The 922746-nt window shown below is 36.0% G+C and carries 763 protein-coding genes, 7 tRNA genes, 25 pseudogenes, 1 CRISPR repeat array, 2 riboswitches and 2 other annotated features (2 of these 800 only partly in view); of the genes and pseudogenes, 186 read left to right on the forward strand and 609 right to left on the reverse strand.

Annotated elements, in window-relative coordinates; all coding sequences use genetic code 11:
* The 4 genes and pseudogenes from Bccel_RS12320 to Bccel_RS12335 form a co-directional block, all read right to left on the reverse strand.
* On the reverse strand, window positions 1-262 hold the start of the coding sequence (locus Bccel_RS12320; protein WP_242853133.1) for a CheR family methyltransferase. The gene continues 566 nt to the left of window position 1, outside the view; the window shows 262 of its 828 coding nt (coding positions 1-262); the start codon lies at window positions 260-262; its stop codon lies beyond the left edge, outside the window.
* Window positions 263-315: 53 nt separating this feature from the next.
* Window positions 316-807 (reverse strand): chemotaxis protein CheW, encoded by a 492-nt coding sequence (locus Bccel_RS12325; protein WP_036942578.1) that lies wholly within the window; start codon window positions 805-807, stop codon window positions 316-318.
* A 51-nt stretch (window positions 808-858) separates the two neighbouring features.
* A pseudogene (locus tag Bccel_RS31465) lies at window positions 859-2924 on the reverse strand (chemotaxis protein CheW).
* Window positions 2925-2958: 34 nt separating this feature from the next.
* Entirely contained in the window at window positions 2959-3312 is a 354-nt protein-coding gene (locus Bccel_RS12335; RefSeq protein ID WP_036942584.1) for a response regulator, read from the reverse strand.
* Between the two features lie 242 nt (window positions 3313-3554).
* Between Bccel_RS12335 and Bccel_RS12340 the strand changes: the two genes are divergently transcribed.
* Window positions 3555-4517: an acetylxylan esterase gene (locus Bccel_RS12340; protein ID WP_036942586.1), complete on the forward strand. Its 963-nt coding sequence runs from the start codon at window positions 3555-3557 to the stop codon at window positions 4515-4517.
* A 115-nt stretch (window positions 4518-4632) separates the two neighbouring features.
* Window positions 4633-4866 carry a hypothetical protein gene (locus Bccel_RS12345; RefSeq protein WP_036942587.1) on the forward strand — a complete coding sequence of 78 codons (234 nt, stop codon included), beginning with the start codon at window positions 4633-4635 and terminating at the stop codon, window positions 4864-4866.
* An 84-nt stretch (window positions 4867-4950) separates the two neighbouring features.
* Here the strand turns inward: Bccel_RS12345 and Bccel_RS12350 are convergent, their stop codons facing one another.
* From Bccel_RS12350 to Bccel_RS12390, 10 genes are all read right to left on the reverse strand, one after another.
* Entirely contained in the window at window positions 4951-5748 is a 798-nt protein-coding gene (locus Bccel_RS12350) for a rhomboid family intramembrane serine protease (protein WP_036942596.1), read from the reverse strand.
* Between the two features lie 32 nt (window positions 5749-5780).
* Window positions 5781-8048 (reverse strand): penicillin-binding transpeptidase domain-containing protein, encoded by a 2268-nt coding sequence (locus Bccel_RS12355; protein WP_036942601.1) that lies wholly within the window; start codon window positions 8046-8048, stop codon window positions 5781-5783.
* A 365-nt stretch (window positions 8049-8413) separates the two neighbouring features.
* Entirely contained in the window at window positions 8414-9709 is a 1296-nt protein-coding gene (locus tag Bccel_RS12360) for a glutamate-5-semialdehyde dehydrogenase (protein WP_036942606.1), read from the reverse strand.
* Between the two features lie 199 nt (window positions 9710-9908).
* A complete protein-coding gene (locus tag Bccel_RS12365; RefSeq protein WP_036942614.1) occupies window positions 9909-10175 on the reverse strand; it encodes a 2Fe-2S iron-sulfur cluster-binding protein in 267 nt (88 codons plus the stop codon).
* 189 nt (window positions 10176-10364) lie between these two features.
* On the reverse strand, window positions 10365-10679 hold the full coding sequence (locus Bccel_RS12370) for a hypothetical protein (protein WP_036942616.1): 315 nt from the start codon (window positions 10677-10679) through the stop codon (window positions 10365-10367).
* Window positions 10669-10827, reverse strand: a complete 159-nt coding sequence (locus Bccel_RS30230; protein WP_154673471.1) for a hypothetical protein — start codon at window positions 10825-10827, stop codon at window positions 10669-10671. The genes Bccel_RS12370 and Bccel_RS30230 overlap by 11 nt, the downstream gene beginning before the upstream one ends.
* Before the next feature lie 126 nt (window positions 10828-10953).
* A complete protein-coding gene (locus Bccel_RS12375) occupies window positions 10954-11136 on the reverse strand; it encodes a 4Fe-4S binding protein (RefSeq protein ID WP_036942619.1) in 183 nt (60 codons plus the stop codon).
* A 23-nt stretch (window positions 11137-11159) separates the two neighbouring features.
* On the reverse strand, window positions 11160-11750 hold the full coding sequence (locus Bccel_RS12380) for a 4Fe-4S binding protein (protein WP_050753410.1): 591 nt from the start codon (window positions 11748-11750) through the stop codon (window positions 11160-11162).
* Between the two features lie 170 nt (window positions 11751-11920).
* Complete coding sequence (locus Bccel_RS12385) at window positions 11921-12244, reverse strand: 4Fe-4S dicluster domain-containing protein (RefSeq protein WP_036942620.1); 324 nt, start codon at window positions 12242-12244, stop codon at window positions 11921-11923.
* Window positions 12245-12335: 91 nt separating this feature from the next.
* Window positions 12336-12812, reverse strand: coding sequence for a hypothetical protein (locus Bccel_RS12390; RefSeq protein WP_036942623.1), 477 nt, complete (start codon window positions 12810-12812; stop codon window positions 12336-12338).
* Between the two features lie 237 nt (window positions 12813-13049).
* On the opposite strand from Bccel_RS12390, the gene Bccel_RS12395 reads away from it, so the two are divergent.
* The 3 genes from Bccel_RS12395 to Bccel_RS12405 all read left to right on the forward strand — a co-directional run bounded on the left by Bccel_RS12395 (window position 13050) and on the right by Bccel_RS12405 (window position 17324).
* The gene (locus Bccel_RS12395; protein ID WP_036942625.1) at window positions 13050-13742 is read left to right on the forward strand and encodes a response regulator transcription factor; all 693 of its coding nucleotides are present in this window, start codon (window positions 13050-13052) and stop codon (window positions 13740-13742) included.
* Window positions 13735-15513, forward strand: a complete 1779-nt coding sequence (locus Bccel_RS12400) for a HAMP domain-containing sensor histidine kinase (RefSeq protein WP_036942628.1) — start codon at window positions 13735-13737, stop codon at window positions 15511-15513. Before Bccel_RS12395 ends, Bccel_RS12400 begins: the two co-directional genes overlap by 8 nt.
* Window positions 15514-15632: 119 nt before the next feature.
* Window positions 15633-17324 (forward strand): protease inhibitor I42 family protein, encoded by a 1692-nt coding sequence (locus tag Bccel_RS12405; RefSeq protein WP_036942631.1) that lies wholly within the window; start codon window positions 15633-15635, stop codon window positions 17322-17324.
* A gap of 178 nt (window positions 17325-17502) precedes the next feature.
* Here the strand turns inward: Bccel_RS12405 and Bccel_RS12410 are convergent.
* From Bccel_RS12410 to purR, 17 genes are all read right to left on the reverse strand, one after another.
* Window positions 17503-17576, reverse strand: a tRNA-Met gene (locus Bccel_RS12410).
* A gap of 31 nt (window positions 17577-17607) precedes the next feature.
* Window positions 17608-17693: transfer RNA gene (locus tag Bccel_RS12415), tRNA-Leu, on the reverse strand.
* Window positions 17694-17858: 165 nt separating this feature from the next.
* Entirely contained in the window at window positions 17859-18281 is a 423-nt protein-coding gene (locus Bccel_RS12420) for a S1 domain-containing RNA-binding protein (protein ID WP_036942634.1), read from the reverse strand.
* Window positions 18282-18383: 102 nt separating this feature from the next.
* On the reverse strand, window positions 18384-18662 hold the full coding sequence (locus Bccel_RS12425) for an FtsB family cell division protein (RefSeq protein ID WP_036942636.1): 279 nt from the start codon (window positions 18660-18662) through the stop codon (window positions 18384-18386).
* Window positions 18663-18830: 168 nt separating this feature from the next.
* Complete coding sequence (gene yabQ / locus Bccel_RS12430; protein ID WP_036942639.1) at window positions 18831-19334, reverse strand: spore cortex biosynthesis protein YabQ; 504 nt, start codon at window positions 19332-19334, stop codon at window positions 18831-18833.
* 71 nt (window positions 19335-19405) lie between these two features.
* Window positions 19406-19696, reverse strand: a complete 291-nt coding sequence (gene yabP / locus Bccel_RS12435) for a sporulation protein YabP (RefSeq protein WP_036942642.1) — start codon at window positions 19694-19696, stop codon at window positions 19406-19408.
* Between the two features lie 142 nt (window positions 19697-19838).
* A complete protein-coding gene (locus Bccel_RS12440; protein WP_036942644.1) occupies window positions 19839-20084 on the reverse strand; it encodes an RNA-binding S4 domain-containing protein in 246 nt (81 codons plus the stop codon).
* Between the two features lie 116 nt (window positions 20085-20200).
* On the reverse strand, window positions 20201-20476 hold the full coding sequence (locus Bccel_RS12445) for an HU family DNA-binding protein (protein ID WP_036942646.1): 276 nt from the start codon (window positions 20474-20476) through the stop codon (window positions 20201-20203).
* Between the two features lie 164 nt (window positions 20477-20640).
* Window positions 20641-21429: a nucleoside triphosphate pyrophosphohydrolase gene (gene mazG / locus Bccel_RS12450; protein ID WP_036942649.1), complete on the reverse strand. Its 789-nt coding sequence runs from the start codon at window positions 21427-21429 to the stop codon at window positions 20641-20643.
* Between the two features lie 428 nt (window positions 21430-21857).
* Window positions 21858-22412, reverse strand: a complete 555-nt coding sequence (gene spoVT, locus Bccel_RS12455) for a stage V sporulation protein T (RefSeq protein ID WP_036942651.1) — start codon at window positions 22410-22412, stop codon at window positions 21858-21860.
* A gap of 289 nt (window positions 22413-22701) precedes the next feature.
* Window positions 22702-23748, reverse strand: coding sequence for a peptidylprolyl isomerase (locus Bccel_RS12460; RefSeq protein WP_036942653.1), 1047 nt, complete (start codon window positions 23746-23748; stop codon window positions 22702-22704).
* 90 nt (window positions 23749-23838) lie between these two features.
* Window positions 23839-27345 carry a transcription-repair coupling factor gene (gene mfd / locus Bccel_RS12465; protein WP_036942655.1) on the reverse strand — a complete coding sequence of 1169 codons (3507 nt, stop codon included), beginning with the start codon at window positions 27343-27345 and terminating at the stop codon, window positions 23839-23841.
* A 19-nt stretch (window positions 27346-27364) separates the two neighbouring features.
* Complete coding sequence (gene pth, locus Bccel_RS12470) at window positions 27365-27934, reverse strand: aminoacyl-tRNA hydrolase (RefSeq protein WP_036942657.1); 570 nt, start codon at window positions 27932-27934, stop codon at window positions 27365-27367.
* Window positions 27935-28167: 233 nt separating this feature from the next.
* Window positions 28168-29127 carry a ribose-phosphate diphosphokinase gene (locus tag Bccel_RS12475; RefSeq protein ID WP_036942659.1) on the reverse strand — a complete coding sequence of 320 codons (960 nt, stop codon included), beginning with the start codon at window positions 29125-29127 and terminating at the stop codon, window positions 28168-28170.
* An 87-nt stretch (window positions 29128-29214) separates the two neighbouring features.
* A complete protein-coding gene (gene glmU / locus Bccel_RS12480; RefSeq protein WP_036942662.1) occupies window positions 29215-30600 on the reverse strand; it encodes a bifunctional UDP-N-acetylglucosamine diphosphorylase/glucosamine-1-phosphate N-acetyltransferase GlmU in 1386 nt (461 codons plus the stop codon).
* A gap of 267 nt (window positions 30601-30867) precedes the next feature.
* Complete coding sequence (spoVG, locus tag Bccel_RS12485; RefSeq protein WP_036942665.1) at window positions 30868-31131, reverse strand: septation regulator SpoVG; 264 nt, start codon at window positions 31129-31131, stop codon at window positions 30868-30870.
* A gap of 273 nt (window positions 31132-31404) precedes the next feature.
* Window positions 31405-32214, reverse strand: coding sequence for a pur operon repressor (gene purR / locus Bccel_RS12490; RefSeq protein ID WP_036942668.1), 810 nt, complete (start codon window positions 32212-32214; stop codon window positions 31405-31407).
* Window positions 32215-32637: 423 nt separating this feature from the next.
* On the opposite strand from purR, the gene murC reads away from it, so the two are divergent.
* A complete protein-coding gene (gene murC, locus Bccel_RS12495; protein WP_036942671.1) occupies window positions 32638-34038 on the forward strand; it encodes a UDP-N-acetylmuramate--L-alanine ligase in 1401 nt (466 codons plus the stop codon).
* A gap of 72 nt (window positions 34039-34110) precedes the next feature.
* Here the strand turns inward: murC and fabZ are convergent, their stop codons facing one another.
* The 4 genes from fabZ to Bccel_RS12515 all read right to left on the reverse strand — a co-directional run bounded on the left by fabZ (window position 34111) and on the right by Bccel_RS12515 (window position 36786).
* On the reverse strand, window positions 34111-34554 hold the full coding sequence (gene fabZ, locus Bccel_RS12500; protein ID WP_036942674.1) for a 3-hydroxyacyl-ACP dehydratase FabZ: 444 nt from the start codon (window positions 34552-34554) through the stop codon (window positions 34111-34113).
* Between the two features lie 249 nt (window positions 34555-34803).
* A complete protein-coding gene (locus Bccel_RS12505) occupies window positions 34804-35154 on the reverse strand; it encodes a rod-binding protein (protein ID WP_036942676.1) in 351 nt (116 codons plus the stop codon).
* A gap of 37 nt (window positions 35155-35191) precedes the next feature.
* Complete coding sequence (gene flgG, locus Bccel_RS12510; protein ID WP_036942679.1) at window positions 35192-35992, reverse strand: flagellar basal-body rod protein FlgG; 801 nt, start codon at window positions 35990-35992, stop codon at window positions 35192-35194.
* 14 nt (window positions 35993-36006) lie between these two features.
* Window positions 36007-36786 (reverse strand): flagellar hook-basal body protein, encoded by a 780-nt coding sequence (locus Bccel_RS12515; protein ID WP_036942682.1) that lies wholly within the window; start codon window positions 36784-36786, stop codon window positions 36007-36009.
* A gap of 371 nt (window positions 36787-37157) precedes the next feature.
* On the opposite strand from Bccel_RS12515, the gene Bccel_RS12520 reads away from it, so the two are divergent.
* A complete protein-coding gene (locus tag Bccel_RS12520; RefSeq protein ID WP_050753411.1) occupies window positions 37158-38321 on the forward strand; it encodes a metallophosphoesterase in 1164 nt (387 codons plus the stop codon).
* A gap of 330 nt (window positions 38322-38651) precedes the next feature.
* Window positions 38652-40457 carry a HAMP domain-containing sensor histidine kinase gene (locus tag Bccel_RS12525; RefSeq protein WP_081926959.1) on the forward strand — a complete coding sequence of 602 codons (1806 nt, stop codon included), beginning with the start codon at window positions 38652-38654 and terminating at the stop codon, window positions 40455-40457.
* A 61-nt stretch (window positions 40458-40518) separates the two neighbouring features.
* On the opposite strand, the gene Bccel_RS32820 is transcribed toward Bccel_RS12525, so the two are convergent.
* The 4 genes from Bccel_RS32820 to Bccel_RS12540 all read right to left on the reverse strand — a co-directional run bounded on the left by Bccel_RS32820 (window position 40519) and on the right by Bccel_RS12540 (window position 44749).
* Window positions 40519-41016: an ATP-dependent DNA helicase gene (locus Bccel_RS32820; RefSeq protein WP_476748358.1), complete on the reverse strand. Its 498-nt coding sequence runs from the start codon at window positions 41014-41016 to the stop codon at window positions 40519-40521.
* Between the two features lie 74 nt (window positions 41017-41090).
* Window positions 41091-42650 carry an SF1B family DNA helicase RecD2 gene (gene recD2 / locus Bccel_RS12530; RefSeq protein ID WP_476748359.1) on the reverse strand — a complete coding sequence of 520 codons (1560 nt, stop codon included), beginning with the start codon at window positions 42648-42650 and terminating at the stop codon, window positions 41091-41093.
* A gap of 80 nt (window positions 42651-42730) precedes the next feature.
* A complete protein-coding gene (locus Bccel_RS12535) occupies window positions 42731-43780 on the reverse strand; it encodes a DnaJ domain-containing protein (protein ID WP_036942686.1) in 1050 nt (349 codons plus the stop codon).
* 33 nt (window positions 43781-43813) lie between these two features.
* On the reverse strand, window positions 43814-44749 hold the full coding sequence (locus Bccel_RS12540; RefSeq protein WP_036942688.1) for a response regulator: 936 nt from the start codon (window positions 44747-44749) through the stop codon (window positions 43814-43816).
* Between the two features lie 384 nt (window positions 44750-45133).
* On the opposite strand from Bccel_RS12540, the gene Bccel_RS12545 reads away from it, so the two are divergent.
* From Bccel_RS12545 to Bccel_RS12555, 3 genes are all read left to right on the forward strand, one after another.
* Window positions 45134-45364, forward strand: a complete 231-nt coding sequence (locus Bccel_RS12545) for a hypothetical protein (RefSeq protein WP_036942690.1) — start codon at window positions 45134-45136, stop codon at window positions 45362-45364.
* A 174-nt stretch (window positions 45365-45538) separates the two neighbouring features.
* The gene (locus Bccel_RS12550) at window positions 45539-46108 is read left to right on the forward strand and encodes a hypothetical protein (RefSeq protein WP_050753412.1); all 570 of its coding nucleotides are present in this window, start codon (window positions 45539-45541) and stop codon (window positions 46106-46108) included.
* A gap of 121 nt (window positions 46109-46229) precedes the next feature.
* The gene (locus Bccel_RS12555) at window positions 46230-47519 is read left to right on the forward strand and encodes a LysM peptidoglycan-binding domain-containing protein (RefSeq protein WP_036942697.1); all 1290 of its coding nucleotides are present in this window, start codon (window positions 46230-46232) and stop codon (window positions 47517-47519) included.
* Window positions 47520-47614: 95 nt separating this feature from the next.
* Here the strand turns inward: Bccel_RS12555 and Bccel_RS12560 are convergent.
* The 15 genes from Bccel_RS12560 to Bccel_RS12630 all read right to left on the reverse strand — a co-directional run bounded on the left by Bccel_RS12560 (window position 47615) and on the right by Bccel_RS12630 (window position 57746).
* Window positions 47615-47686: transfer RNA gene (locus Bccel_RS12560), tRNA-Cys, on the reverse strand.
* An 82-nt stretch (window positions 47687-47768) separates the two neighbouring features.
* Window positions 47769-47840: transfer RNA gene (locus Bccel_RS12565), tRNA-Gly, on the reverse strand.
* A gap of 3 nt (window positions 47841-47843) precedes the next feature.
* Window positions 47844-47919 (reverse strand) — tRNA-Phe (locus tag Bccel_RS12570).
* Between the two features lie 7 nt (window positions 47920-47926).
* Window positions 47927-48003 (reverse strand) — tRNA-Asp (locus Bccel_RS12575).
* A gap of 198 nt (window positions 48004-48201) precedes the next feature.
* Entirely contained in the window at window positions 48202-49080 is an 879-nt protein-coding gene (gene hslO, locus Bccel_RS12580) for an Hsp33 family molecular chaperone HslO (RefSeq protein WP_036942700.1), read from the reverse strand.
* 156 nt (window positions 49081-49236) lie between these two features.
* Complete coding sequence (locus Bccel_RS12585; protein ID WP_036942702.1) at window positions 49237-49440, reverse strand: cold-shock protein; 204 nt, start codon at window positions 49438-49440, stop codon at window positions 49237-49239.
* 116 nt (window positions 49441-49556) lie between these two features.
* Complete coding sequence (locus Bccel_RS12590; protein ID WP_036942705.1) at window positions 49557-49883, reverse strand: MGMT family protein; 327 nt, start codon at window positions 49881-49883, stop codon at window positions 49557-49559.
* A gap of 14 nt (window positions 49884-49897) precedes the next feature.
* Window positions 49898-50605, reverse strand: a complete 708-nt coding sequence (locus tag Bccel_RS12595) for a class I SAM-dependent DNA methyltransferase (protein WP_036942708.1) — start codon at window positions 50603-50605, stop codon at window positions 49898-49900.
* A gap of 84 nt (window positions 50606-50689) precedes the next feature.
* Window positions 50690-50863, reverse strand: coding sequence for an alpha/beta-type small acid-soluble spore protein (locus Bccel_RS12600; protein WP_036942711.1), 174 nt, complete (start codon window positions 50861-50863; stop codon window positions 50690-50692).
* 149 nt (window positions 50864-51012) lie between these two features.
* Complete coding sequence (locus tag Bccel_RS12605; protein ID WP_242857012.1) at window positions 51013-52251, reverse strand: S41 family peptidase; 1239 nt, start codon at window positions 52249-52251, stop codon at window positions 51013-51015.
* A gap of 138 nt (window positions 52252-52389) precedes the next feature.
* Window positions 52390-53511, reverse strand: coding sequence for a murein hydrolase activator EnvC family protein (locus Bccel_RS12610; protein WP_036942714.1), 1122 nt, complete (start codon window positions 53509-53511; stop codon window positions 52390-52392).
* 126 nt (window positions 53512-53637) lie between these two features.
* Window positions 53638-54531 carry a permease-like cell division protein FtsX gene (gene ftsX / locus Bccel_RS12615; protein ID WP_036942717.1) on the reverse strand — a complete coding sequence of 298 codons (894 nt, stop codon included), beginning with the start codon at window positions 54529-54531 and terminating at the stop codon, window positions 53638-53640.
* Window positions 54500-55207 (reverse strand): cell division ATP-binding protein FtsE, encoded by a 708-nt coding sequence (gene ftsE / locus Bccel_RS12620; RefSeq protein WP_036942720.1) that lies wholly within the window; start codon window positions 55205-55207, stop codon window positions 54500-54502. Before ftsE ends, ftsX begins: the two co-directional genes overlap by 32 nt.
* Window positions 55208-55233: 26 nt before the next feature.
* On the reverse strand, window positions 55234-56394 hold the full coding sequence (locus Bccel_RS12625) for a helix-turn-helix domain-containing protein (protein ID WP_036942722.1): 1161 nt from the start codon (window positions 56392-56394) through the stop codon (window positions 55234-55236).
* A 239-nt stretch (window positions 56395-56633) separates the two neighbouring features.
* Window positions 56634-57746 carry an ABC transporter ATP-binding protein gene (locus tag Bccel_RS12630; RefSeq protein WP_036942726.1) on the reverse strand — a complete coding sequence of 371 codons (1113 nt, stop codon included), beginning with the start codon at window positions 57744-57746 and terminating at the stop codon, window positions 56634-56636.
* 318 nt (window positions 57747-58064) lie between these two features.
* On the opposite strand from Bccel_RS12630, the gene argC reads away from it, so the two are divergent.
* The 7 genes and pseudogenes from argC to Bccel_RS12665 all read left to right on the forward strand — a co-directional run bounded on the left by argC (window position 58065) and on the right by Bccel_RS12665 (window position 67117).
* Window positions 58065-59105 (forward strand): N-acetyl-gamma-glutamyl-phosphate reductase, encoded by a 1041-nt coding sequence (gene argC, locus Bccel_RS12635; protein ID WP_036942729.1) that lies wholly within the window; start codon window positions 58065-58067, stop codon window positions 59103-59105.
* A 78-nt stretch (window positions 59106-59183) separates the two neighbouring features.
* The gene (argB, locus tag Bccel_RS12640) at window positions 59184-60086 is read left to right on the forward strand and encodes an acetylglutamate kinase (protein ID WP_457920565.1); all 903 of its coding nucleotides are present in this window, start codon (window positions 59184-59186) and stop codon (window positions 60084-60086) included.
* A gap of 62 nt (window positions 60087-60148) precedes the next feature.
* Window positions 60149-61351, forward strand: coding sequence for an aspartate aminotransferase family protein (locus tag Bccel_RS12645; protein ID WP_036942735.1), 1203 nt, complete (start codon window positions 60149-60151; stop codon window positions 61349-61351).
* Window positions 61352-61395: 44 nt separating this feature from the next.
* The gene (carA, locus tag Bccel_RS12650; protein ID WP_036942738.1) at window positions 61396-62451 is read left to right on the forward strand and encodes a glutamine-hydrolyzing carbamoyl-phosphate synthase small subunit; all 1056 of its coding nucleotides are present in this window, start codon (window positions 61396-61398) and stop codon (window positions 62449-62451) included.
* Window positions 62452-62467: 16 nt separating this feature from the next.
* Window positions 62468-65673 (forward strand): annotated as a pseudogene (gene carB / locus Bccel_RS12655) (carbamoyl-phosphate synthase large subunit).
* Window positions 65674-65703: 30 nt separating this feature from the next.
* Window positions 65704-66621: an ornithine carbamoyltransferase gene (argF, locus tag Bccel_RS12660; RefSeq protein ID WP_036942744.1), complete on the forward strand. Its 918-nt coding sequence runs from the start codon at window positions 65704-65706 to the stop codon at window positions 66619-66621.
* A gap of 22 nt (window positions 66622-66643) precedes the next feature.
* Window positions 66644-67117 carry a GNAT family N-acetyltransferase gene (locus Bccel_RS12665; protein ID WP_036942747.1) on the forward strand — a complete coding sequence of 158 codons (474 nt, stop codon included), beginning with the start codon at window positions 66644-66646 and terminating at the stop codon, window positions 67115-67117.
* Window positions 67118-67527: 410 nt separating this feature from the next.
* Here Bccel_RS12665 and Bccel_RS32085 read toward each other — a convergent pair whose 3' ends face one another.
* The gene (locus Bccel_RS32085; protein WP_276326223.1) at window positions 67528-67659 is read right to left on the reverse strand and encodes a hypothetical protein; all 132 of its coding nucleotides are present in this window, start codon (window positions 67657-67659) and stop codon (window positions 67528-67530) included.
* 640 nt (window positions 67660-68299) lie between these two features.
* Between Bccel_RS32085 and Bccel_RS12670 the strand changes: the two are divergent.
* Window positions 68300-68688 (forward strand): annotated as a pseudogene (locus tag Bccel_RS12670) (four helix bundle protein).
* Between the two features lie 68 nt (window positions 68689-68756).
* Here the strand turns inward: Bccel_RS12670 and Bccel_RS12675 are convergent.
* From Bccel_RS12675 to Bccel_RS12685, 3 genes are read right to left on the reverse strand one after another with little or no spacing between them, the layout of a single operon-like run.
* A complete protein-coding gene (locus Bccel_RS12675; RefSeq protein WP_036942750.1) occupies window positions 68757-69887 on the reverse strand; it encodes a hypothetical protein in 1131 nt (376 codons plus the stop codon).
* 4 nt (window positions 69888-69891) lie between these two features.
* The gene (locus tag Bccel_RS12680; protein WP_050753414.1) at window positions 69892-70365 is read right to left on the reverse strand and encodes a hypothetical protein; all 474 of its coding nucleotides are present in this window, start codon (window positions 70363-70365) and stop codon (window positions 69892-69894) included.
* Window positions 70352-70735, reverse strand: a complete 384-nt coding sequence (locus tag Bccel_RS12685; protein WP_036942753.1) for a hypothetical protein — start codon at window positions 70733-70735, stop codon at window positions 70352-70354. The genes Bccel_RS12680 and Bccel_RS12685 overlap by 14 nt, the downstream gene beginning before the upstream one ends.
* 151 nt (window positions 70736-70886) lie before the next feature.
* On the opposite strand from Bccel_RS12685, the gene Bccel_RS12690 reads away from it, so the two are divergent.
* Window positions 70887-71129: a hypothetical protein gene (locus Bccel_RS12690; protein WP_152965997.1), complete on the forward strand. Its 243-nt coding sequence runs from the start codon at window positions 70887-70889 to the stop codon at window positions 71127-71129.
* Between the two features lie 240 nt (window positions 71130-71369).
* Here the strand turns inward: Bccel_RS12690 and Bccel_RS12695 are convergent, their stop codons facing one another.
* The 11 genes from Bccel_RS12695 to Bccel_RS12745 all read right to left on the reverse strand — a co-directional run bounded on the left by Bccel_RS12695 (window position 71370) and on the right by Bccel_RS12745 (window position 80309).
* The gene (locus Bccel_RS12695) at window positions 71370-71888 is read right to left on the reverse strand and encodes a CBO0543 family protein (protein WP_036942759.1); all 519 of its coding nucleotides are present in this window, start codon (window positions 71886-71888) and stop codon (window positions 71370-71372) included.
* A 97-nt stretch (window positions 71889-71985) separates the two neighbouring features.
* Window positions 71986-72438, reverse strand: coding sequence for a DUF6789 family protein (locus Bccel_RS12700; RefSeq protein WP_036942762.1), 453 nt, complete (start codon window positions 72436-72438; stop codon window positions 71986-71988).
* A 142-nt stretch (window positions 72439-72580) separates the two neighbouring features.
* Window positions 72581-72994 carry a hypothetical protein gene (locus Bccel_RS12705; RefSeq protein ID WP_036942765.1) on the reverse strand — a complete coding sequence of 138 codons (414 nt, stop codon included), beginning with the start codon at window positions 72992-72994 and terminating at the stop codon, window positions 72581-72583.
* 110 nt (window positions 72995-73104) lie between these two features.
* Entirely contained in the window at window positions 73105-73809 is a 705-nt protein-coding gene (trpS, locus tag Bccel_RS12710; protein ID WP_081926963.1) for a tryptophan--tRNA ligase, read from the reverse strand.
* A 123-nt stretch (window positions 73810-73932) separates the two neighbouring features.
* Window positions 73933-74168, reverse strand: a binding site (T-box leader).
* A 119-nt stretch (window positions 74169-74287) separates the two neighbouring features.
* On the reverse strand, window positions 74288-75073 hold the full coding sequence (locus Bccel_RS12715; RefSeq protein WP_050753415.1) for a DUF1835 domain-containing protein: 786 nt from the start codon (window positions 75071-75073) through the stop codon (window positions 74288-74290).
* A 395-nt stretch (window positions 75074-75468) separates the two neighbouring features.
* Window positions 75469-75804 (reverse strand): DUF6054 family protein, encoded by a 336-nt coding sequence (locus tag Bccel_RS12720; RefSeq protein ID WP_036942768.1) that lies wholly within the window; start codon window positions 75802-75804, stop codon window positions 75469-75471.
* 83 nt (window positions 75805-75887) lie between these two features.
* The gene (locus Bccel_RS12725; protein ID WP_036942770.1) at window positions 75888-77168 is read right to left on the reverse strand and encodes a C45 family autoproteolytic acyltransferase/hydrolase; all 1281 of its coding nucleotides are present in this window, start codon (window positions 77166-77168) and stop codon (window positions 75888-75890) included.
* A gap of 93 nt (window positions 77169-77261) precedes the next feature.
* Window positions 77262-77714, reverse strand: coding sequence for a hypothetical protein (locus Bccel_RS12730; RefSeq protein ID WP_152965999.1), 453 nt, complete (start codon window positions 77712-77714; stop codon window positions 77262-77264).
* Between the two features lie 225 nt (window positions 77715-77939).
* The gene (locus Bccel_RS12735) at window positions 77940-79175 is read right to left on the reverse strand and encodes an ArnT family glycosyltransferase (RefSeq protein WP_036942775.1); all 1236 of its coding nucleotides are present in this window, start codon (window positions 79173-79175) and stop codon (window positions 77940-77942) included.
* Window positions 79176-79179: 4 nt separating this feature from the next.
* Window positions 79180-79587, reverse strand: a complete 408-nt coding sequence (locus Bccel_RS12740) for a DUF2304 domain-containing protein (protein ID WP_081926967.1) — start codon at window positions 79585-79587, stop codon at window positions 79180-79182.
* Window positions 79584-80309 carry a glycosyltransferase family 2 protein gene (locus Bccel_RS12745; RefSeq protein ID WP_036942777.1) on the reverse strand — a complete coding sequence of 242 codons (726 nt, stop codon included), beginning with the start codon at window positions 80307-80309 and terminating at the stop codon, window positions 79584-79586. Before Bccel_RS12745 ends, Bccel_RS12740 begins: the two co-directional genes overlap by 4 nt.
* 278 nt (window positions 80310-80587) lie before the next feature.
* On the opposite strand from Bccel_RS12745, the gene Bccel_RS12750 reads away from it, so the two are divergent.
* The gene (locus tag Bccel_RS12750) at window positions 80588-80863 is read left to right on the forward strand and encodes a tautomerase family protein (protein ID WP_152966001.1); all 276 of its coding nucleotides are present in this window, start codon (window positions 80588-80590) and stop codon (window positions 80861-80863) included.
* Between the two features lie 18 nt (window positions 80864-80881).
* Window positions 80882-82432 (forward strand): class I adenylate-forming enzyme family protein, encoded by a 1551-nt coding sequence (locus tag Bccel_RS12755; protein ID WP_050753416.1) that lies wholly within the window; start codon window positions 80882-80884, stop codon window positions 82430-82432.
* 44 nt (window positions 82433-82476) lie between these two features.
* On the opposite strand, the gene Bccel_RS12760 is transcribed toward Bccel_RS12755, so the two are convergent.
* From Bccel_RS12760 to Bccel_RS12780, 5 genes are all read right to left on the reverse strand, one after another.
* Window positions 82477-83913 (reverse strand): hypothetical protein, encoded by a 1437-nt coding sequence (locus Bccel_RS12760; protein ID WP_036942781.1) that lies wholly within the window; start codon window positions 83911-83913, stop codon window positions 82477-82479.
* Between the two features lie 100 nt (window positions 83914-84013).
* Window positions 84014-84829 carry a VanW family protein gene (locus Bccel_RS12765; protein ID WP_036942784.1) on the reverse strand — a complete coding sequence of 272 codons (816 nt, stop codon included), beginning with the start codon at window positions 84827-84829 and terminating at the stop codon, window positions 84014-84016.
* A 201-nt stretch (window positions 84830-85030) separates the two neighbouring features.
* Complete coding sequence (locus tag Bccel_RS12770; RefSeq protein ID WP_036942788.1) at window positions 85031-85978, reverse strand: transketolase family protein; 948 nt, start codon at window positions 85976-85978, stop codon at window positions 85031-85033.
* 2 nt (window positions 85979-85980) lie between these two features.
* Window positions 85981-86826, reverse strand: coding sequence for a transketolase (locus tag Bccel_RS12775; protein ID WP_036942792.1), 846 nt, complete (start codon window positions 86824-86826; stop codon window positions 85981-85983).
* A 130-nt stretch (window positions 86827-86956) separates the two neighbouring features.
* Window positions 86957-87877: a YitT family protein gene (locus Bccel_RS12780; RefSeq protein ID WP_036942795.1), complete on the reverse strand. Its 921-nt coding sequence runs from the start codon at window positions 87875-87877 to the stop codon at window positions 86957-86959.
* Window positions 87878-88075: 198 nt separating this feature from the next.
* On the opposite strand from Bccel_RS12780, the gene csaB reads away from it, so the two are divergent.
* Both csaB and Bccel_RS12790 read left to right on the forward strand, forming a co-directional pair.
* Entirely contained in the window at window positions 88076-90295 is a 2220-nt protein-coding gene (gene csaB, locus Bccel_RS12785) for a polysaccharide pyruvyl transferase CsaB (RefSeq protein ID WP_036942798.1), read from the forward strand.
* Between the two features lie 51 nt (window positions 90296-90346).
* On the forward strand, window positions 90347-91081 hold the full coding sequence (locus Bccel_RS12790) for a WecB/TagA/CpsF family glycosyltransferase (protein ID WP_036942799.1): 735 nt from the start codon (window positions 90347-90349) through the stop codon (window positions 91079-91081).
* 130 nt (window positions 91082-91211) lie between these two features.
* Here Bccel_RS12790 and Bccel_RS12795 read toward each other — a convergent pair whose 3' ends face one another.
* The 13 genes and pseudogenes from Bccel_RS12795 to Bccel_RS32560 all read right to left on the reverse strand — a co-directional run.
* Entirely contained in the window at window positions 91212-91466 is a 255-nt protein-coding gene (locus Bccel_RS12795) for a hypothetical protein (RefSeq protein ID WP_036942802.1), read from the reverse strand.
* A gap of 619 nt (window positions 91467-92085) precedes the next feature.
* Window positions 92086-93936 (reverse strand): FAD-dependent oxidoreductase, encoded by a 1851-nt coding sequence (locus tag Bccel_RS12800; protein ID WP_036942804.1) that lies wholly within the window; start codon window positions 93934-93936, stop codon window positions 92086-92088.
* A 34-nt stretch (window positions 93937-93970) separates the two neighbouring features.
* Window positions 93971-94558 (reverse strand): coiled-coil domain-containing protein, encoded by a 588-nt coding sequence (locus Bccel_RS12805; protein WP_050753417.1) that lies wholly within the window; start codon window positions 94556-94558, stop codon window positions 93971-93973.
* Window positions 94559-94577: 19 nt separating this feature from the next.
* Window positions 94578-94928 (reverse strand): type II toxin-antitoxin system PemK/MazF family toxin, encoded by a 351-nt coding sequence (locus Bccel_RS12810; RefSeq protein ID WP_036942808.1) that lies wholly within the window; start codon window positions 94926-94928, stop codon window positions 94578-94580.
* Window positions 94928-95206: a CopG family ribbon-helix-helix protein gene (locus Bccel_RS12815; protein WP_036942811.1), complete on the reverse strand. Its 279-nt coding sequence runs from the start codon at window positions 95204-95206 to the stop codon at window positions 94928-94930. Before Bccel_RS12815 ends, Bccel_RS12810 begins: the two co-directional genes overlap by 1 nt.
* A gap of 318 nt (window positions 95207-95524) precedes the next feature.
* A complete protein-coding gene (alr, locus tag Bccel_RS12820) occupies window positions 95525-96694 on the reverse strand; it encodes an alanine racemase (RefSeq protein ID WP_036942814.1) in 1170 nt (389 codons plus the stop codon).
* A gap of 2 nt (window positions 96695-96696) precedes the next feature.
* On the reverse strand, window positions 96697-98256 hold the full coding sequence (locus Bccel_RS12825) for a bifunctional ADP-dependent NAD(P)H-hydrate dehydratase/NAD(P)H-hydrate epimerase (RefSeq protein ID WP_036942817.1): 1560 nt from the start codon (window positions 98254-98256) through the stop codon (window positions 96697-96699).
* A gap of 138 nt (window positions 98257-98394) precedes the next feature.
* Window positions 98395-99942: an O-antigen ligase family protein gene (locus tag Bccel_RS12830; protein WP_050753418.1), complete on the reverse strand. Its 1548-nt coding sequence runs from the start codon at window positions 99940-99942 to the stop codon at window positions 98395-98397.
* Window positions 99943-99948: 6 nt separating this feature from the next.
* Window positions 99949-100458 carry a DUF4330 domain-containing protein gene (locus tag Bccel_RS12835; protein ID WP_036942819.1) on the reverse strand — a complete coding sequence of 170 codons (510 nt, stop codon included), beginning with the start codon at window positions 100456-100458 and terminating at the stop codon, window positions 99949-99951.
* A 44-nt stretch (window positions 100459-100502) separates the two neighbouring features.
* On the reverse strand, window positions 100503-101603 hold the full coding sequence (locus Bccel_RS12840; protein ID WP_036942822.1) for a glycosyltransferase: 1101 nt from the start codon (window positions 101601-101603) through the stop codon (window positions 100503-100505).
* Window positions 101600-102163 (reverse strand): acyltransferase, encoded by a 564-nt coding sequence (locus Bccel_RS12845; protein ID WP_036942825.1) that lies wholly within the window; start codon window positions 102161-102163, stop codon window positions 101600-101602. The genes Bccel_RS12840 and Bccel_RS12845 overlap by 4 nt, the downstream gene beginning before the upstream one ends.
* A gap of 102 nt (window positions 102164-102265) precedes the next feature.
* Entirely contained in the window at window positions 102266-103822 is a 1557-nt protein-coding gene (gene murJ / locus Bccel_RS12850) for a murein biosynthesis integral membrane protein MurJ (RefSeq protein ID WP_036942828.1), read from the reverse strand.
* A gap of 65 nt (window positions 103823-103887) precedes the next feature.
* Window positions 103888-104037 (reverse strand): annotated as a pseudogene (locus Bccel_RS32560) (DapH/DapD/GlmU-related protein); the annotation flags it as partial.
* A 629-nt stretch (window positions 104038-104666) separates the two neighbouring features.
* Here Bccel_RS32560 and Bccel_RS12860 point away from each other — a divergent pair.
* Together Bccel_RS12860 and pdxR (Bccel_RS12865) are read left to right on the forward strand one after the other, a co-directional pair.
* Window positions 104667-105713, forward strand: a complete 1047-nt coding sequence (locus tag Bccel_RS12860; protein ID WP_036942831.1) for a hypothetical protein — start codon at window positions 104667-104669, stop codon at window positions 105711-105713.
* Between the two features lie 9 nt (window positions 105714-105722).
* Complete coding sequence (gene pdxR / locus Bccel_RS12865) at window positions 105723-107225, forward strand: MocR-like pyridoxine biosynthesis transcription factor PdxR (protein WP_036942834.1); 1503 nt, start codon at window positions 105723-105725, stop codon at window positions 107223-107225.
* Window positions 107226-107294: 69 nt separating this feature from the next.
* On the opposite strand, the gene Bccel_RS12870 is transcribed toward pdxR (Bccel_RS12865), so the two are convergent.
* From Bccel_RS12870 to Bccel_RS13005, 28 genes are all read right to left on the reverse strand, one after another.
* Window positions 107295-107747 (reverse strand): Hsp20/alpha crystallin family protein, encoded by a 453-nt coding sequence (locus Bccel_RS12870; RefSeq protein WP_036942836.1) that lies wholly within the window; start codon window positions 107745-107747, stop codon window positions 107295-107297.
* Window positions 107748-107926: 179 nt separating this feature from the next.
* Window positions 107927-109480: a stage V sporulation protein B gene (gene spoVB / locus Bccel_RS12875; RefSeq protein ID WP_036942839.1), complete on the reverse strand. Its 1554-nt coding sequence runs from the start codon at window positions 109478-109480 to the stop codon at window positions 107927-107929.
* A 67-nt stretch (window positions 109481-109547) separates the two neighbouring features.
* On the reverse strand, window positions 109548-110042 hold the full coding sequence (locus Bccel_RS12880) for an acyl-CoA thioesterase (RefSeq protein WP_036942842.1): 495 nt from the start codon (window positions 110040-110042) through the stop codon (window positions 109548-109550).
* Window positions 110043-110216: 174 nt separating this feature from the next.
* Window positions 110217-111320 (reverse strand): type IV pilus assembly protein PilM, encoded by a 1104-nt coding sequence (gene pilM, locus Bccel_RS12885; protein WP_036942845.1) that lies wholly within the window; start codon window positions 111318-111320, stop codon window positions 110217-110219.
* Between the two features lie 150 nt (window positions 111321-111470).
* A complete protein-coding gene (gene dusB, locus Bccel_RS12890; protein ID WP_036942848.1) occupies window positions 111471-112436 on the reverse strand; it encodes a tRNA dihydrouridine synthase DusB in 966 nt (321 codons plus the stop codon).
* Between the two features lie 219 nt (window positions 112437-112655).
* Window positions 112656-113093: a PilZ domain-containing protein gene (locus Bccel_RS12895; RefSeq protein WP_036942851.1), complete on the reverse strand. Its 438-nt coding sequence runs from the start codon at window positions 113091-113093 to the stop codon at window positions 112656-112658.
* A gap of 316 nt (window positions 113094-113409) precedes the next feature.
* The gene (locus tag Bccel_RS12900; protein WP_036942854.1) at window positions 113410-115875 is read right to left on the reverse strand and encodes a beta-propeller domain-containing protein; all 2466 of its coding nucleotides are present in this window, start codon (window positions 115873-115875) and stop codon (window positions 113410-113412) included.
* 299 nt (window positions 115876-116174) lie between these two features.
* Complete coding sequence (locus Bccel_RS12905; protein WP_036942857.1) at window positions 116175-116942, reverse strand: type III pantothenate kinase; 768 nt, start codon at window positions 116940-116942, stop codon at window positions 116175-116177.
* A gap of 37 nt (window positions 116943-116979) precedes the next feature.
* Window positions 116980-117510, reverse strand: a complete 531-nt coding sequence (locus Bccel_RS12910; protein WP_050753419.1) for a hypothetical protein — start codon at window positions 117508-117510, stop codon at window positions 116980-116982.
* A 44-nt stretch (window positions 117511-117554) separates the two neighbouring features.
* Window positions 117555-118223: an amidohydrolase family protein gene (locus Bccel_RS12915; protein WP_081926972.1), complete on the reverse strand. Its 669-nt coding sequence runs from the start codon at window positions 118221-118223 to the stop codon at window positions 117555-117557.
* A 178-nt stretch (window positions 118224-118401) separates the two neighbouring features.
* Window positions 118402-119799 (reverse strand): IS1182 family transposase, encoded by a 1398-nt coding sequence (locus Bccel_RS12920; RefSeq protein WP_036936122.1) that lies wholly within the window; start codon window positions 119797-119799, stop codon window positions 118402-118404.
* 180 nt (window positions 119800-119979) lie between these two features.
* Window positions 119980-120990 (reverse strand): biotin--[acetyl-CoA-carboxylase] ligase, encoded by a 1011-nt coding sequence (locus tag Bccel_RS12925; protein ID WP_036945814.1) that lies wholly within the window; start codon window positions 120988-120990, stop codon window positions 119980-119982.
* Between the two features lie 13 nt (window positions 120991-121003).
* Window positions 121004-121627 (reverse strand): hypothetical protein, encoded by a 624-nt coding sequence (locus Bccel_RS12930; RefSeq protein ID WP_242853220.1) that lies wholly within the window; start codon window positions 121625-121627, stop codon window positions 121004-121006.
* The gene (folK, locus tag Bccel_RS12935) at window positions 121627-122124 is read right to left on the reverse strand and encodes a 2-amino-4-hydroxy-6-hydroxymethyldihydropteridine diphosphokinase (protein WP_036945821.1); all 498 of its coding nucleotides are present in this window, start codon (window positions 122122-122124) and stop codon (window positions 121627-121629) included. The genes Bccel_RS12930 and folK overlap by 1 nt, the downstream gene beginning before the upstream one ends.
* The gene (gene folB, locus Bccel_RS12940; RefSeq protein ID WP_036945823.1) at window positions 122117-122482 is read right to left on the reverse strand and encodes a dihydroneopterin aldolase; all 366 of its coding nucleotides are present in this window, start codon (window positions 122480-122482) and stop codon (window positions 122117-122119) included. The genes folK and folB overlap by 8 nt, the downstream gene beginning before the upstream one ends.
* A gap of 11 nt (window positions 122483-122493) precedes the next feature.
* Window positions 122494-123318, reverse strand: a complete 825-nt coding sequence (gene folP / locus Bccel_RS12945; RefSeq protein WP_036945825.1) for a dihydropteroate synthase — start codon at window positions 123316-123318, stop codon at window positions 122494-122496.
* Between the two features lie 13 nt (window positions 123319-123331).
* On the reverse strand, window positions 123332-124438 hold the full coding sequence (locus Bccel_RS12950) for an iron-containing alcohol dehydrogenase family protein (RefSeq protein ID WP_036945827.1): 1107 nt from the start codon (window positions 124436-124438) through the stop codon (window positions 123332-123334).
* Between the two features lie 242 nt (window positions 124439-124680).
* Entirely contained in the window at window positions 124681-125019 is a 339-nt protein-coding gene (locus Bccel_RS12955; RefSeq protein WP_036945829.1) for a DUF3795 domain-containing protein, read from the reverse strand.
* Window positions 125020-125107: 88 nt separating this feature from the next.
* Window positions 125108-133226: a CRISPR direct-repeat array (repeat unit 32 nt; unit sequence GTTTCAATCCACACGCCTGCATGAGGCGTGAC).
* Window positions 133227-133395: 169 nt separating this feature from the next.
* The gene (cas2, locus tag Bccel_RS12960) at window positions 133396-133686 is read right to left on the reverse strand and encodes a CRISPR-associated endonuclease Cas2 (RefSeq protein ID WP_036944123.1); all 291 of its coding nucleotides are present in this window, start codon (window positions 133684-133686) and stop codon (window positions 133396-133398) included.
* An 11-nt stretch (window positions 133687-133697) separates the two neighbouring features.
* Window positions 133698-134729, reverse strand: a complete 1032-nt coding sequence (gene cas1c, locus Bccel_RS12965; RefSeq protein WP_036944121.1) for a type I-C CRISPR-associated endonuclease Cas1c — start codon at window positions 134727-134729, stop codon at window positions 133698-133700.
* Window positions 134726-135421: a CRISPR-associated protein Cas4 gene (gene cas4 / locus Bccel_RS12970; protein ID WP_152966003.1), complete on the reverse strand. Its 696-nt coding sequence runs from the start codon at window positions 135419-135421 to the stop codon at window positions 134726-134728. The genes cas1c and cas4 overlap by 4 nt, the downstream gene beginning before the upstream one ends.
* A complete protein-coding gene (cas7c, locus tag Bccel_RS12975; RefSeq protein WP_036944119.1) occupies window positions 135418-136278 on the reverse strand; it encodes a type I-C CRISPR-associated protein Cas7/Csd2 in 861 nt (286 codons plus the stop codon). The genes cas4 and cas7c overlap by 4 nt, the downstream gene beginning before the upstream one ends.
* Window positions 136271-138115, reverse strand: coding sequence for a type I-C CRISPR-associated protein Cas8c/Csd1 (gene cas8c / locus Bccel_RS12980; RefSeq protein WP_036944117.1), 1845 nt, complete (start codon window positions 138113-138115; stop codon window positions 136271-136273). The genes cas7c and cas8c overlap by 8 nt, the downstream gene beginning before the upstream one ends.
* A complete protein-coding gene (gene cas5c, locus Bccel_RS12985; protein WP_036944115.1) occupies window positions 138112-138759 on the reverse strand; it encodes a type I-C CRISPR-associated protein Cas5c in 648 nt (215 codons plus the stop codon). Before cas5c ends, cas8c begins: the two co-directional genes overlap by 4 nt.
* A 24-nt stretch (window positions 138760-138783) precedes the next feature.
* On the reverse strand, window positions 138784-140997 hold the full coding sequence (locus Bccel_RS12990) for a CRISPR-associated helicase/endonuclease Cas3 (protein WP_036944113.1): 2214 nt from the start codon (window positions 140995-140997) through the stop codon (window positions 138784-138786).
* Window positions 140998-141054: 57 nt separating this feature from the next.
* Window positions 141055-142026, reverse strand: a complete 972-nt coding sequence (locus Bccel_RS12995; protein ID WP_036944111.1) for a helix-turn-helix transcriptional regulator — start codon at window positions 142024-142026, stop codon at window positions 141055-141057.
* A gap of 245 nt (window positions 142027-142271) precedes the next feature.
* Window positions 142272-143393, reverse strand: a complete 1122-nt coding sequence (locus Bccel_RS13000) for a stalk domain-containing protein (protein ID WP_050753421.1) — start codon at window positions 143391-143393, stop codon at window positions 142272-142274.
* A gap of 147 nt (window positions 143394-143540) precedes the next feature.
* Window positions 143541-144395 carry a helix-turn-helix domain-containing protein gene (locus Bccel_RS13005; RefSeq protein WP_036944109.1) on the reverse strand — a complete coding sequence of 285 codons (855 nt, stop codon included), beginning with the start codon at window positions 144393-144395 and terminating at the stop codon, window positions 143541-143543.
* 645 nt (window positions 144396-145040) lie between these two features.
* On the opposite strand from Bccel_RS13005, the gene Bccel_RS13010 reads away from it, so the two are divergent.
* Together Bccel_RS13010 and Bccel_RS13015 are read left to right on the forward strand one after the other, a co-directional pair.
* Window positions 145041-145766 (forward strand): NfeD family membrane protein, encoded by a 726-nt coding sequence (locus Bccel_RS13010; RefSeq protein ID WP_036944107.1) that lies wholly within the window; start codon window positions 145041-145043, stop codon window positions 145764-145766.
* Between the two features lie 53 nt (window positions 145767-145819).
* Entirely contained in the window at window positions 145820-147307 is a 1488-nt protein-coding gene (locus Bccel_RS13015; RefSeq protein WP_036944104.1) for a flotillin family protein, read from the forward strand.
* A gap of 273 nt (window positions 147308-147580) precedes the next feature.
* Here the strand turns inward: Bccel_RS13015 and Bccel_RS13020 are convergent, their stop codons facing one another.
* From Bccel_RS13020 to Bccel_RS13065, 10 genes are all read right to left on the reverse strand, one after another.
* The gene (locus Bccel_RS13020; protein ID WP_338053605.1) at window positions 147581-148588 is read right to left on the reverse strand and encodes a VWA domain-containing protein; all 1008 of its coding nucleotides are present in this window, start codon (window positions 148586-148588) and stop codon (window positions 147581-147583) included.
* A 2-nt stretch (window positions 148589-148590) separates the two neighbouring features.
* Complete coding sequence (locus Bccel_RS13025; protein ID WP_036944099.1) at window positions 148591-150867, reverse strand: DUF5682 family protein; 2277 nt, start codon at window positions 150865-150867, stop codon at window positions 148591-148593.
* A gap of 1 nt (window position 150868) precedes the next feature.
* Window positions 150869-151960 carry an ATP-binding protein gene (locus tag Bccel_RS13030; protein ID WP_036944098.1) on the reverse strand — a complete coding sequence of 364 codons (1092 nt, stop codon included), beginning with the start codon at window positions 151958-151960 and terminating at the stop codon, window positions 150869-150871.
* A gap of 25 nt (window positions 151961-151985) precedes the next feature.
* Window positions 151986-153824 (reverse strand): HEAT repeat domain-containing protein, encoded by a 1839-nt coding sequence (locus tag Bccel_RS13035; RefSeq protein ID WP_050753422.1) that lies wholly within the window; start codon window positions 153822-153824, stop codon window positions 151986-151988.
* A gap of 57 nt (window positions 153825-153881) precedes the next feature.
* Window positions 153882-155318 (reverse strand): SWIM zinc finger family protein, encoded by a 1437-nt coding sequence (locus Bccel_RS13040; RefSeq protein WP_036944096.1) that lies wholly within the window; start codon window positions 155316-155318, stop codon window positions 153882-153884.
* 40 nt (window positions 155319-155358) lie between these two features.
* Window positions 155359-156795 carry an ATP dependent DNA ligase gene (locus tag Bccel_RS13045; protein WP_050753423.1) on the reverse strand — a complete coding sequence of 479 codons (1437 nt, stop codon included), beginning with the start codon at window positions 156793-156795 and terminating at the stop codon, window positions 155359-155361.
* A 2-nt stretch (window positions 156796-156797) separates the two neighbouring features.
* Window positions 156798-157493, reverse strand: coding sequence for a hypothetical protein (locus tag Bccel_RS13050; protein ID WP_036944094.1), 696 nt, complete (start codon window positions 157491-157493; stop codon window positions 156798-156800).
* Window positions 157494-157507: 14 nt separating this feature from the next.
* The gene (locus Bccel_RS13055; RefSeq protein WP_036944092.1) at window positions 157508-158119 is read right to left on the reverse strand and encodes a hypothetical protein; all 612 of its coding nucleotides are present in this window, start codon (window positions 158117-158119) and stop codon (window positions 157508-157510) included.
* Window positions 158120-158411: 292 nt separating this feature from the next.
* Window positions 158412-159830, reverse strand: a complete 1419-nt coding sequence (locus Bccel_RS13060) for a two-component system sensor histidine kinase NtrB (RefSeq protein ID WP_050753424.1) — start codon at window positions 159828-159830, stop codon at window positions 158412-158414.
* Entirely contained in the window at window positions 159827-160093 is a 267-nt protein-coding gene (locus Bccel_RS13065) for a hypothetical protein (RefSeq protein ID WP_036944090.1), read from the reverse strand. Before Bccel_RS13065 ends, Bccel_RS13060 begins: the two co-directional genes overlap by 4 nt.
* A gap of 223 nt (window positions 160094-160316) precedes the next feature.
* On the opposite strand from Bccel_RS13065, the gene Bccel_RS13070 reads away from it, so the two are divergent.
* A complete protein-coding gene (locus tag Bccel_RS13070) occupies window positions 160317-160655 on the forward strand; it encodes an arsenate reductase family protein (protein WP_036944088.1) in 339 nt (112 codons plus the stop codon).
* Window positions 160656-160672: 17 nt separating this feature from the next.
* Here the strand turns inward: Bccel_RS13070 and Bccel_RS13075 are convergent, their stop codons facing one another.
* The 10 genes from Bccel_RS13075 to Bccel_RS13115 form a co-directional block, all read right to left on the reverse strand.
* Window positions 160673-161899: an LL-diaminopimelate aminotransferase gene (locus Bccel_RS13075; RefSeq protein ID WP_036944086.1), complete on the reverse strand. Its 1227-nt coding sequence runs from the start codon at window positions 161897-161899 to the stop codon at window positions 160673-160675.
* 10 nt (window positions 161900-161909) lie between these two features.
* Entirely contained in the window at window positions 161910-163169 is a 1260-nt protein-coding gene (gene lysA, locus Bccel_RS13080; protein WP_050753425.1) for a diaminopimelate decarboxylase, read from the reverse strand.
* Entirely contained in the window at window positions 163162-163866 is a 705-nt protein-coding gene (locus Bccel_RS13085; RefSeq protein WP_036944084.1) for a TrmB family transcriptional regulator, read from the reverse strand. The genes lysA and Bccel_RS13085 overlap by 8 nt, the downstream gene beginning before the upstream one ends.
* A gap of 140 nt (window positions 163867-164006) precedes the next feature.
* Complete coding sequence (locus Bccel_RS32095) at window positions 164007-164804, reverse strand: HAD-IC family P-type ATPase (protein WP_201781957.1); 798 nt, start codon at window positions 164802-164804, stop codon at window positions 164007-164009.
* Window positions 164801-166660, reverse strand: a complete 1860-nt coding sequence (locus Bccel_RS13090; protein ID WP_201781958.1) for a cation-translocating P-type ATPase — start codon at window positions 166658-166660, stop codon at window positions 164801-164803. The genes Bccel_RS32095 and Bccel_RS13090 overlap by 4 nt, the downstream gene beginning before the upstream one ends.
* Window positions 166661-166825: 165 nt before the next feature.
* A complete protein-coding gene (locus Bccel_RS13095; protein ID WP_036944080.1) occupies window positions 166826-169633 on the reverse strand; it encodes a dockerin type I domain-containing protein in 2808 nt (935 codons plus the stop codon).
* Window positions 169634-169768: 135 nt separating this feature from the next.
* The gene (locus tag Bccel_RS13100; RefSeq protein ID WP_152966004.1) at window positions 169769-170725 is read right to left on the reverse strand and encodes a hypothetical protein; all 957 of its coding nucleotides are present in this window, start codon (window positions 170723-170725) and stop codon (window positions 169769-169771) included.
* Window positions 170726-170784: 59 nt separating this feature from the next.
* The gene (locus tag Bccel_RS13105; protein ID WP_050753426.1) at window positions 170785-171510 is read right to left on the reverse strand and encodes an ankyrin repeat domain-containing protein; all 726 of its coding nucleotides are present in this window, start codon (window positions 171508-171510) and stop codon (window positions 170785-170787) included.
* A 56-nt stretch (window positions 171511-171566) separates the two neighbouring features.
* A complete protein-coding gene (locus tag Bccel_RS13110; protein ID WP_050753427.1) occupies window positions 171567-172004 on the reverse strand; it encodes a hypothetical protein in 438 nt (145 codons plus the stop codon).
* A 107-nt stretch (window positions 172005-172111) separates the two neighbouring features.
* Window positions 172112-173203 (reverse strand): hypothetical protein, encoded by a 1092-nt coding sequence (locus tag Bccel_RS13115; protein WP_036944074.1) that lies wholly within the window; start codon window positions 173201-173203, stop codon window positions 172112-172114.
* Window positions 173204-173786: 583 nt separating this feature from the next.
* Between Bccel_RS13115 and Bccel_RS13120 the strand changes: the two genes are divergently transcribed.
* Complete coding sequence (locus Bccel_RS13120) at window positions 173787-174725, forward strand: M23 family metallopeptidase (protein ID WP_050753429.1); 939 nt, start codon at window positions 173787-173789, stop codon at window positions 174723-174725.
* Window positions 174726-174784: 59 nt separating this feature from the next.
* A complete protein-coding gene (locus Bccel_RS13125; RefSeq protein ID WP_036944072.1) occupies window positions 174785-175141 on the forward strand; it encodes a bactofilin family protein in 357 nt (118 codons plus the stop codon).
* 151 nt (window positions 175142-175292) lie between these two features.
* On the opposite strand, the gene Bccel_RS13130 is transcribed toward Bccel_RS13125, so the two are convergent.
* The 9 genes and pseudogenes from Bccel_RS13130 to radA all read right to left on the reverse strand — a co-directional run bounded on the left by Bccel_RS13130 (window position 175293) and on the right by radA (window position 192845).
* Window positions 175293-179981 (reverse strand): DUF3320 domain-containing protein, encoded by a 4689-nt coding sequence (locus tag Bccel_RS13130; RefSeq protein ID WP_036944070.1) that lies wholly within the window; start codon window positions 179979-179981, stop codon window positions 175293-175295.
* Between the two features lie 246 nt (window positions 179982-180227).
* Window positions 180228-182801, reverse strand: a complete 2574-nt coding sequence (locus Bccel_RS13135) for a glycoside hydrolase family 9 protein (RefSeq protein ID WP_050753430.1) — start codon at window positions 182799-182801, stop codon at window positions 180228-180230.
* 83 nt (window positions 182802-182884) lie between these two features.
* Entirely contained in the window at window positions 182885-185428 is a 2544-nt protein-coding gene (locus Bccel_RS13140; protein WP_050753431.1) for a glycoside hydrolase family 9 protein, read from the reverse strand.
* Between the two features lie 102 nt (window positions 185429-185530).
* Complete coding sequence (locus tag Bccel_RS32565; protein WP_420848045.1) at window positions 185531-185830, reverse strand: dockerin type I domain-containing protein; 300 nt, start codon at window positions 185828-185830, stop codon at window positions 185531-185533.
* Window positions 185822-188076 (reverse strand): annotated as a pseudogene (locus Bccel_RS13150) (glycoside hydrolase family 9 protein); the annotation flags it as partial. The pseudogene Bccel_RS13150 and the gene Bccel_RS32565, both read right to left, overlap by 9 nt.
* A gap of 344 nt (window positions 188077-188420) precedes the next feature.
* Window positions 188421-188882, reverse strand: coding sequence for a helix-turn-helix domain-containing protein (locus Bccel_RS13155; protein ID WP_036944069.1), 462 nt, complete (start codon window positions 188880-188882; stop codon window positions 188421-188423).
* 101 nt (window positions 188883-188983) lie between these two features.
* Window positions 188984-190207, reverse strand: a complete 1224-nt coding sequence (tyrS, locus tag Bccel_RS13160; RefSeq protein WP_036944066.1) for a tyrosine--tRNA ligase — start codon at window positions 190205-190207, stop codon at window positions 188984-188986.
* Window positions 190208-190353: 146 nt separating this feature from the next.
* The gene (gene disA, locus Bccel_RS13165; protein WP_036944064.1) at window positions 190354-191436 is read right to left on the reverse strand and encodes a DNA integrity scanning diadenylate cyclase DisA; all 1083 of its coding nucleotides are present in this window, start codon (window positions 191434-191436) and stop codon (window positions 190354-190356) included.
* Window positions 191437-191483: 47 nt separating this feature from the next.
* Window positions 191484-192845: a DNA repair protein RadA gene (radA, locus tag Bccel_RS13170; RefSeq protein ID WP_036944062.1), complete on the reverse strand. Its 1362-nt coding sequence runs from the start codon at window positions 192843-192845 to the stop codon at window positions 191484-191486.
* 194 nt (window positions 192846-193039) lie between these two features.
* On the opposite strand from radA, the gene Bccel_RS13175 reads away from it, so the two are divergent.
* Entirely contained in the window at window positions 193040-194293 is a 1254-nt protein-coding gene (locus Bccel_RS13175) for a glycosyltransferase family 2 protein (RefSeq protein ID WP_457920567.1), read from the forward strand.
* 55 nt (window positions 194294-194348) lie between these two features.
* Here Bccel_RS13175 and Bccel_RS13180 read toward each other — a convergent pair whose 3' ends face one another.
* The 6 genes from Bccel_RS13180 to fusA form a co-directional block, all read right to left on the reverse strand.
* On the reverse strand, window positions 194349-196658 hold the full coding sequence (locus tag Bccel_RS13180; RefSeq protein ID WP_050753434.1) for a stalk domain-containing protein: 2310 nt from the start codon (window positions 196656-196658) through the stop codon (window positions 194349-194351).
* A gap of 313 nt (window positions 196659-196971) precedes the next feature.
* Window positions 196972-199428, reverse strand: coding sequence for an ATP-dependent Clp protease ATP-binding subunit (locus Bccel_RS13185; protein ID WP_036944058.1), 2457 nt, complete (start codon window positions 199426-199428; stop codon window positions 196972-196974).
* A 5-nt stretch (window positions 199429-199433) separates the two neighbouring features.
* Window positions 199434-200471, reverse strand: a complete 1038-nt coding sequence (locus Bccel_RS13190; protein ID WP_036944056.1) for a protein arginine kinase — start codon at window positions 200469-200471, stop codon at window positions 199434-199436.
* 276 nt (window positions 200472-200747) lie between these two features.
* Window positions 200748-201239 carry a UvrB/UvrC motif-containing protein gene (locus Bccel_RS13195; RefSeq protein ID WP_036944054.1) on the reverse strand — a complete coding sequence of 164 codons (492 nt, stop codon included), beginning with the start codon at window positions 201237-201239 and terminating at the stop codon, window positions 200748-200750.
* A 37-nt stretch (window positions 201240-201276) separates the two neighbouring features.
* Window positions 201277-201756, reverse strand: a complete 480-nt coding sequence (locus Bccel_RS13200; protein WP_036944052.1) for a CtsR family transcriptional regulator — start codon at window positions 201754-201756, stop codon at window positions 201277-201279.
* Window positions 201757-201947: 191 nt separating this feature from the next.
* Complete coding sequence (gene fusA / locus Bccel_RS13205; protein WP_036944050.1) at window positions 201948-204035, reverse strand: elongation factor G; 2088 nt, start codon at window positions 204033-204035, stop codon at window positions 201948-201950.
* 558 nt (window positions 204036-204593) lie between these two features.
* Between fusA and aroF the strand changes: the two genes are divergently transcribed.
* From aroF to aroA, 3 genes are read left to right on the forward strand one after another with little or no spacing between them, the layout of a single operon-like run.
* A complete protein-coding gene (aroF, locus tag Bccel_RS13210; protein ID WP_036944048.1) occupies window positions 204594-205619 on the forward strand; it encodes a 3-deoxy-7-phosphoheptulonate synthase in 1026 nt (341 codons plus the stop codon).
* Window positions 205609-206706 carry a prephenate dehydrogenase gene (locus tag Bccel_RS13215; protein ID WP_036944047.1) on the forward strand — a complete coding sequence of 366 codons (1098 nt, stop codon included), beginning with the start codon at window positions 205609-205611 and terminating at the stop codon, window positions 206704-206706. Before aroF ends, Bccel_RS13215 begins: the two co-directional genes overlap by 11 nt.
* Before the next feature lie 48 nt (window positions 206707-206754).
* Window positions 206755-208035, forward strand: coding sequence for a 3-phosphoshikimate 1-carboxyvinyltransferase (aroA, locus tag Bccel_RS13220; protein ID WP_036944045.1), 1281 nt, complete (start codon window positions 206755-206757; stop codon window positions 208033-208035).
* A gap of 117 nt (window positions 208036-208152) precedes the next feature.
* On the opposite strand, the gene Bccel_RS13225 is transcribed toward aroA, so the two are convergent.
* Window positions 208153-208830, reverse strand: coding sequence for a redox-sensing transcriptional repressor Rex (locus Bccel_RS13225; protein ID WP_036944043.1), 678 nt, complete (start codon window positions 208828-208830; stop codon window positions 208153-208155).
* Between the two features lie 505 nt (window positions 208831-209335).
* Between Bccel_RS13225 and Bccel_RS31485 the strand changes: the two genes are divergently transcribed.
* Window positions 209336-210448, forward strand: coding sequence for an ABC-F family ATP-binding cassette domain-containing protein (locus Bccel_RS31485; protein ID WP_242857013.1), 1113 nt, complete (start codon window positions 209336-209338; stop codon window positions 210446-210448).
* Window positions 210373-211248, forward strand: coding sequence for an ATP-binding cassette domain-containing protein (locus tag Bccel_RS31490; protein WP_242857074.1), 876 nt, complete (start codon window positions 210373-210375; stop codon window positions 211246-211248). The genes Bccel_RS31485 and Bccel_RS31490 overlap by 76 nt, the downstream gene beginning before the upstream one ends.
* Window positions 211249-211376: 128 nt before the next feature.
* Here Bccel_RS31490 and Bccel_RS13235 read toward each other — a convergent pair whose 3' ends face one another.
* Both Bccel_RS13235 and Bccel_RS13240 read right to left on the reverse strand, forming a co-directional pair.
* A complete protein-coding gene (locus Bccel_RS13235; RefSeq protein ID WP_036944039.1) occupies window positions 211377-213638 on the reverse strand; it encodes a glycoside hydrolase family 48 protein in 2262 nt (753 codons plus the stop codon).
* A 401-nt stretch (window positions 213639-214039) separates the two neighbouring features.
* On the reverse strand, window positions 214040-214756 hold the full coding sequence (locus Bccel_RS13240) for an N-acetylmuramoyl-L-alanine amidase (protein ID WP_036944037.1): 717 nt from the start codon (window positions 214754-214756) through the stop codon (window positions 214040-214042).
* Window positions 214757-214941: 185 nt separating this feature from the next.
* Here Bccel_RS13240 and sigI (Bccel_RS13245) point away from each other — a divergent pair, with 185 nt between their 5' ends.
* The 3 genes from sigI (Bccel_RS13245) (at window position 214942) to Bccel_RS13255 (ending at window position 218108) form a co-directional block, all read left to right on the forward strand.
* Window positions 214942-215655 carry an RNA polymerase sigma factor SigI gene (gene sigI, locus Bccel_RS13245; protein ID WP_036944035.1) on the forward strand — a complete coding sequence of 238 codons (714 nt, stop codon included), beginning with the start codon at window positions 214942-214944 and terminating at the stop codon, window positions 215653-215655.
* A complete protein-coding gene (locus Bccel_RS13250) occupies window positions 215652-216977 on the forward strand; it encodes an anti-sigma factor domain-containing protein (protein WP_036944033.1) in 1326 nt (441 codons plus the stop codon). Before sigI (Bccel_RS13245) ends, Bccel_RS13250 begins: the two co-directional genes overlap by 4 nt.
* A gap of 156 nt (window positions 216978-217133) precedes the next feature.
* Entirely contained in the window at window positions 217134-218108 is a 975-nt protein-coding gene (locus tag Bccel_RS13255) for a copper amine oxidase N-terminal domain-containing protein (protein WP_036944031.1), read from the forward strand.
* Window positions 218109-218202: 94 nt separating this feature from the next.
* Here Bccel_RS13255 and glgB read toward each other — a convergent pair whose 3' ends face one another.
* From glgB to Bccel_RS13295, 8 genes are all read right to left on the reverse strand, one after another.
* Entirely contained in the window at window positions 218203-220422 is a 2220-nt protein-coding gene (gene glgB / locus Bccel_RS13260) for a 1,4-alpha-glucan branching protein GlgB (RefSeq protein ID WP_050753435.1), read from the reverse strand.
* 312 nt (window positions 220423-220734) lie between these two features.
* Window positions 220735-222006, reverse strand: a complete 1272-nt coding sequence (locus Bccel_RS13265; protein WP_036944029.1) for a diguanylate cyclase — start codon at window positions 222004-222006, stop codon at window positions 220735-220737.
* A gap of 184 nt (window positions 222007-222190) precedes the next feature.
* Window positions 222191-226096 (reverse strand): carbohydrate-binding protein, encoded by a 3906-nt coding sequence (locus Bccel_RS13270; RefSeq protein WP_036944027.1) that lies wholly within the window; start codon window positions 226094-226096, stop codon window positions 222191-222193.
* Between the two features lie 175 nt (window positions 226097-226271).
* Complete coding sequence (locus Bccel_RS13275; RefSeq protein ID WP_050753436.1) at window positions 226272-227261, reverse strand: DUF5050 domain-containing protein; 990 nt, start codon at window positions 227259-227261, stop codon at window positions 226272-226274.
* A 187-nt stretch (window positions 227262-227448) separates the two neighbouring features.
* Window positions 227449-228846, reverse strand: coding sequence for an IS1182 family transposase (locus Bccel_RS13280; protein ID WP_036936122.1), 1398 nt, complete (start codon window positions 228844-228846; stop codon window positions 227449-227451).
* Window positions 228847-228894: 48 nt separating this feature from the next.
* On the reverse strand, window positions 228895-229086 hold the full coding sequence (locus Bccel_RS13285; protein WP_050753437.1) for a hypothetical protein: 192 nt from the start codon (window positions 229084-229086) through the stop codon (window positions 228895-228897).
* The gene (locus Bccel_RS13290) at window positions 229083-229985 is read right to left on the reverse strand and encodes a serine/threonine-protein kinase (RefSeq protein WP_050753438.1); all 903 of its coding nucleotides are present in this window, start codon (window positions 229983-229985) and stop codon (window positions 229083-229085) included. Before Bccel_RS13290 ends, Bccel_RS13285 begins: the two co-directional genes overlap by 4 nt.
* Before the next feature lie 59 nt (window positions 229986-230044).
* Window positions 230045-230293, reverse strand: coding sequence for an EsaB/YukD family protein (locus Bccel_RS13295; protein ID WP_036944542.1), 249 nt, complete (start codon window positions 230291-230293; stop codon window positions 230045-230047).
* 175 nt (window positions 230294-230468) lie between these two features.
* Between Bccel_RS13295 and Bccel_RS13300 the strand changes: the two genes are divergently transcribed.
* The 3 genes from Bccel_RS13300 (at window position 230469) to Bccel_RS13310 (ending at window position 236954) form a co-directional block, all read left to right on the forward strand.
* Window positions 230469-233189, forward strand: coding sequence for an Athe_2463 domain-containing protein (locus tag Bccel_RS13300; protein ID WP_036944543.1), 2721 nt, complete (start codon window positions 230469-230471; stop codon window positions 233187-233189).
* A gap of 243 nt (window positions 233190-233432) precedes the next feature.
* Window positions 233433-234215 carry a stalk domain-containing protein gene (locus Bccel_RS13305; protein ID WP_036944545.1) on the forward strand — a complete coding sequence of 261 codons (783 nt, stop codon included), beginning with the start codon at window positions 233433-233435 and terminating at the stop codon, window positions 234213-234215.
* 12 nt (window positions 234216-234227) lie between these two features.
* Window positions 234228-236954 (forward strand): Athe_2463 domain-containing protein, encoded by a 2727-nt coding sequence (locus tag Bccel_RS13310; protein WP_036944546.1) that lies wholly within the window; start codon window positions 234228-234230, stop codon window positions 236952-236954.
* Window positions 236955-237328: 374 nt separating this feature from the next.
* On the opposite strand, the gene Bccel_RS13320 is transcribed toward Bccel_RS13310, so the two are convergent.
* From Bccel_RS13320 to essC, 9 genes are all read right to left on the reverse strand, one after another.
* Complete coding sequence (locus Bccel_RS13320) at window positions 237329-237871, reverse strand: hypothetical protein (RefSeq protein WP_152966006.1); 543 nt, start codon at window positions 237869-237871, stop codon at window positions 237329-237331.
* A 76-nt stretch (window positions 237872-237947) separates the two neighbouring features.
* On the reverse strand, window positions 237948-239546 hold the full coding sequence (locus tag Bccel_RS13325) for a hypothetical protein (RefSeq protein ID WP_152966007.1): 1599 nt from the start codon (window positions 239544-239546) through the stop codon (window positions 237948-237950).
* 324 nt (window positions 239547-239870) lie between these two features.
* Entirely contained in the window at window positions 239871-240464 is a 594-nt protein-coding gene (locus tag Bccel_RS13330; RefSeq protein WP_036944552.1) for a hypothetical protein, read from the reverse strand.
* Window positions 240465-240544: 80 nt separating this feature from the next.
* A complete protein-coding gene (locus Bccel_RS13335; RefSeq protein ID WP_036944553.1) occupies window positions 240545-242353 on the reverse strand; it encodes a hypothetical protein in 1809 nt (602 codons plus the stop codon).
* Between the two features lie 31 nt (window positions 242354-242384).
* Entirely contained in the window at window positions 242385-243605 is a 1221-nt protein-coding gene (locus Bccel_RS13340; protein WP_050753439.1) for an early set domain-containing protein, read from the reverse strand.
* A 12-nt stretch (window positions 243606-243617) separates the two neighbouring features.
* Window positions 243618-243902: a DUF4176 domain-containing protein gene (locus Bccel_RS13345; RefSeq protein WP_036944555.1), complete on the reverse strand. Its 285-nt coding sequence runs from the start codon at window positions 243900-243902 to the stop codon at window positions 243618-243620.
* A gap of 168 nt (window positions 243903-244070) precedes the next feature.
* Window positions 244071-244376 (reverse strand): WXG100 family type VII secretion target, encoded by a 306-nt coding sequence (locus tag Bccel_RS13350; RefSeq protein ID WP_036944556.1) that lies wholly within the window; start codon window positions 244374-244376, stop codon window positions 244071-244073.
* A gap of 58 nt (window positions 244377-244434) precedes the next feature.
* A complete protein-coding gene (locus tag Bccel_RS13355; protein ID WP_036944557.1) occupies window positions 244435-245319 on the reverse strand; it encodes a hypothetical protein in 885 nt (294 codons plus the stop codon).
* Between the two features lie 157 nt (window positions 245320-245476).
* Complete coding sequence (essC, locus tag Bccel_RS13360; protein WP_036944559.1) at window positions 245477-250150, reverse strand: type VII secretion protein EssC; 4674 nt, start codon at window positions 250148-250150, stop codon at window positions 245477-245479.
* Window positions 250151-250474: 324 nt separating this feature from the next.
* On the opposite strand from essC, the gene Bccel_RS13365 reads away from it, so the two are divergent.
* The 9 genes from Bccel_RS13365 to Bccel_RS13405 all read left to right on the forward strand — a co-directional run bounded on the left by Bccel_RS13365 (window position 250475) and on the right by Bccel_RS13405 (window position 258302).
* A complete protein-coding gene (locus Bccel_RS13365) occupies window positions 250475-251881 on the forward strand; it encodes a nucleotide-binding protein (RefSeq protein WP_050753440.1) in 1407 nt (468 codons plus the stop codon).
* Between the two features lie 50 nt (window positions 251882-251931).
* Complete coding sequence (locus Bccel_RS13370) at window positions 251932-252813, forward strand: CpaB family protein (protein ID WP_036944560.1); 882 nt, start codon at window positions 251932-251934, stop codon at window positions 252811-252813.
* Window positions 252792-253613 (forward strand): MinD/ParA family ATP-binding protein, encoded by an 822-nt coding sequence (locus Bccel_RS13375; protein ID WP_036944562.1) that lies wholly within the window; start codon window positions 252792-252794, stop codon window positions 253611-253613. Before Bccel_RS13370 ends, Bccel_RS13375 begins: the two co-directional genes overlap by 22 nt.
* A 69-nt stretch (window positions 253614-253682) precedes the next feature.
* The gene (locus Bccel_RS13380; protein WP_036944563.1) at window positions 253683-255140 is read left to right on the forward strand and encodes an ATPase, T2SS/T4P/T4SS family; all 1458 of its coding nucleotides are present in this window, start codon (window positions 253683-253685) and stop codon (window positions 255138-255140) included.
* On the forward strand, window positions 255115-256095 hold the full coding sequence (locus Bccel_RS13385; protein WP_457920569.1) for a hypothetical protein: 981 nt from the start codon (window positions 255115-255117) through the stop codon (window positions 256093-256095). The genes Bccel_RS13380 and Bccel_RS13385 overlap by 26 nt, the downstream gene beginning before the upstream one ends.
* Complete coding sequence (locus Bccel_RS13390; RefSeq protein WP_036944565.1) at window positions 256095-256979, forward strand: hypothetical protein; 885 nt, start codon at window positions 256095-256097, stop codon at window positions 256977-256979. Before Bccel_RS13385 ends, Bccel_RS13390 begins: the two co-directional genes overlap by 1 nt.
* A 98-nt stretch (window positions 256980-257077) precedes the next feature.
* Complete coding sequence (locus Bccel_RS13395) at window positions 257078-257281, forward strand: hypothetical protein (protein ID WP_036944567.1); 204 nt, start codon at window positions 257078-257080, stop codon at window positions 257279-257281.
* A 38-nt stretch (window positions 257282-257319) separates the two neighbouring features.
* A complete protein-coding gene (locus Bccel_RS13400; RefSeq protein WP_036944568.1) occupies window positions 257320-257832 on the forward strand; it encodes a hypothetical protein in 513 nt (170 codons plus the stop codon).
* Complete coding sequence (locus Bccel_RS13405; protein ID WP_036944570.1) at window positions 257832-258302, forward strand: hypothetical protein; 471 nt, start codon at window positions 257832-257834, stop codon at window positions 258300-258302. Before Bccel_RS13400 ends, Bccel_RS13405 begins: the two co-directional genes overlap by 1 nt.
* Window positions 258303-258313: 11 nt before the next feature.
* Here the strand turns inward: Bccel_RS13405 and Bccel_RS13410 are convergent, their stop codons facing one another.
* The 11 genes from Bccel_RS13410 to bcp all read right to left on the reverse strand — a co-directional run bounded on the left by Bccel_RS13410 (window position 258314) and on the right by bcp (window position 268988).
* Window positions 258314-258946, reverse strand: a complete 633-nt coding sequence (locus tag Bccel_RS13410) for a TetR/AcrR family transcriptional regulator (protein ID WP_036944572.1) — start codon at window positions 258944-258946, stop codon at window positions 258314-258316.
* Window positions 258947-259057: 111 nt separating this feature from the next.
* A complete protein-coding gene (locus Bccel_RS13415; RefSeq protein WP_036944573.1) occupies window positions 259058-259855 on the reverse strand; it encodes an ABC transporter permease subunit in 798 nt (265 codons plus the stop codon).
* A 42-nt stretch (window positions 259856-259897) separates the two neighbouring features.
* Window positions 259898-260770, reverse strand: coding sequence for an ABC transporter ATP-binding protein (locus tag Bccel_RS13420; protein ID WP_036944574.1), 873 nt, complete (start codon window positions 260768-260770; stop codon window positions 259898-259900).
* A 96-nt stretch (window positions 260771-260866) separates the two neighbouring features.
* Entirely contained in the window at window positions 260867-261445 is a 579-nt protein-coding gene (locus tag Bccel_RS13425; protein ID WP_036944576.1) for a DUF2179 domain-containing protein, read from the reverse strand.
* 80 nt (window positions 261446-261525) lie between these two features.
* Window positions 261526-263916, reverse strand: coding sequence for an accessory Sec system translocase SecA2 (secA2, locus tag Bccel_RS13430; RefSeq protein ID WP_036944577.1), 2391 nt, complete (start codon window positions 263914-263916; stop codon window positions 261526-261528).
* Window positions 263917-264536: 620 nt separating this feature from the next.
* Window positions 264537-264917 (reverse strand): iron chaperone, encoded by a 381-nt coding sequence (locus Bccel_RS13440; RefSeq protein ID WP_050753441.1) that lies wholly within the window; start codon window positions 264915-264917, stop codon window positions 264537-264539.
* Window positions 264918-264936: 19 nt separating this feature from the next.
* Entirely contained in the window at window positions 264937-265776 is an 840-nt protein-coding gene (locus Bccel_RS13445; protein WP_152966008.1) for a GNAT family N-acetyltransferase, read from the reverse strand.
* Window positions 265777-265920: 144 nt separating this feature from the next.
* On the reverse strand, window positions 265921-266607 hold the full coding sequence (locus Bccel_RS13450) for an ABC transporter ATP-binding protein (protein WP_036944579.1): 687 nt from the start codon (window positions 266605-266607) through the stop codon (window positions 265921-265923).
* A complete protein-coding gene (locus tag Bccel_RS13455; protein ID WP_036944581.1) occupies window positions 266600-267763 on the reverse strand; it encodes an ABC transporter permease in 1164 nt (387 codons plus the stop codon). Before Bccel_RS13455 ends, Bccel_RS13450 begins: the two co-directional genes overlap by 8 nt.
* A gap of 1 nt (window position 267764) precedes the next feature.
* Window positions 267765-268418 (reverse strand): cobalamin B12-binding domain-containing protein, encoded by a 654-nt coding sequence (locus Bccel_RS13460; protein WP_036944582.1) that lies wholly within the window; start codon window positions 268416-268418, stop codon window positions 267765-267767.
* Between the two features lie 111 nt (window positions 268419-268529).
* Window positions 268530-268988: a thioredoxin-dependent thiol peroxidase gene (gene bcp / locus Bccel_RS13465; protein ID WP_036944584.1), complete on the reverse strand. Its 459-nt coding sequence runs from the start codon at window positions 268986-268988 to the stop codon at window positions 268530-268532.
* Window positions 268989-269308: 320 nt separating this feature from the next.
* Between bcp and Bccel_RS13470 the strand changes: the two genes are divergently transcribed.
* The 5 genes from Bccel_RS13470 to fabV all read left to right on the forward strand — a co-directional run bounded on the left by Bccel_RS13470 (window position 269309) and on the right by fabV (window position 274037).
* Window positions 269309-269791 (forward strand): hypothetical protein, encoded by a 483-nt coding sequence (locus Bccel_RS13470; protein ID WP_036944586.1) that lies wholly within the window; start codon window positions 269309-269311, stop codon window positions 269789-269791.
* Between the two features lie 128 nt (window positions 269792-269919).
* Window positions 269920-270354: a GerW family sporulation protein gene (locus tag Bccel_RS13475; protein ID WP_242853173.1), complete on the forward strand. Its 435-nt coding sequence runs from the start codon at window positions 269920-269922 to the stop codon at window positions 270352-270354.
* A gap of 132 nt (window positions 270355-270486) precedes the next feature.
* Window positions 270487-270777 (forward strand): metal-sensitive transcriptional regulator, encoded by a 291-nt coding sequence (locus tag Bccel_RS13480; RefSeq protein ID WP_036944587.1) that lies wholly within the window; start codon window positions 270487-270489, stop codon window positions 270775-270777.
* 384 nt (window positions 270778-271161) lie between these two features.
* Complete coding sequence (locus Bccel_RS13485) at window positions 271162-272676, forward strand: alpha-isopropylmalate synthase regulatory domain-containing protein (RefSeq protein WP_242853174.1); 1515 nt, start codon at window positions 271162-271164, stop codon at window positions 272674-272676.
* Window positions 272677-272849: 173 nt separating this feature from the next.
* The gene (gene fabV / locus Bccel_RS13490; protein ID WP_036944588.1) at window positions 272850-274037 is read left to right on the forward strand and encodes an enoyl-ACP reductase FabV; all 1188 of its coding nucleotides are present in this window, start codon (window positions 272850-272852) and stop codon (window positions 274035-274037) included.
* Window positions 274038-274189: 152 nt separating this feature from the next.
* Here the strand turns inward: fabV and Bccel_RS13495 are convergent, their stop codons facing one another.
* The 3 genes from Bccel_RS13495 to Bccel_RS13505 form a co-directional block, all read right to left on the reverse strand.
* Window positions 274190-274732, reverse strand: coding sequence for a DUF2812 domain-containing protein (locus Bccel_RS13495; protein ID WP_036944589.1), 543 nt, complete (start codon window positions 274730-274732; stop codon window positions 274190-274192).
* Complete coding sequence (locus Bccel_RS13500) at window positions 274722-275054, reverse strand: PadR family transcriptional regulator (protein WP_036944590.1); 333 nt, start codon at window positions 275052-275054, stop codon at window positions 274722-274724. Before Bccel_RS13500 ends, Bccel_RS13495 begins: the two co-directional genes overlap by 11 nt.
* Window positions 275055-275248: 194 nt before the next feature.
* A complete protein-coding gene (locus Bccel_RS13505; protein WP_036944591.1) occupies window positions 275249-277591 on the reverse strand; it encodes a sensor domain-containing protein in 2343 nt (780 codons plus the stop codon).
* A 451-nt stretch (window positions 277592-278042) separates the two neighbouring features.
* Between Bccel_RS13505 and Bccel_RS13510 the strand changes: the two genes are divergently transcribed.
* The 3 genes from Bccel_RS13510 to Bccel_RS13515 all read left to right on the forward strand — a co-directional run bounded on the left by Bccel_RS13510 (window position 278043) and on the right by Bccel_RS13515 (window position 281210).
* Complete coding sequence (locus Bccel_RS13510) at window positions 278043-279956, forward strand: ABC-F family ATP-binding cassette domain-containing protein (RefSeq protein ID WP_036944592.1); 1914 nt, start codon at window positions 278043-278045, stop codon at window positions 279954-279956.
* Between the two features lie 82 nt (window positions 279957-280038).
* Complete coding sequence (locus Bccel_RS32345; protein WP_338053606.1) at window positions 280039-280335, forward strand: DEAD/DEAH box helicase; 297 nt, start codon at window positions 280039-280041, stop codon at window positions 280333-280335.
* 29 nt (window positions 280336-280364) lie between these two features.
* Window positions 280365-281210, forward strand: coding sequence for a DEAD/DEAH box helicase (locus Bccel_RS13515; RefSeq protein ID WP_338053607.1), 846 nt, complete (start codon window positions 280365-280367; stop codon window positions 281208-281210).
* 95 nt (window positions 281211-281305) lie between these two features.
* On the opposite strand, the gene Bccel_RS13520 is transcribed toward Bccel_RS13515, so the two are convergent.
* The gene (locus tag Bccel_RS13520; RefSeq protein WP_036944594.1) at window positions 281306-281533 is read right to left on the reverse strand and encodes a glutaredoxin family protein; all 228 of its coding nucleotides are present in this window, start codon (window positions 281531-281533) and stop codon (window positions 281306-281308) included.
* A 296-nt stretch (window positions 281534-281829) separates the two neighbouring features.
* Between Bccel_RS13520 and Bccel_RS31495 the strand changes: the two are divergent.
* Together Bccel_RS31495 and trxB are read left to right on the forward strand one after the other, a co-directional pair.
* Window positions 281830-282081, forward strand: a pseudogene (locus Bccel_RS31495) (thioredoxin family protein); the annotation flags it as partial.
* 105 nt (window positions 282082-282186) lie between these two features.
* Window positions 282187-283106, forward strand: a pseudogene (gene trxB / locus Bccel_RS13525) (thioredoxin-disulfide reductase).
* 203 nt (window positions 283107-283309) lie between these two features.
* Here the strand turns inward: trxB and Bccel_RS13530 are convergent.
* The 4 genes from Bccel_RS13530 to Bccel_RS13545 all read right to left on the reverse strand — a co-directional run bounded on the left by Bccel_RS13530 (window position 283310) and on the right by Bccel_RS13545 (window position 287687).
* Window positions 283310-284803: a 4Fe-4S binding protein gene (locus tag Bccel_RS13530; RefSeq protein WP_036944596.1), complete on the reverse strand. Its 1494-nt coding sequence runs from the start codon at window positions 284801-284803 to the stop codon at window positions 283310-283312.
* 17 nt (window positions 284804-284820) lie between these two features.
* A complete protein-coding gene (locus Bccel_RS13535) occupies window positions 284821-285945 on the reverse strand; it encodes a 4Fe-4S binding protein (RefSeq protein WP_036944597.1) in 1125 nt (374 codons plus the stop codon).
* A 4-nt stretch (window positions 285946-285949) separates the two neighbouring features.
* Complete coding sequence (locus Bccel_RS13540; RefSeq protein ID WP_036944598.1) at window positions 285950-286582, reverse strand: sulfite exporter TauE/SafE family protein; 633 nt, start codon at window positions 286580-286582, stop codon at window positions 285950-285952.
* A 115-nt stretch (window positions 286583-286697) separates the two neighbouring features.
* Window positions 286698-287687, reverse strand: coding sequence for an S-layer homology domain-containing protein (locus tag Bccel_RS13545; protein ID WP_036944599.1), 990 nt, complete (start codon window positions 287685-287687; stop codon window positions 286698-286700).
* A gap of 346 nt (window positions 287688-288033) precedes the next feature.
* On the opposite strand from Bccel_RS13545, the gene Bccel_RS13550 reads away from it, so the two are divergent.
* Entirely contained in the window at window positions 288034-289611 is a 1578-nt protein-coding gene (locus tag Bccel_RS13550; RefSeq protein ID WP_050753442.1) for a glycosyltransferase family 39 protein, read from the forward strand.
* Window positions 289608-289826, forward strand: coding sequence for a DUF2141 domain-containing protein (locus Bccel_RS28900; RefSeq protein ID WP_242853176.1), 219 nt, complete (start codon window positions 289608-289610; stop codon window positions 289824-289826). Before Bccel_RS13550 ends, Bccel_RS28900 begins: the two co-directional genes overlap by 4 nt.
* A gap of 224 nt (window positions 289827-290050) precedes the next feature.
* Here Bccel_RS28900 and Bccel_RS13555 read toward each other — a convergent pair whose 3' ends face one another.
* Window positions 290051-291760 (reverse strand): arabinan endo-1,5-alpha-L-arabinosidase AbnB, encoded by a 1710-nt coding sequence (locus Bccel_RS13555; protein ID WP_081927132.1) that lies wholly within the window; start codon window positions 291758-291760, stop codon window positions 290051-290053.
* Between the two features lie 240 nt (window positions 291761-292000).
* Window positions 292001-293905 (reverse strand): glycoside hydrolase family 9 protein, encoded by a 1905-nt coding sequence (locus Bccel_RS13560; protein ID WP_050753443.1) that lies wholly within the window; start codon window positions 293903-293905, stop codon window positions 292001-292003.
* A gap of 425 nt (window positions 293906-294330) precedes the next feature.
* On the opposite strand from Bccel_RS13560, the gene Bccel_RS13565 reads away from it, so the two are divergent.
* On the forward strand, window positions 294331-295293 hold the full coding sequence (locus tag Bccel_RS13565; protein ID WP_036944600.1) for a hypothetical protein: 963 nt from the start codon (window positions 294331-294333) through the stop codon (window positions 295291-295293).
* Between the two features lie 612 nt (window positions 295294-295905).
* Here Bccel_RS13565 and Bccel_RS13570 read toward each other — a convergent pair.
* The 14 genes and pseudogenes from Bccel_RS13570 to modA form a co-directional block, all read right to left on the reverse strand.
* Window positions 295906-296538: an SMI1/KNR4 family protein gene (locus Bccel_RS13570; RefSeq protein WP_036944601.1), complete on the reverse strand. Its 633-nt coding sequence runs from the start codon at window positions 296536-296538 to the stop codon at window positions 295906-295908.
* 175 nt (window positions 296539-296713) lie between these two features.
* Entirely contained in the window at window positions 296714-297265 is a 552-nt protein-coding gene (locus Bccel_RS13575; RefSeq protein ID WP_036944602.1) for a hypothetical protein, read from the reverse strand.
* 93 nt (window positions 297266-297358) lie between these two features.
* Window positions 297359-297748, reverse strand: coding sequence for a hypothetical protein (locus Bccel_RS13580; RefSeq protein ID WP_036944603.1), 390 nt, complete (start codon window positions 297746-297748; stop codon window positions 297359-297361).
* Window positions 297749-297995: 247 nt separating this feature from the next.
* Window positions 297996-298625 (reverse strand): annotated as a pseudogene (locus tag Bccel_RS13585) (IS110 family transposase); the annotation flags it as partial.
* Between the two features lie 387 nt (window positions 298626-299012).
* The gene (locus tag Bccel_RS13590; RefSeq protein WP_036944604.1) at window positions 299013-299288 is read right to left on the reverse strand and encodes a hypothetical protein; all 276 of its coding nucleotides are present in this window, start codon (window positions 299286-299288) and stop codon (window positions 299013-299015) included.
* A complete protein-coding gene (tnpC, locus tag Bccel_RS13595) occupies window positions 299285-300916 on the reverse strand; it encodes an IS66 family transposase (protein ID WP_476748360.1) in 1632 nt (543 codons plus the stop codon). Before tnpC (Bccel_RS13595) ends, Bccel_RS13590 begins: the two co-directional genes overlap by 4 nt.
* A 37-nt stretch (window positions 300917-300953) precedes the next feature.
* Complete coding sequence (gene tnpB, locus Bccel_RS13600; RefSeq protein ID WP_050753039.1) at window positions 300954-301307, reverse strand: IS66 family insertion sequence element accessory protein TnpB; 354 nt, start codon at window positions 301305-301307, stop codon at window positions 300954-300956.
* Complete coding sequence (tnpA, locus tag Bccel_RS13605) at window positions 301304-301657, reverse strand: IS66 family insertion sequence element accessory protein TnpA (protein ID WP_050753040.1); 354 nt, start codon at window positions 301655-301657, stop codon at window positions 301304-301306. Before tnpA ends, tnpB begins: the two co-directional genes overlap by 4 nt.
* A 432-nt stretch (window positions 301658-302089) precedes the next feature.
* Window positions 302090-305107, reverse strand: a complete 3018-nt coding sequence (locus tag Bccel_RS13610) for a Tn3 family transposase (RefSeq protein ID WP_036945643.1) — start codon at window positions 305105-305107, stop codon at window positions 302090-302092.
* 4 nt (window positions 305108-305111) lie between these two features.
* Complete coding sequence (locus Bccel_RS13615) at window positions 305112-305717, reverse strand: recombinase family protein (RefSeq protein ID WP_036945646.1); 606 nt, start codon at window positions 305715-305717, stop codon at window positions 305112-305114.
* A gap of 141 nt (window positions 305718-305858) precedes the next feature.
* Window positions 305859-306665: a sulfite exporter TauE/SafE family protein gene (locus Bccel_RS13620; RefSeq protein ID WP_036945647.1), complete on the reverse strand. Its 807-nt coding sequence runs from the start codon at window positions 306663-306665 to the stop codon at window positions 305859-305861.
* 14 nt (window positions 306666-306679) lie between these two features.
* Complete coding sequence (locus Bccel_RS13625; RefSeq protein WP_036945649.1) at window positions 306680-307762, reverse strand: sulfate/molybdate ABC transporter ATP-binding protein; 1083 nt, start codon at window positions 307760-307762, stop codon at window positions 306680-306682.
* Window positions 307763-307769: 7 nt separating this feature from the next.
* Window positions 307770-308441 carry a molybdate ABC transporter permease subunit gene (gene modB, locus Bccel_RS13630; RefSeq protein ID WP_036945650.1) on the reverse strand — a complete coding sequence of 224 codons (672 nt, stop codon included), beginning with the start codon at window positions 308439-308441 and terminating at the stop codon, window positions 307770-307772.
* Window positions 308434-309222, reverse strand: coding sequence for a molybdate ABC transporter substrate-binding protein (gene modA / locus Bccel_RS13635; RefSeq protein WP_242857014.1), 789 nt, complete (start codon window positions 309220-309222; stop codon window positions 308434-308436). Before modA ends, modB begins: the two co-directional genes overlap by 8 nt.
* Window positions 309223-309711: 489 nt before the next feature.
* On the opposite strand from modA, the gene Bccel_RS13640 reads away from it, so the two are divergent.
* Window positions 309712-310665 (forward strand): substrate-binding domain-containing protein, encoded by a 954-nt coding sequence (locus Bccel_RS13640; RefSeq protein WP_036945652.1) that lies wholly within the window; start codon window positions 309712-309714, stop codon window positions 310663-310665.
* Between the two features lie 854 nt (window positions 310666-311519).
* Here Bccel_RS13640 and Bccel_RS32350 read toward each other — a convergent pair.
* A pseudogene (locus tag Bccel_RS32350) lies at window positions 311520-312788 on the reverse strand (voltage-gated chloride channel family protein); the annotation flags it as partial.
* A 73-nt stretch (window positions 312789-312861) separates the two neighbouring features.
* A riboswitch (Fluoride riboswitch) is annotated at window positions 312862-312922 on the reverse strand.
* A gap of 144 nt (window positions 312923-313066) precedes the next feature.
* On the opposite strand from Bccel_RS32350, the gene Bccel_RS13650 reads away from it, so the two are divergent.
* The 5 genes from Bccel_RS13650 to Bccel_RS13675 all read left to right on the forward strand — a co-directional run bounded on the left by Bccel_RS13650 (window position 313067) and on the right by Bccel_RS13675 (window position 321591).
* On the forward strand, window positions 313067-316165 hold the full coding sequence (locus tag Bccel_RS13650; RefSeq protein WP_201781960.1) for a Tn3 family transposase: 3099 nt from the start codon (window positions 313067-313069) through the stop codon (window positions 316163-316165).
* A 95-nt stretch (window positions 316166-316260) separates the two neighbouring features.
* Window positions 316261-316614, forward strand: a complete 354-nt coding sequence (locus tag Bccel_RS13655; RefSeq protein WP_160317718.1) for a hypothetical protein — start codon at window positions 316261-316263, stop codon at window positions 316612-316614.
* Window positions 316615-316689: 75 nt separating this feature from the next.
* Window positions 316690-317934, forward strand: a complete 1245-nt coding sequence (locus Bccel_RS13660; protein ID WP_050753445.1) for a helix-turn-helix domain-containing protein — start codon at window positions 316690-316692, stop codon at window positions 317932-317934.
* 784 nt (window positions 317935-318718) lie between these two features.
* Window positions 318719-320545, forward strand: coding sequence for a hypothetical protein (locus Bccel_RS13665; protein WP_036945578.1), 1827 nt, complete (start codon window positions 318719-318721; stop codon window positions 320543-320545).
* 380 nt (window positions 320546-320925) lie between these two features.
* Window positions 320926-321591, forward strand: a complete 666-nt coding sequence (locus Bccel_RS13675; RefSeq protein ID WP_036945581.1) for a DUF6017 domain-containing protein — start codon at window positions 320926-320928, stop codon at window positions 321589-321591.
* 166 nt (window positions 321592-321757) lie between these two features.
* Here the strand turns inward: Bccel_RS13675 and Bccel_RS13680 are convergent, their stop codons facing one another.
* The 5 genes and pseudogenes from Bccel_RS13680 to Bccel_RS13700 all read right to left on the reverse strand — a co-directional run bounded on the left by Bccel_RS13680 (window position 321758) and on the right by Bccel_RS13700 (window position 325597).
* Complete coding sequence (locus Bccel_RS13680) at window positions 321758-322099, reverse strand: site-specific integrase (RefSeq protein WP_036945583.1); 342 nt, start codon at window positions 322097-322099, stop codon at window positions 321758-321760.
* A gap of 443 nt (window positions 322100-322542) precedes the next feature.
* Entirely contained in the window at window positions 322543-323112 is a 570-nt protein-coding gene (locus Bccel_RS13685; RefSeq protein ID WP_036945584.1) for a GNAT family N-acetyltransferase, read from the reverse strand.
* A gap of 315 nt (window positions 323113-323427) precedes the next feature.
* Window positions 323428-323931, reverse strand: a pseudogene (locus Bccel_RS13690) (class I SAM-dependent methyltransferase); the annotation flags it as partial.
* A gap of 355 nt (window positions 323932-324286) precedes the next feature.
* Window positions 324287-324937 carry a hypothetical protein gene (locus Bccel_RS13695; protein WP_036945585.1) on the reverse strand — a complete coding sequence of 217 codons (651 nt, stop codon included), beginning with the start codon at window positions 324935-324937 and terminating at the stop codon, window positions 324287-324289.
* A gap of 21 nt (window positions 324938-324958) precedes the next feature.
* Complete coding sequence (locus Bccel_RS13700; protein ID WP_036945587.1) at window positions 324959-325597, reverse strand: zinc metalloprotease; 639 nt, start codon at window positions 325595-325597, stop codon at window positions 324959-324961.
* 866 nt (window positions 325598-326463) lie between these two features.
* Here Bccel_RS13700 and Bccel_RS13705 point away from each other — a divergent pair.
* The 5 genes and pseudogenes from Bccel_RS13705 (at window position 326464) to Bccel_RS13720 (ending at window position 331840) form a co-directional block, all read left to right on the forward strand.
* Complete coding sequence (locus Bccel_RS13705; RefSeq protein WP_050753447.1) at window positions 326464-327360, forward strand: tyrosine-type recombinase/integrase; 897 nt, start codon at window positions 326464-326466, stop codon at window positions 327358-327360.
* A gap of 10 nt (window positions 327361-327370) precedes the next feature.
* Window positions 327371-330346 carry a Tn3 family transposase gene (locus Bccel_RS13710; protein WP_036945790.1) on the forward strand — a complete coding sequence of 992 codons (2976 nt, stop codon included), beginning with the start codon at window positions 327371-327373 and terminating at the stop codon, window positions 330344-330346.
* Window positions 330347-330358: 12 nt separating this feature from the next.
* Complete coding sequence (locus Bccel_RS13715; RefSeq protein WP_036945791.1) at window positions 330359-330937, forward strand: Uma2 family endonuclease; 579 nt, start codon at window positions 330359-330361, stop codon at window positions 330935-330937.
* Between the two features lie 99 nt (window positions 330938-331036).
* Window positions 331037-331270, forward strand: a pseudogene (locus tag Bccel_RS32825) (DUF4830 domain-containing protein); the annotation flags it as partial.
* Complete coding sequence (locus tag Bccel_RS13720; RefSeq protein WP_476748371.1) at window positions 331268-331840, forward strand: DUF4829 domain-containing protein; 573 nt, start codon at window positions 331268-331270, stop codon at window positions 331838-331840. The pseudogene Bccel_RS32825 and the gene Bccel_RS13720, both read left to right, overlap by 3 nt.
* A 94-nt stretch (window positions 331841-331934) precedes the next feature.
* On the opposite strand, the gene Bccel_RS32355 is transcribed toward Bccel_RS13720, so the two are convergent.
* From Bccel_RS32355 to Bccel_RS13765, 9 genes and pseudogenes are all read right to left on the reverse strand, one after another.
* Window positions 331935-332159: a group II intron maturase-specific domain-containing protein gene (locus Bccel_RS32355; RefSeq protein WP_476748372.1), complete on the reverse strand. Its 225-nt coding sequence runs from the start codon at window positions 332157-332159 to the stop codon at window positions 331935-331937.
* A 129-nt stretch (window positions 332160-332288) separates the two neighbouring features.
* A pseudogene (locus Bccel_RS13730) lies at window positions 332289-333284 on the reverse strand (reverse transcriptase domain-containing protein); the annotation flags it as partial.
* Window positions 333285-334074: 790 nt separating this feature from the next.
* Window positions 334075-334680, reverse strand: a complete 606-nt coding sequence (locus tag Bccel_RS13735) for a DUF3221 domain-containing protein (RefSeq protein WP_050753450.1) — start codon at window positions 334678-334680, stop codon at window positions 334075-334077.
* 393 nt (window positions 334681-335073) lie between these two features.
* Window positions 335074-335736, reverse strand: a complete 663-nt coding sequence (locus tag Bccel_RS13740; RefSeq protein ID WP_050753451.1) for a hypothetical protein — start codon at window positions 335734-335736, stop codon at window positions 335074-335076.
* A gap of 380 nt (window positions 335737-336116) precedes the next feature.
* Window positions 336117-336506 carry a hypothetical protein gene (locus tag Bccel_RS13745; RefSeq protein WP_036945887.1) on the reverse strand — a complete coding sequence of 130 codons (390 nt, stop codon included), beginning with the start codon at window positions 336504-336506 and terminating at the stop codon, window positions 336117-336119.
* A gap of 351 nt (window positions 336507-336857) precedes the next feature.
* Window positions 336858-337862, reverse strand: coding sequence for a PQQ-binding-like beta-propeller repeat protein (locus Bccel_RS13750; protein ID WP_036945885.1), 1005 nt, complete (start codon window positions 337860-337862; stop codon window positions 336858-336860).
* A gap of 372 nt (window positions 337863-338234) precedes the next feature.
* Window positions 338235-338708 carry a hypothetical protein gene (locus Bccel_RS13755; protein ID WP_152966009.1) on the reverse strand — a complete coding sequence of 158 codons (474 nt, stop codon included), beginning with the start codon at window positions 338706-338708 and terminating at the stop codon, window positions 338235-338237.
* 420 nt (window positions 338709-339128) lie between these two features.
* Complete coding sequence (locus tag Bccel_RS13760; protein ID WP_152966010.1) at window positions 339129-339620, reverse strand: hypothetical protein; 492 nt, start codon at window positions 339618-339620, stop codon at window positions 339129-339131.
* A gap of 321 nt (window positions 339621-339941) precedes the next feature.
* Window positions 339942-340496 (reverse strand): SF0329 family protein, encoded by a 555-nt coding sequence (locus Bccel_RS13765; protein ID WP_050753453.1) that lies wholly within the window; start codon window positions 340494-340496, stop codon window positions 339942-339944.
* A 530-nt stretch (window positions 340497-341026) separates the two neighbouring features.
* Here Bccel_RS13765 and tnpC (Bccel_RS13770) point away from each other — a divergent pair.
* Window positions 341027-342463, forward strand: a complete 1437-nt coding sequence (gene tnpC, locus Bccel_RS13770) for an IS66 family transposase (RefSeq protein ID WP_050753454.1) — start codon at window positions 341027-341029, stop codon at window positions 342461-342463.
* Window positions 342464-342548: 85 nt separating this feature from the next.
* On the opposite strand, the gene Bccel_RS13775 is transcribed toward tnpC (Bccel_RS13770), so the two are convergent.
* The 6 genes from Bccel_RS13775 to xerA form a co-directional block, all read right to left on the reverse strand.
* Window positions 342549-342935 carry a DUF6210 family protein gene (locus tag Bccel_RS13775; protein ID WP_036945176.1) on the reverse strand — a complete coding sequence of 129 codons (387 nt, stop codon included), beginning with the start codon at window positions 342933-342935 and terminating at the stop codon, window positions 342549-342551.
* 352 nt (window positions 342936-343287) lie between these two features.
* A complete protein-coding gene (locus Bccel_RS13780) occupies window positions 343288-343758 on the reverse strand; it encodes a hypothetical protein (protein WP_036945174.1) in 471 nt (156 codons plus the stop codon).
* A 265-nt stretch (window positions 343759-344023) separates the two neighbouring features.
* On the reverse strand, window positions 344024-344572 hold the full coding sequence (locus Bccel_RS13785; RefSeq protein WP_036945172.1) for a hypothetical protein: 549 nt from the start codon (window positions 344570-344572) through the stop codon (window positions 344024-344026).
* 341 nt (window positions 344573-344913) lie between these two features.
* Window positions 344914-346098: an ankyrin repeat domain-containing protein gene (locus tag Bccel_RS13790; RefSeq protein WP_036945170.1), complete on the reverse strand. Its 1185-nt coding sequence runs from the start codon at window positions 346096-346098 to the stop codon at window positions 344914-344916.
* Window positions 346099-346491: 393 nt separating this feature from the next.
* Window positions 346492-347118 (reverse strand): pentapeptide repeat-containing protein, encoded by a 627-nt coding sequence (locus Bccel_RS13795; protein ID WP_152966011.1) that lies wholly within the window; start codon window positions 347116-347118, stop codon window positions 346492-346494.
* Between the two features lie 173 nt (window positions 347119-347291).
* A complete protein-coding gene (xerA, locus tag Bccel_RS13800) occupies window positions 347292-348359 on the reverse strand; it encodes a site-specific tyrosine recombinase/integron integrase (protein WP_036945168.1) in 1068 nt (355 codons plus the stop codon).
* Between the two features lie 376 nt (window positions 348360-348735).
* Between xerA and Bccel_RS13805 the strand changes: the two genes are divergently transcribed.
* Together Bccel_RS13805 and Bccel_RS13810 are read left to right on the forward strand one after the other, a co-directional pair.
* A complete protein-coding gene (locus Bccel_RS13805) occupies window positions 348736-349284 on the forward strand; it encodes a site-specific integrase (RefSeq protein WP_036945166.1) in 549 nt (182 codons plus the stop codon).
* A 108-nt stretch (window positions 349285-349392) separates the two neighbouring features.
* The gene (locus Bccel_RS13810) at window positions 349393-349590 is read left to right on the forward strand and encodes a hypothetical protein (RefSeq protein ID WP_036945164.1); all 198 of its coding nucleotides are present in this window, start codon (window positions 349393-349395) and stop codon (window positions 349588-349590) included.
* Between the two features lie 180 nt (window positions 349591-349770).
* Here Bccel_RS13810 and Bccel_RS13815 read toward each other — a convergent pair whose 3' ends face one another.
* On the reverse strand, window positions 349771-350013 hold the full coding sequence (locus Bccel_RS13815; protein ID WP_036945161.1) for a hypothetical protein: 243 nt from the start codon (window positions 350011-350013) through the stop codon (window positions 349771-349773).
* Window positions 350014-350756: 743 nt separating this feature from the next.
* Between Bccel_RS13815 and Bccel_RS13820 the strand changes: the two genes are divergently transcribed.
* On the forward strand, window positions 350757-351320 hold the full coding sequence (locus Bccel_RS13820) for an RCC1 domain-containing protein (RefSeq protein WP_036945159.1): 564 nt from the start codon (window positions 350757-350759) through the stop codon (window positions 351318-351320).
* On the forward strand, window positions 351298-351948 hold the full coding sequence (locus tag Bccel_RS13825; RefSeq protein ID WP_036945157.1) for a dockerin type I domain-containing protein: 651 nt from the start codon (window positions 351298-351300) through the stop codon (window positions 351946-351948). Before Bccel_RS13820 ends, Bccel_RS13825 begins: the two co-directional genes overlap by 23 nt.
* A 561-nt stretch (window positions 351949-352509) precedes the next feature.
* Here the strand turns inward: Bccel_RS13825 and Bccel_RS13830 are convergent.
* From Bccel_RS13830 to Bccel_RS13845, 4 genes are all read right to left on the reverse strand, one after another.
* Window positions 352510-352776 (reverse strand): hypothetical protein, encoded by a 267-nt coding sequence (locus Bccel_RS13830; protein ID WP_036945155.1) that lies wholly within the window; start codon window positions 352774-352776, stop codon window positions 352510-352512.
* Between the two features lie 129 nt (window positions 352777-352905).
* Entirely contained in the window at window positions 352906-353178 is a 273-nt protein-coding gene (locus tag Bccel_RS13835) for a hypothetical protein (protein ID WP_152966012.1), read from the reverse strand.
* A 203-nt stretch (window positions 353179-353381) separates the two neighbouring features.
* The gene (locus Bccel_RS13840) at window positions 353382-354311 is read right to left on the reverse strand and encodes a ParB/RepB/Spo0J family partition protein (protein WP_050753458.1); all 930 of its coding nucleotides are present in this window, start codon (window positions 354309-354311) and stop codon (window positions 353382-353384) included.
* On the reverse strand, window positions 354305-355279 hold the full coding sequence (locus Bccel_RS13845; protein ID WP_050753459.1) for an AAA family ATPase: 975 nt from the start codon (window positions 355277-355279) through the stop codon (window positions 354305-354307). Before Bccel_RS13845 ends, Bccel_RS13840 begins: the two co-directional genes overlap by 7 nt.
* 299 nt (window positions 355280-355578) lie before the next feature.
* On the opposite strand from Bccel_RS13845, the gene Bccel_RS13855 reads away from it, so the two are divergent.
* The 3 genes from Bccel_RS13855 to Bccel_RS13865 are packed head-to-tail and all read left to right on the forward strand — an operon-like array spanning window position 355579 to window position 357729.
* Window positions 355579-355917 carry an ArsR/SmtB family transcription factor gene (locus Bccel_RS13855; RefSeq protein ID WP_036945152.1) on the forward strand — a complete coding sequence of 113 codons (339 nt, stop codon included), beginning with the start codon at window positions 355579-355581 and terminating at the stop codon, window positions 355915-355917.
* A 19-nt stretch (window positions 355918-355936) separates the two neighbouring features.
* Window positions 355937-357016, forward strand: coding sequence for an ACR3 family arsenite efflux transporter (gene arsB, locus Bccel_RS13860; protein WP_036945151.1), 1080 nt, complete (start codon window positions 355937-355939; stop codon window positions 357014-357016).
* Window positions 357013-357729 carry a metallophosphoesterase family protein gene (locus tag Bccel_RS13865; protein ID WP_036945149.1) on the forward strand — a complete coding sequence of 239 codons (717 nt, stop codon included), beginning with the start codon at window positions 357013-357015 and terminating at the stop codon, window positions 357727-357729. The genes arsB (Bccel_RS13860) and Bccel_RS13865 overlap by 4 nt, the downstream gene beginning before the upstream one ends.
* 251 nt (window positions 357730-357980) lie before the next feature.
* On the opposite strand, the gene Bccel_RS13870 is transcribed toward Bccel_RS13865, so the two are convergent.
* Window positions 357981-359126, reverse strand: a complete 1146-nt coding sequence (locus Bccel_RS13870) for a papain-like cysteine protease family protein (protein ID WP_036945148.1) — start codon at window positions 359124-359126, stop codon at window positions 357981-357983.
* Between the two features lie 179 nt (window positions 359127-359305).
* On the opposite strand from Bccel_RS13870, the gene Bccel_RS13875 reads away from it, so the two are divergent.
* Together Bccel_RS13875 and Bccel_RS13880 are read left to right on the forward strand one after the other, a co-directional pair.
* On the forward strand, window positions 359306-359686 hold the full coding sequence (locus Bccel_RS13875; RefSeq protein ID WP_036945147.1) for an RNase H family protein: 381 nt from the start codon (window positions 359306-359308) through the stop codon (window positions 359684-359686).
* Window positions 359687-360589: 903 nt separating this feature from the next.
* Window positions 360590-361684, forward strand: coding sequence for a LamG domain-containing protein (locus tag Bccel_RS13880; RefSeq protein WP_036945146.1), 1095 nt, complete (start codon window positions 360590-360592; stop codon window positions 361682-361684).
* Window positions 361685-361969: 285 nt separating this feature from the next.
* On the opposite strand, the gene Bccel_RS13885 is transcribed toward Bccel_RS13880, so the two are convergent.
* Window positions 361970-362440, reverse strand: a complete 471-nt coding sequence (locus tag Bccel_RS13885; protein WP_036945145.1) for a hypothetical protein — start codon at window positions 362438-362440, stop codon at window positions 361970-361972.
* Between the two features lie 231 nt (window positions 362441-362671).
* Here Bccel_RS13885 and Bccel_RS13890 point away from each other — a divergent pair, with 231 nt between their 5' ends.
* The 3 genes from Bccel_RS13890 (at window position 362672) to Bccel_RS13900 (ending at window position 363891) form a co-directional block, all read left to right on the forward strand.
* Window positions 362672-363235, forward strand: coding sequence for an ankyrin repeat domain-containing protein (locus Bccel_RS13890; RefSeq protein WP_050753460.1), 564 nt, complete (start codon window positions 362672-362674; stop codon window positions 363233-363235).
* Between the two features lie 15 nt (window positions 363236-363250).
* Window positions 363251-363451 (forward strand): hypothetical protein, encoded by a 201-nt coding sequence (locus Bccel_RS13895; protein WP_036945144.1) that lies wholly within the window; start codon window positions 363251-363253, stop codon window positions 363449-363451.
* Window positions 363452-363597: 146 nt separating this feature from the next.
* Window positions 363598-363891, forward strand: a complete 294-nt coding sequence (locus tag Bccel_RS13900; protein ID WP_036945143.1) for a hypothetical protein — start codon at window positions 363598-363600, stop codon at window positions 363889-363891.
* Window positions 363892-364020: 129 nt separating this feature from the next.
* On the opposite strand, the gene Bccel_RS32570 is transcribed toward Bccel_RS13900, so the two are convergent.
* The 6 genes from Bccel_RS32570 to Bccel_RS13930 form a co-directional block, all read right to left on the reverse strand.
* Window positions 364021-364338 carry an ATP-binding protein gene (locus Bccel_RS32570; protein WP_420848046.1) on the reverse strand — a complete coding sequence of 106 codons (318 nt, stop codon included), beginning with the start codon at window positions 364336-364338 and terminating at the stop codon, window positions 364021-364023.
* A 374-nt stretch (window positions 364339-364712) separates the two neighbouring features.
* Window positions 364713-365075 (reverse strand): dockerin type I domain-containing protein, encoded by a 363-nt coding sequence (locus Bccel_RS13910; RefSeq protein ID WP_152966015.1) that lies wholly within the window; start codon window positions 365073-365075, stop codon window positions 364713-364715.
* Window positions 365076-365662: 587 nt separating this feature from the next.
* Window positions 365663-366310 carry a DUF998 domain-containing protein gene (locus tag Bccel_RS13915; protein WP_201781961.1) on the reverse strand — a complete coding sequence of 216 codons (648 nt, stop codon included), beginning with the start codon at window positions 366308-366310 and terminating at the stop codon, window positions 365663-365665.
* 317 nt (window positions 366311-366627) lie between these two features.
* On the reverse strand, window positions 366628-366840 hold the full coding sequence (locus Bccel_RS13920; RefSeq protein ID WP_036945140.1) for a hypothetical protein: 213 nt from the start codon (window positions 366838-366840) through the stop codon (window positions 366628-366630).
* A 27-nt stretch (window positions 366841-366867) separates the two neighbouring features.
* Window positions 366868-367839, reverse strand: a complete 972-nt coding sequence (locus Bccel_RS13925) for a hypothetical protein (protein WP_050753462.1) — start codon at window positions 367837-367839, stop codon at window positions 366868-366870.
* Between the two features lie 49 nt (window positions 367840-367888).
* Window positions 367889-368125: a helix-turn-helix domain-containing protein gene (locus tag Bccel_RS13930; RefSeq protein ID WP_152966016.1), complete on the reverse strand. Its 237-nt coding sequence runs from the start codon at window positions 368123-368125 to the stop codon at window positions 367889-367891.
* Between the two features lie 1110 nt (window positions 368126-369235).
* Here Bccel_RS13930 and Bccel_RS13935 point away from each other — a divergent pair.
* Together Bccel_RS13935 and Bccel_RS13940 are read left to right on the forward strand one after the other, a co-directional pair.
* The gene (locus tag Bccel_RS13935) at window positions 369236-369559 is read left to right on the forward strand and encodes a hypothetical protein (RefSeq protein ID WP_036945137.1); all 324 of its coding nucleotides are present in this window, start codon (window positions 369236-369238) and stop codon (window positions 369557-369559) included.
* Window positions 369560-369722: 163 nt separating this feature from the next.
* Window positions 369723-370193 (forward strand): DUF1801 domain-containing protein, encoded by a 471-nt coding sequence (locus Bccel_RS13940; protein WP_201781962.1) that lies wholly within the window; start codon window positions 369723-369725, stop codon window positions 370191-370193.
* Window positions 370194-371161: 968 nt separating this feature from the next.
* Here Bccel_RS13940 and Bccel_RS13945 read toward each other — a convergent pair.
* Window positions 371162-374140, reverse strand: a complete 2979-nt coding sequence (locus tag Bccel_RS13945; protein ID WP_050753463.1) for a stalk domain-containing protein — start codon at window positions 374138-374140, stop codon at window positions 371162-371164.
* Between the two features lie 499 nt (window positions 374141-374639).
* Here Bccel_RS13945 and Bccel_RS13950 point away from each other — a divergent pair, with 499 nt between their 5' ends.
* The 9 genes from Bccel_RS13950 to Bccel_RS13990 all read left to right on the forward strand — a co-directional run bounded on the left by Bccel_RS13950 (window position 374640) and on the right by Bccel_RS13990 (window position 381559).
* Complete coding sequence (locus tag Bccel_RS13950) at window positions 374640-375248, forward strand: recombinase family protein (RefSeq protein ID WP_036945435.1); 609 nt, start codon at window positions 374640-374642, stop codon at window positions 375246-375248.
* Window positions 375249-375414: 166 nt separating this feature from the next.
* Complete coding sequence (locus tag Bccel_RS13955; protein ID WP_050753464.1) at window positions 375415-376293, forward strand: FHA domain-containing protein; 879 nt, start codon at window positions 375415-375417, stop codon at window positions 376291-376293.
* A 635-nt stretch (window positions 376294-376928) separates the two neighbouring features.
* Window positions 376929-377195 carry a type II toxin-antitoxin system Phd/YefM family antitoxin gene (locus Bccel_RS13960; protein WP_036945436.1) on the forward strand — a complete coding sequence of 89 codons (267 nt, stop codon included), beginning with the start codon at window positions 376929-376931 and terminating at the stop codon, window positions 377193-377195.
* Window positions 377188-377502 (forward strand): type II toxin-antitoxin system RelE/ParE family toxin, encoded by a 315-nt coding sequence (locus Bccel_RS13965; RefSeq protein ID WP_036945437.1) that lies wholly within the window; start codon window positions 377188-377190, stop codon window positions 377500-377502. The genes Bccel_RS13960 and Bccel_RS13965 overlap by 8 nt, the downstream gene beginning before the upstream one ends.
* 936 nt (window positions 377503-378438) lie before the next feature.
* Window positions 378439-378822, forward strand: coding sequence for a tyrosine-type recombinase/integrase (locus Bccel_RS13970; RefSeq protein WP_036945439.1), 384 nt, complete (start codon window positions 378439-378441; stop codon window positions 378820-378822).
* Window positions 378823-379183: 361 nt separating this feature from the next.
* Window positions 379184-380284 (forward strand): U32 family peptidase, encoded by a 1101-nt coding sequence (locus Bccel_RS13975; RefSeq protein WP_050753465.1) that lies wholly within the window; start codon window positions 379184-379186, stop codon window positions 380282-380284.
* 99 nt (window positions 380285-380383) lie between these two features.
* A complete protein-coding gene (locus tag Bccel_RS13980; protein ID WP_242853204.1) occupies window positions 380384-380578 on the forward strand; it encodes a staygreen family protein in 195 nt (64 codons plus the stop codon).
* Between the two features lie 382 nt (window positions 380579-380960).
* A complete protein-coding gene (locus Bccel_RS13985; RefSeq protein ID WP_036945440.1) occupies window positions 380961-381161 on the forward strand; it encodes a cold-shock protein in 201 nt (66 codons plus the stop codon).
* A gap of 185 nt (window positions 381162-381346) precedes the next feature.
* Complete coding sequence (locus Bccel_RS13990; protein WP_036945441.1) at window positions 381347-381559, forward strand: hypothetical protein; 213 nt, start codon at window positions 381347-381349, stop codon at window positions 381557-381559.
* A 222-nt stretch (window positions 381560-381781) separates the two neighbouring features.
* Here Bccel_RS13990 and Bccel_RS13995 read toward each other — a convergent pair.
* The 4 genes and pseudogenes from Bccel_RS13995 to Bccel_RS28915 form a co-directional block, all read right to left on the reverse strand.
* Window positions 381782-381857, reverse strand: a tRNA-Met gene (locus Bccel_RS13995).
* 68 nt (window positions 381858-381925) lie between these two features.
* Window positions 381926-382207: pseudogene (locus Bccel_RS14000) on the reverse strand (hypothetical protein); the annotation flags it as partial.
* Window positions 382208-382255: 48 nt separating this feature from the next.
* Window positions 382256-384214, reverse strand: coding sequence for an alpha-amylase family glycosyl hydrolase (locus Bccel_RS14005; protein ID WP_036945443.1), 1959 nt, complete (start codon window positions 384212-384214; stop codon window positions 382256-382258).
* 423 nt (window positions 384215-384637) lie between these two features.
* Window positions 384638-384799: an MBL fold metallo-hydrolase RNA specificity domain-containing protein gene (locus Bccel_RS28915; protein ID WP_081927240.1), complete on the reverse strand. Its 162-nt coding sequence runs from the start codon at window positions 384797-384799 to the stop codon at window positions 384638-384640.
* Window positions 384800-384917: 118 nt separating this feature from the next.
* On the opposite strand from Bccel_RS28915, the gene Bccel_RS30740 reads away from it, so the two are divergent.
* A complete protein-coding gene (locus Bccel_RS30740; RefSeq protein ID WP_162838932.1) occupies window positions 384918-385085 on the forward strand; it encodes a hypothetical protein in 168 nt (55 codons plus the stop codon).
* Between the two features lie 290 nt (window positions 385086-385375).
* Here Bccel_RS30740 and Bccel_RS14015 read toward each other — a convergent pair whose 3' ends face one another.
* The gene (locus tag Bccel_RS14015; RefSeq protein ID WP_036945444.1) at window positions 385376-388348 is read right to left on the reverse strand and encodes a Tn3 family transposase; all 2973 of its coding nucleotides are present in this window, start codon (window positions 388346-388348) and stop codon (window positions 385376-385378) included.
* A 156-nt stretch (window positions 388349-388504) separates the two neighbouring features.
* Here Bccel_RS14015 and Bccel_RS14020 point away from each other — a divergent pair, with 156 nt between their 5' ends.
* The 3 genes from Bccel_RS14020 (at window position 388505) to Bccel_RS29670 (ending at window position 394825) form a co-directional block, all read left to right on the forward strand.
* Window positions 388505-389125 carry a recombinase family protein gene (locus tag Bccel_RS14020; RefSeq protein ID WP_338053608.1) on the forward strand — a complete coding sequence of 207 codons (621 nt, stop codon included), beginning with the start codon at window positions 388505-388507 and terminating at the stop codon, window positions 389123-389125.
* A gap of 719 nt (window positions 389126-389844) precedes the next feature.
* Entirely contained in the window at window positions 389845-393945 is a 4101-nt protein-coding gene (locus Bccel_RS14025; protein ID WP_036945445.1) for a fibronectin type III domain-containing protein, read from the forward strand.
* 176 nt (window positions 393946-394121) lie between these two features.
* Window positions 394122-394283, reverse strand: a sequence feature (23S ribosomal RNA rRNA prediction is too short).
* A gap of 341 nt (window positions 394284-394624) precedes the next feature.
* Window positions 394625-394825, forward strand: a complete 201-nt coding sequence (locus Bccel_RS29670; protein ID WP_276326168.1) for a transposase — start codon at window positions 394625-394627, stop codon at window positions 394823-394825.
* Window positions 394826-394993: 168 nt separating this feature from the next.
* On the opposite strand, the gene pstA (Bccel_RS14030) is transcribed toward Bccel_RS29670, so the two are convergent.
* The 21 genes from pstA (Bccel_RS14030) to Bccel_RS14125 all read right to left on the reverse strand — a co-directional run bounded on the left by pstA (Bccel_RS14030) (window position 394994) and on the right by Bccel_RS14125 (window position 419282).
* A complete protein-coding gene (gene pstA, locus Bccel_RS14030; RefSeq protein WP_050753466.1) occupies window positions 394994-395926 on the reverse strand; it encodes a phosphate ABC transporter permease PstA in 933 nt (310 codons plus the stop codon).
* On the reverse strand, window positions 395919-396971 hold the full coding sequence (gene pstC, locus Bccel_RS14035; RefSeq protein ID WP_036944743.1) for a phosphate ABC transporter permease subunit PstC: 1053 nt from the start codon (window positions 396969-396971) through the stop codon (window positions 395919-395921). The genes pstA (Bccel_RS14030) and pstC (Bccel_RS14035) overlap by 8 nt, the downstream gene beginning before the upstream one ends.
* A gap of 15 nt (window positions 396972-396986) precedes the next feature.
* The gene (locus Bccel_RS14040; RefSeq protein WP_036944742.1) at window positions 396987-398213 is read right to left on the reverse strand and encodes a stalk domain-containing protein; all 1227 of its coding nucleotides are present in this window, start codon (window positions 398211-398213) and stop codon (window positions 396987-396989) included.
* 127 nt (window positions 398214-398340) lie between these two features.
* Window positions 398341-399588 (reverse strand): S-layer homology domain-containing protein, encoded by a 1248-nt coding sequence (locus Bccel_RS14045; protein ID WP_036944741.1) that lies wholly within the window; start codon window positions 399586-399588, stop codon window positions 398341-398343.
* Between the two features lie 2 nt (window positions 399589-399590).
* Window positions 399591-399746 carry a dockerin type I domain-containing protein gene (locus tag Bccel_RS32575; protein WP_420848047.1) on the reverse strand — a complete coding sequence of 52 codons (156 nt, stop codon included), beginning with the start codon at window positions 399744-399746 and terminating at the stop codon, window positions 399591-399593.
* Window positions 399731-399859 carry a hypothetical protein gene (locus Bccel_RS32105; RefSeq protein WP_276326224.1) on the reverse strand — a complete coding sequence of 43 codons (129 nt, stop codon included), beginning with the start codon at window positions 399857-399859 and terminating at the stop codon, window positions 399731-399733. The genes Bccel_RS32575 and Bccel_RS32105 overlap by 16 nt, the downstream gene beginning before the upstream one ends.
* A gap of 130 nt (window positions 399860-399989) precedes the next feature.
* Window positions 399990-401129 (reverse strand): S-layer homology domain-containing protein, encoded by a 1140-nt coding sequence (locus Bccel_RS14050; protein ID WP_036944739.1) that lies wholly within the window; start codon window positions 401127-401129, stop codon window positions 399990-399992.
* A gap of 126 nt (window positions 401130-401255) precedes the next feature.
* Window positions 401256-403523, reverse strand: a complete 2268-nt coding sequence (locus Bccel_RS14055; RefSeq protein WP_036944738.1) for a cohesin domain-containing protein — start codon at window positions 403521-403523, stop codon at window positions 401256-401258.
* 70 nt (window positions 403524-403593) lie between these two features.
* Window positions 403594-405048: a substrate-binding domain-containing protein gene (locus Bccel_RS14060; protein WP_050753467.1), complete on the reverse strand. Its 1455-nt coding sequence runs from the start codon at window positions 405046-405048 to the stop codon at window positions 403594-403596.
* A 211-nt stretch (window positions 405049-405259) separates the two neighbouring features.
* Complete coding sequence (locus Bccel_RS14065) at window positions 405260-406201, reverse strand: stalk domain-containing protein (protein ID WP_050753468.1); 942 nt, start codon at window positions 406199-406201, stop codon at window positions 405260-405262.
* 170 nt (window positions 406202-406371) lie between these two features.
* Window positions 406372-407403, reverse strand: coding sequence for a substrate-binding domain-containing protein (locus tag Bccel_RS14070; protein WP_036944736.1), 1032 nt, complete (start codon window positions 407401-407403; stop codon window positions 406372-406374).
* 29 nt (window positions 407404-407432) lie between these two features.
* Entirely contained in the window at window positions 407433-408599 is a 1167-nt protein-coding gene (locus Bccel_RS14075) for a stalk domain-containing protein (protein WP_036944734.1), read from the reverse strand.
* A 68-nt stretch (window positions 408600-408667) separates the two neighbouring features.
* Window positions 408668-411331 carry a cohesin domain-containing protein gene (locus tag Bccel_RS14080; RefSeq protein ID WP_036944733.1) on the reverse strand — a complete coding sequence of 888 codons (2664 nt, stop codon included), beginning with the start codon at window positions 411329-411331 and terminating at the stop codon, window positions 408668-408670.
* Window positions 411332-411991: 660 nt separating this feature from the next.
* On the reverse strand, window positions 411992-412399 hold the full coding sequence (locus tag Bccel_RS14090; protein WP_036944730.1) for a response regulator: 408 nt from the start codon (window positions 412397-412399) through the stop codon (window positions 411992-411994).
* 24 nt (window positions 412400-412423) lie between these two features.
* A complete protein-coding gene (gene pnpS / locus Bccel_RS14095; protein WP_036944728.1) occupies window positions 412424-414211 on the reverse strand; it encodes a two-component system histidine kinase PnpS in 1788 nt (595 codons plus the stop codon).
* Window positions 414208-414921: a response regulator transcription factor gene (locus tag Bccel_RS14100; RefSeq protein ID WP_036944727.1), complete on the reverse strand. Its 714-nt coding sequence runs from the start codon at window positions 414919-414921 to the stop codon at window positions 414208-414210. Before Bccel_RS14100 ends, pnpS begins: the two co-directional genes overlap by 4 nt.
* 18 nt (window positions 414922-414939) lie before the next feature.
* The gene (phoU, locus tag Bccel_RS14105) at window positions 414940-415677 is read right to left on the reverse strand and encodes a phosphate signaling complex protein PhoU (protein ID WP_050753469.1); all 738 of its coding nucleotides are present in this window, start codon (window positions 415675-415677) and stop codon (window positions 414940-414942) included.
* A gap of 47 nt (window positions 415678-415724) precedes the next feature.
* Entirely contained in the window at window positions 415725-416483 is a 759-nt protein-coding gene (gene pstB / locus Bccel_RS14110; RefSeq protein WP_036944725.1) for a phosphate ABC transporter ATP-binding protein PstB, read from the reverse strand.
* Between the two features lie 27 nt (window positions 416484-416510).
* Window positions 416511-417395: a phosphate ABC transporter permease PstA gene (pstA, locus tag Bccel_RS14115; protein ID WP_036944759.1), complete on the reverse strand. Its 885-nt coding sequence runs from the start codon at window positions 417393-417395 to the stop codon at window positions 416511-416513.
* Window positions 417396-417397: 2 nt separating this feature from the next.
* Window positions 417398-418345 (reverse strand): phosphate ABC transporter permease subunit PstC, encoded by a 948-nt coding sequence (pstC, locus tag Bccel_RS14120; RefSeq protein ID WP_036944724.1) that lies wholly within the window; start codon window positions 418343-418345, stop codon window positions 417398-417400.
* Between the two features lie 82 nt (window positions 418346-418427).
* Window positions 418428-419282, reverse strand: coding sequence for a phosphate ABC transporter substrate-binding protein (locus Bccel_RS14125; RefSeq protein WP_036944722.1), 855 nt, complete (start codon window positions 419280-419282; stop codon window positions 418428-418430).
* Window positions 419283-419564: 282 nt separating this feature from the next.
* Between Bccel_RS14125 and Bccel_RS30240 the strand changes: the two genes are divergently transcribed.
* Window positions 419565-419741: a hypothetical protein gene (locus Bccel_RS30240; RefSeq protein WP_154673495.1), complete on the forward strand. Its 177-nt coding sequence runs from the start codon at window positions 419565-419567 to the stop codon at window positions 419739-419741.
* Window positions 419742-419793: 52 nt separating this feature from the next.
* Here the strand turns inward: Bccel_RS30240 and Bccel_RS32580 are convergent, their stop codons facing one another.
* A complete protein-coding gene (locus Bccel_RS32580) occupies window positions 419794-420180 on the reverse strand; it encodes a zinc dependent phospholipase C family protein (protein WP_409372134.1) in 387 nt (128 codons plus the stop codon).
* Between the two features lie 21 nt (window positions 420181-420201).
* On the reverse strand, window positions 420202-420405 hold the full coding sequence (locus Bccel_RS14135) for a phospholipase C/P1 nuclease family protein (protein ID WP_036944720.1): 204 nt from the start codon (window positions 420403-420405) through the stop codon (window positions 420202-420204).
* A 211-nt stretch (window positions 420406-420616) separates the two neighbouring features.
* Between Bccel_RS14135 and Bccel_RS14140 the strand changes: the two genes are divergently transcribed.
* The 12 genes and pseudogenes from Bccel_RS14140 (at window position 420617) to Bccel_RS14200 (ending at window position 435686) form a co-directional block, all read left to right on the forward strand.
* Window positions 420617-421711, forward strand: a complete 1095-nt coding sequence (locus tag Bccel_RS14140; RefSeq protein ID WP_036944718.1) for an alpha/beta hydrolase-fold protein — start codon at window positions 420617-420619, stop codon at window positions 421709-421711.
* 45 nt (window positions 421712-421756) lie between these two features.
* Entirely contained in the window at window positions 421757-422566 is an 810-nt protein-coding gene (pstB, locus tag Bccel_RS14145; RefSeq protein WP_050753470.1) for a phosphate ABC transporter ATP-binding protein PstB, read from the forward strand.
* Between the two features lie 263 nt (window positions 422567-422829).
* Window positions 422830-423171: an ArsR/SmtB family transcription factor gene (locus Bccel_RS14150; RefSeq protein WP_036944717.1), complete on the forward strand. Its 342-nt coding sequence runs from the start codon at window positions 422830-422832 to the stop codon at window positions 423169-423171.
* 52 nt (window positions 423172-423223) lie between these two features.
* A pseudogene (arsB, locus tag Bccel_RS14155) lies at window positions 423224-424305 on the forward strand (ACR3 family arsenite efflux transporter).
* 14 nt (window positions 424306-424319) lie between these two features.
* On the forward strand, window positions 424320-424727 hold the full coding sequence (locus tag Bccel_RS14160) for an arsenate reductase ArsC (protein ID WP_457920571.1): 408 nt from the start codon (window positions 424320-424322) through the stop codon (window positions 424725-424727).
* A gap of 596 nt (window positions 424728-425323) precedes the next feature.
* The gene (locus Bccel_RS14170; protein WP_050753472.1) at window positions 425324-426769 is read left to right on the forward strand and encodes a M28 family metallopeptidase; all 1446 of its coding nucleotides are present in this window, start codon (window positions 425324-425326) and stop codon (window positions 426767-426769) included.
* A 161-nt stretch (window positions 426770-426930) separates the two neighbouring features.
* A complete protein-coding gene (locus Bccel_RS14175; RefSeq protein WP_036944715.1) occupies window positions 426931-427881 on the forward strand; it encodes a metallophosphoesterase family protein in 951 nt (316 codons plus the stop codon).
* A gap of 305 nt (window positions 427882-428186) precedes the next feature.
* Window positions 428187-431279 carry a tetratricopeptide repeat protein gene (locus tag Bccel_RS14180; protein WP_160317721.1) on the forward strand — a complete coding sequence of 1031 codons (3093 nt, stop codon included), beginning with the start codon at window positions 428187-428189 and terminating at the stop codon, window positions 431277-431279.
* 67 nt (window positions 431280-431346) lie between these two features.
* Window positions 431347-432444 carry a tyrosine-type recombinase/integrase gene (locus Bccel_RS14185; RefSeq protein WP_050753473.1) on the forward strand — a complete coding sequence of 366 codons (1098 nt, stop codon included), beginning with the start codon at window positions 431347-431349 and terminating at the stop codon, window positions 432442-432444.
* Window positions 432444-433940 (forward strand): Mu transposase C-terminal domain-containing protein, encoded by a 1497-nt coding sequence (locus tag Bccel_RS14190; protein ID WP_036944713.1) that lies wholly within the window; start codon window positions 432444-432446, stop codon window positions 433938-433940. Before Bccel_RS14185 ends, Bccel_RS14190 begins: the two co-directional genes overlap by 1 nt.
* The gene (locus tag Bccel_RS14195) at window positions 433933-434775 is read left to right on the forward strand and encodes an AAA family ATPase (protein WP_036944711.1); all 843 of its coding nucleotides are present in this window, start codon (window positions 433933-433935) and stop codon (window positions 434773-434775) included. Before Bccel_RS14190 ends, Bccel_RS14195 begins: the two co-directional genes overlap by 8 nt.
* Before the next feature lie 143 nt (window positions 434776-434918).
* Window positions 434919-435686, forward strand: coding sequence for a ComEC/Rec2 family competence protein (locus Bccel_RS14200; protein WP_036944710.1), 768 nt, complete (start codon window positions 434919-434921; stop codon window positions 435684-435686).
* A gap of 94 nt (window positions 435687-435780) precedes the next feature.
* Here the strand turns inward: Bccel_RS14200 and Bccel_RS14205 are convergent, their stop codons facing one another.
* Both Bccel_RS14205 and Bccel_RS14210 read right to left on the reverse strand, forming a co-directional pair.
* Window positions 435781-436635 carry a ComEC/Rec2 family competence protein gene (locus Bccel_RS14205; protein ID WP_036944709.1) on the reverse strand — a complete coding sequence of 285 codons (855 nt, stop codon included), beginning with the start codon at window positions 436633-436635 and terminating at the stop codon, window positions 435781-435783.
* A gap of 12 nt (window positions 436636-436647) precedes the next feature.
* Window positions 436648-437304: a hypothetical protein gene (locus Bccel_RS14210; protein ID WP_036944708.1), complete on the reverse strand. Its 657-nt coding sequence runs from the start codon at window positions 437302-437304 to the stop codon at window positions 436648-436650.
* 331 nt (window positions 437305-437635) lie between these two features.
* Here Bccel_RS14210 and Bccel_RS14215 point away from each other — a divergent pair, with 331 nt between their 5' ends.
* From Bccel_RS14215 to Bccel_RS14250, 8 genes are all read left to right on the forward strand, one after another.
* Window positions 437636-438211, forward strand: coding sequence for a recombinase family protein (locus Bccel_RS14215; RefSeq protein ID WP_036944706.1), 576 nt, complete (start codon window positions 437636-437638; stop codon window positions 438209-438211).
* A gap of 122 nt (window positions 438212-438333) precedes the next feature.
* Window positions 438334-441339 carry a Tn3 family transposase gene (locus Bccel_RS14220; RefSeq protein ID WP_036944705.1) on the forward strand — a complete coding sequence of 1002 codons (3006 nt, stop codon included), beginning with the start codon at window positions 438334-438336 and terminating at the stop codon, window positions 441337-441339.
* A 105-nt stretch (window positions 441340-441444) separates the two neighbouring features.
* Window positions 441445-441702 (forward strand): hypothetical protein, encoded by a 258-nt coding sequence (locus Bccel_RS14225; RefSeq protein ID WP_036944704.1) that lies wholly within the window; start codon window positions 441445-441447, stop codon window positions 441700-441702.
* Complete coding sequence (locus Bccel_RS14230) at window positions 441702-442091, forward strand: retropepsin-like aspartic protease (RefSeq protein WP_050753474.1); 390 nt, start codon at window positions 441702-441704, stop codon at window positions 442089-442091. The genes Bccel_RS14225 and Bccel_RS14230 overlap by 1 nt, the downstream gene beginning before the upstream one ends.
* A 314-nt stretch (window positions 442092-442405) precedes the next feature.
* Window positions 442406-442867, forward strand: a complete 462-nt coding sequence (locus Bccel_RS14235; protein ID WP_036944702.1) for a hypothetical protein — start codon at window positions 442406-442408, stop codon at window positions 442865-442867.
* A gap of 239 nt (window positions 442868-443106) precedes the next feature.
* Window positions 443107-444153, forward strand: coding sequence for a hypothetical protein (locus Bccel_RS14240; protein ID WP_036944701.1), 1047 nt, complete (start codon window positions 443107-443109; stop codon window positions 444151-444153).
* Between the two features lie 135 nt (window positions 444154-444288).
* Window positions 444289-444507 carry a hypothetical protein gene (locus Bccel_RS14245; RefSeq protein WP_152966021.1) on the forward strand — a complete coding sequence of 73 codons (219 nt, stop codon included), beginning with the start codon at window positions 444289-444291 and terminating at the stop codon, window positions 444505-444507.
* Window positions 444508-444876: 369 nt separating this feature from the next.
* Window positions 444877-445377, forward strand: a complete 501-nt coding sequence (locus Bccel_RS14250; RefSeq protein ID WP_152966022.1) for a hypothetical protein — start codon at window positions 444877-444879, stop codon at window positions 445375-445377.
* 93 nt (window positions 445378-445470) lie between these two features.
* On the opposite strand, the gene Bccel_RS14255 is transcribed toward Bccel_RS14250, so the two are convergent.
* On the reverse strand, window positions 445471-446064 hold the full coding sequence (locus Bccel_RS14255; protein WP_050753475.1) for a hypothetical protein: 594 nt from the start codon (window positions 446062-446064) through the stop codon (window positions 445471-445473).
* A 379-nt stretch (window positions 446065-446443) separates the two neighbouring features.
* Here Bccel_RS14255 and Bccel_RS14260 point away from each other — a divergent pair, with 379 nt between their 5' ends.
* On the forward strand, window positions 446444-448042 hold the full coding sequence (locus tag Bccel_RS14260; protein ID WP_050753476.1) for an ATP-binding protein: 1599 nt from the start codon (window positions 446444-446446) through the stop codon (window positions 448040-448042).
* A gap of 264 nt (window positions 448043-448306) precedes the next feature.
* Here Bccel_RS14260 and Bccel_RS14265 read toward each other — a convergent pair whose 3' ends face one another.
* The 12 genes and pseudogenes from Bccel_RS14265 to Bccel_RS14325 all read right to left on the reverse strand — a co-directional run bounded on the left by Bccel_RS14265 (window position 448307) and on the right by Bccel_RS14325 (window position 463553).
* Complete coding sequence (locus tag Bccel_RS14265) at window positions 448307-448864, reverse strand: ImmA/IrrE family metallo-endopeptidase (protein ID WP_036944697.1); 558 nt, start codon at window positions 448862-448864, stop codon at window positions 448307-448309.
* The gene (locus Bccel_RS14270) at window positions 448864-450366 is read right to left on the reverse strand and encodes a restriction endonuclease subunit S (protein WP_050753477.1); all 1503 of its coding nucleotides are present in this window, start codon (window positions 450364-450366) and stop codon (window positions 448864-448866) included. The genes Bccel_RS14265 and Bccel_RS14270 overlap by 1 nt, the downstream gene beginning before the upstream one ends.
* The gene (locus Bccel_RS14275; RefSeq protein WP_036944695.1) at window positions 450363-451784 is read right to left on the reverse strand and encodes a class I SAM-dependent DNA methyltransferase; all 1422 of its coding nucleotides are present in this window, start codon (window positions 451782-451784) and stop codon (window positions 450363-450365) included. Before Bccel_RS14275 ends, Bccel_RS14270 begins: the two co-directional genes overlap by 4 nt.
* A gap of 11 nt (window positions 451785-451795) precedes the next feature.
* Window positions 451796-453310 (reverse strand): annotated as a pseudogene (hsdR, locus tag Bccel_RS14280) (EcoAI/FtnUII family type I restriction enzme subunit R); the annotation flags it as partial.
* A gap of 119 nt (window positions 453311-453429) precedes the next feature.
* Entirely contained in the window at window positions 453430-453753 is a 324-nt protein-coding gene (locus tag Bccel_RS14285) for a recombinase family protein (protein WP_050752923.1), read from the reverse strand.
* Entirely contained in the window at window positions 453753-455360 is a 1608-nt protein-coding gene (locus Bccel_RS14290) for a recombinase family protein (protein ID WP_035269295.1), read from the reverse strand. The genes Bccel_RS14285 and Bccel_RS14290 overlap by 1 nt, the downstream gene beginning before the upstream one ends.
* Window positions 455326-457059 carry a recombinase family protein gene (locus Bccel_RS14295; RefSeq protein WP_050753478.1) on the reverse strand — a complete coding sequence of 578 codons (1734 nt, stop codon included), beginning with the start codon at window positions 457057-457059 and terminating at the stop codon, window positions 455326-455328. Before Bccel_RS14295 ends, Bccel_RS14290 begins: the two co-directional genes overlap by 35 nt.
* 2 nt (window positions 457060-457061) lie before the next feature.
* Window positions 457062-458732, reverse strand: a complete 1671-nt coding sequence (locus Bccel_RS14300; RefSeq protein WP_028308464.1) for a recombinase family protein — start codon at window positions 458730-458732, stop codon at window positions 457062-457064.
* 149 nt (window positions 458733-458881) lie between these two features.
* Window positions 458882-459133, reverse strand: a complete 252-nt coding sequence (locus tag Bccel_RS14305; RefSeq protein WP_028308463.1) for a DUF6870 family protein — start codon at window positions 459131-459133, stop codon at window positions 458882-458884.
* A 50-nt stretch (window positions 459134-459183) separates the two neighbouring features.
* A complete protein-coding gene (locus tag Bccel_RS14310) occupies window positions 459184-461496 on the reverse strand; it encodes an ATP-dependent DNA helicase (RefSeq protein WP_036944782.1) in 2313 nt (770 codons plus the stop codon).
* 557 nt (window positions 461497-462053) lie between these two features.
* Entirely contained in the window at window positions 462054-462485 is a 432-nt protein-coding gene (locus Bccel_RS14315; RefSeq protein WP_028308461.1) for a sigma factor-like helix-turn-helix DNA-binding protein, read from the reverse strand.
* A gap of 456 nt (window positions 462486-462941) precedes the next feature.
* Window positions 462942-463553 (reverse strand): hypothetical protein, encoded by a 612-nt coding sequence (locus tag Bccel_RS14325; protein ID WP_050753479.1) that lies wholly within the window; start codon window positions 463551-463553, stop codon window positions 462942-462944.
* Between the two features lie 189 nt (window positions 463554-463742).
* On the opposite strand from Bccel_RS14325, the gene Bccel_RS14330 reads away from it, so the two are divergent.
* A complete protein-coding gene (locus Bccel_RS14330) occupies window positions 463743-464159 on the forward strand; it encodes a helix-turn-helix domain-containing protein (protein ID WP_028308459.1) in 417 nt (138 codons plus the stop codon).
* A gap of 65 nt (window positions 464160-464224) precedes the next feature.
* Window positions 464225-464737 carry an ImmA/IrrE family metallo-endopeptidase gene (locus tag Bccel_RS14335; RefSeq protein ID WP_035269292.1) on the forward strand — a complete coding sequence of 171 codons (513 nt, stop codon included), beginning with the start codon at window positions 464225-464227 and terminating at the stop codon, window positions 464735-464737.
* Window positions 464738-464884: 147 nt separating this feature from the next.
* On the opposite strand, the gene Bccel_RS30245 is transcribed toward Bccel_RS14335, so the two are convergent.
* From Bccel_RS30245 to Bccel_RS14385, 12 genes and pseudogenes are all read right to left on the reverse strand, one after another.
* Complete coding sequence (locus Bccel_RS30245; protein ID WP_154673499.1) at window positions 464885-465028, reverse strand: hypothetical protein; 144 nt, start codon at window positions 465026-465028, stop codon at window positions 464885-464887.
* 469 nt (window positions 465029-465497) lie between these two features.
* The gene (locus Bccel_RS14340) at window positions 465498-465908 is read right to left on the reverse strand and encodes a tellurite resistance TerB family protein (RefSeq protein ID WP_028308457.1); all 411 of its coding nucleotides are present in this window, start codon (window positions 465906-465908) and stop codon (window positions 465498-465500) included.
* 27 nt (window positions 465909-465935) lie between these two features.
* Window positions 465936-466376: a hypothetical protein gene (locus Bccel_RS30250; RefSeq protein ID WP_154673498.1), complete on the reverse strand. Its 441-nt coding sequence runs from the start codon at window positions 466374-466376 to the stop codon at window positions 465936-465938.
* Between the two features lie 20 nt (window positions 466377-466396).
* A complete protein-coding gene (locus Bccel_RS30255) occupies window positions 466397-466540 on the reverse strand; it encodes a hypothetical protein (RefSeq protein ID WP_160317722.1) in 144 nt (47 codons plus the stop codon).
* A gap of 100 nt (window positions 466541-466640) precedes the next feature.
* Window positions 466641-467666: a hypothetical protein gene (locus Bccel_RS14350; RefSeq protein WP_050753481.1), complete on the reverse strand. Its 1026-nt coding sequence runs from the start codon at window positions 467664-467666 to the stop codon at window positions 466641-466643.
* Between the two features lie 35 nt (window positions 467667-467701).
* The gene (locus Bccel_RS32830) at window positions 467702-469261 is read right to left on the reverse strand and encodes a hypothetical protein (RefSeq protein ID WP_035269287.1); all 1560 of its coding nucleotides are present in this window, start codon (window positions 469259-469261) and stop codon (window positions 467702-467704) included.
* 31 nt (window positions 469262-469292) lie between these two features.
* The gene (locus Bccel_RS14360) at window positions 469293-470288 is read right to left on the reverse strand and encodes a helix-turn-helix transcriptional regulator (protein ID WP_081927162.1); all 996 of its coding nucleotides are present in this window, start codon (window positions 470286-470288) and stop codon (window positions 469293-469295) included.
* Between the two features lie 81 nt (window positions 470289-470369).
* Entirely contained in the window at window positions 470370-470660 is a 291-nt protein-coding gene (locus Bccel_RS14365; protein WP_028308453.1) for a helix-turn-helix transcriptional regulator, read from the reverse strand.
* 312 nt (window positions 470661-470972) lie between these two features.
* Window positions 470973-471392: pseudogene (locus Bccel_RS14370) on the reverse strand (GTP pyrophosphokinase); the annotation flags it as partial.
* Between the two features lie 50 nt (window positions 471393-471442).
* The gene (locus Bccel_RS14375; protein ID WP_050753483.1) at window positions 471443-471841 is read right to left on the reverse strand and encodes a hypothetical protein; all 399 of its coding nucleotides are present in this window, start codon (window positions 471839-471841) and stop codon (window positions 471443-471445) included.
* A gap of 29 nt (window positions 471842-471870) precedes the next feature.
* Window positions 471871-472404, reverse strand: a complete 534-nt coding sequence (locus tag Bccel_RS14380) for a hypothetical protein (RefSeq protein WP_028308452.1) — start codon at window positions 472402-472404, stop codon at window positions 471871-471873.
* Window positions 472401-473240 carry a hypothetical protein gene (locus tag Bccel_RS14385; RefSeq protein WP_028308451.1) on the reverse strand — a complete coding sequence of 280 codons (840 nt, stop codon included), beginning with the start codon at window positions 473238-473240 and terminating at the stop codon, window positions 472401-472403. The genes Bccel_RS14380 and Bccel_RS14385 overlap by 4 nt, the downstream gene beginning before the upstream one ends.
* A 198-nt stretch (window positions 473241-473438) precedes the next feature.
* On the opposite strand from Bccel_RS14385, the gene Bccel_RS14390 reads away from it, so the two are divergent.
* Entirely contained in the window at window positions 473439-474701 is a 1263-nt protein-coding gene (locus Bccel_RS14390) for a transposase (RefSeq protein WP_242857015.1), read from the forward strand.
* 202 nt (window positions 474702-474903) lie between these two features.
* On the opposite strand, the gene Bccel_RS14395 is transcribed toward Bccel_RS14390, so the two are convergent.
* From Bccel_RS14395 to Bccel_RS14725, 69 genes are all read right to left on the reverse strand, one after another.
* On the reverse strand, window positions 474904-475104 hold the full coding sequence (locus tag Bccel_RS14395; protein WP_028308450.1) for a hypothetical protein: 201 nt from the start codon (window positions 475102-475104) through the stop codon (window positions 474904-474906).
* Between the two features lie 89 nt (window positions 475105-475193).
* Complete coding sequence (locus Bccel_RS14400; RefSeq protein WP_028308449.1) at window positions 475194-475769, reverse strand: HD domain-containing protein; 576 nt, start codon at window positions 475767-475769, stop codon at window positions 475194-475196.
* Window positions 475770-475802: 33 nt separating this feature from the next.
* A complete protein-coding gene (locus tag Bccel_RS14405; protein ID WP_028308448.1) occupies window positions 475803-477107 on the reverse strand; it encodes a DUF4139 domain-containing protein in 1305 nt (434 codons plus the stop codon).
* A gap of 171 nt (window positions 477108-477278) precedes the next feature.
* A complete protein-coding gene (locus Bccel_RS32110) occupies window positions 477279-477407 on the reverse strand; it encodes a hypothetical protein (RefSeq protein ID WP_276326169.1) in 129 nt (42 codons plus the stop codon).
* Between the two features lie 36 nt (window positions 477408-477443).
* Complete coding sequence (locus Bccel_RS14410; RefSeq protein WP_050753484.1) at window positions 477444-478124, reverse strand: GGDEF domain-containing protein; 681 nt, start codon at window positions 478122-478124, stop codon at window positions 477444-477446.
* Window positions 478125-478344: 220 nt separating this feature from the next.
* Window positions 478345-478674 carry a helix-turn-helix domain-containing protein gene (locus tag Bccel_RS14415; protein WP_028308447.1) on the reverse strand — a complete coding sequence of 110 codons (330 nt, stop codon included), beginning with the start codon at window positions 478672-478674 and terminating at the stop codon, window positions 478345-478347.
* 98 nt (window positions 478675-478772) lie between these two features.
* The gene (locus Bccel_RS14420; RefSeq protein ID WP_028308446.1) at window positions 478773-479759 is read right to left on the reverse strand and encodes a helix-turn-helix transcriptional regulator; all 987 of its coding nucleotides are present in this window, start codon (window positions 479757-479759) and stop codon (window positions 478773-478775) included.
* 119 nt (window positions 479760-479878) lie between these two features.
* Window positions 479879-481780 carry a hypothetical protein gene (locus Bccel_RS14425; RefSeq protein ID WP_036944778.1) on the reverse strand — a complete coding sequence of 634 codons (1902 nt, stop codon included), beginning with the start codon at window positions 481778-481780 and terminating at the stop codon, window positions 479879-479881.
* Window positions 481781-482169: 389 nt separating this feature from the next.
* Window positions 482170-483270: a sigma-70 family RNA polymerase sigma factor gene (locus Bccel_RS14430; RefSeq protein WP_028308443.1), complete on the reverse strand. Its 1101-nt coding sequence runs from the start codon at window positions 483268-483270 to the stop codon at window positions 482170-482172.
* 4 nt (window positions 483271-483274) lie between these two features.
* Complete coding sequence (locus Bccel_RS14435) at window positions 483275-483796, reverse strand: hypothetical protein (protein WP_028308442.1); 522 nt, start codon at window positions 483794-483796, stop codon at window positions 483275-483277.
* A 5-nt stretch (window positions 483797-483801) separates the two neighbouring features.
* Window positions 483802-485796 (reverse strand): AAA family ATPase, encoded by a 1995-nt coding sequence (locus Bccel_RS14440; protein ID WP_036944777.1) that lies wholly within the window; start codon window positions 485794-485796, stop codon window positions 483802-483804.
* A complete protein-coding gene (locus tag Bccel_RS14445; protein ID WP_028308440.1) occupies window positions 485787-485966 on the reverse strand; it encodes a hypothetical protein in 180 nt (59 codons plus the stop codon). The genes Bccel_RS14440 and Bccel_RS14445 overlap by 10 nt, the downstream gene beginning before the upstream one ends.
* Window positions 485956-488151, reverse strand: a complete 2196-nt coding sequence (locus Bccel_RS14450; protein ID WP_028308439.1) for a DEAD/DEAH box helicase family protein — start codon at window positions 488149-488151, stop codon at window positions 485956-485958. The genes Bccel_RS14445 and Bccel_RS14450 overlap by 11 nt, the downstream gene beginning before the upstream one ends.
* Window positions 488148-488453, reverse strand: a complete 306-nt coding sequence (locus tag Bccel_RS14455; RefSeq protein ID WP_036944776.1) for a hypothetical protein — start codon at window positions 488451-488453, stop codon at window positions 488148-488150. The genes Bccel_RS14450 and Bccel_RS14455 overlap by 4 nt, the downstream gene beginning before the upstream one ends.
* Before the next feature lie 10 nt (window positions 488454-488463).
* Window positions 488464-489621, reverse strand: a complete 1158-nt coding sequence (locus tag Bccel_RS14460; protein ID WP_036944774.1) for an aminotransferase class V-fold PLP-dependent enzyme — start codon at window positions 489619-489621, stop codon at window positions 488464-488466.
* 12 nt (window positions 489622-489633) lie between these two features.
* Window positions 489634-493266, reverse strand: a complete 3633-nt coding sequence (locus tag Bccel_RS14465) for a hypothetical protein (protein ID WP_036944773.1) — start codon at window positions 493264-493266, stop codon at window positions 489634-489636.
* Window positions 493267-493293: 27 nt separating this feature from the next.
* Window positions 493294-494178, reverse strand: coding sequence for a DUF4007 family protein (locus tag Bccel_RS14470; protein WP_028308407.1), 885 nt, complete (start codon window positions 494176-494178; stop codon window positions 493294-493296).
* Between the two features lie 17 nt (window positions 494179-494195).
* Complete coding sequence (locus tag Bccel_RS14475) at window positions 494196-495911, reverse strand: phosphoadenosine phosphosulfate reductase domain-containing protein (RefSeq protein ID WP_036944772.1); 1716 nt, start codon at window positions 495909-495911, stop codon at window positions 494196-494198.
* 84 nt (window positions 495912-495995) lie between these two features.
* Window positions 495996-496205, reverse strand: coding sequence for a helix-turn-helix domain-containing protein (locus Bccel_RS14480; protein WP_028308405.1), 210 nt, complete (start codon window positions 496203-496205; stop codon window positions 495996-495998).
* Between the two features lie 163 nt (window positions 496206-496368).
* A complete protein-coding gene (locus Bccel_RS28930) occupies window positions 496369-496884 on the reverse strand; it encodes a helix-turn-helix domain-containing protein (protein WP_152966023.1) in 516 nt (171 codons plus the stop codon).
* Window positions 496885-496924: 40 nt separating this feature from the next.
* Window positions 496925-497989 carry a hypothetical protein gene (locus Bccel_RS14490; protein WP_028308404.1) on the reverse strand — a complete coding sequence of 355 codons (1065 nt, stop codon included), beginning with the start codon at window positions 497987-497989 and terminating at the stop codon, window positions 496925-496927.
* Window positions 497967-498119: a hypothetical protein gene (locus Bccel_RS30745; protein WP_162838933.1), complete on the reverse strand. Its 153-nt coding sequence runs from the start codon at window positions 498117-498119 to the stop codon at window positions 497967-497969. The genes Bccel_RS14490 and Bccel_RS30745 overlap by 23 nt, the downstream gene beginning before the upstream one ends.
* Window positions 498116-498964, reverse strand: a complete 849-nt coding sequence (locus Bccel_RS14495) for a C39 family peptidase (RefSeq protein ID WP_028308403.1) — start codon at window positions 498962-498964, stop codon at window positions 498116-498118. The genes Bccel_RS30745 and Bccel_RS14495 overlap by 4 nt, the downstream gene beginning before the upstream one ends.
* A gap of 64 nt (window positions 498965-499028) precedes the next feature.
* Complete coding sequence (locus Bccel_RS14500) at window positions 499029-500867, reverse strand: VirB4 family type IV secretion system protein (protein WP_081927160.1); 1839 nt, start codon at window positions 500865-500867, stop codon at window positions 499029-499031.
* On the reverse strand, window positions 500864-501553 hold the full coding sequence (locus Bccel_RS14505; protein ID WP_036944770.1) for a hypothetical protein: 690 nt from the start codon (window positions 501551-501553) through the stop codon (window positions 500864-500866). The genes Bccel_RS14500 and Bccel_RS14505 overlap by 4 nt, the downstream gene beginning before the upstream one ends.
* Window positions 501553-502143 (reverse strand): hypothetical protein, encoded by a 591-nt coding sequence (locus Bccel_RS14510; RefSeq protein ID WP_036944769.1) that lies wholly within the window; start codon window positions 502141-502143, stop codon window positions 501553-501555. The genes Bccel_RS14505 and Bccel_RS14510 overlap by 1 nt, the downstream gene beginning before the upstream one ends.
* A gap of 55 nt (window positions 502144-502198) precedes the next feature.
* Complete coding sequence (locus Bccel_RS14515; RefSeq protein ID WP_242853179.1) at window positions 502199-502642, reverse strand: DUF3846 domain-containing protein; 444 nt, start codon at window positions 502640-502642, stop codon at window positions 502199-502201.
* A 13-nt stretch (window positions 502643-502655) separates the two neighbouring features.
* On the reverse strand, window positions 502656-504377 hold the full coding sequence (locus tag Bccel_RS14520; protein ID WP_036944767.1) for a DUF8193 domain-containing protein: 1722 nt from the start codon (window positions 504375-504377) through the stop codon (window positions 502656-502658).
* 70 nt (window positions 504378-504447) lie between these two features.
* Window positions 504448-505017 carry a DUF6550 family protein gene (locus Bccel_RS14525; RefSeq protein ID WP_050753486.1) on the reverse strand — a complete coding sequence of 190 codons (570 nt, stop codon included), beginning with the start codon at window positions 505015-505017 and terminating at the stop codon, window positions 504448-504450.
* A 157-nt stretch (window positions 505018-505174) separates the two neighbouring features.
* Entirely contained in the window at window positions 505175-505720 is a 546-nt protein-coding gene (locus tag Bccel_RS14530) for a hypothetical protein (protein WP_028308398.1), read from the reverse strand.
* A complete protein-coding gene (locus Bccel_RS14535; protein ID WP_028308397.1) occupies window positions 505717-506112 on the reverse strand; it encodes a DUF4320 family protein in 396 nt (131 codons plus the stop codon). The genes Bccel_RS14530 and Bccel_RS14535 overlap by 4 nt, the downstream gene beginning before the upstream one ends.
* A 36-nt stretch (window positions 506113-506148) precedes the next feature.
* Complete coding sequence (locus Bccel_RS14540; RefSeq protein WP_028308396.1) at window positions 506149-507036, reverse strand: type II secretion system F family protein; 888 nt, start codon at window positions 507034-507036, stop codon at window positions 506149-506151.
* Window positions 507024-507806 (reverse strand): JAB domain-containing protein, encoded by a 783-nt coding sequence (locus tag Bccel_RS14545; protein WP_028308395.1) that lies wholly within the window; start codon window positions 507804-507806, stop codon window positions 507024-507026. The genes Bccel_RS14540 and Bccel_RS14545 overlap by 13 nt, the downstream gene beginning before the upstream one ends.
* The gene (locus Bccel_RS14550; protein WP_028308394.1) at window positions 507803-508102 is read right to left on the reverse strand and encodes a hypothetical protein; all 300 of its coding nucleotides are present in this window, start codon (window positions 508100-508102) and stop codon (window positions 507803-507805) included. Before Bccel_RS14550 ends, Bccel_RS14545 begins: the two co-directional genes overlap by 4 nt.
* 59 nt (window positions 508103-508161) lie before the next feature.
* Window positions 508162-509091, reverse strand: coding sequence for a membrane protein (locus tag Bccel_RS14555; protein ID WP_028308393.1), 930 nt, complete (start codon window positions 509089-509091; stop codon window positions 508162-508164).
* Window positions 509088-510440 (reverse strand): CpaF/VirB11 family protein, encoded by a 1353-nt coding sequence (locus Bccel_RS14560; RefSeq protein ID WP_028308392.1) that lies wholly within the window; start codon window positions 510438-510440, stop codon window positions 509088-509090. The genes Bccel_RS14555 and Bccel_RS14560 overlap by 4 nt, the downstream gene beginning before the upstream one ends.
* Entirely contained in the window at window positions 510433-511185 is a 753-nt protein-coding gene (locus tag Bccel_RS14565; protein ID WP_028308391.1) for a ParA family protein, read from the reverse strand. Before Bccel_RS14565 ends, Bccel_RS14560 begins: the two co-directional genes overlap by 8 nt.
* Window positions 511175-511987, reverse strand: a complete 813-nt coding sequence (cpaB, locus tag Bccel_RS14570; RefSeq protein ID WP_050753487.1) for a Flp pilus assembly protein CpaB — start codon at window positions 511985-511987, stop codon at window positions 511175-511177. Before cpaB ends, Bccel_RS14565 begins: the two co-directional genes overlap by 11 nt.
* Before the next feature lie 21 nt (window positions 511988-512008).
* Window positions 512009-512461: a prepilin peptidase gene (locus Bccel_RS14575; RefSeq protein ID WP_028308390.1), complete on the reverse strand. Its 453-nt coding sequence runs from the start codon at window positions 512459-512461 to the stop codon at window positions 512009-512011.
* Window positions 512455-513177 (reverse strand): DUF3848 domain-containing protein, encoded by a 723-nt coding sequence (locus Bccel_RS14580; RefSeq protein ID WP_028308389.1) that lies wholly within the window; start codon window positions 513175-513177, stop codon window positions 512455-512457. The genes Bccel_RS14575 and Bccel_RS14580 overlap by 7 nt, the downstream gene beginning before the upstream one ends.
* Window positions 513167-514483, reverse strand: coding sequence for a DNA cytosine methyltransferase (locus tag Bccel_RS14585; RefSeq protein ID WP_035269267.1), 1317 nt, complete (start codon window positions 514481-514483; stop codon window positions 513167-513169). The genes Bccel_RS14580 and Bccel_RS14585 overlap by 11 nt, the downstream gene beginning before the upstream one ends.
* Window positions 514484-514520: 37 nt before the next feature.
* Window positions 514521-514841 carry a hypothetical protein gene (locus Bccel_RS14590; protein ID WP_277995585.1) on the reverse strand — a complete coding sequence of 107 codons (321 nt, stop codon included), beginning with the start codon at window positions 514839-514841 and terminating at the stop codon, window positions 514521-514523.
* Between the two features lie 12 nt (window positions 514842-514853).
* The gene (locus Bccel_RS14595; RefSeq protein ID WP_457920574.1) at window positions 514854-515054 is read right to left on the reverse strand and encodes a mercury transporter; all 201 of its coding nucleotides are present in this window, start codon (window positions 515052-515054) and stop codon (window positions 514854-514856) included.
* Between the two features lie 76 nt (window positions 515055-515130).
* Complete coding sequence (locus Bccel_RS14600) at window positions 515131-515964, reverse strand: conjugal transfer protein TrbL family protein (RefSeq protein WP_028308386.1); 834 nt, start codon at window positions 515962-515964, stop codon at window positions 515131-515133.
* Window positions 515965-516026: 62 nt separating this feature from the next.
* On the reverse strand, window positions 516027-516317 hold the full coding sequence (locus tag Bccel_RS14605; RefSeq protein WP_081927265.1) for a SpoVG family protein: 291 nt from the start codon (window positions 516315-516317) through the stop codon (window positions 516027-516029).
* 75 nt (window positions 516318-516392) lie between these two features.
* Window positions 516393-516656 carry a DUF6133 family protein gene (locus Bccel_RS14610; RefSeq protein ID WP_036945634.1) on the reverse strand — a complete coding sequence of 88 codons (264 nt, stop codon included), beginning with the start codon at window positions 516654-516656 and terminating at the stop codon, window positions 516393-516395.
* A gap of 76 nt (window positions 516657-516732) precedes the next feature.
* Complete coding sequence (locus tag Bccel_RS14615) at window positions 516733-517089, reverse strand: Mbov_0395 family pilin-like conjugal transfer protein (protein WP_028308379.1); 357 nt, start codon at window positions 517087-517089, stop codon at window positions 516733-516735.
* An 18-nt stretch (window positions 517090-517107) separates the two neighbouring features.
* On the reverse strand, window positions 517108-518637 hold the full coding sequence (locus Bccel_RS14620; protein ID WP_035269261.1) for a VirD4-like conjugal transfer protein, CD1115 family: 1530 nt from the start codon (window positions 518635-518637) through the stop codon (window positions 517108-517110).
* Between the two features lie 77 nt (window positions 518638-518714).
* Window positions 518715-519170, reverse strand: a complete 456-nt coding sequence (locus Bccel_RS14625) for a hypothetical protein (protein WP_028308378.1) — start codon at window positions 519168-519170, stop codon at window positions 518715-518717.
* Window positions 519167-519853, reverse strand: coding sequence for a DUF7768 domain-containing protein (locus tag Bccel_RS14630; protein WP_050753488.1), 687 nt, complete (start codon window positions 519851-519853; stop codon window positions 519167-519169). Before Bccel_RS14630 ends, Bccel_RS14625 begins: the two co-directional genes overlap by 4 nt.
* A gap of 6 nt (window positions 519854-519859) precedes the next feature.
* Window positions 519860-520222, reverse strand: coding sequence for a hypothetical protein (locus tag Bccel_RS14635; RefSeq protein ID WP_028308377.1), 363 nt, complete (start codon window positions 520220-520222; stop codon window positions 519860-519862).
* Window positions 520203-520496, reverse strand: a complete 294-nt coding sequence (locus Bccel_RS14640) for a hypothetical protein (RefSeq protein WP_028308376.1) — start codon at window positions 520494-520496, stop codon at window positions 520203-520205. The genes Bccel_RS14635 and Bccel_RS14640 overlap by 20 nt, the downstream gene beginning before the upstream one ends.
* 2 nt (window positions 520497-520498) lie before the next feature.
* A complete protein-coding gene (locus tag Bccel_RS14645) occupies window positions 520499-521176 on the reverse strand; it encodes a hypothetical protein (protein ID WP_028308375.1) in 678 nt (225 codons plus the stop codon).
* A gap of 379 nt (window positions 521177-521555) precedes the next feature.
* A complete protein-coding gene (locus Bccel_RS14650) occupies window positions 521556-522404 on the reverse strand; it encodes a zinc-ribbon domain-containing protein (RefSeq protein WP_050753489.1) in 849 nt (282 codons plus the stop codon).
* Window positions 522397-523134, reverse strand: coding sequence for a hypothetical protein (locus Bccel_RS14655; RefSeq protein ID WP_036945713.1), 738 nt, complete (start codon window positions 523132-523134; stop codon window positions 522397-522399). Before Bccel_RS14655 ends, Bccel_RS14650 begins: the two co-directional genes overlap by 8 nt.
* A 1-nt stretch (window position 523135) precedes the next feature.
* Window positions 523136-524698: a site-specific integrase gene (locus Bccel_RS14660; protein WP_036945714.1), complete on the reverse strand. Its 1563-nt coding sequence runs from the start codon at window positions 524696-524698 to the stop codon at window positions 523136-523138.
* Entirely contained in the window at window positions 524695-526569 is a 1875-nt protein-coding gene (locus Bccel_RS14665) for a hypothetical protein (RefSeq protein ID WP_036945715.1), read from the reverse strand. The genes Bccel_RS14660 and Bccel_RS14665 overlap by 4 nt, the downstream gene beginning before the upstream one ends.
* A complete protein-coding gene (locus tag Bccel_RS14670; RefSeq protein ID WP_036945716.1) occupies window positions 526553-527881 on the reverse strand; it encodes a site-specific integrase in 1329 nt (442 codons plus the stop codon). The genes Bccel_RS14665 and Bccel_RS14670 overlap by 17 nt, the downstream gene beginning before the upstream one ends.
* Before the next feature lie 228 nt (window positions 527882-528109).
* Complete coding sequence (locus tag Bccel_RS14675) at window positions 528110-532396, reverse strand: S-layer homology domain-containing protein (RefSeq protein WP_050753490.1); 4287 nt, start codon at window positions 532394-532396, stop codon at window positions 528110-528112.
* Window positions 532397-532422: 26 nt separating this feature from the next.
* Window positions 532423-533085, reverse strand: a complete 663-nt coding sequence (locus Bccel_RS14680) for a hypothetical protein (protein WP_028308373.1) — start codon at window positions 533083-533085, stop codon at window positions 532423-532425.
* Window positions 533082-533765: a hypothetical protein gene (locus tag Bccel_RS14685; RefSeq protein ID WP_036945640.1), complete on the reverse strand. Its 684-nt coding sequence runs from the start codon at window positions 533763-533765 to the stop codon at window positions 533082-533084. Before Bccel_RS14685 ends, Bccel_RS14680 begins: the two co-directional genes overlap by 4 nt.
* 92 nt (window positions 533766-533857) lie before the next feature.
* Window positions 533858-535093: a MobP3 family relaxase gene (gene mobP3, locus Bccel_RS14690; RefSeq protein ID WP_028308371.1), complete on the reverse strand. Its 1236-nt coding sequence runs from the start codon at window positions 535091-535093 to the stop codon at window positions 533858-533860.
* Complete coding sequence (locus Bccel_RS14695) at window positions 535074-535574, reverse strand: hypothetical protein (protein WP_028308370.1); 501 nt, start codon at window positions 535572-535574, stop codon at window positions 535074-535076. Before Bccel_RS14695 ends, mobP3 begins: the two co-directional genes overlap by 20 nt.
* A 206-nt stretch (window positions 535575-535780) precedes the next feature.
* A complete protein-coding gene (locus Bccel_RS14700) occupies window positions 535781-536845 on the reverse strand; it encodes a DUF3991 domain-containing protein (protein ID WP_028308369.1) in 1065 nt (354 codons plus the stop codon).
* Window positions 536846-536848: 3 nt separating this feature from the next.
* Entirely contained in the window at window positions 536849-537601 is a 753-nt protein-coding gene (locus Bccel_RS14705) for an Rpb4 family DNA-directed RNA polymerase subunit (RefSeq protein ID WP_028308368.1), read from the reverse strand.
* Between the two features lie 55 nt (window positions 537602-537656).
* Window positions 537657-544994, reverse strand: coding sequence for a DUF3846 domain-containing protein (locus tag Bccel_RS14710; protein WP_476748361.1), 7338 nt, complete (start codon window positions 544992-544994; stop codon window positions 537657-537659).
* A complete protein-coding gene (locus Bccel_RS14715; RefSeq protein WP_036945877.1) occupies window positions 544991-546025 on the reverse strand; it encodes a ParB N-terminal domain-containing protein in 1035 nt (344 codons plus the stop codon). Before Bccel_RS14715 ends, Bccel_RS14710 begins: the two co-directional genes overlap by 4 nt.
* Window positions 546003-546797, reverse strand: coding sequence for a ParA family protein (locus tag Bccel_RS14720; protein ID WP_036945879.1), 795 nt, complete (start codon window positions 546795-546797; stop codon window positions 546003-546005). The genes Bccel_RS14715 and Bccel_RS14720 overlap by 23 nt, the downstream gene beginning before the upstream one ends.
* A gap of 95 nt (window positions 546798-546892) precedes the next feature.
* On the reverse strand, window positions 546893-548677 hold the full coding sequence (locus Bccel_RS14725) for a TOTE conflict system archaeo-eukaryotic primase domain-containing protein (RefSeq protein ID WP_050753491.1): 1785 nt from the start codon (window positions 548675-548677) through the stop codon (window positions 546893-546895).
* Between the two features lie 152 nt (window positions 548678-548829).
* Between Bccel_RS14725 and Bccel_RS14730 the strand changes: the two genes are divergently transcribed.
* On the forward strand, window positions 548830-549240 hold the full coding sequence (locus Bccel_RS14730; protein WP_082225145.1) for a manganese catalase family protein: 411 nt from the start codon (window positions 548830-548832) through the stop codon (window positions 549238-549240).
* Window positions 549241-549607: 367 nt separating this feature from the next.
* Here Bccel_RS14730 and Bccel_RS14735 read toward each other — a convergent pair whose 3' ends face one another.
* The 4 genes from Bccel_RS14735 to Bccel_RS14750 all read right to left on the reverse strand — a co-directional run bounded on the left by Bccel_RS14735 (window position 549608) and on the right by Bccel_RS14750 (window position 556921).
* Window positions 549608-550231 carry a hypothetical protein gene (locus tag Bccel_RS14735; RefSeq protein WP_036945722.1) on the reverse strand — a complete coding sequence of 208 codons (624 nt, stop codon included), beginning with the start codon at window positions 550229-550231 and terminating at the stop codon, window positions 549608-549610.
* Between the two features lie 132 nt (window positions 550232-550363).
* Window positions 550364-550657: a hypothetical protein gene (locus Bccel_RS14740; RefSeq protein WP_152966024.1), complete on the reverse strand. Its 294-nt coding sequence runs from the start codon at window positions 550655-550657 to the stop codon at window positions 550364-550366.
* A gap of 585 nt (window positions 550658-551242) precedes the next feature.
* Window positions 551243-552379, reverse strand: coding sequence for an SMI1/KNR4 family protein (locus tag Bccel_RS14745; protein ID WP_036945720.1), 1137 nt, complete (start codon window positions 552377-552379; stop codon window positions 551243-551245).
* A 99-nt stretch (window positions 552380-552478) separates the two neighbouring features.
* Window positions 552479-556921 carry a HEAT repeat domain-containing protein gene (locus Bccel_RS14750; RefSeq protein ID WP_036945718.1) on the reverse strand — a complete coding sequence of 1481 codons (4443 nt, stop codon included), beginning with the start codon at window positions 556919-556921 and terminating at the stop codon, window positions 552479-552481.
* A gap of 273 nt (window positions 556922-557194) precedes the next feature.
* Here Bccel_RS14750 and Bccel_RS14755 point away from each other — a divergent pair, with 273 nt between their 5' ends.
* Window positions 557195-557641, forward strand: coding sequence for a manganese catalase family protein (locus tag Bccel_RS14755; RefSeq protein ID WP_476748373.1), 447 nt, complete (start codon window positions 557195-557197; stop codon window positions 557639-557641).
* A 173-nt stretch (window positions 557642-557814) separates the two neighbouring features.
* Here Bccel_RS14755 and Bccel_RS14760 read toward each other — a convergent pair whose 3' ends face one another.
* Window positions 557815-562800, reverse strand: coding sequence for an endo-1,4-beta-xylanase (locus tag Bccel_RS14760; RefSeq protein ID WP_036941932.1), 4986 nt, complete (start codon window positions 562798-562800; stop codon window positions 557815-557817).
* 621 nt (window positions 562801-563421) lie between these two features.
* Between Bccel_RS14760 and Bccel_RS14765 the strand changes: the two genes are divergently transcribed.
* The 3 genes from Bccel_RS14765 to Bccel_RS28940 are packed head-to-tail and all read left to right on the forward strand — an operon-like array spanning window position 563422 to window position 564552.
* Window positions 563422-563877 (forward strand): hypothetical protein, encoded by a 456-nt coding sequence (locus Bccel_RS14765; protein ID WP_036941935.1) that lies wholly within the window; start codon window positions 563422-563424, stop codon window positions 563875-563877.
* Window positions 563828-564169, forward strand: a complete 342-nt coding sequence (locus tag Bccel_RS14770) for a hypothetical protein (RefSeq protein ID WP_160317723.1) — start codon at window positions 563828-563830, stop codon at window positions 564167-564169. The genes Bccel_RS14765 and Bccel_RS14770 overlap by 50 nt, the downstream gene beginning before the upstream one ends.
* Before the next feature lie 44 nt (window positions 564170-564213).
* Window positions 564214-564552: a response regulator gene (locus Bccel_RS28940; protein WP_242853126.1), complete on the forward strand. Its 339-nt coding sequence runs from the start codon at window positions 564214-564216 to the stop codon at window positions 564550-564552.
* Window positions 564553-564684: 132 nt separating this feature from the next.
* Here Bccel_RS28940 and Bccel_RS14780 read toward each other — a convergent pair whose 3' ends face one another.
* From Bccel_RS14780 to Bccel_RS14795, 4 genes are all read right to left on the reverse strand, one after another.
* On the reverse strand, window positions 564685-567027 hold the full coding sequence (locus tag Bccel_RS14780) for an ATP-dependent DNA helicase (RefSeq protein WP_036941940.1): 2343 nt from the start codon (window positions 567025-567027) through the stop codon (window positions 564685-564687).
* Window positions 567028-567210: 183 nt separating this feature from the next.
* A complete protein-coding gene (locus Bccel_RS14785) occupies window positions 567211-567597 on the reverse strand; it encodes a hypothetical protein (protein ID WP_036941942.1) in 387 nt (128 codons plus the stop codon).
* Between the two features lie 429 nt (window positions 567598-568026).
* On the reverse strand, window positions 568027-569310 hold the full coding sequence (locus Bccel_RS14790; RefSeq protein ID WP_242853122.1) for a DUF3237 family protein: 1284 nt from the start codon (window positions 569308-569310) through the stop codon (window positions 568027-568029).
* A 138-nt stretch (window positions 569311-569448) separates the two neighbouring features.
* The gene (locus Bccel_RS14795; protein ID WP_036941945.1) at window positions 569449-571098 is read right to left on the reverse strand and encodes a GDSL-type esterase/lipase family protein; all 1650 of its coding nucleotides are present in this window, start codon (window positions 571096-571098) and stop codon (window positions 569449-569451) included.
* 335 nt (window positions 571099-571433) lie between these two features.
* On the opposite strand from Bccel_RS14795, the gene Bccel_RS14800 reads away from it, so the two are divergent.
* The 3 genes from Bccel_RS14800 to Bccel_RS14810 all read left to right on the forward strand — a co-directional run bounded on the left by Bccel_RS14800 (window position 571434) and on the right by Bccel_RS14810 (window position 574984).
* The gene (locus tag Bccel_RS14800) at window positions 571434-572111 is read left to right on the forward strand and encodes a response regulator transcription factor (RefSeq protein WP_036941949.1); all 678 of its coding nucleotides are present in this window, start codon (window positions 571434-571436) and stop codon (window positions 572109-572111) included.
* Window positions 572112-572113: 2 nt separating this feature from the next.
* Window positions 572114-573322: a sensor histidine kinase gene (locus Bccel_RS14805; RefSeq protein WP_036941950.1), complete on the forward strand. Its 1209-nt coding sequence runs from the start codon at window positions 572114-572116 to the stop codon at window positions 573320-573322.
* A 351-nt stretch (window positions 573323-573673) separates the two neighbouring features.
* Window positions 573674-574984 carry an ABC transporter substrate-binding protein gene (locus Bccel_RS14810; RefSeq protein WP_050753493.1) on the forward strand — a complete coding sequence of 437 codons (1311 nt, stop codon included), beginning with the start codon at window positions 573674-573676 and terminating at the stop codon, window positions 574982-574984.
* Window positions 574985-575215: 231 nt separating this feature from the next.
* Here Bccel_RS14810 and araD read toward each other — a convergent pair whose 3' ends face one another.
* The 50 genes and pseudogenes from araD to Bccel_RS15050 all read right to left on the reverse strand — a co-directional run bounded on the left by araD (window position 575216) and on the right by Bccel_RS15050 (window position 654017).
* Window positions 575216-575845, reverse strand: a complete 630-nt coding sequence (araD, locus tag Bccel_RS14815; RefSeq protein ID WP_050754048.1) for an L-ribulose-5-phosphate 4-epimerase AraD — start codon at window positions 575843-575845, stop codon at window positions 575216-575218.
* A gap of 183 nt (window positions 575846-576028) precedes the next feature.
* Entirely contained in the window at window positions 576029-578437 is a 2409-nt protein-coding gene (locus Bccel_RS28945) for an endo-1,4-beta-xylanase (RefSeq protein ID WP_081926923.1), read from the reverse strand.
* A 160-nt stretch (window positions 578438-578597) separates the two neighbouring features.
* On the reverse strand, window positions 578598-579719 hold the full coding sequence (locus Bccel_RS14825) for an alpha/beta hydrolase-fold protein (protein ID WP_081926924.1): 1122 nt from the start codon (window positions 579717-579719) through the stop codon (window positions 578598-578600).
* Window positions 579720-579852: 133 nt separating this feature from the next.
* Entirely contained in the window at window positions 579853-581157 is a 1305-nt protein-coding gene (locus tag Bccel_RS14830; RefSeq protein ID WP_036941953.1) for an extracellular solute-binding protein, read from the reverse strand.
* A gap of 361 nt (window positions 581158-581518) precedes the next feature.
* Window positions 581519-583126 (reverse strand): response regulator, encoded by a 1608-nt coding sequence (locus Bccel_RS14835; protein ID WP_036941956.1) that lies wholly within the window; start codon window positions 583124-583126, stop codon window positions 581519-581521.
* Window positions 583119-583817 carry a sensor histidine kinase gene (locus Bccel_RS14840; RefSeq protein ID WP_050753494.1) on the reverse strand — a complete coding sequence of 233 codons (699 nt, stop codon included), beginning with the start codon at window positions 583815-583817 and terminating at the stop codon, window positions 583119-583121. The genes Bccel_RS14835 and Bccel_RS14840 overlap by 8 nt, the downstream gene beginning before the upstream one ends.
* Window positions 583814-584869, reverse strand: a complete 1056-nt coding sequence (locus tag Bccel_RS14845; protein ID WP_082225147.1) for a cache domain-containing protein — start codon at window positions 584867-584869, stop codon at window positions 583814-583816. Before Bccel_RS14845 ends, Bccel_RS14840 begins: the two co-directional genes overlap by 4 nt.
* Window positions 584870-585129: 260 nt before the next feature.
* A complete protein-coding gene (locus tag Bccel_RS14850; RefSeq protein ID WP_036941961.1) occupies window positions 585130-585414 on the reverse strand; it encodes a DUF6171 family protein in 285 nt (94 codons plus the stop codon).
* 24 nt (window positions 585415-585438) lie between these two features.
* Entirely contained in the window at window positions 585439-586920 is a 1482-nt protein-coding gene (locus Bccel_RS14855; protein WP_036941963.1) for an alpha-N-arabinofuranosidase, read from the reverse strand.
* Between the two features lie 62 nt (window positions 586921-586982).
* Window positions 586983-587402, reverse strand: coding sequence for a DUF3237 family protein (locus Bccel_RS14860; protein WP_036941965.1), 420 nt, complete (start codon window positions 587400-587402; stop codon window positions 586983-586985).
* Between the two features lie 31 nt (window positions 587403-587433).
* Window positions 587434-588597: a serine hydrolase domain-containing protein gene (locus Bccel_RS14865; protein ID WP_036941967.1), complete on the reverse strand. Its 1164-nt coding sequence runs from the start codon at window positions 588595-588597 to the stop codon at window positions 587434-587436.
* 47 nt (window positions 588598-588644) lie between these two features.
* Window positions 588645-590060, reverse strand: coding sequence for a family 43 glycosylhydrolase (locus Bccel_RS14870; RefSeq protein ID WP_036942118.1), 1416 nt, complete (start codon window positions 590058-590060; stop codon window positions 588645-588647).
* A gap of 149 nt (window positions 590061-590209) precedes the next feature.
* Window positions 590210-591730 (reverse strand): ABC transporter substrate-binding protein, encoded by a 1521-nt coding sequence (locus Bccel_RS14875; protein WP_036941970.1) that lies wholly within the window; start codon window positions 591728-591730, stop codon window positions 590210-590212.
* 79 nt (window positions 591731-591809) lie between these two features.
* Window positions 591810-592748, reverse strand: a complete 939-nt coding sequence (locus tag Bccel_RS14880; RefSeq protein ID WP_050753496.1) for a carbohydrate ABC transporter permease — start codon at window positions 592746-592748, stop codon at window positions 591810-591812.
* 46 nt (window positions 592749-592794) lie between these two features.
* Window positions 592795-593793, reverse strand: coding sequence for an ABC transporter permease (locus tag Bccel_RS14885; RefSeq protein WP_036941973.1), 999 nt, complete (start codon window positions 593791-593793; stop codon window positions 592795-592797).
* Between the two features lie 683 nt (window positions 593794-594476).
* On the reverse strand, window positions 594477-596174 hold the full coding sequence (locus tag Bccel_RS31515; RefSeq protein WP_036941975.1) for an AbfB domain-containing protein: 1698 nt from the start codon (window positions 596172-596174) through the stop codon (window positions 594477-594479).
* A 104-nt stretch (window positions 596175-596278) separates the two neighbouring features.
* Window positions 596279-597019: an RNA polymerase sigma factor SigI gene (gene sigI, locus Bccel_RS14895; RefSeq protein WP_036941977.1), complete on the reverse strand. Its 741-nt coding sequence runs from the start codon at window positions 597017-597019 to the stop codon at window positions 596279-596281.
* Window positions 597020-597407: 388 nt separating this feature from the next.
* Window positions 597408-599999 carry an endo-1,4-beta-xylanase gene (locus Bccel_RS31520; protein ID WP_338053631.1) on the reverse strand — a complete coding sequence of 864 codons (2592 nt, stop codon included), beginning with the start codon at window positions 599997-599999 and terminating at the stop codon, window positions 597408-597410.
* Window positions 599963-600208, reverse strand: coding sequence for a hypothetical protein (locus Bccel_RS31525; RefSeq protein ID WP_242857016.1), 246 nt, complete (start codon window positions 600206-600208; stop codon window positions 599963-599965). The genes Bccel_RS31520 and Bccel_RS31525 overlap by 37 nt, the downstream gene beginning before the upstream one ends.
* A 251-nt stretch (window positions 600209-600459) precedes the next feature.
* Window positions 600460-603195 (reverse strand): non-reducing end alpha-L-arabinofuranosidase family hydrolase, encoded by a 2736-nt coding sequence (locus tag Bccel_RS28950; RefSeq protein WP_081926927.1) that lies wholly within the window; start codon window positions 603193-603195, stop codon window positions 600460-600462.
* 49 nt (window positions 603196-603244) lie between these two features.
* Window positions 603245-605170, reverse strand: a complete 1926-nt coding sequence (locus Bccel_RS31530) for an endo-1,4-beta-xylanase (RefSeq protein ID WP_242853123.1) — start codon at window positions 605168-605170, stop codon at window positions 603245-603247.
* A gap of 113 nt (window positions 605171-605283) precedes the next feature.
* Window positions 605284-606930 carry a family 43 glycosylhydrolase gene (locus Bccel_RS14915; RefSeq protein WP_457920563.1) on the reverse strand — a complete coding sequence of 549 codons (1647 nt, stop codon included), beginning with the start codon at window positions 606928-606930 and terminating at the stop codon, window positions 605284-605286.
* Window positions 606931-607330: 400 nt separating this feature from the next.
* Complete coding sequence (locus Bccel_RS14920) at window positions 607331-608020, reverse strand: L-ribulose-5-phosphate 4-epimerase (protein ID WP_036941983.1); 690 nt, start codon at window positions 608018-608020, stop codon at window positions 607331-607333.
* 4 nt (window positions 608021-608024) lie between these two features.
* Window positions 608025-609728 carry a ribulokinase gene (araB, locus tag Bccel_RS14925; RefSeq protein ID WP_036941986.1) on the reverse strand — a complete coding sequence of 568 codons (1704 nt, stop codon included), beginning with the start codon at window positions 609726-609728 and terminating at the stop codon, window positions 608025-608027.
* A gap of 45 nt (window positions 609729-609773) precedes the next feature.
* Complete coding sequence (locus Bccel_RS14930) at window positions 609774-611255, reverse strand: L-fucose/L-arabinose isomerase family protein (RefSeq protein ID WP_036941989.1); 1482 nt, start codon at window positions 611253-611255, stop codon at window positions 609774-609776.
* Window positions 611256-611374: 119 nt separating this feature from the next.
* Window positions 611375-612469, reverse strand: coding sequence for a GntR family transcriptional regulator (locus Bccel_RS14935; RefSeq protein ID WP_036941992.1), 1095 nt, complete (start codon window positions 612467-612469; stop codon window positions 611375-611377).
* Between the two features lie 283 nt (window positions 612470-612752).
* The gene (locus Bccel_RS14940) at window positions 612753-614345 is read right to left on the reverse strand and encodes a response regulator transcription factor (RefSeq protein WP_036941995.1); all 1593 of its coding nucleotides are present in this window, start codon (window positions 614343-614345) and stop codon (window positions 612753-612755) included.
* Between the two features lie 5 nt (window positions 614346-614350).
* The gene (locus tag Bccel_RS14945) at window positions 614351-615838 is read right to left on the reverse strand and encodes a sensor histidine kinase (protein ID WP_050753497.1); all 1488 of its coding nucleotides are present in this window, start codon (window positions 615836-615838) and stop codon (window positions 614351-614353) included.
* A gap of 32 nt (window positions 615839-615870) precedes the next feature.
* The gene (locus Bccel_RS14950; RefSeq protein WP_201781964.1) at window positions 615871-616872 is read right to left on the reverse strand and encodes an ABC transporter substrate-binding protein; all 1002 of its coding nucleotides are present in this window, start codon (window positions 616870-616872) and stop codon (window positions 615871-615873) included.
* Window positions 616869-617861 carry a galactofuranose ABC transporter, permease protein YjfF gene (yjfF, locus tag Bccel_RS14955; protein WP_036941999.1) on the reverse strand — a complete coding sequence of 331 codons (993 nt, stop codon included), beginning with the start codon at window positions 617859-617861 and terminating at the stop codon, window positions 616869-616871. The genes Bccel_RS14950 and yjfF overlap by 4 nt, the downstream gene beginning before the upstream one ends.
* On the reverse strand, window positions 617842-618888 hold the full coding sequence (locus Bccel_RS14960) for an ABC transporter permease (RefSeq protein WP_050753498.1): 1047 nt from the start codon (window positions 618886-618888) through the stop codon (window positions 617842-617844). The genes yjfF and Bccel_RS14960 overlap by 20 nt, the downstream gene beginning before the upstream one ends.
* 4 nt (window positions 618889-618892) lie before the next feature.
* Entirely contained in the window at window positions 618893-620401 is a 1509-nt protein-coding gene (locus Bccel_RS14965) for a sugar ABC transporter ATP-binding protein (protein ID WP_036942001.1), read from the reverse strand.
* A 335-nt stretch (window positions 620402-620736) separates the two neighbouring features.
* Window positions 620737-621771 carry an ABC transporter substrate-binding protein gene (locus Bccel_RS14970; protein WP_081926928.1) on the reverse strand — a complete coding sequence of 345 codons (1035 nt, stop codon included), beginning with the start codon at window positions 621769-621771 and terminating at the stop codon, window positions 620737-620739.
* Window positions 621772-622097: 326 nt separating this feature from the next.
* Window positions 622098-623342 carry a dockerin type I domain-containing protein gene (locus Bccel_RS14975; RefSeq protein WP_160317725.1) on the reverse strand — a complete coding sequence of 415 codons (1245 nt, stop codon included), beginning with the start codon at window positions 623340-623342 and terminating at the stop codon, window positions 622098-622100.
* Between the two features lie 503 nt (window positions 623343-623845).
* Window positions 623846-626503, reverse strand: coding sequence for an RICIN domain-containing protein (locus Bccel_RS14980; protein ID WP_036942003.1), 2658 nt, complete (start codon window positions 626501-626503; stop codon window positions 623846-623848).
* Between the two features lie 39 nt (window positions 626504-626542).
* Window positions 626543-628663 carry an HzsA-related protein gene (locus tag Bccel_RS14985; RefSeq protein WP_036942004.1) on the reverse strand — a complete coding sequence of 707 codons (2121 nt, stop codon included), beginning with the start codon at window positions 628661-628663 and terminating at the stop codon, window positions 626543-626545.
* A gap of 24 nt (window positions 628664-628687) precedes the next feature.
* Window positions 628688-630574, reverse strand: a complete 1887-nt coding sequence (gene ccsA / locus Bccel_RS14990; protein ID WP_036942006.1) for a cytochrome c biogenesis protein CcsA — start codon at window positions 630572-630574, stop codon at window positions 628688-628690.
* 72 nt (window positions 630575-630646) lie between these two features.
* Window positions 630647-633418 (reverse strand): carbohydrate-binding protein, encoded by a 2772-nt coding sequence (locus tag Bccel_RS31535; RefSeq protein WP_166433568.1) that lies wholly within the window; start codon window positions 633416-633418, stop codon window positions 630647-630649.
* Between the two features lie 71 nt (window positions 633419-633489).
* Window positions 633490-634842: a carbohydrate-binding protein gene (locus Bccel_RS32590; RefSeq protein WP_476748374.1), complete on the reverse strand. Its 1353-nt coding sequence runs from the start codon at window positions 634840-634842 to the stop codon at window positions 633490-633492.
* On the reverse strand, window positions 634812-635732 hold the full coding sequence (locus Bccel_RS32595; protein ID WP_242857018.1) for a glycoside hydrolase 43 family protein: 921 nt from the start codon (window positions 635730-635732) through the stop codon (window positions 634812-634814). Before Bccel_RS32595 ends, Bccel_RS32590 begins: the two co-directional genes overlap by 31 nt.
* Window positions 635733-635777: 45 nt before the next feature.
* Window positions 635778-635924 (reverse strand): dockerin type I domain-containing protein, encoded by a 147-nt coding sequence (locus Bccel_RS31550; RefSeq protein ID WP_242857077.1) that lies wholly within the window; start codon window positions 635922-635924, stop codon window positions 635778-635780.
* Window positions 635925-635999: 75 nt separating this feature from the next.
* Window positions 636000-639351 (reverse strand): annotated as a pseudogene (locus Bccel_RS32365) (glycosyl hydrolase family 95 catalytic domain-containing protein); the annotation flags it as partial.
* Window positions 639352-639365: 14 nt separating this feature from the next.
* Window positions 639366-642243: pseudogene (locus Bccel_RS15010) on the reverse strand (carbohydrate-binding protein).
* A gap of 238 nt (window positions 642244-642481) precedes the next feature.
* A complete protein-coding gene (locus tag Bccel_RS15015; protein ID WP_036942010.1) occupies window positions 642482-642787 on the reverse strand; it encodes a hypothetical protein in 306 nt (101 codons plus the stop codon).
* A 202-nt stretch (window positions 642788-642989) separates the two neighbouring features.
* Window positions 642990-644138 (reverse strand): urease accessory protein UreH domain-containing protein, encoded by a 1149-nt coding sequence (locus Bccel_RS15020; protein WP_036942014.1) that lies wholly within the window; start codon window positions 644136-644138, stop codon window positions 642990-642992.
* Window positions 644139-644206: 68 nt separating this feature from the next.
* Window positions 644207-645097 (reverse strand): hypothetical protein, encoded by an 891-nt coding sequence (locus Bccel_RS15025; protein WP_036942015.1) that lies wholly within the window; start codon window positions 645095-645097, stop codon window positions 644207-644209.
* Complete coding sequence (locus tag Bccel_RS15030; RefSeq protein WP_036942018.1) at window positions 645094-646953, reverse strand: carbohydrate-binding protein; 1860 nt, start codon at window positions 646951-646953, stop codon at window positions 645094-645096. Before Bccel_RS15030 ends, Bccel_RS15025 begins: the two co-directional genes overlap by 4 nt.
* Before the next feature lie 281 nt (window positions 646954-647234).
* Complete coding sequence (gene bglS, locus Bccel_RS32605; RefSeq protein ID WP_457920564.1) at window positions 647235-648938, reverse strand: beta-glucanase; 1704 nt, start codon at window positions 648936-648938, stop codon at window positions 647235-647237.
* A 137-nt stretch (window positions 648939-649075) separates the two neighbouring features.
* Window positions 649076-652654: a tetratricopeptide repeat protein gene (locus tag Bccel_RS15045; RefSeq protein WP_050753499.1), complete on the reverse strand. Its 3579-nt coding sequence runs from the start codon at window positions 652652-652654 to the stop codon at window positions 649076-649078.
* A 259-nt stretch (window positions 652655-652913) separates the two neighbouring features.
* Window positions 652914-654017, reverse strand: coding sequence for a phosphodiester glycosidase family protein (locus Bccel_RS15050; RefSeq protein ID WP_050753500.1), 1104 nt, complete (start codon window positions 654015-654017; stop codon window positions 652914-652916).
* 280 nt (window positions 654018-654297) lie between these two features.
* On the opposite strand from Bccel_RS15050, the gene Bccel_RS15055 reads away from it, so the two are divergent.
* Entirely contained in the window at window positions 654298-655656 is a 1359-nt protein-coding gene (locus Bccel_RS15055) for a sensor histidine kinase (protein ID WP_050753501.1), read from the forward strand.
* Between the two features lie 52 nt (window positions 655657-655708).
* Here the strand turns inward: Bccel_RS15055 and Bccel_RS15060 are convergent, their stop codons facing one another.
* The 21 genes from Bccel_RS15060 to Bccel_RS15160 form a co-directional block, all read right to left on the reverse strand.
* Window positions 655709-655909 (reverse strand): zinc-ribbon domain-containing protein, encoded by a 201-nt coding sequence (locus Bccel_RS15060; protein ID WP_036942020.1) that lies wholly within the window; start codon window positions 655907-655909, stop codon window positions 655709-655711.
* A gap of 184 nt (window positions 655910-656093) precedes the next feature.
* The gene (locus Bccel_RS15065) at window positions 656094-657182 is read right to left on the reverse strand and encodes an NAD(P)H-dependent flavin oxidoreductase (RefSeq protein WP_036942022.1); all 1089 of its coding nucleotides are present in this window, start codon (window positions 657180-657182) and stop codon (window positions 656094-656096) included.
* Window positions 657183-657195: 13 nt separating this feature from the next.
* A complete protein-coding gene (gene infC / locus Bccel_RS15070) occupies window positions 657196-657726 on the reverse strand; it encodes a translation initiation factor IF-3 (protein WP_036942025.1) in 531 nt (176 codons plus the stop codon).
* A gap of 279 nt (window positions 657727-658005) precedes the next feature.
* Window positions 658006-659271 carry a DEAD/DEAH box helicase gene (locus tag Bccel_RS15075; RefSeq protein ID WP_050753502.1) on the reverse strand — a complete coding sequence of 422 codons (1266 nt, stop codon included), beginning with the start codon at window positions 659269-659271 and terminating at the stop codon, window positions 658006-658008.
* Window positions 659272-659593: 322 nt separating this feature from the next.
* A complete protein-coding gene (rpoZ, locus tag Bccel_RS15080; protein WP_036942027.1) occupies window positions 659594-659800 on the reverse strand; it encodes a DNA-directed RNA polymerase subunit omega in 207 nt (68 codons plus the stop codon).
* A 282-nt stretch (window positions 659801-660082) separates the two neighbouring features.
* The gene (locus tag Bccel_RS15085; protein ID WP_036942030.1) at window positions 660083-660730 is read right to left on the reverse strand and encodes a CBS and ACT domain-containing protein; all 648 of its coding nucleotides are present in this window, start codon (window positions 660728-660730) and stop codon (window positions 660083-660085) included.
* A 4-nt stretch (window positions 660731-660734) separates the two neighbouring features.
* Complete coding sequence (locus Bccel_RS15090; RefSeq protein ID WP_036942033.1) at window positions 660735-661439, reverse strand: ABC transporter ATP-binding protein; 705 nt, start codon at window positions 661437-661439, stop codon at window positions 660735-660737.
* Window positions 661439-662218 carry an ABC transporter ATP-binding protein gene (locus tag Bccel_RS15095; RefSeq protein WP_036942036.1) on the reverse strand — a complete coding sequence of 260 codons (780 nt, stop codon included), beginning with the start codon at window positions 662216-662218 and terminating at the stop codon, window positions 661439-661441. The genes Bccel_RS15090 and Bccel_RS15095 overlap by 1 nt, the downstream gene beginning before the upstream one ends.
* A gap of 9 nt (window positions 662219-662227) precedes the next feature.
* Window positions 662228-663178: a branched-chain amino acid ABC transporter permease gene (locus tag Bccel_RS15100; protein WP_242853124.1), complete on the reverse strand. Its 951-nt coding sequence runs from the start codon at window positions 663176-663178 to the stop codon at window positions 662228-662230.
* A gap of 11 nt (window positions 663179-663189) precedes the next feature.
* Window positions 663190-664071, reverse strand: coding sequence for a branched-chain amino acid ABC transporter permease (locus Bccel_RS15105; RefSeq protein ID WP_036942039.1), 882 nt, complete (start codon window positions 664069-664071; stop codon window positions 663190-663192).
* Between the two features lie 131 nt (window positions 664072-664202).
* Complete coding sequence (locus tag Bccel_RS15110) at window positions 664203-665366, reverse strand: ABC transporter substrate-binding protein (RefSeq protein ID WP_036942042.1); 1164 nt, start codon at window positions 665364-665366, stop codon at window positions 664203-664205.
* A gap of 428 nt (window positions 665367-665794) precedes the next feature.
* Window positions 665795-666583 carry a uracil-DNA glycosylase family protein gene (locus Bccel_RS15115; RefSeq protein WP_036942044.1) on the reverse strand — a complete coding sequence of 263 codons (789 nt, stop codon included), beginning with the start codon at window positions 666581-666583 and terminating at the stop codon, window positions 665795-665797.
* Window positions 666584-666861: 278 nt separating this feature from the next.
* A complete protein-coding gene (locus Bccel_RS15120) occupies window positions 666862-668319 on the reverse strand; it encodes an AMP-binding protein (RefSeq protein ID WP_036942047.1) in 1458 nt (485 codons plus the stop codon).
* 51 nt (window positions 668320-668370) lie between these two features.
* A complete protein-coding gene (locus Bccel_RS15125; RefSeq protein WP_036942050.1) occupies window positions 668371-669435 on the reverse strand; it encodes a hypothetical protein in 1065 nt (354 codons plus the stop codon).
* A gap of 5 nt (window positions 669436-669440) precedes the next feature.
* Window positions 669441-671861, reverse strand: a complete 2421-nt coding sequence (locus Bccel_RS15130) for a phosphoenolpyruvate synthase (protein ID WP_050753503.1) — start codon at window positions 671859-671861, stop codon at window positions 669441-669443.
* Window positions 671861-672760, reverse strand: a complete 900-nt coding sequence (locus Bccel_RS15135; RefSeq protein ID WP_036942052.1) for a UbiA family prenyltransferase — start codon at window positions 672758-672760, stop codon at window positions 671861-671863. The genes Bccel_RS15130 and Bccel_RS15135 overlap by 1 nt, the downstream gene beginning before the upstream one ends.
* Window positions 672754-673629: a phosphatidylserine decarboxylase gene (locus Bccel_RS15140; protein ID WP_036942055.1), complete on the reverse strand. Its 876-nt coding sequence runs from the start codon at window positions 673627-673629 to the stop codon at window positions 672754-672756. The genes Bccel_RS15135 and Bccel_RS15140 overlap by 7 nt, the downstream gene beginning before the upstream one ends.
* Window positions 673630-673641: 12 nt before the next feature.
* Complete coding sequence (locus Bccel_RS15145; RefSeq protein ID WP_036942057.1) at window positions 673642-674256, reverse strand: CDP-alcohol phosphatidyltransferase family protein; 615 nt, start codon at window positions 674254-674256, stop codon at window positions 673642-673644.
* 2 nt (window positions 674257-674258) lie between these two features.
* Window positions 674259-676769 carry a PEP/pyruvate-binding domain-containing protein gene (locus Bccel_RS32120; protein ID WP_036942058.1) on the reverse strand — a complete coding sequence of 837 codons (2511 nt, stop codon included), beginning with the start codon at window positions 676767-676769 and terminating at the stop codon, window positions 674259-674261.
* An 11-nt stretch (window positions 676770-676780) separates the two neighbouring features.
* A complete protein-coding gene (locus Bccel_RS15155; protein ID WP_242857019.1) occupies window positions 676781-677308 on the reverse strand; it encodes a CDP-archaeol synthase in 528 nt (175 codons plus the stop codon).
* Window positions 677309-677535: 227 nt separating this feature from the next.
* Window positions 677536-679890 carry a right-handed parallel beta-helix repeat-containing protein gene (locus Bccel_RS15160; protein ID WP_036942062.1) on the reverse strand — a complete coding sequence of 785 codons (2355 nt, stop codon included), beginning with the start codon at window positions 679888-679890 and terminating at the stop codon, window positions 677536-677538.
* 714 nt (window positions 679891-680604) lie between these two features.
* Here Bccel_RS15160 and Bccel_RS15170 point away from each other — a divergent pair.
* Entirely contained in the window at window positions 680605-681861 is a 1257-nt protein-coding gene (locus Bccel_RS15170) for a hypothetical protein (protein WP_036942069.1), read from the forward strand.
* A 178-nt stretch (window positions 681862-682039) separates the two neighbouring features.
* Window positions 682040-683233, forward strand: coding sequence for an aldo/keto reductase (locus Bccel_RS15175; protein WP_036942071.1), 1194 nt, complete (start codon window positions 682040-682042; stop codon window positions 683231-683233).
* On the opposite strand, the gene Bccel_RS31580 is transcribed toward Bccel_RS15175, so the two are convergent.
* The 3 genes and pseudogenes from Bccel_RS31580 to Bccel_RS15180 form a co-directional block, all read right to left on the reverse strand.
* On the reverse strand, window positions 683198-683446 hold the full coding sequence (locus tag Bccel_RS31580) for an alpha/beta fold hydrolase (protein WP_242853125.1): 249 nt from the start codon (window positions 683444-683446) through the stop codon (window positions 683198-683200). The two genes, Bccel_RS15175 and Bccel_RS31580, sit on opposite strands and share 36 nt — an antisense overlap.
* Window positions 683413-683751 carry an alpha/beta fold hydrolase gene (locus Bccel_RS31585; RefSeq protein WP_242853127.1) on the reverse strand — a complete coding sequence of 113 codons (339 nt, stop codon included), beginning with the start codon at window positions 683749-683751 and terminating at the stop codon, window positions 683413-683415. Before Bccel_RS31585 ends, Bccel_RS31580 begins: the two co-directional genes overlap by 34 nt.
* Window positions 683752-683824: 73 nt before the next feature.
* A pseudogene (locus Bccel_RS15180) lies at window positions 683825-684538 on the reverse strand (AraC family transcriptional regulator).
* A gap of 255 nt (window positions 684539-684793) precedes the next feature.
* Between Bccel_RS15180 and Bccel_RS15185 the strand changes: the two are divergent.
* The 4 genes from Bccel_RS15185 to Bccel_RS15200 all read left to right on the forward strand — a co-directional run bounded on the left by Bccel_RS15185 (window position 684794) and on the right by Bccel_RS15200 (window position 689177).
* Entirely contained in the window at window positions 684794-685213 is a 420-nt protein-coding gene (locus Bccel_RS15185) for a carbohydrate-binding protein (RefSeq protein ID WP_081926930.1), read from the forward strand.
* Between the two features lie 223 nt (window positions 685214-685436).
* Window positions 685437-686744, forward strand: coding sequence for a deoxyguanosinetriphosphate triphosphohydrolase family protein (locus Bccel_RS15190; RefSeq protein ID WP_036942074.1), 1308 nt, complete (start codon window positions 685437-685439; stop codon window positions 686742-686744).
* Between the two features lie 220 nt (window positions 686745-686964).
* On the forward strand, window positions 686965-687942 hold the full coding sequence (locus tag Bccel_RS15195) for a diaminopimelate dehydrogenase (RefSeq protein ID WP_036942077.1): 978 nt from the start codon (window positions 686965-686967) through the stop codon (window positions 687940-687942).
* A gap of 164 nt (window positions 687943-688106) precedes the next feature.
* A complete protein-coding gene (locus Bccel_RS15200) occupies window positions 688107-689177 on the forward strand; it encodes an undecaprenyldiphospho-muramoylpentapeptide beta-N-acetylglucosaminyltransferase (protein WP_152966026.1) in 1071 nt (356 codons plus the stop codon).
* Between the two features lie 105 nt (window positions 689178-689282).
* On the opposite strand, the gene Bccel_RS15205 is transcribed toward Bccel_RS15200, so the two are convergent.
* Window positions 689283-690233, reverse strand: a complete 951-nt coding sequence (locus Bccel_RS15205; protein ID WP_050753504.1) for an NAD-dependent epimerase/dehydratase family protein — start codon at window positions 690231-690233, stop codon at window positions 689283-689285.
* 324 nt (window positions 690234-690557) lie between these two features.
* On the opposite strand from Bccel_RS15205, the gene Bccel_RS15210 reads away from it, so the two are divergent.
* Window positions 690558-691910: a sensor histidine kinase gene (locus tag Bccel_RS15210; protein ID WP_050753505.1), complete on the forward strand. Its 1353-nt coding sequence runs from the start codon at window positions 690558-690560 to the stop codon at window positions 691908-691910.
* A 341-nt stretch (window positions 691911-692251) separates the two neighbouring features.
* Here the strand turns inward: Bccel_RS15210 and Bccel_RS15215 are convergent, their stop codons facing one another.
* Window positions 692252-692995: a Dps family protein gene (locus tag Bccel_RS15215; protein WP_050753506.1), complete on the reverse strand. Its 744-nt coding sequence runs from the start codon at window positions 692993-692995 to the stop codon at window positions 692252-692254.
* Window positions 692996-693356: 361 nt separating this feature from the next.
* On the opposite strand from Bccel_RS15215, the gene Bccel_RS15220 reads away from it, so the two are divergent.
* On the forward strand, window positions 693357-696359 hold the full coding sequence (locus tag Bccel_RS15220) for a tetratricopeptide repeat protein (RefSeq protein ID WP_036942083.1): 3003 nt from the start codon (window positions 693357-693359) through the stop codon (window positions 696357-696359).
* A gap of 233 nt (window positions 696360-696592) precedes the next feature.
* On the opposite strand, the gene Bccel_RS15225 is transcribed toward Bccel_RS15220, so the two are convergent.
* Complete coding sequence (locus Bccel_RS15225; RefSeq protein WP_050753507.1) at window positions 696593-699703, reverse strand: stalk domain-containing protein; 3111 nt, start codon at window positions 699701-699703, stop codon at window positions 696593-696595.
* Between the two features lie 303 nt (window positions 699704-700006).
* On the opposite strand from Bccel_RS15225, the gene Bccel_RS15230 reads away from it, so the two are divergent.
* From Bccel_RS15230 to Bccel_RS15240, 3 genes are read left to right on the forward strand one after another with little or no spacing between them, the layout of a single operon-like run.
* Window positions 700007-700753 (forward strand): hypothetical protein, encoded by a 747-nt coding sequence (locus Bccel_RS15230; protein ID WP_036942086.1) that lies wholly within the window; start codon window positions 700007-700009, stop codon window positions 700751-700753.
* Window positions 700754-700764: 11 nt separating this feature from the next.
* A complete protein-coding gene (locus Bccel_RS15235) occupies window positions 700765-701265 on the forward strand; it encodes an anti-sigma factor (RefSeq protein WP_036942089.1) in 501 nt (166 codons plus the stop codon).
* A gap of 17 nt (window positions 701266-701282) precedes the next feature.
* The gene (locus tag Bccel_RS15240) at window positions 701283-702869 is read left to right on the forward strand and encodes an Ig-like domain-containing domain (protein WP_036942091.1); all 1587 of its coding nucleotides are present in this window, start codon (window positions 701283-701285) and stop codon (window positions 702867-702869) included.
* A 53-nt stretch (window positions 702870-702922) separates the two neighbouring features.
* Here the strand turns inward: Bccel_RS15240 and Bccel_RS15245 are convergent, their stop codons facing one another.
* From Bccel_RS15245 to Bccel_RS15290, 11 genes are all read right to left on the reverse strand, one after another.
* Window positions 702923-703690: a hypothetical protein gene (locus Bccel_RS15245; protein WP_050753508.1), complete on the reverse strand. Its 768-nt coding sequence runs from the start codon at window positions 703688-703690 to the stop codon at window positions 702923-702925.
* 71 nt (window positions 703691-703761) lie between these two features.
* A complete protein-coding gene (locus Bccel_RS15250; RefSeq protein ID WP_050753509.1) occupies window positions 703762-704580 on the reverse strand; it encodes a copper amine oxidase N-terminal domain-containing protein in 819 nt (272 codons plus the stop codon).
* A gap of 258 nt (window positions 704581-704838) precedes the next feature.
* Window positions 704839-705681 (reverse strand): class I SAM-dependent methyltransferase, encoded by an 843-nt coding sequence (locus Bccel_RS15255; protein WP_036942095.1) that lies wholly within the window; start codon window positions 705679-705681, stop codon window positions 704839-704841.
* On the reverse strand, window positions 705674-705856 hold the full coding sequence (locus Bccel_RS29695) for a hypothetical protein (RefSeq protein ID WP_152966028.1): 183 nt from the start codon (window positions 705854-705856) through the stop codon (window positions 705674-705676). The genes Bccel_RS15255 and Bccel_RS29695 overlap by 8 nt, the downstream gene beginning before the upstream one ends.
* A 566-nt stretch (window positions 705857-706422) precedes the next feature.
* Window positions 706423-707585 (reverse strand): IS3 family transposase gene (locus Bccel_RS15260; protein ID WP_152966029.1). Its coding sequence is split into 2 segments (ribosomal slippage): window positions 706423-707336 and window positions 707336-707585, totalling 1164 coding nucleotides; the frame shifts between segments, so codons are not numbered across the junction.
* A 51-nt stretch (window positions 707586-707636) separates the two neighbouring features.
* Window positions 707637-707963, reverse strand: a complete 327-nt coding sequence (locus Bccel_RS15270; protein WP_036945780.1) for a hypothetical protein — start codon at window positions 707961-707963, stop codon at window positions 707637-707639.
* 117 nt (window positions 707964-708080) lie between these two features.
* Window positions 708081-708206, reverse strand: coding sequence for a hypothetical protein (locus Bccel_RS32125; RefSeq protein WP_276326180.1), 126 nt, complete (start codon window positions 708204-708206; stop codon window positions 708081-708083).
* 241 nt (window positions 708207-708447) lie between these two features.
* Window positions 708448-710100, reverse strand: coding sequence for a group II intron reverse transcriptase/maturase (gene ltrA / locus Bccel_RS15275; protein WP_036945782.1), 1653 nt, complete (start codon window positions 710098-710100; stop codon window positions 708448-708450).
* 743 nt (window positions 710101-710843) lie between these two features.
* Entirely contained in the window at window positions 710844-711602 is a 759-nt protein-coding gene (locus Bccel_RS15280) for a DUF2310 family Zn-ribbon-containing protein (RefSeq protein WP_050753511.1), read from the reverse strand.
* A 438-nt stretch (window positions 711603-712040) separates the two neighbouring features.
* The gene (locus tag Bccel_RS15285; protein WP_050753512.1) at window positions 712041-713219 is read right to left on the reverse strand and encodes an IS91 family transposase; all 1179 of its coding nucleotides are present in this window, start codon (window positions 713217-713219) and stop codon (window positions 712041-712043) included.
* A complete protein-coding gene (locus Bccel_RS15290; RefSeq protein ID WP_160317730.1) occupies window positions 713206-713841 on the reverse strand; it encodes a tyrosine-type recombinase/integrase in 636 nt (211 codons plus the stop codon). The genes Bccel_RS15285 and Bccel_RS15290 overlap by 14 nt, the downstream gene beginning before the upstream one ends.
* Here Bccel_RS15290 and Bccel_RS15300 point away from each other — a divergent pair.
* From Bccel_RS15300 to Bccel_RS15310, 3 genes and pseudogenes are all read left to right on the forward strand, one after another.
* Window positions 713828-714989, forward strand: a pseudogene (locus Bccel_RS15300) (IS3 family transposase). The gene Bccel_RS15290 and the pseudogene Bccel_RS15300 sit on opposite strands and share 14 nt — an antisense overlap.
* A 326-nt stretch (window positions 714990-715315) precedes the next feature.
* Window positions 715316-715636: an HNH endonuclease gene (locus tag Bccel_RS15305; protein WP_050753514.1), complete on the forward strand. Its 321-nt coding sequence runs from the start codon at window positions 715316-715318 to the stop codon at window positions 715634-715636.
* 305 nt (window positions 715637-715941) lie between these two features.
* Complete coding sequence (locus tag Bccel_RS15310; protein WP_050753515.1) at window positions 715942-716310, forward strand: hypothetical protein; 369 nt, start codon at window positions 715942-715944, stop codon at window positions 716308-716310.
* A gap of 188 nt (window positions 716311-716498) precedes the next feature.
* Here Bccel_RS15310 and Bccel_RS15315 read toward each other — a convergent pair whose 3' ends face one another.
* From Bccel_RS15315 to Bccel_RS15335, 5 genes are all read right to left on the reverse strand, one after another.
* Window positions 716499-716861, reverse strand: coding sequence for a hypothetical protein (locus Bccel_RS15315; protein WP_036946091.1), 363 nt, complete (start codon window positions 716859-716861; stop codon window positions 716499-716501).
* Window positions 716862-716881: 20 nt separating this feature from the next.
* A complete protein-coding gene (locus Bccel_RS15320) occupies window positions 716882-717082 on the reverse strand; it encodes a hypothetical protein (protein ID WP_036946093.1) in 201 nt (66 codons plus the stop codon).
* A gap of 2229 nt (window positions 717083-719311) precedes the next feature.
* The gene (locus Bccel_RS15325; protein ID WP_036945656.1) at window positions 719312-719560 is read right to left on the reverse strand and encodes a hypothetical protein; all 249 of its coding nucleotides are present in this window, start codon (window positions 719558-719560) and stop codon (window positions 719312-719314) included.
* Window positions 719561-719582: 22 nt separating this feature from the next.
* Window positions 719583-728201, reverse strand: coding sequence for a S8 family serine peptidase (locus tag Bccel_RS15330; protein WP_036945658.1), 8619 nt, complete (start codon window positions 728199-728201; stop codon window positions 719583-719585).
* Between the two features lie 380 nt (window positions 728202-728581).
* Window positions 728582-729484, reverse strand: coding sequence for an IS982 family transposase (locus Bccel_RS15335; protein WP_050753516.1), 903 nt, complete (start codon window positions 729482-729484; stop codon window positions 728582-728584).
* A gap of 2293 nt (window positions 729485-731777) precedes the next feature.
* Here Bccel_RS15335 and Bccel_RS15340 point away from each other — a divergent pair.
* Window positions 731778-731978: a hypothetical protein gene (locus Bccel_RS15340; RefSeq protein ID WP_036946093.1), complete on the forward strand. Its 201-nt coding sequence runs from the start codon at window positions 731778-731780 to the stop codon at window positions 731976-731978.
* Window positions 731979-731998: 20 nt separating this feature from the next.
* Complete coding sequence (locus tag Bccel_RS15345) at window positions 731999-732361, forward strand: hypothetical protein (RefSeq protein WP_036946091.1); 363 nt, start codon at window positions 731999-732001, stop codon at window positions 732359-732361.
* 206 nt (window positions 732362-732567) lie between these two features.
* Here the strand turns inward: Bccel_RS15345 and Bccel_RS15350 are convergent, their stop codons facing one another.
* From Bccel_RS15350 to Bccel_RS28980, 7 genes are all read right to left on the reverse strand, one after another.
* Window positions 732568-733500, reverse strand: a complete 933-nt coding sequence (locus tag Bccel_RS15350) for a carbohydrate kinase family protein (protein WP_036946015.1) — start codon at window positions 733498-733500, stop codon at window positions 732568-732570.
* Between the two features lie 223 nt (window positions 733501-733723).
* On the reverse strand, window positions 733724-734149 hold the full coding sequence (locus tag Bccel_RS15360; RefSeq protein WP_036946011.1) for a hypothetical protein: 426 nt from the start codon (window positions 734147-734149) through the stop codon (window positions 733724-733726).
* 103 nt (window positions 734150-734252) lie between these two features.
* A complete protein-coding gene (locus Bccel_RS15365) occupies window positions 734253-735032 on the reverse strand; it encodes a hypothetical protein (protein WP_050753517.1) in 780 nt (259 codons plus the stop codon).
* Between the two features lie 80 nt (window positions 735033-735112).
* Entirely contained in the window at window positions 735113-736339 is a 1227-nt protein-coding gene (locus Bccel_RS15370; protein WP_050753518.1) for an IS110 family RNA-guided transposase, read from the reverse strand.
* Window positions 736340-736606: 267 nt separating this feature from the next.
* Window positions 736607-736951 carry a DUF2493 domain-containing protein gene (locus Bccel_RS15375; protein WP_050753519.1) on the reverse strand — a complete coding sequence of 115 codons (345 nt, stop codon included), beginning with the start codon at window positions 736949-736951 and terminating at the stop codon, window positions 736607-736609.
* A gap of 17 nt (window positions 736952-736968) precedes the next feature.
* Complete coding sequence (locus Bccel_RS30280) at window positions 736969-737133, reverse strand: hypothetical protein (protein WP_160317731.1); 165 nt, start codon at window positions 737131-737133, stop codon at window positions 736969-736971.
* 6 nt (window positions 737134-737139) lie between these two features.
* Window positions 737140-737310 carry a SymE family type I addiction module toxin gene (locus tag Bccel_RS28980; protein WP_081927305.1) on the reverse strand — a complete coding sequence of 57 codons (171 nt, stop codon included), beginning with the start codon at window positions 737308-737310 and terminating at the stop codon, window positions 737140-737142.
* Between the two features lie 1031 nt (window positions 737311-738341).
* Between Bccel_RS28980 and Bccel_RS28985 the strand changes: the two genes are divergently transcribed.
* The 10 genes from Bccel_RS28985 (at window position 738342) to Bccel_RS15425 (ending at window position 750384) form a co-directional block, all read left to right on the forward strand.
* Window positions 738342-738512: a SymE family type I addiction module toxin gene (locus tag Bccel_RS28985; RefSeq protein ID WP_081927305.1), complete on the forward strand. Its 171-nt coding sequence runs from the start codon at window positions 738342-738344 to the stop codon at window positions 738510-738512.
* A 6-nt stretch (window positions 738513-738518) separates the two neighbouring features.
* Window positions 738519-738683, forward strand: coding sequence for a hypothetical protein (locus tag Bccel_RS30285; protein ID WP_160317731.1), 165 nt, complete (start codon window positions 738519-738521; stop codon window positions 738681-738683).
* Window positions 738684-738700: 17 nt separating this feature from the next.
* A complete protein-coding gene (locus tag Bccel_RS15380; RefSeq protein WP_050753519.1) occupies window positions 738701-739045 on the forward strand; it encodes a DUF2493 domain-containing protein in 345 nt (114 codons plus the stop codon).
* 267 nt (window positions 739046-739312) lie between these two features.
* The gene (locus Bccel_RS15385; RefSeq protein WP_050753520.1) at window positions 739313-740479 is read left to right on the forward strand and encodes an IS110 family RNA-guided transposase; all 1167 of its coding nucleotides are present in this window, start codon (window positions 739313-739315) and stop codon (window positions 740477-740479) included.
* A 512-nt stretch (window positions 740480-740991) separates the two neighbouring features.
* Complete coding sequence (ltrA, locus tag Bccel_RS15395; RefSeq protein WP_050753522.1) at window positions 740992-742809, forward strand: group II intron reverse transcriptase/maturase; 1818 nt, start codon at window positions 740992-740994, stop codon at window positions 742807-742809.
* A 305-nt stretch (window positions 742810-743114) separates the two neighbouring features.
* Window positions 743115-743894, forward strand: a complete 780-nt coding sequence (locus Bccel_RS15400) for a hypothetical protein (protein WP_050753517.1) — start codon at window positions 743115-743117, stop codon at window positions 743892-743894.
* 160 nt (window positions 743895-744054) lie between these two features.
* Window positions 744055-744522, forward strand: a complete 468-nt coding sequence (locus Bccel_RS15405; RefSeq protein WP_036938966.1) for a hypothetical protein — start codon at window positions 744055-744057, stop codon at window positions 744520-744522.
* An 816-nt stretch (window positions 744523-745338) separates the two neighbouring features.
* Window positions 745339-747153, forward strand: coding sequence for a hypothetical protein (locus Bccel_RS15415; protein WP_036945834.1), 1815 nt, complete (start codon window positions 745339-745341; stop codon window positions 747151-747153).
* Between the two features lie 152 nt (window positions 747154-747305).
* Window positions 747306-748466: a hypothetical protein gene (locus Bccel_RS15420; RefSeq protein WP_036945836.1), complete on the forward strand. Its 1161-nt coding sequence runs from the start codon at window positions 747306-747308 to the stop codon at window positions 748464-748466.
* A 202-nt stretch (window positions 748467-748668) separates the two neighbouring features.
* The gene (locus tag Bccel_RS15425; protein ID WP_036945838.1) at window positions 748669-750384 is read left to right on the forward strand and encodes an ATP-dependent nuclease; all 1716 of its coding nucleotides are present in this window, start codon (window positions 748669-748671) and stop codon (window positions 750382-750384) included.
* Between the two features lie 798 nt (window positions 750385-751182).
* Here the strand turns inward: Bccel_RS15425 and Bccel_RS15430 are convergent.
* From Bccel_RS15430 to Bccel_RS15465, 8 genes are all read right to left on the reverse strand, one after another.
* Window positions 751183-751650, reverse strand: coding sequence for a hypothetical protein (locus Bccel_RS15430; protein WP_036938966.1), 468 nt, complete (start codon window positions 751648-751650; stop codon window positions 751183-751185).
* 275 nt (window positions 751651-751925) lie between these two features.
* Window positions 751926-752726 carry an Imm49 family immunity protein gene (locus tag Bccel_RS15435; RefSeq protein WP_036938968.1) on the reverse strand — a complete coding sequence of 267 codons (801 nt, stop codon included), beginning with the start codon at window positions 752724-752726 and terminating at the stop codon, window positions 751926-751928.
* Between the two features lie 31 nt (window positions 752727-752757).
* The gene (locus Bccel_RS15440) at window positions 752758-759807 is read right to left on the reverse strand and encodes an RHS repeat-associated core domain-containing protein (RefSeq protein WP_050753523.1); all 7050 of its coding nucleotides are present in this window, start codon (window positions 759805-759807) and stop codon (window positions 752758-752760) included.
* Between the two features lie 19 nt (window positions 759808-759826).
* Entirely contained in the window at window positions 759827-760222 is a 396-nt protein-coding gene (locus Bccel_RS15445) for a DUF4280 domain-containing protein (protein ID WP_036938970.1), read from the reverse strand.
* A 10-nt stretch (window positions 760223-760232) separates the two neighbouring features.
* Window positions 760233-760760: an imm11 family protein gene (locus tag Bccel_RS15450; protein WP_036938972.1), complete on the reverse strand. Its 528-nt coding sequence runs from the start codon at window positions 760758-760760 to the stop codon at window positions 760233-760235.
* A gap of 1 nt (window position 760761) precedes the next feature.
* On the reverse strand, window positions 760762-761361 hold the full coding sequence (locus tag Bccel_RS15455; protein WP_036938974.1) for a hypothetical protein: 600 nt from the start codon (window positions 761359-761361) through the stop codon (window positions 760762-760764).
* Complete coding sequence (locus tag Bccel_RS15460; protein WP_036938976.1) at window positions 761358-762770, reverse strand: phage baseplate assembly protein V; 1413 nt, start codon at window positions 762768-762770, stop codon at window positions 761358-761360. Before Bccel_RS15460 ends, Bccel_RS15455 begins: the two co-directional genes overlap by 4 nt.
* A 2-nt stretch (window positions 762771-762772) precedes the next feature.
* Window positions 762773-763363 carry a hypothetical protein gene (locus Bccel_RS15465; RefSeq protein WP_036938978.1) on the reverse strand — a complete coding sequence of 197 codons (591 nt, stop codon included), beginning with the start codon at window positions 763361-763363 and terminating at the stop codon, window positions 762773-762775.
* 410 nt (window positions 763364-763773) lie between these two features.
* Between Bccel_RS15465 and Bccel_RS15470 the strand changes: the two genes are divergently transcribed.
* Window positions 763774-765798, forward strand: coding sequence for an aldehyde ferredoxin oxidoreductase family protein (locus Bccel_RS15470; RefSeq protein WP_036938980.1), 2025 nt, complete (start codon window positions 763774-763776; stop codon window positions 765796-765798).
* Window positions 765799-765841: 43 nt separating this feature from the next.
* A complete protein-coding gene (locus Bccel_RS15475; RefSeq protein WP_036938983.1) occupies window positions 765842-766546 on the forward strand; it encodes a lysoplasmalogenase in 705 nt (234 codons plus the stop codon).
* A 248-nt stretch (window positions 766547-766794) separates the two neighbouring features.
* On the opposite strand, the gene Bccel_RS15480 is transcribed toward Bccel_RS15475, so the two are convergent.
* Complete coding sequence (locus Bccel_RS15480) at window positions 766795-767655, reverse strand: MerR family transcriptional regulator (RefSeq protein ID WP_036938984.1); 861 nt, start codon at window positions 767653-767655, stop codon at window positions 766795-766797.
* A 193-nt stretch (window positions 767656-767848) separates the two neighbouring features.
* Window positions 767849-769666, reverse strand: a complete 1818-nt coding sequence (locus Bccel_RS31590; RefSeq protein WP_050753524.1) for a S8 family serine peptidase — start codon at window positions 769664-769666, stop codon at window positions 767849-767851.
* A 207-nt stretch (window positions 769667-769873) separates the two neighbouring features.
* Here Bccel_RS31590 and Bccel_RS15490 point away from each other — a divergent pair, with 207 nt between their 5' ends.
* Together Bccel_RS15490 and Bccel_RS15495 are read left to right on the forward strand one after the other, a co-directional pair.
* Complete coding sequence (locus Bccel_RS15490; protein ID WP_036938986.1) at window positions 769874-772171, forward strand: NPCBM/NEW2 domain-containing protein; 2298 nt, start codon at window positions 769874-769876, stop codon at window positions 772169-772171.
* Window positions 772172-772182: 11 nt separating this feature from the next.
* Entirely contained in the window at window positions 772183-772773 is a 591-nt protein-coding gene (locus tag Bccel_RS15495) for an acyl carrier protein phosphodiesterase (RefSeq protein ID WP_036938988.1), read from the forward strand.
* 32 nt (window positions 772774-772805) lie between these two features.
* Here Bccel_RS15495 and pdxR (Bccel_RS15500) read toward each other — a convergent pair whose 3' ends face one another.
* Entirely contained in the window at window positions 772806-774194 is a 1389-nt protein-coding gene (gene pdxR / locus Bccel_RS15500; protein WP_036938990.1) for a MocR-like pyridoxine biosynthesis transcription factor PdxR, read from the reverse strand.
* 135 nt (window positions 774195-774329) lie between these two features.
* Between pdxR (Bccel_RS15500) and Bccel_RS15505 the strand changes: the two genes are divergently transcribed.
* On the forward strand, window positions 774330-775256 hold the full coding sequence (locus Bccel_RS15505; RefSeq protein WP_036938992.1) for a DMT family transporter: 927 nt from the start codon (window positions 774330-774332) through the stop codon (window positions 775254-775256).
* Between the two features lie 137 nt (window positions 775257-775393).
* Here the strand turns inward: Bccel_RS15505 and Bccel_RS28990 are convergent, their stop codons facing one another.
* A complete protein-coding gene (locus tag Bccel_RS28990) occupies window positions 775394-776560 on the reverse strand; it encodes a dockerin type I domain-containing protein (RefSeq protein ID WP_081926813.1) in 1167 nt (388 codons plus the stop codon).
* 315 nt (window positions 776561-776875) lie between these two features.
* Here Bccel_RS28990 and Bccel_RS15515 point away from each other — a divergent pair, with 315 nt between their 5' ends.
* Window positions 776876-777469, forward strand: coding sequence for a TetR/AcrR family transcriptional regulator (locus Bccel_RS15515; protein WP_036938994.1), 594 nt, complete (start codon window positions 776876-776878; stop codon window positions 777467-777469).
* A gap of 17 nt (window positions 777470-777486) precedes the next feature.
* On the forward strand, window positions 777487-778194 hold the full coding sequence (locus tag Bccel_RS15520; RefSeq protein ID WP_036938996.1) for an MBL fold metallo-hydrolase: 708 nt from the start codon (window positions 777487-777489) through the stop codon (window positions 778192-778194).
* Between the two features lie 56 nt (window positions 778195-778250).
* Here Bccel_RS15520 and Bccel_RS28995 read toward each other — a convergent pair whose 3' ends face one another.
* The 8 genes from Bccel_RS28995 to Bccel_RS15555 form a co-directional block, all read right to left on the reverse strand.
* The gene (locus Bccel_RS28995; RefSeq protein WP_081926816.1) at window positions 778251-778394 is read right to left on the reverse strand and encodes a FeoB-associated Cys-rich membrane protein; all 144 of its coding nucleotides are present in this window, start codon (window positions 778392-778394) and stop codon (window positions 778251-778253) included.
* 84 nt (window positions 778395-778478) lie between these two features.
* Window positions 778479-780554 (reverse strand): ferrous iron transport protein B, encoded by a 2076-nt coding sequence (gene feoB, locus Bccel_RS15525; RefSeq protein WP_476748362.1) that lies wholly within the window; start codon window positions 780552-780554, stop codon window positions 778479-778481.
* Between the two features lie 50 nt (window positions 780555-780604).
* Window positions 780605-780862 (reverse strand): FeoA family protein, encoded by a 258-nt coding sequence (locus tag Bccel_RS15530; RefSeq protein ID WP_036938997.1) that lies wholly within the window; start codon window positions 780860-780862, stop codon window positions 780605-780607.
* Window positions 780863-780901: 39 nt separating this feature from the next.
* Window positions 780902-781327 (reverse strand): metal-dependent transcriptional regulator, encoded by a 426-nt coding sequence (locus Bccel_RS15535; RefSeq protein ID WP_050753525.1) that lies wholly within the window; start codon window positions 781325-781327, stop codon window positions 780902-780904.
* A gap of 139 nt (window positions 781328-781466) precedes the next feature.
* Complete coding sequence (locus Bccel_RS15540; RefSeq protein WP_036939000.1) at window positions 781467-782396, reverse strand: helix-turn-helix transcriptional regulator; 930 nt, start codon at window positions 782394-782396, stop codon at window positions 781467-781469.
* A gap of 81 nt (window positions 782397-782477) precedes the next feature.
* Window positions 782478-783245, reverse strand: coding sequence for a DNA-processing protein DprA (locus tag Bccel_RS15545; RefSeq protein ID WP_051983527.1), 768 nt, complete (start codon window positions 783243-783245; stop codon window positions 782478-782480).
* A gap of 355 nt (window positions 783246-783600) precedes the next feature.
* The gene (locus Bccel_RS15550) at window positions 783601-783840 is read right to left on the reverse strand and encodes a hypothetical protein (protein ID WP_036939002.1); all 240 of its coding nucleotides are present in this window, start codon (window positions 783838-783840) and stop codon (window positions 783601-783603) included.
* Between the two features lie 109 nt (window positions 783841-783949).
* A complete protein-coding gene (locus Bccel_RS15555) occupies window positions 783950-785221 on the reverse strand; it encodes a hypothetical protein (RefSeq protein ID WP_036939004.1) in 1272 nt (423 codons plus the stop codon).
* A 215-nt stretch (window positions 785222-785436) separates the two neighbouring features.
* Between Bccel_RS15555 and Bccel_RS15560 the strand changes: the two genes are divergently transcribed.
* Together Bccel_RS15560 and Bccel_RS15565 are read left to right on the forward strand one after the other, a co-directional pair.
* On the forward strand, window positions 785437-785793 hold the full coding sequence (locus tag Bccel_RS15560) for a DUF2512 family protein (protein ID WP_036939005.1): 357 nt from the start codon (window positions 785437-785439) through the stop codon (window positions 785791-785793).
* 212 nt (window positions 785794-786005) lie between these two features.
* Complete coding sequence (locus tag Bccel_RS15565) at window positions 786006-787205, forward strand: iron-containing alcohol dehydrogenase (protein ID WP_036939007.1); 1200 nt, start codon at window positions 786006-786008, stop codon at window positions 787203-787205.
* A 42-nt stretch (window positions 787206-787247) separates the two neighbouring features.
* Here Bccel_RS15565 and Bccel_RS15570 read toward each other — a convergent pair whose 3' ends face one another.
* The 43 genes and pseudogenes from Bccel_RS15570 to Bccel_RS15780 form a co-directional block, all read right to left on the reverse strand.
* On the reverse strand, window positions 787248-790649 hold the full coding sequence (locus Bccel_RS15570) for a hypothetical protein (protein WP_036939009.1): 3402 nt from the start codon (window positions 790647-790649) through the stop codon (window positions 787248-787250).
* A 244-nt stretch (window positions 790650-790893) separates the two neighbouring features.
* Window positions 790894-791691: a helix-turn-helix domain-containing protein gene (locus tag Bccel_RS15575; protein WP_050753527.1), complete on the reverse strand. Its 798-nt coding sequence runs from the start codon at window positions 791689-791691 to the stop codon at window positions 790894-790896.
* Between the two features lie 11 nt (window positions 791692-791702).
* Complete coding sequence (gene cobT / locus Bccel_RS15580; protein WP_036939010.1) at window positions 791703-792761, reverse strand: nicotinate-nucleotide--dimethylbenzimidazole phosphoribosyltransferase; 1059 nt, start codon at window positions 792759-792761, stop codon at window positions 791703-791705.
* A 25-nt stretch (window positions 792762-792786) separates the two neighbouring features.
* On the reverse strand, window positions 792787-793143 hold the full coding sequence (pylSn, locus tag Bccel_RS15585) for a pyrrolysine--tRNA(Pyl) ligase small subunit (protein WP_081926817.1): 357 nt from the start codon (window positions 793141-793143) through the stop codon (window positions 792787-792789).
* A 27-nt stretch (window positions 793144-793170) separates the two neighbouring features.
* Window positions 793171-793992, reverse strand: coding sequence for a 3-methylornithyl-N6-L-lysine dehydrogenase PylD (gene pylD, locus Bccel_RS15590; protein WP_036939012.1), 822 nt, complete (start codon window positions 793990-793992; stop codon window positions 793171-793173).
* The gene (pylC, locus tag Bccel_RS15595; protein WP_036939014.1) at window positions 793992-795176 is read right to left on the reverse strand and encodes a 3-methylornithine--L-lysine ligase PylC; all 1185 of its coding nucleotides are present in this window, start codon (window positions 795174-795176) and stop codon (window positions 793992-793994) included. Before pylC ends, pylD begins: the two co-directional genes overlap by 1 nt.
* Window positions 795161-796270 carry a methylornithine synthase PylB gene (gene pylB, locus Bccel_RS15600; protein WP_036939016.1) on the reverse strand — a complete coding sequence of 370 codons (1110 nt, stop codon included), beginning with the start codon at window positions 796268-796270 and terminating at the stop codon, window positions 795161-795163. Before pylB ends, pylC begins: the two co-directional genes overlap by 16 nt.
* A gap of 19 nt (window positions 796271-796289) precedes the next feature.
* Entirely contained in the window at window positions 796290-797126 is an 837-nt protein-coding gene (gene pylSc / locus Bccel_RS15605) for a pyrrolysine--tRNA(Pyl) ligase large subunit (protein WP_036939018.1), read from the reverse strand.
* Window positions 797127-797168: 42 nt separating this feature from the next.
* The gene (locus Bccel_RS15610; protein WP_036939021.1) at window positions 797169-798050 is read right to left on the reverse strand and encodes a uroporphyrinogen decarboxylase family protein; all 882 of its coding nucleotides are present in this window, start codon (window positions 798048-798050) and stop codon (window positions 797169-797171) included.
* Window positions 798047-799719, reverse strand: a pseudogene (locus tag Bccel_RS15615) (ASKHA domain-containing protein). Before Bccel_RS15615 ends, Bccel_RS15610 begins: the two are co-directional and overlap by 4 nt.
* Window positions 799689-799988: a 2Fe-2S iron-sulfur cluster-binding protein gene (locus Bccel_RS31600; protein ID WP_242857021.1), complete on the reverse strand. Its 300-nt coding sequence runs from the start codon at window positions 799986-799988 to the stop codon at window positions 799689-799691. Before Bccel_RS31600 ends, Bccel_RS15615 begins: the two are co-directional and overlap by 31 nt.
* A 368-nt stretch (window positions 799989-800356) precedes the next feature.
* Window positions 800357-801745, reverse strand: a pseudogene (locus Bccel_RS31605) (monomethylamine:corrinoid methyltransferase).
* Window positions 801714-802409, reverse strand: a complete 696-nt coding sequence (locus tag Bccel_RS15630) for a corrinoid protein (RefSeq protein WP_050753528.1) — start codon at window positions 802407-802409, stop codon at window positions 801714-801716. The pseudogene Bccel_RS31605 and the gene Bccel_RS15630 overlap by 32 nt, the downstream one beginning before the upstream one ends.
* 91 nt (window positions 802410-802500) lie before the next feature.
* Window positions 802501-803517: a uroporphyrinogen decarboxylase family protein gene (locus Bccel_RS15635; RefSeq protein ID WP_036939031.1), complete on the reverse strand. Its 1017-nt coding sequence runs from the start codon at window positions 803515-803517 to the stop codon at window positions 802501-802503.
* A 326-nt stretch (window positions 803518-803843) separates the two neighbouring features.
* Complete coding sequence (locus Bccel_RS15640) at window positions 803844-805088, reverse strand: helix-turn-helix domain-containing protein (protein WP_036939033.1); 1245 nt, start codon at window positions 805086-805088, stop codon at window positions 803844-803846.
* A gap of 302 nt (window positions 805089-805390) precedes the next feature.
* Window positions 805391-805729, reverse strand: a complete 339-nt coding sequence (locus tag Bccel_RS15645; RefSeq protein WP_036939035.1) for a P-II family nitrogen regulator — start codon at window positions 805727-805729, stop codon at window positions 805391-805393.
* Between the two features lie 53 nt (window positions 805730-805782).
* On the reverse strand, window positions 805783-807120 hold the full coding sequence (locus tag Bccel_RS15650) for an ammonium transporter (protein ID WP_036939037.1): 1338 nt from the start codon (window positions 807118-807120) through the stop codon (window positions 805783-805785).
* Between the two features lie 307 nt (window positions 807121-807427).
* A complete protein-coding gene (cobS, locus tag Bccel_RS15655) occupies window positions 807428-808183 on the reverse strand; it encodes an adenosylcobinamide-GDP ribazoletransferase (RefSeq protein ID WP_036939199.1) in 756 nt (251 codons plus the stop codon).
* A gap of 71 nt (window positions 808184-808254) precedes the next feature.
* Window positions 808255-808812 (reverse strand): bifunctional adenosylcobinamide kinase/adenosylcobinamide-phosphate guanylyltransferase, encoded by a 558-nt coding sequence (cobU, locus tag Bccel_RS15660; RefSeq protein ID WP_036939039.1) that lies wholly within the window; start codon window positions 808810-808812, stop codon window positions 808255-808257.
* Window positions 808813-808857: 45 nt separating this feature from the next.
* Entirely contained in the window at window positions 808858-809964 is a 1107-nt protein-coding gene (locus Bccel_RS15665) for a pyridoxal phosphate-dependent aminotransferase (protein WP_050753529.1), read from the reverse strand.
* Between the two features lie 24 nt (window positions 809965-809988).
* A complete protein-coding gene (gene cbiB, locus Bccel_RS15670) occupies window positions 809989-811026 on the reverse strand; it encodes an adenosylcobinamide-phosphate synthase CbiB (RefSeq protein WP_036939041.1) in 1038 nt (345 codons plus the stop codon).
* A gap of 13 nt (window positions 811027-811039) precedes the next feature.
* Window positions 811040-812581, reverse strand: a complete 1542-nt coding sequence (locus Bccel_RS15675; RefSeq protein ID WP_036939201.1) for a cobyric acid synthase — start codon at window positions 812579-812581, stop codon at window positions 811040-811042.
* Window positions 812578-813999, reverse strand: a complete 1422-nt coding sequence (locus tag Bccel_RS15680; protein WP_036939043.1) for a cobyrinic acid a,c-diamide synthase CobB — start codon at window positions 813997-813999, stop codon at window positions 812578-812580. The genes Bccel_RS15675 and Bccel_RS15680 overlap by 4 nt, the downstream gene beginning before the upstream one ends.
* A gap of 12 nt (window positions 814000-814011) precedes the next feature.
* A complete protein-coding gene (locus Bccel_RS15685) occupies window positions 814012-814542 on the reverse strand; it encodes a cob(I)yrinic acid a,c-diamide adenosyltransferase (protein WP_036939045.1) in 531 nt (176 codons plus the stop codon).
* A 42-nt stretch (window positions 814543-814584) separates the two neighbouring features.
* On the reverse strand, window positions 814585-815211 hold the full coding sequence (locus Bccel_RS15690; RefSeq protein ID WP_050753530.1) for a histidine phosphatase family protein: 627 nt from the start codon (window positions 815209-815211) through the stop codon (window positions 814585-814587).
* Between the two features lie 23 nt (window positions 815212-815234).
* A complete protein-coding gene (locus Bccel_RS15695) occupies window positions 815235-815597 on the reverse strand; it encodes a sirohydrochlorin chelatase (protein WP_036939047.1) in 363 nt (120 codons plus the stop codon).
* 44 nt (window positions 815598-815641) lie between these two features.
* Window positions 815642-816934, reverse strand: a complete 1293-nt coding sequence (hemL, locus tag Bccel_RS15700; RefSeq protein WP_036939048.1) for a glutamate-1-semialdehyde 2,1-aminomutase — start codon at window positions 816932-816934, stop codon at window positions 815642-815644.
* A gap of 72 nt (window positions 816935-817006) precedes the next feature.
* Entirely contained in the window at window positions 817007-817984 is a 978-nt protein-coding gene (gene hemB, locus Bccel_RS15705) for a porphobilinogen synthase (RefSeq protein ID WP_036939050.1), read from the reverse strand.
* 2 nt (window positions 817985-817986) lie between these two features.
* Window positions 817987-819510 carry a uroporphyrinogen-III C-methyltransferase gene (cobA, locus tag Bccel_RS15710; RefSeq protein ID WP_036939052.1) on the reverse strand — a complete coding sequence of 508 codons (1524 nt, stop codon included), beginning with the start codon at window positions 819508-819510 and terminating at the stop codon, window positions 817987-817989.
* Window positions 819503-820402 carry a hydroxymethylbilane synthase gene (gene hemC, locus Bccel_RS15715; RefSeq protein ID WP_036939054.1) on the reverse strand — a complete coding sequence of 300 codons (900 nt, stop codon included), beginning with the start codon at window positions 820400-820402 and terminating at the stop codon, window positions 819503-819505. The genes cobA and hemC overlap by 8 nt, the downstream gene beginning before the upstream one ends.
* A 4-nt stretch (window positions 820403-820406) precedes the next feature.
* Window positions 820407-821177, reverse strand: coding sequence for a precorrin-6A reductase (gene cobK / locus Bccel_RS15720; protein WP_036939057.1), 771 nt, complete (start codon window positions 821175-821177; stop codon window positions 820407-820409).
* Window positions 821178-821208: 31 nt separating this feature from the next.
* A complete protein-coding gene (gene cobJ / locus Bccel_RS15725; RefSeq protein ID WP_036939059.1) occupies window positions 821209-821943 on the reverse strand; it encodes a precorrin-3B C(17)-methyltransferase in 735 nt (244 codons plus the stop codon).
* A 4-nt stretch (window positions 821944-821947) separates the two neighbouring features.
* Window positions 821948-823210, reverse strand: a complete 1263-nt coding sequence (gene hemA / locus Bccel_RS15730; RefSeq protein WP_036939061.1) for a glutamyl-tRNA reductase — start codon at window positions 823208-823210, stop codon at window positions 821948-821950.
* Complete coding sequence (cbiG, locus tag Bccel_RS15735; protein ID WP_036939063.1) at window positions 823207-824289, reverse strand: cobalt-precorrin 5A hydrolase; 1083 nt, start codon at window positions 824287-824289, stop codon at window positions 823207-823209. Before cbiG ends, hemA begins: the two co-directional genes overlap by 4 nt.
* Window positions 824286-825038, reverse strand: coding sequence for a precorrin-4 C(11)-methyltransferase (gene cobM / locus Bccel_RS15740; protein WP_036939065.1), 753 nt, complete (start codon window positions 825036-825038; stop codon window positions 824286-824288). The genes cbiG and cobM overlap by 4 nt, the downstream gene beginning before the upstream one ends.
* Before the next feature lies 1 nt (window position 825039).
* Window positions 825040-825747: a precorrin-2 C(20)-methyltransferase gene (cobI, locus tag Bccel_RS15745; protein WP_036939067.1), complete on the reverse strand. Its 708-nt coding sequence runs from the start codon at window positions 825745-825747 to the stop codon at window positions 825040-825042.
* A complete protein-coding gene (gene cbiE, locus Bccel_RS15750) occupies window positions 825744-827003 on the reverse strand; it encodes a precorrin-6y C5,15-methyltransferase (decarboxylating) subunit CbiE (protein WP_160317732.1) in 1260 nt (419 codons plus the stop codon). Before cbiE ends, cobI begins: the two co-directional genes overlap by 4 nt.
* Window positions 826972-828102 (reverse strand): cobalt-precorrin-5B (C(1))-methyltransferase CbiD, encoded by a 1131-nt coding sequence (gene cbiD, locus Bccel_RS15755; RefSeq protein ID WP_036939069.1) that lies wholly within the window; start codon window positions 828100-828102, stop codon window positions 826972-826974. The genes cbiE and cbiD overlap by 32 nt, the downstream gene beginning before the upstream one ends.
* A 3-nt stretch (window positions 828103-828105) precedes the next feature.
* The gene (locus tag Bccel_RS15760) at window positions 828106-828738 is read right to left on the reverse strand and encodes a precorrin-8X methylmutase (protein ID WP_036939070.1); all 633 of its coding nucleotides are present in this window, start codon (window positions 828736-828738) and stop codon (window positions 828106-828108) included.
* An 18-nt stretch (window positions 828739-828756) separates the two neighbouring features.
* The gene (locus Bccel_RS15765) at window positions 828757-829620 is read right to left on the reverse strand and encodes an ATP-binding cassette domain-containing protein (RefSeq protein ID WP_036939072.1); all 864 of its coding nucleotides are present in this window, start codon (window positions 829618-829620) and stop codon (window positions 828757-828759) included.
* A 37-nt stretch (window positions 829621-829657) separates the two neighbouring features.
* Window positions 829658-830443: a cobalt ECF transporter T component CbiQ gene (gene cbiQ, locus Bccel_RS15770; protein ID WP_036939074.1), complete on the reverse strand. Its 786-nt coding sequence runs from the start codon at window positions 830441-830443 to the stop codon at window positions 829658-829660.
* Window positions 830440-830763: an energy-coupling factor ABC transporter substrate-binding protein gene (locus tag Bccel_RS15775; protein ID WP_036939076.1), complete on the reverse strand. Its 324-nt coding sequence runs from the start codon at window positions 830761-830763 to the stop codon at window positions 830440-830442. The genes cbiQ and Bccel_RS15775 overlap by 4 nt, the downstream gene beginning before the upstream one ends.
* Entirely contained in the window at window positions 830760-831506 is a 747-nt protein-coding gene (locus Bccel_RS15780; protein ID WP_036939079.1) for an energy-coupling factor ABC transporter permease, read from the reverse strand. Before Bccel_RS15780 ends, Bccel_RS15775 begins: the two co-directional genes overlap by 4 nt.
* Window positions 831507-831660: 154 nt before the next feature.
* Window positions 831661-831857: riboswitch (cobalamin riboswitch) on the reverse strand.
* A gap of 325 nt (window positions 831858-832182) precedes the next feature.
* On the opposite strand from Bccel_RS15780, the gene Bccel_RS15785 reads away from it, so the two are divergent.
* The gene (locus Bccel_RS15785) at window positions 832183-832818 is read left to right on the forward strand and encodes a precorrin-2 dehydrogenase/sirohydrochlorin ferrochelatase family protein (protein ID WP_050753532.1); all 636 of its coding nucleotides are present in this window, start codon (window positions 832183-832185) and stop codon (window positions 832816-832818) included.
* Between the two features lie 186 nt (window positions 832819-833004).
* Here Bccel_RS15785 and Bccel_RS15790 read toward each other — a convergent pair whose 3' ends face one another.
* The 6 genes from Bccel_RS15790 to Bccel_RS15815 all read right to left on the reverse strand — a co-directional run bounded on the left by Bccel_RS15790 (window position 833005) and on the right by Bccel_RS15815 (window position 839453).
* Window positions 833005-834000, reverse strand: coding sequence for an ABC transporter substrate-binding protein (locus tag Bccel_RS15790; RefSeq protein WP_036939082.1), 996 nt, complete (start codon window positions 833998-834000; stop codon window positions 833005-833007).
* A gap of 69 nt (window positions 834001-834069) precedes the next feature.
* Window positions 834070-834891 (reverse strand): ABC transporter permease, encoded by an 822-nt coding sequence (locus tag Bccel_RS15795; RefSeq protein WP_457920555.1) that lies wholly within the window; start codon window positions 834889-834891, stop codon window positions 834070-834072.
* Complete coding sequence (locus Bccel_RS15800; protein ID WP_152966030.1) at window positions 834878-835645, reverse strand: ABC transporter ATP-binding protein; 768 nt, start codon at window positions 835643-835645, stop codon at window positions 834878-834880. Before Bccel_RS15800 ends, Bccel_RS15795 begins: the two co-directional genes overlap by 14 nt.
* Before the next feature lie 227 nt (window positions 835646-835872).
* Window positions 835873-837453: an extracellular solute-binding protein gene (locus Bccel_RS15805; RefSeq protein WP_036939088.1), complete on the reverse strand. Its 1581-nt coding sequence runs from the start codon at window positions 837451-837453 to the stop codon at window positions 835873-835875.
* Window positions 837454-837548: 95 nt separating this feature from the next.
* On the reverse strand, window positions 837549-838475 hold the full coding sequence (locus Bccel_RS15810; protein ID WP_081926820.1) for a carbohydrate ABC transporter permease: 927 nt from the start codon (window positions 838473-838475) through the stop codon (window positions 837549-837551).
* An 18-nt stretch (window positions 838476-838493) separates the two neighbouring features.
* Entirely contained in the window at window positions 838494-839453 is a 960-nt protein-coding gene (locus Bccel_RS15815) for an ABC transporter permease subunit (RefSeq protein ID WP_050753533.1), read from the reverse strand.
* 597 nt (window positions 839454-840050) lie between these two features.
* Between Bccel_RS15815 and Bccel_RS15820 the strand changes: the two genes are divergently transcribed.
* Window positions 840051-842390: an AraC family transcriptional regulator gene (locus tag Bccel_RS15820; protein ID WP_036939090.1), complete on the forward strand. Its 2340-nt coding sequence runs from the start codon at window positions 840051-840053 to the stop codon at window positions 842388-842390.
* A 180-nt stretch (window positions 842391-842570) separates the two neighbouring features.
* Here the strand turns inward: Bccel_RS15820 and Bccel_RS15825 are convergent, their stop codons facing one another.
* The 5 genes from Bccel_RS15825 to Bccel_RS15845 all read right to left on the reverse strand — a co-directional run bounded on the left by Bccel_RS15825 (window position 842571) and on the right by Bccel_RS15845 (window position 849918).
* Window positions 842571-844736, reverse strand: coding sequence for a glycoside hydrolase family 3 C-terminal domain-containing protein (locus tag Bccel_RS15825; RefSeq protein WP_036939092.1), 2166 nt, complete (start codon window positions 844734-844736; stop codon window positions 842571-842573).
* 64 nt (window positions 844737-844800) lie between these two features.
* Entirely contained in the window at window positions 844801-846891 is a 2091-nt protein-coding gene (locus tag Bccel_RS15830; RefSeq protein WP_036939094.1) for an alpha-glucuronidase family glycosyl hydrolase, read from the reverse strand.
* A 43-nt stretch (window positions 846892-846934) separates the two neighbouring features.
* A complete protein-coding gene (locus Bccel_RS15835) occupies window positions 846935-848182 on the reverse strand; it encodes a hypothetical protein (protein ID WP_036939096.1) in 1248 nt (415 codons plus the stop codon).
* Between the two features lie 22 nt (window positions 848183-848204).
* Window positions 848205-849227 carry a sugar kinase gene (locus tag Bccel_RS15840; protein WP_036939098.1) on the reverse strand — a complete coding sequence of 341 codons (1023 nt, stop codon included), beginning with the start codon at window positions 849225-849227 and terminating at the stop codon, window positions 848205-848207.
* 43 nt (window positions 849228-849270) lie between these two features.
* On the reverse strand, window positions 849271-849918 hold the full coding sequence (locus tag Bccel_RS15845; protein ID WP_036939099.1) for a bifunctional 2-keto-4-hydroxyglutarate aldolase/2-keto-3-deoxy-6-phosphogluconate aldolase: 648 nt from the start codon (window positions 849916-849918) through the stop codon (window positions 849271-849273).
* Between the two features lie 237 nt (window positions 849919-850155).
* On the opposite strand from Bccel_RS15845, the gene Bccel_RS15850 reads away from it, so the two are divergent.
* From Bccel_RS15850 to Bccel_RS15865, 4 genes are all read left to right on the forward strand, one after another.
* A complete protein-coding gene (locus tag Bccel_RS15850) occupies window positions 850156-851016 on the forward strand; it encodes an AraC family transcriptional regulator (RefSeq protein ID WP_036939100.1) in 861 nt (286 codons plus the stop codon).
* 150 nt (window positions 851017-851166) lie between these two features.
* Window positions 851167-852777, forward strand: coding sequence for a mannitol dehydrogenase family protein (locus Bccel_RS15855; protein ID WP_036939101.1), 1611 nt, complete (start codon window positions 851167-851169; stop codon window positions 852775-852777).
* Between the two features lie 38 nt (window positions 852778-852815).
* On the forward strand, window positions 852816-853886 hold the full coding sequence (uxuA, locus tag Bccel_RS15860) for a mannonate dehydratase (RefSeq protein ID WP_036939102.1): 1071 nt from the start codon (window positions 852816-852818) through the stop codon (window positions 853884-853886).
* Between the two features lie 189 nt (window positions 853887-854075).
* Window positions 854076-854870: a TIGR00266 family protein gene (locus Bccel_RS15865; protein WP_036939207.1), complete on the forward strand. Its 795-nt coding sequence runs from the start codon at window positions 854076-854078 to the stop codon at window positions 854868-854870.
* A gap of 57 nt (window positions 854871-854927) precedes the next feature.
* Here the strand turns inward: Bccel_RS15865 and Bccel_RS15870 are convergent, their stop codons facing one another.
* The gene (locus tag Bccel_RS15870; protein WP_050753534.1) at window positions 854928-855827 is read right to left on the reverse strand and encodes a tetratricopeptide repeat protein; all 900 of its coding nucleotides are present in this window, start codon (window positions 855825-855827) and stop codon (window positions 854928-854930) included.
* Window positions 855828-856231: 404 nt separating this feature from the next.
* Between Bccel_RS15870 and Bccel_RS15875 the strand changes: the two genes are divergently transcribed.
* Together Bccel_RS15875 and Bccel_RS15880 are read left to right on the forward strand one after the other, a co-directional pair.
* Window positions 856232-856696 carry a YsnF/AvaK domain-containing protein gene (locus Bccel_RS15875; protein ID WP_409372120.1) on the forward strand — a complete coding sequence of 155 codons (465 nt, stop codon included), beginning with the start codon at window positions 856232-856234 and terminating at the stop codon, window positions 856694-856696.
* Window positions 856697-856802: 106 nt separating this feature from the next.
* A complete protein-coding gene (locus tag Bccel_RS15880; protein WP_050753535.1) occupies window positions 856803-857183 on the forward strand; it encodes a YsnF/AvaK domain-containing protein in 381 nt (126 codons plus the stop codon).
* A 14-nt stretch (window positions 857184-857197) separates the two neighbouring features.
* Here Bccel_RS15880 and Bccel_RS15885 read toward each other — a convergent pair whose 3' ends face one another.
* From Bccel_RS15885 to Bccel_RS16095, 46 genes and pseudogenes are all read right to left on the reverse strand, one after another.
* Window positions 857198-857890 carry a thioesterase II family protein gene (locus Bccel_RS15885; protein ID WP_036939211.1) on the reverse strand — a complete coding sequence of 231 codons (693 nt, stop codon included), beginning with the start codon at window positions 857888-857890 and terminating at the stop codon, window positions 857198-857200.
* 42 nt (window positions 857891-857932) lie between these two features.
* Complete coding sequence (locus tag Bccel_RS15890) at window positions 857933-858181, reverse strand: acyl carrier protein (protein WP_036939103.1); 249 nt, start codon at window positions 858179-858181, stop codon at window positions 857933-857935.
* Window positions 858182-858270: 89 nt separating this feature from the next.
* Window positions 858271-858789 (reverse strand): class I adenylate-forming enzyme family protein, encoded by a 519-nt coding sequence (locus Bccel_RS15895; RefSeq protein ID WP_420848049.1) that lies wholly within the window; start codon window positions 858787-858789, stop codon window positions 858271-858273.
* Window positions 858763-859781: pseudogene (locus Bccel_RS15900) on the reverse strand (AMP-binding protein); the annotation flags it as partial. The gene Bccel_RS15895 and the pseudogene Bccel_RS15900, both read right to left, overlap by 27 nt.
* A 68-nt stretch (window positions 859782-859849) precedes the next feature.
* Window positions 859850-860992, reverse strand: a complete 1143-nt coding sequence (locus tag Bccel_RS15905) for an alpha/beta hydrolase (protein WP_036939105.1) — start codon at window positions 860990-860992, stop codon at window positions 859850-859852.
* A gap of 289 nt (window positions 860993-861281) precedes the next feature.
* Window positions 861282-862148: a 4Fe-4S binding protein gene (locus Bccel_RS15910; protein WP_036939106.1), complete on the reverse strand. Its 867-nt coding sequence runs from the start codon at window positions 862146-862148 to the stop codon at window positions 861282-861284.
* A gap of 36 nt (window positions 862149-862184) precedes the next feature.
* Window positions 862185-863960 carry a GTP-binding protein gene (locus Bccel_RS15915; RefSeq protein WP_152966031.1) on the reverse strand — a complete coding sequence of 592 codons (1776 nt, stop codon included), beginning with the start codon at window positions 863958-863960 and terminating at the stop codon, window positions 862185-862187.
* Between the two features lies 1 nt (window position 863961).
* Complete coding sequence (gene cysD, locus Bccel_RS15920) at window positions 863962-864843, reverse strand: sulfate adenylyltransferase subunit CysD (RefSeq protein WP_036939107.1); 882 nt, start codon at window positions 864841-864843, stop codon at window positions 863962-863964.
* Window positions 864840-865577 carry a phosphoadenylyl-sulfate reductase gene (locus tag Bccel_RS15925; protein ID WP_036939108.1) on the reverse strand — a complete coding sequence of 246 codons (738 nt, stop codon included), beginning with the start codon at window positions 865575-865577 and terminating at the stop codon, window positions 864840-864842. The genes cysD and Bccel_RS15925 overlap by 4 nt, the downstream gene beginning before the upstream one ends.
* A gap of 24 nt (window positions 865578-865601) precedes the next feature.
* Complete coding sequence (locus Bccel_RS15930) at window positions 865602-866675, reverse strand: sulfate/molybdate ABC transporter ATP-binding protein (RefSeq protein ID WP_036939109.1); 1074 nt, start codon at window positions 866673-866675, stop codon at window positions 865602-865604.
* Window positions 866676-866728: 53 nt separating this feature from the next.
* A complete protein-coding gene (gene cysW, locus Bccel_RS15935; RefSeq protein WP_050754053.1) occupies window positions 866729-867577 on the reverse strand; it encodes a sulfate ABC transporter permease subunit CysW in 849 nt (282 codons plus the stop codon).
* A 71-nt stretch (window positions 867578-867648) separates the two neighbouring features.
* On the reverse strand, window positions 867649-868494 hold the full coding sequence (cysT, locus tag Bccel_RS15940; protein ID WP_036939111.1) for a sulfate ABC transporter permease subunit CysT: 846 nt from the start codon (window positions 868492-868494) through the stop codon (window positions 867649-867651).
* 54 nt (window positions 868495-868548) lie between these two features.
* On the reverse strand, window positions 868549-869631 hold the full coding sequence (locus tag Bccel_RS15945) for a sulfate ABC transporter substrate-binding protein (protein WP_152966032.1): 1083 nt from the start codon (window positions 869629-869631) through the stop codon (window positions 868549-868551).
* 348 nt (window positions 869632-869979) lie between these two features.
* Window positions 869980-870555, reverse strand: a complete 576-nt coding sequence (locus tag Bccel_RS15950; RefSeq protein WP_036939113.1) for a flavodoxin family protein — start codon at window positions 870553-870555, stop codon at window positions 869980-869982.
* A 171-nt stretch (window positions 870556-870726) separates the two neighbouring features.
* Window positions 870727-871212, reverse strand: coding sequence for a DUF2935 domain-containing protein (locus tag Bccel_RS15955; RefSeq protein ID WP_160317734.1), 486 nt, complete (start codon window positions 871210-871212; stop codon window positions 870727-870729).
* Complete coding sequence (locus Bccel_RS30290; RefSeq protein ID WP_160317735.1) at window positions 871157-871378, reverse strand: hypothetical protein; 222 nt, start codon at window positions 871376-871378, stop codon at window positions 871157-871159. Before Bccel_RS30290 ends, Bccel_RS15955 begins: the two co-directional genes overlap by 56 nt.
* A 124-nt stretch (window positions 871379-871502) precedes the next feature.
* Window positions 871503-872843 carry an RNA polymerase factor sigma-54 gene (gene rpoN / locus Bccel_RS15960; RefSeq protein ID WP_036939115.1) on the reverse strand — a complete coding sequence of 447 codons (1341 nt, stop codon included), beginning with the start codon at window positions 872841-872843 and terminating at the stop codon, window positions 871503-871505.
* Window positions 872844-873038: 195 nt separating this feature from the next.
* Complete coding sequence (locus tag Bccel_RS15965) at window positions 873039-873794, reverse strand: copper amine oxidase N-terminal domain-containing protein (protein ID WP_050753539.1); 756 nt, start codon at window positions 873792-873794, stop codon at window positions 873039-873041.
* Between the two features lie 174 nt (window positions 873795-873968).
* Complete coding sequence (gene ahbB, locus Bccel_RS15970; protein ID WP_036939116.1) at window positions 873969-874439, reverse strand: siroheme decarboxylase subunit beta; 471 nt, start codon at window positions 874437-874439, stop codon at window positions 873969-873971.
* 2 nt (window positions 874440-874441) lie between these two features.
* The gene (gene ahbA, locus Bccel_RS15975; protein ID WP_036939117.1) at window positions 874442-874894 is read right to left on the reverse strand and encodes a siroheme decarboxylase subunit alpha; all 453 of its coding nucleotides are present in this window, start codon (window positions 874892-874894) and stop codon (window positions 874442-874444) included.
* A 5-nt stretch (window positions 874895-874899) separates the two neighbouring features.
* Entirely contained in the window at window positions 874900-875895 is a 996-nt protein-coding gene (nirJ2, locus tag Bccel_RS15980; RefSeq protein WP_036939118.1) for a putative heme d1 biosynthesis radical SAM protein NirJ2, read from the reverse strand.
* 13 nt (window positions 875896-875908) lie between these two features.
* Window positions 875909-877072, reverse strand: coding sequence for a putative heme d1 biosynthesis radical SAM protein NirJ1 (nirJ1, locus tag Bccel_RS15985; RefSeq protein WP_036939119.1), 1164 nt, complete (start codon window positions 877070-877072; stop codon window positions 875909-875911).
* A 321-nt stretch (window positions 877073-877393) separates the two neighbouring features.
* A complete protein-coding gene (locus tag Bccel_RS15990; protein WP_036939120.1) occupies window positions 877394-878026 on the reverse strand; it encodes a glycoside hydrolase family 75 protein in 633 nt (210 codons plus the stop codon).
* 126 nt (window positions 878027-878152) lie between these two features.
* Window positions 878153-878317, reverse strand: coding sequence for a DUF1540 domain-containing protein (locus Bccel_RS29005; RefSeq protein ID WP_081926825.1), 165 nt, complete (start codon window positions 878315-878317; stop codon window positions 878153-878155).
* A gap of 71 nt (window positions 878318-878388) precedes the next feature.
* On the reverse strand, window positions 878389-879003 hold the full coding sequence (locus Bccel_RS15995) for a hypothetical protein (RefSeq protein WP_050753540.1): 615 nt from the start codon (window positions 879001-879003) through the stop codon (window positions 878389-878391).
* Between the two features lie 12 nt (window positions 879004-879015).
* On the reverse strand, window positions 879016-879378 hold the full coding sequence (locus Bccel_RS16000; RefSeq protein WP_036939121.1) for a hypothetical protein: 363 nt from the start codon (window positions 879376-879378) through the stop codon (window positions 879016-879018).
* Window positions 879371-879655 (reverse strand): hypothetical protein, encoded by a 285-nt coding sequence (locus Bccel_RS16005; protein WP_152966033.1) that lies wholly within the window; start codon window positions 879653-879655, stop codon window positions 879371-879373. Before Bccel_RS16005 ends, Bccel_RS16000 begins: the two co-directional genes overlap by 8 nt.
* Window positions 879656-879734: 79 nt before the next feature.
* Window positions 879735-880226 (reverse strand): cytochrome b/b6 domain-containing protein, encoded by a 492-nt coding sequence (locus tag Bccel_RS16010; protein ID WP_036939123.1) that lies wholly within the window; start codon window positions 880224-880226, stop codon window positions 879735-879737.
* A 17-nt stretch (window positions 880227-880243) separates the two neighbouring features.
* Entirely contained in the window at window positions 880244-880804 is a 561-nt protein-coding gene (locus Bccel_RS16015; RefSeq protein ID WP_036939124.1) for a hypothetical protein, read from the reverse strand.
* Window positions 880805-880841: 37 nt separating this feature from the next.
* Window positions 880842-881825, reverse strand: a complete 984-nt coding sequence (locus tag Bccel_RS16020) for a hypothetical protein (RefSeq protein ID WP_160317736.1) — start codon at window positions 881823-881825, stop codon at window positions 880842-880844.
* A gap of 245 nt (window positions 881826-882070) precedes the next feature.
* Window positions 882071-882298, reverse strand: a complete 228-nt coding sequence (locus Bccel_RS29010) for a multicopper oxidase domain-containing protein (protein WP_081926826.1) — start codon at window positions 882296-882298, stop codon at window positions 882071-882073.
* Window positions 882299-882413: 115 nt separating this feature from the next.
* Window positions 882414-883118 carry a hypothetical protein gene (locus Bccel_RS16025; protein ID WP_050753543.1) on the reverse strand — a complete coding sequence of 235 codons (705 nt, stop codon included), beginning with the start codon at window positions 883116-883118 and terminating at the stop codon, window positions 882414-882416.
* An 11-nt stretch (window positions 883119-883129) separates the two neighbouring features.
* Complete coding sequence (locus Bccel_RS16030) at window positions 883130-883489, reverse strand: hypothetical protein (RefSeq protein WP_036939126.1); 360 nt, start codon at window positions 883487-883489, stop codon at window positions 883130-883132.
* Window positions 883482-883790, reverse strand: a complete 309-nt coding sequence (locus tag Bccel_RS16035) for a hypothetical protein (protein ID WP_036939127.1) — start codon at window positions 883788-883790, stop codon at window positions 883482-883484. Before Bccel_RS16035 ends, Bccel_RS16030 begins: the two co-directional genes overlap by 8 nt.
* Before the next feature lie 16 nt (window positions 883791-883806).
* On the reverse strand, window positions 883807-884238 hold the full coding sequence (locus Bccel_RS16040) for a hypothetical protein (RefSeq protein WP_050753544.1): 432 nt from the start codon (window positions 884236-884238) through the stop codon (window positions 883807-883809).
* A gap of 43 nt (window positions 884239-884281) precedes the next feature.
* Entirely contained in the window at window positions 884282-884755 is a 474-nt protein-coding gene (locus Bccel_RS16045; RefSeq protein WP_036939129.1) for a zinc ribbon domain-containing protein, read from the reverse strand.
* Between the two features lies 1 nt (window position 884756).
* Entirely contained in the window at window positions 884757-885947 is a 1191-nt protein-coding gene (locus Bccel_RS16050; protein WP_036939130.1) for a hypothetical protein, read from the reverse strand.
* Between the two features lie 520 nt (window positions 885948-886467).
* On the reverse strand, window positions 886468-887871 hold the full coding sequence (locus Bccel_RS16055; protein WP_036939131.1) for a sensor histidine kinase: 1404 nt from the start codon (window positions 887869-887871) through the stop codon (window positions 886468-886470).
* Window positions 887872-887897: 26 nt separating this feature from the next.
* Window positions 887898-888595 (reverse strand): annotated as a pseudogene (locus Bccel_RS16060) (response regulator transcription factor).
* Between the two features lie 177 nt (window positions 888596-888772).
* Window positions 888773-888985, reverse strand: coding sequence for a copper chaperone CopZ (gene copZ, locus Bccel_RS16065; protein ID WP_036939133.1), 213 nt, complete (start codon window positions 888983-888985; stop codon window positions 888773-888775).
* Window positions 888986-889631: 646 nt separating this feature from the next.
* Window positions 889632-892036 (reverse strand): annotated as a pseudogene (locus Bccel_RS16070) (heavy metal translocating P-type ATPase); the annotation flags it as partial.
* A gap of 43 nt (window positions 892037-892079) precedes the next feature.
* Window positions 892080-894014, reverse strand: coding sequence for an urease accessory protein UreH domain-containing protein (locus tag Bccel_RS16075; protein WP_036939134.1), 1935 nt, complete (start codon window positions 894012-894014; stop codon window positions 892080-892082).
* A gap of 289 nt (window positions 894015-894303) precedes the next feature.
* Window positions 894304-894825, reverse strand: a complete 522-nt coding sequence (locus Bccel_RS16080; RefSeq protein ID WP_081926828.1) for a DUF2318 domain-containing protein — start codon at window positions 894823-894825, stop codon at window positions 894304-894306.
* Window positions 894826-894921: 96 nt separating this feature from the next.
* Window positions 894922-895260 carry a hypothetical protein gene (locus Bccel_RS16085; protein WP_036939135.1) on the reverse strand — a complete coding sequence of 113 codons (339 nt, stop codon included), beginning with the start codon at window positions 895258-895260 and terminating at the stop codon, window positions 894922-894924.
* Window positions 895261-895458: 198 nt separating this feature from the next.
* Window positions 895459-895785, reverse strand: coding sequence for a hypothetical protein (locus tag Bccel_RS16090; protein WP_036939136.1), 327 nt, complete (start codon window positions 895783-895785; stop codon window positions 895459-895461).
* A gap of 14 nt (window positions 895786-895799) precedes the next feature.
* The gene (locus Bccel_RS16095) at window positions 895800-896240 is read right to left on the reverse strand and encodes a zinc ribbon domain-containing protein (protein WP_160317737.1); all 441 of its coding nucleotides are present in this window, start codon (window positions 896238-896240) and stop codon (window positions 895800-895802) included.
* 312 nt (window positions 896241-896552) lie between these two features.
* Here Bccel_RS16095 and Bccel_RS16100 point away from each other — a divergent pair, with 312 nt between their 5' ends.
* Complete coding sequence (locus tag Bccel_RS16100) at window positions 896553-897254, forward strand: cytochrome c biogenesis CcdA family protein (protein ID WP_036939138.1); 702 nt, start codon at window positions 896553-896555, stop codon at window positions 897252-897254.
* Window positions 897255-897270: 16 nt separating this feature from the next.
* Window positions 897271-897849: a TlpA family protein disulfide reductase gene (locus Bccel_RS16105; RefSeq protein ID WP_036939139.1), complete on the forward strand. Its 579-nt coding sequence runs from the start codon at window positions 897271-897273 to the stop codon at window positions 897847-897849.
* Window positions 897850-897956: 107 nt separating this feature from the next.
* On the opposite strand, the gene Bccel_RS32130 is transcribed toward Bccel_RS16105, so the two are convergent.
* From Bccel_RS32130 to Bccel_RS16125, 5 genes are all read right to left on the reverse strand, one after another.
* Window positions 897957-898085 (reverse strand): multicopper oxidase domain-containing protein, encoded by a 129-nt coding sequence (locus Bccel_RS32130; protein ID WP_081926829.1) that lies wholly within the window; start codon window positions 898083-898085, stop codon window positions 897957-897959.
* Window positions 898086-898096: 11 nt separating this feature from the next.
* Complete coding sequence (locus tag Bccel_RS16110) at window positions 898097-899446, reverse strand: sigma-54-dependent transcriptional regulator (protein WP_036939140.1); 1350 nt, start codon at window positions 899444-899446, stop codon at window positions 898097-898099.
* Between the two features lie 4 nt (window positions 899447-899450).
* Window positions 899451-900848: a two-component system sensor histidine kinase NtrB gene (locus Bccel_RS16115; RefSeq protein WP_050753545.1), complete on the reverse strand. Its 1398-nt coding sequence runs from the start codon at window positions 900846-900848 to the stop codon at window positions 899451-899453.
* Window positions 900849-900881: 33 nt separating this feature from the next.
* The gene (locus tag Bccel_RS32610) at window positions 900882-901142 is read right to left on the reverse strand and encodes a double zinc ribbon domain-containing protein (protein ID WP_081926830.1); all 261 of its coding nucleotides are present in this window, start codon (window positions 901140-901142) and stop codon (window positions 900882-900884) included.
* Between the two features lie 166 nt (window positions 901143-901308).
* Window positions 901309-905115, reverse strand: coding sequence for a VgrG-related protein (locus Bccel_RS16125; protein WP_050753547.1), 3807 nt, complete (start codon window positions 905113-905115; stop codon window positions 901309-901311).
* Window positions 905116-905342: 227 nt separating this feature from the next.
* Here Bccel_RS16125 and Bccel_RS16130 point away from each other — a divergent pair, with 227 nt between their 5' ends.
* A complete protein-coding gene (locus tag Bccel_RS16130; RefSeq protein ID WP_036939142.1) occupies window positions 905343-906032 on the forward strand; it encodes a DUF554 domain-containing protein in 690 nt (229 codons plus the stop codon).
* Window positions 906033-906104: 72 nt separating this feature from the next.
* Here the strand turns inward: Bccel_RS16130 and ppdK are convergent, their stop codons facing one another.
* From ppdK to spoIIP, 3 genes are all read right to left on the reverse strand, one after another.
* Window positions 906105-908747: a pyruvate, phosphate dikinase gene (gene ppdK / locus Bccel_RS16135; RefSeq protein WP_036939143.1), complete on the reverse strand. Its 2643-nt coding sequence runs from the start codon at window positions 908745-908747 to the stop codon at window positions 906105-906107.
* A gap of 457 nt (window positions 908748-909204) precedes the next feature.
* Complete coding sequence (locus tag Bccel_RS16140) at window positions 909205-909480, reverse strand: hypothetical protein (protein ID WP_036939144.1); 276 nt, start codon at window positions 909478-909480, stop codon at window positions 909205-909207.
* A 115-nt stretch (window positions 909481-909595) separates the two neighbouring features.
* A complete protein-coding gene (spoIIP, locus tag Bccel_RS16145; RefSeq protein ID WP_036939145.1) occupies window positions 909596-910861 on the reverse strand; it encodes a stage II sporulation protein P in 1266 nt (421 codons plus the stop codon).
* Window positions 910862-911197: 336 nt separating this feature from the next.
* Here spoIIP and Bccel_RS16150 point away from each other — a divergent pair, with 336 nt between their 5' ends.
* Together Bccel_RS16150 and Bccel_RS30295 are read left to right on the forward strand one after the other, a co-directional pair.
* Window positions 911198-911407, forward strand: coding sequence for a hypothetical protein (locus tag Bccel_RS16150; RefSeq protein WP_036939146.1), 210 nt, complete (start codon window positions 911198-911200; stop codon window positions 911405-911407).
* A 149-nt stretch (window positions 911408-911556) separates the two neighbouring features.
* Window positions 911557-911712: a hypothetical protein gene (locus Bccel_RS30295; protein ID WP_154673443.1), complete on the forward strand. Its 156-nt coding sequence runs from the start codon at window positions 911557-911559 to the stop codon at window positions 911710-911712.
* Window positions 911713-911787: 75 nt separating this feature from the next.
* Here the strand turns inward: Bccel_RS30295 and Bccel_RS16155 are convergent, their stop codons facing one another.
* From Bccel_RS16155 to hisS, 7 genes are all read right to left on the reverse strand, one after another.
* Window positions 911788-916026, reverse strand: coding sequence for a 2-hydroxyacyl-CoA dehydratase (locus tag Bccel_RS16155; RefSeq protein ID WP_036939147.1), 4239 nt, complete (start codon window positions 916024-916026; stop codon window positions 911788-911790).
* Window positions 916027-916237: 211 nt separating this feature from the next.
* Window positions 916238-917251: an acyl-CoA dehydratase activase gene (locus tag Bccel_RS16160; RefSeq protein WP_036939148.1), complete on the reverse strand. Its 1014-nt coding sequence runs from the start codon at window positions 917249-917251 to the stop codon at window positions 916238-916240.
* Window positions 917252-917282: 31 nt separating this feature from the next.
* Entirely contained in the window at window positions 917283-918377 is a 1095-nt protein-coding gene (locus Bccel_RS16165) for a 2-hydroxyacyl-CoA dehydratase (protein ID WP_036939149.1), read from the reverse strand.
* A complete protein-coding gene (locus Bccel_RS16170) occupies window positions 918374-919366 on the reverse strand; it encodes an acyl-CoA dehydratase activase-related protein (protein WP_036939150.1) in 993 nt (330 codons plus the stop codon). The genes Bccel_RS16165 and Bccel_RS16170 overlap by 4 nt, the downstream gene beginning before the upstream one ends.
* A gap of 479 nt (window positions 919367-919845) precedes the next feature.
* The gene (lepB, locus tag Bccel_RS16175) at window positions 919846-920430 is read right to left on the reverse strand and encodes a signal peptidase I (protein WP_276326136.1); all 585 of its coding nucleotides are present in this window, start codon (window positions 920428-920430) and stop codon (window positions 919846-919848) included.
* 278 nt (window positions 920431-920708) lie between these two features.
* Window positions 920709-922490: an aspartate--tRNA ligase gene (gene aspS, locus Bccel_RS16180; RefSeq protein ID WP_036939152.1), complete on the reverse strand. Its 1782-nt coding sequence runs from the start codon at window positions 922488-922490 to the stop codon at window positions 920709-920711.
* A 3-nt stretch (window positions 922491-922493) separates the two neighbouring features.
* Window positions 922494-922746, reverse strand: partial view of a histidine--tRNA ligase gene (gene hisS, locus Bccel_RS16185; RefSeq protein ID WP_036939153.1) — the end only. 1007 nt of this gene lie beyond the right edge of the window; the window shows 253 of its 1260 coding nt (coding positions 1008-1260); the start codon falls outside the window, past its right edge; it ends in the stop codon at window positions 922494-922496.

Genomic DNA, 922746 nt, shown 5'->3' on the forward strand with positions numbered 1-922746 from the left:
CGTTTTCTCTCATAAAAAAAGTATGATTTGTAGTAAGTTTGTCTACCAGATTTACTAATGCTTCACCTGTTTTATCTGTAATGACATAATCGTAAAGCTGAGAAAACCTTTCAAAACCTTTATCCTTTAACAAAGAACCCAATCTGCTCACTACAAGAGATTTTTTCTCAGGCCCAATCCTTACGCCATAATTCTTCTTTAAAAAATCGGTTATTAACAAGAATTCCTTGTCGGTAATGCTCTTTAGGATGTCCACTTCCACTCAATTCACACCTTTATAATGTAATCATAGATAACAATATACTGCATTTCAACTTAAATATTCAAAAGCGATTGTGCATCGTCATCATTAATGAGTTTTTCACAATCCAACAGCAGCTTTACATCATTTCCAACCTTCCCTATTCCCTTTATGTATTTGTTGTGACTGTTTGCATTAACCTCCGGGGGAGGAACAATATCCTGTGCCGATATATCAAGTACGTCAGAAACTGCATCAACTATTAATCCAATTGAAATATCCCTGACATCGATTACTATAATGCATGTCCTATCATTATAGTCATGCGGCTCTTTTTTGAACCTGAGCCTCACATCCATTACAGGAATAATTTTACCCCTCAAATTTATGATACCTTTAATGTAATGGGGTAATTCAGGAACTTCTGTAATTGGTTGAATGCCAATTATCTCCATTACATATCTTATCTCAACTCCATAAAACTCTTTTCCCAACGAAAATGTTAAGAATTTATCCCTTTGGGAATCCTCACCTATTAAATCCATTTCCTCTAACAATTCAGCCATACTTTATTCTCCTTTCAACTTAGTTATTAATTAATAATTACCTGACCAATTTTACCTGCCTTTTACAAGTGCTGCAATATCAAGAATAAGGCTTATTGTGCCTTCCCCAAGAAGTGTACATCCAGCTATCCCCTTAACCTTCTTTATGTACTGCGGAAGTGCTTTAACTACAACTTGCTGTTCGCCTAAAAGCTCATCAGCAAACAGACACACAGTATCCATCTCGCTTTCAACCATTATTGTGATACCCTCACTGATATTGCTGATAGAATCTTTTATATTAAATAACTTGTGCATCCTTAAAATAGGATAACAATCTCCGCGAACCATAATCATTTCATTGCCGTCAGGATCAGTTATAAGTTCATCCTCCTTTACCCTGAAGGACTCTTTTATTGATGTTATAGGAATTGTGTATGTAGAATTACTTACACGTATATTCATACCGTCAATTATTGCCAGTGTCAGTGGTATCCTTATAGTCATTGTTGTACCTTCACCAACTGTGCTGTCTACATTGACTGCTCCACCGATTTTCTCTATGTTGTTTGATACGACATCCATACCAACTCCCCTGCCGGAAAACTCTGTAACATTCTCTTTGGTAGAAAATCCAGGCAAAAATATCATTGAAAAGACCTCCCTGTCGGAAATATCCTTATTTGTATCCTGAATAAGGCCATTATCAATTGCTTTCTGGAGTATTTTTTCCTTATTGAGTCCCCTGCCGTCATCCTTGACAATAATTATTACTTCTCCACCCTCATTTTTAGCCTCCAAGGTTATTTTACCTTTTAAGCTCTTGCCATTTTTTATCCTTTCTTCCCTTGTTTCAATACCATGATCTATTGAATTTCGGATAAGATGCATGAGAGGATCGGAAATATTCTCAATTATGTTCTTGTCAACCTCTGTTTCTTCACCCAATATTTCCAAATCTACATCCTTGTCCAGCTTTTTGCACATATCCCTAACAATCCTATTCATCTTTTGGAATGTTGCAGATAAAGGCACCATTCTTATTGACATGACAATATCTTGAAGTTCACTGGTAATCTTTTTTAATTGACTGGCTGCCTTATTAAAGTTCTCCAGACTTAAACCTTTTAAATCAGGATTGCTTGTAACCATAGCTTCTGAAATTACAAGCTCCCCCACCAGGTCCATCAGTTTATCCAGCTTATTTACATTAACACTTATTATGTTTTGCAGTAAAGATTTATTAGCCTGATCCTTTTCTTTCTCCTTTTCAGGCCTTATAACTTCCGATGTTATTGGTCTGTCACTTTCAAGATCAATTACTGGTTTTTTCTTTACTGAATGTGTTTCATCGTTATTATCTACAATTTCTAGTTCAAGTTTTTTAAGAATAGCGTTTCATTAAGAACCTTTTCAATATCTTCGTAGGGTTTATCGCTGCAAAAGAACATCTTAAATCCGCTTTCCTTAATAATCTGTGAACTTTCCTCATTTTCTATAATATCTGCTGGCTCGCTCTTTATACCCTGAGCCAAATCCTTCAAAGAGTGCAAAATTGAAAAAGCCCTTATATTCTCCATCTCACAGCCATCTTCAAAATATACCACAGCCTTATAAGAGTTTTTCATTGAACTTTCACTTAAGCTGTCAGTTATAAAATATTTCTGTTTTTTGGAGCCATCCTTCTCATTAACATCATCATTATTTTCATGCACGGCAGTGCTGCCGCCGATGCTCTTCAATTCCCCAAGGAATTTCTTAATAGTGTTTACCAGATCACTTGAGTCACCATCCGGTTCAATCCCACTTTCAATTTTTGAAAGCTCCTCCTTTATAAAGTCTGTACATAATAGAACTAAATCACTTAGCTTTATGTAGTCAACATTTTCAGGTTTTGATTCTCTCAAATAGAAAAAAAGGTCTTCTATTGAATGTGCAAGTGTAGAAATTCCATTGAAAAGCATCATAGCGGATGAACCTTTTATTGTATGCATAATTCTGAATATTTCATTAATAGCTTCCTGAGAATAACAATTGGATTTTTCACTGTTTATAATTAGCTGTTCCAATTGTTCAAGAAGCTGATTAGTTTCAAATTTATACATTTCCAGCATAGGTTCCCTGTAGCCATTCGACAATCAAATCACCTCTCTCAATTATTTCTTAACTTCATCACAACGAATTCAAAACCTTCAACACATGTTCTTCCTTAAACGGTTTTACAATAAAATTCTTTGCTCCTGCAACCACAGCATCCCTCACATATACTTCCTGACCCATAGCCGATACAATAATTATATTAGCTTTCGGGTCCAATTCCTTAATCTTTTTGGTTGCTTCTATGCCGTCGAGAACAGGCATGGTTATATCCATTGTAACGATGTTGGGATTAAGCTCCATATACTTCTGAACAGCCATAGCACCATTCTCCGCTTCTCCGATAACCGTAAACCCGTTCCTTTCAAGCATCATTTTCAGCGATGTCCTCATAAATGCTGCATCATCGACAATAAGTACACTTGCCATATAATCACTCTCCTGGATTTTGTGACGTTACATTATTTATTTGAAAAAAATTACATTATATAGTATTATATTAGGAATAACTAAAATGAAACTATAGCGTAAGTTATTTTTGATCATGACTTGCTGCAAAATTATAACTGATAAATTTACTATATAAATCTATAATAATATCGTCATGCTAACAATTAATATTAATAACAAAAATAAGCAATCGGATTATAAAAATTATAAGGAGGTACATTATGAATCAACCCTATGATATGCCTTTAAGTGAACTGGAAAATTATTTACCGCCCTTAACTAGAGAAAAAGATTTTAGTAAGTTCTGGGAGTCCTCTCTTGAAGAATTAAATTCTATTCCTTTGGAATATTCTCTAGACCCAGTTGATTATCCTGCAAAAGGCATAAAAATGTACAAGCTAAGCTTTAAAGGCTTTAATAATTCTAATATATCAGGATGGTTTGCGATCCCTGAATCCCAAGGTCCGCATCCTGGTATTCTCCATTTCCATGGATATAACTGGGCTTTTGATGGAAGGCACCATGATGTTGCTAACTATGCACTTCGCGGCTATGCAGTACTATTTATGTTTTGCCGCGGTCAGCAAGGTGAAAGCATTGATAATGTCGTATCCCCACACGGCCATAGCATTGGCTGGATGTCAAAGGGCTTGTTATCACCGGAAAAATACTATTACAGGGCAGTTTACATGGATGCTGTCAGGGCTGTAAACATACTTGCATCTATTGAAGGAGTAAACAAAGATAAGATCGCTGTAGTTGGAGAAAGTCAGGGAGGTGGATTAGCTTTAGCTACCGCCGCATTATCACAAATTCCCATTCTTTCAGTTACTGAGTATCCGTTTCTTTCCCATTTCAATAGAGCAATAGATATTTGTCCAGAGGGACCATATGGTGAATTAAATGAATTTCTCAGACGTAATTCAGATCCACAAATTGAGATTGATGCTAAAAGAACCCTATCATACTTTGATGTTATGAATCATGCACCAGATATTAAATGTCACTGTCTGACATCTATTGGCCTTGTTGATCAAATAACTCCTCCTTCTACTGTGTTTGCCGCATTCAACCACTTGAAATGTACAAAGGAAGTTTCCATTTTCAGATATTTTGGGCATGAATATATACCGGGATTTGTCGATAAGAAACTTAGAACATTAATGGAATTCCTTCAAGCCTAGGAAATTTTGGCATAACTCCGGGCAATTTTGTTATCAAATGCTTCCATGAACTGATTAAAGGTGATAATATATTAATGTCCAAATAACAGATAAAACTTAAGGAAAGGTGATAAACATGTCTACAGACGAAAAAAACAATAACTTGGAGGAAGCTTTAGAGGTATCCTCAGATATAATGGAAAAGAAACAAAACTGGGCAGGCTTTGTTGAAACAACCGTTGTTAACTTTTTTGTTGAATGCAAGCTGGAAAAGCTCAATATTGAAGATGGCAGAGGTAATAAGGCAAAGCTGGCTAGACAAAAAGACGACACAATAAAGGTAGAGTACACCTCCACAACAACATTATAGTTCCCTGGGCATAAATAAAGTGATTTTGTAGCTTTTTAGCATAAACTACAAAATCACTTTTTTAATATTTCAATCATGCCTTACTTAATGCTTATGGTTATTAAGATGGTCACTACAGTATTCATAGTCGCTTCCACATGTACGGCAGTATCCGAATTTCAATTGCGGGTAATCCTCAGATGTCCTCCCGCAAACTCTGCATATATGAATGATTTTGAAATTCTTCTCAGGTACGATGACTTTGAACTTCTTTCTCTTTTGTTTCTTTATCAGTTTCTTAACTCTTGGCTCAACCCAATTTAAGTACATATCCCTGCCAAAAAATACAAGAAAGTTAGCAAATGACAATATTGCAGCAATTTTCACATAAATCGGACTAAACACAACAGAGTACATCACGTATAGAATTTCAAACCAGGCAATATACTTGATCTTTATAGGTATGATGAAAAACAATAGAAGTTTGAAATCTGGATTAATATAAGCAAATGCAAGAAAAACGGATAACATGATGAATTCAGATGTTCCATCTCCGGTAATAAATGCAGCTACAATTGCTGATATCATGCCTATTAAATAATAGAGTGTCAGCTTAAAGCTGCCCCAATGCCTTTCCAAAGCTGTACCAAATATATAAAATATGTACAGCATAAAAATTATAGCAATAACACCCAAAGCCGGAGGAACAAAAATGAAGGATAAAAGCCTCCAGACTTGGCCTCCAAAGACCTTTGAAACATCCAGTCTCAACAAATCATATACCCTACCCTGCGAAAACACATTTAAAGCAAACAATATAGCTGTAGCAATTACTATATATCTTACCAATCCAGGTATGGAAAAACGTTTGTACTTCCTTTCAAGCTTATCTATCCAGTTCATTCAAACATTCCTTTCAAATGAAATTTTCATTCCTAGTCCTGTATGTTGCTATCTGTTTCAAAGTTAACTCCAATCTCATATCCTTTCTGTACTTCCTTGCCTGGCAAAACCGATTGAGAAACAGCAAAACCTTCACCATTGACCTTAATATTAAGCCCTATGTCATTGAGTGCATTTATAGCTTCTAAAACCGTTTTCTTGCTTAAGTTAGGTACTTTTACCATTACAGGGTTATCAGTTTTATACATGTATAAGGTGACAAATGAATTTTCTCTCACTACAGTTCCCGGTCTGGGATATTGTGATATGACCTTTGTATTATTCACATCTCCCAAGTCTTCCTTAATAAATTCCAGCTTGCTCTTTTTTAGTTCTGCAGCAGCCTTTTCTATATCCATATTCCTTACATCCGGAACCATGTATTCCTTTGGAATAAGCTTTTTATCGCGTTCAGTATATTTCCTTTCCACTCCTAAGTATTCAAGCGTCTCTTCAATTATTTTACCAGCTACAGGTGCTGCTACAACACCTCCTGTATGCTGAATCATGTTTGGATAATCAAGGGTCACCAGTATGGAAATTACAGGGTTATCAGCAGGTGCCATTCCTGCAAAGGACGCCACATACCTCTCGGTATCCTTGTAGTCTATCGGGGCAGACCAAGCAACGTTAAATTGTTTTGCCACATCCGGCAAGCCCAGCCTGTTTATATTTTTAGTTGTTTCCGCTGTACCTGTTTTTCCTGCTACACCATAACCTTTAACATATGCCTTTCCCCCTGTACCATTAGGATCAGTAACCACACCTAAAAGAATATCCATCAATGTATTACAGGTCTGCCTCGAAAGTACATTCCTTACTAATTCCGGCTCAGTCCTCTCAATAATATTTCCATCCTGATCGGTTATTTCTTTTACAATATGCGGCTTTAAGAGTTTGCCTCCATTTGCAACAGCTGAATATGCCGTTATCAATTGCAATGGGTTAATTGTAAACCTCTGACCGAATGATGCAACTGCCATATCGAGGTTAGTAGGCTTTTGTTGGAAGATCCCCAAACTCTCTTCAGAAATATCAAGTCCTGTCTTGTCATAGAATCCAAAAGCCCTCATATATCCATAAAATTTATCAATCCCAATATCCTGTGATAACTTTGCATATACCGGGTTACAAGATCTGTACATGCTAAGCCTGAAGCTTTCAACACCGTGCCTGTTCGGTAAATGGCAATCAATTTTAGGTGAGTTTGGTGTTAGTCTGAATGTAAAATCGTTAACGGTAGTTTCAGGAGTTACAAGCCCTTCTTCTATACCTATTGCTGCTGTAATCGTTTTAAAAGTTGATCCTGGCTCATAGGGTTCTGCAAGTGTTTTATTTCTCCAAATGGAGTTCCACAGAAAATTCACTTCATTTTCACTAGTGCCCTTCCATTTAGCTTTATTCACACCTTCCGGTGCACCGCTTGGATTATTAAGATCAAAATCAGGCTTGGAAACCATCGCAAGAATTTCACCTGTCCTGGGGTCCATTACAATGGCAGTGCCTCCATTAACAACCTTATACTGGGATATAGCCTCACTTAACGCTTTATCTGCTATATCCTGAATTACTTCATCAATGGTGAGCACTACATTTGATCCATCTTTAACGTCAATAACCTTGCTTTCTCCAGGCATTACTCCCTGACCTCCGGCATCAACCTCACTCAGGATTTTCCCGGGCTTTCCTTTCAGGTATTTATCCATTGCCTGTTCAATACCAGTTATTCCTTGATTTTCAAAGTTTGTGAAACCAATAACATGTGCAGCTAATCTGCCTGCCGGATAATACCTTTTTGGTTCCTCATCAAAGTTTAGTCCCTGAACCTTTTTTTCCTTAATCCATGCTTTAATCTTTTCAGTTACTTCCTTATCAACTTTCCTCTTTATCATCTGATATTGACTGTCTTTTTTCTTCAACTTTTTCAAAATTTCACTTTCATCTGTCTTAAGAATCTGAGATAGCATAGAAGCAATTCCTTCGATATCCTGCTTAAGCTTATGCATATTCTCAGGACATGCGGAAATTGTATAATACTGAATGCTTACTGCAAGTTCTTTCTTATTTCTGTCATATATATTTCCTCTTCTAGGGGATATCAATGTGTCTCTTGTCTGCTGTGCCAATGCTGCTGATTTAAGTTCATTGCCCTCTACCATTTGAAGCCAGCCAGCCCTTGCGATTAGGGCAGTTATTAAAACAAGAAAAACAAACAATACAAAAACAATTCTCCCCTTTTTTATCTTATGTGATACATTCAAAAAAATTCACACCTTTCTAACAATGCCGCGTATTTTAAAAACACTTTATACCTTAATATATCCAGTTACTCCAAGAGCTGATTTTTACATCTGGTTATTTTAATGTTTAAAGTGTTTATATATTAAAAGTTCTAATAAATTAGTTATTGCAAAACATTTTCCTTGATTCATATGTCGCTAAAAATTAATTTTTTTAATGTAAAATCTTTTTCGTAACATATCTAGATTAAAAGTGATAAATCATTTGCATTTGTCTGTCGCAAATCCCGTTTACCCGTTCGTTATTTGCTCCGCCAAATGTAAGATTAATAGCACTTTTAATATAGATAATCAATTTAATTCTAATATCGGCACATTTTTAATTTTTATATAGGAAAATTTTTGTGTGTCTTTTTATGCTTAAATGTCTTTACATGCGTTGAATAGTCATCAACTATATGTCCATTACCAATAAGCTTGTATTTGTAAATAATAAGGCCATCCAAGCCTACTGGGCCTCTGGCGTGAATTTTGCTGGTGCTTATACCTACCTCGGCACCAAAGCCATAACGGAACCCATCAGAGAACCTTGTAGAACAGTTCCAGAAAACATTTCCCGAATCCACAAGACTCAAAAAGCTCGCTGCCTTATTTTTATCCTTTGTTATAATTGCATCGGTATGTCCCGATCCATAACGATTTATATGTTCAATAGCCTCATCCATATTCTTGACAATTTTAACAGAAAGAATATAATCCAGATACTCCGTTGCCCAATCATCCATTGTAGCAGCCTTAGTATCTATAATACCCTGAACCTTTTCACATCCTCTTATTTCAACACCTTTTTTGTCCAGCTGCTGCTTAACTGCTGGGAGAAAATCACCGGCAATTTTTTCATTCACAAGCAGCGTTTCAGCTGCATTGCAAACTGCAACGTACTGGGTCTTGGAATCTGTAACAATTTTAACAGCCATATCGATATCAGCATCTTCTTCAACATAGCAATGACAAATTCCATCTGCATGGCCCATAACAGGTATTTTCGAGTTGTTCATTATATGCCTTACAAATTCATTTGATCCTCTTGGAATAATAAGATCGATATAGCCATCCATTTTAAGCATTTCACTTACATCTGACCTTGTTTCTATTTGACTAATCCAGCCTTGGGGCATACCAGCCTCTATAGTTGCATCTTCTATAATTTTAGCTAAAATTCTGTTGGTTTCCCTCGCTTCGGAACCACCTTTTAGAAGAACACTGTTACCACTCTTTAAGCATAGTGTAGATATTTGAACCAATGCATCAGGTCTGGATTCAAAAATTATGCCTATTACTCCGATAGGGCAGGTAACCCTGTAAAGCTCCAGTCCTTCATCAAGCTCAGTGGAAGAAATTGTTTTCCCTACAGGATCAGGAAGGCTTATGAGACTTTTAATTCCATCAATTACATCTGCAATTTTGCTTTCGTCGAATTTGAGCCTTTTTAAAAGGGGTGCTGCTAAATTTTCCTTTTCACTCCTTAGCAAATCTTCCCTATTGGCTTCAATTATCTCGTTTTTTCTTTCTTGAAGCTTTTTGGCTACGTTTTCCAAAGCTCTATTTTTCATTTCCCCGCTTAAAGCAGAAAGCTTAATAGATGCATCTTTAGCTTTTATGGCAATTTCCTGCATGTTCAATACTACCAACTCCTCATATATTTAAATATAGTTATCCTTTTGTAATGGCATTTCAGAGAATACATTATTCAAGTATTTTCTGTATAAAATAGTTAATTCAGATTTTTGAAATGCCACATTGTTCAGTTAATTATTTGCTAATACCTAACTGGAGAATTTATTATATTCTAACATAAACCAATTGTTTTTAAAAACATTTTTAATCTATAATCTCAATCTTTACATCCCCTGTTATTTTTGCTTCACATGCAAGCCGTAATCCCTTCTCGATCTCATCGTCGTTTAGGAACTTTTTCTCCGCTTTTGTAAGATCTGAAACATCTCCCCCAATTACCCTTACAATGCACTTTCCACACTTGCCTTTTCCGTCACAACTGGCCTTTATCTTTAAATTTAGATCCCCAGCCACATCCAATATAGTCTTCTCCTTTTTTATTTTAGTCTTCTTGATGAATTTAACTTTCATATTTTATTCCTCCGCAATTTTTAGCCTAGTATTTATACTTACCACTATTTTATGTGTTAAAAGCTTTAATAATATAATTATGGCATAATATACTCCATAATTTACCAAACGCAAAAAGATCCTGGGCCTCCCAAGATCTTTTCAATTATGCTATATAAAAATAATTAATCCCTTAGTAAAAAGCAATTATTATGTCTGTGTAAACGGCTCGTTTTCCTTGAAAACTTCCTCGAAACTGGCTTCAAAATTCGAATTTATATTGTAATTATTTATTTTTCTAGCCATCTTTTCAAGTGCATCAAGCGAACTTGCACCACTAGCATTTTCCAGCTTGTCATGACTGTCCGACATCATGCTTAATGACTCTTTATAACGTTCCTTGAACTGTTTTTCGAAATCTCTATTCACATTATTAAACGAAACCTCATCTATATTAAATTGTTGGCTAAAATTCAAACCTTGAATATTATCTCCTTCCATATTATACACTCTCTCAATTATCATTCTTTTTTTCTCCCGGTTCTTTTTGTTTAGTGTCTTCACTTACGAATAAACCTCTGTCATCTTTCCCATATTCTCTATTGAAGGGTGACTTTTTTAAAAAACTACCTATCTCCATATCAATTTTTCCAAAAGGGTTCCATCCTTTCATAAAATAAGACCTCCAAATGGATTAAAAGTGATCAGTCTTTTAATCTTGATAATGTTTTAATAGTTCATAATTATATTTTGCATCGATATCTTAAAAATTATATTTGTTAATAATGTTAATTTGATTTTATTTGGCTTGTATAGCTCCCATCGGGCAAAACATAACACATTTTCTGCATTTGATGCACTTTTCCTGATCAATTGTCGGTGCATTATAAACGTTTTGGTCAATAGCATTTACCGGACAAACTTTGACTGCCGGACAAGGATGATTTTGTGGACACCTATTTTTATCAACAATAATATTCATTCTAACCACCTCCAACTTTAAATCTAAGAAGCCTTTTCACTTTCATTATTTTTTGATACATCAACCACAACAGAACAGCTCCTTGCACATGAGTTGCAATCGGTACACTTTTTACCGCTTAATGCCACATTCTTTGGTTTTTTGCCGGCTTTCCTAATTGAGGAAACATAATTTGCCATTGTACCCATTGGACAGATAGTGCACCATGTTCTATGATTGAAAAATGTCCCTAAAACAATTGACAATAAAGTCGTAATAATAATCATTCTCACAAATACAGAACCAACACTTATAACGCTGCCCCAGACAAAATATATCTGAATTGCAAACCCGCTCATAAGCAGCACAAGAAATAACAGCTTAAACCACTTTTCTTTTAAAATCCTTGGAACTTTAATCCCTTTGCTTATTTTTGAAACTAATATATCGTTAAAGCTTCCTCTTGGACAGAAGTTTCCACACCAATACCTACCCTTAAAAACGGAAACTACAACAGGTGCAAGCATACATACTATTGCAGCAATCCCTATAGACGGATAAAACATACCTACTATGCAAAATGTCAACAAAACTGTCCATGCCCATTTGTGTACGTATTTCCTTATATTATTCATAACCCCATCCTCCTAATTTTTATATACCCCCACAGGGTATGTAAAAATTATAAACCAAATAACAGTCATTTGTCAATCTGTATATTTATATATTTAGATTTCCGAATATCATTATCTCTTAAGAAAGGTAAACACTTTATTATTTAATGGATTCTTTTATTTTATCAAAATCATAACCTGGTACTTTGAGGCAAAAGTTTATATAGTCTAGCCCCCTGAAATGCAAATATAGAACCAAAGAACATTACTATTACTTTAATTATTATAAACAATGGTTTGAGTGCTTTTTTTCCAATTCTGCTTTCCAATGCACCATCTTTAGGACAATTCAACACACAAGTTTGACAATTTATGCATTCTGCACTAGTAACAAAACTGCTATTCTTCACATCTTTATTCATCGGACATATTTCACTGCACTTTCCGCAATTTATACAAACATTTTCATTCGTAGCTACTAGGGGCTTTTGCAAAATGCCTTTTAACCATATCATATGTACTTAAGTCCTTTACAATTCGTACAATACGATGTGATTATTTATAGTTTTGCATCAGCCCCTAATCCATAATAAGTATTGGGTTAAGTTAATTGGAAGTTCCTATTGTGCAGCCTGCACCAGCACAACCACGTCCCATTCCGCGACCCATTCCTTGTCCTTGCCCACATCCCATACCTTGTCCCTTGCCAAACCCAATGCCGCTATTTCTTCCTATTTTTGCACTTCCCATACCGTCACATGACTCCTGGTTGGCTTTGATTGTGTTATAAATTTCATCTGCTCTCTGTTGTGTAATTCTCCCATCCCTAACCATCTGATCCAGACTTGCTTTTCTCTGTTCAATCATTTGAGCTTTAAATTCCTCAAATTTACCGGCATCCTTTGCTATAGTTCCGTATGTCTTACCCTCTGCCCTTTCCTTATTTACATCAGCAATACTCTTACCTGTCAATGAAGAAGCAATATCTGCCGGAGACTTTATGTCGGCAGCATAAGCTATTCCTACTGCCCCTATAACCCCTGCTATTGTAAATACAGCCAAAAACTTTTTGATATTATTCATAATATCCACTCTCCTTTTAATTTAGTATTTTAATGTCCATGAAACAAAATCGCTTAGCAATTTCGCTCAACCTTATGAATTTATTATAAAAAGAATTTGTGGCAAAACTTTGACAAAAGTCCGAAACAATTTTGACAAATTGCCGATACCATAAGCAAAGATTAATTATTATAATTTTGTTTAATAATAATGTATAATTATATTGATATAGTTTTAGTATCTTAGGGGGTGTTTAATTTGAATAAATACATACTGATTGCAGATGACAATGAAAGTATCATAGATATTTTGAAAGTTTATGTTATTAAGGAAGGCTATGTTCCTGTTGAAGCACATGATGGTGCCGAAGTTTTGGATCTGTTTACCAAGTATTCCCCTCTTTTATTGCTACTTGATGTAATGATGCCTAAAATGGATGGATTTCAAGTATGCCGCCAAATCCGAAAAAGTTCAAATGTACCTATTATAATGATTACTGCTAAGGGTGAGGATGCTGACAGGATTATGGGACTTGATATCGGTGCAGACGATTATATTGTAAAACCTTTCAGTCCCGGAGAGGTTATGGCCCGCATCAGGGCAGTATTAAGACGGATTGATATACCCGAGGAAGAAAAAAAGCAACTCATACGACATCCCGGCCTTATAGTCAATATTTCAGACTATGAGGTTAAGGTTCAAGAACAATTTGTAAATCTTACAAAAAAAGAGATAGAGTTATTGTGGCTGCTAGCTTCAAATCCCGGAAAGGTTTTTTCACGGGATAATCTTCTAAACAGCATCTGGGGGTATGACTATTTCGGGGATGCACGTACTGTTGATACTCATATCAAAAGGCTCAGGTCAAAAATTATTTTATCCGATAATTTGGATTGGGATATTAAAACCATATGGGGCGTAGGCTATAAATTTGAGGTGAAGCATGTTTAAAAAGAAAATTGCTTTCAAGCTAACAGCAGGATTTGTTGCGATTGTGCTCTTGTCAATGCTTGCCATAGGAGTATTTTTCATTGAAATGTTCAGGGAATATACCATTGACAGCAGAAAAAAAATAATGCTGGACCGTGCCCATAGCATTGCTGATGTAATATATGAAAATACCCTGCCAAATGGACAAATGCGTGGTTTCGGAGGTTTTATCCGCTTTCTTGATACCCTTTCCGAATCTAAAGTATGGATAACCGATAAAGAAGGTAATCCTGCTGTCTTTACAGGAATGGGACAAGGAATGGCCTATGGGTATAGTTTTGGTTCCGAGCCTTTGCCGACGGAAGCTGAAAAAGTGATTAAAGAGGTCCTTTCAGGAAAAGAATCCATAAGCCAAAGCTTCAGCAGTATATACAAGGAAGCTACATTGACAATTGGGGTTCCAATTCTTGACAATAACAATGGTGTAGTAGGTTCTATACTCCTGCATGCACCTGTTACAGGAATAACCCAAACCCTTGACAAAGCAGCAGGTATGCTAGGTATAAGCCTTTTTGCCGCACTTATTATTGCAGTTGGGCTTGGAATTTTTTATTCCATACTGTTTACCCGTCCATTAAAAGCCATGAACCAAACGGCTATTAAAATGGCTGGCGGAGATTACACCGTCAGGACTGGAGTCAGACGTAAAGATGAGTTAGGCCAGCTTGGCAGCTCCATCGATTTGTTAGCATCCAGACTTGGATATACAATCAATGAATTGTTTCAGGAAAAAGGAAAAATAAACGATATTATTTCCAGCATCTCAGAAGGAATTGTAGCCTTTGATCTTGAGCTCAATCCCATAAGCTTCAACAATGCCATATCAAATATAATGAACCGTCCCCATCCCTATGAAAGCAGACTACTGGCAGATGACTTCAAAATGCTCGAAATCCACAGTTCATTAAGTGATATTATTAAGGATAGAATACCTTTACATATAACTAAAGACTGGATGAATAAAAAGCTTAAGTTCATATTGTCCCCAATACTTGATAATAAATCAAACGTAACAGGATGTGTTGCCCTGATACAGGATATTAGCGAAAGTGAACGGTTGGAGCAGCTAAGAAAGGATTTTGTCGCCAATGTTTCTCATGAATTCAGAACACCTCTTACTGTAATCAGGGGTTCCCTCGAAGCTTTACTGGATGGCACCATTAATAAAAAAGAGGATATTACCCATTACCACGGAAAAATGCTTTCAGAGACCAGAAGCCTGGAAAGGTTAGTGGGTGATCTTTTGGAGCTCTCACGTCTTCAATCAGGCAAGATTTTGGTTAACAAGGAAAAAGTTCATATCAAAAGCCTTATTTCAGATATTACCAGGAGCATGCAATCTATTGCTGACAAAAAGCATATACTTATCTCAAGTAATTTCTCTGATGATACTACGTCTATTATAGGAGATTATGACAGGCTCAGGCAATTATTTATAATATTCATCGATAATGCAATAAAATATTCACCTGATAACACAAAAGTTCTTATCGATATAAGCATAGAAAATAATCTTAAGGTGGTTATTCAGGATCAGGGTTACGGTATACCGAAAGAGGAATTACCCTACGTATGGGATCGCTTCTATAAGGCGGATAAATCACGTAATAGCGGGGGTACCGGTCTAGGCCTTGCTATAGCAAAGCACCTGGTTGAATTGCATAATGGCAGTATATCACTCCAAAGTGATGTTGGAATCGGTACAACAGTAATTATTGAACTTCCTGTGTAGTAAACGTTTTGTAATCATTTTAATTATCCCCAGTAACATATGGTTGACACTTATAAAAAATAGTAATAAAATGAAATTGTAAACTTTGTTTAACTTTTTTGCTAGGGGGGCATAATTCTATGATAAATTTAAAGAAAACCTTATGTACAGCCATATCTTTTCTACTCATTTTCACAAGTTCATTACCAGCTTTTTCGGAAACATCAGTAAACGATGTTAATTCCGCTATTTCTGCATCGAATGCTAAAAATCAATCTGAATCAAGCATAGAAAATCCATATGATTACGAGAATCCAGAAATTAAAGTGATTGACGAGAATAGTAATAATAAAAAAATTGAGCTGCATCTGGGTCAAATGCTAAATATAAAATTGGAGTCACATACTTCTGAAGGCTATATGTGGGTTGAAGAAGATGAAGACCCAAGTGCAAATATATCATTGACCCAATTAAGATCATTTGAAGATAAAAGTAACGATAATGACACAATTAGTTATTCCAACTTTGTATATATTGCTAAAAACGAATGCAGCAATATGGTTAAGAGATTTAAATGCGTTTCATCAACTGGAGATAAGATTTTAAAAACCATTACGTTTACAATCTCAATTTCTCAGCCCGAAACCTTGACGTTATTCAACAAGCCTTTCACTCCATGCCTGTATTTAAGGGTAGGCCAAAAGTTAAAAATTGTGTTGGATAGCAATGCCACAACCGGATGCAGGTGGAACTACAAGACACAACTTGATAACAAGGTACTTAAGGAAATCAACTCCTATTATGTGAGTATTCCCTGCCAATCACAAATTGCAGGTTCAGGTGGCTATCAATATTTTATTTTTGAGGCTGTAGAGAGCGGAAATGCTTGTATTGATCTTGAGTATAAGCAACCATGGGATAAAGAAAATCCGCCCTATAATACTTTCACGATGAGAATAACAGTTGATCCCGTTACAGATTATTCATTCCCATCTCCTACACCTTTACCCGTGACAATTTTATCTAATGAAAAGCGTTTAACCATAGGTAAAAATAACAATAGGCAACAAGTAATATTAACAAAAGGGCAAATCCTGGATATATCCTTACCCTGTGATGAATCAGGAGATTATAGGTGGATATATGGAAAGATACCTGATAATAATATGCTAAGAGAAAAGTTCCATGAGATTTTATATCTTGATTCATTGCCTTATACAGCATTAAGTCATTGGGAGTATACCGCTATTAATACAGGTACCACCAATATCGGATTTGCCTACGCAAACACAACAAACCTCTCAATGCAACCAAAAGATTTTTTCTGTATATCTGTAAAAGTAGTTGATTATTTAATGCCAGCTACTCCAAAACCAACAAATTACATCTCAGGCACAATAAAGGCAGATGTTGATTCAAAATCTGCTGATATCAACAGTAGCTTTATGGTTGAAATTGTTGAATTGGGCCTTACAACCACTACAGATAAAAACGGTAATTTCTCATTCCTTTCGCTTGCTAATGATACCAACCTTACTATAATGATCAGCAAAGATAATTACCTGACAAGGACTATAAAGAATGTTTCTTTTAACACCATATTACCTACAATCGATATATGGGCCGGCGATATTCTGATAAACGGTAAATCGGATGGTGCAATTAACATGGCAGATGTAGTTCAGGTTGCAAAAGCTTTCAGCAGCAATAAGATTACAACAGAATTTAACAACAATTGTGATTTGAACTGTGATGGGGCTATAAACATGTCAGATATAATTATCATGGCTAAACATTTTAACTGTACATCAAACAGTTATCCTAACATTTAGTTAAAAGCCTGTCGTGAGGGATTATGGGATATATAATGTACCGCTCGGTATTGGTATAAGTATGTTATAAGTATAAGTGTATTTCATACCTATAAAATGACACCATTAACTCTCACGGCATTTAGAATATAAAAGAAAAATGACTTATTCATTCGAATAAGTCATTTTTCTTATTTAGTTGCGGAGGCCGGATTTGAACCGACGACCTTCGGGTTATGAGCCCGACGAGCTACCATACTGCTCCACCCCGCGATATATAAATCGCATGAAAAAGTGATGTTAGTGCCGGAGACCGGAATCGAACCGGTACGGAGGGTTAACTCCGCAGGATTTTAAGTCCTGTGCGTCTGCCAGTTCCGCCACTCCGGCATATCTACATCACTTATCAGCGACTTTTACATTGTAATACAATAATTCTTATTTGTCAATATCTTTTTTTCTGTTAAATTATACTTTTTTATTATATACGTCTTTACACACAAATATCCGGGCAATAACCCGGATATTTAATATAAACAATTAATTTAATATCATTTAAAATTGAGCAGACTTTCTGTATCCACCACTGCCCCTCTTGGATTCAAAATTTTTCTTCAAATCATGAAGCTTTTCATCACTATCCTTCATGAACTTTGCCAGTCGCTCTTCGAATGACAGGTTATCAGTGCTATTTCTGTTCCAGTCAATATCAACAGGCTTAACAGTTCTCTGATTAGTATTGGATTCTTGAGCTTTCTTAATGGATAAACTAATCTTACCGTTTTTGTCTACTGAAATAATTTTCACTTTAACAACTTGATTTTCTTTGAGATGTGACCTTATGTCTTTGACATATTCCTCAGCAACTTCAGAAATGTGCACCAGACCTGTTTTTCCTTCCGGCAGTTGAATAAAAGCTCCAAAATTAGTTATACCGGAGACCTTACCCTCAACTATCTTGCCAACTTCAACCAGCATAAAAAATATTATCCTCCTTGGAATATAAATAGGGTAATTTAATTATACATCAAAAAAAGTATTCCGTCAATACCCTGTTTCATTCGCTGGAAAATAATCGCACTATCTATTTACATCAACATATACCCTTTCATTCTTCTTAACCATTCCTAGTTTCTCTCTTGCTACCTTCTCTATATACTCGTCACTGTTAATATTTTTCATCTGCTTTTCCAACTCTGCCTTTTGCTTCTTCTGTAAAGAAATCTTGTTTTGTAAATCATTATGCTGTTCTTTCTTGGAATCTAAAAGTCCTTTAAGACTATAGCTTATATATCCTGAATATAAAAGAATCAAAGCAATGACAATGAACCAGAACTTACTCTTTTTCTTTTTTTTCATAACCATAACTCCTCTTTTGTACAAAAATCGCTCACGATTTTATCAACATTAGTGTTGTCGTGAGAAATTGTGGTGTAGATTACATCATAATTTCCTAGACATAAAAACACTTATTATAACACCTATATTTTATTATTCTATAGCTTGTTTGTAAATCCCTCTTTATACTTATATTTTTTTTCTTCTATTCTGGAAAGCTCTCTTTGCCATTTTACATTTATCAAAATTAATCTTTGCTACTCTCCTGGAATTTTTGAAAATTCTTTTGGCAACTTTATAAAGGAAGATGCATGGTATTGAGAAAAATCTAAAAGCTACCCTAAAAGGATATGTAAATATCACCCATAAAGTTTTTAAAGCTTTCTTTAAGAAGCCTATAATTTTTAAAGATATGAATATAACGAGCCTGCTCAATAAAAGTATATATAAAATAGCTCCTATAATAGTTCCAAGAAAAATATATCCTCTTATTTCACCATCATTTCCTATATATACGATGGCAAACATAATCGCTGCCGATATGCTCCAATATAGAAGGTCTTCAATATATGTTATTATGTTGTTTGTCTTTATTGTCCTTCTCTTGATTCTGAATATGTCATATACAAAAGCTATCGACATACCGCCAAGAATTGACCACAAAAAGATATTGACTTGATTGCTTATCGACATATATAATCCCAACCATGAATTTATTTATGCAATGATTAAAGAATTGCTTCCTTAGCATTACTAAACCACCATTACTTAAACATCTTTGCCCAAAAACCGCCTGATTTCCCTCCTTCTTTGTCACTGTATTCCAGCACACAAATATCACCTTCAATATCCAGTTCAGAATTATCAAGATTCAGCTTATTAATATGTAAATCCTCGCCTTTGACGGTCAAAACCCCAAGCTCAGTATCCACTATAACACACTCATCATTAAAGCTTTCAACATCTAGAACACCTGAAATACTAAGCCTCTCTCTGTTCTCAAGTATTAAATTCTGAACCTTCTGTTGTTTTATATTCTTTTTCTCGTCAATCATTATCTTCCTCTCCTTTAATCTGTGCTTTAGATGTGTAAAAGATTTAATCATTTCAGGTTTCATTTGCATTATGTATGATCCACATATCTATAACTATGCTTGCCAATACAAAAAAATACCTAGACATAAAAAAAAGTGATTGTTAATCACTTTTTTCTATATACATTCCTTTTGCATCATTTTTTGGAACTGTTTCTGATATCGATACCACTTCGACTTTGACATTGCTGTTGCCAAACTGTATCTCAATAGTATCCCCAACCTTGACTTCGTTTGACGGCTTTGCTATTTTGCTGTTAATCTTTACTCGGCCCTGATCACATGCTTCACTGGCTAGTGTCCTTCTTTTAATCAATCTCGATACCTTAAGGTACTTATCAATTCTCAACCTCTTCACCCCCACCTTATAAATAAAAATCACAAAGTAATTTTTCAACCTTCCTATGCATCTAAAAAAGGGCGGCCTATTCAGACCAACCCATTTTTACTTCCAACTATATAATACTATTTATTTACTTCATCTTTTAAAGCTTTTCCTACTTTAAATACAGGAGCCTTAGTTGCCGGTATTGTTATTTCTTCCTTAGTCTGTGGGTTTCTTCCTTTTCTTTCAGCTCTTTCTCTTACTTCAAAAGAACCGAAGCCTACCAACTGAACCTTATCACCACTCTTAAGTGCTTCTTCAACACTTTCAATAAAAGCATTAAGTGCCTTTTCTGCATCTTTCTTTGACATATTACTTTTTTCAGCAATGCTAGTGATTAAATCTGATTTGTTCATTTTTTTCCTCCTTAAGTTTTAATTACTATAAAAAGCACTGATAATGCTTTTTACATATATATAACCATCTTCGAAAAGTGCAGCTCAGTATGCTTCTTTCATTAAAGCTGATAAGTTATGTAATAAATCCCAACTACTTTTCAAAGATAATTGCTAAATGTAATTTAGATCCTTTGATCTTTTGCCAGGTCCCACAACTTATCCATTTCTTCCAATGTCATTTCTTCAAGCTTTTGCCCGGCTTTTTTACTTTCATTTTCAATAAATTCAAACCGTTTAATGAATTTATTTATTGTCCCGGTTAAGGCCAGCTCCGGCTGAACTTTTAAGAATCTTGCCAGATTAACAACGGAAAACAACACATCACCAAGCTCATCTGTTATTCTTTCCACATTTTTACTCTGATATACATCTTTTAATTCACTAATTTCTTCATCCAGCTTTTTCATTGCATCCTCGGTCTTGTCCCAGTCAAATCCAACCTGAGCCGCCTTCTGCTGAATCTTGTAACTTCTCATTAAAGCAGGCAGATTGGACGGTATATCCTTTAAAACGCTGGTATGATCGGTAAGCCCTTTCTCTTTCTTTTTGATGGCTTCCCAGTTATCCACTACCTGATCGGCAGTATCAGCCTTTTCCTCTCCAAAAACATGGGTATGTCTTAAAACCATTTTCCTTGATACTGAAGTAATAACATCATTAATATCAAAGGTCCCCTCTTCTTTCCCGATCTGTGAATGGAATACAATTTGTAAAAGCAGGTCTCCCAACTCTTCTGAAATCTTATTCTTATCCTTCAGGTCAATTGCTTCAAGTACTTCGTAGGTTTCTTCTATAAGATATTTCTTTAAACTATCATGAGATTGCTCTCTGTCCCATGGGCATCCATTTTCGCTTCTTAAAAGCTCCATAATGTCCAAAAGATCTTTGAATTCGTATTTATCCTTGAGCATAATTATTCTCCTGCCAATACGTTTATCGGTATGCAACTTGTGCTAAGGAATGATTGAAATATTACTTCCAATTCTGAGCGGGTGTTAACGAGTTAAGTTAACACGTAAGCGAAGATACTATTGGAAGTTATATTTTCAACATTCCTAATTTAGTTTTCTTTCTGAAAAATAGTATAATTTATTAATTGTAAATATGCAATATAATTATATAAAAATCAATATTTATCTTATCTTTGGAGTATATAAAAATAACAGGTATTCATAAAAATCCTGTTATTTTAATTATTGACTTAGCCATGATCAAAATATCACTTCCGCTTTTGATAAATTAAATGTATTTATAATCTTACATAGCGGAAGTTATATTTTAATTAATATACATTTAGTAGCCGTTTTCTTTAGAATCATATAGTTTATTATGGTTATATCTACTGTTCCATTTGCTTTCCTAAGAACCCTGAAGCGGATTGTGCAAGCTTTGCTTCAACCTCTCCCATTCTTGTATTAGGATCCATAGATAAAAGAATAACTGCTCCTATAGGGTCTCCTTCTGATATAATAGGCGATACAACCTGTGCTGTATATCTTCTATCACCCGGTTCATCAGCTACAATATTGATGGTCTTTTCATCAGGTGACTTAACAAGGAATACTGACTTTTCCTCTATAACCTTTTCTATATCCGGGCTCAGCTGCTTTTCAAGAAAATCCCTTTTTGCAGCTCCAGATACCGCTATTATTGCATCTCTATCAGCTATACATGTAATATGACCGATTGTCTTATGAAGGGTCTCGGCATATTGAGCAGCAAATTCTCCCAATTCCCCAATCGGAGAATATTTTTTCAGGATTACTTCGCCTTCTTTATCAGTAAATATCTCAAGAGGATCCCCTTCTCTTATTCTCAATGTTCTTCTTATTTCCTTTGGTATTACAACTCTTCCAAGATCATCTATCCTTCTTACTATTCCAGTTGCCCTCAAAATTATTACCTCCTATTAATTAGATTTTCAGTACAATTTTATTATTGATAATTTATTGGAGTTTTATACATTTTCGGTTGATTTGTGAAAAGGTATTATTACGATAGATTCCTGGAGATTAATTACCTAAGAAACCTTTATGTTACTGTGAAAAATCGCAGTGCAAAACCATAACTTCCTAAACAATAAGAAAAACCGAAAGCCTTAAGCTATCGGTTATAGGTAAAAATTTTATTTTTAAAATTAATTTTAAATTTATTCTAATATTATCAATATAGTTCTATAACAATCAATATAGTTTTATGTTATTTAATACTCTCTTATTAACATTCATCTTGTACTGGTCGTCCTTCACCCATCCTTCAAGCTTCTTATTCACTTCATCCAATTGATATGTTCTCTTCAAACTATCCTTTAATTCGTCAAATTTAGGCCTTTTTATCACATAATAGCCACTAGTGGTTGTTACAAGACCAATGTCACCTTCCTTGGCATCAAACACCCATTCCAAATATTCTTTTGGCATTTTTTCATTTTTGCTGACAGTAAACTCCCCGCCATTTTGCTTGGCACCCTTATCATCGGTATATTGGGTTACAAGACTGCCAAAATCTGCCCCAGATCTTGCTTTTGACAATACTTCCTTTGCAAGATTCGTCTTTTCCTGTAGTTTATCATTTGGAAGGGGCTTTCCTGCTGAATCAATTGTCTCAAGGAACACTTCCCATACAGTTACTTTCCCCTCTTTATTCATTGCCTCAGCATATTTCTTTTGCAATTCTGAATCGGTTATTCTTATATTATCCGCTTCAACGCTTGCATATTTCCCAAAAGCCAACATATAATTCTTATAAATAGACTCATATTCACTAAGGCTTATCCAATATTTCTTTTTTACATTCTTTTCAGCCAGAGCCTTGTCTCCATCGCCCTCTGATTGCACTATATTGTCCATTGTCTCTTTGGACTTTTGAAGGTCTGCACTGTCCAAAGTTAAATTGTTTTCTTGTGCTTTCATAAGCATAATTTTAAACTTCTGTACCTCTTTCAACGCATCATTCTTTGCTGTAACCTCTGTTGCTTCGCCATTTTGGACTTTTTTCCAAAAACTCTTTTTTACATCATCAGGCTGATAATCCACTCCAGCCTTTGTCTCATAATCATTTTTAATTATCCTGAGAAAAAACTTGTACTCTGCAGTTGTTATTTTTTCACCGGCCATTGTTGCTATGTAGCTATTTGAACTCTCATAAACCTGATATATAATTGTTCCTCCAATAACCAGGGCAAGTACTAAAAATACTGCAATAATAACCGTTTTGGTATTACTTTTCATTTTAATTTTCTCCTCTGCGAAAGTTTGCCGGCATTTTCTCCCTTTAAGGAATAATTATAAGAACATGCCTAATATCAATATTATAATAGATTATTTCCCATCCTGCAAATCTTTAATGTTCATTAATAGGGTTTTAATATTCTCCAGTATTTCCTCTCCTTTTAATCCTTTAATAAGAAGCGTCAAGTAGGGCTTGCTGCTTGCATTAAACATAATCTTCCTTCTAAAATTATCCATGAGCTTGTTTATGATTGATAAGTCCATAAAGGAATCATTAATATACTGGAAAATTACCGATTCATTTTTTTGTGTAATCGAAGAAAATCCACATACCCTGGCAAGGAATTTTATATGTGCAATCTTTAGAAGGTTGCTTACATACTTTGGTATATTTCCATACCTGTCTATCAGCTCATCTTCAATTTCTGTTATATCCTCTTGGCTTGCTATAGATGCAATTTTTTTGTACATGTCAATTTTCTGATTTTCTATATCAATATAAGCATTGTCTATGTATGCACTAATATTAATGTCAATTGTTATCTCCTGATTGCTGATATCAGGGCTCTCACCTTTCAGCTCCATTACAGCCTCATCCAAAAGCCTGCAATACATGTCATAACCTACAGATTCCATTTGACCGCTTTGCTGTGCCCCTAAAAGGTTTCCTGCACCCCTTAATTCAAGGTCTCTCATTGCAATTTTAAAACCTGACCCTAGATCGGTAAACTCCCTTATGGCACGAAGTCTCTTTTCAGCAATTTCCGATAGCGTCTTGTCTTTCTTGTATGTGATATATGCGTATGCGAGCCTGTTTGATCTTCCAACCCTGCCCCTTAACTGATATAGCTGAGCAAGGCCCATTCTATCGGCATCTTCGATAATTATTGTATTGACATTAGGCATATCAAGACCCGATTCGATTATTGTAGTACAAACAAGCATGTCATAATTTCCATTTATAAAATCATATATAATATCCTCAAGTTCCTTCTCATCCATCTGTCCATGCCCAACAGCTATTCTCGCATCTGGCACCAATGCCTGCAGCTCTGCAGCCTTTTTTAAAATTGAACCTACTCTGTTATATAGATAAAATATCTGTCCCGACCTTGATATTTCACGTCTGATGGCATCCCTTATTATTTCCGGGTTGTATTCCATTACAAAGGTTTCCACCGGTTGTCTTTCTTCAGGAGGGTCCTCAATTACACTGATATCCCTTATTCCTACAAGTGACATGTTAAGTGTCCTTGGTATGGGTGTTGCAGTCAATGTCAACACATCAATATTAGGTGTAATGTTCTTGATTTTCTCCTTATGTGCCACTCCAAATCGCTGCTCTTCATCTATCACAAGCAAACCCAAATTTTTAAAATGCAGATCCTTCTGCAAAAGCCTGTGGGTTCCTACAAGCACATCAATAGTACCATCCTTCACATTCTTTAATATCTTTTTCTGATCTGCCTGTTTTCTAAAACGGCTTATAACATCGACAGTTACAGGGAAATCCTTCATCCTCTCGGCAAAATTATTATAGTGCTGCTGTGCAAGAATAGTAGTAGGAACCAGATATGCAACCTGTTTACCATCCATAACCGCCTTGAATATAGCCCTTATAGCCACCTCTGTCTTTCCATATCCTACATCGCCGCACAAAAGCCTATCCATAGGCTTTTCCATCTCCATATCCTGTTTTACTTCTTCAATACATTTTAATTGGTCGTCAGTCTCTTCGTATGGAAAGGAGTCTTCAAACTGTTTTTGCCATACTGTATCTTTAGAAAACGCATATCCCCTGGTAGCCTGCCTCTTTGCATATAACTTGACAAGCTCCTCAGCAATCTCCTTTAAAGATTCCTTAACCCGGCTTTTTGTTTTAGCCCAATCGGTTCCATTAAGCTTATGAAGCTTTGGTTCCTTTCCCTCAGACCCTATGTACTTCTGTATCAAATCAAGCTGATTTGTAGGAATATACAAAAAGTCACTATCATGATACCTTATTTTCAGATAATCCCTTCTTACAGTATCAACATTAAGCTGTTGAATACCTACATACTGGCCAATACCATGACTTTGATGCACTACAAAATCGCCAACATTTAATTCGGTAAATATATTTATTTTGCTGCCCTTATTTTTCCCTGAAGCTTTTCTATGCTTCCTCTCTTTCCCAAATACCTCCTTGTCGCTCACTACAACAAAACCCAATTTAGGGTATTCAAATCCGTTATTTAGGCTTCCCGGAGTCAACACTACCTGTCCCGGTAATATTTCATCAGGATGGGATTCCCTAAATACCGCCTCAACACCTTCAGCTTCCAAAGTATCTTTTAGTTTTTCGCCCTTCACCCTAGTGCCGGTAAATACAAGTATCCTGTGCTTTCGTTCCTTCCAGTTCCTTAAATCGTTTATAAGAAAATCCATACGATTCAAATAGGACCCTGTAGCCTTAGAAGCTATATCAAACCTTTCAGCATTATAAATATTGCTGCTGACCGTTATAAAAGTATTCATACTAACTGTAATGCTTTTTAGTAAGCCCCTTACAATGTCCTCATAATCAAATTTCACATTAAAACTTCCCGGAAGAAGCCTTCCTTTTTCCATTAATCCATTGCAGGATTCCTGCCATTCAAAAACAATATTTTCTATCCTATTCTTTAGTTTCCCGCTTTCATCGGCAAACACCAGACAATTATCGGTGTAATCCACTAGAGTTGATGGCTCATCAATGATATAGCTTATATATCTGTCAATTCCCTCAAAATAATAATTATCTCGAAGCTTGCAAATATCATTGGTAATATTTTCTCGGATTAAGGCTTTGTATTCTTTGCCTGCCTTCTTCAAAACCTCGTTCATATCATTCTCAATTCTGCTTACAATTGCTTCCCTTTTATCCTCATTATAAATTACTTCTCTTGCAGGAATTATTTTAATACCCTTTAATTGTTCTACAGATCGCTGCGAATCAGGATCAAATTCCCTTATGGAATCGATTTCATCGTCAAAAAGCTCAATACGTACTGCCAGATTATAATCCACGGAGAAAATGTCAATTATTCCGCCTCTAACAGCAAACTGGCCCTTGTTCTCGACAACCGCAACCCTTTCATAACCCATAGCAACAAGCTTCTTTTGTATCGATAAAAGATCTATCCTATTTCCTACCTCAAATTCCAATATGTTTTCAGTAAATAAGCGAGGCGGAATAAGCTTATGCAATAAGGAATCTATTGAAACCACAATAAGCCTGTATTCACCCTCAATAATACGCTTTAGAATCTCAAGCCTTTTAAAAACATTATCTCTGCTTTTAGCCTCAACGTCATGCAAGGTAATTTCCTTAAAAGGGAAATATAATACTTCCTCTCCCAAGAACAGATAAAAATCTTCATATATCTTTCTAGCTTCAAACTCGTCAAATGCGATATAAACACCTTTTTTATCTGTATGCTGACATATTGAGTATGCTACATGAGCTTTCTGGGAATTTGCCAATCCTGTTATGACTACAGACCGGTTTTTACTTATGGAATCAATTATTCCGTTATATTCACTCAGCTCCAAAAGTGGTTTAACTAAAAAATTCATGAATATTTTTCCGCCTTCTTTACTTGTTAAATTTATTCATGGCTGTATCAACACCCGACTTCAATATTGTTGAAGCAGCTTCTACTGCATTTTTTATACTATCATTAACAGCTGTTCTTTCATTTGGGGTGAATTTGCTTAATACATAATCAGCCAGATTCCATCCCTCCGGTGGTCTGCCTATACCAATCCTGACTCTTGGAAACTCATCCGATTGAATCTGGTACAAAATATTTCTCATACCGTTATGAGTCCCTGCACTTCCCTTAGGTCTTACTCTTATTTTACCCAGCTCTAAATCTATATCATCAAACATTATTATTATATTACCTATAGGTATTTTATACCATTCTATTATTTCCCTTATACTTTCTCCGCTTAAATTCATAAATGTCTGGGGCTTCACCAATATAACCCTCTGGCCTTCTATGCTTCCTTCACCTATCAATGCCTTAAACTTGACTTTTGTTATGCTTATATTATTTAGATGGGCCATTAAGTCGATGGCATCAAACCCAACATTGTGTCTGGTATTATTATATTTATTTCCCGGATTACCGAGCCCTGCTATTATATATGTCGTATCCATTTTACACCTCAGTTTATTGCTTTTTTGTATATTAGTATACACTATAATTTCCTATACATCAAAAAACCGATAAAGGCATCAACCCTTAACGGTGTTCTTCTCATATACTTTAGTCATTCCTCATTTTAGGCATGTTGAAAATATAACTTCCCGTATAATTTCGCTTTCATGTTAACTTAACCCGTGAACACACGCTCAAAACGGGAAGTGATATTCCAATCATGCCGCAAGTATTATTGCTGTGTGAATAAAGTACTTATGGAAATATCTCCATAAATTCTTTCAATAGCTTCGGCAAAAATCTCAGCTACGGAAATTACCTTAATCTTGTCCAATCTTTTTTCAGGCGGAAGTGGTATGGTATTTAAAATAACCAGCTCCTTTATTGGAGATTTTTCAATTCTCTCAATGGCAGGTCCTGATAATACAGCATGAGTACAGCATGCATATACTTCCTTTGCACCCATATCCAAAAGTGCCTGTATACCATTTACCATAGTTCCCGCAGTATCTATAAGGTCATCCACCAAAACAAGTGTCTTTCCTTTAACATCACCTATGACATTCATAATTTCACATACATTTGCCTTAGGCCTTCTTTTGTCAACTATAGCAATTGGTGCATCAATCCTCTCTGCAAACTTTCTTGACCTGCCAACACTTCCCACATCAGGAGAAACAACAACAACATCATCTCTTCCAGCAAATTTCTCCTTAAAATATTCAGCTATTAAAGGTACTCCCAACAAGTGGTCAACAGGAATATCAAAGAAGCCTTGAAGCTGCGGTGCATGAAGATCCATGGTCAATACCCTGTCTGCTCCGGCAACTGTCATAAGGTTGGCCATAAGCTTTGCAGAAATCGGATCTCTTGCTTTAGCTTTTCTATCCTGTCTTGCATATCCGAAATAAGGCATAACTGCGGTTATTCTACCTGCCGAAGCCCTTTTTAAAGCATCTATCATAACCAACAGCTCTATCAAATTGTCATTAACAGGATGACATGTGGATTGTACTATAAATACATCCGAACCTCTTACAACCTCATCAATATTTATGGCAGTTTCACCATCGCTGAACTTTCCTACATGAGCTGCACCTAAAGGTAAACCTATCTTCTCTGCTATTTCCTTAGCAAGCTCATAATTGGAACTCCCAGTGAATATTTTTATATCCTTTCCATGCAAATTCATTACTTTTCCCCTTTCAAACAACACATAAATTATCAAAAATCTAAAATTATAAATAAATTTATATAAAACACTTAAGAAATAAAGTGTCTATTTTTTCTTAACCCTTTGCATACCTTTTTTTGTTACCCATCCTTCTTTGTTCACCTGCCTGCTTCTGGCAATTGCCAGGGAATTCTCGGGCACCTCTTCGGTAATAGTTGAACCGGCTGCTACATAGGCATTATCTTTAACAGTGACAGGTGAAATGAGATTTACGTTGCATCCTACAAATGCATTATCCCCAATTACAGTCTTGTTCTTATTTTTGCCGTCATAATTCACAACAACTACACCACATCCTAGATTTACATTGCTTCCAACCTCTGCATCTCCAATATAGGTAAGGTGTGAAACCTTTGTATCATCACCTATGATAGATTTCTTAACCTCAACAAAATCTCCTATTTTTACGTTATTTCCAATTTTGCTTCCAGGTCTTAAGTAAGCAAAAGGACCTATATGTGTGTTGTCCCCAACAGTACTTTCAATTATTACAGAATTGTTAATTTCTGTACCATTACCTATGGTTGAACGAACAATTCTGCTGTTGGGTCCAATTATAGAGTCCTCTCCAATTATACTGCCTGCTTCAATATATGAGCCCGGATAAATCACTGTATCCATTCCTATTTTAACACTATGATCTATACATGTGGACTTTGGATCTATTAGTGTAACACCAGCTTTCATATGCATTTCAAGAATCCTGCTTCTAATTATTTCACCAGCTCTTGAAAGTTGTACCCTGTCATTTATACCTAATATTTCGTCGGGATCAGATATTTTTACAGCACCGACCTTTCCGCCTTTTCCCAAAATGATTTCAAGAGTATCCGTCAGGTAATATTCACCTTGCACATTATTATTGTTTAATTCCTTTAAGCTTCTTATAAGCTCCTTAATATTAAAACAATATATACCTGAATTTATTTCTTTTATACACTTTTCTTCAACACTTGCGTCTTTATCCTCAACAATTTTCAAAACATTGTTATTTTCATCGCGAACTATCCTGCCATAACCGGCAGGGTTTTCAAAATCTGCTGTTATTACTGTAGCACTATATTTGTTTTCTATATGATATTTAATGGTTTTTTCAATTGTATCACTGGTAATGAGAGGTGTATCACCACAAAGGATTATTACATGTCCCTCTTTGCCTTCGAGATATTCTCCAGCCTGCATAACAGCATGACCTGTACCTAGCTGCTTTTCCTGAACCGCGTAGGAAACACGTTCCTTCAAGCATTCCCTTACCTGATCCTGTCTATGTCCTACTACAATAACACTTTCTTTTATTCCGCAACTGCCTGCTGCATCTACAACCCATTCTACAAGAGTTTTTCCGCATATCTTATGTACTACCTTGGAATTCTTGGATTTCATCCTTTTTCCTTCACCTGCAGCAAGTACAACTGCCATTATATAATCCATTTAAATTAACCCCTTCCATTACAGCAATCAAAAATTAATATATAATATATGAAATGGTTTCATAATGCTAAAGGTTTATAAAAACCAAATATATTTTCTCACTTTTCTTTATATTTTTCAACGGTAATTATATTAAAAGTGCTAATAATCTTACATTTGGCAGACATAAAATAAAACCGCCGGGATTGCTTCCCTCGCGATTTCATTTTATATCACCATAATTTCCCACAGATGAAAAAAGACACTTTTAAAAGTGTCTTTTATTTATTACTCATTTACTGTTGTGGTTTCATATTTTTCCAGAATAGCTGTCTGAATCTTTTCCCTAGTTACAGCATTTACTGGATGAGCGATATCTCTAAATTCGCCGTCCGGTGTCTTCCTGCTAGGCATTGCGATAAACATACCATTCTGACTTTCAATAATTTTTATATCATGTACAACAAACTCATTGTCAAAGGTCACAGATACAACTGCCTTCATCTTGCCTTCAGCATCAATTTTCCTAATGCGAACATCTGTAATCTCCATTTATGCTTACCACCTTCCGTTAATATTATGGAATTATAAATTGTTTACATCCGCTTATCAGCTTATTATTTTATATTCGATATAAATTTATTTTTTCCTTCTTGTTTTTAATAAATTCCTTAACCTTTTTAAATTTTTTTGATCATTTTTCGTTATTTTGCTCATTCAATTGAATATTAATACGGAATAAATAAGATATTTCATACTAAAGTGGAACAAGATCTTTGTGTCAATATATCCCATAATTTACAATCACATATAAAACTACAAATTTTACCTACTTGATCGAATATTAATAATGCCATTCTCTTCATCGACTGTATCAAGAGTCAATATTGAAAAATAATTATCTACCAGTTTTCTATCAGGCTCTGCAGTCTTTATAAGCACCCCAATACCCGAAACTTCACACTCAAATTCCTTTGCCAGCTCCATAATACCTTTGGCCGTGCCTCCACCCTTCATAAAATCATCTATAAATAAAAGTTTTGAGTTCCTTTTTAATGACTTTAATGACAAGACCATCGTTTGGAGCTTTTTCTTAGACCCAGATACATAGTTAATATTCACTGAAGCACCATCTGTAGCTTCATTATAATGCCGTACGATAATTAAAGGCACATTGAGAAACCTTGCAGTTGCAAAAGCTAACGGTATACCTTTGGTTTCTACAGTTATTACATAATCAACATCCTTTTTATAAAACTGCCTTGTAAAAATACGTGCGATATTTTCTATTTTTACAGGATTGTAGATTATATCAAGCATATAAACAAATCCGCCTGGTAGAATCCTTTCTTTTTGAGATAGCTCTTCACAAAGATTTCGAGTAATAAAATCCGCTTTCTCGCTGCTTATTGAAGGAATAAACTTTATGCCTCCGGAAGCACCAGGTATAGATACTATCATGCCCAGATCAAACTTATCCAATATATCCTGAATTATATCAATATCTTCGCTAATTGTAGACTTTGCCGATCCTATAATTTCCGTAAAATTTCCAAGTGTAAATATCTTCCCTGGCGAATCCGTCAATAGCTTCATCAAAATTCCAATACGTTCGTTTCTTTGAAGTTTATCCATTTTCCCTCTCGTTTTACAAAACATTTTGTTTTAACAGTATTGGTTTTTATTATATAATATTATAGCGAATATTTTAATACTTTTTTAAATAATTATTCGGATTTCAACAAAAATCACTATAGTTATTAATAAACAATAAGTGGTTTTGCAGTCTATACATAAAATAATAAAATTGTTACATTTTGCATATAATAAAACTATACTTATATATGTTACGAAAAAGATTTACATTAGCAAATGCAGTTGAATCGTCTGCATTTGCAATATAAATGACGAATTTTTCGCAACATATGAAACAAGGAAAATGTTTTGCAACCATTAAAAATGTACAATGATTATTGCAAAACATATAGAATAATATGCAAGTTTTTCACATTAGGTATTAACAAATAATTAACTTGTCAATTTAAAGGAGTGTTAGCATTGACTGAAAAAAACTTACTTGATCCAAATCTTGTTAAAAAGATACATTTTGTTGGTATTGGCGGTATAAGCATGAGCGGATTGGCAGAAATTTTACTTAATCAGGGATATGAAATTTCAGGTTCAGATATGAAAGCCTCAAATATAACCGATAGACTTGTAAACATGGGAGTTAAATTTTATCAGGGGCATAGCAGCGATAATATGGAAAATCCTGATTTAGTAATATATACAGCAGCAGTAAAAAAGGATAATCCCGAACTTATAAAAGCACAAGAGCTTGGAATAAATACAATTGAGCGATCTGTTCTATTAGGCCAGATTATGAAGCAATACCCTTATAGCATAAATGTTTCAGGAACTCACGGAAAGACAACGACAACATCCATGGTAACCATGATTATGATGGAAGCTGGCCTTGATCCGACTGTGCATATAGGCGGTCAGCTCAATGCCATTGGCGGGAATACAAAAATTGGCGGAAACAAGTATTTTGTAGCAGAAGCGTGCGAATACGTAGAAAGCTTCCTGCAATTTTATCCCTTCATGGGTATAATATTAAATATTGAAGCAGATCACCTCGATTACTTCAAAGGAATTGACCACATTAAAGAGTCTTTTATCAAGTTTGCTCGCTTGATTCCTAAGGAAGGATATCTGATTGCATGTATAGATGACAATAATACCAGAGATATTCTCAATAAGATAGACTGTAACATAATAACCTATGGCTTAAACTCAGAGGATGCTTTGTGGCAAGCCAGAAATATTCAATTTGATGAAGACGGCCTTGGTTCTTATACTCTTTATAAGTCCAATGAAGAAATAGCTAAAATCAGCCTTAGCGTTACAGGAATGCACAATATCAGTAATTCTCTTGCAGCAGCTGCTGCCTGTTATACTATTGGTTGCAGTGTTGACTCCATAAAAAATGGTCTAAGAAAATTCTCCGGAACACACAGAAGATTTGAATTAAAAGGCCTTTCAAAAGATATAAAAGTCATAGATGATTATGCACACCACCCATCAGAGATAGTAGCTACACTCAATGCAGCAAAAAATGTTCCACATAATAAGCTTTGGTGCGTTTTCCAGCCCCACACATATACCAGAACAAAAGCTTTATTGAATGATTTCTCCAAATCCTTTAATGATGCTGATTATGTTATAGTTTCAGATATCTATGCAGCCCGTGAGCCTGATAACGGAGAGATTAACTCTCTGATTCTGAGTGATAAGATTAATGAAGTTTCCCCAAAATCCAAATATATAAAAGGTTTTGAGGATATTGCAAATTACCTTCACGAGAAAGCAACGTCCGGGGATCTGATAATTACTATGGGTGCAGGGGATATATATAGAGTAGGCGAAATTTTTCTAGACATGCAGCAAAATGCCTAAAATAGTCTTATATTTAAAAAACAGCTACATGAAAAGTTAATAATCTTTTTATGCAGCTGTTTTTCTTAGCCATTACTTATTGAGCTTTTCAGGGTCAACCATAGCAAACTTGATTTCACCTTGAGCCGCAACATCGCCCTCTACTGTTGCAAGAACCTTTGCTTTTCCCATTCCAAGCTTAAACGCAGATAGCTCGACCTCAAGCTTAAGTGTATCCCCTGGAACAACAGGTCTTCTGAATTTTATTGACTCAAAACCTGTAAACATTCCCAGTTTGCCTTTATTCTGCTCATCTAAAAGACCTGCTACACAAGCAGTTTGAGCTAGAGCTTCAACTATAAGTACACCCGGCATTACAGGTTGCCCTGGAAAATGTCCTTGGAAGAACGGTTCATTAACTGTAACGTTCTTAATTCCTACAGCACTTTTACCTGGCTCAACTTCAATTATTCTGTCAATCAGTAAAAATGGATATCTATGTGGTATTATCTTTTGAATATCAACACTTGAAAGCATTTTAGCACCTCTTTTATAATTAATTAGAACAACATGATGAATTGGTTTTATCAACCTTAATTGTTGTCATGAAAAATTGTGGTGTAAGATGCACCATAATTTCCTTGACATCAAAAAACCTTTAACATTATATCATAATATTTCCAAGTAGAAAAGCAAAAAATCATTATCACTTTTAGGAATGACTAAAAGTGATAATGATTTTTTGCTTTTGATGTTGTCGCAAGAATACAAGTACCAAATATAGATTTATGTTTTTGGCTTTAAAAGTTTGTATAGTGCATCACCAAGGCCTATGCCTCCACTATTCACAGCTGATTCAACAAGCTTTTCATCCAGCATTTCCTCATAAACCTTCTTTCCATAGTCTTCCTCAATAAGCCCGGATTTATGAACTGTTGCCCGCATTTCCTTATACATCATCTGTAAAAGCACTCCCTCAAAATCCTTGCATACCTTCTTTAATTCCTTATCATCCTTTTTTTCCAATATACTTTCCAGCTTTTTTTCAAAGCTTCCGTCAGTTATATTATCTTTATTGAGTCGAGTATTGTTATAATTTACCAACTCATTTATACTTCCCGTACCTTTAATATTCATACAGCATCTCCTAATGCATTACTATATTACCAAAATACTATTTTCTCAAATTATTTGCAAGTCCAAGCATTTCATCTGCAGACTGAATTGCTTTGGAATTTATTTCATATGCTCTTTGGGCAACAATTAGCTTTACCATTTCTTCAACAACCTGAACATTAGACGATTCAAGGTATCCCTGCTGGAGTGAGCTTCTTTCCGCCAGCTCCTCATCTAAAACCGGTGCACCTGAAGCTGAGTTCTGTCTAAACAAGTTATTTCCAATAGATTCTAAACCTTGTTTATTCGGAAACTTAACCATAGCAATTTTCTGTCCTAATGATGCTGTAGCTCCATTTTCATCAATATAAGTCAATTCTCCGCTTGATGTAACATTAAGTTTTGCTGTATCAATATTCAAAATAATGGGGTTACCTGCGTCATCCAGCACCTGAAGACCGTCAGATGTGGTAAGCATATTCCCCTGATCAGTTACGCTTAACTTGAAGCTCCCATCCCTTGTAAATACTGCTTCCCCTGTAGCTGACCTAATGGTAAAAAATGCATCTCCGTTAATTGCAAAATCCAGTGCGTTCTCAGTCTTTTCCAGATTGCCCGAGCTAAAGTTCTTTACTGTTGCTACCGGAGCAGCACCATGACCAACCTGAAGGTTTACAGGCTTACCTGTCCCCTCCAGCATATACGCCCTGTTGACTGTTTCATACAATAGATCCTTAAATTCTGCTCTTTCCTTTTTATACCCTGTTGTATTTACATTAGCTAGGTTATTGGATATAACATCCACATTAAACTGTTGTGCCTGCATTCCTCCGCCTGCTGTCCACAATGCCCTCATCATAAGCTATTCCTCCTCTATCTTACACTTCCAACCTGATTGACCACCTTTTCCAAGGTACTGTCCTGTGCTTGAAGTAACCGTTGATTTGCTTCGTATGACCTCATAACCGAAATCATATCTACCATTTCTTTTACCACATTTATGTTTGACCCCTCCAGAAAACCCTGGGATATTGTCCCTGTAAAAGGTTGTTCCTCAGTAGATTCGTCTTTTTGTACCAAATTGCTGCCGGCTTTTATCAATGACCTTGTATCTGTGAATTCACTAATCCTAAGTTTATCGACAACAACTCCATCTTGTACTATTGAACCGTCATTGTTTACAGTGAAATTATCACTATCCAATGTAACAGGCCCATTCTGTCCCATTACATATAAGCCGTCCTTAGTAACAAGCTGGTTTAATGAATTAACAACAAAAGCACCATCTCTACTGTAATATTCCTGAATATTCCCATCTCCATCAGGTTTTCCAATAGTAAAAAAAGCTGATTTGGAATTCTGAATGGCAAAGTCCAAATTATTTCCAGTCTTCGCTAATTTCCCCTGCTCATAGTTGGTAAAAATTTCACCTATATCACTTCCAAGCCGCATATTACCTACCTTTGCAGAAGGGTTCGATGCACTTCTGGTATCATTAATTCTTCTTGTCAGCTTTTCAGGAAAGGTCTCAAAAATTGCAATATCCTCTTTGTACCCGTTAGTATCGGCATTAGCCAGATTATTGGACACAACATCCATTTTCTTACTATTGGCCATGAGACTCCATCCGGAAGTATAAAGCCCTCGAATCATAAGCTATCTCCTTAAAACCTATATTGAAAACTATCAATTTTTGTATGCTTAAAAATTGTTACTCATATTTTATATCGGACAAATCAGAAACAAGCTTAATAAATATCTGATTTTTAGTAGTGTTATATTTTAGTTATATGTTTTCCAATAATCATTTTACATTTCTAACTATTGTAAAACATTTTCCTTGTTTCATATGTTGCAAAAAATTCATTTTTATAGTTCAAATGCAGACTGTTCAATTGCATGTGCTAGTGTAAAATCTTTTTTCCAACATATATAGCAGTAATTACTTACTTGAATACTAAATGCTTTGGCTATAAAATGTAATTAGTCATGATCAAAAAATAACTAAGGAAGGTATCTATTATATGATGAATTTGGTTTTTATTGTTGCAATCATATTGGTATTAGGGATTTACAGCGGCATTAACTATTATATAGGTCTAAAGGGATTTGAGCTTATTAACAGTGTCTTCCCATTTATAGCTCCTAAGGTTTTCTGGCCGATTTTCTTACTTGTAGCATTTTCTTATATAATTTCCAGATTTGTATCAAAAATTTTGCCTGAGCCGGTATCTTATATTATCACCCTAGTTGGCTCATACTGGATAGCAGCAATGGTTTATTTTATAATTTTTATAATAATGATTAAATTGGTTTTCCTGTTTGACAGATGGCTGTCATTTATACCTTCCCATCTAAAAACCAGCCAGATATCCAATTATGTATCTCTTTTTGTCATAGCCTTAGTTTTACTTATTCTTGTGATTGGTACCTGGCAGGCCAGAAATCCTGTAACAGTAAAGTATGACATATCCATTAATAAAGATGGCGGTAAAATAAAGAATCTTCATGCCATATTAATTTCGGATGTTCACCTCGGTACACTGGTGAGGAAAGGCCAGCTTGATAAGATGGTTCGCCTGATAAATGAAAAAAATCCCGACATTGTTTTCATTGCAGGGGATTTAATAGACGATGATATAAAACCTTTTAAGGATCAAAACATGCTGGAGAGCTTACAGCAAATAAAGACAAAGTATGGAGTTTACTACTGTCTTGGAAATCATGAGTATTATGGCGGAAGCAGTGAGGAAATTGCAGAGATTTTTAGAAACTCAGGAATTAAATTGCTTAAGGATGATTTTACAAGTATTGAAAACTCCATATATATCATAGGAAGAGAGGACATGGGGTCAAGGTCACACCTTAAAAAGCCCCGTAAAAATCTTTCCAGCCTCATTTCAGGCTTGGACAAATCCAAACCTCTAATCCTTCTTGATCACCAGCCTTCCAATTTAAAAGAGCCTATTGGCAAGGGCATAGATTTGCAGCTATCAGGTCATACACATAGAGGGCAGTTTTTTCCTTTTAATTTCATCACAAATGCTATCTTTGAAAATGATTGGGGTTATCTGAAAAAGAATGATTTTCAGCTAATCGTATCCTCCGGATTAGGGTCATGGGGACCACCCATAAGGTTTCTTAACAATACTGAACTTGTTGAAATCAATATTAGTTTCAATAATTAATAAATTATGTAAACAAATCACTAAAAAAATTATTATTTCTGCCGATATAAATAAATGTGTAATTAATATAATGATTTACATTTTTATCTAACAGGAGATTAATTATGGACAACGGCAGAAAAAAGCTAAATGAAAAACACGGCTTTAAAGGTTTCAACTTAAGTGGGCACATAATGAGTTATAGTCGGTTATGGATAATTCTTATATAATCTTTTGTGTTTTTTAGCATTAATTATACTGACTCGTTTATTACCTGTTATACTAAATTATCCTCCTGGATATAAAGAAGCGAGTAAAGTTATTGCTTCTTCAATTTTTCTAAGGCAATTTTTGTCTGTAACAATTGGTTCTGTATTGGTAAATCTCATTCTTATGAAAGTATTGAAAGTGTTGTACAACTGGAAGGATGCTGTAAATAATTCTGATTATGAAAAAATAAAATTAATACGTGAAAAATGTTTAAGTGCACCATATAGAATATATAGTATTCAAATTTTAATTCCTGCAACAGTTTTGTTTATTATGTTATTTGTATTCACATTGACTAATAAAAGTACCATTTACTTCAGAATTATGTTTTTGGTCTTTTCTCTTGTTTCTTTGTTTTCTGTTTTTACTTATATACTATCAAACAGAATATTCAAGCAGGTACTTGTTGAAACATTCGACAATCATGGGCTCCAAGGCATAAGGTTTGGTCTTAAAAGCAAAATATTTATTCAAATAGTTCCGATTTTCGTTTCAACGGTATTACTCACATCTATGGTAGGCTATTCCAGACTTATTGAAGAAAAAGGAAACATTTATTCACAACTATTCATGAGTAAACTCGATTATTCCTTACAGGACATTAACAGCGTTATAAGTTATGATTCCATCAAGAAAAAACTTTCTGAGATAGATTACAGTGAAAGTAATTTTTCTACCTTCCTGATAACTACTGACAACAAAGTAATTACATCTGATCAGGAAGATCTCAGTAAAATTAATTTATATTATATAAATAAGCCTACGCCTAATTTGCAAGGAAGGTTTTATGATGTGACATGTGAAACCCAGGGTGTATTTAGAAAGATCCCTGCCGGCAATAATAATGTTATTGTTGGCATAAAATTTAAAGTAGCTTCGCCCAAAACAGTTAATTATTTCATAGGTTGCTTTATGGCATTATTACTGCTATGTATAATTGTACTTTACTACTTTGCCAAATCAATTACAAGCGACATATCAGTCGTTGCTGCAAATCTTTCTAAAATAGCCGAGGGCGATAAAGTGAACCTTGATAAAAAAATTCCAATTGCCTCAAATGATGAAATAGGCGAGCTTATTGTAGCATTTAATAAAATCCAGGAACTTACTAAAGCCAATATAAAATCCATTAATGAGCAGCAGGCAATGATACTGGAGAAAGAAAGGCTGGCATCTCTTGGTCAAATGATTGGAGGCATTGCTCATAACCTTAACTCCCCTATCATGACCATAGCCTGCCTTATTGACACATTAAACAACTTGGCAAATGAGTATAAGAATTCTATTGGAGACCGGGATGTAACAAATGAAGATCACATTGAGATTGCTAATGAAATACTTGATTGCATAAATAAGATTTCTCCCCAATGCTCATATATGTCAAAAATAATCAGCAATGTAAAGCTTCAGGCAGTAAAGCTAAACGAGTCATCCACAGAAAGCTTTACCATTGACGAACTCATAAAAACTCTTAATATAAAACTCAATCACAATATGCCGGAAAACTCTCTCATAATACCACAAATCCAGGTAGAGAAACACCTTAAAATCCAAGGTGACATAAACAGCCTTATTCAAGTCCTGGATAACCTGCTGCAAAATGCTTGCGAGTCCTACCAGGATGACTACGGCTCAGTAGACTTTATTGTGCAAAAGGACAATAACAATATAAAGTTTATAATTAAGGATAATGGTAAAGGAATTCCCGTTGAGGTAAAGAGCAAGATTTTTAAGGAAATGATTACTACCAAAGGCAAAAACGGCACCGGTATAGGCCTTTATATGTCTTATTCAACAATAAAGGGAAGGTTTGGCGGGGATATTTGGTTTGAAAGCGATGGCGATAAGGGAACCGCTTTTTATATCACAGTGCCCTATGTTTCATGATTAACTAGATATTAGTACCAAACCCTATGCAAGTTCATAATCAATACTGCTTATTATCTAATCATCCTTGGAGCCTTTTAGCCAGCAATGTATTCCTTTGCTGGATCTTATTGTTTGACACCGCTATACCTATAGCTTTTTTTGATCCAACCAGCACAAAAACCTTCTTTGCACGAGTTATACATGTATATAAAAGGTTCCTTTGAAGCATCATGTAGTGCTGCATTGTAAACGGTGCAACCACAACCTTATATTCACTTCCCTGGCTTTTATGAACAGTTGTAGCATATGCCAGAACAACCTCGTCCAGTTCCGTAACATCATAATCCACTTCAATTCCGTCAAAACTAATCAGTAAGACCTTATCCTCCAGGTCAATTTTTGTTATTGTGCCTAAATCCCCATTAAACACATTCTTGTCATAGTTGTTTTTTATCTGCATAACCTTATCATTTAGGCGAAATGTTGTGCCTCCATGCTTTATGGAAACTTCTGAAGGGTTTAACGCTTGCTGTAATATGGAATTCAAGTTGTGTGCTCCCGCTTCGCCCCTCTGCATAGGGCATAGCACCTGTATGTCGTTTACAGGGTCAATTTTATAATACTGTGGAAGCCTTTTTAAGCATAGGTTTTTTATAACATCTGTAACCTTAAGGGGCTCATCCTCTTCAATATAGAAAAAATCACTATTCTTTCCCCTCTTAAATTAGGCATCTCACCTTTATTGATACGGTGGGCGTTTGTTATTATGGCACTGCCCTGTGCCTGCCTGAATATCCTTGTAAGGCATATTACGTTTACAGTGCCTGAATCAATAATGTCCCGTAATACATTTCCGGCTCCAACCGACGGCAGTTGATTCACATCTCCTACCAGTATAACTACCGTTTCGTTCTTAACGGCCTTTAAAAGATTGTACATTAATATTATGTCTACCATAGAAGCCTCGTCTATTATAAGCACATTGCACTCCAAAGGGCTTTCAGCATTCTTTTTATATCCCTCCGGCGGCTTATATTCCAACAGCCTGTGAATGGTCTTTGCTTCCATGCCTGTAGCCTCAGACAGCCTTTTTGAAGCTCTCCCAGTTGGTGCTGCCAACAGGCACACGGCCCCCATCCTTTGAAAAGCCTTAATTATCGCCAATGTAGTCGTTGTTTTTCCTGTACCAGGGCCTCCAGTCAATACCATAAACTTGGAAGCAACAGCTTCCTTTATGGCATCTATCTGAACCTGGTCATAAGTAATGCCGTATTCCAACTGTATCTCATCTATAACCCTTTCAATATTGTTGTCAATAAGGCCGCTTTTTACAGCTGTAATATCTCTTATTCTCTTTGCAACTCCCACCTCGCTGTAATAAAACGGTGGCAGGAAAATTGCATCAGCTTCGTCACTAATAACCGTTTTATCCATCAACATGGTATTTATGGTACTACCAATAAGCTCTTGATCTACCTCCAGAATTTCAGATGCCTTTATTATAAGCTGTTCCTTTTTTGCAAAGCAATGGCCGTCATTTGACAGCTCATTTATGGTATAGACTATACCTGACCGGCATCTCTCATAAGAATCCTTGCCAATTCCCATATTCTGTGCAATTTTATCCGCTGTTTTAAAGCCAATCCCCCAAATGTCATCTGCAAGCCTGTATGGGTTTGACTTGACCACACTAATGCTTTCATTGCCGTAGGTTTTATATATCTTAACTGCATATGCCGTTGATACCCCGTTACTCTGTAAAAAAAGCATCACGTTTTTAATTTCCTTTTGCTCTTTCCAGGCCTTCTTAATTGTATCAACCCGCTTTTGCCCTATTCCCTCAACATTTATAAGATAATCCGGTGACTCTTCGATTACTTTAAGAGTTTCCTCCTTGAAATGATTTATGATCCTGCGTGCAAAAACTGGTCCTATACCTTTAATAAGGCCGCTCCCCAAATACTTCTCCATCCCAGCTAAGGTGGCAGGAACAGATTCTCTGTAATCAACTGCAGTGAATTGTTTACCGTATTTGCTGTCATATTTCCATTCGCCCTTTATCCTTAAAACAGCACCAACATTCACCGCTGCCAGATTTCCCACCACAGTTATAAGATCAGGATATCCCTTTGATTTAACTTTAATTACGCAAAAACCATTTTCCTCATTAAAAAAAGTAACTCTTTCAACAATTCCACTTATATATTCCATATTATTGTCCTTTTGTAATAAGGGCAATTGCCCTATTTGTAAGTAAATCTATGGATAACAAACATTATTATCAATATTCCTCAGTTAGTGGATTTTATAATTTTAATTTTAAACCACCTAAATTTCCAACCCTTACTTTCAGCATAACCATTCAAAATATCTGCAATTTTATGAGTAGCCTTATCAGCTCCGGATGGTCCGGTCTCAGGCAAAAGTATAACAGCCCTGTCCTCGCTTATGGGAATAAATTTATCAGACCCTCTCAATGCACCTGTAATTAAAGAAAAAACTTCATCCAGACAATTTATAGATATATCACAAATAAAGTTAATTGAAATAATTGAAAAAGGTCTGTTATAGCTTTTATTCTTTTGAAACTCCAGATCAACATACTCTTTAAAGTACTTGTCCAACTCATCATAATCAATACTTAAAGCTTCATATTCACCTTTTTTGTCTTCCATACTCATTAGAAGCTTATTGGTTTCTGTTCTCAAATCCTCATAGCCTAAAATAATTTCATACTTATCCCTGTTTAAAACCACCAGTCTATTTATATTCACTATGTTAATACTATCTTTTAAAATTTCTTTTTCATGTATTATAACAGAAAATTCAAATACTTTACATATTTCCTGTCCAAAAACCTTCTTTGTATCATAGTAATCATTGTAGGATACTTGAACTTCTACAATCTCAAAGTATTGTGAGACTTTGTTTTGCCAATTCACAAAATCGAAAAGAGTTACTTTATTTTTATCATAAAAACTTATTTTATCATAGGCATCATAAAACTTCCCTATAGAAAGGCATGCAAAATAGCCCTTTACAACCTTTAGGGCTTTTAAAATTTCTCTTTGCTGTTCCTTTGGATAATTCATAAGATAAGGTATAGAACTATTCTCTATATGCTTTATTCTTTGATGCACATCATACTGCTTTCTTTTTTCCACATCTGATAAAATACTAAAAGCATAATTGATTTGCATCATTTTTTCTTCTGCACCCTTATCCCTATTGAGATCCGGGTGGTATTTTTTAGAAAGCCTTTTGTATGCTGCAGCTATTACCTCAGGTTCTGCATTATCTTGAACCTGAAGCAGTCTGTATAAATCAAGGTCTTTATACATTAGAAACCATCCTTAATGATCATATTGATCTTTTTATACATTCCTCCTCAGATCTCTGACATATGCACTTCCTGCAATTGATTTTGCCTGTTTTTTTAATTCAGCCGCTATTTCAGCAACCTGCAAATGACTGATTAGGTTTCGGTTTTCATTGGAAACAGCTGCAAGGGATATCGATATAATTGGATATTGTATCATCTGTCCTTGCCTGTTTGTAGTTGAAATAAACCCCTTATTCCGGTCTTCCATGCTGTACAACTCAACAATTTTTTTATCAAACCTTTTTATAATGCTTTCACATATCATATCTGCATTTTGGGGGTAAATAACAAGTATAAAATCATCACCGCCAACATGCCCAACAAAATCCGTAGGTGCCCCAAATGTATGAATACAATCCAAAAGTATATCTGCTGTGAGTTTTATTGCCCTATCACCACTGGCAAAGCCATAAACATCGTTATAAGCTTTGAAATTATCAAGGTCTGCATAAACCACAGTAAATAAATCCCTGTTGAAAATTCTTCTGGTTATTTCAGATTGAATTTCAAGGTTGCCTCTTAAACCTGTAAGAGGGTTTGCCCATCTGTTTCTATCTATTCTGATAAGTGTGTTTCTTACTCTAGCAATAAGCTCCCTAGGATTAAACGGCTTCTTTATATAATCATCAGCACCCAGTTCAAGCCCTTGCAGCTTTTGCTCTTCATCATCCTCAGCCGTAAGTATTATAATAGGCATTAAGTTATTACTCTCATCTGCTCTTAACACTTTACAAACCTCCAGGCCGTCCATGCCATACATAATAATGTCAAGAAGTACCAGGTCCGGTTTTTCCCTTCTCACCATCTCAATACCTTCTTCACCACTATATGCCGATATAACATCATAACCTGCCGGCACTAATATATCAGTAATTATTCTTACTATTAACTCCGTATCATCTACAATAAGAATTTTCTTTTTGAACATATAGTCTCCTTATTTAATCAAATCACTTCAACAAAATAACAACCATTTTTCTTGTTTTAAGGTAAGTAATTTAATATTTTAGTCATTCCTTAGGTAATAATGAAATATCAAACCTTATATATAATTAATTGATCTGCTAAACTTTAAGACTATAAACCTGAAAGCTATTGATACAGTTTTTCAATAACATAACTTGACCATTTTATATAACATTGAAACATATAATTATATTATATATTATTGAATCGTATGATAAAAGCACTTTTTTAACATTTTTAAAAAAATACAATTAATTTCTTAAACAAAATAAAATTTAAAAATTTTACACTAATCTATTATTATATTTGCGATTTTATGGTATATTAATATAAAGGAGTGATTTAATTGTCAGAATTTTGTAAATGCGGTTCATTGATGCTTTCGGGCAATTGTACAAATAAAAACTGTACTTTTAGAACCACGTCAAAGCCTTCTACACCCAAACAGTCTTCACGAAGTAAAGCTGCCTCTTCAGATGCATCTACTAAAGAGAAAAAACCCCCACGTGTAAGAAGAGCTTCAAAATGTATTACCTACAATCTATATGATATAAACAAAGAAGAGGCTATGGAATAATAGCCTCCTTTTTAGAATATTTCATTTCAGTATCAAAATCTTTTTTAAATTTATATTGTTGCCCAAAACACTAATTCTTCTTTATATTTATATATTTCTACGAACCCCTATTACATTTTTATACAATATATGATAACATATAAAGTATAATTTTTATGATGTAAGGAGTATATCATGAGCTATATAGTGCATTATTTCAGAAGCGGAACACAGCCTTTTAATTCACTTACTGATTTAGATGATGAAGCAGCAACTAAATTAATGAATGAATTATACGTTAAAGATTCTCTTCTATGGGAAAGGTTTTCAAACCCCAAACAGTATCTAGATGCAAGAAGGGGTACTGAAAAATGGCTGCTTGATGAATTTATTAAAAAAGGAGGAAACCCGCTTCTTGAAAGGCCCATTTACTTTGTTCTCGGCGGATCAATTTGGTTTAATGAAAACGAAACTGATGAAAACAAAAAACTGACCAGTCAAATACAAATACCTTTGGAAATCTTTGATGAAACAGAAATAAGCTTTACATATCCTGACAGTATGTTGACATTATTATTAGCTTATCAAAAAGATCCCATATACTATTTGCCTGAATATCATGGAAAAATATTTACATTGAAAGAGATACTTAATATCAAGGAAAACTTAAAAGGAATTCTTCCGGAAAAGATGCCCAATTATATTGAAGTTCAAGTCTGGAATAAAGAAAAGATATTATGCCATTTATCTCCTCAACAATCTTAAAATACTGTGCATGTCCCACAAATTTCATAAAGGTATTTAATGATTTATGCCGAAATAAATTAGTGAACAATGTATTTTTTGAAATACCCTATATAAACTGTCATTAAGGAGGAAGCAAACAATGCCTTTGAAGAAATTTCTGATATCAGGTTTTTTAAGTATTGGCATTCTTGTTGGAAGCACAAACATTACAAATGCCCAAGACATCAGCTATAAGGTACAATCAGGAGACACTTTCTTTTTAATCAGTCAAAGGTATGGAATATCCATGGAGAGCCTTATTAAATCTAATAATGCTACAGTAAATACAATCTTGTATCCTGGTAAAACAATCACAATACCTTTAGGTAATCAGATCATTCATACAGTCATATCAGGAGAAACATATTGGACTATCAGTAAAAAATACGGTGTAGATTTTCATAAGCTACTCTCATTGAATAACGCAACTGAAAAGTCGATGCTGAATATCGGTGATATGGTTATTATCCCGGCTGCATCACCATCTACACTACAACCTACACAAACAAGAGTTCATATAGTTCAATCTGGAGATACCTTCTTTACTTTAAGCCAAAAATATAACGTGAATTTAACCGAACTTATGAAGATAAACAATGCAAATGAAAGCACTATACTTTATATAGGTCAGAAGCTGCAAATTCCTCAGTCTGCTGTCCAAACACCACTGCCCACTCCTTCATCAAGCCCTACATCAAGTCCTACACCAACTCCTACACCAACGAAGCCTTATATAACATACACAAGCTATACAATAAAGTCAGGTGATAATTTATGGAATATTGCAGACAAATTCGGTATACCTTTGTCAGAAGTATTAACAGCTAATAATATTAGGGAGTCAGCAATGATAAACATCGGAGATGTGTTAAAAATACCCGTTCATAACATACCTGTAAAATCTACCCCTGGAGAAAGGTATGGAGAATATTTGGATTGGTGGACAGAAGCCCAATATGTCATACCTACCCAAAGTGTTATTGAAATCGTTGATTTCTATACCGGAAAGTCCTTCTTTGCAAAACGTACAACAGGTGCTAACCACGCAGATGTTGAAACATTGACTCTTACCGATACCCAAAAAATGAAGGAAATATGGGGCGGTAGTTTAAGTTGGACAAGACGTCCCATCATCGTTAAAATCAATGGAAGAAAAATCGCTGCAAGTGCTTCAAGTTTACCCCATGCAGGAAACGACAAGGTAGATGGCGGTATATATACTACCTGGAGAAGTGATGGCTACCCACCGGGCTATAACTTGGATTGGGTAAAAGGCAATGGCATTGATGGAGTTTTTGACGTCCACTTTGCAAACAGCACAAGACACAGTGACGGGGAAATTGATGCTAAGCACCAGGAAAATATTAAAATCGCTGCAGGATTAATTTAGAATATTCTTTGATATGATATACCAGCTTCAATATCCATGCAAAACAAAAATCCTCAAAGGCCTTATTATAAAGCCTTTGAGGATTCTCTTTTTAGAGGCGCCACCCAGATTTGAACTGGGGGATAAAGGTTTTGCAGACCTCTGCCTTACCACTTGGCTATGGCGCCATACTACAGAGACTAGACACTAGATACTAGAACCTAAACCCCTTTGGATTCTAATTTCTAGTCTCTAGTCTCTGTTTTTAAGAGCGGGTTACGAGATTTGAACTCGCGACTTTCACCTTGGCAAGGTGACACTCTACCGCTGAGTTAAACCCGCAAATGGTGCCCAGAGCCGGAATCGAACCAGCGACACGTGGATTTTCAGTCCACTGCTCTACCGACTGAGCTATCTGGGCATTTAATTGGCGACCCGGAAGGGGCTCGAACCCTCGACCTCCAGCGTGACAGGCTGGCATTCTAACCAACTGAACTACCGGGCCAAATTAAATCGTCTAACCTGCAACTATGTCGTGATTGATGTTCTCAGTTCGCATCAGTCACAAGCGACAATTGATAGTATACTCAAATAAATCAATAATGTCAACACCTAATTTAGTTATTATTCCAAAATACATCTCTATTTCTATTTATTTTTTAATATATCTTATAAATACTCACGAATTCTAATTTTTCAATACTTATTTTAATCTTTCCACAATTTCTTTTAACTCCTGCTCTGTAAATTGATATTTGTTATTGCAGAAGTGACAAACCAGCTCTGCATCATGTTGTTCATTAATTAAAGCAGTAATCTCGTCCTTGCCCAGGCTTATAAGGCCCGCTTCCATACGTTCTCTTGAACAGTTACACTGGTATTTGCATTGTCCCTTATTTGTAACTTTTGGATCTAACCCTTCCAATATAATACTCAATATATCCTCAGGACTTTCATTTTTTAAAAGTTCCGACACCGCTGGTATGGTTTTAATTCTTTCTTCCAAATCGTCAATAATCTTTTCATCGGCATCAGGCATCACTTGAACAAAAAAGCCTCCGGAGCTCTTTACACTTTCATCAGAATCTACCTGTACACCTAATGATACAATTGTAGGAATCTGTTCTGAATAATAGAAATAACAAGACAGATCTTCAGCTATTTCACCTGAAACCAGATTAACATAACCAACGTAAGGCTCCTTTAGTCCTAAATCCTTTATTATATTAAGATATCCCGGCTTGCCTACAACTGATCCAACGTCTAATTTACCATCTTCTGTGAAAATATTATCTACCTGCGGGTTATATGCATATCCCCTGACATTGGATTTGGAATCTGTTACAACTATTATGCCTCCAATAGGCCCACTGCCTTTGATTTGTATGGTAATAATGTCCTTTTCACCCTTTAATGTCTTGGACATTAATGCTGCTGCTGTCAACGTTCTCCCTAATGCTACAGATGCAATAGCTGATAAATTATGCACTGTACTTGCTTCCCGTGCCATATCGGTAGTATTAGCCAAAAATACCCTCAATTTGCCCTCAGCTGCTGTGCCGCTTATGATATAATCTTGCATGCTATTATATAATCCTTTCAAATTATTATTGTTTTGAAATGTACCCAGACGTAATATTTAAACACTTTTTATTCATACAAAAATTGAAAACCCCGATATAAATTATACCGGGGTATTATGGCTCATTACCGTTTTAGTTTCGGTGTAGAACTAATATTAGTTAGCTCTCTGAACTTTAGCAGCCTGAGGACCCTTAGCTCCTTCAACTACTTCAAATTCAACTTCTGCACCTTCCTCGAGTGTCTTAAAGCCGTCCATGTTTATTGCCGAAAAATGAACAAATACGTCATTTCCGCCATCTCTTTCGATGAATCCAAATCCTTTTTCAGCATTAAACCACTTTACTCTTCCTCTTTCCATCTAAAACTCCTCCTGAAATAAATACTAGTTTTGTAGACATATTACATGCCCCATCAATTCTACAACATTTTATCACACTAATCAACAGCTTGTCAAGAATAATAAAGAACATAAAGTCAAGAGTTAATATTTTCCTCTTTACTACTCCACAAATATATGCCTAAATTTATTTTTTCATTCGCATCAAATATTATACCTTCCTTAATTAGCAGATCTTTTTGGACTTCTCTTCCACCAAATGCAAATCCTCCTGCAAGTTCTCCATGCCTGTTTACAACCCTGTGACATGGTACATCTCCCTGATATGGATTTTGGTGCAATGCCCATCCAACAATCTTCGCTTTCCTGGGTTCACCTGCCATTCTAGCAATTTGGCCGTAAGTTGCTACTTTTCCTTTTGGAATTTTTCTTACTATTTCATAAACACGCTCAAAAAAGCCCATTTTAACAAATCCTCCTAATATGTTTTCCTACACACAAAGAAGATTCTTTCACTTTCTTCTTTGGGTTTTCTGAAGGAGAATTGTTCATATATTCCTAAGACTTCCATACTTTTAGTTTGCGAAATTATATTTTCCATCTCAACTATGGAATAGGCCCTTTCGTAATGCAATTCATCAAACCTGTCATATTTACCCTGATTTTCTACAAAAAATGTTAAATCAAACTCACACATTCTATTTTTCTTATTATAATTATTTGCCCATATGTACGTTATTTCCTTGCCTACTTCATATAATACATTATTTCCCAGTATGTTTTCCAGCTTATATTCTGAATTTATGTCAAAAATAAATAATCCGCCTGGGTTTAAATAGTTTGCCACAAGTTTTAGAAAAATTTTAAGTTTTCTCCTATCAGTAAGGTAATTCACTGTATCCATTAAGCATAAAGCAGCATCTACAGTTCCATACAGCTCAAACTCAGTTATATCCTGGTTTAGATATAATATATCAAGACCATTTTCCTTACTTTTTTCAGCCGCACAAGAAAGCATCTCGCACGACATGTCCACACCTATCATTTCATAGCCTCGCTTTGAAAGGTTAATGCATACGCTCCCGGTTCCGCACCCTAAATCAACCATTAGCGAAGGCTTACATTCATATTTTTTGAAAATGGCTTCTATATAATCCGACCATTTATTGTAATCTACATCATACATCAGCTTGTCATATATATATGCAAAATTATTATAAATAATATTTTCCCCCCATCTTAAATCTAATAGACCTAAAAAGTCAGCAAATCACGCTTGCTGACTTTTTCCTGAATTATATAACTTCTTTCTTTTTGAGACTATACCGCCAATTCTTCCTGTTTCCTTAGCAGTCAGGCTTTTCCATCCCAACTTCTTAACCTTTTCGCTCAAGCCCAACTCAGCTATAACCTGGTTTTTTATTATTTCTTCTATACTTTCCAAATATTCACCTCCACATAGGTATGATAAGTGATTAATCTTTTAGATTATTAGCACTTTTATTAATTATCACTTTTCTTTATTATGTGAAAATGCATCTATTTTATACAATTATTTAGGTATTATCAAATAATTTACTGGTCAATTGCATTTCAAAAAACTGAATTACTTGATTTCCCTTTTATATAGTCATATGCCTTTTTGAACTGCACATCCTTTTCTCTAGGTATATTGGATACAGGGTAATCTTTAAACTCTTCAAGGGACTCAACTTTAATGTCAGGCTCTATTCCAATACCTTGAATACACTTGCCTGATGGAGTAAAATATCTTGAAACTGTCAGCTTCAATCCCGATCCATCTTTAAAACCATAAACCTGTTGAACCAAACCTTTTCCAAATGTTTTTGTGCCGATCAGTTTTCCTTTGTCGTGATCCTTTATTGCACCAGACAGTACCTCACTGGCACTGGCACTATTTCCATTTACAAGCACTGCTAAAGGATATCTGAACTCTCTTTCATCAGACAATTTCTCATCTCTTTTTTTATTCTTATCTTCTGTATATACAATAAGTCCTTTTGGCAGCAGTCTGTCAGCTATTTCCACCACCTGCTCATAATCTCCGCCCGGGTCATCCCTCACATCTATAATAAGGCCCTTCAATCCCTTCTCGAGCAGCTCCTCTAAAGCCTTACTGAAATATGAATATGCATCATTATCAAACATGAGAATTCTGATATATCCAATATTTCCATCAAGCATTTCCCACTTGATATTTGATACCTTTATTTTTTTTCTGAGAATATCAAGGTCTATAGACTTTTCTTCAGATGGTCTGTAAATTGTGATTTTAACATTTGTATTTTCTTTTCCTTTAATCATATTTATAATTAGGTTTTCATCTTTAATAGAAGTTACATCTTTTCCATCAACCTTGATTATTTTATCGTCTCTTGTAAGTCCTGCCTTTTTAGCTGGCGAGCCCTCAAAAGCTTCTACAATGGTTAGGATACCATCATTATCCATAATCACATGCATTCCAATACCTACATATTCACCTTCAGTGCGTTCAGAAAAACTATTCATTTGTTCCCTTGTAAAATAAACTGTGTAGGGGTCCCTCAATGAATCTGTCATACCCGAAATAGCACCCTCTAGCAGCTTATTCTCATCAACTTTGTCATAGTAGGTATTTTTAAGGATTCCTTTTATCTGATTAAACTTTTCTACACTTCCTTTACTAACCTCATCTTTATCAAAAGAAACATAACTCTTACTTCCCGCTAAATCAAACCCGTTAAACAGGAAAAATGCCAGTATAAAGGAAATCACTGCTGTCACAAATACTAAAGATACCATTCCGGCAACTATACTTTTTTCATTATTCAAAACATAACACTCCTTAGGGTAGTTTATTAATATAATAATATGCATCAAAAAACACTTATAAACCCAGATTTATCCGGGTTTATATTTTGTGACAACAATATACTGTGTTTTAGCCATTTAATTTTTCATTCATGCTTATTACCTAGCATAACTTAACGGGTCAACTGTTGCCCCATTCTTAATCACTTCAAAATGCAGGTGCGGACCTGTAGATAGCCCTGTACTGCCAACCTTTGCTATTACCTGTGATGCATCCACGTTTTGTCCCGTATGCACTAAAATCCTGCTGCAGTGAGCATATAAAGTTGCAATACCGCCTCCGTGATCAATTATTACGGTATTACCGTATCCGCTCTGCCATCCAGCAACAATTACAACACCCTTATTTGCAGCTACAATAGAAGAACCTGATGACGCTCCAATATCTATTCCAGTGTGCATTTTGTACTTTTTAAGTACCGGATGAAACCTTCTGCCATAATAGGAAGTTATATTATGTGAGCTTGGTGCAGGCCATACCATGTTGCCGCCTATATATTTAACTTTTCTTTGTAGGGATCTGATTTGGCTTGCCAGTTCCTGGGACTTCTTAACCAACTCATCTTCCTGCTCATCAAGCTTTTTCAGTTTGTCATTAATCTCCCTAATCTCTTCATCCACATCAGCCCTTGAAGCTTTAAGATTTTCAATTTGCTTTTTCTTGGTGCTGATTATGTTTTCCTTATCAAGCTTCATTTTTTCCTTCAGCTTTTTTTTATATTCAATATCGGCTTTTGCCGTTTTGATATCTTCGATTAGTTCCTTATCCCTTTTTGATATGGCTTGCATGTACTTAAGCCGTGCAAAAAAGTCGGTTAAGTTTTTTGACTTAAGAATAGTATTAGTCTTTCCATAACTGGCATTTTCGTACATTACCTTTAGCCTGACCTTGAATAACTCTTCCTGCTTTTTATAATTATCCAGAGTCTCATCAATGGATTTCTGTATTTCACCGATTTCCTTTTCCAACATTGCCTTTTCAGCTACGAGTTTTTGGTATTCAGTGCTCTTAGAATTCTGCACCTCTGTTATGTACTTCTTTTCATCTATTGCAGACTTCAGCTTTGTCTGCTCCTTTTTCTTCTGACTGCTTATGCTGCTTATTTTATTGTTTATCTTTTCCCTTTGTCTTTTTGTATCACTAAGCTTATCAGCAGTTGAAGACAACGTTGTTGTCAATATCATAACCAGTATTAAGGCAATAGAAATCTGCTTTTTCATAATGGCCTCCTTAACATATTAAAACCATACAAATCTTACACCTATTGGAAGTAATTTGTAATTAATCTTTAACACATGTAAGATTTGCTGATTTTAAATTAGTCTTATCATCAGTAAAATTTATATTTATACATGAAGGTATTTTCTTATGGATATACCACTTCCAACTCCGCCAACCACAGTTCCTATAATACTATAGGAACCCAGAACATAAAGCACTATCGAATTAATGCTGACAAAATCAATGCTTTCACCTAAAATACCTTTGCTTAGCTGACCTTCAATAGTACTATAACAATAGTAGGTGACTATAAATGATATTATGGCCCCCACAAAGCCTATTATAATACCTTCCACAATAAATGGCAAGCGGATAAACCAGTCAGTTGCACCTATATATTTCATTATATTAATTTCTCTTCTTCTTGCAAATACTGTAAGTTTAATTGTATTTGATATAATAAATACCGATACCGACAAAAGTATTACAAGCAGCAATATGCTTATTATTCTGGCCCAATATGATATACTGGACAAATCCTCTACGTTTTCCTCCAGAAAAGCGACGCTTTCTACCCCTTTTATATTTCTAAATGTTTCAACTACACTTTTTATATGCTCCGAATCTTTTATTTTAATAATAAAGGATTCAGGCAGAAAACTTCCGTCATACCCCTCAAGTATGCGGCCATCTTCTTCTAAAAGTTCCTTACATCTTTGAAGGGCTTCTTCCTTTGTAACCCTTCTGATATCCGAAACAAAACTATTCATTTTTAATTGGGCTTCAATATCCCTAACCTGTGTTTCGTCAAGATTGGCATCACAATACGCTTCAATTTGAAGCTGTCTTACCATCATATCATTTATTTTGTATTGCAGATTCATACTCAATATTAAAAATATACCGAAAACCAACAGTGATGCAGTTACTATAATTATAGATGCAAGAGACATCAATTTGTTTCTGTATGCATTTATTATACCGTCTTTAATTATATATTTGGTGGTTCGTATCTTCATCTTCGTATTGACCTTTCTCCTGATCCCTTATTATTTCTCCTTTTGATAGGGCAATAACCCTCTTTTTCATAGTGTCGACTATATTCTTCTCATGGGTTGCAACAACCACAGTAGTTCCCATCTGGTTAACTTCAGCCAGAAGATTCATTATTCCCCATGAAGTTTCCGGGTCAAGATTTCCCGTCGGCTCATCTGCAACAAGCAGCACAGGATTATTTACCAAAGCCCTTGCCAAGGCTACCCTTTGCTGCTCCCCACCTGAAAGCTGATTTGGATAAGCTTTCGCCTTATTGCTAAGCCCTACCAACCCCAATACTGTGGGAACACGTCTTCTTATCTCCTTTGGCAATGCTTCCACTACCTGCATTGCAAATGCAACGTTCTCATATACCGTTTTTCCCGGAAGCAGCCTGAAATCCTGAAAAACTACTCCTATGCTCCTTCTAAAGAAAGGAATTTCCTTTCTTAACATTGTGCTTACATTAAAGCCGTTAACGCTAACAATACCTTCTGTAGCTTCTTCTTCCCTCAAAATCAACTTTATCAAAGTAGATTTGCCGGATCCACTTTGACCTATAAAAAATGTAAAATCGCCCTTGTTTATCTTTAGATTTATATTCGTAAGAGCCAAAGTGCCATTTTGATATATCTTCGTAACATTTTCAAAATTAATCACTATAATTCTCCCTCTTGCATGACCTCTTAATTTCTATTATTCTTTGTCTGTTCTTCACTATAGTCCAGGTACTTCTTAACCATCAAAGCTATTTTAAAAATAACAGCTTCATTAAATATTCTAATATCAAGGCCTGTCAATCTTTGAACTTTGTCCAACCTGTATACTACCGAATTTCTGTGTAAATACATAGCTCTTGCAGTTTCCGATACATTCTGGTTATTCTCAAAAAATTTGAGCACAGTTAGTATAGTATCATTATCAAGCTTTTCCTTTGACTCGCTCTTTGTATCATGCTTGTTTTCCATATAATCAGTTGGTTTTAATTCACCTGAAAACACCTCACTAAGAAAAAGCCTGCACAGGGTAGGCGGAAGCTGGTAAATCAGCCTTCCTATTCCTAAATTATTATAGTTGCTTATGTTTTTATCGCTCTCAAAAATTCCACCGATTGATATGGCTGACTGAGCATCCTTATAAGAGTTTTTTATATCTCTTATATTTTCGGCAATAGAGCCTATTCCGATGCTGACATTGATCATAACCTCGGCACTTAGAGTATCTAGAATTGTCTTGGCTATAGAATCGATTTCCTTTGCATCGTCCTTGTTTTTTAATTCTTTAATGAGCACAATGTTTTCTTCGTCTATAGCTACAACAAAGTCCCTGGCTTTGTTTGGAAACAGTTTTGATACCACGTCAAAAACCATTTCACATACCGAAACATCCTTGGTATTCCCAGTACGTATAAGTATCACAACTCTTGAAACATTGTTGGAAAGATGCAGTTCTCTGGATTTCTGCAATACATCGCTGGGTAATATATTATCATGAATTATATTTTTTATAAAGGTAGTTTTATCGAGCTTTTCCTCATGAGATAAATTAGCATTTATTATATTTATCGTAATTAATGAAAGAAACTTAATCCCCAATTCTCCATCCATGGCTAAAAAGACTATATTCTCAAGATTATTGCGGTTCATAATCTTATAGTACGAATATCCGGCTGTACTTTTTATCTTTTCGTCGGACCCCATTATTTCCAATGCATTTTCATTCATGTCACCGATCTTGGCTTCATCTGAACACGCAATTATGGTACCACTGTCATCCATTACGCCAAACTCAGCATCTATTGTTTCCCTAATTTGGGAGACAATGTTTTGATATATTTTAGACTGCATAACTATCCACCCCAGCAATATTATATTTTGTAGAATATTATGAATAAATGGTGTCTTAACTGTAGCTTATCCTTTTTATAATTATACACTAATTATAAAAAACCGCAAACGGTTTTATACCCTTGAAGTCTTTTTATGCACAATCAAAAGAGGAAGACTAATTTAATCTTCCTCTTTATAATATTTAATCATTATTTATCAATGACTCAAATATAAATTCAATTTATTTAAATAATTACTTAGTTCATTATTGTTTTTTCTGTTTCCTTATCAAAAAGGTGTATTCTGTTAGTATCAAAAGCAATCTTTATGATATCTCCAGATCTGGCTTTAGTTCTTGGATTAACTCTTGCAGTAAAGTCAACATCATCAACTACCATATAGAGGTAAGTTTCAGAACCAAGGTTTTCTGTCAACTCTATTCTTGCTTCAACCAAACTGTCTGACATCTGCTCAAGGAAAGCCGGCTCATCATGTAAACATTCAGGTCTGATACCCAAGATAACTTCCTTGCCTATATAATCTGTTCCCTCAAGCTTCTTTGCCTTTCCTTCAGGCAACTTGATTGTATCCTTACCAAAAGTAAGGTATATACCATCGCCTCTTTTGTCAACCTTTGCATTTATAAAGTTCATCTGAGGACTTCCGATGAAGCCAGCAACGAACATGTTGCAAGGTCTTTCATAAAGTGCTTGTGGAGTATCTATCTGTTGAACATATCCATCTTTCATAACAACTATTCTTGTACCCATTGTCAAAGCTTCTGTCTGGTCATGTGTAACGTATATGAAAGTTGTCTGAAGTTTCTGATGGAGCTTGTTAATTTCAGTTCTCATCTGAACCCTCAACTTAGCATCAAGGTTTGAGAGAGGCTCATCCATTAAGAATACTTTAGGTTCACGAACTATAGCACGGCCTAATGCAACCCTCTGTCTCTGACCACCTGATAAAGCCTTTGGTCTTCTATCAAGCAAATGCTCTATATCAAGTATTTTTGCTGCTTCATGTACTCTTCTTTTTATTTCATCTTTTGGAATTTTTCTGAGTCTCAAACCAAAAGACATGTTTTCAAAAACTGTCATGTGAGGATACAAAGCGTAGTTCTGGAAAACCATCGCTATATCTCTGTTTTTAGGGTCTACATCGTTAACAAGCTTGTCGCCTATGTACAGCTCGCCTTCGGATATATCTTCCAACCCTGCAATCATTCTGAGTGTAGTAGTTTTTCCGCAACCTGAAGGTCCAACCAATATTATGAATTCCTTATCTTCTATATCCATATTGAAATCGTTAACAGCCGTAACACCACCGGCATATCTTTTGTATACATTTTTCAGCTTAACACTAGCCATCTTTTCTCCTCCTATAGGTTAAATACGCTTTTAATAATTTTGCATGTTCACAATAATACTATAACATTTATAACAGAATTTTAACAGACATAGTTCTTAACAAATTTTATAGCATCAACTTGGTCACTTTGCATAAATGTCTTGTTAAAAGCTGTATATATTAAGGAAGGTTTTTCTGCATAAATATTTGAGTAGTGTATTCTTAATCATTCCCTAAATAACATATTGAATTTTTATGCATAAAGATGTATAATTATGTAATAGTAAAAACCAGAACAATGAGTAATTGAGCTTACTGCTTTACAGGAGGGTAATTTTATGATTAATGTAGGAATTATAGGTGCAACAGGATATGTTGGAATTGAAATCTTAAGGCTTCTTCAGAAACATCCCGGCGTAAAGGTTACTTCTATAGTATCACAAAACTTTGTGGGACAAAAGGTTTCAGATATATATCCAACATTAAGAAATGTTTTTGATATGAAATGTGACGCACTTGATATAGAAAGCATATCTAAAAAAGCAGATATCTTTGTAACAGCACTGCCCCATGGTGTATCAAAAGAAGTAATTCCTAAGCTTATAGCTTTGGATAAAAGGGTAATAGATCACAGCGGAGATTTCAGATATAAAAATGTAGAGGTTTATGAAAAGTGGTATGGTATTACACACCAGATGCCCGAGCTTCTTGAAATGTCGGTCTATGGTTTGCCCGAATTATATAGAGACAAAATCAAGGATGCCAAAATTGTTGGAAATCCCGGTTGCTATCCCACATGTTCAATACTCGGTATAGCACCGCTTTTGAAAAACAACATTATTGAGACTAAAAACATTATTATAGATGCTGCTTCAGGAGTTACAGGTGCCGGCCGCAGTACCGATCTTCCGTACCAGTTCTGCGAGTGTACCGAAAACTATAAGGCATACAAGGTTTCAAACCACAGGCATACATCAGAAATAGAACAGGAACTCAGCTTCCTGGCAAATGAAGACATCCTTATTTCGTTCACTCCACATCTTGTACCTATGAAAAGAGGAATGCTTGCTACAATTTACGGCAATTTGAAGACCGAGACATCAACTAGTGAATTGGTTAACCTTTATAAAGAGTTCTATAAAAACGAGTATTTTGTAAGAGTGCTTGATGAAGGTAAGCTTCCTGAAACGAAGTTTACTGCCGGCTCAAATTTCATCGATATCAGCGTTGTTGTAGATAAGAGGCTTAACAGGGTAGTAGTTCTTTCATGCGTGGATAACCTTGGTAAGGGAGCATCCGCTCAAGCGGTGCAAGACCTCAATATCATGTGCGGATATGATGAAAAAACCGGCCTTGAGTCACCTGGCTTATACTTATAATATCTTTTAGGGCGTTGATCAGTTTATTATTTGATAACACCTTACTGAAATTGGAGGATTACATTAATGTATAAATCTATGGAAACAATAATTAAAAAAGCTGAGATTCTTATTGAAGCTCTTCCATATATTCAAAAGCTTACCGGAAAAACCGTTGTAATAAAATACGGTGGTAATGCAATGATAAACGACGAACTGAAAAATTCAGTCATGGAAGACATCACATTATTAAAATATATAGGTGTTAACCCTGTAGTGGTCCATGGAGGCGGGCCTGATATCAACAAGGCACTTAGTAATTTTAATATAAAAAGTGAATTTATAAACGGCCTGCGTGTAACCGATTCAGCTACAATGGAAGTTGCACAAATGGTACTTGTGGGAAAAACCAATAAGGAAATAGTATCCCTCCTAAATCAAAAAGGGGGCAAAGCCATTGGACTTTGCGGTATTGACGGGAATCTTATTGAATGCGAACAATATACCACACTAGTCGATGGAAAAGAAACAGATTTGGGCTATGTGGGTAAAATCACCAACATCAACTCAAAAGTGTTGGATATAATCGCCAAGGATGAGTATATACCAGTAGTTGCACCTATCGGTGTAGGTAAGGATGGCCGAAGCTATAATATCAATGCTGATACGGTAGCAGGTGAAATCGCTGCATATCTTAAGGCTGAAAAGCTCATGCTTTTAACAGATGTTGAAGGTGTAAAGACCTCAAAGGACAGCAAGGAAATACTTTCAGCACTCACCATTGACGAAGTTCATAACTTAATCGAAGACAAGATTATTCAGGGCGGTATGATACCGAAAGTGCTTGGTTGTATTGATGCACTTGAAAAAGGCGTAGGCAGAACGCATATAATAGACGGAAGAATACCTCACTGCATTTTATTGGAGATATTCACCTATAAAGGTATCGGTACTATGATTATGAAGGATAAGGTACTGTATCACAATAATGAGAAACTCTAGGCAAAAGTCAATAAAATTTATAATAGTAATAAATCCAATAATTCTGAACGGAGGTCTTAATAATGGAATTAAATGAAATTATGGAGCTTGACAAAAAATACTTTGTAAATACATTTGGAAACAGAACCCCTGTATGTTTTGAATACGGTAAGGGTATAAATCTATGGAGTACTGACGGTAAGAAATATACAGATCTTTTTGCCGGAATCGCGGTTAGTGCATTAGGACATTCTCACCCGAAGCTTGTGGAAGCTATTAAAACACAGGCTGAAAAGTTCATCCACTGTTCAAACCTGTATTATGTAGAACCCCAGGCAAAGCTTGCAAAGGCCCTTGTTGAAAACTCATGTGCAGATAAGGTTTTCTTTTCAAACAGCGGAGCTGAGGCAAATGAAGCAGCTATTAAGCTGGCACGCATTTACTTCAAGAAAAAGGGAATGCCTGAAAAGTATGAAATCATAACTCTTGAGAAATCCTTCCATGGCCGTACTCTAGCTACCATCGCTGCAACAGGCCAGGATAAATATCAAAAACCATATTGCCCTCTTACACCATCATTTACAAGTGTTCCTGCAAATGACCTGGAAGCCTTGAAAAAAGCCATAAACAGCAACACCTGTGCTGTTATGCTAGAACCGATTCAGGGAGAAGGCGGTATAAACCTAATATCACCTGAGTATATGAAAGGTGTCAGGGAATTGTGCGATAAGGAAGGCATATTCCTCATTCTTGATGAAGTTCAATCAGGGCTAGGAAGAACAGGAAAACTCTTTGCATATCAGCATTTTGATATAGAGCCTGATATTTTTACACTGGCAAAAGCATTAGGAGGCGGATTCCCAATAGGTGCCATGTGTGCTAAAGATCATGTTGCTGCAGCATTTGAGCCTGGTGATCACGGTTCAACTTTCGGAGGTAATCCCCTTGCATGTGCAGTAGGTCTTGCAGTAATGGATACTATGATAAATGAAAAGCTGGTAGAAAATTCAGCTAAAATTGGAGACTATTTTATAGAACAACTGAATAAGCTAAAGGAAAAATATAGTTTTATCTCTGAAATCAGGGGCAAAGGCCTTATGATAGGCATAGAAGTTAATAACGGCAAGGCTAAAGAGCTTGTAACAGCTTGCTTTGAAAACGGCTACCTTGTTGGAAATGTTGGCCCTGGTGTCATGAGGGTTCTTCCTCCGCTTATTGTGACCAAGGAAGATGTAGACGGTTTCATAAAAGCATTTGATAGTATATTAACCAAATTTGCCAATTAGGAATGATCCATGACAATAAAATAGCAATTTTAAGGAGAGATTCCATGAAATCTGTTTTAGTTCTTGAAGACGGCACATATTTTACAGGCGAGGGCTTCGGACACAAGGGTGAAGCATTCGGTGAAATAGTATTTAATACCTGCATGACCGGATATCAGGAAATAACCACCGATCCTTCCTATAATGGGCAGATAGTTGCTATGACATACCCCTTGATAGGAAATTATGGTTTCAACCACTTGGATAACGAATCTTACAAACCCCATATACAAGGCTTCATAGTCAGTGAGCTTTGCGACTATCCAAGTAACTGGAGGTGCGGCATGAATGCCGACAAGTACTTTGAAACCAACAATATTACCGGAATTAAAGGAATTGATACGAGAGCACTTACCCAATATATCCGAAAATTTGGCAGCATGTTCGGCATGATATCCAGTGAATGCGGAAATATAGATATACTCCTGGAGAAACTTAAGACCGACAAGGAACGCAAACGCAATCTTGTTATGGAAGTGACAACTAAGATTCCTGTATATAAACCAGGTCCTGGAAAAAGAATTGCCATACTGGACTTTGGTGTAAAAAACAATATAGTTAAAGCTCTACAGGATAGGGATTGCTATATATGTATTCTCCCTGCCTTTTCTACTTTGGATGAAATTATGAAGCATGAACCTGACGGTATCCTTTTATCTAATGGACCTGGCGATCCCATGGAGCTTCTGTCGGTAAAAAACACAGTCCAAAGCTTGCTTGGATTAAAGCCGATTTTAGGAATTTGCCTGGGGCATCAGCTGCTTGGAATTGCATTGGGTGGAACCACATATAAGCTTAAGTTTGGCCATCATGGAGGAAACCATCCGGTTAAAGACCTTACAACTGGCCGCTGCTACATAACCTCCCAGAATCATAATTATGCTCTGGAAAAGAATTTTTCAGATGATATAACAATTACACATGTAAATATAAACGATGACACGACGGAAGGCTTCAGACACAAATATATGCCGATTTTGAGTGTACAGTACCATCCGGAAGCTTCGCCAGGTCCTCAGGACTCTGCCTACATTTTTGACGAGTTTCTGAAGCTATTATAGGTTATAGGAGGTCAAAATGCCAAAAAGGGAAAACATCAAAAAAGTGCTTGTTATTGGCTCTGGCCCTATAATAATTGGTCAGGCAGCAGAATTTGATTACTCTGGTGCACAAGCCTGCAAATCCTTGCGTGAGGAGGGCATTGAAGTAGTCCTTGTTAACAGCAATCCTGCCACAATTATGACCGATAGGGAAATTGCAGACCATGTATACATTGAGCCTATCACTCTGGAATTTTTAAAGAAGATCATCATAAAAGAGAAACCAGATGGAATACTGGCTTCCTTAGGCGGTCAAACAGGTCTTAATATGGCCGTTGAGCTTTCTGAGGATGGTATACTTGCGGAGCTTGGAATAGAACTCCTCGGAACATCTCTTGAATCTATAAAGCTTGCAGAGGATAGGGATCTATTCAAGCAAACAATGAACACAATAAATGAAAAGGTACCTAAGAGTGCTATTGTGACCAACATGTCTGATGCACTTGAGTTTGCTGCCAATAATAAATTTCCTATCATAATAAGGCCGGCTTACACTCTAGGTGGCACAGGCGGCGGTATTGCACAGAATATAGATGAATTTGAATATATATGCGGCAAGGGACTTAAGCTCAGTATGATAAACCAAGTTCTCCTGGAGCAAAGTGTTGCAGGATGGAAAGAAATTGAGTACGAGGTTATACGTGACGGTGCCGACAATTGCATAATTGTTTGTAATATGGAGAACTTTGATCCTGTCGGCGTACACACAGGTGACAGTATTGTAGTTGCTCCAAGCCAGACTTTATCCGATATCGAGTACCAAATGCTTAGGTCTGCCTCAATAAAAATAATACGTGCTCTTGACATTAAAGGCGGCTGTAATATACAGTTTGCGTTAAACCCTTACAGCTTTGAATATGTGGTTATTGAAGTAAATCCAAGGGTGAGCCGTTCCAGTGCACTGGCATCCAAAGCTACAGGATATCCTATTGCCAGGGTAGCAGCTAAGATTGCCATTGGCTTAAACCTTGACGAAATCAAGAATTCAGTTACACAAAACACATATGCCTGCTTCGAGCCGTCTTTGGACTATATAGTAACAAAAGTGCCAAGATGGCCATTTGATAAATTCATTACGGCGGACAGAAGCTTGGGAACTCAAATGAAAGCAACAGGTGAGGTTATGGCTATTGGCCGTACCTTTGAGGAATCGCTGTTAAAAGCCATCGACTCACTTGATATTAAAATAAATTACCAGCTTGGACTCAGCCTTTTTGAAAGCATGACTGTTGAAGAGTTGATGGAATTTATCCAGCAGCCCCATGATGAAAGAATTTTTGCCATATGCAAAGCATTGCAAAAAAACGTAACCTGTGAGGAAATATCAAATATAACAAAGATAGATATGTTTTTCCTCAAGAAACTTGAAAAAATTGTTAATATTGCAGAAGATATTAAAAACGCAGGAATCGCATTTTTAGATTATGATCTTTACACAAGAGCAAAGAAAATTGGCTTTGGTGACTCATACATAGCAAACCTGGCCTGCGTATCAGTGGATAAAATCAGCAACCTAAGGCACAAATATCCGATAAGCCCTGTTTATAAGATAGTTGATACCTGTGCCGGTGAATTCGAAGCTGTTACTCCATATTACTATTCCACTTATGAGGAAAAGGATGATGTGGCTGTATCCGATAATAAAAAAGTACTGGTTATCGGTTCAGGCCCCATAAGGATAGGTCAGGGAATAGAATTTGACTACTGCAGTGTGCATTCCATCAAAGCACTGAAAGAAATGGGATATGAATCCATAATTATAAACAACAACCCCGAAACAGTCAGCACTGATTTTGATATAGCCGATAAACTATACTTTGAACCTCTTACAAAGGAATGCGTCCTTGATATTATAGAAAAAGAAAAACCTGTTGGTGTAATAGTCCAATTTGGAGGCCAAACAGCAATAAACCTTGCAGCACCTCTTAATAATGACGGGGTTCAAATTCTCGGTACATCTGTAACAGATATTGATGTAGCAGAAGACAGGGATAAATTCTTAAAGCTTTTGGAATCGCTGGATATTCCCATACCACCAGGAAGCACTGCATTCTCGGTTGAACAAGCAAAGGTAATAGCCGAAAATATCGGTTACCCTGTTTTAGTAAGGCCTTCCTATGTACTTGGAGGAAGAGCCATGGAAATAGTATATAACGATCAAATGCTGGATGAATATATGAGCAGGGCAGTTGATTTGTCCTCAAAGCACCCCATCCTCATTGATAAATATATCGAAGGTAAGGAAATTGAGGTAGATGGAATCTGCGACGGTACAGATGTACTTATTCCCGGAATCATGGAACATATCGAAAGAGCAGGTGTTCATTCGGGAGACAGTATCTCTGTTTATCCTTCCAGATCACTGTCACAGGAAATTAAGGACACTGTTGTAGATTACACAATAAGGCTGTCAAAGGCATTGAATATTCTTGGGCTTTTTAACATACAATTTGTAGCAGACAGTGACGGCAAGGTTTATGTAATTGAAGTAAACCCAGAGCCAGTAGAACAGTACCATATATGAGCAAGATAACAGGGATTCCCATGGTCAATGTGGCAACAAAACTTATATTAGGCAAGAACTTAAAGGATTTGGGCTACACACATGGTCTTTATAAAGAGACAGAATTTTACGCTGTTAAGGCACCTGTGTTCTCTTTCTCAAAGCTTACAACAGTGGATACATTCCTTGGACCGGAAATGAAGTCTACGGGTGAAGTTATGGGAGTCGATAAAGATTACCACACTGCACTTTATAAAGCCTTTGTGGCATCTGGACTAAAGATTCCGCCAAGCGGTACTGCACTTATTTCCGTTGCCGATAGGAATAAGAAAGAGTGCAAGGACATAGCTCAAAAGCTTTGGGATATCGGATTTAGGCTCATTGCCAGCGAGGATACTTATTTGTATCTTTCCAGGGCAGGAATTGAGGTTGAAGTAGTTTCCAATGAAGAAATACTGGATTACTTGAAAAATGACAATGTTTCTCTGATTATCAACACCCCTACGAAGGGCAGAATACCTACAAGGCTGGGTTTCCAGCTAAGAAGAACCGCTATGGAGTACAACATCCCCTGCATTACTTCAATTGACACAGCTAATGCTGCATTGGAAGTTCTCGAACATATAATCAACAAAAAAGATACAGAGATTTATGCATTGGATGAATACTCAGTGATATGAACAAAACAAATTATTTAGGAGGGATATACTATGAAGCACTTAATCAGTGTTTATGATTTGACATTAGAAGATATTAACGAAATTTTCAGTACTGCAGAAAGGCTAAAAAGACAGCTTAAAGAAGGCGTGGAACATAAAATATTAAAAAATAAGACACTTGGTATGATATTCACAAAATCCTCTACAAGAACCAGGGTTTCATTTGAAGTCGGCATGTACCAGTTGGGCGGATACCCTCTTTTCCTAAGCTCTAACGACATCCAGTTGGGAAGGGGCGAAACTATTTATGATACAGCCCAGGTGCTTTCCAGGTATTTGGACGGTATAATGATACGTACATTTGACCACAGCGACGTGGAAGACCTTGCTAAATACGGTAACATTCCAATTATTAACGGTCTGACAGACCTTATGCATCCATGCCAGATTTTAACCGACCTTTTTACAGTATACGAACATAAAGGAGATCTTAAAGGTCTTAAACTCGCATATGTAGGTGATGGAAACAACATAGCAAATTCACTGCTTCATGGCTGTGCCAAAGTAGGTATGGATATATCGGTAGCTTCGCCAAAAGGATATGAGTGTGATAAAAACATCGTGGCTGAAGCACAAAAAGATGCAGAAGTTTCAGGCTCTAAAATTGTTCTTACAGAAGATCCTTATGTTGCTGTTAAGGATGCAGATGTTATCTATACAGATACCTGGGTAAGCATGGGACAGGAAGCTGAAAAGGCAGAGCGCATCAAAATTTTCATGCCTTATCAGGTAAATAATGACCTGTATTCAAAAGCCAAGGAAGATGCTGTTTTTCTACACTGCTTGCCTGCATACAGGGATTATGAAGTAACCTCCGATATTATTGATGGTTCACAATCCCTTGTTTTTGATGAAGCTGAAAACAGGCTTCATGTGCAAAAAGCTATTATGGTAAAACTTATGGAATAACAATCAGGAAGGTTTATAAGCGATGAATTATTCATTTATCATTAGAAAAGCAACTATTGATGATGCAGAGGCTATTCAAATAATCACCAAAATAGCCTTTAAAAAATATATGGAAAATACAGGGTTAGGTACAATGGATGCTCTTGAAGAAACTATAGAGGACATCATCGAGGATATAAGGTCAAAGGAAGTTTTCATTGCCTTCATCGATGATGTTCCGGTAGGAACAATAAGACTAAAAATAAACCCTGATAACACCGGTTACATAAGCAGGTTTGGAGTCAATACCGAATATCATAATATAGGTATAGGTAAATCACTCATCAACCTCATTGACAAATTGGTAAAAAGTAAAGGCATCAAAAGAGTTACGCTTCACACCGCTTCCAAATACAAGGATTTGATCAGATTTTACTATGGAAGGGGCTTTTATATTGAGTCTACTTCGTGTGATCGCGGCTATGTACGTGCCCTTCTTGTCAAAGAATACCTGTAGAATTATAATCCCTCGAAAAACTGTATCCATCAAATAAAGTCGTTCCGCAGCAAATAAAGATGTTCCGAAATGAAAATAAAGTCGTTCCATGCTCTATAAAAGTGGAAAAGTAAAGGGATTATCCAATCCTTTTCCATTTAAAAATCAAATCCCTCATAGGTCTTGATATAAAAGGCTTGTGAGGGATTTTTTCATGTTTTTTTCAATATTGTTTTTTCAATCTTTTTTCCATTGGTTTTTCTATACGGTGGGGAGAGTTTTACTGACTATTTACACTCATAGGCAAGCCCTGTTAAGCAAGGTTTTATGTACGGTGTCTTATATTCAAACCCTAATGATTATGGTTCTATTTGCCTTTTCAATACGCCTTTTCTATTGGCTTTTCTATATGCCTTATCTATATGCCTTTTCTATTGCCTTTTTCCATTTTCTTTTCCATTGCTTTTTCTATTCGATGGAAAGACTTTATTTTCTTTTTTGTTTTCCATATTTGTATTTATGTTCCAAAACTTAAGCCAATCCTGGAAAAACTTTATTTTCATCCATTTTTCAACATCCATTATTGGTGCGGGTTTGCGGGTTTGGGTTTGAAAAAGGTTTATTTGATATATACACTGATAGTGTTAAGGAAAAGGAGCAAGTTATAAGTTTTTTTATAAAATGAAGTAAGTCTTTCCAAAAAGTAAATAAAGTCTTTCTAATGATAAAGGTCAATATACAGGATATTGCCTGATATATTTTCCTTCCTCATTTTTATTATTTTTAATAACACTCCAATCTCATCGTCATCAAGCGAATCTTTCATTTTTATAAGCATTGACTTTATTCCTTCATATGTATCTGATGTTTCAGCCTCATTTAAATATAATTGTATAATTTTTATATCTCTATTTGCTAATTTCTCATCATATTTTTTAACAAGAAAATCACTACAGAGGAAAGCAATCTATTAAAGTAAATTCTTATCAGGATTTATCAATACTCTATCATTAATACAATAGCAATTTGGAAATTTAGCCAGTTCATCAATTATTTTATTTCTATCAATAAAATAGACTCTTAAAATATGACTTAGGCTTTAATATAAATATAATGCTTATATACAACAGAAACAGATACATAGACAACATTTACCGCCAGAAATTTTATTCTTAATAAATCAATTTTGAAAGGATGATTATTATGTCCCAATCACAACATTTAATTAAAGATTTCACAAAATTAACTTTATGGCAAAAAGCCAACGAAGTAGAGCAACAAATATTCAATATTACAAAAAGATTCCCCAAAGTAGAACAGTACCGCCTGGTAGACCAGTTAGTAAGATGCAGCCGTGGAGTAAGTGCAAATATTAGTGAAGGAGTCTGTGTTATTACAAAAGGCAGAGCCATTTATCATTTAGACTTGCAAGTGGTTCAAATGTCGAGACCCGTAACCATATAATTACTGCTTATCAATGCGGTTACATCTCAGAGGATGAATATAAAATGTTTGAAGAAAACCTAAGCCAGATATCAAAGATGCTTAGTGGATTGTTACGTTCACTTTATCAGAGAAAAGATAAAGAATAGCAAAAACTAACTTTTGTTATCTCTGAAACCTATGAAACAATAGAAGGTTTTAACTATTTACATCAATCTTATGGATGCAACTCGTACGAATCTTCATCTCTCCCCTGCTCTTTAAGCCACTCCTTTACCTGCTTTTCTATGCCCATTCCCATGTCATTACTTCTCATACGCTCCTGTACTTTGAGTACATATTGAGGTGGAAACATTTGTTTTATAGACTCTATTATACCTTCCCCTGGCATCGGAGTTATATAGTCCAGAACGTAGAATTCTCCATCTTCCTTCTGCTTTAAAACCATTACTACAGCCCCACTACCTCCAGAAAACAACCTAAACCTATCTTCATCAAAGGAAAAACCTCTTCGGTGTACATATAAATAAGCATACTTCTTTCCATTCCTATCCTCCACTCCAAAAGTATTATGCACCTCAAACCACTTTAATTTTCTATAAAAACATCTTGAACTCCGAAGTAGTATATATTCCGATATTACGGCATCCATGTCTGTTCTATCTATCAGCCTATCTGGTACAGAAACTTTATTTGTAAATGCAAAAACAATTTTAACCGTTGTTCCATTTCCGAGTTCCCTCTCCTCTGGAAATGCAGTAATCTCAACCTTATTTCCATTTACTTTTTTAGTAAAGAAACAGACTAAACCTATCCTTTTATCTTTTTCCTCTTTCCAGCCTGATTTCTGCATTTCTTCTATAAAACCTGGAAGAACATCATCTATTTTTCTACCAACATATTTTAAAGCACTAAGACCTTTAGGTACTATCGGATTGAATATTTTGGGTATATCCGATTCCACAATTTGAGATATCGAATCATAATTAATGTTGCTGTTGTTGGGCTCTAAGTAAATGGTATTTGTTTTACCCTTCATTAAGAATATCAACCTCTTCTGCTTTTTATAGCCCGTAGCATTGACATTCACAATTGCAGGAATCGGAACAGCAGGTTTATAAAGATATGAACCCGTTCCTCCAGTTCCAGGCTGCCCTTGCAAAGTTATTTTAGGGAACATCTCTATATCAGGGTCAAGGACAAATTTTTGTGATGTTTTGTCAATGACTTCTACAGCAGCATAATCACCGTCAAAAATAATGCAGGATACACAGACTATAAGAATTATTAAACTTGTAACAATAATCAATTTCTTTTTGTTAGCAGCAATGATTATAACTCTCTTCATAAAATCATTCCTTATGGTTCGCCAAGTTAGGGTTCAAAATGGAGAATTTATAGACTTGATGTTCTTGCTTAAGTAGATTCACTTCCACCCATTGCTCCTTCTGCTGGGTATATTCATGTAAGAGAACATCATCTCCATTGGTAATCCTGACAAAATCAAACCTGTACTTATTACCGCCTCCGACCGCATACACACGTATTATTGAATCATCCTTTTCAATCTTGTCTATTTCATCAATCAAACCGTACCAATTATTATAAACCGTTCCCACAAGTGATTCGGCATCATAATCCCAATGATGTAATGGATGACATAGAAAATCTTCAGGAACATAGTCTATGGATTTGATTTTCCAACCTTCCGAAGGTGTATTTTCAGTTGTTATAAGCCCGTAATAATAAGCAAAATATCCTGGCTGTGATTTATTATCGCCTTCTCCTTTATACGGCGGACCAGTTATAACTTCAATTTCTACCATAATATCCAGCCATATTTGACGCATCTTTCAGTATTGCATAGTAGGCTTGGATTACATCTTCTTGGGTCTGAAAGACAGTTTGAATTTGAGGTGTTTGTTCCGATTTATTAATAAAGTCCTTTGCAGCATATTTTAATCTAAATGCGGGCTGTTTGGACGGACGCTGGAATCGTTCGGAAATATCATCTTTATCATATACATTAAATGCAGTCTGTACTTCCTCTTGATTCCTATCATCTTTATGAACAAATCCTCCCATTACTGTCTGGACCTTTTTATTCTCAAGTACCATCCATATAGAAACAAAAACTATTGCAATTATAAGAAGTCCAATTATAGGTATTCTAAACCGTTTTAGTGAAATAACCATGTCACCAGCCTCTCTTCCTATCATAAATATATGAAATTATGAAGGGAAACATCACAAGTGAAATATGCAATATAACCTATTAAAATATTTATTTGAAATCCTGATTTATCTTTGAATAAAATTGGATTCAATAAATAAAGAAGGGATTGATTTGATGAAATACACACAGGCATATAAAGATGAATGCTTTAGCGAGTTCTTAGAAGGAACAATTATCGCTATGGAAGTACTTCTTAAGTTGAAAAAGATAACTACCGAACGTATAATTTCTATGCGGAAAGACCTTATACAAATGCTGAAAAAAAATGAAGTTAATACGGATGAAAAAATGGAAGTAATAAACAAAGCATTAAATAATGTACTTACAGAGAATGGTTATGACAAAATATTCTAACCACTAACCACACGAAACAGGCTGAACCAAGCCTGTTTTTTGTATGACTTTTTCTTATTTAATATGTTTCGGTAGCCATTCTCTCCGGTTATGATACGGTGAATAGCCAATACCCAGGGGCTCATGTTATGGAGGAACGGTCATGTATATTCAGGAATGAGGATTTAAGGGTTTATGATTAGGATTGAATAGATAAATGTGGATACTCCTTTATAGACTCTCTCTATTGATATTAAATAATTATAAATTTACCAAAAAAGGAACATTAAATGATTTCATGCAAATCACAAGATAAACAAGTGCTATAATCCATGCAACTATGGGGTTCTTATTGTGCAGAGCAATCAATGGGAACTGGATAGTATTATGCAAGAGTGACCACCAAATATTCCATCCATTGTAATACTTTATTGTCTCTAAATTGAGGTTAATAAGTTCTAAAGCCATATAAATTCCTATCCACATACTATTATATGCAATTTGATTTAATAATTTTTTAGGATAACGAGATAAGAATACTAATACAGTCGGAAAGAAACAACCAAATATTAATAGCAGTTCATCAAGTGGGGATATTAAAAAATTAGTTGGAAAATCCCACAAAGGCTTATCATTAAAAATAGCAACATAAATTAAATCAGCCATACCAACAAAGCACATTGTAGGATAGTATTTCTTCCAATTCTTACAGTCTCCCCATTTATATGCAGTTACTAAAAATATAGAAACTGATATAATCCTTATCAAAATATAATTCATTTTCTTCCCCTCAATATATTTTATCCATACATCTGTCAAACAAGTTTACTATCACAAAAATATAGTCTTTGCTTGTATAGACAAAATGTTAAATTGGTTAAGAGTGCTGCTCCATCACACGCTCTGCAAACAAATACCTTTTCTGCAATATGCCTACAGTCAATCCAAAAATAATTGCACCAATTAAGTGAGAATAGTAACCACTCATTGGTCTTATAGAAAATGTATTATCCTTAATAAGTACACCAAATATTATCTCAAATCCTAACCATGCAACTATACCGCTTACTGTTGATTTTATTAAAATATGTTCGTGTCCTACCCTTTTAAGTAAATAATAGAGTAAAATAGAAACTACAGAACCAACCATTCCCTGTACAACTAATCCCATTAACCAAGAAGGTTTATTTGCTGTAACAAATAGGCTGCTTAACTCGTAATCGCTATATTCGGCAAACCCCAATATTTTACAAATTTGTGTAACAATTTCGGCCATCAGTGTTGATAATGTACCAATTATACCTGCCATTAAAAATTTATCATTTTTCATTAAATATCAAATTTCTCCTAATTGCAAAAGATTTTGTCTATTTTATATCATATAAATGATTTTTTAACTAAATTCTATAAATAGTTTTTTACTTTTTAACTTTTTAATACATAATCTACTTCACTTTAAAACTTCCATTAACTTATTTCATGATAATATCAATTGTTATCTTCCATAGTGAATCTATTTTAATGAATTTTATATCAGTGCTCTTTTTATCTCTAAAATTTACATCTGATATTTGAGTTTTGTTAAGTCTGGAGAAAAGGGCAGTACCCATATAAGCACACGCTGTTGCCATCTCATCCATAATAGTGGTAGTAAACCTTTCTTTTAACTCATTTTTCATGTATACACCTACCTCAATTAGTTGAGAATCTATATTCTTATATATGATTTCAAAATCTCCTGAAGCAATTATATTATCAACATCGGAATCTGAAAAAACTACACCTTTTGGACCTTGGGGTTGAAAAAACATTTCATAAATCCTAATAATGTCTTTAATAAAAAGTCTTAACTCAAGTTCTGTTATTTCTGTCTCTACAAATCTCATTATCTATCCTTCTTTTCTTAATATTACTTAAGGGTCTTTTATAGGCATAGCCACAACAAGATATTTGAACATTTTGCTTAATAGCAGTATTTTGTCCAAAAACATAGTAATTAATTAAAACAACCCAAAATATAGTTACCAGGGTCTGTAATAGCAGATTTTACTTTGTTGTTTATCTCTTCCTCTGGGTCAGAGAGGTAAATTGCATTATTTAGGCTTTTACCCATTTTAGCATTTCCATCAAGACCAATTAATCGTGGACAATCTCCTAACAATACTTCGGGTTCAATTAGAACAGGCTTATAAAGGGCATTAAACCGCTTTACAAGTTTTCGTGCAACTTCTATATGTGGAATCTGGTCTTCACCTACTGGTATTAAATTTGCTTTACAAAACGTTATATCTGCTGCCTGACTAACTGGATAGCCCAGAAACCAATATGATAAATCCTTATATCCATATTGTATGGCTTCTGTTTTAATTGTAGGGTTATGTCTTAGCACATTAACCGTAATAAGCATTGAATAAAATATTGTCAATTCAGCAATTTGCGGTATTTGTGATTGCACAAAAAGTGTTGACACCTCTGGGTCAATGCCAACTGAAAGATTATCAAGAACAACATCATATACTGCCTTTTGTAATACTTCAGGTTTTTCAAAATGGGTTGTCAATGCTTGAATATCAGCAATAGTAATAAATGTATCATACTCATATTGCAATTTTACTCTGTTTGCCAAACTCCCGACGTAGTGTCCAATATGGAGTCTGCCTGTTGGTCTTTCCCCAGTCAAAATTCTTTTTTTCTCGTTCACAAAAATCACTCCAATTTAATTTATTTTTAATATTAATGCGTAAATAAGTGAACCACCACCAACCGTCTTCCATATCCCACCACCTCCTACAAAAATCAAGAAACTAAAAAACCTCTTATCCTGAAATAGGACAAGAGGTAATTCTCCTGCGGTACCACCTAAATTAGCAAAATGCTCGCTTAATTACATGTACAAACATACATGACGCTTTGATAACGGGTGCGTTTCCCGACAACTCCTACTATATTTCAGGTTGCACTCACAAGTCCATTCAATACAAGCATCCATATCGCATTCCCACCTTTGGCGACTCTCTGTGATTTCAACCTGCATTTACTCTTCTTGCTCATCGTTTTTACTACTATAATTATATACTAAATCATTATCAGCATAAACACTCTCATAAAAGTTAATTCCATCGTCCCGCCTTAGTATTTCCTCAAATATAAAAACAAGAATTTATCTCCAACCTATAATTTCAGTTAAGTTTTCTTATTTCCATATCCCTAATAATACCCAAGTTCCCTTTATACTCGATTCTACCATCTTTAATGAGTTCTAATATCCTCCAGAATAAAAAGATGTCAGATATAAAACTATCACACCTTCCAATACATTCTCCTACTGTTCTTATACATTTTGAAAACTGCTTATTTGTATAATACAATATCATTTCATCATAATACGAAACCTCGACACTGACAATTTCCTTATTATTTACAACCCTCAAATCTGCGTTATCTTTCTGAAGTCTCACCCATAAATCCATTTGAGCACAATACACTACTCTATCTATTTTCTGCCTCTTTCCAATAAACCACTCCAGCCTTTCGGGCATTATATCTCCCACACTGCTAAACTCAATAATAGTATTTCCTTCGTAGATTTTTCCAGATACATTGATTGTAAATACGTTTTCAATTTTTTCTTTAAGAAGAGATAACAAGTATAATAGTCCGCTCGTCTCTTTTCCGCTTTCTGCATACCAGATATAAATACTCTGGTCACTTATACTTGAAACTTCTTTATACAGATAGTCATAGTTATCTCTTATATCATCAATCATACAATGGTTATTTGCAGAGAAAACCGTCCTGCACCAGTCAATCCGCTTGTTAACATTATCAAAATCATTAATTGGCCCATTAGCCAGGTCATCTAAAAGATGTATAACTTTTTTACCCTCGATAAGACCTTTTTTTATAGCATGTTTTATGGTTCCAGCCGCACTCTCACTAAAACAAATATGTATGATTTCCTTCACAGTAATCTCTCCATAAATTAATATTTCTTTTCAACACATATATTCATTAACAAATTTTCATATTGCCCCCGACACTTTTAGTATAAGTAAAGATGCTTAAATTTCATTTGTTTGCCGCCACACCATAAATACAAGTAAAACTTATCCCATACCTTACGATATTCTATATCATCAAGTTCAACCCAACTTTCCATGTAACACCTCTAATAAATGCATTTCATAATTCAAACCCATTAACAGTAGAACCCTTAATATTGAAATTTGTAAGATATTTTATTACAGCATCTTTATCAATTACAAGAGCGTCATATTCAGTATACATAGCCATCATAAATTATCCCACAAAAAGTTTCGAATTTGATAGTGCAGAATATGCAAATAGCTTTGGAAATTATTTAGTATTCGCCGATAATGTATTTATGCAATATTGTCCTAACACTATTGGCAAAATCATCTGCAGCACCCCAATCGAAATTAAAAAGCCACCCCTGGGAGCTTCCCGTTGCAATCGCCCTTACATCGGTAACTCCCTTAAGGTTATCAGCAATAACCACAAGAGCCACTCTGTTGCTTACTCGCATGAAATATTTCTCAAAAACCAGAGTTCCAATGAATTGTCCATCACCCAAGTCATTTAATTCTTCATGCACCAAGTCAGCATTTTCGTTATCCCTAACCATGCTCAATACCTGTATGGGATCTATACTCACTTTAAAATTACATTTACCCATTGATGTTGCTCCCCCCCCTCTCTTATCATCCATATATACTATAATCGTTCAAAAAAATTTTCAACACAAACAATTTATATTCCCTAAAATTTAACTTTTACCCTTTCAAACTCCGGTACCTGAGGCAAAACTCCATCTTCAGGTCTGAAGAAAACCTCCAGGTGGTTGGTACTTGGTTCATATACAATGATTTGTTGTGTCCTCACATTGTAAAGACACCCCTCTGCCTGTGTTCCTACAGTACTGCCGGTATAATATGAAGCAATCTCTTTTAATTCATCAAGTGTTACTTCATCGCCTTTTGACAATAACTGATTTTTCATACTATCCCACCTTAAGACATTACCTGTCTCAGATGAATGATTGTCATAGTTTCCTATAAGCATAAAGGAATTAACAACTCCCAATGAATTATCTATACCCCATTCAATCCCGTCATTCAAAGGTGAATTTTCTCTCCTGACATCCCGTAAACTATTAACATCTGTACTCATATTATTCTCCAAGACTCCAGCAGTTTTTGGGTCACATAGAAAAATCAGATGCCCTATGCTGTAAGCTCTTTTAGCTGCCTTTAAATAGTTGGCAACACCATCGATTGTTTTATAATTTTCCAGTGAATATCTTAAATCCATGGGATAAGAGTTCTTTGATTCGGAAGAATAAGGTTGTCCTGTTCTTGAATCCAATATAGCGGCAAACACCCTATCATTGTTAAACCCTGAAATAACGCCCATAAAACCTAAATATCCAATAGAACATATAGATTTTTTATCATTTTTAAAGGTTATTACTGCTTGTAATTTTGCTAATTGATTTTGCGAACCCTGATACCAATCCAGTATCCTTTCAGCTATAGTTTTTTTAGAAACGGATCTCTCTCCATATACCGCAAGGGCAGAACATTGAGTAGATCTTGCTACGTCTGGAAATAAATTCAACATATATATTTCCTGTAACGAGAGTTTTCCATCTCCACTAACATCTTCAGCCTTACCTGAAAATATAGATGCCATGCCCTCTATTTCATTAATGTAATCAATTGGGATTTGAGTTTTAATATCATTGACTCTCTTAATGTAAAGTTGATATGTACTGTCAGAGCCTGAACATTCTGCTAAATAGGAATCAACTAATCTTTCATAATCGGGAACCGCCTTAAGAATTTTTCTTGCATATTCTTCTCCCACCTTCCAATGTGTTTTGCATCTTTTAACATCAATATTTACTTCAAAATAATTTCCCTTGTCAGTTATGCCGACACTCTCCTTTTTATCAATGGGCATGTTATGTACACAAGCACTGGACATAATTGATGATGACAACATGATTAACAATACAATAATACTAATTTTTTTCTTCATATGTACCTCCACTTTAAGTAAACTCTTTAACTATTACCATGTTATATATATAATACCACTACTTACAATTAATCACAATATTACCTTATGGCATTAAATAGTATTAATCAGATCCATTAATTCGCTTGTATCACTTTCAAAATTATAAAATAGCGGTCTGAACTTTTCATCCAAAACCAATAGGTATGCCTCCCCATTTTCCGGAAATATTATAAACATTTGGTCCATTGAATTTATTCCATCGAAGTTTAGCCATTTATTATTTACTTTCGCAGACGGTTCAAAGGGTACTCTAGCAATATAACCTTTTTCAGGAATAGCCTTAACTTTATCATACATTCCAGTAATATTTGTTAAATACAACTCCGCTTTATTCTGAATTATAGTATTCGCTTCAATCTCCCTTATTACTTCTCCCTTGGCAATATCAAAGATCTCAATGATTTTATGTACATTAGAAGAGTCTGAAGATGCCAAAAAGGATACAAGATTGTCTCTGCCAAGTTCACCAACATTGGAACTTATGGCTTTAAATTTGTTATCCACATTTATATCCTCTTTGTGCTTGTATAGGATGGTCCCAATAGAACATAACATAATAAAAGCAAAAAATATCCCTATATATCTTGTTTTAACTTTAATAATAACCATAGATATCTCACCTCATTATTCAATATGTGATAAGATGAGGCTTTATTACAATTTGGCAGGAATTTTATTTAATCATACCTTGGTAATATTTTAGTCATTTTAGATAAGCTTATTTTCATCTTAGGAAGTGCTTCTTGTTAAATCATCTATAATGCCTGCTGTGAGAATAATCAATAAAGGCATTATTGAATGTGCATATCTTGCCTCCGGAACAAAGAGAAGCTGCAAAGCCGTCATCATAATTATAAAAATGGAAATCAACATATATTTTCTTTTAATAAATGAAAGCATAACTCCAAACCACCCAAAAGAAATGATAAAGCTATGTAACATTTCCAGACTTTTAAATACAGAAACTCCCTCAGGAGGATAGAGCCATTGGGATTTAAATAAGAATGTAAATTTGCCTATTGTAAACCACTTTAGATAAAGCAGCGGCTCATTCTTGAATCCTTCTATTATATAACCCAGGCCTGCTTTAAGCTGATTGTCCACATTATATTTTGATAGATCTACATTATGAAAATATGGAAATGTTCCCGCGATGAGAGGATTACCGGTCTGTGTTGCCAGAAACACAAACTTGTTAAGGCTAATAAAATTTCTTACCCACCACGGAATCATAAGAATAAGCACACCTGCACATGTAAAAAACAATGACTTTAATACACTTGTTTTCCTATCCATAAAATACTTATATATAAATGGTACTACAATTAAGGGTAGTGCAGTAGGTCTTACCATTACAGCAGCGGAAAAAACAAATCCGCATAACACTGCATTCTTCCTCGACTTAATATTTTCAAGAAGTATGAACTGTATGTACAGGTAAAGTACAAATAAGAAATTATACAGAGTTTCGGTTAAAATCAATGTTGCAGCCCAAATAAAGCTGGGATATACGGCATAAAATATTGCTGAAACAAACCCAACAATCCTGTTCTTTATACGCTTTCCTAAAAGGTACATTAAAAGGCATGTCAATGCACCAAGGATAGCTTGAACTATTCTTACAGCATCAAGCGGGCTCCCACTCTTATACCCCCAAATGTAATATATTGCACTTAGAAACAATGGGTATCCTGGAGTTATGGTTGCATTCGGTACCAATGCCGGACGATGTAATGAATAACTGTCTGTATAACCTAGATAACCGTTATCGAGAAAGTTTCTTGCCATAACATCATAGTTGTATGAATCATTTTTTAGGGGTGGATGATTTATAGTGAAGACATAATAAAGCCTGAAAAAAAGTGCAGCTAAAAAAATCACAAGCAGGCATGACGCAATTATAAGCCTGGTTCTCTTTATGTATAGATTTTTTGCTTTATCAGTAATTCTCGTTATGTAATTCATTATGCTATACCGCCTCGTTATCAGCCTGGTCATTACTTGATACAAGATTACTTTGGGAATCCCGGACCTTGCCTTCTACCTCCAACTTTTCTTTTATCAGAGTTATTTCCTGAGTTAAACGAATTATTTTTTTTGATTGATTTGACAGTACTATTGTAATTTGAAGCGAATATACAATCAAAAAAAGCAACCCAAATACAAACAGTACTGAAGGTGCATATTTAATATTTATTAGAGCTGATATCTTCTCTATAAATACAGGTGATATAGACAGCAGCAAAATTGTAAGTCCAAACAAAATCCAGAGCAATGAATACTTGTCCGACAGCTTATTTTTTCTCACAAGCTCAACAACAATTACTAAAAATATAACACTAAAAATTATGGAAAGCAAATAAATATTTATTATCATGATAAAGCACCCGACCTGATAGAATTAATTAAGAGAACTATACTTACCTTAATCATATAATATGCAGATTTAAGCGGGGTTATGGAAGAAGTCCCTCCTTGCCGTTCTTTCATTTCTACGGGAATCTCAATAACTTTAAATTTCTTTTTATGCAGCCTTACCAATACATCTACCTCAGGGTAGTCGGAAGGATAATTGTCAGCAAAATACTCCAGAATTCTGCGATTGACAGCCCTAAATCCTGATGTAGTGTCTTTTATAGGATTTCCAGTTAGCAATGTGACAAGGCTCGAAAAAAACATCATACCTATACGCCTTGATAATTTTGAGTTATAACTGGTTTTCTTAACATATCTAGAACCTATGACCATATCGGCACGACCTTCCACCAGCGGGGCTATAAGATCCCCTATATAGGCAGGATCATGCTGGCCATCCCCATCTAATTGAATTGCAATATCATAATTATTAACCTTTGCATAAAGATACCCAGTCTGAACTGCTCCTCCTATGCCAAGGTTATAAGGTAGCTTTAGAACCTTCACACCACTTTCCTCTACGATTTTGGATGTGTTATCATATGAGCCGTCATCAACAACTACCAAATCAACATCATGGCCTGATTCATATAAGCTGCTTATGACTTTTGGAATGCTTTTTTCTTCATTAAATGCAGGCACTATAACTAATATCTTCTTGTTCCATATATTTATAGCACTCATATAACATTTGTGGGGATTGCTCCCTTTCTCCTTTTCTATTGTTTACTATATAAAAAGCATAGTATGATTACTTTTTTACAATACATTACCATTTAGTTTGCTCAAAAATATTTTTTGTAAACAATAAAATCAACGAGATCCGGTGCTAAATTATACCATATTCAGCAATTTAATGTCAATATACCCCTACATTTATTTACATATCTAAGATTTATTATTAATTAAATTCAGCTTATACACGATAAAATATATAGTCGCAAAAACTGGTTTCAGATATTATGAATAAACCGTTAGAAGATATTATGGTACAATATTCTTATTGTGATATAATTATGTTTAACAGCTATGATCATGCAGCCTTTATAGACTTCAAATTCATATCCGGGCTAAATCTTGTTATTTCAAAGGAGCTTTGTATTGGAATGGCAGATATCTTAAGTAAAGCTGCTGCAATAGTTCCATCGAGAATATATATAAATTTCTTTGAAGTATCTGGTGTTCATGCGTGGCGTTTTATTAACGGCACACCGGTCTGTTCGGTAAAAAAGTTATGATTAATGGAGAATCTAATAATGGAACAAAACACAAACAAAAATATATACTCAATTATAAGAGACAATTCCCGTTTATATACTGACAAGCCCTTAATTGTCATTGATAACGAGGAAGTTACTCATAGGGCGTTTATAAAAGATGTTGATACCATTGCCAATGCCCTCCGAAACTTTGGAATTTCACCAAACCAAAAACTTGGTATTATTATACCCAACTCTGTTATGTGGTATAAAATATTTTGGGCTGCAGTAAAAATTGGTGCCCGGCCAGTGCCATTAGATCCTCAAATAGGTCAGTGGGAAATGACCAGGCTTATGAATCTTATGGATATAGAGGTATGTTTTGCTGCCTCATCATACAGAGCAAATAATATTATAAAAAACTTACAAAAAGCACGCCTTGAAATTAAATCTCTTAAAACAATAATTAGTATTGATCAGGATATTAAAGAAGATGGTACCATGTCTTTTGCAAGCTTCATTGCATATGCCGATACCGTATATTCAGACACCATATACCCGCCTGATGATAATCACGCACTAATGCTTGCCTGTACATCGGGCAGTACAGGAAACCCTAAGGTAATCGTGGTGCCTCATGTTGGCTTTTATAAATCGCAGCTTGATATGGCCGATTATCTTGGATTTAACTACACAGACACCATGCTTCTAGGCATGCCTCTTTATCACCAGGGTGGTTTCGGCATGGGACTTCAAATGATTTTAAAAGGCGGAACGGTAATGTACCAGCCTTTATTCGATCCACTTATGTTCTTAAACCTTATAGTTGAGAAGAAAGTTACTGTAATACAGCTTACCTCTACCCTAGCTAAAATTCTATTGTCTTCCCCCGAGTTTTACACTTATGATCTGTCAAATGTCCGTATTTGTTATTTTGCAGGCGAAGTACTGCCGATGGAAATTGCAAAAGCCTTTTATGAAAAACTTGACATAAGGGTTATCAATGTTATTGGTTCTTCAGAAACCGGAACCATGGTTATATGGGACTCTATGTACGATAAAGGTACTGATCCCAGTGATTTTCAGCCACTTAGCTTCACAAAGCTAAAAATTTTAAATGACAAAGAAAATGAGGTTCAGGAAGGCCAGATAGGAACCATATTTATTCATACGGATGCTTTGTTCATGGAGTATTATAAAAATGAACTGGAAACGTCACTTAAGCTCAAGTGGTTTGATGGCCTTAAGTGGTTTAATACAGGGGATTTGGGATTGAAGCTTTCTGACGGAAGAGTACGCTTTACCGGCAGGGCTAAAAGAATAATAAAAAGAGGCTCCAATCTTGTGTGCCCTGAAGAAATAGAAGGATTTCTTCTGACTCACCCCGATATAGAAGCCATTGCAATAGTTGGAGAAAAACACCCTGTTATTGGTGAAATGATTGTGGCTTATATTCAGCCCAAAAAAGGATGCTCCATAACAAGGGGAAATCTTATGAAGTTTTGTCAGGGAAAGCTCTCTGCATACAAGGTTCCTGATCAGGTAATTGCAACTGATGAAATACCAAAGGATATCGGTAAAGTACAGTTCAAATACTTAAAGGACTAAATATTTAGCAGTTATATACTTGATAATTATTACATACTTAATAACTACAAATTTAAAAATATTTTATCATTATTTTTCTTTATATATCCTTCTTCAAATAGCTCGGTTATGGCCTTTTCGAAATCCGATTTTCCATATTGGCTTTCCATATTGCTCCACAGTTCCTTATCCTCTATTTTAGCAAAATCCAGAAAGCCTAAACTAAACAAATTTTCAACTACATCATTTTTTATCATTCTCATTTTATCTTTTTCGTCATATGGCGGCAGAAGTTTTACACTTTCAGGAATTATCCCTCCATTATCATATTTGTAAATAGTATATAGATAACCCAGACTCATAGTTGACGGGGTCTGAAACCTTATGAGGCTTTGAGAGCATAGCTCCGCTTTCCCATCCCCGTTAAAGTCCTTGCAAATATATCTGTATATATGAGGGTAAAATCCTTCTTTATCTTTCAGAACTTTTTCTATTTGAAGTTTACTATCCTTCTCAACAGACTCTACATCCTCTTTCGAACTCACAGCTGTTAGCTCTTTGTTAATCTGTGGAAAGCCGATTTTTACTTTTCCGCCTTTTTCGTATCTGAAGTCCATATCAGGTAAATCCACCTTAAGCTCCCTAAGCTTTTTATCTCTATATTCATAGGCTTTTATTTCTCCGGTCATTCCAACACCATTTGTCATCCAAGAGTATGATATGGCAATTATGGAACCCTTATTTGAGGGTATAAATTCAACAGTTGGTGTGTCATACATTATATGGTAAGGCTCACTTACCCACCCAATCTCATCCTCAACATTCACTTCACTTAAACCGACTTTTAGCTTAAGCTGTCCATTTGAATCTTTTGTCCGTGCTTTATAAAATGAAAGCACCACATCATCTGCTGTTCCGTCACCATCAGCATCATGCCTGTAGGCCTTTTTCATGCTGTCCTGAATTTCATCCGGCAAATCAATTGCATATTCTGCCTCATCAATAGATAAGCTTTTCCAAAAAGCACTGCTGTCACCCCAAAGCTTATAGATGTTCCCATCTTCTTTCATATAAAAAGTATTATCTTCAACAGACAGCAAAATCTGGTTTGCCCCCGCAAACTCCAAACTATAGTCATATTTATTGTAATCAAAGCCAGGGTTATCAATAGCTACAGTATCAAGCTTCTCAGATTTTTGCAGCATGTCCAAAATAGTATATATTAATATGTCTGATGCCTTATAAGCTTTGTCATAGCCTTTTTTCCGTATCTCCAACGTATGTTCATCATTAGCTGCTGCCAATTCTTCAAATGTCTTAAAAAGCAGCTTCTTTGAAGGATCAACCCTTGCTGTTGAGCTGTCCTTCTGCAAGGAATTTGTCTCAACTACTGGTTTATTATATGGCTCTTCCTCTATCTTACCGCATGATGCCAGTAAAGAGAGGGATAGTGTAACTGTCAAAATGAATTTTGGCAAACTGCTTCTCCATTGTATCAGCATAATAATTCCTCCATTTAAGCAAACCATATTAAAAGTATTAAATCTATTAAACTTTTGTTGTAAAGCACTATTCTTCCCGACTACGTCAAAAATCCCGGGTTTAATCAGAAAGCAACGGTGAATACATCATTATCGCATTGTTTTCTGTAATAAACTCATCATCCATCAAAATTCCGCTTTCATTATAAATCCTTCTATAAATGGTATTGTGCCTTATATATCCGCCCCAATATGTACTTTTTATACTATGATCCTTCTCGTATACTTCATAAGAAATGTTTTGCGGCTTTTCAGTCCTCCACTCTGCGTGGAGGAACTCATCGTCAATATTTAATTTCAGTTGATAGTCGGCATCTGTTTCATTAAGAATCTGAAGATCGATATAATTGTACACGCAGGTTGCACCACTGCCAAATGGCTGTGTTCTACCTGTATCAGGAAAAATATCATGGCTGTGTCTGTATCTCTGAATTACAGTAAGTGGCGTATGTAAGGTTATCCAATATATTATGTTGGATAACTGGCATAGGCCTCCTCCAGTACCTTCTCCAAAACTTCCATCAGGATTTAGTATAAGGCCTTTCAAATAGCCTTTTCTAGCAGACGGCTTCCCTATAAGTTTCCAAAAAGAAAATATCTGGCCTCTTTTTATAATTAATCCATCTATTCTTTTTGAAGCTATTCTAAGATTAATAACCTTATTATATTGCAAGCTTATATCCACACCGGAAAGCTTTCTTATCAAAAGTGTTTTATGCCCAAAGGCCCTATATGCCAAGCTGCTATATGAAAAGGAATTTGCAAACTTGTTTCCCCCTAAATACCATTGGCAGGATCTAAGAAATATATAATACCTCTTACCTAGATAAATCCTAAGTTTCAGCCTTTTTTTAGGCTCCTCATATATAGATCTCATATTTACCATCTCCAAGTATCTATATTAAAGGCGTTAATAGTCTCTTTTCTATTATAATAGATTTGGGGGAGCAATAAGTTACATATTAGTTAAGAAATGATTAACAATTGTTTCCTAGACATAAAAAAATTTTACTGCATGTTGTAATTTTGCAGTAAAATTTTCTAAAGATAAATGCTTTTTAATATTAATGTACTAAGATTATTTCTTTTTAGAACCAAGCAGTTCTTTTGCACCTGAAACTATAGCCTCTTTAGTAAGACCGTATTTCTCAAGCAATGCATCAGGTTTACCGGATTTACCGAACTTGTCGTTAACTCCTATCCTCTTCATAGCTACAGGACAGTTTTCTACCACAACCTCAGCAACAGCACTGCCAAGACCGCCGATAATGCTGTGCTCTTCAACAGTAAGTATAGCTCCAGTTTCCTTTGCTGCCTTTACTATTATATCTCTGTCAATTGGTTTTATGGTATGGATGTTTATAACTCTAGCCTTGATTCCTTCGTTTTCCAAAAGTTTGCTTGCTTCCAATGAAAGATGAACCATATAACCTGTGCTTATTATGGTTAAATCATTTCCACTGGCTATTTCAATACCCTTGCCCAATTCAAACTTATAATCGTTCTCGTCGAAAATTACAGGACAAGCAAGCCTTCCCAATCTCAGATAAAACGGTCCTTTGGTTTCTATTGCAGCCTTTACTGCAGCTCTTGTCTCTACAGCATCTGCAGGACTTATAACAGTCATATTGGGTAGAGCCCTCATAAGAGCAATATCCTCTATGGTTTGGTGGGACGCACCGTCTTCACCTACTGTAATACCCGCATGTGTAGCACCTATTTTAACATTCAGTGCAGGGTAGCATATTGAGTTTCTAACCTGCTCAAATGCCCTGCCTGAAGCAAACATTGCAAAAGTGCTGGCAAAAACAGTTTTATTGCAGGTAGATATACCTGCTGCTGTAGCCATCATATTGCCTTCTGCAATACCCATATTTATAAATCTTTCAGGATATTTATTTTTAAACAAATCAGTTTTAGTTGATTTTGATAAATCCGCATCCAAAACTACTATTTTGGAATCACCGCCAAATTCTAACAACGCACTTCCATACGCTTCTCTTGTAGCTATCTTCTTATTCTCCATGGTTATTCCACCTCCAATTTAGCCAAAAACTCATCCAGCTCTGCTATTGCCGCATCTCTTTGCTCTTTATTTGGAGCTGTGCCATGCCATCCTGCTTTATTTTCCATAAAGGATACGCCTTTACCTTTTACTGTTTCAGCAACCACCATAACCGGTTGGCCTTTTGTCTTTTTAGCTTCATCAATTGCATGGATAATCTGCTCATAATCATGGCCGTCTATTGCAATCACTTTGAAGCCAAAAGCTTCGAACTTATCCTTAACTGGTTCAGGTGAAAGAACATCGGTAATTTTACCATCTATTTGGAGACCATTGTGATCAAGGAAAACAGTAAGGTTATCCAGCTTGTAATGTGCTGCACACATAAGTGCTTCCCATACTTGGCCTTCCTGAATCTCACCGTCTCCTAAAATCGAATAAACTCTATAATCTTTTCCATCAAGCTTGCCTGCTAAAGCCATTCCAACTGCAGCTGATATTCCCTGCCCTAATGAACCGGTTGACATATCAACTCCAGGCACAGACTTCATACTTGGATGTCCCTCAAGATAGCTATCTACTTTTCTAAAGGTATGTAAATCTTCTCTCGGAAAAAATCCTTTTTGTGCCAGAGCACCATACAATGCCGGCGAACAATGGCCCTTTGACAAAACAAAACGGTCCCTGTCCTCCCATTGAGGATTCTTGGGATCAACCCTCATTTCGTTAAAATAAAGTACTGACATAATATCAGCACAAGACATAGATCCTCCAGGATGTCCTGAGGATGCACTGTAAACCTGCTCAATAATATCCTTGCGGATTATTGTAGCGTAACGTTTTAATTCTTTAATCTTCTTGCTATCCATCACTACAACTCCTTATATTAGAATAAAAATCAGAAATAAGCTTATAAATAAATCATCATTAAAAAGTATACTATAGCAAAAGTAATTAGTCCAGAGTAATAATGGCTAATGATTAAAATATTACCTCCAATTATTTGCCTTCATAGGTCTTAAATCCTTCACCTAAAACCTCTCTGATGTCAGTAAGAATTATAAATGAATTACCGTCTATTTCCATGACCATTTCCTTTAGCTGTTGAAGCTGACCTCTATGTAGAATACACAACAGTACATTCTTTTCCTTTCCGGTATACATCCCTACACCCTTTAGTGCCGTTACCCCTCTATCCATGATATCCATTATACTTAAAGCAATTTCATCAGATTTATCGGATATAATTAGAACAGATTTTGCAAAATTAACTCCTTCCAGGACCGCATCAATTACTTTGGAGGATATATAAAGTGTTATTATAGCATACATTCCCAGGTGAAAACTATTAAATGCAATGGTAGCACATATGATTATAGCTGTATCGATAATCAATATAAGCTGCCCCATAGTGAGGTTGGATATAAAATGGTTTGCTATTCTTGCCGCAAGGTCGCTTCCCCCTGTAGTAGCACCAGCCTTGAAAACCATCCCCAAGCCAAGCCCCATCAAAAAGCCACCGAATATGCTGTACAAAAACAGGTCTGGAACCGATGGAGTAGGCTCAAGTTTAACCAAGTAATTCTCCACAAAATACTTTGTATAAGGCTCCAGGAAATCAATGAAAACAGAGAGGAGTATTGTGCTGAAAAGTGTTCTTAAAATGAACTTTCTGCCTATAAATTTAATCCCCAAAATAAATAACGGGATATTTAAAATCAGCATAATAGCTCCTACCGGAAGCTTCTGATAGCTTAAATAATATATGACTGTGGCTATACCACTAACTCCTCCGGGAGCAATCTTATAGGGTACCATAAACACGTTTATTGAAGCTGCCGTAATAAACGAACCCACAACAACCAAAAAGCTGTTTCTCCAAAAATCATTGTTTTTCATATTTGATAATAGTTTTTTCATAATTCAGCACCCATGTTTCATATATACATTTTTATACACATCTATATATATTTATATTCCTGATTCAATCTTATTATTTTCCAGATGCCAAAAAATGATACACTAATAATACTTTTTACCTGCAAAGAGTTGTTGCTATTTTAATATGGTATGCTATAATATACACGGGTTTTAACTCAATGAACGGAGAGATAAAATATGAAAGTTCTTCATTTAATAGGCGGCGGGGATGTTGGTGGAGCAAAAACCCATGTTCTCTCGCTTGTAAAAGAATTGAGCAAACACATAGATGTAAAGCTGATAAGCTTTAGAAAAGGTGTATTTGCTGAAGACGCCAAAGCTATGGGTATAGATGTAGAAGTTATTCAATCCGGCAATATATTAAAGGATATAAGGAGAGTTATCTCAATTGTACGGAATGAAAATTTTATAATGACCCACTCCCATGGGGCAAAAGCAAACATGATAGCGGTGATTGTAAGTCGCTATACAAATGTTCCTACAGTTACTACAGTTCATAGTGATTATAGGCTTGATTACCTTCAGAGCTTCGTAAAAAGGGTTACATTCGGTATTATAAACACAATTGCACTAAGGTTTATAGACTACTATGTGGCTGTCTCCAGGAATTTCAAGGACATGCTGGTAAGCAGGAAATTTTTAGCCAACAAGATATTTACTGTTTATAATGGAATAGATTTTGATGATAATATAGGTACTTATAATAAAAACGAATTTGCAAGGAAATACAATATCACCATTAATGAAAGTGATATTCTTATAGGTATTTTGGTGAGATTAACTCCTGTAAAAGGGCTTAATGTATTCATAAATGCCGCCAAGGAGGTTGTAAAAAAGAATCCTAATGTTAAATTTCTAATTGGCGGTGAAGGAGAAGAACGAAAATCTCTTGAATCAAAAGTAAACTCGCTGGGATTATCTGACAATGTACTTTTTTTAGGCTTTGTCAATAACTCATACGAGTTTATGAACAGCATTGATATAAATGTTTTGACATCCATAAGCGAAAGCTTCCCATACTCAATCCTTGAAGGAACCAGAATAAAGAGAGCCACCGTAAGCAGCAATGTTGGGGGTCTGCCGGATCTTATTGATCATGGTGTAAACGGATTTCTTTTTAATCCTGGAGATCACATAAAGCTATCGGAGTATTTGCTAAAGCTTGTCAATGATAAAAACCTAAGGGAAGAAATGGGGAACAGGATTTATTTAAAAGCAAGTGAAAAATTTTCACTTAAAAATATGTGTAAGACTCAGTTGGATATCTATGAATCTGTGCTTAAAGCCAAGGGGGAATCAAGTCATTCCCATCCTGACGTAATAATTTCAGGGTACTATGGTTTTAAAAACATAGGGGATGACGCCATGCTTATGGCCATTACACAAAATTTGCTTCAACAAAAAGAAGACGCTAAAATTATGGTATTGTCCAGAGAGCCGCATGAGACAACAGGCCTGTATAATGTCGACTCAATGTTTCGGTTCAATCTCTTAAGAATACTTAGGTCAATGAAACCAGGGAAATTATTTATAAACGGCGGGGGTAATCTTATTCAGGATAACACCAGTACAAGATCCCTTATGTATTACCTTTTTATGATCTGGATGGCAAAGAAAAGACATATGAAGGTTATGCTGTATGCAAACGGCATTGGCCCAATAAACAGGAAAATAAACAGAAGAATCACCAGATATGTATTAAATAAAACAGATGTAATAACATTAAGAGAAAATTCCCCTTCAAAGCAGGAAATTGACAATTTACTTATTACCTCACCAAAAGTTATAATAACTGCTGATCCTGCTACCACTATACAACCTTCTACCACAGAGCATATAGATAAAATTCTTTCTAATGAAGGTATTGAATCAACAGGCCCATATATAGGCTTTTCCATCAGAAAATGGCATGGTTTGGGGAAATATGAGCGTGTTGTAGCAGATACCGCAGATTATATATCAAAAACACACGGCTTAAAGCCTGTTTTTATACCCATGCATTACCCTTCAGACCTTGCCATATGCGAAAGAATTGTCTCTAAGATGAGCGGTGATGCTTATATTATAAAAAATAAATACTCGGTTCCTGAAACAATAGGAATAATAAGCAGGATGGATATCCTTGTAGGAATGCGGCTTCATGCACTTATTTTTGCTGCCTGCCAGGGTATTCCGGTAGTGGGCTTGGTATATGAACCGAAGGTGGAAGGCTTCCTGAAGTCAATAAATCAGCCTTCTGCAGGACATGTTAAGGATCTTGACTATGAAAACCTTAAGGGAATAATTGAAAATGTGCTTAAAGACAAGTCAAAAATCAGCAAACAGTTGATTGGTGTTTCAGAATCCCTTAAGCAAAAGGCAATAGAAAATGCCAAAATAGCAATAGATCTATTATAATCAATAAGCAATGATAGAAGAATGAATTTATATATAGGAGTAAGATTTTTTATGAGAAATACTGTTGATATATTAGGTGTGCCCGTTGATAAACTTAATATGAGAGAGGCCGTTAACACTGTAACAGCATTTTTATCCAAAGATAAACTTCATGCTGTATATACACCCAATGCAGAAATCATGATGGAAGCCCAAAGAAACCCATATCTTAAAGATATACTTTGCCAATCCGATTTGCTTGTTGCAGATGGTGCCGGTGTAGTAATGGCATCAAAAATATTAGGCCTCGGACTTCCTGAGAGAGTTGCAGGCTTTGATCTTATAAAGAATCTGTTTGCTGAAACAGATAATACCCCTATGAGGTTCTTCCTATTCGGAGGCAAACCAGGTATAGCGGAACAAGCAAAGAAGAATTTGTTGGAAAACTACAAAAATATAGAAGTAGTGGGTGTAAGAAACGGTTACTTTAACAGTTCCGATGAAAAAGAAATTATTGAAGAAATTAATACATCCAAGGCAGATATTCTTCTTGTAGCCCTCGGTGCACCAAGACAGGAAATATGGATTCATGAGCACAAGAACCTTCTTAATGTTAAGGTCTGCATAGGTGTCGGAGGCAGTTTTGACATTCTTTCAGGCAATGCGAAAAGGGCACCCGAATTCTTTCAGAAACATCACTTGGAATGGTTTTACAGACTATGTAAGGAACCATGGCGATATAAGAGAATGCTGGATTTGCCCAGATTTATTATTAAAGTAACAAAGGTACGCCTATTTAACGCATGAATGAAAATTTGAGGTGAAGCATACACCATAATTCCTTGGTCATAAAAAACAGTTGCTAAATTAAAAGTTTTGACTTTTTATTTAGCAACTGTTTTTGACTTTAGAAATATTAACAAGGATATCCACGCTCTTACATATCCATCATTTTTTTCTTCATGTCCTCATAAACAAATTTATACATTTTAAACAATTCATTTGCTGCTGGGTCTTGGGTATTTACATCTGGGTGGTATTTTTCCATGATACCCTTCCAACCCACTTTTAATATTTCTTCTCTCATGCCCCTAGCTCTGTCAAGAGCACCAGTTTTTTCGTTCAATTTAACTAACTGATCCCTAAGCTTAGTAAGCTTTTCAAGCATCAAATTTAATTCTTCATTTCCCATATTATAACTCCCCTATTCTCATTACTTCTTTATGTGTTTAATAACACTCTTTATCTAGATAGCAATCCACACCAAATAATAATCAAATTTACAATCAATTAAGTACATACTTATGTAATTCTATCATTTCTCTGTATAAAGCTTCTTCTCATGATTCACCTCCAGACTTAGAGAATAGACTTAATACAGGCCCCAATATGGAGTTAGTAATAATTATTCCACATTTATTTGATTTATACACATTCTGCTTTAATGTCTACGAATCAAAAATGCAAAATAAATATATCTAATTCCAAGAAAATTTATATGAATTGAATAGATATGAATACAGTTAGTTATTACTGCAGCAAACTATTCAAACATTTTTAATTTAAAAGTGAATAATAACACCTTCAATTTAATTGTGGAATAATTGAAATAAAGAAATCACGAAACTACTTGAGATACTGCATTAAGAAAGGAATCAACTACTACTTATTCTTACTTCAATATAACTTATAAAACAATGTAGGACTTATTAATAATTTAATATGATATTAACAAAAACAAAATAAAATAAAATTTACCTTTATTAATTTATATTTTACCACAGGTTTTCGTTTTTGTGAATATAATTTTACTATTTTCCCGGAATGCTTTTACCGGTATACAATGATATATTGTCTGCACTAAGTTCATATACATAATTCATGGTTAAAATTTTCTTATCCCTTATTCTTAGTGCCATAGAACTATTTATAAACCCTTTTTTGCACGCTTTGATATATGCTTCAAGGGTATTGGATGCTTCTCCATTCATAGCAAGAAGTATTTCCGATGCCTTGTCGACAGTTAGTCCATTATCAGTTAAGTAAGGCCTCAAACGTCCATCAAACTCAAGTGAATATTTTTCCGGTGAAAGCCTTGCAACGCCATTAAGAAGCAGCACTGCAAACTCTTTTTGAGTTGCCTCCTTATCAAGCTTATAGTCATTATTATTTCCGGCAGATATGATTCCTAACGTATTCAGTTGTCTGATGGATGGATAAGCCCAGCTTTCCACATTAGGATTCTTAGCTGTTATATTGGGAAGATATATCCCCAGCTTTATCATCAACTCCTTCAGCTCACTAACTGTGCTGACTTTTGACCCTTTATTTATAAAATCCCTTGGTCTTTGGTTTTTCATAATTGAGTAAACAGCAGCGACTCCTGCCGATTCCCCTGCTTGCATGCCGGTACTGTAGCCTGCTGTGCTGCTTGAAACAATTGAAGAATATGATATCTTATCCCCCACCATATATAAATTGTCAATATCTATTGGTATCAAGCACCCTAGAGGTATAGAAAAAAGTGCCGGTTTGCCCACTACATACTTTTCTTTGATTTCCCCTGACGAATAAGCCACTAGAGGATTTGAAGCAACTGCAACCTTGTCTATAAAATCGGTATTTTCCATGGCTTCATTAATACTTAATGTATGCTCGCCTTTAAAATGCCTGTAGTCATTTATAATAAACTTGTCTGCAGTTCTTTCATATTTTGAGTTTTGGAAAGAAATGAGTCTGTCCTTTAAAAAATTTGCAAAGTTTTTTGCCTCAGCTACTGCCAGAACATAAGTATCCTTCAGTGCCTTCTCATCTGAAACATCAACATCAAATGCTTCTATTCCTTGAACTATAACCTTGTGCTGGCCTTCATTATGAAATTTTACTTTACCAAGCTTAAACTTTGGATTTAAAGGCTGGTACATGGATAAGACATCCTTAAGGGTTGATAGTCTGTCATGGCTGGTAAGTGCTTCTATATCAGTCCATTTTACATTGGAGATTTCGAAATTTATGCCTATAGGCCTGTATGTATTTTTTAAATTTACATCATCTGCACCTTTTGTGAACGGAATATTGCACTTTATAAGCAAATCACCATTCTTTGATGCATCAATAAACCTCTTTCCAAAATAGCTCGTCTCTTTTTTGTTTACATTAAGGTTAATTCCATATAGAGTATTATTATTTAGGGCGATTGATACCAAAGCTGCATCAAACACTATTGAAAGATCCTTCTCAGATTCAAGAAGCCTTTTCATTACTTCCTTATACTTTTTTGGTGATATCTCAGTCCCCAACTCAGTAACTATTTCATTATATATCTTACTGACCAATGCTTCGCCATGTGTACCCTTTGAAGGCTCAAAATTAAAATCAAGGGAACTGCATGGCAGTCCCCCTAGATCACTGCCTGAAGCCACAAGCAATGTTTTAGCCCCTGATCTGGCCGCTGCTAAGGAAGCCGCCAAACCCTCAGACTCTTCTCCGTAAATAATTACATCATACTTGTCCTTTTCCCTTGTAATAAAGTCCTTTGCCCAACCTATATCGCTGTCTGATGTGTTAATATCCTTCTCTTTCATAAGAGGTTTTATCGCAAACTGATATATAGACAGCATACAAACAAGAAATATGCCGATTCTTATAATCTTATCCTTCATATTTCTCCCTCCAAATACAACAGGCATCAATATACTATTTGTCGGCTATCTTATAAGTTCCCTTAACTATTAACCAGCATCCTTTTACCGCAGTTATTCCTCTTCCATCATCCCTTGAAGCAAGCAGCAAATGGTTGAGGGCGATTGGAGCACCTGTAGTCAAATCTGCACTCTGTGCGGCCGTTATGTCTGAAAGTCCTCCATATGTGCCTGATATGGCCTTTGCACTGCCAGATCTTAACACTATCTCGGTACTTGCCCCTGCCAAAAGCTTTTGTCCTGCCTTAAGCTCTAACGGTTGAAACTTGAAGGAATCAGGCTGTATCTCCTTAAGCTGCTTGTTTATAGTCTCATTTGCTGCAGTGAGCTTGTTAATTTTCTCACCGGCTTCAGTAAGTTTCTTTGTCAAATCACTTATTGTTGTATTTGCAGTTTCCAGCTTCGCACCTATTTCACTGATCTTATGATCCACATAACTTTGTGAGACAACAGGATCACCATCCGAACCCGGTTCAGGCGAAACAGCAGTCACTGCCCTTACAATATGTACAGTAAAAAAACTTGTCATTATAACAACCAACAATATAGGATATTTATATTTAAATATTTTTGATCTCTTCATCCTTTGTACCCCCTGTAAATCATATATCTGTCAAACCAAAACTAACGCTGATGGCATCATTTACCCTCTCCATCAACTCTTCATCCAAACGACCTATTTTTTCTCTAATCCGCATCTTATCAATGGTCCTAATCTGTTCTAAAAGTATAACCGAATCCTTGGCAAGGCCATATTCCATAGCACCTATTTCTATATGGGTAGGAAGCTTCGCCTTGTTAATTTGGGATGTTATGGCTGCCGCTATTACAGTAGGACTATATTTATTGCCTATATCGTTCTGGACAATCAAAACAGGTCTTACGCCTCCTTGTTCAGACCCGATTACGGGACTCAAATCGGCATAAAAAATATCTCCACGCTTTATTACCACTATATTTCCAACTCCCCGAGACTTTCTTCATATTTTTGCTGCTGCTCATTGTCCGCATCAAAACACATCTCTGCCAGTTTAGCATTAATCTCAGCCATCTCCTGGTAGCCTTTTTTCATTTTATCCCTCATTTCGATTCTTCTTTTCTCTCTTATATAAAGCTTCATTGCTTTCCTGACGAATTCACTTCTGTTTATTTTCTCAACAGCAATAATTTCATCAACTTCTTTTAAAAGATTATCAGGAAGACTCACCAATATTTTTTTTAAATCAGACAAAAATAACCCCCCATTCTTATTTTCGGGTTTCCTATCTTAAAATGACTTACTGGACTTACGGCTGGTAAAGCTATATGCTGCCATGCAGCGGTATGTACTGTTAAAAGCCATAAATAGAAAGGATATGAATTTCAATAACTTTAATATTCATATTATATATATCATTATATATTCCCTAATATTCATGGGTCAAATTAAAATAATATTACTCCTGTCTTAAGAAACCTGTAATTATTGGCAATTAAGCTTTAAGGAAGATACCCCCATAAAATCGAACTGTTTTTTCTTTTATTATTTATTTTTTATATTATTATATTCCTAAATAAGATAATTGAGCACTTTTTGTATATTACCTCCCTTCAAATAAACTCTTGGTATTCTTTTACCTATAATGCATACAACTTCATAGTTAATAGTCCCCATGATTGAAGCAATCTCTTCTACAGTGATCTCGTTATTCCCCTGCTTGCCAAATAAAACAACTTCATCACCAACTTTTACTTCGCTTTTAAGGTCTGTTACATCTACAAGACACTGATCCATGCAAATTCTTCCAACCACAGGTGCAAACTCTCCATTTATCAAAACCTTTCCTTTGTTACTCATAAGTCTGGTATATCCATCTGCATATCCAATAGGTATTGTTGCAATCTTACTTACCCTGGAAGTTTTAAAGGTTCTGCCATAACTTATACATGTATTATTCTCAACTTCCTTCACAAGTATTACATTTGCTTTTAAAGTCATTGCAGATTTTAAATTAATTTTTTTTGCATCAACCTCGTTGGATGGATACATACCATATTGAATAATCCCAGGTCTCACAAGGTTTAAGTGCATGTTTGGAAATTCAATTATGGCTGCACTGTTTGCAACATGCTTGACAGGAATATACACGCCAATTCTGTTGAGCTCGCTGCAAATCCCCATAAACCTTTCAAACTGCATATTTGTATAGCTTTTGTCCAGTTCATCCGCTGAGGCAAAATGTGTAAACAAGCCCTCTATAATAATTCTTGGCAGTTTACTTATTTCCAATACGTTTTTAACCGCACTATAACCTGGCATAAAGCCTACCCTGGTCATACCCGTGTCTATTTTTATATGAATTTTTACATTCTTCTTTTGCCTAACAGCTTCTTCCGACAATGCCCTTGCAAGGTCATGGCTGAAGACTGCCTGAGTAACATTATATTTTATTATATCGGCAACTCTTATGGGATCTGTATAGCTTAAAATTAATATCGGTACATCAATATTGTTTTTTCTAAGCTGTATAGCCTCATCAAGCATTGACACAGCCAGACATGTAGCACCATTTTCCAATATGGTTCTAACCACTTCCATAACACCGTGTCCGTATGCATCTGCCTTTACTACTCCCATTATTTCCGATTTTTTATTAGTTATTCTTCTTATTTCTCTTAAATTGTGAGCAATAGCATCAAGATCAACCTCAGCCCAAGCCCTGTTAAATTTCTGCCCCATTATTATCCCTTCTTCTGTAAAATCTTATTTATTGCATGTGGAAGTTCATCAATCAAATCCCCTGCTATAAGTCCATATTCACCTTTTTTTGCAGCTGCAATATCCCCTGCCAGACCATGTAGAAAAACTCCAGCCGCTGCTGCATCCTCAGATGCAAAACCCTGTCCCAAAAAGCCTGTAATAATACCTGTCAGTACATCACCTGTACCGGCAGTGGACATCCCCGGATTTCCCGTAGGATTAATATAAATTCTCCCATCAGGAGTTGCAATTATTGTTTTTGCTCCCTTTAATACCGTTATTACATTGTACTTACCTGAAAAATCCCTGGCATGTTTTATCCTGTCTTTTTGAATATCCGCAATACTTATTCCTGTAAGCCTTGACATTTCACCTGGGTGTGGTGTAACTATGACTGGTACTTTAGATTTTCTCAATACGCCAACATCTTTTGAAACAGCATTTAGTGCATCTGCATCAAGTACTAACGGTATCGTTGCACTTATTATAAGCTCACCCATAAGATCTGAAATATCCTGCCTGCTTGAAACACCCGGCCCAATTGCCGCTGCATCCATTCTTTCCATTTCCTTTATTATCTCATTTATACTTTCTTTCGAAAGGTAACCCTTGCCCTTATCTTCAAGTGGAATAACGATAGGTTCCACCAATTGAGTACCATAAATGTCACGCAATGATGAAGGTACCCCAAGATATACAAGCCCTGAACCCGATCTTAATGCAGCTTTTGCACAAAGGCAGCCTGAGCCTGTCATACCCGTTGAACCGCTTACAATTAAAACCCTTCCATAATTGCCCTTGCTGCTTTCCCTGCATCTTTCTGGGATTATGCCAGATACATGGCTTTCATCTATCAGAGTTGTTTCCATATTTACTGCATCGCTGATTATTTTAGGTATGCCAATATCAGCAATCACAAGCTCACCTGTATATTCACAGCCTGGGTTAATCAAAAGGCCAATCTTCGGATAAGAGAAAGTTATAGTTTTATGGGCCTTGATACACCTTCCCAAAACCTTTCCGGTTTCACCGTTTACCCCGGAGGGAATATCTATGGCGACAACATATTTTGAAGAGCTATTTACAAACTCTACTACTTCATCTATGATGCCGCTTATTTGGCCTTTAAACCCTGTACCGAAAATACCATCAATGATAACATCACAGGCCTCTAATTCCTCTTTAAATTTTAAAACCTCATTTTCACTGATGATCTCAACAGTCTCTATATTAATTCTTTCGATTATTTTCAAATTTATTTCCGCATCATTTTTTATTTCGGATTTTTTTGATGTTATGAACACTAAAACTTTAGCACCAATATTATGCAAATGCCTTGCAACAGCAAAAGCATCTCCTCCATTGTTTCCCTTACCTGCCAAAACAACTGCCTTTTTTTCCTTTAAATTGCCCACACTTTTTACTATCTCTTCAACCACTTTAAGTGCGGCATTTTCCATAAGTACAATTCCCGGTATCCCAATCTTTGTTATAGCTTCTGTATCCATCCTGCCAATCTGCTCCGGTGTTGCAACCTTCATACAAAAAACCTCCCTGTTGCACTATAATCTCCCAAATATTAAATAAGTAAAATATTACCTCCCAATAATTATATCATAATCATGGGAAGTAATATTTTACTTACAAAACCTTATTATTATCAAAATATAAAAAGTACTCTAGGCTTTATTGCTTATTCCTTCTCTTTTTCTCATTGAAATACTTAATGCTGCCAAAACTATTGCCACAGCTACCCAGAAGATCAACATAACCCTTGGATAGTACCATATATATTCGGCAAATCCCATAACCAGAACACCTATTATTGAGCATATACCTGCAATAAGAATGTTGTTTATGTTTGCATCAGCCTTATTGGATAAATTTAACATGCACTTTTTAATAAGCCTTCCAATAAACCATACAAAAGACACTATTCCCATTAATCCCACTTCAATCCAAACCTGTAAAAACAGATTATGTGCATGGGGCGGAACTTTTGATGTATATTGATAATAGTTTCTGCAGATTCCTATAAACACGTCTGTTCCAAGTCCTATTCCAGCCTTCCAATATTCTACAAACATTGGTATAACCGTCTGATAAATCTTAACCCTGTACTGGGCCGATGTATCCGCTTGAGTCAAGGACATCAGCCTTCTGTATATGCTTTGAGGCATAAAGGGTATAAACGCTATTCCCGCTAGTATAAATAAAGGCAGAAGCTTTTTATTCTTAAAGTATACAAATATCAGAAGCGACCCTGCAAAACAAAGCCATGCAGAACGTGAACCCGTCCATACAAGAGATATTAACGGCGGTACAGCCAATAATGAAAATACTGCCTTCTTAATAAAGCTCTTTGAATTTAAAACCACAGCAAAATAAAAAGGTATTGTCATTAGTAGCATCTCTGCATAGTTGTTTGGATTTCCAACAGTAGAAAATACACGTCCTTTAGCATCGGAGTTTGTAATAATATCCGTATATGACGGGTCTACAGGTATACCACGTATCTTGGCCTGATATATACCATAGAGGCCTGTAAATGTGACTCCTATTAGTAATATTTCAATAAAGCTGTTTAATGATCTTTCAGTATTTAATGAGCTCACAATCACAATCACAAGTAAAAAGCATGTAGCAAAAAACACCATGAATCTTATGCTTTCCTTTGGAAAAAATGAATTCCCTGTTGCCAGTAAAACACAGAGCATAAATAGTATCAGTGCAAAATCAAGAGCTTTAACATTAAAGCTTTCAAACCTGTGAAATATAACTTTAAGAAAAAACATTGCTATAAGTGCCAGTACAATAATTGTTGAATACATATTGTTCCAATAATCATGAGGTACTACAATTATAAATGCAATGCTTAATGCCAGAACAATTTCCATTCTGCGAAGTATATTGATTGCAAGCTTTATTATAAGGCTCTCAGCAAATACCTCACCATACTTTGTATAGTAAGTGTTTAAAAATCTGGGAACAAGATTAATGGCTTTATCCAATAAGCTTACAAAAAAGCTGTGCTCCAATACTTTCGAATAGTAATCCCTTCTCTTTACAAAATTTACAATTTTACTATTATCAATCAATTCTTTGAATTTCGAAGACAAATAAGCTGCTATTCTTGATATAAGGCTTTCCTTATATGCAATCTGGAGCTTTTTCACAAGGGTAATAATAAAGCCTATTATTAAGCTGCTTTTTAATATATTAATCACGAAGCATTACCCCTTTTTCTTAATGTCATATATCCTGCACTGGAAAGTAGAATTTCCAACAAGCAGGATGGTATTCCTTCCTGTATAAAAATCGGCACTTCCAAAGTTTACGCCGGATGAAGATTTACCATCCCTGTACACTCCTGGGCCCTCAATAGTTACCTTAATAGAGGAAAAACCCTTTTTGCTTGATGTTACAATCTCACCCTTTTCATTGGCAGCCCAGCTGACAGAATTGCCAATTTCTACATTTGTAACCTTCCCAAATTCAACATTTCTCTCAAAATCCTTTGCCAGATCCCCTTTGCTTACTGCCTTCGCAGCATACTCTGGGACTTCATCGGCGTAAAAACTTATCTCGATATTATCCTTTTTAGCAACCGCAACACCAATGCCTATATCTGACTTGGTAAGCTTGTAACCTACACCTGCTATTGCCCCTAAAACAACCAAAACAATCAATACATCCACAATACTAATTTTACCAAAAAGCTTTCCCTTACTATCCAATATCATTTTAACACTTCCTCCATAAAACTTTTTCTTTTAATTTAGATTTCTTATTTTTTCAAGCTTTCCCTGTATAAATTATATGTTTCCATAACCATCTTATCAAGATTAAATTTTTCCCTGATAGTTTTTAATGCATTTTCCCTCAAAGTCTTTTGCAGCTTTTCATCGTTCATAATTCTTGTTATAGCCTGGGCAAGTCCCTCGGCATCATCATATCTTACAAGAATCCCGCAGTTTGTCTCACTGTTTATTATGTCTCCATTTCCTCCCATATCTGTTGCAATAATAGGCAAGCCGCAGGCTAAAACCTCCAGGATGGCAAAGCTCAAGGCCTCATGGGCTGATGAGTTTATATAGAGATCGCTTCCATAAATAAGGTTTTTAATATCTTTTCTAAATCCTGTAAATATAATATCCTTTTCCAGTCCTAAATTCAATGCCTGCTTTTTTCTTTCTTCAAAAAAAGGCCCATCATTTGCAAGGACTAAAACAAACTTTTTATTGGTCATTTTCTTAAGTTCCGCAATGGAGTTAATGAGGAATTCATGGCCTTTGTCATAGGCAAACCTTGATGCACAGAGCATTACAAAGGTATCATCATCAATTTTAAGTTCCTGTCTCATTGTAGACTCTACAGGTCCTCCCCATTCTTTTGGGTCTACACCGTTAAATATAACCTTTATTTTATTGCCGTTAACGCCGTTACTTATCATCATTTCCTTACCTTTGTTACATACAGCCGCAATATTTGCTTCAAGTGGAGTCAACACCCGGTTAAAAAACCTTAATAGTGCATTGTTCTCAAGTATGAAGTGGTTTGTGTACATAACCTTGGTCTTTGGATTAAACAACCGGGACCACATGGCTATATAATTTTCCCTTAGATACTGGGTATGAATGATGTCAATTTTAAGCTTCCTGCACAATTTGCTTAAATTGTATGCTGCTCTTAAATCAAAAGGATTTTTCATGGAAATCCTATGGGACGTAACCCCAAGCTCTGAAAGCTTTTCAACCAAAAGTCCTTCTTCATTATAACCAAGATAGGCTTCTACCTCTTTACCATTAAGCCTCTCAACAAGGGATTGGACATACCTTTCTGTACCAGCTTTTCCGGCATGGTTTATCAAGTATAAAACCTTAATCATTTTTTATCACCTGTATTTTCATTTTGAATTTGATTGCCATTTCTAAATTTGATTATTCTTGCTGGGTTACCGCCAACAACTGCATACTCGGGCACATCTTTTGTCACCACGGCACCCGCACCCAAAATAGCCCCTTTGTGTACGGTAATTCCCGGCAGTATTATAACCCTGGCTGCTATCCAAACATCATCCTCTATTACAACTGGCTTTTTCGGTGCTGTTTGAAGGTTCATGGGTATATCAATACGGTTGTTTTCATGGTTCTGGGTAAATATCATAACATCAGGCCCCATCATTACATCACTGCCTATTTTTAATGGTCCTGCAATCCTGCAGTTTAATCCTATTCCTGTACGATCTCCAACTTCAATATCCCTGCCTGAGCCGAAAAATGCCCCATGCTCTACATTTATATTTTTCCCAGCCTTAAGAAAAATCCTTTTGCACAAAAACCTTCTGATTTTCTTTGTACCAAAGCCGTATGGCAGGTCGGATCCCGGCAAATGCCTTCCAATAGCATAGTAAAGTATTAGACAAATATAATAGCTTATTTTTTTCATCCACTACCTCCTAATGTAACATTTATTTACTGTAACAACAGATTTACATGACTTTTATTTTTCACAAGCCAACATATCTTTTTCTTTATAGGTACTCTCTATTTATATGGACTTTCTCTTTATAGGGAGCTTTAACATTACCCTCCCAAGCATATCCTTAGCCTCTTCAACCTTCATAAAATAAGTCATTAAAAAATAGCTTGCCGATCCCAATAAAACCGGAATAAACAGCTTTATACTTCTATCTATCAAAAACAAGCCGAAAGAAACATTATCAAGGAGCGTGCTTAAACCTACAACCAGCAGGAACATTACAATACTTGCACCCATAACCTTGATTACATTTATACCAAAACTCTTTAATTTCAAATCTCCGATCTTTCTTCTTACAAGGAAAACAAGTATCAGTGAGCCGGACAGTGATGATATGGAATACGCCAAAGGTATTCCGAATACACCTATAAAACGTGCTAAAATGAGGCTCAGTGAAATATTTATTACCATCATTATCACACCGTTTATAGCAGGCCTTTTAGTATCCTTCAATGAGTAAAAGGCCCTGTCCAAAACCTCCTTAACCCCGAACCCGACAATACCAATACAATAAAGTGCCATCAGCACTGCTGCAAAATTGACATCATCCTGGTTTATTTTCCCCCATTTTATAAGTAGTTCAATAAGTTGGTACCTGACAGCTAAAAAGCCTGCAGTAACGGGGATAAGTATAAAGGTTACGGAACTTAAAATCTTTACAAGGCTTGATTTAAACTCTACCATATCATTTTTGGCAGCGTACATGGAAAGTCTTGGGAATATCACGGCTGTAACCGAGTATACAAATGCAAGAACCGCATATAGAACTAAATTCTGTACCCAGTTCATCATAAAAACAGTATTGTCTTCAAACCTGCTGCAAAATATATTATTGAAAAGCATATTCACAGAATATGCCGATGTACCTATAAGTACCGGAGGTACCAGCTTTGCAGCTGTCATTAAATCCCGATCCTTTATGATAAGGGATGGCGAATATCTGTATTCAGTTTTAAAAATGGGTGGAATCAGGATAAGTGCCTGTGTTGTTAGTCCAATAAATGTAGCTACTATAAGTCCCTTTACTCCAAATTGGTGGCTTAATAATAACGAATAAATTATAACAATAAGGCTACTTGGTATACTTACTAACGCAGGCATATTAAACTTTCCAAAAGACTGTAAAATCCCCTGGAAGACATAGTTAAGTCCATAAAATATCATTATAGGGAACATTACCCTTAATGCAAACAATGTCAATTCATAGTTCTGAGATCTGAACTTTGGTGTCAAATGGGTTATAAGCGGTGTTGCCAATATACATAATGCAGAAAAAGCCAGTGTAAGTACTACTGTTAACGTAATTATCTTGTCTGCAAACTTGTATGCCCTTTCTTTTTCACCAGTTGTAATATGCCCTGAAAATATGGGTATTACAACCGTTGCCAAAGCTGTACCCAAGCTGGTAAATATTATGAGCGGAACCTGCAGCGAATAGGAGTATATTTCCATATCTATGGTTCTTCCAAACTTTGCTGCATAAAAGCTGCTGCTAATTAATGACAAAACTCTTGAGAACAGCATTATTATAGTAACTATACCGATAGATTTTGCTACACTTTTCATTTTGAAACCTTTCGATGTAAATTCTATATTTTAGTCATTCCTTATGGTATCCAGTAAATATTTTCCTTAATTACCCTGGCAGGATTTCCACCTACCAGCGTCTTTGGTGCAACATCCTTTGTAACAACACTTCCTGCTGCTATAACCGCACCATCACCTATTGTTACGCCCTTTAATATCAATACATTACAGCCAATCCAAACATCATTTCCTATCTTAATGGGCTTTATTTCCTCGGTAGGACTGTTGAATTTATGGTAATCTCTGTCCATTATACAAACATCCCAGGATATATTGCACCCATTTCCGATTTCAACCTTGCTTCCTGAATGTATTTCTGTCCTGTCTCCTATTGATGTATTATTTCCTATTATTATCTCTGAAAAATTCTCATTTCCAAATGCACTTAGCTTGACGCCTTTATAAAGCTGGACCTTCTTTCCTATCTTTATGGCAGCATTCTTTCTGATTATGGTTATACCGCTGCTTGCCCTAAGTAAAGCTCCGCACTGTGTAAGTCTAATTTTCAGAAAAAACCCTCTTACCAGCTTTATAACCTCTGTAATTATTTCGGGGATGGTTCTGTTAAATGCTTTTTTGTCAATTTTATAATCAGCTTGTCCATTTGTTGGTTCATTCATTTGCTACACCCCTTTTTGCCTAATCATCACTTACCTTTTTCCGAAAATTAATTATACCACTAATAAATTTATAATACTATATTAAATTTAGTGCAACAAAAAGAGTTCTAATTAATTTCCATATGTGGTAGAATGATTATAGAGTTTATAAAATGTTTATTTCTAGTTTATAAAATATTAATATTTCAAACGGGGGTATGTAGATGGCAGTAAGAGAACCAATTAATAGTATTGCTGAGGCGGAAAAAATATCGATTGAGGAGTTCCGCAGTCTATTCATGCAGAACCTGAAAGGCTCATTCTTTAGAAATGATGCTATTAGAAGAAACTATTATTTGGAGGGTACCATATGTTCCGATGTTGAAAGGCATAAGTATGGTACAAGCTTCAAAATACAGAGTGATGAAGGAAGCGTCATGAATGTATTCATACCGAAAAAAGCAGGAGATCGTTCCGGGGTAGAGCCAGGAAACAAAATCAACCTATATGGTATGTTCAACATTTATGATAATAATATTGAAAATCAGTTTAACTTTATTGAGTTTAAAGCATCAAGGGTTATTGAATCAGATGTAAGTGAAAGTAAAAAGGAATCAATTCTGTCCTTATTAAACGAGAAAGGTTTTTTGGACAAACCAAAAAAGAGCTTGGTATTTGACAACATAGACTTTTTTAAATTAATGGTAATATCTTCAAAGAATAGCACTGCATCAACTGAAATAGCAAATTACCTTAAAAGTGCCGGAATTTTTGAAGTATCCATGCATTATATCGATACATATAAGTCTGATGATATAGTAGAGCTTCTACAATCAATGGACAAAAACCACTATTATGATGCAATTATGATAACAGGTATCGAATCTTTGGAAAGAAAGCTCTTCGATGAATTAAATGTATTGGAAGCAATATCAGAGATGAAGTCGCCGATAATAACGGCAATGGGATACAGCCTGGCTGATGAAGTAGCAGATATGGTTGAGGACGGACCCTTGACAGCTGCCAGAATGCTCCTATATGCTTATAAGGAGAGCAAGTATCAAAGTAACGATTCGGAAATCATTCCAAATGAACACAACAGCAATTTATTTATAACCCTTACCCAGGAAAAAGAAGATCTCGAACGTAAGCTCTCATCAATGTTTATTGATAATTCAAATCTCATAAGCAAGGTCAAGAGTCAGCAAAGGCTTATGATTATTTTATTTTTTGTATGTATTATAGCTGTTATAATTTCTTTTATTAAATAGGCGGGTAACATGATTGAAATCATCGAATTGATAAAGTTTGATAAGGATAGCACATTACCATTATATGTTCAGCTTTATGAAAAGCTCAAAACATTAATCGGAGACGGAACTCTTGTGTGTGATGTCAGGCTTCCATCCATAAGACAGCTGTCTAAAGAGCTCGGCATAAACAGAGTAACAGTTGTCACAGCTATAAGAGAGCTTGAAAAGGATGGTTATGTTTATACAAAGCCCGGCAGCGGTACCTTTGTATCCAGCAGCTTTATAGTAACTGACAAAAGCATGCATTTGCAAAGCAACCTGGTATTGGATGAAGTCTATACGCAGGAATACGCATCGTTGATTAACAACGGACAGGTAAGCCTTACCGAAAACAGTATTAACTTTGCCAGTGCTACACCAACTCCGGATCTTTTTCCTGTTGATGATTTCAAGGTTGCTCTAAATGAAGTTCTAGAAAGAGATAAGGGTAATGCCTTTAGCTATCAGGATAGCCAGGGATATTACCCTTTAAGGGAATCCATTTGCAGGGTACTTGGAGAAGCAATGATAACATGCAATCCTGATGATATTCAAATAATTTCAGGTGCTCAGCAAGGTATTGATATAATATCAAAGGCCTTATTAAGACAAGGCGATTACATAATAACCGAAAGCCCAACTTATGCCGGAGCTATAGCTGTTTTTAAGTCCAGAGGAGTGCAAATTGCTGATATAGAGCTTTTTGAGGATGGAATGAGTCTTAGCGTATTGGAGTATACCATTAAGAAATACAAGCCCAGACTTCTTTATACAATACCGTCCTTCCAGAACCCAACAGGCTATTCATGCTCAAATCACAAGCGGGAGCAGCTTCTTAAGCTGGCGGATAAATATGATCTATATGTCATAGAAGACGATTATGTTAGTGATCTGGACTTTGAAGGAAAAAAATACATCACACTAAAATCTATGGATAAAAACAACAGGGTAATCTTTATCAAGAGCTATTCAAAAATATTCATGCCTGGATTACGCCTTGGGTTTATGATAGTACCGCCAGGTATTCTTGGAAACGTAATTGAAGCAAAACATGCTACTGATATTTCCACATCCGGACTTATTCAAAGAGCTTTTGATTTATACATCCGAAAAGGCTTCTGGGACAAGCACTCCCAGTTTATGTATGATGTATATAAGGAAAGGTACATAAAGACAATAAATGCCCTTGATAATAATTTGCCGCAAAATGTAACCTACAAAAAACCCGGAGGAGGCTTAAACCTCTGGCTTAGCCTGCCTCCAGGCTTTCATGTAAATAAGCTTGCTTCTCTATGTGCATTAAAAGATATCGTTTTTGCCCCTGGTAAAATATTTTACAGCGGCAATTCTTCACAGAAATTGAATAACATAAGGCTAAGCTTTGCATCAGTTTATGTTGAACATATCGAGCATGGGGTTGGCATACTGTGTAAAACCATAGAGCTTATGGAGCAAAAGAACGAATCTTACAGGAATTTGCCTATATTATAGCAACAAAAGATCTCTAAGTTTGTGCTATATTAAAAGTGATATTAATCTTACATAATATTTTGTTATTCCTTACTGTATATCGATTCTGTTGGATTTGCTCTTTCCCTCTTCCTTCGGAAGGCTTATAGACAATATACCGTTGTTATACTTTGCAGTTACCGTATCATTTTTTACATTTGGGACATAGAAGCTTCTTGAGAAAGATCCTACCCTTCTTTCACGCCTTAAGTAATTTTCTGATTTTTCCTCTGTCTCAGCCTTATGTTCTACTGATATTGTCAATGTATCATTCATAAGTTCAAGCTTAATGTCCTCCTTGTTTACCCCTGGAATTTCAGCATCAACTATATATTCCTTGTCATTTTCACGTATATCAGCCTTTATAGGATTTCCTCCCATAAAACCGGCCTGGAAGAATGGCTCTCTGAAAAACTCCTCGAATACACTACTAAAATCCCATATGTTATTACCTCTTGTTGTAATTTCATTTTGTTTTCTAAAATTTGGTGTTAATCCAAACATAAATCGCACCTCCATAATTTTTATTGATTTTGACTTTCTTTGACCTTATATTTATTTTATACCATATTGTATGCTATATACTCAAAAGTTGTTTTTGACTTTCCTTGACCATTCATAAAGAAAAATCCAGATTATCTTAAATTATCTCATTAAATCATGGATTTTTAGTTAATATTGCATTATTTTATTTTAGGCCTTCCCTTATAAAGCCTTTTCATCTCATCCTTATTCAATACGCCTATTATTGTCATTAAGATAAGGCCTATACAAACATTTGCTGCCACGGCCAAAATAGTGTTAAATGTGATACTCTGTGTAAAGATGCCGAAAAAACTGTAAACATATTTGCTTATAAAAAACATAATTATACTGACTAATCCCGGTTTTATCAGCCAGTTTCGAAAATCAATCACCATCCCTGTTGTATTTGCAACTGTAGCAAGATTTAAAATACAAACCAAACCGGAGCTTATTATTATACCAACAACATAGCCCTTTATTCCGTATGACGGTATTGCAAAATACACAAAACCTATTCTTATAATACTACCTATTATTGAATTCCTTAATGATACAGCCTGCTTATCCATACCGTTTAAAACACCTAAAAGGGTTTGCTGCAAATATGCGAAAATACAGGTAAATGCCAGTAGGAAAAGCAAATCCCCTACCTTTTCTCTTCTATAAAGAATGCCTCCAATCTCATTAGGAAAAGCTAGAAAAATTGATGTAAATATAAACCCAAGAATAAATGTAAACTGAATGGATTTTGAGATCCTATAGTTAACAGATCTTAATTGTTTCATGGATAGTGCTTCAGATATTGCCGGAACTAAGGTTATGGCAAGAGATGATGTTACAAGGGATGGGAAAAATATGAGGGGCATTGCCATACCTGTCAGCTTTCCATACTCCATCATGCTGGCAGAGTAGTTAAGCCCTCCTTCCAACAGTCTCCTTGGAATAAGGATAAATTCAAAAGCTGCCATAATTGAAGTTACAAACCTATTCACAGACACAGGGAACGCAGTTCTAACAATTTCCTTAATAATTTTCCTCTTCCTCATTATCCCTTTTCGTGATAAATTTTTATTAGAGGTTTGCTTCTTAAACTTATAAATAAAAACCAAAAGTGAAAGGTTTGCTATCTCACCAAGTGCCATACCTAATGTTGCCATTGCACAGGCATATTCCAGGCCTCTGCTCATAAATTTGGTAGCTAACAGCAATACAACAGATATCTTTACTATTTGCTCAAAAATCTGGGATACCGCAGTCGGTGCCACCTGCTGAATACCATAATAATAACCCTTTAAAGCTGAGGAAGCAGCTATAACAGGTATACACGGCACTAATATCAGAAGTGACATATGGGTTCTCGGGTCTTTTAAAACCTCACGAGAAAAAAAATCCATGAAGAAAAATATGCCGCCAGAAATAAATAATCCTCCACCTAAAGAAATTACAAGGGCACAATAAGTAATTCTTCTAAGGTTTATCAAATTGTTTCTGGCGAGCTCCTCTGCAACCATTTTGGATACAGCAATGGATACACCTGATGTTAGAGTCAGAATTATCAGCGAATACACTGGAGATATAAGCTGAAAAAGCCCCATCCCCTCAGAGCCGATTAAATTTGATAAATATATCCGGTAAACAAACCCGAAGATTTTTACAACAAAACCTGCGAGCATCAATATGATTGCACCACTGATAAAAGATTTCTTTGACATTAAAAGCTCCGAATTTAATAATCATAAATATAAATATTAAAATTATTCGGAACTTATGCACAATAGATTATTCTTTGCTTCTTTTCTTTAACCTATCATCTCTTCTTTTCTCAGCTTCAATGTACTCATTTTTTTCATCATCGGTTTCAGGTATAAGCGGGGGCACCAGCGACGGCTTGCAATCAGCACCTAAAGCTACAAATGTCATATATGCTTTATTGGTTAGTATTACATTGCCGTTTTTCAAGTTTTCCGCGTATACATTTATGGCTACCTCCATGGAGGTCCTTCCTGCCCACGTCATTTTAGCCTTAAGGATAACCAGTTCGCCCATCCTTACAGGGTGTCTGAAATCCAAACTGTCAAGTGCAACAGTCGCTACAGTCTTGTTTGAATGCCTTGAAGCTACCAAAGCACCCGCTATATCCATCCAATGCATCAGCCTGCCTCCAAGCAAATTTCCTAATAGATTAGTGTCATTCGGAAGCACCAGCTCTGTCATTTCAATCTTTGAATCATTCGGGGTTTTGCCATTCATTCCGTTATTAGAATTGTCAGCCATAGTCAAATATTCCTTTCTGAATTTCACTTTTATATATATATAGTTTCCTAATATTAAAAAACACCTTTATTAGACTAATTTATTATTAATCCATAAAGGTGTTAAGTAATAATTGAGTCATCACTATCTCTTATTACCAACATTTATTAAAGAAATAACTTTCTTATTTAAACTTTATAATGTTATACCAACCGAATTAATGAGAAAGTTTAATCTATCCCCATCCAATCCATGATTTAACTTAACACCGTCAATGCTTAAAAGTCCAACAGGATATACAGGAACATCCAACGAATCTTCCAAATATTCTCTCAATCCTCTCAATAATGATCCACCACCAATGATATAAATCTTGCCTATTTTGGATCCGTAACATCTTTTATCATAGAAATCAAAGCATTGATGGATCTGTCTTACCACCTTATCGATATTATCTTTCATTATATGCTGGATTTTAACCTGCATTTCACCAGCATTTATATCAGGCTTAACAATGCCATACATCTTTTTCAATCTTTCAGCTTCTTCCAGCCTGATACCCAAACTGCTTGAAACTATTCCCTCAAGGTTGCTGCTTCCAGATAGAATTACTTTGTTAAATTCCAAAACCCTGTCCTTAAGTATGTTTACTATGGTAGTTTCAGAACCGAAATCAAGCACTGCAAATGTGTCCTGACTTGTTTTATTAAGTTTCTGCTTCTTATACCATGATTCACTTTCAATAACTCTTATTTCCCTGTTAAAAAACTTTGCAGTACTGTTAGCAGGAATATCTACTGAAATAGGCTTTAGCCCCAACTCCAGCAATATATCTATATAGCTCTTTATAATACTTTTTGATACTGCTGTTACAAATACCTTTACCTTTGTTGTATCGTTCTCTTTCAACTGCTGCAGTACTTTATAATCAATCTGATGCTCATCTGCATTAATAGGCATATTAACTTTTACAGCTTCGCGAACTATTCCATCGATATCTTGACCAGGAGCCTTATCTATCATAAAAACACGAGATATAATGTTAGTACCGGACATTACAATTTTAGCATTCTTGGACTTAATACCGTTCTCACCGATAACCTTTTTTATCTCGTTTGTTACCTTATAAACGTCTTTGATAGCTCCGTTCTTAATACAATCTCTTGGAGTAGAAGCAATACCGTAATTCTTTATAAAAATTTCCTTGTTTTTTTCTATTATTACCTCAACAACTTTTATATTTCTAAAACCTATGTCTATACTAACCAAGCTGTTTTTAAAGAAGGGCAGCTTAAACATTTCATCTACTCCTCAGAATCATATATAGTCATTCTAATAACACTACTTAGATTATATTACCACTCGGTAAATTTAAAATCAATACTTCAAAATATTATTATTTATTCATACCACAAATTGGCTGGATGTGTGTTTGCCTTAATTTGATTTTTATACAAAAGATGCCATATACTGCATTAGCAAATCAATTATTTCATCCTTTGATGTAAGCCTGAAAACCTTTTCTTTTACATAGGTAGCATTTTTTAAGCCTTTAATATACCATGCTATATGTTTTCTCATCTCACAGATCCCAATATGCATTCCTTTAAGCTCAACAAGCATTTCCATATGCCTTATTACCATATCTATCTTCTCTTTAGGCGTAGGATCAGGAAGAATATTCCCCGTTTCAAAATAATGAAGTATTTTCTTAAAAATCCATGGGTTGCCTTGAGCTCCTCTTCCAACCATAATAGCATCGCAGTTGGTTTCATTAAGCATCCTCTCCGCATCCTGGGGAGTTACTATGTCACCATTTCCAATAACCGGTATACTAACTGCTTCCTTTACCTTTTTTATAATTTCCCAATCGGCTTTGCCGCTGTAGTATTGCTCTCTTGTCCTTCCGTGAACTGTAATTGCTTTAGCACCGTTCTCTTCAGCAATCCGTGCAATTTCAACTGCATTAATAGAGCTGTCGTCCCATCCCTTCCTTACTTTTACAGTTACAGGTTTACTCGACGCAGAAGATACCGCTCTAACAATCTGTCCTACCAGATCCGGCCTTTTCATCAGAGCACTTCCTTCGCCATTTTTTGTTATTTTAGGTGCCGGACAGCCCATATTAATATCTATTAAACATGCATCGGAATTATTCAATTGTTTTGCTATACCTGCTAAAATATCAGGGTCGGAACCGAATATCTGTACTGCTGCCGGTTTCTCCTCCTCCGCAATCAAGGTTAGAGCCTTACTCTTTATATCATTATAGTGCATGCCTTTTGCACTAACCATTTCAGTATATACAAGACCACAGCCTTGCTCTCTGCAAAGCACTCTAAATGGCATATCGGTTACACCAGCCATAGGTGCCAGAAATACTTTATTCTCAAGTTTAATATTTGCAAATTCCATAAATACCTCCCGTCAGATATTTTACCATAGAAACTTAAGAATAAAACTAATTTTTTGATATTTCCAGTGTTTGAAGTAATATTAAAAAAACTCCTATTGAATTATCTCAATAAGAGCTGAAATTTCACTATTAGTATTTTTTGAAATGTTCCATTGACCAGTTAATTATATACTAATACCTAATATGTTTCACAGCTAAATGTAAGGTTATTAACTCTTTTAATATAGCTTAATTCTTCTTGATCTCATACGAGGAATTAAAAAGAAAGTATAAACTCCTTCTTCATTGCTAGGTGCTGGCTGAGTCTGCTTTGATACCGTTATTCGGGATTCTATAACTTCATCCAATTGGATTTGATTATATTTGTTTACGTTTATAAACTTCGCAGCATAGGTGTTTTCATTACAGTTTTCTTCTTTTCTAATAAGTTCTCCCTCAAACTTCATGTCAAACTCTGAAAGCATGTTGTATACTACAATATCGAAGTAATAGCTGTTTTCACTTGCTAGATCATTGGTAGAAGTGAACTTTAAACCGCCTGCCGAGATGTCACAAACATCAATTTCCTGCCAGTTTTTCTTGTCATCACTCATCATAATTTTGCATACAGCGTTGCCGCACCTTTGATACTTTCTTTTTTCTGATACTTGACTCATAAGTATCATCTCCCTCCCATTCTTTCAATCGGTCATTATAGATACACACACAGTATGAATCTAATATATGTACATATTAAATTTTTACATATTTGCCTTTTGTCTCAGAATAGTACTTCAAGGAAGTTCTTATTATGTAGATTAACAACGCAAAAAAGAGTTTGTTGGCTATAAAAGCATAACTAAGGCATTTCTTAGTTATGCTTTTGAATATTTAGATTTGCAATATTAAATTACTGATAGATTTGTTTCTGATTATATTTTACCATAGCTGAACAGCATAGTCGAGGGTTATCTTTTTAACAAAGTCTATATATTAATTAACCAAAACAGACTTTTTCTCGGTCAAACCCTTAAGGTCGTTTGCTTTAATCATGCTGTTTGATAGAGTATAGAGTGTGTCACCTATATACAAAATCCTCTGAACACTTTTTTCATGATTAAAGTCATATTGGCCTGATTTTAGCGTGTCCTCATCACTCATATGAGTTATCTTGCCTTTAAGTGTAAAACCCTTTACAAGATCAATATTATAAACATAGGCTCCCTGGAAATATGCAGAACCATATTCTACAACTCCATTCATCTTCTGTGTATTCTTATTTTGGATCTTCATTTCATTTACAGGAAATGCAATCAGGTTCTTTTCTTTGGAGAAAAGCAGTGCCTTATGGTTTCTTAGAAGTTCTGAATCAGTTCCCCTATCCCCTATTATCTCCTGGAATTTTTGGACAGGATTACTTACATCGGTTACATCAAAAAGTGCTATTTTCATCCCCTGATAATATGCATTGCTTCCATAAACTTCAGTATCTTTTCCAAAACCTATAATATGGTTTTCATCATAAGGATGTAAATAATCGCTGTATCCTGGTATTTTTAAGGCACCGAGAATCTTTGGTGAAGCCGGGTCCTTCAAATCAATAACAAAAAACGGGTCTACCTTCTTAAAGGTTACCATATAGCATCTGTCTCCCATAAACCTAGTGGAGTAAATTCTTTCTCCAGGTGCTATATTTTCAATCTTACCTTTCAGATTTAATATGTCGTCAAGAATATAAACATTATTTTTTGACGAGCCTCCAAACTCACTTCCTATAGTGGTAGCTATTCGAAAGTACCCGCCGTTTTCATCCATAGAAAATTGGTTAAGTATTCTTCCAGGTACCGTTCCTTCTTTCAAATAAGTAATTTGACTGTTATTTAAAGAGAATTTATACACTTTTGTTGTCTGTCCCATAGATCCGTTAGGCACAACTGCAGGCGATACTCTGAGTTTCTTTGAGTCGGCTAATTCAGCTCTATAAGCCGAATTACTTGTGATAGAAACATACAAGTTATCCAGAGAGGAATATATATTTTGTCCTGCACCAAGGTATGTTCCAACTTTGGCGGGTTCATCCATTTTATCAAGGTTAATTCCGCTTATAACCATAAAATTATTGCCTGAAGAGTTTGGAAAATAACGTATATCAGAGTACTGAACACTCACCTTTTTACCCTTTAAAGCAGTATCACTGTAGCATGGAGTTATTTTTTCATCCTTGGAATCGCTATACACATAAACATACTTGTTTGAAACCAGATATACTGATGCTCCGATTTTGCGTGACGAAACATATCCTCCGTCAATTTCAAATTCACGAACCTTTTTTATATTTCTCTTGTCTAAAATGTCGTACACAATTACTTTAGTACCATTAGCAGCAGGCTTATAATCATATCGCTCATCATAAACTTCGTTCCCTGAATTTGAGGAGGACGCAACAACTGTCATATACTTTTTATCAATGTAAAGCTCAATGGGATATGCCTTCTCACTGGTAAAGCTTATAGAACTCATGACTTCCATATCCTCTCCGGGATAAGCTTTAACAACCACTATCCTGCCTTTATTGACCTGATATATGTATTCACCGTCTGTTTTTACAATATCTGCTTCGTCTACACCCTGAACTTGTACATTGGTAGTAGAATAATCACCCTTTGCTTCGGCCTTGGCATTTTCTTTAACAGCTTGTGTCCATGTAGGTGCATTTATACTCTTTTCAACTGAATCTGTAGTGATCTCAATACTAGATCTTTTTCTTTTAATAATATTGTTATTTATATCGGACTTTAAAATACTTTTTAGTTTTTCGAAGGAACCAACAACCGGAAGATTATTAACCTTGGCTATTATACTGTCTATTTCACTCTTTTCTTCTGTAATATTGTACATATTATCCTTGCTGCCTATAATAATAAGTCCTCTATCATAAAAAACTTCCTTTTCAAATGCCTCAGCCAGCTTTCTTAGCGGTATGTAGGTTCTGCCCTCTGTTATTTCAGGCGGCACATCTATGGAAACAGCTTTACCGCTAATGTTCATAGCGGCTTTTCCAATTTCCATATTTACATTTCTTCCGCCTATCGATAAATTTATTGTTGAAGTTTTCTCATTCCAATCAACTTTTGCACCAAAGCTTTCTGCAATAAACCTGACCGGCACAAGGGTTCTTCCATCTTTTACGAAGGGTTTGACATCTTCACTTTCCTTGTCCACCTGTTTTTCAACATTGTTTACAAGTGCCTGTGTGCTCCCCACATAAAGAACCACTGCACCTTTTGTATTATGTTTTTTTACTGATGCAGTACTGCCTGAAGTATTATCGTTGTTAGCAGCGAGAACCTTTTGTGCTGAATTATTTGTACTTTCATTTCCAGCCTTAATTATTGTTATTGGGACTATTACTGAAATAACTGCCAAAGATATCAGGGCCAATTTAGTACTCTTTCTCATTTTATTATCCCTCCAGGTTTATAAAGTTATTTGCTCCGCCAAATGTAAGATTTATTAACACTTTTAATATTTTATTAAAAGTGCTAAATCTAGTACATTTGTCTGTCGCAAATCCCGCTAAACCGTTCGTTATTTGCTCCGCCAAATGTAAGATTTATTAACACTTTTAATATTTATAAGACGACAATGTTAATGAAAAAGTTCCAAAATTTTAAAAACACTTAAGACCTAGTGATCTAAAGTGTTTTCAAAAATTCATTTATTTATAATAAAAACATTGCGAAGTAAAAGGTTATTCATCATTTATTTTTCTCATAAATAATTCTAAGCCCTTCAAGGGTGAGATGACCATTTATCTCGTCGATAGTTTCTGATTCACTGGCTATAAGCCTTGCCAAGCCTCCTGTTGCAACCACCTTAATATTATCCTCTTTCATTTCCTTCTTCATTCTTTTTACTATGTAGTCAACCTGGCCTATATAGCCATATATAATGCCTGACTGCATATTACCGATGGTAGTCCTTCCAATTACACTTTCAGGCTTTACCAGATCAATCCTTGGAAGTTTTGCTGCCTTTTGAAAAAGTGCTTCCAAGGATACCTTTATACCAGGGCATATAACTCCCCCAAGATAATCAGCTTTTGAGTTTATTGCACAAAAAGTAGTCGCAGTACCAAAATCAACAACAATTACCGGCCCGCCATATGTCTCAATGGCAGCAACTGCATTGACTATCCTGTCTGCTCCAACCTCCCTCGGATTCTCATACTTAATGTTAATCCCCGTCTTTATCCCAGGTCCCACCAAGATTGGATCCTTTTTGAGATATTTCCTTATTGCATGTTCCAATGTGTACATTATTGGGGGTACTACGGAGGCAATAATAACAGCTTCAATATTACTGGTATCAATCTTGTCATTGCTGAAAAGACTCATCATAAACATACCGTATTCATCCGCCGTCTTTTCTCTATTTGTTCCCAGCCTCCAGTGGTTCAAAAGTTTCTTTCCATCATACGCCCCTAATACTATATTGGTGTTACCAACATCCATAACTAAAATCAATTACGACATCCCCTAACTTATACCTGTAATCCTAACTCTATATTCCCAGCCTAAGGCTTCTTATTTCCTTAATCTCCAGCTCAATTTCCTTTTCTATTCTAGCAATATCTGCCTTTATATCTTCAGCCGTTTCTTCCAGTCTTACTTTGGATGCAAAATTAGATGTACTGGAAGAATATCCTCCGTGATTACTTGAATTTTGATTTGAGGAATAAGAATTCCCATAGCTGTTGTTATTCCTATTCTGGTAATTATGTCTTTGGGAATTATCCTTATGATAACCCCTGCTATAATTGTTCTCCTTATGTACACCGTGTTCCCTGGGTTCTCTCGGTTCCCGATGTTCCCTGTTTTCACGTTGTTCCTTATTTTCACGCTGGTCTCTATTGTCACGTTGTTCTCTGTTGTCACGCTGGTCTCTGTTGTCACGCTGTTCCCTGTTGTCACGTTGCTCTCTATTGTCACGTTGCTCTCTGTTATCACGTTGTTCTCTTTGTCCTCTGTTTCCTTGCTGCTGATTTCCACCAGTATTATTTGCCTTTTGTTGAAAATCCTGCTTCTTAACCATTTAAAATTGCCTCCTAGACATTAGTTTATATTTGTGTATTCTTCCTATAGCTTCCCGCCAAGCAGTTTACATGCATTTTCACCTAAAATGGCACTTTCCGCCTTTGTACCCAACTTTAGATTTCTAAGTTTATCAATTTCTTCACTTTGATCGGTCCAGGGAGAATCTGTAGCAAAAAGTACCTTTTCGTATCCATGATTAAGTATTATTCTCTTTGCCTGATCATCACTTATACATCCTAAGCTATATGACGTATCAAAATAAATATCGGTACCCACAAGATACTTTTCTACATCATCCCAATATGCAAAACTTCCCATATGAGCTGCAATAATTTTTGCTCCATTAAAGTCACAAACCAGTTTATAGAGCCTATCAGGAGTACAATGATAAGGTTCGGGAAGTCCTATATCCCGTCCTGCATGAAATACCAGTACAAGTCCTAACGAAAACATATACTCATAAATTGGATACATTCTTTTATCATCTATATAAAAAAGCTGATAATCAGGATGAAGCTTAATTCCTTTGAGTCCTAAATCCTTTATTCGCTTTAACTCTTTCTTCCATTCAGTATGGTCAGGATGAATACTGCCAAAGGCAATTATACCATCACCACATATAGATGCAGCCCAATTATTGATAACTTCAGTCTGAGAAGGTTTGGTTGCAATAGGCAGCAAAACCGAATAATCGACACCTGCCTTTTTCATTGAATCCCTTACCCCTTGAACCGTACCATCAACCCTAGGGGGTATGCCAGGCTGTCCGAAAATTAAATTTTTAGATATTTTACAACATTATGCAATTTTAAATATAGAATAATGATTGGAATCTGGAAAGTTTGAAAAATAACACTTATTAAATTACCCTACATTCACCTAAATCATCTTAAATTGAAGCGACTATTTCCTTTGTTCCTTTGATGTTTATTAACCTTTTCATATTATAACAAAAGAAAGCTAGGCCTGTTTCGCCTGAAACAAGCTTTTTGCCACGAAGTAAGAAATATTCAAAATTCATAACTCTTTTTAGTGTTCCAAATGGATGTTCCACAATCATTTGTCTTTTTTTGTACTTAGCACCATTAGCATTAAATCGTTCTATAGCATTTTCAACTATCTCTTCCTTTGGGTTGCGTTCAATGTGACGACCATATTTTGATGTTGTGCATTTATCCCGATATGGGCAATTTTGGCACTCTTCATAATTATAATAAATTTTCATCTTTACATCTTCACTTTTTGAACGCATATATAATTTTTTCCCAGCCGGGCAAATGTACATGTCATTATCCTTGTCATATATAAACTTTTCTTTTATATATCCAGAATCGATATTTGGTGTTACTACTTTTTGTTTTGGAACATATGGCACAATTCCGTTTTCTTCACACTTTATAATATCTTCACTTTTAAAATATGCTTTATCTGCTAATACTTCTATACTGTCAACTCCCAATTTCTCCTTTGCATTTTTAGCTACATCATATAACAACCCTTGATCAACTGCATCATTTCTCACTTCATAATCTATTATTAATTTGTTTTTCTCATCTACTGCTGTTTGTACATTGTAGCCAATTATTGTTCCTTTTGTATTACCAGTTTTCATTCTTTTTGCATCAGGATCAGTTAAGCTTATTCCTGAGGTATCGTTAAGCACTTCTTTAAGTTCATTGTAGAGCTCTTTCTTTTCTTCAAGGACTTTAATTCTATCGCTAATTTCTTTTGTTGCTTCTTTACAATCATTTTCTTCCAATGCTTTTAAATATTCCTTTAACTTTTCCTCTGTCAACTCTTCCATGAATTTAAGTTTCTTTAAAGTATAATATTTACTCTTGGCCGCATCTGCTCTTATTTTAGTCCCATCTATAGCAATTAATTCTTTTCCTATTAGGTTAAAATCATTACATATATTAATAAGGTTTTTAAATAGATTATCAAAACAGTCAATATGTTCTTTACGAAAATCAGATATTACTGAATGTTTTGGTTGTACTCCTTTCAATAACCATTTAACTTCCAAATTTATTTTTGCTTGTTTTTCTAGCTTTCTAGAACTTCTTATACCATTGAAATATCCATATACATACAGTTTAATTAAATCCATTGGTGAATACATTGATCTTCCAGAATTCTCATTATTCCCTTCTTTAAATCCCAGATCTTTAATATCCATTGATTCAATTAATGCATCAATTGCCCTAACTTCACTTTCTTCATCTATATGGTCTTCTAGGCTACTTAGCTCAACCTGTTTTCTACTAATGCCTTTTACATAATTCATAATTTTATAAACCTCAAAATTATTATTTGTTATATTATATCATATATGTTAATATAATGCATGATTTTCGGACAGCCTGATGCCGGCACGCTGTGACAGAGTATTTACAGCCTTGTTAGCAAGTTCATCATTGAAACAATGCACATGAAAATCTACAATCATATATAAACTCCCGTATTTCTAAAGGTATCCAAGAATGCCTCTGACCGAGACCTCTCCAGAAAACACATCACGTGTGCATCCATCATCACATTTAACTACAAGCCGCCCATCATCTCTAATATCTAGGGCAGTTCCGGTGTAGGTATCATTTTTATATATGACCCTGACCTGTTTGCCTAATGTGGCGGAATAGAGTTTCCATTCGTCAATTATGTCTTTAACGGCACCTTTTTTTATTTTATTATATATTTGCTCCAATTCATATAACAATTTTTTAATTATATCACTTCTTCTAAATAATTTCACATTTTTTTTATCGTTCATTCCTGAATAAACGGCTAAAGACGTTGCAATGCTTTTAATTTCATCCGGAAAGTCAAGAATAGTATGATTCACATTGATACCTATGCCAAGAATCAGGAAATTTACCATTTCAACCTCTGAGTTCATTTCAGTCAAAATACCGCATACTTTTTTACCATCACATATAATATCATTTGGCCACTTAATTCCAGCCCTGATGCCCGTTACATCATAAATAGCCTTTATTGCAGCAACTGAAGCACCTAAAGTAATTATCTGGACTTCTTCAGGACTGATTTGAGGCCTCAGCACTACAGACATCCATATACCTTTTCCTGCCATAGACGACCAGTTTCTTCCCAACCTACCCCGTCCTGCGGTCTGGGCATCGGCAATAACAACAGTTCCATCCTCGGCACCTTCCAATGCAATTTTCCTTGCATAAAGATTGGTTGAATCAACTTCTTTTATGTAAACTATTTTATTCCCAATTAAGTCCGTTTGTAAGCCATTTTTCACTTCAAATTCATTTAGTATGTCGGATGAATCTATTAGCCTGTAGCCCTTCCTTGTAACCGATTCTATATTATAACCGGCTTCCTTCAGGGAATTTATGTGCTTCCATATGGAAGTCCTCGTTACTCCAAGATGTTCACTTAAACTCTCACCAGAAACATAGTTTTCATTATTCTGCTTTAAAATTTCAAGAACCTTTTGTTCCAACATTCACTGACCTCTTTTAATATTTTGTTAAATCGGGTATTTTGATAGAAATGCTTTTACCCTTATCCTTATCCACTACAATTGCAATCTTATTGCCACCATCAACAATCATTTCAAAATTCTTCTGCTCTGCAAGCTTTGAATAAAAACTGTAAAGAAGTACATCCTGAAAATCCCCATGTTCTTCCTTATATGACTCAATAATATTATTTATATAAAGCTCTTCGGAATTGTCATATAGTATGGGTGAATCAAGCCTCTTATCCAAAATACTTATTTGTTCGGGCATAATAGTCGATGAAACCAAACACTCGGGCAGCCTGAAAGAGCCGAATATATAGTCTTTGAGCGGCGTAATAGATCTATTGTAAATCTCCATGGCATCTTTTGAGCCGGCCCCTACGATATGCATGTATTTGTCTGCCACATAACACAGTTTTGAAGGCAGGTCAAACTTAAGGCACTTATACTCTGAAGACTTGTATTTATCCAAATCATCCTTTGGATTTAACAAGGTTGATATACATTTCTTCTCTTCTCCATCAATCATAACAACCTTTTCATAGTGTTCAGACAGCTTTAAACCGCAATCTACAGCACTTTCAGCCAACTCAGATCTAATATAAAAATAAACCTCCATTATTCACTCACCTTACCTCTATACAGTTTTACTCCATTTTTATCGTCACAGCTATCTATTAGCTTAATTATATCCTTGCCCATAAGAATTCTGTCCTCAAATATCTCCTCAAGGGGAATTAGCACAAACCCCCTTTGAGTCATCCTTGGATGAGGGATTGTAAGATCTGGTAAATCCATCTTCAAATCTTCATATAAAAGTATGTCAATATCGATAGTCCTGGGGCCCCAGTGAATATCCCTGGTCCTTCCAAGCTGATTTTCTATTTCCTGAAACTTTGCTAAAAGCTCAAGGGGAGACCACATTGTCATAACCATTGCAGCAGCATTCAAGAACCTTCCCTGATCCAAATAACCTACAGGCTCGGTCTCATATAGTGATGAACACTTAATCACATGCGTTCCTTCCAACTTACCGATTTGCTCAATAGCATTCTCTATATTTTTTTCCCTGTCTCCTAAATTTGAGCCTAAAGCAACATATACAGTATTATCCATTCCTACTCCTTACAATCTGCACTCCAACCCAATCAAATTCGCCATCAATAGGTGCCTCAGGTTTTTTAACGGTGACAGATACCTTATCTATTTCCTTATATGTCGACATTATTTCCCTGGAAATATGTTCAGCTAATTTTTCAACCAGTCGAAATTTGTTTGATTCTGTTATTTCTTTAATAATACCATATACCTTCCCATAATCCACAGTGTCTTTTATATCGTCTGAATTTCCGGCTTTATGTAGGCCCAAATACATTTCCAAATCTATTATAAAATTCTGCCCATCTTCCTGCTCCTCTGGCAGAACACCGTGATATCCATAAAATCTAAGGTTTTTCATAATAATTTTATCCATAGAAAAAAAGACTACCTCCTAATAATTGCATCCGCCATCCTGGCTGTTCTTGCCATTTCCTTCACATCATGCACTCTCACAATATCCGCCCCGTAGGCAATTCCTATGGCAACTGTTGCACCTGTACCCTCAACCCTATCATCTACAGGCAAATCCAGAATATTTCCTATAAACCCCTTCCTTGAAGTTCCAAGAAGAATTGGCAGTTGTAAAGCACCGAGCTGTTCTAAATCTTTAATAACCTGAAGGTTATGCTCAAAGGTTTTACCAAAACCTATACCCGGATCTATTGCCATGGAATCCCTTTTAATGCCGGCTTTCTGTGCAATCTTTATACTTCTTTGCAAAAAATCTATAATATCCGCCATAAGGTTAGTATATTCCTTGTTTTGCCTGTTATGCATCATTACTATGCCTGCACCATACTCCGAAACAACAGATGCCATATTTTCATCCACTTGGAGTCCCCATATATCGTTTACAATATGTGCACCTGCCCTTAGTGCTTCCTTTGCAACCATTGCCTTGGATGTATCTATTGATATGGGAATATCAAACTCTCTGCTAAGCCTCTCAATTATGGGCACTACCCGCCTGATCTCCTCAATGGGCTCAACAGGTTGAAAACCCGGCCTTGTAGATTCTCCTCCAACATCTATAATATCTGCACCGTTTACTATCATTTCCCTTGCTCTATTTATGGCATCATCAACGTCATAATACTTGCCTCCATCGGAAAAAGAGTCAGGAGTTATGTTAAGTATACCCATTATATATGTTTTCTTACCAATGGCAAGGCTTTTATCCCTGCAAATGAAAACTTCCGTCTTGTTCATTTATTCCCTGCCCCTAACTTCTTAAACTTTTATCTAATATTTTATACATATCTTCCTCAGTGACGGTACGTAGATTCTTTAATGTACTCTTCTGCTTCATAGCCAGGGAAGAATACTTTTTCAATTCTTCCTGTGAAAAATTAATATCATTACTGATAAGCCTTCTCATAGTCTTTTCAAATTCATCAATGCTTATTAATTTTAATGCTTTTAAAACAGATTCAACCCTGTCCTGTGCCACTTGGTAATTATATCTTAGATATTCTGGCAGCAATAAACCGTTGGCTTTTCCATGAGGAATATCCTTAAAATATGTCAATGAATAACCCATACCGTGGGCAATAGTTGTACCTGTCTGAGCAATTGTAAGACCTGCAAGCATTGACGCATATAAAAGCTTTTCTCTTGTATCATAGTCAAACCTCTCTTCACACAGGTTTTCCAGACATGTGCCGAAAATATTCAGTGATTCCAATGCAAAAATATCGCTCATGGGACTTGCAGTTCTATTAAGATAACCTTCTATAGCGTGGGACATTGCGTCTATAGCAGTATTTACTGCAATATCCCTTTTCATGCTTTCAGTATATTTTGCATCAAGGAATGCGACCTTTGGAAATACATCTTCATGAACAAAACTCATCTTTGTCTCATACTCTGGAATTGTGAGTATTGAAGCCGCTGTAACTTCGCTTCCTGTTCCTGCAGTGGTAGGTATCGCAGCAATTGGTAAGGGCTTTATGGTAAATTCATTTTTTAACAGCTGTATGGGCTCTATGTCGTTTACAGCTAATATTGCTATTGCTTTTGCCGCATCTAAAGGTGATCCGCCGCCAATACCAATTATAAAATCAGCACCTGACATTCTGCAGGATGTGCCTCCATCCTTTACATTATGCAGTGAAGGATTGTTCTCAATTTTATCAAATATTTCGAATTTTATTTCTGCCTCATTAAGAATGTTTATTATATCCGAGAGGGCACCGCTTTTATGACCGGATGCCTTACCTGTCACAATAAAAGCTTTTTTACCCAGCTTAATAATCTCATTTTTATTCTCAAACAGGCAATTTGAGCCACAAAATACCTTAGTGCCGGATTGAAATTTAAATTTGTTCATGTAATTCATCCTTTCAGGTGTATATTAAATCTATATTTATTGGAAAGATTAGTATCTCATTTTCATATAGGAATATTATATATTTCAAGCGGGTATAAGACAATGGGGTATTGATATTTTCAGCATAATTAATCTGATTGCTGCCGCTTGACGAAGAATCTATGGAACAAAAACAGGAAGAGAATACGATTATTGCTTCACCGTATCTTCTTCCTGTCAGTTAGACAAGATCCCAAATCTTCTTATTGAAAATTTTTAATCCTTTCCAAATTAACCCTTGCTTCAGGGGCATGCTGCAGCACCCCCTCAACTGTTTCACAGCTGAATTGGCTGCACTTTCCACAATTATCAAGTCCTTTATCCAAGGAACATTTCCTTATTTCGCAAACGTTACAATGGCTAAAAAGCACTTCTGACTTACATCCTAAGCAATTAATAGTCTCAGGCTCAATGTTTCCATTAAACATTTTACTCCATTGATCAGCCGTCTGCTTTCTCAATTCATCACTGTTACTTACAGTGGCTTTATAAGCCAGACACTCATCACAATCCAGACCACAACAAGCAATATTTTTTGCCATTTTAGCACCCCTTTTCCAGTATTATCACATTCATTATACCAAACATATGTTTTCTTTGGAAGAGATTTATAAAATTATCGCTCAACATATTTTAATCCACACGCCTGCATGAGGCGTGACGCAATTTTTGCCTCATCACCAATTTATAGCAGTTTCAATCCACACGCCTGCATGAGGCGTGACTAAAAATGGCATGTCTAATTATCAAATATTAGAAGTTTCAATCCACACGCCTGCATGAGGCGTGACCCAGAAGATATACCTGTAATAACAGACTATCCTGGTTTCAATCCACACGCCTGCATGAGGCGTGACTAAACACCTTGTTTGTAACCATTAAGACCTTTACGTTTCAATCCACACGCCTGCATGAGGCGTGACATAGAATTAGCAAAGGAAATGTTAAGGCTTCGGGATGTTTCAATCCACACGCCTGCATGAGGCGTGACCTCCTCCTTATATTGTCCATGTTTGTAAGTTAGTTTCAATCCACACGCCTGCATGAGGCGTGACTTGGATACCATATAGATTTTGGAATACCGTATTTGTTGTTTCAATCCACACGCCTGCATGAGGCGTGACCCGGAATATAAAATCAATCCATGCTTGCCCTTTTGTTTCAATCCACACGCCTGCATGAGGCGTGACGCTTTATTTTCGTCCAACCACACATCAATTTGTGTTTCAATCCACACGCCTGCATGAGGCGTGACTAAACCGCCTCCAAAAGTAGTTCTTAATCTTGATGTTTCAATCCACACGCCTGCATGAGGCGTGACAATCTGGCTCCTTGCTCATTAGCTGTATGTTTAGTTTCAATCCACACGCCTGCATGAGGCGTGACGCAGTTATTGTTGCACATGTTGTGGTTAACCCAAGTTTCAATCCACACGCCTGCATGAGGCGTGACTTGATTACATGGCATGGTCAGCAAAAGATTTTGTTTCAATCCACACGCCTGCATGAGGCGTGACCTTAGCTTTTTGTTATCTTCTTCACTAAAACGGTTTCAATCCACACGCCTGCATGAGGCGTGACAAGGAATGTATATCTAGGCTTGTTAGCCAGTTGGAGTTTCAATCCACACGCCTGCATGAGGCGTGACATCAAAATGAATTTAATATAAGCTATCCGGGAGGAGTTTCAATCCACACGCCTGCATGAGGCGTGACTTGCTGCTATGTATGGCTTCATCCAGTGGAGTGTTTCAATCCACACGCCTGCATGAGGCGTGACTTTGACGGCATAGATGTAAGGTTAATGACCGATGTTTCAATCCACACGCCTGCATGAGGCGTGACAAAACACTGGCCGAAAAGGTTGAAAGAGCAAAAAGTTTCAATCCACACGCCTGCATGAGGCGTGACGGACATTATCGCAGCCCCAAGATAACCATGAATAAGTTTCAATCCACACGCCTGCATGAGGCGTGACAATCAACCTACTATAAGCGACTTTCCTTCTGTTATCGTTTCAATCCACACGCCTGCATGAGGCGTGACCTGGCGGAACTTTCTTCATGGCTGCAGGTACTTTTGTTTCAATCCACACGCCTGCATGAGGCGTGACAATAAAATCACTGATTTTTTCTATCATCTAATGTTTCAATCCACACGCCTGCATGAGGCGTGACGTCGAGTTTTGATTTATATATTCCTTTGTTGTTTCAATCCACACGCCTGCATGAGGCGTGACCCTTTTTCCTCTAAATAATTAATTACTTTTTCAGTTTCAATCCACACGCCTGCATGAGGCGTGACATAAAATCACTGATTTTTTTTCTATCATCTAATGCTTCAATCCACACGCCTGCATGAGGCGTGACGGTATGCTTTGAATGATGAGTGTATAAGATTTAAAGTTTCAATCCACACGCCTGCATGAGGCGTGACATCCTAAATTGTATACAAAGGTATATGTTTTAGGTTTCAATCCACACGCCTGCATGAGGCGTGACCAAGGGAAGTAATAAAGATATTTACAATCCTATTGTTTCAATCCACACGCCTGCATGAGGCGTGACACTCCACGAATACGACTTATCATGTATGTATATTGTTTCAATCCACACGCCTGCATGAGGCGTGACCAATACACTCATATAACCATGCCGTTATACTTATAGTTTCAATCCACACGCCTGCATGAGGCGTGACGGTGATTTAAATACATGGATAAATGCTAAGATTGTTTCAATCCACACGCCTGCATGAGGCGTGACTTTAATGTATTTGGTCGACTTAAATTTGACCTTGAAGTTTCAATCCACACGCCTGCATGAGGCGTGACAAATGACTTATTAGGTGCATATGATGAAGTTTCAGTTTCAATCCACACGCCTGCATGAGGCGTGACGTTGGCTTTATGCTGGTATAGGAAAGGTTAAGGTGTTTCAATCCACACGCCTGCATGAGGCGTGACCAATAGAGTTATAGGTGTTGATATTGCAAAAGGTGTTTCAATCCACACGCCTGCATGAGGCGTGACAGAGGATTGCAAGTAAAGGCGATAATCCAGATACGGTTTCAATCCACACGCCTGCATGAGGCGTGACGTATGTATCCATCTGCTGCAATTGTCATTAACCCAGTTTCAATCCACACGCCTGCATGAGGCGTGACGCACCGTAAACATACAAGCCTTTTATTGCGTCAGTTTCAATCCACACGCCTGCATGAGGCGTGACTTAACACACATCAGGGCAACATTAGCAAGAAATTGTTTCAATCCACACGCCTGCATGAGGCGTGACACATGTTATCAACCTACCTTTCTTAACTTGCAATGTTTCAATCCACACGCCTGCATGAGGCGTGACTGTGGTTTTCAAATAATTTTTTTGACTCTTTCCATGTTTCAATCCACACGCCTGCATGAGGCGTGACTGAGGAACTACAAAGGATAGCAAAAGCTATGCAAGTTTCAATCCACACGCCTGCATGAGGCGTGACAATTTCTTTTATCTCCATACCATTGACTATTAGGGTTTCAATCCACACGCCTGCATGAGGCGTGACTAAGTTATTAGAGATTAATTTGCACACTTATATAGTTTCAATCCACACGCCTGCATGAGGCGTGACTGGGCGTATCACGGAATTACAAAAGCGGATACTTGTTTCAATCCACACGCCTGCATGAGGCGTGACAGAACGAATCAAACTCAAAGGCATCAAGCGAGTTGTTTCAATCCACACGCCTGCATGAGGCGTGACCTTTATATACATATCCAAATGGAACACTTCCCTTTGTTTCAATCCACACGCCTGCATGAGGCGTGACCTTTTATAGTAAGTTTTATTTGTAAAAACTACCTTCTGTTTCAATCCACACGCCTGCATGAGGCGTGACTTAACGGATATCTTTTCTTTGCATTTTCAAAATTGTTTCAATCCACACGCCTGCATGAGGCGTGACCGACTCCATGTCCTCTCTGGCCTTGTCATCCTTGTTTCAATCCACACGCCTGCATGAGGCGTGACGTTCACGTTCATCAGATAGATTTTTACGAATTTATGTTTCAATCCACACGCCTGCATGAGGCGTGACTTATGGTCAAAATTAGCAGTAACAAGTCCTTTGGGTTTCAATCCACACGCCTGCATGAGGCGTGACTTATGAAGTAACTTTGGGTTTTGGAAATACTGTAGTTTCAATCCACACGCCTGCATGAGGCGTGACAAAAAACCATGTTGCACCTTCTTGCAGATTTGTTGTTTCAATCCACACGCCTGCATGAGGCGTGACTGATAGTATATTAGATCAATATAAAAACGTACAAGTTTCAATCCACACGCCTGCATGAGGCGTGACAACTCTCTTTGGTTCACTGCATCTGATTGGGATTATAGTTTCAATCCACACGCCTGCATGAGGCGTGACAATTACACCACCAATTTGACCAAGGAAAAAGTTTGTTTCAATCCACACGCCTGCATGAGGCGTGACTTATTCTGAGCCTATAAATAAGTATTATGATGTTGTTTCAATCCACACGCCTGCATGAGGCGTGACGAAGATAAAATAAAGAAGAATAATACAAGGCTTGTTTCAATCCACACGCCTGCATGAGGCGTGACGAGTGATGAAATAAAACTTGATCCGGAAAAGTTAGGGTTTCAATCCACACGCCTGCATGAGGCGTGACCTTGCTTCGTTTGTATTTCCTGCCAACCCACTTGGTTTCAATCCACACGCCTGCATGAGGCGTGACTCTTCTATCTTCATTTACTACCATATCGCCTGTAGTTTCAATCCACACGCCTGCATGAGGCGTGACTGCGATGGAGTAGGCTGGGTGGTGATTGGATAGTGTTTCAATCCACACGCCTGCATGAGGCGTGACCATTTAATCTCAAAAAATTATTTAGAGATTAATAGTTTCAATCCACACGCCTGCATGAGGCGTGACAAAAGAGGTATATCTTAATAAATAGGCATGGCGGTTTCAATCCACACGCCTGCATGAGGCGTGACGATAATATACATAGGTGATTTAATAAATTATTATGTTGTTTCAATCCACACGCCTGCATGAGGCGTGACTGACTGAATTTTTAAGTGGTTTGAGTGCTGTAGTGTTTCAATCCACACGCCTGCATGAGGCGTGACTAAAAGTAACTTTTTCTTGTTTGTCTACTGAACCTGTTTCAATCCACACGCCTGCATGAGGCGTGACCATTCCCTTCATAACCTCGGCACCTAAGTTCTCGGTTTCAATCCACACGCCTGCATGAGGCGTGACCAACCAGTCAATGGTATGGAGGTCTTATGGTAAAGTTTCAATCCACACGCCTGCATGAGGCGTGACATTGGGATGTGTGCAATTTGTTCCACTGTATAAGGTTTCAATCCACACGCCTGCATGAGGCGTGACTTTGTATATGGAGGATGTATCTGTATCTTTTAATGTTTCAATCCACACGCCTGCATGAGGCGTGACTCTCGAGACTATTAATTGCTTGGTACTGTTCGTGGTTTCAATCCACACGCCTGCATGAGGCGTGACCCACCTTCAACTCAATATCAGGGTACTTTAACCGGTTTCAATCCACACGCCTGCATGAGGCGTGACGAAGAAAACCTCCAGTTAAAGCATGAGCAAGAAGAGTTTCAATCCACACGCCTGCATGAGGCGTGACGCTCCTGCAGCAGGGCAAAGATATCATCATTGATGTTTCAATCCACACGCCTGCATGAGGCGTGACCGATCAAACAAAATTTATAATTGCAGATAGTTGTGTTTCAATCCACACGCCTGCATGAGGCGTGACCCTCTGTCGCTGGGCATTATGTTGGTCTTTATCTGTTTCAATCCACACGCCTGCATGAGGCGTGACAGTACGGCTTTTTATTTTAGGATGATAACTATGGTTTCAATCCACACGCCTGCATGAGGCGTGACAATTGCAGATGATGATTCTTTTGAACAAATCAAAGTTTCAATCCACACGCCTGCATGAGGCGTGACCTGACTATATCGTTGTTTCCGGTGCATATGGAATGGTTTCAATCCACACGCCTGCATGAGGCGTGACTGGACTAGAACCTTGTAGCAAGTGCAATCCACCAGTTTCAATCCACACGCCTGCATGAGGCGTGACTGATATAGCAGATTACAGACACTTTGATGTTACCGGTTTCAATCCACACGCCTGCATGAGGCGTGACTTTGTAATTAACCACTGCAGGTACAAGCACAATTGTTTCAATCCACACGCCTGCATGAGGCGTGACTCAAAGTGGCAGCATGTTTGATGTAGGTCCAAATGTTTCAATCCACACGCCTGCATGAGGCGTGACTCACGGATTGACCACATAAGGGCCTCACCTTCCTGCCAGTTTCAATCCACACGCCTGCATGAGGCGTGACATATTGGTTTCATTTTTTACCTCCAGTAATGCCAGTTTCAATCCACACGCCTGCATGAGGCGTGACGAAGAAAACGCAGGCAATATTATTTAACAGACAAAGTTTCAATCCACACGCCTGCATGAGGCGTGACACATTTGCAGGAGTAAAGGAATGTAAGAATTTTAGTTTCAATCCACACGCCTGCATGAGGCGTGACAGAATAGTACATAGTACTATAGCAGATAAAAAAGAGTAGTTTCAATCCACACGCCTGCATGAGGCGTGACTGTATAAAATGCCTGGGATGTACCCGGCAAGAATCGGTTTCAATCCACACGCCTGCATGAGGCGTGACTATCAACACCAAGGCACTCGTTTACCTTTTGATGTTTCAATCCACACGCCTGCATGAGGCGTGACGAGACTGATTGAGGTATGAAATAATGCGGATTTATACGTTTCAATCCACACGCCTGCATGAGGCGTGACAGGGGGAATTGATTATGACAGTAATATCATTTCAGTTTCAATCCACACGCCTGCATGAGGCGTGACAGTGTGTGCGTTAAAAAATCTATACAAGATTTACGTTTCAATCCACACGCCTGCATGAGGCGTGACCTTGCCTGCTCTTATTTATAAAGGAGGAATATAAATGTTTCAATCCACACGCCTGCATGAGGCGTGACAACACAAACACAAGCGTTTAGTTATCGTCTTAAAGTTTCAATCCACACGCCTGCATGAGGCGTGACCACAGTTGCGATAATTGTAATTCCCAAACTTATTGTTTCAATCCACACGCCTGCATGAGGCGTGACGGGAAAGAATTGTTGCTGAAAACAAAAGACTGTATGTTTCAATCCACACGCCTGCATGAGGCGTGACTTTAACACTGGCATGGTAAGGGCCATCCTGGATAATAAGTTTCAATCCACACGCCTGCATGAGGCGTGACTGTCAGTTTTGCTTCTAAATTCACCCAACTACCGGTTTCAATCCACACGCCTGCATGAGGCGTGACCACATACCCGTCTGGCATCACTGTTATTATTTTCTGTTTCAATCCACACGCCTGCATGAGGCGTGACGGATTTATATTCATTTGATTTAGGGCATTAATTTTGTTTCAATCCACACGCCTGCATGAGGCGTGACTTGCATCCCTCCACATTCCCCGGGCGTGGGTATGTTTCAATCCACACGCCTGCATGAGGCGTGACTTGACATGATCGGCAAGCAATTAGGCACCGCAATGTTTCAATCCACACGCCTGCATGAGGCGTGACTTCCAAATCGCCGATCTCCATTTCCATTTCCATTGTTTCAATCCACACGCCTGCATGAGGCGTGACGCTTGTATAGTTCCTCGGTTAAAACATAATAGTTGTTTCAATCCACACGCCTGCATGAGGCGTGACCTAGTGGCATCTATTGTATGATTGTTTTTGTCAGGTTTCAATCCACACGCCTGCATGAGGCGTGACTGTGAGGAATCTCCTGATGTGGCTACCTGTGAGGTTTCAATCCACACGCCTGCATGAGGCGTGACTCTAGTAGCATCTATTGTATGATTGTTTTTGTCAGGTTTCAATCCACACGCCTGCATGAGGCGTGACATAGATTCATACTATCACCAACTTATTTCCAGCGTTTCAATCCACACGCCTGCATGAGGCGTGACGCAATACTTCACCGTGTAACCAACAAACCAGTCTATGTTTCAATCCACACGCCTGCATGAGGCGTGACTAAACATGGACTTAATAAAATCATTTTGCAACAACGTTTCAATCCACACGCCTGCATGAGGCGTGACTATTGCGATCCACCTTATCTGCTTGATACCAGGACAGGTTTCAATCCACACGCCTGCATGAGGCGTGACTCCAACATAAACCTTTGCATTTTTTATTACTTTCAGTTTCAATCCACACGCCTGCATGAGGCGTGACCACTTAGTAAAAGTAGGTAGAAAAATAAAAGTAATAGTTTCAATCCACACGCCTGCATGAGGCGTGACAATATGATGCAGCAGTTGAAAGAACGAGATTGCAGGTTTCAATCCACACGCCTGCATGAGGCGTGACTGTCATTCTCAGCCATAAGGTTAATTTTACGCTTGTTTCAATCCACACGCCTGCATGAGGCGTGACAAGGAAATTCTCCACCAGTTAAGCAACTAAACACGTTTCAATCCACACGCCTGCATGAGGCGTGACTTAAAGGCACAAAAGTTTCAGGAAGTAGCACAGGTTTCAATCCACACGCCTGCATGAGGCGTGACCTCCCTGGCAAAAGATTGATTGATTATTTGGCTAGTTTCAATCCACACGCCTGCATGAGGCGTGACAGTTCATAAAAAAAATCCTTATTCCACTATAACTTCAGACTACAAATCCGCGAAAGTTAATTAATAGCAAAAGATCATGATACAAATAAACAGATAAATATCTCAAAAGCTTGATTATTACCTCATCGCGAACCTGCTTGCAAATTAATGTAAGCATATGCATCGCGATTCATGTTATAATAACTCCTTCCGGATCATATCCTTCTTTTGCACCAATGTGTTCAATTTTAGGTTTCCAATTGCTGCCTAAATAATAGAACCTCAAGCTGTCTTTATCCTTATCCATAACATCAATAAGTTTGTTTTTCAATAATGCTATCTGATGTGGATCAGCCAAACATTCAAAAACTGAATGTTGAACCCTTTGACCATAATCTCTGCATAATTTAGCAATTTTTCTCAATCGTTTCTCTCCAGCAACAGTTGTAGTATTTACATCATAAGTTATAAGTACCATCATAATTATATCACCTACTTCCAGAAAAATGGAGGGTAATCATCCAAATCTCCTCTAATATGCCTTGCCATCAATAGTGCTTGGGCATATGGCAAAAGGCCTATTGGTATTTTTTCATCAAGATAAGGGTGGGTAATTTCCTCCTTTTTTCTTTTTTGCCATTCAGTTAATACAAGTTTCTTTGTTTCATCTGTCATAATAACCGCTTCTGATTCCTTTTTTATAAACCCTTTTCCATTGATTTGCCTTCTGTTTATCAATGATAAAACCATCCTATCAACTAAATATGATCTAAATTCCTCCATCATATCAAGTGCCAAACTGCTTCTTCCCGGCCTGTCTCTATGAAGATATCCTACCTGTGGATCTAAACCAACTGATTCCAGTGCTGCTTCAACATCATGGGATAAAATTGTATAAAGAAACGATAACAACGCATTCACATTATCTGTTGGAGGCCTTTTAATTCTTTCATGAAAGAAAAATTCATCTTTTTGAGCAAGTATCATAGTATCAAGGCATCCAAAGTAAATTCTGGCTGCTTCTCCTTCTATACCTCGCAGCAAATCAATATTATTAACATTACGGACCTCCTCAGCTAATCTTTTCAAAATATTCACTGCTGACACCAATTCATTGCTTTCTATTTTTTCTTCATGATCCCTTAATGCTCTTTGAATGCATACCCGGGAGTTGAGAATTTTTGATACAATAAATCGCTTCGATAACCGAAGTGTTGTTTCATCATTATCAGCCCACCTATATTGTTGTCTCCTTAATAATACATTTCCATGAGCTTTTCCTGTTACTCTCCCCAAGAAATATCCGCTTGAACTCAAAAATGAAAACGCTACCCCACGTTCACAACAAAGTCTCATAAGAGCAGGACTTGCTCCAGCGTATCCAAAAGTAATAATTCCTTCAAGGTTGTGAATTGGAATTCTGAATTTAGTTTGGTCATCAGCTTTCACAAGCACATTTTCACCTTCGCAAGCCAAATAGGCATCAGGAGTGGTTACATAAAGTGTATTCAAAAGTCTTCTCATCCCAACTCCTCACTTTCATTAAAAGCAGCATTAATATAGTTGCTGACTGAACGATATTTTTTTGTCAGCCTTGGATTACACAACTCTACCAAAGAACAAATTGAACAATGCTTTCCAACTTCCGCAGGAGGAGTTTTTCCTTCCTTAAACATTTTGTGCATATAATCGATAAGGCAATATACCCTGCTCCTTATTTGTTCGTTTAAGTCAATCCTTTGCCTATGCTTAATTTGATCGTAGTAAAGTTCACCGTATTCTATTTTCACATTCATCATTTCTTCCAGACATATGGCTTGGGCACAGAGTTGCACCGCATCCCTGTCATCCTTCTTGGGTTTTCCCCTTTTAAATTCAATTGGTGTGACAATCCAAAAGCCCTGTCGTCCTTTTAGAGTCGTTGAATACTGTGATTCCGTTTCAACTCTTGTAAACTCTACAACGTCAGCTATGCCTCTTAATCCTAGAGAATAGGATACAAGAGGCATTGCCCTAACAACCCGCAGTCCTTTTCTTGTTTCATCCAAAAAAGGATCATCGGAACGCTTATGTATAAATTGTCCTTCAATAGTTCTGACATTTTCAGCCCAAAGCTGCTCTATATGTATCAATGCCCATTGGCGTCTGCAGAAAGCAAAGTGCTGTATGCCTGATAACATGAGTATTTCTTCATCGTTATACTCTTTATACATCATTTTTCAATAATGGTTACTCCTTCTGGAAGTTTCGATTTATCAAGATTAATGCTATAATCTGAAAAATCTCTAGGTGGCTTTGATATATCTTTTCTTTTAACTGAAATAATATCGAAAAGTTTTTGAGCCGAACAATTTCCCAGCTCAGATTCATGCTTGAAAATAACAAGTTTTCTAGTTGCCATTTTGCCTCTTGCAGCGGAACGGTCATGATCAAACATATTGACTAATGACTCCCATAAAACATCCAGATCTTTTTCAGCAAAGCCTGTCCGTTTGGCTAAAGGAGCAGATATGAAGCCTTCCATTTTGTATAACGCATAAGGAACGATATGTTTACGCCCCATGGTACGCTCTTTTTCAGCATCCTTTTCATTTGTAACTGCCATTCTAGTTATTGTAACCTCTTGCGGAACAATTGGGTCTATACTTTTTGCAAAACTAAATTGAACAGGTCCTCTGACTTGACCACAATTTACTTCATTTGACATTACAGCTCCAAATGCACGAATATCGTAAAATCTCCCACACATATAATCTGTTAGCTTCTTTGCTTCTTCTTTTTCTTTTGGAAGTTTTTTAGCTTCCTGCTTTATTTTAAGTTCTTCGTAAGCAAGCATGTTCAAGTTATTTAATACAGCATTTTCCTTTACATATATATCATACCCTAAACTACCAGCTCTTGATATCTCAATATAATTTCTTACCTTTCTTTTAATACATACATCAGTGACAAGACCATTGCTTGTCTCGGGATCAATCCTTGGCATATTGCCAGCATCAGGATCACCATTTGGATTTCCATTTTCTATGTCAAAAAACAATATAAATTCATACCTATTCTTTAGCTCACTCATCTTGTACATCCTCCTCTTTTTCTACTTTTGTATAATTTGCTTGATTCTGATGGTAATAACCTAAAACAAACATTCCCTGTTCTTCGAGATTGAGATGTGCCGGAAAACTGTCCAATCCGTTCATTACATCCTGAATTCTCATGTCAATGTAACCACCTTTTCCCTCTTTCTGAAGCTTTGATTTATGATGTCTGTAAAGCCTTAAAAGTATTGGAAATACTGTAGCTGGTGTTGCCGAAGCCGAGCCGAAATATTTATCACTTATTCCTGCATTAATACCCTTTCCAATTGCATCTTTCTGAGCCTTTTCCAAAAGTGAAAATAATCTTCCCAATCGATATGCCGAATTTGTCAATGATTCATTTAACCCCACTTTAATCATCTCCTCCTTTTCTTTTTGACTTTGAATCCTGAAACATCTTAACAAAAAAGCCTTTATTATTCCTACTGATATGGGATTTGCAGGTTCATCTCGTTCATCTCTTTTTGCACCTTTAACCCTTGAAAGTGCTAATGTATATAAGGAATAAGGATATATTCTGCCAGTCAAAACAGAATCTATGAGTTGTCCTCCCAATAACGGCGGAATATTTTCTGATTTCCCTAATGTAGCAACTTCTTTAAGAATTCTCCAAGGAGATATAAAAGTGCCGTATCTTTCAATGCCTACAATACTTAAATCTCTATAGTGTGTTGCAATTTTTTCCAATATTTCTCCAAATGAATTAACTCTAAAAAATCTAATTGATATACGTGCTGCATTTGGAGCTAATCCCAGCAGAAAACATCTGGTGTTTTCATCAAAATTCTTTGATTTTACTGGCAAACCATTCCTGACATGTTCCAGTATTTCTTTGGCTTGTCTTGCAGTAGAATCATCTACTACATACTGTTTTTTATCCCCCCCGCTCTCTTTTTTGTCTGGATCAAATGGATCAAGTGACCAGGCAAGAATCATTTCTTCTACATTTTTATTGTCTTCACGGCTAGCCCAAAACACCATTGTAATGTCAGCAAAATTAACTTTGTTTATTTTACTGCTTAAAAGATAGTTTAGTGCAGTTGTATATCTAAACATAGCTTTGCGACCAACTGGAGAATTATAACTTTGTTCCTTTTTGTATGATTCGAAAGATTTTTTATTAAATGATACAATAGCTGCACCAGCACTTTGTGCTCCCTGTACACCTTTTATCTCTTTGTGAGTTCTTGCTATTCTATCAATTTCTCCAGTAATAAGGCATTGAGAGGTAAATGGCCCTTTGGACTCTTTCTCATCTTCATCATCAATGGTAATACAATCTTCTAAAATCCCATTTTCATGTAAAAAACCTTTTATTCCTTCAATTTTAAAAATTATATTGTTTCCACTACCTAATTCAATAACCTTTTCTAAATCTATATGCTTTTCCCACTCATATGGATTCCATTTATCAACGAATCTCAAAAGAGCATTAACGCTTACATCACTTTGATATTCATTTAGCAAATCAGTATGTTTTTTCTTAAACGCATCAAACTTTTTTTGATGAATGTATATTTTAGTTTCTTGACCTTCTTTTTTAACCTCCAAACCAAATACATACGAAATATTGTCATAAAGAAAATTTGATTTTATATTTGACTTCCTTTGTACTTCCTTTGGCAAAATCATAAACTTGGGTAAAAATTTCTTATTATCCTCAATCATCATTGAGACAATCTCCAGTAAATCGCCATCCTTAGATAATACTATTGCATGTGATACCTTCGAACTACTGTATCCTGGCTTTGCCACTCCAGAGTCAGGATTATTCAGCAATATCTGATAGTACTCATTTAGTGCCTGTAAAATCATAATCCCACATCCCTTCTGGCATCAAAAACACCATCTACCATTATAGGCCTGAAAAAAATAGGCTTCATATTATCTTCAAAGTTAATGTCCCAAAGCATCCACCCTAAATCAATTTCGCCTTCAATTTGAGATTTTGAAATCTCGCCATCGACCAATTCGAATTGTACAGGAAATTCCCTGCATCCAAAATATGGTCTCATATGGCACTGTCCCTTCCTTGCTCTGCGTAGAAATATGTTATAATGCTTTTCAATTGTATCTTCGCTTCCTGCTTTGTCAGTCATCTCAAAGTGAGCTTCAATAACATATTCTACATCTCTCAATAGAAGTGTTGCCCTTTGCTGTCTTTCCTCTGTGATATACTGGTGCAAATCAACATTCGACCCTGAAATAGCTTTTTTTACATTTCCAATACCTATTTTTCCTTCAACTTCATTTCTCCTCACTGAATCAAACTTAATTGGTTTAATCACATGAATCTTATCAATTACCCACTTAATAGCAGGTTTCCAGTGAATTGCCTCTACAATTGCTCTTGCTGCTGATGGTGTAATTACATCATAGCTAACTCTTTCAGCCTTCATTTCAGGCCGTGTGAAGCATGCATAATCACCCCATACTCTTAACTTAATACCGTATCCCATAGTACCCTCCTTTCCATTTTCATTTTAAAACAATAGTACCTCATTTGGTGCTTTAACACTCTCTGCATCCATGAGACCTATTAAATTATTGTAAAATGAGCTGTCTCTGACAACCCAGTAAAGCCCTCCAACCTTTTCACTGCCTATTGCACCAGCTTTGACAAGTGCTTCTCTCTCAAAAACATAAATTTGCACAGAATACTTTTGAAGGCTCCTGCTGTACATTCCAGGGTATTTACTGTTTTCCATCTCAAATATCAATCTTTTAGCTTCTTCATCAAATGGAACAATAACTGTTTGCATTATATCGTCAATAAGATTAAAGCTATATGCGATATCTTCAAATGGGAACAAAAGTTCCTTTTCACCTTCTTTGATCATCTTTAAAATATCCTTTGCATCCAGCTGCTCCCTTTCAAAGTCGTATAATAGCTCAAAATAAGACTTTATGGCCTCTAAAGATAAAATGCTATCTCCAAAACTCCTTACTATACTTCTTGTTATAGATGCATTTTTACTAAATCTGCCCTTCTTGGGCATTCCATGTTCTTCAGGTTCAAAAACATAAACATTTCCATGATTCATTTTCCCTTCCCTGTTACATCTTCCTGCAGCTTGTGCAATAGAATCTATTCCTGCCATAGCCCTATAAACAACTGGAAAATCAACATCTACACCCGCCTCTATCAACTGTGTTGAAATAACCCTGCAAGTTTTTTTCTCCCTAAGTCGTATTCGAATCTCCGCCAATATCTGTTTTCGGTGTGCTGGACACATTCTTGCTGAAAGATGATAAATTCCATCAGATGTTAACTCTGCAATTTTTTCAAAAAGCTTTTTTGCGTGTTTTCTGGTATTCACTATACATAATACCTGGTCGAGCTTTGTTATTTCTGCTGCTATATTAAGATCACTTATATTACCTAAATATTGAATTTTTACTCTTTCAAATGCTTTCTGTAGTCCTATTGGATTTTCAATTATTTCTATAGGATTAATGTTACTAGGAAGCATATCTCTAATTGCAGGCTGAGTTGCAGTACACAATACTACTGTCACACTATAATTCTCAATTAGCTCAACCAAGGCCCATAAGCAAGGCATTAAGTAATCTAGCGGCATCATTTGAGCTTCATCAAGAATTACTACACTATTTGCAATGTTATGTAATTTTCTACATTTGGAGCTTTTATTACTGAACATTGATTCAAAAAATTGGACTGCTGTAGTAGTTATAATAGGCATATCCCAGTTTTCAGTTGAAAGCCTGTGCTTTTTTTCATTATCCGACCAATTATCATAGCTGCCGTCTGGATAATCGAAATTGCTGTGATGTTCCAAAACAACATCCATTCCTAATGCATCACGGAAAACCTGGGCATTTTGTTCAATAATGCTGGTGTAAGGAATAACATATATTATTCTGTCTTTTTTATTTTTAATTGCATGTTTCAGGGCGAACGCCATTGATGAATATGTTTTTCCACCTCCTGTAGGAACAGTTAATGTATAAAACCCATTTTTACAATTAGCTGCTTCAAGGCATGATTGTAAAATTTTTTGGCGTTCAATATTTATAGAAGTGGCATTATTCAGACTTTTAAACTCAAGCTCCTTCAAAGTATTTTCAAACTTTATGAATATATCACTAATATTTGCACTAGAGCCCCTATGTATTGATTTATCGAAAGCCATAAATTTTTCTGTATCAATAAAATCAGCATCCACTATGCAAGAATAAAGCATCCGTACAAAAAATGATCTACTAAATGCTGAAGTTTCTGCATTTTGGGGAACAGGTATGTTTTTAATATCTTCTTTACCTAATAGAGGAATCTGTATCTCATTCTCATAAGAACTGTAATTTGGAAGATCCTCCTTTTCTAATCTTGACAATAAGTTTCTATCATTTCCTCTGTTTCCATTTGGCAAACCGCCATGGTGTCCTGCCACAACATAGGCAAGTACTCTTCCAATCTGACAGCCATATTTCTCTTCCAACTCTTTAGCTCCTGCTGTAGAATGATCTACTTTATGTTTCTTCCCTTCAAGTCGTTCTTGGAATTCTTTTGAGTATTTCCCCAAATCATGTACCATCCCAGCAGTATACGCCAGCTTCCCGGCCCCAAAAGCATTGGCAAATTTTTCACTATATTCTGCAACATTTACAAGATGGTCTATTAACAGTTGCCAATCTGACTTGTCCTTATTATCAGTAGTATGTGCGTAGTAAGCCATATCTCCCCACCTCAATTTTCATTTCCCTTACAATCTAAATTATATACGCTAACCTGGTCATATATCTGCAGGATAAAAATTTTTATAATTATTTCTTATTTTATCTATTTCATCCAGCAATTCCTTCCTCAACTCTCCCGGTTCCATGACAACAACCTGACTTCCCATGCTTAGAACCCAGCTCTTTATCTCCGTTAATCCTTTCATTTTTGCTTCAAAAATAATCGATCTATCTTCAAATTCAGTTATTTTCTGATCCTCAACCCAGATTTTCTCCTTTACAATCTGAGACATTGGAAAACTGATCTTTAACTTTACTTTAAGTTCTTCATCCTTATAAATACCTATACAATTCTTCATAAAACTGCTTAGCTTGAAGCTGCTATCCGCTTCAAATCTCTCCTCCATAACAGTGTAACTCCTAATTCTGCTAAGTTTGAAATCAAGTATTTTACCCCTTTGTTCACAATAGGCGGCGAAGTACATATCTCCCTTATATTGATATATGGCATAGGGTCTTACAACTCTCTTGGACAATCCTGAATTTAATGAAATGTATTCCATAGCCATCTTATTCCTTGATATAATTGCAGCATGGATTTCAATAAGCTTTTTTCGCTCATCTATGAACTTTCCATTTCCCTTTGAGCTTTTAACCATATAATTATCAATATAATTGGATTCATCAGAAGTTTTGCTGTAAACAAGGTTAAGTTTTTCCAGAAATGTATTGTAATCATTTGAGACAGGGTGATTGGTATCGGTAAGCTGCTTTTGTGCAATTAGAACAGAAATATATTCCTCTGGTGTAATATTAAGCGACAATAAATAATCATCATTTTCAAGATAGTATCCACCGTATTTGCCTGCTTTTGAGTTGATGTATATACCTGCTTGCAGCAAGTCATCCTTGTATCTTCTTATTGTTCTTTCATCAACCTCAAGTATTTGGGAGAGTTCCTTTATTTTTATTATGCCTTTACTTTTTAAAATAACAAGCATTCTAAGTGCATTTCCGACTTGACTCATAAAATTATCCCCTAATTGTATAAGTTATCCCTATATTTTCCATTTGACAATACATGTTGAAGTGTAAATTAATTTAATTAACATCATCATTATACAACTTATGAAATAATTATTCAAATAAACAATTTTTGCTACATAGCATAGTGGCACAGAATTATAAAATATAAATAAAACCCCCCGATCAAGGATCAGAGGGTTTTATTTATAGCACAAGTTATTTTTTGATCATGACTAAATATTATTTTTTACGGAGTATAACGAATAGTTATCTTCTTTTCAGTATCATTCCACTCAATAGTTGATCCAAAATTTTCAGTAACAAATCTTAAAGGCAGCATGGTTCTTTCTTTTATAATCGCAGGAGCAACATCAAGCTTCTTTTTCTCAGCTCCAACAAAGCTTTCGGTTTTATCAATCCAAAGTTTTATTGTTTTACCCTTCAAAGTAATATCAACTCTTCCTTCATTTCCATCCCATGCAATAGTCCCGCCCATTGCTTCAATAATTGACCTGATAGGAACCAATGTTCTGTTATTTACAATTACAGGCGAGGTGTTTCTTCCAGGGTCAACTTCTTTTTCCACATCATTTACAGTCATTTTGGATTTGTTGATTTGAAGCTCAATTACACCTGCTGCACTTTTCATAACATCTTCGTACATTGTTTTAACATCAGTGGCACTAAGAGCATAATTGTAGATTTTGAGATCATCTATCATACCGTAAAATTCTCTACCTGTAGCACCGTCATAATTTCCGATGAATAATGAACCATCAGTTTTATTCAATATTTTATCTTTTTCCTCGACAACTTTTGATTTTATAAACTTATCATCCTGATAAATTGAAACACTGCCATTATCAAAGGTTAATGTAAGCATACACCACTTGTCTCCTATAAGCGGCATTTCTTTTCCGGAAGAAACACGGGTAGTATTAAAATCGTTACCGTCGAACTCTCCCATTCCTTGTTTACTATCCCTAAGAGCAACATAATATGGGGAATATGTATTTCCCTTTTTTATAATAAGAGTTCTTATTCCTCCCCAATTGCTCCTATCTACATTCGGACTCATTTTTACCCACATTGAAGCTGTAAAATGAGAACTAAAATCAAGCAAATCATTGTCCTTAACTTCTATGTAGCCATTTCCAAACTGTGCACATTTGCCTGAAATACCTTCTGAAAAAGGAACATCACCTTTAATTTCTCCATCAAGAGAATTACCTGAAGAATCCTTAAAATCGTTATCAAATTTGTAATGAGCGATTAGCTTGTCACCGTCTACTGAAAAACACTGAAAACTAACTACAGAAAACGTGATTAATAAACCAAGTACCAAACTAATTACATTTCTTGATTTCATACATGTACCCCCTAATTAAGTTAATATTATTGAATTTTATTATACATTTAGAAATTTTATTTTAATATCAAATTTTTGCTGAATTTTAATAGATTTTTGCCTTGATTTTATTAAAGACTCAATTGGTTATGGGGATAGATTAAGCTATTACAATGATTTGATAAATGTTGACGGGGTAATACCTGTCTTCCTTTTAAAAACTGAAGTAAAGTGACTATGATTTGAAAAACCCAGCATATAGCTAACTTCAGTAATAGAATATTTCTTTGATTTGAAAAGATCAACAGCTTTATTGATTTTTAGGTCCATATAGTATTCATAAGGTGTTTTGCCAGTAGAATCTTTAAATAAACGTGAAAAATAATAAGGACTTAAGTTTGAAACTTTGCACAATGTTTCAAGCGAAAAATCTGTAGCAGTATTTTCCCACAAAAAATCTATAGCCTTATTAATGTCAATTCTTGATGAATAATGTCTTTTTTCATGCTGATTGGGTAAATTGTTTTTCAATTCCCTTAAAACATTAATTGATATCTGAATTGCGATGCTATCAATTACAAACTGATAGCCTGACTGTCTTGTTTTGCATTCATCTATAAAAAGATTGATATGATGCAACAGAATACTACTAAGATAATTATTTGCGTTATCGAAGGATATCTTGCTTCTGTTAAATGCATCTTTTGATAATTCCTGAAGTTTTTTCTTTTCTATAAACATCGCCAAGTAATCAATTTTCTCTGTACTGTTTTGTTGGCATACGTTTATGACTTGATCCGGGTTTGTAGAAAAGATATGAGCCTTATATAAATTTTTTTCTTTTTTATCAACAAATATAGGCGGTATATATTCTTTGGGTAAAATAAAATGAAAGCAATCAAATGTAGTTTCTCCGTAAGCAAAACATTCGGGCTTAAATAACGCTAAGTCTGCAGAACAATACGATTCGTGCTTTATACATGAATTATCTTTTATTTTGCTTATAACTCTGTCCTCAAACATATATTTACACCTCAACAAGTAAATGCTTACATTTATATATGCATATATTATAGCACAGCATGTTTAAGGCCACAATCAAAGTAGTCTGTAGAAAAAACAGTATCTAATGCCTAAACAGTTATTTTACTTTTTCAAAAGCATGTGATAATTGAAGATAACAATAGCCCCGATAAGACCGGAATATTTAGATTTCCAAAATCGTTCCCCATTCACTCCCCGAATATACTTTTGAGTGAAATTCAAGCTTAACTTCTACTAAAATTAGGAATATAATAATGTTAAAGATTTAACACTGTTTAAACACTTCGAGCGCAAAGTGCTAGTGTTATCTAGATAAAAAACATCATTAATCTTACATTTGGCGGAGCAAATAGCAAACGCTTCAATGAAATTTGCGATAGACAAATGTAAAGATTAATTGATTTTTATCGAGGCACTTCTTTAAACAATGTCATACTTATTTCTTTGTTTGGTTTTTTGTAACGTTCCATGAAAATACCGATATATTAATAAATAACTAATATGCTTAATATATTATTATTGGTATAATTATGATAGCTAAGTTTGATAAAAGTATTCCTTTATCAACCCGCATTTATACATCATTTGGAAAGCAGGGATTATGAGAGGAGGGAAACGTTTAATATGAATATTGTGTATTGGATTATTTTTGCAGTAGGAATACTGTACACTTTTGTATCAGTTATAATTAACGGAATATCCGGGGCATTGCACATTGGACATCATATAGGACATATAGACGGAGATTTGGGAGGATTAGGAGGACATGGTGATGTTGGCGGACATAGCCATGCAGCAGGGCATAGTCATGTGGGAGGAGATAGTCATGTTGCAGCACACAACCATGTTGCAGGAGACGCTGTTGGGCATTCAGGAGATGTTAATGGCAATACACACTCCGGACACCAATCAAGTATACAACATTCTTTTCTTTCCTGGTTCTCCATATTAATTAACCCACTCGTCGCCGTATCATTTTTAACTGTATTTGGTGGAATTGGTATTTTAGGCACTGAGTATTTCAAATGGGTAGCTATATTGGTATTTTTAGTTTCCTTTGTTTCAGCAGTAATTGTTTCATTTTTACTATATAGATTTATCGCTATTCCACTGTACAAATCCGAGAACTCAAGTGATGTATCAAGACAAGATTTGATAAGTACGCCAGCTGAAGTTATTTCTCCAATACTTGAAGACGGCTTTGGAAAAATAAGATACGTAGTAAATGACATAAGACATACGGCACCAGCTAAACACATTGAAGGTAAACCGGTGGAACAGGGAAAACGAGTAGTGATTTGCAAATTGGATAATAGTACTTTTTATGTTTCTGAAATTGAAGAGATTTAGAAGTTAAATTCGATTATGACCAAACAATTTATTTATGTAGAGGAGAGGATCATATGCCAGATTTTTCATTAGTTTCAGTAGTACCTATTTTGATAGTAGCTGTAGTCTTCATTTTAATATTCAGTCTTTTTTCAATGTATCGAAAAGTACCACAGGACAAAGCATTGGTAGTCACAGGATTTAGAGGCAGGAGGGTAATCACCGGCGGAGGCGGAATTGTTGTTCCTTTATTGGAGAGAACAGATATTATGTCACTTGAAAATATGCAGATTGATATTCGTATTGATGGTGCATTAACATCCCAAGGCGTTGGTATTATAGCCGATGGTGTTGCAGTAGTCAAAATTAAATCTGATAAGGAATCAATACTTTCAGCAGCTGAGCAGTTCAACACTTCAAAAGGTATGGACCACATGCTGGCTGTTATATCCAAAACAACCCAACAGGTACTTGAAGGTAAACTTAGAGAAATTGTATCAAGAATGACTGTTGAGGAGATTTATAAGGACAGGGAAACTTTTGCCTCCCATGTACAGGGAGTTGCTGCAACCGAGCTTCAAAGTTTAGGACTGGAATTAAAAGTTTTGACTATCAAGGATATAGCTGATAAAAACGGATACTTGGAAGCCCTTGGTAAACCAAGAATTGCAGAAGTTAAAAGAGATGCTCAAATTGCAGAGGCTAATGCAACTAAGGAAACCAAGATTAAAACTGCAGAAGCAAATAGAGAAGGTGAAGCTGCCAGAATTCAAGCTGAAACCCAAATTGCAGAGGCTAACAGGGACAAAGAACTGAAGGTTCAATCCTATAATAAGGACCAACAAACCGCTAAAGCGGAAGCAGACTTGGCTTACGATATAAAAGCAAACGTAGTTAAAAAAGATGTAGCCGAAACCGAAATGCAAGTTGAAATTGTAAGAAAACAAAAAGAAATAGAACTTGCTGAACAAGAAGCTATCAGAAAAGAGAAAGAACTTGAAGCTACCGTTAAGAAGCAAGCTGATGCAGAAAACTATAGGGCTACAAAAAATGCCGATGCAAATAGATATAAGGAAGTTGCAGAAGCTGAAGCAAGGGCACGTGCAATCGAAATAGAAGGTGAAGCAAAAGCTAAGGCAAAAAGGGCTGAAGGTATGGCCGAAGTTGAAATCATTAAAGCAAAAGGTGAAGCAGAAGCTTTGGCTATGGCGAAAAAAGCGGAAGCATTTAAAATGTACAACGATGCAGCTGTCACTCAGATGATAATTGAAAAATTGCCCGAAATCGCTCAAGCAATTGCAAGTCCTTTGGCAAAGACCGAAAAGATTGTAATTGTTGATAACGGCAGCGGAGATGGCAACGGAAAGGGAGCTTCCAAGGTCACCGGATATATAACCGATATAATGGCACAGCTTCCGGAAACGGTTGAGGCTCTGACAGGTATGAATGTTATGGATTTATTGAAAAAAGATTCATCTAAAAATATACAGGCAAAAGACGGAAAAACTGCTGTACCTGATGTTTTTCAATCTCTTGAAGAAGCAGGTACAACTAAAGAGTAAGCATAGGGATATAGGGTTAAGGGTGCTGCAAAACTAAAATCAGTTTAGCAGCACCCTTTTAATATCTGGAATATCATCAATATTTCTTATCACTCTTTAGCTTCTGTGCAAGCTCATTTAAGTCATTTCCCTTTAATGCTCCTTCCAAAAGCTGCGGCAGAAGCATTGGAGTGCAGGCAAAACAAGGTATTCCAATCTGGGATAATCTCCTTGAAAGTCCTTCATCATAAGAAGGTATACCTTTATCGGATAAAGCTAAAAGGCATATTACCTTTACCCCGACTCATACATTTCAGTCATCCTTCTTACAAGAGAAGCTTGATTGCCTCCTTCGTAAAGGTCAGAGATAAGTATAAAAAGGGTCTTTTTAGGGTCCGTTATAAACTGGCTGCAATATGCCACCGATTTGTTTATATCAGTCCCTCCACCTAGCTGGATTCCAAAAAGCATATCAACAGGGTCATTGCTGCATTGCTCTGTCAGATCTACTATTTCTGTGTCAAATGCAACAATCCTTGTGTTAAGTGCCGACATGCTGGAAAATATTGAACCGGCTATTGATGCATATATTACCGACTCAGCCATGGAACCGCTCTGGTCAATATCCAGTATGACGTTCCATTGGTTTGAACGCTTTGCACGGTCAAAGAAATAAATCCTTTCAGGAATAATCTTTTTGTATTCCTTGTTATAGTTTTTCAAGTTCCGGTTAATTGTGTATTTCCAGTCAATACTTGAAGCACTTGGAATAGGTGAATGGTTACGTTTATTTAATGCACCTGTCACTGCTTTCCTGATGTCATTTTCCAGCCGCTTGTTTATATCCTCAACAACTGCCCTTACAAGCTGCCTGGCAGTTTCCTTGGTCCTTTCAGGAATTTTGCCCTTAAGTGCCATAAGGGTAGCTACCATTTCTATATCAGGTTTTACATTTTTAAGCACCTCAGGTTCAAAAAGCAGCTGTTTCAAGCCTTTTCTTTCAATAGCATCGGTCTGTATAACCGAAACAATATCCTCAGGAAAACAAGTTCTGATATCGGCAAGCCACTTTGCCAATTTGGGAGAAGACGAACCTTTTCCTGCCGAACGTGTACCTTTAGAACCTTGATTTGTAGAGTTACCCCCATCACCTGAGGTTTCATCATAAATTGATGCTAAAGCTTCATCCATAATAAGCTCATCCTGATCCAGACAAATGCCTTCCTTCGAATATGTATCCAGCATTTCACTGCCTTTTTCACCTAAAATCAGTCTCCATCGTTTAATAAGCTTTGTATCCATCGTTATATATCTCCAAAATCAAATTCATTAATATCTTCAAGAGTTTTTTGTTCTTCTTCCTCAAGCTCCCTATTTAATATATCACTTACTTCTTCGCTTCCAACGCCCCATATCTCGCCTAAAATTTCACAGACGCTTCTCTTTTCGGAAGGCCCAAAGCTGCTGAAGGCTCTTCTTAAAAAAACAAGGGCACGTTTAAATCCGTCATCCTCCAAAGATTCAACATAAAGAGATATCTGCTCCCATAAGGCAGTTCTTGCAATAAGTGCATACTTGTTCCTAAGAGACAACCCCTCAAACCATCCTGCTCCAATATCGGCTTCTATACCAGGTGAAAGCCTCCTCATGACCTCGGACGAAAGACGGTCGTTGTCCATAAGATTTCTCTCGAGCAGTATGGAACATGCATAACCTGAAAGCTTGGGGTTTCTGTCATCAAGGCCTGCAAGTTTTTTAAGTTCCTCCAGCCATATCCCTTCATCCACCACATTGTAGTGTTCTAAAGAAATGGAGTTTAAGCTGTTTATTGCTTCAATTATAATCTTTGCAGCTTCGTTATCGCATCTCGCAGCTTCAACAAGCAGCAAAGCCCCACGCAAAAACAACTGGCTTAAAAGTGGAATAAAGTGGCTGGTATCAAATTTTCTGATATCCCCGTAGCTTATAACAGTTGCCATGTCTTTAGCTGCAGCCGCAATTTCAGCAAAAGCTCCTGAATCCACCGCAAGCCTTTGGAGTTCCTTCCTGGCCATTTCCATTGCATCAATAAGACCGCAAAGGCATGCCTCCCTTATAACCGCAGAGGCTTCTTCAACCCTCCCGCACTTTTCCAGCATGTCTTTTAGTGCGTAAGCTGAAGCAAGCTCTATAGTTTCTCCCTTTAGAGTGGATTCAACCAGTTCAATTTCGGCCTCAGGTGTCCACCTTAATGTCCAGGCTTCCGCCCAGGTAGCCGATTGTTGGGCACGGGGCTTATACTTCTGGAAGCTAACATTTAAAACTCTTAACCTATGCAGAAAGAATGACCGGTTTAAATCAAGGTAAGCAGCATCCTTGGATTGAACCCTTCTATTTTCCCTTAGGTCCAGCTCAATATCCATTGCAACAGCAGACCTGTATTTATCCAGCTTGAGCCTTTTCAGCTCCCTGTAAAAATCATCCTGTATTGATGTTCTGCTTACGCCTTCAGGCAGAGAACCTATTCCAGTCCCAATCTCCGTACGAGCAACAGCTTCCGAAACAGCAGATAGCTCCCCATAACCAAGGCAAACAATAGCTGCATCTCTTAAATCCTTTAATACAGGTGCGATTCCCCCCCGCATAGCTGACATTGCATTGGCAAGCCTCACTCCCTCTATAGCCTCTGCCGACGAACGGTGAGTTCCGCTTTCTCTCATGTGCCCTGCAATTCCGGACAAATAAAGTGCTGGAAGCCGCTCTAAATCATTTTTCTTCATACAATCCCACATGTGCTCAAAATACTGGGGTGCACCATTACCCGCTCCATAGCCTGACCTGGAAGAAAGCTTGTAATATGAGTAAGGCATAAGTGTTAGCTTGGTTTTTATCCTTGGAAGGCTTTCAAACTCTTCCTCAGTCATTGGGGGCATTTCCGGCCCAAGCACTGAGGAGTGGTATGCACCTGTCACCACAACCACCTTTTGGGCTAAATGACCTTTATCTAAAACCTCCCTGATTTTTTTCCTCATATAGGCTTCTCTGACAAGATTCTGTGCCATATGAGATGGTGAATCATGGGACAGCTCCCTTAAGCCTTTCCCAAATTCGTATACTCCCAGCCTGTATGAATCTTTTAAAAGGTTATGCTCAAAGCTTCTCTCCCAGTATGATTCATGATCTTCTTCCCCTGCAGTTTCCGCCCATTTTTCATAAATACTTGTACCTGTAGGCTGTGCTTCACTTTCACCTGTACCCCTTATTTGCCGGTATTCAAGTGTTAAAAATACATCAGAGGGTAAATCAATAAACTCTGCATGGACATTGTGATTGTTTGCCCATACTAAAGCCTGATATTCAGGTGAGTATTCAGCCATGGGATATAAAAGGGTCTTGATGGGGAGTTCTTCAGTGTATGCAAGAACAGCAAAGGGAGGCTTGGTACCCGGTGCTGTAAAATACTCTATTTGGGAATTTGCATCCGAAAGGCCTTCAATCAATACTGCAGTAGGCTTCACTTCATCAAGAAATTTCAGAAGGTGATAAGCCCCGCCCGGAGACAAATGCCTTATACCAAAAAAATGAGGTGTGTATTTTTGCATTCTACACATTCAACTCCCTACATGCATTATAAAGGTCTCGCCACTCGGCTCCCCGCCTTTTTAAAACATTATCTATATATTCACGCCACACAAGCTTATCCTTTTCCTCATCCTTAACAACTGCTCCCTGCAGCCCTGCAGCCAGATCTTGGCTGGTTATACTGCCGTCTCCAAAGCTTGCGGCAAGTGCCATGCTGTTTGCAAGGAGAGAAATCGCTTCAGCTGTTGACATAACACCGCTTGGTGACTTGACTTTTTCTTTGTTATCCAGTGTGTTTCCGCTTCTTAATTCCCTAAAAATAGTAACAACCTTGGCAACGGAATCCTCAGCAGGAAGTGCAGCTTGAAGCTCAAGATTTTCAGCCAGTTCACTCACTCTTTTTCTTACTATTTCGATTTCAGTGTCTATATCTCCCGGTGTTGGCAGGACAATGATGTTAAAACGCCTTTTTAGTGCTGCCGACATATCATTTACGCCGCGATCCCGGGTATTTGCAGTTGCAATAAGGGAAAATCCCCTGACAGCAGGTATTTCAAGCCCAAGCTCCGGCACAGAAATTCTTTTTTCAGACAATATGGATATCAATGCATCCTGAACCTCCGATGCACACCTGGATATTTCCTCAAACCTGACAATGCCGCCTTGTTCCATGCACTTTAAAACAGGGCTCTTAACAAGAGCTTCCATGGATGGACCATTGGCAAGAAGCATTGCATAGTTCCATGAATACCTTATATGTTCTTCAGTTGTTCCAGCCGTTCCCTGCACCACCTGGGTTGAATCTCCGTTAATGGCTGCTGCAAGATGTTCCGACAGCCAGGACTTTGCTGTTCCCGGATCACCGATGAGCAAAAGTGCCCTATCGGTTACAAGGGTGGATATGGCAATTTCCACAAGCCTCTTGTTACCTATATACTTGGGAGTAATATCAACGCCCTTGACCTTACCTCCGGTTATGTATGTGAGTACCGATTGGGGTGACATTTTCCAGCCGGCCGGTATTCTGTTCTTTTCTGCTGAAATTAAAGCCTCTATTTCCTTCCCATACTGCATTTCAGCAGGCAATCTTAAAACCCCACTATTATTTGCCATATATTATACTCCTTCATTCTTTAATTTATTGTCTTAACTTCTTCAAATACTCGCCCGCTTCAATGAGCTTTAAGGCACCTTCATAATCACATTTCCTCGCATACTCCAAAATCACATCGGCATTTTCAGGCGGCAAAAGCTTTACCAATTCTGCAAGCTGGTCAATATAGTAACCCAAATAGTACTTTTTGCTTTTGATATTATACTCCAGCAAATCGATTATAACCTCTGCAGTTTTAGGATGGCTGGCTTGTATAAGCCCTTTAATCTTAGATATTGCGTTATATAAGTCACGACCCTTATCCTTTTGCAGACATTGGAGAAGGTGATTTATCGTTACTTCATCTCCCTTGCTGGTCAGTAAAGCCGCAAGGTCGGTTTCTCCAGCTTTGGCCAATAAAGGTGCCCATCTTGTATCCATCATTACAGACTCTTTATTTATGCTGTTAGGTTTAGCATTTGCAGCTGGACTATCAACTTCTATAACCTTTAACTCACGGGAATAGCAAAGGCCTCTTAAAACACTGATAATAGTTTTCGGTTTGGCTGAGGACTTTTCAATGGTGAAAAACCCTGAATAGGTTTCAAACACCTGTGCCGGAGAATTTACATATATAGCAGCTTCAAATGAATAGTTGAGGTAAAGGGCGTTGTATTCATTTCCTGCTTCAGCAAGAAGTTCATAGGCATTTACAGTTCTCATACTTAGAAGTAGCCCTGCAGCCATTTGAGCTAAGGTAGGATATTGCCCAAAAGCTATATCCCGCAGTTTTATTTTGCTTAGCTCTTTTGTATGCTCCATGCACTTTTTTAAAAACAGGAAAATCCCCTCATCTTTTCTTCCATCCATACATGAAAGTATATTGAAAAAATGCTCAACTTCCTGCTTATAAGCCGATTCATCTTTTGGAGAAATTGAATCTCCCGATCTCAATCGCTTAAAAATATTGTTCAATCCAACTTCCGCCTCATTAAGAAGGTAGTTAACAATCAGCCTGGAAGGATTTATCTTCATGGTTTTTAATGCTGTTACTTTATCTTTCCCCTCGAATATTTCAATAAGCCTGTTAGCAATTTTAGGCGTATCAAGGGTTTCAGCAGCTTCTAAGGCAGCTTCTCTGATTTCTTTCTTTTTGTCCTTAGTAAATTCTATAAACATTTCCTCAAATTCAGGAAAATTCTTAAGGATCTTTATGGCACTGATTCTTACAGCGGTACTTCCCTTTTCGTTTGCCTGGTGGAATAACTCTTTTTCATCTTTCCCTGATAGTTCCCAAATCAACTCAAGTATTCTGGCATCACCTTTTCCACCTTCAAAGGAAAACCTCTTTTTTAATATTTTAGTAATATCCTTTCCATATCCTTTCAGTATTTCAAATGCCAGTTCGGCTACTTCATAATACTGCTCATTTAAGGCATTAATCAAAGGATATAGGAGCCTTAAGTCATTAAATATTCCTTCCTTATGGGCCTCACGAATTATTTCTACTCTTCCCTGTCCTTTATTAAGAAGAGCATCGGCAACAGGTTTGATCTTCCTGAATGAAACATCTGTAGTTACACCAAGACACTCCGGTTCAAATTCCAGAAGCTCTCCCTTAATTCCGGTTTCGCCCTGAGTATACAGCACAGCATTTATAAGCCCTGCCAGCTCCAACAGCTTGTCGGATGCTTTCCCATCCTGAGGTTCTATAAGCTTTTCCAGTATACCGGAAATCCTTGCAAAGACCGGTGCACTTTCACCAGCCTTCATAAATTGTGGCAAAAGCTTTTTAAGCCTGAAATCACCTATTGCTAGCTCTGAGCCTGCTATCATCAGCCTTCTGACCTCGCCCTGCAAATCATATAGTAATGCGATACTCATATTCTCACTCCATTTACACGTATTTATGGAATAAATTCGTTGTTGCAGCAAACCACTTTAAAATCCAAGCCGAATAATTCTATTATTCGTTATCAGACTAAGCGGAACTGCAGTCAATCTCCTCCTGTCCATATCATGCCAAAACCTTAAAAGCATTACCTGATCAGCTAGCATTTCCGGTTTTAAAAGCTTTAATATATTAATTCCTTCAGGAAAATGTTCATTTTGGGGTTTTTCAAGAATCAATCTTTGCCCTGTATGATCCTCTATTACAAATTCATTATCAACAGTTCCAAACCTTAAAAACTTCAAAAGAATGACAGGTGCTTTATCACTCAAGGGATTCTTTATTTGATTTTTAACTAGTTTGACAGCTTCAGAGAAAGATTCTTTTGCGAAGGATCTTATCCTTAAAAAATCTTTGGAATCGGCATCCCTCATATCGTTGTTTTCCCAACGCACCCGGCAATTCAGGTCTGTGCCGGGGTAGGTATAAAGTTCTTTTATCATCAATACTTTTGAAATGGAATCATCTTCACGTATATATTTAACAGCTTTGAAGGGACGGAAATTATAAGAATTGTGCACCTCACCGGAAGTAAAGTTAAACCATATTCCATTATCCACATATTCACCTCTAGAGGCACTTGGGAATGATGTGAATGCGAGCTGGATTAGCTCGGTATCGCTCCTTAGTAGTCCCTGATTTTTCAGTTCATTAAGCTGCCATGTATAGCCAAGGGAATCCTCTATGGAGGAAGTGTTATCAGGAGCCAACTCATCCGATTGGAGCTTCTTTGAAAGATGTTCCCTTCCCTTTTTGCACAATGCATATAACCGGCTTAATAAATCAGAGGCATCGGTATAGATCTTCTCGTGGTTTTCATTTTCCTTAAACAAATATATAAACTCCCGCAAAGCAGCTTGAGGGCCCGAAAGATAATAATTTCCAAGCTGCTTTGCCTGGTCTTCAAGCAGAGCAATGGTTTTCTTATTTATGGTCCCCAAGCCGTTTTGCACAATGCTGTAAACAAGCTTTTCCAAAACCTCAAGTCCTTCAATCTGAGTTTTTACTTTTTTCTTAAGTGCAGAAACGTTAACCTTCTTAGGCTCGGGCTGTTCCTGTTCTTTTTCCTTTTTCTTTTGTTCCTTCTTATCGATCTTTTCACGCTTTTCCAGTATATCCTCAGGAATTTCTGCTTTCTCAAAGTTTTTACCGCTGACATATGCATACATAAGTCCTAATGCATGCTTGCACGGAAACTGTCTGCTAGGGCATGAACATCTGAAAACCGGGCTTTCGGGCTTGTTAAAATCCGCAGATGTATTATAATTACTGCTTCCGCTTCCTGAACATTCACCAAATATGATTGTTCCATCTTCTGACATGTTAAGCTTAACAAACTTGTTTTTCTTAACCAATCCCCATCCGTTTGATACGGCACTTTGATTCGGGGCCAGCTGGTTTATAAATTCTTCGGTAATATTAATCATATTAAACCTTCCTTTACAAGGAATATTGGTAATTTTTATATCACGCCTTAACCCAACCCTTTTTGATATTTTCAGTCATATAAGAATCCAATATTTCAAATATCTGCTCCCTGCTGTTAGATACCCTCATATCCCTTTGAAGAGGATCTTTCCTGTCGGAGCTGAAATTGGTATAATGCATGACATATGCCGGGTACCTGTCGTCAATCTCTTCCTTGTTGGTTTTCCAGACAATAAACTTTTGGACCATCAGCTTGCCTTTGCTCTCTTTTTTATAGACTTCCCTGAACTGAAGCTCGCTTTTAGGCAATTCTGCTCCGCTATCTTCCATTCCTAATTCAGGTATATAAGTGACCTCTGATAATTGTGACAATCTGAGATTGTGTTGTTCGGCAGTTTTATCAGGTCTTAATCTTACAAATATAGGATAAATAAAGCTTATGCCTTTATTGAATGATTTAAGCTTGTATTTTCCATCACTAATTTCCAGCATTGGGTTTGTTATTATTGTACTTCCGGATTCAAATAAAACGTCGTTGTAACTTATTTCAATCACTGTTTCAGGCTTTATCATCCTGAATGCAACATGGTTTGAATCTGTTTCGATATAATCGGAATCAATCACCATGCCTGACAGCTTTGTAAGCAAATCCTTTTTCTGTTCTTCATTAAAGCCGTTTCCGGTCTTTCCTACAATCTGATATTCATTATCTCCCGTCATCAGTGCAAGAAGCAGCGTCCTAATCTGGCCTTTACTGTCTCCGGTTCCTTCAGTGTACCCTACTATGACAGTATCAATATTATGCTTTGGTTTAATCTTATATACCAGCGGCAAATCTGTCCTTAAAACAAGCCCTTCTGAACAATCCTCCTCAACCCACTTTTTATATACATCTTTAAGTTCAGCTTTGGAGGCTGCCTTTTTATATGCTACAGGTTTTACATTAATTCCATCCTTGAATATTTCTGAAAGCCTTTCATGTATTTCACCGTAGCCTTTAACCTTAGGGTAAACGCCATCAATCTCAATAATATCAAAAGGTGCCAATTTAAGCTTTCCTATTTCCGTTTCCTTTGACAGTGCCGACAGTACATCAAAAACCCTTGTTCTGCCGTTGTCCTCACAAAGATAGAGTTCGGCTGGAATTATTGCAGAGCCTATGCCTGCACTTTTTAAAAGCTTTCCCGCTTCCTCGGTGCATGGAAGCCCTTGTCTTAAAGTCCCTCCGGTATTAACGATAAATGTGTCTGTGCCGTTATAAAATATAACACTCATTTCACCGTCATACTTTCTGGTAATAAAAAATTCCTCTCCTGCAATCCTCGAATCAATCTGCTCAGGATTTATTGCTATAAAGTTTTTGCATACATTTTTCTTATAATCAGAAGCAACCTTTGCAGTTACCTCGTCAACTGCACTTACCGTGCCTTCTAAATAGCCTTTGCTTTTGTTGAGCTTGGATTTATCCAGTATCATCCTTATACCCCCTTAAGTTCCAAGTTTGTGAGATGGAGTATAAGGCAGTACTTGTCTCCATCAACTCGGCCTTCCAAAAACCCTCTGTATGGTACACCTCCGGTTGTCAAAACAACAGGATCAACACCTTTTTTGCCTCCCCCGACAAACATGAGGGAATTGGACTCATGAAGGCTCTTTGCCATATCATAAAGATAATCGTATGTAAGACCGTTAACATGCTTTATCTGATATTTTCTTGTAAAAACGAATTTCTTTATCGCCTGATCTTTTGGGAATTTCTTACCAGTCCATTGAAGGGGTATTTCTCCCAATATATTGGCTTCCGACTTTGAAAGGTCCCTTCTCATTTTCTCGGTGCCGTCAGGGTTCTTAACAACCTCAACAAGATTAACCCTGTATACAATTTTATTGTCCTTACCTATGTACAGTTTCTTTGTCCTGCTTACAAATCTGCCCGTCTTTTCCATATCTATTTCAGGATCACCTTTTATAATCTCTTCACCAAGCTTTGTAAGGTCTCCATAGCGGCCTACCAGGTAATCCTCACTTATTTCCAGAAGGCCCTTTAATATCTTTACAGTTTTCTTCTGAGATCCATCGCTTAGCACATAATTTATTTTGCTTTTTCTTGGAGTACTGTCCATACCGACTACAGCATCCCTCTTTTTCTCATTGGATATATTTAATGACCTCATTAATTAAGTCCTCCTCACATCATACTAAAGTCAATACCAAGCTCGTCGGAGAATTCCTCATCCTCTTCCGCCTCCTCCAGGTAACCCGCCTGTTCAAGGCCTACAAATGCAAATTCACAGGGTGCTCCCACCAAAACAAAGGCTTTCCCGTCATTTTGCAGTATGAACGCCTGGCTGCCCTCATATCCGTCACGGTAATTGAATGTAAATGTATAGATTTTATCGGATATTTCTTTTATAAAATCGGGATTTTCATCAGCTCCATAAAGCTCATAAACTGTAGTTATCTGATAGTCGAGAAACTCTTCTATCGTTACTGTTTCCGTTAGCTCAATTTCACCCGAAAAGCTTGATGGTAAAAGAGTTGCCGGATTACCATCACCATCTACCGCAACAAGTGAAGACCTGTCTACCCATTCATTTGTCTGGCTTAAAATGCCTAAGCCTATGCAGCCTTTAGGAATTATGGCTGTACCTGATTCATCAACGCTAACCAACTTACATTCATTTCCTTCATCATCCAAGGCTACGGTATCTGTCCATCCATATATCTTCTTTCTATCTACCTTATCAGGAGGAAAGGAATATACCTTATCTCCCAGTTTAAATTGAAGCTCCCTTGCCATTATTTGGCCCCCTTTAATTGCTTTTAATATATATATTTTATCAGTATGACCTAAGACGTGTAAATAAGTATATACGGCATTTGCCGGAATGTTAAATATACACACTTTATACAAACACCTTATATAACAAATAAATTATATTTGATATTATAATTGTCAATGTGCCGAATATATAACAAATTTAAAGGAATCATTTTTGACTGCCGAAATTTGGAAATAAAACTTAAGAATGGTTTTACGAATATGTAGTATATAGCAAATATGGCAAAACACCTTAATGCAAGTACCAGTATTATATAGCCTCAAATTCTTCATCATCTTCAATGCAAGGTAATGTAATGGTAAAAGTCGTACCCCTGCCCAATTCACTTTGCACATCTATCTTTCCGTTATGCTGCTTAATTATCTGGTAGCATACATTGAGACCTAAACCCGTTCCGCTCTTTTTGGTTGTAAAGAAAGGCGTACCTATTTTTTTTAAGTCCTCTTTAGATATACCTTTACCATTATCGGAAATTTCCAGGATCATCTCATTCGTCTGCTCATTAAATCCTGTATTTATTTTTAACTTCGCTGATTTTACTTCTGCCATTGCATCAATAGCATTTTTACAAATATTCAGAATAACTTGCTTCAATTGTGCCTCATCGCAGTATAAATACCTTTCTTCCTTTGATAAATCAAACTCAATATCTATTCCTTTAACAAGGGACGATGTCTCAATCATGGCTTTGATTGATTTAAATATATCACATAATGATACCTCATCCTTTTCAGCTTCTCTTGGCTTTGACAAAAATAAAAATTCACTTATTATCTTGTTTACTTCTTCAATATTGCTTTTAATTTTTGCAGTATGATCTTTAATGGTCTTATCCTGGGACAGCAGGTCTATCAGTTGGCACCGCCCTTTTATTGTAGTTAAATAATTTCTCGTTTCATGTACTATTCCCGCACCCATCTGCCCTAATAATGCAAGCTTCTCCTGCTGTATCATTTTTTGCTGCTCATTCCTGATCTCTGTTATATCAGTACCTACACTAATTCCTCCAATTATTTGTCCCTCAACATTCTTAATTGGTGCAAAAAACATCATCATCTCTTTCCTGTTGCCTTTCATAGACACTAACGCAACCTCATGGTATTGTTTATCTGAATTTCCTCTTAGGACAGAATCAAAAAATTCATTTGAGTTAAAGTGCGTCAATTTATTAAATTCATCCAGACTCATACCGGTAATATTTTCGTCCTCTATCTCGTATGCTTCTTCAAATGCATTGTTGTATAGTATAATCTTATTTTCGTTATCTATCATTAATACACTGTTACTTATTGCATTGAGTATAGTCTGTGTTTGCAAATGAACATTTTCCAGTTCCTGTTCTCTTTTAACCTCCCTAATAAGTACCAAAATGCCATTGCTAATTTTTTGGGCTGTGACAGAGAGTTTAACGACATCTCCCCTTAGAGTCTTACAAATCCAAATAATATGGTTTTTTCCCTTTTTGTTTTTTGTTAATTCATCAACAAGAAATTTTTCATCTTGCTTATCCCCGCCAAACATCTTTAATATATATTCCAATGAATAGCCATATAATTTGTTTCTATCACAAGCCAAAATATCTTCAAACATCCTGTTTACGTACTTAATTCTTCTATCGAATCCACATTTAAGTACTCCTATTGGTAGTGCATCAAGAGTATTGTTCAAGGTTTCTTTAACATTTTTAACCCAAGGACATAGCTGCTTGTAGTTCCGTTATTATAGGTAAACCATACTGCAAAGAAAGTAGATACCGATATAAAAACACAGCTTAATTCCAATACCGTATGGTAAACATCCAAATATTTTATTAGCGTAGTATGTAGAACCAATGCAAAAAGTACCGCTGCTGTCACAGTAAGAAAATATTGAATAAGTAAGGTTTTTATTGGTAGATTGAAAGCCCCTCGGTTATTAAGTTCTGTATCCAATTTAATCCCCCTGACGTAAATGAATATTATTATTTAATTATCCTATATAGTAACATCTCTTAAATATGTATTATAAATACAGTTTTGACAAGTAAAAATTATACCATATGATTTTATATGTGTCCAACATATATGATGGCAGTGGGTTGCAATTTTAACCTTGACAACACCTTTTATACTGCTGTTATAATCATATTAAAAGAAATCAAGGAAAGGTAAGTTTATGAACATACAGATATATGCTTTAAAGAAGTGCTTCGATACACAAAAAGCAGAAAGATATTTTAAGGAAAGAAAAATCAAATATCAGTTAATAGATCTGGCCAAATATGGCCTTAGCAAGGGTGAATTTGAAAGCGTAAAAAATGCTGTTGGCCTTGCCGAGCTTATTAATGACAAGTGTAAGGAATATGTTACTTTAAACATGCAGCGGCTTGGGACAGGAAAAGTTGCAGAAGAAGTACTCTTTAAAAATTCCAAGCTCTACAGGTCGCCAATAGTAAGAAACGGAAAGCAAGCCACCGTTGGATATAAACCGGAGGTTTGGAAGGATTGGGTTTAAGACTTAAGACTTAAGAACTAAAAGTATAGCCTCAAGTCCAAAAGCCTTCTTCTCACCTCATCCACTATACTCTTCTCTTCTTCGATAGATGAAGCTTCAAATGTTACGGAGAACCTTAGATATGCACCGGCATCATCCCATGGAACAACAGATATCATCGCCTTTTCAATTATATACTCTGCTGCTTCCTGGGCATTATTGAAAACTGTATTTCCTGCACCTTTAGGTGCCTTCACATAGCAGTAAAATGTGCCCTTTGGCATCCTTGGATCAAAGCCTGCATCTTTAAGTGCTTCCATCAGCATACCGAATCTTCTTTCATATTTTTGGCAGGTTTTTTGGGTTATCTCCGGGTGATTCATGGCGTAGATGCCTGCTTTCAAAATAGCCCTGAACTGACCGGAATCTGTGTTATCCTTGACCATACCATATGCACTTACAATGTCCTTATTTCCCGCAACAAATGCAGCTCTCCATCCCGTCATATTAAATGCTTTTGAAAGAGAAAACACTTCAACTCCTATATCTTTGGCTCCATCAACAGATAAAAAACTCAAAGGCCGATATCCCCTATACACCAAAGCCCCATAGGCAGCATCAGACACAACAGCAATTCTATTTTTAAATGCAAACTCTACGACTTGGTTATAAAACTCTTTAGTTGCCACCTGCCCTGTAGGGTTGTTGGGATAGTTAATATAGAGAATCTTTGCCTTTTTTAAAATGGACTCCGGAATATCGTGGAACTCAGGATAAAAATTGTTTTCGTTAGTAAGCTTAAGGCTAAAAACCTCTCCTCCAAAATATTTTGTCCATGTTGATATAACAGGATAACCCGGTGTCGTGGTGATACAAACATCCCCCGGGTTTATAAAAACCGCTGGGAGCATTGCAAGCACAGGCTTTGATCCTATTCCATGAATAATCTCACTACGAGGATTAATATCAATTCCAAAAACATTTTTTAAATAATCAGAAGCAGCATGGTAAAACTCAGGAATACCGTTATCAGAATAAAACCTGTTTTCCGGCTTTCCTGCCTCCATTGCAAGCACCTCAACAATCTCCGGTACTGCAGGAGTATCAGGCTCACCAACACCCATGTCTATAAACTCAACACCTTTATTAGATGATAGTGCTCTCTCCTTTGCCTTCTTAATCAACGCAAACTTGTATGTACCCTTGTCCTTCCCAAAATTTGATCCTCCAACCCTCTTAGCAAAGTTGTTTATAAGAAAACTCATATAATCACTCCTATCTATAACCAGCCATCAAATCATCAAAAGTGTCCCTTCTTCTTATGAGCCTCACTAATCCGTCCTCGCAAATAAGAACTTCGGCAGGTCTAAGCCTTAGGTTATAGTTTGAACACATGGAGTAGCCATATGCTCCGGCATCTAAAACTGCCACTATATCATCTTCCATCAGGTCATCAGGAATTTCCCTGTCTTTTGCAAGTATGTCCCCTGTCTCACATATATTTCCTACAATTGTTGAAATGCCCCTCTTATCAGAGTTTAGCAGTTTTCCTTTCCTGAAAAATTCAATTTCATGATATGAATCATACATTACCGGCCTCATGAGTACATTAAATCCTACATCCGTTCCAACATATCTTTTGCCATAGTTTGTTTTAATGCTGTGCACCGTTCCAAGCAAAACACCGCACTCAGCAACAATATACCTTCCCGGCTCTATTTTTATCTGCACTTCCCTGCCATATACTTTCATCCACTCAATAATTATCTTTTCCAGCTCTCGTGATACCAAAGAGAGGTCAAGCCTTTCCTGGCTTTGCTTTTTATAAGGTATACCAAAGCCTCCACCCATATCGATAAACTCAAGATCCTGGAAATTACCAGCAATAGCTAATAGGGATTTTACCCCTTCGATATAAGGCTTTCCATCTAAAAACAACGATCCTATATGCTGGTTAACTCCTGCAACCTTCAGCGAGTATTTTTCTGCTATTTGTTTTACTTCCTCAATAAAAGAACTGTCAATTCCAAACTTTGTATTATTTCCAGCAGTAACCACCTTTTCATGGTGGCCCGCACCTACTCCTGGATTAAACCTTAGGGATACCTTCCCTCCTTTGTTTATCTTTCCAAAGGCTTCAAGCTGGGACAATGAGTCCACGCTTACAAGAACTCCATTATCAATGGCATATTTCATTTCTTCCACTGATACATTGTTTCCTACATAGAATATTTGTGAAGGCTCAAATCCCGCTTCTAGCAGTACATGTATTTCCCCTGGAGATATGGCATCTGCATTTAGGCCCTCATCCCTTATAATCTTCAAAAGCTCCATATTGGAATTGGCCTTGATTGAATAGTTAGCCACAAACCATGGATACTGCATGAGGTTTTTCATTTCCCTGCAGCTTTTCCTAAGAATATTTTCATCGTATATATATAAAGGACTGCCATATTGGTGAATAAGCTTTTGTACATCAACCCTGTTGTAAAAATCATAATCAAAAATTTTATTTTCAACGCAATTATCATTCATTTTTCTTGCCTCCTTCCAGCTCTGAGAGCTTAATTTCATTTTTTAAAGAATCCTTTATTAGTTCAACCAAAGGCTTATTTTTAGAATAAAGGCAGGTATCTTGCTCACTTTCAGATATACTTCCTGTTAAGACATTGGCAGAATCTGCAATAATCCTGATTTGCCCTGGTGCTTTAGCTGTATAATGGATTATCGCCCCTTTAATATCAAGTTTCCCTGATGCTATAGCCACCACCCTGACTCCTCTTTTTAAGGCATTTTGAATCTCATCCGTAATATAAGTAAACTCAGTATCACTCATTGATATATATACTCTTTCCTGAGCCTCATCAATGATGTTTTTTATTTTGTCCAATATATGCTTAAATCCGGTTATTGTTATATATGGCTCATAGGGCTTACGGCGTTGAGGACATTCCTTTTTGATAATTTCAACAACTTCTTCCATATGCCTTAATACATTTTTACAATATTCATCTACGGTCACCGAGGTGTAACGTGGGACACTTCCCTCCACCAAAAAGGCACCACCCTTTTCAACAAGAGCTGCCAATGCTTGATATGCATTAGCCCTTGGTATACCTGTTACCTTTGCCGCTTCATACCCAGTAAGTTCGCCTTCTCGGCTAAGAGCTACATACAGCTCGGACTCATGCCTTGTTAATCCTGTTTTCATTAGACATTCTATTAGATTCATCATCATCACCCTAGTAGTATTATTTGCTACTACTATATTATCAAATACTTATTAGGTGTGTCAATATGAGATTATGAAAAAAGTTGAGCGTCCATCCAGTCATACAACCAGAAAGAACGCCCAACTTTGGTACTTGAGAGCTAAACCAACTTTAAAAACTTGGATAATTTTTTCTCAATTTCCATAACAATAAAGGTTCCGATACCTATTACAATAATTTTGATCCATATGTCGCCCGAAAGAGGTGATGTTTTAAATGCACTGTTCATAAACGGCAAGTATATGAAAGCCCATTGCAAAACTGCCATGATGAAAATACCTAAAAATATGAATTTGTTTGAGAAAAAGCCTATTTTCAAAAGGCTGGCATGTAATGAACGGCTATTTATAAGATATGCCGCTTCTATGACAATGAAAACTGTTACTGCTGTGGTTCTGGCCACCTCTATGCTGCTGCCGTTTCTTAATTCAAATTCAAACATTAAAAATGATGCTGCAAGAAGAATTATACTTACAATAATTATCTTCACTATAAGCCCTTTAGTTAATAGAGGCTGAGCCGGGTTTCTGGGTTTCTTCTGCATTATACCTGGTTCCTTTGGCTCAAAAGCAAGCATCAAGCCAAGGAACACTGCAGTTGTCATGTTAATCCATAAAATTTGTGTGGGAGTTATGGGTAAAGTCACACCAAGGAATATAGCCAGAAGTATTACAAGTCCTTCACCCAGATTGGTTGGAAGGGTCCAGGTAATAAACTTTGTAAGGTTGTCAAATACCCCCCTGCCTTCCTCAACGGCGTTTTCTATTGTGGCAAAATTATCATCCATTAGTATCATATCCGCCGAATCCTTGGCAACCTCGGTGCCAGTAATGCCCATTGCAATACCTATATCCGCTTTCTTTAGTGCAGGTGCATCATTTACACCGTCACCGGTCATCGCAACAACATGGCCAAGGCCTGCAATGCTTCAACAAGCCTCAGTTTTTGCTCTGGGGTAACCCTTGCAAAAACATTGTTGGAAGAAGCAACTTTTTTTAATTGCTCGCTGTTTAGCTTCTCAAGCTCTAACCCTGTATAAACCTTGCTTTCCTTACCTTTTGGAGCAATTCCAAGCTGCTTTGCAATTGCCAAAGCGGTAACTGCATGATCTCCTGTAATCATTTTTACAATTATACCTGCATCATGGCATTTTTTGATGGCAGCGATAGCTTCTTCTCTTGGAGGGTCTATCATACCCTGTAGACCTAAAAATGTAAAACCGTCCTTTAAATCATCCTCAACTATCTTACTATTTGATGTAACCTTATAGGCAAAAGCAAGCACTCTTAGTCCATCCGATGCTATACTGTTATAAGCCTTTGTTACATCAGCACTTGAGTCACTTATATTCGCAAGTTTTTCAAGTGAGCCTTTCATATAAATACGGTTTTCACCGTTTTCCATCTTTATCAGTACGGCCATGTACTGCCTTTCGGATTCGAATGGCAAAACCTCCAACCGAGGATTGTTTTTTATAAGAAGATCATTATCAATGCCAGCTTTAGCTGCACAGACGAGCAGGCTTATCTCAGTAGGGTCACCCTGTATTTCACTTTCCCCGTCCTTAAAGTTAATTGAACTGTCATTGCAAAAGACTCCACACTTTAGGCATTCCAGTAAATTTGGGTCATCATCAGGCTTGACAGCATTTCCATTGGATAAAATACTTCCATCCTTGTCATAACCCTGTCCTGAGACGTCGTAATACCCCTTTTTGGTCCATATTTTTTTAACCGTCATGCGGTTTTCAGTGAGGGTACCTGTTTTATCTGAACATATAACAGTAGTGCTACCAAGGGTTTCAACTACAGGAAGCTTTCTGATGATGGAATTCTTCTTTGCCATTCTTGAAACACCTATAGCCAGTGTAGCTGCCAATGCTGCAGGAAGTCCCTCAGGAATTGCACCTACAGCCAGAGCTATTGCTGCCTTAAACATTTCGAGCCAACCTTCACCCCTGAAAACACCTACAGCAAACGTCACCACCGCCAGGATGCCAATTATGTACATCAGCAATTTACTGAATCCTGCGATTTTCTTAATGAGGGGTGTTTCCATCCTGACTGTTTCCTTGAGCAAATTGGATATCTTACCTACTTCTGTATTAGTTCCGGTAAATGCAACAATTCCATAACCTTGGCCGAATGTTACAAAGGTTGATGCAAAGGCCATGTTCACCCTGTCACCTAATATGACGTTTTCCTCAATGGTTTTGCTGCTTTTCTCAACGGGAACCGATTCACCTGTCAAAGCAGCCTCTTGAATTTTTAGCTGATTTGTTTGAAAAAGCCTCAAATCTGCAGGTACTTTATCTCCAGACTGTATAAAGACAATATCACCAGGCACCAATTGTTTACTTGAAATTTTAATTTTCCTCCCGTTTCTAATGACAGATGCTTCTGTTTCAATGGTTCCCGCAAGTGATTCAAGGGCTATTAAGGCTTTAGCCTCCTGAACAAAACCAATTACTCCGTTTAAAATAATAACAGCAAATATTACCATGGAATCCACATGCTCTTTCATTACTAGAGTGACTATGGCTGCCAAAAGTAATATATATATCAACGGTTGATGAAACTGCCTCAAAAAAAGGATTAAAAGACTATCTCTTTTAGCTCTTGCAAGTTCATTGGTTCCGTATTTATTAATCCTTGCAGCAGCTTCCTGATCTGTTAACCCTTTTTCCTTGCTGGTGTTTAGCGATTTTTCCACCTGATCATCCGTCAGCATAAAAACATTTTGTAGATCGGTCATATTTATATCCTTTCTTATCCAATACTTTCTATATTTTTATATTATGTACCCAATTACAGCCATATTAATCATTTTTATTTTTAGGTACAATCAAGTTATTTATTCATACATTCAAAGTTAAGTTATAATTGAAATATTACATGACTAAATGATGCATGAGCTTTTTCAGAATCTATACATAACAGGATAATCATTGATTGTCTGATTAAAGTGTTTTGCAATTATTAGGACATCCAACATATTTATTGCACCATCAATATTCAAGTCTAATCCATTCTTATAATTTTTATCACCTGAAACTGCATTAAAAGACTTGGCAATTTCTATAAAATCTGATAAATTGATTGCACCGTCATGAGTAATATCTCCAGCCCACAGTTCCAAAGGCAAATCTTCAGTTCCCACTATTACATCATCATTATGTATCCTAATATTGTTTATAAACCTTACTAGATAATTGTCCTTATATATGCCCATTAAATAATTAGTATTACATGCTTCATAGTAAGGTATACCTTTAACTTCAAAATACCCGTCATCATCAGTTAAAGCTGAATACATACTATTTATAACCACCTTAAATCCTGATTTTAGCCTGCTATTGTATGAATCAATATCAGTTTTGATGTATCCTGATATATTATAATGAGTTTGTTTCAAGTAGAATATTCTTGAGCTATTACTTTTAGAAATTAGATTAATTCCTCCATTTTTGTCAAAGAATATTTGTTTCGGATTGCTCTTAAATGAAGGTATATATTTTTCTACACCGGATGCATAATACATATTGTCTGTCCCTATCAATAAGTTATTATAAGGACTTAATGCAATAATAGCTTCTTGAAGCTCCCGTTTAATATTAAAACTTGATGTATCAAATACTATATGTCCAATAAATAATTGATTGTTCTTCTCATCTAGTATCAGTGGATATGCATTATCAAAGTAATTAATATCAAGTTTCGGATCAATATTTAGGGCTTGATGCAATTCTTTATCAAAGAGTATATCCCCATTGTCTTCTAAAATAAATCTTTCTAGGTAAAACTCTATTCCGGAACTTAAATGTGAATCAATATAGACTGAATAGATTTCCTTCCCTGCATCTGAAAATAATAAAGCACCCATATTTTTCCCTAAATATTTGCACACTCCCTGTTCCTTATCCAAATCATAAATCCATAAATCACAGGATATCTTTTCTTTGAGGTAGAGCCTGTTATTGCAATAATATATCTGATACTCATTATTTAGGTCCGAGCTTTGTATAAAGGATGGAATATCTTTTATTTTCCTTTGAGTGACGGTATCATAAACACTGATACTCTTATCTCCATTAATAATAAAAATTGTATTCATATCACTTGATAAACATATGTCTAAAGGATATTCATCCAAAGTAATTTTTTTATCTATCCGATGCATTTTCATATCGAAGAAATATAGTTCAGGCTTATGTTTGTTAATGGCAAAAGCCTTACAACTTTCACTGTCATACACTACCTTATCCCATCGTGCCTTAATATCAAATGATATATTGTCATCTTGTTCAAAAACAAATTCATTGCTGACAAATTCTCCTGCATCTGTTTTGTAATGTATTCTAAAAATATAAGGATAACTGTACCGAAGGCCTGAAACACAAATCTCATGACTTAAATTGGGGGACTCTTCCCATTGTGTGTTATTTGAAAATTTAATGTTTTTATAGCTGACATTTGGAGCCATTATATCATACTCAATCATGCAGGTAGTCGGACTGTTATTGCTCCATTTTATAGTTATTGAGTCATCAGCGGTCTGATTAATAACAAGGTCTTTAGGCATTATAAAATCTGAGGGTCTTGGATCATCCATCGAAACCTTTTCAATCAACACGTTTTCAATAAGCCCTATTTGTCCTAAGCTATTATATGTATATTTATAAGATAGAGAAAATACCCCCTTACTGTTCATAAGAATCTTATTAGCATTATTGTTTAACTGTATATGGGATTCATTTCTTGCATTATCCACTCCATACATTCCCATACTTGCTAAATTATATACTGATACTATCTTTGAACCATCAACGATATATAGGTTTTTGTTGGTGTCTGACACCGCATCTAGAGTATTACCATCATTGTTATATAAAGAGCATAATGTTTTACATTCCAAACCATTAGTGCTCATAATAACATTATCATATAAAACATACTCACCTTCATCTCCTAAGGCCTTTAGTGAATCCTTGAAAACAGATTTCGAAACAAAAGAACTGTTTGACTCATATAATGTACCTTTGTTGTAGGAAACAGTATATAGATATTTAGGTTCGCTTATTCCTTGGTGATTTTCACCATCTGATACGTATAATATGTTCTCCTTATTATTTTTTTCGAAATCACTTTCCATAGAAGTATATCTCAAAACGATACTTGATTTTTCCTGCTTGGTAGATCTTGAGTAGCTTCTGATATCACTCTGATAATATGAGTCATAGTATGAATAATTCTTCATTGTATATATATATCCGTCATTTCCAATTAGCATTTTAGTAAATTTATCATTAGTTATGATAATATCTTTAAACTCCAGTGTCTCTGCATCATAAATTAATATTTTTTCAGCTTCTCCAAGACCAACGAACAGTTCATTACTAGATAATACCAGACATTTAGGCGAATTGTCCGTCTGTTCAACTCCATCTAACATTTTATCTTTTCTTTCTCCTGTATCTGCATTATATATAATAATTCTGCCCGAAAACTTGTCCGCTATAAATATGTATGGTTCCAAGGGATGGATAACACAATCGGAAATACTGAATTCTGTACGCTCAGAATTCGATATGTATGTAGATATACTTGACTCTCCATTTCTCAAATTCTGTCCCAAGTCTGATCCAAAACTAATACTGGAAACAGAAATCACACAAAAAAACGTAAAAACAAAAGTTAACATCTTTAGACTTATTCCCCTAATTTTCATACTCATATCCTCCTAAATTTTAAAGCATCCTGCTATAATCTGCTTTTTATTATTTGCGTATATAGCTTAGAGTGCTAGTGATTTTATATAATTATTGATTTTATATAATTATTAGATTATACATAATTATCGATTTCAAATTGCATGATCAACCCTTATATACCCATGAATAAAGGCTGTAGCAATTATGAAAAGAACCCATATCATAAAAACTGCTGCAAATCTGATTATTGATTTTAGCAAAGAAACATTGTTGTTTTTTGCTTTAATCCTGCCGAAGAAAAACCAGGATATTAAGAAAAGTACCATACTAACTGCCAAATAACTCCCACATCTCATAAGCGTCGCAAATAAAATATCTGGCTGTGCCCCATACAACGAATCATCATAAATGTAGGCATCAATGGGTATTGGTCCAGAAGGTGTAAATAAACCTGTTAAAATACTTAAGAAAACATGATCCCAAAATCCATTAAAATACCATGTAAAGTACGAAGAAAAAAATGTTTGAGAAGATCTGAAGAAACTATATTGTCCATAATAAACCAGCAGGAATGATACCGGAACAATAGACATAAGAATTGCAGCCAAATTTTCTTTCAAAGTCCAAAGATTTATTGATTGAAGAAAGCTAACAAATGCAAATGCAAACAGAGCCATCATGTAAATTGCTAAATACCTTATTGAAACTTCATGGATAAATGCTGTCCATGCACCTTTTAATAAAAGTACACAATTTAGAACAATATACTCTAAAGCAAATGCTGCAGTTATTGTTAATACTCCTGCAAGCCATTTACTACCAAGGAATGACTTCTTTAAAAGCGGTATATTTTCATCGGAAGTATCATAATCTCCATCTCTTTCAAATTGAAAAAGAGATTTACTCACAATAACTAATGTTATGGAAGAAAAAAATAGAAATATTATATTTCTTACACTTTTAAAGGAATATAACCGTAATCCACCGTAATCTATTATCAGATTTGAGTTATACAAGAATACCAGCTCAATGAATATAATCAGAGCAAAACCCCATATCGCTTTTAAATCCCTATATATTAATGCTTTTTTACTAACACTAAGCATCACTTGTTAACCTCCCGGCTCACCCTTATTTACTATCTGACCTTATTTTTACTTAGTAATGGCTAAGAAAAACAAACGTTTCTCATCGTCCAAAACCCCGTTAAATCGTCAGGATTTTGTCCTTGTGAATATGAAGTTATTTCTAAGGCATTCCTTATAATCTCTTCAATACGCCTGCATTTGTCTTTATTTATAAAATCAAACCATTCATAATTCCTGCTACTGGTCTCCCTGCATTTCTCAATAAAAACCTCATGAGGATACTCTTCTGTATCAGTTTTGGCACCATTTTTAATCCAAAAATCAACCATATCCGGATCAAGCATAGATATTGCACGAATAAGAGGAAGTTCAAATGAATCCCCTTCTATCCAAGCAGGATTTACATCTGCCCCTTTTTTTATGAGCAATTCTGCAATCTTCCTATTCCCGGTGTAATGTGAACCTAAAATATTCTTATCAACAGGTACTCCCTTATCGATAAGAAACTTTACAATATCATAGTTTCCGGCATCAACTGCATCATTAAGCAGCCGCAATGCTTTTTTACTCTTGGGCTCTGCCCCTTTTTTAAAAAGATACTCAAGAGACTTTCTGTTAAAAACTTTTTTATACTCATTCAATGATGAATATTTGTATATGGAAATCAACCCGTTGTTTAAATAACTATTTCCGGCTTTCTTAACAGTTTTATCAATAAGATCAATATCTCCATGTGCTGATGCATATATCATGGCACTATCCGCATAATCTGGCCAGAAACTGCTATCTAGCAACTCCTCAAACATCCTTCCCAACTCCGGAGAATTGGAGTGAACATTGTTAAGTATTTCTCCATTTGTTCTTAACCTTTTTTAATCAGATACACAGCCATGTCATAATTTCCAGCCTTAACTGCATTTGATACTGGGTTCATTGCAACAGCATCTGGGGTCTCAAGTACCATACCATACTTTAACAAAATATCAACGCATTCTTTATTCTTGCAGTCATACGGCAAATCGGAGTCATACTGCAGACTGCTTAAATTTACATAGTATGGACTGCTTTCATTATACTTCAATAAAATTTCCAAAGGTTCGGAATATCCTAGGTAAGCAGCTAATATGATTGCATCTTTCATTATAAAGCTGTCATTATATATTTTAAGCTTTTCCTCTATAAGCTTTGAATCATTCAGCCGTACTGCATCGACCAAATCAATATGAGTGTATTTATATACAATAGTAGAAGCCAAACATATCAAGCTTATCAAAACAATAAACAAAGTACATTTTTTCATGCATCACCAACCTTACTAAGTAATGCCTTAGAAATAACGACCTATTCTCAAGGACAAAATCCCGACGATTTAACGGGGTTTTGGACGATGAGAATCGTTTGTTTTTCTTAGCCATTACTAAATAACTTTTCAGACTTGGGAAGTACAAATTTATAAATAAATATTGGTACGATCAGAGTAAATACAATAATAAAGTCAAGCCTCACAAAACCAATATTTAAAGCAATTAAATAAAGCATAAGACAACCAATATAAAAAGATATGATTAATTTGAAAAGCTTTTCAATCCATGTGATTCCAGTGAATCTATTGGTTTTTCCAGCCGCATTTTTCCTGTAAATAATAGCAGCAGCATATATAAATCCTATTGTCAAAATTATATATACAGCACACCTGATAAAATCAAAGGTTATGTTGCAATAAAACCGGTCCGCAAGAAGCGTTCCATAAGAAGGAGAATAATTGTTATACGCATCAGAACTATAATATATAGAATTAAAGCTATAATACTTTGAACTTAGCCCGAAGAAGGCTAATATCAAAATAAATACACTTTGTATCGTTCCTTCTAACAAAGATTTTGGTAAAAATCCCGGAAAAACAGGGAGAAAATACTCGTCTATACTTTGAAGATGATACCTGAAATACTGGCTGAAAATCAGAGCCATGATAACAACAGGTAGAGCTGTAACCAAAATGGTCATTAGTGTTCCAAACCATGTTGAATTGCATGATGACTGTACCATCATAATAAAGCTGAAAATGAACAGATACATTAGCAGTGTGGTGATTGTCCATATCGTTAACTCAACAAAATTGGCTTTCCAGCAGAATTGACTGATGAGAATAATATTAAACGCCACATACGCCATAAAGAAGGCTGCAACTATGTTATAAGCTCCTACCAGAAATTTATTTAATAAAACGTGGTTTTCTGAGTAGGGTATGCATACCACAATAGATGCAGAGGATGTTTTTCTGTCAATGTTAAAAAGTACTGAACTCATTGCAATAAGAGTAATTGAAATTATGCCTATAATGATCATATTTCTAAGTCCATATAATTGTTCCGTAGGATAACCACGTATAATGTCTATTCCATAAAAAGCGAACAACTCAGCAAATATAATGGGTATAAACCACCATACAGCTTTAAAGTTGGTATCCCTCAGATCTTTGTAACCCAACCTGATCCTCAAATATTATCACTTCCCCAAGAGCTCTATTATAATCTTATTTATCAGTTACCTTCAAAATTCATACAATATCTTTGATATGGATACTTTTGTAAAGATTATATCATACTTATTTTTGCATTAACATATGTTCTGTACTATCAAAATCCAAACTTATCCTATATTAAAAGAGATAAATCTATATACAATAGAATTCACCAACAAAAAAGAAAAAGTCCCATCCGGGACCTAAAATAGACAATTAAAATTATAGAATCAGTTATCCATAGTAAAATTATACCAGAATTTTTACCAGTTTATACATTAAAGCCTGATAAAATACTATTGAGCTTTTTCCTTAGTGTCACTTAATTTCTTTTTGCCGCTTCCATTCCCTTTATCATGTCCTATTCCCACTTCACTTCATCACCTAAAATTTGAAGTTTATTTGCAAATTTTTTATTCTTTTTATATAATCTATAGCAGAAGCTACACAAAATCACTTTTAGCATTGTATTATTTTATCGAATTTTAGTATATAATAGAAAAATCACAAAGTATTTTTATATTTTCGTGAGATTAAGTGTTTGAATATTGGAGTTTTCTTATGAAGTCGGAAATGAAAAAGGCAAAAACAAAAAAGCATAAAGAGTATCTTTCCATAATGCTTATACCCCATTCGCAGGATAGAGTCAGGGTTATAAAGATTTCATCCTTTTATCTTAAAGTTTCCCTGTTACTTGTCACACTGCTCATTTTCATTTCAGGACTTATCGTACTAAACATCAAACTATCCGGCCAGAAAAAATCATTGGAATCTAACATTGAAGATATTTCCAGACTTAATATAGAGCAAAAAAATATGATTAATGATAAGGCAAATGCCATTAAAAGCCTGGAGGAAAGAGAAAAGGCAATTAACGCTAAAATAAACCAGTTTACTGAAAAATACAAAGACATGGCAGAAAAGTATTTATCAGATGGATCAGGCAGCAAGACCAGCAGATCCGGGGATAGGACAGAGAGAACCTTTGTTGATGATATCTCCATTTTGAAAAACAGCCTGGATGAATTGATAGATGAAAGCAGTCATCAGAATGAGGACATATCCGGATTATCAAAAATAGATGAAAAACTTAAGAAATATATCTCTACCATACCTACCTTATGGCCAGCCTCGGGCAGGGTCAGCTCAAAATTTGGAGAACGTGAGGACCCCTTTAACTTTTCGGAACGTTTCCACGCAGGTATTGATATAGCTGCTGACTATGGTTCAGATATAAATGCTGCAGCAGAAGGTACCGTAATAACTGCAGGTACTCTCCCCGGCTATGGAAAAGCGGTAATTGTATCCCACGGTCATGGTCTTCGCACCTTATACGGTCATATATCTTCAGCAGTAGCAAAAGAGGGCCAAAAAGTAAAAAAAGGACAGTTAATAGCAAGAGTTGGAAGTACAGGCAGAAGCACAGGGCCTCATCTCCACTTTGAAGTCAGGATCAATGACACTCCTGTAGATCCCTTAAAATATCTGGATAAAAAATAGCAAAGTAACAATATATTAAAAGTTAATATAACACAATACATATTCTAAAGGAGGCCAAAATGTTTGGAAAAAAGGAGTTTGACGGAGTTGACAAGTTTGATACCTTAATCGGTGCAAGCTCAGTTTTTGAAGGAAACATAAAATCCGAAGGTACAATACGTATTGATGGAAAAGTCATAGGTGATATTAATGTAAATGGAGATGTGTACATAAGCACCAATGCCAGTGTGAAAGGAAATATAACTGCGAACAATATCCATAACGCAGGCACCGTTGACGGGAACGTTCAGGCCAACGGAACATTAAGACTCTTAACCACCTCCAAAATAAACGGTGATATAACTGTTCAAAACCTGATAGCTGATGAAGGGGGAGTTTTCAACGGTAAATGCACCATGAAAGAAATCACAAAGTGATTTCGTAGCCTTATTGTTGTTATGAGAAATTGTGATGGGAATACACCATAATTCCTAGACATAACTCTATTTTTTTGTGAGAAAGGGGGGCATATTGCAAACGATATTTGTTTTTTTGTAACTGCCCCTTCCTCATATTATAAAGTTTACGTTAGATACTTATATAATTGCCATTTTGCTTCAATCTGCCATCATTCAACATTTCATCAACCATTTTATCTATAAAATCCTTTATATCCTCATTAACCCTTAGAAACCCCAGTTTCTGACACGAAACTGCTGCCACCTGAGACCTTTCCAGCCCAAACGATTCTTTTATAGAGCTTATAATAGCCTCAGCAATTTCTTCCTTGGAGATAAGCTCCAACTTTCTGCTGTTAGAAGGCAAATCACTCCTATCCCTTACTATAGGTAATTCCATTGAAGATAACCATAGAAACTCATCTTTCATTACTATCCTGCCATCTTTTATTAGAACCTGGCAAGCGTCATTTATGCATTTCTGGATAGAACTACCTGTCCTTATCAATTTGGAATTATTAATGATCCTCTTGGTTACTTCAAGAATATGAACAGGACTTTCGACTTCAACTATCTTTTCAATATAAGGTACAAGTCTTGCGGGACGGTAGATTTCTTCCTCGTCTATAAACGGCAGCTCTGCTACCGCATATTTGTTTGCAGTATCATCTTTATTAATATCAACAATGCTCTCAGTTCTTTCAATAACAACAGCATCAATAGCACCAATTTTATTTTTCAAGCCTGTTGCTTTGGCTTTCTCAATTGCTTCTACAACCCTTTTTAACTCGTCCTTTGGACTCCTGAACCAATCCGTACTCCAAATCCTAAGTATGTTCCACCCTTTATCTTCTAAGATTGATTGTCTGAGTCTGTCCCTGTCCCTTGCCGATCTGGCACTGTGGTACGAGGCCCCATCACATTCTATTCCAAGGATGTATCTGTTGTTATCTTCAGGATCAACCACAGCCAGGTCAATATAAAAACCTGCACAACCAATCTGCTTCCTTACTGAATACCCTAAGTTGGTCAAACTTACATAAACCTCCTCTTCAAAGGGTGAATCACATTCCCTGCCGGTTTCAACAGGTATATTTAAATTACCGTCCCTTGCGTAAGTAAGAAACGTCTTTAAGGCTTTGACACCTCTTGCATTGGTCCTTGAAAGATCTATATCCTCCGGTGCAAGGTTGGTAAATACTTCACATCTAAGCCTTGCCCTGCTTATAAGAACATTAAGTCTTCTCTCTCCTCCCTCATTGTTTAAGGGCCCAAAGCTCATTGCCAAATAGCCTTCTTTAGTTTTACCGTAACCAACGCTGATAAATATTACATCCCTCTCATCCCCCTGTACATTTTCCAGGTTCTTAACAAAGAAGGGTTCATGAGGGTGCATGTTAAAGAAGGCTTCTAAGGATGTGTCCTTACGCCTTAATAATTCTATCTCGTCTATTATTGCCTGCATCTGTGACATGCTGAAAGCAGCAACCCCTAATGTCAACTCAGGACTATTTTTAAAATGCTCAATCACCCTCTGGGCCACAAGCCTGGCTTCAGGTAAGTTAACCCTTGTGCTGCTCCTGTCATAAGCCCCATCCTTTACATAGTTATATACAAGGCCCATTCTTTTGCTTGTATTCTGGGGGCTTGGGAAGACCACAAGCTTGCTGTCATAGAATTCAAAGTTGGAAACCGCAATAAGGGACTCATGGCGGCTCCTGTAATGCCATCTCAGCATCCTCTGAGGTGCCTTTTGTGCTTCGAACAAAGCAAGTATGCTTTCAACATCTGCTGTTGAGTAATCATCCTCTTCTCCCTCAGGGGTTACTGTTTGTTCGAAAAAGCTTGTTGGAGGCATTTGCTTGCTGTCTCCAACAACAACCGCCTGTTTTGCCCTCATTAACGCACCGAATGCCTCTACTGGTCTTACCTGGCTGGCTTCGTCAAATATGACCAGATCAAACCCAAGTCCTTCAGGAGGAAGGAAATTGGCAATTGAAATGGGGCTCATCATAAAGACAGGCTTTATGGCCTGAATGGCATTTCCTGCTTTTAACATAAGCTGACGAATCGGCAGGTGCCGGGATTTTTTCTGAAATTCCCATAAAAGAACTCCTAATTGTCCCGAATCGTTATTACCCTTGGGTACATTGTCCCAATGTTTCTTTGCCAGCCTCACCTGGTTATGATTTATAAGGAACCTGTCATAATCCTGAAACCTTTTTACTATACTCTCATGCTTATCCTTTGCAAAGCCTGCAATAGCCGATCTCTCAGTAAATGCAATATTTAAAAGGCACTCATGCCAGTTATGCTGAAGAATTATATCGAGGTTCATTCCCTTCGGTTCGACGTTAAGAGAATAGGTTACAAGACCTTCCAAAGACTCCTTTACCAAAGCATCGTTCATGTGGTTAAACACAACCATATCCTGCAGCTTTGACGAATTTTCCTTCCATAAAGCAATATGGCCTTTTTGATTGCTAAACTCCACGCTCTTCCAATCACCTGCAAGAGGAAAGGCTTTTACCTGATCAAACTCTAAAAACCTTATGAGAGCATCCATGGAATCGGTATACTTCTTTAACAAGCTATCTAGCTTTTCCATCTCCAAATCCTTGACAGCCGACCAATAATTCTGCTTTATGATTAGATCGGAAGGAACTTTACCATCCTGAGTATCCTGATATATGGACATTACCCAATCGGCCTTTACTTTTATATCCTCCCAGCTTGATTCCTCACCCTTGAAGAGGCTGCCAAAAATAGCCTTAAGGTTATCCTTTTCTCCATCTATAATTTTCAAATTTGTTTGATACTCTGTAATGCCATCACATATGGAAATCCAATCACTATAATTTTGAGGAAGTCCATTTTGACAAAGTCCGGCAAAAGTTGACTTAGCTTTTCTGTATTTCCCCGACAAGAACCTCCACCACTTGCCTCTATACACATTCAACGTCTGGCGTACCTCTATAACATCCTGGCCCCATGCATGAGGAATTATAATGCTTCCATATTTGCCTTTTAGCTTTTGCATGAATAATCCGGCAGTAATGCATTTATTTATTTCCATTTTATTTATTAACCAAAGCTCATTTTTTATATCAATTCCTGATAAATCAGGTGCTTTGGACAAACTTGCAATTGCTGCCGCCAGTCTTATTTCAGCAGCAATGTTGTGAGGCACTTCCAGGTTCAATGCCCCTGCCGTCCTCTCACTTTCAGCCACTAGAACATCAAGACTTCTCTCTGCATCATTTATAAGCTCATTAAGCCTGGGTTCTTCAGTGGGAAGGTAAGCTTTCCTCATACTTCCCCAAAAGGGATGTTTTACGGGCATCCCCATTGCTTTAAGATGAGCATCATAATCCTTGACAATGGATTCTTTCCTAATAAAATCATCCTTTTTCCAACTCTCTATATCTTTAAAAGAGATTTTAGGAAATGCAAAATCAGGGTATTTCCTTTTTAAAAACATTAAGACACCGAAAAGCTGTATAGGTGTCATATAGCTTTCTCTGACATGCGTATTCAATGCTTCACAGTAGTCATTCAGTTTGTCTCTGCTCTCTAGAAGAAGGTTCATTTCCGAACTGATATCCTTTAATTTTGGTTCTCCCAGCTCATAAACTCGCTTCAACTCAGCTAGAAGTGCCTTTTTATTAGATTTCTGGCTGTGAAGCTCCAGACAGGCATCTCCCAAACCTATTTTATCCAATCTCCTTTTTACAACTTCCAAAGCAGCCATCTTTTCCGACACAAATAATACTTTTTTGCCTGCATCGATGGCATCAGCAATTATGTTTGTAATGGTTTGGGACTTTCCTGTTCCGGGAGGCCCCTGTATAACAAGGTTATGGCCTGCCTGAACATCTGATAACGCCAATATTTGTGTGCTGTCGGCATCAACAACATGATTTATTTTTTCAGGTGTTAAAAACTTATCAATTCGTTCATTTTCTGAAATTCTGCTGCCGTTATCTCTAAAGCCTGTTCCAAGCAAGGCATCCAAAATGCTGTTGGCATCAGGTTTTAATTCTTCGGGCCATATATCCAAATCAAGATCCTTATACATCAAGTATTTACCGAAAGAAAAGAATCCAACACACATAAAATCAGGTTCTATCTTCCAATCTGGATATCTTTGTACCGCCTGACCCATTTGGTTCATATACTCCATGATGTCTTGATCTTCGGAATCCTCAAAAGTTGAAATTGTAATCTTATGTTCAGTTGAAAGCTTCTTTATAAGGGACAGGTTCTCTTGAATTTCTTCACCTGTATATCTCAGCCTGAAAAGCTCTCTTCCATTTGTTCTCACAAGCTCAACCGGCACAAGAATACATGGTGCACAGAGCTCCTTTCCCGTACTGTTATCTTCTATATATCTGAGCATGCCCAAAGTGAGAAAAAGGTTATTAACACCCTGCTCTTCTATAAAAGTCCTGGCGGCATAAAATGTATTTAACAGCCTTGTTTGGAGGTCCTTTTCAGTATATGGTGTTTGAAGCCTGTTGTCCTTTACCTTTTCTTCCTGAGGGGCCTGAATTGTTTCTTTTTGCTCACTCTTGTCCGACTCTTTATTCTCATCAACTTTATTCTTGTCAATCAGTATATCAAGTTTCTCTTTTGCCGCATCAAACAGCAGCGACTTTTCTTCTTTGACAAGTATTCTATATATTTCTCCCGACAGCTCATTAATAATTTCAACGCCTTTTGATTTAAGCGGGCGATAATTTAAAAAAGGATTTTTCAGGCTTAAGTCCAAGAGCTCAATCCTGGAATCTTCAAGTTTTTTTCTTATAGCTTCTGCCATTAAAGTCACTCCCAACAATAAGGTTATATACCTATAAAAATTATACTATATGTTAAGGAATAATTGAAATGTTACTTCCGATTCTGATGTGGTGTTCAAGAGTTAAGCTGATCTCCAAAATTATCTTTCAAAGCACAACAAAGGCTTGAAAGTATGACCCTTCAAGCCTCTGCTCTGATTCTCAGTACATTCATTATTGATAAAAATGCTTAGTACTTTACGTTTGCACTTTTCATATGGTTTTCCTTATAACTTATAAATATACCCAAATTTTTGTGCAAGCTTTACTATATCCGACATATTTATTGTACCGTCATTGTTTAAGTCACATTTAATATCATACCCCGTATCAACCTTTGTAAGAGCAAATACTTTTGCTAATAGAACCACATCTACCATATTCACGCAACCATCTTTATTGATATCTTCAATAATATATGATTGAGTTGGTTCTATCGTTGGTTTAATAATTTCCAATTGATGAATTGTTTCTATCACATCAACATAATATGTAACCCACGACAATGCAGCATTTAAGTTTATTTTTACTTCGTTGGTTGACCAGGATTCTTCATTATCTACATAACATTTCTGTGCTGGAGCACGGTTAATTTTTAGTCCCAAGCTAGCAACATATGGGTCCTGACAGCCTGAGTTTGGTCCTCCTGTGAGGAAACCTGGGGGTACTGACGGAAATGAAGGATCCATCTGAGGACAGAAGAACCTATGGTGAGGATACTTCAATGGATTTTCTCCGTATCCTGATACATAGCACTGAATCAATGGGTTACGCCCCATTAAATAATCAATAGCCTCGGTCATTCCATAAAAATATTTACTTGCACCACTTAAATCAAATGCATATGCCAATACAATTGCCTTATTAACAACATACGTATTAGAATCCCATGGATATCCGGTTATTTTCTCATTTGCACCTGCAAAATTATTGATGTACTCTGCTTCAGCTAAAGGTATGCCATAACCCTCTTCTTTCTGAATCTCAATACAGTTATCTGCTGCCTCTTTTATGCTTGCAACCGCTTGAGGGAATTCCTGCTCCTTATGAAGAACAAGCGTAAGAGTACCCAATCCCCCTGTCGCACATCTGTCGAAGCATCCACCCATACCTTTAAATTCTCCGGTAAGAACAATGGGCATTTTTTGGCTTTCCTTATAGCCTTTAAGATCAGCAAAATACTCTTTATCATTAGTTGTAACATACATTTCACATGCAGCCCAGTAGAAATCGTCTTCTACATAATTGTCACCATATGTATATGTACCTGTATCTACTTGATATGGATAGAATATTGCCGGATTTGCCTTGGCAGCCTTATAGGCTCTCTCAGCAGCAGCCATGCATTTATCCGAAAAATCGGGGTCAATATCTTTCCATATACGTGCAGCTTGTGCAGCACATGCAGCCAGGTTTAACGTTGCTGCTGTTGTAGGTGGATAGTATACCCTTTTTTGTTTATCCTGATCAGGACGTGTTGCTAATCCCGTCCATAAATCATCACCCATCTTATGTATTGCCATCCCTGCTCTGTCATATCCTTCAGGTATCTGCATTTTAAGCATCCATTCCATTTCCCAGCGTGATTCATCAAGTAAATCGTTTATTTTATTACCACTCTCTGGGATATTCATCTTACCGTCACCAAAAATATCATCTACGCCATATTTTTTTGAGTGCTCATATTGGTTCTGCAGTATCCACAAGGCTAAACCACCATTTACCATATATTTGCCATGATCACCTGCATCATACCAACCGCCTGTGGCATCAACGCTTTCAGGCCCTACATAGCCCTCTACAGAAACAGGCACAGCTATATCCTTTGCATGTCCTGCAGGACGTGACCACCTATTCTCAATACAATATGGCATTTTTATCTCAGTACCGCTTCTTGCATGATAAAAATACTTAAGTGCATCATATTTCATATATGAATATATATCTGTCCCTATGTCGAAAAGAAAACTTGTAGCTGACCCTGCTACCAATTGATAACCTTTGCCAGGTGTCGTGTAACTGGAAAAATCAATTATTTGAAGATTCTCACCTGCTGCATGGTCTGGCCAACTACTACCCGAATGGGATCCAAATGTTGTGGTAGTACCAGAAGCTACAACAGTTCCTGAACTATTTTTTAAATCCCATTTTGTTGATGAACCACCCGAATCGATCTTTAAAGTAGCCTTTTTAGCCGCATTCGGAAGGTATCCCAGCTGGTTTACACGGATATTCCTTGGAGGTGTTGGAAAGGGGGTTACAGGTGGTTTAGCCTCATCTTGCAACGACATGGATATAAAATTAATTTCATATGGTAATTCCCCAGCTAAATTCCCACCCAGCAGAAAGGAAAACTCAGCATCTTTGCTGTCTTTTTCAGCTGTAAACTTTTGACTTACTGTAAGAACCTCATTAGCCGTAACGTTAAATGGCGTCCAATTATTATTCCATGCTTCCCAATATGGATCACGCTGATCACCAATCTTGGCATAAACCTTGCAACCCTTTGTGGCAGTAAGAGAAAATTTTACAGTATAATTATGGCCTTTATATATCGATATTTCTCTGTGTCTTATTTGCACATCCCAATTATTTGTCCCTTTCTGGTCAATATGTACTGTGTATTTTCCATCCTTGACAAAAGAATATGAATTCTTTTCATCACTTTCAGAGATATGCCAAGGCAAGCTTATTCCGCTTTTAAAATCCGTAGTTTGGAGCAATTCATAGGCACTGCATGATATCTTTGCTGCAAACATGGTTAAAAGTGTCATACCTATTACCAACATTTTCTTTCGCATATTTATTCCTCCACTACTCTTTTTAATAATTGAAGGCATTAAAGAATAACCTCAATGCTTTCAATTTGCTATCATCTTATCGTTTATAATGTGTATGTATAACCAAATTTTAATGCAAGTTTTACTATATCCGATATATTTATTGTCCCGTCATCATTCAAGTCACATTTTTTATCAAACTCTGGATCATCCTTCATAAAACCAAATACTTTTGCTACAAGAACAACATCTGCCATATTTACCGAACCATCCTTATTGATATCCTCCATTATCTCTATGGGGGCAATTGTAATATCCTGAGAATCAAGAAAACACGAAACCCATGCCAGTGCTGCATTCAGGGTAATTTTAACCTCATTGGTGGACCATGATTCAACATGATCTAAATAACACTTTTGTGCAGGAGCTTTGTTAACTTTCAGACCTGCCCCTGAAACCCATGGATCCTGACAGCCTGAGTTGGGTCCCCCTGAAAGAAAGCCTGGCGGTACTGATGGGTATGAAGGATCTATTTGAGGGCAGAAGAACCTGTGATGAGGATATTTCAGCGGATTCTCGCCATATCCTGAAACATATGACTTAACTTCAGCATTACGGCCTAAAATATAATCCATGGATTCTGTCAGTCCGTTTAAATATTTACTTTCGCTGCTTAAGTGATATGCATAAGCCATTACTAGTGCTGCATTGATAACATATGAATTGGAATCATACGGATAGCCGGTTATTGTTTCACTTGATCCTCCAAAATTGCTAATATAGGTAGCTACAGCTAAAGGTATTCCATAGCCCTCTTTTTTCTGTATCTCAATATATTTATCTGCAACCTCTTTTATACTTGCTACCGCCTGCGGGAACTCCTCATATTTATGGAGTGCCAGTGTAATTGTGCCCAATTGTCCTGAAACAAGTTTATAGAGACTTCCGTCAGTACTATCATTTTCACTTGTAGACACTAAAGGTACTTTTTGGCTTTCCTTATAACCTTTCAGGTCTGCAAGGTATGCTTCATTTCCCGTTGTAACATACATTTCACAGGCTGCCCAGTAGAAATCATCTTCAACATAGTTGTCACCATATGTAAAAGTGCCTGGTTCAATACCATCAGGATAGAATATTGCCGAATTTGCTTTGGCCGCTTTATATGCTCTCTCAGCGGCAGTCATACATTTATCTGAAAAATCAGTATCAATAGCTTTCCAAATACGTGCTGCCTGGGCGGCACATGCAGTTAAGCTTAGCGTTGCTGCCGTTGAGGGAGGATAGTATACCCTATCCATATAATCCTGATCGGGACGGGTTGCAAGTGCAGTCCAGGCAGCATCTCCCATCTTATGTATAGCCATTCCTGATCTATCATACCCTTCAGGTATTTGCATCTTAAGCATCCATTCCATCTCCCAGCGTGCCTCATCAAGCAAGTCATTGATCTCATTCCCACTTTCGGGAATAATCAAGTTGCCATCACCAAAATCATCATCCTTATCTATTCTTACAGAATACTCATATTGATTCTGCAGCAACCATAAGGCCAAACCGCCGCTTACCATATATTTGCCATGATCGCTTCCGTCATACCAACCGCCTGTACAATCCATGCTTTCAGGCCCTAAATAATCCTTTCCTGAAGCAGGTACCGCCATATCCTTTGTATGCCCTGCTAATCGTGCCCATTTACTTTCCAGAGTATATGGCATTTTATTCTCTATACCGCTTCGGGCATAGTAAAAGTATTTTAGTGCATCATATTTCATAGTTGCATATATATCGTTCCCAATGTCAAATGGCAAACTGGTTGCTACACCCGCTACCAACTGGTAGTCTTTACCTGGCCTAAAATAATTGGAAAAATCAATTATATGAACTCTATCACCAGATGCAAGATCTATACCACCTTCCCCTTGTCCTTCAAAAGGTTTCGTTTTACCTGAAGCAACTACAGCTCCCTTACTGTCTTTTAACTGCCAATCTATCGGTTCAACTGTACCGCTATCCACCTTTAAGGTAGCTTTTTTAGATGCCTGTGGCAGGTATCCCAATTGATTCACCCGTATATTTCTAACAGGCGTTGGAGTGGGAGTTGGAGTGATAACACGTATATAATCATTTAATGACATTGATATAAACTTAACTTCAACGGGCAGCGGACCTGTAAGTTCTCCACCAAGATGGAAAGCAAACTCAGCTTCTTTGTAATTTCTATCAGCAACAAATGTATCCTCCACTTTAAGTGTTTGTCCAGCGGTAATACTATATGGAGTCCATTTGTTATTCCATACTTCTCCATACGGTTCACCCTTATCGCCAATTTTAGCGTAAACCTTGGTATTTTTATCCGCAGTTAGTGAAAATTTTACTTTATACGTCCAACCTTGAACAATGGATATTTCTCTGTGCCTTATCTGAACATCCCATTTGCTGGTTCCCTTCTTATCAATATGCACAACATATCTTCCATCCTCCACATATGTATAAGCATGATCCTCAGCAGCCTGACTCAAATGCCAGGGTAAGCTTACTCCGCTACTAAAATTTGTGGTTTGAAGCAGCTCTTGGGCATTGCATGAAGCCTTCGCTGCCAATAAGGTAAATAGTGCCACCCCTAACACTGTCATTTTTTTAAACATACTAATTCCCCCATTCCTAGTTAAATTATGTATTTTTATTAAAATCAAAGACATTGAAGAATGTCCTCAATGTCTTTATTAGTATATAGAAGAACCTACAGCTTATGATGTGTATGTATAACCAAACTTTAATGCCAGCTTCACTATATCCGAAATATTAATTGTGCTATCATTATTTAAGTCACATTTTTTATCAAATTCGAGGTCATCCTTTGTTAGGCCAAAGACTTTAGCTACCAAAACAACATCCGCCATATTTACTGAGCCATCCTTATTGATATCCTCTGTAACCTTTTCCGATTCAACATTCTTTACAGCGTCAATATAATATGTAACCCATGCCAGTGCAGCATTCAGGCTAATATTTACTTCATTGGTGGACCATGATTCAGCATGATCCATAAAACATTGTTGTGGCGGAGTGTAAAAATAGCTGCAACCTGAACCAGCAATCCATGGATCCTCACATTTAGAATTCGGTCCACTTGATAGAAATCCTGGCGGCACTGATGGGAATGAAGGGTCTATCTGTGGGCAAAAGAACCTGTGATGCGGATATTTCAAGGGTTCTCACCATATCCTGAAACATAGCACTGAACTAACGGATTACGTCCCATTAAATAATCCATTGACTCTATTACTCCATTAAAATATTTACTATCCTTGCTTAAATCATATGCATACGCCATAACAATTGCTTTATTTACAATAAATGAATTTGAAGCCCCCGGATAGCCTGTTATATCAGTATCCATACCTAAAATCAAACCCATATCAACTTCAGCTAAAGGTACACCATAACCCTCTTTCTTTTGAATTTCAATATATGAATTTGCTGCTTCAATTATACTTGCTGAAGCCTCAGGAAATTCCGCTGTCTTATTAAGTGCAAGAGTCAGAGTTCCCAATCCACCTGTAGCATTCCTGTTAAAGCATCCCTCAACACCTTTAAATTCACCAGTTAACACTGAAGGTATCATTTGGCTTTCCTTATAGCCTTTAAGATCTGAAAGATATTTTTCATTTCCAGTTGTAATATACATTTCACAAGCAGCCCAATAGAAATCATCTTCAACATAATCATCACTATATGCCATTGTCCCGCTATCATAGCCATATGGATAGAATATTGCAGGGTTTGATTTAGCAGCCTTATAGGCACTTTCAGCAGCAATCATGCACTTTTCCGAAAATTCCGAATCTATGTCCTTCCAGATACGTGCAGCCTGGGCGGCACACGCAGCCAGGTTTAGTGTTGCTGCAGTTGAAGGAGGATAGTATACCCTGTGCATATCATCCTCATCAGGACGCAATCCCAATGAAAGCCATTTCTCATCACCTAGCTTGTGAACTGCCATTCCAGCCCTGTCATATCCTTCAGGTATCTGCATCTTGAGCATCCATTCCATCTCCCAGCGAGTCTCATCAAGCAAGTCATTTATATTATTTTCACTTTCGGGAATATTCAGTTTGCCATCACCAAAAGGAGTATCTTGTCCATTTTTTTTAGAATGTTCATACTGGTTCTGCAACATCCATAGTGCAAAACCGCCGTTTACAACATACTTTCCATAGTCAGCTCCATCATACCATCCACCTGTAGCATCAATACTGTAAGGGCCATTATATCCCTTTCCGGACGCTAGTGAAGCCATATCATTTGCATGACCTGCCGGTCGTGCCCATTTGCTTTCCATGCAATATGGCATCTTTAGCTCAATACCGCTTCTGGAATGATAAAAGTATTTAAGTGCATCATATTTCATTCTAGTATACATATCTGTTCCAATATCAAAATACCAGCTTGTATAGCTGCCAGCCACGAGCTGATAACCTTTTCCAGGCTTTGTATAATCAGTGAAATCAATAATATGAACTTTATCTCCTGATGCATGATCAAATCCAAAAGGTTTTGTTTTTCCTGCTGCAACAACTGTACCTGAGCTATTTTTCAACTGCCAATCCAATGGGCTTTCATCAGCACCGCTGTTCCCAATCTTCACGGTTGCTCTCTTTACACCATCAGGAAAATATCCCATTTGATTGACACGAATATCCCTTGAAGGAGTTATGACCGGAGTAGAAGTTGGCTTGGAGAAGTCACTAAGTGACATGGATATGAATTCTATTTCATAAGGAACAGCCCCTGCCAATTCTCCCCCAAGTTCAAATGCAAACTCGGCCTCTTTATAATTAATACTTGGAGTAAACCTTTCGTTTACCGTAAGAACCTGGTTAGCCTTAATACTGTATGGTTTCCAACCGTTATTCCAAGCCTCACCATAAGGTTCTCCCCTATCACCAATCTTGGCATATACCTTGCAATCTTTTGTAGCAGTCAGTGAAAATTTCACAGTATATGTATAACCTGATATAATTGACAATCCTCTGTGTGCAAGTCGAACATCCCATTTGTTAACTCCTTTTTTATCCATATGAACTATCAATTTTCCATCTTTAATATAAGTATATGCATTACTATCATCACTTTCAATCAAGTGCCAGGGTAAAGAAACTCCACTTGTAAAGTCGGTAGTTTCCAGAAGTTCTGCTGCACTGCACATTCCCCTAAATGCCAGAAGTGTAAACAAAATCATACAAAACATCGATAACTTTTTAGACATTTTAATTCCCTCCATTTTCTTCATATGAATATACTTGCTGCCTGATAGAAGCAAAAAACAAAAAGCCTTATAAATGTTAATATCAGGCTTATTATATCAATTTATGAAATCCTAAACAATTGCATAATTGGGCAATAAGTTACAATTATTGCCTCAGTAATAGCGTTATTCATTTTAAACATTATTCTACAAATGTAAAAAACCATGTAATAATATTGTCAACCTTGATTGTTGCCGTTAAAAATTATATCTTAAAATACACCAGATTTTTTTATACGCTAAAAAAGACACTTCCCAAAGGAAATGCCTTTTCTTAACAAAATACCATATTGAAATTGATTAAGGAATGAATAAAATATTACTAATTATCACTCCAAGTCGTATTTAATTATCTGGAGTGCCATATACCTTTTTAGTATAGTCTCAATCTGTATGTAAATATCCTCCAGGAACAGTGCATACAACATCTGATCCTCCACAAGGTATTTACTTTCCAATGCCTTATCTATTATATTACATAATTTCTTTAAAATATCCTTGTCCTCCATCACCTTATAGTTCCTGTCCTTAGCCAAAACCAGCTTTAGAAGGGATGGAATCTTGACATTGATGTTTTCACCTTCTTTTTCAAGGCCAAGAAGCATATCAATATCAATGTCCAGCTCTTTTATTATTCTGAGTATAGTTTCAAGTTTCGGATTGACCTTGTGGCCATTTTCCAGTTGCGACAGATAGCCTGGGGATATTCCAACCAGCTTTGCAAAATCTTTGAGTCCATAGCGTTTTTCTTCCCTCTTAAGCCTTATTATCTCTCCAACTTTTATTTCCATAAACTTAAGCCCTCCCACACTCATGATAATGTCGAAGTAAAAAGCTTTACTTGTATGTTAATAAATATTGATTTAACTTATATCAAAAGTAAATAAAATATTTAATCTATCTTAAGTTTGGCAAACTTTCTCTTTCCTACTTGAATTACATCGCCATCCTTTATTTCAATATCTATATTGGCCTGATCAAACTTCACCTCATTGATCTTTAGAGACCCCTGTGTTATAAGCCTTCTTGCCTCACTGCTTGATGGTGCAAGCCCTGTTATTGTAAGAAGCTTTGGTGCCCATATCTTGCCATCTGTAAGATCTGAAGACTTTATAATTACCTCTTCAATATCCTCGGGAATAGCACCTTTCTGGAAAACCGATTTAAAATGCTCTTCGGCCTTCAATGAAGCTTCACTGCCATGATACAATGATACAACCTCTCTTGCCAGCTTCATTTTCAGATCCCTTGGATTTACTGTATTGTCTTTAAGCTGTTGTCTCATAGCCTCTATCTCATCAGGATGAACGTCAGTAACCAGCTCATAATATCTTATAATCAATTCATCGGGAATTGACATTGTTTTTCCATATATATCATTGGGTTCTTCATTGATACCTATATAGTTACCAAGACTTTTGCTCATTTTCTTTACGCCATCGGTACCTTCGAGTATAGGCATGAATAAACCTATTTGAACATCGCTTTTACCATATTCCTTTTGAAGAGTTCTACCCATAAGGATGTTAAACTTCTGGTCTGTGCCTCCAAGCTCTACATCCGCTCCAAGTTCTACAGAATCATATCCCTGCATTAATGGATAGAAAAACTCGTGAATGGATATGGGAAGATTGCCGGTAAATCTCTTTTTAAAATCTTCCCTCTCAAGCATCCTGGCAACGGTATATTTTGCCGAAAGCTTTATAACATCAGCAAAAGTTAACGGTGCAAGCCATTCGCTGTTGAATCTGACAATGGTCTTTTCCTTGTCTAATATTTTAAATATTTGAGACTTGTATGTTTCTGCATTTCTTAGAACTTCTTCCCTTGTAAGCTGTTTTCTTGTTTCGGACTTGCCTGTAGGATCTCCGATCATACCTGTATAGTCACCGATTATTATTACCACCTGATGTCCAAGATCTTGGAATGCCTTCAGCTTCCTCAATACGACGGTATGTCCTAAATGTATATCAGGTGCGGTTGGATCAAGACCCAGCTTTATGATAAGAGGTTTGTTTTCCTTTTCCGACTTTTTAAGTTTTTCCAAAAGCTCATTTTCACTGATTAATTCTGCAACACCTTTTTTTATAATCCTCAACTGCTCGTTAACATCCATAGTTTGTTAAGTCCTCCCGAAATCATATGTATTAATTAAAATCAGCATTTATCTCGATTTTAATCTGCATCTTTTTATTTTCTCTATATTTTATCACTTAAACCATGTAAATTCCAGTATTTTTCCTTGAAATTAGTCATTCCTAATTAAAAGCGTCTGCTGTCTAAAATCAATTGTTCACGAACTCTTTTCAATCCTTCCTTTATGGCCCTGGCCCTAATCTCACCAATTCCGTCAACTGTATCTAGTTCCTCTGAAGAAGCCTTCAATATACCCTGAAGATTCATAAACTTATCTAAAAGGTTTTTCATGACAGCCATTGGCACCCTGGGTATCAAACTCATAATCCTGTAGCCTTTAGGCGTCACATTCATTACAATTGTGTTCTCCCTTTGCCTGTACCCCAGTGCACTGTAGATTTTTGTTAAATCCAGCAGCTCATCATCGTCAAACTGCCTTATCATAGCTAGTATGTCCTCTGATGTTTTGGAATCATTTCTAACCATATAGTCTTCAATAACCATCCTCACATCTTCCTCAACATTTACAAGAAGCTCTTCCAACTGCATCCTTATTAACCGTCCTTCGTTTCCAAGCTCGCAAATATACCTGTCAACTTCAGCTACTATCCTCATAACCATTTCTGTTCTCTGTATAACATAGGCTACATCATCTAATGTAACACTGTCCTCAAACTCAAGTACACTCAAATTACCCAGTGCACTTATAAGTACCGAATTATATTTTTCCAGAGTCTGAAGGGCCTGATTAGCTCTTACAAGGAGCATTGACGTGTCCTTAAGTATATACTTGCAATCTCCTTTGTAAAGAGTAATTAAGTTTCTTCTCTGAGATATGCATAGTACGATTTCACCGGATTGTTTTGCTGCCCTTTCGGAACTCTTGTGCCTTGTGCCGGTTTCTTCTGTGGGAATAGAGGGGTTAGGGATTAAAAGGGCATTGGCATAAAGAATCTTTTTCAAATCCTTGCTGATAATTATTGCACCGTCCATTTTGGCAAGTTCGTACAGCTGTGCAGGCGAATACTCCTTATTGATGTAAAACCCGCCATCAACAAGGCTCATAACCTCATTCGAATCACCAATAACAATAAGTGCTCCGGTCCTGGCCTTTAATATATTTTCCAAGCCTTCTCTGAGTGGGGTCCCCGGTGCCATAATCTTCAGAATTTCCATAAGCTCATTATCCTTCAATCTGTCTTCCCTCATTATTCCATCCTCCAGTAATTTAACCTGCCGAATTATTCAAAATACTGCTAAATAAGTAAATCCAGTGCTTCTTTTACATTTTCAACAGCTTTTATTTGTATACCCTCAACTTCCTTCATCTGCTTTATCATTTTCTTGTTTCCCGAAGGAATTATACATGTTTTAAAGCCTATCCGCTTAGCCTCCATAACCCTTTTATCAATATGGCTTACAGCTCTCACCTCGCCTGTAAGACCTACTTCACCAATAAACACACAATCCGGATCAACTATTCTGTTTCTGAAGCTTGATGCTATGGCAACAATAAGTGCAAGATCACAGGCCGGTTCGTCAATTTTTATACCCCCAACCACATTCACATACGCATCAAAATTCCCAAGCTGCATACCTACCCTTTTCTCTAAAACCGCCATAAGCAAGGTTATTCTATTATAATCAGTACCTGTTGCCATTCTTCTTGGCATACCGAAATTTGTAGGACTGACTAAAGCCTGCACCTCAATAAGCATCGGCCGTGTGCCTTCAATACTTGCTACAACTACTGATCCCGGAACATTTACAGGTCTTTCAGCCAACATTACGGCTGATGGGTTATCTATCTCAGCAAGGCCTATGTCCCTCATTTCAAAAATGCCTATCTCATTTGTGGAGCCAAACCTGTTCTTCACAGATCTTAGCACCCTATAACTCATATGTCTGTCACCCTCAAAATAAAGAACGGTATCAACCATGTGCTCTAATACCCTGGGACCTGCAATAGCCCCCTCTTTTGTGACGTGTCCAACAATTATAATGGATATGCCGTTGTCCTTTGCAATTCTCATGAGCTTTCCCGTTACCTCACGAACCTGGCTTACACTTCCAGGTGCTGAGTTTACGTCCTCGCTGAACATTGTCTGTATGGAATCTATAATAACCAGTCCCGGCTTTTCTTTTAATATTACCGTTTCAATAATACTGAAGCTCGTTTCCGACACCATCAAAAGCTTGCTGTTATTAACTGAAAGCCTGTCCGCCCTGATTTTTATCTGACCTATGGATTCCTCACCGGAAAAGTATAATATACTTGAATCCATGATTATGCTATTGCATACCTGAAGAATTAACGTGGATTTACCAATGCCTGGGTCTCCCCCCACAAGTATAAGGGACCCTTTAACCAATCCGCCTCCCAGAACCCTGTCAATTTCCTTAAATCCTGTACAATAACGATCTTCTGCCTGAGAATTAACATCATTAATACTTACAGGTTTTATATCCTTGATATCTATATTGTTATTCTTTGATCCACTTTTAAGAATTTCCTCAACAAATGTGTTCCATTGACTGCAAGCAGGGCATTTACCCAACCAGCCCGAAGACTCATATCCGCATTCCTGACAAATGTATACTGATTTGTTTTTTGCCATCTAAAACTCCTTCACATCAAAATTCTATAGTATAATTATCGGCATTCAGGCAAAAGAATATATAGATTTATATCAATTATTACCCGAATTATTATACCACAAATATTTATATTATTTTATTAAATATTTTCTATTATTAAGTACAAAATAATAAGGTTGAACAAAATCAAATATTATACTGGAGGAAATAAATGTTGTCCGTATTTAACAGCTTCTTGTATCTATCAACTCAGATTATTCAAATTCTGATATTTATAGCAGGCTGCTACTACTTTGGTATATCAGTTTTTGGTTGGATAAAAAGAAAAGAGGATTCTCACAAAAAGTATAGCCCTATAAAGAAATTCGCATTGGTTATAGCTGCTCACAACGAAGAACTGGTTATTGCACATATCATAGACAGCTTAAAAAGGCAAAACTATCCAAAAGAGCTTTATGATATTTTTGTAGTCGCAGATAATTGCACCGATAATACGTCAAAAATTGCATCAGAGCGTGGTGCAATAGTATATAACCGGATAAATAATGAATTAAAAGGAAAGGGGTTTGCCCTCGAATGGATGTTTGAAATAATATTCAATATGGAAACAAATTATGATGCAATAAGTATATTCGATGCTGATAATATCGTTTCTGCTAACTATTTAGCGGAAATGAACAAACAACTGTGCAAAGGACACAAGGTTGTTCAAGGCTACATAGACAGTAAAAATCCATTCGATTCATGGATTACAGGCTCTTATTCCATAGCTTTTTGGCTTTCCAACCGGATTTTCCAGCTTCCAAGGTATTATTTGGGTTTAAGCTGCGGCCTTTGTGGCACCGGCTTTTGCGTTGAAACAACTGTTTTAAAAAAGATAGGCTGGGGTGCCACATGCCTTACCGAGGATCTGGAATTTACCATGAAGCTTGCATTAAATGGAATGAAGGTTGCCTGGGCACATGATGCCGTTGTATATGACGAAAAACCTCTTACCTTGAGACAATCCTGGAATCAAAGAAAGAGATGGATGCAAGGTCACGCAGACTGTGCATCCAGATTCTTAGGTGCTTTGTTTAAAAAAGCATTCAAAGAGCAAAATCTGGTGGCTTTCGACTGTGCCTTATACCTTTTCCAACCTATCAGGTTTATATTTATCGGATTAATTACTGTCATGATGTGGATACAAATGGTTTACCCTACGTCACCGTTTTTTAGCCTCAAATATGTTTTTCCTGTTGAAATCTGGAACGTTTTTGTAATACTCCAATTTTTTTATGGCCCATTTGTAATACTTTCAGAAAAGAAATTTAACAGCAAAATTATACTGGGTTTTATATTATACCCGTTCTATTGCCTAACATGGGTTCCCATTACAATCGAAGGATTTTTAAGTAAAAATAACAAGGAATGGGATCATACTACCCATACCAGGGAAATCACCATCAATGATCTGGAGGAAGCTTAGGCATACCTTAGCTTCCTCCAGATCAAAATCCATTATGATTTTGCTCTATCTAGCATCAAACAGCCTGCCTGTTATTTCCATCCAATTTTATTTTATAATACTTATTCCCATCATTGGAATTCCTATAATAAATATAGTTGCCCACAATCTCAATATCATTTTTATCTTCTACAGAGTCACCGGATATTTTAAATTTTTCAGACCCGTCAATCTTTGCTTTATATATGCTATTTGAGTCACTTTTATTTACAAAATAAATCCAGCCGTCCAATATATGTTCGTTATGAGCATACCAAAAATCAACATTTGTATTGTTGTTGGATACTACATACCCAGCTGGCTCATCACTGACAATTTCTACAGTGTTGCCGCCATTTAAACTTGACCTCTTAAGCCTTGCACCATGGTCAAAATTAAAAACCTTATAGAAAAGATCGTTGCCCTCAATGAGTATCCATGAAACTACATCATCATAGTTTAGTTGACTCTGCCCCTCTCCTTCCTGATCTACTTTATTAACCTTATAACTGGCAATATAGTATATGCAGTTATTGTCTTTATCTATCTCGACAACCTTGCTACTCACAAGCTTTGTCTTTGATGTACCGTCTGTTTTAACCTTATACAAACAGCTTTCGTCACTGTTATTTATATAATATATATAGTCCCCCATCATTAAAATTTGGTAAGCTTTATCCTGCACAATTTTTGTGCTATTGCTGCCATCATGATTTATACTTACTATACCGCCTTCAGGGCTTATATAATAATACTTATCATCTGTTACTATGAAATTTTTTCTTTCTCTGGCTATCATATCAAACAGTACACTATTTTCGCTACATTGAGGGTAGGCATTCCTATTCCACCTGTGATCAGAACCCATCTGTTTGTCTGATATATTAAAATACTGGTGACTTAATAATTCTGTACCATCATCCGATAATGGGTCATTAGCAGTTACATCCACCTGATAATAAATATTATTTATCTTGACTATATTCCATGCATGTTTCCACTCTTCCCCGTTAGATCTGACAGGAGTCAATGTCCCATTCAATGAGTCAAAATCTCCAACAATCATACTGGATTCGATTCCCACGGCATTGAGTAAAACCTGAAAGCTCCTGGCGTAGCCGTCACAAACAGCAATTCCATTAACCAATGCCCCGTAAGGTGTATGGGTCTCATCAGGTAATGTGTCGTTCATCAAATTCTGCTTATCATATCTAATATGCGTTACCAAATAATCATGTAGTACCAATTCTTTTTCATATTCTGTCATTTCCGGTTTAATCAAAGTATTCACTATTTCATGGACTTTCCTTGATAATTGATCATATTTTTCGAGTGCCTGGCCCAGATCGTCCCCCTGTGAATTGAGCAAATATAAATTTTTAATGGAATTCATATTCTTCAAAATGCTTATATCAATTATAGGGTTGCTCCAAAGGTTGAGTACCTCCAGTTTTGTAAGATTTTTAAGCGTTGAAATATCCGACACCTGATTTTGGGCAAGATCAAGCCTTTGCATATCAGCCAATCCTGTTAAAGCAGATATGTCGCAGATCTGATTATCCTGCATTAGCAGTATCCTTAAGCTTGATAATTCCTTTAATGCACTGATATCCGATATACAGTTATCCGATAGGTAAAGAAAATATATGTTCTTAAGTGTTGAAAGCTTATTTATATCCTTGATTTTGTTATTTTCCAAATCAAGCTCCTGGATGGAGGATAGATGCTCTATTCCATCCAGGCTTGCAATACCCTTTTCTGAAGCATCAAGAACGGTAATTTTCTTCACATCGATGTTCAATATATCTCCAACCGGCTTATTAATATTTAATCTTATAACCGCTTCAAGATTGCTGTCCGGAAATTTTATCACCTTAGGTGTGGTAATATCAACCACCTTATCTTTGCTGTTCCATTCCACATCAGTACCAAGGCTCTCTGCTACAAACCTTGCCGGTACAAGAGTTCTGCCATTAATAATCAAAGCCGGAACGTCAATTGATGTTACCCGTCCGTTAATAAATACATCCTTCTTAGATATAGTCAATTCAACGGTAATATCGTTTTTAATGCCGGTAACGGTTTTAGTTTTGGGATTCCATTTCACTTCAGCCCCCAAGGACTCAAATATTGCCCTTAAAGGCACAAGAGTTCTGCCCGAAATTATAGAAGGTGCCACATCAAGGCTCAGTTCCTTGCCATCCACAAAAACCTTTATTTCATTTGTACTTTTTGAAGCATTATCTGCTAAAGCATATGTATTGATTATGAAAAACGAACAAAAAAGCGATACAATAATTGATACCAACGATAAGCCAACCTTGACACTTCTATAGCTCTTCGGCATGCAATTCTCTCCTTACAAAAGAAATGTTTAATTTTGAGTGTTTTATTATACAGTTTATCATCTTTTGGAGGTTCCTTCAACTTGGATTTGATTTGGCGATGAAAAGTTGCTTTAAGAAAGATATTATTATAGACAATAAAAGATAGTGTATTAATTCTACTGCAATAAAAAATTCACGTGACTTTCATTGAAATCTATAAAGCCTTGACTTTAACTTTTCGGCTACAGATTTTTACAACAAAAGATCAAGTGAATTTATTATTTTACAGTAGAATCAATTCAGGTTATTGTAAAACATTTATACATTGTTCCCTTAAATTACAGGGCTTTTTTCCATCACCTTTTTTGTAAATGTAAGATTTTCTCCATCGGAGTCAACAAAAACATTATCTCCTGATTTAATCTTGCCTTCTAAAATTTCCTCGGCCAACCTATCCTCAACCTGGCTTTGAATTGCTCTTCTTAATGGCCTTGCACCATAAACCATGTCATAACCTTTGTTTGCAAGAAGCTCAACTGCTTTATCCGATACTTCGAGCTTGATATCGTTAGTCTGTATCCTTTTAGTCAGGCCGTCAATCATCAGCCTCACTATTTCTTTTATATGTGTCTCTTCTAATGGATGGAATACAATTATCTCATCAACCCTGTTAAGAAACTCAGGTTTAAATGTATTCTTTAATTCACCCATAACATTGCTCTTCATGTTTTGATAGTTTTTGGATTTTTCTTCATTTGGTGATGCAAATCCAAGTCTCTTTGGCTCTGTAATCATTCTTGCCCCAACGTTCGATGTCATTATTATTACAGTATTTCTAAAGTCTACTGTTCTGCCCTGGGAATCTGTCAAACGGCCATCCTCCAGTATCTGGAGCAATATATTGAACACATCAGGATGTGCCTTTTCCACTTCATCAAACAGAACTACCGAATATGGCTTTCTTCTTACCTTCTCAGTAAGCTGACCGCCTTCATCATAACCTACATATCCCGGAGGCGATCCTACCAATCTGGATACACTATGCTTTTCCATGTACTCAGACATATCAATTCTAATAATTGAATTTTCCTCTCCAAACAAGGATTCAGCCAATGCTTTACACAATTCTGTCTTACCAACACCCGTAGGTCCAAGGAAAATAAATGATCCAACAGGCCTTTTGGGATCCTTAAGTCCTACTCTGCCTCTTCTTATAGCCTTGGATACTGCCTTTACAGCTTCTTCCTGACCAATAACCCTAAGATGCAGAACATCCTCCATCTTCATAAGTCTTTCAGTCTCTTCCTCGGCAAGCTTCTTGACAGGTATACCAGTCCAGCTGGCAACAACTTCTGCTATATGGTCTTCAGTAACAGTATCGGTCTTTACCTGGCTCTTCTGATACCAGTCGTTTTTAGCCTTTTCAAGTTCACTCTTTAGCTTTTGTTCCTCATCCCTGATCCTTGCTGCTTTTTCAAACTCCTGAGACCTTATGGAATCTTCCTTTTCTTTTCTGAGCTTTTCAAACTGCTCCTCCAGCTTTTTAAGATCAGGAGGTGCTGTAAAGGATTTGAGCCTAACCTTTGAGCCGGCCTCATCAATCAAATCGATTGCCTTATCAGGGAGAAACCTGTCAGTTATATATCTGTCGGAAAACTTAACTGCAGCTACAATAGCTTCATCAGTTATTTTAACCCTGTGATGTGCCTCGTACTTATCACGAACACCTTTTAATATGTCAATGGCCTCTTCAACAGTAGGCTCTCCTACCGTTATTGGCTGAAATCTTCTTTCTAATGCAGCATCCTTTTCAACATGCTTTCTGTATTCATCAAGGGTTGTTGCACCAATAACCTGGATTTCTCCTCTGGCAAGCGAAGGCTTTAGGATATTGGATGCATCAATTGCACCTTCAGCCGCACCGGCACCGATTATTGTGTGCATCTCATCTATGAATAAAATAACGTTTCCTGCTTTTCTAATTTCATCAAGGGCCTTTTTAAGGCGTTCCTCAAATTCACCCCTGTACTTTGCACCCGCAACCATTGAAGACAGATCCAGGGTTACAACCCTTTTTTCCTTGAGAATTTCAGGAATATTACCCTCAACAATCTTTTGTGCCAAACCTTCTGCAATAGCAGTTTTTCCAACCCCAGGCTCACCTATAAGGCAAGGATTGTTTTTTGTCCTTCTGCTAAGAATTTGTATTACTCTCTCAATTTCATTATCACGGCCTATGACAGGATCGAATTTATCTTCCCTTGCCATTTCAGTTAAATCTCTGCCGAATTGGTTAAGTGTAGGAGTGTTTGAATTAGTGCCGTGGTTCTTAGGCTCTCCGGCGGAACCCGGTGCCTCTTCAGTCAGCATCTTGCTTATCTCACTGACAAGTTTCTGTGGATCAACCCCCAAATCAATGAGTATTCTTACAGCTACACTTTCTCCCTCTTTCATTATTCCAAGTATCAAATGCTCTGTTCCTATATAGTTCTGCCCCATTCTCCTGGCTTCTTTAAAGCTTAGCTCCAGAACTCTTTTAGTTCTCGGTGTAAATCCCAGAGGCTGTTCTCCTGTTTGCTCTCCTTTACCGATGAGTTCTTCAATTTCCTTAAGAACCTTCTCTTCCGTTACACCCTGACTTTGCAGGACTCTTGAAGCAATACCGGTTCCTTCCCTTACCAAACCAAGCAAAAGATGTTCTGTTCCAACATAATTATGGCCAAGCTGCATAGCACTTTCCTGTGAATGGGTTATAGCTTTTTCGGCTTTCTCTGTAAATCTACCGTACATTCAAATCACTCCTTTAACTTGTTTAATTTTTTGCGGATTATTTCAGCTCTTCCAACATCTCTTTCCAATTGCCCCGAAGAATTCGGCAAAAGTACCTGTAAACTACCAGGCTGTATAATAGCCATCAGCTCATTTATTGTCTTAATTTCTATATCCTTTATAATTCCCATATCTATTCCAAGTCTAACATCGGATAAGAGCTTGTGGCTTTCTTCGGATGTTAAAACACGGGCATTCTTCAATATACCGAGGGACCTGAAAACTTTATCTTCAAACATGAATGTGTTCTGCTTATAAAGATCATCTCTTAATGCCCTCTCCTGATTAGTTATCTGCTTGGTTATATTCTTAATGTTATAGACAACTTCTTCCTCTGTTTGTCCTAATGTAACCTGATTGGAAACCTGAAACATATTTCCCAATGCCTCAGTGTTCTCTCCATACAACCCTCTGACTGTTACACCTATCTTGCCGCATGCTTCCAATATTCCTTTCAAGTATCCCGACATTGTAATAGCCGGTAAATGCAGCATTACTGATGCCCTAATACCAGTTCCGATATTGGTGGGACAACTTGTAAGGTATCCGATCTTCTCATCATATGCATATTCAATCTTTTCGCTTATAATATCATCGGTTCTATTGCACAAATCCAAAGCTTCATCAAGCTGCATACCTGGAAACATGGCTTGTATCCTTAAATGATCCTCTTCGTTTATCATAATGCTTATTTTTTCATCCTTGCTTATTATTGCTGCACCTAATCTTCTATTATCCATAAGCTCCTTGCTTATTAAATGCTTTTCCACCAAAACCAGCTTCTCTATATTGTTTAATTTTTGTAGTTCAAAATATAGGAAATCTTTAGGTGAAGTGCTTTCATTACTAAATATAATTTCTTTTATTCTATTTATAATAAAGATACTTTGGTCAAAATCCATCCTGACCGGAAAAGGGTATTCATTAATATTTCTCGCCATCCTCACTCTACTGGTCATGACAATATCAGACTCAGGTACCTTTTTAGCTTCACTTCCAAACATAAACTCCCCTCCCATTTCTATATCCATTATCCAAGTCTCATAAAATATTAAAGTTAAAGCAACTTAAACTTCAGCATTATGTACCATCGCCCAAAACCCCGTTAATTGTCGGGATTTTGTCCTCTAGAATACGAAGTTTTTTCTAAGGCATTACTTTTGTATTGACTTAACTCGTCAACACCTCAATATTATCGGCATTATATTCCATTATCTAAAGTACAATTAAATATGGAATGATTATTAACCTACTCCAGTAAATATGGAATGATTATTAACCTACTCCAGGCTTTTAATTTTGTCCCTTATCTCCGCCGCCTTTTCATACTCTTCCTTTTCTATAGCCTGCTGCAATTGTGCTTTCAACTTATCAATCTCGTTTGATATACTGTGGCTCTCGCTCATCAATTTAGGTGCCTTGCCATGATGTTCAACACTTCCGTGGAGCCTTTTTAACAAAGGCTTTATACCGTCTCCATACATTTCATAGCACTTTGAACACCCAAATTTACCTACTTTCTGGAATTCCTCATAACTCATGCCGCATTTTTCACATACCATCCTTACATGTCCAGGACTGTAATAAGATGAGCTGCTGCCAATCCCGAAAATTCCCTTTAAAAAATCATTTACATCTATTGTTGAACCAAAACTAAGATGTCCCTTTTCCTTCGCACACTGCTTGCAGAGATGCATTTCCACTTTTTTATTATTGACAACTTGAGTAAAGTGTACACTAGCAATTCTCTCCTGACAATTTTCACACATCATTGTTAACACCACCTTTATATAGTTTGATCATGACTTATTATCGCTCATTTCCCGAAAATCCCGTAATAAGACTCATTAACATGTTTTTCAAAATTATGGCCCGTAAAAGGTCCCTGTCATGAGGGTTTACACTGCTTAGTGTCTTGTCACTTATTGCTGCTTTAATAATCAAGCCCTCCTTTTCAGTAACCATTTCATAACCTACAAAATTATTTATGAATATCTCCGCATTTTGCTGTGTTATACTATTTCCCATCGATGATATTATATGCATGAGATATGCACTCTGATTAGTCATATTAATACGCTTAATGCGTATATGTCCTCCGCCGCCTCTGCGGCTTTCGACGTAGTAGCCTCTTTCTGTTGTAAACCTTGTATCAATAACATAGTTTATTTGAGACGGCACACAATTGAAATGATTCGCAAGCTCATTTCTTTGTATCTCAATAACACCATTCATCTCGCTCATTAATTGTTTTAAAAATTCCTCAATCAAATCACTCATTCTTGCCATCAAAAACACCTCATTGATTTTGACTTTCTTTGACTATTAATATTATATCGAATTACTATTGCTAATTCAAGTTTAAATTTTAAAATATATATTAATTATTTCCCCAAATAATAAGATTTCAATCATATAAAAATAGTATTAAAAAAGAAAACTGCCAAAATGCAGCTTTTCTTTTTTTAATACCAATATTTTTATTCAAGGTCCTCAACTTCCGCCATATGCTTTTTGGACTCTTCAATAACCTTTGCACTTACTGGAGGCGGTGCCTCTTCATAGCGTTCAAACCACATCTTGAAGTACCCTCTGCCATGGGTCATTGATCTAAGGTCAGTAGCATACTTGAACATTTCAGCTTGAGGAACTTCAGCCACAACCTGCTGAATGCCCTTATCCTGCGGATTCATGCCCAGTATTCTGCCTCTTCTCTTGTTCAAATCCCCTATGATATCTCCCATATAATTATCAGGGACATACACCTCTATATGACAAATAGGCTCTAAAAGAACTGGATTGGCCTGTTCAAGACCTTTTTTATATGCAAGATGTGCAGCAATTTTAAATGCCATTTCCGATGAGTCTACGGTATGGTAAGAGCCATCTACCAGAGTAGCCTTCAGGTTAACAACAGGATATCCTGCAAGAACTCCCCTTAATATGCTCTCTTTTAATCCCTTTTCAACTGCAGGGAAATATTGCCTGGGCACTGCACCACCAAATATTTTTTCCTCGAATGTAAGATCTTCCTTGTTACCATGCTCAAACTCTATCCAAACATGCCCATACTGTCCGTGTCCGCCTGATTGCTTTTTGTGCTTTCCTTCAACTTTAACCTTCTTCTTAATGGTTTCCCTGAATGGAATCCTTGGATCGGTAAGGTTTACAGATACATTGAATTTAGCCTTTAACTTGCTTACTATTACATCAAGATGCTGCTCTCCAATGCCGGATATTATTGTCTGGTGTGTTTCCGTATTAACCGAAACCTTAAAGGTTGGATCTTCATCCTGAAGCTTATGGAGTCCTGAACTTATTTTTTCCTCATCACCCTTGGCCTTGGGTTCAACCGCCAGTGAGATTGCAGGCTCAGGAAATTCTATCTTATCAAGCACAATATTATTTCCGGGTTCACATAACGTATCATTGGTATATGTATACTGCAGCTTGGCAACACCACCTATATCACCTGCTATAAGCCTTTCTACCGGAACATGTTTTTTCCCTCTCATAACAAAAAGCTGACCAATTTTCTCAGCTTTTTCCGTTCCCGTGTTAAATATTGTTGAATCGGTTTTTATGGTTCCTGAATATACCCTTAACATTGATATTTTACCTACAAATGGATCAGCAATTGTTTTGAAGACAAGGACCGACAAAGAAGATGCTGGGTCCACCTTTATTTCAGCTATTTGATCATCAGCTTTTTTTACTTTTACCACTTCTTTATCAACAGGAGAAGGCATATATTCCAGAATGGAATCCATAAGATATTGCACACCTAAATTGTTTATTGCCGAATTGCAAAGGACAGGAGTGATGGATGCATCCGAAATCCCTTTCTTAAGACCTTTTAAGATTTCTTCATGAGTAAAATCTTCTCCTGCAAAAAACTTGTTCATTAAATCCTCATCAGTTTCTGCAACAGCTTCAGCCATCATGTCTCTAATTTCTTTTACTCTGTCGGAAAGGTTCGCCGGAACCGGAATGTCAACAAGTTTATCCTTTTCAAACTTTTTTGCCTTAATATCTATCATATCCAAATAGCCTGTAAATTTTCCATTTTCCATTATTGGAATCTGTATAGGAATAATGCTCTTACCAAAAACGTTCTTCATTTTATCCAGTACACCAAAAAAATCTGCATTCTCTTCATCAATTTTAGTCACTACAAGCATTATGGGGATTTTCTGTTCGTTTGCATAGTCCCAAGCCTTTTCAGTTCCAACTGCCACACCGCCTTTAGCAGGAGCAAGGATCAATGCACAGTCAGCAACCCTTATCCCCTGCTTAACCTCCCCTACAAAGTCAAAATACCCGGGCGTATCTATCAGATTGATCTTGGTATCTTTCCATTCGCAGGGTGCTAATGCAGTGCTTATGGATATTTTTCGCTTTATTTCTTCGGGGTCAAAGTCACATACTGTAGTTCCGTCTGCAATTTTTCCAAACCGGTCCAGAGCCCCGGTATTGAACATGATAGCTTCAGCAAGAGTAGTTTTTCCTGAGCCACCATGACCCATAAGACAAACATTCCTTATCTTGTCACTTGTATACTCTTTCATCTTAAATACCCCCTTAGATTTTTATAAAAACAAAAACGCCATGCGTCTTTTGTGTCCCATTGAGGTAACTAAAGCCAGCCTATAAGCTTAAAAGAATTGGAATTTTTCATTTTTCAATTTTGCTATAAAATAAACCTTGTGAAGATAATGGATACTGCCGTATATAAGTAAAATCACTTGCGATTTTATCATCCTTGATCGTTGTCGTGTAAAATTGTGGTATAGAATACACCATAACTTCCTGGACATAAACAATATAAATATATCACTTGACAATAAATATGTTAGATTCATAGAAATAATGCTATATAAATAATTATATATTATAATTTATCAAAGTCAATTAAGTTTCCAATTTTTATCTTATACAATACCTAAATAATTTCTTGACAACCCTGGTTTTAGTATTGTAAATTTAAACTAACAATTAAGCGGAACATACTGTAATTAAGATAAAACATAATAATAAATAATTTCCTTTAAAAAAATGTTATTTTAATGCAATATTATTGGTAAATATTAATCATTGTAATCAATTTTAGAAAGGACAGATATGCTATGGTAATAGTAATGCGGCCTGGAACTAATGAGGCTGAAATAAATGAAGTTTCCAAAGTTCTCGAGTCCCTGGGCCTTGGTGTACATATTTCAAAGGGAACAGAAAGAACAATTATTGGGGTTATAGGTGACAAGAGGCTTCTGAACGATGTTCCCCTTGAATTAATGACAGGTGTGGAAAAACTTGTTGCCATTGCAGAGCCCTATAAGCTTGCAGGTAAAACCTTCAAGCCTGAGTCCAGCGTCATTGATGTAGGTGGAGTCAAAATCGGAGGTAAAGAGATTGTTATAATGGCAGGCCCTTGTGCTGTTGAAAGCCGTCAACAAATCATTGAAGCGGCTCATGCCGTCAAGAAATCAGGTGCTCAAATACTTAGAGGCGGGGCTTACAAACCAAGAACCTCGCCATATGCCTTCCAGGGTCTAGAGGAAGAAGGGCTTAAGTATCTTAAAGAGGCAAAGGATGAAACAGGACTTCTTATTATAACCGAAGTTACAAGTGAACGTGCCGTTGAATCAGCCGCTGAATTTGTAGATATTTTTCAGATCGGTGCAAGAAATGTTCAGAACTTCCAGCTACTTAAGGAAGTGGGCCGCTCGAAGAAACCGGTTTTATTCAAGCGGGGTTCATCCACCACAATTGATGAATGGCTTAATGCTGCTGAATATATAATGAGTGAAGGAAATTATAATGTTATCTTATGCGAGAGGGGCATACGCACATTTGAAACTGCAACAAGGAATACTCTCGATATAAGTGCTGTTCCGGTTTTAAAAAGTTTAAGCCATTTGCCTGTATTCGTAGATCCAAGCCACGCTGCAGGAAAAGCAAATTATATTTCATCATTGTCAAAAGCAGCAATAGCTGCAGGAGCTGACGGCCTTATAATTGAAGTTCACCCAAATCCCAAGTGTGCCTTATCAGATGCAGCCCAACAACTTACTCCTTCAGTTTTTGACGATTTGTGTAAAGATATTTCTAAAATTGCCGAAATACTAGGGAGAGAATTTAAATATGGTGGATAAAAAAGTTACAATTATAGGTCTGGGCCTTATAGGCGGTTCACTTGCAAGGGCTCTTAAAGAACGGGTGGGAATCACTGACATAACCGCTATAAATAGATCTTCCAGATCAATTGATGCAGCACTGAAGGATAGAACAATATCACGAGGATCTAGTGAATTAAACCAACATGTATATGACTCAGATATAATATTTATTTGTACTCCTGTAAGGCGTGCAATTGAATATATAGAATTATTGAAAGAAAAGATCAAACCTGACTGTATATTGACAGACGTTGGTAGCACAAAGTCAGAAATAATATCATATATTAACAAGATGGATAATCCCCCATTATTTATTGGTGGGCATCCCATGGCAGGTTCGGAAAACACTGGTTATGAAGCTGGTTTTACGCATTTGTTTGAAAATGCGTTTTATGTTTTGACACCAAGTAAAACAACTACCGATTATTCAATGAATCTCATGACTGGGATTGTTGAGAAAATCGGAGCAATACCGGTAAAAATCAGGGCCGATGAACACGATAAGGCTACAGGCTGTATAAGTCATGTACCTCACATTATCGCTTCCACTCTTGTTAATATGGTAAGGTTTATGGATTCAGAGGATGGCAAAATGAAGCTGCTGGCAGCAGGGGGTTTTAAGGACATCACAAGGATTGCATCCTCAAGTCCGGAAATGTGGGAAAATATAGTTTTAAGTAATAAAGAGCAAATTGGAGGAATTTTAGATTTCTATGTCGAAATACTTAAAAAGTTTAAGACATCAATGGAAAATGATGATTCCCAGGCCATTTTAGAATTCTTTAAATCAGCAAAGGATTACAGGGACACATTTTCAAGCCACAAACGAGGCCTATTTACTCCTGAGTATGATATATTGGTAGATATTATCGATGAACCGGGAATTTTGGGCGAAATAGCCACATTACTTGGACACAATAAAATAAATATTAAAAATATGAATGTTTTAAATAATAGAGAGTTCCAACAAGGCTGCTTAAAGGTTACATTGCCTGATCCAGAAAGCCTTGATGTTGCACATAAGGTTCTAATTGAAAACGGTTATAAGGCTACTTGCATTTAAAAACGCATACATTATAGCCTACTTACTATAAGAACGGGGGAATGCAAAATGTTGATCGAGCAAAGAGATTCTCTAAGGGGAGAAATTACTGTACCAGGTGATAAATCCATATCTCATAGAGCCATTATGTTTGGTGCACTTGCAAAAGGTACCACTGAGATTGAAGGCTTTTTAATGGGTGAAGACTGCCTGAGCACTATTGACTGCTTTAGAAAAATGCAGGTTGGAATTGAAATCCTTCCCGGCAATTTGGTAAAAGTCCACGGTAATGGCCTATACGGCTTAAAGCCCCATCCGGCAAATTCCCCTTTAAACACTGGAAAGTCAGGTACCTCTATCAGGCTTTTACTAGGTATACTGGCTGGTCAACCATTCAACTCAACAGTTGTGAGGGATGAATCTGCCCAGAGAAAGCCTGTTGGCAGAGTAGTTAAGCCGCTTCGTCAAATGGGAGCAAGCATAACCGGTAGAGAGGACGGAAACCTTTGTCCATTGCTGGTATCTCCATCAAAGTTAAAAGGCATAAAATACCAGCTCTCCTTTGTCAATAACGAAATCAAATCCCCAGTGTTGGTCGCCGGACTTTATGCAGAAGGCGAGACAACTGTGGTTCAAACAGTTAAAACCAGGGATCATACAGAACTTATGCTAAACTACTTTGGAGCTGACATTAAAGTGGATGGCTTAACAGCCACCAGTCAAAGAATAGAAAACCTTTATGCACAAAAGGTTGAAATACCTGGCGATATATCGATAGCCGCGTATTTCATTACAGCTGGTCTTCTCACTCAAAACTCAGACATAACAATAAAAAATGTTGGATTTAACCCAACCAGAACCGGTTTTATAGATGTTTACAAGTCTATGGGGGCAAAGATAGAAGTATTTAATGAGAGAATGGCGGGCAATGAAAAGGTTGCCGACATAAGGGTTGTTTCATCTGAACTAAAGGCATGTGATATTGAAGGTGATATTATTCCCCGCCTAATTGATGAAATACCTATTATAGCTGTTGCTGCAACACAAGCCAAAGGTACTACAACAATTAAAAATCTCAAGGGCTTTAAAATTAAAGAATCAGGAAGAGTAAAAGCTATCGTAACAGAGCTTTCCAAAATCGGTGCAAGCATACGTGAAACTGATGACGGTATTATTATTGAGGGCGGTAAGCAATTGCGCGGTACTATCATCGAAAGCTACAATGATGCTTCCATTGCTATGGCAATGTCTATCGCAGGCCTGATTGCAGAAGGTGAAACCATGATAAGAAAAGCACAGGTAGTTGACCTTGCTTTCCCGGACTTCTTCCCTCTTTTGAATAATTTATAGGATATAATAGTTTATAAAATATAGTAGCTTATAGAATGTTATAATTTACAGACATAATCAAAAACCAGATGCAATTGATTTTTATCAATAACATCTGGTTTTTCTTATGGTTTTTAACTAAGAATTCCCATCATTGCCTTTACTGCTATCTTCTCTGATAAATTCAAATTTCTCATTAAGTTTATATCCCAAAACCATAAGTCCATCACTTAAGTGGACATTTTCTATTATCACATCATATGGCAACTTAAGATCCATTGGAGAAAAGTTCCAGAGTCCTTTTACCCCAAGCTTGGCCGCTCTTTCTGCCACTATTGGTGTCTGCTCAAATGGCACTGCCAGCATTGCAACATCAACATAATTCTCTTGGACGAAACTTTCGAGCTCATCCAAATGTCTAATAGGGATACCTCTTATATCCGTACCAACCAAACTGGTATTAACATCAAAAATGCCAATAATTTTAAAGCCTCTTTTTTCAAAATTAGTATAATTGGCAAGTGCCTGACCCATATTGCCGGCTCCGATAATTATAGCGTGATAATCGTTATTCAACCCAAGAATGTTACCAATTTCATTAAACAGGAACTCCACATTATAACCATAACCCTGTTGCCCAAACCCGCCAAAGCAATTAAGATCCTGCCTTATTTGAGATGCAGTTATACCCATCCTGCTGCTTAATTCCTGTGAAGAAATCCTTTTAATGTCCATTTTTAACAAGTCTGACAAATATCTATAATATCGTGGTAACCTCTTTACAACTGCAAGAGAAACTTTTTTCTTTAAGTTCATCCTTACACCCCAAAACATTTAATAAATAATGGAATTTTTGCCTGTTCTAATATGATTATATATCCTTGTTATTTTTTTGTCAATATTGATGGGCTCAGATTTAGGAGTAACATTAACCAATTCTTTAATATCCCTTAATAGAATTTTAGTCATTCCTTATCTAAGGCTTGAATGAAAAATCACTTCCACTTTCTATGCGAGTATTGACGTGCTAAGTCAACGCATGAGTGAAATTTATAGCAGAAGTTATATTTTGATCATTACTAAATATTAAAAGAAAAATTGCTGTCGAATAGGAATTTTGGTACAATTCTAAGTGAGCCATTTTGTCCTTTATATTTTGGTAAAATATAAAAAGTATTTATTTTTATATTTCTTTATAAGGGAATTTCAAAAAATACATTTTACATGTATCTTTTGAATAAAGCCACTAATTAAGCCTTTTGAAATAAATAACCAGTTAGTTATTTATTAATACCTAAACTAATAGAAATAAGGTGTTGCTATGATAATATTAAATTGCAATGATATATGCCACTCATATGGCATAAACACAGTATTAAAGGATATCTCCTTTTGTATACATGATGGTGATAAGGTAGGAATAGTAGGTGTCAATGGGGCTGGTAAATCAACCCTTCTAAATATTATTAATGGTGAGCTTCAGTGTGACAGCGGTACTATAAACATATCCAAGAATTACAAAATTGGTTTTCTCCACCAAAACACAGGACTAGATACCGATAATACAATTTTTGAGGAGATGCTTTCGGTTTTCCAGGAGCTTATTAACAAAGAAGAACGTCTAAAAGTACTTGAGAAGGAAATAAGTAAAACCGCTGAGGATGAATTGAATAGTTTAGTAAAAGAATATTCGAGACTATCAGACGAGTACTCGCTAAATGGCGGCTATGAATACAGAAGCAGGGTGAAGGGAGTTCTTAAAGGCCTTGGCTTTAATGAAGATCAGTTTGATATAAAAATCCATATATTAAGCGGCGGTCAAAAGACCAGGCTTGCTCTGGCAAAATTACTGCTTTCTGAGCCTGATATAATGCTTCTTGATGAACCTACAAACCATCTGGATATTGAAGCCATAATGTGGCTTGAGAGCTTTTTAAAAACCATGAAGAAAACGGTTCTCATTGTATCCCATGACAGATATTTTCTTGATTCTGTTACTACTAAAACTCTTGAGCTTGAAAATAATTCAGCAAAGTTATATAACGGCAATTACACCCAGTATTTAAAGCAAAAAGAAGTGGACAGGGAAATTCAACAGCGTCATTATGAAAATCAGCAACGGGAAATTGAAAAAATGGAAGCCTTTATCACCCAGCAGAAGCAGTGGAACAGGGAAAGAAACATAATTGCTGCAGAGAGCAGGCAAAAAGCTATAGACCGTATGGAAAAAATCGAGAAGCCTAAGGACTTGCCCGGAAAAATTAATATTAGGTTCAGAAAAAGCATAATAAGCGGAAACGACGTCATGTTTGTTGAGAAACTGTCAAAGTCCTACCCTGGAAAAAAGCTTTTTCCGATATCAGCTTTAAGGTCAAAAAGAATGAAAGAGTCTTTCTACTTGGGCCAAACGGCTGCGGCAAATCAACCTTGGTAAAAATACTTATATCAAAACTGCAGTCTGATGCCGGGGTTGTGGAATTTGGGCATAAGGTAAACATAGGTTATTATGATCAGGAACTAAATGATCTGGATGAAAGCAAGACAATATTAGAAGAGCTTATAGACTCAAACAACGACCTTACACTAACCCAAATAAGAACACTGCTATCATCGTTCCTCTTTACAGGAGAAGATGTTTTAAAGCCCATATCTACTTTAAGCGGTGGTGAAAAAAGCAGGGTTGCCTTGGCCAAGCTCATATTATCATCATCCAATTTTTTAATACTTGACGAGCCTACAAACCACCTTGATATAAATTCAAGAGAGGTACTTGAAGAAGCTTTGGCAAACTATGAGGGCACTATACTATCCATATCCCATGACAGATATTTTATAAACAAGCTGGCAACAAGGATTCTTGATATGGATAACTGCTCCCTGTTGGATTTGGAAGGAAACTATGACTTTTTTATTGATTACAAAAACAGGGTAAAAAAGTCTGCACCTGACACATCAACAGAGGTACAAGTATCCCAATCAAAGCTGGATTATAAGGCCGAAAAAGAAGAGAGAGCCAGAATAAGGAAGCTGGAAAAACGGTACTCTGAAATTGAAAATAAAATCGCTGATACTGAAGAGAGGCTTAAAGCTATAGATCAGGAAATGTTTGATGAAAGTACTGCATCGGACCATTCCAGGCTGACTGATCTTTTAGATGAACAAATAAGACTTAACAGCCTGCTTGAAGAGCTATACAGCGAATGGGAGAGCATTACAACTGAGCTAGGGTTATAATGGATTTTCAATATCACTGCATTTCACAGTTTGTAAGGCTGCATAACCTCCTGGATATCTAAAAAAATAGCATAATTGACTTGTGTCAATTATGCTATTTGATTTATTTAACAAATAATTGTATCTTATTATTTTGTTTTTCCGAAGTTTTGAGCAACAATTATAACGTCTGACATGTTTATAACTCCGTCTATATTTAAATCTGCACTAGGCTTAGCAATAGCTTCTTTACCAAATACACCGGCAATAGCTATAGCATCAGCCATGTTTACAACGCCATCACCATTTACATCACCTTTTAGTCCACCAGTTGGTGTTGGTTTATTTGTATTTGTTGGTGTTGGCTTATCGTCATCACCAATTACATCGTATGGGAACAATGTTGCAAATGCACCCATAGCCATACCTATGTCAACCTGATGCCAGTAACGATGATATTTGAACTTAGGACCTACACCTGCATCATATGATGACTGTAGATTATCCCAGTTAGGATCCTGCTTGTATGCTGGACGCATGTCTATGAACTTCATACCGTTCTTGAGAGTAGCACCCTGTGCATTCTTACCTGTCCATCCTGATGGAATATAAACTTCCTGATCGAAGAAACGTGAATAGTCTCCTCTTTGCTCTTCCTTAGTGAAGCCTTTATCTTCTTCATCTTGACATCCTAATATTACACAGTCAAGAAGCTCTTTAGCCAAATCATGTGCTTCTTCATCGTATGTATGATGTTTCTGAGTACCTGCTGCATAGTAAGCCAGTAAGTTTGCTGTTGAACCGGCAACACCTATGTCTGAACCCATATTTGTTACAGTTGCGTGGAGGTCTGGATTTCCTGTGTATGTTCCATCCCAAGTATCAGGCTGGCCTTCCCACTCAATATCTGAAGGAAGCTCGAACTCGCCAGGGCCAGTTACTTTTATGTATGGTTTTACCCAATCTACCCATTTCTTCATTATCTGATATGCTCTTTCATCACCAGTCTCATAGTAATACTCAGCTGTACGCTGGAGACCCCAAACCTGGAAACCGTACCATCTGTTACTTGGTGGATCGTGCCATACAGGCTGCCAGTCATAAGCCATATCATAGAATGTTGAAATGCCTGATGGATATGGATCATATTTGTCGTTCCATGAGTTGTTACATCCACCAGCTATAGGTCCTTCAGCTGACTGCAACCATTGGAGCAATTCTAACTGTCTGTCCAAACTTGTTGCCCAGTCTGAAACAGCACCTGATGCTTTTGGTTTCAATTCAGATACTGTTGATAAAGCGTATGCAGTCATAGGGTTCTGATATCCCTGATGGCTGGCACTGCTTCCTTCTTTCCAAGCCCAACCTTGTGAAGTTGTAGGAGCACCCCATGCCATGTACCATGAAATCAGGTAATGCATTGAGTTTTTACCGTCTCCTGCAGTACTTGTAATAGAAGTATCTTTAGCTATAGGCTTCATGTATTTGTCATACATTACATATCTTAAATAGTCGCCCATTTTAGCAGCTCTATCATTCTGCTTGGAAATTGTGCTTAACTTTCCTTGCTCTTTTGCCCACTTAACAGCCCAGTAAGCAGCTTGTACAGAACGGGCATCAGCATCACCTGCAACAGAGTAACGCCACTGCTGTGCGTATGTATCCTGTGCTACGAATAATGAACCGAAACCGCCCTTTGAAGTATTACCCCATTTATATGTTTCCCAACATGGGAATGGAACAGTTTCCCAGCATGACTCCTGCTCACCTCTCTGGTAGGTGTTGATCTGGGACATTCTGCTTGTTCCGTCGCCGTGGTTACCGTATTTGTACCAGTTGTCAACGTCGAATATCCAGTGCATGATGTACATATTAGCATTTCCATATGCAGATTTGAGTGCATTATGGAGATTATCCTTACCTGTTGGAGCATTGAGGTTCAATGATCCTGGATAATCGCTAGGCTCTGCACCCCCAGGAACAAATGATGCACACTTGCTTGGATCATAATCGCCTAAGTTTGGCTGATCCTTTGCTGCTGGAATGTAATATTTTTCAGTAACATCCCAAGCTTTGTTGTATTCTGCCCAATCACCTGTAAGTTTACCATACATAGCTTCAAACCATACATAGTAGCTGGCAGTTTCAGATGAAGTTTCATGTCCATAGTCAGGTGCTTCAACCATCATCGTTTCGATTGAGTGGTATGGAATACCTTCCTGACTGAAATAACCATTGGACGTATTATTAACCTGATCATGCAATTTAAGGAATGCTTCCTCGTATGACATACCTTCCTCGTAACTAGCTGCGTATGAAGTAACGCCTCCGAGATTTGCTGTAACGATAGTACTAACTGTCATGAATGTACACAAAGTAATTGAAACATACTTTTTTGTCTTTTTTAACACTTGTACTTCCCTCCTAATTAATAAATTAACTAATTTTGTAGTATTAGATTAACCTTTTAGACTTAAGGTTGTCCCTCCTTTCCCATGAAATGAATATTAAAGCAACCTCTGATTAACCATTTCTGATTTAATGAGGCCACACTCGCAAGAAAAAATTATGTTGAATAGGACTATTATTATTTCGTATTGCACAATTGGCATACTTTTCTGAATAATAATATATCCTTATTTAATTATAAAATAATATTTTTTTATTCAAAATAGACTATCTTGTTTAAAATTGTATTATGTTGTTATTTATTTTTAAAAAACGACCTAAATAATGCCTACGAGCCGCACAAAATATACTTTTTGGCGGCTCCAACAGAAAACCATAATTGCTTTTATATACATGAGAATAATCAATTCTTTGCAAAATACGCCTTTATACCCTCTTTTACTGCAAATGCAGTTTTATCCTGGTATTCTTTATTCTGCAGCTTCTTTTCTTCTTCGGGATTTGATAAGAAGCCACACTCAACAACAACTGTAGTTGTTTTACAGTCTTTGAGAATTATAATTGGTTCTTTTTTTACCAAGGCCTCCCTCTTATTCGATGGGTCCAAATTTTCTCTAATTGATTTTTGGATGCTCATAGCAAGTTTCTGGCTCTGCTGCATTTTTGGAGGGAAAAATGTCTGAGCTCCATAATACTTTGTTTGAGGAAATTTATTCAAATGTATACTTACTACAATATCCGCACCTGCTTCATCCATCATCTTTTTTCTCCGCAGCAAATCCTGTTTTCTTTTTTGTACTATGTTTGTAGTATCCTCCTGATATTCAAGCCTATCTTCCTCCCTTGTAAGCATCACCTTATAATTTTCAGCTTCTAACAGCCTTTTTATTTCAAGAACTATATTGAGATTAATATCCTTTTCACTTGTTCCGCTATAATCACTTACTGCTCCAGGGTCTTCACCGCCATGACCGGCATCAAGTAAAATGGTCTTCTGAGTATTTCCGGAATTTACCGGTGATACCCTCCCACGTCCAGGGTTTAACGTGTATAAAGCAATTGCAAGTATGAATATCATTCCAATCAACAAAATATTGTTTTTCTTCATTATAACTATCATAATTTACCACCTGTAAATGTGTTTTCAGTATAAAAATATTCAATATACTGTTTGTCATATTCATTTATTTTTTTATATTAATTACAGGGTATTTTCAGAGATTGGATTTGTATAATTAAAACAGTAGTGTTATAATTTCTGTATTCTATAGCATATCTATAAAATTCCTCGCCAGGAGAATTATTATGAATGATAACTCGCTTAATGAAAGGGTTCAGAGAATAAAATCCTCTGATATTGAAATTGATAAGCTTGTTGAGGAGTATAAGCCATTTATTGCATCATGTGTTGAAAAAATTACAGGTCGTTTTGTAAGATACGGTGAAGATGATGAGCTTAGCATTGCACTTTTAGCCTTCGTTGAGGCCATTAAAGCGTTTGATATTTCAAAAGGCAATTTTCTCTCATTTGCACAAAATGTTATTAAACGAAGACTAATTGATTACTTTAGAAAAGAGAGCAAGCACAGTAAAATAGTTTCAATTAGTACTTATACCAGTGACGATGAAGACAACGAGCTGGATTTAAGTACTGGTGAGGCTCTGGACAAGTATTCCCAGGATAACATCAGTGAATACAGGCGTTTGGAGCTCCAGGAACTAAAAAAAGAGCTTGCTTTATGGGATATCTCATTTTTTGAGTTAACCAACGCCTCTCCCAAATCTGAGAAAACCCGTAAATCATATAATGATATTATTCAATATCTTATGAAGAACCCCGACACGCTTGATCAGGTTAAAAAGAAAAAGCTTCTTCCAATAGCTGACATAGAAAAAAATACAGGAATACCCCGAAAAACCATTGAGCGATCACGAAAATATATATTAGCTGTTATAATAATTTTAACCGGAGATTATCAATATGTTAAGGATTATATAAACCCGGAGGTGATGAAATGAAAGCACTCATAGTCGATATAGAAGGAAAATATGCAGTAGCAATGACAAAAAAAGGTACTTTTATTAAAGTAAAAAATACAGGTAAATATACTGTCGGCTATGAAGCCGATTTACCATCAGGAATACTTACCAATGTAAAATTAATGGCTGGTGCAGCTTCTGCCGCAGTATTTCTTCTGGCAGCAGGTCTGGGCATTTTCTTTTACACAAACCCTTACAGCTATATAAATATCGATATCAATCCAAGTGTTCAAATAACAGCAAATATTTTTGACCGAATTATCAAAGTAACTGCTTTGAATGATGATGCTCAAAAAATCGTAGAAGATTTATCCATCAAAAATAAGGTTCTGGATCAGGGAGTTGAGCAGGTTGTAAACAGTGCGGTTAAAAACGGTTATCTTAAAGACGAAAAAACAAATGCCATAATGCTGACAGTTACAAGTGCCAATAGCAGTAAAAATAAAAAGTTGCAGGAAAAAGTGGCGGTTGTTGTAGAAAAAAAGATTAAATTGGATAAAATCAACTCCGAAGTCCTTGTTGAAGAAGTTAACGATAAGAATCGAACCGAAGCTGTTAAACAAGGGATATCTCCAGGAAAACTAAAACTGGTTCAGAAGCTTATAGGGTTAGATCCAAGTCTAAAAGCTGAAGATCTGATAGATAAACCAGTTAAGGAAATTTTAAAGGCAATCCGTGATTACTCAAAATCTCAAAAAACTGGTAAGTCGGATAATAGCAATAATATACCCAATGGTAAAAATAACAATAACTACAATACTAACAATAATTCTAACAACAATAATTATAATAATAGCAATAATAACAAGAAAAATGATAAAAACGATAAAAATAACAAAAATAGTAAAAACAATAACAACAATAATGTAAATAACAATTATAGAACTGACTTCAAAAAAGATTCAGATAAAGAAAAGAAGGTACCAGAACACGGGTCAACTCCCGTTGGCAATATCAGGCCTTCAAAAGACAAAAAAGAAGGCAAAAACAAAGAAAATTCCGTTACAGTTAACGACAGAAGAATGGAATTCAGAGAGGATTCTAAAGACAACGCCGGTAAAATTCAATCCGATAACGATAAGAACCAAAACAATATAAAGAAAAATTCCGACATTCAGGACAAAGTTTCAACACCTCCGCCTTCAGATAACAAAGGTGCAAGCAATCAGACAAAAAATCTTGATGAAAAGAAAAATACAAACAGTATTGTTGATAAACACAAGGAAACCGTTGAAGAGCCCAAGAAGACAGACATTAAGAAAAAAGTTGATAACAAGAAGAGCAACAATACCAATAACTGATTCCCCATATAAATATCTATTAATACATAAATAATGCCGATATTTAAGAAGTAATTATATTCGGCATTATTTTTTTCGGTCCACCCCAAAAATTTATATACACTTTCCGAATGTATATAATAACAACGATAACAATGAACACAGGAGGAGTTTTTTATGAGAAAAGTTTTATGTATTCTACTATCTGTAATGCTTGTATTGACCAGCGGAATCCTTACATACGCAAAAGGTAATGGCAAAGACAACAGGGATGGCAAAAAATTTGAAGATAAGATCAAGGATAATGGAAAGGGACATGAAAAGGAAAAGGAAAAAGAAAAGGAAAAGAAGAATAATGAAGTAAAGAAAAACAACGATAAGAAAAATGAAACAGTTACTACAAGCGTCTATTATGATGAAGATTCTCTTAAGAATCAGATCAAAAAAGTATCCAAAGATCTTGAAAACATGAAGAAACTTTTGAAAGAGCTTCATTCCTTCAACAAAAAACATAAAAAGGATAAGACAATGTTATTTATGAATGGTGAAGAAATTGATACAGGGGATGCTCCTCCGGTTATCAAATATGGAAGGACCTTGGTTCCTGTAAGAGCTATTTCAAAAGGTTTAAAAGCAAATGTTTCATGGAACCCCGACACAAAAACAGTAACTGTTACAAAATCAGTATATAGTGATGTTTACGGAGTAAGGAACATGACAGTGGAACTGGTTATTGGTGCAAGCACTATCAAAGTTGACGGTGCAAACGTTACAGCAGAAGTTCCCGCTTCTATTATAAATGGCAGAACCTTTGTTCCAATTAGACTTATAGGTGAAATATTTAAAATGAATTTTGATTGGGATAGCGAATCAAATACGGTAATTATAATAGAAAGCACTACAACTATCAAAGTTTCAACAGCAACACCAGCACCTACTGCTGTCGTTACGCCAACAGCAACATCGACTCCAACAATTACACCAGCACCTACTGCTACCAGCACACCAACATCCACACCAACATCCACACCAACTGCTACACCTACTCCTACAGCCACTTCAACGCCTACTCAAGCACCGACCAGCACACCGGTGAATACACCTACACCTACACCAACAACTGCAGCGGCAACACCTACAACTGCTGCATAATTATTACAGGCCATAGATTTGATAATGAAATAAAAGGTAACTTGTCTCCAATTTTTCAATTGAAAACAAGTTACCTTTATTTTTTGTTTATGCATTAAGTCATATTCTTAAGTTTGAAATAAACAACTCCTAGAGGCGGTACTGTAATTAAAATAGAATTCTTTTTACCTTGGCATTCAATTTCTTCTGAAAGCATGCCGCCCTTATTTCCCTGATTGCTTCCACCATAAATTTCTGAATCACTGTTAAATATCTCCTCATAATACCCCGCAACAGGTACTCCCATCCTATATCCGGTATGTAGCACAGGTGTGAAATTACATACCACAATTATCATGTTTTTCCAATCCTTTGCTTTACGGGCAAAACTGATAATACTGTTGTCCGCATCGCAACAATCAATCCATTCAAAGCCTTCATGACTGAAATCAACCTCATGCAAAGCCGCTTCTCTTTGATATAAATGGTTTAGATCCCTTATATAATCTTTTAGCTTCTTATGCATATCATAATCTAAAAGATGCCAGTCCAGGCTGCGTTTATAATCCCACTCAATAAACTGTCCAAACTCATTTCCCATAAATAGGAGTTTCTTGCCAGGATGAGCAAACATGTAACCATAGCTCCCTCTGAGGCCGGCAAACTTTTGCCAGTAATCACCAGGCATTTTATTAATCATGGAACATTTGCCATGTACCACCTCATCATGGGACAATACAAGAATGAAATTCTCCGAAAAGGCATAAACAGATGAAAACGTCAGTTCACCTTGATGATATTTTCTATAAATCGGGTCTTTGCTGACATACCTTAAGAAGTCATTCATCCATCCCATATTCCATTTATATGAAAATCCCAGACCTCCTACATGGGGAGGTTTTGAAACCAATGCCCAAGAAGTGGACTCCTCTGCAATCATCATTACATTTGGGAAATATTTATAAACCGTTGAATTCAACTGTCTCATAAAATCGATAGCATCAACATTTTCTTTTCCGCCCCATTTATTTGGCACCCATTCTCCATCCTTCTTTGCGTAGTCCAGATATAGCATGGATGCAACAGCATCAATCCTCAGACCGTCAATGTGGTATTTTTCAAACCAAAAAACAGCATTGGATACAAGGAAGTTACGAACCTCATGCCTGGAATAGTTGAATATATGGGTACCCCAATCGGGATGTTCTCCCTGCCTTGGATCATAATGTTCAAACAATGCAGTTCCATCAAAACGTGCCAGTCCATGACCATCCTTGGGGAAATGTGCCGGAACCCAATCCAATATAACACCTATACCATTTTCATGGCATTTGTCTACGAAATACATAAATTCTTCTGGCTTGCCATATCTGCTTGTTACCGAATAATACCCGGTTATCTGGTATCCCCAGGACCCGTCAAAGGGATACTCCGAAATAGGAAGAAGCTCTATGTGTGTAAATCCCATATCCTTAACATACTTTATCAGTGAATCGGCCATTTCAGTGTATGTAAGAAACCGCTCGCCATCCTCAGGAATTCTAGCCCATGATCCAAAATGCAATTCATATATTGATACAGGTTTTTCAAAGGTGCCGTTGTTGCTGCGTTGTTTTATCCATATGTCGTCATTCCATTTGTATTCGTCCAGATTATATACTATCGATGCCGTACCAGGCCTTAATTCGGAATAAAATGCGTATGGATCAGCTTTCAAATATATTTCACCATGTGGAGTCTTTATTTCATATTTGTATATTTCATCCTTGGTAATACCAGGTATAAAGATCTCCCAAACTCCCGAAGATCCCCTGCATCTCATCTGATTCCTTCTGCCATCCCATTGATTGAAGTTACCTACAACACTAACCCTTTTTGCACATGGAGCCCATACAGCAAACAAGGTGCCCATAACCCCATCTATTGCCATTATATGTGCTCCAAGTTTTTCGTATACCTTATGATGGTTCCCTTCATTATAAAGATACAGGTCAAAATCAGATATTACAGGCAAAAACCTGTAAGGATCATACATAGAATAGCTGTTCCCACTGTCATCCTCTATCTCATACCTGTATAAAAAGTAATCCTTTTTGTCCCATACTTTAACTTCATAAAAACCGTTCTCATTGATCTTATCCATCAGGTAACTGCCATTTGTCTCTTCATCAATAACCTTAACACTTCTGGCATTTGGAATAAATGCCCTTATAGCAAATCCTTTCATTTGCTTAGAAGTATTCTCCACTTTATGAATCCCCAAATAAGCATAGGGATCTCTTGATTCCGCATTAACAATCTCATAAATCTTTTCTGTATCAGCTGCAATATTCATTGACAATACCACCTTTTTCTACAGTTTATATTCCAATCATAAAAGTTTAGTGCTTATACCTAATAGATAATCTTATCCCAATTCTTTTTTATGCTAACCTTATTTCGCCAAAAAAATTCAAAATCCTTTTATTTTAATAGTATTTTATCTTAATTATATTATCTAGGCTTTCTTATTATTTATCAGTTTGTTATATTTCCCACTTTTATAAGAATTATACGAGAAGTAATATTTCAATCATGCCTTACTAGACATTAAAAAAGGGGCTTGCCTGTTAAGGTGCCCCAAATTCTTAATTGTTTTTTATTCTTTTTATTCCTTCTTTATCATTGCCATAGTCTTATCATAAACCTTAGTCATGTTTCTTCCGTCTCTCTTGGCTTGATACAGTGCCAAATCTGCTGTTTTTATAAGGTCATCCTTGTTATTACTGTATAACGGGAGAGTGGAAACCCCAATACTGCAACTAATTGACGGAATATCAATATCGCCGTATGGCGGCATGTAAGCTTTTTCAACAGCTTGTCTCACTCTTTCTGCAACATCATACGCAGTAACAACATCAGTTGAAGGCAAAACTACAACAAACTCTTCCCCTCCATACCTTGCAACAAGGTCTGTTACTCTTACTTCCTTAACTACCAGTTTTGCAAAAAGTGCCAAAACATGGTCCCCTGCAAAATGTCCATAAGTATCATTTATCTTTTTGAAAAAGTCAATGTCGAGAATCATTATGCTAAGATTCTCCTTGGAATACAATGCTATCTCAACCTGTTTCTTTAAAAACTCAACGAAATAACCTCTGTTATATACCTTTGTGAGATTATCATACTTTGAGCTCTTATCAAGAGTCGATATTTTACGTCTGCTTTTAATAAGAGTTTTAGCTATTTCGGTATACGATTTTATTTTATGGATTAATGCATCATTAAACTCATTTTCATATTGGCTATATAGTTGAAGGATGCTCTGAGGCGAATCAATGCTTACAATGGTAAGGCAAACATAACTTCCCTGCTTGTATTCATTAAGCTGATACGCACATTTAATCCCATTCTGTATACTTACTATCCTGCATTCTCTTCCTGTCCTAATAACAGGACATTTACTTGGTGACATATTGCAAAGAGGTACTTTCTCATGTCCAAGCCTTTGCCATGGATTTTCAAGATTGTTGTCCATACCTTCCACAGGAATAGTATTTTTATAAAATAATGTAATATTATTTACCGTTACAGTACGGCATATAAACTCATACATTCTTTCATATACTTCTCTCTCTGACTGAGCATTATGAATTGAATCGGTAAAGTCTTTAAAATTCTTAAGCTCTCTTACATAAGTTCTTTCTATAGTAATTCTGTTAAATATTATACCAAGTAAAACAAATATTATAAACGTAGAGACGGATGTCAGCACAACAAAAGGCATATGCAAAGCTATTTGGTCAGTTTTATGCTGATCAAAATAGCTATTCATAAATATAAATGCTGCTGTGCCTATTGATAAACATAAAGCAAGAGATATAAAAAGTATTGCTAAGAAGCCGATTTTCCCCTTTTCAGGGGCTCTGTTCTTTGCCAACAATGTTCATCCTTTCTCTACAGGTTACTTTAGAAAATAACCATTTTACTTTACCATATCTATATCGGAATTTATAGCGTTTTATTTTATAGTAATACTATAGGTATATTGTTACAGATGCGTTAAGGCCTGTATTACCTGCCTTAACGCTTCTAAAAAATAATACTTGATATAAAATATTTTGTTATTTGATGTTCATAGCAGTCTCATCGGAATAACCAAGCCTCTTCTTCGTTATAGGATCAAAAGCTTCCAGTTTTCCTGTCACCACATAGCTTGAACTGCTTGCATTGCTCTTTAGGTACACGTTTATTTTAACTTTTTGATCCGTTGTGTCAAATTTAACATTATTTATGGTTATATCTGCCAAAGGCTTACCGCCTGAATCGGTATAAGAATATGTCATGTTTTCCATAACCGGAGTCATTGCATTTGCCGTGTCAATCTCAATACGGTCAATCAAATTTCGAGGATCAACAAATGTATTACCCTTCTTTAACTTTAATGTCAAATCATAATTTACAGGTCTTATATCATTAAGTTTAAGGTTATCGGTACCAATCAATACACTAAAGCTCTTACCGTTATAGCCGCTGCTCATTACGCTTAAAGCTGGCTTAACAATCTTTACATTATGTAGAACAAAAGTATTTTCCTCCATATCACGGGTATTCACAACACCTGATTCGTTCGCACGCAATGTAAATTCGTATTTAGTGCTGTCTAATGTTTTAAAATTCATTTTAAATACGATTTCTTCTGATTGATTTGGTTCAAGCTTGATTTTATTTGGGTAGCCCTTTGCATCAAGACTTAATATCCAAGGCTCTCTAGCTTTGATATTCTTGTAATCGCTTGTGGACTGAACTTCCCATAAACCAGTATTATAGGTTGGTGTAAGGTCATAAGTCTGTGCCTTGGATCCGTTATTTGCCACTGTTGCTTTTACAACTAAATTGTCCTTTCCGTTCCAATCACTGTCATTTGTATCATCGAAGTTCACAGATACTTTTGACATCCATCCTATTAGGTTGTAGCAGAACTTGTAATCCTCAACAGCCTTTCCACCTGACCTTACAACATGCTTTGTAATTCCACATCCAACATCATTTGTTGTAATTACTATTCTTCCAGCCGGTCCGTTTGTCCCTGCTACATTTCTCACTGCCATGTTAGGATGCAATGTACCGTTAGTCTCCTGTATATTCAGTATAACTTCATCTGTAGGAAGCAGGCTGGATATATGCCTGTTATCGTCATTTAGCCACTCTTCACCATCACCCAGCATTGAAATCTCACTGTTCTTGTTCATCAACCCTGGTGTAACTGCACGGCTGGATTTCTCAGAATCTATGGTAAATATATTATCGAAGAGAGGATGCATCTTACCTTCATTATAAACTGGAACCTGTGCGTATTTATAGTTGTTTCCGGGACGCAGAGATACAAAGCCAACCTCGTCTGTAAATCCGTCTCCCGCCTTTATTTCCAAGCCAAGGCAATTTTCCCACCACAGCTGACCACCAGCATTTAAGAATGCTCTCATTTTATTTTGTATATCAGCTGAATAGGTTATCTTACCATGTGATGCCTGATACAGCACATCATAACTCTTTGCTAATTTTTCAGGAGTAAGATTCGGATCGTCCAAAGAAACCTCCCAGTATTTGAATAGCTTGGACTTTGCAATGTTATCAGGATTTCCTACAACACCTGTATCAGTCATGTCGGCTTCAAGATCAGTCTGTGCCTTTGCAATACTCCTTAAATCCTTAAAGTATGTGGACGGATCCCAATGTATTGGTGTTGATGAGTTTTGATCCGGAGCATTCGGCATTTTAGCAGTGTTGAACTTTGCAGTATCGACAAATTCGTACTTGTTATAAGCCGGAGGATAAGGGTTAGTCAGCTCCCAATCCATGGGCTTGTTAATATTTCTATCTAAAAGCTCCAGCATTGTAAAGTCAGGATTAGGGTCATTAACCTGTTTATTGTTGATAGAATCCCAAGCCGGTGCAGGAAGTGTAAGTATTCCCACATTAACCTTCCTCTTTTTCATTGTTATCCTAGGTACCTGAATGGTTTTTCCCGGATCAGGCTTTATAAAATTGTTTTCCTTTTGTTTTAATGCATTATAGATAAATGATGCGGCCTCAGCTCTGTTAACAGGATTCTTGGGATTTAAATTTCCGTTCTGATCCCCCTTCATAAGGGATTTTTCCAATGCCAGCTCTATGAAATATTTGAAGGAATCTGTGATTTTATCATAGTCCTTTGCCCTGTAATTGTTTAGTTTGGCACCCGGTTCACGATCGGGATCAAGTACAAAAACTTTACCATCCTTGTTATAATCAAGGCGTCTCGCACCAACTATGGCCATCGCGAACTCTTCACGCCTTACATTTTTATTGGCTTGATAATCCTTAGAGCTGAAGGCTTTGCGGGTATTAATATCAATCTTTGACATTTTTTCCTTGAAGAAATAGTTATAATAAGCTTTCATGTACTGGTATGCCCAAAAGTCTGTTGGTATGTCGGATATTTTTGTATAATCTTCAGGCCTAAATGAACTGTCATTCTCAGCAATTGAATATTTCATTACATTAAAGGCCATGTATGCCACATGCTCTCCAATTATTGATTCCTTAGGCTTATAAGTATTATTTCCCTTGCCGAATATAACTCCCTTGCTTGCAAGCTCCATAACCTGAATGTAAAACCAGTCGGATATCTTTACATCGCTAAAAGCCTTGGAATAGCTGACTTTGCTTATTCTTATTCCTGATATGGATGCCATACCGCGTTTAGCGATACAATTTAATGTAAGCCTGCCATCATCCGATACCTTTACAAGGTATGGACCCTTCTTTTCCCATCTGAGTCCTGACTTCTGGCTGTCAACCGTATCTGCAACTGCCCCGTTGGCAACCACATCAAATACCTGCTTGTTCTCCTTCAGAGTATCGGGTGTATACAAATAAACCTCATAAACACTGTTTCTGTCAGCATTCATGGAGAACTCAATATTATACCCCTTAACACTTGTATTTATAAACCTTGAGAGGTTATCATCCAACTGGGGCACCTGTTCTTCAAAAGGATCAAATGCAAACCAGTCTATGGCATTAATAATGCTCCCATTTGAGTTGTCAACCAGGTATAAATCATGTATGCCCGTTACTTTATAGCTCAAAGGGCTTTCAACACAGCCTATTTCGTTTGTCATCCCTGTCGGGTTAATGGTACATATAGTTGTACCTGTAGGGCTGTCCACCCTAATATCAAAAGAACCGCTGACGCTGTTGTTAAGACGTGCTTTAAACTTTGCAGGCCCCTCAGTGCCAAAGTCCATGGATTTGTATAAATAGTAGCTGCCGTCGGAAGTATCATATGCTTTCGCTTTGATGGGATCAAAAACGCCTTTGGTAAATTTAAACCAATTAATATTGCATATACCATTGTCTCTCTCACCTGTAAAAATGAGAAAAACCTTATGTAAGCCTTCTATACTTCCTGTAAGGCCGCATGAAACATCCACATATTTCTGGTAGCCGCCTGTATTTTTTACATTGCACTTTCCTACAAGCTCCCCACCTGGATGGTCAAGTCTCACTTCTATATTCCCACCCTCGGTTTCAGTAGATACACGTGCAGCAAATCCCTTGGTCCCTTTAGGAAAATACAAGAAATCGTATCCTGCATAATCACCATTTCCTATATAAGCCAGATTCTGGCCACCATCAACATCCTGGCAGTTTTCCAGGGTAAGACCGTTATTTACGGTGAGGGTCTCTGCTTCTATTCTGGTTAAGGCATTTACCTTATCTCCCTGTGCAGTAGATGTTGAAAACTCAGGTTCCTTTGCCATTACGGTAAAATTGTTTATAGAATTCTGTTTTATAAATGTGGTACCATCGAAGCCAACATCGTCTGATCCCCCCAGGTTGATGCTCATAATCGGAGTTGTAGTCCTTGTACAATATGGACTAACCTTTGTCGACGCTGTGTCCGCGAAAGCCGGTATACTCGTAACAAGAAAGACAGCAAGCGTGATTACTGAAATACACTTTTTTACTCCATTACTACTCATTTTTTATAACCTCCCTTATAATTATATATAAGCCATAGGCTTAGAAACAAAATCATTTGGAATTTTGCAATCCAAAAATAGACAAAACCCCATGTCTTAACATTTTATCAAATAAGGAAGATTAATGAAAGTATAAAATTATGAACACATTGAATACAAATGACAGACTCTTTGATTACAAAGAAAACCAGTCATCATCAGTAGTGTTCAACTCATCAGTTTCTAAAGCTTCAGGTTCTCCCCCATCCATTGCTATTCTATATAGTTTGTCATTATCGCTTTTGTTGCAGAAGAAAATATAATCCCCCACCAGATTAATAAAATCGCCCCTATAGTTACAAACAGTCTCAGGTATTCCGCTGTCTATCTCGATTCTGCATATTTTACCGTCCTCAGACTTGTTTATATAGTACACACAATTATTGAAAACATTTATATTACGGCATATGGAAGCATTCAGCATCTCATCATTGCCGCCGAAAATCCCTACTTTGTACAGCTTAAAGCCATCGCTTTTATTGCTGTAAAATATTAAGTCATCAGATACATTTAAAAAATCCGACTCATTATCGTTTATTGTAGTCCTGTTAGCACCATCAGTCCTGATTCTATAAATCTTTCCCTTATCGCTTTTGTTGGAATAGTAAATCCAATTATCTACAACATTAAGGCTATGGGAAGAGTCTTTATTGAGCTTAATCCTGCAGGCACCATCAGTCTTTATTTTATAAATTCTAAACCCATCGCTTTCATTGCAGTAATAGATCCAATCACCTATTACATTAATATCCCATGTTTTATCGTCATTGAGCTTTGTTCTTTCATTCCCCTCAATGCTGATCTTGTAGAGCCTGTCATCATCAGAAGCATTGCTATAATAAATCCAGTTACCGATGACATTTATAAACCAGGCACTGTCTTCACAAAGCATTTTTGAATCACTTCCATCCGGCTTGGATCTGAAAAGTCCTTTTCCAACATTGGAATAATACACCCAAAATCCCTGGTGTGCAGCTAAGCCTCCATTAACTATATTGCCCGATGAGTTACCTCTTTCATTTACAAATTTATTGGTACCCAACGCAGATCCAAACAGGCTTACAGTCCTGTTTAACGGGCTTTTTTCTAGATCTTCTTCATCTTCTTCATCATCAACCAGCTCCATACCTATGCTGTCTTCAATTTCTCCACCTTCAACTGATTCTTCTGTGCTGACATCGTCAGGCTGTCCGAAAATTAAATTTTTAGATATTTTACAACATTATGCAATTTTAAATATAGAATAATGATTGGAATCTGGAAAGTTTGAAAAATAACACTTATTAAATTACCCTACATTCACCTAAATCATCTTAAATTGAAGCGACTATTTCCTTTGTTCCTTTGATGTTTATTAACCTTTTCATATTATAACAAAAGAAAGCTAGGCCTGTTTCGCCTGAAACAAGCTTTTTGCCACGAAGTAAGAAATATTCAAAATTCATAACTCTTTTTAGTGTTCCAAATGGATGTTCCACAATCATTTGTCTTTTTTTGTACTTAGCACCATTAGCATTAAATCGTTCTATAGCATTTTCAACTATCTCTTCCTTTGGGTTGCGTTCAATGTGACGACCATATTTTGATGTTGTGCATTTATCCCGATATGGGCAATTTTGGCACTCTTCATAATTATAATAAATTTTCATCTTTACATCTTCACTTTTTGAACGCATATATAATTTTTTCCCAGCCGGGCAAATGTACATGTCATTATCCTTGTCATATATAAACTTTTCTTTTATATATCCAGAATCGATATTTGGTGTTACTACTTTTTGTTTTGGAACATATGGCACAATTCCGTTTTCTTCACACTTTATAATATCTTCACTTTTAAAATATGCTTTATCTGCTAATACTTCTATACTGTCAACTCCCAATTTCTCCTTTGCATTTTTAGCTACATCATATAACAACCCTTGATCAACTGCATCATTTCTCACTTCATAATCTATTATTAATTTGTTTTTCTCATCTACTGCTGTTTGTACATTGTAGCCAATTATTGTTCCTTTTGTATTACCAGTTTTCATTCTTTTTGCATCAGGATCAGTTAAGCTTATTCCTGAGGTATCGTTAAGCACTTCTTTAAGTTCATTGTAGAGCTCTTTCTTTTCTTCAAGGACTTTAATTCTATCGCTAATTTCTTTTGTTGCTTCTTTACAATCATTTTCTTCCAATGCTTTTAAATATTCCTTTAACTTTTCCTCTGTCAACTCTTCCATGAATTTAAGTTTCTTTAAAGTATAATATTTACTCTTGGCCGCATCTGCTCTTATTTTAGTCCCATCTATAGCAATTAATTCTTTTCCTATTAGGTTAAAATCATTACATATATTAATAAGGTTTTTAAATAGATTATCAAAACAGTCAATATGTTCTTTACGAAAATCAGATATTACTGAATGTTTTGGTTGTACTCCTTTCAATAACCATTTAACTTCCAAATTTATTTTTGCTTGTTTTTCTAGCTTTCTAGAACTTCTTATACCATTGAAATATCCATATACATACAGTTTAATTAAATCCATTGGTGAATACATTGATCTTCCAGAATTCTCATTATTCCCTTCTTTAAATCCCAGATCTTTAATATCCATTGATTCAATTAATGCATCAATTGCCCTAACTTCACTTTCTTCATCTATATGGTCTTCTAGGCTACTTAGCTCAACCTGTTTTCTACTAATGCCTTTTACATAATTCATAATTTTATAAACCTCAAAATTATTATTTGTTATATTATATCATATATGTTAATATAATGCATGATTTTCGGACAGCCTGTCGTTGGTGTCTTCTTCACCCGCCAATTCTTCCACACCTGAAATCTCATCTGCCAACGGCTTATCATTCACTGTCTTAGCATCAGCTTTTGGAAACATGATTACCTCATTCTTCTCTTCTTGAGCCATGTTTTCCAGGATGATTTCCAATGCTTTCCTCATTTCCGATGCGGACTCAAACCTATCATCCAAATTAAATGAACAAGCTTTAAGTATGACTTCACCCAGCATTTGCCCGGACAACTGAGGCTTATCCAATATTTCACCGACATTCTCATGTCAAGTGCCTTTTCGCTGTCTTGGTACTTGACCTTGTTTGGAAAGGGAGGCATAAACGGCAGTCTGCCGTAATTTGTAAGTTTGTATAGAACTATTCCCAAAGAATAAATGTCTGACCTTATATCATAATCGGCACCCCTATAAACCTCCGGTGCCATAAAGAAGGGTGTGCCTTTCATAGATGCTGCCCTTCCGCTTCCCGATAAAATTCTTGATATACCAAAATCACCAAGCTTATAATCCCCGCTACTGGAAATAAATATATTTTCGTCCTTTATATCCCTGTGAATTATTCCAGCTCTTGAACAGGCCTCAAGGGCATAACACATGTCTATTCCAAGTCTTATTACATCCTGCCTAGCCATAGCGTTTTCCTTTATATAGCCAATAAGAGGAGTGGCATACTCCATCCTTATAAGCACATCCCAGCCGAACTCACCATTCTTTTCATGGACCGCATGATCCTCATAGCAGATGATATTTCTTGTGCCCCTCAATGTATACATAAGCCTTATTTCATTGACCATATTTTTTACTGCATCTGTAAAGTATTCCTTAAGTGTATTTTCATCGTTATTATCAAATGAAGCCACAGCTTCCCTGTATTGCTCCCGTGTTGGAATTTCAATATGCTTTAGTGCAGACTCATACTTAAAGCCCCACTCATCTTTGGAAATCTTATAAACCTTCCCATAGCTTCCTTCACCAACAAGGTCTTCAATTTTCCAGCTTCCCCATAATGGCTCAAAGCTCTTTATATAATCATGGTTATTTACAGACAATTTCTCTTCCTCCTAAATATATCGCTTCCAGGCAGTAAACTCCCCAGCCACCCCCCCATCTACAGCAATGTCAATATGGCTCCGTCCCATGCCCCGACATCATTGAGGGTCTCAGTATCCTTCATTATCCTTCCTGGAGGATCTGCATATATCTGATACCCTGTAAACCTTGAAGTAATATTCTTATCAATATTAAGGCTTTGGTTAATAATGTTTGAAAGCTCTTTTGCAGGTATATCTGCCGGTAACTCAAGGTCAAAAGGATATTCCTTCTCTTTTATTTTTACTGTAACTATTACACTATTCATAAATTAGCTCTCCACTATTTCAATTAGTCTGCTTAATAATTATACCAAAAACTCACGGCACACTACTACAAAAATTGAAATATGCTATAAATGAACAAAAGGCCCTAATAAACTATTTTCAGCCTTGGAACAATATGATAATATATTGACATAAAGTTTTTTGGGGGTTTTTTGTTTGAAAAGGATAATTTTATTTATATTAATTATATGTGTTTCATTTGTATTCAGCATACCACAGTATGTAAATGCTGAAGAAATTCAAGAGAAAATTACTTTGGAAAATTCATTAAAGTTATTTAATGAAAGCATGAATCTATATTATGGGATGAAAAATATTGATAAAAATGATCCAAACACATGGTTTTTCGGCAACAACATTGTACGAAATGGTAATTATTATTCTTTTAATACGGATATAGTTAGAAATGCTCTAACCGATGAGGAACATTATTATAATCTTTTGATTGTTTATGGAAGTGAATACAGTGTTCCTGATAATAACAGGCTCTATTTTGAAGGTAAATTTCAACCCCGCTATTTGGGTTTCAATGCAAACGGGGACAGCTATGATAATCCCAATTATCCTTTCGACAGTTGGTTAGGCTGGAAGATACCTGAAAGGATCTTTATAAAGAATCCATGGAACAATATGAGACTTTGTGATCATTACAAGTTCAGCAAAAACAGATTTTCAGGCTCTGAAATAAAGCTATCCCGCCCTGATGGTACAACATATATCGGAAATCTGGAAAAGAACATCCAGCTTGGCCTGGATTTGATCTGCAGTACACAAACAGGAAAGGACCTGCTGGTTAACCCAGGCAATCGTGCCGATACCAAGCTTTATGACGTAGGTACAAAACCGGTTGATCCCGATACCGGAAGAACTGGGCTATGGTGTGATTTTCTTCAGGTCACCCAACCTCCTACATATTATTCCTGGGGACATGGACGTATTTTTAAATTCAATGGAAGCGGATTTAATTATATGACTCTTCCCATTGCTCCTTTTAAGCTTGTCAAGGATAACATTGCGGTGCAGCTTAATTCGCTGCCGTCAATCTCCATATATGAAAACACAGAGGCTACTATTTCTGCATATGCTACTGCCGATACCGACAAAGCAGTTAAGACTTCCGCACACTGGCAGGGTGCTGACGCCTCCGGCAATAATGTATTTGATGCCAAGAATCCTGAATTTATAATTGAAAAGGGTATAAAACAATCAACAATAAAAACACCCATGTTAAAATCAGGTAAATACAAATTTAAATTTTCGGTAAACGATCCGGCCAATCCCAACCCTGTGGAAAACATCTATATCGATAACACAGTAGAGGTAACAGTTAATGTGGTCCCAAGAGCCACCATAAAAGGAAGTGTAACATTGGATTACGATGTTCTTTCAAGAGACTTCCATCGTCCATTAAATAATGGCAATAATATAACAGCTGAGCTTTCTTTGGCTGCAGCCACCGATAAAGTCAGGTATACATGGATACCAAATTCTACAAACGGTGCCCTTAACATAATAAAAAATGATCCTCAAAATGTACTATCGGGCTTTAAGATCATTAACAATCCGCCGGAAGTAAACTCCAACAAAACAACAGTTGTGAAAACACCTGCAGCAACTGCAAATATAAAGAGACAAGCCCTTGGAGACAACCCAGGATGGATTTATGCTAGAAATCTCGTTGACCTTATAGCAGTACCTGCGATTAATTATTCCGGCTCCGTAACAAGGGAGTACAGGAGGGAAGTATATGATGTTGTGAGCTACACCGAAGTCAAGGATGAAGAATCAGGTGAAACTGAAAAAGTCCCGAACTACGGATGGCTATATGATGGTGGCGGCAATACCAGTGCTTTATTCAGCCCTCTTGGAAATGAACCTGTAACAGTTGTTGCACATGTGTTCAACGGAACAGCCAACCTGCCTAAAGAAAAGAAATTCAGAGAAGAGTATGCTGCTAATGAGAGCAATGTGACTAAAAAGAAATTGTACTGGGTTAGCCAGCCAATCAGCCTTGATGTGCATCGCTGGATGAAGCATCTTACAAGCAGCGGTTCTGTCAAATCCCTTGAGGCTAGGCCAGGCCAGTTTGACAGAATATTTAAAGGTCAGGAAGAAGCAGAAATAACTTATAAAATTGATACACCTATAAGCAAATATTACGAATATGACAGAAAGAATGCCCGCAACCAGGCAGCGTCTGGCAGTAAGAACTACCCCCGTGTACCACTTGCTTCCGATAAGGACTACAGTGGTATACCCTACCCATTCAAGTCGGGCTACTACTTTAATCCTGCTGGAAAATACAGCGTTACATTAAAAACCGTAACATATAAGAATCGGCGTGAGTTGACTCAAAACCATAAGGACTTGCTGGAATCTATACAGAATTCATTCCAGTTCTCTTCGAATCTTATATATGAAGAATCAAAGAAGAAATATACCTTGAACCTTAACAGAACAAACAGCCTGGTCAATATAACAAAAAGTCAGACGCAATCAAGCTACGAATTGATTCCGCATTCTCCAAATGATAACGGTATGACCCATGGACTATTTAAAGAAATTCTTGAAGGCTGGAACGAATCAGGCACCATAGGCTCGTACACCAACTATAAATACAGGGAATTCGTAAGCGATTCCAATGCACCTGTTTATAGGGTTACCGAAACAACAACACTGACCTTTGAAGTAAACAAGGGCAACAAGAAACTCTACACCGACTATGATATGCCTGATGGAAACAACTACTGGATGCGGGCAGGCTTTAATGATTTTACATATAAGGGTATGAGCATTAAGGGTACAGGTGTGTTGGACAATATTGGCATAAGCGTTGTTGATTCGGCTTACAACGATTTGTTTAATGGAGAAGATTAAAGCTGGCAGCGTATGGATCAAACGATCTGTACGCTGTTTTTGTATTTTAGTAGTGCCAGGATTTTTCAGGGATGTACTTTCTGTACTTCCGTATCAGATACCACCATATAGATACCGGGTAAGTATGCTTTTCACCTAATTCAAAACAAAAAAATTTTACCCTTATGAAATTCTTAATATGCAGTTTTCAGCACTGTCACGGTATGCTATTATATTATTATATTATTTTTTGGAGGACAGAAAATGAACAGAAAAATTACATTAACAATTATAGCATTATTATTATCTTTTATGTTTTCAATAACCGCAAATGGAAACTCCTTTATAAAAGTAACTGTAAATGGAAAAACAGTAGAATTCCCTGATGCTCAGCCGTTTATAGATGAAAGCGGCAGGACTCAAGTACCAGCAAGATTCGTAAGTCAAGCTTTAGGCTGCACCGTTGAATGGGCTGCTGCCACAACTACGGTTACTATAAAAAAGGGAAAAGACACCATCAAGTTAAAAGTCGGTGAAAGCAAAGCTCTTCTAAACAATGTTCAAAAGACATTTGATACAAAAGCCCGGATTAAAAATTCCAGAACTTTTGTACCATTGAGATTTGTAAGCGAAACACTAGGTGCCAAGGTTACATGGGACAGTATAGCAAAAACTGTAATAATAACCACCGGAACTGCAACAACATCAATTCCTGCAGATAAAGAAGTTATTAGTGGATATGTTGTGCCAAAGGATCCGCCATCAGGATTGGTTGTTGATGGGCATGAAAACAAAAAGGATTATGCAGAACTTGTTATAATGATTGATTTCTTCTCGGGAGATTTAGAACAAATGCTAAAGGAAACTGAGAGTATATTGCTACAGAAGTTTGATAAAAAGATCGTAGATGACGTTATGGCATATGCCAAACAGAAAAAGGTAGCAAGATATAAGCTTGAAAGGAAATCATTTTATGTAGGAGACAAAATCATTGATGTTGTAGGTGTTTATAATGGACCTTTGGATTTTTACGTTTATACTAAGTAGGAGGTTTATAGCTTGAAAAGAATTATTGCTATATTACTTATTTTTCTTATTACACTTGGTATATATAAAATACCATATAGTTATGCTGAGGAAATTAATGGAAAAATAACAGTTGATAACTCATTGAAGCTTTTTAATGAGAGTATGAAACTTTTTTACGGAATGAAAAATGTTGATAAAAACAATCCAGATACATGGTACTTTGTTAACAATATAGTTCGAAATGGAAATTATTATTCAATAAACACAGATTTAATAAAAAACGCAGTCATAGATGAGGAACATTATTATAATCTCTTTATAGTATATGGAAGCCAATATAGTGTCGCTGATAACAATCAAATTTATTTCAAGGGTAAACTTGAACCAAGATACCTTGGATTCAACCAAGAAGGCGATAATTTTGAAAACCCTAATCACCCTTTTGACAGCTGGGGAGGTTGGAAGATTACAGATAAAGTTTTCATAAAGAATCCTTGGGATAACACACCTCTAAGTATAAAATATAATTTTGTTAGAAGCCGTTTTTCCGGTTCTGAAATCAATTTATCTCGTCCTGATGGAACTACATATAAAGGTAATCTCGAAAAGAACATACAACTGGGCCTGGACCTTGTCCGAGGCCCTCAAACTGGAAAAGACCTACTTGTTAACCCTGGTAAATATGCCGATACAAGATTATATGATGTGGGTTCAAAGCCCATTGATCCTGAAACAGGAAAACCCGGGCAATGGTGTGACTTTGTCCAGGTAATTCAGCCTCCTACATACTATTCATGGGGGCACGGATGGATTTTCAGAGACAATGGAAGCGGTTACAATTACATGTCTGTTCCCATAGCTCCCTTTAAACTATTGCAAGATAACATTTCTGTACAGATTAATACGACTCCTGTATTCTCTGTATATGAGGATACAGAGGTAAATATTTCTTCATTGGTTACAGCCGATACTGATGAAGCTGTGAAAACCTCAGCACATTGGGAGGGTGTTGATGCTTCCGGTAAAAGTATATTTGATTCTAAAGATCCTGAATTTACAATAGAAAACGGCAAAAAACAATCCAACATAAAAACTCCAGCTTTAAAATCCGGAAAGTATACATTCAAATTTACTGTTAATAACCAGGCTAATCCTAGTCCTGTTGAAAGTGTATATGTAGACAACTCAGTCAAAGTAACAATAAATGTAATACCACGAGTTACCATAAATGGCACTGTAACCTTGGACTATGATGTTTTATCAAGAGATTTTCATCGTCCATTAAATAATGGTAATAACATTTCTGCAGTACTGGAATTAGGTGAAAACACTGAAACTACCAGGTATACATGGATTCCTAACACAACTAACGGTGCACTTGATGTAACCCGAACTGATCCACAAAACATTTTTTCAGGCTTCAAAGTTTTAAACAATCCACCGGAAGTAAGCTCAAACAAAACAACTGTCAATAAAACTCCAATAGCAACGGCAAGCATTAAGAGACAGTCCCTTGGGGATAATCCTGGATGGCTTTATGCAAGAAACCTGATAGACCTTATATCCGTGCCTGTAATAAATTATTCCGGCTCAGTAACCAGAGAGTTCAAGAAAGAAGTATACGGAGTAGTAAGCTACAGTGAATCCACCGATAATACTACGAATCCGGCAACAACCATAAAGACCCCGAATTACGGTTGGATTTATGATGGCGGCGGGGAAATGGAAGCTTTATTTAACCCACTAGGAACCGAACCTATTACAGTTATTGCACATGTTTTTAACGGTACAGCCAGCCTCCCCAAAGAAAAGAAATTCAGGCAGGAGTATTCGGCTTCTGAGAGCAGCGATACAAAAAAGAAAATGTACTGGGTAAGCCAATCCTTTAACCTGAATGTCCATCGCTGGATGAAGCACCTTTCCAGCAACGGTTCTGTCAAGTCCCTCGAAGCAAGGCCTGGGCAGTTTGACAGAGTATTTAAGGGACAGGAAGAAGCAGAGATAACATATAAAGTTGAAACACCAATAAGCAAATATTATGAATATGACAGAAAGAATGCAAGGAATCAAGAGCCTCCCGGGAATAAAAGTTATCCCCGTGTACCGTTTGCTTCCGACGAAGACTACAGTAGTATCCCCTATCCCTTTAAGTCTGGTTACTACTTTAACCCTGCTGGAAAATATAGTGTAACATTAAAAACCGTAACATACAAGAATCGTCAGGAACTTACTCAAAACCATAAGGATCTTCTGGAATCCATACAGAATTCTTTCCAGTTTTCTTCGAATCTTATATATGAAGAATCAAAGAAAAAGTATAATTTGAATATCAATAGGACAAGCAATCTCTTAACTATAACCAGAGGTCAGACACAGTCACACTATGAGCTGATTCCACATTCACCAAACAATAATGGTTACACCCATGAAATGTTTAAAGAGATTCTTGAAGGCTGGAGCGAATCAGAAACCATAGGTTCATTTAACAATTATATGTACAGGGAATTTATTAGTGATTCAAATGCACCTGTATATAAGGTAACCGAAACCACAACACTGACCTTTGAGGTAAATAAGAACAACAAGAAGCTCTACACTGACTATGATATGCCCGATGGGAACAATTACTGGATGAGGGCCAGCTTCAACGATTTTACTTATAAAGGCATGAAGATTAAAGGTACAGGCATGTTCGACAATATTGGTATAAACGTTGTTGATTCGGCTTACAATGACTTGTTTAATGACGAGAACTGATGTAAACAGCGTATGGATCATATGGTCTGTACGCTGCTTTTTTATTGATGATAACATTACTACTCAGTTATATACTTTCAATATTTCCTTTTTTCGTTTTACACTTTATTTTTGCCTATGAGATTTCTTATCTTTTTTCAGAATGTTTCCAGTAACTTGCTCTTGATCTGAGTTTATACGATTTTCAGGTATAAATTTTCTATATTTTTTAACCATATACCACCATAGCAATACAGGTAGTGAGAGTTCTAATACGAAAGGAACCATTACAAGCAATGTAGCATATATAAAAATTTGCTGTGGATAACTGTCAATAGTATGTACTATTAATCTAGATAATGGATACCATCCTGGGCCTAATGATGCATAGGCTATTAATGGAGGTAAAGCCAACATTTTCCAACTTTATTCATCTTGTTCCTGACAATGTCAAGATCTTTTATACTTTCATCCATGCAATAATATCCCTTTTTTAAAGCTGTTAGATACCATATTCCCTGCAAAATTGCTATTAAAACATAAACAATTATAACCCCAATCATATAGTAATTAACAATGAGCTGTGGGCCAATAGTCCAATAAAACATCTCATATATCAAGTACAAGAAGAGTAACGAGGAATACACTCCACATAATCCAATCATTAAAGAAGGCTTGAAAAAGCTGAAAGTATATGAACCAGCTTTATTTTTTCTACTAAACATATTATATACAGTTAATCCCAATATAATATTAACAAAAATTAATAATAGCGGTATATACTTGCAGAACCCGAAAATAACATCTAAAATTAGTAATACCATACCCGCAGTTACACTCAGACCCATACCTATAATTCCTGGCAATATAAACATACCCGGATATCTCAAGTCTGGATCATAAACAAACCTCTCTATCCACTTGTATCTTTGTTCCATAGACTGATTGTGATCGCCTTCTGTATACATATAAATTCCTCTTAATTTCATTTTTATTCTAAGTTTTATGCTTTGATTAGGGTAAGTCCTTAAAATTGAAATTCTTGCCAAATGTTATAGATGTAGCCATTTGAAAATGTGAGTATTTTAACGGCTGAAGCATCTGTAATTGCTTGTTATATTCCGATTCTGATGGTTTTGATGTTATAGATTCTTTCTTACATGTATTACTATCTAATAGCCATTTAATGCCTGAAGATATAACCTTAGATACCTTATCACCAACAATTGTAATTTCCCTACTTATATTATTAGTAATATCAACGGTTAAGTCATTTACTACTTTACCAAGGTCAGCAGCAACTTGAATTAGCTTAACAACCACTCTTTCTTTCAACCACTTCTTCAAAGATACTCCATCAATTTTAATTGCCTCTGTAACAAATGAAAATACAATACCTATTGCTATACCCACAAATGCTTCGGCTATAGTTCCAATTATTGGTACACAAGACCCAATTGCAGCACATATAGCAACTTCAGAAGCCATCCCTACGAGAAAACCAGTGACATAAGTAGATATTGCTACACTTGCTAAACCTAAAGCTATATCAACAACAACATCAGCTACAACTAAATCCCACTGTCCTTTATGCTCACTAGCATCAAAAAGTATATCAATTGCTATTCCAAGGGCAACTAAGAGTTTTGAGCTTTTACATATATTAACTAACATTTTCCGTTTAAAACCTGATTTAAAAATTGTTTTTAATTCATCTGCCATCTCAGTAAAAAATCTTTTATTTATGAGCTTTCTTACTTCTTCTCCTGCATTTTTTGAAACTTTATAAAATGATTTCTTTATTGCCTCAGTTAATTCAAGCTCCTCTTCCCCAAATCTCGGTAACTGTTTTAATAAATCATCTTGAAGCTCCTTAAGAACAATCTTTACTCTAAAATCATCCTTAGCCGAAGTAATTTTCCTAAATCTTTTTAGAGTCTCCCTTAGAATTTGAGATGAATTTATTTTCTTTAATACCTCTATTGGAATATCGGCTGCTGCCTTCATTCCATATTTGGCATTTGGGGGAATAGGAATTCCAATTTGCCTAATTGCACTATCCTTACCTGTTATAAGAATATACTCTATGTCATCTATAACATGCTTTATCACAGATACAGCACACTTATTAAATGGGTACTTCTTGCTATTGTATGAGACATTGAAACACAATAATGCATTGATTAAAGTATCTAAAAATGTGTTTATAGTATTACTCTTAGAACCTTTTGGATCAAAGGGATTAAGCCCAAGTTCAGACCAATCGAAACTTATATTCTTAGGATTTTGATTTGAATCTCGCATTACTAAATTGGCGGAATCAGGATTTTTGGGTACATATGTAACAGGGATCATGCTGGTTCCCGTAACCTTATTCATTAATTTTACATCTTTATAGGCACAAGAAGTCAGTTTTCCCACATAAGAGCCTTTAACGTTGGTATCTCTTATAATTTGCCTAAAGTATTCTGTCTCCTCGCTTATCAATTGTGCAATTTCTAAGTCAACAGATTTAAACTTTTTGGATATATCACTTACCATCCTTGATGCGTTGTTTAAAAAGCTATATATATATATCAATTGCACAATCAGACGTCTTCTTAATATACTCAAAGACATTTTCCTTACTGGCTGTTTCCCAACCTAACTGCCAGTACAACATTCTTATTTAGCTGGATAAATTTCTGAAATTCTCTGCATATATTTTAATCCTTTTAGAAAGGTTGTTCAGATCATCATACTTAACCAATACAATACTATTAACCGAACTCATATCTTCTCCTTAATGATAAAGAATTACTTATATAATTATACTAGATTTCTTATCGCTCATTAACAAGAACGTTAAACGTTAATTAAAAATTGTAGGACAAAAAATGAATAAAATCACATTAACAATTATATGAATACATAATAAGATAGAACAATTCCCTTATCTTAATTATTTCCCTCATCACTACCCTGAACATAAATATCCTCGATCTCTTTAATACCTTTATAGAAATGTACTCGTATTTCCTTATGTAAGTATTCATCCAATTCAGCTCCGAAGCTCTCAGGTCTTGCTACGCTAAGCTCTTCTTCGAAAGTACTTATCTTGATTTTATAATTGTGATTACTATTGCTTTTTGATACTTTACCTTCATCTTTATAGTATTCGAGAATACCAATTCTATCCTGCATACCTCCAAGCAAATCCCTTGCGATTTGGGTCTGTAATCCTATTCCCCCAATAAAGAAAAGCATGAAAAGACAAATCCCCAGAGTTATTTTTAACTTACGTAGTTTGGTTCCAATTGTTTTTATTGGTGATAGAAATAAACAACCTACAAATAGCATAATAATTAATCCCAGAGTCATACCCAGAATGCTTCCCCTGGTTCCTGAATCGGGAGCAACTATCCAAAGTATAATATTAAATGGTACAGATAATATGGCTAACCAAAGCTGACATTTCCAGAGGATTTTAAGCCATCTGTTTGAAGTATCCTCTATTTGATTTTTTTCTACGTCTTTTTCAAATTTGCTCATCACTTTTTCTCCCCAATCATATAGTCATCCTGAACATAAATATCCTCTATCTCTTTTTCCGAAGACATGTATATCATTCCTTAAGCAGTAGCATACATACCACTTCCAAAAGTTATTGATGTATTTCCAGATGCATATAATGATGATGGCTGCAAATTCGTCGTCTGATTATCATAATTTGCTTTATCTGGCTTTGCCACTGCAGTCGCCTTCTTCCCCCCACCGCCGCTGCCAAAGAGGCTGTTCCAGCCTGATTCCAGGAAATTACCGGCATCCTCGATAAGTTCGCCTCCGGCATCAATTACTTTTCCCCCGAGATCGACAACACCATCAATTGCTTTTCCTCCGAGGTCAACAACTCCTTCAAGGGCCCATTTTACCCCTTCTTTAGCCCAGTCTTTAATTGACTTGCCATTTATAGTTAGCACCTCAGTTATTAAAACAATAGCTAAACCTACAACAATTCCTACAACAGCACCAACTATTGTACCAACAACAGGTATAGGTATACATGTACCAATAGCGGCACCTATCATCATTTCCGTGACCAAACCTGCAACAAGTGATGCCACATAAGTTGTTGCAATAGTACTGGCTATGCCCAATGCAGTATCGACAACAACATCTGCCGTTAATTGTTCCCAACCTTTATCCCAATCTTCCATAAAGTCAAAACCTATATCAATAACAATGCCAATGACTGCCAGTGCTTTTGCACTCTTTATAAGCTTGGTAAAAAAATTGCCCCCGCCTGTAAACAATGCCTTAAACTCAGTTCCTGCTCCTGTGAAAAAGGTCTTTAGATTTGCAAACGACTTTGCTTCATTGGCAGCTTCCCTAAGAGCGACCCTTAAAGCATTTTGGAATGCAGGCTTTATTCCAAGCGTTTCCGGTGCAATTCTGGGCAGTTCCTTTAGCAAATCATCCTGCAGTTCACTAAGCACAGCTTTAATCCTTAAGTTCTTATTAAGATTGCCTTTTACCTGTTTAAAAAGGTCATCAGCCTCATCCACATCCAAGCTTCTCAAAACGTTCATCTTAGCCCTGTTTAATGATGCCTTTAAACTATCTGAATGAACAATCCTATCAAGCAGTTCCCTGGTAACTCCCTCACCGGCACGTATCCCATATTTCAGTATTCTGGGCAATTCAACCCCAAGCTCCCTCAGCGTTGAATATTTACCGGTGACGATGAAATATTTTACTCCTTCATCAATATATTCTATTACCGACACAGCATATTTTGTGAACGGATAGGTCTTGAAGGTTCTGGTAGCAACTCTGATACTTGCAGAAATGCTCACCAGTGCATTTATAAAAAAGTTCACCGTATTACTGGGTGACTCGCTGAAAAAAGTTGGACTTATACCTAACTTCGTCCAGTCATAACCTGTTATTTTAATGTCTGGAAAGGCTAACGACAAACCATTGGACATGCAATTCATATTACCTGAAATATACGCCATTGGTACAATGCTTGAACCTTTTACCTTTCCAAGGGTTTTAACATTATTATATGTACTGGCATTCAATCGTCCAATATGTGATTTGCTGATACTGGAACTATTGATTGCCCTTTTAAACTGTGCAACTTCCTTACCTAATCTATCTGCAATATCCCTATCCGCATCGGATAAATCCCTTGCAATATTGTTGGATACCCTTGCAGCAGTATTTAAGAAATTGTATATTTGAGAAGCACCATCCGATGCTCTCCTTATATGCTCATAAACATTACCTTTGCTGGCAGTCTCCCAGTCTAGTTGCCAATATAACCTCTTTATCTCATTTGAAAGATTTTTAAATTTCTCTGAATGTAACTTAAGTTGCCTGGATAGATTGCTTAAATCATTCATGTTTACTGATAAAACAAAATTATCGGAAGACATATATGCCCCTCCCCACTAATAATCAAATTTATTAATCAATTTCAGGAAGAATATCCTTAATGGAATCCTTCTTCCCTTCATTATTCTCTTTATCTTTCTCTTCCTTATCTACTTCCTTCTTCGCAACTTCTTCCAGCGTTTCCAGACCATCCAACACATCATCAATGCTTATAGCCTGATCAGTTTTAACATTTGATCCTATATTATTACCACCCAAATCTACGTTATCTGTCTTTATTTCCGGAAGTTCTATATTAAGATCACCTAAATCATTATATTCATTATCCTTTTTATCTTTTTCATTAACATTAATATCTATATCAAGTTCACTGCAAATCAAATCAATTATGTCATTCATATTTGACTTGTTACTACTTAAAGTTCCAGTCATTCCCTTATTGAGGTTATTATCATCCTCATGACTTTTATTTCCCACATTGCTAAATCCCAGTGCACTATCCGCTTCTATGCTTTCAATGATGCTTATTGCATCCTTCTCCAGCTCAATTGTATCTGGATTATTTATTTCTTGTACCCCATTGACAATACCGAATTCAAAACTTCTTTCTTTTGACTTTAGCATTTCAATTATGACATCATCTGTCATATCAATTTCAAAATAATCTTCGTAAATATAGGAACCATCTATAAAAAGTTTTATGGTCCATTTTCCGCTTTGAAGGTTATTGTTTATTGTATCTATCCAAAACCAAAGTATATTTGGGGTTTGCTCTTCCCCTTCCGGAGTCCATAAAATATTTTCGCTCATCTCAAACACATTCATATCAGGCGTATACCAAACAACGCTAACTGTATGAATTCCCGTAACATTGGTAAATTCCAGCCTGCAAACCACCTTTTCATCCTGCATTGGAAAAAATAAACGAATATTGTTTTCATACTGCATCTCATTAATATCTGTTGCAAGTACGAAACTTTCAATGTTAACAGTATAATTGCTTGTATTTACCATACGCTCATTGTTTTCATCAATCACAATAACAGATGATAAAACATCCCAATCATTTGGTAAATATAAATTGGCTGTTGGGTCATTGAGTGTATACCTGTCATCTATCAAAAATCTATATTTGTATGTTCCCGGCTCAAGTTCCAATTCCATTGACCATAAACCGTCTGTGCCCTTATTCATTAAATGGGAGCTGCCATTCCAGTTATTGAAATCACCAATAACACTTATTTTTTTTATATCCATACCTTTGGCTTCTTTATAAGATAATGTAAGTTTCATAATATCTCCTTATCAGCCGTTTGATTCTTCAGGTTTCTTTTGAACAATGCTCTTTAATAAAATCTGAAACTTTTCTTCTTCTTCGTTTTTAAAGCCTGTGAATATAACCTCTGCAATATCCAAATGGTTAAACATATATGTGTAATCGGCAGAAATATTTCCTTCAGGATAGAGGCATCCCACATAATCCCAAAGCCTTCCGGTATCGGCTTGAAGCTGTTTACGTCCATAAATCATAAGCTTTTTATTTGCATTCTTTAAAAGAACAACAGAACCAATAGGTAAAAAGTCCTCCATAGCAACGCTCCTTATAACAAATTTCACTAAATATTATTCCTTTATAAATATATACCGGCATAAAGCCGGTATATTCAGATAACGAACTGTAAGAATAGTTATATAACTTTACAGTTCGTTATCTATAAAAGTTATGTACATTAAAATCAATTTCGTAAGCTAAGAAGATTATTTTGTTTCCAGCTTAATGTTTCTGGAAATATCCTCGTCAGCTTTTCTAAGAGCTTCTGCAACATTTTTGAGAGCTGTTGCCAAAGACTCAAGATACTCGTCCAGTTTCTTCTGAAGTTCATTTCTTAATCCTGTAAACTCCTGATGAAACTTGTCTGATGATGCACCAAGCCAAACGCTGTGTGTTTCATCAACTACTTTCTGAATTTCTCCCAGAAATATATTTGCATCTCCGCTTTTTGCTTTTAACTTTGAAGCCAACTGTTGTATCTCTTGTTGAGATACCTTAAGCATATCACCCATTTTTAAATCTCCTTCCAACTTTTATTTATTATTTCACTCAGGATCAAATACATATTAATCAATCCTGATGTAAAAACAACTGGTCCATAAAATTGATAACATCATCATCCTGGAAAAAATATGTCCTCAAAATAGAATTTAGAATACTTTCAACTACACTGCTTATTTTATCTTTTTTATAGCTGCAAACATTTATATATTCTTCCTCATCTGACGGTATCATCAATAATATGTTTTGATCACCTTCAAATATGGCAAATCCTTTTCCATCAAGCTCGTTATCCCCACCATTTTCCAAGGATAAAAAGGATGTCTTCACTGATGGCTTTGACAAAGTATTTGCAACAATCTCGGCGTAATCTTTATCAACACCTGAATCCTCAAGGGCTTTAACAGCTTCTTTTATTTGACTATCATCTTCTGCAGCAATAATTTTATCAAAAAGGGATTCAGTTATTCTAATATCAATGTCCATAGAGCTTGATTCACCCTCATCATTACCAGGTTCAATCAAAGGTATCAAACTATATATATCATTTCGGACATCCTCTGTAGTTCTCTTAAAAGAGATAAATATCTCATCATCATTTTCTGTCGCAGTCAGCATAATTACTGCAAAAAATGTAGCATAAAAAACTATCTTATCTGATTTATCTTCTGCAATTTTGTCAATAAGTATATATGCCTGTGCCTCTATACATGTATTTACAATTGCCAATATATTTTCGTCCAGTATTATATCACCGCTGTCAGAAGTCTTTAAATAATTTCTTTCTTCCAGCACTTTTTTTATATCGGCAAACTCACTGTCTATTTGTTCCTGTGTGTATATTAAAAAAGGGTCATCAATACCTATGATACTTTCTGCTCCAATTAAAGAACACAAAAATATCAACTCTTTCTTACTCAATGTTACATAATAATTTGATGCCTGGTCAACCATTACATTCTCCTGATGATATCATCTTTTTAGGAATATTTTAATCATGCATTAGTGCACATAAATATTCCTTTTTTCTATTATCTCAGAATTGGACTTGCTTCGCAATATACAAAATATTATACACATGTTTATATAAAACCTCATATATATTGCCTCTTTATTCCTCATCATTCTTGTATTTGGCAACCAATTGGTCTACCCAAGCCTTGAGAACGCTATTTTCAATCAATGCGGTCTTCATTCCGGTATGGCTTCCCTTGGCTATAAAGTAACCATCTCCAGGCTTCTTTTGCCTCTCTGTTGTACCGTATGGAAGTCTTATATTAAATATCTGCTGATCGTTTATAAATCCGAACAGCATACCTGCCTGCAGATCTTTGAGAGCCTTTGCAAAGCCCTCCCAACTGGAGTTGATATCCCCTACTGCTCCGCCAATTACTATACTTACTCCCAAATTACGGTCCTTTTTCAGTATTTGCTCGAAAAGATCCTTTACTCCAGAGCTTGCAATCTGCATAAACTCATTAAAGTCATCTATCAATATAACATTAAGCTGACGTCCCGAAAGGAATTCCTTCTCAGAAACCAATCCCCCTGAAGCCATTCGTGCTTCATTTAATTCTTCCTTCCGTTCATCCAACAAGCTCTTGATACTTTCAACAAATTCCGGCAGTTGTTCACCACTGTTGATATAGTTTTTCACATGGGGCAGCTTTGAAAGCGGGAACAGCCCATACGATGCCGAGTCAATTATATGGATTGCAAATTTCTCAGGTGAATTTCTCATGGCAAGAGTAATGGCCAAAATCTTCTGGAAATTGCTCTTCCCGCTCTGTATGTTACCTGTAATGAGTAATTGGGGAGTTGTTGCCAGATCCAAATATACCGGTTCCATATCATTATCCGAAAGCCCCGTAGGAACAATAAACATGCTGGTTGCAAGAGCCTTTTTAACATCGCTCCTTACAAGCAGTTCCCTGAAGTATACCGTTTCAGGCATAATCGGAATTTGCTTTGCCTTGGCTCCTTGCCACGCTGCATCAAATTCTTTGATTAATGCTTTTAAGTTTATTGATCTCTCCAACTCGTTTTCACCATCTACCGCCAAAGCTGTCTGGTATTCCAACGGAGAGTTGGCCTTTACAAGACCACGGCCAATATTTGGTGACGGTTCAAGACCGTTGGTCCGACCCACAATACTTGTATAATCAGCTTTATCCGCCATTTGAAGTGCCAAAGCCATTTTAAAGTTTGCACTGAGCTTAAACCTTATGGCATTAGCTGTTGAAGCAGTTATCACAACATGAATTCCAATATTTCCTCCCTCTCTTGTAATCTGAACAAGAGATTCTTCAACACTTGGATAAAGCTCTGATAATGCAGAAATATTATCAATCAGTATAACTATTGCAGAAAGCTTTTCACCTGTAGCCTGCCTGTATGAATACAGACTGCTTATACCCTTATCTGCAAACTGCTTTTTGCGGTTATCAAGTTCTCTGAATATAAACTTTATGAATTTATCCAGTTTTTCGCTCTCATCCATCATTATGACTCCGCCGCAGTGGGGCATGTCGGAGAATATGCTTAACGTCCTGCTTCCAAAGTCCATAAAGTATATATTGACTTCTTCCGGTGTATAGGAAAGAGCCAGTGATGCAGCCAATGTCTGCAGCAATGTTGTTTTACCGTATCCGGGAGAACCGTATACCAGAAGGTGCCCTTCCTTTCCCAGATCTATTTTTAAAGGGTACTGTGTCTGCTTTTCAGGATCGTCAACAAGTCCAATTATAGGACAAATCCATTCCTCAGAAGGAATCCATCCTCTGCCGTTCCAGCCATGCCCATCCTTTTCCAGCAGTTCCTTTAATACAATTTTCTCCGGCATAGGCGGCATCCATGGTCCGTTCAGTCTTACTATGTTATTTTTTTCTGCTTCGCCGCTAAGGTGCCTTACAAGTACCTGAAGCTGGGTGTATTCCTTTTTAGGCCTCTGAATTGAGGCACTGGAATAAAGCTTACGTCGAGCACCATTTATATCCACTTCATAAATTTCATTAATATCATCATCCCTCTCAGATGCTTCAGGGTCATAGTCGGCACCGCTCCAAGCCGACTGAAAAAGTTCAAATATCTCGTTGTTACCAACCTGAATGTATGCTCTACCCGGTTGTTTGATGTCCGCAGCATCAGGCTTCTTGATTACCTCCTGACTGTCTCGTGCATCCTGAACCTTCAAACAAAGCTTAAACCTGGAGTTACTCCATATCTGCTCATCTACAATACCTGCAGGCTTCTGTGTTGCCAAAATCAAATGAACACCAAGGCTTCGACCAACTCTGGCAGCACTTACAAGCTCTCTCATAAACTCCGGCTGATCACTTTTTAATTCCGCAAACTCGTCCGCAATTATGATAAGGTGCGGTAATGGCTCTTTGGCCTTGCCGCTTCTATAAAGCTTTTGATAGCTGTCAATATGATTAACGCCATAGTCTCCGAAAATAGTCTGTCTTCTTTTAAGCTCACTTTTTATGGATACAAGGGCACGGTTGATCTGGTTACCTCCCAGGTTGGTAATTGTACCAACAAGATGGGGAAGATCTATAAATGCATTTGCCATACCTCCACCTTTGTAGTCTATCAAAACAAAGGCCACTTCATGGGGATGGTAATTGATAGCCATGGATATAATAAGGGATTGAAGAATTTCACTCTTACCTGAACCTGTTGTTCCCGCTACAAGACCATGGGGACCATGAACCTTTTCATGGAGATCAAGCTGTATTTTTTCTCCGCCAATTCTGATACCCAAAGGGGCTGCTAGCGACTTATATGGCATATTTTCCTGCCAGTTGGTCTTCACATCAAGCTCCGTCACTTCCCTGACGCCCAATAGCTCCATCATCGTAACCCTGTTTGGAAGATTGCCCGCCATAACCATCTGCTTCATCCTTATTGGTGCCATTCTTCTTGCAAATAGATCGGAATCTTTAATGCTCACCTTGTCAGGGGTAAACTCACTCTTTACAGTCTCAGCTGCCCTTTCTATCATTTCAGCTGTCTTGGAATTGAAATCCAAAATTACATGACAATCCTTAGGTAAAAACTCCATCCTATCGAACATGTATATGGTCGACACTCCCAGGTGCTGGCAGTTGTGAGCAAGATAAGTCATGATGGCCTCATTCTCCAGGAGCCTTATATCTCCCAAAAGGAATACAAAATGAGGAAGCTGGATTGAGTTTATGTGTTTGTCTTTATCTCCTGCTCTAAACTCTCTTTCTTTAATTATGTCGTAGAACATGGAAAAAATATTGTGGACAGACTCCCTATCCTTTGCCATAAACCTCATCTGCCTTGAATCATCCCATACATGAGGAAGCCACCTCATCCACTCCCATTCACATTCTTCCTCCTTTGAATATACGGCAATAATCTTTACCTCTTCATAGAAGTGATGTGCTGCAAGCTGCATAACAAGTGCCCTGATGTTATTCAATGCCTCCTGCCTTATTCCTATGTAGCCGCATGTCCCCATTTGATAAAGGGGCAGGCTGACAGGGATATTGTTAATATAAGAAAATTCTTCTACCAGTTTCTGAGGTTCCAAACTCAGGTTATCCGTCTCTATACTGATACGCTGCTCAGGTGCCCTTATCTTAAGCCTAAGAGGCGTTTTTCCCATACCAATCCTTGGTGCCATAAAATCACTATACTGTATGGTTCGTTCCCAAAGCCTGCGGTCGATTGACTGTACTCTTCTAATACACTCTTTTATGTCAGGATGAATAAGCTGTGTGCCATTTCTCTGCTGTTCCCTTGCAAATTCCAGCTCTTTTCTTTTTTCATGAAGATGCTGTAGATACTTTTCATTTCTGGTTTTATCGTCTTTTTTAAATTTTTTAACCTGCAAATTATAGTTTAAAATGGATATTCCCAGTGTTCCAACAGTCATAACAAGTGAAATATACATATAGTTTGACTTCATGAACATTCCCGATATGACTGTAGTAGTTGCCATAAGTGCAGGAGGCAGCAGTATCATCGGCCATGAAACCTGCGGCTTTGATGATATGGATGGCGGACTTGATATCTCAATTTCCCCTTTGGGCATTTCAGGTATCAATCTGGGCGGTCTCTGAAAATATGGGTATTGGGGTTTTTCTGCAACACTTTCCTCCCTGATCTGCTCAATATCTTTTACCTGCACTCCCTTTCCAGCATTGCACAACACTAGATAATCCTGAGTGAATATGATTTTATTCCCGCATATATGAATAATGTCACCAGGCTTAATCTGGCCTTCGTAAGTTCTCTTCCCATTTAAATATGTGCCGTTGGAACTTTTCAAGTCACGTACAAAATACTCCCCATTATCTGCCTGATAAATCTTGGCATGCTCGTTTGAAACAAGCTGATCCGAATAGATTATATGATTTTTCTGGGATTTGCCTATTTTTATTTCCTGAATTGACTTAGTGCTGAATTTTTTTTCAATATTGTATAAAGGATTCTTATTTTTCACCATAATCGCAGCCATGGACGAAGTAGACTTAAAGCTGCTTATTATAAATACATCTCCCTCTTCAACAGCTTTTTCCGACACTTTTTTCCCGTTATACGACAAACCTGATTTACTCAGGTTATATATATTAATATCAGTACCTTCCGCTTTTATAACAGCATGCCTGCTTTCAACTACAGGGCTTTTTAAGACAATATCATTAAGTTCGTCACTTCCGATAGAAATCTGATTGTTGTTAAACCCTGAGAGTTCAACCTCTCTGAAAAAATCATCGAAATAAATATGCAGGACTATATCCTCAAACATTTTATCTCCCCCATGAACTACATTAAAAGTGCTATAATCTTACATTGATCCTTAGCTACTTTCAATAAATTTTATAATTTCATAATAACTTATACATTGTCAGCTGTAAAGTTTTTTACTTTGCCCTCCGTTTATGTATTGATTGCGACACAATTCCCATTAATGGTATGTATTTCATTATATATATACTTAAAAACAGGTCTTGTAAAAGATTTTTTGATGAATTAGAATTGAATTGTATGATTAAATTGGTCGTTAAATGCATTTTTGTGACATTTATCGGAATTGTTACTTTAATATATATAGATTCATAGAACTAATTATTTGGGGGTCATTACAATTTTAAAAATACATATTATTGCAGGAAGCAGCTGCGAACTTCTTTCGCAGATACTTAGCAAACACGAAGAAATTAATATTGTCGGATATGACAAGACAATTGACGATGCTATAAACACTTTACAAAATACATATAGGAGTATAGATGAAGTCCTTCTTATCGACCAGGGAATTACCGGCAATTTATCAGATTTTGAAACGGTTTTGAAAAGCTTTAAGGAGTTATTATATGGTCCCTTAAGGGATGTTGAGTTCAAATTTGTTACAAAAGAACCTCAATACCATCAGGCTTTCAATCAAACAGTGGGCAATGAAAGAAAGTTCAAGGCATATTTTATTGATAAAATAAAAATTCCTGCCTCTACTTTAATTGATATTTGCCTTGAAAGGCTTAAGTCCAATGATCCAGTTACTATGGGCAATAATGAACTCAATGGAGCTTCCGAACAGCCTAAAAAGAAGAAAGGCTTCCCATTCTTCGGCAGAAGGTCCGATCCAACCCCAGCTCAGAGAGAACCTAACAATCAGGCATTTTCCAGGATTTCTGACAACCAACCTCAGGACTACCAGTACCAAGAAAAAACAATTTCCATGATTATGCCCTCTAATATGAGCAGGGCTATTGCAATTACCGGCCACAGAGGCTCAGGAGTCACCAGTACTGCTGCAAACCTGGCGGTAGAGTCGAGTTCACAGGGTTTAAGAACACTGCTTATAGATCTGGATACCTGCTTCAGGGGACAAAACCTATACTTCAACAAGTTTGGGGACGAAGTGGATATAAATCCCGACTTGGCAGCATCGCTTATAAAGTGCCTCTTAAAGCCCGACTCATATAATATTAACTCCTGTAGGATTAATGAAAATCTGTCTCTTATTACATTGGCGTATTCAATTGACAGCAAAGATAAGCTTTTTGAGTTTATTACTCCAAAGAGAGTATTAAATCTAGTTACTATGCTTAAACCTAAATTCAATACAGTTATACTTGATATTCCTTTAGAATTTCTGGCAGAGTGCTATGAGCTTCTCATTCATTTGGACAGCATTGGTTTATGTGCTAACAACAGCATGTATTCCATTATAAATTCAGCCAAAATGGTAGGTGACTCATTTGAAAGTGAAGATCTGTCAGTGTTCCACATGAAGACAAAGTTGGTAATTACAAAATTTAACGAAAACAACAAACATCAAAATAAAAAACTTACACCGGAGTTTACCTGTGACATATTAAATGATATAGGCGAGATAATGGACACAGGAATCCATTGTGCCGGCATTGTGCCTTATACAAGGGAATTTGATCTACAGATTGATTCGGGTAAAAAGCTGTGCACTACAAGCAAGGAATACAATACCCACTATCTAGGAATATTGAAAAATCTATTATAAATAAATGAAAAGCCATTAATCTTTTTAAGGACATATTTGTGGAGGAAAGCATGAAAATCAATAGTGTAAAAAACATCAAACCCGGAAGCCAGCTTCCCAAAAAAATATTTGCAATATTGCTGAGTATCTCGGTAGTTGCAGGAGCCTATTATATTTTAAATAATGCAGGAAAGGATGCAAGAAACACCATAGATATAGTAAGGGTAAAAAGCAGAGATGGCATTCCTGCCAAATCATTGATAACAAAAGATATGCTGGAGAAGTACTCAATAATCAAAAAAGAGTACACATCGGATATGCTTACATATGACAAAATTGACAAAGTTATAAACAAGTATTCCCTTTATTACATTCGCAACAAATCCTTTCTTTATGAAGATCAGCTTACAGATGAAAAGCCTTTGAAAAATGAATGGCTTTATGAAATGGACAAGGATAAGGAAGTACTCACAATGCCCTATGATTACATAAAATGCGGCGGTGATATTCTAGTCCCTGGAGACCTTGTAAGGGTCAGAGTTGCTTATGCAACAACCCAAACACAAACAGTTGCCGGAACAGCACTAAATCCAGGCTATGAAAGTGAAAAAACCGTGCGTAAAACCGACGTTGTGCTTGACAGCATAAAGGTTCGTGACCAGTTAAACTCAAGCGGACATTCAGTATATGAGGTTTATAAGGAGGTAATGAAGCTAAGTCCTGAGCAAAGGCAGGAAGCTATGAAAAGCAGGGATTTCATGGAGAAAATAACTGCAAAGGCACTTGTACTGGAAGTAACCTCCGACCAGGTGAAAAAATATGCACATTACAGCGGTGTAAAGGACGCAACATTCCTCATCACCCTCCTCAGCAGAAAGGACAATAAAAACATACTTGATGAAACAACTGCAATTACAAAGGAGATGCAATCATGGATGATGGAAGAAAACTAGACATAAGAGAGCAGCTTGGAAAACTATCCCCTAAGGAAAGAATATTCGAGGAGCTTGACAGAGCATCCCTTCAAGAAAATATATATGGTTTCATTCCTGCAAGTGACTGCACAGATACTTCCCTATTAATAGTAAATTTAGGAGTTATGCTGGCGGAAAAGGGTAAAAGCGTCTGCATATTTGATGCAAAGGTTTTTTATCCAAGCATATATAAGTTGGCAGACTGCGACGCAAATCCTAAGGGAAAGGGACTTTTGCAGATTATAAAGAGCGATAAGACAGATGTAAGGGATGCAGTCACAAACACAAGGTATAAAAACCTATACATAATGACATCAAGCCCTTCCGATCCTATGGAAGAGTACTTTGATATCAGGGAAGAAGATGTTGAGAGAATTATCGCATCACTAAAGGATATGTTTGACATAGTATTAATTGATATTCCCAATTTACCGCCCCTTGAGTTCTGCTATGTTTCCATGAAATGCTCCAATATGGGCTTTGTTGTATGGAGTGAGCGTATTGAATGCCCCCAGAACACCAGCAGACTAATGCATTTTATGAACTCAATCGGCATAGGCACCTCCAAGTTTGCTAACATAATTGTGAATAATGAAGCGGGCTTAAATTATGATTTAAAAATTATTGAGGATATGAACTTAAGACTTATCACCCGACTTCCCTTTGTACCGAGCGTCGTTGACTATTCCTTGGAAGGAAAGGTTTATGTGACCAAAAGCGTACTCATGGATAGAAGGTATAGCAAGGGAATAAACATTTTAGCCAGTATTATTAAGTAACAAATGACTAGTGATATTAATTTTAATCATTTTTCAATAAATAACGTTAAGATATGAGGTGGATTAACAGTGCTTACGAGAAGTATAGTTAGTGAAAAACAAATGAAATCCAAATTCACTAATAAAAGTATCTCATCTAGTGCTCTTACGGTTATTACCTTTGAGGAATCCGTTAAGCAGTGCCAGTCATATATAAATAAAGTAGCAACCAATTATTATCGTCAGGTGGAAGATGTCAAGGAAAAAAGAGAACTGACGGTAAAGTACATAATAGATTATGTTGAGACAGAAAAACCTGATGTGGAAGGATATAACGATTTAGGAACTCTTCGGGAAGATTTGATTGAGGAAATAACTCAATACGGTCCCATAACAGATGCAATGGAAGATCCTGAAATTGATGAGGTTCGTGCAAACGGCCCCGATCAGATTTTTGTTGAAAAGCACGGTAAAACCGAGTATTGGCCAAAAAATTTCAACGACAAAGAGCATATGGAGAAAATTATTACAAAGCTTATCAGGGCATCCAAGGTCAGGCTTACGCCTAAGACTCCCATAGTCAATGCCCGTACTATTGACGGATCAAGGGTTAACGCAACTCATGCCTCAATCTCCCCCTATGGAAACCCTGCTTTTGTTGTAAGAAAGTTTAAAAAATCCTCCATAACCCCACAGGAGATGTTGGGTTATCAGTCCTTTTCAGTCAATATGCTAAGGCTGCTTTCACTGATACCCAAGGCTGATTTATCATGGATGACTGTTGGTCCTACAGGCAGTGGTAAAACTACTTTAAACGAAATGCTTGTCCGGCAGATAGACCCATTAAGCCGTATAATTACAATAGAAAACCCTTCCGAGCTCAGGCTCTTAAGGTATAAAAACAACGACCCTCTGGATAAGGTAATAAATGATGTACTTCAATATGAATCTGTTTCAGAGGATATGGATGATGCAAGTGTAGCCACCATGGAGAATCTTCTGGTAAATTCAATGAGGCAGTCACCTCACTGGATCGGTCCCGGTGAATTGAGAGCCCCAAACGAGTTTACTACAGCTCTGCGTGCTGCACAAACAGGGCACTATCTGTTTACAACACTGCACTCCGAAGGTGATCAAGAGGCCATATTCAGGTTCCTCACCGCATACCTAAGTGCTTCAAATGAGCCTGCCGAACTGGCACTGAGAAATATCTGTGCTGCTATTAAATTTATAATTTTTGTAGAAAAACTGGCTGACGGCTCAAGAAAAATCACTTCGATCTCAGAAGTAAGAGGAGCTAAGGGCCTTATGCCTGAAGTTCATCAGATTTATAAATTTGAGTGTACCGATGTAGAAGAGGACCCTCATACAAACAAAGTAGTCAGAATAATCGGAAAGCATAAGAGAGTAGGTACAATTTCCAAATTTCTCGAGGAAAAAATGATAAAATCAGGTATCAAGAGAAGCAGATTCGAGTTCCTGACACGGCCTGTAACTCCTAACGAGGAGGAGGAATACGACATTGATGGTATATTATCTGATATTTAGTTTTATTGTTCTGGTATCAATAATATTTGTTTTGTATATATTCAGGTTTAATCCTTTAAATGTATTAAGCGATCTATTTCAAAGGCTTTTGCAGTGGGTAGCTTCATACAATACCAGAAGGACAATAGAGAGGCTTAAAAGAAACAAAATTATAAAAGAAAAAAAAGGCATTATACCAAAATACAATGCTTTGGCTGAAGGCCTTATTGAGGATTACAACCTCCCTCTTACATTGGAAGGATTCAACACGTTTATAACCATTTTATTTATCATTTTCATTCTTACAGCCTTTGTGCTGTTTAAGAATATGACAATGTCCATACTGGTTTCTGCATCAATGCTTGTTGCTGCCTTTACTTACTTCATGATGCAGTCAAGAATTGCAGAGTCAACAAAAATGGAAGCAATCATGGATGCGGAGGATTTGCTGTGCCCATTGGCAAAAGACGGAGTTTTGGTTGCCGTAAAAAAAGTCCTTGAGTCCAGAGATTATTTAAGCCCTCAGATCAGACAATATTTCGTTCAGTTTGTAGACAACTGCGAAAACCATGGCTATACATTCAAACGTGCTATGGAAGTCCTTAACAGGCAGTTAGGACCCAAATTTGACAACTTTGCCGAAAAGGCAATCATATTTGAATATAATGAGCGAAAAGGTATGGCTGATATTTTCCTTGATATTGTTGATGAAAACGCTGCACTGCGTGAAATAAATGCCAGAAAGAATAGAATTTTCAGACAGATGAACAGAGAGTTTATAATAAAGTCAGCCCTTATTGTATTATTTGTAATGTATTCTATGACAGGGGATACTCTAAGGGATTTTATGCTGTCAACAAGCATTGGAAGATCAATAAACGGTCTTGCCATTATTACCATATGCTTAAGCTTTGCAAGGTGTCAGTATCTTCAAAGGGATATAAGCATCAAAAAAGAATTTAAGGGGGGCGAATAATGTTACTTATAGCACGCCTGCTTGCAATTATAGCTATAATTTATTTGTCTTTCACCCTGGTTTTTGCTATTGTTAAGCCTGTCAGCAATAAACGCAAAAAGAATACAAGGGATTTTCTCAACCAGGCAAAAAGGCAGGCTAAAAAGGAAAAGTTTTATTACATACGTGATGTTGTCCTTAGACGATTTACCAATAGAATGCTTCTTGGTGAAATGAAAAGGAGCGAGTTTAAAGAGCTTATCATGCGACTTGACCTTAAAACTACTCCCGAGGAAATAAGGGCCAAGCAAATTGTTCTGGCACTTTTGGCGTTATTAGCTGCAATACTGGTAATACAATTAAATCCTCTGATCGGCTATTTATCGCTGTTAGGGCCAATAATTGCCTGGATGTATCCGGTTGATGACCTTGAGAAAAAGATAGAGCAAAAAAACAAAAACATAATGTTTGATTTTCCATCGTTCTACAGTATGCTTTATTACCAGTATTCAAAGTCAGTGCACATATATCTGGCTGATGCTGTAAGGGACTTCCTGCCAAATGCAAATCCCGATATGGCTGAAGAACTTGGAATATTGATCGATAATATTGAATACGGCGAGGAATATGCACTTAAGCAATTGAAAAAGAGGGTGCCCTTAAGATACATAATCAAATTTTGTGATATAATGCAGATAAGGTTAAACGGTTATGACAATACATCACAGATGGCATACTTAAAGCAAGAGCTCCATGACTTGAGGCTTCAGACTTTGGAGGACGAGCTAAAGTCAAGAGAGGCAAAAAATATCCGCACCCAGTTTGCTTTGATTCTTGTATTGACCGTGTATGTTGTGATATATTTCTACTATCAGTTTATTGATGCAACAAGATTGTTTAAGTAGATTCAACTTTGATTGTCGTCGTGAAAAATTATAGTGTAGTATACATTATAATTTACTAGACATATATAAATTTATAGGAAAAATTTTGGAGGTCAAAAATGGATAAATCTTTTAAAACCAGATTAAAAAATTACTTAAAAAGCGATGATGGCTTCGGCATAAAGGAAATTGCCGTTGCATTAGGTTCCATAGTTATCGTTGGACTTATCATAACAGCCGTTAAAGGTGACTTATTGACTTCATGGCTAAAGGATATATGGGGCTGGATAACTACATTTATTCAAGATAATATAACAAAATAATGGTATGTTTTATTTAATGCGGTTTTCGGAGGCCACAAATGAAAGCTATAGCTAATTCCATATTAGCAACCATACTGGTTTCAATATTTATAATAACCTTTACCAATTTTATAATGCTGTTCCCATGGTACCTGACACTGGTTTTTGAAACCATGAATTTATCCTCTGATGTTGCAACTGTTAATGGAGTAACAAAGAATATGGTGGATAATGTTATTTTGGATCTAGAGGACAAGCCGCTTTTTAAACGCAAAATGTCCGATCTTAAGATATTTATAAGTCATTCCGATTCGGATAATGATGTGGAAGTACAAAAAGCAGTTTTTTCAGATGATAAAGAAGTTAAACACAGAAGGCAGCGTGGCAAGAAGATCAAGGTGGGTATTGAAGCTGTATTCCCCTTTGATATTAAAGTTTTTGGAAATACATATTCATACCAGATTCCAATCAGGTTTAATCTGTCTACAATTGGGGTACGGTATTATAAAGACCTTGAGGGAGATCCTTTTTCTCTTCAGGGATCAAATACACAGCAGGGGGCAACACAATAATGAAATTCGTTTCTTTTCTTTTAGCGGGTGTATTCTTCTTTACAATACTCTTAAATCCTTTTGTTGAACTGTTTAGCCAGTTTATTGACAAATGCAGCATAGGAGCAGCACTTAAAACATCATGCCGTACTGCTCTTATTAACTCTGCCAATATAAATTCTCTCAGGGATGTCCAAAGCAAGCTGGACATAGAAGTCTTCAAGGAAAAATTCAGGGAGAACTTCTGCTACAGCCTTAATCTTAAGCAAAAATCCCCCGTAAATCCAAATACCTTTGTGTCTATAGACGGTAAATATAATAATTTTAATGTCTATATAGAAAAGATAGATGAAGATGAATGTGAGATAGAAGTTACTACCGCTTATAAATTTAAAACAAATCTTTTCAAACGTTTCTTCAATAGTGTTGCGGAAAACGATCCGACATACATTGTTATAAAGAGACGTCAGATACTATCGGTAGAAAACTGATTATGCGTTTTTTATGGACTGCCGTATAACCCGCCCTTTAATATCTCAAAATATTCCTTCATTTCATTAAAAACATCTTCCAAGTTCATCATGCTTTTTTCTGGATCTCTTTTAAACATGTTGATATACTTGGCATTAATCCCATCCATACACAGCATTACCAGTTCTACAGCCTTATTCTTGTTTATACCTTCTCTGAACTTTGTTTTGTCTATATCTTGAAGAAGCAGGGGCATGTTTTGATCATAAATTTTCTGATATCTATCCAAAACTTCACCTTTCAGTTCGTCCGGTATACTTATAAATGCTTCCATAATTAGCTTGGATACTACGGGAAGCTCATAATATACCTTCAATTTTCCAAACCCGTAATATATAATTTTATCTATCAAATCCCTGGGAACATTTAAATCCAGGCTGTAAAATTTCTGTGTAAATAGTTCTACGGCATAATCAAGTATATATAGATAAAGGTTTTTCTTATTGCCAAAGTAATGAAACAGTATACCTTTAGATATTCCTGCATTTTTAACAATAGTATTGGTAGAAGCCTTCTCATAGCCGTTCTGTGCAAATTCTTCCATGCAGGCATCAATAATAAGTTTTCTTTTATCCTCAGGAAGGCCTTCAAAAGTACTATTCAAAAGTATATCACTCCCTCTTGCAGATTGCTTTTTTGTGGGTTTGTATTAAATGCGATAAATTTATTGTATTTTCTGCCGCCAAATGCCTGGCTTATTAACACTTTTAATATATTATACAGAAATGTTCTTACGATTGTACACCACATATGTCAGTACAACAGATAATATTATAACTATAATCATAATCGCCAGATATACAGAATCTATTAAATTTTTATCAACAATATTTGACGGGTTTACATACTTAAATGGGGTAATATACTTTAGGTTAGCAAGCTTATCGGACACTGCCGACGCAATATTAACAAAGAATGTTCCTAATACTGCCCCAAATACTACCGGATATATTGCTTTAGCCTTTGTCACAAATATGGAAATGAATAGTCCCACAGCAGCAAAAGTCAGTTGCAGCAGGTAAAATCCCAAATGGAGGAGTATAAATGTTTCCATAGAATAGTCTGATTTCTTTATCGCCTCAAATGTGATAAAATCAACAACACCGAATATAACATTAAGCAAAGTTATATAGAATAGTACCGTCATAATCTTTTGAGTAATTATACCATTCCTGGTAACAGGCTTTGCCAGCAAAAACTCTATAGTCTTCTCATTCTCTTCCCTAGAAATTATGCTTGAGCCTAAAATCATTGCATAGGCTGCACCAAAAAGCATTATATATAAAAATATATAGGCGAAATAGTCAAGTATTTGTCCAAAATTCAGCTTATCCATTCCAAGACCTTCTAACAATTCCTTAGGAAATTTCTTCATCAATTCCTGATATTCCCTAGATTGGTTAGCAAAGGTAGGATACATAAGCATCATACCCACATTGGATAAAACAAGGCACAAGGTCCATATAATAAAGCCTTTTCTGTTCCTTTTAAGCTCCCTTAAGAATATAGTCATATCAATCACTCCTTTTAAGATGTTTTAATAAATAAATTACCATTAGGACTCATAATAGTGCATAAATATTTCTTCCAGTGACGGTTCTTCCAGCCAAAGGTTATCAATCTCCAAAAGTGCAAGCTTTTTCAAAAGATCATTAATATCACCGCTGTAAAGAAACTGAATGTTGTTATCATTTCGTTCCAGGTTTCTCATTCCCGGAACTGCCAGGATATCATCCTTATTCTTAAGTTCTACCATTACTTTCCTGTGTTTTTCTCCTCTTAATCTATCTATTGTCTCCACCTTTAGCATCCTGCCTTCTTTCACTATGGCCACCCTGTTACACATCTTCTGCACTTCACTTAAAATGTGAGATGAAAAGAAAATGGTAACTCCTTTTTTGTTTTCATACTTTAATATATCAAAAAATCTGTTCTGCATTAAAGGATCCAATCCTCCTGTTGGTTCATCCAGTATAAGGAGCTTGGGCTCATGGAGCAGCGACTGTATAACAGCAACCTTCTTTTTATTCCCGTAAGACAAAGAGTCAATTTTTTTATTAAGGTCCAGCTCAAGTATTTCACTTAATTCATTTATTCTTTTTGTGCAATCCTTTCTGTAAAACTTTGCAGAATACAAAAGCAAATCCCTGACATTCATATCGTCATAATAATTGACCTCGGACGGCAGATATCCTATGTTCATCTTGATCCTGGCCTGGTCTTTTAAGCAGTCCATACCAAGTATCTTTGCATTCCCGCTATCAGGAAATATGAAAGCCAGCAATGTTCTTATAGTTGTGGACTTACCAGCCCCGTTAGGACCTATAAATCCAAATACTTCTCCTTCTTTTACTTCCAAATTAACATCAATTATGCCCCTTGATTTGCCATAGTATTTTGTTAAATTTTCAATTTCAATTGCATTCATATTTGTCCCTCCTTGCATTGACTAGATGGTCAATTCATTTCCTTAATTATACACCCTATTGACCATGTAGTCAACAGGGTGTATTTATGAGAAATATTATTTGATTAACATACCAATAACACCATTTGCTTTATTTAATGGAAAAACTCCGTGATCAGCTGCTCTTGCATCTTCAATTGAGTAAAATGCATTGGAATTACACTGGTTTATAATAGATATAACATTATCCTTATCCTTTCGGCGTACTATGGTATAAACGATTTTCACATCACCTGTTACTCCTTTTGCACCTACTACAGTAACTCCATAGCCTGATGATGACAACCGCTCAACTAGCTTACATTCGTCCTTTACAAGAATCACTCTGATCACAAGAATTCCAATTGCAAGCTTTTCCTCTATAATAAGCCCAATAAATGTGCCCATTGCAAAACCGCCTGCATAAGCCAGATAACAAAAAATATTACTTAGGTTCTGCATAATCTGGCTAATAGCAACCAACCAAATAAACACCTCAAAAAACCCAAGAAACGGTGCAATAAACTTTTTGCCCCTTGATACAAAAATGATTCGCATTGTGCCAATGGATACATCAAATATTCTTGAAATAAAAATTAATAACGGCAAAACAACCCAGTTAAATAAATCATGGTCTATCATCGGTAATATACTCATAAAACCTCCAATTCTTTTTGCAGCTACTATGATTATCATAATCCAAAAAAAATCAGTTATAAAGCTGTAACCTTTTCCAGTTATTTTGTGATTGTTTTCCGTCCAAATATTTTCTTGTAAATGGAGCTTAGAGAAAACAATGTCCCTGAAGCCCTTGTTGAAAATGCCTTGACCAAATGAGGCAAGTTACTGAATTGATCCGGGCTGTCATTTATAAGGTATGTCCATGTTGACGAAGGCCCCGTCAGACCTTCCTTCTCCATATCTATACCGTCCTTTGTTATTTCCACCCTTTCAAAGGTGCTTACTATATCATTTTCAATATCCCCAAGCATTTCACTGAAAGCTTCTATAGCAATCTTATGAAATTCGTCCATAGGATTTTTTCTTCCCATTACTACCAAATGAATGCTCTCTCTTGTATAATTCATATATTCAAGATACTCAGCCCAGTGTTTGTTGATAAAGAATAATGTGAGCTGCTTTTCCACCTCATACATGGTCTTTTCACCATACTTAACCAATACTTCATCATACTTTTCAGGGGATTTTTCTTTTAGAATCTTAAGCTGTGCCTTATCCTGTAAGATATCCTGCCTCTTGCTGCAAACAATTTTTCTTTGTTCCTCTATTATGAAGGAATACTTTAAAAGCTGCCTTCTCACATCGGAATTATAGCCTTCCACAGTCCTCTGACCTCTGTTTAACTCATTATTCACAGTGGAATTATTAAAGGGCTTGTTTTTATCTTCAGGATACAGCTGCAAGGGCACCAGCTTTGTCAAATCATATTTCACCATAAGGTCATCTTCCAGGCTGATAAACAACCGGCTTTTACCAGGGTCTCCCTGTCTGCCGGCCCTACCCTTTAACTGATTGTCAATCCTTCTGCTCTCATTTTTGCCGGTACCTATAACATACAGCCCTCCGGCTGCAATTATTTCGTCCCTTCTTTCCCCATTCTCACCGCCAAGCTTTATGTCAACACCACGTCCCGCCATGTTGGTAGAAACTGTAACAGCTCCGTACATACCTGATTTTGCAACGATTTCTGCCTCCATCTCATCATTCTTGGCATTTAGAACATTAGCCTCAATACCTACACTATGAAGCTCTTTATAAAGCCTCTCCGATTCTTCAACACTTCCTGTTCCGATCAATACAGGCTGCCCTTTTTCATGAGCCTTTCTGATTTCCGCTATAATGGCATTTTTCTTAGCTTCCTTGCTTACAAATATCATATCAGAGCAGTCTTTCCTTATGCATGGCTTATTGGTAGGTACAACTACCACATCTACACCATAGAATTCGTGAAATTCATTGGCTGACGTCTTGGCTGTACCTGTCATACCTGCTATTCTTGGATAAAGATTAATGAAATGCTGGAGTGCAATCTGCGACATTATAATTCCCCTGGACTTTTTATTAAGGGCTTCTTTTGCTTCAACCGCTGCCTGAATGTTATCCGGCCAGTGCCTTTTATCTGCAACACGGCCTGTAAACTCATCCACCAATTCAATTTTTCCATCCCTGACAATGTAATCCCTATCTCTTTTTAAAAGTGCCTCTGCAAAAAGTGCACTGTTCACTTGCGTAAGCAGCTTGAGATTTGGCTCCTCATATAAATTGGAACACCCAAGAAGCCTCTCCACTCTACAAAGTCCAAAATCCGTCAGATAAACATTTGATCCATTCTGGTCAATAGCATAATCAGTGCCTCTTATAAGCTCTTTTGCCAATGCAGAAAGTCTAGCAAGGTCATTTTCCTCTCCCTCCTGGCTTCCTGCTATAACAAGGGGTATTCTTGCTTCATCAATCAGGATTGAGTCCGCTTCGTCTACAATTGCATAGTTAAACCCTCTATGAACCAGATTTTCCTCTCTGATACAAAGGAAATCCTTCAGGTAGTCAAATCCTGCCTCCTTGGCAGTGACATAAGTAATATCCATCCTGTAGGCATTTTGCCTATCCTTAATGCTCATTCCCTCTTTTATATAGCCTACCGTAACTCCAAGAAAATCATATATTGGCTTCATCCATTCCATGTCCCTGTGAACCAGATAATCATTAAATGTTAATATATGAACACCTTTACCTGTTAATGAATTAAGGTATGCAGGAAGAACAGCAGCAAGGGTTTTTCCTTCTCCCGTCTGCATTTCAACCATTTTACCTTCATGCAATGCTATACCTGCAATAAGCTGTACATCATAATGCCTCATTCCAAGGGTCCTATGCGATACTTCACGGCCTAATGCATAAGCCTCTACAAGGACATCATCTAAAGATGTGCCATCCTTGACTTTTTTTCTTATTTCAATGGCCATATTTCTAAGATCACTTTCACTTTTATCACTCAAGCTTATTTTATTTATTTCTTCAACAATGCTGTTATAATGGTCTATGTTGTAACTAACAGGGATGTGCATTCCCTGTATCTTCTTTCCTATTTGTGACAATTTATTAAACATAAAAGTACCTCCTTAGTTAATCACGTTTACATAAGGTATTGCAAAAATGAACTATATGTTTTTCAATAATCATTTCACACCTTTTATTGCGACGATCGGTCATCAATAATTTGTTATGGATTAATAAGGCGCCTATTTTGGATTTTAATATTTTTGAAGAGAATAATAATCAGAATACTAAATAAATAGATAATTTCCAGCGTTATAATAAAATGATTGGAAGCAGCAAAAAAACTACATAGAAGGTGGATGGGCAGGAAACAGATAACATTCAAAAGTATAGCTAGCTTGTATTCTGTATGACCGGTAAAATACACATGCCAGTTTTGAAAAAGGTGCCTTGCCCCTCTTCCATGCTTAGGTCTTTTTATATCGATTGATTCAATTAAGCAGGCAACCATTATGGAAATGCCTGTTAAAATAATATATGACATATAAATCCCTTCTCAAATCGACTTTTATAATGTCTAGGAAATTACGGTGTATTTACCACCACAATTTCTCACAACAACGATCAATGTAAACAAAATTACCTCTTGATTTCGTTTAATACCCACTCGATTGGAAGCAGTATACAATTATTCTAACTCTTTTCTGTTTGTCATTCAATAGTTTGTCCCTTAAACACCTATCTCAATTAATCTTTGCCTTACTATTTTTTCTATCAATTCCCGGGATAAAGGCTTTTGCGGGCTAAAATGAATAGTTGTCCCCGAAATTTTGTAGTTTTCCAATTCTTCTTTCATTTGCTCAACAATACTCCTGCTCATAGTATAGAACGAGCAATGATTCTTCTGCACAGCAAACCCAACAATATCTTTATTTAATCTTAGAATCGGCACCTGGTAGCTAACTCTTTCAGTTGCATTAGGCACAATTTCTTTAACGGTTCTTCTAACCTTTTCAAGTGCCTCACGTATATCCTCTGGTAGATCAGCCAGATAGTTATCAACTTCTTCCGGCATATTTATAGACGGATTTCTTTTTGGTTTTTTATCCATTTTTGCCTCCTTGTTAAGGTTATGTAATTGAAAGCTCTGGAAACTTCAAGCCTTCCAAATCGCAGTTCACTCCACGTACAAATATAGGATCTGTCTCATAATCCTGCATAACATAGTCTAAATCATCCCAATAAGGCATAAACCCAAACTCTATCTTTTCTATATTTGAAAACGGAAAATGGCTCATTAACTCGGTAAAAGATATGCTTCCAAGAGAAAATACACCAATAAGTTTTAATGTTGTTCCATTCTTTTCTGCTATCACCATGGTATCAATTTCAGGCAATTCATAAATATTATCTTTAAGATAGCCCCAGTGCACATGAAATACATTAATACTTTGAGTATTTAAACAATCAAGCCTAGAGGAAAAGTTTTTACGGTTATAAATATAGTCCCATACCTTTTGGATGCTATATTCCAATTTTACAGGTGTTATGTCATTATTTATACTACATTCATAAACCGGCAGTTTCTCCTTGACACGTTCAAATCCAAACTTGGGGTAAAAATCTACAACATTCTCGTTTGCCCATAAGTACATAGGCATATTATCATATTTTTTCAATATATGTTCCATTAGTATTCTGGACAATCCCTTGCCCCTGCATTCCGGTTTTGTGGCAACCGATCCTAGTGACAAAGCTGAATATTGCTTGTTATTAAGCAATACCTGAGTTTTAAATACAGATATGTTTGATACAATTTCACCGTTTTCCATAATTGAATAACTCTCGTATTTATCATCCCACATATTTAAATCATACCAGAACTGAAAGTCCAAAAATATGTCTTTCAATAGCTTGTTAAGCATTACTTGATAGTTCTTGTCATTGCCGTTATTAAATAAAATTTGCATATATGCCCTCTCACGTCAACTATAATATTTGCCAACATTATAATTCTAACACATTTAACAATAGCGTTGAATATATTACTCCAACACACAAAAAAAGCTGCTGCAAAATAACTTCTGCAACAGCCCTGTACACATATACCCTCTCTATTTATAGATATCCATACTGATCCTGCCATCCTTTATCTCAATGATCCTGTCGGCCTTCTCAGCTATCCTCCTGTCATGGGTTATCACCACAAAGGTGGTCTTGAATTTTTCATTTACATTCCTCAAAATATTATAAATATTCTCAGTAGATTCTGAATCAAGATTTCCTGTAGGTTCATCGGCCATAATTATCTTTGGATTATTGATAAGGGCCCTTGCAATGGCTGTCCTTTGCTGCTGTCCACCCGACATATTAGTTGATATGTTGTTTTTTACACTACCAAGTCCAACCATCTCCATCAGCTCTTCAGCCCTTTTTATCACTTCTGCTGATGCCTTTCCATGCTTTATTACATAAGGCATCAGAACATTCTCCAGTGCTGTGAACTCAGGCAAAAGGTGATGAAACTGAAAAATAAATCCTATTGTTTCGTTTCGGAGTTCTGCAAGTTGATTTTTATTCATCTTTTCCGTACTTATGCCATTAATCAAAATCTGCCCGTCGGAAGGCCTGTCCAAAGTTCCCATAATATTCAAAAGAGTACTTTTTCCACTACCTGACGATCCAATTATCGAGGTGAATGCTCCTTCTTCAAAGCTCAAATTAATATCGAAAAGCACCTGGGTTTTGACCTTGTCTCCATAAATCTTTTTTATATTAACCAGTTCGATCATTTTAGCCATTTCTTATCACCTCAATCGGATTTAATTTGGAGGATTTCCTTGCAGGTATTAGGGATGCGGCAACTGCTGAAATTACGGCTATTAAACCCGAAAATGCAATAAAACCGTAATTCATATATATAGGTACAACAGGTGTGCCGTCAGGATTTAGTGCAAATTTGGAAAACATGACAATCAACCCAACACCTAAAACCACCCCTATTATTGCCCCCAGAATCCCAAGGAAAAACCCCTGAAACATAAAAATCAGACTGGAGCTTCTGTCCTTAACACCCATTGCCTTAAGAATACCAATTTGCTTTGACTTTTGCATTACTGTAATGGCCAGTACACTTGCTATTCCAAGTATCACAGATACCAGAACAAACACCTGTATCATAATGCTTGACATGCTTTGTCCGCTTAAACCGCTTAAAAGTTGTGCATTTTGGGATTGCCAGTCTTCTACTTTCAGATTTTCATTATTAATTATGGATTCAACTGATTTTGTTATATCTACTGTGTCAAACACGTCGGAATCAGCAACCTGCATCTCAATTCCTGTTACCTTGTTCTGAAATCCGAAAATATCCTGGGATGTTTTCAAGTTAACTATCAGCCAACTCTTATTTATTGAAGAAACCTTCAGATCATAAAAGCCTTTAACCTTGAGGGTAGATTTTTTACCTTCAAAATTGACTATTTCAATTTCATCTCCCAGTTTCAACTCCAGCTTGTCCCTGAACTCTTTTCCTATAAGTACTTGTCCGTCGCCATTTAAAGCTTCACCTTCAATAATATTTTCCTTGATATTATAAATTCCATCTGCCTTATCAGGCAAAAAACCCCTTACCAAAACAGGCTCACTTTTTCCATCATGTCTGACGAAGCCCGAAGAATCAGCTGCAACCGATATCTTTTCAATTCTTTTTTCCGAACTGATTTTATCAACTATATCTTCCCAATTTCCAATAAGCTTATCATCCTTCATTGATGTAACAGTAATCTGAGATGAATTGCCTATTGTCTTATTTACAAGACTTTGCTGCAAACCTTGAATCAATAGGCCTATAAAGATTTGTACAGAAACACCTATAGCTATTCCCAAAGCTATAAAAATTGTCTGGCTTTTACCTGACTTTAAAAACCTCATTGCTACCTTCGCAGAAAATACCATATTATCTTCCTCCCCCAATGTAATCGCGAATTTCATCAAAAGTTCGGACGTATTTGTCCGCACCCATTTCTTTATAAGCGTTGGGGTTTTTTGAAAACGCATTCCCACCTGCAAGTATTTTTAAATTGCCTTTATACCTGGTTCTGATATCCTTTATTGTTTTATGTGCCGAAACAAGGTTATAATAATTTGTAACACTTACTGCAATAAAATCCGGCTTCAAATATTCCAAAATATTTATGAACTCTTCCTTTGGAGTACTACTACCAACAAATGTAGTATCAAAACCACATATTGTAAAAAAGTCAGCTACAATCCTTGCACCAATCTCATGATATTCGCCGTCTGGGCAAATAACAACTGCTATACCGGCTGCTTCCCTGATTCTTTTCTCTGCTTGCTCCTTGATAACATAGGTATAACAGTTCTCAATAACCGTCCTTACAATTGAGCTTCTTACATGCTCCCTCCAGATGCATAAGCTTTTATCTTCTAAATTGCATTCTATGCTATTTAGGGCTGGACCAACAATTTCTTCGTAGAGAGTTACTACATCCAGCTCACCCGTTGAAAGTTTGGAAACGGCATAATCTAAACAGGCATATCTTTCCTCGTTTTCCAGATGCTTTAAAAATTCTTCATAGAATTTGTTCATTTAATTCCCACCTTTATTGAATATTCCTTTTTCTATAATTCAGCTCACACTATATATAACTGCAACATTAAAAGCTCAATCATTCCTCAATATATTATCGTTCTTTATCTCTTATCTCTTAATGAAATCTAGTATCTCCTCGCCATGACCTTCAGGTGTTACCTTGGGATAAACCTTTATAACACTCATATCCTCATCTATAATAAATGTAGACCTAATTATTCCCATATATGTCTTTCCATACATCTTCTTTTCTCCCCAAGCTCCAAAGATTTCTGCCACTTTATGATCTTCATCACATAAAAGATAAAAAGGCAAATTGAATTTTTCCTTGAACTTTTTATGAGATGCAGGCTTGTCCGGACTAATACCTATAATAACAGCACCTGTTTCCAAAATATCGTCATATACATCTCTAAAGCTGCATGCCTGCTTTGTACACCCTGGGGTATTATCCTTGGGATAAAAGTACAATACAACCTTCTTACCTTTAAAATCAGCCAAACTTATATCATTTCCCTGCTCATCCTTAAGTGTAAAATCTTCTACTTTGCTTCCCGCTTCTATCATATAAAATCCTCCCGATTCACAGTATTTTAAATTAATCCATGATTAAATATTCCAACATTTTTATGAAAATTAACATTCAGTTTCAGCATTTGAAAAATTTTAAAGTGTTAATAATCTTGCATTTGGCAGATCAAATAGCCAATGGAATATGCAACAGATAAATGTAATAGATTTACCATTTATCAGATAATTACAAACTTTTTACAATAATAAAATGATAAAACACTACAAATAATATATACATCATAGATAAATGTAAAGATTAACAACTTTTCATTGCTATATGACAAAATCTGGTACTTGAATTGGAGTGTTCAATCATGATTATCACAGTCATTATTTTAGGCATAATAGCTCTTTTTATAATTATGCTATTCACAATATCACTAAAAGCAAGATTTATATTTGATACAGAAGAATCAAATATGTATATGACATTGTTTTGGCTTCCACCTTTATTTAAAGCCGTACTGGAGATTGTTAATACCGCACCGGTATTGACAATAATTATTCTAAATAAGGAATTGCTCTCCAAAACACTAAGAAGTAAAAAAAAGAGTCTGAACACTCAGCTAATAAAGCAAGTCAATCCCCAAGAATTAGTTATTAACGCATATTATGGCTTTAGAGATCCATTTTCTACAGGTGTAGCAACAGGATTCTTGGGTGCTATTTCAAACTTGACTGATATAGCATCAGTAAGGCATTGGCCAGATTTTACAGCGATTAGGGACTATATTTATGTAGACGCTTCCGCAAGAATAAATGTCGGTACAGCACTTTTAAGTTATTTACGCTCTTAATGATATTGCCCTAAATATGACTTTGTTGTGATAATCATAATGGTATTTGCTTCAAACTCAGATATAAAACCAGCAGCACAGGAAATACTTGCACATATAACAAAATCAAGATTACAGGAGGATTTTCTATGGATATCAATTCATCATTAACACAGAATGTAGATACGCTTTTCTCAAACTTGGAGAACTTTACTCAAAATGAAGGCTTAATCGGAAAACCTGTCAACTATGGGGATAAAACATTTATTCCTGTAATATCTGTAACATTAGGTTATGGAACCGGTAATACAGCAGGAAAAAATCAGGCAGGTAATGCAAATAATCAACAAGGCGGTTTATCATCCAATATGGCAGGCGGTGCTCTAGGCCTTGGTGCAAGACTTAGCACAGATGCAGTTTTGCTTATAGATAAGGACAATGTTTCAGTTATACCTGTTAACACTGCCAATACCGGTTCACAACTTATGGATAAGATTCCTCAGATATTAACAGGAATGAATAAACAAGGGCAGCAAGGACAGCAGGGGCAGCAAAACCAGTCCCAGAATCAACAGCAACAATAATTTAGATTAAAAGCGTTAAATATAATAGATTTATCTCTTCTATTCTATGGTATAAAGCATTAAAAAGCCTTGTATCGTTAGAATAAATAATATATAATACTCCTGTACCCCATAAGGGTATAGGAGGTTTTTATGAGTGAAAATAAGAGCTGTTTAGAATATAAGCAAGATGTAAGAAAACGTTTAAACAAAATTGAAGGCCAGGTTAAAGGCATCCAAAGAATGATTGATGAAGAAAAAAATTGCGTGGATATACTGACGCAAATAGCTGCTGTAAGATCTGCAATAAACAAGGTCGGTGGAATGGTTCTTGAGGTATACTCAAATGAATGTATGAAAGATGCCATAGACTCTGACGATAAAGAGAAAGTAATGGGTGAGTTGATGAATGCCGTACAAAAATTTCTAAAATTTGTTGACTAAATCATCAATATTGTAGTAAAATATTTATCAATATAACTTTTTGTATTAACACTTTTAATAAAGTTATTGTAGTTTTTACAAAGTAAATGCAATGACAGGAACAGTAGATACTTTCAAAAAAGCACAGCGAGCTGGGAATGGTGGGAGCCCGGTCTTAGTATGTAAGTGTTGAATATCCTCCTTGAGCTTCAGGCCGAATATCAGTAGGTGCTGACGGATTTCTACCGTTAAAAGGAACGCATATGTTTGTATGTTGTATCAGGTGGTTAACGAAATTTTAGGCTTTCGTCCTGTTATAGGGCGAAGGCCTTTATTTATGCCTAGGAAAATACTGACGAGAAAATAAATTCTTGATTCTTAAATTTGAATGGAGGTATGAATTGTATGAGAATTGAAATTATGGATACGACCTTAAGAGATGGGGAACAAACCCCTGGTCTTGCCTACACTCAGCATGAAAAGCTGACCATAGCAAAGACATTGTTGGAGGATGTCAAAGTGGACAGGATAGAAGTAGCTTCAGCTAATGTATCTACAGGAGAATTGGCTTCTGTACAGGCCATATCTTCAATGTGTCAGAAGTGGGGCTGTCTCGATAAGGTAGAAGTGCTTGGATTCGCCGATAAGACCAGATCTGTTGACTGGATAGTATCATCAGGTGCGAGGGTTATGAACCTTTTATGCAAGGGGTCTTTAAATCACGTAACCAACCAGCTTCGCAAAACACCAGAGCAGCATCTTGAGGACATCAAGTTTGTTATTGATTACGCTGTCCAGAAAAATATAAAAGTAAATGTATATCTTGAAGATTGGTCAAATGGAATGATAAATTCACCGGACTATGTGTTTTTCCTGGTAGACAATCTAAAGGAACTGCCGGTAATGAGATTCATGCTTCCAGATACACTGGGTATATTGAATCCCAATCAAACCTTTGAGCTATGCAAAAAAATGGTGGATAAATATCCGAAAATAAAATTTGATTTCCATGGGCATAATGATTACGATATGGCAGTTGCCAACTCATTTATGGCCATAAAAGCCGGCTTCTCAGGTATTCACACTGCTGTAAACGGGCTTGGCGAAAGAGCAGGGAATACTCCATTATCAAGTATAGTTGGAGTAATAAACGATCACTTAAATGATTTTGAAACCAGTGTAGATGAAACAAAGCTGAATTCCATAAGTAAATTGATAGAAGCATTCTCAGGTATAAGGATTCCTGTTAACAAGCCTATAATAGGTGAATATGTATTTACTCAGACCTGCGGAGTTCATGCAGATGGTGACAAAAAGGGAAATCTCTACTTTAACAAGCTGGTACCTGAACGATTCGGCCGTTTGAGAAAGTATGCCCTTGGAAAAACCTCCGGTAAAGCAAGTATCCTTAAGAATCTCGAAGAGCTTGGTATTTTCCTTGAAAGTGATGCGATAGCACGTGTAACACAAAAGATTGTTGAACTTGGAGATAAAAAGGAAAGTATAACAACTGAGGATTTGCCATTTATAGTATCCGATGTATTAAAAAGCGATTATCTTACTGAAAAGGTAAAGTTAATAAATTATTATATATGCCATGCACAGAACTTAAGCCCTGTTGCTACCCTTAAAATCGAGATCGATGATGTAGTTTACGAAGAAACCGCAACTGGTGATGGTCAGTACGATGCATTCATGAAAGCACTTAGTAAAATTTATACATGCCTTGGAAAGACTCTTCCAACATTGGTGGATTATATAGTTACAATACCGCCCGGAGGAAAAACAAACGCTTTGGTTGAAACGGTTATAACCTGGTTCAAAGATAGGGAGTTTAAAACAAGGGGACTTGATTCCGACCAAACAGCATCTTCCATTAAAGCAACTGTTAAAATGCTTAATTTAATAGAACAGGAATAAGGGCATTGTAAAATTTTTTAAAACACCATATAATTACTAAGGAGATTTCAAAAATTTCCTTAGTCAATTTTTATGGTGGAGAGTATTAAAATATATATTTTTGAAATCTCCAGTTGACTGGCTATTTTTAGAAATCACCTAAAGGATATTTATTTGTTTGAAAGGAGCATAAAATGATTATAAAACCAAAAACCAGGGGCTTTATATGTACTACTGCACACCCTGAAGGCTGTGCAGTACATGTTCAGGAGCAGATTGATTATATAAAGAGCAAGGGATCAATTAATGGCCCTAAAAAAGTATTGGTAATAGGTGCCTCCACAGGCTATGGTCTGGCTTCAAGAATTGCAGCAGCTTTTGGCTCTGGTGCTGCAACCATTGGTATCTTCTTTGAAAAACCTGCTTCTGAGGCCAAAACAGCATCAGCAGGATGGTATAATACGGCTGCTTTTGATAAAAAGGCTAAAGAAGCCGGGCTTTACTCAAGAAACATAAACGGTGATGCATTTTCTGATGAAATAAAAAATAAAACAATCGATATAATAAAAAAAGATCTTGGCAAAGTTGATATGGTTGTTTACAGCCTAGCTTCCCCAAGACGTACACATCCCAAAACAGGAGTTACCCATAATTCCGTTATTAAACCTACGGGTAATCCATATACCAATAAAACAATAGATTTTCACAGTGGCGTTGTATCTGAAGTTACAATACAACCTGCCAGCGAAGATGAAATAAAAGACACTGTAGCAGTTATGGGCGGTGAAGATTGGGAAATGTGGATTCAAGCACTCAAGAGTGCCGGAGTTCTTGAAAATGGCTTTAAAACAGTTGCCTTTTCATATATCGGCCCCAAATTGACACATGCTATATATACTAATGGTACAATAGGTAAAGCAAAGGAGCACCTTGAGAATTCATCAAAAGCAATAACTGCTCAGCTTAAAGAGGTTCACGGTAAAGCCTATGTTTCGGTAAATAAGGCACTGGTTACACAAGCCAGCTCAGCCATACCTGTAGTTCCTCTATATATATCAATTCTTTATAAGATTATGAAGGAAAAAGGGCTCCATGAAGGATGCATAGAACAAGCATCCCGCCTCTTTGCAGAACGTCTTTATTCCGATTCGTTGGAACTTGACAGTGAAGGCAGAATTCGTATTGATGATTGGGAAATGAGAGGTGATGTCCAGGAAGGTATCGTACCTGCTTGGGAAAAAATCACTACAGAGAATATACATTCTCTTTCAGACCTTGAAGGATATCGTAGTGATTTCTTCAAGCTCTTCGGCTTTGGCTTCAAAGAAATCAACTACGAGAACGATATTAGTCCTATAGTAGAAATACCAGGTGTTGAGTAATTATTAACACTTTTAATTTATTAAAAGCCAGCTGCCTGATTATACATAATTAAGCATATCAGGGAAGCTGGCTTTTTAATGTCTCAATAATTATGGTGCATAATACATGGTAATTTTACATTCATGCCTTAATATAATTGCTAATGTAATATTTATTCTCTAATTAATTTTTCTTTTTTAAGCATATTAATTCGTCTTGATATTTTGAATATTCCAAACACAAGCAAAATAGCCAACAATGTAGTAATACTAGATAGAATAAGTCGCGATGGATCAGGTTCTTCAGAAAAACGACTCCAATTCATAATGGTGGGAAATATACATATTGGCGTTACACCCGAAAACAAAGTAATAATTCTCTTATAATGCTTGATTTTGGATTCAATATCAGAGTATATTTCAAATGTTCCGTTAACGGCTTTTTTCCTAAAATACACCCAGCGAAATACCGAACCAATATATTCCGCCCCAGTTTCCTCAAGAAACTGAATATAAGACGTACTTTGGTAGTTTGAAGGCAGGTTTTCCAACAACTCTAATTTATATGTATATTCCCCTGATTCACATTCCTCAAAGACATATGTACAAAAGCCAACTGAAACAAGCTGCAATCCTTTTGCTGACATTTCATTGAGCCATTTTTCCTCTTTCTCAAAATCCCATGCGAAAAAAAATTTAATTATTTTACGTTTCATTAACCTTCCCCCCAGTAATTCTTTCTCCATTTCTAACCAGCTCCCGAAGCCTTTCAATTTCATTTTTAACAATTTCTTTTCCAATTTGGGTAATTTCATATTCCTTTTTTCGGGAATTAACGTCTCCAGAAAGTGCTTTTATAAAACCTTTATCAAGCAAAGTGTTGATTGCACCATATAGCGTGCCTGCTGCCAGATTAACTCTTCCCTCACTTAGTTCCATAACATTTTGCATTATTCCATATCCATGCATCGGTTTATAAAGTGATAAAAGTATATAGTATACTGCTTCTGTTAAAACTATGCTCTCTCTGTCCCCCATTATATCTGCCTCCGTTATTTCGTGTTGCGTTATACCGTCACCCGATATAACTATATTATAACGGCAGCCGATATAATTGTCAATAACTTTAATGAACATAATCATATAGTGTAGAATTTACTATAATTTCCCGGACAATAGAAAATCAGCCTACTGATTTTTAACCCAGTAAGCTGATTTTTATTATTTTTAGATTATACACCCTGCATGCAATTATCCGATATCCTAAGTGCCTCTTCCGATGGTACAGGCTTGCTGAAAAGATAGCCCTGCACCATGTCACAGTTCATACCGGCCAGCATATCAAGCTGAGAATTTTCCTCTACTCCTTCTGCCACAACCTTGAACCCGAAATCATGGGAAATTTCAATTATAGCTCTTACAAGCTTAACATTCATCTCGTCCTTTTTACATATATCATTTATAAACGATCTGTCAATCTTAACCTCGCTTACAGGAATAGATTTTAGATAGCTCAATGATGAATAACCTGTACCAAAGTCATCCAATGATATCTTAAATCCTTTTTTCCTAAGTCGTGCCAATTTGTCCACATTATCCTTAAAAGACTGCATTACTGCTGTCTCAGTAACCTCAAAACATAGTCTCTCAGGTCTTATACCGTAATACTCAATAATATTCATGACTTTATCCTCAAACATCTGATTTGATAGTTGAATAGGCGAAACATTAACGGATATGGTAATATCCTTCCAACCCCTTTCATCCAATTCTAGAATAAATTTACACGCCTCATTAATGACAAAATATCCTATATCATTAATAATACCTGTTGTTTCAGCCAACCCTATAAACGAGTCAGGGGTTACAAATCCAAATTCAGGGTTATACCAGCGAATCAGGGCTTCATAACCAAAAAGCTTTTTGCCCTTTATCAGATACTGGGGCTGGTAATATACCATAAACTCATGAGAATGCAATGCGTTTTTCAATCCATTTTCCAACTTGGATGTCCTTATAACCTGCTCATTCATTTTTTCATCAAATATAACCCAGTTGTTTTTACCAAGCTCTTTAGCTTTATACATTGCTATTTCTGCTTTTTTAATATAATCATGAACATCCTGAGCATTGTTATTGAATTCAACAACACCTGAGCTTATACCCAATATAAATTCCTGATCTTTGTACTGTATAGGGGTATTTACTATTTCCAGTATGTTGTCATATGCCTCCTTAAAATTCCTTTCTCCTCCTGAAATGCAGCAAATGAATTCGTCTCCGCCAAACTTGGCAATAGTAAAATCATTTCCCTGCTTTTTTATATTATTTGATAGTAGTCTTAGCACTATATCTCCCACAGGATGGCCGAATACATCATTAATATATTTAAAATTATCTATGTCCATAAGTATTAGAAATCCTGATTTATTTTCTTTCAAAAGGCTTGAAAAATAATCGATAAACCATATTTTATTTGGAAGCCCTGTCAATACATCATGTGAAGCAATAAAAACCAGTTCATCCTGTTGAGTCTTTTTTTCATGAATGTTTATAAATGCTCCTAACAGGTTTGTTGTATCCCCCTTGTTGTTACTAATTCCAACAAACTTGGAGCTAAACCAATTATACTCTCTTTGGACGTTCTGATACCGGAACTCTGTTTCATAAATACTTATTTCGCCTTTCTTTAATCTTTCAATATTTTTAAACACTGAAGATAAATCCTCAGGATGAATTTTTGCAAACCACTCCTCAATAAGAAACTCTCCTTCAGTATCTAGATCAAATATCGAAAACCAGTTTTCCGATAAAAACTTTTTATTGCTGTCCAAATCCCATTCAAAAAGTGCTTCGTTACTTGCTTCAAATATTTTTTTATATCTATCTTCACTTTGTCTAAGGCTTTCCTGATAATTTACCAGTTCATCATATTTATCCCTGAGCTCCTCCTCTGTAGCAGTTATCTCCTCATAAAGTGCTTCTATTTCATCTCTTTGAAGCGACATTTCATTAAGCTTCTTATCATTATCATACAACCTTTGTCTTAGCAGATAATTTATATAAAATGCAACTGCTATTACCATGCTTAATATGCCAATTCTTCCTAAATGGTCTGCAATATTAAGTTTAACTGCTTCATCTGGTTCTTGAAAAGAAATGAATGCAAATAAACTCAAAGATGTTAAAGATACTATTGATAGAACAATGCGATTGGAATACATTAAGGATAGTATTACAAGAACGAATATGGAACTCCATAAGGTTAAATTGGATGCTTCTCTATCACCTAAAATCAAAATTACATATGTGGATGAAAAAATTACAGCATTTATATGTGTTATAAGAGATTGTCTAACGGTTATTTTGCTTAAAACGTACGGCAGTACTGCAAATATTCCCATAGCCGTGCATACAATTACTACACGACTCGATATATACCCTTGATCAATCGTTCTCAAAACAAAATATAAAATAACTCCAAAAATAGTACATATCCCGAATATTAATGAAGCTATCTGATTGGTCTTTTCACTAGATTCAAAACCTTTAAAATAATGGTTATTTTTCTGCATTATTGAACTCCTTCATAATGTTAATGGATAATTTTATATAGATGAATTGAATCTACAATGTTTACAAGAATTATACACCATAAGTACGAAACAAAATCTCTTAGGATTTTGCAACGTTGATGGTTGTCGTGAGAAGTTGTGGTGTATCATTCACCATAATTTCCTAGACATCAAAATATATATCGTCATACTGTTTGGTGTACATAATAAGAAAATATCTTTTTATATCAAGAAAATCTTTTACTATATCTTAAAGTTGTATATTTCCATATAGAATCAGTAATTTATATAGCGATACTCCCAAGAAGTCTGTTATAATTAGTAATAACTAAAATATAACTTCCGCTATAGATTTGGCTTATGCGTTGACTTAACACGTCAACACTCGCTTAAAAGTGGAAGTAGTATTTTAGTCATTCCTCATATTAAGTTTAGAAAAAGGGACGATTTCATGAATATACTGTCAGCAGAAGGAATTTCAAAAAGCTATAGCGAAAAGATTTTGTTTAACGATATATCATTGGGTATAAGCGATGGCGAGAAAATAGGCCTTATCGGGATCAATGGAGTTGGCAAGTCAACTCTTTTAAAGGTTATCGCTGGTGTTGAAACATCAGATACAGGTAGAATTATAAAAGGAAACAGCGTGCGTATCGGGTACCTGCCGCAAAATCCGGTACTTAAAAATGGAATGACTGTATTAAGTCAGGTTTTTGAAGGTGATACGCCGGTTATGAAACTTCTTAGTGAATACGAGTATGCCCTTCACAAATTTAATGAAAATCCGGATGCCCAACTGGAAAAACACCTTTTGTCACTGACCCAGAATATGGACTCATTAGGAGCCTGGGATATTGAGAGTGAAGCTAAGACAATTCTCACCAAGCTCGGTATAAATGATTTTGAGGCTGATGCAGGTACTCTGTCTGGAGGTCAGAGAAAGAGAGTGGCACTTGCGAGGGTTCTGATTAATCCTGTTGATCTCATCATTCTTGACGAGCCTACCAATCACTTGGATAACGATACCGTTGATTGGCTTGAGAACTTTCTTAACAATAGAAAAGGTGCTCTGCTGATGATTACCCATGACAGGTATTTTCTTGATAGGGTAGCCAACAGGGTTATAGAGCTTGATAGCGGCAAGCTCTACAGCTATGAAGCCAATTATAGCAAGTTTTTAGAGCTTAAAGCAGAAAGGGAAGAGCTGCTCCAGGCTTCCGAACGAAAGCGTCAAAGCCTTTTGCGCAAGGAATTGGAATGGATAAGAAGAGGTGCCAAGGCACGTTCAACTAAGCAAAAAGCCCGCATAGAGAGATTTGAAAAGCTGCAGGATCAGCAAGGAATAGTATCTTCCGACAGTGTTGAAATTATGGTTGGTTCTTCACGACTGGGAAGAAAAATAATCGAGATGGAAAACATATGCAAAGGTTATTCCGGTATTAATCTTATAAATTGCTTCAGTTACATTTTAAGAAGAGATGACAGAATAGGTATAATAGGTCCAAATGGAATGGGTAAAACCACACTTGTAAAAATTATAGCCAACAGGCTAGAGCCCGACAGTGGTAATATTGACTATGGTGAAACAGTTAAAATAGGCTTTTTCTCCCAGGAGAACGAGGAAATGGATCACAGCCTCAGAGTCATCGATTATATCAGGCAAACTGCTGAATATGTTACAACAAAAGAAGGAAAAATTTCTGCATCCCAGATGCTTGAAACATTTCTTTTTCCTCCAAGTGTACAATGGACTCCTATTTCAAAGCTTTCAGGTGGAGAAAAGAGGAGGTTGTATTTGCTCAACATACTAATGTCTGAGCCAAATATTCTTATTTTAGACGAGCCTACAAATGACCTGGATATTCAGACCCTAACAATTTTGGAAAGTTATCTTGACGAATTTCCCGGAGCAGTTATTACGGTATCACATGACAGATACTTTCTTGACCGCATAGTGAATAGTATTTTTGCTTTTGAGGGCAATGGTCTGGTTAAGCAATATTCAGGCAATTATTCCGATTATCAAAGCTGTAGGAAGGAGTTTGAGGCTCAGACAAAAAGCAGCAGCCATGACACTGAAAAAAGCAAAGAAAAAAACTCCAATGAAACTACAAAAGACAAGCCACTTAAGCTCACTTTTAAAGAACAAAAGGAATTTGAAGAGATTGATGAGAAAATTGCCAGCCTGGAAGAAGCTTTAAAAAATATAACTGTTAAGATAGATGAAGCATCCAGTAATTTTGAATTGCTTCCATCCCTTCTTTCTGAAAAGGAAGCACTGGAAAAGCAGCTTGAGGAGAAAATAGAGCGATGGGCATATCTTAACGAGTTGGTGGAAAGAATTAATAATAATAAGAAAATGTAATTTGAAAGTAATTTAAATAATGATTATGATTAATCTTTTTAATATTAAGTAATGACTAAAATATTACTAAAAGGAGACTTACGTGATTGAATTATTAAAAAGCTTGAATATGGAAGAATCCATAGCCACAGCACTAAAAAAACAAAACATAACCGTTCCTACAGATGTTCAAAGAAGGGTTATTCCTGATATCCTTAAAAACAAGGATTTGATTGTACGATCCCAGACCGGCACCGGAAAGACTTTGGCATATTTGATCCCCATATTTGAGAAGCTAAAAGAGAGCAATGATCTGCATACAATTATTCTTGTTCCTACACATGAGCTTGCGGCTCAAGTTCATAAGCAGATAGAATTTTTAGCCAAAATTCAGATATAAAAGCCAGATCTGCACTTATTATAGGAAATGTGAATATAGACAGGCAAATAACCAAGCTTAAGGAAAAGCCCCAGATTATTGTCGGCTCTGCCGGACGTATTCTTGAGCTAATAAGAAAGAAAAAAATTACCGCACATACAGTAAAGTCCATAATAATTGATGAAGCAGACAGGCTCATGCTGGAAAACACCTGTGAAGATGTCAAAGCCATCATCAAAACCACATTAAAAGAAAGGCAGATTTTGATGTTTTCTGCTACCATATCTGTCCAAACAGTAAAAAAGGCTGAAGAAATTATGAAAGAGCCTATATATATAGAAATAGAGGAAGTAATTGCGGTACCTGAAACAATTGAGCATATATATTTTGTAGCTGAAGAAAGAGATAAAATTGATACGCTAAGAAAGCTTTTAAGGACTATAAACCCTGAGCGTGCAATTATTTTTGCAGGAAAAAGCGACGAAATAGAAATTATATTATCAAAGCTTTTATATCACAAGTTTAGTGTTCATGCCATACATGGTGCAAACATAAAGCTTGACAGAAAAAAGGCATTGGATGACTTTAAATCCGGTAAAGTACCTATATTACTGGCATCCGACATTGCTGCAAGAGGACTGGACATCAGCGGTATTACCCATGTTTTCAATCTCAATGTTCCTGAGGATCCTAAAGCTTATGTACATAGGGTTGGCAGGACAGGACGGGCGGGAAATAGCGGTATGGCTGTATCTATCGTTTCTCCTAAAGAAGTTGCGACAATTAAAATTTATAGGAATACCTTAAAGATAAACATATCGGAAAAAACATTGTATGAAGGTAAAATAGTTGAGCCTGGAAAAAGAAGAAGTTTTAAAAGAGTATCAAAAAAGTGATTACTATAATATTAAATTCACGTGGCTTTTTTGAAAGTACCATAAAAGCCACGTAAATTTGTTTATTTAACAGTAAATCGCATCTTTGATTGTAATTACTTTAGGAGGTTATCAATAGCTGCCTGATCAAAGCCTACAATAATGTTGCCATCAATATCAATTACTGGTACACCTCTTTGTCCGGATTTATTAATCATTTCCATCGCTGACTCACGATCTTTTGACACATCAACTTCTTTAAAACCAACTTCCTTATATTTCAGGTAATCCTTCACTCTTGTACACCAGGGACATGTTGGGGTCGAATAAACTGTAATATTCATAATAAATTCCTCCTTTAATCATGTTAATATATTTATACCCCCTATGGGTATATCCCAAACATATAATTTTCCTAAATTATATATTTTATTTTATGCAATATCAACATGTTTTTATTTAAGTAAATTCGACCATACAAAAATTTCCCAACAAATTATTTTTAAAACAAACCATAATGTGGTATGTTATTGATATATATTAAAGTAATTGGAAAAAATAAATCTTTAAGTATTTATCAACACTTTTAATATAGTTAATCTTATAATCAGAACATATTATGAATGGAGGTTTAAAGAAAATGTCAGAATTTTATACAGTATGCGATTCCACAAACTTTGAAGAAGTTATATCCAAGAGTCAGGTACCTGTTGTAGCTTATTTTTATTCAGATGACTGTCTTCCCTGTACCAAGTTCTCTCAGATATTTGAACGGTCTGCCGTAACACTAGCGGAACAATTAAAGTTTGTCAAGGTATTCAGGCCTCACAACAGGCAGCTTGCAGAGAAGTATTCTGTGAAATCAAGCCCTACCATAATATTTTTCAAGGAAGGAAGGGAAGTATGTTCACGACTTAATGGTTATATCAGCTTTCCCGAATTCAAAGAGGCTATAGAAAATGTTCTGGAAAAAACCTGCGATTCTAAAGAACGCACTATAGTACACTGCGATGTACTGATTATAGGTGCAGGGCCTGCTGGTCTTACTGCAGCTATTTATGCTTCCAGAAGCAAACTTCACACTATAGTAGTAGACTCAAGTCTTCCCGGAGGTCAAGTGGCTTCAACCTATCATATATCCAATTATCCGGGTACAAACGGCGTAATACGCGGTATTGACCTTATGGAAAATATGAAAAAGCAAGCTTTAGACTTTGGTTCACAAATTGACGATATGCAAAGCATAAAGAGTATTAACCTTACAGGCGATGAAAAATATATACAAACCGAAACAAATGATTATTATGCCAAGTCCATAATAATTGCTACCGGTGCAGAGCCCAGAAAACTCCCGGTTGAAAGCGAACGAGAGTATAGAGGCCGTGGAATACACTACTGTGCGACTTGTGACGGTGCACTTTATACAGATGCCAATGTAATAGTTGTGGGAGGGGAACTTCAGCAGTTGAAGAATCGTTGTTCCTCACTAGATATGCAAAAAGCATTACGGTGATAAACAGGTCAACTGAGTTTAAAGCTTCCCGCTCATCAATTGACGAATTGATGAAAAATCCTCAGATAAATGTGCTATGGAATACTGAAATCAAGGAAGTCTCCGGTGAAAACTTTGTTCAAAAGGTTGTCCTTTATAACAAGGAAAATGGAGAACGTAAAGAGATGGATACGGATGGAATATTCGTGTATATAGGTATGGAGCCAAATACATCTCTATTTAAAGATGTGCTTAACATATCGGAATACGGTTACATTATTACTGATAATAGCATGGCCACCAATATACCGGGTGTATTTGCTGCCGGAGATATCAGAGACAAGGAAATCCGTCAAATATCCACAGCCGTAGGCGATGGAACCATTGCAGGTATAATGGCGGAGAGGTATATCAGCCATAAGTAGATGGAGAACCGACCGTACTTAAAGTAATAAAAAGGGTTGTTGCAAAACTATAAATAATCACATCATATTGTACGAATTGTAAAACACTGATTACGTTATGATGTGTTTAAAAGACATTTTGCAACAACCCTTTTTCAGCGATTAAAGACTTATAGTCATCATCAAAAAATAACTTCTGCTATAAATTCCTCTTATGTGTTGACTTAACTTGCACGAACCCTCTCTTCATTCTTCTTATTACTATCCTTGTTGCTATGTTCTTTGAAAGGACATACATCTACACATTTACCGCATCTTATACACTCTGCTTCATTTATAGTTCCATTGCTGATTGCCCCTGTAGGACAAGACTTTTCACAGACTGTACACTTCTTGCACCATGTAATAAGCTTGTTCATCTTAAAAACGAGTGCCACCTTTGACACTAATGCCAGTATTATTCCATAAGGACAAATATATCTGCAATAAGGCCTAGATATTATAAATGAAGAAATAAGTAATACAAGTGAAGCAATCAAAGTTATGACGCCCCAGTTAAAGTTAAACAGAGATTTGAATGGGTCAAATTTACATAACCAGGCAGTGCCCGTTATGATTGCTAAAGCCACAAGGCCGATAAGTGTTACGTACCTGAAATGCTTCAGTGTCCTGTCTATTTCAGGTTTTACTCCAGTGCTGAGCTTAAGCTTTTGACCTGCCTTATGAACAAATTCCTGAATGGCACCAAATGGACATACACCTCCACAATAAATCCTTCCAAAAAAGATGGCAAACACTATGGGAGTTATAAAAACCACAACCCAATCTAGACCTTTTCCTTGCACAATCATGGAAAAGAATATTGGAATTTGCTGTACAGAACCTATGGGTGAAGGGCATCCTCCAGTGATAAACCCAAGATATATTAAGCCTCCTAAAAGGAGAACATACCTTAACCATCTGAAGTTCCTCCATTTTAACTGTAAAAACAAACACGCTGATGCAATAAATAAAAGTATCAATGTGATAAGATTTCTTGTGCTAAACATGCTTTCAAAGTAGCTGCTTAAAAAATTTTTACTATTGGTTACATTCTCTTTTTCCTGGTTTTGATCTATAGCCTCAATTGGTGTTGTACTTCCAGGTATAGCTCCCGGCTTTGGCGATACCGCATTTTCTTCTATACCATTATTATCTCCAGGTTTTTTGCTTACTAGGGGCACCTGAGTCACTTTTGTAGATCCTGCCTCTGTTGATCTATCTGAAGGTTTTTCTGAAGGTTTTTCTGAAGGTTTTTCCGATGCTTCTTGCTGTTTAGTTGCTTTTTCATTTGTCCCGGATTTTTTTGTACCGCTGTTTTCCGATGCCTCAACTGTTCCGGCATTTTTTACAGGTGTTGCTTTTGCCAAAGCTTTTGATGTAATTGGTGTGTTTTTGGCAGCTGTTGATGGCAAATTCGTGTTGCTCTTTGAAGCAGCAGGAACCACTGCTGCTTTGGTGGGTTGCGGTGTAGGTGATTGTTCCTTTTTAGCTGGTGCTTTCTGAGATAAATCACAAATCTTATCTCCGTCATCATCCACATACAGTCCGCATTTTCCCGGATATGGATCATTCTCAAGCTCTAGGGGACATTTAGCGGCCGCATAAGCCATCCCTGCTATCGCTATTATAGATAGAATAACAAATAATAATATAAAAAGGTTAATTCTTCTTCTCATCTCTTTACCTCCAATTCCTAGACATTAAACAAACTCAGTATGCCGTATATTGAATTTGCCATCATCCTACTCCCAAAAATAACCATGAACATGAAAGCTGGATAAATAAAATACAATTCCGCTATTTTTTCATCCTGTATCTTTAGAGAAATAGCAGAAGACGGGCAATTACCATGGCACTTCATGCACTTGGTGCATAGTCCGTTAATCTTTAACCCATCTTTCTCAGATTCTGCTACTCCGAAGCTGGTACATGCATTAACACATTGTTTACAGTTAGTGCATTTATCCTTGTCTATTTCAAGTCTTATCAAACCGATCTTGGATAATAAGGATTGAATCCTTCCTAAAGGACATATAAAGGAACACATTGTCCTTTTTCCGGTCAGCACAGGCATGATTATACAAAATGCAATAAAAACAATAATTAACACGACCAGTATACCCCAAAATGAATTAATCGGAAGTGCTGCAGCATGTAGAATGTTTTTTGACGGACAGTCTTTAGCACAGTGTGATGTTGGAATTACCTTTCCGAACAAAAGCAGTGCTATTACTATCAAGATTGCAATGGGTAAATTGAGCCACTTTTTATCAATGTTTTTTAAATATGGATTCTTAGTAAGGCACGAAAACCTGTCGTCCATTCCCCCAACCGGACATATCCAACTGCAAAAACCTCTTCCGAATGCAAGTATTACACCTCCCCAAATGAGAAGGAATATAAAAACAAAAAAGAGTAAACCTTTGGATTTTCCAGGTAAGTTCATTGTATGGATTAAAGCTTGTACTATATCATCAATTCTGATAAAACTACCATTGGTACTTGATAAACCGTTTTTTATAAAATGAATGAAATTTAATATGAATCCGGCCGTAAACAAGATACTCATACAAAAAAACGCAATGCTTCTGTATTTATACGCTTGACCAGTTTTTATCATCATTACAAAGATAAAAATAAAAAACACCCAAACACTGATTATTGACGATGACCTTGTAAGTCCCAGGCTAACTATATTCAAATCCCAAATAAGTACCACCATGGAAATAATAGCAGTTAGGAAGGTTAGAAGGCATTTTTTTAAATCAAATTTCAAAGTTGGTGAAATATTCTTTTGATTGGTTAGAATCTTATTCATAAAGCTATAACGCTCCTCCAATCGTAATAATTCCAATGTACAAGTAATAAAAACTCATTACCACAGCAGCCATTTTTCCAATAGTTTTAAGGTGCATAAAGTTGGAGAAGGCACCTAACAGCGGCAGCGGCAAAAAATAAACCATTGTGCCAACAAAGAATGTTATAAAAAATAACACACTGTTTATCATACTGCTCATGCTCATTGACTCTGTAAATACCAGCAGCATAGGAGGACATAGGTTTATACCTGTAATTAGTCCGAATATAAATGGAACCAAGAATGGAAGCTTCTCTGAAAGTTTTGAAGTAAAACCGTTCATTTTTTTTGCTGAACAGTTCTTGTGAGTGTTGGATAGACCATAAAAAAACATCATTGCTGCAAATACGATATATAACAAGCCAAATATAATACTGCTATCTTCGAATTTACCCAAAAACACCTGCGATGCTGTCCAAGAAAGGATACCAAACAATATATATCCTATAAGCCTTCCAAACAGGAATTGTCCCATATGTAAAAAGTTGAACTTGACGCTGTTTCCTTCAGCTAGCAAATATGGGACCAGCATAGGTGAACAGTATGCCAGGCAAACTGTCCCATTAGCCAGTCCCAAAAAAAATCCATTACCATTCATAAATATACCTCTCAAAATAAAAATAAATAGAAATTAAAATTAGGAATTAGGAATTATAATAAGAATAAAAGAGAAGTCATGGTCAGCAATATTACCGCCACAACTTCTCAACTTCTTACATTTTATCTGCATTCAAGTCTAAAGCCCTTGAAATCATAGTAAAGGCTTCAGCACGCAGAACATTATTATTAGGCTTAAACGTGGTATCAGGATAGCCGGTAATTATTTTAAGACCTGAAGCAATACTAATGCAGTTTTTAGCATTATCAGATACATTTGCCATGTCTTTAAATTTAGCAGCCTCAACACTTTTACTCTCTAATTCGAATGCTTTAACAAGTATTACCGCCAATTCCTGTCTTGATATTTTACCTAACGGTTTAAACTGAATGGTTTTATCTGAGGTTATTATTTTATTCTGGACAGCAGCCTCAATATAATCCAAAGACCAGGAAGGAATGGATGCCTTATCTGCAAAATCAACTCCATCCTTATGTACAGGCTTTATGCCTGCTGCTTTTAGTGCAAGCACAACTGCTTCAATACGGTTTATTTCCAGGTTGGGCTTAATTGTTCCATCAGGATAACCACTGAGTATTTTACTGTTTGCAAGCCTCTCTACATAGCTTTTTGACCAATGGTTAGCTATGTCCTTGAATGTTATCAGAGTAGAAGTAACCTCATCCTTCTTTGGATCAGAAGTCAAACTCTTATCAACAGCGGAAAGATCACAGGTACCATTTCCGTTGGCATCGGCATATAAATTACATCCCTTGCCTTTACAATTCGCCGGACATGGTGTTGCAGCTGGAGTTGATTTTACTGTTCTATCATCAGCAGAAAGATCACAGGTACCGCTTCCGTTGGCATCGGTATATAAATTACATCCCTTGCCTTTACAGTTTGCCGGACATGGTGTTGGAACTGGTGTTGATTTTGATTCAGAATCCGCAAGTGCTATATCACAGATACCGCTGGAATTGGCATCTGCATAAAGATTACAGCCAGAACCGCTGCAGTTGGCAGTACATGGCTCAGATGCAGAAACCATTGCTCCTATCACAAGAACAAGTGACAGGATTAATACAGGTAAAACTTTTTTCATTTTTACACCCCCACATAAAATTAAATGGTAAATTTATATAAAGTATATACTTTATACTTTATTGACGCTGTTTTATAACTAATGATGCAATACTTAATCCCATAATTTAAAGCAAAAGTGTAAAATATCTATTTTATCTCTATATAGTGTAACAATTTTATCATAAGTATATATTTATGTAAAGATATTACAATGATGCAACCGTGCATATAAATTTGTATATAGAAAGGTATACACACTGTAAATTATGTTGACTTTCTATGCATACAGTAATAATATTGGTAATAAATATATTAGCATTAAAGAAATAATCACCTTTTAAAACAATTTTGCGAGGTGAATGATTATGGATCAGGATACAAACAATTTCAAGCTGAACTTTAAGTTTATATTAATTTGGATAATTTTATTTGTTGGAGGATTTATATATCTTATAACAGGTATAGCACATGAAGCCTTGTGGTATGATGAATCCTACTCGGCAGCAATAATAACTCATTCTATTCAGGATATTTGGAAGATAGCAGGCAGTGATAGCCACCCACCCTTATATTTCATCGTGCTCAAAGCAATAAGCAATATTTTCGGAAGGACTGAGTTCGGCCTCAGGATATTCTCAATTTTTGGTGTACTGGCACTTTCCGCTTTGGGAGTCGGACCTGTAAGAAGAATTTTCGGTAAAGGTACCGGTCTCATATATTCTTTTATTATTTTAATTTTACCTGTAAGCCTTTTTATGGGACAAGAGGCACGCATGTATACCTGGGCAGCCTTTTGTGTAACAGGTTGTGTCCTATATGGATATCTGGCAGTAAGCTTAAAGAAAAAATTCGATTGGGTGATGTTTGGAACATATACAGTTCTAGCTGCTTATACTCATTACTATGCACTCTTAGCAGCCATAATAACAAATATATTAATATTCTTATGGACATTTTTTAAAGACAGACAACAACTAAAAAAGCATGTCATAACTTCATGTGTATCACTGGCTATCTACCTTCCATGGGTGTTTATGCTTACAGGTCAGATTTCGAGGGTATCGAAAGACTTCTGGATTCCCCCTGTAACCGGCACTACTATATTTAACACTTTTCTCTATCCATTTACCTTGAAGTTTCCACCTCTACCTCCATTACTTTACTATGCTATACCGGCATTTACAATAACAACATTTTTAGTTGTGAAGGGGTTTATATCTATAGTTAAAAGCCGTTTCAGCACAGGAAATGCTGCTGCTTTTGCACTAAGTATTTATTTACTCACTTTATTGGCAGGAATAATTTTCTCTCTGCTCATAAGACCTGTATTCATTGAACGGTATAGCGTACCTGTTATTGGATTACTTATATTATCTGCAGCTTTTGGAATTTCCCAGTTTAAGAGTTCGGGAAGGATGATCCTGGCATGCCTGCTGCTCCTTTTTTCTGTATCGCCCTTTATCTCACATATAAACCAGTACAGGATTAATGGGCCTTTAGCAGAAATCAAATCTTATATGAAAGATAATATTAAACAGGATGACATATTTATACATACTGATGAGCATACCAATGGATTATTTACATATTATTTTCCCGGTCACAAACAGTTTTTATACCAAGAGCCAGGTTATACACCATACAGCGGTATGGAAGCCTTTTCACCTGACGGCTCAACCGACAGAGACCTTACAGGATTCATGAGGGGGCACAAAAGTATATGGCTGGTTACGCGTATTGGTTCACCTGGACTAAGTGCTGTAAATGATCTTTTAAGTTCGGGTAAGTTAAATGTAGTTGGAAAAGTCGAAAGGTTTTTTATTACCTCATCACAGTATGCATTTACTTTAAGAAGGGTTGAACCTGGAGAAAACAAGGCTAAAGCATCGGTTTACACGGGAACGCTAAAAGTTATGCACAAGCAAAAGCCGGAGTCGTCATAGATAATCTACCTTATGGAAATTATGCAGTCGGAGTATTACATGATCAGGATGAAAACGGTAACCTGAGCTTAAAGAACGGTTATCCAACAGAAGGATACGGTATGACCAATACCATTAACGGTATAAAACTGTGGGCTACCTTTGAAGCTTGCATGTTTGAGATGGACACAAATGAAAAGAGTGTTGAAGCTGAGATGTATTATCCTCGGATGTAACAACTAGATGTATAAAATCCCTTGGGATTTTGTAACCTTGATTGTTGTCGTGAGTTTCCTGAACATAAAGAAAAACTTGAGAGAAGCAGCAAAACATAGCCTCTCTCAAGTTTTTTTAGTCATGTTGAAAATATAACTTCCCCTATGGTTCTACTTTCGTGTTCACTTAACCACTTAACTTGTGAACACACACTCAAAAGGGGAAGTAATATTTCAATCATGCCTTAATTAATACGGCTTCCCCATGCTGCCACATTGCCGTTCTTAGTCAATGCACTAAATGTTATAACAAACTTTTTAAGGCCGTTATCCCACTGTTTAAGAACAACCCCTGTATAATTAGTCCCGCTTATTGTCAGCCTTATGCCATTATCTCCATTATGCTGCCATTTTCCACTTACACTGCCAGAAATGGTACCATCCTTATTGAGTGATATTTTTACAGAATTTTTAATAGCTGCATTTATGTCTTTGCCGTGATTTACATAAGCATAGTCACCGCAGACATCTTCTAGAGAATACTTTCCAATTGTCTCCCCACCATAGCGGTGTGGTGCGACTACAGGCCATCCATCTTCATTAATGAACATTTGATGTACTCTTACCTGATGTGCCTCTCCCTGCCCTGGAAAACGGGTATGGAATATCAAATAATATTTCTTTGTATCTGCATCGTAATAAGCTGAGTTATGGCCTGGCGAAACATAACCTGTGCCGCTCTCAACAAAGCGGAAATTACCCATAAGTTTGGTGCCATAAGGCTCAATGGCCTTATCATCAAAAATAGTACCTGCTGGGCCGCGACAGTCAATCATATTATTACCTGCAGCATCCACAAAGGGACCATCAGGATTCTTAGATCTTGCAACTCTTATGTTATACCCCCCTGAAGCATCAAGTCCTCCAAAACTGAGGAACATATAATAATAGCCTGAATCGGGACTGTAGAGCATAAAGGGGCCTTCAATACGGCTGTGATTTGCCCCTAAAAGTTTCTTACCATAGCCTTGGCCAGGCAAGGGTTTCCCTGTTGTAGAATCCATTTTTAAAATATATATACCTCCTGAATAAGAGCCGTATACCATCCACAGATTACCGTTATTATCAAAAAACGTGTCCGGGTCAACAACATTAGGGTGCTTTGTAGCATTATAATTTGTACCATCCGAACTAACTCCTGACATTCCCGATTTCAATATTATACCCAAATCCTTGTATGGACCTGTCACACTGCTCGACACTGCTACGCCAAGAGTAGATAACGGTGAATCACCTTTACACAGACAGTAATACATATAATACTTTTCATCCTTAAGCTGAATTATGTCTCCCGCCCACATTGTAGTAGTTTGTGCATAGTCAAAGGATTCTTTCAATTCTATGTATACATTTGGTATCAAAGGATTTGTATTGCTGACGCTGGAAGAAATCTGCTGCCACCCAATTAAATCATTGGTTTTGGCAGAAGCAAGGTGCGATCCAATAATATAATAAGTCCCGTTAGTCTTCATTATTGAAGGGTCATGTACCGATACATCCTTAAATACAGGTATTGGAGGTTGAGTTGGTGTAGCATTAGGTGACGGTACTTTTGTAGAAGTAGGAGTAGGCACCATACTTGGAGTATTTGTTGCAACAGATATTATCTTATTAAACTTCAAAGCTATCAGTATGACATCGCTCATATTTATGGCTCCATCATTGTTCAAGTCACATTTTATATCATAGTTTGTTCCTGACGCAGTGGAATTGAAATGGTATGCAATCAAAATGATATCAGCCATGTTAATTACTTTATCTCCATTAATATCTTCCGTATCCAATCCTGTAAACGCTGTAGATGCTGATACTGATATGCTTCCAATAACTATCATTGAAATAAAGGCTAAAATTAGTAGAAGTGCTTGTCCCCAAAGAATAAACTTTTTTGTCATTATACCAACTCCTAAACAAATTTTTATTATAAACTACCTTAATACTTAATATAATACGTATAACGAATTTATTATATGGGGTTCATTCATAATTAACAATTAAATTTCCCAAAAGCTACGAAAAACCAGCTGTATAGTTTGATTACAGCCGGTTTTCCGTATTGAAGTCATTATAAAATCCATTTTACTTTAGTTTAAAAACATATAGGCCCATTGATCAGTTAATTATTTAATAATACCTTAATTATAATCTGCTGTTGTTTTACCGAAATGCTTTGCAATGATAACAATATCAGACATATTAATACTGTTATCCATATTCAAATCACAGGAGCTATTGTATTTTGAATCGGACTTTGTAGCATTAAAGCACTTCCCTATTTCAATGACATCTTTCATATTAATCGCACCATCCTGAATGCCATCCACAGGAATATCCCCGGCCCACATTAAAATAGGTGATTCAAGTGTAGAAATCTGTGTTATACCACCTTTAGCCAAAACATTAACTTCTCTAGCCAAATATCCTGTCTTTGTTATACTCAATGTACAACTGGTAACACTATTGGGTATGCCAATTATTTCAAAATAACCTTTGTCTTTTGTCTGAGAATACTTCTGAATACCTTTAGCCTCAACCAAAAAATTGGTTTGTGATTCACTGTTGGGCATATCAGATGCTATATAACCCGCTATGGTATAACCAGTTACCATAGTAGGCTTTGCAGTTGGAGTTGGAGCAGTGGTTGTAGGTGGTGCTGATGTTATTGGCCCTCCAAAGTATTTAGTAACAGCTGCCATTGCACCTACGAAACCTGCGTTATAGTCTATAGCCACCTCTGTGTATTGAAATTGGTTAACATCATCAATATATTTGTCCGTCATATCCGGTCCCCCAACTAATGCACCTGTAAGCAAATGCTTTGCAGGATTTGAGTTTTCGCCGCCTGCATACGTATAACCGTTGGCAGCTCTGTGGTGAGGATGGGTAGGGTATTTAGAGCCAAACCCGATGACATAGGACATCTTTGCTGGATTGTCACCAAGTATATAATCAATTTGTGATTTGGCAAGTGTTTTAAGAGATTCATCCTTTGATTGTTTATAATAGAGCATTGCTAAGAGTGAAGCAGCTGAAGCATATCTTAAAGCACCCCAGTTATCAAGGTATTTCATACCTCCCGGTGATGTTTTGATACCTGTCTTCCAGTAATTCAAATTGTATTCCACAGCATCCTTATAGGTTTTGTTTCCTGTTAGCTCTGATAATTTTGCATAAACTGCAAGATACATATCATCCCAGCACATTGTCCATTTATGCTGAAGCGGATCTTCCTGCTTTTTATTTCTGTTTTTTATAAAGGTTTCAGAATCCTGAAGGTATTTTTCATCCTTTGTAATCTGGTAAAGCCATGCTGCAGCATATGCCAGATCATCATAGTAGCTGTTTGACTGATAAAATGACTGTCCACTGCCATATCCAGGTTTGGATGTTCCCATAACATAAAGCTCTTTTGCCGCCTTCAGGCATTTGTCTGCGTATGAAGAATCGATACTCTGATAGTTGAGGTACATTATTGTAAGTGCAGCTGAAGTCATCCCAAGTACATCGGAGGCCGGATGACTGGCATTTGCAACATAATATGTAGGTCTGTCATATGTTTGCTTTTCAGGAGCATCCCAGTACTTATGGTCCTCTTCCCCTTCTCCGCACTGATAATAAAATGTAGTAGCATCAGGATGGCTTTTTAAGAAATAATCAGTAAAATATTTTAGAGTAGAAAGCATTTTTTTGGTATTGCCTGTAGAGTCGAATACATCTCTGTATTCATAAAGTGACCAACCAAGAATCGCAGCCGCATACCCTTGCGGCAATCCAAACTTAACATGGTCTCCTGCATCATGGAATCCACCTGTCAGGTCCACACCTACATCCTTACCGTCCTCTATGTGGCAGGCACCTCTCCATTCACTGAAAAAATTGTCAACTCCCACATCCTTACCGCACTTATTTGCATCAAAGAATAAAATAGAGTCCTTAAATGCAGTAGCATAATCAAAGCTGCCTGCTGCAAATGATGCAGATGGAACAAAAAAGCTTGTCAGTATGGATACCATCAGTAAATAACTCAAAATTTTTCTCATGTTTATTAATCCCCCTTGCGTATATAAATTTTATAATAATCCTACATTTGGTGAAGCAAATTACAAATAGTTCAATGGAATTTGCAACAGACAAATGTAATAGATTTATCAATTTTATAAAGATGAAATTAGTTTAAAATTGTTTAATCTTTTAACTTAAATAGGTTTTATGGAGTATAAATTTCGATAATGTATATCAAAAATTCTGCATAGATAATTATAATATATGATATAAGGTATTCGTTAACATTTCCTACTATAGATTATATCATACAAATCCTGCCTATTAAATCAAAGTATAATAAAAGGTTTTATATATTATGAATAATTTCTGAATTAACATAATAGATTTAAAGTGAATAATATTTTCGCTTTGTATATAACTACTTTTACAGTTCGGTATATATGTCTGCAAGGAGATAATTATGGTTAAAAGGATCACAACAGCTTCATTTATATGTGTAGTATTGGGGATAGCATCAATATTTATAGCCTCATACTTTGAACTGATTATAGGTACCAAAGGTCAGACCAGTTCAGACTTTTTAATCAGCTCAATGCTGAACAGCTTCAGGGGAATAGGCTTTGCACTCATAACAACCACCCTCATTAATATTTTTAAGCTGAGATTCGAATCAACAGAAAATTTAGTAAAATTCGGATATCTTGATCGTTTGACCCGTGAAGAAATTCTGGAAATAAAGGAGAAGCTTGATAGAAAGCTTTATTTTAGGGACAATCAGCATGAAAAGGATAATGTTTTTAATTTTTTTGTAAAGGGAGTTTCATCTTTACTTAATGAGTGTTATTACAAGAAATATGAGGCACGAATAGAATGTCTAATAAATGGAAACCATATTAAAAAAATAATACATAAGAGAATGGTAATTATTAATCCATCGAAAAGACTCACTTTTGAAAAGATATTATTTCAGGCATCAATGCAAAAAGTGGATGGAATTGATAATAATTCTCTTTATAAAGTAAGCAGATTTATGGTTAACAGAAGGGATAGAACGAAATACATACAGAAGAAAATAAAGCCCAATGATAATTCCGATAAGTCTACCGATGAGTATTGTATAGTAATAAATACCGTTTGCAGAATTGCTGTTAAATACTGCTGCGTTATAGATATGACGATCGAAACGATAGTTCCTAAAAATGATTTGTACTTTACAAATTACGTGACTAAACCATGTAAAGAGTACAACATAATATTCATAATGGAGGATAAGTCGTACAAATTATCAGGCTTTAGTTTCGGATATATGGAAAATCAGAAGTTCAACCTGGTTCAAAGAAAACTTGGCAATGGAATGGAATTGGGCTATTCTGATTGGATTTTACCAGGCGATGGAGTTGTATTCGCACTAAACCCAAAGTAAGAATACTTTTATTAAAAAGTGAAATCATAATTATATTGCTTTAAGACATACACTAAAGAAAATGAATCCATATATAATACTAAAGAAGGAGTGATAACAATGTACGACGAAAAAACCGTTAATAAATTTGATGAGAAGACTGTGAATACTTATGAGTAGTATAACATTGAGAAATTATAGCTTTGGGACAAGCTAACAGTTTAGCCCGTATGAAAAGTGTTATTAAAGTTAGTAGCTTTTCATCTATATAAAATCAATATTAATCTTAAATTTCAGCAGCCGCACCGTGATTCGAAGCGGTTATTTTTTTCCATAACCACAGTTCTAAATAAAAATCAACTGATTCTTATTTAATATATTATAAGCCCAATTAGTGACAAGGGTTACAAATTTTATTATTTTATTCTGTTAACCATACTAGCTACTCCAGTTGCAACACTCTTTCTTGCATCGTCAAGCCCTTCACAGAAATCTGTTATCACTGGAGCCTTCTTATCTACATAGTCCCATGCTGTAGATTGTTAATAAAGCCGGAGACATCACTGTATCCGGCTTTATTGGTACGAAACTCAGAAACTATAGCTAGATTACTAGATTTCAATGTTTTTGATTTTATTCTTCATCTGTCCAAATAAGACTTTTATCAAGCAACTCAAAATCTAGATGCCTTTTTGTTAGAATGTTACATTCTTCAGGCGTTATTAATACATAATAACCACTCTTTGCGTATTGGTAATACTTTAAATCTAAACTAATAATTTTTTCTATTTCTGATATCCATTCTTTTTTAAACCATTTTTCAAACCTATTTTTCCAGTTTAGAAGGTGTTCTCTTGCACTTACCAAATCCATTTGCCACGACTTTCCATCATCAACATAAAAATTACTATGAGATGCAAATTCTAAGATTTGTCTAAATAAAGCACCTTCAAATGATGGAGCATAAAAGGAACCTTCATCGTCGTCATGTGGGCAAAATACAACTGGCATATATGGTTTATAATCTAAATACCATGCCCATAAATCGCCTCCACCTGTAAAGGCAAATGGAACAATAGCACGACTTTCATAATCATATCCATAATTTTTAATTTTATCATATGAAAGCCATTCCATATTATATAACCATACATAGTTTTTTGTGTGTATGTTACCCATATCACTGCTATCAAAGCCACTAAAAAATCCACTCTCATTCATTTCAAGATAAGCACTTGGAAAATTAAAATCATCCCTTAAGCTCATAACTTCCTCCTGATTAAGGTAATGTCTTTGCAAAGGATCTTGCCATAAATACTGGATCTCTCCGGTCAGATGATTTAGTGGTTACAAATATTACCTTTCCGCCTGTTCCAAATACAATTTTTGAAGTCCACAAACATGTTTAAAAACTCAGATATTGATTGTATTATTTAATGCATTATTCAAAATCAATTTCTATATTTCCACTTTTATTTTTCATTAATGTCATTGTACGACCCCCAATGTTCAATTCATAATCACATATACTTTCATATATCCATCCAATAAATCCCTTTTCATACTCAATGTAATCTTCTGGTATACTACCACCAATTCTAGATGTTAAATAGTCGTCAATTTCATCATCATAATTTAGGATATCAGGTTCTTCTCCTATTTCATAATATATTATACGTTCTTCCAGCCTGCTTATTTCTTTACCTTCATTATTATTTATTTCTGCTCCAACAGGCACTTCAACAATTTCATAGTCTCCATGCTCATTAACATTTGCATATATGTGCCAACAAAGAATATTGTTATCGATAAAATCCGGAAACTTTTCTTGGTCGCAGTATATTTGCATAATAAATCCTTTTTCATTTCCTGATGGATATTTAGGAAAAGATAATGGTTTATGTGTTGGTAAGCCACCAATTTTATCAATATTCACTTTCTTTTTATCCTCAGGTATAGGTTTTCTAGTCTTCATATAGAATACCTTTTTCATATTTGCACCTCCTTAAAATGTAAGTTTTTACATAATGCTATGAGAGAATTCACCTCATAGCATTATGTAAAGTTTAATCAACTATTACTATTGTCAAAAAAACTCATCAATAGTTTTAAAACCATTTTTTGTACTTACCCCTGGAACCAGGGTATGAATTTTACCTGGTTGAATTAGTCCTTGCCTTTTTTTCCATAGTGCTCCTACCATTTGATTAGCCCATCCATCACGTAATCCTATAAATTTATTTATATATCCACCTGCGACAGAATCAAGAGCATGAGCAGCATCAAGTCTATCTCCTTTTTTTCCTCCAAGGAATTTATTTGCTTTTCTACGAGCTTTATCAACTAATTTTTCCATTGTAGCTTTAGGTGCACTGCGATAATTTAATAAATTTAGTTTTAGTGCATCCGTTTCAAATAAAGACATACGATTTAATTCTAAATTTTGCTCTGCAAGGTGTTCAGCAAATTTTTTCATTTTGTCACGACCAGCTGCTAATGCTGCATCCGCGTCTACCCCAAAGTGAATAGGTACTGTATCTGCTAAAGCTGTACTATTAGCACCAACTCCCGCATTATTGAAGTCAGCAACTATATATTATTCCTGCTTGCTTTTAACTCCCTCAAAAAACAAACAGTACATAAACCCTATCAATTAAGGCTATTTTTTAATATTTTACCATATCATTTTTACAATTGAAATACTCTTTATTCCTGTATTTCCTTTATTCCTGTACCTTCTCAATCGGCTTGTATTCCGTCTTTGTTCGCATCATTCCATAAATAATTCTAACAGCCCTGCGAGATACGCAAACGAGGGCTTGGGGCTTCGTTTTACCTTCTTTAATTTTACCTTCAAAATATTCTCTAAAAACTGGATGCCTTGGCTTTCCTGATGGTGATATTTGCACCAACTGAATAGCTAAAAAGTGAAATATAGCATTTAAAACCCTGTTTCCCTGCCTGCTCCTTTGATCTTTGCCCTTTCCTGCCGAACTGAAATTTACAGGACACACACCACAAAACTGAGCCAATTTATCAGAATTCGGAAACCTTTGAACATTGCCGATTTCGGAAATAATGTTAGAAGCAGTAATTAAATTGATACCGGGCATTGTTTGCAATTTATAGCCTGTCAAATCAACAAGCCTTTCCAATTCGTTGTCAATGTCCTCATTTTCCTGCTTTTTGAACCGTATTTCCCTTACAAGGCTTTTAATAATCAAGTCTCTTTCATATTGAAAATCCTTTTCCTTTGGGCTGTTCTGCTCCGATAATGACAATATCATTTCTGCTTGTTCCTGCTTCATTCCTTTATGTATTGTCCTCAATTCCTCTAAAAGTACCTCTGGTGTAACACCCTTTAAAGCTGCTAGGGTTTGCGGTCTTGAGGTTCGGGAATATCCTGCTAAGTGGCAGAAGTACGGCAAGGCAGCAGGCCCGATTAGAAATAACGAGATGTTGAAACGAGAGAACCCCCAGTTTTTACTGGCATTTACAAAGGATATTGAGTCGAGCCGGGGAACATTGAGAGGTGGGGTAAAAAACCACTTTCTTTTAAAACCGATCGAGGACCACAATTTAAAAAGACCTTCAACAAATCTTACTCCATGTGAGGTTTACTGGAGTGGAAAATCTCCACCTGACAATTTACCCTATAAAATTTTATCTGTTAAAGATTATTTTCCTAATTTGTAAGCGTCAAATACAAGCAGACATATAGGCATCTCAATTAAATAATATCAATATCTTTTCCTACCAAGCCATTCATCCAGAGCCTTAGATATTTCAACCCTAAACTCTTCATCTGGTAGACCAAGATCAGTTCCACGCTCATATGTCTGATCTATTGTATGGGCAAACCAGTCTGCAAATCTGGCGTCCTCAAGCTCCATATGAGGAAAATGCTCTATCACATAAGCAGAATAATCCAAATCAAAAAAATAACGGTCTATTTCACCATTTACAAAATCAGAGATGAAATCAATCATAAATGATGTGTGCTTTTTGTAGTTCATTTGTCTTCCTCCCAGGCATATTTTTCAGGTGCTGTTCCTTTTGGCTTTGGTACAAACACATTGGATGGTATTTTATCGCTGTCAGGCAATAAATCTTCAATTTTTGTTACATATCCCGATTTTCCAAGGTTAGGGGCGTTTGTAAGAATCCACGATAAATATTCAAATGGATTTAAGCCGTTTTCGATTGCTGTCACGATCAGGCTATAATAAATTGCACTTGCCTTCGCACCGTTAGGTGTATTGGAAAAAAGCCAATTTTTTCGCCCGATAACAAAAGGTTTTATACTACGTTCTGCACGGTTGTTTGAAATTTCCAACCTGCCATCAAGCAGATACCTTTCAAGATACTTTCGTTGGCTCTTTGCATAATATGCCGCTTTTCCAAGTAGTGTATTTGGTAATGCATTCAATTGTTCCATCCAGTTAAAAAATTCGTTTATCAGAGGTTTAGACTGCCTTTCACGCTCTTTATGCCTGTTTTCTGGGGACAACGAAGCAAATTGCTTCTCGAGATGAAACAGCTTGTCACAATATTCTACTCCTTTGGCTGCATTTGAACCAGGCTGTTTGTCCTTTGGCAAGATTTTCAACGCATCAAAAAGCTTCCTCCGCAGATGAGCCAGGCAGCCAACTACCATAATGTTTCCCGGTAATTTATGATACCCTTCGTATCCATCTGCGTGGATATAGCCAGAAAAATCTTTTAAAAATTTTTCTGGATGTATATGCTTCCTGTCTGGTTGGTATTCATAAAGCACAATCTGGTGCTTTGCCTCTCCACTGGTTCGGAACAGCCACATGTAACTCTTTGAGTGTGGCGTTTTCCCCGGTTCTTTTAGCACCTGTAGAGCACTCTCATCTGCATGAAGCACATCATGTTTGCACAATCTATGTTTCATTGCCAGATATATCGGCTCCAACCAGTCCTCAGAAGCCTTGATGAGCCAATTAGACATAGTTTGGCGTGAGAGCATGATTCCATTTTGCTTCCACTCCTGCTCTTGTCGGTATAATGGTGATGCCATCATGAATTTCTGTGATGCAATATGGGCAATTGTATCTGGCGAAGCAAATCCGCCTTTTATGACAGGCTCAGGCATATCCGCCTTAACAATCGGTACATGATCAGAGGTACTTTCACACTTCCGACATGAATAAACGTATCGTACATGGCGTATAATTACTGCTTTGGCAGGAATAATCTTTATTTCTTCACGTGTTTCTTTTCCCATTTCATGCAATTCACTGCTGCATTCCGGACAGAAACGCTCTGTTTTCGGCAATTCGTGTTCAATTATCTCTATAGGTAAATCATCAGGAAGTTTATCAGTTATTAAGCGGCTTTTTTTGCGGTGATAAGCCTTCACCTCAGTAAAACCAGGTTGTGGTATAGTCAAAACCCCAGTCGTTTCCGCTTCGTTGAAAAGACAAATCTGGTCTACAGAGTTATGTTCGCTGGATGCACAATATTTCTTATGCTTTGAAAGACGAAACTGCTCCATCAGCCACTGGTTTTGCTGCTTTAGTTGCTCGTTCTCTTTCTTTAATTCTTTTATTATTTTGATGAAATTTTCTGCTGGATTTTCTTTTGTTTTCATAAGATAATTATACCATAAAACCTGCATAATTCCAAGATCTTAGGCATATTTCAATAGAATATTTTTAAGTTATTTGTCTTTCAAAAACTTCGTTTCTCTTAAGCTTTTTTTCTAATCTGGCACCATCAATTAGGCAGGTCAATTCGTTAGCATTAAGAATCATGGTTTTGTCATTTCCTTCAGCAGGCCAGCGAAAACGCCCTCGTTCCAGACGCTTAAAGTACAACCAAAATCCATCGCCGTCCCATTCCAAGATCTTCAGTCTGTCTCTGCTTTTGTTACAAAAAACAAATAGTGCATCATCAAAAGGATCCAAGGAAAAACTCTCCTTTACCAGCATCGTCATACCGTTAATGGATTTTCTCATATCGGTATAACCACAACATAGATATACAGATTTATCACTCCATCTTATCATAGCGACCTCAGTGTACAACAAGCTTTTTTTAGAAGTTCAGTATTGGTCTCGGACGTAAAAGTTATATGAAAGCCATTAATTTCAATGTCCAAAGATTCTTTTATGTCTTGCATTTGTTTAGATTCCAGCTGCATCCATCCGCTTGGCACAATATTTCTTGACTCTTCAGCCTTAGCAAGCTCAGTGCAAGCCTCACTTCGTAACTTCTTTTGCCAGTAAAAGTATTTGTTTTTGCGTATGCCTGTAGACTCACAGAAATCCTTGATACTTTGCCCACTTTCCTGTTGTGCCTGAATTACTTGTGCCCATTGTGATAATCGATATTCTTCTGCAACTTTTTGTGTATTCATACAATCACTCCATTTCTGGTTGAAAAAGTTTCATTACTTTTTAGACTTTTTCAACCTAATCATTCGTGATTATATCAGCTTTGTACTTGTTATACTATGTGATGATGTAATTTACGCTTACCCTAATTTTGATAAAGATATCTATATTAAACTTTATTAACCAATTATTTTTTTAGGAAAAAGGATACCGAGGGCTAGTGTATGCACTAATTTACTTATTACGTTGAATATGTTTTAATTATACATCACAAGAAAAAGGAAAAGGCATTATGTAGTATATTAACCAAATAATGCCTTTCAAATGGTTCTAAACTGTAATTTTGAGTATTTAAAGGTAGGTTTTTGTTCTACTAACCGTACCAATTTTTATAGGGGTATGGCAATGATTCGTGAATTTTACAGCCATAAGACATAATTTACCAAATGCCAGCCTTATGATTTAATTATTTGTGCTGAATATTCAAGGTTTGGTGGTTTTCTATTTAAATCAAAATCATATTGTCCAAACCTGTTAATATGATCTGTAGGATATGGACTTAAGCAAGATAAAATAGCTTCATCAATCTCATACCCTTCTGATATCAATTCCTGCAATATCTTTGTTATACTAAAAACATTATAAAATATAATGCAATTTGCAATAAGATGATTGTACTTAATTATTTTTCGTTGTTCATCCCGGTTATTCTCAGTCATTGTTCCTCCAAACGATATCCATTTTGAAAAACCATTAAAGGCTTCATTCTTATTGGTAGCAGACTGAATGGTACTTCGGAGCTCGGGATCATTTATATATCTCATTAAGAAACCTGTACGTATTGCACATCCTAACTCCCTAAATGCTTTATATAATCGATTCTTTTTACTGTATGTACCAAGTTTACGGAGAATGGTTGATGGTGTTATTTTTCCTTCTTTTATAGAAAGTGCGACTCTTAGCATGTCAGGAAGGTGAGTCTTTATTAAATCCCAATTAATTGCTTCAGAAAACAACTCGTCTATATGCTCATATTTATCATCTTTGTTAACCCGGTAAAGCTTCAAATCCTTCCAGTTCCTTATCCTTGGCATAAGATTTATTCCTAAAAGATAGGATAAGCCAAAGATGGGTTCATTTTGTCCTTGTGTATCTGAATGAATTGTGTCAGGTTGGATATCCTCATTATCTTCATTATTGCTATTGAAAAATATGTCAAGAATATAAACTCCTTCCCAAACTCCGCAAGGGATGAAGTGGCTAAATAATGCTATATAATTGGTTGCTACAAGATAATAACCTAATGCTCCGTAACCACCGTACCTAATATGATACTCAGATAATAGATTATTATCATTAAGATCCCATTTTGTAGCATCAGCAGCAGCATTTTTTGTGTTTCCCCAGAATTTTGGTAAGGCAAATTTATTGTATGCATCGATAAGAAGCCGTATCATCTTTTCCAGTTTTTCTTCATTAGAATATCGTTGATTAACCCATGCTATTTGCTTTCTATTAAGCTTTTTTAATGATTTAGAAGCTTGAGAAGGTCCTAAACCACATCCATAACAAAATACTGTTGCAAGGAATCTCTCTACAGGCTCTTCGAGTTTTGTTTCGTGGCCAGAGACAGAACTAAAGTACCGTGTCCAATTAAGCCAATATTCAGTATCTATAAGAATTTCAAGGATGTTAACAGGAGCTAATCTTTCAGCAATCAATGCTTCAATCTTTTTAAGCTGTTGAGGATTTTTCTTTTTCTCCGGCTTACTTAAGACTGCTTCGCCATTTACAATTTTAAGATACTCATTTTGGGGAAATGACTGATCTGTATTTGTAATCATCTCATTAAGCCAATTCTTTAGATTGTCTATAAAGGCATCCGCTTCAAAGTTCATGTTTAACCGTTTACTATAGTCATCAATATTCTTATTATATTCGTCCCAATCAATAAGCTGTTCTCGGTAATCAGAATAATTATCACTTCCCGGAACAAATAAATCACCGGCTTTAAGTTCAAGCATTACTTGATAGAAAACACATACTTCAAAGTGTCTTCGGTCAATTTTTTCAGGATATATTTTTCGATTACTGCTGCCAGATATTATCTTCCAAAATAAATCTGGAATCCATGATAAATCAAGGAGTTGTCTCTGAGATTGGTTTTCCTTTCCTTTATTTATTATTTCAATAGTAGGTACCCAATCCAGTTTTGAACTTCTATATTTTTTTATAAACCTTATTGCATCTTCAATAGAGGAATCTTGGTTTGTTGTTTTTAACGGAATGCTTTCTAAAATATTAAATAGGGTCGAACGACTGCTTTTATAATGCTTCCACATGAATGGGTAATAATTATTACCAGAGTACGCAATATGAGAATCACAATCATTTATAACCTCATCTGCTTTTTCTCCAGCTATAATGGAATCTATTTTATCATATTTTTCTTCTTTTGTTCCTTCTGATTTACAGACTAAAACCGCTTCTTTTAGCTTGAAAACAAGTTTGTCTGCTATTTTTGAATACTGACCCAACTTATAATTCTGAAGTTCTTCTTTGGCATTATTTTTAATCCTATTCATCTTTTTTATAAACATTTCGACAATATCATCATAAGCTTTAGTATTCTTAACTGCAAGCATTGCTGCTATCAGGGCATATTTTTTATTTGGTTCCAGTTGCTTCATTTGTGCTGCATTCAGAGTTTGTGCTTCAGATGCAAACTGCTTTATCTTTATAATTGGGATATCTGCTAATGCTTCTTTACCGATATTCTGTTTTTTTATCCATGCGAGGTAATTGACCATTATTTTAATGCTTTTTAATGTAGGTGCTCCTGGATCATCTTTTAAAGAATTCCAAGATGTAAACGATTTTTGTTGTTCAACTTCCAATAAAATATCATATTGCTTTTTTATTTCTTCATTTAAACGGTTATTAATAGTTTTAAAGTAGAAACGATAAACTAGTGAGCGAATACGTCTGGATAACCTAACTAATGTGTTAAATGAAGGTAGTTCATAATAATTCCTTGTTAACTCTTCAATAGCAACATTAATAAGGTCAGCAAGTTCTTCTTTTGTTTTTGCTGCCTCCCTCATTGCTTTTGAAACAATATGTCTTGCAACTTTATCAAATGGTTTTGTTTTAAAATAGTCTCTCAGTATTTGAATATGTCGTGGTCTTGTTCCAGATCTATCATAATTATTTATATCAGGTATTATGGACATACCTATAGTCTCTGCAATATGTTGAACAATTTGTACTGGTATTTCTGTGATAGGAATAAAAAATCCAAGTCTTTGATAACTTTTAAGCATGACAATAAAACATAATTTTGCTGTATCTCCTCTTGTTACATTGATTGCAAAATCAATTTCATTCTGGGTTGGTGTATATATGTCATTTAATTCTTTCTGAGTAAAGTTGCTTTTATATCTGGGATAAGCGGTCTCGCTTATACTTGGCATTTTATCACATCATTTCATATTGTTTCACTAGTTTATAAAAGGATGTCCTTTTTAAATTGAGTTCGATCATGCATTGAGTTGCTGTAATACTACCTTTTTTCCATGCATTATAAAACTTTTCAAAATTATCTGGAAAGCAAATCTTTGGTCTGCCTAAGTGCTTTCCTTTTATTTTTGCAGCATCAATTCCTTCACGTTGTCTTTCACGTATCCTTTTTCTTTCATCTTCCGCAAGCCAACTAAGCACTTGCAGTACTATATCCTGAATTAAAGTTTCTAGTCCGTTAAGGTCTTTAAATTTAGTTGTATCAAGCAATGGCATATCTAAAACAACAATTTCAATTTCTTTAACTTTAGTTAGTTCATGCCATTCATTTAGTATTTGTTGTTTATTTCTCCCAAATCTATCAAGGGATTTTATATATAATATATCTCCTTTTTGCATAATCCTTTTTAATAACTGATATTGTGGCCTTGAAAAATCTTTACCACTCTGTTTTTCAATAAAAATAAGACCATCGTCAATACCAATTTCTTTCATTGCTATGACTTGTCTGTCCTCATTTTGTTCTTTATCACTTACCCTTATATATCCATATTTTCGTCCCAAATTAAACTCTCCTGATAGTATTTTTACTAAAAGTTTATCAATATTATTCGTAATGGTCAATGATTTTTATGAACATTCAAAAAATCAATTTGTTAATGTTTACGAATGAAAAAATCACAATATTTTTATATTCATAAAGGTTTACCTTTGCGAATTCTTTAAAAACAACTTCACAGCCGAAGCAATTAAAATACATCCAAGTGACAATTTTAAAAATGGGCCAGAAATATATGATACCAACACAGTTCCTATGAAAGAACCTATAACCGAGCTAATACCCATTGGAATAACTAAATGTGTAATATCCTCACGTACTGAATATACACCATTGGATGCATGTTTCATAATTCCTATAATTATAGTCGGTAAGCTAATTAATAAACTAGCTGTTCCTGCAATTTTTATATCAACACCAAAGACAATTATCAAGGTCGGTATTATCAACTCACCTCCAGCAACACCTAATAGGCTGCTGATAAAACCTATCACAAGACCAAATAGTACACCGATAATAACGGTTAATGCAGTAGAATAATTTTGAACTTCACTTGACGCAATAGGATAAAAACCTTCTACAATCAGCAACAGTCCAATAAAAACAAGCAATACAAGGATAACTTTCTTAAAGGAGGCTTCTGTAACTCGTTTTGAAAAATGGGCACCAGTATATGCTCCTGTCATTGAACCACATATTAGAGAAATGATTACAGTCAGTAAGGGTAAAAGATTATTCATTTTAGCATTTGGAAGCCTGAAAGCCAATGAGGATATGACTGTCACCAAACTAACCGCCAAATTTAAAGCCACCGATTTATGAGTCGATTTTTTGAATATACCGACTAAAACAGGCAATCTAAATTCCGCTCCACCCAATCCGATTAATCCACCTAAACACCCAATAGGTGTTCCAGTTACTAAAGACATAATGATAGATTTCTTTTTTTCCATAAGGTTATTTCCCCCTAAATCCGTTCATTTTGATCACCTTTTACCAAGAAAACTCTATCTTCTGGTATATGTAACATGAGCTTTTTGCATTTACAGCCCATTAAATGAGGACAATTATGTTTTGATACTTCAACCTGAAAAATGTTGCCTTCGCAGTTTACTATTATTGATGTAGAAAAAATTCCTTCGATTTTCTCAATAATTTCACATTCAAATGTATTCAACTCATTCGTAAATTTTGAGGATATATGTAAATCATGTGCTCGGACACCAGCCACCATTTTCGATTGAACTTCTGCCGCCGTTTTACTGGCTCTTAATATAAGCCCCTTAGACTTTGTAATAAAGCATCCATCTTCTTCGCCAATAATATCCACATCAAAATAATTTTTACAGCCTGTTATCCTTGCAGCCGTTAATGTAGATGGTGAACGAATAATTTCTTCCTTACTTCCGATTTGTATAGACCTACCTTTATCAAAAATTAAAATTCTATCGCACAGACGGTACGCTTCTTCGATATTATGCGTCACAAGCAGTACAATCCCATGATAGTTATTTCGAATTACACTTAATAATTCCTTTTCCAGTAAATGCTTTATATGACTGTCAAGGGCAGAAAAAGGCTCGTCTAAAAGCAGTAATTCCGGATCGGTTATCAATGTCCTGGCGAGAGCAGCTCTTTGCTGTTGCCCTCCCGATAATTGTGAAGGATAACGGTTTTCAAAGCCGGAAAGCTGCATTTTTCCAATCATTTCAATAACTTTATCATGACGTATTTTTTTATCTAAGTGTTTGACCCCATACGCAATGTTTTTGTATACTGTTAAATGTGGGAATAGTGCATAATTTTGAAACACGTAACCAATATTCCTTTTCCGTGGAGGTATATTTACTTTTACATCAGAATTAAATAACTCCTTTCCATTAAGTTTTATCTTTCCTTTATCGGGACTATGTAGTCCTGCAATACACTTTAAGGTCAAGCTTTTGCCACAACCCGATGAACCGAGTATTCCCAGTACTCCTCTATCGCTGGAAAATGAAGAGTGCAACGAAAAATTACCCATTGTTTTATTAATAGATACTTCAAGCATTTTAGTGTCACCCCTTTTTCATCTTCTTTTCCAATCGATTGACAATATACAAAACAACAATAGAAACACTTGTCATTATAAGTACAAGCATATTTGCCATATCTTTATTTCCTGCCTGTAATGCATCATAAATAGCAATTGGCATTGTCAATGTTTTATCTGGAATACTTCCAGCCACCATCAATGTTGTACCAAAGTCCCCCAAAGCCCTTACGAAAGCCATAGTTATTCCTGATATAATTCCTCGCCAGGCAATAGGGATCATAATAGTTAAAAATATGTTTAGTTCGTTTCTTCCTAATAGTCTTGCAGCATTCAAAAAATCTTCGTTTATTTCCGTCAAGGCAGTTTTTGAAGATTTTATCAAGTATGGGATGGATACAACTGTTGAAGCTATAATTGCTCCCATAGGGGTAAATACTATCATAATATCAAATTGCTCTTCGAGAAATTTACCGATCCAGGATTGCCGACCGAGTAGTACGAGTAAATAATAGCCAAGTACAGTCGGAGGTAATACAACAGGCAAGTTTGTCAAAGTATCAATAAAATCTGATATTCTTCCTTGTTTACGACTTAAAAAATAAGCTATAGGCAAACCGAAAAGGATACTGATAAATGTTGCTGTAACCGCTACACGAAACGATAAAAACAGTGGAAAGAGATTAACATTATTCATTTATTTCTTCAGGAAGGACGAAACCATATTTTTTCATGATTTCCCTTCCATACTCTCCATTAACAAATTTAATAAAAATTCGTGCCTCTTTCTCAGACTTTGTTCCTTTAACAACAGCTATAGCCTGTTGTAGCGGTTTATGCAACTTATCATCAATAAGTAAAAAAGTTACTTCATCTTTTTTGACAACTGATAAAGAAATAAATCCAGCTTCTACATTACCTGATTTTATTAGTGTTAATGTATCCTGAATATCCTTTCCAAAAACCATTTTATCCTTTAGTTTTTCCCATAAGCCCAATGATTCTAAAGCCTGTTTTGCAGCCAAACCATAAGGTGCATGTTCTGGGTTTGCTATTGCAATTTTCTTAAATTCCGGCTTTAACAAATCGCTAACTTCTTTTACTTGTAATGTGCTTCCGATCTTTATCGCAACACCAACACGCCCAATAGCATATAATTCTTTAGTATCGGCAATTATCCTGTCCTTCTCTATTAAATCGTCCACAAATTTAATATTTGCTGAGGCATATACATCATAAGGTGCACCATTCTCAATCTGTTCTCTTGCAGTGCCTGAAGAAGAAAATATTTGCTTTAATTTAATACTTGTATTTTTTTCATAAAGATCTCCGATTTCTTTAAATGCTATTACCAAATCAGCAGCAGCAGCAACTGTCAGTTCTGTTTTGCTATTTTCTTTTATGTTGGTTGTGCTTTTTTCCGATTGTACTATACTTGTTTGATTTTTTGTTGGGTCAGTATTATTTATTGTATTCACTGATGAGCCACATCCACTTAATAATAGAGTTAAAGAAAATAAGGAAGAAAATATCAATGAAATAGACCATTTTGACATATGACCAACTCCTTTTTTCAATTTTTTGATTTTAATAAGTTATATGAATTTAATTAAAGTTAGTGACTTACTAACTAGACATGCAATATTCATTGCAAACATGGCAAGAAATAACGTGGCATGACATAACACAATTCAATATTAGATTTTATCATGTTGTATTCATTATAAACACCTTCAAGTGTAAAATCAAGTCATTTTGCAATAGAAGTTTGATTTTGCTTCATATTTTATAACTAAATGAATTTTCATACAATATTATTTTTATACTCATAATAGTTATATACCGCTATTTAAAAGGCGTATCTATATAAATACATAAGATTATTAATGAAGCATTTTGACTTTAATATTGCATATCAGATTGATTATTGCTATAGTATAGAGAAACAGTTTAAGGAAGTGAGATAAATGAGAGATTGTTCATCATTAACACCACAAGAAGTAGCTGATATCCTTAAAATAGCCAAAAATACTGTATATGAATTAATTAAACGTGGAGAACTTAACGCATATAGGATAGGTAGGAAAGTCCGGGTAGACCTAAACGATGTTGAAGAATATAAATCTAAAAGTAAAAGTCAAAAAAGCAATTTAACTAATGATATCACTCAATCAGCAAATTCGCACCTATTAAATAATGACATAAAACCTTTCAGAGATGGTTTTATTATTTGCGGACAAGATATTCTTCTTGATATTTTATCACGTTATCTAGAATGCCACCCTAAAGGAGTTCAGGCATTGCGAGCTTATATAGGAAGTTACAATGGTTTATATTCTTTATATCATGGTAACGTTCAGATGGCTACTACACATCTTTGGGACAGCGAAACAGGACAATATAATATTCCGTTTGTAAAACATTTACTTCCGGGAATCCCCACAGTTATTATTCATCTTGCTTGTCGTATGCAAGGTTTTTATGTAGCAAAAAGTAACCCTAAAAATATTAACACTTGGGAAGACCTAAAGAGGCCCGATATAACCATAGTAAACAGAGAAAAAGGCTCTGGTGCAAGGGTATTGTTAGATGAACACTTAAAACTTTTGAAATATTTCGGTAGCTCTATTAAAGGATATAGTCGAGAATGTCTTTCTCACTTGGCTGTTGCCAGCACTGTTGCTCGGGGAGGAGCTGATCTGGGAATTGGTAATGAAAAGGTAGCTTTACAGGTACAGGGTGTTGATTTTATTCCATTACAGAAAGAAAGATATGATCTTGTTATAAAAAAAGAAGATTTTGAAAAACCACCGTTTCAAGCAGTACTTGAAATAATACGTTCTGAAGAATTTAAGATGGAACTTTTAGGTATAGGTGGCTATGATTTATATGATATTGGCAAAATTATAGCAGAAACGTAGTAAAAAATCCTATTTAATAAATCTTCTAATTGGTGGATATATAAACAAGTAAAACATAGCCATATACGAATTGTTTTCAAATATAGCTATGTTTTGATGATTAATCATTAATCCACAATCTCTTCCAGATCATCCATTTCTTCTGAATCATCCAATTCCTCATCATTAATCTTTTTGTATTGTATTTCAATATCTTCAAAAAAGTGACCATTAACAATCGTTATAATGTCCTTTTCTCCATATGATGTACCAATATCGACAGTAACCACATGTGTCCCAACTGATAAATCTCTATGAGCAATTTGACCGTTTTGAGGTGGTAGGGAATAGAAATGTCCATCAGCATTATAGGAACTGTGATTTAATCTTATGGTATTCCCCAAAACACAAATTCTATATATATTAATACCTATATTACTTTCTAACTCAAAAGAAGAAGTACCCCATTTGAACTGACCTGATAACTTTTTAGTAGTAAGATCATCATCGTTAATAGTTGGTACTTTAGTAATTTCTTCTGAAGAATTTTCAACAATTGTACAGTTCACTTTAATATCTAAAAAAAGATTAGAGTTCACCAGTACGACCTTATCAAGTTTTCCATACACTTCGTTTACTTGAACTGCATAGATTTCATCACAATTCGGAGAAATTATAAGCTTTTCCTTGCCGGCAAGTGGGGGAGAATTCCAACTGGCTCCATCTGGATTAAATGAATGATGATTTAAAATTAATCCCTTCATACTTGATTTAATTCTAAATAGATTTAATCCGTGTGTTACAGGTAATTCAACACTAGATTTACCAAATTGAAGTTGACCGGTTAACCTGAAATCTGTTTTAAGAACATGGCTTTTTTTCTTTCTCGATAAATTTCCCAAAGTTATATTAGTTGGAATATCTCTGAGAGAATATTTACTTCTCCCGATTTTTTGAGAGGAATAGATGCCTGTATGCCCTGAAAAGAAGTAACTTACAGCACAAGTCGCAAACAGGAACTCAATCCCTGTACCCCCAAACAATTCAACCCCCAGTATGAAAGATGCGATAGGAGTGTTTGTTGCACCAGCAAATACACCTATAAGCCCTAATGCTGCCAGATGAGATGGAGAAATACTTAATAGATCCCCTAAAAAGTTACCGAGAGTAGACCCAATTACAAACAATGGGGTTACTTCACCTCCTTGGAAGCCTGCTCCCAATGTTATAGAAGTAAAAATTAATTTCCAAGCGAAAGCAAAAGGAGAAACATGCCCACCTATTGATTCTTTTATCAATGGCAAACTCAACCCAATATAATCTCGGGAATCAACAGCATAAACCAGTACAATTATAATAATACCCCCGATAAAACTTTTTACCATAGCATTTTCAAAACTCGAATTAAAGAGATCTTTTAATTTGTGAGTTAATTTGCTAAAAGTTCTACTAACCAATCCAAAAACTATTGCTGCTAAAATAATTTTAAAGAAATTTATTGGGGTTATACCTATGTAATTTTGTATAGCATAATGACTGTGGTTTAATCCTAGAAGCCCAGTAACAGCGTTCCCGATATATGCCGCTATAAAACAAGGAATGATAGCCTCATAGCTCATAAATCCTAAAACTGCAACCTCAAGTCCAAAAACTGTACCTGCTAAAGGTGTTCCAAAAACAGCTGCAAAGCCGCTACTTACGCCATTCATTAATATAATTCTACTATCTTGCTTATTTAGCTTTAGTGTTTGGCTAATCCAATTGGCAATGCTGCCGCCCATTTGAACGCCTGTACCTTCTCTACCTGCAGAACCGCCAAATAAATGAGTCAATACCGTTCCTATAAAAACCAAAGGTGCCATCCTTAGAGGAACTGTAACGTCTTCTTGATTGATTTTCTCAAGAATTAAATTATTTCCCTTGATAGAGTTTTTACCGAATTTAATATAAATAAAACTTACAAATACACCTGCAAGCGGAAGAAAAAAGATAATCCAAGGATAATGTATCCTGCTTTCTGAGACATATTCGAGGCTTTTGAGAAAAACAGCATTAATAATTCCGACCAAAACACCTATAATACTTCCAATAAGTATGTACTTTGATATATCTTTCAAAGTATGCAACAATTTAATACTTTTCATACATAAAACCCTTCTTTCTTTGAAATTAAAAGTAGTTCAAAATAAAAACTCCTACATAAAATACAATTTCGTAAATTATGTAGGAGTCATTAGCATAGTAGCAGTTAATGGCGAACTCCATCACCTATTTAATTCGTTAAAATTATATCATACTGAAAAGTTCAAGTAAACAGAAACAACTTAATAAAATAATTAAAATTATTGCAGAAGAAAGTAATAATTCCCATATACTTTGCGCTGGTCGCACGGATGCTCCCACTACCTCAATTAGGAAAATTATGTCTTATGGCTGTAAAATTCACGAATCATTGCCATACCCCATTATGAATATACAAAGAAACATAGATAAGAGACTTAAGATACTTAACGAAGAAGAATTGGAAAATATTTATGGTAGGCCTTGCTTTACTTTTGAAGAAAGAACTACATACTTTACACTGTCACAACCAGAAAAGGATTTATTAGAGCTATTTCGTTCTGCTAAATCACAAGTATATTTCATTTTACAGTTAGGGTATTTTAAGGCAAAGCATCTCTTTTTTACATTTGATCTTAATGAAGTTGAGGAAGATGTCAAATATATTTTAAAACTATATTTTTACAATAAAAAAATAGTTGATATGAGTTCTATTGATAAAAACACCAGATTGAAACAACAACGCCTTATTATTGAACGTTTCAACTATCGCACCTGTGATGTTAAAATTCGAAAACATCTGGAGATAAGAGCTCAAAAATCAGCTTCTGTATGCGGTAAACCAATTTTTATATTCCGTGAAATTATGCATTATTTATCAGAGCAAAATGTAATAGTTCCAGGATACAGCTTTATGCAAGATACGGTAAGCCAAGCAATAACCCATGAACAAACCAGGCTAATAACAATTATGAAAAGCAACCTTGAGCCTCATGATATTATAGCTTTAAGTAAACTGCTTGAAGATTCGGAAGGACTTTATGAAATAACTCAACTTAAACATGAGCCTAAAGATTTTAGTTTAAAAGAAATCAGGAACGAAATTAACCGAGGTGAAAAGATACACTATTTGTACCAACTTGCAAAAAAATTGCTACCTATATTAATTATTTCTAATGAAAGTATTAAATACTATGCTTCATTGGTATGCTATTATTCTGTTTACAGACTTAAACAACTTAATGAATGGACATCTTACATCTATTTATTGTGTTTTGTTTATCATCGGTATCAACAGATGAATGATAACCTCATAAATACTCTCATTTATAATGTCAGACGTTATAGTGATGAATCCAAGTTAAAAGCAAAAGAGCAAATATATGAAAACCACTTAGAAATCAATCAAAATATGAAAAAAGCTGGACAAGTATTAAAAATATTTACTGATGATAGCATTGCAAATGATACACCTTTCCATTTAATAAAGAATAAAGCGTTCTCTATTATTGATCCACAGAAGCTTATGGCTATATCTGACCAAATCTCAAAATCAACAAAGTTTGATGAAACTGCTTACCAATGGCAATATATAGAGAATTTATCTCGCCAGTTTAAGCAACATTTGCGACCTATTCTTCTAAAAGTTGATTTTGCTTCTCCTTTACCAAATGATTCGCTTATTGAGGTAATTGATTTTATTAAAAATGCTTCGAATAAGGGTAAGCCTCTTGGTCAATATCAATCAGACACGATGCCAGATCAATTTATACCAGATGGCTTAAAGAGATATATCTATAAACAAAATGCCGATCAGAAAAAGATTATCTCCGATCGATATGAATTTCTTGCTTATCGTCTTTTACGAAATAGTTTGGAAGCAGGTGATATTTTTTGTGATGACAGCATCAGATTTCGCAGCTTTGAGGATGATTTGCTTGATGAACAGCAATGGCATCAGAAAGAAAAACTAATAGATGAATTAGGTCTACATATTCTCAATAAACCTATACAAGAGCATTTGGAAGAACTTGAAATGAAACTTGAAAACCGCATCAAAGAGGTCAATAAACGTATTTCATCAGGAGAAAATGAACATTTTCAAATAAAAAAAAGAGGTACAAGTAGTCGGTGGACTCTTAAATACTCACGTGATTCAGAATTTACAAATCATCAGTTTTATGATGAATTGAAACAGATTGATATTGGAAGTATTTTGCATTTCACAAACCAACATTGCAACTTTACTAAAGTCTTCGAGCATGTTTTGGGGCGATATTCCAAGCAGGTTAAAGATGATCGAATTCTTATTGCTTGTTTGATTGCCTGGGGCACTAATATGGGATTGGGCAGGATGGGCGAGATTTCTGATATTGACTTTTTAACTTTAGCAGCTACTTCAGATAATTTTGTTAGACTAGAAACTTTAAATGAAGCCAATGACATTATTAGTAATGCTATATTTAACTTGCCAATTTTTAAACACTATGATATCGGGGAAGTTATACATTCCAGTAGTGATGGACAAAAAATTGAGACGAGGATTAACACTATTAATTCTCGTCACTCCCCAAAATATTTTGGGCTTAGAAAAGGTATAGTAGACTATACCCTTGTCGCTAATAATATTCCCATTAATGCCAAAGTAATAGGAGCAAATGAACATGAAAGCCATTATGTTTATGACATATTATCCAGTAACACAACATCTATTCATCCTGATGTACATTCAACAGACACTCATGGAACAAATGAAGTAAATTTTGCCATTCTTAACTTTTTTGGCTACCAATTTGCACCACGCTATCAAGATATCTATGGCAGGGTCAGCAAGTCTTTATATGGATTTAAACATCCCAGTCATTATGGGGATTTAACAATTAAGCCTGTAAGAAAAATAAACACTGAAATAATTATAGAAGAATGGGAAAATATAAAGCGTATTATATTGTCCCTTGCACTCAAGTCAACGACTCAAAGTATAATTATTGGAAAACTCAGTAACTATGCACGTAAAAACAAGACTAAAGGGGCTTTGTGGGAATATGATAATATTATAAAAAGTTTATATTTCCTTGATTATATTGATTCTCTGCCACTTCGTCAAAATGTACAAAAGGCCTTAAATCGTGGCGAGAGTTATCACAAATTACGCAGAGCGGTATCATACGCTAATTTTGGAAAACTTCGATTTAAAACAGAACAGGAGCAACAATTATGGAGTGGCTGTAGCCGTTTACTATGTAATTGTATTATTTATTATAATGCCTGTATTTTATCAAATATGCTGACATATAAAGAAAGTACTGGTCAAAATTCAGACATGTTGAAATTGATTTCACCTATTGCATGGCAACATATTAATCTATATGGTAGATATGAGTTCAATAAGAAACATGAGTCTATTAATATAGAAGAAATAGTACAGCAATTAGTAAATTTTAAATGGCCAACTATTTAATAATTTTCTTATTCATCCTTTTCGGGGGGATATGCAAAAATACCCTAATAGGAAATCAATACAACGACTCTCCGGACGAAAACCTTGATTGGAATATGAGGGTTGAGGTTGCCAGAAAAGAAAGCATGAAGGCACTTATGTATGATATAGAGGCTGTTGTGTATGATAACAGAACAGGTATAGTAAAAGACAACTTTGCAGCTGCCGAAGATGATGAAGATTATGAAATAGATGAGGAACCTGAAAGGATCTATGTAGATAATGATAGGGTGTTTCTTCTTTCTCTGGCAAAGATCAATGCTATAAGGCTTCTTGAAAGGAAAGACTCCTTCTTCTTTAATCCGAATCCACCGGATGGCTGGGTAGAAAAAGATGTTGAGGAATATCTTGGCGGTGAGTACATAAACATTTCAATGGAGTATAATGTAGATGAGCTTATAAGAAAATAAATTTAAAATATAATTTTGTATAAATAATGGTATAATTAAATAATAGACCATAAAACCATTGAAAAAGGTGAAATAATGAAAAAACGTAAAAGTACAGAAGAAAATGACAATAACATAGAGACTGACAACTCGACTTTATATCATCAATTTCGCAGTGCTCTTGCAACGAATGATTTTAAAGCAGGAGAAAAGTATTTAACTGCTGACCTTACTACTGACAGTAAAAAGCTGAAAGCCATTGCTGAAATAAAGCCATCAGTAGAATTGAGTGAAGATCAGTTGATTGATTGGCAGAATAATATGATACGTAATGTTATGTCTATGGACGATCTTACTGCAGATGTTCTTGACATACTTACTTCTGTATGGCTTGAAAAAAGTGCATCTCCTACAGATATGGTAACACTTTCTGTAGATAATTTCCTTAGTCTAAGAGGAATACAGCCGAAGAAGAATGGAGATGGCAGAAGAGGTGGCTTTGAAGAGGAGCAACGTAAAATTATCTCAAACCAAATGAACATTCTTGATAATACATGGATCAAAGTTCATGAAATGGAAGTAACCGAAGTTGATGAAAGGCAGAAAAAACGCAGAGTCAAGTGGCGTGGTGAAAGTAAAGCAGTATACATATCATACAGATTTGGTAAAGTCAATAATGATAATAATATGGAAGCATATGTATGGAATGCAAGACCTGGGGATGTTTTTGCGAATTTTTTATTTGGACATGGAAGACAGACAGCTTTGTTATCTCAAAAAGCTTTGGAATATGACCCATATAGGCAAAAAGTAGAAAAGAGGCTGGCAAGGTATTTTGCATGGCAGTGGCGTAATAGGCAAAGCAGTGTATCTTACTTTAAACCATTTACTATAAAAACTTTGCTGGAAGCCATAAAAGAAAATGTGTACTATAGAATGCCTTCTAGAACAAAAGAAAGGATCGAAAAAGCACTAGATACTCTTCAAAATGACAATGTAATAAGAGGATGGCAATACGAAAACTTTGACGATTCAAAATTGAAAAAAGGCTGGGTAGATGATTGGTTAACGTCTAAAGTACTTATTGAGCCTCCTGAAGCGATAATTCTGCAGTATGAAAAAATTAAGAAATTTCCAGTAAAAAGTTTTAGTCAACCTATAGAAATAAATGAACTTTCTGATTTGAAAAGGTTAAGAAAAGAAAAAAAGCTTACTATTTTGCAGTTATCTGAAGAAATAGGCATATCAGCAAGCACTATTTCAAGAGTTGAAAGAGGAGATATACCTTCTGAAGATAACAAATTAAAAATTATTGAATGGATAAAATCTATAACTACATAAGAATTAATATTGATTTTTATATACTTAATTGTCGAAATTTTGACCCCGATAATTGTAATGTCGGGGTTATCTTGTGCGTATAAATATCCGAAAAGCCTTAGAAAATCAGGGTTTTCTATTGTATAGGCTTATGAAATTTTCATGAAAAATATTATAAATTCGGGGTTATCCTGTGCGAATGTCGGGGTTATCCTGTGCGAATGTCGGGGTTATCTTGTGCATAACTATTTTTGTACTTCTCTATTTTCAAGGGCTACAGCTTTTTTTTCATTCCTTATAATTTTAATTATTTTAACGCAATATGAGAAAAGATTTTTTAAATTACAGTATGGTACTATATAATTGGTAAAATTTAAAACAATAATTTTAACCAGTTGGGGGATTTTTACAAAGGATGAGAATTAATAATAATAATAATAAAATTTTTAATAATAATTTGAACTTCTTCATTAGCTTTTAGCCTTGAAGGAGTTTTTATTTTCAAAAATTACTTGAGAGGAGGAGTGATAAAAAAATAAAAGCTTTAAAAAAGCTTTTACCGTAATTTTAATCTTTAAATTTTTATTTTACAAGTAGTGTGCGAGACTCTTGTAAAAAGTTGGTAATAACATTACCCGGGCATCTTATTGCCATTTTTAATATTAACAGCCTAAAAATAAAACCTGAAAAAATTTAATTTTTCTAGGTCTATTTAAGTTTTGCCTTTTTTAATTATATCAAATTTAAATTTATTATGCAAATCTATATTTTACTAATGAAAAAGCAGCAGAGAGGAGGAACATAGTTGGGAAATTTAATAAAGGATTTTTGGACATACAAAGATTATTATGGAGTGTGTGAAGTAGTTTCCGGCTCGTTGGAATATAGATCAGTTGAAAGTAAAAAAGAAACTCGTGTTGAAAAAGCTTTAAATTATACATTTAGCAATAAAAAGAAAGTCGTCTCCCACTGGACTATTCAAAAATATAATACTTATTTAAATAAAAAAAGAAAAACAAACAGGACTGAAAATGAGAGCTCCTATTATCCAATGTTTTTTGAATTTGAACCAAAGATGAAGGATGACGGCTCCAATGAATTCAAAGAGCAGTACAAAGAAATGATAACTGAGGCCTATTTGATGGCCACATTCCTTATTTACGAAAAGGGAGTTGAAGAAGAGGATTTATTAATACTGTTAAATAACCACAGATCTGTATATATAATGATTAATCCGGTTTCATACAGTCTGAAGCCTGCAACAGATTTATATAAGATTTATAGGGAAATGTACAATATTATTTCAGAAGAAATATGCCTGAAATATATAGATAGTACTTTGTATAAATATAATGGGCTTATGAAAACACCTAACAGCTGGTATAACGGCGGGTATGTTGTTCCTGTAACATATACTGAGCTTGGGGACCTGAGAACGGATATTGAATTGAAATCTCAATTGACCTGGAAAAAGAGAAGTTTGGATCATGATGTGCCCGGCAAGTTATCTCCTACACTTTGCAAAATTTATGAGACAGCAAAGTTAAAAATAAGAGGAGAGAGCATAAAAGAAAGCAGGCCATCAGAAAACTCAAATAAAAATAATGTAGTTTATTTAAACTCATCAAATACAAATAGAAGCTGTGTAGAATATATACTTGAGAATGATATAGAAGTGGGTCACAGAAATTATGCCCTGGTGTCAGTGGCTTATCATTACAAGAGCATGGGATATACAATTGATCAAGTATTCAATATCCTTCAGGAGCTTGCTCAAAAGTGGGGCATGGAAGATACGGGTAAGGATATTATGGCGAAGGTAAAATCAATATTCAGGGGTACAAAGAAGTTTGCATGTGAAAGTGCTCAGGCCTATTTATGCCTGGAAAAAGGTTTATGTGAAAAATGTAAGTACAACCCCTTCAAGGAAAAGAAGAAGGAAGATAAGAATACAAAGTTTAAACTGCAGAAGGTTCTTGTAGATGAACTCTGGGAAAATAAAGCCAGCACACGTCATTATATTGCTCTTTTACAGCTTGCCAGGAATAGTTTGTTTAATAGATGGTTTGTTCCGGAAGCTGAGGGGTTCACAACAAGGACTATGAAAGAATTATGCAAATTAAGTCAGAACCTTATTTTTAGTAAAAACGGTGATTCTGTAATGGTATACAACAAATTATCAGAATCAAATAAAGAGAGATTTTGCCTTGTTTTAAATGAATTTTTGGATAGCGGAGAGTATATAACATTAGAAGATCAATTGAAACATTACCTAAGGCTCCTTTTTACCGGCTATAAAACAAGGGGGAAGTATGTCCAAACGAGGGTTGGCAAGGAGAGGATCAAAGAGCTACTGGACTATGCTACTGAAAACGCTGTATATAAACTTATTAAGAAACTTGTAGATCTAGGTCTTGCAGTATTTAAGGATGGAAAACTGTTTTCTTTGTATTTTAAGTCATACAAGGTAGTTGAAGTAAGTGAATACAAAGAAGATAAAGCAGTATCTCAAAAGAGGGAGCAGAAGTCTGTAGATAAATCCATTAAGGTATCAGGAGAATCATTTGTAGCACCGGTGTTAGGGGAAGTACTTAAGATGGTACTACCGGATTTATCACCTGATACTGGATAAGCTCAATAATGCCTTATAATTAACAAAAACTGTAAGGCATAAAGAAGGATATTTTGAAAAAATAAGTCCTTTAAAACAAGTAATACATTCATAGGGAGTGAAAAAATATTATATGAACATAAAAGATTATAACTTAAACACGGTTTGTACACAAAAAAACAAAATTTATAGTGGGGTAAATAGCCTGTCTAATAGGGGTTTAGCAATATCTTCATTTTTCTATAATATTTTCATAAGGTTTTACTTATATTCCCCGAAGGGTTTTTCGGTTAAAAAATCCGTCTGTCAGTCCGATTTTGATTTTTCTGGGTGTTTGGGAATTTGGACCAAAAGTTTTTATAATTTTCATCAATCAAACTTTGGAATAATGGAGGTTAGACATGAATTATTTTAGTGATACATCAATATCCTGGAGAGCAAAAGGTATTTTGTGCTATTTTTTAAGTGATAAAAATAGAAAACTTAAACCTAAGGATATTGAGGAGATTTCTAAGGAAGGCCGTGATGCGGTATATTCCGCAATTAATGAATTACTGGATAATGGCTATATACAAAGGGTTGAGATACGTGAGAAAGGAAGGTTTATTGCAGTTGAGTATAAGGTAAATGATCTAAAAATACCGTATACGGAAATCAAGGAAATGGATAAAATAAATCAGTCTGTCAGTCAACATTCTGTAATTCCGGAAAACAAAGAATATTCCGAGATAGAGAGGTATTTTAAGGAGCTTATTAAGTACGATCAGATGGTTTTGGTCTATAAAGAGAAAGATATTGAGCTCCTGGATGAGATAGTGCTGAACATAATGGATATGTATTATAGCGAATATACTACTGTAAATAGGGATAGAAAGCCACAAGCTATTATAAGGCCGGTACTTAGTAAGCTGGATCCCGGGAAGGTGACATATATACTTGAGCAATATAAAAGTGTTACAACAGAGATAAAAAACGTTAAAGGATACCTGCAGACAGTTATTTATAACTCAGTTTTTGAGGAAAAATCAAAGTATGAAAACTGGAAAAAGATAATTTATGGGGATTAAGTTAAAACAATCCAAATTGCGGTTTTTATTATAAGATTGATACTAGAACAGTTATTGCGGCAGCTACAGCTAGAGGTAGTGGGAGCATCCTGACGCCATAGGCAAAGCAAATGTTAATTATTGGTAGTTGAAAAGAAGGTTTTTATTTTTCTCTATTGAATTGTTATTAATTTTGAAAATATATTTTGATATTAATGCTCCTTGCTGTCCTGGATGAAGTAACTGGAGTGATGGGGGAAACTTTCTTGTTTTCATAGGGATTCTGAAGCCATCGCATAAATGCTGCCATTTCATCAAGTCCAATATCTCGATAATCAAGCTGCTCCTGATCCAAATACTCGAAAAATAGCTTTAGATGATAGCAGTAGGCTCTAAGCGTGTTCCGAGCTGCACCGGTATTGTCTTTGTACTTCAAGTATTTCAGAACAGGTTCAACCGGGTCACTGTTATTGTTTAGTAATATATACCTTGTTTTATTATTGGGTGTAATGACCGTCTCAACTCTCATAATTAATCCAACTATTTCTATAAATTTACCTTGTACAAGATAAATCCAATATACTATAGAGACATCAATGAAACAATTAAGTTATTATATAAATATTGATAGAAAAATACATAAAAATAACTCATAGAATACTATGAATACTATGAGTTATGAGAGTTAAGTTAATCCGACAAAACACACGCTAAGACAATAATTGGAATAATGTTGGCGATTTTACTCACGTTAAGATTAAAAAGGAGTATGGCTGGACAGGTACTTCGGGGAATTCCCCCCAAAGCTTTTCACTTTGGCGTTAGCCGGTGAAGAGATGTGGCAGGATGACATCAGGGGATGACCCTTGTTAGCATTTCTTCATGTCCTGCCTTTATATATACGCATTGTTATATGAAGTCGCAAGACCCTATATTCAGAGAACGACAGGACGCCGTTCCCTCAAAAAACGCTTATTTATTTGCTTCTTCAAATTCTTCTTTTGTTAGTCCGAAAAGAATCTCATCATAATATCTACCATTTGAATAAACCATCTGGCGTCTTCGTCCTTCTTCCTTACAACCTAATTTTTTCAACATTGTTCCTGATGCAATGTTTCCATCTAGAATACTTCCATAATATTTATTTAGCCTTCTTTCATGGAATGCATACTTCAATAAAATTTTCATTGCAGCAGTCCCATAACCTTTGCCTCTGTGATTCTGATCTATTTGCATCCCAATAGAAAACGTTCCATTTCTTTCATCTACTGAATTTAGATTTAACCCTCCAACATTTACACCATCAAGAGTTTCAATAGTAAACATTATACGTCCAGTACCTGGTGTAAAATTTATAAACTTACATATCAAATCTTTAGCTTCTTGTACTGTTGGCGGAAGTTCAACTTCATAATCCAAAAGTCTTCTTGATTCTGAATCAAAGCGGTTATAGTAGTGCACTTCCCAATCCCCTTCCTCTACAGCTCGCAAACGGACTATTTCATTTTGCCAAAAATAATTTTGATAATTAATATCTCTCATCTTCAAACCTCCACTATATTTATACATTGTCAAGTAAGCCATACCTCAACCCCGCCACACGATGTGGCGGTCAACCCTTGCGATTTCATATCGTCGGCATGGAAGAAGTTCCAGAGCCGGATCCAAAAGGATAACCCGTGAGAGCCGCTTCGCGGCCGGTGATGGAATTTGGTGCGGCATTCTTCATGCTCCTTCTTCGAAGAATTTACTTCATGATCTTCTACCCCGAACCTTTACTTCCATGCATTGTTATTTAAAGTCGAACGCCCCTTGTTCAGAGACCCACAGGACGTGGGTCTCTTCAATATACCTCATTTATTTATGCCCTATAATTAACGGTTTCTTTGCATCGATAATAATTGATACCATACCAAGGTTTTCTAGTGAATTTCTTGTATCAAATCTAAGGGATCTTCCTATCATGCCATCATTTTCATTCCAATATGTATAATGAAAATCGCCATTCTCATCACAGTATTCAAGCAAAGACACTTCAAATCCTGCTTTTTCAAAAACACTGATTAATGTCTTATAATCATAAACAATTTTATGTGTGGCTGCAGGATGATCTTTAGGCCCTGGTCCACCAATTTGCACCATATTTTGGTACCATTCATTTCTAAAATATTTATCTGGAACAGCACAGCGAATGTATCCACCTGGCTTTAGATATCTATAACAATTTTTTGCTGCTAATATTCCTTCTTCATATGTGAGATGTTCCCATATATGCTCAGCAAGTAAAGCATCAATACTTTCAATTGGAAACATCTTCTTCCAATCTGATATTTTAACTAAGTTTAAATCTTTTTCTTGTGCGTTGTGTCTACAACCCCTATTAGGGGTACTGGCAGCAAAACGCGGATTTTATACGCTTAGAAATAAAAGGTTGAAAAATAGCCATTTTTATATACTTTAACGTATTCTCAGAATTTCACGTTGGTAGTAATTAAGCGTTCTTGGCAATAAATATGGCTATAAGTTATATCAACATTGCATAGAATACTGCTTCTTGGAATAATCTACCGCTTAAAAGATGCCTGTACCCTATTTACCCAAAAAAGGTACTTTTGAATATTAATAGTATTCAAAAGTACCTTTTTCCTCCCACCGCTTAGTGGCCTATTTAAGTATTTTTGCAACCTCATAATAATTGAGGTAACAGTTTAATCAATTATTTCTTTTGTTTTTTTAAACCATTAGTAATATCATTTACTAAAATATCTACATTATTATTGTCATATTTCGAAACAGCTTCATTATCAGAGAAAGATATTACTTTAGAGTTTTTTTCTATTTTGAACAATCCATTTTCTGCATCTACTGAAGAATATAAATTGTCAGTTCCTGGATGTTTCTTAAGTATTAATAATACTTTCTGTTCTCTTTTTATTTTTGTCTCTCCTTCATCATTCCCTGCTTGACCCATCTGCCCAACGGTAATAATATCAGTTGTTGGTGAACTGCCATAAATTACTTTTTCAATTTGTACATTTGTATGAGTTACTTCCATTTTTGTATTTATATTAGGGTACATAGCCTTAAGTTTCTTTGCTTGGCTTTCTCCTCCTGGCAGAGGAAATTCTGTTTCAACGGTTTTTCCATCGTCTATTACTTTTCCAATAGCAACAAGATCAGCAAATTTTAAAATTTCGTCTATTGAATTTATTTTTATCCTAAAAGCTGTTTCATCAAAGGATTTTGATCCAATAATTTTAGTATCTGATATATTATTTTCGTTTTTGGCAAAAGTAAAAATAGTTACAAAAGCGACTGCCAATATAGTTACTGTTAGAGAAACATATTTAATATATTTGTTTGCCATAGTAAAATTCCTCCTTCTTTTTTATGGATAAAACCCTATTAAGTCACTTCTATCATGTGCCTGTGGTAATGTCCAGTTATTCCAACTTGGAAAATCACCTGTGTGCATTATAGATACATCAGTAGAAGACGGATGGCCAAGACCTAATACGTGGCCAAGCTCATGAGTAAGAATATACAACTTTTGGTCACTAGATATTGTTCCAAAGTTAGGATTTGTGTTTACACTTGCATATGTTATATTTACTCCACAATTGGTATTAGTCACACCTGTAACTGGATCTATCCAACAGTTACCATTTGCATCATACCCTAGTGTTCTTGCAATAACATTACTTGGCCAATATGATGGCCAAGTTGTATAAGTATAATAATCAACTTTTGATGAACCAACTGCAGCATTTTGCACATATGCTCTCAAGCTACTATTATTAGTCCAATTGTTAATTGAGTTATAATAATTACCTGACCAATTACTATCTAAATTACTGCCATTTGTCAAGACATATGCATAATGATGATACATGCCACCAGAATAAGTATATCTGACATCATTCCATCTATGAGGTACACCTGGAGCAAATTCATGTGCACTTGTTTGCAAAACAAAATTTAATAGAGTAACAATAATAACTACTAAAATTATAACTGATTTTTTCATAATAGTAAAAACCTCCTTTACAATTAATTATTAACATGAAAAGTATAGAATAACAAAAACTCTATATTCCCCCCTTCCTCTTCATTAGACATTAGTAAATATAAAATAGTTCCATATTTATTATAATATTATATAAATTATGGGACTGTTTATATATCTATTTATGTAAGAAATGAAACACTTATGTTACCCGTTGGTTACATTTATATATTATCATTTCCGTAACGCAATGTCAATGGGATTTTGCATATAAGTAACAAACTATTTGTTAAGAGTTTGATTATATTGACATTATAATTATAATTATTAATAATAGTATAATTTGTAGAATTATGGTGTCGAATCATTGTTATTCTGTATACAGTTTATGTCATATTATGCTACCTCACAGGATTTTTGAAAGTTAATTTTAAAAATTACGGATAAAAGGGTTGTAGCAGATAAGACATAGCCTGACTTATGAATAATACCTTTACCAAAAGATATAAATTTAATATAAGAGGCATCTTTTAACGGAAATCATACGATAAGCGGTAGATTATTCCGAGAATATATATTCTCGGAATTGTTTCTTTTATATCGTATTGATTCATTTCCTAGAATACGCTATAATTGTGATATAATCCATGCCGAGAATACGTTATAAGGAGGAATGGAACTTTGGCTGTTGTTTGTTGAGGTAATACTTCTTGTACTTATAATAAATCAGGAAATGAGTGTGGTAAGGAATATATTTTTTTGAACACTACCGCTGAATGTATGAGTTGCTCAAATTTGGAGCAGATATCTAAAATAAGGATGAATGAAGAATAAATGACTGTACAGAAATAACAGTGACTCATTAATAGAAAGAGAGAATACACAAAATGCTGGATGAATATATTTTATGGCTTAAAACTGATGGAAAAAGCAAAAAAACCGTAAATGAATACCCGATGATATTGCAAAAACTCATGAAATGGTATGAAGAAACTGAAGGTAACGAATTTCAGCCAGACAAGGTTACTACTCTTCATATCCACGAATTCGTCACCTTTTTGGACAAGATCGTAAATTATGAGCCAGCCTATATAAATAAAATACTTGCCTCATTAAAGACTTTTTATAAGTATGCTTTAGAAAAAGGGTTGGTCATATATAATCCGATGCTTAAGGTAAAAATGAAACGGACTATGAAGCAGTATGCAGCTCCTAAATGGCTTTCAAAACAAGAAGCATCCAAGTTTTTTCATGCTATTGAGCAGGAAAAAAACGAAAAACAAAAAGCCAGAGACATGGCTGTATGCAGACTAATGGCTGGAGCTGGTTTAAGAGTCCATGAAGTATCTGACCTGAATATTTCAGATATATGTATTGAAAAACGTAAAGAGAGTGTTACTGTTAGAAGAGGCAAAGGCGGCAAATTCAGGATTGTACCTTTGAACAGTGATGTTGTAGAAAGTTTGGAATCCTTTATGAAATACCGGGAGAACACAAATATGAATAGCCATGAACCATTATTTTTAAGTGAACGAAATACACGTCTATCAGACAGGACAATAAGGCATTTGGTAACAAAGTATGCCTATTCTTCAAAGCTCGATGATGTATCCCCCCATACTTTGAGGCATACATTTTGTAAAAACCTTGCTGATCAAGGCTATGGATTGCAAATTATAGCTCAATTAGCAGGGCATGAATCTTTAGAGACAACACGTAGGTATACTCAACCTGGGAACAATGATTTAAGAAGAGCTGTACAGACGATATCAGAAAAAAGATAGAGGAAAAAATATGTCTTTACGTGGCGGTGAAATACTTACAAAAGAACAAAGATTAGAATATACTGGAATTCCAGATAGTCTGAACGAAGCGGATATTGCGAGGTACTATACCCTTTCGCAGTCAGATATTGAGATAATCAATAGACACCGTAGGGATTATAATCGTCTGGGGTTTGCTTTGCAATTGTGTGTATTAAGATATCCGGGATGGCCTCTGTCCATCGTAAAGGATATCCCTCAAAATGTTCTTACATATGTCGCTGAGCAAATAGATGTTAAGCCAGAAATATACTTACAATATCGCCAGCGTGAAGCCACTGTACAGGAGCACTTAGATGAAATTAGACAAGAGTATGGGTATAAGGCTTTTTCCGAACGGGAAAAACTAACATTGTCAAAGAGCTTGTATAACTTTGCTATGGAAAACGGTAATTCATTATACCTTATAAATACTGCCATATCAGAACTCAGAAAAAACAAAGTTGTAATGCCAGCAATGGCAACGATAGAATATGCAGTATGGGAATCTCGTAAAACTGCTGAAGAAGTGATATTTAGTACTGTAAATAACTGTATAACTCAGAAGCAGAAGCAAATGCTTGATGAATTAGTAAATTCGAAAGTGGAAAAAAACAAAACGTGTTTGACATGGCTTAGGGAATATCCTACAAGGCATTCCCCTGAGGCATTTGAAAAAGTCATTGAAAAACTTGAGTACATAAAAAGTTTAAATCTTACTATAAATACAAGTGGTATTCATCATAACAGGTTAGTACAACTATCACGTATGGGTGCAAGATATGAAACTCAGGCTTTTCAGCGTTTTGAAGATTCTAAAAGGTATGCAATCCTTGTCATATATATTTTAGATTTGAGCCAGGATTTAATTGACTTTGCTATCGAAATACATGATAGACAAATGATGAGCCTTGAAAATAGCGGACGCAGACAGCAGGAAGAAATCCAAAAGCAAAACGGTAAATCCTTAAACGAAAAGGTAGTACACTATGCCAGCCTTGTAAAAGCATTGTCTAGAGCAAGAAGTGACGGACTCGATCCTTACGAAACGATTGAAGTATCTGTAATGCCATGGGATAAACTTGTTTCGTCAGGTCAAGAGGCAGAAAAATTAGCACGCCCTATTGATTATGATTATTTAGATTTACTGGAAAGTAAATTTAATACGCTAAGGAAATATACTCCGACACTGCTAAAAAGCCTTGAATACCGTTCAACAAAATCTACGGAATCTTTATTGGAAGCCATTTCCATAATTAATGAAATGAATAGTTCAAAAAAAAGAATAGTTCCTCAAAATGCACCTTTAGACTTTATAAATAATAGATGGAATAAATATGTTTTTAATAAAGATGGAACTGTTAACCGTAGATATTATGAATTAGCAGTATTAACAGAATTAAAAAATGGTATTCGCTCAGGTGACATTTCAGTTGTGGGCAGCAGAAGACATAAGGATTTTGATGAGTATCTGGTATCTGAAGATGATTGGAATGATAAAAAAGCTAATAATACTACAAAACTAGTTGTAAGTAGTTCATTCAGTGAATACATTGAAGAGCGTAAAGAAGCCTTATTGAAGCGTATCAAGTGGATTAGTGAAAATATTCAAACTCTTGAAGGAGTAAGCCTTGAAAAAGGAGAAATTGAGCTTAAACGTCTTGAGAAGAATACACCTGATGAGGCAAAAAATTATAGTAAGTCTATTTATGAACTTATTCCAAGAGTTAAGCTAACTGACCTTCTAATGGAAGTTATGAGTTGGACAAATTTTGAGGAACAATTTACTCATGCTTCTACTGGCAAAGCACCGAAAGAAGATGAGAAGGAAACTATATTAGCTACTTTAATTGCAATGGGGACGAACATTGGACTAACTAAAATGGCTGATGCTACAAATAATATATCTTATTACCAGATGGCCAATGAAGCACAGTGGAGAATGTATGATGATGCAATGAACCGTGCCCGTTCAATTTTGGTAAATTTTCATCATAAATTATATTTTCCATCTTATTGGGGCGATGGAACAACTTCTTCAAGTGACGGTATGAGAGTAACAACAAGCGTCTCTTCCCTGCATGGTGAGCATAATCCTCATTACGGTTCAGGGAAAGGTTCAACTATGTACCGCTTTATAAGTGACCAATATTCTGTTTTCTATTCCAAAGTCATCAACACAAATGCCAGAGACGCTGTACATGTAATTGATGGTCTTTTACATCATGAAACGGATCTCAACATAAAGGAACATTATACAGACACAGCTGGATTTACAGAGCAGACCTTTGGTTTATGTCATCTATTAGGATTTCGATTTGCTCCAAGATTGAGAGATATAGCCGATGCAAAACTATATACTTTTACAAAACCAAGTGATTATCCCAAACTACAAAATTTATTAAAATATAAAATAAACACCAAAATTATTGAGAAAAACTATGATGATATTCTTAGGCTTGCACATACAATCAGGGAAGGAAAAGTATCTGCATCGCTCATAATGGGCAAACTAGGCTCATATGCAAGAAAAAACAGCCTTTCTGATGCTTTAAGAGAAATGGGACGTATCGAAAAGACTATCTTTATTCTCGACTATATATCTAGTGAAGAGTTACGCAGGCGTATTCAAAAAGGATTAAACAAGGGTGAAGCAGCACATTCATTAGCCCGCTCTGTGTTCTTTGCAAAACGTGGGGAATTCCATGAGAGAGATTTACAAGACCAGATGCAGCGTGATAGTGCCTTAACTTTATTAATAGATGCAATCACAATTTGGAATACTGTTTATTTGACAAAAGCTGTAGATTACCTTAGGGATAGAAATGAACTTAATGAAGACCTTTTGGCCTATGTATCTCCTCTAAATTGGGAGCATATAAACTTTTACGGACACTATAGTTTCAACAAAAGAAGCATTACAACATTAGATTCTTTAAGACCATTAAATATAAAAACTAATAAATAAGGAGTGTTTAAAATGCCTTTACCACAGGAAGAAGGAAAATATTCATATGCAGATTACTTGACATGGCCTGACGAAGAAAGATGGGAAATTATCGACGGAATTGCTTATATGCAGGCTGCTCCATCACCAGCTCATCAATTAATATCTGGTGAATTGTATAGACAATTTGCAAACTATTTACAAGGTAAACCCTGTAAAGTCTATCCTGCTCCTTTTTGCGTAAGATTAACGAAAGGTGACGAAAATAATAATGAAGATATTAATAAAGTTGTTGAACCGGATATTACTGTAGTATGCGATAAATCTAAAATTGATGAAAGAGGCTGCAATGGTGCCCCAGATATGATAATTGAAGTTATGTCTCCATCTTCAATTAAGAAAGACAGAGTTATAAAGTTTAATAAATACGAAAAAGCAGGAGTAAGAGAATATTGGATTGTAGAGCCTGACGTAAAAATTGTAAGTGCCTTTATACTACAAGAAAGTGGTAGATATGGACGTCCTGAAATCTATACAGAGGACGAAAAAATAGAAGTATCAATATTTCCTGACTTGATAATTGATTTGAATTCTGTTTTTGGTACAATATAGTCATTTTAAAAAGGGTGCTGGTCTTAGAGTATACAAAATCAAGGATTTTCATAACTTTCATTGCTTAGAGTATAAAATCCGCGTTTTGCTGCCAGTACCCCTATTTATACACAAGAGGTTAGAATTCCAACAACTTTCTCTGATAAACCCGGTGATATTCCTATTGGATTATATTGGGCGTATAATAATGAATTGTCTAAAGATATAGGGCTAGATATTTCCCCATATAAAGATAAGGAAGCGATTGCATTTACTGCTTACCTCAAAGAAAATATTGACAATTACCCTAATAGGTTGCGTGCCGAAATAATAGCGTGTGATGGTAAAATTATCGGAGCCTGGCTTGGTAGAGGAGCACATTATGGTTTCGCTGCTGCATTAAACAAGCGACATTTTGCCGAAATTGTTAATAAAACATGGGATGAATGGCTTGTGTGTGAGGGTTTAGTAGATTATAATAATGGTTTTGACGCTGAAACAAAAAGTTTATCCCCTAAAGAAGTTATAAAAAAATATTTTGAAGCTATGGATACCAGGGATTATAAAACTGCATACGCCTTACTTTCAAAGGCTGAACAAACATTTTATCTATTTCGTAACCTTGATAGCCATAAGCTATATCAGAGTAGTTGGGACGCAGATGTTTTAGGCATTCCGAATATTATACAGGCTAAATTGAAGGAATGTCGTTTGAGGGATAACTATAGGTATGACCCCAATAATAGACCGCCAAAAGATTTATTAAATAGAAATGTTAGTAAAAAAGTACATTATATTATTGTTGCCGATATGAAATATAAACAAATTGTTACATGTGCTAATGGAATTAACAGCTGGACTATGACACTAGTAAAAGAGAACCCCGATGCTCCCTGGAGAATTGATGCTGAAAATACAGGTTAATTATTAAAATAATGAGCTATGAGCCTGATGTTAACCCGTTGGGCTTTTTCTTTTATTGCCAACGCCCTACTTACGGGAGGGCTACCCCTATTGCCTACAACGAATAAACCTTTAGGGGGAGTGGGAGTTGTCTGTATTTCTTGCCGTATATTTTCCTGAAGGTTCGATATGCTGTTTGCATAATTCTATGATCCATAAATTTGTATGTATTACTACATATCGCAACTTTATAATATTCCGCTGCTCCTGTAATAATTGAGTTTATTCTCTCAATTTGTGCTGCCATCGTCTTGCTATCCTGCATTGATTTGAGTTTCATGATTTCCTTACAAATGTTATCAACCTTAGCTATAACTTTTGCTTTAGCAGGATAAAATTTCCCAACCAATCCTTTACAGCCTTTATTATCTGGTCGAGCCCTTGGCTGGGCTGCCAGCAGTTCATATCCGAGAAATTTTACTCTGTTTTCTTCAAGGTTTGTTATTAATGTCTTTTCTTTGGAAAGGTTTAGTTTTAATCTATGCTTGTAATATTTTTGTAAAAATGATAAAATTCTTTTGGCTTCACTCAACATTGTTGTCATTATCAGCCAATCGTCACAATAACGGATTAAATACTTTGGAATAATGCCATTTCTTTTAAGGTTTGATCTGGCATAACATTCATTTTTCTATTTGGATTTTGGGTGATGATACATTCTTCCGATCATCCAGTCAAAATCATTCAAATACACATTTGCAAGCAATGGAGATATACAGCCGCCTTGAACTGTTCCTTTATCTGTTTGGAACTTTTCATTGCCATACACATATCCGGCAATCAGCATTTTCTTTATAATTTCGAGGATTCTTTTATCCTTGACACCAATCCTGTATAACTTTCTTAGAAGTATCCTGTGATTAATGTTGTCAAAATATTCTTCGATGTCTCCTTCTATTGCTATTATGGGTTTTTGTGGTGTGTTAAGATTTACCAGTGTTTTTGCAAAAGTCATGGCGTGATTTGTTGCTCTATATGGTCTGAATCCGAAATTCTGTGGATAGAACTTTGCTTCACATATTGGTTCAATTATTATTCTTATGCACTCTTGAATTATTTTGTCTATGACCGTTGTTATTCCCAAAGGTCTCAACTTGCCGTTTGCCTTCTTTATGTATGTCCGTCTGACAGGTTTGGGTCTATAGTCCTCTATTGATTTTTGTATCAATCCTATCAGCTTGTTTTTGTCCATTTGCAGGTACTTGTTCATCCTGCTGCCATCTATTCCTGGTGTGTTTGCACCTTTGTTGCTTTTTATATTGTGAATCGCTGTGACTATTGTGACTTCATTAAATGCAGCTTCAAGTATTCCGTTAAAACCTTTTCCAGATTTGCTCTTTTCATAAATGAAATCAAGTGTATCCTTTAATTCCTGTTCGCTCGTGAAGCTGTGCTTAATGTTCATAGTCTATGCTATGGCTCACAACCCATATTTCAGGGAGTTAGACTTCACTTTCGTTTTAAATCTGTAATCAGCCTGTCTGGTACCCTTCGCCATGTAAACGGCTTTCCCGTTCTCGGACTACTACGATACCTCTGTACAACAATTACCTTCTTTGCGACTGCCATGCTCCAGTAATTGTTGCATCCCTTGTTCCATTTCGTCTATCCTTATTAATTAAGAGGTTTAGGTCCTGCTGTGCTCCGGAAGGTGCTTTATATTGTTTGAGTTACAGTTTCACAATTAAGTTTGCAGTCATTTCAGGCTGCAACGAGCAATGCTACCGTGGCATGAGAATTGCTCGACCTTCAAACTTCCGACTTTCACCGGCCGCCGCCTGACGAAGCTTTACGACACATGTTCAGTTTTAATTAACCATGCCTCTCGGATACCCGCACCATTATCATGCCATGCCTTGCGGTTTAGGCTTTTCAGGTTACGACTTCACTACACTTTATACATCTTAAACTGGCAGGTTTAAGACGCATAGTAGAGGATTAGTACTTGCCTCATCTCCCACTTAACAGGTGGTATTATCGATGTTAACTCCAGGCAGCAAAGGGAATTTCACCCCTTGAATTCGACGAAACAGTTTGGTGCAATTTCTATATTAAATTGCCCGAAGGCTTTATTCCTGTTTGTTACACAGGGGTTATAGCCCAACAAGGCGTACCCCCGGATGGGGCACCTTCCATAAACGACCGTAGACTCATAGATTATTCGTAAATCCGATTCGAGCATATCTTTTATAAAACTATTTATCATTTATACTAATGCTAACATCTTTGTCGCCTAGTGCTTCCTTTAAGTCAATCTGCCAATCATCAGATTGTTTAAAGTATTTAATTGATTTAATAACCAATACCTTATTTCTGTCGACTTTGTCAGACATTAATGTTCGTTTCAGAGCTTCTTCTACTGATAAATTTGACGTTTCAGGCTTTTGGATTGTGATAACTGAAACATCTTTGGCTTTGGCCTGCCCAGGATAAGTAGTTAAAGTAACTCCGTCAATCTCAAATTGAACTTTCTGACCTATTTCTATATCAGATGGGACATTAGAAACCCAAGTTGCATCATAATATTCTTTAACACCGCCTGTTGAACTAAAATCTTGCTTTTCTGTGCTAACAATTAAAATTCTATTATCCTTTCTATCCATAACATAGCACCCATCAATTTTAATTTCGGTAGTTGCTATTTGAGTATTATTTTTAGCAAGGGATTTTTGGATTTCGGGTGTAGAAAGATGAGAGCTTTCTAGTGTAGTATTAATAACTGTTGAAGTATCTCTAGTTTTGTTAGAATTACAACCAGTAATAAAAAGAGCAATACCTATTATTAAAACTAATTTTTTCATAAATAAACTCCAATCATTTTTTTATTTACACTTCAAAGCCAAACCCTAGCAAATCCGAGCCACGGATGGCGAGGTTATTTCCGCCGCATTTCAAAGAACGTCTCAGGTATGTGACGGTCCTGAATCGGACCCATTAGAAAGACCCGTAAGCGGCAGCTTGCTGCCCGACGATGGAATGTGGTGCGGCATTCTTCATGCTCCTTCTCCAGAGAATTTACTCCATGACCTTCTATCCCGCACCTTTACTGCCATGCATTGTTCTCTGATGTGCGGCGGGCCCGCGAAGCCAGAGCAGCACGGATGCTGCACCTTAAATCTGCAGTGCCTTACTCAACAAAATATACTTAAAATCTTAATTGCAAAATACAGTACTTAATTTCAAAAAAACAATTATCATAATAAATATCCAATTTCTATTAGTTCTTCTAAAACACTCTCAAATTCTCTTCCAGGATTTAAAGTCCCTACTAATTCTTTAGTAATTTTTTTATTCTCATATACTTCTTTTACTAAGTCAACTTGAATTTGTTTCCCATCTTCTTCATAATAGTCCTTTGCCCAATCAGTCCATGACCTAGCGTCACAAAATATAAAACCAAGTAAGAAGTCTTCTCCATCATCACCTTCTATATAATCTTTCGGAAAAACAACATCACCTTTCTTCCAAAATTCATCAGTTGGATTTTTCCAAATACAGAATGTTACATCATCACGTTCAATGCTTTCATCTAATAAACTTAATAACTCATCTGGTACAAAATCATAAATACCTTTCGCAATTTCACATTCATCATTAGCATGTGGTGACATAATTGACTCATGGTCAAACCCCTTTATAATAGTTCCATTCTTTGCGAAAAGAAAGTAGACATGTTCTCCGGCTCCATTATCAATTTTGACCATGTCAATATCATCAATATAGTTTTTATTATAGCTAGTTAATCTCAACCATGCGTCTTCTTTATCCAACATAATAATATCTAATGCTGCCTGAGATAATAAAATTTCTTTTAATTTATCTTCTACCGGTAACTGAGTGTAGTTTGATATTTCCATCCTAAAAAAACACCCTTTCTATGAGTTCCAAATAATTTATTACTTTAACTCTATTGTAACAAACATCTACAGAGACCTACCCTAACAAATCGCGCCCACGGATGGGCGTCTTTCCGCCGCATTTCAGAGAACGTCCCCGTCTCCGACGTCCTCGAACGGTCCCGTGAGGATGACCCACGTAAGCGTGCAACTGCACCCGTGAGAGGATGTAGCGAAGCCTTTCTTCATGCCCTTCTACAGAGAAATACTTCATGCTCCTGCTCACGCAGCTTTCACTCAGACGCATTGTTGTACGGAGTCAGACGACCCTAGTCTCAGAAGGGCACACGGACGTGCCCTCCTCAAAGTTTATTTTTATCTGTAGCATAATCCCAATGATATCAGATAGCACTAATTTCCATTGGTTTTTTTACAAAACATTTTCTTTTTGTAAATGTATATATAATAACGATTAGAGAAAAAATCACATTACCTATAAATGGCTGACTCTTATAAACAGATACCTGATTTAAGCTGATCATTAGGAATACTATTGAATATAAAATCATAATCCAATACCCCCACTTTTCTAATTTAAGATACCCATATGCCATGATCAAAGACAACATAATTATTGATAACCTTACAATTATTTCTGGTACACCTGGAATTCCAAATCTGATATTAAATTCAAAGTCTTGTTTAATTCCTAGTGTTAACAACAAAACTACTGCTCCAAATATGTAGAAGCAACCAATTAATGTTACTCCCGCTGGCCTTTCTTTTTTCATTTATTGCACCTCCATTAGTTTCCTGTATTTACTTATAAAAAACGCTTCAAAGCCTATTCTATCAAACCCGCACAAGGATGTGCGGCATTCGTCTGATTTCGTACAACGTGTGTATCTGAGACGTCGTTGAATCGGACCCATAAGGAATACCCGTGAGCGGCGAAAGCCCGATGAATCGATGTGGGCAGGATGACCCGTAAACATGCCCTTTACTCAGATACTTTGATATGTGAAGGCCAGGTGCCCCGCGAAGCCGAAGCCGCACGGACGCGGCCCTTAATGAAAACTACATCAGCCTCTTTGTTTCGCTCTATATAAAGATTGCGAACCAACTTTACTTCGCATTAATGCTTATACTGCACTATAGCAATCTACTTGTCCCTTATCACTTAACAAAATCATTTTGTCCCCTGTAAAAAGAATATCACGTGCATAGGACACCACTTTTTCTTTAAAGATTTCATCTCCACTTGTCATATCCAATTTATAAAAGTAATTATCCTCAGAAGATAAGTATACGAAACTATTTAAAATTACTACTCTTGAACTAATTGTATCACTAGCTTTATATTCCCATATTTTATTAATCTTAGATTTTTCCGTAACAAATTCCAAGCAGTACACCATACCAAAATCATTACCGATGAAAATCTTATTATCTTTGATAATTGGCTCTCGGTATATAGCACCGCCTGTATCAAAGTTTGTAATTTCTCTACCAGATGAACTTTCTAAAACATAAACGACGCCGTTTGTTGCACAAACAATAATTAAAGTGTCTAAGAGAAAAGCAGCAGACTTAAAATAAAGATTTTCTCCAAAAGTCCATTTGATTTTTTGTTTTATTAAGTCAAAACAATAGAAATACCCATCACTCAATCCATGATAAATAAAGTCCTCTTTTACAAGTATATGGCAACTTGAATGATTGGAAGGATGCTGATAAGTCCACAAGACATTCCCTGTTGATTTATCAATATTAAATAGCTCTCCATTAAATGCTAGTATGCTCTTGTCAGTAACACCAATATGCCAATCTGGGTTTCGGTCTCCAAATTTACATTCCCATTTTATTGACAAATTTAAATAATCAATACAATACAAGATTGCATTGAATGAGTTAATATATAAATACTCGTTATCAAACAAAACAGTGTTTCTGATAACATGAGGAACTACTAAAATGATATTTTCTGCACCAGTATCTAAATCTACGGCAATCAACTGACTTTCATAAAAACCACCTTTGTCATATTTCACGGCAAAAAATAGTTTGTTGTCCAATACCACTCCGTTATCAGATATCATTGGCTGTCTGATTCCCTTTATTTTATAATTAAATAACGGTTTTTTCATTTCATTTACATCTCCTTGTATAAATTCTATACTTTGCAATCTCCAACTTATTGGTGCTGCGTGATTTAAAACTACCTCGAACTAAAAAACTTCGTAGCCTTACCCAAAAACCGTGACAAGGATGTCACGGAATTGCACCTGGCTTTCATATATCGTGTGTATCTGAGATGTCGATGAATCGGACCCTCGAAGCCTTTCTTCCTTGGCGGCACTTGTGCCCGATGAATCGATATGAGCAGGATGACCCGTAAGCACGCTCTTTACTCAGATACGTTGATATGTGATGTTCCCTGTCCCGCAAAGCCAGACGAAGACAGGACGTCTGAGCCTCAAAAAACTATAGTTATTACTTTACCTTTATGGTATAAAAGTCTATCTAAAATCCATTTTTTCTGTTATTTTTCTCAAATCCTTCAAAGATTTAATTTCAACTCCATTAATCTCACATTTTTCTCCACACTCTAGCTTTTGAATAACCCTATTTTCAAATCTATTTCTTTTGCTTTCAATTCCGATGTATTCAACCCTTATATTCAAATCTTTTAAATCATTATCATAAATTATGTTTTCAATATCATCCTTATCTTTATCCTTATCATCAATAACCAATATTATCATTTCTCTATATTCAAAATAGTCTCTAAACCCTTCCAAAAATTCATTATTTGATATTATTTTTTCTATAACCATTTCATCAGAAGAGTCTTTAATAGCTTTTATTTCAAAATAAAACTTATAAAAGCGAGATAAATCACTTACCTTAATACTAACTTCTTTAAGTGTCTTTATAAAATTCTCATATTCCTTTACTATTTCATTTAAACTTGCCTCTATTATATTAACCATACAATCTCCTAATGAACTAATCTTCAAAGCCCTGCATTCAAAACCCGTCCCAAGGATGGGACGGCATGCCTCATCTTTCCGATAACGTTTGCCATTTGCGATGTCCAGGAGCTGGACCCTCAAAGCCCTTCTCCTTGGCGGTGCTTGTCACCCAGCGAGTGGATGTGGGCACATCTACTTCATGCTCCTTCTTCATAGCCCTTCTTCGTGCTTTGCCCTTTACGCAAATGGACTTGTTGGACGAAGTACCGCGCCCCGCGAAGCAAGAGCACCACGGATGGTGTGACCTAAAGCAAAACTCTGATATCCTCTTACTACATATTATATAAAGAATATGTAGTGCCTCAAATTCAAATAATGCTTATTTTGTACGTCAAACGATTATCAACGTCTTATAACTCATTGGTGTTGTCATCGGTGTTACGGCACATTATTTGTAATTTTATGTGGCTTGGCAGTATCAGAAATAAGTTTATATTTTTCAACATGGTTCTCGAGTTCGTTCTCTTTTTTAATGTCGTCATTTATATATCTTTCTTTAGAATAAACGGTTGCAAGGATATAATCATCATAAAAGGTTAGTTCAACATAATAACTGCTGGTATTATGCAGTAAACTCATATTTATATCATTAAACTTTACTTGATTATCCACAATCTTAAGATTTTCATATGAGATGTCATCATATAAAGTTATGCTCATGTCATTATTGTTTTTAACGCTATCAATGGTTAAGTCTATCCCTTGGGCAGAATCGGGCTGAATATATTGCCATTTGCCTATAAAACTGCTGTAATCGTATTCTGTTACAGATTCGCCGATACTATCTGCAGAATTTGGCTTTGTTACACACGCTGTCATTATTGCGGTCATAGCTGTTATGATCAATAATAAAACTATAATTTTTCTCATTATGCACCTTCTTGCAAGCATATTTGCAATCCTTCACAAAATATAAATAACCTTCGCATTATCAAACCAACATGCACTACCAATTGCTCCAACGGCTGACTTTCAAAATCCGGGCAGGACGCCCGGCACTTGCGCGGTATTTCGTCCAACGTTCGCCATTTGCGGCTGTCGCCGAATCGTACCCGTAAGGAATACCCCTTGGCGGTGCTTGCACCCGATGAGGCGATGCGGGCAGGATGACCTCATGCTCCTGCTCCAGAGAACTTTCTACATGCTTTGCCCTTTACGCAAATGGACTTGTTCTGTGATCGTGCCCCACCACTAACTTTCGTTAGCCTCTAATCCTATAGGTTTTGATCTAATCTCTGCCAACTGACATCTTACATTGTATAATATTTTTAAACCTTCACTATCATCTCTTCTTATAATAAAATCTTGAAGCCTACGTTTTCCAAGTCTCTTATCCAGTAAACAAAATATTTTTGTCAATTGATCTTCACATTCTAAACTGTCTTCAAAAGATGAATTAAAATATCTTCTCATTGCATTGTAAAACTGAAACTCATCCAACTTATGCTTACGTCTGAGTATTTCTTCCGCATCATTATATGCTTTATAGTAACCCTGGGCTTGTTTTTCATCGTTATAGTCCACACAATTATTAATCCTTCTAATATCATTTGATAATGTATAGTACTCAATCTCCCATTCAAGTGTATTAGCTTCAAATATTACCTTCTTATCAAGCTCAATCCAAACCTTACCTCTCTGGTCATGGGTTCCCCTGTATACTGTTGCATAAAACTCAACTCTATCTTTTAGGTCTTCACAAATGAATTCTTCAATTTTTTTCTTCCATTTCGACCATCTTGCCATACTTACTCCTTTATGTAAAAATATTACTCAGTATTAATAGCCACTATAGTATCCTGGGCATGTCACAGAACGTCGGTGTATCTGACGGCCATGAATCGGACCCGCGAAGCCTTTCTTCGCAGGCGTGCTTCGCACCGATGAATGGCTGTGGTGGTGGCACGCTACATGGGATGACCCCAAAGCACTGCTTCATGCTTTTCTGAACCACACCTTTACAGATACACATTGATATGTGGAGTTCCCTGCCCCGCAACGCCAGACTCGGACAGGACGTCCGAGCCTTAAAAAAACATACGTTTTTAATCACTATTTGCCCAAGTTAGGACACCTTTGGTTTCGTTAAAACCTTCAATATCATATTGTGGGTATATTTCATTCTCACCTACATTTTTTAAATACTCTTCTAAATTTTCGTTTCTACTCAGGCATTGACATAGATGCAAAAATAAACTGTTGGTAATATTTTATCAATGAAAAACCACTAATTCAAGCAATATAATAGTATCAAAGATTGAATGGTGGGGTAGGAATTGGATGAAACAACAATAATAAAAACTTATAATGACGGGATAAATGCTGTAGTATCGCTAGTTAAAGATTTAAACGGACAAGTATCAAGCTTAGCTGGTCAGGTAAATGCTCTCAATAATAGGATTGCAGAGCTTGAAGCTCGTCTTAATAAGAACAGTGGTAATAGCAATAAGCCCCCATCTTCTGATGGACTTAAGAAGCCAAAGAACATGAGGGAGAAAACTGGTAAACCAACAGGCGGTCAACAAGGACATGAAGGCAAAACACTAAATAAGGTTGAAAATCCGGATAAAACTGTAGATTTGAAACCTACACAATGCGAATGTGGATGCTGTCTATCAAGTGTTGATGGAGTTACCCGCACTAGACAGGTAATTGAACTGCCTACTATAAAGGTATTCACCACTGAATATAGGACTCACGAATTGGTATGCCCAGCGTGTAATAAGGTACACAAAACAGAATTTCCTGAGGATGTAAAGCAGCCAGTGCAGTATGGTGAGAATATACAGGCTCTTATGTCGTACCTGACAAACTATCAGTTAATACCACTTGAGAGAACAGCTGAAATTTTAAGTGATATTATAGGACAAAATGTCAGTGAAGGAACACTTGTTAATGTAAATAGTAGACTCTACAAAAAGCTTGAAGAAGTTGAGACTTCTACAAAGCAACAGCTTATAGCTTCTTCAGTTGTGCATTTTGATGAGACAGGTATGCGTAGTGGCGGTAAAACTCAGTGGCTTCATAGTGCTTCTACAGACAAACTTACACATTATGAAGTTCATGAAAAAAGAGGTGCTCAGGCAGCTAACGATATTGGCATACTCCCTGATTTTAAAGGAACAGCGTGTCATGACCACTGGATACCCTATTACACATTTGGTGATTGCAGCCATTCGGAATGTAACTCTCATAACTTGAGAAATCTCAGGGGCATAAATGAGGATTACAATCATGAATGGGCAAAGAACATGTCTAGCCTTCTGATAGAAATTAAACAGAGGGTTGATACTTTGAGGTCTGAAGGTCGAGCAGAAATGGACTTCAATGAGACTGCAAAGTATAATGCCATTTATAAAGATATTATATCCAAAGGCAAGTTGGAGTGTCCGATACCAGTGGCTGAAAAGACAGGCAGGCCAAAGAAAAATGCTGCACATAGGTTGCTGGCGAGGCTTCAAAAATATGATGTTGAGACGCTTTCGTTCATGTATGACTTTAACATACCCTTTGATAATAACTTGGCCGAACGAGACATACGAATGGTAAAGCTGAGACAAAAGATCTCAGGTTGCTTCCGTGGAAAAGAAGGTCCCATTGTATTTTGCAGGATTAGGAGTTATATTTCTACCTGCAGGAAGAATGGTCAAAAGGTTATGGAAAGTCTGGTGAAAGCGATAAAAGGTGAACCGTTTATACCTCAGACACTTTAGCAATTATTAAATTGTAAGATATGGGGATGCCACTACGTTATCCCTTTATTTGAGCTATCTTTAGGCATGGGGTCAAAGACCATGTCTAGATATTAACACAGGCACTCCCGGTGTGAGAATGCCTGAGCAGTAACAAATTTTCTTGATAATAAATATTAACATATATCCAAGCTTCTGCTGATTCCTTTAACCTTTCCCTATCAACAGATAGATAACATGTTGTGTAGTACTTACTTAAAATTTGATCAATCCTATCAGCATCATCTTCGCTCAAATACATTAATCCCAATGTATTTTGCGAAATATCTTTAATAATATCATTAACATCAAAAATAATTGTTAATATACCTTCAACACTTTTTTGAATACATGAGTTCCCGCCAACTTGATTAAAATACTCGACTCCAGACTTACATAATACAATTAATGCAAGTTGCTCAAGGCCCCATAAACATACGTTCTTTTTATTCATGATCAAAACCTCTTCTAATATACTTCCTTTTAGCTACATAGAATTTACTGAGTAATCCGAGCATGGAGGCTCGGCAACGCAGGGAATTCCATATATCGTCCAGGTATGCGACGGCTCTGAGTTGGACCCGTAAGGAATACCCCTTGGCAGCTTTAGCTCGACGAAGAGCTGTGGTGCGGCATTCTACTTGGGATGACCCTCGTTAGCATTACTTCTTGATTTATCCCGCCCGCACCCTTGCGAATACCTTTTGTTATCGGATGGATGAGGCCCCCAGAGACCAGCATGCCCCAAGGACGGGGCTTCCTCGAATAATACTTTCAACTTATACAATATATAACTACACTTTCCTCTATTTTGTAGTTACCTCTACTCTACCAATACCACTATCACTTGCAATAACTATATTTCTAGTACAACCAACTAATTTCTCTAAACATTCAGTACCACCATGAGGATATGCAAAAGGGTTAAATTCCAATCTGCCAAATTCTTTATTTAACAATCTTACACCAATTATCTCAAGTTCTGCATTCATAATAGATTCGAACATAGAATATATATCCCAATCACCATACTTATCACTGTTATTGGCAACTACCTTTATATATACTTCTCCAAGCATTTTTCTGGTTTGTTCGAATTCTTCTTGGGTAGGCCACCAAAAATCATCTAGCTCTTTCTCATTAAAAAGGTGTATCCACTTATCTGCATAATCTTCAATCTCATTTTCTTTATCACGTTTAATAACTTCAACTATGCTATTTATTCTCGCTAATGAACAATTATCTTTTACTCTAAATTCAATATAACAATTCTCCATAGAACACCTCTTTTACCACAATATAATTTTATGATTCTTCAGAGGCCTTCTATATAAACCGTGCCAAGGATGGCACGGCTTGCCTCTTTCCGATAACGTTTGCATACAAGAAGCCTTTGAGGGTTACATAGCTCCTATGTCCCCGAAAAGGTTTGGTGAGCGACCCGTTATTCATTTCTACCCTTGTATGCGTTGTTATGTAAAGTCGCGTGCCTTCGAAGGCCAGAGGCGAACAGGACGTTCGCCCCTAAAATCCACTCTTAATTTAACACTTTTTATTGTAGGTGTGCATTTTTAAATTTTCAATAGCTTCTGCATTTTTTATTGTATTTTTATAACAAAAATAAAAATCAACATTGTTAGTGAAAGCAATTTTACAAATCTTACGAGTTTTTATCAATTTAGGTATACGTTTAGAAGCAGAAAGACCTGCCATATTTCTTATAATATACTTCGTTTTAACATCTTTTTCATAAGAATTATTATGTATAAATCCTAGAAAATCATTTTCATTATACTCCGATACATTAAAACTACATATATTGGTAAGTTCTTCTTTTAAATATAGTGAATCGTCTTGAAATCTGTTACCAAAAACTAATTCACTTGAATTTACACCCAATAAACCATCTATAATTAATATATTTTGAACATTCTCGTCTACCTTTAATATTGTATAGCCTACTGCATAAAAAATAAGTTTATTTTCTCTTATCGTTTTCCTGCATTTAAATTTCCAATCTATCCAAACAATAAAGATTAAAAAAATTATTAGTAAAATAAAAATCAATAAAATAAACAACCAAGTTTCCATTTTTATCAATCTCCTGGATTACACAAATATTCTCAAGCTAGTAGTCAACAACTCTTCAACGCCCATCCCCAACAACCCGACACAGGACGTGTCGGTCTGCACGCGATTTTATATAACGTCGCCCGTCTCCGACGTCCTCGAACGGTCCCATGAGGATGACCCACGTAAGCGCCCGTGAGAGGATGTAGCGGAGCTCTTCTACATGAATTTACTTCAGAGAAATACTTCATGCTCCTGACCTCGTAGCTTTCACGGAGACGGATTGTTATTTGATGTGGAAGGCCCCGTTATTCAGAGCCAAACAGGACGTTTGGCCCTCAAATTCTCCAAAGCTCTTCATACTATTCTTTTCGTTTATATTTCTCAGTTACTGTATAATCATAAGGAAAACAATCTAATACCTCTGGAGTTCTTACAAAGCACCGGTTTTTTAATACTTCTGTACGTTGAGCTTCCGAAAGTTCGTCATCTATTAAAATCTCATTTTCTTTGTCATTTACGTTATAATATAAAATATCCTCATTCCAAAAATCGAGGCGAAATCCTGTTCCCCATTGAGAGTTACTTCCCCAGTCATCAGCTAAATCAGCCCTTGGTCTATTATTACGACGATGACTCCAATACAATGTAGAGTTCTCAGCTGTATTTTTATCTATCAAATTAGGACTTGCTTTAATACAAACACCTGCACGCGAAAAAAGTAAGTCACCAAACATCAAACAAGGCCATCTAGTATTAATAATTTTAGGATATTGATTGTTGATTGAATCTTCTTCTACTTTGTATATCTCACACAAAAAGGGATGAAATTCTATAGGGTCAACTATCCTCAAACCTACCTTCTGCCAAAATTCTATATATTGTTCTAATGAGATTTTTGCAATATTACTGCCTTCCCTCTGCTTTTCCTGAAAACTTAGGAGCAAAACATCATTTATCCGGCTTAATGCATACAACTTAAATTCTGCGTTAATATCAGGTTCAACTTTTCTAAATAAACCATAATCTTTAAAATTGCTCAAACTTTCAAACACGTCAGAAAGGTATGGAATCGCTCTTTCAAGTTCATCTTGAAATAAATTATTTCCAGTATAATCACAAATACGATAATATACTTGTCTTTCCGACTCAATCCATTCAGTTTGGCTTATACCAAGTTGTTTTAAAAAATCTTTTAACTTTATACTCCCACTAAAGTTGTACATTAGCTTTGTTGCCAGGTCTTGGTCTATTTTTACTCCAGCATCGGCACATAAAGAAACAACCTCAAAATCGTGTGCAAGAATTATTGCCTGATATTTATCTGGAGCAACATATGTAGGGTCTGCTCCATTGTTTATAAGAATTTGAGCAGTTTTAATTCTCTGTTCTGAAGTACAATTCCATGCTCTAACTGCATGCATCAATGGAGTATATCCATTAGCATGTATGCTATTTGCATCCGCTCCATTTTTCAATAATTCGTTAACTTTTTTAAAATTACCAGCCTCTACAAATTTATGTAAATCTCTATCAATATCTCTCACAATACATAGCCTCCAATCTATAAGCAATATACTATCTAATCTAATATTTTAAAAGCCATCTAAGCGATTTATGGCATATAAACCCAACTTAAATACCATAAGCTCTTACAGAGCCCTTCTAATACAAGTCCGAGCCAGGACGGCGAGGTGATTGCCTTCCATTTCATATAACGGCCGCCATTTGCGGCGTCGATGAATCGGACTTACAGAGCCCTTCTCCAGAGGCGGTGCTACGCACCCGATGAATCGATGCGGGCAGGATGACCTCATGCTCTTACTCCAGAGAACTTTCTACATGCTTTGCCCTTTACGCAAATGGACTTGTTAGGTGAAGTTGGTCGTCCCACTTGTTCAGGGCTTGACACGGATGTCAAGCCCTCAAATAAGTATTTTTCAACCACCATTAGGTTCTTCACCCTCACTATTCTTCCAACTAATTTCATCAATTTGTTCATCTTCTAATTTTAATAAACTTGCTTTTTCCTTTGTAATTTTTACACCTTTCATAACTGCTCCTGTAAAATCACAGTTTTCAAAACTAGAATACCGAAAGTCAACATTTTCTAAGTTTGCATAATTAAATTTTACATTTTTATATATTGAAGCTCTCATATCACAATTTGATAAATTTGCATTAGTAAAATCAACTTCTATTAAATCATTCCAGCAAACATTAGACTCTGAAAGATTAGTAAATTTAAAAGACACATTTTTAATTTCAGTTCGACCAAAATATGTTCTTGGTATAGTTAGATTACTAAGATCTACATCACTTATATCTGTTCTAAAAAAGTTAATGCCGAAAGGCTCTTCATCATCGTATTGTGGCATTTTATCAAGAAGTGGTGGATTGTCGCCATCTTCAATCAAATTCATTTCCTTTAAATATTTGCATGATTCCTCATAGTTCATAATTTTACTCTCCACCATCACATTATTTTTGCTATCTGTACTAAAGCCACAACTTGAAAGTATAACTGTAAAAGACATTACAAATAAACTAAAAAGTATTCCTTTCAAAAAAACCACCTCATAAAACAAATATGCTTTTTTATACACTACAAAGCCCTGCTCAAAACCCGCCACACGATGTGGCGGTGACTACGACCAATTTCACCTAACATTGCATTTCCGACAAGTGTCTTTTATACATAATATTTTTTTGTATATACGACATATGTCGTATATACAAGCTATAGAAAAACTCTATCGCTCATAATTCTATCTAAAGGACTTTGTATCCTTGAAAAGTCTTTTTCACTTACATGTGTATAAATCTCTGTAGTTGTTGAGCTTTCATGCCCGAGTAATTCCTGAATATATCGTAAGTCAATTCCATTCTCTAATAAATGTGTTGCAAAAGAATGCCTTAACGTATGTACTGTTACCTTTTTCCTTATACCTGCCTTAAAAGCGGCGTTCTCAAATATCCTCTGTATAGTTCTTTCTGTAATATGGTCTTCTCTATTCTGGCCTTCAAACAACCATATTGTGGGTTTATACTTTTTAAAGTATTGTTTTAATATTTCTAGGGCAGCCTTTGATAAAATGGTGTACCTGTCCTTTTTGCCTTTTGCGGATCTTATATAAATTAAATTTCTCTTACTGTCTATATCCTCAATTTTAATCTTTGCAGCTTCACTAACCCTTAGTCCTGCAGAATATATTAACATAATTAACGCTCTATGCTTCAAATTATCAATTGCTAAAATAATATTAGCTACGTCTTCTTTGCTTAAGATATTCGGTAACTTTCGTTCTCTTTTTGGGCGTTTTATATCAAACTTAAAATCGATCGTATTATATACTTCTTTAAACAAGAATCCTAGTGCACTAATTGCCTGATCAATATAAACCGAAGATTTTCCATCATCAATGTGTTTTAATAAATAACTTTTTACATCATCATTATTTATTTCTTTAAAATCTTTACTACAAAATTGAAAGAATCTTTTTATATGATTCAGATATGCTTTTATAGTTTTTGTGCTATAATTTCTTAAGTTTAGTTGGTTCTTTACAGAAGCTAATATTTCTTCATTGTAATCTTCCATTAGATTATCAATAAACACAAGTTTATCTTTTCCAAAAAGTTTTTTTAAATTATTAACTGATTCCTTATTATTGGGTATACACCATATTTTATCAGATTGGATCCATTTTCGTCCATTAATTGTTTTAATCTTATCGATATTTTCTAATGAATAAGGGAATTTTACAGATAATAAAAGATCTGAATAATTATTAATAAAAACAGCCATAATACTTTCACCTACATATCAAAATACACAAACAAATGTTCCTATATATAATTATATATTTTTTTGAAAGAATTATCAATGAGCTTTTGTTTTTATTAAAAAAACAGTTTCCAATTTGAATAAATATAGTTTTTAACTCATCAATTTTGAATTGAACACAATGTTTATTGTGTTGAATTCGTGTAAATTTGACTCAAAGTATTGGCAACTCTGAGGTTAATTCAGTTTCTCACTACAAAAAATACACACTATTTTATTGCAATTTAACATAACGTATTATATAATAGAATTAAGATCAACTTAATGTATCCCATCTTCAATATATTTATGAGTTTTCTGTTGGAAATAAAATTTGATTGTGAGGGTGTAAATATTTATGAAATATGTTCAGCCAATAAGAGATTTGGACAAATTGGAAGAAATTAAGAAAATTCTTAAAAGAGAATCATATAGAAATTACTTCCTTTTTATTCTTGGAATTAATACTGGTCTTCGGATTAGTGATATACTCAAACTTAAAGTAGCAGATGTAAAGAGTAAATCACATATAATAATAAAGGAAGAAAAGACTGATAAAAATAAAAGATTTAAGATAAATCTAGTGCTACAGAATGAGATAGAAGAATATACTGATGGTTTAAATCCATCTGATTATCTTTTTCCTTCCCGGAATGGAAGTAATTCCAAGCCTATTACCAGGTTTATGGCTTATAACATACTAAACAGGGCTGCAAAAAAGGTTGGAATAGATGAAATAGGTACCCATACTCTTCGTAAAACATTCGGCTATCACTTTTATCAAAAGACTAAAGACGTAGCCATGCTTCAAGAACTATTTAACCATTCGGCACCAAGTGTTACTCTCCGTTATATTGGAATAAACCAGGATATGATGGATGAAGCAATAGATAGCTTTAGTTTGTAACGGGGGGGTGTTTGATTAAACTTATATTATATAGGAAGAAACTCAGTATAAATGGATAAAATTATAAAGAAAATATTGTTGTATGGTTTATTAAGGAGGTTTGATGATATGAGATATGTACCAGGGCAGCGTGTTAATTATAAGAATTATTCAGCACAAATTGTTTTCTACTATCCTTCCTACAAGAAGGGCAAGGATGCGTATACCATAAAGTTTTTTAAAGATGGTACAGAATTTCATAGGCTATGTGTGGAGGAAGAACTTTCAGAAGAAATGCAGATACAATTTGATGATATTTTAAAATAGAACGCTTGACTTTCATTGTTCCATTCTGACTATCCATTTTTAGAAAGGCTAGGTTAAGTCCTAATAGTCCATACAATGACAATTAGATGTTAGGATACACTATAAAAACTTTTAGCAGATGAAACTCACGAAAATCGTGGTCTATGGTTGATCAAAGGATTAATTATGCTTGATTTTTGGTTATATCTCAACAAACCATTTGTTCTCATGGTTTTGATATAAGAAAACCTTCTTGCCATCAATAAGGCATGAATAGCGATTGCCCTGGACACCTATTTTCAGGGAAGCACCTTTTACCGCCTTGCTTGGCCTATCTACACAATATGCCTTCTCTTCGCCGTCAATATTCATTTTTATTTTAAGAGGTATAATTTCCCCATTCAGATTAAAATGAGCAATTACCTCGGCACTTATTTTCTTCATATGAAACACCTACCTAAAGTATAATACTGAAAAAATAACATTATCTTCTATTGGATTGGCATTCAAGGCTTTATCCTTAAGTAAAAGCTCTTTCTATATGATTTCACCATCCGCAACGAACGTGTGTTCTATAATAATTATATGGCGGAAAATTATTCTTGTAAAGGCCTAATTACTATTTCTAGGAATTGTTTAAAGTAGAGTTTGTAAAATACTGTATTGACAAAATCTCAAAAGGGTATAGTATAAAATTAATTGAAAAATTGAATGTAGGTTAGAGGGCACTAGTACAAGCATTTGAGGTAATGAAACAGGTAAGTTAACGGCGGGATAAAAGAAGAAAGCGATCCTCGAAATGGAGGTTTTGTTAATGTGTAAATTTTATAATGATATTGAAAAATAGAGAAAAAAGTTTACAGGGATTATTCCAGGAAGGAAAATAAGAAAGGCCATGGCAAGCTAAAGGAGTGATAATACGTGTATGCTATTTGGTTTTAATGCAAGAAGGAGGGAGTTATAGAGCTGAGGGAGAAACGGACAGGGATATATAAGTATATCAGATTGGTTAAGATTAAAGATAAGGGATGTTATAAAAGTTTAAGTTAGGCAATAGGATGTATGATAATATTAAAAAAAGTATAAATAACTAGCTAGTTTTATTCGGCAAGGAATGGGAGATTTTATGAAAAAAAAGGTTTAGTAAACAAAATTGTATATTAATAAAAGTAAAGGTTGTGGTATAAATGATTAAAAAATTCTGTGTATTTGTTTTAATAATTATAATTATAAATAATTTTATGCCAGGAGCTGTAAAGGCTCAGGATGAACCTATTAATAATTTAAGATTCAAATCAGTTGTTGCAGGAAATCTTAATACAGCAGCAATAAAAGAAGATGGGACTGTTGTTGCTTGGGGAGAAAATTGCTATAATCAATGTATCATACCTAATAATGTAAATAATGTTAAGCAATTGGCCAGTGGCCAGGGCTTTATCTTAGTTTTAAAAGAAGACGGGACTGTCGAATCTACTACTGATCTTGGATATGATAAAATATCTTCATATTTAAAAAATATCGTACAAATATCGTCAACTTCAGATTTTGCATGTGCATTAAGAAATGATGGAAATGTAATAGTTTGGGGAAGCAATATATATGATCAACATTATGTCCCAAATGATGTGGTCAATGTTAAATCAATTGCAGCAGGTTATGGACATATTGTTGCATTAAAAAGCGATGGGACCGTTGCAGCATGGGGATATAATTTGGATAAGCAATGTAATGTACCAGCACTATATACCTGAAGGTCTTAAAAATATTAAACAGGTATCTGCCGGAATGGAGCATACTCTTGTATTAAAAAATGATGGTTCCATAATTGGTTTTGGTATGGTTCCATTTATAGTCCCCAATTTTTTTTCCAATGAAGCAAGTCAAAGTCAAGAAACTGGAACGTTTACCATATCTGGATTTATATCGCCAGATATAGCGGGCATAACAAAAAGTAACAATGCAAAGGAAAATTTTGATGTTGAATTGGTAGAATTAAAAAGAAAAATGATAACAGGTCAGGATGGTTATTTCAAGTTTTTCAATGTTCCAAGGAACTTAGAAGGATATACAATAAAGGTTACCAACAGCTGTTATTTTGAAAGGGATATACCTAATATTATAATAAATAATACCTCCGTAGAATTAGGTACAATAGAGGAGCCTATTTTTATGTGGGGTGGAGATTTTTATAGGGATAATGTAATAAATATGCAGGATCTGATTATATTAGCAAAGGTATTAAATGTTGATAGCAGTGATGAAAAGTACTCTTATGTATATGATCTAAATCGTGATAAAGTTATTGATATGAAAGATGTATTTATAATTGCAAGACACTTTTGTGATGCTAGAGAAGATTATGGTATATTTGGGGAGTGAAAATCATTTCTATTCTTTTAGTGGGAGGGGATATTTATATTTATTTTATTTATTATTGTTATCATTATTTGTATCGTTGTAGAATTGTTACTAGCTAAAAAGAAAGCGAAAATAAAAAGTTTTATATTGCCTGTTTTATTTACACTAATACTAATATTTGTTAAACTCGGAGCGGTTGCTCCTTTTGTGTTAGTGACAGTAATTTTATTTTGGATTATTGCATTAGCGTTATTATTTGAGTTTAGATTTAGGAGAAATTGAAGAGCTTTTAATATAAATGGTTTAAAGGATGTTATAACTTTACAAAATGCAAATTTACCGAGAAATAAATATAAAGAAGTAAAAAATTCGGACAGAATTTTTCTCGTAGGTCATGACTAAACTGTGCTGCTGGAGTTTTATGTAAAACTTGCCATAAACAGACTGCGTGACTGGCCCGCAGATATTCCCTGCTGGTTTTCAGGAAAGAAATTGGATTAGTCAATTAACTTGTTTATTTTAAACTATTTGCAGATGGCCACTATATGCAGAATATGCTTTCAAAGTCTAATTGTTTATGTATCAGGCCTTTCCGCCTTTGATTACTTTAATTTCAACTTCTTGTGATTCTACCTTTAAGGATAGGTTATCAATTTTATTTTCAAGCACATTTAATTTTTCATAAACTTGATTATAACCATCAAATAAAGCTTTTGAGTTGTTGTCCAGCTTGTTTTCAAGCCTTATTATATCATTTTTTACAGAGTCTATTTTATTGTCCATGGAGTTGAATTTTTCTGTGAACTCCGAATACATTTTTGTCATTAATTCAAACATTTTATCTTCCATTTTAAATCTTCCTTTAATACAAAGTATAAATATTATATCATTCTTCCAATTAATAAGGAATATTATCCTTAATATTTTAAAGAGAGCCTTTTGGATCAATGACTTTAGCCATGATATTCTATGTTGGCTTTATTGGTATTCTGGGAAAGTGGCTATAGTAGCCATTGCCAGGTCTATGTTTAATGCTAATAGCCCATCTAAAATGCATTTTGACCATTTAGGAAGAATTAAGCGATCAGAAAAATGCATTACACTATTAATGATCATCGACCAAGCTATGCCTATAACGAGAGGAACATCAGCGATCATAATCATAAACTTTCCATAAGAATATCCATTAAGTTGCTTGATTGTAACCCATTCCAAGAGTACACCGAATACTGCACCCGATATTAACTGCATTATTTTATGTATTCCTTTTTTGCGGGCATTAATTAAAAATGAAAAGAAAAATCCATATATTATAATTTCAAATACGAAAAAGTAATAATTCATTATCTTTTACCTACTTTGATTTCCTATATTGCTATAGTAAATTTATAATACAAAGTAATCTAATAAATGATGGAATGATATATTTGGTGAATCGAGTTCACCAAATATATCTATGAAACATTATGTTTCTTATAAAACTCATTAATATAATTTTCAAAGTCTTCCTTCAGATTAACCGGAATAGTGAATTTCAATTCAATAGTCTCAATTACATCCTTACCCAGTAGAACTTTTTCGATCTCCTCATTTGTCATATCCTTTTTTATTTTAAAGATAGATTGATTGTTTATATTATCTTTAAAATTATCATACATCCACTTTTGTGTCATAGGGTGGATGTCGGAGAGTTTGACACCAGCTTTTATACTTAATTTATTTTCTGAGATCATATTCTGGATATCATCTATCAAGTAATTTAGCTTATAATAATTCAAGACATGGCGACCAGATATATTATATTGTTTGGCTATAATATGATAGTTTCTAATACCTTGTCCTTCGCCATCTTTAACCTTTTGTTTTCTGCCAATAGCAGTGTATTTACGATAAATTGACTGTGCTTTTTCTATGGTACTTAATTCTCTTTGGACCCAATTAGTGTCAATTATAATCTCTTTTGCTTCATTCTCAGTTATGTCTTTAAATTTTTTAACATAGCAAAATATTTTACTATACTGTTCATCACCGGTTGCATCATAAAGTATTTGAAAAGCCTTTTTTCTGTTGTGTCCCGATAATATGAAATATTTTCCGTCATCCTGTTCCCAAACAACCAGTGGATGAAGCAGCCCATTTTTCTGTACGCTTTCTACTAGTTCTTCCATCTTTTTTAATGACAGAGGGGAATAAAAATTCCATTCTGGAGGTGAATCTTTAAGCTTATCCAAATCTATTTTAAATATATCCATTCCAGTGGACATGTTTGTTAATACATCTGCCATATTTGATGCAGACATCATGCTATATACAGAAGAGAACATATCGGCGGAATTATTATTTTCATCAGATGACTGGGATATTTTTGGTGTCTTGTTTAGCATCTCTTTATCACTTCCTTTGCAAGTTCTCTATATTCTTTTGATATCCTGCTATTTGTATCAAAGATCATTACAGGCTTATTTTCCCATTGAGCATTCTGAATCTTAACATCAATTTTAATAATAGTTTTTAAAATCAGGTCATTATATGCAGTTCTTAACTGTTCTTCTGCTTGGTTAGTAATGTTTTTGTTTCTTATGTCATATTTATTTATAACTATACCAAGTATATCTAGTTTTGTATTAAACTTTTGAATTCCCTTAATGAAATCTACGAGGGTCCCAATACCTTCAAGATCGAAGGATGCAAGTTGAACTGGTATTAGTACATAATCAGAAGCATTAACTACATTAAAATTTAATATTGAAAGGTTTGGATTTGTATCAATAATTATATAATCATATAATCCTGCTTGAATAACAGGAGTGAGGATTTGCTTAACAATATTTTCTCTATGCATTTTTGTAAACATGAGCATATCAAGGGTTCCCATTGATACGTCTGCAACAATAAAATCTATGTTTGGATACTGAGTTTGAATTATGTAGTTATTTAATAGGCTTTCTTCTTTAACGATTGCTTTACCAAAATGATTTTCTTGCTTATCCAAGCCAAAAGATGATGATAAATTTCTCTGTGCATCTGCATCAATAAGTAATACTTTATTTCCTAATTCGGCCATAGTATAACCAAGGCTTCCGCTTATGCTTGTTTTTCCGCAGCCGCCTTTATTATTGACAATGCTTATTACCTTTGTATCTCTAAAATCTTCTTTATAAATTTCATCTACTTGAAACCCAATAACATCAGCTATTTTTTTGATATTTTCTTTTTCCGTCATTGTCCTACCAGTTTCAATAGATTTAATCACATTGATGTTGACTCCGGATAATTCGGATAACTCCTTTTGAGTCATATCCATTTCAATTCTTCGGGTTTTCATTTTCTCATATTCCAATTTAATAGGCATTTCACCACTCCTCATCATTTGTAAGATATTATTACAAATGAATTATACCATTGATTGTATGCGGTTACAACTACAAATTGAAGAAAGTTATAACTTTACAAAAGAAAATGATGTAACTAATTATATAGCGGTATTTTGGGGAGGTGTAAAAATCAAACAAAGATTTGGAGGGGTTAAGTGGCCTAGAGCCCTGTTAAGAAAAATTAACATTGATCAAGCACATTTTAGGTTTCAAAAATCATATACATGGTATATAATATTTGTGTATTCGTTTAAACAAATATACAGGAGTGATAATAATGAATAATGTAGTAAACATTTTAAAAGCACTTTCTGATGAAACAAGGCTTCGAATTATCAACTTACTTCTTGAGAAGGAGCTTTGTGTTTGTGATATTAATGAGACACTTAAAATAACACAAACAAAAGCATCAAGGCATCTTTCATATCTCAAGAATTCAGGATTGGTAACTGACAGAAAGCAGGCACAGTGGGTATATTACTCCCTTGTTCAAAATGAAATTAGAGGTTTTCTTGTGTCTTTGATTCATGATATGCTTCGATGCAACGAAATGTATCAGAAAGACTTAAGAAATCTTGAATACTGGCTCAAGCATAAGGGAGAAATTTGCAAATAATTTAGATGGGGGAATAGAAATGAACATTGAACAAAAAGCAAAATTATCGTTTCTTGATAGGTTTTTAACTTTATGGATTTTTCTTGCGATGGGATTAGGTGTAGCAATTGGATTTTTGTTTCCAAACCTATCGAAAACATTGGAAGGAATGAGTACAGGAACAACATCTTGGCCAATTGCTATTGGTCTAATTATAATGATGTATCCACCACTTGCCAAGGTTAAATATGATGAAATGGGGAAGGTATCAAAGGACAAAAAGGTTTTTAGTTTTTCCCTGATTCAAAACTGGATAATAGGACCTGTATTGATGTTCCTACTTGCTGTAATATTTCTTCCTGATATGAAGGAATACGCTGTTGGCCTAATTATTATAGGTCTTGCACGTTGTATTGCCATGGTTATTGTTTGGAATACCCTTGCTAAAGGTGATAATGAATACTGTGCTGCACTTGTAGCACTAAATTCCATATTCCAGATACTGCTTTACTCAGTGTATATCTGGTTTTTTATTACAGTAGTTCCTAACTTTTTTGGGTTATCCTTTGGGGGAATTGAAGTTAATGTAGGCATTTTCAAAGTAGCACAAAGTGTTCTTATATACCTTGGGATTCCTTTTGCAGCAGGATTTATTACTCATTTTTCGCTAATTAAATTAAAAGGTAAGGAGTGGTTTGAAAAAGTATTTTTGCCTAAGATCTCTCCACTTGCTTTAATTGCTTTACTCTATACGATTGTTATTATGTTCATACTTAAAGGCCATAAAATAGTGGAGCTGCCGATGGATGTAATTAGGATTGCAATTCCACTATTGCTATATTTTGCAATTATGTTCTTTGTGAGCTTTTATATGTCCTGGAGAGGTGGATTTTCATATGAAAAGACTGTAACACTTGCTTTTACAGCTGCAAGTAACAATTTTGAACTCGCAATAGCTGTTGCTGTAGCTGTCTTTACAATAGGAAGCGGTCAGGCATTTGCAGCTGTCATCGGTCCATTGGTTGAAGTTCCTGTTATGGTAGCGTTGGTTAATATAGCACTTTTATTCAAAAGAAAATATTTTGACGAGAATGGTTTACCGAAAAGGAGATTAAAATGAGATTTGCAGTTTTAGGTGATGTGCACGGAAATGTTTATGCTCTTAGGAGCGTAATAGAGGATATTAATAATAGAAATGTAGACTTTATATTATCTACAGGTGATTTAGTAGGCTATATGCCATTCCCGAATGAGGTTGTGGATCTGATAAGAAGAACAGGAATACTTTCAGTCCAAGGAAACCATGACAAGTATATTTCTTCATGTAAACATTTAAGTAATGATCAAATAGCTAAAATGAGCCAGCAAGAGATACTTGCCAATGCTTCAGCGGCATATACAAATATGGTATTGACGGAAGAAAATAGGAATTATTTAAGAAGTATGCCTTCTCAGGTAAGAATTCAAGTTGATGGATTAAATGTTTTGGTAGTACATGGAAGCCCAAGAAGAATTGATGAATATATGTATGAAGACTCACCCGCCCTTAAAGAAATAGCAGAAACTACAGATGCTGACATTATTATTAGTGGGCATACTCATATTCCATTTACTACTGTTTTGAAAGGAAAACACATAATCAATGCTGGTTCTGCTGGTAAACCCAAACATGGAAGACCTGATGCAACATACGTTATTGTCGATGTAAAGGACAACAAAGTAATTTCAGAAATAATTGAAACTCCCTATGAAGTTGAGAAAATTATAAATGCAATAGAATCAAACAATATGTTTGATAAAAGGCTTATAGATATGCTTAGTAAAGGGTATTAGATTAAATGCATTATTAATCTTACATTTAGCAGAGCAAAATAACGAACGCACTAACGGTATTTTGCGATAGATAAATCCATATGGACATTTTAATCTGGATATGAATGAAAGAATACCATTAGATATTTCCATCAATTAACAACTACTTTGCCCCTGGTTGCACGGATGCTCCCATTACCCCATATAAAACGATCAGCCAGGTGCAAAATATGCTATTACATTTGCACCTGGCTGTTTGAATTATAAAGTTCCTACTGGTCTGAATTACGTGTAACTTTTATTGAATAATTTCCTGTAATGTATGGTGATGAATGCTTTACTTTGATGTAATAATGTCTTTGTGAATCGGTGTTTGTGAAATTTATTTTAAAGTTTCCATAAGCACCGCTGCTGTTATCCTGGCCTATGAGTTTATATTCATAATAGAGACATTCCTGAGGTCTTCCATCTGGGCTTTGGTTGGGCATTGAACCTTTGTAAACTTCTCCGTAAGTATCCGTCATACCAAAGGTTTCAACGGTATAGTTTCCAGGATACGCTGTGAATTGATAATAATCAACATCTCCTTCATTATTTATAGAAGCAACCTTTTCTATACCTATCTTAACGTTATCGGCGGAGAATACTGAGTCATTAACTTCTAGCTCTCCGTTTTCAGCAGGAGTTGGGATGTAGCAAATACTCTCTGTAAATAAGAAATCATTAAGATTGGCAGTATGCTCCTGTCCATCCCATGGGTCATTATATATTATAAATGGGCCTGTTTCTCCATCTTTATGGAATATATAACCTTTACCAACTACACAGTGATTAGCGATAAGAAAGGCTATAGGTGAATTCATATCAATAGCTTTTACGATATCATCGATAGGATATGTTCCAAAAACACCTGAAAATTTTGATGGCAGTACATGTTTTCGGGTATATCCTGTTATGTATCTTTCTATGCTTTCTGCTAAATTATACATATAATTTGGTTGATTAAATTGATTGGAATAAAGGGTAGGATTATTATATTTGGCAATTTCTAAAGTACGGTTTAGGGTGCTATTATTGAAATAGGCACTTACCATAGAGGCACTTGTTGCCCAACATAACAGATCGTATGGTTGTTGAGTCTGCTTTACCACAGAAAGGGTTTTTCCTTTTGTTACGCTGATTGTATAATTCCCTGAAGCTCCATTACGATCATTTATTTTTATATAATAAGTAACGTTTTTTTGGAGTTTCATTTCAAGTACACAGTTGTCAGCTGTGTCTGTATCACTGAGCAAAAGCTGCCCGGTGCCACTATAAATCTGTCCTGTGGTATTGTTGAAACCTTTGGTTTCTATCCTGTAGTTACCAGTAGTTGGAGCACTGAATCTAAAATAGTCTATATCAGTGGAAGAACTCATTTGTGCAGAATATGTAGTTCCTTCATAGAGCGGATAAGCTGAACTTACTGAATTACCTTCCCGATCATAGGTAATGGTTTCCTGTGGAATGGAAATTTTAAGGCCATAGTCTCCAGAATTTGCATTGGAATCCTTATGAGTTACTTTTATATAGTATGTTGTAAATGCAGAAAGGTTATATGCGATCAGCAGTGATACTGTTTACCAATCAAAACCATCGTCCGCATCGATTCGCCTTTCATCGACAGTACATAACACTAAATAAATATAGTGCGAATATTGCAGAGATTAATGCTGTCAAGACTGCAATTAAAGCAGCAAATTCACTTGGTGTTACAGATCTAACCATTTATCACGACTGGGATGGATTAGCTTTCTTTGCATACAAGTCAAACATTAAGCCTCGTCATGAAGATTGCCAGTGCTACATTCAGTATGCGGAATTTATTGAGCGAAAACGAATGAATATGCGAATTCGCTTTGTCAAGGTAAAGGCACATTCTGATAATAAATTAAATAATAGTGTTGATAGGTTAGCGAGGGTAGGTATGGTTATCTAAAAACCCCTGTTCGTAAGCGGTATCAAAAAGAAACCAAACCATCAGGTGGAAAAAATCTGCATAAAAAGCCCTACAATCCAGTTTAGGTAGAATCAATCAAACAAATTCACTTGTATCTCTAGAGCCACATGAAATAAGATAAAACATCTATTGTATTCTTTATCTGACCTGATTCTGAAAGACCATTGCGAAGCAGGTTTTCCAGAGACTCGCTATGTAGCAACTACAAAGACACCTTTGAAGCAATTCTTAAAACGAAATAACTAAACTGGAAAAAATCATTATTATTTTTGTATTTCTATTATGATACTCTACTGTTTGGCTTTAATTTTTATAGGACTGGAAATTAATACATAAAAGTCCAGTATATCAGTTGTGACATAGTATTCCGGTAATAATTCTCGTCATAAATCTTGTAATCAGCTCCTCAATTTCTTAATTATATTCAAGTGCAAACCTGATAGGACTATAACAGTTAGACCTTCACCATTGATAAATAAAAGCATTATAATCAGATTATTCCTTAGTTACTATATATGTTACGAATAAGACTTTAAATTAGCAAATGCAGTTGAATCCTCTGCATTTGCATTATAAAATGGGTTTTTCGCAACATATGAATTAAGGAAAATATTTTTCAATAATTAAAAATGTAAAATCATTATTGCAAAACATATAGCAAATGATTAAATCAACTGTAATTTAAAGTTAAGTTAAGTTTAAGCAAGTATATTAAGAGGAGGTGGTTTCATGTTTGATCATGCAATAATGCTTTTAAATTCCTCCTGATGTAAATTGGCACCTGGAAATCAGCATCTTTAAGGGATTGGAGATCATTATTAATAAAAAGTTTCTCATTAAATAATTAATATTAAATTTATTACGAATTAGGAGGAGAAAAATATGTTTAATAAATTTTTTAAGCGTGCATTATGTACATTTACGTCTTTAGCAGTTTGCGGTACTATAATAGTCAGTTCCCAAATACCTGTAAGTGCCAGGGGAAGTCTGATAGCAAGATGGTCATTTGATTCATCCTTGTCGGTACTGGCAGATTCATCAGGCAATGGATATAACTTAAGTGCAAATACAACAGTTCCAGTAGTTAATGATGCAATAAAGAAAACGGCTTTTAAAGGACCCAACTCACCATATGTCTTATCGGTTGAGAATACTTCTTCTGAGTTTACAACAGGTACGTTTTCTATCACTGCCTGGGTTAAATTCGAGCAGGACCCTGCAAACAACCAATGGGGTCAGGCAAAAATACTTGATTATTGCTGTATAGGAAGCGATATTTATGAAGGATATAGCCTTTATCTCTCAAAAGGAGGGTATTTAGCATACTCTACATCAGACAGCAAAGGAACAAAATGGACAACCATCAAAGCTCCAAACCCTATGTCTGCCTATGACTGGCATCATGTAGCAGTGACTTATGGCAGCAGTTCCATCAAATTATATGTTGATGGTGTTATGGTTAATAGCATGACATATAAAGACGGATATAAAAAACCAGCAGGTAAACTTCATATCGGAAGTCAGTTAAGGAAAAACGGCGAAGTTTACTGTCCTTACACAGGATTATTGGATGAAGTTTCATACTATCATGAAATGTTAACTGACAATGAAATCAAAAGAGACTATGAAGCATATAAAACAAGGTGTGTTGTTTCTGATGACTCAACAATAGCCACTGTTCCATACTCTGGTGGATATTATGCATACTCAATGATTAAAACAAATACCGCACGTCTTTATAACTATGGAGTTTTAGAAATGGTAACTACAACTAGAAAAGCATGTCCCGAATCAAGGCTTGTCGTTTCTTCTTTAAACTATGCAGAAATACTGGATGCTGCAGGTAACGTAATTTATAAATCTGCAAGAAAAAGTTACGTAGTATCAACATCGGGAATGAGTGAGAGAACAGATACATATTATGAAAACGTTCCTGCAGATATTGTATCAAAGGCAGTTTATGTCAGGGCATATTAATAAATAGTCAACTTACCTGAAAGTAACTTTTATAACATAATATTTAAATGTTTTATATAAAAAAGATGTAATAATGATTTTATTGCATCCTTTTTTTGTGCTATATTACTAATATAATTGGTAGGACTAACTTTTCTAGTCATTGTTTACAAAAAAGGGCATTTATAAATTTGGCAATTGATTGCTACTCCTTTGGAGCCATGATATTCTCTGCTGGTTTCAGGGAGAACAAAGAAAACTAGGAAAGCCTAATCTATAATTGCTGATTTCTTGTCTTGTTGTACTTCATTTGCCAATATTATTTGAATTAACATTTACAAAAGCATCTTTAAAATTTTTATGTACAATGAAACATATTGAATAATTATCATAATTAATATATTTAGGCTCTGGGCGTTCCTTCTTAGAACATTGACCACAAATAGGCATATATACCTTTATTTTTGCAAATCTTCTATTTTGATTAGCAATTAAAGAAAACAAAAATATTATTGGACTAAAAATTAGAACTATTAGTTTTACAATTAAGTAATCTTTTGAGCCATATTTACGTGAGTAACTTATTTTAGCTTTATTTTTTGTGCTTTCACCACATACAAAACAAATTTCGGGGAGTTTTTGTTTGTCTTTTAATTCTACCAAATCGTAACATTCCATATCTTCGGTGGTGTCTAAAACGTTTTTACCGCAAGAAGGACATGTATTATCTTGCTTTGGAAAGACTCTTTCATAACAATGAGGACATTTCATAATCATAACAGTGGCTTCTCCTATTAATAATTTCCAACTCACAATATTTATTTTCTCATAATAATTAAATATGAGCAATAATATACTTGGTTTTTACACCCCTGATATTCCTTAACGGATTTCCAGAAATAACTAACTAATAATTGCAGAAATAGGATGTTAATGGCATAATTAATAGTATCCTACAAATGGGTATTACTAAAAAATTTTTTATAATTAATGGGAGAAATATTATTTATGCGACCTGACAAAAGAAAATTTATCAGAGCAGCAATGAATGCTGACATTGAACAATTGAAAGTAAATCTTGAGTTGGGAGTAAATGTCGACTCGATGGATAAATATAAAAGGACTGCTTTAATGTGGGCTGCAAAATCTGGATGTTTGAATATAGTTAAATTGCTTGTTGAAAAAGGGACTGATATTAACATTAAAGATGTTAATGGTGATACCGCTTTAATGTGGGCTGCGGTGGGTAATAAACTTGAAGTCGTTGATTATCTGATAAAAAACGGAGCAGACATAGACTGTGGCGATCAGTTTGAGATAACGGCATTATGGAACGCAATAACAAATTATGATCTTGAATCAGCAGAACTGTTAATTAAGAATGGAGCGGATGTTAATCATAAAGATTGCTTGGGTAAAACAATGCTTATGGAAGTTGCTCATATTGGTCATACTTGTGCAGTCGAATTACTTCTTGATAGTGGTGCTAATGTTGATGAGACAGATAACGAAGGTAAGAAAGCAATACACTATGCATTTAAGGATGAGATAAAAATGTTATTAAAGAAATAGACTGAGAAATTAGAATTGTTTATTGAATGGATGCCAGAAGCACCAATAACAAAACAAATTGTGCACTTGAAAAGCATTGTAGATATTGATACCAAAAAAGTGCTAAAGGCATCCAGAAATAGTAGAATATATTCTTTAGGATTATTCTATGGCGGGATTGCGGATGAACTTATAAGAAAAGGACGAATAAAAGGATTAAAAGTAACCTACCGTTAATAAACATTTTAATAATTGGTAATTCCGGGTGATTTTTGAGAATTCCCGGATGTGCCTCTATGCTGTCCGGATGCAGTCGAAATACGCACCCTCCATGTTAATGTGCCATATAATGTGTTGAATATTTTTGAAAAGGAGATTTAACTATGCCATACGAGTTAAGAATCGATGTGCCAATTGGTCAAGCACAAGAACATATTATTGAGGTTAGTAGCGTTGAGGGTGGTAGTATAGATGTAAATTACGGAGTTGAAGTTTATTCTTTTAATATGTATGCAGATATAGTCAGGATGAAAGAAATCTCAATAACTCCTGATCGTTTTTTCTTTCACTGTCGATACACGAACTATACAGGTTTTAGGTTGACACTAGTGTGCCACGATCAAAACGTGGTAATAAAGGGAACTCCAATCACACATGTAAGCTGGATGAGACAGTAAAATAAAAAAACTCGCCAGAAATATAACCTTAGTAACTGTTGAAAATAGCTGATAATTACTGATAGGCATAATGGGAGCATAGCTGCTCTGTACTGAAAGGTATATAGAATTATTTGTATTACATATATTTCAGTCCAGAGCAAAGCTTTTTATGGGTGTACTAATCATGCAAGTGTAGTTATCCCTAATGAAGTTACCACCGATAAGATTGTCCCCCACTAAGCAAGAAGGAAGTCCAATTTTCAACCTTGAAGTAAAGATATAATAATAAAATAAATTAGTCTGCCTAAATACTGATCTGCTCCCTTCTGGGTAGAGAAGTGAAATAAAATTCAAGATTCCGGGACCTAATTTTTCAAGCACAAGCCTATCGATAATAGCACTTGTCAACTTTTCATCATAAAAAATACCGTTCCATTTACTAAACTCAAGATTTGTAGTAATTATCTGCTCCTTTTTTCATAACTTTCTGAAACAACCTGAAACAAAAGTTATGAACCTTCTTTTCGAAAGGTACATAGCTCCACTCATCTTATGTAAAGCAAGAATATTATATTCTGGCAGACGGAAAACTAACACATGGCCAAGTATTTCATATTAGAACCATCAAAATACTTGATGAATTTGCTAAGCATGGTCGATTTTTAAATGTCATCAAAATGACCCATACCCAATTTATCCTCCCTAAGTAAACTTAAACTAATAGACTTATCGAAAATTATTTTATCATAATAGATATTTTAGAAATTTATCTTCAACTTCATATTTGGTGAACTGAGTTCACCAAATATACTCTGATAATATTGCAAAATCTATAATTTTCAATTCATGTAGCTGGTCATATTAAAATTCCTTGCTATAATAATAATATCCAACATTTTAATAACTCCATCCTTATTAAGATCATAATCAGCAATATAGAGATTGTCTCCTTCGATGGTGTTGTAACCCTTTACAACGTCTATTACATCTGCCATATTAATTACGTTGTCTCCATTCATATCACCAGCCCACATGGTAATAGGAGAGAGCTGCAAGTCCTTTTTTAACACAATTTCTTTAAGCTCTTTCATGAGAAATCCCGGTTTTGTTATTTTGATATCGCATACTCCAATTGAACTAGAAACATTAATTGTAAAGTCTCCATAGACATCAGTATACACGCTTATTGGTTGCCCAATCACTTCAACTTTATATCATAATTAATTTACATAAATGTTTTTTCATTAACATTACTATATTCTCCCCTTTATAAACTAATATGAAATTATAAAAATCAATAATTCATATCAGTATTATAATATACATTTTGAATCATCGGAATATATTTGGAAATTTTACAGACCAATTTTTAGTAACAAAAATGACCTCCACCCTATTTCCCTGTAAGAGTGAAGGCCATTTTTGCCAAAGATACTCAATTACATTTAAAAATAGATAGAAGTTCAAAATCATTAACTTTATTGGTGTATATCTTAAATTATTAAGTAATTTAAGATATACACTATATACCTTCAGTTCGATTGGTTACTTCCTCTAGATTATTGAATTGTTTCTATTTTCCATATATGGTCTAGTGAAAGGGTAGTTACTGTTATCTTAACTATCCAGAAAGAGTCCTTGACAATAAAGGCTTTTAATGTTGTTTATATATAAACAACGTTAAAAATTAATAAATATAAATTATAAATTAATACCTGAAACTGTTTACTTTATGGCTTTTCTGTTTTCAATTCATTTAATTTATAATACTACGTACAAAAGCCATTTTCTATTCTAAGGTATATTCCTTCTCTTTATTATTAAAAGTATAATAGAAAGAAAGTACAAACATCATAAATTGCAAAGAATAAATTACCAACCTTTCAGTCAAACCTAAAATATTAAGCCCTTTTCCTATACCTATTGGATTAGTTGCACCTGTTACAGTAATTATAATTACCATAACAAGAATAAATCTACCGAGTCTATACACATTTTCTTGCTTTAAGTAACCAAAAGCAAGAATAAACCCTGAGGTAATTGTAGTAAATACTACCGCAACAGTAACGATTATGTGCATTATGTTTTGAAAATTCATATCAGTTTTATCTCCTGTTAAAGGGAATATACTGTAACCAAACAATGAAATTAACTCCATAATCATCATAACAATATATCCTGTACGTACTAAGAAGTGGTACTTTCTAAATGCTTTAACTATAAGCCCTGCAACAAATAAAATAGTGCAAATACTATAGATTCCTGTGAATATCTTCAAAAGTTCTGCATTTGGTGCACCAACCGCTGTAAGGGAACTAATATCCATTGTAATGGGATTATATTCATCCCACAACAGATTTCCAATAACAGTATGCAGTATATACACAATTACACCAACCATGCCTAGTGGCATGGTGTGTTTTTCAAAACGTTTCATAAATATCGTCCTCATAGAATATAAATACTCCTTATTTCGTTTTATATAACAAATATGCAATAAGTATATTTTGCTTACGCTTCCATTATTTAATACTATCTTATAGCTATCAACGTAAATTCTCAGTACTTTAAAATTCAATCCAATTTACTCCTGTGCCTATACATTTTAGACTATTGAGCACATGAATGAGGCATTGGAAGACATGATATTTGCATTGCAACCATCCAACAACTGAAATTTAAAAACTCTTCTATTTCTTCATTTAAATTTATATCATTTACTTCAAGCCCAATATCTGAAAGGAAAAACAAATCCTAGTGGGCATTTCCAGTACTAGTGTATGGAACTTTCATTGTTCTCAAAGCTGGAATACCTACTTCCGGGCTTTTTATCCTATCAATCACTTTTTTAACAGAACAATCCTGTAACAAGATATTAACGTCAGGTTTTAAGTTTAAGATTTGAAGCTCTATAGCATATTTAACCCAAGCAGGACCTTCAAGTAACCAACTTACAATGTCATTCATATTTTTTATCTCTCCTGTATAACCAAATTAATCAAAACTAACCCTTCCACTTCGCTCTAATATTCTCAAGCAAAGAAAAGTGAGCCAAGATGATGGCTGCTTCTTTTGTCCAAAATCCCAATCCTTACATTTTTGATAGATAGACTCAGGTGTAAACTGATTATTTTGATTAGCTTTACTCTCTATAACATCTAAAATTTCTTGGAAACGCTTATCTTTCTTAGCAAATTCAAAATAGCTTAAACAATCAGATATGCTTATAATATCGTACCATAATGTTGGTGCTTTTAGTTTTCTAAAGTCTGTTCCCATATAAAACATGTATGGATGAAGTGCTTTGCTGTTCTCCCATAATTTCAGTAATTGATTTATGCCTATAGTTACTAATTCTGAGTTTGCATATTCAGGGATCAACGATAAAAGTTTTAGAATTATGAGAGTTGCATAGGGGCAACAATCATCTTTCTTGCCAGGCCCTCTAAATTTTCCAAGTTCATTTGAAACAGTGCATGGAAATCCATTGTCTCTTTGCAAGGCTCCTATATATTCAACACCTTTTTTTATATTATTTTCATATGAAATACCTGCTTTTAACAAAGCATATAGCATAAGAGGTGCGTCACACAAACTCCATGCAAGTGTATCTTCTCCAGAACCTCCAAAGTGTTTCGGGATATTTGTCATACTTTTATACATTCCGTATTCATCTCTATTTTTTATTATTTGCTTTATTGCCATATCAATTTCTGGTACATCGGTATCAAGACCAACATCTAATAGGAAAATAAGTTTATGAATCGGAAGTTCTGGGTTTTTGTGATTTGTAACAAGTATACTATTGAAATCAGCAATATCATTTAAATACCTTTTTATTCTTGAATCCAATAGAACTAAATTTCTCAGTTCATTCAAACTGCTTTTATTTTGTTTCAGTATGCTTACTCTTGTTGCATACTCAACATATGGTTGGCTTTCGAGAAGCCAGTTTATAACTTTCATTTAAACCTCCAGTTTTATATTTTTTGAAAGGCATATTATAATGGTACTATTACTTGTTTTCATACTCATTAATATATCTATAAAGAGTTGCCCTGCTTAAACCTACCAATTTTGCAAACTCCGTAGCTTTTATTTCTTTTTGCTTCCACCTTATGTAATACTTTTCAAAATCTTTTGGTAAAGTTCTTTGTGGCCTGCCTATAGCAATGCCGCTTTTAGTACCAAACTTTTTTGCCTTCTCAATTCCTTCTCTAACTATTTCAACAATAAGTTCTCTCTCCATCATAACAAAAGATTAGAACAAAAAAAGCTGTTTTTGCATAAAAAAATAATGTAATTAATATTTATAATTTTTAGATTGGGAGAATATCAGTTTGAAAAGAAATTGGGAATTATTTTATTGTGAGTTGCATTTAGTATGCAGCGATAACTTTACATAAATTCAATGCTTAAATTTTTCTAAATGTAAACTACGGAGTTGAAGTTTATTCTTTTAATAGGTATGCAGATATAGTCAGGATGAAAGAGATCTCAATAACTCCTGATCGTTTTTTCTTTCACTGTCGATACACGAACTATACAGGTTTTAGGCTGACACTAGTGTGCCACGATCAAAACGTGGTAATAAAGGGAACTACAATCACACATGTAAGCTGGATATGACGGGGGTCATAGAATTCTTCTAAAGATATGGTTAGATGTTAGGAGGCCTGATGGGAGCATCCGTGTCATCAGGGGCAAAGTAGATTTGAAAGGTAAAATAGCCTATTTCGCAGATTGCCTTTTTTATAAATCTTTAATTTGATTTATATGTTTCAAAGCATTGATATGACTGGTTTTCAAAATTTACTTTGCCCTTGGTTACAGCTATGCTCCCATTAGGCTTAGTACCTTCATTTCTTCTTCGGTTGGAACATATGGTAACTTTTTTGAGTTTCCAGTTACTTTTATTACCAATTCATTTCGGAGCTCCCGAAACAAATTTTTCAGATAATAATAATCTGGTCTTTCACCCCTTATACCCCCATATATTACAATGTGATGCCTCTTCCTCTGCCACACATTAGCGTTTTTTACAAATATTCTTGATAATTCATGATTATTAAAACTCAATAAAAATTGCTATTTACTATATGAAAAGCTATATAGTAAATTTTAATATAAAAAAACGGCATTATAAATAATATAGGTTTACAAGGCACTTAGGTTTAAATACAATGATTATATACTGCTAAGTAAAAAAATAACCATAGTATAAAGTTAAAATTGCCTGATACATTCTTTACAAGATGTTTGGAAAAGTGCTCCTCATCTAACTAGCTAATCTAAACAGAATATATGTTTATAGAAGAATTCAAATTAGTTTGTTTATTGCAAAAGAAAGGAATCAAAAACTATGAATTACTATAGGTTAAATGGAAAAAGAATTAAATCGTTAAATGATCTACATAATACTTGGGAAAATTCTGAATATGTATTCACCAAGGTTCAAAGGGATTTGGTTTTACTAGGTACATATCAAACCTTTTATAATAACATTGATAATCTTACTAAGTGTTTAGGTTATAATGAAAGATGCGGTAATACTCTTCTTATCGGCTTTTCTGCATACAATTCAGAGCTAGGTTATAAAGATTTTTTAATTAAAGTTTGTTCTTGTGGCAGTATATCAAATAAAGATTGCATGACTTATAGTAAAATTACTCGTGACAAAGGATAGCATGAAGATACTTTTTTACTATTCTTTTTTATTATGGGTACCGCTAAGTAAATAATTGGAAGCTATATAGTTGTGAATTTTATCATCAATGGGGAATAATGTATTCTGATGAGTCTCTCATTCCACAAGAATGAATGAGTAAATAAACCGTAAAGGAGCGAATATGGTAAATAGTAAAGTATATTTAAATATGTCACCAGACGAATATATCAAACAACAACCCATAGAGCGACAAGCAGCGTTGGAAGACTTGAGGCATACTATTTTGAATAATTTGCCTGAAGGATTTAAAGAAATAATTCAGTATGGTATGATTGGGTATGTTGTGCCACATGAAATCTATCCAGAAGGATATCATGTCAATCCAAAGGAGGCACTTCCTTTTATAGGATTGGCAAACCAGAAGGGTTATATTGCATTATATCATTTGGGTATGTATGCAGACGGATCACTTTTGGAATGGTTTATTAAATCCTATGAAGACCTAAATATTGGTAAACTTGACATGGGGAAAAGCTGTATTAGGTTCAAAAGATTAGACAAAATCCCGTTGGAACTGGTCGGTGAACTCTGCTCAAAAATGTCAGTTGATTCCTATGTGAAGATATATGAGGCAAATAAACGAAAAAAGTAATTTAATAGCGGTGAGATTTTTTAAGGAGAAAATAAGGGATATTCTAAGTCACTACAAGCTTATATTAGTTTTAACGGAAATTGTCGAGAAGCAGTGGAGTTTTATTCAAAAGTATCTATGATTAACGAGGAAATTGATTATATAACAGCAATATTAATAAATTCAGTTATGCAGACCTTACAGCTCTGTTAATTACCTTATAAGCCTGGCTTCTAAGGAGAGCTCCACCACCCTTTCTGGATGGGAATAGTGCCTCAGCAAATGAATAATTTCCACGCAGCTTGAGATATTCTTTGATAGCCTTTTTTGCTGTATCTGATAATGGAAAATCTTTCGCTCCACCGTTTCCTTTGGTACATGGATGTATGTCATTTAATTATGAAGATTATTTATCAAATAATTTTGAAACTACTTTTAAATCTCATATGCATCAATAATTCATATTAGTATTTTAATATACAATTTGAATCATTGGAAGCTATATACAATTTTTAACAATTCAATTTTAGAAAATTAAAATGACCTCCACTCATTTTGATTGTAGGCATGGAGGCCATTTCCTCGAATAATACTCAATTCATTTTAAATGTATATAACTATCACTAATGCCTTATATAAATAGCCTATATCTTAATTGCCATATCAATATCGGGTACAGCCAAGATACGGTTAAAAATAACCAATAGCTCAGAAAATATTTCCAGTTAGAAATTATAATTGGGGTACCGCCAACATTTCCGACAATGTTAGCTACACCCCTATATTAGAGTAGCAGGATGTCAAGCATCATGCAAGTTGTTTTTTTGACAAAAAGCCTGGATTATAAGTAAATGTAACAAACTTCTCAAGGCAAGAATTTAATTTAAAAACTTAAAAACTATATCTTACCCTACTAAACCATATCGGATTGTGGCATCTATTTATTTCAAATTCAATTGTTTAAAAAATCTTCTATTATTGTTTTAATTTTAGAATGAAGTAGTGATTTCAATAATTTTATTATTGCTATCCCAGTTTACTTTTGCACCAAGTGCCTCACTGATGGCCCTCAAAGGGAGAAATGTTGATCCTTGAGCTATTAAGGCTGCTACATCCGTCTTAATGTTATTCTTACCTACCTTTATAGTTTTTTCGCCAATTTTAACCAGAATTTTTGTGTTATTCTTTGTAATACTTACCGTTTTTGACTTACCATCCCAAAGGACCTTAAAATTTAGAGCTTCAGATAAGGCCCTGACTGGTACCAATACTCTCCCTTCCTTAATGACAGGACAAGGGAAATTCATTGCTAGTAAAGATCCATTTAGATTAATCACGTTATTTGATAGAGTCAACTCATCATTATTGGAATCAATAATGATACGATCTTTTGAAATTACTTCCACTGTGTACTCTTTAGAATTTATAATATTACCATTTTCATTAGCACTAAAATGATAGCTTATAACCCCCATTTTGCTTAGTCCTGGTATTACTGCAGAATAATAGTCGCCTGCATTTTTTTCCAGAGGAATCTCTATTTGACTGTCCAAAATTATCTTGGCATTTTTTAAAGCTGAGGAATCTTTTATTTTTACTGCCACATCAATATCTTCATTAATTCCCACAGCTTCATAATTATAATGCTGAATTTTGTTACTATCATTAAATGTGCCTAAATTCATAGGATTATCTATGTGAAAAGACGGAACAGAAGGATTCGATTCATCTCCCCAGAAAAGAAGGGTTCCATCATTTTTCAAAGCAAGTCTGAAGTAAGAGGAAAAACTCACCCAATTAACATCATCAAGTATCTTTTGTGGCTTGTCCGATGATTCCTCAGTACCATTACCAAGAATTCCACGATCATTTGATCCCCAAGTATAAAGACTTCCATCATCAAGAATTGCATAATCACTTCCGTATTTTTTAATATTATCAAATATCTTTTCTAGTCTAGCATTTGTATCTGAAATGGAATTATCTGAGGTGCCTTTATTTGAACGATTATACCTCCATAGACTTCCATCCTCACAATGTACTAGTATCTCCAATGCGTTTGGTTTATTTATTTCATTATAGGAAACCACGTTATCCAAAATCTTAATCAATTTATTAGAGTTATTTTGACCATTACTATTATCAGATTGTCCTACAATATTCAAACAAAGTTCATTAGCTTTGTTCAAATATAAATCGCTAATAATTTGCTTTGTAATATCTATATAATTATTGATCCTATATCGTGAACCGTCACTCTTTCTTATACCTAAAATATACGGGTTCTCATTTATATCAAAGGAAACCACATCATCCACTATTAGCTTAAACTTATTGATTCCATTATAAAATAACTCAACATCTGATTCAGACCAAGCCCATAATTTTCCTGAGTTTGTTATTGCATAATTAATCGGCATGTCTAAATTTACTTCCTTAACATCATCGAGTATTTTATGAGCATCTGAAAATTTCCTGCTTGCATCATAAATTGATGAAGGTGCTTTTAATATCCATAATGAATTATCATCCTTAACTAAATAAAGAGAGGGATTACCCGAATAAGTCTTGTCCCAAAATAATTCTTTTACATTTTCGCATAATTTAATAGCTTTTTCGCCTATTTTATACATCCATAATGATTTGTCATTTTTTATTATATATACACAATCAGGACCAGCAAAGTAATCTTTAATATTATCAATGTCTGAGGCAACTTTCTGGAATGGAGGAATAGAATTGGATTTACGCCATATTGTACCACTATTATCCAAATATAAGTGATCTTTATTAGAAACAAATTCTTTGTTTAAATCTATTTTTGTAAGAGTACCATATTCAAATACCCACCTGCTACCATCCAAATTTTCTATTTCAATTGTAGCATATGGATCCTTAATATCTCGAGTGTATATATCTTTCACGTTTTCTCCAATTTTTGTTTGTGTACAGAACCCATTGTAAAATTTTAGAGATAATAACATATTATCATTTGTCAAAGCTATGTGATCTATTAATTTCTTAACATTTTTTAATGCAGTTCTAGGTAAACTAAAATAACTTATTGGACAAGAATAGCCCAATGAACAAATGGAGCCATCGTTCTTTATCACCATACACTCTCTTATTGAGTTATATGCATACTTAACTCCGCTCATAATTCTTTGGGGATAACCGTCCCCATGCAAAAGAAATAGCGTACCATCTTGTTTTACAGCACAATTTAAATTTACAAATTTAACGTTATTTAGAATGTGAGTTGAACCTAAAATTTTTCCATCAGATGATATATTAATATGCCATAATGTTTTATCAGATTTTATAAAATAATTTGATTTGATAGAAATGACATTTTCAGCTATTTTGCTTATATTCTTTAAGGATTTCCTTGCTTGTAAATTAGGATTATTTAGTATGCTATATAAAGTTCCTTTATTGTCAATTACATTTACATAATCACCCGCATTATCTATAGCTTTAGCCCCTTGATAAATCATCTGGAGTTTGTTTTTTTTCAATGTTTCAGGGCTATGATCTCTAATTCCCCACACCCAGACCGAACCATCTTTTTTCAAAGCGGAGAAACCAGAAACGGATTTAACATTATCCATAATTTTAATTGGGGTATCACTTTCTTCTATATTCTTTTCTGGATATAAACCATATAAACCATCTAAACCAAAGTAACTTGATCCACATGCCCAGAGGGTTCCATCTCTTTTAACTGCTAAATAATAAGCAGGACCAGCTGTGAAATCAACATACCCTTCTCCAATCTTTTTATATTCGCCATAATCAAATGAAGGTATATTCCAGAGGCTTCCATCCTCTTTTAAAGCCCTATTTTCCATAACCTTTATAAATCCTTTGTTGTTTGTTGTTTCAACTGCGAAAACACAGCTGCTTTTTAATGGTATTAAGGTTAGAATAAGTAAGAAGCTCAATAGTAATTTAAATAAATATTTCATATGTATACTCCTTCTTAAGTAATTGGTTAATATTAATTTTATCTAAAAAATTAGTCTCCAAATATAATGTTTCTTCTTAAATATAATCAGTTTTTAATTCAATAAAATTCTTAATTTGATTAATGTCATAAAAAATGTCAACACATATTGAATCAGTAGTATATATTTCGGCACATCCAAACGGCAATTCCCAAAGCATCCGGGATAATATCTCTGTAACTCTAATGAATATGCCAAAATCTCCACCTTTGTTATATTTGATGGCAGTTTATACCTAGAGCTAGGTTCGAGAAGAAGGTATTTGAATTGAAATAACTAAATTTAAATAAATAGAACATTTTTTCATATAAACCTCTTTAATTTAAAATACTTTTTAAACTTATTATACAACATTTACATATGATAAGTCTAAAAAAGTTATGTTTTAATTAATATACGTCTAAATATTATCATATATTTTTTATACGCTTATGATAAAATGTTTCCGGAGGGATTTTATATGAATCTAGCCTATATACGTGTGAGCTCAAAAGATCAAAACGAAGAACGACAAGTCGGAAAAATGAAAGAGTTAAAAATAGAGGAGAGATTTATTTTCATTGATAAACAAAGCGGAAAAGATTTTGAGCGACCTCAATATCAAACGATGAAGAAAATTTTAAGAGAAGGGGATCTATTATATCTGGATTCACTTGATAGACTTGGTAGAGATTATGACGGTATTATTCAGGAATGGAAGTACATTACGAGGGAAATAAATGCCGATATAATAGTCCTTGAAAATTCATCACTTTTCGATAGCAGAAAGTTTAAAGAAATGGGTGATATTGGTAAACTTATGGAAGACCAGTTTTTAAGTCTATTGAGTTATGTTGCAGAGCAAGAAAGAAAAAAAATAAGGCAGCGACAATCTGAAGGAATTGCAATAGCAAAGGAAAAAGGAACTCTAATTGGGCGACCTAGGGTTAAAATTCCTCATGACTTTGAAGCTGTTTATAATCAATGGAAGCAGGGTGAATTAAAGGCTGTTGAAGCTTTTAGTTTGCTGAACCTAAAAAAAGCAACCTTCTACAACAAGGTTAAAATATATGAAGGACAGAGAAAATAGAGATGGTATCTATAGAAAGAACTGCTTATGCAAGGTTAAAAAATAATATTTCACAAAAAGAGCTTACGGAAAAATATACTCTTCTATTAAATGAAATACGTCACGCTTATTCAGTTGTAAGAGGTGATGCATCTGCAATCATCTAATATGAAGAAGGTGGTAAATAATGAAATTCAAATTATCCAGATGTATTAATGGCCATATGTTCAATCCATCTCAATATAATGGCAAGTGTCCTTTTTGTGGAGCCTTTTGTGGCGATATGCCCAATATCCAAATAACTAAATTTACAGACTTGAAAATGTATGGTAGTACTGCTGACCTTGAAGAGCCTATTGTTGGATGGTTGGTATGCATAATGGGAGTTAATTTTGGGAAGGATTACAGGATCAGATGTAAGAAAAATCTTATTGGACAATCTGAAAATATGGATATTTCTATCGAAGATGATATTGGAATTGGAAGAAAATTATATGCATCAATCAGTTTTGATCAAGAAAATGTAAGTTATATATTTACTCCTGAAGTGGCAGGCACTATACTTCATAATGCTGAGTTAGCCTCTGCTCCTAGAGAACTGAATTATTTCGATGTTTTACAGATAGGAATGAGCAAATTCATTTTTGTTCCTTTATGTAGTCCTAGTTTTTACTGGAAGGATTGGGGAAAAATACATGATGCTAACCATGATATATGTACATTATCCCCTTTCCAACGCGTTAATGGCTGGTTGGTTAGCATAGGAGGAGAGTGTCCTATCGGGCGGGATTACAGAATAATTAATAATAAGAATTTCATAGGGCGATCTGAGGAAATGGATATTTCGATAAAAGATGATAAAGCAATTAAAAGATATTATCATGCATCTATCACTTTTGATCAAAAAGAAAGAATATTTATGGTTGCTCCTAAGAATGGACATGTATGGCTCAATAACAAAGCAGTATCTACTCCTAAAGAGATACACATTATGGATATTTTACAAATAGGAAATAGTAAATTCCTTTTTTACTCTTTGAGCAGTACTCATTTTTCATGGGATTAGATTGATGTCCCCAGTAGTTTTCAATCTGTGCATTAGAATTAGATTTACCAAGGTGAATTAAGTTAAGTTTATTACTAGATTGGTAGATTTAAAGTGGGCCACTATAAATCTACCTTTAATATTGAATATACACCCGATTATTCCAATAGTACTACAGTGAATATAGAAATTTTGCGACTGGCGTGAATCTGGATTATTCGGGCTCTATCTTCATTATCGGGGGACCTAATCCAGTTGACTGGAGCATGGCAGTTGAGAAGAAAGTAATTGCTGTACACAGGTATCGTAGTAGTCTGAGAACTGGAGAACTGTTTACATGGCGATGGGTACCAGACAAACTGATTACAGATTTAAAACGAAGTGAAATCTAATTCCCTTAAATAAGGGTTGTGAGCCATAGTAAAACTATGTACATTAGACAAAACTGCACGAGCGAGCAAGAGTTAAAAGAAACACTTGATTTCTTTTATACGAAAAGTAAAGGTAATGTGAAAACAATATGAAACTCCAACAGGCACAAGCTTTGATTCTTGAGCTTTTACCTAATCATAACATTTTAATCCTGACAGATTAGAATTGATTGCATATCATTATTTTGATATAATATGCATATAATGATTGTGGAGGTGCAATTTATGCCATCAATAAGACCAAGTTCTGATTTAAGAAACAACTATAATGAAATATCTAAGTTTTGTCATAAATATAATGAACCTGTTTACATTACGAAAAATGGACAAGGTGACTTAGCAGTAATGAGCATTGAAACATATGAACGTCTTGTGGGCAAGTATGAATTATATAAGTTACTTGATGAAGGTATAGATGAAATGAAAAAGAAAAAAGTAAGATCATTTCATGATGCATTAGCTGATATTCAGAAAGGCTTGAAAAATGAGTAAATTTGAGATTGAAATTACTGAATCAGCTGAAAATGATTTATTTGATATAGGAAACTATATTGCAAAAGAGCTTTTAGAGCCTAAAATTGCAAAGAAAATTGTTGATGGAATTGGGCAGGCGATTTTTAGTTTGGAAGAGATGCCTCTAAGAAACAATTTAGTTACTGATGAAAGGCTTGCTCTTCAAGGAATAAGAAAAATATTAATTGACAATTATATTATATTTTATACTGTTACAGAACAAGATAAAATAGTTACTATTATCAGAATACTATATGGTAAAAGGGATTGGCTAAATCTGATATAGAATATTAATAATATCTTGCAGTAAGGCCGCCCAAATATGCCGTAAGTAATGTAGAAGTCAACGATACAATCAAACTGTTCTTGAAAGCACTTGATATCGGTAATAATTTAGATATAAATTCAAAGTTTTCAAAAAAATCATACCCAGGAAATAAAGCACCATTTTCATGCATTTCATAACTGTTTGCTGTTGCAAAACAAATTTGTTGCGATCTTATCATATATAGGAATTTTAAAAATATATTTTTTAAAATTTATCTTCAACTGTATATTTGGTGAACTGAGTTCACCAAATATACTATGACATTAACCTTAAGTGAATATAAGTCTAACCTAGTGTTAAGTATTCCAATCCCTATATATATAAGAGAAACATTTGGGTTTTAAAGTGTTTGCATTTGGTGAACCTAAAATACTTATAACTACTTGAATGTATTTATTTGCATATTTCGAACTATTTTCTCTTGTCCAGGAATCAAGTAAAAGTTTTATCGTATACTTTTCCAACCTTTGAAGGTTATTTCATTGCAGCTATAAAGTATTTCTATGTTTTTCCATGTGCAATTACAATTCATTTATCATATTTCTTAATCCGGCGTTTCTTTAATATGCACTTTAGCCTGTTGAGCTTGCCAAACAAAAAATCTTATGGAGCAATACTCATAATCTTACTTATGAACTAAACTTCTGAAAAGGCATTTTGAATTTCTTCAATTTCTTCAATTTGCCCTTTTCTAACCAGGCTTTATGGAAGGGTAACTGTCATGTACTGCAAATAGAACGACAAGCAATCCCTATGTATGCAAGAGTAACACTTGGTGAATGGTTCAGGAGCTTCTAGATCAAAGTTATATTCATACCGGTTTTCTTTTCCCTCATCTGGATCAAGTTCTTGGGTTGCTTCTTTTTAACTTAATTAAAAGGATCGTGTTTTTTTATGAACAGAAGGTCAGCAGGAGAAGGAAACATTTCACAAAGAGCAAACGGTACTTGGACAGCAATGATTCAGTTAGGGATTAAGGAAGATGGCAAACCGAAGGTGAAAGCTTTTTATGGAAAAACTCGAAAAGAGTTAGCAGACAAACTTGCTGATTTTCGAGAACTTACAAAAGCAGGATACACTGATGAAGATATGCCCGAGTTCAGAACCTATATAACCAATTGGTTATATAATGTCAAAGTGAATGAGCTTAAGGCTATGTCTTTTGACAGGCTGGAAAGTACAATTAAAAATCATATTATACCGGTAGTTGGGCATTTTAAAACAAACATGCTCACAGACACAATTATTCAAACACAATTGCCACAACCTGCAAAATAGGATAATTATACTTCCGTCTGGCTATCTTCACCGACAAGGGACGGCCTGCTAAATTTGGCAGGAAAACGCACGCCAAAATTTGAGAGAAAATTGCGGGGGCTTTTATGATGATTGGGGTATTGGCAAAACAGGGACACGTGTACATATTATATGAAGTATGTATTGGCATGTTAGCGTTATAGGAGTTTTGATATATATTAGGGGCAGTAAACATAGCACTCATTCCTATCAAAAGCTTGTTGCATCATATTGATTTCTCCTACATATTATATAAATAAAAAATATCTATTTATCGAATTATAGAAATTACTCTACTTATTTCTTTATAACAAGAAAATTTTCAGAATGGGGGAATTTTGTAATGAAATATTTCTGTATGCCGTCTGATTTTAAAAATGAAACTATTGATAAATACTATGAAATAAACAACAAATACGAGCATTCAAAAATAATTGAAACCTTTGGTCAGCTTGCACCGGATACGGTTTTTGGTTCATGTAGATCTCCAAGGGGACTTCCAGTTGTGGATATACATAAGCTTGAAGGATATGTAAGATATTGCAGTGAGAAGGGCATAGAATTCAACTATGTAATAAATGCAACATGTATGTCTAATGAAGAGCTTACAAAGGCAGGCTATAAAAAAGTTAAGGATTTTTTTGAAATGCTTGAAGGTATAGGAGTAGGCTGGGTGACGATATCTCTTCCATCCCTTATGGAAATAGTAAAACACACAGCACCAAACCTTAAGATCAAGGCTTCAACTGTTTGCCAGATTAATAGCCCTCAAAAAGCTAAATTTTATGAAGAGCTAGGTATAAAACGCATTGTTATTGATGAAGATATTTATAGAGAGTTTAATACTCTTAAAAGTATAAAGAAAGTTTATAGTGGGGACATTGAAATTATAATAAATTCCTTTTGTGTTAACGATTGTCCTTTTAAGATGTTTCATTATAACAGCTTTTCTCATTCTCATACAAACAGGGATGAATGTAAATACTTCAGCTCGAGATGCCAGCATATGCATGTTGGGGTAGAAAACTACATGAAATTGAATTGGATACGTCCGGAAGATATTCATTATTACAATGATATAGGTATTAATTATTTTAAGCTCCAAGGCAGAACAAATGTATATTCAGGAGATCCTGCAAAAGCAGTAACTCATTATATTGAGGAGAATTTTGATGGGGATTTGATTAGTCTTTTAGAGCTATTCTCAAACAGCAAACCACTAGCAATAGCAGATTGTAAAATTGATAACTCTAAACTTGATGGCTTTTTTGAAAAATTCGTTGATGATCCTTGCTTTTGCACAAAGGTATGTAGTGAATGTGGTTACTGTAAAAGCTTTGCAGAAAAAAGTATCAGTAAAACAGATATTGCCCTCCTCGGCATGATGAACTTGATGAAAGGAGTTACAATGGATATGTTTATAGCTGAATTAAGCAAAGAATAATTGAGGTCTTGCTTCTATCATTGCATTCATATCTAATATTTACCACGTCATACAACTTAACATAATATAGATTAGAATATTATTCTTAAAGGAGATCAGGTGCTTTCAGAATGGAGAACGAATAACGGATTTCCATTTTTATATGCATATGTTTATGTAGATGGGCAGTTTGGTCCAGCAGTATCTGCTATGCGTAATACGGTTTTCAGGCGTGAGTTGCTCTTAGCTTTGGAAGCTATCAGGTATGGGGATGGAAGATTTTTTACTGCCTACCCAGTTGTAAAATTATTCTAACTTTGATACAGTAAAATAGTAGATATAAATAATATTTTAAATTGTAAATCATAATATGTTGATTATTTTTTTAGGGGAGTAGGCAGTTCAATTACCTGTCTGGTACGGGTAACTCCATCAACACTTGATAGACAGCACCCACATTCGCATTGTGTAGGTTTCAAATCTACAGTTTTATCAGGATTTTCAACCTTATTTAGTGTGGATTAAAACATTTTATAACAAGGTTAATTGACAAATCATTAAACATATGCTAAACTAAGGAAGTATTTAAAAGTGATAATTATTTGCACATATTTTTGTAAATGATTTAAGGTCATTTGCCAGAATATGTGTTTTTGTTTTTGCAACGAAATATAATATAATTGATGGAGGTACTAATATGAATAATGGTACAGTAAAATGGTTTAACACAGAAAAAGGATTTGGGTTTATTACCGTGGATGGTGGAGATGATGTATTCGTTCATTTTTCTTCAATCCAGTCAAGTGGCTACAAAAGCTTGGATGAAGGACAAAGAGTGAACTTTGATATAGAAAAAGGTCAACGTGGTCTGCAAGCAACTAATGTTTATATCGCTTAAATTTCCGTTGAATAAAGCTATCTCTTTTGGGGTAGCTTTTTAAATTTTATGTGTCAAATGAGAATTCGTGTGATACGCAGGGAATGGATTGATTTGGCGATTAACAAATTTTGAGAGCCGTGCTGGAGGTGCTTCCCTAACCAAACTTTGATGTGCGGAAAAACTATAACATAGGAGGTATTGAGATGAAATTAAGTGAAATAAAACCCGAAGATGTAGTAACCGTTTTTGATAAGCCAAGCAGAAAAATTCGTGAGCGGCAAGGCAAATATGTATCAGGAAATGCTGATTTTCTAACTATTCAATTCCTATATTATAAAGACAGTCTCTCACTATCCGATTTAATCCTGGGAAAAGTTACATTATTTAAAGATAAAGAAGCTGTAACCTTACTCTGATTTCATACACAGAGAGAATGCCCCCAGATTAATGGATTGTGTCTTACTACAATTTGAAACAAGGCCAAATAAGCAATTGGACAAACAATCTAGCAGAATAATGACACCTTGCTACAACAACCTTTAGTATTTATTGCTTGGCAGTAAAAGTAAATGCAGTTGATTTACCATAAAAAATGAAGGCCCCATAAGATTAAAAATCTTTTAAGCCTTCATTTTTTATGGTTGCGGGGGCTGGACTTGAACCAACGACCTTCGGGTTATGAGCCCGACGAGCTACCAACTGCTCCACCCCGCGATATCTAATGTGTCACTGTAGCATAACACACTTTCTGATAAATGTAAATGTAAATTTCAGCATACTATTTACTCCCTGCCCGGCAATACTTCAACATCATGCTGGAGACTATTTAAAATATCCATAATAATAGGCAATATCATAGGTTTTCTTTTTATTTTCTGGTATAGATAGTCTCTCAACGCATCCTTTACCGTACTTTTCATAGTTGACCAGCTTTTTCCCTGGCACTTTTCCAGTGCATCCCTTGCTAGATGTTTGATTTCCTCAATAAATTCTTCCGCTTCCCTGACATATACAAAGCCTCTGGATATCATATCTGGTCCGGTAATAACATTTCCATTTTCCTTCTATATAGTTAGATAGTACTTTTGATCCTTTGTTTCTTTTGCAGTTTTTTATTTTGATGGAGTGTATTTAAGCACAACTGCTGTTCTACGGTCTATAACAACACCATCCTTACAAAGTAACCCCGTGTTTAACACTTCATCCACAAAACCTCCAAAACACTGCCTAGCACTATGAAATACCAGCTTAAATGCGGAAGTATCGCCCAACATATGTACATAGCTATTGCTTGGATGAAAATTGAAAATGAATGTATAATTCCCTTTGATAAATGCTAAAACTTTATTGGATTCATGTACCAATAGAAGACGAGCTGGTTCTTTATACAAGTCGTTACTAGTTAAAAAGCTTAGCATAGCTGCATCAAAGTTATAAAGATACTCATATTTTAGATTTGGATTATCTACTAAACTCCATTGACGTCTTGCGTATTTATAACTCCAACCGTTGCCTTCGCGAGGAAAGTCAATCCATTCAGGATGTCCAAATTCATTACCCATAAAGTTGAGATATCCATCGCCTCCAACAGCACAGGTAATGAAGCGTAATATTTTGTGCAAGGTAATGGCCCTATCAATTCTTTCGTTTTTGCCGTCCTTATTCATATTCCAGTACATGTCCTGGTCTGCCAACCAGAACATCAAGGTTTTGTCACCTACGAGTGCTTGGTCGTGTGATTCAGTGTAGCCAATTACTTTTTCCTGTGGCCGACGATTGGTCAGCTCATGCCAGAATTCCCCCATATGCCAATTCTCGTCTTTGGTTCTCATCATCTTGATTAACAAATCAGGCAAACCCATGCCAAGACGGTAATCAAAGCCGATACCTCCATCAGTAATTGGTAGGCACATACCTGGCATCCCACTCATGTCCTCCGCTATAAGTATGGAGTTTGGATTTACTTCTTTTGCAAGCTCGGTGGCCAACTGAAGGTATGTAATCGATTCAAGGTCGGTATCCATAGAAAAATATTTTTTGTAGTTGTCAAAAGCGGTTCCCCTTCCGTGATGATGATACATCATAGAAGTCACACCGTCAAAACGAAAGCCATCTAAGTGATATTCAGTTAACCAATATTTAATATTGGACAGTAGAAAATGTTGGACTTCTAGCTTTCCATAGTTGAATAAGCGTGTGTGCCAATCAGGATGATCACCTTTATTTCCATGATGACAAAATTGATAATCCGTTCCGTCAAATTCAGCTAATCCCTCAACCGTATTTTTTACGGTATGAGAGTGTACTAAATCCATAATGACCGCAATTCCCACACTATGAGCTTTATCTACAAGAGCCTTAAAGTCTTCTGGTGTTCCAAAGCGAGAAGATACTGCAAAGAAATTGGATACCTGATATCCAAAGGAGCCATAATAGGGATGCTCCATGATCGCCATAATTTGGATTGCTGTGTAGCCTTGCTTTTTAATGCGGGGCAGCACGTTGTCTGCAAACTCTAAGAATGAAGATACACTTTCTTTTTCACCAGACATACCTATGTGGCATTCGTAAATATATAAAGGCTGCTGTGGTACAAATCCCTTGTCATTCCAGTTAAAAGGAACAGGTGGGTTCCATATCATTCCGTCAAATTGATTTGACTCAGAGTTTTGCACTATTCGCTTACAATATAGCGGTATACGGTCATATATATGGTTGTTGGCTTTGATTTTCAGTTTGACCCTTGAACCATGTGGAAGTTCTCCCTCAACAAGTAGCTCCCAGACTCCGTTGTCCAACCTTTTCAACTTGTGAACTTGGTCATTCCAGTTGTTAAAATCACCAATGAGGTAAATGTCTTGAGCATTTGGAGCCCATTCTCTGTATACCCAGCCATTGTCTTTCTCATGAAAACCAAAATAAAGATGACCATTGACAAAAGACGAAAGCATTTTGTCGTCTTCAACTAGTTTGCGTCTGGCTTTTTTATAACAATTCATGCGTAATTCTATATCACCCGCAAAAGGACTCAGATATGGGTCAATTTGTAAAATGCGATAGTCTTGATTCATAATATACTAACCCCCTCAGTTATATTATAACATTTTTCTGCTCAGGGCTGAATTTTTGGTATGGTTTGGTACTTGGTACTGCGTGGTCTGGTGGGATATTTTAATATGTTATCACAAAATTTTAATATACTAATTGATAGGAGGGCATATATTATTTCACATGCAAAAGGATACCTGCTATATGAGTTTCTCCATGAATCCTTCCGCTCCCCCGACATACACGAAGCCTATAGATATAACATCTGACTCGGAAATATTGTTGTAACTGTACAGAAAGAAAGCGGAAATATTAATCAGTCCATCCTCTGAAAGATCCTCATATTCCTTAGTATAATGTTATCTACATCGCCAATGCCAAGTCCATACACAAGAATCTTGCCCGATTCAACACTCCCATTAATTCCGGCCTATCTGGAATTAATCTCAAGCAACTGTCCGATTTCCATAATCAAAGTATTCTTCTGTGTCATACCTAACTACTGCAAGTTTAGTATGCTGTTTCAAGTTCCTGTATTCACCATGGACAGGCATGAAGTACTTAGGTTTGACAAGTTGATGCATCAACTTAAGCTCTTTCTGGCACATGTGACCAGTTGAATATCAGCCAATTCTTCAGATATTACTTCCAGTGTATGCCAATAATAAGGAAAATAAATCTGACAATCATATTTTTATGTGTTACTATGTAGATGAGGTGAATAATTTGAATGAAAATTCTTGGTATGATTTTGAAAAGCTCTCCGATGATGCGAAAAAAAATTTTCTGATTCGTATGAAGCCTATTGCAGAAAGAACCGGAAGAACCGATTTAATTCTATATAATAAGTATGCAGAGCAGTTTGGATTAATAAAAATCAAACCTTTTTTCTGAGATATATAAAGAAGTGCGTAGAAAATTGAGCCGTAAGGCTCTTTTTTATAACGCATAGGAAAGTTTAATTCTATCTTAACATATCACTTTTCGTTAAATACATTTCAAGATAGTTCACCTTAATGCTTTTAGCAGTCTAGGAATACCTAAGCATAAATAGGAAATGCCAATTTTTTATTTATATCTAGGGGTAGTGGGAGCATCCGTGCTCTGTACTGAAATGTATTTGGTAATATATGTTAATTATTCTTTGCATTCTAAGTGATACTCCCAAAAATAACTTTTAGCCCCTAACTAGCAAAAATATCTATTGGTATTCTTTCATTCATATTCAGATCAAAATTCCCATAAGGGTTTATATGAGTATAAATAAGTGGTGTTAATGCTCTAAAATCTTCTGGAGTCATGATTTCAAGCCATTTACTTTGTGAAAGAATTTTTTGAATCATCAACGTATTGACGTAGACAAGGCAATTTTGCAATAAGTGTAATGTTAAAACAGCAATTTCTTGGTCTTCATAGCGATTAGTTGATATTTCTCCTCCCTTTCCATAAAAGATGAAACCATTGGCTGAATTCCAGTTTTCAACAACATTTAGTCCTTGGTGAATTTCAATTCTTAATTCCTCTGACCTCAGATACTCACAAAGAAAAATGGTCTTTATGGCTTTACCCAGTTCCATAAATGCAAGATAAGTAGGATGTTTAATTTCATTATTTCTTTGAAATCGTTTCATTATTGCTTCTGTTTCAGCTGTTCCTAAACGTAAGGCAGTGGCATATTTAACCATTTGATCGTACTGCTGCCGGATAAGTTCCCAATTAGCATTTCTTGTTAACACTGGTTGTAAATTAGGAAACATATTTATTATGCCAGCATCAGGTCTATATAATTTTGCCTTTCCAATATTTTTTAAACGAGGCATTAAATTAAACCCTAAAAGATGGCAGAAAGCAAATGCAACTTCACTTTGTCCATGGGTATCTACAAAATTCTTCTCAATTTCCACATCAGTACAGTGCTTTAATAGTCCTTCTATCATTGCTGAAACTTCTGATGATGAGCAGGTCTTTAATTGAGAGTATATGCAAACTGAATTTTTTTCGACATGCCAGTATATCATTATACCTCTCCCACGGTAACGAGCATGCCATTCTGTCAGTATATTTTGATCCCATGCTCCAACTTGCTTTGAATCAGAGGCACATGTTGTAGTACCTTCACCCCAAATATCTTTGACTCTGGAGGTAAGTATTGCATTAACTACGGCTGAAATAGCATTTCTAAGATTGTCCTTATTTATAAATTTTCTTCTTATATAAAGTAAATCCTGAAATGATTCACCATGATTACCCGCAGAGACACGCTTTAATCCTGTATTTGTACCTAATCCAAATAAAGAAAGAATTAATCTCTTTTGAATTACTGAACGGTCTAAACGTTCATAAGTTGCAAGTGTTTTAAAATGATCAGTGAAATTTAATCTTAAATCTGCTTCCTTAAGTACATCAAGGAGGTTTGTCATTGGCCAATGCCTCATTATTTCAGCTTTAAGTTTTGATATATTTGTTGGTTCGGGCTGTGGATCATATGGTGTAATGCTAATCCAGCTCCTACCACCTCTTTCAGTAAATTTTACTTTATCATTATTAGGCATACATGCATCTAATTTTGAAAGTCCTTCATACATTGATTGACGGATATTATTGATGAATTCTTCTGAATCCAAAGGCTGCTTTAAGGCTTTGTAGTTTTCTTCTCTCCGTTCTTCAAAGTCAGTTGGTAAGTCTTCATCAGGATTTCTAAAACGATTAGCACCTATAACCCAAATTTCTTTACAACGTAGTTTATCTCTAAGTGCTTGCAATGTTATTATTTCATAATTAATACGGTTGATACGCTCTTGCCCGTTATCATCCTTTTCCAAAACCATTTCTTTTACCTTTGGTCTAATAACACCATCGATTGGGATATCTTCAATTTCAGTAAAGAAATGTGATGCAATTCCTGTATATTTTTTTATTAATTCTAAAGCATTTATTACTGGACGGTGAACATCATTATTAGAGCAAAACTCAAGAATATTTAATATTTGAGGAACCATTCGTCTATAATGTGTTCCATATGAAGCCCTCATAACAGTGTGAACTTTTTGACGATACTTTGAACCGGTATTTTTAAATTCTTTTACCAGTGCTTTTAATTTATTTTCATTTACTACTGGATATAAAACATTTCTAACTATACCATCAGGATTATTCAAAGCAGCATCTGCCATCTGGAATAATAAATTTGTCTTTCCGTTTACACGTCTGAAATCGTTTAGTAATTCTTTATCTACTTTTCTTTCGGCTCTTACACCTATTCTATGTATTATTTGAATAAGAAGCTCTATGAGATTATCCGTAATTTCTCTGCTTCTAAGCCAAAAGAATGCCGAAAGTATAGTATAACGAACATGTTCTGGATGTCGTCGAAGCTCTGGAAGTTTTTCTGATACTGCTCTAAGTTTATACCGCTTAACAATCTTCTGAGGAATGTTATTAAAAAGGTTATCAGGAAGACCTAATTGACGAATAGTTCTTAATTTTGTTATTTCACGGAATATGCTTTCAAGACCAATACGTCCAGGATCAGCTCTTAACTCACTGAATGACATTGAGTCTGCATCAGAAGTATAATCAACTTCTGTTTCATCATAAATGGCAAGATCATTAATAAGGTTTTCCATTTTGGAGATAGTTTCTTTTGACATTTTTTGATAAGTTTCCTGAAACAATTGATTTTCATATGCATAAATAGCGGACTTAATTATTCTGTCAATTCGTTCTACAGAAGGCGGTTCTATTTGTAATGATCTGAACTTCTTGTATGCTTCTTCTTTAAGGTTTTCAGTATCTGCTTCATGATAAAAAACTTGTTTGCTTAGCCAATCTGTTATATTTTGGGCATCATCATTTGTTGATTCTCTAAATCCAAAGTATTCTCTTATTTGTGCCTTGTGGTTAAAGAACATTCTGCTGCTAATATCATAATTGTCAAATATATGATCTTCAATTTGAGTTTGTTTGGATATATATTTTATTACTGCTTTTGGTATTTCATTTTTTGAATATGGAAACCTTGCTTCATACTGGAAAAACTTAAACATTACAGCAAATCCAATACGAGTGTTTCCAGTTTTATTCCTTATAAGAGTAAGTTCATTAGGTAAAAAAGTAAAATGATCTATTAATTCCTCTAATTCCCAATTTCTTTTCAAACTGACATTCCTCCAATCAAAAATTTGTAAATATTAACTGCTCAAAAAACTATAGTTTTATGATACATATTTTTTTAAAGCAAAAATAGCTTATTTACGTTAAATTTTTGTTATAATTGTGTATCATCATGTTTAATACTTTTTTGAGACATTTTATTGTATAATATTATTGATACTCTGAAAGAAAGGTTTGAATTTATGAATATATCTTATGAAAGAGTTTCTACCATTAGACAAGATGAGCGGAGGCAGGAATTATGCCTTGATAATTATAAGATAGATAAGAAGTATATTGATAAAGCTACTGGAAAAAACTCAGATAGACCACAGTTAAATAAACTTATGGTCGAATCTATAAAGGGTGACAATATATACGTTGAGAGTATTAGTAGGCTTGGCAGAAACGTTGATGATCTTCGTAAGATCACTGAATATTTCAAAGAAAAAGGTATCACTGTTCATTTTATAAAGGAAGGTTTCAATACTGATGGAAATATGTATAAATTTTTACTTACCATCCTTGGAGCTGTTGCAGAGATGGAAAGAGAAATCATTGTTGAAAGAGTAAGAGAAGGAATTGAAAAGGCGAAAAAATTCGGAACTAAAAGTGGCATTGCTATTGGCAGGCCGGAAAGAACTATACCAAAAGATTTTGAAAAGTATTATAAAAGATGGAAGTCGAAAGAAATAAAGGCTACAGAGTTCGCGAAATTGATAGGTGTAAGCAGAGCAACTCTTTATAGATATATTGCTGTGTATGAAAGTAATTTTAAGTAAATTTATGACATTGTTCCTGAGATTGACTGATATTGGGGTATGGCAAGGGTATGGCAATGATTCGTTTTACAGCCATAATACATATAATTCCACTATCGGATTATATATCTTATTATTAGTATGCTCAGCATGGACGATAACTTGGCGGTGAACGTCTGCTGTTAACATGGTAGTGTGAAACACTAGCCGAAGGCAAGGGTGTCCATCGTGAGATGAAATCTGAAAGAAGCCCTAGGCAAAGTCTTGGTCTGAGGAACACGAACCACATATAAGGCTTACTTGAGACTGACGAGTTTGATAAACAAAGTCCAACACTCCCCAATCTCGAGGAGTATATGTGGCAGATATGTATTATATGAAGGAAGTTCATAGTAGTTTCTTGTTAATTCTTCAATAGCAACTTTTATAAGGTCAGCAAGTTCCTCTTTGGTTTTGACTGCGTCTCGCATAGCCGTTGAAACAATATGCCTAGCTGATTTATCAAATGGCTTTGTTTAAAATAATCTCTTAATGTTTTTATATGTCTTGGTCTTGTTCCATGATCCTCCATTTGACTAATGTTAAAATATAGAATTAGATTTTTACACCTCATTTTACGACAACTTAACCTGAGGTTTATATAAACTTAAACTTGATAATTTATATTTATGATTGTTTAATACTTGGAAAATACCTTAGACCAAAATTGAAATTATCTAAAAGATTAGGGAGGCTAAGACATGAGGAATTTTATTAAAAGAGCCATTGCATTGTTTGTTGTAACAATGCAAGTATCAGTGCTATTACCACAGATTTCGTTAGCAGAAAATACTGCAAGCACTAATGTTTTTGTAGCAAAAGATGCAGAATGGAAATATCTTGACAATGGTGTGGATTTAGGAGCAACTTTTCGTGCAGTTAACTTTGACGATTCAAGCTGGAAGACTGGTAAAGCTCCATTAGGATTCGGTGATGACTACTCAGAAACAGATCCTACACTTCCACTTGCCACTACTATTAATTATGGTGATCCAAGCAATAAGTATATGACAACATATTTCAGAAAACAGTTTGAAGTAAACGGGCTTAGCAATTACAATAGCTTGGATGTATATATCCACGTAGATGATGGTGCTGTTGTATATATCAACGGAACTGAAGCATTCAGAAGAGGAATTGCTGATGGTATTGATGTACAGTATAATACAGGTGCCAAATTTTCGAAGAAAGAAGAAACATTTAAACTTCCAGTGGAAGCTTTAAAAGAAGGTGTGAACACAATAGCTGCAGAAGTTCACCAGGATGATGGTCAGAGCTCAGATTTGTGGTTTGAAATGTATATTAAAGGAAGTATGGATGCTGTAGCTACTCCTACTTCCACAGTGACTTCTACATCTACTCAGATATTAAACAGCACTCCAACTGTTGCTTCAAAAGATTTCAATATAAAGAATCCATATTCATTGATAGACTGGAATACATTTGGTCAATATAAGGCAGATTTTCATGCACATTCAGTTGAAAGTGATGGAGCAAATCAGCCAGCTGATATGATTGAGGAGCATTATAAAAAAGGATTTGACATTTTAGCGATGACAGATCATAATTTTTTAAGCACAACTTGGGATAGAACTGACAGGACTGGAAAAACTTATCTTACAACTGATAGACTTAACCAGATAAAAACAGGATCAGACAGAGGAAACCGTGGAATGACAGCTTTGCCAAATTCAGACGAGCAGTCAATATCTGATCATTTGAACTCCTTTTTTGCACCATTTAACAATGAAACAGGTGCTACACTTGAAATCAGTATTGCAAAGTGTCAAGAATTAGGTGGTATATCCCATATCAATCATCCTGGAAGATATACCGGAGGAGCAGGACAGACTGGAGCAGCAGGAGAAGCAGCATCCAACAACCCTGCAACTGTTTCAAAATATGTTAACCTTTTCAATAAATATTCATCATGTGTAGGTATGGAAATTATCAACAAAAAAGATGGTGATTCTGCAAGTGACAGAATTTTGTGGGACAATATATTGAGCCAAACTATGCCTAACCGTCCTGTATGGGGATTTTCAAATGATGATACGCATTCCCTGGCTGCAACTGGATATAGCTACAACATGATGTTGTTGCCTGAAAATACTTTGGCAAATGTAAGAAGTTCCATGGAAAATGGTACTTTTTATGCAGTAGCACTGGTATCATACAGAGAGTTAGGTTCAAATTTTGTGGCAAGCGGTCCTGCACCTATAATTACTAATATATCTGTTAATCAGCAGGATGACAGCATATCAATATCTGGCAAAAATTATGATACAATAGAATGGATTTCAAATGGAACAATTATTGCAACTGGTAATACAATAGACTTGAATAATTATGAAGCCAAGGTAGGTACTTATGTACGTGCACAGCTTAAAGGTGCAGGTGGAATAAGTTTCACACAGCCTTTCGGAGTTGAGGAAGCACCTGTATCAACATCTACATCAACAAACACACCAACGAACACGCCAACACCAATACCAAATAATAATGATAAAATGCCTTCCCAAATAGGGTTAGGTATGACAACTGATCCACAGACAAGCATGAGTATAAACTGGACAACAGTTGATACTACCTTAACAGATGCAAAGGTCAGTGTTTGGGAAAAAACTTATGGTGAAACTGGAGCAGGTGCTTATACTGCTAAAATTGAAAAAAGAACTGTTTCATCATCTACTTTAAAAGATAAAAACAATCAGGCTGTAACAAGTAAAAACTTTTATTCAACAACATTAACAGGATTGAAGGCAAATACAGAGTATCAATATAGATGCGGAACAACAGGTATGATGAGTGAAATAAAAAGTTTCAAGACAGCACAGGATAATCAAGACACATATACATACATATATATGTCAGACTCTCAGGTATCAGGCAATAACTCAAAAGGATGGAATGCAAACCTAGATATAATAAAGAATAAGTATCCAAATGCGAAATTTATATACATTGCAGGAGACCTTACCGATACTGCGGCTAATGAAGGCCAATGGGAATCCTTCTTTAACCAGCCTGGTAATGCTCAGTATAACCAAACATTCGGTGGCAGCTTGATTTCAGAAATTCCACTTGCTGCTGTAATGGGAAATCATGATGCTTCAAATGGCGGAATAGGTGGAATGAGCAGCCACTATACATGGGGAAGCAAGGTTAATGGTGTACCAGTGTCCTATGCATTTACATATGGTGCTGCACGTTTTATAATGATTAATCTCGAAAATGCATACTCAATGAGTAATACTGCTTTACGTTCTGCACAGACTGAATTTTTAAAGAATGAAGTAGCTTATGCTAAAAAGAATAACCTTTGGACAATTGTTGGTTACCACAAGTCACTTTACTCCGGTGGAGACCATATGGATGATGCTGACGTAATAGATAACAGAAAATATTGGGCACCAATTTTTGCACAATTAAATGTTGATGCTGTATTACAAGGTCATGACCACATACTGAGCCGTGGTTTTGTTAAAGCAGATGGAACAAAGGCACCAGTTACAACAAAAGTAGAAGACAGAAAATATACAGCAAAGCAGCCTGATAATGCACCTCTTTATTATGTTGGAAACTGTGGTAGTACATTAAAATTTTATTCAATGCTGACAAATAACAATTGGATAAAGCCTGGTGACCCAGTTGCTCCAAATTATGAGTTCCTAGATTTAAATTCAGCTGCACCTGTAGGTAGTGTTCTCAACCCACTTGGACCAATGACTGATGATAATCAAGAAGGTGTAGACCCTAATTTTATAAGAATGCCTACATTTACAGCAGTAACTGTGTCAAAGAACAGTATGAAATATGAAACTTATATGACAGGATTTAATAGAGATACTAATACAATTGTAAAAGATACTTTCCTTTATGATAGTTTCACATTAACAAAAGATGTTAAAGTAACCGCAGGCTCAGCAACAACTAATCCAAATAAGAATGTAACAATAAAAGTTAAAATGAATCAAATGGATAAAGTAGGAGGCTTAAAAATTAAGCTTACCTATGATGCTGCAAACCTTACTGTAAATAATGTAACATTAGCTCAAGAGTTTAGTTTAGCAAATGTAAATACAAATATACCTGGAGAGATATTATTTAATGGAATTAATAGTGATGGTATAACTAATTCCAGCATTGATATTGCAACTATTACTTTTAAGGCTAGATCAGATATAGATGTTTCAACATTACCAATGAACATATCTTTGAAGGTTGCTTCTGCAGAAGCATGTAATTTGGATTTCCAAGAGATTGGGCCAATATATACAGAGGATGGTACAATAACAATTGTTCCTACAGTGCTTCCTGTTGCATCTGATGTAAAATTTACCGGTGAATGTGTTGTAGGACAAACATTGACAGCAAGCTACAAATATACAGATGGCAATAACAGAACAGAGTCTGGCACTAAATTCAGATGGTTGATTAAAGATGTAGCAAATGGTGAATATAATCCAATAGAAGGTGCTGTTGATAAATCATTGAAAGTAACAAAAAACATGATTGGTAAAGCAATAAAAGTAGAAGTAACTCCAGCTAATGCAGAGGACATGGGATTGTCTGTCGCAGGTGATAATGGCAGAAATGTTGTAATAAGAATTGGTGATGTCAATAAGGATAATAAAGTTACTTATGTAGATGGACTTAAAACTCTCCAATACATTACAGGAAAAACTACACTTGATGACCAGGCATTGATAGCTGCTGATATAATAGGAATGGACGGCGTAAATGTAAACGATGTAGTAACAATACTTAAAGCAGACGTGGGATCAATAACTTTGGAATAAAATGCTTAGAAGTTTTTGATTACTATAGAAAAATCCTACTATTGACTAAGACATAGTAGGATTTTTCTATAAATAAACCGGCAATGTGGCTGCTACTAAGCCAACATCCTAGTTGTCTTAGCAAACCCACATCCTTTTCCACTTAACTGTGATTTTGGGACCTTAGCTGATGGTCTGGGCTGTTTCCCTTTGACAACGAAACTTATCTCACGCTGTCTGACTCCCAACGAGCATCTATACGGCATTAGAGTTTGATAGGGTTCGGTAACCCGGTAAGGCCCCTAGCCCATTCAGTGCTTTACCTCCGTTAGACTCCCTTGAGGCTAGCCCTAAAGCTAAAAAACAGAAAGGATACTCAAATAAAGAATTAGCACAAGACTTAGAGAATTAACTTGACAGTGTATGAATAAGGTATGGGAAATACCTCTCCTGGCACAATCAAATGTAAAAAGGAGAGTACAAGACAGGATAGTTAAGAATAAGATGAGCCTATTAGAGTTGGCAGAATACTTACAAAATCACAGCGAAGCGTGTGGCGTTAGCAGGCAACATTTTTATGATATAAAAACAAGCTTACGGTGGGGGGCTTAAAAGAATATCAAATTTGGTGCCGACTTCCATATAAATGAACCCCCATCAAACATCAGGATTTGTTTGAAGATAACGGATTAATTAAGAAATTGTTAAAGAAACACTTGAAAACATGTTGCAAGCTGAAATAGAAGATCATTTTGGACGAAAGCATCAACGGACAGAAGATAATGAACCAAACTACAGAAATGGAATTCGCCAAAAACCTTTAATAAGCAATGTAGGCGAAATGGATATTGAGTTCCGAGAGATAGGAAAGGTCAATTTAGTCGTTGAAAATCGGTACTAAGTCAAGTAAAAGTACAAGAATAATAAGAATTCTCTTATTATTCTTAGCGTTATGTCAACCTGCTTTTCATATGACTCATATTGCCGTTTTTTACTATTATAATTCATATAATAATTATTTGATTAAATAACATGTAATATTTATGGAACATATGTGATTTAAGATAGACTACTGTTGATCATTCATTCTTCTTTTAAATACACCAATAAAATCTGTAAGTAAATTAATAATTATAATAATTATTATTAGAACTAATGCTGCTCCAAAAGCTTTTTCGGTCTGATTTCCCTCACCTGCAGGAGAAGCATAAAAAATAAATGATGTTAATGTAGATCCAGTACCCTTTAATGTATTTATAATATTTGAAGGCATCCACCATTCTCCAGAGCTGTTTCCCATTTTCATTGTATCTCCGAGTGTAAGCCAGACTATAGCTGTATCTCCAATTATCCTTCCGATACCTAGAGTCACAGCAGTAATAAGACCGTCTTTTGAGGCTGGAAGTACAACTTTTAAAACAGTTTGAAGCTTTGATGCTCCCAAAGCTAATGAGGCTTCTCTGTAATTAACTGGTACATTTTTTAGTGCTTCTTCACAAGTTTTTATCATGTAAGGCAATACCATTATTGCCATAGTTATTCCTGAAACAAGAAATGATCTTCCCAAAGCCTTGTCAGAGCCAGGAACCATTTCGCTTAAAAAAGCAAATTGAGGATTTGTAAATACTGCTAACGCAAAAATCGCTATGATTATTGTAGGAACTCCTGAAAGCACTTCGATTCCCATTCTTAAAACTGAAGCCAGTTTATTCTTTGCTGCATACTCGTTTAAATACATTGCTGTGATCAATGACCATGGAAATGCAACTACTAAGCCTATCAGAGTAAGAATCAAGCTGCCAAGTATAGGTGAACTTATGCCTCCACTCATTTTTTCATTTGAAGTTGGAGCAGGTGCTTTTAGAATAAAATCCGGTGACAGCTGGGATATTCCATTTATTATTAAATATATAATTATTCCTAGACATATACACACAGTAAAACTCATTGCCAACCAGGATATTAAATAGCCTAAATAATCTCGCATAATTCTCTTATTCAATTCCAACCCTCCTCTTTACTATATAATCAACAGCTTTTGACAAAATACTTAAGATCGTACATGTAACCAGCAGCAAAACTCCACATGCAAATAATGCTGATGATGTATATTCACCGGTCAATGTTTCCGACTTATTTACTATTGCTGAAGCCAAAGTAAGGACGGGTGTGAATAAGCTGTGAACTGGACTTATACATTGGGTAGGGTCAGGTACTATTCCTATACCTCCAATAACCATGGAAACGGCTATAGCCTCACCTGTAGCTGCTCCAATTGCAAGAATTATACCTGCGAATATCCCTGATTTTGCTGACGGAATTAAAACTTTTATAATTGTTCGCCATGGTGAAAAGCCAAGTGAATATGCTGCTTCCCTATATCTTTTGGGAACTGCTTTTAAAGCATCTATCGTAAGTGCTGTTATAATTGGCAAAATCATAAAACTAAGAACAATAACACCTGCTAATAAAGATCTTCCAGTCATTTGAAAATAACCTATGTATTGAGCTTGCATTTCAATAGTAATAAACTGCTTAATAAATGGAACTATTACAAGAATACCTATCAAGCCATATATAACTGAGGGTACAGATGCAAGATACCTAATTATAATTTGAAATGGTCTTCTAAGCCAGACTGGTGCAAGCTCAGTTATGACAACTGCTGTAAGTATTCCTACAGGGGCACTTATAAGAAGTGCTCCAATAGATGTGTATAATGTTCCTATTATTAAACCAAAGACACCGAATGTCTTAATGGGCTCGTCGGCAGAAGCTCTTGCAGCCTTCCAAATTTGCTGATCAAATCCAAGATTGGTTAAAAACCCAATACCGTTTTCACTAAATACTTTAACAGATTTTATTCCAATAAAGACAAATATTATTAAAATAATGATACCACTTAATACTGCAATCAATAAAAAAGTCTTTTCAATTATAAATTCCCTGATTTTTTTCCACTTTCTATTTTGTTGTATTTCCTCATTGTTAGCAAGCTCATCACCAGATATAATATTTTTCTCACTCACCAAGTATTCCTGTTGCAAATGCATTCCACTCCTTTATGATTCAATTTCATCCTTGTAATAGTAATCAAGATTAATAAAACCCTCTTCTTCAATTATCTTTCTCCCTGCTTTACTTCTCAAAAAGTTTATATATTTTGCTTTTAAACCTTTTGCATCTCCGTTAGTCACCAGATTCAGTTTATTAACTAAAGGCCATTTCTTTTTTATAACACTATCCTTATCAGGTCTTACTCCTTCTATTGACACTGCCTTTACTGTTTCATTCAAAAACGGAAATGTTACAAAGCCGACAGCCAAAGGTTCTGATGCCACGGCTTGTCGGACTAATCCATTTGATGAATTAGGCATAGCTGTTCTTGCATATTCACCAAATTCATCAACCTTTAATATTCCTATATCATAAAATGTATTAGATGTACCAGTGCCTGCTTCCTGAACATTTACATAAACAGGATTATCATCACCCATTGCGGCTCTCCAGCTTAAGTACTTTCCTTCAAACAATTTGCAAATCTGATCCCTGTTAAGGTCATTAATTTTATTTTGATTATTTATAATTACCGCAATTCCTTCTTTAGCGACTCTGTAACTTTTGATATCCGCATTATAGTATATTTCATCTGCCGATAGTTCCCTTGTGATGTTTGCTATATCAAACTGGCCATCAAGACATGCAGTTATACCAGCTGATGACCCTCCTCCAAAAACTCTGGCATCAAATTTAGGACTAAGTTTTTTTAGTTTATCAATTGCTCTTTGGGATATGTTAATAAATGCTGATGCACCACCCATTCTGAGTGTTCCTGACATCAGTGAAAAATATTTAATATTTACACTTTTATTACTGTCATAACTTATAACTTCAGCATCAAAAGAAACCTTTACCATATCGCTAGGAAGCATAACAACTCCATCAATATTGATTGGTCCTTTTGTTAGCTCAACAACTTTTCCATTTATATCTGCATATGGCATATCCATTGCTAATTCAACCGTCCTGTCTGCCATATGTATGCTTACTTTATATTCTTCCTCGTTAAACTCATAATCTGCACCAAGGTATTCACATATGGTTTTAGCTGGAAGGTAAATTGTGCCATCATTTATTATGGGAGATTTATCATCAGCTACCTTTTCCCCATCAATAAAGAGATTCAATGAACCACCTTTATTATCAAGATCTGCAAAGTTAAATGCAGAAATTATTAATACAATATAAGAAATGATGAGTAACAGAGTTAATCCTTTTTCCTTTGTCATATCTATCCTCCCCCAAATCAAGCGTTAAACCTTTTTAAACTAATTTGCCTTTCCGCTAAATTTTATACACAAAATATTAAGTATGTATAAAATTAATGTTAAGATATCTTTATTAAATAAAAATTGGTTAGTCTAAATTTGATCTATTCAAACACATCGAAATAATTTTTATTACTTCTCCTCTTGTTATATAATTGTCCGGCTTAAAAGTATTATCACTATACCCGGTAATAATTCCTAAATTATAAGCAGATTCAATATAATCCTTTGCCCATAATGGAATAGATCTTAAGTCTTTGTAATTCAACTTTGATTTATTTTCTTGAGGAAATTTGAATGCTTTCATTACTATTACAGCCATTTCAGATCTGGTTAGCTTATTACCTGCTCTTATGGTATTGTCACTATATCCGTTAATTAATGCCCTATCAAATGCAGTCTGAATAAACCCCACAGCCCAATCTGGTAGACTGAGCTGATCTTTAAACTTGAGAGTGCATTCCTTAGCTGCTTCTAATTTTTGAGATTTCACTAACAAAACAATAGCTTCAGCTCTAGAAATATAATCATCAGGTCTTACTCTTCCATCTAAACTACCTAATAGTATTCCCCTTTTAAACAAATCTTCAATAAAATCCTGTGCCCAATGCCCATTTATATCTTTAAATGATGTACTTGCAGGCTTTTGTTTGTCACTATCAACTTTTGTGAATGGAGGTGTATCTGATATAGATAAATTAGATTGTGGAGTTTGATTTTGTGCTGTTGGATTTAGGGATGTACTTGTTTGGGGTGCTGGTGTTTGTAGTGCTGGTGTCTGGGTTGTTGACGATTGATATATTGGCTTTGGGGTAATTGGTGTTAGTTTAGTATTATCTGATTTTTTAAAAATATCTATTTCACCTTTTAGAGAATGAATATCTATTTTATTTGTGCCATCCCCTCCAATAACTGATTCTAATATAATATTTGTCTTACCATCTTCAGCATCAGATAAAATGGAAAAATTTACAGAACATATCTCAATAGATTTTGCATCTTTTATCCCATTACTGCTAGCGAATGCAAATTTAATTTCTCCATCACTATTTAGTATATTTGTGCCATGAAGCCAACTCTTTAGAAAAGTGCCTATCGAAATATCTTCTTCTTTTACATAAAGCTTTTTCTTGTCATACTTTAAAGAAAACTGCAAACCGGATATATTTTCAGGTTCATCAAGTATTAATGTTATTTTAACTTTTTCTCCTTGACCCCCAGTGCCAGAATTTACTTTTAATATAGCCTGACCTTGTGAAAACGCCGTAATAACACTAATGTAAATAAAAACAAATGCTATAAGACAAGCCTTTTTTATTTTTTTACTATCCAGCATAATTAACCCCTTTCTACAGGAAACTTAGGAATAATCTTCAATATTTTCGATCTCATGAGTATATAATCAGAAGAGTTTATAAATCCATCACCGCTTACATCAGCTGCCTTTTTCAATATATATACGGAAATTCTGTTGCCTTTTACAATAAATAAGATTTTAAAAGATAGTAATCGCCTGCATCAAAATGACCGTCTCCAGAAATATCACCAAAAATAAAATCAGGTATTGAGTCTGATATCGAAATAAATCCATCAGATTTTGTCAACAAAATATTCAACCATACATCAGCTTTACAAACATTAATGCCTTTAAACCAATTTGTATTTACTAAATTTTACACATTAAATATTAAGCTTATATTAAAATTGAAGTTAATATATCTTTATTGAATAATTATTTTAATCCAAATTTGACGCTTTAAGAAACTTGTATATAATCGCAGCAGCCTGTTCTCTCAACGAATTACTTTTTGGAATAAACTTAGTATCAGACATTCCATTTACTATTCCGAGCACATTCGCTCCCTTGACATAATCCTGTGCCCAACTACTTATATCTTTCATATCACTGAACCTATTTTTATATTTACTGACATAACCCTTAGTTTCAAGGCCATTTATATATTCATAAGCCCTCATAATCATGGCACACATCTGTTCACGTGTAATATTGCTATTAGGTTCAAACCTTCCAGCACCCATACCCTCTATAATCTTAGATTTTACCGCAGTGGCAACAAGTTTGTCGTACCATTCCCCTGCCTTAACATCTTTAAATTCACCTTTATAATCAATTAGATCCAGTTCCAATGCACGTACGATAAATGCAGCAAACTGAGCCCTTGTAACATTGTTTTGGGGTTTAAAGTTATTACTGTCAACACCCATTACCACCTTTCTTTCAACCAATTTATCAATATATACCTTTGCCCAGTGCTTGATATCAACATCATTAAAGGTTTTTAACCCTGCAGATGGTCTTTTCAAATCTGACGACAAAATTTCCAAAGTACGGGTAAAGGCCTCATCATTATTTACATGGTAAACTTTAAACTGCGTATCAACGAGGCCAAAGGGCTTTAGCACAAACCTTTTAATTCCAGGTTTAGCATCTTTTTTTACCTTGAACTTCACATTAATGATATTAGCACCATTTTTTATCGTAACTGGGTTTGTTATATTAAAATAAGCAACACGAATATTTTGCTTATTATCACTTTTATTTATAGAATTAAATTTATTAGTAAAATCAATATAGCTATTCATCAAATCTTTTTCAGGACTATTATTTAAAAGTTCAAAATTAAAATGGTCATATTCCAGTACAACCTCTACTCCTTTTGTTGTAAGGGTATTTAGATTATCTCCAGATAGTCTTAGGGACATTGTAAATTCATCACCAGGGAAATAGGTTTGTTTACCAAACTTTATATCAGGGACTACATCATCGCTTCCTTCTGCTTTTATCTGTACACTAAAAGTCAAAACAACCAAACTTATAAGGAGAATGATCAAAGTGATCTTATTCTTTATTATCATAGAATCACATCCATTATTCATAAAAAATTTACTGAAAGGAGAAGCTGTTTTGCCTCTCCAATCAGCATTAGTAAATTACTTGTGAGGAATTTGTAAAGCGAATTTTATTTTTAAATCAAGGGGGTTTTAGTTAATTCCAATATTATTAATTTCAAAAGACTGCACCCAGAGATGGAAGTCTAATGATCCTATTTCAACATCTTTTGAGAAATCAGCTCTTAATGCATCTTCTGTACTAAGATCAGTTGTGTTATTGTCATATTTCTCATTGTACATAAGTACCCATGCTGAGAAGTCTTCTGTGTCTATAACACCGTCTGCTTTTGTTTCTACAGTGCTTGTTGCTTTGTTTATTGTACCTACATCACCAGGATAAATTACAGTTGGTTCAGTTGAAGTACCTACTATAGCTACTTTACCTGATTTGAGGTTTATAGCAATATTCTTCTTGAGATATCCAACGCCTTCAATTGTAAGTATAGTTGCATTTAAGTCTGAAGCATATATTCTGAATGTACCTTTAACTTTATTATCTACCTTGTCTAGTTTTGCATAATTTCCATCAACATCTGCCAAGAAAGCTTTATCCCCATTTATTACTACTCCAGTATCTCCCTCACTCTTCTTTAAAGTGAATTTGAGGTTTTTGTATGCTTCATTGATTTGTTTCTGAACTAATTTTGATGCAATTTCATTACCAAGAGTACTAGCTAATAAAGGAGTCTTTCCAAGGAATATGCTTATATTTCCTTCAATTACTGCATCGCCTGTTACTATGATATCTTGCATAAAAGCTTCACCGCTATTTACTGTATATACTTTACCAGTTGTTCTGTCAATCATCTTTATTGCACTGAAAGCGAGCTTATATGTATCAACTGGTGTAGTATCTTTAATTTTTAGATATGCTGTATATATTACTTTTCCGTCAGTAAGAGCTGTTTCTTTGTCCATATCAAGGTATATTGCTTTAAGCTTTTTGTCATTGCCTGTTCCCAAATCATATTTGTAATTGAAGTTAATGCCTGTGTTTTCCAAACTTGCATCTGCAGTTCCCTTACCAAGTTCGAATTTTGATCCATCGTATCCAAATTCAATCATAAGGTTGTTTGTCTTATCATTACCAGTGTTAACTCCGCTAAATGCCATCTGAAGCTTTACAACGTCGCCTGCAACATATTTTGGTTTATCAAGTGTTATAACAGGCTTAATGTTCTGGTCATTCACATCTTTAACTGTAACACTTGCATCCGAGAACTGTGCTTTCACTGGATAAGTCTGCATTGAATAGAATGGTATTCCTCCAACTGATACAGGAGGTGCAGATATCTTTATTGAATAGGCCCCCTTTGGTGATCCATCCTGTATAAGGAATGTAACTGATACTAAACGGCCATTTGCCAATATATGAGTATTTGATGCACCTGTGTTTTGTGAGTCAGTATAAAGCAATACTGCACCCTTTGAATAATCATCAGCCATATCTATATCTTCAATGCTGCTTACTACACTTCCTTTTTCAAAGGAATCAAGCTTTAATACGTTTTTATTATACTCAAAATATAATTCACCAGATGTAAGACCTTGTGAAGGAACATTTGAAAGATCAACATTTACAGTTACTTTCTGTTTTGGATATCCTGCTGCATCAGTACTACCTTTTACTGTAACATCAGATATTACTATAGGAGTTGGTGTGTTTGTGGGAGTGTTTGTAGGTGTATTTGTAGGTGTATTTGTAGGTGTGTTTGTTGCTGTTGGCTCTGGTGTATTTGTAGGTGTGTTTGTAGATGTTGGTACTGGAGTATTTGTAGCTGTCGGTTCTGGAGTGTTTGTAGGAGTGTTAGTTGGTGTTTCAACTGCTAGTGTTCCTACTATTACATTAGCATTTCCAAATACAGCATTGAATGGTTCATAATTAGGATTATAGAAAGTAGGATTTTCTCCATCATTAGCAAGTGATATTGGATATGCTCCATTTGGACAATCAGCATTAACAGTAAATGTTAATGTTGCTAGAACACCGTTTGTTTTTATATGAGAAGTTCCACTCTGTGCATCATCAGCATAAAGAACTATCAAGCTTTTTCCATCAAAATTTGTACCAATATCTTTAGCACTGTTTGTTATAGGTCCATTTAGTGCACTTACAAACTTCATTTTTGTAGTATCAAAATTAACAATAACTGTTCCAGCAACCAAGCCATCTGCAGGAACATTTTCTACTGTCAAAGGTACAGAAATTGTTTGACCTGCATCAGTCTTTATGTCTGCTATAGATACCTTTAATTCTCCATCAGCAAATATTTTTATGGGCAATATTGAAGATATCATACAAATCGTAACTATTAAACTTATTGCTACTCTTTTAAATCTTGAGATATTCGTTTTCATTTTTCTTCTCTCCCTCTTATTTTACTGGTTTATATTGCAGTTTCAAATGCTACTCACATAACTAATCTCATTAGGGCATTGGTGGATAATATGGTAAGTATTTATTTTCAGCTTGCATTGTTGGGTATTGAGTTGTCTTTTTGAGAAGATATGATTGGAGAATACTGTAATCACCAGCATTTATAAGATTATCTCCTGATACGTCTGCACTGAATAACCAAGCTGTAGCTGGTAATGAAACAACTTTCTTTAAGAGATATGATCTCAAGTTGGAATAGTCAGCTGCATTTACCAAACCATCACCTGTTACATCACCAAATTTCCATACTCTGAAAAGGCCATTCTTTACAACAATTTTTTGACCTCTAGGATTTCTTATAACATATCTTAAAACTTCAGCAGCACCAATAGCATCTACTTTACCAAATTTCTTTGTTACGAATGTAAACTTTGTTCCTGTTGAGTCTTGTGCTACTGCTCTTCCAGCCAAACCTGCCCATGAAGAATCAAGGTCTCCTTTAATTATTCCACATTCAGCTTGTTCATTGTTTACTGCAGTACATATACTGCTATTGTCTCCAGTTGTTACACTTATAGTTAATGATATTCCATCATCCAACTCCCCAGCAACATCCTTAACAGTCTGCTGGATTTCTGAATTAACTACTACATTTAATGTATCATCATTTACTCTGATATATTTCTTTGATTCGATTAAAGCCTGGGCATCTTTTCCCAAGTTGTAATAGATCCATTTAAGTGCGTTTCCAACCGCTTCTCTCTTAGTAATATAGTTCAATGGTCGAACATATGGATAAACACTATTTTTTGCATTTATTACTGAACATTCAATATTGTCTATCTTTGTTGATTTTACAGTTTCATTTACATAATCAAGTGATACAAAACCTATTGCATTAGCATTATCTTTTACTGATACTTGCATTTCTTCGGATGATGGGTGATTAATTGCAGTAGATACAATTGTTGTTTTTCCTAGAGCAAGTTCTTTAAATGCATCAAGTGTTCCTGAACCCTCAGTTCTTGTGTGTACTTCTATTGGTGCATTGTTTCCACCCAATTGGCTCCAATTTGTTATTGGACTTGTAGCTGCACTTGAAAATATATTTTTTACTTGATCCTGAGTAAGATTTGTGATGGGATTTGATGGGTTTACTATTACTGCAACTGCATCTTTTCCTATTGTGATGGGTATAATGTAAGGATATGTAGCTTTTTCTGAATCAGAAAGATCTCTTGACATCATTCCAACATCCAAAGAACCGTCAAGGACTCCTGACAGACCTGCACCAGATCCTCCTTCTGTAATAACCACATCAACAGCATTTCCAGTGGATGCTTCAAATCCAGTTTCCAAAGTTCTTGCAAGTGGTGCAATAGTAGTTGATCCACCTACCTTAAGTGGTGTAGCTGCTGCATTCGCTTGAACTGATGGAATGATAAAACTACCAGTTAGTACTGTCGCTGCAATTAGCAAATTTACTGCTCTTTTGAATTTCAACATCTTTTTTCCTCCTTTAAAATGTAGTAAGTTATACTCTTTTCATATTGATCGTTATATCAACGAACATGTACATTTTATAGAACAAAGATTAAGAACATATTATAAACACGCTAATTATAATAATGATTATGTAAAAATGTAGTTAAGTAAAATTGGGTTATTATAATAATTTTTACAAATAAAAAACCAGCCTCGGCTGGTTTTTTATTTGTTATTTCATTATTGTGATAGTTTTTGTACTCGCTTCCCAATCAACTTTAAGACCCGCATTTTCACTGACGAACCTGACTGGAACAAAGGTCCTCCCCTCAATAATCTGTGGAGGAACATCAATCGTTTTACTGCCGTTGTTTACAATTACATTCTTTTTATTTATCCACATCTGAATTTTAGAACTTCCTATACTAATAGTAATCTTTTTATCTGTTGCATTCCAATCTATTTTACCATCGAAGGCTTCTACTACTGCCCTAATTGGTAAGAGAGTTCTTCCTCCTATTATTTTAGGTGCAGCATCAATATTTGCTATACTTCCACCATTTTCTATAACCGGTTTATCAACAGTTAATTTTACTTCAGGTTTTGGGTTACCAACTGTTATCTTACCACTTACATACTCAACATTCACTGGAACAGTCATGTCAGTATAAAATAGATTTTCTTTTTTTCTATTTAGAAAGTCTAACTCATATGTAGGAGTCAACTTTACACTAACATAACTTGAAGGACAACTGCTGCTTACATCAAAAGTTAACTCAAGAAATGTTCCACTGGACTTAATATGAGAATTGCCTGTCATATCATAATCTGTGTAAATTATAGTAGTTCCAGTATCTATATCGTTAGATATAATATCAAACATTGGATTATGTACTATGCTGCCGCTCTTTATATTATCCTTTTTCAATGTAACCTTGCTTTTATCATATTCTATATTAAACTGGGCAGCAGTAAGCCCTTTATCTGGTATATTATCAAATTTTATTTCCATTTTCACCTGACTGCCAGGGTTTGCTTTAACGCTATTAATCGAAACTGAAACCGGCTTTGCACGACAATAAGCTGTGCTCATGGACAAGATCATTATTGCTCCAAGTATGGATACAGTGCATAATAATTTAAATAAATTTCCTTTGATGTTTTTCCTCTTCATTTTTATCTCTCCTCAAATTTTTGATTATATTTACAAAAAAACCAAGCTTTTATTGCCTCAGTATTTTTATATTCAATTAAATATCTATGGACATCGAACAGTAAAGTTATATATCAGTTCGCACGGAATAGCCCTTTTTCGGCTATTCCGCTTACTATATATAACTAATTTTACTTTTCGACATTTATGGGATAATATCCCTTTGCTTTTATATTCTTTTGTCCTTCTTCACCGATAATATAACTTACAAATTCTTTCATATCAGGTTCAATATTTTCTTTTGATAGTATTTTAAAGGGTATGCACATTTTATACTTACCTGACAACAAATTTTCAATGGATGGTTCAACTCCTTCAATATCAATTGGATAAACAGAAGCATTATCGATACTGTCAAAAGATATTATCCCTATCGCATTATCTTGTTGTGAAACTGCTTCTATTACCTCATTTTCACTATCTTTTTTTATGTATGTGGACATTAATGACTTATTAGTCTTTCCATTAGCTGATTTTTGGATAAGCTCAAAAAAATCATTTACTGCTAACAACATTCTATTGCCTTTTGGTGTATCACCCATCATATACAATGTGATTTTTCCATCATCGCCACCAAGCTGACTCCAATTTTTAATCTCACCTTTCATTACCTTCTTCACACTTTCAATGCTTAAATCCTTAACTTTACTGTTATTATTTACAATAACCGCAAATGCTTCATAACCAAAAATTGTTTCTTTAAGATTTAAAGCTTTCTCTTCCGGTGTTAATGGTCTTGTAAGTATCCCTAAATTGGCTTTACCTGTATTAATTCTTGATAATGGGACACTTGCAGCAACTTCTTCACAATTAATAAAAATCTTTTTATGTGCTTTTTGCAAATATGAAAACGCCATTTCTTTAGTTATTTTATTTCCAAGTTCATTACCAGATACAATATAACTCTTAGGTATCGGTGTGGAGTTTTTAATATTTGGTGTACTTATCTCTTTAATTTCTGTAGAATTTTTAGCTGTTTCATGATCAGAAGGTATTTCACCCGGTACTGGAGTTACATATTCAATTGCTGAAGAAACTTCAGAAGTTGGTGTGTCCTTAGTAGTATCTTGTACATTTTCTTCTTTACCCCCACATCCTACCAAGTTGATCAAAATAATTACTATACAAGTAACCAATAAAAATCTTTTCAAAGCATTAGACATTTCTTTTCCTCCATGTGTTTTATTTTTCTTTATTGAAACTTCTTAACTTTTACAGTATCATTGGGTTTATCCCACTCTACTATGCACTCAAATGCTATAGATGCCAAACATAATGGTATGTATGGTTTGTTTTGGATTAACTCAGGAAACTCATCAATTAATTTTGTTTTTCCATTAACAGTTATTTTTTTCTTATTAATCCACATTTCTGTATTTCTGCCCTTATAGGTAATTTTAATTTTCTTTTCTACTGCATTCCATTCGCATATTGCACCAACTATATTTGAGATTTCATTTACAGGTACTAGTGCACCATTCTCACCAAATGTAGGAACAATTTTACTATCTTTTGAATTAATCATTTGCTGTTTACCATTAATATTAATCTGAGGTTCACCCAATTTCATTTCCACCTCCAGCATCAATTTTTTATTCTGACTGGATAATAATATATTTTGGTTGCTTACACTCCCAGGTAAAGGAGTTGTAGAAATACTTGGTGTCACTGTGATAGATGGTGAAGGTGTTCCAGTTGTGTTTGATGTTGTAGTTGGGGTATAAGTTGGAGTTGGCGTTGCACCAGTTGCTTTTGGTACAGCAATTGTTCCACTACTAAAAGAAGCAGGTATTATTTCAGCATCTGCCTTATAAAATGCACCTTCAACATTTCCCCCAGAAACTCTCTTATCCTCACAATTTGGCTTAATAGTAGCCGTTCCGCTGGTAAAACTACTTTTTATCTTAAATACAGCTTCTCCAAATATTCCATTTCTCTTAATATGAGAATCCCCAGTTTGAGCATCATCATTATATAAAATCTTTACTCCATCTTGTGGTGGTGGTTTTGTTGAATCATTTCTAATCATAGCCAATTGTTCTTGGGTATAAACTGCATTAATATCAATATTTTCATAACTAATATCTCTAACTTTATCACCAATAATTTCCCCAGAATTGAACTTTACAAATTCCAGTTTTGATTTATCATATTCCAATACTAAAGTGGCAGAATTAACTCCTGTAGATGGTATATTGCTTAATGATATTGAAACGCTCACTTCATCACCAGGGTTGCCGCTTGTACTTGAAACATTAACTGAAATGGATCCATCGGCAAAAGTTGATTTAGATATAAATATAAATGAGATTGCTAACGCAATTATTAGAATTGTGCTAAATAACCTTTTCGAATTCATAACATTCCTCCTACTTGACACATAAAATTTCAAAACAATAACTCTAAAATGTCTCCTTTCAATCATTACTATGTCTTATTATTTAAATACATATAAATAGCCTTTGAAACTTCAGCTCTTGTTATAAAATTGGAAGGCTTTATTGTATTATCACTATATCCTGTAAAAATGCCCCTTTTGTATGAATTGATAATATACTTTTTCGACCAGCTTGGAACATCATATTCATCTGCAAAGTATACATTGAATTCAGATATACCTAATCCGCTATAAAAAGCATTCTCGAGTATTTTTATTGCTTCTGCTCTGGTTATGAAATTATTTGCTTTGAAATTATTGCCGCTATAGCCTTCGATATATTTGTACTTATATGCTTCTGCTATATATGCTAAAGCCCATGAAGGTGTATTATTTTTATCAGCAAATGGATATGAAATATTATTGGGAACATTAATATTCTTTGCAACAATAATCATTTTTACAATTTCTGCTCTGCTAACATAATTGTCTGGTTTGAATGTACTATCATTATATCCTGCAACAATACTTCTTTTAAAAAGGTCTAATATGTAATCCTTTGCCCAATGTGAACCCAAGTCCGAGAATAATCCTGATGATGGATAAGTTCTGTTATCTAACACATAGTAACTACCCTGTTTCCTTGCAACATTTACAGAATATGATGTGAAGCTAGTATAATCAGATGAATATACACAAATTGTAAACATATTTAAATCAGGCAAACACTTAATAGATATCTCTTTATTTATTGGGTACTCAAGACCATTCACAATAAAATGTACATTTGCATAATCAGTCTGAGGTCTTAGCACAATTTGTGTCTCACCTTCTTTAAGTATCGCCCAGTAAACTGATTTCTGTGCGGAAAATTCAGGCGATAAGACAGCATTATCAATAGTTAAACTTTTTAGCTGAGTCATTTGTAATAAGGGAGTTGTTGTAGGTGTTATTGTGGGTGTTGAAGTAATTGTAGCTGTTGGGGTTACCGTAGGAGTTGAGGTTATAGTTGGAGTTGCTGTTTTCGTTGGAGTAGGTGTTGAAGTAGCATTTGAAACTGTTATCTTCCCATCCTCATATAATACTTCAACAAGGCTTATCATCTCTGAATAAAAGACTGAGCTTTCATCTTTATAAAATTTTATATCATGTTCACCAGCAGGACATGAAGCAGATACATCAAATTCTATAGTACATAATACTCCATCTTTCTTAATATAGGAATCTCCGCTCTGCTTATCATCAGAATATAGAACTGTAATACCATTTTCTATAGTATTATATGATATATCTTTTGCTTTATCATTTACAATATCTCCAACTGTAATTTGTTTAACTGTAAATTTGCTTTTATCAAACTCTACATTAAACTGGCCTGATGTTATTCCCTTTTGAGGTACTTTTGAAAGATTGACATCAATTTTAATGTTAGCACCTTTATTGCATGAAACTTTACTTAAAGATATCTTCATGGCATTTGAAGAAACAGAGTTTGGAGTTGGTGTTGGAATAATTGTAATAGCTGGAGTTATAGAAGGAGTTACAGTTTTTGTAAGTGTTGGAACACCACCTGAAACTACTATTATTTTATTATTTAAATACGACGTTTCGATAATATTTGACACTTCATAATCTGAGTAAAAGCAGCTATTATCGTCTTTATAAAATTTGAAATCATATTCACCATATGGACATGATGCAGAAACTTCTAAATTAATTATGCAGAAAACTCCACTTTTATTAATGAATGAATTTCCGCTTTGTTTACTATCTGAATATAAAACTGTCAATCCATTTGATATCAAACTATATGATAAATCCTTGTCCCCATCATTAATAATTTCTCCAGCGGTTATTTTACTGACTTTAAAATTGTTTGTATCAAATTTTATGTTGAACTGTCCAGATTTTACTCCTTCCTTTGGTAAATCCTCAATATTTATAATCATTTTTACAATTGAACCTTTATCACAGAAAACATCATTCATTGATAATTTCATTGATTTATCGATTATAGGAGCGGTTGATGGAGTTGCTGTTGGAGTCATAGATGGAATAGTATTAACTACAGTTGATAAATTTGAAGTCTGAGAAGCATTAGGAGGTGTTGCTACTGTTGTGGGAGTGTATTTAGTTGAAGTTCCTTCTCCTATGGTTATTTCACCAGCTCTATATTCCACATTATTAATTGGTCTTAATTCCAATGGGTTAGATTCATTATTACTTTTTGTGTAAAATGGTATCTCTCCTTCTGAATCCACTGTAATAATTTGTTTTTCTAAACACTCATCATTAACTTTAAACTTTAAAGTTAAAAAGACCCCGTTATCTCTTATGAAATTTTCTCTACCATCATATAGAATTCTAAGTCCTACTATCTTTTTATTGAAAACAATATTTTCAACTATTATTCCTTTCTTTTCCCACTTAATTATGGGTCCTGAAAATACTCCTATACCCAAAACCGGAGTAAGTAAAAGATTCTTCGAATCATAATAAATACAAAGTTGTCCTGTAGCAATACCAGTTTGAGGAACATTCTGAAGGCATACGTCAAAATTGATATAACTTCCTGGTGAACCGTGTACCTTTGCCAAAGACAAAATTACAGGTTGGTCTTCAGAGAACACATGAAACATGATACACATCATGGATAAAATCAATAAAATGGATACTATTCTCTTTATAACCTTTGATAATGCAAGAAATCTCATCTAAAAAAATTCCCTCCCTCTTAAAAATAAATCACATTTATCAAGCATTATACTATTACATTATCTTTAATTAGCTATTAATTGGTTGTTAAGTTTAGTAATTTGGATTATTAATTTTTATTAACATTTTTAAGACTGGAATTTAAAAAAGTACTCTTATCTAAAACGCAATAAAAAAGACAAAATGTTAGCATTATTTTGTCTATGTAGCTATTATTAATTAAAGGGATATATATCAGTTTGAATCTTAAGAAAAGGGAAATAGAGATATTGGGAATAGATGACTTGGATTAAGAAATGAAACAGGTGGATTTTTATATTGAATAGGTCTATGCACTACATTTAATTTCTCTTAAATATGAAGTACAAATATCATCTGGCTCAAATTCATTTGAAATATTAATATAACTGCAATCCTCGCATATCAAGGAAATATTATGGAGTTTCCTAGCATCAGTTTCAGGAAGATTGAATATAACTGTACCACAGTGTGAACACTTAATTGTTTTAAATTTAAACATATAATTCTCCTTTTCGTATAGAATTTATTTACTTATGTATAATTCTACAAAACTTTTGTTAATCTACAATTAAGTGATTTTTAACTTAGTGTAAATTTTTAAGTGCTGCTAAAAAATTAATTGTTTAGTAGGTATTGGATTACTTTTCCAACTTGCCTCTATTATAAAAGCTTTTTAGCCTTAAAAGGCACTTCAATTTAAATAAGATTTCATTAATGCTAGCTGGCTTAACCATATACTCATCAGCTCCAAGTTCTAATGATAATGACTTGTCAAATTCGTCTGCATTTTCCGACAAAACAAGTAAGATTGAACCTTTTAGCCTGGAATCAGATCTTATTTCTTTTATTAAATCAAATATCATAAAACTGCTTTGATAAACACAATTTATTATCAAAATATCAGGCCTTTTGACCCTTGCCTTATCGAGCCCAGACTTGGGTTTAGCAGAAAAAAATAGTTTGTATTTGCATTTTTTAAGTTCATCTTTTAAAAGTATTCCATAGCTATCATTTCCTATTAAAATTATTGAATGCATACTCTTCACCTATATCTCTCCATAAAAACATAATTATGCAGGTAGCTGTACTATAAATTCTGTACCAGAACCAAGTTTGCTTGTAACTTTGATGTTTCCGTTATATAGATTTACTATATGCTTAACTATAGATAATCCAAGACCTGTACCACCCATATTTCTGGATCTGCCTTTATCAACCCTGTAAAATCGTTCAAATATGCGGTGTATATGCTCCTCGTCAATACCGATTCCTGAATCCTTTATTATAAAATTTATTTTTCCTTCTGTTTTAAATACTTTCAAATAAACTGTTCCGCCGTCTATATTATATTTAATTGCATTATCAATAAGGTTTATCAACATCTGTTTAATCCTGTTTTTGTTTGCAGTAATAGTGATATTTTCTTCGACTTCAAAGCTAAGCTGCACATTTTTTTTTGATGCAACTCCTTGAATCATGTCATAAATTTCCTTAACAGTATTATTTATTTTATGTGATGAGATATCAGAATCTTTTGTCTTATTTTCAATTTCAGAAAGCTGTAATATGTCATTTATAAGGCTTGATAACCTTTCAGATTCTATATCTATTATGTCAAGAAATTTTACTGCAACACTTTTATCATCTATTGCACCGCTTTTTAGTGTTTCTATAAAGCCTCTTATTGAAGTTAGGGGAGTCTTAAGTTCATGTGTAACATTAGATACAAATTCTGTTCTTATTTGCTCTAGCTTTTTCAGGTTGGTTATATCATAAATAGTTGCTAATCCTCCTGCATTAAGCTGTTCAGTTGTATTAGTTTTTATTGGGCTGGTATAAATCCTTAAAATTTTATCATCTGGCGGCCCTATAACAACTTCAGTTAAATATGGTTCGTTTTTTTCAATGCTCTCTTTTAGAAGATTGTTAATGTGGTTATTTCTAACAAGTTCAATCATATTCATTCCTATTACTCCTGGCCCATTTTTTATACCAAACATTTCACATGATACTGAATTAATAAGTATTACTTCAAATTGGTTGTCTACTGCAACTACACCATTTATCATACTATTTATAATGGAATCGAATTTAATGTTTTTCTCATTCATTTCAGCAATAGATAATTCAAGCTTTTCAGCCATAGAATTAAAGGTATTAGCGAGCTCCTCTATCTCATCATCGCATTTAATATTCACTCTTCTTGAAAAGTTTCCCTCAGAGATATCTCTTGTTACCTTTATAAGTTCATTTACAGGTTTTGTAATCATATTTGAAAAGCGAAAAGCAAGGATTGTCGTTAAAACAAGTGCTATTAGAACACCTATTCCAGTATACAACATTATTATATTATTAATCTTATCAATCTGAACTAAAGGAACTGAAACCCTTGTAATTACTCCATCTGAAGGTAGGAAAACAGCAATATATAGAAGATCCATTTTCATATCTTTACTAAAACGAATATCTCTGCCTATATTCCACTTTAATGCTTCCTGCACTTCTTTCCTATTACTGTGATTATCCATACTCTGATAATCCTTTTCAGATTCGCCAATTACTTTACCGTTTTTATCTATAAATGTTACTCGGAAATAGTTTTTATCACTTGATAATTTTGATATGTCTTGTGGAAATAAAACAGAGGCATACTGCTGGGCACTTTTATTATAATCAATAGGAATTCCTATTTTTTTGTTTTCTGCTAACTGAAACTGTATTAAATGTGCAGCATTTTTTAAGTTCTTCTCCAATTCATCTTTATAATATTTTTGTGATAATTCAGATATTAAAAATCCTGCAACAAAAACCACTGTTATAATTAAAAACAGATAATATAAGAAAATTTTTTGTTTCATTTACCAGATACTCCTTTGTCGTTGAATCTATAACCGATCCCTCGAATGGTCTCTATATAAAAAGGGTTACTGTCATTATCCTCTATTTTTTGTCTTAGATATCTAATATGAACGTCTACTGTTCTTGTTTCACCATAATAATCAAACCCCCAAACCTTTTCCAATAAAATTTCTCTCGATAACACTTTTCCTTTATTCATTACCAAAAGCTTTAAAAGCTCAAATTCCTTAAATGGCATGTCTAACAATTTATCATCTTTAAATACTTCACGTCTGCTACAATCAATTGAAATATTTTCAAATCTTATTATTTCAGAATAATTTTCTATGGAAGTATGAACCCTCCTAAAAAGTGCTTTAACTCTTGCAATTAATTCCCTTACGCTAAAGGGTTTTGTAATGTAGTCGTCTGCTCCAAGCTCAAGTCCCAATACCTTATCAAACTCTTCATTTTTTGCAGTAAGAATTATTACTGGTATAGATTGAGTGACTACATTCTGACGCAACTGTCTGCAAACTTCCAGACCATCAATTCCAGGAAGCATTATATCAAGTAAGAACAAATTCGGAATGTTGTATTTACATTCTTCAAGAAGTTCTTCTCCCGTATCAAAAGTGATTACACTAAAGCCGTTAGCTTCAAGATTGTATTTAATTAACTGTTGAATATTCTTTTCATCCTCAACAGCAAAAATTAACTCTTTAGACATATAACCTCCAAGATTTAATCAATCATTATTATCCTTTTTCATCTCATCAGCAATATTAACAAATGGGTTATTTATCCTATCATCCTTATTTAAATGTCTAGATAGATGTTCATGCTCTCCAGTCACTATAAAAGCAACCCATTCACTAATATTAGTAGCGTGGTCAGCCATTCGTTCAAGGTATTTTGCTATAAACATGAAATTAATTGCTTGTTCAATAGACTGGGAGTCATTTTTCATAATATTTATAAGCTCCAGTATTATTTTAAAGAATAGGTCATCTACTTCATCATCACTTTCGCACACTGCTTTTGCTAGTGGAAGATCGAGTTTGATATAAGCATCAATTGATTTTTTAACCATTTGCTTTGCTAAGTCAGCCATTTTGGGTATATCTATTAAAGGTTTTATATATTTTTCATCAGCCATCCTAATTGTTATTTCTGCAATATCTGATGAATGGTCAGCAATTCTTTCCATATCAGTTATTATCTTTAATGCTGTACTTATAACCCTTAAGTCTTTAGCAATAGGCTGCTGTCTTGCGATAAGGTTCATGCATTTACGTTCGATGCTCTTTTCCATATCATCGATTACATCATCATTTTTAAATATAGTTCTTGCCATGTTTATATCTTGTTTTTTTAAGGCAACGATTGTATTATCAATTGACTCTTCAACGAGACTTGCCATTTTTATTAGATCATGATGTAAATCTTCAAGCTCTTTATCAAAAAAATGTCTAGTAGTTACCATTTTCTGCACCTCTTTTTAAATTAATTTTCAATAATAATTTTGTCCAATTATCCGAATCTTCCTGTAATATAATCTTCTGTCCTTTTATCCGAAGGTATGTTAAATATTTTTTCGGTTTCGTTATATTCAACAATTTCTCCTGTTAAAAAAAATGCTGTGTTATCTGATATTCTCCCAGCTTGCTGCATATTATGTGTAACAATTACAATGGTATACTTTTCCTTTAATTCATCAATAAGATCTTCAATCTTCAAGGTTGATATGGGATCTAGTGCTGATGTCGGTTCATCCATCAGAACAACTTCTGGCTCAACTGCTAAAACTCTTGCAATACATAGACGTTGCTGCTGACCACCTGACAGACCTAATGCACTTTGTTTTAACCTATCCTTTACTTCATCCCACAAAGCTGCATTTTTTAAACTTTTTTCTACAATATCATCAAGCTTAGGCTTAGATTTGATCCCATGTATCTTTGGCCCATAAGCAATATTATCATATATTGACATTGGGAATGGATTAGGTTTCTGAAATACCATTCCAACCCTTTTTCTTAAATCCACTATATCAAATTGTTCATAAACATTTAAATTATCAAGATAGACTTCACCTGTTATTTTTACATTATGTATCAGGTCGTTCATTCTATTTAGCGTTTTTAAGAAAGTTGACTTACCACAGCCTGATGGTCCAATTAGTGCAGTGACCTTATTTTCTTCAATTTGAATATTTATTTTTTTTAATGCTTGATTGGTTCCATAAAATAGATCCAAATTTTTTGTGAATATCTTAAGATTCTTATCCAATTTAATCAATCCTTTATAGTATAATTTTTACCTTCCAGCAAATTTATTATTAAGGAATTTTCCCAAAATCCTTGATGATATATTAAATAGAAATACTGATATAATTAAAACAGCTGATGCACCATCAGCAACCAGCCTTGCATCAGGTGCTGTTCCTTCAGAATTAACCTTCCAAATAAATACTGCCAACGTTTCTGCAGGTCTGAAAGGGTTAAGCGGTGATGATGAATCCATTGGGTTAAAGTTGGTAAAATCAAGAGGGTATCCACTAACACCAGACGTAAATATTAATGCAGCTGCTTCACCAAATACCCTGCCAGAAGTAATTATCAATCCTGTTACCAAACCTGGAATCGCACATGGTATCAATACTCGTATTATAGTTTGCCAATGTGTGGCACCTATTGCAAGACTTGCCTCCTTCACAGAATGAGGAACATTTCTAATTGAATCTTCGCAAATTCTTGTAACAACAGGCAAATTCAAAATTGAAACCGCTAGGGCACCTGAAAAAATGTTGAACCCCCATCCGGTTTTCTGCACAAACACGAGAAACCCGAAAAGTCCTATAACTATTGAAGGTAAAGATGCAAGGGCTTCAATACTAAATCTTATTAATTTTGTTAATTTTGTAGGTTTTGCATATTCAGCCATATATATTCCTGCTGAAAGTCCTATTGGTAAAGTTATTGCTAATGAAAGAACAACTATATAAATAGAATTGAAAAGTGGGGGTCCGATACCTCCGCCAGCCTCTAATGAATTGGGCTCAGATGTAAGAAAGCTCAGATTGAGCTTGCTTTTTCCCTGATATATAATATATCCTGCAAACAAAATTAATAAAAGTATAAGCAGTGTTGCTATAATATATAGAACAGCTGTTGCAATTCTATCTGTCACCTTTGCTTTAATAATCATTTTATAAAACTCCCCTTTGCTCCTATTTTGTGAATAATAACAATAAAGAGAAATGAAATAATTAAAAGGAGCAGTGCTAATGACCATAATGCATTTGCCTCTAATGTTCCTGTTACAGCGTTCCCCATTTCCATTGTTATAACACTGGTCATTGTATTTGCCCTATCAAAAATAGATTTAGGCAAAAGTATATTATTACCAATTACCATCTGCACTGCAAGTGCTTCACCAAAAGCTCTTGCCAAGCCCAACACTATTCCAGTTAACATTCCTGGAAGAGCAGCAGGTATCAAAACTTTTCTTATGGATTGCCAACGAGTTGCACCAAGTGCAAATGATGCTTCTTTATAGTCTCTAGGAAGTGCTTTCAGTGCATCATAAGATATACTTGCAATAGTTGGAAATATCATAATAGATAAAACCAATCCGCCTGTCAGAAGGCCTTTACCAGTTGTGTTTATATCTTTATCTATAAAAGGAAGAGTAAGAGTCAACTTGCTTATAAAAGGAACTAATACTGTAAGACCTATCCACCCATATACGACAGATGGTATTCCAACAAAGATTTCTATAACTGGTTGGAGTATCTTTCTACCAATATTAGGTGAAATTTCTGACATAAAAATCGATATTGCAACACTAAAGGGCGTACTTATTAATAATGCAATAGCAGATACTGAAATAGAACCGAAAATAAATACTAAAGCACCTATTGCAGGACCACCTTTTGATATTTCTCTCAATGGGTCCCATTTGCTAGAGAAAAGGAATTTAAAAGGAGATTGTTTATCTATAATAAAAGTTGATAAACCTTGGGAAGCAATAAAAAATACCAAGCTTATTGTCAATATTATAAGAAACACACCAAAAAATGTAACAACGGATTTTCCCAATAATTCATTTTTAAAATATCGTTTATTTTTATTATCCCTATGTTTTGACATTTGAAAAACCCCCATATATACTTGTTGCTAATTTATCTTTGATCAAAGCTAAATTAGCAACATGGTTTTGAAGCATAGTTATTTATCTTTTTACTTTCATGTCTTTAATAGGTATAAACTTGAGTTTTGGTACAATATTAGTTTGAACATCATCACTCAACATATAATCAATGAATGATTTTGCTAAACCTGTGGGTTCTCCCTTTGTATACATATGCTCATAAGCCCATACAGGATACGAACCGCTAGCTACGTTTTCGCTAGTTGGTTCAACACCATTTAGCTTTAAGGCTTTTGTTTTATCATCTAGATAAGAGAATGCAAGATATGAAATAGAACCATCAGTTTGAGATACTGTCTGCTTTACTGTTCCTGATTGATCTTCTTTTAAAGCAGTCCCCTCGGCTTCTTCAGCACCGTTTAATGCATACTTTTTAAAAGTTGCTCTTGTTCCTGAGTTGCTTGGCCTGTTGATAAGAACTATCTTCTTATCTTCTCCTCCAACATCCTTCCAGTTGGTTATTTTGCCAGTGAATATATCTATAAGCTGTTGTGAAGTAATATTATCAACTTTTACATTTGGATTTACCACTGCAGCAATACCTACAACACAAACTATATGATCATTTAACTCTTTTGCTTCTTCAGGCTTTAACTTTTCTTCAGCATAAACATCAGAATTACCAATATTAACAGCACCTTGATATACCTGAGTAAGTCCTTGACCGCTACCACCTGCATTAACAGTAATTTTGCTGCCTGAGTTCTTTGCCATATACTCTTTTGCGGCATTGTCTGCAAGAGGTAGAAGTGCAGATGAACCAGAAATGCTTATTACCCCTCCATTTGATGAACCGCAAGCAGATAACATTATTGATAAAATCGATACCATTAATACAATAAGTGATGTTTTTTTGAACCATGTGCTTTTTTTCATTATAAATTTCCCCCTATAATTTAATCAATTAATTAGTTAAGTTAATCAAATATATTTAATTATAAATATTTGACTTTGATTTATTTTTATATTACGTTTTTCTGATTAAGAGCACATTAAGCTAATGTTAACAAGGTGTTAATTTTAATGTTGAGACCAACATTTGTTTTTTTATTCCTAATGTCAGTATGCTTTTCATAAATTTAACAATATTTTAATCGTCGCTTAAAAGTATTGGTATAAATTATTTATAAAAATATTTAAACCCAAGCGAGGTATGGTATGGAAAATGAATTGTTTTATTGTTGTAATCTAATGATTAAACTTTTGGAAAATTTACTTTTACAAAATAAAATAACTTTGGAAGAGTTTGAAAAAGAAGTAAGATTGAAAAGGATTTTTATTGAAGAAATATTTAATAATTATGATTTATCACACTACTCCACAACTAGAACATAAATAGAGAAATATTAGATCTCAAGTTTTGTAAAAAATTCTTAGGTTGCTAGTTTTAACAAGCAGTAATATAAGCGTTTGAAGTTATATTAGTTAATTCAACATTTGTACTAATATTTAAGAACTTGCAGAGAATATAAATAAAGACTGATGATACAGTATTTGTTGTGTAATTGAAATCGTTTAACATATTTCGTTCTGCAATAATATATTCCATATGTTTATTATCTATATAGTCTTGCAAATTATTGTTTATTTCAAGCAAGCTATCTTCAATATTGATTTTCATCATATCAATATTCTTTCTGAAATATAGCCTAAGACGGCTCTCATAGAGCAAATGCGGAACCGGATTTATATATTTGATATGGTTGTGTGCACTGCAAAAATAATCTGACAAAAGGTGTATTACAATTCCGAGACTATATGATAGATTTTCTATTTAAAAGTAATATATCTTTATCTAAGGATTCAAAAGAATTGCTAGGTTTTTATTTAGCAGATTTACAGAATGAGTCTTAGTATGAGGAATTACGACCATTGAAGGTTTTTTATCTGGAGCAACACTTCCCAAGATAAAACTTTTATAATCAAGCGGAACATCGATAATCTTATTCGTCAATTTGTAGAGTCTTTCAGCAATTAGTTCATGAGTATTGCAAAGCATAACATTTCTCCTTTCAATTTAATTTCATGGATCTTAGTTAAATTAAAGCAGATTAATACTAACAACACTTTAAGTTTGTGTAAAATTTTATTTAATAATTATTCTGATATTAAATCAATATGTAAACTGAATATTAACATGAATTAAATGTGTTTTTAACATAGGAGTTGTAAAATATAGTCATTATTAATGTGCTTTATGGAGGTTTTTTATGTATAAAAAAAATATAATTTTAAATAATGCATCTATAGATTATCCTATAATAAACGAAAATGAAGTTTGCTTTCTATATAAAGGAAAAGCAGATAATGTATTTATCGTTGGAGATTTTAATAATTGGGAGCTAACGGACAACATGGAAAGGTATGTAGGCCAGGATATATGGTATATTAAAAGAAAATTCCCCAAAGATGCAAGAATTGAATATAAATATATAGTTGATCAGAACTGGACTATTGATCCTAATAACAGAAGTATAACCGATACAGAATATTGCTGCAATTCAACTGTCACAATGCCTGGTTATAAAAACAATATGGATTGTATGATATATCATCAATTTCCCAAGGGAGAGATTATTAAAGATCTTTATCTCGCCAGTAAATATATGGAGAAAAAAATGAATTTCAAAGTTTATATTCCTTATGGATTTAAGGATGAGAAAATAAACAATTTTATATATGTTATTGATGGAAGCGATTATCTAGAATTTGGAGATATTACAACAACGATTGATTTTTTAATGTATAAAAATTGCATTCCAAAATCAATTGTTGTATTTATAGATCCTTCTGAAAGAACTAATGAATACAAGCTAGGTTTAAATTACATGGATTACATAAAAAATGAACTTATACCGCATATAGAGAATACATACACCATATGCAGAGATTATATTGAGAGGACAATAATCGGTGTATCATGGGGAGCCATGACAGCCATGTATATTGCAATGACTTCTGATAATTTGATAGACTATGTAATAACACAATCAGGTTATTTCTGGGCAAAGGATTGGATGATTTTTGATATTATAAATCAAGTGGAAAGAAAAGATATAAAATTCTGTATTCAATCAGGAATGAAGAATGATACTGAATTAATGAATGAAAGATTGAACAAGCTACTTAAAGATAAAGGTTATAGTGTAGTTTACCAGAAGTACAACGAGGGGGATAATTGGACTAACTGGAAAAACCATCTGTCAGATGCATTGGTTTCAGTTTTTAAATTAGAAGATTTTCCTTTAAACAACGATATAACAGAAGATATGGATTATATAATAGATACATTATTATTTGATTAAACCCAAAATCAGCTTTTTAAATACTATTAATTGGAGGATGTAGCTATGCTATCAAGCACAAACACTATTGATGAAGACATATTAACGATTATTAAATCAGATGCAATACATGTGAAGGATCTTAATGTATGGTATAAAAAGAATCATGCATTAAAAAATGTCAATATAAATATAAAAGAAAAAAGCATAACAGCATTTATTGGACCTTCTGGATGTGGAAAAACAACTCTTTTAAGGTGCTTTAATAGGATGAATGACGGTATTGAAGGCTTCAAACTGGAAGGAAGTATTCTAATAAATAATAAAGATATATATAATATAAATAAGCTAATAGAGTTGATAGAAATCCGAAGGAAAATAGGTATGGTATTCCAACAGCCCAATTTATTTCCTATGTCAATTACTAGGAATATGAAACTACCAGTCAAAGAAAACTTTATGAGCCTCTCTGATAAAGATATAAATAGGATAATTGAAAAAAAACTGAAGGATGTACATATCTATGAAGAAGTTAAGAATAGATTGAATAAGTCTGCACTTTATTTATCAGGTGGACAACAGCAAAGATTATGCATAGCTAGAACTATTGCAATTGATCCTCAAATAATATTATTTGATGAGCCATGTTCTGCTTTGGATCCTATATCTACAATGAAAATTGAAGACCTTCTAATGGATTTGAAAGAAAAATATACTATTGTTATTGTAACTCATAATTTAGAACAGGCAAAAAGAATTGCAGATTATGTAGCATTCTTCTATAATGGTATGATAGTTGAGCAAGGAGCATGTGAGGATATTTTTATCAACCCCAAAGAAGAAATGACAATAAAATATTTAAGCGGTAAGTTTTAAATCTTCTTAATTTTTGAAACAGCAAGCATAAGGTTCTCTTTAATGTCTTTTCGTATCAGCTTATTTAGGTAATTAAAGCATAGCTGTATTTTTTATGACATTTTCCAGCTGAATAGCATTCCCTCAGGACTTATCAAACTCAATCATTTTTTACACAAATTTAACATTAAATTTAGTTTCCTTTTTGGGTAAATGGGAATATAATAACTGTATAATCGCTTAAGCGATTATACAGTTATTATATTCTTACAAAGGGTGATCTAATGCATAAATTGGTTAATATCTTAAAAGCACTATCAGATGAAACACGCCTGCGAATTATTAGTTTGTTATATGAAAAAGAACTTTGCGTTTGCGATATCATGGAAACATTGCAAATATCTCAAGCAAAGGCATCAAGGCATTTGATATATCTAAAGAATGCAGGGTTGGTAAAAGACAGGAAATATGCTCAATGGGTTTACTATTCAGTGATCAGAAATGAACAAATGAGATTCATAGATCTCTTGGTGGATGATAACTTACAAAATTATGAACTATTCATGAATGATAAACACAATCTTAATGAATGGCTGAAAAGAAAGAATATCCAATGTGATATTTAGAACGCCTTGTCAAAAACAGTAAATTCAAATTAACAAATAAAGGAGATTATTTATGCAAACTGAAGCTATAACAAAGCTTTCTTTCCTTGATAGATTTTTAACTCTATGGATATTTATAGCTATGGCAATAGGTGTTGTTGCAGGTTATATCTTTCCAGACATGGCAAAAACTCTTGGAACTCTCAGCACAGGTACGATATCATGGCCTATAGCAATTGGGCTTATTATAATGATGTATCCACTTCTTGCAAAGGTTAAGTATGAAGAAATAGGAAAGGTAGTAGAAAACAAAAAGGTATTGCATTTTCTTTGATCCAGAATTGGATTATTGGACCGGTTTTAATGTTTTGTCTGGCAGTATTGCTACTTGGAGATATGCCGGGCTTTGCTATAGGACTTATTATAATTGGTCTTGCACGTTGTATAGCAATGGTAATTGTGTGGAACACCCTAGCAAAAGGGGATAATGAATATTGTGCTGCTCTTGTGGCACTAAACTCAATATTCCAGATACTTTTATATACCATTTATATCTACTTGTTCGTTACCCTTATCCCTAAATGGTTAGGGTTGTCATGGGGAGGACAAATTATTGATGTCTCTATGTTAGAAGTTGCCAAAAGTGTCTTGATATACTTGGGCATTCCTTTTGCGGCTGGTTTTATAAGTAGATTTGTATTGATAAAAGCCAAGACGAAAGATTGGTATAATAAAGTATTTATTCCCAAGATTTCCCCATTAGCATTAATAGCACTGCTATATACAATAGTTATCATGTTTATTACAAAGGGTGAAGAAATTATAAAAAATCCTGTTGGAGTCGTTCGTATTGCAATACCTTTATTAATATATTTTGCAATAATGTTTTTTGTCAGCTTTTTTATGTCTTATCGTGGTGATTTTAAATATGAACAGACAGTAACATTGGCATTTACGGCTGCAAGCAATAATTTTGAGCTGGCCATAGCAGTTGCTGTAGCAGTATTTGGTATTGCATCAGACGTAGCCTTCACAGCGGTAATAGGTCCTCTTGTTGAAGTTCCAGTTATGATAGCATTGGTCAATGCAGCACTTTTGCTTAGACGTAAATATTTTAATAAAGATGGTTTACCCAATAAATTTAAAAGTATTTAATGAAAGGAATGAGCATGATGAAATTAAAGATTGCATTTGTTTGCACAGGTAATTCGTGTAGAAGTCAAATAGCCGAAGGCTGGGCAAAGTATCTAGGAAATGATGTGTTTGAGGTATATAGTGCCGGAACACATCCTTCAGAAAAAGTAAATCAAAATGCCATTAATGTTATGAAAGAGGCAGGAGTTGATATCAGCTGCCACTATCCAAAGACATTTGATGATATACCATATGAAATTGATGTATTAATTACTATGGGATGCGGGGTAGTATGTCCTTTTGTCCCTAATAAATATGAGGAAGACTGGGGGTTGCCTGATCCTGTAGGTCACCCGATAGAAGAATTTAGAAGGATTCGAGATATAATTAAGGATAAGGTCTTAGACTTGTTTGCAAAAGCCAAAAATAAAGAAATACTATAGTATTTCTTTATTTTTGGGAAGAAGTAATAATGGAGAGAATTTGGGAACTCTATCTACTATAAAAGCTTGTCTCATTCTCCTTAAAAAAATTACATTTCCAATAATTAACATTCACATTTCAGTACAGAGCACGGATGCTCCCACTACCCCCATTACGAACTATACAAACATTAGCACTTTGTGTAATTTTAGTGTCTTTAACATCAGTTTTTGCTCAAAAACAAGAGCAACAGTCCTCAGATGGATATGTTATAGAACGTCAACAGTACGCTTATGTAAATACAGATGGTGTTAGATTAAGAGCAACTCCAGGTTTATCTGGAACCATTTTAGCTACATTATACACTGGTTACATTTTAAATGACCCTTATGGATACTCAGAGGTATATAGTGATGGCTATTGGTGGCACTATGTTGGCTATAATGGAACTTTTGGATGGGTCGCATCAATTTACTTAGATTTCGAATAATAATTTAAAAATTAGGAATAAGCCACAGCAAATGGGAAATAAAATAATCTTAAATGCTGTGGTTTATTTTATAATCCCAAACAGAATAAATTTTGTTATGTATGAATTAAATAAGGAGGTTTTTCATTGAAAAAAATTATTTACTTTATTTATATTATTGTTTTTTTAACTGGTTGTTCGTATCATATAAGTAAGAAAGATGTAGTGAAAAAAAGAACTGACATGAATATTTCCGATGATATGGTAAATAATTCCGAAGATAAATTACAAAATAATTACAAAAAAGAAAATATACAAATTGCTATTGATAAGAATTTAATATTAGATAACTTAAATAATATATGTATATGTCCAAGAAAGTTTGGTACAGATGGCGAAATAACAGCATTGAACTTTTTAAAAAACAAATTAGAGGAGTATGGATATATTACAGATATTCAAAACTTCCAAGTATATAAACTGGATATGAAGTCAACGTACGTAAAATATAATGTTGATTATTTTAAATCCAATCCCTATAATTCTGAAAGTTTAGGAACCGGACGTAACTTGATTGGAAAAATGGATAACCACGAAAATACAAAAAAAACAATACTACTGACAGCACATTATGACACCACCGCAGATACTATTGGTGCTATAGATAACGGTACTGGAGTGAGTGTAATCCTAGAAGTAGCACGGCAGTTAAGAAAATACGATAGTACTTTAAATATAGAAATAGTCTTATTTAGTGCAGAGGAGTACTTTAGGGCAGGTTCTCGAGCTTTTGTCTCAAGCTTATCCGATGATGAGAAGAAAAATATTATTGGATGCATTAATGTGGATATGGTTGGAGAGAAAGGTGCTGAAAATTTCGTTATAAAAGCAAATACTGGGGAACATAATATTCTTACTCTAATGATGAGTGATCAATTAGATAAGCCTTTACCAATTCTTGCTGCTGGAAATAGTGATGATCTTTCATTTTATCTTAATAAAATACCGGCAGTTACATTAGCAAACAAAAAACCAGATCCAAGTAGATCCAAACAAAAAAATCAATTTCAATATATAAATATTGATGAACTAGAAAATGTGGTTTATTTAATTGCAAACTTTATAATTAACTTCGATATAGATAAGTATAATAAATTTTTAACTACTAAAACCTTTGCAAGCAATAAAACTATCGATGATCACTATAATATAGGTAATCCTGTAAATACTCGTATAATAGATGAATTTGAGATTAAAAAAATAAATTCAAATTTACAAGAGAATGGTTATGACAGCCAAACTGAGTATGTGTACGAACGTGCAGATGGTAAAATGTGCATAATCACACAAAAAAACAGTACTTTCATTAATCCTTCAGTTTATAGTAAATATAAAATCTTGAATAGTAAAAAAAGTGGCCAAGGTATTGATTGTTTTTACTTTATAAATGAAGATATTACGAGTGATACAAAGGTTTATTATTTAATTAATAGCTATTATGGTGAAATAAAGGGTAATATTTCTACCAATGAAGCTCTAGACATTTTAAAGTCTTGCTATGAAAAAATGTATAATAGTATATTTGGTAAATGATTAGCATGTATAAAATACGAACGTTTTTGATACTCTGAATGACTAAATATGATGTTATTTGCATAATTAGATGTCACATAATTTGTAGTAATAATTGACATATGGAAGTCTTTATTATAACATATAAACAAAATTCATTTTATAATTTTTGTGAGGGACTTATGAAAGAACTAAACTGGATTCATATGTCAGATATACACTATAATTTTGAAAACTATGATACTCAGCTAATGAGAGATAAGACTTTAAGCTACCTCCAGTCTTTAAAAACAAAATTTCAATTTATGGTTATTACAGGAGATATTCGTTATAAAGGTAAAGCATATACTGATGATACTATTGAATTTATTCGTAATATTGCTGAAAATTTAAATATAAGTATTAACAATGTTTTTGTAATTCCTGGTAACCATGATGTAAAAAGGAGTCCAAAGAGAGAACTAATCATAAAAGGAATTATAAGTTCAGAAATTCCGTCTGATGAAATTAATAAGCTTGATGATGAGACATTTAATGACTTGCTGATAGGACAAAGCGAATTTTTTGATTTTTACAAAAAACTTACAGGTAATGACTACAAAAAAGAAAACTTTCACTTTGTAGAAAGTAGAGATGGATATAATATCATTCATATAAACACATGTTTAATAAGTGGGTTTGATGGTGAGGATGAGCAAAGGAAATTATTAATTGGACAAAAAAAGCTTCGGGAAGCACTCAAAATACTCGATCATGATGTTTTTAATGTTGCAATTGGGCATCACAGCATAGAATGTTTAGACCCAAAAGAACAAGAAAGGCTTATACATAACTTGTCAGATTGTCAAATAGACATGTATCTTAGTGGACATGTACACAAACCCAATGCTACATTTGATGTAAATAATGAAAATAACTTATTACTAGTTAGTTGTGGGTCAGGTATGTGTGATGATTTCTCTTCAGTGGGATTAATAACTGGTTTTATCAATATGGAAACAGGAGATGGAAAAATTGCGTTCCATAAGTGGTCCCAGAAATTAGATAAGTGGATAAAAGATAATGAAGTATTAAGAAATATGATAGATAATATTAAGCCTATTAAAATTAAAAAACTTGAAAAAAAAAACTAGTTGACCAAACGTTTTTAAATAATACAATTATCCCTGATATAAATGTTAGTGACTTTATTACTAAGATAGCAACAACAAAAAGTTTTAATAACTTTGAAATTAATTATTCTTCCATAATAAAATTACCAACAGATATTCCGATAATTGCCAAAAACATATCCGAACGTGAGGATACCATAAATGACTTAATAACTCTTTTTAACGACAAAACTTGGATACATTTATTCGGGGATGTTTGGTCGGGTAAAACATATTTAAGTTCACTTATAGCTAGAAAGTATATAAATAATAAAATATGGTTAGGATTGAAGGAATGTAACTCCGAGCAAGCCTATTATACTATATATGAGATGCTAAGCACTTTAACTTGCGTTGAACCTATGCATTCTCTTGAACAATTTTTCAATAATGTTTGCACTCTAATTAACCGTGATACATTAATTATATTTGATGATATGCCAAGGTTTACATCAAAATTGTGGAACTTTTTCAGCAAATTTATTAATGAATGTAGTAAACATAATATAAAAGTTATCACAACTAGTCCAAATGAGATTCCTTTTAGTATAAAACAAACTTTGGAAGAAAAAGTATTTTCTTGCATAGAGATTCCTAAATTATCAAATAATGAAATACTTGATATATTAAATGCCTATAACGCTCCAGAATACATATTAAATGAAAAGTTATTGGGTTTTATAGCTGCAAAAACACAGAGGCATCCTTCATTAGTATGTGCACTATGTAATTATCTTTCAATCAAGGAGTGGAAATTTAATTTTGATACTTTAGAAGGCATTTTAAATAATAATTATTCAACTAATCTTGAAAGCGAAATACAGAGTCTGGTAATAGAATCTATAAATAGTGTGCATGAGAAAGAGTTGCTATATAGACTCTCTATTATCGATGGGCCATTTACTTTTGATGAGGTAACGTCTGTATGTAATATTGAACCAATAATTGAATTACCTATGGAGAATTTCGAAAATATTAAAAAACTTTGGTTTACACAAGAAAGTGAATTATTTATTATATCTCCCCTTATAAAAAAAATTGCAGAAAAGAATATTACATTAAGTGTAAAACGATCTGTGAACTTAGCAATGGCAACCACTATAATGAAAAGAAAATCTCTTTCGCCACCAGAAATAATGAGAGCAATAATCCATTTTTCAGGGGCAGAAGAATTTAATGACGCTGGTTTAGTATTAATTAGAGTATTAAATGAATTGGATAGGCTTGAAATAAATTCAGATGAGTGGAGTTTTACGAGTTTATGGTATGGTATGGAACTGCCGCCCAAAATGCATATAAAAACAAAACTGTGCTTAAGAGTTTTACAAGTTAAATGTTGCCTACGTATTGGAAAAGATATCAACATTTTATTAGAAGATTTTGATAATCTATTAAAGGATTATAATAATGAATATATAGCAATCTATATGGCTGTGGTGCTTTCATTAAAAAATACACAGAAAGCAAATGAATATTTCCTAAAATCAGTTAATTCTTTGAATGGCTTAAAAATATTAAATAATACTGATAAGGAATTACCTGAAGAGCTAAACTTAGAATCTATTATCTGGATTACTGGATCTTCAATAAATTCAACTGAAGATGTTTTGAATTGGATTAATACTCTTAAACAATTATCTACAAAACAATTAGAAAGTGTATTCAGAGATGAAATAGCTGAACATTCATGTTTCAATGTTATTAATCTTATGTGGCTTCAAGAGCGTAAAAAAGAAAACCCAGACTGGATATTAATATTAGGTTTTCTTAATCAGTTAACTGATTTTGCTTGTGAAAAGAAACTTGAGCTTTTATGGGCATGTACTATCCGAGTAAGAATTATTATTTTAGCAGAGAACCAAGGGAATATAGATGCTGCTATACAATTAGCTGAAGACTCTATAAAAATAGCTTCTGAGAACCCTAATATACAGTTTATTATAAAATCTGTTACTGGGCACCAGCTTATATATGAAAAAAGATACCCCCAAGCCATTAAATGGCTTACTGACGCATTAGCTCAAAATACTGATATATATCCTTATGAAAAAATTAGTACATTCTCAGGACTTAGTGAAGCGTTTATGAGTATTAACAATTGTAATTTTCAAGAATCAATTAAATATTCAAAAGAAGCTGTTGATTTTTCCAAAAAGTCAAAAAATATGCCCGATTATTACCTAGTTAAAGTGTTGGGAGAATATATTATAACATTATGGGAGACAGGTCAAATTGAGGAAGCATTTTGCCCCTTTGAAGAATCAGTTAATATTTTATTATCTAAGGAAAAAGACACAAATGAATGGAAAGAAGTATTTACCATTTTTGGACATGTTTCTGGCTATATAGTTGAATCGTTAAAATACGGCACTCCCCCAGATAAAACAAGAGATGGAGAGCCTTATGCTCCTCCATATAGGAGAATATTTCTTAACAGTCACCCTTTAGTAGTCGAGATGTATAACAAGGAAATGGATTATGTATTAGCTATTCATACTTATTGGTTTGCTGAAAAAATAGGTAAGAATAACGAAGCAAAACATTGGGCAATACGGGCTTATGAAATGGGAATAAAGTCATCGAATCAAATGCTTCTAATATCAGATGGGTTTAATTTAAATATATATTTATTGAATAGTAATAGGTATGAAGATGCATTGAAAATATGTCTTGATTGTACTATTAACTTAGTTAGAAGAAGCAAAAATCAACAAACTGAAAAGAATTTCATTTACGAATCAATTACATATGAACAAGAAGATCTTAGTGACATCAGAGAGGAAACTGAGAAGAGAATGCTTACTTTTTGGGCAATTCCATCTCTAATGAAAATAAGCACTATAAATTTGACTGACCCTATGGCAGCAAAGGAACATGCAAAACAAATTATTGATGTCTGCCTCAAGATTAAAGAGACTGCCAGTCACCAAATTCTTTGGGACAATATATCTAATTTGTTTAACGCCGTATTTATTGAAACAAAGGACTATGATTACTTTATAAATCACTATAATGATATTATTAAATCAGAAGATATATGGATAAAAGTATTCTATTACATTGGTTCTGTGGCACTCTCCAAAAATATCAAAGATATAATAAAAATACAATTGATATGTGCACCAGTAATAGACAATGAGTATAAAATATTTCCTTCTATTTATAGAGCAGTTATTGGGGATTACTTTAAGCTATTTTGGATATATGCATTGAGCAGGTATGAATCAAAGTTTATTGGAGTAATATGGAAAATGAGAATTTTATTAGAAAAGTATAATTATTTATCTGATGATTTAGCTATAAAAAAAATATTAGGAGTAGTATCAAGTAATTTAGATATTGATTTAGATACCAAAATGTGGGATTGGCTTGAAATATAATATCACCACACAGAATGTCCCTTCTGTGTGGTATAATGGTTAAAAATGATTGAACAGGATGATGAAAATGAGTGATTATCTCAAACAAAACACTTCACAGAAGGAAAAGAATGAATTTTGGCCTCAAATTGTTAGAGACAGTATCGAATTTTGGATGGAATATTATTTGCAAATGACAATTATTGGAGTGAGGTCTGAAGGAATAGAAAAGAAGATCCGGATGCATTTGGGGCGTTTTAATAATTACTTCGTTAATATATATGGACATGACAGGATATCCGCTTGTGTAAAAAGGGATGTATTGGAATGGCAAATTTCTATGAAAGAATCCGATCTAGCACATTCAACTATAAACAATCATTTAGCTCACCTGTCAGGCTTTTTTTCTTGGGTAGAAACCAAGTCACCTGGTACTCTCGCTGCCGGTAATCCTTGCAAGGGAGTAAGTGAACTTGGATTACCTCCATTAGAGCCCAGAGCTCTCAGTGAAGAACAGATACGTTCTCTTAAAAATGTTTGTGACAGGCTGGATCGATTCCACCAGCTCAAAGGAAGAAGACATGCGAAGTTTGACACATCCAAAGTTCATAACCTACGTCGGCCTTTGAGGGATCGAGCTATTGTTTTTACACTTTTGTGCACTGGATTACGTCGTGAAGAATTGGTTAAAGTAAACTTATCTCAGGTTAGTCCATGCACTCCTGATGAACTTCGAAACTCAAGAAAAGCAAAAATTGATAGAGTTCAAGGAAAAGGTAAAACTGAAAGGGTAGTATTTCTTTCTAATGATGCAAGGATGGCTCTTGCCGATTATATAGAAAAGGAAAGGATTCATGATACATTAGAGGATTCCACTAAATTATTTTTAAGTGCCAAGGATATACCTGTAAGGAAAGCAGATGGAAGCATGAGTCCTCGCAGTATAAATGATATTCTAAAGCAAATAGGTCAATGGCACGATAGCGAAATGAAAGACCCCTCCAGGAGGATATCTCCATTATGCCCACATGCTTTGCGTCATACATTTGCTTTCCAGTTATCAAAAATAACTGGTGCCGACGCGTATGAATTAGAACGAAGACTTGGACATCGATCGCAAAGATATATACAAAGATATACTAATCCGCCTGAAGATATTGCTGCAGGATATGTGGAGGAACTATAATGAACACTGAAAGAAATGTTAACATTATTGATTTAACTGAAACAGAAAGAAATGAAGCATTAGAATCTTACCGGATAATCAAACCTTTTATTGAAGATAATATTCCTTTAGTGAAAGTTGCGGAAGAATCTTCAAAATCTTATAGAACCCTTCTGCGATGGGTAGATAAATATCGAAAATATGGGTTGTCTGGTTTAGCTACGAAACGGCGGGCTGACTCTGGAAGACACAGAAAAGTAAAGGACGAATTGAAATTATTTATTGAGGGACTTGTATTAACAAAGCCTCAACCAAGTATTGCTGCAATATATCGCAATGTAGTTAGTTTGTCAAAACAAAAAGGTTGGCATACTCCGGGATATAAAACAGTCTATAATATCGTTAAAAATATTGATCCTGCTCTTATTACACTGGCACAAGAGGGCAGCAAGGCCTATAGTAATAAATACGATCTATTATACAAACGGAAATCAACTTATCCAAATGAAATATGGCAAGCAGACCATTCCCTTCTGGATATATGGTTAGTTGATGATAATGGAAAACACAGAAGGCCATGGCTAACAATTATAATGGATGATTATAGTCGTGCCATTGCTGGATATTATCTTACTTTCCAAAACCCCTGTGTTCAAAATACATCTCTTGCTCTTAGGCAAGCAATATGGTATAAATCTGATTCTAAATGGCATGTTTGTGGTATTCCAGATACTTTCTATACAGACCACGGAAGTGATTTTACATCAATACACTTGGAACAAGTAAGTGCAGATATAAAAATGAGGCTTATTTTTTCAATAGCAGGTGTTCCAAGAGGTCGTGGTATCATTGAACGATTCTTTCAAACAGTAAATCAGCTTTTCTTATGTCATTTATCAGGATATATGCCAGAAGGTCAATATCCAGAGAAGCCACCAACTATGAAAATTGGTGAATTAGAAATACTTCTTAAAGAATTTATTATTGAAAACTATAACTATAGAGTTCATAGCGAAACCAAAATGCCGCCACAACAACTTTGGCAGAGAGATAGCTTTATTCCCCAATTGCCTGATTCTTTAGAGAAGCTTGACCTACTATTATTAAATGAAGCAAAACCTAGAAAAGTTCATCCTGACGGGATACATTTCCAGAACTTTAAATACGTTGATCCAAATTTAGCTGCATATGTTGGGGTGAATGTGACAATACGTTATGATCCTAGAGATATTGCTGAAATTAGAGTATTTTACGATAATTCGTTTATTTGCAGGGCTATTAGCCAAGAGATAGCAAACCAAACTATTTCTTTAAAGGATATTATTAGAGCACGAAACAAAAGGAGAAAGCAACTTCAGAGAGAGATTAAAACTAGGAATGAAATCATCGAATTGCTTTTAGACGCAAATAATGAAGAATCCAGAAAGAATTGTATAATTGAGCCTGTTGAGAAGCCGAATGATGTACAATCTCAAATCAAACCAGGAAAGAAATTAAAGAGGTACTTTAATGAATAATCCTGATAAAATACAGTTTCTAATTACAAAAGAATACCGTAAATTTGCTGAATTTTGTAATGCTTGTCGTCAGTATAAATACATTGGGTTGTGTTATGGGTCTCCTGGTGTTGGTAAGACATTATCAGCACAACATTTTTCAATGTGGGATACCATTGAATATTACATTTCAATCTACCATACTGATAAAGAGATAAAATGGGGTGAGGTTGTTAATAAGTATGCTGCCTTCTATACTCCACGAATAGCTCCTTCTATACGTAATTTAGAAAAAGAAATAAATGATACCATTCATTGGTTCAACGTTTTGTTGGAACGCACTAATATGGAATTGAAAATCCTTAACAGGAGTACTGGTACCCATAACAGTAAGATCAAGGAGAAAAAAAGAAACAATAATTTTTGTGAACTTATAATAATTGATGAGGCTGATCGCTTAACTTCAGGGGGACTCGAGGTTGTAAGAGATGTATATGATAGATATAAAATTGGAGTTGTTCTTATAGGAATGCCAGGAATAGAAAAAAAGTTATCAAGATATGCTCAGTTTTATTCAAGAGTAGGATTTGTTCACAATTTTAAATCAATCAATGCTGATGAAATGAGTCACCTATTAAAATACAAATGGAAGGAATTAGGGCTAAGTTTTGACCCAACAGATTTTTCAGATAAAGAAGCAATGAATGACATTTTAAGAATTACAAGAGGTAATTTTCGGTTATTACATCGGTTATTTACTCAAATTGATCGTGTGATGAAAATAAATGTATGTAATTTTATTTCAAAAGAAGTAGTTGAAGCAGCAAGAGAAAATCTTATAATCGGAGACCTTTAAATTGACTAAATTGAAGAGGGGGGCAGCAGCTATTATTTAAAAAACTTTGCAGTGAAAAATATTTTTATTTTGTGGAGTATATGGCTAGTTTTACTATATAATTGATATAGGCATGGATTAAGTAAAATAAGGAGAATATGCTTATGGGAACATTACATAATCTTTATGTTGGATGCGGTGATACAAGTATTATTTTGACGGATTCAAAAACATTTATTATTGATTGTTATAATGTGGAAAACCATGTTAATCTATTACCTCGAAATAAGATTATAACAGCGTTATTTATAACACATCAACATTATGACCATTTTCTTGGTATGAAATACTTAAAAGATAACAAATATTCAATACAATATCTTATTTATTCACCTTATGAAAGACGTCGTGAAGATAATAGCGTCCAATATGAAGAATGGCAAGAGTTTAATAGTCTTGTAAGTCATTTTAAAAAAAATGGCAGTAAAGAATATACGCCTATGCGTCAAAGTTCTTTCGATAAGCCATGGTGGAAAATAGATGGTCTTGGCTTTTGGATGCTGGGACCAGAAAAACATATATCAGAAAGTAGTACAAGAGAATTACATGATGCTTGTTTAGTATTTTGTGTAGATATGGGAAGTAGAAGATGTTGCTTCACTGGTGATGCTTCTGATACTAGTTTAAATTGGATTGCGAATAATACTAAAAATTATTGTAATGATATATTACATGCAAGTCATCATGGTAGCTTAAATGGTGCTGATTTAGATTTTATTAAAAAAGCAAATGCAAAATATACAGTAATTTCCACAGAATCAGGAGTCCATAATTCCGTGCCACATCAAACAGCAATAAAAAGATATAAAGATAATACAAAAGATGTAGTTTACCGCACTGATATTGATGGAAATATAAAATGGCATTTTTAAGAATAATATATCTTGGAAAATAATTCAAATTTCCAGAGGAGGAAAAGGCAGCCTTAAAATTTTGGAGAAAGTATATATTTAGGGTGTATCAAGACTAATCTATTGATACACCCATATAGTTAATCATATTTTGTTGCCAAATTTTTATATTAATAGTACCATCACTTCTAGTCGTGATACAATTTCTTTTTTGGCAACTACCATCACTTCTTTTATATACTTCCCACCCTGTAGCAATCTTTGAATATTTATCAGTAATACTTGTATCTGTTACATGGTCATCCGATATAATTGTGAGATAAGGGGTAAAATAGTTAAATAAATCTGCATAATAACCAGATTCTCTTCCATGATGAGAAGCAACAAAAATATTTGCTCCTTCTATGGCTTTTATAAAAAAATCCTTTTCAAGTAGTTCCTTCCAAGAAGCAGTCTCGTTATCTCCTGGTATTATTACTTTTACTCCAAGATATTCAATAACAACCACAGTGCTATGGTTATTAATATTTGATCGGCCACAGGTATTTGGTACAAACCACTCAAATTTTACACCACCGTTATTTTCAGGCTTTGTAGGATTATCCGCATCATTTACTTCAATACAATATCTTTTTATAATTTCAATATACTTCTCTACTTTTTTACTATCAGAGCTTGGATTTGCTTTTCTTATATCTTCCTCAGTGAGGTGACTTGGTACGACTAAACATTTAGTAAACACCTTATCAAAGTTCAAAATATCATCTATGTGATCAGTATGTGGATGTGTTATAACAAGCTGATCAATAGTCGTTATACAATTATTTTTTAGATATAGAAGCGGACTAAATTCACTTTGTGTATTCTTATGTCTACCTGTTCCTAAGTCAATGACAAAATGCTTATCTTTAGGTGTTTTTATATAAGCCGAACTACCATGTTGTACATCCCAAATAGTTATTTCCAGCATAAATTTGCCCCCTCAATTATGTTGTTTAGGTAAAACAAATCCCATAATAATTTCTTGTTTGAAATAGCGAAAAAATCTATAATATTCATAATAGAAAACTAAAGCTAATAGTAAAATTCCTATACAGTAATATAATTCTGCAAAGCTAAAATACTTAAAGGTAATTATCAATTCACATATAAAGAATGAACTTAATATAAAAGCAATACATCTAGCCATACCATAAAAGGATAGAAATACAAATGCAGTTGAATAAATTAATGGCTCTCTAGATTCAACATAACAAATTACAGATCTAAAATCTCTATCATCATATTGTAAATTAAAAACCTCAGAATATTTCCTTTTAAAGTTTTCAAACATATTATTTGAAAATTGGCTTTTACTCTTCAATCCTCTAGATAAAAATGAGAATTTTAAAAAAATACTTTTTTCAACTATAAGAGAGCTTAATGTAGACAGCACATGCCCAATAAAATATGCAAAAACAGAGATAACTATAATATTTTTGATTTCCATATATGAGTAAACATTTTTCAATATTTTTGTATTATCAAAGGTTCCTTTGAAATGATTAAAACTAACATAACTAAAAAATATAAACAGGATGCCAGGAATAAGATAACCAAATATATCATATAATGTCGCCTTTATATCAGAAATTTTCAATGCAACTCCTCCTTTATCTAAATATTTACATATAAATTATATCTGTTTATTTATAAAAACACAAAGGATTAATAATAAATTATACAAAACTTCCATTTTGATCAATTCTGAATAATAATCCTTGCTTTGTTGCATTCCCTTTGAACTATTATAGGACAGTTAATTGTGCAAAATAAATGACATATAAATATTCAAATAACAATATGAATACTTCAATACTAAAGCAAAATCTGTATCAATATAAGTATCAAAAACAAAGTAAAATAAATTGATAATATTCATGAATTTTGATACAATCACCTTATTAAATATCTGATAAGGTGATTATTTTATGCTCATAGGTTATGCAAGAGTTTCAACACAAGATCAGAATCTTGACTTACAAAAAGATGAACTTATCAAATCTGGCTGTGAAAAAATATTTTATGATATAGCTAGCGGTTCTAAATCAGAAAGAACTGGTTTGAATGATGCAATTGAATACATCCGTGAAGGTGATATTCTTGTTGTATGGAAGATGGACAGGCTTGGACGTTCTTTAAAGCATCTTATTGAAATTGTAGGAGAGCTTGAAAAAGGAAAAATAGGGTTTAAAAGCTTAAGAGAGAACATAGATACAACTTCACCTGGAGGAAGACTTATTTTTCATATTTTTGGAGCACTGGCTGAGTTTGAGAGAGAAATAATCAGAGAAAGAACCAATGCTGGGCTTTCTGCAGCTCGAGCTAGGGGGAAAAAAGGCGGAAGACCTAAAGCTATGGATGATAAAAAAGTATTAATGGCAAGAAGTCTATTTAGTGATAAAAAAAATTCAATTAAAGATATATGTAAGACATTGAACGTATCAAAACCTACATTATATAGATACTTGAAGGTAAAGGACTTTGAAATTGTTTACGATGACTAGAAAAAAGGTAAATTGACTCTGTCAAAGCATTTAAAGAACTGAAATTAAAAAAGACAACGTTTTATAAGTTGGTCAAATTATATGAAAAACAAAGAATTCCTGAGGTTTCGGGAGATTAATTTATGCCGGTTGAGTTTTTAACACATGAACAGGAAGTAAAATATGGAAAATTTAGCGAAGACCCTTCACCTGAACAGTTGGCAAAGTACTTTTGGTTTGATGACAAAGATAAAAATGCTATCTTTAATCATCGCCATGACTATAACAGACTAGGCTTTGCCCTGCAGCTTGGAACTGTGCGGTTTCTGGGGACGTTTCTTTCATCACCAATTAAAGTTCCCGCAAATGTAATTTCATATGTTTCCCAGCAGTTAAAAATCAAGCCCGAAGTAGTATCTTTATATAATTCAGAGAAAAACACTCACAACCACAGAAACGAAATACGTCAAATATATGAATACCATGATTTTACCAGCCAGCCTTTTCACTTTAGATTAATTCGCTGGCTTTATTCAAGGGCATGGATATCTGCAGAACGTCCAAGTGTAATGTTTGACCTTGCAACGGCAAGATGTGTAGAAAGCAAAATTCTTTTACCAGGTGTAACCACCTTGGCTAGGCTGATAGCTCAAGTAAGGGACAGAGCAAGTATACGCCTATGGAGTAAGCTTGGGAAACTTCCCAGCAATGATCAGCTCATCTTGCTCGAAAATCTTCTTGAAACTGAATCTGGCAACAGAAATACACTTTTAGATATATTAAGACAACCACCAACCACAGCCACTCCTAAAGGGTTACTTATTGCCATAGATAGGCTTGAAAGATTGCGTTTATTAGGTGCAATGGAATGGAATTTATCAGGAATACCAGTAGGACGGCTTCGGGTATTGTCAAGATATGCATCTATGGCAAGGGCACAGACTATAGAACGCATGAATTACGAAAGGCGTATAGCTACGCTTGTTTCATTTGCTATTACTTTTACTATTAGTGCTCAGGATGATGTTATTGAGATTATGGAGGCTATTTTTACAAATATTTTTCGGAAGTCTGATAATAAAGGTAAGAAAAACAGAATTAGAACCATTAAAGATTTAGACTCTGCAGCAAGAAGGCTTCGTGAAGTATGCTCTTATTTGCTTGATGAAAGTATTTCCGATAACAACCTGCGGGAAGTCATATTTACAAAATATCCGAAAGACATTTTAAGTTCATCTTTACAAATGATAGATAGATTAACAAAGCCAGCAGATATTTCCGTTGCACATGAAGAACTGTTTCGTAATTATACAAACATAAGAAAAATACTTCCTAGCCTCTTGGAATCATTAGAATTTAAGGCTACACCTTCAGGGCAGCAAGCTTTGCTATCTTGGAATTTTCTTGCTGACAGTGAGAATAAAAAAGGCAAGGCAAAATATGCAGATGCTCCGTTAAGTGGTTTAACATCAACATGGAAAAAACTTGTTTTAAAAAACTCCAATGAAAAAATAAACCCATGTGCTTATACCTTTTGGACTATTGAGCGTATGAACGATGCATTGAAAAGGCACGATATTTATGTTGATAAAAGTGAACTGTATTGCGACCCTAGAGCACAATTACTGCAAGGTGAAGAATGGGAGTCGGTCAAACCCCACGTTTTAAGAACTTTAGACTGGACTTCGTCAGCTGTTGAAGCATTAAAGCCTCTGGCTGATGAACTTGACAGAGCTTATAGAACTACTTCAAGAAGATGGGATACTAATACAGCCGTACGAATTGAAAATGATAGACTTATACTTTCGCCTTTGGATAAACTTGAAGAACCAAAGTCATTAAAAAAACTTAGAAAACAAGTACAATCCCTTCTTCCACATATAGATTTGCCTGAACTAGTTCTTGAACTCAATAGCTGGGTTCCTTTTCTTGATGCCTTTACACATATTAGTGAAAGCAATTCAAGGGTTGATGATTTGCATATAAGTATATGTGCTGTTTTAATAGCACGAGCATGTAATATTGGACTTGAACCAGTTGTTCAGCCCGGAGTCCCTGCACTAGAATATGACAGGCTTACATGGGTGGAGCAGAACTATTTTCGTACAGAAACAATAACACAAGCAAACAACATTTTAGTTGCTTATCATTCCAAATTAGGATTAGCACAAATTCTTGGTTCAGGAGAAGTTGCATCCGCAGATGGATTACGCTTTGTAACTCCAAGTAAGACAATAAACTCAGGACCAAATCCTAAATATTTCGGTGTTGGACGTGGAGTAACATATTATAACTATACAAGCGACCAGTTTACAGGCTTGCATGGAATAGTTATTCCAGGAACTATAAGGGATTCGTTATACCTTCTTGAACTTGTTCTAGAGCAACAAACTGAACTACAGCCAAAAGAGATTATGACCGATACTGCTGGGTATAGTGATATTGTTTTCGGCTTATTTGGTCTTTTAGGCTATCAATTTAGCCCACGATTAGCTGATATAGGCTCATCGAAATTCTGGAGAATAGATTCTAGTGCTGATTACGGTGCTTTGAATGTTATTTCAAAAAATAAAATAAAAACAGATCTTATAATCCGATATTGGGATGACTTTATGAGAATAGCTGGTTCACTCATGCTTGGTACAGTAAACCCTACGCAACTTATTAAGGCATTGCAGCATGGTGGTAAACCAACGATGCTTGGCAGAGCCATCGGAGAATTAGGTCGTATATTTAAAACAAAGCATAATCTCACATATATTGATGATGAAGCATACAGACGTAAAATTCTCACACAGCTAAACCGTGGAGAATCACGTCATAGTCTGGCAAGAGCAGTATGGTATGGGAAAAAGGGGGAATTACACCAAAATTACCGTGAAGGACAAGAGGATCAATTGGGTGCTTTAGGGCTTATAGTAAATGCAATTGTTATTTGGAATACAAGATATATGGAATCGGCTCTTGAAGTCATCCGTGATAGAGGCAATATCCTTGAATATGAAGATATTCCACGATTATCTCCACTAGGATATGAACATATTAATATTGTTGGTAAATATTCATTCAATTTGTCTGAAACAGTAGCAAATGGAAAATTGCGACCACTTATAAATATAGAAGAAATACAACCACAACAGGAGGAATAATTAATGTGAAGAGCAAAACTATTTGGCAACCTACCGAAAATTGCACATATTAATAGAAGAAAAATTTATGTGAAAAAAGAAAAAAATTATAAGGAGGCAATTTAAATGACTTGGGAAAGTGTAAGAAAGGCATATCCAGAACAGTGGGTACTTATTGAAGCAATAAATGCTAAGACCGAAGGTGATAAAAGAATAGTTGAAAATATGGATGTTATAGGAAGTTTTGCAGATGATGGAGACGGTGCTTTTCAAAAATATATTGAATTGCATAAAGTTCACAAAGAAAGAGAGTATTATATCTATCATACCTCAAACGATATCTTAAATATAGGCGTAAAAAAGTGGCTGGGGGTGCGGCTATAATGATAAATATTAGTTCAAAAGATGGATTGATATATGTTGATGCCACCCTGATGCATGGAGACCGCAGCATTACAATAAAAAATGCTTTGGTTGATACTGGATCATCTGCTACAGTAATTTCAAGAGATATTGCTCATAGTTTAGGGATGAGACCTGAACCTACAGATATTATTAATTCAGTCCAAGGAATTGGAGGCTCAGAGTCCGTTGTTGAAAAGAAAATTGATGCCATAAGCCTTGATGATGTTGCTGCAACAAATTTTGATATTCAAGTCGGTGCTATGAATTATGGTATCGATTTAGATGCTATTATAGGACTTGATTTACTGACAGCTTGTAAAGTAGTAATGAATTTAGAAGCTTATACATTAACCGCATTAAAAGAATAAAAAAGTCGTATGTAATGGTGAAATTTAAAATTAACGGCTTTGACTGTAAAATATTTACATGCTTATAGCCGTTTTCTGTTCCATTACTACACAAACCCCATGTTGGCGGTACCCCATATAGGATGTTTTTTGTATAGTTATTTATTTTTAAATAGTGAGTTGAACTTCAGACCCAGCAGCAGCTCATCCGGGATCTAATACCAGGAGCGGCAGTTTAAATTGGCACTCCTGGTATCAGATTGGCTGAAGGTCTCTTTAATAATTATTAATCATTTTTCAAATATTTAATATAAAAAGTAATTGGAGAGATTTATGTGAGATGTATTAGTAAAAAAATACGTAAAAAGTGGTTTAATAAAATAAAGGAGATGTATTCTACCCCGTATAGAGTTGAATTAGATTTTAGTCCTAAAGACAAACAATTTTTGTATAGGCTTACTGATGGAACCTGTTTTTTCCTTAAGACAGGTAAATGTTCATTGGACTTAAACAGATTTGATTTGTTTAAGCACAACTTACTAAAAAAAATCTTTAGAAGATGGTATCGCAATGCAGACTTTACAAAGAAGGTGCACCCTTTGTACTGTAAAAATCTTAGTACCAAGATGTATGAACTGCCAAAAGCTTGCGATGTAATTACATATTACAGACATTCCTGTGGACATTATGATTTTTGTGATGGGCAACATCGGACTTGCATTGCATCTAAGCTGGGAATCAAAATTGATGTTCTTATTGATGATATAGACAAAAGTTGTGATTATTGTAAGGATTGAGGATTTAATAGGGGTTGTAAGCTTACAACCCCAAATATAAAGAAATTTATAGTGATAAAAAGATACTTTTAAAAAGTTATGATAGTATGTGGAAGAATATGCAAGAAAGTTATATGTTCAGTGTGGATGAACAGGGATTTGAAACAATAAATTTTGGTCATGTGTTTCCTGAACAGTGGCTATAAAATATAAATCTTACCGTTGGATGAAATTTAAAAGTGAACAGAAGGAGAGATTGTATGAATATCGATGATATAGTAAAAGATGGATTTATACTGCACGAGGATGATGGCAGAGTAAAAGGGCTATCTATTCTTTCTCTTAGAATAGCTTTAAGGTCTTTTTTTTCAACATATAGTTGTATGAAAGATAACTTTAATATACGTAAATCAAGAAAAGACAGGGATTATATTTATTCTGACTCGTACTATGAAGCTTGTTCTGAGACAATTATCCACTTTCACCATTTCTTTGAGTTGGTGCTAAAGGATTTCTTACGGCAGGATAGTGAATTAATAGTTCTCGATGGATTGGATGATCCAATCATACTGCATAAATTAATTAAGAAAGAACCTATAGAATCAGAATTATCGGATTCACTTAACACTATTGAATTTGGAAGGACATTAACTTATATATGTAATTTGGTTCAGGAGAAACGAATATTTACTGATGGACGTTTAGATTTCCTACTTCAAAGCAAAGATGCCCTTAAAAAACTGAACAAATTAAGAAACAGACTAATGCACAGGGGAAGTTTTATACTCCGGTATGAAGCATTAGATGAATTTATTGGTACATATATACTTCCAATCATAATAGAAATAACTAATCTTAGTGAATTTAAATCATTAGAAAGATATTGGAGATATACTGCCTTAAAATGCAATATTGACCCTTTAATAGAGATTATGAATGAGTTTAAGCAAAAGAACTTTGATTTCGGCAAAATTGCTTACTTGAAAGAACTCGGGAGAGCCGCCTATAATAACCCCTTAGAAAACAAAGGGTTTGGCATCAACTATTTTGAAAGAGGTAACAAAAAACTGCTTAGACGGCTGGAAAAGATAAGAGAACTGGAACAGAAAAATGAAAATGTATCAGAAATTAAAACCTGCCCCATGTGTGGTGAAAGCACCCTGATTATATATGAAGATATTGAAAGTGAGTATGATGTAGTTGACGGGGAACAAGTCTGTACTGATGCATGGAAATACACCTATGAAGCCAAATGCATTTGCTGTACTTTTGAAATTAATAAGAACTATGTAAAAAAACGCAAGTGAGCATGGGCTTAATTTAGAAGATTTTTGGAAAACAGAAGATTTAACTTAGTTGAAAAAGGTTCATGAATTTGCTTCACGCAGCTCATCACAATAATCTCAAAAGTAAAAGTGTTATTTGATTCACCGGGCTTTGGAATGCCAAATACTGAAGTTTCAATACCACTAACAAAACAAGCAGCATTAATTGGTAGGTTTGAAGGTGAGGCTGAGGTAAATTATTTAACTTTAAGCGGATTAGCTGCTTTGAATAGTCGAACTGGAATGTATTCAGAAAGGTTTCTTTATCATCCATATAAAAATTTTATTATGGTAAAACATGATAAAACATTAGGAAAGGAAATGCTAATGATATAATAAAATTTGCTCAAGAAAACAAATAATTTTAACTCTATTTTGGGGTTATAGCCATAAATATGTATCTTAATGAGAAAGATCTTAGGCTTTAGGCGAAGTGGTTGATTCCAAATCAAATATTGAAAAAGATCTACTGAAAAGTAATTCTGAAAACCGCGTATATCAATGCTTTTAAGTTTTAGTTTGGCATAACAAATTCTTCAATAATTAAGAAAATTCTAAAACCTCAAAGACGTTGATTTAAGCCACTTTTAAACTTTACTTTTCAGTACAGAGCACGGATGCTCCCATTAGGCCTAATATTGCAATCTTTTTGTCAGCTATAAATGGAAGTTTATGATATAATTTTTATGAAAGGGGAGAGCTATGTTGAATAATTTCAAATTTAGAGAGCTTACACCTGAAAATTTCTTTGAATATGATAAAAGAGGTTCCAATAAGGAAATAAGTAGGGAACTTGCTATAGAAGCGACAAAATTTTTCTTTGAAGCACAATTATCTGAAAAAGTACCCAAAGATACTCGAGAGTTGTTTGAAGTTGCTAGGGCAGTAATGATATATGGTGTAAATTTTTATCCTTTATATACAGTAGGGGCTGAGCAGTTATTTAGGGTAGCAGAAAACGCATTAAGAATGAAATGTAATCAAACAGGAATTGTACCAAACCAGGGTAAATATATGTTTGCAAATATGTTAGGGGCGTTAGTGGGGAATAGGGTAATAGATAGGGAGCATATCGATATATGGTATTCCTTTAAAAAATTGAGAAATATATTTTCTCATCCTGAGTTTCAACAATTATTTCCACCTGGAGATGTATTGGATTGGATGGATTTAGTTTCGGAGTATATAAATCGTTTATTTGAATAATAAACCAAATATATATCGACTACATCAGACAACGATATCTCTCGGATTCATCCAAAGATTCGAACAGGCTAAAAATAGATGCTCCCATTAGGCCTATTTGCTGGGGCTTAGCTCAAGACGATCCTTATTTATATCAAGATATGCCATATTGTTGCGACATACCCAATTAAGCACTTCTCCTGATGGCTGAGGATTTCGCTTGAATCCTGCAAGGGCTCTTTGATACTCTAAATCTGTTGTCATTGAATTTTTAATTCTAAACATATTATCCTTAAGAACTGTAAGAGCCTCTTCTGATATATCCGATCTGAAGGCTGTCACATTATTATTTTTATTGATCAATAAAATAAAGTAATCTCGGCTTTCTATCATCATATCCAAGACTTTCTGCACCATAGGGTCATTTGGGTTAATCAGCACATTATATACTTTATAATCATAAAACTCAAAAGCAAAGTGAACAACTTCATACAATGAAGTACCAAGCAAAGTATGACCAAACCTAAATCCTTTATTCAATACTTCATGAGGAATGGTATCGTTAAGGCGTAGTGCCAATAAACCTCTCTGCTCATTTCTTTCCTCTATCATGCCAAGAGCACAACAAGGCAACTCAGCCGTTATAAAATCACTCATAAACTGTCTGTTTAAAGCAAGCTTTGGCAGCATGTAATATATATTGCTCAATATATTCACCTCTAAATCATATTAACGTAAGTCTATTATATTGTTATATATAAGTCAATCATTTCAAAAAGTGCATATACCGGCACATCCGGACGGCAATTCCGAAGGCATCCGGAATCAGTGTCCGGATGCAGCCGAAATACGCACAAAAGGTGCTAGAGGCTAAATAGTTTGGTTTTTTTGTAAGATTATGATTAATAATTGTATATATTGTTAAAAAGTGATAATATTTAGGTGTAAACGGCGGGTTTTTATTATATTAAATCTGAATTTCGTGTAATCAAGCATTTATCCACACACCACATTATTGTATGCTAATCCTAAGAGTATAAAATCCGCGTTTTGATGCCAATACCTCTTATTGAAAGGAGAAAAAACTATGCTAAGTAATAAGGAATTAAATGCTGCTTTAATAAAAATTACGAAGAGAGCAGAGTCAAAACCCTTAAGGTATTTAACTGATACTTTTGTAGAAGCAGGTCATTTTATGACAGTTTTATCAACGCAAGAAAATCAAGTAATTTTTGGGAGATATGGAACGGGAAAAACTCATGCACTAAAAGCTCTTGCAAATCAAGTTTCAATGAGTGGAGATATTGGTGTTTATATTGATCTTAGAACAATTGGTTCTTCTAATGGCTTACATGATAGTAATTCTCAGAGTATATTTAAGAGAACTACTTCTTTGCTTCAAGATGTTTTAGGAAATATTTTAAATGAGATACAGCAATTTGCTTTTGATAATGGTCAAAGTGAGAAACTATGTAGCTTAATAAGTGATTTTTCTCAAGCCATTCTTAATGTAAGGATAGATGGTGAAATAACATCAGAAAAACAAGTAATTGATACTTCAAAATTTAAAGAAATGCTCGAAGCTGGAATGTCATTAGGAGCAGATATTAAAATTGATATGAAAGCAGTATTGGAAGAAATTATTGAATCTCAAAAAAGTTCAAAAACTACTCAAACAGGGATACAAACACATACTATACATTTTGGTGAAATACATAAATTATTAAAAGACATTTTAATTGAACTAGATAGTAAGCATATATGGGTATTAATAGATGAATGGGTTGAGATACCAAAAGACATTCAGCCTCTATTTGCAGATTTTATTGGTCGAGCATTATTTCCATTAGATAATGTATTCACTAAAATTGCTTCTGTTGAATATGATTCTGTTTTTAATACAACTGATGCAAATGGTAATAAAATTGGGTTCAAAATAGGAGTTCATGCAACCCCAAGCCTAGAATTGGATGAATTTTTAGTATTTAATAATAATCATGATGAATCATATAAGTTCTTTAAAAGGTTAATACTAAAGCATGTAAATAATATTTTAAAAGAGGATGGAAAAGAGGAATTTATTGATGCAGAATCATTTATTAGGTGCACTTTTACACAAGAAAAGGTTTTTCCTGAATTAATTAGAGCTTGTGAGGGCAATCCAAGGGATATAATAAATATCCTTTCACAAGCTGCATTAAAAGCTAATGATTCAGCAATAGGAATTCCTAATATAAGGTCAGCTGCAAACTATTGGTATAATAGGTCGAAGCTCTCTGAGTTAAGTGAAGAAGGTAAAAATTTACTTCATTGGATTGTTGATGAAGTAATAAAAGGAAAAAAGGCAAGGGCATTTTTATTAGATGTTAACACAAAAGAAAGGCTAATTGATGAGATGTACAATCAGAGAGTTCTACATATAATTAAAAATAACACCTCTGGTCAAGATATCCCTGGCAAAAGATTTATTGTTTATCAAATTGATTATGGTTGTTATGTTAATCTTATACAAACATCCTATAATCCTGAAGGTTTATTTGAAGCACAAGAATTAGAATCTGATAAAGAAATATTTGTTGATGTACCTAGTGATGATTATAGATCAATTAGACGAGCAATTTTAGACTTAGATATGTTTAAAAAAAAGCAGACAATAACTTCTGATAGTACAATTACTTCTACCTAAATATTTAAGGTAACCTACCATGTAATTTTCTTGCGTATATGCATAGAAAACAATCTTTTCGATAAGAAGTTAGTTAAATAAATATATAAAACTCTATTATAATTCTTGCTGGCTTTATACAGGTTTATGCTTGGTCCTGAATAAATTCGGCAAGAATTTATTATTATGGGTTAGACTTGCAAATTGGTTTTATACAAACTTCCAAAATATTGACTTTTACGCAAATTACAAATAGGCCTGATGGTGCATCTCTATCATGCCAATTTAATACATTTTGAACTCTTTCAAGCGATAGCCCATAGATTCCTTGGATACCTTGAAAAAGTTGGACAAGTATTTTATTAGTTCTTCGTTTTTGTCCTGCTCTTCTGAACCTTTAAACAAATTAAGCTGCTGGCTATAGTTCTTCTCAAACTCAGTTTTCTTTTGATGCAACATATTTTTTGGCATGAGGAAGCAGGCTGCAAAGTAGTCTGCTTCTTTTTCTGGCTCAGGTTTATTATCGCCAAAAATTGTGTCTTTATTGCAGATAATTGCTCCGTCCTGCAATGGATGTACCAGAAAATGATGCCCCAATTCATGTGCAATGGTAAAATTCTTGCGTGGCTCATAAAGATTGGAATTGACAAATATAATTTTGGCTTCTCCAATAACAAAGTAGACACCGCAAAACTCTTCGTCATTTTCATCTCTCTCTTCGAATTTTATGCCACGCTGTTTTATTATATCACTAATTAGATCGATGGGAGGCCGATTAAGGACATTGCACTGCAATATTCCGTCGACTAGATTTGCAATTTGTTTTCGCCTTTTCCAATCCATTAGATTTCCTCGCTCGCCAGTTCCAAGGCTCTTTTTTGCAGATTCTTCCAAGTGTTCTCACCCATGTTACCACGGGCAGCAGCAAGTAAAACTTCTTTTGCAGGTTGTGGAGAGGGCACTAACTCGATGATGCTATCCTTTGAGGTTTCGGTTTTACCGCTGAATGCTTCTTGCAACACTGCCTCAATCAGTTGAGAGGCATATTTTTTTGCGTTAGAAACCTCTTGTTCCAGCTCATCACACAAATCCATCAGCTTGTCCACTTTCTCCACAATGCGTTGTTGCTCTACGAGTGGTGGGAGGGGGATGAGCAGTTTCTTAAGTTCTGGCATTCCTACCATGTTAGGAATGGCACTTCCTTTTGCTTTATCAAATATTTTACCTTGAAACCAAAAGGATCTAAATAACTTTATAAAATAATCATCTATGATACACTTTTTGTTTAATGTAAGCTTAAGTAAGGCTTGGTTTATAATACCAGGTTCACAATCATCTGCTAATTTTGAAATTCTTCCTAGAGTAACTCCAGAACAGCTAATAATTAAATCGCCTGGTGCAACCTTGAATCCCAATAATGAATTATATTTTTCTTCGGATATATAATAATCACCTATATAGCTATTGTCGTAAATAGCATTTTTTTGTTCATATACTTTGTATGTTTTTTCACCTTTAGGAACAAAAAAAGCTTTGACTAACGCACTACCGAATGGTCCTCTTTTCATTGCTGAGTCTGCATTATCTACAATATCATTTAATATGCACCATTCCCACCCCTGTGGTAGTTCAAAAGGCTTTTCTTCCTCGATAATGGGTGGCAAACCCTTTTGATTTTTGATTTTCTTTTCGGCAAGTAGCTTTTCTTTTTCGTCCTTAATTTTCTTCAAAAGCACGCTAGCAGGCTCGTCGTTTGGATCTTGTGGACAGAGTTTACCCTCGATAGCTTGCTGCAAAATAGATTGACGGAGAGAAGATATATTTTTTAATGATAAATTTTCGATAAGCTCACTTAACCTATCATCAATTTGTTTTACTTTTTCCAGAATAGAGAGCTGTTGTTCTAAACTAATATCTGGAAAATCAAGCTTTTTTAAATCTGCAAACCGAAGTGCAGAACGCACACCTCCTCTATCGCCATACCATTTAATCAAGTTAATTCCCAAGGTGCTTTTGAGATAATAAAACAAAAACTCACTGCTTATTTCTGCTGTTGTCTCAAAAACTACATATGCAGGGCTTACAACACCAAATACATCTGAAGCTGATAACCCAATTGAGCCTATGTTGATACGGTATGGGTTATATGCAAATTGATTTCCACCCAACACAATATAATTTCCCAGATCATCACTGGCTTTATTGTTGGTTACGGTAATTCCTTCTGTATTAGTAACACCGTAAACTGTCAATTCTTTTTGGTTTAGATCCGTGTTTTTCACTTTTGTTTTGATTTCTTTAATATATTTTCCTAACTTGATTGTAGGAAATGATAACTCAATCATTTTAGCATCTCCTCTATCTCATTTAGTATTTGTGTGCTTCTCAATAGGCATTTTGCAGTTTTCTTAATAATTTTGTGAGGAGATTGAATTTCGTTCTCAATCTGTGTAGCAGGGTTTTTAAAATCAAGATTATAATTTCTTACCTTGATTTCTTCAATGGTCACCTTCCATGCACATTCTGTTTCTTTTCTGTCATTCCACCATGCTTTTTCAGCATCAAATTCATCAATTTTGATGGGCTTTGTCTTTGTGTAGTTCTTATATCCTATTGGCAGTTGATGTTCATAAAACCAAATTTCCTCTGTTCTTCCACGCTCTAAAAACAAAAGGTTGGTGTTAATGCCTGTATAGGGTGCAAATACACCGTTGGGCAGTCTTACAATGGTATGCAGATTAAACTCGCTCAGCAGTTTTTCTTTAATCGCTGTTTTTACACCCTCTCCAAACAAAAAGCCGTCAGGCAATACAATTGCGGCTCTACCTGTTTGCTTTAGCCTATACATCAACAGAATAAGAAACAAATCTGCCGTTTCCTTGGTTTTGAATTGTGTCGGGAAGTTATCCTGTATGCCGTCTTCCTCAATACCGCCAAAAGGAGGATTGGTCAGAATGATGTCCACCTTGTCTTTTACTTTAATATCCTTTACAGGATAGCTTAAAGAGTTATCGTGCTTAATCTGCGGATTGTCGATGTTATGCAAAATCATGTTTGTAGTGCAAAGCATATGGGGCAGTGGCTTTTTTTCTACACCCAAAATTGCTGTTTGCAGTTTTGCTTCGTCCTCAATATTCTTTACCTGCTTGCGTAGATGTTCTAATGCACAAACAAGGAAACCGCCTGTACCACAAGCAAAATCAAGCACCTGTTCACCTAATTGTGGGTTGACCATATCCACCATAAATTGAGTAACTGCACGAGGTGTATAGTATTCGCCCGAGTTGCCTGCACTTTGTAAGTCCTTAAGTATGTTTTCGTAAATATCATTGAACAAGTGACGGTCTGATACTTTGTCAAAGTCAATTTCATTTAGTTTATTGATAACACTACGCATCAGAGTACCGGATTTCATGTAGTTATAGCTGTCCTCGAAAAGAGATTTCACTAATAATGTTTTAGGGTCACTCTTTTCGGTGAGCTGCCAATCCTTGAAGGTTTTAAAAAGTATGTTATTTACAAAATCAAGTAGTTCATCACCGGTAATGCCTTCGTCGTTTTCAGCCCAATCAGACCAGCGCAAGCCGCCGGGGATAATGTATTTGTAGTCATCCGATAAAGCATCCCATTCCTTTTCCTTGGAATCGAACACCTTCAAAAACAGCATCCATACAAGCTGTGATATTCTTTGTGCATCTCCGTCGACACCTGCATCTTGACGCATGATATCCTGCACTGATTTGATTGTAACTGATATACTCATTTCCTATTCTCCTATGCTACATACAGTTGGTTCTCCAGTTCTGCAATAGCTTCCATAAATTTTTTTTTGTTACCGAAGTGTTTTAATATCTCTACTGGCGTACCGAAACGGGCGACATCCGGGACTTTTAATACTTCTAAGCTTTCCAAGTTTGCAAGCCCTTCATCTGCATATTTTTCAAGCAAAGTTTCTAAAACCTGTTTTGCTATTTCGCCATATTTTTCGAAATAACCACGCTTTTTCAAGTTGTTTGCACGCTCTCTGCGAGTTAATGGGGGCATATCAAAAGCGACGTGACAGATTAAATCGAATGGATCTAAATCTTTTGATACCTCTTCTTTAAGTTCGTCAAAAAAAATTCCTTTTTGCTCCAGTTCTTCAATGATGACTGTTTTCTTCTCTGCACTGTTCCATATTTGCAAGAACTCATCCAGTGTGGAATACTCACTTCGGATATTCTTCTTAGTATAGTCAACAAGGCTTTCTGTAATCAGCTTGCCGCTTACATCCATATACTGCACACGTTCATTGATTACGGACACGGGAACATCGTTCACATAGTATTTGATAGGCTTTGTTTCCTCGTCATTTGGATCAAATGTTACATCGGGTGGGACTTCTTGTTCTTCCTCTGGGAGATTATCCTGTGTTTCCTCAACTGAAGCATCTTCTGTTTCCTCTGTAGGAATTTCGCCTTCTGTTTCCTTCACCTTTACAGGATCACCATCAAAGTCTTTGTCCGCAAACAGCTTTGTCACATTGCGGAAATCAATAATGGTAAAGTAGAGTTTGTCGTATTCTTCGTTGATTCGTGTGCCACGTCCAATTATTTGTTTGAATTCCGTCATGCTGTTAATATTGCTATCCAGCACAATAAACTTCACGGTATCTGCATCAACACCTGTTGTGAGTAATTTGCTGGTAGTTACAAGTACAGGGTAAGGCTCGTCCTCAGTCATAAAGTTTTCTAATTCCTGAACACCTTCGCTGCCACTTGTCATCTGTACAACATATTTAGGATTTTGCAGCACTAAATCTGCATTTTCATTTCTAAGTGATTGAGCCATACGATTGGCGTGGTCAATATCAACACAAAAGAAAATTGTTTTTGCAAAGCGAGAGTTATTCTTCTTTAAGAAGTCAGATACACGTTTTGCAACAAGCTCGGTTCGCTTTTCCAGTACCAAATTCTTGTCATAGTCTTTGATGTTATATTCACGATCTTCAATTTCATTTCCGTATTTATCTTTTTTGCCTTTGATAGGGCGATAGCCTTCCAAATCCTTATCTATGCCTACACGCACAACTTTATATGGAGCCAAAAAACCGTCTTCAATGCCCTGTTTTAAGGAATAAGTAAAGATAGGCTCTCCGAAATATTCAATATTTGAGGTATCTTTTGTTTCTTTTGGAGTTGCAGTCATGCCAATTTGTGTGGCATTCTTAAAATACTCCAGTATTTTTCTCCAAGCAGAATCTTCTTTTGCACTGCCACGATGACATTCGTCAGCCTGTGTCAAGTAAAAACTAAAAAATTTTTAAATTTTTCACATAAAAAAATAGAACCGAGCGATTTCTTCAACGAAACCACCCGGTTTAAGATTATTAAGAATCATCCGTCCTTTGCTTTGGTTTATTGATATTTCTATAATTCATCTGCCGTAAGCAATTCAATACCTTGCTCCTTCCATTCTCTTAAAAGAGAAAGAACATCAAAAACATTTCTGCCAATCCTGCTCATATCTTTTACAATAACGGTATCAATCGCATTTACAGATATGGCATTCTCAATTTCCTTGAGTCCTTTCCTATTGAGATTCAGCCCACTGCCAATATCTTTTGAATATCCAACTATGCTAAAACAATGTTGCTCGGCCAATTTCTTTAACGATCTTTCTTGCCCAATCAGATAAACATCATTTAAATTTTCAGCATTAGCAATCCTGCTGTAGATCCATACTTTCTTCATTATAACATCTCCAATATTTTTTTATAATCATCAGCAAAGTTCCACACAATCTCAATCTGATTTTCACCGAACACGTATATTGAATCAACAAGTTCTTTCACTAAATCCCTGCTTAGTTCTTTGATTTCCTGTTTTCTTTTGAAGTGTTCGATAAATTGGTTTTCCGACTCCTTATTCTTTAGTTTTTGAAGTTCGTAATCGGCTTCCAGTTTGCTAATCTGCGAGGATGTTTGTTCAATCTCTTGATTGTACATTTCTCTCTGCTTCAGATAGTCATCTTTTCCGATCTTCCCATCCAAATATTTCTCATACTCTTCAATTTTTAAAGCATTTAGCCTTTCAAGATGTTGCTGAGCTTTCCTTGCAGATTGTAATAAATCAGCCACTTCACTTTCTGATTTTTCTTTTTCCTTAAGTACAAGCTTTTCTGCTTTGTTGGCTATTTGAGCCTGTTGCCGTATTGCTTCCAATAGCACTTCCAGAATCATTGGCTCCTCTGTTCTTCCATGATAGCAAAGGCTGTTTTCATCAAAATAGTTGCTCTTACAAATATAATAAGGCACCTTTGTATGTGAGCGTTGAAGGTTCTTCTTACAAATACCGCATTTTACTTTACCATAAAGAACTCTTGTATTATCAATCTTGTACTCTTTACGTTTGGATATCTTACGAATCACCTTCTGAGCTTCCAAATACAATTCTTCGCTTATTATAGCCTCATGCGTATCTGGAACCACTATCCATTGTTCCCTCGGAACAGCCACCGTACTCATACTGTTAACGTCAGGCTTTTCCCTCTTATGGTTGATTGTCTTTCCTGTGTAAGTTTCATCTTTAAGGATTTTTAAGACAGCCATAGTTTGCCAAACCAAATCTCCTTTGGCTTTTCTCCACTTTTTGTTATTATGATTTTTTTGGTAGTGCCTTGCAGGTGAAGGTACTCCATCTGCATTGAGTATTTTAGCGATCGCACTTGTATTGTTCCCCTCGGCTGCCAATTGAAAGATTCGCTTAACAACAACTGCAGCTTCCTCATCAACAACAATTGCATTTTTCTTATCCTTCGCTTTGAGATACCCAAATGGAGCGAAAGAACCAATATACTCGCCCTTTTTCATTTTAGCTGTTTTAGCTGTCTTTACTTTCTTTGATAGGTCTTTACTGTAAAGGTCGTAGATAAGGTTCTTCAACCCAATATCAAGGCCTGCCGTTATACCATTATCTTTTGCACTGTCATATCCGTCATTTACAGATATAAATCGAACTCCTAAAAACGGAAATACTTGCTCCAGATAATCCCCTAACTCCAAGTAGTTTCTGCCAAATCGTGAAAAATCTTTTACCACAATACAGTTAATTTCTCCTTGCCTTACTTTGGTTAACAACTGCTGTACTGCCGGACGTTCAAAATTCGTACCGCTGTAGCCGTCATCGCAAAACTCCAAGATGTTTGAATCTGCCAAATCAGGATGGCGACTTATAAAATCCATCAACAGATCACGCTGATTACTAACGCTGTTGCTTTCAATTTTTGCATCATTTTTTGAAATGTCCGCATCCTCATTGGAAAGCCTAATGTACATAGCTACTGAGACATTCTTGTTCATCAGGCTTCACCTCATCTTCTATAGTGTTAAGATAATCAAGTAATTCCTCATATTCGTCTTTAAACTTAAAATTGATCTGTATACTCCTATCGGCATACAGTTCCACAGTTTCTATGAGGGCTGCAACCATTTCTTTAGTTAATTCTTTTTCATCTCGGAATGCTCTAAAAGAAGATAACCACTGGTTTTCATAGGAATATGTTTGATCATACTTCTTCTGTTGTAACAACAATTCATTTAGTCTGTCTTTTAATGCAACTTCATCTTTCTCATACTTAATTTTTGCATATAGATACTCCTGTTCAGTAAGCAGTTGTTCAATATAATCATCATAAAGAGAACTTCGCAAGGAAGGCAGCCTTTCAATTTGTGCTTTAACCTTTCTGATTTCATTAGCCAAGTTGTCTTTCCTATTCTCATAACTCGCATCGGAATTTACTTTTCTCAGAATATCATCCACCGATGCAACCATATCTATTTGACTGCGAATAGCAGCATATACTGCTTTAATCATATCAGTTTCTACTATATGCTTTCTCGTGCATTTATAACCACTATTTGTTTCGTAAGTAGTGCATGAAAAATAATAATAAAGCTCATCATTTTTAATCCTTCTCCTGCGAACAAGTTTACATTTGCAATCTCCGCAAATAGCAATATCCTTAAAAATATTCTCAGTATTTTCAAAATGCTTGTTTTGCTCTAAGCGTTCAGTAAATTCTTTATATACTTCCAATCGTCTAGCATGGACAATATCAAAAGTTTCTTGATCGATAATCGGTTCATGGTCGTTTTCAATAATTGTCCATTCATCTCTTGGCACTCTTGATTTTCGCTTGCCTTCATAAAGGGATGCCTGAATTTTGCCATATATCTTGTGTCCTAAATATACTTCATTCTCTGTTATAGCTTTAATTGCCTGACGCTGCCAGATATTGTTATTATAACGGGCATTTTTCCACTCGCCCTTTAAATATTTGTACTTGCTTGGAGAAGGTATTCCCATATCATTTAAGCGACGAGCTATTGCAGTATCGCTCAGCCCTTCTACTTTCCACTGGTAGATTTGCCGAATGACTAAAGCAGCTTCCTCGTCAACTACAAGTTTATAAGTGCCGTCATCCGGCCTGCTGTATCCATAAGGCACGTGTGCACCTAAAAATTCACCCTTCGACTGTCTTTCTCTGAAGGTAGAGATGATTTTCTTGGATATGTCCTTTGTATAAACATCATTCAAAAGATTTTTCAAAGAAATAATCAAGCCTTCATTACTGTTTTCAGGGTTAAAGCTGTCATAATTATCATTGATAGATATAAAACGGACTCCAAGAAACGGAAAAATCTTTTCAAGATAGTTTCCGGTTTCAAGATAATCTCTGCCAAAGCGCGAGAGGTCTTTTACCACAATGCAGTTCACTCTGCCTGCTTTAACATCGTCCATAAGCCTGTTAAATTCAGGACGGTCAAAATTCGTTCCTTTTTCTCCGTTGTCCGTATATATTGAGTAAATCTGCAAAAATGGCCTTTCCTCAACGAATTGTTTCAACAAATATGTCTGATTTTCAATGGAATCACTATCTTTTCTGTCACGCACATCCTCAATAGAAAGACGGACATACAGTCCTGTTTTAAAAACCTTCTCCTGTGTTACCGTTTCTTTTTGTGCGATCACAGACTGTCTTCTGCTTTTTCTTGCCATGATTAAATCGCCTCCTTAAACGCAACACTCGCATCAAAGGAGTCTGATTTGCTGGCGCTTTCTATAAAACGAATAGCACTTTCATATTCCGCTTGATGTTTAAAATGAATATCGATTTTCCCATTTTCATATACATATATTTTCTCCATCAATGACACAACTACTTTTCGTGTAAGCTGCTCAATGTTTTGGTACTGCTTAAAATTCTCAATCCATAAGTTAGTTGGCGTCTTATTGTTTATAATATCTTCAATCTCTTGTTTACGCTTTAGTATAAGCTTTTCTGCCTTTTGAATTTTAGCATTATATCTGCTGACATGGTTTCGGTATTCTTCTTTGGTGATTACTTTATCTACAAAGTGTTCGTATGATGTCAGCTTATACTTTTGAATCTTTTCTATTTCCTCTTGTGCCTTGACAATTTGAGCATCCAATTTCAATATTTCTTCTTGCTTGTAAGGTAGTGTATCGATATATGTTAGAATACGTTCAATATCAAGAATACTGCGTATATGTACATTTAAAGCCACCAAAACAGCTTCTTCAAATGCCTTTTCACTGATATTATGGGTAGTGCAACTATTTTTATCATTTCGGTTGGTAGAACAAGTGTAGTAGTAATATTTTTTCCCATTAGCAGGAACCGTCTTGCGGATCATATTTTCTTTACAATCCCCGCAGACAATAATACCTGAAAAAAGATATACGGTTTCCTCAGCAGGGGCAATCCGAGTGTCATGGAGCAATAAACCATTTACTGTGGTAAATAGCTCTTTTGATATTATAGGCTCATGTGCATTTTCCACTCGCACCCACTCTTCTTTAGGACGTTCAACTCTCGTTTTTATTTTGTAATTCGGAGTGGTTCTTTTTCCCTGCTCCAACACACCGATATACAATTCATTTGTTAAGATTCGTCTGACTGCAACGGCAGACCAGAGAGCCTGCTGTTTTACTTTAAAGGTTGTTTTGTACCTTTCTCCCAATGAGCGTTTATATTCCATAGGGGACAGGATGCCCATTTCATTTAGTCGGTTGGCTATCCCCTGCTGGCTCATCCCCTCAAGTTTCCACTTGAAAATGTCACGGACAACTTGAGCTGCATATTCGTCTATTTCCAGCTTATTCTTATTATTCTCAGCTTTCTTATAGCCGTAAGCAGCAAAAGAGCCAATAAAATCACCCTTTTTACGTTTGATTTCAAGTTGGCTCCTTATTTTAATTGAGGAATCTCTGCAATATGAGTCGTTTATTAGATTTTTAAATGGAATCATGATGTTATCGGTAATATTTGAACCTTCCGCACTATCATAATTATCATTGATCGCAATGAAACGCACACCAAGAAAAGGAAATATCTTTTGAATATATTTCCCTGACTCAATATAGTTTCTGCCAAAACGTGAAAGGTCTTTTACGACAACACAGTTTACCTTCCCTGCCTTAATCTCTTCCATCATTTCTAAAAAGGCAGGCCGATTAAAGTCAACGCCACTATATCCATCATCTACGTGCACAGAAGCAATTTGGATTTCTGACTTTGACCTTAAATATTCACGAATTAGTTCCTTTTGGTTTGAAATGCTGTCACTTTCTTCTTTATCTCCATCATCTCTTGAGAGTCTTACATAAATAGCAGCATTATAGGTTTTGTTATCTTTTAAAAATTCCATGAGTAAAGCCTCCTGTTTGTTTAAAGTATTAGCAAAACTTTAAACACATTAGGCTTCACTGATTATAGTCCAATAAAAGCTTAGCATAAAATTAACTGCGCGTCCAGATTTCCGAAGCGCCAATTTGTAAAGTTTTGCCTTCTACTGTTCTATAAGCTTCTAAAGTAATTCTCCAACCTGTCTTCTAATGTTGCTGTTGTATCAGCGAAACTCATCTTAACCACAACCTTGCCACATCTGAAGCAGTAAGGATTTTTCACTTGTCTGATAAAATCTTTCTTTCGTTCTTCCACCGGTAAATCCGTATTGACTTTGACTGTTTTAATATCTACTAAGGTGGATGGATCAACTGTACGTATATCTATATTTTTCATGTCCGTTATGGTCATGGCTGTATTCATGAAACCGCTCCTTTCAAAAAAAGCGAGCAGCTATTCCCATAACCGCTCACTCAATCTTGATAAAAATATTCTTTTCTTTTTACTTTACGGAAAAATGCTTTTACCTCATCAAGAGAATCTGTCACCCTATAGTCTGATAGGGCACCAAGCACCCTCTTGCGGTACTTTCCTTTTTTACTGATCCTGAAATCTAAAATGGCAATGAGACCGGTATCAGTTTCACATCGAATCAAGCGCCCCATACCTTGCTTTAGCTTAATGAGCATTTCAGGAAAAATAATAAATTCTATAAACTCTTTCAACTCCGCATACTGTTTCTTCCTATGTTCCAAAATCGGTGTCGGTGTTGGAAACGGCAAGTTGACGATAATAAGTGAAGATAGAATATCTCCGGGACAGTCAACACCTTCCCAAAATGAGCCTGTAGCAAAAAGAACACTGTTTCCGCTGTTTTTAAAAGCTTCAACAATGTTCTTCTCACTTTTATCCATTTTCAGGACCGGATATTTGATTCTGTGTCTCGCCAATTCATATACTCTTGATAATAAAGAGTAGGAAGTAAACAAAATCACTGTATGCCCATAGGCTGCATCCACAATCCTTATAATTTCATCAGCTAAAGCCTCAATATACTCATTGCATTGTTTATCAGGAAATGGTACGTTTTCACTGACATAAAGCAATGCATTATTTTTATAGTCAAATGGAGAACGACAGCTCATCTCACTGATAAAATTTTTATTGACCTTATCTATTCCCGCATTGCTTTTGAAGTAGGTAAAGCCTCTATCATCTGATAATGTTCCGGAAGTCAAAATCTTTGGGATTCCGTTTTTCCATAGTACTTTGTGCAATTGATCCTCTAAATCTGTTGGGATGCAGCAGATAGAAACCAATTTGTCGCTCAAAGGGTTTTCAAGCCAATAAATGATATTCTCTGTCCGGAAAAAAGTTTCAATCTGTTCTTTTGCTTCCAAAAACATAATCTCTAATGTCCTGCTCTTTGAAATATCCACCGCACAATATTCCTGAATATTTTCAATGATTTTTAACATCTCCAAGAGCAGCATTTTTTCAAAGTGCCCTATGAATATACCAATTTGTGATGTTTCATCATCTACAGCATCCAGGTTAATTTTTGAAACTAGGCTTCTAAAAAATCTCGTCCTCAGAACAGATAAACTGTCTAACTTCATTTTTGCTATCTGTAAATATGCCTTATTACCTTTTAGATTGCTTTTTAGCACATTGGTCATGATCGTTATATCTTCACTTGAAAATCTCTTCCCAAATATTTGCATAGCTGCATCCGGCAATTTATGAGCCTCATCAATAATTGCTACTGAGTGTTCCGGAATAAGCGTATGCTTCCCTTTGGCACGTTTCATTGTATCTGCCAAGTAATAATTATGGTTACATACCTGAAAGTCATGAATTGATGATCTCGCATAATCCATATGCTTGATATATTGGCATTCCTTATAGTAAGGGCAGGAAATTTCACAGGCTTTGGGCACATTGATTTTTTGAACTATATGGTTTTTCAACCCTTTGTATTCATCCAAATCAATTCCGTAATCCGGTATCTTTAATGCGGACAATTTATAAAGCAGTTCTCTGTCCACAGCTTTTTGACTACTCTTTAAATAACTCGTTAACCGGTCGTATCGCATCTGACAAAAGTAATGTTCTTTCCCCTTTCTTAAAACTGCACTTAAAGGACGATCAATCACCTTATTCTTCAGCAATATATCAGATAAGATTGGGACATAAGTGCGAACAATGGCATTTTGCAAATCAATACTGGATGTTGATATAACACAAGGGACAGAGCAGTATTCATTGTCCAAATATGTAAGTATACCTGCTTTGCTACGCTTTTGTCTTTCATAAAGAGCATAAACAACACAAGCAACTATGTAAGCATAGGTTTTTCCCGTTCCAACCTCTGCTTCGCAAATAGCAATATGATTCTGCTTAATTCCTTCATACATCATTTTAGATAGCTCAATTTGATTTTCCCTGATTGTAAATCCGCTTGCTGCCATCAGTTTTTTGAAGATAAATTCAATCATGGCATTCGGGTTTTCAGGAAGTGTGACTTGATAAGCAGGTGTAGCAATAAACTTCTCTATTAGTTTCTTTTTTATATCATCAGAATAAACTTGCTTGCTTTTAGCAATAGCAACCATACAATTTCTCATCAAGCAAATTACATAGTAGGTATTTATGCTTCTATTTTCTTTCACCATGAAAATGTAGTTTTTATCAAATGTAAAAAGATAACGAAATTCGTTTCTGTTTCCATGCTTTTTGAGATATTGTTGCATTATCGATTCGTCTGTCGTTTTTATCTCAAACATAATTTTCCTCTCCTTCGTATTATGTGGGATACTTGATAGCACAATGATACGGTGGCCTGTACTACTATTTGAGCGATTTTGAATAATCAGCTTTCGTACAGGCCACCGCATAGTTTCTGCTGTCAAGCAATTCGTTTGAACAGTAGAATTGGTGTGTATCATATTTGTTCTCAACGCCCCTGATACAACTGAGGGGATATATCAGTTTGTCTTTGGAAAACATCATATAAGCTGACATGGCTATAAGTTCTCAAGCCAAATGAGCGTTATCCCGTCATTCGTTGCGGGCTGCCCAATGCGGTGAGGCGTTCAAGGCAGAAGTATCATTATTTATCCCTTTGCCGGTCATCGCAATTAGCCATTCCACTGGCTATTTCAAGCCGGAGGTGTTCGCTCGCGTCCAGGACGGTCATGGCGCTCCGCTTTCGTTGCTTGCCATTTCTGGCTACAAAGGTGGTTTTCCTGATATACCGTATGTTCAGTTTTCAAGGAGCATAAGGAGAGTAAAAAATTACCCCCTCACTTCTAAGCCGGAAAAGTGAGGGGGGTGTACGGAATTATTTTTTATTTTCCATATATTTTTTTAGCTTCTTTAGGATTCTGTTCTTTCGATCACTTATGGTCATTACTGGTATGCCACTTTCCTCTGATAGCTGTCGCTGACTTTTTTCTTCATAAAATAACTGGGTGATTAAATTCAGTTCATCATCAGACAAAAGGGATAAACATTCCTTTAATTTTTCAATCATGATTTTGGTGACAATGGAATCGCAAAGATCCTCTGTAAGCCTATCAACTAGCATTTCTTCTCCCAGAATATCCTCATAGACATTATCAAGCTGTGAATACAAGAACCTGCCATGTGCCAAATCCCGTTCTTCTAAATAGCGCTCTCTTCGGAGCATTTTGAAATACTCTCTGTAGACTTCTTCTGTTACCTGCTCTACGTGATTATCAATGCGTATAAAAAACTTCTTTTTCTTATCCATTTTCTTAACCTCCAAATTTCGTTTTGATGAATGTTCAAACGAAATTTGAAAGTCATGGATAACGGGCGATAAATGTTTCCCACCGACTTGTGCTATAGATACAGGTCTTCATAAAGGCACCTCCAAAATTCCCGAAGTATGCCTTTAATACAAAAACGTCTAAAAACACGTCTTTTTGTTTTAAGGAATGCTCATGCTTTATAAGAAAATAAGACCTGTAAGTTCCCAGCCTTTTCATGCAACCTTCTCCTGTTTCCGGGCATGAAAAAAGGCCGGAAGTGAACTTAATCACCTCCGGCCTTAATCGCCGCCATATTAACTGATGAAAAAGGCATGAAAAAAGCCCCAAAATCCAATGGAAATTGAGGCTGTATGCTTCTATATTCGATTTAATTTATGCCATAATTCACCAGCATAAACAGTGTAACATGTTGGAAGTCGGAAAGCAGTAGGGATTTAATCGGAACTTTGTCGGAAGTTAGTCGGGATTAAGTCGGGGTTGTCCAAACAGTGAAAAAAGCTCGGTATCTCACTTCCTCCTTCGATTGCAGCAAAAATTCCTCTCATTGATGGAATAGTATAGCCCCAAAGGCAAATAGCAAATAAATCAATCGCTTCCCTTTTTTTATCGTAATATGTACTACGCTCCATATTTAATAATTCAAGCATTTCCTGCTCTGAGTATTTGGAAACCGTCAAATATTGCTTACTTAATATTTCATGATACATCTTCCCGTTATCAGGATATTCATAAATTTTATTCATTGTGGAATCAATCAATGAAATGAGCCAATGTGTTTCAAATAAGGATCGTACATTTTCTGAAAACCTATTTTGTTCAGTTTCAGGCGCAAAATTAGCCAGGTACTCTAATGCTCTCTCCAAATTTTTACCGCAATAACATTCGGCACTCTCACATATTTGATAGGCTCTATTTGATGTTGACCACACGACCGGACGATATATTTTAAGAAGCAGTTTTGTTTTATGTAGAACCGTAGTGCGCTCTATATTTAATCCTTTATACATTAGTGCGCATTGTTTCATTACTTTGCTCTCTTTACGCATAGCATCTGTCCTTCCTTAATTTTCATATTGACATCTGTTTCAATCAAGTGTAACATATATAACGAACGAAGTTGCATATCGTATATCCAAATTATACACGAACATATTTTCGTTTGTCAATAGAATTATTGTGTACGATGTTGCATATCGATCATATAAAAACGTATTGCTTAGGAAGGAGCCAATATCATGTTGTTTGGTGATAAAATTAAAGAACTGAGAACTTCGGCAGGAATGAGTCAACAAGAATTAGCAAATAAAGCAGGGCTTTCCTTACGATCTATTCAAAATTATGAGAGCAACCAAAGATACCCAAAAGATGTAGCAATTTTAAACAAGCTCTGCAAGGCATTGAATACAACAATAGAAGAACTAATGAAGGAAGAAGATAATTTCATTCAGGAAGCATCTGAAAAATACGGCACCCGTGGCAAAAAAGATGCTCAAAAATTAGTTGATGAGTTAGGCGGCCTTTTTGCCGGTGGGGAATTAAATGAAGAGGATAAAGACAAAGTTTTTAGAGCTATCACTGAGATGTACTGGAGAGCCAAGGACAATAATAAGAAATATACCCCTAAGAAGTACCGAAAAGAGTCTGATGAATAGGTTACTGTCCGTTTTATAGTACACATTATTTGGTATAATGGGGATACTAAGGGGGTGAATCACGTATGCCGAACAAAGACTATATTCAATCGGTTGCTTCCGGGTTAATCAAGCGTTATGATACGAGAGATCCTTTTGAACTATGTAAAGCTATTGGAGTTGAAATTTTTTATGCTGATTTAGGGCATCTCAAAGGAATGTACAAATATCTTAAACGGAACCGTTTTGCAGTCATCAATGAAAAACTTGATGATTACATAAAAAAGTTGGTTTGTGCTCATGAGTTAGGGCACGACTTATTACATAGGGATTTGGCTAGGAGGGTGTGTTTGCAGGAATTCATGCTGTATGATATGAAAAGCCGTCCTGAATATGAAGCTAATCTATTCGCATCAGAGATTCTTCTACCGGATGATGCTATTTTTTCTTATGCACATGAAGGTTACGATATTGAACAAATAGCACGGATACTTTATACCGACATAAATTTAATCGCCCTAAAAATGGCTTCTATGAATTCAAGAGGATACCAATTTAGAACTGTTTATGACCCAAAATCTGATTTTCTAAAAAAATAAACAGAGTATTTTCTTCATTGAAAAGCTCTGTTTTCTATTTGACACCACCAACTACAAGAGCGATGTGGTTGCGGTAGATATTGCTTATCTCTCATAAGTATCATAACAAAACTGATGGCCTCATTAAAATGTCGACAGTTTTAATATTTACCCTATTTTATTTAATATGTATGAGCCATCACATAAGGATTGTTCTTCACGTTCCCTCTCATCTTTAATAAAGGAAGCCCTATTTTCTAAAATCTTTAATATTTGTACAGTCCACGTATTAACCTGATCTAATTCAATCATCAATTAAATATTCCTTTCATTTGTCATTTCCATAGGAAAAATCTCAAAAATCCATTAAATATCTTGATAATAGAAAATAAAATCGAAAACCTCCACAGCTTTTTTATATTTCAATCCGGATATATAACAAAGTCTATCTGTTGTTGATACAATTCCCTTTATCAAGTAATCCTCCAAATGGTCATGGAAGCAATTCAGCTACAAAATACCTACCACCATTTTCTACTTTAACTTTTTCAATCCAAAACGAGTTTTATTCTTTATCATTAATTCTTTCCATTCAATATTTTCTACTTAATACATATGAACAAAAGTAAAGAAAAGGCTCTAAAAATACCATAGATCCTTCCGTAACAACATTTCAAATCTGCTGTTACTCCCTTTTTTTAATCTCTATTGTCAGAATGTTAAGCAAAGACGAGTAAAAGCTTATTAGAAACAGAGATTAACAATGAAATCTCATTCATGCTTAGTTTCCATTTACTATTGCAAATATCTTTGCATAAGCATTTTCTAAATTTTCCAGTGACTCATATATTTCTTTGAGGATATCACTACTTAACTTAAAATCCTCTTGCAATTTTGCAATCAAATTATTCTCTTGTGAATGGAGTATACCATCAGATTTTAAGAGTGCAATCAATTCGATTATAATTCTTCTGATGCTTTCCGGTGTGCTTATTTCAAGAATCTTTTTAACAATTTCATCGTATTCTAATCTTTTAATAGTATAAGCATTTTCATCAAGAGCCATCTCCTGACGATATTCTTGTATGTAATTCTTCTCCTGCTCAGAATAATCATTATCTATATTGGCAGCAAAGTTACATAATTCTAAAAATAACTCCTGTTCTGGTTTTGATAAATACTTTAATAGCATGAAAATCCCTCCAATAAATTTTTTAAATTACCATTCTAATTTTTCATCCTCTTGGTATAAGGAAATTGCATAATCTATGAATTCCATTAGTTTCTCTTTATTTATTGCATCAATACTTATTCTGTATTTTGCTCCATATTTCATGTTCAGCTCAAGTGCCGTTATATCCATTCCCAGAAATCGGTCTTCATTCATATATGTATAATCAATATCTTCATAACGTGCAATAAATTTAGAAGTGCTATTTGCAGAATCCTTAACACAGACAGAGTCCACTGTAAGTACTAATCCGGACTTACCATTGCTTGAAATACTGGTGTCAGTTATATCTATCAAATCATCTTTTCTATACTTTCCTTGACAAATTATTTCTCTAGCATTGCTTACACGTGGAGCATAATCATCTCCAGGTGCATAACCAAATATTTCTTCGAATTTCCCCTTTAAAGCTGATTTAATATCGCTCATTTTTATATCCTCCATTTTTTTTAAGTTCTCGCAAGCTTTATAGTTTTCTTCATAAAATTCCTGTAACGTAAAATCATTTCTATAAAATTTCTCATAATAGTCATCAATTCTACAAATGATAGGTCGTTCATCATAAATACTGCATAATTTTGTACTACAATCAAAATATATGCAAACTCCATCTCCTCTATCTAAATGCTTATAAAGATCGCTTCTGCTCACAGCCTTACAACACAAACCACATCTTTCACAAATAAACACCCTCTACACCTGGCCTATCATCTGCAAGTATTTGTTTCCGTTTTCTAACACTTGTGCAGTTGCCTCCTCAAGTTCACCATTCTGTTTAAGTAACGATGTGTCCAGAACGGCTTTAATTGTTTGAGCAAGCTGTACACACTTATAAATGTCTTGCTGTTCAGCTAAATTATACTTCTCCCAATCCGTTCCTTTATGATTGATTGTATCTGCCATTTTTGAGATGTATTCTACAAAGTAAGAATCAAGCTTTTGCAACAATTCTGTAAGCTGTCCTGCCCGTGTAAATATTGCCTTTAAAGCCACACCTATATTCTTAGCTTGAGCTTTAAAAGCTTTTGCTTTGTCATAATTACCATAAGAATCATTCAAAGCTTTACGAGCTTGGCTGGCAAAAATAGCTCCTCCAATTGCAAGTGCTGGTCCCGCAACAATACCACCAAGAACAATCATGCCCCCCATCATTCCAAATCCACCAGCTGCAAGCGCACCCCCACCAAGCCATGCAAGAGTGGCATTGACTGCTGCTGCACCAGACAGAGTTCCCAAGGCAGTACCAGTTGTAGCTGTAACTATTAATCCACCTAATCCACTCATCACGACACTGTATGTACCATATGCCAGTAATGCCCCAGACCCAATAGCTGCAAGGCCATTGATAGCTATTTGTTTTGCTTCATATGCCGCCTCTTTAAGTTGTTTAAATCCTTCACTTGATGGATTAAAATTCTTCAGTTCTTCAATCCCTTGACTATTTTTCAAGTTAATATTCTTTATTTTCTCAAAATTCATAACAAAATCATTAACAGAAGTTGAAAGTATACGTATCTTCTCTTGACCTAAAGCCTCGATTGCTCCTTTTGTCTTATCCTTTGCCATCGTTATAAACTCTTCAGCTTCTTTAGCCATTGCTTTTGCCGCTTCATTAACTTCATTAGCTTCATTCATATCATTCTTTGCATCTATTCCTTTCTTTACCCCTGTAATAGCTGCAGCAACAGCAATTCCTCCAACAATAAATGGTATAGGCATGTCCATCAATCTCCTTTTATATTAATTTAATTTTTTTAGAATTCGAGTGCCATGTTTTTATTACGCATAAATGTGTCAAACTCATTAAAATCCTTAAATTGCAATGCTTTACCCATCTCTAATGCAATATTATTTAATGCCGTAGTAAACAACTCAAGATTATTACTTTCAGTTGATTTTTCAATCATTTCAAAACTTTGTTCAAAAAGAATTTGCCTATTTTTATAATGGTTATCAATTAGTATACTTAATTCTCTTCTTTGTTTGTTCATAGCTTCTAATGCGGCTTCTGTTAATGCATGAATCTTGTTTCTTCTTTCAATTGAAACTCTCTCCTCCTGAAGCACCTGTATAGCTGATTTATATATGGTGGAAGATGTCATATATCCAATCATTCCACCAATAACCGTTCCAACTCCAGGGAATATTGCTGTGCCGATTGCTGCACCCCAGCTTGCTGCCATCATTCCTGTCCCTTTTTCACCAAGCTCCTCTACAAGCTCAACTTCATTGATTTCACCTTTTGCATAACGAACAATTGATTTTCCGACTTGAAGGGATACCGTAGCTATCATAGCGGGCATATTGGTTTTTGAAAGATTTTGAAATATACTGTTGCTGCTTGTCTGCATAACTCCTTTTATAGCAGCTCCCCCTGCTCCTATTATGTAACTGGTACCAGCTCCTTTAGCTGTATCTATTGCTGTATCTTTTAAAGCTTCTTTAATCTCTTTTTCACCTCTTATTACACTGATAATGTTTTGTGAAACAGAAATTGTAGCTGAAATTACAGCACCGGTTTTTGCTTGTTCAATACCGGCACGATTAGCTGTTTCAGCCACATACTTTGCTGTAGCTAACTTGGCATGTTCTCTGAGAAACATTGCTTCTTTACTACTAATCCCGCTATTTTGAACATCTTCTGCAACCTGTTCAAACTTCCGTGCATTTTGTTCCAACAACTCCGCTTTTTCAAAATTCCCGTTTTGTCTAAATTCAGCTGCTTTTTCATGGAGTTTTTGAGCTTCTTCGGTTGCATACTTTTTTACATGCTCATATTGTTCAGAAGGAACTAAAACCTTGTTTCCTCTGTATTTAGCCCATTTATCTCCGGCAAGCTCTTTTGCCAATTTTTCTGAGCTTTCTTTAATTTCTTGTGGTGTTTCATATTTACCACAAAATTTCATCTGTGCACTCCACAAGGGCTGTCCATTAACTGTGATTGGATTTCCATCAATATCTACAGCAAGAACATCAATCCTTTGGTCATTCCCTAAACCCACATCGTTTGAGCGACTATACCTAATATCTCTACCCTTAATAATGTTTTCAGCATTCTCTTTGCTTACAAAATGCCTTTCTGCCGAGAAACCAGCCTGCTGCTTCAGATTTTGATACTCAAAATCAGGGTTCACTTTAGATTCCGATATATGTCTAAGTCCTTTTGATATAATATTTCCTGCTTCATCAACAGACCCTTTATATCCTTTTATGTATTCTGCTGAGGCACTTCCAAATTTATCAACAACATCTTGCGCACCAACTCCAAGTGCCGCATCTCTCAACCCATCATTCTTCTTTTTTTTCTCTTCCATCCAATCACTTCCTTTAAACAAATATCCTGCACTAATACTCGCAGCCATAAATTTCATACATTTTCTTTATGTTCAACATGATTTCTTCTCTAAAGCTTTGAGGTTTAATCACTTCCAAGTTATCACTCTGGCTTAACAACCACATTTTTATACCCATGCCAAAAACCTCAGCTTCGATAATTTTTTTCTCTCCATCTTCTGCAATAATCTTCGCTGTTGGCAGACGATCCAATACTGCTTCCAAAGAATGACCCCAAAACTTAAACTGGATTTTCATAAGTTCTCCGGAGTACATAAACTGAACTCTTTTTCGGAACTCTCCATCATTGAACTTGTCTTTGTATGGGATATTAAAATGCTGTTTTATACCCTTCAAATCTGTAATTCGGTCTATACGAAAAGTGGTAGGGAAATCCTTACTTCCATCTGCCATAAAAGCTATTAGATAAAAATAGTATTCTGAAAACAATACAGCTACTGGCTTTACTAATCTTTCCTTTGTAATACCGTCTTGACGAGTATAATCAAACTGTATTATCTCATTATTGGTTATAAACTGTGATAGCTCCCACAGAATGGAAAACAGGTGTTTTTTATGCTGTAATGGCACATAGTGATGCAGCTCATTTCTTATCATGTTCTCAATCTTTTTACGATCATTTGGCACAACCTGTGTTAATAACTTACTGATAAGGCCATTGAGTTCTTCTTTACAGAAAGCACGGCTTTCCAATAGAATCTTACATAGTGCCATAACCTCTTCATTAGTGAGCCATTCTCTCTCAAAACGAACAAGGTAATAAACATTCCTAGTCTTATCATACTTTATTGCAACCTCATTTTCTGTCATATGTGTCTCCGCTAAATATGCACGAAGATCATCAATATCTCTCTGTATTGTTTTTTGAGTAACACCAAAAAAGTCCGCAAGCTGCGCTTTTTCTATAGCTTCGCCTTTATTTAGCCTCTCATAAATGCTCAGCAATCTAAAACCTTTATTCCCATTATAATCAATTCCTAAGTTCAAATCTTTCACCAACCTATTTACACGCTCAATATCATTATATCTGCCAAGATAGACATATAATGGGGTTCTTCAAGAATTTCTTTATAATCTTAGTTTTAATTCGTTGTTAAGTTCATCCGTATATATCTCAAGTATATTAAGTAACCTATCAGTTTCAGGATTTTTAATAAATACCAACAACAAACTCAGGAAAGTGTTCCATGATAACTTGGCTTTTTTATTCTCGACTTGCATGATGGTGTGTCTTGAAACTCCAATTAAGTTAGCCAGTTGCACTTGTGTTAACCCTAACTTGGTTCTTAGCATTGCTAAATTATCAGTCATATTGGTTAATACTTTTTCCCTCGCTAAAGCAACATTATTGTTTTCCAAAACACATACACCCCGCTAATCTAAATTTTACCAACATAAATAATATCATAAAATTTTACATTTTACTATACATATAGATAAAATGTTGAAAATAATGACTTTAGATAACCAATAAAAATAGGCCCTCTATGGAGCCAATCTCTACTGCTTCTCATTAATTTCTTTTACTCCACCGCCAAATGACCAATAATTATTTTCAATAAAATCGATAAACTTTTGTAGGAACTCATCCTCTGAACAGCTTTGAGGAACTGAAACACAGCCGTTTATTTCAATCTCCTTAATGGCTTTATACTCATCATCACCCTCAGAATCCATAGTCATTAATATCCTGTCTGCTGCTTTACGATATTTTTCTACTCTTTGATAATCTTCTTGGGTAGGATTTGAAATACGGGATAAATCCATGTTATCACTTAAATCTGCCAACTTAACTTTACAGGCTGTTTTATTCTCAAGAACCCTGCCAATGAAATCATCATAGTTTTCATTCTCACGCTTTGTCAGAGCATCTAATGCAATCAGAACTCCTTCAGAAAAACCTTCTTTTCTCAAATATTCAATAGTAATATCTGAATCCTCAATAGTATCATGTAACACTGCACAAATTCTTTCCGTTTCATTCCTTCGCATAAACATGACCCGCAGCGGGTGAAGTATATATGGCTGCCCAGCCTTGTCCAACTGTCCTTCATGCGCCTTAGCTGCGATACGAATAGCTTTATCAAGCATTTAGAACACCCCGTTTCATCTTTCCAATAAAATTATACTGCAAACTATATCTATAGTTTTTTAAACTCCTTATACTCCTTTAAAATCTGTTCAGGTTTTTCAAACTGCATTCTTCCAGGCTGAGCGTCAAACATATTCTGGATATCTACAAACGCACCCAAAACATTCAACGCAAGTGTAAGTTCTTCAACAGCCCTTTCTTTATCCTGAGCATTAATCGATTCTATAGCACTTTTTATAAGATACCTTACATCATCTGCCCATATGGCATATCTTGAAAAGGCAGCAACATTGTTCCCATCACGCTGGTCAAAGGCTGCTCTCTCCAGTCGGGAATAAATATATTCCTCGGTATTACCATTGTAGTGTTTTAATTCACAGAAGGCTTGATGATTACCGAGAGAAGAATAGAATTCAAGAACAGCCCGTATATTATCTGTTAGTTCCATCTGGTATCTCACCCTCTCCCATGCCAATTTTAAAGCTCTTTTAGCGGTTTAATGATCTTTTCAATTAATGCTTCGTCGTCTGTAATACTAATAAGTGGCAAACTGAAAACATATGCTTCATCAATATGTTTGCATTCTTCGGATTGGAAATGATTAACTTTGCCATCTAATTCATAGTTATTGTCTTCACTTGCACCAGACCAATAAAACCAGATATTCCATAAATCCCAATGATCCCTTTTATCAATATCAGAGTATACAATTTTCCCGGCAGTAATAATTGGTTGTTCCACTTCATCTCCCCAAAAAGTGATTGTAATGCATTTATTAACCAGTTTATCTTTATTGTTTTGATAAACACGGAAAATTGCTTCAACAATCCATCTATCAGCCTCCTGCAAGCTTGCGCTTACATCCTTTGTTATTCTATTACCATATAAGTTTCCCCATTCAGGAGCCAATTGGTTGTCAATCTTGAATATTAATCGCTGACATTCTTTAAATACTTGTTGAATATATTGAAAAGCTAATGTTATTTGATGGCCCTTTTGAATATCACTCACACTGATTCACCCCTATAAAAAATATTTTTTTCTATTGTAATGTCTAAGTTGTTCAATTGGTCAAAATAAGTTTTCTTCTCAGCAGAACTATTTCCATCATTATAAAAAATCGGGTACGGCAATGAAAAAGCCGAATTCAACGACTTATCCGGTAGAGATATTCCTGAAAAATCTCTCAACCCGAGCTTTTCCATATACTTCATCAAGTCGTCTACGATAATCTTTTCAAATGATGAATAAAATGGATACATTTTCTCAAGTATTTTGTACAATTGATGCCATCTCAGATGAAATACATTTTCTTTTATTTGATTATATCTGCTTTGTATTATTTTGGTAGTTGCCATTATGTCTGAGTAAGCTTCGGCTTCTGTTAAATAAACAATATATCCCTTTTTGCCTTTAAAGCTTGACACAGATGATTCAGTAAAATTCTCTATATCATTATTTATTGCTTCAAAATAGCGGACTAATTGATCATTTTCGTCTGTTCCACTTTTCCCTGATTTGAATTTAGCTTCAACAATAAGAAGCAAATCATCAAGACCATGTACATGGTCTCTAAATATAAGGATTAAGTCCGGCTCTCCATAATTCTGATTCCAAGTCCAGAATACATACTCTACTTCCCGGTAACATCTCAGCTCAATTCCTTCTGAATTTAGCTTTTCCCAAAAAGTTGTTCTTTCCTCGTTATATAAAAACGCAGACTCAATAAAAGGAATCAATATCATGTCTGGCCTTAGATATTTTAGAGTGCCAAAAACTGTTGAAGTAAGGATATCCTCCGTATACTCATAACCTAACGATTTGCCTTCAAGTACGGCTTGTATCAAATAATCACCCCCAATGGATACTCAGATATAGCCTTGTGCATAACCCGAACCCATTGGAATAGGCGGGTTCTATGCACATAAAATTTGTTTATCCCTCAATATATGATAGGATTTCCTCCCATTAATGTCGAATTTAGTAATTACCACAATCACAAATCTACAAAAACAGGAGGAATCCCTATGCATCAACAATTAATAATGAACATCATCGATCTGTTTACTCCCCAATCCAAAGTTGAATTCTATACTAAAATATTTGATACCCTTGACCTCTCCGATTTCCCCGATGAAGTCAATACAAGTGTTTCCGGACCTGACGGTTTCTCGCGGCACGCACTATTCAGAGCTTTCATGGTCATGAAGTGCGAGAAATTTTCTGAAATTACTCAGCTTCAGGAATATCTCTTCAACAACCAGATTATCGCTCATACCTGCGGCTTCGACATAACCAGGAAGTTGCCTTCCTACTGGACTTACAGACGTTTTATCAAAAACACCGCTCACAAGTGGTTTTCCGCCGTTATGCAGTCCCAGGTCAAGGCTCTTGTTTCTCTGGGGTTTATTGACGGCAGCTTTGTATCTCTTGATTCTACTTCTATTGAGGCCAATACCTCAAAGAATAATTCCAAGTCCTTTGACAAATCCCGTTTTGATAAATCCATCCTGCCGAAGTCCGATAAAGACTGCAAGCTCGGCGTAAGAACTGCCAGTAACGCCTATAATGAGAAAAACTATGAGTTCTACTGGGGCTACAAAAATCATATCCTTGTAGATGCCATCACAGGCCTACCTATCGCTGAAGTCACTACTACTGCCAATATCACCGATGGAGAAATTGCAATTCCGCTACTTAAGGACACTCATTCCTGGCTTCCTCTTAACGAAACTTTCCTCATTGCTGACAAAGGCTATGATATCAGGGATATCTACAATTTCGTACATGATGAACTTCGTGGGCATTGCTTTATTCCCTTAAATCAAAGAGGATCAAAGAAAAATCGCAAGACCCTTATCTGTGGGAATCCCATATGTGACGCCGGCTTCGCTATGCAAAAGGACGGCCGCCAATATCTCAAAGGCTATATCAAGCAAAAATTCCGATGCCCTTTTCATTCTTCTAAAGATGATTCTGCTTGCCCCTGTAATCATCCTAAATACTTCAACGGTGCGAAAAGAAGAGGCTGCATAAAGTATATTTCAACAGGTTCTGATTACAGGGCTTCCATCAATAGAGATTCTAAGTATTTTAAGTCCATCTATTCCCTAAGGACTGAATCCGAACGCTATAATTCCAGATGGAAGAATCTCAATACTGATAAAGCTTCAGTCCGTAACATGGCGTCTGTAGAAAATCTTAATACCGTTGGCCATATCTGCTTACTGGCCCTCGCTGTAGCGGCAGCTAAATCGAAAAAGATTGATTGCATGAAATCACTCAGAAATTTCAAAATATCTGCTTAATTTCAAGTCATTCATCACCTAACACTCGGGCATTGTTATGCAATTTTTACTGTCCGCCAGCCTTTTCACTGGGTTTGGATTGAGTTGTCAATGTTCATCTTACACTAATTACCATCTATTTCAAGACTTCCGCCTTAAAATCATCAATTATGCTCATCCCTATACTCAGATATGCAAAAGAAAAAGCTCAAAATAGGTTTTATTATTTAAAAAACTTAAAAATATCAAATATACTAAATGTGGTTTTACGGTAGACCTTGTTATATAGGGCTTTTTTAGGGTTTGAAATCCAACCCCATCCTCTTGGAGCTTTCACTCCTAAGCTGTGGCGTATATATCTTTTTACACTCGTTCTTGCCGCAATACTCTTTTTAATACTTGGTTTTCTCATACCGAACTTCATTATTATCACCCTCTTTTTTCACTGTCAGGAGTTTTCAAAAATTCTTAAATTTTTTTCTTAAAAACTCTTGACTTTTATTAGCTGGTCTTTTATTTCTCAATTACAAACCCACTCCAGCTATCGGCATACTGCAAAAGCAGCGTGAGCCGTTCCTCATGGGTAGCGCAGGAACGGTTATCCTCCACATATTGTCCATCGTGATAGACAATTGCCTGCACTTCTTCCTCTGTAAGGTTGATGTGCTGAAGCGCCAAATATATACTTCTAACCGGTACACTCAAATATGTAAGTTCAGAATTAAAACGATATGGATAATCCGGTTTGTATCCGTACTTTTTCTGCTTTTCTGAAGGTTCATTTATAAGATACTGTGGATTTCCCGGCATACCCACTTTACCTAAATCATGCAACAATGCTACTATGACGCAGCTCTCATCACTTATTTCCGGTGCAATTGCAGACTTGATCTTCAACATAGTTTCAGCAACATTTACCGAGTGCTCTAAAAGACCACCCTCTTTGCAGAGATGGTATTTCGTGCTTGCAGGTGCTGTTAGCCAAGCGGTTTCTTTCTCGATGAAGTTTATTACCCTATCAAATTGTTCTTTTCGCTCTATAACAATGGATTTTAAATCTTTATATCTTTCCGATACACTTTTTTTCATAACAACGGTCCTCACAATGTAATTTCGAGTGTATTACTTTTTAACAATAACCTCTGTACGCCGGTCGATTTTATATTCAAATTCTACCTTTACTTCACTGTCAGCCGGTACATTAACAGAGAATTCAATAAGCCCCGATGTTTTCTTTGAATACTCATGTGTTGCATAAACCATTTCCCATATACCCCAGGCATAATGTTCAAAATGCACTTCCGCAGCTTCTTCCTTATGGTTCTTAATAATGCACTCATATTTGTAATGTTCAAATCCGTTTATTTTCTTTCGATCAACTTCATTGAAATCAAAGGTGATGTCAAACGCATTACCGATGGTGAGCTTAATATCTTCATCCTTTGGGGTATGCCCTATACTATCCTCACCAATGAACTCAAGAGAATTGTCTGCTTCATCAGCTTTATACAGTTTGATTTTCCCCTTGGGTATGGCGTAACCCAAGCCACACTCTTTCTTATTTGTAAACTCAATAATTACATTTGCCTTTTCTTCACTCATGTTGAGCTTGTAATATTTTTTATAAGGTATACTTAGACCATTTAAAATATTGATTTGCTTGGTCTGATTATCTTTCAGTGTTGCGGGATTTACTAATGTGTACATGTGATAATCAAAGAAAGCTTTTTCCTCAGCTTGAGGTGCAGCAGAGGACTCACAAATATACATGCGTTCTTCTATGTCATAGGTATCGTCCTGAATTCTGTTGACATCTCCGGCAATAAGTTTTATTTTGGCATTTTCAAACGTTGCACCACTTTGATTTTCAATTTCTGCCCAGCCTGCAATGTTTAAGGTTTTCTCCAAAATTTCTACGACATAGTTCGCATTCCAATTGAAACCCTTGCTAAGATAGGACACCTTAACATATTCAGATGTTGACTTCCCAATCTTCCATACAAGAGCAGGCTTTACGATAAGTCCTGATGGTAAAGAAGGAAGAACAATTTCTGCCTGGGCATCAATATATATCTCCTTTGTAACATTATCCTCTAATACACATCTTCCAGCACTCTCAACCGATAAAAGACGGCAGCTCTTCTTTTCACCAGTCTTCCGGTCCTTTAGATAGACTTCCTTATCAATATACTTTTTAAGGAGCTTATCCCTATCAACCAAGTCATAATCATAATTGAACTCCAATATATTCAGGCCTTGCACCAGGAGAGAATCCGTTTCAATCTGCTGTGCTACATCAGCAAAAATCAGCTCAGTCTCAGCTCCTGTAAGGCTTACGACACGTGTTTCCTTGACAGCGCCGAATCCTCCATTGTAAATAGTCAATGAAATGTCTTTTGTATCAGTTGCAGTAGATATTTTTTTCATGATCCAACACCTTCCTTTATAACAAATTATATCAAATAATATGTACAATAAAACGGACAGTAAATTTATATTCTATTCTGTTTTAACAATATCAATAAGCTGCTAAGCCTGCACAGAAAACTTCTGTTATAGCAAAAGAGAGAGGGATGCCCTCTCTTTCTCATTGAAAAACTATCTTTTCTTTTTATCAAGATAAATCAAGAATGCAAGAAGCACAATTATTAACAGAATGATAAGTGTGCCTTGAACAGGGTGTTGTTTTAGTGCTTCCAACAACTGCATTGTTTCCTTATACTGCAAAACCTAATCCCCCCATCTATGTTAATTTATATGATTTTAAATTTCACATAATGGAAAATTTGCTCCTACAACCTTATTCCTAACTGATTTTGCTTGAAATAGTGCCTTATCTGCTTCTGCAAATAAAATATCTATAGCAATTGGTTTATCAGTTGTTGCTACTCCAATACACACAGTAGCACCAAAACATTTTTCGGATTTCTCTATTGCCTTTCTTAACCTCTCCGCATATTTTAATGCTCCTTGGCTATCTGTGTCAGGAAGGATAATGGCAAACTCTTCGCCTCCCCATCGTGCAATAGTATCAATCTCCCTGGAATTTGCTTTGAAAACTTCCGAAACCCGTGTGAGGAGCTTGTCCCCAGCCAAGTGCCCGTATTTGTCATTTACTCTTTTAAAATGGTCAATATCTATTATGACTAATGAAAGTGCAGTTTTTGAACGATTCAGTCTTTTTAACTCTGATTCTAATTTTTCATAGAGGTATCTACGGTTAAAAAGATCCGTGAGTGGGTCTTTATAGGCATAATATATTATGTTTTTTATCCATAGGCCGCAGAATACACTAATAACAGTTGAAAATACAATAACACTTATCCAAAAATAATTATAGAAGGTTGGTTGTATGCTGTAATAAACAAAGCAAACAATAAAACTTATTAACAGTCCCCCTAGACCTATATAAATAGGAATATTCCTATACAAAGCATTCCTCATATAAAATGACCACCTCACTTACCTATTCCCCCTATTCATTTACAATATTTTACTTTATTTATCTGAAACATTCCAATAACTTTTTACAGGTATTAGCATTTATTTACTTTATATTTTATATTTAAATTCCCTATGAGTAAATATTAATTATTACCAATAGTGCACATAGTATATATAAAATAAGGGTAGACTACCTACCGTTGTGTGTTCTACCCCTATTTTAATCCCTGTTTTTGTGAACTAACATGGCTCGAATAATATCGTTCAGCAAACTTATTTGCCCTTCCGATAATTTATTGGCTAATAGCTCCATTTCTAACCTTTCAGGACTTTTAGCACTATCTCTATGGCCAAACGCAAGATAATCAAGAGTTGTATTTAAAGCAATCGACAGATTTAAAAAAGTCTCGAATGAAAATCGCTTTTCTCCTCGCTCTATCTTGCCCTCGTATTGTGGAGATATATCAACTTTTTCCGCAAGTTGAAACTGTGTAAGTCCCATTTTGTTTCGTTCCTGTTTTATTCTTTCTCCAATAGCCTTATAGTCCATGTCTCAACCCCCTGTAATAAACATACAGGGAAGTTTTTGAAATAAAAACAGTCCATTGGTAAACACAACTATTTACTATATGGTCACATTCCACCCTCTTATTTGTATTGTTCTAAAATCTCCTGAATAGAGTTTTTGTATTTTTCAATAACGCTCTCCGGAGATAATATCTTCACTTTATTTCCAAACTGTGCTAACCATGCAAAAAAGGTAGAACTAATTGCAACGTTTATTCTAATTGAAAAGCTATTGTCATCAACTTTGTCTAAACTAACATCCTTTCCAAAACGATCGATGACCGCATTAACAAGGGAATTGTCGAACTTTAATTTTACCGTCTCTTCTTCTCCTCCGAACATATTGAATACTTTTTTTGAATAGTCAACAATGTTAAATTGCTCATTGTCCGGCAGCATCGCTCTGGGCTGATCTACGATTTCTATATTCGTCATCCTGTCAACTCGATAATGTGTAAAGTCATTATATTTTTCCGAGAAAGTAATCAGATAATAATTTTCATCATCCCAGGATAAAGCATAAGGACTTACAAAATAAAGTTCTCCATTCTTTCGATATCTCTTTTCTTTTTTGATATCGTAGTCAAAATACTTAAAAGATACCTGCTTGTTCTCTGCAATTGCTACATGAAGCCTGTCCACATTATAATAAATGTTTTCATTTATAGCCTTAACCCTGTTTGCCACATAAACTTGGCGATGAAGCAATGCAGCTTGATGAGAGCTTGCCAAGCTCTCGATCTTTTTTATAAGTTCATTACTCTTTTTATATGTAACAAATTTTGAACATTGAACAGCATCAACCAATAGTTTTAATTCCGGCAATTCAAAGACACGGCTTGCCACAAAATACTCCGTAGTTTTTGATTTCCGAGTAGTAATATCTATTCCATAATGCCGTAAGGCATCTATATCGTCATATATGGATTTTCGCTCAGCAGTAATGCCGTAGCGTTCAAGTTCTGCTATCATATCATTAATTGTCATTGTATTTTCTTCATCCGTTTTTTCAAGAAGCATTTTCATTATGTAAAGAATTTTCAACTTCTGGTTAGAGCTTTTTGCCATAACTGCACCCCCCTATAATTGCAACATTATTCCAAATAATTACACCTCCAATGATATCATAATATCACAAGAGGTGTCCAATAAAACGCCCACTAATAAACTTATTGTCAATTAATTCATCAATACATATCTTCATATTCCGCTTTAAGCATACCAAAATAATTATCATCTCTTATTTGTATTTGTAGTTCACTTTCATGTCTATACAATGCCACAGGTTTTTTAAGCAACTCCAGAACTTTACTACTTTCAGTAAATTTTTTCGCTTCAGAACAAAAGTAACTCCATTGTTCAGCTGATATTACAATAGTATTATTCTTAAACCAGCCATTAAATAACTTATTATTGGTTACTACAATTGATATTACATGATTAATTTCGTTCTCCTTTATTTCATGCTTGTGCATTAAATTACGAAAAATGTTAGAATTCAAATTAATGTATCTTAAAGATATATCAGCTTGGTCAATTCCCTCTTCAATTCTCATTTTAGCCTTAAAATGAGAATAAATATCAATAGAAGATATTACTGATTTTACTTGTAATAAAAACAGAACATCTAAATATTTTGCAATTATGTCTACATCCGTTTTAACATGATGATTTTCTTTTATTTTATAGTCACATTCTAATATTTTAAATTCATTATTCTCAGCAATCTGTTTTATCAAATTATTATATTCTTGGCCGAATTGTTGTACGATTTCTCCTGAATTACTATTCTTTTTCTTTGAATAACGTTGTGTAGCGTAGTTAAATATTGGATTATAGAAGCCAGTCAAACTAAGTTTTATTGGATGTAAATATATACAATTACCGTCTCCAGTATTTAATAAAGAAAGTGAAATTAGTTTGCTATATATTGTAGGTTGCTTATTATTTATAGTAACTATTCCATTAAAAATTTGTTGGAATTCTTCTTCCGAAATAAATCCTATGTCAGAAAAGTACCTTTTTATTATGTTACAATCAATAATAGTATAGTATTTATCAAAGATGCAATTACTTAATTTTGCCCTTTCTCTTTCTATAAAACAAAACATCGTTATTAACGATAAAACATACAAAGATTTTTGAAAACTTACAGATTGTGCTGTTAATAGTAATTCATCGACATCAAATGATAACTGTAGAGATATCAATTCAACTATGTTATCTATTTGTTTTTTTGTTAAACCCCTCTCTTTTCCTAATGGATAAACAGAATCTTTTATCATCTCAATTATTGGACTAAATAGAGAAGGTATATGGGGTTGTGAAATTACTCCTTGCCTTAATCCGGCGTATTTTACTTTCAGAAATTGCTTATCGGCATATTGCAATCTAATATTTAGACAATCATTATCTTCGTCAAAGGATAAACTTTGTATTTCATACTCTCCAAAAGACACCTTATCAAATAGATTATATAAAGAATGATATGTCGCGGCAAAGTTATATAGTTTATTCATTGTTCTTTCATCATAATTCTTTTCATTCCAGTAAATAGCTTTTTCCTTGATATGATCATCATATAAATCATTGCAAAGGTGAATATATGCTATTTCAAACATATAATCTATAAAAAATTCAAAATCAATTAACCTTCCTCTTGATTCCATAAAATTTGATAAACTCTCATTATTAACTGCAAAGTTTGATTCAGCCTTATCTCTCCAAAGTGATAACGATACTACAAAACAACTAAGAGAGCTATTAAAAGAAGACCTCATTATATCCGTAAAAATATTATTTATAGCTTTTGAAATTTCAAATACTTTTATAACAAATTCTATAAACATCATTTGGTGAACAGAATCTTTTTTAGAAAATTTATTTATAGCCATTAAATATGTTCCTGTAAACCTTGTAAAGTAATAACTAAGGTTTTGATTTTGAAGAATTTTAATGAATATTTTATTTGAATTTATTAGTTTAACATCTTTCATTGAGCTTACTTGACTAAATAAATTTTCAAGGTCATCTATATTCTCATTAGAAATTGCAGATTTAATCTTCTTAACAAGACTCTCCTTACCCAATTTACCTTGCCTCCCTATACAGCAAGCTCATTCAGCTTGCAACAAACCGCAATAATCACGTTCCTAATGCCTCTGCTTTAGAAAATTCAAAACACAAAACCCTTGGTGGTTGTTGATAGGCCCTTAACTGGAGAACTGCATTTTGTCCCAATCGTGCAAATTTTCCACTTTTTTGCACACAGACCCATTTTCCTTACATTACAAGATAAACCACTTACACCAATGAAAGTGCTATATTGAGAAGTAGATTATTTTCAACTTCTGGTTAGAGCTTTTTGCCATAGCTGCCCCCTATAATTACAACATTATTCCAAATAATTACACCTCTAATGATACCATAATATCACAAGAGGTGTCCAATAAAACGGATTGTGTTTTCAACCCCTGATCTATTCCACAAACCATTTTAGTATTTTACTTCTGCTTGCATGCCGTAGTTTCCCAAAAGCCTTTTTTTCAATTTGTCTAATGCGCTCTCGTGTCAATCCAAACTCATTTCCGACTTCCTCCAATGTCCATTCTTTTCCGTCAATAAATCCAAACCGCAGTAAAATAACTTTTTCTTCACGAGGTTTTAACGTTTGCAATATTTTCGCAACGGTACTTTTCAATTCTTTTTTATTTAAATTGATAAATATTTGTTCCTCGGCAGCACAACCATCATAGAAAAAAGATTCATCTTTTTCTATCAGTTCCTCAATACTCTCAAAGGTATTAAGATAATTAATATATTCTTCCGCTTCATCTTCACTGCAACCCAGTTTTTCTGATACTGCCTTTAACACCTCTGAACAAATCTTATTACAGTCACATTGATTGCAGTGATAACACTGTTCAAGTATGTCATATATACTGAACAATTTGTCCTTTACATGAACAGGTATGTACATCAGCGGATTTAATGCCGGAGCTGCTCGAATTATATTTTGCCTTATCCACCAGGGAGCATAAGTTGAAAATTTATCTTGCCTGCCAACCTCATACTTATCTAAAGCAATGACTAAACCTACACATCCATCTTGTATTGTCTCAGCCAAAGGGATTTTATACTTTTGATGATGCCACAAAGCGATTTTGACAACAGTTCGTAAATACATTTCAATAATGCGCTGCTTTGCATAAAGATTATCACTCTTAGCTTGTGGCATCAAATTCTGCCATTCCCGATGTTGTGGAGGTTTTATTTGACGTATCTCATCAATAAAAGGAGCTAAACTCTTATCAATCTCCACAACCTCTTGAAATAGCTTATCGTAATCGGTTTGGCTACGATCATAATCATCTTCGTCATCATCCGAATTTTCAATAGAAGCATCACGTATTATCACACCCATAGAAAGAAGATGATCACATACATAATCCACTTCATCCAAAGGTAAATCATGCTCTATAATTGCATCAAAAACACTTTCCTCAGTAACGTATCCTTTGATTTTATAGGCTCTATGTAGTTTTTCAATTATCTCCTGATGCACAGATATACTTGCCATAGCTTTAACTTCTTGCTAAACGGCATAAATCCAAGATACTATCAGTGCTAATAGCTTGGTTATAACGCTCATCAAATTCTTCCAAAAAATCATAGAGATTTTTTAGGTAATCATCACTGTTACTGGCAGTTTCAATGAGTTTTTCATATAATACATCAACACCGCCACGTACATACTGTTCATATAATTGCTCATCGCACTGCGCCTTTTCACTACCATAATATCGAAACGCCTTATTCATACGTTCGTCAAAATTCGGCTCATTTTCCTTATCTAAAAGCATTATCAGCCTATAATTAAACTTGAGATTTGGCTGTTCACGTATTAGAATATCCGGAAATATTTTGGTGGTTTCTGTACCTTTGTCTAAATCAGCTTTGCGACCATATAAAAATCCTATAATGGGCGCAACCATGTAAACATCAAGGTTCCTTGCAAATAATTGATTATCTCTATCAAATTTAGCTGTAAGTTTAATTACTCTTTCGGCGTGTATACCTCTGAAAGAATATTCTTTATCAAACATTTCTATCACCTCGTCACTAAATATGTTTCAAACTCATTCTTTTTGTCAAATAAGTACCGCATACCAACTTTTTCACCCATGTTTGTTTCAGCAATTTCACCGTCTGTATCTTTAATAAAGATAATAACCTGTTCAGCGACTTTGGGTAGTGCATCACAAACAGTCTTGATCCTTGTCTTATCAAATGCAGACAAAGGGGCATCCATAACCAGAGGGTACGGTTCAGAAACCAACATCTCATTTTCGGGATTTCTGCTTTGACGGGCCATTTTTATGACTCCTGAAATGAAAGCAAAAATAACTGAGATACTTTGTGCCGTCGATGTTTCAATATCTTCATTAAAACCCTCAAAATCGTTGACAACAATTTGAATATTGTATTTTTCATCAATTGAAAGCGAAAATCCACCGTTATAAATGCTTCTAAAGATTTCATTTACAGTTTTCTCAAGCTCTGCTCTTGTCTCAGCTTCTTTTTCCTTATAAAGCGTGTCTAATACATCATACATATATTGGGCGTAAGCTTTGTAAACTTCTATTTTTCTATTATTTTCATCTTTCAGAGTCAACTCATTTCTTTCTGTAATGCGCCGATCTCTTGATGTTTCGAAACTGCCTTTTTGACGATTTAAATTATCCCTTTCTTCACGAAGTTGCCTTAATGCTTTTTCATATTTCATTAAGTCTTTTTGAAGTTCTCCCACTTTTTCCATTCCTTGTAGTTTCTCTTCAATGAGCTTGATTTCATTTTCAACTTCTGCATAGGTGTTCTCAAAGTCTCTGATCATAGAATATTTATCAGAAACATCATCAAACATACTATCTGAACTTTTGCATTTTAACTCACATTCTCTTACAAACTGACCTATCAAAGCACCAATTGATTGTGGCGGTATAAACTCCAACACCTTGTTTAATTCCTTATAGGCGTCATTACCCACCTCAATTTTACTTCCACAAAGACATATTCCACGTTTAATTAAAAATTCAATAGTTCTTGCATGAATATCAGGGATACCCTTGTCCAATTTATCTGCTTCCGATAGCTGCTGCAGAGCATCTTTCATTAGCTTCTTAGCAAAATAAGCAGACGCATCTTTATTAAAAGATTTTAGGAGTGAAGCAGTATTTGAGACCTTAGACTGCACTAACCCTTGTAATTTTTGACGTAGGCGCTCTTTTTCTTTGGCTAAGCGCTCACTATCTGCATTGGCCTTAATTTTTTCACTCAAATCGTTACATTTCTCTTGGGCAATGCTTTCTTCATTTTCGATTTCTTCTAACCGTTTTTCAATACCTGCAATTTTCTCGTCGCATTCTTCAATTTCTTTTGTGTATTGGGCAATCTTACTATCGCTTTTAGAGTCATAGCTCTCATCATAACTACGAATAACAGATACTTTAGGAGCACGCCCTTTCAAATGATCTAACGCGGCAGTAAACGCACTTAGCCCTAATAACCCCCTAACTGCTTGGGCAAATTCTTGACTCTTACCTTTTCGAATTTCCTTACTCATATTCCCGATACGTTCACCATCGAAAAAGAAATATTTAGAAAGCTCTTTAGGCAAGATTTCTTTCATTCGTATATCGGTTTCTAAATCTCTTACAAATTCACGCTGACCATCACTATTTTTATAGGCTATCTTAAATATAGTATTATTAGGTCGCTTTAAATTTCCGGTTCCGTCTTTTGTATAACGTTGTTCACGAATAAGAGTGTATTCTATACCACTATGCATTAAACTCAATTCTACTCTAACGGTTTCTTCTGTATTCGGAAGCATTGCTTGTGCAGTAGCTTTACAAAGCATCGATTTATCGTCAAAATCAGTATCACCATATAAGCACCAGGTAAAAGCCTGTGCAAGAGTAGTTTTACCCGATCCATTTTCACCCATAATCACTGTAACGTTTTTTACAGGGTCAGTAGCAAAAGATATAGTCTGTTCGCCTTTAAACTGTCGGAAGTCTTTCAGCTTTAATGTTCTTAATAGCATTGCACTTCCTCCTCAATCATCTTCTTAATCATCTTTACCATTTCGCCATCATTATACTGCTTTGTTTTGATGTTCTTCTTTTCTCTCATAATCAATTTTGTCAGCATTTTTTGTGCCTTTTCGGTATCAATTTCAATACCATTGATAATTGTTGGATTACTATTGTCCATAATCAAAATCCTCCTCGAAAGTAATCAGGTTATCGTTAATAGAGTAAGCCTCTTTGATTTCATCTAAAACTGACTCAGCCTCAACCATATTCATAGCAATTCGAGCAAATTCCTCAGCTCTGCACAACTCGTTCTTTACTAAAGACAATTCCTTTTTCATTTGCTCCACTGTGAGTGAAGGTACATCATCAAGAGGACGAGGAAGGGCGATAAAGTCATAAATTTCCGCATATTCCTTACCCTCAGCTAATCTCAGCACACGGCCTCGCCTTTGAATGTATTCTTTTGGGTTAGTAGTACTTGCTAATATAAATGCGACTTTTATTTTGGGAATATTTACACCCTCGTCAAGACATTTAATCGCAATTAAGGCTTGAAGAGTATCACCATCTGCAAACTCTCTTTTTAATATCTCTCGCTCTTCAACATCTTCTTTAGATGTAAACTGAGATACTTTCATATTGAGTTTATTTCCAAGCAAATCAGTGACTACATCAATTTGTCTTAAATCTTCATCATCTACCGTAGTAAAGTCTTGGTTTTCACGGAGTAGTTTTGTTGCACCACAGTAAACCAAAATATGTCTGTCATGAAGATATGGCCTAATATATTCCTCTAATTTTGTAATTTTATCCTCAGCACCAGCAACTAACCTTGCCCTTGCCAACGCAAGAATTTTACCCTTTTCGCTCAACTTTACTTTCCCATTTTTCCCTTTTATTAAGCATTTCCCTATCTCATAGGTAAGCTCTGAATATCGTCGAAGTTCATCATCATTTAGAGTAACGATGATGGGATAATATTTATATCTGGTTAGTTTCTTTTCTTCTATTGCTCTATCCAGAGAGTATTCGATGCACTTTTCTCCGAAATACGAAAATAATTTTGCAGTTCCTTCTTCATCGTTATGTCTTTCAAGCGTTGCAGATAATGCAAGTCTATATGTAAACTTTTCGCTCAATAACTTACTTAAATACTCTGCCCCAAAATTATGAGCCTCATCTACCACTAATAAAGCATTGCCTCTTATCTTATTAATTTGAGTCTGTACAAAATCCGATGAAAATGTTGCATTTGTACAGATGAAGCAGAAAAATTCTTTGTTTCTTACCTTCAGTTTTTGATCTCTTATAGCATCCTCCAATCGGCGTTTCCAATCCTTTTGTGAGGACGCACTATAACCAATAATCGGGTTCATGTTAAATTTTACAATATCTTCAACCCATTGCTCAACCAAATGCTGATATGGACAAACGATAATCACGGCAAGTTTGTCTGATACCCTTTCAGATAATCTTGCTATCGCACCAAGACCAGTAAAGGTCTTACCTGTTCCAGTAGCCATATCAAAGATGCCTCTATAATCACGCTTTTCCCATTCATCAATAGCCTTAATTTGGTAGTCATGTAACTGGACATTCCGTGGAATATCAGGTCCTAAACGATATTTTGTTGCTTCCTCTAATACATATATTCTTTCTCCAAACTCATGCTTATCTATATCATAATTAGGAGTTGCTTTTTTATATCTATCAATAATTTCTTGTTTTAGATTTGGAAAATCAATAATCCGAATGTTAGGTTCACAGTCATTCCAAATAGAAGCAAACGCATTTTCCTTTGCGGCTACTCGATCTTGTTCACCTTTCCATGAGCAAAAGACATCTATAGTTTCATAATTTAATGTCATAGCCGCTGCTGACTCATTCATTGAACCAGAAAAAGCAACTTTGTTACCAAAATCGTCACTGATAATACCCATCTTTTCATGGTACATTCCCATTTTATTTTCATCTTCGGTAAAGGCTATTTTGATGTCTAATATCCCATCCGATATAAGATTTGCTAAAAGATTAAGCCTATCCTTCTCATAGACATCTTTCGCTTCTTTCAGTTCACGTACTAAAGCTTTTTTGATTATGTTATCTCTTAATTCATATCCTTTACGTATTGCTTCCACATCTTCTGCTGATAAATATGGGGAAGCTACTAACAGGATTTTTCCGCCATTTTTCACAAGTGCTGATATGCCTTTAGATATTTCAACAAGCGCTGAGGACGAGAAAAATCCAACAGCTCTTTTATATGATACGGCTTGTTGTAACAAAGGAATATAAAAATCCTTAGCCACATTATCAAGCAGTGAGCGATATTCACTTTTAATTTCTATATCCTGTAAGCTCATTGTTTCACCTCTGTTTCAACATCCCTCTGATATTGTGAAAGAGCTGGAAAAACTCTCCCATTGACAAACTGATAATATTTTCTTAAAGCGTTTGAGATGTTTCCGTTAGTATCTTTCATCTCCTGCTTGATTCGCACCAATATATTATACATTTTATCGTTATCGCTTACGATAGCATCAAGTGAGATATTAAAATGACGTTCTACCATTCTGGCCTTGCTAATCCGTGAGCGTACTGCCTTTGTTTTGCTGACAATGTTAGAATCGGCATTTAAAAAATTTTCGAATTCAGTTTCTCTCATATACTCACCTCTAAGCATTATCCTCTATATACTCTAACACTTCTTGTAGCTTTTCAAAGTCGCTATCATCATTAAAATAGCTAACACTAAACCGTACAGTACCAGAAGGGAAAGTGCCTAAAAATTGATGTGCAGATGGGGCGCAATGTAGTCCGGTTCTAACCGCAATATCGTGCTCAGTTAAAATTTGCCCGATACTGTCACTACTGTAACCGTCAAATACACAGGATACTACACCTATTGTTGTGTCTTCATTAGTTGGACTGACGATTCTAATATTGTCGAAATTCCTTAATACTTCTAACAACCTTTTATGATTTTTCTTTTCCTTTTCGAAAATGGATTTAATACCAACTTTATCAATCCATTTTAATGCTGCATTTAATCCTGAAATTGCCATGATGTTTGGACTTGCCACCTCATACCTTTCAGGTATTGTTTCAGGCAGGCTCTGATTTGCAGAATCTACTCCTGTCCCGCCATAAAGTAATGGTGCTGGCTTCACTTTACCTGAGCAAGTAAAGCCAGCTATGCCCAATGGACCGTACAATGTTTTATGACCGGCAAACACGGCAAAGTCAAAAGCATCACTGCTTAAATCAGTGTCTATCAGTCCGGCAGTTTGAGACATATCAATAATATTGATAGCATCATAAGCCTTTGATAAAACACAAATATCATCAATAGGAGCCACAACACCGCACACATTGCTTGCATGGCTTACTACAACTATATTGGGCTTATTCTTTGCAAACTGGTACTTGATTTTCTCTAAATCATATGTAAAAGTTGTCTTATCCACCATTAACGTATGGATGTTTAGCTTATAAATGCTTTGCAAATAGTTTATTACCCTTGTTACGGCGTTGTGTTCAAAAGGCGATAAATAAATATTATAATTATCACCAATAGGTAAACCCTGTAAAATAATATTTAGAGCCTCTGTCGCTGTATGGGTAAAGACCACCTTTTTGTTGGGACAATGAAACAAATCTTGCAAGAGTATCCTTGTCTCTGCTATCAGGTTACTTGCGGTAAAAGCCAGTTTGTGTTGACCTCTACCCACATTAACTCCATACTCACGGTAAAATTTATCCATGAATATGTACACTTCTTCAGGCTTTGGAAATGTTGTGGCTGCATTATCAAAGTAAACGGTTTTATTCAATGTCAACCCCTCCTAACACATCTTTTCAAGCAGTTCCATGAGGACCTGACGCTTTTCCTGTTCAGAAATAGCCTGCCCCATTTCTTCAAGCGAAGTTGTAATTTCGTTCAAGAGCAGTTTTGCTCTGTCACTATATTTTGTCTTACTGAACGTCTTAACTACCTCGCTACCATCTTTGTCTACAAAAACAATCCTGTACATTTCGGAAGCATTTTCGTTACTATCCGCATAATTTTTATCAAAGTCCTCTACAGTTTCCTTAAAGGCAGCTAAGTCCTTTAAGAACATTTCTATAGTGTTTGCATTCCAATCATCAATCCTCAAAGATGTGACAGCTTTGCCTAAGCGTTCCATAAACGTTACTTCATCATTGGTAATTGACTTCATCAGCTCAAGGATTTTGCTTTCGTTATTAGTAAACAGATAATTGATGGTATTTTCGCCAAGAGATTCATACCAATCCTTAATAACAGATGTGAGACTTGCATTTTTCGTGTTCTGTCCTCCAAATATAGTTTTCACATCAGAAATTAGCACATTGATAAGGTTGCCCTTTGCCATATCAAAAGCTTGTTTAGTTGCTTTTATATGATTAAGAATCATGAGATTAAACTCATTCATTCCAAAGAAAGTAAATATCTTTTCAAAAAGATATTCTCTGGAATTGTTATCAATCTGTCTTAAGCTATTAATAAACTTTTTTTGTTCTCTCGGAACAGGTTTATTAGACTCCTTGCTATTGATACCACAATAAATTTTACTCATTTCTTTAACGTACTTTGGTAACGACATATACCAACGATTCATAGCAAACACAATAAAGGAAAAGCTGTTATAGGCCTTTTCCTTCTCAATAACATATTCACTAAAGATGCTTTCAAGTTCCGTCATGTACTTTGCTTTTTCCTCGTTCCAGTCTTCTAAGAAAACCGAATATTCATCAGGATTTTCATTTATACTGTTTAAAAGATCAGCTGTAATTCTTACCTCGTTGCCTTTATTTTTTATAACCAAGTTCTTTTTACAATGATGTAACACTACAGCAATATAAATCGGGATAACTCCCTTTTTCAATCCAATACCATTTTGTGGAAGAGTTAATGTATCATAAAGCACGCGGAAACTCTGACCGCCACCTACATTAGCACCTGTAAAAAAGTTCTGTATAGTAGTCAGCATATTCCGCATATTTGCATCATCAGGATTTAAGTTAATAACAGGTACATTGTCTGCATTCTGCAAAATTCCTGTTTGAATCAATGTACTTCGCATAATGGATACATCTTGTCCTGTCCCCGTCAATCCTAAGTTCGTGTCTAATTCGTTCTCTAAAAGTCCTGAAATTAACTTCGTACGGCTATTGATAGCAACCGTAGGCAAAACGTTTTTGTTTATGGACTCATTATTGATTATTGGCGTATAAGGATAGATTCTTTCGCAAATATCTGAAAGAAGTGCAGAAATCTGTGCTTTACGGTACAAATTCTTTTTTTCACCCATATAAAAGTATTCCGCACCACCTGTTTCAGGTCTTACGTAAGAAAATATAAAACTACCTATAACTTCCTCTAAATCCTCTATATAAATATCGTATTCATCAGAAAGCAAGTCATCATCTACCACAAGAGATTTAAGCTGCTTTACTGCGCTATACTCATAGGCAATCTTTTCAATTTCGGTATAGATATTTGGGACAACAAAGACAATTCTATTGTGGTTGTGCTGGCCACTTAATAACGCTTTTTTAATAATGTCTATTTCTTCTCGACTATTAGGGATTATGGCGTAAACCATTCCGTCTGCATCTGTTCCTTCGATTTTCCTTTCCCAATTCTCTACAGCCCAAAATTCATTACTGTCGATAAAAATAAAGTCAAAATAACGTGTAATCTCATTTTCGTCGTTGTAGCGAGTCGGATACATATAACTGTCAAAGGTAGATTTATTCAAAATCTCCTTTACGCTTAATGTACTTTTATTTTTCTCAATGGTCTTTATTATCTCACCAGGGATATCTACACCGCTACTTTCTTTGAGTTTTAAGTAATTGTTGCTACGCTTTAGATAAACGATACATTCTTTATCAATCAGTTCGGACAATACTTTACTAATTTCTTTGGTATCTCCAACACTATCTTTGAAAGTATCAGCGATAATATTAAAAATAGGTGGCAGTTTTTCAAACTGCTCGATGATATAAATAAGCGAAATTGTCTTAATGATCTTTGCTCCAAGAGAGTCCGGTTCAACCTTTCGAAGTACATTAGAAGTGAGCTTATACAGCTTATGCGTTTCGCTCGTATAAGGCTCTTTTCTAAGTAGTGGCTCAAAATAGTCATAAATGTAATCAGGAGTAAGCATAGGAAAATCACCCTCTGCTGTTTTCAGAAACGCAGATAGGGTGTACTTCTGATCCGATGACAGAAAGGTAAACAAGGTCCGCTCATTCTGAGCAACTTTTTCCGATAATCTTGGTAATATGAACGTTGAAATAGGATGCAGAGGATAGCAGCCTTTGATTGCTGTCTGCACCATATTTTCGTCTTTTTCATCCAATACTCCGTTCAAAGTAAAACGTTGAGTCAAATCGTCAAATCTGTCTTTATTTTCCTCGCAAAACTTATTCCAAAACGCCTTGTCTTTCTTAATAACAGCAGAAATAATCTCATACATCTGGGAAAAGTTGTTATGTAGATTAATATGCTTAAATCTACCAGACACACCACGCCATCCATCCACTTTTTCTTTCGGTAGGCTGTTGTCGATATAATTGGCAATATCCTTATGACAAATAAGCATTAAATGAATTTGTTTGTTTCCACTACGGTCACACTTCTCAGCAAAATCCTGTAACAGCTTAATGTCACTGATAGTAGCACTCGCGATGCTTGACTCTAAGTATTTACTAAACTCGTCATATATAATGTAAACACCATCATAACCTTTCGTCTGAAGCTTATCTACTACTTTTTCATAAAGTTCTACAACATCAAATCCGAGAAAGGGATTAAAGGTGCTACCAGAGGTAAGGGTAGGATATAACTTCTCAAAACGTTCATAAGCATTAACATCATATTCTTTCAATGCGAGGATAAAATTATCCACTGGCTCACTTAAGGTCTGAGCAAATTTCTCGTAGGTATCCGGGTAGCTTTGCTTCCAAAGCTCTATTGTGTTGATAGAAGCCTTAAAATTGGTTTCAGGCATTAAATCAGCTAAGTTTTCCGATCTTAAAGCCTGCTGCAAAGCATTGAGGAAAGACTGAGTAAGGCTTGCACTGCTTCCGCTGACAATAATAGGGAGCAGTTTCTTATCACTTTTTATATAATCAACCGCAAATTCATAAAGCATTGAGTTGTGTATTTTCATTTTCTTTAAGAGCATATCAAATAAAGTCACATCTTTTTTGAAAAGAAGTGACATCAGCACAAGAATTATGTGCGATTTACCCCTACCGTAGGCTCCAATCAATATCCTTGCCCTTTGAGTTGCGCTTTTGGTCGTGCTAAGGAGCACATCTTCTATAACATCAAAGGACGACATGGTTGGGATAAAGTTTCTTACTTTTTCATCATTGTATAAATCATAGGCAATGTTGACTGAGGTTTGAAAACCTTTTGCAACATTTATCTTTTCGTTAAACATAATTTTGTATCTCCCATGTGTCTTATTTTAGTTGTTGATTGCTCGGTAATATTCTCTTACACACTCCAAAAAGTCTACTTCTCTTTCAATCCGAACAACGTCAAGTCCTGCGGTGCGAACTACCTTGATATATCCCATAAGTTCTATTTTATAAAGCAGATTGGTTAGTGTGATTATATCCAGGTTAAACACCTTACCGGCGTTACAAGTATTGTTTTGAATCGCCGAAATTTTGATTTCACGCTGACCCGCAGCCTGATCCACAATAACTGCAAGCAATATCAGTGGATGCAAGGTATCTTTCTTTGGGGTGGTTTTCTTGTATATCTTTTCCTTTTTATTTGCAATGTCAATAAGTCCAAGCTCACCTAAAGGACAATCGATATTACTTTCCGGCTGTACCTTTTCAGGATTAGATTTAATGCGTGGCACATAGGTGTTAATGATACAGTTGTAATCGTCCTCTAATGAACGCTCCGATACCTCATCATCATTTATACGAATATAGTTGTTTAATTGCACCACAAAGTCATCTCTTGTAAACTCAGACAGTTTAAATTCGTTAAAGAAATAGTACCAAGCAGTGGCATCCGTTTTGTTAGTGGCAAGTTTATAGTGAAGAAGCCACAACGTACCCATTTCCTCAAAATAAGGATCGTTTTCATAAACTACTGTACCAAAATTGGTAAAGTTCTGTACCTTTCTTCCAGCAGGTGGTTCCTCAGTAAGTCCAACTGCCTGAAGCCAATATCGCAACGCCTTTACCATATTTGCACCTATACCTAAAATGTCCATAGGGTTTCCGTTAACACCCATGAAAACCTGTGGGTCATCTTGAACATTTCTCATTCCTTTATTAAGCCAACCTTTTCTGATAAAAAATGTATCATGTGCTCTAAATTTAAACTTCATTATTTCACTCCTAAGCCTTAGTCTTTGGTTTTCAAATATTTATCCATTAAGCAACCGCCATCTAAATACTTAGCAGTGACACACATCTTACACCGCTTGCATTTCTGCTCATTGATAAGATAGGTATCACCATAGACCGAGATAGCACCAAACTTGCACAGAGATTCACATTTTAAGCATTTTCTACAGGCATTGAATTTCCTAACCTGATAGCCAACCATACGCTGTAAATCATCGTGCTTGGCTACATTCAATGTCTTAACTTTTACCGCAAAATCGTATCCATCCTGCGAAAAAGGCTGAATAGATAGTATCGGCACATTGGTTTTTATATCTATCACAATGGTTTCATTGATAAGCTTTCTACCTAATTCCGGCGCAATTCTGCCAAAAGGATTAAAAAGTTGAATAAAGCTATCGTCCACTGGCTTGTTTAGCTTATAAATCTTTGCGTTTTCTTCTGCTGTACAGTTAGTAAATTTTATCTTGACGTCCTCAGCCGCAACAACACCATTTCCGCCTTGTCGGGCTTTCCATTTACCTGTATCAACATAAACCTCCGCATCAGGCTTTCCAATTCTCTTTGCAAAGTCCACAAGAAAATTTCTCCATCTCTCAGCCTGTTCCGGCATATAAATCTGCGAAAGAAACTGCGCTCTTTCGTTATTATTGGGGCAACACCAGCACCCCACACGGTCATAGCCTAACCTGTAAGCATCGTTAAAGTCTATCTGTTCTCCTAATATATAAAGCCATATATCAATGTCTTTCCAATAAAAAATCGGAGAAGCAACCTTTTGTTTTTGTATTTTAACAGCTTCCGCATTATCCTCAATTCGGTTATACTTACTTCGACTTACGGATTCACATTTGCGGATGCCGTAAAAGGTCAAAATATCTCTATCTCGATACATACTGTTTAAAACACGGGTTATCGGACCCGTCTTGAACATTGAACAACACCAGCGGAGCATACGAGCAGGAGGACCAATATCCTCACATACTTTGTAAAAATTCTGTTCCTTGTTTTTAGCTACCTTAAAAATTGCTTTTGGATTGTTCTTTCGGAATCGTTGTGCATACTCCATTGTAAGCGGGAATTCTAAAGTTGTATCCCCAAAAATATGTACAAGACTCGGATCGCTCAATGCTCTCGCTGCCAAATCTGCTGTGACTGTTGAATCCTTACCACCCGAGAAAGAAAGCACAATGCTTTCATGAGGGTATTTTTCGGCTGCAGATTGAATAAAGGCGAATGCTTCATCTTTCAGGTAATTAAGCCTGTCCTGATTGGCTTTTATAAACCTCTCAATAGACTGATTAAAATATAAATAATCATTTTGAACGCTATACTGATCCAGCAACTCCCTAATGACCTTAGGCGAATTTTTTTTATAAAAACTGGTGGTAATCAGCTTTACTTTCCCATCGATGTAATAACGGTTATTAGAAGCCCAGATAGCCTTGTCATGATAAGCAAACGGTTTTGCTCCGATAATTTCTAATAAAAGTCTCTCTTCAGGAAAAACTGGACGCAAATCAGCACAAAGATAAGTGGTGTTTCCATTACAAAGAGTGCAAATATTTTTATCTATACTGTTAGCCGCTTTAATAATCGGCACTTTACATTCATCACACCAAAAAACTTCATAGGGTATGTCCTGTTCAGTCACACTCCCACAAAGCTCACACCTTTCATCCTCTGTTTCTCTATTACAATTTTTGCACCACAAACGAAACACCTCCCTCACTATTATATTGTATCATTTCATCTGTCCCAAAAAACGGACTTTGTTTATGCACTAATGAAGAAAAAATTATTCCGGCTTATAGTATTCGAGTAAATCTCCCACAGTACAATCAAACAACTTACACAACTTACTCAGGGTTTCATAATCAATACGCTGCATTTTATCGTGATAAAGATTAGAGATTGTTGCCCTTGAAAGCCCTGTTTTCTCATAAACATCCTGTATATTATAGCGGTTTTGCCCCATCAGCGTTGACAGCTTACAGCGTATAGCCATTTCAGCGCCTCCCTGTAATATAATAATTCAATATACAGTTTAGCATGATTTTACCAATCGGTAAATAGATATATGCTTATTTTTTTATCATATCTAATCATTATAAACTCATATTAGTTTATACTTCTTTTTTCACCTGTAGATATTAGTTCACCTGTATATTTCAAGGGGATGCGCCTTTGGCCTGCCCCCCAGCCCACGAAAAGTTATAAGTCGGATATGCCATGTTAGTACTAATTTCCTTAGTTGGCTTATCTTGAACAAAAAGGGCTGCCCCCAGCTCACGATTGATACATGCTTCTCCCTTTACTCCCAGCTCTTTTTTTATACTACCATTCTCTTTTACCTGCTCTGACTGCTCCCTCTCCACTTCGGGTGACTTAGATTCTTCTTTCTTTGGTTCAACAATATTCAGTGTATAGAGGTTTGAAGTCTGTCCCCCATGTTTGCGTTCTGTATCAAAACGAGCTTCTTTAGTAATAAAACCTGCTTTCACCAGGTCATCTAAAGCTCTTTTTACTGTATTGACACTGTATCCGCACTCTTTTGCTATGGTTTTAATGGACGGAAAGCATTGTCCGTCCTTATTACAATGGAGGGCAAGACAGTTTAATACAAGCCTTGCCCTCGGTTTCAAATCTGATTGAAATGCATTGGTCATATATTCGATTTTTGCCATGATACCCTCCTGTTTCAATTACTACCGGAAAAAGCTCTCCTTACAGCTTTCTTTCCGTTATGATATATTCCTTTACGATAGGATGATAGATATGTCCGTTGATATTGTCGTTAAACAAGTCATGAGAAGCGTCAGCAATCATCAAATCTGCTCCAAATGTAGCCTTACAGTCGCTTTGAAATTCCAAAGGCACACTTAAAGCCATCTTAAAAGTTGATAAATTCTTGCATAAATGCAGCAACTTTGAGTAATTTGCTTCTTCATAAGGCAAAAGGCTTCCACAGACCAGCCTGATGGCTGCTTCCTTGAATGCATTGGTTAATTCCTTAATTACTCCACAGTCATAAATGATAAAATTGTAGTCCTTATCAATTTCATTGGTTAAAAAGCAGTCTACATCGCCAACAGGATAGTGTTCTCCTGCCTTCTCATAAGTATATCTCTCAATCAAATAATGCAGATGTCGGTTCATGTTCATTTCAACATAACAGGCGGTAGCCCCCCTTGCAATCAGCCAGTTTGCAAAATTAAATGCCGTTACTGTAACACCATTCCTGCGTTCAGCTCCGGCAACAGCAATCTTTATATTCTTTGCACTCCACTTATATCTTGGTATTTCGATTTCCACAGATTCCTTAATTTCAGATGGTACAATTTTTAGTTCTTTTTTAGTCAATTCCTCAGCCTGCTTATATCTCTGCATACCGGCTTCAGACAAACATTCTCTAATCTCACACTCTAAATCCTCCACAGTGCTTGCAGAAACAATATCGGTAACCCCTATTCCGAGTAATTTATCAATATATGCTTTTTCATTATCACAGCCGGATAAAATAACAATAATTCGAGCATTAAACATCATTTGAAAAGATTGCAGGGCGACGATAAAATCATCGAGACTATCCTCAATACACCCGATATCCACCATGAAATACTTGCAGCTCTGATAATTCCTCATATCTTTAACTACAAACTGTTTTAAAGTAAATCTGCCCACAAGCTTTTTTATAACTACTTCCGTTTTATTGCTCTGTGCATGCTCATTTTCTTCTTCCAAGAAATCCGTAAGATCACTTTTCCCGCTACTGGACAGATATAACAGCATTGCTCACACCTCCAAAATGCAAATCATTTATCTTTTCTTTATCTTTCAAATGATTGGTCATTAACAAAACTATACCCACAATGACAATCAATATATAAACAATCAGTTCAATCATTTTTTTCCTATTCATACTCCACCTCCTGCACTTCTGCTTATAATCCAAAACGGGCCTCCTGCTCCTGCACTCTTGCTGGCTTCGTTCAAGATAATAGATAAGTCCCATTCCTGTTTGCTTCTTTTATTACTTGCCGGGTCTGCTACTAATATTTTTCCTTCTTCTGTTACTCCACGAAGCACGATAAAATGTCCACTTGATGTAAAATGCCCTTTCGTCATAATGGCAACTACCATTTTGCCTGACGAAAGAGCATCTACAATACGTTGTGATTCAGTTGCCGAACAGCCTTCCACATCCAAGCCGAAAGCCTTCGCAGCTCCGGGGATTAAAGCATGGTAAGAACCGCTGCTTTTACACCAATACCCATTCTCATATGACCATTTTGACATTTGTACCGGATCTATCATGGTATTGGTAAGACTTGATACTACCATAGCCATAGAAGTTGGGCCGCAAGCATATCCACCTATAGTATCTGTTCCGTAGGGTTTATCCGCCCATCTGCTGTCAAGCTGATTATAATAAACAACAGGCGTCTCTCCCTGATTGTAAATTGTGACTCCCTCATAACTTTTACCATAATTGTCTATATAATCGGGATCGGTTTGCAAAATGCTTTGATACATGCCAAAGTCATTTTGAAGCTGCTCAACTGCTGTCAAAGCTTCACCATTAAAAAATTGTCCTAAAAACTCTAAAGGATGGGTAAGTATATAAAAAAACATTGTGATAATGAGCAATACAGCCATTAACGGTGTAAGGATAAGTATCAGCAGTCTTTTCCTCGCTTCCGCATCAGTAGCTGTTTTTATCGCTAAATGTGTAAGCAGCTTTGACGTTATCGGATCAATTGCCAATAGTTCCACCCCCTTGAAAATTATTAAAAGTGCAAACAAATCATTGCTTGCACCTTGTATTTTCCTATCTTCCTCCGGCTTTGCCCATGTAGTTAAACTTGTATTCCGGTATTTCAAAATTTACGTGAAGCCGCTTTGAGCCTATGACAAATAAAGCATGACCACGCCTTTTGCTTTCCAACAGTTCCTCCTCAGCCTCGGTAAGATTATAAAGCTCTTTTGTTTCCTTTAAGTTCTGACCGTCGCATCCCATAATCAGTTTGATGCAGGGAATATCCAACAGTGCCTGACCATACATCTTGATTTCAGGTGAAAGGAAGTCCACTACACTGTGGGAAATAATAATCAACCCTGCTTCATACTTTCTTGCTCTCTTTTCTACATTACGCAAGAATGCAAGACTCTGAGGGACCTGGGGATCAATCATCAGATAGGCTTCATCACAAATCAACAATACTCTTTCGGACCTGTCTTTACTCATTTGTTCCCAACACCAGCCAAGCAAATTGAAATATTGTGTCCTTTTGATGTTATCACTTGTATTTTGCAGACTGTGAGTATCTAAACAAATACAGCGAGTATGGGTTTTAATGCTGCTGTGCCCATTCCATAAGAAGCTGTCACTGCCATGTGCTATGTCATAAAGGAGCAGTAGCAAATCACGATATACCTGATCGCTTTTATTTGCTTTCACCTTTTCTTCAATCAAACTATAGAGATCGCTGAAAGTTGGAAACTGTTCATTGGCAAAGCCAGAGATATCCGTGTCCCAATCAATTCCGAATTTATAGTACAGCTCTACGATACTCTGTTTAAGAATTGCTTTTTGCATATCCTTAAGACTCGGCAGATACAACTGAAAGAATATTTCCAGATTCTTAATATGAAGCGCCATATCACTCATACCATCTGCATCATCATAAAGCTTGCCGCCTTTTTCTTCAGGCTCATCTTCACTGTCGCGCGGTGCTGGCCGAATTTGCAATGGATTGATTCTTCCATTGTTGCCGCCACCGGCGTTAATCCAGTCGCCATTTAGATTAAGGCATAAATCTCTATACTCTGATTCAGGGTCGATAATAAGGAGCTTTGTGCCTTTCATGTATTCAGACAACATAATGTGTTTTACGGCTGTTGACTTGCCTACACCCGCAACACCCATTACGACCATATTGGAGTTGGTACGGTCATTGCCACGCTTCCAGGTATCTACGATAACAAGTCCACCATTGTTATCCTTCGCAAAATAATAGCCATTACCATCATTAAACCCTGAGCTTGCAAAGGGAAACCCTCCCACAAAGGTACTCATGGGAATTATGCGCTGTACAATATTTTCAATCACAGGATTGGTAGGATAGGTCGGTGATATGGTTTGCAGTCCTTCTTTTTGCAAATTAGCAAGCGTTCTTACCTTGCATTTCATAACATTGATGACACTTTCCACCCTACGGCTCACCTTTACAAAATTTTTCTCATCATGGGCAATCGGCATAATAGAAAGGCTCATCAGTGCTACTGTTTCACCGTTTTGGTCGATTTGGAGCATAATGCGCTCTCCGTCCTCAACTGCTTTTTCCGCTCGCTGACGAGTTAAGGGGTCTTTTGCACTTTCTGCAGCTCCACGGTTTTGAATGATGCTCTTACTAATAGCAGAAATTAAAGCACCATTGTCCACCGGCTTAATACCGATTGAAACAATGGTGCTTGGAATATTGGTTATCTTGGAAAGCCAACCTACATCAACCTTTTGTGGATATCTAACAACTCCATAAATCTTGCCTGTATTTTCTCCGACAATCAGACTGTTTCTTTTAATTTCTAATCCCATAGGCGTAATAACATTTAAAAGAGCTTCATTTACAGGAACAAATTCTGATTTAGGCTTTTTAATTCCAATCACAGTACAACACCTCCGCTTAGAATTGGAATACTCGGCTCGAAACTGGTATCTTCCAGGTGCATATAGGCAGGATTATTGATAAAATTGCAAAGCCTTACAATATCCTGTTGTTCCAAAATATCGCAGCCGATTCCATTGTCCGTAAAATTACTTGCAAACTCTTTTGCTTTCATCAGTAAATCTTTTTCAGTCCCCTGCTCTGCCTTATCCCAAATAACTACATAAAACTGGCGTTCCACCACTTCACCAGATAGAGCAAAGGTACTCATTTCAAGGATTTCCTGCTTTAAAAGCTCTTTTTGCTTCGAGTCGCTCGTTATAAGAAGCTCTGAAAGTTCTGCAATAAGCGGTGAAATATCTACCGGTCTTGAGACAGCAATGAATTTAAAGGGATATTGTATGCTCGACATATTAGCAGTAAGCTGCTTAATTATAATGTTTTTTTCACTTTTGCTGAATAAATCAATGCTGATTGGATTGATTTTTAGATAGCATAAAATCAGACCATCTCCTGTATAGAGGAACTTACCTTTAATGTCCTTTACATTAACAAACTCATTGGCTGTTTTCCGCTCTTCACCTACTTGAAGTGCCTGTTTTTTCTTTTTCTCTGAAATCTTGATAAAAAGAAATGCGCCCCCTCCAAGGACAGCGCATATCACAATCATAATGATGGGAAAAATCATTATGATTCCACCTCCAATTCTTCGTTTTCCATATTTCTATAAGGTTCTTGTAGTTCTCGGTTCAACTCTTTTGCTTGCACCGATTGCAATAATAGGTCATAAACACCTGAACCTTTTTCAAAGATTTTCGCAGCTTCAAAAAAATCAGTTATACCTCGTTCCTCAGTATAGGAAATTGTTAAGTTTACATTATGGAGGGCATGGTCAATGGGTATGGTGAAGCTGCCCATTCCGGGATGATAAAAGCGGTTGTATTCCACTAATGCATGGTTTTCATCAAGGTTAAGAGTTACTCGTATTTCAAGCATTCCATGTGTATCAAAGTCCTTATCCTCGCTCTCGGTTTCCTCCGAAGTTAGCGGTTCAAAGACAAGTTCTGTCATATCTTCTATTTCCAAATATTCTCCGCTATAGCTCAAATGCCCGAAAATCTCGGAAATACTTTTCTCAGGATACTGATTTTTTTTGATGTCAAAGGCATTTTTCAGTCGATAGAAACCGCTGAAAACTGTTCCTGCACCCCAATGGGTATAGTAACCTGTAGTTTTATTGTTCTCTGTCACCTTAAAAAGGCCACGATGCCCCACCATCTTCACCTCCTGTCAAAAAATTTCAGGTGTGCCTTATAAAGACACACCTATCGTATTACAGTTCCAAATCTTCTTCATCATCTTGTACAAATTCCATTTGGGCTAAAAAATCATCAATGTTTACCGCAGGTTTAACTCTCGCAATTACCATATTGTCCATCTCTTTGTAAGAGAAATATTCCGGTTCTTTGAAGCGTTCTGTATATTGTGCCACCTGCTCATCAGTTAGAGAAATGTCTTCACCATAACCATTATCACCACAGATAAAAAAAGTACCGGCAATAACATCCCCATTATCAATTCTACGGTTACCGGTCAAACCCAATAGTTTTCCTTCTTCATTACAATAAATGTGAGCATCATCTGTTAAATATGAGTACTCAATGGGACCACCTACCACAGCTTGCATAGCCCTAAAATCATTTTCTATATCTTTCACATAAGGCTGTTTTTGTGGCTCAACAATGAGTATTCGGATTAAGTTATTATTATCGTTCATTCAAAATCCTCCTTTATTGCTTTGGGGCAATATGCCAATCATCATATAATGATCCTGAAATATTCACATAATCGCTCAAATTCATGGATAACATTCCGGCAGGTGTCCATGCATCCTGAGCATAGGTGTAGACTCTATATTGTCCGTTTGGATACCACACAGGGCTGAAATGACATCTTTGACGATAGGTGCTATATGGATTCACCTTAAATTCAAACTGTGCCGAATAACCGTTCACAGTACGGTCCAGCAATCTCCAATAGGTTTCATATGAAAATTCGGGAAAACAACTTACCGCCGTTTGTGCACCGGTTATATGGCTGCTCGGCGCAGAAGATGAGAAATTTGTTTGGACCTTGTTATTGATACCATAACCGCTTTTCATGGTTTTATCTGTTGCGGTAGGTGACTTGCTATCAGGTGTAATATTGCTTGATGCTGTCAGACTTGCACTATAAACATCGGTAAAAAAGTCATACCATCCATGATCTTCCCACCAGCCGTTGTCAACCCAATGTCCCCATTCGCCATGATCGCACCAGTCCCAGTCGGAAATCCATACCCAATAGGGATGCCATTTTGCCCACCAGACACTCCATGTTGCATAAGTTTTCTGATTCTTGTTTGGAATGCTTGGTGCTTTAAACCCATCATTTCTGTCTTTTGCGGTTGGATCAGGCGGGGGATTTTTGTCAAGGTCAACAATTTTGGCTTTTATTACGTTTTCACTTAGATAACCTTTGTTTGTACTAACGGTTATCGTTACATTCTGTTCGGTCGATGGTGTCGTCCATTTGCACCATACCAGTTGGCTTTCTCCTTCAGGAATTACAATATTACTCATGGTGTATATATTTCCACCGACATTAAACGTTACCGTTGCAGGACCATCTGGATTGATTTCTTTTGTCGTATTCAGTGTTACAGCAGTAATCACCTGAGTGTTGGTTCTATATTCAATTGACGTATCAACCGGGTCAGTGGGCGAAGCATCTTTATAGCTTACAATTCCTAAACCCAAATAAGTAATAATTGTCGTATTGGATTGCCTTCCAGACGACGAGCCATTCCATGCAGGAAATCCCAAATCAGAACGTTCTAAAAACATAGCCAGTGGCAAGTTTTGATGGGTTAAGCTGACCATCTTACTCCTCAAACCACCGTTTTGTATCTGATCGTACAAAGCAGCTTCATGAGCTGTCATCCCCATCTGTATTCCTTGATACTTAAAATAGGCAATTGGTTCAAGGAGCAATTTATAATTCCCAGTCGTAAGTTGCTCAAAAGAGATATCAAAATCATTGGCAATCATTCGAGCTGCACCATCGGAACAAAAATAGTTTTTTATTGCTTCAATACTTGCGCTTACACTGCCACTGCTTATAATTCTCGGTAAAGACACAGCTGGACTGTGATATTGATAACTCCCCATAACAGGCGAAAGTTGGCTTCCGTTTCGATAGTGAATCTTTGATTTTTTCCCAAAATGCACTATATTTACTGATGGACTTTGATTTGTATAGTCAATGGGTGTCCCAACAGGCTTTCCTGTTTGTGTATCGATGATGGTAACTCTGACACCATCGTTACCGGGTATCCAGGAGTTTTGACTTGTACCGTTTCCCATCCCACCGCCACCATTATCTATGTTTCCATCCCCTTCTGCAAAAGCTGTTAACGGAGACACAAACAAAAGAACGAAGATTAGAAATATAGAAAATATTTTGCTTTTCATCTTGGCCTCCTTCTAAAATAAAAAGAGGCAAATCTTTACGACTTACCTCTGCTTAAATGCCTATATTCAGTTAATTCATGTTACCAATTTGCTTATTCCAGTCCCCATCCGATTGGCTTTTGATTTCTTGATTTGAACCACTGTTCTTGACCCAGCCAAAACCGGGAACATAGACTTCGCCTTTGCTGTTGGTTTCACCGCCCGTCGGCTTACCCTCTTTGGGTTTAGTAGGCTCTACCGGTTTGACCGTTACGGTAGGTTTTTTGTCCGAATTGGTCAGGTTTGTATCTTTAGGAATAACATGTGGTTTGTCATTATCCACTGCTGTGTCGGGCTTTGCGGGCGGTTGAGGTTTCACAGGGATTTCCGTCAACTGAATATCGTTTGGTTTTAATGTATTTGTGTCCTGTGTCTCTTTCGGAGTAACCTCCTGCACAGTAACAATTGGTTCATTTACTTTATCATTTTGAATTTCGCCCACAGATACAGGATTATTTGTATCCTGCGAGGTGGCCGGTAATTTAGTTTTGTCCGTTCCTTCTCCAAGCACTGCAAATATCCCTACAACGAGCAGAACACACAAAGCAGACAATCCTGCAATTATAAATCCCTTTTTCATTTTAAGGGTTAATTTTTCCATAACAACATACCTCCTTCAAAGGCATAAATCAATATATCAAGTTGTACAGCTTCTTGGCTACATTATACCACCGGACTTGCGTAACGTCCAGTAATAATTACGCACTATGTTTCATATCATTTCTGATGTTTTATCAACATAAATCATATAGGCTCTATCAGAACTTAGGTGTGTAACCGGCTTTGAGTTTCATTTTTATCTGCATCGGCGGTAGATGCCCCCATCCAAAAGATAAGGGCACAGCTATATCAACTGTACCCTCAACGGTGAGCTGGCTGATTCCGTTTATATTTGACGGAGCCAAAGGAGCATTGGTTACACTTACCGACAATCCCGAAACTGCATACTCCAATGTACTGCCGGCATACTTTACATACTTGCCATTTTCTTGTTTCAATCCAAGATTATCCTTGAGCCTTCCGTAAACGTCGCCGGTTGTTATATTTTGATTCCAGGATGTCCCTGAAAGAACATATCCTCCTGAGTACCCTTCACGCAGACCGTTATAAGCTTCATCCCAATTTTCAGTAGCTACATCAATTACTGCTGATTGGACAGCATCTCTTACACCTACAGCCACTATCATCAGTCGCATATACTCAAAGGCAGAACTGGACAAAATAATGATAGCAAGTACAACTGCAATAATTAAAGGTGTAGAACTGCCCGTTTTATCAGATAGGACATTTTTCAGTTTCGTCACTTATGATACACCTCCGATGCACCCGTTGCTTTTGACGTTAATGTGATTGGAAATGAAGCAAATTCGCCAAACAGCCCAATGTTTACGGAAGTGGTCAAAGTAACGGTAAATTCCTCATTGAGTTGAATATTGCCCATTCTCGACCATTGTATTGTAGGGTTTAATCCTGTTTGATTACGAAGTTGTTCCGCTTTGACTGTGGTAGCACTTCCTACGCCACCGGCAATTTCAGCAGTCCTGCAAAGTTCAGTGGCAAATGTATCTAATTGTTGCTTTGCGATAAATACAGGCATAACCTTGACAAAAAGCGCCAAGACCATTGCAATCGCCAAAACCAAAACACATGCATCAACAAAGCTCGCACCTTTTTTATCTTTAAATAACTCGATCAATTGTGACCCTCCTTTCCTTGAACATGAAAAATACAGTTAGAACATCTTGCCGAGTGCATTAATAATCTCATAACCAAGGATGCCAAGATACATGAACAGGAAGCAGCCGAGCATGGTAAATGAATATTTCTTAACCTTTCCAGGCTGTTTCATAGCAATCAATTTCAGCTTTTGAAGTTCCATTTGCTTAAAAGCATGGTTAAGCATTTCAAAATACATGACTCCGTTATCTCCGCGTTTTACAGATATAAGCCCTCGCACAACATCGGACAGCATGGTGCTGCCGATTCGAGATTCCAACCTTGTAAGTGCTGTTTCTTCGTTACCTGATTTCATGTCTGCAATAGTTATTTCAAGTTCCTGTCTGAAACTTTCTCCTGCACTTTTTTGATAGGATTGCAAAATCGCCGGAACATCGCGAGTGGCTTTTAACGACTGTGATACCGTGGAAACAAACCTTGGCAATTCATATTCAATTTCTTCTCTCTTTTGTCGTAAAATTTCATCAGCAAAGCGAAGCTCTTTGAAAAGCACCGCAATAGCCAATAATATGATAACCGGTGCTAAAATTGGGAGCATGGGTAAAATGGGTATAAGCAAAGCAGCAATCAGCCCTGATTTAACCCAAGCTTTTGCAATATAGGTTTCAGGTGTCAGTTTGATTCCTGCGGACTTTAAAGTAGCAGTCATTTTTCTTTTCTTGTAATCGTCCATCCTTATAAATTTAGAAAACTTGGAAGCCAATTCAAAAATAATGACTTCCATGTTTTTTGTTTGCTTTTTATCCTGCCTTGCAACATTTAAGACTGCTTTGGTTGTTGCTATTCTCGGCAGGTGTAGTGCCTGAGCAAGGATAAAATACATACCACTTGCCAGCAGCAGTCCAGAAGCAGTTAAAATGAAGAATAACATCAAATCTCCCATTCATCTTCCTCCTCGCCATCCTGTTCAAAGCAATACATGCTGTCCAGTTCTAAATCGTCTTTGTTCAACATATCAGCATTGAAGCCCATTATTTCTTCTTTGGCCATCTTTCTATCACTCAAAGGAATTGCGTCATAACTTACATGAGGGGATGGATGGGGAATGCTTCCCCTCTCGGCCATGGAGTGGTAATTGATATTTGCAACGATAATATGGTCTACCACACTGATCTGAAGTGGTGCAAAGATGGATACCAACTTTTCTGTGATATCTCGGTCTTGGATTGAAGGATTTAGGCTTCCCCCAGGGTGATTATGAGCTAAAATGATTGATTTGCAGTCACAGTCAAGAGCAGCCTTTAGAATCATCCTTGGATAAACAACTGCTTCTCCAATACTTCCCTCAGAAAATGTTCTTGTTTCGATGATGTTGTTGCCGCTATCTAAAAAGGCTGCCATGAACTTCTCTCTGTCTTTAATTCCGCCCAATAAAGAAACAAAATACTCCCCTGCTACCGTAGAAGAGTTTAATACAATCTTGTTCTCCTTCTCCTGTAATTTGAGAAGTTTATAGGTAGATATAAACTCATTTAAGACATAGATCTTTTCAAGCTGCTGTTTGTTAGGCTCAATAATGTTGGGGTGTTCCAAAACATTAAAGAGATTGTTCTCGGCTGCATATTTTTTGAGTTTACTTTCAGAAATCCCTGTAAGCCTTGTCAAACCTTTAATGAAACTGGATGCATAAGCCTCATCATACTTTTTCTTCACTGCTTTGCACCACCTTCCGTGCTGTCAATCTTCTGTGTTCTTATTTCATCTATCAGTACCTCCGGCATTACCTCTTCGCCCATACCAAACAGCACGAGTCTAACAGCATTCAACTTTTCAAAGACATCTGCTGAAAAATCAAAGGTTTCAAGGTTCTTGAAAAATCCCCCTGCTCCATAGTACTGGATGCACCTGCTGATTTGTTCTGTAATGTCCGAATCAACTTCAAAGAGCTTCCCTAATAGTTGGGAAGCCCTTTCATAATCTTTCTGTTTAATTGTTTTATCTTGTAACATGGTAAAAACTCCTTTCTTGCTTATATTTGCGCTAAGTAATCTGTGGTTTTGATTTGATACTACCTCTTATACTCGATTGGTTTGGTAAGCCTGATTACTGCGGCAAAAGAAATAAGTATTGCGAAAGCACATATAGCCAATATTCCCTTACCAAGTGCCGTATTCATGAGTACCGAATACCAGTCTCTGTTTAAGAAATAAATAAGCGGAATATTTGCCACCAAAAGCAGAGCCATTGTGATAAACTCTTTCAACGGTTCATACATCAGATAATCCAGCTCTGCTGAAACAATTCGCATATCAGAGAGCTTTGAGATGATTGGTGACAATGTAGTTTTTAGTGTTTTGTCCTCCTGGCAGGCAATCATGGCATCTACCCACTCACTAAAAACATAATGGTTCAGCTTTGGTTTCATATCAGAAAGAGCCTGCTTCACATTAACATTAATCATTTTTGCCTGTGTCAAGAATGATTGAAAAACATTGGAGATTGGTGGATTCAGATAGGTGATATTCTCCTGAACAGCAGTAATAATACTCTCATTTCTCAAATAGCTTGTGGTAATTATTGATAGAGCTGTTTCCATTTCTGCATTCATCTGCTTTTTGTAGGAATGAGAAGTAAAAATTAAATACCAAAAAGGGACAAGAGCCAGCCCAATTGAAGCAACAGGAACCATTAGAAAGTTATCCATGAGAACAGAAGCAAATAACCCTATTACCATGAGAAAAAAGGATAACGCACATATTGCTCCGAATTTGCCCTCCTTGCCCATGAGGGATAAAACCTCTTTGGCATCTCTTACAGTTTTTCTGATTCCCTTAACAGGCTTTGGATTTTTTATTGCTTCAATTCTCTTTCCAATCGGTGTTTTGCGGTTCTGAAAGGGTTTTACAATATTTTCGGCAAACTCAAAAGGCGATAAATTTAAAATCAAAAAAAATCCTGCAATCAGACCTACAAAGGCAATTAAAATAAATAATGTCATGCTACATCAGCTCCTTCTGTGATTTTTTCAAGCAGACTCACAGGCATACCGTTTTCAAGAAGTCGCTTTTGCAGACTTTGCGATATATTGCCGACCTTCTGATATTTACCCTTAATCTGCACCTTGCCATCCACAACTGTATTTTCAGTGATATGGTAACGAAAAAGAGTGTGAATTTTGCGTGTCCCGTCTTCGCAAATCTCACACTCTGTTATTTCCATGACTTTACGGCTGTTATCCTCTAACTTCTTAATAAACATGACCAGCGGAAAGGCCTCAGTCACAAGGTTATATAAGGTCTTATCATTGATATCATATTTCTGGGTACACAGTGTTACCATACGATGATATGTTGCGGTACAACTGTTTGCATGGGTTGTAGTAATAACGGCATGACCGGTTCGAGCTGCTTCCTGGGCTGCAAAAGCTTCTGCCGATTTCATCTCACCGACGCAGATAACATCAGGGTTACAAGTAAGGGCATACTCCAGAAGTTTTTCCTGGTCAATATTCTGCTTGGGGTCTTCCGAATATCGGGTGACGGTATGCACCACATTGTTGATGACGTTACCCCTTTCATCCTCTTTTACAAGGTCAAATTCTCGACAGCCATTCTCAATGGTAAAGATACGTTTTTCATCGGGAACGGTAGATAAAAGCCAGCTCATCAAAGTGGTTTTGCCTGAACCCGTACTACCGGTTACACACATTGACAACCCATATCTCAAACAGGTACTTAAAAAGTCCAACATTTGTGCTGTGGCCGTATTATTTTTTATAAAATCATTTCTCCTCAGTTTTTGAGGATTAACAATACGGATTGAAGCAGCCACACCCTTATCTGCATCAGTGATAGGGTTTCCCAAAACAGTAATACGGATTTTGTTGGAAAGATGCCCCACCACACCGGGCTGTGAGTTATCAAGTATCATACCCGATTTGTGAAGTAATCTGCGGACTACATCAACGGCGTGTTCAGGACTGCTAAACTTCTCAGTGGAAGGGAGAACCCTTCCATCTGAATAAGTTATCTTGACATCTTTCCAACTGTTGATATTGATCTCCTCAATATTGGTTGCAAAAAGATATTGGGTTAGAAAAGAGAACTCTGCCATCTCTGTATACAGGCGTTCAACGAGTTCTTCTCCATCCATGCCTTCTACGCCCAATCTGTAATCCGTAAGGTATTTTGCAATAAATGCTGTTATTTGTTGTTTCTGTTCTGCCGGGTTATTTGCAATCATGGTAGCATATTTACTTGATAAGTATTCCTGTATTTCCTTTAGAACCTCAGAGAATCCCTTTTTGTTTTTGGCTACATTATAGAACAGGCCGATGTTTCTACTCATCGCCAAACACCTCCTTTACGATTACCTTTAAGACCATGTCATATGCTTTTGCAGCTTTCCCAGGTATACTATCAAAAAGTGTGAGAGAAGAATTTTGTTCATCAATGGCTTGTACATAGGGCAAAGTATAGGAAACACCGCCAAAAGCATTCTTATATTCTTCGCCATCCTGCAACGGCCTTACATTTGAAAGCACTTTAATATGTTTGTCTACATTGAATTTAGGCTCACTAAGCAGTGGCAATACGGACCTGAAATAGGACACGCTTTTCAAATCACAGCTTCCAATCCTTAATACTCCATCAGCCACTTCCAAGGCTACTGTTGAAATAATACTTTCAGTTAGCATACTGGAACAATCTATAACCACATAATCAGCAATATGGCGAAGAAGGACCAACAGATCAACTGCTCGGTCTTTCTTGTACTCAGCATAGGAAAATGGATTTTCTCCGGCCTTGTACCCCAGCAAACTAATATAAGGATTCTTATCAAAAGAAACACAGTTTCTTAAAATGACTTCCTGTGTAATGTTAGGAGCTGTCAATACCTCACCGATTGAAACATCAATCGGCGTTTTGGATTTAAAAATTGTGGGTAGTGTGGGACAAATATCATCACACAGCAGGAGCAGCACATTTTTCTTTTGATCTGCAAGCTCTTTTGCCAGTTTTATGGCACTAACCGTTTTCCCACTTCCTGGACTCCCCCATACTGTTAACAATTGTTTTCCTTTATTCGGCATCAGCGTTACCCTCCTCTTTCTGCTCATTCTGTTTGACGTTTGTAACTGTGTTTGGGGTGCCCTCCTTTTTCTCAAAGAGTTTGTCCTGTTCAGCTAAAAACTTGTTGGCATTTTCGTTAGTACCACGGTAAACCAAGGTGGCATGAACGTTTCCTTTCTGCTCAAGGTCTGCAAGTATCTTAGCCTGTTCTGTATTGACAAGCAAAGTTATAGTCGCCGGCAATTTCTTTTCTTCGTTTTCACCGCTGGTTTCTTTTTGTGGCACATATTCCTTATCATCACCTGTTTCTGCGGTTGCTGCCAGAACTTTTACATATTGAAGTTCAGGTGGAATAGTTGCTTTTCCCAAGTTATCGTAATTTGCAGATATAAGGGTTACGATATCACCGGCTTCCAATTTGCCTGACAAACCAGCAGCAAAAGACTTGATGGTAATGGACATAGCAACCTTTGTCCCATCCAAGTCATTTAAGTATTCAAACTCAGCAAGTGGCTTTTCAGATAGTTTTGAAACAAGGATATAGTCACCTTTTTGCAAATCAGCATTGATATATTTTCCGACGGCACTATCTTTACTCTTAATAACGTTGTCCGGAAGGTTATATGCCCCCACTTTCACGATTTCCAGCTTGTCAGCAGTAAGCACTTCACCTTTTTTCACTGTCGATGATACTCTGACAATTTCCGTTTGTGCACGCAATCCACTGTTAAACAAAGGCGTAAGCCCAAAGCAGATGACAAGAGAAAGGAAAATACATACCAGTCCGATGACTGTTCGGTTTTTAAAAATATTCAAATTCATATTCAATAGCCCTCCTGTTTTTTAATTGATTGCACTTACTAAAAGTGCCAAGTATGAAAAAATACCTCCTACACAGAAAAAAGGTGCAAGAGGTAATGCGATTGAGTTTAGCTTTTTACTTTCACTCGAAAGTCTTATACATAGTCCTGCTATCATAGCAAGAACAAGAGAAATAATGCTTTGCATAGCCCCAAGGGGTGCACCCAGCACAAAACCACAAGAAGCCATCAACTTTATATCACCACCACCAATTGAAAAGCCGTCATCCCTGTGTATCAGGATTGCCGCAAGAAAATACGGCAGTCCTGTCATAACAAGTCCTGAAAGTGCATCCCAAGTATCAATTGCCAATAATCCTGTTATCATTATGAGTAACGAAATAGCATCTGGAATTTCACGCTTTCGTATGTCCCACACAGCAGCTAAGACAAGTAGCAAGGCAAACAATCCACCTTTTATTATCAGAATCAGCATTGTTCTAATTCTTCCTCTATTTCTTGGGGAATCTCCTGTTCTTCGTTTTCGTACTCGGCATAGTAGTCCTCCATAATGGCAGGAAGTTTACCGTTAAAATGATAATTATGAATTGTCAGTTCATGCTCCTGCGTGTCAATCAAACTATTCATGCTGTCACGAAGCATATCCATATAGGAGTAATCGCTGTGCTGCCATTCGGTATAAATGCAGTCCAATGGGTTTTGCATGGTAAGCAGGATATTGATTTGCTTCTTGTCCAAATCGTGATATTCAAGCAAAGACAAAATATCTGCTTTCATCACAATCTCATAAGCCGCATCAATGATTTGCTGTGGTGTTTTTCCTTTCAGATTTTCAAGAAATTCCGCATATTCGTTGCTTGCTCTTTCATAAAGCTGACGATCTCTGTCATCATAGTCCAATTGCTCAAGAAAACGATGAGTTACTTCATAGAAGTCATTTCGCTCTAATTTCACGGTTTCAAAATCAAGTTCTTCCCAATAGTCAAGCATACGGTCCAAAATGTTATCCAGTTTTTCAATCAGTCCTGCCATTCTTTCCGTCAGTGGCGTATTATATAAGGCATTTCTAAAAGCAGTTTTTACTTGCAAATCATTAAAGAATATATCGTCGCGCTTTGCTACGGAGACTGATTCTTCAAACATTTTCAGTTCCTCATCAATTCTTTTAATAAGTCCTTCCTTATCTGCCACAACCATCATCCTCCATTTCCCGTTTAACTTCCAATATTTTCATCCCAAGTGCAAAAACCACTGTAACCGTTACTGAGTTTCCTGCTTGTTTATACAGTTGATTATCAGAGTTGATTGTCCTTGCTTTATCAAACATCTCATCAGAAAATCCCTGCAATCGCCAGCATTCTCTCGGTGTTAATCTGCGGATACGGCCACAGCCAATAAAAGCCGTTCCTTGGTTGCATCCGGTTTCCAGCGTTTGTGCCACACCTTTGCCTATTCGCCCTCGTCTTGTTTTGCTATTAGGAAAAGCAAAGTTGATGGTGTCACCGCATCCGGCTTCTGCATACCCCAGTTTTGTCGCTTCCTTGATTCTGATTCTTTTTTGGCAATTCTCACAATCACAGAGCATAACACCGTGGCGGTCTTGTGCTGTCAAAGTAAAACTCGGTTCACCGCAAGGTTTAAAGCGAGGACCGTTTTGCCTTTTTTCTATTCGGTTCGGAGTCAGGACAGCTCTCGCACATGCATAATAAACGCCGGAATTATCAGCCCCTCGGTTGGTAATTCCGGCGTTATATCTCGCTTTTATACAGCGAGCCGTGTCGGTTATTTTACTATTTTTGTTTAGGTCAATGAAATACAACCCTGTTTTTCCACCCCAGCCACCGCTTTGAGCTGAAAGGGTTACACTTGTACCTTCGGGACTGTATACTCTCTGTCCCTGCATTCCTCCAATGAGTTGGATAAGAGTTTTTCCGTCGCTTCCGGTGAGAGGAAATATTTTTCCGGGACTTTTGTTTCCAGAATGTCTATAAGCGACAATGTAGATCCGTTCTCGATTTTGTGGGACTCCGTAATTGCGTGAATTAAGAAGTCCGTACTGACAATCATAGCCGAGTGTGGCCAGCGTATAGAGAATGGTTGTAAAGTCCCATCCTCGATTAACGGATAACAGATTTTTAACATTTTCAAAGATAATCCATTGGGGTTTATCTTCGGCATTTTTGCCCTGGATGAGTCTAACAACTTCAAAAAAGAGTCCGCTTCGCTTTCCGTTAAGCCCTCGCTGGCTGCCTGCGACCGAAATATCCTGACAAGGAAATCCGGCAGTCCAGATGTCGGCTCTTGGAATTTCTTCTGGTCTGACTGCTGTGATATCTTTTGCAAACCATTCATCCTCCTTTACATCAAAAATTGCCCGGTAGCTTTGATCGGCAAATTTATCTATTTCGCAATGTCCGATACATCTCATCCCACAAGCTTCCAAGCCTGCCCGAAAACCGCCAATTCCACTGAAAAAATCAATGAAGGTCATTTCCATAGGCAAATCACACTTCTTGTCCCAATAGTACGGCTCATTATTTATTCATCCTCCATTCATCTCCATAAGCATATGGATAATATTTTTGGCTTCTCGCAAATCGCACCATGTTTTGAACCTGATCTACTACCGAAAGATTTGTCTGGTCTTTTGTTGTCATCATGACAGAACCGATAATCCCCGTAAGGATACAAATTACAGCAGGTGTAACATTATGCGAAAGTATCCATATAAAAAGAGCAACAACTCCTGCACCGATTGATCCAACAATAGATTGCAGAAGTTGTTTTCTTCCAAATCCGGGAAAAATCTCGGTTTCGGTTTTTACTCCCATAGGTATATATAGCTTTTCATCCATTTTCATCCTCCCTTAAGCATAGTAATAAAGCACCAAGTCTTTGATCTGCCAAATGCTTTCGGCAATAATATAGAAAACTACGGTGTTTTTGGCTCGTTTCTTATACTGGGCAGCTTCCTCCTCAGCAGCAGATAAGCGCACCATACAATAAATAAATCTTGCCGCTGCACCTATTCGTACCAGGCTGATGATTGCATTTGAAATGTCATCCATTGTCACCACTGATTAGTCACCGCCTTTCATATAGATATTGTAGTTTGTATGTCACCATTTAACATCTTTACCACTTCTATTTGGCCAGGTTTTTCGCCATACCGACAAGCCTTACGCTGTGATATACATTATTAATTACACCGGTTCCGCCACCACCGGTTGTGATGAGAAAATCTTGCAGGAATCTCGGTGTCCTGATTGCCAATACCATACAAGCAACTCCCCAAAAGATATGCATATTCAGCATCAGTCCTACGCCTAATTTTGCAAGAGATATTTGTATTACAACAGCAAGTGTTGACTGAAAAAACTTATTGATATATGTTTTAAAAACACCTTTATCATTGTCAAGAAGTCCAACACAGGCTAAAGGTACGCCGATCCTCAAAATCAATATTTCCAGTCCCCTCATAAGGAACTGGAAATACAGCATGAAGTAGCAGATAATAAAAATCAGCCCGAAAATTGCTGTTACTATCCCTAATGAAGAAATACCATTTACCCATGCCTGCCAATCGTAGCTTGTTGCTGCTCTAATAGCTATCAAGAGTTTATTGGTCATATCCTCCACTATACTGCCAAGCCATCCATAGATGGTAGGAAAGCATATCGCAACAGCTAACGCCCTAAAAAAATTGGTGAGCAGATATAGAGGTTCTTCATCAGCATCACCGTCTGTCCACATTACATAAGTTTCAAAGCCTTTTTTGAGAAACTTTAAGATAATCAAAGAAATACCAAATCCAAATATAATGTCAAACAGAGTTTCTGCAAGATTTACACCGGATACAACAGTCATATATTGTTCGGCATACAATGTCATAGGCACTATATCGGTTAAGAGATTGTTGATATAGGCTATAGAGCCGTTGAGCAAAGCAACGATTAGCATTACTAAAATGACTTCCAAATTTCAATCACTCCTTTCCAGGGGAGTACCTGAATGATACCCCCAAAGAAATTTCGTATCTGCTATTCGTGCTTTTCGTTATTGCTATCTGTTGATGTAATAACCGCTTGATAGGCTTCCAATACGCTTTTTTCTATCTGCTCTCTTACATTGGATTTGATCGGATGGCATATTTCAACATAACTTCCGTCTTTAATCTTGCCGCTTGGCATGGATACAAAAAGCCCCTTTGCTCCATTTACCAGCCGCACGTTTTTGATGATAAAACCTTCATCAATAATTAGATTTACAACTGCTTTCAACTTACCGTTGTCCTTGAATGTCTTTTTGATTTCTGTTTTGATGTTCATCATAAAATCCTCCTGATTTTTTGTTTAAAAAAGCATTGGCGGTGCCGTTTGCACCGCCAATGCTTTTGATTGAGTCGTTTAGCCCTTGTAGTTAAACATCTCTTTGATGCGTTCTGTGATTGTCGGCAGCACTGTACCGTTTATAATAAGATACAGTCCGGCAAGAATGAGTGCCCCAAGCACAATGGAAATAAGGACGGTAATTGCAACATCGAGTGTGCCCTGCCCTTCACGATTTGCAAGTGCTCTCTTGGCTCTGCCAAAGATTTGATTGACTGTTGATTTTACATTGCCAACAGTTGCCATAGCTTTGATTTCCGCATTTCTTAGAATGTTTTTCATTGAATAAATCCTCCTTTAAAATATGAATTAGTAAAAATAAGACTGTTCTTATACAGTCTGTAAAACGTTTTTAGAATTACTTATAATATCCAACGATGAGATTAAGTGTTGCCGAACCGAGTACCGCACCGATACAGGAAACAATAGCAACGACAATACGGTTATTCCACTTTTTCTGATCCATCTCATCTGCAGCTGATCTGCGGATGAAGAAATAGATAATGAGAAGTCCTGATACTACCGGAGCAAGAACCATTAGCCAGGTAGTAACATCTCCAATCAGTTTTTCAGTTCCTTTGACAATCTGGCTGTCTTTTATGTCGTCGGCATAAGCAGGCATTGTGCTCATAAAAGAAACAGCAAGTGCAACCATTCCTGCACTTGCCGTTTTCCAAAGGTTTTTGCATTTTTTCTTTACGGTTTTGATGTTCACAAATTTGTCCTCCTTTCATTATTCTAAATCAGTTTCATTGTTGGCAAATCCACCATTACCTTTTTGAGCTTGTAATTGCATTTTCCTGATAATATCTTTCTGATAGTAAATCCAGATATTCCATAATGCGATTTCCTCATTCGTGTTAGTGATTGCAGGGCGCTTTTTCTCCCGTTCCTCCCGAAGTCTACGGTTGTGTTCCTTGTCGCCAAGCCCTAACATCCTGTTAAAGTACCACTCTGATAAGTCCGGAGAATACATGATAGCAGGATGCGTACGGGAAGTGACAATCTGATAAGGCCGTATAATACGCCTGACCTCATCTACATTCAAGAGTTTCCGTTCTACTAAACTGATACTATGAGAACTTGATGGAGTGGAATATTTTGTGTGGTTTGACGACAATTGATAACTTGAAACAGTATAAGTACCAAGCTTTTCCGATATCTCACGCAAAGTATCCATATCATCTGCTTGTAGATATACCCAGGTTTGGCAGTTGGCTTTAATGGTGTCCGAGGTATTTTCATCATACTTCTCTTTTAGCTGTGAAAAGGACTGAATAAACAGATTGAAGCGCATACCCCTGCCACCGCCGACTGTCAGCTTATTTGTGAAATCAGTGATGGTTGTAAAGTTTCCGAATTCATCCAAAATGAAATTGACACGCTGCTTTAATCGACCTCCTCTCATATCTGCTAAATTGGCAAGCAATTCATATTGCTGAGATACTATCAGCGAAGCCACCGGGTAAAAAGTGGTTTTTTCATCAGGCAGAATAATAAATAGTGCTTGCTTTTTCTGACCGATGTCCTGCAGCTGAAAATCGCTCTTGTGGGTTATGGCATAAATAGATTTACTCGTAAACAATCGGAGTGTCGTCAAAGCTGAAGTATAAAAGCTTCCCCTCGTCCTGCTTGGTGCAACATCAGAAATAGATAGTAAAGCTTTGGCAGGATGAGCAGGTGGAAGCTTTTTAACATATTCAAGCAGTGGCATTTTATTGCCGATTGTCTTGACCATTTCAGCAATAAACCAATAAACATTGGTAAGGTTCTGATACTCCGGACGATGCTTGTTGTCACATACCACACAGAGTATAGATGCAGCAATAATGGAACATTCACCATTGGTCCAGATCTTTTCACCTTCCGGTTTGCCAACAAGATTATTTGTCAAATCCCATGCGAGCATTTCAGCCTTATCGGCATCACCTGCATTAACAGCATTAATGATTGGCTGTAGTAGATTATAGCGTTGGCTTTTCGAAGGATTTTTAAAATCTAAGACCAGAACCTCATATCCGAGTTTCTTAAGGAACTCAGATGTATAGTCAAACAGCTCAGCCTTTGGATCGCTGACTACAATGGATTCCCCTGCAAGTCCAAGGGTACAGATAGATTGAACTACCAGATTTCGAGACTTACCGGAACGGGTAGCACCAATACATAGCAGATGGCTGTCCTCGCCGACAAAATAGATGCGTTCTTTGTTGCCTTCTTTCTTTACACCGATGACAACACCTCCTTGCTGGGTAATTTCACTCATAGGCATCAACTCCTTTCAACTAACTCAAATCATTGAGAATAAACAGTTATATTAAATCCATGAACTAATATAATCGCTTAGCCTTCTTTTTCTTTCATAAACTCCAATCCATCATAACCAGTCTTAATCAACTCCACGATTTGAGGATGGCTCGGGTCTAGGATAAAGCTGTCAAAGGCTTTATCCTTTTCTTTATCTTTTAGCCACCTTGCGGACCCATGCTGATATTGTCCGACTGGTACTGGGGTTTTTATATCCGGTGTTATCTCTACTAAATCGGATTGGTATGGCCGTAAATTTGTGAAGAAATACATTACAGCCATAACCAAAGCAAATCCCTGTAAACAAAGAAACAGCATCAAATGCTGTCTGCTTATAAATATACTTTTTAAACATTCATTGATTGGCAATAGCTTCAATATAGTCATCTGCCTTGATAGTAACATATGGACAGCGGTGGAAAAAAAGATGTTAATAAACCCTCCAGCCGTGAAAATCATAGAACAGATGATCAACTTCGGTTTTGTTTTCATCTTTCCAAATCCTCACTTTTCTCCTGTTCCAATATAAGCATTTCTGCAAGCTCATTCTTGATCGGCGTATTTTCCAGCCACTTCTTAAGGCTTTCCGGCTTTACTATGCCCAAGAAGTCAGCTCGTTCCCAGCGTGCCTCCCGTCCGTCAAAAAGGTTTTTGGCATATACCGCCTGACCTCTCGCCCCATAAGTACAGCCAAAACCGTTATAAGCAACCCACAAACTATTTTCTGCTGTCCGGCAGTTACTAATCAATGCTTCCGGATTCAGCACCAAAATCTTATTTTCATAGTCATCCCTGTCACTTCCAGTAATACAGTCATCCATACCAAGTGCCTTGCTGCTCTGTCTGATTTTTAACCCCTCCTCAAAATGATGGTCCAGAACATAAATCGTCGGGATATGCAGTTTGGCTGCCAAATCAATTTCACCCTGCATCCCCTGCGATATTTCATCCCCGCACACCCAAATTTCATCGCAGCGCTTTAACAGTTCCAACCCCATTTTTAAGCCCTGTGCCCTCTGTTCTGGAATGGTATCTTGCAGGTAGGCTGTAAAAATCGTATGAGGAGCCAATGGTATTACACCGCATCCGGCAGCATACTCACAGTATCGGTGCGCTTTTTTGATATTTTCTTCAATAGCTCCCCTTAACGGGGAACAGATATATACCAGTTTCAAGCCGTTTCACCTCTCAATCTCAAGTTCAAAATCAATCTCATTAAAGGTTTCAAACCCTGTGTCCATCCCGGCATCATCAAGCTGCTTTAAAGCCTCCTGTCTGGCAATAAATTCAGGATCGGTTACAATGCCTTGCTCTATGAGTTCATCAGCGACAATGGAAGAAGAAAGCTCATCAGTAAAACAGAGATTTTCACCATCTTTCTGAGCCATATCAATAACAGTTTGAGGCAGGATTTCTTCTGCCATTTTCTTTGGCATCATCAGCCCCTTTTTGTATTCACCAACAATCTCATAAATGCCGATAGCAATCTCTCCACAGGTAATGATGTTTCCCCATATGTTTGGATTAGGCCTGCTGTCCGGCATATGTTTCACCTCCGTCTATATAAGGCATAAAGGCAATGGCACTCAAATATTCCATGCCGAGCCTTGCTATCATTTCATTCTGATTCTTTAATACAGTATCGACTGTATGTTCTGTACAATATTTCATCATATCTTCCACATACTGCCCAACATCCAGCCCGACAGGGTTTTGCATATACTGTTCTTCCGACATATTTTCAATTTGCTTGTTTAGCTCTGCCTTATAAGCCAGAAACCTTGCTATAGCAATTACTTGATTTCTCTTATTTCCCATGCTTAACCTCCAATCTCCATGTCCTGCCTGAATTCATCTTCAAAGTCAAAGTCATAATCCCTACCTTGCAGTTCGGGAACAATGTCTTCAATTTTCTCGATCATTCTACCGACAGAAAGCATATCGTCATTGGAAAGGTTATTATCAAGCATCGTAAGCTTGACAAGATTAGAATGAAGAATCATCAGCTCTGTTTCGGTAAACAGAGCCTTTTCATCCACCAAACCGGAACGGATGGCAAAATCCTGTGTGGCTGATTCTTTATTGTAGAAAAATTGTCTTTGTAGTGGCTGTTCACTCTCAGGAGCCATGCGATAGGTTGAAAATACATAACCAAACAGGTGATGCAGCTTACAGGCTAAAACTACACCGTTATATTCAGCCAGCTTATATGAACCGTTTTTGAGTTTCTCATCCTTTTCTGTATAAGGACACTCAGTGCATATACCGGCTTCAACTGCCGTTTTCTTGGCGGTTTCCTCCAATAAATTAAAAACTTTTTCCTTAACTGAAACAAACGGGTTTCGCTCGATCATATCAGCTTTGGTATAGAATGCTATAAGCTGATTTTTATAATAAATATCAGCAAGATAATCGGAGGAAGTTGACCGTTTCACATCAAAGCCACGCCTTGCAAGCTGCTCAAAAAAGCATCTGTAGAAATCCATTTTAGTCCGCATAAATACACCTCCATTAAGAAGAATAACCGCCCTGATATTTTTCAAGGCGGTTATCATCATGTTTCTATCTAATCAAAATAGTGAAACTAAAATTTAATCTACAAAATGTTCCTTACCTGAAAGTGTTGGATTTACAGGGTGAAATGGTTTTGTAGGCGAGATATTGAGAATCTACAAAACCCATCTAATCTACAAATGAAAGTGAGCCACCACCATAGGGTATGGCAGCAGCTCATAGAGGATAGTTTTGTAGATTTTAACTCCCTATTCTCCATAAAGATGGTCAGGGGGAATCCCTGTAGGGTAACGCCATTTATTCATTTCAATTTGTCTCCTTTCGTCGGTTTGAATAGACCGGCCCGTAAACCAGTGGCTAAAATCATCTGACACACTTGGGCTTGTACTGGACCTTCCCAACACAGTATGGACAGCCTCGTCCGCCCACTCGTCCTGCTACATCCGAACGCCACGAATGACCGGCAGAGCATTTCCACCAGACTCTTTTGTTTGAGCCGGGAGTTACAGTCGTTGGTGGAATCCTGTTTTTTTCACAGTCCCATTCATTGGCAATTTCGGGGTACAGTGTTTCCAGATCGTTAAAACCTACCAAGACTTTTTGACCGGAGCAGTAGGGACAGCCTCTGCCGGCAGTCCTGTTAAAAATAATCGCTCTCCATGAATGCCCCAGCGAACATCTCCACCATGCCTTCTTGTTGGATTTAATGCCCATTTGGGATGGGAGGCAGGAATTTTTATCATAATCCCATTCTCTTGCGAGTTGGGGACTCAGCGTTTCGAGATCATTTACCCCCGTAATTATCTTTTGCCCCGAGCAATAGGGGCAAGAAAATCCTTCATTCCTGCTGAAAATTCTCGCTTCCCAAGAATGCCCGGCAGAGCATTTCCACCATGCTTTTTTGTTTGACTTCGAAGCTACCTGCGATGGAGGCAGTGTATTTTTTTCAAAATCCCATTCACTGGCTAACGCAGGATTCAGAGTTTGCAGATCATTTGTACCGGTCAGAACCTTTTTTCCAACACAATACGGACAGCAATCTCCGTAGGTTCTGTTGAAAATCATAGCTTCCCAAGAATGGCCTTGAATACATTTCCACCATACTTTCACATGAGAGTATTCTGTAAAACATTCAGGACCCCGCACATTTTTCTCAAAATCCCATTGCTGCATCAAAGCGGCGTTCTCAGACAGCTTTTTTCTTTTACTCATCACACAGCTCCCACATTTTTGAGAGCAGTCGTTCTTCCTCAGACTGCATGGATATATCCTTAGAAACGGCTTCGTGCAGAGATTGGGGAGCACCCAACTCGGTCATATCCCTCAAAGCGGCATCTGTAACCTTCGTTTCTCCGCTGCCTTTCAAAGACTTTTCCTGCACCAGAATCTCGTTCGCAACGTCCGGATAGAGATAGGTGCGAAGCATTTTACGAAGATATCGGTTTTCAACAATCAGCCTGTTGTTCCGCTGAGAAAGCTCCATATTTTCGGCTGTCAGTTTTTCCTGCGAAAGAACAGATTTCTTTTGTTCTTCTTGATACTCTGTTTTCCCTTTCTTTAGTACGGAATTCTCCTTAGATATCTGCTCCGCATGATCATAAATCCTTTTCCAGTAGTCATTCAGTTCGGTCAGTGCTTTTGCCAACTGAGCCATACTTGGATTGTTACGAATAAGACCAGCCACATCAAGACTTTTGAAAGCAGTGACAGCCACTTTTTCTTCTGCAAACACTTCTGCTTCAATCTTCAGGCATTCGATCTGTTCACGAACTTCAGGATTTCTCCTGAAATCATATCCATCCGCAGCGTATCCAAGGCTGACAGCGTAAGCTGCGATAAGGCTGCACTTCATAAGCCTTGCGTTTCCTGCCACCTGGGTGGCATAATATAAGTCAACGACCGACAGCATTTGTTCGGTTGTCATTTTTCTTGGCCTTGCCATTTTAGAGTTCCTCCATATTCCGATATAAACTTTGGCTGTATCTTGCGCTGCTGCCTTGAAGCCTTAGAAGCGCGGACTGAATATCATCATCACATCCGGCGCCCTTTCTGACTGTTTCCAACACACGCATAAGATATTTACAGTCCTCATCAACCTGTTTCCGTTTCTCATCAGCATTCAGGAAAGCAAGATACCGTCCCGTTTTACCGTCAATAAAATGTGGACAGGAGGCACATTCTCCGAGTTCACCGCTGCTTCCCATGTGCCGGAGGCAGTCACCAATACTTCCGCCTGCGTAAACCTCCGAATCACATCTTCCGCCGGTCACCGCCACCGTAGCAGCCGATTTCGTTATCCTGTGTTCCCGCATTTCAACATGATGGGATTTCTGCTTTCGGGAAAACTCATAGGTGGCACATTCGATGAAACGGGAAATATTTGCATAATAATGCGAGCTGATATTGATGTCCTCATGTCCGGCCAATTCTTTGCAGATTGTGGGCGAACCACCGGATATAATCAGGCTGATCATTGCCAGATGCCGTGTATCTCCTAAATGGATACACTCATCACTGCTTAAATCAATCCCCATTTTCTCTTTTTGAAATCTTTTCAGGCAGGCTCTAAGGGACAAATACGAATAAAACTTAGCTTTTGCCTTTCCGCCTCGATCCTCCAGAGCAAATAATGTATCAATCACCGACATGGGCATTTGTGAAGTAGCCTTAATGTAGGCTTCAATTTCAGCAGCAAGCGTTTCGGGTATGGAATACTTTATAAGTCTGTAATCGTCAGAAATGTTGTAACGGATGGGCTTTCCACCACCTTTAAGCCGTGTACGCCGTACCGTCAAAATGTTTTCACCGTTTTCTCTGCTCAAGCAACGGCGGGGAATCAAGACAAACTCCGTTGGACGCAGTGGCAAAATTACGGTGAGCTTCCACCAAAGGAATATAGGAAAATAAAAAATCCGTTCCTTTTCTTCTGCATTCATCCAGAATTGTTCTAAACAGTCGTTAAACTTAAAATAGTTTTCAAAGCTTGCCAAGACACGCTGGAGCTTTAGTCCTTTCATCTGCTGGCTGAAAAGAGCCTGATCCTCCATGTTTTCAATCGCAAACTCCCGCATTTCGGTGCTATCGGGCAACATCTTTAAGAACTCCAAGGTATGGACATTAATTGGAATCTGTTCATATGCGGAGAACTTAGCAAATTCAGTCAAACTCTTTACCAGACTTTTCAAACTGCCGAGGCTTAGACTACCGATCTGCAAAAGAGTATAGATCTTTGCGCAACTCACAAAACGAAGACAGGAACAGCCAAGCCAGCTCTGGGTTGTCCGTAAATACATAAGCTGGTCAATTCTAAAGGAAAGACTTATTCGGGCTACCTGATTGGTAAGCAGCCAAACATCATCGTTGAAGCAATCGTTCAGTATGACTCCTTTGTTTTTGTAGTCATCAAAAATCCCTTGTGCCTGATTCGAGGTTTCCTCATCAATGCGGGTCACCACAAAATGCCTGTCATAGTTGCCGTTATTACTGTCGGCTCTGGCTGTTATCATATATTCACCGCCAATCCCGAAAGCTTGAGCATGGCGGACAGGTCTGATTCGGGGTAGAGCTTTTTGATTGAGGCAATCATTTCTGCAATGGCAGGCATAACCGCCTCCTTCAAAATTTTAGTACAGCGCTCAGCCTCGGTTTCATCCGCAGCTTTTTTCAGCTCCAATAACCTTGTGTATTCCTTCGTCAATTGGTAGAAAATCGTCCTTGTATAAATCTCATACCCACAGCCTATGCAGCAATTCCTTTCAACATCTGCGCAGGCATAGCCTGCGGCTGTCATCAGGCATAAGCACCCTTCCTGTTTCCCCAGAGCATTTCCCGCGGCAATGTTTTGAAGAATGTCCGCCACTGTGCCGCGGATAGATTCCGGGCGCCTCACGATTTCGGCAATGGCGCTGCGTGCCTTGACAAGACTTGCTTCCACTGTCTTTGTCATATTCTCCAGGCCATAAGCGGCAATTCCGATTTCTGTTATCAGCTCTGTCTGAGCGGAAGGGGAAAGCTTTCGGTAATCCTGCTGTGCGTACATCTCCAGCATCAATGCCGGGATGAAGCTGAAAACGCCCCGTTCAAACATTTCCCTTGCGATAAACTCGGGCCGGTAACCGGAAAAGTTCGCATCCCGTAAATAAATATCCGTTGTTGTAGGCAGACTGCCGAAATGTCCTTTATGACTTCGTGCGAGTGCCGCAAGCATATATCCTTTCGGTTTGGCGGACGAATCCTCCGCCACTGCCTCCAGACCTTGCAGATAGGCTTTGTTTGCCCGGCGGGTGCTGAAATCCCGGTTGCCGCAGGCAGTAACGAAGTCCTTGCCGAAAAACAATTGTAGCTGTTTTTTCTGTCCTACAGCTTTAAGGAAACAATCACCCGGCTCAATATCTCCATGGTGTGAAACCACCACAGCTAAAATCATCCCCATTGGCTTTCGTAGACTTTCAGGAACAAAGAGCTTCAGCTCCGAAACCCCTTCATAAGCTTCCGTTTTACGAGGTTTGCGGGGCATATAACGAAGCCGCCACTCAAGCTCATTCAAAATGTTTTCTGCATTGAAATCCCCCATGGAAATCGCTTTGCGTAGCTTGTCACCGGGAACAGGCAATTTGGGCATTGGTAATCGAAGAAGATCTGTTCTGCGCCAGCCGCAAATAAAATGAAGCGAAACAAACAGCCATAAGTCTGCAAATTTCTTTGATTGCAGGGCCTTTTTCAGCAGCTGTTCTTTTTCCCATGCTTCATCGTTAAATACAATGTAAGCCATCCGCATAAAGTCCATTGCGGAGTAAGCCTCCTGCGGCTGCGACTCTCGCCGGGATTTGAAATGGAACGTCCAGCCGTTTGATAAATGCTGGTTTTCCCGCACATAAATCAGGAATGAAGAAAATAACCTCGCCGCATTTAAAGGAAGCTCTTTGTCCATCTCCGCAGCCAAAGCATCTAAATCCGTTTCCTCCATTTCAATCAGCTCCGTTTTAAGGGTAAAGCACAGATAGTCTGCGAGTATCCATGCACCCCTGCTGTCAGAGCAATTACGCTTGATGTAGTCCGCAAACAGATTTCCTGTTTTGGGGACCAAAGAGTGGAGCCGATCCGTCAGTAAAATAAGTTTTTCATCGTTTCCTGCGCCATACGAGCGAATCCACAGGGCAAGGCCGGGTTCAAGCTTTTGTAGATCGGTTCTGGAAACGGATAAAGTCTCATCAAGCTTTGCATGCTCTAAAGTGGACACTCCAAAGAATGCGTTTTCCTTCAAAAACATGAAAAGTTCCTTTTTGCATTTTCCTTTCTGCAATGAAAAGTGTTTGTTTCCTGCGGATATCTCTTGAATCCAATCAAAGAAATCAACAGTCTCAGTCGTTTTTGCCATAGCGCAAACCTCCCTCGCTCATCAGAAAGTTTGCAAACAATTCGTTCGCAGCCGAGAGTTCTTTTACAAGATCCCCCTTGTTTTGCAGATAAACCAATGCGCTGTCAGGAGAGGAGTCACCGCGCCAGTATTGCAACCCGGCAATATCCTCGCCCATTAGGACTAACTGCACTGAGAACCAATGCCTTAAAGCGTGAGGGCCAAGGGGGTTTTCGTATAGCAGCTGCCCGTATAGACGGCACTCCGGGTCGCTATGGTTGAGCAGGGCTGTCCTGACGTGCTCCGCAATCAAGCAGCGGAACCTATTCTGATAGCTGGAGTAGGTCATGGCCATACCATTGCGGTCAATAAACATCGGGCAATATTCGGTTTCATGCCCGTTCCAAGAGCGCCTTTTATGGAATTCATATACCTGGCAGAAGGCTGTCAGGAACGCCGGATACACGCGCTGGCGCCGTTTTTTCTTAATTCCTCCGCATCGGATACCGTCGCTCCTTAGCATGTATTCTGTGCTTAGATCGATCTCAACCTTTTTCACAACACCGCTGACGATTGTAATGGAAAGGCCGCTTCCCAAGGGACTGCATTCCTGACGTACATTGCACACTTCCCCTGGGCGTAAACCCGCAAAGGCTTGCAGGCAAATCGCGAATGCAATTTCGGGCGTATATCGAAAGGCACTGCTTATGATGACCTGAAGCACCTTCGTCGGTATGTCTCGGAAGATAACCTTCTCTGAGAAGGCTCCCCTGACTTGAAAGTTCGGAATATACTTTCTTTGAATTCTTCCGCGCTTTGATAATGAGGTTTTTTCAGAGTAAAGATCGCTTGCCGAAAGCTCCATATATCCACCGTATTTCAGGCTTAGTTTTCTGAAAAAGCCTGTCACGACGGCTACGCACCGGTTAACGGTTTGCTTATCTCGATAGGTCCCATTTGCCTGTTTTCCTAATGCGTAGTCTTGAAAAAATGCTTCCAGCATCTCCTTTTTTATGCCGAATATATGCTCTACCCCAAAAGTTTCGTACTGCTCGATCAGGATGTAGTTCAACACGGAACAGATATGATGCAGCTTCTTTCTGCCGTCACTGGTTATGGGGATACACACACCTTGCGTATAGGCGTCGATATAATTGTGCAGCGAAGTAAAATGGACGATCACATCATACTGGTTTTTGATTACAACAAAGCATCTGGAATACGCCTTGCCATCCTCCAGCGGCAGTCGGTGTTCATAGATAGCATAGTGATAAGAGTCCCTCCATTCGCGCGTTCTGCGGCTGCTCGCAGCTTCAAATTTGTAAATTGACATAACGATTTCCTCCATATTTTGTATTTGAAAAGATAACTTTCCAAACCAAATTATACAGGTTCGTATGTCAACTGAAAAACAGTCAAATGGGATTCCTTCTGTCAGTGCATCGCCTGACAGAAGGAATCCTTTAATGCTGTGAAACTTGGAAATCTACAAAACTGATCGCATTTTTTAAATCAAGGTACTTGGTGTTTTGTAGATTTTTTCGACAAAACTACGTCATTTTCAATCCGTGTTCCAATGGTAATTTACAGAATAAGTAATGTTAGACTTGTTATACATGCAATCATGGTTAGTATAGTAGTAAAACTCTAGCTTGGAATAAGTACCTGTCGGTAGATTTCTTTGGAACGTTATACCATTTTTGGTTGTTTGATAGTCAAGCTGATCCCATGAATTTGTTTTAATGTTATATCCCCTTACTCGTCCAAAATCACTTCCGCTATGTCCGCTGACAGGCGGTACAGTAAAGGTGTATTGCGTAATAGTAGCTCCCTCCAACCCGTTCTCCATGATAACTGAATCCGGGCCAGTAAGCACCATACCGCCGCCATTTGTGGAATCTGCCACGAAAAATACAATAGCCGACCATGAAGATTCAGCTCCGGTACTGTCAACTGCCTTAACCTTCACTACATTTTTGCCCAGTGGATAAACATAAGTTTCAGCAGGACGGTTTTCCCAAACATAGGTAATGGCATCTCCATCTGCATCATTGGAAGTTGCTGTGATTTTAACAGGTGTACCCGGTGCAACGCTGTTGCCGGCTGGTGTCCTTGTAATAACAGGTGCAGTAGGTGCAGAATTTTGGATAGTAAAGGCCACATCCGACCACTCGGAAATACCGCCATAGTTGTCTTTTGCTCTTACTTTTATCGTATGAGTACCTACAGGATAGTAATTGTCCTGAGCCTTTCCATCGTATTCATAGATAATTTCATCACCATCTGCATCGGTACTATTAACAGAAACATTGACAAGAAATTTCCCGTCTTTTGCGTTTCGTGTAACATTTGCCACAATAGTTGGCTTTGACGGTGCTGCATTGCTGATAGTAAAGGTTACGTCTGTCCAGTCGGAAACATCGCCATAGTTATCCTTTGCTCTTACCCTTACCGTATGATTACCAACGGTATAATAGTTATCTTCAGCCTTTCCACTATATTCATAAGTAATTTCATCTCCATCGGGGTCGCTGCTGTTGGCATAAATCTCAACAAGAAATTTACCACTACTAAATGTACGGGTTACATTGGCGTTTGCAACCGGCTTTGCGGGAGCTGTATTAATTACTTCAACGCTCTGTTTTGAGGTGAATGTTCTGCCAAGCTCATCAACAACGGTGGCACTCAAAATATAGTTTCCCGGTGTACTGATTGTCACAGTTCCGCCGTGGTTTCCCAAATTACCCTGTATATTGCCATCCAACGGTATAGATTGCCCGTCTTTTTCAAGGCTCCAAACAATATTTTTGCCACCAGGATTTGCAGCCTGACTGACTGTTACTTCAAATGGTACTCCTGTACGTACACTGCTCGGCATCGAGAAATCACAATTTATCAATGGGTAAACGCTGATTTGTGCGCTATAGCTGAAAATTCTGCCTAAAACATCGGTCATTGTTGCGGTAAGGAGGTATTCACCTTCCTGCATTAGACGGATTTTTCCACCTTGTTCATTCATCGTTCCATTGACTGACTCATCCCATTTAGCAGGCTGACCGTTTCTCATTAAACTCCATTCAATCGGCAGCACTCCCATATCGCCTGTAGTGCGAATATCAATATCCGTATCTGTATGGGCAATCTGAGGAAGATTAAATTCTATGGAGAGGACAGGGAGAATCTCGATCTTATTTTCACAATTGAATTGGAATACTCTTCCGGTTTCATCTGTCACACTTGCTTCAATGCCATAGTTTCCCGCAAGTTTGAAACGAATGTCTCCACCATTATTCACAAGTGTGCCGTCAATATAGGTATCCCAATCCTGAAAACCTTGCATATTGTTCACATACCATTTAACTGTCAATCCGTCCATATCGGCAGTTGTAATGTTGACGGTAATAATATCATCGGTATGAGCAGCTTTGGGCAAAGTAAATACAAGCTGCGGAATCGGATATACCTTGATTTCATTACTATTTTTGAAACTTCTGCCCGTTTCATCGGAAATAGTAGCTGTCAGCGTATAACTGCCTTTTTGAGTAAAGCGGATATTTCCTCCATCATTTCCGAGACTGCCTTCGATATAATCGGAAACAGCAACTTCCGTTCCGTCCTTTGTAACACTCCATACAACAGGGAGCTTACCTGCTTCAATAAGCTGTGTTTGTACTGTGACTGGCTTATCTGTATGAGTGGTTTTTTCTATTGTAAAGTCCATGTTGATCACGGGATAAACCATAACTGGTGAGGTGTATTCAAAACTACGTCCGGTGCTGTCTATCACCGCAGCCTTTAAATGGTAGTCCCCCTTTTCCTTAAAGCGGATAGTACCTCCGTTATCGTTAAGCGTTCCTTCAATACAGTCGTTCAAATTAATCTCTTTACCATCTTTCGTCAAACTCCAGTGAACCTCAAGCCCCTGTGTTTCCAGGAATGAGGTTTTGACTTCTACAAAGGTATCGGTATGTGCAATTTCCGGCAAATAAAAGCCTGTAACTGCCACCGGATATACAACTGTACTTGCCTCATCAGAAAATACCCTGCCTGTCGAGTCAACCAACACAGCTTTTAAGATATAGACTCCCTTTTCTTTAAAACGGATAGTACCTCCTTCATTGGAAAGCGATCCGTCGATACAGTCTGAAAGTGCCGCATCCTTACCATTTTTGGTAATGCTCCATACTGCTTTCATATCCCCGATTTCGGAGGATGTCACCATTAGGGCAATCTCTTTGTCGGTATGGGTTGTTGCAGGCAGGGAAAAGGTAAAGCTCGCCACAGGGTAAACAGTAATTTGCGCAGCAGCTTCAAATTTTCTGCCCGTTATGTCAATGACAACAGCTCTAAGAGTATACCAACCTTTTTCTTTAAATTGAATATTGCCACCTTCATTGGTAAGATTTCCATTGATGCAGTCCTTTAAGCTAACCTGTTCCTCATCCTTTACAAGCTGCCAGACAATATCCAGATTCCCTAAATCCTTGCTTTCTACCGTTACGTTTACCGTTGAATCGGTATGTGCTGTTTTAATCATATTTAGTGTCAACTGTGGCACAGGATAGACCTGAATATCGGCTTTTCCTGTGAACTCACGGTTCGTTTCATCAATGACGACTGCAACAATGGAGTAACTGCCACTTTCCTTGAAGCTGATAGAACCTCCATCATTATTCAGATTGCCCTCAATATATTCACCCCATTTTACTTGCTTTCCGTCCTTAAAAAGACGCCATGTTACAGTTTTGTTATCTTTTACCACCACTTTGACTTCAACCTCTTTATCGATATGCGTCTTACCGTTAAGATCAATGCTTATATCTGGTACAGGATAGATTTTGATTTCCTTGCTGAAAGTGTATTTTTTATTGCCATAATTGGTTGCGGTAGCCGTTATTTTATAATCTCCCGCCTCTTTAATGCAAATCTTACCGCCATCCTTGTTGAGTGTTCCTTCCAAAACATCTGTTGCAAGTGACTCTGTATCTTTCTTTTGAATTGTCCACTCAAGATTTTTCACATGGCTTAAAGTTGTCTTTACCTCAAACGGTGTATCGATATGGCTATAATTGGGCAGTGAGATTTCTACCTTTGCCGCCGGATAGCTTGCGCTGCCACCACCGCTATTACTGCGATTTGACTTCTCATCCGGCTTGGTGTTTTCCTGCTCTTTATTGTTGTCTGCCTGTTCTTGTGAGATACGCTCCATAGCCGCAAAGCGACGCAGAATCATCGCAAAGGCTTCCGCTCTGGTACTGTACGCCATCGGACGCACGGTCTTATCGGGATAACCATAGGACAAACCATACTTTTCCGCTACATTGATATATCCCTTATCTTCTTTAGTAATTTGACCGTCATCAACAAAAGGCGTATCTCCTGTCATGATCTTAGCCATATCTGCTTTGCCTATGGAACGTACCATCATGCGGACCATTTCCATACGGCTGATAGGCTGGTCAGGCTTAAAATCTTTTCCGTAATCTTCTTTTGCGATTACTTTGTTTTTGACAAGAGCTTCAATGAAACTCTCTGCCCAATGTTTGTCCGTATCATCAAAGGTATCGGGGCCGGTGTGGGTATAACCCTCCAACTTTAAGCTATATGTCAGCAAACTTACAAATTCACTGCGGGTAATAGTCGCATCCGGGCGAACCGTACCGTCAGGATATCCGTTTACAATGCCTTCCTGTGATAGCTTTTCAATTGTTTCTCTTGCCCAATGATTCGCTGCATCGGGGAATACTTTAAAAGCAGCATAAGCAGCATAAGCAGCACCGCCAAAAAGGGTTAAAATAAGAGCGATAGCAGCAACAATTGCCATCGCCCGTTTTAATGTATTTTTCATATTCAATTTCCTCCGTTTATTTAAATTTATCTATCCAATTCGCTCTCTGCTTCATGATTTTGCTCATGGCAGTCCAATGACAAATTCGGAATATTTTCTTGAATCCTGTTCATTACATTCATCAACCTCTTTTCATCATCAAAGCTGATTTCTCTGTCATTTCTGCCCCTGAAAATACATGCTTCATATAAAGTTACCAGTTCATTTTCTTTGAACAGTTTTTTCTCATCAATCAAACCGGCACGTACTGCAAAATCCTGCCTTGCTCCGTCATAGTCGGTGTCAAAGTAGTGTCCATAAGCTACACTGTCACGGTTATACGAATACCTCCACGTTACGAACCTCAACTGATCGTTATTATCCATCATTGCTGCCAAAAGAAAATTTCCAAACTCACAAAGCACCTTGTAATTTTTCACACTATCAAACGGCAGATTTTCAGCTTTTTCATAAAGATCGTAAGCATGTTTCATGGAAGAAAATAATTCTGATAATCGGAATACATCATCACGAACTGCTGTGTTATCTTTATAATGAATTTCACCATCCGGCATCAAAGAACAAATATATTCTCTGCCTTTGTAAAATTCCACAGGTTGGCCGACAGTTTCAAATTCAACCACAGTATATCCAAGTGTGTACGCTCGTCCTAAAAATGCCCGATACAATTCGTTACTAAATTTTCTCATCGAAAGCACCTCACATTCTCGCTTTCAATATCCTGTTCACTATCTGTCGGTGGGGCAGGCAAAATCTGCTCAATTTTGGAGATAACATCGCCTATAGCTTTCTCTACCTCTGATGTAAGTGCAGCATCTAACTTTACACGTTCGATACAGCAAGATAGCAGAAGTGAAAGTTCGGCATTGGAAAACAGGTTATCCCTTTTGACTTTTTGCTGTTTTTCTATAAAGCCACATCTTTCTGCAAAATCCTGTTGTGCTTCTTTAAAACATAAAAACTGCCGAGCATAGTAATAGACTTCCGACTTGTCATAGTCCATTCCTTTTTTCCATGTAGCATACTCATAACCAATCAGAGGGGACAACCGGCATCCCATTACAATGTCTCCAACTTCATAAAGCTTCATATACCCGTTTGGCAGATTCCCTATCGGCTTAACAGGCAAGTCTGAGGAAAGATTAAACTGCTTTTTTAAGTCCGAAGCAATTTCCACTATAATATTGGCACTTTCACATTGGCATCCACTATATATCAGCCTGTCATCTGCGGTTATAACGGCTACCAGTCCTCCGGTATCGTTAAAAATTTCTGCTGTTACATCGGATATTTCAGGTTCTTTAATAGTTAGCTGTACCTTTTTTAACCGCTTAAAAAGTTCGCTGTATAATTGCTTTTTTGAAACCAAAATTATCACCCTTTCATTCAGGATATTGATATTGTTTTAGTCAGGCATTTTATCATTTTCCTTTCCTGTTAATCAAAAAGGATATGGAAAACTTATTTCTCCATACTCTTGTCCCTGTTTTTTAGATATAGTTCTTTTTTCGCCCTTTTCGACAGTTCTGTACTCATTGCTTTTTCTGCATCATCATAGTCCATGTTTAAATCTGATGTGTTTTGTTCCAGCATAATCAAGATTTCATAAACCATCTGTTCGGTATAATAAATTTTTCTGGCTTCTGTAAATTCTACATTTGAAAGCTCACGCTCCTTATTTAATATTGTTTTGACAACACCAAGCACTTTATTGGCAATCAGTTTGTCCATTTCATCTACTGCCTTATCTTTGTGCTTGTTGATGTTTTCAGGGTCTGTATCATAAAGCATGGCAAGCTTTGACTTTATCTCTGCATATTCATTTATTAAATCTTTAATGTAGGGAACACTTTGTTTTAAATCAGCTATCAGTTCATCAATTGCCTCTTTAACTTCTTCCGGAAGCAGTTGATAATAAAGCCTTCCCTTTTTCGGCATTATGTCTTTAAGCTGAAACAGACGGACCGATAATGGAGATAGGTTGATACCGTTCAATACTCCATCAAGCGGAATGGCTGCTAAATCATCTTCATCAATTTTCCCTACAAGTTCTTTTAAGTATTTATATTCCTTAGGGTAAATGGATTTCATATAGTCATCAAAGCCTTTTACCAGTTGATCTGTAGTTTCTTTCAGTGCTGATTTACTGTTTTCCTTAGCTCTGCAATAATCCGCAATTTTATCTGCAAAGGTTTCCTTTATAAGCTGTATACGAATGCTGTCGGCTACTTCCGGCTTAACAAAATTCTTCATAGTCTTTTGGTTTTTGTCCCAGAAGACTACATGGATATGAGGATGACTGACTTCATTGTGATGTGCACAAGCCCAGGACAGATTTTTAAGACTGATTCCATTTTTTTGAGCAAGAACCGCAATATGCTTCTCAATGTAATCCTCCCATGCCTTATGATCTTTTAAAAGCAATTCGGCTGCTGTTTGAGGCGTGAATGAAATGACACTTCTAAATATATTAACCTTTTTATATGACAGCTCCCGCACTTCTTTTGCTACCTCTTGCCAGGTTTCAAACTCTACCAAGTTACCGGGATAAAGTTTGCCAAACAACCCGTGACGCATACCCTCATTCTTTGATGCTCCAGGACGAGTAGCAATATATCGGATATGGGCATAATTGCATTTAGGTGTTTTTTTATAATTTGGAGGACGAAATCTCTGCTTATACATCAAAATCGACATAAGCAGCTGTTCCTCCCTTAACTTCTGCAATTGCTTTCTTCATTTCTTCATCATCCATAAAGACTGCGATTGCATCAGCACTTTTCATATTGGCGTAAACTAAAGCACGTTTTCTTGCCAGCTTTTCGATTTTTTCAAAAGAAGAGTATCTGTCTTTATCAATCAAGTCCGATATAATGGCGATATTTGCATAGTATCCTGCGGCTGAAATAATTGTAAGTCTGTTAATCATTCCTGCAAGACGGTTAGCCAATGATTTAATTGAAGTTTCTATTTCCTGATGTATGATGGCTGTTATCGTGTCTATGTTTTCTTCGTATCCATTGACAGCCAATCCTTTCTCCACAAATTCTCTAATAATATCAGAAGCAAACACATTCTTCTTTACTGCCAGCTTTTCAATCTGTTCCAAGGTTTCGGTAGAAAAAACCACTGACCTTTTTTGAGTTTTTGGAGTGTTACTTTTAGGCCTATCTTTCACAAAACCCCTCCTTTCCGCTTGTCACCCCAATGGATGACTAAAAATGCTGCAAGAACCTCGTTACCGGCACTGCCGGTAAGCTGTTTTCTCGTGGGGTGGGAACCCCACTATTCCTGCCTTACCTCAAAGGGGAAGGGATTAAACCCTTTCCCCTTTAGGTTCGGGGCTTCCCAAAAGGGAAGATTTCATACTGATGAAAAGAAAGTTCATGGTTCAACCTCCTCCATGTCAAGTTCCTCATTCGGCTCATCAACGGCATCCTTTTCAAATTCGGCTTTCAGTTCATCTTCACGCATGGCGTCAAGCTCAGCTACAGTTCTTCCTTTCCGGGTTTCAATCAGATCCTGGTTAAAGTCTTTGAGATGCGGTCTGTGGATTGCTACTTCGTAGCCTTTTTCGCTGTATTTATCACACCATTTCATTGCAGCCATCTGACCCCAGTTTCTATAACATCCGTCTTTATCTTTAGCAAGGTAGTCATTGTCCAAGGCGAATACTATTTTTTTGATTTCAGGATGCCACTGCAAATATCGTTCAAGGGCGCCATCCCAGGTACATCCGAGAGAGATGCGGTTATCCTGCCTCCAATCATGTCCATAGAGTTTTGCAAAGGTAGCATGGCTCATGGCATCAATGGGACTTTCGCAAACAAATACCATATCGCTCTTCCCTCCGATCACAAAGGGATAGCTCTTATCGGAATTAACGGCATCCATTTTAAATGCCTTATCAGTATAGGTTCCGCGCATGGAACAGTACTTAGGAATACCGCTCTCATCGTATCCGACAAACACACAGTTTCCATATTGGGCTTCCTGATAAACTTTCTTTTCATTCATCAGTACGGATACAATTTCCGGTTCAATACCTCGGATGGAGATTAAATACCAATAGGTTCTTTTAAAATTTTCTGCCTTATCAGGAATAATCAGCGGGCCTTTCTCTTCTTTTTCATAAGGTACTACAGTTTGAATATAAGGTTCATAACGTTCACCAAGCAGTTGTGCAACGGCTTCGGGATAGGTTATATTGCCGTATTTCATCACAAAATCAATAGGACCGCCTTTTTCATCGGCAGTCCAGTGATAAAAACGGTTGCTGTCTTTAAAAATGTACAACCCACCCGATTTTTTTGCATGAAGTGCTTTTCTTCCTCCATTCTCAAGTTCAAAACCATACTGACGTGCAAGATCAATTAAGCTTACGCAGTTTGCTCTTTGTATTTCTTCCTCCGTAAAGTGGCGATATGCCTTCCGGGTTTGCGTCTGCATAGGCTATACCTCCATTTCTTCATCCAGTTCCTTTATCTCCTCCAAAATATCTTCAATATCTGCATCGTCATATCGATATTCCAGGGATTCAACAATATCTTTGCAGTCATCCGGCAAATACTCTTTTATTTCATTCTGCACATCACGAATTTCACCCATAAAGCCCCAGCAGCTTGCTATTTCCTCGTTGCTTTCATACAGTTTAAATCCGTAGCACTGATCGGTAAGGTAATAATCATATTCCCTAACTTCGCTGATTAAAACCTGTCTTGCCTTTTCAATAGTTTCAGGAGTGACCACACCATATTCCTTTTGTATGTTATCGTATGAAACATAAATCCAGCCTACCTGCCCACTGTCCCAAGGACAGGAAAAACCGGTTGTATTGATTGTAATTCCACTGTGGTCATAAAGATAAATAGGCTCGATAACGAAACTGCTCGAAAGATAATCCAAGATATTATCATGGATGGCTTTTCTGTATGCACCATAGCGATTTCGATACAAAGAAATATCAATCTCCTCTGTAAGTTCCTCGAATTTTTCCTCGGCTTCTTCATAGTCGCCCAGCTTTTTTTCCAAAAGATCCATCAAAAAATCGTCCGGCTCATGAAAGCTGTGTTCGTCACCAAGATTATATCTGCTATGGAAGCAGATCATTGTTCCGAGATTATCTTGTTCCGCACGGGGATGCTGTGGCGTATCATCATTTACCACGAACAAAACATAGGGCTGTTTTACCGCAACCATCGGCATTATGATCACATCCTTTCAAAATAAAGTAATTTAAAATGGCTTTAAAATAACATCCTTAGATATCCCGTTCTGCAATTGCATGTTCAGGCTCTCTGTCATCAGATGAATACCGTGAATCGCTTTCCTGTCCGTTTTCATCAATAATAACCTCCTCCTGCTGCCTGAGTTCTTTAAACTCCAATTTTGTATTAATCTCTGCCTGACGTGCTGAATACTCTGCTAAGCGCTCTTCAAATTCAAATGGTTTTACTACTTCCTTTTTGGCTTCGGAAAGTTGTACAATCGCATCCTCAAGTTTTTGCTTTGTCTGTGCCAGTATGCTGTCGATTTTCTCTACAGCATTTTCAATCCTTGTAACACTTCCAAGCTCGGAATCACCGAGTTCAACACGATAGGTTGATGCTCCTTTGATTTGCACTTCTAACTGGTCAAATGCAGATCGGGCAAGTAAAAGTTTAAACCCGCGATAAGCACCAACTTCCAAAGGTTCCCCGTTTACAAAAATGTCATGGAGCTTACTCATCATGATAAGCCTTTCACCGGCTTTTACCCTTTCATCGAAGGTCTTGCCGTCAACAAGCATTGAAAACTCTTGCCCAACTGATTGATTTTTCAGCTCAATATCTTTTTCCAGAGCTGCAATTTTTTCCTTACAATGAGCAATCATTTTTGGATAATGACTTTCGATGTTTCTTTCTAAAATAATCCTTTCATTGTTCCAGTTAGCTTTGAGCAATTTCAATCTTGCTACTTCATTATCAACTTCCATTTTTTCTGCCAGAAGTGGATTAGATGTTGCTATGGCTTTTACTTCAGCAGCAGAGAGAACGGTTTCGTCCATATCCTCACATGAACGAGAAATGCTCTTGCCTGTCATGACTTGACTGATATATTTCAGTTTTTGCTCTTGGATTTGCCACAAGTAAGCATCAAACGTACCTTTAGTGACATATCGAAAGATACTTATCACGGGATTCTCATTACCTTGACGCAGTATTCGGCCATCGCGCTGTTCAATATCACTTGGGCGCCAAGGACAGTCCAGATGATGGACAGCTATCAGCTTATCCTGAACATTTGTGCCTGTTCCAAGTTTTAATGTGCTTCCAAGCAAGATTCTCACCTCACCCATACGTACCTTTTCAAACAGTGCTTCACGTTGTTCATCGGTCTTAGCATCATGAACGAAAGCTATTTGTTCTTCAGAAATACCCTTTTCAGTCAGGCACTGCTTGATTTCATCATAGACATTAAACTGTCCGGGCTTTGGTGTGCCGGAATCACAGAAAATAATCTGAGTAGAGCGTTTTTCTTTGGTCTTCTGCCATATATCAAACACTTTATCAATGGCAATATTCAGCTTGCTGTTCGGATCATTTGGGGCATCTTCAATAATCAATCGAGGGTCGATGGACATGAGCTTAGCTTCATTCGTCAGTTTAAGCATATTGTCGGTAGAAGCATCAACTTCGCCGCTTCGGATTTTATCAGCTCGCTCAACAAAGGTATCCATCAGCATTTTTTGAAATGGTGTGGCTTCTGTTGCGATAATGGCTGCTTTACCACCCTCAATATCTGGAGTCGGGAGATTCAGCATATCGGCAGTCTGAATATCAGCTACGAGTTGAAACATATTCATAAGTTCAGGCAGGTTGTGGAATTTTGCAAAACGGTTTCTCATGCGATAACCGGAGCCTTCCGGCGTTATTTCCAAAGAAGATACAACTTCACCAAAGGTGGCAGCCCAGCTGTCAAAGTAGTTTAAGCCCATTTTTTGAAGCGTCTGTGGCTGCAAGTATCTCTGCATGACATACATCTCACTCATGCTGTTGGAAATGGGTGTCCCTGTGGCAAATACCACACCTTTTCCATTGTTGATTTCCTGCAAATACTGGCATTTTAAAAGCATATCGGTAGCCCTTTGGCTTGCCGATTTACCGATACCGGCAACGTTCCTCATTTTTGTATAGCTGAAACAATTTTTGTAAACATGGGCTTCGTCTACAAACATGTAATCTACACCAAGCTGTTCAAAAGTTAAAAGGTCATCCTTCTTTTCCTCAGCAGCAAGCTTTGTCAGCCTGTTTTTGAGGTTGTTTTGAAAGATGACCATTTGTTTAATTGACCAATTGTCGCCCTTTTCATCACGCATTTTCTTGATAATGTAAGATAGTTGGTTAATTTCTTCATTCAATTGCTTTTCCTGGCGCTCTTTTGAGATAGGAATACGTTCAAATTGACTGTGACCGATTATAATGGCATCGTAATCACCCATAGCGATTCGGGAAACAAACTTGTTTCGGTTGGCTTTATCAAAATCCTTTTTGGTTGTCACTAAAATATTGGCTTGCGGAAAGAAACGGTAGAACTCTTTTGCCCATTGCTCTGTTAAATGATTGGGAACAACATATATGGGTTTTTTAATAGCTCCAATACTTTTCAGATACATCCCTGATGCAATAAGGGCTGCGGTTTTTCCTGCACCAACCACATGTCCTGCCAAACCTGTACCTGAATAAATAACCCTCGCCGCAAAATTCCTTTGGTGCGGTCGCAGCTTTACCTCCTCACTCATACCGGGGAATATCAAGTGAGATCCGTCATACACACGAGGTCTGATGGTATTAAACCTTTCATTATAAATATTAAGAAGCACCTCAGCTCTGTCTTTATTGCTGAACAGCCATGCTCCAAAAGTTTCTTTAATTTGATTTTGTTTAGCTCTTGCGATCATGGTTTCATTGGCATTGACAACATATTTTACTTGATCTTTCCCGTTTGCATCCACATAAGGTACAGGGTCACGCACTGTTGTACTCTGTAAGTTCAAGCAATCCTCAAAAATCTGATAGGCATTTACTCTGCTTGTTCCATAGGTCTTATTAACCTTAATAGAACTGGCATCCCTTGTTTTGTTCAAAACACGCCACTGGGTGGTATACTCCATATAATCAATGTCAATAACATCTCTAAGATAATAAGGAGTACCAAAGGTTTCATGCATAAACTGGCGGTAATATTCAATCGGTATCCAAGGAGAACCAATGCGAAAATCAATATCCCCGGGCAGCAGCCTTGGAGGCTGCACTGCTTCTAAAGCCTCTACATTTCGTGTGAAAAGGTCCGGATATTCTTCTGCTTTTATTTTTGCATATAGCAGCTTATCTTTGACCTGTCCGCTTAAGTATTCTTCATTCAGTTCCCAGCCTTCGTAATAGTTGCCGTAGTATTTCTGTGGATTCAAATAAATTCTGTCTCCAAGTTCATCAATCAGCTCATCTGCGGTTTTACCGGTCAGGTTTGCCATATACGGCAAGTCTATTTTCATTTTAACATTAAGGCTGATTTCAAGTGCTTCCTTTGCTGTTTCCGCCCTGTCCGGCAAACGGTATGATTTAATGGTTGCTTTATAAAATATTGGTGCTTTAACCCATGACTGTTTATCCTCGCTCTGATCCTCAATAGAACGTAAGAGCGGAAATTGGTCGTCATCCGAAAATACTGCAATATTGGATTTGTCATTGATAAACCCACATCGGTCAACGAATCTATCATATACGCTGTTAAGTTTTTTCTGCGCTTTTTGAAGTTCATCAGGCGTGTAATCCCTTGTCTGTACAGCAATAACATTTAAAAGCGCACCTCTGATTTCACAAAGCCCTTTAATCCTTTCAGCTCGTTTCCCTGTATAATCCTGTGGTATCAACTTGTTATGCTCACAATAATATATTTTTTCATCCAACACCACATAGGTATAGTTTTTAGTTCCTTTAGGAGCATCCAGCTCAGTTACTTCATTCACTGATTCTTCCTCAGCGGCTTCTAACGGTTTATCAGCTTCTGCGGTAAAGGTTGCGTGGAGCTTATTAATGGCCTTATCAAGTTCTGCATATAAATCTTGCCCTTCCGGTGCAATACAGGCTGTACCCTCCTCATTTCCATACATATTCCTGCTGTGTCTCATTTCACCCAAAACCATGTCAGGGTGCTCATAGAAATATTGATTGATGTTGATGTAGTCTGTTTTTCTCGTATTGGTAAAAACCCAGTCCGGCAAAGAATACTTATCAACCTTTCTTGGACGATCAAGCTTTTTAAAAAATAAAATATCGGCCGTAACTTCCGTCCCCGCAAGTGCTTTAAATGCATTGTTCGGCAACCGGACAGCACCAATCAGGTCGGCTCTTTGTGCTATATATTCCCTTACCGCAGTATCTCTTTTGTCCATTGTTCCTTTACTTGTGATGAAACCAATGATACCGCCCGGTTTTACAAGATCCAGGGATTTGGCAATAAAATAATCGTGAACCAGAAAATCCTCATCAGCATATCTCTTGTCGTACAGCTTTATATTATTGAATGGAATATTCCCAAGGACCACATCAAAAGAATTATCCTCAAAGTTTGTGGTTTCATACCCCTGCACATAAATATTGGCTTTTTGATATAGTTGCTTTGCAATTCGTCCGGTGATACTGTCAATCTCAACACCGTAAAGAGGCGTGTCGGCAATTGCTTCGGGAAGGACTGAGAAGAAGTTTCCCGTCCCCATCGCTGGGTCAAGAATCTTTCTATCCCTGCCACCTTTAAAACCGAACCTCTCAAAGGCATTATAGATGCATTTTACCAGTTCCGGCTCGGTATAATAAGCCGTGATAGTGGAATTTCTGGCATCCTCATATTCTTTTTCATCAAGTAAAACTTTTAATTCCTGATACTCATTTTCCCATCCTGATGCTGTATCAGAAAAGGCATTGGCGAGGCCACCCCATCCCACATAACGTGCAAGGATAATTTGTTCTTCGGGATTAGCAAGGCGCTTTTCATTTTCAATCCGCTTTAAGAGTTTGATTGCTTCAATGTTATTTTTATATTTGGTTTTTGCTCCGTTTGGATATAGGTTATAATCCTCGGAATAACGGAAATTCAACTTGGTATGACGGGACTGTCCAGACTTTGCTTCGACAGATAAGGGAATATCCTTAGCCGTTTGCTCCTGCGGTTTGCTTTCTTTTTCTTCCGAATTCTTTTCATCCGGTGTATGGTATTGTTCTATTTCTGCCAGTTCCTTTTCAAGTTCATCTTTCAAGTCTTCAAGGTCCTGCCAATACTCCGACTGTTTGTAAGAAAAAATTGCTCCCGATTCCCACTTCTTCTCAATCTCAATCAACTCAGCCTTTACTTCTTCAAGCTCGTTTTTAAGCGAGTTAAACTTTTCATCTTGGTCTATATTTACTTCCTGTAAATCCAAATACCGTCCTTCATCAATCAGTTTTCGGATAACTATAGCAGCTCTCAGCCATGTTATATTGGTTTTATGCTTTTCTCCGTTTTCATCAGCCCAGTCAAATTCAATGCCAATGCTGTTGTGGTTTTCAAATCCAATCCCTTGTTTATTTACAGAATGACCTCCAACCCCATATTCAGCTTTCAAAAACGCACTAAATGCTGAGCCTGTCGGATTAGTCATTGCAAAATCATAAATCCGCTTTTTACCATCTTGCATTACACTACCTTCAAGAAGCACAATTTCAATAAGCTGCTCCTCGCTGCCTTTTGGTGTCAGGTCAAACAGGTTCATTTGTTTACTCTGCATTGGCTCTGCTTCAATGGTTTCAACTTTATGAGCTTTTGAAATATCTTCAATTTGAGAATAGATGGGGTTATCCTGAATTGCTGTTTTAGCTGTAGGTAGAGATACTTGACCTACCGGCATCATTCTATAAAAGCCTATTTCCTGAAAGTTTGGCTCGCTTGCCTTTTCCTCTTGCCTTATTTTTACATCCTCGAATTCTTGCAGTAGATCAGTAATTTCAATCAATGGAGCTTCAAATTGCTTAAAATACTTATCGATATCCGCATCGGTCAAAGAAACATATTCACCTGTGTTATAATTCACTCTTGCAACCAAAAATGTTCCAAAAATCGGCTGTCCATTAACAATGCGGTTAATAGAAGTGCTGTCAAAGTCCACGTCATCAGCACATATCGCATCAATACCTTCTGTAATTTCAATAGTAGTAAAAGTACCTCCGACTTGTTTTTGAAGCTCCTTATATCCATTATGGATTTCAGTAACATAAGGCGTTTTGTCATGTTCTACTACCAAAACTTTCAATAGTTTTTCCTTTATCTTCGGCTCATCAGTTCCCTTCATTTCTTGGAGTTCATCAGGGATATTATAATCTCCGATGGGATCATTTTCGGGCATAAAAAAAGAGCCATCCGTTAATGACTCATTCTTTTCGGATAGCTCCACATTTGGAATATAAGGTTCACTGCTTATCTCACTTTGTAAATCAGTTCGTTCAGAACGATTTCCTCTGCTGCTGATCTCAGGCTGTACATATGTCTGGTTTTCTCCATGATGTCCTCGGTGTTCGGCATCGGGTCGGACTTCAACATCTGCTGTGTGATGTACTCTATTTTCTCCACTGCTTCCTCTTGTACCCGGTGCATGGTCGCCATCAGAGTGCCATCCATTTTCAAAATCATATATCGCTGTGGATTTTGTTCTTTGAGGTACTCCATTGCCATCCTGCCGTATTTCCCCAGTGGCCTGTCGTCCTCGCTGTTGTTCGAGATTTGGATATTGGGAATATTCACTCCGTCTATCTCTGTGTAACTCACGCCTATTTTGCTCATTTTCTGCTCTCCTTTCTTTCTCGATGATTTTTATGTTCCGCTCAATTTCAATCAAGATTCCTTTGGAAATATCGGTGACAGTATGGCCAAGTTTTGCAATTAAAGGAATGGTATTAAAGTGAGCAATGGTAGCCATTCCGTATCCTAATTCCATTTCTTCATCGGTTAATCCGCATCTTTTCCCTACAAAATATGAAACACTGTCGCTGATAAGTTCTTGAAGCTGCATTTCCAGTCCGTCTTGCGGAAGGTCTTCAAATAGGTGATTCCCAAAGTCGTTCTGAAAGTTTTGCAGGTAAGTATCCAGGTTTTCCATAACAGCTTCATAAGAGATTCTGCGAAGGCAGTCTGCAAAACCTGCTGTCTTTATGTTATGCCCGTATGAAAGACGCAGTTCGATACGCTTCTTCATATCTTCTTCAAGCCGCCAGTTTGTTGCAATCACATCTCTGCCATTGGTCTGAGAAACATCAAACAAGTGCTTGATAGTAAGTCTTGCGTTTTCATATTCACATACTGCAATACCTGTCGCACCTTTGTTGACGTATCTTCCAACCCTATTCCAAACTGCTGTAGGTGCAAGCATTGTAACATTTGGGTTTTGAGCATATACAAGCAGTGCATTATCAAAACTGTATTTGAAGAATTTAGATGCAAACGCAAGGTAATCCCGCCAGGCACTTTCGCTCCGTGTAATATGGGGAGCGATTGTTTCATAGATCGTTTTTAACCTTTCATCTTTTCTCAAGCAGTGTTAGCCTCCTTTCTGTCAGGGTAGGTTTGGAAATATAGTTCAAGCGCTTCTTCCACCACCTTTTCAATTTCACTTGTCTTGGAATCAGGCGAAAAAAATTTGGAGTAAACTTTATGTTTGATTTTAATCGATGGAGCCGATGATGATTTTGGTTTTCTGTTTATTTCACCTGATAGAATCTGATATGTGGTTTTCTCGTTAAGCTTGCTGTTTGCTGAATAGCTCCTAAGCATTTCAGTCTTTTTCATATCCACTTTGAACTCATTTTCCGAAAGAACCTTTTCAACTTCTTCTTGCTCCGTATCAGCAAGGTATGAAAGATCAACCGCACATCGCAGGGAGATTTCATCGCAGTCAACCCTGTGCTTTAAACCGGCGATCAGTTTATCAACTCTTAACAAACGGGCAACAGTATTTCTTGAAAGTCCATATTCAATCCCTACTTTATCGAGAGATTTTAACTTGTTCCCCAGTGGGGAACAAGTTTCGTCACTCCCTTTATATTCAGGGTTTTCGAGCCTTATTAACTCGTTGATGATGTCATTTCTTTTGCCCTGTGAAAACATTTTAGAGTGCCTTAGAGCAAGCACGGCCGCTTTTTCCGACGGCAGCATATCTGTAAAGGAGCGCTGAATTACATTTGTTTCTACCACATACATGAGGGCTTCTTCATCAGACAAGCTGTCCTTTACAATACAAGGGCCTTCTGTAAGTCCTGCCAGTTTTGCTCCATTCATTCGATTATGACCGGCAAGCATTTCATATTCATAGCCGTTTTCGTCAGATTCAATTCTTCTTACGATCATCGGCATCAAAATCCCATTTGATTTGATGCTCTCTACCAAGTCATCCAATCGCTCGTCGCTATATAAGCGAAACGGGTGATTTTGATATGGTCTGATTTTATTAAAAGGTATCATCAAAATCCCATTATCTCCTGATTTAGATGGCATTGATGCTGGTTCAGCAGCCTGCAATAATTCATCAAGAGATTTAACTTTCTTAGCTGTTGGCCTTGTTACCATTCGATATCAGCTCCTTTGCAACTTCACTGTATGCAAGTCCTGCCTTTGACTTTCTATCAAAATCTATGACACTCATGCCGTAACGATTTGCTTCACCCACTCGAATAGATCGTGGAATCTGCATTTTAAAAATTTTCATCCCGTTACCATAGGCTTCTGTAACTTCAGCACAGACTTCCTTGTGAAGATTGGTTTGCATATCGCACATCGTCATCAAGATTCCTTCAAACTGAATTCCAGGGTTAATTCTCTTTCTGATTTTTAAAATGGTTTTCGTCAAGTCTGTAAGGCCCATTGTTGCGTAATATTCGGGGTTGATCGGAATGATTACGCTATCGGCAGCTGATAGTGCATTAATGGTCAACGGACCTAACGAAGGATTTGTATCAATGAGGATAAAATCATAATCGTCGCGTAGCGGTTCCAGGATGTTCGAGAGTAATTTCTCACTCCCCATTTCCATACGCAGATTAGCTTCTACAACAGATAAATGAATACTGCTCGGAATAAAATCTACTTTACCATGAGAATGAATGTACTCTACCTTATTTGGCAGTTCTTCCTCATCCATAGCTTTGTTCATAACATCTGCAATAGTTATATGAACAGAAGTGCTGTCGTCCACAAAAGATGCTGTCAAATTGGCCTGCGGGTCAAAGTCCACTGCCAATACCCGCTTACCAAGTTCTCCAAGAGAATATGCCATGTTTCGGACACTGGTTGTTTTGGCGACACCACCTTTTTGGTTCGCCACCGCTATAATTTTACACATTCGTATCTTAACCTCCTCAAAACTGCTGTTATTTGCCTTTTTGGGCATAAAAAAATTGGACTAAATCAGTGAAACCCTTGTGTTTAAAAGGTTTTCTAATTTAGTCCAAGTATAACAGCTTCATCAACAATTACCATACCATAGTTTTTAATACACTCTTTTACTTCTCCCATTCTATTTATCGATTGTATTACTGCAATGTCTATTATTCCACTTAGGTTATCTTTACCCTCTCCCAATTGACCAACAATAGTTCTTACCTTCTTCCTGCCTCTTCTTTTTTCTTCTCCTAAGTCTGGCAACAATTCTTTTATCATTAGAAACTCATCAATTCTTTTTTTCCATTGTCCCACAAGACTAATCTTATCAACTAAAATAAGAGTGTTAACCTTTCTTTCAGCTATCAACTTTATAGCTACAACAGTTTTACCAAAAGCAGTTGTTCCGCATAACACACCATTGTCATACATTAACATTTTGCTCAAAGCTAATGGTTGTTCATCCCGCAAACTTCCATTAAACTCCACATTTATTGGTTTTCCGCTATTCGTTTCATCAATAATATTAACATCTACACTTAACTGACTAAGGATATCTCTTAAATCATTCTCACAACCTCTTGGCAAGCATATATATTCTTCCGTTTCATCACTGCAAGAAATAATCCGAGGTTTATTAAAAGTAGGCAGCCTCATGGCTTGTGCTTTATAAAACTCTGGGTTTTTAAAAGCAGCTATCCGTTTTATGTAATTTAAACCTCTTTGAGAAATTCTCTCCTTCGATATGTATAGCATATTGGATTTTACTATTTTAACCTCATCTGGAAAATCAGTTGCTAAGAGTTTAATTTTAGCAGTTGTTTCCCATGGCTTATTTACATCTTCCTCATCTTTCTTCAGGGCACCTAACTCACTACCATCACATAGTTTTTTTATAAGTATTTCAACTTCATCCTCTGATAGTTTCTTAACTGAAGATAAATACGACCATTGATCATCATATGGGTTAAAGTTATCATCAATAAATACACTATTGCCTTCTCTTCTTGCTTCCTTTTGCAATGGTAAAGCAATTAAGTTTCCTAATCCGCCTTTTGGCATAGTATCTTGATTTGGAAATAACCTGTCATAAGACTTAAATGTAATTTCGTGCCTTTTTGTCATAGCATATGTAAGGAGTGCACTACCAAATTTCCTTGCAGTAACTGCCGGAACTGGATTGTCAAAGAAAAACCAAACATGAGCTCCTTTACCAGAACGTGAACGCTCAACATTTAATGTTATATTAAACTCCACACATACTTTTCTTAAAGCAGAAATATCCTTTTGCCATTCTCCATCATCAAAATCCATAGCTAGGAAATAGCATGTTTCATCAAGGTTTAATGGATATATTCCAGCTATAAAGTTATTTAAGCCTCTTAAATGACTTTCAATAACTTTCTCATTAAGCTTGGCAAAATCTTTGTGGGAGCACTTATTACACGTTCCTTTTGGTTTTAAACAAACTCCTTGTTTCCAATCATTTAAGCAAACAGGTGAATATCCTGAAGTACCCTTCTTTTTATTCTCCCATCTTTTAGCATAAACATCCTCACGGCCTTTGAAAATGGACATATACAATTTAATCTTTTCATCAGTAGAAGCAGAATTATTTATTTCCTTATTTAAAATATGCTCACATACTTCTATATTAATTAATTCCTGTGACCCATCACAATATAAGTTTCCATTGTCTTGGTTAAAAGAACTACTAGTATCTGAAGCTGCTTGCTGCTCAACCATGCTGAGTTTGTCCCTTAAAAACTTCACTTCTTCTTTTAACTTGTTGTGTTCAAGCCATAATGTGTTATATTTTTCAAGTAATTCTTTATATTCCATAATTATTTTCCCCAAAAATAAAATACATAATATAATAATATCATGTGTTAAGTAATTGGAATATACAAATCAAGGAAAATTTATATATGAAATTAGATTCTCCACCGTTTTCTTTATAATTGTAGCTTCTAAAGTTATATCCACTTTTTAACATCATTCAGTTAATATTCCATTTTGATAATGATATAGGTACAGAAGAGCTGGCACACCTTGAAATAGTGGGCACAATCGTCCACCAACTCACAAAAGGCGTACCTGCAAAGATTATGGAAGCAGAAGGTCTTGGTGATTATTACGCAGATCACGATCACGCTATATACCCTGTAAGTGCAGCAGGCAACCCATTTACCGCAGCATATATTCAATCAAAGGGAGATCCCATAGCTGATCTGGTAGAAGACTTGGCGGCAGAACAAAAAGCCAGAGCTACTTATGAAAATCTTATAAATATGTGTGATGATCCTGATGTTATAGACCCCTTAAGGTTCTTAAGGGAAAGAGAAGTTGTACACTTCCAGAGGTTTGGAGAGGCATTGGATATTGTTCAGAGAAAGCTGGCTTAAAAGAAGTGTTTTGTTCAGAAGCCGGATTATTTGATGAAAAAGTAATAGTATAGCCTTGGGAGATTTAGTCAACCAAGGCTAATTTTATATTTTTGCATACAAATATATTATTTTTATGCTGACTATCCAGCCGGGTGGAAACCAACGGTCATATTAAGCCATCACCTTAACCAAACTCCAGGATTTAATCGAAGTTTATTCTTTAAAGCTTAAGGTTTGAATTATAAAAGCTTTGAAACTTGATATCTGAACTCTGAGTCTTGAACGTTGAGCTTTAATTAATCACGATATCTCATAAAGTGCGTTTATTGACCCAAAACGCAAAGGGAGCTTAAGTTTTTGGTTTTCAGATAACCAGCAATATTTTCTAATCTGGAATTTCTATAGTAGTTATTGTATTTGATTCGCTAAGTACAAAGTCAACTTCATGTTCGAACTCGTCAATTTCTTTTTCAAATTTTTCTATTCTACCAACTATCCCCAGAGTATCGACCAGTTCCCATTCATTCTGTTCAAGGTATGGTTTGGAAATAGCCTCCACATCATTTGCCGATGCTTTTATGTCCTTACCAAAATTACTTTCCAGTAAAATATCCAGCTTCTGTTTAACTTGCATATTAGCATTTTCCACTTCGTTATATGCTGTGTGATAACGTTTCTTTATCTTTTGCAGCAACTCTTTTTCGTATTCTATGGAAGTTTTTCTTTCAATTGCTTCCGCAACTGTCATTGTATTCCCTGCAATTGTAACCATTGTTTTGGCATTGGAGTTTACAACAGCTGACTTTATTACCTTTCTTCTTTCTATTAGATATTGTATACTGTCGATCTCACCTTGTGTCCTCCTTGAAAACTCCTCTTTAGTGTACATTCCCATAATCTTTTTCTTTTTTTGCACACCTGCAACAAAGTAAGCGGCCTCAATTTCTTTCCGTATCCTTTTATCAAGTAATTTTAATTCCGCCAAAGCTCTTGTTATTGTTAACTTCACTTAGGATCCCCTCCTATGATTACAATACTTATCTTTTTTCTTTTTTTATTGTCTAATTATATTTTAATATAAAGCTTCATAGAAATACAGACAAAAAGTTTGCAATCATATTCCATATTCTCTCTTGTCTCTTTATTCCCATGCCACATGTGAATAGCATTTGGTGTTTTTGCATTTAGCTCTTCTACAACCCACTGAAATAACATAATACTTATCACAAAATTCGTCGCTAAGAACAAAATTATGAAATGATTTTGTCAACCGAAAGAGAAAGCACATCGATGCTGTCTTCCTTAATTTTTTAAAGTTATGGATGCTTACATACAACTGAAGTATATTATCTCTTTCAGCCGAAGCAAGAACTGCAAAACAGACTTCATGGTGATTATCAACAAGTCTCTCCCTATATTCTAGAAATTTGTTCATTATTACATCATACTCAATCGTTGGAGCTATAAGCATTTCTTGTCCAGGCATATATTATAACTGAATTCGGATCTGGAATCTGGAAGAGAGATCCCATTGCCGACCTGGTAGAAGACCTGTCTGAAACGGTTGGCTTATATTTCTCGCAATATACTCCAAGACTACGTGATTTAATACTGATAGAAGCTTTCACCTCTATTTAGGACAATCTTGTCCTCAAATTTGGCAATAAAATGAACTTCCGAAGTATTCCTTGATTCCAGTAATACGGCACATCTCTATACAAATTTACAAGGAAAATAGCCATGATTCTTTTGGTTAAAATCAATTGCAACCTATCTATTCTCTTGTCTCTTCAGCTAATACCTTCATGTTCCTCCAACTGGATACCCAATCAATGTTTTTTTCTATAACTCTGCAAATGAATATAAAGGATTTACGAGCAAATCAATACATGCGTTTGGTTTATCTAATTGCAAATGAAAACTAATATTAATACTAAACTGCCACGTAGTATTTAATCCTTACTTTATTTTTTATAATCTTTATATCTGGTCTAAGTATAAGTGATAGATCAAAATCACCCTAAGGCACTTTTATTACCTCGTCGTAAAGCTTATTCACACCAATTGTATATAATAAAATAATATTGCTTTTATTTGCCCCATCATAAATGTTGATTACTTTCTTTTCGTATTTTTGAATAAATTCATCATAAGGATTCACCTCATCATCAACATAATAATCAAACATCTGGCTTGATCCAATAATCAATAAATATTCATATTCTCTGTAAACAGCTTCATTATAGCCACTTCCATCAGTATACATATTTTTTATTAAGTTTATATTTATTTCTTCATTAGCACCTATACATACTCCATATTTACAATTTGATAAATTCTCTATTAGGTCTGTTGTAGTAATTGTTGTATCAGCATCAATAAATTTCTTGATGATTGCATTTATAAAATCGCATACTGATTCGGCTATAGATTTTATTCCAAAGCAAATTTTTTTCCTCAATATTACCAGATTTTTAAGAAAATCATCAAAGGAATCTGCAACTTTATAAAATTCCCGCAAGTCAACCCCACAATAAACGCTCGGTTCTAGTACATCTTTATCTCCATAGTACAAATAATATCTTCCATGACCATCATCAATTGAAAACTCTACAGACATGGAAAAAAATCTTGAAACTTTATACAAATAAATAAGCTCTTCATTCAAGTCGCACTCATCATGGTCGATATTTTCAATAAAAGCATCCATTTTACTGATATACTTTGGAAAATCATTATAAAATTCACATACTATTTCCTCGGTATCTTTAGAATCAAAATATTCAGGAATTATCCCCTTCAGTTTAAGTTTTTCTTCCAACTCATTATTTCTTATGTAGATGCCTAAATCAAAAACGAATCCATCAAATCCATTATTAATAAACTCCTCTTTATGTTGCTCGTTTGCTTGCTTCAGATCCCAGTGCCAATGACCAAACCCATATAAGTGATCAACATAGTTATATTTAATTTTATCATTGGCTTCGTATTGTATGTACGCATGTTCAAATTTTCCACCATTACATTCTGAAAGCATTTTTATATGAGAATTTGGTAAAGCAAATCCAAATTGATTTTGGAAGTCCTGCATTGATTTTTCTAAAGGAATTTTTTCATAACTTTCTTCAAATGGAACTAAAATTCTTTTATAATCCATGGGTTAATCCTCCATCGTATTCATTATATCTGCCATAACTTAATCGTTATCAAATATTGATGTAGTAACCAAATCATTTCCTTTATTAATTACCATATTCTACGCTCTTTTTAGAATATACTCAACAATTTCCCTATACCGCTGTTGCTGATCTGGGCGTGCCTTTTTCTCAGCTTTCCTAAGTAGCTGAATTGTACAAGTTCCATAGGTTTTGAGCCCGTCAGCGGCAATTTCCCTTAGTTTAGGGTTGTTGACCCCAAGCAAATCAATTATAGCAGGAATTGCAGGTTCAAATTTTGCATATGACAGTGTGCGTATAGCACTTCTTTGTACACCAATCCTGGAATCATATAATAGCTTACAGGTTAACATGAGATAACTCTCTTTATCTACAATTTGCCTAAGACATCTATGTGAGGCTGACCTCACCTTTGAATTCTTATGTTCCAACAGTTTTGTCACTGCATCTATAGCTGCAGTTTCTTTGAACGTAGCTATTTCTTTTAATGCACTGAGTATTTTTGAAATGTCGTTACTCTGTATATCATCAATCAAAATCAAAAGCCCATCTCCACTAGTGGCAGCATTAATATTTACAGATTCCACAGGTTCATGCAAATCTTTATAATCCTTTATTAACTTTCCTATAGCATCTTTACTCAACAAAAGTGAGGTGTGTAAACCAATTCCAATCAATCTTGAATGACTTAATTGTTTGCATATTTCATCATAATCTTGAATGCTTTTCATCATGTTTATCCCCAGACTCCGGTTTAATCTATGATAATTGATGCTCTCATAAACCAAAAGCAGTGGACTCAGATCCACCAGACAATCAAAAGCTTTTGCAGAAATTAATCTGTCTTCGCTTTGCCAAAGGGCATATAACCATGATACATATTCTTTACGATTATAAATATCTATTTTTGAAGTAAGATCCAGTAATCTCAAAATCCAATCCCTTGACCGGATCTTAATTTGTTCCATATACCATTCTTTTGGAAGGAGCGGGATAGCTTTTCTTATCTTATCCATATAAACTTCTATCGGATTTATTTTGCCTTCAAGATATGACTCTAGTACTTTTTTGCTAGAATATACTGACACTTTCCGATTCAAAATCTCAACCGCAGAATCTTGTCTTGTTTGAAAATCAGGATTATTTAAAAGTTCAAGCAGGCGGTTTTCATGTCTCATGTTTTTATTATCTTTTTCTTTGTTTGCACAGATTTTCTTAATTTCAATATCTTTATTTGATTCCTCGTTTTTTCTAAATATCCAGGCAGGCATATTCAGAGGAAGCAGATTATTTAACAAGGTAAATTTACATTCAGAGTCTTTGACATTATCTTTAGAAATGCTTTCAATTAAATACTTAATTATTTCACCATATTTTAAACTATCAGTTTCATCAATTACCAACAACTCATCAACAATTTTGTCATAGGATTCTAAATTAAAGTTTTGTAGTTGGTAGGCATCTTTTAATAAGGTCATTCTATCTTGTAAATTATCAATCTTTATAAACGCATTATATATGTCGGTATCAAGCAAAATACAGTTGCATAGCTTTAGCAACCTGTAAGTCCAATCATTTCCACGGCACTTTATGAAGGTGGTGTTTCTGATTGTATCTGCAACTTTTATAACTATTGGTTTTTTTAATAAAACGATTACTTTGCATAGCAGGTTGAAGTACTTTTGTTCCATATCAAAGCTCAATTCATTCGAGTGATGCATTTTGAAAAGTACAAATACATTATCCGCCAATACTTCATAATGTGAATTACCAAATGATTTCTCAGCAACAAGCAGGAATATTTCAAAGTTGTCATTTGAAATATTCTCGGATTTATTTATGACATCAAGCCATTCACGCAAATAATGTAAAATGATAAATTCTGTTTGTGATTCTGATAGCATATTTGACTTTAGTAAATTCAGCAACTCATCCTTGTGGCTCAATTCAAGGCTATTAGTAATATTAGTTAAAGCATTTGAAGTTTTTTTATTTATTTTAGTCAAGTCACTGCTTCGAATTAATTTCTCAAATGAGTCTTTGTATAGTTTGCTCTTATGATTTAATAGTTCTGATATGCTTCCGCATGAAAGTCTGATTATCCCCTCTATCAAAGCATTGAGAATTAATGTGGAGCACTTATATTTGTTCCTTATTATGTTCTTTACAAATTCTATGTTTATATTACCATCAAAGGCACTAAGTAATAACTCTGTTTTTCTTTCATCAATGGAGGCTTCAAGTTCTTTTAACAAATGTGATAAGTAAGAAGGTCCCGCTATAGATTCGAGTCCACTTAGCAGCAATTGCCGGAACTCAGGGTTGTCATGGTATCCAATCCAAAAAATCAATCTTTTAAGGCCTTTATAATCACCAATCTTGATTAATGCTTTGGCAGATGCCTTCTTAATATTCATGTTCGGATGCTCCAAGTTTTTGACTACATAGCTACTGGCCCAAACAGCATTGAACTCTTCCATAGCAATAATAGCCTGCCTCCGTGTTTCCATATCATCTGATTCCAGAAGTCTTAAAATATCAAAAGTGTAGCCGATTGCATGCTGTTTTACCAAGCATCTTACAACCATCTTACGAATCTGAGGCTCTTTATTGCGTATAAGCTTTCTCATTCTATGATCAAGTATATAATGTCTAAGATTTTCAATCACTTCGAGAAGTATTCTTATTTCATTTATACTCAGTGTTTTTTTGTCCAATATTTCGAATACTATTTCTGACAATAAAATTTCGCCGGCTTCAGCTGCATTTTTTGCTTTCAAAAAGTATACAGGTCTTATCTTTCCTCTTTTAAAAAGATTCTCCCCAAACTTTATAATAGATGCTCTTATACTCTCCGCAGCAACTGCTTCTATTTGATACTCCAAACTATTGCTTTCTTTAGGAAACCTGTTAGAAGCAACTTCAGAAACATGCCTATAGAAAAGTTCTGATATCTCATCTATCGTTTCAACGTTTCCATATTTGCAAAGGGTTGGGATTAAATCTTGCACCGAAAGCTCATCTTTTTTAAACAATAAAAGTCTCAAATCATCTTTGTTCAAGCTAGGAACAATATCTTTAATTATTTCGGCTGGAAGTATGGCTGGATTTAATTTTGATTTTAATATTTTCCTTCTCTCATCATCACAAAGATGCCATAATACCGTTAATGCCTCTTCCTGGTAAGGCAATAAATAGTAGTAAGTATAAGGATCGTTTGACTGAACACCTAAAGCCATCCATAATTCTTCAATGGTTTTTGTACTTCCAATGTGTTTTAGTGCAAAAAGGCATTCCTTAGAGTATTCTTCCAAATAGCTTAATACAGTATCCTCATCGTCAATTCCGCCTACATCACCTAGGAGCCTTAGTAAAATTGCTTTTATAGAACTGACTTTTGTTCTTTTTAATAAATCAATCACAACATCTTTTACATTCGTTATTTGAATCAGTGGAATAACTATACTTAACCTGCTCCAAATTTCAAAACTTTCTTCCACGAAGCTGATTTTTTCTACTAATTGTTCCCTGCATGTAAATGTGAGCATTTCAAAAATTTCCGGACTGCATTGGGTATTCTGAACAAATACAGTTATAAGATTGTCCAGATGCTCTTCCTTAATGAAAATACCTGAGTGATGAAAATACTCAAGGGCAGTGAAACATGCCTCACCGAATCCCATGCTGTCTTGTGCAGAGATACTGAGAATATAGCTAATCAATTCTTTCTTTTTACTTTTACCCAGGGTTTTCATCGCCATGCAGCGGAGTTCATGATCTATTGAATCATTCTTTAATATAATTTCCAGCTTGTCAAAGTTTTGCCATACTTCCAGTGCTTTGACAGCTGACATTCTGACTTGAATAGAGTTGGCAAAAAGGGCTTTTTCCACTACTTCTAAAGGATACTCCTCACTTTGAGCCCATGCTTCTGATAATAGTTCCAATGCATCTTTAATAATTACAAAATTTGAACCCTTACACAATTTTAATATGCATGTATACGCTTGGTGAGTTAGTGTTGTATAGCTATCTATGCTTTGCCTGATAAGCTTGAGAGCTATGGACTGAATGCGAATATTTTGTATCTCACATATCTTTTCAAAGAAATCTTCGGGCTGTGATATTTTCCTTGTATCCAGATCAAATAAAGCTTGAAGCGTAATTTCATCTGGGTTATTAAAGTCAACCTTTTTTAATTCAAGATATATTTCCAACTGTCGCCAAGTTACTTCTACAACTTTTGGAGCCTTCCAACTCCTCCAATCCGGAAAGGTTTTCTTCTTTTTCCAGTTATACAGATGATAGAAAACTACGGCATATAATAGTTGTAAATCAGCCGAGTTATTCAGATTAATATCTGTAAGTACTTGGGCCCATTCGTACAAAATTTTTTCATCAGTTTCATTTTGAACATTTTCATTGAGATATACAAGTGCATCATATACTTTTGAAATATCATCACTTATAATTGACTTTTTCAATACATCTACTGTATCCCTTATGCTAGCACTATTACTCATATTCTTTCCCTCTTTAGCTTATTTCTTCTTATTATTCAATAACTTGTATTTAGAGTTTAAGTTAAAAACCATAAAGAATTCCTCGATAAGTTTCAAATTATCGCATCCAACCAGCAAGTCAACCTCTTATAATTTCAAAATATGTTTTAAGAATTAATAATAAAATTGTATTATTTATCAATAATATAGTCAAGCAGATGAATTTGCACTTTCGCCCTAACTACCAGCTGTCCATTCTAAGCCCGTTCAAACTTACAAATCAAGCATTATATAATATTCCATTTTGATAACGATATAGGTACAGAAGAGCTGGCACACCTTGAAATAGTGGGCACAATCGTCCACCAACTCACAAAAGGCGTACCTGCAAAGATTATGGAAGCAGAAGGTCTTGGTGATTATTACGCAGATCACGATCACGCTATATACCCTGTAAGTGCAGCAGGCAACCCATTTACCGCAGCATACATCCAATCAAAGGGAGATCCCATAGCTGATCTGGTAGAAGACTTGGCGGCAGAACAAAAAGCCAGAGCTACTTATGAAAATCTTATAAATATGTGTGATGATCCTGATGTTATAGACCCCTTAAGGTTCTTAAGAGAAAGAGAAGTTGTTCATTTCCAGAGATTTGGAGAGGCTTTGGATATTGTTCAAAGGAAGCTGGCTGAAAAGAAGTGTTTTGTTAAAAAACCGGATTGTATGGCAAATAAGAAGTAAACCGGAAATAATTAAAGGGTTGTTGCAATAGCGATTAAAAAATTTTATTGCAATGCCCCATCTTCATAATAATTAACTGGTCAAGGAGGCATTTCCCAGCTACGCTGGACATGAAGCAAAACGGCCCGCTCCCCTAAGATAAAGGAGCGGGCTGTTCTGCTGTTATCCAGACTTCAATTACTTAATTTTGTAATGAAATTAACCAGACGTATGGATATGGTTGCCATCTGTGCACGAGTAAGTGACATTTCCGGTCTCATCGTGCTGTAATCCTTACCTACAGATGTTCCTACAAGTATACCGTACTTGACCGCAACAGCTATAGAAAGCGTTTCATCTTTGGTCAAGCCTTTAAGATCTTTAAACGGTGCGAGTATCCTTGCTTTTTCTTCTTCTGTAAGCGATACATTGACATTTAACGCCGCAAGGATATCTTTTATCAGGACTGCGGTAACGGCTCTGGAAGTAAAGCCATTGTTATTGAGCCCGGATGCAGACTTAATACCCTTTGCCGCCGCAGTGCTTAACACCTTGTTATATTCAGCGTTAAAGCCTACTGTACGCATGAGCATTGTAACTGTCTGCTGATTAGTAACCGTTGCATCAGGTTTGAATGTGGAATCGCCATTGCCGAAAACTATGCCCAATTTGGATGCAGTTCTGACGAACTCAGAAGACCAATGATTTTCCGGCACATCTTTATAAACGGTATTTATGGTTACCGGAATCAACGTCTTTGCTTCGTTGACCAAAACGTAAACTGTTCCGCTCTTATCAGTATATGTGGGGACTGAAGTAAACGAACCGTCTGCGTTTGGCGATACAATCGCTGTGAATTTGGTTCCCGCCGGTATAGGTATGGTTACTGGAGTCAGACCTTTATTTGTTTTCGGTAGTGCACCCAGCGTAATTGGGTTTGAAGCTTTTACAATCCCCGGATTTTGCTTGAATGCTTTTTCTGCTTTATCCAAGGCTTCTTTCGGGGTTGCTACTACTGTGTCCTTTATCGGACTGGTGGTGGTATTGGCCGCAGGAACATCCTTAATAGGATTATCGATTACAGGTTGTGCTTTCTCTGACGATGTGGGCACGTACCCTGATGATGTCGGAGTATACCCTGACGATGTCGAGACATATTTAAACGCTGCGGAAATTGTATGGTCTTTCGTTACCCCATTAAACGTGTAGGTACTTACCGCACCCACACTAACGCCATCCACAAGCACATCGGCAATCAAATAGTTACTGTTGGCCTCAATCCTAAATGTCTGGCTCGCTCCTGAAGCAAGTTCGATCTCGCCGGACGGAGTAATCGAGCCGCCTGTTCCGGCTGTCACGGTGATCTTATGCTTTGTTACCTTTGGCCAACTGACTAGAAGCTTATCAGCCTCACTGTCGGTTCCAATTTTTTCTACCTTGATCCAGTTAATTGAATAGGCACTATTGCCACCGCCGCCACGGATAGCGATGTTGCCAATCAGTCCATTGGCGGATTGGGAACCGTCCAGTTTGATCTCAGTGGTTAATGTGTAGCTGCCCATATTCACCATGCCACTGTTGAAGTATGCAGGTATAGTGGTAGCCACCTGGTCGGCTGAATACTTATGGTCGTTGACAACCGCTCCATCAGCATCGGTATAGCTGCCGTTTGAGTTATCTTTGATCCAACGCACACGAATTGCGGTCGTACCTTTTGCGGTGTAGTTGAAGGTGAGACGGTATTTCACGTCCTTCTCCGGGGTGAAAGCCACTTTGCCGTCGGTATCTGTCGTCGACCAAGGCCACTTGGATGCGTCATTACCCAAGATGATATTCGCACCGGTCCAAGGGTCTCCTTTGCCCATGTCATAGACATAGATACCGTCAACAGGCTCCAGCTCAGGCTCTTTATCCTTCTCAATGTAATCATGGGTTGCAAGAAATGCTTCTGGGTCCAGAACTGCCACCAACGCCTGCTTGGCATATCCTTTCGAGTCGAACAACAGTGCAAATTCGCCTGCACGCCAGCCGGAGATCGCGTCTCTCACTCCGCATATGCTGACGCGATTGATGACCTTCGGGTTGTTCGTTTTATTGGCAGGACCCGCAGAGTACTTTTTGTAAATCCTGAACAACTCGGCGAACTTCATTGCCTGATTATTCTCATTCTCAGTGGTGATAGTGCTGCCAGGAGGGCAGCCAATATCCATCTCGGTAATGTTGACTTTGACACCGGGTAGCGTTGCAAACAGCTTTATGGAGTTCTCCACATCCGAGGCATTCGTGGTCAAATTGTAGTGTGCCTGCATACCGATGACTTCAATCAGGGATTTGCCGTTGGGGCGAACGCCTTTGTATCGCTCGTTGATGTCCTTGACCATTTCGTAGACGACATGGGCTTTGTTGGATGAGTCAAGACCGAAATCGTTGTAGATAAGCTTGCAATCCCATTCAGGGTGACTGTCAACCACTTTGGCTGCTTTAAGGAAAGCGAGCTCAACCCACTCCCATCCCAGTGCCTTATACCAGCCTTCCCCTTTAGCCAGCGAAGCTTTCCAGTCTTTCGGATCCGCGGTACCAACAGCTTCATTGACCACGTCAATACCTTCAAGACGTCCGCCGAAATTACCGAGTACATTCTCAATGTGATCATTGAGATTAGCTAAGGCGGTTGCTCTATCGAATGTACCCGGCTGTCCAAACTTAGCCGGAGGTGCGTCCCACATCCACGTAGGCGACTGAGAATGCCATGCCAGCGTGTGCCCGTAGAAAAGCATTTCCGGGTTATTCTTTCTAAGGTTGTTGAACGCTTCGTCCGTGTTATTATAAGTAAAGATACCTTTTTCTTTTTGCGTGCTATCGGGCTTCATCTCATTGCCGGGTGCATACGCAGCAAAATTGTGGACCAAGGCATTGATCTCGCCCGAGCCGAATATACCCATGGTGAAATAATCCTTGTAGACATCCTTCAGAGCAGGGTATTTTTCATAAGTCTGACCCGTGGGAAGAATAGCGTTGCTAAGGTACTTCGCGGGATCTAGAACGGCCTTGAAGGCTTCCTTGGCACACAGGTTCTTGTCAAAAAGCAGCGGGAAACTAGCGGCACGCCAACTGTCGCCGTCGTTGGTGCCCCAGAAGGTAACGCGCTCTATGCGGCCTTTGCCTCGATTTGCCGGGCCGGCAGCATTCTTCTTGTAAATATCAAAGAGTTGTGCGTACTTGCCGGCCTGGTTCAAAGTCTGCTGATCAGTAAGGTTGCCGGAGTTTGAGTAGGAAATGTCCAGTTCGGTAACGCTTATAGCAACACCTGGTAAAGTCGAAAATAGGTTGATCGATTTCTCCACGTTGGCTGGGTTGGTGTTCTGGTTATAGTGAGCCTGCATACCGATGCCCTCGATCAGGGGCTTACCGTTCGGACGTTTTCCTGCGTAACGTTCGTTGATGTCCTTAACCATGTTATAAACACTTGTCGCCTTGTCGGCGTAGTCAAGGTTATAATCGTTGTAGTAGAGTTTACAGTTCCATTTATTGGCATCCACGATCTTGGCCGCCTTCAGGAATGCATCCTCAACCCACTCCCATCCCAGGGCCTTGTACCAGCCATCGTTGTCTCGCAGATTCAGCTTCCAGTCGGCATTGTTTTTGTCGTCCGCAAATGCCTCATTGACGACGTCTATGCTGTAGAGACCAGCACCGTAACGGCCCAAAACGCTCTCTATATGAGCATCCATGTTAGCCTTGGCTTCGTCGACGGGCAGTGCGTCCGGCGTACCCCACATCCAACCTGGCGACTGTGAATGCCAGGCCAGTGTATGGCCAATCAGATTGAGGCCCGGTACCTTGTCTAACTGCTGGTCGAGAGCGTCGTATGTAAATGTGCCCTTGACATTCTGTACGCTTGAGGGTTTCATTTCGTTCTCGGGCGTGAAGGCGTTAAAATGGTATTTGATAATATCCAGCTTGTTGCCAGTCATCTTGGAATTACTCGAAGTGGTACCGATCATGAAATAATCCTTGTAGACATCCTTCAGGGCCGGATACTCTTTGAAATCCGGTTCTATGTTTTCAACAGAAATCAATTCCTGCTTGATACTGATATTATCGATGTACCAAACGTCGGGGTGCTTCTTTGCGTCGTTTACAACAAAACGGAAGTCAATGCTCTTTAGTGTATCGTTCAAACCGCTGGCTGGGGTGGTGACATTGACCTCTTTCCAGGTTCCTATGTCAATGGTGCCAGGGGAAGTTGGAAACTTAGTCACTCCTGCTGCACCCGCATAGTCGCCGCTCAGGACAATGCCCGGGCCTACCAGTGTTTCTTTACCCTCATTGCCTGCTGCAGGGACATAGACACTGTACGAAACTGTGTAGATAGCATTTTTGGCTAGAGGCTTATCAAAGGTCAACTGGATGGCGTTGTTAGCACCAACGTAGTCGGACGAGGCAGCCAAGTGAGTACCCTTGAGGGCGTAAGTATCGCCATTACCAAAGTCTGAAACCCACTGAACAGCAGCATTGGTTGTTTTAGACACGCCGAAAGCTTTGCTCCAGAGAGCATTGTCAGCGTTATTAAAGGTGATGTTGATATCGTCAATGGTCGCACCATCAGACGATGGTGTGGGTGTGGGTGTTACAACACCCGATACCGCTGTCTTGGTGATTAAAATACTGTCGATGGTAAAGTCGCCGGTCGTGCCTTCCGACTGAATGCGGATGGTCTTATCGGCTTGCAACTGAGCATAGGTGAAGGTCTTCTCAAGGGAGAAAGCCCCATCACCAACCACGTCCTGGGAGACATGGGTGCCGTAAGGACTTGCCGTTTGAGCCAGCTTCATCTTCGCACCGGCGTAGGTATGTCCAGTCACCGTGATGGTGTAATCAAACCCGTCTGGGAGTGTGGTCAGATTTTTCAGATCAGTGCAATGCCAATCCTGCGTCCGGCCGGTAACACTGATACCTTTGCCTGAGCCGTTGTCGACTATGGTCAGCGTCGGGCTGCCGGCCTTCTGCAGCCAGGTGGTGCCTTCCAATGTGTCACCGACTGCTTTGCCCTGGATCTCATTGTCAGATGCCATGGAATATACGCTGGTTGTTAATGCATCGGCACTTGACAGACTGCTGGGCAAAAATTGTACCACCATCAGCACAGACAAAAGCAGAGAAAGAACTCTTTTCTTCATTAAAATTCATCTCCTCATTCATATGATGTTTTTTCCTCTTTTATTCTGGGGTTGTAGTTCCCCGTTTTCAGCCTCGCTACTTTAGTGTAGCATTATTATCAGGCAATCCATTATGCAGATTAATATGCTGAGTGCTATGCTTAGCTCTGTTCGATTCTCTCTGCCGTGAGCACCTCCTCTTTTGTCCTTAAACTTTACGCGATTGGGTGCTTGCCAAAAATAAAATCATAGATGCAGATAAACCCAATATACCAATGTTAAATTGGAATTGCTGTTTTTATTTTCGGGCTGGTATAATAACATTTTAATAGCTCAAGTTACCACTCTAAAAAAGTGGGCATGGCCCTTGCTATAAAAAAATAAGGGTTTTGTAGATATCCCCAACTCGCTTGAAATCACTGTTCTTTGCTAACATAATATATCCAATTTCAGGTAATGTCAATAATTACCCTCAGCCTAGCCAGTGATTAATTGACCACTTAATTCATCTTCCTTCAACAATTTTTGTATATATTCAACTAATCAAAAAATGATACTTTGAAACAAATTATCAGAAATCCCCAAAAAAGTTATATAATGTCTATAATACTTGTTATTTTATTTTTTGGGGAGACAACATGCATGACACTTGTAATAATGCTTATTACTTTTATCTGTGGAATAATGATATTGGTTACTGACAGAAAAAGTGCCTCCAGCAGGTGGCTTTCACTCATTTTATTTTTTGCAAGCCTGGCTTCCTTTGCAAATGCTATTCAGGATTTCTTTCCTGTTTTCATGTACAAGAACCTAAGTATTACACTGTCAAAACAAACATTAGATAATATCGACAGAATAAATGCTTTCCTGACACAAATCGGTGAACACATTATCTGTTACTTTTTCTTTATGTACTGTGTATCCTATAGCGGATTGTTCAATAAAAAAAAACGACATATTTTAGGCATTGGTATCTTTACAATAACGGCGGTATCCTTTTTCAGCTTCCCAATCACAACAAACCATGAAAAGGTTGATATGTACATTTATGCTGATTATTACAGGTTTCTGGCATTATGGTCAGTTCCTGCAGTATAAAGTCGAAAAACAATTCTTGCTTTCTGTTTTGAGCAATATTTTTTCCGGTACAGCGATATTTAATCATACCTTAAAAAATGAAATTATAAAAATATCCATGAGTACTGATAATATAAACAACAGCCTTGTGAAAAATGAAGTTGATCTTTCTCAAATTAAAGAGAATTTGGAAGTTATAAGCCGTTCTGCAGAATATCTAATGAAGATGGTTAAACGCATACAGGATTTTTCCAAAGAGATAACATTACAAGAGACAGTGAACTACATACCAGATATTTTAAAGACTGGCTAAAAGCAATAACAGGTTACCTAAAAAATGATGAACAAATAGAAATTATTGGTACCGCAACATCAAGGGCTGAAGTTATAGAACTTATAACTAATGTTGATGCTGATCTTTGTCTCATGGATATTGATCTCAATGGTAATCGCTGTGAAGGCATATATGCAGCTATGGATATAGGAGAAATCAAACCTGTTAAGGTAATTATGCTAACTTCCGTGACGGGTGATGACATAATACTTGACTCTTTTACAGCAGGAGCAGTTGATTATGTTAATAAAGAGAATTATAAAGAAATTCCTTTAATCATGAAGAGGGCATTTTGTGCACCTACATACACAAATACCCTTATTAACGAATTCAGTCGTCAATTCAAAGGAACTCATCAATAAAATAGAGGATTAGTCATAAGGTTGTGAATTTCAATCGTTTTTGATATATAAACATATAGTTTACTGCAAAATTTATAGAAAAGAAGAATTTTCATCTTTTTATCACATTAACACTTTCACTCTATTAAAGTGTCACAGCCTACCCCAAAAATTGTTCAATATACCATTTATCCCTTTTATATTGTTTACCGTTTTATAATGATTCCAATGAGCAGGAAAAAGCTTTTTGTAGAGATTATTGGAAAACCGTTGATCAATTAAAAGTACAACACCTCTATCTTCCTCAGAACGTATTACTCGTCCAGCTGCTTGTAATACTTTATTCATTCCAGGGTAAACATAAGCATATTCATACCCAAGTCCATTTTTCCTATTAAAATAATCCATAACAATATTTCTTTCCAAACACAATTGAGGCAATCCAACACCTACAATAATTGCTCCTAATAACTTGTCTCCCATTAAGTCAACACCTTCAGAAAAAATTCCTCCTAATACGGCAAACCCTACCAGCAATTCCCGTACATCATCCTTAAAGCTATCAAGGAAGTGCTCTCTTTCTTCCTCCGACATTATACCCGTCTGTAACAAAGACTTTACTTCAGGATACATTTGATTAAATATTAAGTGTACCTCATTCATATATTTGTATGAAGGAAAAAACACCAGGTAATTACCAGGATTTTGACTTATAACTGCATAAATATATTGAGCAATATGTGCATAACTATTTTGTCTGTCTTTAAATTTGGTTGAAATTGTGTGGGATATTAAGAGACAAAGATTATCACGTTCAAATGCAGAATTAAGCAGAATCCTGTAATCGCTTTCATTTCCGCCTAGTATATCTACAAAATAATCAATTGGTGTTAGTGTAGCAGAAAAAAAAATTGCCGATTTACCCCTTTTAATCGCCTCTCCTAATAAATGGGATGGGTCTAGGCAGAAAATCTTGAATTTCACATCAGACTGGTCCTTTTCTAAATAAGTAATATACCTTTCATCATATAATTCAGCAATTTTAATAAATGCAAGAACCTCAAAATATAGTTCCAGCATTTCATCATAACCTTCTGACATTCCATTTTGTGTTAACCAGGTTTCCGATTCCTTAACAAGTTCCTTCAATGCTTGATATAATTCTTTCAGCCCTTTCTGACACACTAAATGGTTCTCTTTTCCACATTCCTTCCTCATCTCAATGAACATGGAATTCACCTTGCTTAAGGCTTTAGATAAAGTTGGCTTTTTTGTTTTGAATGTTTTCTTTAAATTTAAAAACGGTCTTTTATATAGTTCTGCCGAAAACATTTCTCTCGACCTGTCAACTAAATTATGAGCCTCATCGATTAAGAATGTATACTCACCTGTATTAAATTGAAAGAATCTTTTTAAATATACCCTTGGGTCAAATGCATAATTATAATCGCATATTACACTATCTGCCCACATTGCAAGGTCTAATGAAAATTCAAAAGGACAGATTTTATGCTTCTTAGCATATTTTTCAACAACATCCCTTACAAATGAGTGTTCACTTGTATATATATCAATAATTGCATTATCAACCCTATCATAGTGGCCTTTTGCATATTCGCAGTTCTCCGGATTACACCATGCATTTTCCTTAAAACAAACTTTTTCCTTAGCTGTCAATGTAATCGTTTTAAATTTTAAACCATATTCTCTCATTATTTCAAATGATTCTTCTGCTACTTGCCTTGTAATTGTTTTTGCAGTCAGATAGAAAATCTTTGAAGTTTTTTCCTCTCCTATCGCCTTAACTGCAGGAAATAAAGTAGAAATGGTTTTTCCGATTCCTGTAGGAGCATGTACAAACAGTTTTCTACCCTCGGAAATTGTTTTATATACTGCTATCGCTAACTCTCTTTGACCGGAACGGTATTTTTCAAAAGGAAACTTCAGAGATTTGATTGAGTCATTTCTTTGAATCTCCCAATTTCTAGTAAGTGCTGCCCATTTTAAATACTTATCAATTAGCTCAAAGAAAAAGTCACTAATCTCGGTGATAGTAAAAGTTTTTCTAATGTGCTTGATTTCTTCAGTCTCTATTTGATAATAAGTCAGCTGAACATCTATATTCACCAATGCATTTTGGACAGCATAAATATAAGCATAGCATTTTGCTTGTGCCCAATGTAGGATGTTAAATTCATCAATGTATTCTAGTGGTTTGGCAGTAGTTTTTATCTCGTCTATAGTTACTCTTGAGTCTTCTTTAATTACTCCGTCAATACGTCCCTCACAGATTAACAAGAAACCTTTATATTCAAGTCTATAAACCAGAGGTACTTCCGCATTATACCCTTCTATACCTGACTTTTGAATCTTCTGATGTATCTTTGTCCCTTCCAAAGCCCTACTAACGCCTATAAATCTATTATCAATATCTCCTGAGCGTAGTGTAAATTCTACCAGGTTACGAATAGAAATTCTTATTTCGTTTGATGCCATAATATTATCAACTCACTTAATGTAAGAACTAGTGTTCCACAGCTATTATATCACTAAAAAAGCCCTGCAGCTTTTTGCCTGCAATAGGCTTTCTTAAATAAGTTATACATTACGAAATATATTTTATCACTTTCGTTTCGTCATTTTCACTAATATTATAAAATTCACATCAAAACAGCACAATTATATTTTATTGGTTTCTTCTTTAAGTCTACCGACCTTATATATAATATCTACAACCTTTGTATATCCGCGTCCATTATGTAAGTGAATGTGATCATCTAAAAGTGCATTAAAACTTACAAATTCAATCCAAAATTCATTCTCAAGCACTCTTATATCATTATTCATTTCCACCAAAAAATCTTCCTGAACATTTTCACTATGTTTTTCTAATCGTCTTAAAATCCTAAATAAGTCCTTGAAACTTTTTGATATATAGCCACTTCTATATAGTCCATCTTCATACTTTTTAAGAACTTTTATCAATTCAAAAAAGAATTTATCATTTTTATTGCAAAACTTTACAAGATCCTTTTCAACGGCATATAGTTGTTCCTTTGTAGCCATGCTAACACCACCATATTAATATAATCTTTGAGTCTATACAATATATGTTCAGCATTTTAGATGAAATCTCATAATTAAATTTATTAAAAAATATGGAAAAACATAACTATAGAGTTTATTATTAAAGCTGGATATTTGAGGAATATAAATGTTTATTTAGAATGGATAATTTAATATAGAAAAACTAAGCATCCTACAACCAGGAGATGTAACTTTAAATCTTGGGTGGCTGTATACCTGAGATTGAAGCTGCTGCCTGTATAAAGGGGATTCGTTTATATCTATATTGTATTATATCTATAGCTGGTAGTCAATATACACTATAAATAGCACTAAACAGCCAACATTATGAAAATCGTTTCATAAATATTGGCTGTTTAATGTTAATCTGTTGGATGGAGCTTTGTCAGCTTCACCATAAATGATTCACTACTTTTGGCTTTCATAGAATGTAATTGTAACACTGCCTGCTCCTGTACCAGGATTTGAACTCAAATATAAAGTATTATTAAGGTATGAATATTTACTATCTGCCCGTACTTCAAAAGTAGGTACCAAACTTCCAAACTGACCGCCGTTTCTAACTATGATTATTTCTCCGTCATTGGTCTGCCAAAGGTACCGTGCATCAATTGTCATAGGGTTGGAAAGATTCTGATAATCAGCACCTGCAGATAAAATCTTGGCAGTAATTTTTCCGGTAACTGAACCGCCAGTTATTGGAATAACATTTCGGTTACCTCTCTTACTTGCTCCAACTGACTGGCTAGCTCCAATGCCAACTGTCTCAACAATAAATTGACTGCCATTTCTTTCGGATATAGCTTTTCTATAATCCCATGGTTGATCCTGGACATCTGTAGGTTCAGTTACTATAACCGAATTTGTTGAATCAGGTTTAATAGTTACTCCTGATACATCATAAACACTTATTTTCATAGTCTTAGCTGACAAGTCCACAACACGTCTAGCAACATATTTGCCGGAATTGAGCCAGCTATATGTTCCTGAGCTTGGGGCTTCAAAATCTGGTACAATTCTTATATCGTTTTTATTTGCAGCTGTACCGGCACTTCTTAGAAATATGTATTTACCATCTGATGTTTTAATCATTAAAAGCTGTTCAATTTCCATTGCTCCATTTGATAACTCCAACTGTAAATCAAGTCCTCCCGACATAATAGAACCAGATATTTTTGTGCTGGTTATAGTGCCGCTTTGGATTACAAATACCTGTCTTTCACCGTATTGGGTTTTCCCCAGGTTGTAAATTTGCTCCAATTTCATGTTTGCCTCCAAAACCAGCGAACCACTTTCAGGCTTTGGAATTCCATCAGCCATTCCACATGTCCAAGACTTATGAGGAATGAGTATCTTCTCATTATCCGAAGTTTGCTGTGGTGATGTTGGAGTTGGTGTACTTGTGCTGCTTATAATTGTATTGAATTGACCTGCAATAATTATTACATCAGCCATATTTATGGCATTATCAACGTTCAAGTCATATTCAGCTTTATATTTTCCATCACCCGATACAGCATTGAAAGCACCTGCCAAAAGTATAACATCTGCCATATTGACTACCTTGTCACCATTTAAATCAGGTGTTTTTGTTCCTGCTGCTGTTGATATACACTGAATAAAACTTACTGTAATGATAGTCATAACTACAAAAGAAATAAATAGCAAACCATACATTCTATTGTTTTTCATATAAATCTTATCCTCCGATTTCTAAAGCTACCTAACTTTAAAAGCTATAATAAGTTGGGTATATACTTTATACTTGTCCTATGGAATGTTTGAAAAACTACTCTGATTCTAAGGATGTGTTACCTTATAACCTGTGCACTAATATGTATAGTTAAATTTTGAGGCAATCATAATTACATCGCTCATATTAATAACCCCATCACTATTTAAATCACATTTTACATCATATTTACTTTGTTCTCTTATTGCATTAAAACGTGAAGCAATTAGTATAACATCAGCCATATTAACTACCCTGTCTCCATTAACATCCTGAGGAACTGGATTAATAATGCTTGGAGTAGGTGTATTAGTAGGAGTATTAGTAGGGCTGTTACTTCCGGACATAGATTTCAAAATGTCAATTGTACTATTATACCAAATATTGGCCGCTTTAATATATCCGTTAACATTGAGGTGTAAGCCGTCTGAAGAAAGGTCTGTACTTCTTACAAAATTCATACTGCTCATCTTGTTAAAGTAAACACTCTTACCCTCATTGACCTTCTGCTGAATTACTCCTGGAATTTCCGAATTATATTTTGTGACGCTATCGGGCACAGGATAATAATCGGATACAAATATTTTAATATTGGGCTTTTGTTGAATAATCTGATCTATCAGGTTGCTAAGGCCGGTAGGATTTGTTTTTCCCCCCTGAAGTAAATCGTTTCCGCCGATCCACAACAATACTACATCTGGATTTTGAGCATTTAGCCAGTTATTAATATTATTTGCTACCTGTGGTATTGTCCATCCTGAGTGACCTTCATTATCTCTATCCGGTAATGTACTGGGTCCTCTTTGGTTTGAGCCTACAAAATCGAAATTGATACCAGCTTTTTTATAAAGATTGTACAATTCAGTACGATAGGATCCCATATTCGGATCTCCCATTCCTTCAGTACATGAATCGCCTACCGGCATTATTTTTATTGGCCTTGTTATTGGAGATACTACTGGTGAAGTACTACTGGATGGTACCGCTGTGGGAGTTGGTGTATTGCTAGGTTTAACGGTTGGTGAATTGCTTCCGGACATAGATTTTAAGGTATCTATTGTAGTATTGTACCAAATATTAGCTGCTTTAACATATCCGGCAACACTAAGATGTAAACCGTCTGAAGAAAGGTCAGTACTTCTTACAAAATTCATACTGCTCATTTTGTTAAAGTACACTTTCTTTCCTGCATTAGCCTTCTGCTGAACTACTCCAGGAATTACCGCATTATATTGCTTGATTTGATCAGGCACAGGATAATAATCGGATACAAATATTGTTACATTGGGCTTTTGGTTTAAAATCTGGTCTATAAGATTGCTAAGCCCTGTGGTGTTAAGGTTTCCATTTAGAATCATATCGTTTCCGCCGATCCATAAAAGTATCACATCTGGATTTTGAGCATTAAGCCAGTTGTTAACATTACTTGCTACCTGTGGTATTGTCCATCCTGAGTGACCTTCATTATCTCTATCCGGTAATGTGCTCGGTCCTTTTTGGTTAGAGCCCACAAAATCAAAGTTGATACCGGCCTTTTTGTAAAGGTTGTATAATTCAGTACGGTAAGATCCCATATTCGGGTCTCCCATTCCTTCTGTGCAGGAATCACCAATGCACATTATTTTTATTGGTGTTGCTGCAGCATTTGATGATAATATTGGACATGTAGAAATCCCTCCAACAATAATTGCACTGATCAACAACATTGAAAATATTACTTTCTGAAACTTATGACGAATTCTAAACATTCTTGTAGCCCCCTAAATATTATTTATTTATGCAAAGTTTCCCTAATAAAAAGTTAAATAAATACATAGGAATAAATACTATGTTGGTTAATTTAAATCACTTTATAATGTTGATAATTATTGGATGAAAACCTCCCTTCCATAAGTATCGCTTTGCTCTTCCAAATTTTATATTTCTTTTAATATTTTAAAAAAGCAACCTTAATCTTTTCTTAAGAAATATATGTAAAATTAAATTTCTTTAACATGCCTAAATGTGATTAATTTATTAAGCTATACTTAAGGTAGCTGTTGTATAATTAAATTATGAATAAATAGAATTAGGCGGTGAAAATATGAAAATATTGCTTATTGAAGATGAAGTTCATCTTTCAGAAGCTCTTGTTTATACATTAAAAAAGAATAATTACATAGTTGATGCAGCTTATGATGGAATAACAGGCCAGCAAATGGCTGGGACACTGGTTTACAACGTTATTATCCTTGATAGAATGCTGCCCGGAAAGGAAGGACTTGATGTTCTAAAAGAACTTCGAAAACAAGGTATTACGACACCTATTCTTATATTAACTGCAAAAGATTCGGTTAGAAATAGGATTGAAGGACTTGATAGTGGTGCAGATGACTATTTGATAAAACCTTTCTCAAAAGATGAATTGCTGGCAAGAATAAGGGCTTTAGGAAGGAGACAGACCGAAATAATAATAAATGAGGAAATTAATATAGGAAATATGAGTTTTAATTCCTTAAAGGGCGAAATAAAAGTAAACGATCAGATTCTAAATCTTACATCAAAAGAATCTCAGATTCTTGAAATACTTATTAAAAATAAAACCTTGGTTATTTCAAAGGAACAACTTATGGAAAAAATTTGGGGATTTCAATCTGATATAGAACTTAATAATATAGAAGTATATCTGTCATATCTAAGAAAAAAGCTTGCTATGGTAGATTGCAGAATTAAAATCGAAACCATCAGAGCAAGAGGTTATTGCCTGAAGGAGGTTTTATAAAAATGTTTCGGAAGCTTAAGATCAAGTTTATCATGACCAATGTTGTTTCTTTATCAGTTGTACTGCTTATAATTTTTTCTGGAATATACTTTTCAATGAAATATTTCATGAAATTTCAAGCCGATATTATACTAAATACCATTGCAAGAGATGAACAATTGAGTTCCGATTATAATCCGTCTCTTGTAAGATTCTTTTTTATCAAAGTAGATCCATCAGGAAAAACAATAGGATTCGATTCGGATATCAATATTGCTGAAAATGATATTGAAACATTAAAAGATATGGCATTTAAAAGTAACATTACTAACGGAAACGTTACGAAAAACAATTTAAAATTTAAATTTATAATAGTTCCCAAAGAATATGGGTCCATACTGGTATTTCTTGATTATAGCGTTGAGGTAGAAATGACAAAACCGCTTTTATTTATCAGTGCTTTCATTTGTCTAATTACTCTCACATTGGTTTTCATAATAAGTATTTTTCTTGCTAACAAATCTATACAGCCTATAAAAAAATCATGGGAGAAGCAAGCTGCTTTTATTGCCGACGCATCCCATGAACTTAGGACACCCCTTGCAGTAGTAACTTCAAATTTGGAAATAGTAATGGAAAATGAAACGGAAACTGTGGGTAGTCAGAAAAAGTGGTTTGGCAACATCCATAGCGAATTGGAACGCATGAAAAAACTTGTTGATGATTTGTTGTTTTTGGCAAGAGCAGATGCTGAAGATGAGATTCCTAAAGATTATTTTGATTTAAGCAGATTATTATTTAAGATATACGATTCTTTTATTCCTCTTGCAAAGAAGAAAGACTTAAGCTTAATTTTAGATAACAAAGATAATATTACATTATACGGCAATGAATTTCAAATAAAGCAACTTGTCACAATACTATTGGATAATGCAATAAAATATACTGACTATGGAGGTAAAATCGAGTTAAAATTGGAGGTCAGTGCAAGCGTGTATCGACTATCCATTAAAGATACCGGTGAAGGTATCCCTAAAGAACATATAGATAAAATTTTTGACAGGTTTTATAGAGTAGACAAATCCCGCTCCAGGACATATGGAGGCTCAGGATTAGGCTTGGCCATTGCCAAATGTATAATAAATGAACACAAGGGTACTATTAATATAATAAGTGAAGTGGACAAAGGAACAGAAGTTGTCATATTTTTTCCTGTTGGATTAAGTAAATAACGTTGGTTCACTTGATTGATTTGGATAAAATCAACTCTAATTTTAACGGGTGCAAAAACTCCTCTGTTCGTTCTGTAAGCTCTAAAAATCATTTTGTATTAAAAATACTCTTAAAGTAGCCGATATTAAAAATGAACTATTAAATACACACAATTCATAAGAATTAATAATTATCTTCCTCCTTCACAAAATGCAGATCAGCTATGTAACAAGAAGGCTCTATACAAATAAACTCCAATGATGGGAAGGCAAATATATCTAAAGGCAATTCTAGTGATGATAAAATATTACAGGTTGAATTAATTTACAACTCGATGAAAAGTAAATTAAACAAAAAGAGAGGCAAATATTATGGTGATAAAAACTAAGTTTATACTTCTGGTTGGGTTTCTTTTGATTATGCTTGCTGCAGTTGGGTGTAAAGAAAGCATTAATGATATTGATAATGATAATTATGACAAGACTAATACAAATACTACTCAAAAGGATGTAGTGCTTGAATTTTGGACATGGTCTCCTATAGATGAAATCATATCAAAGTTTGAGTCCGATAATCCAGGTATAAAGATTAACACAAAATTGCTTGATTATTTCCAGTGCAAGGAAGAATATATGAAGGCATTGACAAATGGGGATGGACCTGATGTATTGATGTTTTACAGTGATATGTTCGGACTATATACTGTGGATGGAGTCCTTCAAGATTTGCTTGAGGAACCGTTTAACGCAGAAAAATACCAAAAAGACTTTCCAAGATGGGACGGCGGATTATCAATAGATAATAAACATCTGTTATCACTTACTTATACTACTGCACCACAAGTTACTTTGTATAGGACAGATGTAATGAAGGAAAATGGTTTCCCGTACGAACCTGAAGAGATGGCAAAATACCTTGAAAATCCAGATAATATATTATCTATTGCTACAAAATTAAAACAAAAGAATAAATATATTTTCCAATGGCCATATGACTTACCGAATGTTGTTAGATTTTCCATGGGTACTTTTGACAAAGACTTAAACTCCATAGAGCATGGAGAGCTTATGAATAAAGCATTGGACATTACCAAAACAGCCTTTAAGAATAAAATGATTCTAAATGGCAATTTATGGACCGAAGAAGGCCAGGAAGCAATAAAGGATAACCAACTTGTTATGTTATTAGATGCTAATCCATACGCAGTAAATGAACTGGAGAAATTAGCACCGGAGCAAAAGGGGCTGTGGCGTTTGACCAAACCTTCTTTAGGAATGGCTTCATGGCAATTTGATAACAGAATTTCCATAAATGCTCGAAGTAAACATAAAGAACAAGCCTGGAAGTTCATTGAGTACCTTGTTACACATAAAACCGATATTATATATGACAAGCACTCAATTCCCGAGTATCTTCCAGCACGCCAAAGGCTGAAAGAAGATTATTATATAGATGCATATTTAGGGAATCAAAATATTTTAAATATCTTCAATGAGCTTGGGAACAAGATGATCCCTTATAAATTGACTCCAATGGATGAAAAGGCAAATGGTATATATGGTCAGGGCATATGGGATGCGGTTGAACGAGGTACTAACTCTGATGAAGATATTAAAAAAATATTCCAAAATATTAACAAGCAGTTAGGCGAAGAAAAAAAGCATTACTCGATTAATGGATGAACCTGATACTCTTCTTTCTCTGTTCTTGTTTACCTCCAGAATTGTAGGACAAAGTTGCCTTTAGGGCAATTTATAAGAACGGTAGATAATTAGTCTACCGTTTCTTTTTGAAAACCAGATATTTAACTCCATTTATAGTAAGCCTAAAACGATTACCATTTTTATATTGCAAATACAGACGATTCAACTGCATTTTCTAATGTAAAATCTTTTTCGTAACATATCTAATAATTAATTTTCATTATCATAGATTCCGGGTGAGAGAATGCATGTATGAAATGCCATCATTGCAATTTCCTCCAGAGCCACAGCATTCTGTACAGCATCACTGGCATTTTTGCCCCAGGAAAAAGGGCCATGCTTATTAACAAGTACACCAGGAACAAAAACCGGGTTTATATTTGTAAAAGTTTCAACAATTACATTCCCAGTACGGTTTTCATATTTTCCACTTATTTCTTGAACTTTAAACTTTCTAGTACATGGAATTTCACCATAGAAATAGTCAGCATGAGTAGTACCCAAAAGAGGTATTCCTCTACCACTCTGAGCCCATATGGTCGCCCATCTTGAATGAGTATGCACTACCCCTCCGACGTCCTTGAAATTGTTGTAGATAACTAGATGGGTAAGAGTATCTAGAGAAGGTTCCATATCTCCATCTACCTGTTTGCCTTCCAAATCTACTACAACCATATGTTCCGGTTTCAATTCTCCATAGGCTACACCGCTGGGTTTTATTACTACCAACCCTCTTTCACGGTCTATCCCACTTACATCCCCACAAGTATAGCTTACAAGTCCCTTTTTAGGGAGTTCAAGATTTGCCCATAAAACCTCTTCTTTCAACTTTTTTAACACAATATCACCCATTTTTAGACACCAGCCATTCTGATGAATTTTTGCTTTCAAAACTTCACGCAACTATACAGATTAAATTTAGAGGACTTCTAAAAAAATCCCCCTCAAACGAGGGGAGAATAATAGGAGGAAAGCACTATATCTTTCTATTCCTTTCTTTACTAATAAAGATAATATACTATGTTATTTCATAAGTGCTTCTTTCAATCCATTATACGCTGGCTTTGGATTAAAATTATTATCATAAATCAGACCTCTGCCAGTGCCTGGGAAAGTTTGAGGAATCCATGAATACTTATCAGTAAAGCCCCAAACCACAAATGTTTTAACGTTAGGGTTTCTCAAGGCAATTTCCATCAATGACTTGTAATTGCTTCCCTGTGTATTAAACCCTGAAGTTTGATTTTCTGAATCATTCATACGAATATCCAGCTCAGTAATGGATACCTGTAATCCTAATGCTGCATACCTCTTGATATTTTGCTCTATAGCATTAAGCTGGGAAGCACTCATTCCATTGATAAAGTGACATTGGAATCCTACTCCGTCAATTGGAATTCCCCTTTCCTTCATGCTCTTAATCATATTGTACGCTGTATTGGACTTTGCTCCCATGTCTTCTATATTATAATCATTATAGAAGAGAAGTGCATTAGGATCAGCCTTTCTTGCAGTCTGGAATGCAATGTCTATAAAATCATTACCGATTTTATTTGTCCATACACTTCTTCTAAGTCCATTACCACTATCGTCACAAGCTTCGTTGACAACGTCCCATTCTGCGATTTTTCCCTTAAAATGATCCATAGTCTTGGTAATGTGGTTATTCATCGCTGAAACCAGTCCATCACGGCTTCCACTCCAATTTCCCATCCATCCAGGAAGTTGAGAATGCCATACAAGAGTATGTCCACGTACTTTCATATTGTTACTTAAAGCAAAGTCAACCAATTTATCACCGTTACGGAAGTTGAAATTATTTTGTGAAGGCTCTATGGCATCAACTTTCATTTCGTTCTCAGCTACAACCATTGCAAATTCATTTTTCAGAATATTATCATAGGTTGAACCTGTTTGACCTGAGAACCATTGACTGTTAACACATGTACCAAATGTTATTCCCTTTGCCGCAGCCAATTGGTACAATGCAGTCCCCTTAGGTGATGGTATAGGCGTTGGTGTTACTTTGGTAGTTGTTGTTGTCGTTGTGGTAGTGCTGACTGTCTTGTTAAAATTTGAAGCAATTATAATAACATCAGCCATGTTTATTGAACCGTCACTGTTCAAGTCATATGAAGCAACATATTTTCCATCTCCAGCCACTGAATTAAATTTAGTAGCCAATAGTATAACATCAGCCATGTTTATAACACCATCATTATTGAGATCCCCTTTTAATGATGTCCCTGAAGGTATTGTTGAAGGTGATGTTGAAGGTGATGTTGAAGGTGATGTTCCATTTTCGAACTTAAACCAGTCAATGTTTACAGGGCCTGAGAATACCAGATACAAGTCATTTACTCCTGTAGCTTTACTGATATTGCATGACTGATCTTCATATGTGTCCCAGCCACCTGTTGGTGCTACAGACAATGTACCTAAGAGAGTACCGGTTGGGCTCCCTAATCTTAGCTGTATATCTGTATTGCTTTCACCTGCAACACGAGCCTTAAATGAGGTTGCTCCACTTCCAAAGTCCACATTCTTAAATACAAGATTATTGCCGTTTTCAATATAACCAACACCGTTTCCATCACCAGTACCGATTTTTTCTATAGTTGATGAACTATAGTCGTTATAGTTTTCTGCTTCTATTGTATCAAAAGCACTTATCTTAGTTGTGCTTGATGTTGTAGGTTTTGTTGGTGTTGGATTGGTTGATGGTGATTGTGTTGGTGTTCCGAAACTAAGATTCATCTTAGTCATATCAGCTTTACCACTACTTTGATACCCCTCAACAACCATGGAGACTTCATACATCTTGCCCATCTTCATTCCTTTAGCTTCCCATGCTTTAAAGTGTTCACTGACACTGATGGTTCCGCTTGTTCTTTTAGATGTGCAGATACTCCAATACTGTTGAAAAGTTGTATCTCCCTTTATGGAAGGTCCTGTTCTGGAGTTTTGATAAACTTCATATGTACGCCCATCAACAGTAATTGTTCCTTTCATTGGTATACCATTTCCCGGTGGCTTCCAGGTGCCATAACTATCTATGATGTAATATTCTACAAGAGGATCTTCCGTCCACCCATAAACAGCCATATATGAATTGCCGTTTGGTTGGTAGTTACAGGCATAATCTATTGATATGCCATTATAATCCTGCCATGCCTTGGTCGAGCCGAGTTTCTTACCTGTACGGAATAATATATTATTGATATTACTCCATGAGCAGCTGAATGTACCTCCCCCATTGAGCGTCATAGTACCAGTACCGTTGTCTTTCCAGTACTCGTAGTTATAACCGTCAATTGTGCCAGTAGCATTTGAGGTAAGTGTTGGTCCTGCGTGTGCAGTTAACGGAAACAAGGTAAACAAGATGGTAAAACTCATCATAATAGAAATGATTACCATCATTTTTTGTTTCATTTTAAAACTCCCCCTTCTTTTTTAATAAATTTATTTATATATTAAGTAAAATATATATGTTAATATATTCTACTAATATTTCTTCTACTTCATTAATTCTTCTTTCAATGCACTTTACGTCGGATTTGGATCTTGGTGATATGACGAAATCATTGCTTGGTTAACTGACTACAGTATTAAATTTAGACGCAATAATTATGACATCTGCCATATTTATTACTCCGTCACTGTTTAAGTCATATGCAGCAACATATTTTCCATCTCCTGATACCGCATTAAATTTAGTTGCTAATAGTATTACATCTGCCATGTTTATTACACTGTCATTATTCAAATCCCCCGTAGTTACAGCAGGACTTGTCACAACTGGTTTTGTTGGTGTTGGAGATGGCGTAACTGGTTTTGTTGGTGTTGAGGTTGGTGTAACCGATGTCTGACTTGTAAAACCGGCTGCACACGCCATCTGTGCAAAATTCCACAGACTTGGTTTCCACACTGTCCAATCATGACCATAACCCTGAAGAAGCCATTCTGTACAGGGGATATTATTGGTCTTGCAATAATCCCTTACCCTATTATTACTGAATATGAGATTATCCGCTGTTCCGCAGGAAAGAAACAACAATTTTAAATTGGCTTTAACCTTGGTTCCTCCATCAGGGAACAATTGGTTATTCTGTTTTGTGATTGGTGAAGAGGAAAAGCCGCCAATATAAGGGAACTTGTCCACGTTCGGCAGCCCGATATTCATGGATTGGGCACCACCCTGCGAAAGACCGGCTATCGCACGGTGTTGAGGGTCGGTATAAACGGAATAATTTTTTTCGATGTAAGGTATAAGGCTGTTGAGCAAATCTTTAGTAAAATTTTCCCAACCATCAGACACACCATTACCTGTTGCATTGCCGTTCGGTAATACAAGGATAAATGGCTGAATTTGACCGGCTGCAATGAGGTTATCAAGTATAACATTTGGTGCTCCGTTGTTGTACCATTCGTCTTCATTCCCACCAATGCCGTGTAATAAATACATGACACTATATTTGCTGCTTGCTGAGTAACCTGGCGGCAGATAGATTCTCGCTCTCCTTTGGCTGTTTGTCGCTGTGGACTGATAATTAATATAACTGACCTGACCGTGTGGGATATTGTTCTGAACTCGGTCATAGCCTGACGGTGGTGTTGCTGGAAGCGATGCTGCTGATGAAATGTTTGCTGTAACATTTAAGTATGTTATAAGCAGCAAACCGATTAATAGAATGCTTAAAACCTTTCTGTTCATAATTTACCCTCCTAGAATAAAAGTTAAATAATTGATTAAGCTTAAATATAAGTTAAAGCATAAATAAAAATTTTCTATATATTTTTACATTTTTTATGCAAATGCAGACGATGCAGCTGTATTTCTGTTTGAATTAATATATACCCTTAAGTTTTGCCATTCTTTTTACAAACTCTTGCGGACTTAGTCTCCTGTCAAACAATTCCGCCACAAGATCTTTATGTGTTTCCGCATCCGCAGCCGGCAGGATAGTATCCCACCAACTAATGAAGCTTGTCCCGCTTTCCATGATCTGAGTTGTTTGTTTTATAAGCGGAGATACCTGTGCTTTGACTGAATCATCCATTTTCCAGCATGACAATCCTGCTCCGCTTGAGTTGCCTTCTTTTGCTGATTTCTCACAAATATATTTAAGTACATTTACTGCCTCCTGCTTGTATTTAGTGTTAACGTTGATAAAATAACCATCTGTAACACCACCATAAATTTCTGTCTGAGCTCCTTTGCCATTTCGTATTGTTGGAAATGGGATTGCAATTACCTTCCCTTTTACCTTTGAATCAGGATCCTCAATATTAGCTCCAACCCAGTTTCCCTGGTACATCATTGCAGCATTGCCCTGGGTAAATTCGTTTACCATATCATTAAAACTGGTATTAAGTGCATCATCATTAAATGCTTTATTTTCCACCAGTTGTAATAATTTGTCTGCAGCTTCCTTGTAATCCTGTTCGTTAAACAATGACGGAACAGCTAGTGCATTCCTGCACGCCGTACTTCCAGCCTGACGCATAGCCAGAATATCGTACCAATACATACCCGGCCATCGATCCTTTTCACCCACAACAATTGGAACAATTCCTTTGGACCGCAGTCTTTTCACTGCCTCCAGTAATTCATCATAGGATTCAGGAATTTTAGCTCCAGCTTTCTCAAATAATTCTATATTGCAATATAAGCTGGCAATAAATCTATATGCGGGCAAACTGTATATCTTTTCGTTATTCTTGCAGGAATCTATTACCCCCGGAAATAATTTATCCAAGGTTTCATTATCAAGATATGAATCAAGAGGAAGAATATTTCCTTCGTCTATAAAAGGTCCCACAAAACTTCCACTCCACATGTAAAACAAATCAGGAGCATCACCAGCAGCTAATGCTGTCTTGATTTTTGACTTATACTGTTCTCCATTCCAACTGAACTCTTTTACCTGAACTTCCGGATTCTTCTCATTCCACTCCCGAATTGCATTTTTCAGGGGATTAGAAACCAAGTCAGTCCTATCTACCCATTGATTCCAGATTGTCAACGTGCAAGGCTCATTCTTCTCCTTATTTTCTTGTATTGAATCTTTTAGTACACTTATTTTACATGAAGTTAGACTGAGCACCATAATTATTAAATTTAAAGTTAATAATATCCTCATCTTGGACATGCTTATTACTATGATCTCCTTTAGGTATTATCAAATAATTACTGGTCAATGGGACACTTTCCATCACATCTTAATTATATTAGTTACAAATATATAACTTACTAAATATTTTGCTTAAATTATCTAAAATATTGTCTATTTTTATACACTCTTTGATCACAAAACTGTTTAATTCGCTATATAAGGCATTATTTATATATATAAAAAGCGATAAATTTTTACACTTGTCCGACTTAAATTCCACTAAACAGTTCGTTATTTGCTATTATGAGCATTGGTTGGATTTCAAAGATATAGACTATCATAAGATAGAAGAATTTTATCTCTGAGTAGAAAAATATTGAACTATATAAGTATGTTTTTACTCTACTTTTTTACGAAACTCATTAACTGAAAGTCCGGTGAACTTCTTAAAGATAGTGCTGAAATAATTAGGATCATTGATGCCTACCATTTCACCAATCTGATATACTTTCAAATTTGTTTCCTTTAATATCTTCTTGGCATATTCCATTCTTTGTCTTGTTATATATTCAACAACAGTCTGCTTTGTTTCCTGCTTGAACAATCGGCACAAATGGCTGGGACTGACATAGAATTCCTTGGCAATGGTTGAAAGCGAAAGATTGGAATCGTGCATATTCTGCTCTATATATTCCTGTATCTGCACAATTAATATGTTTGCTTTCCTTTCATTGAAGGAATGTATTTTGTTGATAACCTTCTCTAACAGGCTTTTTAAGTAGTCTTTCATTTCAAGCAAATTGTCCATTCTGAACACATCTTCATATGGCTTAGTATTTTTCCCCCACAAACTTGATGTGTCAATCTTAAATTCAAGTAGAACACGCATGCAGGTTGATATTATATCGAAGGCTTCAAGCCTTAAATTTTCAATGGTAATAGACAGATTAAAACAACTTTCGGAAAAGAGTTCATCTATAAGCTCTATTGCTTTATACTTCATCCCGGTTTTAATGAAAAAGTCCAGCTTTTCCCCTTTGTTAGGAATACCTCTCCATGATTGATCACTGTTGTACGTAATATCATTGTAATTAACAACCTGATTTTTTCCAATTACTACTTTATAATTTAATGCATCACAAGCTTCCCGATAAGTAACTTTTATATTTTTGAGCCCGTGAATCTTGTTCCCGATGCCTATGGAAACAAAGCACTTACATCTGTTAATAAGCAACGCTTTGATGGTTTCACAACAATCTGTAAGGTCCAATGACTCATTATTGCTTAATATGACTATTTTTCTGCTGTTATCAAAAAACACATGGACGAATAGATCCTCCTTTAGTACTTGCCTGATTAAATCGGAACATTTCATGGCAAGAAGTATAAGTTCTTCTTCTCTATCATGCGGTCCTCCGACAGAATCGCTCACCTCTACTACAGCAGTCTGAAAAACATCAGATTGCTCGTTCATAATTATTTTAAAGTAAGCCATCTTATCCACAATCTCATGTTGATCCAATTCACCAAGCAGAATTTCATTTAAAAATTTCTCCTGCATATAAGGCAGACTCTCATCCAATCTCTGTTTCAATTTCTCATATTCCTTGATATGAGTTCTCTCCATCTCAATTTTACTTTTTAATTCCAATGCAACTTTCCTGATCTCTTCAGGGTTAACCGGCTTAAGTAAAAAATCAGAGATGCCGAGTTTTATGCTTCGCTTTACATAATCAAACTCATCATGTCCTGTAATGATTACAATCTTTATATGTGGAAACTTTTCAACAACAGCTTTGCTAAATTCAATACCATCCATAAACGGCATGCAAATATCCGTAAAAATGATGTCTGGAATAATTTGATCTATTAAATCTAGAGCTTCCCTGGCACTGGATGCTTCTCCTGCAATTTCCATACCAAGTTCTTCCCAACATACACGCCTTTTCAAGTAATTCCTTATCAAAAACTCATCATCCACAATAACAACTTTAAGACTAGACATATTTTCCCTCTCCATTTTCACCATTGACCGGAATCAAAATCGTAATCTTTGTTCCTAAGCCAATAACACTTTCTATACGGAAGCAATCATCCGATGCGTAAAATATTCTCAAGCGTTCGATTGTTCCCCTCAGACCGAAACCTGAAACTCCTGTATCACTACTATCATCCAGAATCCGACGAATACATTCTTCTGACATACCCACACCGTCATCTTCCACTTTAATTCGAATAAAGTCCTGTAAATACTCGGTCTCAACAGATATAATCCCATGTTCTCCCTTAACCCTGATACCGTGATAAAGAGCATTCTCCACCAAAGGCTGCAATACAAGCTTAAGAATTTTAAAACTGCCGGCCCGTTCATCCAATTTATATTGTACCGAAAACAAATCTGCATACCTTATTTGCTGTATATTCAGATAGTTTTTTACGATATCAATTTCTTCATTAATTGTGATTACCTCTTTTCCTTTACTAAGGCTCAGCCTGTAGTAACTCCCCAAAGCGTCAACAACATCGCATGCTGCTTCTGTTTCTTCCATTAATATCAAAGAATTGATTGATTCTAATGTATTATAAAGAAAATGCGGTTTTATCTGTGCTTGAAGTACGTTTAACTCTGCCTTTCTTTTAATCCTTTGCTCAGTTATTACACGGTCAATCAACTGCTGTATTTCATAAATCATCATGTTGTATCCATCCTTAGCTGACCGATCTCATTGCTTCCGACACGGATATCCACTTCCTTAAATTCACCCTTCTGTACACCTTTCATGGATTTTAAAAGTTTTTTTATCGGAATGGTAATTATTCTTGATGTAAGAATCGTTCCAATAAACATAAGGAGACTGTTGATCAGTATAATAGCAAAACCGATCAAACCCGGTACAGCTGTTTCATTGGACAATTCCTTAGCAGGCATCAAACTTACAATCTTCCAATTAGACCTATTATCAACCAGATACGAAACCAGATATTCAATATCCTTGATACGCTTAGTCATATAACCATGATCTTTATATATAAATGATTCCATCAAATTTTTAATTTCGCTGTTGTCCAACACATTTAATTTGACAATACTTTCATTATTTTCATCAAGGATTGTAACCCCTGTAGTATAGTTATTGATAATACTTGCATAAGAATCCTTAAATGCATTTTCCGATATATTGATAACCAAAACTCCAAGTGTCCTGGTTGAATTAATGTCCCGTATTAAACGGATCATGGATACAAAATTATCTTTTGGAATATTCCCAAAAGCATTTCCTCCATTTAGCCTTAAAATGTAAGCACCTTTCTTGCGTACAACCAGATCATACCACTCTGCATTCGTAATATTAGACGGCATAAACTGAAGATCATCCTGGTTATTTATAGAATATTCATTTCCGCTATTATCGAAGATATAAACCGAGGAGATAAAAGATATTTCCTGAGTCAGTTTGTTGAGGTATGTACCCAATCTTCCCTGCACACGCAAATCAGAGTATATGTTTCCATTCCTTAGTAGCAATTGTAAATCATCATTAGACAGGATCATTTTGGAATAATTGTCTATATTGCTAATCATCAGGTCCAAGCTGGTCTTAACGGAATACAGAGTCTGAACAGACAAGTCACTGACCTTTTTTAATGCAGTGTTTGAGTATATCTTTTGATACAGAGCATTGCTAAGTAAAATTGAGAAAATCAAAATAACACAATAAAATAATGTAAAACGTACACTGATCCTCATGTCGGAAAGTTTGCCATAAATAGTGCTTTTGAAATCGCAAATTCTTTTATATAATCTTCCCCTATATACATAATCACCCCATGAAATTATATAATACCTTATATTCGTCTAATCTTGATCGTAGTCGTGAAAAATTAACATGTAGAATACACTATAATTTCCTGGACATTAATCAATAAAATTAATCGCTTTAGAAGTTCTTATATAATTAATTATACCATGTGAAAGTAAGAAATGGAAACCTATATAGTCGCTTAAAATTATTTCGCAGGATTCCATCTCTTATGTTTTGAAAGTGGGCAGCCCAAATCTCTTAGCTTTGCCCTGATTTCTACAAAGCATCCACATTGCATGCAGGTAGTACCAAGCTCCAGGTATTTACATTCTCTACATTGCAATAATCTGTGCTCATAGACCTCATCACTTACAAATTTAATATTTTTGTTCTTTGAAAGCTTGTCAATTGCATCATTAATCTCATCTTTAAGAACATGCCTTTTCGTCTTCACACTTTCCAAACAACTTTTACATTTTGATTCAAACATAATTCATCCCCACATACCCTTAAGTTATTCAATTTCTAATACAACTACAGACTTTGATGGTATTTTACATACAGCATGGTTATTTTTCAATTGTGCATTAACAAGCACATCAATTTTCACCTTATTGCTATCATCGAAGGTGTTCATATCGTTAATTGCTCCTGCTGTCAGAACATTTCCAGAGATACTATTTACCGTTTTTCCTCTTATATCAATGTCAATTTCTGTATCTTCCATTGGATTGAGATTGCAAATTGAAACATGAATTTTCTCTTCTATGTCCATGGAAGATGATACGCTAATCCCATGAATTTTTTCCCCATTATATAGATATTCTATATTTTCAAAGTCAACGGATAAAAGTTGTGCATCCTGGTGCACCTTAAACATGTCATAGATATGATATGTAGGTGTTAGAAGCATCCTATCACCTTCGGTAAGAATTATTGCCTGAAGAACATTGACCATCTGGGCTATGTTTGACATTTGAACTCTGTCGCAGTGGTTATTGAAAATATTCAGGTTAATACCTGCTATCAAAGCATCCCTCAATGTGTTTTGCTGATAAAGAAAACCTGGGTTTGTGCCTGGCTCTACATCATACCACGCCCCCCATTCATCCACAATCAAGCCGACCTTCTTTTCAGGGTCATATTTATCCATGATGGTACTGTGCCTTTTGACCAGTTCTTCCATATACAGCGTTTGTTTTAGTGTTTTGAACCATTCCCCTTCATCAAATTCCGTAGCCGAGCCCTTCTGGCCTGTCCAGGAACCACTTGGTAAAGTATAGTAATGTAAACTTATCCCATGCAATAAATGCCCGGCTTCCTTCATCAGCACTTCCGTCCAGCTATAGTTATCACCATTTGGACCACATGCAATCTTATAGATAGTGTTATCACCAAAGTTTCTCACATAGGTTGAGAATCTTTTGTATAGGTCTGCATAATATTCCGGTCGCATATTCCCGCCACAGCCCCAGTTTTCATTTCCAATACCGAAATATTTCAGCTTCCAGGGTTCCTCCTTACCATTTGCCCGTCTTAAATCAGCCATTGGCGATTTGCCGTCAAAAGTGATATATTCGACCCACTGCTGCATTTCCTGAACCGTACCGCTTCCTAAATTACCGCATATGTAAGGCTCTGTACCGATGATTTCGCAAAACTCCAAAAATTCACCTGTACCAAAATGATTATTTTCAACCACACCACCCCAGTGAGTGTTAATCATACAGGGTCTCTTCTCTTTTGGACCGATTCCATCCATCCAATGATATTCGTCGGCAAAACAACCTCCCGGCCATCTTAAAACAGGTACTTTTAGTTTTTTCAATGCTTCAACAACATCGGTGCGATACCCTTTTACGTTTGGAATCTCAGAATCTTCTCCAACCCAAATACCTTCGTATATACATCTTCCAAGATGTTCCGAGAAGTGACCGTATATATTTTTGTTTATTTTTCCCTTTTTAATGTCCGCATTTATTACCATCTCCAGCATTTGTAAGTCCTCCTTATGCTTATTAATACCAATTTAATAGTGCAGTTTGTTGTAATTGAGAGTTATATTGCTCTATAAATCTTTATATCCAATCCATTCTCTGTCTCTATTCCTTCTCCAATTAATAAATCTTTGATTAAGCACTCCAATACTTTACTATTTGTAATAATTTTAGGGCAGGTTCTAAACAGCACGTTATTCCGTTTTTCATAGATGTTGCCGTTATTCTCGATATAAATTTTACAGGGTTCTCCTGTATAATCCTTTCCCTCAAGCATATACCTTGCAGATAAAGTATTCCTGTTGCCATCCTTCCCTATGATTTGGGTATCTACTCCTCCTGAGAGCACATTGCCTTCAAAATACTTTCCTGTTACCTCCCCCGTAAATGGAATCATTACAACAGTATCTCCATAATCGTTGTTTAGTTTAATGGCATTCTCCGGTTTTACATGTACAGTGAATACTTCTTCAAATTTCAAAAAATCCTCCCCTTATATTAATTTGAATTTATTATACCAAACCGCCGTTAGCAACAGCTCTTACACGAAGATGATGATACTCTTCCATATTGGGCTCCATCTGGTGCATATAAACCACTGAAAAACCTTCCTGCGGATCAATGGATACATATGTGCCAAGCATTCCAGTCCATCCGAACTCTCCCACAGATCCGTTAGAATGCCCTTGTGCTGTACTCATCAAGGTCCTTACACCCAAACCGTATCCGTATCCAGCCAGATATGAACCTGAAAAGTCCTTTAACTGTTCTTCATTTAAATGATTTGTCCTCATCAGGTCTATGGTCTTTCTGCCTATTATTCTTTTTCCGTTATAGCTTCCGTCATTAGCCAGCATCTGTGAAAATTTAAGATAATCGTTGACAGTGGAAAATAGGCCTGCACCTCCAGGTTCATACACTGCATCAGGCTGATGGAATTCATCCAGAAAACCGGAAACCTTTATCATCCTTCCGTTTTCATCCTTCCTGTAGTTGGAAGCTATCCTCGATTCCATTCCTTCACGGTAACGGTAACCGGTATTCTCCATGCCTAGAGGACCGAATATTTCATCCTGTAGAAATTGTCCTACGGTCTTGCCTGAAATCATCTGTATCAAGCCAGCTATAATATCATGTCCATAACCATACTGCCAGCGGGTACCTGGATGGAACTCAACAGGAACGCTGCCCATAGCCTTAATCTCAGTCACAATATCATATTTCCCATACTTTTTCTGTAATTCATCTTTTACTTTTGCCATTCCTTTTGCTGTGGGTGAATCTCCAAAGGGAAACCCCAAACCTATTGACATAGTGAATGCATGCTTAATAAGCATTGGACTTTCTGATTTTATTGTATGGACTTTGCCATTAGGCTCCGTAACAAAAACTTGTGTATTCCTGTATTCAGGAAAATACTCATAAATGGGTTCGTTTAACAGGAATTTTCCCCTTTCAAACAACATAAGGGCTGCTGTGCAAATAACCACCTTCGTCATAGAAAACAGACGATATAAGGTGTCTTCGGTGATAGGCTTTTTCTCCTCCAAATCAGCATAACCGAAATAACCCTGATATAAGGTTTTCCCATCTTTGGCTACAGCACATCCACATCCTGCCGGACCATTTTTCACAAATTGTTTCAATAATGCAGACAGATCATCAAACCTAGCCATATTACTTATCTCCTTTGCTATGCATCCCTTTTTCCTTTAATCATACCTTACTCTAGAGTAAAGGATGCCAGGCTAGCATTACCCTCGCCTGTATACTCAAAATATAATGCCTGTATGCCGTCTGGAATTTTGATTTGTGCAGAATATTCCTTCCAAACATTCGTAAAATCAACAGGTATCTTTCCAAGCAGCGTACCATTCCATGATGTCTTTACCACAAAGGCACCGCGGCAATATCCACGCACCTTGATCTTAACCTTCTTAACTCCCCTACAATCAAAATATTTGAATCCGGCTGCAGCACCATCCCTCAAATTTGCAATATATCCGATTTGTTCATCCTCGTCTTTCCCATCTTGGGTTATCTTAGGAAAGCGACCGTCCATCCATGCTCCTAAAGTACCTGTATACTTTTCCTCGTCCTTACAGTACAAATTACATGCAATATAGGCAGGATACTCTCCTCGTCCGGTAAGCGGTCCTCCATTGGAACCGCAGGAAGTCATCTCTACCTGAGGTATGGTATCGTCATCTTTAAATTCAATCTGCTCAATACAACCCTGCCTGCTGAAATTTGTCCCATTGGTATGTCTATGGTAAAAAATGTACCATTTTCCGTTGATTTCAACAATACTACCGTGGTTATTACCGCCATAATACATAGGCTTATCTGAAGGTTTGTAAGAAGCAATATGAAGATCGTTATTGCTTACAATAACTCCCCGGTATTTAAAATCTTTTGTTGGGTACTTACTGGTGGCATAGCACAGTTCATGAAAGACAGTAGAGGAATAGATAAAATAATAGGTATCACCTTTTTTTCTTATGGAAGAAGCTTCAAAAAACTCATGACCTTCAAAACCACTACCTTTGCTGTACGGTTCGCTGGGTGCTATAAATTGAGGCTCTTTCTCAATAGTAATCATATCCCGACCAATCACCGTTACCATGGGACCCTTTCTTGTTTTGTCACCAACTGGACAAAATCCGGTATATAGATATGTTTTCTCTCCCTCCGTCAGTACTCCAGGATCAAACTGAGGCTGGTCACCCTCTCTTTCACCCAGACGTGTTCCATCAGAATAATGTACATATCCATAGAATTCAAACTTACCTGCAGGGCTATCGCAGACTGCCACTGATACAATCGGCACTTTGTCAAGAACATAGTACAAATAATATAATCCATCCAGCCCGACTGTAATATCCGGTGCATAAAGACACATGCTGCCGTCCTGATTAAGTGGATCGTCTGTTTTTTTGTAGATTACACCTTCATACCGCCAATCACCCAGATTATCAACAGGTGCTGACCAGCATACATAATCATTTAAACAAAATGCATGCCCATTAAAACGGTCATGCGAGCCATAAACATATACCCTATTGTCAAAAACATATGGTTCTCCATCAGGAATATATTCCCATGATGGAAGATATGGATTTAATCCTTGCTTTTTCACAATCATCACCTGCACCCCTTCTGTCAACACATGTTTTAGTAAGGATTTTTTTTAATATTATGAACAAGACCGCTTGCGATTTTACATTAAAAAGTGCAGTGAAAATTGCATTCACTGCACTCTCCCACTTAAATCATTCCTTGCATTACTTATTTCGATCCAGCAACAAAAGCATCTACTGATTTCTGACAATCATCGATAACCTTCTGAATTCCTGCTTTTTCAAGCGAAGCCTTCATCTTTGGATAATATGTATCATAGTCAACCAGCCCTGAAGAAAGCGGTTTTCCCTGATTCTGGCCTATCGGAGCAAGTGCTGCCATTTCTGATTTTACATTGCTGGAATCGTAAGTCCATCCTACAATTTTCATAGGTTTTGCAGAGTCATTAAATTCCTTCATCTTCTGCCACTTATCTGGGCTCTCACTTGCCCACAGGTAATCTAAGAACTGGCTTCCACCCATGGACCACTGAGCAAGCCCGTAGTAACCTGAGTTATCGGCATTAACATTGTCAGCAAAATCAATCTGGTTGTCACCAATCTTCTTGTAATGCTTGTTTTCAATCCCCCAACTCAGAAGATTCTTGATCTCTTTATCTGAAAATAGCAGATTTATAAACATCATTGCCCTTTCAGGATCACCGGATGTTCTAGGAATAACCAACTGTGAGTTTGTCAAATCCGGTGTTGTAGTATAATACTGAACATCTTTCCAAGCATTAGCCTGAACCAGATCATAACCAAATTGTGCCTTTAATTCATCCGCTTTTCCAGGCTTTAGCTGATCTGTCCAAGCAAAGACTTTTTTAGCCTTCTTAATTGGTGTGCTGTCCTGAAGTGTTGCTACATCCTTATTTATGTAGCCTTTCTGATACCAACTGCGAGATAATTTATATATCCTTTTTGAAATGTCTGCTTCCATCAGATTTATAATCTTTACATCCCCATCGGTTTTTTGGTATCCTACCGGGACATCTACAGTACCAACATTAATCTGCCAATCCTGTACTAAATACTGTTGCTGATCACCCTGTGACGACAAAAACGGTATTATCCCTGGTTCTTTCTCCTTTATAATCTTAAGCCATGGTTCAATATCTTCCGGCTTTGTTATGGAGTTTATATCAAAATTATATTTGTCGACTAGCTCTTTATTAAATATGAATCCACCAGTTCCGAACATATCCTTTGCAGTTGGGATTGCATAGAGCTTTCCGTTTACAATAGGACCTTTCAAATATGCCGGATCAATGTTGGCAATAATATCCTTTCCATGTTTTGCCACAAGTTCATCCAACGGTAACCATGCCTGTTTAGCCACGTAGTCATTAAATCCCCACCAGCTTGGTGAAAACATAATGTCTATCTTATCACCGGAAGCTACTGCCATCTGCTGCTTATTCTGATAGTTATCCCACCAATAGTAATTCAGTTTGATAGTCGCATTGATTTTTCTCTTAAGAATTTTGTTTAGTTCTTCCTGTACCAGCTTTACATCCTTACACTGAGGTGCAAGAAAGTATGCATTGATTTCATACGGTTTCAGATTAGATGCTGTGCTGTTATCAGTTGGTTTAGCCGTATTTGGACTTCCACATCCTGACAATAACAAGCTGCATGATAAAACAGCAGAAACAAAAATACATCCCACCCTTTTGATTTTGAACATTATTACTCCTCCTTAAATATTGTAATGTCTATATATTGATCAGCAAAGACGAAAATTCAAATTTTCGCCCAAGCTGTAATCAACCTTTTACTGCCCCAATAGTAAGACCCTTTATAAAATATCTCTGGAAGAAGGGATATGCGAAAATAATAGGTCCGATACCAATAATCGCCATAGCCATACGCAGGGTTTCTCCAGGTACATTTGCCAATGCACTCGTAGTATTTCCTGAAGCTGATGCAAGAGAAGATGTCAAGAACTGTAAGGAACGCAGTGCCTGATACATTGAATATTGAAGATTGTAGTATTGAGGATCGTTAATGAATAATAGACAAAGATACCAGTCATTCCAATAACTCAAGAATGAAAATAATGCTATTGTGGCAATAACAGGAGTGGACATCGGAATAACAATGGTGTAGAATATTTTGAATTCACTGGCACCATCAATTCTAGCCGCTTCCAGCACCGAGTCGGGTAGATTGATTGTAAAAAATGTCTTTGCAATCAGCACGTAAAATGCATTCATGACCGCCGGCATGATCAAAGCAATGATATTATCCTGCAAATGCAGGTATTTGGTATACATGATATACCAAGGTACCAGTCCTCCTTGAAACAGCATGGTAAAGAACATAAAGAAGGAGAAGAAATTTCTGTATTTAAATGATTTTCTTGAAATCGGATAGGCATATAACATTGTAAACAGTACACAAAAGAATGTACCAACAACACATGTAAAAATTGTAATACCATAAGACCTTAACAACTTTTCCAGATCATTGAACAAATACCTGTAAGCATCAAAACTGATTTTGCTAGGAAAAAACGAATATCCATTAATCGCCAGGGATGTCTGATCTGTAAGCGAAACCATGAGTATCAAAAACAAAGGTGCTACACAGGCAATACAATAAACTATAAATATTACATTTATTATCAAATTAGCAGTAGGTGAAATGGAATTTAAGCTTAAAGATTCTTTTATATTTTTGGTCTTTATAATTTTTGTCTTCATATTTTCCTCCCTCAAATGTCATATTATTTTTCAAATAATTAGTCGCTTAGAATATCTTATTTTCCTTGTTTATTTTACCAACCACCCAGTTGGCTGTTAAAACTGTGAAGAATCCCACAACAGATTGGTATAGTCCAGCAGCAGAAGACATTCCAAGATCCCCACTCATAATCAATGCTTTATATATGTAAGTATCCAGAACTTCCGTTGTTGGTGCCAAAAGACCCTGCTGCATCGGAACCTGATAGAAAAGTCCGAAATCAGACCTGAAGATATTACCAAGGTTGATAATAGCTGTTACAATCATAAAAGGAACCAAAAACGGAATGGTAATATATCTTATCTGCTGCAACTTGCTGGCACCGTCCAATACGGCAGCTTCATAATATTCCTGGTCAATTCCTGCAATTCCAGCAATGTAGATGACAATGCCGTAACCGATATTCTTCCACAAGTTTACCAGCACTAATATATACGGCCAATGCTGAGGCGAAGCATACCAATCTACTGTCTGTAAGTTGAAAATATTAACGATGGTTTTGTTAAAGAATCCGTTCGGATCCAGAAATGCCAGTACAAGATAGGCTACAACTACCCATGAGAGAAAGTAGGGTAAAAATATTACCGACTGATAAAACTTGGCTGCAAGCTTATTTCTCAATTCGTTCAGAGCCAATGCTATCAAAACTGCAAAAATCAGACCTAACACAATGAAAAATAAATTGTATAAAATGGTGTTCCTGGTAATCTGCCATGCCGCATCGGAGATAAAAAGAAACTTGAAATTTTGCAATCCCGCCCATGGACTGCCTAGAAAACCATCGATATAGTTGAAATCCTTAAAAGCTATTACCACACCAAACATAGGCAAGTAATAATTGACAAATACTAGAATGAATGGTGGTAGAAGCATTAGAAACATCGCCTTATTTTTTGCTAATTCCTTTATAAATCCCGACTTTTTCCAGAAACGCTTTTTCTTTGGTGCAGTTCTTGAATCCTGTGAAATGTTTACATCTGGTGTAATGCTTGCATTTGTTGTCATTGCATATTCCCCTCACATAATGTATTTTAAATAAACTAATTAATTTACCACTTTATATAAAATATTTATTGGAGCATTGCTATTAATTCGTTCCATCCTTTTCGGTTACTCTTAAAGGAATATCACATTATTTACAATTACAAACTTTTTTATTCATGCCTTAATAAGGGTAAGTTTCTCCTTTTTTTGTTTTATAGTATTGGCTGAATGGTTGATTTCATCTTATTTTTATTATATTAGTAACCATGAGAAGTCTTAATAAAGATTTTGCTTAAAACATCTAAAATATTACCAATTTTTATTATAGTTAGCTAAATATAAAATTTTCTGTTATGTATTTCCTCTTTCCATTTCATCATTAATATTAGTTATAGTGAGAAAACCTAGACATAAAAAAATACCCCTCAGATGAGGAGGTGAAAATGAAATGCTTGGCACTTGATAGATTAACTGTTACATCACTTGCTTCCTCTGATGTATTAGTAAATCAAAGGATAGAATTTTAATTGATTTTGTTTATTATCAAAAATTCCCCACTCAAAAACCATTATGTTTTCGAACAAATGTTATGGAGTTATAAATAGTACTATACTCCCTCCTAGATGCTTAAATACTTAAAATTACACTGAGATTTTAAGTATTTAAGCACATTTTTTCGTTCATGCCTTAATATAGCTGTGATGTTACTCAACTTTAATTTCAATATATGTGGCATCTTTCTTATCAAGGTCAGTAATAATTTCATCAATTTCTACATAAAACATCTTATGTCTTATATATCTATTTGGATAATTGATCGATTGAAAAGAAACTAAGTTTTTATCTGCCAATCCAGATATCTTTCTAAAGGTTGCACATTGTTTAAAATTATCTGAACCATCAAATTTCTTAAGAACGATTTTAAAGTTCTCGTGCATCAGGTAATATCCCGGAAAATTTTTCGACTCAAAGGATATGCAATCCGGGTCAGAAAGACCAGGAACTATATTAAATACCGAATCATCAAATGGTGACACATCCTTTGAAATACTCGCTTTAAATGATTGATGACGGATAAACTGTCCACGAAAATTATATGATTCGAGCCTCATAAATTGTGATCTTGTGTTTTTTGTCGACGTTTGATTAGGAGTATCGGACTCCACCTTGATGGATGAAACTATATTGTCAAAACCGCTAGCTGCCAGATTATTACTATTTGCTGTCAGAACAACAGATCTTCCCGTAAAGTTGTAATCTTCATATAGTATCACCTTGTATCCCGAAGCTACTTTAATAGAAGATGCTTCATCATTTAAAATCCCTTTTCTAAAAAGTTGAAACATATCATAATTTCCGACATCCAATCCAACAGCCCACCCGGTATAATTTATATTTTGATATACAGTAACAGGATTTTTCATTAGTGCTGCTGTTGGTTCTTGTGTCGACACCGGTTTTTGTGTTCTAATAGTCTTTTGCGTTGCCTTCAGCGTTTGTAAAGGAGTATTGAGTTTAATATCAGGAACTTTTGTAGTTTCATTTTGTTTTGCATTGTCAGCTTTCAAACTTGAAGGAGTTGGTTTAGGAATACTACTAATGCTGTCTTTTTCTGCTTTATTATTTATTATATATTTTAACAAATCATTAACATTAATCTTTTTAGCTTCTTCAACTGAAAAACCATTTTCCAAATTCTTGTATTTATTGTACAATACATATCTGCCTGTAGATATCCCTTCACTTTGTGCATCTTTTCTTTCGATTATATTGGTTTGCATTATGTATACATTTACTTTGCCACTTTCTTCTTGTAAACTGGTTTTTAACGAGTTCATTATATTATCCAGTTTTTCCTTATCAACTTTATATTCTTTATCAATCTCACTTTTTTGGTTGTTTAAAGTGCTTGAGATTAGTATATAATCTTTTTCAGCTACGCTTAAAGCCCTATCTTTTTTCACCTCATCTATTATATCAGCAATAGCTTTAGAAACATTAATCTTACCAAACTTTAATTTCTTAATAAGAACCTTTGCATCCTCATTTAATGGAACTAACTTCATAACATCCCCGGTATTATCAATTTCTATCTCAAGACTGGGATTAATGTCAACATCAATATAAGCAAAGACTTTTGGCTCAGAAAAAATATCATTTATATTGATTATACCTACAATATTTGAAAATGAGGCTATAACAAATAAAATAACCATACAAGCAACACCTATCATGAGTTTTGCCGATACTGGCCTTTTTCTAACAATATCTTTTTCTGTAAATTCAATTTCCTTTCCTACATAATCTGCAGAACCTCTCTTTATATAAAAGCATTGAAAATCGTTAGTTGTAACAATTGCTTTACTTTTTGTCAAGTTTATTATAATGCCTTCATATTTCATCTCTACCCCCCTAAATGAGCACATATAAATTATAACTGTGCAAAGTAAATTCGCAAAACATTTTCAGTCCTAAATAAACATCTCTGCTATTTGCCGGATTTCCTTTATCTAAATACCTGGTTTAAATATGCTTTGAAATTTTCGTAATCGTTTCCATATAATATACATAAGCATATAATAAACTCCCTGTTTCTTTCCACTGACTTTGGATGAAAATCTATTATTTTAGTAAGTTCTTTCATTTTAAAGTATTTTTTCGTTTTTAATTTTTCGTAAATATTCTTATTCTCAATAACTTTTTTAGCAATACTTATACACATTTGTTTTGAATCCCTATGTTTTGGGATATAATAAGGCAGATCTCTTATATTTAAGCCGAAGGCTTCCAATTGTCTTGAAAAGTCTCTTAACTCATATATAAGTTCATACCTGCCTGCCTCCACTCCTAAATCAAACATATTTAATTTTTCCTCAAGCTCACTATCGCTTTTGCTGTTAAAGTATGAAAAAGGAATTTCATTTTTGCTAATAGATGATATATGTCTTAAATAATCTATCATTCTTCTTTTAATTACCATCTGTGCAAATTTGAGGAATTGCCTGCTTTTACTGCCATCAAATTTTTCAATTGCCTCATCAAACGCCATAAGACCAATGCTATATTCATCACTATTTTTTATATCAACTATACTTGAAGCATTAAAGTTTGAAATCTCTTTTACAATAAACGGTATATAATCTTCTATGAATTTCTCTTTTAAACGCTTGTCTCCATTTTTAATTTTTTGAACAATACTGGTAGCTGTTTCACCAGTATAATTTAAAACAGCTGATATAAATAGCATAAACATCTTCCCTTAACAATAATTTTTATACCTAAACTCATACTATATTAAAAGTGCTAATGATCATACATTTATCAGAGCAAATAAAATAATAAAGGGCTTTTTAGAATTTGCGACAGCACCTTTTCTAATTTAGTTGAATTTTTCTATTATAGAATAAAAATATTATCTAATTATCTATTCATTTGATTAATTCGTAATCGAATTTATTTTTGAGTTCGGAATTTCTATCGTTTTTAAAAATACTAATCAAATAATTGTTTATTCTTATAAATATATCGCTTTATTCTAAAAAGCCTTAATAAAAATTTTGCTTAAAAACATCTAAAATATTATCGTTTTTACTTCCTAGACATAAAAAATCCCCCTCAAATGAGGGGGACGAAAATTACCAATTTTTACTTTGAGCTTGCCAGATACCAGTATTAAAGTATGCATCTGAACCTATAAACATACTCTTTCGTTCTGCTTCTCCAGCCAAATGCCATCTGAGCCATGCTAAAGTTGCTGGAAGAGCATATTTTGGGCCGGTACCGTGGTCTACTCCCTGCATTAAACCCATCCAAACTGGAACTGTTGCTTTGTTATAATCGTTTCGAGTGTTTTCGAGAGCTAAATTATCTGCCAATCCACAAATAAGTGCAGTGGGTTTACGCATCTTACTTGCTCCATTGCCATCAAGGGATCCACCGTCAACGTGAATTGTTGTTGTTATTCTGGGATCACTTGCTACACCATAAGAAGCCACTGAACCGAGCGAATGTCCGCCGGCAGCAATTCTGCTTGTGTCAAGTTTTTTGTAATATTGACTTGATGAGTTGTTATTCTGTGCTATGATCCAATCTATTCCTGCTTTCATTTCAGCTCCTGAATCTGATGGAGATTCACTGTAAACTACAAATCCATGTGAAGCAATTCTTCTCATTATATCTTGATAGAAACTTGGATCAGAACCTCCTCCCGGACCCCATATAAATATGGGATGTGTAGTAACTCCCTGACTTCCAAGATTAGCTGGCCTAACAATCCATGCTTTACCATTTGGCCCAACATTTTTTTCTACTGCTAGTGAAAATGGGCCGTCTTTTTCAACACTATCAACAGAAGGTAAAATTTTTGTACCAGCAGATACAAGCGGTGTTGGCGTTATTGTATTTGTCGGAGTACCAGGCGCAACTATGCTTCCTGACTTATTAAAATTTGAAGCAATAATTAGAACATCTGCCATGTTTATAACACCATCTCCATTTAGGTCATATGCCAAATTATATTTTGCTGAACCATTAGCCGCATTAAAAGCTGATGCTAAAAGTAAAACATCTGCCATATTTACAATACCGTCATTGTTGATATCACCTTTAATTGTTGGACCCGTGCTTGGTTTTGTTGACGTTGCAGTAGGTGCTGCAGTCTTTGATGGTGATGTTGAGTTTAGTGCATCGGCAAATGCTTTTTGTATTGCATAATACGCAGGCTTTTTCTGACCATTGTCATTAAAAATCAATGGAGCTATTGCTTTGTCTTCTGGAGACTCAGGATTTACACGCCATGATTGGGAATCTCTTATTCCCCATACCTGGAAAGCCCTGCAAAATGGTTGTTCTACACATGCTTTCGCTATCCAGCCATATATCTGAGCCTGTTTCTCAAGTCCAGCCTGTGTTGTATCGGGACAACCGACATCCATTTCTGTAACATAGCTTTCAACACCTAAATCAGCTAATTTCTGCATCTGGTCCGCAAATCTTTTGGCATCAGTTTCGGTAAAGCTTGGTCCCAAGTGCATTTGGAAACCCACACCATCTATTGGAATGTTGCGGCTCTTAAAATCTTTTACCATTTCATAGACACCCTCAAATTTGGCAGGCCTTGTTTCCATATCATATTCGTTATAGACCAGTTTAGCGTTTGGGTCAGCCTTGCGAGCTGCTATAAATGCATCCTCAATATACTTTTTGCCTTGCTTCTGCCCAAAGATGGAAGCACCATCCTGGCCATTTGTTCCAATTGCATTGATACGATATGTACCATCTTTTTGAAATGCTTCATTTACTACATCCCATGCATAAATTTTACCTTTATAATGATTACCAACGTTGCTTATGTATGTTTCCATCATGTTCTTTGTTCCATCAACCCATCCGGGGTTATACTTATGCCATACAAAAGCATGACCATGAACAATCATATTGTTTGACAGGGCAAAATTAACCAAACTATCACCACCGCTATAATTATACTGATTTTGGCTTGGTGATATTGCACCTATTTTCATATTGTTCTCACTTGTTACTATATCAAACTCAGTTTTTACAATATTTTGATCACTACCGCTCAGATTCCCGGAAATTGCAGCACCGACATAAAATTCATGCCCTTTAGCCCTTATTTTTTGTGCCAACGAGCGAAGGGGATCATCTGTACCAACAACTGCAGTACTGCTAGATTTAACTGGAGTTGGTGTATTTGTTTGTGTATTGGTATTGGAAGGTGTTGGGCCAATCTTAAGATCCATCTTGGTCATATCAGCTTTACCGCTGCTTTGATATCCCTCAACAACCATGGAGACTTCATACATTTTGCCCATTTTCATTCCTTTAGCTTCCCACGCTTTAAAGTGCTCACTGACACTTATAGTTCCACTTGTTCTTTTTGATGTGCAGATACTCCAATACTGCTGAAAAGTTGTATCCCCTTTTATTGAAGGTCCGGTTCTTGAGTTTTGATAAATTTCATATGTACGGCCGTCAACAGTAGCTGTTCCTTTCATTTGTATACCGTTTCCCGGTGGCTTCCAAGTACCGTAACTATCTATGATGTAATATTCTACAAGGGGATTTTCCGTCCACCCATAGACAGCCATGTATGAGTTACCGTTAGGCTGGTAGTTACAGGAGTAGTCAATTGAGATATTACCATATTCCTGATAAGTCTTAGTCGACCCTAGTTTCTTTCCGGTACGAAATAATATATTATTGATATTACTCCATGAACAACTGAATGTTCCGCCCCGTTGAGAGTCATAGTACCGGTACCGTTATCTTTCCAGTATTCATAGTTATAGCCGTCAATTGTACCAGTAGCATTTGACGTAAGCGTTGTTGCTGCTTGTACGTTTACTGGAAACAAGGAAAACAAGATGGCAAAAGTCGCAATAATGGAAATAATCGCCTTAACTTTATTCAACATTTACTCACCCCTCCCCATTTCTTTAAATTTCAGTTTCATTTTTCAACTCCCCCTTTTTTTAAGATTATTGATTTCTTATGAAGCAAGGCTGAATACTAAAAAACACTTAGTAATGGCAAGGTATTCCTTATTTACTTTTAATAATACCCTTGTTCAACATATGTTGCTTTATATAGATAATAAAATGAAATTAAATCTTTAATACACTAATGGGTGGTAAAACTCTATTTTCTAAAACCATGATGATTCCTCTACTTCATCAGGGCTTCTTTTAATGCATTATACGCTGGCTTTGGATTAAAATTATCATCATATATGAGAGCTCTGCCTGTGCCTGGGAAAGTTCCTGGAACCCAGGAATATTTATCGGTAAATCCCCAAACCATAAATGTTGTAACATTATCATTTCTTAAGGCAATTTCCATTAATGATTTGTAATTGTTTGCCTGTGTCTGGAAACCGGTAGTTTGGTTTTCCGAAGAGTTCATACGAATATCCAGTTCAGTAATGGATACCTTTACTCCTATCGCTGCATATCTCTTGATGTTTTGCTCTATAGCATTAAGCTGGGAAGCACTCATTCCATTGATAAAGTGACATTGGAATCCTACTCCGTCAATGGGTATTCCTCTTTCCTTCATGCTTTTAATCATATTGTATGCTGTATTGGACTTGGCATCCATATCCTCAATATTGTAATCATTATAGTAGAGGAGTGCATTAGGATCAGCTTTTCTTGCAGTCTGGAATGCAATGTCTATAAAATCATTACCGATTTTATTTGTCCATACACTTCTTCTAAGTCCATTACCGCTATCGTCACAAGCTTCGTTGACAACGTCCCATTCTGCGATTTTTCCCTTAAAATGTTCCATGGTCTTGGTAATGTGGTTATTCATCGCTGAAATAAGTCCATCACGACTTCCACTCCAATTTCCCATCCATCCAGGAAGTTGAGCATGCCATACAAGAGTATGTCCACGCACTTTTTTATTATTACTTAAAGCATAGTTAACCAATTTATCGCCGTTTGTAAAGTTGAAATTATTTTGTGAAGGCTCTATGGCATCAACTTTCATTTCATTTTCAGCTACAACCATTCCAAATTCGTTTTTCAAAATATTAGCATAAGTCGAACCTGTTGAATTAGAAAACCATTGACTGTTAACACATGTACCGAACATTTTTCCCTTGGCTGCAGCTAATTGGTATAAAGCTGTTCCTGATGGTGATGGAATAGGAGTTGGTGTCACCACACGAGTTGGGGTTGATGCTTTTGTCGGAGTTGGTACAGGCGTATTGCCTGGAGAACTGATTACAGTATTAAATTTGGAAGCAATAATAATGACATCAGACATATTTATTGCTCCATCATTATTTAGATCATAAGATGGATCATATTTACTGTCCCCTATAACTGAACCGAATGCCTTAGCCAAAAGAATCACATCAGCCATATTTATAATACCATCTTTATTCAAATCCCCCGTAGGAATTGTTACAGGTATTGTTGGTATAGGTGTATTTGCCGCACTGCCGCCAAATGAAAACCAATCAATATTTACAGGGCCTGAAAATACCAGATAAAGGTCATTTACTCCTGTAACTTTATTTATATTACAGGTCTGTTCCTGATATGTATTCCAGTCTCCTGTAGCTTCCACCGACAGTGCACCCATAAGAGTACCGGTGGGACCATTGAGTCGCAGTTCGATTTTAGAAGTAAGTTCACCTGCAACAAGAGCCTTAAAAGAAGTGGCACCACTTCCAAAATCTATTTTATTATATGCCAGGTAATTACCGCTTTCTATATAACCCAAACCGCTGCCATTAGTGGTAGTTATTGTTTCAATGGTCGAAGAATTAATGCTGTTATACTTCTCTGCCTCTATCTGTGTAAAGGCTGATCTAGGCCCCGGCGTAGGTTCTGCAAGCCTTGTAGGTGTAGGAGTAGAGGTATCTGCAGGTGTAGGTGTAGCTGAAGGATTTGAAGTAGCTTGACTTCCAGGATAATTTCTGATAAGTCCCAAATCCCAGATGAGCTTTTGGTAGTCACCAGATAGGCTTAAAGTGCCTTGGATGAGAAAATCAACATGGTTTATGTCATTAATTTCGAGTTTCTGGTTATATCCTGTACGTATGAGTTCACCGTGGGAAACATTAGTAGTCCACTTAGTAGTTGAATTATATTTAGTAAGATTTCCTCTCCATGCCCATTTTTCGGCAACCTGGGTCCATGGTCCCCCAGCACTTGATGATGTCCATAACTCGTAATATCTGCCATCTTTCATGTCTTCGATAAGCAAATAGTATTTGCCGTCAGCAAGGGATTTATAGACCTCAGCACCTTCAAAAACTCCAGACATGGCTACAGTAGGTGCACTCCAACCTTTAGGGAAGTTTGAAAGTGACGTTTTACGCATATAAAGCCTGCCTGAACCATCATCCGGCGTATTGTACATATAGGCGTTTTGATCGTCACAGATGACGAAATAATCCCACCCCATATTCCCGGATATGCCGAAGGATTGGGGCCCTTTCCACGAACTTGGGTCAGCTATGTTAGTCGTAGTTGAATACGCAGCTCCATATGTACCATCCTGATAAACAAGATACCATAATTTCTGAGGCTCGAAATAAAATACTTCCGGTGCACAGAAATAACTTTCTCCAATTTTGCTCATGTAGGTACGTTTTGCATTTTTTAGCTCTGGAATTGTGCTTGCGGACGTATAAAGCATCTGCCACCCGCCGCTTTGATTTGCACCGGTGTAAAACACGTGGTATTTGCCACCATAGTAAACAATAGTCGGGTCTTTCGCCCCATAATAGTCGTACGGCGGCAACTCACGGTGGAAAATTACAGGTTCATCTACTGTCCATGATGGATTTGCATTTGCTGCAGCGTTCAATACAGTAGCAAACATCAGTAACATAAAAACCAATCCAAAAGCAATTGAAAAACTTTTTTTAATAAAACACTTCATAATTTGACATCTCCTATCTCTTATATTTTATAATAGAGAAATATTCACATCATTTTCCCAAGTCAGATTTTATAGCTTTATACCAAACATCTGCCATTTTATTATAACCTGCAGCATTAGGATGAACTCCATCAGCCAGATCAGAGACGGTAAGTGCTGAGTACATGTCCACCATATATACAGGTTTTCCTTGATTGGTCTTATTTTGGACAATTCCCTGAATTTGAGCGTTATATGTCTTTACATCTGCATAGCTCAGCGGGATAATGCTAGCTACATAAAGTTTACCGCCTGATGGTAATTTCGCACAAATCTTGTCAATTAATGCACTTAACCTAGCAGGAGCATTATTCAAATCATACTTTTGGGAAATATCATTTGTGCCAATATGTAACAACACAATTTTTGGGTTGTATTTATCCATCCATGAATTGATATTTATATCAATCTGGTCAATTCTCCATCCTGAATGTCCCTCATGATTCTTATCTCCAAGTTCTGAAGGCCCATTCGATAGAGAACCTACAAAATCCACAACAAGCCCATCATTGGCTATATTTTTCCAAAGCTTAATCCTGTATCCACCCGGTACGTTGATTCCATCGGTTATCGAATCACCCAAAGGCAATACCTTTGTGGTAACTTTTGAACTTGGAACCGGGGTTGGAGTTGGTGCCTTGGTCGGAGTTGGAGTTGGTGCTTTTGTGGAAGTTGGCGTTGTAGTCGGTGCTTTTGTTGATGTTGCGATAGCTACTATTTCACCAAAATTTCCAGCAATAACTATAACATCAGACATGTTTATTACACCGTCATCGTTCAGGTCATAGGCTAAAGCATATTTAAAATCTCCTCTTACTGCATTAAATGTACTTGCTAAAAGTATAACATCAGACATATTAATCACACCGTCATTGTTGAGATCACCTTTAGTTGTAACAACAGGATTTGTTGTTTGGGTTGGTGTGTTGGTGGGTTTTGTAGTTGGTGTGTTGGTAGGTGCTGCTGATGCAGCGGCTAGATATTGCTTTAACCAGGTAAGTGCAGGACGTTCCTGCCCTGATGTCGAGATTAAATGTGTATTGCTTATCCATGTTGAACCCTGAATATAACCCCACAACGTGATACCTTTAACATATTGACTTTCATATAAAACAGGGAATTTTTCTTTATATCTGTTTAGCTGTGTAGAGTCATCACCTGTCATGTCAAGTTCAGATACGTATATTGGCAATCCAGTTGCACCCAATGTATTTAAAACACTCTTCATTGTATTTGTAGAAACATTATCCATATTAAACTGGTGACACTGTATTCCTATTCCATCTATTAAACCTTTACCCTTTAAAATGTTTATGATCTTGACATAATTATTTGTTGCATTGGGATCACTTATTATTCCATATTCATTTATTAGCAGCTTGGAGTTTGGAAATGCTTTCCGTGCCTGTTCAAATGACCAAACAATCCAATCCCAACCCGTTGAGCCGCTTCCCCCCAGAGCATTTCTATAGGAAGCTGGTGCATGTAAGGGCTCATTAACAACATCCACATAATCAGCATCGGGGTATTTTGTACCGGCAGCCTGAATCCAATTTGTTACCGCTGTTTTCTGGTCAGCCGCTGAAAGACTGCCTATCCATGATGGTTCCTGATTTCCCCATACTAAAGTATGAAATTTAAATGGAAATCCATTGGTTTTACAGTAGTTGTAAATCAGATCCGTATTGCTCCAGTTCCTACTGCCGCGACTGTATTCTACACTGCCCCATTTACTTGCATTTTCAGGTGTTGCCTGATTCCAGTAAGTTGCAAAATTTGATGGAACACTGCCTGCAATAATATTACCTACCCACTTTGGGCCTTTTGCCATTGCCGCTTCTGCATTTCCAATCGGTAAAACCCAACAACAAAGCACTGAACATAAAATAACTAAAACCCATTTTTTATATTTAGAAAAACTTAATGAAATACCCATACATATTTTCCCCCTTATATTAAGGATAAGACCTTACATCTTATTGTTTGCAAGGTCTTATGATATTTAAGTTCATTTCTTTTATTTACACCAGTTAGCAGACAATCTTATTACTATTTCAATACGGCATTAAAATTTACTGCAATAATAATTACTTCTTTCATATTTATAACACCGTCACTGTTCAAATCATATTCCGCCTTATAATTTATATCACCATTGACCGAATTGAAACTTAATGCTAAAAGTATAACGTCTGACATGTTTACTATTCCATCACCATTAATATCTCCAGTAAGGTTCGGTTTTGGTGTTGGCGTGCTTGTCGGTGTGTTTATTGGTGTGTTTGTAGGTGTGTTTGTTGGTGTGTTTAAAGTTTGATTAAACTGCCACCAACTAAAGTTAAATAAATAATCGCTTCCACCTGTGAACTTAAGGAACAAATCGTGAACACCTGTCGCACCGCTAACTGAACATGTTTTAGTTGTCCAGGTCTGCCAGCCACCGGTTCCTTCCACTTTACAAGTACCAACCAATTTACCAGTAAGGCTATCCAATCTAATTTCTATATTTCCTCCTTGTGTACTACTTGCTACTCTAGCATCAAAACTCGCTGCACCACTGCTGCCAAAATCTACCCCTTTAATCTGGATCCAGTCTCCGTTTTGTATCATACTAACATTTCTTTGGCCTTCACTGCATGCCTCAGTTTCAGTACCAGACTCTTTATACATGTTAACAGCAGTGTTCTTAACATAAGGATCTACATATTTGAGCTGTTTCAAACCATCAACTGTTGGAACTACCTGCTTAATAGTACCGTCAGTGTTATAAAACATCTCATCGATAGCCGCATTTCTTTGATAATTAGTTTCTACTCCTCGTTGTTTACCTAAATTTCTGTTGTGGTATACACAATACCATTTATCTTTAAACTTCAAAGTAACTGCATGATTATTGTTACTATAATTATCTGGAGGCTGTGGAAGTATTACTCCCTTATATGTAAAACCTGATGTAGGACTTTTGCTTGTCATATACTCAATTTTTGAAGCACCCTGAGTAAAATCGCTGGCATATGAAAAATAATACGTTCCATTATACTTATGCATCCATGAAGCTTCAAAAAATCTAGGTGCACTCATTGCTATTGCTGATCCTACAGTGCTTATCATGTCACTGCCCAGCTTGATAACCCTTATATTGTTTTGACCGTTTCCTCCAAAATACATATATGCCTGTCCATCATCATCAACAAAAACACCAGGGTCGAATAGCCACATATTGGTTGCTGGTTGCACTCCAGGAGTATTTCCTGTTACAAGAGCTGATGAACGAGGATCTTTAAAAGGTCCGGTTGGACTATCACTTACTGCTACACCGATACCGTTTCCTCCGTTACCGTAGTACAAATAGAATTTATTATTGCGATATACAATTGATGGTGCCCAAGAAACGCTAGCCCATTTTGAATCTGTCTTGGCATTGAAAACCTCTCCATGGTCTGTCCAGTTTTTCAAATCATCCGTTGATATACAAGTGATATCAGGAATATTGTATGTTGACTGACCTGCTGTAAGATCTGCGTCGTGTGACAAGTAAACATAAAGTCTCCCATTATACTCTACTGCGGTAGGATCCGCTGTATAACGCTGAGAGAAAATTGGATAGTCTGCAATACTTTTTACCGGAAAAAGAGTCATTAAAATACTGCAAATACAAACTACTAACCATACCTTTCTTAAACTTTTGATCATCATTAAATCTCCTCACTTTAAAATTGTATTTTATTGTTTATTTATATAAGTGCATTCTAAATTTTTTAGAATTAGTGTTACTTTTATCGCCTCCTATTTAATTCCTGTAACCATATTAATTCTTATATAACATTAGTCATGACAAAAATAACTTCTGCTATAAATTTCGCTCAAATGAGACTTAGTTCTTCAACACCCCCTCAAAAGCAGAAGTAATTTTTCATTCATGCTTAACTCAAGGTTTTAAGAGCAATGAATTCATAATGTCCAACAATTCATTTCATAATACATTTTCGTATTGTTGAACTTTTTTAAGTTAGGTGTTTATTTTAATAAGTAAAAAATTTTAATTATATTAAAGATAACTAACTTTAAACCTTAATAAAATCTAGCTGCGAAGTGGCTAACTTTGGCCATAGTACGCTTTACTGCCATGCTTTCTCAAAAAGTGCCTATCTAATAATGTTTTATCAATCTGCTTTAAATCAGGTTTGAGAGAAAATGCATGATAAGCCATCATGGCAACCTCTTCTAAAACTACTGCATTATGTACTGCCTCCTGCGGATCTTTTCCCCAGCTAAAAGGCCCATGGTTACTAACCAGAACTCCGGGGACACAAACCGGATTTTTATCCTTAAAGGTCTCTATAATAACATTTCCGGTTTGTTCTTCATACTGACCGTTAATCTCTTCATTGGTCAGTTTGCGTGTGCAGGGAATTTCACCGTAAAAATAATCAGCATGGGTGGTTCCTAGAGCCGGAATCCCTCTACAAGCTTGAGCCCATACGGTAGCCCACCGGGAATGTGTATGTACTACCCCTCCTAATTCCGGATAGTTTCTATAAATCACCAGATGAGTCATTGTATCGGAAGAAGGGTTAAGTTTTCCCTCCACTTTGGTCCCATTAAGGTCCAGTACCACAAGATGTTCAAGCCTTAATTCCTCATAGGGTACCCCGCTGGGCTTTATCACAATAAGGTTTTCCCCCCTGTCAATTCCACTTACATTTCCCCAAGTGTATGTTACAAGCCCTCTTTTTGGAAGCTCAAGGTTTGCTTCCAATACTGCCTCTTTTAACGTTTCCAGCATAACCTTACACCTCTACTTTTACAAATTGGTCCTTATATATTGAAGCCTCTTCCTTAATTTTTTTAAGTTTCTTCATCAAATCATTTTGTCCTCTTCCGAAGTAGTCATGAAGAATTTTGTATTGTTCATAAAGTTTGTTATAAACTTCTACATTCTCAAGTTTAGGTTTAAATGATTTTTCTTTCACTTTCCCCATAATCTTGGCGGCCTCAAAAATGCTGTCATAGCCACCACTTTCTTTGCCTGCAGCTACAGAAGCAAACATGGCAGCCCCTAATGCAGGAGTCTGGGAAGAAGTTCCTATTCGAATCTCCATATTGGTAACATCCGCATAAATTTGCATCATAAAGTCATCCTTTGAAGCGATACCGCCGCAAGCATAGAGTTCGGTGATAGGTACTCCGCTTTCACGGAATGTCTCAATGATTATCCTCTTGCCATAGGCAGTTGCTTCAATCAGTGCTCTATATATCTCTTCAGGTTTTGATTGAAGTGTTAAGCCAATGATTAAGCCTGTAAGGTCAACATCCACAAGTACAGACCTGTTTCCATTCCACCAATCCAATGCAACAAGGCCAGATTCTCCCACTTCAAGTGCTGATGCCTTTTCACGTAAAAGCTTATGTATGTTGATTTCCTTTTTACATGCTTCTTCCATGTATGAAAAGGGTACACAATTCTTTACAAACCAATCAAAATGGTCCCCAACACAGGACTGACCCGATTCATAAGCAAAGAAACCTGGCATGGCACCATCTTCAACAACCCCACACATTCCGGGGACAATTTTTTCTTCCGTGCCCAGCAAAATATCACAAGTGGATGTTCCAATTATCATAAGCATCTTACCTGGCTCTGTAATTCCTACAGCCGGAATAGATACATGGGCATCCACATTTCCAACGCACACGGCAGTCCCCTTTTTTAATCCAGTCATGAGAGCAGCTTGTTCTGTAATCTCACCCGCCTTTGAACCAAGTGGATATAAATCCTTAGAAAGCTTTTCTTCCACATAATTCTCAAGCCTTGGGTCCAGAGCTTTAAAAAATTCTTTGGACGGATAACCATCCTGCTTATGCCAAATTCCCTTATATCCTGCTGTACATATTTGTCTCTTTTCTACACCTGTGAGCTGCCATGTGACCCAATCAGCAGCTTCAATCCACCTATCCATGGATTCATAAATTTCAGGAGCTTCATTTAAAACCTGCCAGACTTTTGCAACTTCCCACTCGGAAGACTGTTTTCCGCCATACCTGTCTACAAATTTTTCTCCTCTTTTCCTTGCGATTAAATTTATTTTATTAGCCTCGTCCTGTGCTGCATGATGTTTCCAAAGCTTTGGCCATGCATGGGGATTTGATTTATATTCATCTTTCAGACAAAGAGGCACTCCCATACTGTCAGTGGGCAAAATTGTACAAGCAGTAAAGTCAACCCCTACGCCTATGACATCATCGGAACTAACTCCTGATTCTTTTAATACTTCGGGTATGGTTTCCTCAAATACCTCCAACCAATCCTTGGGATGCTGGAGTGCCCAATCGTGTCCAAGTTTTGTCACCTTATCAGGTAAATAGTCAGAGATTACCCCGTGTGTATATTCCCTTACAGCTGTTGCAATTTCTTCTCCTGTTGATACATCCACCAGTACTGCCCGACCGGATAGTGTTCCAAAATCTACTCCAATTGTGTATTTCCTACTCATACTTAAAGACCTCCATTCCTATCATAAAGACTTATACTATCTATACTATTTAAACGGGTTTTCATCCTTATAAAGCATTGAAGGTGGCTGATTGAAAGCAATATCCTGTACTCCAAGCATTTTCATAGCTTCAAACAGTACCTTTCCTGCGTGTTTAAAAGCCACACCGCCATGATGCGGGTATCTCTTTGCGATTAAAACATACCTGTAGAACCTGGCCATCTCTTTTATTGCAAAAATTCCGATCCCACCAAAGGATTTTGGATCCACATCTATAATTTCTCCACTCGCTATATAACATTTCAGGTTGCAGTCTGCAGTTCCCTGAATCCTGAAGAAAGTTATATCCCCCGGCCTGATTACCCCTTCAAGTGTTCCTCTTGATATGTCCGGCTCTTTTGAAGGTTCCAACAATCTATGCATAATTAGCTGATACTTCATTGCAAAATTCTTCATACAAGTTGATGGAGTATTTCCACAATGAAATCCCATAAAAAGGTCATTTAATTTATAATCGTTAAATTTATCCTTATTGTTTTCGTACATGTCTTTGGGTACAGTGTTGTTTATGTCTAAAATAGTAGCAGGAAGCTTAGTTGCACAGGTTATGATATATTCACTCAATGCACCATAGATATCTGTTTCACATGCCACTGGCATACCTATAGACGCAAGCCTTGAATTTACATAGCATGGAACGAACCCAAACTGTCTCTGGAATGCAGGCCAGCATTTATTTGCAAATACTATGTACTCGGAAGCTCCTTTGTTGTTTTCTGCCCAATCTTTCAAAGTCAGCTCATATTGTGCCAATGTGGGAAGAATTCCGGGATATCCGTTTCCATCACCCAGTTCCTGTTCCATCTCTTTTACAATGGAAGGAATTCTTGAGTCATCCTTATGTTGTTGAAAAGATTCATAAAGATCTAATTCCGAGTTTTCCATTATCTCCACACCTAAATCATACAGGGGCTTAATCGGGGCATTACAAGCAAGAAAATCCTGTGGCCTTGGTCCAAAGCCAATCAGCTTTAATTTGGATACTCCAACAATAACCCTTGCAATATTCTCAAAATCCCCTATCATTCCTGCAATCTCATCCGACGTACCTACCGGGTACTCAGGGATATATGGATTTAACTTTCTCAATCCCAAATTATATGATGCATTCAGCATTCCACAGTACGCATCTCCCCGCCCATCAATAAGGTTATTCTCAGTTTCTTCAGCAGCGGCCACAAACATTGAAGGCCCGTCAAACTTCTTAGCTAATAGTGTTTCAGGACCTTCCGGACCGAAATTACCAAGATAGACTACCAATGCATTTACATCTGCATTTTTTATCTCATCCAGGGCCTTTAAAACATCCGCCTCATTTTCCACAATTGTCTGAACCTCAACGATTTGGATATTTTGAAGTTCACAGGCCTTAACCACCTTCTGCCTTCTTTCTTTACTAATCTCAGCTGGAAAACAGTCTCTACTGACAGCCGCAATACCTAATTTTACTTTCGGAATATTTACCATATGGATTCTCCTTTTCCATTTAATATTTATTTTATGACTACTATGAATCATTACTAGTACGCATGTGCGTACAAGTTAAGTCACACATTCACAATTTCTTAAACTTTAAGATAGTCGACTTATCGTTGAACACAGGAATCCTTAATAACAAGCTTTGGCTCAATCACTTTTTGCATAGGATTATTTTGATAATTATCATCTTTAAGCATTTCCAATAAAATGCTGGCTGCTTCCTGGCCCAATGCCTCTTTGGGATGATTTACAGTAGTAAGTTTTACCGGACAATTCTCAGAAAAATAAGAGTCATCAAATCCGGTAATAGATATATCCTGGGGCACTTTGACACCTAATTTTAAAAGGAGCTCGAAAGTTCTAAAAGCAATTTCATCGTTATAACAGACAATAGCATCTATTTCTTTTTTCTCTTCAATGAATTGCTTGATATATGTATAAGGCTTTACTTCTTTATCCTCTGTATGAAACCAGATTATATTATCCGGATTGTAAGAAAGTCCAACTTTGGTTAATCCCCTTGCAAACCCCTTATGCCTGTTTATCCCCTGGATATCATCGGCTTTAAATACACCTATTATATTCTTATGACCAAGCTTGGCAAGATATTCAACTATCGAAACCATACCCCCGGCATCATCCAGAATCACATGGGATTTACCCTCCAACTGGGTATTATAGCCATGAATAAATACATAGGGTATATGATGTTTGTCAAAAGCCTCATAGAATTTGAGGTTGTCGGAAAATAATGCACTCTTGGTAGGCTCGATAATCAATCCTTCAATGTCTTTGCCCAATAAATCCTGGAGGCAGTTGGCCTCATTTGTAGTATTGTTATTGGTATTCTTTAACATGATGCTGTAACCACTGCCAGATAAAACACCGTCAATGCCCTGAATCACCCGTGGAAAGATGTATTCTGATATGTATGTTGTAATGACACCGATATTTTTTGAATCGCTTCGTTTGTTTTGCCTTCCCAGACAAAAGGTCCCTTTACCATGCTCGGTATAAAGCAATCCTTCGTTTACGAGCATTGATATGGCTTTTCTAACTGTGTGCCGGCTTAAGGAATGCTCCTTAGAAAGAATGTTTTCCGAGGGTATTTGGTCACCCGGCTTTATGCGTCCCATTAAAACCTCTTCTTTAATATGCTCCATCAGCTTATAATATTTCGCCTGGTTATTTCCGCTTTGCATTATGACCCTCCTAAACAAAATCGCTTGCGATTTTGTCAATCTTAATCGTTGTCATGAGAAATTGTTGTGTAGCATACACCATAATTTCATAGACATCATAAATCAACCTGTCTGCACATGTTAATAATATTATACATCATCCACTTTGCATCTGTAAATGCTACCATAATTTCAATCATTCCTTGGAATGTTGAAATTATAACTTCCGATAAAATCTTCGCTTACGTGTTCACTTAACTCGTGAACACCCGCTCAGAATCGGAAGTAATATTTCAATCATTCCTTAACTGCTTCTAAATTCTTTTGGGGTTACACCTTCCCATTTTTTAAATATATAGCTGAAATAGTGAGGATCGTTATACCCTACCCCATATGCTATTTCCGCAGCTCTTAATGATGTTGTTTTTAAAAGTTCCTTAGCTTTTTTGAGCCGTACCTTCGTCAGATATTCGGTAAAGGTCTCCCCCGCTTCTTGGCTAAACACAGAGCAAAAATGGTTAGGACTCATATTTACATATGATGCAACAGAATTTAATGACAGATTGGGATTATAAAAATAGTTGGTTATGAAATCCTTTGCCTTACCAATAATGTCTCTATACCTGTCATCCATTCTATTCTCTCTACATTCCAAAACCTTTCTAAGCACGCTTTCTATGAGTTCCTTAAATTTATCTATGGAATTAATAATGAGCAAATCATTTTGAAGCTGAACAGCTTCCGGCAATATTTTCTCTATATCCCACCCTAGCTCCTTGACAAATTTAGATGCATTTAACATGATATCAATATAAGAATAAAAAATGTATATCAGAGAGTTCATCCCTGACCTTTCCAAACAATTTACATAATCACCAACAAATTGCCTAATGTCCTTATATGAACCGTATTTCATAAAATCATTGATACTATTCATATCCAGCTTAACAAATTCTTTTAAGCCTAAATCAAGCTTTAGGTCATTTATTCCGAGTATTTTACCTTTCCCGTATATGTATTTGTATTTGTTTACAAAGTCTGCGTCTACATATGATTTTGCAATACCACCCAGCCGCTCCATCACACTTCCGATACTGATGGAAAGAGTACAATCCGTGTCTCTCTCTACTTCATTCATGATGGTTTCTGACAATTCATAGGCATAAGTGCCTAAATTTAATTCACCATCTCCTTTGATAATTAAAATTAGCTCACCCGCATTTCTTTTGAATTTGATTACCTGATGATTTCCCTTAAGGATTTTATCAACTACTTCCTCAAACTTCAAATATTCTCTATATTTGCAGTCATTCATATTCCAGACTTTCGTCTCAGCTTCCATGATTGTAACAAGATAATATTTAGAAATAATATTTATTTGGAAGTGCTCACATTTATCAACTATATCCTGAAGTGAAACCATACCCATTACAAGCTCGTTTAAAAACCGATCTCTAAGGACTACTGTATTATTTTGAAGCTGCTCTTTTAATTTTTCTGAGGTTTCTTCCTCTTTTTTTTCCTGCCCAATTTTAGCAGCAATTTTTTTTAGAACCTCCATCAATTCGGTGGCACACACCGGCTTTAGAAGAAATTCGGCAACACCGATACTGATAGCCTCTTTTGCATAATGAAACTCATCATGTCCTGTCAGGATGACTATTTTAACCCATGGCATCATTTTGTGTACCATTCTGCTTAGTTGCAGACCGTCCATGAAAGGCATCTTTATATCCGTTATCAAAACATCCGGTTTTACTTCCTGTATCAATGGCAGTGCCATTTCTCCATCAGGTGCTTCACCTGAAAACACAAAATTGATGTTTGCCCAGTTTATGCTGTCTCTCATACCCTCTCGAATTTCTATTTCGTCATCGACTAAGAATACCTTGTACATAAAACTCACACCTCCAATGGTATGGCAAATGATAACCGGGTCCCCTTATTTAGTTCACTTTTGATTCTAATACCATATTCATCGCCATAGTACAGCTTTATTCTTTTGTGCACATTATTTAATCCAAAACCGCTTTCTTTAAAAATCAGCTCTTTTGAATTACTTTCCAATTCAGCTACTACCTCCTTATAACGGCTCTCGGGCATACCTGCACCATTATCCATAACTTCAAATATTATTTTATGCCCTTTTCCCTTATACCCCCGGATGGTGATGGTTCCACCTTCCCTTTTGTTCTTGATTCCATGGTATAAAGAATTTTCCACCAAAGGTTGCAATGTAAGTTTCAAAATTTTATAGTCAAGAATATCATCGCTTACTTCAACGTTAAAATCTAATATATCCCTATATCTGATTTTCTGGATTGTCAAGTAACTTGTGATATGTGCAATTTCATCACGAATGGAAATCCAGTCCTTTCCCTTGCTAAGGGTTATTCTAAAAAAACTGGATAATGCTCTGACAATTTCTATTACCTGCTTGCTTTTATTTGCTTCTGCCATCCAAACGATTGTGTCCAGGGTATTGTAAAGAAAATGGGGGTTAATTTGTGCCTGCATCATTTTTAATTCTGTTTTTTTAAGGTTTTCCTGTTCCTCTTTATTTTTTTCCAGCAGCTCTTTAATCTTTTGAACCATGATATTAAAACTCATTCCCAGATGAGCTATTTCGTCAACACTCTTGCTTCTAACCCTCACATCAAGGTTTCCCTGTGCTACCGATTTTGTCATTTTATATAATTCTCTAATGGGTTTTGATATGCTGCCTGAAATCACCCATGCAGCAATTGTTGAGAATAATAGCACCAGACCTAAAACAATTAAATTGGTCAACACCCATCTTTTAATATTTTGATCTATTTCGGTTTTGATTGTCTCACTGCTAGAAATCTCATACAGAATGAATTCCTGAATGTTATCTTCTACAAGGGATGAAACACCTCTTATGTTTTCTAATACTTTCTCATTCTCTTTTACTGTTTTTTTATCCCGTATCTGCTTGCCCATTAAATCAACGTATTTTGTCAAAGTACTCATGGTGCGGAGTGTAACATCCAGTCGAACTCTATTCTCATGGGTTCTTACATTTTGCATAATTCTGTATATATTGTTGTTGATATCATTAATAATTTGATACTGCCTGCCCTTTTCAAACTTAATTTTGCCTGCCACAATATCCCACATTTCAGCATCAATCTGATTTTTTACAATTCCATTTAACCGATTGGCAGTAGTAATATTGGATACAATGGTATCATACTGCTCTCCATACTTTAGGGCACTGTATAATATGGCCACATTCAAAAGGCTCATCATGACGATGACAATGATAAAAGCTATGATAATTTTACTTCTCATTGAAAGCTTTACATCAATCATTAAATCAATAAGCTTATTCTTTCTAACCCAATGCTTTATCCTGCTTAAATACATACAGTTAATCCTCCTTCCCTGTTGCTGCAAGATCAGTATTTTCGGTTTGGCAATTCACTTTTTGCCATATCCTGAGAGAAAATTCCTTCATTGATGATAATCCTTTTGGGAAGAGAGTTTCCCTTCATGATGCTTTTCGCAGCCTTCATCAATTCAGGACCTTGAAGGGGATTACATTCTACGGTACAATTAATTTTTCCTTCAATCATAGCCTGGAATGCTGCCTTTACAGCATCTATGGAAATTATTATTATATCTTCTCCAGGCTTTAGGCCATATTCCTCTATAGCTTCAACTGCTCCCAAAGCCATATCGTCATTATGTGAATATACCACATGAATGCGGTTTCCTTCCGATTTTAAAAAGTTTTCCATTATCTCTTTGCCTTTTGATTTCATAAAATCCCCATACTTACATCCAATCATTTTTATGAATGTATTGGGTTTTATAATTTCCTCAAAGCCTTTGCTCCTCCCGTTTGTCGGTGATGAACCAAATGTGCCTCGAAGCTCAACAACATTTATACTCCCTTTAGTCTTCTTAACCTTTTCTAAAAGCCATCTGCCAGCTTTCCTTCCTTCTTCCTCAAAATCAGATCCTATATGGGTAACATATAAGGCCTTATCCTGTATATCAATTGCCCTATCCATAACTATGACAGGTATTCCTGCAATCTTTGCTTCGTTTAGCACGTCTTCCCAACCGTTTTCTACGATAGGCGAAAAAGCAATTATATCCACCTTTTGAGCTATAAATGAGCGGATAGCCTTAATCTGATTTTCCTGTTTTTGTTGTGCATTGGAAAATATCAACTTTATGCCTTCGGCTTGAGCTGCAGATTGAATGGACTCTGAGTTGGCGGTACGCCAGTCACTCTCTGCACCCACCTGGGAAAACCCTAAGACCACTTTATTTACCACTTTCTGATTCTGGGAATCATAGTTTTCTCTATAATAATTTTTTTGTGAACAAGAGGGTAATAAAAGTAATATGGCGATTATAATCATCACCAATTCCAAGAAAGTTTTCCTCATCTGCAAAGCTCCTTAACCTTTTTTGACTCCCTTCTGACAGTGAGTATTCGTTGTATAATAATGAACAGACAGAGTAATGCTGCTACTGAAATTCTGGTCCACCATGAATTGAGTGTACCGTCAAACATGATAAGGTTCTTTATAACACCCTGTGTCAGTGTACCAAACAACGCTCCAATAACATATCCCACTCCACCCGTTAATAGTGTACCGCCTATAACGGTTGCTGCAATTGCATCCAGTTCCATGCCCTGACCATGCAGAGAGTATCCTGAATGGATGTTGAAGGTAAATAATATGCCGGCAACTGCTGCACAAATTCCATTTATAGTATATACCAAAACTTTAGTTCTTGCTACAGGAAGTCCCATTAAGAGAGCTGACTGTTCATTCCCTCCAACTGCATAAACTGCCCGGCCAAACTTTGTATAATGAGCTATAAATATAGCTATTCCCAATGTAAGAAGAGCTATCACAACTCCAATTCTTATAAAGCTGTCTCCCGCCATATAAATCTTATAATTCGATATATCATTATAAACTTTATTTGTAATATTTATGGTTTCAATACTGATAAATGCAGCAGCTCCTCTTCCAAAAAACAGTCCTGCAAGAGTCACAATAAAAGGCTGAATCTTAAAGAAGTGTATAAGACACCCTTGTACCAATCCATACAAAGCTCCAAGAACAATCATTAAAAACATCACTAAAAATGGATTTAATTTAGAAACTTCAACCAGGTAAGCGGATGCCATACAAACAAGACATAATATTGACCCCACTGAGATATCGATACCACCTATTAAGAGAACAAATGTCATACCTACGGCTAAAACAATCAGGTAAGAATTATCTATAAAAAGATTAAAAAATACCTGCAAAGAAAAAAAGGAGGGATACTTTAAAGAGCCGATACTAAATAACAGCACAAACAAAAGGATATTTATCAACATAGGTACAAATTTAGAATTAAACTGCAGCTTTTTCACTATGCCCACTCCTTTCTCCAATGAATAATCCCATAATTTTATTGCGGAATTCTGCTGACTGTATGAGGCATATCAGTATAACAACGATGGCCTTAATCAGAGGCAGTACCTGTGAGGAAACTCCCAAAGCATAAAGTGTGGTGGTTATACTCTGTACAATCAATGCTCCTATAAGACTTGCTCCGATGGAAAATCTTCCTCCGCATGTGGAATTTCCCCCTAATGCAACAGAAAGAATAGCATCAAGTTCATAAGCATCCCCCGCATTATTTCCGTCTGCAGCTTTTATCATAGAACTGATAATAAGTCCCGATATACCTGCACAGAAGCCGCAGAATGCATACACTAAAAACTTGATCTTTACTACATTAATGCCTGAAAATCTACTACCTGTGGAGTTAACCCCAATGGACTCAATCAATAGTCCCAGTGCAGTTTTTTTGATAACTATGATGGTAAGTACCAGCACAGCTGCAAAAATCACAATAGAAAATGGGACAGGCAAGCCTGGTAGAAATCCTCCCAGATACGCAAAAGGTTTATAGTACACTGTGACAATCTGACCACCGGTTATCATCTGTGCAATTCCTCTACCTGCCACATATAGGATGAGGGTAGCAACTACAGGCTGTATACCCAGTTTTGCCACTAAAAATCCATTCCAAGCCCCAGCTATGGTAGCAGCAACCAGTGCAACCACAATTGCTACTATGAATGGAAAATTAGGAACACCGTTAAAATTACCGCCCAGTACCACACAGACAGCTGCACCTGAAATAGCTGCCACAGTTCCCACTGAAAGGTCAGTTCCACCTGTTGCAATAACCAGAGTCATTCCAATTGCCATTATCATAAGAGGTGCCGCCCGGTTTAAAATATCTATGATTCTTCCAAATAAATATCCATCCTTATACTCAATTTTCAGAAAGTCATTTACGAATATGATATTGAATATGACGATTAAAGAAAGTGCCACTAAAGGCCAGAATAATCTATTGCCATATACTTTTTTAAGTATATCCCACATTCCTTTACCCCCCTGCTATGGTTTGCATAACATAATGCTCATTGATATCTTCACCTGTGATTTCAGCTACTTTGCATCTATCTCTGTACACTGCCATTCTGCTGCAAGTCCGAAGTTCTTCATCCAAATCGGAGGAGATGAATAAAACGGATAAACCTTTTTCCGCCAATTCCAATATCAGCTTTTGTATCTCCATCTTTGTCCCTATATCAATCCCCCTTGTAGGTTCATCCAGGATTAAAAGCTCCGGCTCAGTTGCCAGCCATCTTGCAAGTATGACCTTCTGCTGATTACCCCCACTTAAGTTTTTTATCAGCTGCTCAGGTCCTGCAGTTTTGATATTAAGGAGCCTAATGTACTTATCTGCCAGCTCCTCCTGCTCTTTTCTGCTCAAATTTTTTAAAATTCCTTTCTTTGCCTGTAATGCCAGTATTATATTTTCTCTCACCGAAAGATCTCCAATGATTCCTTCGGTTTTTCTGTTTTCAGGACAACATGCAATCCCAAATTTCATTGCATCCAATGGGGATGATAAATTTACCTTTTGATCATAAATATACATTTCACCACTGTCTGCTTTATCTACTCCAAAAATGAGTCTGGCTGTCTCTGTCCTCCCTGAACCTAAAAGTCCAACAAGTCCAAGGACTTCACCTTTTTTGATTTCCAGGTCAAAGGGGTTGATGGTACCCGAGCGGCCATATCCTTTTGTGCTAATAAATGTAACTTGGTTATTTGACTCGTTTTTTTTGTCTTTTTTGCTGAAATTCGAAAGGTCGTCAAAATCCTTTCCAATCATCCTGGCGACCAACTGAAGTCTATTAAGATCCTTGGTTTCATATTCTCCTACCAATTCACCATTTCGTAATACGGTTATTCGATCGGATACTTCGTAAACCTGATCTAAAAAATGGGTTACAAAAATAATCCCCAGTCCTTCCCTTTTCAGTTTATTCATAACTTCAAAGAGCTTTTTAACCTCATTTCTATCAAGGCTTGATGTTGGTTCATCCAGTATCAGTATTTTTGCAGAAACATCCAATGCTCTTGATATAGCAACCATCTGTTGTATGGCTACTGAATAATTATCCAGCGTTTTTGTCACATCAATACTGACATTAAGCCTTCTTAACCCATCTTCCGCTCTCCTGTTCATGGTTTTCCAATCTATCCTGCCCATTTTCATTGGTTCACGGCCAATAAATATATTCTCAGCCACCGAAAGGTTTGGACACAAATTAACTTCCTGATAAACTGTACTAATTCCTACAGCCTGTGCGTCAAGCGGTGTTTTCGGAGATATCCTTCTGCCGTCTAAAATGATATCTCCGCTGTCCGGCTTTTCTACGCCTGTCAATACTTTAATTAATGTAGACTTCCCGGCACCGTTCTCACCCATGAGTGCGTGTATCTCACCTTTTCGGAGCCAAAACTCAACATTTTGCAATGCCTTTACACCCGGAAAGGTTTTACAAATCCTTTGCATTTCAAGAACTGGACTATCTTTAATCATTATCCACCTCTCCCCTCTAAAAAATCATGAAATGATTTTTTACAACCTTGGTCGTTATCGTGAGAAATTGTGGTGTTGAATACACCATAATTTCCTAGATCTTAACGAATTTTCACCTAAAGAAAACCCACTCCTGTGGTCCTTTGCACGATCAAAAAATAACTTCCGCTATAAATTTCGCTCATGTGTTGACTTAGCTCGTCAACACCCAGGATGCATGGCGAGCAGTTTAGCGAAGCTAAACGACCAGCCGCGTAGAAAGCGGAAGTAATTTTTTAATCATACCTTAATAACTTTACAAGGAGTGGTTTTTCATTATATAGGAGGTACCTTAATTAATACTGGCGGCTAGATAAAGCAGCTTTTGCTTCTTCCATTGGAAACAACTTTTCTTCTGCATATTTAAGCTTCGGAACTTCTTTACCGGCTTCCAGGTCTTGAATGGTTTGTACAAGTACAGGTCCTGTAAGTGGCGAACATTCTTGAACAGCATTGAGTTTACCTGCTATCATTGCTTCAAATGCACCTTTTACACCATCGATGGAAACAATTTTGATATCTATTCCAGGTTTCAAACCAGCAGCTTCCATAGCTGAAATCGCACCAAGTGCCATGTCGTCATTATGTGCAAACACAAGATCAATATTGCCCTTATCGGATTTTAGCCAGGACTCCATAACTTCTTGGCCTTTAGCACGGGTGAAATTACCGGTTTGTGATTTTATAGTCTTGAATTTTGTGTCTTTCATTGTATCTGCCCAAGCAGATCCACGATCAACAGCGGCTCCGGATCCAACTGTTCCTTCCAACTGATACACGTTTACAGTTGCCTTATCTTTAAAACCTAGCTTTTCTTGATTGTCTTTTACCCACTGTGCAAGTTGTTTACCTTCTTTATAAAAATCTTCCCCTACACGTGTAATCCAATATTTGTCACTACCATCAGCTGTTTTAATCGATCTGTCAACCAGTATAAGCGGAATTTTCGAATCTTCAATTTCTTTTAATATTGTATCCCATCCTGTTTCAACAATAGGTGCCAATGCAATATAATCAACTTTTTGAGCAATAAAGGATCTTATTGCTGATATCTGATTCTCCTGTTTTTGCTGAGCATCTGAGAATTGAAGCTTAAATCCAGCTCCTTCACAAGCATCTTTAATTGACTTGGAGTTAGCTGTACGCCATTCACTTTCAGCACCTATCTGTGCAAAACCAACTACCACCTGCTTTGAAGTTTTTTTATCATCAGATGCCTCAGCAGAAACACCTGGGCTTGTGGTAGAAGTATCAGTAGTTTTACCACAAGCTACCATTGAAATAGTCATCAATGCACAAATACCCAAGCTAATGATTTTAAAAAATTTCATATTAATCCCCCTTAAAATATTTTTTGTTGGTGGATCATGTTAAAGAATAACTTCCCTTATATGCTCGTTTTCGAGTCCACTTAATTTCGTAAACTCACACTCACAACGGGAAGTAATTCTTTAATCATGCCTAATTAAATTCATACATTTGTAATGAACTTAACATTACACAACTGATATATTTATTATATGGAGATAGAAAATTTTATAAAATGGACTTTCTTTTGGTACTTGTTTGAAAATTTAATCAAATGAATTCCTTTCATAAATATATGGGCAAAATTTTATGATTTTATTATGATTTTTTTGGAAATGCTGGCTTACTATTATACAACTGTATTGAATTTAGCTGCAATCATAATTACATCCGACATATTTACAACTCCATCTTTATTCAAGTCGCATGTTTCAACATATCTGGCATCACCACGGATTGAATTAAATACAATCGCTAACATAATTACATCTCCCATGTTTATAGCACCGTCAAGGTTTACATCAAGACTGTTTTTAACAGGTGTATTGGTTGGTGTATTAGTTGGTGTGTTGGTTGGTGTATTAGTTGGTGTGTTGGTTGGTGTGTTGGTTGGTGTGTTGGTTGGTGTATTAGTTGGTGTATCTTTAAACAAATCTGGTAATATGTTATAAATGTACTGATTAACATAACCCCACCAATGTGTACCACCACTAGCCACCATAAAATAGAAGTTTCCTTCTATTGGATCGTTTGAATATATGAAAGTATCTGTTAATTTTTTCAGTTCATCCATCTGAGGTTTCATATTGGGATATGCAATATCTTCACTGCCTGTAGCACAGAACAACTTATAGTCATGTGGCGCTTTATAACCGTATTTCTTTGGAATACTTGCCAGATACTCTGCTGTTTTTGCGGCCCCAGTAGTTCCGGCACCCCCAGTTAATGCCCAACAGTCACCGCTATACGGCATATAATATTTGATATATTCAAGGCAGTTAATATATGTGTACCAGGTACATACCGAACCCATTGAGAATCCGCCAAATGCCCTGTGATCTCTGGAAGCCTTCATATCCTCAGTACTTTTTGATGCTAAATATGTATTATATTTGGTTTCAACCAATGGAATAATTGTTTTGCTCAATTCCTGATGGAAAGTCGCCACATCATTATTACCCTTGTAAAATGAAGGTGTAACAAATATAGCTGGTGCAATATCTCCCTTTGCAATCATGTTATCGATTATTACCTTTAATTCCTTGTTCTGACCTGGTCCGCCGAATAATAATGTCTCATCTTCACCGCCACCATGCATCAGATATACAACGTTATACTTTTTAGAAGTATCAGACTGGTTATATCCGTTAGGAAGATAGACGTAAAAATTCTTAGTAGCACTACCCCAAGTGTAACTTAACCTTTCAATAGTACCTTGCTTTGAACTAACCGACTTGTACTCATTCGGAAGTGGTCTATAAATTTTCTCACCTGCTGCAAATACCGATAGATTAATAGTAGCTACCATGCTGAAAACCATGATGCCCGACAGAATAAAACTCAACCCCTTTTTTAAACCTTTTTTTAAAAACACTATAAATCCCCCTTTAAAATTATTAAATTAAGTTATTACTTACAAATCCTTATTACCAAGGCACGATATAAATATATTTTCCACTATAATTGTGCCCTTCCTTTGTGGATGAAAAAAAATCTGCACAAAAATGGAAAGAATATTTTACTTTCATCATCTAGAGCCCCCCCTTTTCTTATAAATTTAATACTACAGTGTCGAATTTAGCTGCAATCATCATTATATAGGACATATTTACCGCTCTATCTTTATTTAGATCCAGTGCATCAACATATCTGGAATCGCCATTGACTGAATTAAATACATTATAACATCCTTTGCAGTCTTCACTCTTTTCTTCTTTGATCCCTTTCCTTTAAATTCTTGATTGTCTTAAAATATAGTTTTACAGGTTATTATATTTCAAATTTCTTTCTTCGAATATTATAGCTTCCATGACATACCTACATGAAATTTATTCTTCATTGTAAATTAAACTTTTCTCCATGCCCGGGCATTTTTGTTTAAATAACAGTATTGAATTTTGCAGCTAAAATTATAACATCAGCTATATTTATTGCTCCGTCTCCGTTCAAATCACGGGCTTCAACATATTTAGGGTCTTCTCTGACCATATTAAATGATGTCGCCAGAAGTATTACATCCGTCATGTTTATTACACCGTCTTTGTTCAAATCTTCTTTAAGAACAGTATTTGTAGTAATAGTGGCAGTAGTAGTGGCAGTGGTGGTAATTGTTGATGCATTCGAACCGATCTGAAGTATATATGCCTCCAGTTGGTCGAGCTGCTTGCTTGTAAGATGCGATGTTTTTCCATGCCTGTCACCCTCATTTTTCGTTGTCAATACTTCACGTATTGTTGCCGCTGATCCGTCATGCAGATAGGGAGCTGTCCTCCACATTTCCAATAGAGTGGGAGTATAGTACATTCCGTCGGGATCAAGTATGTCCTTTGTACCTACATCATAAGCCTCTAAATCAGTATAGAATGGTCCTGAATGGCAGCTTGAGCACTGAGTTTCACTGCTTTCAAAGATAGCCTTACCGAGAGCAGCATCAGTAGTCATAGTGCCATCCTTATTTGCATATGGATTTGGTTCGGAAGACAGGCTTTTGATATAAGCTGCAACATCATCTAGTTCCTGCTGGGTCGGTTCTTTAAACTTAATGAACCTGAAACCGGCTTTTATTCCAACATCTGCATCGGTCCTTACGCCACGCCACATTGCCGGAGGTGTATCAAAAATATTAAGCATCGATTTTGTGTTTTTGGTATTGCCTATGCCGTCATTGGGCATATCCCAATCAAGTCCGTCGGCTCTGCCTTCAGGATGGCAGGAAGCACAACTGAGCCATTTCTGAGTAGTTGTTGATGCATCGTGGAATGTGCGTTCTCCTCTTCTTACCGGATTTTCTGCAGGTTGAGTTCCAAGTTTTATAGTGCTTTGAAGTTTATCTTCCGCTGCATTTATAAAATAGACTTCGCCTGAAAAATATGCTGCAACCGCTATATTTTTACCATCAGGAGAGATCGAGATTCCCCTTGGTCCCTGTCCGGACAAATCTATCTTTTTTAATATACTGGCTCCCCACAAAGCTCCAAGGTCATATTTTAAATTATCTCTTTTGGCAGGGTCAGCTTTAATCTGAAACCATATATCGGAATAAGGCTTGTCATAACCTGACTTTGAGCGGTACAACAAGGAGTAGTTACTGTTTGGCGAACCTGTAGCACCTCCTTTTAATATTTTCCATTGCTGACTAAGCCCTGTACTACTGCTGTTTGTCACAATACCAGCATTATTATTACGGGAGGCACCACTTACATCCATATACTTCTGGCTGGATTTGATCTGAAGCTTATAATAACCCTCACCTGTATCAATTAATTTCCATTTCTGATTATCGGAATTACTCTGATCCCATTCAACAACAGGAGAATTGTCGACACTAGCACCAGCATTATCCAGTGCCTTGTTTGTACCTCTGTTGATAATGGAATAATATCCGTCACTATTAGTGATAATCCTATACTGCTGGTTGTTATTACCGTTATCATCCCATTGGACCAACTGTGTATTGTTGGCAGAATTACCCCCAGGCACGTCCAATGCCTTCCCACTATTTCTATTTATCAATTTATAATAGCTGTTAGAGTCGAATTGAGTAACAGGTTCATTGGATCCACCATTTATATTTCCAGCCAAAAGCTGATGAAGTCTGTTCAGATCGATTTTAAGCACCTGGTGAGTGCCTGATAAGCTAACCCACATGGTTTTACTGTCGGGTGATATCGTCAGCCCCCATGGATCTGCCGCTCCCTCTGTTATCCTGTCCAAAATAAAAGTTGTGTATATATTTTTCTTTGCTACATCAATTATTGTAACTGCATTTGTCATAACCCAGCCTTTTGTTATTTGAGTAGTTGGAAGTGATGTCTTTCCAAAGGTGTGAAGAACATATGCCCACTTTCCATCTGGAGAACATTTTATTCCTCTGACATTGGATGATCCCTGAGGCAGCATGATATTAGCTTCTTCCAGCTTGGTATCTATATCAACAAATGTAACTGATGCCGCATATTTAGGAGCAGATGCATTTCCAGATGGCAATGCATGACCAACTATGGCATATTTCCCATCTACTGTACCATCCATAAAATATGGGTAGTCCTTTACTGAGATGTCCTTTTCTACACTCCCTGAAGATAAATCAACAACAGATACTTTTCTAAGTCCATAATCCGACACAACAAGCTTACCTGCTATCAATGCAGCTCCCAGGGGTTTTGAGCCGGTTGAAAACCTTCTTGTCACAGATCCTGTAAAAGGTTCTACCTCAGCAACAGTTCCGGCACCGTATTCACACACGTATACATATTTATTACCGTTCCATGTAAGAGCTTTTGGCTGTCCGTTCAATGGAACAACTTTTTGTATCGAACCATCCGATGCCTTAATAATTTGCAACTGGGATTTGGTGGAATCCGATACCGCAATCATGCTGCCATCAGACGAATATGCTGTATCAAATGGGGAAAAGTATATGTTGTCGATTGAATATCCATTCCAACCTTCCTGAAATATGAAACTTCCCAAAGTAACAGTTATTGCGATACACAGAACCATCGGTATAAGTTTTTTTAGTACGTTTCGATCCATTTTTAACACTCCTATCCTTCGTTATTTTTCATTAATGCCTTAATTTAGAGATGGCTCTACCTGTTCTCCTCTTAACTGTGCATCGACATTTTTGTAGTCTCCAAAGAACGGTGCAATTCCTGAATCCAGCCATACTATAAATGAGTGAAGCTCACTCTGCGTAAGAGTTCCATGTCCGGTCTTCAGCTTGTTATAGAGCCTCGATGCTCTGGCACCAAATTTTCCGGGTTCTGTTCTTGGGTAGACCTTATTCCAGTCTGCTCCCGGATACATAGCGTCAATTAATGCAACATAGGGCTTCAAATTTTTATAGGAGCTAAACCATTTGGTTTGTGCATCTGTAGTACCCTTTCTAAGGTCAGGTACCTGGGAACCGTTGTGACATGATATACATTTTTTGTCCAGGATTGGCTGGATAAGTCTTGGAAAACTCACAGGCCTTGCTCCCTGTGAAGGATCTGGAGCTATTTTCGAAGGCTCTCTTCTTAATGCAAGTGGTACACTTTCCGGGTTCACTGCTGCCTGGCGGCCCGGTTCATGGCAACCTTGACAGTATAACTTTGTTTGACCCGGAACAAGGAATGTATCGGATTTCATTGTCTGAACTGCTGTTCCATCCTGGTCAACAGCCTGGAAGAAAACAGCTCTTCCTGGAGGTAAATAGAACGAGGCACTTCCATCGGACTCAACAGGTACTGAACCTAATAGACCTCTTGTATTTCTCCCGGCCCATATACTCTCTGTACTTTCATAACTTATCATGGGATCTGTGGCCATAGTTGTGGTCTTTGGATAAACCTGCCATATACGCAGTTCTTTTATCTTTGTACCTGATGGAAGCGGAAGCAGTGAATTGTAAACATTCATAACCGATACAACTCCGTCTTGAGCTTGTCCGGTTGGCTTTGCCGTTCCTGGAATAATATTAGGCACCTTACGTGGACGAAGAGGCATGGGGCCATAGCAGGAAAAGTTGGGATCACTGTATAACAAAGATTTGTTTCCCTTTGTATCTATTGCATATATGCCATAACGCTTGTTGCCGCCATTAGTGTTGGCATTGGGATCATATACACACAAAAAATAGTCCTCACTAAGGGGATATGGGGTTGCATATTTCTGGTCAGTGGTTGTTCCTGTTTCACTTTCAGGATATTTGGCATCGGGTGTAATTTTTGTAATGGTGGACAGATTGTCATCATCCTCAACATCCGGGTCAATTACAATGAGAGCACCGTAGTTCTGAGCATGATGGGGAGCCGCCGTTCCCACATACTTGTTGGAATTTGGTATAGCCCTTAGCTGCATCTGAGTAAGAGGCAAATTGGTCCACCAACTCGGCCCCGAGTTTGGATAATTCAAGGTAACAGCTCTTGCATCAAGACCATCAGGATTAGTTATCCATGCAGAATGAGCATGATTAGCTCCTCTATCCACATAGTCCCAACGGGTATATATAATCATACCGTTGTTGTCCACACTTGGACTCCATTCATTTGTTTCATGGTAACTTATACATCTGATGTCGCTTCCATCGGCATTCATAGTGTGAAGATTAAAGGTAGGAACAATACGCTGATGACAACGTCCATATCCTCCCCTTCTCTCCGATATGAAAATAATCCTTCCGTCGGGAAGCCAGCGGGGGTCAAAATCGTTATAAGCCCCGTCAGTCAACTGGGTAAGTTTTGTCCCGTCCACATTCACCTTGAAGATATGGTAGGTAGTGTTCTGATTCCAAACCCCATATGAGTTTTGTGCATCTGTATAAGAAAATACAATCTGTTTTGCATCATAGCTTAAATCAAAAGAGTAAAAAGCACCTCCAGTAAGCTTCTTTCCTGCGTAACGTCCGTTTGTACAAATTGAATTAGCTAAAACGTCGGTTACTGTAGGATTACCTGAAAAAGCATTATTCAATATATACAATCCGCCGCCTTTAACGGCATTAAATCCGAAGCTCCCGTCAATCATGTGGTTCTCAATGCCTGGAAATGAATATGGTTGATGCTTGGTAAAAACAATTTTATCAAATGCAAATTCCGGTTTGGTAAAATCGATACTCGCCGACAGGGTTGTAAAAGTCTGCGTAGACAGGAAAATCCCTGTTACTATTATAATCACTGTGACCCTGTAAAAGAATTTTGATACTTTCCCCATAATAACCCTCCTTATGTATTCTATTTATAGATAAATTTCCTTTCGCTTAAAAAGGTACTCTAATAATGCACCTACAATCAGCAAAAGGCCTCCGATCCATACAAGGCTCACCCATCTTAAAACCATGACTTTTATTAAAATTCTGTCGTTTTCATCCATCCCTTCAAAAATGATATAAAGGTCTTCCCATATTCCAGCTTTTACTATTGCACGGGAGTGGGTTATATTCTTTTTTTGATAATAAGAAAGCTCAGGCTTTAATTGAAGCCTGCCTTTAGGCCCGCTGACCCCAATAACTGCAACAGCTGTTGTTTTGCCCAATTCTTCCTTCCAGTACAAATTCCTGTATTTGACGCTGTATTCGTGAATTTCCAAAGTGTTGTTTTTATCCAGCATTTTTTCACTGCTGTAAAATATTCCCCGGGAGCCTGTAAATCCCAGAGCCATAAGGAGTAGTGCAAAATGTAAAATTATAAATGATACATACCTGGGATTAGATAGGATTTTCTTTTGATTTCTAATAAGCTCTATGGCAAAATTGACTGCAAGCATTGCACAAACAGCCAAAGATGCCATTGTAAGATATCCGTAATTGGAAAACACAATCATCACAATTAGTGCTGTAATACCTATAACTGCACCAGGGATCAGGAGTATCCTCCTGCCTGAAAACAAACCTGGGCAAACTGCAAGGCATAAAAGCACCAAAAGTCCAAAGATTCCAAAACTGTAATCATAAAACGCAGCCGACGTTACCGAAGCATCCTTGAAAAACAACCCTCCAAACAAGGGAAAGGCGGTTCCTCCAAAAATCAGAACAGCTATTATTACACATAAGGCTGTGAACAGATTTACAGGCTTTATAAGAGAGTAAAACACTTTTTTAAGCCTGGATCCTCTATCCTCAGTATCACCTTCCAAACCTTCCCTATGTAACCTTTTAATTCTGTAGTATGTGAAAACAATTAATACAGCCAGGACTATTAAAACTCCTCCAAAAACAATGGTTACACCCTGACTGCTGTAAGCATGTACCGATTTTAACAAGCCGCTCCTTGCAAAGAATGTTCCCACAAGTATTGTGAATGCCGTCATGGTTATCAGCATAAAATTAACCCTTTGTCTGCCGTATCCATGGTCTTTTCCCCTGATACCATGCAAAAAAGCTGTAGCAAACAGCCAGTTTACCAGGGATGAGTTCTCAATGGGATCCCATGCCCAGTAACCACCCCAGCCAAGCTCGGTATATGCCCATAACCCACCAGAAACAATTCCGGCAGTAAGAAGTATCCATCCCCATATTGCCCATTTCCATATAACAAAGCCATTTGATGAGTTTTTTTCCTTAAGGTCAAAAAGCTGGTAACAAAAAGCTATAAAGAAAAAAGAAAAAGCTACTATGATAACAGGAGGATGAAATACCATCCCAATACTCTGGAGTGCTGGGTTAAGGCCAAAACCATCTGTTTGCTCAGATACATGCTTAAATGGATTGTTTATAAAGGTTACAACAAACATAAAAAGCGTCATGACAAAGATAATGGTGCCAAATACCGTTTTGGTAGAGCTTTTATCCATACTTTTCATGTAGACAATAATAAGTAAAACTGCAAATACCGAGGTCCAAAACAGCATTGAACCTGCACTTCCAGACCAAAAAGCTGAAATTTTATAAATTATCGGAAGTGATTTTTCCGTATTGTGATATACATATTCAATGGAGTAAACTCCCTTTACCAGAGAATAAACCAAAAGAATAGAAGATACCAAAACCCCCAGACATGAAACTAATCCCATAAGTATTCCAAGGTTTTTTCTTACTTCTGTTTCCTTTTTAAAAACTATAAGGATAAATGATATAAAGCCGCTTGCAAATGCAAAGCGTAATATCCATGTCCCCAATAAATCCATATAAACCCCCGCTTTTTATTTTTTATTTTGTCTACCATAGTAAGTTTTCCTATAGATTAGCCTGAAACCATCTTACCAGCCAAGGGCTTCAATCATTTTTGCAGCATACCGTTTTCCCAATTCTACTGATGAATCATGACTAAAATGCAAACGATACGTTGTATCGGAAGGATCTTGAACCAGGCCTTGTGCTGAAACTACATAACAATTGGTAATTAAAGAAGGCAACTGATTTACCAATGTATTGTGTCCTGCACAAGGACCGCTGTATAGCAGTTCACCCGGGAGAAAAGGAACGTTACCAAGGTTCAGATCTTTTCTAAGGTCTTCCACTAGTGTTTTTACTTTACCAGGCCAACTGGTATCGCCGCTATTTGATTCTCCCTGGTGGAAAATGATGCCTTCAATGACGCCTCCCTTTTGCTGTGCAAGTTTTGCACGATTGATAATCCAACTATATTTGGTACCTCCGACCTTCATAAAAGTCTCTATCTTTTCACCACTGATAGCACACGGTATCAGCCCAATAGTATCACCCGCCGGAACTTTCTGTATCATGCTCTTGCCAAACCAGTCACCAGGGCCTATAGCGTCAAGCCAGGCAGGGTGTAGAGGTGGACATGCCACATCCCACTGATCTGTTACTCGGCCAGTAGCAGGGTTATTATCATATCCCAATACGAGCACTCGTGGGTCTTCTACCTTATCAGAGGCTTGGGTATTTGCATATCCTGCCATATTAGATTGTCCCAGAAGCAGAAAACAATGGAATTTAGCAACAGCTGTTGAAGTTGGTGTCTGTTTTGCAGTCGGAGTTGCTGTTGCTGAAATTGGTGTTACAGGGGTTATTATCTTGTTGAAATTTCCTGCAACAATTATTACATCAGAAATGTTTATTGCACCGTCATTGTTCAAGTCATATGCTGCAACATATTTTGATTCACCTCTGACTGAATTAAATCCACCTGCCAAAATTATTACATCAGCCATGTTTATTACACCGTCATTGTTCAAGTCTGGACTACTCGATGAAGTTGGCATTGAAGTAGGTGTCGAAGCATTAGCGTTGAACTTCCACCAGTTCAAATTAAACAGGTAACTGCTGCCTCCTGTAAATTTTAAATAAAGATCATGAATACCGCTTACACCACTTATATTACAGGTTGCATTACCCCAGGTCTGCCAATCGCCCGTTCCTGCAACTGAACAAGTTCCTATTAAAGATCCGGTAATGCTGTCAAGCCTAATCTCAATATTACCCCCGCTGGCAGCACTTGCTACTCTTGCCTCAAAGCTTGACGCACCGTTTCCGAAGTTGATATTGTTGTAAACAACATAATCTCCATTCTCAATATATCCCACATCCTCGCCGCCTTCACTGCAGGCTTCAGTTTGGATTCCCGACTGGTCATCGAAATCTTCCGCCTCCAACTGTGTATAAGGCGATTTAGGTGAAGGAGTGGTGGTGGGAGTAGGTGTAACATCTGGAGTAGGTGTATCCATCGGATCAGTACCGGTGAACTTCCACCAATTGAAATTAAACAAGCTGCCGCTGCCTCCTGTAAATTTCAGGTATAAATCATGTATCCCTGTTGCACCGCTTACTGTACAGGATTTGGTTGCCCATGTCTGCCACCCGCCTGTACCCGATACTGTGCAAGTACCAACAAGTGTCCCTGTAGGACTATCAAGACGCAGTTCAATTTTCCCGCCGCTTGTTGCCGATGCTACTCTAGCGTCAAAGGATACCGTTCCAGAACCAAAATCAACACCCTTTACCTTTATATAGTCTCCGTTTTCAATATTGCAAACATCCATTCCGTCTTCACTGCATTTTTCCGTTTCAACACCTGACTGCCAACAAATGGTTTCTGCTTCGTTTTTGACATATGGATTCAAATTACCAAGCTGGGTTGGACCATTTTTTGTCATGGGTATACTTGGCATTGTGCCATCGGTATTGTATTTGAATTGTTCCACACAGACAGAACGGTGATAGCTTCCGCCTCCCGGCAAACTACCTGTATGATAAAAGAAGTAGGAATTTCCTTTATAATCAATCACTCCCGGATGGTTTGTAAAGCTGTTTTGAGAACCCATAAGAACTCCCTTATAGTTCCACGGTCCTGTAGGGCTGGTGCTTGTAGCATATCGGATATCTTCACTTCCAGCTCCTCCCATACCCGCATAAACCATGTAATATAAATTATTACGTTTATAAAACCATGGACCCTCAGTATAACTCGTTGGTTTTGGAGATACCTGGACAACACCTCCTGAATAAGAAATCATATCCTGATTTAGCTTCACATAATAAAGGTTACCATTCCCCCAATAGAGATAAGCCTGCCCGTTATCGTCAATAAACACGGTAGGATCGATATCCTGTGCTCCATTATTTGTTATTAGTGGCTTTCCAAGGGCATCGGTGAATGGTCCTGTGGGGCTGTCCGATACCGCTACACCAATTACTCTGGCACCTCCGGCATTTTTTCTTGTCATTGGAACATACATATAAAACTTACCATTCTTGTATACACACTGGGCGGCCCATGCATCACCTTGCCCCCAACTGAATGTTCTATAAGACAACGGTGATCCATGATCGGTCCAGTTTACCATGTCTTCGGATGAATAACATCTCCAATCATTCATGGTATAAAAGTTATTAACTATTGTGTCTTCATCATGAGTGGTATACAAATAACATCTGCCGTCATACACCATTGGTGCAGGATCAGCTGTATAAAGAGTCTGTACTATAGGATTGTCAGCAAAGCAAGTTGAGATATCAAAAACCAAAATTATTACGAATAAAACTATTATTGATAAATTCTTTCTCATTTTTCATTCCCCCTGTTTAGTTAAAATTTAATTTTATAAATAATTTGTATTTATGAAATCCTTTATAATACCTAGACAATAGCGTTAAATTTTGCTGCAATAAGTATTACATCGGACATGTTTATAGCTCCGTCTTTATTTATGTCGTATGCTTCCACATACTTGGAATCACCATGGACTGAATTAAATACGTTTGCCAAAAGTATTACATCAGCCATGTTTATAACACCATCATTGTTTATGTCAATTCTGTTCGTAGATGTAGATATAGATGTAGGTGTAGATGTCGAAGTGGGTAACGAAGCAGTATTAAATTTCCACCAGTTCAAATTAAACAGATAACCGCTGTCACCTGAGAATTTTAAATAAAGGTCATGAGTACCGCTTACACCGCTGACATTGCACATTACAGTGGTCCAGGTCTGCCAATCGCCGCTTGCGGTAACCGGACAAGTTCCTACTAAGGTACCATTAATACTGTTAAGCCTTAACTCAATATTGCCTCCGCTTGCACCACTGGCTACTCTAGCTTGGAAATTTGCCGCACCGATTCCAAAATTGACATTTTTGTAAGCAACATAATCCCCATTCTCGATATATCCCACATCCTCGCCGCCTTCACTGCAGGCTTCAGTCTGAATTCCCAACTGGTCATTGTAACTCTCAGCTTCAATTTGTGTATAAGCTGATATTTGCCCAGGTGTTGGTGTTGGTGTAGGTGTCATTGTGGGTGTCGCTGAAGGTGTTGGTGTTTGGTTTCCGTCTGGTCCCGATTCATCATTTAGCCTAAACCAGTCAACATCCACATAACCGGAACTTCCGGAAGGATTAAAATTCAAAATAGCATATTGTTCACCCTGGAAAGTCCCATACTGCCAGTCAAAGCCCATGGTTATTGTAGTTCCGAGCTGCTGCCAATTCCTTGTGTCATCTTTCCAGAAAAACTTGGCTTGCTTGTTACCAAAATTCATTTCTACCCTAAAGTATAAAATATCTGAAGTTATATTATTGACAGTTGCTTTTACGCTTTCTTCTTCTGACATTATTATACGTTTGGGATCCTTGGTCAAAGCAATATAGCCACGTGGATCGCCCAACATTCCCAATCCGGCTATATCTCCAGGCTGCATTTGACTACAATCGATTTTAATGGTACCTGTACTTATAAGCCCCTGGCCTTTTTGAGTTAAACTGTTTCTGGCATTCCAAAAATCCTTACCGGTAGTAGCTTTTAGTCTTAAAGCAGAACCTGTAAGGGACCATTTTGTATTGTCCGGATTATGATTCCACATCCACTGGAGTCCTAAAGTACTGCCGTTAAATTCATCTGAAGCTTGCGGTACCTTAATCGGTTTATTTGCAATAGGTTTGGTGTATTTAGACTCAATCTGCCCTAAATATCCGGTCTGCCGAACTTCGGCCAGTTATTTTCCCAGGTAACAGGACAGATTCTTGTGGGACGGCCAATTGCACCATCATCCTGATGTACATAGCCCCAATAGCTGCCATCGGGAAGATCTACAATACCGCCCTGATGACCGCCTTTTCCTGCAGTACACAAGGTTGTAGTTTCGCCATAAGGTCCCCAGAGAGTATTAGAACGGGAACACACTAATCTTTGAGCAGGTACAGCGTTAAATAAATAGTATTTTCCTTTAGCTTTAATTAAATGTGTACCTTCAACATTATTATAAGAAAGAATTACTCGCGACGCCCCGGTTGTAGCACTTAAGCTGGAATTTAGCTGTATCATACTGATCTGGTTTTGCCAGGCTCCCCCATACGCAATATATGCAGTTCCATCATCCTCTATAAATAAAGCAGGATCAAAATAACTTCCGCTCAATATATTGCAGCTCCAAGGGCCAGCGACATCTTTGGCATAATAAATACGGGTACTTTCACCATTAGGCGTAACAACCACATAAAATGTACCGTTCTTATACGCTATGGAAGGTGCGAAACAACCGTTACCATATTTTGTTCCTCCCTGCATGTTATATGCATTACCAGTATATGAAGATATACAATGACTGACAATTTCCCAGTTGACCAAATCCTGAGATTTGCAAATAACCAACCCTGGTACACCTGCGAAAGTGGAAGTGGCTAGATAAAAATCACTGCCAACCCTTATTATACTGGGATCCGGATAGTCTGCAAATAAAGGCGGATTGGTGAATGTGCCGTCTCCATTGTCAGACTGCCATGCATATGTAAAGACTGTTTGTGAAAGGCATAGACATAATACCACCAGAATAATCAGGGCTTTTTTTAATCCAAAGCTCCTATTTGACTTTCTTTCAAATAACATAATTAAACCTCCCTCGATAATCTTTAGTTTTCTTCTATAAATTCTTTAAACAATGGTATTAAACTTAGCTGCAATCAAAATAACATCCGTCATGTTTATAGCCCCGTCTTTATTCAAGTCGTATGCATCAACATATCCTGCATTTCCTATAACAGTATTAAATCTGCTGGCCAAAAGTATAACATCCGCCATGTTTATAACACCATCATGGTTTATGTCAGAACTGTTTGCAGGGGTTGGTATTAAAGGTTGTGTTGCAGTTGGTGTCGAAGGTACGGCAATGAATTTCCACCAGTTCAGATTAAACAGGTAGCCGCTATCGCCCTTGAATACCAAATAAAGATTATGAATACCGCTTGCTCCATTAACACTGCATTTTGCATCATCATAGGTCTGCCATTCTCCGTTTGATGCAACCTGACAAGTTCCTACCAATGGGCCGGTAATACTGTCAAGTCTTATCTCAATATTACCTCCTCCAGAGGCACTGGCACATCTTACCTGAAAGCTTGCCGCGCCGCTGCCGAAATTGACATTGTTGTAAACAACATAATCACCATTCTCAATATAACCAACATCCTCCCCACCTTCAGTACAGGCTTCGGTCTGGACCCCCGACTGTTTATCGAAACTCTCTGCTTCGTTTTGTGTAAAGGCCGATCTTGTAACAGGAGTCGTAGAAGGAGTAAGCGTCGGGGTCGGAGTTTGAGTTGGAGTCGGGATCATAGTCTGAATCGATGTTGGCACTGGAGTACTTCCATCGGTAGATTTGCCCCAGAGCTCAAATTCATAAACTCTGGCACCACCGGAGTTATCCTGTGTGGCTGTATTGATATTTAGCCTTACATATCTTGCGGTAAAGGTGGGAATATTCCTATCACTTATGTTTTGTTGATTTCCATGGACTGCATCAACATCAGTCCATACATTTCCATCGTCACTCTTTTGCAGAGTGAAGTCTCTGGTATTAAATTTTATTGCTTCTGCCACACCCGCATGTTTTACCACCCATCGGCTGATATCATAATTGACACCGAGGTCAACTTTTAACCACTCTCCACTAATACCGTTAACATGACACCATTTGGTGCTATTTGACCCATCCACTGCATTTTCCGGCTCTTCACCTGCAGTATTACCTGAAGCAGTGACTGTTTTATTCAAAGCCACATTTGTTAATGTTGTGGTGCTACCTACCAACTGCAAAGAACCGTTCAATTGATAGGTTCCTCCTGCCGTAGTCGGAAAGCTGATGGTTTTGTTACCGTAACGCACATTGCAAACATTACCGGAATTAGACTTGATAGTGACATTACTTAAAGCCCCATTGGACCAGTTCATTTGTGTAACCGTAAAATTACCCGTGCACAAAGTCCGTTTGCATGACCGGTAGACCATTGGCTGGGCAGTGCCGGTAAAAGTTGAATTTCGTTATTATGGCTTTGCGACAACATTTCTGCTATTCCGGAGGTAAATCCGAAGTTACCGTCAATCTGGAACGGTGGATGGGCATCCCATAAGTTGTCGTATAGACGGCCGTCTCTGTTAACGGGAGTTATCATAAGTTTAACAAGATTGTAAGCATGAGGACCATCTTCAAGCCTGGCCCAACAATTGAGTTTCCAACCTTCAGACCAACCGGTTCCCACATCTCCACGTGCATTTAAGGATACAATTGCCGCATTGGCAAGAGCAGCTGTTCTTTGTTTTCCAATTTCCATCCCGGGAAACAGGTTATACATATGGGAAATGTGCCTGTTTTTCTCGGACTTGCTGTCCCAGTCATATGCCCATTCCTGGACCTGCCCCCAGCTGCCGATGGTATCAGGTTTGATCTGGGACACTTTGGACTCTAAAGTGGAACGGAACGCAGAGTCAACATTCAGTAACCTTGAGGCCTGAATCACATCTTTAAAAAGTTCCCTGCAAATTCCATTGTCCATTGTCACCCCATAACTGCAATATGCACCTTGCCCACCACTACCACTGGGTGTTGAAACTTCAGGGGAAGTACCGGGACAAACTACCTGATAGTTTTGTCCATTAATACTTTTAGATTGCATCAGGGTTTGTAAAAAGTCGGCACTACCCCTGATTACAGGATAAATTTCGTTCAAATACCTGGTATCCTGATTAAAGTTATAAGCATCATACAACATATTGGAAATCCAACCGGCACCGGTTGGCCAGAATCCCCATGCACCGTCAATAGGAGCACATCTGTTCCATAAGTCGGTGTTATGATGTACTACCCATCCATTGGATATATTATAATGGGCACGGGCAGTTGCATTACCAGGGGTTTGCAATGCTTTTGCCTTTTCTATGAAGGGCTTGAAACACTCAGCCAGGTTAGTTGTGAAGGCCGGCCAATAGTTCATCTGGTAATTTATATTGGTGGTTAATTTACATCCCCAGGCAGGGTTGCGGAATTTATTCCAGATTCCCTGAAGGTTCATGGGTTGTGAATCACGAGAAGCACTGATCATTAAGTACCGTCCGTATTGGAAAAGCACCTTTGCCAGTTTCGGGTCGTTGGTAGTAGAAAATTCAGATATACGCTGAGGCATCGGTTTGCTATTTTCACTGCCGCTGCCTCCCAGGTCCACATCCACTCTCTGGAATAAGCCCTGATAATCTTGAATATGATTGCTAAATAAGGTATCATAAGATTTAGCCGATGCATTTGTAATATCTGTAGTTGCTTTTCCTTTCTCATCTCCATTACATGTAGTATAATTGACAAAATTGGTACGGACAGAGGTTAGAATAACTACTGAATCAGCATTTGAGACAGATATTTTATTATTATTAGCTGAGACCGAGCCATTGGTTGGTATAATTTTTGAGCGTGTTGAAAACCATACAGCATAAGAAATACCATTGTCGCTATCCCCATGCCCATTCATCACAAGGGTATCCGAACCTGCAGTGGAAACATTATATTGACCTGTAAGGGAAGATGAATAACCTGCAGTAAAAGATATCGATCCAGCTGAACTACATGTTATTTTGGTCACCATAACCTGATCAGGATAACTTACAAAAGATTCACGGTGATATTTTTTACCATTATAGGTGTAATCACTGGAAACTACGCCAGTATTCATGTCCAGCTGTCTAGAATAACCGGATACCGAGCTGTGGCCAAAGGCCAAATTCAATTCCCCGACTGATTGATACCTTGCTTGCCCCCACCGATCATATTGTTAATGGTGGCATCTCCGTTTTTGTATTGGCCGGCAAACAACTGGTCCTGAGCTGTTTTTAAAGAGTTTGCAGCTCCAGCTTTATTATTGTTGCCAGGTCCACTACTCCAAAAGGTGCTTTCATTTAAATCAATTTTCTCATCCGGATAGTTACCGTAAACCATTGCACCGATACGACCGTTACCCAATGGCAGTGCTTTATAAAATGCTTCATTGTTATCATAGGCATTACCGGAAAAGTTCGTTCCGGCCATACTGTTGTACCATAATTTCAGATCATTATCCAAAGCAGCGGCAAAGGATCCTGAACTTTTGGAAGAACTGTTAAATGGTAAGTTCCAATTCATCGCCAGGACATATGCCAAGAAAATTACTCCAACTCTCTTAATAAGCATTTTACCATGCTTCATTTACAACACTCCTATTAAAGTATATTGCCAAATTTTGCCGCAATCATAACTATATCCGCCATGTTAACAGCTCCATCACTATTGAAGTCGTATGATTCAACAAATTTGACATCACCTTGAACTGTATTAAACGCACTTGCTATAAGAATTACATCCGCCATGTTTACAACACCATTATGGTCTACATCAACATTTTTCACCGATGTGGGAGTTGATGTAGGGGTTGACGTAGGCGTTGAAACTGCAGTACCAAACTTCCACCAGTTTATATTAAACAAGTAGCCGCTGCCTCCGGTAAACTTAAAATAAAGATCATGTCGCCCGCTTACCCCGCTGACATCGCATGTTACACTATCCCATGTCTGCCAACCACCGGTCCCTGTAACAGGGCATGTCCCTATCAAAGTACCATCAATACTGTCCAGTCGGATCTCAATATTGCCTCCGCCTGAGCTGCATGCTACTCTTGCTTGAAAACTTGTGGCTCCACTGCCAAAATCGATATTGTTGTAAACAATATAATCACCATTTTCAATATATCCCACATCTTGACCGCCTTCACTACAATTTTCCAACTGTACTCCCGATTGGCCGTTAAAATCTTCCGCCTCGATTTGAGTAAAGGCTGAGCGAGGACCAGAAGTAGGTGTTGGTGTAACAGGACCTGTTGGAGGTGGTGTTGCCGAACCTGTAACCCTTAACTTTGCATTAGATTCACCAAGCTTTACTCCTTGTGAACTAACTACAAACAGCTTATAGGTACCTGCAGTATAAGGTGCTGTTATAGATGTAGCATCACCAACTGCTCTTGTCATTGTGGCTCCCTCAACAAAATTTGTAGTTCCTGTTGGGCAAACCATATTGTATTAGTAGAATTTCCACTGCTTCTAATATTCATCTTTGTACCTGCTGTCGTAGCACAGCTTGCAGGAAATACATAATCCTGTGTCGAGAGCAGACTACCCGGTATAATGTTTCTATATTCTTCCTGAATTCCCGAATTCAAACATGTATTGTACTGTGCCAAAGGCCATACGTTATCCGAAACTACAACTGGCGGGTCAATTTTACTGTTTGGAGGATTAACGCCCATTTTATTAACTGTTGCATAGGTCCTTAGTATTGTAAGGTGGTGTTTTTGTCCAAAATCTTCACAGTTAATGGTATACTTAACTCCTGGGTCTATATCCAGTACATTATCGTTTTCATTGATATAAGCAGTTCCTTCATCGTTATGCAGCCCGTAAGTAGGCCCTGATGTTGCCGGAGGTATACCCCTTACATAATTCTCATTAATGTTAGTGCCAGGCATCTGTCCTATGGTATATATTGCACCGCTGTCATGAAGCCTTGTTAAGGTATCAATAATCCTGTTGTAACTTATTGTGTTGTTTTTACATGTAGTTGAATCAAGGAATTCTTTCCATCCCCACCCCAAATGGATACCATTATATGCAGTGGATTGAACGTGGTTATATGTTATTTTGACTGTATCTACAAAGTATGCCGTTATGGCTGCACATCCCCAAATCCGGGGGCAGTACTGGTGTTGTACAACATATTGTTTGTAATGTTAATACTCTTACATACTCCTTCTATACCGGTAGCATATTTTGCACGATTTCCGCCGTTTCCGATATAGACATGCTGAGGATGCCCCACCGTTATTCCGCTTGATGTTATGTCAGTTATATAGTTGCCAATAATATTGGAATTAATTACATCGTTTACCATGGAAATTCCATCACTGCCGCTGTGCTTCACTGTATTTCTTATAAAGTTGATAGAATCACTGCTACTTACGTTGATCATTCCAGGTAATGTATCAACAAGATCATACTTTGTATTATGCCAATTATCATTATAAAAGGCTATAAAAGCTTGTGCAGCCTGACATGTTGACTTACCATGTGAGCCTGCAACATTAACAAGACTATAATCGGTATTTGCAAAGGTAATTCCTTGGAAGGTTAAATTCTTTACCCTGTTTGTAGTTGATGTTCCGGCAATTTCTATGAGCTTCTCCACAACAGGAGCCTCTACATCGGCAGTAGCCATGTTCTCACCCGGCCGGATATAGTAATAAAGGGTTTTGGTGGTCTTATCAAAATAGAATTGTCCTGGAGAATTTAAGAATTCGAATGCGTTGTATATCGTATGGGTCCCGGATGCGGTAAAGGCTGCCCCCCAGCCCGGTGTCTGTGCTATAGCCCCATATGGCTGTTGCAAAAGAAGTACTCTGTAATTACCAGCTGTAATCACATCCCTTGTACAAACTATATTCTCGTTCCAGGTGGTACCATTTACTATCTCAAGATCATCTTTGTTGCTGGCAATAACCGGTACATCCGCCAAGTTATACTGAGCCCCGTCGCTCTTACTACCGCTTGTCCAAGCCCAACTGGCTTGTCCCGCAGTTACGGAATAAGTCCCGTATCCACCTCTGGCCGTGACGGTTTTTTTGGTCATTGAAGCCCTCTGATCATTAACATAAAGGTTCCTTAATTTAGTTGTGCGGTTCAACTGAGCTTTATATATATTACCGCTGTGCAGGGTCCAACCCGTAACCTTTGTTGCACCATTTAAAACAGGCGTTTCACCCTCATAGGCTTGATAATATATCCTGTATCCGTTTGTCCCTGAATCCTGTGGTCCAAAAGTAATAGTGCTGGTAATATTATAGGTGCCTCCTCTAAGATATATGTATATATCTCCTGTCATATTACCGTTTAAGGTCCGTACTACGTCTCGGGCTTTAGTGATAGTCAAAAAAGGCTCACTTATAGTACCCGGATTGTTGTCATTGCCTGTGGGTGATACATAATAAGTCGCTTGAGTCGCAGCTGTTACGGTATGCATGAATACTGGATTGACTGAAAAAACAGATACCATGAACAGCAAAGTTGTAAGCAATAATACGCATCTCTTAATTGACATTTTTTTCAAGACAATTCCCCCTCCAAATAAGTAGTTTTTTCTCTTCTTAATCTTTTGATATATCTTTTTCGTATTACTTATTCGCAGTAATATATTTATTTAAGTCAGGTATATGAGGTATGATAAATATTTTTAGTTAACAAACAATATATTTATCAGACTTATAATTACATAATTCTGAAAATTTCATGTTCTACAAGTCTAATTGGAGTATTAGCACATCATTACTTATACACATAAGCTCTCTAACACTATTGGGAATTTTGTCACACATTATTTGGCCTTTTCCCTCCGGAAGCACCTCTTCTAAATACTCACTGATTTCCATCAACATCTTCTTGATTACAAATGACCTGTGAATAATACAAGGCTCTGGATCATTGAACAATTCAATACTCTTTTCAATTATTTTCTCTTCCTTTAAAGGTAGTGAATTTAATTTACACCAAAGCTCAGTCCTACCATTTTGATTAATAAATGTGATTTTTTTAGGTTGCATAGCCTACACCACCATATCCAAACAAAGTCGCTTGCCAATTTGCCAAGCTTGATCGCTGTTGTGAGAAATTAAAAAAACAAAAATACAATATATATGTTGCGAAAAAGATCTTACATATGCAAATGCAGTTGAATCGTCTTCATTTGCATTTAAATAATGGATTTTTCGCAACATATGGATCAAGGAAAATGTTTTGCAATAATTAAAAATCTAAAATGATTATTGCAAAACATATAGTACCGAACAGAAAAAAAATAAGAGCATTAGTTATTTTTATAATATGAAGCCTTTCTCTTATTGCCTCCGAGACCTCGAAAATCTCCCTGCCCTTATAAACTATCAAAGTCAGTATGATAAGTGGCAAAATTAAGCCAAGATTAAATAATATAAGGTAAACCAACGCCTGATTACTTAATTGTGAATCGGTCTGAAAAATTGTAATTATAGTTGCAAGATATATCTGCCCGGTACATAGGAACTCTCCTAATGATGTGATCATTCCAAGAAAAAAGCTTATGCAAAGTATTATATTTAGTTTAGTAAAGCCAGATGCTTTTTTAATCATACGATGGTTAAACCTTCTTAACACCTCCGGAAGCTGCAGAAATACTCTGTCATATCTCTCCCTTTTAGCTGCAAAAAAGTCCTGTATGCTCATTATTATAAGGATCAGCAGTACTACTGCAAGAAGCATCTTCATTAATACATTCAGGAAACTGAAATTGAATATTGACAAAAGCTTGAAAAATACAGTTCCGAGCAGCATATATGCCAAAAATTTACCTATTATAAAGGAAAATCCTATTTTTAGTATCTTTATATTTTTAACTGTCAAAAGAGATAAGAAAAAAAGCAGCATGGACATGGAACAAGGATTTATACCATTTGCAAGCCCTGCCAACAATACGCCCATAACTTTAAAGCCCTCAAACCTCCGTAAATCATTTTCGTGATTTACAATTGAGTTATCAATCTCAAGGGTTTTGAAGCCGGCTTTGTTAATTTCCTTTTCAAGATTGTTCCTTAAAGTTTTTTCATCTGAATAATACTTGTCTCTAATGAAAATAGCCGGAACAATTCCATAATCTTTCGATGAAACCTTGTAAGCCTCGCTATACTTGTCCATGAGGCTTTTATTTCTCAAATCGGAAATATCATATTTCTTTAAATTAAAGTTTTTATGGCTTTGGTTCAATCTCTCAAGGAAATCCGTTATGCTTGCACATGAAGCACAAGTGGGACTATAAAAGTACACAGCAAGAACATTATCTTTATCTTCAGTCAAGGCCTTTGAAACAATGCCCTGCATCACAAACAACGATATTAAAAGGAAAACCAAGAACTTTTTCATTTCATTATCACCAATCATTCATTTCAAATTCTATTATTGCATGGTTAAATAATACTTCCTGTTTTATTTTATAATCCCAATGTATATTTAACTGCTTCATTTACATCTGTAAATAATTTTTCAATTGAATTGTCACTATTTAAGATAACAAACAATGGATATTTACGGAGACTCGCCTCAATACCATAAGCATAAGAATATATATTAAAATATATCTCTTGAGGATCAATCTCGTAATGCTTGTCATAATCCTGTCTTATATCAAAATCCGGTCTTATTGTAATTACATTTATCTTTTTCTGCATGGAATCAATATTTTTCCTTGCAATTTCTTCGTGTTCCCTGCACTTTCTGCAGCCTGACCACATAAACATCAGCAGTGTTTTTTCCTTATCTTTCCTACTAAATGCACCGGACTTTGAAACATTCCTAATAATCATTTCACCGGCCTTGTGGCTTAAATCCCTTTTTTCGCCCAACTCAATTATTTCATTTATCAATGATATGTAACTGTAACCGGTAACCATAATTATCTTGTTGTTTTCATCTGTGAGAAATGCTGTAGGCTTAGACTCACTCAAGGATACCTTGTCCTCTAGGGAATAATTATATTTTGAGTCAATGCCTGCATCCTTTATCTTTTCAGCAGGTATCCGGCCGTCCCAAACTATTAAATAACTTATACCTTCAATATTTATTAAATTAATAATTTTTGATATGCAATCCAGCCTTACTATGGATTCATCATTTGTGCTGTCAAGATAGAAAACAACTTTATATTTACTTTTCACATCACTTATTCTGTTATCTTCCCCGTAAGCATTAACAAATTTAACACTTGAAGGTATTGTATCCCCGGACTTAAACTCCATCCTGTTATCCGGATTAAAGTATCTGCTTGTTATAACTACTGCCAAAATTACTATGGCAAGTATATAAAGAAATGCATACTTTTTCATGTATTAAATTTAGAAGCAATAATTATTACATCAGCCATGTTTATTGCACCGTCATTGTTCAGGTCGTACAATTTATTGTACTTGATATCTCCATGGATTGAATTGAATGCAACTGCTAAAATAATTACATCGGCCATGTTTATTACACCGTCTTTGTTTAAATCTCCTGTAGCAACAACAGGCGGTGTAGGTGTATTCACATTAATTGTCGGTGCAGGCGTATTCTTTAATCCTTCAAATGTAAACCAGTCAATATTTACAGGTCCTAAAAATACCAGATACAGGTCATTAACGCCCTTGACATTGCTAATGCTGCAACTTTGCTCCTGATATGTATTCCAATCACCAGTTTCAGTAACCTTTAATGTACCTAAGGATGTACCAGTTGGACTATCCAATCTTAGTTCAATCTCTATATTTAATAAATCTGCTACTAGAGCCTTAAAGGAGGTGCTACCAATCCCAAAGTCTATATTTTTATATACCAGATAGTTTCCCATTTCAATATAACCTACACCTCTTCCACCATCAGCAGTATCTATTTTTTCAATAGATGAAGAACTAATATCGTTGTAGCTCTCTGCTTCCAATTTTGAAAAGGCACTTCTTGGTACCGGTGTTGGTGCTGGAGTTGGTGTTTGTGCTGGAGTTGGTGTCGCCACTGGTCCGGAAGATATCTTAAGTACGACTGTGCCGTGTGAAGGTACTGATGCAGAATATGATCCATTAAATGTTCCTTTGTCAGCTTTAGCCCACAAGTCGCGAACTACTGCACTACCTGTTATTCCTATATCCGACCAGTTAACGGCTATGGTGGAGGTACTGGAGTTTCTGTTAAGTAATGCAACTGCCTTTGTACCGTCTGCAAGTGGTTTTACCCAAACCTCATTACCATTTGAGCTTTTAACCCTGTAGCCCTGTTTCCCTGCCGGATCCTGGTTTACAGCTATTACTTCCCTATTCATTAGAATATCCTTGGTAGCTTGTGTCATGTTCCTTATATCATTACCGGCAAGAAGGGGGGATGCCATCATACACCACATGCTCATCTGCGTACGGTATTCCTCTGTTGTACAGCCGCCGTTTCCAATCTCCAGCATGTCTGGATCATTCCATGCCCCGGGTCCTGCTGAATTTGTGTATTTGGAATTTTGGTCAATTGAATTTATTATACCTACGAAACCATAAGGATGACCCGTAGCATCCCATTTATCCACAATATCACGTGTGGTACGCCATACATTACCGGTTGCAGGCATCCAGTTCTGGTATTCCCATGCACAGATACTAAATACTATAGGTCTTCCGCAATTGGCTAGTGCGGTCTGCATTTTCTGGTAATCGGTTTTCATATCACTTCCGTTCGGTATATTACAGTTGTCGTATTTTAAATAATCTATACCCCATGAAGCAAATGTTTTTGCATCTCTGTCCTCATACCCTTTACTTCCGCTTTGAGGAACATTTGCACACGTCATAGTCCCACGATCTCCATATATTCCAAGCTTAAGACCTTTTGCATGTACATAATCCGCCAAAGCTTTTATACCGCTTGGGAAACGCTTAGGATCAGATATAAGGAATCCGTTGGAATCACGTGCGGGATTGGCCATCCAGTTATCGTCGAGATTTAAGTATATATAACCCGCATCCTTCATACCGGAGCTTACCATTGCGTCTGCAATCTGTTTGATTTGTGTTTCATTAATGTTTTCGTGAAAAATGTTCCAACTGTTCCACCCCATTGGTGGTGTTTTGGCAAGACCGTTATCCCATGCCCCTGCATTTAAAGCCATCAACGTGGTAAACACAATAACCATAATACCCATAATTGCCAAAAACAATACTTTCTTCATAAAATACTCAACCCCCCATAATTCTTATTTCATTTTTAACATTTTTCGATGAACCACCAAACGTCTCTTTTCGTAATACTTATTCGCAGTAATATAATTGTTTAAATTAGGCATATGAAAAATATTTTTAGTTATGAAATAAAAACAGGCATCCATGGGATCAGAAGGAATGCCTGTTAAATAAGAAAATTTTATATTTTAATCATAATTTGCTTAAATTAAATTAACTATTTTTTTGCTTATAGATTGCCAAATGCCATATGAGCCATGCTAAATTTGAGTTAACATATTGTGTTAAACTTACAAGCAATAATTATAACATCAGCCATATTTATTACACCATCATTGTTTAAGTCATATACTAGATTATACATCATATCTCCACTAGTTTTATTAAATCTGCATGCCAATTCAATTACGTCAGCCATATTAATAACACCATCTTTATTACAATCCCCTATTGATGCAGGACTAGAAGTATTCGTAGGTGTAGGAGTATTTGACTTTGTAGGAGTATTCGACTTAGTGGGGGTAGGCGTACTTAGACCGGTATACCCCTCTTTCGAATACCTGACGTACTCATAGTATGCACTTAATGGAGTCCTCCCATCATATGCCCCAAGCCAGCTATCAACAGTAATTCCCGGCCAAAGGTTCATCATTATTTTACCTGGTGTAGAGGGTATCTCTTGTGTACCTGTATATACCTTCACTCCGTCTACATAATAAGTTATTGAATTTTTCTGCCAATCGAATCCGTAAGTATGATAAGATTGTGAAGCATCAAATCCAAGGTTATATATGTACTCATGTCCGCCTTTGCCGTTTGTGTACCAGTTAAATTGGACTTTAGTGGTATCTTTCCCTAGAAACTCAATATCAATTTCATCCCATGGGTTACCATCTGAAGGCCCAGTATAAGTAAAAAACGATGATACAATACCAGTATTTTTGGGAGGCTTCATCTTTGTTTCGTAATATCCATAACCATAAAAGCCGGAAGTACGGTATTCCCCACCTTTATAAGGATAGCCGGAGCCAGTATTGTCCCTATCAAGTGTAAGAACCATTTTATTATCCCCGAATGTAACCTGGGATGGACTAAATACGCAGTTAAATGGAGAACCGTTAGCACCTGAACGGTATTCCCAATTGGAATTGAATGATGCAAACTCTTCTAAAAAATTCGAGTTTGTAGGTTTAGAAGTGCTTGTCGGCGTAGGAGTCGATGAGCTTGGGCTTGGTCTGGTATAGCCTTCTTTTGAATATCTGACATACTCATAATAGGCCTTTAATGGGGTCTTACCATCATATGCTCCAAGCCAGCTATCAACAGTAATTCCCGGCCAAAGGTTCATCATTATTTTACCTGGTGTAGAGGGTATCTCCTGTGTACCTGTATATACCTTCACTCCGTCTATGTAATATGTAATTGAATTTTGCTGCCAGTCAAATCCATAAGTATGATAAGCCTGCGAAGCGTCAAATCCAAGGTTATATATGTACTCATGCCCACCTTTGCCGTTTTTGTACCAGTTAAATTGGACTTTAGTGGTATCTTTTCCTAGAAATTCAATATCAATTTCATCCCATGGGTTACCATCTGATGGGCCTGTATATGTAAAAAACGAGGAGACGATACCGGTATTCTTTGCAGCTTTCATTTTTGTTTCGTAATATCCATACCCATAAAAGTTGGAAGTACGATATTCGCCCCCTTTATAAGGATAGCCGGAGCCGGAATTGTCCCTATCAAGATTAAGAACCATCTTATCATCTGCAAAAGTAACCTGGGATGGACTAAACACACAGTTGAAAGGAGAACCGTTAGCACCTGAACGGTATTCCCAATTGGAATTGAATGATGTAAATTCTTCAAAAAAATTCGATCCAACAGCAAATGCATCAGATGAAACAAAAAGCTGTAAAGGGATCATACTTGCAGCAATAAAGATAATAACCACCAAAGCAAGAAACTTCTTCAATAAAAAAACCCCCTTAAAAAAATAAAATATAAAAGAGCTAGAAGTTTGGTGTCACATCCCCAAAACTCAATAGTCTCTAGTTATATTCTATATTAGCTGTCCAGGTGGTATAAATATTTAATACTTTTGATTTATATCTATTTTTTTGGAATATGATTTGATGTTTTTTCCTGAATCGCTATGCAATACTGACCAGGTGACATGCCTTCATACTTTTTAAATATACGTATAAATGTATTTACATTGATGCACCCAACCTTATTGGCAACCTCGTTTATCTTTAAATTACTGTTTTGCAAAAGATCCTTTGACACTTTAACTCTGTATGAATTTAGATAATCTTTATAATTATAGCCTGTATAATATTTAAATACAGTACTGAAGTATGCTGGAGTCATATTAAAGTACTCTGATATTTCATCTAGAGAAATATCCCTTGAGAAGTTTAAATGTATATAATCAATCATTTTCTTAGCCATATTTTTTTCAAACTTGTCATCCTTTATTATCTCCTTGGCATAATCTATAGCCATTTCCATACTCATCTGACTGCCTTCACGCCATGCTTTATCAAACTCTCCTTCATCCATAATATCTCGAAGCTCCATAAGACGTTTAGTGTATTCGGAAATATCATTTTTCGATATAAGATTTCCTACTACATTAAAAAGTCTGTCGGCTGCTCCAAACAGGCGAGCGGCTCTTTCCGATTTTTCCAGTTTGGCACAGACTCCTGCAAGTCCTCCCAATACCAAAAAAACAAACATGATTGTGTTCTCTTTGCTGTCGCAAAAAACATTCAAGCTTTTAATATAAAGCTCCCCAGCTTTCAAAAAGTTGCCTGTCTTAAGTTCCAGTTCTGCTATATTACGATAAAGCCATGCAACTTCTCCAGAACTCCCTATTTCTTCCGATACAGCCAAACTTTCCTTATATAATACCATAGCCTTGTTAAAATCCCCTCTGTATCTGTTTATCTCACCCATATCTTTAAGAACCCGAGCTATTATAGCTTTATATCCCAATTCATAGGAAAGATTAAGGGCCTTTAAATAATAATCTTCTGCAATACCATATTCGCTCTGTGATCTTGATAATTCAGCTATGCTTATCAAAGCATTTGCAATACCCTCTTTATCATCCAGTTCTTCACAGTACATAAGATATTCATTAATCATTTCCATTGCCTCATCAAAAATACCCTTACCTCTCGCTACAAATCCAAGCCTCCAGAGAGCCCTGGCTATACCCCACTTGTCTTTTAATTCTTTGCAGATTTTCAAACTCTCACTCGAATACTCTTCTGCCTTTACATAGTCTCCCTTTTGGTAATATAATAGACTAAGGTGCTGAAGAACTTCTGCAATTCCAGGCTTATAATCAATTTGGTAATATATGTTCAAACTTCTATTTGCCAGTTTTTCTTCCTCCTCAAGATTGCCCAGCATACTTACAGCTAACGATAACTTATATTGTATAGCAGCTTCCCCCATTAGATCCCCAATTTCCCTAGCAAGTGACAGACTTCTTCTAAAAATCGAAATTGACTTCTCTGGATTGCCCTGCAAATGGATTAATCTTCCAAACCACTCAAATACTTTAATGTAATCTTTTGATTCTATAGAGTCTCCACATCTTTGAACTAAAGGTTCAAGTATGGAAACACCTTCATTCCAGAAGCCACGGACTTCCCAAAAATATCCCATTGCTCCTGTTAATTTTAACTCTTTTTGAAGACTATTAGTCATTTGTAAATGTTTTAAAGTATTTATTATATTTGAATGGGAAAATTCCAATTCAGAAAGCCATCTTTGACGCTCTTGTCCATTCATGCTAAACTCGGCTTCAGTAACAAGTGACAGGTAGTAATTGGAATAACAATCTTTTATATAGTTTTCTTCCCCACTAATTGATAATAGTTCAGCTGCATACTCACGTATTGTTTCTAGCATAGTGAACCTATCTTCGCTCTCATCAGCAATTTCAGTTACCTTTGTTAAAAAGCTCTTGCTTAGTAGACAAGCCATTGTTTCCAATAGATTTTCAATGTCGTTTTTACAATTAGTTACAGCTTGTGCTGCTTTTAAATCAAACTTGCCGGCAAATACACCCAGTCTTCGAAATAACCTTTTTTGAGTCTCATTAAGTAAGTTGTATCCCCATTCGATGGTATCCTTAAGGGTACGTTGACGATCCTCTAGATCACGGGCTCCATTATTTAGCCACACTAACCTGTTTTGGCATTGGTGAAGCAAATTGTGTACAGAAATTTGTTCTATGTTTGCTGCTGCAAGCTCAATGGCTAAAGGTATGCCTTCCAAGTAAGCACATAATTCAATAACTTTCTTTGCATTTTTTTCAGTAATTTTGAAGTCAGGTTTAACAGCTTTGGCACGCAGCAAAAAAAGGGTAACAGCAGGTTGTTGAATTAATTTTTCAATTGGTGTCTTTTCCCCAAAATCCACTAATTCTAATGGTGGAACATTAAATAAATGCTCACCTGAAATTCTTAAGGGTTCTCGACTTGTTACCAGAATGGTTAAACCTGAAGTAGAGGTGAGAAGCTCAGTAACTATTGAAGCAGCATCAATAACATGTTCAAAATTATCAAGTATTATGAGACACTTCTTGTCATATAAAGCACCTTTTAAAGTATCATAAATATGTTGACCCTTAATTTCAGCTATATTTAATGATTTAGCAATATGTGATGCTATAGAATCTGAATTTGTAACAGTTGAAAGCGGAATGAAAAAAACTCCATCACTATAGTTATAAAGCCGCATGGATGCAACCTGCAGCGCGAGCCTTGTTTTACCTATTCCACCAGACCCTGTAAGCGTTACAAGCCTTACACGGCCAAGCAAATTATTTATTTTCTCAATCTCATCCTCACGTCCGACAAATTCGGTTAAAGCAAAAGGTAGATTGTTTTTAGGCCTAAAATTATTCCTTTGTCTTCCATTATCTAATCTTAAATTTGAATATTCCTTTTTTATAATAAATCCACATTTGGTATCATGTATTAAAACATCATTTCCTAATAAATACTGAATTCCATCCTTTATGAGTCCAGGCAAACCCATTGTCTCATTATAAAACCATTCAAGGAAATTATCCGTAGACTCCCAGCAAAACACTTCCTTCATCCACGAACGTAATCCTTGTGGAGATAAGGGACCTAAATTTATAGTTTCATATAAAGGTGCACCAATATAGTCTAAACCTTTTACTGCTTTAGGCTCATTTGTGTATACCAAAGCAAGATTTATGTATCTTTTATCGATTATAATTTTGCATAAAAGATTTATAGCTTCAGAGTCAAACTGGCCAATATCATCTACAAGTATAACAAGTCCGTTTTTCTTATTACTCAATAGTTTTTCAGTTAATATGCTTTCAGCATATTGCTGGCTTACGTTACTAATATTCAATTGAGTTTTATTGGTATCAGATACTAATACAGCATGTTCTTTTGTTTTAAGATATTGATTTGTCAAAAGAGAAATAACTTCATAATTGCATTGTGAAGCTATACATTCTATAGCATTCAAAAAGAATGTCCGCCCAGAATAAGGAACCCCCACAATCCTTAATACTCCCCGCTTCATTTCATGTAAGTGTTTTAAGAAACTGTGAAATTTAGCCATAGCATCGTCACGCTCTATTAAATAGGGCATATTATACGATTTATCCTGTTTAGCTTTTATATACAATCTTACCACCCATTATTATATTTATTGTTACAATATAAAATTGCAATACTTGTTAAGGAACAATTAAGCTCTTAATTTTTTAAGTCAAAAAATATCTCTTATTACTTTATATCATAGCACTAACACGCGTTAGTTATCAATACTTGTTTATTTTATTTAACTTTAACTTTCATTGCCAAGCTATCGTGTATGACGAGAACTATAAAGGACAAATCAGAAATTCGATCTGTCCTTTCAGATTTATCAAAAGAATCAGTTATTATTTCACATACAATATATCGCTTATTGCACGCTCTGTAGTACTACCACCGGGCATATTTACTACTCTTCCATTAAAGTACATAGTTGATGATAATCCCCCGTCAAGATTATATGCTTCTTTACATCCCAAGTCTTGAAATAATTTAGCAAAATCTATCATTGTCATACCTGCACTATAGCGTGGTGATCTTCCATCAACAACTATAAATATAAAGTGATTAGGTTCTACCATACCTATTCCAGTACGTGGGTGTGCCGGTAAAAGATATGTTGCTCCTTGATCAGAAGGCATATTTACAAAAGTTGTCAATGCAGTTCCAGACTTAACCAGGATAGGTCCAAATGATACTACCTGAAGTGCTCCATTAGACAGTAAGGTAGTTGTTGATATATTTTTTTCATTTGCTGTTTCCATCAATCCGTTTTTATATAAAATGAGACAGTCTCTAACAGGAACATTTCTGTATAATTTACCATTTCTTATTTCTATACCATCATTTCTGAAACCGTAGTAGTTACCATTAACTGCAAAAATTGCATTGTTATCCTTAGCCATCTTTGAAGTTGTTTCAGTAATATTTTTTCCAAAGGTATTTTTTGCAAATGCAGATAAGATTGTTGAATCACCACTTAATTTAACATCTGCTATAAAGTATGTTATCATAGAGCTGCCTGTACCCGTTTGAACTTTTTTGATACTAATATTTGTTGTTGCACTTTTGTAATTCCAATCATCAACTTGAGCAGTTGTACTCACTGTTGGAATTGGAGTGGGAGTCGATTTTATGGTTGGAGTTGAAGTTGGTTTTACTATTGATGTTGCAGAAGTTGCAGTTTTATTGAAGTTGCCTGCAAGAATAATGACATCAGACATGTTTATTACGCCATCATTACTCAAATCATATAATTCAACATACTTTGAATCTCCTCTGTATGAACTAAACACCCCTGCAAGTAAAATTACATCGGACATGTTTATTATGCCGTCATTACTCAAATCTCCCGGTGGAGTAGATGCATTTGACAGCACACTGGTTTGCACAAAACATGTAGCAATAATGCTGCATATAAGTGCCAAAATCAATATTTTTTTCGTATTCATACTATACACTTCCCCCTTTTAAAATATTAATATTTTACAAATAATTGTCTTGCTTTTTTATAATCCCTCCTTTCATGCTCTTTGTGATAAGGTTTAATTATTCTTTATATAAATAACAATTATTTATAGTTTTTTTGTCGTATTGTGGTAAATACTAACAGCTACAACATAAAGGTTTCTTTTCAAATTGACGATATATATATCAGGAAAATTGACATTAATCCTTTGACAAATAAATATATACGTAACAAAAAATAAATTTAAGCGGAGATAAGTAAATATGAAATATATTAATGACAATTCATCCCTGCATGAAATACAAAAGAAAGGTAATTTTTATTTATTTCTATTAGTTATTGGTTCGTATATATTTTCATTAATAATATCATTATTTGCAGACATGGGATTAAAAGGCAAAACAGTCACCTCTACATTGATGCTCTTAGATATGGGTATTACAATATTTATATACTGTTCAAAAATAATACCCACAAGTAAAAAGAAGTATTTATACTCAACATTTGCATATTTATCCTTACCTGTAACAACATATTTTCAGCATGGTTCCATTGATAATACTTATGTTTCATTCACAATTTTAGTGTCAGCCATGATATGCGCTGATTACATATATCTTTTATTTACTACATCTATAGCAGTAATTCTGAATTTAGCAATGTATTTAATATCTCCAGTTACTTTTTTCCCAGCATTAAGTTCTGACCAATTTACCTCTTTTGTGGGTTTATTATTCATTAATGGTATAATTCTTTCTTTAGGTGTTAAATTGATTGTAAATTATGAGGAGCAGAATAAAAAATTAAAAATGCTGCATGATAAGCTTGAAGAAAACATGAAGGAATTGAAGTTAACTCAAGACAAGTTAATTCACTCAGATAAACTAGCAGGACTAGGACAATTGATTGGAGGTATCTCTCATAATTTAAAAACTCCAATAATGGTTATATCTGGCATAACAGTTAAGTTGGAAGACCTTATAAATGAATATAAGGATTCAATTTTCGATGAAACAGTTACGAAAGATGACCATAGTGAAATTGCTGATGAAATGATCGAATGGATTCAAAAAGTAAAGCCACAATGTAAATATATGAACGATATTATATCTGCAGTTAGAGGACAAACTTTAAGTTTAAATAATCCTAAGGAAAATGATTTCAAATTAAATGATTTGGTAAAAGACATAGAAATACTATTATTAAATGTTGCAAGAAATAAAGGTTGTCAGCTATTAATCAATAATTATATTGAAAGTGATTTGGTTATTAGTGGTGATATGAATGTTTTAATTCAGGTATTAAATAATTTAATTACAAATTCAGTAGAAGCATATAAAGGTCTGGAAGGTGTTATTAATCTGGATATTAAAAAAGTGGAAAAAGATATTATGATAACGGTAAAAGATTCTGCCGGTGGTATAAGTAAGAGTATTCAGGAAAAGTTATTTAAAGAGATGGTTACAACCAAAGGTACTGAGGGTACAGGCCTGGGACTATATATGTCATTTTCTACAATCAAACGCTTTGGAGGAGATTTATGGTTTGAATCTCAAGAAGGTAAAGGAACATGCTTTAATATTATATTGCCATTATCAGGGCAAGTAGTAATGAACAATTAAAATTCTAATCATTCATTACATAAATTAAAGGAGAGTTTAACTCTCCTTATCATCACCATCTATTCCCAAAGCTTCTATTTCCACCAAAACCGCCTCTATTATTGTTGCTTCTCTGCTGCTTTCTTGCTCTTCTGCAGTCAGGGCATCTTTGTGGTTCATTATCGAATCCCTTTTCTTTATAAAAAGCCTGTTCACTTTCGCTAAAAATGAATTCTGTATTACAATCTTTGCAACCTAAAACTTTATCTGCCATATTTACTATACCTCCTCAATTATTTGGATCATATAATTTCCTAACTACCCGCTCCAAAGAATTCAGGAGAGTTGTATTCAATAAATAATCCATTTTATATAGTAATTTACTTCATTAGTATAACATAGTTCCAAAAAACTTTCAAGACATTTATATGCATTCGATAACATTATATTCTAAAGCATCAAGTTTTTATAGAACTATTATATTCTTCAACAAGAGATTTTACTAATTCCTCAACAGAAACAATATTTTCAGCCCTATAAGCATTTTCACCTGCAAAAGCAAATCCATATTTCATCTTTCCTCTTTTTGCATTTATTAATGCAAGAGCTATACAATAGGGACTCGATTCATATTTACAAGTGGAAATACAATGATATGGACATTTATATGGTTTTTTACTTCCTGCTTCTACATCATATAAAAACTCATTTTTTATTGCTCTTCCAGGCATACCTACAGGACTCTTTATGATTCCAATATCATTTTCTGAACATTCAATATAGGTATTTTTAAATTCTAAGGAAGCATCACACTCTACAGTAGTAACAAAGCGTGTTGCCATCTGCACACCTGAAGCTCCAAGGTGAATAAATTTATATATATCTTCACCAGTATATATGCCGCCTGCAGCTATTACAGGAATTGGCTTGGCTGCCTTGTCTTCAATATTTTTAGCTTCAATGATCACTTCAGACACCAGTTTTTCCAGTTTAAAATCCGGATCTTTGATTTGCTCAATTTTAAATCCCAGGTGCCCTCCTGCCAGAGGCCCTTCAACAACAATAGCATCAGGAGCATATTTATATTTTTCCAGCCACTTTTTGGCAATGATACTTGCAGCTCTTGCTGAAGAAACAATTGGAACAAGTTTTGTGTCCTTTGTCTCTTTTAAAAATGAAGGGAGATTAAGCGGCAGCCCAGCTCCAGAGAATATTATATCGACACCTTCCTCTATAGCCGTTTTAGCCATATCTGCAAAGTTTGACAGGGCTACCATGATATTTACACCTATAATTCCTTTAGTTAACTCTCGAGCCTTCCTTATTTCTTTTCTAAGTGCCCTTATATTTGCCTCAAGATAGTTAGTTGAAAAGTCAGTTTCCATCATCCCAACAGCAGCCGTTGAGATAACACCTATACCGCCTTCATTTGCAACTGCTGATGCAAGTCCGCTCAACGAGACCCCAATTCCCATTCCACCTTGAATAATTGGCAGCCTCGCTGTCAAGTTACCTATTTTTAAGCTCTTTCCTCCCCAATGGTACATATATAAATTCTCCTTATTGTTTTTTAGGATTCAATATCATTATCATATTTTTTCCTTCCAGCATGGGTTGCTTTTCGATGGTTCCAACGTCTATAACTGCATCAGCAAATTTTTGAAGCACCTCTTTGCCCGCTACTGTAAATCGCATTTCCCTGCCTCGAAATCTTATGCTGACTTTTACCTTATTACCATCTTGTAAGAATTTATATGCACTTTTTGCTTTAAAATCAAAATCATGTTCTTCAATTTTTGCAGACACCCTTACTTCCTTAATTGAAACGACCTTCTGATTTTTCCTTGCTTCCTTATCTTTCTTGGTCTTTTCATACATACATTTGCCATAATCCATGATTTTGCATACTGGCGGTACAGCGTTTGGTACTATTTTTACAAGATCCAGGTTCTTTGAAATCGCCAGTTTTTGTGCATCCATTGACGCCATAACTCCTAGCATAGCCCCATCATCATCAATAAGTCGAACCTCTCTGTCTCTAATCTCATCATTCATTGGCAATTCATTTTTTCTAATATAAAACACCTCCATTAATATTTTTTAAACTTATATGTGTGTTTATTTATGTCCTTATAAAACCAAAAAGTGGATAAACAAAGTAATCCACTCTTCGCAACAATTAAGTATTAATCGAATTATAGTTAAGCTGTAAACAAAACCATTATCCAAAACGAGAAGCACACTCTTCCTATTTTTGTTATCACCTTATTATATCATTGCTAGGTGAAATTGTGTAACTTATTTTTAAATATATTCCGTTAATTATTGTTTATACTACCATATTTTATATGACTCATTATAATGCTACAGTTATCTTCCTCTTTGGGCAATCAGTTTTCTACCTGTTTCCTTACGCTTTTCTTTTCTGAAGTAACAAGACTTACTGCTTTTTGCAACCTCAGTTTTCTTTATTATGTCCTTATTCTCCTCTGCTGCTGAGCTTAAAGGATAGGGATGATCTTGGATTACAGGTATAGTCTTGGATATCAGTTTTTGGATATCTTTTAAGTAGGGTTTTTCATCTCTATCACAAAATGAAAGTGCAACCCCTCCTAATCCCGCTCTTCCTGTACGCCCAATCCTATGAACATATGTCTCAGGTATATTAGGTAGGTCAAAATTAATTACATGAGACAATTCTTCCACATCGATACCTCTCGCAGCTATATCTGTGGCTACTAAAACCCTTGTCTTTTTAGCCTTGAAATTACTTAAGGCCTGTTGCCTTGCCATCTGTGATTTATTCCCATGAATAGCTTGGACCCGTATCCCTGCCTTTGTAAGATCTTTTACGATTTTATCTGCTCCATGTCTTGTTCGTGAAAACACAAGTGCAGATGTAATTGATTTATCCTTTAACAAGTGAATAAGCAGAAACTTCTTTTGTTTTTTCTCGACAAAATATACTGCCTGCTCAATAATATCAACTGTAGATGAAATAGGGGTAACCGCTACCTTTACAGGATCTGTTAAAATAGAATCTACCAACTTTGATATTTCTCTTGGCATTGTTGCTGAGAATAACATTGTCTGCCTTATTCTAGGCAAGTGTGATATGATTCTTTTCACATCAGCTACAAGCCCCATGTCCAGCATCCGATCTGCTTCATCAAGTACAAAAAATTTTATATGATGCAAGTTTATATATTTCTGGTTCATCAGATCAAGCAACCTACCCGGAGTTGCAATAAGAATGTCTATCCCTTGCTTTAGCATGTCTGTCTGAGGATTTTGTGACACTCCACCAAATATAACACCAATTTTTAGACCTAAATTTCGTCCATAAGCAGTAAAACTATCTCCAACTTGAAGTGCCAGCTCACGTGTCGGAGTTAATATTAATGCCTTAATAGTTTTTGGATCTTTTTTATCTATTTGCAATTTGGAAAGATTCTGCAATATTGGAATAGCAAATGCTGCTGTCTTCCCAGTGCCAGTCTGAGCACATCCAAGCAAGTCTTTTCCTTCAAGCAGTGGCGCAATAGCTTGCATCTGTATTTCAGTAGGTTTTGTATATCCTTCTATCTTTAATGCCTCTTGAATTGGCGAAATAAGATTTAATTTATCAAATGACATTTTTTCTCCTCTATCTTCTTAACTATATTATGGCTTCTTACCCGAATTAGGTTTTCCTGTGACCTTTGACTTTCTGGTAATTTTCTTAACAATATTCTTCTTTTTCTTTAGCCTATCTGGGTTTTTAAATGACATCAAACTACCGCCTTTCTCATTTTATTATTTACATCTATCGTACCCCTGCCAAGCAGCAAAGCTCCGATGGTCCATGCTCAAAATCGGAAGCAATTTTTTTATCAGTCCTTAGTAAATTGTGTCCACTTTTATTACGAAATAACGCAAATTACCCAATATCATTTTAAAGATTTTTATTCTATAAATACTACTTAATCCCAACTTTTGTCCTTACGTAGGTTATCTTATCCTCACTTATCTCATTAACTGCGATAGTTACAGTTTTATTGGAACTACACTTTGTACACTTATGTGCACCGTCTGTCAATTGCCTTGCTCTTTTACCCGCTAGGATACATAAGGTATATCTGCTGTCAACCTTCTCAAGCAACGAACTCATTGATGGATCAATCATTATTTATCATCCTCTCTAATTTATAAAACTAACTTCAGACATCTTGGTAGTTATCGGCACAGAACACACCATAATTCCCTAGATATAAATAAAAGAGTGGATTAACAAAGTAATCCACTCTTCGCAATACATAAGTATTAATGAGTAATAGTCAGATTATAAGACCACTACCCAAAACGAGAAGCACACTTCCTATTTTTGTAATCATCTTATTATATCATTAATTAACGAATTTGTCTGTTTTATTTTAAAATTAAAATTATAAGTTTAGTTTTTAGACACTTAAACCGGATTGTTCTTCAAAACGGAAATAACCTTATACCCGTGATTTTCAAGGGTTTTAACCATCTCATCAGTATTTTGGGTATTTACCCTTATTACAACATCGCTGGAGCCCGACTCTCCCCCATAGATTGCAATATGCGTTATATTAACACCGTATTCTTTTATAACATGGGTGATGTCGGCAAGGATACCCGGGGAATCTTGAGCCTCAACGGCAATTCTGGCACCTATATCACTAAAACCCATTAATTCAATAAATGCATTAAATATATCGGTTTCGGTTATAATTCCACAAAGCTTTTCTCCTACTAATACTGGGAGTGTACTTATGTTGTTATCCCTCATCAACAGAGCCGCCTCTTCTAAAAGTGAGTCAGCTGTTATTGTTACTACATCTTTTGTCATCACCTGGGATACTTTAGTTTTTCCCAAAAGATAGTTCACCTCAAAAACACTTAGTGTAGTAGCCTTTGAAGGCGAAACTTCCAGCATTTCACGTTCAGTAACAATACCAACCAATTCCTCACCCTTTACTACCGGCAACTTTCTTATTCCATTATGCCTCATTAATTCCAGAGCCTCAGCTATAGTTGCATCAGGGGATATGGTATACGGGTTGGAAGTCATCTTGCTTTTTACATACATAAAATCAACCTCCCAAATATGCTTTTTTTATTTCTTCACTCTGAGCTAATTCTTTTCCGGTTCCTTTAAGCACTATGGTTCCGGTTTCAAGAACGTAAGCTCTGTGAGCTATGGAAAGTGCCATGTGTGCATTTTGCTCAACAAGAAGAATGGTAGTTCCCTGTTTGTTTATATCCTCAATGATAGAAAATATCTCTTTTACCAAAAGAGGTGCCAATCCCATGGACGGTTCATCCATAAGCAAGAGTTTTGGCCTTGACATTAAAGCCCTTCCAATTGCAAGCATTTGCTGCTCACCTCCGCTTAATGTACCGGCATTTTGCTTAAGCCTCTTCTCCAGTATCGGAAACCTGGAATACACCTTTGCCATATCTTCCTTTATATTCTTTTTATCTCTTCTTAAATAAGCACCCAGCTCTAAATTTTCCAGAACAGTCATATCCGAAAAAACATGCCTTCCTTCCGGTACGTGGGAAAGACCCTTTTTAACTATCTCCTGTGCATTTATATCTTTGATATTCTCACCATTAAATAATATTGTTCCATTCTTAGGTTTTATAAGTCCTGATATGGTCCTTAGTGTTGTAGTCTTACCTGCACCGTTTGCACCAATAAGCGTTACAATTTCACCTTCATTTACCTGTATAGATATATCCTTAAGTGCATGGATTACTCCATAATAAACATCCAGATTTTTTATTTCAAGCATCAGGAAACCTCCTCCCCCAGGTAAGCCTCAATTACTCTCTTGTTGCTTTTTATCTCTTGGGGTTTACCATTTGCTATTATCATGCCGTAATCTAAAACATAGATTCTTTCACATATCTTCATAACCAATGACATATCATGCTCAATAAGAAGTATTGTAAGCTTAAATTCCTTCCTTATCCATTCTATCAAATCTGTAAGTTCTAAAGTCTCATTGGGATTCATTCCTGCAGCCGGCTCATCCAGTAGTAGAACTGTTGGTTTGGTAGCAAGTGCCCTTGCTATTTCAAGCCTTCTTTGTTCCCCATAGGGGAGATTTTTGGAAAGTTCATCCTTTTTAGATTCAAGTCCAAATATTTTGAGGAGTTTCTCTGCTTCCTCAGCTATTTCTTTTTCCTCCCTGTAAAACGAAGGCAGCCTGAAAAAAGAAGATATAACGCCGTATTTAACATTTTTGTGAATAGCAATACGGATATTATCCATTACACTCAAATCCTTAAAAAGCCTTATATTCTGAAATGTTCTGGCAACTCCCATATTGGTAATGGCATTAGGCTTTAACCCACTTATCTTTTTAGCCTTTTCTCCATTGTCAAGCTCAACACTACCAGAACTTGGTTCATATACCCCTGTAAGAAGATTGAAGAAAGTAGTCTTCCCTGCACCATTAGGTCCAATAAGGCCCACCAGTTCACCTTTCTGGAGCTCCATATTGACATTGGAAACTGCAGTTAAGCCTCCAAATGATTTTGTAAGATTTTTAACTGTTAGTATTGCCATCATGTCACCTCACGTCCCCATCTTCTCAGGCTTTTTCCATGGAAAGCCGTTGAATTTTATTTTTTTATTCTTGAATTTCTCTCTTGCAATCATGACTATTACAAGTATCAATGAGTATAAAATCATTCTGATCTCAGGAAAATCCTGCAGATAAAGGGATACAACAGCTAAAAGTATAGCAGATATTATTGAACCCCTAATACTTCCCATTCCGCCAATAACAACTATTACAAGTATATCAATTGACCTTAAAAAACCGAACATATCAGGTTTTATAAAGTAAAAATAGCTGGAATACAACGCACCTGCAATACCTGCACAAAATGCTCCTATTACAAAAGCAAGCACTTTATATTTTGTTGTGTTAATCCCCATAGCTTCTGAGGCTATTTCATCCTCCCTAATAGATTTGCATGCTCTTCCATGGGATGAATCAATAAAATTCTTTACTATTATTACTGTGCCTGCTGTAAATATAAAAAGCCATGTCCAGTTGGTGTATTGAGGTATACCGCTAAGGCCTGCTGCTCCACCTGTAAAGCCTAAATTCAATACTATAATTTTAATAATCTCTCCCATTCCCAATGTTGCTATTGCCAGATAATCTCCCTTCAGCCTTAACGTAGGTATTCCAATTAGAAGTCCTACAACAGCTGCAAAAAGAGCACCTGCAGCAATACCAATAAAGAATGAATATTCCTGAGTCATATTAATTGTAATAAGAGCACTAGAGTATGCACCTATTGACATAAATCCTGCATGTCCCAGAGAAAACTGTCCAGTAAAACCTGTGATCAAATTAAGGCTGACTGCCAGTATTATATTAATGCAGATTAGTGCAATGGTGATTTGGTAATAATCACTCAAAATATTAAACATTATCAGAAGCTGTACTGCACCATAAAGTCCAATAACACCTGCAGCAGTTTTTATATTCTTTACATTAAATATTTTATTCAATTCTGCCTCACCTACACTTTCTCACGGATATTCTTGCCAAATAGTCCAGAGGGTTTAATTAAAAGAACTAAAATCAGTATTGCAAAGGCAACTGCGTCTTTATATAATGAGTTTCCATATCCGCTTATCAGTGTCTCTATAACTCCAATTGAAAAACCGCCAACCAGTGCCCCCGGAATTATTCCTATACCGCCAAGCACCGCAGCAACAAAGGCTTTAAGTCCAGGCATTATTCCCATAAAAGGGTCAATAGAGTTGTAAAAAGCACCAACTAAAACACCCGCTGCTCCTGCAAGTGAAGAACCAAGTATAAAGGTAAAGGAAATAGTCCTATCCACATTAATTCCCATAAGCTGTGCAGCATCCTTATCCATGGAAACTGCTCTCATTGCTTTTCCCATCATTGTTTTTCTTACAATAAACTGTAAAAGCACCATTAAAAATATTGTTATAAAAAGCAGAATACTTTGCTTATCTGTGATTTTTACCCCCATAAAAAGTTCCCTGCTCGTTTCCGGCAAAACTGCCGGAAATGCTCTAACATCCGCTTTTGCAAAAAACATGACTACATATTCCAGGAGTAATGATATGCCTATGGCAGTAATCAATGCTGATATCCTTGAAAAATTTCTCAGGGGTTTATATGCTACTTTTTCTATAATTACGCCCAACATGGCACAAAAAATCATCGCAATAATAAGAGCGGGTAAAAATCCAAACCCTATACTTGTTATACAAATAAATCCAACATATGCCCCAATCATATAGATGTCGCCATGAGCAAAATTTATAAGTTTTATAATTCCATACACCATTGTGTATCCCAAGGCAATCAATGCATATATACTGCCGAGTGATAATCCGTTTACTATTTGCTGTAAAAATTCTGTCACATTCCTCACTCTCCCCCTTTAAAATTTTTATATCATCAAACAGCCATATAAGAATTATGTGAGAGAACTATCTTCCCACTTAATTCTTATATTTCCAAATAAACAATTTAAAATAAGAGATATTATATTTTTTATGGTTCAACTTTTACAGACGAAGATTGCACCCCGTCTTTTAGTTCTATAACCACTGCAGTTTTTACAGGGTTATGGTTTTTGTCAATACTGAACTTTCCTGTAACACCTTTGAAATCTGTCGTGTTGTCAAGCGCCTCCTTTATTTTACCTGGCTCAGATGAGTTAGCTCTTTTAATAGCATCAGCAGCAAAATATCCAAGGTCATATCCAAGGGCGTTGAAAGCATTTGGATCTTTGTTGTTCTTATTTTTAAATTCTTCCATAAACTTAACAATCACAGGATCTTTATCAAGTGAGGAATAATGGTTTGAAAAATAAACCTTGTTTAAAGCAGTTTTTCCAGCTAATTCACCTAAGACAGGAGAATCAAGACCATCTCCTCCAAGTACCGGTTTATCTATTCCCAAAGCCCTAGCCTGCTTAATGATAAGCCCAGCCTCGTTATAGTAGCCTGCAATAAGCAAAATATCAAAGTTTTTATCCTTGATCTTTGTAAGAATAGCACTAAAATCCTTTTCATCTTTTACAAATGCTTCCTGAGCTGCTATGGTCCCGCCATTCTTTGCAAAAGTATCTGTAAAGTTTTTTGCCAGTCCTTTTCCATAGTCACTTGAATTATCCATGAGGACTACTGCATTTTTCGCATTAAGATTTTTCGATGCGAAGTTTGCCATTACAGTTCCCTGAAACGAGTCATTAAAGCATATTCTGTATGCATATTCCTTAACACCTTTTGCATCAACAGTGACATCGTCGGCAGTTGCAGAAGCAGATATCAGAGGCACTTTATTCTTATCTGCAACAGGAATAGATGCTTTTGTTGCACCTGTTGTAGCAGGTCCTAATATTATAGATACATTTTCCTTAGTTGCAAGCCTTGTTGCTACACTTGTGGATTCAGCCGGATCTGTTTTATTGTCCAGCTTCACATAAGTTATTTTTTTGCCCAATACTCCTCCTGCAGCATTAATTTCATCTATAGCCATAAGCACACCGTTAAGTGTATCCTGACCATATGATGCAGCCGCACCTGACAGTTCATAATTTAAACCGATTTTAATTTCATTTTGTGATTCCGATGTTTGAGCACATCCTGTAAAAAGTACTAATGTAGTCATTACAACAGCTAAAATACTTGTCAAAACTCTTGTTTTTACCATCTTGTTTACCTCCTATAATTTCACCAGATAACCAAATCCTAGTTTTGCCACTAATACAAAATCAAGCCCTAAATACAGTTTAATGGTTTTAATAATACTTAATAGTATATTTCATTATATACGAAAAAAACTACAAAATAACTGTTTAAATATTGTACATGCAACCATTTTAAGCTAATGTAGAAAAGCATTTGAGAAATAGTTAATATGGTACTTAAGCAACTGGCATTTATTATAGTATAATTACCCAAACACCAAGCAAACAAACATGGTTTAGAGTGATAAAAATATAAAATGTGAAAAAGGCATGTGCTTCTATGGCTTTTGATTTAAGCCATAGAAGCACATGCCTTTTGTATTATATAAAAACAGAATTATCAATAGGATAACCAGTAAAACAGCTTATATAGATGCTTTCACAAATATATTTATAGTAAAATATTTTTTATCTTTTCCAATTCTTCCTTCGGAAATTTGTTGAAACTTTTTAATGGTTTTCCTGAAGCAGGTGCATCTAAATAAGTAAATAATTTTTTATTGCCATTTTCCAATTCAACTTCCTCAGAATAGATTTTTTTATCATCTTCTCCTAATAATGCTTCACTAATCTTAATTCCTGAAGTAATCAACGTTTTAAACGCCTTATTCCCTACAATAATCACAACCTTACAATTAGACAGACTTATAATTTTGTTAAAATATTTATTATAGCACTCAGATATAGTTAAACAATTTAATCCATTCTCGTTTTTTGATTTACAATGCACGATCTCTGTCAAGCAATAGTCTTCTCCATGCTTTACTAATTTACTGCAATTATTGTATAGCAATTCTGCTATCCTGTTTCTTATATAACCCCAGAAAGGTTCTGCTTTTCCATGAGTACCATCTAAATTAATTATACTAACCCTATTATATTTACTTATATAAGTATAATTACTACTGAATCTATTATTAAAAAAATCAATTATTTTTTCGTCATGCCAATCCATCTTGGGAAAAATCTCATTATCCGAAAATGAGGGGTTTGAACTTATAACAAGGACTTTCGCTGTTTCTAGATTCCCATTCCATGGCTCTGGTAATACAAATTTTTCTTTTTTTCTATTTTGTGTCTTAATAATTTCCGAACAAACACATTTGCTATGCTTATAGTATAACTCTACATTTTGGCACCTTGCAATATTAAGAAGTAACTCCCTTGCCTCTTTTATCATTTTAACTACCCCTAGTTTCCTTATGAATTTTAATATGTTTTTTTGCCACAGTTATAAAAAACAACTGCATGAAAAGTGTTATTTGCTCCTATTTTACAATGTGGCACATAATATATCGAAGTACATATTTTATCGGCACCTTTATAGAAAAGATTAACAGATAAGCACAAAAACAAGTTTAACAAAATTCTATTTCTCATCCAAGTTTAATCATTTGAATAAAAACAAAACCACAGGTGAGGTTTCGGGGTTAGAGCTCTTGAACCATCTTCCGAACCTCACTTTAACCTGGTATCTATTGAATCCCTTATCATATTAAATTCTTTTACTTGTTTGTATTTTGGCAATAATTTATTTACATTTTCAATAACAGAATTTAAGTCAACATCGTCCCAAACATATATCGTAGCTTTTATTATTCCTCCATCTTCATACACCTTTACTTTAGCAATTTCAGCATTTTGGTGTATTAAATGTTCAATTTCCTTCGGATCTACATTTTCACCGTTTCCGGTCAGTATCATTCGTTTTTTACGTCCTGTCAAATACAATTCGTTATTTTCATCTATATACCCCAAATCTCCTGTATGAAAATAACCGTCTTTATCAAATGCCTCTTTTGTTGCCTTTTCATTTCCATAGTAACCAAGGCACACATTATCCCCTTTAACCGCTAACTCACCACATCCGTTTTCATCAGGATTTATAACTTTTACAACTATATTTTCAAATATAGTTCCCACAGATTTGACATTTATGCTGTTGCTGTATTGGATGCTAAAAATGGAAGATGTTTCAGAAAGTGCATAGGCTTCCATCATATTAAGGCCTGACTTTTTGTATTCGCTGCGAATATCCTCATCAAAATAGGCTCCTCCCGAAAACATATACTTGATGTTACCGCCAAACAATGTCTTTAAATCCTGTCCGGTTAGGACAGCAATCTTGTAAAAGCGTTCATATATAAGGGGAACCGCACAAAAAACCGTAGGCTTTACAATTTGGAGTTCCTCCCCCATTTTTCGCGTATCCGAGCATAAATATATCTGCATACCCGAAATAGTGGAAAACAAAAAATTACAAAGTCCCGCATAAGTGTGGTGCAGCGGCAAAAACAAATAGCATATATCAGTATCGATCATAGGTGCCCTTTTATACAGATTGTCCCATCCGCACAGAATATTTCGCTGAGTAAGCATGGACGCCTTAGGTATACCTGTAGTTCCGGAAGAAAAAACAATCTTGCACATTTTATCATATTCTCTCTCATCAAAATCAAATATATCCTGTTTATTTTTAAGCAGTTGGTACCCTTTTGCCAAAAGCTCCGCGAAATCCTCCTGCATGTATATATAAATTATGTCATACTTAGGTTTCAAATTACCTATTATATCTTTTTTACCTTTTGAGTATATAACGCACTTCACATTGGTCCTTCTAATTGCATCATCTACTGAATATTCCTTCCACTCCTTATCAATAGCAACGTTTGCTCCAACATACCCCATTATTGCAAGGTCGGATACCATCCATTCGTAGGAGTTTTCTCCATACACTGCTATGTTTTCATTTTGAAGTCCAAAAGACAAAAGCACTTCTGCAAACGCTAATACATCATATATTGTTTGTCCAAAGGTTTTTGCCTTATATATATCATCTACTCTTGTGAAAATATATTCTCTGTCTTTCCACTTTTTATAATCTTCCTTTAAAATTCCCTGAATCGTCCTGTTCATATTTCATCTCCCATTCAGAATGTTAAAGAAATAACTTCCGGTATTCTTTAATCATACCTTACTTAACAATACATATTCATACTGGTCTTCCCTTGCTTCTTCTACATACTGTTCAACAATTTTACCCTTTTTAATAAGTGCTCCTATAGAAGAAGCCTGTTTTATTTGAAGATTATCCATAATAACCTGTGTCATGGCTTTTCCCAAGCCTTTATGCTTATTATCAACGCCCATATACAAAAGAACATAATCGGAGCATTTTCTTCTCTTCGCTAATATATATAATAAAGTGGGCAGATTAATCTTTCCATACAGCCTGTTTCCATAATTGGGCATACTGATAAAAAATCCTACAGCCTCACCCTCATAATACGCGATTTTAACCATAGACATATCTAGTATCATTTTATAAGATGAATAAATTTCCTTAAAGTCATCTTCACTTAAATGTTTAAATATTGGAAAATTACTGTACAGTTTCATAATGAGTTTGTAAACTTCACCTATTGCTTTATCCCATGTTTTTTTATTGGGGGATATTATTTCATAGCCTTTCTCGGAAAATTCCTTATATCTTTCTTTGAACTTGGTTACTTCAAACCCCTTTTTGGGAAGTTTCCTGTATATATTTGAAACATAGCTTTCTTCAATTGCAAAACCACTCTCTATAAACAGCTTCAAATAATAATCCTTGTTATAGGGTTCAGATGTGTATGGCGGACGCTCAAAAAGATTTACTTTCAATCTATATTTAATCCAAAAGCTGGCATCTACAGGTCCAACCATTTTAGGCATACCGTTATCTTTAGCTAATTTATCTGCAGCTGCAAACATTTCACTTGCACACTTTATATCATCTATACATTCAAAAAAACCTATGTATGCAATGCTGTCGTCAGGATATTTTGTCAATGCAAGCCTTCCGGCTATTTCTCCATTTTTATATGCACACATCTTATACAATTTAAAGTATTTATTAAGAACATGCTTTCCTGTTAGAAGTTTATGCTCCTCGCTTTTATTTTGCATAAGATCCCTTTTTCCATATAACTTTTTAGGTAAAGTAAGGAAATCTCTAATATATTTTTCTTCATCATCAAACCATATTATTTCCATGGCTCTTACCTTCCTTCTATTCTAATCTCACCGGTACTGCCGTTCATATAAACAACATCACCTGTTTTTAGCTTTTGGGTGATACCTTTTATCCCGACTACAGATGGAATCCCTAATTCTCTCGAAATAATTGCAGTATGAGATAAGAGCGACCCTTTTTCAGCTATTATACCCTTTGAGAGAGTAAGAAAGAAAACCCAACCTGGGTCAGTCATTTTTGTAACAAGTATTTTATCCTTTACATCATTAGCCTTTGTAACATCTTCAATAACAAGCACTTCACCTCTGGCTTCTCCGTTGGAACAAGGTGTACCCGTTAATATTGTCTCATCCCATAGTTTATTCTCAGCCTGGTTTACCTTTCTGACAGTTTTATTAAATTCATCTCCGGCAAAAACTAGTCTGGAATACGGAGGTAATTGCTCAAACTGCTTATATTTTTCCATCCTTTCCCTCACCAAAGAATGAAAATCATACAGACCGCCTTTTATGTAATCAAATATCTCTTCTGTTCTCAAATAAAATATGTCTTCTTTTTTTTCCAATGACCCTTCCTTTACCATATTGCTTCCTATTGTCAGGAATATAGTCCTTACCATCCCATAAATACGGCTTCGGTTAAGTCTTGATATTTCACGGTTTTTAATTCCCTGCATTGCACGTCGGCTAAGTCTTTCTACAGATCTTACCTTTCTCTTAGGAATATTGTCTGAAAATTTGACAGATACCCTTGTATCCTTACATTTAAGAGTATTGTATAAATTATTTAGTTTTTCTATGTCTTTTCCATACTCTACTATTTTATCAACCAACAGCTTGGGATTAGAGCGGAAGGTCTTAGTTTCCAATTTCAGTTCCTCTGTCATCCTATCCCCATATAGCCTTAGATAATTAATAAATCTATTTGTAAAGTCACTTTGGTTTAATGCCATAAATTCTTTTAACATAAGGTCATTATGAAGAGCTTCAAGTCTCTTTATCCATCCTTCATCAACAGCCATTTTGGCTAATGCCACCAGCTCTCTAACAGGCTTCATGCTTTCGATATTGGTTATTCCGGAAATATACTGATTTGTTTCCTGCTCGTAGTTTTTAATACCAATTTGCTTTAGTTTCCTTTTTAGTAGTGCTGTAAAAACGAAGCCGTACATGTCATTTAAAAGGGTAATATCCCAATCCTTTAATACCGCATCGCCTATTGCATTATATAAATTTACTAATTCCCTATTTTTCATATCTTCATGATAATTTTCACAAAATAGTTTTTCAATTCGGTCAAAGCTGGCATTGAGCTTTTCCATACCTTTTTGAACATGAAACGCTTCATAGATAGCGTTAAAATATACTCTTATCCGCTGAATTACCGATATATTGTTTTTTTCATCATCGTGCTCCTTATTGGATACACCCATCATTTCCTGCCATATCGGAATAATTTTTTTGCTTAAGGGGAGAAACTTTATCACAGTATACCAGTTACTGATTTTATAATAGACTCTTCCATTTGCACTTCCCACCATCTGTCTAAAAACCGAATCATACTTTTCAACCATTTTTTTATTTTTCAGGCATCTAAAAGCTACACCCTTAAACACACTGTAGTATGCAAACTCTATAAATGATTGTGTCAATGGCAGAGTAATCCCGGGATAACTTTCTACAATATTGCTGTTATCCAAAATAGTGGTTTTCAAAATCTTTAAGGTTGTTATGGGTCTAATCTGAAGTATATAGATTTGTCCGTTTTTAATTGTGAACTCAATATCTAAATACTCTCCAAATAGCCCTTTTAATTTATCACTATAGCCAATAAGCTCTTCAATTACTTCCCTACCTATTACAGGTGAGCCTTCCATACTTTCATAATAGTACAACCTGTCTGTATTATTATAATAGTATGATGTTGTCGGAACCTTTTCCTCAACTACACCATCCCCGCTTCCCTCACCAATTACAATTACCGATTCATTTAATAGTCCCTGGGGATTGGCGGTGAACATTACACCTGAATAGTCTCCATTAACCATTCGCTGCACAATGACACTCATGGATATTTCTTCTGTTATGCCCTGTTGCTTGCAGTATAGGGCTACATTTTCACTATAGACCGACTCCCTGCATTTATTTATTTTTTCAACCACTAAATTAACCGGCACATTCAAAAATGTATCAAACTGTCCGGCAAATGAGTTTTCCGCCCCATCCTCCGATAATGCTGCAGAACGAACAGAAAACAACTGCTCCGCGGAAAAATTTTCTTCTAAATATTTATTAACGCAGCTTGCCATTTCGTTACTTTCCAAGTCTTTATGAGAAATAGCAAAAAGTTCTGGCACAGGAATTCCATAAGACTTTGCCAAAAACAAATTATGTGCCTTTTTACCCACTATATAATTTTTAATATTATCCTGAGTAACCATTTTCATCAGATGTACCCCACAATTAGATAAACCACTACAACCAGAATCATGGTGGATTCCTGTATATATGTATATCTCTCAACCTTATCTACTATTTTATATTGAGTAGGATCCTTCATAAATGAAATAAACTTCCATGTCATCCACGCTACATTTATGAACAATACACCAATTGCTATTCTGTTTAACCTGTACACCAGAAGGAAATTTGTCAATATATCAACCAATGTCAGTATAAGAACAAATCTAGTAGACTTTTTATATCCAAACAATTTTGAGTATGTAGTATATTCCGTCTCATCCTTTGGAGCACGGATTTTACGGGATATTTCCCATATAAGTGCTGGAAAATACAGAGTAAATGCGACAAGAAAACTTGTTAGAGTAAATGGATACAAATTATACTTTATACATGTAAATGATATTATGTATATATTCATAATCAATTGTACAGGGTTATGCGTAACAAGTGCTAAGGGTAGGCTTTTTTGAATTTTATGTTTTTTAAAAAACCAAACAGACATCAGCCAGCCGTATACATATAAAAAGAGAAAAAACCATATATTATTCATAAATATGAAATTCAAGATACATGTTACTATGATCAAAATTGTAACAAATATTTTCAAGTCAATTTTATGCACACGTCCTGATGGTAAAGGCCTTTCCGGGAATAATCTTTTGTCTGTTTCATAATCCTTGAAATCATCTGCAATTCGCAGCATAAGTAGAAAGCTAAAAATGGTAAAGCTTCCGACAAATTCTGCTATTCCGATTGAGAAATCAGTTATTCCATAGTTTAAAAGCAGAATAAAATATATTTCAAGGAATATTATAGTTCCAAGAATAAGTCTTGGAACTATGGGATACATCTCTTTAAAGTATATAGAAAGTCTTTTTAGCATATTCTTTCCCCTATTCTCTCACCGTACTTCACTTTTGTTTCTATACCTTTAGCAGAATTTGAAACTATGTCCTCATCAATATTTACTGCGGTTTCTTTTAAAAGCAATACTATTGTGGACCCTCCCATTTCAAACCAGCCCTTTTCCTCACCCTTTTTAAATGATGCTTTTAAATTGTTAACGATCTTGCCAACTAAAAGTCCACCTACTTCCATCTGCACTACTTTTCCAAAATGTTTTGTATCAAGGACCGAGTACTCCCTGCTGTTTTCACAATACACCTTATGCCTTTTTGCAGAAATGGGTCCTACAGTATGCAGTCTGCCGCTAATGTGTTTACTGAATAACATTTTACCGTCATCACAATAGCAATAGTGATGATAATCATCCACTGTAAGCCGGAATACAAGGCATATTCCGCCGCTGTATTCCTCGGCAAGTTCCCTATCCTGTATGAGTTCTTCAACGGTATAAATGCTATTTTTTATTTTAATGCTAAGGTCTTTTTCAATTTTGTAATACATAAGCTTGGAATCCGCAATCGAAGGCAATATACTTTCATCCCTGGGGATAGGTCTTTTCTCGGGAATTATTGTTCTTATGAAAAAATCATTGAAAGACTTATATTCCCTTTTCTGGTATTGTGCCATATCAATTCCGTATTCCGCTATAAACGGCTGGATTTTTGCAATGGACTTGCTGCTGTCATTTTTCCTTGCATTATACCTTGAATACCATTTACCTGAAATAAATACTCTTAAAATAATCCGCCCTAAAATAGTATTATATAAAAACTTTAACTGCCCGTCCTTAAATTGCTTCTCCTGGTACAAGCTTCTAGTCTCACGATTATAGATATTTACACCCATTTAATTTTCCCTTTACCCTACAAGCATAATGGCACAACATACTACGATTGCAGCCAAACCCAAAATTATATAAGCAACTCCACGTGGTTTTGGCACTCTAATTTTAAGTATGTATAACAATGCCATGATTAACATCAATAAACTATATATAGCTGCAAAAGTACTCGCTTTAAGTATGAAACTAAAAAACCAGAAGGTTGTAAATATAAGGGCCGCAAAAGTTACCGGTAAGCCGGTATAATATTTGACAGGCGATTCTGTGCCTGATTCCTTGATAGCTATATTGAAGTAGCCTAATCTTGATATAGCAGCTAATGTATACACTATATAAATCACCACATTATACCATTTAGTTAAACCTATTCCACAGCATAAAGCTATCGGTAACGCTACAAACCCCATCATATCCGCAAGAGAATCTATTTCTACCCCAAACAATTTCTCTTCCTCTGTTCGTTTACAGTGTCTTGCAACCATCCCGTCAAAAAGATCGCATACCCCACTGATTGCAAGGCACAGCATTGCATAAGGGATATTTTGAGTAAATGAAAAATAAATCCCCATGACCGCTAGTGCCACACCTATATAAGTAAGTATTACTGATTTGTTGTATTTTCCTATAAACATAACTATTCCTTTTCTACAGTTATTTCTCCAGTGGTTCCGTTTATCGTTATTGTACTTCCGTCTTTTATAAGCTTTGTTGCATCATTGGTACATACCACGCAGGGAATTCCATATTCTCTCGAAACAATGGCCGCATGGCACAATATTCCGCCATATTCGGTAACAATTCCTTTTAGAATGGCAAATTTGCTTGTCCAACCAGTGTCGGTAAACCTTGTCACAAGGATATCTCCTACTTGAAGGCGATCTATTTCTGCAAGACTATTAATTACTCTTGCAGGCCCTGTCACCGTCCCATTATTGCAGCCGATTCCCTTTATCCCACCGGACATCTTTTTGCCTTTTATAGAAGCTATATTAAATGCAGCTCCAATTTCATTTTCACTTAAGAAGTTCTGGAAGGACTGATAATACTTTCTATTCCTTGCTATGATATTCCGTAAATCCTCTTGGGTAATTTTCCTGTCAATAAATTCAAAAACGTCTTCTATCTTTGTATACCAAATGTCATCTTCACAGCTTAAGATTCCTGATTTAACATAGGCTTTTGAAAGCTTCATTGTGAAAATACGTATTATATAATAAAATCTTGTGGAAATATCCCTGAATTCCTCTCTCCACCATAACATGCTTCGCATTTTAACTATACTTTTTTCAACCTTCAAATATTTCTTTTTACCAAGCTGTTCTTTTAACTTCTGTTTCTGTTTTTCAAAAACCTCTACCTGATGTTTTCTGTCACTTTCTGGACTTAGACTGTCATCTAATGCAACTGTTTCCTTAAACATTTTAATAACGCTTTCCACATCTTCACAGTAACATGGATACGTTACATCAAGCTCTTTTTCTGAATGATAGCCATACAAATTAATAAACTCAGCAAGCTTTGGTATATAGTTTTCATTGCTGTTTTCATCATATGCCTTTTTAATTACCGATACCTTACTGTCACTCCAAAAGGCATACGCTTTTTTATCTGCAATAATCTTTCTTGATATATCCCACATATAGTAAAAAGGAAGCAAATGAGATATGTTATCAAGCCCTCCAATAAGATTAAAATACTCTCCGCTGCTTACAAACTTAAGCAAATTATCCTTAAATAGTGACTGATTGACTGTATTAATGAAAATCTGCCAGAAATACGTACTTTCACTTAGGAGGTAGTCTTCCTTAACAAGCTTGTACCATATAAATTCCAAATCATCAAGCTTTTCTTCATTCTTAAAACTATTTATATAATTAAAATATTTATCTAAAAGCTCAGTTTTAAGTTTCTGTGCATTTTTACTTCTATCTGCTACTATTTTCTTCTGTGCTATAGCCATTCTGAGTATTCCCAATAAGGTTTTAGGTGTTATCTTTGTAACATTTCCATCACCTTCATAAGTGGGCATAACACCAAGATCATTATCAAATTCTCTTTCCTTATATCCAGGAACCTTTGACATGGCTGTTTTTACAACACTCAAATTCCAGTAAGGACGTCCAAAAAACATATCCCCAGCCTTACGCCATTCACTCTTGTTGAGGATTTTTGAATCAAACACAAACTTCTTAAGGGTATATTCCCAAATGAATTCATAAAGGCTCCACATATAGGGAGTGCAGACATTGGCTGATACTCCGCCATCCTTAAAATCAGCAGTTGTCCACTGATCCTTTATGCCTGAATACATTATTTTTGTTATGGCACGGGCTTGGACAAAATATATTTCATTATCCTTAACAGCAAACTCTATATCACATGGAAATCCGTATAGCATCTGAATATCCAAGGCCTTTTTTGCAAGCTTCAAAAACTTTTCTCTTGTCAAAAGCTTATTGGTCTTTTCATAAACTTCCTTATCATCAAACCAGTTATATAAATAGCATTCCGGATTTACCTTGCCGCTTACAATCTCTTCGCCAAGCCCTTCTGCTACTTCCACTACAATTTCTTTATCATTGCCGCTTAAAGGATTTACCGTAAATGCTATGCCGCTTATATCTGCTTCAACCATTTCCTGAACGACAACTGCCATTTTCATGTCGCTGACACCCAGCCCATTATCAATTAGATAAGATAATACTCCCTCTGTATACATAGACTTGTAGCATCCTATAATTGACTTGCAGATGTCATCGATTCCTTCAACATTTAAAAAAGTACGGTATTGTCCTGCAAAAGCAAAGCCTGCAAGGTCTTCCTTCAGGCCGCTGCTACGCACCGCATATTTTTTAATTTGAAGAAGCTTGGATATTTCAGATATAACATCATGGGTAAGATCTATTTTATCAAACAGTTTTATAATTTCACTACTTATTGTCCTTATATTATCCTTATTAATTTTAGACGATAATTCATTTATTTTTCCGGCTAATCCACTTTCTCTTATTACTTCATCATAGGTATCGCTATCAAGCACAAAGCCATCAGGCACACAGAATCCATTATTCCTTAGCTTCATAAGCGACTGTGCTTTATTTCCTACCTTGTCCGCCTTAGCATAACTGCTTAAACTAACAAGCATCCTTTATCCCCCTAAAACATGTTTTTCCTTAGTTTAACTAAATACAGCAACATGTTTAAAATAATGTGTGTTAATGCACCAACCAATACATAGGCAAAGTAGAATTGTATTGACATTGAATAAACAATACAAACTACTAACACACACCCAAATATTGAATCGGCCTGATCCATAAAAATAAACAGTACTTTTTTAAAACCCCCAGTTGTCTTACCGGGTTTAATATCCATTCTTCTTTTTATAAAACTGTTCGGGAGTTCAAAAATAGCATATGCAATGCCAAACAATACACCCATAACAGCATTATAAAGGATAGTGTTTTCTCTTGTTATATATATGTAATTATGTACGGTAAGAAATGTACTAGTTTCACAAATCAATCCCCAGAGAATTGTAAGAACAGCTCCTCCAAGAATCATTCCAATAAATCCCTTCCAGGTTTTATTATCACCAAACAATCTTCTTTTGTCCCATACAAGAACTCCGCCATCGATGGGCTTTTTCATAAAATTGCACACAGGCAATTTGCACCAAATCATATTAAATATACCTGCAAGTATTACAGGAAATAGAGTTATGTACATTTCTGCCAATTTAATAAACAGTTTTTTCCCTTCTCTCCTATTATTCCATTTATCGAATTTTCTGCGGCTTAGGGATTATTTTCGCGATTATATTATACCAAATTATTTCCCCCTGTACCACCTAAAAAGCTCACAAGGCAGTTTTTCCCCTTTTACTCGACTAAATATTGCAAAAGATATAACTATCTGGCTCCTGCCTTCCAGAATTCTCCGCCCTTTTCATAAGCTCCGATATCAGGCCCTTCACCTAAATAGTTGTCATTAATACCCCGTATAACTTCCCCCGAGTCAATCGCTTGTGTTACATTATCAGTTAATTGGAAATCATAATTTTCAATGTCGCATAGCGGCATAATATCTGCCTTCAGGTTATTTTTCTTCTCAAGTGCAGGAAAATCACCAATATTAAAACCAACTAGATTATTATACATCCTGTTGCCAGAACTGGTATCTTCAGTCCCTGCAGGAATATAACTGTAAGAAATATCTCCAGAATTAAAAGCTGTATTGTTATAGAAGTAAATATTATTGCTTGGCCTTGAATAGTTAAAAGCATTATAGCTGCAATTCCATATAACGTTATGATGGATGTAAAAATCCTTGCAGTAATTATCCATATAAACTCCATTACCAATCTTATAAACCCCATCTGAATAAATATCATGTATCCAGTTGTAGGCAATTTCTGTTCCTTCTCCTTCAGCTCCCCAAGCATAAATTCCACCAATATCCCAGTTCATCAGGCCCGCATTGTAGCAGTGATTATATGTTACTAATACCTTCTTTGCAGCATTTAAAGATACGAGGCCTCTACCCCCGTTATATATAGTGTTTTTTGTAATAACATGTCCCTTGCCATGAACGGTAATAGGATTACAGTCTGTACCACTGTAATTACAATTGCTTACAGTGCAATTCTCCACCCTATTATCTGATCCGTATAAAGTTATACCATCACCTGCACTCCAATTAATTTTACAATTGCTTACAGTATTGTAAGAACCGAATATTCCAACCCCAACTCCATCATAGTTTATATTTGTCCAATCATGTCTGAGCCAGCTTGAGCCGCTTGCAATGTAAGTAAAATGGGATAAGTACTCCATTGAAAGATTGTCCAGCATGCAGTGATTTGATTGATTTAGATTGGCAGCCCCGCCAAAAGTATTTAAATCCTTAATATTGATATACTCTTTTGAAGATAGGTCAATTGTCCACTTTCTTGTTTTTACTTCTATCTTATGATTACTAGGATGATCGGAATTTTGTAATTGCAGATATATTTTTCCATTATCATAGTACCATTCACCTTCTTTATCAAGAGCAGCTTTTACTCCGGTAATAAATCCAACGCCTTTACCAACATTATCCACCCAAGTGTTTCCCTCAATTAAAAGCTTACCTTCCTCAGATGAAGCAATCTTTCCAACTTGAGAAATCCATCTATCTCCTACCATAGCCCAAATAGTTCCACCATTAAAGGTATCTTTGGGCTGGCTCAATTCATCTGACAATACTTCTTTTTCATTCATGCTGGTTATTTCAAATGTTTCGGGAGAAAAAAGGTCATTTCCGCTATTGGGAAAACGTGCCTCATTTGTATTTACACCGTCTATAAATACTTGAGTTACCGGCTGGTCTACATTTGCAACAAATACATTTTCTGAATATAATGACCAGTCTGAAACAATATCACATGAATTCAAAACCACATTCTCACCTTGAACTGCTTTAAAAGTAACAGGCAATTTTTCAGTTCCAGACTTAATAGGCTTCAATACCTCATGATATACTCCTTCCCTTATATAACAAGTATCACCGGCATTTAGAACTGATGCTGCTTTTTGAAGAGTTTTAAAAGGTGAATTAATACTTCCGTTATTACTGTCGCTTCCTTTCGGTGATACAAAATAAAATTTCTTATAATCTGGGTAATCTTCTGATGTCATATTGAAACTTTTAGCTAAAACGATGACATCTGCAATATTAACAGCATTATCCTTATTAAAATCAACAATGGCTAGAAATCCTGAATCGGAAGAAGTTTTATTAAAAAACTTTGCAATCTCGACAACATCTATCATGTTTATAGAATTATCCTGAATGCCTTTAACAGGAACATCACCTGCCCACATATCTAACGGAGAAGATTGTTGAAACATCTCAATATTTTCCGTTGCAGTAACATTTGAAATTTTTCTTTCCAGATACCCCGACTTACTAATCCTATATACAAATGTCTCATTACTTGGTACCCTTTTAATTTCAAAATAACCCTTTTCATTTGTTATGGAGCTTAAACCTGTACCTTCTAATTCAACCCTGAAGCCTGACAAGACAGCAGCAGCCTGAGTATCACTAAAATTGAAGGCCGGCCTTATATATCCTGACACTGTATGACCATAAGAATTATCTGCTGCACCGGAAACCGGATTTGTAGAAGCTAATACTGATTTTGAGAATATTTGTATACAATTTAACGTTAATGATGAAAAGATTGTTATCAATAAAAAAGATAAAACAATAGCCTTCTTCATTTGCTTATCCCCCTAAACAAAACAAATGCAAACACTTGTTTCCCTACCGTTAAGTTAATAATATCATAATTTGGTAATGAAATAAAGTATTCTGCAAGGCAGTTTTTACTTTTTCTCAAAGCCTAGTTTCTTTTCTAAAAAAAGTTTATACCAGGTAATAACTGGATAGGCACCACAATAAAACAAAAGAGAAAAGGGAAATATCTTCCATCCTGTATAAATCATAATACCAAATGGATATGCAATTATTGACTCAAATAAAAAGGAAAAGATTATCCAAAACAAGTTATATTTAATCAATTTACTTATAGCAACACCCCTAGGAAACAATTTACAAAACATTACCGCTATAGTAGGATAAACCGTAATATCATAGAAAAATGCATAAAAGTACGTAATTTTACCTAATTCAACATAATGGAAAAACCCCAAAGCCAGTCCTAGCATATGGTCTATAATCTTTGCGAATGCAACCATAGAGATAAACATTATATAGTCGAATATTTTAAACCTTTTTGTTATTATTAATGATAATAAACTTATAAAAAAAATGACATATACTATCCAATAAGCAATATGGCCTATATAAATACATCCTCTCCAATAACCTTTTTAGTAGTATGCCCCACAAATAGAACAATTAAAATTAACTTTATAATTTCCTAGTGTATGGAGATAATACTTTTATAGCAACGACAATTAGGTGGTGCGGCAATGAGTTTAAAGAATTATTCGACTGCAAGGCGTTATATAGCCTATGTAAGTTCGTTCGGAACTACACAACTTCATTTGAGAAGTCCAGTTGTAATGGCTTTTTGGTCCGCTATGTTCCCTGGTTTCGGACATTTGTTGCTTTCAAAATATATACGTGGCTTTCTTTTATTTACATGGGAAGTATACGTCAACATTCAGGGACATATTAATCTAGGAATTTTGTACTCTTTTACCGGCAAGTTTGACAAGGCAAAAGAGGTTCTTGATACAAAATGGATGCTGCTTTATGTACCAACATTCCTTTTTGCTATTTGGGACAGCTACCGTACAACCGTAGACTTAAATAACCAATATATACTAGCTGCAAGGGAAGATTCAGATGTTAAGCCCTTTAAAATGGACACAATAGAGATAAATTATCTTGATAAAAAAGCACCCTGGTCATCTGTCATATGGTCATTTATAATGCCAGGAGTAGGCCAGTTATCGATTCATCGAATAGTTACTGCATTTTTCATTCTTATATGGTGGATAGCAATAATCTATTATTCAAACTTTCTTCCAGCAATACATCATATATTTATGGGTAATTTTGAGGTGGCCAAGGCTGTTTTAGATCCTCAGTGGACACTAAATATACCTTCAATTTATTTTTTCACCATATATGATGCCTATATAAATACCGTAGAAAGTAATAAGTTATTTGATTGGGAGCAAGCAAAGTTTTTAAAAAGAAACTATCAAGACAGCTCCTTTAAAATGCCTTTAATAAAAAACACCGGGAGTAAACATATGTATATTATCTCAACATTTGAGCACTCAATCCATTTGGAAAAAGCAATTACCTTAATTCAAATGAAAGGAATTGAAAAGGAAAATATTCTTGCAATTCCCATGGATATAAGAAGGCAGGAAAGTAAACTCATAGATACTTTCCATCATTCTGATGGACTAAGCTTCCTTGATTTGCCGTTTATATTGGGTTCATTCCTTACACTCTTTGGGGGAATTTACGGCTTCATCCTTACATGGGGGCCTATAATATGGGGATTAATAGGTTTGGTGGTTGGCTTTGGTATAGGCTTGGCTATTAAAATAGTTGCTGCCAAAAAGTATTCAAGTTGGCGGACAAACAAGAGGGTATCCGAGGTTGTGCTAATCATTGAATGCAAAGAACAACAAATTGATACAATAAAAGGTATCCTCTTGTCTCATAATGCTTTCGGTGTCCGTATACTGGATTTAAACAAAAAATAAAGAAGTTAAAAATTTTCCTTCAAATATAATATCATAAACCATCTCTCCAGTAATAAATTAATTCTCTATGAATCAATTTATTTGTCTTGAAGTTATCACACATGAAGATATAATAGATGATATAGGATTTATTATCTTGCAATTGATTTATAAATAATAGCTATTGGAGCGTGATAATATGAAATACCGTGTTGACCCCAAATCCGGAAATGAGCTATCTGTACTTGGTTTTGGATGTATGAGGTTTCCCAGAGCCAGGGGTTCCATTGATATACAAAAAACTGAAAGTATTATTCTCCAAGCTATTGATCAGGGAGTAAATTATTTTGATACAGCATATATATATGGTGCAAGCGAAGAAACACTAGGAAACATTCTTAAAAAAAATTCACTGCGTGAAGAAATCTATTTAGCAACAAAGCTTCCTTTAGTTTATATACGCAACTCACAAGATTTTGATCAGATTTTCAACAAGCAGCTTGAAAGGCTGCAAACCAACACTATAGACTACTATCTGATGCATAACATAACAAGTTTATCACAATGGGAAAAACTATGCAATTTGGGTGTCGAAGATTGGATTAAGGCCAAAAAAGCTGAAGGATCGATAAAACAGATTGGTTTTTCATTTCATGGAATTAGAGATGAATTTTTAAAAACAATCGACGCTTATGATTGGGATTTTTGCCAAATCCAATATAATTATGCAAACGAGAATTTTCAGGCTGGTGTAACCGGTCTTAAGAGAGCTCATGAAAAAGGTATGGCCGTTATAATTATGGAACCGCTGTTAGGTGGGAAACTTGCAAACGGGCTGCCAAAGGAAGCAGTTGACATGTTAAGAAAAGCCAATCCCGATCTATCCCCTGCAGCATGGGCTCTTAAATGGCTGTGGAATCAGCCGGAGGTCACTGTCGTACTATCCGGAATGAATGGAAGCGATCAAGTAAAAGAGAATTTGTTTATCGCAGATACATCATATCCATTCATGCTTTCAAACGAAGAAAACAAAACCTTGAAAAAGGCAAATGATATTTTTGAAAAATACAACAAAATAGCATGTACTGGCTGCAACTACTGTATGCCTTGTCCTAAAAATGTTAATATACCAAGCTGCTTTGCTGCATACAATGCTTCTTATTCTTTAGGAAGAATCACCGGAATGACCATGTACATTACAAGCTCCGGTGCAATGTCTGAGGATGGCCAAAGCGGTGCGAGTCTTTGCAGTAAATGCGGCAAATGCGAGGCACATTGCCCTCAAAACATAAAAATAAGAGATGCCCTGGTCGATGTGCGAAAAAGGATGGAACCATTTTGGTATCGGTTTGGAACATCAATCGCACGAAGGGTTTTGAATAGAAAAAGATAGAAAATCCAGTACGTATTTATTAAATTCCTGAGGTTTTTCTACAAATGGCAAGTGTCCACAATCAGACATAACAAATTTTTTTGAGTTTTTTATATTTTTACAAACATATTGTGCAATATTTATATTAAATGCTTTGTCCTTATCTGAAATTACAATCAAAGTAGGAACATGTATTACTTTTAATCGCTTTCTGGCAAGAGGTTTATGAGGCATAGCCAGTTTAAAGTTCCAACTGTAAAAATTCTTTTGTGTTCTAACAGTCTCAAAGACCTTTTCCCTGGCTTCCTGCCTATGTTCAGGCGGAAAAAAGTATTCCCAGAACCCAATTGGTCAAATAATGCTTTTAAATCCTCATAATGAGAAAAAACAGATGTAGGAGTATCAGATTTGCCATATCCTCTTTGGTCATACCATATTACTTTGTAATAATCTGAAAAATAATCCACTTGGTAATCCCATATCCTCGAATCATTAAAATTACCGTGAATCAGGATTAATGGTTCTCCTTCTCCCTTCACAGAATAGGATAATCTGCCGTTGTTGATATTCAAATAATCACTTTTAATGTTGTTCAAAATATTTTCCTCCCTTCTAGGATCTATTAATTTTAATTGGAACCCATAGTCCTCCCCTGGATTATGCCCTGGTGCATAATAACACTCAATACACGGCAAATCCTCCAACTCATAGCCAGATGTAGGTAACCACTCTATGTATAACCGTTTCCAAGCTTCCACTACATTAGGAAACACTGCCCATGTAGTACTCTTAGGTATTATCATTTTTTCCATTCCAGCTAAATCCATTCTCACTGGCTTTCCTCCACAATTCCGGTATAATTTTAAATGCATCCTCTGTTACTACAGGCTCTTTTATTCCAACAACCAAAAACTCAAAATCTAATTCTTCAATCCTGTACTCCATTTCAGTCTCTCCCTTTATTGTAATTTGAAAGGACATTTTGGGATAAGCTTTTAATTGTATTCCTCTTAAACGAGCCGCTGTCGGCTTAACTCCATGAAGATTATAAAAAGCACGTGCAAATGAATCGGGAGAATCATAGCCATATTTTAAAGCAACATCTATCACTCGGACATTGGTGCTTTGAAGTTCAAATGCCGCAAGAGATAATCGTCTTCGTCTTATGTATTCTGACAAAGATATTCCCGCTATTGAAGAAAACATTCTTGGAAAATGATACGATGAACAACACGCCAGTTTTGCCACTTCTTTCAAGTCAATTTTATTGGATAAGTTTTCCTCTATGTAACTCATCGCTTTATTCATACGTTCAAGCCAGCCCAATATATCAACCCTTTCAATACAATAATAAATAAAACGGAATAATTTTCTCCGACTTTCAAGGCACAAATATGTCGGCTGCTAATGCGGAAGTAGTTTTTTATTCATGCCTAATATACATAATTTTATCAAATTGCATCCATTATCGTCCATTATTTGTATTGATCTTATTAACTTCCATTATTATTTAAGATAATTTTTAATATCCTGCAGAAAATATATTGGGTTAAAAAATATAATCTGTTGGGAGGTATAGTAATGGGTATATTGGATTTTTTAGGACGAAAAAGCAGTGCACCTGTAGTTAATACTGATTGCAAATCATCCGGATGTAATGAATGCGGATGTGAAAGTTTTAATGTAGAGCTTGCAGATGAAATAGTATACGATGAATATGCAAAAGGTGTTTCGTTTTCAACTGTAGGAGATGAGATAAAACTCACTTATGATGGACTGCTTGCAAAAAGTGGTTCAAAAGAAGTATTTGCAGTAGTTGGCTTTGGTGATAACAAGAGCTGGGACAATGTCTCAACTTACCCTATGAGCACTACCAACCAACATGTATATGAATTATCTATCCCTGTAAAAGAAAACGGGCAATTAAACGTTGCTTTTAAGGATAGTGCAAACAACTGGGATAACAATTCAGGAAAAAACTATACTTTTTATATCCAATAAAGAAAGGGTAGCCGTAATGGCTACCTTTTCTACCTATTTTGAGGTTAATATATCCAACCCCTGCCAATAAATTCGTGCTCTATATAAAAACACACATTTCAATTTCCCAATATTAATTGAAACCTGGAATCAAATAAGTTAGAATTATATTGTTTCAAATATTTAGTAATTATTAATTATTTATCTGCCTAGTCCTATTTGATAATTATAAGGGAGAAAGATTATGCCTAAGAAGAATATAGACACTATAAACAAATTGAAAATGACTTACTTAAGTCCATTACAATATGAGCCGCTTGGTTGGAGAGTATATGATGAAGACTCTCGTGACCGTACTGATGGAGATTTTCAAAGGGACTATACAAGAATCATGTATTCATCTTCATTTAGAAGATTACAGGGAAAAATGCAGCTTCTAGGCATAAAAAATGACCAATTTTTCCGCAACCGTTTAACCCACAGCCTTGAGGTGGCACAAATCGCCCGCTCCATAGCTGCAAGGATAGGATACTCAGCAATCGACACCTATGTAGTTGAAGCTGGAGCATTGTCCCATGATTTAGGGAATCCTCCCTTCGGCCATTACGGTGAAAGGGTACTTAATGAAGCCTGCTGTAAAATAGGCGGTTTTGAAGGAAATGCCCAGACTCTTAGAATACTTACAACCATAGAGAAAAAACGTCCTGACTTCAGAGGTTTAAATTTGACATTCAGAACATTGCTAAGCGTTACCAAATACTTTAACCGTTTCGACAACAGTATCTCTGTAGATGATAATAGGTTTAACAAACAGAAATTCATATATGATTCTGATTATCAATTTTTAAAGGATTTTATAGATGAATATCAGGTAAAAGTGAGAACCCTTGATGTTCAAATTGTTGATATTGCTGATGAAATAGCATATGCAGCCCACGATTTGGAGGATGGTTTAAGGCAAAAATTATTTAACATAGATGAAATATTGCATGATTACGAAGTTGTATACGGTGACACCGAATCCTTTAATATGTTTAAGGATATTGTTAACAGCTGCCGAGACAATGCTTCTAAAGGGTTAAAAAAGGTTGAATCTTCCGAGTACTCAAAGCTGTTCCGTAAGGAACTTGTTTCTTCTATAATATATAATTTGATACATGACATTGATTTGGTTAAGCCTTGTGAAAACAAGAAATCAGTTACAAACACTACCTGGGACAAAGAAATAGGGTTTTCAACATATGCCGAACTCTCAAGCGGTTTAAAAAGGCTGACATTCCAATGCATTAATCATAATGATGAAGTATATTTTTATGAGCAGATGGGTGGAAGAATAATAAAGGATTTATTCAAATTGTATTTGGAACATCCAATGTATTTACCTCCTGAATATAGGGCTAAGGATATAATGTATCGGTACGATATAGATGAAGACGAAAGTGCCCTTCAGACTAGATTAATTGCTGACTATATTGCAGGTATGATGGATTCATATGCCATATCAACTTACAAAAAATTCTATGGCAATAATTCACTAGGTAGTCTCTTTTAGTACATCAACAAAGGTTAACTATCCATTACATATTACTCTGACGTTTTTATGTAATTAAGTTTACCAGTAGTATTCGGTATCTAAAGCCACCTATGATAATATTATATAAATTTTCATATTTTTATACTGACTTTCAGCTAAAGTTATTGAAATCTTATTATTTGTCTAGTAGAATGACATAGAAATAAATTTTTTAAATGCAAAGGAGTATTTTAAATTTATGATTCGAATTGGTATTGTTGGATATGGAAACCTCGGCAAAGGTGTCGAGCTTGCAATTAAGCAAAATTCTGATATGAAGCTTACTTATGTATTTACAAGAAGAGCACCCGAGGACATAAAATTAAAGGATTCATCTGTTAAAGTAATGCATGTTTCAGATGCAGAAAAGTTAAAAAATGAAATTGATGTCATGATACTTTGCGGTGGCTCAGCAACAGATTTGCCAGAGCAAGGCCCTGTTTTTGCACGTATGTTTAATACAGTTGATAGTTTTGACACTCATGCTAAAATTCCTCAATACTTTGAGGCTGTTGACCAGGCTTCAAAGGCTGCAGGTAAGGTCGGAATCATTTCAGTTGGCTGGGACCCCGGACTATTTTCCATGAATAGAATGCTTGCTGAAGCTGTATTACCTCAGGGAACTGAATACACATTTTGGGGCAGAGGCGTTAGCCAGGGACACTCAGATGCTATTAGACGAGTAAAAGGTGTAAAGGGTGGCGTTCAATATACTATTCCTAAAGATGAAGCCATTCAAAGAGTAAGAAATGGTGAAAACCCAAATCTTACTACGAAAGAAAAGCATCTAAGGGATTGCTATGTAGTAGTGGAAGAAGGAGCAGACAAGGCTGCCATTGAAAAAGAAATTAAAAATATGCCAAACTATTTTGCAGATTATGAAACAAAGGTAACATTCATATCTGAAGAAGAATTAAAAAAGAACCATTCTGCAATGCCTCATGGAGGATTTGTCATTCGCAGCGGCAATACAGGAGAAAATACCAAGCACATTATTGAATTTTCACTTAAACTCGACAGCAATCCAGAATTCACAGCTAGTGTACTTGTGGCTGCTGCCAGAGCTGCATACCGTTTAAGCAGCGAAGGACAAAGCGGAGCAAAAACAATGTTTGATATACCTCTTGGTTACTTGTCAATAAAATCAGCAGCTCAACTTAGAAAAGAACTGCTTTAATTAAAATATGCATATTATACGCACATTTAAAGCCTGCTATTATAAACTTACAATGGCAGGCTTTAGTGTTTATAAATAAAGAAAGTAAATTTATAATTTTACTACATAAAAATCAATATTAATTTATTTTTATATAAAGTGGTTGATGATGGAGTATAAACAGAATGAAGCGAATTGTATTAACCGGCGGCGGAACTGCTGGTCATGTTATGCCAAATCTTGCTATAATAGACGATCTTTCAAAGCTTGACTGGGAAATCCATTATATAGGATCATACAATGGTATTGAACGCAGCCTTATTAATAAAGCAAACATAAAATACCATCCTATCAGAACTGGCAAGTTGAGGCGTTATTTTGATATTAAAAATTTCTTGGACCCTTTTAACGTCTTAATAGGAATATTTCAATCCATATATCTGATGATTAAAATAAAGCCCTCAATTGTATTTTCAAAGGGAGGGTTTGTAGCTGTACCAGTAATTATTGCTGCATGGTTAAATAGAGTTCCTTCCATAACACATGAAGGCGATATAACTGTAGGACTTGCCAATAAACTTTGCGTTCCCTTTGTCAAAAAAATATGTACTGCATTTGTCAATACAGCAAAATACTTACCTCAAAATAAAGCCGTCTATACAGGGTTACCTATACGCAGAGAAGTGTTTTCTGGAAATAAGGCTTTGGGTTATGAATTATGTGGTTTTACAAATTCAACCCCGGTAATCCTTGTCATGGGTGGAAGCCTTGGCTCTCTTAATGTAAACAAAAGCCTTAGAAATATTTTGCCGGAGCTTTTGAAAGATTATCAGGTTGTACATATCTGCGGAAAAGGTAATGTAGATAATTCACTACAGGAACTTAAAGGATATAAGCAGTTTGAATTTGTAACTGAGGAACTGCCCCATATTTTTTCCATATCCGATATAGTAATTTCCAGGGCTGGTACAAACTCTGTATTTGAACTACTCACACTAAGAAAGGTATGTCTTTTTATACCCCTTTCAACCGCAGCAAGCAGAGGCGAACAGATATTAAATGCAGAATTTGCTGTAAATAATGGCCTTAGCCAAATGATCACTGAAAACAACTTAAGTAACCAAGTATTTCTCGATAAAATCAAGGATTTGTTTAAAAATAAAGATACATACATCAATAACATAAGCAAGTATAAATTTCCAGATGGAACAGCGGAAATTATTAATCTTATAAGCACCTACTATAAAGGAAAGTAACAAAATCACGAAGTGATTTTGTTACCATAATTGTTGTCGTGAGAAATTGTGGTGTTGTATACGCTATAATTTGCTGGTCATAAATAAAAGGACTCCATAGGTAAATTATGGATACATTACTTCCTGAAAGCTGTCCTCCTTATTGATACTATTATAATAATCATATGTAATAGCAAGGCCTTTATCCAGCGTAGTTGAATCAGCGTATCCCAAATACTTTCTAGCCTTTTCAATAGAGGGTATTCTATAGAGTATTTCACATTCTTTAATCCTGTCTAAATCCTCATAAGAAACATACTCTATCCTTCCTGAATTAGTAAATTCCAAAATTTTATTAGCAAGCTCCTTAATCTGTATATTGCTGGATGATCCTATGTTAAACACCTCAAACCCAGTCTGGTCTCTAAAAAGTGCCTTTATGGTTCCTTCAACAGCATCATCCACATAAGTGAAACTCCTTAGCTGATCACCTGTTCCACAGATTTTAACAGGCCTGCCCTTTAATATGCTATCAATAAATATTGATACGACGAACTCTTTTCTCTGTCCAATACCATATATATTACAATACCTTAAGACTGTGACCTTTACATCAGATTCCTCTGAGAACTCCTTCATAAGCCACTCGGAATACATTTTGGATTTACCGTAATGGGTGATAGGCTTTAACTCCATAGTTTCATCCAGTATCTTAACAGGGCTTCCCTCTCCATATACCTCAGAAGAGGAAGTGAAAAGCAGATTCTTAACTCCAGCTTCTCTGCACGCCCTTATTACATTTTTTGTCCCTTCAAGGTTTATCCTATAGACTTGATTTTCATCCATAAGGCATGCTGTAACTCCTACCATTGCAGCTAAATGGCATACGGTTTTATGCCCTTCCATAGCACATTTCAGCCTGTCATAATCCATAATATCGCCAAAAACATAATTTACATTTTTATTTCTATTGGGTTTTATATCATAAACCGTAACCTTATAATCTTTACTTATCAGCTGTTCTGCAAGGTGGCTTCCAATAAAGCCGGCTCCACCGGTTATCAAAATTTTATCCATAAAAGTCTCCATATCATTAATTGAACCCTAATTCTACTATATTCTATTTGGTGCCATTTGGATTATATCATTTAAAATATTAATAAAGGTTATCAATTGTTTACAGGAGTATTATTATATTATTACAATCATATATTATCTTTATTAAGTTTTTCTTTTTTATAATAGCAAAAAAGCTAAATAATATCCAATAATTTTATCATCAGTTCTATAGATTTCTTATGAATATCAATTCAATTCTTCATTATTTTAAATTGATATCAAAAAATATTAGTAAATGACGATATTAAATGTATATATTCAGGCTCACTAGGGAGATATGCTATGGTAAACAAGACATCAAGTAGTATTATTATTTTACATAAAAAGAATAACCTGTATTTATGTATCGTTTTATTAACCGTATTTATTTTTGGTCTTGCACTATTGCCGTTTTCAAAAAACATAAATAATTCATACAAAGTCTATATGGCATTACTTTTAATTTTTGATATAGTAAGCATATTGTTTATATTCTTATCTAAATATATCAAATACAATATAAAGAAGTATTTATACATAATCGTAGGTTATGCATCAGTACCTTTTTCTGTATATTTACAGAGTGGTACGATCGATAATACATATTTAGGCTTTTTAGCTTTAGTAACAGCAAGTTTATATGCAGACTATGCATATTTGTTATTTGTAACAGCAATTTCACTATTTGTTAATGAAGCCATGTATATAATATCTTCAAGCGAATTTTTTCCGGTGTTTAATCAAGAGCAATTCTATTCCTATATGTTTTGTTTATTTATTGCTGGATTAATTTTGTCTTTTGGTGTAAAAGCAATTGTAACTTATATTGGCCATAATGAGGAATTAAAACTTTTGAACAAAAAAGTTGAAAAAGCTCTATCCGATCTGAAAAAAGCTCAAGAAAAACTAATTCATAAGGATAGGCTATCGGGACTTGGACAAATGATCGGTGGTATTGCTCATAATTTAAAGACTCCAATTATGTCAATATCAGGTCCACTTGTAGCACTTAATGATTTAATAGATGAATACAATGTATCAATTAATGATCCTAATGTCGAAAAATCTGACCACTTTGCCATTGCAGCTGATATGAAAGAATGGTTGAGAAAGATTTATCCACACCTTGAATACATGACCGATATTATCGATACAGTAAAAGAACAGGCTACTCAACTTAATACAAACGAATTAATTTCCGATAGTGCATTTTCGATTGAAGATCTAATAAATAGGATTAATTTACTTATGAGTCATAGTATAAAAGCCAGTAAATGCAAATTAAATATAAAAAATGAAATTCATGAAGATATAAAAGTTAAAGGTGAAATAGTCACACTTCTGCAGGTTATCAATAATTTAATTCAAAACTCAATACATGCTTATAATGATCAAACTGGTGAAATAGACTTAATTATAAACCAGGAAGAAAAATTCATAGAACTCTGTGTTAAAGACTATGGAAGCGGAATACCCGATTTTGTAAAATACAAAATTTTTAATCAAATGATAACTTCTAAAGGAAAAAACGGTACCGGAATGGGTTTATATATGTCTTATTCAGCTATTAAAGGAAAATTTGGTGGAGATATGAGGTTTGAATCATCGGATCAAGGAACATCATTCTATGTTATTCTTCCTACGGCTTCTATGTAATTAACTATGATTTCTTTAGTAACTTCAGTTAAAGTCTCGCTTGCAGCTTGATATACACAAAAAATGGTGCATTGATGATTTTTGGCGTGATCATGCGGCTCCATTGACGGAATAAATGTTGTGCCGAGCTACTAAAAAACATGGATTTGAAGTAATTGCTTTTGACAGGCATGAGCAAGGAAAACCTGCCATATATTAGGGCATTACCTTACTTGCCATATACATAAACAAATAAATAAGGGATACTATGATAAGTAGCTTATTAGTATAAAAGCATTATCGCAAGTATCCTTTATTCTATTACAATTTATTTAATTGTAATTTGTTTAATTGTATTTTATTTATTGTAATTTATTACTGTAATTCATATTGCCATCGCCCTTTAACTGATTGCTGCTATCCATCAAATGATTCATGCCTCTTACTAACGAATCATCCTCAAGTACACTATAGAGATGGTATCCCAAATCTTCACGATCCTTTAATACTTCTTCCAAGGTTTCCACAGTACCAAAATCCTCAAGATCATGAGCACGTTTTATAGTCTGCCTTAACATTTGCTGGATTTTCAATTCATGCTCCAAATCATTTCTAAGAAAATCCCTTATACTATATCTGCCTTCCACTTCATGCTTTATATAGGAAAGTTCATGCTGCGTAACCGGATGTGCGGTCGGTACTCCTCCTAGCCTTGTAACACGCTCTCCTACTTCATCAATATGCTTTGTTGTTTTTTCAATATGTTCTTCAAGTAATTCATGAAGACTTATAAACCCTTCAGCACCTTCCGACATCCAATGGTGTTTGTTATACTGGTGTAGTGAAACACTTAATGCACATTGATGATCATCCAACATTAATGCCATTTCCTTACGTACTTCATAAGGAAGGTTGATACCTGATCCTTCCTGTTTAACAGTCCTTGGCTGCTGCCTAAGAATCATATCATGGCTTGTCTTATGCCCAGGCATGTTTTCATTGAATCCTGATTTCTCCAAGTTAAATCTTCCTTGGAAGTTGCCGACATTCTTCATTGTGGCTTTAATATCATTGGGTACTTGTGATGTAGTTTGTACTGGTTCCATTACTTACAACTCCTTTAAATTATATTCCATGGTTATTTTGTCCTAATATAAAATAAATATTAATGCCCCTAAAGCCCGCAAAAATTGATCTCATTGGTACTCATACCCTTCTTATTAGCAATTGCTGATGTTGGCGGTTACCTATTCAATGACGCTTCATTAAAAGTGAGTATATAAACCAACGGTTTCCAAAATTGAAAATGCGTGATAGTATATATGAAGGGTCTCTTTATAGAAATGTTGGAATTATGCCAGTTGGTATAGAACTGACCCAAATCAAAAAGAGCTTGTTGTAAAGCTATATTACTATGTGTATGTAAAAAAGATAACTGAATAATTTCTTTGTCAATTTGGAGGCATTATGTATTTAAAAGAATTTTTTTCAAAAAACAATAAAGAGCTGACTCTTTGGCTGGAAGACATAAATAATAAAAGCGAAAATACAGACAATGATCAAAACTTACCCAAAGATATCCTTCTGGAAGAACATAAAGAAAACATAGCAAAGTACTTGAGTTTGTCCGAATTAAACCATAAATACCTTATATTGGTTTATTGCGAAATTGTTTTATACATGAATAGAAAAGGTGATTATGAAAAATCACGCCAGTGTTATTCAAGGCTACTTGAGCTCCATAGAATTATAGGATACAGGAACGATGATGATGATACAGATATATTTCGTAATGGGTTGTATTTGTGTGATAAGAAGGATATAGATTCGCTAATAAGTATCCTATCAAATTCTCTTGAAACAAAAAGGAATAATGACGGATTAGATCTGCTAGGTTATTTGCATTCATTGGGATCTATACATTCTGATGCAGGGTTGCCTGACGAATCAATAAAATATCATTGTGAAGCACTTGAAATTGTTAGGAAGTCAGAATGTAAGAACCTGGAAGCAAAGCATCTGAGTAGAATAGGACTTGCATTTTTGTCTAAGGAAGATATGGAGCAATCTCTAAAGTATCATTTAGATTCAGCTTCCATATTAAATGATATTCAACATAACTCGTTGCTGATATCGGAATTAATGAATGCTGCTTTGATCTATAGAGCAAAGGGAGAATTGAAAAATGCTGCAAAATACTTTGAGGATGGGCTTCGAACATGCAAAAATTTCGGCAATCACCAGCTTTTAACCAACATTCTCGGAAACTTGGGCTTAACATATTATGATATGGGTGAACTTGATATGTCCTATAATTGTTTTTGGGAAGCACTTCAAGAACACAGAAGAATTGGCTATAAAACAGGTGAAGCTGTTGATCTTGCAAACCTTGGCATGATTTTTAAAGCTAAAGGTCTGGACGAGCTTTACAATATGTATCAAAAGCAATCTTATGAAATATATTGCAGTACACGTTATAAGGATAATGGAATAGCTTTAAGTTATAATTATTCCAAGATTTTTATCTATGACAAAAAAGGTGAATTTGAACATTCAATTAGATTATACCAGCAGTTTCTTGCTTTTTACCGGGATATAGGATGTAAACAACTGGAAGCCAACACTCTTACTGAATTGGGATTGAGTGATGACTATATAAATGATATAGATAAATCAATTGATTATGCCATGCAAGGGCAAAAAATATTCAATGAACTGGGATATTTGGATGATGAATCACACTGTCTTTGGAGAATTGGTTATCTTTATTATTGTAAAGGGAATTTTGATAACGCATTAGAATACTTGTCAAGTTCTGTTGAAATAGATAAGAAAACCCAAGAATATTTTTGTCTGGAAAACAAATTGATTCGTATTGGTGAACTATATTATCAAAAAGGAGACCTGCAGCAATTTGTTAATTACTACATACAAGCGGCGGATATTTATAAAAATGCCGACAAGAGGCATGAAGAAGCTCAACAATATGAGGAGATTTTCGCACTATTAAGAAAAAAGGAGGAATTTTTTGAAGCAATAAAGTTTTATAGGAAAGCGGTAGAAGTATACGAGGAAATCGGAGATATGGAAAAAGCAATTGAAGGATTGCTTAATATCGGAGATGAGTATTATAATCTCAAGGATTATGACCAGATGCTGTTAAATTACAAGGTAGCCATAGACTTTTATAATGATATTGGAGATAAATCGAAGGAAGCGGATTTGTTAATAGAGGTTTCAGCTCGTTTACTTGACAAGAACTACTTTGAACAGGCTATTTTTTTTGCCCAAAAGGCTGCCGACATATCACGGGATACTAATGATAAACTAAATGAAGCATGTGCCTTGAGTGCTATAGCGGCCGCATATTGTCTTAATGATAATTCTGTTGAAGGCATAAATCTATACAAGCATATTATTGACATTTTTGTTGAAGAAGGAAGTAAGAATGATGAAGCAAACGTAAATGAATGCATGGGCAATTTTTACAATAGCAAAGAAGATTTTGATAATGCAGTATTCAGATATTTAAGAGCGGCAGTTTTACATATGGAAGCCGATAAAGGAGAAAAAGCTGCTGAAAATTATAGAAAAGTAGGATCCATTTATGTAAATACGGGTGATCTGGATTCTGCAATCATATATTATAAAAAAGCAGTTGAAATCAGCAAAAATATTGGAGATACTGAAAGAGAGATGGATTATCTTGATTATTTAGGTGCGTGTCATGAAAGGAAGAATGATTTTTCTTCCGCTAGAAATGCCTATTTTACAGCTGTAAGTATAAGCAAAGAAACAGGAAAACCTGATAAAGAGATTAGATATTTAAAGTTTGTTGGAAAAACACATTTCAAGGAAAATGATTATGTGAGTGCTGCAAGATTTTATTTAAAAGCATTTAGAGCCAGTCAAAAATCAGGCTTAGTTGTGGATGAGGCGATATGTTTGAAGAATCTGGGTATTATTTACTCTGAATTAAAAAATTATATGATTGCAGAAAAGTATTATATGGAAGCCTTATCTAAAATCAGAGAAACATCTAGTAAAAATGTAGAGGCAAATATTTTATATCAAATTGGCAGTTTCTTTTTATCCCGGAGCAATACCTTTCTTGGGCTGGAGTATATGAACCAGGCGGCAGGGATATATAGAAGCACGGGTAACAAAAAACTTGAAGCAGAAGTGGTTAATTGTACAGGGAGGACATATTTTTATCTTAGGATATTCGACAAAGCTCTTGAATCTTACCTTAGAGTACTGGAATTGAATGGAGGTACAGGTGATATAAATGAAGAAGTCAGAATTTTAAATATGATTGGAAAATGTTATTATATAAATGGAAATCTTGACAATGCACAGAAGTATTGCTCCGAAGCACTTAAAAAAAGTGTTGATATAGAAAATGAATCAGAAAGGGTCATTGCACTTAGAAGTTTAGAAGATATATTTATAAAAAAGAGACGAAAATGAAGAACTGTGATATAGACCCATTTCATCACCTAAATTGTATTGTTCTCTACTTCTATATCACAACTCATTTAACATCTGTCTTTGTTCCATTTAAACATTTAACAGACTTGTCAATATGGGTTTCAATATCTTTAATGGGCCAGTACACATGAATACCCCTACTAAAATTAAAAGTAGGGGTATTACGTAAAACCACTAATATCACATATATGCATACATTATCAACATACACTCTAGAAGGTAACTTTCTCAGGTGTCCAGTTTTTAATTATACGGTATAAAAGCATTGATGCTTCAGCTCTAGTCAATTTACTCTTTGCCCTGAAAGTTTTGTCATCATAACCTGCTATCAGCTTGCTTTTATAAGCAATAAGCACATATTTTTTTAAGTTGGGCGAAATGTCATTCACATCCCTAAATATACTGTCAAGCTCTTTTAAATCTACAATCATATTTTCAAGCTTTAATGCTTTTACAAGAGCAACAGCAATATCCTCACGTACTGTATCCTCATTTGGTTTATATAAATAAGAATTGCCGTTTTTATACCCTGTCAGATAGGCTTTTGCCGTCTCAATATAGTTATATGACCAAGCATTTTTTGATACATCGACAAAACTTTCCATTTTTGAAGAAGTGAGATCAAGTTTGAGTGCTAGAACCATTATCTTCGCAAACTGCTCTCTTGTTACAAAACTGTCAGGTTTGAAGGTTCGGTCAGGAAAACCCGATAAAATAAAGCTGTTAGCCATTTCTTCAATTGCACTATTAGCCCAATGGTTTGGAGAAACATCTTTAAAACAATGTCCTTCATATGTGCTGAAATCAAGCAAAAAACGAGAGTTTACTGCACCATTTTCATCAACAACAGCATTTTCTGGAATATCAATTTTATATTTCTTATTGCCTTGAATTCTAGATAATTTTAATAAAAGCATGCTACCGAATTTGTCAAACTGCTTATACTCAATTAAAGCATCATTTGAAATAGATATTTTGTCAAAATTGTGACTTGCTTTTAGTCCTATGCCTTTAAATACTATTTTTACCAAATTGTCTGAAATTGAAATAGATCTACCATCTTGAGGAATTGTGGAAACAATATTGAGGTAATCCGGCCCAGCTGTACCTTCTAGAACAAATGTATATTCTTCATTTATAAGCCCATCTTTTGTCTTAATCGCTCCCTCAGGAATTGTTACAGTAACGTTTTTTAGTTTTCCCGGGTCTATCAGCAAATCAAGAAATCTTCTACTGTAAAGGAAACTTTTGTCACAAATTTTAGCTCCATTGCTCACTTTTATTTTATTGAAGTTATCACCGGGTAAAAGATTTAAATCATCAAAATAAACTGAAGGATTAATTCTTTTATCACTTTTATCAACTGGTAAAATCCGTTCTACGAAAACACCTTTAAATTTGCCATTGTTTTCTCTTGTTGATAAGTTTAAAGTAATTTGCTTGTTCATTTTATTATCTTTGCTTCTAAATGCCCCTTCAGTAATATGTAGAGAATATTGACAACCATATTCCAACATTAAATCAACAGTAAATCTCTTTAGGGGAGCAGAATAAACTACAGTCTGCAATATTTCAGCCTTCCCCCCCTCCAATAGAATTTTGCCTATATATTGTGAGCCGCTCTCGATAACTTCATCAAAATTAAAATCAATACGTACACATCTTCCTAGGTCTTTTTGCCCATCTTTAACAGAAGTGCTTACAAGATTCATATATTTTTCTTCGGTATTAGTGATATCAGGCGTCGGAGTAGGTGTAGGTAGAGTTAACGGAACCGACGATACTGGTATTGATGTTGACAAATTTGTTGTTGGTAATATAGTTGTTGTTACTGTTGTCTTTGGTGTAATTATTACTGCTGTTGCAGTCGGGGTTGAGGTTTTAAATGGGGTTTTGGGTGTAATTGTTGGTATATACATTGTGGCAGTGGCAGTTGCTGTTGGTGTTGGTGTTGTTAATTGGGTTGATGATGGGGTACGATTAATTGATATTTCTCTTTTTATATAATCAATTTCTACTTCACATTTAAATATTTCTGCTATAAACTTCAAAGGAAGCATAGTCCTTCCCTCTTTTATAACAGGTGCTTTTGTTGCTGTAACTTTCATTTCGTTAAACACACAATCACTACTGCCAATTTTCATTATTAATTTATCATTATTTGAAATTAGTATTATCTCTTGTCTATTACCGTCCCATTGAGCACTTGCTCCCATAGCTTCAGCAATTGCTCTAACTGGTACCATAATTTCATTTTCCAATTCAAAAGGAGATGCATCAAGATTATTTTTTTGTCCATTATAATAGATATATCTATTGAACGCAATTCTTGATACCGGTATACAATCAGTCCAGTTTTTACAGTTATCAGAAACCATGATTTTCCCAAATATATCATTTTGAGTAACAGCTATGTATTGCACTCCATCCCATATTACTTGATGTATTTGTTTAGAATTTGTAGAGTAGACCTTTTTCCAATTAGATCCGTCTTCCGATGAGAAAACTCCGTCATCTCCAAATACCATAAAACAATTATTCGTATAAATTACACACTCTGGGCTTTCATACTTAAAAAGTTCCAAATCATTTGTGCTAGCTAAATGCCATTCCAATACGTTATCTGAAACACAAACTACAGGCTTGCTTATATCTGGAGCGGACCCAACTGCCACATATTTCTCCCCGTCCCAAGCAATACTTGTAATGCAACCTTCTGTATCATTATATCTCATCGTCCAGTTAATTCCATCCTCAGATACCAAAATAATTGACATATTGTATCCGCTATATTCATTTTCCTGCCCACAGCCATATGCTATAAATTGTTTTCCAGTCCATACTAACCCTCTTATATTACACCAGTCCAAATTAAAATTTAATCCGGAATTGACTTTTGACCATACAACACCATCATCTGAATAAATAATTTCTGACATTCCGGCAGCTACATATCTGTTTCCTGAATAAGCTATACCGTGCATCTCCACAAAATTGAAGCCTACATTAACTTTTTGCCATACTTCACCATCAGTAGATGTTAGTATTAAGCTTCTTGACCCAACTATAATAAATTTTTCACCATCCCATATAACCCCTAAGTAATAGCCCTTTACATCATCATAAACGTCATACCAGTTAACACCATCTGTTGACCTCATTATTGTTCTCTGCCCTACAGCAACATATGTACTATTTCCATATGCAATGTCATACATAAGTCCTAGTTTTGAATCACCAACCGCTGCATTTGGTGATAAAATCGATAGTACAATACTGATAATTAAAATACAGCTTATAATCCTTTTATTAATTTTTTTCATAAGTACCTCCTATTTAAATTTTTATTTATTACTTATATCTATCATATATCAAGTTTTTTCTAATATCGTACCATAATAAAGCATTTTATGTATAGATTTCTTTCATAGGTACAACAAATTATAATTTTCTGCTATAATCTAGATTAAAAGTGTTAATAAGCCTTGCATTCGGCAAAGCAAATACCCAACAGTTTTAGCTTGATTTCTATAGTCAAATAAATGTATTAGAGGGAGGTATCTCATATCAATACCGTAAGTGCATATCCTGAGTTAGTAGAATTTCTAAGAGGCTATATAAAAAGAATGACTCTTTGGGAACGGGACTTTAATGATATATTCGACAGTGTAATAAAAATTAATTTTGATATAAACAATCGTTCATATGATGATTTAGTACGCTGGTTGCATTTTAAATCTAATATATATATGATGTCCTATTATCATTGCTATCCCTATTCCTGTGATTCTAGCGGTAAAGATAGAATTTCCAAGCGAATAAGGTACTTATATGATGAGACGAAAGAAAAGTATTCAGAATACCTGAATGAGACTGACATAAATAATTTTAAGATTGTTTACAATATGCCCTCATATCACGAGATAAAGAGGCTTATCAATGATATAATTAATGCAGGCTACCCTCACCAAACTATCATTTTTTGTTATAGGACACTTATTGAGGGTTGGACAATTCGCCGTATTGTAGATGATTTATCTGATTCAACGCTGGAAAAAATATTTACTTCCTTTGTGAACGAGTATTCATCGCAATCCCAATTACCTGCATTCCTGGTAAACATGTATTTTATCAGAATGAAGGAAAAGCTAAGCAATAAGCTAAAAACTAATACATCAAAAAAAGATTGGGCTACAGCTGAAAAGCTTTCAGAATATATGAACTGGGTTACAGGAAACACCTTACTGAGTTTGTATTATGGTAAGAATCGTGAACATGATATTGCTGATTGGTGCAATAAGGTTAAAAATAAAGTGCTCAATAATGCTTTAAAGAATATGAATAGTGTCAGCCCTGTAAAAACTGAAATGTGAGGTAATAAACTATGGAAATCAAAAAAATAGAGTGCCCTACTGAAATCACTCTTAGTCAATACATTGATCATGATATTGATATTCAGAGAATAGTTGATATCGAAATACATATTTCAAAATGCGATGAGTGTCTAAAAAAAGTCAGACGGCTGACAGAATACCATGAATCTTTAAAAGCACTTAAAGCTAAATCTGAATTCTTTGAATGTTACAAAAACAGCAATGAAGATATTTTGTCAATGCCTGCTGCAAGCAGTGCAAACAATAATTCTGTGGCTATCGCTACAACTAAAGATGGAAAGTACACCATTAAGGTTGTTCCTTTTTTGCATGAGAACAGCTTTATGATTGAAGTGCAGGTCCTTGACAAAAACCTTCATGGGACACTGATAATTGAAAATGAAGATGGCGTTATTATTAAGGCTCCCATAGTTAATGGCTTTGCCAGGGAAGAAATACATAATCGGATAGACTTAAAGGATGTCTCCATCAGAGTCGAAGTTGAAAAATAATAGATTGGTGAATTTATATGAACGTTTATGCCCTTTTTGATAATAAAGAAGCAGAAAAAATCAATTTGAAGTTCCTTCAACCCTACAGCAAAAGTGAGAGGGTTGAGATTTCATACCTTGGAAGTGTCTCTGATAATATAAGGGAATCCTGCGATAAAGGAATTAAGGAAGCATATTTTTTGCTTGCCGATTATACAGACATGATACCGTCCCAATTATCCATATGGTTTCGGGGTTTTGAGAAAGATGTAACCGGCAGCAGTACAGACCTGGCATTTGCGGCTTCCCTGTTTTCATATTTGATTGAACAAAACCAATTAGTCACATACAATAAACCCAAATCGATATTTTCCACAGGTGTTATCAGCAAATCCGGCAAGATAGAAAAAATATCTGGGCTTGATAAGAAAATTAGTGCAGCAATAAAGCTGTGTTCTGAGACACAGGATAACATTATGCTAATTCCAAGTGACAACTTATCAGATCTCAAACAGCTACGTGATGAGGATAGCGTATTAGATGAGGAAATTGAAAATTCCAATCTAAAAATAGTTGCCTTATCTACAATAAATGATCTTTTTAATGTTTTTGAACTTAACTTTTCTCAAAAAAAGGTTAAAAGCAAAACCTTCTTGTTCAGTATTATTGCAGCTTTGATTATTATAAGCGTAATATCCATAGGTATAAAAACAGCATTAAATTTCACTGATTCCAGCAATGAAAAAGTACTTGCCGATAATAAAAACAGCAATATAATTACTCCTCAAAACACCTTATCCTGCTTTATTACTGAACATATACCAACAATTACTCCTACGACTTTAATTAATAATTTAAAACAACCTTCTATTTCTGCAAGCACCCCAACTTCAGCAAAATTAGAGGCTCCTAAAGAAATTGAACCGTCAGGCAGCAATACAACTGCCCCAACTTTCATCACTGTAGATCCATCAAAAATGCCATTAAACACACCAGAAAAGCTGAATATATTCTCTATTTCCAGCTCTTTACCTAAAAATGGTGATATTGTTGATATACATAAAACCGATTTTTTATTCTACTTCAATACAAAAAACCTGCAACCAGGTTTTAATTTCGAGAATATAGAAATCAGGGGCGGCAATGGTAAGATACTGAGCAAACAAATTGATAGTACGAAAAATATTCTGTCAGTTAATCTTTGGGCTAAATATGGTGCAGTATTCACCTTAATCATCCCTGAAGGAGCACTAACAGGTAGTAATGGTATGATTAATAAAGCTACCAATTATACATTTACAGCAAAAAACTCAAGTGAGTTTATTTCTGTTACAAGCACCATACCATCATCCGGTCAAGCCAATGTTCCATTGAATTCACAAATCCATATCGTCTTTAACGAATTGGGACTGGAACCCGGTTTTTATTTAAACAATATTACAATCACTGGAGGAGCAAAAATCACTCAAAAAAAGGTGGATCGCAGCGGAAGCTCGTTAACCTTATCTGTTGAAGGATTGCTGCCATTAACCAAATATACCATTCGTATTCCAGAGGGTGCAATAGAAAATGGAGTCGGGATAGTCAACAGTATGTATAGTTTTAGTTTCCAAACTGGAAGTTAGCTTGGCTAATCTTCATCAGCCCTACTCAATCATATTCTTCACAAATATTGATTCTAATTATCAACTTCTATGATATTTAAATTCTCTACATCGCTCTTAAACTGTTTAATTAATTCTGCTTTTGAAGCTATTTTACCATTAAGATATGCATTTAAAACCTTATTGAACGATTGATTAATCATATCATCATATTTGGAATTTATTTTATAATTGACATCTCTCATTATAGGATCATAAAATTCTGCCAAGCTGGTATCAACATATCTGCTATAAGGAATTTTTTTGCTTAACAAATATATATTATTTGGTAAATCATCATTTTTTACTACCCAATCTTTCATAGCATATGTATCTATTGTAATAAACTTTAACATTTTCCACGATAACTCTTTTTCCTGGGAACTATTGCTAATCCCATACCAAGTTCCACCACACCCAAATGGAAATGGCGGCTTTGCTATTCCCCACCTTCCGCCTTCATAAGCCTTTCTATCAATTTTACCAATTATTTGGCTTATTCCTGACGGAGGTAAAACGGTTGCAAGGAAACTTTCGTCACTTGCAATAGCAGCATTATATCCACTTGTCCCCTCGCTATAGCCTGCCTCATATTTATTTGACACTATCTTTTTAGCAAGGTCTATAAAACTTTGAACCTTTTGGTCAATCTGCAATTTGCCATCCACTACCCATCCTACTGATCGGCCTCCCAAATACATTTTTTCGACATCTCCCCAAGAACAAAATACGGCAACTTTGCCTTTACTTTTTTCCTTAATCTTTTTTCCAGTTTCCAGCATATTTTCTTCTGTAGAAAACATCCCTGCTATCTTATTTGGATCATTTGTCCCCAAGTATTTTTTAGCAACTGATTTTTTATAAATAATCGACCCTACTGAAACTTGATTTGATAGGGCCTTAATTTCTCCTCGATAGTTTGTTCCAAATCAACTGTATAGGTCACCATATTTCCAGATAACTCTCTTGCTCTGTCACTTATATCCATATAAAAATCATTATCATCAACAAATCGTTTTACAAAAGTTCCTTCAGAGGCAAAAATATCCGGCACTTGAGAACCAGCCCTTACTGCAGCTGTTAATTTATTTTGATATTCCATATTTTTCAGGGTATTAACAGTTAAATTAACGGTAATATTTGGGTACACTTTATTGAAAGCCTTAACCATACCAGTCAATTCTTCAACATTGTAATGCCAAAAAGATATTTGCCCTTTATATTTTTCGAAATCCTGTTGATTAGTCTTTATGGTAATTTTCTTATTTTTGCTGTCCCAATTAATTAAAAGACCAAAATTTTCTGAAATAAATCTCAATGGAACCATTGTCCAATCATCTACAATCATAGGAGGAACGTCAGAATACTTGTCCTCACCATCAACAGTAATATTGTTATCATTTACCCTCATTTCAATTTTCCTGTCATTATACTCAATAGAAATCTTTTCATCGCTATCATCCCAATTAACAACGCCACCCAGCACCTCAACAATTGATCTAATGGGCACCATGGTTCTGTTATTTACTATAACCGGTACAACTTTTTCATAATATCCTATATCTATTTCATCATTATCCAGTACCATTTTGGGATAATTAACTTTCAATATAATTTGTGTAGCATTTGAATATAAACTACCAGTAATAATAATTAGAATTACTAAGCACAATAAAACAGCTCTTCTCTTCATAATAAACCATCCCAACTTTTTTATTCATATTTATTTTTTAAATACTACTGTTTTTGCTACTATATCATGTAAACCTTGTTTCTTCTTTGTTATTTTATTTCTATAGTTGTATTGTTAAATTCATAAAATTCAGCCTCTTTAAACTCCATTCCGAACTTTTCTCCCTGTGAAGGAATGTGACAACACCCAAGGCACGCATACTTCTTGCTCCTGCTCCGCGTGCCACAATGTAATGGCTTTGTTTTATGAAGGACATTATCATTTCTTTTCAATCAATAGAAAATTCATTATCTGAGCGATTGATCCAAACAATATCCCATTCTCCAGTGTCAAAAACTTATTTTCCATTCCACTTGAATTGATGTGTTCAACAGTGGCATACCCATTTTCAGCAACAAACGAATCAATTTTCCCTGCTTCTATCCCGAATTTAATCTCCTCTTCTTTGATTCCTGTGCTTATCAGATCTTCTTTGCCAGCTATTGTTTGAAAATCAAAGCAGATTTGGCTACCCGCAATCGAATTTTCACGTATCTTTTTCAACATTTCTACCACTGTAGTTTCGGACAAATAGAACGTAACGCCTTCCCAAATAAACAGTGTTCTTTTTATGGCATCATACCCGTTTTCATAAAGTAATTTGAATAAGTCATCTTTTTCAAAATCTACTCCAACATATGTTATGTTCTCTCTTATCTCGATTCCATTTTTAATGAGTATGTGTTTCTTGTATTCTTGCGTGGCTTTAGTATCAGCTTCAAATATCTTTGTATTTCCAATTAAAGTATTATATCTATATGGTCGGCTGTCATAGCCCGCACCTAAAAATACCATTTGTTCTATACCGTTTTTGAAAGCATTAATAAAAACTTGATCTATGTATTTGGTTCTTGAGATTACGTATTCGTACAAGCCTTTGGGAATCATTGATTTTATCTTATTGCGTTCGTTTTTATCCTCCAAGACTGATTTCCGATCTTCCGGCAAAAAACAAGCCGCAATCATATCATTGGTCCTAACCGCTTCCTCTTCCTCAAAATTCGACAAAGCACGCAGAGAGGCCATTATCATTGCAGTTTCTGATGGCTTTACATTACTCATATTCTTTTCCTCCTTTTGTTTTAATGTACAAAACGTCTTTTATTTTTCTATCCTCAACAAGTGTGGCTTTTTCTTTCTCCGTATCCATTTTATAGCATGGACTTACTACTGACAACACATAAATATTCATACTATAATGTTCACTCCATCCTAAAGCTTTCGATATAAGAACCATTCCCCTGTAGTACTACTATTTCACTTTTCGTCCCTCAGTTAAGCCTTCTCAATAATACTTATTTTAGGTTAGCCTTCTATTTCTTGATTGAAGTGGTTTGCTACAACCATTATATCTGCAATGTTTATTACGGATTATTATCTACATCCCTACCCACCAAATACTTAGATTTTAATTTTCTATTCCCTTTTCTAGAAAGGCTTAATACCCAACTAATATAGTGTTGAAGCCTATTTTATATTTCTGGATCTTTGATATTCCTTAATAGCTTTCCTGATAGCTAATTATCAGCTCTAAGTGCATTATTTATATCATATATCTCCTCTAAATGACCTAAGTTAAGTTGTCCTTTTGAGTTTAAAATTTTGTCAACACCAACATGTGGAGTGTTTACAGTAAATTAGACACAGAGAAGCTCGCAAAATCTTAATTTTTTGGATTTTTAAAATTGGGTGTTATTATTAGGTTAACTTATTATTGCCCTATAGCGTTAATTGTAAATTAGTGCAATATATGGAATTAACGAAGCAAAGTAACCCGAAATATTTACGATAATAAAATTCAGCCTATGCTGAATGTCTATTTCTATAGTCCTTTTCAAATTCTATTGGTGACATATTTCCTAATGTTGAATGTATTCTTTTGAAATTATAAAAGGTTTCAATATATTCAATTATTATTAATTTGGCATCCTCACGGGTTTTGAACCTTCTACCATGAATTATATCTTTTTTTAATGTTGCAAAAAAACTTTCAGCACAAGCATTGTCGTAACAATTCCCTTTCCTACTCATACTTTGCCTTATTCCTCTTTCTCTTAGTCTATCTTGATATTCATAAGCTGCGTATTGACACCCGCGATCTGAATGGAATATCAAGCTGCTACCAGGTTTCTCCCTTATCATTGCTTGATTAAGTGCAGAAATGGCTAATTCCTTAGTAATTCTTGAGCCTAAAGACCACCCAACAACTTTTTTGCTGAATAAGTCTTGAATACTTGCAAGATAAAGCCAGCCTTCATCTGTTGGTATATAAGTTATATCTCCAACCCATTTTTCATTTGGTCTATTTGTAGTAAAGTCTTGATTTAGGAGATTAGGAGAAACTGGATAAGTATGATTTGAATTTGTTGTTGCCTTGAATTTTCTCTTTAATCTGCTTACTATACCATTTTCATTCATCAGCCTCTTAATCCTTCTCTTTGAACAGAGTATACCTTCTTTATTTAATTGTATTTTTATTCTTTTTTGCCCGTAGGTTTCATATGATTCTTTGTGTATCTTATTTATTATTTCAATTAATTCTTTATCATTCTTCTTTCTGTTACTTTCAGGCCGTTTTAGCCATTCATAAAATGAGCTCCTTGAGATATTAAATATTTGGCACATCTTCAAAACGCAAAAGTGGGAGCTGTTTTCCTTAATAAACTTATATTTTACTTCACGTCTCGACTGAAGATGGCCATGGCTTTTTTTAATATTTCATTTTCTTCTTCCAAATCCTTTAATCGTTTTTTTAATATTCGGAGTTCTTCATCTTCAGGTCGAAGATTACCTTTGCCTGGAAACGCATCTTCACCATGCTGGTGATACTTTTTTATCCAATCTCTTATTGTTGTTTCTGTTACTCCAATGCTTATTGCTACTTCTCTCACTGTCTTTTGTTTTTCTGTAACCAACTTTATTATTTCTTTCTTATATTCAGTTGTAAAATTGGTGTTTGCTGCCATTGGCGGACACATCCTTTCTTTTGTCTATTATACAAGCTTTCTATGTGTCCATCAAACTGGTTGTACTCCAGTAGCATAAAAACCTTTCTTATTGCACAAATACTTTTCTAAAATTTTCTGAAACTCGTCAACTTCAATATATTCAATATCTTTATATCCCCACACATTCTTAATAAACAGGTCTCCATTTTTAGTTTCAACAACAATTTTTATTCCTTCAGTAAAGCTTGATTTTTCAATTAATTTATCATCTAAATAATACTGAGTTTCTTTATTGCAATATTCTCTTATTCTCCTGCCATCGTAATCCAAAAACTCTATTTGTGTTGCGACATTTCCATTAAATTTTTTAAATATGCCCTCTGTTTTTTGTATCATACTCATGTAATCATTACATTTAACTTTATCAACAGGGGCTGGTGGATACCAATCTTTTGATATATCAGCATAAACAATCCCGCTTCTTGGTGTCTTATCAAAAATTACTTTTTCTACTCAATTATTGTTCCTAACCCACTCATTATTTGAATCATACTTAAATCCAGCTCTTTCAAAGGTTTCACCTAGAATTCGTTTAATAGCTTTATTTAATCTTTCAGGTTTATTTTTTGAACTTTCCATGTCCCACCTCTAAAAAATTTCTATTAAAGAATACCTACAAAATTTTGTATTTGCCTTTATCGTTTACATGCCCGACGCCGTTTGAGCCGGACCTCAGAGAACCACACATGAGAGCGGCTATGCGGCCGGCGAAACGGTGTGGTGGTCGGGTAAGTCAGGCCATTACTGGCCTTTCTCCCCTAAGAACCGTGCATGAAAGTTTCTCTTCACACGGCTCAAGCATTCATAAACTGTTTCAACTCTATGTAACAGCCAACTCAACAGGTTTTTTTATGAAACCATGAAATTTATTGTGACATTCAGGATGTACTATTGTTTTGTTATTGGTTGATTCTTCTGTATGCAATCGCCATCCGGTTTCTTTGGTTATTCTTTCACTACAAAAAGGACATTTTCCTCTTTGTTTGTTCCACAATTTTATTAACTTCTTTCGGCCACCCATACTCTCAAACAACCTATACCCTTCTCGTTCTTCGAAGTAGTTTTCCCACTCTTTGTCATAGGGATTTGCATCCCCTCTTATTTTCTGATGCCTTAGTATTTTTGTATCGGAAGCATGTTTTAAGCATATTAATTCTTTTTTCGTTTTTACTGCAAACACCCATTGCCTTGTTTCTATAATATGAAAATATCTGTTCTGAATCCACTCTTTTGATTTATTGTGATGTCTCCTACATGCCCAACGCCATATATGTTTAAATATTTGATAGTCAACATAAGAGTAAGCTTTCTTTGAGACTTTGTGTCTGTGATAATTAGCCCATCCTTGTATTTTGGAATTAAGTATTTCAATTAGTTTTTCTTGCTCTACTGAAGAGTATTTATCTATCTCTTTGTATATATTCTGCAAGAATGCTTTTATGTTACTCTTTGACGGCTTTATTAAAAGCTTACCTTTATACTTTCTCACATTCTTACCGAGAAAATCAAATCCTTTATCAATATGCGTTATTAATGTTTTTTCGGCTGATAATTCTAAACCTCTCTCTTTCATAAAAGAAGCTATTACAGGCATTACTTCTTCCCTCAGTTGGGTCTCTGTATACCCTGTAACAATAAAGTCATCTGCATAGGTTACAATGTTTACTTTTGGTCGAATGGATACACCGTTTATTGTTTTCTTTCTGAATATGCTTTTGAGCTCTTTTTCAAGCCCATTTAGCGTCAATACTGCAAGACAAGGCGAGATGATTCCGCCCTGAGGTGTTCCCGCTTTTGTGTCGAAAAATTCATCGTTGAATATAATTCCGGCTTTTAACCATTGCATTAAAATCTGTTTGTCTATAGGAATGTTATTTATTAACCATTCATGACTTATATTATCAAAACATCCTTTGATATCTCCCTCAAGTATCCATTTTGATGAGCTCTTCGTACTTAGTACAGTAAATGCTTGTTCTATTGCATCTGCTGTAGACCTTGCTTTGCGAAATCCATATACATTATTATCACATATAGTTTCTGCTATGGGGTCTAGTGCCATTAAATACAATGCTTGCATTGCTCTGTCTTTAATTGTAGGTATTCCTAATGGCCTTTTCTTTGTACTATTCTTCTTAGGTATAAATACCCTTCTTAGAGGTTCAGCTTTGTATCCTCTGCGTGAAAGACTTTTTGCTCCTTCTAGTTTCTCATTTTCTTTCTCCCATATTATTTGGTCAATGCCTGGCGTATGTTTGCCTTTATTACTTGTGACCTTTTTTACTGCTAAAAGTTTTGCACTGAATGAATGTGTTAGTAACCATTGCAAGGCTTTAACCCTGCCATATTTGCCTGCCTGTTGAGCCTTTACGATACGTATTTGTAGTTTCCTGACAACATCCTGACACTTGTCCCACAATATGTTTGACCATTGTATTCTGTTGTCGGTAGATGCACACGCCAAAGCGTTCATTTGCTTTTATCCCTTCGAAAATTCTACAGATTATCTCGTAATTGAACACCTAGTGGAAGTCTGCACGCTCTCACGTTAGGACATTCGTCCCTATCCATACCATTACAGTATGGCATTCGCTTCCTCCACTTTTCCCATACCCAGACTCCCTTCGGTTCGCCTTACGGCTCCCTACCTTGTGCACAAGGAGAAGTGTGGGCTTACTACGTTTCGTACAGATAACTTATCAGATGGGTTAGGTTCTGCCTCTCTACCGATAGCATTATATCCGTGTAATCCCAGAACCAAAGGAATTAACTTGCTATGTACCATTTTGGTCAGAGCTTATCAGCACATTTAGCTCTTTTGCAGTAACGGTATTTATCAGCAATTTAGTTATCTTAACCATACCATCCACAACCTCGCTCCCAACCGCCTTTGTGCTAGCAGTATCACTTTCTTCTCACGAAGATTGCTTATTCCCTTTTGGGGAAAGGGCTACTTTGTCACAGCACCTTAGCACCCGAATGTTGCCATTCACGCACCTGCTGCTAGGTTACTGTTAACGGAATAACAGGTTTATTAATTAAACATTTATCTGCACAACTTCGTGTCGTACCGGATTATCTACATGGGATGACCCGCAGAGCGATTCTTCTTGACATTCTAACCGCACTTTTACGGGCATGTTTTGATATATGAAGTCCTTTCTCAACATTAGAAATGCTACTTTCATTCTTCTAGCGATGAATTTCCAACATTTCTTAATAAACATCCCAAGCTATATTTGAAAGCAATCTGCACTTGTGACAACAAAAATCTATAAAATTGTACAATTGTCTATCCAAAAGCCATTCGCCATTGCATTTAGGACATTTTCTACTTAGCTCCGGCTTTTTACTATTACTCTTTGGATGATATAAATAATAATACATTGGAATGCTGGTTTCATTGAAAAAAGTATTACATATTTCAATGCCTTTCTTTGATAGATTACTGTCATATCTACTCATTTGTCTAATTGCATACCGTTCTCCACTTTGACAATGCATTTGATGCAAATCTAGTGTCATGTAATCTTCTTCCCAACCCAAAATACAACATGTATTTTCAGGCAATTTATATACTGGAATTGGGTTAAAGCAAGTTCCACATCGAACAGGTGATTCAGTTGAAATATAATTAGTATATAAAACATAATATTCAATTTTATCACACTCACATGAAATTTTGCTATCAGGGTCTTCACCAGTAACAATGTACTCATACTTGACTTTCATTTTATTCAGTGCAGCGACTGATTCCTTTACAAATTTACTAGCATATTTCATATCAAGTGAATCTTTTTCAGGAATCATGAAACACCCAATATAATTTTCTCCATTAAAAACTATAGGGTAAGTCCTTCCGATAATCTGTCCATTTCTTATTAATGAACCAGTAAAAGCATAAATTTTATCTAAAATCTCTTCATTCATTGTTTCCGATTTAAATTTGATTTCACAAATAAACATAGCATTCATTTCCTTCTCTTAGTTAATGAATTGATTATACTTCGACAGAATGTAAAAAAACATAATGTGGCACAAAAAGGATTTCATATATTGCCTTGGAGCCATTGCGATATTGGGCAATACTGAACTCCAAAACATGCTCTATAATCCAATTGCCCAATGTCGTAATGGCTTTCGTTGGACTAAGCTGCAACCACTCATTACGGATTAGGGTTTTGACTTTTTTTACTGTTTTTTGTATTAGTTAAAGATGTATTTTCATCTACTCAAATAACTTTCGTTAACATCTACAATTGTATCATTTTATCAATAATTTTCAATATTACACCAGTTAATCATACTTGATATATCATTCAATTTTATTGTTTTTCACAGGATTTTCACTAATTTGTAATCATAAAATATTTTACTGCATAACAAAATAGAGATACTGAAATCTTTCATTTTTTATGAAACTCTTGTATAAGGCCTATCACGGCTTCTATACATTAAAGATATAAGCATCATATTCCCCATATTGCATTTCACACACTTTTTCGATTCTTTAATGCATGGATCCGATGCTTTATCTTTTTGAAAATTCCAATCCTCAAAAACTCCCACACATAGTTCTCGCATCTTAACTGACGAGTTTGCAAGTATACCAAAATACCTTATTTTCACAAAATTCGGAGGTAATATATGCAGTAAAAATCTTCTCATAAATTCGGTAACAGGTAATGTCATACTTTTTATAGTGCTCTTATCCTTGTAATCTCTGTATCTGAAAGTTACCTCATCTTCATCAACATTTTCTATTCTGTTATTGTTTATTGCAACCCTGTGTGTGTAATTCCCCATATATTTAAAAACTTCTTCCGAATTGGCAAAAGGCTTTTTGCTATATACCACCCAATCCTTTTTATACAAGGGTTTTAACAAGTCCTTTAATTCTTCATGGGATATCTTTTCCTTGCCTTTTTTTGTCAATTTTTGTTGTAGTTCTTTGGTATAAGATAGAAATTTGCCCTTAAATAGCGTTGACATCACCTCAACTGGCAACAAATATCCTTTTTTGCTACTAATCCATTTTTTAGAATCAACATTAATTCCTCCGCCTGTTACTACACTATGAACATGGGGATGATATGATAGATTTTGCCCCCAGGTATGTAGTATTGCAATCGCACCAATGTCAGCCCTCATCCTGTCTCTGCCAAGCTCAATAAGTGTTTCTTTAACGCATTTTAATAGCACTCCATACAATATTTTTTGATTATGTAAAATTAAATCATTAAGAGAATCCGGAAGTGTAAAAACAACATGAAAATAGTCAATAGGCAGCATTCTATCTATTTGCTTATCTAGCCAATCTTTTCTTTTTTCATGCTGGCACTTTGGGCAATGTCTGTTTCCGCAAGACATTGCTATTTCATGTTCTTCACCACAACTATCACATTTATATATTTGCGTTCCCAGCGAATTCGTCCGGCACTGGCAAATACTTTCTACTGCTCTCAAAACATGATATGGGTATCTATACTTGCTTTTTATTTTGTAAAAATGTTTTCTAAATATATCCGATATATCTTTTGTAGCATTTCTAACATTCTCCACAGTATTATTTTTGTTCTTAGGTGTTATCATTGCCCTTGTTTTTATCTTTCACCAATTTTTCAAGAGGGCTTTCTACAGTCAGAGCATGGAGATTACTGATGTGGATATATCTCGATGTTGTTCTTACGTAACTATGTCCCATTAACTGTTGCAGTCTATAGATGTCGTTTCCCATTTCGACTACACTTGTTGCAAACTTATGCCTAAGGGTGTGAACTGTAAATTGCTTTGTTATTGAAGCCTTTACCAGTGAGTTTTTAAATGCCCTTTGTACAGACCTTGCAGTAATGTGAGTTCCAGGTTTATCACCAGCAAAAACCCATTTGATTGGTTTGTTCTTTTCCAGGTGTTCTTCAAGTTCTTTCAAAAGAGATGGAGATAGCAATGTAACTCTATCTTTTTGACCTTTTCCATTCCAAATTTGAATAAGACTACGTTCAGGCTGGATATCCTTTATTTGAAGTCTTATAGCCTCACCAATCCTCATACCGGTCGCAAACATTAACGTGAACATTGTTCTATATTTTTCTTGAGGTGCATTGTCAAATATTTTTTGAATCTCTTGATCTGGAGTACAACCAGTTTGATGGACACATAGAAAGCTTGTATAATAGACAAAAGAAAGGATGTGTCCGCCAATGGCAGCAAACACCAATTTTACAACTGAATATAAGAAAGAAATAATAAAGTTGGTTACAGAAAAACAAAAGACAGTGAGAGAAGTAGCAATAAGCATTGGAGTAACAGAAACAACAATAAGAGATTGGATAAAAAAGTATCACCAGCATGGTGAAGATGCGTTTCCAGGCAAAGGTAATCTTCGACCTGAAGATGAAGAACTCCGAATATTAAAAAAACGATTAAAGGATTTGGAAGAAGAAAATGAAATATTAAAAAAAGCCATGGCCATCTTCAGTCGAGACGTGAAGTAAAATATAAGTTTATTAAGGAAAACAGCTCCCACTTTTGCGTTTTGAAGATGTGCCAAATATTTAATATCTCAAGGAGCTCATTTTATGAATGGCTAAAACGGCCTGAAAGTAACAGAAAGAAGAATGATAAAGAATTAATTGAAATAATAAATAAGATACACAAAGAATCATATGAAACCTACGGGCAAAAAAGAATAAAAATACAATTAAATAAAGAAGGTATACTCTGTTCAAAGAGAAGGATTAAGAGGCTGATGAATGAAAATGGTATAGTAAGCAGATTAAAGAGAAAATTCAAGGCAACAACAAATTCAAATCATACTTATCCAGTTTCTCCTAATCTCCTAAATCAAGACTTTACTACAAATAGACCAAATGAAAAATGGGTTGGAGATATAACTTATATACCAACAGATGAAGGCTGGCTTTATCTTGCAAGTATTCAAGACTTATTCAGCAAAAAAGTTGTTGGGTGGTCTTTAGGCTCAAGAATTACTAAGGAATTAGCCATTTCTGCACTTAATCAAGCAATGATAAGGGAGAAACCTGGTAGCAGCTTGATATTCCATTCAGATCGCGGGTGTCAATACGCAGCTTATGAATATCAAGATAGACTAAGAGAAAGAGGAATAAGGCAAAGTATGAGTAGGAAAGGGAATTGTTACGACAATGCTTGTGCTGAAAGTTTTTTGCAACATTAAAAAAAGATATAATTCATGGTAGAAGGTTCAAAACCCGTGAGGATGCCAAATTAATAATAATTGAATATATTGAAACCTTTTATAATCTCAAAAGAATACATTCAACATTAGGAAATATGTCACCAATAGAATTTGAAAAGGACTATAGAAATAGACATTCAGCATAGGCTGAATTTTATTATCGTAAATATTTCGGGTTACTTCGCTTCGTTAATTCCATATATTGCACTAATTTACAATTAACGCTATAGCGCAATAATAAGTTAACCTAATAATAACACCCAATTTTAAAAATCCCAAAAAATTAAGATTTTGCAAGCTTCTCTGTGTCTAATTTACTGTAAACACTCCAGCAGCAACTATAGCAAGAAAGGAAGACAGTTCGATCACAAAGGTTATAAAAAAATATGGAATAGATGTGCCCAGGAAACACGGCACAGGGACTCGTAAAATAATTGGTGTAAATTATGAGACTAAAACAGGAAGTAAAACCATGACATATTTTAACGAGCCATTAATATACATGAATCAGCCCAAAAAGTGGCTAAAGGAAACTAATGAAATCTACTATAAAAAACCTTTAGTAATCAAAAGGCTTGAGAATTGTAAATGTGAACTTTGCGGAATACAAAGTAGTATTCCTGGGGATTTTGCAGTTCACCACGTTAAAAAACTAAAAAGCCTAAAAGACAAATATTTTAAGGCAAATATAATAACTCCATATTGGGTACAAAGAATGATTGAACTGAATCGTAGAACTTTAATAGTGTGCAAAAAATGCCATAAAGACATCCATTTTGGAAAAGAAATATAGATAAATCGATTGACTTTACACTTAGAAACAGCTGGCGAGCCGGATACATTGAAAGGTGTAAGTCCGGTTCTGAGGGGGGACGCAGAAATCTACTTGGTAAAACAAGCAAGACGCTGTTAGTCCTACCCTACGGGTCAAATGTATTATGAGAAAGCTTATTAATATTGTGTATAAGATGATGCGGGATAAGTCGGAGTATCGGGAACCAGTTGTTCCGATAGAATAGCATCCAATAAAATGGGTGCTATTAAAACCATCATCATGTATAATGGAAGAAACAATAGAGAATATCAAGGGTGAAGAAAATGTCCATATTTACAATAATCAAAAAAGTTGCTGGACCAGTTCTAGCAACTCATAATTTTGTGTTAGAAGGTAAACAGGGCTCTTTAAGAATAGCATTCTCAAAAAAAAGAGATGATGTAACACAGTATATTGTATTCCAAAAAAGTAATTTTCAACATGCAATGCGTATAGAATTTTCAACTTCGATCAAGCCAATTCCAGTGTTAGGACATAGCTTAAGTGATAAATATATTAATAAGTTTTGGTGGGAATATGATGATAGCAATATTGAAACAAAATATACAATAATTAATGAATTACTTTCAATAGCAATTAATGATGGTATTAGCTATTTAGAAACTATGAGTATTCCAGAATTGTTGGAATGAATCAAAATCTCAATATTATGGCAACTTATATGTCTCAAAGTCTTACAAAATTTATTAAATAAAAAATAAAATTTTATACACCTATCAGGAAAGCTATTAAGGAATATCAGGGGACCAGAAATGCTGTATATTGGTTATAAGTATAATGCAACAACGGTCTCTTGATAGACTGTGTAAAATTATAACTATTATATCTTTTCATCTGATATTTTATCTATTTTTTCGAATAAACTTTTATATCTGTCACCCATTAAGTCCATTAATTCTCTTGAATCATAGTCTTTTCCCTTTAAGTTTTTTAATTCCTCTAGATTTCCGTCAAATAACTCAACTAACAAAATTTTATACGACATTCTAATTCCGCTATTAGCTATTGAATCTAATGTGTAATTATACTTTAAAATATCTTGTTTTATTTTTTCTAAAATACCATATGTCTTATTTAATAACATTAATTCTTTTGGAGTTAATTTTTCGCTTATTACATTAATTAAATTTGGATAATTAGAGTTTAATGGAATACATTCAGGAGCTTTACCGATATGCGGCAATGGAATTTCATTTTGAACTCTTATCCCTTCAAATGTTGCAGTATAAGGTCAAGATTAATAATTTTAGCACTTCTAATTATTTCTTTTTTTGATTTTTGTTTCTCTCTTCTTCCATTAAGCATATAGGTAAAAAACGAACCCACAAGAGCACTGATGGGAATTGCTGTAATAACCGTTGACCAGTTAATACTCCCAAAAAAATCCTTTAGTATCTGTAACATATGAATATCCCCCAATATTTCTATATCATGGTTAAATTATATAAATTATCGAGTAAAAATACAATTATACATAGAAAATAGTTCAAAATAATTGGTTGATGTTAAAATCAGAGGATTTCTAGCAGAATATCTGGCTTTTTTCCCAAATAATATACACTTGATTTAAAGAAGTTGATAAGCGTTTCTCCGAATCTGCATTAAAGCTTCTCACGAAGCGGAATCCGAGCCTTTTGCCCCCATTCTTTAGAACTCGCTAAAGGAGCCATACTTTAAAATCTTCGCAGGTGGCTTTAAAGAAGCTTGCGAAGTGACTTCACAGTGACTTGTAGAGTCAGAGCAGCAACTGCCCTGTAAGTGATTCTTGGGTGATCTTTGAAGAAATCACATGCAAAAATATATTTTTTACAGTTAATTTGCCATCATTAATCTCATACCTTATCTTCATGTTTCTCTAAATATGAAGATAAGGTATTTATTGGAATATTCTTATCGCTAATAGTAAACTTCTTTAATTGAGAACTATATACTGATTCATACCAATCTTTATCTACCTTCCTGTTCCATATAACCATATAACTATAAAAATCAATTTTCCACCATCCACAGTTACATTGCCAAACTGTTTAATGAATTTCACGCAATGGTTAAAAAATATATGTAAATGCTTAAATGAATCATATTCCTTTACAGCATTTTTGAAACAAAAAAGACATCATCAGATTTTACTGTGAAAGTATTCAGCTTTTGAACTAGAAATTCTCATATCATATTCTGTTTTAAATGTAGAGTAATCATTAAAATCTAAAATAGATTTATTATTCATAGCCATACATTTATTTTCTCCATTACATACTTTATAATTGCTTTTCATGAATTCTCGGAACATAGCCATAAGTGCATATTCTTTAACTACTCATTATTAGTTTAATTGGAATACGTGGATAATATAAAATTATAGAGTATTTAAAACACCTGCCCTAAACCTAATTTCCTCACATGGTCAATCCAATCATATACCATAGACGGTTTATATTTCTTCTCACCATTATCATCTTTACATTTCTCCATTGCTTGTGCCAATAAGGCGTACTCATTCTTAATCTACTATCGAGGCTCAATCACTTCACCCTATCGGATTTTGGCTCGTTTGCTCCCTGTCCTACGCTTAAACCAAAGACTTGGTAATAGCGGCTGGCTAGGCCTTACTATGCAAGGTTTCCTTGCTGAATATCGTGTGCCTTACAGGCACACTCTACATATAGAATTATTGCCGGAATGCTATGACACAATTGTAACACCGGATTTTTATGCAATAATTCCCAGAGCTATATAAATTCGAGTGAAACATTAGAGTAGCATAATAAAAATACAAAAATTATAATATTTTTTTCCAGTTTAGTTATTGGGTTTCAAGACTGTCTTCAATGGGATGATAATTGTGATTCAACTAACTTTTGGAAAGAAATTGACATGCAGTTACAGTTGAGAATTCCAGATAAGATCTTAGCAGCAAATGGGTGGAAATAGAACTTTTATTATAAAGAATTGAAATAATGTTTTTGATAGTTGGCTGGGCTTTTCCTAGCCTTATTAATGTTTCTAGAAACCAGCAGGTAAAATCAGAGGACCATAATATTACTGATAAAGAAATAAAACAGAAACATATTAATGGTCTAACTTGCAGAGTAAGGGATAATGACATGGAATCTTTATTTATATGTAAACCATAAAAGAATCTTCATTCCTCAATAGTTCCTCTGGAGTCTCTCACGGAGAAGGTCTTTGATGGATATCCCCCCCATTCCAGAGAAAAGCTGACGGAGCTGTACTTTAGAATCTATAACGCTACTTAATAGCATCTATAAGTTTCTTTGCAGTGACCTACAGAGTCAGAGTATGGTAAAGTATACTATAAAAAGTATATCGTTACTTTACCATACCCCTGTAAGTTATATAATGGGCTTAATTTGGACTCCTTATCCGATCAGTCTTGACTTTTGACTTCTCGTTAGACCAAAATTCTTGCATATGCTTTATTTTTTATTCCTTTCGTTATCTCAAGATAAATGAAAAAAGGCCAACAGACTTTAACGTCCATTGACCCATGATTTGTTTTTCAAGTATGAAGTTATTCTTGCTTTATATCTTTTGTAATCTGTCTACATCATCTAGTAAATGCAGTCAGTATTTCCTGCCACAAGGGTCGGGAATTCTACACCAATACAAAAATTATATTCCTTCGATCTGCTTTCTAGGGTCCCAACCATCAGGAGGCAGTCTCCTTTTTGAATACCATGGGCAACCTCTATCAATCCAATTCTCTCTCCATTTTTTTATTCCTTCTTCTTTATCAGGAAAATCACGATATCCAAATTGGAACCCGCAACATGGACAAATTTCATACGAACCATTCCCACTTTTGCTATATGGAGGTTCGAATAAATTATTATAATTACATACTGAACATTTAAATCCCATATCAATTTTCCTCCCTTATAAGTTAAAATATTTCTTCACCTTGCTGAGCTTTCCAATATTTCATTTTATCATCTGGCTTAAAGAAAGTAATTGTATAGCCGTCTTCATTATAAGATCCAAAGGTATTTGTATCTGGATCATATACTCTTAATACACCATCGTCATCAACCTTTTGTAAATATAAATCAGCATTATTGTAGAAATCATTCGCCATCTTTGCATATTCTTCTTCTGTTTTTGCTCCAATTTTAGAACCATGTTCTGTAAAATGATCATTTAGTGTATCTTCGTTAGCCCAGTTATGGGGCCCAGGGTTACACCAATTATGTACAAGTACACCTTTACTTGAAACAAAGTATGTATGCAATCCCTCTACTTCAAAATTATAAACTTTAACAGGCTCTTCAAGTTGTTCTTTGCTTACCCCAGTTATTCCTGCAAATTCATTGGAAATCAACTTTACTTTATCTCCTTGAACTAGCTTTTCAGCTGCTGTCCACCCTTTGGCTTCAACCCAGAATGGATGTGTAGGTGTTGTATTAATTTTAATATTTCCGATATATACATGTACTAATATCTGGGTATCCTTTACAAAAACATGTGTAACTTTTCCAATTCCCTTTTCACCAGTTTGAGGGTTCTCGTCAAATATCTCATCTCCGACTTGAACCTCACGTATGTCCTTAAATCCATCCTTTGTTTCAACCAAAGTACCTCCTGTGAAGCAATTTCCTCCACCACATTCTTCGATCGCTTCCTCAACTCTATATGGTATTCTCTCTTCAATAGCTTCAATCTCTGCTTGTGTTTTAGCAGCTCCAAGCTCATCTAATTCTGAATCAACTACAGCTATTGCTTCCTGTAACTCAGCTTCACTCGCCCCCTCTAATAAAGGTGCTACCTCCTCCATAGTCTCCGCTGCCGTATTAACTACAGACGCTGTTTTAGTTATAATGGCATTTTTTTCTGCCTGAATTGTAGCACTTTCAAGCTTCTTCAATTGTCTATTAAGTGCCTTCATAACAGTTGTTTGTGCAAATTCATCAGATGAACTTATTATTTGGCCAAGCTCACTAAAGACACTTACAAGACTGCCTGCCACCATACAAAGATCATATACTTGCTGAGCTTGTAAAATTGGCAAATTTACATAGCCATTTAATGCAGCAATAAAAGAGCTAATTTCATCAATTGTGTTACCATTCGTATAAGATTCATCACTGCAAATTATTCTAAAACCTCTATCTCTAAAATAAGTATCCCATCCAATATCTTCTGGACCACTAGCTAAATATTGCTTGAATAACGATGCATAGCCATCTAATGAGCATTTCAACATATCCCTTATATTGTTAGAAATATCCATATACTCCTTAAATGTATACTGTCCATTGTCAAACTCTACTTTTACATCTTTTAGCATACTAGCTAAAACTTGTATCCATGCAGGTCCAACTTGCCCATAGTACCATTCCAGAGTTTCCAATGGTTTATCTGAAACACTTTTTCTCTGGGCTAGATAAACAGGATTATCAATTAATAATGCATTAAGCATAAATTTTGGGGTTTTAGGAGTTGCATTATAATGGTATATTACTTCTCTGCCTATTGAATTTATAACCCTTAAAGTAAATCTCGGTTGACTAACACATTCAACCTTAACAATTTTAGAAGCTACTAATGATCCGCCTGTACTTCCCGGAACATTTCTACCTACAACATATATTTTATAACTTCCTTTTTGAGGTACTTTATAATCATAATTAAATTTTTTCCCACTTTGTGAAGCTATATATTTGCCATTAATATAAACTGCTATATGGTCACAATTTATACCAGTTGCTTTAATATTAATTATTTGCCCAACTGAGTACTCTTGTTGATTATAAGGACCATCAAGCGTAACGTTTGGAATATTTGTTGCTTGTCTATATGCTGCCGCTGCTTTTTCTATATCAATAATTTTCGCGTAGCATTTGCCATCTTTTGGTATGAATTTTACACCGGATATATCCAGTCTGACTAAAGGCGTATTAACATCATCTTTGTAGTAAATTCTATCAATTGAATCTTCCTTTCTATACTCGAAAAATCCAGTAAAGTTAGGACCTGTGAATAAGCATTTTGATAGATACTCTCTAACTCTTGCCCCATCTTCTTTTATCCAACCGCTTTCCCCAGCAAATTCTGATAGTCTTTGCATCAGAAAATATTTGCTTAATTCTTTAGCTTCTTTTTCTTCTACTTTACCATTTTCTTCTGTCCTCATAAATATTCTTTGAAAATCTTTTACTGCCCATAAGGTATCTATATCAAAGAATCTAGTTTTATTGAGTTTAATTGTTTTTCCATCTGAATCAACCTTTTTACCACATCCTAAAAGCCTTAATGTTGTTTTTATCCTATATACATTCCCCCAGAGGCTCTCTTCAACTTCATCATGTGCACCAAATTCCTCATCATTAATTTTATATTGCCATTCTGAATTTGTTACAGTCATTGTTATTGGCTCAGTAAATGAATTGCTTCTAATATCCAATAGAACTCCTGGAAATTTTTTAATAAAGTCAACAAGATTAACAATTACCCTTCCATCAAAAGGATCAACTCTATATGAGCTATTTGGGAATATTGCACTGTTAGTCCCTCTAATGGTTACAATGTAATTTGTTTGATCTTTTCTTAGTTCTCCATCTACTTCGTCAACAAGTTCATCTAAATATTCTTCACCATTTTGTAAACCTCTTTCGCTTCTATCACTGACACAAATCGTATACTCACCCGTGCCTGCTTCACTGTCATAATGACTAACAGCTAAATAATAGAATTCACTTTGTGTGGGTGTAAATGTAACATAGAAATTTGTATCCGTTTCACTATCATCATTTGAGGCAAGCACGCTTAAATCATAACCTTTAACCTCTAAATATGTATCTGTATTCCCATTACTATATATGCAAAAGGTTTTACCTGCTTTAAGGTATACTTTGAAAAAATCAATATCACCACCGAAGTCAATAGAACCGTTAGCACTGGTGTAGTAAGTATTTGACGGTGCCAAAATATTTATGGTATAACTCCTTTTAACAAGATTATCTGTGGAAATTTTAGTTAATTTACTAGTGTAAGGAAATGAGTTTATCTTGGACACAGTAACATATCCAGCACCATAATCAACAAACAAATTAGCAATATCTGTGTTTGTCGGAAGCGACATGGTATATTCAGAAGAATCCGTATTAAAAATATTGTATCCTGCTAAATCAATTTCGGAACCTTCTTTTGGATAAGGATCAATGATAATATCACGTAAATCACAATCATGTCTTTTGCTAAACATCACAGGTACTGCTTGATCAATTTTGTTATTTATCCCCAATTGACCCTCTCCATTATATCCCCAAGCCCATAAACTGGTATCTTTTTTTTGTACATAAGAGTAGTAGTCTTCTAAATATATTTTTTCCACGTCTTTAATTAAGGTGTTTTCTGTAAGAACATATACAGGATAACCATCCACGCCCATACCTAAATTTGAGTCTGAATTTGAGCCACACATCCACAAGCTTCCATCTTCTTTTATTGCTGCCAAGTTTCCATGACTTGAATCTATAGCTACTGTTCTTAAACCCGATAAATCCTCTATCATAGTAGGTAGGATAATTTCTCCATTTTTATAAGTGCGACCACTAACTTTGTCGAGTTTTCCTATACCTAAAGCAGCACTAAAACTTCCCCAAGATAAAATAGTACCATCATTTTTTAATGCATGAGCAGAACTGTCTGAAACTGCTATTTGTAAAATGTTATCCAGACCACTTATTTTAATTGGCTCAAATATACATTGATCTTCGCCTATTTCTGGATTTAATATGCAATATGAATTATATCCAAAACCATAAACAGTTCCATCATCCAATAAGATAAGAAAAGTTTTCCTTAAAGCCGCTATATCAACTACTTTTTTACCAGCAGGTAGTCCTGAAACCATTTTTGTTTCGCTAATTAATGCATATTTTTCATAATTTAATCCAACCCCCCCATGATTATATCCATCAATGTAAAGAATGCCATCATCTGTTAAGTATAATGTTTCATTAATACCGCCTACTACCTTTTTCACATTCTTTAAAGATGTATAAGTAACATTTGAATTATTTTCAATATTTATTTTCAATATGCTTCCGTCATCTTTAGATATCCCTAAAATTTGATCTCTATAAGTATAAAACAATCTTTTCAAATTATTAAATCCATCAAGTTTTACAGGTAACCCTTGAATGTCCCATATTGTACCATCGCTCTTTAATGCAAGAGTTTTAAATTCATCTAACCTTGGGTCAGCTATATAGTCATCATAAAATGGATAAATTGAAAGGAAGTCAATATACTCTGCCCCTTGATATACAATATTAACCTCTTGATATGTTGAGCTTATTGAATTAAAATGTTTAGCCATAACGATAACATCATTCATGTTAATTGCATTGTCTTTATTTAAGTCACCAGCATCATTAAAGCCAAAATCAGTATTGATCTTATTGAATGATTTTGCCAGCATCACTATATCATACATATTTATTGAAGCATCTTCATTTAGATCACCAGCCCAAATAGTCACAGGTTTGTCAGACGTACCAACAATTATATTTGAACTTACCATAACATTGGTTATTTCTCTCCTTAGATATCCAGGTTTGGAAATAATAATCTTGTATGAATTTATTGAAACAGGCGAAAAATTAAATGAAAAATATCCATTTACATCAGTAAATAATCCATTTCCGTCTTTTTTATTAAAATCAGTTGTTTCATTAAAATCAGTTGTTTCATAAATTGCAATTCTGAATCCTGATTTTAATGATGATGATATCTCTGGACTTATGTATCCACTAATTGTATAATCATCAACATTCAATTTAAATCCTATATCATCTTCTATGCTACTGCTTGTGACAGCTTGAGGATTTACTGGTAATCCTTCATTTGCCACCAAAGTCTGATTCAAATTACACTTCAAAGCATTTCCATACCAGTCATAGAACGCTATACCATTAGGACTGTTTGGCATAGATGGAGTGTTTTCAAATTGTATTTTTATCTGGTTTGCTCTCAGCACTTTAAACCTTACTACCGCCAAAGTACCTGTGTTTTCAGCCATACCAGCAGTTCGATAGTCATCCATGTTCATATAGCAGGTTCCAAAGTTCAAAATACCACTGTTTATATTATTCATGGCACTTGGAAACGGTGAATATTTAGGATTCACCAATATATTCCCGCACATTGGATAAGTTGAAGTATCAAATGGTGTATTCGTATAGTCTACAGGCATAACTACCGATGGATCATACTTCAAGTTAACCTGATATCCTGCAAGGTTTGTAATTGTATCTGCCTTGATACTTAGTGTTATATAATCTCCTACATTTGCAGTTGACTTGTCTGATTCCATTGATGCTGTGCCAACATTTTCATCGTACACACTTAGCTTGTAGGTTTGGCTTTCTGAGCTGCCGTAGTAAGAATAAACCTTTATAAAATAACTACCTGCTGCCAGCTGGCTTACAACTGATTCATCCGCATTACTTCCTACTATGGAACGTCCAACCTCTGTAAAATTGCCGTTTGAATATGTATATATCACCAAATCACAATCCATGTCAGAAGGTATATTTTGTAGGCGTATCCCTATATTTGTACTGCTTGCCAATGAAATTTTGTAACAGTCAATATCATCCTGATTATCCATTGTACCGTTGATACAGCTATTAAGGCTTATTAAAGGCTTGTCCTGATTGTTCACGTTGTAAATATCATCATTTACCTCATATTGATCAGGTGTATATACACCCGCTTTAAGCTCATATGTATCAGATGCATTTGAGCCTGTATAGGAATATACCCTCACATAGTATTTGCCTGGAACTGTTATAATGCTGTTAAAGCTTTCGTCTTGGCTTTCTGCACTGAATGAACCTCCAAGCAATGTGCCACTGGCATCGTATACCTGCATGTCATAGTCGCAGCCTAATGGAATGCTTTTCATAGTTACAGCTAGTTTTCCTGTTTTAGTAGTGTCTAGTACAAACCAGTCTTCATCAGTGTTTATATTGATTGTAGGTGTAATAATTGTATTATCTCCCAAAGCTTTTGCTGTTTCCTTACTATCATTTGCCTCAAAACTATCTGGAGCTTTTTCTGTTGAATATACCATTAGCTGGTAGTTGTGATGTGCCGAACTGGTGCTGTAGGTATATGGCTGCATATCAATAAAATGGATTCCAGTTTTAGCCGCAGTAAAGTTTATATTTTCATCATAATTCGAGCCGTTTACCGAATAACCAACATAGTTTAATACATCATCTAAAAGGCTAATATCATAGTCCTCTCCTGCCGCCATGCCCTTAAGACTTATTGAATATGTCTTTCCTGCTGTAAAGTTAACAGTATAATAATCATGAGTAGTTCCATTTGCAGTACCAAAAACAGTACACTCTCCTATTGTTTGTGCTGTTACAAATGAGTGGTTCGAGCCATTGTCCATAACATAGCTGAGGGTATTTACATCCTGAACCTCAGTCCTATAAACTGATTCGACAACCGTTAATTGCTGTATAGGCTCACCACCTAAATCACTAATATTCAAATTTTCCTTAACCGCCGATTCAAATACCCTTCCATCCCTGGCTGTAGAAATAACCTTACAGAATTTTATACTATCAATGTCGTCAATCTTTAATGTTATTTGGTGTTTTGTTGTAAATTCTGGATATGATATTTTCTTTTCCAGATTGGTAGTAGATCCATAAAGAAGTACTGAGTCTGCTTCAATGCCAGTAGTCCATGATACTGATACAAAGTTTCCCTTCATTTTGTTGATGTTCAAGTTTTCTATTCCATTTTCACTGGATATATTGGAAATTCCTTTATTTATAAGAGCATCAATAAAAAGATTGTTTTCCACATTTAAAGGTTTTTCTGTTTTTCCAGTGCCTGCAAGACTTACATCACAAATATTTTGAGGCTCCTTTGACTTGTCTGTTGGTATTTGAGGTATCGGAGTCCCTGATGGCAAAGGAGTGCTTTCGTCTTCAGGTGCCTTGTTTATAAGTGCTGCGTAGGCATTAAGCATTCCTGATGTTGAAACTTTTCCTGATAGGCTTGCAGTTTTGGTTACATTATTTAATATTCTTTCCTTAATTTCAGCAGCACTAAGTAATCCTTCATAGCTTTTTAATAAAGCAGCAACACCTGTTACCATTGGACAGGCCATTGATGTTCCGCTCAAATATCCATATTTGTTACCAGGAAGTGTGCTCAGAATTGATGAACCAGGAGCTAAAATGTCCACTTTAGGACCATAATTGGAAAAGGCAGAGAGCTGTCCTTTATTGTCAATTGAACCTACTGTTATCATATTGGGAAGATTATATGCAGCGGGATATACAGGATTAGAATCAATACTTCTTCCTGCATTTCCAGCAGCAACTACAAATAGCATAGAACTGTTTGCCATGGCATCTCTCAAGGCTTCGTTGAAATTTGGGCCTCCCCAAGATAAATTCGCAATGTTCACACCTATTTTCTGGCAGTAATCTATTGCTTCAATGGCTTCACTAGTGTATCCTGTATTTCCGCTTATGAATTTTAACGGAATAATTTTTACTTTTGGTGACACTCCTACAACTCCGACATTATTCATTCCAGCTGCAATAATTCCTGCAATATGAGTTCCGTGAGTATCTTCAGCCTCAGATGTGAATACATTGTTTGAATCTGCCGCAAAGTTCCATCCATGCAGATCATTTGTATATCCGTTTCCATCATCATCCAAATCATTAGATTGCTCGTTTGGATTTTTATATATTGCACCAACAAGATCAACATGATTGATATCTACTCCGGAATCTATAATTGCTACCTTGACAGTATCAGAGCCTTTTGTTTTACTCCATGAATTTACAGCATTTATATCCACTCCCGCTGTGCCTGCCTGACCGTCTATAGTTTGTCCAAAATTATGCAAATACCATTCCTCGGTGAACTTTTCATCCGAAGGTACTTCCATCAACTCCAGTTTGTAGTTGGGTTGTGCGTATTCTACATTTGGATCTTTTTTAAGTTCATCAATAACGTTTGAAAGTTCACTCTCATCTGAAACTTCTATGGTTTCAAGCTTGAGCTTTTTGCTCCAATGCTTAGATTTAAAAGACAACTTTTTCTTTTTCGTACTGAGATTTTTTTTGGTATTTTCTTTCTTGTTTATATCTTTATACTTTACTATAATTTCTTTTTTGTCTTTCCTGCTATCAGCCTCTGTCAGATCAGTAAATTTTACTGAATCAAACTGGTTGCTGCTATTTTCTGTTTGTACAGATGCTAAATTTGTAACCTTATTTGGAACTTGTTTGATGTTCGGTAATAATGTCGGTGCTACTGATGCTTTTTTTGCTGTATCCTCAAGTGACTTTCTGATTGGATCATTTAATGGATTATACACTGATGATTGACCTGTAGGAGCAGATACAGACTTTTTCTGCGATGAAAATTGAGCAGCATTTACTGTAACTGGCCCTAAAATTATTTCTGCAATCAGAGTAAACATTACTCCTGCTGAAATTAATCTTCTTTTTAACAAAATAAGACCTCCCCTTAATTAAAATTATCATTTTTAAAGAATAATTGATTTGTTTTACTAGACTTGGGACGGTAAGTTAAAATTATAGATCGATAAAGAGCAATAAAGTTCTTCCGTAACTAGCTTAGCTAAATACTAAAGACCTATTTAAAATAAAAAAGCACCATGAAAAAGTATTGAATTAATTGGCATAGAAAGATTATAGGTGAGATATATTATACCTTGTTATATAAACACTAAGATGGATAGCTTTGATATTCACATATATTTTAACGTGAGTTCGATAAAATAAGTGCCATAATTAACCATACTCATAGATTATAATTAAGTAAGGCTTTAGTTTCTTGAATTCTGAAGCCTTTTTATTATGAAAAGCAACCTTAGAGTGTGGCAACAAGAATGCTTTTACTAAACTTTAAGCTTGGTTTGCTCGGCAAAAAGCTATACGCAGCAATACCAGCTACAACATTAGTTAAAAAGTTTGTAAAGCTTCTATGCCTAGTATGTTCAATCTGGCAAGTATTTTTCAGAAAATCATTTATTGTCTCAATAAGAGCTCGCTTTCTGAGTAGAAGCTTTTCTTCTATATCAATTAGCTTATTTTTCATGTTCTTTTTTATCTTGGTTATTAGCTTTATCCCTCGATCATACAACTTTTTAAACAAAGGCTGTGATAAATAGCCCTTATCTCCAAAAAGTTTTCCAAACAGGTCTTTTGTAAGTATATCTATTACCTTTGAGTCTCTATCATCTATATCACCCGGTGTTAAAAAGAATGATAAAATTTCTCCTATTTCATTTACTACAATGTGCAGCTTAAACCCATAGAACCAACCTGTAGAAGATTTACCTCTCTGAGCAATCTCTTTAAAAACTTTGTGAGAGTGAATTCTTCTGTTATCACAAACATCTAATGTCGTAGAGTCAATAAAGGAAATTCCTGTTGTCTTGCCTAGTCTATATTTTTGTGTGTATAATATTAATGGAATTAGTGCTTGTTGCATTAACTCTACAAACCTTGTATAACTTACAAGGCTCGGAAAGTACCCATTTAATCTTTTACAGACAAATTCTTTATAATAATGCTTAAAGTTTCTATAACTCGAATGATGAAAATATATTGTTATTGTCATTACTTCACTTAATGTCATCATTCTTGAAATGTTAAAGAGGTTAGGTTCCTGCAGTCTATTATCAGTAACCAAATGATGCTTTAAATAGTTGTCGAGCCTAATGCAAAAATCATCAGTATCGCAGAAAATTTTAATAAGTAAATCTTCCATGAAGCTCCATCTCCCTCTGTTAAATTTGTTTTGCCAACATTGATTATACAGATTCGGACAGGAGCTTCATTTTTCATTTCTGTTTCATTCTTATTACAATCATATTATCGAACTCACGTTATTTTAAAATTAATCTTATTATTGTTTATATAACTTCATCTTATTACCAATCAAGCCCCTATATCTAAATAAAACAAATGATAATTATTTCTTCCAATCAATATAATAATAAACAAATTATATTTAGTCAACTATTATGATACATAATAACAAAATTTTAACTTGTTTCATTCCTGCTCTTTGGGGTGTTTTGCAATTAATCCGTTGATATCATAATATCACTTACAGGAGGCATGGAAAGTATACAATAAAACCTTTATAGTATACTTTCCATGCCCTGAATCTGTAAGCCTACTGCAAAGACTGCTCATAAGATGCTATTAAGTAGCGTTATAGATTCTAAAGTACAGCTCCGTCAGCTTTTCTCTGGAATGGGGGGGATATCCATCAAAGACCTTCTCCGTGAGAGACTCCAGAGGAACTATTGAGGAATGAAGATTCTTTTATGGTTTACATATAAATAAAGATTCCATGTCATTATCCCTTACTCTGCAAGTTAGACCATTAATATGTTTCTGTTTTATTTCTTTATCAGTAATATTATGGTCCTCTGATTTTACCTGCTGGTTTCTAGAAACATTAATAAGGCTAGGAAAAGCCCAGCCAACTATCAAAAACATTATTTCAATTCTTTATAATAAAAGTTCTATTTCCACCCATTTGCTGCTAAGATCTTATCTGGAATTCTCAACTGTAACTGCATGTCAATTTCTTTCCAAAAGTTAGTTGAATCACAATTATCATCCCATTGAAGACAGTCTTGAAACCCAATAACTAAACTGGAAAAAAATATTATAATTTTTGTATTTTTATTATGCTACTCTAATGTTTCACTCGAATTTATATAGCTCTGGGAATTATTGCATAAAAATCCGGTGTTACAATTGTGTCATAGCATTCCGGCAATAATTCTACATGTAGAGTGTGCCTGTAAGGCACACGATATTCAGCAAGGAAACCTTGCATAGTAAGGCCTAGCCAGCCGCTATTACCAAGTCTTTGGTTTAAGCGTAGGACAGGGAGCAAACGAGCCAAAATCCGATAGGGTGAAGTGATTGAGCCTCGATAGTAGATTAAGAATGAGTACGCCTTATTGGCACAAGCAATGGAGAAATGTAAAGATGATAATGGTGAGAAGAAATATAAACCGTCTATGGTATATGATTGGATTGACCATGTGAGGAAATTAGGTTTAGGGCAGGTGTTTTAAATACTCTATAATTTTATATTATCCACGTATTCCAATTAAACTAATAATGAGTAGTTAAAGAATATGCACTTATGGCTATGTTCCGAGAATTCATGAAAAGCAATTATAAAGTATGTAATGGAGAAAATAAATGTATGGCTATGAATAATAAATCTATTTTAGATTTTAATGATTACTCTACATTTAAAACAGAATATGATATGAGAATTTCTAGTTCAAAAGCTGAATACTTTCACAGTAAAATCTGATGATGTCTTTTTTGTTTCAAAAATGCTGTAAAGGAATATGATTCATTTAAGCATTTACATATATTTTTTAACCATTGCGTGAAATTCATTAAACAGTTTGGCAATGTAACTGTGGATGGTGGAAAATTGATTTTTATAGTTATATGGTTATATGGAACAGGAAGGTAGATAAAGATTGGTATAAATCAGTATATAGTTCTCAATTAAAGAAGTTTACTATTAGCGATAAGAATATTCCAATAAATACCTTATCTTCATATTTAGAGAAACATGAAGATAAGGTATGAGATTAATGATGGCAAATTAACTGTAAAAAATATATTTTTGCATGTGATTTCTTCAAAGATCACCCAAGAATCACTTACAGGGCAGTTGCTGCTCTGACTCTACAAGTCACTGTGAAGTCACTTCGCAAGCTTCTTTAAAGCCACCTGCGAAGATTTTAAAGTATGGCTCCTTTAGCGAGTTCTAAAGAATGGGGGCAAAAGGCTCGGATTCCGCTTCGTGAGAAGCTTTAATGCAGATTCGGAGAAACGCTTATCAACTTCTTTAAATCAAGTGTATATTATTTGGGAAAAAAGCCAGATATTCTGCTAGAAATCCTCTGATTTTAACATCAACCAATTATTTTGAACTATTTTCTATGTATAATTGTATTTTTACTCGATAATTTATATAATTTAACCATGATATAGAAATATTGGGGGATATTCATATGTTACAGATACTAAAGGATTTTTTTGGGAGTATTAACTGGTCAACGGTTATTACAGCAATTCCCATCAGTGCTCTTGTGGGTTCGTTTTTTACCTATATGCTTAATGGAAGAAGAGAGAAACAAAAATCAAAAAAAGAAATAATTAGAAGTGCTAAAATTATTAATCTTGACCTTATACTGCAACATTTGAAGGGATAAGAGTTCAAAATGAAATTCCATTGCCGCATATCGGTAAAGCTCCTGAATGTATTCCATTAAACTCTAATTATCCAAATTTAATTAATGTAATAAGCGAAAAATTAACTCCAAAAGAATTAATGTTATTAAATAAGACATATGGTATTTTAGAAAAAATAAAACAAGATATTTTAAAGTATAATTACACATTAGATTCAATAGCTAATAGCGGAATTAGAATGTCGTATAAAATTTTGTTAGTTGAGTTATTTGACGGAAATCTAGAGGAATTAAAAAACTTAAAGGGAAAAGACTATGATTCAAGAGAATTAATGGACTTAATGGGTGACAGATATAAAAGTTTATTCGAAAAAATAGATAAAATATCAGATGAAAAGATATAATAGTTATAATTTTACACAGTCTATCAAGAGACCGTTGTTGCATTATACTTATAACCAATATACAGCATTTCTGGTCCCCTGATATTCCTTAATGGCTTTCCAGAAACAGAATTTCCATCAGAGATTTCCGGTATACCAAATTAAACATTAAAATTAATGCGGTTGGACTGCTGATATTCTCTGCTGGTTTCCGTGGTATTAATACTTCAGTTAATATCTGAAAGTCCGCCATTCATTAGGTAAGTAACTTCTTCTAGAGATGGAGGATTAGAGGCTAAAGGAAATCTTGTACATACAGAAGCTGCTGTTGCAGCAGCAAATTTAACTGTTTTCTCATCATCCCAACCTTTAAAAATACCGTAAACAACTCCTGCCCTGAAAGTATCTCCTGCACCTAATGTACTTTTCACATGAACCTTATAAGGGATAAATCTATTGACCTTGCTCCCTTTTCTGCCATAAAGAATTTCCTGTGCACCAAAAGTAAAGATTACAAGGTCTTTGCTCATATTGGTATATCTTTTAAACAAACTATCAATGTCTTCTTGTGGAAAATTATTCTTTATAAACTCATTTGATATAATAGCAGCAGCTGCATTTTTAAAAATTTCGCTGTCCGGCATACAGTCTATTGTTATATAGCTTTTTCCTTCCTCAACGCAGAATTTTGAAGCTAATGTCGATTCCTCATTAAAAAACGGATCTATCGAAACAATTTTTGATCTTCGTATGGTTTCTCTATCAGGTATATTCCATCTCTTCGGCCCCCTAAAATAATTTGCAAATTTACCGAAAACAGTCCTGGAATTTTTATCGATCAATACCATATCTTCTACCCCGTCATAGGTTGAATCATAAGTTAATCCAGTACAATCTATTCCCCATTTATTATAGAACTGAAGGATATTGTTTTTTGTTTTCATACCAAGAAATGGCCCGTCAAGCTTAACATTAAGGCCAAACTTAGCAAGAACTAGTGCTGAGTTACCGCTTTCACCTCCTGGAACATTGTAGGACTCCGTTATTTCACAGTAACTGTCAGATTCCGGATATAGTCCATCTAAAAGGTGAAGTGTAGACCACACAGTCATTCCATAAAGATAAACATCTAGTTCCTTCTTTAAAATTTTCGTTGGCATCTTTAAGCCCTCCTTTTATAGGATTTGAGTTTTACACTATCTTTTATTTTAATAAAAAATTTTATAAGGTTTTGTTCCCCCCACTTCCTGTATCCATACACAAAAAATTGAATTTCAATGGAAGTTTTCATGCTGGACTGCTGATATTCTCTGCTGGTTTTCAGACCTACAATTGAATTCAAATTAGCTCTGCATGTATACATCTATAACTCCGTTGTTTGGTTTACAAAATATTATTTTCTTTACTGTCACCTTTATAAATTCTTATTTTAAAATCAGCATTATTAACATTAATGTTCCACCAATCCAAGGTTTTACGTCTAAGCTTATGCAACTCAATATCAAATTCAGTAACAGGCTCTTTTTCAGAATACTCATATAGTGAGCTAAACTCATTAATCTTATCTAATGGCATAGTAACTTTTACATAAGTTTGCGTACCATTGCAAACAATCTTTGAAGCTTTTTCAACCTTTGCTCCTTCGGGTAATTTAAAATTGCCGAAGGATTGCTGCAAAGAAAAAACATTTTCCTGAGTAAGTTCAACATCAACTATTCTGTATGTTTTAAGTGGAACTACAATCCACAATATGTAAGCTACTGACGATATCAAAACTATCAATAGTATTATTTCTAAATATTTTTTCAATTAGAAACTCCTCTTTCTCTACTTAAATTAAGATACTTTCCTATTGTATCATTATAATTCTTATAAGAATTATAAAAGAAGTCTTCTGCACATCTGATATTCCTTAATAGCTTTCCATATAAGCATGCTTGTTGGTTTCAATATTATCTTTAATATTCGTATACTTTAATTCTATTTCTATATGACCACCAGCTACATGTGGAGCTTCCATACTTATACCTAATGAATCATTAGTTAAATAGCTAAATGCAAATGGAGACTTTGCATATGATGAATCAGCAGTGTTAAAGCATCTAATTAAATCCTCATCAGAGTATGATTTAAGTATATAATCGAATGCACTTGCAGAGGCTTGATTCATCTCAGGTTCCCTAACTTCATAATTTCTAAACTTATTAATAAAACTTTTATCGATATTAATATAATCCTTTAATTCAATCTTCCTACCACTGTTAATATCAATATTCACTGTATAAAACAATCTTGAAGGATATGTTCTTCTTGGTCTAGCATATCCATCATAAGTAACACTTAAGATATAATTGCTTTTTCTGGTAATCTTGTAGTTTATTTTTATAGTTATGTCATCTTGATACCTGAACAAATCTAAGACAGTGAAAGCTTCTTTTCTGAGCAGATCATTTATTGAATTTTGTCTGCTTTCATCTTCGAGTTTTTTAATCTGAGGATAGGTAATGTTTATTTCCCTGTTATTATATACCGAGTCTGCTACACTAAAGACTATATTTGAACTTTTATTATTTTTTAGGGGAAACTGTTTATTGATTGATATAATACTTGGTTTTTCATTTCCAAATTTATTACATGAAATTAAAACTAATAACATTGCCATTACAAGCAATAAGCATATCTTCCTTATCATCTTTTCTCCTATCTCAGATAGTAATAAACAGATTTTACATTCAATTTTAGTAATATGTTTAGTCTATTATATCATTTTCATTATTCCATTGGAATGACTGGTTCTCGGTATTCCGACTTATCCCGCATCATTTTAAAAATGATATTTACCAGTTTTCTCATGATACATTTAATGCTCTGTTTTTTTGTTTTACCGCATGACAATTTCTTTTTATAATAATCATAAAAGTAAGCATTTGTGGGCTTTCCCTTTGGATCACTCAACAATGAGACTGCGATTTGGAAAAATATTTGATATAGATTTCTGTTACCAAGTTTGTTACTGAAATTCTTGTTCGTCTGACCTGTGGAATATCTCATTGGCGAAATTCCGGCATACGCAGCTAGAGTGTCAGCATTGGGAAACCTTGATATATCACCTATTTCAGCTATGATTCCTGCGGCTGTCACTGTATTTATTCCTTTCATACTTTCAAGCTTATAACCAAACTGAGGAATAAGTTTCTTCATATTATCTTCAATACTTGCTATGATAGCCGTATTATCATTGATTTGTTTTATTGATGATGTGACAATAAAATCTCTCAGGTCTTGAAATTCGTTCGTTGTATCTCCGTCTTTCTCTACATAATCAAGTATTTGACGTGCTTTTTTCTCAGAACAGTTATGATGGCTCTTTTCACTTAGAAAGGCTGTAAGTTTTTGAATGGTAATTCCATTTAATTTTGACGGGGACGGAAACGCTTTGAAAAATTCCAGTGCTGTTTTACTATCAAGAGAGAAGAAAAAGTTTTTGTAGTTTGGATAATGATGGCTTAAATACGTATGGATTTGATTTTTTAAAACAACGTTATTTTTAACCAGCGTATTTCTCTTTGTTACAAGTTCGTTTAATGCCCAATGTAAATCATTTGGTACTGCATCAGGTAATGCATCAAGCTTGTTTAATAGAACGTTAGCCACACATTGACTGTCTATGCTGTCAGATTTATTTATGCTGGCTTGGTTTTTCCTCTCAGACTGTGACAATGAAGGATTAACATATTTGACTTTATAATTCCTTTCAAGTAGAAATATTGCCAATTCTCTTCCGTTTCCAAGCACATCTTCCAGAGCAAAAACTGGTGTGATTCCTTGTGGTGTGTGCCTTTTAACAAAACTTATCAACTTGGTAAAGTCATTCTTTTTATTTGGGAACGTTAATTCTCCTAATTTTTCACTAAAGCAATCAATGATAACTGCTGTATGCTGGTGTTTATGCACATCACAGCCCACATATAAATGTTGCATTTTTCTGTGTAACATCATTAAAATCATCCTTTCATTATTCATATTTCAAGGTACATAAATTTACCTTAAGCATCCCTAATTTCCAGCGTTAGATCCTATTAAAAAGTCCCGCATCAACTTCTAAGCAAAGGTTTTAAAGATTTTATAAAAGCCATATTTTAAATACAGCCTTTAGAAAAACTTCAAAACCAAGAATAACGGCATTCTCTGCAAAGCGTTAGCATCTGGCAGGAGCCAGAAACCCGCACAAATATCAACAGCCCTTATTCATGGTATAAGCCAACTTTAAGTAAAAATTTTATAAGGAATATTTGCTTCAATAACCCTGTGAAGCATATCAACAGTGCCTTTACTACATGATAAATTCTCATGGAAAAACAAAACTAAATCAGGCTTTTCCATCTTAATCATTTGTGCATTTCTTATAGGTCCGGCACTTTTGCCAAATCTCTGCCAATCTGCCGGATATTCAATAAAACTTATCCCACACTGACGAGCAGCACGGACAGCCAGAGTATCAGCACCACGGCATCCTCCAGCAATAATCAAATCAATATTGAGACTTTTTACAACAGCTAAAATCTTCTGGTAATCCCGATAAAATCGACTTCCAGATACTAAAACCTTCATATATATAACCTCCAGTTTTACTGAAAAAGCCTGTAATAAATACAAGCCTTTGCACTAAAGCCGAGATCTGTAAATATAGCTATATCAACGCTTTCTGAATAAATACAGGATAAAAAAGACCAACCTAAACTGGTAAATGGAGCTACCATAATCTCTGGTAGCCCTATGTAAAAACCTCTCAAAATCCCTCATATCTCTTCCTCACAATCAACTGGACGGATAGTAATAATCCCCTGTGTAACATCAATAACCACCCTGCATCCAACCTCAAAACCGAATGTAGCTAACCACTCAGCCGATACAACAATAGCAGGTGAATCATCAAGCCAATGACTCTTGACAGACGATAACGCTACCATATAAAGACACCTCCCCAAATATCACTCATGAGCCTATGGAGGAAGATACCCCTGCATAAGCCGGGACAAATGCTACCGCTATCTCAGATATACGTCAATGGGACTTTGATAAAAAAATAAAATAAAAAATGCTTTCTTCGAAGAGAACTCCTTTGTGACTTCGTTGACTTCATCCGATATGACCGAAAAGACTGCTAGCAGTCCTTTCGATCATATCTCAAGTGAGGATTTCAAATTTTTATTATTTGAAATCCTCACTTGATGGGGCTTATGAGCTGCTAAAAGAGCCCTTGAAGAGTTCTTGCAGTTATGCTGTTCTTATTAGCTGCTTACAAAGACAACTTCAGGTCACTATAACGTCACATACGGATTGGCAAAAAAGACAACTACATGTCTTTTTGCCAATCCTAAAGCGATAAAAAATATAAATTAAAAAATACTTTTTATCGCTTGTTGTCGCTTCGGAGAGTCTGTAAAAGCCGCTACAGAGAGGCTTACGGGTTATGTCTTAACTTCGCAGTGGCTTTGAAACTGCTACAAAGAATCCATTGAGACTCATACGGCAGATGGAAAAACTTTTTTATTAGTTTTTCCATCTGCCTACCTAAAAGTATCAGATCTATGATTTGATACTTTTAGTGTATGTATCTCTGCAAGCTGCTTACAAAGAGGTCTTTGAAGCTGCTAATAAGTTCAGCTAAACCCGTAAGCATCCCGAAAGAGTCTTCGTTAGTGGCATTTAAGTCACATTCAAATAGAGGTATGGCTTATATATAAGACGTACCTCTATTTTCAGGAGAACGGAGTGATAAAGAAAACAAATCACTCCATTCTCCTGATGAGGCCTACGTAAGACTCTAAACAGTGCAGTATAAGCGGCTTCGTAGAATTGCAGGGATAAGCATTTTTTATTTTATTTTTTTTCAAAGCCCATTGACGTATTTCTGAGATAGCGGTATCTTTTGTTCCAGCTTATGCAGGGGTATCTTTCTCCATAGGCTCATGAGTGATATTTGGGGAGGTGTCTTTATATGGTAGCGTTATCGTCTGTCAAGAGTCATTGGCTTGATGATTCACCTGCTATTGTTGTATCGGCTGAGTGGTTAGCTACATTCGGTTTTGAGGTTGGATGCAGGGTGGTTATTGATGTTACACAGGGGATTATTACTATCCGTCCAGTTGATTGTGAGGAAGAGATATGAGGGATTTTGAGAGGTTTTTACATAGGGCTACCAGAGATTATGGTAGCTCCATTTACCAGTTTAGGTTGGTCTTTTTTATCCTGTATTTATTCAGAAAGCGTTGATATAGCTATATTTACAGATCTCGGCTTTAGTGCAAAGGCTTGTATTTATTACAGGCTTTTTCAGTAAAACTGGAGGTTATATATATGAAGGTTTTAGTATCTGGAAGTCGATTTTATCGGGATTACCAGAAGATTTTAGCTGTTGTAAAAAGTCTCAATATTGATTTGATTATTGCTGGAGGATGCCGTGGTGCTGATACTCTGGCTGTCCGTGCTGCTCGTCAGTGTGGGATAAGTTTTATTGAATATCCGGCAGATTGGCAGAGATTTGGCAAAAGTGCCGGACCTATAAGAAATGCACAAATGATTAAGATGGAAAAGCCTGATTTAGTTTTGTTTTTCCATGAGAATTTATCATGTAGTAAAGGCACTGTTGATATGCTTCACAGGGTTATTGAAGCAAATATTCCTTATAAAATTTTTACTTAAAGTTGGCTTATACCATGAATAAGGGCTGTTGATATTTGTGCGGGTTTCTGGCTCCTGCCAGATGCTAACGCTTTGCAGAGAATGCCGTTATTCTTGGTTTTGAAGTTTTTCTAAAGGCTGTATTTAAAATATGGCTTTTATAAAATCTTTAAAACCTTTGCTTAGAAGTTGATGCGGGACTTTTTAATAGGATCTAACGCTGGAAATTAGGGATGCTTAAGGTAAATTTATGTACCTTGAAATATGAATAATGAAAGGATGATTTTAATGATGTTACACAGAAAAATGCAACATTTATATGTGGGCTGTGATGTGCATAAACACCAGCATACAGCAGTTATCATTGATTGCTTTAGTGAAAAATTAGGAGAATTAACGTTCCCAAATAAAAAGAATGACTTTACCAAGTTGATAAGTTTTGTTAAAAGGCACACACCACAAGGAATCACACCAGTTTTTGCTCTGGAAGATGTGCTTGGAAACGGAAGAGAATTGGCAATATTTCTACTTGAAAGGAATTATAAAGTCAAATATGTTAATCCTTCATTGTCACAGTCTGAGAGGAAAAACCAAGCCAGCATAAATAAATCTGACAGCATAGACAGTCAATGTGTGGCTAACGTTCTATTAAACAAGCTTGATGCATTACCTGATGCAGTACCAAATGATTTACATTGGGCATTAAACGAACTTGTAACAAAGAGAAATACGCTGGTTAAAAATAACGTTGTTTTAAAAAATCAAATCCATACGTATTTAAGCCATCATTATCCAAACTACAAAAACTTTTTCTTCTCTCTTGATAGTAAAACAGCACTGGAATTTTTCAAAGCGTTTCCGTCCCCGTCAAAATTAAATGGAATTACCATTCAAAAACTTACAGCCTTTCTAAGTGAAAAGAGCCATCATAACTGTTCTGAGAAAAAAGCACGTCAAATACTTGATTATGTAGAGAAAGACGGAGATACAACGAACGAATTTCAAGACCTGAGAGATTTTATTGTCACATCATCAATAAAACAAATCAATGATAATACGGCTATCATAGCAAGTATTGAAGATAATATGAAGAAACTTATTCCTCAGTTTGGTTATAAGCTTGAAAGTATGAAAGGAATAAATACAGTGACAGCCGCAGGAATCATAGCTGAAATAGGTGATATATCAAGGTTTCCCAATGCTGACACTCTAGCTGCGTATGCCGGAATTTCGCCAATGAGATATTCCACAGGTCAGACGAACAAGAATTTCAGTAACAAACTTGGTAACAGAAATCTATATCAAATATTTTTCCAAATCGCAGTCTCATTGTTGAGTGATCCAAAGGGAAAGCCCACAAATGCTTACTTTTATGATTATTATAAAAAGAAATTGTCATGCGGTAAAACAAAAAAACAGAGTGCGTCCGTAATGGACTTGAAAGTATCATCCTAAGAGGATTCTGGACTAGAGAGATGTCTGGATGGTCGACTGATTAACCGGAGGTGGAAACGCCATAAGGGAACATAGCATCTCAGTAAAGTGTATACCTTGAAAATTAGCTTACAGGGGGATATGCGAGACCAATGTGTAATATGGTTAAAGCTAAACTGCCTTAAACCCAGTGCCTTGACCTTAACTTTGGGGGATGTGCGAAGGCTAATTGATAAGCACATGAAAAGATTCTATGAGAATCTCGCTTTGTTGGTTCTCATAATCTCTGAGACTTTTCAAGCGTATAAGAAATACGATAAAGGTACGAACGGGAACCTAAGTTACACGAAATTGTACTTCAAGAACTAAACGGAGATAACCTAAGTCAGCAGAGCTGATATGGTTACGGAGCCACCATAGTAGTCTGAGGAACCTGAATAGACAGGGAAAGCCGTAAAATCGGATACAGGAAAGCTGTCCACATGGCGAAGGGTGGCAGGTTGTTTAATTGAATGAATATGGAGGTATGCGAAATGCAGAAAGCTGATATAGTTCTATCAATACTAAGCAAGAAGTCAAAAGAAAATAAAGAATTTATCTTTGATAGGTTATATAGAAATCTATTTAATCCAGATTTCTATATAACAGCTTACGGAAAAATCTATGCGAAGGAAGGTAATATGACCGCTGGTATAGACGATAAAACAATCGATGGTTTCAACTATGATATCATTAATGACATAATTGAAAAAATGAAATCTGAGACATATTATCCTATACCAGTTAGGAGAACTTATATTCCAAAGAAAAATGGAAATTTAAGACCTCTGGGAATACCATCTTTTATAGATAAGCTTGTACAAGAAGTAGTTCGGCAGATACTGGAGTCAATATATGAACCTATATTTTTGGAAACTTCACATGGCTTCAGACCAAATAAAAGCTGCCATACAGCCCTCTATCAAATCAAAAACAGGTATAAGGGAACAAATTGGGTAATTGAAGGTGACATCAAAGGTTTCTTTGATAACATTGACCATGATGTTCTTATTAGTCTATTAGGTAAAAAAATCACGGACGGAAGACTTCTGGAATTAATAAAAAGATTTCTTAAGGCAGGTTATTTTGAATTCAATCAAGTAAAAGGCTCTTTGTCAGGAATACCGCAAGGAGGTATAATAAGTCCTATTCTAGCCAATATATACTTGCATGAACTGGATAAGTACATGGAGTCATTAAAAGAACAATATTCCACGTACCAAAATAAAAGAAAGTATAACCCTGCATACTCACAACTTGAAAAGGCGAGGCACAATGCAAGACGAAGAGGCGATAATAAAACTGCTAAAGAAATACTAAAACAAATGTATACTCTACGTTCATTAGACCCTATGGACCCTGATTATATAAGGGTCAAGTACACAAGGTATGCCGATGACTTTGTTGTATGTATAATTGGAAGCAAGAAGTTAGCAGAGGAAATAAGAGATAAAATAAAAGAACTACTTAATACTAAACTAAAATTGGAACTTAACATGGATAAAACCATTATAACAAACTTAACAACAGAAAGAGCAAGATTTCTTGGATTTGAGATTTCCAAAACTACCAATTGCACTTTTACAAAGAAAAACACACTCGGTTATAAAAGAAGGACACTGAACGAGACAATACAACTTTTAGTTCCAAACGACGTGATTAATAAAAAACTGGAACCTTTCAGAAAGAATGGCAAACCCACTCATCACTGCAATAGGATAAACCTGACCATTGCAGATATAATTGGCAAATACAACTCAGAAATCAGAGGCATGTACAACTACTACAGAATTGCAACGGATGTAAGCTCCAAAATAGGAAAGTACAAATACTACCATTATTCCAGTATGGCAGCAACTATAGCAAGAAAGGAAGACAGTTCGATCACAAAGGTTATAAAAAAATATGGAATAGATGTGCCCAGGAAACACGGCACAGGGACTCGTAAAATAATTGGTGTAAATTATGAGACTAAAACAGGAAGTAAAACCATGACATATTTTAACGAGCCATTAATATACATGAATCAGCCCAAAAAGTGGCTAAAGGAAACTAATGAAATCTACTATAAAAAACCTTTAGTAATCAAAAGGCTTGAGAATTGTAAATGTGAACTTTGCGGAATACAAAGTAGTATTCCTGGGGATTTTGCAGTTCACCACGTTAAAAAACTAAAAAGCCTAAAAGACAAATATTTTAAGGCAAATATAATAACTCCATATTGGGTACAAAGAATGATTGAACTGAATCGTAGAACTTTAATAGTGTGCAAAAAATGCCATAAAGACATCCATTTTGGAAAAGAAATATAGATAAATCGATTGACTTTACACTTAGAAACAGCTGGCGAGCCGGATACATTGAAAGGTGTAAGTCCGGTTCTGAGGGGGACGCAGAAATCTACTTGGTAAAACAAGCAAGACGCTGTTAGTCCTACCCTACGCATTAAATGTATCATGAGAAAACTGGTAAATATCATTTTTAAAATGATGCGGGATAAGTCGGAATACCGAGAACCAGTCATTCCAATGGAATAATGAAAATGATATAATAGACTAAACATATTACTAAAATTGAATGTAAAATCTGTTTATTACTATCTGAGATAGGAGAAAAGATGATAAGGAAGATATGCTTATTGCTTGTAATGGCAATGTTATTAGTTTTAATTTCATGTAATAAATTTGGAAATGAAAAACCAAGTATTATATCAATCAATAAACAGTTTCCCCTAAAAAATAATAAAAGTTCAAATATAGTCTTTAGTGTAGCAGACTCGGTATATAATAACAGGGAAATAAACATTACCTATCCTCAGATTAAAAAACTCGAAGATGAAAGCAGACAAAATTCAATAAATGATCTGCTCAGAAAAGAAGCTTTCACTGTCTTAGATTTGTTCAGGTATCAAGATGACATAACTATAAAAATAAACTACAAGATTACCAGAAAAAGCAATTATATCTTAAGTGTTACTTATGATGGATATGCTAGACCAAGAAGAACATATCCTTCAAGATTGTTTTATACAGTGAATATTGATATTAACAGTGGTAGGAAGATTGAATTAAAGGATTATATTAATATCGATAAAAGTTTTATTAATAAGTTTAGAAATTATGAAGTTAGGGAACCTGAGATGAATCAAGCCTCTGCAAGTGCATTCGATTATATACTTAAATCATACTCTGATGAGGATTTAATTAGATGCTTTAACACTGCTGATTCATCATATGCAAAGTCTCCATTTGCATTTAGCTATTTAACTAATGATTCATTAGGTATAAGTATGGAAGCTCCACATGTAGCTGGTGGTCATATAGAAATAGAATTAAAGTATACGAATATTAAAGATAATATTGAAACCAACAAGCATGCTTATATGGAAAGCTATTAAGGAATATCAGAGGGCCAGAAAGGTATTTCATCTTTCATCTCGTGTTTTTAGACGTTCTCTGCAAGAGATATAGAGGTTATAAGTAAATAAGATCATTTTTGTTGCATACTTACTATTAAATTGTTAAAATCTAATTATTAATAATCAAGGAGACAAATGTATGGAGGATATTACCACACAAACAGGTGCTCCAATTGAGCAAATAAATAATAATTCAAGAGTTTGGAATCCAAATACTTTAAAGTGGATTACAATATTTCTTTCAGGTATCACAGGAATCATTTTATACATAATAAATTATTACCGCTTAGACCATCCCAATAAAAAGCAAAAACTTCTTCTAGGGATTGTATTTTTTATTTTATTGACTATTGTTGTCATTGCTCTACCAAATTTTAATTCTGTACGTTATGTGTTTTTTGGTATAAACATTGCTCTAGGCATCTACTATAGTGCTGACCAAAAAAACTATTTTACACAACACATTAAAGATGGTGGTAGGAAAGCCTCAGCTTGGTCTGCAATTGGTCTGTCAATATTATTTCTTGTAACATACCTCTTTATTGTTGGTATATTGATATACGTGGTTGATTTAATACTTTCTTCAGTTATTTATAAATCGTTTTAACAACATTTTTCTTTTCAGTATTCTCCGAAGGCTCAGGCTTGCATTATTGTAATGCAAGGATACAAGTATAAACAAGCATTTGCCTTCCTTCGGAGTCTCTCTGAGGTCGCTAACGGAGTGAAGTCCGGGAAAAGGTCCCCCCATTCTTTAGAACCGCTAACGGAGCTGTACTTAAAGAATCTTCACGGGCAGCTTAAAAGTAGCTTACGAAGTGTTTTCGAAGTAACTTGCAGAGCCAGAGTAGTAATGGAATACGATATAGATATTATCGTATTCCATTACTGCTCTGTAAGTAACTCTTTAGTAGCGTTTGAAGAAATCAAAAAAACTTCGGAAACACAGGAATCGGAACAAAAAATCCTATATTTTTTATTCCTGTTCCTGTGTTTGTTACTTCCAATGGCTAATGAAGCAATCTCCGAAGCAAATCCGTGGCAACCCCATCCTCCCATTCGTTTTTTGAGAAGGACCAGAAGCAGCTAGTGGAGCAAATCCGGGACAAAGCGTTCTGCTTTTAGAAAACCCTTCAGTTTGGATTCGGAGGAGAACTAGGCAAATACCTCCCCGGAAGTATCTTGTTTAACTCTCACTACATTTTAAAAGGCATCGAAGAACAATTTTAAATAGACATGTTTCGGTATTTCCAGTACCCGAAGCCATATAAAAAAGCTTTTATTCAGAGTTAGATTAAATAAATGTAAAAAACGGTTGAAATATGTAAGTTTAATATATAAAATAAATATTAGAAATTATTCAAAGAGATTACATTGTAAGCATATGTCTATAATGCGAAGTTGTATATAGAAAGGATATTTTATGCTAACAGATAATGAAACCGCAATATGTGATAGTTTATATCAATATATAAATTTTGATTTACCTGAATACCTCAGCCCAGAAATTTTTACAAAAACCACTTTGGAGGAGTTAGGTGAGTTCTATTTCAATAAGGCTATTAGCAGTGTAGATGGTGCAAATGATAAACTGCTTAGCATAGTAATTAAATCCACACTAAACAATAAAGAACTTAGTATGCCAAACGATTTTCACATATCACTTTGCAAAATAGTCGGAATTAAAGAATTGCCAAAGGATAAACTTTTAATAGTTCAGCATGAATACGATAAAATATTCGTTCAACAGTATGGCTCGGTTTTGCATAAAATCGATGCAAAAATCAATGTAATTAATACTCAACTTCAATCAATAAAAAGTAGCATAGCATCTGTGGAATCAAAAACGCCAAGTCTTTCTTTGGTTAGGGATGTGGCTACCGAAGAAAGTCTTTTACTGGATTACCATAGGGAGTGTAATGAGTTGAGGACACAAAAAGAAATGATATTGTTTTCGAAACAACACATGGAAAGGCAAATGAACTGTTTCTGTAATTTGGGAGAACCACAAAGTGTCTGCTATGCTATTCAAGGCTTGGCTCTAAAGTTGTCAAAAGATACTGTGATGAATGTGTCCCTTGAATTTTCGTTGTATAAAGATGTTCTTGAAATTGCAGAGGATCATTTAGATAGACCATATGCCTTGTTTTTCAAAGTTAAGTTGTATACTGCTATTGATGCTCTACACAAGAATTGGCATCGGTCTATACATACTAAAAGTGACGAAGAAAGAGTGGCGGAACTTAATCTTGCCAAAGCTAAAATTCCCTCTATTGATAAATTGCATATTCAGAAAAATTCTAATCCCCAACTATATCTAAATACACTAAGGAAATTTATACAAGAGCATGATGTAGTAAATGAATTATCTCAGTTACTTGAAAAAAGTGTTTGCTTAAGAGAAAGAAAAGACGTTTTGCTTAAAAGTGTAACACTATTTCAATGCAATGATTTCATAATATTCAATCATATTATTCCGTTGCAAATTGAAGGGATGTTTGGAGATTTCTTAAAAGACTCTACTACTTTTAATCGTTTTACAAATCTGACGATTTACGTAAATGATGTTCTTAAAGAAAAAATCCAACACTTACAAGATGTTCAGGCTGATATATATCCTGAAGTAATTGAATATTTCATGTACTATTTCAATAACATAATTCGCAATCGTATTGCTCATGGTAATTACAAGGCTCTTTTCAATAACGGCATATCAGCTGAGATATTTGCTCACGAGTTGCTGCTTGATTTAAGTATCTTAGTTCACATGCTGTCACGCAAAAGCGAAACTGATAAAATGCACCGATTTATATCAGGTTATAAATCACATTATGCCATGTTAATAAAGTCGGAGGATAATCCACATTTCGGAGCAATGTTTAACGATATGATTGGAGATAAAATCATATCCGGCTATGACTCTATAGAGAAAAACCGTCCACTTCAAGTAGCATATTGGCTTGTAAATCCATACTATGAAAAAATCTACGAATCAACAGGTAATAAGGCGGATTTAATAGAATTAAGGAATGATTTCCTGAGCAAGGAATTTTGGATATATGTTGTGGACACATTAAATGATAGAATTGAAAACAATTTTGGATATCAGTCAATAAACATGGAATTTTTATCAGTAGTAAACGGTTTGTTTAAATGCAACATAACCCCTGAAGTGAGAGTGTTGTTAGGAGAAACTAATGCTGCATTACAGAAAATAAAACTAATGCAGAATTCGTAAAAATGTGAAATTTCCCATTATGTAATGTGGACAAGCCAGGTGGTAGCAATTAGAGGGGATTCAACTTTTGCACCATTATAAAGTACTGGGTTTTCCGCGGATGCTGAAAAAGTAGTTTTAACCACTATAGTTCATTTTGAGGAGTGATATATATGTTCAAAGGGCTAATTCATTATCAAAATGGGAAGATACCATTCATAATAGATAATTATCAGATGAACCTGTTTTCAGAAAAAGAATTGGTTACTCTATTTGTAAAAGAACATAATTTTAAGACAAATTATATATTGACCGGTCAGTGCTTTGATACAGACAATACACCTCGGGACATTACCCTATTGGTTGAAAAATCAATGGGAAGCACTTGCTATTTAACATGTTTTATTGTAAATAATTTAAGTTCTGACAAAAAAATCGATACAATAAGCTTTGAGTCAAGATTACTTGATAGTATTTTTCGATATAAATACCATTATTTAGATTTGACTAGAGCTGGAGTCAATCTTGCTGTGGAACGAACAGAGATATACTCAATACCGTTTAATATTTGTGGGAGCACATATGAATTAAAATATTTGATTGGCCAAAATCACCGTATGGGTCTTTTAGAAAGCTTTAAAATGAGTGGCAAAACATCCGTACCCCTACAAACAGCACATATTGAAGAATGCTATAGAATTACTCTTCTAATGAATAGATTTTCAAAATTTATTACTTCCACCTCCGATGTTACCTTTGAACGAATTACGCTTTCTGCAAATGAATTTATTGTTGCCGATTTTTATTGCAAATGTGTTTCAAATAACCCTGCAGTAGACTTGGATGTGTTGTTTTGTGAGTTTCCAGTTATGAAATATACTGCTAAAATACTTGATAATTTAGCGTTTGAGTTGGATTCTAAGATAACCAAAAGCATTCCATTGGGACATCTTGCAAACTATGACAATCTCTATACCCCACACCGATTTATAGAACAGATCACAGCATTTGAGTATTTGTTTGAAAAATTGGAACCAGAAAAAGCAAAAAACAATAAATTCCCTTTAAAAACTCAATTAAAACTAATGTTTGATGTTTTTCCAGAGATATTGAATGGCGTCAGTATAAACTCTGATGAAATTGCAAATCACATCAAGGAATTGCGACGAAACATTGTCCATGGGTACGCTTACTATTACGACTTTAACAATGACTCCAATATTAAATTCTGCATTATTAAAATTGCGGATTTAATACAACGAATGAGTCTTAAGCTTATTGGTTTTGATAATTCTGAAATTTCCGAATTTAGAAAAATTGTAATAGCTTATTAAACTTACCATTATGTTTATAATTGAGAAAAGCATGAACTTCGTATTAGGCTAATACTGTGAAGTTTAGAATTTTTGTAGTTATAGCAATAATTAGAAACAGGGAATGATTTGCAACAAAGTGTATTATGTGTAACACTAAAGAGTGATAAACGAAGCTATTAAATGACCAGCAGTACAATAAAAAAATATTTCGAGGTAGTATATGCTAAAAAAAATTGAATTTGAAAATTACAGATGCTTTAAGAAAAACTCCTTAACTTTTAGGGATTTAACTATTATTGTCGGGAAAAATAATGCAGGTAAATCGACTATTATTGAGGCTTTGCGTTTAATTTCTTATGTGTGCAAAAAATGTAAACATACGACATATGTTGATGCTCCCAATTCTTTAAAATTACCACTTAGCTCTAGGGGATTTAAAATTAATGTAGATAAATTCAAGATTGATTTAAGAGGGATAGTATACTACTATTCTGAGGGCAATGCCAAAGTTATTGCACGTTTTGATAATGGAGCAAAAATAATTATTATATTAAACACAGATTTTGCATTTGCAACTATATACGATACTGAAAACAACATTATAAAAACGAAAGGCAAGGCTATTGACTTAGATTTAGACATTGTTGATATTTTGCCACAAATAGGGTTGATAAAGGAGAATGAAAAACTTTTAACTCTTGAAACTGTTCTTTCAGATATAGATACATATTTATCATCTCGGCATTTTCGTAATGAGTTATGGAGAAATAAAAAAGAACTTTTCAATGATTTTAAGCAATTAGCAGAAACTACTTGGAGTGGATTAAGAATTATTGATTTAGATTATAATTCATCAATTAATGATTTTATTCAATTACTTGTTGAAGATGAGAGGTTTACCGCCGAAATAGGTTTAATGGGTAGTGGGCTTCAAATGTGGTTGCAAATAATATGGTTTATTTGCAGAACCAAAAACAGTAAAACGGTTATTCTTGATGAACCCGATGTGTATATGCATCCGGACTTGCAAAGGAAAATACTTAGACTATTAAAGAATAGATATGCTCAGGTAGTTATAGCAACACATTCAGTTGAAATAATTTCAGAAGTTGACCCGAAGAATATTGTTACCATTGATAAAAACAGTGTTAATATGAGGTATTCAAATAACATAAAAGCTGTACAAAATATTATAGATTCAATTGGAAGTGTACATAATCTTTCATTAGTTAGATTGTCGAGTGCAAAAAAATGTTTGTTTGTAGAAGGGAAAGACTTAAAGTATCTTTCCAAATTTCATGAAAAAATGTATCCTAAAAGTGAAATTTCCTTGGAAAGCTTGCCCTGCATCCCTCTTGGCGGCTGGTCAAGATTAAGTGATGCGTTTGGTGCGGCTAAACTATTTTATAGCGAAACTCAAGATGCTATAAAAAGCTATTGTATTCTTGATAGTGACTACTTTTCTCCAGACCAAATTAGTGAAAAGTACAATTTAGCAAAGGAAAATCATCTACATCTTTTCGTATGGGAGCGAAAAGAAATAGAAAATTATCTTTTAGTACCTAAAGCAATCTTTAGAATAACTCAAAGACCTGAAAGTGAGTATACTGAGTTTTTAATAGAATTTGAAAAAATTATTGATGGAATGAAACTTAATATAACAGACCAATATGCCAATCAATTGTACTTGCTAAGCGAAAGAAAAAAACAATTACCAACTTGTAATTCAGAAGCAAGGCAATATATTGATAGCAAATGGACTAATCTTCAAAATAAAATTAATTTGGTTTCAGGGAAAGAAATGATTTCAAAAACAAATGCATTTATTAAAGAAAAATATAATAAAAGCTGTTCTGTTCATAAAATTCTTCAAGCAATTACTCTTGAAGAATTGGATGAAGAAGTAAAAGACGTTATTCGTCAAATATCAAATTAACTTGTAATTATTAATGATATTATTTGAGTTAGTTGCTAATTATTTTTAGAATGTAACGAATGTTCAGAAGCAGCAAACTTCCCATTATCAATATAACCAGTAATATATTTATTATTTATGTAAGAGAACATACGTTGATTGGCTTCGGGTACTGGAAATACCGAAACATGTCTATTTAAAATTGTTCTTCGATGCCTTTTAAAATGTAGTGAGAGTTAAACAAGATACTTCCGGGGAGGTATTTGCCTAGTTCTCCTCCGAATCCAAACTGAAGGGTTTTCTAAAAGCAGAACGCTTTGTCCCGGATTTGCTCCACTAGCTGCTTCTGGTCCTTCTCAAAAAACGAATGGGAGGATGGGGTTGCCACGGATTTGCTTCGGAGATTGCTTCATTAGCCATTGGAAGTAACAAACACAGGAACAGGAATAAAAAATATAGGATTTTTTGTTCCGATTCCTGTGTTTCCGAAGTTTTTTTGATTTCTTCAAACGCTACTAAAGAGTTACTTACAGAGCAGTAATGGAATACGATAATATCTATATCGTATTCCATTACTACTCTGGCTCTGCAAGTTACTTCGAAAACACTTCGTAAGCTACTTTTAAGCTGCCCGTGAAGATTCTTTAAGTACAGCTCCGTTAGCGGTTCTAAAGAATGGGGGGACCTTTTCCCGGACTTCACTCCGTTAGCGACCTCAGAGAGACTCCGAAGGAAGGCAAATGCTTGTTTATACTTGTATCCTTGCATTACAATAATGCAAGCCTGAGCCTTCGGAGAATACTGAAAAGAAAAATGTTGTTAAAACGATTTATAAATAACTGAAGAAAGTATTAAATCAACCACGTATATCAATATACCAACAATAAAGAGGTATGTTACAAGAAATAATATTGACAGACCAATTGCAGACCAAGCTGAGGCTTTCCTACCACCATCTTTAATGTGTTGTGTAAAATAGTTTTTTTGGTCAGCACTATAGTAGATGCCTAGAGCAATGTTTATACCAAAAAACACATAACGTACAGAATTAAAATTTGGTAGAGCAATGACAACAATAGTCAATAAAATAAAAAATACAATCCCTAGAAGAAGTTTTTGCTTTTTATTGGGATGGTCTAAGCGGTAATAATTTATTATGTATAAAATGATTCCTGTGATACCTGAAAGAAATATTGTAATCCACTTTAAAGTATTTGGATTCCAAACTCTTGAATTATTATTTATTTGCTCAATTGGAGCACCTGTTTGTGTGGTAATATCCTCCATACATTTGTCTCCTTGATTATTAATAATTAGATTTTAACAATTTAATAGTAAGTATGCAACAAAAATGATCTTATTTACTTATAACCTCTATATCTCTTGCAGAGAACGTCTAAAAACACGAGATGAAAGATGAAATACCTTTCTGGCCCTCTGATATTCCCTCTGCTGGTTTCCAGAAAGAATATATTAAGAAGGAGTCTGAGCTTGATTACATTACAAGAGAACGCATATTAAAAGCCAACGGCCTTCTAATCCGTTGGCTTGATGCAGATATTTCATTTCACAAAATAGTCTATCTCTGGATAAACAAGATCATCTTTTTCTAAAAATTTTAGCGGTAATAAATCATCTTCTATAGCTATATTTATACCCCGATTTTGTAGAAGCTTTAAAATCCCTAATCCCTCTATGCTCAAAAACTCATTCTCCGAACTTTTAAAATCCTTTAAAGCCCTATGCCCATTTAATAACTTTTTAATCCCATCTTCTATTTCTTTCTTATCTTTATTATAAATTGCTCTATATATTTCCAAAAGTGAGGAGTAATAAGTGTTATTTTTTTTGGTTAGCTGTTTTTCCAATTTAGCAAGGTACGGAGATGCCTCTTCCTCTTGCTCTAATAGCAAGTATTTTAAAAGATATCCTGAAATATAGAAAGCATCAAAATCATCCTTCTCAATTTCTGGTCTTCCTCCTAAAAGTTTTGCTATTGATACAGCAAGTTCTATATTATCACTTAATAATGCTGCATATATTGATTTATATTCATGCATAGAAGCAAAATCTGTTGAGATTTGTTCATCTCCCTTATCTATAAGAGCTAATAAGTATTCGTTCATTTTAGCTGATAGATAAAAGTATTCCTTTGCCTTTTTGTAGTCTTTACCATATAATATTTCTCCAACTGCTAATACCCTATAACCTGTTGATAAACTATGATACAAATACCCATCGTTTCCTTGAGGGATTCCATTTTTTCTTACATTGCTAATTTTTTTATCAATTAATTCCTTGCGCTCTTTTACTATTTCCTGAAAAGTATCAAAATAGCTCCGTTTAATCTGTTGTTTTGGCATTGTATTTTTCTCCTTTCGAATTGCTTTAGTACTATGGTAAATTAAACCATTGTATTTTACCATCTGGTGATATTACATTTGCAGTTTTATTTAAAATTCCTCTATTGTTATCCAAAACATCATCTAATTCATATCCAGCCCTTCTGGTAAAAGCATCATTTGATGTCATCATTTTATCAGTATTTCCTCTTACCCATCTATTGCTCATTTGTGGCCCCATGCTTGTTTTTTTATTTAGCCTAAGCTTACCTTTACTATTAAACTTTGTCTCATTTACTATAAGTTCTTTAACATTTCCATTCTTATCGTATTTTGCATATAAGCCATCTATACCATGATTGCCTTCTACTTTTGATGGAAGTTTCTTATATCCTTTCTTTTTCATCATTTTATCAGTTATCTTCTCTGCCATGGCGCCCTTCTCTTTTCTAGACATTCCATCCCAAAAATTCTTCCCATGGCTTTCTCGTGCTTTTCTACTTTCCTCTAAGTTTTTATATAGATTTGCTTTCTGCTGACAGGACATTTTACTATATCCACTTAGGTCAACATAGTTTACAGGATTATTACCTACATATGCATAAAGGTTTAATCCATCACCCCTGTATGTATCCTCCTGTGTAAACCTTCCCACAACAGGATTATAAAATCTTGCTCTTAAATAATATTGGCCTGTTACTGAATCAAACTGTTCACCTGCATATCTGAACCTATTCTGTACCTTCTCAATAGCTTGAATAGTGTTACCAAAAGCATCATACTTGTACGAGTTAACTATCGCACCCCTTGAGTCTGTAAGGCTTATGACATCCCCGTGCACATTGTTGAGATAATAATAACTTTCACCACTTCCATCCCTCTGCATCAGCAGTTCATGCCCGCGTATACTTGCAGCCCTAAGCTTTTCACCATCAAGTTCGGCTACAATATCCCTGCCGCTATAAACAAACCATGCAGTTCTGCCGTTCTCCTCAATCTTGCTCCTAAGGCCTTCAGGATCATAGAAGTTCCTGATATATTCCCCATTTGACTTTCTTACCTTCTCTGTCCTATTGAAACAGTCGTATGTATAGCTGGTTGTTCCCTGTTTTCCAGCTTCAGATAAAAGGTTTCCATTTGAGTCATAGCTGTAACGTGTCTGCTCGGAACCTTCAATCTTTTCAATAAGCCTGTTTCTTTTATCGTAAGAATAATTAACTTCTGTGCTGCCTCTTCTCCTAAATGTCCTGTTTCCTGCAAAGTCATATGAAAACAATTCTTCTACATCAGGATACACCACTTTTGATAATCTGTTAAGGGTATCATATGTATACTGTGTTATCCTTCCATTTTCCTCTTTTTTGATTTGATTTCCATTATTATCATATTCATAACTGTGCTTTAGTATCTCAATACCTTCACTGTTTTTCGCTACAATCCCGGCAACATTTTGGTCTAAATCATAGCTATATTCTATTGTTACACCATTTCCATACCTTATACCTGCAAGCTGGCTGTCAGGCTTGTAAGTGTATGCTGCTGCCAGCTTTCCACTATCCCATACCTCTTCCATCCTGCCTGCTGCATCATACTTATAATTTGTCCTCCTGCCTGTTAAATCCTTTAGCTCTAGAATATTTCCATTTCTGTCATAACTGTACTCCAGCATTGGTTTACCGTTCATACTCTTGCTCTTAAGTCTCATGTTGGGAGTATATGCATAATTGTAAACCACGCCCATACCGGAGGCTGAAATAAGGTTCCCGTCTGCATGATAGCTAAATTCCTGGCTTCTACCTGTTTCAGCATCCTTCATAAGGGTAATGTTATCATCCTTATTGTACATGTATTCAACGGCATTCCGGTTTCTGTCAATCTTCTTTGCAAGTCTTCCCTGCAAGTCATATTTGTACAGTATTTCGCATCCTGCCGGATCAATGATCCTTGCCAATTTATTTATGCTGTTGTACTCATATTCTGTCCTATTTCCGTTTCCATCAATACTTGTCACAACATTGCCTACATAATCGTATTCATATTTTTCACTGCTGCCGTCAGGCTTTTGTACATCAGTTATTCTGCCCCAAAGGTCTAATGTGTTGGTAGTATGATTGCCTTCCCCATCCTTGATGCCTGTGATGTTGCCAAGTGCATCATATGTATACTCCTGGCTGGGTCTTCCATTTTTCTTTGCCCCCGGTGTATATATTTCTTTTATTCTTCCAACTGAGTAATATGTATATTCTATGGATTTACCAAGTGCATCTGTCTTTTCAATCAGGTCTCCTGCCAGGTTGTATTTATTTTTCTCTACAACAAATCCAAGTGGATCTCGTACCTCTACAAGCCTGTTCATACTGTCATAGCTGTAAAGTGTGCCTTTTCCGTCATCCTTTTCCTTGTCGTATTCCTCCGGTTTTACATGTTTAATGATATTTCCTGCTCCATCATAGAAAAGCCTTGTTACTTCCCCCTCTTTTCCAGTGATTTTGATCCTACGGTTCATGCTGTCATATTCATATTCAATACTTTTTCCGTTGGTATCAATCTCGCTTACAAGGTTACCCTGCTTGTCGTACTTATAATAGTGGGTTTGTGAAGCTGCACCCTTTTCTCGCTTTATTGTCTGTATAAGCCTGTCAGCTGCATCATAAAACATTTCTGTCTCATAGCCCAATGGACTGAGAACTTTTGTAAGATTTCCATTTTTATCATAATGGTACACAGTCTGGGCAAGAGCCTTTCCTTTTGATCCTACCGTCAGGTCTTCCCCATCTATTTCTTCTATCTTTTTGTCAAGACGCCCAAGACTGTCGAAACTATATCGAATAACTCTGCAAGTCTTGTCATTTATACGTGCCTTTTCAAACGTTCTATTACCAAGGCAGTCATATCCATACTCAGCCTGTGCCCCTGTAGAATCGTATATCTTAACAATCCTGCTGTTTTTATCATATTCATACCGTATTGTATTCCATTTAGCAGGGGTTTCCTGTTCGCTTACCTTCTGTGTTGACCTCTTCTCTTCTGTCCTTCTTCCTGCCCTGTCATAAGAGTAACATGTGACACTGTATAGCTTTTTGCCTGCATTTTCTTCTACTGCCGTTCTTTTTTCCAATAGCCATCCTGCATCATTGTATTTGTATAATGTTTCAAGCTTGTTTGCGTCTGTCTCTTTGATCAAAAGTCCATCGACATTATATTTGTACTCTTTTACAGTATTGCCTTCTTCATTCTTTATAGCAGTCAGCCTGTTCAATGAGTCATAGTCATATTCCATTCCAGGCCCATTGTCTTCATCGGGATTGTATTTACCCGGATCAATTGTTTTTACGACATTGCCGACGGCATCATACTTTGTTCTTGATATGTGGCCTGTAGGTAAAACTGTTTTAATTCTTCTATTGTTCTTGTCATATATGTATTCAATTCCAATACCGTCTTCTTTTTTACTGTCAAAGAAATTTGCGTTTATTTCTTTAACCAGATTGCCATTTAAGTCATACCTCAATGCGAATACATTCTTTAAAGGATCGGTTGTCTGAATCAGCCTGTCCATTGCATCATATATGAACTCATAGGCCTTGTCATCACCCTTACTTTTACTAGACTCATTAGGCAACACCTTTTTTATGAGGTTACCCATTCTATCATAGGACATGGAGGTTATTCCACCCTGAGCATCCTTTATAAATGTCTTTTTGTTTATTTCATTGTATCCGAATTCTACTGTTCCGTAGGATGTAGTGATTGCCTCAAGTCTTCCTGCAATGTCATATCGATACCTGAAAATGTTGCCCTCAGGATCTTTTACTCTAGTAGGTTTATCAACATGGAGGCTGTCATATTCAAATTCAGTGATATTACCCTCTGCATCAGCTCTTGACAGCATCCGTCCAAAACTATCATATGTAAATTCGGTCTTTGAATATTCACCGTCATTGATCTTGACATACTCTTCAATAAGATTTCCCGACAAGTCATACTTATATAGAGTCTCAGCTCCACCTGAAGTTGATGTCCTTATAAGATTGCCGTTATCGTCATAATCATTCAAAACTGTGTAACCTTCCGGGTATTTTTCTTCAAGTATATTTCCTTTATTGTCAAATAAACGGAATGTTGTTTGTCCGTTACGGTCAGTCTCACTGTTCTTGTTGCCGTATTCATCATATGTAAAACGTTCTTTTGTTCCATCGCTGTGTATGGCTTCTATCAAACGCCCTTCATCATTATGTGTGTACCTTTCCATGTTTCCTGTTGAACGGTAAATGAAAACGGTCTCATTATTATCAGGATAATACTTTATATCAACTGTATCCTGTTCATTTACACATTGACGTACTACCCTTCCCTCATCATCGAATTTGTTGCTTACATACTTTCTACCGTTTGCATCGGTTATTGAAACAATGAATGGTCCTTCATACTCGTATATAAATTCGCCTTTATTTGGAAGAATTGCACTAACCAATCTGTCTCCATTATAACGATAGACAATTTTTCTACCGGTATGATCTATTATCTCTGATATTTTTCCCAGCTCATACTTAAATGTGATGACCTTACCGCCGGGAGACACTATTTTTTCAACAAGTCCACCTGGTGCATACTTTACATTTACCGCATTATTATTTCTGTCACTTACTAGAATCAATTTCCCTCTGCCGTCATATGTATAGCTCTTAATATCTTTTATGGAAAGTGTAAAATATCCTGTAGCCGGATCCTCAATAAGAGTTTCAGAAAGGTCCTTGGAGTCTTTCTTGTGCCACTTGCCTTCTTCTTTTACAAACTTCTCCTCATGTCCATCAGGGTACATCAAGGTAATACAATCAAGGTCATCTCTTTTTAGACAGCTCTCATATTCAAAGGTCCAGCCATCTCCCATGATGCCCTTTCTTAATCCAATTGAGTTGTATCTCCTCTTGATTTCAAGGTCAATTCCCCTATCTTCAATTACAAGGTCTGTTACATCAAGATAAAAGCTTCCGTTGGAAACATTTATGGGGTCACCGCAAAAATCTGACTTCTTGGGATCCATAATGGACTTTCTAGCTGCAGTCTCTCCTATATCTCCTGCTTCACCTGCAAGCTTTGCAACCTTGTTGGCATTATCGCTTATTCCATCCATTACCTTATTGGCTCCCTTTTTAATCCACGGTGCTGCATTGTCTATAGCTTTACCTATATTCTTAGCTATCTTTGAGTCCATTATGCCTGCAGTTCCAGCCCCTATTCCTGCATCTAACAGCACAGCCCAAGGGTTTATTCCCTTACCCTCGAGAGTCTGCCTTACTATGCTTTCAAATGCATTGTTTGCTGCTCCAATAGCCATTTTACCGCCTAATGAAGCAGCCGGTCCCAATGGTCCAAATACAGCACCTGATATGGCACCTACAATTGTTTCTCTTGCTGCAGCTGCCGCATAGTCACTGAAATCACTAACCTCGCCGCTCATTATATCACTGACAGCCTGACTTGCAACAGCGGCTGTTCCTCCCACCACTGCACATGTAGCAACAGCACCTATAACAACAGCACCAGCTCCAAATGTGGCTACAGTAAACACCGCTGCTGCTGCAACTGCCGCAACTATAGCCAACCCTCCCAATACATTAAGGGCTAGCTTGCCCCAGTTAAATGGAGGCTTTGGTGCAACTTTTGGGGCATCGTCAAACGGGGGATATAATTCCCGAACTCTTCCCTCAAGAAATACATAATTTGATAGGTAATGAAATTCATTTTCAATTGTAAAACCGCTGTCCGAATTGCTCTTCTTAAGGAAAACAATATCCTTTGCAGTGATTTTTATATGCTTTGGAGTGGTAATGGACATTTCCTCAACCGAATTCATGGTAAGCTTTTTATGACTTACTATGGTAATGCCGTTCTCATCCTCCATGCTTATCTTTATAGGCTCCTTGCTGTCGCCAACAATGTTTAAGGCTTTTGGAGACATCTCAAGCTCACTTCCGTGTTCTGTACCAAAAAATCTTGTATTTGGATCACTTGTCTTTTGACAGCTGCCTCCATTTTTTCTTACACAGCCAATGACCTTAGCGTTGTTCCCAGTGGCATCTGGAAAGTAAAGGCTTGCATGTGTCCCCTTTTGCGGCATGCAATACATGATGTCTCCTGTAGGAGGTATAAATGGAAACCAAAATGCTTTACCTTTGTCCTGGGCTTCATCTATGTCAAGATGAAGCTTTACCAGTTCTCCTTTTGTATCAAGAACATTTCCCCCAATGGATACTCCATTTATTTGACTATTGTTTATCTGTGATACATAAATGCCTTCCTTCATGGAAATCCTGTATCTATAAGTAAGAATCCCTTTTTCCATATAAGCATCTATGCTGGTCACATACATTTTTTTATTTCTGAAAGAAATTTCATCCCCTAATTTATACTGCTCTCTGCTTTCTATATCATAATAAAAAAAGTCATTGGCTTTAACGTCGGATCCGCTTCCCTTTGCCTTCATATATGCCATAATGTCCTTGTTTGCCGTATAGCAAATACTGTCTTCAAGTTTGCAGCTTGCTCCTTCTGGGAAACCAAAGCATAATCTTGTCCCAGCATCGTATATATCTACAGCTATAACTGAATTAAAACGGCTTGCGAGCCTTTTAATGAGTTCCCAATCAGTCTCTTTATACTGCAAAACGGGCTCTCCAATTTTAACACCATCACAAATTGTGTTTATAAAATTATTCTTTGGATAATCTCCTAAAATACCTTTAACAAGCTCAGGATATGTCATGTTCATATCCTGAAATGAACGGCTCTTCTTTTTGATGTCCAGCCTGAAACTGCCCGATATACCTTGAATTTGGGCATAGTAAACACCATTTATCTTTTTTGTTTCTACGCTTGTAATCAGGCCTTTAAAAATTGTTTTATTGCTTTCACCTGCTTCGTAAATATGTATCTCATCATCAAATGAAGCATTGACGGTAGAATTAAAATTTACTGTTTCATCTACAATGCCATATAAATAAAGTGTTGCATGCTCATTGATCTTACTCTCAATTTTAATATCACTGATGATTTTGATTCCATATGCCGGTTCTATCTTTATATTATCAAAACCCTTCATTTTCTAAGACCCCCATGTCCTACTCGTCATGCTGACCGTCAGTTTTAAATGTAATCATTCCTCCTAAGCTGCATATAAGCTTGGAATTAGTGGTAAGAGCAGCAAATCCGTCCACAATGGTATCTTCCTTGGTATCCATCCAACATGATAATATGGCTGGAACACATGGTTTTCCTGCAACCGGTTTACCATCCTCGCCCACAAGTGTTACAGGTGCATTGCTTGGGTTTGCAGGACTGCTGCACACTCCAAATTCAGGTACATTCTCAATAGGCACACAGTCCCATTGGTTCATCATTGGTTTATTATTTATATATGAACCATGGCTCACAGGAAGGTTTATCTTTCTTCCATGGCTTCCACAGCTACATACCATAGTTGCTCCCCTCACTATATATCTGCTTATTTCCGGCATCAAACCCCTCCTAATCTTCTACTGGTATTCTTTTAAGGCAGATCCCATTCAAATATCTCCTCAAAATGCTCTCTGCCGCATCAAGCCTTACAATAATAGTTGGTTTAGCTCCATCCGACACTGAAAATATCTTATGATCCATAATACCTTCTTTCTTTAAGATAAGCTTAGTAATTACACTTTTATCCCTTGTAAACTCGCATTTGGGACTTAATGCATCAACCTTTTTAAATACAGGAAGAAAGTATTTTTCCTGCTTCTTGTTTTCTGAATCTATCAGCACTATTGTTTTAAACAGGGCATCCGGTTGGTATTTTTCAAATAAATTTTTTAGCTTTTCAGATACTAAAAAAAGATCCCTGTTCAAAATATCCAAATAACTGCTTTCAGGAGTAGCTTTTACATAAAAAATAACGGTATCAGCCACATTATGTATGTCTTGATAGTTTAAATTTTTTATATCAATTTTACCTGAAAGCTGCGTAATAACAGGTAAATCTTTATATCTCTCATCCTGCTTCAACAAAAAATAGTCCATGCTATGCCTTCACCTCATTATCGCTATACAACACTTCATTAAAGTCCCTATATTCTCCCATCATAATGCATATTTCAGGTACTTTCACCATTTCAATAAATGCAACACTTTGTAAAAACTTAGGAATAACAGACCTTGTGAATTCAACTGCCAATGTGTGATATTTCAATGCCTCGGATAACTTAACATTATCTACATCCATATCTGTAACAAATCTTCCATATTGCTTTTTTTCATTTTTCAAAAGGCTTATTTGTTTAAACAGTGAAGAAAATATAAATTCTGCATTCCACATACTATAGCACTCGGTTGTATCTAAAAACCATCTACTGTCATAGGCATCTATTCTGTAAAATGATGTATCCTCCATTATGCTTGTACGTAAAAACGAAATGCAAATGTACTTAATATCCCCCTTCACTCCCCGCTGCTGAAACCCTGCTGCTTTTCTACATACATCCTCAAGCGCAGAAACCAGCTCCTTTTCAATATGCTCCCTATTGGAAGAATATCTTTGATCTATATTCAGAAGCTCCTGTGCCCAATTATTGATGATGCATTTTGATACAAGTTCCTCAAGCATCCCATTCTTATCCATCATTCAATATTCACCTTCGCCCCATTCATTGATACATCGTCTGCAATGGTTAAATTAGCACTTGCTTGTATTAATTGTATTCCCTCATCACCCTGAACCAGAATTTTTGTACCTGAATTTATTTCTATGTCCTCTTTTGCAGATATGGTTAATTTCTTGTCGGTAGAAATTTCTATTCCGCCATCATCAGTTAATCTCACCAGTTGTTTTCCATTACTCATAATTTCTATTGCACCCGGTTGAAATACAATATGCTTTCCATATTTGGTACTTATACTTTTAACCGCTGGGTCACTTCTCTTCTGTGGATCTTTGGATGTAAGGTTTACCGAACTTGCTGTAAAAGCATTTTTTTCATCTGCATCAGGAAAATACAGCCTTACCTTATCCCCTATCTCAGGCATGCAGTACCATCCTGAACCGTCAGGAGAAGAGTAAACAGTGGAATAAGGAAACCACATTGCTTCACCTACAGGCTGTTTTTCATCTATTTTAAGATGCACTTTTACAGTATCTTTTGCAACATCTATTACCTTGCCAAAAAGCGAAACCCCTATAAGCTGGTCATTGTATATCCTGTTATACTTTATTCCTTCTCCGTCTTTTAATATGTATGTATTTAAAACAATGCCATCATGAACCTTTGTCTCAGAACTTAATATATAGAGCTTTCTGTTTTTAAAGTTTATAGGCCTACCCAGTTCCAATATATCCGGGCTGGTTATTTCATAACTTATTAGATTTTTTTCCTGTATTCCATCTATGCCGTTCTGAGATTTTCTAAGGTAATCCTTTATATCTTTTTTAATTATATAGTTGTACTCTTTAAGATCATGCCCGGAAGGGATATCAACTTTTCCTATATAGTATTTAACCCCATTAGCATTACATGATGGTATAAGCGGTGCATTAAAATGCGATGCCAGACGCTTTGCAAATTCCCAATCAGTTTCGAGGTATTGCACAAGAAGGCCTCCTGTTGTTTTACCATTTGAAGCCTCATCTAAAGCCTGTGACTTGAGATACCCACTCGTTACCTGGTCAAAAATCTCCTTATAAGCAGCATCCTTGTTCTGGAAGGAACGTTTTTTCTTCTTAACATCCATCAAAAAGCTTAAGCTCAAAGCCTCAATCTGAATACTTCTGACATTCATCTTGGCATGCAGGGACATACATGTAACAACGCCATAAAACAAAACAACACTTTGATTTTCACCTTTTAAAGATACCTTTATGATTTCATCTTCACATGAATTCTCAATGTACTGATCCATCTTTTCTTCTGGAACAATCCCCTCAATATACAGCCTTGCATGCTCATTCAATTCCCTGACAATTTTGAAATCCAATATTCTGTTAAATTCATAAGGTTCTACTATGATATCCGCAATTGTAAAAATCGATTGGCCCATTCTTATCCTCTTCCTTCTATATTCTTTTTGGTTACCCTTATAGTTTTCATTACCTGAAAAGCAACCTCTCTCCAGTCTTTATATTCATCATACCGGCAGCAAAATGTTCCCATGACTGTTTTACCTTCAAATTCAAAGAAAAACATCAAGTTATATATAAAACCATCCATAGCAGGACTTTTAAATTCAAAATAACCGACATTTTTTTCATCTACTTTTTCAACACCATCTGTAAAAAATATATTGGCTGGATTGACCTTTTTTAAGATTGCCTTCATCCCGTCCGTCAGTTCCTTGACCTGATCCTCATTAAGGCTACTGTCTATACGGTTCAGCATAATATTGATACTGCCTGTTTCATCAGTTTGAATAATTTCCGGTCGCTGGGAGGAAGGATACTTAATCTGCCGCTGTTGCTGCGGCATTTCCTTGAAATCCTTCGGCATAAGGAGCTTTACATTATCATCATAAAATACTCTTTCCTCAAACTCGTAATACCGGTTGCCGATTTTAACTTGACCGTCACTGATGTTTTGCAGTTTAGACTCTTCATTGTTTATAATTTCCAGAATTTTTTCATCTATATTACCCATTTTTACCCTCCCCTGATAAATTTAGTAATACCCTAAAGGGCAAATCAAACTAATATACATATTTTAACATTCTACAATTTTAAGTATATTTTAACATATTTATAATGTAAATTACATACTTTAATTTAATTACATATCTATAATCTCATATTTCAGTATACTCAAAAACGCTAGTAACTAATTCCTACTTAGCGATAGATTTTAAAGCGTAAGTGATTTCATTTAAAGATCAGTTAAAGCATCATATTCATATATTGTAGAATTATAAATACCCTGTAAAATTATTTCACTAATTTTTTGCTTTATGAAGCCCTTCCTTACAAGGCTTTTTTGCTGTAGAAAAAAGGAATTATTAAATAAAAATAGAATATTAGGATAATAAAATTATTTATCTTATGGAGGACTTCAATATGCCATATGGTTATATGGGAAAAATTTTATGGATTGACCTCACAAACAAAGTGATTAGCGAAGAGGTAATACCTGATGAAGTATATGAACAGTTTTTAACCGGGTACGGCCTTGGCTCTAAGATTATATTCGACAGGCAAAAAGCTGGTGCAGACCCTCTCGGCCCTGATAACATTTTTGCCGTAATGAGCGGACTATTAACCGGAACAGGTGCATTATTTAGCGGACGATGGATGGTTATGGGAAAAAGTCCTCTTACAAATACATGGGGAGATGCAAATTGCGGGGGATATTTTGCACCTGCAATAAAAAATACGGGATATGACGGTTTCTTCTTCACAGGTATAAGTGTAGAACCAGTATACCTATTAATTGATGGTGATAAAAAAGAGTTGGTCTCTGCTGCTGATTTATGGGGAAAAGATAGCTATAATACTGTAGACTACCTAGAATCTAAACACGGCAAGCACTTTAAGGTCGCATGTATCGGTCAGGGTGGTGAAAATCTCTCATTAATTTCTGGTATTGTTACCGACAAGGGTAGGCTGGCTGCAAGAAGCGGGCTTGGTGCTGTTATGGGTTCTAAAAAGCTTAAGGCAATATGCCTTGGCGGTAATAAAAGTGTAGATATATTTGATATTGAAGAGGTTACACGTCACTCCAATCTGTTTTCCCAAGACTTTTATGATGATAAGCACTCGTTAGAAGACAAAATTCTTGGTGGCATTACGAATGTTCCCATATTATCCGGTGTAGTCAGAGTCCTTGATGAACACCAAATGCTTCCTATAGGTGGAGAGGTTGAACGTTACGTTATGAAGACATGGGGAACCTCTGGTACTGTGGCTTATTCTGCCAATATTGGGGATTCTCCTATTAAAAACTGGAAGGGTGTAGGGTGTATTGATTTCCCAGGGCGATTGACAAAAAAAATATCCAATGACTCAGTTACAAAGTATGAAACTGAGAAATACGGGTGTTATGCTTGTCCCATGTCATGCGGTGGAAGGCTTAAGGTCAATGAAAAAGAATTTTCCACAGGAGAAGGAGATACCCATAAGCCGGAATATGAAACTATATGCGGATTTGGTTCCATGGTTCTTACTAATGACATGGTTGGAATAATAAAAATTAATGATATTTTAAATAGAGCAGGAATTGATACTATAAGCTGTGCCGCCACTGTAGCATGGGCATTTGAGGCGTTTGAAAACAGTGTAATTACAGAAGAAGATACAGGTGGACTAAAGCTTACATGGGGGAACAGTGATGCTGAAATAAAACTTGTAGAAAAGATTGCTGCATGCGAAGGAATAGGAAAGATATTGAAGGATGGTGTTAAAAAAGCTTCTGAACACTTCGGGAAAGGATCTGAAGCATATGCTATGCATGTTTGCGGACAGGAGCTCCCAATGCATGACCCAAGGCATCCTAATTCCGTTGGTTTGGGTGTAGGCTATGAAGCTGAACCGACTCCCGGAAGACATACCAGCAACTTGGATTGCTGTAGTTTATACAGTGACGATGATAATACTCAAAAAGTACAGAAAAAAAAACACATTCATCCCATAAAGCAAAAATGTAAGGATGACGACGATGGGGAAAAACAAAAGGGAGCAAGTTGCTTTATGGATCTGGTAAATGGCCTTGGATTATGTGCTTTTGCTTTTGGTGTAGGTCCGACTCCACCAATCGTTGAATGGACCAATGCCGTTACCGGTTGGAAAAAGGAATTCAATGATTACCTATTCATTGCACAGAGGATAAAAACCCTAAGACATTCATTTAATATAAGAGAGGGTATTAATCCTTGGGATATTAAAATGCCGGATAGAGCAAGGGGAATACCCCAATTGGAAGAAGGTCCGAATGAGGGTGTCCGACCGGACTTTGATACTGCAAAGAGAAATTATTTCGAAGCGATGGGATACGATCTTGATACTTTGAAACCAAAAAAAGATACTCTGGATAAACTTGGGCTTGATGATGTCAAAGCAATTTTATATCCTGAAGTTTCCAACTAAATAAAAGCGTTTATTCTTTTTACATAACAAGGGAGTAGATTTAATGCTTATAAATTTAATAATTTTATTTCTATTTATTATCTTTTTTAGCTTAAACATATTTGCAGATGCTAAAAGACGAGCGGAGCTTGGTACTGTCACCAAGCCCTTGCTCGTCCCCAGTATTATTCTTTTCTATGCTTTAAATACCGAAAATATGGACAAACTTTTAATTATGGCTTTATTTTTTGGTTTTATCGGAGATGTTGTCCTTTTAGGAAGAGAAAAACTTTTTATATATTGGGGTATGGCTGCCTTTTTAACAGGCCATATTTTCTATACAGTCACATTTGTAAATTCCATCGATAACTTTCATGTAATAAATCCCTGGTTTTACCTTATGATTATGCCATATTTAATTTATGGAAGCTTTATGATAGGTTATCTATGGAAAAACATAAAGGTTTCATCTGGTGGAAAACTTCTTATAAGTACCATGATTATTTATATGTGTGCACTATTTGCAATGAGCTTTACCAGCTTATGCCGTTTATGGACAGCATTTAATGCCGGCACCCTACTTCCGTTCATTGGGTCATTATTTTTTATTTCATCTGATTCATACCTTGCATGTCAAATAGTAAAGGAAAAGCTTAACTATGTACAAACTTATTATAAGAAATCAAATATAGACACAATGGAAGTTATTATTATGGTAACCTATGTAGTCGCTCAAAGTCTCATAATGTTGGGATTTCTTTTTCAGTAAACTTTTACTGCATACATTATGTATCTGTAAGAGTAGAATAGCCGCTAATATAAACTATATATGTTCTGAAAAAGATTTTACATAAGCAAATGCAGTTGAATCGTCTGCATTTGCTTAATAAAAATGAATTTTTCGCAACATATGAATCAAGGAAAATGCTTTGCAATAATTAAAAGTGTAAAATGATTATTGTAAAACATATAGTATAAAATGGTAATAGTTGCTACGGATTTCATTAATCGATAGATTCATTCCTTAAAAAAACTCATGATTGCTTTTCCCAAAAATACAGACGAACCTTCGCCATACAGCCCATCATATGCCTTTATTAAATCTTCATCTTCTATAAATCCTTTTGCAATATCTAACAATAGAACTTTAACATCTTTCATTCTATATATCTGCTTTGATATAAATTCATATTCTGCAATCAGCCTTTTTATTTCTGGAGTTGTTGTATCCTTCCCACGTAATCCACATAATTCTTTAAAAATCTCATCAGTTCTCTTTTGATGTGATTGAATAATATCAAGCGGGATTGCATTTTTCGCAGCTTCTTTCATAGAATCTATCACAGCCTCTTTGCCTCCATACCATTTCAAAAGGTTCTTCATAGTCTCCTGCCCCTCTTCAGCATATACCTTAGCAATAAAATTGTCTTTGAGGCTATCCATATCTATATTTTCTTTTTTCATCATTTCTAGCCGTTCTTCATTCAGATTGTCTTTCATGTATTTAAACATTTCCTCAATTTCTTCTTTACTAAACTCCTGAAAACTCATTTTATTATCTCCTTTCAGAATATCATCAATCAACCTTATCAAATTATCCAGACGTTTCCTTTTTAACATCAGTATTTTCTTCTGGTTAATAAGAGTTTTCTCTTTATCAAAATTGGGATTTTCCATAATGGACTTTATATCTTTCAAAGGCATATCAAATTCCTTAAAGAATAATATCTGCTGCAATGCCTCAAGAGCTTTATCATCATAAAACCGGTATCCTGATTCATTACATGTTGTAGGCTTCAGTAGCCCTATTTCATCATAATAATGAAGCGTACGTATGCTAATACCGGTTAATTTGGAAACTTCGTTTACAGTTCTCATTTTTGTATTCCCTCCTTTGCTATATTTAATTTACACTATAACGCAACGTGAGTGTCAACAAAAAAGCAAAAAAATAAAAATGGAACTGCCTATCAGATTTGACATCTTCCAAGCAGTTCCAATAATTTTGTATACTTTACTTATTTCTATCATTCTATGATGTAACCTTATATGGCTTCATCATTTCATTTTCTTAAGGCTCAATTCCCCATACCAATGTGTTATTTATAAACACATTGATCTTCTCCCATGTTGTGAAATAGTCTGCATTAGGATTAAAGGAATAATCGTTTAATTGATTATAATTTGACCAATCAGCTTTTGCAAACCTTGATTTTATTACAATTGAACCACCAGGATTAATAACACCCGCATCTTCTGTGAACCCAATCTCGAGGTAATAGTCTGCGTTATTTTTATATGTATTAAACTTAGCAAATGTTCCCTTAATAATTGAATTACCCACCGAAGACCAGTCACACCAAAAGTTCTGTTCCTTCTCACCGTCAATTGTGTAGTAATACCTTAATTTTACGTCTGAAAGGTTAACAAGTGTGTCCCTAGTATTTGTTAGTAGGAAATCTGTATAAATATTATTGCTTAAATTCTGAGTACTGAGGTTATAGGCCATAACACTTAACTTTCCTGTCTCAGGATCAGGTGTTGGTATCGGTGTTTCTACCATGCTGTTTAATGCTTTGTATACATTCAATCTGCCTCCTGAAACTGTCCTGTTCATTAATGAATCTATTTGATCGACACTGCTCATAATCAGATTCTTAATATCCAAACCTGTTAGGGATTTATCATATGACTTTATAAGAGCAGCTGCTCCTGTAACATACGGTGCAGCCATTGAGGTACCATTCATGAATGCATATTGATTACCGGGAATTGTACTGTATATGCTTACTCCAGGTGCAGCAAGATCTATTGTGGATTTCCCGTAATTTGAAAATTGAGCAGGATTGTCATTGTGATCAGTAGCTGCAACAGATATTATACCTGGATATGTATACGCTGCAGGATAATGTGGGTATACATCAACATTTCTTCCTGAATTCCCTGCTGAAACAACACTTAGCACGCCATTATCACTTGCGTATTTAAATGCTTCTTCAAGTATAGGAGCATTTCCTCCTCCTCCCCAGGAGTTAGAAGTAATAGGTATATTCATTTTCACTGCATAATTGATTGCTTGAGCAGCATCTGACAATGCTACAAATCCATCACTGTCCAAGAACTTTAACGCAGCTATACTGACGTTCCAATTAACCCCTGCTATCCCATATCCGTTATTGGCTGCAGCACCTATTATACCTGCACAATGCGTTCCATGCTTATTGTCATCCATAGGATCGCTATCATTGTTTGCAAAATCCCAACCATAAACATCATCAACATAACCATTTGCATCATCATCAATTCCATTGTCTGGAACCTCACCAGGGTTCTTCCACATATTTTCCTTAAGATCAACATGTGTATAGTCAACACCTGAATCTATAACCGCTACTGTTACATCTCTGCTCCCTTTTGTTATGTTCCACGCCTCTGGTGCATTAATGTCTGAATTTGGAGTACCTTCTGTTTGACCTGCATATTCAACTATACTTTGCTTGTTTAATAAACCTGTTATTCTGTTCAATTCATTGAAATTAGAATAGCCTGTATAACTTACAAGATATGTATTGGAGGAAAGATCAAGCTTCCTCCTAATTCTGCCTTTAAATTGGTTGACAAGATGTTTTAGCTCTTCCTCACTTTCATACGGCTTAAACTTAACAATAACATGGTCTGCAACCATGGCCTTACTATCATCGATGTGGTCCTGAGCTAAACTATTTGAGCTCATAACTACTTCCATTGTATCTTCAACGCGAATAAAAGGATATTTTCCCTTTTCGCTTATAAGTGTTAGCTTCCTATATAAGTCACTATTTAAAGCACCTGAAAATGTAAGATTATTAACACTTTCAATATAGTTAGCGTGTACAAATAATTTGTTCAATCACTAATGTTTACCTATATTTGTAATTTCCAAACATTTTTACAAACAAACATTAACAAAATAGCAGAATACACAATTCAACTTTACTAGATGAAAAGTGTATATTAATTGCACCAAATTCTTGCCTTTATTGCCTTAAAAGTATATAATCGAAACAAAAAAACCTTGATTTGCAACTATTTTTTCACGTACCAGGAGGATATAAAATTGAGAAAAAAATTCGTTATTCCATTGATTTTAATATTATGTGTAATTATAAATAATTCTTTTTTATATGCATTGTCCGATAAAAAACCTGCTATTCCTGTGATAAATTCGCCTGCCAATAACACAGTAATTGATAAATCAAAAGTTACCATTGCATGGAATGACCCATATATTCAAAAACCGCATTACATATGGCTTGTCCAGGAGCCTGAAAATATAATTATTTTAAAGAAAATTGAAATTAAAAAAGGAGTTAATAAGTATACTGTGCCATCAAGCTTTCTTAAGCCAGGCATTAAATACCGTTATAAAGTTGGTGCGTTGGTTTCAAAAAATAACATTTACTATTCCACTATAAGTTACTTTAAGACAGCACAGCCACCTGAAATAACAAATCCGGAGAGTGAAGGCAAAATAGATATATTCGATGCTGTCTTGAAATGGGAGCCAGTAAACCCTAATGAGAACTATGTCTTAAGGCTTGCAGACGACAGCAGTGGAAAAATCATTCTAAATAATATCAGTTTTCAGAATGTTGCCGAGTATAAGCTACTCCCTGAAAATCTTTCATATGGAAAAAAGTATCGTTATGTGATTGGTGTAAAAGACTCATATAAGAACATATCTTGGTCAAACGTCAGGAAATTCACGGTTAATGAAAAGAAAAAACCTCCTGTATTTATATCTGATATTGTGGACAAAACCCAATACCAGGATAATACCAGTATGGTTTTTGATATGAACTATAATAAAGAACCCATTAAGATATGCCATATTAACTATAAAAACAGCATATTGATGAAACCGGGAACCATATTAACAGTACCCCTTAATGGTAAGTATGAAACTTTTTCATCAGTAATTGGACTTGAAGAATCGGTCTATTTATATGGCGGCTCTGTTACATTCAAAGTATCTGGTGATGGCAGGAGCCTCTTTGAAAGTCAGGTAATAAAAAATGAACCGTCAAAATTTTTTCATGCAATGCCAAGGAAAATTGATATTGATGTAAAAGGTGTAAAGGAATTGACTCTGGAGGTTAGAGATGCAGGGGATGGATCAGATTATGATTTCGGTATTTGGGCCTGTCCAGTTGTTTATGAATCCAAACCCAATGTAAAATATTCAACAGCCGGATACAGCTTGGGAGACGGAGAAAAAGGCATAACCCTTTACAGTAACTTTCCTGAGTCAGTTTATGACCATCATATAAACGATCAGAAAGTATGTGTCCTTTTTCGCAGGAACGGAATTATCGGTAAAAACAACATTATAGCAGATCATTTAAATGTGAGTACAAAGCAAAAACCGCTTTATTTTGGCGTATTCCTCCATAATAAATCTCAAAAAGATGCTTTTCTTAAGGTTACAAATAAGGGTGCATCAAGTATGCCGGTTAACAGCAGCATGTTTATGCTGGATGCTCTTAGGGCCTACACCCAAAGTGTCCAAACAAGTACAACATTAAAAGCCGGAGAATACTATTATCTGTTTAACCACCCCTCCCTTGTCCTGAGCCCCCAAGGTCAGGAATTAAACGATTTTGTAAACGCCATAGCGAGATTTGAAACGGATCAGATACTGGAAGTTACCATATGCCTGGTAGAAGATCCCTCCATATTCGATACTCCAGCATTGATAGATACATATCCCGAAGTGCCCTTCGACGGCTATACCAGAACTTACAGAGGCACAGCGGAAAACAACCCGGTTGTAAATTTTAGCCTGAATGCAACCATAAATGATACCGATATCGACTCCAGTCCAATAATTGTGACCTACCCTGTCTACAACGCTCAGGAAAACAAATGGAACCCTGAGAGTGTAAATTTTCCCGGGTGGTTTACAAATATTACTTCGGATAAAATTGATGGAGCAATTGTATCTGATATGTTCTCATTCAAAGAAATCCTCAATAATACCAATATAATAATCTCACCCACAAACCGTTATCCCGAAAACGGACCGTATTTATCCAACCTAGGCAACTGGGGAATCCGGTACAAAGAAAGGATACATATTAAAAACAATACTGATAAAACCAGAATTATAAAGTATTATTTGGGCAATGTAATTGCAAATAACAATTACCTGGATGTTTTAGCATATACACCATCAGGAGAACCCATAATGGGTATGGATCCAAAAGAACTTTCTCCGAATAAGGAACTTTTAAAACTTGTTCAGGAAACAAAAGTACCTCCCTTCGGCGAAAAGAATATTGATTTTGAATACATATTTCCCAATAACTCTTCAGGCGGAATATATCATACTCTTTTGCAGCAGGAAGCCAAATAGGAGGGATTAAGATGAATTATTTAGCACATATATATCTTTCAGGTAATTATGATAAGCATATGCTCGGCAATCTACTTGGTGATTTTGTAAGCAAAACTGAGGATGGTAATTTTGAAAATTCCATAAATGAAGGCATTTATATGCACAGAAAGCTTGATAGTTTCACTGATTCCCACCCTCTCTTTTTAAAGAGCAAAAGCAGAATTTCCAGCTCAAACAAGCGATTTGCCGGACTATTAATAGATATGTTTTATGATCACTTTTTAGCAAAAAACTGGTCAAAATATTCTAAATCATCATTAGAAGCATATACAATTAATTTTTATAAAATACTTGAAAAGTACTCTTCATGCTTACCTGATAAACTTAGAACTGTTATGCCTGCTATGATTAATGAAAACTGGCTTCTTTCTTATAAAGAAGCAATCGGTATTGAAAAAGCATTGGAAAGAATCTCAAAAAGGTTGTCCGTGCCGGATAATTTGCTGGCAGCTTCTATAAGTGAGTTAAACTGCAATTATGGAGATTTAGAAAATGATTTCAGCACATTTTTCCCTGATGCAATTGAATATGCAACTCAGCTATTGGAAGGGCTTCGATAACATTTTTAACACCTGCTAAATTACGGTGCATTCTAAATGGACGTTATAAACTTATTCAATACTGAAATCCCTTTGTTGATTTCATCTATCTCCATATGCCCATACCCCAAAAGCAGCTTATCCAAATGCTTTCCTTTACAGATACTGTGGTATTCCACCGATTTTAGAATAATCCCATTAGTTTTACACTTATGCAGAAACTCATACCCAAATTGCATTCCTGGAAACTCTACTGCAATATGCAGTCCAGTAGCATCTCCCCACGAGTGCCATGTATTCCCGAACTGCTCCGCTAATGCCAACAATAGTGCCTTCCGCCGCTCACCATAAAGCCTCTTCATCTTCAAGACATGCCTATCAATCTTTCTGCTCCTCAAAAACTCTGCTAAAGCTGCCTGTTCAAAAGGGGGATTCTGAACATCGGTGTGAGTCCTTAGGTACCTCCACTTTTTATGCAACTGACGAGGCAGAAGTACATAACCTATACGTAAAGCAGGAAATAGCACCTTTGAAAACGTGCCTACATAAATTACCCTTTGCGGATCCATTGAATAAAGCGGTGCAATTGGCTCACCGCAATACCTGAACTCACTGTCATAATCATCCTCTATTATATAAATTCCATTTTCCCTGGCAAATCGTATTAACCCGGCACGACGGCCTGCCGGAAGAATGCCGCCTAGGGGAAACTGATGAGAAGGTGTTACATATATAGCCCATGCAGCTTTCCCATCAAGATGTTCAATAATCATTCCATGTTCATCTACAGGTACAGGGCAAACTGGATACCCTTTGTTACGCAGTGCCCGCAGCATTCCCATATGGCATGGGTCCTCCATCAATATTTCTTTCCCTTCCTCATAGAGCATTCCTGAAATCAAGTGTAGTCCATAGGTTGCACCTACAGTAATAAATATATCACAAGGATCGACTTTAATTCCCCTGCTTCTAAAAAGCCACCCGGAAATTTCCTCACGCAGCTGCGTTAGCCCATCCGGACCTGAGTATCCGAACTGATATAAAGGCATTTCATCCATTGCCTTATACAGAATTCTATTCCACATATACCTAGGGAAATATCTCAAATCAGGTTGACCTGTCCTAAAATCAGCTTTTATATTATCATAACTTTGAGATTCTTTTTGTAAAAACTCTTCCGAAGATTCTTTAGGTATGCTTAGTCCCTCAGCTACCCTTGTTGGAGCACCTTGACTGCTAAGCACAAATCCCTCAGCCAGCAGCATATCATAAGCCTCACATATGGTATTGCGAGATACTGCCAAGTCTTTAGCCAACTCCCTTGTTGAAGGCAATGGTTCACCTGCTGCTATCCGTCCATCAAGTATATAATCCCTTAGTTTGTGGTAAATCTGCCTCTTTAAAGAAACTTCACTTTGCCTATTTATCTCTATTCCCAACATATATACCTCAACTGGATCTAATGAACTTATTACAAACTGGTACTTTAAAAGTACCAGTTTACTCAATATCATTATAACATAGTTTTTATTGAGATTATTAATGTTTCATATATAAAAGTTTAGGAGAGTACATAAATGGATAAATTAAAGGGTTCATTCTACCTATTCTGTGCATTTTCACTTGCCGGAACTTCTGTTATTTCTGCACGATTTGTTTCAGGTCAATTGGGGACCTTTACAATAGCTGCACTCAGTCTTTTGTTTGCTATTCTTGGCTTGCTGCCTGTTTGTGGATTCAGGCTTATAAGTGAAATGAAGCTTATACATAAAATGAACTGGATTATAATATTACTTCAAGCTTTCTTTGGTATATTTTTATTCCGAATGTTTTTGCTAAATGGTCTTTTGCATACAAGCTCCGGAGAAGCGGGCATTTTAACAGGAGCTACCCCTGCAGTTACAGTAGTTTTAGCAAGGGTCATTCTAAAAGAGCACCTTAATAAACAAAAAATAATCGGTATTTTAAGTACCATTGTCGGTATACTGCTAATACAAGGAATTTTACTGCCTCAAAGAAGCTTCTCATTAATGCACTTATATGGAAATATACTGGTAGTCTGTGCTGCCATCAGTGAGTCTATGTTTAATATTCTTTCACGGATCAACAGTGTAAGGCTGGTTGCAAACGGTCAAAAGCCTTTAGACCCTATTATTCAAACAACACTTGTATCAATAACAGCTTTTATTCTATGCCTTATACCCTCAATTTTAGAAAACCCGGTTTTGCCAATAAAATCGCTTAATCTCAAACAGTGGGGTTCATTGGTATGGTATGGCCTATTCGTTACTGCATTGGCTTTTATCTTCTGGTATGCAGGAATAAAGAGATGTACAGCATCTACCGCTGCTGTTTTCTCGGGCATGATGCCTTTTACAGCTTTAATATTATCAAGCTTGGTACTTGGAGAGAATGTAAGATGGGAGCAATGGTCTGGGGGAATCCTGATTGTGTTTGGGATATTGGGCATTGAGGCCATGTATCCTCAGCTTAACCGACAATGATATTCTTTTTTATCAGTAGCTAAGAATACATGTACCTCCACCATCAATGTTAGCAAAATCGCAAGCGATTTCATTCTTATGTTTTCAATAATCATTTTACGTTTTTAATATGCAAACATTTTTCTTGATCATATAGTTTAAAAACCCAGATCTTTTCTCATAGCATTAACAATTTTACAGTGATTGATAAGGTCATCATTTGACTTAACCTCACTGGTGTAATTAAGTCCGTATGGCCAAAAATGCTGGCTATCTCCCTTTAAAACATCTTGGGAGTTACCTGTAATGGCTCTCAATTGATTTGTTGCATTAGTACCGGTAAATACACCATTTACTATTAATGATCTGTACTGGTTTGTAGTTCCTACACCAGCAGTATGTGCGATTTCATGCATGGCAGTTATGTGATTCATGTACTCTTTTTTACCAAACCTGATATTACCATTGATATTTGCATCAGCAGTTGCAACAGATGGCTCGTATTGAACCCTTAAGTTAAGAACAATACTCGTGTACTGATTATAATAGAAAACAGCCTTGTCCATAGCAGCCGTTATGGCTTCATATGCCGCAAGCTGGTCAGCAGTAGGTGAACTGGCCTTTATGAGAGTATAGGTCACCTTACCTGTCATACCAACGGTAGGTGTAGGAGCTTTGGTAGGTATAGGTGTTACAGTTGGAGTAGGCTTTTTTGTTGGTGTAGGCATTGGTACAGTACTTTTTACAATAGTAGTGGCAGTGATATTTTGTAAATAATCATTTGCAGTTTTACTGAAATGCTTGATAACTATCATTATATCGCTCATATTTATTGCTCCATCTTGATTCATATCAAGAACAAGATTGTACTTTTCACTTGATGAAATAAGATTAAATCCTTTGGCAAACTCGATTATATCCGCCATGTTTATGGAAAGATCGCCATTAAAGTCCCCGGCCCATATGTCGATTGGCAGTCCTCCAGTTGATAAAGCTGTGTCTCCTGAAATAGCCTTATCGGATATGGTTCTTGTTAAAAAGCCTGGCTTTGATATCTTAAAAGTATATCCGGCACCCCTCTGAATGTTATTAAGCTCAAAATGCCCTGTAGAATCCGTTTGACATGTGCCTTGCAATCCCTCCACAGTAACAATAAAGCCTGAAAGCTGGGATGATGCAGTACTGCCTGAATTGACAAACTCAGGTTTTACAATACCTGTTACAGTAAATCCTGTATTAACCTCCTCAGCATTAGATACAGTGCAAATGATGCCAGTCATCATTGTCATGATAACCGCAAAAACAGTTATGACTTTTTTAAACATTTTCAACCCCCCTTATTTTAAAATAAAAAATAAATATTAATGGTATTTGCAATAATTAATTTTTTAATAATAGATCCTATAATCAATATGTAAATCAATAATTATACTATAATACTATAATTTTATAATAATAAAATCAAGCCACTTTTTATAATAATAAAATCAAGCCACCTCAGCACATTTCTAATCTATATATGTTACGAAAAATCATTTCCGCTTTCCTTCATCTGCCCTATTGACCTGCTAACATACACCATGATAAAATTATACTGACCATTCAGTACTAATATTATTTTATGATTAAGAGGTATGCTGATGAACAATCCAAATGCACGAGAGAGAATTTTACAAACCGCCATTAAAATCTTTGCTGAAAAAAGCTTTGAGGGGTCCCGTATAGATGAAATTGCACGGGAAGCAAAGGTACCAAAGTCCTTGATTTACTATCACTTTAAAAGTAAGGATGAGATTTTGGAGGTACTGACTACAAATTTCATTAACGAATACTTGGGAATAATTGCAGCCAAACCAGGTGAAACCCATCAGGAAAAGGCACAGGAAATTCCCGCAAGGATGAAAAATGTATATTATGAATTCGGACTTAAAAATGCAGACTTGCTTAGAGTAATGCTTATTGACTCTCTTAAAAAGTCCAAAGATGCACCAATTTTATTTAAAGTAGTGGAAGCAATGATAAATAAAGAAAGCGAAAACACATGCACTCAAAACTATAATATTCAGGAAAGGCGAATAGCCGAATTTTTTACCAGTTTTATTCCCATGTATGCATATCTATGCTTTGCAGATTCATGGACCAAATATTTCAATATTGAAAGAAAAGAATTTGACAAATTGTTTATGAAAGTGTACACGGAAACTCATGGTGCTTATCATAAAAACCATGATTAAGAGGAATGGAGGTATTTATGAATCAGGAAATCATATCCATCAATTTAGGTGCTGTTAACTGCTACCTGGCTAAACAAGGCAATTCATTTATTTTGTTTGACACCGGCGGGTATATAACTTTTGACAAAGAAATAAATAATCGTTTGGAAATGCTTGAAAAAGAATTGGATAAAGCAGGGTGTAATTCTCAAAATCTTAGGCTTATTGTTCTAACCCATGGTGACTATGATCATTCAGCAAATGCAGCATATATTAAGGAAAAGTACAAGACCAAAATCGCCATGCATAAAGGTGATTTAAATTTGGTACAAAAACCAATTCTTGAGGATGTCATGAAAAGCTTTTGTTTCAGATCATTATTTCTTAAGGTACTGTTTAGGATAATGAAGAAAAAGCTTGAAAGGATAAATATTAAAATACTTGGTAATTTTAGAGGATTCAAACCTGATATTCTTTTAAATGACGGCGACACCTTGAATCAATATGGATTGGACGCAAAAATTATACATATTCCAGGACATACACCGGGCTCAATCGCCATACTAACAGAAAATGGGCAGCTTATAGCAGGAGACACATTTACCAATACTAAAAGACCAAAAGTTGCACCAAATGCACTTGATTTTCATGCTATGGACAAAAGCATTGAGTTATTATGCAAGCTTGATATAAAAACAATATACCCGGGTCACGGAAACCCCTTTAAAATGAATGAATATAAGTAATATTCAAAAATATGGTGTCTATAATGTTCAACAAACCATCAATAGACACCATATTTTTAATCAGGCTTTTTACAATTACTGCTGCACGAACTGCAACACGACCCGCATTGACCATTTTTAAAAGCCTTTCTGACTTTATACCCTATATATAATGCAGCCAAAGCACCGGCTAAAATCGGTATTAACCATGTAGAATCCATTTATATCCCCTTCTTTCTGTTAGAATAAAATCACTTGCGATTTTGCCACCTTGATTATTATCATGAAAAATCTCTAAAATCACATTATGCAAATCCTAATAATGAGCCTACCTGATATACCAGTACAGACATAACCCAGCCGAGAACCAAGCTGTACCCTATGGCAAAAAGTGTCCATGCCCACGAATTGGTCTCTCTCTTAATTGCACCTATTGTAGCTACACACGGAATGTATATAAGTGTCATAACCATGAATGAATACGCCGAAAGCGGAGTCCACATCTTAGCTATAACCGATTGAAGACCTTCATCCTGAACCCCGTAAACCACACCAAGAGTTCCAACCACCACTTCCTTTGCAACAACTCCAAACAAAAGTGCTACTGCAGCTTCCCAAGTTCCAAAACCGGCTGGTTTGAATATTGGTGATATAAAAGCACCGATCTGCCCCAACAAGCTTTCACGGCTGGCATACTCAACCCCTGCTGGTAAACTTGAAAGCACCCATACAAGCACAACTACTGCAACTATTATTGTACCGGCCTTTTTTATGAAGTCGCTTCCCCTATCCCACATATGAATAAATGTACTCTTTAACGTCGGAAACCTATATGGGGGAAGTTCCATAACAAAATGAGATGTTTCACCCTTAAAAACCAGCTTTTTAAAAACAACTCCAACTCCTATAGCTAATACTATACCCAAAAGATATAACGAAAAAATTACTATGCCCTGGTTCGCACTAAAGAAAGCACCTGTGAACAGTATATATACCGGAAGCCTTGCCGAACAGGACATAAGCGGATTGATCAATATGGAAACCAACCTGTCCCTCTTGTTTTCAAGGGTTCTTGTTGCCAAAACTCCAGGTACATTACATCCAAACCCGACAATCATGGGAATAAAAGACTTCCCATGAAGACCTAATATATGCATAAACCTGTCCATAATATAGGCCGCCCTTGCCATATATCCACTGTCCTCCAGTATTGATATTGCAAAAAACAGCAGGAATATGTTAGGCATAAATACAAGTACAGATCCTGCTCCACCTATTATACCATCAACAATAAGCGAAACAACCAGTTCCGGTGCCCCAGCCCCTTGTATCCCTCCTCTTACAAATCCACCAAACCATCCGAAGAAAGCTTCAATAAGATCGGCTAATGGATTTCCCAGGGTAAAAGTAAATTGGAAAATTCCCCACACTGCCAGAAGAAAAATGGGAATACCTAAAAACCTGTTAGTCACCACCATATCAATCTTGTCGGTAACTGTAAGCTTTTCTTCTGCAGACATTTGCCTTTTTACGGTTTCTTTTACTATACCTTTTATAAATCCATATCTCTTTTCTGCAATTACAGCTTCAATATCATCTCCCCATAAAGATTCCAGTCTCTTTACACTTTCGTTTCGGATCTTTTCAAGCTTTTCGTAAACCTTGTACTTCTTGATATTATTTTTAATACCTGCATCGTCTTCTAAAATCTTTACAGCAAGCCATCTTGTATTATACCTTTCTAAAAGGCCTGCTTCATTTTTTATCTCATCGGAAAGCTTATTTATAACTTCTTCTATTTCCTTGCCATAATTAATTATTAAAGGCTTATTATATTCACTGCCCGCAGCTTTGAAAAACAATCCCGTCAATTCATCAAGTCCTTGGCTCTTTGTTGCAATAGTTGGCAAAACTGGAACTCCAAGTATGTTTGATAATCCATTTATATCTATTTCAATATTCTTGGATTTTGCTTCATCATACATGTTAAGTGCAACAATTACTTTAGCTCCCATTTCCAAAAGCTGTGATGTAAGATACATATTTCTTTCAATATTGGTCGAATCAACTATATTAACCACAACATCAGGTTTCTCGTTTATAATATAGTCTCTGGCTACAGCTTCATCCTCCGACAAAGCCCCAAGGCTATAAGTACCAGGTAAATCAATTACCCTTATGGTATTTCCTCCTGATACATAGCTGCCTTCCTTTTTCTCAACCGTAACTCCCGGCCAATTGCCTACATGCTGCCTTGATCCTGTAAGGCTGTTAAACAAAGAGGTTTTACCTGAATTAGGGTTCCCAGCCAGTGCTAAAACATATTCTTTTGTAAGATTATTTGCCAATCCATTATTCACCATTGTATTTCCAACTCCCATTTGTTAGTCCAACCTAACTTCTAATCAAAAATATATAAATCGCTTTAATCCTATATAACTTCAACAAATATATCTGCAGCCTCAGACTTTCTAAGTCCCAGCCTGTAACCCATAACCCCAAGTACCATAGGATCTCCAAACGGTGCAAACCCCTTAACCTGAACTTCAGTGCCACTGGTAATTCCCATTTCGGTAATCCTCTTACGAATTACTCCCCTTGAAGCTACCCTGACTATCCTGGCCTTTTCACCTTTTTTCAACTCACTTAGTGATATAATATTATCATTTTTTATATTATCATTGTTCATATTACCCCTCCATTCCTTTTGACCAAATCACCTTAAATCCTAATAATCTTCACTGTCTTTTATATTGAACTCTGTACTCATATAACCATTTGTACAAAGGAAATTTGTCAATCTATCCATAGTCTGAGCACTTACTGCATGCTCCATAAGGCAAGCATCTTTTTCAGCTATATCCGCATCAACACCAAGTACCTCTACAAGAAACTGTCTTAGTTTTTTATGCCTTTGCCTTATCCTGTTTGCCATTAGCCTGCCGTCATCAGTCAGTTCCACTGGTCCATAGGTCTGCTGCCTGACCAATGACATATCCTTGAGCTTTTTAACTGTTTGATTCACACTTGCTTTGGCTATATCAAGTTTATTGGCTATATCGGTAATTCTTACGATACCCTCTTCCTCTTCCAACTCAGCTATAGCTTCAAGGTAATCCTGCATTGATGCAGACAAAGTCATATCTTTTGACATTTAAATCTCCTGTTGGATTATAAATATGTATTTGCAATCGGTATTGATAATCATTCTCAATAGAATTAGTCTTACCTAACATTTTACCGGAGAATATATTCGTTGTCAATAGGTATATGGAAAAAAACTTACCAAAAAACTACTCTGTCCTCCGATATTTTTTTAGTACATCTTCAGCCATGGCAATAATATTCTCCTTAAAGGTCAGTGGCTCTATAACCTCTACATTTCCACCAAACCCAAGCACAAAACCATACAGCCAATCACCAATCCCCATATTGAATCGAACCTTTATTTTGCCATCTTCCATAACCTCGTAGTTATCAATTCCAAAGATGTCGTCAACCGCATACGTCATAGATTTTTCAAAAAGCAATACAATTTCCGGCCCCTTGTCCCCATCAATATCACCATTTATATCAAATTTTTCAATGGAATAATCTCTCATAACAAATATCTCGTCAGTTATTTCAAGCTGTGAAATTCGTCTGAGTTTAAAGAGCCTGAAGTCATTCCTTAAAAGGCAATACCCATAAAGATACCAATTTGATTCTTTAAAAATAATTACACAAGGCTCAACTTTCCGCTCGGTAAGCTTTCCATAAGCATAATATGTAAACCTTATAATGTTTTGCAAACGGATTGCTTTCTTAATTTCATTAATTCTCAAATGCAACCTGTCATTCTTGTTCCATGATGATAAATCAATAGCAATCTCATTGCCTGCAGGCATATAATCGGAATTCTCTGTAACTCCGGAAAGTTTCTCTATCAAGAGCTTGGTCTTTTGATCCTTGTTTATGCTGTGAAGCCCTTTTAATCCTGCGAGGATAGAGAGTATTTCTTCGTTTGAAAGCACACTTTTATCTATTTTATAACCTTCAACAATTCCAAGTCCTCCATTGGCTCCCTGAAATGTTGTTATGGGTATTCCCGCACAAGATATGGCCTCAATATCTCTATAGATTGTTCTCACCGATACTTCCATTTTTTCCGCAAGTTCTTGAGCTTTAACCTTTTCTTTTCCTGATAGATACATAATAATTGCAAGCATTCTCTCTAATTTCATATAGATACCCCATTGCTTTTTTATTAATAATATTGTGACTAGTCTTTTATACTTTAATATAACTCATATTTCTTGATCAAATTACGGAAACACTCTTGCCTTGCCCTTCAAAAGCTCATAATTCCCCTCATTACTCTGATTTTGAGAAGAATAAATACAGCAATACAGTTCCTTGGCGTACTTTATTGCATAGTTTGCTGTATGCATTGTACCATCTTTCATACCTGTCTCAATAACATATACGGAACTTGACAAAGCTGCCTGGAGCCTGTCCCTCTGTATAAAAAAATACTTTTGAACGTGAACTCCCGGCATATACTCGCTTACAAGGCAGCCTCCATAAGTAATGCTCTCAGCCAGGCCGGTATTTATGCCTGGATAAATTCTGTCTATTGGTGAAGGTAATATGGCAATAGTATGTCCATTTCTTCCAAGACATGTTTTATGGGCTATTGTATCTACTCCCAACGCCAATCCGCTAACAATAACCTTTCCTCTGTCTACCAGAATTTCTGTAACCTCTTTGGCCTTTTCCTCTCCTTCAATGCTTGGATTTCTAGTGCCTACAACAGCTTCACAGCTATCTGAATATAACAGATCCTTTATTCCTTTAACAAATAGCAATACTGGTGATTCATCTATTAATCTTAAAGAAAGCGGCAATTCACTATAACCAATAATGCTTATCCCTAAGTAATTACATCTATCCATAATATATTTAGCCCGGTCCCTTGCATAAATCGGAGTTTCTACAGAAGATTTGCCCCTAATTGCCTCCAAAACTCTTTTTCTTCCAACTCCTTCAGTGCAAAGCATGGCTAATATTTCACTGTTCTCTATTTCTATCACTTCCCTAATAAATTATAAATGACAAGTGTAAGCTTATTAACACTTTTAATATATATCTAATTACAATATTTATTATAAAGCAGTTTGCACTCCTAAAACAGATAAATTTTATATTACTAATGTGTAATGAATGGATTATATATACTACAAAATGCCTTGGATACCAATGTCTATAGGGCTTGTGGTCAATACTTGAATCGTCCCCAAACCCATAAACACTATATGTTTGATTAACAAAATGCAGGGTTTCATTTTCGGAAGTTAACATAAGTATTATAGTTGACTTGCTATGTTAGGAATGCTCCCAACATAGCAAGTCTTCAGTAGGTAACAGTTATACTATAATGCAAATCTCTTAGCTACCAAACTCTATACGACCGCCGGCATTTTTAACTGATTCCAGCAAACCGCCAATATCATACTTTGAATTCTTTCCACCGAGGAAAGGCAGTCTAAGTATAATGCATATTCCACTAGGGGAGGATAACTCAATAATGTTAAGCAGATTAATTACAGCTCCTGCAGGTATAAATATGCGAAGAATTGTTCCTGGCAACTGAGGGCAAGGTGTTGTCTGTTTACATTTTTCTTCCATCAATAAACATCTCCTTACTATTTTGTTATATAATATAGTATGAATCATATAACAAGTTGGTTACCATAATGTATTAACATATATTTATTTTATAACATTAATCCGAGTACTAATATCCATATCCATTGGGATTTTTATCTTCATAACATTCATAATAATATTCATCAGTACTTTTATCTTCATAACATTTATAATAATATTCATCAGTACTTTTATCTTCACAACTTTCATAATAATACTCATCAGTACTTTTATCTTCACAACTTTCACAATAATACTCACCAGCACTTTTATCTTCACAACTTTCATAATAATATTCATCAACACTTTCGTCTTCACAACTTTCAAAACAGTATTCATCTAAACTTTTTTCTTCATAGCTTTCATTGTATTCTTCATCAGCATTTTTTTCTTCACAGCTTTCATCGCATTCTTCATCAGCATTTTTTTCTTCATAATTTTCATTCTTAGCTTCTGAAACTTTAGTAATTTTCACCATAGAATCAAGAGGAATTCCCACAGCATTCGAATTTAATACACCCAAAAAACTTGCCAAAATACCGGATGGTATCTCAATAATCTTTGGCCCATTTTCATTAACCCAATTAGAGTCATCTTTTTGGGTATCTTCTTTACTATTGTCTTCTATACCAAGCTCCCCATTATCATCAGTAGATAATAGTACCACCTGAAAACAAGGACCGCTTATATCTTCAGTTTTTCCTTCTTCGGAATTATTAGTTGTGCTATCAGATTCTGAGGTCTTTTCCAATTCATAATCGATGTTTTCTTTAATAGGTTGAGTAGTCTGCAGGCTTTCTGTAATATTTTCACTATCAATGTAATCATTTTTTGTTTCATCATCCAACTTATCATCAGAGTCTACGATTATTTGTTTTTCTTCCTCTTTTATGGTTTTACCTAATGGATTTTGAGAATCGTTTGACTGTTTTGCAAATATAGTTGCCAACAAGCTATTAGGCGACTTTTTACTGCAGTCAATATAGTTTGTTTTTCCACAATCAAAGAATTTATCAACAGGTTTAGCTGGATGTGTAAGTTTGTTATAATGATACTTATCTACAGCTTCTTCCATCCCCTCTATATCTTGTATTTCTTGTATTTCTTCTATTTCTTCTATTTCCTTTGTTTGATCTATCTCTTCTATCTCCTCGGTCTGTTCCATATCTTCTATATCTTCTATGTCTTCTGTTTGTTCTGAATTACTGTATTCATCGATAGAATCGTGTATCTGTTCCTCTTGTTCAAAATACTCTTTGAGTTTAAATGTATTAGTTTTACCGGTTTTATGCTTTGCTGAAACACAAGCTATAATAGCCATTGGTGATATCTTATTTCCATCAATGTGATTCATTTTCATTTGATAATACCTCCACTAATAAATATATGTTATTGATAAACAGTTAAGTGTACATAATTATATTATGAAATGAATAAATCATGGGTTCGTGTATATCGCCACTCTCTGTAATAAAAGTATTCACTTTATGAAATTTTGATAATGAATAAATACAGATTTAATGGTTAACATAATAATAATTTATATATGCTCAATCATTGAAAGGTGGCTTTATATTGACTGGTTTTATAATAAAACTATTTATTTGCCCTATAATATTAATAATTTCAGACGCATTATTTAATAATGTAAACTATGCAAACTTATACCAACCTATAATTATTGGCCTTATTCTTGCTGTACTTGCACATACTATGGAAGTACTTTTACTCAGAAAAGGTACATTATGGACAAGTAATGCAGTTGATTTTATAGCTTCGGTAATAATTGTTTATATTACTCAGTTTTTTTTACAAGGTGCAAAGATAACATTTTTAGGTGCTTTGTTTACTTCAGTACTTTTATCTGTCACCGAATACTTCCAACACCTGTATTTAATAAAATCTGGAAAATGGGCAAAATCAAGCAAGTAAATTTGCTGATTAAACTACTATCACAAAATCAGTATTTTCGTTTATAGCGATCATTCTATATAGCAACAAATTTATGACTCGCCATAGCTGGTGAGTCATAAACTGTTAACTTGAATATATTAGTAATTTATTATGCTTGTAATAGCTCAAAGAGTAGTATATACTTATTTATGTAAAATTATTACATTAAATACAACGAAAGGATGAAGTCTATGTGGGAAAATTCTATTAATGTTGAACAGATTTGTGAGATCAGATCGAAATCAATAGTGTATTTGGGAGTAGGTGCCATTAGCAAAATCAACGATATAGCATCAAATTTAAAAAGCAGAAATATAACCAAAATAATTGCAGTCACAGGTAAAAAAGCCTATAGATCAACAGGTGCATGGAACCATGTTGTTAAGGCATTAGAACAAAGCGGCATAGATTATACCATATATGATGGTGTAACACCAAATCCAACCACCCATCAAGTTGATGAAGCTACTAAAATGGCCATTGAATTTGGTGCACGGGCAGTAATATCAATTGGTGGCGGAAGCCCAATTGATGCTGCGAAAAGTGTTGCAATTCTGATAAACTACCCGGAAAACACAGCTCAGGAACTTTATGAATATTCATTTACACCCACTTCGGCGGTTCCACTTATAGCTATCAACCTAACCCATGGAACCGGTACAGAAATAGATAGATTTGCTGTTGTATCTATTCCTGAGAAAGAATTTAAACCATATATAGCTTATGATTTTATCTATCCTGAGTATTCCATAGATGATCCGGGACTCATGCTAAATCTTCCAGAGGATCAAACATTATATGTGACCATTGATGCATTAAACCATGTAATTGAAGCCTGTACTTCAAAAGCTGCAAGCCCATATTCCATAATGCTTGCTAAAGAAACAGCAAGGCTGATTGCAAAATACCTGCCAATAGTAAAAGAAAACCCAAAAGACTTAAAAGCAAGGTATTTCCTTACATATGCATCCATGATCGCAGGCGTATCTTTTGATAATGGTCTTCTGCACTTTACACATGCATTAGAGCACCCATTAAGTGCAATAAAGCCTGATCTGGCACATGGTTTAGGACTTTCACTCATAGTTCCGGCTGTTGTAAGACAGATATATTCTGCATCATGCCAAACCCTTGCTGATGTACTATCACCAATAATACCAGATTTAAAAGGTACAACAGATGAATCGGATAAGGTTTTTGTTGATTTGAGAAACTGGATTGAGAAAATGGGAATTACTCCAGGATTAAAGAATGCAGGTTATTCAGAAAAAGATATTGAACATTTAACCAACCTGGCTTTTGATACCCCCGGCCTTGCATCATTGCTGTCATTAGCACCGGTAGAAGCTTCCAGGACTGTGGTTAGTGACATTTATACACGTTCATTATAGTTGTAGACTGGAATTATATCGGCTGCTCAATTACCCTGAAGTCTAATGGGTATTGAGCAGCTTACTGTAATGTGTGCAAAACTCTCTTGATTTATCACTTAAACATTTATTTATTGCAATGGAAAACATTTTTGCAGCTTGTTTACGGCGATTAAGCATAAAATATGCTCTCCCGGCAGCCGCAACTCTCTCTCCTTCTTCATCTTCCCAACTAGAGCAATACGGAGAACGATTTTTTTTGATTACATTTAGGGCCTTTACTGGTGATATTTCCAGCAGAACCTCAACCCATTTTTGAATAGTCCAGTAATTCCCCTCATAACTGATACTCAATACATGATCCACAATTTTAGGCAACAATTTTCGGAGCATATCTGCCATTCCCAATTCTATAAGTGCCTGAATGTATGCATAAAAAGAATTTGAAGCCAAATTGAATTTTGTAATATATGGAAACAAAATTTCTACAAGTATCCTGCAATCTTTCATTTCAGGCAACGAAATAAAAAATGGTATTGTCCTCTCATTTAATCCTATTGGCTCAACGGCTTTTTCCATATTAGATAATAATTCACTAGCATTCCATTTAAGCAAGTTTCTTCTAAACTCTGATCCATCCTTGGCAAATGGAAATTCCTCAACCAAATCATATGGCCCGTCATCATACCATCTAGGTGCTATTAAAGTATTTACATTACCTCTTGACATTACAACCGTATTCATTTTCGCTGCAAGATCATGTACAAATTCCTTTAAGGCATCCTTGAAACCAAGTTTACTATCATTGCTGTAAGGATGAAATATCAATATTCCACCATTATCACTTATTGCAATAAGTGCACGTGCTCTTACATACCCATCCCGTGTTTTACCATATATCACCTGCTTATTTATATCAATTATATTTGAAAACACTGAGAAAAAGTTAATTCCACCAGGTGATAAACAAGTCTTAAAGTACTTGCCCATATTGAATATTTCTATAGGATCCCTTTCAATAGAAAGTATTATTTCTTCCCCATTGGAAAGTTCCTTAATTAATTTATAGTCACCGTCAATCCATGGTGATATATTAACATTGATTGACTTCATCCTTTCAAGGAATTGCCTGTTGGCATCCTCATCCCTGAAATCCCATGGCATATGAGAGGCTCTCCTCTTAAGTATCATAGTAACGATATTGCGGAAAGTATCACTAAGCTCAATGGAAGATAAAATCGTCTCATGCACATCACTTCTTTGGAGCCAGTCTGGAAACTCATTTAAACTTAAATTGAGATTAAGACATTTTCTGAACATGAAATTACTTTCTTCTTTAAACCTCTCCAATAATCCCATCATTGCAGCATGGCTAACCTTTTTTCCCAAATTATTCAGCTTCACTTCGCCCAGTTTAGCCGGGCCTTCAATTAGTCTTCTGCATAATTTATCAATACGTAGTTTCAAAAAACCTTCCTTATCTTCCCCATTACTTACCTTATTAACAAGCTCATCAATCTCTGCCTGCAGTAACTCAGCATCGGGATAGTACTTAGATAACAATCTGTCCGCAGTGTTTACAGCATTTACGTCAGAGTATGCAAGTCTCATTAGCACCTCATGCAGTTCTGCAGGATACCTGTTTATCCATGTAGTATCAGTATCAAGGGGTGGAGGTAAATCAGCAGCCTTTTCTCCAAAAAACTCCACTATACTTAGTTCCAAAGCTATTGTACACAGAACCCTTATTTGTCCTCCTGCAATAGCTTCAGCAATAAAGTTTTTATAAAAGTGATTGCTGCACATTTTTATTATAGACTTTAAGATTCTTGTAGGGTCGTAACATCTGTCAACATTAGCCAAAAGTGCCTTGGTAACACAACCAAAATTGTTATAATTTCCACCTGCTATTTCTGATGAGAGCTTTAATACATCTTTTGCAATATAGGCATCTGAAATTCCACATTTCCTCATTTCAAAGAAACAATCCAGAACTTGCTCCTCAGGTACGGCAAGGCATAATAAAACATATCTTCTTTCCTCATTTTCAATAAATTCACCAAACCTCTTATCCTGATATAACCGCCTTAACAAATTGAATATAAGTGGAACTGATTTCTGGTCTAACGCCTCATCCAGTATTTCATCATCAATGGTATAAATATAGGATCTGGATTCACCTTTAGCCTGCCATGAACTAATCACTTTTTTCCATGGGTTTATTGCCCTTTCAAAATCACCCTGGAGGTTAACAAATTTAAGGAATTCATCTATTATATTACTGATAATCTTCTGCTTTGAAATTTCACTATGTTCCATCATTTGATCCCAGTAAAACCAAAATGCTAATCGCAAAGGTACATTATCATACTCTTTCGGCAATGCACCAAGGGCTTTATACATTTTCTCATACTGACTCACTTTATCATTTTGAGACCATTTCATTATATTTTCAAAGAGAAACTTGGACTTAACTACAGGTGGTGTATTATCACCCATATTCTTAATCTTTTCTCTTATATTATTTAGTTTAATAGTTAATGGATTATGCCTGCTTAAACCACGTGGCATCCTTTTAGCCATGCTTATAACTTTATCTAACGATTCCCACCATTCCTCCCACCTATCAATAAAGCTTATGTCACAAACCAGGTTAAAAAGATCAATTGACCTCCTGGCTGTTTGGTTGTCTTGAATGGAAAGATAGTTTATCCACTTTTTAAAATCACTTCCAAATCTGGCTTTAGGAATACCTGGTACCGGATCGATGCTTTTCCTGCCAAGGGATGTATCCACAAGGTTGGAATATTGGTACCCTTGGTCCATAATTATACAGTTAACTCTTGAATGGGAAGCCCATAATAGTATTATTTTAATCCTCTTTTCACCTGTAATATTTGATAGCCGCCATAATTTTATAATAAACTCCAGCCCTTCTTGATTTCCAAAATTCTTATATATTTCATCAATATATTCATTATGATTATCCAGCCATGCCAAAACATCCTTAAAGGTTTCAGGCTTTAGGATAGTCAGCCAGGAGAAGCAGTTTATTATATTTATCATGTCTTTATTATCTCGTACTATTTTATTATGTAGTTTCTTTTCAAAATCACCAAATGAGGGATTTATTTTAGCTAGAGATTCTGGAAGTGTAGTTTCATTGTGAATGGATTGCTTAAGTAACTCAAGTAGACTCTTATTCCTATCACTCCATTTTTCCACATCCCCAACAATTTTCGGCAATGCCTTGGGAAAATCCCTTACAAGCTTATTTATTGTAAATATTGCTTTATGTATGTGTTCACGGGTTATAACAACCTCGCTCACCTCTTTTCCTTCTGGATGGGAAATCCACTTACCGTTAATGCCGGGGTAACCAATAAATAAATCAAGATCCCTTTTTATAAACATCTTTGCCCGATTTATGCCTTCTATTGATTTTTGGGGTTTAAGTGGTCTCATATATCGGCTAAGCCTCCTTGATACCAAATTATAAAAACATCCATTATAACCCAAGTATAAATTATAGGCTAGATAAGATACAGACAAAAAGTTTGCAATTTATTGTTTATGCTATTTTATTTTGAAATATATATTTATCGGGCACCTTCCTGATTTAGCATTGATAATGAAACGCTTTTGTTTTTTGGGTTGATAATTAAATATAAGGCATTATCAAATAAAACATTATAATTGGACAGTGTGCTTATACTGCTTTCTTTGATGTCCTGTAATTACTTGGACTTTGTCCTGTAATGCTTTTAAAAACTTTTGAAAAATAGCTTTGTTCTTCAAATCCAACCATTCCTGAAACATCAGTAATATTTATTCTGGGATCATCTAAAAGTTCAAAGCTTTTTTCTACTCGGAGTCTTAATATAAACTCAATAAAGCTTAATCCTGTTCCTTCTTTGAATACTCTGCAGAAATAGGACCGACTTAAAGATACATGGTCTGCTACAGTCTTCAATGAGATTTTTTTCATATAATTTTTATCTATAAAGACTATTGCTCTTCGGACTGATGTTGGAACTTTGGTTAAAGTTTTACTGTCTATCTTTTTAATGTTATTTTCTAAGCCTTTCCCCATTGCAAAAAGACTATTATACTCTATTTTATCAATATGATTTTCATACTCAAGATATTGGTCATTAATACAGAACTTACCTGGACTGATTCCTGTCTCCTGCTTAAAAACCTTTGTAAAATAGCTTTGTGTTTTAAATCCGCATTGTTTTGAAACCTCATATAGGGATAAACCGGAATCATTAAGCAATTTTTTGCTTTTCTCAATCCTTACCCTGTTTAAGTATGTAACAAAACTACAGTTTAAGTACCTTTTAAACAATGAACAAAAATATGTCTGGTTTAGAAGACAATATGATGCTGCTTCCTCAAGCAATAACTGTTTCATATAGTTCTTTTCTATGAACTCTAGTGCCTTTTTAATAGCATAACAATCCTCATCTTTTTTATATATGTTACATTTGCTTGCAGACTTCATAATAAACCACCTCACTCTAAAGGATGATACTTTTCTATTGTGGCATCATTAAAGGTTCCCATTTTAGTGTATGCTGTAACAGCCATATCGAAAATATGAAAAGCAAGAGCTGCTCCAGTTCCTTCTCCCAAACGCATTTCAAGATTCAACATAGGCTCCATACCTATATTCTCCATAATCTTTTTACTTCCAGGCTCTGCAGATCCATGTGAAGGGAAAATATAATCCTTAGCCTCAGGTTTTATATTAATAGCCACAAGTGCAGCAGCCGCCGAAATAAAACCATCAATAAGTATTGGAATACGATTTGCAGCAGCACCGAGAAAACATCCTGTAAGCCCTGCTATGTCAAGCCCCCCCACCTTCGCCAGCACATCAATGGGATCCTTTGGGTCAGGCTTATTTAGTTCTATTGCATGTTTTATTACACTTATTTTATTTAATAAAGCCTCATTGGTTAGACCTGATCCTTTTCCAACCATAATCTCTACGGGATTACCTGTAAGAACCGCTGATACAGCTGCACTGGTAGTTGTATTTCCAATCCCCATCTCACCTGTTCCAAGAAGGTTTACTCCTTTTAATTTCAATTCCTCAACAATTTCCATACCCACTTCCATTGCTTTTATAGCTTCTTTTCGTGACATGGCAGGCCCCTTTGCCATATTATCAGTTCCCATTTTTACCTTTCTGTTAATTACCCCATCACAATTTATTTCATCATCCACGCCGACATCTACCACCACAATATCAGCCCCTGCATGCTTAGTGAATACATTTATTCCTGTTATTCCTCTGGTAAAATTTCTTGTCACCGTAGAAGTAACACTTTTGGGACATGAGCTGACACCCTCTTCAACTACACCATTATCTGCACACATTATTACTACAGTTTTTTTTCTCAAACTTGGAATAACCTCTCCGGTTATGCCTGCAAGCTTCTTGATAATCCATTCAAGGCGTCCAAGGCTTCCTAACGGTTTTGTAAGATTATCAAGCCTCTCTTGTGCTTTTTCCATAGCCTCATTGTCAAGACCTTTTATGGAATTTATTGTTGTGTCAAATAACATTTGAATCTCCCCTTTTAACCTCTTACTATAATCCCGAACCCCACTTTTGATTCATAACAGTCGTTGAATACTTCTCAATCTTCCATGATGGTATCTTGCATTTTGAGCATCCTGAAGAGTACCACTTATTCCTGATCCATCTGGAAGCTCTTGAGTTTCTTGAATTGTTCACTACAAAACATTCATTACAATGGGTAATTATCTCTGCCTTTTTTCCAGTTATAACAATGGATTTAATTCCATGGAGTGTACCAGTCCGTGACGGCCAAAGCTTTATCTTTTCAACAAGTTTAAAAAAATCTACATTTTTTCTATAATACTTCTTTTTTATATTCTGGTTTATAATCTGGTTCACACCTGACTTTTCTATTTTCTTGTCCATTACATCCTTCCTCCTTCATACCTTCTTTCAAAAATCATGTAACGCATGAAAAAGCATTGTGGCCACACCTATTTCCAATACATCATGAATAATTCTGTGTGACAAACTCTCAACACAGGTGCTTTCAATTCCTAATGGAATACCTGGTGCAGCAATGATCATTCTTTCATTGACGGCAGTTTCCTTTATAATTCCGGCAGCAGGCGTTGCATCCAGTACAAAATCAAAATTTGGCAATACCTTATCCAGTTCTTTTACAATTTTAATGTTTTCTATATGTTTCTTAAGACTTTTTGCTTTTTCCTTATCAATATCATAAACTGATATTTTTGCCCCTTTCATATCGAGAAAAGCAGCAGCTCCAATGCCTACAGGTCCTGCACCAATAAGAAGCACTTCCTTATCACGGATTCCTCCAGCCACTAGATCTAAAGCAGCAGCATAACCTCTGCCCGTTGCATCACCATTATCCACCACTTTTCTTGATAATGTATTTAATGCAATAAATTTTTCATCGTCAGCAATAAATATAACGTCCGCCATTCTTTGATAAGCTTCCTCAATCCCTGAAATATCTTTTTCTGAGGTTACATATGATGAAAACCCAAGAATATTTATTATATCTTTAATCGTTTCGCAAAAGCCATTTATTACTCCATCCCCGCATGATACCGGAACTACTGCAATGTGAGAGTTAACTTTGTAACTGTTATAATACTTTTCATAGATACCTGTTGCATGTAGAGCAATCCCCGCAAGATCGGTTCCGGTCTTAGTTATTAATTCCTTATTATATGACATTAGGTTTTTCGAAACTTCACAAATATCCTTTTCCTTCAATAATGTCATTACTTCACCTTCCTTCTTAAATTATTGAACCCGATAGGAGTTTTGTCAATATATGCAGTTAAACCCATCTTGTTCATAATACTACTTATGGTACTGCTTCTATTTTTTAATGCATTATCTATATCATCTCCTAATATTATAAGGGTTGCAGCCCAGTTTGTTTTGCCTTCATCATAGTCAGTAAGTGCCTCATGGGCACCGAAAAAATCCTTTATAAGCTTTAGGTTGACAGTACATGACATAATATGTTCACCACACACCTCAAGGCTGTCTTTAGTTACTTTAACATGTTCATAAATAACTGTTTTTTCTTTACGTCTGCTGATTCCTATACTCATTCCTCCTTTTGAAAAAGACTTCCATAATACTTCAAGGAGATTTGTCCCTGTTGAATTGTATACAGCTGTAGGAGTCTGGCTTGGAAGCCTCGCATCAATTTCAAGTACCTTCAGTATGTTATCATGATAAATAACTTCAACATCAAAAATCCCGGTCATATCTAGATGCTGTGCAATTTTAAGAGAAATTTGTTTAAATTCATTTTCTTTTTCCTTTGTTATTTCTGCTGGAGCAATCACTCTCTTACAGTCAAATCCTTTATCCATTTCAAGCTCTGTTACCTGAAAGGTCTGCACCTTTCCATTAAAGCATATCACCTCAATAGAATATGACGGTCCTTCTATAAATTCCTGTATAACCCATTCACTATCCGCATCCATAGCCTCTAAGTGCTTTTTAAATTCATCCTCACAGTTAATTCTGGTTACTCCCTTGCTGCCGCTGGCTGATGACGGTTTAAATATAACAGGAAATCTACACTGGGGCCATTTGTGAGGTATCGGTATACCTATTTTATTAAACAGCCTGTCTGACATCAGTTTGGAAGAAGATATTCCATAAGCCTTCTTATCATAGAGCAGTGGCTTACCTGCTTTTTCTGCACATATCCGGATATTCTCAAGTGCCGTATCATCCTCAAGGGCCGGAACTATAAAGTCAACCCTTCCAAAAACCTTTAAAAGCTCCTCAGAATCATTAGTATCAGTTACAGCAAACTCATCGCAAAGCAAACCCGCCGGAACATTTTCATTACGGTCAACAAGTACAACCTCCCAACCTGCCTTTTTGGCCAGATAGGACGCCTCAACACCTTGAAGCTTTCCCCCTACTACAGCAACCCGCATACCAAACCTCCACCGTTTAAACAGTTAACCGGCTCCAAATTATTATGCCTTTTATTAATAAATTCCCTGTACTCTGATAAAGCAGCCGGAGCTAATCCACAATCTATAAGCAGTGGCTCTATTCCTTTTACAGTCCTGTTCCCTTCATCTATATCCAATATACTTTGGGAAACACCCATAAGCCCTGATTTGGGAGGAATAAGTGAAGTAACAACATTTGCCCCAGCTTCAAGTCTTTCCCTTAAACCCACTATTCCCTCAACATCTAAAGACGCTGGAATGAGCCTGTCCGGGAACATTATCCGCATAACTGCAATCATATTGAGTTCTAACTTATCACTTCCTTTTAAAGCTTTATACATTGGCGTTCCATGCTGGGGCACAAAGGTCATAACCCTAATTTGGTCAGCATCAATGCTTTTCATCTTAAAAAGAGAATCTGCTGCATCTTTTACTCCGTCCCCTACTCCCAATAAAAGCCCCTCTTCTACCAGCAGCCCCGCTTCCTTTGCATGTACCTTGGATATCCATCTGTCATCATAGTTTTGATTAATCCTCAAAGCTTTATATAGAAGCCTGTTATGTGTCTCCTGATAGCAGGCATACCATGTTGCTCCCGAATTTCGAAGCTTTTTAAGTGTATCCCTGTTAACAACACCTGGTGAAACCATAACAGGTAACTTTACACTATCACTTACTGCTTTAACTAATTGAATCAACTTATCTGAGCCATCCATAAGATATTCAGGGTCTTCACCCATAGTCAGATCGATTAAGTGAGCACCTGATTGTTCCAAATCATATGCTGCCTGCATAATTTCCTCATCACTCTTACGATACCTTCTGCAATAGCTATTGGATTTTCTGTAATAGCAGAATGTACAATCGTTTCTGCAATAAGTTGAAAAATATACAAACCCGTACATAAACACTTTGTCCGAAAAATATCTTGTTCTCATCTCTTTTGCTGCGTCAAACAGTTTTTTTCTATCATCTTCCTTATCAATACCTATAAGGTACTGAACCTCTTCCTTTGAAAGAGACTCCTCATCCAATGCCCTTTTTAATATATTGTTAATATTTAATGAGACCATATCAGTACTCCTTTCAATTTCAGATATTTAACCGGACTCCATTAAGATAAGTAATACTTTTGCCCATGCTATGGATATTACGTCCGCCTTCTTTTGCCATAAGCAGTCTTTCAAGACCAAATCCAATTCCTATCCATGGCCCTGTCATTCCCCATTTTTCATCTAAAAAATGGGGTCCCATGGCACTTGAACCAAGCTCTGTATCACACAACATAACATCAACGGTATCACCATATACAACAGATGATGTTCTTTCAAGATGATATCCTTCAATCCCCACCGTTTTCATCACAACTTTTGCAAGCTCCTCTATCCTTTTCTCCCGATCTTCATCAGCTGTTCCCCATTCCACTAGATTCAGCATTGTGAATTCGCTTAAGTGCTCAGAACCTTGAGATTCTTTTCTAAAACATGAGCCTATTTCAAAAATTCTCACAGGCATTTCCCAAATTCTTACCAGATCCTTTAAAATATAATAAAGGTTCGGTGCCAACATCGGTCTTAAACATTTACCACCATCCACCCAGAAGACCTGAGAAAAAAGAGTATGATTGTCATCTATAGTCATCTTTTCCAAAAGACCTTTTGATAAAAGCACAGGGGTTGTTACCTGAACAAAGCCAATATTATTAAGTGCATTTATGAGTTTTGTTTCCAGTTCACAAATTGGTGGTCTTTTTGTCATTTTCCTATACTCTTCAAGGCGGCTGCGGCCTTCTCTTGCCAGCACCTTTTCTATTTTCTTAAACTCACTGTCACGCTCTTTCAATGTATCAAATTCTATAATCATTTGCTCGTTTTTAGCCCCAAGCTCACCCAGTCTCTTCTTTTGAGACTCACTCCATAAAATAGACATTTTTAATTCACCACACTTTCGAATTCATTAAAATTTGATATGCTAAGCTAATTCAATTTTCCAAACAGCCGGTTTTTTCATAATAAGAGGTGTGGACCTTAGGCATCTATGCCCTACAAAATTAATATCACTACGTCCTAACATCCTTATAATTGCTTCACCATAAGTCAACCCCGCTTCAACCTCTACAGGCTTAGAAACACAAAATCCAGTCTTTTCAAAAGCAATAGATGTCTTTCCGCAAAGATGGATAATGGAATTATCCAGATGTCCCTCAACCCTCTTAAGGAGATTGTATGAATGTTTGCCGCTGATTTCTCTATAGATCTTAGGGCCCACAAGGCCCAAATCCCCAGTGGGATCCGCATAAGATATTATATCTGCACCTTTATTAACACCCTCCAGAATATATTTAAACAAGCTGTCTTCAATCTTCTGTAAAGTGCTTTCAATTAAATCACGACGATTTTTGATTCCCTTATAAAGAGACATAGAGTCTATAAGCAAGGCAATTATGGTAAATGGCCCCTCAACATTAAGCACTACATTTTTCTCTTTTAACTTCAAAAGGCTTACTGCATCAAGTACTTCCTTTATACGCCCCTTTTCAAGGTCAATTTCTTTAATATCAGCCAACTCTTCAATTTTCTTATATTTGTATCCTTGAAGAACAGGGCCTGTTTTTTCTTCTCCTATCCTAAAATCGCCCCCAATAGCTTCTGCCTCAACAGTTACACAGAACGGAAGCCTACAGAGTGTATCATTATCCATTTTTCTCATTTCATCAGAAACCAAAGCCATGGAATCTTTCTTAGTGTGGGCAGCACTCCTTGGTATTCCTGTATTTTTTACAATAGAATCCGGGATCAGCTCCATTGATTCTCCTGAGCATATAAAATCCAATTGATTACTAAAATCATTCATACCGTTTCCTCCAAAGATTTCTTATTGCCGGTAAAACCATCCTTTGCTTGTTGAAAGCTCATGGCCTCATAAAAGTACTCCTGAAAATCTTTATCTGCTGCTGACTCTACGAACTCTACAAATCTTGCAACTTCCTTTGCCTCATCTCTCTTGCTTTTATCAAAAAGTGCCAATTTAGCTCCCTCTCCTGCTGCATTTCCTACAGCTGTAATATTTTCAAGTCCACAATCAGGAAACATACCTATTGTAAGGGCACTTTCCTTATTTATGAAACTTCCAAATGCTCCAGCAAGAACTATTCTATCTATCTTTTCGAATCCACTCCTTTTTAAAAGTATTCTTGCACCTGCATAAAGGCCGCTTTAGCCAACTGAACAGCCCTTATATCTTTTTGGGTTATTGATATATCCATACCTAATTCATTCTCATAATTCCATAGGAGAACATATTCCATTTTACCTTTTTCATCTTTTCTAACCCTGGGTGAGGTATTCTTTTTTACTATTGTGCCGTTTTTATCCACTATTCCTGACTTAATCATTTCTGCCACAGCGTCAATTATTCCAGAACCGCATATTCCTTTAACGTTTACCATTATTGACCCGTCATGCCATTTGTCATCTCCGATTATTTTTATGGAGGGCTCCAGCGACACCTCATCAATCCTGACTCCTTCGATAGCTCCAGGTGCTGCTCGCATGCCAAATTTTATCTGTGCGCCTTCCAAAGCAGGCCCGGTTGCACATGAAGTGACTAGAAGACGCTCTCTGTTACCAAAGGCTATTTCCCCATTGGTACCGATGTCAATAATAAGTATCTTTTTATCCTGTTTGTAGGGCTCTTCGGATATTAGTACAGCTATGTTATCTGCACCGACAAACCCTGCTTCAATAGGAAGGAAATGTACATTACCTCCATCCATAATGTTTAGTCCCAAATCCCTGGCCTTAATATCAAGAGAGGATCTTACTACCGATGTAAAAGGTGAGCAGCCTAAGTAAGAAGGATTTATATTAAGTGCTATATGATGCATTGCTGTATTACAAACTATTACAACCTCAGAAATCATTTGGGCAGCTTTCCCGCAAGACTCAGCCATTCTCTCTATCAGCCTGTTAAGCTCTTTAATAATTAATGAGTTCATCTTTTCCAAGCCGTCTTTATTCATCATTACATAAGTAATCCTTGAAACAACATCATCCCCGTAGCAAACCTGGGGATTTACCATTGAATCCCTAAATAAAACTTTTCCTGTTGCAAGTTCGCAAAGGTAAGCTGCAATTGTTGTAGTACCCAAATCTATTGCAATTCCATATACTTTATCAACATTTCCCTCCTCAACTGCAATTATCTCTCTGTCATCTAAAAGTGTTGCAATTACATCCCATTGACTTTTTCTAAGTACATCCGGCAAGTCAAGAAGGCAGCTATAATCGATTTTAATTTCATCCTCAAGATACTTATAACATGCCTTTAAACCGTCTATAAGCCTTCCTGCATCATCCCTGTAATCGTCAAGAGTTGGTTTTGTAAGTTTAACATGGTATTTCTTAATATTTGGGTCTATTTTAAATGTATTTTCTTTTCCAGTTTCCAGTATTACCTGTTTTAAAGCCTTGCTGGTATCAGGAACAAAAATTACAACATCCCCATAATTTTGGTACAACATGCAAGCCTGAAACCTTCAGCAAATTCCGCCTCGGTAAGGAGTGTTTTTTCATGCATTGAAACAGTTGATATATTTCCCATTTTGGACTCTATGCCATCTTTTTCAGAATATCCTTCTCGTATTTTCACCTTGCACTTTCCACAACTTACAGCACCACCACAGGGAGCATCAATATCAACCCCAAGATCTCTTGCTGCCTCCAGTATGGTTTTCCCCTCTTGTATACACCCTTTAATTCCTTCAGGTTGAAATACAACATTAAAAGTCATATATATCACGTTCCTTATAAAATTATTTATATACTATATTGACAAGCCTGCATTAAAAATCAACCTATTCTTAGACATTAAAAAATAGCCAGGCTCAAATATATTTGGCGGAGAGTCCGGGAGTTACACCCGGCTGCACGGATTTAGAGTCCATGTGATCCTTGCGATCCACCCTCCATGTTAAAAATATCCTGACTATTTTAGAGCTGAATTTAGTTTTTAAGAATTAAGATAATTATAAAACTTTATTACAATCATCAAAACATTTTCCGATTCGCAATCCGGGCAAATACATTATTGGTATTCATTACAGATGCGGAAAAGGAATACGGACTTATTTGTTCCCGTACTCCTTTTCCGGGAATCTGTTATTTAGTCCAGTAATCAAGCCCTAATCCTGTCAGAATCTTCACTGCCTCATCATACACGCTGAGATATTCCTGTGTTGGAAGCAATGTAATAACATCATAGCACTCTTCAAAAGGCTTACCCTTTGGTGCTGCCTTATAATCCTTTTCATAAATTGATACCAGTTTATCCAGTATTTCATTTACTTTTTCAGTTTCCATACCTGCAACTGCACGAGCAGCTTCTGCCATCATTCTAGCTTCAAGGCCTGTAGTGTAATTCGTTGCAACACCCTTTGCAGAAGCGACCCCTGATAAAATTTCACGTCCGCTTGCAGTATCAGTTATCGCCTGTGCCGCTGTCTCCAATAAGCACATTACCGTACATGGGCCTGCAGCTGTATAATACTGGTTACCAAGCATCAGATGAGTGTTAGCCTCTATTGCCATCGCACAGTGTCCAGCTACAGCAAGAGCCTCTCTGGCTGTAGTGATACCCCAACGCACATGAACAGGCCCGTCAAGATGCCAGGTTGCATTTAACATTACGAAGGCATTAATAGTTGTAGCAACATCGACAATTGTAGTCTCTTCAAGACCACCTGCATAACCTCCGTATATAGGCATTTGCTCAACCATGATGACATTACCAGCCAGTACATAATGAGCTGTAGCAATCAATGCACCTACATCGATTTTAAGCTCATTTAACTGGGATACTTCATGGCTGTCAGAAGGCCTCATCCCTCCAGGAAAATCTGCAGCTATTACTCCTGCGGGTGATAGTGAAGTTTCGTTCCCCTACAACCCCATACCCGATCTTCCGGCTCTGTCCTGAGCAGCTCTTACCATAATTGCTTCAGACTTTACTGCTGCTATTTCCCACGGACTTCCAGGTACAGGGTCATGACCTTTAATTGTCTGGAGTACACCGTCAACTATTGTGTCAACAAGAGGCTCCTGTGCATAGGACTGGTGTATTGCAAGAAAGTGTTCCTCTGAACATGGTGCTCCCGTTGGTCCCCCTTGAATAAGAGGTGATTTTTTATCACTGAAACTTCTTGGCACAACCTCTTCTGCTTCTTTACCTTCACCGTATATAAAACGGCTAGGTGCAGAAGCAATTGCAGCGTCTACTTCCTCTTCGGTGTACTTAATAACACGGCCTGTATCAATACAGTATATACCGCATTCTACCAACAGCTCCTTACCTGCTTTAAAAAGGTTGTTTATGAGTTCTTTGTCAGTGGGAATTATGGTCTTCTTATCCATTTTGATGTTGTATTTCTTTTTTAACATCCCAACTGTTTGAGGAATAACTTTATAGTCCCATTCCTTTTCTTCCATCTTAGGCCCGCTTCTTGCCCTATCATATACATCAAATACAGTCAATGCTTTTGCTAGTGCCATTTGTATCACCCCGGATTTCTAACATTATTTTTTTAGCTATTTCAACTGCTTCAGATGCACTTTCCGAATAACCGTCTCCACCTATTTTTTCTACCCATTCACTGGAAACAGGAGCTCCTCCGAACATGCACTTATATTTCGCTCTTACGCCTTCCTCTTTCAGCATATCTACGATGTCCCTCTGTGAAGGCATAGTTGTAGTCATAAGAGCAGATCCTACAATAATGTCAACGTTATATTCCTTTGCTTTTGCAACAACCTCAGTTACAGGTACATCCCTGCCAAGGTCAATTACTTCAAAACCGCTTGCAGAGAGCATTGTCTTGACAATATTTTTACCTATGTCATGAATATCCCCCTGAACAGTATGTATAAGCACCTTTCCCAGTGAAGCATTCTTTTTGTCTTCTTCAGACATAGATGCTGTAAGTATGCTCACTGCTGCTTCAAAAGCTTCTGCTGCAAGTAACAGCTGTGGGACGAAAACTTCCCCCTCGTCAAACAGATCACTAATGGTTTTCATACCGACAGCCAAGCCGTCATTTATGGCAACCAGCGGGTCAATTCCAGCTTCTACAGCTTCTTCAGCCGCTTCCTCAGCCATTTCACTTTCCATTTCTTCAATAGCCTTTTTTAGCTTTTCAAGAATTTCATTTTGGCTCATTATATTACCTCCTTTTTTATTTTTAAATTAAATATATATTATAATCAGGATAACCTGGCTATTTGTAAACGAATTTTTAGTATCTACCAAACTAATGATTTGATTTATTAAACTCTTCAAGTGCTTGGAAAAATGCATCCAAATTTTCAATAGGAACCCCAGGCGGCAAATCGCATCCTGATGATAGTATAAAGTGAGGATAAGGCTTCATTTTTTCCAGAAGATTCAGTGTCTCTGTCTTTACCAGCTCAGTTGAACCATGGCTTAAAACCCTTGATGGATCTATATTTCCAAAGACCAAAACTCTTGGAGGTATCTGGGAAATAATATCTACCATATCAACCGCATTACCGAAATGATATCCCTTAGCTCCTGTTCCTAGCATGGATTCAACCATCTTTTTTGTTTGCCCGCAGTTGTGAAGTACAACAAAGAAATATTCATCCTGTACTGCATCCACTATTTTCTTGACATAATATGAAGAAAACTCCTCACACTGCTTTGGCGACAAAAGCCCTGCAGTAGGCTCTGCCAGAAGGATCCCATTTGCACCAGCTTCTTTAAAAGCTTTAGCATAATTGATTAAATATTCCGTACATTTATCCAATAAAATCTTCACGGTATCCGGGTCCTTTTTTAAGGACTTCAATGTGGTTTCAAGTCCCATCAGTACTGCAGCTAAAGAAAATGGTCCAAGCATTCCGCCAAAAGTAGGACGGTCAGTTATATCCTTTGAAGCCAATTCAGCTGCCTTAACGAATATAGTTCCACGTCCCGATTCAATTGAAGGTATCTTTAGACTTTCGGCAGATTCTCTATCTTTTACAATTTCATTGATAGTACGCGGTGCTTCTATTTCAGAAAAATGAACATCACATCCGAAGGTTTCAGCTTCTGTGGTCAAGTCCATTCCTGTCATTGCACCTATCATTTTAGGGTATTTATCAATAATACCTTTCATGTTTTCAAATTGTGCCTGAGAATTGTTTACTACCTCAATTATCTTTTTACCATTCCCTTCAAGGCAGGGGAAAAACAGTATAGGTAGAATTTTGACATCTTTAGCAGCAATTATATCCTCAGCCCATCGTTGCATATTAATTTTCATCTACTTTCCTCCTTTTCTTATATTTTTTTACTGCAATAGGCAATACTTATTTGTTATATTTACAAATAGTAAAATAAAAAGCCCACCAAACACAATAACGAAAATCGTGTTCGGAAGGCTCCATAGCCATAATATGAGTATTATACTTCCAGGTATAATAAACAAATTATTAAATATTTAGATAAATATAAGTTCTTGTTCTAACCTTATGTAACAATGGTAACACATCATTATGCCAACGTCTATGGTTTTTGCAGTACAAAGATTTTTGTACCCGAAAGACAAAAACCTTTAAATACTTGGATAGTCCGGTAATAACATATACTTCAGTTTACTTCTGAAGACAGCTTAAAAAGCTTATGAATTTTAATAGCTAAGAGCAGCCTCAGGCAATCCTCAAGAGAGTGCAAATCAACATCCAAAAGGCTTTCAATTTTTTTTAATCTGTATTTCAAGGTATTCTTATGTATAAAAAGCTTGTCTGAAGCTTCAATCGTACTTGCATTCTCATTAAGGTATGCATCAAGTGTATCAATCAGATCCGATTGGTTTAATCTATCATAACTTAGGAGAGGTTTTAAAATCTTATCAAGATATTTCTCCAATAATTTCCTGTCTTTAAGAGACATCAATAGAAAATAAACATCAAAGTGAGGAAATCGATGGGTAAGTCCAGACAATCCTTCAACCTGTTTTAAAATGAGCATTTGCCTGGCTTCACGCAAACTTCTGTTTATTCCTGCCACACCTAGATGAGCTCCCCCAAGTCCCAAGCTAAGATTTGTTCCCGGAATTTTTTCTCTCATTTCCCTGTCAACTTTAAAAAGGAATTCTTCAATCTCATCCTTATCGTCAAAAGCTGTAGTTAAAAAAACAACACTGTCATTGCTTATTGCTGTAATAATATTTCTAGGCGGACAGAGCAGAGAAGCTGCATTTTTAATTGTATTGTTTAACTCAGGAACCACTATCGTTATTTTGTCATTATATTTTTGATAGTTTTCCTTGATATAATCCTCAAATCCTTCAAACTTTACAATACCTGCCTGGTTACTGTTATTTATACTCATTCCGCAGGCATTAAGGCATTCTGCTATATAACCGTTATCAAGATTCTCATTATTTAATATACATTCCAAAATATTTTGATCGGATGTATCATTCAATTCATCTACAATAATCGCCTTGCAAATTTCCTTTTCAATCTTGACCTCAGTCCCATTATGCATATACATTTCAAATAATGGCATCTTCAATTCATTCGAAAGTTCTATTACTTCATATGTAAGATTCTCCACAGTCATGGCATAACATACAATTATACCTGCTGCTTCCCTCTTATATGCCTCATTTACCAATGCAAGCATATCTTTTATTTTAATACCGGAATTATTTCCTGAAACTATAACCAAATCGTCCTTTTTGATTAAACTGAAGGCCCCTTCACAAGCCTTAATTAAATCTGTTCTTACAACCCATTGTATTATTCTTCTGTTCCCTTCAAATCCTGCAATTTGCTTTAAGTCCTTAAGAATACTCAAATGGAACAAAGCAGAGCACAATAAAGGCATATTTTATCACCTCAAAACTTTAGTAATTACTGCATCATTGCCTCTAAGCTACTATGCCTGAAAATTATGCCAAGCTTCATTGCCCGCATATACTCACTTATTATTATATATCATTCCAGCATTATTTGTCGAATTACCCACTATCTTGACAAAACCTACAACTCCCTGAACAATATTACGAAGTGATTTTGCCAACCTTGATGTTGTCGTGAAAAACAAACATAAAAAGGAGTGTATTAAAATCATAATACACCCTTATAAATATAAATTATCATTTATATAGTTTTTAAATTATTTCTTCCTTATACAGCATTTTCTCCTTTTTCTCCTGTTCTAATCCTTATCACTTCCTCTACATTGTAAACAAATATTTTTCCATCGCCAACCTCACCTGTTTTGGCTTCTTTAGAAATTATTTTTATAACATCTTCCACCTGAGAGTCCTGAATAACTATTTCAATTTTTACCTTAGCCAGAAGATTTAGGGTTACTTCAGTTCCACGATAATACTCTTTTCTTCCCTTTTGCATACCACACCCCATTACCTGGGATATTGTGATTCCGTGAATATTGTATTTGTTTAATTCATCCTTTATCTCTTCAAGCTTTGCCGGACGAATAACTGCTTCAATTTTCTTCATATATAGCACTCCCATCATTATTTGATAATTCTGTTCTAATTACATGACATTTTTCATATAGCAATTGATTCTTCAGTAGACAGCTTCTCATAAGCTTCTTCTCCATGCATAGCATAGTCAAGGCCTTCCTCTTCCTCTTTATCGCTAACTTTCAGTTTTATAAACATGGATATAACCTTAAGTATTATAAATGTCGCAAGTCCTGACCATAAGATAGTTATACCTACAGCCAGAAGCTGAACTCCTACCTGAGCAGGATTTCCTGCTAAAAGTCCATCTGCACCTAGTGGATTAACGCTCTTTGTTGCAAATATTCCAGTGGTGATTGCTCCTAATATACCTCCCACACCATGACATCCGAAAGCATCAAGTGAATCGTCATACCCCAATCTTTTCTTCAGGAATGTAATTGCAAAGTAGCAGACAGGGCTAACGCAAAGGCCCATAATAATAGCTGATACGGTTGTTACATATCCAGCAGCCGGAGTGATGACGACCAGTCCCACAATACCTCCGGTAAGTGTTCCTAAAATTGTAGGCTTACCTCTATGCATCCATTCAAGAATCATCCAGGAAAGCAGAGCAGCAGCCGCAGCAGTATTTGTGTTTACAAAAGCGAGACCTGCCAGTTCACCTGCCGAAAGTGCACAACCTGTATTAAATCCAAACCATCCAAACCAAAGAATACCTGCACCAATGAGAACCAAAGGGATATTGTGAGGTATAATGGGCTTCTTGCCGTAGCCTTTACGTTTTCCAATAACCAATGCTGCAACTAAAGCAGACACACCTGAACTTATATGTACAACTGTACCTCCTGCAAAATCCAGTGCCCCAAGATTTCTTAAGAAACCTCCCACAGCCCAGACCATATGGCACATCGGATCATAAACAAGTATGCCCCACAGCAGAACAAAAATAATATACGCTGAAAATCTCATTCTTTCTGCAACAGCACCACCAATTATTGCAGGTGTTATTATAGCAAACATCAATTGAAATATTGCAAATACATTGTGCGGAATAGTGGCAGCATAATCTGCATTGGGTGCACCACCCACACCACTGAAACCAAACCAGTCAAAATTACCTATTATTCCTGACAAGTCAGGACCGAAAGAGATTGAATAACCAAATAAAACCCATTGCACCGAAATGAGTCCAATAAGTACTATTGAACTCATCATTGTATTCAGTACATTTTTCCTTCTTACCATACCACCATAAAACAAGGCCAAACCAGGCGTCATGAAAAACACTAATGCAGATGCCACCAATACTAAAGTTGTATCACCCGAATCAACTTTTGCTGCCTCTTGTGCAAAAGCAAGAATCGGTAATCCAAATAAAAATGATAAAGCTAATAAAGCTGAAAAAATCTTTTTATTCATTTTGCTTGCCTCCTAAAAATTATTTAAATATAAAATATTGATAAACTAAAAAAAGCCTTTAAAAACAATAAGTTCAAACAATGAACTCTCGTTTAATAAAGGCTTCATAGCCGCAAGTTGTATTACTGCACTTCGCGGTACAATAAACTATTAATTTGAAGTAAATAAATTAAAAGTGCTAACGTACTATTACAATATCACCGGGTAAGTATTGCAACTTTGTTGTAATAGTACCATATTTGGTTATTGTAGTCTATGGTTCAAACAGAACAAAGATTTTTGTACCCAAAGGACAATTTTTATTTTATTAAAAGTAAAAGTTGATAAAGACATAAGTAGCTAATAAAAACCCGGTTTGGTTTAATTCGCACACTGCACCCAATATATCCCCTGTTGCTCCATCTATCTTTTTTCCTAAAAACTTAACAAGGATAAAAGACATAAAGATCGGAATTAATGAAAGAATCAGCCCTTTAATATGTAAAACACAAAAGAATATAATGGCATGAAAGAAAATTCCTACTCCAAGCTCCTTCCAACTGCATAGGTCTATAAATGACTTTCCAAGCCCTTCTCCGCTTCGTGCATACTTTGATACACACGCTCCTGTAAGGGAACCTATTCTGCCGGCTACAGGAAAAAGGATCAATATCTTTAATGTATACTCTTCACTCATACCTGAAATTAAAACCCAGTTAAGGAGTATAACTGATGCTATGGCAAGTACAGCATTAGTACCTACCCTGCTGTCCCTCATTATTTCAAGCATCCTATCCTTGGATCTGTTTGAAAAAATCCCGTCGAAGGTATCTCCCAATCCATCCATATGTAATCCTCCGGTCAATAAAATATATAGTACTATAACAAGTGCAGCTGCAATGGAAGTTGGAAAAATACATCTACTGATATAAAAGCTGCCAGCAATTATACTTCCGATAATGAGCCCGATTATTGGAGCAAAAACCAAAGCTTTCCCGAATTCTTCATTTTTTATTTCGATTTGAAGTTTAACTGGAATTGATGTAAAAAACTGCAACATTAGAATGAACCTCTTAATCACCATACACATCTAGTCCTTTACTTTATTCACCATTTCTCAACTTATTACTTGTCTTTTCTATGAATAGAAAAACATTACTTGATTTTCATAGGAATTCCGCAAACACATAAAAAAACTTCCTGTGATGCTTTTGCAAATCTTTGATTCACTCTGCCGGCAATATCCCTGAACATTCTAACTGAAGCTCCTTCCGGCACCAGACCTACTCCCAATTCATTTGTTACCAAGACAAACGGTACGTTTAATTTGTTTATAACACTAATAAGCTTTTCAACTTCAGTCATTATATAGTTTTCTATCCCTATCATTTTACTGGCATCAATATCATCCCAGTTCCGATATTTTTCAAACATCAGATTTGTTATCATAACTGTTATACAGTCTAAAAGCACAGCCGATTTACCTTTTACAATATCAGGTAGCATCAAATCAAGGTCCTTATATGCCTCTAAGGTTTCCCATATATCAGGCCTTTGCTCTCTATGTTTTTTAATTCTAAGCTTCATCTCATCATCAAAAGGAACTGCTGTAGCTATGTACAATATATTATGACCATAGCCCTTTACTTTTTCCTCTGCAAATGCACTTTTACCGCTTCTCGCTCCGCCTGTAACCAGTATCAGCTTTCCCATAACCTCACTCCTCTGAACAAAATCACAAAGTGATTTTTAAGCCTTCTATATTACTTCATTTAGGATCTCTATAAATTTTTCATTACTGTCTCTGTCCTTGATTGCAACCCTTATAAAACTGTCATCTAAAAATCTAAAATTGGATGCATCCCTAATAAGTACTCCTTTAAAAGCCATTGATTCTCTTAGTTTATACGAATTAGTCTTTTTATCCTTTATCTTCAACAAAATAAAATTGGTATTTGGCTTAAACACATGAACTTTTTTCAAATTGCATAAGTCATTATAGAAATGATCTATTTCCTTTGAAAGCCATGAAGTCGTTCTATCAAGATATCCATGCTTATTTCTAAGAATCAAACCGGAAATACCTGCAAAGCAATTGACAGACCAGGTAACTTTTCTTTTCCATAAATTAGATATAAGTGCCTTGTTCCCCAAGCCATAACCAAGTCTTAATCCAGGTATTGCAAAAAGCTTGGTAAAAGCTCTTATAATAAAAAGGTTATCAAATTCCCTCAGGTATGCTGTCATTGAATTAAGATTTCCACCTATGGTAAGTTCTACAAATGTTTCATCAATTATCACCTTAATACCCTTTCTATAGGCTGCCTTTAATAGATTCAGCAAATCATCAGGAGATGTAAGAACAGATGTTGGATTGTTGGGATTGCAAAGTATTAATGAATCAGCATCGTTATCATTCATAGAACTTATCAACTCATGCACATCCAGCTTGAAACCTTTAGATTCCTTAATCCTGTAAAAAACTACTTCCGAACCTGATTTTGAGGCAGCTCTCTCATATTCGCAAAAGGTAGGTGAAGGTATCAATACCTTCTTGGGCTTTAACTCGTCAAAAAGGAGAAAAATTACCTCTGCTGCACCATTACCAATTATTATTCTATCACGAGGAACATCTAAGTATAATGATATATCTTTCCTCAAGTCATTACACTCAGGATCAGGATAACTTGAGAGCAAATCCATGTTTGATATAATAAGTTCTCTAAGCTCCTCAGGAATCCCTAAAGGGTTTATGTTTGCACTATAGTCCAGAAAGTCTTCTTTCCTAATACCATACCTTTGTGAAGCCCTGTAAATATTACCCCCGTGTTTTTGGACAGTTTCATTTATAATTCCCTCTTCCATTTAATCAATCCTTCATCCTTTACTTTAGATTAAATAGCAATGCACAACTGTATAAATTAAAGCAAAAAGCTTTAATGCCAGAATGGCCGAACAATACATAAGCCTTATTGTCCTTTTTATATCAAGAGCCTCAAAATCCCGGTATGCATCTCCAATGGTAGGCTTTTCTACAACTTTACCGAAATAAACATTGTTTCCTCCCATCATTACACCCAGTGCACCTGCAACAGCCGCCTCAGGGTAAGCACAGTTTGGACTTTTGTGATTCCTTCTGTCTCGAAGCATTATCTTAAAACTTTGTGCCCCATTCATTCCGCAAATAGCAGCAGAAAGTGGTAATAAAAGTCCAGAGATCCTTGCAGGAATATAATTTGCAGCATCATCAGCCTTGGCAGAAAACCTTCCCATGTCAATATATTTTTCATTCATATAACCTACCATAGAATCAAGAGTGCTTATAGCTTTAAATGCATACGCTAATGGAGCTCCAAGTCCGAATAAAGAACCAAGTACAGCATAGAACAACGGAGAAATAACTCCATCAACAGTATTTTCAGCAGTTGTTTCAACCACTCCTCGAACAGTTTCCTTACGGCTTAAGCTTTGTGTATCACGGCCTACAAGCATTGCTAGGCTTTTTCTTGCTCTCTCAATATCATTATTTATCAGTTCACGGTACACTTTTTTTGCCTCAACAGCAAGACACTTTGTTGCAATAGATGAGTAAATGATATATATATTAACGATATGGAACAGGATTGGACTAATAAGCATTGCCAGTTTAAGAATTATAAGCACTGTAAAAAAAGTCGTTCCTACTACAATGATTGTAAGAAATATTCCTGCAAGCCTCTTTGATTTCCTTAGTTCATCTTCAGTACAGGTCACACTGGCGAATGAATCCCCTTCAGTTCCTCTATTTATATAGTTTCTTAAGCCCTTCTCGGTTTTATTTATTAGCAATCCGATAAATCTTACCGGATGGGGCAGCCAATGAGGATCTCCAAAAAACAAATCCAAAACAAATGCTGCAACAATGTCCAAAAGCAGCCAAATTGCCATTCCTATCTCCCCTTTATTTGTTGCATGTACCTAAATTTATAATTTCATATATTTTTTCTATGTCAAGGCTGGATCTTAAAATTTCAGCAAGCTTATCATACTGCATTTCCTTATACTGATTAAACTCCATACTTTTGTCATAATGAAGCTTGGTTAAACCCTTCCTTTTTCTTATATTGTTTACAAAACCTATCGTAAACTCCATGTTGTCAAAAATACCATGTATATATGTACCAAATACGCTGCCTTCTCTGTTCATTACCCCTCCTACGAACTTTGCAGCACTTCCGGCGGCTTTATTTAACTCTATAAAAGGTATACATCCTTCTTTGTATTCAGTAGTACCCATATGTATTTCATAGCCGATTATTTTAGTATTGTCAAGGTCGTGAAGCAGCTCGGTATTACTCGAAACAACTCCCTCGACCTGGGTTGTTATCTTCTTTTGCCCAAAAACTGTACTTGAATTCAAAAGTGACATTCCACAAATACCAAGAAGCTCTGATTCTGTCTTGTATGGATCTTCAATATTTTGGCCTAACATCTGATAGCCTCCGCATACACCAAATATCACAACACCTTTTTTGTAGAGGTTTTTAATCACTTCCTCCATTCCTGATTTTTTAAGATAAAGCATGTCTTCTATTGTATTTTTAGTACCTGGAAGAACAATAAGATCAGGTTGTCCAATTTCATGAGAAGTATCAACATATCTAACTTTTACTCCCTGGAGATTTTCCAATGGGTTAAAGTCAGTAAAATTGGACATATGAGGAACCTTTATAATAACTATATCAATTTCGCTTATATTTGCACCTTTTTCCTTTTGAAACCTTTCTGCAAGGCTGTCTTCATCTTCAATATTAAGCTTTGTATAAGGAACAACTCCCAACACAGGGACCTTTATTATATCGTAGAGCATATCAAGTCCCGGCTTTAATATTTCCAGATCACCCCTGAACTTATTTATAATAACACCTTTAACCCTTGCCTTTTCTTCCTCTGTCAAAAGCAGCATGGTACCTGCTAAAGAAGCAAAAACACCGCCCTTATCAATATCACCCACAAGTATAACCGGCGAACGGGCGATTTGGGCCATTCCCATGTTAACTATGTCATTTTCTCTTAAGTTTATTTCTGCCGGACTTCCGGCACCTTCAATAACTACAATATCGTTTTTAGAGGAGAGTCCCATAAAGGTTTCTTTTACCATCTCGGCCAGCTGAGGTTTAAACTCATGATACTCTGCTGCTGACATATTCTTATATACTTGCCCGTTTAAAATAACCTGTGCCTTTCTGTCTGTGGTAGGCTTTAATAAAATTGGGTTCATTGTGACAGATGGTTCTTTTCCGGCTGCTTCAGCCTGAACTACCTGTGCCCTGCCCATTTCCTTGCCTTCCTTTGTTATGAATGAGTTAAGTGCCATGTTCTGAGATTTAAACGGTGCAACATCATGGCCATCCTGCTTAAATATTCTCAGTAATCCGGCAGTTATTATGCTTTTACCTACAGATGATCCTGTTCCCTGAATCATTAAGCTTTTACCCTTCATCCTTTTTTCTCCCCTTTCCTTAGAACTTTGTATTCCATACATCTTTTTATAAACTCCGCTGCAATGCCTGTATCGGACCAGAAATGAATATGTGGATATCCTGCTATAAGGTTCTTCTTCCTGTATCCGCAATTCCAAACCTTTTGGGTTTTTGGTTTATAGACCTTGTACCCGTCTGGAAAATCGTCATTATATACAATTTGTGAATAATGAAATTCATGTGCCCTCACCCTGCAGCCCTTTTCTGAAAGTACCGAGCCCTCTTTTATTTCAACCTCGACATACCCGAATCTTTGCAATTTTTGGGTCATTTTACTCTCCGCATCAACAACACCAGCCATTTTATAACAGTTTCCATCATTGTCTGTAATAGTATCAGTTAGATACATAAGGCCTCCACATTCTGCATAAGCCGGAATGCCGCCTTCTATTGTGGTCTTTATTTCATCCATCAATGAAGAGTTTTTCTCAAGCTCATGGGCCCACACTTCAGGATAGCCCCCTCCCAAGTATAATCCATCAATATTATGAGGAAGCTGTTTATCCTTCAGAGGGCTAAAATATACAAGCTCTGCCCCCAGCATTTCAAGAAGATCCAGGTTATCTTTATAGTAAAAATTAAATGCCTTGTCCATGGCAACTGCAATTCTTACCTTGCCCCTTTCTTTCAGATGCCCCGGAGTTATTATATTTATTGGTGGTTTAAGCTGGCCCATGCATATTTCTTCAGTGTCATTTGCAATATTTATAAGAGCATCAAGGTCTATTGTAGTCATAATCTCATCAGCCAAGCTGTCAAGTTTGGTTTTTAATCCCTCTAATTCATCACTTGGAACAAGTCCCAAGTGTCTGCTTTGAAGGCCCCATTCTTCATTTCTCTTTAGATAGCCTATAGCTTTAATCCCTGTCCACTCTTCGATAATATCCTTTAGCATAATGTAATGAGCTTTACTTGTGATGTTGTTGATTATTACCCCTTTTATAGCCGTTTCCCTGTTAAATTCAACAAAGCCTTTTACCAGTGCAGCTATACTTAGTGACATTCCTTCACCGTTTACCACTAAAACAACCGGTGCTTTTATGATTTTTGATACATGTGCTGTACTGCCTTCAATGGAATTTCCGCCAAAACCGTCATACAGCCCCATAACCCCTTCAACTATTGCTATGTCTGCTCCGGTAAAACTTCTCCTTAAAAGATATGAAACCGTACTGCTGTCTAAAAGCCAGCTGTCAAGATTCCTTGAGTTCCTTCCTGTTATAAAGGTATGAAACATGGGGTCAATATAGTCAGGCCCTACTTTATAGGGCTGTACAACAAGTCCTCTTTTTAACATAGCTGCCATAAGACCTGTTGACACTGTTGTCTTTCCACACCCACTGTTTGTTCCAGCAATAACTAGCCTTGGGATTTTCATCACACCACATCCTTAGCTTTCAATTCCTATTCTTGCACCAATCCCTTTGTCAATAGGGTGTTTTATAGGATTTATTTCAGACACATAATCAGCAAGGTCAATCAATTCATAAGGTGCAGCTCTTCCGGTCACAACAAGTTCCAATCCATGAGGCTTGTTTTTCACAAATTCAACTACTTTTTCAAGAGAAATAAATCCTCCCTTTATTGCACCTAATACTTCGTCAAAAATAAGCATATCCCAGGACCCGCTTTCAGAGTCTTTGACTGCTGTGTCAAACAGCTTGTTTATGCCTTTGGCGGTTTCCCTTTTTTCTTCATCGTTCATATTCCATGTAAATTTATTAACCATTTCAAACCTTTTAACGGTAAATCCCGGCTCAAGGTTTTTTAAAACATTCAATTCCCCTGTGTCGGCGGATTTTAAAAATTGAACCATGTATATCTTAAATCCCCTTCCGTAAGCCCTTATGCCAAGTCCTATGGCAGAAGTTGTCTTTCCTTTTCCATTACCTGTATATATATGTACCAAGCCCTTTTCCATTAGAATCACCCTCTTAATAGTTGGTTATTTTTATTTGTATCGTCACCACAACAGATCCTCACCAAGGTGGCTGTAATCACTTTCCATAACTATACTGAATTTATTGTCTTCATAATCTATAACTGAAATTGAAGCATTACCAATCCATTTAATTTCAGGTTCAACCTCAAGTCCCACACTTCGGAAATAATTCATAAGTGCCCGTATGGCAATACCATGTGTGACAATGCAAATATTTTTTCCATTGTTTTTCTTTATTATAAATTCTATCTCATTCACAATGCGGCTGAAAAATTCCATCATGGACTCACCATTTGGCATACAGTGCAGATGGGGTTTGTTTGACCATACCTCAAAATCTTCCGGCCACCTTTTCTTAAGCTCATCCCATGTTATACCATCCCAGTCGCCGCCATTTATCTCCTTAATTCCTTCACTTATTGTTATGGGAACATTTATCTCTTCGGATATGTACCGTGCTGTCTGTATGGCTCTACTTAAGGGGCTTGAGTAAATCACTTCAATGCCAAAATCCTTAAGCCTCTGGGCTACACATTTCGATTGCAGATGGCCCTTTTGTGTAATATTTCCATCAGTCCACCCGTGAAACTCTCCTCTAACATTTCCTTCCGCTTGTGCATGCCTTGTAAGTATAAGTCTTGTTCTCATTTTATCACCTATGTTTTAGCTCATTAGCAGATTTCGCTGATCCTGTCGATAATTATATCAACGAGTTTGTCATCATCACCTATGTGTCTGCCCATTTTTATTTCAATTCCCGGAAACCTTTCTTTTATCTCATTTAATTCATTTGGTATGTCCTCTCTAACATGGACACCGTCAAACAAAAACATTGGTACTATACGAATGTTCTTTGCCCCTCTACTGACAAGGAGCTCAACACCTTTTTCCATGTTTTCTTCCGAAAACTGCAAATAGGAAGGTACAACCAGTTCCTCGCCAGTTTTATATTTAACCTTGTCCACCAATGAATTGAGTATATCTTCAGTCTCCTTTTTTTTACTTCCGTGGGCTAAAATCAATATGCCGTTCATAAATTTTCCCCTTCTTTATAATTAAATTTGTTGCCACCCCGCAATCACTGCTGCAATCTTGAAAACGCATAATTCACTGCATTTATTGTTTTTGTAATATCCTCTTTTTCATGTGCATTTGAAACAAAAATAGCTTCAAATTGTGAAGGGGCAATATAAATACCAGACTGAAGCATATTTTGAAAGTAACTTCGAAACCTACCCACATCACATGTCATAGCAGTTCTTAAATCAACCACATTTTCTACAGTAAAAAACGCACTTAAAAGTGAACCCATTCTATTAACCTTAAGAGGAATGCCAAACTTTCTTGAAGCATCCAAAAATGATTTTTCAAGCTCCTTTGCATTCTCTTCAATCTTTTTATAAATACATTGGTTGTCCCTTAAAATTTCAAGGGTCTTTATCCCCGCTGCCATGGCAACAGGATTGCCCGATAGTGTACCTGCCTGATAAACCGGTCCAACAGGAGAAACCATGCTTATTATATCTTTTCTTCCTCCATAGGCTCCTACAGGCATACCGCCGCCTACTATCTTGCCAAAAACCGTCATATCAGGGGCAATTCCAAAATGCCCCTGGGCTCCTCCATATGAAACTCTAAAGCCTGTTATAACTTCGTCAAAAATCAAAACTACACCATGTTTTAAAGTTAGTTCTCTAATTAATTCAAGAAACCCCTTTTCCGGCAGCACAACTCCCATATTACCAGCAACCGGTTCTACAATAACCGCTGCAAGCTCATTGGCATGACTTTTAAATACATTTTCCAATTCATCGAAGTTATTGTACTCAGCAATTATTGTATTTTTTACATAGTCGCTAGGAACCCCTGCACTATCAGGAACCCCTGTAGTAAGTGCCCCAGAGCCTGCCTTTGCTAATAGTCCGTCTGAATGGCCGTGGTAGCACCCCTCAAACTTAAGTATTTTGTCCCTGCCTGTAAAGCCCCTTGCGACCCTTACTGAACTCATAACCGCCTCAGTACCTGAACTTACCATCCGCACCATCTCTACAGAGGGTACCGCATTTATTATCATCTCTGCAAGGATCAATTCCTTATGGGTAGGAGCACCATAACTTGTTCCATCCTCACAGGCCTTTTTTATCTCTTCAACAACCTCAGGATGTGCATGCCCAAGAATCATCGGTCCCCATGAACCCACATAGTCTATATATTCATTTTCATCCATATCAATTATCCTTGAGCCTTTGGCACTTTTTATAAATGGAGGCGTCATACCAACGGATTTATATGCTCTTACCGGACTATTTACTCCTCCTGGTATAAAGTTTTTTGATTTTTCAAAAAGCAACCGGGATTTTTCCATGTTCATTTCTATTCCTCCTTATGACCGAGTTGGTCTTTCTTATTCACTGCCGGTTTTGCAAAAGCTGGTCCTTCTTCCTCAATGTTGGCTATTTAACCAAGCTGCAGCCTGTTTAGCAAAATAGGTTATTATAATTTTTGCTCCTGCCCTTTTTATAGAGGTCAGAACTTCAAATACAGCACCTTTTTCATCAATCCAGCCCTTTTCCGAAGCCGCTTTAATCATTGAATATTCGCCGCTCACATTGTATGCTGCGACAGGTATATCAAACCTTGTACTCACCCTGCTTATAACATCAAGGTATGAAAGTGCAGGCTTTACCATGATTATGTCAGCTCCTTCCGAAATATCGTTTTCCACCTCTCTAAGGGCCTCTGTGGTATTTGCATAATCCATCTGATAGCTTTTTCTGTCTCCAAAAGAAGGTTTAGAGAGTGCAGCCTCTCTGAATGGACCGTAAAATGATGACGCATATTTTGCACTATATGACATGATGGTTTTATTGGTAAAACCGTTTTCATCAAGGATTTTTCTCACAGCACCTATCCTTCCGTCCATCATATCCGAAGGAGCAATAATATCTGCACCAGCCTCTGCATAGCTTAATGCAGCTTTCGCAATAAGTTCTACCGAACTGTCGTTTAAGACATCTCCATCGCAAATCAGTCCGCAGTGACCATGGCTTGTGTACTCGCACAAACACACATCCGCTCCAGCAAGGATATCAGGAAATTCCTTTTTCATTTCTCTTAAAGCCTTTTGAATTATGCCATCAGGATTGTATGCTCCAGAGCCTTTCTCATCTTTAGTTTCAGGCACTCCAAACAAAAGAACCCCTGGAATCCTTAAATCCCTTATCTCTTCTAGTTCCTTTAGGAGTAGGTCTAATGAGAAATGATAAACACCCGGCATGGAAGTAATTTCCCGCTTAATGCCCTTGCCCTCCACCACAAACAACGGATAAATAAAATCATTAACAGAAACAGAGGTTTCCCGAACAAGTCTTCTCATATTTTCATTAATACGCAGCCGCCTTGGCCTTTTAATCAAATCCATATTCATTCCTCCGATAGCTCCACAAGTTTATCTACCAAACCATCAATAGTATATTTGTCAGCAACTGCCGATACAAAAAGACCTGATTCCTTTGCAGTCTGGGATGTTACCGGTCCTATACATACAATTTTGGTTTTTGATAAAAGTTCCATGTTTTCCTTACCTAGTATTTCAATAAAATTCTTCACTGTTGATGAGCTTGCAAATGTTATGAAATCAACTTTATTTTGTTTTAGGTAATCCTCTACAGTACTCTTCATGGATGCTTCCATAACCGTCCTATACACCGTAAGTTCCTCAAAATCTATGTCATTACTTTTTAGTCCTTCTGAAAGTTCCTTGCTTGCAATGTCTGCCCTAGCCAATAGTACTTTCTCGCCTTTGCCCATAAGCTCCACAAGACCCTTTAGCAGTTCTTTTGTAGTATAATCATCCGGCATATAATCTACATTAAGTCCCACCTCTGAAAGCTCCATTGCTGTAGCTTCACCAACTGCAGCTATATGTATTCCTGCAAGACTCCTTATATCAATTTTTAAAGTCCTCATTCTTTTGAAAAATCCCTTAACTCCGTTAACACTTGTAAATACAACCCATTTATAAGTGTTCAAATCTCTAAGAACCCTGTCAAAGTGTTGGTAATCCAAAGGCTCTTCTATTCTAATTGTAGGAAATTCTATTACATCTCCTCCAAGTTTTCTAATTTCCTCCACAAGGCTGCTGGCCTGTTCCCTAGCCCTGGTTACCACAATCCTTTTCCCTTTCAATTTGCCCTTTGGAAACCAGTTCAATCTTTCACTTAAGGCAACTACATTTCCTATTACAGTAACGGCAGGAGATTTAATACCTTCATCAATTACCTTTTTTGAAATATCTTCAAGAGTTCCAACTACTACCCTCTGGCTAATTGTTGTACCTCTCTCAATTACCGCAGCAGGTGTAGTGCTTTTTTTGCCATGCTTTATAAGGTTAGTACTGATCTCATCAAGATTTTTCATTCCCATAAGAAATACCAATGTCCCCTCAAGCTTTGATATTACTTCATAATCAATAAAGCTTTCATCCCTTCCCGGCTTCTCATGCCCGGTTATAATATGCAAGGAAGAGCAATATTCCCTATGGGTCACAGGTATTCCGGCATAAGCTGCTGCTGCAACAGCTGAAGTTATTCCAGGCACTATCTCAAATTCTATACCGTTTTTTTGAAGGACCTCGGCTTCCTCCCCACCTCTTCCGAATATAAAGGGATCACCGCCTTTGACTCTTGCTACAACCCTGCCCTCCAATGCCTTATCTAAAAGTATTTGATTTATCGTCTCCTGAGGCACCGCGTGATGATCAGGCATTTTTCCAACATTTATGTATTCTGCATCTTTTTTTGCAAGGCTAAAGATAGAGGCATTTATAAGTCTGTCATATACTATAACATCAGCTTTCCTAATACAATCAGCAGCTTTTAAGGTTAAAAGACCGTAGTCTCCCGGTCCTGCACCTAAAATATAAACAATTCCCTTTTTATCAATCATATTTACCTCCTGCCTGAAGCATGTCTGCAAGCTTTAATCCCAATTCTTCGAAATTCTCCTTTTTGCCTTCAATAAAAGCTTTTCTCGGATCTGTCTTATCATCTTCAGCCAGCATCCCGTATATTTTTATGTAATCACCACATATATGAGCATAAGCTCCTAAAGGTGTACTGCAGCTTCCATTCAACCTTTGTAAAAAGGCCCTTTCGGCATTTATACAAATCTCACTGTCTTCATCGTTAATGACTTTAAGAAGTTCATGGAGTTCATCTCCTTTCCGAACTTCTATGCCTAAAGCCCCCTGTCCTACAGCGGGAACCATCTCTTCATGACTAAATATCTCAGTTACCTTATCTTCAAGGCCTAGCCGCTTTAGGCCTGCCATGGCAAGGACAATTGCATCAAATTGATGCTCCATAAGCTTATTTAGCCTTGTCGGAACATTACCCCTTATCGGTTTTGTATTAAGATCTGGCCTAAGCTCAAGTATCTGAACCTCTCTTCTCACGCTGCCCGTTCCTATAACAGAGCCTTTTTGAAGGTCCTTTAGGGCTTTACCTTCTAAAGAAACAAGTATATCCCTTGGATCCTCCCTTTTGGGTATGGCACCGATTACAAGTTCATCCGGCAGTTTCGCAGGCATATCCTTCATGCTGTGAACAGCCATATCTATGGAATTATTTAAAAGTGCATTTTCCAGTTCATTAATAAAAAGACCTTTACCCCCAATCTTATCAAGGCTTCTATCTAAAATCATATCTCCTTTTGTTGTTATTCCCACCAACTCAAATTCGAGATCAGGATAGTTTTCCTTGAGTTTTTCAATTACCCAATTGGTTTGAGTAATTGCCAATTCACTTGTCCGGGTTCCAACTCTAATTATTTTTCTCATCTCTTTATACCCCTCGCAACCTCTTTAAAAACTCTACTACCTCATTAACTTCGCTTACTTTCGTACCATATGCTACATTTGGCCTGTCAACAATAATTACCTTTACACCAAGCTCTATTGCAGCCTCCAGCTTTTCTAAAGTCCCTCCTGCTTCTCCACTTTCTTTTGTTACCAGGATGGAAGCATTGCAATGTTTTAACATTGCAACATTCATATCCTTTGAAAAAGGACCTTTTAACGCAATAATGTTGTCTGGCATTAGGCCTGCCTCTTCACATTTTAATAATACCTTGCTGTCAGGAAGCACCCTGGCATAAAGCCTGCTCTTGTAATCAGGAATATTCTTTGTAAACACATGAATATTATTGCTTCCTACAGTAAGAAATATATTTCCTGATATAGAAGAAGCTCTTTTTGCAGCCTCCTCAAAGCTTTTAACCCTAATAGCTTCGTCCATACAGACTCCTACTTCCATTCTCTCAAACCTAATATAGGGTATAGAGCATTCATCAGAAGCTTTAATGGCATTTTCAGACGCTTGGCTGGCATAGGGATGTGATGCATCAACAATACACATTACTTCCTTCTCTCTTACCAACTTAATCATTCCATCCTTGTCAAGCTTTCCTACATGGATACATACGCCGCCTATATGACTTAGAAGGTGCCTTCCATAATCTGTTGTTACTGAAGCAATCACCTCAATATCTTCACTTTTAAGCTTTACCGCTATTTCACCGGCATCTTTTGTTCCTGCCAAAACCAAAACCTTCATACTGACCACTTATCCTATTCTTAAATCACCATTAATCTATTTTATAACCCCTTGGGGTAATTATTTTCCCATTTTCTATGTAAGTACTTGAATTCCCTATTATAATCACAGTAAACATATCAATTTTATAATCAAGCATATTCTTTAAATCTGTAATATTGTATTCCTCATTTTCCCTGCCTGCATTCCTTACAATACCTACAGGCGTTGATTCCTTGCTGTACTTCAGTATAATATCCCTTGCTTTTATTATATAGTCACATCTGGTTTTGCTTTTTGGATTGTAAATGCAGATTACAAAATCACCTTCGGCTGCACATTCCAATCTCTTATAAATTAACTCAAGAGGAGTCATAAGGTCACTTAGGCTTATAACAGCAAAATCATGCATTATGGGTGCTCCAAGTATTGAAGCGGCACTGCTTGCCGCAGTAATTCCAGGAATAACTTCAACAGGTATTTGGCTTTTAGACTTATTCATCAATTCCAGCATTATTCCCGCCATTCCATATATACCACTATCACCGCTACTTATAAGAGCAACATTTTTACCTTCCCCAGCCAACTTCATGACCAGTTCGCAGCGTTCCACTTCTTTGGTCATACCCGACTCAATAAACTCCTTATGGGGAAAATAATCCTTTATAAGTTTAATATATGTATAATACCCTACTATTACATCTGCATCTTGAATTGCTTTCTCTGCCCTATCGGTCATATCCTCCATATTACCAGGCCCTATCCCCACTACATAAATTCTTGGCATCTGCTTAGTCCTCCCTCATAACTTCCTTCAGACATCTGAAATAAGCCTGCATGTCCTCTTTGCTGCTGTTCTCCCTGATACTATAGAGAAGTTTTCCCAATATTTCATTTACAGTGCTTTTAATCACATACTTAACCGTTTCCATTTCTTCATCGCTTGTGGTTCTAAGTTTTTTTTGCAAATAATCTGTTTTTTCACTCAATACCTCATTTGCAAACTTCTGAACCTCCTTGACAACCGGTAATGCCTCCCTGAAATAATACCAGTTTTCAAATTCAGCAACATACTGGTTTATTATTTCTTCAGCTCTGGATACCTCAGAAAGCTTGTAATCCATGTTTTTGTTAACCTCTACCATCAAATGATCAATATTAAAGCAGCATACTGACGGTAACTCACTAATTGCCAAATCTATATCTCTAGGCACGGCAAGATCAATAAATACCCTTTTCTTACATGTGGTAAGGACATTCTCCAATAGATCTTTGGTTATAGTGTAATGAGGGCTTGCAGTTGAACTTATGACTATATCGCATTGATCCATTACCGAATACCTCATTGAATAATCCAAAACCTTAACATTACCATATAGCTTCAAAATGTACTCTGCATTACCGCAGCTTCTGTTTGTCACATATATTTTCCCAATACCTTTTGAGATAAGATTTTTGAGGGTAATAACACCGATTTTCCCCGCACCGATAATAAGGGCACTCTTTTCTTTTAGGTCATGTCCAAATTCCCTTTCAACAAGCCTTACAGCATGTGTTCCCACAGATATAGATGTTTTGGAAATCTCTGTAGAGGTTTTAACCTTTTTTGCTGCTGTAATCCCTTCACGGAAAAGTGTATTGAGCATGCCCGAGGATGAACCCACTCCTATGGAAATGTCATAAGCATCCTTAACCTGACGCAATATCTGGTCCTCTCCAAGTATCATGGAATCCAGGCCGCTGGCGACCTTATAAAGATGTCTTGCAACCTTCACACCGCTGTATACATATATGTATTTTTTAAGTTTATAAATATCCAAGCCTTTTATTTTGCATAGCTTATTTTCCAGCTTACTGCTGTCATAATTAGGGTCTTCATGATATATGTAAACCTCTGTCCTGTTGCAGGTTGAAAGAATCGTGCATTCTAGTATACCATCCATATTCACTATCTCACTCAATGCATTCTTCTGCTCCTCAATTGTAAAGCTAAGTTTTTCTCTGATTTCAACCGGTGTTTTTCTATAATTCACACCTACAACAAGCAATTTCATATTTTCATCTCCAATTTCTCTTCAAAAATGGCAATAGTTATTCCCTTAAAAGAGGTTTTCTCCATAATAAAACTTCCTTTTGAAGCAGCAATGTAAGCACATGGCTCTGCCACACATGAAACTCCAACCTTGCTCTTAACAAACCCCGAGCCTTTAAATTGCTGTTCTATTTTTCCAACCATATCCCTCGGTATTATTTTAAGCTCAATTTCCGCCTCGCTGCAATACTCCAATAAACCCTTCTCGTCAGCCTTTAAGTCTATTGTTGCAATACATTTTACCGATTCAATACTTTTCCTTTTTGTAGCAAGTGCATTTTCAACCGCTTCAATTACTCTTTCCTTTGTAATACCCCTTTTACAACCAAGGCCTATCACAAGGTTTTTAGGCCTTAAATATAAAACTTTACATTCCTTTGTAAAAAGATCCGTTCTATTGGATAGCACCACCATGGCCTTAATATTATCCACCTTTTTACTGGACAGATCTTTCAGATATACAACCTCCGAAGGGATATTTCCCCTTAAAGTGCATTCGGAAAACAATCCAACCTTATTACCGTTTACAAGTTCTGAGCTTATATATTTAAGATTATCCATATTTTCAATGACAAGATTGTTACTTCCTGCAAATACATCAAATGAAATTACTCCATTTATATCGGTGGCCGTTGTTATAACAGGAACTGCTCCAATTAACCCGGCAATTTCCGATGTCAAACTGTTTCCTCCCCCGATATGACCGGACAAGAGGCTTATTACAAACCTTCCCTGCTCATCCATGACAAGTACTGCAGGGTCGGTGGTTTTCGACTTTATAAGGGGTGCTATTGTCCTCACTGCAATTCCACTGGCCATAACAAACACAAGTGCATCAAAAATTTCGAATATATCCTTTACTAGCTCATAAATAGGAACCTTTAATGGGTTAACATTAAAGCTTACATTTGAGTTTTTATACATAAAGGAATCCTTTATGTACAAAACCACCTCAGTATCTGAGGCTTTACAAATGCTTTCTGCAGTTTTCATTGCAAGCTCCGAACCGTTTTTTGTTATTGCCATGATTGCAATCTTCATTTTACAGCACCTCTAAATTCATGGGAAAAGCTTTTATCATAAAGCTTTGACAGCTCATAGTCATCACCAAGAAAATCGCCTACCGTTACTAGAGCAGTTTTATCTATTCCTGCTTCTTTCACAAGGCCTGAAATATTCTTAAGGGTTCCCCTTAATATTCTCTGATCAGGCCAGGAGGCTTTATATACTACTGCAACAGGAGTATCTTCCAAATAGCCTGTCTTAAGCTTTTCCACAAGTTCATCAATCATTCCTATACTTAAGAATATAACCATAGTTGTACCATGAGCTGCTAGCATCTCTATGGACTCTTTACCGGGAACACTTGTCCTTCCTTCCATTCTGGTAAGTATCACCGTCTGTGTAACCCCTGGTAAGGTATACTCCTTTTCAAGAGCTGCAGCAGCTGCAACAAATGAGCTCACACCAGGTATTATCTCATACTTTATACTTCTCTTTTTCAGTTGATCCATCTGTTCACGTATAGCTCCATATATGGATGGATCACCAGTATGCACTCTTGCTACTATTTTACCATATTGTACAGTGTTTTCCATAACTTCTATAACTTCTTCAAGGGTCATTTTTGAACTGTCATGAATTTCAGAGTTTTCTTTTGCAAATTTGAGTAACTCGTTGTTTACAAGTGAACCTGCATAAATGATTACATCAGCCTTTTCAATAATGTTCCGGCCCTTAACTGTTATAAGCTCCGGATCGCCCGGACCTGCTCCTATAAAATAAACCATCCTATTTCACCCCGCTTTTTTTTATTATCATAGTGGAGAAATAACTAAGACCCTCTTCATCAAGTTCGTCAATTCCAAGACTTATCATTTCATCATCCATACCGCATTTACTCACAACCACAGCCTTTTGTGACAGTCCCTTTTGATTAAGTTTCTTTTTTAATTTTTCCATATTTTTTGATATTTTCATAAGCACTATATTATCGAAGCTATCCAATATATTATCGAGATCGCTACATTCATATGCCGACGGTACAACAGCTATTGTCTCTCTGTTCTCTCCCAAGCTAAGGCCGGCTCTTGCTGCAGAAGCACAAAATGAAGTAACTCCGGGAATTATTTCAGTATCATACCCCTTCTCCTTTATTGCCTTGTGTAGATATATGTAAGTGCTGTAAACTGTTGGGTCACCCAATGTAATAAACCCAACGTCTATCCCACTGTCAAGCTTCATGGATACTTGCTGCACCGCCAAATTCCAACTTTCATCCAACACCTTGTCGTCAAAGCTCATAGGAAAAATAAGCTCAAGTATTTCTTTTTCGCAGTTTATAATACCTTTGGCTATCGTAAGAGCCTGACTGGCTTTTTCTATAGAGGTTTTTGGAACTGCCAGGCACTGTACCCTATCTAAAATTTTCTTAGCTTTTATAGTAATAAGCTCAGGGTCTCCCGGCCCTACACCTATTCCGTAGAGTTTTCCTTTCATTGTCTGCCTCCATATTCACCGCTTATAATATATACAGGATTTAGTGCCTGCATAAGGTGTTTGCCTCCAACGCTCCTACCCTTTGATACAGACATTAAAACCACATCGACACATCCGAATCCTTTTTCCTCAAGGCCTTTTATAGCCTCATAAGCAGATTCTATTGTAACTGCATTGGTTACCACCCTGATTTTCCCTTTACAATTACTTATACATTCCAGTATATCATTCATTTTACCGGAGGAGCCCCCTATAAATACACAATCAGGTTCTGGCAGACCTGTTAGCACATCAGGTGCTTTTCCATGAATTATATTTATATTGTTAGCTCTAAATTTTTCTATATTTTCTTCAATAAGCTTAACCGCATCTTTTTCCTTTTCAATTGCATAAACCTGGCCTTTGGTGCACCTTAAAGCACATTCTATAGAAACAGAACCCGTGCCAGCACCGACGTCAAAAACAGTATAGTTCTCCCTTAGTCTTAGCTTGGAAATGCTTACAGTTCTTATTTCTTCTTTGGTCATGGGTACATCTCCACGAATAAACATATCATCGGGTATCCCATGGATTGCATTATCCATGGGGCCTTTGGGTTCACTTGTACATTTTTCATTTAGTACAAGAAGTACAGAAAGCTTTTCAAAAGTCATTTTCATTAAAGAATCTGGTTTTCCTGTTGTTATTCTTTCCTCTTTATAAGAAAGTTTTTCTCCAATTGTAACTGTTACATCTTTAAGGCCTTTTTCAAAAAACATGCTGCAAATTTTCTCAGGAGTATTATCCCCTCCGGCAAATATGATAGTCTTTTTGTTTTTCCTCACAATGTCAATCACATCAGCCTGATCTCTTCCATGAACACTGGTTAAAAAAGCATCCTGCCAGCTTATTTTCATTTTTGCACACAGGTATTGGAAAGAGCTTATTCCAGGAACCACATGAATTTTGTCATTATCAATTTTACCCTTCAAGTATTCCAAAATACCAAATACTCCCGGATCACCTGAAGCTAAAACAGCTATATTTTTTTGTTCCATGTTGCTCATTATGTATTTGGCAATTTCATCAAGATTGTTTCCTACCTTTATTCTTTCACAGTCTAAATTCCCATACACTTGAAGGTTTCTAATGCCCCCTATGAGTACATGGCAATTACTAATAACCTTTTCTGCTTCAGGACATATAAGAGCTTTATCACCTGGGCCAACCCCTAAAATATATACCTTATTCCCCATACCCATTCCAACTTTCTCCATATAAAATTTCTTCCGCATTTTCATCCATTGCCAATAGAAATTTATCTTCATTAAACAGTACAGTACCTACCAGCAACTTGTTATATACATTCTCCATACACCTTTTTGAAGAGTTTTGAACTATTCTTTTAAATACATTTTCCAAACCCGATTCCCTGATAATTTCAGCTGCCAAGTCTGTTGTAGTGCAGCTGTAAACGCTCTTAACAACTTCCATGGATGCTCCCTCAAGTGCACAGTAAGCTGCAAGTATCTCCATCCTGGCGTCTGCAACCCTGCTGTGGGTGTTGAATATACCGGCCGCAACCTTTACCAGCTTGCCCAAGTGACCTACCAAAATCAGCTTCTTAAAACCAAGCTCCACTGCTTTATCCAGTATATATCCTATAAAGTTACTCATCTTTACAATGTATTTATCATCTATATCAAGCATGGATTTAGCAAATTCACTACCATAGTTTCCAAAAGTAAGAACTGCTTTGGTATTTCCCGATGCTGCAATAACCGATAGTTCCATGGCAACAGCCTCTTTCCAGGCTTCCTCCGACATTGGTGTCACTATGCCGGTTGTACCAAGTATTGATATTCCTCCTACTATTCCAAGCTTCGGGTTATATGTCTTTTGGGAAAGTTCCTCTCCTCCCGGAACACTTATGGTTATTTCCAGGCCTGTGCCTGGCGTTATAACCTTCTCTACCTCTTCCATTATCATCCTCATTGGTACAGGGTTTATGGCAGGCTGTCCAACTTCAACCTTAAGTCCTCTTAATGTAACTTTTCCTATTCCTTCTCCGGCTCTAACCACTATCCCCCCTGCAGAAGAATACCTTGCTTCTGCATAAACCTTAATTCCTGTTGTAATATCAGGGTCATCCCCACCATCTTTTATTACAGAGCATCTGACGCTGTCACCTGAAAATTCTATATCCTCTATAGGAAGGTGTAGTTTTATCCCTGCAGGTGTATCAATGCTTGCAACTTCCATTTTGCTTTGACCAGCCAGCATAGCTGCAGCAGCTTTAGCAGCAGCAGCGGCACACGATCCTGTAGTATAGCCCTTTTTAAACTTTCTTCCATTTACAATGACATAATCCTCCATAGCTTACACCCTGTTCATATACAGCATGGCATTTATAATAGCTGCCGCAATATTGCTGCCTCCCTTTCTGCCATCTGTAATAATATATGGAACATCCAATGTCTTAAACAGTTCCTTGGACTCGACTACATTGACAAAACCCACAGGAACACCAACAACAAGATCCGGTGATATGGTTCCCTCATTTATAAGTTCATAAAGCCTTATCAGTGCAGTAGGGGCATTTCCTATAACAAAAATCCTGTTATTTTTATCTGCTGAGGCCTTTTCCATGCAAAGACATGCCCTTGTTGTGTTACGGGCCTTTGCCTTCTTAGCTATTACCTCATCATTCATATAACACACAATCCGTCCACCGTATTTACCAAGTTCCTTTTTGTTGATGCCGGAAGCAGCCATCATTGTATCTGTTACAATATTCCCGCCTTCCTTTATAGCTTTAATGCCGTTTTCTATTGCACCTTCGCTGATATTAAGTAATTTGGCAAATTCGAAATCCGCTGTAGTATGTATGACCCTTTTTATAACCGACTCATGTAACGCTGGAAATACAGTATCTCCAAGTATATCTGTAATAATTTCAAAGCTTCTTTTTTCTATGTCTTCAGGCTTTACAATTTCTATTTTATCAAGCATTCCACATCTCTCCTATATTCATTTCCCATTCCGGTCCCTCCAATTGATTATTGCCCTTCGTGCCTTTGCTATAGTTACTGCTGTTTCATCATTCTCACTGAATTCAAAACCGTCCTTATTATTTAAAATTTCTATAAGGTGACCAACCCTGGGAAGTCTTAAGTTCATCTTTCTAAGTGCATCTTTATTGGAAAAAACCTGATCAGTGGTTCCCTCCACCTTGACATTCCCATTGCTTAGTACATAAGTGTAGTCACAGTATAACGGAACAATATCAATATCATGTGTAGATAATACACAAGTAATTCCAAGCTCCTTCTGAGCGTTTTTAAGCAGCTTCATTATCTCACTTACGCCACAAGGATCAAGTCCTGCCGTAGGCTCATCCAGAATCAGCACCTCAGGCTCCATGGCAAGTACTCCTGCTATAGCCACCCTCTTTTTTTGCCCAAAGCTTAAACTATGGGTTGGTCTATCCTTTAAGTGGCTTATACCTGTTCTATCCATTGCAATATCTACTTTTTGTCTAATATCTTTTTCTTCAAGCTTCATATTCATAAGACCAAATGAAATATCCTTATACACACTTGCTGAAAACAACTGGTTATCCGGGTCCTGAAAGACAATCCCGACTTTTCTCCTAAGATGCTTTAATCCATTATGGGAATAGTCCAAAGGTTGTCCATTATAAAGAATGGTTCCGCCTACAGGCTTCAAAATGCCGTTAAAGCATAGAAATAACGTTGATTTTCCGGCACCGTTTCCCCCTAATATTGCAGTAGTTTGACTCCTTTTTATTTTTATGTTTACATTTTCCAAAGCTTTAGTTTTATCAGTATATACAAATAAAAGCTCTTTAGTCTCAAGAATATTATCTGTCATTAAAGAAAACCTCCACCAAAATTCCCAGGATTTTTAGTCATTCCTTAAGTGACAACGTTAATAGCACCATAAGAAATGCAAACATAGCAGGATTTATAACATCCTTGCAACAAAACCTAATTTCTTCCTCCAAAAAGTTCAACTCTCCATCATAGCCTCTTGCTTCTAAGGAACGATAAATTTCATCACTTCGTTTAAATGATCTTATAAATAATGATGAAAAAAGAATCTTAACTGACCTGAAGCCTGATGATAAGCCTTCATACCCCAGTCTTGCCCTCTGTGAAACAAAAATATTTTCAGCTGTCTCCAAAAGGATAAATATAAATCTGTATGTAAGCCCCATAAGTTCAATTAATAATTTGGGTACCTTAAGCTTTCGTAAAACTGCCATTAGTTCAAGCATAGGTGTACTGAGGGATAAAAAATACAAGCATGAAATTGTTCCAAGTGCTTTAAAAAATATATTAAGTGCATCCTTGATCCCTTCAATGGTAGCTCCAATTTGTAATCCGGCAATAGAACCTGACAGAATAAACATCCTTTCAGACAAATTTTCAGGTCGGGTTATTTCTATAGTAATAGCAAGTGTACTCATTAATAAAAACACAAATGGAACTAGCATAAGCTTTAGTATGAAGCCTAAAGGCACCTCTCCCTTTTTATAAGTAACCAATATCATTATTAATGCAATAAAAACCGATATGGCTATGGAATCAGCCCAAATGCATATACCCAGAGCAAACAGGGAAAAGAGTAACTTCCTGATTACACTAACCTTTTTAAGTTTTGAATTGTAAGCATATTTATCAATATTTATCAAGTCTTATCTTCCTTCTTTGTTCTTCCTCTCACATATCCAATGTAATACCCGATTATAAGACAACCTACACCTGCCTGTAGTGCGAATAAAAGGCTCTCAATCTCTCCGCTGGGCGGAGTCCAAACAGATTCAAACCATGGATTGTAATCAGGCTTTATTTCAGTTATGGTTTTTTCCGCCTTGTCATCGGTCCCTAAAAAATCTCCATGCTTTTGAAGAACAAATGGTACCAGGGTTATAACTGCTACAAGAAGCAGTAGAATTATATTAGTTTTCCAAATTTCTTTTTTTCCTTTGACTGTTTTGGTACTAGTTGTCATTTTGCCACCTCTTCGGACAATATTTTCAAATCCTTTAACTCAGAGCTGTTATAAGTTTTTATTACATTGAAAACTACAATTGTAATAATCCCCTCACTTATTGCCAGTGGAATCTGTGTGAATGAAAACACTCCTAAAAATTTAGCTACCGACCCGAATATTCCTCCCGAAGGCGAAGGATATGCCAACCCAAGTTGGAATGACGTTACTACATATGTAAAAAAATTACTACAGGATGCTCCTAAAAAAACTGCAAGCCACAAGGGTCCGCTAAGCTTTCGAACAAGTTTGAATAATCCGTATGCTACAAATGGGCCGACAATGGCCATTGAAAACATATTTGCACCTAGCGTAGTAAGTCCTCCATGGCCTAAAAGAAGTGCCTGAAACACCAATACAATTAATCCTATAACAGTCATTGCCAAAGGCCCGAACACCATCGCTCCCAACCCTGCTCCTGTAGGGTGGGAACAGCTTCCTGTAACAGAAGGTATTTTTAAAGCTGAAAGTGCAAAAGTGTAAGCACCTGCCATGGCTAATATTATTTTTACCTTTGGATTTAAGTTTACCGTTTTCTGTATGGAAAACAAACCCATCACTATAAAAGGTATTGATGCCGCACCCCATGAAACACACCATAAGGGCGGAAGGTAACCTTCCATTATATGCATTGCTGAAGCCGATTGAGGAAATAATGCAATCATTAATATAAGTCCTAAAACTGTTTGATTTTTTCCTGACATCAAAAAAACCTCCTAACTTTTATTTATTAATATTAATAAAGTTAAGGGGTTAATAAATTTAAAACAACAAAATATAAACACCCCCCTATCCTTCGTAGCGTAAACGGTGTACATGTAGCAAGTGTAACCTGATTTATGAGCCTTCAAGGTACACTTATTACTAAACGATAAGGCAGGTATTCTGACTAAGCATCATCATTCCTATGTTCCTTCCCGGCTTCCCAGTGGACTATACATAAGAACTCCTCATTCACAGCGGCGGGACCGTATGGGACTCTAACCCATTTCCCTTTTAATCGACTTTTATATATTAACACTTTTAATATAAGTCAAACCTTATGTTTTTCTATTCACTTTTCTATAGTTTAATTCATTTTATTCATTCTTACAATCAAAATATTATTTTTTTTTACAAAATTTTAAATTAAGTGATTCCAAAAAATAACTGGTCAACTGGAGATTTCAAAAATATTGATTTTACTGATCTTCAACATTAAAAAATTGACCACGGAAATTTTTGAAATCTCCTCAATACATATTCATATATATTAATATAGCTTTACTTCTCCCCAAACTTCATTGATTTTATCCATAAATAGCTCTATAATGTATTTGCAATAGACTTATGTAAGAGATTAATCACCCTTGATATATAAGGTGAACTATGGAGGTACAAATGACAGCATTTCCATTCTTTATTGACTTGAAAGGTAAAAAATGTATTGTAGTGGGAGGCGGAAAAGTGGCTTCTAGAAAAGTTGAGATCTTAAGCAGATTTAATGGGGATATTGTAATTATAAGCCCTGAAATTTCACATAAGATCAAACTTCTAAAGGACTCCGGAAGACTTGTTCATATTAGTCGATGTTATGAATCATCTGATATAAGCGGTGCTTTTATGATTATAGCGGCTACTTCAGATACACTGGTTAATGAAAATATTTATAAAGATGCAGTAAATCTTGGCATATTTGTAAATGTTGCAGATGACCCTAAAAAGTGTACATTTTTCTTTCCCTCAATAGTTAAAAGAAATGATCTTGTGATAGGTATCTCAACATCAGGAAGCTATCCGGCACTCTCAAAACAAATCCGTAAAAAAATCGACTCAATAATCAATAATAATATAAACGAGGACATAATGTCTATATTAAAAGAGTCTCGGGAAAAAGTAATAAATGAGATAGAGGATGATCACGTAAAAGCTGAGATTTTGGATAAAGTTCTTGAGGAAACAGTTTTTACTGACTCCCAAATAGATATTGAACATTTTAAGATAAGAATGAATGACATTTTACAAAAGTATAAATAATGGTTTATTAGAATAAACATCAAAAGCGAAGGTATAATAATACTACTACCTCCGCTTATGTATCATATTAAAGTATGGATTAAAAATTACTTCTGCTTTCTTTGCGAGTGTTGACAAGTTAAGTCAACACATGAGCAAAATTTATAGAGGAAGTTATTTCTTGATCATGACTAAAAGCAATTAATTTTACTTAATATTTTCATATGCCTTATCGGCAAACTCGGTTGTAACAATTTTTTCATATGGAGCTTCCTTTTGCAGTTCTCCTGCTGTTTTCATAACCTTTTGCAATAATCCAAGTGAATCCTCGTTCATTGCAGGCACTTGACACCATGAATCAGTCTCCTTATACCTTCTTGCTACTGACACCAGAGTGTCCAAATCAGAATCAGGAAAAGAAGTTTTGATAGACTTTGCTATCTCTTCCGGGCTATGGCTTTGAACCCACTTCTGCCCTTTATATATGGCATTGGTAAATCTCTGTATTACCTCTTTGTTTTTATCTATGTAGCTTTTCTTTGCATAATAAGCAGTATAAGGTATCTCTCCGCTTTCTTTCCCTATAGATGCTAAAATGTAGCCTTTTCCTTCCTTTTCCACAGTTGACGCAACAGGCTCAAACAATGTTACATAATCCCCCTGTCCTCCTGTAAAGGCTCCTGCCATAAGGGCAAATTGTACACTTGTATCTATTTTTACATCCTTACCAGGTATTAAACCTTTTTGCTTCAGTACATACTCTAGAGTCATTTCAGGCACTCCACCTTTTCTTCCACCAATGATGGTTTTACCTTTTACATTGCTCCACTTAAAATCCGGTTCAGGCTTTCTTCCTACCAGGAATGACCCGTCTCGCTTTGTAAGTTGTGCAAAAACTACCCCATAGTCTTCCTTGCCTTCATTGTATACATATATGGCAGCCTCAGGCCCGGAAAACCCGATATCCACCTGACCCGACAAAACCGATGTCATTACCTTATCTGCACCCTGACCGTTGGTAAGGTCAATTTCAAGGCCCTCTTCCTTAAAAAAGCCCTCGTTTAAAGCAACATATTGCGGGGCATAGAATACAGAACGGGTAACTTCACTCAAGCGGATTTTTTGGTAATCACTCTTGCCGCAAGCTGTGAATAATAGTAGGAAAACCCCTGCCAGCAAAAAATACACATACGCCTTTCGCATAATAAACACCTCCCCCCATATGATATTCATTAAAACTTGGAAAGGTGCTATAGATAACGAACTGTAAAATCATCCTTTATTCTTAACAAGCAGTTTTTCCACATATGCTACACATCGGTACATAACATACGCCGCTGCTGCAAGAATAAAAACACTGGTCATTACCAAGTCAAGCTGAAACACCTGACCACCATAAACTATAAGATATCCAATGCCTGCCTTGGAAATCAAAAACTCCCCGACAATTACTCCAACCCATGAAAGCCCTACATTTACCTTAAGTGCATTCATTATTACAGGAAGCGATGACGGCAGCACCACCTTCATCATTATTTGAAATTTATTAGCCCCAAAGGTCTTTGCCAGTTTAATTTTATCAGGATCTACCCCTAAAAATCCATTCAATATTTCCAGAATAGTCACAATAATTGAAATTGTAAGTACAATTGCAATTATTGATATAGGACCTGCACCTATCCATACAATAAATATTGGTCCTAATGCAATTTTAGGCAAACTATTTAGTATGACCAGGTATGGTTCAAAAACTTTTGATAAAAACTCAGACCACCACAATATAACAGCTATTATTATGCCTAATACAGTACCAAGGGAAAACCCTACAACCGTCTCCATGCAAGTTATGCCAATATGTTCAAACAGCTGTCCTTCTCTGTAAAGACTAATAAGCGTGGAAAAAATCCTTGATGGCTGGCTTGTTATAAAAGGATCAATAAACTTTAACCTTGCAGCCGCCTCCCATAACCCGAGGAATAAGACCAGTATAAGTATTTGAGTCAATAGTATGCTAAACCTTTTTATACGGACCTTCTTAAGATACTCCATATGCTCCTGTGATATGTAATCATTACCCCTATTATACATGAACATCCAGCTCCTTCCATATTGCATTGAAGTATTTTGAAAATTCAGGGGCCTCCCTTGATTTAAGAGGTGTTCTTTGGCTGCAGGAAAATATAATTTCATGGATGCTTTTAACTTTTGCAGGCCTTTTTGAAAGAACAACTACCCTATCTGCAACACTGATGCATTCGGCTATGTCATGGGTTACAAGTATGGCAGTTTTATTTTCTTTCTTAATAATAGCATAAATATCATCCGTAACTGCCAATCTGGTCTGATAATCAAGTGCTGAAAACGCTTCATCAAGTAACAGTATTTCCGGCTTTGCGGCAAGGGTTCTTATAAGTGCTGCCCTCTGCCGCATGCCACCTGATAGCTGTGAAGGGTACTTATCTTTAAATTCGTAAAGCCCATAAGTCTCTAAAAGCTCTAATGCATAGTCTTTGCTTTCTTTTGAAAGTGTTCTCCTGATTTCCAAGCCTAAAAGCGTATTCTGAAGAATTGTCCTCCATTCGAAAAGATGGTCCTTCTGCAGCATGTATCCAACCATTCGCAAATTCTCTTGCTGAGGCTTGCCTGCTATAAGAACCTTTCCCGATGTTGGATTCACAAGTCCTGAAATAAGGGAAAGTATCGTTGATTTTCCGCAGCCGCTAGGACCTACAATGCTGATAAACTCTCCTTTTTTTACGGAGAGATCTATGTTTTCCAGGGCATTTATCTCACCATTGAGTGAGTGATATTTCATCCCAATGTTCTCCAGTTTTACAATACTATCCACATCCCATACCGCCCTATCAATAATAATGGTATATTATATTCTGACATTAGAATCCATGGTGCCTAAATTTTTAGACAGGGCATAATCGCTTGCAATTTTGTCACACTTGATCGTAGTTGCGAGAAATTATGATATAGATTACATCATAATTTCTCGCAACTAAAAAAGCCTTGAAAGAGTGTTAAGCTCCGTCAAGGCTTTTTGTAATGCTATTATAGCACTATTAATTATTTCTTCATTGCTTTAAATGCTGCTCTCTTTTCATCTTCTATTTGCTGTCCGCCTGATTTCATGTAATCCTGAACAAGTGAATTATAAGTCTTGTCAAAATCTGCAGGCTTACAAGTAATTGATTTTACAAATATCTGTACTTCTTTGTCTGTAAGTGCCTTGGAGTATTTTGCTTCTGCTTCGATAACTCTGTCAAAACGAGGCATATAGCCGGCATCTGTTAATGCTATATTGTAAGCTTCTGTAAACTTATCTTCAAATCCTGGATATCCGAATGATGCTGCTTTTATGTTCTTTTCAGTACTTCCGAATTCCTTACCGTTTACTATAATAGACAAATCAATATAGTTTGCTTTTTTATCATCCGGAAGCTTGTCGTTTGATATAACATTCATTGGTATGCCATCTTGCTCATCAGTATATTGATCACCCTTATTACCATTTTGGAGGAATTTCAACACTTCAGGTTTTGACATCCAGTTAAGATATTTTATTGCTTCAACAGCTCTTTTACTTGATTTTGGTACTATTATAAATAATCCATTAGGATTGTATTTCATTTTTATGTTTTTACCTTCTGAGTTCTTAAATGGATCTATTGGAATAATGTCACTGTCAGGAACATTTTTCTTAAGCTCAGTTGCCAAACCAGGTGTAATTCTGTATGGGAAGTCATAACTTTGAATAAAAGCACCAACCTTACCCTGTGCAACATCTTTTTCGTACTGTTTACCGTCTTTATCCAAAACAAACTGTTTATTTAATAGACCCTCATTGTACAATTTGTTCATAAATCTTATACCTTCTTTAAAGCCAGGTATTACCCAGTTCCTCATACTATATCTGTCTTCTTCGGATATAGAAGTTTTAAATGATTCAAGAAGAGTGTGTGAAGTCCAGTTAATATTATTTGGGTCGACAGTGATGGTAAAAGGAATAACTTTTTCGCCAAGTTTTCCTGGATCCTTTTCCTTGAAAGCTTTTAAAGTGTTATAAAATTCATCTGTTGTTTGAGGAACAGGCATATTTAATTTATCAAGCCAGTCTTTTCTTATAAATGTTCCAAAGCATGCTTCCATAACTCTCTTCGCAGGCACAGCGTATTGCACTCCACCCCAGTTGCCGTAGTTTAACAAAGTATCTCCAAGATAAGCTTTAAGATCTTTACCGTGTTCATCAAGCAATTTTCCTAAATCAGTAAGTCCGCCGTTTTTTATGTAGTTGTACATCAAACCTTCATTGTAAGTAAAGGAAACATCCGGAGCCTGATTTGCCGCCATCAACACATTCAGCTTTTCAACTTCCTGACCTCTTAAAACTGGTACAAATTTCAGCTTAATTCCATTTGGATCACCAAAGTTTTTCTGTATCCATTCTGTCTGGAAGTTCTTGTCTGCCTGATACCCAGGTGTTGATCTGTCAAAAACCTCAACTGTCAATTCCACCATTTCCTTTGGTTTTTCACTTGCTGTGGTATCATCAGTCTTATCACCCTGACTGCCGCAACCTGTAATTGCAGTCGTTAGCATTGCCACTAGCAGCGTAGTACTTATTACTTTGCCAAAACGCTTTTTCATAAACATGTCCCCCTATTATTATAATATTAATAGATTATATAAAATCTCCATTATTAAAATCCATTTATATAGAATTTAATTTATGAGATATTATATCATTCCTTAATAGCCCCAAGCATAACACCCTTAATAAAATGCTTTTGTATGAACGGATAAACACATACTATAGGAATAGTCGCGAACATAACACTCGCAGCCTTCAAGCTGTCAGGAAGCAAGCCTGGAGACATATTACCCTCAGCAAAAGCAGCTTCTAGAGACTGACTGTTTGCTACTATTTGATACAGCTTAAGCTGCAAAGGGTACTTATTCGGATCTGTTATATAAAACAAGGCATCCATAAAACTGTTCCATTTCCCAACTGCATAAAACAAGCTTAAGGTAGCTATGATTGGAAGAGATAACGGAAGCACCACTCTTATCAATACTCCAAAGTCAGTACACCCGTCTATTCTAGCTGCTTCTTCCAAACCTTCAGGCAATGAATTAAAAAATGATTTTAGAAGAATCAAGTTGAACGCACTGATGGCACCAGGCAGTATAAGACTCCACATACTGTCCAGTAGTCCAAGACTTTTGACCAGAATATAGTCCGGTATAATTCCACCGCTAAAATACATGGTTATTACTATTACCAATAGAAAGCCGCTTCTTCCTTTCAAACTCTTTTTAGAAAGCGGATATGCTGCTGCAATGGTCAAAGCCATACTCACCACTGTGTATATCACAGTAATTAATATTGTAAAAACCATAGACCACATCATTGACTTATCTGAGAATATTGCCCTATATGAGTCGATTGTAAATTCAACAGGCCACAAAAATACCTTAGAAGATATGATTGCTGAATTTGAACTTAAAGATACAGCTACTACGTTTAATACAGGCAATAAACAAAGCAATGCTGAAATTGTTGTAATTACTATTATAACAGTATCAAATACCTTGTCGGATGTTTTTTGCTTCCTTGTATTACTCAATTTTTCTTTACGAAAAATACCATTTGACAATTTAGCTTCCATAATTATATGCACCTTTCTTTACCAAATTCCCTGTTCACCGCTTTTTTTAGCAATAAAGTTGGTTACTAATATTAAAATCATACCTACTACAGACTGGAACAACCCTATCGCCGTTGCAATAGTGTATCTGTAGGACTGCAATCCCACCTTATAAACAAATGTACTTATAACTTCTGAAAAATCATAAACTTGAGGATTGCCGATGATAAAAGGACGATCAAATCCAATCATTGCAATTTTTCCTACATTCAATATCAATAAAACAATTATAGTAGGCTTAAGTGCAGGTAAAGTTATATGCCATATTCTTCTTAATCTTCCTGCTCCATCCACCTCTGCCGCCTCATACAGTTCAGGGCTTATACCTGATATGGCTGCAAGATAAATAATCATTCCCCACCCTGCACTTTGCCATACACCTACTCCTGTATAAGTAAACAGCCAGTTCCATTTTTCTGTAAGAAATGCTATTGATTCTAATCCCATTGATTTAAATAAAGAAGGTATTATACCTGTAGTTGGTGAAAATACTTGAAGCACTATACCGCCTATTATTACCCATGATAAAAAGTGCGGCAAATATAAAAGTGTCTGAGAAGTTCTTTTAAACCAGCTTATTTTGATTTCATTTATTATAATTGCCAAAATAATTGGTGCCGGAAAGCTCATAACCAAGTCAAATAAATTAAGCATAAATGTATTTCTTAATGCTTTATAAAAGTCGCTCATCCCAAATATTTCTTTAAAAGCATCAAATCCTATCCATGGACTTTTAAAAACACCTTCAAAAGGATTGTATTCTTTAAATGCAATTATAGTTCCATACATAGGTATATATTTGAAAATTATAAAATATGCCATTGGAAGGAGTAACATAAGGTACAGAATCCAATCTTTTTTCAAATAATAAATTATATTCTTTTTTTTAGGAGTTTTAGCTGGAGCAGGAATTTTAGTCGTTGTAGCTATTTCACTCATTAAATTTCTATCCCCCTTCTTATTTCTCTCTTCATTCAGCCCTGCAATAAACTTTTTTACATAATGAATATTGCAAAAGCAAAACATTTTGCTTAATACCATAAATTGTACTAAAACCATACTATTTTATAAAACTCGCATGCTATAGCTTTATATATTTTTATGACTAGTTCAAGTACAAGTTATGCAACGATAAAAAAATCAAATAATGATAAGCTAAAAATTATTAACCTGATAAGGAAATGAGTTACATTTTCATTATACTAATCTCCAAAAGTTATTCAAGAATGACAATTATTCTATATATCACTTTTGCTTATCCGTTTATTTTATAACCTTTCCGAGCTTTTTATATTACTTACAACAGTAAAATAATCATTTCTAATTTCCCAACTATTTCCACGCAAAAACAAGAATTAAATTTACCATATATATCGTACAAATTGATAAATTAATTTATTTGAAATTAATTCATAATAATGTATAATAATTAAAAGTGATATATTTTACAAAAGTGTAACTTGCTATATAATTGATTCTGATATAATCATTAAAATATCAAAATAATTTTATCCCAATTTAATTTAGAGGTGTTACGTGAAAAATTATACTTTGATAGTTAAGCTTTTTATTGCACTTTCACTTTTTATTATAATTCCTGTTATAATAGTTGCTACACTATCCAGCTATTCTATAATGAATTATTCAGAAACTGAAATCAGCAACTCAGGTATAAGTAAGTTAAAAGTATCCAAAAGCATCACTGAATTGTTAGCTAACACTGTACAAAAAGATGCTTTGCGTATTTCCTTAGACAGCAACCTTACTAATTATTATGACTATACAAACTTTGAAGCCAATTCAAAAAATAAAGAAGAATTGTTTATTATGTACCAGATCCAAAGTATGCTTGCGGGTGTTGTCAATACAAACGATAGATATCACTCTGTGTATCTGTATTTGGATAATTCAAACTATGTTATTACAAGTGAAGATGTATGTCTTAAAGATAACTTTGATGACATAGAATGGGTTAAGTCATATAAGGCCAGCAAATATTCCAATGAACCCATATCATGGCTCAACCCCAGGCTAGCCAATCAAAGGCGTTTAAATAGTTCTGTGAATGAAACAAACACGGGCAATGTTTCCACTTCATCTAACTATGTTCTTTCTTATATATATCCGCTTACACCTTATACAACAAATTTAAGCGGGGCAATTGTGGTAAATGTATATGAAGACTCATTAAGCAAATTAATTAACAGCAATAATTTAAACAGTGAAGGATGTATAAGCATTATAAATTCAAAAGGTCTTGGTGTTACTGATATTGATAAGACCCTGGTGGGTTCAAATATATCCTCCAAAGATTACATAAAAAGCGTATTGACCAGTAATAAGCAAGAAGGCTCTATTATCACAAAAATTAATAACAAAAAATATCTGGTAACTTACTTAAAATCTGACATAAAAGATTGGATATTTGTGGGTACATTTTCCCTTGATAACCTTACTAATACATTTACTTCAATAAGAATGCTTATAATATATATATCCCTTATACTTCTAGTTGTAGGAATTTTTTTATCCTACTTTATTTCACGAAAGCTTTATAATCCTGTTAAAAAGCTTGTAAACGATATTAAGAACCGTAAGGGCATAGATATAATAGGTAATGAAAATGAAGTAGCCCTTTTATCAAAAGCATTTGATTCATTGATGAAACAAGAAGATCAACTTTTTAATACCATTGAAAAAAACACAAGGCATCTAAGGGAAAATTATCTATTGGGTTTACTCAAAGGCAGATCTTCTGAAGCTGATGAGCATCAAGAAATGTTTCACAATCAATATTTTATTTGTGCAATCATATCTATTGACCGTTTTAATGAGTTTGTTTCCAACTTTTCAAGCGATCACCAGTATTATTTAAAAACAGCTATATTGAATACTTCTGAAGATGTAATTTCAGAATCCATACCATGTTCAGGGCTGGTTATGGAAAAGGATAAAATCGTACTTATCATGAACCCTGATACATCCGATTATACTAAAACTATCTTTGTCTTGAAGCAGAGATTTGCTCTATTACAAAAAGAAGTATCCAAGGTAATCGACAGCTCTGTTACTTTTAGTGTGGGGAATGTTTACAACAGCCTGACAGATGTGAAGACATCCTATTTTGATGCACAGAACCTATTAAAACTAAGATTTATGAGGGGCCATGGAACTATAATAACCAATGAAGATACCTATACCGGAAATAGCAAGTATTATTATCCTTTTACATTCGAAAAACAGATTTTAAACTATGTTGATGCCGGTTCTAAAGAAGCCTTGATAAGTTCCTTAAGTGATTTCTTCACTGATATTAAGGAAAATAAAAAGCTGGCATATGATAATGTTATTCTGATTATCAATCAACTGCTTGGAAGCACTATAAAGTATCTCCTTAATTTAAACATAAGCGTTAGTGATATTTTCGGCAATGACTTTAACATTTACAACCAGTTAACGGAAATAGAAACTTTGGATGATGTTAGCTTGTGGCTGGCCAAAATATACCTTCGCATCATAGAATTCTGTCAAAAGCCAAAGGCCGATAATAAAGAACATATCACAAATATAATGAATTACATACATAAAAACTATAAAAAAGATATTGATATAAATATGCTGGCTGAGCATGTAGGCTTAAGCTATTCACATGTCCGTAAGATATTTAATGATGAAACAGGTGAAAACATTGTAAATTACATAAACAATTTAAGGATTGAAGAAGCACAGCGATTACTCAGGCAAACAGACATGAATGTAAATGAAATCGCACTTAGTCTGGGGTATAATAACAACCAGAGCTTTAACAGATTCTTTAAGAAGTATGTAGGCATAACCCCCGGAGAGTACAGGAATATTAAAGTTAAGGCTATTTAGATATACCAAATGGATTAGCATCAAGACATTTGATTTTACTGCAAAACAAAGAAACCATGAGATGATTTTATCAACCTTGATAGTTGTCGCAAGAAATTACGGTGTCTGTATCATATGATATTACTGTATTTAAATTTCAAAAGACACCATAATTTCCGGACAATAATAAATTTGCTTTTACTAAAACTCTATTGCATTGCCGATAGCCTCAAATTTGGCCGTCTGAACCTTTGTACCTGTTAACTTCTGACTTCTTTCATCGGGCTGACTTCCGCCAATAAAAACTTCAAATAACCCAGGCTCTAATATACTTCTACCCTCATCATCAACCATCGCCATTTGTTCAGGTTTTATATCAAATTCAACATCCATTTCTTCATCCTGCTTTAAATGAATTCTTTTAAAACCCGCCAGCTTCCACTTTGGAACAAGACTGCTTGCCTCAATATCTTTTAGATACATCTCTACTACTTCATCCGATTCGTAGTCTCCTACATTTTTAACTTTCACTTTGCATTCTATTTTTTCACCGATGCTGATTTTATCCTTGGAAAGCTTAAGTCCGCTATATTGGAACCTGGTGTAACTAATGCCATACCCAAAAGGATAAAGAGCTTCGTTTTCCATGTATTTATATGTGCGGTTCTTCATGGAGTAATCGTCGAAATCAGGAAGTTCTTCAGTAGTCCTGTAAAATGTAACTGGAAGCTTTCCTGACGGACTGAATTCTCCGAAAATCATTGATGCAATAGCCCTTCCTCCCTGAGCACCGGGATACCATGCCTGTACTACTGCCGGTATGTTTTCATCTGCCCATGTTACTGAAAGTGCACTGCCGGAGAGAAGAATCAATATAACAGGCTTCCCGATTTTATAAACAGCCTCTAATAGCTCCTGTTGGAGTCCTGGAAGATCTAAATGAATTTTATCCCCGCCTGCATACTCATTGGAGACATCACCTTGTTCCCCTTCTAATGTTGCATCAAGACCCATACACATAATTACCAGATCTGACATTTGGGCAGCCGCCAACGACTCTGCAAACCTGTCCCTTGGCTGGGCAAGACCTGTTTTATCTTTAAACAGATGGCAACCGGACGAATAATTTATTCTTGTGTCCGGTAAAACCGCTTCGCGAATTCCATCTAAAACAGTCACATACTCCGATGCAGTGCCAAAATAGTTTCCTACTAAAGCATCTCTGCTATCGGCATTTGGACCTATAATGGCTATTGACTTAATTTTATTTTTATCTAACGGAAGCATATTGTTTTCATTTTTCAATAAAACAAGTGATTTCTTTGTAACTTCCAGTGCAAATTCCCTGTGTTCCTTGCAATCATTTATTTCATAAGGAATTTTAGTATAAGATACTTCTGAAGGATCATCAAACATTCCAAGCTTCATTCTTGTGACCATCAGCCTTGTTACAGATTCATCTATGGTTTCTTCAGTCACAAGGCCTTCCTTATGTGCTAAAAGCAGATTAGCATACATATTTCCGCAATTTAAGTCACAGCCATTATTCACCGCTAAAGCTACCGACTCCGGTGCTGTTTTTGTAACCATATGGAATTCATGGAAATCTTTTATAGCCCAACAATCAGATACTACATGACCCTTAAAGCCCCACTCTTCCCTCAAAATTTCTTTTAGCAGCGTCCGGCTGCCGCAGCATGGCTCTCCGTTGGTACGGTTATAAGCACCCATAACAGCTTCCACATTTGCTTCCTTCACACACTCTTTAAAAGCCGGAAGATAAGTTTCCCACATATCTTTTTTTGATACAACTGCATTAAACTCATGTCTCATACTCTCAGGACCGCTGTGTACTGCAAAGTGTTTCGCACATGCTGCAGCCTTAAGATATTTTTCATCGCTTCCCTGCAAGCCTCTAATGAATGCCACTCCCAGTCTTCCTGTTAGGTAAGGGTCTTCTCCATAGGTCTCATGACCTCTTCCCCACCTTGGATCTCTGAATATATTCACATTTGGTGACCAAAATGTCAGGCCTTTATAGATATCATGGTCCCCTTTTCTTTGAAACTCATGAAATTTTGCTCTGCCTTCTGTTGAGATCACATCTGCGATTTTATATAGGAGTTCTTCGTCAAATGTTGCGGCCATGCCGATAGCCTGAGGGAACATTGTAGCAGTTCCTGCCCTTGCTACTCCATGCAGTGCTTCATTCCACCAATTGTAAGACGGTATTTCCAAACGCAGTATGGCTGGTGCCTCGTGCAACATCTGGGTTACCTTTTCCTCAAGTGTCATTCGAGATACTAAATCCTTTGCTCTTTCTTCAAAGCTTAGTTTTGTGTTTTTATAACCCGGTATATCTTGCATAAAAGGCCTCCTGATAATTAGTCATGATCAAAAAATAACTTCCGCTATAAATTTCGCTCATGCCTTAATAGATTGTTCTGTCCAATTCATCCTTAATTCCCGTTTTTCTATAAAAATATGAGTTAATTACATCACGCCATTCCTTAGCATGCTCTATCTGCCCTTCCAGCCTTTCAATAACATGCTGATAAATGTCAAAATCGACCATTTCCTTAATGCTCTTCCACTGCTCCTTCAAATTAATTGCCTGCTCCACTCCTTTAAAATGAGTGTTATAAATATGCTGAATAATAGTTTCACCAGATTTTAACTTGTATATGTAAGGAACATGGTGGAAAAACAATAACAGTTCTTCTGGGCAAGTTTCCAAGTTCTCATACATTTCTGCATTCTCTTTATGATACTGCTTGGTATATCCTGTTCCGTTTTTCACAGTACGGTCAACCCCTATTCCCTTACAATCAGCACGATGGTAGGTACCCCATTTGTCATACTCATACCCGTCAACATTAGGGCCATAATGGTGGTTTGGATTCACCATCCACCCTATGCCAAGAGGTGATGTATAATTCTCGTATATTCTCCATGAGTTTAAAAGCATTTTTGAAATAGTGTCAACTACTGCTTTATCAGTGGAGTAAGTTAGTTTTATCCACTCATCGGTAATCTCCTCTTTTGATAAATCCGGGTTCCAGCATAAACGTCCAAATCCGTAAAGGTTTGACTGTGCTAATTGAAAACCTGTCCAGTTCATGTCATCACCTACGTTTCCAACTGCTGCAATTCCTCCGTACTTATTGTTAAAAGGCTTCCCATTTACAATCTTCTTTACATTTGAGCCTTTTCCAATTGCATACGTATCAAAGTCCAGTATTTCCTTCCACATTGGTACCAGATAACACAAGTGTTTCTGCTGGCCTGTATACTCTTGTGTAACCTGAAGTTCAAGTATTGTATTGGTCTTTTTAAGCCCTCCGAATAAAGGCGATACAGGCTCCCTTACTTGGAAATCCATCGGACCGTTTTTGATCTGCAATATAACATTATCAAGAAACATTCCATCTAAAGGCATAAAATGATCATATGCAGCTTTTGCCCTGTCTGTTTTTCTATCTCGCCAATCCTGAAGACAATTATATACAAAGCATCTCCAGATAACTATACCCCCATAGGGTACAAGAGCTTCTGCAAGCATATTTGCACCATCTGCATGGTTTCTGTTATATGTAAATGGTCCCGGTCTAAACTCTGAATCGGCTTTTACCAAAAACCCACCGAAATCAGGTATATAGCTGTAAATTTCTTCAGCTTTCTTTTTCCACCAAATCTTTACATCGGCATCAAAAGGATCCGCTGTGTTAAGATCTCCAATCTCGATGGGAGCCGCAAAATTGATGCTTAAGTATGTTTTGATGCCGTATTCCCTGAATACATTTGCTATCCTCGCAACATAAGGTAGAAAATCTTCTCTAATAAGCCTTGTTTCCATTTTATGCACATTAACATTATTTATTGCTATACCATTAATTCCTATTGATGCTAATAGCCTTCCATAGTCCCTTATTCTTTTCAAATTTCCCGTAATTTTATTATTCGCATAAAATATTGATTTTCCTGCATATCCTCTTTCAACACTGCCATCTATGTTATCCCAGTGATTAATGATTCTTAATGGGTTAGATGGATTTTCCAGCCTTTTTATTCCGTCAAGTTCTGTATTGGTACTAATAAGCCTTAGCAGTGAAAATGTGCCGTAAAGCACTCCCTTATCTGTTTTTCCGGTAACAATTATATAATCTTTGTCCCCTGTCTTAACAGATTTTATCAGAAATCCCTCATCACCTATATCATTTTCATCATTTACATCAATGGAAATATCAACTGCTTTGAGCTTTTCCAATGTTCCTATAAATATGAAGGATGGCTTATCAATTGATCCCGATATAATGGGTTTTACCCCTAACATTCCGTTGATACCGATATTAACTTCCGATAAAGCAGACTGTATAACCGATGTATCTTCAAATGCAGCTATATTACTGCACCATTTTAAATATTTTTGAGCCAAATCAGTATCTTTAAACCTCTTGTACCTCAACCAGCAGCTATAGCTGCTATTTACATCAAAATCCTTTTCCGTGCCTGATTCTACCATAGATTTCCCTCCAATCAAGAGTACAAAATAATTTCCTAGACATTTACAAATTGTAAGCTTTTATAAAGTTCCAGAAGTTGCCTCCAAATAAATTTTCTACATCCCTTTTGATTTGCTCTTCGGTAACTTTATAATTCATCGCAAAGAGGTCACTGTATTTCTCAACAAGTACCCTGGAAATCACAGTCTTAGAGTGTTCCCACTTGCTTATAAGCTGTTCAAATACGCGGCAGTCCGAATGCTGCGGAATAAAAGATGTTCCCAGCCACTCAATCCTAATCCTAGTTATTTGATCTATCAAGGAGGGTGAATTAAGATACCACCAGCATCCGAAAATCATTAAGTTGCTGAATTTTCTCGCTGTAACAACAAGCTCATGTTGGTTTTCAAGAGAGAGCAATGTAACTAAAAACTTATTGTTTTTATAATTTGAACAAAGGTATTCCAGTTCTTTTATGTCTGCTTTAGCAAGGGAATCTCCTGCTAATTCCAATTCAGGATTTACAGCACGCTTTACCCCAATCATTAAAGCAAATGGAATGTTTTTCTCTCTGCACACAGGCAAAATACAGCTATCTATAATTTTTGCCCTGATTGAACCGTCAAACATCGTAAAATCAGGAGGAAGAGACACAGCACAGTACAATGCCTCCATCCTGTCTATATGCTCTACAAGAAACCTTTTTATTTCCTCAATGGTTCGGCCTGACAAATCGCTGTGAACATCAAATCCGAGCTTTTTTAGTTCTGAAAGAGAATCCTCCCAACCGTTTAATATTCTATCAACCCTAAGGGCTGCTTTAAACCTGTCATCTTTGACATATCCTTCTTCCCAAACTGCACTTTCGGTTTTATCCAACGGGTCATTTGTCATAACAACGCATTTTAATGAGACTGTGTCAAATACTCTGTCTATATGCTCCTTAAGAGATACCGATCTAAAATATTCACGGTAATAGTTCAAATCTTTATTATTTACATCTAGTCCAAGCTTGTTAAATATAGTGATAATTGATCTTGCAGGTTCGCTTACTGGAGAATTTTTTATAAATAAAGCATCCCATACGCACTGTGCCTGATCCCTCTTACTCATTTTGTAAAAGCTTGGTCCATCCATATCTATTTGCCGCATTGCCTCTGCAACCAGATAATGGTATGTCAGCAACTCATCTATGCCATAAAGAAACAAACTTCCAAAGCACTCCGAAAAAAGGTGAGTGTGAATATCGGTTATTCTCACCGTCCTAACTGCTTTATCCACTAATTGTGCCAATTCATTTATATTATTCATATGCTTTCTGGTCTCCCTTGGACTATCTTTGAACCCTTCCTGATCCGTCGCCGTTCATAAGAGTTTTTACCTCATTTACACTTACATGATTAAAATCACCTTCTATGGAATGTTTGAGACATGAAGCTGCTACTGCAAAATCAATTGTCTCCTGCATATTGTATTGGTTTAGAATAGCATAAATAAGTCCCCCTCCAAAAGCATCTCCACCGCCGACTCTATCTACAATATGGACAGGGTAGCTCTTTGAGAAATAATACTCATTCCCATCATAAAGCATGGCGGCCCAGTTGTTATCTGATGCAGTTATACTTCCCCTTAATGTGATGGCCACTCTTTTAAACTTGAACCTTTCAACGAGCTTTCTTGCAACCTCCTTATACCCGTCATGGCTTAATCTACCTCCGGATACATCGGTGTTGTCAGCTTTTATACCAAAGACCTTTTCGGCATCTTCCTCATTTGCTATACAAAGATCCACATATTCCATTAATTCACCCATAATCTGCCCTGCTTTTTGAGGTGACCAGAGGTTTTTCCTGTAATTAAGATCACAGCTTATCTTTAAGCCTTTCTCTTTAGCAACCTTACAGGCTTCCTTTGCCAATACGGTTGAGTTTACACCTAATGCAGGTGTTATTCCTGTAAAATGGAACCACTCTGCTTTATCAAATATTTTATCCCAGTCAAAATCCTGGCTTGTTGCTGTAGCAATGGAAGAGTTTGATCTGTCATATACCACCTTAGAAGGTCTTTGAGAAGCTCCCTTTTCCAGAAAATATATACCCAGTCTTTCTCCTCCTTTTGCGATGAATTCTGTATTTACGCCATATTTTCTTAGTTCATTTATTGCAGACTGCCCGATAGGGTTATCAGGTACCTTTGTTACAAATGCAGTATCGATTCCATAATTGGCTAGCGATACCGACACATTAGCCTCCCCTCCGCCATATACAGCATCAAATGACGAAGCCTGGTTAAACCTCAAATAACCAGGTGGTGAAAGTCTTAGCATTATTTCTCCAAAACATATAACCTTTGACATTATAGCACCCCCAGAATAATTTGATATTCTTTTAATGATAGTCTTATTTCTGATTTCTGGCTTTCTTTATTTCATCAATAAATTTCTTGGCCAATTCGGTTATCGAATTGTAATCACCTTTTTTTGCACCTGCTGTAAGACTGCCTCCAGCTCCTACAGCCACTGCTCCAGCCTTTATCCATTCTCCCACGTTTTCCAGTGTCACTCCGCCGGTAGGCATCATAACAGCATAAGGCATAGGGCCTTTAACAGCTTTTATGAAAGTTGGTCCCAGTACTTCACCCGGAAACACCTTTATAATGTCTGCACCGGCCTCCAAGCATTCTACTGCCTCTCTCACAGTCATAGCACCAGGCATACTTGCTATTTGATACCTGTTGCAAATCTTTACAACCTCTTTACTTAAATATGGACTTACAATGTATTGTGCCCCTGCTAAGATTGCTGTTCTTGCCGTCTCAGAATCCATAACGGTTCCTGCACCGATAATGATCTCACCTGATGAGTATCTTCTGCTTAATTCCTTAATAATTTCTGTTGCACCAGGCACTGTATATGTAATTTCTATTGAGGCAACTCCTCCCTCAATGCATGCATCAGCAATTTTAAAAGCCATTTCAGCATTGTCTGCTCTTACAACAGCAACAAGCCCACCTTCCTTGATTTTTGAAAGGATTTCCTGTTTATTCATCTTGCTTCCTCCCCGATCTAAATATCATGGATTATGTAACTCACTTAAGTAATATTTTAGTCATTCCTTAGGTTATAATTTTGCTTTTGATTTAATTATAATATATAACAATGCTTTTGCCAATTTCTTGGTTTATATTGCTTGTAAATATGCAAAAATTGCTATAATATTATATCAGGAAGTAAAATCAATCTTTAAATAAAATAAATGATTTAATAAATAAAAAGGAGTGGCATAATGAAGCTTCCAAAACAGCATTTTACCTTCAGGCAGCATATGAGGACTAATGATTTTGAACTATTCCACTACAATGACAGCATTCCTGTTGAAGTGGATTTTCACAATCATGACTTCTATGAAATATATATGTTTCTTTCAGGAAGCGTTACATATGTTATTGAGGGAAAGTCATACAGGCTTAGACCTAAAGATATTTTAATCGTAAATAATAAGGAGCTTCATAAAGCTTTCATTGAAGAGGGAGTTCCCTATGAGAGAATTGTTATCTGGATTAATCCGGATTATATAAAAAGCCTGTGTACTGACAAAACCAACCTTTTTATAGCCTTTGATTCTACATCGGTCAACAAGTATAACCTTTTAAGGCTTAACCCCGATACTTCAGAATATATTTACAATATTGTCGAAAAGCTGGGTATTGCCTGCAGCAGCATAGCTTTTGGAAATGATATGCTGAAAAAAGCATACCTTTTAGAGCTGCTAATTTTCCTTAACCGAGCATTTCAAATGCCCATGGGCAAGGAAACTCAATCGGACATAATTTATAATGATAAAATCAATAATATAATACAATACATTAATGATAATCTGAACGGTGATGTCTCTCTTGAAACCCTATCTTCCCGGTTCTTTCTAAGCAAATATCATCTTCTTAGGGAATTCAAAAAAAATACCGGTTATACCGTTCACAGATATATTCAGCAAAAGAGGCTCATCATGGCCAGAGAACTCCTAAAGCACAACAAACAGGTAACCGAGGTATGCATTCAGTGCGGATTTGGCGACTATTCCAATTTCATCAGGGCATTTAGAAAAGAATTCGGAACCTCTCCAAAAAGGTATAGTAAAAAGCTATAGGCTTTTGAATACAATAGCAACATTTGCAATATTTTCGGCAATAAAAGCAATAAAAATGGCACTTTCGTCCTATATAATAATATTATAAAAATCAGATTAGTTTATGCAATATTTATTGGTTTTTATATGGAAGAAAGGTGGATCATTATTATGAAACTGAATAAAAACGCAATTAAGGACTGCTCAATGTGGAATGAAGCAAATATAGCAATACCAGGTTATGACATTGATGAAATGGTTTCTAAAACAAAAAAGAACCCAACGTGGGTACATTTTGGTGCCGGAAATATATTCAAAGGCTTTATTGCCCCGCTTCAAGACAAGTTGTTAGGTTTAAAGAAAGCAGAAACAGGGCTAATTGTTGCAGAAACCTATGATGTGGAGATAATTGACAAGCTGTATACCCCCTATGACAACTTAAGCCTTTTAGTACTTATGAATCCTGACGGAAGCCTTAACAATAGTGTCATAGGAAGTATCGCCGAAAGTCTTGTAGGAGATACTTCAAGACTAAATGACTGGCAGAGGCTAAAACAAATATTTGAAGAGCCATCGCTTCAAATAGTCAGCTTAACTATAACCGAAAAGGGTTATGCTCTAGCAGGTGCTTCGGGCGATTATTTAAATGATGTAAAACATGACATAGAAAACGGCCCCAAGCTTCCCAAACATATAATGTCCAAAATTGCTTCATTGGTATATTCCAGATATCTAAAAGGTGAGCTGCCCATTGCTTTGGTAAGTATGGACAACTGCTCAAAAAACGGAGAAGTTCTTCAGAACTCCATCAGGACCATTGCCCAGAACTGGGTAAAGAATGGATTTGTAGATGATAAATTCCTTGATTACCTTAATAATGGTAATAAGGTATCATTTCCATGGACTATGATTGATAAAATAACCCCAAGACCTTCTGATAAGATTAAAACAAGGTTAAGTGAAATAGGATTTGAAAGCACTGATATAGTATGTACCGATAAAAACACATTCATAGCACCCTTTGTTAACGCTGAGATATCTCAGTACCTGGTAATTGAGGACCACTTTCCAAACGGCCGCATGCCCCTTGAATCAGCAGGTGTTCTGTTTACCGACAGACAAACAGTAAACATGGTGGAAAAGATGAAGGTAGGAGCCTGCTTAAACCCTCTGCATACCGCCCTTGCCGTATTTGGATGTCTCCTAGGCTACCACTCCATCGCCGATGAGATGAAAAATCCACACTTAAGAAAGTTAGTTGAAAAAATTGGCTATGATGAAGGGCTTCCTGTTGTAGCAAATCCCGAAATCCTTGATCCCAATGACTTTATTAAAGAGGTTATTGAGGTACGGTTCCCAAATAAGTACATACCTGATACACCACAAAGAATTGCAACCGACACATCACAAAAAATACCTGTTAGATTTGGTGAAACAATTAAAACTTATGCTACCAGTGACCAATTGGATGTAAACAGCCTAAAATATATTCCTTTGGCAATTGCAGGATGGTTAAGATATCTCATAGGTATAGATGATAACGGAGAAATTATGGAATTAAGTCCTGATCCAATGATGAATGAACTAAAATCCCATATCGCCGGAATTCAATTTGCTGATATGGCTTCAGTAGGCGACCGCCTTAAACCCATTTTATCAAATGAAAAAATATTCGGAATAGATCTTTATTTAACCGAATTAGGTAAAAAGGTGGAAGGATATTTCAAGGAAATGGTTTGTGAAAAACATGCAGTAAAAAAGGTACTGGAAAAATACCTTTAATTATTATTTACATAACACAAGGAGGATGATGAAAGCTTATGAAAATGACATTCAGATGGTTTGGTGTGAATGATGACAGTATAAAACTTGAGCAAATAAGACAGATTCCTGGAATTACAGGAGTTGTAGGAGCACTTTACGATGTTCCTGTCGGTGATGCCTGGCCTATGCAAAAAATACTGGAATTAAAAAGAACTGTAGAAAATGCAGGACTGGAACTGGAAGTAATAGAAAGCGTTAATATTCACGAAGACATAAAACTTGGACTTCCCAGCAGAGACAAATACATAGAAAATTACAAGGGATCCATTAGGAACCTGGGAAAAGCCGGTGTTAAGGTTATCTGTTACAACTTTATGCCTGTATTCGACTGGTTAAGATCCGAACTGGCCTGGAAGCTTCCTGACGGCTCAGAAGTACTTTATTATGACAATAACATTATTAAGGATGTTGATCCAATAAAGCTGGTTGAAGATATGGCAACTAATTCAAACGGATTTTCACTTCCTGGCTGGGAGCCATACAGGCTTAAGGAGCTGAAAGATACCTTTGAAAAGTACAAGAGTGTTGATGAAGACAAACTTTTTTCCAACTTGAAGTACTTCCTTGAAAATATAATTCCTGTATGTGAAGAAGTTGATGTAAAAATGGCCATTCATCCTGATGATCCACCGTGGTCACTATTTGGACTTCCAAGAATAGTCACTAATAAGGAAAACCTTGAAAGGTTAGTTAAACTGGTGGACAGTCCCTATAACGGTTTAACGCTTTGCAGTGGTTCTTTAGGTTCTAACCCTGAAAACAACATACCTGAGTTGGTAAGATATTTTGGCAAGATGGGAAGGATTCATTTTGGACATGTGAGAAACATAAAGTTTGTATCGGAAAGAACATTCCATGAAACATCCCATCTGTCATCCGACGGTTCTTTAGACATGTTTGAAATAATGAAGGCATACCGTGATATAGACTTTAAAGGCTACATACGCCCTGACCACGGAAGAATGATCTGGGGGGAAAAGGCAAGACCGGGTTATGGACTCTATGACAGGGCTTTGGGTATTGCTTATTTAAACGGTATATGGGAATCCTTAAACAAGATGGCATAAACCAAGTCAAAGTCTAGTTTCTTTTAGGATAGGAATCACTAAAAAGTTACTCCCGCTTTCTTAGCGAGTGTTGACGAGTTAAGTGAATACATGAACGAAATTTATAGCGGAAGTTATATTTTAGTTATTACTTATATTGATATAATCTTGCATATAAATATATATATGAAAACGAAAGGAAGTATTAATATGAGTCAAAAAAGTCATGAAATTGATTATGAGATCATTGGCAGCGAAATGCAGTTGGTTGAAATAGAACTGGATCCTCAGGAAAGTGTTATTGCAGAAGCAGGTGCAATGATGTATATGGACGGTTCTATTCATATGGAAACTATTTTTGGCGATGGAACGGATAAAAGTAACGCAGGCGGTTTGATGGGAAAATTCCTAACTGCGGGAAAGAGACTCTTAACCGGAGAGAGTCTTTTTATGACCATCTTCACCAACAACGGGTCAGGAAAACAAAGGGTTTCCTTTTCAGCTCCCTACCCTGGCAAAATAATACCCATGGATTTAAAGCAGTATAATGGAGAGATTGTTTGCCAGAAGGATTCTTTCCTTTGTGCGGCTAAAGGTGTATCAATCGGAATTGCATTTAATAAAAAAATAGGTGTAGGATTGTTCGGCGGAGAAGGTTTTATAATGCAGAGGCTTGAAGGAGATGGTTGGGCTTTTGTTCATGCAGGTGGAACCATAATAAAAAAAGAACTTCGCCCTGGTGAAACACTCCGTTTAGATACCGGCTGCCTGGTTGCTCTCACAAAAACTGTGAATTACGATATTCAGATGGCGAAAGGCATTAAATCAGCAATATTCGGAGGGGAAGGCTTATTTCTTGCCACCCTCACAGGCCCTGGTACAGTATGGCTCCAGTCATTGCCATTTAGCAGGCTGGCAGGCAGAATTCTGTCCAACGCTTCTACAAAATCAAAGGATGAAGGCTCCATTTTAGGTGGAATTTCAAATATATTCGAAAACCGTTAACAAGGTTGCTAATCAATCATTAAACAATGAAGGAGCAGAAATCATATTTTTATTCCTTCATTGTTTTTTATTTTCAAAAAGCTTTCTATAACTATCAAGATTATTTAGTGCACTAAATTCCTCATCCTCTTTAAGGTAATCAAGCAACTCCGGACTCAAGCTAATGGTCTTCTCCAAATCTTCCAGAGACTCTTCTATACAGCCTAAATTCACAAAAAATAAAGCCCTGTTATAATATAAAAATGAACTGTTTTTGTTATGCCTAATTCCATTACTTATTACATCAATTGCCGTTTTATAATCATTGCTGCACTTATAGATTATAGAAAGGTTCAAATATGCATATGGGTTGTCCTGTTTTAGGCTTATAGATTTATTGTATGCATCTATGGCTTTTTCCTCGTAGCCCAGTTTAAACCAAATAACACCCATATTAAAATGAGCTTTAAAATGGTGAGGGTCTATCTCAATACTTTTTTTGAAATGCTTCAAAGCTTCCATATTATTATCCATTTCTTCGTATATTACACCTAGATTGTTATGTGCCCAGAAGTCATTTGGTACAATTTCAATTACCCTATTATATGCTTCAATAGCCTCTTCCCTTTGACCCGCATCATCTAAAGTATTTGCCAGAAAAAACCAGGCTCTACTGTATAGCGGATCTAATTCTATTGCCTTTTTATAATATTCTATAGCATCGTCATATTCACCTGAATTGTCATACAAAGTGGCCAGCCCGTAATATGCCCTTGCTTCTCGTTGGTCAATAGAAAATACCTTATGGTAAAACTCTTCAGATTGTTTTTGTTCACCGATAGAATCGTATAAAACAGCCATATTAAGCAAGAGTTCTACATTTTTATCACTCAGCTTTAGTTTCATTCTATAAAAAGACAATATCAACTTGGTAAATATACTTCTCAACTTTTCTTTAATTTCTTCAAAAGTAACCATAAATAAGCCTTATGCCTCAAAACCATATTTTTATATATTTTTCCATCAAAAAGAGTGTTTTAATGCAATAACAAATTTGCTTAGCATTAAGACCAATATTATATCAGAATAAATTATTTTCATCCATATTTATAAAATCTATTAAATTTTATATAACGAAAATCTTCAAAATATATAAAGTGGCACATTTTCCAGCATATTTGCGGATAATTCACATCTTCAACGGAAAAAATAAAAATGCATCACATCATGTTATTATAGGAGGTTATATGGGAAAACTTTTTGGAATATTCAATAATCAAAATAATAACGAGAAATCAGAAGATGATGTTTTTTTAAACACGCCAGATGCTAATTTAAAGACTGAAGGCATTATCTTAGATGGTCCCGAAGTTAATTCAAACATTGAAGGTGTTGAAGCAAAAAATGAAGATATCAATTTAGGTACTGAAGATGATAATTCAAAAATTGTTGAGGACAGGAAGCTTATTCTTCGCCAGGAAGAGCTTGATATCGCTAAAAACAGAGTTCAGATCGGACAGGTTGAGTTAAGTAAGGAAATCGTCGAAGAGCAAAAGGAAGTTGATGTACCTGTTATCCATGAGGAAGTTGTTATTGAAAGAAGAGCAATAGACAGGCATCCTAGTGATTCCCCTATAACTGAAGAAGAAACCATAAGAATTCCAGTAACCGAAGAGCGGGTTGAAGTTGGCAAACACACTGTAGTAACAGGAGAGGTTTCAGCGTATAAGCGTGAAGTAGGAGAAACTAAAAAAGTTGTTGAGACCTTGAAGAAGGAAGAGGCAAGGGTTCATAAAGATGGTGAACCACATATAATCGGCAATGATGGAGATTATACTCTTCACTAATATTCTAAACTAAATAGGAATTTTCATTTAACATTATTTTTAGATAGCAAACTGCGAATCTATGCAGTTTGTTATCTTATTTATACAGTTTCAAAGGAGGATAGCAATGGCAGAAAACCATAATAATCATAAGCTTTTCCTGCGAGAAGAGCAACTAGACATATCTAAAGAGCAGGTAAAAACAGGTGAAGTAATTGTTCATAAAGAAGTTGTTACTGAAGATAAATGTATAACTGTCCCTGTCACACGTGAAGAAATAGTTATAGAGAAAAGAGTACTGGCTGAGAACAAAAAAGACTGGCTTACAGAAACCATCCGTATACCCGTCAGTGAAGAACGTATCGAGGTTATTAAACACCCCGTGCTGCTTGAAGATGTTGAAATTTATCAAAATATTTATCAAAATACACAGCATATTAAAATATCTTTAAAAAAAGAAAAGGTAAAATGGACTGTTAAGGGAAACCCCAAAATACATGTTAGGTGAGATGCTCTACTTTTTTATACCAGTGTATCATTAATTATTTTACAGATTTCAATCCTATACTTGTTTATAAAAAAGTGCCCGTCATCAAACTCATAAAATCTACAAGAGCCGTTAGTCACCCTCTCCCACTTTTTCATATGCTCAAAAGAGATTAGTTCATCTTCCCTGCCATTTAAAATTGTTATATTACAGCCAAGCTTAAAATGATCTTTTTGAAACTTGTACATTTCCACAATATTAAAGTCTCCTCGTAAAATTGGCAGAAACATGGTTTTAAACTCTTCATTTTCAAATAACTCCATATTAGGACCGCCATAATTTGATATAAGCTTGATAAAGTCATTATCATTCAAAGTGTGCATATCCTTGAATATATTTTCTGTATCCGGGGAATTTCTTCCCGAAAAAAAAATGTGCTCGGGTTCTTTCATTTTTGTAGCTTTAATTTTCCTTGTAACTTCATATGCAAGGATTGTCCCCATGCTGTGACCATAGATGGCATATTCTTCTTCGTCTATCTCCTTCGATATAATGCTGAATACATCAGAAACAGCCTCTTCCATACTTTCATACAGAGGCTCACAAATCCGCTTACCCCTCCCTGCTAATTCGACAGGCCTAATATCAATTGCTTGATCCAAGCTCCTCTTCCAGCTTAAAAACACTGATGCCGAACCACCTGCATAGGGAAGAAAAAACAGTTTCATTCTTTTCAATCTCATTTCCTCCTATAGTACTTTATAAATACATTATACATCTTTCATGTGATCATTCATTATGTTATAAATATCTCCGACTGTTTCAATAGTTGCAACAGCAGATAGCGGAACAGTAACTTTATAGGTTTTGGTCAAATACATGCCTAGGCTGAATAATCCAAGAGAATCCATTCCAAGATCACTGTATAGGTTTGTATCTACCTTAATATCACTGCTTTCAACACCTACATATTCAGAAACTTTAACGGCAAAATCGTCCCATTCAACTTTTTTATCCATCTTTTACCTCCAGATAAATTCAGTTTTTTATTATATTAATTTTTAGTCGTAATCAAAAAATAACTTCCGCTATAAATTTCATTCATACCTTAGATATTCCCCAATTCACTTAATGCAACCTCTTTTAATCTTTCATAATTAACCTTGCCGGCACCTGGATTTTTCGGAATCTCATCAATAAATAAAACCTGATCCGGAACCATATAATTGGGCAGCTCTTTCCTACAGTGCTTCATTATATCTTTTAGTTCAACCTTATATCCATCTTTAACTACTATAAATGCCCAAACCATCTCACCATACAACTGATGCGGAACACCAACCACAGCAGACACTTTGATGCCCTCCACCTTATTCAAATGATCCTGTACAAAAACAGGAGAAATGGATTTTCCACCTCTTTTAATTAAATACTTCCTTCTTCCGAGTAAAGTAATATACCCATCTCCTTCATTTCTGACAATATCTCCAGTTTTAAACCATCCATCCCCAAAACTCCTAGCTGTCTCTTCAGCATTATTCAGATAGCCTCTCACAACATTGCTACCCCTTACATAAAGTTCTCCTTCATTCCCTGGGGAAACAAGGCTTCCTCCTTCATCTCTCACCTCAATAGCATTTGATGTTCCGCTACAGAGTCTCATTTTACTGGTAGGCTTGTAAAAGCCTTCCTCAACATTCTGCTTGCAGACCATAAACACATTGGCAGTCTCTATAAGCCCATACCCGTTGGCAAGAGAATTTAAATTAATAAATTTCTCCTTCATTCTTCTCACCAGGGATGGCGATATAAAATCCATACCACCTGCCATAGTTTCAACTGATGTCAAGTCAAAAGTATCCAGCATGGGAAGTGACAAAATTGATTCAAAGTATGCAGGGGAGCAGTTAATCCCTCAGCTTTCCATTGAGACATTAATTTGAGAAATCTTAATGGCGAAACATCCTGAGAAAAAATTATAGATATGCCACCAAACATCAAACCGATAATAGTTATAATACCGGAAGTGGAAAGAGGAAACGCTATGGAGTACCTATATCCTTTAATAATATTAGAGTTAATGGGTGTTATAAGATCAATGCTGGCATAAACCTCCGAAGCTATATTAGCCTGAGTCATTGCAACTAATTTGGGTATTCCCGTTGTACCTGAACTTGATGCTATTACCAGCGGCATATCTGGACTAACTTCATTCATATAGTAACTATTTAAATCAATATGATCAATGCTTGATTCAAAATCATACTCACAGGCTGATCCTTTATGAGTTGTCACAATTCTGTATTGACAGCCTGCTTTTTCCGAAGCCGCTTTAAAGCTATCATATTGCATTTCTGAAACTATTACCAGTTGAACCCTGCTTTTTTGGAATATATCAACCTTTGCTACATCGGGAAACATGTGGAATAATGGAACTGCACATGCACCTAACCTTGATATGGCTGTAAAGAGATAGAAAACTTCTGGACAATTGGGCATTGAATAGCCAATGGCAACTCCAGGTTTGACCCCAAGATTAATAAGATGCCTTGTATATCTATCAACACCATCCATATACACTTTTACACTTACCTGGCTATCATTATAGTACATTATCATATCATCAGGTATAGCTGTCCTTATAAAGCTTTGATAAATTTTATCAATGGTATTTAGGCTATTATCAATCACTTTAAACCACCCTTTCTACAATGCTTTACCATCCAATCAGCAGCCGAATATCTTATCCAATGAATTTGTTCACCAACTGGCATTGTATGAGTCACAACCTGGCTGCTAGAAAAAACAGGTTCTTCTTCAACAATTATTTTCTCTTTTTCCCCCAATGCCATTTCATAAAGTTTAATTGCTTTATCATAGGTCATCCAGTTGTCATGCTTTCCATGTATAAATAGATATGGGCACTTTATAGAGCCTTCTGCCAAAGTACTCATCTCATCTAAAAACTCGTCAGCAGCTTTTCCTCCTGTTTGGAAATCATACCACTCTCCTTTTTTCATCCATTGAGGAGTAGCATTTTTGTCTACCTCAGTTATGAATAAAGGAAACAGTGTGGCACAAAAAGTATATCTTGAATCAATGGAACAGGCCTTATAGGCATATCCTCCGCCCATGCAGAGCCCGTATGCACCATAAGACCCATTTATAATATCATCACGCTTATCCAAATAATCAGGAATCATTTTAAATGTATTGATCAGATTAGCCACAGTACATTTCACATCACCTGATAAAAGAGATTCACCGTTTCCAGGCATATCTGCTATAAATACCGCAATTCCTCTTTCCACAAGCGGCCTTGCAAGTGTATTCATTTCCTCCTTGCAGCTTCCAAGTCCTGAGTATATAATGACACAAGGGCTTTTTTCGTTGTCATTCTTATTTGAATGATGCAGATAGCAAGAAAGTTTTTTTCCTTCATTAATAGGTAATTCTATACATTCAACCTTAGAATCCAAATATTTAATGCTTTTTTTATAATAATCTCTATACATGTCGTATACTCTTTTTTTCTCATCAATACCAGATAAGTTGATGAGAAAAACAGCGTACCAGCATTGTGCTGCATAAAGATAATATTCCCTGGCTGATAGATTATTTCCTTCCATCTCAGCCTTTTCGCCAAGCAATTTGTATCTTTCAGCCTTCTTTTCCCATTCTACAAGCCATGTTTTTTCCAGTGATTTTGAATTAATATGGTTTTTACTTTCTACTCGTGTCAATACATACTCAAGATCAATGGGGTTGACACCATATATTAGAAGCCTTGTAATAACAGGATTTAGCATATTCCTTATAGACCACTCCATATATATCCCCTCCAATTACATTAGCATTCAATATTAATAGTTAAACTGATTTACTACTTTTCATTTTTCCATGTCAATATTATCGAAAAAACATGCCAAATCATTAGACATTATTTTGTTTTTTCCACCTAATTACCATCACACCAACCATATTATAACATAAAGCCTTTGCATTATACAAACACAAAGACTTTAATTACTTCTCATATGCAAATGAGGATATACCTCTTATGCCCTCAATTATCTTCCTTGCAGCAAGTGCACCTTGGCAAACCAAATAACGAAAGCTTCAACGGAATACTTTTTCCAGATCCTCTTGCAGCAGTTCCCACCCAATGCGGTCAAGGGTATTTCTGAAACGCTCACCCGGTTTGCCATGCTTTTTAAAAAACTCAAGTGTAGTTCCAATTACCCTATGAAGCTGCTCTGTAGAAAATATTACAGGAAAAAGCTGTTTTCCTATAGCGATCCTATTACCAAACAATCCTCCAAAATAAATTACAAATCCGCTTTCACCTTCCCATGCCCCTCTAGGACAAGACTTTACGCAGCGACCGCAATAGTTACAACCACTTTCATCATATAGTAATGTTTGGCTGCTTTTATTAACAGTAATTGACTTCTCTCGACACACTTTCTCACATAGTCCACAGTAATTGCATTTGCTTTCCAGCCATTTGGGCTTCATTGCACCTTTTATACCAAGATCATTTTCCTCAGCCTTAAGGCAGTTATTACGGCAGCCTGTTATTCCAAGCTTAAATTTATGAGGTATCTCCCTGCCATAATACTTTTCATCGAATTCTACAGCAAGAGAGGTTGTGTCAATTAAGCCGCTGCAGCAAATTGTACTGCCCTGGCATGCTGTTATGGTCCTGACTCTCGCTCCGGATGCTGCGGTCTGCATGCCGGAGCTCTTAAGCTCACCCTTAACAGCTTCAATATCTTCAAGTTTGATGTACGGGATTTCTATACTCTGCCTTGAAGTCATGTGAATATAGCCTCTACCATACTTTTGGGCTAATTCATAAACCTTTTGCAATTTATCAGCCTGGATTTGCCCACCGGAAACCCTTATCCTTAATACAAAATATTCTTTATCCACCTGCCGTATAAAACCGTTCTGTTTTAATTCTTTATAATCGACCTGTGCCATAATAGACCCACCTTTATTACAAATAATATTCTAATATTATATCTTGTTTTTTAGTAAATTGCAAACTGCATCTACCGCTCCTTCAGAACTAATACTTGCATCGGGCTTGAAATTGTTAAAAGAAGATTCATCTATGTTTATGATAAGTATCTCATTAGGTTGGTTCAATAACTTAAGCTTTTCTGCTTCATAATCATCCAGATTGAATATTGATGTAATAAAAATTTGCCCTGAATCGGTAAATATTCTTGCCAACTCTCCAATCTGTCTTATATGTTCATCCCTTCCTTCATAACTGGATACTCCATCTGAGACTAGTCCATGCAAAAGGCTGGAGACCCCTAAATAATAGGCTTTAAATTTCAGCTTAAAAAGCTTGTTTTCCAATTCCTTTCCTATATTTTGTATTACATTTCCATTTCCCTCATTACCGGAAGTAATGACTATAAGCATTGCCTTGTGTCCATATACATCTTCTCTCTCTTTAGATGAAATAAGGCTTTTTTCCCATAAAAATTCCCGATCTTTGATATGCTGGAGCAGTGTATTATCAGAGTCTGATACCCCTTCTAAAATAATTCCTCCGCCTGAGATCTCATAGTTATCTACTATTACAAATCTTCCTGTTAACTCTATTTCAGAAATAGGATCAAAAGCAATAGGCTTGGTAGTTTCCAAAATACACTCAGCCACATCATGCCGTTCAACCTGATCCTTAAAAGTATCAATATTTAATTCCGCGGCATCAATAATACTTAGTATCTCAACCAACTTCACAGCAATTCTCAGAGTTCCTATTTTGAGTTTGTAAGTTTTGTTTTTTATAAGCGGTGCTTTACCCACCCAGAATATATTTACCCTGAAACGAGAGCTTACCTCAGGCAATTTTTCATTTGCTTTAACCATTAACTCCCCGGGTTTTATATATATCTGGGTATTTAGCGTCACACCAATAGCCTGATCAGCATAGGCAGCATCCCTTGGCTTTATATTGAAGCCCTCAATGCTTTTAATTACACTTCTCTTTTGTGAAGGTAAAAAAACAACTTCATCTCCGGCACGCACTGTGCCGCTTAAGATAGTACCTGCCACAATTCGTCTGTCATCGCCTTCTTCAGTAAACTTGTAAATATCCTGGGCAGGCATACGAAGCGGAAGTTCCTGATTTTCCTTCTTGTTTACAAATCCGTCCAACTGGCTGAGCACAGTAGGTCCATCATACCAATCGGTATTAGGTGACTTACTCGCAATATTGTCTCCGTTAAAAGCACTAATTGGTATAAAATTCACCGGTTTTATATTTACCTTGTTTATAAACTCAGTAAATTCAGCAGTGATTGAATTGAAAACATCTCTATCAAAATCTACCAAATCCATCTTGTTTACCAACACAACAACCTGTCTGATCCCCAACATGGAAACAATATGTCCGTGCCTCTTAGAGTTTTCCTTAATCCCTTCCTTTGCATCTATGACTAAAAGTGCAGCCTCAGCCCTTGAGGCTCCGGTAACCATATTTTTTAAAAACTCAATATGCCCGGGTGCATCTATAATAATGTAATCCCTTTTTCTTGTTTTAAAAAAGCATCTTGCAGTATCAATGGTGATTCCTTGTGCCTGCTCATCCTTTAATGCATCCAGTAGGAAAGCATATTCAAAGGGTCTGGAATTCTTTGTGCAATATTCCTTAACCGATTCAAGCTTACCTTCGGGAAGAGAGTCTGTGTCAGCCAAAAGCCTTCCAATCACAGTACTTTTGCCGTGATCCACATGTCCAACTATAACAATATTCATCTGTTCTCTAGTTTCCATATTACATATACCCTCCCCTTCTCAATGTCTCAAGGCCTCCACCGTCATCCTTATCCTGAGCACGACCTGATCTTTCAGCTATATTTGCAAATTTACCGCTCTTTAATTCTTCAATAATTTCGCTTACATTCTTTGCTGTTGAATCAACCGGTAAAGTACAGGGATAGCACCCTAGGGATCTGTAACGTTTACCGTCACCCTGATCAAAATATAAAGAAGTAATGGGTATGTTCTCCCTCTCGATATATTCCCAAATATTCAGCTCTGTCCAATCAAGCAGCGGATGAATCCTTATATGGGTCCCTGGAGCAAAATCCGTCTTAAACTGGTTCCAGAATTCAGGCGGTTGATCACCCACATCCCAGTCATTTTCCTTATCTCTTGGAGAGAAATAACGTTCTTTTGACCTACTTCCCTCTTCATCAGCCCTAACACCTACAATAACTCCTGTGTACTTCTCCCTGTTTGTATCAGGTATATATTTACCTGTTTTAAGATCCATCACATATCTATCCCACTCACCGGACAGTGTATTCTTTAAAGCTTCCGACTTTAAGGACTGGCAGCAGCTGATGCGGTCAATTTTCCCATTGGGAAATGTATTTCCTTCTGTTAATGCCTTACTGTTTTCGCCGTATACCATGGTCAATTTCCATTTTAATGCAAGATCATCCCTATATTTAATCATTTCGGGTATTTTATAGTGAGTATCAATGTGTACAAGCGGTATGGGAACATGGCCGAAAAATGCCTTTCTAGCCAGCCAGAGAAGTACTGTGCTGTCTTTTCCAATAGACCAGAGCATGCAAATATTTTTAAATTCCCTGTATGCTTCTCTAAGTATATGAACACTCTGTGCTTCCAACTTATCCAAATGATTCATATTTTCTCCTCCAATCTTAGGTGTAAACCACATTCTTTTTTATCGGGGTTCTCCCACCACCATCTTCCCCTTCGAACATCCTCGCTGGGTTTTACGGCTCTGGTGCAAGGCTGGCATCCGATGCTCGGAAAACCATTTCTATATAAATTGCTGTATGGAACATTATGCTTATTTATGTATTCCCATACCATGTCTTCTGTCCAAAATGCTATAGGGTTTATTTTATAGATAGAGTGACTTATATCCCACTCAAAGATTTCTATTTCCTGACGCGTCTGTGACTGATATCTTCTTAATCCGCAAATCCAGCCATCCACGGTACTCAAAACCCGCTTAAGGGGCTTAACCTTCCTTATCTCACAGCATTTTTTCCTTTGCTCAACGCTTTCATAAAAGAAATTCGGGCCGAACTTGGAGACTAAGACTTCCAAGTCCTGGCTTTCCGGGGCATAAACCTCATAATTAAAGTTATACCTTTGCATGGTCTCAGCCATAAGGTCATAGGTATTCTGAAAATGCCTTCCGGTGTCTAAAAAGAAAATTCTTGCGTTGGGATTATTTTTAAGCAAAATGTCTGTAAGGACCTGATCTTCAATAGAAAGGCTTGATGCCAATGCAATTTTGGAGCTTCCTATTTCATTAATAATATACCTTATAATATCTTCAGGACTTTTTTCTATAAAATCATTGTTTAATTTCTTTAGGTTTAATTCATTTAGATTTAATTTACTCATTTCTTTTCCCCCTTGAAAAATTTATTAAATCACATAATCTTCGGGTATAAAAACCCTAAAATCCCTTGGCCTTACATAAATCTTTTGTTTCTCCATTAGACCAAGCTTCCTGTATTTCTCTTTACTTATTTCAGCCTCAATATAATCCCCGCAGTCAAGCCTCTTTAGTTCCAGGTTTACAATAGGGCCTACAGCCCTTATAAAAACAATCTCTGCGGCAATAAACTCATTTCCTTTTGCCTCAAGACTTATTTCTATATCATGGGGGCGGATATAGCTTATTGCATTTTTATTCCTGGTCTCAGCATGTTCCGGTACATCAAGCTTTATTGACCCAATCTCAACTTTCCCATTATGCACCCTTCCGTGGAAAAGGTTGACGTTTCCTAAAAAGTTATATACAAAAGGATTTACAGGATTATCATATACCTCTTCAGGTGTGCCAATTTGCTCTATTTTGCCTTTGTTTAAAATTACAATTCTATCAGCAACATCAAGAGCTTCTTCCTGGTCATGTGTTACAAAAACACTCGTAATGGGATATTCATCATGGAGCTTCCTGAGCCATCTGCGAAGGTCCTTCCTTACCTTTGCATCCAGGGCACCGAAAGGCTCATCAAGGAGCAATACCTTAGGCTCTACAGCCAACGCCCTTGCAAGTGCTATTCTTTGCCTCTGACCGCCGGAAAGCTGTGCTGGATAACGTTTCGCCAATTCCTCCATCTTTATAAGTGAAAGCAGCTCATGAACCTTTTTATTAATTTCTTCCTTACCGGGCCTCAGCTTGGAAGGTCTGACCTTCAATCCAAAAGCTATGTTTTCAAAAACATTCATGTGCTTAAATAGTGCATAATGCTGAAACACAAAGCCTACTTTTCTATCCTGTGTGCTTTTTTGGGTGTTATCTTCACCATCAAAAATAATACTTCCTTTGTCTGCAGATTCCAGCCCTGCAATTATTCTTAAAAGTGTTGTTTTACCTGAACCGGATGGTCCCAATAGAGCAACCAGCTCTCCCGTGTTAATCTTAAGATTGATATCACTAAGTGCTTCAAATGAATCAAAATGCTTTGTAATGTTTAAAATATCAATGCTCATAACCATTCCCCCATATTTAGACTTCTTTAACATTCCATCGTCACCGTTAAAATTTAATCATTCTTTAATTGCTGCTTTATCCTCCAATCAGCAATGTTTTTAATAATTAGATTTATAATTGCAATTATTGTTAGCAGCGAAGCTACCGCAAAGGCAGCAGAAAATTTGTATTCGTTGTATAGTATCTCAACATGAAGAGGCAATGTGTTTGTAAGCCCTCTGATATGACCTGAAACAACCGAAACAGCACCAAACTCACCAGCTGCTCTTGCTGCTGTCAGCATTATACCGTATAATAGTGCCCATTTTACATTTGGAAGGGTTATCAGCCAAAAAGTCTTTAAGCCGCTTGCTCCTAAAGTAAGTGCTGCTTCCTCTTCGCTTGTTCCCTGGGCTTCCATTAAAGGTATCAGTTCCCTGGCTACAAATGGCAGGGTAACAAACAGGGTGGCTATAACAATACCGGCAGGAGCGAATATAATCTTTATACCAAGGGAGGTAAGAAGCGGGGCTAACAAGCCATGACTGGTACTGAAAAGCAAAACAAATATCAATCCTGCAACAACAGGAGAAATCGCAAAGGGCAAATCAATAATTGTAATTAGCAGGTTTTTACCTTTAAACTTGAATTTAGCCACCGCCCAAGCCACTATAAGTCCAAATGTGGTATTTATGGGCACAACAATCGCTATTGTAGTAAGGGTTAACTTTATTGCTTTCATCGCCATGGGGTCACTGATTGCAGCATAGTACACGCTTGCTCCCTGTTCAAAAGCTTTGAGAAATACCGAAATAAGCGGAACTAAGAGCATTACCACAAAAAATATCAGTGCAATTGCTGTAAGGATAATTGCAACAAGTTTTGTGTCATTTGCTGCTTTTTTACGGGTCTGATTTATCATATTTATTTTAGTGGGGATACTTCCAGCCATATTTATCACTCCTAAGTTATTTCTAAGGCATTACTTATCATCTATCTATGTCTGTTACTGGTCCACCATTGGAACACATTAATAATCAAAAGCATTATGAAAGATATAACGAGCATTATGGCAGCTATAGCCGTCCCACCTGCATAATCATACTGTTCCAGCTTTGTTCTGATTAATAAGGGTGCTATTTCTGTTTTTAACGGCATATTACCGGAAATAAAAACAACTGATCCGTATTCGCCCAAAGCCCTTGCAAATGCGAGTGCAAAACCTGTTATTACAGCGGGCATCAATTCTGGCAATATAATTTTACGAAAGGTTTGAAATCTTGTTGCCCCAAGACATGCAGCTGCTTCTTCAACCTCAAGGTCAATACTTTGCAGAACAGGTTGAACCGTGCGTACTACAAAGGGAAAGCTTATAAATATTAATGCTATTGTAATTCCTATAGGAGTATAAGATATTTTCACTCCCATAGTTGCAAACAGCTTACCTATCCATCCATTCTGAGCATAAAGAGCAGTAAGCGAAATACCTGCAACAGCAGTTGGAAGAGCGAAAGGTAAATCTATCAAGCCATCAATTATCTTTTTGCCTGGAAATGTATATCTTTCAAGAACCCACGCAATCAGAAGCCCAAATATAGCATTTATTGTAGCTGCTAAAAAAGAAGTACCAAATGAAATTTTCAATGCAGTAAGTACTCTTTCTGAAAATGCTATGTCCCAGAACTTCGCCGATCCTATACTTGAACTGTTAAGAAAAACCATTGATACAGGAATCAAAACCAACAGGGTAATATATACTAAAGATAATCCCATTGTTATCCCGAAACCCGGTATAACACTTTGCTGCTTTAGTTTAAATGATCTTATTGTCAAATTCATGAACTCACCTCAATACATATTTTGAAAGATAACCAGAAAGGCTCTGCTGCTGTCTTATTCTTTTATGTATATCCGGTCAAAAACTCCCCCGTCATCAAAGTGCTCTTTTTGTACCTTATTCCAGCCTCCAAAAACTTCATCAATGGTAAAGAGCTCTATTTTCGGAAACTGTGCAGCATATCTCTTTGCGACCGATTCATTTCTGGGCCTGTAATAATTTTTAGCAGCAATTTCCTGACCTTCATCACTATACAGATATTTCAAATATTCTTCTGCAACCACACGTATTCCATGTTTATCAACTATTGAGTCAACAACAGTTACAGGAGGCTCAGCCAAAATACTTATTGAAGGAAATATTATATCGAATTTATCTTTTCCAAGCTCATTGATTGAAAGAAACGCCTCATTTTCCCATGCGATAAGAACATCACCCATTTCACGTTCAACAAAGGTCGTTGTAGAGCCTCTTGCACCTGAATCCAGTACAGGTACATTCCTATAAATTGCCTTGACAAATTCCTTTGCTTTGCCTTCATCATTCCCATTCTTTTTAAGTGAATAGCCCCATGCTGCAAGATAATTCCAGCGAGCTCCCCCTGATGTTTTTGGATTTGGAGTAATAACCTCAACATCAGCTCTTATAAGGTCATCCCAGTCTTTTATGTTTTTTGGGTTACCCTTTCTTACAAGGAAAACTATGGTTGATGTGTATGGTGTAGAATTGTTAGGCAATCTTTTTTGCCATTTTTTATTAATTATTTCTTTATTTTTATTTATTGAATCGATATCATAAGCCAGGGCTAAAGTAACTACATCTGCTTCGTTTCCGTCAATAACTGCTCTTGCCTGGCTGCCGGAACCTCCATGTGACTGTTGTATTGAAACATCTTGCCCCGTTTTATTTTTCCAGTACTTTGTAAAAGCTGTATTATACTCCTGATATAGTTCACGGGTAGGGTCATAAGAAACATTTAGAAGTGTAATAGGATTAGTATCTGATGAACTCCCCTGTTTTTGAGGCTCATTTCCACCACATCCGACAAATCCTGCAGCTATAGCAATCATAATGGCGGCTATAAACCTTTGTTTTGTTGAAAATCTTAATTTTGTTAGTTTTTTGATTCTTATACTCATTCTCATCACTCCTAAAAAAATTTTATCTGCCTGTGTTATATGACCTTTAGCAATACATTAGTACTCTTATCGTTTTACTAGGAATTCAGATATTTTTTTATGGGGTATTTAACCCCATAAAATTTTTATTTCGTAGTATTCTTATTTGTTTTGTATGTTTTATATTTTAAACCCAGAAGAAATATATGTCAATAGGTTTTTAATATAATTTTGCCCCTTCTTCAATAACATCACGATTAACACACTTTAAGGCATGATTGAAATATTACTTACCGTTTTGAGTGTGTGTTCACGAGTTAAGTTAACTTAGAAAGCGAAATTATACGGGAAGTTATATTAGGGGCATGCCTAGCCATTTAATTTTTCTAACATCCAAACCATATTTTCGCCTAAGTTTTCAAAGGTACGCTTGCCTTCTTCATCGTTTTGGACTTCACCTATATCTCTTGCAAGAGTCATATTCCAATAACTTGATGTTGCAATAGGCATCTCTGCAATGCCAAAGAAAAAATTAATAGCTGAATAAACAAAGTTTGATCCTGCACGTCTTACTGCCACAACAGGAGCACCTACCTTATGCTTTAGCAGGTTGTTGTTTGCCTTTGATACATATCCGCATCTGTCAATAAATGCCTTAACTTCAGTAGTTACATTGCTAAAATAAGTTGGCGAGCCTATAATAACTCCATCAGCATCAAAAACCTTTTCCAAAACATCATTTAGTTTATCATCTTGTATTACACAGCGTTTGTTTCTACTTTTAAAGCATCCGCCGCATGCCCTGCAGCCATGTAAAAGCATGCCTCCCAACTGAACATATTCAACCTCTATACCGTTCTTAGCCAGTATATTCCCAACTATCTCAAGACTTTGTTTGGTATTACCATTTACCCTTGGACTGCCATTAATTGCTATTACTTTCATAATCCTGATCAACTCCTTAATATAACAATTGATTAACCACTTTTAATATATAGAGAATTTCACAGGAAATCAAGTATCCATTATTAGTAAATTCAAATAATTGCTAAATACTAAAATAATCATAAGAAGTTGAAAAGGAATAGTATATCTTTGCTTTATTTATTAAATTACTTACATCACTTTTACAGTTTTAACTTTATCAATAAAGTACCTATGTTCTCTTATAAAATGGTCAGGTATCAGGGGAGACAGTGTTCCACTACCCAGAATCTTGCAAGACATCCTGAGTTTTTTGACCTTCTCAAGGAAACAGATAAACATCTCCATCAGTTTAACTGTTTCTTCACTCAGAAACTCCAAAGCCCCATCATCTAAAGACACTTTCATAAGCATCATTTCAATGTCTGATGCTTTAGTAAGAAGTTTATTAAAACTCTCTTTAAATCTTAATATATCATCTGACAATATCGTTTCAGCCGGGTCTATAAATGACGAAAGGGCCGATGCATGCACAACACCATCCGATAGCCAGATCTTTACTCTTTTTACCAGCTCTAGTGGGATATCGATTTCGCTCTTTACAGGCATGGTCAGAAATTCTTTAAATTCTGTTGCTTCGTTTATCTGCTGATTTATTATACTTGGCGATAGGTTCATCTGAAGTTGGCATGTTAAAAGCCCATATAATAACATCTTTTTGTATTCTATGAAGCATGAAAGTCCATTTAGAAGAGCCGGATATTCGGGCAAGTCCATTTACTTGAAAGATTGCATGATCCCTCATTATACTGGTCCAAAACAAGATTTGGCTTTTATAATCCATAATTATAACACCTTCTCGCATCTAGCAAGTTTATTATTATTATTACGCCTGTTAACATAATATTAGGCAAATTGTTTAAATGTGCATAAGAATATTAACATCTTAGTTAACAATTATAGCATATCTAGTATAATCTCCTAAGTTTTGCGGGAAGAATAGACATTTCCTCCCTATATTTTGCTATTGTCCTTCTTGCAACATTAATACCCTCAACCCCTATTTTTCTCCTTATTTGTTCATCACTTAATGGATTTCTAATATCCTCGTTTTGAACAATATTCCTTATAGCCTTTTTTACAGCATTAGCTGCAATACCAGAATCATTTACAGTATCAATCTCTGTTGAAAAAAAGTATTTTAGCTCATAGATTCCTCTAGGGGTCTCAATATACTTTCCATTAACTGTTCGGCTTATTGTTGACTCATGCAGTCCTACCTTATCAGCCACCATTTTTAGAGACAAAGGCCTCAGAAATTTATGCCCATTTTTTAAGAAATCGTTCTGATATTCAATAATGCAGTTTGCTACGTTTAATATTGTCCTTTTACGTAGCTCTATAGCTTTTATAACATCAATAGCTTTAGAAATATTTGATTTAATATATTTTTTTGTTTCTATAGAGCTTTGTTCATTTTTAATTAAAGACCTATAATGTTCGTTTATTTTCAAACTCATAGCCCCGTCATTGATGAACAAAACGATGAATTTGTCATTAACGAACTTAGTAATTAGATCCGGTTGAATATACATTGTATTATAATTGCCTGAAAACTTTAACCCAGGCTTTGGGTCTATATTCTTAATTTTTTTATAAATTTCTACTACCTGTTCATAAGGTAAATCCAGCTTTTCTGATATACTTTTATATTTCTTTTCAGCAAGCAGTTCTAGGTAGTTGATAACAACCGTTTTAATATTCTCATCCAACTCCCTCCTACGATTAAGCTGCAATAAAATGCATTCTTTTAGATTCCGTGCTCCAATACCTGCAGGATCTAACTTTTGTATAACACTAAGTGCTTTCTTAACTTTATTTAAAGCTACTCCTAGAATACAAGATACTTCATTGATATTTACACTGAGATACCCGTAATCATTTATTGTTTCAATTAAATAAAACGCAATTTTCCTAATTTGTGCATCGATACAAAGTTCTCTTATCTGAGTCTGCAAATGATCCCTTAAAGTAAGATGATTACTTACATAATCGGAAAAAAACTTTCTTTCTAAATCTACATATCCCTTTTCGTACATATTATCTTCTGCAGTTTCATCTCTTTGCAGTTCGAAATCAGTCGATTCATAATCTTCCATATCCAGTAAAGGATTTTCATCTAATTGTATTGTAATATACTGCATTAGTTCAATATTTGACATTTGCAGTACTTTAAGCTCATAAATGATTTTGGGTGTAATAGTCAATTGCTGATTTTGAGATATCTGAGTTCCTAATCTTGTATTCATAAGACCTCACCTTTCTAGTGTTACTAACAAAAGGATATCACTCAAAATTGAAGATTTTATGTAGAACAACAAAAAGACTGGCATAATCAAATACCAGTCTTTACTTTTTACAGCAATTATTTAGGACACTTAAGATGCTTAGGCATGATCAAAAAATAACACATCCGTTATAAATTTCGCTCATGTTAAGACTCATTATAAAACTTCATATTCAGCTATTTTCACAATCTTATTCTCTGAATTTGGCTTTTTTATTACAACATATTTGCTAATAAAATTATGACAACCAGGAAGTATAACCTTGCCCTCAATATTATTCATACCTCCCGATTTACCGGTGATAGCAATATCCGCGGGCAAGACATAACCATATTCATCTGCGACTTCCAATACCGCACTGCTAGCATCAAAGTTAAGCTTACCGATAACTTTTAAGACTCCTTGCTCACTTGATGTATCTATTTTACTGATGCTGAATTTTAGGTCTTTATAAGTGCCTCCCTGTCCCAATTTATATGAGTTATTATTGTATGTAATGGAAACAGTATTAGTAGAACCTTCCCACTTTACCTCAGCACCAAGGTTTTCACTAATAAACCTGAGCGGTACAAATGTTCTGCCGCCGGATATCTCAGGAGGCACATCCAAATTCACCTTACTGCCGTTTACATATGCATAGTTGGTCCCAATTTTCAAAGATACCTTGGTAGCATTTTTTGTGGCTATAACAACCTGTCTTTCAGAATCCCAGGAAACTTTAGTCCCAAATTCCTCGAGTATTTTCCTAAAGGGTACTAATGTTCGTCCGTCCTTAGCATATGGTTTTGCATCAAACACAAGTTTTTTATCATTGTACCAGACAGTGATCTGTCCATCAGCATATGCATGCTGTAAAGGTATCAAACTTAATGTGACACTCACCAAAACAACTAACGCTAAATATTTTCCCATGATACACATCCTTATAACCATAATTTGATAATAGTATATAAGAAAATTGTGAAGATTTTATGAAGATAAAAGATTTATAATTTAAAGAGCTGTATGACTGCTGGTATTTGAAGCAATAGAAATGTGCAATGTTTGTAGAACTGCAATTGTTTTTGAGAATTAAAACTTTCCAATTTAATCGATGAAATACTTCATACTAGTCTTCTTCAATTCCTTCGTGCTATATAATATTTCGTATTCATTAACTCCAGTTATTTTTGCAATATTACAAACAACCTCTTCGCATTCCTCTTTAGACTGTCCATGTATCATGGTATACAAATTATACGGCCAGTCACGGAAGGTCACTCTCTTATAACAATGACTTATCTGGGAAAATGATGCCATCAACTTTCCTATTTCTTCGGATCTTTCTTCCGGAACAACCCATACCACCATTGCATTATGAGAAAACCCTGCTTTTCTATGGTGCAGGATTGCACCAATTCTTCTGAGAATCTTTTGCTCCTTAAGGCTATGAATCCTCTCCAAAAGGGCATCTTCATTGATATCAAGATCTTTTGCAATTGCTTTAAAAGGTTCCTTTTGCAATAGGATATCTTCTTGGAGTATTCGTATAATTTTTCTATCCAAATCGTTTAGCATTTCTACTCCTTAATATTGAAGTTTGTTTTTATTTTATAAATTTTTTCTGAAGGAAAGCTTAATATCCTACTTATCTGAGACTTTTCTCTTATTTCCTCTAAAACTTCATCCACTTTTTCTCTTGAACTTGCTATTACTGTAAACCACATATTTAAGGCACCGTCTCTTATATAATTATGGGTAACACAACTGTACCCGTTAATAATATCTGATACCTCATCAATTCGCTGTGCAGGCACACTTATTGCACACAAGGTAGAGAAATACCCCAGACTTCTCGAGTCGAAAATCCCTCCAATTCTACGTATATAGCCATTTTCCTTGAGCATCTTTATTCTATTTATAACTTCATCTTCGGAAATTCCCAGCTGTTCTCCTAAAACCAGGAAGGGCCTCTTATGTATCGGGAACTTTTCTTGAAGCAAATTCAAAAGTTCTCTATCTGTATTATCCATATCAATTATTCCTCCACTGCCGACCTATACAAACACCACGGTTCTTCTGCCATGAAATCTCCGTTGTTATAAAATGCTGCCCTTGCCCTGCAACCGCCGCAGGCAACTTTGTATTTGCACTTACCGCAGCCACCTTTATAATTCATAGTCCGCAATTCATTAAAAATAGAACTGTTCGCCCAAATTTGACTAAAAGGAGTTTTTCTTACATTTCCAACAGACTGATTAATATAAGCACATGGCTGAACCTCCCCTGTGGGACTGATAATACAATAATGAGTACCAGCAAGGCATCCTCTGGCAAATCGAAGGTTAATTCCCATTTCCTTGGCTATTCTCATAAATTGGGGAGCACAGGTGGGTTTTAATTCAATTTTTACCTGCTGCTGTTTCATTATAATTTTAGTAAGCAGCTGCTCATATTGTTCTGTCCTTAAGGATTCCTCTTCAATATTTACAGCTCGGCCGGTTGGTACAAGGAAAAAAATATGATGGGCAACAGCTCCCATCTCTACAGCAAAATCAGTCAGATCAATTATTTCATCCATATTCCAGTTCATAACAGTAGAATGCACTTGGAATGGTAAACCGGCTTTTTTACAAGCTTTCATGCCCGCAACTGTTTTATCCCAAGAGTTTTCCAGGCCTCTGAAGTCATCATGCTTTTTTCGATCCAAACTGTCAATGCTGATACCCATTCCCATTGCCCCTGCTTTTTTTAACCTTATAGCTGTTTCTTCATTTAATAGAGTGCCATTTGTTCCAAACACAGGTCGTAAGTCTACACTTACAGCATGTTCTACCAAATCAAAAATATATGGTAGCATAAGAGGCTCTCCACCCGAAAAAATAACTATTTTAAAGCCTGCTTTTGCTATTTCATTCAGAAGTTCCTTTCCTTCTTCCAGAGTCAACTCACCTTGGGCTTCTGTCCCTGAATCCCTATAACAATGCTTGCAAAACATATTACATTTATTTGTGGTATTCCATGAAATAATCATTGTTTTTCTCCCCCTAAATGCCTATTTCCTCATCGTTTAAATAACACGCAGGATCTGATGCCCAAAAATCACCCGTCACTGCTTCCGCCCTTGCACGAAAATTACCGTTGCAAATGTCAATCCACTTACATAAACTGCAGCGGCCTTTTAAAAGAGGTTTTCTCTCCTTAAGGCCCGACATCAAATCGTTTGACTCATCCTTCCAAATTTCTGAAAAAGTCCTTTCTTTAACATTACCAAGGATATGCTGCTGCGTAAATTGATCGGGATGGACATACCCCTCTGAATCAATATTTCCAAAGGCTATCCCAGATCGGTTTCCACCATTCATTTTTAATTGTGACAGTATTTTATCCGATAGTAATGGGTATTTTTTTAAAGACTGTAAATATAGATACACTGCATCTGAATGATTATCAACTGTCAGGATTTCTGTGCTGCTGCCTAGTTCTATTGCTTTATTCATTATTAAATCAAGAGCCGACCTGGTCTCATCATGGGTTATGTCGTCATTAACCATGTCAGTACCCCGACCTGAGTATACCAAGTGGTAAAAACAGACCCTGGGTATTTTCTCTTCCTTTATCAAGTAAAATATATCGTCTAAATATTTATAGTTATACTTGCTGATAGTAAAACGAAGTCCAACCTTCTGCTCAGCTTCAATACAATTTCTTATTCCTTTAAGTGCATTGTCAAAACTTCCACTAACGCCCCTAAAAGCATCATGACTCCGCCCTATTCCATCCAAACTAATACCTATATATCCAACACCAAGTTGCTTAAATTTCTTTGCATGTTCTCTATCGATCAATGTACCATTGGTAGAAATGGTACATCTAATACTGCGAGTATTAGTATATCGGATTATTTCCAACAAATCCTCTCTAACTAAAGGCTCTCCGCCGGAAATCAATATAACCGGAACTTTAAAATCACTAAGGTCATCTATTAATTTTTTCGCCTCATCAGTTGTTAGTTCACCATCGTACTTCTTATTCTCTGATTGTGAATAGCAGTGCATGCATTTTAAATTGCATGTTCTGGTGCAATTCCATGCTACCACCGGACCATACCCATTACTGACACCATGTTTTTGTTTTCCAGCCCCAGGCACATACCTTAGCTTGTCCCCATAATTCTCAGTCCCACATAGTAGTTTTGTAACTCCTAACATAAAATAATTCCTTTCAACTCAAGTATACCAATTCAACAGGTAATCGTAAAAAATATCCATACCAAGTTTATCATATTGACTCTATATATTACTTAATTCTTCAATTTAGATATAAAATGTTATTTAATTGATGTATATTATAGCATATTCTAACACATTATAACATATTGTATCTCTTTATTACATAATTCTCTTTATAACCCAGCCTATATTTTTTTTGTGGTTTTTGTTTATTCCTTATTTATGTATTCATAATGCAACTCCTTCTTGAGATAATATCATTAATTTTGCCAAGAAGGAGTTATTTACTGATAGCAAATTTTACGAAGAGTGTGATGTAGTTTTTTTCAAAGCATTAAAATAAGGTATTGCACAATTTGCTATTTGTGCAGCTGTTGGAATAGGTTTTCCATAACCATATCCACACTTCGAACCACTGCCTGGAAACATTATATATACAAGATCTAAGTCATCGTGACCAATAAATTTACCTGAACTGGTTTTATACTGGAACCCTAGTGCTGCATGCATTGCTATTGAAGCTTCACCGATTTTTCCTGCAGGGCCTTTATCAGCATATATTACATAAACACTTTTTCCAGTAGTTGTATCTATTACTATTCCTATATCTCCCAGCATAACATTGTTTTTATTATTTTTAGGAAGTACAATATATGGAATAGTCTCAGCATTTACTGCTTGATCTCCATACATTAAACTGGTATTAGGATCGTGTGGTGGAGGGTAATTTATTGGCGACCCATCGGTATCTACTTGTGCCGATGTTTTCCAAACTGTTGCCGGAGTATAATCAGGCCCATAGCTATAAGTTTTAAGATAGACTCTTTCAGACGGACGATCAACTACATTTGCCCAATATACCTCATTAGGATAATTCTTTGCATGATTCATCACATAGTTTGCGATATGTTTCATATCCACTTGGATATTCATGCTAACATCTCCTTACTCTATATATAGCTGTTATTAATAATATATAAAAAAGACAGCGATTATGTTACCACAATAGCTTTCTTTTTTATATGCTTTTGATTTAGGGTTATTCCAGCATTAGATTTTCTATTCCTTGTCCTTAAAGGTTGTGCAACAAGTTTCGTCACTGATATCAGCTTTATGTTTACCCTCCATTGCATTAACTTCAAGTGCATCGGCATAGCACATCATACTTTTATTGTAAGTGCAGTTTGTAACTCCGCATTTAACTTTCATACATGGTGCTTCCATTAAATCACCTCCTTTTCCGGACTGGTAATTCCTATCCATATTACTAGCCCTTGCATCCCGGCTTAGCTTATTTACATCATCCCCATACCTCCTCCGCTCATGCTACCGGAGGAACCACCGGACATGCCTCCCATAGGCATCATGTTCATCATTCCCATACCTCCCATATTACCCATTCCACCCTGAGGCATAGACTGCATTTGCATACCACCCATGTTATTTGTCATCATTTGCTGCATCTGATTTATCTGCATTTGCATTTGGTTTAAACGCTGCATTATCATAGTATTTGTATCCATACCCATTGGAGCACTCATGTTCATCATTCCCATTCCACTCATACCACCCTGCATCTGCATACCTCCCATGCCGCCTTGCATGGTTATTCCTGGTTGTATTTGCATATTACCATGTCCTGTCATGTTACTCCCTGGATTTATAAAGTTTAGTATTACAACTGCAATAATTATTCCTATAAGTGAAAACATTGAAAGTCTAAGCCACCCATTGTTTTGCATGAATGAACCTCCTTTTTCTATTTGCGTATTTTTATTAGACTTTACACCCTTCTGTTTTGGGGTTGTAATATAACTAAAAAAACCTATTCCTACAAGTCCAACCCCTACAATTAGCAGCAGGATTAATACAAAGATATATAAAGTTCCTACACTTCCAAGAATCGTCAATTTACCACCTACCTATTTGAGCCAGATAATTGCAAGAAACACCGACCCTGCTATAATAAAAGGGAGCAAGATAACAATTGTTGCCGTTGTAAGATAATGAGTTGCTGTTAAAAAGCTATCACTTTGACTATGGTGGCTGTTGTGGCTCTGACTCTGGTTTTGCTCCTGCAATCCCTCTATCTGCTCTTGCTCCTTAATCATGTCACTTAGAGTAATATTTCCAAGATGCATGGAACTCATCATATTTCCCATGGTCTTATTCATCATGCTTGCCTGCTTTCTGTACCCATATCCATAAGATACTATCAGTGCTAAAATTGTAATTTCAACGAAGGTTATCGCAAGCCGCCAGAAACGCAGCTTCTTTTTATCCACTATTTCGTCTCCCCCTTAGATACCTTATATACAATCCTAAAATAATACTAATAAATATCAGCGGAATGGTGATAGCTGAAGCATTTGCTATAAGGTGTTTCAAGTCAAAATCTTCTTCTATTGACATAGAAAGCCCCATAAGAGAATTATGCATTGCTCCCATCATGCCCTGCATAAACATCATGACCTGCTGCTCTGTGGGTCCCGGGCTTAAATAAGATATTATTGTTGAAGATAACATAAAGAAAAATGAAGTTGCCATAATCCAGATAAACATTTTAAACCACCGCATTTGCATCATAACTGCCAAACCCCTCTCCATTCCTTTAGCATCTTTCGCAAATAATATTATTCATTTAGTTATATTTATCAGAAACATTCTCTTTTGAACTTGGTCTTTTAGGCAAAAGAAGTGCATGACACTTCACATATATGTGCCAAATGACACTTGCAACCACAATGTAAGTAAGCTTTTCGTGAACATATAGAGCAAACGAAACCACCGCCATATTTGAGTCCATGCATACCCAAATAATGGCTCCGGTAATAATGAAAATGAGTGTTGTTATAAAAGTAAATAGCTGGTAACCACTCTTTCCAATCATAAACCAGGTAAGCTTCTTTTCATCACTTTTTATGCCCCGTATCACCTCAATGACAATGGATATGAAAGTAAGCAGTACATATACAGCCGCCAGTACCCGGTGAACATAATCTGCAGATACAATATCATAGTTTAGAATCCATCCATATTGAGCACCAACCATAGCCAGTCCGCTTAACGCCAATAACGCAAATACAATCGTCCAGAGCCAATGAATAATAAAATCAAATCTTACATTATTCATATTCAATACTTCCTTTTCTATAGGTTACCCGTATTATCCCCAGGTTCTGGTTTTTTAGATGAGTTTGTTTCACCTGATGTCCCTTGATCGTTTGATTTCATAAATTTGAATGCTCCTTGATCCGCCTGTTTCTTAATATAGGCTACCAAAGCAAGAATAAGCGACACCACAAGCACAAAAGACAAAGCTTTTATTAGGAGGTACAAAAGGCCTGCTATACTTAGGACCGAACTATACCCTCCTATCATACCACCATGCTCACTCATACCGCTGCCTAAAATTAAACTTGAACCTGTAAAGCTGCCAAGGAGTGCAAGGAGAAATATAACTCCAATAACTGCAATAGTTATAACCAATACTGTTTTTAAAATAGGGTCATTATTTATTACTTGTATAAGCTTATTGGTATTGGCATTTTTGAAGAAAGCGTTTTTAATCCACACTCCAACACCAATAATTACAGCAATTACCAAGATAACCATAAGGAGTTTGACTAAAAGAATCAACAGGCCTCCTACAAATGTGTCAATTGAAGTTCCATAACCTCCCATATTGTTCATTCCTCCCATGTGATCCATATTCCCACCTCCTGTTAACATGTTAAAAATATCCCTTTCAAATTACATTGGGGTCTTTATCGGGATTTCCATCTAGATTTTTCTTATTATCGCTCTTTCTTAGCATACTCATAATCGCACCTAGTACACCTAATACCAATCCGATCATTAATACAACAAGAATAATATTAAATATTGTAATCATACTAACATTTCCAAATAGCCCATTAAGCCACTGGTTTCCACTAATCATACCTGTATGACTGGATGCACCTGTAGTGCCCTGAACCGATATGGAGGCTTGTACCATTTGGTTGGTAAATTCCTCACTAAGGTTACTGAGCATGGCCATCCCCTGTGCAAGCTTATAAACCCCCTGATGTATCTGTCCCATCGCATCTTTGCTATATGAGTATCCAACTGATGAAGCGTAGGGATTTACATTTACGAGAATAGATGCTTGACTTAACTTATTTATTGCGTTATATAGTTTTTCCCTATTCTGTATTGCAGTATTATATCTTGCTACATAAGTATCGTAATTGGGTGGATTTTGCTCGACTATTACCGACTGTGCCAATAGATCATCATTTAACTGATTGATCACCATTATTCCCTGCGAAAGTGTAAATATCCCAGTATGAAGCTGTTCCAGCTTGCCCTGATCAAATACATAGTTTTGGTTTTGCTGCATATTGACAGTTCCCTGATTATTTGGAGCTGGAGTGGCCTGATTATTCGTTGTGTTATTACCGTTTGGTGCTATGTTTACTGAGCTGTTCCCACCAGGATAGATATTTATTGTTCCAGTCCCCTGTCCGGCCTGACCTTGATTAGTTCCCATTTGCATGTTATTAATGTTGGCTTGCGGCAAAGTAGCTTTTGAATAGGGATCTATGCTAATTAAATCAATAGCTTGATTTATAGTACCAATGGCCTGATTGAGCTTATCTCTATTCTGTACAGCTATAGTATTAAGTTGAGTATTTTTTGATGTATTTTCTTGTGGAGTTTGCTGTCCCGAAGTCTGATCATGCGGCATTTGATTTTGTCCTTGAGTGCCAGGATTTTTATTCATTTCAGAGTGGTTCATAGGTGTAAGAAAAGTATTCCACCCAAATACCCCAGACCTCCGACAATAACCAATATAATAAATACCGCTAAGATCCTGCTAAAAATTTTCACATAACCAACTCCTCAATTTAATCCTTCATGGTTATTTTTTATCAAAACATAACAATATATACGAATATTGTTGATTTTCATAGCGAGGAAGTTAAAAATTAGCTATTCCGGTTTATTAAACTTGCTATTCGGGTCCGGTATATAATTTGCTTTAAAATCAGTATATTCAATCGCTTGCATCATTCCTCCTGCCGCATGATGAAGCTCATGGCAGTGCTGCACCCATCTTCCCGTATTATCTGCTTTAAATGCCACCACGTACTTCTCACCCGGCCTCACAAGAAGTGTATCCTTTGTAAGAACTGCTCCTTTTACCGGATTATCAACAATAGTTTACTATAGATAACTAAAATACTAATACTAATTTACCACCGATTTTCCCAAGCATTTAAAAAGCGAACCCTAAGATTCGCTTTTTAAATCAACCCTAACTATAGAACAGGAACTACATCATACCCATTCCGCTCATACTGCCGCTTCCGTTATTCATTGGCATACTTCCTGAGCCGTTCATTCCTCCCATGTTCATCATGCCACCCATCATACCGCCCATCATGCCCATGTTACCCATACCTTGCTGCATCTGTGAGCCACCCATACCGCCATTCATCATACCCATTTGCTGCTGCATCTGATTTAACTGCATCTGCATCTGGTTCAACTGCTGCTGAATTGCCATATTATTATCCTGCATCATGCCGCTGCTCATTCCACTCATGTTCATGTTACCCATGTTCATGCTGCCCATATTCATGCTGCCCATACCCATGCCTTGCTGCATACCTTGCTGCTGATGCTGCTGATGAATATTGGCTCCTTGAGCACCAGTAGTTGATACAAAACCTAAAACCACTACGCTTACAAGGATACCTACAAAGGAGAATACTGCCAATTTTAACCACCCGTTATTATTCATTACAAACCCTCCAATTATTTTTTCAATAGCATTGTTTTTATTTGACCCGCTTTCCTCATTTATCTTCTTATCAATAACTTTAGGATTTAACTTCTTATCCACAACTTCAGGTTTTTGTTTTTTCTGGTTCACAATAGAATTTATAAAACTCCAAAGAGCAAATCCTGAACCTAAAAATAAAAGACTAAGAAGAATATACATATAAATCTGACTTACAGAACCTAAAATACTCATTTCCACCACCTCTACTTAATCCACACAATTGTGAGTATTATCGCCCCTCCTATAATGAAGGGAAGCAAAATAAATATTATTGCTGTTGAAAGATAATTAAGCTTATATATTACCGGCGATTGGCCTTGATGGTGCGAATGCATCTCCATCATGTTTTCCTTCATTTGACTCTGACCATTTTGGGAACTAAATAAATCATAAATTGTCTTTCCTTCTAAATGCATCTGTTTCATCATATTTCCCATACTTGCATCCATCATTTGAGCTTTGGGAAGCTTAGGTGAACTCCAAAGAAGAACCAGTGTGATTACTGTTAGACCTGAAAATACAAAGCAAAGCCTCCAAAAGTTAATCCTCTTATTATCAAACATTTTTGTCACCCCTCTTAAGACTCCTAACCAGTAAACCTATGATGATGCTAAGTACAATAATTGGGAGTGTCAGTGAAGAAGACATTATAAGAATATTTTTTAGTGGGCTATGGTTTTCAAGATTCATTGCGACTCCCATCATTGAGTTATTCATAGCACTCATCATACCCATCATAAACTTCATCACTTCAGCTTCGGTAGGGCCAGGTCTAAAAATCGAAATAACCACTCCAGATGCAAGGAAGAAGAAGAAACTTGCTAAAAACCATATGAAAATCTTAAACCATGTTTTTTGCATCATCTTTTTCTTCTCCTTACTATAACCTTACCTTTTCCTCAATGGCTTTTTTCTTTGGCCATATCAGTGCATGGCATTTTTTATATATGTGCCAAATTACACTTGCAAGAGCTATATATGAAATATATTCATGGATTAAAAGTGCAAATCCCACAGCTCCCATGTCAAACTCATTACATATCCATATCAATGCACCGGTTATAATTAAAATTAGTGTTGTTATAAAGGTAAACAGCTGATATCCGCTTCGTCCAAAAATAAACCATGCCAGCTTTGATGTATCATTCCTGATGTTTCTGAACACTTCATAAAACATTGATATAAAAGTTAAAAGAACAAATATTGCTGCTGATATCCTGTGTATATAGTCTGCTGTTCCATAATCAAAATCTAATAGCCATCCGTATTTTGCCCAACCATACTGAATCCGCTTATTGCGAGCAGTGCCCATACAATTGCCCATAGCCAATGCATTACAAAATCAAATCTAATACTCATAACTTATCAGCTCCGCAATTAGGGCAACATTTCCACTTTGCCTTAAGTTCTGCACCGCATGATGCACATTCAGTTATTAATTTCTCACCACAACCGGAGCAGAACTTGAATCCCTCTGATACTTTAGTTGAACAATTAGGGCAGCTAATACATGCCCTATCACTTGTCTTTAATGTTTCCAACTTTTCAGTTATTTGCTTCGAGTAATTATGCCTTAAAAACATGAATACTCCAAGTATAACTCCTACAACAGAAATAAATAGAAGAAGTTTTATAAGTAATGACAATATACCTGTTATACCTAATCCATATCCGGTGCCAACCACCATACTGCTCCTGAAAATCCCATTATTCATACTGTAGGTCATTATCCATCCTATTACTGTTATCAGCAGCCAAGCACCCACTATCGATAAAGCCACTATAACAATTGTCTTCAAAATAGGATCATTTTTTATATTATCATACATTTTAATTGCACCTCCCTGATTTGAAGTTTTGGTCAATCTTCTTGGTGGATTTTAACTGACTGAAAATAAATCCAAGGATACTTAGAATTAACACAACAACAAATATAACTAGTACTGTATTAACAATGGTCTTGATGTTAATATTACTAAACAAACCTCCAAATACCCCTTGTGACATAGCGGTATGACTCATTTGGCCAGCAGTTGTTATATTTGATATATAGGTCTGTGCTGTATTTGACAATATTATTGACTGCCTTGTTAAGTCATCACTAAGCAGATTCAAAGAAGCTACCCCTTCAGCTAATTTATAAATACTCTGATGAATCTGATTCATTCTTTCCTTGTCGTAGACAAGTCCTGAAGATGATATATAGGGATTTATATTAACAAGACTTGCAGCCTCATTAATATAATTTTGAGCCTGTGTCAATTTAGTTTTATTTTGCACTGTCAAGCTATATTGGTTTGTATAGTATTGAACCAAGTCCTGGGTATTAGTACTTGCATTTTCAGCTTGGCTTACCAATTGATTTTGAAGTTGATTTAAAAGTGCCATGCCTAATGACATTTTGTATACACCATTATGGAGTTGCTCCATCTTGTTTGCATCGTAGACTGTCCCCATATTCTGCATAATCACATTATTTTGCTGAGAGGTGGTTGACTGAGTAGATTGATTCGCATCAGCTTGAGGGTAAATATTAACAGTAGTATTGTTTCCTCCTTGACCAGAAGCTGTAGGATTAGATTGGGCATTAGCTTTTGTATCACCCTGTGGCATTGGCGTTACCGGGGCTTGAGAGCTATCTTTCATCTGCATATTACCCATTTTGTCAGAATTTGAGTCAGATGCATATGGGTCAACTGTCATAAGCCTTATTGCTTCGTTAAGTGCTGTTAATGATTTATTTAAGCTATCTTTATTTTGTAAAATAGTATTAGCTTGATTTAATCCTGCTGAGTTACCAGATTGCTGGCTGTTATCAGCATTTTGACTCATACCTGTATGGTTCGCCATTGTATCTTTGCTTGTATCTTTTGACTGGTTTGTATTCTCAGTATTTGCGGTTACTGTTGTATTATTATGACCTGAATGATTAGTAAACAAGGTTATATACCCTATAAACCCTAGTCCTCCTACAATAATGGTTACTAGAAAAACCACTAAAACACCTCTTAAAAATTTCATTCGTGACTCACCCCTTTACTGAATTTCAAATAATAACTCTTATTTATCATAAATAACCTTGTAATAATTTTTGACTACATCTGCCCAGTCATCATATGATGAACACCAAATGCTGCTGCAGCAATAACCACAATAATAGCCAGCACAACCAATATTGTTATCATCTTTTTATTCATCTAGTTAAGCCCCCTTTCATTTATGGAACGTATTAAGCTTATAAACGAATTATACAAAGTAAATATGAAGATTTTATGGAGATTAATGAATACATTCTGGCTATATTGAAACAAAAACGATGGAAAGCCTGTTCCCTGCTTTCTTTTATTCAATATTGATAACAGGTCAAATCAATTGTGCAAAACAGAGGTAAATTATAGAGACCCTCTTAATGTTTTCTTAGTAAAAACATCATGAGGGTCTCTTATATTATTTTTTCCTACAGCGGTTTTAACATGAAGTTTTATTTTTTTGTATCTACTTTTTTCATAAGAAAGTATAAAATTTAAAAATAAATCAATTTTCATTCATCTTGATTTGTTTCCTTTGGCAGCGAAAGAATAAATTCAGTGCCATAATCTACTCTACTCTGAACCTCAATACGACCTTTATGTGCTTCTGTAATAGCTTTCACAATTGTAAGCCCGATACCGGAGCCTCCGGTAAGCCTGTTTCGGGATTTATCCGCCCTATAAAATCTTTCAAATATGAATGGCAAGTCCTCTTCAGGTATACCTGGACCATTATCCTTAACACTTATTTCAGTAATATCTTCAGCCCCTTTAACACTTATGTTTACAACACCACCTTCAGGTGTATACTTTAAAGCATTTGATACCAGGTTAATAACTACTTGGCTGATTTTATCCTTGTCCGCAAAAACCTCTTCGCTCTCACCATTAAAAGCAAGCTTGATATCCTTATTTTTAAACTCCGGTTCAAAATTTAAAACAATTCTATAAATAAGCTCTGATATATCAAAGCTTGTTTTATTTAAAACAAGACTTTCGCTTTCATATCTTGCTAATTTTTCGAGATCTCCTACCATTTTATTAATTCTGATTATTTCCTCGTGGCAGCTTTTCAGTCGCTCAGCATCAGGCTTCCATATCCCATCAATCATTGCTTCCATATGGCTTTGCAATGTTGCAAGGGGTGTTCTAAGCTCATGAGCTACATCTGCACCTATCCTTTTTCTCAATACTTCCTGCTTCTCAAGGGTCCCAGCTAAATTATTAATTGTTGATGTTAGCTGACAAATTTCCTTTGTATTTGACCTTTCCAAAACCCTGTCGGAGAAGTAACCTTTAGCTATTGATTGTGCACTTCTTATTACTCTTGATATAGGAGAACTTAGTCTTCTGGCAATTATACTTCCCAATACAAGTGAAAATAACATTGTGAAAATTCCTATTCCTATAAGGAGTTTATTTAATGTATTTATGAAAGCAAGGTCATTATCGCTCAGATAGTATGGACCATATGAACCGATTTGGATCTCACCGACCTTAGCAAATCCACTGTTTATAGCATATGGTATCTCAGTGTATGTTCCCTTCATATGAGGATAACGGCTACTTACATTTTGGGCCATATGCTCTATAATCCTCTGGCACATGCCATTGTTATGGACTGTTGCATCCCAAATTGCATTTCCATCTTTATCCTTAACCTTTATAATAAGTCCATTTTCAAGTGCTCTTACACCAATAGTCTCTATCATTTCCATATTCCATTTTCCATTATCCTGGTACTGATGGCTGATTGACGATATAACATCATTGTTTTTTTGTTCTTGGTTGTGCCTGACATATTCCCTAAAATACTTATCAAGAAACAAGTTTGTTATAGCCATTATAAGCACCACACTTATAAGTGCAACAAGTGCATACGAAAAGGATAGTTTGACTCTTAAACTATATTTCACGTTCCCTCCCCCTTTTTTTCCCTTGTTTATTCTCCATCGAATCGATATCCTATGCCATGAACAGTCAAAATATATTTTGGTGATTTAGGGTCAGTTTCTATTTTCTGCCTCAAGTTTTTAATATGGGTATCTACAGTCCTGTCAAAGCCTTCAAAATCCTCTCCTAATGCTATTGAAATAAGTTCTTCTCTTGTAAAAGTCTTTTTTGGGTATTTTACTAAAGTCATGAGAATTTTGTATTCATTAGGTGTAAGATTTACTATACTGTTATTTTTTCTCACTTCATATTTCAGATTATCTATTACCAGATCATCATTAAATGAAATAATATTCGAAAGAGGTACAGGATCTTCGGATGTTCTCCTTAATACCGCCCAACTCTTGCAACAAGCTGTTTTGGGCTAAAAGGCTTGGTTATATAATCATCAGCACCAATATCAAGTCCCTTAAGGATATCCTCTTCTTCAACCTTGGCAGTAAGCATTATTATGGGAACCCTTGATTGCTTTCTAATTATTTTGCAGATTTCCTCTCCCGACATATCTGGAAGCATTAAATCTAAAACTATTAAAGAAGGGTCTATTCTCTCAAACAAATTAAGTGCCTGGTTACCATTGTATGCTTCACAAACCTCATATCCGATATGTTCAAGATAAGACTTTACAACTTCAACAATCTTTTTTTCATCATCAACCACTAAAATCTTTTTCCCACAGCTAATCATCTCATCAACCTCCAAGGAATATTTCGTAACATATACATTAAAAGTGAATATTTCTTTACACTTGTCTAAAGCAAGCCCTATTAAATAAAAACAAAGCCCTATTAAACAGATACCGGACTGTAAAGCTTTACAGTTTGGTATCTGTAATTAAGGAGCTTTCATTACTAAGGGATATTGTTATACGACATCATAGCCTTGGTCCTCTATAGTATCCTTTATAATATCAACATTAACCTTTGCCGGGTCGAATTCTATTGTAACTTTTTTTGATTTCAAATCAACAGTTACGTTTCCAACGCCATTTAATGCTCCTACGGCTTTCTTAACACTGTTTTCACAATGACTGCAAGACATTCCTTCAACATTTAAGGTTTTCACTTCATTTGCCATAATTAAATCCTCCTGTAGTTATATTATTTTTGTTCATATCCCTGTACAGTATTAACAAGGTTTATTGTTTGCTGTGTAAAATCATCATTCAGCAGGTTCAGCTCTACTACTCCTTTGATAAGCTTTCATGAAGTCTTGTCATTTTATTCTGGTCATAGGTAGTACCCATGTCTGCCATTTCTGTTGCAGCGGCTTGTTTTTCCAAATCAGGTGCATTAGGATCCATAGTTATTAGTTTTAATGCCTCATTTAGCTTATTTTTTGCTTTTACCAAACTGTCTTTATTCTTCAAAACAATCTCCACCTGTGCTGTATATTCTGCACCATTATTGCTTAGATAGTTATGGCTTTGATTGTTATTACCAGTAGTTATCGGACTAGTACTTTGGCTGTAATCCTGCTTAGCTTCATCATTAGGCACACTGTTTACCTGTTTTTCCTGATTGGCTGTTTTACTCACACCTGCATGGTTAGATAAACCCTTTGTTGTGGCATGTTCCGCCATAGTTCCAGTTGAATTTCTGTTATATATATAATGATACCCAAGGTATAGACCACCTGCAACTATTATTAATATCAATATAAAAGCTAGTATTCCTCCGCTCTTAGAACTCTTAGTCTCACTCGTTCCACTATTATTATGGACTTTAAATCTTTTTAAGCTTAATGAGTTTGTTACTACCGATACTGAGCTAAATGCCATTGCACCACCTGCAAGGACAGGACTTAAAAGGCCTAAAGCAGCAAACGGTATTCCAATTATATTATATATGAATGCCCAAAACAGGTTTTGCTTTATTTTACCCATGGTTTTCTTTGATAGCCTAATGGCAGTTGGTATTGATCTCAAATCCCCCTAATAAGGGTTATATCTGCAGCCTCAATGGCAACATCTGTTCCTGTGCCAATAGCCATTCCAATATCAGCTGTAGCCAATGCAGGCGCATCATTTATACCGTCACCGACCATTCCTACAACCTTACCCTGGCTTTTTAATTTTTCTACCTCTTCTGCTTTATTTTCCGGAAGAACCTCAGCCAGTACATTTTTAATGCCTACCTGTTTTGCAATAGCATTAGCAGTTCTCTTGTTGTCACCGGTTATCATATAAACTTCTATACCCATTTTTTGAAGGTCTTCTATGGCTTCCTTGGAATGTTCCTTTACTGTATCTGCAACAGCAATAATTGCTTCAATACTGTTATTGACAGACATGAGCATTGCAGTCTTTCCTTCATCCTCAAGCTTTGCAATAGTAACTTCAATGTCAGCTACATTTAGCCCTTTTTCAGTCATAAGCTTCCTAGTACCGATATAGATTTCCTTATCTTTGATAACAGCCTTTATACCTCTTCCAGGTATAGCTTCAAACTTGTCTGGGTCGGATAAATTACCATACACGCTTTTTCCTTTTTCGTATATAGCAACTCCCAAAGGATGCTCAGAAGATTTTTCGGATATTGCAGACAGCTTAAGTATTTCATCTTTACCCATACTGCCTAAATTTACTACATCAGTTACTTCAGGCTGTCCTTTTGTTATGGTGCCGGTCTTATCGAGAACAACACTGTTTAACTTATAGGCTGTTTCCAGGTGTTCTCCGCCCTTAATGAGGATACCGTTTTCTGCACCCTTGCCTGTACCTACCATAATCGCTGTAGGAGTAGCAAGACCTAACGCACATGGACATGCAATTACCAATACAGATACTGCACTAACCATTGCAGAAGTAAAATCGCCCATTACAAGATACCATATCAAAAATGTTAAAACAGCTATACCTACAACCGCAGGAACAAATATACCAGATACCTGATCAGCGATTTTTTGAATCGGAGCCTTTGATCCCTGGGCATCCTCAACCATCTTGATTATCTGTGAAAGAGCAGTATCCTTACCTACTTTTGATGCCTCAAATTTAAACGTACCGAATTTATTTATTGTTGCACCAATAACAGTATCTCCAATCCTCTTTTCTACAGGAAGGCTTTCACCTGTCAGCATAGACTCATCTATGGATGAATTTCCTTCCAATATCTTTCCGTCACAGGGTACCTTCTCTCCTGGTCTTACAACAACAACGTCCCCAACAACTACTTCATCAATAGATACATCCTCTTCAATACCGTTTCTTATAACCCTTGCAGTCTTTGCCTGAAGCCCCATTAGCTTCTTTATAGCTTCCGAGGTTTTACCCTTTGCAACCGCCTCAAGATATTTTCCAAGGAGTATAAGTGTTATAATCACCGCCGCAGCTTCAAAATATAATTCCTTCATCATACCTTCCTTATGAGGCTGGAAGAAAGCATTATATATACTAAAGAAATAAGCTGCCGATGTTCCCAAGCTAATAAGAACATCCATATTTGCACTTCTAGCTTTCAAAGCATGAAAAGCATTCCTATAAAATCTAAAACCTATAATAAATTGAACCGGAGTAGCTATTATTAATTGGAAATACTCGTTATGCAAAAATCCAATATCTATATGAAAAAGCATAACTACCATAGCCAGAATAAGGGGTGAACTCAGCATTGCGGAAGCTATAAGTTCAAACCTTAACCTCTTAATTTCCTTCTCCCGCTGCTCCTTTTCCCTGTCAGCAGCAACTTCCTGAGCCTTCTCCGCTTTATATCCCAAAAACTCTATCACACCAATAATATCCGATGCTTTTATTTTTGAAGGGTTATACTCAACGTTTGCCTTTTCTGTAGCAAGGTTTACAGCAGCCCGTATTATCCCATCTGTTCTTCCAAGCTTCTTTTCTATTTTAGCCGAGCATGCTGCACATGACATACCGCTTACTTTAAGCTCAATTCTGGCATTTGCATGTTCTGTTTCCTTTTCAATTTCATAACCAAGTTTCTTAACTGCCTCACTTATTTTATCACTATCAACTGATATATCATCAAACTCAACTGTTGCTTTTTCAACAGCAAAGTTGACATTTACCTTTTCTATACCAGGTAACTTATTTATTATTTTTTCAATTCGTGCTGCACAAGCCGCACAAGTCATCCCTGAAACTCTAAAAGATTCCTTTCTTATCACACCACCACATCCTTTAAATTTTCTATATTAACAACCCTATAACTTAGCCGCAGCAGCCACCGCCGCCAACTGATCCGCTTGCAGGTTTATAATCCTTAACTTCATTTTTTATATCATCAAGATTTATACTATTTATATCATCAACTACTTTTACATACCCATTTAGCATTCCCATCCAACATTTAAATGTAAAATTACCTTCCGGAACAAACTCAATCTTATTTTCCCCATTTTTTAAAGTCATCTGTGAGTTGTATTCTGGAAATATAAGCCTATTGTTGCAATAGTTCAGCTGTTCACCATTAATTATGAAATTAGTCTTTACTCCTTTTTGTATAACTATAACCGCAGGTGAAAAACCATAGTCATTGACATTAAAGCTCACATCTTGAACTCCATCCTTAATTTTACCTATTGCAATATCATCTACGGGAATATTACCGCCGATAAATTTTGTAGCCTTTGAGCTTGCTCCACAACATCCTCCACCAACAGAATCGGTTTGGTCGGAATTATCATCAGCACTATTAATGTCATCATCGGAAACCTTTGTGATATCGGGCACAACCTTAATACTGCTGCTTATCATGCCCATCCAGCATGTGTACACAAATGTTCCTTCCTTTTTAGGTGTAAACTCTATAATATTATCACCAGAAGTCAGCTTCTCGCTCTCAATTCCAAACTCCTGAGCAGTTATGGCATTATTACAACCGTTTAAGCTTTCTTTATCGGCTTTTATTATCCACTTAACAGGAATATCTTTTTGTACAACTATTGGAGTATAACCTCCTGGCTCAAGGGTAATAGTTACAACCTGCACTCCATTGTCTATCTTTGCAATATTACCGCTTCCGGATGAAGCCCCTAACGCAAGACCAATATTGTATCCTGAAAGGTTAAAGCCTCTATTAAGCATAACCACTCCAAGTATCATGACCAATACTGCACTTACCTTAAGCATTTTATGCGTAAATTTACCGCTTAAAAGTGAACTTATTGCACCAAAACCAAACATCAAAGGAACAGTTCCTATACTAAATAAAAACATTGATAATGCACCCGCCAGCATACTGCCTGTTCCCAAAGCGTATAGCTGCATTGCCTGCAGAGGGCCGCAAGGCATTAACCCATTTAATAATCCTATAACCAGAGGCCCTTTTTTGCTGGTATTGCCATGAATCTTTTTCCCAAATATTTTAGGCATCCTGGGGTTTATCTTTCTAAGCCAGGGAAAAATGTTTAACATATTTAGACCCATTATAACCATAAATATACCTGATACTATAGCAATTATGCCTTTTGCCGTACCAGAGAAGCTTACTACCGAGCCCAAGGCCCCAACTATTCCACCTATAACAGTATAAGATATAACCCTGCCTAAATTGTACAAGGCACTGGGTTTCAATTTGGAAAACCTTATTGATCTTTTCTCTTGGCTGTTTTCTTCACTATTTTTACCGTAGTCATTAACGCCAACCTTATGCTGTACGCATACCGATAGATTGATTCCGCCGCACATTGCTATACAATGCAGTGAAGTCAGAAGACCAACAACAAATAGTATACCATATCCCATAGACTGGTTGACTTCAGGTATAAAATTAAAACCTACTGTGTTATTGATGATCAAGTACAAAGCCAATATTATAACACCTATACCTATAATCTGTCCCGGACTCATTCTATTTTCTTTAGCGACAGGTGATGCTTCCGGTTCCTTTTTTGGGTCCCCTATATCAGTTGTAGATGAATCTTTACTTTTGACCTTATAATCAAGCTTCTCAATAGTCTCAATAATTCTTTCAATATCAAGTCTATCACTGTCGTAAGTAACATAAACTTTTGAACTACTGTATATGGCTTTAGTTTCTTTCATTCCGTCAAGTTTCATTAATACATTCTCTATTCGCACTTCGCAACTGGTACAAGTCATCCCTTCTATATGAAGAGTTTTTTGTATCATTCTTTCTTCCATAGTATACCTCCAGACACCTAAAATTTCACAATATGTTTTGCCATTATCATTTCAGACTTCCAGATCACAGCAAAACATTTTCTTTGGTCTATAAATCGCGTATATTCGATTTATATTTATAATTCTAACAGGAAAATATGAAGATTTTATGTAGGAAATAAAGAGTTGCAAAATCGCAAGCAATTTTATTTTTGCTCTGCGAAATGTAATATCATAATTACTTTTCAAATAGAAAAAGGTGGACTTCCCCACCTTTTCAAGCTTTATTTAGTACATTTCAAAAAATGCATTATTGAGTTTTCCAATTTGAAGTAAACAGCTCTTTATTCTTTTCAATTAAATCCTTTGGTATTGTTATATTTATACCATCATCTGTCTTTTCATCCTTCATAATAGGAACAGGGTTACATCCTCCCCTTTGCTGCTCAACCATGTCCATCTTAAATCTGTTTCCGCAATTTTGACAAACCAGAACATCTCCTTGCTGTTTATAATAAGCCCTTGGAGAGCCATTACATACCTGACATGTGTTAAAAGCAGTTCTAACAGATCCATCTGATGCCTTAACAGCTAGCACTTCCATGTTTGTATCTTCTACCTTAAGCGGATAAAACTTAGCTGTTTCAGTTATTTCAGCCTTTGGAATTACCAAGTCGGCAGCTGTACTAGACACAGGTGAACCGATTTCGTTTTCTCCTTTATTTTTTCCATTAAAGACAATAATTAATGCCACCGCAAGTAATACTACTGCAATACCGGAAAATATAACAATACTTTTTTTAGATTTATCCATGTTTTTGTTTTTACTCATATCACTACCACCTTTTAAAAATTTATTAAACTTATATTAGCAGACGTTTGTGAAGATTTTATGGAGATATAAAAATATATTTATATATAGATCATTTTACCTTTTTTCAGGGTCTTCAAATACTATACCTTCAGCATCAATAGAATAACCATTACCGCCTGGACATTTAGGTATCTCTTTAACATATTTACCTGATAACATTTCAATTTGCAAAGGATACCTACCGTTTTCTGCCCTATACTTATTTGCAGCAGCTTGAAGCATTTTAACATTTTCCTGACAATCATTCTTTTTTCCTGTAATTTTCTCTACAAGCTTGTGCATAATATCATTATCAGAATGCCTACCCGTTAAATGCCCATAGATAAAATAAGAGCCTGCTGCAGTTATAACAACCAGTATAAATATAATCGCAACATTTATAGTCTTTCGCATAAATTCACCTCTATCTTAAACTTTTTACTCATTAGATATTAATAGCAAAAATTTATGAAGATTTTATGTAGAAAATACACAAAGTGATTTTACAAACTTTACGATGTCGTGAGAAATTACGTTGCATAATAGCCATAATTTCCTAGAAGCAAAAAACCCTACCGGTTTTCCAGTAGGGTTTTTTATATATGATAGATTTTAATGCATTCCCATGCCGCCCATCATACCCATTCCGCCTTGCATATTTCCACCCATGTTCATACCGCCCATCATTCCATGCATTCCCATACCGCCTTGCATTCCGCCATTCATATTCATACCGTTCATATTCATGCTACCCATATTCATTCCACCTTGCATTTGCATTCCATTATGGTATCCATTTCCCATATTCATACTTCCATATCCATAGTACCCATTAAACGTGTTTATTCCCCATAAAACTGCAAAGATCAAAATGATACCCACAAGAGAAACTACCGCCAGCTTGAACCAAGTATTGCCCAAAACTCCACTATTAGTCATAACAATGACCTCCTTTACGAATTTAATGTTTCTTTTGCATTTCCACAGACGGGACAAACCTTCCATTCATCATTTAATTCCTTACCGCAATCTGTACATATCTTCTTAACAGCATCAGCCTTTTTTCCTGAAAATGTACCCTTTATTTTGCGGATGTCATCATCGGTAAATACATATTTCTTTACAGCCACAACTATCCCGATAATTAAACCAACAATAAAAAGTACAAACAAAATCTTAATTAATAGAAACAAAACAAAAGATATTATTCCCATCGACCCATAACCTGCTCCAGATCCCATATACATATGATCTCCTCCATATCCGCTCCTAAAGCCTATATTTATCCCCAAACCTGTTCCAATAAGCAAATTTGAAATTAGCCAAAAACCGATGGCCACCAGAAGGATAGCTGCTATTATTTTGAATATTGAATTGCCATTTGAATTACTCATTATATCACCTCCCTCTTGTTTCAGCATATCATTCCCTTCTTGCTATTATTTAAGAGCAAGAATCATGCCAACATAAGAAACGTTTGAACTATGCACTGTTTTGCTTTATGAAAATGTAAAAGCTAAAATCACAAATTATAAATGTTCAATTCTGAACACCTCTATGTTACAAATTGCACAATGCATTTTAGAATTCTTCATAAATTCTTCATGACTATAATTTATAATTTTAAAAAAACATTTGAATAAGCATAATGTTTCAAAACAAATAATAATGGGTATGTTTTATTAGCTGGAGGAGGTGATTACGACATGGAAAATATATCCTTTATACTGGCCTTTTCAGCAGGCTTGCTTTCATTTTTGTCACCGTGTGTCCTGCCTTTGATCCCTGCATACATAAGCTATCTTACCGGTTCTGCTGTAACTGATATAACATCCGGAAAGGATAGATTTAACTTGTTTTATAAATCTGTAGGGTTTGTTATAGGTTTTACATTAATTTTCATCATGATGGGTGCATCAGTAAGTTCATTGGGAAAATTGTTTTCAGAAAATCAAGGTTTGTTTCGGCAAGTAGGCGGGATAATTATAATCATTTTTGGCCTTCATACTATTGGATTATTTAAAATTAATATGCTGTACAGAGAAAAAAGACTGCTTCCATTTGGTACAAGTAAAAATGTCAGCTCAATATTTATAGGAATGGCATTTGCCACCGGATGGACACCCTGTATAGGCCCGATACTTTCAACTATTCTGATTTATGCCGGTAGCCAGGACACGATTGGAAAAGGTATCTTATTACTATCAATATACTCACTTGGCCTTGCCGTACCATTTTTATTAACTGCACTGGCAATTGGTAATTTCTCAGTGTATTTTAAGAAGTTCTCTAGATTTCTCCCTGCAGTTTCTGCTGTAAGTGGAGTTTTGATGATTATTATGGGCGTTTTAATTTTTACAAACAAGCTCACTATACTTAGCCGTTACTTAAACTTTTTTAACCTTTAGGAGGGAGTAAAACATTATGAAAAAGAATATATTAATTTGGGGTACAGCAATAATTTTAGTAGTTGTTGCTATATTTGTTACAACGAACTATAAGAAAGATAATGGAAGGATAAACAATATATCAGAAAGCCCTCAAGCCGGATCTCAGAACAAGCCTTCTTCCAATGATACTACTGAAGCTAACAAAGCCATAGACTTTACATTATCTGATTTAGATGGTAATAAAGTATCACTAAAAGATTTTCATGGAAAAAATGTATATCTGAACTTCTGGGCAACATGGTGCCCACCATGCCGCAAAGAAATGCCTGCCATAGAAAAGTTATACAAGGAATATAAAGATAAAGGGCTGGTTGTCCTTGCAATCGACTTAGGTGAAGACAAGGAAACTGTAAAAAACTTTATCAATGAAAACAATTATAGCTTTAAAGTACTTTTGGATTCCGACCAAAGCATTGGATCTAAGTACAATATATCTGCTATTCCTGTATCTTATTTTATAGATAAAGACGGAAATATTGCTGCTAAAAGGGTTGGAGCTATAGAAGAGGATGAAATGCGGCAATATATCAAAGATTTAATGGATAAAAAATAAGCCCTTGCATATCAAATACTTTAATTATATCAAAAGGACCATTAATCTATATTATGTTAAGAAGTGGGTATATGTAAAGAAAACACTTTAACAAACACCCACTTTAATTATATTAAATTTTCTTCTGGCAGCTTATTATACACCCTTATATTTACATAATCACCAGGATAGACCTGAATCGTTGGTCCTAGAGTAGTACCATTATATCCCCAGGCATTGATAAAAACATCAGGCAAGAGCTCTTTTCTTACTGTATTTTGTACTTTTCCAACCTATATATAAGTGCGTGTCTGGATATTCCGAGAAGTTTTGCTGCTTGTGTCTGGTTTCCTTTTGCAAGATCAAGTGCTTGTCTGACAAAGCTTTCTTCTACTTCTTCGATTGAAATCCCCCCTGACGGAAGTATAAATATATCCCTTTTAGAATATGCTCCCTTAACAACCTCCTTTGGCAAAATTGATGCAGTAATGACCCCATCTGAAGCCAGTATAACCGAACGCTCAATAATATTTTCAAGTTCCCTAATGTTACCTGGAAAATCATAATTTGTTAATATATTCAAAGCATCCTCATACATTTTTACAGGCTCCTTGTTCATTTCCTTTACAAACTTGGAAATAAAATAGTCAACGAGCTGAGGAATATCCTCTTTTCGCTCCCTCAAAGCAGGAATTTGTATTGGTATAATTTTTAGTCTATACAAAAGATCTTCTCTGAAAGTTCCTTCCTGAACCATCTTTTCCAAATCTCTATTTGTTGCTGCAATTACACGGACATCAGCTTTTATTACCTCTGTCCCTCCAACCCGCTCAAACTCTCTTTCCTGAAGAACCCTTAATATTTTAACCTGAAGGTGTAAAGGTAGTTCGCCAATCTCATCTAAAAACAAAGTCCCCCCCTGTGACCTGTCAAACCTCCCCACCTTTCGGCTTTGTGCACCTGTAAAAGCACCTTTTTCGTAACCAAAAAGCTCGCTTTCGATAAGTGTTTCAGGTATTGCACCACAGTTTACCTTTATATACGGTTTATCCTTCCTACTGCTTTTATTGTGTATCGCATTAGCAACCAGTTCCTTACCGGTACCGCTCTCACCAGTGATAAGAACCGTTGCAGGAGTATCTGCTACTTTATCAATTAAATCAAATACATCCTGCATTTTTTTGCTGCTGCCAATAATCCTAGTATCATAAGCCTCACTAACGCGTGTTTTCAGGTAGTCTATAGTATTGTTAAGCTCTTCAATGTTCAATGCCTTTTTTATTGTAATTTTAAGTTCTTCTATATCAAACGGTTTTGAAATGTAATCAATAGCTCCAAGCTTCATAGCTTCTACAGCTGCATCGGTGCTCCCATGGGCAGTAATCATTATAACCGGAACTCTTTGGTCCATCATTTTGATCCTCTTTAAAACATCCAAGCCATCAATTTCCGGCATTCGATAATCGAGTATAATCATATCAGGCTCTTGATCAATAAAAAGTTCAAAGGCCTCCTGCCCATCTGCTGCTTCAACAATGGTAAATCCTTCATCCCTCAAGGTTTTACCAAGTATCCATCTCATATTTTTTTCATCATCTGCAATAAGAATTTTCTTCATCTATTTAGATCCCCCTTACTGGAAGCATAACCTCAAATACTGTTCCTTTCCCTTCAATGCTGGATACTTTCACTGTGCCTCCATGTTCCTTGACAATCCTATGCACTATTGAAAGCCCAAGACCAGTCCCATCTTTCTTTGCTGTGTAAAAAGGATTAAAAATTTTATCAATACTTTCCTTATTAATACCAATCCCAGTATCCTCAAAAACTGCTTTTATTAGGTTTTCATTTATATTAACAACAGAAATTCCAAGTGTACCTCCATCCGGCATTGCTTGCACTGCATTAAAAATAATATTTACAAAGGCTTGTTTTAAGAGATCCCTGTCAATAAAAGAACTTGTATCCCCTGTTTTATTAAATATAACCTTTACCCCATGCTGTGTTATATATTTATTTGTTATATTTAAAACGTCTTCAACCACACAATCTAAAGGATACACACTTTTTTCACCTCTTGGCGGCCTGCCAAAATCCATAAGTGTCTTTACGACCTTATTTGCCCTCTCAACTTCCTCATCTATAATATCAAGCTCCTTTAATGCTTCGGGATTGTCTTTTAATTCTTTTTTCATTGTTTGTTCTATTGCCTTAATTATTCCGAGCGGGTTTCTAATTTCATGTGCAACTCCCGTTGAAAGTTCTCCTATCGCTACAAGCTTTTCATTGCGCATCAATTCCATTTGCATCTTTTTAAGCTCGGTGATATCGTCAATGATTATGACCAAGCCTTTCTTAACATTTTCAAAGTTTAGCGGATAAACACTGACTTTTATTATCATTTCCTTTCCATTCTTATTAATTATAAGTTCTATGCTTTCGTTAGATATCTTCTCTTTAAATGCTCTATAAACACTATCCTTAACTTTATCGTGTAAGGCAAAAATATCTGTAAAATTTTGCCCTATACACTCACATCCTGTACCAAGTATATTTTTTGCCTCTTGGTTTACCATGGTTACAAGCATATCGTTATTCACTGCAATTACACCGCTCCTGATACTTTCAATAATGCTATTTGTATAGTTTTCAAGAAGTTTGTACCTTTTAAGTTCCTCATCGAGCTTAACAAGATTAAAATTTTTCTTTTCCACTAACGTCCCTGTCACAGCACCAACTGTAAAAAATAAAATAACATCTAAAAATTCATTAATAGCCTGGACATTAAAAGCCTGCAGCGAAAGGAGAATATAAGGAGAATAAATTAAACTTACAGCCAGTGAAGCAGTAATACCTCCTCTGAATCCAAAATTGAAAGCAGAAAGAATAATAGGTATATAATAAAAAAGCCTATAAAAATTATGGATAGGCAAATCCTTATCTCCTCCAAAATAATGCAGAAGGCTGATAGCTATTATTAAAATAGCAAGCAACACTTTAATTCTTATTTTATTTTTCATTGTACCCCACTCTTTTTAATTACTATAATATCTTTATTTCTTAATTGGATTTTCACAATATGGACAATACTTCCATATAGGATTTATTCTTTTCCCGCAACTTTCGCATCTCTTTTGTAATGTTTCCTTACAAATAGGGCATACATTAAAACTTTCTTCAACTATGTTTCTACAATTCGGACATCTTTTTTCATTGTTAGTAAAAAAACTCCTTCTATTATTATCTTTATATATAAAGAAGTAATAAATAATTATCGCTGCAATGATCAATAAAAACAAAGTCATAAATATCATCCTTTCTTACCTTTTAACAGATTGCCACAAATAGGATGCCAATAAAAATAGAATTACTATTAAGTAAAGTAATTCTATTTTAGCTTAAAGTTATGAAGTTTTTATGGAGATATGCAAGTAAAATTTAATCACTTACTTAATTGTCCACACAGCACGAGAGTCCCCTTTATGGAAGCGCTCTTGGATTTTGCAGCATCCTAAGAGCATCAGCCCGTTCATTAACAGATAACCTTCTATACACTGCAGACTGAACATCTGGTCCATTTCCCGAAAAGTGGTACAAAACCAGATTCTCAATTCCATATTGCTCAGCAATCTGTTTGCATACTTGCCTTATTATATTTACTATCTGGATTACCTTGGAGGCATCCGCCCTTCCCCATAGTTTTGTAACTATATACTGCATGTCTTCCAGTGTCATGCATTTGCTGCGGTCATCATATACAGCATTAATAATCTCTTCATCTGTAATTTTGGAAAAATCATAGGTCCCAGGAGAGGTATTAACCAACTTACCCTCAGGTACTCCCAGGCCGGATTCTAATGCTTTTCTAAAAATTGGCACAGAGCCTAGGTATGTATATACTTCCTTGGGTGATACAACACCTGTGCCATGTTGAACGCTTGTTGAAAACAGTACAGATCTAAGAGCCCGGCTTCTTTGACTAATATCAAATCCGTAATAGTTCTTTAGAGCAGCATCTGCACGGTCATAGTACTTGAGTTTTATATATCTGCTTTGGATTTCCAAAAAATCCTGATAGCCGTTTAACGCAATTTCTTTCCATGCAGCATCAAAATTATTACCGAATCCATTATCCAGGGCTTTAGCATCTGAGAGCTTTCCATATACACTTTCTGCAACACTTTGAAGAGAATCATTATTATTTGATGCCAAGTCATCTCTTAGCCACTTTAAAAAAGCGTCTAGAGAACCTGTTTTTGAAGCAAGCTGCCATGCGCCATAACTCTTGCCCCCGGCATCCTGAGGATTGTTTGCGATACAGGCCGCACCACCTGCTCCTCTTGACTCATATTTTTCAGATAGGATTCCTATTCCACTCTCGCTTTTTCCCATATCCTCATCGGGAATATAATTATATATTATTGCATTTTTATTATCCTTTGATTGTTTTATGTAAGTTTCTTTTTCACTAGCATCAGATATTGTTTTTATCTTGTATATGTCATTTAACCTATCGTAGCTATATGTGACACTATTTCCTTCGGTGTCGTAAACTGCATCTAAAACACATTTCGGGCCATATTTATAGTTAATTGCAAAATCATTATTATCATAAATACATTGAAGTGATTTATCGGAATTATATGTAAATCCAAACTTATCACCGGCGGTTTCGATTGATGAAATTTGCTCTCCTTTATAGGAAATCTTGTATGTACTTCCTTTGGGGTTTGTTACTAAGATAAGCTTACCTGAAGGCAGGCTTTCATATTTATATCGCAAATTATCTTTTCTTATTAATTCATATCCATCTTTGGTTTTTATAAGTTTATCCGTGCATCCTGGAGGTGCAGCTAATTTATTTCCATTTAGCTGAAAAATCGAGTGGTCTCCTGAACTATATAACACATTAATCCCGGTTTTTATGAGTTGTACATCTTTTGAAGCAATATAACCTTTCCTGCCGCTTTGCATTTCCACAAAAACATATTTCCCTGATGTTTTTAGCCACTTTAAAGTTTCTCCTTTACGAAGGGTCCCAACAACTTTAGCCCTCTTGCTTGGTTTTTCTATCAGGCTTGCGTTATCCGCTTTCACTAAGACTATATTTGAAATGCCACTTATTTTTGATTCATATGATGTCCTCCACCCTAATCCCACATTTAGCAGTGGTTTTTCTAAAAAATTTGGACTATAGCATCTTTCCATAAGTACTTCATGTGATTTAGGCAGAAAATCCTCCTGCTTTAATATGAAGTCTGATTTACATTTAACCTGAGTCGGTACTTTTTGGGTCAAAATATTTTGGAGAGGAAATATCTGCATTGCCAAGGTTTCCAACACATATTTTAGCTGGTCGGCAACCTCATTAATTTTATATTTCCCATCATTGTCCAAATTAAAATAAGTTCCCCTTGTAGCATTTGCAACAGCCTGTAACAGTTCTTTATCAGCATTCTGCCCATATGACATGGGAAATAATTTGATATTCTTCTTTGCAAGAACATTCGCCATATCTAAAACCTGATTTTTATCTCCTGTATTCTTTTTACCCGTAAATAGAATAACTGCTTTTCCAGTAGTATTATTACCTTCAAAATATTTGTTTAGTTTCATCAATCCTTCTGTAAGATTGGTTTCATCAGAAGTTAAAACTGTATCATCGGTTTGGGTTGATTCGCTACTTTTAAGTAATTCCATAATTGCTTTTTTGCTTATAAATTTGCTTCCATTAAAATTGTTCTTATTTGAAAAGTCTAAAATGCCAAAGCGGATTTGACTTTCTACAACACTATCTAAAAATTGGCTAAAAAAATCCAATCTCTTGTTTTCATATTCCTGTCCGTTAATAAAGGACAAATCATCCATTGCAAAGACAATATCCAGCTTTCCATATGAAGTGGGCATTTTATTATTTCCCAGTAAATATATCCCCGATGACTGTATACTGCATGATACTGTTTTTGCTATTTTATCCAGCGAAATTCCTTTTACAGGGACCAGCTTTTTATTTACAGTATCCACCTTAAAGATACAAAGAGAATTTTCATTGACCCCTCCCAAATCATAACTGTTATAATTAAAAATTATTTTTGACTTGAGTCCCGACAGGTTTCCTATATAAGCTTCATATGGACTCCCAATAATACCCGGAACTGCATTAAGCTGCATGTTTTTACACACTCTCACCCAAACAGGTGTGACAGCAAGATTATCCTTTCCTTTCGCAACAATCTCAACACTACCGTTTGGACGCACAGCAAACTTGGTAATGTCCTGCATAGTGTTCTTCTTACAAGGGTTAGAGCTCAATATCATTTCAGCACCGTCTAATATTCCATCTCCGTCATTATCGGCATTGGTAGGATCAGTGCCGGATATATTTACCTCATACCCATCACTTAAGCCATCGCTGTCTGTATCCATTTTATCTTTTTCTGTACCATAATAAAGTTCTTCTTCATTTCTAATTTCATCCTCATCACTATCCAAATAAGGAATAAAGTCATTATTAAGCGTTGTATCCTTTGAAACTTTAAGTTCATATGAACTGCCGCTTTGACCTATTGAGTTATATGCCCTTACAATATAGTAATATTCAGACTTTACATCTACATTCTTATTTGTAAATTCATTATCCAATGTTTCTCCAAGCAGTATATATGGTCCTTTGCTGCTGGTTCCATCCAAAGTATTTATCATACTTGTACTTCGATATATTGCATATCCCTCCTGGTCGGTTGATTTAGTCCATCTTAACCGTATGGATCCATTTTCCCATCCCCCAAACAAAACAGGTACCTGAGGAATTGATAATTTTAATAAGATATTGGAGTTTGGGCTTTCATTTGAAGAAATATCATCAGCTGTCACCGAGTAGTAGTAGGTCCTGTTAACCACAGCAGTAGTGTCAGTATATTCGTTCTCCGATATATTGGATGCGATTTCAACAAGTTCTCCCGGTCTATTTCCTCTTTTAATATTATAGAATTTTGCACCTTCTACTGGCTCCCAGCTTAATAAGGCTTTACCGTTTTGTTCTGTTATTTTAACAATTGGTGCTTTAATACAAGTCTTATTGTCAGGAGCTTCCTTTAATGTTTTCTCAATCAGATTAAAATTAAGTGATCCTACTTTATTGCTAAATTGTGACAATCGATTTGAAACCGAAACATCATTTTTTTGTGTTGTATTTACTGACTCTGCCGATACAATCGAAGTGAAATTAAAAAGTTGCGTTGAGATTGCAATGGTGAGCAAAAAACTTTTCAATGTGTTTTTCTTCATTTAATCCCCTCCAAGTGGTAAATTTCATAAATACGTATTATAAATAGATATGATGCAATTATATACATTATTATCTATTAATTTATATTTCAATTTGTTCTTCGATAATCTTCAAATTTTTTTAAATCGATTGCATTTCACATAAACTCATATATGTGTTATAATACCTTAGTCATGCCATATGAGATTAATTGGCTTATGTAGATATGTAGAATGGGGGTTACAAGGTGATAGGTGTAATTGTTAATACGGCAGCCGTTATTATAGGAAGTTTAATTGGTCTTATGCTTAAGAAAGGGATTCCCAAAAAGTTCACTGACGCGGTTATGCTTGGTATAGGTTTATGCACTATTTACATTGGAATATCAGGAACATTAAAGGGAAAAAACACACTAATTCTTATAATTTCCATAGTTATAGGGGCCATTCTAGGAACATGGATGGATATCGACAAAAGAATAAACACTATGGGTGATTGGATTGGTCAAAAATTCAAATCCTCTTCCGGATCTGTTTCAGTAGCTGAAGGCTTTGTTACAGCCAGTCTTTTGTTCTGTATAGGTGCACTGACAATTGTAGGTTCTTTAAATGCAGGACTTTCAGGAGATAATGAGATGCTTTTTACTAAATCGGTTCTTGATTTTATATCGTCTACAATGCTTTGTGTAAGCCTTGGTATCGGTGTATTATTTTCTGCATTTTTCGTTTTGGTATTTCAAGGTTCTATTGTTCTGTTAGCACAGTTTTTACAGCCTATATTAAATGATTCTGCTATTGCTGAAATCACCTGTACAGGCTCTCTGATGATTATTGCACTTGGACTGAATATCATTGGCCTTACCAAAATCAAGGTAGCAAATTATCTTCCAGGAATTATTGTTGCACCCATTTTATGCTGGATAACGACATTATTATAATACATAATAAAAGTAAAAGAGCAAGGTGATTTATTTCGCCCTTGCCCTTTTTTATTTCATCAGAAAATTCCTTTATTTCTGCCCAAGGTCTCCTTCTTTACGTATAGCAGCCTGAGCAGCAGCAAGCCTTGCAATAGGCACACGGAATGGTGAACATGAAACATAGTTAAGGCCAACTCTATGGCAAAACTCAACTGATGAAGGATCTCCTCCATGCTCTCCGCATATACCCAGCTTAATATCAGGTCTTGTTTGTTTACCCAGTTTAACTGACATTTCAACAAGCTTACCGACACCTGTCTGATCAAGTCTTGCAAACGGATCGGATTCATATATTTTCTTATTATAGTATTCATCAAGGAACTTACCTGCATCGTCACGGCTAAATCCGAAAGTCATCTGAGTTAAATCGTTTGTTCCAAATGAGAAGAACTCAGCTTCCTTAGCAATATCATCAGCTGTCAATGCAGCTCTTGGTATTTCTATCATTGTTCCAACTTTATATTCAAGCTTAACGCCTGCATTCTTTATAACTTCGTCTGCTGTCTTCACAACAACATCCTTAACATATTTCAATTCCTTGATTTCGCCAACCAATGGAATCATTATTTCAGGCACAACATTCATGCCCTTCCTGTTAACGTTTATAGCAGCTTCTATAACTGCTCTTGTCTGCATTTCAGCAATTTCCGGATAAGTAACTGCCAAACGGCATCCTCTATGACCCATCATTGGGTTGAATTCATGGAGGTCTGCAACTATACCCTTTAGATCTTCAAATGTAAGACCCATCTCTTTTGCAAGAGCCGCAATATCTTCATCAGCCTGCGGCAAGAACTCATGAAGCGGTGGATCCAAAAATCTAATAGTAACAGGATAACCCTTCATTTCTGTAAAGAGGCCTTCAAAGTCGCTTCTTTGCATTGGAAGGAGCTTATCTAATGCTTTTCTTCTCTGTTCTTCAGTTCTTGCAACAATCATTTCTCTCATTGCAGGTATTCTGTCAGCTTCGAAGAACATGTGCTCTGTACGGCACAAACCTATACCTTCTGCACCAAACTCCATTGCCTGTTTAGCATCATGAGGAGTATCTGCGTTTGTTCTAACCTTCAATGTACGGATCTCATCCGCCCAGCCCATCAACTTGGCAAAATCACCAGTCATCTGGGGCTCAACAGTCGGAAGCTTATCACCGTATACATTACCCGTTGAACCATCCAGGGATATCCAGTCACCTTCAACGTACTTCTTGCCATTTTTATCCAAAAAATATCTTTCTTCTTCATTTATTTTGATTTCACCACAACCGGCTACGCAACAAGTGCCCATGCCACGTGCAACAACAGCAGCATGTGAAGTCATACCTCCGCGGCCGGTTAGTATGCCTTGTGATACATGCATACCTTCAATATCTTCCGGTGAAGTTTCAAGTCTTACAAGTATAACATTCTTTTCTCCTGCTTTAAATGCATTAACCGCATCATCCGCTTCGAAATATACCTTTCCTGTCGCAGCTCCCGGTGAAGCAGGCAAACCTTTTGCAACAGGAACAGCAGCCTTAAGAGCCTTCGGCTCAAAGTTAGGATGTAAAAGTGCATCCAACTGCTTGGGATCAACTTTCATTACAGCTTCGTCCTTGGTTGCCATACCTTCTGCTACAAGATCAACTGCGATCTTTAACGCTGCAGCAGCAGTTCTCTTACCGTTTCTTGTCTGGAGCATGAACAGCTTACCTTTTTCAATGGTAAACTCCATGTCCTGCATGTCTCTATAATGTTTTTCCAATGTATCTGCTATATTGATAAATTGATTGTATGCATCCGGATTGATTTCTTTTAATTGATCTATTGATTGAGGAGTTCTGATACCTGCAACAACATCCTCTCCCTGTGCATTCATCAAGAATTCTCCATAAAGCTTCTTTTCCCCTGTAGATGGATTTCTAGTAAATGCAACACCGGTACCTGAATCATTTCCCATGTTACCGTATACCATTTCCTGAACGTTAACTGCAGTACCCCAGTCACCAGGTATATCATTAAGCCTTCTGTACACTATGGCACGTGGGTTGTCCCAAGAACGGAAAACTGCTTTTACAGCTTCTAAAAGCTGTATCTTAGGCTCCTGAGGGAAATCAAAACCCTTTTCTTTTTTAAAGAGCTCCTTATATCTCTTAACAACTTCTTTAAGGTTAACTGCAGTTAAGTCTGTATCAAAATGAGCGTTATTCTCTTCTTTTACTGCATCAAGGATCTTTTCAAACTTGGGTTTTTCTACTTCCATAACAACATCACTGAACATCTGTATAAACCTTCTATAACTGTCATATGCAAACCTTTCGTTATCAGTAAGCTTTGCCAGGCCTTCTACAACAGTATCGTTAAGACCAAGATTTAGAATTGTGTCCATCATACCCGGCATTGAAGCCCTGGCTCCTGAACGAACAGATACGAGAAAAGGATTTGAAGGGTCACCGAATTTTTTTCCGACTATCTCCTCTGTTTTTGCCATCATAGCATAGATTTCTTCTTCGATTTCTTTGGAAACTACTTTACCATCATCATAGTACTTCGTACAAGCTTCTGTTGTAACGGTAAACCCTCTTGGAACCGGCAGTCCCAAACCAGTCATTTCAGCCAGATTCGCACCTTTACCGCCAAGCAGGTTTTTCATCGAAGCATTACCTTCGCTGAATAAATATACATACTTTTTCATTTCAAAAACCTCCCGTATTTTATTGAATTAATATAGGTGATTTCTAAAAAATAACTGGTCAACTGGAGATTTCAAAAATGCTTAATCTACTGCTCTCCACAATAAAAATTGACCAAGGAAATTTTTGAAATCTCCTTATAGAAGGAAAGATGTTTAAAAACAGTCCACCTTTCATAATTCCCAGAATGAGCGTATAAACTAAAAACATTTAAAAACTTGCAATAAAGATACCGATATGTAGTTACTAAGGCATGAATGAAAAATCACTTCCGCTTTCTAAGCGGCTGTTTACGAGTTAAGTCAACACATGAGCAAAATTTATAGCGGAAGTTATTTTTTATCATGACTAAAAATCAATAATCCTTATTATAACATATAATTAATATTTTTCATTATATTTTTGCTAAATTTCACATTATTTTATAATTATTTTAAATCGCTTTAAAATATATCATCTTCATTGCTTTAAAAGTTTTTTTAGTTTCTCACAGCTCTTATTTATAATCCTTAAATCTATATTCATATTTATATTCATTATTCCTATGTTTATACATGACCTATTAGTCCTTGTAAAAGAAATCATCTTGATTCTTTTATCATTGTTCATAATACTGTTTAACGAATAATCTACTGTGGCAAAACCAGCCAAGATGATAAAAACAAATAGAACAATGCATAAGACTAATCTTCTTCTACGCATTCTCAATTCTTTGAATTTTTCAACTCTATTCATTTTTATTCCTCCGAGCCAATCTATTAAAAGCGGTAAATCTATTGTATTGGTCTGTCAAAACTTATATTTCCCATAAATTCAACTAAATAGACATGTAAAAATTTTGATATGTCATTTAATTCTTAACAACTTCATTAATAGCCTGTGCTAAGTACTTGGTGCTCTCAAGACATTCTTCCATCAGATTTCCATCCCCTCCTACTTCTATTATTATTGCTTTATTGGATACATGCTGATTATATCTGTTGATGCTTAAATTAATCGGCTTGGCAAGTCCTGGACATATTTTATTTAAAGTATCCTGGAGCTTTAATGCAAACTTAAGGTTTTCCTTCCAATTTGGATGGTAAAGACCACGTTTATTTGTACCCATAACAAACATTACCTGGGCAGCCTTTTTTCCATTTACTTCTTTAACAGCCCTGAGTTTTTTACCTTGTGCGGCAAGACCGTCCCTATGGAGGTCTATTATAACGTTAATGGAAGGATAGCTTTTCAATATGCTTGATGCTGTTTTAAGAGAATTCGCATAGGAACTGTTGTAATCAGGGTAATCATGGATGGTGCCGTTATGTATTACATCTATGCCATAGCTTTTCCTTAATATTGATGCCAGTTGTTCTCCTACTCTTACAACACCTTTTTGAGGGTCTTTTGACCATGATGGCAAATTAGTTTTATTCAAGTTACTGATTTTATCAATATAGGACTCAGTTGTATGAGTATGATAAATAAGGACCTTCGGCCCCTTTTTTGATGTCAATTTACTTATAGGAGCTTTCAGAAGTTCACTTATGGCTATTTTCTCATCTGTATCATTATTAATAGCTATTTTGGCCTGAGATTGATTCCCTATGTTATTTTTTTTATTATCCTTATTCTCTTTATTTCCGCCAGGCACTTCATCTTCCTCGGTATAAATACTGCTCTGATCTACCAAAAGCCCGTTTTTTTCGTTGTCTACAGCATTTTCATCATTGGAATAATCCAGTTTGACTTGCTTTTCTCTATTTAGCAAAACGTCAGGATAGTCCTTAATATAATAATTGCTTAATATCACCAAGTTTGAATTCAATACCGTTTCAGGACTGCTAAAATCAAACCCAAATATCCTGCTGATCATACCTTTGATTTCTCCATATAATGAAACACTTATGTTACCACTGTTATAAACCGAATCAATAATAGGAAACGAGTTGTTTAGCATGGACTTGAAATTATGAACATCTATATTGCCAACAAATGTACCTTCAAATCTCGATAGCAAATTTCCTCCAAGTGTGCCTCCCTTAATAGCTGCAAATGATAAAAGTACAAATAAAGCAATTTTAGATACACTTTTAATAAATATACTTTTGTTTTTTATATGTCTTGTCTTCATTTTTCCTCCGGTACATGCTTTTTATAATAATATTCCAAGCCCCATTCCATTATTACCATTTTAGTTATTGTCTGTTTCCGTTTGCAACACTGTGTTAATTTCCAGTGAATTTTATGTCGTATTTTAGCACTTTTTGTCGAAGCATTTCCAATGTTATAGTTTTGTTATATACTATAATTGCGTTGTCATAGTAATAATTCTTTTTCAAACCTGTTAGATTTCAAATTAATCGGGTATTTATTTCAATAATAAATAGTTCCTACATTAATTCACTTCAAAAGTTAAGCTTAGATTGTATTTATTTAAATTCGGGCCTTAGATCAAGGAGGAATTATTATGTACAGCTTTAAATCATTGCGTTGTTATAATTGCAAAGCTATTATTCTTAATCTACCGGAATTGGAAATTTCAAAGTTAGACGGCTTAAATTTTATCTGCGATTGCTGCGGTCATCAAAATCTTCTTACAGAATTCAAATTTTACAAAAGCAGCTATAATGATCCTCAACTAAACATCTTCAGCATGGAAAACCTGACAGCATTCTGATACATAAAGGTATATTGGATTCCTGTTATCGTTCTATTACCATTTTATATACTTAAACATCTTTTTATCTGGACTTGATTTACTTAACCTGTGCCACTATAATATTAATATAATTTAATTTAAATATTATAGATTAGGCAGGTACACTAATGAGTGCACAGATCATGGTTGTAATAGGAAGTTTAGTTGGATTTGCTGTTTTAGCATTTTTCTTCTACAGATCCATCAATAATCTGGAAAAGAAAAAGACGAGCAAGAAAAAAGGCCGTACAAAATATATGCCAGAAGCTAAAAGCAGGTATTAAGGAATGATCAAAATTTCCTAGGCATTCAAAAAAGAAGGTTTTCACCTTCTTTTTTGTTATGTTTAAGACTATTTTTTAAAGATTTTTAAATGCAGTTGAAAGCATTAATTTAATCCTATTTAATTGGTTTACTTCACTTGCTCCAGGATCATAATCAATAGCAACAACATTTGATTTCGGATAATGCCTTCTAAGTTCTTTAATAACACCCTTGCCAACAATATGATTAGGTAAGCATCCAAATGGCTGAGTACAGACTATATTGCTTGCACCTGTGTGTATTAATTCAAGCATTTCGCCGGTTAAGAACCAGCCTTCACCGGTCTGATTACCACATGAGACAATTTCTGAAGCCATTTTAGCCAAATCTTCAATATGAGCAGGAGGATCAAAGTGAGTACTCTTTTTAAATTCCTCCCTTGCAGCAGAACGAAGCCATTCAATAGCCTTAATTCCTGCATTTGCCTTTACTGCTGATGATTTTTTCATTCCCAGCTTTTCATACTTGAAGTTGCTGTTATAAAAACAGTACAGAAAAAAGTCCAACAAATCAGGAACAACAGCTTCAGCACCTTCAGCTTCCAATAAATCAACAAGATAGTTATTTGCCGCTGGCATAAACTTTACAAGGATTTCGCCTACAACTCCAACCCGGGGCTTCTTTATGTCTTTACGCGGCAGAGAATCAAAATCACGTATAATTTCGCGACAAATCTTCTTATACCTTGCAAATGAAGGATATTTGCTTTTTGTTAGAAATTCTATACATTTACTTTCCCACTTTTTATGCAATACATTGGCAGATCCTTCTTCCAATTCGTATGGACGAGTGGCATAAAGACAACGCATCATTACATCCCCGAACACCACGCTATAAATTGCTTTTATTCCCAACTCTGGTGTGATTTTAAATCCCGGGTTCTTTTCCAACCCTACCAAATTAAGCGAAAGTACTGGTATATGCGGATGACCCGCTTTACGCAATGCTCTGCGGATAAATCCGATATAGTTGCTGGCACGGCATCCACCGCCGGTTTGTGTGATCATTACTGCAGTTTTTGATAAATCATATTTACCTGATAAGACCGCTTCCATAATCTGTCCCACTACCATCAAAGAAGGATAGCAAGCATCATTATTAACATATTTAAGCCCAACATCAACAGCCTTCTTGCCGTCATTGTCCAAAAGCACTATATTATAGCCGCATGACCTAAAGACCGGTTCTATAATAGAAAAATGAATCGGCGACATCTGCGGAGCAAGAATTGTGTAATTGTCACGCATTTCCTTTGTAAACAGTACTCTTTCATATCTAGCAGGCACAATTGTTCTTTTGGTTCCGCTTTGCTTTCTTACTTTGATTGCAGAAAGAAGGGAACGGACACGAATACGTGCTGCACCTAAGTTATTAACTTCATCTATTTTTAAACATGTATAAATCTTGCCGGAATCCTCCAATATATCATATACCTGATCAGTGGTTACAGCATCAAGACCGCAGCCAAAGGAGTTAAGCTGAATCAAATCAAGATCGTCACGTTGCTTAACATATTCTGCAGCAGCATAAAGCCTTGAGTGATACATCCATTGATCCATAACAAGAAGAGGTCCTTCCACCTTAGAAAGGTGAGAAACAGAGTCTTCTGTAAATACGGCTATACCATAGGATGTAATAAGTTCCGGAATACCATGATTTATTTCCGGATCAATATGGTATGGACGTCCTGCAAGAACAATTCCGTGACCACCTGTTTGTTCCAAATACTTAAGGGTTTCTTCCCCTTTCTGCTGAATTTTTTTATGAGCTAATTCCATTTCATCCCAGGCTATTTTAGCCGCTTGTGTTACTTCCTCAACTGAAATATTAAACTGGCCGCCAAACTCTTCCACAAGTCTTTTGGTTAATACCTTAAGATTGGTAAATGGAAGAAATGGACTCATAAATAAAATATCCGGATTCTTAAGCTCATCCATATTGTTTTTTATATTTTCTGCATAAGATGTAACAATGGGGCAGTTATAGTGATTGTGTGCATCTTTGAATTCCTGACGTTCATAAGGAATACACGGATAAAATATATATTTTACCCCCTCTTGTAAAAGCCACATAACATGACCGTGGGCCAGTTTGGCAGGGTAACATTCCGATTCACTTGGAATTGATTCAATGCCAAGCTCATACATCTTCCTTGTTGATTCAGGCGATAAAACCACCTTGAATTTAAGTTCCTTAAAAAACTCCGCCCAGAAAGGATAGTTTTCATAAATATTTAGAACACGTGGAATACCTACAGTTCCACGAACCGCTTCCTCTTCTGTAAGGATTTCACGATCAAACAGCAGCTTGGCTTTGTACTCAAATAGGTTTGGAATATTATCTTTATTTTTCTGACCGCCCGCACCACGTTCACAACGATTACATGTGACAAACTGTCTTCCGCCGCTAAAACGGTTAATGGTTAAAAGACAATTGTTGGTACAACCTTTACAGTGTGACATTTTTGTAGTAAATTCCAAGTTATTGATTTCATCGTGAGGAAGCATTGTTGTGGATTTGCTTTCATCATAGCGTTCTCTTGCAATCAAAGCTGCACCAAATGCACCCATAATACCGGCAATATCAGGTCTTATAGCCTCACACTCTGCAACTCTTTCAAAGCTTCTTAGAATAGCATCATTATAGAAAGTCCCACCCTGCACAACAATATGCTTTCCAAGTTCAGATGCAGAACTAACCTTAATTACCTTATACAGTGCATTTTTAATTACAGAGTAAGCCAGACCTGCCGATATGTCCGCAACCTCAGCACCTTCTTTTTGAGCTTGTTTAACCTTGGAATTCATAAATACTGTACATCTTGTCCCAAGATCAATGGGATTTTTTGCAAATAGGGCAGCTTTTGCAAAATCCTGAACACTGTAATTTAATGATTTTGCAAAGGTTTCAATAAAGGAACCACAGCCTGATGAACATGCTTCATTAAGCTGCACATTGTCTACAGTATGATTCTTAATTTTAATACATTTCATATCCTGGCCACCAATGTCCAGGATACAGTCAACTTCAGGGTCGAAGAATGAAGCAGCATAGTAATGTGCAACTGTCTCAACTTCACCTTCATCCAATATAAGTGCACTTTTAATTAAAGCTTCACCATATCCCGTAGCACATGAATGTACAATTTGTGCATTTTCCGGAAGTTTGGAATAAATATCTTTAATTGCATTAATTGTTGTTGTAAGAGGACTGCCATTATTATTGCTATAGAAAGAATATAATAGTGTCCCGTCTTCACCTATCAAGGCTGCTTTTGTTGTTGTGGAACCGGCATCAATTCCTAAAAAACACTTTCCTCTATAATCATTAAGACTGCCACGCTTTACTGTATTTCTGTCATGACGCTTCTTGAATACAATATAATCTTCTTCATTCTTAAACAGGGGCTCCATTCTTTCCACTTCAAATTCCATTTTTATTTTACCTGAAAGCTTGGCCTCTAAAGCTGAAAGGGTGGTATTGATTTCTTTATTTGCATTTAATGCAGAACCTGTTGCAGCAAACAGATGAGAATTTTCAGGTATAATCCTGTGCTCATCATCTAATTTAAGAGTTCTGATAAATGTTTCTTTAAGCTCGGATAAAAAGTGAAGAGGTCCTCCTAAAAATGCTACATGACCGCGAATTGGTTTACCGCATGCAAGTCCGCTGATTGTCTGATTTACAACAGCCTGAAAAATTGAAGCTGACAAGTCCTCTTTTGTAGCACCTTCATTCATTAAAGGCTGAATATCCGACTTGGCAAATACCCCACATCTTGCTGCAATAGGATAAATGGCTTTGTAATTTTTTGCATAGTCATTAACACCTGCAGCATCAGTCTGCAGAAGTGACGCCATCTGATCAATAAAAGATCCCGTACCACCGGCACAGATACCATTCATTCGCTGTTCAACATTCCCGCCTTCAAAATATATGATCTTGGCATCTTCACCACCGAGTTCAATTGCAACATCTGTCTTAGGTGCAAAAGTAGACAATGCAGTGGACACTGCAATTACCTCCTGGGTAAACGGTACGCCAAGATGATTGGAAAGCGAAAGACCACCTGAGCCCGTAATCATTGCTGCTATTTTTATATCACCTAATTTTTTGTGAGCTTTATTGATAAGCTCACAAAGACTTTCCTTAATATTGGCAAAATGCCTCATATAATCGGAAAATAAAATCTGTTTCTTATCATCTAATATTGCAATTTTTACAGTTGTGGAACCAATATCAATTCCTAAATTGTAAATAGTTGTATTATACATAGCATTATGCAGATATAAATAATCTGCTATAGACCTCCCAATTTAATTTGACTCTAAACTATAAATGTACGGCAAAGATACAAATTGTAGAAGTTATAGTTATACTTTTATAGTTAAATATATATATAATGAAGCATTTTTCATGTTATAAAAATCACGTTACATTATACAACAAGAAAGCCCAAAATACAATATGATGGGTGTTTTTACCTCATTCGGTGCTTTTTACAGCCGACACTTTTCTTTGAGTTCTCTTGCTTGGGTTACACGAATTAGTCCATTTGCCGCATTTATCACCTAATGCAGCTATAATTTTCCCATCAATCTCGACCTTTATGACTTCACAGAAATTTGAGCAATCGTTACACTCAAAACTCGACGGCACATAATCAAGCTCTATAACATCAAAGCCTTTAAATTCAGTAGGTTCACCCGTTTGTTCAACATGCTCCTTAGCAAGAATCGCAACACCTATAGCACCCATAACATTAAAGTATTTAGGTACAATAACCTTATGACCTACTTCTTTTTCAAACGCCGCTCTTATACCTTTATTTGCTGCTACTCCTCCCTGAAATACGAATGGAGGCACAAGTACTTTTCCCCTTCCAAGATTGTTTATATAGTTTCTGACAAGGGCTTCACAAAGTCCATTTATTATTTCTGCCTTTGAGAATCCGAACTGCTGCTTAGCGACCATGTCGGATTCTGCAAATACAGTGCATCTTCCGGCTATTCTAACATTCTTCTGTGCTGTAAGAGCTAAGTCTCCAAACTCCTCTATGGGAACCTTAAGCCTTTCGCTCTGATGATCCAGAAAAGACCCTGTACCGGCAGCACAAACAGTATTCATTGAAAAGTCGACCACTACCTGATCCTTGAGTATAATAATTTTGGAGTCCTGCCCTCCGATTTCAAAAATTGTACGAACATCGGGAACATAATGCAAGGTGGCTGCAGCATGAGCAGTTATTTCATTTTTTACAACATCGGCTCCGATCATTGCACCTATTAACTGTCTTCCGCTCCCTGTTGTTCCAATTCCCCTAACCTTGATATCTTCATTGACTTTTGATTTCAGCTCTGTGAGTCCAACCTTTACAGAATTAAGAGGTTGTCCGTTACTCCTTGCATAGTAATCAAAAACAACATTGAAATTTTTATCAATTATTATTATATTTGTGCTTACTGACCCAATATCAATACCAATATATACCTCTTTCATTTCGAACCCCTTTTCTACTGGTTGGATTAACCTATTTGCAAATCTTCTGTTGCTTCTTTCCTCTTAATAAATCAACAAAGGCTTCAATTCTGGTCTGATTATTGGCTTTACCTGTTTGTTCATCTATAGGAATGGTAAGAACAGGCAAATCAAACCTTTCGATTATGTTAGGTATAATGCTCTGGTTTACCAACTCAGGCAAGCAGCCAAAAGGCATCAAATGAATTATTCCATCAAAGCCCATTTCTTTAAAATGCTTAATATATCCTACATTCTCCTGAGCATGCCCGCCAATCTCTATTTCAATAAACTCTTCACCCTGTTCTATTATGCTTTCTATCTTTTTATCCCGAATAAAACCTGGTATTATGTTATGCTCAATCCAATCGGAAAGATACTGTGACCTTTCCGTTTCGACACCAAGTGTTCCCAGTATTTTTTCTATTTCCATATTTACTGATGATTCCAATACTACATAGATTTCACCAATTATACCAATTCGTATTTTATTGCTTTCCTCCACTTGGATAACAGGAACTCCATCAAGCATCCTGTTAGCTTCCTTCCCTGCCTCTTCAATTTCAGTTATGGTTTTTGTTTTGTCGAACACCTTAAGAATTTTATTCCATGCCCTTTCACAATCACCCTCATTAATTTCATAGGCTCTCATTTTTTCAATTCTCTTTTCAACCCTGTCTATGGCATAGGAAAGTTTATAAACAACCTTCAATGTTTTTACTATTTTAAATATAGATGTACCGTTAGCTATCTTTAATGCTTTTTTGGTAAAATCCCAAAAGTGTGGAAAAATAGCATCTATAACTATTATATCGCATTTGTAGCCAAGGTTTTTAAGTATTCTATCATGTAATTCGCCGTAATAACCGGCCCTGCATGGCCCATGGCCTCCCGAGGTAATTATTGCTTCTGCCCCCATCTCTATGGATTCAATATAAGAACCCAAAATTACTTTAAGAGGGAAGCATGCAAACTCAGGTGAATGCTTAACACCAAGATCAAATGTCTTTTGAGTGGGCTTGGGAGGAACGATTACCTCATGCCCCAACATTTCAAGAAGTTTTTTATACACTATAACCGGGCTCATATGAGGAAAAGATATTCTCATACTGAAACTCTCCCAAACTGTGGCATCTTTCTTCTCTTAAGCATATCTGTAAAAGCTTCAACTCTGGTTACCAAATGGCTGTCTCCTGTATGCTCATCAACCCTTATGGTCAAAAACGGCTTGTGTTTTTTTTCAGAATCCAGCTCCATCATTTTTCCGATATACGAGTCCGGACCACATCCAAAGGCAGTTATATGAACTATACCATCGAACCTGTCTTCATTTAGAAAATATAGTCCCGCACCAAGCAGCTTGTTGCTGAATGTCCAGAATAATTGCTTTTTAAGATGTTCCATATGTTTATATATATCTTTTTCTGAAAGCATATCGAATGTAACAATGTTTGCACCTAGACTTCTGAATTTCGAAATTATATCCATAGAAATAAAACTATCATATATATTATATACATATCCTAAAACACCAATATTCACGGCATCAGGAGAAGTATTTTTAAAAGGCTCATCTGAAGTTTTTCCGTTTAATATTTCATCCAGAGTAAAACCTTTTTGACTTAAGCTTCTATACTTTTCAAACTCCCTGTCAGCAGCTCTTAAAGCACCTTTCATCTTTGACGGAGCAATGCCTAGTTTAGACGTTATCCCTTTGTAACTAGAAAAGTTAGTTATATTTTCATTTTTATTCAAAATTTTTGGTGATAATATCCTGTCACCATAGTCTTTAAAAATAACTTTGGCCATATCTGGCAATCCCAAAAACTTGGGACAAAATGTTTCATATTTTTTTATACTAACCATTCTGGGTATAAATATATAATCTACCCCATTTTTAATGAGATCTAAAACGTGGCTGTTAAATATTTTAATGGGTACACATATTTCCTGTACAGTAACCTTAATGCCCTCATCTATCATTTTCTTATTGGTATCATCCGAAATTACAATTTCAAAACCAAGCTCCTTAAACATTGTAACCCATACCGGATAATAATAGTAGTAAAGCAGTGCCCTAGGTATTCCAATCCTCATTTGACCAACCCCACAACTTATTTATACCAAAACTTTCAATATCCATTCGATCCTTCCAATGTAATATTCTGCTATCAATAGAGTATAAATAACTTTTATTCTACATACCCTATTATACTTTTCACTTTACAATTGTCAATAGCTTGAAAAGGCAAAAACCCACATTTATAAGACCTTCGGCTATTATGTTTTGTTTTTTGAAATAGCCATACATATTAAATTTACTAAAGACATTTTAGTTTTATTCTATAAAAAGAAACTATTTTTGTATTTGTGCTTTATTTGTACCCAAATTGAAATACTCATAAACAATCTATATAGGGTAAAAGTGACAAATATCTATTACAGTTATCTGTAACAAATCCCGCTAGGATGTATCTTATAAATAAAAAGTGCTTTGTAATAAGAATACTACAAAACACTTTCCAATATGTCTTAATATAAAGTAATTCCTTAATAATAAAATACCCGGGTTACTATTAATCCTGATACAGTGCCCCATGCTTCTTAGGTGTTCCCATGTTATCAAATGGCCAGAACCTGAATATGGCCTTTCCGCCTACCCTTGATATGTCAAATGGCCCAAGGGTTCTGCTGTCTAGGCTTCCTCCTGGTGTACGGTTATCACCTAAAACATAAATTTGCCCTTTTTTGACCGTTAAATTACAATATTCTTCTCTTATATTATCAGTAAAATCACCATTGATGTAGTCCTCTTTTAAAGCCTTACCATTTAGATAAACTTTGCCGTCCCTTACTTCTATCTTATCTCCTTCAACACCAATTACTCTCTTTATGATAGGACTCCTGTCAACGCCATTCATATCGCTGACATCAATTGTAACTATATCTCCATATTTTAGATTGCCTATCTTAGGACTAATCTTTTCAATGATAAGCTGATCTCCATCCTGCAATGTAGTCTCCATGGAAGATCCACTGACAATTGTCCTTTGACCAACAAAAGCAACTATCAAAAAGCCAATAAGTACTGCAACTGCAATATGAACTCCCCAGTCCAGAACTTCCCTTAAAGCCGGATTCTTAATACTTTTAAACGTAATAACCCCTCCTAAGAATGTATTTTGAAATTACAATTAAACTGTTAGCCGCTATTTATTTAATTGTGTAATCCTTACAAATTATATTGTAATTAAAACATATTACCACTTTATTAACAAATTTTGAACAATTCCAATTAATTAATTAGCTTCATAATTAATGGTAAACCTATATCTAAATATTATACTACAAAAGAACGGGATTTTACACCCGTCCCTTTATTTATTAATAGTTTTACTAATATGAACTTATATAGACTTGTTAACAGGGTTTAAACACTTTAGCCTTCCGACTTTATATGGAGCTCTTTAAGCTGCTTAATCTCAACTACGTCCGGAGCATTAGTCATCTGGCACGAAGCATTCTGAACCTTAGGGAATGCGATGACATCCCTTATACTGTTTCTGCCTGCCATAATCATTATAAGCCTGTCCAATCCATAAGCCATACCACCATGTGGAGGTGTACCGTATTTGAATGCCTCAAGCAGGAATCCAAATCTAGCCCACGCTTCTTCTTCAGTAAAACCAAGAAGCTCGAACATCTTGGACTGCAGTTCCTGACTGTGTATTCTTATGCTTCCTCCTCCTATTTCAACACCATTTAATACAATGTCGTATGCTTTTGCACGTACCTTGCTGGGATCAGTCTCAAGGAAATCAATATCTTCATCCATAGGTGATGTAAATGGATGGTGCTTTGCCACATAACGTTTTTCTTCTTCATCATACTCATATAACGGAAACTCTGTAACCCAGACAAACTTATACTCATTTTTATCCAGAATATCAAGCCTTCTGGCAAGCTCCAACCTTAACTGCCCCAAGGAGTCATACACAATATCATTCTTGTCTGCACTAAAGCATATCAAGTCTCCGGGTTCCGCCTCAACCCTTTCAAGGATTCTCTTTATTTCATCTTCGCTTAAAAACTTTGTTATAGCGGACTTAAGTTCATTTTCCTCAACTGCGATCCAGGCCATACCTTTTGCTTTATATATCTTTACAAATTCAACAAGGCTGTCTATTTCCCTTCTACTGAATTTTGCTCCGCAGCCTTTTGCATTTATAGCTCTAACGCTCCCTCCGTTTTTAACTGCGTCGGCAAATACTTTAAAACCGCAGTCGGCAACTATATCCGATACATCTTTTAATTCAAATCCGAATCTTATATCAGGCTTATCCGAGCCATATCTATCCATTGCTTCCTGATATGGTATCCTCTTTATTGGTGTTTCAATATCAATATCCATAGCCTCTTTGAACACTCTTTTTATAAAACCTTCATTTACAGTGAGAACGTCATCAACATTCACAAATGACATTTCAATATCTATCTGTGTAAACTCAGGCTGCCTGTCAGCTCTTAAGTCTTCATCCCTGAAACACTTGGCAATCTGGAAATACCTATCAAAACCGGAAACCATCAACAGCTGCTTAAAAAGCTGCGGTGACTGTGGAAGTGCAAAGAACTTCCCTGGATGCACCCTGCTTGGTACAAGATAATCCCTTGCACCTTCCGGTGTGCTCTTAGTAAGTATAGGAGTTTCGACTTCCAGGAAGCCGTTTTCATCATAGTAGTCACGTGCAATTTTGGCAACCTTGTGCCTTAAAATAAAATTTCTCTGCATGTCAGGCCTTCTTAAATCTATGTATCTGTGCTTAAGCCTGACTGATTCGTTAACATCGGAGTCTTCCTCTATATATATTGGAGGTGTTTCAGACTTACTTAAAACCCTGAGTTCGGAAACCATAATCTCAATTTCTCCTGTAGGAATCTTTGGATTCACTGTTTCAGGACTCCTTTTCACAACCTCGCCTATTGCGGCAAGAACATATTCACTTCTTATTGACTCTGCTTTTTTGAATACTTCTTCGCTGATAGCACTGTTAAAAACTATCTGTAATATTCCGCTTCTATCTCTTAAATCGACAAATATTACGCCGCCTAAGTCTCTTCTTTTATGAGCCCAGCCCATAACAGTAACTTTTTCTCCCACATTGCTTAAGCCTAACTCACTGCACATGTGTGACCTTTTTAAACCATAGATCGATTCTCCCATAAATTACCTCCTATTAATAATTTCATCGTGTATATTATCTAAAGCAATCTCTGCCTGTTCACCGTTTTTCATATTTTTCAGCACAGCCCTGTTGTTTTTTACCTCATCATCGCCTAATACAACAGTATATTTTGCCCCAAGTTTATCTGCATATTTCATTTGAGCTTTTAAACTTTTTTGAAGCAGGTCCTTTTCAGCAGGTATCTGTCTTTTTCTAAGATCATAAATCAGCTTCTCTGCGTAAGTATCAGATGTT

Origin of the sequence: Pseudobacteroides cellulosolvens ATCC 35603 = DSM 2933, from assembly GCF_001262605.1 — a bacterium.
GTDB lineage: Bacteria > Bacillota > Clostridia > Acetivibrionales > DSM-2933 > Pseudobacteroides > Pseudobacteroides cellulosolvens.

What these genes read in the sequence shown, in the direction of transcription:
- Bccel_RS12325 (WP_036942578.1), bottom strand. Translation starts at nt 807, where the DNA reads ATGGCTGAATTGTTAGAGGAAATGGATTTAATAGGTGAGGATTCCCAA.
- Bccel_RS12335 (WP_036942584.1), bottom strand. Translation starts at nt 3,312, where the DNA reads ATGGCAAGTGTACTTATTGTCGATGATGCAGCATTTATGAGGACATCG.
- Bccel_RS12340 (WP_036942586.1), top strand. Translation starts at nt 3,555, where the DNA reads ATGAATCAACCCTATGATATGCCTTTAAGTGAACTGGAAAATTATTTA.
- Bccel_RS12345 (WP_036942587.1), top strand. Translation starts at nt 4,633, where the DNA reads ATGTCTACAGACGAAAAAAACAATAACTTGGAGGAAGCTTTAGAGGTA.
- Bccel_RS12350 (WP_036942596.1), bottom strand. Translation starts at nt 5,748, where the DNA reads ATGAACTGGATAGATAAGCTTGAAAGGAAGTACAAACGTTTTTCCATA.
- Bccel_RS12365 (WP_036942614.1), bottom strand. Translation starts at nt 10,175, where the DNA reads ATGAAAGTTAAATTCATCAAGAAGACTAAAATAAAAAAGGAGAAGACT.
- Bccel_RS12370 (WP_036942616.1), bottom strand. Translation starts at nt 10,679, where the DNA reads ATGATAATTGAGAGAGTGTATAATATGGAAGGAGATAATATTCAAGGT.
- Bccel_RS30230 (WP_154673471.1), bottom strand. Translation starts at nt 10,827, where the DNA reads ATGAAAGGATGGAACCCTTTTGGAAAAATTGATATGGAGATAGGTAGT.
- Bccel_RS12375 (WP_036942619.1), bottom strand. Translation starts at nt 11,136, where the DNA reads ATGAATATTATTGTTGATAAAAATAGGTGTCCACAAAATCATCCTTGT.
- Bccel_RS12380 (WP_050753410.1), bottom strand. Translation starts at nt 11,750, where the DNA reads ATGAATAATATAAGGAAATACGTACACAAATGGGCATGGACAGTTTTG.
- Bccel_RS12385 (WP_036942620.1), bottom strand. Translation starts at nt 12,244, where the DNA reads ATGATATGGTTAAAAGGCATTTTGCAAAAGCCCCTAGTAGCTACGAAT.
- Bccel_RS12390 (WP_036942623.1), bottom strand. Translation starts at nt 12,812, where the DNA reads ATGAATAATATCAAAAAGTTTTTGGCTGTATTTACAATAGCAGGGGTT.
- Bccel_RS12400 (WP_036942628.1), top strand. Translation starts at nt 13,735, where the DNA reads ATGTTTAAAAAGAAAATTGCTTTCAAGCTAACAGCAGGATTTGTTGCG.
- Bccel_RS12405 (WP_036942631.1), top strand. Translation starts at nt 15,633, where the DNA reads ATGATAAATTTAAAGAAAACCTTATGTACAGCCATATCTTTTCTACTC.
- Bccel_RS12420 (WP_036942634.1), bottom strand. Translation starts at nt 18,281, where the DNA reads ATGCTGGTTGAAGTTGGCAAGATAGTTGAGGGTAAGGTCTCCGGTATA.
- Bccel_RS12425 (WP_036942636.1), bottom strand. Translation starts at nt 18,662, where the DNA reads ATGAAAAAAAAGAAAAAGAGTAAGTTCTGGTTCATTGTCATTGCTTTG.
- yabQ (WP_036942639.1), bottom strand. Translation starts at nt 19,334, where the DNA reads ATGTCGATAAGCAATCAAGTCAATATCTTTTTGTGGTCAATTCTTGGC.
- yabP (WP_036942642.1), bottom strand. Translation starts at nt 19,696, where the DNA reads ATGATTGACGAGAAAAAGAATATAAAACAACAGAAGGTTCAGAATTTA.
- Bccel_RS12445 (WP_036942646.1), bottom strand. Translation starts at nt 20,476, where the DNA reads ATGAACAAATCAGATTTAATCACTAGCATTGCTGAAAAAAGTAATATG.
- mazG (WP_036942649.1), bottom strand. Translation starts at nt 21,429, where the DNA reads ATGCTCAAGGATAAATACGAATTCAAAGATCTTTTGGACATTATGGAG.
- Bccel_RS12460 (WP_036942653.1), bottom strand. Translation starts at nt 23,748, where the DNA reads ATGAAAAGTAATACCAAAACGGTTATTATTGCAGTATTTTTAGTACTT.
- mfd (WP_036942655.1), bottom strand. Translation starts at nt 27,345, where the DNA reads ATGAATTTTTTAGTTAAACCACTTTTGGAGCTGAGTGAATATAACGGA.
- pth (WP_036942657.1), bottom strand. Translation starts at nt 27,934, where the DNA reads ATGGATACGACATATATAATAGCAGGGCTCGGTAATCCGGGAAATAAA.
- Bccel_RS12475 (WP_036942659.1), bottom strand. Translation starts at nt 29,127, where the DNA reads ATGAATTTGCATGGAAAGGATATAAAAATATTCACTGGGAGTTCCAAT.
- glmU (WP_036942662.1), bottom strand. Translation starts at nt 30,600, where the DNA reads ATGGATTATATAATGGCAGTTGTACTTGCTGCAGGTGAAGGAAAAAGG.
- spoVG (WP_036942665.1), bottom strand. Translation starts at nt 31,131, where the DNA reads ATGGAGATTACAGATGTTCGCATTAGGAAAATTGATGCTGAAGGCAAG.
- purR (WP_036942668.1), bottom strand. Translation starts at nt 32,214, where the DNA reads ATGGATAAACTTCAAAGAAACGAACGTATTGGAATTTTGATGAAGCTA.
- fabZ (WP_036942674.1), bottom strand. Translation starts at nt 34,554, where the DNA reads ATGCTTTCAAGTGTTGATATTCAAAAGATAATACCACATAGATATCCA.
- Bccel_RS12505 (WP_036942676.1), bottom strand. Translation starts at nt 35,154, where the DNA reads ATGAATATTAAAGGTACGGGAAGTATAAATGAGTTGGTAAATTATAAC.
- flgG (WP_036942679.1), bottom strand. Translation starts at nt 35,992, where the DNA reads ATGATGAGGGCATTGTGGACAGCAGGCGGAGGAATGCAGGCACAACAG.
- Bccel_RS12515 (WP_036942682.1), bottom strand. Translation starts at nt 36,786, where the DNA reads ATGATTCGAGGGCTTTATACTTCCGGATGGAGTCTCATGGCCAATAGT.
- Bccel_RS12520 (WP_050753411.1), top strand. Translation starts at nt 37,158, where the DNA reads ATGATGAATTTGGTTTTTATTGTTGCAATCATATTGGTATTAGGGATT.
- Bccel_RS32820 (WP_476748358.1), bottom strand. Translation starts at nt 41,016, where the DNA reads ATGCAGAGGGGCGAAGCGGGAGCACACAACTTGAATTCCATATTACAG.
- recD2 (WP_476748359.1), bottom strand. Translation starts at nt 42,650, where the DNA reads ATGGAATATATAAGTGGAATTGTTGAAAGAGTTACTTTTTTTAATGAG.
- Bccel_RS12535 (WP_036942686.1), bottom strand. Translation starts at nt 43,780, where the DNA reads ATGTATAAAGACCTTGATTTATACAGACTGCTTCAGGTTCAAGATAAT.
- Bccel_RS12540 (WP_036942688.1), bottom strand. Translation starts at nt 44,749, where the DNA reads ATGTTCAAAAAGAAAATTCTTATTGTAGATGATACGGAGTTAATAGTA.
- Bccel_RS12550 (WP_050753412.1), top strand. Translation starts at nt 45,539, where the DNA reads ATGAGCTATATAGTGCATTATTTCAGAAGCGGAACACAGCCTTTTAAT.
- Bccel_RS12555 (WP_036942697.1), top strand. Translation starts at nt 46,230, where the DNA reads ATGCCTTTGAAGAAATTTCTGATATCAGGTTTTTTAAGTATTGGCATT.
- hslO (WP_036942700.1), bottom strand. Translation starts at nt 49,080, where the DNA reads ATGCAAGATTATATCATAAGCGGCACAGCAGCTGAGGGCAAATTGAGG.
- Bccel_RS12585 (WP_036942702.1), bottom strand. Translation starts at nt 49,440, where the DNA reads ATGGAAAGAGGAAGAGTAAAGTGGTTTAATGCTGAAAAAGGATTTGGA.
- Bccel_RS12590 (WP_036942705.1), bottom strand. Translation starts at nt 49,883, where the DNA reads ATGGGCTTTTTTGAGCGTGTTTATGAAATAGTAAGAAAAATTCCAAAA.
- Bccel_RS12595 (WP_036942708.1), bottom strand. Translation starts at nt 50,605, where the DNA reads ATGTATGATGTAGATTACAATAAATGGTCGGATTATATAGAAGCCATT.
- Bccel_RS12610 (WP_036942714.1), bottom strand. Translation starts at nt 53,511, where the DNA reads ATGAAAAAGCAGATTTCTATTGCCTTAATACTGGTTATGATATTGACA.
- ftsX (WP_036942717.1), bottom strand. Translation starts at nt 54,531, where the DNA reads ATGAAGATACGAACCACCAAATATATAATTAAAGACGGTATAATAAAT.
- Bccel_RS12625 (WP_036942722.1), bottom strand. Translation starts at nt 56,394, where the DNA reads ATGCAGTCTAAAATATATCAAAACATTGTCTCCCAAATTAGGGAAACA.
- Bccel_RS12630 (WP_036942726.1), bottom strand. Translation starts at nt 57,746, where the DNA reads ATGGCTAGTGTTAAGCTGAAAAATGTATACAAAAGATATGCCGGTGGT.
- argC (WP_036942729.1), top strand. Translation starts at nt 58,065, where the DNA reads ATGATTAATGTAGGAATTATAGGTGCAACAGGATATGTTGGAATTGAA.
- argB (WP_457920565.1), top strand. Translation starts at nt 59,184, where the DNA reads ATGGAAACAATAATTAAAAAAGCTGAGATTCTTATTGAAGCTCTTCCA.
- Bccel_RS12645 (WP_036942735.1), top strand. Translation starts at nt 60,149, where the DNA reads ATGGAATTAAATGAAATTATGGAGCTTGACAAAAAATACTTTGTAAAT.
- carA (WP_036942738.1), top strand. Translation starts at nt 61,396, where the DNA reads ATGAAATCTGTTTTAGTTCTTGAAGACGGCACATATTTTACAGGCGAG.
- argF (WP_036942744.1), top strand. Translation starts at nt 65,704, where the DNA reads ATGAAGCACTTAATCAGTGTTTATGATTTGACATTAGAAGATATTAAC.
- Bccel_RS12665 (WP_036942747.1), top strand. Translation starts at nt 66,644, where the DNA reads ATGAATTATTCATTTATCATTAGAAAAGCAACTATTGATGATGCAGAG.
- Bccel_RS32085 (WP_276326223.1), bottom strand. Translation starts at nt 67,659, where the DNA reads ATGAAAATAAAGTTTTTCCAGGATTGGCTTAAGTTTTGGAACATAAAT.
- Bccel_RS12675 (WP_036942750.1), bottom strand. Translation starts at nt 69,887, where the DNA reads ATGAAGAGAGTTATAATCATTGCTGCTAACAAAAAGAAATTGATTATT.
- Bccel_RS12680 (WP_050753414.1), bottom strand. Translation starts at nt 70,365, where the DNA reads ATGGTAGAAATTGAAGTTATAACTGGTCCGCCGTATAAAGGAGAAGGC.
- Bccel_RS12685 (WP_036942753.1), bottom strand. Translation starts at nt 70,735, where the DNA reads ATGGTTATTTCACTAAAACGGTTTAGAATACCTATAATTGGACTTCTT.
- Bccel_RS12695 (WP_036942759.1), bottom strand. Translation starts at nt 71,888, where the DNA reads ATGAATTATATTTTGATAAGGATTATATCAGTTTCTATATTTTTAGTA.
- Bccel_RS12700 (WP_036942762.1), bottom strand. Translation starts at nt 72,438, where the DNA reads ATGAAAAATGATAAATTTTTAATGGCAGGTATAATTGGTACATTATCA.
- Bccel_RS12705 (WP_036942765.1), bottom strand. Translation starts at nt 72,994, where the DNA reads ATGAGATTTGTAGAGACAGAAATAACAGAACTTGAGTTAAGACTTTTT.
- Bccel_RS12720 (WP_036942768.1), bottom strand. Translation starts at nt 75,804, where the DNA reads ATGGGTAAATGTAATTTTAAAGTGAGTATAGATCCCATACAGGTATTG.
- Bccel_RS12725 (WP_036942770.1), bottom strand. Translation starts at nt 77,168, where the DNA reads ATGAAGAAAAAAATTAGTATTATTGTATTGTTAATCATGTTGTCATCA.
- Bccel_RS12735 (WP_036942775.1), bottom strand. Translation starts at nt 79,175, where the DNA reads ATGAATTACATAACGAGAATTACTGATAAAGCAAAAAATCTATACATA.
- Bccel_RS12740 (WP_081926967.1), bottom strand. Translation starts at nt 79,587, where the DNA reads ATGATAATAAATATTTATTTGCTTTCCATAATTTTTAGTGTTATATTT.
- Bccel_RS12745 (WP_036942777.1), bottom strand. Translation starts at nt 80,309, where the DNA reads ATGAGTGCTATAAATATATGGAACAAGAAGATATTAGTTATAGTGCCT.
- Bccel_RS12750 (WP_152966001.1), top strand. Translation starts at nt 80,588, where the DNA reads ATGAATAAACCGTTAGAAGATATTATGGTACAATATTCTTATTGTGAT.
- Bccel_RS12755 (WP_050753416.1), top strand. Translation starts at nt 80,882, where the DNA reads ATGGAACAAAACACAAACAAAAATATATACTCAATTATAAGAGACAAT.
- Bccel_RS12760 (WP_036942781.1), bottom strand. Translation starts at nt 83,913, where the DNA reads ATGCTGATACAATGGAGAAGCAGTTTGCCAAAATTCATTTTGACAGTT.
- Bccel_RS12765 (WP_036942784.1), bottom strand. Translation starts at nt 84,829, where the DNA reads ATGAGATCTATATATGAGGAGCCTAAAAAAAGGCTGAAACTTAGGATT.
- Bccel_RS12770 (WP_036942788.1), bottom strand. Translation starts at nt 85,978, where the DNA reads ATGGAGAATAAGAAGATAGCTACAAGAGAAGCGTATGGAAGTGCGTTG.
- Bccel_RS12775 (WP_036942792.1), bottom strand. Translation starts at nt 86,826, where the DNA reads ATGGATAGCAAGAAGATTAAAGAATTAAAACGTTACGCTACAATAATC.
- Bccel_RS12780 (WP_036942795.1), bottom strand. Translation starts at nt 87,877, where the DNA reads ATGAAAAAACTATTATCAAATATGAAAAACAATGATTTTTGGAGAAAC.
- csaB (WP_036942798.1), top strand. Translation starts at nt 88,076, where the DNA reads ATGAAAGTTCTTCATTTAATAGGCGGCGGGGATGTTGGTGGAGCAAAA.
- Bccel_RS12790 (WP_036942799.1), top strand. Translation starts at nt 90,347, where the DNA reads ATGAGAAATACTGTTGATATATTAGGTGTGCCCGTTGATAAACTTAAT.
- Bccel_RS12795 (WP_036942802.1), bottom strand. Translation starts at nt 91,466, where the DNA reads ATGGGAAATGAAGAATTAAATTTGATGCTTGAAAAGCTTACTAAGCTT.
- Bccel_RS12800 (WP_036942804.1), bottom strand. Translation starts at nt 93,936, where the DNA reads ATGAAGGATAAGATTATAAGAATCGGCATATTTCTTGTTTGTATGCTG.
- Bccel_RS12805 (WP_050753417.1), bottom strand. Translation starts at nt 94,558, where the DNA reads ATGAAGAGATCAAAAATATTTAAATATAAATATCCTATATTGTTGGTT.
- alr (WP_036942814.1), bottom strand. Translation starts at nt 96,694, where the DNA reads ATGGGGCAGAAATTTAACAGGGCTTGGGCTGAGGTTGATCTTGATGCT.
- Bccel_RS12825 (WP_036942817.1), bottom strand. Translation starts at nt 98,256, where the DNA reads ATGAAGGTTGCAACACCGGAGCAGATTGGCAGGATGGATACAGAAGCT.
- Bccel_RS12835 (WP_036942819.1), bottom strand. Translation starts at nt 100,458, where the DNA reads ATGATATTGGATAGTAAGGGAAAGCTTTTTGGTAAAATTAGTATTGTG.
- Bccel_RS12840 (WP_036942822.1), bottom strand. Translation starts at nt 101,603, where the DNA reads ATGATTAAGGTTTTATACTTGATAAACCATGCCGGAAAAGCTGGTACA.
- Bccel_RS12845 (WP_036942825.1), bottom strand. Translation starts at nt 102,163, where the DNA reads ATGAAAAAAATAAGCTATTATATTTGTCTAATACTTTACTATGCTATT.
- murJ (WP_036942828.1), bottom strand. Translation starts at nt 103,822, where the DNA reads ATGAAAAGTGTAGCAAAATCTATCGGTATAGTTACTATAATAATGCTG.
- Bccel_RS12860 (WP_036942831.1), top strand. Translation starts at nt 104,667, where the DNA reads ATGGCAGTAAGAGAACCAATTAATAGTATTGCTGAGGCGGAAAAAATA.
- pdxR (WP_036942834.1), top strand. Translation starts at nt 105,723, where the DNA reads ATGATTGAAATCATCGAATTGATAAAGTTTGATAAGGATAGCACATTA.
- Bccel_RS12870 (WP_036942836.1), bottom strand. Translation starts at nt 107,747, where the DNA reads ATGTTTGGATTAACACCAAATTTTAGAAAACAAAATGAAATTACAACA.
- spoVB (WP_036942839.1), bottom strand. Translation starts at nt 109,480, where the DNA reads ATGTCAAAGAAATCTTTTATCAGTGGTGCAATCATATTGATGCTCGCA.
- Bccel_RS12880 (WP_036942842.1), bottom strand. Translation starts at nt 110,042, where the DNA reads ATGGCTGACAATTCTAATAACGGAATGAATGGCAAAACCCCGAATGAT.
- pilM (WP_036942845.1), bottom strand. Translation starts at nt 111,320, where the DNA reads ATGTTTAAGCTGCCCTTCTTTAAAAACAGCTTGGTTAGTATAGACATA.
- dusB (WP_036942848.1), bottom strand. Translation starts at nt 112,436, where the DNA reads ATGGAATTTGCAAATATTAAACTTGAGAATAAAGTATTTCTGGCACCT.
- Bccel_RS12895 (WP_036942851.1), bottom strand. Translation starts at nt 113,093, where the DNA reads ATGAGTCAAGTATCAGAAAAAAGAAAGTATCAAAGGTGCGGCAACGCT.
- Bccel_RS12900 (WP_036942854.1), bottom strand. Translation starts at nt 115,875, where the DNA reads ATGAGAAAGAGTACTAAATTGGCCCTGATATCTTTGGCAGTTATTTCA.
- Bccel_RS12910 (WP_050753419.1), bottom strand. Translation starts at nt 117,510, where the DNA reads ATGGTTAAGAAGCAGGATTTTCAACAAAAGGCAAATAATACTGGTGGA.
- Bccel_RS12915 (WP_081926972.1), bottom strand. Translation starts at nt 118,223, where the DNA reads ATGAAAAAGGCAGGTGTCGATTATTCGGTTTTGCTGCCTATTGCAACC.
- Bccel_RS12920 (WP_036936122.1), bottom strand. Translation starts at nt 119,799, where the DNA reads ATGAATTATGTAAAAGGCATTAGTAGAAAACAGGTTGAGCTAAGTAGC.
- Bccel_RS12925 (WP_036945814.1), bottom strand. Translation starts at nt 120,990, where the DNA reads ATGTTGGAACAAAAGGTTCTTGAAATTTTAAAGCAGAATAATGAAAAC.
- Bccel_RS12930 (WP_242853220.1), bottom strand. Translation starts at nt 121,627, where the DNA reads ATGGAGGTTTATTTTTATATTAGATCTGAGTTGGCTGAAAGTGCTGTA.
- folK (WP_036945821.1), bottom strand. Translation starts at nt 122,124, where the DNA reads ATGGATAATACTGTATATGTTGCTTTAGGCTCAAATTTAGGAGACAGG.
- folB (WP_036945823.1), bottom strand. Translation starts at nt 122,482, where the DNA reads ATGGATAAAATTATTATGAAAAACCTTAGATTTTATGGATATCACGGT.
- folP (WP_036945825.1), bottom strand. Translation starts at nt 123,318, where the DNA reads ATGAACAAGACGGAAGTTTTCATTTGCAGGGATAAAAGCCTTGCCATT.
- Bccel_RS12950 (WP_036945827.1), bottom strand. Translation starts at nt 124,438, where the DNA reads ATGAACAAATTTAAATTTCAATCCGGCACTAAGGTATTTTGTGGCTCA.
- Bccel_RS12955 (WP_036945829.1), bottom strand. Translation starts at nt 125,019, where the DNA reads ATGGCAAAAAATATTGCTTGTTGTGGTCTGGATTGTGATGAGTGTCTG.
- cas2 (WP_036944123.1), bottom strand. Translation starts at nt 133,686, where the DNA reads ATGATGGTACTTATAACTTATGATGTAAATACTACAACTGTTGCTGGA.
- cas1c (WP_036944121.1), bottom strand. Translation starts at nt 134,729, where the DNA reads ATGAGAAGACTTTTGAATACACTTTATGTAACCACTCCTGATGCCTAT.
- cas4 (WP_152966003.1), bottom strand. Translation starts at nt 135,421, where the DNA reads ATGATGTATAAAGAGTATAACGATGAAGAAATACTCATGTTATCAGGC.
- cas7c (WP_036944119.1), bottom strand. Translation starts at nt 136,278, where the DNA reads ATGAGTGAGCTAAAGAATAGGTATGAATTTATATTGTTTTTTGACATA.
- cas8c (WP_036944117.1), bottom strand. Translation starts at nt 138,115, where the DNA reads ATGATTTTACAGGCACTAAATGAGTACTATCAGATATTGCTGAATAAT.
- cas5c (WP_036944115.1), bottom strand. Translation starts at nt 138,759, where the DNA reads ATGGGATACGGTATTAAGTTAAGAGTATGGGGTGATTATGCATGCTTC.
- Bccel_RS12990 (WP_036944113.1), bottom strand. Translation starts at nt 140,997, where the DNA reads ATGGCTTACTACGCACATACTACTGATAATAAGGACAAGTCAGATTGG.
- Bccel_RS12995 (WP_036944111.1), bottom strand. Translation starts at nt 142,026, where the DNA reads ATGAGTCAAGTCGGAAATGCACTTAGAATGCTTGTTATTTTAAAAAGT.
- Bccel_RS13000 (WP_050753421.1), bottom strand. Translation starts at nt 143,393, where the DNA reads ATGAAATCAAGAAATGTAATTAGTTTGGTACTTGGTTTATTAATCACG.
- Bccel_RS13005 (WP_036944109.1), bottom strand. Translation starts at nt 144,395, where the DNA reads ATGTTTGAGGACAGAGTTATAAGCAAAATAAAAGATAATTCATGTATA.
- Bccel_RS13010 (WP_036944107.1), top strand. Translation starts at nt 145,041, where the DNA reads ATGAATATTGTGTATTGGATTATTTTTGCAGTAGGAATACTGTACACT.
- Bccel_RS13015 (WP_036944104.1), top strand. Translation starts at nt 145,820, where the DNA reads ATGCCAGATTTTTCATTAGTTTCAGTAGTACCTATTTTGATAGTAGCT.
- Bccel_RS13020 (WP_338053605.1), bottom strand. Translation starts at nt 148,588, where the DNA reads ATGGATACAAAGCTTATTAAACGATGGAGACTGATTTTAGGTGAAAAA.
- Bccel_RS13025 (WP_036944099.1), bottom strand. Translation starts at nt 150,867, where the DNA reads ATGCAAAAATACACACCTCATTTTTTTGGTATAAGGCATTTGTCTCCG.
- Bccel_RS13030 (WP_036944098.1), bottom strand. Translation starts at nt 151,960, where the DNA reads ATGGCAAATAATAGTGGGGTTTTAAGATTGCCTGCTGAAATGCAGTAT.
- Bccel_RS13035 (WP_050753422.1), bottom strand. Translation starts at nt 153,824, where the DNA reads ATGAGTATCGCATTACTATATGATTTGCAGGGCGAGGTCAGAAGGCTG.
- Bccel_RS13040 (WP_036944096.1), bottom strand. Translation starts at nt 155,318, where the DNA reads ATGATTAATATTACCGAAGAATTTATAAACCAGCTGGCCCCGAATCAA.
- Bccel_RS13045 (WP_050753423.1), bottom strand. Translation starts at nt 156,795, where the DNA reads ATGATACTGGATAAATCCAAGCTCAACAAAAGCAAAGGCTATTTAGAA.
- Bccel_RS13050 (WP_036944094.1), bottom strand. Translation starts at nt 157,493, where the DNA reads ATGAGGTCATTAAATATATCCAATGAGAAAAAGAGGGATGCTGTAGTC.
- Bccel_RS13055 (WP_036944092.1), bottom strand. Translation starts at nt 158,119, where the DNA reads ATGGCAAGGGAGCTTCAATTTAAACTGGGAGATAAGGTATATTCCTTT.
- Bccel_RS13070 (WP_036944088.1), top strand. Translation starts at nt 160,317, where the DNA reads ATGAACATACAGATATATGCTTTAAAGAAGTGCTTCGATACACAAAAA.
- Bccel_RS13075 (WP_036944086.1), bottom strand. Translation starts at nt 161,899, where the DNA reads ATGAGTTTTCTTATAAACAACTTTGCTAAGAGGGTTGGAGGATCAAAT.
- lysA (WP_050753425.1), bottom strand. Translation starts at nt 163,169, where the DNA reads ATGAATGATAATTGCGTTGAAAATAAAATTTTTGATTATGATTTTTAC.
- Bccel_RS13085 (WP_036944084.1), bottom strand. Translation starts at nt 163,866, where the DNA reads ATGAATCTAATAGAATGTCTAATGAAAACAGGATTAACAAGGCATGAG.
- Bccel_RS32095 (WP_201781957.1), bottom strand. Translation starts at nt 164,804, where the DNA reads ATGACCGGTGACGGTGTAAATGATGCACCTGCACTAAAGAAAGCGGAT.
- Bccel_RS13090 (WP_201781958.1), bottom strand. Translation starts at nt 166,660, where the DNA reads ATGACCGATCTACAAAATGTTTTTATGCTGACGGATGATCAGGTGGAA.
- Bccel_RS13095 (WP_036944080.1), bottom strand. Translation starts at nt 169,633, where the DNA reads ATGAAAATTAGGGGAATAAGTCTAAAGATGTTAACTTTTGTTTTTACG.
- Bccel_RS13105 (WP_050753426.1), bottom strand. Translation starts at nt 171,510, where the DNA reads ATGTTTGAGGAGTTGCTAGATAGCAGTTTCTGGCCAGATTATGCGGAT.
- Bccel_RS13110 (WP_050753427.1), bottom strand. Translation starts at nt 172,004, where the DNA reads ATGAAAAAATGTACTTTGTTTATTGTTTTGATAAGCTTGATATGTTTG.
- Bccel_RS13120 (WP_050753429.1), top strand. Translation starts at nt 173,787, where the DNA reads ATGAAGTCGGAAATGAAAAAGGCAAAAACAAAAAAGCATAAAGAGTAT.
- Bccel_RS13125 (WP_036944072.1), top strand. Translation starts at nt 174,785, where the DNA reads ATGTTTGGAAAAAAGGAGTTTGACGGAGTTGACAAGTTTGATACCTTA.
- Bccel_RS13130 (WP_036944070.1), bottom strand. Translation starts at nt 179,981, where the DNA reads ATGGCAGAAGCTATAAGAAAAAAACTTGAAGATTCCAGGATTGAGCTC.
- Bccel_RS13135 (WP_050753430.1), bottom strand. Translation starts at nt 182,801, where the DNA reads ATGCGAAAGAAAATGTTGGTAATAGGTATGACACTTTTAACCATGTTT.
- Bccel_RS13140 (WP_050753431.1), bottom strand. Translation starts at nt 185,428, where the DNA reads ATGTTTAAAAAAATGACAGTGTTAGGGGTGGCACTATTTACCTTATTG.
- Bccel_RS32565 (WP_420848045.1), bottom strand. Translation starts at nt 185,830, where the DNA reads ATGGATCATGCTGAATCATGGTCCACCAATGAAGTAAATATTAGCCTG.
- Bccel_RS13155 (WP_036944069.1), bottom strand. Translation starts at nt 188,882, where the DNA reads ATGGAAATAAAAGTTGGAGAGATAATAAGGCTTAAGAGGGAAGAAAAA.
- tyrS (WP_036944066.1), bottom strand. Translation starts at nt 190,207, where the DNA reads ATGGATGTTAACGAGCAGTTGAGGATTATAAAAAAAGGTGTTGCAGAA.
- disA (WP_036944064.1), bottom strand. Translation starts at nt 191,436, where the DNA reads ATGAGGGAAGACAGATTGAAGGATAATGAGCTTATGGAAATTCTGAAG.
- radA (WP_036944062.1), bottom strand. Translation starts at nt 192,845, where the DNA reads ATGGCAAAAAACAAATCAGTATACATTTGTCAGGAATGCGGATATGAG.
- Bccel_RS13180 (WP_050753434.1), bottom strand. Translation starts at nt 196,658, where the DNA reads ATGCCGAAGAGCTATAGAAGTGTCAAGGTTGGCTTATCGTTGGTATCA.
- Bccel_RS13185 (WP_036944058.1), bottom strand. Translation starts at nt 199,428, where the DNA reads ATGTACGGTAGATTTACAGAGAAAGCCGAAAAAGCTATAACCCATTCA.
- Bccel_RS13190 (WP_036944056.1), bottom strand. Translation starts at nt 200,471, where the DNA reads ATGTTTGGAAGTGAAGCTAAAAAGGTACCTGAGTCTGATATTGTCATG.
- Bccel_RS13195 (WP_036944054.1), bottom strand. Translation starts at nt 201,239, where the DNA reads ATGATGTGTGAAAATTGTCAGGAGAGAATTGCTAGTGTACACTTTACT.
- Bccel_RS13200 (WP_036944052.1), bottom strand. Translation starts at nt 201,756, where the DNA reads ATGGCAAGAATGAGTGATTTGATTGAGGAATTTTTAAAACAATTAATG.
- fusA (WP_036944050.1), bottom strand. Translation starts at nt 204,035, where the DNA reads ATGAAAGAGTATACAAGTGACAAGATAAGGAATGTTTGTCTTATGGGT.
- aroF (WP_036944048.1), top strand. Translation starts at nt 204,594, where the DNA reads ATGGTAATAGTAATGCGGCCTGGAACTAATGAGGCTGAAATAAATGAA.
- Bccel_RS13215 (WP_036944047.1), top strand. Translation starts at nt 205,609, where the DNA reads ATGGTGGATAAAAAAGTTACAATTATAGGTCTGGGCCTTATAGGCGGT.
- aroA (WP_036944045.1), top strand. Translation starts at nt 206,755, where the DNA reads ATGTTGATCGAGCAAAGAGATTCTCTAAGGGGAGAAATTACTGTACCA.
- Bccel_RS13225 (WP_036944043.1), bottom strand. Translation starts at nt 208,830, where the DNA reads ATGAACTTAAAGAAAAAAGTTTCTCTTGCAGTTGTAAAGAGGTTACCA.
- Bccel_RS31485 (WP_242857013.1), top strand. Translation starts at nt 209,336, where the DNA reads ATGATAATATTAAATTGCAATGATATATGCCACTCATATGGCATAAAC.
- Bccel_RS13240 (WP_036944037.1), bottom strand. Translation starts at nt 214,756, where the DNA reads ATGATAGTTATAATGAAGAAAAACAATATTTTGTTGATTGGAATGATA.
- sigI (WP_036944035.1), top strand. Translation starts at nt 214,942, where the DNA reads ATGAATGATAACTCGCTTAATGAAAGGGTTCAGAGAATAAAATCCTCT.
- Bccel_RS13250 (WP_036944033.1), top strand. Translation starts at nt 215,652, where the DNA reads ATGAAAGCACTCATAGTCGATATAGAAGGAAAATATGCAGTAGCAATG.
- Bccel_RS13255 (WP_036944031.1), top strand. Translation starts at nt 217,134, where the DNA reads ATGAGAAAAGTTTTATGTATTCTACTATCTGTAATGCTTGTATTGACC.
- glgB (WP_050753435.1), bottom strand. Translation starts at nt 220,422, where the DNA reads ATGAATATTGCAGCTGATACAGAAAAGATTTATGAGATTGTTAATGCG.
- Bccel_RS13270 (WP_036944027.1), bottom strand. Translation starts at nt 226,096, where the DNA reads ATGAGTAGTAATGGAGTAAAAAAGTGTATTTCAGTAATCACGCTTGCT.
- Bccel_RS13275 (WP_050753436.1), bottom strand. Translation starts at nt 227,261, where the DNA reads ATGGAGCTGGTTGATGATGAAGAAGATGAAGAAGATCTAGAAAAAAGC.
- Bccel_RS13280 (WP_036936122.1), bottom strand. Translation starts at nt 228,846, where the DNA reads ATGAATTATGTAAAAGGCATTAGTAGAAAACAGGTTGAGCTAAGTAGC.
- Bccel_RS13285 (WP_050753437.1), bottom strand. Translation starts at nt 229,086, where the DNA reads ATGAGGAAAGCATTGGAAATCATCCTGGAAAACATGGCTCAAGAAGAG.
- Bccel_RS13295 (WP_036944542.1), bottom strand. Translation starts at nt 230,293, where the DNA reads ATGAATAGTGTAATAGTTACAGTAAAAATAAAAGAGAAGGAATATCCT.
- Bccel_RS13305 (WP_036944545.1), top strand. Translation starts at nt 233,433, where the DNA reads ATGAACAGAAAAATTACATTAACAATTATAGCATTATTATTATCTTTT.
- Bccel_RS13320 (WP_152966006.1), bottom strand. Translation starts at nt 237,871, where the DNA reads ATGGAACAAAGATACAAGTGGATAGAGAGGTTTGTTTATGATCCAGAC.
- Bccel_RS13330 (WP_036944552.1), bottom strand. Translation starts at nt 240,464, where the DNA reads ATGAGCAAATTTGAAAAAGACGTAGAAAAAAATCAAATAGAGGATACT.
- Bccel_RS13335 (WP_036944553.1), bottom strand. Translation starts at nt 242,353, where the DNA reads ATGTCTTCCGATAATTTTGTTTTATCAGTAAACATGAATGATTTAAGC.
- Bccel_RS13340 (WP_050753439.1), bottom strand. Translation starts at nt 243,605, where the DNA reads ATGAAACTTACATTATCTTATAAAGAAGCCAAAGGTATGGATATAAAA.
- Bccel_RS13345 (WP_036944555.1), bottom strand. Translation starts at nt 243,902, where the DNA reads ATGGAGGACTTTTTACCTATTGGTTCTGTTGTTCTTTTAAAGAATGCA.
- Bccel_RS13350 (WP_036944556.1), bottom strand. Translation starts at nt 244,376, where the DNA reads ATGGGTGATATGCTTAAGGTATCTCAACAAGAGATACAACAGTTGGCT.
- Bccel_RS13355 (WP_036944557.1), bottom strand. Translation starts at nt 245,319, where the DNA reads ATGGTTGACCAGGCATCAAATTATTATGTAACATTGAGTAAGAAAGAG.
- essC (WP_036944559.1), bottom strand. Translation starts at nt 250,150, where the DNA reads ATGTTTGAGGATATAGTCCTGCATATTTATTTCGATGATTTTTTCAGA.
- Bccel_RS13370 (WP_036944560.1), top strand. Translation starts at nt 251,932, where the DNA reads ATGAAAATCAATAGTGTAAAAAACATCAAACCCGGAAGCCAGCTTCCC.
- Bccel_RS13375 (WP_036944562.1), top strand. Translation starts at nt 252,792, where the DNA reads ATGGATGATGGAAGAAAACTAGACATAAGAGAGCAGCTTGGAAAACTA.
- Bccel_RS13390 (WP_036944565.1), top strand. Translation starts at nt 256,095, where the DNA reads ATGTTACTTATAGCACGCCTGCTTGCAATTATAGCTATAATTTATTTG.
- Bccel_RS13395 (WP_036944567.1), top strand. Translation starts at nt 257,078, where the DNA reads ATGGATAAATCTTTTAAAACCAGATTAAAAAATTACTTAAAAAGCGAT.
- Bccel_RS13400 (WP_036944568.1), top strand. Translation starts at nt 257,320, where the DNA reads ATGAAAGCTATAGCTAATTCCATATTAGCAACCATACTGGTTTCAATA.
- Bccel_RS13405 (WP_036944570.1), top strand. Translation starts at nt 257,832, where the DNA reads ATGAAATTCGTTTCTTTTCTTTTAGCGGGTGTATTCTTCTTTACAATA.
- Bccel_RS13415 (WP_036944573.1), bottom strand. Translation starts at nt 259,855, where the DNA reads ATGACTATATTCTTAAGGGAGCTTAAAAGGAACAGAAAAGGCTTTATT.
- Bccel_RS13420 (WP_036944574.1), bottom strand. Translation starts at nt 260,770, where the DNA reads ATGAATGCAATTGAAATTGAAAATTTAACAAAATACTATGGCAAATCA.
- Bccel_RS13425 (WP_036944576.1), bottom strand. Translation starts at nt 261,445, where the DNA reads ATGAGTATATTACCGATGATAGACCATGATTTATTTAACTGGGTTGTT.
- secA2 (WP_036944577.1), bottom strand. Translation starts at nt 263,916, where the DNA reads ATGTTTAATAAATTGTCACAAATAGGAAAGAAGATACAGGGAATGCAC.
- Bccel_RS13440 (WP_050753441.1), bottom strand. Translation starts at nt 264,917, where the DNA reads ATGGATAAAAAACCAAAAAGAAATCCGTCTATAAATATGCCGGAAGAA.
- Bccel_RS13445 (WP_152966008.1), bottom strand. Translation starts at nt 265,776, where the DNA reads ATGCAAATTTTATTTAATAACGGCAATGACAAGAACTATCAAGTAATG.
- Bccel_RS13450 (WP_036944579.1), bottom strand. Translation starts at nt 266,607, where the DNA reads ATGGCTAAAATGATCGAACTGGTTAATATAAAAAAGATTTATGGAGAC.
- Bccel_RS13455 (WP_036944581.1), bottom strand. Translation starts at nt 267,763, where the DNA reads ATGGTATTTTCTGCGAAGGTAGCAATGAGGTTTTTAAAGTCAGGTAAA.
- Bccel_RS13460 (WP_036944582.1), bottom strand. Translation starts at nt 268,418, where the DNA reads ATGAACAAATTCTATGAAGAATTTTTAAAGCATCTGGAAAACGAGGAA.
- bcp (WP_036944584.1), bottom strand. Translation starts at nt 268,988, where the DNA reads ATGATAGAAGCGGGAAGCAAAGTAGAAGATTTTACACTTAAGGATGAG.
- Bccel_RS13470 (WP_036944586.1), top strand. Translation starts at nt 269,309, where the DNA reads ATGATTATCACAGTCATTATTTTAGGCATAATAGCTCTTTTTATAATT.
- Bccel_RS13475 (WP_242853173.1), top strand. Translation starts at nt 269,920, where the DNA reads ATGGATATCAATTCATCATTAACACAGAATGTAGATACGCTTTTCTCA.
- Bccel_RS13480 (WP_036944587.1), top strand. Translation starts at nt 270,487, where the DNA reads ATGAGTGAAAATAAGAGCTGTTTAGAATATAAGCAAGATGTAAGAAAA.
- Bccel_RS13485 (WP_242853174.1), top strand. Translation starts at nt 271,162, where the DNA reads ATGAGAATTGAAATTATGGATACGACCTTAAGAGATGGGGAACAAACC.
- fabV (WP_036944588.1), top strand. Translation starts at nt 272,850, where the DNA reads ATGATTATAAAACCAAAAACCAGGGGCTTTATATGTACTACTGCACAC.
- Bccel_RS13495 (WP_036944589.1), bottom strand. Translation starts at nt 274,732, where the DNA reads ATGAAACGTAAAATAATTAAATTTTTTTTCGCATGGGATTTTGAGAAA.
- Bccel_RS13500 (WP_036944590.1), bottom strand. Translation starts at nt 275,054, where the DNA reads ATGGGGGACAGAGAGAGCATAGTTTTAACAGAAGCAGTATACTATATA.
- Bccel_RS13505 (WP_036944591.1), bottom strand. Translation starts at nt 277,591, where the DNA reads ATGCAGAAAAATAACCATTATTTTAAAGGTTTTGAATCTAGTGAAAAG.
- Bccel_RS13510 (WP_036944592.1), top strand. Translation starts at nt 278,043, where the DNA reads ATGAATATACTGTCAGCAGAAGGAATTTCAAAAAGCTATAGCGAAAAG.
- Bccel_RS13520 (WP_036944594.1), bottom strand. Translation starts at nt 281,533, where the DNA reads ATGAATATTACAGTTTATTCGACCCCAACATGTCCCTGGTGTACAAGA.
- Bccel_RS13530 (WP_036944596.1), bottom strand. Translation starts at nt 284,803, where the DNA reads ATGAGAAGAAGAATTAACCTTTTTATATTATTATTTGTTATTCTATCT.
- Bccel_RS13535 (WP_036944597.1), bottom strand. Translation starts at nt 285,945, where the DNA reads ATGAATAAGATTCTAACCAATCAAAAGAATATTTCACCAACTTTGAAA.
- Bccel_RS13540 (WP_036944598.1), bottom strand. Translation starts at nt 286,582, where the DNA reads ATGAATGGTAATGGATTTTTTTTGGGACTGGCTAATGGGACAGTTTGC.
- Bccel_RS13545 (WP_036944599.1), bottom strand. Translation starts at nt 287,687, where the DNA reads ATGAAAAAAGTTTTACCTGTATTAATCCTGTCACTTGTTCTTGTGATA.
- Bccel_RS13550 (WP_050753442.1), top strand. Translation starts at nt 288,034, where the DNA reads ATGGATCAGGATACAAACAATTTCAAGCTGAACTTTAAGTTTATATTA.
- Bccel_RS13555 (WP_081927132.1), bottom strand. Translation starts at nt 291,760, where the DNA reads ATGACAAAAAAGTTTATTCTTTGGGGACAAGCACTTCTACTAATTTTA.
- Bccel_RS13560 (WP_050753443.1), bottom strand. Translation starts at nt 293,905, where the DNA reads ATGAGAAAAATTTTGAGTTATTTACTGATGGTATCCATACTGACAAGC.
- Bccel_RS13565 (WP_036944600.1), top strand. Translation starts at nt 294,331, where the DNA reads ATGGTTAAAAGGATCACAACAGCTTCATTTATATGTGTAGTATTGGGG.
- Bccel_RS13570 (WP_036944601.1), bottom strand. Translation starts at nt 296,538, where the DNA reads ATGAGCTTAAGGGATGATTTTAATTTTCCAAGTGCTTATCTTGAAATG.
- Bccel_RS13575 (WP_036944602.1), bottom strand. Translation starts at nt 297,265, where the DNA reads ATGAAAAAGGTATTCTATATGAAGACTAGAAAACCTATACCTGAGGAT.
- Bccel_RS13580 (WP_036944603.1), bottom strand. Translation starts at nt 297,748, where the DNA reads ATGAAAAAATTTGCTGAACACCTTGCAGAGCAAAATTTAGAATTAAAT.
- Bccel_RS13590 (WP_036944604.1), bottom strand. Translation starts at nt 299,288, where the DNA reads ATGAACTACAAAAAGCACACATCATTTATGATTGATTTCATCTCTGAT.
- tnpC (WP_476748360.1), bottom strand. Translation starts at nt 300,916, where the DNA reads ATGCAGGTTTTATGGTATAATTATCTTATGAAAACAAAAGAAAATCCA.
- tnpB (WP_050753039.1), bottom strand. Translation starts at nt 301,307, where the DNA reads ATGATAAGATGGAGTGATAAATCTGTATATCTATGTTGTGGTTATACC.
- tnpA (WP_050753040.1), bottom strand. Translation starts at nt 301,657, where the DNA reads ATGAATACACAAAAAGTTGCAGAAGAATATCGATTATCACAATGGGCA.
- Bccel_RS13610 (WP_036945643.1), bottom strand. Translation starts at nt 305,107, where the DNA reads ATGCCAAGTATAAGCGAGACCGCTTATCCCAGATATAAAAGCAACTTT.
- Bccel_RS13620 (WP_036945647.1), bottom strand. Translation starts at nt 306,665, where the DNA reads ATGGAAAAAAAGAAATCTATCATTATGTCTTTAGTAACTGGAACACCT.
- Bccel_RS13625 (WP_036945649.1), bottom strand. Translation starts at nt 307,762, where the DNA reads ATGCTTGAAGTATCTATTAATAAAACAATGGGTAATTTTTCGTTGCAC.
- modB (WP_036945650.1), bottom strand. Translation starts at nt 308,441, where the DNA reads ATGAATAATGTTAATCTCTTTCCACTGTTTTTATCGTTTCGTGTAGCG.
- Bccel_RS13640 (WP_036945652.1), top strand. Translation starts at nt 309,712, where the DNA reads ATGAGAGATTGTTCATCATTAACACCACAAGAAGTAGCTGATATCCTT.
- Bccel_RS13650 (WP_201781960.1), top strand. Translation starts at nt 313,067, where the DNA reads ATGTCTTATGGCTGTAAAATTCACGAATCATTGCCATACCCCATTATG.
- Bccel_RS13655 (WP_160317718.1), top strand. Translation starts at nt 316,261, where the DNA reads ATGAGGGTTGAGGTTGCCAGAAAAGAAAGCATGAAGGCACTTATGTAT.
- Bccel_RS13660 (WP_050753445.1), top strand. Translation starts at nt 316,690, where the DNA reads ATGAAAAAACGTAAAAGTACAGAAGAAAATGACAATAACATAGAGACT.
- Bccel_RS13675 (WP_036945581.1), top strand. Translation starts at nt 320,926, where the DNA reads ATGAATTATTTTAGTGATACATCAATATCCTGGAGAGCAAAAGGTATT.
- Bccel_RS13680 (WP_036945583.1), bottom strand. Translation starts at nt 322,099, where the DNA reads ATGAGAGTTGAGACGGTCATTACACCCAATAATAAAACAAGGTATATA.
- Bccel_RS13685 (WP_036945584.1), bottom strand. Translation starts at nt 323,112, where the DNA reads ATGAGAGATATTAATTATCAAAATTATTTTTGGCAAAATGAAATAGTC.
- Bccel_RS13695 (WP_036945585.1), bottom strand. Translation starts at nt 324,937, where the DNA reads ATGGCAAACAAATATATTAAATATGTTTCTCTAACAGTAACTATATTG.
- Bccel_RS13700 (WP_036945587.1), bottom strand. Translation starts at nt 325,597, where the DNA reads ATGAAAAAATCAGTTATAATTTTAGTAGTTATTATTGTTACTCTATTA.
- Bccel_RS13705 (WP_050753447.1), top strand. Translation starts at nt 326,464, where the DNA reads ATGCTGGATGAATATATTTTATGGCTTAAAACTGATGGAAAAAGCAAA.
- Bccel_RS13710 (WP_036945790.1), top strand. Translation starts at nt 327,371, where the DNA reads ATGTCTTTACGTGGCGGTGAAATACTTACAAAAGAACAAAGATTAGAA.
- Bccel_RS13715 (WP_036945791.1), top strand. Translation starts at nt 330,359, where the DNA reads ATGCCTTTACCACAGGAAGAAGGAAAATATTCATATGCAGATTACTTG.
- Bccel_RS32355 (WP_476748372.1), bottom strand. Translation starts at nt 332,159, where the DNA reads ATGAAACTCAAATCAATGCAGGATAGCAAGACGATGGCAGCACAAATT.
- Bccel_RS13735 (WP_050753450.1), bottom strand. Translation starts at nt 334,680, where the DNA reads ATGAAAAAATTAGTTTTAATAATAGGTATTGCTCTTTTTATTACTGGT.
- Bccel_RS13740 (WP_050753451.1), bottom strand. Translation starts at nt 335,736, where the DNA reads ATGGAAATATCAAACTACACTCAGTTACCGGTAGAAGATAAATTAAAA.
- Bccel_RS13745 (WP_036945887.1), bottom strand. Translation starts at nt 336,506, where the DNA reads ATGAAAAAAGAAAGGCCAGCGGGAGTAACATTAATTGGTTGCTTCTAC.
- Bccel_RS13750 (WP_036945885.1), bottom strand. Translation starts at nt 337,862, where the DNA reads ATGAAAAAACCGTTATTTAATTATAAAATAAAGGGAATCAGACAGCCA.
- Bccel_RS13755 (WP_152966009.1), bottom strand. Translation starts at nt 338,708, where the DNA reads ATGGTTAATATAATAGAGGCAAGTTTAAATGAAATAGTAAAGGAATAT.
- Bccel_RS13760 (WP_152966010.1), bottom strand. Translation starts at nt 339,620, where the DNA reads ATGAGAAAAATTATAGTTTTATTATTGATCATAACAGCTATGACCGCA.
- Bccel_RS13765 (WP_050753453.1), bottom strand. Translation starts at nt 340,496, where the DNA reads ATGGCAAGATGGTCGAAATGGAAGAAAAAAATTGAAGAATTCATTTGT.
- Bccel_RS13775 (WP_036945176.1), bottom strand. Translation starts at nt 342,935, where the DNA reads ATGAATAAAAAGAACGTATGTTTATGGGGCCTTGAGCAACTTGCATTA.
- Bccel_RS13780 (WP_036945174.1), bottom strand. Translation starts at nt 343,758, where the DNA reads ATGGAGAATTGTTATATTGAATTTAGAGTAAAAGATAATTGTTCATTA.
- Bccel_RS13785 (WP_036945172.1), bottom strand. Translation starts at nt 344,572, where the DNA reads ATGGAAACTTGGTTGTTTATTTTATTGATTTTTATTTTACTAATAATT.
- xerA (WP_036945168.1), bottom strand. Translation starts at nt 348,359, where the DNA reads ATGGCTGTTTTTATTAATAATTATTCAGATCTTTTATTATCTGTAAAA.
- Bccel_RS13805 (WP_036945166.1), top strand. Translation starts at nt 348,736, where the DNA reads ATGAAATATGTTCAGCCAATAAGAGATTTGGACAAATTGGAAGAAATT.
- Bccel_RS13810 (WP_036945164.1), top strand. Translation starts at nt 349,393, where the DNA reads ATGAGATATGTACCAGGGCAGCGTGTTAATTATAAGAATTATTCAGCA.
- Bccel_RS13815 (WP_036945161.1), bottom strand. Translation starts at nt 350,013, where the DNA reads ATGAAGAAAATAAGTGCCGAGGTAATTGCTCATTTTAATCTGAATGGG.
- Bccel_RS13820 (WP_036945159.1), top strand. Translation starts at nt 350,757, where the DNA reads ATGATTAAAAAATTCTGTGTATTTGTTTTAATAATTATAATTATAAAT.
- Bccel_RS13825 (WP_036945157.1), top strand. Translation starts at nt 351,298, where the DNA reads ATGTACCAGCACTATATACCTGAAGGTCTTAAAAATATTAAACAGGTA.
- Bccel_RS13830 (WP_036945155.1), bottom strand. Translation starts at nt 352,776, where the DNA reads ATGGAAGATAAAATGTTTGAATTAATGACAAAAATGTATTCGGAGTTC.
- Bccel_RS13835 (WP_152966012.1), bottom strand. Translation starts at nt 353,178, where the DNA reads ATGCAGTTAATATCGGGTGCAGTATTCGGTGTACTCTTGGAATGGGTT.
- Bccel_RS13840 (WP_050753458.1), bottom strand. Translation starts at nt 354,311, where the DNA reads ATGCTAAACAAGACACCAAAAATATCCCAGTCATCTGATGAAAATAAT.
- Bccel_RS13845 (WP_050753459.1), bottom strand. Translation starts at nt 355,279, where the DNA reads ATGCCTATTAAATTGGAATATGAGAAAATGAAAACCCGAAGAATTGAA.
- Bccel_RS13855 (WP_036945152.1), top strand. Translation starts at nt 355,579, where the DNA reads ATGAATAATGTAGTAAACATTTTAAAAGCACTTTCTGATGAAACAAGG.
- arsB (WP_036945151.1), top strand. Translation starts at nt 355,937, where the DNA reads ATGAACATTGAACAAAAAGCAAAATTATCGTTTCTTGATAGGTTTTTA.
- Bccel_RS13865 (WP_036945149.1), top strand. Translation starts at nt 357,013, where the DNA reads ATGAGATTTGCAGTTTTAGGTGATGTGCACGGAAATGTTTATGCTCTT.
- Bccel_RS13870 (WP_036945148.1), bottom strand. Translation starts at nt 359,126, where the DNA reads ATGAGTTCTTCCACTGATATAGACTATTTTAGATTCAGTGCTCCAACT.
- Bccel_RS13875 (WP_036945147.1), top strand. Translation starts at nt 359,306, where the DNA reads ATGCGATCAGCAGTGATACTGTTTACCAATCAAAACCATCGTCCGCAT.
- Bccel_RS13880 (WP_036945146.1), top strand. Translation starts at nt 360,590, where the DNA reads ATGTTTAATAAATTTTTTAAGCGTGCATTATGTACATTTACGTCTTTA.
- Bccel_RS13885 (WP_036945145.1), bottom strand. Translation starts at nt 362,440, where the DNA reads ATGATTATGAAATGTCCTCATTGTTATGAAAGAGTCTTTCCAAAGCAA.
- Bccel_RS13890 (WP_050753460.1), top strand. Translation starts at nt 362,672, where the DNA reads ATGCGACCTGACAAAAGAAAATTTATCAGAGCAGCAATGAATGCTGAC.
- Bccel_RS13900 (WP_036945143.1), top strand. Translation starts at nt 363,598, where the DNA reads ATGCCATACGAGTTAAGAATCGATGTGCCAATTGGTCAAGCACAAGAA.
- Bccel_RS13915 (WP_201781961.1), bottom strand. Translation starts at nt 366,310, where the DNA reads ATGAAACGTTTTGAAAAACACACCATGCCACTAGGCATGGTTGGTGTA.
- Bccel_RS13920 (WP_036945140.1), bottom strand. Translation starts at nt 366,840, where the DNA reads ATGAATGACATTGTAAGTTGGTTACTTGAAGGTCCTGCTTGGGTTAAA.
- Bccel_RS13925 (WP_050753462.1), bottom strand. Translation starts at nt 367,839, where the DNA reads ATGAAAGTTATAAACTGGCTTCTCGAAAGCCAACCATATGTTGAGTAT.
- Bccel_RS13930 (WP_152966016.1), bottom strand. Translation starts at nt 368,125, where the DNA reads ATGATGGAGAGAGAACTTATTGTTGAAATAGTTAGAGAAGGAATTGAG.
- Bccel_RS13935 (WP_036945137.1), top strand. Translation starts at nt 369,236, where the DNA reads ATGAATTACTATAGGTTAAATGGAAAAAGAATTAAATCGTTAAATGAT.
- Bccel_RS13940 (WP_201781962.1), top strand. Translation starts at nt 369,723, where the DNA reads ATGGTAAATAGTAAAGTATATTTAAATATGTCACCAGACGAATATATC.
- Bccel_RS13945 (WP_050753463.1), bottom strand. Translation starts at nt 374,140, where the DNA reads ATGAAATATTTATTTAAATTACTATTGAGCTTCTTACTTATTCTAACC.
- Bccel_RS13950 (WP_036945435.1), top strand. Translation starts at nt 374,640, where the DNA reads ATGAATCTAGCCTATATACGTGTGAGCTCAAAAGATCAAAACGAAGAA.
- Bccel_RS13955 (WP_050753464.1), top strand. Translation starts at nt 375,415, where the DNA reads ATGAAATTCAAATTATCCAGATGTATTAATGGCCATATGTTCAATCCA.
- Bccel_RS13960 (WP_036945436.1), top strand. Translation starts at nt 376,929, where the DNA reads ATGCCATCAATAAGACCAAGTTCTGATTTAAGAAACAACTATAATGAA.
- Bccel_RS13965 (WP_036945437.1), top strand. Translation starts at nt 377,188, where the DNA reads ATGAGTAAATTTGAGATTGAAATTACTGAATCAGCTGAAAATGATTTA.
- Bccel_RS13970 (WP_036945439.1), top strand. Translation starts at nt 378,439, where the DNA reads ATGAACAGAAGGTCAGCAGGAGAAGGAAACATTTCACAAAGAGCAAAC.
- Bccel_RS13975 (WP_050753465.1), top strand. Translation starts at nt 379,184, where the DNA reads ATGAAATATTTCTGTATGCCGTCTGATTTTAAAAATGAAACTATTGAT.
- Bccel_RS13985 (WP_036945440.1), top strand. Translation starts at nt 380,961, where the DNA reads ATGAATAATGGTACAGTAAAATGGTTTAACACAGAAAAAGGATTTGGG.
- Bccel_RS13990 (WP_036945441.1), top strand. Translation starts at nt 381,347, where the DNA reads ATGAAATTAAGTGAAATAAAACCCGAAGATGTAGTAACCGTTTTTGAT.
- Bccel_RS14005 (WP_036945443.1), bottom strand. Translation starts at nt 384,214, where the DNA reads ATGAATCAAGACTATCGCATTTTACAAATTGACCCATATCTGAGTCCT.
- Bccel_RS28915 (WP_081927240.1), bottom strand. Translation starts at nt 384,799, where the DNA reads ATGTGCCAGAAAGAGCTTAAGTTGATGCATCAACTTGTCAAACCTAAG.
- Bccel_RS14025 (WP_036945445.1), top strand. Translation starts at nt 389,845, where the DNA reads ATGAGGAATTTTATTAAAAGAGCCATTGCATTGTTTGTTGTAACAATG.
- Bccel_RS14040 (WP_036944742.1), bottom strand. Translation starts at nt 398,213, where the DNA reads ATGACAAAGGAAAAAGGATTAACTCTGTTACTCATCATTTCTTATATT.
- Bccel_RS14045 (WP_036944741.1), bottom strand. Translation starts at nt 399,588, where the DNA reads ATGCTGGATAGTAAAAAAATAAAAAAGGCTTGTCTTATAGCATTTGTT.
- Bccel_RS14050 (WP_036944739.1), bottom strand. Translation starts at nt 401,129, where the DNA reads ATGATAATAAAGAATAAGATCACTTTGATCATTCTCCTTATAAGTTTG.
- Bccel_RS14055 (WP_036944738.1), bottom strand. Translation starts at nt 403,523, where the DNA reads ATGAAAACGAATATCTCAAGATTTAAAAGAGTAGCAATAAGTTTAATA.
- Bccel_RS14060 (WP_050753467.1), bottom strand. Translation starts at nt 405,048, where the DNA reads ATGTTGAAATTCAAAAGAGCAGTAAATTTGCTAATTGCAGCGACAGTA.
- Bccel_RS14065 (WP_050753468.1), bottom strand. Translation starts at nt 406,201, where the DNA reads ATGAAGAGGAAAAACATCAAAGGAAATTTATTTAAATTATTATGCACT.
- Bccel_RS14070 (WP_036944736.1), bottom strand. Translation starts at nt 407,403, where the DNA reads ATGTCTAATGCTTTGAAAAGATTTTTATTGGTTACTTGTATAGTAATT.
- Bccel_RS14075 (WP_036944734.1), bottom strand. Translation starts at nt 408,599, where the DNA reads ATGAATTCGAAAAGGTTATTTAGCACAATTCTAATAATTGCGTTAGCA.
- Bccel_RS14080 (WP_036944733.1), bottom strand. Translation starts at nt 411,331, where the DNA reads ATGAGATTTCTTGCATTATCAAAGGTTATAAAGAGAATAGTATCCATT.
- pnpS (WP_036944728.1), bottom strand. Translation starts at nt 414,211, where the DNA reads ATGAAACAAAAAATTTTCTTATATTATCTGTTTTTAATTATAACAGTG.
- Bccel_RS14100 (WP_036944727.1), bottom strand. Translation starts at nt 414,921, where the DNA reads ATGTCTAAAGAGTTAATTTTTGCTGTTGAGGATGAAAAGAATATTCAA.
- phoU (WP_050753469.1), bottom strand. Translation starts at nt 415,677, where the DNA reads ATGGTAACTACTAGACATTTTTTTGATAAAGAGCTTGAAGATTTACAT.
- pstC (WP_036944724.1), bottom strand. Translation starts at nt 418,345, where the DNA reads ATGTCAAAACATAGGGATAATAAAAATAAACGATATTTTAAAAATGAA.
- Bccel_RS14125 (WP_036944722.1), bottom strand. Translation starts at nt 419,282, where the DNA reads ATGAAAAAAAGCACATGGTTCAAAAAAACATCACTTATTGTATTAATG.
- Bccel_RS30240 (WP_154673495.1), top strand. Translation starts at nt 419,565, where the DNA reads ATGGAAAATGAATTGTTTTATTGTTGTAATCTAATGATTAAACTTTTG.
- Bccel_RS14135 (WP_036944720.1), bottom strand. Translation starts at nt 420,405, where the DNA reads ATGCTTTGCAATACTCATGAACTAATTGCTGAAAGACTCTACAAATTG.
- Bccel_RS14140 (WP_036944718.1), top strand. Translation starts at nt 420,617, where the DNA reads ATGTATAAAAAAAATATAATTTTAAATAATGCATCTATAGATTATCCT.
- pstB (WP_050753470.1), top strand. Translation starts at nt 421,757, where the DNA reads ATGCTATCAAGCACAAACACTATTGATGAAGACATATTAACGATTATT.
- Bccel_RS14150 (WP_036944717.1), top strand. Translation starts at nt 422,830, where the DNA reads ATGCATAAATTGGTTAATATCTTAAAAGCACTATCAGATGAAACACGC.
- Bccel_RS14160 (WP_457920571.1), top strand. Translation starts at nt 424,320, where the DNA reads ATGATGAAATTAAAGATTGCATTTGTTTGCACAGGTAATTCGTGTAGA.
- Bccel_RS14175 (WP_036944715.1), top strand. Translation starts at nt 426,931, where the DNA reads ATGAAAGAACTAAACTGGATTCATATGTCAGATATACACTATAATTTT.
- Bccel_RS14185 (WP_050753473.1), top strand. Translation starts at nt 431,347, where the DNA reads ATGAGTGATTATCTCAAACAAAACACTTCACAGAAGGAAAAGAATGAA.
- Bccel_RS14190 (WP_036944713.1), top strand. Translation starts at nt 432,444, where the DNA reads ATGAACACTGAAAGAAATGTTAACATTATTGATTTAACTGAAACAGAA.
- Bccel_RS14195 (WP_036944711.1), top strand. Translation starts at nt 433,933, where the DNA reads ATGAATAATCCTGATAAAATACAGTTTCTAATTACAAAAGAATACCGT.
- Bccel_RS14200 (WP_036944710.1), top strand. Translation starts at nt 434,919, where the DNA reads ATGGGAACATTACATAATCTTTATGTTGGATGCGGTGATACAAGTATT.
- Bccel_RS14205 (WP_036944709.1), bottom strand. Translation starts at nt 436,635, where the DNA reads ATGCTGGAAATAACTATTTGGGATGTACAACATGGTAGTTCGGCTTAT.
- Bccel_RS14215 (WP_036944706.1), top strand. Translation starts at nt 437,636, where the DNA reads ATGCTCATAGGTTATGCAAGAGTTTCAACACAAGATCAGAATCTTGAC.
- Bccel_RS14220 (WP_036944705.1), top strand. Translation starts at nt 438,334, where the DNA reads ATGCCGGTTGAGTTTTTAACACATGAACAGGAAGTAAAATATGGAAAA.
- Bccel_RS14225 (WP_036944704.1), top strand. Translation starts at nt 441,445, where the DNA reads ATGACTTGGGAAAGTGTAAGAAAGGCATATCCAGAACAGTGGGTACTT.
- Bccel_RS14230 (WP_050753474.1), top strand. Translation starts at nt 441,702, where the DNA reads ATGATAAATATTAGTTCAAAAGATGGATTGATATATGTTGATGCCACC.
- Bccel_RS14240 (WP_036944701.1), top strand. Translation starts at nt 443,107, where the DNA reads ATGAATATCGATGATATAGTAAAAGATGGATTTATACTGCACGAGGAT.
- Bccel_RS14245 (WP_152966021.1), top strand. Translation starts at nt 444,289, where the DNA reads ATGCCAAATACTGAAGTTTCAATACCACTAACAAAACAAGCAGCATTA.
- Bccel_RS14260 (WP_050753476.1), top strand. Translation starts at nt 446,444, where the DNA reads ATGCTAAGTAATAAGGAATTAAATGCTGCTTTAATAAAAATTACGAAG.
- Bccel_RS14265 (WP_036944697.1), bottom strand. Translation starts at nt 448,864, where the DNA reads ATGGATTGGAAAAGGCGAAAACAAATTGCAAATCTAGTCGACGGAATA.
- Bccel_RS14270 (WP_050753477.1), bottom strand. Translation starts at nt 450,366, where the DNA reads ATGATTGAGTTATCATTTCCTACAATCAAGTTAGGAAAATATATTAAA.
- Bccel_RS14275 (WP_036944695.1), bottom strand. Translation starts at nt 451,784, where the DNA reads ATGAGTATATCAGTTACAATCAAATCAGTGCAGGATATCATGCGTCAA.
- Bccel_RS14285 (WP_050752923.1), bottom strand. Translation starts at nt 453,753, where the DNA reads ATGAAGAAAGTATGGATCTACAGCAGGATTGCTAATGCTGAAAATTTA.
- Bccel_RS14290 (WP_035269295.1), bottom strand. Translation starts at nt 455,360, where the DNA reads ATGAACAAGAATGTCTCAGTAGCTATGTACATTAGGCTTTCCAATGAG.
- Bccel_RS14295 (WP_050753478.1), bottom strand. Translation starts at nt 457,059, where the DNA reads ATGGCAAGAAAAAGCAGAAGACAGTCTGTGATCGCACAAAAAGAAACG.
- Bccel_RS14300 (WP_028308464.1), bottom strand. Translation starts at nt 458,732, where the DNA reads ATGGAATTTTTAAAAGATAACAAAACCTATAATGCTGCTATTTATGTA.
- Bccel_RS14305 (WP_028308463.1), bottom strand. Translation starts at nt 459,133, where the DNA reads ATGAATACAGCCATGACCATAACGGACATGAAAAATATAGATATACGT.
- Bccel_RS14310 (WP_036944782.1), bottom strand. Translation starts at nt 461,496, where the DNA reads ATGTTTGAGATAAAAACGACAGACGAATCGATAATGCAACAATATCTC.
- Bccel_RS14315 (WP_028308461.1), bottom strand. Translation starts at nt 462,485, where the DNA reads ATGGATAAGAAAAAGAAGTTTTTTATACGCATTGATAATCACGTAGAG.
- Bccel_RS14325 (WP_050753479.1), bottom strand. Translation starts at nt 463,553, where the DNA reads ATGCGTAAAGAGAGCAAAGTAATGAAACAATGCGCACTAATGTATAAA.
- Bccel_RS14330 (WP_028308459.1), top strand. Translation starts at nt 463,743, where the DNA reads ATGTTGTTTGGTGATAAAATTAAAGAACTGAGAACTTCGGCAGGAATG.
- Bccel_RS14335 (WP_035269292.1), top strand. Translation starts at nt 464,225, where the DNA reads ATGCCGAACAAAGACTATATTCAATCGGTTGCTTCCGGGTTAATCAAG.
- Bccel_RS30245 (WP_154673499.1), bottom strand. Translation starts at nt 465,028, where the DNA reads ATGATTGAATTAGATCAGGTTAATACGTGGACTGTACAAATATTAAAG.
- Bccel_RS14340 (WP_028308457.1), bottom strand. Translation starts at nt 465,908, where the DNA reads ATGCTATTAAAGTATTTATCAAAACCAGAACAGGAGTTATTTTTAGAA.
- Bccel_RS30250 (WP_154673498.1), bottom strand. Translation starts at nt 466,376, where the DNA reads ATGAGCGATATTAAATCAGCTTTAAAGGGGAAATTCGAAGAAATATTT.
- Bccel_RS14350 (WP_050753481.1), bottom strand. Translation starts at nt 467,666, where the DNA reads ATGCCTATACCATTTATTGTTGGAGGAATTGCTGTTGCTGCAGCTATT.
- Bccel_RS32830 (WP_035269287.1), bottom strand. Translation starts at nt 469,261, where the DNA reads ATGGAAGAGAAAAAAAAGAAGAATGATGGGTTGAGAGATGCGGCACTT.
- Bccel_RS14375 (WP_050753483.1), bottom strand. Translation starts at nt 471,841, where the DNA reads ATGGAACTAACAGATAATATACGGGCTGTTCTTGAATTCTATTCTTCT.
- Bccel_RS14390 (WP_242857015.1), top strand. Translation starts at nt 473,439, where the DNA reads ATGAACATCATCGATCTGTTTACTCCCCAATCCAAAGTTGAATTCTAT.
- Bccel_RS14395 (WP_028308450.1), bottom strand. Translation starts at nt 475,104, where the DNA reads ATGAAGTTCGGTATGAGAAAACCAAGTATTAAAAAGAGTATTGCGGCA.
- Bccel_RS14400 (WP_028308449.1), bottom strand. Translation starts at nt 475,769, where the DNA reads ATGAAAAAAAGTGTATCGGAAAGATATAAAGATTTAAAATCCATTGTT.
- Bccel_RS14405 (WP_028308448.1), bottom strand. Translation starts at nt 477,107, where the DNA reads ATGAAAAAAATATCTACTGCAACTGATACAAAAGACATTTCATTGACT.
- Bccel_RS14410 (WP_050753484.1), bottom strand. Translation starts at nt 478,124, where the DNA reads ATGAGGAATGCTTTGTATAGGAATATTCCTATTTATATAGGTCTAGGG.
- Bccel_RS14415 (WP_028308447.1), bottom strand. Translation starts at nt 478,674, where the DNA reads ATGGACTATAAGGCTATTGGAGAAAGAATAAAACAGGAACGAAACAAA.
- Bccel_RS14420 (WP_028308446.1), bottom strand. Translation starts at nt 479,759, where the DNA reads ATGGCAAAAAGCTCTAACCAGAAGTTGAAAATTCTTTACATAATGAAA.
- Bccel_RS14430 (WP_028308443.1), bottom strand. Translation starts at nt 483,270, where the DNA reads ATGGCAAGTATATCTGTGCATCAGGAGATAATTGAAAAACTACATAGA.
- Bccel_RS14435 (WP_028308442.1), bottom strand. Translation starts at nt 483,796, where the DNA reads ATGTTTGATAAAGAATATTCTTTCAGAGGTATACACGCCGAAAGAGTA.
- Bccel_RS14440 (WP_036944777.1), bottom strand. Translation starts at nt 485,796, where the DNA reads ATGCTATTAAGAACATTAAAGCTGAAAGACTTCCGACAGTTTAAAGGC.
- Bccel_RS14445 (WP_028308440.1), bottom strand. Translation starts at nt 485,966, where the DNA reads ATGGACAATAGTAATCCAACAATTATCAATGGTATTGAAATTGATACC.
- Bccel_RS14450 (WP_028308439.1), bottom strand. Translation starts at nt 488,151, where the DNA reads ATGAGCTTACAGGATATAGAAATTAAAAGTGAATATCGCTCACTGCTT.
- Bccel_RS14455 (WP_036944776.1), bottom strand. Translation starts at nt 488,453, where the DNA reads ATGAGAGAAACTGAATTCGAAAATTTTTTAAATGCCGATTCTAACATT.
- Bccel_RS14465 (WP_036944773.1), bottom strand. Translation starts at nt 493,266, where the DNA reads ATGTTTAACGAAAAGATAAATGTTGCAAAAGGTTTTCAAACCTCAGTC.
- Bccel_RS14470 (WP_028308407.1), bottom strand. Translation starts at nt 494,178, where the DNA reads ATGAAGTTTAAATTTAGAGCACATGATACATTTTTTATCAGAAAAGGT.
- Bccel_RS14480 (WP_028308405.1), bottom strand. Translation starts at nt 496,205, where the DNA reads ATGGCTATACGCTGTAAGCTGTCAACGCTGATGGGGCAAAACCGCTAT.
- Bccel_RS28930 (WP_152966023.1), bottom strand. Translation starts at nt 496,884, where the DNA reads ATGGCAAAAATCGAATATATGACCAATGCATTTCAATCAGATTTGAAA.
- Bccel_RS14490 (WP_028308404.1), bottom strand. Translation starts at nt 497,989, where the DNA reads ATGCTGTTATATCTGTCCAGTAGCGGGAAAAGTGATCTTACGGATTTC.
- Bccel_RS30745 (WP_162838933.1), bottom strand. Translation starts at nt 498,119, where the DNA reads ATGAATAGGAAAAAAATGATTGAACTGATTGTTTATATATTGATTGTC.
- Bccel_RS14505 (WP_036944770.1), bottom strand. Translation starts at nt 501,553, where the DNA reads ATGATTTTTCCCATCATTATGATTGTGATATGCGCTGTCCTTGGAGGG.
- Bccel_RS14510 (WP_036944769.1), bottom strand. Translation starts at nt 502,143, where the DNA reads ATGGTGGGGCATCGTGGCCTTTTTAAGGTGACAGAGAACAATAAAACT.
- Bccel_RS14515 (WP_242853179.1), bottom strand. Translation starts at nt 502,642, where the DNA reads ATGAACGATAATAATAACTTAATCCGAATACTCATTGTTGAGCCACAA.
- Bccel_RS14520 (WP_036944767.1), bottom strand. Translation starts at nt 504,377, where the DNA reads ATGAAAAGCAAAATATTTTCTATATTTCTAATCTTCGTTCTTTTGTTT.
- Bccel_RS14525 (WP_050753486.1), bottom strand. Translation starts at nt 505,017, where the DNA reads ATGGAAAAATTAACCCTTAAAATGAAAAAGGGATTTATAATTGCAGGA.
- Bccel_RS14540 (WP_028308396.1), bottom strand. Translation starts at nt 507,036, where the DNA reads ATGGGAGATTTGATGTTATTCTTCATTTTAACTGCTTCTGGACTGCTG.
- Bccel_RS14550 (WP_028308394.1), bottom strand. Translation starts at nt 508,102, where the DNA reads ATGTTACAAGATAAAACAATTAAACAGAAAGATTATGAAAGGGCTTCC.
- Bccel_RS14555 (WP_028308393.1), bottom strand. Translation starts at nt 509,091, where the DNA reads ATGACATTATTTATTTTAATTGCCTTTGTAGGTCTGATTGCAGGATTT.
- Bccel_RS14560 (WP_028308392.1), bottom strand. Translation starts at nt 510,440, where the DNA reads ATGAGTAGAAACATCGGCCTGTTCTATAATGTAGCCAAAAACAAAAAG.
- Bccel_RS14565 (WP_028308391.1), bottom strand. Translation starts at nt 511,185, where the DNA reads ATGCCGAATAAAGGAAAACAATTGTTAACAGTATGGGGGAGTCCAGGA.
- cpaB (WP_050753487.1), bottom strand. Translation starts at nt 511,987, where the DNA reads ATGAATTTGAATATTTTTAAAAACCGAACAGTCATCGGACTGGTATGT.
- Bccel_RS14575 (WP_028308390.1), bottom strand. Translation starts at nt 512,461, where the DNA reads ATGCTGATTCTGATAATAAAAGGTGGATTGTTTGCCTTGCTACTTGTC.
- Bccel_RS14585 (WP_035269267.1), bottom strand. Translation starts at nt 514,483, where the DNA reads ATGGAAATGACCTTCATTGATTTTTTCAGTGGAATTGGCGGTTTTCGG.
- Bccel_RS14590 (WP_277995585.1), bottom strand. Translation starts at nt 514,841, where the DNA reads ATGGATGAAAAGCTATATATACCTATGGGAGTAAAAACCGAAACCGAG.
- Bccel_RS14595 (WP_457920574.1), bottom strand. Translation starts at nt 515,054, where the DNA reads ATGGATGACATTTCAAATGCAATCATCAGCCTGGTACGAATAGGTGCA.
- Bccel_RS14605 (WP_081927265.1), bottom strand. Translation starts at nt 516,317, where the DNA reads ATGATGAACATCAAAACAGAAATCAAAAAGACATTCAAGGACAACGGT.
- Bccel_RS14610 (WP_036945634.1), bottom strand. Translation starts at nt 516,656, where the DNA reads ATGAAAAACATTCTAAGAAATGCGGAAATCAAAGCTATGGCAACTGTT.
- Bccel_RS14620 (WP_035269261.1), bottom strand. Translation starts at nt 518,637, where the DNA reads ATGAGTGAAATTACCCAGCAAGGAGGTGTTGTCATCGGTGTAAAGAAA.
- Bccel_RS14625 (WP_028308378.1), bottom strand. Translation starts at nt 519,170, where the DNA reads ATGAAAACAAAACCGAAGTTGATCATCTGTTCTATGATTTTCACGGCT.
- Bccel_RS14635 (WP_028308377.1), bottom strand. Translation starts at nt 520,222, where the DNA reads ATGCCGGACAGCAGGCCTAATCCAAACATATGGGGAAACATCATTACC.
- Bccel_RS14640 (WP_028308376.1), bottom strand. Translation starts at nt 520,496, where the DNA reads ATGGGAAATAAGAGAAATCAAGTAATTGCTATAGCAAGGTTTCTGGCT.
- Bccel_RS14645 (WP_028308375.1), bottom strand. Translation starts at nt 521,176, where the DNA reads ATGCGGACTAAAATGGATTTCTACAGATGCTTTTTTGAGCAGCTTGCA.
- Bccel_RS14650 (WP_050753489.1), bottom strand. Translation starts at nt 522,404, where the DNA reads ATGAGTAAAAGAAAAAAGCTGTCTGAGAACGCCGCTTTGATGCAGCAA.
- Bccel_RS14655 (WP_036945713.1), bottom strand. Translation starts at nt 523,134, where the DNA reads ATGGCAAGGCCAAGAAAAATGACAACCGAACAAATGCTGTCGGTCGTT.
- Bccel_RS14660 (WP_036945714.1), bottom strand. Translation starts at nt 524,698, where the DNA reads ATGATAACAGCCAGAGCCGACAGTAATAACGGCAACTATGACAGGCAT.
- Bccel_RS14665 (WP_036945715.1), bottom strand. Translation starts at nt 526,569, where the DNA reads ATGGCAAAAACGACTGAGACTGTTGATTTCTTTGATTGGATTCAAGAG.
- Bccel_RS14670 (WP_036945716.1), bottom strand. Translation starts at nt 527,881, where the DNA reads ATGTCAATTTACAAATTTGAAGCTGCGAGCAGCCGCAGAACGCGCGAA.
- Bccel_RS14675 (WP_050753490.1), bottom strand. Translation starts at nt 532,396, where the DNA reads ATGAAAAATACATTAAAACGGGCGATGGCAATTGTTGCTGCTATCGCT.
- Bccel_RS14680 (WP_028308373.1), bottom strand. Translation starts at nt 533,085, where the DNA reads ATGAGAAAATTTAGTAACGAATTGTATCGGGCATTTTTAGGACGAGCG.
- mobP3 (WP_028308371.1), bottom strand. Translation starts at nt 535,093, where the DNA reads ATGTCGATTTTGATGTATAAGCAGAGATTTCGTCCTCCAAATTATAAA.
- Bccel_RS14700 (WP_028308369.1), bottom strand. Translation starts at nt 536,845, where the DNA reads ATGCAGACGCAAACCCGGAAGGCATATCGCCACTTTACGGAGGAAGAA.
- Bccel_RS14705 (WP_028308368.1), bottom strand. Translation starts at nt 537,601, where the DNA reads ATGCCGATGGTTGCGGTAAAACAGCCCTATGTTTTGTTCGTGGTAAAT.
- Bccel_RS14715 (WP_036945877.1), bottom strand. Translation starts at nt 546,025, where the DNA reads ATGGTAACAAGGCCAACAGCTAAGAAAGTTAAATCTCTTGATGAATTA.
- Bccel_RS14720 (WP_036945879.1), bottom strand. Translation starts at nt 546,797, where the DNA reads ATGTGTAAAATTATAGCGGTGGCGAACCAAAAAGGTGGTGTCGCCAAA.
- Bccel_RS14725 (WP_050753491.1), bottom strand. Translation starts at nt 548,677, where the DNA reads ATGGAATATAAAGAATTACTTGAAAAATATAACACATTATGGCTTGAA.
- Bccel_RS14740 (WP_152966024.1), bottom strand. Translation starts at nt 550,657, where the DNA reads ATGAACAAATTTCTAGAATATAGGGAGAGACTTGTTGATAATCACCAT.
- Bccel_RS14745 (WP_036945720.1), bottom strand. Translation starts at nt 552,379, where the DNA reads ATGGATTATAAAAGAATTTTAGTTCCATTTGAAGAAAGTTATGAAAAA.
- Bccel_RS14750 (WP_036945718.1), bottom strand. Translation starts at nt 556,921, where the DNA reads ATGAGTAATAGTGCTAGCATAAGGGATACAGTAGATGTATTGAAAAAG.
- Bccel_RS14760 (WP_036941932.1), bottom strand. Translation starts at nt 562,800, where the DNA reads ATGAAGAAAAGAGTTCTTTCTCTGCTTTTGTCTGTGCTGATGGTGGTA.
- Bccel_RS14765 (WP_036941935.1), top strand. Translation starts at nt 563,422, where the DNA reads ATGACACTTGTAATAATGCTTATTACTTTTATCTGTGGAATAATGATA.
- Bccel_RS14770 (WP_160317723.1), top strand. Translation starts at nt 563,828, where the DNA reads ATGCTGATTATTACAGGTTTCTGGCATTATGGTCAGTTCCTGCAGTAT.
- Bccel_RS14780 (WP_036941940.1), bottom strand. Translation starts at nt 567,027, where the DNA reads ATGGCATCAAACGAAATAAGAATTTCTATTCGTAACCTGGTAGAATTT.
- Bccel_RS14785 (WP_036941942.1), bottom strand. Translation starts at nt 567,597, where the DNA reads ATGGCTACAAAGGAACAACTATATGCCGTTGAAAAGGATCTTGTAAAG.
- Bccel_RS14790 (WP_242853122.1), bottom strand. Translation starts at nt 569,310, where the DNA reads ATGAAAAACAATAGAATGTATGGTTTGCTATTTATTTCTTTTGTAGTT.
- Bccel_RS14795 (WP_036941945.1), bottom strand. Translation starts at nt 571,098, where the DNA reads ATGTTTAGAATTCGTCATAAGTTTCAGAAAGTAATATTTTCAATGTTG.
- Bccel_RS14800 (WP_036941949.1), top strand. Translation starts at nt 571,434, where the DNA reads ATGAAAATATTGCTTATTGAAGATGAAGTTCATCTTTCAGAAGCTCTT.
- Bccel_RS14805 (WP_036941950.1), top strand. Translation starts at nt 572,114, where the DNA reads ATGTTTCGGAAGCTTAAGATCAAGTTTATCATGACCAATGTTGTTTCT.
- Bccel_RS14810 (WP_050753493.1), top strand. Translation starts at nt 573,674, where the DNA reads ATGGTGATAAAAACTAAGTTTATACTTCTGGTTGGGTTTCTTTTGATT.
- Bccel_RS28945 (WP_081926923.1), bottom strand. Translation starts at nt 578,437, where the DNA reads ATGAAACAAAAAATGATGGTAATCATTTCTATTATGATGAGTTTTACC.
- Bccel_RS14825 (WP_081926924.1), bottom strand. Translation starts at nt 579,719, where the DNA reads ATGAACAGAAAGGTTTTAAGCATTCTATTAATCGGTTTGCTGCTTATA.
- Bccel_RS14830 (WP_036941953.1), bottom strand. Translation starts at nt 581,157, where the DNA reads ATGTCCAAGATGAGGATATTATTAACTTTAAATTTAATAATTATGGTG.
- Bccel_RS14835 (WP_036941956.1), bottom strand. Translation starts at nt 583,126, where the DNA reads ATGTCTAGTCTTAAAGTTGTTATTGTGGATGATGAGTTTTTGATAAGG.
- Bccel_RS14840 (WP_050753494.1), bottom strand. Translation starts at nt 583,817, where the DNA reads ATGATGATTTATGAAATACAGCAGTTGATTGACCGTGTAATAACTGAG.
- Bccel_RS14845 (WP_082225147.1), bottom strand. Translation starts at nt 584,869, where the DNA reads ATGAGGATCAGTGTACGTTTTACATTATTTTATTGTGTTATTTTGATT.
- Bccel_RS14850 (WP_036941961.1), bottom strand. Translation starts at nt 585,414, where the DNA reads ATGTTTGAATCAAAATGTAAAAGTTGTTTGGAAAGTGTGAAGACGAAA.
- Bccel_RS14855 (WP_036941963.1), bottom strand. Translation starts at nt 586,920, where the DNA reads ATGCTGGAGATGGTAATAAATGCGGACATTAAAAAGGGAAAAATAAAC.
- Bccel_RS14865 (WP_036941967.1), bottom strand. Translation starts at nt 588,597, where the DNA reads ATGGCTAGGTTTGATGATCTGTCTGCATTATTGAAACAATTTGTGAAA.
- Bccel_RS14875 (WP_036941970.1), bottom strand. Translation starts at nt 591,730, where the DNA reads ATGTTCAAAATCAAAAGGGTGGGATGTATTTTTGTTTCTGCTGTTTTA.
- Bccel_RS14880 (WP_050753496.1), bottom strand. Translation starts at nt 592,748, where the DNA reads ATGAAGACAAAAATTATAAAGACCAAAAATATAAAAGAATCTTTAAGC.
- Bccel_RS14885 (WP_036941973.1), bottom strand. Translation starts at nt 593,793, where the DNA reads ATGACAACAAATGCAAGCATTACACCAGATGTAAACATTTCACAGGAT.
- Bccel_RS31515 (WP_036941975.1), bottom strand. Translation starts at nt 596,174, where the DNA reads ATGAAATATGAAGGCATTATAATAAACTTGACAAAAAGTAAAGCAATT.
- sigI (WP_036941977.1), bottom strand. Translation starts at nt 597,019, where the DNA reads ATGCTATTTATATCAGCTGTTTTAAATTATACTGGTGAAACAGCTACC.
- Bccel_RS31525 (WP_242857016.1), bottom strand. Translation starts at nt 600,208, where the DNA reads ATGTTGAATAAAGTTAAGGCGATTATTTCCATTATTGCGACTTTTGCC.
- Bccel_RS28950 (WP_081926927.1), bottom strand. Translation starts at nt 603,195, where the DNA reads ATGAAGTGTTTTATTAAAAAAAGTTTTTCAATTGCTTTTGGATTGGTT.
- Bccel_RS31530 (WP_242853123.1), bottom strand. Translation starts at nt 605,170, where the DNA reads ATGGGTATTTCATTAAGTTTTTCTAAATATAAAAAATGGGTTTTAGTT.
- Bccel_RS14915 (WP_457920563.1), bottom strand. Translation starts at nt 606,930, where the DNA reads ATGATGATCAAAAGTTTAAGAAAGGTATGGTTAGTAGTTTGTATTTGC.
- Bccel_RS14920 (WP_036941983.1), bottom strand. Translation starts at nt 608,020, where the DNA reads ATGCTGGAAACGTTAAAAGAGGCAGTATTGGAAGCAAACCTTGAGCTT.
- araB (WP_036941986.1), bottom strand. Translation starts at nt 609,728, where the DNA reads ATGAGTAGGAAATACACAATTGGAGTAGATTTTGGAACACTATCCGGT.
- Bccel_RS14930 (WP_036941989.1), bottom strand. Translation starts at nt 611,255, where the DNA reads ATGGTAAATATTCCGAAAGTAAAATTAGGTATTGCGGCTGTCAGTAGA.
- Bccel_RS14935 (WP_036941992.1), bottom strand. Translation starts at nt 612,469, where the DNA reads ATGCAAAGCGGAAATAACCAGGCGAAATATTATAAGCTGATGGAGCAT.
- Bccel_RS14940 (WP_036941995.1), bottom strand. Translation starts at nt 614,345, where the DNA reads ATGTACAAGGTATTCTTAGTCGATGACGAAATAGAAATTCGAGAGGGT.
- Bccel_RS14945 (WP_050753497.1), bottom strand. Translation starts at nt 615,838, where the DNA reads ATGTATTTAAGCAGGATAAAGCATTGGGTTAGAAAGAATAAGCTTATT.
- Bccel_RS14950 (WP_201781964.1), bottom strand. Translation starts at nt 616,872, where the DNA reads ATGAGGAAAACTTTCTTGGAATTGGTGATGATTATAATCGCCATATTA.
- Bccel_RS14960 (WP_050753498.1), bottom strand. Translation starts at nt 618,888, where the DNA reads ATGTGGGATATACTTAAAAAAGTATATGGCAATAGATTATTCTGGCCT.
- Bccel_RS14965 (WP_036942001.1), bottom strand. Translation starts at nt 620,401, where the DNA reads ATGATTAAAGATAGTCCAGTTCTTGAAATGCAAAGGATTTGTAAAACC.
- Bccel_RS14970 (WP_081926928.1), bottom strand. Translation starts at nt 621,771, where the DNA reads ATGAAATTTTTTAAAATCATTAGCTTGGGTATTTGTGCATTGATGACT.
- Bccel_RS14980 (WP_036942003.1), bottom strand. Translation starts at nt 626,503, where the DNA reads ATGGATCGAAACGTACTAAAAAAACTTATACCGATGGTTCTGTGTATC.
- Bccel_RS14985 (WP_036942004.1), bottom strand. Translation starts at nt 628,663, where the DNA reads ATGGGGAAAGTATCAAAATTCTTTTACAGGGTCACAGTGATTATAATA.
- ccsA (WP_036942006.1), bottom strand. Translation starts at nt 630,574, where the DNA reads ATGGATTTATTGGGGACATGGATATTACGCTTTGCATTTGCAAGCGGC.
- Bccel_RS31535 (WP_166433568.1), bottom strand. Translation starts at nt 633,418, where the DNA reads ATGAGAAAGAATTTATCAATAATAGTTTTATTCGTAATAATTTTGGTT.
- Bccel_RS32595 (WP_242857018.1), bottom strand. Translation starts at nt 635,732, where the DNA reads ATGTTATTTGAAAGAAAGTCAAATAGGAGCTTTGGATTAAAAAAAGCC.
- Bccel_RS31550 (WP_242857077.1), bottom strand. Translation starts at nt 635,924, where the DNA reads ATGGCGGATGTTATACTTTTGGCCAGCAGATTTAATACTGTTATAGGA.
- Bccel_RS15015 (WP_036942010.1), bottom strand. Translation starts at nt 642,787, where the DNA reads ATGCAACCTAAAAAAATCACATTTATTAATCAAAATGGTAGGACTGAG.
- Bccel_RS15020 (WP_036942014.1), bottom strand. Translation starts at nt 644,138, where the DNA reads ATGAAAAAGTTCTTGGTTTTCCTTTTAATATCGTTGTTTGTGATGCAG.
- Bccel_RS15025 (WP_036942015.1), bottom strand. Translation starts at nt 645,097, where the DNA reads ATGAAAAAGTATGCATTTCTTTATATACTTGCCATAGTAATTTTGGCA.
- Bccel_RS15030 (WP_036942018.1), bottom strand. Translation starts at nt 646,953, where the DNA reads ATGAAGAAAGTATTGTTTTTGGCAATTATGGGTATTATGGTTATTGTG.
- Bccel_RS15050 (WP_050753500.1), bottom strand. Translation starts at nt 654,017, where the DNA reads ATGAATACGAAAAAAATATTGATTTTGGCACTTATATGCAGCATTATT.
- Bccel_RS15055 (WP_050753501.1), top strand. Translation starts at nt 654,298, where the DNA reads ATGAAATATATTAATGACAATTCATCCCTGCATGAAATACAAAAGAAA.
- Bccel_RS15060 (WP_036942020.1), bottom strand. Translation starts at nt 655,909, where the DNA reads ATGGCAGATAAAGTTTTAGGTTGCAAAGATTGTAATACAGAATTCATT.
- Bccel_RS15065 (WP_036942022.1), bottom strand. Translation starts at nt 657,182, where the DNA reads ATGTACCATTGGGGAGGAAAGAGCTTAAAAATAGGTAACTTGACAGCG.
- infC (WP_036942025.1), bottom strand. Translation starts at nt 657,726, where the DNA reads ATGGAGGTGTTTTATATTAGAAAAAATGAATTGCCAATGAATGATGAG.
- Bccel_RS15075 (WP_050753502.1), bottom strand. Translation starts at nt 659,271, where the DNA reads ATGTCATTTGATAAATTAAATCTTATTTCGCCAATTCAAGAGGCATTA.
- rpoZ (WP_036942027.1), bottom strand. Translation starts at nt 659,800, where the DNA reads ATGATTGATCCATCAATGAGTTCGTTGCTTGAGAAGGTTGACAGCAGA.
- Bccel_RS15085 (WP_036942030.1), bottom strand. Translation starts at nt 660,730, where the DNA reads ATGTATGTAAAAAGCAAGATGACTTCCAACCCGTATACCATATCCCCT.
- Bccel_RS15090 (WP_036942033.1), bottom strand. Translation starts at nt 661,439, where the DNA reads ATGCTTGAAATAAAAAATCTGGATGTTTATTATGGAGTAATCCATGCA.
- Bccel_RS15095 (WP_036942036.1), bottom strand. Translation starts at nt 662,218, where the DNA reads ATGGCAATACTAACAGTTAAAAATCTTACAAAATCATTTGGAGGCTTA.
- Bccel_RS15110 (WP_036942042.1), bottom strand. Translation starts at nt 665,366, where the DNA reads ATGGTAAAAACAAGAGTTTTGACAAGTATTTTAGCTGTTGTAATGACT.
- Bccel_RS15115 (WP_036942044.1), bottom strand. Translation starts at nt 666,583, where the DNA reads ATGATAAAAGAGGCAAGGGAGTTACTTCTTAATATTGCAAGGTGCCAA.
- Bccel_RS15120 (WP_036942047.1), bottom strand. Translation starts at nt 668,319, where the DNA reads ATGAACAGGACGATTCAGGGAATTTTAAAGGAAGATTATAAAAAGTGG.
- Bccel_RS15125 (WP_036942050.1), bottom strand. Translation starts at nt 669,435, where the DNA reads ATGGAAATAATATGGTTTGATGATGAAGAAAAATATATTAGAGATTTC.
- Bccel_RS15130 (WP_050753503.1), bottom strand. Translation starts at nt 671,861, where the DNA reads ATGAAAATGGTTACTCAGGATAATATTAAAAATTATATAGTGGGTAAA.
- Bccel_RS15135 (WP_036942052.1), bottom strand. Translation starts at nt 672,760, where the DNA reads ATGCTAAAAAGACTTTCTATATACTTTAAAGAGATGTATCCCATAGTT.
- Bccel_RS15140 (WP_036942055.1), bottom strand. Translation starts at nt 673,629, where the DNA reads ATGGGTGTAAATATCTATAATCGTGAGACTAGAAGCTTGTACCAGGAG.
- Bccel_RS15145 (WP_036942057.1), bottom strand. Translation starts at nt 674,256, where the DNA reads ATGTTTATAGGAAAATACAACAAATCAGTAATACTTACTTATATAGGT.
- Bccel_RS32120 (WP_036942058.1), bottom strand. Translation starts at nt 676,769, where the DNA reads ATGCTTGTTAGTTTAAGCAGTTATGCTAAGGCGGACAAGGTAGGAAAT.
- Bccel_RS15155 (WP_242857019.1), bottom strand. Translation starts at nt 677,308, where the DNA reads ATGATTTGGTGCAAATTGCCTGTGTGCAATTTTATGAAAAAGCCCATC.
- Bccel_RS15160 (WP_036942062.1), bottom strand. Translation starts at nt 679,890, where the DNA reads ATGAAGAAGGCTATTGTTTTATCTTTTTTATTGATAACAATCTTTTCA.
- Bccel_RS15170 (WP_036942069.1), top strand. Translation starts at nt 680,605, where the DNA reads ATGAGTTTAAAGAATTATTCGACTGCAAGGCGTTATATAGCCTATGTA.
- Bccel_RS15175 (WP_036942071.1), top strand. Translation starts at nt 682,040, where the DNA reads ATGAAATACCGTGTTGACCCCAAATCCGGAAATGAGCTATCTGTACTT.
- Bccel_RS31580 (WP_242853125.1), bottom strand. Translation starts at nt 683,446, where the DNA reads ATGCCTCATAAACCTCTTGCCAGAAAGCGATTAAAAGTAATACATGTT.
- Bccel_RS15185 (WP_081926930.1), top strand. Translation starts at nt 684,794, where the DNA reads ATGGGTATATTGGATTTTTTAGGACGAAAAAGCAGTGCACCTGTAGTT.
- Bccel_RS15190 (WP_036942074.1), top strand. Translation starts at nt 685,437, where the DNA reads ATGCCTAAGAAGAATATAGACACTATAAACAAATTGAAAATGACTTAC.
- Bccel_RS15195 (WP_036942077.1), top strand. Translation starts at nt 686,965, where the DNA reads ATGATTCGAATTGGTATTGTTGGATATGGAAACCTCGGCAAAGGTGTC.
- Bccel_RS15200 (WP_152966026.1), top strand. Translation starts at nt 688,107, where the DNA reads ATGAAGCGAATTGTATTAACCGGCGGCGGAACTGCTGGTCATGTTATG.
- Bccel_RS15205 (WP_050753504.1), bottom strand. Translation starts at nt 690,233, where the DNA reads ATGGATAAAATTTTGATAACCGGTGGAGCCGGCTTTATTGGAAGCCAC.
- Bccel_RS15210 (WP_050753505.1), top strand. Translation starts at nt 690,558, where the DNA reads ATGGTAAACAAGACATCAAGTAGTATTATTATTTTACATAAAAAGAAT.
- Bccel_RS15215 (WP_050753506.1), bottom strand. Translation starts at nt 692,995, where the DNA reads ATGGAACCAGTACAAACTACATCACAAGTACCCAATGATATTAAAGCC.
- Bccel_RS15220 (WP_036942083.1), top strand. Translation starts at nt 693,357, where the DNA reads ATGTATTTAAAAGAATTTTTTTCAAAAAACAATAAAGAGCTGACTCTT.
- Bccel_RS15225 (WP_050753507.1), bottom strand. Translation starts at nt 699,703, where the DNA reads ATGAAAAAAATTAATAAAAGGATTATAAGCTGTATTTTAATTATCAGT.
- Bccel_RS15230 (WP_036942086.1), top strand. Translation starts at nt 700,007, where the DNA reads ATGACTCTTTGGGAACGGGACTTTAATGATATATTCGACAGTGTAATA.
- Bccel_RS15235 (WP_036942089.1), top strand. Translation starts at nt 700,765, where the DNA reads ATGGAAATCAAAAAAATAGAGTGCCCTACTGAAATCACTCTTAGTCAA.
- Bccel_RS15240 (WP_036942091.1), top strand. Translation starts at nt 701,283, where the DNA reads ATGAACGTTTATGCCCTTTTTGATAATAAAGAAGCAGAAAAAATCAAT.
- Bccel_RS15245 (WP_050753508.1), bottom strand. Translation starts at nt 703,690, where the DNA reads ATGTTTTCTACAGAAGAAAATATGCTGGAAACTGGAAAAAAGATTAAG.
- Bccel_RS15250 (WP_050753509.1), bottom strand. Translation starts at nt 704,580, where the DNA reads ATGAAGAGAAGAGCTGTTTTATTGTGCTTAGTAATTCTAATTATTATT.
- Bccel_RS15255 (WP_036942095.1), bottom strand. Translation starts at nt 705,681, where the DNA reads ATGAGTAATGTAAAGCCATCAGAAACTGCAATGATAATGGCCTCTCTG.
- Bccel_RS29695 (WP_152966028.1), bottom strand. Translation starts at nt 705,856, where the DNA reads ATGGTTCTTATATCGAAAGCTTTAGGATGGAGTGAACATTATAGTATG.
- Bccel_RS15270 (WP_036945780.1), bottom strand. Translation starts at nt 707,963, where the DNA reads ATGATACAAAAAACAGAGGGCATATTTAAAAAATTTAATGGAAATGTC.
- Bccel_RS32125 (WP_276326180.1), bottom strand. Translation starts at nt 708,206, where the DNA reads ATGGAAAGTTCAAAAAATAAACCTGAAAGATTAAATAAAGCTATTAAA.
- ltrA (WP_036945782.1), bottom strand. Translation starts at nt 710,100, where the DNA reads ATGAACGCTTTGGCGTGTGCATCTACCGACAACAGAATACAATGGTCA.
- Bccel_RS15280 (WP_050753511.1), bottom strand. Translation starts at nt 711,602, where the DNA reads ATGAATGCTATGTTTATTTGTGAAATCAAATTTAAATCGGAAACAATG.
- Bccel_RS15285 (WP_050753512.1), bottom strand. Translation starts at nt 713,219, where the DNA reads ATGATAACACCTAAGAACAAAAATAATACTGTGGAGAATGTTAGAAAT.
- Bccel_RS15305 (WP_050753514.1), top strand. Translation starts at nt 715,316, where the DNA reads ATGACATATTTTAACGAGCCATTAATATACATGAATCAGCCCAAAAAG.
- Bccel_RS15310 (WP_050753515.1), top strand. Translation starts at nt 715,942, where the DNA reads ATGTCCATATTTACAATAATCAAAAAAGTTGCTGGACCAGTTCTAGCA.
- Bccel_RS15320 (WP_036946093.1), bottom strand. Translation starts at nt 717,082, where the DNA reads ATGTTACAGATACTAAAGGATTTTTTTGGGAGTATTAACTGGTCAACG.
- Bccel_RS15325 (WP_036945656.1), bottom strand. Translation starts at nt 719,560, where the DNA reads ATGGGATTTAAATGTTCAGTATGTAATTATAATAATTTATTCGAACCT.
- Bccel_RS15335 (WP_050753516.1), bottom strand. Translation starts at nt 729,484, where the DNA reads ATGGAAGATTTACTTATTAAAATTTTCTGCGATACTGATGATTTTTGC.
- Bccel_RS15340 (WP_036946093.1), top strand. Translation starts at nt 731,778, where the DNA reads ATGTTACAGATACTAAAGGATTTTTTTGGGAGTATTAACTGGTCAACG.
- Bccel_RS15350 (WP_036946015.1), bottom strand. Translation starts at nt 733,500, where the DNA reads ATGCCAACGAAAATTTTAAAGAAGGAACTAGATGTTTATCTTTATGGA.
- Bccel_RS15365 (WP_050753517.1), bottom strand. Translation starts at nt 735,032, where the DNA reads ATGATAAGGAAGATATGCTTATTGCTTGTAATGGCAATGTTATTAGTT.
- Bccel_RS15370 (WP_050753518.1), bottom strand. Translation starts at nt 736,339, where the DNA reads ATGATGTTACACAGAAAAATGCAACATTTATATGTGGGCTGTGATGTG.
- Bccel_RS15375 (WP_050753519.1), bottom strand. Translation starts at nt 736,951, where the DNA reads ATGAAGGTTTTAGTATCTGGAAGTCGATTTTATCGGGATTACCAGAAG.
- Bccel_RS28980 (WP_081927305.1), bottom strand. Translation starts at nt 737,310, where the DNA reads ATGGTAGCGTTATCGTCTGTCAAGAGTCATTGGCTTGATGATTCACCT.
- Bccel_RS28985 (WP_081927305.1), top strand. Translation starts at nt 738,342, where the DNA reads ATGGTAGCGTTATCGTCTGTCAAGAGTCATTGGCTTGATGATTCACCT.
- Bccel_RS15380 (WP_050753519.1), top strand. Translation starts at nt 738,701, where the DNA reads ATGAAGGTTTTAGTATCTGGAAGTCGATTTTATCGGGATTACCAGAAG.
- Bccel_RS15385 (WP_050753520.1), top strand. Translation starts at nt 739,313, where the DNA reads ATGATGTTACACAGAAAAATGCAACATTTATATGTGGGCTGTGATGTG.
- ltrA (WP_050753522.1), top strand. Translation starts at nt 740,992, where the DNA reads ATGCAGAAAGCTGATATAGTTCTATCAATACTAAGCAAGAAGTCAAAA.
- Bccel_RS15400 (WP_050753517.1), top strand. Translation starts at nt 743,115, where the DNA reads ATGATAAGGAAGATATGCTTATTGCTTGTAATGGCAATGTTATTAGTT.
- Bccel_RS15405 (WP_036938966.1), top strand. Translation starts at nt 744,055, where the DNA reads ATGGAGGATATTACCACACAAACAGGTGCTCCAATTGAGCAAATAAAT.
- Bccel_RS15415 (WP_036945834.1), top strand. Translation starts at nt 745,339, where the DNA reads ATGCTAACAGATAATGAAACCGCAATATGTGATAGTTTATATCAATAT.
- Bccel_RS15420 (WP_036945836.1), top strand. Translation starts at nt 747,306, where the DNA reads ATGTTCAAAGGGCTAATTCATTATCAAAATGGGAAGATACCATTCATA.
- Bccel_RS15425 (WP_036945838.1), top strand. Translation starts at nt 748,669, where the DNA reads ATGCTAAAAAAAATTGAATTTGAAAATTACAGATGCTTTAAGAAAAAC.
- Bccel_RS15430 (WP_036938966.1), bottom strand. Translation starts at nt 751,650, where the DNA reads ATGGAGGATATTACCACACAAACAGGTGCTCCAATTGAGCAAATAAAT.
- Bccel_RS15435 (WP_036938968.1), bottom strand. Translation starts at nt 752,726, where the DNA reads ATGCCAAAACAACAGATTAAACGGAGCTATTTTGATACTTTTCAGGAA.
- Bccel_RS15440 (WP_050753523.1), bottom strand. Translation starts at nt 759,807, where the DNA reads ATGAAGGGTTTTGATAATATAAAGATAGAACCGGCATATGGAATCAAA.
- Bccel_RS15445 (WP_036938970.1), bottom strand. Translation starts at nt 760,222, where the DNA reads ATGCCGGAAATAAGCAGATATATAGTGAGGGGAGCAACTATGGTATGT.
- Bccel_RS15450 (WP_036938972.1), bottom strand. Translation starts at nt 760,760, where the DNA reads ATGGACTATTTTTTGTTGAAGCAGGATGAGAGATATAAAGATTTACCT.
- Bccel_RS15455 (WP_036938974.1), bottom strand. Translation starts at nt 761,361, where the DNA reads ATGATGGATAAGAATGGGATGCTTGAGGAACTTGTATCAAAATGCATC.
- Bccel_RS15460 (WP_036938976.1), bottom strand. Translation starts at nt 762,770, where the DNA reads ATGGGCCAATCGATTTTTACAATTGCGGATATCATAGTAGAACCTTAT.
- Bccel_RS15465 (WP_036938978.1), bottom strand. Translation starts at nt 763,363, where the DNA reads ATGGGTAATATAGATGAAAAAATTCTGGAAATTATAAACAATGAAGAG.
- Bccel_RS15470 (WP_036938980.1), top strand. Translation starts at nt 763,774, where the DNA reads ATGCCATATGGTTATATGGGAAAAATTTTATGGATTGACCTCACAAAC.
- Bccel_RS15475 (WP_036938983.1), top strand. Translation starts at nt 765,842, where the DNA reads ATGCTTATAAATTTAATAATTTTATTTCTATTTATTATCTTTTTTAGC.
- Bccel_RS15480 (WP_036938984.1), bottom strand. Translation starts at nt 767,655, where the DNA reads ATGAGAACTGTAAACGAAGTTTCCAAATTAACCGGTATTAGCATACGT.
- Bccel_RS15495 (WP_036938988.1), top strand. Translation starts at nt 772,183, where the DNA reads ATGAATTATTTAGCACATATATATCTTTCAGGTAATTATGATAAGCAT.
- pdxR (WP_036938990.1), bottom strand. Translation starts at nt 774,194, where the DNA reads ATGTTGGGAATAGAGATAAATAGGCAAAGTGAAGTTTCTTTAAAGAGG.
- Bccel_RS15505 (WP_036938992.1), top strand. Translation starts at nt 774,330, where the DNA reads ATGGATAAATTAAAGGGTTCATTCTACCTATTCTGTGCATTTTCACTT.
- Bccel_RS28990 (WP_081926813.1), bottom strand. Translation starts at nt 776,560, where the DNA reads ATGTTTAAAAAAGTCATAACTGTTTTTGCGGTTATCATGACAATGATG.
- Bccel_RS15515 (WP_036938994.1), top strand. Translation starts at nt 776,876, where the DNA reads ATGAACAATCCAAATGCACGAGAGAGAATTTTACAAACCGCCATTAAA.
- Bccel_RS15520 (WP_036938996.1), top strand. Translation starts at nt 777,487, where the DNA reads ATGAATCAGGAAATCATATCCATCAATTTAGGTGCTGTTAACTGCTAC.
- Bccel_RS28995 (WP_081926816.1), bottom strand. Translation starts at nt 778,394, where the DNA reads ATGGATTCTACATGGTTAATACCGATTTTAGCCGGTGCTTTGGCTGCA.
- feoB (WP_476748362.1), bottom strand. Translation starts at nt 780,554, where the DNA reads ATGGGAGTTGGAAATACAATGGTGAATAATGGATTGGCAAATAATCTT.
- Bccel_RS15530 (WP_036938997.1), bottom strand. Translation starts at nt 780,862, where the DNA reads ATGAACAATGATAATATAAAAAATGATAATATTATATCACTAAGTGAG.
- Bccel_RS15535 (WP_050753525.1), bottom strand. Translation starts at nt 781,327, where the DNA reads ATGTCAAAAGATATGACTTTGTCTGCATCAATGCAGGATTACCTTGAA.
- Bccel_RS15540 (WP_036939000.1), bottom strand. Translation starts at nt 782,396, where the DNA reads ATGAAATTAGAGAGAATGCTTGCAATTATTATGTATCTATCAGGAAAA.
- Bccel_RS15550 (WP_036939002.1), bottom strand. Translation starts at nt 783,840, where the DNA reads ATGGAAGAAAAATGTAAACAGACAACACCTTGCCCTCAGTTGCCAGGA.
- Bccel_RS15555 (WP_036939004.1), bottom strand. Translation starts at nt 785,221, where the DNA reads ATGAAAATGAATCACATTGATGGAAATAAGATATCACCAATGGCTATT.
- Bccel_RS15565 (WP_036939007.1), top strand. Translation starts at nt 786,006, where the DNA reads ATGTGGGAAAATTCTATTAATGTTGAACAGATTTGTGAGATCAGATCG.
- Bccel_RS15570 (WP_036939009.1), bottom strand. Translation starts at nt 790,649, where the DNA reads ATGAGACCACTTAAACCCCAAAAATCAATAGAAGGCATAAATCGGGCA.
- Bccel_RS15575 (WP_050753527.1), bottom strand. Translation starts at nt 791,691, where the DNA reads ATGAAGTCTGCAAGCAAATGTAACATATATAAAAAAGATGAGGATTGT.
- cobT (WP_036939010.1), bottom strand. Translation starts at nt 792,761, where the DNA reads ATGTTATTTGACACAACAATAAATTCCATAAAAGGTCTTGACAATGAG.
- pylSn (WP_081926817.1), bottom strand. Translation starts at nt 793,143, where the DNA reads ATGGACAAGAAAATAGAAAAGTCAGGTGTGAACCAGATTATAAACCAG.
- pylD (WP_036939012.1), bottom strand. Translation starts at nt 793,992, where the DNA reads ATGACATTATTGAAGGAAAAGGATATTTGTGAAGTTTCGAAAAACCTA.
- pylC (WP_036939014.1), bottom strand. Translation starts at nt 795,176, where the DNA reads ATGCGGGTTGCTGTAGTAGGGGGAAAGCTTCAAGGTGTTGAGGCGTCC.
- pylB (WP_036939016.1), bottom strand. Translation starts at nt 796,270, where the DNA reads ATGGTCTCATTAAATATTAACAATATATTAAAAAGGGCATTGGATGAG.
- pylSc (WP_036939018.1), bottom strand. Translation starts at nt 797,126, where the DNA reads ATGTCTATTTTATGGAGTGAGTCTCAAAAGAAGAGACTGGGTGAGCTT.
- Bccel_RS15610 (WP_036939021.1), bottom strand. Translation starts at nt 798,050, where the DNA reads ATGAATGATTTTAGTAATCAATTGGATTTTATATGCTCAGGAGAATCA.
- Bccel_RS31600 (WP_242857021.1), bottom strand. Translation starts at nt 799,988, where the DNA reads ATGACTTTTAATGTTGTATTTCAACCTGAAGGAATTAAAGGGTGTATA.
- Bccel_RS15630 (WP_050753528.1), bottom strand. Translation starts at nt 802,409, where the DNA reads ATGAGCCAAAATGAAATTCTTGAAAAGCTAAAAAAGGCTATTGAAGAA.
- Bccel_RS15635 (WP_036939031.1), bottom strand. Translation starts at nt 803,517, where the DNA reads ATGAAAATTAATATGCAACGATGGGCTGAGGATATAATTGCTGCTAAA.
- Bccel_RS15640 (WP_036939033.1), bottom strand. Translation starts at nt 805,088, where the DNA reads ATGCCTTTATTGTGCTCTGCTTTGTTCCATTTGAGTATTCTTAAGGAC.
- Bccel_RS15645 (WP_036939035.1), bottom strand. Translation starts at nt 805,729, where the DNA reads ATGAAGAAAATTGAAGCAGTTATTCGTCCGGCAAAGCTTGAAGAGATA.
- Bccel_RS15650 (WP_036939037.1), bottom strand. Translation starts at nt 807,120, where the DNA reads ATGAATAAAAAGATTTTTTCAGCTTTATTAGCTTTATCATTTTTATTT.
- cobS (WP_036939199.1), bottom strand. Translation starts at nt 808,183, where the DNA reads ATGGTGATTAAGAGGTTCATTCTAATGTTGCAGTTTTTTACATCAATT.
- cobU (WP_036939039.1), bottom strand. Translation starts at nt 808,812, where the DNA reads ATGGGAAAGCTGATACTGGTTACAGGCGGAGCGAGAAGCGGTAAAAGT.
- Bccel_RS15665 (WP_050753529.1), bottom strand. Translation starts at nt 809,964, where the DNA reads ATGGAAGAGGGAATTATAAATGAAACTGTCCAAAAACACGGGGGTAAT.
- cbiB (WP_036939041.1), bottom strand. Translation starts at nt 811,026, where the DNA reads ATGGCAATTTGGCTGCTTTTGGACATTGTTGCAGCATTTGTTTTGGAT.
- Bccel_RS15675 (WP_036939201.1), bottom strand. Translation starts at nt 812,581, where the DNA reads ATGAAGGGTAAAAGCTTAATGATTCAGGGAACAGGATCATCTGTAGGT.
- Bccel_RS15680 (WP_036939043.1), bottom strand. Translation starts at nt 813,999, where the DNA reads ATGAAAATCCCAAGGCTAGTTATTGCTGGAACAAACAGTGGGTGTGGA.
- Bccel_RS15685 (WP_036939045.1), bottom strand. Translation starts at nt 814,542, where the DNA reads ATGGAAAAGGGCTTGGTACATATATATACAGGTAATGGAAAAGGAAAG.
- Bccel_RS15690 (WP_050753530.1), bottom strand. Translation starts at nt 815,211, where the DNA reads ATGAGAACAAGACTTATACTTACAAGGCATGCACAAGCGGAAGGAAAT.
- Bccel_RS15695 (WP_036939047.1), bottom strand. Translation starts at nt 815,597, where the DNA reads ATGAACGGCATATTGATTTTAGCCCACGGAAGTAAAAAAAAGGAGACT.
- hemL (WP_036939048.1), bottom strand. Translation starts at nt 816,934, where the DNA reads ATGAACATGGAAAAATCCCGGTTGCTTTTTGAAAAATCAAAAAACTTT.
- hemB (WP_036939050.1), bottom strand. Translation starts at nt 817,984, where the DNA reads ATGGATTTGATTAAAAGGCCAAGGCGGCTGCGTATTAATGAAAATATG.
- cobA (WP_036939052.1), bottom strand. Translation starts at nt 819,510, where the DNA reads ATGATTGATAAAAAGGGAATTGTTTATATTTTAGGTGCAGGACCGGGA.
- hemC (WP_036939054.1), bottom strand. Translation starts at nt 820,402, where the DNA reads ATGAGAAAAATAATTAGAGTTGGAACCCGGACAAGTGAATTGGCAATT.
- cobK (WP_036939057.1), bottom strand. Translation starts at nt 821,177, where the DNA reads ATGAAGGTTTTGGTTTTGGCAGGAACAAAAGATGCCGGTGAAATAGCG.
- cobJ (WP_036939059.1), bottom strand. Translation starts at nt 821,943, where the DNA reads ATGCCAAGAATTTATGTAGTGGGGATAGGGCCTGGTAATATGGAGGAT.
- hemA (WP_036939061.1), bottom strand. Translation starts at nt 823,210, where the DNA reads ATGAAATTGCTTGTTGTAGGTGTGAATTATAGAAAAACACCGGTTGAA.
- cbiG (WP_036939063.1), bottom strand. Translation starts at nt 824,289, where the DNA reads ATGAAGATTGCAATCATGGCAATAACAAAAAACGGTTCGGAGCTTGCA.
- cobM (WP_036939065.1), bottom strand. Translation starts at nt 825,038, where the DNA reads ATGGTTTATTTTATAGGAGCAGGTCCGGGCGATCCGGAGCTTATAACA.
- cobI (WP_036939067.1), bottom strand. Translation starts at nt 825,747, where the DNA reads ATGAAAGGAAAACTCTACGGAATAGGTGTAGGGCCGGGAGACCCTGAG.
- cbiE (WP_160317732.1), bottom strand. Translation starts at nt 827,003, where the DNA reads ATGGAGAAAGTTGGAATGGGTATGGGGAATAAGGTATATATTTTAGGG.
- cbiD (WP_036939069.1), bottom strand. Translation starts at nt 828,102, where the DNA reads ATGGAGGATTATGTCATTGTAAATGGAAGAAAGTTTAAAAAGGGCTAT.
- Bccel_RS15760 (WP_036939070.1), bottom strand. Translation starts at nt 828,738, where the DNA reads ATGCTTGATAAAATAGAAATTGTAAAGCCTGAAGACATAGAAAAAAGA.
- Bccel_RS15765 (WP_036939072.1), bottom strand. Translation starts at nt 829,620, where the DNA reads ATGACAGATAATATTCTTGAGACTAAAGAGCTTTTATTTGTATATACT.
- Bccel_RS15775 (WP_036939076.1), bottom strand. Translation starts at nt 830,763, where the DNA reads ATGACAACTAGTACCAAAACAGTCAAAGGAAAAAAAGAAATTTGGAAA.
- Bccel_RS15780 (WP_036939079.1), bottom strand. Translation starts at nt 831,506, where the DNA reads ATGTCAGGAAAAAATCAAACAGTTTTAGGACTTATATTAATGATTGCA.
- Bccel_RS15785 (WP_050753532.1), top strand. Translation starts at nt 832,183, where the DNA reads ATGACAGCATTTCCATTCTTTATTGACTTGAAAGGTAAAAAATGTATT.
- Bccel_RS15790 (WP_036939082.1), bottom strand. Translation starts at nt 834,000, where the DNA reads ATGCGAAAGGCGTATGTGTATTTTTTGCTGGCAGGGGTTTTCCTACTA.
- Bccel_RS15795 (WP_457920555.1), bottom strand. Translation starts at nt 834,891, where the DNA reads ATGTTCATGTATAATAGGGGTAATGATTACATATCACAGGAGCATATG.
- Bccel_RS15805 (WP_036939088.1), bottom strand. Translation starts at nt 837,453, where the DNA reads ATGAAAAAGCGTTTTGGCAAAGTAATAAGTACTACGCTGCTAGTGGCA.
- Bccel_RS15810 (WP_081926820.1), bottom strand. Translation starts at nt 838,475, where the DNA reads ATGGAAGCTAAATTGTCAAATGGTATTTTTCGTAAAGAAAAATTGAGT.
- Bccel_RS15815 (WP_050753533.1), bottom strand. Translation starts at nt 839,453, where the DNA reads ATGAGTGAAATAGCTACAACGACTAAAATTCCTGCTCCAGCTAAAACT.
- Bccel_RS15825 (WP_036939092.1), bottom strand. Translation starts at nt 844,736, where the DNA reads ATGCAAGATATACCGGGTTATAAAAACACAAAACTAAGCTTTGAAGAA.
- Bccel_RS15830 (WP_036939094.1), bottom strand. Translation starts at nt 846,891, where the DNA reads ATGGTAGAATCAGGCACGGAAAAGGATTTTGATGTAAATAGCAGCTAT.
- Bccel_RS15835 (WP_036939096.1), bottom strand. Translation starts at nt 848,182, where the DNA reads ATGAATAATATAAATGAATTGGCACAATTAGTGGATAAAGCAGTTAGG.
- Bccel_RS15840 (WP_036939098.1), bottom strand. Translation starts at nt 849,227, where the DNA reads ATGTCAAAGGTTATATGTTTTGGAGAAATAATGCTAAGACTTTCACCA.
- Bccel_RS15845 (WP_036939099.1), bottom strand. Translation starts at nt 849,918, where the DNA reads ATGAATAAACAGGAAATCCTTTCAAAAATCAAGGAAGGTGGGCTTGTT.
- Bccel_RS15850 (WP_036939100.1), top strand. Translation starts at nt 850,156, where the DNA reads ATGAAGCTTCCAAAACAGCATTTTACCTTCAGGCAGCATATGAGGACT.
- Bccel_RS15855 (WP_036939101.1), top strand. Translation starts at nt 851,167, where the DNA reads ATGAAACTGAATAAAAACGCAATTAAGGACTGCTCAATGTGGAATGAA.
- uxuA (WP_036939102.1), top strand. Translation starts at nt 852,816, where the DNA reads ATGAAAATGACATTCAGATGGTTTGGTGTGAATGATGACAGTATAAAA.
- Bccel_RS15865 (WP_036939207.1), top strand. Translation starts at nt 854,076, where the DNA reads ATGAGTCAAAAAAGTCATGAAATTGATTATGAGATCATTGGCAGCGAA.
- Bccel_RS15870 (WP_050753534.1), bottom strand. Translation starts at nt 855,827, where the DNA reads ATGGTTACTTTTGAAGAAATTAAAGAAAAGTTGAGAAGTATATTTACC.
- Bccel_RS15880 (WP_050753535.1), top strand. Translation starts at nt 856,803, where the DNA reads ATGGCAGAAAACCATAATAATCATAAGCTTTTCCTGCGAGAAGAGCAA.
- Bccel_RS15885 (WP_036939211.1), bottom strand. Translation starts at nt 857,890, where the DNA reads ATGAAACTGTTTTTTCTTCCCTATGCAGGTGGTTCGGCATCAGTGTTT.
- Bccel_RS15890 (WP_036939103.1), bottom strand. Translation starts at nt 858,181, where the DNA reads ATGGATAAAAAAGTTGAATGGGACGATTTTGCCGTTAAAGTTTCTGAA.
- Bccel_RS15905 (WP_036939105.1), bottom strand. Translation starts at nt 860,992, where the DNA reads ATGGAGTGGTCTATAAGGAATATGCTAAATCCTGTTATTACAAGGCTT.
- Bccel_RS15910 (WP_036939106.1), bottom strand. Translation starts at nt 862,148, where the DNA reads ATGGCACAGGTCGATTATAAAGAATTAAAACAGAACGGTTTTATACGG.
- Bccel_RS15915 (WP_152966031.1), bottom strand. Translation starts at nt 863,960, where the DNA reads ATGGAAACTAGAGAACAGATGAATATTGTTATAGTTGGACATGTGGAT.
- cysD (WP_036939107.1), bottom strand. Translation starts at nt 864,843, where the DNA reads ATGAATCATTTGGATAAGTTGGAAGCACAGAGTGTTCATATACTTAGA.
- Bccel_RS15925 (WP_036939108.1), bottom strand. Translation starts at nt 865,577, where the DNA reads ATGAGTAAATTAAATCTAAATGAATTAAACCTAAAGAAATTAAACAAT.
- Bccel_RS15930 (WP_036939109.1), bottom strand. Translation starts at nt 866,675, where the DNA reads ATGAGCATTGATATTTTAAACATTACAAAGCATTTTGATTCATTTGAA.
- cysW (WP_050754053.1), bottom strand. Translation starts at nt 867,577, where the DNA reads ATGATAAATCAGACCCGTAAAAAAGCAGCAAATGACACAAAACTTGTT.
- cysT (WP_036939111.1), bottom strand. Translation starts at nt 868,494, where the DNA reads ATGAATTTGACAATAAGATCATTTAAACTAAAGCAGCAAAGTGTTATA.
- Bccel_RS15945 (WP_152966032.1), bottom strand. Translation starts at nt 869,631, where the DNA reads ATGAGTATAAGAATCAAAAAACTAACAAAATTAAGATTTTCAACAAAA.
- Bccel_RS15950 (WP_036939113.1), bottom strand. Translation starts at nt 870,555, where the DNA reads ATGAAAGTAATAGCAATTAATGGCAGTCCAAGGGTAAATGGTAATACC.
- Bccel_RS15955 (WP_160317734.1), bottom strand. Translation starts at nt 871,212, where the DNA reads ATGAACCTATCGCCAAGTATAATAAATCAGCAGATAAACGAAGCAACA.
- Bccel_RS30290 (WP_160317735.1), bottom strand. Translation starts at nt 871,378, where the DNA reads ATGGATTATAAAAGCCAAATCTTGTTTTGGACCAGTATAATGAGGGAT.
- rpoN (WP_036939115.1), bottom strand. Translation starts at nt 872,843, where the DNA reads ATGAATACAAGATTAGGAACTCAGATATCTCAAAATCAGCAATTGACT.
- Bccel_RS15965 (WP_050753539.1), bottom strand. Translation starts at nt 873,794, where the DNA reads ATGGGAAAATATTTAGCGTTAGTTGTTTTGGTGAGTGTCACATTAAGT.
- ahbB (WP_036939116.1), bottom strand. Translation starts at nt 874,439, where the DNA reads ATGCTAAACGATTTGGATAGAAAAATTATACGAATACTCCAAGAAGAT.
- ahbA (WP_036939117.1), bottom strand. Translation starts at nt 874,894, where the DNA reads ATGGATAATACAGATAGAGAACTTTTGAATTTGCTTCAAGAAAAGTTC.
- nirJ2 (WP_036939118.1), bottom strand. Translation starts at nt 875,895, where the DNA reads ATGATTATTTCATGGAATACCACAAATAAATGTAATATGTTTTGCAAG.
- nirJ1 (WP_036939119.1), bottom strand. Translation starts at nt 877,072, where the DNA reads ATGTTAGGAGTTACAAAACTACTATGTGGGACTGAGAATTATGGGGAC.
- Bccel_RS15990 (WP_036939120.1), bottom strand. Translation starts at nt 878,026, where the DNA reads ATGAATATCCAAGTGGATATGAAACATATCGCAAACTATGTGATGAAT.
- Bccel_RS29005 (WP_081926825.1), bottom strand. Translation starts at nt 878,317, where the DNA reads ATGGAAGCACCATGTATGAAAGTTAAATGCGGAGTTACAAACTGCACT.
- Bccel_RS16005 (WP_152966033.1), bottom strand. Translation starts at nt 879,655, where the DNA reads ATGTTTATCTGGATTATGGCAACTTCATTTTTCTTTATGTTATCTTCA.
- Bccel_RS16010 (WP_036939123.1), bottom strand. Translation starts at nt 880,226, where the DNA reads ATGAATAATGTAAGATTTGATTTTATTATTCATTGGCTCTGGACGATT.
- Bccel_RS16015 (WP_036939124.1), bottom strand. Translation starts at nt 880,804, where the DNA reads ATGGATCACATGGGAGGAATGAACAATATGGGAGGTTATGGAACTTCA.
- Bccel_RS16020 (WP_160317736.1), bottom strand. Translation starts at nt 881,825, where the DNA reads ATGCCGCATGATCAGACTTCGGGACAGCAAACTCCACAAGAAAATACA.
- Bccel_RS16025 (WP_050753543.1), bottom strand. Translation starts at nt 883,118, where the DNA reads ATGAGTATTTTAGGTTCTGTAAGTCAGATTTATATGTATATTCTTCTT.
- Bccel_RS16030 (WP_036939126.1), bottom strand. Translation starts at nt 883,489, where the DNA reads ATGTTTGATAATAAGAGGATTAACTTTTGGAGGCTTTGCTTTGTATTT.
- Bccel_RS16035 (WP_036939127.1), bottom strand. Translation starts at nt 883,790, where the DNA reads ATGATGCAAAAAACATGGTTTAAGATTTTCATATGGTTTTTAGCAAGT.
- Bccel_RS16040 (WP_050753544.1), bottom strand. Translation starts at nt 884,238, where the DNA reads ATGGGCACTGCTCGCAATAAGCGGATTCAGTATGGTTGGGCAAAATAC.
- Bccel_RS16045 (WP_036939129.1), bottom strand. Translation starts at nt 884,755, where the DNA reads ATGTATGATAATATAAAAAATGATCCTATTTTGAAGACAATTGTTATA.
- Bccel_RS16050 (WP_036939130.1), bottom strand. Translation starts at nt 885,947, where the DNA reads ATGAAATTTTTAAGAGGTGTTTTAGTGGTTTTTCTAGTAACCATTATT.
- copZ (WP_036939133.1), bottom strand. Translation starts at nt 888,985, where the DNA reads ATGGCAAATGAAGTGAAAACCTTAAATGTTGAAGGAATGTCTTGCAGT.
- Bccel_RS16075 (WP_036939134.1), bottom strand. Translation starts at nt 894,014, where the DNA reads ATGGAAGAAAGAATGATACAAAAAACTCTTCATATAGAAGGGATGACT.
- Bccel_RS16080 (WP_081926828.1), bottom strand. Translation starts at nt 894,825, where the DNA reads ATGAGTAAAAACAAAAACATGGATAAATCTAAAAAAAGTATTGTTATA.
- Bccel_RS16085 (WP_036939135.1), bottom strand. Translation starts at nt 895,260, where the DNA reads ATGCGAAAGACTATAAATGTTGCGATTATATTTATACTGGTTGTTATA.
- Bccel_RS16090 (WP_036939136.1), bottom strand. Translation starts at nt 895,785, where the DNA reads ATGACTAATAGTGGAGTTTTGGGCAATACTTGGTTCAAGCTGGCGGTA.
- Bccel_RS16095 (WP_160317737.1), bottom strand. Translation starts at nt 896,240, where the DNA reads ATGAGTAATTCAAATGGCAATTCAATATTCAAAATAATAGCAGCTATC.
- Bccel_RS16100 (WP_036939138.1), top strand. Translation starts at nt 896,553, where the DNA reads ATGGAAAATATATCCTTTATACTGGCCTTTTCAGCAGGCTTGCTTTCA.
- Bccel_RS16105 (WP_036939139.1), top strand. Translation starts at nt 897,271, where the DNA reads ATGAAAAAGAATATATTAATTTGGGGTACAGCAATAATTTTAGTAGTT.
- Bccel_RS16110 (WP_036939140.1), bottom strand. Translation starts at nt 899,446, where the DNA reads ATGAAGAAAATTCTTATTGCAGATGATGAAAAAAATATGAGATGGATA.
- Bccel_RS16115 (WP_050753545.1), bottom strand. Translation starts at nt 900,848, where the DNA reads ATGAAAAATAAAATAAGAATTAAAGTGTTGCTTGCTATTTTAATAATA.
- Bccel_RS32610 (WP_081926830.1), bottom strand. Translation starts at nt 901,142, where the DNA reads ATGATATTTATGACTTTGTTTTTATTGATCATTGCAGCGATAATTATT.
- Bccel_RS16125 (WP_050753547.1), bottom strand. Translation starts at nt 905,115, where the DNA reads ATGAAGAAAAACACATTGAAAAGTTTTTTGCTCACCATTGCAATCTCA.
- ppdK (WP_036939143.1), bottom strand. Translation starts at nt 908,747, where the DNA reads ATGAAAAAGTATGTATATTTATTCAGCGAAGGTAATGCTTCGATGAAA.
- Bccel_RS16140 (WP_036939144.1), bottom strand. Translation starts at nt 909,480, where the DNA reads ATGAATAGAGTTGAAAAATTCAAAGAATTGAGAATGCGTAGAAGAAGA.
- spoIIP (WP_036939145.1), bottom strand. Translation starts at nt 910,861, where the DNA reads ATGAAGACAAGACATATAAAAAACAAAAGTATATTTATTAAAAGTGTA.
- Bccel_RS16150 (WP_036939146.1), top strand. Translation starts at nt 911,198, where the DNA reads ATGTACAGCTTTAAATCATTGCGTTGTTATAATTGCAAAGCTATTATT.
- Bccel_RS30295 (WP_154673443.1), top strand. Translation starts at nt 911,557, where the DNA reads ATGAGTGCACAGATCATGGTTGTAATAGGAAGTTTAGTTGGATTTGCT.
- Bccel_RS16155 (WP_036939147.1), bottom strand. Translation starts at nt 916,026, where the DNA reads ATGTATAATACAACTATTTACAATTTAGGAATTGATATTGGTTCCACA.
- Bccel_RS16160 (WP_036939148.1), bottom strand. Translation starts at nt 917,251, where the DNA reads ATGAAAGAGGTATATATTGGTATTGATATTGGGTCAGTAAGCACAAAT.
- Bccel_RS16165 (WP_036939149.1), bottom strand. Translation starts at nt 918,377, where the DNA reads ATGAGAATATCTTTTCCTCATATGAGCCCGGTTATAGTGTATAAAAAA.
- Bccel_RS16170 (WP_036939150.1), bottom strand. Translation starts at nt 919,366, where the DNA reads ATGAGGATTGGAATACCTAGGGCACTGCTTTACTACTATTATTATCCG.
- aspS (WP_036939152.1), bottom strand. Translation starts at nt 922,490, where the DNA reads ATGGGAGAATCGATCTATGGTTTAAAAAGGTCACACATGTGCAGTGAG.